The following is a 729,064-nucleotide window of genomic DNA, read 5'->3' as shown; positions in this document are numbered from 1 at the left end:
CCCAGGCCGGACTGCCGGGCGCAGGCACCGATATCCACGCCGTGCTGCGCGACAGCCGCTTCGGCAGCCAGCCGCAGGCGCCTGCTTCACTGTCAGGGATCGTGCCTTACGACTCGCTGGGTATTCGATGAAGTTCGGTGTCGAGGGCACCGATGGAGGGCTCGCCATCCCGGGCATCATGCGCCCGGGATGCTACCCGATCACAGGTCCAGGACCGGCGTCCTCTCAATGGAAGGAGTCAGGGGTCAGCAGCAGCGGCGTACCAGCGACGCCAGCATGGATCTTGCGTCGGGCGACGCCGGCAATCTTTGCTTCGAACGCGCGAAACGCGGTGGTGTTTTCAGCTTGAGCCAGTTTGCGGCCGCAGAGGTGGTCGAGTGCTTCGTTGGTAACGAAACATTCCCGGTTCGCGCTTTCCACGCGAACCACAAATCCGATGCCCGTACCTGTTGCTGATATTGCTGATATGGCTGGCGCGGATGGTGCCGCGTTTGGGGCCGATGCGTTGGTGGGCATGTCATTCCTTCCTGAAATCCAGAGCGCCGGAAATCGGCGCTGCAGAGCCAGTTACCTGTACGCTCTTTACCCCCTCCTGTACACCAATATCTTGCCTGGCGATGACCGGGTCGTGGCATCCGGAATCTTCATCTTTCCATCCAGCAATTCAGTTCAAGCCACGGACTCGGGACTCAGGCCGCCACTATCTTTTCTTCCTCAGCGGTCAGGACTGGACCGTCCAGGGTCACTCTCGAGTCATCCAACCGGAAGCGCTCCATGACCGGCTTCAGTTCTTCCTTCACATATTTCTGGCTGTACCCATTGAACAAGGTCCCCAGCAAGCTCCTCTTCACATCGCTGGTATCCAGGAACCAGTCTGCAATCGGAAACGTCAGGTTCATGTTGTACTTCATCATGATGCCCTGGTTGTGATGCGCGGTATGGTGGCGACGGATGGTATTGATGAAGGGGACATTACGGACGAACCAGTTCTCATGCACATGGCAGCAATAATGAAAGGTCTCGTACACAAGGTACTGGCCGACCATGGTCAGGAACACCACATAGCCGGCGTTCGGATTGAAGATCACGGAGGCCAGGTAGCCAAGCACCGTACCGGCCACGCCCAGCGTGATCAGCACGCGCCATGGGAAAAACACGATCCGGAATTCGCGCGTGGTGTCGATCGTGACATCGTTGTCGGTAAAGTACTGATGGTGCTGGCGGGTGTGCCGGTCGTAGATCGCGCGCAAGGCAAATACGTCAATCTTGCGGTGCATCACGTAGCGGTGCATTGCCCACTCCACAAAGTTTCCGGCGATGAAGGTCGGCAGCATCAACCACCATTCCCAGCTCGCGGTTCCCAGATGTTGAAGGCAGTAATACACCGCTCCTATCCCGGCCGCATACATCACCGCGATATGCACCAGGCCATTGTAGGCAGGGCTGATTTCGGACTTGTATTGCTCGCGGAATTTCCGCTGGCGTTCGGACATCATGATTGCGCTCCCGAGAGTAAAATCTAACTGATATATTAGTGATATTCATATACTCGGTCAACAGGGCTGTTCCGTGCCTGTGCCTTACAATAGCGGTTGCACGATAAGCAAACAAAGGAGCACGATGGCATCCAGGCAGCAGACGAAAATGACGACCAGCCCGAAAACCCCGGCTTCGGAACCCGATCTGGCGGACGCTTTCGCCGATGAGAAAATGCTTGCTCCTGCTGCCAAGCTGACCGACCTTGCGTATGAAAAGCTGGAAGAGGCGATCGTGACGCTCAAGCTGCGCCCGGGCGCATCGGTGTCCGAAGCCACCCTCAGCCAGGCCACCGGCATCGGCCGCACCCCCATCCGCGAGGCGATACAAAGGCTGGCGCGCGAGCACCTGATCCTGATCCTTCCGCAACGTGGCCTGTTGATTCCCGAGATCGATGTCAGCAAGCAGCTGCGCCTGCTGGAAACGCGCAGGGAGATCGAGCGCCTGGTTTGCCGCAGCGCAGCGAAACGTGCGACCGACAGCGAGCGGCAGCGCTTTGCGGCACTGGCGACCGCCTTCACAACGGCCGGCGAGGCAAATGACGATGTCACGTTCGTGCGCTGCGACCGCGAGTTCAACGAACTGTGCCTGGCTGCGGCGCGTAACGAGTTTTCCGAAGGCGCGATGCGGCTGGTGCACGGGCTGTCGCGCCGCTTCTGGTACTACCACTACAAGCAGGCCGCCGATCTCCCTGTGATCGCCAAGCTGCACGCGGCGGTTGCCAGCGCCATCGCCGCAGCCGACGTGGCGGCGGCAGGATCGGCTTGCGATCAGTTGCTGGATAACATCGAGGCGTTCACCCGCTCCACCGTCATGACCCCGATCTAGGGTCAAGGACCGATCCAGGACCACGACGCCGCTCGTGGCCCTGGGTCTCCACGCCTTCAATCGAAGGCGAGCTTCGCCCATCTTCCGGCACGCCCCCTGCCCTGCGGCAAAATTTTCCCTACACAAATTTTTCTCATGTGGAACACTCCAATATTCCTGATATATTAGTTGTGCACCAGAAATGAATAGTCCCGGCCAGGCGTTCCATGGCACGGGAAAACAAAAGAACTGGAGGAGATACGGATGGAAAAACCAACAAAGAATATTGCGACGAGACGTAAGGTCCTGAAAGCGGTTGGCGGCCTGGGTCTGCTCGGCTCCGGCCTGGTGTCGTTCCCCGCCATCGCGCAGAACCGCCCGCTGCGAATCGGCATCATCGCGCCCAAGGCTGGCATTGCCGGCACCATCGGCGAATGCGGCTTGCGCGGCACGCAGTTCGCGGTCGACAAGATCAATGCCGGCGGCGGCATTGCCGGACGCAAGGTCGAACTGATCGTCGAAGAAGAAACCAATGCCAAGGATTCGATAGAGCGACTGCGCAAACTGGTCCTGCAGGACAAGGTCGATTGCGTGCAGGGCATCGTGTCTTCCGGCGTGAGCCTGGCCATGGGCCCCTCCGCCGAGGAACTGAAAACCGTGACCATGTACTGGGACGGCACCACCCAGGACGGCGTGCGCGAGACGATGGCAAAGCCGCGCTACCTGTTCCGCTCCACCGACAATGAATGCGAAGCGGTGATGGCCTCGCTGGTGGCCATCAAGCACTTCAAGGGCAAGTTTGCCACCATCGCCGGCATCAACCCCGACTACTCGTACGGCCGCAACAACTGGGCGGCTTTCCTGGCGCTGCTCAAGCGTTTCGGCGTGCAGGCCAAGGTCGTCGCCGAGCAATGGCCAAAGGTCGGCACGCTCGACCTCTCGTCTCACGTTGGCGCGCTCAAGGCTGCCAAGCCGGACCTGATCTTCAGCTCGCTGCTGTTCGCGGACCTGCCGGTATTCATGCAGACGGCATTCGGCGCCGGCCTGATGCAAGGCGGCACCAAGTTCGTGTTCCCTGCCGCCGGCTTCCAGCACACGCTGCTGAAAAAATCCTTCACGCCCGAGGGCATGATATTCGGCCACAACACGCTGTACTTCGATCTGCCGAATGCCTCGCCGATCCAGAAGGAATTCGTGTCCATGTATGTGGACCGCTACAAGGATTATCCGCACTGGGAGGCCGACCGCGCCTACTTCGCCATGCAAGCCTACAAGGGCGGCGTGGAGAAAGCGGTCAAGGCCAAGAACGGCTCCTGGCCGACCATGGAAGAGGTCGCGGCTTCGATCGAGGGCATCAAGGTCGACTCGCTGGGCGGCCCGGGCATGATGCGCACCGACCATATCGCCGAGCAGACCTTCTACCAGGGCATCACCACGCACAACAACAAGTACGACTTTCCGACGCTGGGCGTGGTCGACAAGAAGTTCTCCGATCAACTGCAAAAGCCGCCCGGGATGGACTTCTGGAAGTGGCTCGAGACAGCAAAGATCTCGCTGTAGGCGCCTGACCGGCCTGACCGGGCTGGCCGCGCCGAACTCGCATCGGCAGCCAGCCCGCGTTCTTCGCTACAAAAAAGAATTCAATCAATGGGGATATTTTGTCGACACTTCTCGATATCTTGTTGAGCGGGCTGTTCCATGCGGGCGTGCTGTTCCTGGTCGCCGGCGGATTGCAACTCGTTTTCGGCGTTCAGAAGATCGTGAACCTGGCTTGCGGTTCCTTCTATGCGCTCGGCGCCTACGTCGGCGTGACTGCCGTCACCTGGGCGATGACCCAGGGCGTGCCGCCGTACTACCTGCTGCCGCTCTTGCTCGGCTCCGGCCTGGTGCTGGGCCTGGTTGGCCCGCCGATCGAGCGGGTACTGCGCTTTGTCTACAAGCGCGAGGAAGGATTCCAGCTGCTGCTCACCTTCGCGTTGCTGCTGCTGTCGCAGGATATCTATCGTTTCATCTGGGGCGCCACGCCCAAGACCTTGGGCAACATGTCGCTGGTGTACGGACAGACCGTGCTCGGCCCCACCTCGATCCCGACCTACAAAATCCTGGTCATCGCGGCCAGCATCGCCATTGCACTGGCGCTTGGCTGGCTGCTGCAGAAGACGAAGTTCGGGCGCATCGTTCGCGCCACCGCGGAGAACCGCAACATGAGCGAGGCGGTCGGCATCAGCACCGGCCGCGTCACGGTGATCGTGTTCACGCTTGGCACCATATTGGGCACGGTCGGTGGCGCACTGGTGGTGCCGACCGCCGCCGCATCGCTGGACATGATGGTGGAACTGGTGGTTGAAGCCTTCGCCGTGGTGGTGATCGGCGGTCTCGGCAGCATGCGCGGCGCGCTGGTCGGCGCGCTGGTGGTCGGCCTGATCCGCTCCCTGGCCGTGTTCTTTTACGCAGAACTGGAAATCCTGTCGATCTACCTGATCGTGATTGCGGTGCTGATTTTTCGACCAACCGGATTATTTGGGAAGCCAATCGAATGAGAAGCTATCGCGTTGTCCTGCCACTGGTGCTGCTGTGCCTGATCGCGGCGCCGTTCGTCCTGTCGCCGTTTTACGTGGTGCTGATGTTGCCGGCGCTCGCCTACGGCGTGATCCTGCTGGGCTACAACCTGCTGTTCGGGTATACCGGCCTGATGTCTTTCGGCCATGCGCTGTTCGTGGCGCTGGGCGCGTATTCGGTTGCCTACATGACCGGACGCTTCGGCTTCAAGAGCATGGAGCTATCGCTGCTGACGGCAGTCGGCGTCAGCCTGCTGGTGGGAATTCCGGTGGGCATGCTGTGCGTGCGCTATGTGCGGATCTTCTTCGGCATGCTGACACTCGCATTCGGCATGCTGTTCCACTCTTTCCTGTTCAAGTTCTATGACCTGACCGGCGGCGATTCCGGCATTCCGATCATTCGCCCGCACCTGCTCGGCATGGAGTTCGCCAGTCTCGACAAGACGCAGTACCTGACCGGACCGTTCTACTTCTACAGCCTGGCCATTTTGCTGGTGCTGGGCTTCGTCATGTGGCGCATCGTCCATTCGCCGTTCGGCCTTCATCTGCGGGCGATCCGGGACAATCCGCGCAAGGCAGAGTACGTCGGCGCCCGGGTGTATGCATTCCGCCTGATGGCGTATGTGATCTCGGCGGTGTATGGCGCGATCGGCGGCGCACTGCTGTCGATTCCGGTCGGCCTGGCCGACCCTGAACTGGCGTACTGGACACACTCGGGCAATCTGGTGTTCATGACCATCCTCGGCGGCTTCGGCAATTTCTTCGGCCCGATCCTGGGCGCCTTCGTGTTCATCGGCCTGCAGAACGAAATGATGTCGATCACCCAGTACTGGCGATTTGCCATGGGCGTGATCCTGATACTGATCGTGATCGCATTGCCGCAAGGACTGATGGGCCTGCTGCTGAAGCGCCGCAAGGCTTCCCCGCCCAAGCCGACGCAGGCGGCGCCCTCGCCTGCCGTTGCCACGACCCGGACAGAGGCTGAACTATGAGCGTGATTCTCGAAACCAGGAACGTATCCAAGCACTACGGCGACTACCGGGCGCTGCAGGAGGTCAGCCTGACTTTCCGCGAAGGCGAGGTGGTCGCCATCGTCGGCCCCAACGGGGCCGGCAAGACCACGCTGGTCAATGTGCTGACCGGCCTGCTGAAACCGACGCACGGCAGCGTGCTGTTTCGCGGCACGTCGATTTCCGGCGTCGGTCCGGTCCGCCTGGCCAAGCTGGGCATGGCGAGAGCGTTCCAGCTTGTGCATATTTTTCCGGAACTGACGGTGTTCGAGGCAATTGCATCGGCAGTCATTTCGCAACAGAACCGGAACATGGATTTCTGGAGCAACGCGCAATCGATCGCGCCGCTGCGCGAGCGGGTCGAACAGGTTTCCCGCATCTTCAGCCTGCATAACCGCCTCGACTGGCTGGCTTCGAACCTGTCGCAAGGCGAGAAAAAACTGCTCGATATTGCCAGTGCATTTGCGCTCGATCCGCAGCTGATCCTGCTGGACGAACCAACCAGCGGCATATCCTCATCCGACAAGCGCGGCATGATGGATACGCTGATGGACGCGGCGCGCAAGGCCGGCGTGCAGACCATGCTGCTGGTGGAGCACGACATGGACCTGATCGCCGAGTATTCAACCCGTATCGTGGCGCTGACCGAAGGGCGCGTGCTGGCCGACCTGCCGCCCAAGGAATTCTTTGCCGACCCCCACCTGGCCGCCGTGATCGTTGGCAAGCCTCCTGTCGAAATGAGCACCTGATCAAGCCATGCTAACTCTCAAGTCGGTCAACGTTGAAATACAGAACAGCACCATCCTGCGGGACATCAGCCTGACGGTTGCACCCGGAGAACTGGTATGCCTGGTGGGTCGCAACGGCGCCGGGAAGACCACCACTTTCCGCAGCATCATGGGTTACGCCAAACCGAAATCCGGCAGCATCGAATGGAAGGGCGAGCCTGTCGTGGGCATGAAGACCCATCAGATCGCGCGCCGCGGAATTGCCTTCTCGCCCGAAGAAAGCGAAGTGTTTGGCGACCTGACGGTAGCGGAAAACATCGCGCTGCCGACCGACACCATCCAGACCGGGCGCTCGGCCCAGGACCGGATCAACCTGGCATACCAGATTTTCCCGAAGCTGGAACGCTATCGTGAACGCAGCGGCACCCACCTGTCAGGCGGCGAGCGGAAAATGCTTTCCATTGCGCGAGCGGTGGCGATGGATCCGCAACTGCTGTTGCTGGACGAGCCGTTTGAAGGATTGTCACCGGCGGTGATTCCGACCATCAGCGAAGGGATCGCATCGATCCGCAAGCTTGGTCGCGCGGTATTGATGGCCGAGTCCAACGGTTATCACATACCTGACTATGCCGACAAGGTGTATGTGATCGAACGCGGGGAAATCGTGTTTGGCGGAACGGTTGCCGAGGCACGGGCGAATGAAATGGTGAGCCGGATTATTGGCGCCTGAGCGGGTGGGGTTCCCGCCTGGCCGGACGCACGCCACGAACGCTCGATCCCTTTCACGGCTGAGCATTACTCATAACCGTGGGTGAGTGGTTTTGTGGTTTTGTGGTTTTGTGGTTTTGTGGTTTTGTGGTTTTGTGGTTTTGTGGTTTTGTGGTTTTGTGGTTTTGTGGTTTTGTGGTTTTGTGGTTTTGTGGTTTTGTGGTTTTGTGGTTTTGTGGCTCTTTGGCTTGCGGTTCGTGTGGCTGGGTTTGTTGGTTGTCGTTGTGAAGCCGGGAGACACCCCGGCGGGTGTGTCCCTTTCTTTTTAAAAAGAAAGGAACCAAAGAAAACACCGTCAAAACCCACTTGGCCAACGCCCGCTTCGATAGCCAACCAGACTCGGATGTCTGGGCTAATCCAGTGCGACGTTCGCGAGTGATGATCCCTCGGCTGTGTGCCCCTTACCTAATCAGCCAACCCCATGAAGTGTCTTATACCGATGCCCAGCGCACCGTTGACTCTTAATTTTTTTCGAAGCTTCAAACAAGCGATGGGGCTGTTCGACGAAAGACAAGGAGCAGCAAGGAACGGCAGAAAATCCCCCGCGATCCCCACTGCCGCTGACAATAGGACCTCAAGAGCCAATTAGCGGCTTCGAAAACAATTGGGAGTCAACGAGCGGTGGTGTGCGGTCGGCGGCATTGAAGCGGGTTGGCTGATCCCGGTCAGAGGCGAACGTGTGGCAGGACCTTCCTCGCGAACGCAGCAATGGTTCGGCCCAGACATCCGCGTCTGGTTGCCTATCGAGGCGGGCGTTGGCCAAGTGGGTTTTGACGTTTTTTCTTTGGTTCCTTTCTTTTTCTAAAAGAAAGGAACACACCCGCCGGGGTGTCTCCCGGCTTCACAACCACAGCCATCAAACACAGATAAACCAACCGCAAGCCAGAGAGCCACAAAGCCAAAAAGCCGTTGGACCAAACTACCAAAGGCCCACGCCTTAAAGGGCCAAAGCACCCGCCACCCTCAAAACTCCACCACGGATCGAATCTCCTTCCCCTCCCGCAATCCTTGCAGCCCCAGGTTGATATCCTCCAGCCTGATGCGGCTGGTCACATACTCGTCCAGCAGCAGGCGTCCTTCGCGATACGCCTGCACCAGCATCGGAAAATCCCGCTCCGGGTTGGTGCCGCCGTAGCTGGAGCGCACGATTTTCTTTTCGCCCATCAGCGAACCCCAGCGGAATGCCACCTCCTGGTTGACCGGGACCTTGCCCAGCCAGACTACCTGCCCGCCCGGCCGCACCAGCTCGACACTGGCCCGGAAAGCAGCCTGGTTGCCGGCCGCCTCGAACAAATAATCGGCGCCACGGCCAGCAGTTAGCTCAGCGTGCGCTGACGCCAGTGACTCATCTGCAAGCAATGTATGTGTTGCGCCGAACCGGCGCGCCATTTCGAGTTTCACCGGGTCGCGGTCGATCGCGATGATGGTGCCGGCACCAGCCAGCTTTGCGCCCTGGATTGCCGATAGCCCGACCGCGCCACAGCCAATGATGCTGGCGCTGCTGCCGGCTTCCACTTTTGCGATGTTGAGCGCTGCGCCAACTCCGGTCATGACCCCGCAACCGATCAGGCAGGCCAGGTCGAGCGGCATGTCGCGCGCGATCGGGACTGCGCACGATTCGGTCACCACCGCCATCTCGGCGAAGGTACCGGCATACATCAGCTGATGCACGGCTTCGTCACCCAGGAACAGGCGCGGCTTGCCGTCGAAATGCATCGACCGCGGGGCATTGTCGCGGTACTGCTGGCACAGGATGGGCTGCTGCTTTTCGCAGTAGAAGCAGTGTTCGCAATGCGGGTTCCACGAGATGATGACGTGGTCGCCGACTGCGCGCCGCTGAACCGATTTGCCGACCCATTCGACAATGCCGGCAGCTTCGTGCCCCGGCACCAGCGGCAATGGCGTGCCAAGCTGGCCTTCGACCGCTTCCAGGTCGGTATGGCACAAGGCGGTGGCAATAATCCGGACCAGCACATCGCCGTCGCCCAGGTGGGCGGTTCGCAGTTGCTCGATACTCAGTTGCGCCCCGGCTGTCTTCAGTACTGCTGCTTTGAAATCCACGTTTCTCAGGCGCTCCGCAGTTTGTCGGTACTCTCGTTGTAGCTTTTCACGCCGGTTCCCTTGTAGAGGATGGCTGCGCTGCGTTCGGCGATGGCTGCGTGCAAGGCGACAAACTCGGGATCGAAATCGCCCTTCGGCTGGGGCTCGTGTTCGAAGGTGTTGAAGGTATCGACACCGCGCACCAGTGTCGCGCTGTCCGCGCCTTCTACCTGTCGCACATAAGTCGGTATGTAACGAATCGCGAAGCCGATCCGCCGGCGCGGCGACGTGTTGGCCTCGGAGCCATGAATCAGCCGCACGTGGTGCAGCGACATTTCACCCGGCTGCAAATTGCACGAGACTGCCTGCGACTGGTCAACTTCTACCGCGACTTCCTGTCCGCGCGTGAGCAGGTTGTTTTCAGAATAGGTGTCGCGATGCGGGATCTGGTCGGCCAGATGGGTGCCGGGAATCACCTTCATCGCGCCATTGGACTCGTCACTTTCGGACAGCGCCACCCATGCTGTCACCACGTCCGGCTGCGACAATCCCCAATAAGTCGAATCCTGATGCCAGGATACGAACTTGGGGTCCTTGGCTTCCTTGATGAAGAAATTGGTGGTCCAGCAGAGAATGTTCTCGCCATACAGATCCTCGATGGCATCGAGAATTTTTTCCTGCCGCACCAGGTCGTTCAGGTCCTTGAACAACAGATGGGTCTTGTGACGCAGCGCACCCTTGAGCGGGCCGCCACTCTCTCGCTCGTATTCTTCCAGCCGCTGGCGGATAGCCAAAGCCTGTTCGGCGGACATGATGCGAATTGGCGTGACATAGCCTTGTGTTTTAAAGTTTTCGATCTGTTCGGGAGTCAGCAGTTTTGACATGGTCTGGGCAGGAAGTCCGTATTGGGATAGACTGAATTCACCGGATGAACTGAAATATCAGTTATACATTACTGATAACCATCAACCTAACGCTGCCTTCCGACCTTGTCAAGCACCACTGCCCATATCACTGCCAACGCCATTGCCAATGCCGCTGCGCCAAGCTCACATCCCCCAATGCAGGCCGGATGGATAGAGGCGCCACATGGCAAGTTGTCGCTGGGCAGTTTCGTGCTCGAATCGGGTGCCGCCATCGACGACTTCTCGATGTCCTGGGCGGTTCACGGCGATATGCAGGACGAATCGCTGCCGGTAGCGGTAGCGCTGTGCGCGATCGGCAGCGTGCATCACCGGCTGGATTTCCTGATCGGCCCGGACCGGGCGCTCGACCCGCGCCACTTCCGGATCATCGCGATCGACGCCATCGGCAACGGTCTGGCGAGCTCTCCGTCAAATTCGGAACGGCAAGCGGGAATGCTATTCCCCAGGTTCACCATCCGCGACATGGTGCGCAGCCAGAAGCTTCTGCTGGACGCCCTGGGCGTGCGCGAAGTGGAAGTGGTGGCAGGTGCGTCGATGGGCGGCATGCAGGCCTTGCAATGGGGTGTCGAATACCCGGCAGTGGTGCGCAAGATTGTCGCCCTGACGCCGATGGCCAAGACTGCGCCCTGGGCTGCGGCAATCAATGAAGCTGCGCGCCAGAGCCTGCTCGGCCGCTTGTCCGCATCAAACGCCGGCGTGCAAGGCACGCACCCGCCCGATATCTGGGACGGCTGGGTGCCGATCATGCAGCTGCTGGCAATGCGCACGCCGTCGCAGCTCGCGGGTGAATTCCGCGACGGGCCGGCCTGCCTGGCGTGGATCAGGCAGCGCACGGCGTGGTGGCGCGAGCAGCGCTTTGACCCGGTCGACTGGATTTACCAGTCGTGGGCATACGACGCGCACGATGTCGGCGCCACGCCCGGTTTCGATGGCGACACGGCACGCGCGCTGGCATCGATCCGCGCCAGGACGCTGATCGCCGCGCCGCAGCTCGACCTGTACAACCCAGCAGAATGCGCCAGCGCTGCCGCCAAACATATTCCGCAATGCGAGCTGCACCAGATCGAGTCCGACTGGGGTCATCTGATGGCAAGCAGCGCCGACGAACAGGCAGCGCGGGCGCTGAACGAAATCATCGGCAGATTTCTGCAAAGCTAGAGGCAAGCGCGGGCAGCCGCCCGCATCTCCCTTCCCTGACTAATTTGGCCTGCCTGCCGCAAGCAGGCGCTTGCGCAAGCCTCGTGAAGTCACTCAGGGGTGTGGCCGCCAACTCAGCCATGAGCGCTCAGTCCTCCGGTGTCGGCAAGGACACCACCAGTTCGCTGCCCTTCCCCAGGCCATCGGAGCGTATCTCGACCCGCCCGCCATGCAGGACCACCAGATTCTTCACGACCGACAGCCCCAAGCCCATTCCCTCGTTGCGACGCGTACTTGTTTGTATCTGCACGTAGGGCTCGAACACATCCTGCAAGCGCTCGGCCGGAATGCCCTCGCCCCAATCGCGCACGCAAACATGGCACCAGCCTGGCGTGCGCGTGCCGGTGATGCTGATGGTGCCGCCTTCCGGAGAAAACTTGGATGCGTTTTGAAGAACATTGATGAATACCTGCGTCATGCGGTCCGGGTCGACGTCGACCATGCCGAGCTCGATGGTCTCCAGCAACACCCGCTGCTGCCGCGGCGCGGTGAAGACGTCGGACAGTTTCGCCGCTTCGGCCAGCAGCGCATCGAGCGAAATCCGCTGCCGGCGCAACTGGATCTTCCCCTGGTCGATGCGGGAAATGTCGAGCAGATCATCGATCAGCCGTGTCACCTGGTTGATCTGGCGGTCGAGTATTTCCAGTGTCTGTTTGGAATCCCGTGGATCGCCGCCGCCGTGGCGCAGCAAGTCGACACCTGTGCGTACCGCCGCCAGCGGGTTGGCCACCTCATGCGCCAGCACTGCGAGGAAGCGGGCGCGCCGCGCATCGATCTTGCGCAAGACCTCCATCGCCACCATCAGCTTGCGGTTGGCGCTGCGTGCCCGCTGGCCGAGATACAGGATCAACCCGGTGACCAGATAATACGGAATGCCGGCGACCAACTCTTTCTCGTCGAAGTTAAACTGATGACGCGGCTGATCGAAAAAATAATTTGCAGAGACATAGCCCACGACTGCAGTGAGCAGTCCGGTTCGCCATCCGCCGATCCAGCCGGCCAGGGCAACGGCGGCTATCGCCGGCGCATAAGCCTGGCGGTTACCAAGCCAGGGATCGAGCAGGTAGCGGAAGCCGAAACCGAGTGCCGCCAAGGCGAGGCCCAGCGCCAGGACGACGAACCAGGGCGGATCCTCGATAGTCCACAACTCGCTGCTGAACTTGAATTTCCGCATGCGTTCCCCGTGTATGGGTGAAATGCCGGGTCGATCAAACCGCAGGGTGATTCTAGTTCATTCGGCTGTCGTGAAACTGTCATTGGACTGCCATTCCTTGCAAAAGCGTCAACGGCCGAGTGACCTTGTAGCTCCCTCCCGTTCAAGGGAGGGAGCGTTCGTGGCGGGCGCAGATCACCGCTCCCCCAGCGACTCCGAAATCGTCTTCGTGACCGGCTTGGTCAGATATCGCAACACCGTCTGCTGACCGGTCTTGATCTCGATCGTCGCCGTCATGCCGGGCGTGATGTCGATTTTTTCGTTCTGGCGGCCGGCAAGATTGCGGCCGCTGGTCTTGATCTGCACCCGATAGTACGGCTGCTCGTTGTTGCGCACGTCTTCATTGAGCGTGTCGGCGCTGATGTACGCCACCTTGCCGTTCAGTACGCCATAGATCGAGTAATCGTAGGCATCCATCTTGACGGTGGCGGGCAAGCCCGGCTTCACGAATGCGATGTCGGCCGGACGGACCTTGGCTTCGACGATCAGGTCGTCGTCGGCCGGCACGATCTGCATGATTTCCTCGCCGGGGCGGGCCACGCCGCCCAGCGTGGTCAGGCGAACATTGCGCACCACGCCATCCATAGGCGCGCGCACCTCGGTAAAGTCGAGTTGCTCCTTGCGCTGTGCCAGCACTTGCTGGGCGCTGGCCAGGTCTTCCTGCGCCTTGACCAGTTCGGCCTGCGCGTCCTGCAGGAACTTGTTCTTGCGGTTGGTGATCTGGGCTTCGGTATCGACCAGCTGGCGCTGCAGCTTGAGCACTTCGGCGCGGCTGACATCGCCGGTCTTCAGCAGCGGCAAGTTCATCTCCAGTTCTTCACGCACCAGCTTGCGGGCATTGTCCAGCGACTGCACTTCCTCGCGCAACGCGCTTTGCCGCTTGCGGTAAAGGGCCAGCTGGTTGTCGCGGAATTCCGGGTAACGCGCAGCATCCCGCGGCAGCACCAGTTCGCGGCCAAACACTTCGGCCTGCAGCCGCGCCATGGTCATGGTCAGCGCCGCCACCTTGGCCTGGCTTTCCAGGAAGCCCGCCTCCGCCTTGGTCTTGTCGAATCGCGCCAGCAATTGGCCGCGCTTGATCAACGAGCCTTCACGCACCGGCATCTCGGCCAGCACGCCGCCTTCGGGCACCTGTATCACCTGGTTGCGCGAGCTCGCAATTACCTGCCCGCTGGCGCGCGTGATCTGGTCCAGTTCGGCCCATTGCGCCCACAGCACGAATCCGGCAACAGCGATCACGCTGCCCCAGATCAGCGCCCTGCCCGTCCTTGCTTCCCCGCCCTGCGTCATGCTGCTGCTCCCTGCGTGGCATTGGTGCCATTCGTTGCATTCGTGGCAGGACGGCCCGCCAGCCGTGCCATTACCTCATTGCGCGGGCCATCGGCAACTACACGGCCGCCCTGGAGCACGATGATGCGGTCCACCAGCGGCATGACCGCGTTCTTGTGCGTGCTGATCAGCAAGGTCGCGCCCTGCTCGGCGACGTCGCGCAGCACCTGCACTACTCGTGCTTCGGTGGCGGAATCCATGTTGCCGGTCGGTTCGTCGAGCAGCCAGACTTTCGGGTTGGCCAGCAGCATGCGGGTAAACGCGATCAGCTGGCGCTGGCCGCCGGAGACACCGCGCCCGCCTTCGGTGATTTCCAGTGCCAGGCCGCGTGGCTGGCCAAGGATCAGGTCGGAAAGGCCGGTGCGCTGGGCCGCCGCCAGTATGGCTTCGTCACCAGGGTCCGGCAGGCCGAGCAACAGGTTGTCGCGCAGCGTCCCGGAAAACAGCCGGGCTTCTTGCGGCAAGTAGCCGACATGCTCGCGGACCACTGCCGGCGCCAGCAGCGCGGCATCCATGCCGCCCAGGAAAATTTTCCCTTCGGCGGGACGATACAAGCCGGATGCCAGCTTCAGCAGCGTGCTCTTGCCGGAACCGATCGGTCCGATCAGCGCGACCCGGTCGCCCTGCTGGATGGCCATGCGTTCGACTTCCAGCGCCACCCGCTGCGCCCCGCCGTAAGAAAAACGCAGGCGCTCCATGCCGATGTCGCCGCCCAGCAGGCTGGGGGCCAGATGCTCGTGCGCGTTGTCCTGTTCGTTCGGCAGGCTGATGATTTTTTCGATGCCCTCGATGGCCGCCCTGGCATGCGCCCATTGCACCATCACCCCCGGCAACTGGATGATCGGCGACATGGCACGGTTGCCGATGATGGAGCAAGCCAGCAGCGCGCCCATGGTCAGCTTGTTGTCGGTCACCAGCCAGGCGCCGACCGCCACCAGCAATACATAACTGACCTGTTGCAGCATGGCGGTCAGGTTCTGCGACAGCGAGGAATGAGTACGCACTGCCTGCTCGCCGATGCTGGCCTCGGCCACCAGCCGGTTCCAGCGCGATTGCAGCACCCCTTCCGAGCTGGACGCCTTGACCGACTCGGCGCCGTCGACCGCCTCCACCAGCAAGCCGGCGCTCTTGTAGCTGGTAGCAAGATTGTTGCGCGTATGACGCTGGATCGCCTTCTGGAAAGCCAGCCCGCAGCCCAGCGCAAGCGGCAGCGCCACCAGCGGCACCAGCACTATCCAGCCGCCGATCAGGCCAATGACCAGCACGAACAGCACCGCGAACGGCACGTCGGCCAGCACGAACAGCGAGGTCGAGGCGAGCACCGCGCGCACCTGTTCGAATCCCTTTACCTGCGATGCCAGGGTGCCGACCGATGCCGGCCGCGCTTCCATGCGGATGCCGAGCATGCGCCGGAAAAACCATTCGGACAGTTCGGCGTCGATGGCCTTGCAGGTGGTGTCGACCGCATGGCTGCGCACCTGCTTGAGCATGAACTCCAGCGCGATCGACAGCAGCACGCCCACCGACAATACCCACAGCGTGTTGTAGCCGGAATTCGGTATCACGCGGTCATAGACCTGCATCGAATACAGCGAGGTGCCGAGCGCCAGCAGGCTGCCGAGCGCGGTGGCCAGCACGGCGTCGAAGAACACGCCCTTGCGGCGCCAGATGGCCGCCCCGACCAGGCGCAACGCCGTCGGCACCGCATCGGCCTGCTGCACCTCGGGCAATGACAAGCATTGTGCCGCGGACAAGCCTGGCAGCGACAGCGTCGTACCGGCAGATGATTCTGCCTGCCAGCTGCCGTCGGCAATACGGCGCTGCACCAGCAGCCAACCCTGGGCCGGGTCCCAGGCCACAAACGGCAGGTCGGCGGCGGATGGATTGTGCAGGGTGGCCGGCTCGCCGCCGAGTCCGGCGGAGCGCCAGGCAAGCAGGAACAACTGCAGCGGACTGCTGCCTTCTGCTGCCTCGTCCACTGCGCGGTCGAGCGCCGTGCGGCGGGCTGCGGGCACCCGCTGCCGCGCCAGGCGCGCTGCGCGCTCCAGCAGTTCGGGCAAGCCCTTTCGTAGCAATGGATTCACGTCGTTTTCCTGAAGGTCATTGAATATCCAGCTTCATTGAATACCCAGCGTCATTGAATACCCAGCGTGCCGGTCTGGGTCCGCAACCGCAGGCTCGCGCCCAGTGCCTGGGCGCGAGCATCCTCGACTGCAAAATCGGCTTGCGTCGCTTCGCGCACCGCGTTCAGCACGTCCAGCCAGCTCTTGCGCCCGATCACGTACTGGCGGGTGTAGGAAGCAAACACCTGGCCCGACATCTCGCGCGCCTGCTCCGAGTTGGCAAGCCGCAGCCGCGCGGCCTGCAATTCATTCCAGTCGACATCGATGCGTTCGTCGATGTCGCGCAGCGCGGCTTCACGCGCCTGCCGGGACGATTCACGCCGGGCAAGCGCAGCTTCCACACCCGACTGTGCCGACAGGCCAGCGCCAGGCTGTGCCTGCAGCACGAACAGCGCGCGGCTCTCGCCGACCGTGCCCATGGCCCGCTCCAGCCGCACTGCCAGTTGCGGGAACATGGCGGCGCGGCGCACGCTGATGTCGGAATTGGCCGCCGCTTCCTCGAATCCAAGCCGCTTCAATACCGGCGAATATTCCTTGGCCAGTTGGCGCGCTGTCTCGACGTCGTTCGGCGTGCCCTGCTCCGATACGCCCTGCGCGCTGACGTCGGCCACGGGGCGCCCGGCCAACTGGCCGAGCTGGGTCAGCGCATTGCGGTAAGCCTGCGCGATGGAAGACTGGTCATTGATGGCCTGGTACAGGCGCGACTCGGCCAGGCTCTGGTCGACTGCCGAACTGACCTCTTGCTTGACGCGCCGCCCGATCATGTCGAGCAGCTTGCGATGTTCGGTCACGCTGGCATCGGCGAACTGCAGCCGCGCCTTCTGCCGCAAGACCTCGACCGTGGCCGCGATCACCCGCAGCCGCAGGTCGACCCGGGTTTCCTCGATCGAGGCGCCGGCGGCATCGAGCCGGTTGCCGGCGGCATCGATGCTGGCCGTGATACGGCCGCCGCTGTAGATCGGCTGCTCCAGCCGGGCCACGCCGGTGCTGCCATTGATGTTGCGGCTGTAGGTTTCCAGCGTCGGCGTCGGATAGCGCGCCCATTCGGCGCCCGATTTCTCGGCGCGCGCCACGTCCTGGGCCGAGCGTTTACCCAGCATCAACGGATGGGTGTCAGTGGCGGATTGCAGGATTTGTGCAAATGTCCATGCTTGCTGGGCATGCAGTTGCGCAGCACCCAACATGAGGGAAAAGCCCAGCAGCACATGTCGCGCCGGCCGGGAAAATCGTGAAAGGAAAGGAGAATTCATGGCAGTCCCGTTGAGGCACTCCGGGACACAGTGAAGCGAAGCGACGGCAAGCTGCTGATCCATGGTAATGCAGGTTCGATCATAGCAGCAGGGAAGCAAGTTTTGCTTGCTTCCCTGCTGTTCTGGAGCACACGCGTGGTGGCCTGGCGTCAGAGGATCAGGTTCGGCTGGTGCAGCATGTTCAGGTTGATATCGCCACCCAGCACCACCACCGCCTGCAAGCTTGCGCCAGTGGACAAGCTTGAAGAATGGAAGATCGTTGCCTGGTTGGCATGGTCTGCATCCTTGAAGATCAGGAAGCCCTGGTCTGCCACGTTGGAGTTGGCCGCCACCCTCGTCACTGCCTCCTGCTGGGTCATCGCCACATTCTCGAAAATGATCACGTTCTTGTTGAGGTAATCAAATTGCGTGGGCGGGAAGCCGTAGAACTGCGCGACATTGACATTGTTGCCGAGGTGCGCAATGCCGGACAGGTCGATCTGGTCTCCACCCCAGACCGGGTCATTCAGCGTGAAGTTCAGGATCGTGTCGGTTCCATCCAGCAGTGAGTCGACCTTGACCACCGATCCCTGCTGCCAGCCCTGGATCGACATGTTGAGTGCCGTCAGGTCGATGGTGTCATTGCCGGCACCGCCGTTGAGAGTATCCGCACCCGGACCACCGATCAGGGTGTCGTCGCCAGCACCGCCGTAGATCGAATCGTTGCCCCAGCCGCCTTCAAGTCGATTGTTGGCGCTGCTGCCCGTTATGGTGTCGTTGTACTCGCTGCCGCGAATGTTCTCGATGTTGGTCAGGCGGTCGGCAGCGAAGCCGGCCACGGTAGCGTTGATATCCGCAGCGCTCAGATCAACCGCGAGCCCGGCTGTGGCGAACTGGTAGTTGACCGTATCGCCACCGGCGCCCTGGCCACCGCCATCGTAGACGTCACCGGCTACCGCGACGGGGTTGCTCGCGGTGCCGGCAGAGCCGAAGGAAACGAACATGTTGTCGCCGCCATCGCCGGTGATGTTGTCGTTGAAGTAGGTCGCCTGCACACCCTCGATGTTACGCACCAGGTCGTTGCCGGCGGTGATGCCGGCTCCGTAGGTGACGTTCGAGACGCTGAAGTAGCCGTTGCCATCCTTGGCTCCCATGTTGATCGTCACGCCGGCCGTTGCCTGCGCGTAGTCCACCATGTCGAAGCCGGCGCCGCCGTCCACGGTATTGGCGCCGCCGCCCGGACGGAAGATGTTGTTCTTGGCGTCGCCCAGGAACCCATCGTCGAAGTTGGTGCCACGTACGCGTTCGATGCGGATCAGCGTGTCCGTACCTGTGGAGCCGGTCACCGAAGCAACCGTACGTGCGGTCGCAGTGCCATTCACCAGGTCGACGTCTACACCGGCGCCTGTGGCATCGAGGTAGTCCGCCCAGTCGAGGTCGTTGGCATCGCCGCCGTTGAGGGTATCGTTGCCGCCGGTGAGGGTGTCGTTACCGGCACCGCCACGCAGCATGTTCGATTTTTCGTCACCCGTGATGCTGTCGTTGAAATTGCTGCCGAAGACCGCTTCGAAATGCACCAGCTTCTGGTTGATCGCCGCCACCGTCGCCGAAGCAGGCGTCCAGCCCGTGGCCGAGCCGTATCCGGTAAGGCTGTCGATGCCCAGGTTGACCGTCACGCCAGTGCTCTCCGCGCCCGCCACCGTAGTGGCGTTGCGGAAGTCGACCCAGTCAAACTGGCTCAACTGGTTGGCCAGCGCGCCCGGCAAGCTTGCATTGCCGCCGTCCAGCGTGTCGTTGCCGCCATTGCCGCGAATCGTGTCCGAGCCCTGGCCGCCCTCGATCCAGTTGTGATCGTTGCTGCCGACCAGTGCGTCGGCAAAAGCGGAACCGATGATGTTCTCGATGTTGAGCAGGGTGTCGATGGTTCCGGTGACGCCCGTGCCGTCGTAGGCACGGTTACTGCCCAGTGAGGTGGTGTTCCCGCCCGGCAGGTTGGCGCTGCCCTGCGAGAAGGCAACGGGTCCAAGGTTGACCGTAACGCCTTTCACCGACTCCTCGTAGATCACGGTATCGTAACCTGTGCGGCCATCGATGGTGTCGTTGCCGGAGCCACCCATGAACATGTCATTGCCCGCCGAACCGGACAGGCTGTCGGAGTAGATGCTGCCGGCCACGCCGGCGATGCCGATCAGCGTATCGGTGCCGATGTCGCCGTTGGCGCTGGTCGCCGTGCCTGCCAACAGGTCGACCGTCACAGCGGAGGTTCCGCCCGTGAGGTAGATCGCATAACCGGGGCCCGCCGTGCCATCCAGCGTGTCATTGCCGGCGCCGCCGATCATGTCGGTATCGCCACTGCCGCTGATCAGCGTGTCATCGCCATCGCCGCCATCCAGCGTGCTGAAAGCAGTACCACCGGTCAGCGTATCGTTACCGCCCTCACCGAACAGTTCAGCCTCCCAGTCACCGGCGGCCATCTGGTTCGGACCCGCATCGCCGTGCAGCTCGATCGGGCGCCACGTGGGGCCGGTTGTGGGCGTCAGCGCAGCCACCTGCACCGACAGCGGCGTGGTGTTACCGCTGAAGTCGAACACCAGGGTCTCCACATTCGACACCGTGTCGTTGCCGAAACCGTTGACCAGGTCGCTCAGGTCTTGCACCACCCAGCCGCCCATGCCGGTGAAAATCCTGGCCAGCACGGTGCTGCCTTGCATGACCAGGTTTGCATCTGCCTGCGCGTCATAAACCACGCTCAGGGAACCGCCAGCAGCCGTGGCTTTCAGCAGATAGCCGGCAACGTCATTGCCGGTGGCACCATCGATATGATCATTTCCGGCGTCGCCGACCATGAAGTCGTCGCCATTGCCGCCCCAGATGTTGTCATTGCCCATGCCGCCGTACAACAGGTCGGCGCTGAAGTTGCCCGATAGATTGTCGTCGCCGCCACCGCCGAGCAGCGTACTGCCAGCGAAACCTGCCTGAAGGTTGTCGTTGCCGCCGAGGCCCATCACTACCGACGGTCCATTGTCGCTCGCGGTCAGGTTGTCGCCATTCGCGCTGCCAAATATCAGCGGCACGTTGATGCGCGAATCCGACTGACCAAAGCGGAACTCAAGGTTCTCCACTTCGGTCACCGTGGCAATCACCGAGAAGTCGCTGAAATTCAGCACTTTCAGGACGCCGGCGTCATCCACGCTCAGGCGGTACATGTTGGTGCTTGCCGTCGCATGGAAGCCGGTTTCGTCCCAGTAACCGGTCTGGCTCTGGATCGCGGGCCCCGCAAGCCGGCCGGCCCCATTGACCATCTGGCCCGGCAGGTTGAACACCAGGCTATCGGTGCCGTCGCCGCCCACGATCGTGTCGCTGCCGCCGCCGATGAAGATGCGGTCGTTGCCGCCGCCGGCATTGATCAGGTCGTTGCCGCCCTCGCCAATGATCGCGTCAAAACCGGCATGGCCGGTGATGGTGTCGCTGCCGGTACTGCCGCGAATCAGGTAGCGCGAGGTCGTGCTGGCGTCGCCCGACACATCGATCGCGTCCGAACCCAGCGAACCCTGGACGAAGCGGTCCGGGTCGGTCGCCATCAGCGGGTCGGTGTAGGTGGCCGCCGCCTTGGTCAGGATCAGCGACTGCACATCGCTGTACTGGGCAACGCCATTCGTGTCCTTGAACATGATGTGGTACAGCAGGCCTTCGACGCCGGCCGGGTAAGCGGAACCGGCCGGAACGATCGAGGTCGCGCCTATCGTGCCGTCAGCCGCCACTGCCTCCACCTTGCGCACTGTGCTTGCGCCGGTGCCGGTGGAAGAGTAGCGCAGCGTGTAGCCATTGGCCGCCTGCAGCGTGGTAACGCCTGCCAGGTAGACCGGCACGCCCAGCATGTCGCGGTCGCCCAGTCCGCCAGTGACTCCCGCGAACGTGCCATCAGTCGGTGCCAGGGCCGGATCCTGCTCGTACGGCCCCAGCACATCGTTGCCGCCGGTACCGGTCGCTCCGGTCATGCTGTCGTAGATGTAGCCGCCGGCAGTGATGGTCGTGTTGGGACCCGCCAGGGTAAGGTCGGCCGCTTTGCCAGCCATCTGGCCATTAATCCAGAAAGGCTCGGTAACGGTCGCGCCGTTCAGGCTGATCTGGTTGATATGGTATTGGCCCGACATGCCTGGCTCGATCTGGTACTCGAACAACATGGATTGCTGCTGGTTGCCGACCACACCCTGGTAAAAATTGAACACCGCGTCAACCAGATGATGCGCGCCATTCTTGTCGACGATTTCCAATTGCAGCGTCGGCGTGCCGCCGCTGGTGTCGATCGTCACCGTATTGTTGAAGTGCACCTGGATGCGGATCGAATCCTCGCCAGCGACCAGCACTGCGCTGCTCTGGTCCACTGTCCAGTTGATCCCGGTGAGCGTACTGATATTTGGCACCTGGGATTGCAGCAAAGCAGTCGCGACCGACAGCGTCTCCGTCCCGGCAGCAAACGTCAGCGATTCGACATTGGAAAGATAGTCCGAGCCGAAGCCGTTGTTGACCCCGGCTGCGTCCTGAACCATCCAGCCACCCTGTTGCTGAGTGATCGTGGCCAGGGCCGTGCCTGCCTGGCTCACAACGAAGGCGCCCTGGACGCTATCGTACGCCCAGGTCAGTGGCCCCGTGCCGGCGCCGCCCAGCCCAAATATCACCGTGTCATTGCCAAGGCCCCCGTCGATCGTGTCGTTGCCGCCACCGCCTTCGATGATGTTGTCGGCTTCGCTGCCAGTGATGTTGTCGGAGAATGCCGATCCGCGCACATCCTCGATGGCGAGCAGCGTATCGGCCCCACCCTGGCCGTCGGATGCGGTACCCGGTCCATTCAACTGGAGGCTGACCGTTACCCCGCTGCTGGCATGGCTGTAGTCGACCAGGTCGCTACCGCCATGACCATCAATGGTGTCATTGCCGGCCCCGCCGACAAACACCTCGGTGACGTCGGTCCTGTCGGTGCCAAAGAAGGTGTCGCTGTACGCCGAGCCGATCACGCCTTCGATGCTGCGCAGCACGTCGGCGCGTTCGATGCCGTTCACCATCCAGCCGTCCGGAATGTCGGACAACTGCACGGTGACCGCAACGCTGCTGTTGCTGTAGTCAACCACGTCAATGCCGGCACCGCCCTCAATGGTGTCTGCACCGGTGCCGCCGTCGAGACGGTCGTTGCCATCGCCGCCGGACAAGGAATCGTCGCCGCTGCCGGCATTGATTGTGTCATCGCCGCCCAGGCCGCTGATGTTGTCGGTGCCGTCGCCGCCGTTAAGCATCTCGCCGGACTCGGTGCCGGTGATGACGTTGATGACATTGGGGCGGTTGTAGGACAAGCCGGAGAAATACACCGATCCGGATGGATTCTGGTCGTTGTAGACCTGGAAATCGCTGGCGCTATAGGCACCTTGCAGGGAAACCACCAGGTCAGCGCCGGCGATCCCGTCGAGCCCGAACTGGAGCGAGGTGGAGCCATTTCCCAGGTTGTAGACCGAGACCTGCCCTTGGGCGAGGTCCGTCATGTGATCCCCTGACAGGATGGTGGTCTGCAGTGCGTCCGCATACTGGTACCACAAGGACAGATTATCGCCATCACCGAAATCAAGGATCTGATCAACCTCGGCTGGAGAATTGGTCCAGGTGATGTACTGGAACGTATCGTTGCCACCACCGCCGGTCAGCGTATCGCTGCCGCCGTTACTGGTGATGACGTTGCGCCGGACATCGCCAATGATGTTGTCGGCGAAATTGCTGCCATTGACCTGGACTTCTTCGATATTGAGCAACTGATCGGTCCAGATCATCGACTCGGGCTGGAACGCGGTGCCGTTCGCAACGAATTCAATACTCCCGCCAGACCAGTAAAAATCGTAGATGGCCGTGTCGTAGCCTTCACCGCCGTCGATCAGGTCGCTGCCAGTATTATCCGGTCCGCCAGCCCCGAAGAAATCGTCGCCCGCGCCGCCCAGCAGTGTGTCGTCCCCTGCGCCACCGCCGAGGTTGTCGTTGCCATCGCCGCCTTCGAGGATGTCGTTCCCGTCCCCTCCGAACAGCCCGTCATTTCCGCCCAGGCCGACGATCCGGTCAGCCCCACCCGTGCCTTGCAGGTAATTGTCGCCGGCGTCACCGGAGATGAAATTCGGCGGCACATACCGGACGTACGCGCCGGTACCGCCCTCGAATGCCTGGAAGTCCGCTGCCAGGTAGCTGCCCTGCAGGTCGACCATGAAATCCGCGCCGCCCGTACCGTTGGTGCCGACATAGATGCGCGTGACATCATTCACCGGCGTACCGACCATCATCTGGCCAAGTCCCAGCGCGGAGGGGTCGTCGCCGTGCATGATGCTGCTGATGACCAGGCCCGACAGGTTGAGACTGAACCCGTCGCCCGCTTGCAGGTCGGTGATCAGGTCAATGCCGTGTGCCTGTGCCAGGTTGAAGCCGAAGGTATCGTCGCCATCGCCGCCGGTCAGGGTGTCGTTGCCGCCATTGCCCGCGATGTAGTTGACGCCGCCGTCGCCGGTCAGGCTGTCATTGCCGCTGCCGCCGACAATGTCGATCTGCTCGATGTTGATCAGCGTGTCGGTGCCGCCCAGCGCATTAAGCTGCGATGTGGTCACGCCGTGCAGGCCGCCACCGGCGGTGAAGCTCACTGCCGTCTGCAGCGTGCTGAAGTCGTACGCCGCCACGTCATGGTCGGCGCCGCCGTCGGCAATGTCACTGCCGCCACCATTACTGGTACCCAGGACGATGCGGTCGTTGCCGGCACCGCCGTTGAGCTGGTCGTTACCAGCGCCGCCCACCAGCGTGTCATTGCCGTCACCGCCGTTGAGCGTGTCATTGCCAGCCTGGCCTTCCAGCTGGTTGGCGTTGAGATCGCCGCTAATGCTGTCGTTGAAGCTCGAGCCGCGCACATTCTCGATGTTGAGCAACGTGTCCTGGTTGCCATAGCCGTCGTTGGAGGCAAGGGACTGGGACAGGTCGACAGTGACGCCGCCGATGGCGCTGCCGTATTCGACGCGGTCGGTCCCCGCACCGCCGTCGATCGAATCATTGCCTTCGCGGCCCTCGAATGTTTCCACCGAGATGGAATTGCTGCCAAGCAGGGTGTCGTTGAAAGCAGAACCGCGCACGCCTTCGATATTGCGCAGCGTGTCGATTCCTTCTACGCCATTCACCAGCACGCCATCGTGAGCGGTGCCGTCGCCCGCGCCGCCGAGCGTCACCAACACGCCTTGAGTGCTGGTTGTGTAGTCCACACGGTCGAATCCGCCCTGCCCGTCAATGGTGTCGTTTCCGCCGTCGCCCACAAAAAATTCGAAGTCGGTAACGCCGGGCTGATTGGCAGTGTTGCGACCAGTCAGCGTATCGGCGAATTTCGATCCGCGCGCGCCTTCGATGCTGACCAGGGTATCGGTGCCGCCCTGGCCGTCACTGGCCGTTCCTGCTTGCAGGTTGACGGTCATGCCCGTCGTTGCGTTTTCATAGCGGACGATGTCGATGCCGCCACCGCCGTTGATGGAGTCGTTCCCTGCCCCGCCTTCAAGCTGATCGGTGACATCGGTACGGTTGGAGCCGATGATGGTGTCGTTGTGAGCCGAGCCGCGCACATGGTTGATGTTGGTCAGCGTGTCGCTGCCAACGCCCTCGCCGCTGGCGGTGCCAGCCTGCAGGTTCACCGTCACCGGACCAGTCGCATTCGCGTAGCTGGCGCGGTTGCTGTTCTGCTGCGTCACCGTGTCGATGGCACCGCCGTCGATCACGTCATCACCGGCGCCGCCTTCGAACTGCTCGAACCCCATCCCCGAGCTGCCGGTGAGTGTGTCGTTGAATGCGGATCCCACCACAATGCTCAGGTTGCTCAGGGTATCGGTACCACCCGAGCCGTCGAGCGCAACGCCGGTCGCCAGATTGACGCTGACGCCGGCTGCTGCGCTAGCGTAGCTGACAATATTCAGGTCGGTGTTGTTGATCCTGTCGGTGATCGTGCCGCCGTCCAGGAGGTCGTTTCCGGCGCCACCAATCAAGGTGTCGCGCCCGCCACCGCCCAGCAGCGTATCGTTGCCGGCGCCGCCGACCAGGGTGTCGCTACCGCCACCGCCAACCAGGGTATCGTTGCCGCCACCACCGACCAGCGAGTCGTCACCGCCAAAGCCAGAAAGGATCGCGCCGCCATTGCCGCTTGCTGCAAGGCTGTCGCCGCTACTTGTGCCGAGTCCGGCCTGTACTGTGGTCGTTTCCGGATTGCCCGCCACATCCGTCACCGTGACGGTGCCAGTCACTGCTACAGCCTGGGCCCCCAGTGCCGTCGTGCCGTTAGCCGTGACCGTGCCGACCGAAGTACCGTTGATGCTGATCGAGCCCGCTTCGTTCGAGCCGACGACGATGCCGGCAGGGTCTGCCTGCACGGTGACTGTGGGCGCGACGGTATCGACATCGATGGCGTGGATGGCAGCGCCGCTGGTATTGCCAGCGGCATCGGTTGCAGTGGCGGACAGGGTTTCCGCGCCCTCGCCCATGGCCGTGATGTCGGCTGCCTGCAGCGTGTAGCTCCAGGCGCCGTTCGCATCAGCGGTAACGTCGCGCACATTGGCGCCGATCGTCAGGTGGACTGTGGCATTGGCTTCTGCAGTGCCGGTGATGGCGCCACCCAGCTCGCTGCCGTTGATCACGTTGTCGGTGGCAACTGCATTGATCGATGGCGCAACCGGTGCAAGCGTATCGACGTTGATGGCACGCGTGCCGGCCTGGCTGACATTGCCGGCAGCATCAGTGACGGTAGCAGAAAGCGTCTCGCCGCCCTCGCCCATGGCCGTGATGTCGGCTGGCACCAGCGTGTAGCTCCAGGCGCCGTTTGCGTCGGCGGTGACGGTGCGCACATTGCCGCCAATCGCGAGTTGCACAGTCGCGTTCGCATCCGCGGTGCCGGTGATGGCCGCAGCCTGCTCATTGGCGCTGATCACGTCGTCGCCAGCGACTGCATTGATTGCCGGCGTGCTTGGCGCAAGCGTATCGACGCTGATGGAGCGTGTGCCGACCGGGCTGGTGTTGCCAGCGGCATCGATGGCGGTGGCCGACAAGGTTTCCGCGCCCTCGCCCATCGCGGCGATATCGGCCGCCTGCAGCGTATAGCTCCAGGCGCCGCTCGAGTCAGCCTGTACGGAGCGAACGTTGGCGCCAATGGCCAGCAGGACCGTCGCGCTGGCGGGAGCCGTGCCGGTAACCGCAGTGGCCTGCTCGCTGCCGTTGATGACGTCATCGCCTGCGACCAGGTTGATCGTGGGCGCTGCCGGCGGCATTGTGGCGACGATGATGTCGCGCGTGCCGGCCTGGCTGATATTGCCGGCGGCGTCGCTGACGGTAGCAGAAAGCGTCTCGCTGCCCTGGCCCATGGCCGTGATGTCGGCTGCTTGCAGCGTATAGCTCCAGACACCGTTTGCGTCAGCGGTCGCAGTTCGCACGTTGCCGCCGATTGCCAGCTGTACCGTCGCATTCGCTTCCGCAGTGCCGGTAATCACGGCGTCCTGCTCAACGCTGTTGATCACGTTGTCAGTGGCAACCGCGTTGATCGATGGCGCGCCCGGCGCGACCGTATCGACATTGATGGCGCGCGTGCCGGCCTGGCTGACATTGCCGGCGGCGTCGGTTGCGGTGGCGAACAGGGCTTCCGGGCCTTCGCCCATGGCCGTGATGTCGGCCGCCTGCAGCGTGTAGCTCCAGGCGCCGTTCGAATCGGCCGTGACCTCGCGCACGCTGGCGCCGATCGTCAGGTGGACCTTGGCATTTGCTTCTGCTGTGCCAGTGATGACGCCGCCCTGCTCGCTGCCGTTGATCACGTCGTCAGTGGCGACCGTACCGATCGAAGGGGCCACTGGCGCAACCGTATCCACGCTGATGGCGCGCGTTCCGGCCAGGCCGGTATTGCCCGCTGCGTCGGTGGCGGTGGCGGACAGGGTTTCCGCGCCCTCGCCCATGGCCGTGATGTCGGCTGCCTGCAGCGTGTAGCTCCAGGCGCCGTTCGAATCGGCGGTAACGTCGCGCACATTGGCGCCGATCGTCAGGTGGACAGTGGCATTGGCTTCTGCAGTACCGGTGATGGTGCCGCCCTGCTCGCTGCCGTTGATCACGTTGTCGGTGGCAACTGCATTGATCGACGGCGCAACCGGTGCAAGCGTATCGACGTTGATGGCACGCGTGCCGGCCTGGCTGACATTGCCGGCAGCATCGGTGGCGATAGCAGAAAGCGTCTCGCCGCCCTCGCCCATGGCCGTGATGTCGGCTGGCACCAGCGTGTAGCTCCAGGCGCCGTTTGCGTCGGCGGTGATGGTCCGAATGTTGGCGCCGACGGTCAGCTGCACCGTGGCGTTGGCCTCTGCCGTGCCGGAAATGGCTGCGGACTGCTCGCCGGCGTTGATCACGTTGTCAGTCGCAACGGCATTGATGACCGGTGCGCCGGGTGCGGCGGTGTCGATCGTCACACTGTGGGTGTTACCGGCTGCGCTGACATTGCCAGCGGCGTCGATCGCCTTGGCGTTGAAATTGTAGGTCGTGCCGTTGCCCAGCGAAGCGGTAGTAAAAGACCACGCGCCGTTGGCATTGGCATTGACAACACCCAGCGAGGTCCCTCCATTGAACACTTCCACCCGTGCAAACGCCTCGGCGCTGCCGTTGATGGTCAGGGTCGGATCGTTGCTGGTGCCGCCGCTGATTACGGGGCCGACAATGCTGCCCAGGTCATCGACCGCGCTGGTGATGGCCGGGGCGCCGGGCGCGGTGGCGTCGAGGGTGAAGGTGCCGGTACGGATGGTCGTATTGCCGGCGAGATCGGTCGCCTTGAGCCGGACATTGTAGGTGCCATCGGCCGTGTAGGCCGGTGCGGTCAGCGTTTGCGGGCTGCCTGTTCCGACGACGTTGGTGGCCTGGAATCCATTGCCGTCACCAAGATCCACCTCGAGGCTGGCGCCAGCTTCCGCCGTAAACTGGATGGTCGGGGTCGACAGGTTGAACTTGCCGTCCCCCTTGATGCCGGTGTCGCTGGCATCGGTCAGCGCGAACGAGGTCAGGGTCGGCGCAACCGAATCGATCTCGACTTTCCTGGTAGTTGCTGCGCTAACGTTGCCGTTGGCGTCGGTGGCAACCAGGCTGAGTGTCTCAAGGCCTTGCCCCATGGCCGTGATGTCGCTGGCCTGCAAGGTGTAGCTCCAGACGCCGTTCTGATCGGCGGTCACCTCGCGGACATTGCCGGCGCCGAGGGTCAGGCTGACTTTGGCGCCGATTTCTGCGGTGCCGGTCAACTGGGTAGCCAGTTCGCTGGCATTGATGGCGCCATCGCCCGCGACCGTGCCGAGGGTCGGCACAGCAGGGCCGACGGTATCGATGCTGATGTCTCGCGTGGCCGCGCCGCTGCTGTTGCCGGCGGCGTCGCTTGCGGTAACGCTCAGGCTTTCCCCACCCTGCCCCATCGCCGTGATGTCATCCGGGGTCAGCGCATAGGTCCAGGTGCCGTTGCTGGCAGCGGTCACGGTCCGGACGTTGCCGCCCAGCGTCAGGTTGACCGTCGCGCCGGCATCGGCGAAACCGGTGATCACGCCAGCCGTCTCAGCGCCGTTGATGATGTCATTGCCGGCAACGAGATTGATCGAAGCCGCGTTCGGCGCGGTCGTGTCCACGGTCAGCGTGTACGCGGCGCTCATCGCGCCCTGGTTGCCGCCTGCGTTTTCCACCACGGCCTTGAAGCTGTGGGCGCCTTCGGTAACCGTCGGCATGTAGGTCCAGGTATTGCCGGACACTGTTGCATTGGCAAGACGCGTTGCGCCATCGTAGATCACGACCACATCGCCCTGCGCCAGCGTGCCGGTAATGGTCCCGGACAGGCTCGGGGTGGTGTCATTGGTGAGGCCGCCGCTGGCGATATTGCCGGTTCCCAGGGCCGCATTGTCGTCTGCGCCGGTGATCGCCGCCGATGCCGACGGTACGCTGGCGTTGACCAGTACGTTATAGGCAGCGCTGGCCGCGCCCCTGTTGCCTGCCGAGTCTTCGACGCGCGCAGTAAAACTGTGCGATGAATTTGTCAGCCGTGAGGTGGTGAACGACCAGGTGTTGGCAGTCACGGTCGCCGTGCCGAGCAGGACGGCGCCGTCATAGATGGCGACCACTTCGCCGTTACCCAGGCCGGCGGACAGCGTGCCGGACAGTCCTAGCGTGTTGTCATTGCTGGCGCCGTTGCTGGCGATGTTGCCGGTGGTGGGCGCTACATCGTCGACGGCGCCGGTGATGGCCGCCGTGATGGTCGGTGCTACCGTATCGATGAACAGGATGCGCGTGCCGGCTGCACTGGTGTTGCCGGCGGCATCGGTCGCCGTCACGGAAATGGTCTTGCTACCCTGGCCCAGCGCGGTGAGATCGCCGGCAACCAGCGTATAACTCCAGGCGCCGTTGCCATCGGCAGTGACCGTTCGGGTATTGGCACCGAGCGGAATTGAAATGCTGGCGCCAGCCTCAGCCACGCCGGAAATGATTGTGCCACTGGCTTCAGCCAGGCCGAGAATCCCGTCACCGGCGATCGCATTGATCGCTGGCGCGGCCGGAGCCTGGGTGTCGATATTGACGGTGACCGGCGCGGAAACCGATGCATTGCCAGCCTGGTCACGCAGGGTAGCGGTGATTCCGTGACTGCCTTCGCCGAGGATGGCGGTGGTGCTGACGTCCTTGTAGCCGGCTGCGATGTCGTCAGCAGTCAGCGTCACGACTGCGCTGATCTCGGCGCCGTTTTCCTTCAGCACCAGGGTATCGCCGGCAATCACTGCCTTGCCGCTGGTATCGGTGGTGTTGAAGTTGACGCGCACGGCTGGCGTGGTGTCGTTGGTGCTGGCTGCGGCGCTCGCCGTTGCGCTGTCCGGCGCGACGGTATCCAGGAACTGGCTTTGCGCTGCGCTGACGTCTGCCAGCGTGGTCGCACTGCCGATCTTGGTCGACGCATCCGCGATCGTGCTTTGCTGCGCGGCGGTCAGGGTGATGTTGGTCAGCATGCTGCTGACCGTGCTGGAGTCTGCGAGGTTGATCGTGGTGCCGCTGGTGTTGGCGGACTGGATGGTATTGGCGAGGTTGTCGATCACGGCACTGCCGTTAGCAGCATCGCCGCTGCTCGCCAGTGCCACCACGGTCGCCACCTGGGCCGCGGCTTTTTGTGCGGTCACATCGTTGGCGACGATGGGGTCGTAACTGGTCAGGCTGCCACCGTTGAGGTTCAGCCCGAGTGACGTCGCAACAGTGCTCGAAGCGCTGGCAATGGTGGCCGCATCAGCGGTACCGCCGGCGGCAACTGCCTTGTCGACGACGGCCTGCACCAGGGTCGTCAGCGGGTTGACCGTGGTCGAACCGGCCGGCGCCTTCAACGGCATGGTGTTGGCCACGCCGGTATCGACGTTGACGCCACCGACGGCAATGATGGTGCCAACCGGGGCACCGGTCGGAATGAAGAAATCACCGGTGTCGCTGGTCAGTCCGACAAAGAAATCGGTCAACTCGTCAGCGCTGCCGTTGTTGTTGGTGTCGATGAAAACCTTGGCGCCGCGCACATAGCCGTCGGCGATCTTGCCGTTGGTGAAGCCGACCGCATCGTTGCCGGCAGCATCCTGCACCGCATTGGCGTCATTGCCGACGGTCGGATCCGTGTAGGTCACATTGATCAGGCTGCCAATCGTCAGGGGGGTCGCCAGGGTCAGGACCACATTGGTGCCGACGACCGCGGCCGCCGTCACGACCACAGGCGCGCCGCCGTCGGTCACGGCAAAGCTGCCTGCCCCGGGCGGATTGGCGCCATCCAGCGCGCTATTGAACTGTACCGAGATCGAGGTTCCGGTAGCGGACGCTATCTTGACCACGGCCGGTGCCACCAGATCGACTGCCTGCACATTCTGCACAGCAACCGTATTGCCGTTGCCGGCGGCGTCCGTCGCTACCGATGCTGCGACGCCTACAGTCACATTCCCTTCAAGTGCGGCGAGCGGTGTCACCACCAGCCTGAATGTCTTGCCGTCTGGCGCTGCCGAGAACGCACCCTTGGTCCCGTTGGCGACCATGATGTCGCTTGCATCGAAGCCGGTCACCGCTTCATCGAAGGTGAAGGTGTAGGTGATGTTGCCGCCGGTGACGAAGGCTCCCCCATCGTCAGTGATGACGACGCCCGGCGCCTTGGTATCGACAGCCTGGGTCGACGTCGTTGCCGCCGTGCTGGCGACGCCGGTCGCGCCATTGGCTGCGCCAGCTGCCACGCCCACAGTGACATTGCCTTCGAAGCCCGCGGTCGGCGTGACCACCAGCGTATAGACCGTGCTGCTGACCGCGGTAAACGTGCCCTTGGTACCGTTGGTCACCGCCACGTCGGCTGCGTCAAATCCGGTCACCGCCTCGCTGAAGGTAAAGGTATAGGTAATATCGCCGGTGGCCGTGGCCACCTTGTTGTCGCTGATCGCCACGGTCGGCGTGGTAACCACTGCCGTCGCAGCAGCCTGCGTGGAGCTGCCCCCGCCCCCGCCGGCGGCAGCTGCGCCGACCACTGCGACGCCGGCAATCACGCCGGCCATGGAAACGGTTCCTGCCGCGGCCGCCACGGTTCCTGCCGCTACGGCACCCGTTGCACCCGCTGCGCCTGCCGCGCCCGCTGCACCGGCAGCACCCGCTGCGCCAGCCGATCCAGCCGTTCCTGCAGCAGCCCCGGCGCCACCCGCCCCGGCTCCGCCAGCGGCCGTCTCTGCCTGCGCCAAAACGATCGGCTCCTCGGCCATCCCCGATGCCGCCTCGAACACATCCTCGCCCAGCCCCGCCATGCCGTCCTGCGAAGCGGCGGCTTCCGCCTCCTCCTTCAGCAGTTTCTTGCGCAAGTCGCGGGTACGTGCAGCTACCTTGGGCTCGGATGCAAGCGCCGCAGCTTTGAACAAATCGAGCTGGATCAGCGGTTTTTTATCGGCGGACATGGGAAAAACTCCTCAATCAATAGGAAACGACAGCGAATACGGGAGGGGTGCGCACCAGAATTGTGCACAGGAGGGCAGATCTGAATTTTTTGTAGGAAAGCGTGACGCACGTTTGTAAGGTAATTTACCTTTTCTTACATTCGTTACGATGATTGCACGCAACTTTCCAAAAAACAATTGACTGTTACATTTTTTCGATTACCGAACGGCAACTATTTTGCGTTTCAGCCCGCCAGCGCGGCTATCCATGCCTTTTGCCGGGGCAGGCAAACCCGCTGAAGATCGTATTCCTGCGCCACGAACTGGCGCGCGGCGCTGCCAAGCCGCTCCCGATCGGCCGGATGATCCAGCAAGGCGCAGATCCGCTCGGCCAGTGCTTCGCGGTCGAAGAAGCCGGTCAGCATGCCGGTCTTGCCGTGCTCGATCACCTCGGCGACCGGCGGCGTATCGCTGGCCACAATGGCGCAGCCGGCGCTCATTGCCTCCAGCAAGCTCCAGCTCAGCACGAACGGATAGGTCAGGTAAACATGCACAGTTGACAACTGCAGCATCTCGATGAAGTTCGGATAGGCGACATTGCCCAGGAAATGCACGCGCGCCCTTTCCTCAGCCGTGAGCTGCCCGACCACTTCGGAATAGAACAGGTCGCGCCAGCTCTTGCCGGCCGGCGGCCGGTCGCCATAGCTGACCTCGTCGCCGCCGACGATCAGCACATGCAGGTTCGGGCGCCGCTTCAGCAGCGCCGGCAACGTCCGCACGAAAACGTGGTACCCGCGATAGGGCTCCAGGTTGCGGTTGACGAAGGTCACCACTTCGGCGCTCTTGTCCAGTACCAGCTCCCGGCCATTGGCGCCGGTCAGGGTCAGCCGCGCCGCGGGGTTTGGCCGGATGGCATCGGTGTTGATGCCGTCGTGGACTACGCTGATGCGCTCGCGGAACGGCAAGGGGAAGGTGCTGGCCTGCCACCGGGTCGGCGCCAGCCCGGCATCGACAATCTGGAAATTGACCAGGTTGCCCAGGTTCTTGAGCGCGATGCGGCAGCCAGCCTGCGTCAGGTCGACCGGAAATTCGGGATCGAAGCCGACGTCGTTGCCGATGGTGTTGTAATAGAACTCGCTGTACACGCCCAGCCGCGCATCCGGCCATACCTGTTTGACGAACATGCTTTCGCCCCAGCCAGGATGGGCAACCACGACATCCGGCACGAACCCGCTCTGCTTCAACTGCAGGGCCAGCCTGAACACCGCTTCGCCGCGTATCACTTTCGGTTCGAAATCGGCCAGCCAGGGATGAATGTCCTTTGCCGTCGGACGTTCATGGCGGTAGGTGAGAATGCGCACGCCATGCCACGACTGCGGGCTGCCGTCGCGGTTGCTGATGGCGACCACCTCGTGCCCATCGCGCACAAGCGCGGGCGCGAGATGCTTGAACTGACCCGGGAAGTTCTGGTGAATGAACAGGATGCGCATGAACGGATTCGAGGTGATCGGCAAAGCGCAGATTATGCGTCGATTCGTGCCGCTGCGGCACATCCGCAACAGCCTCGCTCTGGTATCATCGCCTGCACCTGCAAGCTTGCAGTGCAAGGCGAGCAGACGCAGTTCACGTCACCCGTTTTCCGGTGCTTCCCTTGCCCACAGCAATCACCCTGCCCAGCCCCAGACCCAGACCCAAGCTCGCGCCCCTCCATGAAGTCCATCCAGAAAAAATCCCCGGCAACGAGCATCGAAGAAGCGCCCGACAACGCCGCCGGCCCGCGCTCGCTGATGCGGGTGCTCAATCTGTTCGATGCCATCGCCAAGTCGGCGGATGGCATGACGCTGGCCGAATTGAGCAGCGCCCTCGCCTGTCCGAAGAGCAGCCTGCTGGCGCTGTTGCGGCCGCTGGTCGCAAACGGCTACCTGGAACATGCCGAAGGCCGCTATGGCCTGGGCCATGCGATCTTCCAGCTGTCGGCCGACATCATGGCCTCGCAGTCATTCCCCAAGGTGGTCCGGCACTACATGGAAGACCTGATGATGCGCGGCGGCGAGACTGTCTACCTGGTCGCGCTCGATCGCAGCACGCTGCAGGTCACCTATCTGGAAATGGTCGAGAGCCGGGCGGCGGTGCGCTACGCGGTGCCGGCCGGCACCGTGCGGCCGCTGTTCGTATCATCAGCCGGCCGCGTGCTGCTGGCGTTCCAGGACGAGGCGTGGCGCGAGCAGTACATCAAGTCCACGAAGATGGTGCAACCGGTCACCGGCGAAGTGATCGACAAGACATGGCTGCGGCAGGAACTGAAGCGCATACGCGAAGAAGGCGTGGCGGTCAGCATCGGCGAATCGGTGCCGGGTGCAGCCGGCATCGCGGCACCGATCCTGCTTGCCGATGGAACTGCTACCCATTGCCTGCTGATCGCCGGCCCGACCGACCGCTGCCAGCAGGAGTTGCCGCGGCTGAAGGAGTTGATTCGCGAAGTGACGGGGAAGATGTCGGTGGCGTTGCGGGATGTGCGGGGGTGACTACGGTGTTTCTTGCTGGGCAAGGTGATCAATACCGATATCCTGACTGAAAGCGCAGACCGACGCAGGCCACGAACGCTCCTTCCCTTGAAAGGGAAGGAGCGTTCGTGGGGTTCGCAAGTCAACGCTTTAAATCAGATGTAACCATCACAAGCCCGCCGCCCCTCCCCACTTCCCTGCATCATCCCCCAACCAATCCTCAAGCGCTGCCCGCGTCCCTTCTGGCGTCATGCCACGCGGCCCGACAGGCACATCGCACTCCGTGCGCGAGAAGCGTGGCGCCGGCGCCGGCTGCGTCACGCCATCGACTTCGATGAAGGTCTTGCGTGCCGCAAGGTGCGGATGCGATGGCGCCTCGGCTGGCGTCATCACCGGTGCGAAGCAGGCGTCCGTTCCTTCCAGCAGTGCGCACCATTCATCGCGGGTACGGGTACGGAATTTCGCGGCGAATACCTGCCTGGCATGCGGCCAGTCGGCACGTTCGTTCTGCCGGCCCAGCTCGGATGCATCGATCCCGAGTCGTTGCACCAGGTCGCTGTAGAACTTGCCCTCGATCGGCGCAATCGAGATCCACTTGTCGTCAGCACATTGGTAGACCTCGTACCACGGCGTGCCGGCATCGAGTATGTTCTGGCCGCGCGGCGCCAGCAGCCCGGCGGCATGCATGCCGAACAGCGAGGTGCCCAGCGATGCGGTGCCGTCGACGATGGCGGCATCAACCACCTGCCCCTTGCCTGAACTGCGGGCTTCGAGCATGGCGGCCAGCATGCCGAAAGCCAGGTACATCCCGCCGCCACCATAGTCGCCGACCAGATTCAGCGGCGGCGTGGGCGGCTGCCCGTCGCGGCCGATCGCATCCAGCACGCCGGTCACGGCGATGTAATTGAGGTCGTGACCTGCCGCGTGGGACAGCGGTCCCTGCTGTCCCCAGCCGGTCATGCGTCCGTACACCAGCCGCGGATTGCGCGCCAGGCAGTCGTCGGGCCCAAGCCCCAGGCGTTCGGTCACGCCGGGCCGGAAACCCTCGATCAAACCGTCGGCCTGCTCCACCAGCCGCAACACGAGGTCGCGCCCGGCGGGCGTTTTCAGGTCGGCTGAAATCGTCTGCCGGTTGCGCAGCATCAGGTTGTATTTCAGCGGCCGTTCCACACCCAGCTTGACCGGCTCGGTACGGTCGATGCGGAGCACCGTCGCCCCGAGGTCGGCCAGCATCATCGCCGCCATCGGCGAGGGACCGATTCCGGCCAGTTCAACAATTCGTATGCCTTTCAGCGGTCCCACATCGAGCTCCTTTCCGGATCAGTCCATCTTCACATTGTTTTTCTTTACGATCGTGTCCCAGCGAGCGAGTTCGGACTTGAGGAAGGCGCCGTACTGCTGGGCAGGCATGTACTTCGCCTCGCCGCCTTGCACTGCAAACTTCGCCGCCAGGTCCTTGTCGGTCAGCGCCGCCTTGATCGCCACGTTCAGCTTGGCGATGATTTCCGGACTGGTGCCGGCCGGGGCCATGATGCCGGACCAGGCGCCCAGTTCCAGCCCCCTGGACACCGACTCGGACAAGGTCGGCACCTCAGGCAAGGCGTCCATGCGCTTCAGGGTACTGACTGCCAGTGCATTGACGCGCTTGTCCTTGACCAGCGGGATCGCACCGGGTGCGGTGCTCATGTAGAAATCGACCTGGCCGCCGGCCACGTCGGTGATCGCCGGTGCCTCGCTCCGGTACGGCACGTGGGTCGCGGTCAGGCCGATCGAATTCAGGAACAGCAGTGCCGACAAGTGGGTGATGTTGCCGTTGCCCGCGGATGCGTAATTCATCTTGCCCGGATTGGCTTTCAACATGGCGACCAGTTCCTGCGCAGTCTTGGCCGGCAGCTTGGGCGACGCCACCAGGATGATAGGCAGGTTGGCCGTCAGCGCTACCGGCGTCATGTCGCGGTTCACGTCATAGTTGAGCTTGGGGTACAGCGCCGGGCTCAGCACGATGGACGAGGTGTTGTACACCAGCGTGTAACCGTCGGCCGGCGACTTTGCCACCAGCTCATTGGCGATATTGCCGTTGGCACCGGGCTTGTTGTCGACCACCACTTGCGTGCCAAGCGATTCGCCCATCTTTTGGGCAATGCCGCGGGCGATCACGTCGGTGCCGCCACCGGCAGCAAAACCGAGCACCAGGCGGATCGGCTTGCTGGGCCAGGCGTCTTGCGCCTGCGCCGGCAGCGCCATTGAAAACGCGCATGCCAGTGCGGCAAACAAGGTGGTGCGGCGGCTTGCGTTGATGCGCTTGGTATTGAATTTTTTGCTCATGCCTATCTCCGTTGTGTTTGTTGTTTATTGTCTGCTGAATGGATGCACGCTCCCGCGGGGGAACGCGCAGGGCCGATACCTTCTTGTGCTTATCCTGCCATGGTAAGGCCGCCGGACACCGAAATTACCTGTCCGGTGATGAAGGCCGCGTCGTCGGATGCGAGGAAGCAGATCGCTCCCACCACATCGCCCGGCTGACCCAGGCGCCCGAACGGAATCGCTTTTTCCAGTGCCGAGCGCAGCTTGTCGCCGCTGGCGCCTTCGCCGGCAAAGTCGCGGAACAGCGCGGTGTCGGTCGGGCCGGGGCAGACCACGTTGACGTTGATCTGCTTCCTCGCCAGTTCGCGCGCGAGCGTCTTCGAAAACGAAATGATGCCGCCCTTGCAGGCAGAGTAAACCGATTCGCCCGAAGAACCAACCCGTCCGGCGTCGGAAGCCACGTTGACCACCCGTCCACGGCCGCGCTCGGCCATGGCCTTGACCACGGTGTGATGCAGGTTCAGCGGCCCGACCAGGTTGATCGAGATGATCTTCTGCCAGAGTTCCGGATTGGTGTCGATGAAGCGCGCGGCGTAGTCCCAGCCGGCGTTATTGACGAGCACGTCGACCGGCCCCAGTTCGGATTCCGCTTTTGCCACCGCTTCCGACACCGCGGCGTAATCGGTGATATCCACGCCGTAGCTGGCAGCGCGTGCGCCACCCGCCTTCAGTTCAGCCGCCACCTTGGCTGCAGCTTCGGCATTGAGATCGAATATCGCGACGGCCGACCCTTCGGCCGCAAAGCGCCGGCACAGCGCCGCGCCAATGCCGCCGGCGCCGCCGGTAATCAGTACCACCTTGTCTTTCAGTCCCTGCATGGTGTTCTCCCTGTCTCCTCTGTTCCTTCCGTCGCTTATTCGCTGCGGGCCTTGACCATGCGCAGCGGCGTGTAGCTCAGCACCACTTCACCGTTCTGGTTGACGACCTTGTTGGAGGTGCGCACCAGCCCGCGGCCGGGACGGCTTTTGGAGGCGCGCGATTCGATCACTTCGCATTCCACATGCACCGTGTCGCCGGCGAATACCGGCTTGTGCACGTTCAGCTCCATGCCGAGGAAGGCGTAGCCGGTTTTCTGCATGGTCGCTTGCACCAGCAAGCCTTCGGCGATGCAGTAGACGAAGGAGCCAGGTGCGAGGCGGCCCTTGATGTCGGATTCATTCTTGATGAATTCCATGTTGGTGAACAGCACTTCCGTCATGTGGATGACGTTGATGAAGGCGCAGATATCGGCGTCCATCACGGTGCGCCCGATGGTCTTGAACTTGCGGCCGACCGGCAGGTCCTCGAAATAGAGGCCCAGGCCCAATGTCGGCATGTCGTTTGCTGGTGTCGTCGATTGCATTTTTTCTCTCCTGTTCGTTTGTTTTGATTTGGTATGCGGTGTGCGGTGTGCGGTGTGCGACGTGACTTATTTGCGCGCCTGCCGGCCCAGCACGCTGTTGGCGATGATGTTGCGCTGGATCTGGTTGGTGCCCTCGATGATCTGCAGCACCTTGGCGTCGCGGAAGTAACGGTTGATCGAGTACTCGGCCGAAATCCCGGCGGCGCCGAACAGCTGCACCGCGTCAGTCGCCACTTTCATGGCGGTGTCAGTCGCGAAGCATTTTGCCATGGCTGCCATCGGCGCCAGTTCGGCTGGCGAGGCGCCAGCATCGACCAGCGCCGCGGCCCGGTACACCAGGTTGCGCGCAGCCTCGGTCTGTATCGTCATGTCGGCCAGCATCCAGCGCACGCCCTGGAAGTCGCTGACCTGCTGGCCGAAGGCCTTGCGTTCCTTTACATACTCGACGGCATGGTCGATCGCGCCCTGCGCCAGTCCCACGCCGCGCGCGCCGATCAGGGGACGGCTGGCGTTGAACGCCTCCATCACCACCTTGAAGCCACCGCCCAGCAAATTATGGTCTGGTACGAACACATCATCCAGGAACAGCGGGCAGGACGGCACGCCACGCGCGCCGATCTTGTCTTCCTTGCGGCCGACCACGAACCCGGGCGTGCCCTTCTCGACGATGAACAGGCTGATCCCGCTGCTGCCGGGCTTGCCCGCTTCGTCGCCATACTTGGCAGCGACCAGCACGAAGTCGGCGATATCGGAATTGGTGCACCAGATCTTGGCGCCGTTGATGCGATAGCCGCCGTCGACCTTGACCGCACGGGTGCGGATGCCGCTGACGTCAGAACCGCTTTGCGCCTCGGTCGTGGAGAACGCACCGCGCAGGTCGCCACTGGCCAGGCCAGGCAGCAAGCGCGCTTTCTGTTCTTCCGTGCCGCCGGCCAAGATGGCGCCGAACGGCACCCACTGAACCAGCAACAGGTAGGCCGTGTTGTAGCAGACCCGGCCGAATTCCTCGAGCGCCAGGCAGGCGGACAGCATGCTGCCGGCGCCGCCGTATTGTTCCGGAAACGGCAGCGAGAAAAGGCCGAGTTCCTTGAGCAGCGCGAACATGTCGTGCGGGTACTCGGCGCTACGGTCGATCTCGTCGGCGCGCGCCGCCACCCGCTCGCGCGCTACCCGTCGCACCAGGTCCTGGATCTGGCGCTGGTCGTCGTTCAATGCATAGCTCGTGACTTCTTTCATGACTTCTTTCGTGCCTTCTTTCATGACTTCTTTTCCGTCGTTGCAGATGCTTCGATCGCGCCAGCAGCCCTCAAGGCCGCGATCCGCTCGCTGTCCAGGCCCAGCACTTCGGCCAGGATGGCATCGGTATGCTGGCCGCGCAGCGGTGGCGCAAGTCGGTATTCGACTGGCGTTTCCGACAACCTGATCGGATTGCGCACGGTGCCGACCGTACCGCCCTTGGCATGCGGCATGTCGACCCGCAGCTGGCGGTGCACCACTTGCGGATGTTGGAACACCTTGTCGTAGGTGTTGATGCTGCCATTGGGCACGTCCGATGTCTCGAGCACGCGCAGCCAGTGCTCGGTCGGGTGCCGGGACAAGGTATCGGCCAACTGCCCGACCAGGATGTCGCGATGACGGTTGCGGTCCGCCACCGTTGTGAAGCGCGGATCGGCCAACAGGTCGTCGCGGCCAATATGGGCGCACAGCTTGCGGAACTGGCCATCATTGCCGCAGCCGATGATGATGTGGCCGTCAGAGGTCCTGAATGGCTGGTAAGGCGTCAGGTTCGGATGTTCATTGCCCCAGCGGCGCGGTATCTCGCCCGTGGTGAAATAACTGACGATCTGGTTGGCGCCGAAATGCACGATCGTGTCCAGCAAAGCGATATCGATGTGCTGGCCGCGGCCGGACTCGCGCCGATGTTCGATGGCGGCCAGGATGGCGATGGTGGCGTTCAGTCCCGACAACACGTCGGTCACGGCGATCGCGGATTTCATCGGACCGCCGCCTGGCTTGTCATCGGACTCGCCATTGATGCTCATCAGGCCGCCTTCGCCCTGGAAAATGTAGTCATAGCCGGGCCGGTCGGCATAGGGGCCGTCCTGGCCATAGCCGGTCACGGAGCAATAGACCAGGCGCGGATTCAGTTCATGCAAGTCTTCATACGACAGGCCATAGCGGCGCAGGTCGCCGACCTTGTAATTTTCCACCAGCACATCGGCATTCAAAGCCAGTTCGCGCACCAGTTGCTGGCCTTCGGGCCGCGAAATGTCGATCGCGATCGAGCGCTTGTTGCGGTTGGCCGAGGTGAAATATGCGGAATCCTGGGTGCTGCCACCCTCCCCGTCCTGCACCCAGGGCGGCCCCCAATGCCGGCTCTCGTCGCCCAGCAGCGGACGCTCGACCTTGATCACATCGGCGCCAAGGTCGGCCAGCATCTGCGTGCTCCATGGTCCAGCCAGTACCCGCGTCAAGTCCAGTACGCGGAGATGGGAAAGTGTTCCTGCCATATATCGGTGCTCCGTTGAATCCATTGAATGATTGCCAGAAAGGTCAGGCGGATCTGTTGCGGCCGACATTCGGCGCTGATTCCTGACCGTTCATATATTCGAACGATGTTCGAATATTTAATTGACCCGTATTTTATGCCATTTTGGCGCCAGGGCGTGCGGAAAAACCTCGCTGCAAGATGGGGGAGATGAATGTGGAGAGGGATGAGGAAATGGATGAGGAGACAGCGGAACGCGGGAGCGGGCATGCGCATCGGCGTCGGTCATCGAGACATCGGGTCAGGTCGCAGCCGTAACCCGATGCCTCGATGGCTTCAAGCCAGGGCGGCGTCCCCGCATTCCCTCAGGACTTCACCTGCTCCTGCCGTATCAGCCAGCGCTCGCCCTGCCGCGTCAGCACCAGTTCCTTGACGTCGGAGCTCTTCAACTGCCCGGAACTGTAGGACTGGATGAATTTCACCGTGGCCTGGTTGCCCTCGATGCGGACCATGGGCTGCTGCACCAGGACCTTGATCTCCCGCTTGCCGGCGATACGCGACTTGCGCTCCGCCTGCCAGGCAGCGATGGACATGCCTCCCGGCGGCGTGAAATCGGGCGAGTAACTGGCCAGATAGCCGGCAAGGTCGCGCGCGCTCCAGGCGCCGGCCCAGCGGGTGACAGCGTCCAGTACAGCCGTCTGGTCGCCGCCAGCGGCTACCGGCTGGGCAGCGACACGGGGGAGGTTCGCTGGCGGGACACTGGCCACCGGTTTTGCGGCAGCGCTCACTGCGACCGGGGCGAGGTTCGCCGCCACGACGCTGGCTACCGGCTTTGCCGCCGCGGCCACTGCACCAGGCGCAGGCTTGCTTGTTGGTGGTGACGTTGCAGCCGCAACAGCCGTCGCGCCGGTAACCGCGCTGCTCAGGTTGCGCGCCAGGGTCAGCTTGGACCTGGTCTTCGCATTGCCGGCGTCCAGTTGCGCGGCCTTTTCATACGCGGCGGTGGACAGCCTGGCGTAAAGATCGCCCAGGTTCTCGTGGGCGATCGCATAGCCAGGCGCGACCTGAATGGCTTGCTGCAGCGACTCCCGTGCCCTTTCATAATCGCCTGATCCGGCCAGCAGCACGCCCAGGTTGTTATACGGCTCCGCCAGCTTGGGGAACTCCTTCGTCAATGCGGTGAACACGACGACCGCTTCGGGCTTTCGCTCCATCTGCGCCAGCACCACACCCTTGAGGAATCGCAGGTTCGCGTCCTGCGGCTTTTTGGCAATTTCCCTGTCCGCCAGGGCCAGCGCCTCCTTGTGGGCGCCGCGCTGCATCAACTTCATGACGTCATCGGCATCGCTGGCGCCTGCCAGCAAGGGGAAAAGCAGCACTGGCAAGATGGCCAACCAGTGTCCGCGGTGACGTGGTGTTTTCATTTTCTGCATGTGGGACGACATCCTCGGTTCAGGCATGACCGGACCCGGGAATCCGGACCTGGCTGTATCGCGGCTGCTGGTGGATTGCTGCGGCAGCGCGACATGTTCCGGATTGTTATGTAGTTGGAGGGGTGGCGTCAACGCGTTGATGGCCGATCGACCTGATGGCTCCCTTCCTTTCAAGGGTTGATCACTACCCAGATACAGATTGACATCGTCGACCTGCGCACGCCATGAATGCTCCCTCCCTTTCAAGGGGAGGGAGCTACAAAGTCAATCGCCCACTGCCGCTCTCCAAGTCGAGATGTGGGTAATGCTCGGCCCCTGAGTCGGGAATGCTGCCCGGGGCCCTCCCCAGGGCTTCACGTATTGTCGCCTCACTCGGCCGAAATGCCTGCCTGCTTGATGATACGCCCCCATTTTTCGGTGTCGCTTGCCATCATCTTCGCCAGGTCCGCGCCGTTGCCTGGCAAGGCTTCGACGCCGATGGAACGCAGCGATTCGACCACCGCCGGATCGGTCACTGCCTGGCGAATTCGGGCGGCGAGGAACTGGGTTGCTTCAGCCGGCGCCTTGGCCGGCAGGAATATGCCGAACCATGCAGTCAGGTCGTAACCAGGCAAGCCGGATTCCTGCATCGTCGGCACGTCTTTCAGCGCAGCCATGCGGGTACGGTTGGTGACCGCCAGTGCCTTTACCCGTCCACCCTTGACCTGCGGGATCGCAAGCGACGCATCCGCGATCACATACTGGATCCGGCCGCCGAGAAGATCGGTCATTGCCGGGGGAACGCCCTTGTAGGGAATGTTTTGCGCTTGTAGCCCTGCCATGTTGGCGTACAAGGCGCCGACTACCTGGCCAGTAGCATTGCCGGTGCCATAGGAATACTTGCCGGGCTCTTTCCTGATCATCGCGGTGAGTTCCTGCAGGGTCTTGGCCGGCACCGTCTGCGGGTTGACCAGGATCGCAAACCCAAGGGTAGCAACGGTTGCCACCGGCGTGAAGTCGCGCACCGGGTCGAACGGCATCTGCTTGAACAGGTGAACGTTGATGCCCATCGCGGAGTTCGGCGTGAACAATATCGTGTAGCCATCCGGCGCGGCAGTGGCCACAGTCTGGGCAGCGATATTGCCCAGCGCGCCGGGCTTGTTGTCGACCACCACCGGCTGTCCGCTGGTTTTTTCCATGTGCTGCGCAATCTGGCGCGCGACATTGTCGATGCCGCTGCCGGCGGGATAGCCAAGCACCATGCGGATCGGCTTGACAGGATAATCGGCCGCGTGCGCCGCCGGGACTGCGAACGGGGCAAGCAGTGCGACGGACTGGATCAGGATGGCAAGGATGCGTGATGGATGTTTCATGGTCTCGTGTCTTGTGTTTATGTTTTAGTTTTTACGGCGGGACCGGAATCGCTTCCGGAGATTGCTTGTCTTGCTAGAACCGCGACGACAGGGCAGTCGATACGAGATGAGCGGCCAGGCCGCTCGCTGCCTGTGCCGACATTTCCGGCGCCAGGTTCAGGTACTGCTTCACCGCGCGCAGGGAAACGGCGCTGTTGCCCAGCATGGTGCCGATCAGCTGCCCGGCCTCTTCATCGAGACGTGCTGCCGGAACCACCTGCTGCACCAGTCCCGCCTCGCGCGCCTGGGCCGCGCTGACGCTGGCCTGGCTGTACACCATCCACGACAGGGTCTTGAGCGGCACGCGGCCGACCAGTGCGGCCATCACCAGCGTCGGTGGAATATCGCGCTCCATCTCGGAAATGCGGAACTCGGCGTCGTCCGCTGCCAGCGTGATGTCGCACACGCAAGCCAGCGCGCAACCGGCACCGATGGCCCGGCCCCGGACCACGGCGATCACTGGCACAGGCACCGCCTTGACCGCGTCGTACAGTGCCAGCGGCGGCAGCGCCACCTGCTGGCGGATCAGTTCCGCATTCGGCTTCGGGCCGAGGGTCGGCATCGGCGAATCGCGTCCGGCGCAAAAGTCGGCGCCGCTGCCGGACAGGCGTACCAGCTTGACGCTATCGTCGATGCCGGCCAGCGCGGCCACCACGGCGTCGCCCATTTCCCGGCTCAGTGAATTTCCCTGTTGCGGCCGGTTCAGGACGATCTCCAGCAGGTCGCCAACGCGACGTAGCGTGACTTGTTCAGTGCTCATCGGATTTTCCTTCAGGACGGTGTATGTAATTCCAGATCCTCGCCGGCGTCGCCGGCATCGGGATTTCTTCGCTGCCGAATTCCTGCAGGGCGTCGGCCAGCGCATTGAAGATCACGGCCGTAGCCGGCGTGATGCCGCTCTCGCCGCCGCCCTTGACCCGCAGCGGGTTGCCCGCGGTCGGGTCTTCGGTCATGGCAATCGACAGTGGCGGCACTGCGCCGGCGCGCGGCACGCCGTAGTCCTGCCAGGAGCCGGACAGCACCTGCCCGCTTTCGGGATCGATGCAATAGCGCTCGGACAGCGCCTGGCCGATTCCCTGCGCCAGGCCGCCATGTACCTGGCCTTCGATGATCAGCGGATTGATGACCTGGCCGACATCGTCCACCGAGGCGTAATGCAGGAGCTCGACATCGCCGGTGTCCGGATCGACTTCCAGTTCGCACACTGCGCAGCCGGTCGGATGCGCAGGCATGCGTCCGGTAAAGTCCGCGCTGGCATGCAAGCCGCCCTCTGCGGAAACTGCTGCATTGCCTGCCAATTCGAACAACGAGACCCGCGCGGCACCCTTGTCGGCCAGCCAGCAGCCATCTGCGTAGCGTATCCGGCCGGCTTCGGCAGCCAGCACTTGCGCCGCCAGCGCCCTGCTCTTTTCAAGGATCTCGGCGCAGGCCTGTACCAGCAGCGTGCCGCCGATGCGCATGCTGCGGTCGGAATGGGAGCCGCCGCCGACACTGGTCAGGTCAGTGTCGCCGGTGCGCAGGCGAACCGCCGTCACCGGCACGCCAAGCTGTGCCGCCACCACTTGGGCAAAGGTGGTTTCATGGCCCTGCCCCTGGCTCTGGGTGCCGGACACGATGTCGATCACACCCTCGGGCAGCACGCGCATCATGATCCGCTCGCGTGGCGCACCGACCGGCGCCTCGATGTAATTGGCTACGCCGATGCCGCGCAAGCGGCCGCGCAAGCGGGATGCTTCACGGCGCGCGGCAAATGCGTTCCACTCGGCCATCTCCAGCGCCCGTTCCATGTTCCCTGAAAAATCGCCGCTGTCGTAAGTCAGTCCCATCGGGCTGCGATACGGAAGCTGGTCGCGGCGGACCAGGTTGCGGCGCCTGATCTCGACCCGGTCCAGCCCCAGTTCGCGGGCGGCGATGTCCAGCATCCGCTCGATCACATGATTGGCTTCGGGACGCCCGGCGCCGCGGTATGGCGCGGTCGGCACGGTGTTGGTCAGCACTGCGTTGACATGCACCGCCGCCACCGGCACATGGTAGACCGTGGTCATGACCCGGGTGCCATTCGACATCGGCACATAGGACACCGTATGTGCGCCGACATTGCCGGTCCACTCGTTGCTGATCGCCAGGATCCGGCCGTCACTGTCAAATGCGACGGTAGCGTCGATCACCTGGTCGCGGCCCTGGTAGTCGCTCAGAAAGGCCTCGCTGCGGTCTCCCGTCCATTTGACCGGGCGGCCGACATGACGCGCGGCCCATACCACCGCCAGTTGCTCCACATACAGCATGGTGCGCGAGCCGAAACCGCCGCCGACGTCCGGACAGATCACCCGCAGCTTGTCGGCAGGGGCATTCAGCGCGCCCATCAGGCACATCTTCAGCCGGTGCGCCCCCTGACTACCCGAAATCAGCGTATAGCTTTCCTGCGCGGCGTCCCATGCGCCGATTGCCGCGCGTGGCTCCATCTGGCAATTGACGACGCGGCTGTTGCGAAAGCGGCGCCGGACCACATGGTCGGCGCTGGCCATGATGCGCTGCGCGGCCTCGTGATCGCCCACCCTGGCCTGGAAGCAAAGGTTGCCCGGCGCGCCATCCCACAATTGCGGCGCATCGCCTGCCATCGCCAGGCAGGCATCCACCACCGGCGCCAGCTCTTCGTAATCGACCACAATCAGTTCTGCTGCCTCGCGCGCCTGTTCCGGCGTCTCCGCAATCACCATCACGACGGCTTCGCCGACATGGCGCACACGGTCCACCGGCAAAGGCAGGTGCGGCTGGTTGAACACGCTGCCGGTAAGCGAAGTCGGGAATGCCGGCTGCGTGTACTCGACTGCATCGATCGGCATCGGCACATGGTTTATACCATTGAAGCCGGCATCGAGATAATCCTGTCCGGTCAGAACCGCCAGCACGCCGTCGGCCGCAAGCGCGGCCCCGGTGTCGATGCTGCGGATGATGGCGTGGGCATGGCCGGCACGCAAGAAAGCGGCATACGCCTGCCCCGGCAGGCTGATGTCATCGGTATAGCTGCCCCTGCCGGTAACCAGGCGGCGGTCTTCCAGCCGTGGCAGCGCTGCGCCGATCATGGCTGCGCTGCCGCGGCGGGCGCAGCCAGGTTCAGGTCAGGATACATGTGCTGCGCAGCGTGCCGGACCGCGGCGATGATGTTAACGTATCCAGTGCAGCGGCAGATGTTGCCTTCCAGCGCGGTACAGATCGTTTCCTCGTCCAGCGCAGCCGGCCGCTCGCGCAAGAAATACTCGACTGCCATGATCATGCCCGGCGTGCAGAAGCCGCACTGTAATCCATGGCACTGCACGAACGCCTCCTGCACCGGATGCAGTTGACCATCGCGCTCCAGGCCCTCGACCGTGGTGACCACGCCACCGCTGGCTTGGGCCGCCAGCACCGTGCATGACTTCACTGCCACGCCATCCAGATTGACGGTGCAGGCGCCGCACTGCGTGGTGTCGCATCCGATATGAGTGCCGGTCAGCCCCAGCTCGCGGCGCAGGAAATCCGCCAGCAGCATCCGGTCTTCCACCGTACGCGCCACGGGCTGGCCGTTTACGTTCATTTCAATATGCATCATTGACTGCCCTTGATCTGCTGCACTTGCAGCCCGGCGACTGCCCGGCGCGTCATCACTTGCACCAGGTTTGCCCGCCAACTGGCGGGTGTCTGGGCATCATCCAGCATGCTTTCCGGGCCGATGTGCAGGCCCTGCAAGGCATCCACGCTGCAGCCTTGCTGCAATGCCTGTTCGGCTTCGTGCCAGCGAAACACACCTGGTCCGGCGCCGGTCACGGCCACCCGGACCGTCGCTTTTGCCTGCGCGACGAAAACACCGGCCACCGCATAACCCGATGCCGCATGCCGGTATTTTGCGTAGGCCGCGCGGTCGGGAAGCGGGAACGACAGCGCAGTCACGATCTCACCCGGTTCCAGCGCAGTTTCAAACATGCCGACAAAAAAATCGTCAGCCGCAATGCGGCGCACGCTGGTCACCACCGTTGCACCAAGCGCCAGCACCGCCGCCGGATAGTCGGCTGCCGGATCATTGTTGGCGACCGATCCGCCGATGGTGCCGCGATTGCGCACCTGCGGGTCGGCGATCAGACCGGCCAACTGGCACAGCGCCGGAATCCCCGCGCCAACCAACGCCGAACCCGCCACTTCCGCATGCGTGGTCGCAGCGCCTATCACCAGTGCATCGCCGTCGTGCCGGATGCCGCGCAACTCGGGCAGCCTGCCCAGATCGACCAGGTGCGACGGCGCCGCCATCTTCTGCTTCATTGCGGGCAGCAGCGTCATGCCGCCAGACAGCGGGCGGGCATCCGGATGCAGGCGGAGGAATTCAGCCGCCTGCGCCAGCGAATCCGGCTTCACATAGACAAAGTTATACACCGCGGTCCTTTGTTGATCATGCGCTGGCGTCGCCTGACAGGTAGCGCTGGGCAGCAGCGGTAAATGCCAGCGGTGTCTCGTTCATCGGGTAGTGACCGGCATTGGGCAAGACCTCGAGGCTGGCGTCGGGATACCAGGCCAGCCAGGTTTTCCCCATCAGGTCGGCGGTCAGCGAGGGGTCATGTTCGCCCACCATCACCTTCAGCGGCGTCTGGCTGCCCACGACCCGTTGCGAGAAATCACGCGTGGCCCATTCTGCCAGGTAAGCACCAAAAGCTTCCGGGGTGGCGTTATCCCACGAATGCCGCGCCATGCGCGTGACCCAGCTTGCAGGCAGGCGGTTTCCGGTTGAGTAGTTGATGACGAATTCGCGCTGCTTGATATCGTCGATGGCGCTGCCAAACAGCGCCAGGCGCTGGGCATCCATGCGCGCGCCGCAAGCGGGCACCGCCGTGACCGCCAGCATCCGTTCGACCCGGGCCGGCGCCGCCAGCATGACCTGCTGGATCGCCTTGCCACCCATCGAGTGACCGACCAGCGAAAAGCGCTCCCATCCCAGTTGGTCCGCCAGCCGCAGTACATCCTGTGCCGCCTCTTCGAACGTGAACTGGCCGCTCATCTGGCGCGAACGGCCGTAGCCGCGATAGTCGAAGAACACCCAACTGGCGGCGTCGGTGTCAATGCCATCGACCATCGGCGCCCAGGCATCGGCGCAGCCGAACCAGCCGGACAGGGCGATGACCTTCACCGGCCCGGTGCCAACCCGCCAGTAGCCGTTGGTCTCTGGCACCCCGCTCCCCTCCTGGCTCATATTTCAACCTCGTCGACGTTGTAACTGAACAGCCAGTCATAACGCTCGCGCACTTTCGGCTCGGCCCATTCGCGGTCCACATAGTCGGCCGCGCCGTCCGCCGAGGCCAGCGCCGGATTATGGAAACGGCGGCCGTTCTCGGTCGAACGCAGCACGATGCGGTTGGTTCTTTCGATGCGTGCCGCTTCGTACTTGCGCAAGGCCAGCGGCAGCTCGTCCTGGTATCGCTCGATGCAGCGCGCCAGGATGTAACCGTCCTCCAGCGCCATCACCGCACCCTGCGCCAGGAAAGGCAGCGTCGGATGGCAGGCGTCGCCCACCATCGATACGCGGCCGAATGACCACTGGTCCAGCGGGTCGCGCCCCATCAGCGCCCATTTGAAGGGCACGTCGAGCTTGCTGATCAGCGTGTGCACGTCGTCGTTCCAACCCTTGAAGTGCTCGTGACATTCTTCATGCGTGCCCTGTTGCGTCCATGACTCCACTTGCCAGTCGTCACGTTCGACGATGCCGACGAAATTCATCAGCTCGCCGCCGTGCAGCGGATAGTGGATGACGTGCGCGCCCGGTCCGACCCAGTTGGTGCCGACCGGACGCTGCAGATGATCCGGCAACCGCTTCATCGGGATCACACCGCGCCACGCCAGGCAGCCGGAGAATTTCGGCTTGTCTGCGCCAACCAGCTGGTTGCGTATCCGCGAATGGACGCCATCGGCGCCGATCAGGGCAGCGCCATCGAAGCGGCGACCGTCGGCCAGGATCAGTTGCACGCCGTCGTCGGCCTGCTCGAAACCGGCGCAGGCGGCGTCCAGCATGATGGCATCCGGCTTGATCGCCCGCACAGCATCGGCCAGCACTTGAAGCAAGTCGGGGCGGTACACCATGAAATACGAATAGCCGTATTGCGCCACCGAGTTGGCGCCCAGATCGAACAGCTTCCAGGCCTGGCCCGTGCTCCACAGCCGGATTTCCTTGCCAGCCGCCTCGCACGAGACCGCCTTCAGCGCTTCACCGACGCCGAGCTGGTACAACACGCGCAGCCCGTTGGCGCTCAACTGCAAGCCGGCGCCGACTTCGCGCAACTCGGGCGCCTGCTCGAAAACCTGGACGTCGAATCCACGCTTGAGCAAGGCCAGTGCGGCGGTGAGTCCGCCTATGCCACCGCCGGCGATCAATATTTTTTCCTGCTTCTTCATGTTTATCCTGGGAGAATTTACGCGCCCGGAAGGCGCTGCGATCGGACCACCGATGCGGCCACTGATGGGCTCACATTTAACCGCATCCTGATCGAGAATATAATCGACTTTATTTTCTTAATTAAGAAGCCAATCGGATGAATATCTCTCAACGCCAGTTGCAGGCCTTCCTCGACATCGCGCGACTGGGCAGTTTCACCCGCGCGGCAGAGCGGCTGCACATCACGCAGTCCGGCTTGAGCGCCATGACGCGCGACCTCGAGAAGCAGCTCAACTGCCGGCTGTTCGACCGCACCACGCGCTCGGTGGCGCTGACGCCCGCCGGCGCGCAACTGGTGCCGGTTGCGGCTCGGGTGCTGGCGGAACTGGAATCGGTATCGGACTCCATCAACCGCATCTCGACCCGCGCGCGGCAGATCCTGACCGTCGGCGCCACGCCCTTCATCGCGTCCGACGTGCTGCCCTTGGCAATCGAGAGCTTTCAAAGCGAACATCCGGAGATCAGCCTGCGCATCCGCGACCTTGGCCGCCAGCAGATACAGGATGACGTGGCCAACGGCACGCTGGATGTCGGATTCGGCGCATTCTTCAAGCCGGCATCCGGGCTTGAACGGATCGCACTGGCAGAATTTCCGCTGGCCCTGGTATGCCCCGCCAATAACGATGCTGGAGCACGCCGCCGCGCGCGGCGCATGAAGTGGTCGGAGCTGCGCGACCAGCCCCTGATTGGCCTGTCGCCGGAAAATCCAGTGCAGCAACTGATCGAGGAAAACCTGCGCCGCACAGGCCGCGCCAACGAGGAGCGTCCTGCCTACGAAAACATGCAGACGGTCCTGGCCATGGTCGAAGCCGGGTCCGGCTTCGCGGTGCTGCCCTCGTTCGTCGCGCCCTGCTGTGCGCGCTATGCGGTGCAACTGGTGACCTTGACCGAGCCGCAGGTGCCGCTCAGCTTCTACCAGATCACCAAGAAGGGGCGCGTGACGCCGGACGGCACGGCTGCCCTCGCCCGTGCGCTGACGACTGCGCTGCAGCAGGAGCCGGCGCGCCGCTAGCGCGCCCGCGGGGGGCGCAATACCGGGATTTCTACTCACACAAGTCCGGCTGTTCGGCGATGATCTTGTCCATCAGCGGCTGCATGCCGAACCATCCTGCGCGTGGCGAGCCAACCTGCTTGCGCGTCAGCATGGCGGTCTCATCATCGATCTCGATCGGCTGCCCTGCATTCCACGCCAGCAGGCACTGTTCGAACGCGCGTTCCATGCGCATGAACCAGAAGACCGCGGCTTCAACTGACTGCCCCACAGTGAAATGACCGTGATTGCGGCAGATCACCGCCTTGTGCGGCCCGAGCGCCTGCGCGATCAACTCGCCTTCCGACAATTCACTGGCAATCCCGCCATAGGCCTGCAACACCGAATGGTCCTTGTAGAAGGCGCAGGCTTCCTGCGTGATCGGTGGAATGGTCCTGCCGAGCGACGCGAAGGTGGTGCCGAAGCGCGAATGCGAATGGGCTGCAGCGATGACATCGGGACGCGCGGCATGAATCCGCGAATGGATCGCGAATGCCGCGGCGTTGACCGGATGCCGGCCCTCGACGATGTTTCCGGCGTGGTCCACCAGCACCAGGTCGGACACCCGGATGCGGCTGAAATGCACCGCCAGCGGGTTGACCCAGAAGTGGTCGGGCAGCACCGGATCGCGCGCGCTGATGTGGCCGGCAATCCCGGCGTCGAACCCCTGCAGCGCGAAAATTCGATAGCCAGCGGCAAGCCGCTCCTTGACGTGGATGCGCTCTGCCTCCTTGCTGGCAAAGGCCGGCGGCTCCGGGAAGCTCAGTCCGTCCGGCCGCACCTCCAGCAGGATGCCAGGCCTGCCTTGCGCAGCGCCTTGCGGCGCGCTTTGGGGCACTGCTTGTGATTCGTTCATCATGCGTTTCTCCCTGGTCGCAGGTCTACTCCGCCTTGATATTGGCGGTCTTGATCACCTTGGCGTAACGCGCGCCCTCTTCCCGTATCAGCTGGGTAATGGTGTCGGCATTGTTGGCAGCCGGTTCTATCCCCAGCGCCCTTCCGCCCGGATCGATGCCCAGCGTCTCCAGCCGTTCGCGCACGTCAGGCATTTGCATGATCCGGTTCACTTCGGCTTGCAGCTTGGCGACGATGTCGGGCGGCGTCCCGGCCGGCGCGAACAAGGCGATCCAGGCCGTGACGTTATAGTCCGGCATCCCGGATTCAGCCATGGTCGGCACGTCCGGCAGCAAGGCCCAGCGCTTGGTCGATGTCACGGCCAGCGCCCTGGCACGGCCGCCTTTGACCTGCGCCATCACTGGCGCCGGGTCCAGGAACAGCAGTTGCACGTCGCCGGCAGTCAGGGCACCCAGGGCCTGGGCGCTGCCCTTGTATGGAATGTGGGTCAGGTTGACGTTCGCCATCTGCTTGAACATTTCCGCGGAAAGCTGGAACAGGGTCGAGGCCGAACTGTAGTTGAGCGGCGCCGGTACGGCCTTGGCGCGCTCGATCAACTGGCGGACGTTATTCGCCGGCACCGAAGGATGCACCGCCAGCACCAGCGGAAAGCTGCCCATGATGGCGATCGGCGCAAAATCGCGGATCGGATTGTAAGGCAGCTTCGGATACAGAACCGGGTTGATGGTGTTGCCGCTGCTGGCGCCGAGCAGCAACGTGTAGCCGTCGGCCGGCGACTTGGCGACCGTATCGGTTGCGATGATGGTGCTGGCGCCGGGCTTGTTCAGCACCACCACCGGCTGGCCCCATGCCGCTTGCAGCTTGCTGGCCACCAGGCGGGCCAGGATATCGGTGCTGCCACCGGGAGGAAATCCGAGCACCATCTGTACCGGCTTGTTCGGATAGCTCTGGGCAACTGCATTGCCGGCCAGGGCCGTCATGCATGACAGCAACATCATTGCTCGTATCAGTGTCTTTTTCATGATTGTCTCCGTTGATGTAATAAGTTGCCGTCAGTTGGGTTTTCGCTATTGCAGACCTTGTCAGTACCGGTCGCTTGCCTGCACGCTACAGACTGTAGAAGTCCAGCCGGGCGGGCAGGTAGTCATTCAGCAGCAGGGTCTTGCGCCGGGCGATCAACCAGCCGTCGTCGTCACGCCGCAGGACATGCTCGTAACGTCCGAACAGCACTTCCACACTCCTGTCCTTGGGCAGGAACTGGTGGGTGGTCCAGTTCGAAGCCACGCTCATGCTGCCTTCCTGAGCGGACAGGATCCGGACATTGGTAATGGCGTGCTGCGTTCGTGGCAGCACCATCGAGGACACGGCGCGCCCCGACTTCACGCGCCACACCCGATCCTCCAGCCCGGCCCGGCTGGCGTAATAGATCAACGATAGCTCCCGCTTCGGATCTGCGGTCGGTTCATCCTCGCTTTTCCAGGTGGGCACCCAGTATTCGATGTCGGGCGCCAACAGCGCCAGCCATTGGTCCCATTCGCGGTTGTCCAGCAGCGCAGCCTCGCGCACCAGCAACTCGGTCGCCTGCATCAGCGGGCTCATGCCTGCCCCGCCCGTGTCGCTTCCTGGCCCGCTTCCCGGTTGGCTTCATCGCGCTCGGCGCCGGCCACCATCAGGCGGCTCCACTCGCGATATGCGGAATGGAACAGGGTCTCGTCCTGTATCTTCACGCCGCCGCCAAGGCTGGTCACCGGCGTGATGCCGATTTCCTTCGCTGCTTCGTTCGGCCCCTGCATGACGGCGGTCATGCCGCGCGCATAGCCCTGGGTCCAGACCACCGGCTGCGCCTGATAGCCGGTCTGGCAATCCTCATAACAGGTCGTGTCGTCCGGCGTGGCCAGGCCGCTGCTGTTGAAGAAATCCTCGAACTGGCGCAGCCGGAATTCGCGCGCCTCGTCCGGCTCGCCTTTGGGCGCCAGGCAATAGCTGCGCATCTCGGTGCGGTCTACTGAAATCGGCCGCACGATGCGCAGTTGCAGCGACGCGTTCTCGGCGAACTGGACGTTGGGGAACAGCACCAGGTTGCGGGTGTCCAGCATCCACTGCGCGCGCGCCTCGCCAACCCGACCCCGCACCTCGTCAATGGTCTGGTACAGCGGCCGGATATCGGGCGCCGGATTGCGGGTCCAGACTACGGCATGACCGTGATCGAATGTGAAGCTGCCGCGCGAACGGTAAGCTGCGAAATCGATGGTGGCCAGTTTATTGTTCGAATCGCCCGACTTGCGGTTTTCGACGATCTTCATGAAGGTCGGATGGACCGAGGTCAGGTGATAGCCGTCGAGGCTATTGTCGAGCTGCAGCTTCCAGTTGCCCTTGAAGGTATAGGTGGAACACCCCGGCACCAGCTCGACGCCGTGCGGACTCTGGTCGATCACGAGGTCAAGGAAGAATCGCGTGTCGCCGAGGTGTTCTTCGATCGAAGGCACCTCGGTGCTCAGGCTTCCGAACAGCACGCCGCGATATGACGCCAGCCGTGCGATCGCCACCAGGTCGTGGTTATCCTGCTCGAACGCGGCGCTGTAGCAGCCGTCGGCGCGATCCTTGATTGTCTTGCTGCGGCCACTGCTGTCGTAGGACCAGCCGTGGTACTGGCAGACATGGAAACGGGCATTGCCCTGGGCCTTCTGGCACACCACCGCGCCGCGGTGGCGGCAGGTATTCAGGAAACACCCGACCTGGCCATCGGCGCCGCGCGATACCAGCACCGGGTTGCGGCCGATCCAGGTGGTGAAATAATCGTGGGCGTCGGGAATCTGCGATTCCAGTCCCAGGAAGACCCAGGTCCGCTCGAAGATGTAGCGCATCTCCAGCTCGAAAATTTCCGGATCGCGGTACACGTCACGGTGAACCGCAAACTGCCCGTGGGGCACATCGTCAACGACGAGCTTGCGCAAATCGGCTGCCTGCATGGTCTCCTCCTGCTTCAATCAATCCGGCGGATGGCGGGCACGGGTCTTGTGCCCGCTACCTCGCCTTGCTCAACAAGAAAATCTGCACGATCACTGGCGGGCCAATTACTGCAGCCCCATGCTGTTGGCCCTCTGCCGGATCAATCCGTGCACGGCCTGGATCAGCGGCACCTCGACGCCGAGCCGCGTCCCGATTGCGAGCACGGCGCCGGTCAGCGATTCGTGTTCCATTGGCCGCCGCCCTTCCAGGTCCTGCAGCATCGACGGTTTGATGGATCCGAGCGTGCGCATACGATCAATACGGCGGTCGGGATCCTCTGCGACATCGAGGCCAAGCGCATTGCCGACGGCAATGACTTCCAGCATCAGCCCGCGCATCAGGCAGACCACATCGGGGTCGGCCGCCAGCCGGTCAAGCGGCGCTTGGGCCAGCGCGGCCACCGGATTGAAGCTGCAATTACCGATCAGCTTGGTCCATATCTCGCGCCGTATTTCGCTGGTCCGCTTGCAGCTGAAACCGGCTGACTCCAGCAATGCCTGCAGCGCGCCCGAACGAGCGGAAAGGCTGCCGTCCGGCTCCCCCAGGTGCATGTCCCAGCGACCGGTGTGCTGCACCACGCCCGGCTCCGCAACGAAGGCGGTCGGATAAACAACGCAGCCCAGCACCTGCCGTTCTGGAATCGCGGCTGCAATCCGTCCGCCGGGGTCAATGCCTTCGATCGGCAGGCCCTGCAGCGCACCGCCAAAGCCCGAGAAGAACCACCATGGCACACCGTTCATTGCCGGCACCACCATGGTATCCGGACCGATCAGCGGGGCCATGCCTGCCAGCGAAGCCGGCAGGCTGCAGGTCTTGACCGCGATGATCACCACATCCTGCACGCCAAGTTCGGCGGCATCGGCAGAGGCGCGCAGCGCAATCCGGCTCTCGCTGGCGCCGGTACGCAGCACCAGCCCGTTGCGGCGAATTGCCTCGAGATGGGGGCCGCGGGCGATCACGGATACTTCGGCTGCTGTCTGCTGTGCGAGCCGCGAGGCGATCAGACCGCCGATCGCACCAGCCCCGAAAACGCAAACTTTCATCAGCACTTGCTCCCGGTGTTGCAGCGGTTGCGCCAAGCCGTCATATTCATTCCCGCCGTATGTTCTTGGCCTTGATGATGGCGGCCCACTTGGCGGTTTCGGCCTTGACCGTATTGCCGAGCGCGGCCGGCGTCGAGGCTGCTGTGGTGAAATACGACTTCGCCATCTGTGCGCGCAGCGCCGGGTCGCGCAACTGTTCCGTGACCATGCGGTTGAGCGTACTCACCACATCCGCCGGCGTGCCGCGCGGCGCGAACAAGGCGAACCAGGTGTAGGCGTCGAATCCGGCCAGGCCGCTCTCCTGCAAGGTCGGCACATCGGGCAATTCGGGCAGGCGACGGCTGCTGGTCACCGCCAGCGCCTTCAGGCGGCCAGCCGCGATCATCGGCATCGGCGCCGTGAGCGTGTCGAACATGAAGCTGGTATCGCCGGCGATCAATGCCGCCAGCGACGGCGCCGCGCCCTTGTACGGGATGTGCTGCGCCGTGATGCGCGATTCGGCGAGGAACAGTTCGGTAGTCAGGTGTGGCGAGCTGCCTTCGCCGGGGCTGCCGAAATTCAGTTTACCGGGCTCGGCCTTGGCGCGCGCAACCAGGTCGGCGACATTGCGGAACGGGCTGTTTGCCTGGGTGACCAGCATATAGGGCTGGGTGGCGATCATCGACACCGGCTCGAATGCGCTGGCCGCATCGAACGGCAGCTTGGCATAGATCTGTGGCGCCATCACGTTCGAACTCAGCCCACCCCACAGCAGCGTGTAGCCATCCGCCGCCGCACGTGCCACCTTTGCCGCGCCGACCGTGGTGCCGGCTCCGGGAACGTTTTCAACAATGAAACTGATGCCGGACTGTTTCTGCAAGGCCTGCGCCACCAGCCGCGCGCCGGCGTCAGTGGCGCCGCCGGGTGCGTAAGGCACAACGATCGTGACCGTGCGCTCGGGGTAACCCGCCGCCATTGCAATGCTTGCCGTGAAGGCGGCTGCGGCCGTAACGGCCATCCTGATGAATGACAATGCTGTCTCCTGATTGCTTCTGTCGATGAAGCTTGTTGTTGATTGCACGATTCCCGGACAGGCGCACCTGCCGAAAACTACTGGTCTGCGATTTAACCACCCTCGCGCCCAGAAATGAAATCAAAAAATCTTCTGAACCGAGAAGCTGCGCTGCTTAATCTGGAAATCGGGAGTGTGTGAGGCGGAAACGCTCAGGACGGGATGGGTCGCGTGGCGACTGCCAGGTGCGCAGCATGAGCATGGGCCCAGGGAAAAGCACAGGGCCGGGACGACCCGGCCCGCGCCTATTTTTGCAGCTGGCTCAGCCGGTTGCCGACGAAGGTCTGCAACTCCGGGCTCAGGCCGCCGGCCGCCCTGGCGCGCCGAAAAGCCTGTTCCGCCTCGGCGTCCTGCTTCAACGCCTGGTAGGAAATGCCCAGGCCCATCCACCAGACGCCGTTCTGGGGCACGGTGCGCAGGGCGATGGTGTAATGGTCGGCCGCATCGCGGTAGCGGCCGGCGCGCTGCACCAGGGCCGCCAGGAAGGCGTGATAGACCGGCTGGTTGCCGGCGTGGTTTTTCGTGGCCTCCAGAGTGGCGATCGCCGGCGCCAGTTCGCCCCGTTCCAGCTGCAGGCGGGCCAGCGTCATGGCCAGCTTCGGCTGCGCCGGGTTCAGCGCAAGGCCGTCCCTTGCCAGTCCGGCCGCCTCGTCGATGCGACGAACATCGATCAGGGTCGCGATCAGCACCTCGCGCGCCCTGACGTGCTGTGGATGCGCCGCCAGCAGCCGCTGCAGCCGGTCGATGGCGAGGTCGATCTTGCCTTCATGCAGCAAGTTCACCGCGCTGTCGAATTCGACCTGCACCTTGTTGACGGCGCTGGAACTACGGATCGTCCTGGGCTGGCCCGGGACGCTGTCGTCGACAAGTTCGTCGGCGTCACCGGCGGGCCGGGCCGGTTTGCGGGCCCGGCGGGCCAGCTCGCGCGCATCGCCCTGGCTATTGGCCAGCACTTCCTGCTGGGCCGCGCGGGACGCCGGCGCGGCCAGCACCGGTGCCAGCGACTTTACGGCCACACCTGCGGCTGACGCGACGGCGGCGGCTGCTGCTGGATCTGATGCTCCCGCCGCTCCCGCCGTCGCTGGCGATGCGGTCGCTCCGGCCGGCGATGGCATCGCCAGCAATATCGGCGAGTTCGGCGTCGGGCGCTTGCGCTCCTCTTTCTCGCCCGGCGGCGCTTCGCCCGCCATCGTGGATGTCACCTTGCCCAACATGCCGCGCGCCGATTCGCGGGCGCGCCCGGCGGGCGTCACTGAATCGATCATCGCATTGCCGGCGCTGGAGACCACCGAAGACACCATCTTGCCCACACCCAAGCCAGTGCCGGTGTCGAGCTTCAGGTCGGGATCTGCCGGCTTGCCGCCAGCGACCACCAGGCCCGGGACAGATGCTGCCGCGCCGTTCGCATTCTTTGCTGCCACCACCGGCGCTGCCGGTTTCGACGCGCCCGGCACGAGGGCGGCCACCCAGCCGCGCAGCGGATCGGGCAGCTTGTTCACACCCACCAGCGTGATGCCGGCCACTGCAAGGCTTGCCGCCAGCAGGCCGAACAGCAGCACGCGGCGGCCCGAACGCCCGGGCACCGCGCTCAGTCCGGCTGGGGGCGCAGCACTGGCAACTGGCGTACGACGTCGCGCGTCAAGGTCGCGCAACACATTGTTGATGACACTCATCCCAGCACCATCCAGCCCGCAGTCACGGCCACCACCACCACGACCGAGGCAGCTACCGCGGCCCAGGGCAAGGACATCTTGCGGGCGGCGCCGGTGTCGGCTGCAGCCGCGCGCACGTCGGCAGCGGAAACCTTGCGCTGGCTTTTACCGTAGGCCAGCATCAGCGACTTGTGGGCGAGTATGTTGACCAGGCGCGGTATGCCGCCGCTGCCGGCGGTGAGTGCGCGGATCGCGCCACTGGTGAACAGGCGGCCGCCGGCATAACCGGCAACGGCCAGCCGGTGCGCCACATAGAAGTCGATGTCTTCGCGCGACAGCGGCTCCAGATGGTAGTGGAAGGTGATGCGCTGGTAGAGCTGGCGCACGGATTCGTTGCGCAGGTTGCGGTCCAGCTCGGGCTGGCCGAACAGCACGATCTGCAGCAGCTTGCGCTTTTCGGTTTCAAGATTGGTCAACAGGCGCAGCACTTCCAGGGTTTCGAGCGGCATCGCCTGTGCCTCGTCCAGGCACAGCACGACCTGCTTGCCCTGCCCGGCCTTCTCCAGCAAGGCGCCGTTGATGGCCTTGAGCACTTCGTGCTGGCTGGCGTCCTTGTCGACATTCAGCTCCAGTTCCTCGGCCAGCGTCAGGAACAAGGTGCGCGGCTCCAGGCTGGGATTGGGTATGTAGGCGGTGACGAAATGCTCATCAAGGCTGGAGATGAACTTGCGGCACAGCATGGTCTTGCCGGTGCCGACCTCGCCGGTAATCTTGATGAAGCCTTCGCCGCCGCGCACCGCGACCACCAGCGTGTTCAGTGCTTCCTGGTAGGTGGAGCTGGCGAAGAAGAAGCTGGTGTCCGGCGTCAGGCTGAACGGCACTTCGCGCAGGTTGAAATGGGATGTGTACATGCTATCTCGATCCTGTCCACTCGACGGGTTGCATGGACTCTATCCGTCGCTGCGCTTCGGCGATGTCGTTGGTCCAGGTAGCCGCGCCCTCGACGATGGTCGGCTTGATCAGGATCACCAACTCACGTTTCTGGTTGACCCGTGCCGTGCTGCGGAACAGGGAGCCGACTACCGCCAGGTTGCCCGCTCCCGGCAGCTGCGAGCGCTCGTCGGTGCTGGCTTGCCGCATCAGTCCGCCGATGGCGATGATCTGGCCGCTCTGCCCGCGCACCACGCTGTCGGTTTCCGAGGTGTTGCTGGACGCCAGCGGCAAGTTCAGCGTGCCCAGCGGGCCAAGGTCGACCGTGCGGTTGAGCGTGCTGACCTGGGTCACCGAAGGATGCACGTGCAAGGTGATGTTGTTGTTTTCGTCAATCTGCGGCGTCACATCGAGCACCACGCCGGAGAAGAACTGTTGCAGCGTCACGTCCGGCGTGGTCGAGGTCGACCCTGACGAGGTATTGGTGGTGGAGGACACCCGCGTCACGAAGAAATCGTCGGTGCCGACCTTGAGTATCGCTTTCTGGTTATTCAGCGTCGCAATGCGCGGGCTGGACAGCACATGCACCGTCCCCTGGGTTTCCAGCAGTGTCAGCAAGGCGGCGAAATTATTGGTCTGGAAGGCCAGCCCGAACATCGACCCGGCCAGGTTGCCGTCGGTGCTCATTGACGAGCCGTTATTGATGTTCAGCGAGGTCGTTCCAGCCGATCCGGTCAGCGAATTGGTGGTGCCGATCGCGCTGGTCAGCGCGCGGCTGCTGCCGCCGCCCGCCAGCGTGGTGCGCCCGAGGAATCCGAACGAGGTAGGGCTGCCGAGGATGGGCGCAAACGAAGCCCAGTTGATGCCTGACTGGAAGGTGTCGTTGAGCTGCACTTCCATGATCTTGGCTTCCAGGATTACCTGGCGCTCGACCGACAGCTGGGCCGCGCGCAGATAGGCGGCGACAGCGCGCAATTCTTCCGGCATCGCGCGCACCACGACCACACCCGACTGCCGGCTGACGACCACGCTGCGCCCTTCCCGGCTGCCAGGAGCAACGCGTCCCTGCACTTCCTCGATGCCGACGATTGCGCGCAGCGAGTCGCGCAACTCAGTCCAGAAGTCAGCGGTGGAACTGGAACTGACCCGGCTGCTCTGCGCCACGCCGGCAGCCACGCCGGGCTGCCCAGGTATGCCGGGCGTAGTGGTGGCCGGCAAGGTGGTCGCCGGCAAGCCGGTCTGGCCGGTTTGGCCGGGCACGCCCGGGGCAGCGCCGCCGCCGGTACTGGCGGCAACGCGGGTCTCGGAAGTGCCGATCCGCGAACTGTTCAGGTAGCTGACCTGGAACACGCGCGTCTGCAGCGACGGCGGCTTGACGACGATGTTGTTGCGGTCCACCGTGTAGTCGTACTTGTCCGGATAGACGTCGCGAATAGCGTTCAGCGCCTGGAACAGCGTGACGTTCTTCAGGTTGGCGGAGATGTTGCCGGTCAGGTCGGGATGGACCAGGATGTTGTAGCGCGAACCGGAAGCGATGGCGGCAAAGAACTGGCGCGCCGGCAGGTCATTGAGCACGACGTTGAAACGTTCGTCGCCGCTGGCGACATTGGACGGCCTGACAGCATCGAGCGCCGGCAACAGCGCGTCGGCAACCGCGCCCGGGATCTTGCCGCCAGTGGTATCGGTCGCGCCTTTCTGCAGTTGCAGGTTGATTTGGTCGTAAGTCTGGCGCTGGGGTGGCGCGCTGCAGGCGGCAAGCGCGCCGGCAAGGCAAAGGATGGCCGTGGTTTTCTTCATTGTACTTTTCGCCGCTCCTGCCGCCTTGTCAGTTCCTGGATTGTGTCGCTTTCGACATAGCGCTTGTCGATTCCCGGGAACATGCGCAGCACCTGCATGCCGCGCGGCCCGTCGACCAGCACCTGGCTGTCGCTGATCTTGACTATCTTTGTCTGCCCGATACGCCCGCCCACCCGTACTACCTGGCCGTTGATCACCGCCTCGCGGCGCGTTGCCGATACGAGGATGGACTGCAGGTTCAGCGTATTCCCGGCAGTCGGGGCGGGACGGTCATCGCCGCTGTCCGGCGGCCGGGTCGGATCAGTCATTTCCTGCGCCGTCGCCGGGGCCGGCGCCAGAGCCGCCATGGCAGCCACAGCGGCAGCCAGCGCCAGCACCAGCAAGGCCGCCGAACGTGGCAGCCGGATCATCAGATGTTCAGCCATGTCTTGTCCAGACTGAGAGTGAACAGGTCGAGCGTCAGCGTCGCCTTCGGATATTCGTCAACCTTCAGAGTCAGGTGTCCCCAGACCAGTTTTCCGGGCATTTTTTCGAGTTCGGCCAGGTACTTCATCAGGTCAAGGTACTTGCCCTCGACCACTACCTGGACGCCGTGGCGATACACCGCTGCATTGCCTGCCCCGCTGCCTGCGCCACTGCCAGCGCCGGGCTGTGTTTCGCCTTTCCCACCAGCCTGTGCAGGGCCTCCCTGCACCGCCGCGATTGTACCGGTATTCAAACTTTCCAATGGCAATTTTGTAAATGAAATCAGCTTCACCGCATCGTGCCGCGCGAGGATCGTATCCAGCATCGTGACCATCTGCTGCGGCGACACCAGCTCCTTGCGCACCCGGCTGATCTGGGCCTCGGCCTCGTCGATCTGCTGTTGCAGCTGTTTCAGCTTCAGCTTGTTCTGCTGGTCGGGATCGCCCGAACTGCTGGCCCTGGCCTTGCCCAGTTCCGCTTGCAGGCGCTGCAAGGCACCCAGGTTGTTGACCATTTCGCGCGCGATGCGTTTTTCTTCGTTGAAGGCCGGCACCAGGAACAGGATGTAGGCAATCACGGAGACCACCGCCGCCAGTCCGACGAAAATGCCGATCCGCTCCATCAGCCGGCGGCCATCCACCCACTCCGTGACCTGCGCCCAGTATCGCTCCAGCTGCTTCATTTCCCGCGCTCCAGCATGGTATCGGCCCTGTTGCCGTCGGCCTTCTTGGGCTCGGCCTCGGACGAACTGAGCTTGAAGTCGAAGTAGCTCTGGATCTTCGGTTTGCCGTCCTTCGTCGCGGTGGGAGATGGTGCAGGCGCTGCCGGCGCGGCCCCGGCCGGCAGCCCGAGGCCGCGCAGCATCGATTCGATATTCTGCGCCCCGGAGGCGCCGCTCGCGGCACGGGAGGGGGCGCCGGGGCTGTCACCCTTGGCGGCCGCATTCTGATCGCGGAACTGCAGATCGATGCTGGCGAAGGATTTACCGCGAAACAAGGGCTCGCGACCAAGCGCCTTGATGTAGGCCGGCACCATCGAGGCATGCAGGGCGCGGCCGCTGATCTCGATATCGGCCCCGCCGTCCGAGAATGAAAAGCCGGTCAGCCACACGCCGGGAATGGCCTGGCGCGAGAAGGACCGGAAATAGTCGGTGTAGTGCTCCGATTTCGAAAGGCCACCGCTCCTGGCGTAGTTAAGCACCTGCTGGCTGGACTGCATGCGCGCTTCCAGCTTGCGCACCTCATCCTCCAGTGCCTTGTCCCTGGGCACCTGCCTGGTCTTGTCGACCGCCTTGATCAGTTCGGACTGGGCCGCCTTGAGGCTGGCCGCCACGCGCGCCGCCTCCTTCATGTCCTGCCTGGCACGCCAATGGGTATAACCGGCCAGCAGGGCCAAGGCTAGGCAGACCACCCCCAGTCCCTCGATCATCGCGAGTACCGAGAACTGCTTCCTTTTCTTCAGGAAGACCGGATTGAACAGATTGATCTGCTGGCTCACAGCGCCTTCTCCTCAAGCCGCAGCCCCAGGCCGAGCGGCAGGAAATAGCGCTGCTGCACGTTCAGGCTCTTCAGGTTGGGCACATTGGAGATGTCAAACAGCAGTTCAAGATTGAGCGACTCGACCTTGATGTCCACCTGCTCACCGAGGAAGGCCGGGAATCCCCAGTCTTCGTCGCCGATCGGCGCTACCACCAGCCGGTCGACCACGACGTATTTGAACTGGCGGCCGAAGTGATCGAGCGAGCGCTGGATCTCGAGCGCCACCCGCTCCTGCGATGCGCGCCGGCGGTCGGAATCGTACACCTGCAACTGATCGAGGCTGACGTCGAGGCGGCGCGACAGGTACAGCTCGCCGCCCATCGTGAACGTAAGCAGTCCGCCCTCGTTGTCAAAATACAGCATGGCGACGCAACGGCCCTCGGCTTCGACCAGTGCAGCGATGTTGCGCTGGGCCAGTTCCGGAATGTCGATCACTTCCAGCGAAACATTCGCTTCCTCGAAAGTGTGCTGCAGGTCTACTACCAGCTTCTTGCGGGTGACGATGGCGTACATGACGCGGGCTCTGGGCGTGCCCTTTTCAGGCGGCACGCTCAGCACGTCGATGATGGCCTCGTCGACATGGAAGTCGATCATGTCCTTGACCAGCCAGGTCATCGCCGGCTTCAGCTCGGCCGGCGGCACGTTGGGTGCCTCGACCGGCAGTAGTCGATAATCGGACACTTGCATCATGGTCGTGCAGTGGTAGCGAAGACCGTCCCAGGACTTCACCATCTCCGCCAGCCGCTCGGCGGTGGTGCCGTCCTCCAGCTTTTCGGCGGCGATCATCGTGACCACCGGCCGCGCGGACGAGGTGCGCCGTATGTGAGCCGCGCGAATCTCGCGCACCTCTCCCCCTTGGAAGGTGATCGCCATCCAGCCGTCCAGCTTTTTCGATTTAGGGAGAAGTCGCATCAGTGATTCTATTCCTCAGCCTGTGCGGGCTGCGTTTCGTAGAGTTCGTAGAGTTCGCATTGTTAATGGTTTACGGTAATTGTGGCGGCGGCTCAAGTCCTTTTTTCAATTTGATTACGGGACGATCGCATCACGACGGCGGCACAGTCACTTCCCGCCAGCGCCCGATGCCACCACCGGGAAGCCTGACCTTGCCGCCACTGCCGGCTGCGGTCGATGCCTTGATTGACACCACCTGGTAAGCGGCCGGCTGTGCCTTGTTGAAGCCGCAGTAGCCGGTCGTCGTGCTTACCCCCGCCGTGGTCGGGCCGGCATAGCCGGATGCGGCGTTACCGCTGTTGTAGAAGCTGGTGGTCGTGGTGTTGATATTGCCGTTGGCCGCGCCGCTGCAGGAGGCGACGTCGCTGTCACTCGATCCGCCCTTTTTGCGGCTCATCACGTCGAACAGATAGCCATTGGTGGTCGGGGTCAGCGTGCCGACTATGTATTTGTTGGCACTGCTGTTGGTCGACACGTATGCGTCATACGGGTTGGCGGATACAAGGTCGACGCCAGCCATGTCCATGTTGGAGAAGGTGATATCGCTGACCGCGGTATCGAATTGCACATACACATTGTAGGTACCGGGCGTCGGATTTTTCAGATAGAAAATCTGGGCGTTATATGGCCCAGCGGGATCCGAAGCGCGGCTGGTGACAGCCGTCATCGACGTGGTGTTGAGCTTGGGAAAGCCAGCGGTCATCTGGCTCGCGCCAACCCAGCTTACTGCGGCGATGTACAGCAGGTTTTCACCGGCAACGACCGTATGCTCGAAGGTCGCAGTGGTAGTACTCCCGCCGGTGGCCTTGTTGTTCTTCGAGTTGGCGTTGTACGGAACGACCACCGATTCGATGACCCTCTGCCGGTTGGATGGCGTGATTCCCGTGACACGGATACGGCAGCCGTTAGCGCCGCCACCGAGGGATAGACCGTCAAAGTCAGTGTCGAAGTTCGGGTTCTCCGTAGCGTCGGCAACCCGGAAAGAACCTGCCGTCGTCGCCGACCCCGCTTCCGTCAAGGTTCTTGTCTCGCCGAGCGCATTGCAGGCCGTTCCAACGCTGGTGTAGCGCTGGGTCGCCCGCTCCATTCCGCTCTCGGCCAGGAACAAGGCCTTCACCATTTCCACCGAGTTTTCGGCGTCGACAACCGTCCCGCCCTGGATTGTCATCGTGCTCTTGACGATGCCCAGCACCAGCAGCATCAGCAAGGCCACCATCATGACAGCGGCGAACCCGCGCTGCATCGGGAAATGTTCAGCAGAGCGTCGCATTGCAGTTCCGTAACGCAACCAGGGTGCGCTGGCTGATCGCCTGGCCACTGGTCGGCTCTGTCAGCGCCAGCGTGAAATCGATATAACGGACCGAAGTGGCGCTATTGGTCGTCGCAAAGTTCGTGTCGTAATAGGCGAAACTGAGGGATTGGAGTCGATTGGTGAGCGTTTGGGCCGTATTGCCGGTAGTGCTGTAGGCAATCGTGACAATTTTGGTCGCAGTGTTCTGCCCTATTGTCACGGTTGGCGTGTTGCGGGTCATCGAATTGCCGTTGGAAACAAGGTAATCGATCCGGCTGTATTGCGGCGAGGTTGCACTCATATTGAAGTTTGCGTTGGTGCCGCCCGTCGCCTCGCGCAGTTCGCGGGCAATACGATCGCTGGCGTAGCGCAACGAGTCAAGCGTCTCCGAATACTGCGCGTTGCCCTGGTACACCTGGGTGCTGCCAACAAGGAAGCGCGAAGAAGCCGCGGCGAGCACCCCCATGATGGCGATCGACAGCACCATTTCGACCAGCGTGAATCCGGCTTGCATGCGCTTTGCGACCATCAGTAATTCACCAGCAGCAGGGTAGCCCGCGCCCCGGCGCCGGTTTTACCCCAGTAGGTCGTGTTGGTCGGCAGGTTGCCGGTGGTGGCGCTACTGGCCTGGTAAATGTCGCCGTTGTAACTGACGATATCCCCTTTGGCGTAAGCGGTGCCCGCGTTGTAGGCTTGGATGACGCTGCCCGAAGATGCCCTGGAGACCCCCACGGTCACTTCCTTGCAGCTGACATTGTTCGGGCACGCCGAGGTGGTGCTTCCGGTGATCGAATTGACGGTGACTTCAGTCCAGCTATAACCCGCGGGAAGAGATATACCGTTGCAAAGTGCCGCGGTGACGCCCGCGAAATTCGGAGATCGCTTTGTTCCCACCACGCGCTCCAGGCAGGTTTGTACGTATTGCGCGGCGCCCTGCGCCGCCTCGCCCGTCACCAGGCCACCGGTGACGCCGCTGAACACTCGTATCAGCCCGATGAAGCCGACACTGAGCAGCACGATGACCAGCACCAGTTCAACCAGGCTTACTCCATGTGAACGGCGCATCGTATCAACCAACCTCGGCAAAGCCTGTCAGGGGGCGCACATAAACGGTGGCAGTCGTTCCGCTTCCAGTCAGCGTATAAGTCACCGCCGGATTCGCCGTCAGCAGTGCAGTTCCGGCAATCGGCCGGCCCATGCTGTCGAAGTCGAGCGTGGCCGAGCTTGCCGATATGGTGACACCGTCGCTAAAAATGATGGAAAAAGCGGATCCCGTTGCCGGGTCGACCAGAGAAGCGCCCAGCGCCGTGCAGGGCGAAAAAGTGGCGATGCTGCGACAGGTGACAGCGTAACCGGACCCATCCGCAGCGACAGTCAGGCGCAGGCTGATCGCGTAACTCATCCCCAGCGCCTGAATATGTGCCACATCCCTGCGAAGCTTGTCGGCCGCTTCCACAGCGGCGCGCTGGCTGGTGGATCTGGTACTGATTACCGCGGTCGCAGACAGGATACTGATAATGGTCAGGACAAGAACCAGTTCGAGGAGGGTGAACCCTCCTCGATGAGCTGGATTGACGCGCCGGCCTGTTGCAGCGACGGTCCGTCGCCTCAACCCATGCATGAGCCTACAACTCGACGCTGCGAGCTGCTAGCTCATGCATGTGTGGCTTACGATCAGGATGCATTACCTCGGCCGATGCTGGTAATCGTAATGTCAGCCGGGGACGCCACAGCGGTCGGATTTGCCACCGTGAAAGTAGCTTGGCCCGTGCCGTCATTCTTCGTTACGCCCGTACAAGTGATGCTGAGTCCATCAGTTGCTGCCGCGCAAGCAGGATCTTGCATCTGTGCTGCGAGCTCTGCGGTTGTCGGCAGCCGGCCCTTGTTCGTTGCGTAAGCCACGCTCCACGCCGACTTCAATGCTGCCAAGGTTGCATCCTGCACACCTTCATAAGCGCCCTTGCTGGCGTTGGTAAATTTCGGAATCGCTACCGCGGACAAGATGCCCAGGATCACGATCACGACGATCAGCTCGACCAACGTAAAGCCCTTTTGGGCACCAGCTTTCATGGTATTCATTTCGTTATCTTCCCTTTAAAGCGCTTGGTGCCCCAAGCAAATGTTTGTTTAACGCACAACGAATCATAACATTTCTATCAAGAAAACCGAGTAGCTCCATTGCACTATTTTTTTGAAAATTCACTCTAAATACAACAACTTATTGCCATATGGAAATGTTATTCCTCAAGGCTTTGGCTTGAGCGATACCTGGCTCAGATCCCAGACCGGCAAGAACACGCCGAGCGCGAGCAGGAGCACCAGCACGCCCATGGCCATCATCAGCAGCGGCTCTATCCGGCCTGAAAGCGTGCTGAGCTCCCACTGCACTTCCTGCTCGTACATGCCGGCAATTTCATCCATCAGCGTGTCCAGCTCGCCACTCTCTTCGCCGACTGACAGCATCTGCAGCACGACCGGGGTAAACACGCCAGTCGTGCTGGCCGTCCGTATCAGGCTTTCGCCGCGCTCCACGCCATCACGCATCTGCTCCACCGCTGCGGCGATGTAGGCGTTGTCCACCGTGCGCGCCACCACGCTCAGGGTCGGGCCCACCGGGACGCCGCTTTTGTAGGCGAGCGCATAACTGCGGGCGAAGCGCGCCATGATGCCCTTCATGGCCAGCGACCCGGCGATTGGCATCTTCAATACGGTCTTGTCCCACCAGTAAGCGCCCTCCTTGGTCTGGCGCAAGCGGTAGATGCCGAAGCCGGCGGCGACCATGAGCGCCAGCAAGTACGGCCAGTTGGCCTGCGTGAAATTGGAGGAACCGATCAGCAATTTCGTCAGCGGCGGCAATTCGGTATGCGCTTTGGCGAATATCTTCGCAAACTGGGGAATCACCAGCAGGTTGATGACGAGAATCGCGCCCAGCATTGCCGACACCACGAATTTCGGATAGCGCAGCGCTGACTTGATCTGCTGCCGCATCTTCATGTCGAACTCGAGGAATTCGTACAGCCGCGGAAAGATCTCCGCCAGGCGGCCGGTCATTTCGCCCACCTGGACGATGCTGCAGTAGTACGCCGAAAACACCTTGGGATGGCTGCGCATCGCGGTCGACAGGTCACGCCCGGCATCCAGCGATTCGCGCAGGTCGCGCAGGATCTTGGCAAAGCTCTTGTTGACCGCAGATTCCTCCAGCCCCTTCAGGCAACGCATGATCGGCACGCCGGCCTTGAGCAGCGTATGCATCTGGCGGCTGAACAGTTGGACGTCGGTGGTATTGACCTTGGGCAGCAGCAAGCGGTCGGTGAAGCTGACCTCCGACCCCTGGCTGCCACGACTGCTGAGTTCGATGAAAACCGGCGTGGCGCCGATATTGAGCAGGTAAGTCGCCACGGCGCTGCTGTCGGCGCCTTCCAGCACGCCTTGCAGCAACTCGCCGCGTGCGTTTCGTGCGTGGTAGCTGAAATATGGCATGGATTATCAGAAGGCCTGGTTACTGACCGACATGCCTTCCTGGACCGTGGTCTTGCCTTCCAGGACCAGTTGCACCGCATGGCGCCGCAGGGTCCAGCCGTCCATTTGTTTCTCTGCCGCGCGGTGGAACTCGACATGGTCGGCCTTGCCCAGCGCCTCGGCGACCTCATCCGAAATCTCGAGCATCTCGTAGACGCCGGTGCGACCCTTGTAACCGGTATTGCTGCACTGGCTGCAGCCGGTACCCTGCTTGTATTCATGTCCGGCGGCCGACTCGCCGAGCTCGGTCCTGAGCCACACGAGTTCCCACGCCGTCGGCTGGTAGGGCGCAGAGCAGCTCTGGCAGATCCGGCGCACCAGCCGCTGCGCAATCACCACTTGCAGGGCCGATGCCATGACGTAGCGCGGCACCTCCATGTCGAGCAGGCGGTCCGGCGTGCTGATTGCGTCGTTGGTATGCAGTGTCGAGAAAACCATGTGGCCGGTCATGGCGGCCTGCATGCCGACCTGGGCGGTTTCATGGTCGCGCATCTCGCCGATCAGGACCACGTCCGGATCCTGGCGCAGTGCCGACCGCAGCACCCGCGCGAAGCTCAATTCGATCTTTTCGTTTACCTGCACCTGGTTGATGCCGGGCAGCTTGTACTCGACCGGATCCTCGATCGTGATCAGCTTGCGTTCCGGCGTATTCAGTTCGGCCAGCGCGCCGTACAGCGTGGTGGTCTTGCCGCTACCTGTGGGGCCGGTGACCAGCACCAGGCCGTTCGGACGCGCCAGTATCTGGCGCAAGCGCTTGAGCATTGCCGGCGGGATCCCGATCGAGTCCAGCCGCAGCATGCCCTTTGCCTGGTTCAGCAGACGCATGACGATCGATTCGCCATATTGCGTCGGCATGGTGGACAGACGCACGTCCACGGGCTGGTTGTTGATGCTTACGCCGAAACGGCCATCTTGCGGCAGCCGCTTCTCGGCGATGTCGAGGTCGGCCATGATCTTCAGCCGCAGCGACAGCGAGGGCGCGATCTTGCTATCGGCCTCGGTCTGGAAATGCATCACGCCGTCCATGCGGAAGCGGATCTGGACCGCTTTGGCCTGCGGCTCGATGTGAATGTCCGACGCGCCCACTTGCACGGCATCCTCGAACAGGGATTGCAGCAGCCGCACCACCGGCGCATCTTCGATGCTGAGCGCCTCGACGGCGCCGAATTCGATGGGTCCGTTGCCCAGGTCCTGCCCGAGTTCGCGGGCGGCATCGCTGATCTCGCTGCCCTTGCGGTAAATCCGGTTGAGCGCCTGGAACAGCCCCTCTTCAGAAACCACGGCCAGGTCGACATCTTTCTTCAGCAGGCGCGCGATCTCGTCATGCACGAACAGGTCGGTCGGATCGGCCAGGCCCACCAGGAATGCGTCGTCGCGCTCCTCCAGCACGACCGCACGGTGGCGGCGTGCGCGCAACTCCGGCAGCAGCCGGGATATGTTCGGGTTTAGCCTGTAATTCTTGAGGTTGACGTACGGTATGTGCAGCTGCTTGGCCAGCGCCTGGCCGATGTGCTCATCTGTCGCGATGCCGTTGTCGACCACCACCTGCCCGAGGCGACGGCCGGTCTTGCGGTGTTCATCCAGACAAAATTGCAACTGCTCGACGGTCAACAGCCCCTGTTCAACCAGGATATCGCCCAGCCGGATCTTTCCAGGCCTCAACATTCGTGTGCTTCCTATCGTGCAAGATTTTCCCGCTGGCACACTTACCAGCGGGAAATGTCGGCTGACGGGCGATTATTGCTTTAAACGTACATGGCCGTCCAGCGTGCAATGGCCTTGCTCAAAGGCAATGCGCAAATGAAACGATTGGTGGATTTCAGTCCGGTAATCGCCAGAATCGACCGAATCGACCGCAAGCCTCCCCGAGGGGAACGATTGGCGCGCGCTGCGGCCAATATCAACAGGGGCCGGTCAATCGCGCCGTACCGTCGCGCCGTTCAGTTGCGCCGTTGAATCAATCCGGGTGCATTGAGGTAGCTTGCCGCCCCCCTGCCCTCGCCTTTTTCTTCAGGAGAATGAAATGGATACGACCGACACCAGCCTGCAGGGCCTGCGCGTGGCCATCCTGCTGACCGAGGGTTTCGAGCAGACCGAACTCACCGGCCCAAAAAGTGCCTTGGAACAACACGGTGCCACGACCCGCGTCGTCTCCCACCGGCGCGGCAAGGTGCAGGCGTTCAGGCACCACGACCGCGGTGACCAGTTCGACGTCGACCTGACATTTGCCGAAATCCGCGCGGAAGACTTTGACGCCGTGCTACTGCCGGGCGGCGTAATCAACAGCGACCAGATGCGGGCGATTCCGCACGCCCAGCATTTCCTGCGGGATATGGATGAAGCCGGCAAGCCTGTCTTCGTGATCTGCCACGGCGCATGGGTATTGATATCCGCCGGCCTGGTCGATGGACGAACCATGACCAGCTGGCCGACCCTGCGTGACGACATCCGCAATGCCGGCGGCACCTGGGTCGACAGTGAAGTGGTGGTCGACGGCAACTGGATCAGCAGCCGCAAGCCGGCCGACATACCGGCGTTCAACCAGAAGATGATTGACCTGCTGTATCAGTACAAGGCAGGTGGGCGCCCCAGCCAGCCCGGCGAACAGATGGGGATTGGCTTGCCTGAGTGACGCGAACTTGATCAAGGGAAATTGAAGGCGGCGCGCATTTGATCCGCTCGCGTCTCCACTCCATCCGCACTTGACAACCCGCAAGCAAGCCGGCCGCTACGTCAGCGAGCATGGATCGCAGGCATCCGGACGCGGCATTTCCCGCAGGCGTGGGGCATGCCGATCCGCCCGTCTTTCATCCACGACAACCGAGGAACAAACCATGATCAGGAAAATCCTGTTGGCCCTGGCATTCTGGATTGCCAGCGCCGGATTCGCCTTTGCGCAAGTCGATGTCAACAAGGCCGACGAAGCAGCTCTGGACAGTGTCAAGGGAATCGGACCTGCCATATCGAAGCGGATCGTCGAGGAACGCAAGAAAGGCGGCAACTTCAAGGACTGGCCGGACTTCGAGAAAAGGGTCAAAGGCGTTGGCGACAAGAGCGCCGCCAAGATGTCGGAATCTGGCCTGACCGTGAACGGACAAGGCCGGCCTGGCGCCGCTGCGCCCAAAGCTGAAAAGAAAGCCGACAAGTCGAAGGAAGCGAAGCCGTCAGGGGGCGCAGGAGCCATGAAGGAGGCCAGGCCAGCGGCCAGTGCGGGCAAAGACGCCAAGGCGGGGGATGCCAAGGAGCCACGCAAATAACGGTGCGCGCAGCCAGACCTGCCTCGATCGAATCGCCAATTTGGAGCAATGAAATGAATGAAATGATCCAGCGCCTGATTGAAAAAACCGGGCTGTCGGAGGAACAGGCTTCGGCAGCCGCAACGACTGTCCTGGGTTTCCTGAAGGAGAAGCTGCCGGGGCCGGTAGCATCGCAGATCGATTCGCTGATGGCCGGCGGTGGCGGGATAGGCGAGAAGCTTGGTGGGCTGGGGGCTAGTCTGGGGGGGATGTTCGGGAAGAAGGAGTAGCGGGCTGGCGCCAACAGCGGATCGATCTATCGCTCCCTCCATTTCAAGGGCTGAACATTACCCGTATTCGTGGGTGAGTGGCTTTTTTGTTTGGTGGTTTGGCGGCTTTTTGGCTTGCGGTTGGTGTGGCTGGGTTTGTTGGTTGTGGTTGTGAAGCCGGGAGACACCCCGGCGGGTGTGTAACTTTCTTTTGGAAAAGAAAGTCACCAAAGAAACCAAAGTCAAAACCCACTTGGCCAACGCCCGCCTCGATAGCCAACCAGACTCGGGCGCCTGGGCCGAACCAATGCGACGTGCGCGAGGAAGGTCCTGCCACACGTTCGCTTCTGACCGGGATCAGTCAACCCGCTTCAATGCCGCCGACCGCACACTACCGCTCGTTGACTCCCAATGGTTTTCGAAGCCGCTAATTGGCGCTTGAGGGCGGGTTGTCAGGGGGGGGGGCCGCGTGTATCCGTCCCCTCAGATCCCCAGAAACGCTTCCCGAATCCGCGGATCGTTCAGCATCCCGTCCGAACTGCCCTCCAGCACGATACGGCCGGACTGCATCACGAACGCCTGCTTCGCGACCGACAAGGCCAGCTGCGTGTTCTGCTCGATCAGCATCATCGTCACGCCAGAACTGTGAATGCGGATCAGCGCGTCGTGCAGCTCCTGCACGATCTTGGGCGCCAGTCCGTGGCTGGGCTCGTCCAGCAGCAGCAAAGAAGGCTTGCCCATCAGCGCACGGCCGATTGCGGCCATTTGCTGTTCGCCGCCGGAGAGCGTGCCAGCCAGCTGCTTGCGCCGCTCCGCCAGCCGCGGAAACTGCTGGTAGACCTGTTCCAGCGTATCGGCAACGCCCTGCTTGTCCTGCCGGCGCACGTATGCCCCCAGCATCAGGTTCTCTTCCACCGTCATCAAAGGAAAAACCTGCCGCCCTTCCGGCACATGGGCGATGCCGAGGACCGGGATTTCATGTGCAGGCATTTGCAGCAGGTCGCGGCCGTTGAACAGGATCTTGCCGCTGCGCCTGGGAACCAGCCCGGAGATGGTACGCAACAGCGTGCTCTTGCCGGCGGTATTGGCGCCGATGACGGCGACGAAGGAACCCTGCTCGACATCCAGGCTGATGCCGTGCAGGACCGGCGCGCCATCGTAGGAAGCGTGCAGCGCCTGAATTGAAAGCATGCTCATGACTGTGCTCCATGCAGCCGCGTGTCGGTGCCGAGATATGCCGAAATCACGTCCGGATTGCTGCTCACTTCGGCCGGGGTGCCGTCGGCAATCATCTGCCCGAAGCTCAATACCAGGATGCGCTCGCACAGCCGCATGATGGCGCGCATGTGATGCTCGATCACGATGAAGGTCAGGCCTTCCTGGTCGCGCAGGCTGCGGATCAGGGTCAGGATCTGGTCCATCTCCTGCTCGTTCAATGCCGCCATCACTTCATCCAGCAGGACGATCCGCGGCCGGGTGCACAGCGCGCGCGCCATCTCCACCAGTGCCTTTTCCGGAAAGGTCAGGTCGGCCGCTTTCTTGCCGGCGATATGAGCAATGCCGACCCGTTCCAGGTTGCGGGCGGCAAAGTCGCGCGCCTGCGCCACCGGCAGGTGCTGCAAGCCGCCAACCAGCACGTTCTCCAGCACCGTCATGTCGGTGAACAGGGCCACGTTCTGGAAGGTCTTGACCATGCCGCTGCGGCAGATCTTGTGCGGCTTGAGGCCATCGATGCGGCGGCCGTCCAGCATGATGCTGCCGCTGCTCGGAGGCACCAGGCCCATCAGCAGGTTGAACAGCGTGGTCTTGCCGGCGCCGTTGGGGCCGATCAGGCCGAGCAACTCGCCCTTGCGCACCGAAAAGTTCAGGTTGTTGGCGGCGACCAGCCCGCCGAAGCGCCGCGTCAACTGCGAAACTTCGAGGATCACGGGGGACTGGCTCATTTTGCCCTCCCCATTGCCTTGCGCCAGCGGCCTACCAGTGCCTGCAAGCCACGCGGTTCGGCCAGGATGATGGCGATCAGGATCACGCCGTAGGCAAGCTGCGCAACCCCTGCGCCCTTGGCGGAAAGCTTGGCGTTGAAGATTTCTTCGAGCGGCAACAGGAACAGGGCGCCTATCAAAGGTCCGAACAAGGTGCCGATGCCGCCGATAATGCAGATCAGTGCCACCCGCACCGAGATCCCGACCAGCGAAAAGATCGAGTCGGGGTCGAAAAAGAAATTGAACTGCGCATACAGCACGCCGCAGCCGCCCATCAGGGCCGCGGAAATCGACGCCGCGAAGATCTTGGTGCGCGCGGTGTCGATGCCGATCACCTCGGCCGCATCGACCTGGGCCCGGATCGCGCGCAACTCGTAGCCCATGCGCGAGCGCCTGATCTGCCAGAACACGGCGCTGGTCACCAGCAGTGCGCCCAGCATCAGGAAATAGTAGGTTCGGGTGGACTCGAACTGCATCAGCGCCAGGCCGGCGCCCGGCTTGAACGGCACCGAGATGCCGACCGGCCCGCCGGTGACGGAACTCCAGGCATTGGCGGCAGCGCGCAGCACTTCACCGAATGCGAGCGTGGCGAGCGCAAAGTAATGGCCCTTCAGGCGCATGGTCGGAAAGCTGAGCAGCGCACCCGCAACACCGGCCAGCGCCAGGCCGGCCAGCAGGCCCAGCCAGGGGCTGAGCTCCCAGCGCAGCAGCAGCAAGGTCGAGGTGTAGGCGCCGATCCCGAAGAAGGAAGCGTGCCCCAGCGATATCTGGTTCGCCAGTCCGCCGACGATGTTCCAGGCCTGCGCCATGGCAGCGAACAGCAGGATCAGCGTCATGATGCGGATGGTGTAGCCATTGGCCGCCACCATCCACGGCAGGCTGCAGGCGACGACCGCCAGCAGCACCGAAAGTATGATCTTGTTACGGGTGTTCATCAGGCCTTCCTGTGTATCAGCCCTTCAGGCCGCAAGGCGAGGGTCAGGATGAAAACGATGAATAGCACGATGTTCTGCAGTTGCAGCGGCAGGAACAGGCCGGACAGGGACTGGATCACGCCGACCGCCAGGCCACCGATCACCGCGCCCATCACATTGCCAAGACCGCCCAGCACCACCACCGTGAACATCAGCACGCCAAATTGTTCGCCCACGGTCGGCGAGACTGTCATGTAGGGCAGGATGATGCTGCCGCCGAATGCGGTCAGCGCCACGCCAAGGCCGAACGCAACCCGATAGATATGGTCCGGATTGATGCCCATCAGGCGCGCTGCGGACGGATTTTGCGCAGTGGCGCGCACCGCCCTTCCCCACCACGTCTTTGCCAGCAGCCACCAGACGGCGGTGCCTGCCAAGGCCGAGGCCACGAAGGCAATCGCATAGGTCATGCTGATGGTCAGGCCGAACAGGTCGATCGACTCGTTCTGGTACCAGGTCTGGACCGACTTGAACTGCGAGCCGAAGGCAATCAGCGCCAGGTTTTCAAGGACGATCAGGATGCCGACCGTCAGGAAAATCTGTGCCACCTCCGGCCCGCCCAGCACGCGCCGGATCAGCAGGTGCTGGATGCAAAATCCAAGCGCGAACACCACCACAAAGGAAACCAGCGAGCCCAGCACCGGGTCCAGTCCCAGATGGCGCCAGCAGAAGTACGCAATGTACATGCCGACCATCAGGAACTGGGCCTGTGCGAAGTTGACGATGGAAACCACCCCGAACACCAGCGTCAGCCCGATGCAAATGACGGCGTACACGCCGCCCAGCATCAGGCCATCGACAATCGCCTGCAACAGCGGCATTGGCTTCCCCTATCCTGCTTTGCGGTTGAAGGCGCCCTTGGCGAATTTCTTCGGCCACACGGTAACCAGCTCATTCTTCTGCCACTGCACCATCACTGGCTCGGCGTGAATATTCAGCCCGGTCTGGTCGAACTGCACCTTGCCGTTGGTCATGGCCTTGGCCCAGCCTTCGGTGAAGGTACCGGCACGCAGGGCCTTGGCAATTTCCGCTGGCGCCGCCGATTTGGCCGTGCCGATCGCCTGCAGCAGCACGTCCAGCGCAACCGCATGCTCGACCGCTTCATGCACCATGAAGGCCTTGAAACGCTTGCGATACCGCTCGGCCATTTCCGGCGCCAGGTCATAGTTGGCCGAGCAGATCGACAGCACGCCTTCGGCATAGCTGCCGAGCGCCTGCGCGAAGTCCGGAATCACATAGCCGGCGGAGCCGCCGACGATGGGGAGCGTGACTTTTTGCTGGCGCAGTGCGCGCACGATCAGCAGGCTGTCATTGAGATAGGACACCGGGAAGATGATTTCCGCTTTCGATGCCTTGAGCTTGTTGATCAGCGGCGTGGCATCGGTGATGCCCAGCGGATAAGCCTCGTCCATCACGATCTGCACGTTTGCGGCCTTGGCCGCGGCGCGCAGGCCGGCAGCGGTCGAGGTGCCGAATGCGGTGTCCTCGTACATGATCGCGACCCGGCTGACCTTGCCGCCCGCGAGCTGGGCCGCATAGTCGAACTGTGCCTTGCCGATCACGCTGCCCTTGGACGTCACCTGGAAAATATTCTTGAACCCGCGCGCCGTCAGCTGGTCGGAATAGGACATGGTCAGCAGCGGAACGCCGCGGCGCTCGGTCACTTCAGAAATGGCGAGCGTCAACGAGGAAGCGAAGGCGCCGAGGATGGCGCAGCAGTCATTCTCCGCAATCATGCGCTGCGCCACGGTGGCGGCCGTGGTCGGGGTCGAGGTGGAATCGGCGATGACCAGGTTGACCTTCGCTCCGCCGAATCCCTTGATGCCGCCGGCTGCATTGATTTCGTCTGCGACCAGCTCCAGGCCCTGGCGTGAATTGATGCCGAACTGCGCATTGGCGCCGGACAGGGGCAGGATCACGCCGATATTGACCGGCTTGGATTGCGCCAGCGCCAGCGTCGGCGCCAGGCCCGAAAGGCCGATTGCGGACAGGCCCTTCAGGGCAGTGCGCCGGCCGGCGCGAGCGAGTGCATCGTCATGCTTGTTCATTACTTGTCTCCTCCAGGGTTTGATCAATCGGGCCGATCCATCAGGACCACGCCGCCAGCCTCTTGTCGGCTATTGCAGCCTGGTCATTTTTTTGTTGAGCAATTGTGTTTGTTAACTTTATGACTGTCAACCATATTGCCAGATTGTCTGACAAAAGCGTAAAATTCAATTCATGATGAAGCCCGCCTCCATGCCCCCCATGCAAAAGCCGGAAACCCTGCGCACCCATGTCGAGAACCATTTGCGGCAGGAGATCGTCAGCGGCCGCCTGAAGCCCGGCGAAAAACTGATAGAGCGCGAACTGTGCGAATCGATGGGCGTCAGCCGCCCTTCGCTGCGCGAAGCGCTGCGCAAGCTGGAAGCTGAAAAGCTGATCGTCAACGTGCCGCATCGCGGACCGGTGGTGGCCAGCATGACGCTGGAAGACGCTCGCGACCTGTACGCCTTGCGCCGTTTGCTGGAAAGCTATGCCGCGGCCGAGTTCACCAAACATGCCAGCGACGAACAGGTCGAGAAGCTGGCATCCGTGGTCGAGCGGCTGCAGCGGCATGCCGCCAAAAATTCGCGGCGCGGCGTGATCGAGACAAAGTCGGAGTTCTACGCCGTCCTGCTGGGCGGTTGCGGCAACAAGCTGGTGATGGAGATCCTCGACGGCGTGCTGTCGCGCGTGAGCCTGCTGCGCGCCACTTCGCTGATGCTGCCCGAGCGCCTCCCCGAAAGCATGAAGGAAATCGGCGCCCTGCTCGACTGCATACGCAAGCGCGACGCCAAGGGCGCGCAACAGATTTCACAGAAGCACGTTAAAAACGCCGAAAAGGCAGCACTCGGCGTTTTCAAGGAACAGCTGCATCCCAAGCACCCCGATTAACAGCAGGTCGATTAACCAAAACCGAAAGGAAAACACCATGAACAAGGAAGCATTCGAAAAAGGCCTGGCAACCCGCCGCGCAGTACTGGGCGCCGAATACGTCGACAACTCGATCAAGAACGCCGACGACTTCAACATGCCAATGCAGGAACTGGTCACCGAGTACTGCTGGAACGAAATCTGGAACCGCGACGACCTGCCGCGCAAGACCCGCAGCTTCCTGAACCTGGCGATGATCACCGCGCTCAACCGTCCGCATGAACTGAAGCTGCACGTGCGCGGCGCCATCAACAACGGCCTGACCAAGGAAGAGATCCGCGGCGTATTCCTGCAAGCTGCAATCTACTGCGGCGTGCCGGCTGCGATCGACGCTTTCCGCGTTGCCAAGGAAGTATTCAAGGAAATGGAAATCTGATCCATGGCCAACCTTCACGTAGGCTTCATCGGCCTGGGAAAGATGGGCGTGCCGATGGCCGAAAACCTGCTGCGCGCAGGTTTTCGCGTCACCGGTTTTGACCTCAACCGCGAAGCAGGTCCGCAACTGGATGGCTACGTTGCCTTCGCCCGGGCCGACAGCGCAGCTGCCGCCGCACGCGAATCGCAGGCAGTGATCCTGATGCTGCCGGACAGCAAGGTGGTCGATGCGCTGTTGTGGGAAGGCGCACCCGGACTGGCCGCCACATTGGCCAAGGGCACCCTGATCATCGACATGAGTTCGTCCGACCCGGTGCACTCGCGCGGCAACGCCAGCCGGCTGGAGCAGATCGGCCTGGGATTCATCGATGCCCCGGTTTCAGGCGGCGTCAAGCGCGCAGTCGACGGCAGCCTGTCGATCATGATCGGCGGAACAGCGCAGGAAGTGGAGCGCGGGCGTCCGGTGCTGGAGGCAATGGGCAAGACGCTGATTCATGTCGGCGCTGCCGGCGCCGGCCATGCGGTCAAGGCGCTCAACAATTTCGTCTCGGCATCCGGCCTGATCGCAGTCTGCGAAGCATTGGTGGCAGCCGAGAAGTTCGGCATCGACCCGCACCTGGTCAACCAGGTCTTCAATGCCTCGACCGGCAAGAACAACACCACCGAGCACAAAGTGGAGAATTTCATGTTGTCGGGCAAATTCAACTCCGGCTTCGCGCTGGGGCTGATGCGCAAGGACGTGCAAACCGCCAAGGACTTCATTGCCGGCATGGGCACGCCGGATGAGTTCGTGCAGAAGTGCCTGGCGGTGTCGCAGGCTGCCGAGGCAGCGCTGGAAAAAGGCGCTGACCACACGGCGGTGTACGCCTACGTGCGCAGCGCGAAATGAGCCTGCGCGCCGGCCTGCAGCAAGCGGCAGGGATTGCGCTTGCGGTTCCTGAAATTGCTGCAGACGCGGCGCGCTGCCGCGCCTGCGTGACGCTCGAAATACGGAGCAATGTACACGCTGGCGAAGCGACGGCCGGTGAAGCGCAGGCTGTCGAGACGCTGCTATTGTGGTCGGGCGCGGCGTCCGGCCCGCAGATCGTGCTCAGCGCCGGCAGCAATACATGGAGCATGGTGTTCGCACGCATGCCGGCGCCCGGCTACCAGTCGCTGGGCGCGCTGCGGCGCAAGGTCGACGACTTCCGGATCGTGGCCGACGAACTTGCCATCGCCCAGGCCCTGCCTTTCATGGAGCGCTTGCTGGAACGCTTGCGCGAAGCGCTCAACGATGGCGCCTGCCAGCCGCCTGCGGCGCTGGACTGGAGCGGCTTGCGCCACTTGCACGGCGGCTATGTCGAACTGGGCAACACCGTGGCCGGCGCAGACTGGGCTTACGCCGAGACCTGCGGGGCGCATGACTCGCCTACGCTGCTGATGCTGCACACGGCCGGCGCCGATTCCCGCCAGTGGCATGGCCTGATGTCGATTGCCGCCATGCGTGCGCAATGGGCCATGCATGCATTCGATTTGCCCGGACATGGCCGTTCGCCTCTGCCAGCCGGGGTGCCGAACTGGCACTGGCGGCTGACGCAGGAAGACTATGTCCGCTGGGTGATCCAGTACATGGATGCGGCGAAGCTGGAGCGCGCCGTGCTGCTGGGCTGCTCGATGGGCTCGGCGATCGGGCTGGCACTGCTGGCGCGTCACCCGGAACGCTTTTCCGGCGCCATCCTGCTGGAGGCGCCCTACCGTTCGCCGGGACGCCGCTCGCCTTACCTGAATTCGCCCGAGGTGGATGGCGGACGACTGGCAGCCGCCTGGGTCGGCTCGCTGCTTTCGCCGGCCTCCCCGCGCGCGAGCCGCGATCATGCAACCTGGATCTATTCGCAGTCCGCGCCCGGCGTGTATGACGGCGACCTGGCTTTTTACAGCGACGACTTCGATGCCCGTCAGCACACCGCGGCGATCGACACCGCCCGCACCCCGCTGTGGCTGCTGACCGGTGACTATGACTATTCAGCCACGCCGGACGACACCCGCAAGGTGGCGGCCGAGGTTCCTGGTGCGCAGTTCCGCCTGCTACCCGGACTGGGCCACTTTCCAATGGTTGAGGACCCGCTGCGCTTGCACGGCTTGCTGGCTGAACCGCTGCGGGAGATGGCCGCCCGCTGACCAGCCAGATCAGTACACGGAATCATTACAAAACATCTGAACAAACAGGAGGAGACATGAACCCACGCAGTTGGGAGGTGTACGCCATGCGCTATGCGACGGTGCAGAGGCGGCGGCTGGAAAATTTCATCGCGCATGACTTGCATGATGCGGCGACCAGCATGGATTACTACGTCTGGTTCCTGCGCTCGGGCGACGAGACGATCCTGGTCGATACGGGTTTCGACCAGAAGGCCGCGGATGCGCGCAAGCGCACCCTGCTGCGCTGCCCCATCCGCTCGCTGCAAACGGCCGGGATTCACCTTGAGGACATCAAGGACACCATCATCACGCATGCGCATTACGACCATGCCGGCAATACATCCCTGTTGAAAAATACCTGCTTCCACATGCAGGAACGGGAGATGAACTACGCCACCGGTGCCGATATGCGGCATGCGTTCTGCCGCCATTCCTATGATCCGCACGACGTCTGCGAACTGGTCTACGCAAACTTCGAGGGCCGGGTCGGCTTCCACGATGGCGAATGGGAATTGCGGCCGGGGATCACGGTGCACTGGGTCGGTGGCCACACGCGCGGGCTGCAGATCGTGCGCGTGCATACCAGCCGCGGCTGGATAGTGCTGGCGTCCGACGCCTCGCACTACCTCGACAACCTGCGCCAGAAATCACCTTTCCCCATCGTCATGGATGTCGGCGACATGTTGCGCGGCTATGAGCTGATCGAGAAGCTGGCGGAATCGCCCGACCACATCATCGCCGGCCACGATCCGATGACCATGAAGACCTACCAGGCCAGCGGACCCGAGGGGCTGGAGATCGTGTCACTGACCAATCCGCTGCCGTCAAGAGCATAGCGAAAATTCTGAACACAACAAACATGACAAACATAACGAACATAGCGAGGAAGACAATATGAAATTTACCCCGACATCCACCAAATTACGTCCATTGCTGACCATGGCCCTGCTGTGCTGCGCCGGCCTGGTCTCGGCGCAAGCGGCCTATCCGTCCCGGCCGATCACCATCGTCGTTCCCTTCCCGGCAGCCGGCTCCACCGATGTCCTGGGACGGATCTTGGCCCAGAGCATGAGCCAGTCCTTGAAGCAGAGCGTCGTGATCGAAAATGTCGGCGGCGCCGGCGGAACAGTGGGCGCGTCCAAAGTGGCGCGCGCGCAGGCCGACGGCCACACGCTGCTGTTCCATAACATGGCGCAGGCCAGCGCCCCGGCGCTGTATGCGAAGTTGCCATACGACCCGGGGACTGATTTCGAGTCGATCGGCCGGGTAGTGGACGTGCCGATGATCCTGGTAGCGCGCAAGGATCTGGCAGCCAGCAACCTGCAGGGTGTGATCGCACTGGCCAAGTCCGGCAAGCCCGAACTGAACTTCGCCAATGCCGGCGTCGGCGCCACCTCGCACCTGTGCGAGGTGCTGCTGCGCTCGGCCACAAAGAGCAGCTGGCTGTCGGTGCCGTACAAGGGAACCGGCCCGGCGCTGAACGACTTGCTTGGCGGCCAGGTCGACCTGATCTGCGACCAGCCGGCCAGCACGATCGGCCACATCAAGGCTGGCAACCTGAAGCCGATCGCCACCGCCAGCCGGGAACGGCTGAACGCGCTGCCGTCGGTACCGACCATGAACGAGTCCGGCCTGCCCGGCTTTGAGCTGTCGGTCTGGCACGGCCTGTACGCGCCCAAGGGCACGCCACGGCCGGTGATTGAAAAGGTGAACGCCGCCCTGCTCCATGCGCTGCGCGACCCGGCCTTGCTGCAACGATTCAAGGATATGGGCGCCATACCAACCCTGCCCGCCGACGCCAGCCCCGAAATCCTGGCCTCGTTCCTGAAGGCGGAAATCGAGAAGTGGAAGGGTGCGATGAAAGGCGCGGGCGTGCGGGCGGAATAGTCCGACACGGCCAACGCGGCACGGCAAATGCAAAAAAAGAGGAACGCTGATGCGTTCCTCTTTTTTCATTCCGGCTGACAGTGCTCACGCCTCGTCGGCTTGCGCGGACTCCTTGTCATCATCCACGCGCTTCATGTTCTCCAGCAGCTTGAGCAGGTAGTGCAATGAATGGGTCATGTCTCCGACCGAAAAATCCTCCAGCACGTGCTCGTAGTACTTGTAAATCTTCGGCTGGGCCAGGTCGATCCAGACATGCTTGCCCGATTCCGTGATCGAGACCAGCCGCGAGCGCCGATCGCGCCCGTCAGGCGCACTGGCCACATGCCCGTCGCGCTCCATCCTGCCGATCAGGCCGGCCAGGTTCTGGCGGCTGACCATCAGGTAGCGCGCCAACTCTCCCACACTCATGCCGCCTTCGGCCTCGCGCCGGGACAAGGCGCCCAGCACCGCCCATTGCTGGGTGGTGAGCCCCTCCTTTTCGACTGCCCTTGTCCCTGTTTTATGCAACATGTTTGCGCATTGGTAGAGACGGAAAAACAAGCGATTGGCCAGTTCCATGCGGGTCGTCTTGATTGTCTTACTACTTGAAACCACTCGTTTCCCCTTCGAAAAGAGCCTTGCAGTAAAAAATGAACATCTCTATTATATGACAATACATATACATAGATTTGCTTCGGTCACCTCAAGTTTCCCGAGCATCCCAACCCTGTAGAAAGAAGGAACGAAGCATGCAGAAACTGGAAGGCAGGACCATTATCGTGACTGGCGGCGGCGGCGGAATCGGTGGCGCCACTTGTCGTCGGCTGGCGCTTGAAGGCGCCCGGGTAGCCGTATTCGACATGAACCTGGAAGCTGCCCAGCGGGTCGCGGACGGGATCCAGGCAGCGGGCGGCACGGCAATGGCCTTCCGTTGCGACATTACCGACCGCGCTGGCGTGGACGCTGCCGTGGCAGCCACCGAAAGCCAGTTGGGTCCCGTTCAAGTGCTGGTCAATAACGCCGGCTGGGATGTGTTCAAGCCCTTCATCAAGACCGAGCCCACCGAATGGGACAAGCTGATCGCGATCAACCTGGTCGGCGCGCTGAACATGCACCATGCCGTGCTGCCTGGCATGGTGGCGCGCAAAGCTGGCCGCATCGTGAACATTGCTTCCGATGCTGCCCGCGTGGGCTCCTCCGGCGAAGCGGTCTATGCTGCCTGCAAGGGCGGACTGGTGGCGTTTTCCAAGACCATCGCCCGTGAACATGCCCGCCATGGCATCACGATCAACGTGGTCTGCCCCGGGCCGACCGACACCGCCCTGCTCGCCAGCGTGACTGACGCCGCACCAAACCCTGAAAAATTGATCGAAGCGTTCACCCGCGCCATTCCGCTGGGCCGTCTCGGCCAGCCGGACGACCTGGCCGGGGCAATCTCCTTTTTTGCAAGCGACGATGCCAGCTTCATCACCGGCCAGGTAATCAGCGTCTCGGGCGGCCTGACCATGAACGGCTGAGGCTGAGGCTGCGAACAGCTCGCACTGCAATACTCACTAAAACTCTCAAAGAAGGAAAGCACCATGGAATTCGAAGACATCCTTTATGACGTTCGCAACGGCGTGGCCTGGATCACGATCAACCGCCCGGAGAAAATGAACGCCTTCCGCGGACAGACTTGCGACGAACTGATCAAGGCGCTCAATCGTGCCGCCTATGACAAGGACATTGGCGCAATCGTGCTGGCGGGCGCCGGCGACCGTGCCTTCTGCACCGGCGGCGACCAGTCCGCGCACGACGGCAACTACGACGGCCGCGGCACCATCGGACTGCCGATCGAAGAATTGCACGCCGCCCTGCGCGACGCGCCCAAGCCGGTCATTGCCCGGGTCCAGGGCTATGCAATCGGCGGCGGCAACGTGTTGTGCACGATTTGCGACCTGACGATCTGCTCCGACAAGGCCCAGTTCGGCCAGGTCGGCCCCAAGATGGGTTCGGTCGACCCTGGCTACGGCACCGCATTCCTGGCGCGCGTGGTCGGCGAAAAGAAGGCGCGCGAGATGTGGTACATGTGCCGCCGCTACTCGGGCGCAGAAGCCGTGGCGATGGGCCTGGCGAATGTATGCGTGCCGCACGACCAGCTCGATGCGGAAGTGCAGAAATGGGGCGAGGAACTGTGCGAGCGCAGCCCGACGGCACTGGCGATCGCCAAGCGCAGCTTCAACATGGACACCGCGCACCAGGGCGGCATTTCCGGCATGGGCATGTATGCGCTCAAGATGTATTACGACACCGCCGAATCGCGGGAAGGCGGCAATGCGCTGAGGGAAAAACGCAAGCCGGAGTTCCGCAAATACATCAAATAGCCGTTGCGGGTGACCGCGCTCGATCAGCTGGCCCCGGATCGGGAGCCAGCTGTCATCGAAGATCGAAAACATGAAAACACGCTGACCAGGCGACCGATCTTCACACCGAAATACCTTACAGGAGACGACAATGAAAACCCTAGCCTTGCTCAAATCCATCGCCCCGGTGCTGCTGGCCCTGGGACTGTCCACCCTTGCCCCGGCGGCACAGGCGCAGGCGGCATTTCCTTCCAAGCCCATCACCATCGTCGTTCCCTTTCCTGCTGGCGGCACCACCGATGTCGTTGCACGCGCCCTGCAGGCTCCGCTCCAGAAAATCCTGGGACAAACGATCATCATCGACAACAAGGCCGGGGCTTCCGGACTGATCGGCGCCAAGCATGTCCAGAATTCGGCGGCCGATGGCTACACGATCCTGTTGCCGAACAACGGATATCTGATTTCGCCGCTGGTTTCCAAGGACGCGGGATACGACGCCCTCAAGTCTTTTGCGCCTATCGTCGTCCTGTCGAAGCAGCCGATGATACTGGTCACCCACCCGTCGGTGCCGGTCAATAACCTGAAGGAGCTGATCGCCTATGCGAAGGCGCGGCCCAAGCAATTCGAATTCGCCAGCTCGGGGCCGCTCAGCTTCACGACATTGTCGACCGAGCTTTTTGCCCAGCGCGCCGGCATAGAGCCGCTGCTGGTCGCCTACAAGGGCCAGGGTCCTTCGCTGCAGGCCGTGCTGGCTGGCGAGGTAAAGGCCCTGCTCAACGTCACCTCGCCACAGATGAACAGCCTGATCCAGTCCGGAAGGTTGCGTGCCCTCGGTGTCTCGTCGCCACAGGCGACGCCACTGGCGGCCGGAATCCCGCCGATGTCGGATGCGGTCCCTGGATTCAGCGCCGAATTGTGGTTTGCCCTGATCGCTCCGGGCGGCACCCCCAAGGACGTGGTCAACAAGCTGAACGCCGCGGTCAACCAGGCCCTGGCCATGCCTGAAGTCAGGGAGAAACTGCTCAATTCCGGCGCCCAGGCCCTTGGTGGCAGCCCCGAGCAAATGGCCAGCATGATCGAAGCCGAGTACGCCAGCTGGAAGGACGTGCTCCAGAAGGCAAATATCAAGCCGCAATAGCAATGCAGCCGGCCTGCCGGCCCAGCATGGCCGGCAGGCTTCAATTGATCGGGAGTGGAAATGACGTATTCATTGACCAGCGAGCAGATCGCGTTCCAGGACATGCTGCGGCGTGTCGCCCGGGAGCGCGTCGCGCCAAGGGCGAACGAGATCGACCGGACCGACGAGTACCCGCATGACATGTTCGAACTGCTGAAGGAGCTGGACCTGTTCGCCCTGCCATTTTCCGAGGAATTTGGCGGAACAGGAAGCATGCTTTCTGCGTGTCTCGCCGTTGAAGAACTCAACCGGGTCTGCTACGCAACGCCTTACCTGCTGGTGATGCAATGGGTACCATGCGAGGCGCTGCAGGCAGCCGGCAATGAAGAACAGAAGAAGCGCTTTTTGCCGCGATTGTGTTCCGGCGAATTACGCGCCGCGTTTTCCCTGACCGAACCGCAAAGCGGATCGGATGTCTCGGGAATCAAGACCCGCGCGGTCAGGGTCGATGGCGGCTACCGGATCAACGGTGCCAAGATCTGGTGCACCAACTCCAACATGGCCGACTTCGTACTGGTGGCGGCCAAGGTTTATCGGGACAGCGACCAGCCGGTCGGCATCAACCTGTTCATCATTGAAAAAAACACGCCCGGATTCACCGTCGGCCCCAAGGAAGACAAGATGGGCGCCCGGGGGATGGCCTCGTGCCCGCTGTTCCTGGATGATGTGTTCGTCCCGGACGCCAACCGGCTCGGGCCGGAGGGCAACGAAGGATTCAAATCCGTGATGGAATCGCTGGCGCTCGGCCGGCCAATCATCTCGGCGCGGGCGGTCGGACTGGCCCAGGGAGCCATCGACCATGCAGTCGAGTTCGTCAAATCCCGCTTCGCATTCGGACAGAACGTCAGCGACTTCCAAGGCATTCGCTGGATGCTGGCCGACATGCAAATGCAGACCGAAGCGGCACGGCAGATGGTGTACCGGAACGCGTCCATGATCGACCAGGGCGCGTCCGGCCTGGAACTGGCGTCGATGTCCGCCATGACAAAAGCCTTCTCGACCGATGTCGCCATGAAAGTCGCCACCGATGCGGTGCAGCTGTTCGGCGCTGCCGGCATCTCCAACGAGTATCCGATCAACCGCTACTTCCGCAACGCCAAGGTATTGCAGATCGTCGAGGGCACCAACCAGATCCAGCGCAACATCATCGCCGACAACCTGCTGGGCCGCACGAGCAGGAAGAACAGGACCGGCGCGCCACCCGCGCCCTGAATCATCACTAGCCGGAGAGCAGGATGGACAAGCAGGATCTGAAGGGAAAGGTGGCGCTGGTCACCGGCTCTACCGACGGACTGGGCCTGAGAATCGCCGAGAGGCTGGCCGAACGGGGCGCCGAGGTGGTCCTTAACGGCAGGTCTGCGGAGAAGGGCGCCAAGGCCTTGGGCGAGCTACAAAAGGTGCCGGGCTTGCTGGCGGCGCCACGCTTTGTACAAGGCGATTGCGCTAACTACGAGGCGGCAAGGCAGGTCACGGAACAGACCGCATCCTCCACCGGACGTATCGACATCCTCGTCAGTGCCGGCGCGACCGGGGCGGTGCGTCCCATGCCGTTTGCGGAGATGAGCGGAGACGACCTGGTACAGGGTTTCAACTCGCGCTTCTTCGCGCGGATCAATCCGGTGCATGCCGCCCTGCCCTTCCTGCGGGAGCACGGCGGCACGGTGGTCCTGATTGGCACCGATGCGGCGCGTCATCCGACGCCGGGCGAATCCATCGTCGGCGCCTTCGGCGCAGGCGTGATCCTGATGACCAAAGCACTGGCCCGCGAATTTTCGCGCTGGAACATACGCGTGAACTGCGTCGCGATGACCATCACATCCGGCACGGCGAGCTGGGACCGGACCTTCTCGGAGCAAACCTTCCAGACCAAGATCTTCACCAAGGCCGTCGAGCGCTTTCCTTCGGGCCGCGCACCAAACGCGCAGGAAGTCGCCAGCGTCGCCACTTTCCTGGCCACCGACGATTCCGCCCAGGTGACCGGGCAGACCATCAGCGTCAACGGCGGGCTTTCCTTCGGCGGCTGGTAAAACTTTTCTTGAATCGAGGCAGTTCACATGACAGTTCAGCACGGAGCCATTGCAGGCCTGAAAGTGATAGACCTGACGCGCGTGATCGCCGGTCCGCTTGCAGGGCAGATCCTGGCCGATCTCGGCGCCGACGTGATCAAGGTGGAACGTCCCGACATTGGCGATGACGTCCGCCACCTTGGCCCGCCATGGCTCAAGGACAAGGACGGCAAGGAGCTGAAAGAGGCAACGTACTTCCCCACGGTGAATCGCGGCAAGCGATCCATTACCGTCGACTTTGCACAGCCCGAAGGCGCAGCCCTGGTGCGCGACCTGGTCGCCAATGCCGACGTCCTGCTCGAGAACTTCCGGCCGGGAACGCTGGAAAAATACGGGCTTGATTACCAGGCCCTTTCTGAGATCAATCCACGCCTGATCTATTGCTCGGTCACGGGCTTCGGACAAACCGGCCCCTATCGCGACCGGGCTGGCTACGACTTCCTGATGCAAGGCATGTCGGGCGTGATGTCGGTCACCGGCAAGCCGGGCAGCGGACCCACACGGGCGGGCTTGCCGATCGCGGACTTTTCCGCGGGACTGACCGCAGTGATCGGGATACTCGCTGCGCTGAACTTCCGGCATACGACCGGACGTGGCCAGTGCGTTGACGTCGCGCTGTTCGATTGCCAGGTCGCGATGATGCTGAATGTATTTTCGGCGTGGTTCAACAGCGGCGTCGCGATCCAGCAGGCAAACGACCATCCAAGCGCGTGTCCGCATGGCGTGTTCCCGACCGCGGACCGCCACATCATCATCGCCACCATGAGCGACGCCCAGTTCGTTCGCTTGTCCAGGGTGCTCGGCCATCCGGAATGGGCCACCAATCCCCTGTATGTCACCAACGGCGGACGCGTCGACAACCAGGCCACGCTGATCCCCCTGATGTCGGCGGTATTGCAATCTGCCCCGAGCAAACATTGGCTCGATCTGCTCGACATGGCGAACATTCCGGCGGGCCCGATCAATACCGTGTCCGACCTGGAAGGGCATCCGCAAGTGGATGCAAGGGAGATGGTGGTTTCCATGCCCGATGAAAAAATGGGCCAGGTCAGGATGGCAGGCAATCCGGTCAAGCTGTCCGCCAGCCCGGTTGTCTATGACCGCGCCCCGCCAGGGTTGGGCGAGCACACGGAAGAAGTGCTGATGAATGAATTGAAGCTTTCGCCGGAAGCGATTTCAGCGCTTCGCAAGAATTCGATTATCTGAACCCGCGCCAGGCACATATGCATATTCCGGAAGATTCGATTACTTTTCGATGAGGCTGGATTAAGATTGATACGTCTCCTCCATTCTCTAGTGGAATTAGCCGCAGGCCAAAACGCCTGCGGCATTTTTTTGGGCAAACCGACCCTGTTCAGAGCGAATCCGTAACCAAGCATGCTCGCCGAATGCCAGACTTTCCGACGAAATTGACGCAGAAACCGTTGAAATGGCCTGAGTGGCCACGGAGCTGAACATGGACATCCGCCCCATCCACACCGAAGCAGACTACAAAGCCACCCTCAAGGAAATTTCGGCCTTGATGGAAGCAGATCCTGAACCTGGCACTCCAGACGGAGACCGCCTGGACATCCTCGCCACGCTCGTCCAGGCCCATGAGGCCTTGGCAAGTCGCTAATTACCGGTCCCTTTTCGTTCAGAGGCCCCGGCCACCGGCGACGGCCAGGGTCTGCCCAGTGATAAAACCAGCGTTCTCCGACAGCAGGAAACAGGCGGTCTGCGCGATGTCGTCGGGAATGCCCAGGCGACCGATGGGCGTGGCTTGCCTGATCTCTTCATTCATGGCGGCGCCGACTTCGGCTGCCATCCCGGTTTCGATGCGTCCCGGGGAAATGCAATTGACCCGGATGCCGTAGGGCGCAACTTCTCCGGCAACTTGGCGCGTGAGACCGACCACTGCCGACTTCGATGCGCAATAGTGCACACCAGCGACAATCGAAAAACGATGAGCCGCCATCGAACTGATGTTCACGATTGCCCCTTTGCGCCGCTCGATCATGCCGGGCAGGACCGCGCTCATCAGGTAGAAGTAACCGTTCAGGTTGACATCGACCACCTTGCGCCATTCATCGGGCGGTGTTTCCCAGCACATCCGCTTGCGCCCCCCGACCTTGGGTGAAATGCCGGCATTGTTGACCAGCAGGTCGATATTGCCGAATCCCGGCGTCAACTCCACCTTCCGGACTGCACCGATCACCGAGTCGCAACCGGTGTCGTGCCGCAGCGGGACCACCAGTCGGCCCAGCTTCTCTATGGCGACGACAGTTTCCTGAAGTCCCGCTTCGTCCAGGTCCAGGACACAGACATCGGCGCCGCTGGCGGCCAACTCCATTGCGATTGCGCGGCCGATTCCGCTACCTGCACCCGTTACCAGTGCGCGACGCCCTGCCAGACTGCATTCCATAAGCCATCTCCTCCTTGATTTTCTTTGTTGTCGGTGTTGCTGCTGCCGCCGTCCATTTGCACGGCGCAGCCGATAAAAGATTTTCGTATCAGCGTACGCGGATGATCGCAGTCCTGCCGATGTCGTGCTATGTTTTCCGCATGGATCTCCAGCACATTCGCGCTTTCGTTGCAGTTGCCCGCGAAGGCAACCTGACCCGTGCAGCCAGCCGCCTGCATCTTACCCAGCCAGCCGTCAGTGTCCAGCTCAGGAATTTCCAGCAAAGTCTCGGCCTGACGCTTTTCGTCCGCACCGGACGTGGCCTGACCCTGACACCAGATGGCGCCGAAATCCTGCAACAAGCAGAGCGGGTACTGGCCGCTGTCAGCCAACTGCAGCTACGGGCGGGCCGCATGCAGTCCAGCCTGCGCGGCGAACTGTCGATCGGCACCAGCCTGGACCCGGAGGTCACCCGGCTTGGTGCCTTGCTGCAGCGACTGGTGGAAATGCATCCGCAGGTGCGCACCAAGCTGCATCACGGCATGTCCGGCTGGACGCTTGAGCAGATTGCCAACGGCAAGCTGGACGCCGGCTTCTATCTGGGCGAGATCGATCAAGATGCCTCGATGCCGACATTTCATGCCATTCCGCTGGCGACGATTTCCTATTACGTGATCGCTCCCAAGCAGTGGAAAGACAGAGTGGCCAACAAGGGCTGGGCAGAACTGGCCGCCCTACCCTGGATCTGGTCGCATCCGCATTCGGTCCATAACCGCATGCTGACCGAAAGGTTTGGCGCGCATGGCGTCAAACCCCATATCGCCGCAGAAGCAAATGTGGAGGCGTCAATGCTGGACATGGTCCGTTCCGGCATCGGCTTGTCGCTGGCACGTGACCTGGTGGCTTTGCGCGAATCGCAGGCCAATGGCATGGTGGCGATACGGGATTTCCCCCTACAGGCCGAACTGTCTTTCGTCGCACTGGAAAGCCGCAAGGACGAAGTCCTGGTCGACGCCATCCTGGGCGCAGCGACCGCAGTATTCCAGTGAACAGCAGATTTTTGTGCGTCGCAATATTAGTCAATTTTTATGGATCGTTCACGATAAATCATTGGATCTGTCCCTGCGACTGAAACCATAATTCATGCGGTCCTGGCGGTCATTGAAGACGCCGTCCGGACCGCTGACAAATGCAGCCAAGGACACCATGATGAAAATTGAACCGGCCCGGATCGCGCTGGTCACAGGCGCTGCACGCGGCATTGGCCGCGCCACGACCAATCTGTTGCTTGAAAAAGGTTACCGAGTGGTCGCAGTGGACCGCGCGACGATCGATCCAACTTCGTCCGCTGGCAGCCCGGTCAACCAGAACCTGTGGTCCGCGAGCGTGGACGTGACCGACCATGCCGCCATCTCCGCGCTGCGCGACGAGATCAGGAAACGATGGGGCGATGTCGCTATCGTTGTCAACAATGCGGCTATCTCTCCGAAGAAAGCGAACGGGCGCTCGGCTGGCATACTGGAAATCGACGACCAGGAGTGGCAACAGGTACTCGCGGTAAACCTGACTGCCGTCCTCAAGATTGCGCAAGCCTTCCTGCCTGGCATGCAAGCCGGCAATTGGGGACGCATCGTCAATGTTTCTTCGCTCGCTGGCAGGACCAAATCGATCGCGGCCGGCGCCAGCTACATGTCTTCGAAAGCCGGGGTACTGGCACTGACCCGAGCCATCGCTGGCGAAATGGGGCCATTCGGCATTACGGCAAATGCCATCGCGCCGGGCCGGATCCTGACTGACATGGCAATGTTGTCCGGACCGGAAGCCAACCAGTTGCATGCGCAACAGGTACCCGTGCGGCGGCTCGGCACAGCCGAAGAAGTGGCGGCATCGATCGCCTTCCTGGCATCGGAAGAAGCCGGCTTCATCAACGGCGCGGTGCTCGACATCAATGGCGGCTTTTACATGCCCTAGCGTCGCAGCCGTGGCCCCAGCATACAAAAAAACATGAACACAAAGGAGACCAAACCGTGAACAAGATCCGCAGGCTCGCCAGTTTCGCCGTCATGACCGGCATTGCCGCCATGGCAGGCATCATCACCAGCAGCGCGCACGCTGCCGGCTTCCCCGAAAAGGAAGTGAACGTGATCGTCAATTTCGGACCAGGCGGTGTGACCGACCTGATGACCCGCGAACTGGCGCGCGAGATGGAAGCCGAACTCGGCAAGCCGGTAGTGGTCACCAACAAGCCTGGCGCATTGGGCACGCTCGGCCCGGCCTACCTGGCGCGCCAGAAGCCGGACGGATACCAGGTCGCCGTAATGTCTTCCTCCGCGCTGACGATCGCGCCGCACCTGATGAGCACCCCCTACACGCTCAAGGATTTCGACTTCATAGCTGGCTACGGCCGCTTCCGCTATGGCGTGGTGGTACGGGCCGACTCGCCCTACAAGTCCATGCGCGACCTGGTCGAGGCAGCCAAGGCAGGCAAGTCAATTTTCTTCGGCTCGCCGTCGACGCCCAACAGCCTGGTGATGTTCGACCTGGGCCAGAAAACCGGTGCCAAGTTCGAGCAGGTCTCCTACAAATCCGGCCCCGACACCATGGCAGCGCTGATGGGCGGACAGGTGGAAGTCATCGTTCCGAATCCATCCGACGTGATGGGTTACATCAAGACCGGCAAGCTGCGCCTGCTGGCGTCGGCCGGCCAGGTCCGCTGGCCGGAGTTTCCGGATGTGCCCACCATCAGGGAATCCGGCTACCCGGTCGCGATGGATGCGTGGGTAGGACTGGCGGTGCCAAAAGGATCGCCGGCCGAGGTGCTGGCCCGCCTGCAGGCGGCGGTCAGGACTGCAATGAACTCGCCGCGGCTGCTGGCTGCATACAAGAACATCGGCGTCGATCCGGTCAATCTCACCGGCGAGGAATACAACAAGCTGCTGCTCCGGGATGTGGAAGAAATGGGCAAGCTGATCAAGGCTGCCAACCTGCCCAGGAACAACTGAGCAAACCGGGGCTGGCCGCCGCCCCGCAGGTCATCACCAGATGGAACCCGCGTAGCGTAGCCGCGCGGCTTCCGCTTTCACAACAAACGGTTCGGGAGCGAATTCCCCCTGCTGGCCATGCGGCCAGTGGGTTCGCTCGCCCTTCCAGGCCCGCACCCGGGCCACAACCTGGAGCATTTTCCATGGCAGTCAACAAGCTGTTTGAAAAAAATGTCAGCGCAGGCCACGGCATCGGCCGCGTGCTGGAGGAGGCTGGAATCGAGATGGTGTTCGGCATAGCCGGCGGCCATTCGGGGCACATCTGGGCGGCGATGGCCGACTACCAGGACACGATACGGACCATTCTGGTGCGCGAAGAGTCGCTGGCAAGCGTGATGGCCGAGGTCTACGGCCGCCTGACCCGTCGTCCGGGGGTTGTGATCGGCCAGGGCCCGTGGGTGCTTGGCAATGGCCTGCTCGGTACGATAGAGGCGCACCTGTCCAGTTCACCCATGCTGCTGCTCACCGATTTCAGCGATACCCCCGGACTGTCGTTGCACGCGCCGTACCAGTCAGGTACCGGCGACTATGGCGGCTGGGATGCGCGCCGCAGTTTCAGCGGCGTGACCAAGCAGGTGATGGAGGCGCACCGGCCGGCCGAAGCCGTGCATGCGACCCAGCTTGCGATCAAGCACGCACTGGCAGGCCAGCCGGGCCCGGTCGCCGTGCTGTTCAGCGTCTCCGCCTTCAACGGCCACGTGACAACCGATAGCCAGCCAAACCTGTACCCCACCCAGTGGTATGTCCCGCCGCAGATGCTGTGCGTGGACGAAGCCCGCTTGCAGGCCGCGGTGCAAGCGCTGGCTGCAGCCAAGCGCCCGGTCATCATCGCGGGCAACGGCGTGCGTATCGCAAATGCCTATGAACAACTCAAGCGCCTTGCCGAACGAGCGGACATACCCGTAGTGACCACGCCATCCGGCAAGGGCGTGTTTGCCGAGACCGACCCGCGCGCGCTGGGCGTGTTCGGAACCTTCGGACTGCCGGCTGCCAATGCCTGCGTTGCGCAAGCAGACCTGGTGCTGGTGATCGGTTCCAAGCTCACGGCCTCGGACACCGTGCGGGAAAACACTGCCCTGCTCGACCCCACCCGCCAGGTGTTCATCCAGGTGGACGTCGAGCCGCGCAATGCCTCGTGGTCTTTCCCGGCGGAACACGTCCTCATCGGCGATGCCGGGCATGTGCTTGATCGCATGGCAGAAGGGATCGGAGCTTCGGGCAGCGGGGCAAATCGCGTCGCTGCCTATCGCGCCGAACATGGATATTTCAACTCGCCCGAGTACAGCTCTGGCTCGTTGCCAATGCTGCCGCAGCGGATCATCGCCGAAATGGGAAAAGCCCTGCCGGATGATGCGATCGTGACCTGCGACGCCGGCGAGAACCGCATTTTCATGATGCACTTCTACCAGACCCGCAAGGCCGGTGGCTTCCTGCAGGCGGCAGGAGCCGGCCCCATGGGGTATGCGATTCCGTCGGCGCTGGCGGCAAAACTGGTTCATCCGGATCGCACGGTAGTGGCGGTATGCGGCGATGGCGGCTTTTCGATGACCATGAATGGCCTGATGACGGCAATCGAGCACGACATTCCCATTATCACCGTAATTTTCAACAATCAGATGCTGGGTTGGTCGACCCATATCCGCGGACCGTTCGCCGCCCAGTTCCACGACTTTGATCACGCTGCGATTGCCCGCAGCATGGGTTGCAATGGCATCAAGGCGTACACACCGGAAGAATTTTCTGCCGCGCTGACCGAGGCGACAGCGTCCCGGGTGCCGACCGTTATCGATGTTCGGATCTCGACCGAATGGTCGTATCAGGACGTGACCTCGCCGCTGGCTTCCTGAAACACCACAGCAATTCGGAGAAGCGACATGATGAATGCCATCGAGATCACCCAGCCTGGCGCGCCGGAGGTATTGCAGCTGTGCGAGCGGCCACGGCCAGTGCCGGGAACGGGGGAAGTTCTGGTCAGGGTCCATGCGGCCGGCGTCAACCGGCCCGATGTCGTGCAACGACAGGGGCGCTATCCGGCGCCGCCCGGCGCATCGGACCTGCCGGGACTGGAAATCGCCGGCGAGATAGTCGACGGCGACCTCGCTGGTACTGATTTCAGGATCGGCGACATGGTCTGCGCACTGGTGCCGGGTGGTGGATATGCCGAATATTGCTGCGCGCCAGCCCGGCAATGCCTGCCGATCCCGCACGGCCTGACGGCAGTGCAGGCCGCATCATTGCCCGAGACATTTTTCACGGTCTGGAGCAATGTCTTCGATCGCGGCCGCCTGGTGCCCGGTGAAAGCCTGCTGGTACAGGGTGGATCATCCGGCATCGGCGTCACCGCCATCCAGCTTGCCCGCGCGCTCGGCCACCGGGTATTCGCGACCGCAGGAACGGAAGAAAAATGCCGCGCCTGCGAAGCGCTCGGGGCCGAGCGAGCGATCAACTACAAAGCCGAGGATTTCGGCGAAATCGCAAAATCGCTGACCGGCGGAAAAGGGGTCGACGTCATTCTCGACATGGTCGGCGGCGCATACGTCGCAAGGGAAATCAGCACGCTGGCCGATGACGGCCGCCTGTTGATCATCGCCCTGCTCGGTGGCGCTGAGGCCAATGTCGACCTTGGCCAGATCCTGCGCCGGCGCCTGACCATCACCGGATCGACGCTGCGCGCGCGTCCGGTCAGCTTCAAGGCCGACATCGCCACCCGGCTGCGCAAGCATGTGTGGCCGCTGCTGGAGTCGGGCCGCATTCAGCCGGTCATCTTCAGGGAATTCGCGCTGGCAGATGCCGCCAGCGCGCATGAATTAATGGAGTCGAGCACCCACATTGGAAAAATCGTGCTGCGGGTGGCATGAGCCGAACGCCCCCCCCCATCGATTGCCCTCATCTAAACAACCAGGAGATGTCATGCAGAAGAAAACCGAGCGCATCGCATTGATCACCGGTGCGGCCGGCGGTATCGGAGCCAGGATCGCCAGCCGCTTGGCAGAGGACGGCCATTACACGATATTGCTGGACCGGAGTGACGCCGTGATCAAAACCGCCGCCGGCCTGGCCGCCCGCGGCCTCGCAGTTGAGCATCAGGTATGCGATATCACCAATGAAGCTGCGGTAATGGCACTATTTCGCGACCTGGATAAGAGGCTCGGCGGCCTTGATATCCTGGTCAACAACGCCGGGATCTCGCCCAAGCATGACGGACGCAGCCTGACCGCCGAAAACACGCCGCTCGATGAATGGCAGGCAGTGATCGCGGTTAACCTGACCGCGCCCTTCCTGCTTTGCCGGAGTGCCGCGCCGATCATGCGCAGGCGCGGCTGGGGACGGATCATCAACATCGCCTCGCTTGCGGGGCGGACGCGCTCCATTGTGTCCGGCGCCCACTATTCAGCATCCAAGGCAGGCCTGATCGGATTTTCGAGAATGTTCGCCGGCGAGGTCGCCGGTGCCGGCATCACCGTCAATTGCATCGCGCCGGGCGCCATCGACGCCGGTCTCGCACAGAGACTCAATTCCAGCCTTACCGACAATTACAAGTCGCGGATACCGGTCGGACGTATCGGCCGCCCGGAGGAGGTCGCCGCCCTTGCCTCCTTCATTGCGTCGGACGAGACCGGATTCATCACCGGTGCAACCTTCGACATCAACGGCGGCTATTTCATGTCCTGAGTTTCATTTACCGATCATCCGATCCCAAAAAACTATCTGACAACAGAGGAGACCCAATGAAAAAATACCTTGCTGCGCTGGCTGTCACTATTGGCATGCTTGATCCCGCGCGAGCGGCAGACTATCCGGTGCGGCCGGTCACCATCGTGGTGCCCTTCAGCGCCGGCGCATCGCTGGGCAGTATCGCCCGTATCGTGGGGGACAAGCTTGCGGCCCGCCTCGGCCAACCCTTCATCATCGAATTCAAGGCCGGCGCTTCGTCTACCATCGGCACTCGCTTCGTGGCCCAGTCAAAACCGGATGGCTACACGCTGCTGGTATCGGCCACAGGCCCGATGTCGGTAGTCCCGGTGATCTACAAGAACCTGCCCTATGACCCGATGGAAATGACACCGGTAGCGCAATTCATGCGGGTGCCGTTCGTGATTGCCACCGAGCCCGGCTTCCAGGGCAAGACCGTCAAGGATCTACTGGAACTGGTCAAACAGAATCCAGGAAAATACAATTTTGCATCCTCCGGGAACGGTACCCTGGTGCACTTGGCGGCACAAATGTTGCTGGACCAGGTTGGCGCCAAAGCGACCCATTCGCCCTACTCGTCCGGTTCGCAAGTCGCGCTGGCACTGATGCGCGGCGATGCACTGTTCAGCGTGGCGAACATATCCACAGTCTCCGCATACTTCGCGGACGGCCGCCTGAAACCGCTTGCCACGACCGGTGCTGAACGATTCCCCCTGTTGCCTGGTTTGCCCACCGTCTCGGAAGGCGGCTTGTCCAGCTTCAAGGTCAGCCACTATGTCGGCCTGTTCGGCCCGAAGGGCATGCCGGATGCGATTGCAGACAAGCTGAACGCAGAAATCTCGGCGATCCTGCGCGAGCCAGATGTGGTGAAAGCATTCAGCACCCAGGGCGACTTGCCGCTGGCGGCCGACCGCGCCGCATTTGGCGAGACGGTGCGGTCCGACGCCAAGAGATGGGGAGATATGGCGAGGACCATGGACCTCAAACAGCAGTAGAGACGAACTCCGGTCATATCCGGGGAATGATATGAAAAAGGACTTCGCCCTTCCAGGCCTAGGCGTTCGGTAAGAGTGTTGATACCCCTAGCGCCGCCCCGTGGCACATTTAAAGGCTGCTGCTCCCTCGGGACGGCGGTCTTTCTTCATTGACGCGGCTGTTCTTCGTGCCCGCAGCGGGGGCAGGTTCGAACGTCAAGCAGCCAATTGAGCCAGTCGTTGACAGATTTCGTCGAGACCCCGTGCCAGACAAGGCTCAAGCCGCAGGCGCGACACCTGACAGCCAGACAGGCCCCGACGAGTACAACAAGCCCAGCGAGCGACGCCGCGAGCTCGAGCATGGCCGGGCTCGTACCGAACAAGGTGGCAAGAGCATCGGGAACGATGTAGCAGGCGCCAACGGCTGCCTCAGCCGCTCCACAGAGCCGCAGCTTCCAACGCTGCGGCGCCACAAGCGTAACGTAAGACTCATTGCTCATTCGGGACTCCCATTTTCCTGTTTCGTACCGGAGGACTAGAGGATGTCTTCGAGCGCAATCGGTGCGCGCCCGAAGACAAGCCTCATCGCCGGCATCTTCTTGTCCGCGCCAGCCTTGGAGTAATTGTAGTAGACCCGAACTCGGCGTAGCGGCCAACTTCGGTGACGGGAACAAGATGGTTCGCGCATTCGTCGCTGGGTAGGCCGGCATCCGCTTGCCGACCATATGGGCGCTCACCCGCAGAAGCTCTTCGACTACGGATTGATTGCTGCGCATGAGGTGGAATTCCCAAAGGCGCAGCACTTCATCTGAGTTGTACTGTCCCCACCGACGGGTGGGTAGTCTCCTGGCTCCGGCGCAGTGCCAGGAGCGCGACGCGTCTTGTGAAGGGTCTCTGGCACGCCGATCGCCGCACACCGAACGTTCTTGCAGTAGTTTACCCGTACCCCGTCGACCGGGGCGGATTGGCAAGCTTGCATGAAACCACGGCGAACCCTCCGCCCCAACTCCCGGTATCATGTGCGTCCCGCTCGGGCGCCGCGCATCCGCGTCGACGCCAATGCCACTTCAAAAGATCGCCTCATGCATACCGAAAGCTTCATACCCGGCAAAGACGCCTCGCTGGAATCCACCATCGCCACGATGCAAAGAAAGCTCGCCGCTCGCGGATTCAAGCTCAACGAATCGTCCCTGCTGCATGAGGTCGATGGCATATGGTCAACCCATATGAAAGACAACGATTGCCCGATGCTGTTCTCCAATGGCAAAGGCGCAACGGAACTGGCGGCGCGGGCCAGCGCCTACGGCGAATTCTTCGAGCGCCTGAACACGCATTATTTCTGGACCCATTTCTACCTGGGCGAGACTCGCGCCAACCGGCCTTTCGTGCACTACCCGCAAGAGCGCTGGTTTGCGCCGACAGAGGATGGCAAATGGCCGCAGGAAATTCTCAATCCGGCCTTGCATGATTTCTACAATCCGGAAGGCGACATCGACGCCGAGGTGCTGGTCGACCTGAACTCCGGCAATGTGGAGCGCGGCATCTGCGCCCTGCCCTATACCTGCCTGCGCGACGGTTCGCAAAGCTACATTCCGGTCAATATCATTGGCAACCTGTATGTCAGCAATGGCATGGCGGCCGGCAATACCATGATGGAAGCGCGCACCCAGGCGCTGTCGGAAATCTTCGAACGCCACATCAAATACCGCATCATCAGCGAGGGCCTGTGCCTGCCGGAAGTGCCGGACGAGGTGATCGCGCGCTTTCCGAATATTCATGCCGGCATCAGCGGACTGCGCAAGGCTGGCTTCGGCATCCTGGTCAAGGATGCTTCGCTTGGCGGACTTTACCCCGTGATGAACGTGACCCTGGTGCATCCGAAAGACCAGGGCGTGTTCTCCAGCTACGGCGCGCATCCGCGCCTGGAGATTGCGCTGGAACGCGCGATGACGGAATTGCTGCAAGGACGGGCGCTGGATTCGCTGGAGGGCTTCCCCGAGCCGGGTTTCGACATGAGCGAGATCAATGCGGTGGCCAACCTCGAAATTCACTTCGTCGATTCGAGCGGTGTGATCAGCTGGAACTTCATGAGCGATACGCCGGACTTCCCGTTCGCCGACTGGAACTTCAGCAATACCACCGAGGAAGACTATCACTGGCTGGTCGACTGCATACACGGCGAAGGCCGCGACATCTATGTCGCCGATTTCAGCGAACAGGGCGCATACAGCTGCCGCATCCTGGTGCCGGGCATGTCGGAAATCTATCCGGTCGAAGATCTCGAATGGGAAAACAATAGCGTCGGCAACGCCATCCGTCCGGCCCTGCTGCGCCTGTCCGAAATGAGCGAGGAAGAAGCGGCAAGCTTGTTGTCGGACCTGCAGACCATGAACCTGAATGACGAACGGCCGCTATGGGAAATCCTCGGCCTGGCAATCCCGCTCGGCACGCCATGGAAACAGCTGCGGGTCGGTGAATTGAAAACCCTGCTGGCGCTGGCCACGGGTGACGAGGAAGCGATTCGCGAAGGCTGCGACTGGATTCATCACTTCAATGACCTGCTGCCGGCGCGCGCCCTGGTGTATCGCTGCGTCAGCAGCATGCTGAACCTGGACAATGTGGATGACTATCGCCGCTCCCTGGTGCTGCTGTACGGCGCGGAGAGCGTGCGCCAGGCCGAGGCCTTGCTGGACCGCAGCGAACGCTTTTTCGGGCTGGAGCCCCTTGGTGCCGACATGCAGGGCAGCGCGATGCACCAGACGCTGCTGGCGGCTTATGACAAGTTGTTCGAGGCGGATCGGCCAGTGGCGATGTAAGCCAGCAAAAGCCGATTCTCCGGAAAGCACAAAAGCCCACTTCAATGGTGGGCTTTTTGCTTTTTTCGGGTGATTTTTTCGAGTGACTTTGCGGGTAACAGTGCGCTTTACCCAAACCCGTGACCGATCAATACGCACCCATGTAATCACGCTTGCCGATAACCAGCCCGTTGTGGCGCAAGATGGCGTAGGCGGTGGTGACATGAAAGAAAAATTGCGGTGAGCCGTAATGAGCCAGATAGGCCTGGCCGCCAAGTTTCTTTTCTTTCGGCGTACCTGGACGCAATACGATTTCCTTCGTTTCACTGCCTTCGAATTGTGCAGCGTTCACGCTATCCAGAAAAGCCAGTGTCCGGGTCAACAGTGCGTCAAGATCGGCAAAGCTCTTCTCTTTACCTTCAAAGACGGGAACGTCAACGCCTGCCAGCCGTGCGGTGATTCCGCGCGCGAAATCGGCCGCAATCTGCACCTGCTTGACCAGCGGGAACATATCCGGATACAGGCGTGCCTGTAACAATGCGTCTGGCTCCAGCGATTTGTCGACAACATGTGCGTCGGCCTGCGCCAGGATGGTTTTCAGGGCCGCCAGCATTTGCTTGAAGACGGGGACAGAGTGGGTGTACATCGGGCTGGTCATGGTAATTCCCTGGTGTGTGTGAAGTGTTCTGGCATGCTGTTCTGGCATTCAAAGGGGCGATGCGCTTGTGCTCATTCTGCCGGCCGCACCGGGATCGTCCGTCCCTGCAAGCTACTGGCACGCGCCCGGAGCTGCCCGCATCCTCCATCGACCTCCTGTCCTGCAGAGTCGCGCAGCTTGGTCAGCACGCCGCGCAGATGGAGGGTACGCGCAATTGCGCGCGCCCGCTCCATGGAAGGCCGCCGGAACTGGAGGTCGGGGATGGTGTTGTAGGGGATCATGTTCAGCACTGCATACTTTCCCTTAAGCAGATCGACAATGCCGTCCAGCTCATCCTCGCCATCGTTGATCCCTTCCAGCAGCGTCCACTGGTACTGCACCGGATAATGCGTTTGCCGGGCATATTGCTCACCCAGCGCCACCAGCTCTGCCGGCGTCATGCGCGGCGCGCGCGGCAACAGGGTCGCGCGCAGGGCCGGCTTGCTTGTATGCAGGGACAAGGCCAGTGCCGGCTTCACCTCGCCAAGCGGCAAGCGCTCGAATACCCGGGGATCGCCGACGGTGGAGAACACCAGGTTCTTGTGTCCGATGTTCCCTTCGGTACCCAGCAGTTCGATTGCCTCCAGCACGTTGTCCAGGTTGTGCGCCGGCTCGCCCATCCCCATGAAGACCACCTTTTTCACGGTCCTCATCGAACGTGCCAACGCTACCTGCGCAAGGATCTCGCCGCTCGTCACCTGGCGGATCAGGCCGCTGCGGCCGGTCATGCAGAACTGGCACCCGACGGCACAGCCAACCTGGCTGGAGACGCACACGCCGTCGCGCGGCAGCAGCACGCTTTCTACCGTCTGGCCATCGCCGAGGGCGAGCAGCAAACGGGCCGATCCATCGTCGGTCGGATGGGATGAAATCAGCCGGACGAGGCCGCGCAGTCCGGCATCGATCTCCGGCAAGGCCTCGCGCAGCGCCTTGGGCAGAAAGTCGTTGGGACGGCGGCGGCCCTGTTCGTGCGGCCGGACTTGCAGCCAGTCGCGCAGTACCCGCTGCTCGTGAACCGGCAGCGCGCCTAGTTGCCGCAGGCGCTGGCGGATCGATTCAATTTGCATGGGGGGTGATGAGGGTGTTGAGGGTCTATTGGGCACGGCTGCCGGGCAAGCTGGTAGAAACTCAAGGTCGCACATTATTGCCCAATGACGGGAAACGCACAGCAGACATCGCCGTTTCGGGCCGATTTCTTTCAGATTACTGCTTGCGCCAGGCCTGCCATTCAAGTCGGCACAATGACAGCCAGAAAGGTCGCGATGATTTCGTCCGAAGGTGCAAGGCCATACCGCCAGTTGCAGACACCAGGATCTGATGCTGACGAAGCTTTGTCGTTTGAGTTATTGTTCCTGTGCATCATGAGGATAGAACTGTTTCAGTCTAAGCAATACGCCTTGGCGCACCCTTCTCCCACACGCAATGCACGGCCGACCATGATCAAGACAGAGTCCACTCCCCCAGGGCGAAAACTTCGACGGCCTGACTTTTCTTTTTCCAATTACAGGATGTCCGAACGTGCCGAGCATCTCGATTTCGGAATCCGTTCTCAAGATACCGCGTTACCTAACCCGGCACCTCATCGGCATGAATATCTGCAAATACATGTCCAGTTGCAGGGAACGACGAAGCACTACCTGGAAGGGACTTACCATCCAGTTGTTCCAGGCACCCTGTGTTTCATCCTGCCGTTCAAGACTCATTTCATTCCTACGGTACCGGACAGCCGGTATTTCATCCTGAATGTAAGCCTGGATTACTTGTTGCCGTCGCTCGATCTCGATCCCTTGGATCTGTCCGGCATCCCAATCGAGCGAGCGCCTGAACTGGCACTGTTCCGCTTTCAGCCGCAATTCGATTTCGTGCTCGACTCACAGGGGATTACCGAGGTAACTGCACTATGCGAAGCCATCATGAAGGAGGATGCCGAGCGCGCGACAGGATCAACCATCATGATTCGAGGCTACCTGCTGCAACTGATCGGATTAGTCTGGCGCAGCTATGGGGAGCGCATCAAGGAGCTCTCGAACGACCAGCCATCGGCGGCGGCCAGGCGGCAGGCGATGACCAGGCTCCTGGCATACTTCCGTGACAACATGGAACACGCATTTTCCCTTTCGGATGCAGCCTCGGCCGTGCATCTTTCGCCAACTTATCTTGCCCATCTGGTCAAGCGCGAAACCGGCAAGACTTTCGTGGAGCTGCTGACGGGGCGAAGGATTGCACGGGCCAAGGAACTGCTTGTGCATACCGATCTGAGCGTCAAGGAAATTGCCTACCGATCAGGCTTCACGGATGTGGCCTATTTCAGCCGCCGCTTCCGTCAGGTCGAGGGGTGTACACCTGTGTCCATCAGGGGCAGGATGCAGGCGGGTCTCTAAACCTTGTGCGTCCGCCTGACCGGACGCTAGCGCAGGGCATCGAATGCACTCGCGGCGAACGCCTCCGCACAAGCGCATTCGCAAGCAAGAAGTGGCTTGTTTTGTCCAACGATAGGACAACTAAATCCTACTCGCGTGCAGCCTTATGCGTCGAGAATGGCCCAGGAGTCCCTGGAAACCCATTTTTGTCCGCCTATGAACGCCACACCACCTGATTCATCCAGCGAGGGCATGCCTGTGCCTTTGCTGACCCACCCCGAACTTCCGATTGTCGGGCGTGCCGAGAAATTCCCGGTTCGCCGCATCTATTGCGTGGGTCGCAACTACCTCGAGCATATCCGCGAGATGAAGGAGGCCGATGAGCGCGACCCGCCCTTCTTCTTCCAGAAGCCCAGCGATGCGCTGGTCAGCAACGGCAAGGTTCCTTACCCGGCGTTTACCGATGATTTCCAATACGAGTTCGAGCTGGTCATTGCAATCGGGCGCGCTGCAAGCAAGCTGAACACCGAGCAGGCGCTGGACTGCGTTTACGGCTACGGCGTCGGACTGGACATGACCCGTCGTGACCGGCAGCGCGATGCGTTCAAGTCGGGGCTTCCATGGGAAATCGGCAAATCCTTCGATCATTCGTCGCCATGCGGCCCTATCCACCCGGTGTCCCTGTGCGGGCACAAGCTCACAGGTGCGCTCGAACTTTCGGTCAACGGACAAGTCCGGCAGCGATCTGTGCTGGAGAAGATGATCTGGAACGTCCCGGAGATCATCGCCCAGCTATCGCGCCAGTATCGGCTGATGCCAGGCGACCTGATCTACACCGGCACGCCAGACGGCGTCGGTGCCGTCGTTGCCGGTGACCGTCTCGTGGGCACCGTCGCCGGCCTTGAACCGCTGGTGGTGGACATATTGCCGCCTTTGCTTCCCCATGCATCTGCATCGCTGGACTAACGGAGATATGAAATGCGCTACCCACTGATCCCGAAATTTGTTGGCATTACCCTGCTGGCGCTCTCGTCATGGACGCACGCCCAATCCGGTTCAAATTATCCCGACCGACCCGTAACGATCGTGGTGCCATTCGCCGCTGGCGGTGCCAGCGACATCCTCTCCCGGCAACTGGGCAAGCAGCTTACGCTGACGCTTGGCCAGTCCTTTGTCAGCGATAACCGCGTGGGTGCCGGCGGCACAGTGGGTGCGCGCACCGTGGCCCGGGCGGCGCCCAACGGCTACACCTTGATCATGGGGACCAATTCATCGCATGCGATTGCAGCCACCATCAACAAGAACCTGGGCTATGACCCGCTACGCAACTTCGCCCCCATTTCACTGGTAGCGCACGTCCCGCAAATCCTGATGGTCAATCCCTCGCTACCTGTCACCAATGTGAAGGAGTTGATCGCCCACGCCAAGGCAAACCCCGGCAAGCTGAACTACAGCTCCGCTGGCAACGGCACACCAGGCCATCTGGGCATGGAGCTTTTCAAGATCATGGCAGGCATAGAAATGACGCACGTTCCCTTCCAGGGCGGCGGACCGGCCTTGCTGGCGCTGGCCAGCGGCCAGGTTCACCTGATGGCCGACAACGTCAGCTCGGCACTGCCCCAGATCAAGCAGGGGAAAGTCAAAGCCATCGGCGTGACCACGAGCCGGCGCTCCGGCGTTCTTCCCGATCTGCCCACCATCGCAGAGCAGGCCTTGCCTGGCTTTGATTCGGGCTCATGGTTTGCCTTGTTCGCTCCGGCCGATACGCCCAAAGACATCATCAGCAAGCTCAATGCCGAGATCGTCAAGGCACTGAATGTTCCCGAAGTTCGAGCCACCCTGATGGCGCAAGGCGCGGATCCCAAGCCGGGCGCACCCGAGGAGCTGACCAAGCTGATTCGCGATGACATCGACAAGTGGTCGCGCGTGGTCGAGAAAATCGGTTTCAAGATGGAGTGAGGCTTTCAGCGGCCCGAGGCTGTGGTGGCGGGTCCGTGGACCCGGCCACCTTGACTTCCTGTGGCGCGTGAGGTCATCAAGGCGAGAAGGGGACATCCGGGCGTCTGGCGAAACTACCCCTCGACCTTCCCCAGTTTGATGAGGTGCAGGACATGCTGGTACGCCGCCTGAGCAGCTGCGTCCGCGTCCGGAAACACCATCCCAACGATACGGTGGCGCCATCCTGGTATCAAGGATTTCGCCTGGTCAGCCTTGCGCTCGCACCACGCACTGGCCTCCCACATGCCGTCATCCAGTGGCCGCCCATCGCACGCCACCAGGTAGTCGCCCTCCTCGATAAAGAAACTGTCGATCATGGGAGCCTCCCCCAATATTATTGCCGTACGGCAATATTAGCATGCGCAACGAGATCTTCAAATTCGCGCACATTGAGCTCAGGGGCTATCTATTCGCAAACTGGATCGACCCGCGTCCGGCCCCAGACGCACCGGTCATCGATTTCAACCAGCATCATTCGGGTGGGAGCGTGGGTGAAGACCCGTTCCAGGCCTTGATCCAGTGTTGAGCTTGGTGGAGAAGCCCTGGGCAAAAAGGAATACGACGATCAGCTTGTGTCCTTTTTCCCCATGTGATCCAAGTGGCCGATTCCAAAGCAAAAAGCCCACCGCGAAGGGTGGGCTTTTTGCTTTTTTGTACTGGAGGCGGGGGTCGGGATCGAACCGGCGTACACGGCTTTGCAGGCCGCTGCATAACCACTTTGCTACCCCGCCAAGGGTGCGTATTGTAACCTCTTGCTGCGAAATTTGCTGGCCCTGCTACGGCAGTCGCTGCCGCGTGAAACCAGTCCGCCTCAAGAAAAAAGGGAACCTCGCAGAGCTCCCTTTTTTAATCTGGAGCGGGAGAAGAGTCTCGAACTCTCGACCTCAACCTTGGCAAGGTTGCGCTCTACCAACTGAGCTACTCCCGCATTGTTCACCGGATCAGCGCGATAAAAAAAGGAAGCTTTTTCAAGCTTCCCTTTCGAATGTGGAGCGGGAGAAGAGTCTCGAACTCTCGACCTCAACCTTGGCAAGGTTGCGCTCTACCAACTGAGCTACTCCCGCATCGCTAGTGCGCTGTTCACTAGAGAGACGCAATTATAGACGATGGGTAAAATGTGTCAAGCATGCGGCTCGAATTCTCATCGTAATTTTCCTTCGCTGGCCTTGATCAGCGGCCAGGCCTTGCGCAGGTAATAGAACATCGACCAGATCGTCAACGCCGCAGCAATCCACAAAAGAATCTGGCCCCAGAAATGGGTATCGATTTTTCCGAACAGGACGCCGTCGAACAACAGCATCGGAATCGAGACCATCTGCGCAGTGGTCTTGATCTTGCCGATCGAACTGACCGCCACCGACTTCGATGCGCCGATCTGGGCCATCCATTCGCGCAGCGCTGAAATGGTGATCTCGCGGCCGATGATGATGAAGGCGATGATGGAGATGTAGGCGACCGCACGAAACTCGATCAGCACCAGCAGCGCACCGGCCACCATCAGTTTGTCGGCCACCGGATCGAGGAAGGCGCCGAAAGCGGAAGTCTGGTTCCAGCGCCGCGCAAGAAAGCCATCGAGCCAGTCGGTGACTGCCGCCACGATAAAGATCGTGGTCGAGGCGACCCCCTTGTCGAACAGTGAAAGCCAGGTGTCAGGAAGGTAGAAGACGCCAACAATCAGGGGTATCAGCGCCACGCGCAGCCAGGTCAGCAGTATCGGAAAATTCAGTGGCATAAGGTGTGGTGGTGATGTTCTGACCGGGCTTGATCCGGCACGAAGCAAAAGGATCGGCGACGCCGGTAATTTAATGCAATTGCTTGTAAATGTCTTCTGCAAGCTGTCGGGAAATGCCTTCGACCGAGGCAATCTCTTCCACGCTCGCTGAAATTACGCCGCGCAAGCCGCCAAAGCGGGCCAGCAATTTCTGGCGCCGCTTGGCGCCGACCCCTTCGATTTCTTCCAGTTGCGATGCCTGCCGGGTCTTTGCGCGCCGCGCCCGCATGCCTGTGATCGCAAAGCGGTGCGCCTCGTCGCGGATTTGCGCGATCAGCATCAGCGCGGCGGATTCCTTGCCCAGCTCCAGCGGCGGCCTGCCATCGACAAAGATCAGGGTTTCCAGCCCGACCTTGCGGCCCTCGCCCTTGGCGACGCCGACGATCAGGCTGATGTCGAGCCCGAGTTCTTCAAACACCTGGCGCGCAACTTCGACCTGACCGCGCCCGCCGTCGATCAGCACGATGTCCGGCATCACGCCCTCGCCTCCCGCCACCTTTTCGTAACGCCGGGTCAGCACCTGCCGCATCGCGGCGTAGTCGTCGCCGGGGGTGATGTCGCTGATGTTGTAGCGGCGGTATTCGCCGTTCTGCATTGCATGATGGTGGAACACGACGCAGGAAGCCTGGGTCGCCTCCCCTTGCGTGTGGCTGATATCGAAGCATTCCATTCGCAGGGTGTCGAGGTCCGCTGCGTCCAGGCCCAGCGTATCTGCCAGGGCACGGGTGCGGGCCTGCTGCGAGCCCTGCTCGGACAGCAGCCGCGCCAGTGCCAGTTGGGCACCCTTCTCCACCATTTCCAGCCATTGGCGGCGCTGGCCCTGGGGCTGGAATACCAGGTTGATCCGGTGCCCGCACTGTTCGGACAACGCCAGCATCAGTTCCGGCTCGTCGAGTTCAAGGCCGAGGATCAACGTGCCGGGAATGAACTTGTCGATGTAGTGCTGGGCCAGGAAGGCTTTCAGCACTTCGCATTCGATCGAATCTTCGGCAGTGGCTTCGGCGCCATCCACATGCACCGGAAAATATGCGCGGTCGCCCAAGTGGCGGCCGCCACGCACCATGGCCAAGTTGACGCAGGCGCGCCCGCCCTTCACAACCACGGCAATGATGTCGATGTCGGCGTCGCCGCCGGTTTCCATGGTCTGCTGGTGCAGCACGCTCGACAGCGCGCTGATCTGGTTGCGTACCGCGGCGGCCTGCTCGAATTTCAGCTCGGCCGCATAGGCGTGCATCTTCTTTTCCAGCTCTTGCAGCACTTCGCTCTGCCGTCCGCGCAGGAAGCGGGCGGCATTGTCGACGTCGGTCTTGTATTCTTCGGCGCCGATCAGGTTGACGCAGGGGCCGCTGCAGCGGCCGATCTGGTTCAGCAAGCAAGGCCGGGTGCGGTTCGCGAACACGGAATTCTCGCAGGTGCGCAGCCGGAATACCTTTTGCAGGATCTGCATCGATTCCTTGACCGCCCACGCGCTCGGGAACGGTCCGAAATACTGGTTCTTGCGGTCGACCGCGCCGCGGTAATACGCCATGCGCGGAAATGCTTCCCCGGTCAGTTTCAGGTAGGGATAGGACTTGTCGTCCCGGAACAGGATGTTGTAACGCGGTTGCTGGGTCTTGATCAGGTTGTTTTCCAGCAGCAGGGCCTCGGCCTCGCTACGGGTAACGGTGGTTTCCAGCCGCACGATGCGGTCGACCATCAGGGCAATGCGCGGACTGGTCAGGCGTTTCTGGAAATAACTCGATACACGCTTTTTCAGGTCGCGCGCCTTGCCGACGTACAGCAGCACGTTCTCCGCATCGAAATAGCGGTAGACGCCCGGCAGGTGCGGCAAGCCGGCGACGGTAGCCAGCAGCGCCTCCCGAGGGTCGGGCTGGAGGTCGGGCTGCAGGTTGGGCTGACCTTGGGGCTGGACTTGGGGCTGACCGCGGGGTCGAGCGTTGGCCTGAGTGTCAGGCGGTGTGCCGGGCTTCATGTCGGACATGGTTCGCTTGCGCCTCAACCCGCGCGCAGTTCTCCGATCACGCGGCGCGCGTCCAGATAGCGTTCGTCAGCCTGCAGTTGCTCCCAGCTGGCTGCGCCCGGTTGCGGCACCAGTGCGCTGATGCGCGCGGCGGACGCGGCGAAGCTGGCGGGCAGCTTCAGTTCGCTCAACAGCTGGTCGGCCTTGTCCGGGGCATTGCAGATCAGGACCATGTCGCAGCCGGCGGCGAGCGCGGCGCGGGCGCCGTCGGTCACGCCGCCTGCCACGCTGGCGCCTTCCATCGACAGGTCGTCGCTGAAAATGACGCCCGTGAAATGCATGTCACGGCGCAGCATGGTCAGCCATTTTTTCGAGAATCCGGCCGGATGCTTGTCCACTTCCGGATAGATCACATGGGCCGGCATCACGGCGGACAGGCTGAGGCCGAGCCAGCCGTAAGGCGCTGCGTCCTCTTCGACGATCTCCTTGCGCGCGCGCTCATCAACCGGTATGTCGACATGCGAGTCGGCTTTGACGAAACCGTGGCCGGGGAAATGCTTGCCGCAGTTGGCCATGCCGGCCAGCGCCAGCCCGTGGTTCAGGCTCTTGGCCAGCAGGGTCACCACGCGCGGATCGCGGTGGAAGGCGCGGTCGCCGATGACGCCGGATTCGCCGTAATCAAGATCGAGCACTGGCGTGAATGACAGGTCGACGCCGCAGGCGCGCAGTTCGGCAGCCAGCACGAAGCCGACCGCGGTGGCGGCACGGGTCGCTGCCAGCACGTCAGCATCCCACAGTTGGCCTAGCGCGCGCATCGGCGGCAGGCGCGTGAAGCCGTCGCTGCGAAAACGCTGCACCCGTCCGCCTTCATGGTCGACCGCAATCAGTACACCCGGCCGCGCCGCGTGGATGGCGCGAGTCAACTCGACCAGCTGCCGCCGGCTTTCAAAGTTGCGCGCAAACAGGATGACGCCGCCGGTGAGCGGATCGGCAATGCGGCGCAGGTCGTCCTGATCGAGTTTGGTGCCGACCACGTCCAGCATCACGGGTCCCAGGAGCTGCGCTGCCGTGTTATCCATACTCATGCTTTCTCCACAATGACGAAGGCGACCGCATAGTCGGCCTCGTCGGTTATCGATACCTGGGCGGTCAAGCCGTTCCGGGTCATGAATTCCTGCAGGCTGCCTGAACATACGGCGATCGGCTGGCCGCTCGGCGCATTCAGCGTTTGCATCGCACGCCAGGTCATCGGCATGCGCATGCCCAGCCCTAGCGCCTTGGAAAATGCTTCCTTCGCGGCGAAACGGGTCGCCAGGAAGCGCACGCCGCGCGCTTCCACCTTGGCCCGGCGGCGCCGGAACTTGGCCAGTTCGTCCGGACCCAGCACGCGCTCGGCGAAGCGTTCGCCGTTGCGGGCGAGCGCGCCTTCTATGCGCGATATCTGGATGATATCCGTGCCGATGCCATAGATCATTGGTGCAGCGCCTCCCGCCGCGCCACGGTCATGATCGCCTTCATGTCGCGCACCGCCTTCTGCCAGCCATCGAACACGGCCTGGGCCACGATCGCATGGCCGATATTGAGCTCGGCAATCTCCGGGATCGCGGCGATTGCCTGGACGTTGGTGTAGTGCAGGCCATGACCGGCATTGACTTTCAGTCCCTGGCGCACGCCTTCCTGCACGCCGGCGCGTATGCGGACCAGCTCCTGCGCCTGCTGTGCACCGCTTTCGGCATCGGCATAGCGGCCAGTGTGCAGCTCGATCACAGGCGCGCCAGCCTGGGCCGCGGCCCGGATCTGGCTTTCATCGGCGTCGATGAACAGGCTGACGCGGATGCCCTCGCCCTGCAGGCGGCGCACCGCGGCCTGCACCTGGTCGAAATAACGCACCACGTCCAGCCCGCCCTCGGTCGTGACCTCTTCGCGCCGCTCGGGCACCAGGCACACGTCCTGCGGCCGGATCCGACAGGCGAAGTCGAGCATTTCTTCGGTGACTGCCGATTCCAGGTTCATGCGCGTGCCCAACAAGGGCCGGATCGCTTCGACGTCGGCATCGCGGATATGGCGGCGGTCTTCGCGCAAGTGCAGCGTGATGGCGTCAGCCCCCGCCTCTTCGGCCAGCAAGGCGGCACGGACCGGATCGGGGTAAGGGGTGCCGCGGGCGTTGCGCAAGGTGGCGACGTGGTCGATGTTGACACCGAGTTCAATCATCGGAGGATTCGGTTGCAGGAAGCTCATGCTCGATCAGGTTCAGTAGTGCAGTGTTATCAAGGCGCGACCCGGCTCATAGCTGAGTCAGGTCAATCAATATCTGGCGCGTGGAAAGCGGGGTACCGCCCAGGTGGTGGGCCAGCAAGAAGCGCAGCAGCAGCTTGCTCTGGGCTTGGGTCACGCTGTCGCTGTAGTCCCCGCGGTCCATGTCGAGCAGCGTCTTGCCGGCCACCACCGGCCCCTGTTCGGATGCCATTGCTTCGCGCGCGCCCTGTTCGGGGTCGACCACATAGGCGAGCTCGGGGTCGACCGCGCGGCCGCTGCGGGCGCTGACGGTGATATCCGCAGCCACGCCGGTCTCCTTCAGCAAGGCCAGTTCGAACTTGCGCAGCACGACCGGCGCCGGCTCATTGTGGGCCAGCTGGTTGAGGGTGGCAACGTAATGATCGAACAGGACCGGATGCGGGTCGTCGCGGGCGATCATCCGCACCAGCAGTTCATTCAGGTAGAAACCGCACAGCAGCGCCGATTTTTCCAGCGGCAGCATGCCGCCTACCCATTCAGCCGCGGTCAGCGTGCGGACCTCGGATTTTCCGCTCCAGCCCACCGCCAGCGGCTGGAAGGTCTGCAACACGCCGCGCAGGCGCGAATGGGGGCGCTTTGCGCCTTTGGCGATCAGGGCGATCCGGCCGTAATCGCGCGTGAACATGTCGACGATCAGGCTGGTTTCCTTGTACGGATAGCTGTGCAGGACAAATCCTGGCTGTCCGGTGATGCGGGTGTCGCGAACCGGAGCCCGGGGCCGCCGGGCCGGCGCGCTTGGCACGGTTGGCACGGTTGGCACGGTTGGCGTGATGCCATCTTGCGGGGCCGGGGCAGAATCTGGAGCAGCCGCCGGAGCAGCCGGGACCGTGCCAGCGGCGGGACTGTCGACCGTAGCGGTCACCGGCGCCTGGTCGTGCTGGTCACGGGACACTGTGTCGATCATGCCCGGGTTACTCGTATCCGTATGCCCGCAGTCGCGCTTCGTTATCGGCCCAACCGGATTTCACCTTGATCCAGATTTCCAGATAGACCGGGCCACCGAACAGTTTCTCCATGTCGAGCCGGGACTGGGTGGAGATTTCCTTGAGCCGCGCGCCCTTCTGTCCGATCACCATTGCCTTGTGGCTGTCGCGTTCGACCAGGATCGCCGCAAACACCCGGCGCAGATTCCCTTCCTGTTCAAACTTCTCGATCAGCACTGTGCTGGTGTAAGGCAGTTCTTCACCCACCAGCCGGAACAGCTTCTCGCGCACGATTTCCGAGGCCAGGAAGCGTTCGCTGCGATCGGTGATGTCGTCTTCGCCGAATACCGGCGGATTCTCCGGCAGCAGCTTCTCGATCTCGGATTGCAGGGCATCGAGCTGGAAGCGCTTGGCGGCCGACACCGGAACGATCGAGGCAAAAGCAAAGCGGCTGGCCACCTGCTGGGCAAAGGGCATCAGCTTGCCCTTGTCCTTGACCTGGTCGGCCTTGTTGATGACCAGGATCACCGGCACATCCGTCGGCAGCAGCGCCATCACCTGCTCGTCCGCTTCGGAGAATGCGCCGGCCTCGACCACGAACAGGATCGCGTCCACGCCGCCGAGCGTGTCCGTTACCGTCCGGTTCAGCTTGCGGTTGAGCGGATTGGCGTGGCGGGTCTGGAAGCCGGGCGTGTCGATGTAGATGAACTGGGCCGACGGCGTGGTCTGTATTCCGGTGATCCGGTGGCGCGTAGTCTGCGCCTTGCGCGAGGTGATGCTGACCTTCGCCCCGATCATTTCATTCATCAGGGTCGATTTGCCGACATTGGGCCGTCCGACGATTGCGATGTAGCCGCAACGGTAGCCAGGTGATGCTGTTGGTGTGGTCATTCGCTCGGCAGTTTATGCCGTCCTTGACTGGTTGAGCAGAGGGGGTTCGAACAGGTCCGGTTCGGACTGCTGTCCGGCTGCGGGCGGCGCCATCGAAGCCTGGCTGTCCGGTTCAGCTCCAGGCAGGCCAGCTACAGCGGGCTTGCCTGCGGCGTTGGCATGTACGGCCGCAGTCTCGATGTCGCTGCCAGCTGGCGCCGGATTGTCACGTGACTTGTCCGCCGGCTTTTCAGCACGGGCAGCGCGGCCAGGCTTGGCCGCGCCATCCGGCTCGCTGGACGGCGCCTCCGGTTGTATGGTTGCAATGCCCGCCAGCTTGAGCTGGGCGGTGCGCGGCTTGGTCTTGCGGGCAGCGCCGGGGGTCTTCACCAGCACGCCTTGCACTGCCTCGAGCGCGAGCTTGGCAGCCGCCTGCTCGCCGGCACGGCGGCTGCCGCCGGTCCCGAACACGTGGATATCAAGCTTGGGCACCAGGCATTCGATCTCGAACTGCTGGTTGTGCGCGGCGCCATGGGTCGCAACCACGTTGTACTGGGGCAGTGGAATTTTTTTGCCCTGCAGGAACTCCTGCAACAGCGTCTTGGCATCCTTGCCCAGGGTCTTGGGGTCGACCGTGTCGAGGATGGGGATGTAGAGCGAGCGGATCGACTTGCGCGCGGCCTCGAAACCACCGTCGAGGAAGATGGCGCCAAACAGCGCTTCCAGGGTGTCGGCGAGAATGGAAGGCCGGCGGAATCCGCCGGACTTCAGCTCGCCCTCGCCCAGCCGCAGGAATTGCGACAGTTCAAGGCGCTGCGCAATTTCGTACAGCGACTGTTGCTTGACCAGGTTGGCGCGCAGGCGCGACAAGTCGCCCTCGTCGATCTTGGCATACCGGTCGAACAGCAGCGAGGCGACCACACAGTTCAGGATCGAATCGCCAAGGAATTCCAGGCGTTCATTATGCAGGCTGCTGTGGCTACGATGCGTCAACGCCTGCTGCAGCAATGCAGCATCCGTAAAATCGTGGCCCAGCCTGGTCTGCAGTAGATTCAAATCCATTTTGCCGCCAAAGGCTATTTCGCCTTGGCTTTCCCATTCGGCGAGGTCGAAGCCTCGTAATCGATCACCAGGCTGGCGGGACCCGCCAGCGGTATTTTTTTCTCATAGGCGAAGCTGATGTCCCAGGCCTCGCCATTACGCACTATCTCCAGATCCTTGCCGGAAATCGACTTGATATCGTTGATATCCGCCTGCTTGTCGAACGATGCCCGAATCTCGGGCGGCGTCGACGCTGCGCCCTTGGCGTAGACAATCGCTTTCTTGGCCGCCATGTATTCGGTGACTGTCGGCAACAGCTTCAGGCCGAATGCACCGAGTACGCCCAGGATGACCAGCACAAACACCAAGCCGCTGAGGGACACGCCTGCCTGCCTTGAATTTGACCGCACGTGCATCAATTCGCTCCTTTTCATTTACTGAAAACTGCCGATCCGCTTCAGGTTGCCCAGGTTCATCCAGACAAAGAACGCACGGCCTACGATGTACTCGTCCGGCACGAACCCCCAGTAACGGCTGTCCAGGCTGTTGTCCCGATTATCTCCCATCATGAAGTAATGTCCAGCCGGAACGGTACAGGTGAAGCCCTCGGTATCGTAAGTGCAGTTGTTACGCCCTGGGAAATTGTCCGGATTCATTACATAGGATGGAGCCCGGTCGTCGTTCAGGATCTTGTGCTGCACCCCCGTCAGGTTCTCGCCCCACTGACGGGAGTAGGTGAGCGTCCCTTCGTCCAGGAAATCAGGCAGCTTGGTGTAAGAAAGCTCTTTACCATTAACCGTCAAGCGCTTGTTTTTATAGGTTATTTTATCACCAGGCGTTCCGATCACCCGCTTGATGTAGTCGAGCGATGTGTCTTTCGGGTATTTGAACACCATGACATCGCCACGCTGGGGCGTGCCGAGTTCGATGATTTTCTTGTTGATCACCGGCAGCCGCACGCCATAGGTGAACTTGTTGACGAGGATGAGATCGCCGATCTGGAGCGTAGGAACCATGGAACTCGATGGAATCTTGAACGGCTCGAACAGGAAGGAGCGCAACACGAAAACCAGCGCGATCACCGGGAAGAAACTGCCGGAATACTCGATCCAGGTCGGCTGGCGCAGGATTTCCGCTGCCACCGCGCTACGGCCGGCATCGTCCATCCGGACGCCCTCGCCCGCCAGCCTGGCGTGCCGCGCATCGTATTCGGCAAGCGCGGCATCGGCCCGCGCGCGCCGCTGGCGGGCCAGCCAGAACACGTCAAGAAACCAGATGATGCCGGTGACGACTGTCAGGAGGAACAGGATCAGGGCGAAATTGCCCAGCAAGGCTTGCAAGCTCATTGGTTATTTATCGTCCACTTGTAATATCGCGAGGAAAGCTTCCTGTGGCACTTCCACGGATCCAACCTGCTTCATGCGCTTCTTGCCGGCCTTCTGCTTCTCCAGCAGCTTGCGCTTGCGGCTGATGTCGCCGCCGTAGCACTTGGCCAGCACGTTCTTGCGCAGGGCCTTGACGTTCTCGCGGGCCAGGATGTTGGAGCCGATCGCGGCCTGGATGGCGACGTCGAACATCTGGCGCGGAATCAGTTCGCGCATCTTGGCCGCCACCGCCCGGCCCCGGTACTGACTGTTCGCCCGGTGCACGATGATGGCCAGCGCGTCGACCTTTTCGCTGTTGATCAGCATGTCGACCTTGACCACGTCAGCCGCCCGGTATTCCTTGAACTCGTAGTCCATCGAGGCGTAGCCGCGCGAGGTCGATTTCAGCTTGTCGAAGAAATCGAGGACGATCTCGGCCATCGGCATTTCATAGGTCAGCTGGACCTGCTTGCCGTGATAGCTCATGTTGGTCTGCACGCCGCGCTTCTGGGTGCACAGGGTGATCACCGACCCCACGTACTCCTGCGGCATGTACAGGTTGACGGTGACGATAGGCTCGCGGATTTCCTGGATCTTCGGGGGATCCGGCATCTTGGATGGATTGTCGACCATCAGGATGCTGCCATCATTCATCAACACCTCATAAATCACGGTCGGTGCCGTGGTGATGAGGTCCATGTCGAATTCGCGCTCAAGCCGTTCCTGCACGATTTCCATGTGCAGCAGCCCAAGGAAACCACAGCGGAAGCCGAAGCCGAGCGCCTGCGACACCTCCGGTTCGTACTGCAGCGCAGCATCGTTGAGCTTGAGCTTTTCCAGCGAGTCGCGCAGCGCGTCGTACTGGTTGGCCTCGACCGGGAACAGGCCGGCGAACACTTGCGGCTGCACTTCCTTGAAACCGGGCAGCGCCGCCTCGGCCGGCTTGCCGACCAGGGTGACGGTATCGCCGACCTTGGCGGCCTTCAGTTCCTTGATGCCGGCAATGACGAATCCGACCTGCCCGGCAGACAGCGTCTCGCGGCTGAGCGACTTGGGCGTGAACACGCCAACACTCTCGACCAGATGCTGGGAGCCGCCAGCCATCAGCAATATCTTGTCCTTCGGGCGCAGGGTGCCGTTGATGACCCGCACCAGCATGACCACGCCGACGTAATTGTCGAACCAGGAATCGACGATCAGTGCCTGCAAGCGGGCATCGGGATCGCCCTTGGGCGGCGGCACCTTGGCGATCAACGCTTCCAGCACATCCTCCACGCCGAGTCCGGTCTTGGCCGAGCAGCGCACCGCGTCGGCGGCGTCGATGCCTATCACTTCCTCGATCTCGGCGATGGCGTTCTCGGGATCGGCGGAAGGCAGGTCGATCTTGTTCAGCACCGGCACCACTTCCACCCCGAGTTCGATCGCGGTATAGCAGTTGGCGACCGTCTGCGCTTCCACGCCCTGCGAGGCGTCGACCACCAGCAGGGCGCCTTCGCACGCCGACAGCGAGCGGCTGACTTCGTAGCTGAAGTCAACGTGGCCCGGGGTGTCGATCAGGTTCAGGTTATAGACCTGGCCATCGCGCGCCTTGTAAGACAGCGCCGCGGTCTGGGCCTTGATGGTGATCCCCCGTTCGCGTTCCAGGTCCATCGAGTCCAGCACCTGCGCTTCCATCTCGCGATCGGACAGGCCGCCGCAGATCTGGATGATGCGATCCGCGAGCGTCGACTTGCCATGGTCGATATGGGCGATGATGGAAAAATTCCGGATGTTCTTCATTAACAGGATTGCAATATAAAAAAAGCGCTGTTTGCGGGATGCCGCAATCGAGCGCCTGATGCCGTAGGAGTCGGGGGCATTTTACCGGAAAACAGGGGGGAAAGCCCGTGCCATCGGGCACAGCCGGGTACGGCTCAGGCGGCGAGGAAGGCGGAAAGCCGGGCCGGATCGAGAAAATAGTGGCAGATCCGTTCGGGTCCGGCGCCCGGCTTCGCCGCAAAAAGCACCGGCACCAGCTCGTCGTACAGCTCGACCAGTGCCGGATCAGCATCGACGTCGATGACGTCGACGCTGTAGTCGGTACCGACCGGGAATGCCTTCAGTGCGATGAGCATGTCGTCGCACAGATGGCACCAGGTGCGGGAGTAGAGGGTGAAGCGGATCAACGGAAAGTCAGCCCACCGCCAGGGTCACGGCTTCACCGGCACGAACTGGGTCGCCTCGCCGCGCCGAACCAACAACAAGGGCGCCCGCTTCGGGTCCAGCTTGGAGACCACCGCCGCGAACTGCTTCGTATCCTTGACATCGGTGTTGTTGATACGCAGGATCAGATCGCCCGGGCGCAGGCCGGCTCGGGCAGACGGGCCCTCGGCCACTTCCACCAGTACGCCGCCATCCACGCGCAATTCCTTCTTCTGGGCGTCGGTCAGGTCCATCACCCCCAGTCCGAGGAAGTTGGTCGGCTGCTCGGGCTTGGCCTTGCGTTCTTCCTTCTTCGCCGCCGCCTTGTCCGACTCCATCTCGGCCACGATGATGGGAACGTCACGGCCAGCGCCCTTGCGCCAGATCGACAGCGTCGCCTTCGATCCCGGCTTGGTGCTGCCGACCAATCGCGGCAGGTCGCTGGATTTTTCGATCGGCGTACCGTTGTAGCGCAAGATGATGTCGCCCGCCTCTATGCCAGCCTTCTCGGCCGGCGCACCGGCTTCGACCCGCTGCACCAGCGCGCCCTGCGCGCGCGGCAGGCCGAGCGATTCAGCCACCTCCTTGGTGACCTCGCCAATCGCCACGCCGATGCGTCCGCGCGTCACCTTGCCGCTCGTGCGCAACTGCTCGGCAACCCGCATCGCCTCGTCGATCGGAATCGCGAACGAAATGCCCATGTAGCCACCCGAGCGGCTGTAGATCTGGGAGTTGATTCCAATCACCTCGCCCCGCATGTTCAGCAGCGGACCGCCGGAATTGCCGGGGTTGACCGCGACGTCGGTCTGGATCAGTGGCAGGTAGTCGCCGGTATCGCGCGCCTTGGCCGAGACAATCCCGGCAGTCACCGTGCTTTCCAGGCCGAACGGCGAACCGATCGCAATCACCCATTCACCAGCACGCACCTTGCTGGAATCGCCAATGGCCACGCGCGGCAGGTTGCTGCCCTCGATCTTGACGACGCCAACGTCGCTGCGCTTGTCGATGCCGACAATCCTGGCCTTGAATTCACGCTTGTCGGTGAGCGTAACGAACACCTCGTCGGCGCCATCAACCACGTGCGCATTGGTCAGGACATAGCCGTCGGCGGAAGTGATGAAGCCGGAACCGACGCCGCGCGGCACCAGTTCGTCCGACTTGGGTGCCGGGCTGCGTCCACGCGGGGCGGGACTGGGTTGCTGCTGGCGCGGCACCGGAATGCCAAAGAAGCGACGGAAGAACTCCTGCATTTCTTCATCATCGGGGCTGGCAACGCCGCCGTTTCCGTTCAATTTGACGCGCTCGCTGGTGCGGATGTTGACGACTGCCGGGCCGACTTTATCGACCAGGTCGGCAAAGTCGGGCAAACCGGCCGGAGCGGCCGCGACGGCCGGCGTCACCAAGCCAGCGAGGGGGAGAACGAGAACCACCGCTGCGCTCAACGCGGCAGCGACTATTCCGGACCTGAACTGCAATATCGATTTCATATGCACTCTTCTACTTTACGGGCCTGAATTCAATCGAACTGGCGACCTGACGGATCGCCTCAGAGGGTACTTCGCCGACAATGGTAAGCCAAAAATCACCCTGTCGCTTGCCGACGATATTCATCGCGCCCTGGCGGACAGACCCCTCGGTGCGGCTCTGCGAGGCCGGCTCGATGAAAATCGAAATCACCGCAATGCCGTCGGAAAAAACGATTTGCGACACTTCGCGCCGCGACGGACCTTTCGCCGTTCCTTCGGACAGTCCGGTGTCGATGACCAGGCGCCTGATCTCGCGCACCTTGCGGAACCCGGCCGGAATGCCGCCCACCGACCAGTTCGACAGATCGGCGCCTTGCATCACTGCGTTTTCCACACGCCAGCCGCGCGTGTCCGCCACGCGCGGGCGGACCCGGCTGCGCTCAATGCGCCCGATCTCCAGTTGTGTAAACGTGATTTGCTCCACCACGTCACCGTTCTCGCCGGTGGTCTGCACCCGCAGCAGCAGGCCGCTGGCGCGCTCTGTCCACAGCGCGTAACCGTATCGCAGCTTGTCCTTCGGCTGGAGCGTGACGGAATCGGCTTCGAAACCGGCGACCCGGCCGCTTGCGCCCTTGCGTATCGTGTAGTGCGCGGCCAATTCCGCCGGCGTGGCGGAAATGATGGCGGGGAAGACGTCCTGTGTTACCCGCTTCTCGAGCAGCAGCGTGCGCGATTCCGGCACGTAGCAGACGATCTCGTCGTTGGTGCGTATGTATTCGCGCGGACGACCGTCGAGGACCTCCAGCTTTTCCAGTTCGTTGCGGCCTTCCACCAGGTGCGTGATGCGCGAGGTGCGGATCTGGCTGCCCTGCTGGTAGACGAATGTGCCGGAATAGGCCAGGCGCTGCGCTGCAGTCTGCGCACGGCGCAGCAAGGCTTGCGCGTCCGCACCTGCCGCACTCACGGCCGGGGCCGGGTCCGATCCGGTACGCCCCGCCGTCTGCGCATGCGCGGCCGTCGCGAGGATTGCTGAACAGACGAGGAGCAGCCTGGGAATAGCCAGCATCCGGCGCATGGTGCCCTATTTCGCCGATGAACCGGCGAACGCCGCCGGGCCGGCAAATTGCGCGGCGCCGTCGACAGCCGGCGAGATGCGCTGGTGGGCCTGCACGTATTGATCCAGTTCCGACGCGCGCAACACGATCGCACTGCCTGCAGCTGCCGGCGCGGCAGCTGCCATCACGGACGCGTGCGAGATCGACTGGCTGGCGGCGGCAACGACCGAATCCTGGCGGACGGAGGGATTATCTTTCAGGCTCTTGAGGACCGGCGGCGTGAGTATGAAGGCCAGCGCCGCGACCGCGGCCGCGGCGAATGCGGGCACGGCAAAGCGTCGAACCGGGCTGGCCTGCTTCTTCGCCGCGGGGCTGGCAGCAGGCGCCAGCACGGTCGGCTCGGCTTCCAGTCGCGCCGCCATGCGGGCGGAGAAGCCGACAGATAGCGGCACATCCATGTCAGCACTGCGGATCATGTCGCCAACCTGATGGTAAGCATCCCAAGCGGCGCGCCCTTCCGGCGTCTTGAGTTCCTCCAGCACATCGTCGATCTCTGCGTCGGAGAGTTCACCGTCGGCGAAAGCCGAAATCCTGGCATGCATGCTTGTCTTGGTATTCATTATCCTGCTCGCGTTTGCGGAGCCCATCCCTTGTTGAACAACTTGTCTTGTCCGCCGAGCCGGCGGATCATTGGTGCCACATTGCCTGCACTGCTACCATCTCTTGTCGATTGCCGTGCCCAGCAAAGGGCGCAGTTTTTCGGCTATCGCTTCACGCGCCCGGAAGATCCTGCTGCGCACAGTTCCTATCGGGCATCCCATTGCTTCGGCAATCTCATCGTAGCTTAATCCCTCAATTTCCCGCAATGTAATCGCCATCCGTAATTCGTCCGGTAGTGCATCCATCGCCACATTCACGGTTTCTGCAATCTGCTTGGTGGCGAGCATCGACTCCGGCGTATTGATATCGCGCAATTGTTCGCCGTCATCGAAGGTCTCCGCCTCTTCAGCGTCGGCCTCGGTCGAGGTCGGCGCGCGCCTTCCCTGCGTGACCAGATAGTTCTTCGCCGTATTGATGCCGATCCGGTAGAGCCAGGTGTAGAACGCCGAGTCGCCACGGAATTGCGGCAGCGCACGGTAGGCCTTGATGAAGGCTTCCTGCACCACATCCTCCGCCTCCGCCTGGTCGCGAACAAGGCGCGACACCAGCCGCATCAGCTTGCGCTGATACTTGACGACCAGAAGCTCGAACGCCTTCTTGTCGCCCCGCTGGACACGCTCGACCAGCAGCTGATCAATGTCGCGCTCGGTGGTCAATGCCCTGTCCCTTCGTTGCCTGCCACATCACGCAGCCTGATATTGACCATGGGAAATAGAACAAAGTTCAAAATCGGTTGAGTTACTTGCGTTATGGGAGCGGATCTTCCTCCTGCAACGCTTGCACCTGCGGCGTCCCGCGAGCGGCAATCCAGCGGATCGCGACGACCAGCGCGCGAAAACCCTCCGGCTCCACCATGTCGGGCAATACGACCAGGCCGGTTCGCGTTCCATCTGCCCGGCACAGGCGCAGCGCGAGCAGCTTGGGCCAGATCGTGGAGTCGTCCATCAGCCGGACCGCTTCACTGCTGCTTTTGTCATCCGGGGAACTTTTCCCGGGGTCCGCGGCAGCACGTGTGTCATGTTCCCTCAACCTGATTTCCCCGAGTCCGGATATATCAAGCTGGAACGATTTTCTTGGCCGGAATGCCGAATGGAACAAGCAGACGCCGGCAACGAACGGGATCAGCGGGAGGGCATTGCCTGAAAGTGCGGACAGTATCGGGGATTCAAAGTAGCCAGCCTGCGCAAAGAGCGCGATCCAGCAAGCGACCCCAATGAGGAGTGCAGCAAGCAGGGCAAGGAGGAAACGGAGCAGCCGGGAAGGGTTGATGACAACCGACGCGGCGATGGACATGGAGGGTGGTCGGCTTCCCCGCGGCCGCGGGGAAGCGCAAGGATCAGACTTTGCCGAAAATCAGCGTGCCGTTCGTTCCGCCGAAGCCGAATGAATTCTTTACTGCAACGTCGATTTTCATGTCCCGCGCCGTGTTGGCGCAGTAGTCGAGGTCGCAGGCAGGATCCTGGTTGAAGATATTGATGGTCGGTGGCGATATCTGCTTGTGGACCGCCAGTACCGTGAACACCGACTCAAGTCCGCCAGCACCGCCCAGCAGATGGCCGGTCATCGATTTTGTCGAGTTGACGACGATCTTCGACGCGTGGTCGCCCAGAGTGCGTTTGATCGCCACGGTTTCCGCCATGTCACCCAGTGGCGTCGAGGTGCCGTGGGCGTTGACGTAGTTGACCTGGTCGGGATTGATGCCGGCATTGGACATGGCGGCGATCATGCAGCGCCGGGCGCCATCGCCGTCTTCCAGCGGAGCCGTCATGTGGTGCGCATCCGCGCTCATGCCGAACCCGAGCAGCTCGGCGTAAATCCGGGCACCACGGGCCTTTGCGTGCTCGTACTCTTCCAGCACCATCACGCCTGCACCCTCACCCAGCACGAAGCCGTCGCGATCGCGGTCCCAGGGGCGGGAAGCCGTGGTCGGGTCATCGTTGCGTGCGGAAAGTGCGCGCGCCGCGGCGAATCCGCCCAGGCCCAGTGGCGAGATGGTCGCCTCCGAGCCGCCGGCGATCATCATGTCGGCATCGCCGTATTCGATCAGGCGTCCGGCCGCGCCTATGCAATGCAGGCCCGTCGTGCAGGCCGTGACGATTGCAAGGTTGGGGCCCTTCAATCCGTACATGATCGACAGATTCCCGGAGATCATGTTGATGATCGAAGCCGGCACGAAGAACGGGCTGATGCGCCGCGGACCTCGATTGGTCAACTCGGCATGCGTGTCCTCGATCAGAGGCAGTCCGCCGATCCCGGATCCGATCAATACGCCGATCCGCTCCGCATTTGCGTCGCTGACAACGACGCCGCTATCCTTGATTGCCTGGATTCCGGCCGCCATGCCATAGTGGATAAAAGTATCCATATGACGGGCTTCCTTGGCCGGCATGTATTCTTCGATCTTGAAGTCCTTCACTTCACCTGCAAAGCGGGTGCTGAAGGCTGAAGCATCGAAGCGGGTAATGTTCGCGATACCCGATCGCCCCGCGATCAGGGCATCCCATGATTCGGCAACCGAGTTGCCAATCGGGGATACACAGCCCAGACCGGTGATGACGACGCGACGCTGTTGTGAGCGGCCCAAACGGATCTCCTGAAGTACTTACCCGAACGTCAAGCCTTGACGTGGGCCTTTGCGTAGTCGATTGCCTGCTGAACGGTGGTGATCTTCTCGGCTTCTTCGTCCGGGATCTCCATTTCGAATTCGTCTTCGAGCGCCATGACGAGTTCTACCGTGTCCAGCGAATCCGCGCCGAGGTCGTCAACGAACGACGATTCGATCTTGATGTCCGCTTCTGCGACGCCGAGTTGCTCAGCGACGATCTTCTTAACTCTTGATTCGATATCCGACATCTTATGCCTCCAGGGTGGTTACAGAAAGTGCGCGCATTTTATCAGGTTTGCGGCACCAGAAATGACTTTCGGGACTTGCTGCCATAGACGAAAACGCCCATGTGGCAGCGATGCAGCACCGGCCCGGCTGCTGCTATGCCATGTACATGCCGCCATTCACGTGCAGGGTGGTGCCCGTGATGTAGCCTGCCTGCGGCGAAGCCAGGAAGGCGGCCGCCGCTGCGATGTCTTCCGGTAGCCCGAAGCGGCCCAGCGGAATCTGCTGCAACAAGGCATTGATCTGCGGCTCGGTCAGGGAACGCGTCATGTCGGTGTCTATGAAGCCCGGCGCGATGCAGTTCACTGTAATGTTGCGGCTGCCGATCTCGCGGGCCAGCGCACGGCTCATGCCGGCCACGCCGGCTTTGGCTGCCGCATAATTCATCTGGCCGGCGTTGCCGGCCGAGCCGACCACCGAGGTGATGTTGATGATGCGTCCCTGCTTGGCTTTCATCATGCCGCGCAGCACGCCGCGCGACAGGCGCGACACGGCAGTCAGGTTGGTCGCGATCACCGCGTCCCATTCCTCGTCCTTCATCCGCATCGCCAGCTGATCCTGCGTGATTCCCGCGTTATTGACAAGGATGCCGATGCCGCCGAATTCCTTCTGCATGCTGTCGATCAGGTCGGTGCAGGCCTTGGCATCGTTCACGTTCAGCACCACGCCACGGCCCGCTTGCGGACCGATCTCGGCAAGATAGGCCGAGATGGCGGTGGCGCCGGCTTCGGACGTCGCAGTGCCGATCACGCGCGCGCCCTGCTTCGCAAGCTCGGCCGCGATTGCGCGGCCAATCCCGCGCGAAGCGCCGGTCACCAGCGCAACCTGGTTGTTCAATGCTCCTGCTTGTTCGCTCATTTCAGGCTCTCCAGCACTTTGTCGAGCGATGCCTGGTCCATGATCGCGTCGGAAATAAAATCGCTGCCTATGCGCTTGGTCAGGCCGCTCAACACCTTGCCCGGACCGCATTCGACCACGTGCATCACGCCCTGGGCGGCCATGGCCTGCAGCGTCTCGACCCAGCGCACCGGGCTTGCCGCCTGGCGCACCAGCGCGTCCTTGATCGCGGCCGGATCAGAGACGATGGCAACGTCGACATTATTGATCACCGGGATCTGTGGCGCGGAAAACGCCACTGTCGCCAGATATTCCTGCAGCCGCGCGGAAGCGGGCTTCAGAAGCGAGGAATGGAACGGCGCCGACACTGACAGCGGCAGCGCGCGCTTGGCGCCCCTTGCCTTGGCTGCCTCGCAGGCGCGGTCCACGGCCGCCTTGGTGCCGGCGATCACTACCTGCGCCGGTGCATTGTAGTTGACCGCCTCGACCACTTCTCCCTGCGCCGCTTCGGCACAGGCGGCGCGCACGTCCTCGTCCGACAGGCCCAGGATGGCAGCCATGCCGCCGGCGCCGACCGGCACTGCTTCCTGCATCGCCTGCGCGCGAAAGCGCACCAGCGGCACGGCATCCCTGAACGCAATGACGCCGGCAGCAACCAGTGCCGAGTATTCGCCCAGGCTGTGGCCGGCAACGATCGCCGGAGCAGGACCGCCGGCCGCGAGCCAGGCGCGATAAGTCGCAACCGCCGCGGTCAGCATCACTGGCTGGGTATTCGTGGTCAGGTCGAGTTCTTCCTTGGGGCCTTCCGATATCAGCCGGGCGAGGTCGAATCCGATGGCATCGGAGGCCTCCGCGACCGTATCGCGCACCACGCTGTTGTCGGCGAAGCCATTGAGCATGCCGATCGATTGCGCGCCCTGGCCGGGAAATACGAATGAAAATCTGGTCATGAAACGTCTCTGTTATTGGTATTGGGGCCCAGCCGCTTACATGCGCGCCAGCACGGCGCCCCATGTGAAGCCACCACCGACGCCCTCCATCATCACGGCCTGGCCCTTCTTGACCCGGCCATCACGCACCGCCAGGTCGAGAGCAAGCGGAATCGACGCCGCCGAGGTGTTGCCGTGCTGGTCCACCGTCACGACCATCTTTTCCAGCGGCATGCCGAGCTTCTTCGCGGTGCTGTGCATGATACGGATGTTGGCCTGGTGCGGAATCAGCCAGTCGACTTCCGACGCCTGCATGCCAGCGCTATCCAGGGCTTCGTGCGCCACTTTGTCCAGCACGGACACCGCCAGCTTGAACACTGCCGGTCCGTCCATGTACAGGAAGCCGCTGCCGGCCAAACCGCCCTTGCTTACCGTGCCAGCCACGCAGAGTATGTCGGCATGGCTGCCATCGGCATGCATCTTGGAGGCGAGGATGCCCGGTTCGGCCGACTCGGACAGCACCACGGCGCCGGCGCCATCGCCGAACAGCACGCAGGTGCCGCGATCGGTGAAATCAAGGATGCGGGAGAATACTTCGGCGCCGATGATCAGTACCTTGCGGTGCGCACCGGATTTGATGAAGCTGTCGGCGATCGACAGCGCATAAACGAAGCCGCTGCACACTGCCTGCACGTCGAACGCCGCGCAATTGTTGGTGATGCCCAGCTTGCGCTGCACTACGCAGGCGGTGCTGGGGAAACCACCGAGGAAGTCCGGGGTCGACGTGGCGAGGATGATCAGGTCGATGTCGTCGGGCTGCAAGCCGGCCATCTCGAGCGCGCGTTTCGCCGCTTCCACCGCGAGGTCGCTGGAAAGCACACCGTCCTCGGCATAATGCCGGGCCGAAATGCCGCTGCGGGACACGATCCATTCGTCGGAAGTTTCGATGCCCTGCTGCGCCAGTTGCGCGGTGAGGTCCTGGTTGGTCACGCGCCGGGGCGGCAGGTAACTGCCGGTCCCGATGATTTTGCTGAATGAAGTCATGCGATTGTCTGATTATCGGATTCGGATGCAGGTGTCGACTGGTCGTCTTGCGGCATCCACTCCGCTATCGTTGTAGAGATGCGAGATAGTACGTCATTACGGGCGGCGTCGAAGGCGCGCCGTATCGCGCGCTCGAAGCCATAGGCATTCTCGCCGCCATGGCTCTTGAATACAAGTCCGCGCAAGCCGAGCAGGCTGGCGCCGTTGTAGCGGGAGGGATTAAGGCGGCGCGAGAACGCTTTGATCGCGCCGCGGGCAATCAGCGCCCCCAGCATGTTCAGCGGGCTGCTCTTGAACTCCGCGGTCAGCGCATTCTTGACGAATCGCCCCAACCCCTCGGAAGCCTTGAGTACCACGTTGCCGACGAAACCGTCGCACACGACGATGTCGGTGGTGCCTTCGAAGATGTCGTTGCCTTCGACATTGCCATAAAAATTGATCAGGCCCTTGGCATGGTCGGCGCGCAGCAGGACCGCAGTCTGCTTGACGACGTCATTGCCCTTGATGTCTTCTTCGCCGACATTGAGCAAGCCCACGCTGGGGCGGGCAATGCCCTCGACGGCAGCGACCAGTGCCGAGCCCATCAGGGCGAACTGGTGCAAGTGGTGCGGCTCGCAGTCGACGTTGGCGCCGAGGTCGAGCATGTAGGTCGGTCCGTCCTTCTGGTTCGGCAAGATGGTGCAGATTGCCGGCCGGTCCACGCCGGGCAAGGTCTTCAGCACGTAGCGCGACACGGCCATCAGCGCGCCGGTGTTGCCGGCCGAAACGCAAGCCTGCGCCCGTCCTTCCTTCACCAGGTTGATGGCGACGCGCATCGAGGAATCTTTCTTCCGGCGCAGCGCGACCTCGAGAGGGTCGTCCATCGTGACCACTTCGGTCGCATTCACGATCGCCAGGCGCGGATGAGCTTGTGCCTTGTGCTTCGCCAGTTCGGCCGCAATGACTTCCTCGCGGCCAACCAGCATCAGGAATGCCTCCGGCTCCGCATTCACGAACGAAATGGCAGCGGGCACAGTAACGGAAGGGCCGTGGTCGCCCCCCATGCAGTCAATAGAGATATGAATTGTCATTGGCGCGATCAGCAGCCCCGTGCGCAAGCCGACAGGCCGGCCGGCCAGGTGTGATTCGAAATGACGAAGATAGCGTTGCCAGACATGAAAAAGGCGGCGTGGAGCGAACCGGGGGTCGCTGGCCAGCGCCGCATTCTATGTGACAGCGTGAACGAATTACTCGTCGTTCTTGGTAGCCAGAACCTTGCGGCCGCGGTACATGCCGGTCGGCGAGATGTGGTGCCGACGGTGAACTTCACCCGTCTTGCTGTCAACTGCAACCGCCAACTGGTTCGTGTCGAGTGCGTCGTGCGAGCGGTGCATGCCGCGCTTGGAGGGCGACTTCTTGTTTTGCTGAACAGCCATGATTACTCCTAAACCGTAAAATACGAAATGTAATGCGAAATTTAATACAAAATTCAACGCGAGATTCTAACACAGGCCGCCGGCGGAACTTCCCTTCCGACATGCCCGTCTGCCCGAATTGTTCATCGCGCTGACGGCGAGCACCCGGCTCAGCGCTTCAGTTTGCCGAGGACGGCAAACGGAGATTCTTTCTTTTCCTCGGGCACGACCGGCTCGCTGGCAACCACACAGTGGTCATGCCGGGGCGCGGGCGGCAATGCCAGCAGCGCTTCGTCTTCCACCAGCGCCAGCAAGTCCAGCGCACTGGAGCCGACGATGACCTCAACCGGCTCGTCGACCAGTTGCTCGTCGAGCGCGTCGGCCTGCTCGTCGTCCGCTGCCACCACAACCACGGCCTGCGAATCAATCGAGTAAGCCATCGGCCCCAGGCAGCGCTGGCAGCGCAAGCTGACCTCGCCCGCGACCTGCAACATCATTTGCGGATTACCGTGGGGATTGATCCCGCCCTGCACGGACCAGCGAATGGCGCCCGACTGATCGAGAGTCTCCGCAACCAGACGCCCAAACTGCGCGACGGGAGTCTCGCCACTGCGGGAATCCTTCTTGCGGCAAAACTCGAAAGCATCAACGTCGTACGTTCCCATAGGCTCGCGCGTTCCGGAAAACCTGCGATAATAGCAGCGTTTTTCCTTATTCGTCAAAGATTTACCGCATCTCCAACCGTTTTCCAGCCATTTTTTCAGCCGGTCTTACATCCTCTTTTTCCACCCGTTCTTTCCACCTGCTCTTTCCACCCGATTCCGCGCACTCCCGCATGCCTCCCACCACACTGCGCCTGATCCTCGCTTCCAGTTCGCGCTACCGCCAGGAATTGCTGTCCCGCCTGCGCTTGCCGTTCGAAGCAATTTCCCCATCCATCGACGAAAGCCCTGCCCCCGGCGAGCGGCCGGCGGCCACCGCATTGCGACTGGCTCGGGAAAAAGCGGAAGCCGTCAGTGCCACAGTGCCAGGCGCGCTGGTGATCGGGTCGGACCAGGTAGCCACGCTTGACGGCATGCAGATCGGAAAACCCGGCTCGCACGCAAAGGCGCTGGCGCAACTGCAGATGATGCGCGGACGCCAGGTGGTGTTTCACACGGCATTGTGCCTGCTCGATTGCAGGCCGGGCGCGGCCCATCCGGTCCAGCTGGAGGAGATCCGTACCCTGGTCAGCTTTCGCAAACTGCCTGACCACGAACTGGACGCCTATTTGCGTATCGAACAACCCTACGACGTCGCCGGCAGTGCGAAGAACGAAGGCCTGGGCATTGCCATCCTGGAGCGGATCGACAGCACCGACCCTACCGCGCTCACCGGCCTGCCGCTGATCGCATTGTGCGGAATGCTGAGGACAGCCGGCGTGTCCTTCTTCGATACCGGCGCGGGAGCCTGAAGGAATGGCCGGCGACCTTTATCTGGTACCCAACATCCTGGCCTCGCCCGGTGCCGGCGGCAATCCTCTTGAAGTGATTCCTGCCAGCGCGCTAGCGATTGCCTGCCGTCTCGAGTACTTCATTGCGGAGAATGCCAAGACCGCGCGGGCATTCCTGAAAGCCGTCTCCCTGACCCATCCACTAGCGCTGCCCTTGCAGCAGATCAGGATAGAGGAGTTGAACGTGCGGACCGAGGCAAGCCGCTTGCCGGCCCTGCTTGCGCCTGTCGAGCAGGGAACCAGCGCTGGCCTGCTGTCGGAAGCAGGTGTGCCGGCCGTGGCCGATCCTGGCGCCGACCTGGTCCGGGTGGCGCATGCACGTGGCATCCGGGTACATCCGCTGGTAGGCCCTTCTTCCATCTTGCTGGCACTGATGGCAAGCGGCTTGAACGGGCAGAGCTTCGCCTTCAATGGCTACCTTCCCATCGACGCCGGTGAACGTGGGAAGCGGATCAAATCGCTGGAGCAACGTTCGCGGCAGGAACGGCAAACACAGATATTTATCGAGACGCCTTACCGCAACGCGGCCTTGCTGGATGCGCTGCTGCAGCATTGCCATGCCGACACCCTGGTGTGCGTCGCCACCAACCTGACGCTGGACACTGAAGTGATACGCACGCGCACAGCCCGGCAGTGGAAATCGGAAGCCGGCGATGGCCTGGCCCAGCAACTCCAGAAGCAGCCTACCGTATTCCTGTTTCTGGCGAGTTGATGGCGGCGGTACTGCTGAAAAAAGCTGTGAAAAAAACTGTGAAAGAAGCCGTGAAAGAAGCAATGAAAAAAGCGCGGAAGCAATGAAGAGGACGAAATGCAAAACGGCGGTATTGCGCCGCCGTTTTGCAGGCCCTTTTCACAGGGCCCGGGAACAGGAAGTATAACTTCCCGGACAGCACGATCAATGCTGCCATCCTGATGGACAAGGCCTGTTTCTGCCAGACGCCATCAACTTCAATATAGTCACCCGGGCGCAGATCGCAAGGACAATCGCACCCGAGCAGTTCATCGCAGCGATACCGCCTTGCCCTGCCACAGCGACTTCATGGCACTCTCCCCTGCTGCCGCACCGAAGCGTTTCAACACGCGCTCGGGCAATCCTTCATGCACGGTGTAGTCGATGATGTCCTCGGCCTTGACGATATTGCGGGCAACGGAATCCACCGTACCGAAGCCGTCGGCCAAGCCCATCTCGACCGCCTTGGCGCCGGACCAGAACAAGCCGGAGAACATTTCCGGCGATTCTTTCAGGCGCTTGCCGCGCCCCTGGCGCACTGCTTCAATGAACTGCTGGTGCACTTCGTTGAGCATGGTTTGCGCATATTCCCTGTGGCGCGGCGTCTGCGGACTGAACGGGTCAAGGAAGCCCTTGTTGTCGCCAGCCGTCAGCAAGCGGCGCTCGACGCCAAACTTTTCCATCAGGCCGCTGAATCCGAAGCCATCCATCAGTACACCGATGGAGCCAACGATACTGGCCTTGTTGACGAATATCTGGTCGGCAGCGGCGGCAACATAATAGCCGCCGGATGCACACATCTCTTCTACGACTACGTACAGTGGCCTGGTAGGGTAGGCCTTGCGCAAGCGCTGCATTTCATCATAGATGATGCCTGCCTGCACCGGGCTGCCGCCGGGGCTGTTGATGCGCATGATCACCGCCGCTGCATTGGAATCGGCGTAAGCCTTGTTCAGCGCAATCACGACATTGTCGGCCGCCCCGCTACCGCTGCCGGCCTCGATGCTGCCATCGATCTCGATCAGCGCCGTATGGCGGCCGATCGATTCCATGTCGCCGCCGCCGAAATCGAACAGCTGCCAGACCACTGCCCCGACGATCAGCAAGGTGAGCAAGCGGAAAGATATCGACCAGCGACGACGCACCTTAGCCTCATTCAGTTGGGCGAAAGCAAGGCGTTCCAGCGTATCCCGTTCCCAGGTCTTGCCATCGGCCTTTTGCGAACCGGTGCTGCGGGTTGCCTGCAATGCCGCATCGTCCGCGGCGCCGGGGTTCTGATTTTCTTCCATGAAACAGGTCTTCCTTATGCCAGTACTGGCCGGACGAATTCATCCGGCTCCCAATAAATTCCGCCATCTCTTTCGAAGACGGCAATCGGCCTGAGCCTGCCCCCGCGGCAAGGTCCGCCGGCGCACTGCCCGCTTTCAGGCAGGTAGACCGCGCCATGCGTAGCGCACATCAGGTACAGGCCGCTCGATTCGAAAAACTCGCCTTCGGTCCAGTCCAGTTCCACCGGAACATGCGCGCAGCGGTTCAGGTAGGCATGCACCCCGCCGTTGTAGCGGATCACGAATCCGGTGCGCTCCTCGCCGCCCGCGGTGACGGGAAAGCGCACGCCCTTGCCGCGCTCCACGACTTCGTCCGCGGCGCAGACGAAAACGGCGATGTCCGGCGTGGCGCTCATCAGGCGTTGTCGAGCAGCCACTGATGAAGTTGGGGCACCGAACTTGCAGAAAACAAGGGTTGCAGCGCATCCAGTTCCGCAGCCGGATGCGCCCCGTAATGCACGCCGATTCCAGCCGCCCCCGCATTCAGTGCCATCTGCAGGTCGTGGGTGGTGTCCCCGATCATCACGGTCCTGCGCAAATCCTGCCCGAGTTCGCGGGTAATTTCATGCAGCATCGCCGGATGCGGCTTGGAAAAGGTTTCGTCGGCGCAGCGGGTGGCGTCGAACAGCGAAGCAAGCCGTACGCCATGCAGCGCACGGTTCAGGCCGACCCTGCTCTTGCCGGTTGCCACCGCCAGGAAGTAGCCGCGGGCGGAGAGATCTGCCAGCATTTCCGGAACGCCTTCGAACAGGGTCAACTCATGGTCCTTGGCCAGATAGTGATGGCGGTAGCGCTCGACCATGCGCGGGTAATGCCCGGGATCGAGGCCGGGCAAGGCGGCCGCCATCGCCTCCTGCAAGCCTAGTCCGATCACATAAGAGGCCGAGCGCTGGTCCGGCACCGGCAAGCCGAGGTCGCGCGCCGCGGCCTGGATGCAGCGAACGATGGTGCCGGTGCTATCAATCAGCGTGCCGTCCCAATCGAAGACGATCAGGTCAAATTGCTTCTTTGCCATTCATTTTTCCGGTATGGCCTGCTGGCCCGCCAGCTTGCGCAGCACGCCGGCCGTCGTCGAGCGATTCGAGAAAGCGCAAACACTCGGGAGGCAGTGGCGCGTTCAGGGTCATCTGCTCGCTGGTTGCGGGATGGGCAAATGTGATCTGGTGGGCATGCAGGAACATGCGCTTCAGGACGCCGTAGGGTCCGTTCGCCTTCTGCAGCATCTTGTTAAGGGCAAAATCGCCATACTTGTCGTCGCCCGGAATCGGGAATCCGCTGGAAGCGAGATGGACCCGGATCTGGTGGGTACGCCCGGTCTTCAGCTCGGCTTCCAGCAACGCGAACGGCCCGTATTTTCTCAGCAAACTGAAAACCGTGTGGCACGGCGCGCCATCTGCCTGTACTCGCACCCGCCGCTCCCCGTCCGGCCCCGTATACTTATATAAAGGCAAGCGCACATGCTGGCGGGCGTTGCGCCAGTCGCCGTGCACCAGCACCAGGTATCGCTTGTCAGTCGTGCCCTCCCGCATCTGCTCGTGCAGGCTGGTCAGCGCCGAACGTTTCTTGGCCAGCATCAGGATGCCCGATGTCTCGCGATCCAGCCGGTGCACCAGTTCCAGGAACTTGGCCTGGGGCCGGGAAGCACGCAGTTGCTCGATGACACCGTAACTGACACCCGATCCGCCATGCACGGCAATGCCTGCCGGCTTGTCGATCACCAGCAGGTGTTCATCTTCGAACAGGATCCGGAACTCCGCGCCGGGCACGATTTTTTCGTCGCGCTGGGGCAGCCGCACCGGCGGCACGCGCACCACGTCGCCCTCCAACAGACGGTAGGTCTGGTCTACGCGGCCGCGGTTGACCCGCACCTCGCCTGAGCGCAGCACCCGATAAACATGACTTTTTGGCACGCCTTTTAGCATGCGCAGCAGGAAATTATCTATGCGCTGGCCGGTATCTTCTTCGCCTATCGTCACCAGCTTGACCTGGGGAAGGAGGGATGTGGATCCGTTGCCGGCCGCGTTTCCGCCGGAATCGCTCGCTAACTCCTTCATTTTGCGAATATAATTTGTTGCACCCCGGTTTAAGAGGGTGCGTGTAAGAATAAAGAGCACATTCTACACAGGGGTGACCCCATTGGCCCCGTTGCATTGCATTTCAGTGCGCGAATACAATGGAAAGCGTGTATGCACCACTCCAGCCGCGCCCGTCAGGGTTGCACCGCTGTTGCGATCGGACCGTCGCTGGATTGTTGGACTTGATGCCCGGAATGTAAGGATATGTCTGGCAAGCTTGCGAAAGCGGGCTTGCTGGTTTGATGCAGTCATCGTGCCCACCGACAGATCGCACCTGGCCCAGCTGGTCGCTTCATGAGCGCCGCGTAGTTCGCAACCGGTTACAAACCGGCCTGCGCCGCGGCGCCAGACAGCGCGCCACTGGCCGCACTGCGTGAGGGTGGTTTCGATGTGCCGCATCCGCGCCCTGTTGCGACGCGCTGAACAAGCGCGGCCGCACGTTAGGCAGTTCCCCTCCCCCTGGCTCTCCGTCCTCGCGTACATCCCCGTACCACGCCGCGGCTTTCGCTGCGGCACTGACCAGACCTTCGGGTCACGGAGTGAAACATGAAGCGCATGCTGTTCAATGCGACCCAGCAAGAAGAATTGCGGGTCGCAATCGTCGATGGCCAGAAGCTGATCGACATCGACATCGAGACCACCGGTCGCGAACAACGCAAGTCCAACATCTACAAAGGCGTCATTACCCGTATCGAGCCGTCGCTGGAAGCCTGCTTCATCAGCTACGGCGAGGAGCGCCACGGCTTCCTGCCCTTCAAGGAAGTCGCCCGCACCTACTTCAAGGAAGGCGTGGATGTCCGCAACGCCACCATTCGCGACGCATTGCGCGAAGGCCAGGAAATCATGGTCCAGGTGGAAAAGGAAGAGCGCGGCAACAAGGGCGCGGCACTGACTTCCTTCGTCTCGCTGGCCGGGCGCTACCTGGTGCTGATGCCGAACAATCCTCGTGGCGGCGGCGTCTCGCGCCGGGTCGAGGGCGAAGATCGCCAGGAACTGCGTGAAACCATGGACAAGCTGGACATTCCGCCAGGCATGTCCGTCATCGCCCGCACCGCTGGCATCGGCCGCAATGTCGAAGAATTGCAGTGGGACCTGAACTACCTGATGCAACTGTGGCGCGCCATCGAAGGCGCCGGCAAGTCGGCACCGGGCTCGTTCCTGATTTACCAGGAATCGTCGCTGGTGATCCGCGCGATCCGCGATTATTTCCAGCCGGATATCGGCGAAATCCTGATCGACACCGACGACATCTACGAACAGGCGCAGCAGTTCATGAGCCACGTGATGCCCGACATGGTGCACCGCGTGAAACGCTATCACGACGACGTTCCGCTGTTCTCGCGTTTCCAGATCGAACACCAGATTGAAACTGCCTATTCGCGCACGGTACCGCTGCCTTCCGGCGGCGCGATCGTCATCGACCATACCGAAGCACTGGTGTCGGTTGACGTGAACTCGGCGCGCGCCACCCGCGGCAGCGACATCGAAACCACGGCGACCAACACCAACCTCGAAGCGGCAGATGAAGTGGCCCGGCAGTTGCGCCTGCGCGACCTGGGCGGCCTGATCGTCATCGACTTCATCGACATGGAAAGTGCGCGCAACCAGCGCGAAGTCGAAACCCGGCTAAAAGACGCGCTGCATTTCGACCGTGCGCGCGTACAGATGGGCAAGATTTCCCGCTTCGGCCTGATGGAATTGTCGCGTCAGCGCCTGCGTCCGTCATTGTCGGAAGGCAGCCACGTCACCTGCCCGCGCTGCAACGGCACCGGCCACATCCGCGACACCGAATCCTCCGCCCTGCAAGTCCTGCGCATCATCCAGGAAGAGGCGATGAAGGAAAACACCGCGGCCATCCACGTGCAGTCGCCGGTCGATGTCGCCGCCTTCCTGCTCAATGAGAAGCGCGGCGAGATCCTGAAGATCGAAACCCGCCACCGTGTGTCGGTGATCTTGATCCCCAACAAGCACCTGGAAACGCCGCACTACAAGCTGGAACGGATCAAGCACGACGATCCGCGGCTTGAAGTCCTGCAGGCCAGCTATGCAATGGCGGAGGAAGCCGATACCGACGTTGGTTATAGCAAGCGCCAGAAAGAAGAAGGCAAGCCACGCCAGGAGGCAATGGTCAAGAGCATCACCCCTGAGCAAGCGCCTATCGTCGAGCGTGTCCAGCCTCCTTCCGCGCCGGCACCGGCGCCCGCAGTAGTGGCTGAAGTCCGCGAGGAAGGATTCCTGGAACGCCTGTTCGGCCTGTTCCGCAAGAAGCCCGTGGCGCCGGCAGTACCGCTGACCCCGGCTCTTGAAAAGCCGGCCCCGACGCGCGAGCGGCAGGAACGCAATGGCCGCGGACGCAGCCGCACCCGCGGCCGTGGCGAACGCGACACCGAGAAGCAGGAAGCCCGCGAGGAAACTGCGCAGAAATCGACTGGCCAGGCCGGACGTGGCCAGCGCCCGCCGCGCGAACCACGCGAAACACGCGAACCGGCAGAAGCACGCGCCGAAACCCGTGAAGCGCGCACTGAAGGCCGCGGAGAGCGTGCCGAACGTGGCGAACGCGCAGAGCGTGGCGAGCGGGCAGAGCGTGGTGAACGTGCAGAACGTGGCGAAGGTCGGCGTGAACGCCAGCCGCGCCCGCCAAAGGATGAAGCCAAGGCCAGCGCAGCGGTCGAAGCAGCAACCGAGGAAGCGACACTGGCGCTTGCACCGATTGCTGGCGGACTGACACCCGCAACCCTGGTAGAAGCTCCACAGGCGCAGGAAGAACTCGAACTGGGCGCTGCACCGGCCGGCGAGGCAGGTGAAGCAGGCGAGGCAGGCGAAGAACAGAAGCGTCGTCGTCGTCGTCGTGGCGGCCGCAACCGCAACCGCCGCGATCGTGACAATCCGGAATCGGGCGAACTGCTTGAAGAAGGTGAACCAGGCGAAGCGGCCGAGGCTGGTGCCACTGCGCAAGCAGAGGCTGTCGTGGCTGCCGAGCCGCAACACGCTCCGGCCGTTGCTGCCGCGGAAGTTGCAGCAATCGTTGCCGCTCCCGCCGAGCCTGCCGCAATTGCCCGTGAACCGCTGGCCGAAGAAGCGAGGGTAGAGTCTGCCCCGGCCTTGCCGGTGGTAATCGAACCAGCAATCGAAGCAGCGCCGGTCGCTACCCCGGAAACGGTGACGGCCACTGCGGCCCAACCGGTCGCAGAGGTGCAGCCTGTGGTAGCACCGGCAGCACCGGCGCCGCAAGCGGCCCCGGCTGCTGAAGCGCAAGCGGAAGTCGCCGCCGAAGTCATCCCGCCGGCTCCCGCTGTTGCTGTTGAAGGAGCCCAGCCCGAGGTCGTCGCGGCAGTCGCGGCCCCGGCAGCGCCTGTAGCTGCTCCGGCAGCGCCTGCTCCGGCTCCTGCAGCCACCCAAGTGGCAACAGCACCGGCAGCAACGCCGGCCATGGCCGCCGGCGCCGCTGCCATGCCGCTGGACGAGCTGCGCCAGGTTCTGTCTTCAGCCGGATTGACACTGGCCGTGACGGATCCAGAAAAGCTGCGTGCCGCGCAGGAAGCATCGGCACGCATCGTGGCCCAGCCTCGCGCACCACGCGAGCGCAAGCCGCTGGCACCGCTGCCGAGCGAACCGCTGGTACAGGTGGAAACCCGGCACTGATCGGACACCCGCCCGGCGAGAATGCCGAACCAGCATGAAAAAGGGAGTCTCGGCTCCCTTTTTCTCTATGGAGACCTGAATAAAGTGCAACAACAAAGCGTGTTGGACCAGGCTTCCTCGCCCGTCAGCCTGGGCGAGGCGCTGCTGTACTGGCTGAAGCTGGGCTTTATCAGTTTCGGCGGTCCGGCTGGCCAGATTGCGATGATGCACACCGAACTGGTCGAGAAGCGTCGCTGGATTTCGGAGCAGCGCTTCCTGCACGCACTGAATTACTGCATGGTGCTGCCTGGTCCGGAAGCAACCCAGCTGGCGATCTATATCGGCTGGCTGATGCATGGCACGCTGGGGGGCGTGATGGCCGGCGTGCTGTTCGTGCTGCCCTCGCTGGGCGTGCTGGCCGGGCTGTCCTGGATCTACCTGACCTACGACGATGTGCCAGTCATTGCAGGCATACTTTATGGCATCAAGCCAGCTGTGGTGGCGATCGTGCTTGCTGCGGCCTGGCGCATCGGCAGCCGCACTCTGAAAAACCGCTGGCTGGTGGCGATTGCGCTGCTTGCCTTCCTGGCGATCGCCGTCGTCGACCTCCCCTTTCCCCTGATCGTGCTGAGTGCCGCTGCTGCCGGCGTGATCGGCAGCCGCATGCTGCCGCACCAGTTCCAGCTCGGCGGCGCTCATGGCGCAAGCCACCAGTCATACGGGCCAGCCCTGATCGACGACGACACCCCGACGCCCGAGCACGCCCTGTTTCGCCCGGCACGGCTGGCCGCGGTTTGCGCGGCAGGACTGCTGATCGGTACCGCCGTCTGGCTGCTTGTCGCCTGGGCTTCCGGCGGCATGCACAGTCCCTACAGTCAGATGAGCTGGTTCTTCACCAAGGCAGCGCTGCTGACCTTTGGCGGCGCGTATGCCGTGCTGCCCTATGTGTACGAGGCAGCGGTCGAAACCTTCGGCTGGCTGACCGGCCCCCAGATGATCGATGGCCTGGCACTGGGCGAAACCACGCCCGGCCCGCTGATCATGATCGTCGCCTTCGTCGGCTTCGTCGGCGGCTGGACCAAGGAGGTGCTGGGACCCGGGCATCTCGCCCTTGCCGGTTTCATCGGCGCCTGCGTGGCGACTTTCTTCACGTTCCTGCCCTCCTTCATTTTCATCCTGGCCGGCGGCCCTCTGGTCGAGTCCACCCGCGACAATATCCGGCTGACCGCCCCGCTGACCGCGATATCGGCGGCGGTGGTCGGCGTGATCGTCAGCCTGGCCCTGTTTTTTGCACAACACGTATTTCATACCGAAAGACCATTCGCGCAGTGGGACTTCGCTGCCGTGGCGATCACGGCTCTGGCATGCGTTGCGTTGTTCCGATACAAGGCGGGAGCGATGGGTTTGCTTGCGGGATGTGCCCTCGCAGGCCTCGTGGTATCTTATCTTCGGTAATATTTTCTGTTGGCCGCGGCGATTGCATCGCGCGGCGCAAGGCTCGAAAAATCATGGTCGCGAAAGTCATCCCCGTCGCCGAACAACGCTATCCGGACAGCGCGGCGGTCATACCGGACATACTCGAAGCGCCGACCGGCGTGCTGACCGACGCCCTGTCGCGTCCGCTACGAGACCTGCGCATCTCGGTCACCGACCGCTGCAATTTCCGCTGTGTCTATTGCATGCCGAAGGAAGTATTCGGCAAGGACTATGCATTCCTGCCGCAAAGTTCGCTGCTCACCTTCGAGGAAATCACCCGTGTCGCCCGGCTGTTCGCCGACCACGGCGTCAACAAGATCCGTCTGACCGGCGGTGAACCGCTGTTGCGCAAGAACCTTGAAAAGCTGATCGAGATGCTGGCCGTGCTGCGCACGCCCGAAGGCAAGGCGCTCGACCTGACGCTCACCACCAACGGCTCGCTGCTGGCGCGCAAGGCGCAATCGCTGAAGGATGCCGGGCTGACCCGGGTGACGGTCTCGCTCGACGCGCTGGACGAAGCCGTTTTCCGGCGCATGAACGATGTCGATTTCCCGGTCGCCGATGTACTGGACGGCATCGAAGCCGCGCATCGGGCCGGCCTCGGTCCGGTCAAGGTCAACATGGTGGTCAAGGGCGGCATGAACGACCAGCAAATCCTGCCGATGGCGCGCCACTTCAAGGGCTCGCCGGTGATCCTGCGCTTCATCGAATACATGGATGTCGGCGCTTCCAACGGCTGGAAGATGGACGAAGTGATCCCGTCGGCCGAAGTGGTGCGCCGCATCAGTGAAGAAATGCCGCTGACCGAAGCGCAAGCCAACTACACCGGCGAGACTGCCGAACGCTGGCGCTATCGCGACGGCGGCGGCGAGATCGGCGTGATTTCCAGCGTCACACAGGCCTTCTGCCACGACTGCACGCGCGCGCGCCTGTCGACCGAGGGCAGGGTTTATACCTGCCTGTTCGCAAACAGCGGCCACGACTTGCGCTCCCTGCTGCGCGGCGGACGTAGCGATGCCGAAATCCAGGGCGCGATCGCACACCTGTGGCGCCAGCGCAGCGACCGCTACTCCGAACTGCGCACCATCAATACCGAGGGCTTGTCGCTGGCCCGGCGCAAGGTCGAGATGTCATACATCGGCGGATAGGAAAAGAAAACAGCTTCATGTCACAACCACCACAAGCACACCCCTCACTCGAGCACATCGCCAGCTGCGTCTCCGGGTACGATCCTGACGCCCTTCCGGTCGCCAGCGCCCAGCAAGTGATCCGTTCCTTCATCCGTCCGATTGATTCAGTCGAAAAGCTCGCGATCCGGGCCGCGCTGGACCGGGTGCTGGCAGCCGACATCATCTCGCCGATCAACGTGCCGGCCCACGACAACTCGGCGATGGATGGCTACGCATTGCGTGCAAGCGATCTCGGCAGCGAACCGGTGCGCCTGCGGATCGCAGGGACCGCTTTTGCGGGCCGCGCCTTCGATGGCCAGGTCGGCCCGGGGGAATGCCTGCGCATCATGACCGGCGCCATCATGCCGGCCGGCTGCGACACTGTCGTACCCCAGGAATTCACCCGCGATGGCGACGAACAAGCAGTGACCATTCCGCCAGGCGTGGTGCGCGCCGGCGATAACCGCCGTTTCGCAGGGGAAGATCTCAAGGCCGGCCAAGCGGCGCTTGCCCGTGGCCGGATCCTGCGCCCGGCCGATCTTGGCCTGCTGGCGTCGCTGGGGATTGCCGAAGTGCCGGTGCAGCGGCGCCTTCGAGTCGCGTTTTTCTCCACCGGGGATGAACTGCGTTCCATCGGCGAGCCGCTGGACGAGGGCTGCGTCTATGACAGCAACCGATACACGCTGTATGGCATGCTACGCCGCCTAAGCTGCGACATTGTCGACATGGGGGTAGTCAGGGATGAACCCGAAGCGCTGGAAGCTGCATTCCGCAGCGCGGCCGAAAATGCCGACGCCATCATCACCTCGGGAGGGGTCTCGGTCGGCGCCGCGGACTACACCAAGCAGATGATGGCCAAGCTGGGCGATGTCAGCTTCTGGAAAATTGGCATGCGGCCGGGGCGCCCGATGGCGTTCGGCCACATCTCCTCCGGCGGACATGGCGCCTACCTGTTCGGCCTGCCCGGCAATCCGGTCGCCGTAATGGTCACATTTTATTTTTTCGCACGCGATGCCCTGCTGCACATGATGGGCGCAGCGCCGGCACCCCTGCCCTTGCTGCCGGTTGTCTCCCGCACCGCGATCCGCAAGAAACCCGGCCGCACCGAGTACCAGCGCGGAATACTCACCACGGATGCCGACGGCCGGCGCAGCGTCAGCATCACCGGCTCCCAGGGATCGGGCATCCTGCGCTCGATGTCCGAGGCAAATTGCATGGTGGTCCTGCACCATGAACAAGCCAATGTCGCGCCGGGCGACATGGTCGATGTCGTGCTGTTTGATGGACTGACCTGAAAATTTCACGCCGGAAGCGCAGCCAAAGCCCTCAGGACTTGTCGAAACATATACACTATTGCCGTTGCAATATTGATATCCAACAAGAGTCCGCGTGATAGAAAACAAGGGAAATGGCGGCAATTTCAGGCCCCGCTGGCAGGATGCCGCTTCTTGCCTGTCTTCTTGCCTGGGCTTCTTGCCTGGCTTCATGCTTCGGATCCGGCCAGTCGGACCCGCCTGCCAGCAAGCAGCTCAAATGAAGTCCCGCACCGACCAGAAGCAGCATCGGCTGCGCCGCGCCATTGCAGCGGCGAGCGCCATCGCCCTCAGCACTGCCTGCTTGCCGGCCGCGGCCGAGCATGCACCAGCACCCGATGCCCTGGTCACGATGTCAATCGAGCAGCTGCTCGATAAAGAGGTCTACGGCGCCTCCAGATACCTGCAGAACTCCAGCGACGCACCCTCGGCGGTATCCGTGGTAACGGCGGACGACATACGCCACTTCGGCTGGCGCACGCTGGCTGATATCCTGCGTACTCTCCCCGGCCTGAGCGTCAACTACGACCGCAACTACAGCTACCTCGGCGCGCGCGGATTCCTGCGTCCAGGCGACTACAACACCCGCTTCCTGTTGCTGGTGGACGGGCAGCGCACCAACGATGCCGTGTATGAACAGGCGTCGATCGGCACCGAGTTCATGCTCGACATCGACCTGATCGACCGGGTCGAATACGTCCCTGGCGCCGGTTCCTCGATCTATGGCGCGAATGCGTTCTTCGGCGTCATCAATGTCGTCACCAAACGGGCGCGGGACCTGCCGCTGGTACAGGTTTCCGGGGCGGCCGGCAAGTCCGGCACGACCAAGGGGCGCGCGACCCTCGCCATGCATGACGATGCCGGTGCCGAACTGCTGCTCTCCGCCACCCGTTACCGCAGCACTGGCGCAGACCTGTATTACCCGCAGTTCGATACGCCGGCCAACAACAATGGCATCGCACGGGGCCTGGACCACGACCTGTCCAATTCCGTGTTCGCCAAGGGACGCGCTGGTCCATGGAGATTTTCGCTCGCCCATTCGGAACGGACCAAGGGCATCCCGACCGCTTCCTGGGGCCAGGTGTTCAACGACCCGAGGTCGGGCACGCGAGACGTGCAGACATCAGCCCAACTGGGCTATCGCGACCTCCTGTCGGATCGAACCGAGCTGGCGGTGAACCTCTCGTTCGGCCGTTACGATTACCAGGGCGATTACATCTACGACCTGCCGCCGGTCAGCGTTCAGCGCGACGGCAGCATCGGCAGCTGGTTCGGCGCCGACATCAAGCTGCTCACCACGCGCTTTACCGGACACAAGCTGGTGCTGGGGGCAGTGCATGCGGTCGACCGGCGCCTGGACCAGTACACCTACATTGTCGTGCCATACGCGTCCAGCCTCGACGACCACCGGCGCGGCCGCAAAACCGGCCTGTTCATCCAGGATGAAATCACGCTGACGCCGCGGCTGCTGCTCAATGCCGGCCTGCGCTGGGACTCGTCGGAGATCACCGATTCCATCGTCAATCCGCGCCTGGCCCTGATTTACAAGCCACGGACAGGCACCGTCGTGAAAGGCATATTCGGGACCGCATATCGTGACCCGAACACCTATGAAATGTATTACCGTGCGCCGGCCCCGGGCGGGCAGAACCCCAATCCGGCGCTGAGGCCCGAACGCATCCGGACCCATGAACTCGTCGTCGAACAACGCATCGGGCAAAGCAGCAAAGTCGTCGCCACGCTTTACCAGAACGTCGCATCCAACCTGATCACGCAGACCTACGACCCGGTCACGCTGACATCGACCTTCATCAACGCCAGCGAGGCAACCGCCCGCGGACTTGAACTGTCGCTGGACCAAGCCTGGAGGGGCGGCGCCCGGATGCGCGCCAGCACCAGTTTTCAACACACCTATGACACTGCCACCGGTTCGCACCCGGTCAACTCGCCGGACCTGTTGGCGAAGATGAATTTCTCGGTCCCGCTGGGGCGGGTGCGGGCGGGAATCGAAGCGCAGTATGTCGGACCACGGGACACCCTCACCCGGAGAATCGGCGGATATTGGATCGCCAACGCAACCCTGTTCTCCGCACGGCTGGCGAAAGGGCTGGAGATGTCAGCCAGCATCTACAATGTATTCAACCGGCGCTATGCCGACCCGGGGGCCAACGAACATCTGCAGGACAGCCTGCGACAGGACGACCGCAGTTGGCGCCTGAAATTCACGTACGGCTTCTGACCTTGGCCCGATCGCGCATATTCCGACGCTGGGGCCTGAAAATCGGCCTGCCGCTGCTGCTTGCCAGCGGACCGGCGCTGGCAGACCCGGTCGCGGACTATCGGCTGAAAGCGGCGATCGTGTACAACTTCGCATTGTTCACGACATGGCCGGCCGACGCCCTTCCTGCCGGGAACGATTTCAATGTGTGCTTCCTGCAGGCCCCGGAACTGAAACAAGGCATGCAGGAGCTTGCCGTGCCGACCCTGCTCGGCCGGCGCCTGGTCATGCAGCTGACCTACGATACCGATGGGCTGCGCGGGTGCCAGGTACTGGTGGTCGGTAGCGTACCCCGCGAGAAATGGAACACCCTGCGCAAATCGCTGGCTGGCGCGGCAGTGCTGACCGTTTCCGATGAACCCGCTCTGCAGGACAGGGTGATGATGAGCATGGCAACCGAAGGTGAGCGGATCGTGTTTGATGTCGACCATACGGCGGCGCGCGCCGTGAATCTGGCCCCCAGCTCGAAACTGCTGCGACTGGCAAGAAAGGTCCGATGAACATGCCGAAACAACCCGGCCTGAGGCGGCCGCTGGCGCGCTGGATCGATCTGGCCACCCTGCTCACTGCTGGCGCGGCCCTGCTGTTGGCGGGGACGCTGCTGACTGTTTATCAAGTGGTCTCGTTGCGCAGCGCACTAGTGGACGACGCCCGGGTGCAGGCCCGCATCATCGGCGAAAACAGCACTGCTGCCCTGAGCTTCAAGGATCCCGCGGCCGCGCACGACACACTGTCTGCGCTGGAATTTTCGCCAAGCGTGCTGGCGGCGGCAATCCTGAACGAGCACTACGAAGCCCTGGCACACTATCAGGCTGCCGGCGACGACGGGCCGCCACCACGGGCCGACGGCACCTTGATGCGAGACGGCTACCGCTTCAGTGCCGGCGAGGTCCTGGTGGCGCAGCCGATCATCAGGATGGACGGCCGCAACCTCGGCACGGTCGTATTGCGGGTCAGCCTGGAACAGTTGTGGCGCCGTGTGCTGGGCTACATCGGGCTGACGCTGGCAGTAGCGGCCGGTTCGCTTGCCATTGCCTTCCTGCTGGTGGCGCGCATGCGCCGGGTGGTGCGCCATACCGAAGCCCATCTTGACTACCTTGCCCATTCCGATCCTGTCACCGGGCTGCCCAACCGCCACGCCTTCAACGCCAGGCTGGCATTCGCACTATCGAAAGTCGATCAGTTCGGCGGCATGGTCGGGCTGCTGTTCCTTGACCTGGACGACTTCAAGGTGGTCAACGACACGCTGGGCCATCAGAACGGGGACCGCATGCTCAAGCAGGTGGCACAACGCCTGACCGGCGTGCTGCGCACGACCGACACCATCTGCCGCATCGGCGGCGACGAGTTTGCCGTGATCCTCGAATCAGCCACCAGTTCCCGCGAGAGCGAATCAGTGGCTGCCAAGCTGATCGCGGCGCTGGCAGCGCCCTTCCCGCTGGACAAGCACGAAATGTATGTCAGCGCCAGTATCGGCCTGGCAATCTATCCGCTGGACAGCGCCGACCTGCAGGCGCTGATCCGGAATGCCGACACGGCGATGTACCACGCCAAGAGCCGTGGCAAGAATGCGTTTGACCGCTTTCACCCCGACATGGAGCAACGGGCGCAAAAACGCGTGCAGCTCGAGAACAGCATGCGCAAGGCGCTCGAGCGCAATGAGCTGCGCGTGTTCTTCCAGCCGCAGATCAGCATCGCCACCCGCCGCATCGTCGCGGTCGAAGCGCTGCTGCGCTGGGAGCACCCCGAGCTGGGCCTGATACAGCCGCTCGAGTTCATCCCGGTTGCAGAAGAAAGCGGCCTCATCGTTCCGCTCGGCAAATGGGTGCTGGAGGCGGCATGCGAGCAGGCCGCACGCTGGGCAGCCGAAGGAATGCGGGAACTGAGCATCGCCGTCAACCTGTCGGTGCGGCAGATGCGCGAGGAAGGCCTGGTGGATGACATCCTCGCGATCCTGAATCGGACCGGCGTGGCTCCGGGACAGCTGGAACTGGAAATCACCGAGACCGTGCTGATGGAAGACGTCGAGGAAAACGTGCGACTGCTCACGCGATTGAAGGCCGAAGGGATCTGCATTTCGATCGATGATTTTGGCACCGGCTACTCGTCGATGGCCTACCTGAAGCGATTCCCGATCGACCAGATCAAGATCGACCGCACCTTCATCACTGACCTGCCGGCCGATGCCGAAGACCGGGCAATCACGACCGCCATCATTGCAATGGCGCACTCGCTGGGCGTGGAGGTCGTGGCGGAAGGGGTCGAGACCGCGGCGCAACTGGCCTTCCTCGACGAGCACGGCTGCGACCGGGTGCAGGGCTACTTCCTCGGCGCGCCGTTGCCGGGGCCGCATGTGACCGTGCTCTTGAATGCGCAACAGGAAGAACTGCAGGCGTCATTGCCGCGGGCCTGAGGCGCGGCCAGGCAAGACAATTGCAGCAAGTGCATCTTCGCCTGCAAAAAAAGTCGGGTCAGGGCGCAAACCCTGACCCGATGTTTTTTTACTTCAATCGCAGGTGCTGCCCTTCAACTTCCGGCGGGCAGCACCCCGATATCCTCTCAGTCCTCTGCCAACAACATCAAGGCGACTACTGTCCCTACCCCGGCTGGAATGCCGAAACGTTCCAGCAGGTTGGGTTGCGCGCGCGCAATCACCTCGACCGGCACCATCGAGAGTTCGATCACCCTGGTGGTGACCGAGTCTTCAAACAGCCGCATCAGGGCGTTCTTGCGCGCCGTTCCCATCACGATCTTGTGAGCGCCGACCTCGCGCGCGCAATCGGCGATGGATTCGGCAGTATCCCCCTGGCGCACCACCACGTCATACTGGATTGCTGCCTTGTCCAGCATCTCCCGCGCCTGCTGGAGCGCCTTTTGGGTACCCTCCTTCCGGAAAGAATCCCGATTGGCGAGAGGCACGAAACGCGACACGTAGCGTGACAGGCGCGGCTGCACGTTGACCAGGTTGACCTTCATCGGCTCCTGACCGCGGCGATTCAGCAGCAATACATGGTTGACAGCATCCAGGGAAGCGCGAGAACCATCGACCGGGATCAGGATACGTAGCATGTCAACTTTCCCCTTTTTCGGAAATCGCAGCAGGCTTGCCACCGGCAGCCGGGTAATCGGTTTCAGCAAGCTCACGCGAACGCCGTGCGCGCAAGACACCGCTTCCCACCACGCCACCTATGACCACCAGGTACAGGGCCCACGCGAAGAGTGAATTCTGCGTGAAGTAGGCTTTCAGCATGGCTTCGGTCACGATCATCTTGACTGCGGTCCACGCCAGGATGCCGGCACCTATGTAAATAATAACCGGGAACCGCTCGACCCACTTGAGGATCATTGTGCTGCCGAAAACCATGATCGGCACGCTGATCAGCAAACCGATGACGACCAGCGTGAAATCGCCGTGCGCTGCACCGGCCACGCCCAGCACATTATCCAGGCCCATGACAGTGTCGGCAACGATGATGGTCCGGATGGCGCTGGCCAAGGTTACCTGGCCGGCGGGAAGATGTGAATTCTCATCAGACTCTTCATCGGGTGCCAGCAGTTTGTATGCGATCCAGACCAGCAACAAACCACCCGCCAGTTGCAGCCCTGGTATGTTGAGCAACCAGACGATGATGAGCGTCATCAACACGCGAACAACCACGGCACCGACAGTGCCGAGGATGATGGTCATGCGTTGCTTGTCTGCAGGGAGTCGTCGCGCAACCAGCGCGATGACGATGGCGTTGTCGCCGGCGAGCACCAGATCGATCGCAATGATCGCCAGCAGCGCCGAGAGAAACTGGGCTGAGAATATCTCCATGGAAGATCCTTTGGACAGACACCCGGTTGTTATCCGTACTGACTGGCAAAGATCCCCGGGTCAAAAAACCTTTACCAAACGGTTGGTAAAGGTCTTGCCACAACGCAAAGCGTTGCCTGCAGGGCCGGGGATGGGGATCCCGTAATGACGACGTCTGCAGTGAGGCTACTCCCCTTCGAAGGGGTGGAAGATATGTCGGCTACCCGGCATTGTCAATTCGGGAAAACTTGAGGATATCTGCGTCTTTTCGAATTGCAGCGTCCAGCACCTGTGCGACGTGCATGGCTTCCCGCCCGCTGCCCAGCCTGATCTGTTCGCGGCAGGAAAACCCGTTCGCCACCACCATGGTCTCGCTGTCGCTGGCGCGCACCGCCGGCAGCAAGGCGCGTTCGCCAATGGCGCTGGAAACCTGCGCAGTGTGCGGATGAAACCCGAAGCTGCCGGCCATGCCGCAACAGCCGCTCTCCGGCGAGGAACAGGCAACGCCGGCAGCCGCCATCATTGCGGCCTCGGCCGCCGTGCCAAGAACCGCCTTCTGGTGGCAATGCCCCTGCAGCAGCGCGGTGCCGCCGGCGCGTGGCGGCCGGTAGCCGATGTGCTGCAGGAATTCAGCCAGCATCATCGTTTGCGAGGCCAGCGCCTGCGCGCGCGGATCGTCGGGAAAAAGGTTCAGCAACTCGTCGCGAAACACGCTGGTGCAGGACGGCTCGAGGCCGACCACCGGCGTGCCGGCCTCGATCTCGGGAGCCAGCACATCCAGGATTTCAGCGAGTTGCGCGCGCGCCTGGTCGAGCAGGCCGAAGTCGTACAGGGGACGGCCGCAGCACAAGCGCTTCCTCGGCAACACCACCGTGCAACCGGCATGCTCCAGCACCCGCACCGCAGCGTGTGCCACCTCCGGCTGGAAATGATTGCTGAAGGTGTCGGCCCACAATATGACACGGCGGCCGCCCTGCAGCTTCGGCGCGAACGCCGAGCGGAAGCTGCGCTGCGCCAGACGCGGCAGCGAACGCCCGGGAGCGATACCGGCGACTTTCCTGGCCAGCGACGCAAACGGTTCGCGCTGCGTCAGCAGGTTCACCAGGCCGGGGAATTTCGCAGCCAGCGGCGCCCACTGGCCGATGCGCCCCATGCTCCAGGCCTGCACCGGACGCCGATGCTGCTCGTAATAATGCGACAGGAACTCGGCCTTGTAGGTCGCCATGTCGACATGGGTCGGGCAATCGCTCTTGCATCCCTTGCAGGACAGGCACAGGTCCAACGCTTCCTTCACCTGTTCGCTGTTCCAGCCGTCCTTCACCAGATCGCCACGCAGCATTTCGAAAAACAGGCGCGAGCGTCCGCGGGTCGAATATTTCTCTTCGCCGGTGGCGCGGTAGCTCGGGCACATGGTGCCGCCCTCCTGCGAACGGCACTTGCCCATGCCGATGCAGCGTTCGACCGCGCGCGAGAAATTGTCGAACTGGCCGTTGCCGTCCTTGGGAAAAGCGAACCGGGTTTCGAAGCGTATCGGCCGGTAATCCGGTCCCTGGCGCAGATTTTCGTCCACCCGGTAGGGGTCGATCATCTTGTGCGGGTTCATGCGGTGCCGAGGATCCCAGATGGCCTTGAATTCGCGAAACGCCTGCATCAGTTCCGGGCCGTACATGATCGGCAGGAACTCCGCCCGGGCCTGGCCATCGCCGTGCTCCCCGGTCAGCGAGCCGCCGTAACGCACCACCAGTTCGGCCGCTTCGCGCAGGAACCCGCGCCAGATGCGGATGCCTTCCGCGCTGCGCAGGTCGAAGGTGATGCGCGCGTGTATGCAGCCGTCGCCGAAATGCCCGAACAGCGAAGTCTGGTAACCGTAGCGGTCGATCAGCTGCTGGAATTCACGCAGGTAGTCGCCCAGGCGCATCGGATCGACCGCGGCATCCTCCCACCCGACCACCGGATCCGGCAGGCCCGGCTGGTCCTGCAGCGAGGTGGCCGACGCGCCGACTTCGCGGATGGTCCAGATACGCTCGGCCCACGCCTTGTCCTCGATCAGCCAGTGCGATGGCGCATCGCTTTCGCCGGCCCATGAATCGACCAGCGCCTGTGCCTGCGCCTGCGCAGCTGCTTGCGTGTCGGCGCCGAATTCGACCATGATCCAGGCATCGCCGGCCGGTAGCCGGGCGATATCGTCAAGCCGCAGGCCGCGTCTTTTCAGCCCGCCGATGATGGCGATGTCGAGGCCTTCAGTGGCAATCGGCTTGAACGGCAGGATGCGCGGAACCGCATCGCCGGCGCGATAGATATCGGGGAAGCCCAACACCAGCACCGCGCGCTCGCGGGGACTGTGCACCAGGCGAGTCCGGGCTTGCAAGGTGATCGCGCATCCGCCTTCGGTGCCAACCAGCGCGCGGGCGACATTGAAGCCGTTTTCCGGCAACAGCTGGTCCAGGTTGTAGCCGGAGACGCGGCGATTGATGCGCGGGAAGCCGCTGCGGATTGCATCGGCATAGCGGTCGCGCATCTGGCGCAGGGCTGAATAAATTTCGCCACGGCGGCCGCCGGCTGCAATGATCGCCTGCAGCTCTTGTTCGCTGGTCGGTCCGACCCGGAAACGGGCGCCGTCGTACGTGAGGATCTCGAGCTCCTCGATGTTCTCCACCGTCTTGCCAGCCATGACGGAATGCGCGCCGCAGGAGTTGTTGCCGATCATGCCGCCGAGCGTGCAGCGGCTGTGGGTCGCAGGATCGGGACCGAAAGTCAGCCCGTGCTCCTCGGCCGCATCGCGCAGTGCATCGCACACCACGCCGGGCTCGACATCGGCCACGCGCGCCACCGGGTCGACCTTCAGCACCTGGTTCATGTACTTCGAAGTATCGATGACGACCGCCACATTGACCGTCTGCCCGTTCATCGAGGTGCCGCCGCCGCGCGCCAACACCGGCACGTCGAATTCCCGGCAAACCGACAATGCGGCTTCGATATCCGCCGCGGAGCGCGGCAGCACGACACAGATCGGCACCTGGCGATAGTTCGATGCATCAGCCGCATACACCGCCCGGCTACCGTCGTCGAAACGGACTTCGCCCTTCACGGCGGATTCGAGCGCACGCCGGAAACTGTCATGGGCACCAGCAGCTGCATCGGTACCGGCAGCTGCAGCGGCAGCGGCAATGGAAATTGAAGTCATGGATACCGCAGTCGTGGAAATTGGAATGGCGATTGAAGCCCCGCGAGGTCCCGGGACTGAAAACGTCAGGCAGCGCTGGCGCCGTCTCGCTCATCGGCCGGTTCGAACCCATCCAGCGGATCGGCTGGCCCGAACAATCGCTGCGCGGCATCCGCCGGCATCGCCTCGACCGTCTTCAGCTTGCGTGCCATCTGCCGGCTGCGGGTCTCGGCCTGTTCGATATTCTTCGCAGCCCGCTCGAGTGTGGCCTTGGTGGCGGCAAGCACGTCGCCGAACTTGCCGAACTCGGTCTTGACGGCGCCCAGCACCTGCCACACTTCCGATGACCGCTTTTCCAGCGCCAGCGTACGAAACCCCATCTGCAGGCTGCTCAGCAATGCTGACAAGGTGGACGGTCCGGCGACGATCACGCGACAGGTGCGCTGCAGTTCGTCGGTCAGGCCGGGCCGCCGCATCACTTCCGCATACAGGCCTTCGGTCGGCAGGAACAGGATGGCGAAATCGGTGGTCAGCGGCGGCGACAGGTACTTGTCGGCGATGGTGCGCGCTTCGACCCGCACCGCCCGCTCCAGCTCGCGTCCGAACACGGCCACCCCTTCGCTGTCGGCACGCTCGGCGGCATCTACCAGCCGTTCGTACTGCTCCTTGGGAAATTTGGCGTCGATCGGCATCCACACCGGCGTGCCGCTGTCGTCGTTGCCGGGCAGGCGGATCGCAAACTCGACCCGCGCATTGGTTCCGGGCACGGTCTCGACATTGACGCCGTACTGTTCGGGCGTAAGCAATTGTTCCAGCAGCATGGCCAGCTGTACCTCGCCCCAGGTGCCGCGGGTCTTGACGTTGGTCAGCACCCGTTTGAGGTCGCCCACGCCAATCGCCAGCTGCTGCATCTCGCCCAGTCCCTGGTGGACTTTTTCGAGACGGTCCGAAACGATCTTGAACGACTCGCCCAAGCGAGTTTCGAGAGTGGCGTGCAGCTTCTCATCCACGGTCTGGCGCATTTCCTCCAGCCGCTTGCCGTTATCGGCCTGCAACTCGCGCATTTTTTCTTCCAGCGTGGCCCGCACCTCGGCCATGCGGCGCGCATTCGACTCCGCCATCTGTGTCAGCGTCTGCTGCAAGGTGTCGCTGAAGCGCTTGAGCGCCTGCCCCTGCTCGTCGCGCGCCTGCTGTGCCTGCTGCGCCAGGGTCTGGCGCAGCGTCTCCATGTGCTGGGCATTGGACTCGTTGAGCTTGACCAGTTGCTGCGAGAAAGAGTCGATCTGGTTGTTCTGGACCGTGGCGACACTGGTCATCTGCGCTGCCAGCGTCTGCTGGAACTGTGCCAGCGTGCTGCCCATTTCCTGGCGCGAGCCCTGCGCTGTCGCCTGCAGCTCGGAACGCAGTTCCCGCTCGGTGCGCTCCTGCCCCTGGAGCAGCCGGGAAATCTTGTCATCGTCGTCGCGCCGGCCGGCTTTCAGCAAGGACAACAGTTGCAGCACGAGCACGGCGGCCAGTCCGGCCGCCATCAGCATTTCGAATGTTGTCATGTCCGCCTAGCCGTCCGTATTGCGCATCCAGTCCGCCGTCCCGAAAAACGCATGCAGCAGTCTTTCCTGCAGCGCTTCGGGCAGGCCTTCATCCTGCATCGCCATCGCCATGCAGCGCAACCACTGGTCACGCTCGGCGCTGGCAATCGAAAACGGCAGGTGGCGGGCACGCAGGCGGGGATGGCCAAAACGTTCGACATACAGGGCCGGACCGCCGGTCCAGCCCGACAGGAACCAGAACAGCTTGTCGCGCGAACCATCCAGCGAAGGTGGATGCATGGCGCGCAAGGCCGCGAATTCCGGCTCCAGGTCCATCAGGTCGTAGAAGCGATCCACCAGGGATCGCAGCCTTTGTTCGCCGCCAATCAAATCATAGGCGGTCGGCTGTTGCGTTTCATCAGTCGTCATGGGCTAGATCATAGCGCAATGACGATGCTTCCGACATCCAGTGGCGATGCCGGCAGGAGCATCCCGCCAGCAGCCTGCCGGCATCGCGTGTCCGCCATGAATTTTCATCCCAAATGTTCGATTGACGCTTCTCAACCAAGGTTTCATTTCATTTTTTACAACGAATTTAGTTATTAATATGGCATACGGAAATTCATCAGACAGGGGCGGAAAACGTGCAAGACGCGATCCACAGATATTCGCCGCGACTCGAGATCATGATGCGTGTCGTCGACGTGCTTGGACTATGGTGCGCCGGGCAACTTGCCGGCCTGCTCAGTTTCAATGCGCCGCTGTCGCAGGCAGCGCCAGTGCATGGCATCCTGCTGTACTTCGGCTGCGCGCTGGCGTTCATCCTGTTCGCCAATTTCAAGATGTACGGCTCGTGGCGTGGCCGTTCGATGCCGGCGATGTTCCTGCAAGTCGCGCTGTCCTGGGCAGCGGTGATGATGATTGCGCTGTTGTTCAGCTTCCTGATCCATCACGTCGGCTCGCTGTCGCGGCTGTGGATGTTCCACTGGTATGTGGTCGGCGTACTTTCACTGATGCTGACTCGCGCGGTCCTCTACACGCTGCTGCGCCACATTCGCGAAAACGGACTCAACAACAAGCGCGTGGTCATCGTCGGCTACGGCAGCATCGGCCGCGAGATGCATCGCCGCGCCAGCCAGCAGAGCTGGTATGGCTATGACGTCAAGGCGGTTTTCCCGCTCGAGCCAGACCAGCCCCTTGCGGCCGGCGTCGAACGCGTCGATTCGCTGGAGGGACTGCTTGACTATGTAGCCCGCAACCATGTGCACGAGATCTGGATCACGCTGCCCTTGTCGGATTCGAACCGCCTGCAAAAGCTGCAGTACCTGCTGCGCAATGCGCTGGTCGACATCCGCTGGGTACCCGACACGCTCTCGATGCAGATCCTGTCCAACAAGGTGATCACTTTCCTTGGAATGCCCGCGGTCGATCTCAACCAGCCGGTCGCAGCCGACATGAGTGCCATGGCCAAGGATGTGTTTGACAAGGTGTTTGCCGCCATCGTGCTGTTCCTGTTGCTGCCGCTGTTCATCGTGATTGGCATTGGCATCAGGATGTCGTCGCCGGGACCGGTGTTCTTCCAGCAGCCGCGGCTGGGCCTGAACGGACGTCCTTTCGGGTGCCTGAAGTTTCGCAGCATGAAGCTGCACGACGACCACGGCGGCGTCACCCAGGCGACCCAGGACGATCCGCGCGTGACCCCTATCGGCCGCTTCCTGCGCCGCACCAGCCTGGACGAACTGCCGCAATTCATCAATGTCCTGCTGGGCGACATGTCGGTGGTCGGCCCGCGTCCGCACGCACTGCAACACAACGAGTTGTACAAGGACAAGCTCGAAATGTACATGCTGCGCCACCGCGTCAAGCCCGGCATCACCGGCTGGGCGCAGATACACGGGTACCGCGGCGAGACCGACACCGTCGACAAGATGGCAAAGCGGGTCCAGTTCGACCTGCATTACATACAGCACTGGTCCTTTGCGATGGACATGAAGATCATCGTCTGGACCGCATTCAAGGGATGGACCAGCAACAATGCTTATTGAGATCCGGATTCGTCACGGCATGAATGCAAGCCTGCCTGCAAGCGCGTCGCCATCCGCATGCGCAGGCTTGATCTACCGAACCAACGCGCAGGTGACCACACCATGAACACCATGATCCCGGTAGTGCTGTGTGGCGGCTCCGGCAGCCGCCTGTGGCCGCTTTCCCGCGAAAGCTATCCGAAACAATTCCTGCGCTTGCTCGGCGGCGCAAGCCTGCTGCAGCAGACGCTGCAACGGCTGTCCGGCGTACCCGACCTGGGTGCGCCTATCCTGGTCACCGGGGAATCCACCCGCTTCGTGGTGGCTGAACAGGTGCGCGAGATCGGCATCGACAACGCGCAGATCCTGCTTGAGCCGATGCGCCGCAATACGGCGCCGGCAATCGCCAGCGCCGCCCTCCACGCCCTGTCATTGCATGAAGATCCCATGCTGCTGGTGTTGCCGTCCGACCATGTGATCAAGGACCGGGCGGCCTTCGCTGCTGCGCTGGCCCATGCCAGGACCGCGGCGGCGCGAGGCGATCTGATGACGTTCGGCATCCAACCGGATCGCCCGGAAACCGGATATGGCTATATTCGGGCTGGAGCGGGGGCAGGAGCGGAGGCAGGAGCACGAGCAGCAACGGACACCGGCGCTGGCAGGGCCGCGGCCGGACCGGTGCGGCCGGTGCTCGAATTCGTCGAGAAGCCGAATCTGGCGACAGCCCGGCAGTATCTGGAAAGCCGGGATTTTTTCTGGAACAGCGGCATGTTCCTGTTTTCCGCCCGCCGTTACCTCGAAGAACTGTCGCAATTCGAGCCGGCCATGGTCGAAGCCTGCCGGACCGCGCATCAGAAGGGCGTGCGCGATATCGACTTCCTGCGACTCGACACCGATGCCTACGCGTCCAGTCCGGACAAGGCGGTCGACCATGCGGTCATGGAACGCACCGACCGCGCTGCCATGGTGCCGCTGGACGCCGGCTGGAACGACATCGGCAGCTGGGCCTCGGTACGCGATGCATCCGACAAGGACGAACACGACAATGCAGTGCAAGGCGATGCCATGCTGGAGGACTGCGAAGATTGCCTGGTGCATTCCAGCAGCCGCCTGGTGACAGCCGTCGGGCTGCGCAACGTGGTGGTGATTGAAACGCCGGATGGCGTGCTGGTGATGAATGCCGACAAGGCGCAGGACACCAGGAAAATCGTGAACCGGCTGCTGGAGCAGGGCCGCAGCGAGGCCACCCAGCACAGGCAGGTTTTCCGGCCCTGGGGTTCCTACGATTGCATTGGCGGTGGTGGCCGGTTCCAGGTCAAGCGCATCGTCGTCAAGGAAGGGGCCAAGCTGTCCTTACAGATGCATCACCATCGGGCCGAACACTGGGTGGTGGTGTCCGGCACCGCAAAAGTCACGAATGGCGACAGCGACTACCTGCTGTCGGAAAACCAGTCCACCTACATACCGATCGGGGTGGTCCATTCGCTGGAGAATCCCGGCAAGATTCCACTCGAACTGATCGAGATCCAGTCCGGCGGCTACCTGGGAGAAGACGACATCGTGCGGCTGCAGGACCGCTACGGGAGGAGCTGACCCAGCCTGGCCGCCGGCCGCGCCGGCGCACTGACGCCGTCGAACCGAACACCCGCTGACAAGTCGAACGTGACGCAGGGCAGGCCAGGGTCCGCTCCTGCTGTGCCCTCTTGCTTTACGCCGATTGCTTTACGCCGATTGCTTTACTCCGATTGTTTTTCTCCCGTTCAACGAGTTCAACGAATCCCCATGCACAAGCAAATCACCAAAGCAGTATTTCCGGTGGCCGGCCTCGGCACCCGTTTCCTGCCGGTCACCAAAGCGAGCCCGAAGGAAATGTTGCCCATCGTCGACAAGCCGCTGATCCAGTACGCAGTCGAAGAGGCGATGGCGGCCGGCATCACCGAAATGATTTTCGTGACCGGGCGCAACAAGCGCGCGATCGAGGACCATTTCGACAAAGCCTACGAGCTGGAAGCGGAACTGGCGGCGCGCGACAAGCAGGCCTTGCTGAGCGCATTACGCGGCATCAAGCCGGACTCGGTGCAATGCTTCTACGTGCGCCAGGCCGAAGCGTTGGGCCTGGGACATGCGGTGCTGTGCGCGGAACGCCTGATCGGCGACGAGCCGTTCGCGGTGCTGCTGGCGGACGACTTGCTGGATGCCGACGTGCCGGTGTTGAGGCAGATGACCGAGCTGCATGCGCATTACGGCAGCAGCATCATCGGCGTCGAACCGATCCGCCCGGAACAGTCGCGCTCGTATGGCGTGGTGGCCGGCAAGGGCTTCGGCGATGGCTTGCTGAAGCTGCATGACATCGTCGAGAAGCCGGCCCCGGAGGACGCGCCTTCCGACATGGGCGTGGTCGGCCGCTACATCCTGACTTCGTCGATCTTCCGGCACCTGCGCGAAATGCCGCCGGGCGCCGGCGGCGAATTGCAGCTGACCGATGGCATCGCCAGGCTGCTGAAGCAGGAAGCGGTGCTCTCCTACCGGTTCGACGGCAAGCGTTATGACTGTGGCAGCAAGCAGGGCTATCTGCAGGCGACAGTTGAATTCGCGCTGCGTCATCCGGAAGTCTGCGAGGAATTCCGCGAATACCTGAGGCACATCCAGGTTGCGCAGGGCGGGGACAGCGACGGCGAAGTGATCGGCATGCCCGGGCCGCTGCCGGGCGCGCAAGGTGCGCCCGGCAGCAGCGTGATCTACATGTGAGGTCAGCACGGCGTCCGGGCGCCGCCTTGCGAGATCGTGTCAGGACGCCCGGGCAATGCCGCCGGCCTGCCCTGCCCTGCCCTGCCCTACTCCCGCTGCAACGCCGACACCGGCCCCGGCGACCTGCCCGTCTGTTCCATCACCGTCGCTGCCGCCGCATCGAGCTGTGCCACCGTTCCTGCATCGACCGGTATCAACTCCGCGCGGGCAAGCCGCGAGCGCCGCTCCGGCTCGCCGGGCAGCAGGATGCCATCGCTGTCCTGCGCCAGTGGTGCCGAGCGCACCCAATCCACATAGGCCTGGACCTCTTCGCTGAACAGGTCAGCAGTCCCCATCCGCTGCGGATCGAACACCACGGCAAGCATGTTGTTCCAGACCCCTTGGGTCATATTGGCCGGAAGCGAAGCCCTGCCGCCAGTCAGTGCGGCGGCCAGCAGTTCGCACACCATTGCCAGCGCAAAGCCCTTGTGCCCGGCAAACGGCAGCATAGCGCCGCGCGCGCCGCCATCCGGCGGAAACATCACACCCGGATCACGAGTCGGACGACCTTCGCTGTCGAGCAACGATCCCGGCGGCACGGGGATCTTCTTGTTGTGCGCCACCCGCACCTTGCCCAGCGCAATCGCGCTGGTGGCGAAGTCGAGCAGGACCGGCGGGCGGCCCGGCACCGGAATGCCGACCGAGAACGGATTGGTCGAGAAGCGCGCCTCCCGGCCGCCATGCGGGGCGACAATGGGCATCGAGCAGACGCTCACGAAATGCACCGACACCATGCCGGCCGCTATCGCCTGTTCCGCCCAGTGGCCGACCCGGCCAAGGTGATGGGTATTCTTCAGGCCCATGATGCACACGCCATGCGCCTGCGCCCGCTCTATCGCCAGCGCCATCGCCTCCTGCGTGACCGCCTGCCCCATCCCGCAGCGGGCATCGACGGTCAGCATGGTTCCGCTGTCCTGCTCTATCGCCACCCGCTGGTTCAGCTGCAGTTCGCCTGCCTTCCAGGACAGCACGTAGCGCGGCGCCATGCCGACGCCGTGCGAGTCGTGGCCGGCCAGGTTTGCCCCGATCAGGTGGTCGGCCGTCAGCTGCGCTTCGCGTTGTTCGCTGCCGATGGCAAGAAATAGTTCCACCACCCATTGATGCAAGGCGGCAGTCGGTATCTGCATGTATTCCGTTTCCATCGATTCCTTTTTCAAGCTGCCTGGTTGCGCGACAGTTTCACACGGCAGACCGAAAATCGGCAAATGCCGGGCCAGGATCACAACATGCCCTAAAATGCCTGCAACCTACTTTCCTGAATTCGTCATGAACAAGACAGCCCAAGCCCGTTCCCCTTCCCTTCCCGCCGCATCCAAGCCACGCTCAGGCGGCCGCATATTGGTGGATGGCCTGCGCGCACATGGTGTCGAGCGCGTGTTCTGCGTGCCGGGCGAGAGCTACCTCGACGTGCTCGATGCGCTGGTCGACAATCCCTCGATCGATGTCATCGTCACCAAGCATGAAGGCGCGGCCGCCAACATGGCAGAAGCAGACGGCAAGCTGACCGGCCGGCCCGGCATCTGCTTCGTCACCCGCGGCCCCGGTGCCACGCATGCCAGTTGTGGGGCCCATATCGCACAACAGGATTCGACGCCGATGATCCTGTTCATCGGCCAGGTGGCGCGTGAGCAGCGCGGGCGGGAAGCGTTCCAGGAAGTCGAGTACCGGCAGATGTTTGCGCCGCTGGCGAAATGGGTGGAGGAAATCGACGACGTCCGGCGCATTCCCGAAATACTGGCGCGGGCCTTCACGGTGGCGACATCGGGACGGCCGGGACCGGTGGTACTGTCGCTGCCGGAGGATGTACTGGGCGACATGGCGGAAGTGGCCGACCTGCCGCGCTACCAGCCGGTGAACGCGGCGCCGTCGCCGGCAGACGGCGTTGCGCTGTCGGCGCTGCTGGTGCGCGCCGAGCGCCCGCTGGTGATCGCCGGCGGCGCCAACTGGAGCGAAGCCGCCGCCGCCGACCTGCGGGATTTCGCGCAAGCCTGGAACCTGCCGGTCGCGGCCGCCTTTCGCCGCCAGGATATTTTCGACAACCGCCATCCCAACTATGCCGGGCACATGAGCCTGGGCATCAATCCCGGGCTGGCGCAGCGGATACGGGATGCGGACCTGGTACTGGCGATCGGCACCCGGCTGGGCGACATCACCACCGACGGCTACACCCACCTGACCCCGCCGCGCAGCCAGCAGACGCTGGTGCACATGCATGCCGATGCCAACGAACTGGGCCGGGTCTACCAGCCCACGCTGGCGCTGCACACCTCGATCGCAGCCGGCGCAGCGCTGCTGGCCAGCATGACGCCCCCGGCGAAGGCATCGTGGGCCGGATGGACCGCCGCCGCGCATCAGGACTACCTGGCCTTCACCGAGCCGCCGGCGCCGGCAGCGGCGGCCACCGGCGTCGACATGGGCGCAGTGGTCGCGCATCTGAACCAGGTGCTGCCGGACGACGCCATCATCACCAACGGCGCTGGCAATTACGCGATCTGGGTGCACCGTTTCTACCAGTACCGGCAGCCGCGCACGGAACTGGCGCCGACCTGCGGCGCGATGGGTTACGGCTTCCCTGCCGCCATTGCCGCCAGCCGCCGGCATCCGGAGCGCACGGTGGTCTGCTTCGCCGGCGACGGCTGCTTCCTGATGTATCCGCAAGAGCTGGCCACAGCAGTCCAGTACGGCATTCCACTGATTGTGATCGTGGTCAACAACGGCATGTACGGGACGATCAGGATGCATCAGGAAAAACGCTTCCCGGGACGGATTTCGGCGACCCAATTGCAGGGGCCCGATTTCGTGGCGCTGGCGAAGTCGTTCGGGGCTTATGGGGAGTTGGTGGAGACGACGGATGCGTTTGCTGCGGCATTCGAGCGGGCGCGGGCATCGAACAAGCCGGCGCTGCTGGAACTGCGGGTGGATGCGAAGCAGATTACGCCGGCAATGCGCCTGGCTTGATCCGATCGACGTTGTCGTCCCGAAGCCCGGCCGGCACTCCGATCGCTGCACAGAAGCTGTCCCGGAGCACCTGCTCCCTTGGCGCGGATGGGTGGGGTCTCACAAACCGAGATAGGACTGCCGGATCCGCTCGCCGCCAAGCAATTGCGATCCGGGCCCCTGATCGACCACCCGCCCCTGTTCAAGGACATAGGCGTAGTCGCAAACCGCAAGCGCCTGGCGCACGTTCTGCTCGACCAGCAGGATGCCGGTGCCTTCCGCGCAAATCCGCCTGAGAATTGCAAACAGCTCGACCACCATCTTCGGCGCCAGCCCGAGGGATGGTTCATCGAGCAGCATGCAGGCCGGCTTGCTCATCAGCGCCCGGCCAACCGCGACCATCTGCTGTTCGCCGCCACTCATGGTTCCGGCCAGTTGCTGGCGCCGCTCGGACAGCCGCGGAAACATTTCCAGCACCTGCGCCATCAGCGCGCGCCGGGCCGATGCTGCAAGCAGATATCCGCCGAGTTCCAGGTTCTCTTCGACCGTCATCTGGGGAAACAGGTGGCGGCCTTCGGGCACCAGCACCAGGCCGCGCCCGACCCGGGCCGCCACCGACAGCGCATTGATCCTGTCGCCACCGAGAATGACATCGCCTGCCGAGACTGGAAGAATGCCCGACAGCGCCCGCATCAAGGTCGTCTTGCCGGCGCCGTTCGGCCCGACGATGACAGTCAGCCTGTTTTCCGGCACCGCAATATCGATGTCGCGGATGATCGCCAGCCGCCCATAGCCGGCACACAAGCCGCGGGTTTCCAGCAGCGCACTCATTGCGCCACCTCTTCGCCGAGATAGGCGCTGATCACGCTCTCGTCCTCGCTGACCTGTGCCGGCGTGCCGTCCGCCAGCAATCTGCCAAAGTGCAGCACCGCCACCCGGTCCACCGTGCGCATCAAGGTCCTGACCGCATGCTCGATCCACACCACGGTCAGCCCGTACTGCTTGCGCAGCCGGGAAATCAGCCGGGCCACATCCTCGACTTCACTCTCCGTGAGCCCGGCCGCCACCTCGTCCAGCAGCAACAGGCGCGGCGCGGTCACCAGCGCCATGGCGATTTCCAGTTGTCGCTGGCGCGCCGGCGGCAGCGACCCGGCAATCTCGCCGCGCAAGCCGCCGATGTGGGTCTCTTCGATCACCTCGTCGATCAGGGAACTCCTGCCGACCTGATTGCCGAAAGTGAAGGCGAAGCGGATGTTTTCCTGGACTGTCATGCCGGCAAAGATCCGCGGCGTCTGGAAGGTGCGCGCCACACCGGCCCGGCAGAAGGCCTCGGGCGGCTTGCCCTGCATCTCCCGGCCGTCCATGCGCACCAGTCCGCTGGTGGGGACGATGATCCCGCTGATGGCATGGAAAAAGGTGGTCTTGCCGGCCCCGTTCGGACCGATGATGCCGACGAACTCGCCGTGCGCGACGTCCAGCGTGACGCCGGACAAGGCCGCCAGTCCGCCGAACTGCATGCCCAGGCCCTGTACCGACAACATGGGTGCCGCCGACGGCATGTTCATGCGCCCTCCTTCTTGCGGCGCAGCAGCGCGCGCCAGCGGATGCTGGCGATGCCATCCGGCAGGTAGAGCACGCACACGATCAGCAGCACGCCGAGCATGATCAGGTAGGCATGCGGCAAGTTCAGGCGCAGCAGGTCCGACAGCAGGCTCAGCACGATCGCGGCCAGCAACGGCCCGCGCCAGGTAGTGACGCCGCCGATCATGGCAATCAATACCGTCTGGAAGCCTATCAGCGGGTTGAATGCGGAATGCGGATCGATGTAAGTCCAGCGCACGGCCATCGCCGCGCCGACAGCGCCGGCGAACCATGCAGACAGCGCAAATCCGATCATCTTGACGCGCCGCGGATTGACGCCGAAGGTGGCGGCGCGCTGCTCGTCGGCGCCGATGCCGCGCATGGCGAATCCCAGCCTCGAGGATTCGACCAGCTTCCAGGTCACGACCGACAACAGCGCCAGCACCAGCATGGTCCAGTACAGCACTTCATTCGACGGCACGGCGGTCACGACCCGGCCGACGGTGCCGGAAACCGATTTTTCGATATAAGTGACCGAATGCCTGACCAGCTCGCCGAGCCCGAAGGTCAGCACCGCGAAATAGGTGCCGCGCAGGTGCATCACGGCGGCGCCGACCATCAATGCAAACACTGCCGAGACCAGGCCGCCCGCAACAATCAGCAGCGGCCATGGCAGTTGCTGTATCGCCAGCGCCGTGGTGTAGGTGCCGAGGCCAAACAATGCGGAGGTTGCCAGCGACAGGTAACGGGTGGTGCCGCTGAACATCGACCAGCTGACTGCAAGGGCTGCATACATCATGCAGGTCATGGCCAGCGACAAGCCGAACTCCGACAGCACCCATGGGCCGGCGGCAAGCGCGAGACCGGCCAGCGCGACAAGGATCAGGAAATTTTTCATCGGGAAAACAGTCCGCGCGGCCGGGCAATCAGGATCACCACGAAAATACCGTAGCTCAGCAGCATCTTCAGGGATGGATTGGTGAAGTGCGTACCGAAACTCTCCACCAGCCCGAGCAGGATGGCGGCGGCAAAGCTGCCGCCAATACTGCCCAGCCCGCCCAGCGTGATCACGATCAGCGCCATCACCGTGTACGACTCGCCGATGGACGGCGAAACTTCGTAAATCATGCTCAGCAGCCCACCGGCCAGTCCGGCCATGGCGATGCCGAGCGCGAACACGAACGGATGCAGGCGCTGGGTATCGATGCCGACCAGCCAGGCGCCGAGCGGCGACTGCAGCATGCCGCGCACAGCCTTGCCGAGCAGGGTTTTCTGCAGCAGCAGGATCAGGCCGACGCTGGCGGCCATTGCCAGCAACAGCACCAGCAGCCGGTTCCGGGTCACGATCACGCCGCCATACTTGACCGTCTCGCTCATGAAGTCATAGCCGCGCATGTCCGCGCCCCAGATCAGCATCGCCATGTTCTGCAGGATGAACATCAGCCCGAAGCCGACGATCAGGCTGCGCTCCTCGACCTGGTCGAGCGACCTGGAGCTGGCGCTCAGGCGGCGGAACACCAGCCGGTGCAGCAGCAGGCCGGCGGCGAAGCTGATGATCACCACCACCGGCAGGAACAACAACGGACTGAGGCCGGTCACGGTGTGCAGCGTGAACATCAGGAACGCGCCGATCATCAGGAACTCGCCGTGGGCGATGTTCAGGATGCGCATCAGCCCATATTGCATGTTCAGGCCGATGGCGATGACGGCATAAATGCCGCCAATCACCAGCCCGTTCACGACCAGGTCCGCAAACAGGGAAAGATCCATGCTCCTGCCTGCCCGCTATTGCTTGCCCGGCGCGCGGGTCACTTCTTCCATGCCGGCTTGACCGGGATCAGTTTGGCGGTGGCGCGATTGGCCGGCCAGACCACCTCGAACTCGCCGTTCTGCCATTGCCCGACCGTGCCCGGGATGCTGGCGTTTTCCCCTTGCGAGAATCGGATCTTGCCAAGGATGGTATTGAACTCGGTGCTGGCGATGTGCTCGCGCAGCGCCTTGCGATCGAGTCCGACTTTGCCGACTGCCTGCTGCAGGATCTCCAGGCCAGCCCATGCGTGGCCGCTGGCCCAGCGGTCCGGCTCTTTCTTCATCTGCGCAACATGGGCGTCGAAATAGGCCTTCGCGCCCGGAGAGACCCTGGAATTCCAGCTGCCCATGCCCATCACGCCCTCTGCGCTGGCGCCCATGCGCGCCTTGTACAGCGGAAAAGCGGTGCCGACCGAGGCGTAGAAGATGCGCGGATTGAACTCGATCTCGCGCGACTGGGTGGAAGCGAGGATGGTGTCGGGCGGGTAGGTGATGCCGATGAAGGCATCCGGGTTCATGCCCTTGATCGCCTTGAGCACCGACGACAGGTCTTTCACGCCCAGCGGATAGCTCTTGCTTTCGACGATCTGGATGTTCTTGCCGCGCAGCGCCACCCGCAGCGAAGCCATGTTCTCGATGCCGAACAGGTCGTCCATGTAGATCACGGCAATCGTCTTGACGTTGTTGGCGGTCAGCATGTCGACCAGCGCGCCCATCATCTTGTCCGGTTGCTGCAGCAGCGAGAAGAAATACGGCAGCTGCATGTCGATCAGCTTGCGCGACAGCGCGGTAGGCGCCAGCATCGGATAGCCGAAGCGGTTGGCCAGTGGCGCAATCGCGAAGTTCATGGCCGAGCCCCACGGCGGCAGGATCAGGTCGACCTTGTCGCTGCCCATCAGCTTTTCGTAGGTGCGCACCGCGGTTTCGATTTCACTGCGGTCGTCGTACGAAACCAGTTCCACCTTGCGTTTCTGACCCTTGACCGACAATCCGCCAGCCGCGTTCACCTGCTGCGCCCACAGCAGGTAGTTCGGCTCCTGCGACACCTGCGCGCCCGGCGCATAGGGACCGCTGCGCGACATCGTGTAGCCGATCCGGACCGGCTTGTCGCCCGATTGGGCGAAGCCGACCGTGGGTGCGGCAGCGGCCGCGATCATCGCGGCACTCAAAAGGCGGCGCTTCGGGTTGAAATCCTGGGTCATGTCGTCTCCATGATTGTGGAATGAAAGGGCCATTCATTCGCCGCATGTACTGCCGGCTTCATATTTTATTTCTGGATTCCAAGTTACATGAACCTGCGAATGATGTATACCCGCAGCGCCCGCAAGCACAAGAAAACACCCGGGCCCAGGCCAGGGCCCGACACAAGTTACCACTCGCTATACTGGCGGACATGGGAGGAACACGATGAGAGCTGGACGATGAGAGAGACACGATGACGCGGGCAAGCACGCCTGAAAACGAACCATTGCTCGAACAGCGTACCCTGCTGTCGGCACTGATGCAGTCGCTTGCGGCCAGCGGCGAGCAGGTCAATCTGTTCGAAACCCACATCTCCCTGGTGATCGTCACCCCCCGCCTGGCGTGGAAATTCAAGAAGCCGGTGCGCATAGACGTGCTCGACTTCACCAGTCTCGATGCGCGCCGCCATTATTGCGAGGAAGAGCTGCGGCTGAACCGCCGCACTGCACCCGACATCTACCTCGGTGTGGACGCCATCGCCGGCACGCCTGGCGCCCCACGGCTGGTGGACATCGGGCAGGCCAGCGAGGACGCCCCGGCGCTCGACTATGCGGTGCGTATGCGCAGCTTCCCGCAGGAGGCACTGTGGGAGCAGCGTGCTGCGCGCCACGCCTTGGGCTATGACGAAGCCGCCGCACTGGGCCGCTCGCTCGGGCAGTTCCATCGCGACGCCGCCGTTGCCGAAGCCGGCAGTGAATACGGCGATCCTGCCGCCCTGCTCGCGGTCAGCCGCAGCAATCGTCACGAAATTGCCGCGCTGCTGGACGATGACGCCGCGCGCGCACAACTGCGCTCGATCGACCGCGATCTCGAGTCGCTGCATGCGGCACTGGCCCCGCTGCGCCGGACGCGCAAAAGCGAAGGCCGGGTACGCGAATGCCACGGCGATCTTCATTGCGGCAACCTGCTCACGCTGGATGGCCGCCCGCTCGCGTTCGACTGCATTGAATTCAACCCTGCGCTACGCTGGCTGGACGTGATCGACGACATCGCCTTCGCCATCATGGACTTGCGCATGGTCGGAGAAGAAAAGATCGCGGCCTGCCTGCTGGACGCCTGGCTGCAGGAGAGCGGCGATTACGGCGGGCTGCGGCTGCTGAATCCGGCAATGGCTGAACGGGCGCTGGTGCGCTGCAAGGTGGGGCTGCTGCGCGCAAAGCAGCAGGAAACCGATGCCGCTATCGCGACCCGTGCACGCGCACTCGGCTACCTGGCGCTGGCCCGGCGGTGCCTGGATCCGCAGCCGGCGCGGCTTGTCATCACCCACGGCTTTTCGGGCAGCGGCAAATCGACGGTGGCGGCCGAGCTGGCCCGCATGCTGGGTGCGTTGCGGCTGCGTTCGGACGTCGAGCGCAAGCGGCTGCTCGGGATGGCGGCGACCACTCATCCGACCGGCGCAGAGCGCCTGGCGCTGTACACCGAACAGGCAAGGCTGGACGTGTACGCGCACCTGGCGCAGCAGGCGGCCCATGTGCTGGCAAGCGGCATGACAGCGGTGGTGGATGCGACCTTCCTGCTAGGTCCGCAGCGCGACATGTTCCTGCGCCTGGCCATCGAGCTTGGGGTTCCACTGCTGATACTCGACTGCCGTGCCGATCCGGCGGTACTGCGCCAGCGCCTGCTGGCGCGCCAGCGGGCCGGCGCTGACCCGTCTGATGCGGACATCGCGGTGCTGGAGCAGCAGTTGGGGCGGCATGATGTGCTGAGGCGGGACGAGGCCGGACGGACGATCGTGGTGGAGACTGGGGTGGAAGCGCCGGAGGACGCGGCGCGGCGGGTGGTGGGGGTGGTTGAGGGCGCCGGGATGGCGGCGGCACCTGGGATGTAATTCGCAGCCTTTCAGGATCTGGGTATTGCCGGCATCCGTTAGTGTGGGGTTTTGCGGTTTTGTGGCTTATTGGCTTGCGGTTCGTGTGGCTGGGTTTGATGGTTGTGGTTGTGAAGCCGGGAGACACCCCGGCGGGTGTGTCCCTTTCTTTTTAAAAAGAAAGGGACCAAAGAAAACACCGTCAAAACCCACTTGGCCAACGCCCGCTTCGATAGGCAACCAGACTCGGATGTCTGGGCTAACCCTGTGCAACGTTCGCGAGAGATGATCCCTCGGCTGTGGGCCGCTTACCTAATCAGCCAACCCCATGAAGTGTCTTATACCGATGCCCGGCGCACCGTTGACTCTTAATGTTTTTCGAAGCTTCAAATTGACGCTTGAGGACACTGGTTCGGGTCGATCGAACCTTGGCGCAATGATCAGCCACAAGTTGAATCAGGTCGCCTGATCACCCGATCACCCGATCATCAGGTCATCAGCTTTTCAGATCAATGCTCGGTTGTAGATGGTCGATCGGGGCCACGGTGATTCAAGCGTTGGCTGTAGCCATACGGTTTTGACGTACCCCCCGTATACGACGCCCCGAAATCTGATGGCATGGCGGATAAAGAAGCGTGCTTGTCTGAGCGAAGCGAGTTTGCACGCTTCTCCGCCAGGCCGTCGGATTTCGGGGGAACCCCGAAGGGGCGTCGTATTCGGGTCGCCTTTCTTTGCGTCCTTTCTTTGGCGAGCAAAGAAAGGACGTCGCCCGCCGGGGCGAGTCCCGGCTTGGTCGCATTCAACGATAGTTCGAAAGCAGCACAACCGCTAGCAAGGAAAGGAAAACGCCAGACAGGAATCGCTGAGATGTCGGTAATGGCTCCTCTTGCAGAGTCGCGTTATCCTGAGGCGCCGCAAGAAATACCGAATCCCACCCATCACACTCAGAAAGGACATCATGCTCCACGAATTGCGCGTCTACCGCTGCCTTCCCTCGCGCCTGCCCAAGCTGCTGCAGCGCTTCGAGAACATCACGCTGAAACTATGGGAAAAGCATGGCATCCGCCAGGCCGGCTTCTGGACCGTGCTGGTCGGCGAAAGCAATCACGACCTGTTCTACATGCTTGAATGGGAAAACCTGGCCGAGAGGGAGCAGAAATGGAGCGCCTTCAGCGCCGACCCGGAATGGCTTGCGGCCCGGGCCGAAACCGAGCGCGAGGGACCGATCGTGGAATCGATCTCCAACCAGATACTGGCGCCGACTGCATTCTCGCGCGTGCGCTGAGCGTCGAGCGCAGGGCGAGCAACGCAGCGTCAGCCTAGCCGCACCGCCAGGCCCTGGCGGTCGAAAGGGATGAAGTTGCCAAGCTCGCCGCGCCGGATCGATTCGACCATCCGCTGCAGGGGCTCTTCGGCCGCTTCGCTGGTGACTGCATGCGCCAGCGGCAGTCCTGCTGCGAACAGCAACTGCCAGGCATGCCCGAACTGGCCAGCTTCGTTCACCAGTGCGCCGAACGAGGGCAATTCCTCGGGCCGCTTGTCGACGCACATCAGCGGCACCAGCGCGCCCCCTTCACCCTGCTCGAAAGCCCGCCGCTGTTCCGGCGTGCTGTCCTCGGGCAATTCCGCGCCGGCGAATACAAACAGCAGGCGCTGCGGCTCGGGCTGCGCGCGAGCGGCGAGCAGCAGGTCGTCAAAGCTGGAAATATCCATGGAAGTCCGGTCAGCCTGTAAAAGGAAAATCGGCGGCGCCGTCGGGCGCCGGTCCGGCATCGCCTGCCAGGCAGGTGACGTAATTGAGAGGGGATGGCCGCACCCGCGGACGCTGTCCTGCCTGCACCGTACCGATGCTGACGAAGCACAGTGCATGCTCGCCCTCCTCCAGTTTGAACAGCGTGCGCAGCGGCGCTGACTTCAATGCCTTGCCGCTGGTCAGCGCCGAGCCATAACCGAGCGCAGTGGCCATCAACAGCACGTTCTGCACCGCGCAACCGGCAGAGACGATACGCTCCTCGCAGTCGATCGCCGGGTCGCCGCTACCGCCGTCGACCACCACCAGCATCAGGAACGGCGCGCGCTGCGCCTTTTCCCGCGCCTGCGACACCTGCCCGGGCGTGGCCGCGGGATCGCGCTCGATCAGCGCGGCGGCGAAGGCATCGCCAAGCTCGCCACGCGCCGCCTGTGGCACCACGATGAAGCGCCACGGCAACAGCCGCCCATGGTCCGGCGCGGTGGAGGCGGCGTCAAGAATGCTTTCCATTTCGCGCCGGTCCGGCCCCGGCGCCAGCAAGCGCTTGGGCAGGATGGTCTGGCGCGCCCGCATCAGCGAGGCCGCCATTTCCGCCAGGTCAGGCGTATCCGCCGGGACCGCCGCCAGCGGATCGGTCCCGGCGCCGGCGTTCATCCACAAGATCCCAGATGACCGCACTGGGTGCAGTAATCGCAGCCGTCCTTGCGGATCACCGCGTGGGCGCCGCATTCACTGCATTTGCGACCAGCCATGACCGGTGGCGCCAGCGTTTCGAGCGCTGCCGGCGCGGATGAGCCTGAGGATGAGGCGGCGGGTATTGCCGGCGCGGGAGCAACTGCCGGCGCCCCCTGGCCCGCGCGCTGGGCAATGATGTTCTGCACGGCATAGGCGATGGCGGCGACTTCGGAGTCGTGCCACAGCGGGACGCGGGTGCCGTCTTCCTTCTGGTAGGTGCCCAGGCGCACCGGACCGCGGTCCCATGCCACCTTGCGCATATCGCTCAGCGCACGGTCGAGAAAACCGCCGCGGGCTGCCAGCGAAAGCATGCGCATGCTGGATGTGATCCATTGCTGCGACTCGCCGCTCTGCCCGACCGGCATGAAAAACTCGATGGCGCGCTCCAGTACCCCGCCTGCAGGCGACGGCACTGGCAGGAAGGACACCACCAGATAGAAGGTCTTGCGCCCTTCCGTGGTCCAGTATTCGACCTTCTCGGCCACCGCCGACAATGCGCCCTTGGGGCGGCTTTCGATGACGCTGCGCATCGGATCCACCCCGGCGCCGCTTGCGCCTTCCTGCTCCGATGCCGGCTCGGCCGCAGCCGGGCTGACGTCCAGCACCGATCCCAGGATCGCGTTCGGACGATAGGTGGCCAGGCCCTTCAGCTGCGCCTTCCAGGCCTGCAGGTAGAGGTCCTTGAAATCGTCGTAGGCGTAGTCCTCCGGCACGTTGACCGTCTTGGAGATGGAGGTATCGACGAAGGGCTGTACCGCCTCCATCATGCCGATGTGGCCCTGGGCCTGCATCTCCAGCGCCGAGACGAAATAGTCGGGCAGATTGTCGACGTCGCCGCCGAGCAATCGGTACAGGCGCCAGGCGTGGTCTTCGACCGCGTATTCCGAGGTGCTGCCGTCGGACTCGCGCTTCTTGCGGCGGTACATCCACGAGAACGGCGGCTCGATGCCATTGGAGGCGTTGTCGGCAAAGGCCAGGCTGACGGTGCCGGTGGGCGCGATCGACAGCAGGTGGCTGTTGCGGATGCCATGCTTTCGGATCGATTTTTGCAGCGCCGGCGGCAGGCGGCTGGCAAAGGTGCCCTTCGCCAGGTAGCCGTCGGCGTCGAATTTCGGGAACGGTCCTTTTTCGATGGCCAGCGCGACCGATGCTTCATACGCCGCATCGCGCATGCTGGCGGCAATACGGGCCGCCATCTCGCGCCCGGCGGGCGCGTCATAGCGCAGGCACAGCATTGCCAGCACATTGCCCATGCCGGTGAAGCCGACGCCGATACGGCGCTTGTCGGCAGATTCCGCACGCTGCTGCGGCAGCGGCCAGAACGTGACCTCCAGCACATTGTCGAGGGCGCGCACTTGGGTCGCGACCGATTTGGCGAAGGCGTCGAAATCGAATTCCGGCGCGCCGCCGAAACCGAAAGGATTGCGCACGAAGCGGGTCAGGATGATCGGGCCAAGGTCGCAGCAGCCATACGGCGGCAGCGGCTGCTCGCCGCAGGGGTTGGTGGCGGCGATCGACTCGCAGTAGCGCAGGTTGTTGTCCTGGTTGATGTGGTCCAGGAACAGGATGCCCGGCTCGGCGAAGTCATAGGCCGAGCGCATCACCGCGTCCCACAGTTCGCGCGCCGGCATGGACTTGTAGACCCACATGCCGTCGTCGCGCAAGTGGGCGCCTTTCTCGATCAGCGCGGCGCCGGGACGGCAACGGTGTACCAGTTCCCACTGCTGGTCGCGGCCGAGCGCCTGCATGAATGCATCGGGCACGCCGACCGATACGTTGAAATTGTTCCACCGTCCCGGGGTGCGCTTGGCGGTAATGAATTCGAGCACGTCCGGATGGTCCATGCGCAGCACGCCCATCTGCGCGCCGCGGCGGGCGCCGGCGCTTTCCACCGTCGAGCAGGACTGGTCAAAGACATTGATGTAGCTGCAGGGCCCCGACGCCATCGACGCCGTGCCCTTGACATCGGCGCCGCGCGGACGGATGCGCGAAAAGTCGTAACCGACGCCGCCGCCACGGCGCATGGTTTCGGCGGCCTCGCGCAGGGCTTCGTAAATACCCGGATAGCCTTCGTCGTCCACACCCTGGATGCAGTCGCCCACCGGTTGCACGAAACAGTTGATCAGCGTGGCCTGGATCTCGGTCCCGGCCGCGCTCATGATCCGGCCCGCGCCAATGGCGCCGGCATACAGGTTCTTCAGGAATGCTTCTTCATGACGGGCGCGGTCGGCTTCCGGTTCGACCGAGGCCAGTGCCCGCGCCACGCGGCGAAACAGGTCGTCGACGCTGGTCTCGCCGGGCTTCAGGTATTTTTCCCGCAACACATCGTCGCTGATGGGCTGGCTGGTTGCCGCTTCGCGGGAATGACTATCACGCTTCATTAGGGTCTTGCTCCACATGGTTCTGGTAGGGCCCGGTGCCGCTGTTGGAGGCACGCGAGGCAGGAATGAAGTCGCCGGTGCGGGCGTCGAAGACATGGACTTCGCCATCTTCGATGACATAGTGCCAACCGTGCAGCGTCAGCTTGCCGGCCGTCACTGCCCTTTGCACCATAGGATAGCCCATCAGGCGCTCGAGTTGCAGCACGACCGCACGCTGTTCCGTGCGCCGCAAGGCCTCGCTTGAGGGCTGCACAGGCAGCAGCGCCTCGCCGGCGAGCTTGAGCCAGTTGCGCAGCGCAACCGCCTCCGTGGGCACGCCTTCGTAAGCGGCCCGGATGGCGCCGCAATGGCTGTGTCCGCACACGACGATGCGCTCAACATGCAAGTTGAGCACGGCGAATTCTACCGCAGCCGTGGTGCCATGCAGCCCGCCCCATTCACAGAAATCACCGCTCCCATCCGCCGCCACGCCCGGAGCCCCGCCATGGATTCCGTGAGGATCACGGACGATACCGTCATATGGCGGCACGAAAGCGCCGACATTACGAACGATAAAGAGATCGCCGGGACCGGTTCCGGTCAACAGGTAAGGCACCAGCCTGGAATCCGAGCAACCGATGAACAGCGTCTTTGGATGCTGCCCGCCTGCCACCAGGCCCTGGAACTCCGCCTGGTGCAAGGGAAAATAGTCCGAGTGAAAGCGGCGCAGCCGCAGCAACAGCTCGTCGTCTTCAGGCTCGCTCATTGCACCAGGGGGGAATCCGCGCCGTCCAGCTCTACGCCCTCCACCACGGCCTGGCCAACCAGCAGCCGCATGTACTGGTGCAGGGCGCGGCTGCGCGAATTCAGGCTCAGGTGTGCGGCCACGCGGTCGCGCACTTCCTCGAACGAGGCCTGCCGGCCTTCGCGCCGCTCCAGCACCTCGATGATGTGAAAACCGAAACGGGTATGCACCAGGCGCTTGAGCACGCCCTCCGCCTGGAGCCCGTTTTGATGGAACAGCTCCTTGGCCAGTTCCGGCGCGCAATCGTCCGGCCCGATCCAGCCAAGGTCGCCCGCCTGCGTGCTGCTCGGGCAGTTCGACAGTTGCGCGGCCAGTTCGGCGAAGCGCCCGGCCGCAACATCCTTGTGCAACAGTTCCAGCAGGGCCTGGTCGGCGTGCCGGGTCAGTGCGTTCACGTTCACGCCCGGCGTGACGGCGAACAGGATGTGCCGCAGGTGCAGCGCACGGCCGACCACGAATTGCGACTGGTTGGCATCGTAATAGCGCCGGCATTCCGCGTCGCCCGGTTCCGGCGTGATCACGGCCCGGTCCACCATCTCCTCGATCGCCAGCCGCGCCGCTTCGTCCAGTCCGGCGGCGCTGGCATGCGCGTCCGCTGCCAGCAAGCCGCTGTTGACCGCCTCCTGCCGCAGCAGTTCGGTGTAGGCCAGTTCGCGCAGGGAATCAGGATCCGGCCGCTGGCCCGGTGCATGCAGGGGGATGCCGTTGATGCTGGCGACTGCTGTCCCGGCTGGCGCTTCTGCAGAGACGCCTGCGCATTGGCACTCGCCGCCGCAACTGGCCGCTGCTGGAGCTGGAGCTGGAGCTGGAGCGGGCGCCGGAGCGGGCGCCGGAGCCGGCATTTTCAATTCGATCGCGTTCATCTGCATTCCTTTACGGTCAGGACTGTTTGTGCACAGGCTTGCTTGCCGCCGCCGGCCGTGCCGGGGTGTCGACCGGGCCGGGCATCCTGCTGCCCAAAGGCTGGCGCGGCGTCATGCCCAGATTGCGGCTGCGCACCAGCTGGTAGGGACGGAACACATAGGCCAGCGTGCCGAAGCCGCTCCACACATGCACCAGCCGCGTGAAAGGAAAGATCAGGAAAATCGTCATGCCAAGGAACATGTGCAGCTTGAACACCGGCCCCGCTTGCGCCAGCAGCTCTACCGCGCCGCCGCGGAAGGTAACGATGCGTTGCGCCCATTCGGCCAGCAGCAGCATCATGCTGCCATCCAGGTGACGCGCCGACAGCGGAATGGTGGCCAGGCCGAGCACCAGCTGCAGCCACAGCACGACCAGCAGCATGATGTCGCTGGGCCTGGAGGTCTGGCGGATGCGCGGGTCGGTCAGGCGGCGGTGCAGCAGTATGGTGACGCCGATGAAGGCGAGGACGCCGAACACGCCGCCCGATACCATCGCCACGATCTGCTTGTGGCCGGCGCTGATGAAGGACTCGTACAGGAAGTGCGGGGTGAGCATGCCCACGGTGTGCCCGAAAAACAGGAACAGCACGCCGATGTGGAACAGGTTGCTGCCCCAGCGCAGCTGGCCGGCGCGCAGCAACTGCGAGGAGTCGCTCTTCCAGCTGTACTGGTCGCGGTCGAATCGCATCAGGCTGCCGAGCAGGAAAACCGCCAGGCACAGGTAGGGATAGATGCCGAACAGGAAATAGTCGAGCGAGCTCATGCTGTCACTCCTTTCGAATCTGGATTCCGGGTATTCCCGGGATTCCCGGGATTCTTGCGGACGATGTGGATCGGCTGCGCTTCACCCGGGCGCGCCTGCCCGCGTGTGCTGCAGCCGTCGAAAGCGGCGGGCTCGGCCCAGCTTTCGTCCATCGGCTCGTCGGGCTGGATTTCCACCGCCTGCACTTTTTCACCGGCCAGTTCCAGCACGGCGGCGATCACGGCGGCGTACGGGCTGCCGCGCTGCAGCAGGCCGCTGAAGATGGCCTGCAGGATATGCGCCATCTCGCCCAGGAATTCGCGGGCGATGCGGTCGGGCTGGGTGGAGGCAAACTCCAGCACCACGCCCAGATGGTCTGGCAGCTCGTCGGGAGCCAGGAACAGTCCTGCCTTTTCATAGGTCTGGGTCAGGTCGACCATGGCCGGGCCGCGGTCGCGGGAATCGCCATGCACATGCTCGAACAGGTGCAGCGAAGTGGCGCGGCCGCGATCGAAGGTCTCGACATAACGCGCTTCGATCTCGAACGGATCGGTGCGCATCAGTTCTGCCGCCAGCGCGCGCAGCTCGGCCCGGCGCGCGGCCGGCACCAGCGCTTCGGCGTCCAGTGCGTCCAGCACCTGCGGCAGGCTGGCACGCAGCTCCTGGTCCGGATAGGACAGCAGCAGGGCCAGCGCTCGCAGGGAGTACGGATGGTGTTTCATGCAATTCCTCCTGGCGTCAGAGCACCGATTGAATGGGGATGGTGCGGCGCTTCTCGCTGCCGAACAGGCTGGTTTCGGTGCTGCCCTCGGAACAGCCGTTGCCGAACGAGAAGCCGCAACCGCCGCGCAGGTCGAATGCGTTTTCCGCATATTCCCGGTGCGAAGTGGGGATCACGAAGCGATCTTCGTAGTTGGCGATCGCCATGGTCTGGTACATGTCCTCGACTTCGTTCACGGTAAGACCGACCTGCTGCAGCACCTGCAGGTTCTGCATCTGGTCCACATGCTTGCCGCGCTGGTAGGCGCGCATTGCCAGCATGCGTTCCAGCGCCCGCACCACCGGCACCGGATCGCCGGCAGTCAGCAGGTTGGCCAGGTATTGCACGGGTATGCGCATCTGGCCGATGTCGGGCAGTTCGCCATTGATGCCGATCTGGCCGGCGTTGGCAGCCGAGGTGATCGGCGACAGCGGCGGCACATACCAGACCATCGGCAGCGTGCGGTATTCGGGATGCAGCGGCAGCGCGACTTTCCATTCCACCGCCATCTTGTAGACCGGGCTCTTGCGCGCCCCTTCCATCCACGAGTCGGGAATGCCGTCCAGCCGCGCCTGCTCGATCACCTTCGGATCGTTGGGGTCCAGGAAAATGTCGAGTTGCGCCTGGTACAGGTCCTTGTCATCTTCGACGCTGGCAGCTTCCGCAATCCGGTCGGCGTCATACAAGATCACGCCCAGGTAGCGGATGCGGCCGACGCAGGTTTCCGAACAGACGGTCGGCTGGCCGGCTTCGATGCGCGGATAGCAGAAAATGCATTTCTCCGCCTTGCCGCTCTTCCAGTTGTAGTAGATCTTCTTGTACGGACAGCCGGAGACGCACATGCGCCAGCCGCGGCACTTGTCCTGATCGATCAGCACGATGCCGTCGTCCTCGCGCTTGTAGATCGATCCCGACGGGCAGGATGCGACGCAGGCCGGGTTCAGGCAGTGTTCGCACAGGCGCGGCAGGTACATCATGAAGGTATTCTCGAACTGGCCGGCCATGTCCTTCTGGACCTGGTCGAAGTTGTCGAGGTTGGCATCCTTGCTGCGCTTGGCAAACTCGCCGCCCAGGATCTCTTCCCAGTTCGGGCCCCATTCGATCTTTTGCATGCGCTTGCCGGTGATCAGGCTGCGCGGACGCGCGGTCGGCGCCGCCCTGACTTCGGGCGCGGACTGCAAGTGGTCATAGTCGAAGGTGTAGGGCTCGTAGTAATCGTCGATCTGCGGCAGGTTGGGGTTGGCGAAGATGCGCATCAGCAGCTTCCACTTCCCGCCCTGCCGCGGCTCGATGGAGCCGTTGGCCAGGCGCTTCCAGCCACCCTGCCATTTTTCCTGGTTCTCCCATTCCTTGGGATAGCCGATACCGGGTTTGGTCTCGACATTGTTGAACCATGCGTATTCCATGCCCGGACGACTGGTCCAGACGTTCTTGCAGGTGACTGAACAAGTGTGGCAGCCGATGCACTTGTCCAGGTTGAGCACCATGCCGATCTGAGCGCGTACTTTCATCGAATTCTCCTTGTCAGGCCTGCACGGTGGCCGGTGCTTCGTCGTCCAGCCAGTCGATCTTGTTCATCTTGCGCACCACCACGAACTCATCGCGGTTGGTGCCTATGGTTCCGTAGTAGTTGAAGCCATAGCTGAACTGCGCGTAGCCGCCGATCATGTGGGTCGGCTTGGTGACGATGCGGGTCACCGAGTTGTGTATGCCGCCACGGGTGCCGGTGATTTCCGAACCCGGCGTGTTGATGATCTTTTCCTGTGCGTGGTACATCATCACCATGCCGGGCTTGACCCGCTGGCTCACCACCGCCCGCGCCGCGATGGCGCCGTTGGTGTTGAACAGTTCCACCCAGTCGTTGTCGACAATGCCGGCACTGCGGGCGTCGTCTTCGCTCAGCCAGATCACCGGGCCGCCGCGATTAAGCGTCAGCATCATCAGGTTGTCGCTATAGGTGGAGTGGATGCCCCACTTCTGGTGCGGCGTGATGAAGTTCAGCGTGATCTCGGAATGACCATTCGGCTTGCGGCCCATGACGTCGACGATGGTCTTCAGGTCGACCGGCGGCCGGTAGCTGGAGAGCCCTTCGCCGAACGCACGCATCCACGGGTGGTCCAGGTAGAAATGCTGGCGGCCGGTCAGCGTGCGCCATGGGATCAGTTCATGGACATTGGTGTAGCCGGCGTTGTAAGACACTTTTTCGCTTTCCAGGCCGGACCAGGTCGGGGACGAAATGATCTTGCGCGGTTGCGCCTGGATGTCGCGGAAGCGGATTTTCTCGTCTTCACGGTGCAGCGCCAGGTGGGTATGGTCGCGCCCGGTGATCTTGCCCAGCGCTTCCCAAGCCTTCACAGCCACATGGCCGTTGGTTTCCGGCGCCAGTTGCAGCACCACTTCGCAGGCGTCGATATCGGTCTCGATCCTTGCCATGCCCCTGGTCGCGCCTTCGTCCCCCACCCGGCCATTGAGCTCGGCCAGCTGCCGCACTTCATCTTCCGTGTTCCAGGCGATGCCCTTGCCACCATTGCCGACCTTCTCCATCAAGGGGCCAAGCGCGGTGAAGCGCTTGTACACGTTCGGATAGTCGCGTTCCACCACCTGCACCTGTGGTGCGGTCAGGCCCGGAACCAGTTCGCATTCGCCCTTGCTCCATTCCTTGACATCGAAGGGCTGCGCCAGCTCCGCTGGCGTGTCGTGCATCAGCGGCGTCAGCACCACTTCCTTCTCGACCCCGAGGTGACCGACGCAAACTTCGCTGTAGGCCTTGGCAAATCCCTTGTAGATGTCCCAATCGCTGCGCGACTGCCATGCCGGATCGACCGCAGTCGACAGCGGATGGATGAACGGATGCATGTCGCTGGTATTGAGGTCGTTCTTTTCGTACCAGGTCGCGGTCGGCAGCACGATGTCCGAATAAAGACAGGTCGTGCTCATGCGGAAGTCCAGCGTCACCAGCAAGTCCAGCTTGCCTTCCGGCGCCTCCTCGTGCCACTTCACCTCTTGCGGCCTGGCTTCCTCGACGCCAAGGTCGCGCCCCTGCACGCCGTGGGTCGTGCCCAGCAAGTGCTTGAGGAAATATTCATGCCCCTTGCCGGATGATCCCAGCAGGTTGGAGCGCCAGACGAACATGTTGCGCGGCCAGTTGGCCGGATCGTCCGGATCCGCGCAGCTCATCTTCAGCGTGCCGTCCTTGAGCGACTTGACCACATAGTCTTTCGGGTCCATGCCCTGGGCGCTGGCATCGCGCACCACCTGCATCGGATTGGTCTGCAACTGCGGCGCGCTCGGCAGCCAGCCCATGCGCTCGGCGCGCACGTTGTAATCGATCAGGCTGCCGCCAAAGAGTTTCTTGTCGGCCAGCGGCGACAGGATCTCGTCCACGCCCAGCTTTTCGTAGCGCCACTGGTCGGTGTGGGCATAGAAGAAGCTGGTCGAATTCATCTGGCGCGGCGGACGCGCCCAGTCCAGTGCAAAGGCCAGCGCGGTCCAGCCGGTTTGCGGCCGCAGCTTTTCCTGGCCGACGTAATGCGCCCAGCCGCCACCGCTCTGGCCGATGCAACCGCACATCATCAGCATGTTGATGATGCCGCGGTAGTTCATGTCGCTGTGGTACCAGTGGTTCATCGCCGCGCCGATGATGACCATCGATTTGCCCTTGGTCTTGTGCGCGTTGTCGGCGAACTGGCGCGCCACCGCAATCACCTGGTCCCGCTTGACGCCGGTGATCTTCTCCTGCCACGCCGGGGTGTAAGGGGTGTCGTCATCGTAGCTGGTGGCGGCATTCTCGCCTGGCAGTCCGCGGGACACGCCGTAATTGGCGACGGTCAGGTCGAACACGGTGGCCACCAGGGTGTAGCGCTCCTCGCCTTCCTTGCCCAGCCTGATGCGGCGCACCGGCACTTTCCGCACCAGCACGTCTTGCTGCTTGTTGGCGCTGAAGTTCGGGGTGTCGATGCCGCCGAAATACGGGAAGCCGACATCCAGCGCCTGGTAGTCCGGCTGCGCCCCTTCCATCAGGCTCAGCTTGAGCTTGACCTCACTGCCGTGGCGCGCCTCCTTGTCTTCCAGGTTCCACTTGCCAGCATCCGTGCGGCCGGCGGCGCCCCAGCGAAAGCCGATCGAGCCATTGGGCAGCACCACCCTGTCGTTCTCGTCGAGCGCGGTGGTCTTCCATTCCGGATTGTTGTCCTGTCCCAGCTTGCCGTTGAAATCGCTGGCGCGCAGGTAGCGCCCCGGGACCAGCACGGTACGGCCGTCGGCCAACACATGCTCTTCCAGCTGCACCAGATTGGGCATGTCGGTGTAGCGCCGCACGTAATCGTCGAAATAGCTGCTGCGGCCGTTCTCGCCTTCGCCGAAATAGAATTCCTTCAGGATCACGTGGCCCATCGCCATCGCCACCGCGGCATCGGTTCCTTGCTTGGGATGCATCCACAGGTCAGCCAGCTTGCTGACTTCAGCATAGTCCGGCGTGATGGCCACCGTCTTGGCGCCCTTGTAGCGCACTTCGGTGAAGAAGTGGGCATCCGGCGTGCGGGTCTGCGGCACGTTCGAGCCCCAGGCGATGATGAAAGTCGAGTTGTACCAGTCGGCCGACTCGGGCACGTCGGTCTGCTCGCCCCAGACTTGCGGGCTGGCTGGCGGCAAATCGCAATACCAGTCGTAAAAGCTCATGCAGACGCCGCCGATCAGGGACAGGTAGCGGCTGCCGGCGGCATAGCTGACCATCGACATGGCAGGAATCGGTGAGAAGCCGATCACGCGGTCCGGGCCGTACTTTTTCGCGGTATAGACATTGGCGCTGGCAATCAGCTGGTTGACCTCGTCCCAGGTGCTGCGCACGAAGCCGCCGAGGCCGCGCTGCTTCTGCCAGTCCAGCCGCGACTCCTGGTTCTCGACCACGGCTGCCCAGGCATCGACCGGGCTGGCCGCCACCGCCAGCGCGGCGCGCCAGTGCTTGAGCAGGCGCGCCCGCACCATCGGGTATTTGACGCGGTTGGCGCTGTACAGGTACCACGAGTACGAGGCGCCGCGGGCGCAACCGCGCGGTTCGTGGTTGGGCAGGTCGGGACGGGTACGCGGGTAATCGGTCTGCTGGGTTTCCCAGGTCACGATGCCGCCCTTGACGTAGATTTTCCAGGAGCAGGAACCGGTGCAGTTCACGCCATGCGTGCTGCGCACGATCTTGTCGTGCGCCCAGCGGTCGCGGTAGGCGTCTTCCCAGGTGCGGTCTTCGCCGGTGGTAAGGCCGTGCGTGCCAGAGAACGATTCCTTCGGGCTGGAAAAGTGGCTCAGTCGGTCAAGGAAATGACTCATGCGAATCTCCGTTGAATATTGTGGCTATTGCGTGAAATGGGTGTCGTGAGCGGGTTCATGGATTCTTGATCTCGGCGCCTGCGCGCAGGTAGAACCACCAGTTGAGCACCAGGCACACGGCGTAGAAAGCTGCGAATCCGTACATCGCCAGCTCGGGGGAGCCAGCCTTGATCTGCTGGCCGATCACCACCGGCGCGATGAAGGCACCGTAGGCGGCGATGGCGGAAGTCCAGCCCAGCACCGGGCCGGCCTGCTGGCGGTCGAAGATCACGCCGATGGTGCGGAAGGTCGAACCGTTGCCGATGCCGCTGGCGGCGAACAGCAGCACGAACAAGAGCATGAAGATCAGGAAGTACTGCTCCGGCGTGGCGGACTTGTAAGCCAGCAGCATCACGTAGCCGACCGCGGCCGAGGCGACCACCATTACCGCCGAAATGATCTGGGTGACGATGGAGCCGCCGACCTTGTCCGAGATCCAGCCGCCGACCGGCCGTATCAGGGCGCCGACGAAGGGGCCGATCCAGGCGTAGGTCAGGGCCGAGGGCGCATTCGGGTTTTTCATGGTGTGCTGCATCACCCCGGCAGCGTCAGGCACATGGCTGATGCCAAAGATCACCGTGATCGCCAGCGGCAGCGCCATCGAAAATCCGATGAAGGAGCCGAAGGTGACGATGTACAGCGCCGTCAGCGACCAGGTGTGCTTGTTGCGAAAGATTGCGAACTGCGTGACGATGCCTTCCTTCATGGTGCCGAAGGCAGTCAGCTTCAGCACCAGCAAGGTGCTGACCACGATCAGCGGCATCGCGACCCACATGTTCAGCAGGCCCATGCCGGTCGGCTTGGGCAGGTACAGGTACAGGCCGATGATGGCCGGCACGAACGACAGCGTGTAGAGCCAGATGATCTTGAGGAAGGCCGCTATGGTTCCGCCAATGGCGGGCGACACCGTCTTCAGGTTGTTCATGCCGAAGAAGCAGAGAATCCCCAGCGGCACCAGCGAGATTACCCAGGCAAATCCGGCGTTCTGGATATAGGTTGCGGTGCCGGCCGGGATCTTGCCGAGGATCCAACCGCTGTCCTTGACCAGCTTCATCGAGTCGCCGCCATAGGCGCCGAACAGGCTGACCGTCATCACCAGCGGAATCACGATTTGCATGCTGGTCACGCCAAAGTTGCCGAGGCCGGCGTTGATGCCCAGCGCCGTGCCCTGCAGCCGCTTCGGAAAAAATGTGCTGATGTTGGACATCGAGCTGGCGAAGTTGCCGCCGCCGACGCCCGACCACAAGGCCATCAGCTGGAAGGTCCACAGCGGCCATTCCGGATGCTGGAGCACGATCCCGGTGCCGATCGCCGGCGCCAGCAGCATGGAGGTGGTCAGGAAGATCGTATTGCGTCCGCCGGCCAGGCGGATCAGGAAAGACGCCGGAATGCGCATGGTGGCACCGGCCAGCCCGGAGATCGCGGTCAGCGTGAACAACTCGGCCTGGGTGAAAGGAAAGCCGAGGTTGAGCATCTGCACCGTGATGATTCCCCACATGCCCCAGACGGCGAAGCCGCACAGCAGGGCCGGCACCGAAATGAACAGGTTGCGGTAGGCGATGCGCTTGCCGGTGCTTTCCCAGAAGCGTTCGTCCTCGGGGCGCCAGTCGGCGATGTCGGCGCCGCGGTTTGCTGCCCCTGCCGGCAAGCCGGTGAGGTCGGCACTATTGTTTTTATTCATGATCGATCCTTTGGAAGACGGGCGGTTCAGCCCTTTGCATCGGCCGCGTTGGGCCCCATCACTTCGGCACGCCGGACTTCAGTCCAGTACATCCAGATCAGCGACACCCACACCACCCCGTACAGCAGCATGAAGGCGCTGGAGCGGATGCCGGTCAGGTCCATCAGGGCGCCGAACATGATCGGCAGCACGAAGCCGCCGAGTCCGCCGGCCAAGCCGACGATGCCGCTGATGGCACCGAGGTTTTTCGGGTAGTCATCGCTGATGTACTTGAACACGCTGGCCTTGCCAAAAGCCCAGGCAATGCCGAGCACGAACATCAATGCAGTGAATGCGTAGACGTTCAGTCCGAGATGGAAAGTGGTCGGACCGTTGATGGTCGCGATGGTGAAATCAGTTTGCGGATAGGACAGCAGGAACAGGCAGATCCAGCTGACCCACAGCACCCACCAGGTGACGCTATGGGCGCCGTACTTGTCCGAGAGGATGCCGCCGAAGGCGCGCAACACGCCGCCCGGCAGCGAAAAGCAGGCCGCCAGCAAGGCTGCCACGCGGATGTCGAGGCCGAACTCGCCAACGTAGTACTGCACCATCCACAACGACAGCGCAACATAGCCGCCGAACACGATGCTGTAGTACTGGCAGTACTTGACGACCTTGGGATCCTTGAGGGCCTTGAGCTGGTCCATGAACGTAACGTTGCTGGGGACCAGATGCGCGGGATCGGAACTGCTGAACAACCAGAACAACACCAGCGCGCCCAGCATGATGGCGGCGTACACCTGCGGCACCATGGCCCAGCCAAATGCCACCACCAGCACCGGTGCCAGGAATTTGTTGACGGCGGCGCCGGAGTTGCCTGCGCCGTACACGCCCATCGCCATGCCCTGCCGCTCTTTCGGGAACCAGCGTGCGACGTAAGGGGTGCCGACCGAGAAGGAACCGCCGGCCAGGCCGACGAACAGGCCGATGGTGAGGAAATGCCAGTACTCGGTGGCATAAGACATCAACCAGATGGCCGGAATGGTGGCAGCCATCAGCAAGGCCATGACGATGCGGCCGCCATACTTGTCGGTCCAGATGCCCAGCGGCACCCGCACCAGTGAGCCGGTCAGCACCGGCGTCGCCATCAGCAGGCCGAACTCGGTGGCGTTCAGGCTGAGCATCTTGCGGATCGGGATGCCGATCACGCCGAACATCATCCACACCATGAAGCAGACGGTGAATGCGAGGGTGCTTACGATCAGCACGGACCATGCCCTTCGCGACTGGTTCAATTCGGACGCCATTTCTTCCTCCCCGAGTGTATGGCAACACTTTCGGCGAAGACCGGTCCGGTGAATATCCTCCTGTCGGCAAACAGGCCAGCTAAAAAGGATGAGGGCCGGGCACGGCCCTCATCCTGAAGAACTACTGCGGCGTCAAAGCGGGGAGTTTTTGATGCAGATCAACGGATGTCGCGGCTGGCGGCGTATACAGCCGCCTGCACACGCGAGTTGAGGTGCAGCTTGCGCAGGATGTGCTGGACGTGAATCTTCACGGTGGTTTCCGCGATGGCCAGCTTGCGGGCGATCAGCTTGTTGCTGTCACCGCAGGCGATCAGGGCCAGCACCTCCCTCTCCCGGACTGACAGGATCGGCAGGCCGGCGTCGGCCTGCGTGGCCTGGGCAGGCGCGTCGCCTCCGGCATCGCTCTCTGCGTCGGCCTGTCCACCGATCGCGACCGGCGCGCCAGCGCCCTGTGCGAGGACCGCTTCCGGCATCGCAACCGGTGGCCTGGAGCGGAACGCAAGAACCAGCTTGGTCATCATTTCGGGACTGACGACGGATTCGCCGGCCAGCACCTTGACGATGTATTCGGCCAGGCGGTCGAGTTCGACCGTCTTCAGCAAGTAGCCGTCGGCTCCACCCTGCAGCGCCGCCGCGAGGTCGTTCTCGTTTTCGCTGACGGTCAGCATCAGCACCCGCGTGTCCGGGGCCGCCTCTTTCAGCGATGCTATCCCGTCTACGCCAAGCACGCCGGGAAGATGATTGTCGAGCAGGACCAGGTCGGGCGCCGCCCGCTCGACGCAGCGCAATGCTTCTCCGATATCGCCGGCCTGGCCAGTTACCGCGAAGCGCGCATCTTGCGACAGCAGCGCCACCAGCCCGCGGCGGAACAGGGCGTGGTCGTCGACCACCAGCAAGCGGATCGGATCATTCATGCAGCTTCACTCCGGTCGGAAAAATTGTGTGAGGGGGTGGTCCATCAAGCCTCCTGGCCTGCGTGCGCCATATCGGCCGCGAGCATGGTCTGCGGTGGCAAGGTCAGGGTGACAGTGGTCCCCTGCCCCGGCGCGGAAACCGCTTCGACGTCGGCGCCGATGCGCAGCGCCCGTTCGCGCATGATCTTCATGCCGACATGCGACTCGTCCGGCGCGTTGGCGGCGTCGAACCCGATGCCGTCGTCGCGCACCACGAAGCGCCAGCGAGTTCCCTTGGTTACCTCCAGCATGACCTGGGTGGCGTTCGCATGCTTGCGCACGTTGGACAGTGCTTCCTGCACCACATGCAGCACCTGGACCTGGGTGTCCGCCGGCAATGGCAGGCCCGCCCCTTCCACCTGCAGCTGCGCCGGCAACCCGGTCTGGTGCTGGAATTTACGCAGGGTCTCCTGCAACGCCTGCCCGATATCGTCGGTATTGGTGCGCGTGCGGAAATGCATCAGCAGTTCGCGCACATCGCCTATGCTTTCCCGGAGGCCGTTATCCAGTTCATCCAGCGCCAGCCGCAGTTGCTGGCGGTCGCCGCGCTGGTCAGCGCTCCTGAGCAGTTGCACCTGTATCTTCAGGAAGGACAGCGACTGCGCGATCGAGTCGTGCAGGTTACGCGCCAGCAGCGCTCGTTCCTCGGAAACCGCAGCCTCCCGGTCCAGCGCCGCAGCGCGCAAGCTTTCCAGCGAGCTGGCGAGATGGCTGGCCAGGGCATCCAGCAGTTCGATTTCTTCATCGTTCAACACCACATCGCTGCGGAAAAACAGGTTCAGCTCGCCCAGCAGCCTTTGCTGGAACCGGATCGGAACGCTGACCACGCTCTGGTAGCCAACGCGGGCGCAGTGCCGCACCGGCGCGTCATGGTGGCTCACGATCGGAATCACCCGGGTGCGCTCTTCAGGACGCAGCGCGCCGCAGGAACAGGTACCGGCCAGCAGGCTGCGCTCCTCCTCCAGCAACTCCTGCGGGAAGCAGTCGGACGCCAGGATCAGGTAGCGATGGTTGGCTTCGTCGGACCAGCGCACGACCGTGGCGTCCGCCTTCATGATCGTGCGCACCCGCTGAGCAAAGCCGCGCGCAAGCTCGTCGATGGTGCTGGCGCTGCCCAGGAAGGCGCTGACCTGGTACAGCGCCTCCAGCCGTGCCCGCTGCGCTTCGATGTGGCGAGTCTTGTCCTGGACCTTCGATTCCAGCCCTTCATAAAGCGACTGCAGGGTTGCGGTCATGTGGTTGAAGCCGGCGGCGACCTGGCCGAACTCATCCTCGGTATCGACTTCTATGCGGGCGGTGAAATCGCCGCCCTCAACCTTGCGCAGGCTCTGTTGCAGCCGCCCGATTGGATTGATCACATACATGTAGCCGGTGTAGAGCAGCACCACCGCGCCGCCGATCGCCAGCGCCATCATCACGAACTGGATCAGGTTGAGGATGGCAGTCAGCCGCGACAAATGCTGCTCGATGGCGAACACCAGCAGTTCGATGGCTTCGACGAAATGCCCGGCAGCGCTCAACGAGGCGTCGGCACCGGGGCCGGGGGTCGCCAGCCACTGCCCGCGCTGGGATTCCCATACCGATTCGACTTGCGCCAGCCGCTCGGCCACCGGCTCGGTCTTCGGAACGAACAGGGGCCGGAACGGGTCTCCACTATGCAGGACGGCCAGGCTGCCGTCGAACTGGCGCACCAGGTCCTGCAGTTCGGTGCTACTACGGCCGGCCTGGGCCGAACTGGCCAGTCGCCAGGCCTGCATCCGCATGCGGCCGGCCTCGTTGACCGCCGCCGCACCGCCTTCGAGCTGCCAGGTCACCCAGACCGTCAATCCGATCGATACCAGCGCAACCACCAGCAAGGCGGTACCGATGCGTATCAGTTTGCTGGACAGGGATGCATTCTTTCTCATCCGATCAGAGTACCCGTGTTCGAATGTCGCCGCCAGTGTCAGCGTCAAGGGAATAGCCCGAATTGAGATTGTCCGTTGTCAGCTCCAAAAAGCCGATAGCCGCCTGCAGTCGGGCCAAATTTTAGAAAATCTCAAAAAAGTACTAACATGTTGCGATTGCCAGCGCAGTGGCGCGGCCGTATCGAATTCTTTCTCAAGGAAAAGTCCAATGGCATTGAACACGGAACACCTCTGGATGCCTTTTACGGCAAACCGGCAATTCAAGTCCCGGCCCCGCCTGCTAGTCTCGGCCAAGGGCATGCATTACCAGACCGACGACGGGCGCCAGATCCTGGACGGCACGGCCGGCCTGTGGTGCGTGAATGCCGGCCATTGCCATCCGAAGATCGTGGAGGCCATGAACGAGCAGGCGCGAACCATGGATTTCGCGCCGCTGTTCCAGATGGGGCATCCGAAGGTCTTCGAAGCTGCCACCGCGCTGGCCAAGATGGCGCCGGAAGGCCTGAACCGGGTGTTCTTCTGCAATGACGGCTCGGAAGCCGTCGATACCGCGCTGAAGATTGCCCTCGCCTACTTCCGCGCCAAGGGAGATGGGATGCGGACCAAGCTGGTCGGCCGCGAGCGCGCCTACCACGGGGTCGGTTTTGGCGGCATCGCCGTCGGCGGGATTGCTGGCAACCGCAAGCAATTCGGCCCGACGCTGGCCAATGTCGATCACCTGAGGCATCCACTGGACATCGCCCGCAACGCCTTCACGCGCGGACTCCCGGAGCATGGCGCCGAGCTGGCCGATGAATTCGAACAGCGCATGCTTGCGCTGCAGGATCCCTCCACCATCGCCGCCCTGATCGTCGAGCCGATGCAGGGTTCGACCGGCGTGATCCTGCCGCCGAAAGGCTATCTGCAGAAGCTGCGCGCAATCTGCGACAAGTACGGCATCCTGCTGATTTTCGATGAAGTCATCACCGGTTTCGGCCGCCTCGGCGCGCCTTTCGCCGCCGATTATTTCGGTGTCGTGCCCGACATGATCGTCTGTGCCAAGGGCCTGACCAACGCGGCAATTCCGATGGGCGCGGTCATCGTGCGCCAGGAAATCCACGACGCGTTCATGGCGGCAGCGCCGGAAAACGCGATCGAGTTTGCGCACGGCTATACCTACAGCGGCCATCCGGTGGCATCCGCCGCTGCGGTTGCCACGCTCAAGGTCTATGAAGAAGAACAGATTTTCGACCGCGCTGCCGGCATGGCGCAGTATTTCGAAGATGCAGCCCATTCGCTGAAAGGCCTGCCTTACGTCAAGGACATCCGCAACCTGGGCCTGGTGGCGGGCATAGAACTCGACAGCGTCCCCGGCAAGGCCGGTGCCCGTGCCTTCGACGTGTTCCTGAAGTGCTTCTGGGAACAAGGCGTGCTGATCCGCACCACCGGCGACATCATCGCGCTGTCGCCACCGCTGATCATCGACAAGGCACAAATCGACCAGCTGTTCGGCTCGATTGCCAACGTGCTCAAGGCGCAGAAGGCGGTGCCGGAGACGACTCCGGCGTAATTAATGAAGCCAATGCATGCAGCTAAGGCATGCAGCAGGGCAAGCTGTAATGCCCTGACGTAAAAAAACCCGCTGGGACCAATGGTCCAGCGGGTTTTTTCTCGGGCGGCGATCGTGCGAGCGATGCCTTGTCAGGCGGCGGCTTGTCAGCCTGCCCGCCTTCCCCCATCCAGCTTACGCAGCTTCGCGGGAAGCTTTCTTGCGCTCATGTTCCTTCAGGTAGCGCTTGCGCAGGCGAATGCTCTTAGGGGTGATCTCGACCAGTTCGTCATCCTCGATGAACTCGACTGCGTATTCGAGCGACAGCTCGATCGGCGGCACCAGGCGCACTGCTTCGTCGGTCCCGGAGGAGCGAACGTTAGTCAGCTGCTTGCCCTTGATCGGATTGACGACCAGGTCGTTTTCACGCGAGTGGATGCCGATGATCATGCCTTCGTAGACCGGGTCATTGTGGCTGAGGAACATGCGGCCACGGTCCTGCAGTTTCCACAACGCATAGGCAACCGCCGCGCCATCGTCCTGCGAGATCAGCACGCCATTACGACGGCCCGCCATTTCACCCCTGTTTGTTTCAACCGGCGCATAGCTATCGAACACGTGGCTGATCAAGCCTGTGCCGCGGGTCAGGGTCATGAACTCGCCCTGGAAACCGATCAGGCCGCGCGCAGGAATACGGTATTCCAGGCGCACCCGGCCTTTGCCGTCCGATGCCATGTCCTGCAGGTCGCCGCGGCGGCGTCCCAGTTCTTCCATCACGCCGCCCTGGTGCGCTTCCTCGACGTCGACCGTCAGGTTTTCGAACGGCTCGTGACGGACGCCGTCAACCATCTTGAACACCACGCGCGGGCGCGACACGGCCAGCTCGTAGCCTTCGCGGCGCATGTTTTCCAGCAGGATCGTCAGGTGCAATTCGCCACGGCCGGAGACTTCGAAAACGGTGTCGTCGTCGGTCGGCGCCACGCGCAGCGCGACGTTCGCTTTCAGCTCGCGCTCAAGGCGCTCGCGCAACTGGCGGCTGGTGACGAACTTTCCTTCGCGACCGGCCAGCGGCGAGGTGTTGACCATGAAATTCATGGTCAGCGTCGGCTCGTCGACCGTCAGCATGGGCAGCGCTTCCGGGGCTTCCGGCGCGCATACGGTAGTGCCAATGCCGAGTTGCTCAATGCCGTTGATCAGCACGATATCGCCCGCCAGCGCCTCATCCACCAGCACGCGGTCGAGACCCTTGAAATTCAGGACCTGGTTGATGCGTGCCTTGATCGGGGTCGAATCCGGGCCGTCCATGATCACCACTTCCTGCAGCGGCTTGACGCGGCCACGGGTGATACGGCCAATGCCGATCTTGCCGACGTAGGAAGAATAGTCGAGCGACGAAATCTGCAACTGCAGCGGGCCATCAGGATCGTCCTCGCGCACCGGTACGTGGCGCAGCACGGCGTCGAACAAGGGCGTCATGTCGCCTTCGCGCACTTCCGGATCCAGGCTGGCATAGCCGTTCAGCGCCGATGCGAACACCACAGGAAAGTCGAGCTGTTCTTCAGTCGCGCCGAGCTTGTCGAACAGCTCGAAGGTCGCGTTGATGACCCATTCAGGACGCGCACCCGGACGGTCGATCTTGTTGACGACGACGATCGGCTTGAGGCCGAGCGCGAGCGCCTTGCGGGTGACAAAACGGGTTTGCGGCATCGGGCCTTCGACCGCGTCGACCAGCAGCAGCACCGAATCAACCATCGACAGCACGCGCTCGACCTCGCCGCCGAAATCGGCGTGGCCAGGGGTGTCAACGATATTGATGTGCGTGCCTTTGTATTCGACGGCGCAGTTCTTTGAAAGAATGGTAATGCCGCGCTCTTTCTCGATGTCATTCGAATCCATCACACGTGCGTCAACCTGCTGGTTCTCGCGGAAAGTGCCGGACTGCCGCAGCAGCTGGTCGACCATGGTGGTCTTGCCATGGTCGACGTGAGCGATGATGGCGATGTTGCGTATTGCGCGAGTAGCGTTAGACATGGTGGGTATGAGTTCGGGAAAACCGAAAATTATATCAGGGAATGACTACCAATCTGTGACTATTAGCTGGAAATTCAAGGGCTTAGCAATTTAAATGATTCCAGCCAGACCCCGCACCGGTCTTGACAGGGCCGTTTTTCGTCGGGGAAATATCCGCTCTCGCATCGCAAACTGCCCGGGCAAGCGCCCAGGCCGCCACGAGCGCATCCGGACTCAGGTGACCAGGCTGCCGTGGGCGACCAGGCGCTCGGGGGCGAGCACGCCATAAGGATGGAGTTGGGCCGAGCCGAGAAATTGGCCCTGCTCCGAGTACACGCGCACCCGCGCCAGGACCGGCGGACGCTCGAATGACCCTTGCGGCAATGGCAAGCGCTGCCCCTGCAGGAAGCGGGCGGTAAAGGCGGCATCGAGCCGGACTGCTGGAAATGTGGAAAGCAAGGCGTCGGCCGGCGCCAGCGCCGCCAAACGCGCTTCTGGCGTCATGGCAGCGAACGCCTCCAGCGTCAACGCACCGTCAAGCTGGAGCGAGCCGACCGCGGTCCGGCGCAACTGCTGCAGGTGGGCGCCACAGCCTAGTGCATGACCAATATCCTCGCCGAGCACGCGGATGTAGGTGCCCTTGCTGCACTTGACACGCAGCGTCAGGAACGGCGCTTGCCAGTCCAGCAATTCGAGTTCGTGAATGGTGACGGTGCGCGGCTGGCGCTCGAGCGTGATGCCTGCGCGCGCGTATTCGTAGAGCGGCTTGCCGTCGCGCTTCAATGCGGAATGCATCGGCGGCACCTGGTCGATCGTGCCGCGGAATTTCGCCAGCGCCTGTTCCACCTGCTCGCGATCGCAAGCAACCGGCAGTTCCTCCAGCACTTCGCCTTCGGTGTCACCGGTAGTAGTTTGTACGCCCAGATGAACCACCGCCTCGTAGACCTTGTCGGCTTCGAGCAGGTCCTGCGAGAACTTGGTCGCCTCGCCGAAGCAAAGTGGCAACAGGCCAGTGGCAAACGGATCAAGGGTGCCGGTGTGACCGGCCTTTTCAGCGTTCAGCAAGCGCTTGGCCTGGACCAGCGCCTGGTTGCTCGTGAAGCCGACCGGCTTGTCCAGCAGCAGCACGCCATGGACCGGAACCCGCTTGCGGCGCGGGGTATCAGCAACTGTGCCCATATGCTATCGAATGCTCAGCCCTGCTGCTCGTCCGCGTCATCCTTGGCGCGGGTCGCATTGGCTTCGTCGATCAGCTTGGACAGGGCCATGCCGCGTGTGGTCGAGTTGTCGTGCAGAAAATGGAGTTCAGGCAAGGTGTGGATGTGCAGCCGCTTCCCGAGCTGGTTGCGCAGGAAACCGGATGCCTTGCGCAAGCCATTGACGGTGTTCTGCACCCCCGCCGGATCGTCAATCAGCGTGGTGAAATAGATCTTCGCGTGTGCGTAGTCGGGCGTGAGCTGCACTTCAGTCAGCGTCACCATGCCTACGCGCGGGTCCTTCAGTTCCATCGCGATGATCTCGGACAGGTCGCGCTGGATCTGGTCGGCGACCCGCAGTCCGCGGGCCGGGATGGATTTACTGTGTTTTGCCATGATGAGAACCAGTCAGGTGGTCGGAAGATGCGCAATGAAGGCAATGGCAGGCTGGCACGGACCGAAGACCGCGCCAACCCGCCATTCGGGCGGAGTGCCAGGGATCAGGAAGCCCCGCAGGCAGACCGCAGGCAGTGCGCCCGCAGCCCGGCCCTGCCCTGCCAGCCTGTTACAGCGTACGGGCGACTTCCTGCACCTCGAATACCTCGAGCTGGTCGCCTTCCTTGATGTCGTTGAAGTTCTTCAGCGACAGGCCGCATTCGAAGCCGGCTTTGACTTCCTTCACATCGTCTTTGAAGCGCTTCAGCGAATCCAGTTCGCCAGTCCAGAGGACGACGTTGTCGCGCAGCAGGCGAACCATTGCGCCACGGCGCACCAGGCCCTCCAGCACATAACAACCGGCAATCGCACCGACCTTGCTGACCAAGAACACCTGACGGATTTCGACCAGTCCCAAGGACTGTTCGCGTTTCTCCGGCGCCAGCATGCCGGACATGGCCGCTTTCACGTCGTCGATCGCGTCGTAGATGATGTTGTAGTAGCGGATGTCGATGCCATTGGACTCCGCCAGCTTGCGTGCCGATGCGTCGGCACGGGTGTTGAAGCCGATGATGACAGCCTTCGACGCCAGCGCCAGGTTGACGTCCGATTCGCTGATGCCGCCCACGGCCGCATGCACGATCTGCACGCGCACTTCGCCGGTCGACAGCTTGTTCATCGAAGACACCAATGCCTCCTGCGAACCTTGCACGTCGGTCTTGATGATGAGAGGCATGTTCTTGACTTCGCCCTCTGCCATCTGCTCGAACATGTTTTCCAGCTTGGCCGCCTGCTGCTTGGCCAGCTTGACGTCGCGGAACTTTCCTTGCCTGAACAGCGCGATCTCGCGCGCCTTGCGCTCGTCGGTCATGACCATCACGTCTTCACCGGCAGCCGGCACGTCGGTCAGGCCCTGGATCTCGACCGGAATCGAAGGACCGGCCTCTGTCACCGGCTTGCCGGTTTCGTCCAGCATCGCGCGAACGCGGCCATACGAAGAACCTGCCAGCACGATATCGCCGCGCTTCAGTGTTCCGGACGTGATCAGTACGGTTGCGACCGGGCCACGGCCCTTGTCCAGCTTGGCTTCGATCACCAGGCCACGGGCCGGCGCTTCGACCGGTGCGGTCAGTTCCAGCACCTCGGCCTGAAGCAACACGTTTTCCAGCAAGGAATCGATGCCCTCGCCGGTCTTGGCGGAAACCGGCACGAACGGCGTGTCGCCGCCGTACTCTTCCGGCAATACCTGCTCGGCGACCAGTTCGGTCTTGACCCGGTCCATGTTGGCGCCGGGCTTGTCTATCTTGTTGATCGCGACCACCATCGGCACGCCGGCAGCCTTGGCATGGGCGATAGCCTCGCGCGTCTGCGGCATCACGCCGTCGTCGGCAGCCACCACCAGGATCACGATGTCGGTCGCCTTCGCGCCACGAGCACGCATGGCGGTAAACGCTTCGTGGCCCGGGGTATCAAGGAAGGTGATCATTCCGCGCGGCGTCTCGACGTGGTAAGCGCCGATGTGCTGGGTAATGCCGCCAGCCTCGCCGGTTGCAACCTTGGTGCGGCGAATGTAGTCCAGCAGCGAGGTCTTGCCGTGGTCGACGTGGCCCATGACGGTCACGACCGGTGCACGCGGCAGCGCCTCGACATCGGCGTGCTCGTCACCTTCGACCAGCATTGCTTCCGGATCATCCAGCTTGGCGGCATGCGCACGGTGGCCCATTTCCTCGACCAGGATCATCGCGGTTTCCTGATCCAGCACCTGGTTGATGGTGACCATCTGGCCCAGCTTCATCAGGTGCTTGATCACTTCGGATGCCTTGACCGCCATCTTGTGAGCCAGTTCGGCGACGGTGATCGTCTCCGGCACGTGCACATCCTTGATGACTGCTTCGACCGGCGCCTGGAAGTTGGTATCGCGGTCATCGCCGTGCGAACGACGGCCACGCGGCCCCGAACGCCAGCCGTCGCGACCGCCACCGCCCGTCGGGCCGCGGGTCTTGAGACCGCCGGCGCGCTTGCGGGCGTCGTCCTGCCAGGTCGACGAAACGTTGGCCGACTTGATCGACTTCTTGTCGGCGACGGCAGGTTTTTTCTCGTCTTTCTTTTCGGCGGGCTTCTTGTCCGCCGGCTTGTGCAGCGTGCCTTCGGGCGCAGCCTTGGCAACCGGCGCAGGGGCCGGCTCCGGCGCCTTCACTACCCGGCGCGGCTGGCTCATCATGGCCTTGATCTGGGCAACCTCTTCGGCAACCGCGCGACGCGCACGGTCGGCCGCGGCAGCGCGCTCGGCCGCGGCTTTGGCAACCACCTCGGCAGCGCGCTTGCGCTCTTGCTCTTGCTCGACTGCTGCTGCATCGATCTGCACCGGCTTGTCCTTCTGTGCAGCCTGGAGCGCCGCAGCCTCGCGCGCAGCGGCTACTTCCGCCTCGCGTGCCGCACGTTCCTGCGCCAGCCGCTCTTCTTCCATCTGGGCCAGGCGTTCCTGCTTCTCGCGCAGTTCCGCTTCCTGGCGGGCAATCAGCTCGGCCTGTCGTTGCGCTTCCTCGACGCGGCGGGCCTGCTCGGCCTCGTCGACAACCGGTGCCGGCGCTTCTTCGGCTGCGACTTCTTCCGTCGGTTCATCACGCTTGACGAAGGTGCGCTTCTTTCGCACTTCCACCTGAATCGTGCGCGATTTCCCGGAGGAATCGGCCTGCTTGATTTCGGTGGTTTCCTTGCGCATCAAGGTGATCTTTTTCTTCTCGGCATCCGGCGCCACGCCATGTGACCGGCGCAGATGCCCGAGGAGCTTGTCCTTGTCTTCCTTGGACAAGATGTCGGACGCCGAGCTTTTCTCGACGCCTGCTGCCCGCAGCTGAGTCAGCAGCAGGTCGGCCGGCATCTTCAGCTCGGTGGCAAATTGGGCTACATTGTTACTCGCCATTCAGTCCTCTTTTCTAATCTTGAGCGTGGGTGGGGTTGGGTTAGCCTTGATTGGCTTCCGCAAGACTCCACGCCTTTGCCTGCAGTGCTTTCGCACGGCTGTCGTATTTGGAATCGATCAATTTCATTTCTTCGTCGGTGACGCTGGCAAACTGCTCATCGATCAGCGCGCGCGCGCGGTCGGCCGGCAGGGCCAGCACAGCACCGAACTCGTCATACGCCATGCCGCTGAAAGCTTCAAGCGTCTTGATGCCAGCCAGGCCCAGACGACCCGCGGTGACGCGGTCCATGCCTTCGAGGTTGACCAAAGCATCTTCCATGCCTTCGAGACCTTCCTCGGACGCGATCGCTTCCGTCACCAGCGCGTCGCGTGCGCGGTTGCGCAACTCGTTGACCGTATCCTCGTCGAACGCCTCGATGTCGAGCATTTCGCTGATCGGCACATAGGCAATTTCTTCGAGGCTGGAAAAGCCTTCCTTGGCCAGGATCTCGGCCACTTCGGCATCCACATCCAGCCGGTCCATGAACAGCTGGCGCACTGCGGAAGTCTCTGCCTCGGCCTTCTGCGCAGATTGGTCCGCGGTCATGATGTTGATCTGCCAGCCGGTCAGTTCGGATGCGAGACGTACGTTCTGGCCGCCACGTCCGATGGCAATCGCGAGGTTTTCCTCGTCCACCACCACGTCCATTGCATGCTCGTCCTCGTCGACCATGATCGACGATACGTTGGCCGGCGCCAGTGCACCGATGACAAATTGCGCCGGATCCTCCGACCACAAGACAATATCCACCCGTTCGCCGCCAAGTTCGGCGGTGACCGCCTGCACGCGCGATCCGCGCATGCCGACGCAAGTGCCGATCGGATCGATCCGCTTGTCGCTGGTAAACACGGCAATCTTGGCGCGCACGCCGGCGTCGCGCGCCGCCGATTTGATTTCCAGAAGGCCCTGCTCGATCTCGGGCACTTCAAGCTCGAACAACTTCATGATGAATTCCGGCGCCGTGCGCGACAGGATCACCTGCGGTCCGCGCGCATTGCGTTCAATACGCTGGATATAGGCCCGCACACGGTCGCCGATGCGCAGGTTTTCCTTCGGAATCATCTGGTCGCGCGGCAGCCGCGCTTCAATCTTGCCCGACTCGACAATCGCATCGCCACGCTCCATGCGCTTGATGGTGCCAGTGACCAGCGCGTCGCCGCGGGCCAGGAAGTCTGCGAGGATCTGTTCACGCTCGGCATCGCGGATACGCTGCAGCACGACCTGTTTCGTGTCCTGCGCAAAACGGCGGCCGAAGTCGAGCGACTGGATCGGCTCTTCGATATGGTCATCCACCTCGATGTCGGGAATCTGCTCCTTCGCTTCGAAGTGCAGGATTTCCTGGTCGGGCAGTTGCAGGCCGGCTTCGTCCGGCACCACATGCCAGCGGCGGAAGGATTCGAACTCGCCGGTGTCGCGATCGACCGAAACACGGATGTCGACTTCGCCTTCATAGCGTTTCTTGGTTGCCTGGGCAAGCGCATGCTCGAGCGCACCGAAGACGATTTCCTTGTCCACGTTTTTTTCGCGCGCCAGCGCATCGACCAACAACAAAATTTCGCGACTCATGCTTTGCGACTCCTAAAATCCACTTTTGGCACCAGTCGTGCCTTGTCCACGTCGGCAAGCGTAAAATCCAGCATCGCCGGGCCTTCGTTGCTTTCAAATTCCAGTTTCAGCGAATCGCCGTCAGGGGCATGCAAGATGCCCTGGAAGGATTTGCGGTTGTGCACCTGCGGCATTGGCCTGCGCAGCTTGACCAATGCTTCATGCCCGGCGAAACGCACGTAATCGGCAAGCTTCTTCAGCGGCCGATCCAGCCCTGGCGAGGACACCTCGAGACGTTCATAGTCGATGTTTTCGACCGTCAGGACATGCACCAACTGGTGCGTGACCCGTTCACAGTCTTCGACAGCAATGTTTCGCTCCTCGTCGTGCGGCGGAGCGAAATCGATAAAGACTTGCAGCAGGCCGCGCGGCCCGCGCTCCAGGTCGACAAGCTCGTAGCCCATGCCGCTCAACGTCGTCTCGATCAGGTTGATCAACTGCAATTGGCTCTCCGCTGCGCCACCCTTTCGGCGGCACAGAAATCCGTTCAGCAAAAAAAAAATGGGCATCCGCCCATCTTCTTATCGTTTCAGCCGCCTGCAGCACTCCTCCCGGAATAACGGGGCGACTTCTGTGAAGTGGCATATTGTAAGGCATTAGGCGGCAGGTCGCAATGGCAGGAGAACGTTTCCGTCCGCACAATGCCGCTGCAACCTGGTTTTCCTGCCCCTGTCAGGCCTTCGAACGCCGCCTCGGACCAGCGGCACCCCGGACCTTGGGTCCGGCAGCCGGGCCCCGCGCATTGGGGCCGCCAGCGCCACGCGTATTAGGTCCGCCGGGACCACGGGCATTGGGCCCGCCAGTGCCACGCGCATTTGATCCGCCGGGACCGCGAGCATTGGGTCCGCCGGGGCCACGTGCATTGGGGCCACCTGCTCCCCGGAAACCGGAGCCGACCGCTCCGCGCGCACTGTTGCCGCGCCCAGGGCTGCCGCCCGGTATGGTCTGGTCGCCGCGGCCGGGGGTGGCGCGCGGTCGGACCATGCCCGGAAAGCCGAGTGCAGTCTGCAAGGGGTCGGGCTGGCGCGAGCGCTGCGGCGCACCGCTTCCGCCGGCAGGCCATCCGCCTCGGCCGGTGTTCTGGCGGCGTCCGCCTTCGAAGGCCGACGAGTTGCCATTCGGCTCACGTCCCTGCTGGCGACCCCTGGCCTGCTGCTGCGGTACCTTCTTCTCCAGTCCGCATTGAGCCATCAGCGAGCGTACATCATTCTCTTCCAGTTCTTCCCAGCGTCCGCGCTTGAGCGTTGGCGGCAATGTAAAGCTGCCATAACGAGTCCGGATCAGGCGCGACACTGTCAGGCCGACTGCCTCGAACATCCGGCGCACTTCGCGGTTGCGTCCTTCGCCAATGGTTACCCGGTACCAGCGATTGACACCCTCGCCGCCGCCGTCAGCAATGCGCGAAAACTGCGCCAGGCCATCGGACAATTCAACGCCGGCCAGCAATTTCTGGCGCATGCCTTCTTCGAGCTCGCCGAGAGTCCGCACTGCGTATTCGCGGTCGATGCCGTAGCGCGGGTGCATCAGCCGATTGGCAATGTCGCCGGATGTCGTAAACAGCAGCAGGCCTTCCGTATTGAAATCGAGGCGGCCTACGGCCAGCCACTTGCCGGCCTTGATCGGCGGCAGGCGGTCGAATACCGAGGGACGACCTTCCGGATCGCTGGTGCTGACGATCTCGCCGGAGGGCTTGTGGTACACCAGCACGCGCGGCGGCTTGGTGGTGACCCGGCGCTGCAGCAGCTTGCCGTTGATCCGGACCTGATCCTGCGGAAGTATCCGCTGGCCAATATGGGCCGGCTCGCCATTGACCGACACCCGTCCGGCGACGATCAGTTCTTCCATGTCGCGGCGCGAGCCCAGGCCGACATCCGCCAGCACCTTGTGCAGCTTGGGGGCGTCGTCGTCGGCGGTCAGGTCGCGGCGGACATTTTTTGCCGGTTGCTGCGCCCGGCCTCCATCCTTGTCTTCCACCAGCGCGTCGAACTCACCGGAGGTGACCAGTGAGAATACGTCGTCGGCGCTGGGTGTTTTCGGCTTTGCGCTGGCATCGCCCGCTTGCGGGGGCCGCTTGGCGCCACGCTTCTGGTTGCGGCCGTCGTCACGCTTGCGTTCTGACTGGCCGGCGCCACCGCCCTGATTGCCCTCATTGCCGCGCGCCTGGCCTCGCGTGCGGCGCGCAACCGGCGTCTCGCCTTCGAGTGCGGCATTACCATCCCGCGGCTGCGGCGCGGCGCTTTCACCAGCGCCTTCGGCAGGACTATCGCCCCGAGGCTCGTCGGTGCGGGCACCCGGACGTCCGCGGCGCAGGCTGCGCGGACCGCGCAAGCCACGCTTGGGCGCCTTCTCGGCCACATTACCTGGTTCGCCATCCTGTCCGGCGGGCCTGCCTGTCGGCTGGTCGGGGGCAACATTGCCGTTGGCATCCGCGCGCGGCGGATCGTTCTCATTGCTTGGAAACGTCATCGTCTTGGTTTGGCTCTGGTTCGGCCGCATCGGCCTGCTGGGTATCGACGGCATGCATGTCACCCGGAACGGGCTCTTCTGCATCCGCCATCATTGGTGTCGCTTCTACTACTGCCATGCCGACTGCTTCAGCCGGCATGGCAGCCACCGGAGAGTCCGGTCCGGAATCCTGAACATCCACCGCCTCGGCAGCGATCGCATCTGCGGTATCGTCAACCATGGCGGTCGTTTCATCGAGGCCGGCCGCAAATCCTTCCGGCAGGGATTCAACCGGTGCGGGCTCGCCTGCGACTGCGGCGCCGAATTCGATTGCAGCCTGGTCAGCCTCGGCCTGCAGCGCATCTTCGAACGCCTGCAGGTCCGGCAAAGTGCCCGATGCGGCATCGTCACCACTACGATTTACCTGCTCCAGCGGCGGCAACTGGCCAAGCGACATCAGCCCGAGATCGTCAAGGAACTGGCGCGTGGTCGCAAACAGCGCAGGCCGTCCGGGCACATCGCGGTGACCGATCGCTTCGATCCATCCACGGTCCTCCAGCAGCTTGATCGTTTGCGAGTTGACGGTGACGCCGCGAATCTCTTCGATATCGCCACGCGTTACCGGCTGCCGGTACGCAATGATGGCCAGGGTTTCCAGGGTCGCTCGAGTGTACTTCGGCGGCTTCTCCGGGTTCAGGCGCTCAAGGTAAGCCTTCATTTGCGGCCGACTCTGGAAACGCCAGCCAGTCGACAATCCGACCAGCTCGATGCCCTTGTCGATCCAGTCGCCGCGCAAAGCCTCAAGCATCAGCTTGATGGTGTCGCCGCCGACTTCATCATCGTCGAGGTACAGCTTTTTCAGATCATTGATCGTCAGCGGTTCATGCGCGCAGAGCAAGGCAGTCTCGAGGACTTTTTTCGCCTCAGCAGTATTCATGCGATTTTTTTACGGCAGTTTGGTTGCACGTTGCAGAGGTTAGATACAGTGACAGGCATCTTGATGCCGGCTGACTGGAGAACCCGTTGTTATGCTGCTTCCCGACGCCTGATTTATATTTTTTTTATGGCAGGCGGGGATATAAATATACGACTTGTATAAGACTTGAAATCTGACTTGTCAGACTGGTTGCGGGGGCAGGATTTGAACCTACGACCTTCGGGTTATGAGCCCGACGAGCTGCCAGACTGCTCCACCCCGCGTCTGAAGATATGAACTATACACAGGATGCCGAATGAATGCAAACTAATCTGCGGAAAAGATGCAGTGATACACTCGAAGCCTCGCGTCTTGTTATCAAGACCACCCTACTCAAGCTCTTTACGTTCCATCTCGCCCTCATGAAATTCTGCTCGGAATGCGCGCATCCTGTTTCGCTGATTACTCCTCCCGATGACACGCGAGAGCGTTTCGTCTGCACCAACTGCGGCACCATCCATTACCAGAATCCGAAGATGGTGATCGGCTCCATCCCGCTGTGGGAACAGGATGGAGAAGTCCAGGTATTGCTGTGCCGGCGCGCGATCGAACCGCGCAGGGGATACTGGACATTGCCGGCGGGGTTCATGGAAAACGAAGAGAGCACTTCCGATGCGGCAGCGCGCGAGACAGAAGAAGAAGCCGGTGCGCGGATCGAGATCCGCCAGTTGTTCTCGCTGATCAACGTGCCCCATGTCCACCAGGTGCATATGTTCTACCTGGCCACGCTGCTCGACCTGGACTACGCAGCCGGCGTGGAGAGCCTGGAGGTGCGACTGTTCCGCGAGTCGGAGATACCGTGGGACGACATCTCCTTCCCCACCATTACCCATACGCTCAAGTTCCTGTTCGAGGATCTTGAAAAACTTCGTTCCGGCAAAGGCGACTTCGAGCTCCACACAAAGGACCTCAAGCGGCACTTCCGGGAACCGATCCCGACCTGAGGCGCCGCCCGCAATTGTGCTACCAGCTGGTCTCGCGCTCGGCGGTTGATGAAATGCGGTGAATCGTCAGGTCGGCACCTTCGAACTCCTGTTCAGGCTCGAGACGAATTCCGACCAGGGCCTTCAACAGGCCATACACGATCCAGCCGCCGAGCGCAGCAATCGCGACGCCCATCGCGGTGCCGGCGACTTGTGATGCGAACGACACCCCGCCCATGCCGCCAAGCGCCTTCAAACCGAATATGCCAGCCGCAATTCCACCCCACGCACCGCACAGGCCATGAAGTGGCCAGACGCCGAGCACATCGTCGATGCGCCACTTGTTCTGCGTCCACGTAAACATCCACACGAATATGGCGCCGGCAATACCACCGGTGGCAAGCGCGCCGAGCGGATGCATCAGGTCCGAACCTGCGCAGACGGCGACCAGGCCGGCCAGCGGCCCGTTATAGGCAAAGCCCGGATCGTTCTTGCCAAGCACCACCGCGACCAGGGTACCCCCGGCCATCGCCATCAGGGAGTTGATCGCAACCAGTCCGTTGGCCTTGTCCAGGGTCTGCGCGCTCATCACATTGAAGCCGAACCAGCCGACCGTGAGTATCCACGCGCCCAAGGCCAGGAATGGAATGCTCGATGGCGGATGGGCGGCGATGGCGCCATCCTTCGAATACCGGCCACGGCGGGCGCCAAGCAGCATCACGGCAGGCAAGGCCACCCAGCCGCCGACGGCATGCACGACCACAGAGCCGGCAAAGTCATGGAACTCGGCGCCCAGCGCGGATTTGAGCCACGCTTGCACGCCGAAGTTATGATTCCACACGATACCCTCGAAAAACGGATACACCAGGCCGACCAGCAGTGCAGTAGCCAGCAATTGCGGATGGAAGCGGGCGCGCTCGGCGATGCCGCCGGACACGATTGCCGGGATCGCAGCAGCAAATGTCAGCAGGAAAAAGAATTTCACCAGTTCGAAGCCGTTCTTCTGCGCCAGCACCTCGGCGCTGCTGAAAAAGCTGATGCCATAGGCGATCGAATAGCCCACGAAAAAATAGGCCATGGTGGAAACGGCAAAATCGACCAGGATTTTCACCAGCGCGTTAACCTGGTTTTTCTTGCGTACCGTCCCCAGTTCAAGGAACGCGAATCCGGCGTGCATGGCGAGGATCATGATGGCGCCAAGCAAGATGAATAAAGTGTCAGCGCCGTGGCGGATGGCGTCCATTTCAAAGCTCCCTGTTCAAGTGCAGAAATAATGAATAAGCCGTACCCACTAGCAATTTTCGTTCCAAAATGGCGCAACATGCAAGTGATTGATTCATATAATGTTTTGATTTCACCCGCGTCAACTACGCACTCCGGGAGTGCGTCCGACAGCTCCATTTTGGTGAGAAAGCGATGATTCCATGGCTGGAGCATGACTCGCCGTTCCCGGACGTGAGCCGGGCATTGGGCGAGCAGGATGGCGCGCCAGGACTGCTCGCCGCCGGCGCCGACCTGTCGCCGCAACGGCTGCTTGACGCCTACCGGCGCGGGATCTTTCCCTGGTTCTCGGAAGGCCAGCCGATACTTTGGTGGAGTACCGATCCGCGCATGGTGCTGCCGACAGCGGACTTCAAGGTGTCGCGCAGCCTGGGCAAGAAACTGCGGAAGGTGGACCGGGAAATGCAACAGGGCGGGCCAGTGCAGGTCCGATTCGACACCTCTTTCGAAGCGGTGATGCGGGAATGCGCAGCCCCGCGCGACGGCAGCGGTGGCACCTGGATTTCGGAAGATATCGTCAGCGGCTACACCGGCTTGCACCGGCTCGGATATGCCCATTGCGCCGAGTTGTGGATAGCCGACCGGCTGGTGGGCGGCGCCTACGGCGTGTCGATCGGGAAGATGTTCTTCGGTGAATCGATGTTCGCACGTGTTCCCGATGCATCCAAGATCGCCCTTGCCTACCTGGTGCATTTCCTGCGGTCACACGATGTGCAACTGATTGACTGCCAGCAGGAGACGTCACACCTGGCTTCCCTTGGCGCCACGCCAATCCAGCGGGAAATATTCATCGAACACGTCCGCCAGGCCACACGACAGCCGCAGATTACCGATTGGCATCCGCTTGCGCTATTCGACCTCGATCCGAAAAACTTTTGCGACTGATCTGTCTGCGTTGTACAGTATTCCCGTCATCGACCCGCCTGTGCACCAAATGACGCACCTGAAAGACCTGCCGTTTTCCACGCTGCAGTTTTATGCGACCGCGCCCTATCCCTGCAGCTACCTGCCGGATCGCCAGGCGCGCTCGCAGGTTGCGACACCCTCCCACCTGATCAATGCGGACATTTATTCCGGACTGGTCAGGAACGGCTTCCGGCGCAGCGGCGTGTTTACCTACAGACCTTATTGCGATGGCTGCCAGGCCTGCATGCCGGTGCGGGTACGCACCGCGGAGTTCATCCCGAACAGGACTCAGCGCCGCGCTTGGGCACGCCATCAGGATCTGACTGCGTGGGTTACCGGCTTGGCCTACAGCGCCGAACATTACGACCTCTATCTGCGCTACCAGTCCGTGCGCCATTCCGGCGGCGGCATGGACCATGACAGCCGCGACCAGTACGCGCAGTTCCTGCTGCAGAGCAAGGTCAACACCCGGCTGGTCGAGTTCCGCGACCCGCAGCAAACGCTCCGGATGGTCAGCATCATCGATGTGCTCGATGACGGCCTGTCCTCGGTCTACACTTTCTATGATCCGGACGTTCCCGGGGCCAGTTTCGGCACCTTCAACGTGCTCTGGCAAATCGAACAGGCACGAACGCTGCAGCTTCCTTACGTGTATCTGGGCTACTGGATCGCCGAGAGCCCGAAGATGGCCTACAAGACCAACTTCCGTCCGATAGAAGCGCTGCGCCAGGGGAAGTGGGAGCCGCTCGAAGGCTCCTGACAGGATCGGCTGCCGGATTTTGCGGCAAGGCAGGACAGGCGGTGCAGCCAAAGCCTGCTTGAAACAGGCATAAAACAGTCTTGAAGCAGGCAGAAAGCAGCGTCGGGAAGCTACAATAGCGCCGCCCTGACTCTTGCCTGCCTGCCGTGTCCACCAAATTCCTGTACGCCCTTGCCCGCCCATTACTGTTCGCCCTAGATCCCGAAGATGCGCATCACCTGACCCTGCCTGCCCTGCAACGCGCAGCCCGGCTCGGACTCACACGACTGCTGCCGCACCCCCTGCCGGACCCGCGTACCGTGATGGGACTGCGCTTCCCCAACCCGGTCGGCCTCGCAGCCGGGCTGGACAAGGACGGCGCCTGCATCGACGGACTGGCCGCGCTGGGATTCGGATTCATTGAAGTGGGCACGGTGACACCGCGCGCCCAGCCCGGCAACCCCCGTCCGCGCATGTTCCGGCTGCCGCAGGCGGACGCGCTGATCAACCGGATGGGATTCAACAATGGCGGCGTCGATGCGTTCGTCGCCAATGTCCAGAAATCACAGTTCTACCAGGACAAGCAGGGAGTGCTTGGACTGAACATCGGGAAGAACGCCGACACCCCGATCGAACGCGCAGTCGACGATTACCTGATCTGCCTGGACAAGGTGTATCCATTCGCCAGCTACGTGACGGTCAACATCTCGTCCCCGAATACGAAGAACCTGCGTGAACTACAAGCGGCGTCGGCGCTGGACAGTTTGTTGTCCAGCTTGCGAGAAGCACAGCTGCGGCTGGCTGACCGCCATCGGCGTTACGTGCCGATCGCCCTGAAAATCGCCCCAGACATCGATGCGGAACAGATACGCAACATCGCCGACGCCGTGCTGCGCCACAAGATGGACGCCGTGATCGCAACCAATACCACGATCAGCCGCGATGCCGTGACCGGACTTCCCCACGCGGAGGAAGCCGGCGGCCTGTCAGGCAAACCGGTGTTCGCCATGTCCAATGCCGTGATTCGCGGCCTGAAATCGGAAATGGGCGATGCGGTTCCGATCATCGGAGTCGGTGGCATTTTTTCCGGCGCGGATGCGCGCATGAAGATGGAGGCGGGCGCCTCCCTGGTGCAACTCTATACGGGCTTGATTTATCGCGGACCTGCGCTGGTGCGCGAGTGCGCGGCCAGCCTGCGACGGGGCTGAACAGCGCCGCGCTTTCTCACCCGAACACCACCGGATAGAGCAGCACGCCCCAGGTCAGGAGCGCCAGGCCCAGCGACAGCGCGACGGCCGCGCTGCCGAAATCCTTCGCATTCTTCGACAGCGGGTGGGTCTCCAGCGAAATGCGGTCGATCGCAGCTTCGATCGACGAGTTCAGTAACTCGACGATCAGCACCAGGACCAGGACGCCAGCCAGCAGCAGTTTTTCCACCGCGCTGACCGGAAGAAACAGCGCTAACAGCACGCCCGGCAACACGATCATCAACTCCTGCCGGAAGGAATGCTCGCTACGCACCGCAGTCCACAAGCCCATGACCGAGTATTGAAAGGCATTCAAGATACGGCGCAAGCCGCTCTTGCTCTTGAACGGGCTGACGACCTGGGGAGTCTCGGACATAGAAAAATTTAGTGGAACGATTCCGGCACGCGCCGGACGGTGAATTATCGGGCCAAGCATCGCTTGATGCAATTTGCGTGTGTATCAACGAAGACCCTGCTGCTATTGACGTCTTTTCACAATGTGGTATAAAGCATATATTGCATTGCACCACGATACGTATGAAAGCCGACGCCCTCCCCGAAACCGACAAGACTGCGATCCAGGTAATCGAGCGCATCTCGTCGCTGCTTGACGCACTGGCAAGACACCCCGACCCGGTCAGCCTCAAGCAACTGTCCAGCCTGACCGGACTGCACCCTTCCACTGCCCATCGCATCCTCAACGACCTGGTGATGAAGCGCTTCGTGGACCGCGCCGAGCCCGGCGCTTACCGTCTGGGCATGCGGCTGCTGGAATTGGGCAATATCGTCAAGAGCCGGCTCGACGTGCGGGAAGCAGCAATCGATTTCATGCGTGCCCTGCATCGCAAGACCAACCAGACCGTCAATCTGTCGGTGCGCCAGGGCGACGAGATCGTCTATATCGACCGCTCCTTTTCAGAACGTTCCGGCATGCAGGTGGTACGGGCAATCGGCGGGCGGGCCCCCCTGCACCTGACGTCGACCGGCAAGCTGTTCCTCTCGGTCGACGATCCCAGGCAGGTGCGGGCCTACGCCACCCGGACTGGACTGGCCGGACACAACAAGAACTCGATCACGGACTTGGCGCGCCTGGAGCGCGAACTGAGCCTGGTACGCGCGCGCGGCTATGCGCGCGACAATGAAGAACTGGAACTGGGGGTGCGCTGCATTGCAGCAGGCATACGCGACGACTCCGGCCGCATGATTGCGGGGCTGTCGATTTCGGCGCCCGCCGACCGCCTGCAGGACGAGTGGGTCGACGACCTGCTCAAGACAGTCCAGGAAATATCCTCGGTCCTCGGCCACACGCCCCAGCCTCGCACCTGAGGCCAGCAGCACCCGCCCGTGACGAAGCAGTCATCACGGGCGCTCCATCCGCACGACCCGCCCTCCTCCTCCTGCCTCACCTCCCACCCTCGACTGGCTTGACCCTGCCATGCAATTTTTTTCGTCTGGCATGATTCTTGTATACATTCTTCAAAAATAGTGGCGAATCGCCCAAGCTGACCTGCATCCCGTCAGAATGTTTGAAAATGAAGCATTTTGTCTATGAGAGTGCCCTGTATATGGGAGCTGGCGCACCAGAATCGGACGGCCTTGCCGCTTTTTTAAATTAGGTTGACAACTACACTAAATTGTATGGAGTATACAGTTTGGCGGATTAAATCATCCAGCTTGTCATACCTAAAAGAGTTTTCCCGACCAGAAACCACCCGAAAGGAGTCACATGTCATCCCATCTCCACGCCAGGCGAGCACTGATGCAAGCCGCCCTCGCTGCCTTCGCCCTGACCACCTCCGCCGGCGTCCATGCCCAAGCGGCCAAGGCCCCGGTCAAGGTCCGCTATGAAGAAGTCGTTCGGTCCATCCTTTATGTGCCGGCCTATGTCGCCCTGACCCAGGGTTTCTTCAAGGACGCCGGTCTCGATGTTACGATGAAAACGTCGCAGGGTACTGACAAGGGCATGGCCGCCCTGCTGTCGGGCAGCGCCGACATCGTCCTGATCGGGCCGGAGGCGACGGTCTATGTACAGAACAGTGAATCGCCCGTCAAGCCGCGCATCTTCTCCGGGCTGACCGCGACCGATGGCTTCCTTCTCGTCTCGCGCAACAAGGAAGCGCTGGACTGGAGCAAGCTGAAGGGCAAGACCATCATGGGCTTCCGTCCGGGCTCGAATCCCGACGTTTACCTGGAAACGGCACTGCGCAAGCATGGCATCGATCCGAAAAAGGACGTCACCATCCTGAACAACCTGGGACCAGCTGCAAGGGCCGGCGCCTGGATGTCCGGACGTGCCGACTACGCAATTTTCCTCGAACCTGAAGTGGGCACACTGGAGCGCGAGGGAAAAGCTTATCCGGTGGCGTCGATCGGCGCCGAAGTGGGACAGGTCGATTACACGGTATTCACCACCACCGACGCATTCATCAGCAAGCAGCCGCAAGTGGTGCAGGCATGGACCAATGCGATCGCCCGCGCGATGAAACATGTCCAGGCCGCTTCGCCCGCGGACCTGGCCAAGCAGGTGGCAGAATTCTTCCCGGCCGTGCCGCAGAACCAGATCGCCTCCGCCATCGAGCGCTACAAGAAGCACAACATCTGGAAAACTTCTCCCTTGGTCGAGCAGGAAGCGATCAACAAGCTGCAGGACATGCTGGTCACCAGCGCCGTGCTGGAAAACGGCAAGCGGGTAAAGTACCAGGACATCGTGGTCACCGACTTTGCGAAGCGGGCAAAATGAGCAGCGCACATCTCTCCGCCGTGCCTGTCCCCGTAGCGGGGCAGGCCAAGATAGCCATCCAGGGCGTCGGCCTGCGCTACTTCACGCGCGAGGCCGAAACCGAGGCGCTATCCAACATCTCCCTCGACTTCAAGGCCGGGGAGTTTGTCAGCATCATCGGCCAGTCAGGCTGCGGCAAGAGCACGCTGCTGTCGCTGATCGCCGGCATCGTCCCGGCCACCGATGGCACAGTCCTGCTGGACGGCAAACCGATCACCGGCCCCTCCCCGCGCGTCGGCTACATGCTGCAACAGGACTACCTGTATGAATGGCGCAGCATCCTCGACAATTGCATACTCGGCGCCGAGATCCAGGGCATGGATCTCGACCGGGCGCGGGCACGCGCCGTGCAGCTGCTGCAGAAATGCGCGCTCGGGGACTTCCTGCATCATTATCCACGGCAGCTGTCCGGCGGCATGCGGCAACGCGTGGCCCTGGTGCGCACCCTCGTGACCGAACCTGATGTGGTTTTGCTGGACGAGCCGTTTTCCGCGCTCGACTCGCAGACCAGGCTGGCGATCGCTGACGAGGTGGTGGACGTGCTTCGCGACGAAGGCAAGACCGTCATCCTGGTTACTCACGACATCGGCGAAGCAATTGCCATGACGGACCGGGTGATCGTGCTGTCACGCCGCCCGGGCAGGGTCCGTTCCGAACACAAGATCGAATTCGCAGTCCAGGACGGGAAACGGCCGACGCCTTTCGTGGCGCGCAGCCTGCCCGAATTCAACGAGTACTTCAACCTGCTATGGAAGGAACTCGACGTCCACGTCGAAGGATAATCAATGAGCGCCATACCCTCCTCCGTCCCCCTGCGGGTCGTGTCTGCGCCGAGCGCACAGTACAAACGCTACCTGCAGCTGACCCGCCGCAACAGCCAACTGGTGATTGGAAGCCAATTGCTGCTGCTGATAGTGTTCTTTGGCCTCTGGGAATTGCTTCCACGCATGAAGCTGATCAACCCCATGCTGACCAGCTACCCCAGTGCGCTGTGGCCGACCTTCGTCGACCTTCTGTTCAACGGCAAGCTGCTGAACCACACCTGGTCAACGCTGTACGCCACCCTGATCGGCTTCGCACTGAGCATGGTGCTGGGCGTGATCGCCGCAGCCGCGCTGTGGTGGTCGGACTTCTTCTACAAGGTCGTCGATCCGTTCCTGGTCGTCGCCAACGCGATGCCGAAAATTGCGTTCGTGCCGATCTTCTACATCTGGCTCGGCTCGGAATATTCGATCTACGGCATTGCAGTGGCGATTGCGGTATTCGTCACGATCATGATCATGTATGCCGGTTTCCGCGCCATCGACCCCAACAAGATCAAGCTTGCGCTGACATTCGGGGCTACGCGCTGGCAGGTGCTGCAAAAGGTGGTGCTGCCAGGCAGCGTGCCGACTTTCATCTCGGCGCTGAAGATGAATGTCGGGCTGGCGCTGGTGGGTGTGGTGGTGGGCGAGTTCCAGTCCTCCAACTCGGGCCTGGGATTCCTGATCATCAACGGCAGCCAGATGTTCAAGATGAACATCGTGATGACATCGATCACCGTGCTGGCGCTGCTATCGAGCCTGATGTACCTGGCGATCTACTACCTCGAAGCGGCGGTCAACCGCCGCTACAACTGAAGGTCGGACATGGCGATCGAATTCCCGCAGTGGGTAGTGGACCGCGTGGTGGCCCGCCAGGGCCGGCTGCATGCCTATGACTGCATGGTCCCGCAACGTACGGCCTTTGTCGTTGTCGACCTGCAGAACTACTACATGATGCCGGGCTACCAGGGCGAATGCGCGCCAGCGCGGGCGATCATCCCGGCGGTGAACAGGCTGGCCTCCAGCCTGCGCAGCGCCGGCGGCACCGTGGTCTGGATCCAGACCTCGGCCGACGGGGCCGACCAGTTCTGGTCACATCATCATTCGGAAATGCTGACGCCGGAGCGCAGCCAGCGCCGGCTGCGCGAGCTGGCGAGTTCGTCGCCCGGTTTCGCGCTGCATCCCGAGCTTGACGCCCGGCCGGAAGACCCGCGCGTAGTGAAGCGCTGCTACAGCGCGCTGACGGAGGGCTCGTCCAACCTGGCAGAGATGCTGCGCTCGCGCGGCATCGACACCGTGCTGATCGGTGGCACGGTGACCAATGTCTGCTGCGAATCGACAGCGCGCGACGCCATGATGATGAACTTTCGCACGGTGATGGTGGAGGACGCGCTTGCGTCCGTGACCGAGCAGGAGCAACTGCATTCGCTTTACAACTGGATGCTGTATTTTGGCGACGTGTTGTCGGTGGGTCAGGTTGAGGCTGCGATTGGGCGGTCTGCGCAGGAAGCGGCGGCTTGAGCTTGGCTTAGGGTGGGTGGGTGTGTTCTGGCTGGTGGCTTGCCAACAAGCCACCAGCCACCCTGTCAGGCAGCCTTCAACCCCGTTCCACTCACACGCTGCCACGCGACAGAAGCCAGCGCAATATCCTGCAAGCCCACCCCCACCGCCTTGTAGATCAGGATGTCCTCCGCAGTCCTGCGCGGCGTCACCAGCCCGGCAACGACATCGCCGAATTCCAGGATCTTCTCCGCTACCAGGACGCCGTCGCCGGCGCGCACGATATCGCCAGCCTCGCGCATCGACTGCGCCTTCCATTCCACTACCACGGCTTGCGCCCGCGACAGGGCCACATCGTCCAGCTCGCGGGTATGCGGCAGGCTCGACCCGATGGCTGCAACAAAAGCGCCCGGCTTCAGCCATTCACCGGCAAACAGCGGTTCGGTCGAGCGCGATGCGGTCACGACGATGTCAGCAGCGCGCACCGCATCCTCCGGCGTCGACATCTCCACCGGCACCCCGCACGAGGCCGTCAACCGGGTCGCCAGGTCTGCCGGCGCGTAGGGATCGTTGACCAGTATCCGCTCCAGCCCAAAGGCCTGCGCGAATTCCTGGGCATGGGCGACGCCCTGCACGCCAGCGCCAAACAGCGCCATGGTCTTCGCGCCCGGGTTCGCCATGCTGCGCGCAGCCAGCACCGAGCAGGCTGCTGTGCGCAGGCGGGTGATGGCCCCGGCATCCAGCGAGGCCAGCGGCCGGCCATCGTCAGTTGAGAAAATCAGTATCACGAACCGGAACTGGCCGGAGATGGTCGTGTAGACCTTGGCGCCCGTCACGCCTAGCTCCGGTATCACAGCGCCCAACGTGGACAGCTTGACGCCACCCGCTTCGGTGCGGATGCGCTCCTGCATGGCGGCCCGGCCGTGGGCAAAGCTGATGTAGGCATCCTTCATCACCCGTTCGGCATCGGCCGGGGTGACGAGGCGTTCGATCATGTCATCGGTAATGTGCAGCATGAACAATGGTTCCAGAGGTGGAGATCAAGAAAATGGCGGACGCGCCGCCCGGCGCGCCACCAATTGGAATCAGGGGGCAGTCGCAGCAGCCTGCTTCGGATGGAACGAGTCGCGGGCGACGTTATGCACGTGTTGGGCGGCCAGCAAGGCTGCAAGCTCGGCATTGCCGGAAATGACGGCATGCAGCACCTGGGCATGCTCCTCCCAATTCTGCCGCGAACGCACGGTATGGCTGGAAGTAAACAACATGGCAGTACGGTCGCGCAGCGAGCGCATCATGTCCGTCAGCACATCGTTGCCGGCAGCGGTGGCCAGCAATTCATGAAAGCGCGTATTCAGTTCCACCAACAGCGCGGCATCGTTGCCCTGGGCTGCAGTGATGCCCAGTTCCAGCACCTGCTTCAATTCCGCCATCGACTTGTCAGTCCGACGCTGCGCAGCAAGCTTGGCGTTCAAGCCCTCGAGGGTAGCCCGCACTTCGATCAGGTCGCGCGCCACTTCGTCGGAATAGAAAGCCACGCAGGCGCCGCGCCGCGGCTCGATCGTCACCAGCCCTTCGGCCGCCAGTGCCCGCAAGGCTTCGCGAACCGGAATGCGGGATGCGCCCATCTCTTCTGAAAGTTTGGTCTCGACCAGGCGCTCGCCGTTAGCCAGCTCACCGCTGAGGATGCGCTGGCGCAGGGTGTCGCGGATAAGTGCAAACAGTGGCAAATGCTGCTGGCCCACTTTCACAGCAGCCGGCACGGGTGGACGGGAGGCATTGGTCATGGCTACTACGCTCGTCAATACTGGAATCCGGATTGTATACGGTGTTCACCAAAGCGGGAAGTTGTACCGCGTGCTGGCACAGGATTTGCGATGCCGGAAGGCAGCAAGCCGGTACTCGACCACAGCCCTGCTTCCCAAGCACGGGAATCGCCTTTTTTTCAAACCTGCTCACCAATATGAAAACCTGCTGCGGTGCATTGCACCAAAAAAATCAGTTGAAGCGCCTCAATCAATTGTATACAGTAGCCCAACTTAAGCGCCGCAAAGACGGACGCAATCCATCCAGTAATGCAGCATCCAGCACCGCGGAGACGGTCGCAATTCAACTATCAATCGAAGTGGGGAACACATGCAACAAACAATCATGATCGGTACAGCCCATTGGGTGTACCTGGCTGGCGTGGCGGTCATCGTCCTGACGATGATCCTGCGCGCCAATGTGGTAGTGCCATCAATCATCGGCACCTTCGCCGTCATGTGGGCACTGACCGGCAGTCCGGTCAGCGCCGTCGCTGGCGTCTTCAACGCCAGCTTCGTCGCCGCCAAGGAACTGTTCAACATCTTCCTCGTCATCGCATTCATGACGGCGCTGCTCAACGCATTGCGCTCGATCGGGTCCGACATCCGCATGGTGGAGCCGTTCCGCGGGGTGATGAAGAACGGGCATGTCGCCTACTTCGTGCTGGCCGCGATCACTTATGTGATCTCGCTGTTCTTCTGGCCAACCCCGGCGGTGCCGCTGGTGGCTGCGATCCTGTTGCCGGCGGCGATTGCAGCCGGCCTGCCGCCGCTGATGGGCGCCATGGCAATCGCCATCGCCGGCCAAGGCATGGCGCTGTCCTCCGACTATGTGATCGGCGTCGCGCCCGGCATCAGTGCCAAGGCAGCCGGCGCAGCAGTGCAAGCGAGCATGGTTGCCGACCGGGCACTGGTGTTGTCCGTGATCGTCGGCGGAATTGCGCTGATACTTGGCTATTTTTCGATGCGCCGCTACATCGTGGCCGCCAACCCGCTCCTGCTGGCACGCTGGCAGTCGAATGTCAGCGACAACGGCCTGTCCGAACTGAAGAAATACACGGGCTCGTATAACAAGGAAATGCTGGTCGAAAGTGCTGCTTCGCACCAGGTCCTGGGCACGGATTCCCAGGTCTCGGCAGCGCTGGCAGGCAGCGGAATCCCCGGCTGGTCGAAAATCTTCGCCATCGTCACCCCGCTCACCTTCCTCGGCGTGGTGTTGGTGATGGTACTGCCCAAGCTGGGCATGGGCACCGCGGACCTGAAGGGCGGTGATGCGGCGGCACTGGTCGGCGGCGTAGCGGCGATCCTGATGATGGCGGTTACCTGGGCCGCGGTCGGCCCGCGCAAGCTGCTGGACGTAGCCCCGGACCACATCGTCGACGGCCTGGTGTTCGCCTTCAAGGCAATGGGTGCCGTGTTGCCGATCGCCGGATTCTTCTTCGTCGGCGCCAATGAGACGCTGGCGCAAATGCTGGGCGTGGCTGCTGCCAAGGCGCCGAACCTGCTGTTCGAGGTGGTGCAAGCAAGCCAGCATATGATTCCTGATAGCCGCATACTGGTCGCCTTCGGCGTCCTGATCGTCGGCATGATCACTGGCATCGATGGCTCCGGCTTCGCCGGCCTGCCGCTGACGGGCTCGCTGTCGGGTGCACTCGGCCCGGTCTCCGGCATCCATCCGGCGACGCTGGCAGCAATCGGCCAGATGGGCGCGGTGTGGACCGGCGGCGGATGCTTGATTGCATGGTCCTCCCTGATCGCGGTAGCCGGCTTCTCTCGCGTTCCGGTACTGGATGCGGTGCGCATGCTGATGGTGCCGGTGCTGACAGGCCTTGCTGCTGCGACCATCGCCGCTGTGGTCCTCTGGTAAGGCGCAGCAAAGGCATGGAAGCAGCCGCAACGACATGCAGTTCTGTGCACAACGTGCAATCCGGTTTCCGGCCTGCCGGAAAGCATGCGCTGGGCCGCAATACGATGATCGCCACCGGCCATCCGCTGGCAGCAGCAGCCGCGCAGGCCATGCTGGATGCCGGCGGCGGCGCGGTGGACGCCGCAATCGCAGCGGATGCGGTGATGGGCGTGGTGGAACCGATGGCAACCAGCATCGGCGGCGATCTGCAGGCAATGATCGTCGAGCCCGACGGCTTTGCGATTACCTGCAACGGCACCGGCCGCGCCCCGGCGGCGCTGACAACAAGCATGGTCGAAGCCCTGCCCGGCCGGCGCATACCGGAACGCCACCCCTTGTCGGTCACGGTTCCGGGCGCAGTCCGTGGCTGGAGCGATCTGCATCAACGCTATGGCAAGTTGCCGTGGCCAGCCTTGTTCGAACACGCGATCGCCGCAGCCGCTGACGGCTTCGCGGTAGCGCCGGTGGCCGCCCGCGAATGGCGCTGGTTCGACCGCGTGCTGCATCATGATGAACACTGCGCACGCCTTTATCGCGCAGGAAACTCGCCAGCGGCCGGCGAAGTATTTCACAACTCCGAACTAGCGCAGGTCTTGCGCGAGATCGCGCAAGACGGCGCCGATGTTTTCTATACAGGCCGCGTCGCGCGGGCGATTGCGCAGGGCGTGCAAGCTCACGGCGGCGTGCTGGCCGAGCAAGACCTGGCGCATCACGAGGGCGACTGGCGCACACCCTTGCGGGCCAGCTTTCGCGGGCTCACGCTGCTTGAATGCCCGCCAAATTCTCACGGCTGCGCAGTGCTGGAAGCGCTGGAGCGGACCGAGGATCTATGCACCGGGATCGATCCTGCCAGCCCGCAAGCCATGCTGGAACTCGTAAGGGCCACCGGCATTGCGCTGGCGCGGGCGCGCGAGACGGTGACCGATCCGTCCGGCAATACCGTGTGCACCGTGGTGGTCGACGGCAGCGGCCGCGCCGTGACGCTGATGAGCAGCATTTTCAAACGCTTCGGTTGCGGCATCGTCGCGCCGGGCTGCGGGTTCGTGCTGCAAAACCGCGGCTTTGGCTTCGCCCTGCCGGGGCATGTGAATGGCCCGGCGCCGAACAAGCGCCCCTATCACACTGTCATACCGGCGGCGGCATTGAAGGACGGCGTGTTCCATGCCGGCTTCGGCGTGGTCGGCGGGCTGATGCAACCCCAGGGCCATATCCAGCTGATGTGGCGGCTGGCAGCCATGGGGCAGGAGCTGCCGGCTGCGATGTCCGCGCCACGCTGGCGGCTGGAGGCCGGCGACAAGCTGGCCATCGAGCAAGGAATGCCAACCGACATTGGCAACGCGCTGCGCAGCGCAGGTTTCGAGGCACCGCCTGCCGGAACCGGCGAACTGGCCGGACGCAGCGACTTCGGGGGCGCCCAGTTCGTGTTGCGCCGGCAGGATGGCAGCCTGGAAGGCTGCTCCGACCCGCGCAAGGATGGCGTTGCGTGCGGTACTTGAATGGACCGGGCACCAAGTAGAAGCCAGGAAAAACCAGGAAAACTCGGGAAAATCCCGGCAGACCTAAAAAACAATACAAGTGACGAGAATTTATGTATACAATATACCCACGCAATCCCAGATAGTCGTCGAATACGCAGTCACCCTTCACCACCCTGTCATCCCGAAGAATGGAGAATCATATGAGCAAGCTGATGTCCCGCGATGAATTCCGGACCGCCCTTGAGCAAGCAATCCAAGGCAAGAGCGCCAACAAATCCCCGTTCAGCCTGGCCTGGGCCGGCGGCACCCTTTCGCGCGCGCACCTGGCCCGCTGGGCCGAGAACCACTACCACTACGTCGGCCCGTTCGCCGACTACCTGGGCTACCTCTATGCCCGCATGCCAGCCGAGTACGTCGATGCCAAGGATTTCCTGCTGGCCAACATGTATGAAGAAGAAATCGGCGGCGATCGCCACACTGACCTGCTGATCCGTTTCGCCGAAGCCTGCGGCACCACCCGTGAGCGCGTCAAGAATCCGGACAACATGTCGCCGACCACGCTCGGCCTGCAAAGCTGGTGTTATTCGGTCGCCATGCGCGAAGACCCGATCGTGGCAGTGGCCGCACTGGTCGTCGGTCTGGAATCGCAGGTGCCGTCGATCTATCGCAAGCAGACACCGACGCTGCGCGAAAAATATGGCTTCACTGACGAAGAAGTCGAATTTTTCGACCTGCACATCGTCTCCGACGAAATCCACGGCGAACGCGGCTACCAGATCGTGCTGGAACATGCGACCACGGTTGAGCTGCAGCAGCGCTGCCTGAAGATCTGCGAGACCGGTGCCCAGATGCGCCTGCTGTACACGACCGCGCTGTACCACGACTACGTCGAACAGCGTCAGGACGTCGCGCTGGCCGCCTGAGCCACGCCGGGCCTTCCCTCCACGACAGCACTGACTGCAGCAGGACCGAAAGGCCCTGCGCGCAGCCGGTGCTGCCGCATAACCAGATTCCCGTATCGAGCACATGAGCAGCCCCCAGGAATTCAAGAATCACATTGACGGCGAATGGTCCGCCAGCATCACTGGCAAGACATTCGAAAACCGCAATCCGGCCGATACCAGCGACCTGGTCGGCCTGTTCCAGGCCTCGGGCGTGGAAGATGCGCAGCGCGCCGTTGCCGCTGCCGCAGCCGCTTTCGATGGCTGGAAAAAAACCCCGGTTTCCAAACGCGCGAAGGTACTCAACAGCGCCGCCGACTGGCTGGAAGCCAACGCCCAGCAGATCGCGCAGGAGCTCACGCGCGAAGAGGGCAAGGGCGTAGCGCTTGCCAGGGATGAAGTGCTGCGTTCGGCGCAGACCCTGCGCTTTTACGCCGTCGAAGGCCAGTCGTTCACTGGCGAGACCTTCCCGCAGGACGATCCCGATATGGTGGTCTACACCCAGCGCGAGCCGCTTGGCGTGGTCACCGTCATCTCGCCCTGGAATTTTCCGATTTCGATCCCGGCGCGCAAGATTGCGCCAGCGCTGATCATGGGCAATACGGTCGTATTCAAGCCGTCGTCGGATGCGCCGCTTTCCGGCTACCGGCTGGCAGAAGCACTGATCCAGGCCGGCTTGCCCAAGGGCGTGATGAACCTGATTACCGGACGCGCCGGCGACATCGGCGCTGCCATCACCGAAGCGCCGCAGGTGCGCGCGATCTCGTTCACCGGGTCGACCGCAGCCGGCCAGCACATCCATCGTTCGGTGCCGCTGACCACGCGCACCCAGATGGAACTGGGTGGCAAAAATCCGCTGATCGTGATGGAAGATGCCAATCTCGACCAAGCGGTGGACCTCGCCATCAAGGGCGGCCTGTCACTGACCGGCCAGGCCTGCACCGGCACCAGCCGCATCATCGTGATGTCGCAGGTGAAAGCGGCATTCACCGAAAAACTGCTGGAAAAGATCAAGTCGCTCAAGATCGGCAACGGCATGACCGCCGGCATGGACATCGGCCCGCTAGCCACGCAAAAGCAACTGGAGACAGTGCTGTCCTACATCGCGATCGGCAAGCAGGAAGCGCGGCACCTGGTGGGCGGCGAGCGCCTGACCGGCGGCGAGTTCGACAAGGGCTTCTACGTGTCGCCGGCGGTGTTCACCGACGTCACGCAGCAGATGCGCATCGCGCGCGAAGAAATATTCGGCCCGGTGCTGGCCATCATCGAAGCCAGCAGCTTCGATGATGCCATGGCCAAGGCCAACGACACCGAGTATGGACTGTCGGCTGCCATCGCCACCGGCAATGCGCGCCATGCGCATCGCTTCGCGCATGAAATCCAGTCCGGCACGGTAAAGATCAACCGCACCACCACCGGCAACCTGATCAATGCGCCCTTCGGTGGACTGAAGTCATCCAGCACCTCGACCTTCCGCGAATCCGGCCGCACGGGACTGGAGTTTTATACCCAGGTCAAGACCGTCTATCGCGGCTGCTGACACCCGGCGCCCAAGACAGAAAACTCGAATACAAGGACACAGGAAAATGAAACAAAGCATCAAGCTGGAACTGAAAGAAGCCCGTCTGATGATCGCTGCGGCAATCGCCAAGGCCGAGCAGATCGGCGTGCTGGAAACCATATGCGTGGTCGATGACGGCGGCTATCCGCTGGCGATGGAGCGCATGGACGGCGCCCGCATCACGGGCCCGCAGATTGCCTGGAACAAGGCCTTCACCGCTGCCGGCCACAAGCGCTCGACCCATCTGTTCAACACGGCGCCGAACGGCCCTGCCCTGCCCGGCAATGAAGCCTTCGGCATCCAGTGGAGCTTCGACGGCAAGTTCGCGGTTTTTGTCGGCGGCTATCCGATCGTGGTGAATGGCGAAGTGATCGGCGGCGTCGGCCTGTCCGGCGGCAACGGCGAGCAGGACACCGCGTGCGGCGTCGCTGCGCTGCAAGCCCTGCACGATGCGCTGGCAGGCGCAGGCTACGAGGTCATGGTCGCGGCCGACATCAAGAAATAGCAGCAGAAACAAATACAAGCAGCAGCAAGCAGAAACAAGCGTTCCCGGCATCAACCATAGCAAGGGCAACACATGTCTTACCAGGTTCAACTTGAAAGCGGCGAGTCCTTCACAGTCAACAGTGACGAGACAGTGCTGCAGGCAGCATTGCGAGCAGACCTGAATCTGCCGCACGACTGCACCATGGGCGGCTGTGGCACCTGCCGCATTCGTCTGCTCCAGGGCAACGTCGCCTATGAAGAGCAGCCGTTCGGCCTGACACCGGAAGAAGAGGCGGAGGGCTATGCGCTGGCATGCCAGGCACGGCCGCAAAGCGACCTGGTGATCGCGCCGGGCCGTACCGCCGACGCCCTGCCCGAGGTCCAGCGCACGAGCGCCAGCATCAAGGCCATCACCGCCGTCACCGACAGCGTGTTGCACCTGGTGCTGGAAACGCCGGAGCCGGTGCCCTTCCTGCCGGGCCAGTACATGAATGTCCATCTGGGCGACGGCAGCACGCGCAGTTTTTCCATGGCCAGCGCACCCGACGGCAGGCAGCTAGACTTCCACGTCAAGCGGGTGCCCGGCGGCCAGTTCACCGAGAGCCAGTTGTCGCAGGCACAGCCGGGACAAACGCTGGATGTCGAACTGCCGCTCGGTTCCTTCCACTTGCACCGTGAAGATTACCGCCCCTTGCTGATGGTCGCGACCGGTACCGGCATCGCACCGATCCGTGCCATCCTGCAGTCGCTGCTGGACGATCCGGACTGTCCTCCGGTATGGCTTTACTGGGGCATGCGGTCCGAGGCGGAGCTGTGGCTGGCCGACGAACTGGCCTCGTGGCGCGAGCGGCTTTATGAATTCCAGTTCGTGCCGGTGCTGTCGCGCGCAGGCGCACAATGGCAGGGCCGGCGCGGGCACGTGCAAGATGCGATCGCGATGGACTTCGATGACCTGTCCGAACATGCGATCTACCTGTGCGGCGCACCTGAAATGGTGCACCAGGCCAAGAGCGCCTTCATCGTGCGCGGCGCCAGCATCGATCACCTCTACGCCGACACCTTCAACTTCGCCCATCAGCTTGAACCGGTCGAGCAAGAGCAGGCCGCCTGAGCGGCCAGGACAGCAAGAACAGCAGGAGCAGAGAACGCAATGCCAAAAGTCATATTGCACAAGAACGGCCAGCCGCACGAGGGCGAGATCAAGGACGACGGCAACCTGGTCGTTTCCGCCGGCATCAAGAAATTTCCCTTCCCGCACCTGTCCTATGGATGCGGCATGGGCAAGTGTGCCAAGTGCGCCTGTATCATCCTGCAGGGAGGCGAACACCTGCCGGCGCCAAACTGGAAGGAAAAGAAGCAGCTGGGCGCGCATCTCGAAAAGGGCTACCGGCTGGCTTGCCAGCTGTGGCTGTCGCATGACATAGAACTGAGCCAGGACGGCATCGATCCGGCGCTGGCGGCGCAGGCCGCCAAGTAGCATCAAGGCCGCCGCATCCAATACCCATCCATCCTCGCAAGAGAACAAGCATGTACGTGATAATGATCAGCAAGAGCGGGCAATTCAGGACTGAAGCCGCGCAGCCGGAGGACATGAAGCTGCTGGAAGCGTGGGACTATGTTTTCTTCGGCAAGAAGAAAGCACACTTCGTGATCGCGGAACTGGACCATGAAGTGAAGGTGAAGGTCACTGACGAGACCGAGTCGGCAACCATCAACTATGTGCCGTCCAAGTTCCTGCCCCGCTTTGGCACGATAGAGGAAGCGCGCGCGGAACTGCGCAGCCTGACCAACTTCGGCAAGCTGGAAACGGAACTGGTACGCGCATGACCACGTCAGCAACAATGGACGGCCGTGCTGGCACGGCCACCAAAACACCGGAAAAGTCGATGATAGAAGTAAGGTTCGTAACCAACGGAGGAAAGGTTGTCACCGCCCCCGAAAATAGCAATCTGCTGCGCGTCTCCCTGCGCGAGAAGGGCGGGATACCATTCAAATGCGGCGGCGGCCTGTGCGGCACTTGCCGATGCAAGATCGAGGAAGGCCGCGACAATCTGGACGCGGTGAAGGACAAGGAACGCAAGCACCTGACCGAGGCCGATTTCGAGAACGGCTTCCGGATGGCGTGCCAGACCTTCGTGGTCAAGGGCAGCATCAGCGTATCCTGGGACCCCACCAAGAACGCCCGATAAGGGCGTTACCCCGGCACGGGGTCATGACGTGGCAACAGGCGGGCAAAATGCCGGGAACAAGCGGACAGCAAGCTGCCTGGGACTGACCACAACGAAGCAAATGGCCGTAGCAGGAACGAGCGGCCACCACCGACATCGATAACCATGGACTACCCGGTAAGCACGCTGGCATTCATCGCCGTGATTTTCATCCTGGCCGGCACGGTGAAAGGCTTCATCGGCCTGGGCCTGCCGACGGTCGCAATCGGCCTGCTCACATTCAGGATCGGCACCCCCGAAGCGGTCACGATGCTGATCATGCCGACCGTCATCACCAACCTGTGGCAATTGGTGTCGGGCCCGCGTTTCGTTCACCTGATCCGCCGATTCCTGAGCTTGCTGGCATGCCTGTTCATCGGCGCCTTCATCGGCGTGCGACTGCTGATCGACGGCGAGTTCGCCACGGTGATGCTGGGGCTGGTGCTGACCGGCTACGGCGTGCTCGGCCTGACGAATGTGCAGTTCACCGTCGCCCCTCGCTGGGAGGCCCGGCTGTCACCGCTGACAGGCGTGGTCACCGGCGTGTTGTACGGATCGACTGGACTGGGGGTGACAGCAGTTCCCTACGTCGGCGCGCTCGGACTGTCCAAGGATGAAACGATACAGGCGATGGGCCTGATCTTTTCAGTCATGTCGCTGGCGACCGCGCTGGCGCTGGCATGGGCCGGCAAGTACCATCCCACGGTAGCGGGCACATCGGCCATGGCGCTGCTGCCAGCAATGGTGGGGATGATGATCGGACAGCGCTTGCGCGACCGGGTGAGCGCAGTCGTGTTCCGCCGCTGCTTCTTCATCGCGATAGTGGCGCTGGGAATCTACACGGTGCTCCACGGCATTCGCTGAGCAAGCTGCAGCGCAAGCCCGGCATCTCCGTGAGCGGAGCCTGCCACAAATGAAAAAAGGCGATCAAGCGATCGCCTTTTTTGTCCGTAGCCAGCAATCAGCCCTGCTGCGCCACTATCCTGGAACTCAGGAACGGTCTGTTTGATTCGATCCAGCGCCGCACGCGCGAGGCGTCGGCAATGCGCGACAGCTTGCCCTTGGAGTCGAGGAAGATCATCACCACTGCCCGCCCCTCGATCTTGGCCTGCATCACCAGGCAGCGCCCGGCTTCGGCGATGTAGCCCGTCTTCTGCAGACCGATGTTCCAGTCGGAATTATCGACCAGGTAGTTGGAGTTCTTGTAGTGCAGCACGCCGGCGCCCGGCTCGACCACGTATTTCTGATCGGTCGAATACTCGCGAATGACCGGATGCTGGTAAGACGCAACCACCAGCTTGGCAAGATCGCGTGCGCTGGAGACGTTGCCGCTGGACAGGCCGGTGGAGTCGACGTAACGGGTGCTGCTCATGCCCAGTTGCCGTGCTTTCGCATTCATTGCCGCGACAAATGTGCCGATGCCGCCCGGATAGTGGCGCCCAAGTGCGGATGCCGCCCGGTTTTCGGAACTCATCAAGGCAATGTGGAGCATGTCGGCACGGGTCAGTTGCGAACCGACGCGCAGGCGCGAGTGACTGAATTTTTCGCGGTCGACGTCGGCGTCGGTCACGGTCAGCAATTCATCCATGCGCTGGTTGGCTTCGACCACCACCAGCGCTGTCATCAGCTTGGTGATCGACGCGATCGGCAGCGCAACCGAGGCGTTCTTGTCGAGCAGGACGTCCGAGGTGTTCTGGTCAATGACCAGGGCGACGTTGGACTTGAGTTCAAGCGGATCGCGGGTCAGGTGCAGGCCGGCGATGTCGCCGGCTGTCAGCTGGGCCGGCGCGTTGTTGATGGCAGGCGAATAGCCAACACGCTGGAAATTGCCCTTGCGCCGGACAGCGCTGGAACGGACCGGCTTCGCAGTTGCCTTGGTGGTCGCAGCGGCACGCCGTTTGGCCTTGCTCCGCTTGACTGCGCGGGTGCCACTTGCTTTTTTGGGTTGTGCCTTGTGCTTCGCGGATCGCGCAGCAGTGGAAGTGTCGGCCGCATGGGCAACTGGCGGGAAGACGACCAAAGCCACAAAAGAAAAAAGCACGCCAAGTGCCGCTTTGAGCATCGCTTACTCCCTGGATGATGCCTGTTGTAAAGTCCTTGCAGTGTAGCAAAATAGTGAAAATCTGCAAGAGAATTAGGGAGTTAGGAAAGACCTTTAATTAATTTTCTTACCGGGAATCAAAGAAAACGTGGGAGGGGGGAGACACCGGCGGGTGTTTCACCTGCCGCAAGGCTGGCTTGTGGCAGGGAATGCGACGGCGACCATGCCAGCCCGGGTGCACCGGCCAGCAAGCAAGGTCACCACGCTCAAACCACGCTCAATCAAGGAAACGGGTGAATCCGGATACCGGCTCTCGTTCCGAAATCAGCGAATTTTCGATTTTCGACTCGTCGGCATAGCCAAGCGACATGCCGCATACCACCGCCTCGTTGTCGGGCAGTTGCAGTTCCTCGCTGACGATCCGGTGGTAATGGGTGAATGCCGCCTGTGGGCAGGTGTCGAGCCCACGTCCGCGCGCCGCAATCATGATGTTTTCCAGGAACATGCCGTAGTCCAGGAACGAGCCCTTTTCCAGCGCCCGGTCGACCGTGAAGATCATGCCTACCGGCGCATCGAAAAATTTGTAGTTGCGGGCATGCTGCGCGCGCATGCCTTCCTTGTTGTCGCGGGTCAGGTTCAACAGCGCGTACAGGTCCCAGCCTACCTTGCGGCGCCGGTCGATGTAGGGCGAGAACCATTTCACCGGGTAGTAGTGATACTCCTCCTTGTGCGCGGCGGCCCGTTCGGGATCGAGGTAGACCGACATCAGGCTGTCAACCAAGCGCTGCTTGCTGGCCCCGGTCAGCACATACACCTTCCAGGGCTGGATATTGGTGCCTGACGGCGCCCGCGCGGCAACGTGCAAGATGGCTTCGATGTCTTCGCGCTCCACCGGGGTGGGCAGGAAGGCGCGAATCGAGCGGCGCGAGACGATCGCCTGATCTACGATTTTCTGGGATTCGGATTCAATCATCTGTTGGTTCCTGGCGTTCCTCGGGTTCTTGGAAATGGCTTCATGATTTTCTGACGACAAAAAATACGCCCGTGACGGCGAGCACCATGCCCGCAGCCCCGATGAGGCTGAAAGTCTCGCCAAACATCAGCCAGGCCATGATGGCCGTGACTGGCGGCGTGAGATAGAAGTAACTGGTGACGCTGGTGGCCGCATGGCGCCGGATCAGCGCAAACAGCAGGAATGCCGCGCCGATCGACAAGCCCAGCACCGACCACAGCAAGGCGCCCAGGAATGCTGGCGTCCAGTGCACCTGCGCAAAGGCCGGCGTCAGGTCCTCGAATACGATGGCCAATGGCAGCACGACCACCGTGGCCGCCGCGAACTGGATCACGGTGCCGGTGCGCAGGTCGAAGCGCGGACAAAATCGCTTCTGGTACAAGGTGCCGACGGTGATCGAAACCAGCGCCATCAAGGACAGTCCGATGCTGGCTGCGCTCAGGCCGATCAGGCTGACCTTGTTCGAGACCACCAGCGCCACGCCGCACAAGCCGAGCACCAAGCCGACCCACTGCCGCGCCCGCAAGGACTCGCCCACCAGCGGTGCCGCGAACGCGGTGAGTATCGGCTGCATTCCGACGATCAGTGCCACCAGGCCTGCCGGCATGCCCAGGTTGATCGCGGTCCAGACGCCGCCAATGTAGAAGGTCTGCAGCAGGACCCCGGCCAGCGCGATATGCCAGATTTTGCCTGTTGGCCAGGGGGCGCGCACCAGCAATACCAGCGGCACCAGCACCACCAGCAAGCCAATGAAGCGCAACAGCAGGAAAGTCAGTGGTGGCGCATAGGGCAGGCCAAACTTGCCGACGATGAATCCGGTGCTCCACAGTATGACAAACACGAAGGGCATGACTGCGATCCAGTGCGAGGATGCAGTGCTGGCGGTCGCGTTGGCTGAAGGAGAAGTCATCGGGCTTGAACAGTTCCTGGGAGTGGCCACGGCAGCGCTGCGAAGCGGGCAGCCATGGCAATGGTTCGGGCATGCACGGAAACGGTGTCGGCGATGTGCCTGCCGTAGCCGCCCGCCATCGTAACTGCAACGGCAATTCCCCGCTCATGTGCCGCGGAGAATACACGCCGGTCGCGTTCGGCCAGGCCATCCAGCGTCAGTTTCAGGCGGCCCAAGCGGTCACCCTCATGCGGGTCGGCGCCGGCCAGGTAGACAATCAGTTGCGGCGAGAAACGCGCAAACATCTGCGCCAGCGCGTCGTCCAGCGCAGCGAGGTAGACGCCGTCGCCTGCCCCGTCGGGCAGCGGCATGTCCAGGTCGCTACGCTCCTTGCTGAAGGGGTAATTGTTTTCGCCATGCAGCGACAAGGTGAATATCGAATCGTCCGCCGCCAGGATGGCCGCCGTGCCATTCCCCTGGTGCACATCAAGATCGACGATGGCTACTTCACGCACCCTTCGTTCGGCCTGCATCAGGCGCGACGCGACCGCCGCATCATTGAACACGCAAAAGCCTTCGCCATGATCGGAAAAAGCGTGATGGGTACCGCCTGCCAGGTTGAACGAGATTCCGTCTTCGAGTGCGGCCCGGCAGGCGGCGATGGTGGCGCCAGCCGACCTGCGCGAGCGCTCGGACATTTGCACCGACCAGGGAAAACCGATCTGCTTTTGTTCGCGTTCCGACAACAGCCCTTCCGAAACGGCCTGGATGTAACGAGGATGATGCGCCAGGGCCAATTCGCCATCGCTGGCTCGCGGCGCTTCGCAAAATTGCATGGACGGGTCGGCAGCCTGCGCTGCCTCGCGAATCAGCCGGTACTTCTCCATCGGGAAACGGTGGCCCGCCGGAAGCGGCAGGACGAAGTGATCGCTGTAAAAGGCTTTCAATGGCGGACCGTGGAAGTTGACGAAAAAGTTTAGCACGCTGGCTCACAGCACTCGCCGCCTTGCCCCGCCAGCGCAATACAAGCCCTGCAATGCCTGAAACACATACCTTTGATGCAGCGCAAAATAAAGCGCTTGACATACCGCAATCAGCCCTTAGAATGAGCCATGTTGCACTGCACAAGCCTTGGGAAATTTCCGGGTGAAGGCAGCCCCACCCCGCTTTACCAGGCATCACTCATCAGGAGAAACCCATGCTTTCGTATCAAGAACAGCTGTCAAATGCCACCCGCTCGCAGATGGAAGCCACGCTTGCATTGATGACCAACCTGACTACCCGCACTTTTGAAGGTGTCGAGAAGTTCATTGAACTGAACCTGACCGTCGCCAAGACTTCCCTGGAAGAATCGACCGCCGCCGTGCAGCAACTGCTGGCTGCCAAGGATCCCCAGTCGTTCTTCTCGCTGACCACTGCCCAGGCGCAGCCGAATGCCGAAAAAGCGCTGGCTTATGGCCGTCACCTGGCCACCATCGCATCCAGCCTGCAGGCTGAATTCACCAAGGCTACCGAAGCCCAGATCGCAGACGCCAACCACAAGGTCGTGGCACTGGTCGAGGAAATCAGCAAGAACGCACCGGCTGGTTCCGAGAACGCGGTCGCCTTCCTCAAGTCAGCCATCGGCAACGCCAGCGCCGGCTACGAGCAACTGAGCAAGAGCGCCAAGCAAGCGGTCGAAGCAATGGAAGGCAACATCGCCAGCGCGACCGCGCAAATGACGCAGGCCGCTGCCAAGGCGAGCGGCCGCAGCGCCAAGAAATAAGTCCGTCGCAACAGGACCGCTGCAACAGGACCGCTTCAATCCGGTCCTCGTAAAAATCCCCGCCGATGGCGGGGATTTTTTTTGCCTGCTGCAGCAGATGGCTGCCGACTAACGTCAGGCGCCGTCGATCAGCCCCAATCCGCGGCGCACCTCGTCCGCGTCGAGCGGCCGCACGACACGATTGACCTCCACGCCATTTTTCAGGAATACCAGCGTCGGCCACAGCTTGACGTGGAAGGAGCGCCCCAGCGCCCGGCCCCGGCCGTCCTCGACCTTCACATGGCGGACCTGTTCGTGGCCTGCAAACGCATCGCCGATCAATGGCTGCGCCGCGCGGCAATGGCCGCACCATCCGGTGCCGAATTCCAGCACCGCCGGCCCGGTCCATGCGTCCACCTCGGCCCGCGCCGGCTCGTTGGGCGAATACTCCTGACTGCTCATGACAAGCTCCTGATAGTTTCCATCTTGTTGCCGCTGCCGACAGGTCTTGCGGCTGCCCTCCCGACGGGCTTCAGGCCAAGCATGCCGGGCAAGACCCGGACCGGTCAAGTCTGGCCAGACCAGCCTATGCCGGACCTGCCAACACCATCATTTTTTATGATTGCTTTGATCATTAAATATTATTTGCGGTGATTCAATCAGGATCCCTATACTCGCCACGTTTGCACCCAACCGGCATCCATAGCCGTGACCCGTGCAATTCCCGACGCTGACGATGCCGGCATCTGCCGCATTGCCCAATATGCCGCCATATGCCGCTCAATTCACAAGAACCGGAGACAAAGTGACCAAAGCCGTTCGACTTCTCGCATCCACCCTGCTCGCGACCGCCTTCTTCGCCGCCGCGACCCATGCCCAAGCCCAGGCACAGACTTATCCGTCGCAACCCATCCGCATCGTCGTGCCCTATGCACCGGGTGGATTCAACGACACCATCGCCCGCCTGGTCGGTCGCAAGTTGCAGGAAGCGTGGGGCCAGCCCGCCGTCGCCGACAACCGTCCCGGCGGTGGTACCACGCTAGGCCTTTCGATCGCCGCGAAGTCGCCGCCGGACGGCTACACGCTGACCGTGGTCGGTTTCCCGACCGTGGCCAACCAGTTCCTGATCAAGAAACTTCCCTACGACACCAACCGCGATTTCACACCGGTCATCCTGGGCGCCTTCTCGCCTAACCTGCTGGTCGTAAAAGCCGATTCGCCGATCAAATCGATGAAGGACTTCATCGCCGCTGCCCAGGCAAAGCCAGGCAAGATGAATTACGCCACAGCCGGCAACGGCACCTCGAACCACCTGACGATGGAGTACTTCAAGAGCATCGCCGGCATCGACCTGGTGCAAGTGCCGTACAAGGGCAGCGCGCCGATGATCACCGACCTGATCGGCGGACAGGTCGACATCATGTTCGACAACGCGCCGCATGTGATGCCGCATGTAAAGGGAGGACGCCTGCGCGCGCTGGCCATCACCAGCGAGAAGCGCTCGCCATTGCTGCCGGACGTGCCGACAGTTGCCGAACTCGGTTATCCCGGATTTTCCGTAGCGGTCTGGTACGGCTTTGCCGCACCGGCCGGCACCCCGGCTGACATCGTGCAGAAGCTGAACCGCGAGATCAACAAGGTGCTGCAGGCCGATGACGTGAAGAAGGCATTCACCGATGCCGGCGTGGAAGCACTGGGCGGGACCACGCAGCAGTACGACACCTTCTTCAAGGCGGAATCCGCGCGCTGGGGCAAGGTCATCAAGCAGGCCAACATCGTCGCGGACTGAGATCATGGCAACTTCGACTACCAGCACGCCAGCGCGCGACCTGCGTCAATGGCTGGCCCGCCTGGGCGACTCGGACCGGCTCGCGGTGACACGCGAGAACGTTCCGCTTGAACATCAGCTGGCGGCGATTGCCAAGCGGCTCGACGGCAGCAAGGCTGCCTGGTTCCCCAAGCCGGGCGGGCATGCGATACCGGTGGTTTCCGGCTTCATGTCGCGCCGTTCCTGGATCGCCGAAGCGATGGGCGTGCCCGAGTCCGGCCTGCTGGAAGCCTATCGGCGCGCCGCCGAGAATCCCCTGCCCTGCGAGGAAGTGGCAGCGGACGATGCCCCCTGCCAGCAAGTGGTTCACATGGAAATCGATCTGCAGCGCCTGCTGCCGATCCCGACCCATAGCGAACATGACAACGGTGCCTACATCACGGCCGGCATGGTGATCGCCCGCAACCCTGTAACCGGCGTGCAGAACGTCTCGATCAACCGCATCCAGGTACACGCAAAGGACCGGATGGCGATACTGATCCTGCCGCGCCACCTGTTCTCGTACTGGCAGGCGGCCGAAGCAGCCGGCCAGGCGCTGCCGGTGGCCGTCGTCATCGGCGCCGACCCGCTGACCCTGCTGGCCTCGCAAGCAGTAGTGCCGATCGACCATGACGAAATGGAAATCGCCGGCGCCCTGCATGGCCGGCCGCTGCGGGTGGTGAAATGCAAGACCAACGATGTGCGCGTCCCGGCCGATGCCGAGATCGTGATCGAAGGCCGGCTGCTGCCCAATGTGCGCGAACTGGAAGGCCCGTTTGGCGAATTTCCCAAGTACTACAGCGCGCAGGAAAAGCGCGAAGTAATACAGGTCGATGCGGTTACCCACCGCAAGTCGCCGATCTACCACACCATCGTGCCGGCCGAAATGGAACACCTGTTGCTGGGCGCCATTCCGCGCGAAGCCACCCTGCTGGCCCACCTGCAACGCAGCTTCCCGGGCGTGAAAGATGTGCATCTTTCCGTCGGTGGCGTTGCGCGCTATCACCTGCACGTGAAATTCGACAAGCGCCGCGAAGGCGAACCCAAGAACGTGATGATGTGCGCCTTCGCCGGACACTATGACGTCAAGCAGGTGATCGTGGTCGACACCGACGTCGACGTGCATGATCCGCAACAGGTCGAATGGGCTGTTGCCACCCGGTTCCAGGCCGATCGCGACCTGATGGTGGTGGCCGGCGCGCAAGGTTCAGTGCTCGACCCGTCCACCACCGTCGGCCAGGATGGCCCGAATGGCGAGCCGGCCCCGCCTTACTGCCAGGGCATCAGCGCCAAGATGGGACTGGATGCGACCAAGCCGGTTGCGTACCATGGCCATGTGTTCACCAAGGTTCGGGTACCCGGAGAAGAATCGGTCGACCTGGCAAGGGAAGTGGTTGCGGGCGCCAGGATAGACTGGAATAATCCCGGCGCATGATGACCAGCCCCACACCATCCCGAACAGAATGAACAAGACTCCTTCCCGGCCACGCCTCGTGGTCGCCATCACTGGCGCCAGCGGTTCCATCTACGGCATTCGCCTGCTGCAGCAACTGCGCGAATCGGGCGCCTGCGAGACCCATCTGGTGATGTCGTCCTCCGGCGCGCTGACCGCCGCCCACGAACTGTCGATGAAACGCAGCGAGATCGAAGCCCTGGCCGACGTCGTGCACAGCGTCAAGGACATTGGCGCCAGCATTGCCAGCGGCTCGTTCCAGTCAGTCGGCATGGTGATCGCGCCCTGCTCGATGAAGACGTTGGCCAGCGTCGCCAACGGCTTCGCCGACAACCTGGTCACCCGCTCGGCAGATGTGATGCTGAAGGAAAGGCGCAGGCTGGTGCTGATGGTGCGCGAAACCCCGTTCAACCTGGCCCATCTGCGCAACATGACGGCAGTGACGGAAATGGGCGGCATCGTGTTTCCGCCCATGCCGGCGTTCTACTCGATGCCGGAAACGCTGGAGGAGATGGTCCAGCACACCGTCGGCCGCGTTCTCGATCTCTTTTCGATCCCTCACACCGGACTGGTCAAGCGCTGGGAAGGCATGAAGCCCGCCGACTGAGCCTGGCCAGGGCGGATGCGGGCGCAGCCGTCCTGCCCGCGGTGCAAAGCCGCCATGCAAAGCCGCTGTGCAAATCAATCATCAGGAAATTCCACGTGAAGCACATGCTGTCCATTGCGGATCTGGAGCGCGCTGCGCGCCGCCGCCTTCCTCCCGGCATTCATGGCTATGTCGTCGGCGGATCTGAAGACGAAGCCTCGCTGCGCGCCAACCGCGCCGGCTTCGCTCAATGGCAGTTCGTGCCGCGGCCGCTGACAGACGTCTCGCGCCGTTCGCAACAGACTGAATTGTTCGGCAAGACTTACGCCTCGCCGGTGGGCATCAGCCCGATGGGCGTGACCGGCCTTTGCTGCTACGACGGCGATCGCGCGCTGGCACGTGCCGCGCGCCAGGCCGGGGTGCCCTTCATCCTCAGCGGCGCCTCCACCACGCCGATGGAAAAGGTCGCGGCCGAGCTGCCCGACATGTGGTTCCAGGCCTACATCCCGTCGCGCCGCGAAGTCATCCTGCCCTTGATCGAGCGGGTTGCGGCCGCCGGCATCGGTACACTGGTGGTCACCGTCGATGTCCCGATCGCATCGGTGCGCGAGATGGAAGTCCGCAACGGATTTTCGGTGCCGCTGCGTTTTTCGCCCAAGCTGATTGCGGGTGGCTTGTCGCGCCCGCGCTGGTTGCTGCAAACATTTGCCCGCACCTTGCTCACGCAAGGCATCCCGCACTTCGAAAACTTCACCGCCACGCGCGGCGGCGCAATCATCACAGCCACCACCGGCGACCACCGGGCCGGGCGGGCTGCTCTGTGCTGGGACGACATGGAATGGCTGCGCAACAACTGGTCCGGCAAGCTCGTCATCAAGGGCATCCTGCATCCCGACGATGCGCGCCACGCGCAGGCCATCGGGGCCGATGGCATCATTGTCTCCAACCATGGCGGACGGCAGCTCGACGGCGCGATCGCGCCGATCGACGCGCTGCCGGACATCGTCGCCGCAGTTCCCGATTTCACTGTGATGATCGACAGCGGCTTCCGGCGCGGCACCGATGTGCTGAAGGCGCTGGCCCTGGGCGCCCGCTTCGTTTTTGTCGGACGCCCGGCGATGGCTGGACTGGCTCTGGCCGGCGAGCAAGGCGCTGCCCACGCGCTCGGCCTGCTGCAAAAGGAAATCGATCTCAACCTCGCTCTGCTCGGCTGCGCGGCAACTGCCGGCCTGACGCGCGGCCATGTGCACCGCGCAGGCGCACTCACGACCCAGCAATGACATGCAACAAGGACGCACGACAAGGACAATCATGAGTGAAAAAGACAAACTCCGTACAGGCGGCCAGGTACTGGTCGATGCCCTGCGCAATCATGGCGTCGATACTGCATTCTGCGTGCCGGGCGAAAGCTTCCTGGCCGTGATTGACGCGCTGTACGGCGCGCGCGACGACATCCGGCTGGTGGTCGGCCGCCAGGAAGGCGGCGTGGCCCACATGGCAGAAGCCTACGGCAAGCTGACCGGCGAGCCGGGCATCTGCTTCGTCACCCGCGGCCCGGGCGCAACCAATGCAGCGATCGGCATCCATACCGCGCGCCAGGATTCGACGCCGATGATCATGTTCGTCGGCCACGTGGCGCGCGACACCACCAGCCGCGAAGCCTGGCAGGAAATCGACTACCGGCACATGTACGGCCACATCGCGAAATGGGTCGACCAGATCGACGACGCGCGGCGCATTCCCGAGTATGTCAACCGCGCCTTCCATATCGCCACCTCCGGCCGTCCCGGTCCGGTGGTGCTGGCGCTGCCGGAAGACATGCTGACCGACATGGTGACAGCCAGCGACACCCCGCGCTATCAGCGCGTGCCCTACCATCCGGCGCCGCAGTCGATGTCGCAACTGCAGGCCATGCTGGCCGAAGCGGAAAAACCGCTGGTGCTGCTGGGCGGTGGCGCATGGACGCGCGGCGCCAGCGACGCGATTGCCAGATTTGCCGAAAATTTCGACCTGCCGGTTGTGTGCGGATTCCGCCGGCAGGACCTGTTCGACAACCGTCACCCGCACTATGCCGGCGAAGCCGGTCTCGGGATGGACCCGAAGCTGGCTGCGCGCATCAAGGCCGCCGACCTGGTGATCGCAGTCGGGCCGCGCCTTGGTGAAACCACGACCAATGGCTACACGCTGTTCGACGTGCCGAAGCCGGTGCAGCGGCTGGTGCATGTGCATCGCGATCCGAACGAGCTCGGGCATGTGTATCACGCAGACCTCGCCATCCACGCCGGCATGGAAGAATTCGGAAGTGCGGCGGCCGACCTGCCCAAGCCGGCTTCGACCCCGTGGCGCGAGTGGACGCAGTCGGCGTGCAATGATTACCAGGACAACCTGAAGCACTCGCCAGTTGCCAACGGCGTCGACATGGGCGAAGTAATGCAGCACCTGCGCGACACGCTGCCGGCCGACTCCATCATCACCAACGGCGCGGGCAATTACACGATCTGGGTGCAGCGTTTCTACCAGTACCGTGGCGTGCGCACGCAACTTGCCCCGACCAGCGGCACCATGGGCTATGGCGTGCCGGCAGCGATTGCCGCGAAACTGGTCCATCCGGAACGGACGGTAGTCTGCTTTGCCGGCGACGGCTGCTTCCTCATGAACGGCCAGGAACTGGCGACCGCGGTGCAGTACGGCCTGAACATCATTATCGTGGTGGTCAACAACGGCATGTACGGCAGCATCCGGATGCATCAGGAACGGCATTATCCGGAACGGGTGCATGCGACTGCGCTGAACAATCCCGACTTTGCGGCATTGGCGCAATCCTATGGCGCAACGGGCATCTGCATCGAGCGGACCGAGGATTTCCCAGCTGCGTTCGAGCGGGCGCGCAATGCGGGCAAGCCGGCCCTGATCGAGTTGCGCACCGACCCGGAGGTGGTGTCGCCGCGGGCCACGATCACCTCGCTGCGCAAGGCTGCGGCGGCGTAATCGGGAACAGCGTGGCGCTTGTCACGACGGCGCCGGCAGTTCGCCCGGTGCCCCCACCCTCGTGCGTGAGCGCATCTCCTGCGTCAGCATCGCCACGAACGCAGCGGTCGCCGAATTCAGCGGCCGCCGCGGATGGGTCACCGCCACCACCTGCCGTGTGATCCGTGGCGATGCGATTTCGTGCGCATGCACCCGCCCCTCCATCAGCGGACGGTGCACGCAGATGTGCGGCAGGATCGTCACCAGCTCGGACTGCTCGACCAGCTTCACGGTCGTCACCAGCGAATCGATTTCGAACTTCGGCGTCAAGTCCACATCCGCATGCTGGGCGAAACTGTCCAGGATTGCGCGCAGGCCGTGCTCGCGCGTCGGCAGCACCAGGTCGCGCCCGAGCGACGCAATCTGGGCCAGCGTCAACCGCGGCGGCAATGGCGCACCGCGCCCGGCGCCGCTGATCAGCAGCATTTCCTCATCCACGATGTGTTCGACGTCCAGCCCCAGCCGGCCGCGCGGCTTGTTGATGATCGCGACGTCGATATGCCCGCCGGCTACCCAGTCGCTCAGTGTCCGGCTGTAGCCGTCCAGCACCGTGACTTCCACCGCCGGATAGGTTTCCGAGAACGCTCCCAGCGTCTCTGCCATCACGCCTTCGGTAATCGAGCCGATGACGCCGATCTTCACGCTGCCGCTGATTTCGCCGTCGGCGCTCATGACCTGCGCGCGCGCCTGCGCGAAGTCGCGCATTACCGGCAGGAACTGCCGGTACATCTGGCGCGCCAGCGCAGTCGGCACCATTCCCTTGCGGGTGCGTTCGAACAGCTTCTGCCGCAATTCATCTTCCAGCCGCGCAATCTGCATCGACAGCGCCGGCTGGACGATGTTGAGCCTGCGCGCCGCGCGGGTAACCGTGCCTTCTTCGAACAGGCAGATGAAATATTGAACCTGGCGAAATTCCATGGCGGGATGGTATCACCGCATCCGGAACCAAAGGCTCACCAGTCCCTGGTGCAGCGCCGGATGCTCACGGTTCCAGCCTGGCGAGGAAGGATTCCACCTCGGCCAGGGTCGGAATCCCGGCCCTGCCCCCCTTGCGCGTGCACTTCATTGCGGCCACCGCACTTGCCATGCGCATGGCCTGCGCCACCCCGCACCCGGCCGCAATCGCACAGGCATAGGCGCCATGAAAAACATCGCCGGCGCCGGTGGTATCCACCACCTCCACCGGAAACGCCGGCTGGAAATGGACGCCGGCATCGTCCAGCCAGACGGTCCCCTTGGCACCGCGCGTGACCGCGGCAACCCGGCAACCGAGGTCACGTGCCCGCTGCAGGCCCAGCACCGGGCTCAGCTCGTCGCCGACATTGACGGCGTCGCCGAGGAAGGAGCGCAGGCCCGGCTCCGAAAAAATCGCATGGTCGACCAGGGGCAGCAATACCTGGTAATCCTCGGGCTCGGCAATCTCGCCATCGAGCACGGTCGGCACGCCCAGTTCCCGCGCCGCGGTATAGGCGGCGAGCGCGCCGGCGACCCAGCGCACGTCGCCATGCACTGCCTGCACTTTCGCAATCTCGGCCACCGGCAGCCATGATGCATCGGCCGGAATGTCGCTGCCGCGGAAGTTGACGATGCTGCGCTCGCCATCATTGCTGACCAGGATTGCCGAGACCGATGAGCGGGCGCCATCTACCAGGCGGAACTGGGCGACATCCACCTTATAGCCGCTCAATTCCTCGCGCATCGTGTGACCTGCGGTGTCGTTCCCGTTCCGGCCCCAGTAACTGGCGGCGCCGCCCAGCCTGGCCACCGCCACCGCCGCATTGGCGGCCATGCCTCCGCCGAGTTCGAGGTAATCATGGGCGCGGAATTTGCCGCCGCCGACCGGCAATTGGTCGACCAGCCATACCCGGTCCAGCGTGGAGTTACCAACGCACACGACGTGGATCTGTTCAAAATTCATTGTTCTTCCTCTTCACTTGCTGCAAGCTGAGGCGGCAGGATCGCCGTCAGTGCGGATGCAGTTCAAACAATACCGGAATTCACTGCTTTCCGGCTTCGAGCCGAAGCATTCCGGCTGCAAGCACTGTAAGCTGGGAGGGCAGAACCGCTGAGCACCGCCGCACGAACCGGCAATACGACGAACATGAAGAGAGACCAATGATGGCAACACGATGGCTTGCCCGGACCGCCGCAGCTGCCTGCCTGTTTGGCTGCGCCGTCGCAACCGCCGCCCCGAAAATCGAGCCCGGACGCGGCGAACTTCTCTATTCGAACCACTGCATTGCCTGCCATAACGAACGGGTGCACTGGCGCGATCAGCGGCTGGCAAAGGACTGGCAGAGCCTGCTGCATCAGGTCCGCCGCTGGCAAGCCAACACCGGGCTGACCTGGGAAGACGAAGACATACGCGCCGTCGCCCGCTACCTGAATGTGCGCTATTACCAATTCCCGGCCACCGCGGTGGGACAAACCGTTTCCAGCGGGAATCGTTCGAAATAGCATGAGCCGCGCCTGATCGGCTGGCATCATGGCAACTGCAAACACGCAGCCCTGATTCCAATGCGCCAGCACAGAACAAGCCGCCGATACCTGATCTTCCCCTTCACAAAATGCTGATGCCCTCATCACTGCCGCAGGACACCACTGCCCGGCCCGCCGACAATGCGGTGCTGCTGAAAAGCATGCTGGCACTCGCCGGCCCGACGGCGCTGGTTGCCCTGCTCCAGATCGCCGCCCAATTGACCGAGACCTGGCTCGCCGCCCGCCAGGGAACCGCAGCCCTGGCGGGCTGGGCGGTGATCCTGCCGTTCGCGTTACTGATGCAACAGATGTCGAACGGCGCCATGGGTGGCGGCGTAGTGTCCGCGATCGCCCGCTCGCTCGGCGCGTCGAAGCGGGACGACGCGTCCGCGCTGGTCCTGCATGCCGTGATCATTGCCGTCCTTGCCGGGCTTGGCTTTGCATTGGGGCTGTCCCTGTTTGCCGGCCCGATGCTGGTGGCGATCGCCGGTCCGGCAGCGAAGGACGCGACGATGATGTACGTAATCCTGCTGTTCGGCGTCGGTGCCATTCCCGCCTGGCTGTCCAATACGCTGGCATCCGTGCTGCGCGGCGGCGGGCGGCACGCGCTGGCGGCGCGAACACTGGCGCTGGCATGGTTGGCCTATCCACTGCTGTCCTGGCTGCTTGCAGAGCCTGCCGGGCTCGGGATGACCGGGATAGGTGCGGCGTTTGCCGGCGTCTTCACGATCGCCACGGTGTCCATGGCGATCGTCGTCATGCGTGGCGGCGCCGGTTTCGTACCGAACCTCCGGACCCCGGTTTCCCGTCCGCTGTTCACAAAGATACTTTCGGTCGGCGCGACGGCATGCGCGCTGGCCGCTATCGCCAACCTGACGACCATCGTTGTCACGGCGCAGTTGCGCGGCTACGGGATCGAGGCGGTCGCAGCCTACGGGATATCGGCCAGGATGGAGTTCCTGATCGTCCTGATGTCCTTCGGCGTCGGCTCGGCGCTCACCGCGCTGGTTGGCAGGGCTGCCGGCGGCCAGGACTGGCGCATGGCGCGCCGCGTCGCCTGGCTGGGTGGCGGCGTGGCATTTGCCGTCACCGCCGCCTTCGGCGTAACGGTTGCATTGGCGCCACATGCGTATGCATCATTTTTCACCAGCGACCCACAAGTGCTTGCCATCGCGACCCGTGCGCTCGGCTTCACCGGTTCCTCGTTCGGATTTTTCGGGCTGGGCATGGCGCTCTATTTCGCCTCCATGGGCGCGGGGCGGATGAAGTGGCCGGCAATGGCTGCGGTCTCCCGTTTCACTCTCGCCACAGGCGGCGGCTGGTTGCTGGCGCACGTCGCCGGGATGGGCATGGATGGCCATTTCCTTGGGGTGGCGATGGGACTGATTGCTTATGGCGGCGTCACGGCCGCCGGCGTTCGTGCGGGCGTCTGGCACAGAAAATAGCGCGGTCGGCGCCCGACGAAACTCGAAAAATCAGGTGTACAGCGCAGGGGTGAGTTACCATACGGAAACACCCCTCGAATGACCAGTATTCCCTACTGAATCAATGGACGCCCTGACCGCCGGATTGGCAATCATCGCAGTGCAGCTATGCATGGCGCTCGCCATGGGCGGAATCTATCTTGTCGACCGCAATCGGGCCGCTGGTGCCCAGTACTGGGCGTGCGCCGAAATCCTGATCGCTGCCGGCGTCGCCGGGTTCCTGTACGACGCCGGCGCAGGCCGGCTGTGGATTCTCAGTCTTTCCAACAATGCCATCGTCTGGGGCGCGGTATTCCAGCTTTGGGGGATACGCACTTTCTACGGTCACCCCCGCGGATACGACGCCTGGGTGATCGGCGGACTGTTCTTCGTGCTCCACACGCTGGTGCTGACGCAGCCGCATGTGCCACCTCGCATTGCCCTGTTTTCCGGGACGATGATGACCATGGTGTGCATCAGCTTCGCGACCGCCTGGCGCGGCAATGCCGGGCAAAGCACGCTCGGCGCATGGCTGGTGCTGGGCGCGCTCGGAACAATGCTGTTCAACAACGCATCGCGGATTACCATGGTGGCGATGGGCACCGCCGAACTGAAGCCCATGACGCAATCGGTGTGGGCAGTGTTCGTGATGTACCTGATACCGCTGGTTGGCATGGTGCTCTACTCGGTCGGCCTGATCCTGCTGTACTTTGAACGTTCGATCAAGGAGCAGAGGCACCTCGCGACCCATGACGGATTGACCGGCTTGCTCAACCGCAGCGCCCTGCTTGCTGCTGGCGAGAGGGAAATTGCGATCGCCCTGCGCTATGGACGTCCGTTATCGGTGGCCCTGGTCGACATCGACCACTTCAAGCGCATCAACGACCAGATGGGACACCAGGTGGGAGACGCCGTGCTGGTCGAGATCTCGCGCCTGCTCTCATTCACCTGCCGCCAGGGCGACCTGATCGGCCGTTACGGCGGCGAAGAATTCTGCATCATTTTCCCCGGGGTCAACGCGTCCGAATGCGAGATGCTCGGAAAGCGCTTGCTGGAGACGGTCAGGCAGTATCGCTACCTGGACCAGCACCCGGTGACCGTCAGCGCTGGATTCGCAACACTTGAGGCTGGCCAGGTCCCTGACTCCTGGAATACCTTGCTCAAGCGGGCGGACGAGCAGTTGTACCGGGCGAAAGACTACGGCCGCGATGCGTTTTTCGTTGCCTATGGGCGCACTAATCCCGACCAGGCGGAAAGCCGGCCTGCACCGGCATCCCTCTCCCGCAACGGCACGACTGCCACATGCTGAATGGCTGCGCCGGAATTTCCTGAACCGGAAAAAGTGACACCGGTTCCGCTTGATCTGACGGCGGCGGCGACCGGACGTGGATGCGCCATTCCCGGACTCGACCTGACGGTCCCTGCGACTATTGTCGTGCTCGCTCCCCATCCGGACGACTTCGACGCGATCGGCGTCACGATGCGATGGCTGCAGTCGCTCGGACACCAGATTCATGTCGCCGTCCTGACGAGTGGTGCCAACGGCGTCAAGGACGGATGGCAAGGCGCCACGCAGCCATCCGAAAAGGCCGCGATCCGCGAGGCCGAACAACGATCGAGTTGTGCCTTCTTCGGCTTGCCACCTGAGCGGCTGAGCTTCCTGCGCCTGTGGGAAGAAGTCGACGGGCGACCCTACGACGAAGCGCTTCAGTACCAGCAGTTGCGCAATTACCTGGCACCACGGCAAGCGAATATGGTCTTCCTTCCGCACGGAAATGACAGCAACCGCACCCACCGCCGCACCTGGGAAACCTTTCACTCCATCGCGACACAGGATGACCTCAAGGTCCATGCTTTCCTGAACCTGGACGCCAAGACCCTCTCCTTTCGCGCCGATGTTGTCATGTCCTTTGAGGAGGAAGCTGCCAGCTGGAAGCGCGAGTTGCTGCGCTTTCATCGTTCGCAGCAGGAACGCAACCTGAAAACGCGTGGCATCGGCTTCGATGAGCGTGTACTCGCCGTCAATCGCGCGGCCGCAGACCATGCCGCAAGCCCCAAACCCTACGCCGAGGTATTCGAACTCCAGCGCTTCGGGTAACGCCGGCGCCTGCGCCTGCCCACTGCTGCGTGCCAGAAGTAAGTGCAGTTACCAAGTGTAAGGCTGCATTGCCTGAAAGACTTGCCGCCGATACATTGCATCGAAGGCAAATGCCTGACACCAGGAAAGGAATGCAATGCGTAAATTGATATTGGCCAGCCTGCTCGCCGGCGTCACCGTCTCCGTCGCAGCGCCCAGCTTTGGGCAGACGAGCACGACGGGTACGACTGGCACAACGACCACCACCACTGGTACCACCACTGGTACCACCACTGGTACCACCACTGGCACTACCACTGGCACCACCACTGGCACTACCACTGGCACAACAGCTGGTACCACTACTGGCACTACCGCGGGCACGACCACCGGCACAACAGCTGGCACCACCACAACGACCACGACGGCAGGCAGCACGACCACCACCACGCCGCCACAGACAACTGTCACCTCGGGCACTACCGCAACCACGACGCAGCCTGCTGCGACGATCTCGAAGTCCGCATTGAACAGCAATGGCATCAACGCTACCGAGCGCCTGAAGGGTACAGAACGTGCCGCTCATCGCCACGAACTGAATCACGCGAGGAAAGCGGAGAAGGCGGAAGCGCGGCCTGACCGGATCGAGCGCATTGCCCGCGCGGAGCGTCCCGAAAAGATCGAACGGCCGGAAAGAATGGAGCGGCCGGAACGCATGGAGCGTCCGTTGAAAGTCGAGCGGCCGGAGCGGATCGAGCGCGTCACCAAGCGCTGATCGCGCCGTCGACCAGGGGCGGGTCCTGCTGAGCAGGCCCGCTTTTTTCATATCCATGGAATGATAAATGCAAGGCAAGATAATTATTCGGGGGAGCTTGCTCCTCACCATGCTGACATGCGTCGCCCAGGCAGGCTGGGCGGCGGACGCAGCGACCACCCCGGCGCTGCGCATCACCAGCGGCTTCGACACCAGTACCGGCACCTACGGCACCAGCCAGACCACCACCATTAACTCCATCCCTGTCGTGGTCGCAGTTGACACCGGCCCGTGGACGTTCAAGCTGGCACTCCCTTATGTGAGGATATCCGGCTCCGGCAACGTGGTGCCGGGCGTGGGGAAGGTGCGTAATGTCACTGGCGCCAGCACGTCTGCATCGGGCATGGGCGACGCCGTGGCCTACGCCGTCTACAACCTGGTCAACGACCCATCCCGCCAGATGGGCATCGACCTGACCGGCAAGATCAAATTTGCCACCGCAGACGCCGACAAGGGACTGGGCACCGGCCAGAACGACTATGCAGTGCAGGTCGACATCTACAAGAAGATCCAGCGGACAACGCTGTTCGGCACGGTCGGCTATGCCATGCTGGGCAGTTCGAGCACGCTGGTGCTGAACGATGTATTCAATACCAGCGTCGGTGCCAGCTACCAGTTGAGCGAGGTCGACCATGCCGGCATGTCGCTCGACTACCGTCAGAAGGCATCGGCGACCGGATTCGACCAGCGCGAACTGATGGGCTTCGTCTCGCACAAGTTCGACCGGCACTGGAAAGGCCAACTGTATGTCGTGAAGGGCTTTTCCGATGGCAGCCCTGACTGGGGCGGCGGCGCATCGATCGGCTATGCGTTCTGATCAGGGGACAGGGGAAAACCTCGCGCCGGCAAGAATATGAGCTTGCGCCTGTGTCGCATGCCCTCCAAGGACATGTGACGCAGGCGCAGCCATCTGGCATGTAACGGCCAGGGGCATCCCTTACCGCATGTTCCTTTCCGGAGGATTCTGCCCGACACCTGGCCAAGACTGGTCCGGACCACTACTGTGGACCGCTGCGCTTGACCGATCAATTCGTCCAGCCCAGAATCGCAGGGCTCATGCCAGCAAAAGGCCTGCTGATGGAAGTCAACTGCAGCCAGTCCTGCCTGGCGGTTTGCGTCGCTGCCAGCAGCAGCGCGCCCACCCTGCCCCACCCGGAGCCCATCCCATGATCTACCAACTCTACTACTGGCCCGGGATTCAAGGGCGCGGCGAATATGTCCGGCTCGCACTGGAGGACGCAGGTGCCCGGTACATCGATGTTGCCCGCTTGCCGGAGAATGACGGCGGGGGTGTGGCTGCCATGGAAAGATTGATGAACGGTGCATCGGTGGAGCGGCCACCGTTCGCGCCGCCGTTCCTGAAAGCCGGCCGCCAGCTGATCGGGCAGACCGCCAACATCCTTCTGTATCTCGGAGGGCGGCTCGACCTAGCGCCGCGCGATGCCGCTGGCAGGCTCTGGACGCATCAACTGCAGCTCACCATTGCCGACTTCCTGGTCGAAATCCACGACTGCCACCACCCGCTAGGCGTCGGCCTTTACTATGAACAGCAGAAGCCTGCATCGAAAAGCCGATCGGACGAATTCCGTGACAACCGGCTATCGAAATTCCTGGACTATTTCGAAGGGGTGCTGCAACGGAACCCGGCAGCGGGTCCCGGCATGGTCGGGGAGCGCATCACCTATGCCGACCTGTCGATGGCACAGGTAATTGCGGGGCTGCGCTACGCCTTTCCGCAAGCCAGCCGGAAGGCGCTGCGCGCCTGCCCCCGTCTGCGCGAGTTGCATGATGAAGTCTTTGCACGCCCGCGCATCAGGGACTACCTTGCCTCGGACCGTCGCCTGCCCTTCAATAACGATGACATCTTCCGCCATTATCCGGAACTTGACGGCTGACTTTGGCCGCTACTTTGGCCGCAACCTGCCCCTGCTTGACCCTGCTTGACCCTGCTTGACCCTACTTGGCGCTGCTGGCCGACGGAAAGAACAGCTGCTGACCGTCCACCTTGAAGTCTGCAATCTTCTTCTGCCCTTCGGCTGACGTGATCCACTCGATCAGTTCCATCGCGCCCTTGTGGTTGATGTTCTTGTACTTGGCGGGATTGACCGCAATGATGCCGTACGGGTTGAACATCTTCTTGTCGCCTTCCACCGCCACCACCAGCCCGGTCTTGGCGCGGTAGGCGCCATAGGTTGCTCGGTCGGTCAGCGTGTACGCCTGCATCTGCGCCGCCATGGTCAGCACCTCGCCCATTCCGAGGCCGGCCGAAACATAAGCGCTGCCCTCCGGACGCGCCCCGGCGTCTTTCCAGTAAGTCTTTTCCATCTGGTCAGTGCCGGAATTGTCGCCGCGCGAAATGAATTTCGCCTTGCCTGCGGCGATCTTCTTCATGGCGCCGATCACGTCCTTGCTGCCCTTCACGCCGGCCGGATCGGCAGTCGGGCCGACGATGATGAAATCGTTGTACATCACATCGCGGCGCTGCACGCCATGTCCCTCGGCGACGAACTTGTCCTCGGACGGCCGGGCATGCACCAGGGTCACGTCGACGTCGCCGTTCCTGGCGAGTTCGAGTGCCTTGCCGGTGCCGACCGAGATCACATGCACCTTGCTGCCGGATTTTGCTTCAAACGCGGGCAACAGGAATTTCAGCAGGCCGGATGCTTCGGTGCTGGTGGTGGTGGACAGCTTGATGACATTCTGCGCAGCGGCCGGCAATGCGGCTGCAAATCCAAGTGCGAAAGTGACGGCGGCGAAGCGCGCCTTCCAGTTAAACATTCTTGTCTCCGTTTCGATCGGGCGGGCAGAGAAGTCTGGCCCGGCCACCGCGGTATGGTACGCAGCAATCGTTGGCAATCCAATATGAATGGAAATGCATACGTTTTAGCGCCCGGATAACCGATGTAGCAATCGAACCGGCGCAACTGCTCCTATAATGCAGCGGGCTTTCCCACAAAAATTCACCCATGCTCCACGTCAAGCTCGGCTACACCTTCACCCAGACCCCAAGCGACAAGCCGCAACTGGAGAACCCGCTGTTCGACATGTTGTCGGCCATTCACAGCACCGGCTCGGTTGCGCAGGCGGCGCAGCGGCTCGGGCTCTCCTATCGCCATGTATGGGGCGCGATCAAGAACTGGGAATCGACGCTCGGTTCCGAATTGATCGTGTGGGAACGCGGCAAGCGCGCGCGCCTGTCGGGCTTCGGCGAGAAGCTGCTGTTTGCCGAGCAGCGGGCCAAGACCCGCGTCATGCCGCAGATCGAAAACCTGGTGGCCGAAATCGAGCGCGAATTCGCGCTGGCATTCGACCGCGGCGCGCATGTGGTTTCGGTTTTCGCCAGCCATGACCTGGCGCTGCCGCGCCTGAAGGATTTCATGGCGCAGCAAGAAAAGCTGCACCTGGACCTGCAGTTCCGCGGCAGCATCGAATGCATCGAGGGGCTGTCGCGTGGCGAATGCCTGCTGGCCGGCTTCCACATCAGCGAAGACCGGGCGCCGGGCACGCTGACGCAAAAAATCTTCAAGCAATTGCTCAAGCCCGGCAAGCACAAGCTGATCAATTTCCTCGCGCGCGAGCAGGGACTGATGGTGAGCCGCGGCAATCCGAAGAACATTCGCGGCGTGCCTGACCTTGTCCGGCCGGAGCTCCGGTTCGTGAACCGGCAACCGGGCTCCGGCACCCGCGTCGAGATCGAGCAAATGCTGGTGCAGCATGGCATTGCCGCATCCAGCGTGAACGGTTACGACCAGGTCGAGCCCAACCATTTGTCGGTTGCCGCTGCAATTGCATCCGGCCGCGCCGATACCGGCATCGGCATCCGCGCCGCCGCCACACAATTCGGGCTGGATTTCATTCCACTGGTCCGGGAACAGTATTACTTCGCCTGCCTGAAGGACACGCTGAAGGAGCCATCCATCGTCAAGTTGCTGGAACTGCTTGCGCGCGACGAATGGCGCGTCCTGGTCGCGGACCTGCCCGGATATGATCCAGCCGCGGCAGGAGAAGTGGTATCGCTGCGGCAGGCCTTGCCGTGGTACTCGTTCAGGAAGCCCAAACCGGTGAAGCCGGAGGCGGCGGAGGCCTGAACCACCTGAGACCGCCCTGCCCGGCCTTGGTGGCCAGGCGCGCCGGCTGCATGCGAAACCGGATGCCGATTCCTTTGCCCGGCGTCAGTCCATCGACAATACCCGGAACGCCGCCTGCAGCCGCTTTTCATAAGCGGCACGCTCCGCTTTGGCGCGCTCTGGCGGCCACTCCACGAAGCCGGCGCCGGCTTTCATCCCGGTCTTGCCGGCTGCGATGATGCCGGCCACGCAGTCGGCCAGCACATGGGTGTTGGACAAGGAGGGATAAATCTCCTGCGCCGCCCGCGCCATGCTGTCCCATCCCGAAATTTCCTTTTGCAGCACCGGACCCGCCGCCGCATAGCGGAAGCCGAAGCTGTAGCGCACGGCAGTGTCGACATCTTCGGGCGATGCAATGCCGCTGTCGATCAGGGCCAGCGCTTCCCGCATCAGCGCGTGCTGGATGCGATTGGCCAGGAAGCCGGGGATGTCACGCCGCACCAGCACCGGCTTCTTGCCTGCGCGGCGATAGAGTTCGCAAACTTTTTCAGCCAGGGCCGGATCGGAATCCTCCCCAAGCGCGACCTCGACCAGCGGTACCAGATGCGCCGGCATGAAGTAGTGGGCGTTGAACATGCGCGAGCGCGTCGCCAGTCCTTCCGTGATGCGCGTGATCGGAAAGCCGGAGCTGTTGGTGCCGATCGGAATGTGGGCCGGCACCCGGGCGTCGAGCGCGGCGAACAATTCGCGCTTCAACTCAAAATTCTCGGCGACGGTTTCGATCACCCAGTTCACGCCCGGCCAGTCGTTCCAGCTATCGATCAGACCGGCGGAGCCGGCGCCGGGCGCAAGGCCCTCGACCCGATCCAGGGTGGCTGCGAGTTTCTCTGCGTCGGCCAGCACGGTCGCTGCCTTGTCCAAGCTGCGGCCGAGGAATACCACTGCCATCCCCGCATTGATGAATCCTGCGCCAATCCCCACGGCCATCGTGCCAGTGCCGATTACGACGATTTTTTCCACGCTTTCTTCTCCTCTCGAAATTTCTGACTTGTCCATACAAGCACGACCAAAGTGCGCTGTTCCTTGTGCTGCAATTGAATTGATCTTACACTTGAATCAATCTCGTGTAACGCAAACAACTTGTCCGGACTTGTTTTGTAGTTTCTTCACACTTGTCCTCAACCGAAAAAACAAACAGGGAGCTCCATGTTCAATCCGTTCAAACAGCCGGAACTGATCAAGGCTGAAGTTTTCATGTCGATGCCGGAGAAATTCCGCAAGAAATCCCGCACCGCCTGGTCCGATCCCAACCGTCAGGGCGCGGAGGTGGAGTGCTTCCTCGAAGGCCCTTCCTTCGATCGCGACGGCAACCTGTGGTTTCTCGACATCCCGTTCGGACGCATCTTCCGCATTACGCCGAAACGGGAATGGGAACTGGTCTGCCAGTACGACGGCTGGCCGAACGGCCTGAAGTTTCACAAGGACGGGCGCGCTTTCATCACCTGCTACAAGCACGGGCTGATGGTGCTGGACCCGAAGACCGGCAAGATCGAGACCGTGCTGAGTTCGATGTACAGCGAATCGTTCAAGGGCCTGAACGACCTGCACTTCGCATCCAATGGCGACCTGTATTTCACCGACCAGGGGCAAACCGGCATTGCCGATCCGACCGGCCGCGTATTCCGGCTGCGCGCAAACGGCCAGCTGGACCGGCTGGCGCTGAACGTTCCCAGCCCGAACGGGATCACGCTCAACACGCAGGAGAAGCACTGCTTCGTCGCCGCCACGCGCTCGCAACAGATCTGGCGCCTGCCGCTGATGGCGGACGGCTCGGTCTCCAAGACCGGCGTCGCGATCCAGCTTTCGGGCGGTGCGGCCGGCCCGGACGGCATCGAGATGGATTCCGAAAACGGCCTGCTGGTCTGCCACCTCGGCGTTGGCGTGTGGCGCTTCGATAGCAACATGCTGCCGACCCATCTGGTGTATTCCGAAAACAAGCACCACCATCACCTGGCCAACATCTGCTTCGGCGGCCCGGACAACAAGAAGCTGTACATCACCGAGTCCCTGTCCGGCGACATCCTGGTCGCCGACATGCCTGTCGCGGGCAAGCAGATGTATGGCCTTTCCTGAGCATGGCCTTCACTGATTCTCGCGTTGATCCCGGGCAGCCGAAGACGCTGCACGAAAAGCTCGCCCGGGATTTGCTGGAGAGGATCCGCTCGGGCGAGTGGCCGGTCGGCTCGTCCCTGCCGTCGGAAAAGGCATTGTGCGAGGAGGCCGGCGTCAGCCGGCATACCTTGCGCCATGCGCTCAAGAGCCTGCAGGAGCGCGGCTTCATCGAGCGCCGCCAGGGCGCTGCATCGACTGTCATATCGTGTACGCAGCCGCGGGTGTACAGCCAGGACTTCAACACACTGCGCGACGTCCTGCGCTATCCGGGCAACACCTATCGCGAGAACCAGGTGGAGCGTTACGTCGAATGCGACACGACGCTGCAGCCGATCCTGAAAGCGCCGCTCGGCTCATCCTGGTATCACATCGGGGCCCTGCGCCGCGACGAGCAATCGAAGCTGGCGCTGGCATGGACCGACATTCATATCCTGCACAAATTCGCCAAGGTGGCGAAGATGAAGAACCATGCGCGCGAAATGGTGTTCGAGCAGATCGAGCGGCATTTCGGCGTCAGCATCGACCGCGCAGAAATACAGATCGACGTCGACGTCCTGTCGGCGCAGCACGCAAAGCTGCTGGATGTGCCCCCAGGCTCGCCGTGCCTGGTCATCACGCGCCGCTACTTCGATGCCAAGGGCGACCCGTTCGAAGTCACCGTTACCCGCCATCCGCAAAACCGCTTCACCTTCAACATGGAGTTGAAAGGATTGTCCCGCCCTTCCAGTACCAGCAACTGAATGCCGCAATCGCTGTTCAACATCAACCAAGGATCAAGACCATGAATATAAAGAGACGCCTCCTGATGATGTTCCTGATGTCACTGTCGGCGGCAGGGGCGGCCCACGCCGCTACCTTTCCCGAAAAGCCGGTGCGCATGGTGATCGGCTACGGGCCGGGAAGCTCGACCGACATCATCGGCCGTATTGTTGCGCAGGGATTGTCCGAGCAGTGGAAGCAGCCGGTAATCGTGGAAAACCGTCCCGGCGCGGCCGGCAATATCGCCGCCGATTCGGTCGCCAAGTCGACTGGGGACGGCTACACCATACTGTTCGCACAGAACGGGCTGGCGATCAGCATCGCCGCCAACCCCAGCCTCCCCTTCAATGGCACAAAGGACTTGCTGCCGGTTGCCGGCGTGACCTCCACCCCGCATATCCTGGTGGTCAATCCGAACTCGCCCGCCAAGAGCGTGGCCGAGCTGGTAGCAACCGCCAAGGCCAGGCCGGGCAAGCTGAACTTCGGCTCATCCGGCATCGGCAACTCCGATCACATGGCCGGCGAACTGTTCAAGGTGCTGGCCGGGATCGATGCGGTGCATGTTCCCTACAAGAGCGGCTCGCTGGCCGCGACCGACCTGCTCGGCGGCCAACTGGATTACTACTTCGCCGGCATGCCGGTCGGCCTGCCGCAGTACAAGGGCGGCCGCCTGCGCGCGCTGGCCGTGACCGCCGCCACCCGCTACCCCGGCACGCCGGAATTGCCGACCATGCAGGAATCGGGACTCAAGGACTACGAGATGACGCTGTGGCAGGGCGTGTTCATGCCGGGCAGCACCGGGCCTGACCTTGCCGGCTTCGTCGCCACCAGCGTGGCCAGGTTGCTGGAGGATCCGGCCATGCGCGAACGACTGACCAAGGCCGGCGCCCAGGTCGCGCCCTTGTCGGCGGCGAAGTTCAACGAGCTGTATGTCAACGACATCGCGCGCTGGAAAAAAATCATCCCGGCCGCAAACATCAAGCTGCAGTGAGCAAGCGCAAACCTGGCAACCAACGATGACCTCACGAAGCGAATCCAACCCGGTCAGCTTTGACCGGCTCCAGGCCTTCCTGTCCAGAGGCCTGGAGCACGCCGGCCTGCCCGCAGAAGATGCCGGCCGCGTCGCCACCCTGATGGCCACTGCCGACCTGCAGGGCTCGGACGGGCACGGCGCGATACGCTTGCCACAGTACGTGAAGCGCATTCGCGCCGGCGGCATCAACACCCGTCCCGACATTCACGTCGTCACCGAACGTGCTGCGATGGCGGTGATCGACGGCGACAACGGCATGGGGCACCTGGTCATGTCGCAGGCCGTGGACCTGGCGATGGAAAAGGCCAGGAATGCTGGCATCGGCTGGGTCGGCGCCCGCAACAGCAATCACGCCGGCCCGGCGTCGCTGTATGTGCGCAAGCCGGTGGAGCACGACATGATTGCGCTGTACTTCGCAGTCGGCAACGCCAATCACCTGCCGCCATGGGGCGGTGCGGAAATGCTGCTGTCGACCAATCCGATTGCGGTCGGCGTGCCGGCCGGCGACGAGCCGCCGGTCGTGCTGGACATGGCGACCACGGTTGCCGCCTACGGCAAGGTCAAGGCCAAGGCCAAGCGCGGCGAGCAAATGCCCGAAGGCTGGATGATCGACCGCCAGGGCCAGCCCCTGCTCGATCCGAAGCGCGCCGACGAAGGTTTCCTGCTGCCGATCGGAAATCACAAGGGTTATGGGCTGGCCCTGATCGTCGGACTGCTGGCCGGGACCCTGAACGGCGCGGCGATGGGACGGGACGTGGTCGACTTCAATCACGACCACACCACGCCGACCAATACCGGACAGTCGGTGCTGGTGCTGGACCTGGCGGCATTCGCCGAGCCATCCGTGTTCAAGGCCGCGCTGGATCACCTGATCCGGGACTTGCGCAACAGCGAGCGCCTGCCCGGCGTGGAGCGGATCTGGCTACCGGGCGAGCAGAGTTTCGGCAAACGCCGGGAGTATGCGGAAAGGGGAATTCCCCTGGCCGCCGGACTGGTCAAGGACCTGGCGGCATTGGCGGAAGAACTGGGGATCGAGCCTTTGTGATGGCCGCTTTGTGATGGCCGCTTTGGGGAGCGCCGCAACTGGCGCTTCCCTTTGCCTCCCTTGAAAGACCGCGAGAGGGACGCCCTTCAAAACTGCAACGGCGCTCCCGCATACCACAGCGCCAGCGGACATAACACCAGGAAGCAGGCCGTGGACGCCACCACCGAGCCGGCGGTTGCATCCGCATGGTCGGTATAGCGCTGCGCGTACATGTAGTTGATCACCGCCACCGGCATCATCATCTGGAACAAGGTGACGCCGGCCACCTCCGGCGGCAGCCCAAGCAACTTGACGACTGCCGTACCGCCGACCACGCCGACGCCCAGCCTGATCATGCCGAGCATGAAGCCTTCCCGGATGCTGCTGAACGAGATCGTCACCAGTGTGTACCCCAGGCTGATCAGCATCAACGGAATCGTCAGGCTGCCCAGCATGCGGGTACTCTCGACAATCCAGCCCGGCACCGGCAGATCCGCCACCCGCAAGATCACTGCGGATACCGCCGCCAGCACAACCGGGCTGATCAGGCCGGGCTTGCCGGCCTTGCCCCCCTTGTTCGCCGTGAGCAGGGAGACTCCCACCGTGTGCTGCAGGAACGAGGTGACGGAAAAAAAAGCCACCGCCACCGACAGCCCGGCATCGCCAAATGCGAGTTGCGACAGCGGCAAGCCAAGGTTGCCGGCGTTGGGGAAGGTCGCGGTCGGGACCAGGGTACGCACCGGAAATCCGGCGATCCGCAGCACGATCGCGCTCAGCACGCCCATCAACGCAATGCCGAGCACGGCAGCCAGGGCCACCGATACCACCGTCCCAGGCGCCAGCCGGGTGGTCGCCAGCGTGTGGAACACCAGTGCCGGCGTCGCCACCATGGTCACCAGCGTCGACACGAACATGCCCGGATAGGCCAGCTTGCGATGACCCCACCCTATGCCGACAGCGATACAGACAAGTACCGGCATCAGCATCGTGCCAACCGCCAAATAGACTCCCGCCAGGCCTGCAATCATCTCGCGCACTCTCGTTTCCGGATTCCGGTTTTCAACCGAAGGACCCGAATGATCGCATTAATTGCAGAACAATTTGCAGACGGGAAAATAGCTGGTTGACATTTTATTTCACATCCGTGAAACTTAATTCATGAATGTGAAAACCGCAACCAGAGTCCTGGATCTGTTCGAGGCCTTCGCCAATGAAGGGCGACCGCTGCCCTTGTCCGAACTGGGACGCCTGCTCGAGATCCCGGTATCCAGCTGTTTCGCACTGGTGCGCACGCTCGAGAACCGCGGCTACATCTACGAGGCCGAAAGGCGTGCCGGCTACTACCCGACCAAGCGCCTGCTCCAGATTGCCGAAAAAATTTCCTCCGGCGACTCGCTGCTCGGACGCATGGGCCCGCTGCTGGCGAAACTTCGCGACGACACCAGGGAAAGCATCATGTTCGGCAAGCTGCAGGCCGGGATGGTGGTCTACCTCGACGTCGTCGAGTCGGAACAGCGCGTTCGCTACACCGCCGGCGCCGGCGAGTTCCGCCCTATCCACGCCAACGCGGTGGCCAAGGCTATCCTCGGCGCGCTCGATCCCGAAGAGCGCCATGCGATGCTGGCCGACTGCCAGTGGGCCAGGTTCACCGATTTCACCCTGACCGACGAACAAGCGCTGGAGGCAGACCTGGCACTCTCGCGCGAGCGCGGCTGGTATTCCAACCTTCGCGAGAGCGTCGACGACCTCGCCGCAGTGTCGTGGTCGTTCCGGTTCAACAAGGAGTGGTACGGGATTTCCGTCGGCGGACCCAACTACCGGATGGAACCCCTGCTGGAAGAACACGCCGCCAGGGTGCGCGCGACCTGCGCCGCCGCGGAGCAGCTTGGATGATGGCGCTCCGGCAAGCAGGGAAGCAGGCAAAAATCAATCAATCAAAGACCAGCCAGGTCAAGAACAGGAACCGACAAAGGCAAGCATGAACGAGACTGACACTTCCAGACCCACCGGCATCCAGGCCGCGCACCAGACGGCGCTGGACGATGGCCGCTTCCTGATCCAGCGCTGCAATGGCTGCAGCCGCCATGTGTATTTCCCGCGCGAGCTATGCCCGCATTGCGGCAGCGACCAACTGGCGCTGGTGCCGCCGTCCGGACTGGGCACCGTGCACGCGGTGACCACCGTACGGCGCAAGCCCGATGCCGGCGGCGACTACAACGTGTCGCTGGTGGACCTGGACGAAGGCGTGCGCCTGATGAGCCGCGTCGACAACCTGCCCCCGGCGGACGTGAAAATCGGCCAGCGCGTGCAAGCCCGGGTGAAAGTCGAAAATGGACAGGGCCTGGTCGTGTTCGATGCACTGGAAGGGGAAAAGGCATGAGCCTGCAATCATTGCGCGGCAGCGCCGCCATCGTCGGCGTCGCCACCTTCGGCCAAGGCGAGGCACATGGCTTCACCGATATGGAAATCCTGGCGCGCTCGGCGCGCGCCGCAGTGGCCGATGCCGGCCTGAAGATGAGCGACATCGACGGCTTGTGCACCGCCAGTTCCAGCGCCAGCATGTGGTCCATGCCGGTGGTCGAATATCTCGGCATCCGTCCTCGCTTTTTGGACAGCACCATGCTGGGCGGCTCCAGCTTCGTCGCCCATCTGTTGCCGGCGATGCTGGCGCTGCAGTCCGGCCAGTGCAATGCGGTGCTGGTCTGCTACGGCAGCGCGCAGCGTACGGCCGCATTCGGCCGGCGCGAGATGGTCGCAGCCCGCCGCCACCTCGACCCCCAGCCTTACGAAACGCCGTATGAACCGATGCTGCCGCCTTCCGCCTATGCACTGGCGGCGTCGCGCCATATGCATCAGTTCGGCACCACCCGGCGCGACCTGGCCGAAGTGGCGGTGGCGGCGCGCGCCTGGGCGCGCATGAATCCGGAAGCCTTCATGCGCGATCCGCTGTCGATCGACGACGTGCTGAATGCACGCATGATCAGCGATCCGCTTTCGGTGCGCGACTGCTGCCTGGTCACCGATGGTGGTGGCGCCTATGTGCTGGTGCGCGCCGAGCGGGCGCGCGACCTGCCCAGGAAGCCGGTGTACGTGCTGGGCAACGCGACTGCGGTGTGGAATCGCCAGATTTCGTCGATGCACGACCTGACGGTGACCGCTGCGACCGAATCCGGCCGCGAAGCATTTGCCATGGCCGGCCTGACGCCGTCCGACATCGACATGGTGCAACTGTACGACGCCTTCACCATCAACACGCTGCTGTTCCTGGAAGACCTTGGCTTCTGCAAGAAGGGTGAAGGCGCGGCCTTCGTGCAGAACGGCGGCATCGCGCCTGGCGGACACCTGCCGGTCAACACCAATGGCGGCGGCCTGTCCTGCGTACATCCGGGCATGTACGGCATTTTCACCATCATTGAATCCGTGCGCCAGTTGCGCGGGGAGTGCGGAGAACGGCAGATAGCGGGGGCGCGCACGGCGGTTGCCCATGGCAACGGCGGCATGCTGTCCAGCCAGTCGACCGCCATCCTCGCCACTGAAGAAGTCCTCTAGAACAAAGATCGAAAGAAGAAGCCATGATCCGTGATCCCGAAACGCTCGATGCCTTCCTCTCCTCGCTCAACCGCTTCGTGCGCGAGCGGCTGGTGCCGGCTGAAGAGCTGGTAGCCGAAACCGACGTGATACCCGAGGACATCGTCAGGGAAATGAAGCAGATCGGCCTGTTCGGCCTGACCGTGCCGGAGGAGTACGGCGGACTCGGCCTGACGATGGAAGAAGAAGTGATGGTGATGCTGGAAATGGGACAGACCTCGCCCTGCTTCCGCTCGCTGTTCGGCACCACGGTCGGCATCGGCTCCCAAGGCATCCTGATGGACGGCACCGAGGACCAGAAAGCCAAATACCTGCCGCTGCTGGCGACCGGCGAACTGATCGCCTCGTTCGCGCTGACCGAGCCCGAGGCCGGCTCCGACGCGGCGTCGCTGCGCACTACCGCAATACGCGACGGCGACCACTACGTCGTCAACGGCACCAAGCGCTACATCACCAACTCGCCGCACGCAGGGATTTTCACGCTGATGGCGCGCACCGATCCGAACAACAAGGGTGCGGGCGGCGTGTCGGCTTTCATCGTCGAACGCAACACGCCTGGCATTTCGATCGGCAAGATCGACAAGAAGATGGGCCAGCGCGGCGCCCATACCGCCGACGTGATCTTCGAAAACTGCCGGGTGCCGGCCAGCCAGCTGATCGGCCACAAGGAAGGCCAGGGCTTCAAGACCGCGATGAAAGTATTGGAAAAAGGCCGCATCCACATCGCGGCGATTTGCGTCGGCGTCGCCGAACGCATGCTGCGCGATGCGCTTCGTTATTCGATCGAGCGCAAGCAGTTCGGCAAGTCGATTGCCGATTTCCAGCTGGTGCAGGCGCTGCTGGCCGACAGCCAAGCCGAAGTCTATGCTGCGCGCTGCATGGTGATCGACGCCGCCCGCAAGCGCGACGAGGGCCGCAACGTGTCGACCGAAGCCTCGTGCTGCAAGATGTTCGCATCCGAAATGTGCGGCCGGGTGGCGGACCGCGCGGTGCAGATTTTCGGCGGCGCCGGCTATCTGGCCGAATACGGCATCGAACGCTTTTACCGCGACGTGCGCCTGTTCCGCTTGTATGAAGGAACGACCCAGATCCAGCAGATTGTCATTGCACGCAATATGGTGCGCGACTTTGCCGAATAATGAGTAAAGCGGGTTTGGATGCAGCAATGATGAAGAAGCAGAAAGCCAGTTTCATGTAGTACACAGATGCGGGCCTGACCAGCCCCGAAAATAATCAAACCAAAGGAGACACAGCATGAAAAAACTATCCCGCACCGGCAGCATGCGCCGCAAGTTGAACGCCGCCCTGTTCGGCCTGCTCGCCGTTGGCAGCACGGCCACGCTGGCGCAATCCGGCCAGACCGTCAAGCTGCTGGTCGGCTACACCGCAGGCGGCCCGGTGGATGCCGGCGCCCGCGTATTCGCCCCCTACTTCGCCAAGGAACTTGGCATGCAGGTGGTGGTGGAAAACAAGCCGGGCGCCGGCGGCTCGATGGCTGGCGACTACGTGGCCAAGTCGCAGCCGAACGGACTGACGATCTTCTTTGGCGCCAGCCCGACCATGACCATCACGCCGCATGTGCTGAAGGCCATGCCCTTCGATCCGGTCAAGGACGTGGTGCCGCTGGCGCCGATCCTGACCTACGCCAACGCGCTGGTCGCCAACAAGGACATGCCGTTCAAGAATGTGCAGGAACTGGTGGCCTACGCCAAGGCCAATCCGGGCAAGGTGACTTACGGCTCGGCCGGCATGGGCGCATCCAACCACCTGAGCGGCGAGTTGTTCGCAGTACGCACCGGCACCCAACTCAGCCACGTGCCCTACAAAGGAAATGCCCCGGCAATGACCGACGTGATCGGCGGCCAGATCACGATGATGTTCGACATCGTCAGCACCGCCCGCAACTACATTTCCAGCGGCCGCGTGCGGCCGATCGCGGTTACCTCGCTGGCGCGCAATCCGTCGCTGCCCGATGTGCCGACCATGCGTGAAGCCGGCATCGCGGATTATGAAGTGCTCGGCTGGTACGGCCTGTTCGGCCCGGCAAAAACCCCGGCCGACATCGTCGCCAAGATCAACAAGGCAGCGCAGGCAGCACTTGCCAATGAAGAACTCAAGCGCAAGCTGATCGAGGCTGGCTATGATTTGTGGGTTGGCGGACCGCAAGTGCTGGGCGACAAGGCAGCACGCGACCTGGCAATGTGGGGCAGCGTCACCAAGAACATCAAGTTCGAATGATGCAAATGCCAATGCGCATGCCCCGGCTTCACGATCTTTTCGATCGCCGGCTGGCGCAGTCGCCGGAGCACGCCTTCCTCTACCTGCCGGGATCCGCCATCACCTTGCGCTCGCTGGGCGCGATGGTGGCGGTGCTGGAACAGGAGTTGCGATCGGAAGGCGTGCAGCCCGGCGACCGCGTGATGATCGCGGCCGAGAACTGCCCCGAGCATGTGGCGCTGATCCTGGCCTGCAGCCGGGTCGGCGCCTGGTCATGCGGCGTCAATGCCCGCATGTCGCGCGGAGAACTCGATGGTTTCGCTGCCACCGCCGATCCGCGCCTGTTCTATTTCACCTCGGCCGTGTCGGACGCAGCTGCACGGCATGCGCGTGATGCACGGGCCGTGCCGTCTGCGCTGGCAGGGCTGGAACGCAGCGAAACCCGGCGCGAGGCGACAGCCGAAACGGGGCCGCTGGCGGAGTCGGTCGCGGCCATCATCTTCACCTCCGGCACCACCGGCCAGCCGAAAGGCGTGCTGGTTTCGCATGCCGGCCTGCTGCAGTTCGGCCGCGTCTCCAGCGAATCGCGACAGCTGAAACCGGAAGACCGCTCGTATGCCTACCTGCCGATGACCCATATCTTCGGCCTTGGCACGGTGCTGGCGGCCTCGCTGCATGCTGGCGCCGGCCTGGTCATGCGCAACCGCTTCGATCCGGCCGACGTATTCGATGCCCTCGCCTCGGGCGGGGTGTCCAACCTGCAGGGTCCGCCGGCAATGTTCTCGCGGCTGCTGGCATGGCTGGACGAACAAGGAACGGGAATGAATCGCCCCTCCTGCCCTGCCCTGCGCTATGTGTACGCCGGCGCGGCACCGCTGGACATCAACCTGAAGCGGGCAGTGGAAGAACGCTTCGGCCACCCGCTGCATCACGGCTACGGCTTGTCCGAATATGCCGGCGCGCTGGCCGTGGTCCGGATGGGCGAGCAGCGCAACGACACCTCGGCGGGCTATCTGGTCGAAGGCGCGGAATTGCGCATCGTCGATGAGGCTGGCCGCGACCTTGCCGCGGGCGAGCGCGGTGAAATATGGATGCGCGGCGTCGGGCTGATGCCCGGCTACTTCCGCGACCCGGAGAGCACCGCCAAGGTGATGCAGCCCGGCGGCTGGTACGCCAGCGGCGATGTCGGCTACGTCGACCCGGACGGCGCACTGTACGTGGTTGGCAGGCTGAAGGAAATGATCATCCGTTCCGGCTTCAATGTATATCCGGGAGAGATCGAGAGCGTGCTCGGCGCGTTTCCCGGGATTCGCCGGGCAGCGGTGGCGGGCCGCAAGCAAGACGATGGCAACGAGGAAATCCTGGCGTTCATCGAGACCGACGATCCGTCGGTGCCGGACCAGCAAGCATTGCAGGCGTGGATTGCGGACCGCCTTGCCCCTTACAAGCGCCCGGCGCGAGTGATACGGGTGGAGGCGTTTCCGATGACGCTGAGCGGGAAGATATTGAAGCGGGAGTTACTGGAGCAGGCTGTGGGGATGTAGGGCTGCGGATGCATGGAATGCTCGCTGCCCTTCAAGGCTGAACACCACCCACATCCTGGTTCGTAGCGCAGACCGACGAACGCCACGAACGCTCCCTCCCTTTCAAGGGGAGGGAGCCATGAAGTCGCTCAGCCCTTGACGCCCCTGCTGCCACCAGGCAAGCAGGGGCGTCAAGCTTGAAGGCACCTGCCCTTCAATCCGATATCAATCGATCTTGATATTGCCGTCCTTGACCACCTTCGCCCACTTCGTCATTTCCGAATTGAAGAACTTGCCGTACTGCTCAGGCGTGGAAGGCGCAGCCGTGCCGCCGACGCCGAACAGGCGCTTCTTCGAGTCCGGATGGTTCAGGGCGACCTTGATGTCGGCGCTCAGCTTGTCGACGATCGCTTTCGGCGTCCCCGTCGGCGCCAGCACGCCAGCCCATGCATAGGCCTGGTAGCCCTTCAGTCCGGCTTCCTCGAAAGTTGGCACTTCAGGCAGCAAAGGCGAGCGCTTCGGGCTGCCCACGGCCAGCACCTTGACGCTGCCCTTCTTGATATGCGGCACAGCGGAAGGGCCATCGGCAAACATCATGTTGACCTGTCCACCCAGCACGTCGGTGACGGCGGCAGCGCTACCCTTGTAGGGAATCTGCAGCAACTGGGTCCCGGTCTGCAGGCGGAACAATTCGCCGGCCATGTGGGTGCCGCCGCCGCTGCCGGCCGATGCGTAAGTCACCTTGCCCGGGTTCTTCTTCGCGTAAGCGATCAGTTCGCTGACGGTATTGAACGGCGCTGAAGGATGCGCGATCAGGAAAACGTCGTACTGGGCCACGAAGGATACCGGCGTGAAATCCTTGATCACGTCATAGCCGGTATTAGGCATCAGCGACGGCAACACCGCGTGGTGGAAGGAGTTCACCAGCAGCGTGTAGCCGTCCGGCGCCGCGCGCGAAGCAATCGCTGCGCCGATGGCACCATTGGCACCCGGACGGTTTTCGACGATGACCGGCTGCTTCCACATTTCCTGCAGCCGCGCGCTCAGCACGCGGCCAGCCGTATCCAGCGGGCCGCCTGGCGGATAGGTCACGACCAGGGTCACCGGTTTGTTCGGGAATCCCGCCGGCGCCTGCGCGATAGCAGGCATGGCGGCACTGGCGAAAGCTGCAGCGGTGGCAGCCAGGAAGATGCGGCGGTCGAAATTCATGTTGTTTCCTGTTGAGTCCGTGATGGTTGACGGTATTGCTGAACGATGACTACTGAACGATGACTACTGGATGATGCCTTTGAGGCCTGCGATGTCCTCGGCCGACTTGCCGAGCAGGCCTTGCAGGATTTCGGTGGTGTGCTGGCCCAGGGTCGGCGCCGGCGAGTTGTACTGCACCGGCGTTTGCGACAGCCGCAGCGGGCTGGCGATGGTGGGCGTGGTTCCGCCCTCGGGCAGGGGAATTTCCTGCCACAGGCCGCGATGGCGTACCTGTTCGTCTTCGAATACCTGCTTGTAGTTATTGATCGGGCCGCTGGGAATACCGCCCGCTTCCAGCTGCTCCAGCCAGAGCGCCGACGGCCGTTGCCGCAGCAGGTCCTGCAGCAGCGGAATCAGCACTTCGCGGTTCTCCAGGCGGGCAGAGGTTTTTGCGAAGCGGATGTCGTCAGCCAGCGCGGGTTGGCCGATCACGCCGCACAACTTCCTGAACTGGCCATCGTTGCCGACGGCAACGATGATATGGCCGTCCTGCGTTTCGAACACCTGGTAGGGCACCACGCTCGGATGTTCGTTGCCCCAGCGGCGCGGAACATTACCGGTCGCCATGTAGGCCGCTGCCTGGTTGCTGCCGAAGGCGACGATGCAATCCAGCAGCGCCATGTCGATGTACTGGCCGGTTCCGGTCAGGTGGCGGGCGTTCAGCGCAGCCGTGATGGCCAGCGCAGAATACATGCCGGTCACGATGTCGGTGACTGCGATGCCGACCCGCTGCGGGCCGCCGCCCGGCGTGCCGTCGCGGCCGCCGGTAATGCTCATCAGGCCGCCGATGCCCTGGAATACATAGTCGTAGCCGGGACGGTGCGCATGCGGTCCGTCCTGGCCGTAGCCGGTGATGGAGCAATAGATCAGGCGCGGGTTGATCTTTTTCAGGTCGTCCCAGGCCAGACCGTAGCGCGCCATGTCGCCGACCTTGTAATTTTCGATGAAAACGTCGGATATCGCCGCCAGCTCGCGCACCAGCGCCTGGCCTTCAGCGGTGGAGATGTCGATCGCAATCGACTTCTTGTTGCGGTTGGCCGAACCGTAATAGGTGGCATCGCGGGTGTCGTTGCCATCCTGGTCCTTGATCCAGGGCGGGCCCCAGCTGCGGGTGTCGTCACCGCTGCCGGGACGCTCGACCTTGATGACCTCGGCGCCGAGATCGGCCAGGTTTTGGGTGCACCACGGACCGGCCAAAACCCTGGACAGATCCAGGACGCGAATATTGGAGAGTGCTTGTTGCATCGTTTTTTACGACTCCGATGACGACGAAGGGATTTGGGGATAATATCAGTTTTCGCGAACATTTGTTCGCAAATGGTGCTTAACGCACTTTCCAGGGGCGTTTTGCCCTTGCTTATGGTGCATGGCATTACTATTGCCGCCACGCTAGGCATGTAACCGATCAAGAATGAAAAATGACTGAGACCACCGAAGAAAAAAACGTCGAGCTGCTGGAATCGCTGTCCAAGGGACTGGCGCTGTTGCGTCTGTTCGCGACCGGCATTCCCGCCATCACGATCCAGGATGTGGCGGCGAAACTGGATGTGACCCGCGCGGCTGCGCGCCGCCTGCTGCTGACACTGCAGCATCACGGGTATGTCGCACAACATGGCCGGCTGTTTTCCGTGACGCCGCGTGTGATCGAATTGGGCTATGCATATTTCGCGTCCATGGACCTTCCCAGGCTGGCGGCGCCAGCGATGCGCGACCTGGCCCTTGAAGTCAGCCAGACCTGTTCGCTTGGCGTACTGGACGGCGACTCGGTGACGCTGATTGCGCGCGAGGAACCGGAGATGGTGCTGCGCCTGGATCTGTCGGTGGGCAGGCGCCTGCCCGCCTATGCGCACTCGCTCGGCCGCCCCTTGCTGGCCGCGCTCGACAGCGAGCAATGGAATGACTATCTGCAGCGGGTAGACCTGCGCCGGCTGAGCCCCTATACCACCACATCCAGGACTGCGCTGGAAAGTGCGCTGAAGCAGATACGCGAGGATGGTTACTGCGTGGTGCTGGATGAAATGACCGAGGGAGTGGGTGGCATTTCGGTGCCGATCCGCAACCACGCCGGCACGGTGGCGGCGTCGATGAACGTCAGCATGGTGCTCGGCCGCAGGACCAGGGAAACCATTGTCCGCGACTATTTACCGCCCCTGCAGGCGGCAGTGGCCTCGGTCGAGAAAGTGCTGCATGCGGTGCGGGGCTGAGCCCAGCCCAGGAAGTGCGACCGAAGTGCGACCGAAGTGCGACCGAAGTACGACCGGTCAGATCTCGACCACCAGGCGCGGATCGAAGACTGCATTCTCGAAGCGCAACTGTGCCGGATCCTGCACCGATTTATTCTGCGGATAGCCGCAGGGGTTGGCAACGACCCGTGTTCCGTTCACCTGGTAGCTGAAACTGGAGTGCGTGTGACCATGGATCCAGAGCGCGGCCTTTCCCATCAGCGCCTCCAGGTCGGTCACGAAGCCCGCATTCGCGGGGTGGCCGGCGTAGTCAGGATGGATGGAATTCCTGTGCGGCGCGTGATGGGTGACGACCACGGTCTTGCCGGCGAAAGGCTCATCCAGTTTCTGCGCCAGCCAGGCACGCGACTGGCGGTGCAATGCAAGCGCATGTTCCGGCTCGAACAGGCCATCGCCAAACCGGATCCGGCTATGGTCGTACATGAATTTTTTCGCCAACTCCATCGCCCCAGCGGGATTGGCGTCGAGCGCGTAATCGGTCCACAGGCAGCAGCCCAGGAAGCGCACGCCTGACAGGACGATTTCCTCGTTCTCCAGGTAATTGACCGGTCCCTTGGGCGCACCGGAGAGCTGGCTGCGCACCGCATGATATTCGTCGCCGTAGAACTCATGATTGCCATGCACATAGATGATGGGCACCGGCCAGTCGTCGAAGGGAATCGGCCCGTTGCAGCGGTTGGCAATATCGCCCGCCAGCACCAGCACATCGGCGTCGGCAGGAATCACGCCCCGATGGCCGGGATGCAAATGCTGGAGTTGTTCGAGATGAAGGTCGGAAGCAATCTGGATTTTCATTGGTAGCCTGGAAATGTCGCGATCAATGCGATTCATTGCGATTCACTGCGAAGCAAGAGAATACTTCATGCGACAAATCGGCGTTTCAAGGAACCCGCCCCCCGAACCGGCTAGAATGGGCGCCCCACCGCCCTTGCGCCGCCAGGCCATCCGTTTCATGAAGCAACTGATCAACGCCCGCATCCTGTCGCAGGAAAATCTTCCTGCCCCCTCCGTGATCCAGCAGGAGATCCCGCACACCAAGAAGTCGCTGGCCGCCGTCCTCAGCGGCCGGGCGACGCTGGAAGACATACTGGACCGCAAGGACAGCCGCCGCTTCATCGTGGTGGGGCCCTGCTCCATCCACGATCCGGCCGCCGCGCTGGAATATGCTGAAAGGCTCAAGCCGCTGGCGGCCGAAGTCGAGGATGTGCTGGTACTGGTGATGCGGGTCTATTTCGAAAAGCCGCGCACCACAGTGGGCTGGAAAGGCCTGATCAACGATCCGGACCGGGATGATTCGTTCGACATCGTCAAGGGCATCCGCATCGCCCGCACGCTGCTGCGCGACATCAGCGAAATGGGCCTGGCGACCGGCACCGAGGCGCTCGATCCGCTGATGCCGCAGTATCTGGGCGACATGGTCAGCTGGAATGCGATCGGCGCCCGCACCACCGAATCGCAGACCCATCGGGAAATGGCGAGTGGCCTGTCGACGCCGGTGGGACTGAAGAATGGCACTGACGGCAGCCTGGCGGTGGCGATCAACGCCATGCAAGCGGCAGGTACACCGCACGCATTCCTCGGCATCGATGGCGAGGGAAAGACATCGGTAATCCGCACCGCCGGAAACCCGCACGGACACCTGATCCTGCGCGGCGGCCATGCGCCGAATTACGGCGCCGAGGCTGTGGCGCAGGCCGAGGCTTTGCTGAAGAAAGCCGGACTGCCGGCATCGATCGTGGTCGACTGCAGCCATGGCAACTCCAACAAGGACCACAAGCGCCAAGTCGGCGTGCTGCAGGAAGTGGTGCGCCAGATCGGCGACGGCAACACCAGCCTGGTCGGCATGATGATCGAGTCGAACATCGTCGAAGGCGCACAAAAGATCCAGCCGGATCTTTCAAAGCTCGTGTACGGGCAGTCGGTGACCGACGCGTGCATCGGGTGGGAGGATACGGTTACGGCGATTCGGGAAGCGGCGGAGGTGTTGCGCGGGATGTAGGAGCCGCTTGCGTCGTGAATGCTTTTTCCCGCAGGAGAAAAAGCGTCAAAGGCCGATCGCCCTTGTAGCTCCCTCCCTGAGGCGGGGGTTGCGACGTAGCCGGCTTCCGCACCGGCGGGCGTTTTCCTTTCCATGCTAGCGTTTGTGCTGTTTTCGAATTGGCGTTGCTTGCGACCTGGCCGGTTTCCGCACCGGCGGGCGTGTCCCTTTCTTTGCTCGCCAAAGAAAGGAACCAAAGAAAGGCGACCCGGATACGACGCCCCTTCGGGGTCCCCCCAAAATCCGACGGCCTGGCGGAGAAGCGTGCAAACTCGCTTCGCTCAGACAAGCACGCTTCTTTTTCCGCCATCCCATCAGATTTCGGGGCGTCGCATACGGGGGGTACGTCAAAAACGTATCGCTACGGACAACGCTTGAAACACATGGGAGCTGATCGACGATCGGCGATTGACCTGATGATCTGGTGATCTGGCGAGCTAATCCAAATGCGGTTGATCATTGCGCCATCGTTCGATCGACCCGAACCACTGCACCCCAATCGCCAATTTGAAGCTTCGAAAAACATTAAGAGTCAACGGTGCGCTGGGCATCGGCATAAGACACTTCATGGGGTTGGCTGATTAGGTAAGCTGCACACAGCCGAGGGATCATCTCTCGCGAACGTCGCACTGGGTTAGCCCAGACATCCGCCTCTGGTTGGCTATCGAGGCGGGCGTTGGCCAAGTGGGTTTTGACTTTGGTTTCTTTGGTGACTTTCTTTTCCAAAAGAAAGTTACACACCCGCCGGGGTGTCTCCCGGCTTCACAACCACAACAATCAAACCCAGCCGCACTAACCGCAAGCCAACGAGCCAACGAGCCAAAAAACGCAGCCCGTAACCCGCCCCTCCCATCACCCCTTCGCCGCCACCACCGTCCCCACACATTCCCCAAACCCGATCCGCACCGCCCCCGCCGTTTCGCAAACCGCGCGTATCACCACAGTATCCCCGTCCTCCAGGAAACTGCGCTTCTCGCCCGAAGGCAAGGTGATCGGCTGCTTGCCGCCAACGCTCAGTTCCAGCATCGAACCCGCTTCGCCCGGGGTCGGCCCCGACATCGTGCCGGTGCCTAGCAGGTCGCCCGGATTCAATGCGCAGCCATTGCTGGCATGGTGGGTGATCAATTGCGATGCCGACCAGTAGGCCGCATCCTTGAAGTTGGAGCGCGACAGCAGCACCGGCGCTTCGCCGCGTTCCCGCATCGCTTTCGTCTGCAGCAGCAGTTCCAGCTGGATGTCATACGTACCGCCCTCGCGCAGCGCCGGAGAATCCAGGTAAGCCAGCGGTTGCGGATCTTCAGCCGCGCGCACCCATGGCCGGCGGAATGGCTCAAGCGCTTCCCGGGTCACGATCCACGGCGAAATGGAGGTGGCAAAACTCTTTGCCAGGAAAGGTCCGAGCGGCTGGTATTCCCAGCCCTGCATGTCGCGAGCGGACCAGTCGTTGAGCAGGCACAAGCCGAAGAAATGACGGTCTGCATCCGCCATCGGTATCGGCTCGCCCATTTCATTGCCCTCGGCGATGAAGATACCCATCTCCAGTTCGTAGTCGAGCCGCTTCGAGGGACCGACCGAGGGTGTTTCTGCGTCGGCTGCGCGAACCTGCCCGGAAGGACGCCGTACCGGCGTGCCGGAAACGACCACCGTGGAGGCGCGGCCGTGATAGCCGATCGGCACCCATTTGTAATTGGGCAGCAGCGGATTATCCGGACGCATCATCTTGCCCACCGCGGTGGCATGATGGATGGACGCATAAAAGTCCGTGTAGTCGCGGACCATGCACGGCAATTGCATCTGCACGTCGGCCTGCGGAACCAGGCAGCCGGCAAGCTGTTCCCGGGCCGATGAATCGGGCCCCAGCAATGAGGACAGGAACTCGCGGAACGCGGCCCGCGCCGACGCCGGCAAGCCCATGAATGCGTTCAGCGTTTCACCGGCCAGCGCATCCAGCACGTTTGCCAGCGCTGCCGGCACGTTCAGCGTCGCCGAAATTCCGTGCAGCCGCCGCAGGTCGAGGATCTGGTCCCCGATCGCCACGCCGAGCCGGACGCGGCCGTCGCCGCCGGCCGTGAGCCGGTACGCGCCGAAAGGCAGGTTCTCGATCGGAAAAATGGTGTCGGCCTGGTTCGCGCTGGCGACCCAGCTGCCTCTGGATTGTTTTGCTGCCACGTTTGCTCCACAAGATTAGTGATTACTGCAGCCGAGCTTGTCGGCGCCAGCCGGCCGCCGTGATCCCATTGCTGCGGATCAGCGCCGACCGGCCGCGGGGATCCCCGCTTCCATGCCCGCCGAGATGCCTGCCTTCAGGTCTCCAGCGTTTTCCACATCTCGATGTCGCGCTCGGCGGTCCAGACGCGCGGATCGCGGTACTGCGTCGCTTCGTCGTAGGCGCGGGTGACGTCGAATGGCATGCAGTGGTCAAAGATGACCCAGTTGCCATATTTCGGCTTCAGCTTGTCATAGGTTGTGCGATAGACCGCATTCAGGTCGCGGCCGGCGGCGACGCCTTCCTTGACGCTGGCGTACAGGTCGGACACGAAATCCCGGGTCGCTGCCAGGCCTTGCTGCACCTGGTCTTCACCCTTCAGGGCAGGACCGCGGCCAGGAACCAGCGCCAGCGGCTTCAATGCGGCGATGTTCTCGAGCGTCTGCGGCCAGTCCTGGAAATAGGCGTCGCCGGCATAAGGGGTGGCGTCGAACTCGACCAGGTCGCCGGACAGCATGGTGCGCTCCTGCGGCAGCCAGACCACGGTGTCGCCCTTGGTGTGGCCGCGCCCCAATTGCAGCAACTGCACTTCCAGCTTGCCCAGCCAGAGCGTCATCTTGCCCTGGAAGGTCATGGTCGGCCAGGTCATGCCGGCCGGCACTGTCTCGACATTGCGGAACAGACGCGGGAAGCGGCCGATTTCGCTGGCCTTGTCGGCTTCGCCGCGCTCGACGATCAGGTCGTAGGTGTCCTGGCTGGCCAGGATTTCTTGCGGCTGGTAAGCGCTGGCGCCCAGCACGCGCACCGCATGGTAATGGGTCAGCACCACGTATTTGATCGGCTTGTCGGTCACCTCCCGGATACGCCGGATGACGTCGGCCGCCATGGCCGGCGTGGCCTGGGTGTCGGCCACCAGCACGGCGTCATCGCCAATGATGATGCCGGTGTTCGGATCGCCCTCGGCGGTATAGGCCCATGCATGCTCGGACAGCTGGGTGAAAGTGACTTGCTTTTCTTCCAGGTCGGCCTGGCTGGCGAAGGTCTTGGTTTTGGTGTTCATTACTTTGCTCTCTTTTTGACAATCAAACGGTCTCTCGGCGGCTTGGAATTACACGGACTCCAGGCGGCTTGGCGCAGGCGATGCGCCAGGCCGCCGCCAACAATTTTCACGGTACGGGTGACTGGCCCTCGGCCGGCCAGGGCCGGGCCTGCGCCGGGCCAGGCAAGCCGGCACGCCCTCCATACATCACCCTATACATCACGCCGGGCGCTCTGCATCGCCTCGGTCAGCACGCCGCGATCGCCGACATGGTTGGCCAGCACCAGCAGCAGCCGGGCCTGGAACAAGGAGGCCTGTTCATCGTTCAGGTCGCGCTGGCAGGCGATCAGCTCCTCGTAGAATCCGTCGGGATCCGGAATGTTCGGTTCACGGTTCAGTGGCATGTTCCATCCTTTGCAATCAGTGGGCACAAGCGTGCGCGAGGGCGGACCTGATCTTGTCCACATCGAACGAACGCCAGCGAGCCGCGACATGATGATCGGGCCGCAGCAGGTAGACCGTGCCCGGTTTGCCGTCATAGCGCTGGCCCACCAGCCCCTTGGCGTCGACCAGGTCGCGGCCGACTGACAGCACCGTGGCTGTCACGTGCGCCAGGCGCACGCTCTCCACGGCTGGCGCCGGATCGAACACCAGCAGCGAGAATCCATCCGGCAGCTGGCCCAGCAGCCATCCAGGCTTGCCGCCGACCGTTACCGGCGCATCCGCGCAATTCGTGCCAGGCGCCATCTTGCCCTCGAACACCGATTCGTCGGGCGTGTTCAGCGACGAATCCAGGTACGGCGTCGGCAGTGACAGTCGTCCGCTGTTGACCAGCTTGCGGGCGAACGGCTCATGCTCGGCCAGTTGCAACGTGGCATTGCGCAAGTTCAGGCTGGCGCGGCTCTTGGGCGTGATGAAATCGGTCGAGCGGGTGGAATTGAGCAGGTTGTCGTCCGCGGCCAGGGCGCGCTCTTCATGGTAAGTGTCGAGCAAGGCATCCGGCGCAGCGCCATCCAGCACCAGCTTGAGTTTCCAGATCAGGTTGTCGACGTCCTGCACGCCGGAGTTCGCGCCGCGGGCCCCAAACGGCGACACTTGATGCGCCGAATCGCCGGCGAAGATGACGCGGTCATGGCGGAACTTGTCAATGCGCCGGCAGGCGAACTGGTACACCGACACCCATTCAAGATCAAACTCGACATCCTTGCCCAGCATGGCCTGGATGCGCGGAATCACTTTTTCCGGCTTCTTTTCTTCTGCCGGGTCGGCGTCCCAGCCCAGCTGGAAGTCGATGCGCCAGACATTGTCGGCCTGGCGGTGCAACAGCACGCTCTGGCCGGGATGAAATGGCGGATCGAACCAGAACCAACGCTCGGTCGGGAATTCAGCCTTCATCACGACATCGGCGATCAGGAATCGGTCCTGGAAAAACTGGCCGCCGAACTCGGCGCCCACCATTTTCCTGACGTCGCTGTTGGCGCCGTCGCAGGCGATGACCCAGTCCGTCTCCATCTGGAACACGCCGTCCGGCGTTTCCACCGTCAGGCGCGCGTGATCGGATTGCTGCGACAGGCCGACCACCTTGTGCTTCCAGCGCAGGTCGACCAGCGGCGAAGCCTGGCAGGCCTCGACGATGTACTGCTCCAGGTAGTACTGCTGGAGGTTGATCATGGCCGGCATCTTGTGGCCGGCCTCGGGGAGCAAGTCGAAAGAATAGACCAGGTCGTTCCTGAAAAATACCTTGCCCACTTTCCAGCTCACGCCCTTTTCCACCATGCGTTCGCCGACGCCCAGGCGGTCCCAGATCTCGAGCGGCCGTTTCGCGTAGCAGACGGCGCGCGAGCCGACGCTGACGGTATTGTTATCGTCCAGCACGACCGCGTGCAGGCCGCGCCGCGCGCACTCGAGCGCAGCGGTCAGCCCGACCGGGCCGGCGCCGACGATGACCACCGGATGCCGGCTGATGACGCCATCGCGCTGCTCGGCCGACTGCAAGTACGGAAATTCAGGACTCCGGTACGTCTTCTGCATGACTGTCCCTTGTCAGGCCTGGCTGGTAGCACCACCCACACCCAATTCCCGTTCATGCATCCACGCCGCATGCTTGGGCGCGCGCCGGGTCTGCGACCACTCTTCCAGCATCTCCCACTTCACATCGTCCAGTTTTTTCATCTGATCCGGGGTGGCGCAGTCGGCTGCCAGTTCAAGGCGATGGCCGCTCGGATCGTGGAAGTAGATCGACTTGAAGATAGTGTGATCGGTTACCCCGAGAACTTCAATCCCGGCAGCTTCCAGCCGCGCCTTGGCCTCGCGCAATGCGTCCTCGCTCTCGAGCTTGAAGGCGATGTGCTGCACCCAGCTCGGCGTGTTTTCATCACGTCCCATCGGCGGCGAATTGGGAATCTCGAAGAATGCCAGCACATTGCCGTTGCCGGCATCCAGGAACACATGCATGTAGGGATCCGGCGCCTTGGTTGACGGCACCAGGTCCTCCGCGATCGCCAGCACGAATTTCATGTCCAGGTGCTTGACGTACCACTCTACGGTTTCCTTGGCGTCGCGGCAGCGGTATGCCACGTGATGGATGCGCTCGATGTTCATGTCTTGCCTCCTCGTATCGGATTCAGTTTGCATATATTTTAGTAACGCTTGTTACGATATAGAGAATGGCATTGATGCGTCAAGCAGTTTTTACGTAAGCATTATCGATTTTCAGGGATATGCTTGCCGATCTCCGCATATGTAACGTGCGATACAATTGCCACCATGGACCTGCAAAAATTCTTTCCCTACCGCGTGTCCCGCCTGGCCGAAGCCGTCAGTCTTGCGACGGCACAGGTCTATGCGAAGCGTTTCAAGCTTACTCGCGACGAATGGCGCGTGGTTGCCGCGCTGGCGGATGCCGGCGAGGTAAAGACTGCGCAAATTCTGGAAAGCAGCACGCTGGACAAGATGCGCGTCAGCCGCGCCGTTGCGCGGCTTGAACGGGACGGCCTCGTGGCGCGCTCGCCAGACCCGGATGATGGCCGCGGCCATCGCGTACGCCTGCTGCCAGCCGGCGCCGCGCTGTATGGAAAGGTGGTGCCGATGGTGCAGGCGCGCGAAGAATTCCTGCTCGCTGCACTGGACCCGGAAGAGCGCGCAGTGCTGGACCGGGCAATGGCCAAGGTCAGGGAGCGTGCCGAACAGCTGGTACGCCAAGGTTGAGGCCCAGGCCGCGGCTGCCGTCCTGCCAGCAGCCACGGTAACCACCTTGCGCAGCGGCGATTTTCATTTACACTCGATCCGCGCCTTTGCGCACCGCTCCGGGAACAGGAAAGAGAAGCTGGCATGGAACCGATCGCCCTACGTTACTTCCGCGAAGTTGCCGCACATGGTTCGGTGCGCCACGCAGCAGAGCGCATGTTCGTTGCGCAAAGCGCGGTCAGCCGCCAGGTCGCACTGCTGGAATCTGAACTCGGGGTGCCGCTGTTCGAGCGCCATGCGCGCGGCATGTCGCTGACCGAGGCGGGACAACTGCTACTGACCTATTCCAACGACCAGCGCAGCCGTTTCGACGAGCTGCGCGGCGTGATCCAGGAATATGAAACGCTGCGCCGCGGTCACGCCGAAATTGCCTGCGTCGAAGGCCTGCTGACCAGTTTCATGCCCGATGCCCTGCGCGCATTTGCCGAAATCAATCCGGCAATTTCGCTGGGTGTCGCATCGGTCGGCTCGCAGGCAGTGGCCGAGGGCGTGGCGGAGCATCGCTACGACCTCGGCATTGTCTTCGGCAGTTCGCCCCGCACCGACCTGGTGGAACTGGCGCGCATGCCGCAGCCGCTCTTTGCAGCCGTCTCGCCCGCTCATCCGCTGGCGCGGCTCGACCGCTGCACGCTGGCCGACATCGAACCCTACCCGGTGGTGCTGCCGGATCGCTCCTTCGTCATCCGGCAACTGATCGACCGCGTCTGCGTTGCCCGCAAGCTGAGCCTGTCGCGCATGGTGGAATCCAATACCCTCGCCTTCGCCCAGGCACTGGTCACCGGCAGCAACACCCATGTGACCTTCCTGACCATCGACCTGCTCACGCCCAGCATGAAGCTCGGCACGCTGGTCGGCCTGACGCTGGACGAACGCCTGCTGCAGGCGCGCCAGGTCACCCTGGTGGCCAGCCGCACGCGCAAGCTGTCGCTGGCCGCCAGGCACCTGGCGAACTGGATGGCCGAGCGGATGAAGGCAAAACAACGGCCGCGCAGCCGCTAGGGAAAAAACCGGACAGGTGATTGTTGCCATGTCCGGGAGGCGCTGTCCTCGACGCCATTGCCTGGCTCGAAGAGCATGCAAGCACCACCTGTTCCAGCCCCATGCGATGCGTAAGCGAGCGACGACGCTCACCCACTCACCCACCCACGCCCGCCGACTTCCATATCCTGCTGCACTGCGACAACGAGCGTTCTCCAAATGAGAACGCTGCGCTCGAAAATCTGTTGCACTCCATCAAGCATTGGCAAGCTAGAATCATTTCGCGCTCATCGCCACGAATGCTTGCGTCGTTTGGGTGGCTCTCACCGCTTCAGTCCTTGCTGTCTCATTTTCGACCTACTGAAAGGGATTACGCATGTCCGGCTCTCTCCCCCGCTTCAATCGCATCCGTACCTGGTCCGCACTTGCCTGCCTGCTGTTGCCGGGGCTGACCCCGCTCGCAGCACAGGCCCAGGAAACCATCCGTTTTGGCGCGCCACTGCCACAGACCGGCCCGCTGGCGCCGGAAGCCCTGAAGCAGCAACAGGGCTATGACTTGTGGGCCGAGCAGGTCAACAAGAAAGGCGGCATCAACGTCGGCGGCAAGAAAATGAAGGTCGAGATCGTCTATACCGACTACCAGTCCAACACGCCGCGCGCGGTGCAGGCGGCGGAACAACTGATCACGCAGCAGAAGGTGAACTTCCTGTTCAGCCCGTTCGGATCGGGCGCGGCCAAGGCGGCCAGCACGGTGTCGGAGAAATACAAGATGCCGACCATCGCCGCCACCGCATCTTCTCCGCAGGTGTATGACCAGGGCTACAAATACCTGTTCGGCACCTTCACCCCGAACGACACCCTGACCACGCCGCTGGTCAAGATCGTGCGCGAGAAAGCGCCGGGCGTGAAGCGTGTCGCCATCCTGGCGCGCAACGACCTGTTCCCGCTGGCGATCGCGCAGGAAATGGACAAGGCTGCCAAGGCCGCCGGACTGGAAGTGGTCTACTTCGAGAAGTACGCGATCAACACGATGGATCATTCCTCGGCCCTGTCGCAGATCAAGGCACAATCGCCGCACTGGATCTTCGCCACCGGCTACATCAATGACCTGGTGCTGATGAAGAAACAGATGTCCGACCAGAAGATGGAAGCGCCGGTAGTGACCATGATCGCCGGCCCGGCCTACAAGGAATTCATCGACGCTGCCGGCAAGAGCGCCGAGAACATCAGCAGCGCCGCCTGGTGGCACATGGCCGCACGCTACAAGGGCCAGGACATTTTCAGCACCGCTGAAAATTACACCAAGCTGTTCCGCGAGAAATACAAGTCCGATCCTGACTATGCGCAGGCCTCGGCTTCGGTCTCCGGCGCCCTGTTCCAGATTGCTATCGAAAAAGCCGGCTCGCTGGACCGCGAAAAGGTGCGCAACGAGCTGTCGAAGATGAACGTGATGACCTTCTGGGGTCCGGTCAAGTTCGGCGCCAACGGCCAGATCAACTCGCTCGAACCGCCGGTGCTGCAGATCCAGGGCGGCAAGACGCTGGTGGTTCATCCGGCCGCCATCAAGCAAGCCGATTTCAAGCTTGGCGTGAAATAAACCAGGCGACGGCATGCTAATTCTCCAGGTCATCCTGAATGGCATCGTGCTGGGCAGCCTGTACGCGTGCATCGCGGCAGGCTTCTCGCTGGTGTGGGGCGTTCTCAACGTGATCAACCTGATGCACGGCTCGTTCATCGTGCTCGGGTCCTACCTCGCATGGGGCGCCTACAACGGCCTCGGCCTGGCGCCGTGGACCACGCTGCTGATCGCTGCCCCGCTCGGTTTCATGTTCGGCTACGCGATCCAGCGTGGCGTGCTGAACCGGGTGATTGCGGCGCCAGTTCTGGTCACGCTGACGCTGACCTTTGGCCTGGACCTGATGCTCAACAATGCGATGCTGGTCGGCTTCCGGGCCGACTATCGTCGCCTGATACTTGAACCCGCACTGGGGTCGCTTTCGGTCGGTTCGCTGGTGGTGCCAGTGGACCGGTTGGTTGCCACCGCGTTCGCGCTGTTGCTGACAGTGGCGCTCTACCTGATACTGCGCCGCTCGCGCGTCGGGCGTGCCATCGTGGCGGTGCGGATGGACCGCGACGCTTCACGCCTGATGGGCGTCGACGTGCCGTCCATCTACGCCACCGCGTTCGGCCTGGGCGCCGCCATGGCCGTCTGTGCCGGGGTGTTGCTGGCCATGATATTTCCGATCTCGCCGATTGCCTCCGGTTCCTACCTGGGCAAGGCCTTCGTGGTGTGCGTGCTGGGCGGACTGGGTAGCGTGCCCGGCGCCGTGGTCGGCGGACTGTTCCTGGGGCTGGTCGAAAGTTTCGGCTCGCTGGCGTTCGGACCCGAGCACGCGGTGACACTGTCTTTCGGATTGCTGATCCTGTTCCTGATCTTCCGGCCGCAAGGTCTGCTGGGCAAGCGAGGATTCGAATGAATCGTCCAATATTCTTCACTGCGCTGGCGCTGATCCTGTTGCTGGGCGGACTGCCCATGTTCGACAGCGCCTACGCGCTGCGCATCGGCACCTTTGCCTGCATGTACGCCATCATGTCGGTCTCGTGGACCGTGATCGGCGGCTTTGCCGGCTACCCCTCGTTCGCCACCGCCGCATTCTTCGGTTTTGGCGCCTATTGCGGCGGCGTGCTGCTGGGCAAAGGATGGCCGCTGCTGGCAACGGTCGGTGCGGCCGGCGCGCTGGCATTTGCCGGTGCCCTGCTGCTGGGCATCGTACTGCTGCGGCTGCGCGGACACTATTTCGCGATCGCCAGCCTGGCAGTTGCCGAAGTGCTGCGCGAATTGACCAATGCGGCGACCGACCTGACCGGCGGCGGCATGGGCCTCAACATTCCGCTGGCCGTGACAGGATCGGGCAGCGTGATGGGTGAAGCCTCGTTTTTCTACTGGTCGATGTGGACGCTGCTGCTGGTCACCTTCGTCGTGGTGTGGAGAATCCAGGTCTCCAAGCTGGGCTTCGGCCTTTCCTGCATCAAGCAGAACGAGACCGCGGCTGACATGATCGGCGTCAACGCCACCCTGTACAAGAGCAGCGCCTTCGCTTTTTCCGGCGTGTTCGTGGCCATGGCCGGCGTGCTGTACGCGGCGTGGGTGCACTACATTGAACCACCCGATGTGTTCGACGTGCTGTTTGCAGTCAAGCCGATCGTGATGGCCCTGCTGGGCGGACTGGGCTCGCCGGCCGGCGCAGTGCTGGGCGCGTTTGCCTTCCTCGCGATCGAAGAGACTGTCTGGCGCAATTACCTGCAGATCCATTCCGGCGTGCTCGGCCTGCTGGTGGTGCTACTGCTGCTGTTCCTGCCCAATGGCCTGATGTCGCTCTCGAAGCGGCTGCGACTGACCGGAGCGCGCAATGGATGACGTCATGGTGCTGGAACATGTGTCGCGCCGTTTCGGCGGACTGCAGGCGGTGCAGGACGTCAGCCTTAAGGTCGGTCGCGGCGAAATCCTCGGCCTGATCGGACCCAACGGCGCCGGCAAGACCACACTGGTCAATGTGATCACCGGCGTGCATCGGGCAAGTTCCGGCCGGGTGCTGTTCGAGGGCCGTGACATTACCCGCCTGGCGCCATACCAGACCGCTCGGATTGGCCTGGCCCGCACCTTCCAGATCGTGCAGCCCTTCCCTGACCTGAGCGTTCTCGACAATGTCGCCGCCGCCGCGCTGTTTTCACAGTCGGGCGTCAGTCCGGCGAAAGCGCGCGAGATCGCTGCCGCCCACCTGCAATTCGTCGGACTTGAAAAGCAGGCCGGCCAGGATGCGTCGAGCCTGACGCTGGCGATGCGCAAACGGCTGGAACTGGCCAAGGCGCTGGCGATGAACCCCAAGCTGCTGTTCCTGGACGAGGTCAACGCCGGCCTCAACTCGGCCGAGATCGACAACGCCATGCACCTGATACGCCAGATGGCCGAACGTGGCATCACGATCGTGCTGATCGAGCACTTGATGAAGGTGGTGATGAATGTCTGCAGCCGGGTGGTGGTATTGCAGAACGGCGCCCTCATCGCCGACGGCCTGCCGCACGACGTGGTGAACGACCCGCGGGTGGTGGAGGCCTACCTTGGCAAGAAATATGCGCAACTGAACCTGACCGCAACGGAGCAGGCATGACCCAGTCCCCATCTTTGCTCACCATCAGCGGCCTGCAGGCCGGCTATGGCGAAATCACCGTTTTGTGGGGCATAGACCTGTCCCTGCAACAAGGCGAAATCACCGCGCTGATCGGCTCCAACGGGGCTGGCAAATCGACCCTGATGCGCACGCTCTCCGGCCTGATCGCACCTACGGCCGGCAAGATGCTGTGGAATGGCGTCGACCTGTGCGGCCAGACGCCGGCACAGATACTGGCGCACGGCATAGCCCATGTGCCGGAAGGGCGCCGCCTGTTCAGTGCGATGAACGTCGAGGACAACTTGCTGATGGGCGCCTATGCGCGCCGGGAGCCGCGCGCCGTGATCGCGCGCAGCCTGGACCAGGTCTACACCACCTTTCCGAAACTGTACGAACGCCGCAACCAGGCCGCCGGGACCATGTCCGGCGGCGAGCAGCAAATGTGCGCCATCGGACGCGGCATGATGAGCTCGCCCAAGCTGCTGATGATCGATGAGCTGTCGCTCGGGCTGTCGCCCTTGCTGGTCGAGCAACTGTGCGAAGCCTTGCAGGCACTCAACCGCGAAGGCTTGTCGATCCTGGTGGTCGAGCAGGACGTGGTCACCGCGCTCGAATTGTCTTCGCATGCGTATGCGATGGACATGGGGCGCGTCGTGCAGGGCGGCAGCAGTGCTGTGCTGTTGCGCGACCCGGCCATCCGCCAGACCTATCTGGGCATGTTGGCCGCATAAGGCCCCCTGGCTGGATCCAGGCGGCCCCAACGCCAGTCTCATTCACATTTCCATTCTCATTCCCGTCACCGAAAAGGAAGCCCGACCATGTCCAGCACCATCGCGTTTGCTCCCGGAAACTATCGATTCGTCCCCGGCGTTTTCCAGTACTCTGCCGGCGTTGTTGCCGAGCCCGGCTATCGCATCGAGCGGGTGCGTTTCCAGCGGCCGGTTGCACTGGCCGAAGGATTCGACCGCATCGCCGCCATCCTGACCGCGGCAGGCCGCCCGCTGACCGCGTTCTGCGCCTGCGAACTGCGCTCGCCGGCGCCGTTCGACGAAGTCAGCTTCGCGGCGTTCAATCGGATCTATGTCGGCACGCTGGAAAAATGGGGCGTGTTCGACGGCGTCACCAACCCTGTCGCCCGCAGCAACGTCTGCCCTGAAATCGACCCGCCGTCGACGCCAAGCTTTTACGCCTTCTGCTACACGGTGCCCGATGCCGCAGCCGCGCCGTCCTTCGTGGTTGCCGGCAGCGGCGAAGCGCCGGAGGGCAAGGGCAGTTACCGCGATCACACCATCAGGCTCGGCGATACCTCGCCGGACGGCCTGCGGGCCAAGGCGCGCTGGGTGCTGGGCGAGATGGAAAACCGGATGGGCGCGATGGGCTTCGGCTGGAAAGATACGACGGTTTCCCAGCTTTACACCGTGCACGACGTCCATCCCTTCCTGGCAGACGAACTGGTGCGGCGCGGCGCCATGGCCGGCGGGCTCACCTGGCATTTCAATCGTCCGCCGGTGCGCGACCTGGACTACGAAATGGACTGCCGGGCTATATCCGTTGAACGAATCGTCGCGGCTTGAATATGACAACCGAAAAAATACTCTCCCCTTTTGACGGCCGGGTCATCGGCGAAATGCCGGTCTCCGGCGCCGAGGAAGTCGAGCGCGCGATCCTGCGTTCGCAGGCGGCCTTCCAGAAAATGCGCAAGCTGCCACGCTTCGTGCGCGCCGACATCTTGCTGAAAGCGGCTGAACTGATCAAACAAAGGCGTGACGAGTTCATCACCACCATCGCCGGCGAAGCAGGAAAGCCGCTGTACGATGCACGCGGCGAGGTATCGCGCGCGATCTTCAACCTCACCAATGCAGCCGCCGAAGCGCGCCGCTTCGGCGGCGAGGAAGTCCCGCTCGACATGGATGCGGGCGTATTCGAATACCAGACCACCGACAGCCAGGGCCGTCCGATCGCGCTGGCCGACCTCGATTCCGAAGCCCTGAACCGGATGCGCCGCCGCATCGGCATCGCCCGCCGCTTTCCGATCGGACCGATCCTGGCCATCTCGCCATTCAATTTCCCGCTGAATCTGGTGGTGCACAAGGTCGCGCCCGCGATTGCCGTGGGCAACAGCGTGGTGCTGAAGCCGGCGCCGCAGACACCGCTGACTTCGCTGCTGCTGCAGCAAGTCCTGACCGAGGCCGGGCTGCCTGATGGCGCGCTGGAGGTCCTGCACTGCTCGGTGCCGCTGGCCGAGAGCATGGTGCGCGACGAGCGCTTCGCGATGGTCAGCTTCACCGGCAGCGCCCGCGTAGGCTGGCACATCAAGGATATCGCTGGCCGCAAGAAGGTGGCACTGGAATTGGGCGGCAATGGCGCGGTGGTGGTGGCCGAGGACGCTGACCTCGACTTGGCTGCCGCGCGCTGCGTGCGTGGCGGCGTGGTCTACGGCGGCCAGTACTGCATAGGCGTCCAGCGCATATTGGTCCAGGAGTCTGTCGCCGCTGCCTTCACGGCCAAGCTGGTCGAGCGGGTTCGTGCCTGCAAGGTCGGCGACCCGATGCAGGAGGGTGTCGACGTCGGCCCGGTGATCGACGAGGGTTCGGCGATCAGGATCCAGAGCTGGATCGACGAGGCGGTAGCTGGCGGCGCAAAATTGCTGCATGGCGGCCCCCGCCAAGGCGCAGTGGTGCAGCCGACCGTGCTGACCGATACTGCAAAGGGAATGAAGATCGAGGACGAGGAAGTGTTCGGCCCGGTGCTCACCGTCAACAGCTACGGCAGCTTCGATGAAGCCATTGCCCGCGCCGGCGATTCCAAGTACGGTTTGCAGGGCGGGATGTTCACCAACGACCTGCGCCGCGCCTTCCAGGCGATAGAGGACTGGGATGTCGGCGGCCTGATGGTGAACGACGTCCCGATCTACCGGATAGACAACATGCCCTTCGGCGGCTGGAAAGAATCCGGCTTCGGAAGGGAAGGCACCCGCTATGCGATGGAGGAAATGTCCGACATCAAGCACCTGGTGATCAATTACGCCTGACCAATTACGCCTGACGGCCAGAAAGAGGAAATGAGACGATGAAACTGATGCGCTATGGGGCCATGGGCCAGGAAAAACCGGCCTTGCTCGACGCAAGTGGACAGGTGCGCGACCTGTCGGGCGTGCTGCCCGACATCACGGCGGACACGCTGACGCCGGCCTCGCTGCAAAAGCTGGCGGCACTGGATGTCAGCAAGCTGCCGGTGGTGACGCAGCCGGGCCGGATCGCCCCGCCCTACAAGGGCGTTGGCAAATTCGTCGCGGTCGGCCTGAACTACGCCGACCATGCCGCCGAAGCCAACCTGCCGATCCCGCCCGAGCCGGTGCTGTTCATGAAGGCAGCCAGCTGCATCGTCGGCTGCAACGACCCGGTGGTGCTGCCGCAGGGTTCAGTGAAAGGCGACTGGGAAGTCGAGTTGGGCATCGTCATCGGACAGACGGCGCGCTATGTGACGGAAGCCGATGCGCTCAAGCATGTGGCCGGCTACTGCGTGATCAATGACGTGTCCGAACGCGAGTACCAGCTGGAGCGGGTCGGCGGACAATGGGACAAGGGCAAGTGCTGCGACACCTTCGGCCCGGTCGGTCCGTGGCTGGTGACGACGGATGAGGTGCCCGATCCGCAGGCGCTCGACATGTGGCTGGAGCTGAACGGGCAGCGGGTCCAGAACGGCAGCACCCGCACCATGATTTTCGGGGTGGCGCACCTGGTCAGCTACATCAGCCGCTACATGACGCTGTATCCGGGCGACCTGATCACCACCGGCACGCCGCCCGGTGTAGGCATGGGCCGCAAGCCAAGCCCGGTTTACCTGAAGCCGGGCGATACGATGAAGCTCGGCATCGCCGGCCTGGGCGAGCAGCAGCAGACGGTGCATGCCTGGGACCCGGCGCTGATCATGCATAACCTCGGCTAGGCAACGCAACTTCCTTGCCATTCACGGATGCCGCCATTACCGGCGATATCTGTCCAGCCACCCTGCGTCGCCCGAAAAGTTCGGGCAACTGCTGACGCAGCACAGAGGCCAGCCCACCAGCCGCGGGGCGAATTGCCCGACTGTCCAGCTGTCCACCTGTCCACAGGACCGGTGGACAGCTCTGTGGACAAGCCTGGATGACGAAGCTCAACTGTATGAAAACAAAAGAAAAAATGTCCCTGCCCAAAATCACGGCGAAGCGCTGCTAGCTGCCTCTTCTGCTTGCAGCCAAGCACCACGCCCAAGCCGTGACATTGCGCAGCGACAGCCCGCTCAATCCACCTTCACACCCGCGCTCTTCACCAGTCGCCCCATCTTGTTGAACTCGGTGGTGAAGAACTCGCCGAACTCCGCTGGCGTGCCACCGCGCACGATCGCACCCTGGGACAACAGGGTATTGCGCAGTTCCTTCTCTCCCAGGGTGGCATTCAGCGCTTGATTCAGGCGGTCGACGATCTGCTTGCTGGTGCCGGACGGCGCCAGCACGCCGAACCAGGTTCCCGCATCAAAGCCCGCCACGCCGGCCTCTGCCATGGTCGGCACTGCAGGAAACAGGGGCGAACGTTCTTTCGAGGTGATCGCGATCGGGCGCAGCCTTCCTGACTGAACCAGGGGTGCAGCGGTACTGAACACATCGAACATCAGGTCGATATCGCCAGCCATCAAGGCTGCCAGTGCCGGACTGCTGCCCTTGTAGGGCACATGCGTCATCTCCGCCTTGGTCAGCGTCTTGAACGATTCACCCGCGAGGTGGGCTGCGCTGCCATTGCCGAACGAACCGTAGTTCAGCTTGCCCTGCCTGGCCTTTGCCTCGCGCACGATGTCGTCGACAGTCTGGATCTTCAGGCTTGGATTCACGACCAGCAGCAAGGGCTGGGTGGCCACCAGCATGACCGGATCGAATCCCTTCACCGGGTCGTAGCTCAGCTTCGAATAGGTATGGGGCGTCACAACGAGAGGACCGGCAGCGCTGAACAGCAGCGTGTAGCCGTCAGCGGGAGATTTTGCCGCCACATCGTGGCCGATTGAGCCACCCGCCCCCGCCCGGTTCTCCACCACCACCGGCTGGCCGAAACGGGTGCTGAGGGATTTGGCAATCAGGCGCGCGGTCAGGTCGGTCGAGCCGCCGGCGGCATACGGCACGATGATGCGGATTGGCTTGTCGGGATAGACCTGGGCACTGGCCGGCGTGACTGCCGTGAGCAATAGCGCACCGGCCAACAGCATTACCTGCGACGCAAACTGATGCAAGACTTTCAGATTCTTCATTTTGTCTCCTTGGTGTCTCGTTGGACTGATTATTTTTGTGTGGCTTCTTCGGATCCCACCCAGCCATACGGGTGCCCGAAACGTTCCTGCATGACCTGCTCGAAAGGCACGCCCTCGGAAGCGATCCAGCTGCCGGAACGCAGCCGGTAACTTTCATGCTTCCAGGGCGCCTGCGGCTCGACCCCCGACAACAGCGCCCTGGCGCCATTCATGACCTGGCGCCGGAAGCGCACGATGGCCGCATCGGACGCCGTAAGGTGCTCCTGCGTCCGATCCGCGATCCGGCCCTGGCTGTCGTGGACCAGCGCATCCTGCTCGGCGACGCCGCGCACACCCGTGAAATTTACATGCTTTTGCATTTCGCGGTCGCGCAGGTACTCGTTGCCCCGATTCCGGATTGGAATGAAGTCCTGGTCAACTTCTGCAATCACGCCGTGGCCAGCCGCAAATGTTGCCCGCTCCTCATCGGTAAAGGGACGATCCGGATTCCACGCATAGGTATAGATCCAGCAGTTATGGTCATCGATCGGCACCCACGTGTAGCCGAAATAGGTCTCGCCCGGCAGCGTGGATGGCGTCGTGCTGTGAGCTGGCAATGCGAACTGGGCGGTGCGCCAGTAACGCTCTTCGCCATCCGCGCGCCTGGCGCCGCCGACCACGAATCCGACTTCATGCTCCATGATCGAGAACTGCGGCAATGGATCGTTTCTTATCCACCTGAGGCGCTTCTCATCGGCCGGCGCATCCGGATTGGCGTTGGAAGGCACGCCGGGCGCGGGCATGTGAAGAAAGGAAAAATGCGAGGTGTCGAGCGCGCCTTCTATCGACTGTGCCCAATTGCATTCCTGGAGCTTCTTGGTAACGTAGCGATGCGATGCGGGCAGCTCTGCGAATTCGAGCTGGGGCACCTCGGGCAAAGGATGCGTCTCGTCCGGCCGCGGGCCGAGGTAACCCCACACGATCCCGCCGTGTTCGCGGGTGGGGTAGGCCTTCAGCCGTATGGTCTCGTGATACTGGGTACCTGGCGGCACATTGGGCAGCTCCATCGGCCTGCCCTCGACGTCGAACTTCCAGCCATGGAACACGCAGCGGATTCCGCATTCTTCGTTGCGGCCAAAATACAGGTCCGCGCCCCGGTGCGGGCATTTCGAATTGACCAGCCCGACCACGCCCTGGCTGTTGCGGAAAGCGACCAGTTGCTCGCCCATGATGTTGACCCGGATCGGCGCACCGTCGTTGTCGGGTAATTCGCGCGCAAGCGCAATCGGTTGCCAGAACCGGCGGAAATATTCGCCCATCGGCGTTCCCGGACCGGTCCTGGTCAGCATTTCGTTGTCAGCGGCGCTCAGCATGAGCCACCTCCTTCTGCAAGTTTGGAAAACCCGGCTGCTGCCGGCCTGCTGTTACCGTCCCTTGATGCCGAACGGCCGGCCCCAGCCGAGGGTGTCAAGGGTGTGGCCGGAAGGCGTGTACTCGCAGCCGATCCAGCGGTCCCATCCCAGTTTCTCGATCTGTTCGAACAGATAAGGAAAGTGGATCTCGCCTGTGCCCGGCTCATGGCGGCCCGGCACATTGCCGATCTGGATGTGGCCGATGTAAGGGAAGAATTCCTGGAGCCTGGCCGTGATGCCGCCCTCTTCCATCTGCACATGGTAGGTATCGAAGCACAGCTTGACGTTTTCCCGCCCCACTGCCCGGATCACGTCGGCGCCCTCGGACAGCCGGTGGTAAAGAAACTGGGGGAAACGCGCCTCGCAGCAGGGTTCGAGGATCAGCGTCATTCCGGCAGCCGCGGCCGTATCTGCCGCCCAGGCGATGTTCTCCAGGAAGTTGTCCATGCACGCCTTCCGGTCCAGCTCGGGCCCGATGTTGCCGGGCATGACGTGGATCATCGGCTTTCCAACCCGGCCACCGTACTCGATCGCGGTCTCCATGCTGCGCCGGAAATCCGCCTGGCGGCCGGGCAATGCCGCCATGCCGCGTTCACCGCCGTCCCAGTCGAATGGCGCAAGCACCTGCACCAGGCTCAGGTCCAGGTCGGACAGAACACGCCCCAGTTCAGCGGCAGGCGTTTCATAGGGGAAGGCGATTTCCACCCCCTTGAAACCGGCGCGCGCGGCTGCCTGGTAGCGTTCCGGCATGGGAAGCTCGGTGAAGAGCCAGCGCAGGTTTGGATCGAATTTCAGCATCGGCATGTCCGTTTCAATATGGGTGTGCAGGGAAGCGTTCGTGTGCAGGCATGGTTCACGCGACAGCGCGCGGCAGGCCTGCCTTCCAATCCATAGTAAAGTGGCTGCACTGCTGAAACAAATTAAATAGTTTTACCGATTGCCGAGTTTTTCTTATGAATCTACCGCCCAACGCAGCTTCCAACATCACGCTCAGGCAATTGCGCGCATTCGTCGTCATTGCCGACAGCGGCGGATTCGCCGCCGCTTCGCACCGGCTGCACCTGACACCATCGGCCCTGAGCCTGCTGATCAAGGAGATGGAGAACATCCTGAAGGTGAGGTTATTCGACCGCACAACCCGCAGCACCGTGCTGTCACGCGCGGGAACCGAGTTTTATCCGCTGGCAAAGAAGGTGCTGGAGGACCTGGCGCGCGCAGTCGAGACCACGCAGGACCTGGAACAGAAGAAGCGGGGAACGGTGCGCGTCGCCTGCACGCCGCTCTATGCATCGACGCTGCTGCCCGAGCTGATCCTGAAATACCGGGAGCAATTTCCGGCGATTGCCGTATATGTGCTCGATTCCCTGAACCAGCCGGCAGTGGCCCGGGTGGCCAGCGGCGAAGCTGACCTGGGTATTGCACCGCAGCGCACCAGTCCGCCGGAAGTGCTCCAGGAAAGCCTGTTCCGGGACAGGATGGTCCTGATCTGCCGGCCGGACCACCCACTGGCCGGCCTCAAGCGCGTCACCTGGACGCAAGTGCTGGCCGAGCCCATCGTTTCACTGACCCAGGATTTCACCAGCCGCTTGCAGGCCGACTTGTTCAAGCACTCCAGCAAGCTGCTGCTCGCTCCCGCGCACCACGTATCGTTCATTACCACGGCACTGGGCATGGTGCAGTGGGGGCACGGGATCACGGTGCAGCCGGAATCCGCACTACCCCTGCTGCCACCGTTCGGCCTGGTCGCGCGCCCGCTTGCGGGGCCGGTCGTGTACCGGCACCTGTCGCTGTTCCACCTGAAGGGGGTCGAATTGTCGCCTGCGGCGAAAAGCTTCCGCGACTTCATCCGCACGCAGATGCATTCACGCATGCCGGCACAGCCGACTGCTGTCACAACAGTCCGCCGCGCCGGCATGTAATCAATGTATCCACAGGACCGGTGGATAGAACTGTGGACAACCCCAAGCCGCAATCGATAAGTGCATGAAAGAAAAGGAAGAAATTCCCTTGCCTGAAATCAAGGCGGAGCGCGCTCTTTGCACCCTATTTTTGCTTTTGGTTAATGATCGGCATCGTTCTTTCATCAAATGTCCAAAGTAAGCGACTACCGCCCGGCCAAAGGAGTAGAGTGTGCCGCTAGACCGCCCTGCCATGTCGTCCCGCTTGTGGAAGATAGCAAATGCAAAAAGAAGTACCAGGAACGTTCAATCGCTGGGTACTGGGCGATTACATCATCTACTCCGCCGATCAGGATAGCGCTCGCGGCATCTACGAGACCGCGCTCGGCCGGGAGGACAAACGCGTCTTGTTCGGCACCGTCCGGTTGATCGACGGCGAGAAGGGAAGCTGGGTCATGATCAAAGGCAGGAAGGCCGACTGCGGTTCGTGACCCCACAGCCGGCCGGCGCCGCACCGTTACCGCTTGTTCGGCTGGACCGATGTTCAGCAGGATATCTACCCGTCCGGTCCCGAGATCGGCATGCGCAGTAATTTTTCAGCGGCCTGGCGGCCCGGGGTTTTATACTTGCCCCTGCATTGTCTTGCGGCATCCGCCGCTTGACCGCAGATCCCGTTCCGGCCACATGACTGACACCACCAAGGCGCTGCGCAAGATCAACATGAACCTTCTGCCGATACTGGCAGAACTGCTGCGCTGCACGAATGTGACGCGCGCGGCCGGCCGACTGCACCTGACCCAGTCGACAGTCAGCGGTTCGCTCAAGCAACTGCGTGAATTGTTCGACGACGAACTGCTGGTTGCGCACGGGCGCGGCATGGTGCTGACCCAGAAGGCGATGAAGCTGGTACCGGAGGTGGAACGCTTGATGGACCTGGCCGCCCGCTTGTTCCACCCGGACGGCTTCACACCCGAGACCGCGGAAAACCATTTCCGGATTGCCACCGCCGACTATGTCTCGGCGCTGGTCACGATCAAGCTCAGCAAGACGCTCCAGTTCGAAGCGCCCGGCGTCAGCCTGACCCTGCTGCCCACTCCCGGCACCTCGGCCAAGGAGATGCGCAGCGGCGGCCTGGACCTGATCATCTGCCCCAACCGTACTGCCAACTGGCACGCCTGCGGCATCAGCTCGGACGATCCGGAATTCGACCATGAGGTGCTGGTCAGGGACGAACTTGTGGCGATCCAGTCGGCCAGCCACGAGTCCAGCGGCAGGGACCTGTCTTTCGATGAATACCTGGCTCGACCGCATGTGATGTACTGCCGGACCGACGGCCAGGACACCATCGAGCAGGAAGCGCTGACGCGCTTGGGCGTGCGCCAGCGCAGCCAGTTCCTGGTGCCCTATTTCACCTTGCTCCCGCAGATGGTGGTGGATACGGACCTTGTTGCCCTGGTCCCGCGCTCGCTTGCAACCTCTTACTCCCGATTTCTGCCTATCAGCATTTTCACACCCCCGATCGAGTTCCCGCCGCTCGACCTGGCGATGATCTGGGCCAGCAGCCGCGGCAAGGATGCGGACCAGCTGTGGCTGAGACAAATGGTGCGCCTGGTCGCCTCCAGCCTGCAGTAGGCCCGCCACTGGAATCTCCAGGCGCTGCATCCGCAAGCACCGCATTTCAGCTGTCGCCAGCCATTGGCGGACCCGATGACTGCCATCCGAACTCTCGGTTTTTCCACAACCGGTCCCTGGCCTAACATCGGCCAGACCCGGAACCCGGAAAAACCAACCAGAGGAGAGAAGACGGTGAAAACACAACTGATCATTGACAACCAGGAGCGCGCAGCAACTGGCGGTGCAACGTTTGAACGCCGGCACCCGGTGAGCAATGAGCTGGTTACCCTGGCCGCTGCCGCGACCGTGGGCGACGCAATCGCGGCAGTGGAATCGGCACAGCAGGCGTTCAGGCAGTGGTCCCTGACCGGCCCAACGCAACGCCGCCAGATCCTGCTGAAAGCAGCCGACATCCTCGAATCGAAAACCCCCGAGTTCATCGAAGTCATGGCACTTGAAATCGGTGCCTCCGGCCTGTGGGCCGGCTTCAACGTCATGCTGGCGGCCAACCTGTTCCGCGAAGCGGCCTCGCTGGTGACGCAGATCCAGGGCGAGACGATCCCGACCGACAAGCCGGGAACGCTGTCAATGACCGTACGTCAGCCGGTCGGCGTCATACTCAGCATCGCGCCGTGGAATGGTCCAGTCATCCTCGCTGCCCGTGCAATCGCGTATCCGATCATTTGTGGCAACACCGTCGTGTTCCGTGCTTCGGAGACCAGTCCGAAGACGCATATGCTGATCGCGCAGGCACTGGCCGAGGCCGGCCTTCCCGCCGGCGTCCTGAACGTCCTCACCAATTCGCCATCAGACGCCCCCGAGGTCATCGACGCCCTGATCGCCCACAAAGCAGTGCGGCGCATAAATTTCACCGGATCGACCCGGGTCGGACGCATCGTTGCCGAAAAGGCCGGCCGCCATCTGAAACGTTGCCTGCTGGAGTTGGGCGGAAAATCTCCTCTGGTGGTGCTCGACGATGCCGATATCGACGAAGCGGTCAAGGCCGCGACCTTCGGCGCATTCCTGTACCAGGGACAGATCTGCATGTCGACGGAACGGATCGTGGTTGACGACAAGATCGCCGATGAGTTCGTCGCCAAGTTTGCCGCCCGCGCGCGGGAACTTCCGGCCGGCGATCCGGCCAAGGGTGTTGCGTGCGTGGTCGGCCCGATGGTCGCGCGAGAATCCGGCAAGCGCCTGAATTCAATGATCGATGACGCCGTGTCGAAGGGCGCGAAGCTGGCGGCGGGAGGACATGCCGACGGCGCCATGATGCCGGCGACTATTGTCGATCACGTCATGCCGGGCATGCGGATTTACGACGAAGAGACTTTCGGCCCGGTGACCACGGTCGTACGTGCCCGGGATTGCGAAGATGCGATCCGCATCGCCAACGACACCAACTATGGCTTGTCGTCGGCCGTCTTCGGACGTGACGTCACCCGCGCCCTTGCGGTGGCGATGCGCATCGAGGCCGGCAGCTGCCATGTAAATGGCGCCACGGTGCAAAATGAAGCCCAGGCTCCATACGGCGGCACCAAGGACAGCGGATATGGTCGTTTCGACGGACGTGCCGTGATCGATGAGTTCACTGAACTGAAATGGATTACTGTTGAGCCAGCCGTACAACAATATCCGTTCTGACCGGTCCGGGATGCCGGGTCCGGATATGGACTGCGGCAGCCTGCAACAGCCAACAGTAAAAAAGCAGACAACCAAAGAGATGGGGTGATGGAAAGGATCGAAAAAGTCGACTTCTATTTTGATTTCTTGAGCCCGTTTGCCTACCTCGGCCACGTCCGGCTGTGCCGTATGTCGGCGCGGCATGGCTTCAGGATTGCCTATCATCCCATCGATCTCATGCAGGCAAAGAAGGCCATCGGCAACATCGGCCCGGGAAACCGGGACATGCCGGTCAAGCTGGGTTACATCAACGAAGACCTGCAACGCTGGGCGCGTCGATATGATGTGCCGCTGAAGTTCGTGCAGAACTTCAACACGCGGATTTTGAACACCGGATTGTTGTTCTGTTCCGACGACGCAGTGCAGCGTCGGTATGTGCAGGTGGCTTACAACCTGAGTTGGGGCCAGGGCGGCACTCCTGACAGCCCGGAATTACATGCCGGCCTGGCCCAGGAGATGGGATGGGATGTGCGCGAGTTCCTTGGTTTTGTCCAGTCAGATGCAGCTGCAGCCGCATACCAGTCATCCACGGACGACGCGATCGCCCGCAAGGTGTTCGGGGTCCCGACCATGATGATTGGCGAGTTGATGTGGTGGGGTAACGACCGGCTGGATTTTGTCGAGGAGTACGTCGCCAGCGGCAAGAACTGAGCGGGCGCAGTGGCATTTTTTTCACCGAGCGGTGCATGCCAGGAATGCCCTCCCCCCTTTTTTCAAGCGGGATCACCATGTGGGTAATGGCCAGCTTTCAGGGGAGGGAGCTACAGGCGGCAAGCTGCTTGCCGCCCTCTTCTTACTTCGAATACCGTTGATGCAGCTCGGCCCAGGCCCGGCCCGATTTGCGCGCGCCTTCCAGGTATTCCGCTGGAATGACATGGTAAGGCGGACGGCAGGGACCTGCCTTCAGCCAGCCGGCCGTGTTCATCCGTTCCTTTTCCAGCCCGATGTTGTACTTGGAGAACTCCGAGAAATCGCCCTTGGGGAACAAGGTCGCGTCGGCGCGGCGCATGGCATCCGATATTTCCTTGGCACGCACCCAGTCGCCATCTGTCTTTGCCTGCAGCACAGCGTCCCGCAAGGCGATGGCGGTGGCTGGTCCGCACATGGCGCCGCTGGACCAGAAAGCCGTCATGCGTTCGGGGTCGATGCGGGCCGCAGCGTAATAGTCGTCCTCGTGCGGCAGGAAGCGCAGGTTTTTCGCGAGCGTGAGGTCCAGGTCCAGCATGCCGATCCCCAGGTATTTCGCCGTCACCACCTGCGGAATCTGCGACACCTGAGCCCAAAACGGCCGCGGGAAATCAAACTTGAATGCTTCCGGATTGGCATAGACCGCAATCGCAGCCTGAGGGCAAGCCTCAGCCACGTCCTTGTAGAACTGGACCGCGGTCGGCACTTCCATCTTGCACCACATCGGCACGCCCAGCATGGTTCCGTCCGCTCCGATATCAAGTGCCGCCCTGGTCTGGCGCACCACTTCGCGCGTATTCAGGGCTGTGGTGCCGCAGAAGTAAGGCACCCGGCCGCGAACTGTTTCGACCACAGTCGCGATGTAGTCGCGCTTTTCTTCCCAAGTCAGGGTCGCGGCTTCGCCGAACGTACCCAAGCTAAGGATGCCATTCACGCCTGACGCAATCAGCGCCTCCACCACCCGGGCTGTCTCGTCGAGATCGACGGTGTCGGTCGCCCTCCAGTCGGACGCATCATCCGTCGCCGGTGTGGGCATGATCACCCACGCGCCGTTGATGTCGTCTGCGGTCAATCGGTCTTTCGCTGTAGCACGCATGAATTCTGCCTTTCATTGTTTCAGTGAGTTGAAGCTTCCTTGGCACAATGTAGACGACCCCGGCAGGGACAGAACAACCGAGAGTTTGAATGGCATCTATCGGCTCATCCGATAGCTGCGACGAACAGCCTTGGAGCCTGCGCGATGCCGAACCTTCCGGAAGCTTTTGCAATGCCCTGGAACGTTATGGATTATCGGCGCGATCAATACCATGAATCTGAAATGCGGATTTCCGGTGGCGCCTCAACGCGAGTAAATTTGACCGTAACAAATCCGCACCTTGGCGGAACGGCTCGCACCGGGATGCATCTGCCGTCCGGTTTTTTTTTAATACAGTTGGGAGACAATATATGGAAAATATCAGAATGACTCGCCGCCAGCTCCTGGCCTGCATGGGCGCCATTGGCGCCGGCATCCTGCCGACCGCCGCGCGTGCGGATGCACTGGACATGGCCACGATCGTGGTGGGCCTGTCTCCTGGCGGCGCAACCGACATTGCTGCCCGCCGGCTGGCGGAGGCGATGCGCGGACGCTATGCAAAGACATTGATTGTCGAGAACAAGACCGGCGCCGCAGCCCGTCTCGCGCCCCAGCATGTCAAGGGCAGCGCACCGAACGGAGCAACCCTGCTGCTCACCCCTGCTTCGATGATGGCGATCTATCCCAATACCTACCGCAACCTTGGCTATGACCCGATCAAGGACTTTGCTCCGGTCGGGATCATTTCCACCTCGGACCTGGGATTCGCAGTGGGGCCGGCAGTCCCCTCTTCCGTAAAGACAATCACCGATTACCTGGCTTGGCTCAAAGCCAACCCGAGCAAGGCGAATTTTGGCTCCGGGGCGTCCGGCTCAGGGCCGCATTTCCTGGGCGAGTTGCTTGCGCGCATGGGCGGCGTAAAGATGGTTCACGCCGGCTATCGCGGAACCCAACCAGCCATCCTCGATCTGATCGGCGGACATCTTCCCGCCGTGTCGGGCCCGCTTGGGGAATTCCTGCCACATTTGAAAGGCGGGCAGATCCGCGTTCTGGCAGTGACTGGTTCGAAACGCTCTGCATTCCTGCCGAACGTGCCCACCTTCAAGGAACACGGTTTTGCGCTGAGCGAGATGACCGAGTGGTTCGGCATCTTTGCGCCAGCCGGTACCTCGCCGCAATTGATCGCCCAGGCCAGCGCTGCGATGAAGGCGGCCGCTGCCAATCCGGACCTGGTCAATGCCTATGGGACGATGGGGATGGAAACGGCATGGAGTTCGCCGGAAGAACTCGCCGCCCGCCTGCGCACCGACATGCAGCGGTGGCGCGGCATCGTCGATCAGATTGGGTTCAGCGCCGATTCCTGAACCAATGGCCTGGCAACCCTTGCCGGACTCGGGCAGGGAGCAGAGTTACCCCCCCGTCGCCCACTCACCCCACCTCAGGTGCGGCTCCGCATACGGCGGTTCTCTGGACAATATGGAAGCGTCCGCCCTGCCGGTTGCACCATGAAAAAAGAGGAACCGCTTCTGGTTCCCCTTTTTTATTTGCTTGCCGCAACCAGTTCGCCTCAACCCGCCGCCAGCAACTCTATCCGCTTGCTGATCTCGTTCGCGTTCTGGATGGTCAGTTCCACCAGCGTTTCCTCACTCATCCACGGCGGCGCCGAAGCATGGTGGATCAGCACCAGGCTACCCAGGATTTCCTGGTCTTCCCCGATCACCGGCGCTGCAATGCCAGTCACGCCCTGGTCAAGTTCAGCGCGCGAGATGTAATAGCCCCGGCTGCGAATCTGCCGCAGCGCCCTGGAGAACGAAGTCCAGTCCGCGCCGATCCGGTCGATGTCCGGGCGCAAGGCCGGATCGCCGATCGACGAGTCATACAGACGCTTGAGTTTGCGGCGGTCCATGTGGGCCAGCACCACATGCGCCTGCGAGCCGCGAAACAGTGGCATTGGCAAGCCCTTGGTGTAGATGACCGGGATCGGCTTCTTGCCGGTGGCATGAAACACGTTGACGATGGTTTCGTCATACACGTTGCACAGCAGCGCGTTGCATCCGGTCGACTCCGCCAGCGTGTTCATCAGATCCTCCCCCGCCCGGATGATGGGGTCATAGGCGCGGATCAGGTATTCCAGCTCGATGATCTTGGGCCCCAGCCGGTAGCGGCCGGAGGTGCGCGACAACATGCCGGCGTGCATCAGGTCGCTGGCATAGCGGTAGGCAGTCGCCGTGCTGACGCCGAGCGTCATTGAAATCTCGTCGATCGAGATCAATGGCTTGCCCTCCCCGAAGAGACCGAGGATGGCTGTGACGCGGCTGATCACCGATGGAGACTTCGACATGTGTTCTGGAAAAAAGGGATTGTGCGTGTGCAACGATTATCGCATTGCGTGCTTAAACAAAAGGAATGCCAAGGTATTGTTAATGAATAAATTTGACTTTATTTTCACTCAAGTTTAGTCTGTTTTCGCAAATAACAAGAATTCATGCAAATAACAAACATCTTGAGGAGACACATCAATGAAAGCTGTACATAAGGCCCTCGCCGGATTCGCCGTCGTACTCGTCTCGCAGTCCGCCCTGGCCGACATCAACATCGGCGTTGTGCTCTCCCTCACGGGTCCGGCTGCTTCACTGGGCATTCCAGCCAGGAACACCGTGGCGCTGTGGCCGAAGGAACTGGCCGGTCACAAGCTGAACGTCACCATCATCGACGATGCATCCGACTCGACGGCCGCCACCGTGGCGGCGCGGCGCCTGGTCCAGGAAAACAAGATCGACATCCTGGTCGGCCCGTCGGTCACGCCGACTTCGCTGGCAGCGCTGCAGGTGGCGGGCGAAACCCAGACTCCAATGATCAGCCTGGGCGGCGGCGGTTCCCTGGTGTCGCCGCAAGAAGGACCGCGGCGCTGGGTGTTCAAGATGCCGCCAGCCGAAGAGATTGCACTGGCAGTCGTGTTCGAACAAATGAAGAGGAACAAGGAGAAGACCCTGGGCTTCGTCGGCATCAATAATGCCTACGCCCAGACCTTCCTCGACGTTGCCCAGAAACTGGCGCCCGCGCATGGCATCAAGATCGTCGATGTGCAACGCTATGGTGCTACCGACACCAGCTTCGTGTCGCAGACGCTCAAGCTGCTGTCGGCAAAACCGGATGCAGTGCTGATCGCCGCAGCCGGGACGCCAGCCGCCATGCCGCACATCGAAATCAAGCAGCGCGGATTCAACGGAACGATCTTCCAGACCCAGGCGGTGGCCAACAACGACTTCCTGCGCCTTGGTGGCAAATCCGTGGAGGGCGCGATGCTGCCGGTTTCTCCGCTGCTGGTGGCCGAGCAACTGCCCGACAGCAACCCGATCAAGCCGGTCGCCCTGGACTATCTGAAAAAATATGAAGGCCAGAACGGGCCGGGCTCGCGCTCGCTGTTCGGCGCGCTGGCATGGGATGCCTGGCTGATCATGGCCAAGGCCGTGCCAACGGCAGTGAAGCAGGCCAAACCCGGCTCCCCTGAATTCCGCCTGGCGGTGCGCGACGCCATCGAAAAAAGCCGTGACATGGTGCTGACGCACGGCGTGTATTCGATGTCGGCCACCGATCACAATGGCGCCGACAAGCGTAGCCAGGTCATGGTCAGGATCGATGGCGGCAAGTGGCGCTATGTTCCGGAAACCGATCAAAAGGGCAAGCAGTAATGTCAGTCGGGTTCAAGCCATACCTGTTCGAATTCACCCGCCGCCAAGCAAGGCGCCCCACCGATGCTGCCAGCGAGCAGCATCGGGTCGCGATCGTGGGTGGCGGCATCACCGGACTGACAGCGGCGCTGGAACTGGCACGGCTGGGCGTACCCAGCGTCGTGATCGAGGCCGATGAAACGGTTTGCTACGGCAGCCGCGCCATCTGCTTTTCCCGGCGCACGCTGGAAATCTTCGATCGCATCGGCATACTCGAGCCGGTACTGGCGAAGGGCCTGCCATGGGAAGGCGGCCGGTCGTTCTATCGCGACCAGGAAGTGCTGCACTTCCGCATGCCGCACGATGACAACCAGAAGCTGCCGCCGATGGTCAACCTGCAGCAATACTATGTCGAGGAGTACCTGGTCCAGGCGGCCGGGCGCAGCCGGGGACTGGTCGACATCCGCTGGGGCAGCCGGGTGAAAAGCTCGCTTGCTGCAGACGGCCATGTCACGCTCGATATCGAGGCGACCGGATCAGGCGAGCGCTACAGCATCGTCGCCGACCATGTGATCGCCTGCGACGGCGGACGCAGCACGATGCGCGAGTCGCTCGGCCTGCATTTGCAGGGCACCGCCTACGAAGGTCGTTATGTGATTGCCGACATCGAACTGGATACGGCGCTGCCGACCGAACGCCTGGCCTGGTTCGACCCGCCATCCAATCCGGGGTCGACAATCCTGATGCACAAGCAGCCGGATGGAATCTGGCGCATCGATTACCAGCTGGGCGACGATGAAGATGGCGAGGAAGCGGTCAAGCCGGAAAACGTGCTGCCACGGATACAGGCCCACCTGACAATGATGGGCGAAACCGGCGCTTGGTCGCCGCTCTGGATATCGCTCTACAAGGCGAATGCGCTGACGCTCGAATCGTACCGGCATGGACGCGTGTTCTTTGCCGGCGATGCCGCCCACCTGGTGCCCATCTTCGGTGTGCGTGGCGCCAACTCTGCCATCGACGACGTCGACAACCTGGCATGGAAGCTGGCGCTGGTGATCCAGGGCGGCGCCCATGATTCGCTGCTCGATTCGTATTCGCAAGAACGGGTTTTCGCTACCCATGAAAACCTGAAGAGCGGCATGAAGAGCACGGAATTCATGGCGCCACCGACCTTCGCTTTCCGCACGATGCGGCAGGCGGTTTTGAGCCTGGCAGTCAGCACGCCTGCCGTCAGCTCGCTGATCAATCCACGCCAGACCAGCGCCATCAGCTACACGGCGTCGCCGCTGAATGCGGCATCTGGCGAAGACGCAAGCTTCCATCGCGGACCTGCGGCTGGCGCCGTACTCGCCAGCGTGCCGGTGCTGCATGCCCAATCCGGCCAGGCCCAGGCTACGGTCCAGGCCTGGATGACCGACCTGGTGAAACCAGGCCAGTTCCTGGTGCTTCACTTCCACGGCAAGGCAGGATCGCAGCAACAGGCGCAAGCAGCGCAAGCACTCGCCAGCGCCGTCGAAGAAATCAATCAGGATGGCATCGCAATTTCGCTGTTGCCGGTACTGCATGGCACAGTGGCAGACCATGCCGGTGCAGCGCTGCTCGACCCGCTCGGCCGCGCCCATGAACTGTATGATGCCCTTGCCGGCGCGGTCTACCTGGTGCGGCCCGACGGTCATGTGCTGGCGCGCTGGCGCGCGCCCACGGCCGGCATGCTGCGCAATGCGGTGACAGATGCCCTGCAAGGGGCCACGAAAAATTCGGGGGCTGCATGATGACCGATCTCGACCTCGACCGGGCCTATACGGACCTTTGCCATGCGCTGAGCAAGATCGGCGAAAAAGATGCGCTGACGGCGCTCGGACGTTTTGCGCTGCTGGCAATGCTGGAAATCGACGACCCCGACAAGATCGCTGCCATGATCACCAAGGCCGTCGGCGACGAGTAAATGAAAGACATAGAAGCCGGACAACAATAGAGCAATAGAGCGCAAGGACGCTCAAGGAGGGGACCATGTTCATTCAGAATTGCTGGTACGTTGCCGGCTGGGATCACGAAGTCGGCGCGGACAACCTGTTCTCGCGGACCATCTGCGGCAAACGCATCCTGCTGTGGCGGGACGCGAATGGCGACGTGCATGGCTTCGACGACCGCTGCTGCCATCGCGGCGCACCGCTGTCCTGCGGCCGCAAGGAGGGCGACAGCGTGCGCTGCATGTACCACGGCTTCCTGTACGACGCCTCGGGCGCCTGCATCGAGATACCGGGACAGGACCGCATACCGCCCAAGGCCGGCGTGCGCAAATATCCGGTCGTGCAAAGCCATCGCTGGATCTGGATCTGGATGGGCGACCCGGAGCGGGCCGACCCGGCACTGATTCCCGACACCCATTGGCTGGACGACCCGGACTGGGCCTGCACGCCGCCGGGCTACCTGCACTACGACGTCAACTACCAGCTGATCAACGACAACCTGCTGGATTTTTCGCACCTGTCCTATGTGCATCCGACCACGCTGGGCGGCTCCGAGGAGTACGCCCAGTTGCGCTCGCAAATCGAACGGCTCGACCGCGGCCTGCGCATCACCCGCTGGTTCATGGACCGTCCGCCCGCCCCCTTCGTCGCCAAGCTTCTGGAAGCCAAGGGCATGACCGGCAACGTCGACCGCTGGAACAACTATGATTTCCTGTTGCCTGGCGTGCTGATCATGGACTCCGGCTTTGCACCGGCCGGCAGCGGCGCCGAAAAAGGACAGCGCAAGGACGCGATCGAGTTCCGCCATTGCCAGGTGCTCACCCCCGAGACCGAGAACTCCACGCACTACTTCTTTGCCCAGCCGAGGAATTTCGACAAGGACAAGCCGGAGGTCAGCGAAGGCCTTTTCAAGAGCATCCTCACCGCCTTTGAAGAGGACCGGGTCATCATCACCGCGCAGGCCAACAACCTCGAGCCGGGATTCGAGCCGGTGCCATGTGGCCTGGATTCGGCACTGGCGCAGTTTCGTGCCTTGATCGCAAAGCAGATCGACAAGGAGCGCCAGGAAGGTCTCGGGCAACCAGTAGTGTTTTCTGCTGCGCCGGGGCACCATATGGGCATGTGAACATTTACCGGCGGATGAAAGGGAGCCTGGCGGCGGCTCACACAGCCGCTAGCGACTTTTTCCGGGAAACAAGTATCAACATCCCGAACGCGGACAAGCAGGTCGCCGTTTGAAAGGTCAGCCCGTAATGTCCGCCTTGATCACGCAACCAACCGCCGAGCGAGCTTCCCAGTCCGGCTGCGATGAACGCAAAGAAATAGATCTCTGATATGCGCCGCCCCGCCTCGCTGGCGTGGAACATCTCGCGCACAAGAACGGCATATAGCGGCACATAGCCGCCGAATCCGAGACCAACGAGCACGGCACTCAACATGACGGCAACATAAACCTTGGTCCAGACCAGGCAAGCAACGCCTAGCAATTGAAGGGCAGACACGCCAAGCAGTACATTGTATTTGCCCAAGCGCGTGGACAATGGCCCCACCGCCAGGCGCGAGACAAGCGCAACCCCGAGCATGGCCGACACCAGGAAGGCCGACGCAAGCGGCATGAAGCCCCGCTCCTCCCCATAGGCCGTCAAGTGGCCTATCACCATGAAGCTGGAAAAATTGATCGCCGTGATGCAGATCGCGAGGGACAGGAACTGATGCCGGGGGCGGGTCAAGGAAGCGGCCTGCTGCATCAGGGGGCCTGACAGCCCGGCTCCCGCAGGCGGCATCCGGCGGAAGACAAATGCGCAGGCAACCAGGATCACGCCGCATGCGATACCGTAGATCAGCAGCGTGGTGCGCCAACCCACCACGCTCCCCCCCCAGCGCAGCAGCGGTGGCAGGAACAAGCCGCCAATACTCTGCCCACTGACAGAAATCGCAATTGCCAGCGCACGATTCCTGTCAAACCATTGGCTCAGGACAGCAGCGATCGGGCTGAAAAATGCTCCCTGCCCTATGCCGCCGACAAGCAATCCGAACGCAATATGGAGTGTCAACAGGCTGGTCGCGGTCGAAGCGAGAATCAATCCGAGCATCGTGGCAATGCCGCCGGCGAGCGCGATATGGAAAAACCCCCGCCGGTCAAGCAAGCGGCCTAGCACCAGGCTGCCAAGGGCGGCGCCAAACATCGTCGACATGTGGACCAGCGCCAGGGTGCCGTTGCTGACTTGCCAGTCGCGGGCCATCGGATTCAGAAGGATCGGCACTGCGGTCACTGCCCCAAAGCTCAGGGACGTAACCAGCAAGGTCAATCCGGCCACGCGCCAGCTGTAAGCAGATTCGATCGAATCATCAGCTCCGGCGCTGGCACCCGACGAGGCAGCTGCAGCAGTACCGGTGACTATCGGCATGAGCTCCTCACCCGGCCTTGGCCCTGAGATCCTTCATCTTCACGAATATTTTTCCCTGCTCGACTCGCACCGGCACCACCAACAGTCGCTCCGACGCAATACCCACCGGGCTGCCGGTTTCCAGGTCCCACTGCCACAGGTGCATTGAGCAGGTCAGCATCTTTCCCTCGCAGAATCCATGCGCGAGCGGCTCATCCATGTGCGGACATATCGCCTCGCAGGCGAAGATCTTTTCCTCGGACTGCACAAGCAGGACGGATACGCCATCGACCGTGCACTCCAGGAGCTCTTCTCCCTCCAGGTCTTTGGCGTCGCATGCCACACACCACTCCGGATCAGCTTCATTTTCGTGCTTCATTCACAGTTTCCTTGTTGCGCCCCGCTACAGCCAAAACAGCCATTACGAGCGCTGCTAACGTGGTGGTCAATTCACGCCTGTAAGTCAGGCCGCCGTGCGAATGGCGGCAAGGCGCTGCGCCTCTTCGATCACGACATCCTCCTGTGCCGCAACGACCTTTCTTGCGCCCAGCGCCAATACCAACGCCCTCGCATCACAGCCGTAGCGCTCAGACGCATGTTTTACCGGCAGGATGTAGCCGCCGTAGACATTGGCATAACCCATCAGGATCGAATCATTGTCGATGATGGGCATGGACTGGGGTGCCACCGCGCGTGCAAAGACATCGGCTGCATCCATGATCCCGAACAGATCGGCGTTGACCTCATGGCCGGCCCGCTTCAGGGCTGCTATCGCGACTTCTGTCTGTGCATTGCCGGCGCCGCCGCCAAATCCCTTCAGGCTGCCGTCAATGAACGAGGCGCCCTCGTCGATCGCGGTCAGGATATTTCCGATTGCGAGGCCAAGATTGTTATGCGGATGAAAGCCAATCGGTATCTTGATGGCATTTCGCACGGCACGAACACGTGCAGCAACTTCGGTCGGCACCAGATGCCCCTGTGACTCGGCCAGGTTTACGTAGTCAGCGCCGTACGACTCCATCTTGCGGGCCTCTTCAGCAAGACGCTCGGGCGATGCCATGCCAGCGGAAATAAGGTAGCCGACGGCCATCATTCCCAGGTCCTTCGCACGACGGATGTGCTGCTCCGTGACATCGGCCTCGGTACAGTGCGTAGCGATGCGGGCGACCGTTACGCCAGTGCGCGCCGCCATTTCGAGATCACCGAAGGTCCCGAATCCAGGAACCAGGAGCACAGCGACCTTCGCGCGTTTAACCGCGCCGCAGGCGGCCTCAAGCAGTTGCTGGTCGGTTGCCGGCGCCCTTCCCACATGCACGCTGCTGCCACCAAGCCCGTCGCCGTGCCCGACTTCGATAATGTCGACCCCGGCCGCATCGAGGGCCGCGGCTGAACGGGCGACAATTTCGGGAGTGAACTGGTGACGATAGGTGTGATTCCCGTCGCGCAGGGTGACGTCTACGAAAGTGATCTTTGCCATGTCATCGGCTCCTAGTTGAGGCTGCGTGCGTAGCGTTCTGCGACTGCCACTGCAGCCGCAGTGATGATGTCCAGGTTGCCGGCGTATGGCGGCAGATAGTCTCCGGCGCCTTCCACCTCGATGCACGTCATGAAATGGTCGCCGCGGAAAAACGGCTCGACTGTCAGGCGGTAGCCGGGAACGTAATGCTGCACTTGCTTTACCATTTCGAGCACCGATTTCCTCACCAGCTCCTCGTCGACGTCGCCCTCCACCACGGTGTATACCGTGTTGCGCATCAGGAGCGGCGGATCGGCCGGGTTCAGCACAACCAGCGCCTTCCCCCGCCCTGCGCCGCCCAGTTCCTCCAGCGCGCGGCTCGTCGTATGGGTGAACTCCTCAATGTTCTGGCGAGTGCCGGGCCCGGCGCTCTCGCTGGACACGGTCGCGACGATTTCCGCGTAGGTCACCTTCGCCACCTTGTTCACGCCATACACGACTGGAATCGTGGCCTGCGCTGCGCAGGAAATAAGATTGACGTTCGGGATCACCATGTGATCGCTCATATTGACGCAGGGCACCACGCTTGGCCCTACTTTGGCTGGCGTCAAATCGATGGCGATCATGCCCGCCGCCTCGTAACGGGGTGCGTTCGTGATGTGTGCCTTTGCCGAGGTTGCTTCAAACACGATTCGTACGTCGCGCTCTTCCAGAATGGCATCCACGCCGCGATCAGATGTGCGAAAACCCATCTCCCGCGCCCGTGCCAATCCTTCCGACGCAGGATCGATTCCCGCGACGAGGCGCAGGTCAAACAGAGGATTGCGTCGTATCTTGTACATCAGGTCTGCACCGATATTGCCGGAACCAAGAATTGCGACCGGAATGCGGGGTGATTCGATTGCCATGGAATATCTCCTGTCTTTAAACGGTAAACAATATCAAGCGGACACAAGTGCCAATGTCAGCCAGGGCACTAACACGATCAGCGCCCATGCCAACAGGAGACAGACGACGAATATGGAAATGTTCCTTACAAGCTCCCCATAGGGAACGCCCATGACCGCTGATGTGACGAAGAGATTGAGCCCATAGGGCGGGGTAATGAACCCGATTGAAGTCCCGACCACAAAAATCACGCCCCAATGAACAGGATGGATGTTGAGCGCCACGGCGACCGGCCCAAGGATCGGCGCCAGTATCAGAACCACTGCCACCGACTCTGTAATGCAGCCAATGATCAATATCAATCCCAGCATCGCCGCGATCGTGTAGCTGGGCCCATGCACCTTTCCCATTTCGACGAGAAAGGCCTGAATCATGCTGGGCACATCCATGACCGAAAGGATTTGCTGGAACTGAAGCGAGAACGCGACCATCGGTGCGATGATTCCCGTGATCGCCGCGCTCGCCTGGAGGATCTTCGGCACATTGCGCCACTGAACCTGCCGCGTCACATACAGGCCTACAATCATGCAGTAGACGGTGGCCACCCCCGCAGCCTCGGTCGAACTGAACCATCCGAGATAGAGACCAAAAAACAGCAAGGCAACCGCCACCAGCCCGAGGAAAGCACCCTTGGTTTCGATCGCAACATTCTTGAGCAGTGTCGCCGGATGAAACCGGTCCGCGGGTTCTGCGCCCCGGGTCAGGTATGAGCAGAATCCGATCAAGATAATCATCATCAGGATTCCCGGGAGCATGCCCCCGAGATTCAGGTCCACGGGAGAAACTCCCATGGTCACCCCGTAAATAATGAAGATCGTGCTGGGCGGTATCACCACCCCCAATGTGCCACCTGCCGCAACGATGGCGCCCGCCAGCCCGGGTTTAACCCCCGACGCCTTCATCTCCGGCCCCATCAGCTGCCCGATAGTGGCGGCCGTCGCTGCGTTGGACCCGCTTACTGCTGAAAACAGCCCGCTGGCCAGGACCGACGTCGCGGCTGTGCGCCCGGGAAGAAAGGCAACCATGCTCTTGGACAAGCCGATCAGGCGCTGCGACAATCCACCTGCGGTCAGGAAATCGCCGGTGCTGATGAAGAGCGGCACCGCAAGAAAGGCAAAACTCTTGAGCGCGTCGAGTGACGATACGCCCATGTTCGCCAGCGGAAAGTCAATTACCCAATACGAGGTTGCCGCAACCCAGAACGCCATCAACAGGACGATCGGGGTTCCAAAGACGAACATCAGCACGGTCAGGACGGAAATGACAGTTAACGCCACGGGCGCCTCCTTTCGACTGGGGTAGTTACAGGATGCTGCCCGGAGCGTTCTTTGCTTCTTCCTTGAGACGATCCCACCCATAAAAAACCAGCCAGAGCCGCTGGCAGATGCGCAACATCGAGAAGCCCCAACCAACCGGGACGGCGAGCGTTGCGAAGGCGAGCGGGATAGGGGTACCGAACACCGTCTGGTTCATGGCGATGTTATTGCGGACGATGCCGTAGGAACTGAAGATGATAATGGTCCCGATCCCCAGCCAGATTCCGCAGTCGATTGCTTCGAGTATCCGCTGCGCCTTCTCACTCAAACGGCGCCGCAGTTCCGAAAAAGCGAGATGGGTGCCGTAGCGTCCATGCTTTGCCATCGAAAACCAGGACAGCCACACAAAGGCATGCAAGGCTACCTCCGGCCCCCACACGGCCTGCTCCCTGGTCACTGCCCGGCGTATGGTTTCCACGCCGATCAGGATGATCAACGTGACGTAACTTGCCAGGATGACGTTGTTTTCAACATGCGAGAGCGATGCGTCGAAACGTTCGGTCCAGGTACGTTTTCCATCGCTTGTTGACACTGGCATCTCCGGGCCGCGCAGGGTCTCCGACGCTTTTTCCTGTCCCTGCCCTTCCGTATTTCGAATAGCTTCCAAAGCAGTGTCTCCTCAGCGCGTTGCAATGAGGGCCGGCATTGCCGGCCCTTCAAACCGGGACTAGATCCACCACTTGGCGGGCTGAAGGGGTTTGCCCGATACTTTCGCCTCGAACTCCTTCATCGCGCCGTACACGTCAGTGCCGGCGATTTGGTCCAGCTTCTTCCGGCTTGCCGAGTACAGCTGGAGGTTGGCTTCCACCCCTCCGACCCCCTTGAACTCGGCGCGCTGCGCCTCGGTCAGACGGTTGTGCTTGATCGCACTCTTGCTGTACGCGGAGGTAGCCGCTGGGTTCGGTCCGTTCCCGACCTGCGCGTTCTGTGCCTGCTCCACCCCACGATAGGCAGATTGCATGGTCTCGAAGGCTGCATCCATGAACACGAGCTTGATCTTGTCCGGGAAGGCATCGAACGTCTTTGCCGAGATGAATACCAATTCAAACCCGGGCGAGAATCCGACGCCGATCGCCTGCGACAGCACGCTCTGCATGCCAAAGCCCGTAGCCGCCCCCGGCCAGGTTTCAGTAGCGTCGACCACGCCCGATTTCAGCCCCTCAAGCAATTCGGTGAACGCCAGGGGAATCGGGCTCATCTTCATGCTCTGCGTGAAATTCGCAATCATCTCGCTGTTGGTGATACGGATCTTTGCGCCCTGCAGGCCTGCGGGGGACACGATCGCCGGCTTGTCCGCATATTTCAAGCCCATCAGGATGTCGCGCATCTCACCGCTGCCGAACAGCGGCACAATGCCGTAGGCCTTGCGCATCACATCTCGATAGAGTCGATTGGATTCCTTGCTGAACAGGAAATTGTGATAGCCGGTACGGTCGCGCCAGAGGAAAGGCCAGTCGAGTGCTATCGAGTACGGCATTACCGATCCCAGGTTCTGCGGGGAAGAAGATCCCATATGGATCACATTGTTGATTACCCGCTCGCCGCAAGTTGTTTCAGCACAGGACTGCGATTTATCGATCAGCTGGATCGCGACTTCACCGTCGCTTTTTTCTTCCACCCGTTTTACGAATTCGTAGATGCCAGTGCGCAGATGCGCCTCGTTTGTCGGTGATATGACGCTCGCGCCGAAACGCAGCTTGTACTTCGCTTTTGACTGGGCATGGGCATCGCGTATGGCATATTCACCCAGCGAGGGCAACAGCCCTCCCGTTGCGCCTGTGGCAGTTGCAAACAACGCCGCCTTCAGACCGTATTTCCGGGCCACCGACAGGAATTCCCTGCGTGATATAGGCTGCTGATGATTCATTTTGTCCCCTCACCATTGAATAGAAGCCGGCATCTGTTTTTGTATTACCGGCACAAGCTTTTAAACGGGAATATGCATACCCGGCCCCAAACTCCTTGTCTCGAGGCGGACCTCCCTTGAGGTCAACAGCGGCGTCGGCCCGCTCACGTCGATGATGTCTTCGTACTGGCCGGCAGCAAACAATGTCGACGTCCCCTCGATGTCAGTATGGATCAGCAGGACACTCGACAAGACACGGGCGCAGCCATCTTCATTGCCAATGCGGTAGATGCTGATATGGCGCTTGAACCGCCCCTTCATGCGAACGTGCTGCGGCAGCATCGCAAATAGACCCTGCATTCCTTGACGGTCATGCTTGAGCCACACCATGTCCTTGCCGATTTCGGGACTGAAGGCAGTGATCTGGTAACTGAAATCCGGTGCGCAGGTTCGCAAGAAGCCTTTGAAATCCTCCTGGTCCAGCAGTAATGCGCCTTCGTAGACGACCGCGCCGATTTCTTCCCTGTTCATGCGGCCCTCGTCTTTTTGCTGGTTGGTCGATCCTGCAAAGCCGGGGACCGGTCGAAAGGGTCATTCGCCTTGCGTCCCATATATCTGGACCAGGTCCGGTAATAAGCCCGGACGATCTCGTCATCTTGTGACTTCAGGCCCTCATGCCGGGCGAAGATTCCATACTGGGATGCACCGTTGCGGTTCGTCCTTTCGACCGCGTCCACGAACAGAACGTCTTCGGCCAAGTTCCGTCCGAACGGCCCCCAGAATTGATTGTGATGTTTCTGACGCTCGTCACGGTCTTCGGCGGACTCACCCTTGATGCCCAAGCCGCGTTGCTCGAGGAGAGTGATGCCTGGCGCAATGGGAATACTGGTATCGATCCGGATCGTGGTAGCCCTGACAATTACAGTGGTGTTCGGGAACACATCGACGACGCGGAATTCACCAGGCTGAAGTCCCGGAAGGACAAGGTTGTCCCGCGACTCCCATCCCTTGTAGTTCTTGTACTGGACGTTGAGAGGCTCCAGCGATCCGTGCCCGTTTTCATGGATGCTCCACATACGATTGTGATAGCCATCGACCGCCACGCTGGTCGTGCGGTTCACCACATGGCCCCATTCGTGGTACAGCTCCATGTTGGTCTCATGCCACTGCTTCCAGTTGGCAGTCAGCCTGACCCGATGGAAATGAAAGACTTCCAGTGGCTTGGTGCCCATTGGCTCAAGCAAGTCATCCATTGCATCGCCGACGTGGCTATCGAAGTCTTCCGCGGCATCATCCAGATTGATGAAGATCATGCCGAGCTTCTCAGCCGTTTTCACCTGACGCAGTCCAACATCATCTTTCGTGAGACCGCACTGGCTATAGCCCTCTTCCCGCGTCATCGAGGTACAGCGCCCCTTGGTATCGTAAGACCAGAGGTGGAAAAAGCAGGTGAAGCTTTTCACGTTTCCAATCGGCTCGGTGACGAGCAGAGCACCGCGGTGCGAGCAAGCGTTGATGAAGGAACGAACGATGCCGTCCTTGCCCCGCACCACGACGATCGGAATGCCGACATGCTCGATCGCCCGAAAATCCCCAGGCGCGGCGACTTCGCTCTCATGGCACACGAATTTCCAGGTCCGGGCAAATATCTTGCTCCGCTCCTCCTGAAACAGAAGGGGATCGGTATATACCTCGGCGCTAACATAGTGATCATCAGGAAGCCCGGGCGGGGTAGTCCATTGAATGGCGGTACGAGACATACAACCTCCTGTTGATTGAGCGACTTCAGAAAAGCAGGTTTACAACATCGTGCGGCCGGTCCATGTTTTCAGGATTTGGACTGACGGCGCACTGCTGATCAGAAGTTGAGAAGCTGCCTTGAGTCGATCGGCAATTTCTTTTTCGCGAGCCGTCGTTACGGCAGGACTCGACGCCGTCACGACCAGGCACCCTATGGGGCGCCCATCCGGATAGGGCATCAGCGCCGCACCGATCGCAGTCATTCCTTCATAAGCATCGTCGCGAGCAACTGCGAAGCCCTGCTCACGCACGATGTCGAGGTAGCTGAACAGCGCACCCTGCTTTGTAATCGTTTCAGATGTAAATGATTTGTAGGGTGCTGGGCCAAGCAGCTGATCGCGCTCCGCTGGCGGGAGGGATGCAAGCAGGATCTTTCCGGACGCCGACCCGTGCAGCGGGCTCTTGAGCCAAGTGTCGTAGTACGGCGAAAGTGGATGGTCGCCCCGAACGAAGTCAACCACCATGCGTTCCTTGCCGATAAAGAGAACCAGCGCAGTCGTCTCGGAAGTACGTTCACGAAGGAACTCGAGTACGGATCGCGCCTCGTTCTTTAACTGCGTAATCGGATGAAAGAGCGACAGCGGAGATAGTGCCCGCGGACCGGGGAGATAGCGCTTTGTGGAATCGTCCCTGACTGCATAACCCTGCTCCAGCAGGATCTGTAGCAAACGGTGTGCAGTACTGACATCAAGGCCGGCCTCTGCAGCAAGTTCGGACAATGTCAGGGGTGCGCTTGCCCTCGTCAGCACATCAAGCAGAATCAGTCCGCGCGACAAAGAACCAACCGCGCCACCGTCCTCCCGGGACGTCCGGCGACGGGGCTTGATCTGCTCCTCAAGCGAAATCGTGGAATCCAAAATTTGCATCCCCTCTAATGACAAAATCTTCTGCTCGGTATGCTATGTGAAGTTTTCATTATACGCAATCATGTATTCATTAAACGGTATTTTTTCTGGAATTGCCGGATTCGCGTAGCCAGATTTTTTGCTGGCGAAACGTGACAAGTGATTCGCCATGAAATGCCACGCTCGCAACTACTGGGGCGGAATTGATCTCGACCGCCCTCCGATGCACACCCATGGACTCGGGCGTTGCCCCGGGCACTCCCTGGGCGAGTGAACATCAGCGCAGCCTGGCACGGGACCACCTGAAGTACTGTTTCAAATACAGTACACTGACCGGCAGCAACAAAAACCAGACAGGCACTTCCGCGCCGCCGCCAAGGCTCCGGCGCACCCGCCGTCCCCATTAATCATCCGACCCGCGCGTGCGGCCGTCGGTGCGGACCATTTTCCCGACCAGGAGACATGAATGTATCCAGAACTTTCGATGTACATCGACGGCAACTTCATCACCGCCGCCCAAGTTGAAAAAACGCAGGATGTGCTCAATCCCGCCACCGGCAAGCCGCTCGGAAAACTGCCGCACGCCAGCAAACAGGACCTGGACCTTGCGCTCGCCGCAGCGCAAAGGGCGTTCGAACAATGGCGCCGCACCTCCCCGCTGGAGCGCTCGAAGATCCTGCGCCGGGTAGCCGAACTGGCGCGCGAGCGCTCCGAGGAAATTGCGCGCGGCATCACGATGGACATGGGAAAACCGCTGGCCGAAGCCAGGGTGGAAGTTGCCGCCGGCGCAGAGCACGCGGAGTGGCACGCCGAGGAATGCCGCCGCATCTACGGCCGCGTGATCCCGCCGCGCAATCCTGCCGTCCGACAGATCACGGTGCGCGAGCCGGTGGGTGTGTGCGCTGCCTTCTCGCCGTGGAATTTCCCCTTGAACCAGGCGATTCGCAAGATCGCGGCGGCGCTCGGCGCTGGCTGCACGCTGATCATCAAGGGCCCGGAAGATGCGCCCAGCGCGGTGGTCGCGCTGGCCCACCTGTTCCACGACGCCGGATTGCCGCCAGGCTGCCTGAACATCGTCTGGGGCGTGCCGCCCGAAATTTCCCAGCACCTGATCACCTCGCCGATCGTGCGCAAGGTATCGTTCACCGGCTCGGTGCCGGTAGGCAAGCAACTGGCCGCGCTGGCCGGCGCCCACATGAAGCGCGTCACGATGGAACTCGGCGGCCACTCGCCCGTGATCGTGTTCGATGACGCCGATGTCGATCAGGCGGCGACGGTACTGGCCGGGCTCAAGCAGCGCAATGCCGGCCAGGTTTGCGTTGCCCCGAGCCGCTTCTACGTGCACGAAAAAGCCTACGACCGCTTCCTGTCGGTGTTTGTTGCAGCGCTGGAGAAAGTGAAGGTCGGCGACGGACTCCAGTCCGAAACCAGGATGGGACCGCTGGCGCATGAGCGCCGCGTGGATGCCATGCAGCAGTTCGTGGATGACGCGATTGCCTGCGGCGCCACGGCGGTGCTCGGCGGCGAAGCAATGGGCGGATCGGGCGGCTATTTTTTCCCGCCCACGGTGCTGTCCAATGTGCCGGACACTGCACGCCTGATGCGCGAAGAGCCGTTCGGCCCGGTCGCGCCGGTGACCCGTTTCAGCGATACCGACGACGTGCTGCGCCGCGCCAACAGCCTGCCTTTCGGACTCGCATCGTATGTCTTCACCGGATCGATCAAGACCGCGCGCCATGTGTCGAACAATCTTGAAGTCGGCATGGTCAACATCAACCACTTCGGGATTGCCCTGGCCGAGACGCCGTTTGGCGGCGTGAAGGACAGCGGCATGGGTACCGAAGGCGGCACCGAGACCTTCGATGGCTACCTGAACACCAAGTTCATCTCGGAATTGAGCTGAGTCTTTTTCAAGCCCGGGGGCGCGCGCAGGCAGGCGCGCTCCCTGTGGCGATGAAGGAGCAGGTATAAAAAAAAGAGGAACGCTTTTGCGTTCCTCTTTTTCATTCTGCCCGTCCCTGGATCAGAAAACGATCAGGTCGCGCATGGCTTCTCCGGACGCCATCCGGTCAAAGCCGCGGTTGATGTCGTCGAGCTTCAGCCGCTCGCCCATCAGCTTGTCGATCGGCAGCTTGCCGCGCAGGTAAAGGTCGATATAACGCGGAACGTCACGTCCCGGCACGCAGGAACCGACGTAGCTGCCCTTGACCGTGCGCTCTTCCGCCACCAGGCTCAGTTGCTGCAGCGGCCACTTGTCGTCCGGATGCGGCAGGCCGGCGGTGACCGTCATGCCGCCGCGGCGGGTCATGCGGTAGGCTGCTTCCATGGCCTGGGTCGAACCGGCCATTTCGAATGCATAGTCGACGCCGCCCTTGGTCAGTTCGCGTACCCGGCTCACTGCGTCCGGATCGCGAGCATTCACCGTCGCGGTCGCACCCAGCGCCTTGGCGGCGGCCAGCTTGCTGTCATGCAGGTCCACCGCGATCACCTGGGATGCGCCGGCCGCCAGTGCGCCGAGCATCGCGCACAGTCCGACGCCACCCAAGCCGATCACGGCAGCCGTGGTGCCAGCCTTCACGCCCGCCGTGTTGATGGCGGCGCCGACGCCGGTCAGCACCGCGCAGCCAAACAAGGCGGCTTCGATCGGATCGATATCCGCCTCGACCTTGACGCACGAGCGGCGGGAAACCACCGCATGCTCGGCAAAAGCCGACACGCCGACGTGATGATGGACATCGCCCGTTCCCATATGCAGGCGCCGTGCGCCCGACAACAAGGTACCCTTGCCGTTAGCTTCCGCGCCAGGTTCGCACAGGGCCGGCCGTCCTTCCATGCAGGGCAGGCAGTGACCGCAGCTGGGCACGAACACCAGCGCGACCAGATCACCCGCCCTGAGGTCGGTGACACCCTCGCCGACCTGGACCACCCGGCCCGACGCCTCGTGCCCCAGCGCCATCGGCACCGGACGCGGACGCACGCCATTGATCGTCGACAGGTCCGAATGGCACAGCCCGGCTGCGACCATCTTGACCAGCACTTCGCCGGGTCCTGGCGGATCCAGCGTCAGCTCTTCGATCTTCAGTGGCTTGGTTTGCGCATACGGGCCTTCCATGCCCAACTGATGCAATACAGCGGCGCGAGTCTTCACGATACGTCCTCTCAGGAGCAGGGTTTCAGGTCAGATGGTACGGCCGCCATCGACCGGCATTTCCAGTCCGGTGAGGAAGGCGGCGGCATCGGTGCCGAGGAAGACCGAGACAGCAGCCACGTCTTCCGGGGTGCAGAAGCGGCCGAGCGGCACGGTCGCGATGAAGCGCGCGCGGTTTTCCGGGGTATCTGGAACACCCATGAAATCGCCCAGCAAGCCGGTCGCACCCATCACCGGGCAAATTGCGTTGACGCGGATATTGTCCGGAGCCAGTTCCACCGCCATCGATTTCGACAGCATGTTGACCGCACCCTTGGAGCTGTTGTACCAGGTCAGGCCTGGACGGGGACGAATGCCCGCCACCGAGCCGACGTTCAGGATCACGCCGCCCTTGCCGCGCTGGCGCATCAGCGGCACCACGGCATGGGTCATGTGGTAGATCGACTTGACGTTGACGGCAAACATGCGGTCGAAGGTCTTTTCGTCCACGTTCAGCATTGGCTGGTTCTTGTGGGTGGTGCCGGCATTGTTGATCACGATGTCGGGAATGCCGAAGGTGTCGACGCAGTGCTTGACCGCAGCGTCGATGTCGGCACGGCTGGTGACGTCGCAGCCGATTGACGTTGCGTTCGGTCCCAATTCTGCGGCCAGCGCCCGGGCGCCCTCCACGTTGAGGTCGGCGATGACAATCTTCGCGCCTTCGGCGATGTAGGAACGCGCCACGCCGGCGCCGAAACCGCCTGCTGCGCCGGTGATGATTGCGACTTTATTCAACAGTTGAGCCATGTTGCTTTCTCCTGATTAAGTGCGGGACCTGAATCCCGCCCGGCAGGCGATCGCCTGCCGGATGCAAATTGATGAATGACAGCCTTGTGCCTGGGGTGGACTGAGCGACGACGATCAGCCGAAGTACTGCACGACGGTCTTGGTGGTGCTCATCTCTTCCAGCGCGACGAAGCCCTTTTCGCGGCCGTGGCCGCTCTTCTTCATGCCGCCGAAAGGCAGTTCCACGCCGCCGCCGGCGCCGTAGCAGTTGATGAAGACCTGGCCCGAAATCATGCGCTGCGCCATGCGCGACTGGCGGCTGCCGTTCTCGGTCCAGATGCCGGACACCAGGCCGTATTCGGTGGCATTGGCCAGCCGAACCGCATCTTCCTCGTCGGTGAAGCTCATTGCCGACAGCACCGGTCCGAATACTTCCTTGCAAGCCAGCTTGTGGTCGCGCGGCACCGCGCCGAACAGGGTCGGCGCCACGAAATAACCGTCCGCCGACACGCCCTCCGCCAACTGGCCTTGCGCCAGCACCGGCACGCCGGATGCTACTGCTTCCGCGATGAAACCGCTGACGCGTACAAACTGCTTGCGGTTGACGATCGGGCCGCAATCAAAATCCATCTCCGGTGTGCCAACTTTCACTTTCGCGAAGGCGGCAGCGACCCGGCCGACGAACTCCTCGTATATGCCCTCTTGCACCAGCAAGCGGCTGCCTGCCGAGCAGGTCTGGCCAGCATTCTGGGTGATGGCCTTGACGATCACCGGCACTGCCTTGTCCATGTCGACGTCGTCGAACACGATCTGCGGCGACTTGCCGCCCAGTTCGAGCACGCACGGCACATGGTTGCGGGCAGTGGCTTCCTGCACCATCACGCCCACCTCAGGCGAGCCGGTGAAGGTCGCGAAGTTGATACCCGTGTGGGCGGTCAGCGCGGCGCCAGCTTCGTGACCATAGCCGGTCACCAGGTTCAGGGCACCCGCCGGCAAGCCGGCTTCCTGGCCGAGCTGGACCAGGCGGATCACGGACATGCAGGCATCTTCCGAAGGCTTGAGCACGCAGGCATTGCCCATGGCGATTGCCGGGGCGATGGTGCGGCCGAACATTTGCGCCGGGTAGTTCCAGGGAATGATGTGGGCTGTCACGCCGTGCGGCACACGCACCACGGAAACGTTGTAGCCGTTCATGTAGGGAATCGTCTGGCCGTGCACCTTGTCGGCGGCGCCGCCGTAGTATTCGAAGTAACGGGCAACTGCGACGATGTCGTTGCGCGCCACGGTGATCGGCTTGCCGGTGTCGAGCGCTTCGATCTGGGCCAGTTCCTCGGCATTGTCGAGGATCTTCTGTCCGAACTTCAGCATGATGCGGCCGCGTTCAGCGGCGGTCAGCTTGCCCCATGCGCCATCGAGGGCGCCCTGCGCTGCCGCGACTGCCAGGTCGATATCTTCCGCGCGGCCACGGCCGATCGTGTCGTAAACCTCGGCGTTGCAAGGATTGATGACGTCGATCGCTTCGCCTGCTACCGGTGCAACCCATTTGCCGTTGATCAGCAATGTCTGGATACCCATTCAAATTCTCCTGTCTAATGTTTGGTTGTTATCGTGCTTCAGTGCGCACCAGCGGCATCGGAGGCGTGGGTCAATTCCCCGCGCTCCAGGGTCAGGGTGTCGTCAGGCAGGTCCCGCAGCAGGCTGCGGTTGGACTCGGTGACGACGACACACAATTCGGGCGCCATGTCGCGCAAGCGGCGCAGCGACTCGGCATACTGGTTGGCCAGCACAGGAGCAAGTCCCTGGAAGGGCTCGTCGAGCAGCACCAGGCGGGTGCCTGCCATCAGTGCGCGACCGAGCGCCGCCATCTTGCCCTGGCCGCCGGACAGGGCCGAACCCGAGCGTGGCAGCATCTCCTTGAGCTGGGGCACGACCACCAGGGTTCTCTCCAGGCGATGGTCGATCTCGGCCTTGGACAAGCCGAGCACATCGCATGGCAGGCGCAGGTTCTCTTCCACGGTAAAGGTGGGAAACATGACCCGGTCTTCCGGAGCATAGCCGATGCCGAGTCCGGAACGCATGTAGCCGGGTTGCGTGGTGATGTCGTCGCCATCGAACTCCAGCGTGCCTTCGGTGGACGGGATCAAACCCATCACGACCCGCAGCAAGGTGGTCTTGCCGGCGCCGTTGCGGCCCACTACGGCCAGCAGGCTGCCTGCCTTGAATTCGGTCTGGATCTTGCGCAGCACGGTGATGCCGGCGATCCTGGTGCTGACCTGATTGATCTTCAGCATCTCATTCCCCAATCACGTTCTTGCGTATTTCCGGATCGTTCAGCACTTCCGTCGGCGTGCCGTCGGCCGCCACGCGGCCGGAAATCCAGGCCGCCACGCGGGTAGCGTAGCGCGTCACGATATCGACGTCGTGCTCAACGAAAATTGCGGTGATCTTTTGCTCGTCCAGTGCCGCCATGATAGTCGCCATCAGACCATGCTTTTCGTCCGTCGACACGCCGGAAGTCGGCTCGTCGAGAACCAGCAGCTTTGGCTTCAGTACCAGCGCCATGGCGATGTCGAGCAGCTTGCGGTGTCCTTCCGGCAGCAGTTCCGACAATTCGTCGGCGCGGGCTGACAGGCCGACCATTTCCAGCACATGGTCGATCTCGGCATTGGATACCGATTGCGCCAGCGAATTCCACAGGCCAAGGCGGCCGATCCGTCCGGCAGCCGCCAGCCGCACGCAGTCACGTACCGTGTGCTCCAGGAACAGTTGGGGCAACTGGAAGGAACGTGCCATGCCGCGCTTGACGATGACACGCGGCGCCAGCCCCGTGATCTCGTTGCCGTCGAACAGCACCTTGCCGCTTTGCGGCCTGATCAGGCCGGTGCAGATGTTGATGAATGTGGTCTTGCCGGCGCCGTTCTGGCCGATCACGGCCAGCCGCTCGCCCTGCTGAAGGCTGAAATTGATGTTGTCAGCCACCACCACCGCCCCGAAGGACAGCTTGAGGTCTATCGTTTGCAGCAATGCTTGTCCCATCACGCCTCCTTCCTGCGCGCTTGCACGCGCGACATCAATCCGGAGATGCCGTTGGGGGCAAAGAACACCATCAGGATCAGCACGATTCCAACCACCATCTGCCACGCGCCGGTCAGGTAAGCCGCGGCGAACAGCTTGAGAAACTCGAACACACCGGCGCCGAGGAAGGCGCCAACCGGATGGCCGACGCCACCGAGAATGGAGATGAACACGATCTCGCCCGAACGTACCCAGTAACCCATTTCCGGAGTCACCAGGCCTTGCGTGACCGCGAAGATCGCGCCTGACAGCGAGCACAGCGCGGCCGAGATGATGTAGCCGATCCACAGCACGCGATAAGTCGACATGCCTATGTATTCAAGGCGGGTCTCGTTGGTCTTGATGGCGGAAAGCGCCTGTCCGGCCACGGAATTCAGATAGCGCTGGACCAGCAAGCCCAGCACCAGCGCCAGGCCGACCACCAGCAACAGCAGGACGGTTTCATAGCCGTCGCGTTCCAGGGTCATGCCGAAGAAACTGGAGCGTTCGATCCGCATGCCATCCGTGCCGCCGGTGACGTTGGTGAACTTGCCGATGATGGAGAACAGCACCATCGACAGCGCCAGGTTGAGCATGCCGAAGAAGATTGCGCGGTAACGCACCACGAACGAACCGACCAGGGCGCCGAACAGCGTGCCGACCACCGTTCCGAGCAGGATCAGCACGGCGGTATCGGTGCCGGCCCATTTCTTTCCGAGAAAGGCCACGACATACCCTGCCAGGCAAGCGAACATGGCGTGACCGAACGACAGCAGGCCGGCGCGCACCAGGATCGAAACGCCCAGTGCGGCAAGGCCGAAACAGGCGGCGATAATGATCGGGGTCTTCAGCCACGGCATGGCGAAGGGCGCGACCAGCGATAACAGCAGCAGTGCAAGGACTGCGATTTTTGGCTTGGACATCAGACTCTCCTCGCCTGTGCGACGGAAAACAGACCCTGGGGTCGGAACAGCAGGACCAGCACCATGATCAGGTAGGGCATCAGCACCTCCAACTCCGGCATCAGGTACACCGCAAAGGAACGCGCCAGGCCGATGATGATGGCGGTAACCAGCGTGCCTTCCACCTGGCCCAGGCCGGCGGTGGCGACAACGGCAAACGACAGCACGATCATCTCGGCGCCGATACCGGTGACCCACGCGGTGGTAGGCAGCGCGAGCGCGCCACCCAGCGCACCCAGCACGGAACCGACCACGAAGGTCATCAGGCAGATGCGCTTGACATTGATGCCAAGCGCCATCGACACCTCACGGTTGTGGGCGACGGCCACGATCTGGCGGCCGGTGGAACTCTTGCGCAGGAACCAGCGCAGCGCGACGAAAATCAGCAGCGCCACGCCGGGCAATACGAACAACTGATAACGCGTGTAGGTAATGCCGACTACGTCGACGTTGCCGAAGTAGGCGACGATATCTGACACCGAATAAGGCTGCGTTCCCCAGATCATCCGCTGCAGGTCTTCGAAGATCATGAAGGCCGCAAACGTGATGAGCAATTGCAGCATTGCCGGCTTGTCATAGATGCGGCGCAACAACCCGCTTTCCATGATTGCGCCCAGCAGCACGCCAACTACCACGGCTGCCAGCACCAGCAATGCTACTTGCGCCAAGGGCGGCAAGCCGAACTTCACCGCCAGCAGCACGGTGGAAGCGGCGGCATAGCCACCAAATGCATACAAACTGCCATGCGCCATGTTGAGGATGCCCATGACGCCAAAAACCAGCGTCATGCCCAGCGCCACCATGAACAGCAGGCCTGCATACGAGAGGCCATCGAGGATGGCCAGCAGGATCAAATCCGGTGTCATTTTTCTGCTTTGCTTTTTTTACTTGAATACGACGATGCGCGGGCTCTTGATCAGCTCGGGCTTCAGGGTCTTGACCCACTCTGGCGACTTCGAACCTACCGGAGTCGTGACGAGGTCAGCCGGATAGATCTCCATCTTGTCGAGGATGGGGAAAGCGTAGCCCGGGGCCTTCTTGGTCGTTCCCATCAGCTGGTCTTCCAGGCCCTGTCCGTCGACACGCATCTTGACCGTGCGGGTAAGGCCACGGAATTCGATGCCGTGCATGGCGTCAGCCAGTTGCTCGTTGGTCGGCCATGCGCCCTTGTTGGCCTTGATCGCCTTGTCATAACCTGCGACCAGGCCGTCAAGCGCCTGGACCATGTGATGAACCGAATAGATCGGATAGGCGCCGGTCTTGGCCTTGAACTTGGCAACGAAGTTCTTCAGCTTCGGATCGTCCTTGAATTCAGGATGCAGGAACCAGTGGTCGCCACGGGCGCCAACCAGCACGCCTTCAGGCATCACCGATCCCAGGCGCTCAAGCGAGCTCTCGGCCAGCGGCAGCACGAACAGCGAGTTTTTCATCAGTCCACGCTGTGCAGCCTGGCGAACGAAGGTATCCAGGTCACCGCCCCACGAGGTCGACAGCACGACATCGGGCTTGATTGCCTGCAGGCGCGTGATTTCGGTCGAGAAATCGGTTGCGCCGAATTTCGGGAACAACTCGGCCACGATCTTGGTATCGGGCTTCAGTGCCATCAACGTATTGCGGAACAGTTCCCACGAATCACGGCCATAGGCGTAGTCCTGGTTCACCACGGCGATGGTCTTGAAGTTGGGCTTCTGGCGCAGCAGGTAAAGTACGGTTGCAACCATCTCGGTGGTGGCGTTGGCCTGGGTACGCACGACATAGCGATAACGCTTGTCTTCCAGCACTTTCTCGGTGCCGCAGTCCCACATCACGTTGACCACTTTCAGGTCTTCGGCGACCGGTGCCAGCGAGTTGCAGTTGCCGCTGGAGATTGCGGCCAGCATGACCTTGGCGCCCTGTTCCTGCACCACGCGACGGTACTCGGACAGCAGCTTGTCGCCGCCAACGCCTTCGTCAATGTAGGTCGGCACGATCTTCACGCCGTTGATGCCACCGGCCGCATTGATTTGCTCGATGTAGAGATCGGCAGCGGCCTTGGCGGGAACGCCGAATACCGATGCGGAACCGGACAGGAAGGTGGTGATGCCGATTTTCAGTTCAGCAGGCTTGCCGGTCTGTGCCAGCGCGCCGGTCATGCTGGTGGCCGCGAGTGCGGCGACAAGCATGCTGGATAATTTATTGAATTTCATGTGAGCTCCTAGGTTCGTCATCATTGCAATCAACGAAGGGATGCCAGGAATTCACGAGCAAGACAAAACACCCCGGGGCGAATCGCTTGCGCGCAAACCACTGTCTCCGTTGATTGTTATTTTTTTTGAGCAGGCTGTAGCGGGGCGGAGTATAGACGCGCCGCCAGCGGCTAGCCAGTCGCATTTGGTGAAGGGGGGGTTCAGGTTTGCTGAAGTCGGAAATGCGATGGCAAGGATGGTGGCATCGGGCAACGAAACCAAAAAAAAAGAGGAACGCTTGCGCGCTCCTCTTTTTCCACTGCTGGCGTCCCCAAGGGGATTCGAACCCCTGTACTCACCGTGAAAGGGTGATGTCCTAGGCCTCTAGACGATGGGGACATGATCTGTCCGCTACTGCAGCCTCACGACTGTACTGCTACTGTACTCTGTACTCTGTACTGAAAAAAAAGAGGGCCGCTTGCGCGCCCTCTTTTCCTGCTACTGGCGTCCCCAAGGGGATTCGAACCCCTGTACTCACCGTGAAAGGGTGATGTCCTAGGCCTCTAGACGATGGGGACATATTCTGTCCGATCTTTCCGCTTCGATGCTTTGAAGCCGTGGCCACTGCTGCAGTTTGTTGGTGGAGGTAAGCGGGATCGAACCGCTGACCTCTTGCATGCCATGCAAGCGCTCTCCCAGCTGAGCTATACCCCCCCTGCGCAGAAGCGAAATTATAGCAGTGCTTTTTCCCCTGTGTAAATCGGTTTTTGCATTTACCCAAGGAATCGAGCAAGTCGTGCCGACACCGTCTCGCGGCCGAACAGTTCGACGACTGCATCGATCGATGGCGTCTGCAACTGGCCGGTCAGCATCAGCCGCAATGGCATGGCAAGCTGCGGCATCTTCAGCTTATGCGCAGCCAGCACTTCCTTGAGCATGGCGGCCAGTGCTTCCTTCTTCCAATCAATCGTCATGCAATGCGCTGCATAGGCCAGCAAGGCCGGCTTCACGGCGTCGGTCAGATGCTGTGACAGCAGCGCTGGTTCCGGCGCCGGTTCGCGATAGAACAACATGGCCGCCTCGGCCAGTTCATTGACGGTCTTGACGCGCTCTTTCAGCAGCGCCAGCACGCTGTCGAGATCGGGCGCGCTATCAAAGCGGGCGCCGTCCTGCTCCATCAAAGGCCGCACCAGCGCAGCCAGGCGGCCCGGCTCGGCCTGGCGTATGTAATGGTTGTTCAGCCAGGCGAGCTTCTCCGGATTGAACTGCGCCGGCGATTTCGACAGGTGGCCAAGGTCGAACCACGCACAGAACTGTTCCATGCTGAAAATCTCGTCGTCGCCATGGCTCCATCCGAGCCTGGCCAGATAGTTCAGCATGGCTTCCGGCAGGTAACCCTGCAGCGGATATTCCATCACGCTGACTGCGCCGTGGCGCTTGGACAGCTTCTCGCCGTCGGGACCATGGATCATCGGCAGGTGGCCATACACTGGCAATTCGCCGCCGAGGGCCTTCAGGATATTGATCTGGCGCGGAGTATTGTTCACGTGGTCGTCGCCGCGGATCACGTGGGTGATGCGCATGTCCCAGTCGTCCACCACCACGCAGAAGTTGTAAGTCGGCGTGCCGTCCGGACGGGCAATGATCAGGTCGTCGAGTTCGCGGTTGGAAATCGTGATCGGGCCTTTGACTGCATCGTCCCAGGTGACGTCACCTTCCTGCGGATTGCGGAAACGCACCACCGGCTTGCGGCCTTCGGGCACGGCCGGCAGCGTCTTGCCCGGCTCCGGGCGCCAGGTGCCGTCGTAGCGCGGCTTGTCGCCGGCGGCGCGCTGGCGTTCGCGCATCGCTTCCACTTCATCCGGCGTGCAGTAGCAGTAATAGGCGGTGCCGTCCTTCAGCATCTGGGCCACCACCTCGCGGTAACGCTCCATTCGGCGCATCTGGTAGAACGGACCTTCGTCCGGCGTCAGTCCCAGCCATTCCATGCCCTCGATGATGGCCTGCACTGCTTCAGGCGTCGAGCGTTCGACGTCGGTGTCCTCCACCCGAAGGATGAAGATGCCGCCGTGGCGGCGTGCGTAGGCCCATGCAAACAAGGCTGTGCGGGCGCCGCCCAGGTGCAGGAAACCGGTGGGGCTGGGGGCGAACCGGGTGCGCACTTTGGTAGCTGCGCTGGTAGCTGCGTTGGTAGCTGCGCTGGTAGCTGCGCTGGTAACTGAATTTGTAGCTGCGGTCATGGCAAACAAAAACGGCCCTGGGTTGCCAAAGCCGGCGTTGGAAAAACCGCCATTTTACTCTCCCGCCCCCGTCAAAGCGGCCTACATGCCGGGAAACCATGACACGCTGCTAAAATCGCTGTTTTACCCCGATCGCAACATCAATGACTCCGTCCACGCCGCGCAAACTGTTCGTCACCACCGCCCTGCCCTATGCCAACGGGCCGTTCCACATCGGCCACATCATGGAGTACATCCAGGCCGACGTCTGGGTGCGCTTCCAGCGCATGTGCGGCAACGAGGTGAACTTCGTCGGCGCCGATGACGCGCATGGCGCGCCGATCATGATTGCAGCCGAGAAAGCCGGCGTCACGCCACAAGAGTTCGTGGCCAATATCGCCGCCGGCCGCAAGCAATATCTGGACGGCTTCCACATCGCCTTCGACAACTGGCATTCGACCGACGGCCCGGAAAACCATGAACTGTCGCAGGAAATCTACCGCCGTCTGCGCGATGACGCCGGACTGATCACGACCCGGACCGTGGAACAGTTCTTCGATCCGGTGAAGAACATGTTCCTGCCGGACCGCTATATCAAGGGCGAATGTCCGCGTTGCGGCACCGCCGACCAGTACGGCGACTCGTGCGAGAACTGCGGCGCCGTCTACACCCCGACCGACCTGAAGAAGCCCTATTCGACCCTGACCGGCGCGACGCCGGTGCTGCGTTCATCCGAGCATTATTTCTTCCAGCTCTCCGACCCGCGCTGCACTGATTTCCTGCGCCAATGGGCACTGGAGAGCCACCGCCTGCAGCCGGAAATCGCCAACAAGGCGCGCGAATGGCTGGAAGGCGAGAACGGACTGGGCGACTGGGACATCAGCCGCGATGCGCCCTACTTCGGCATCGAGATTCCGGATGCGCCGGGCAAGTACTTCTATGTATGGCTGGACGCGCCGATCGGCTACCTGGCGTCGCTGAGGAATTATTTCGGCAAGACCGGCGGCGATTTCGACGCCTTCATGGCGGATCCGTCGACCGAGCAGTACCACTTCATCGGCAAGGACATCACGTATTTCCACACACTGTTCTGGCCCGCAATGCTGAAATTCTCGGGCATGAAGGTGCCGGACAATGTGTTCGTGCATGGCTTCATCACCGTCAGCGGCGAAAAAATGTCCAAGTCGCGCGGCACCGGCATTTCGCCGCTGCGCTACCTCGACATCGGCATGAACCCGGAATGGCTGCGCTACTACATCGCGGCCAAGCTGTCGGCCAAGGTCGAGGACGTGGACTTCAATCCGGACGATTTCGTTGCCCGCGTCAACTCCGACCTGATCGGCAAGTACATCAATATTGCCAGCCGGGCAGCGGGCTTCATCACCAAGCGATTCGATGGCAAGGTTGCGACGGCTTGGGCGCACAGCGGCGACGCATTCCTGGATGGCCTGCGCGACGTGGCAGGAGAAGTTGCAGCCCTGTATGAAGGCCGTGAATACGGCAAGGCGCTGCGCCTGATCATGGGACTGGCCGACGGCGTCAACGAGTATGTCGATGCCAACAAGCCTTGGGAGCTGGCCAAGGATCCGGCCAACAACGACCGCCTGCAGGAGGTGTGCAGCCGGCTGCTGGAGGCGTTCCGCATCCTGACCATCTACCTGAAGCCGGTGCTGCCGGACCTGGCGCTGCGGGTGGAAGCGCTGCTCGATGTCGGCCCACTGGCGTGGGCGCACGTGGCGACGCCATTGCCGGACGGCCACCGCGTGAATCCGTATTCGCACCTGATGACGCGGGTGGATCCGAAGATGCTGGATGCGCTGTTCGAGCCGCCGGCTGAGGCGGCGGCTGAAGCAGCGGCGGTGGCGGGCGCGGCTTCGGGGGCTGCTGCTGTGGCTGGTGCAGGGACTTCTGCTGGTGCTGGTGGACCCCATCCCCATCCCGGCCTTCCCCTTGAAGGGGAAGGAGTGGACGGAGGAGCGATCGAGGCGATCGCTCCTGAAATAAAGATTGATGACTTCGCCAAGGTCGACCTGCGCATCGCGCTGATCGTCAACTGCGAACACGTCGAGGGCAGTGACAAGCTGCTGCGGCTGACGCTGGATGCTGGCGAAGGCCGGACCCGTAATGTATTCTCGGGCATCAAGTCCGCCTATTCACCCGAGCAGCTGGTCGGCAAGCTGACCGTATTGGTAGCGAACCTGGCGCCGCGCAAGATGAAATTCGGCGTGTCCGAAGGCATGGTGCTGGCTGCATCTGCAGCTGACGAAAAGGCTGACCCCGGCATCTATATCCTCAACCCCTGGCCCGGCGCCAAGCCGGGCATGCGCATTCACTAAAGCCATGGACCTGCTGGTCAGAGAAGCTGCACTCGAGGACGCGGAACTGATCGCCGACCTGACCCGCGCCTGCTGGTCGGGACGGGTCGCGCCGAGTTCGAGCGGACACCACGAGGCGCCGGCCACGGTGGCCGGACAACTGCAACAGGGCGGCGGCTTCCTGCTGTTCGACGGCCAGCGGCCGATAGGCTCGGTACGATGGCTGCCGCTGGATGCGGACGAAGGCGTGTGGGAAATATTGCGCATGGGCGTCCTGCCCGAATGCCGCGGCCATCAGTTATCGCAGCATTTGCTGGAAGCCGTGATTCATCAGGCGCATGCCAGCAATATCGACGAGTTGAGATTGGCCGTACGCGCCGACCAGGCGCGCCTGGTCGACCTGTATGCTGCACAAGGCTTCGAGCTGGCGCTGGAGCTGGAGTATGAGCATGCCAACCCGCTGGAACCCGGTCCGAGGGTGATGCGCAGGATCTTGCGGCGCTAAAACCGCGCCAAAACGGCTATAACACGGCGATAACACGGCGGCCGGCACTGCCATTGCTGCAGCAGGCCGGACCGTCTCTAAGGTCCGCCGCTTGAATTGCCCCGCCTTGCAGGCGCACAATACCTGTTCCCCTTGCCGGCGCAGAATATAGCGATGAGCCTGTTCAACCTGCGTTTCCGCCCCCGCCTGATCGACGACCTGCGGTCCTACGACAGCACGAAACTCTCGCGCGACATCGGCGCCGGCCTGACTGTGGCGGTGGTGGCCCTGCCATTGGCGATGGCGTTTGCGATTGCCAGCGGGCTCAAGCCCGAAGCCGGCCTGTTCACCGCAATCATCGGCGGCTTCCTGATATCCGCGCTCGGCGGCTCACGTGTCCAGATCGGCGGGCCGGCCGGCGCCTTCATCGTCGTCATCTACGGAATCCTGGAGCGCTACGGCCTGGCCAACCTGCTGTTGGCCACCATGTTCGCCGGCGTGCTTCTGTTTGCAATGGGGATACTCAGGCTCGGGTCGCTGATACGTTACATGCCGATCCCTATCGTGATCGGCTTCACCAACGGTATCGCGGTACTGATCGCGCTATCGCAGCTGAAGGATTTCTTCGGGCTGAAGATCGAGCGCATGCCCGGCGATTTCTTCGCGCAGATCCAGGCGCTGTCGGCGGCGGCACACACCGTCCACCTGCCGACACTGGCAATGGGCGTGGCGTCGCTGCTGCTGGTGTTCCTGTGGCCACGCCTGCTGCAGTCCAGGGCGCGCACCGCACACGAACTGGATCGGGACCGCGAGCGGATCTGGCTGCGCCTGCTGCGCGGCATTCCCGGCACGATCGTGGTGCTGGTGCTGGCGACCAGCGCTGTCAGCCTGTTCGGGCTGCAGGTGGAAACCATACAAACCCGTTTCGGCGGCGTACCGAAAGCACTGCCGGCGTTTGCGATCCCGGCATTCAGCTGGGAGCTGGTGCAGCAATTGCTGGTGCCCGCGCTGACCATCGCCATGCTGGCAGCGATCGAGTCGCTGCTGTGCGCGCGGGTGGCCGACAGCGTGATCGGCGACCGTCATGACCCGAACCAGGAATTGATGGCCCAGGGCGTGGCCAACCTCGTCACCCCGTTCTTCGGCGGCCTGCCCGCTACCGGCACCATAGCCCGCACCATGACCAATATCCGCAGCGGCGCAGCGTCGCCGCTGGCAGGCATCGTGCATGCGCTGGTTCTGCTGCTGATCGTGCTGGTGGCGGCGCCGCTGGCCTCGAATATCCCGCTGGCCGCGCTGGCTGCCGTCCTGCTGTTCGTCGCCTGGAACATGGGCGAATGGCACGAATTCGCGCGGCTGCGTCATTTCGCGATGACCTACCGGGTGCTGATGGTCGCCACTTTCGTGCTGACCGTGGCGGTCGACCTGACGGTCGCGGTCGAGGTCGGGCTGGTGCTGGCCTGCCTGTTCTTCATCTATCGCATTTCCAGCCTGACCACGATCGAACCGCTGCCCACCGCCCAGCCATTGCCTGACGGCGTGCACGCCTACTCGATATTCGGCGCGCTGTTCTTCGGTGCCGTGGGAAAGATAGAAGCACTGGTCGAGGGCGACGAGCTTCCGCCGCGCGCGCTGATACTGGAGTTGCACCAGTTGATCAACATGGATGCGACCGGACTGGATGCGCTGGACGACATCCACCGGGCGCTGGCCAGGAAAGAGAGCCACCTGATCCTGTGCGGCCTGGCCGGACAGCCGCTCAGCATCATGCAGCGCAGCGGCTTCCTGCAGCGACTGGGTGCCGAAAATTGCGTGGACACGGTCGAGCAGGCAATGGCGCGGGCAGCCTCGCTGCCCTGAGCGCTGGTGCCAGGGCGCGAGCGCTCAGGGCTTCACGTCCGGATCCTCCGAAGTCGACACCCGCGTCACCACCCGCGTGCCGATGTCGAAATGGACATTGAACAAGCGCCGGCTGCCCGGGCCTTCCTGGTACAGCCAGTCCCAGACTTCCTCGTTCTTCAGCCTGAATTGCATCGTCGAGCGTGGCCGGCCCAGCATGCGCCGCACCTGGTCCATGCTCATGCCGGGCGTGATGCGCTTGAAATTGTCCTCGGTCAGCACCTGGCGCCAGTCTTTCAGCTTGCCGTCCTTGCCGATATCGAACATCCAGGTCCGCACGCCATTGGGACCTTTCGGATATTCGAGGACCCGCTCGCCGCTCTCCTCTTCCCATACGGTATCAGGCCGGCCCATCGCAGTACGAACATCGCCCTCGCTGGAGACGCCGCGTGCCAGCTTCTCCAGGCCGGCTTCTTCCACCAGACGACCCTGCTGGTCACAGCCGAGGGCCATGATGGAACAGAAGAATGCGAAAAACGCGCGGACCAGTTGTTTCATGGCGGTACCCTGAAGTGAAGTTCTTGACTCGGGGTAGAATAGCGCCTGATTGCACTTCCTGTTAGCGGAACACCCATGAAATTTTCGAAGCAATTCAGCGGATATCAATCCGAGTTCACGGAATTCCTGAACGACCTGAAGCAAAAGAACCCGAAACTGGAAGAGGGTCAGCTCGCCGGCCGCAACCTCCTGTGGGAACAGCCGCCGCGGGACGATCTGGAAGAACTGGAACGGATCGAGGCATCGCGCGTCAAGCAGCAGGCTTACGTCTACCAGTCGAAGTAAGCCAGGGTCCGCGCCGGGCAGCCCCTGCGCCTCCAAAGTGAGCAAGCTTACGTGAGTACCCGCGAGTCCGACGCGCTGGCATTGGCCGGTCACCCCGACACGACGCCCGACGTCATTGACGGCGTGGCTTTCGCTCGGCTGTACGGGGAGCCGCTGTTCAAGCTGCCGCACGACCTCTACATCCCTCCCGACGCGCTGGAAGTCTTCCTCGAAGCCTTCGAAGGTCCGCTCGACCTGCTGCTGTACCTGATCCGCAAGCAGAACTTCAACATCCTCGACATCCCGCTGGCCCAGGTCACGCTGCAGTATCTCGAATACGTCGACCAGATCCGCCTGCACAACCTGGAACTGGCAGCCGAATACCTGCTGATGGCTGCGATGCTGATCGAGATCAAGTCGCGCATGCTGCTGCCGTCCAGAAAGGCGGACACTGGCGAAGAGGCGGTAGATCCGCGCGCGGAACTGGTGCGCCGGCTGCTGGAATACGAGCAGATCAAGCTGGCCGCGTACAAGCTCGACAGCCTGCCCCAGCTCGGCCGCGACTACGTGCGCACCCAGATTTACATAGAGCAAAGCGTGGTGACGCGCTGGCCGGAGGTCGACGCCGGCGAATTGCAGGCAGCGTGGGCCGACGTGCTCAAGCGCGCCAAACTGACCGCGCATCACACCATCAGCCGCGAAGAACTTTCGGTGCGCGAGCACATGACCGGCATATTGCGCCGGCTGCAATCGGCCCGCTTCGTCGAGTTTGCCGACCTGTTCGACCCGACCCGTGGCGTGCCGGTGCTGGTCGTCAACTTCATCGCCCTGCTCGAACTGGCCAAAGAAACCCTGATCGAAATCACGCAGGCGGAAGCCTTCGCGCCGATCTACGTACGGCTGTCCTATTCGCCGACCTGATTCCACACTTTCCTTTACTGCCTGCGGCGCTTTCCAATGAAAATCATTTCGTCCATCGATGAATTGCGTGACCAGTTGCGCGGCCAGTTGCGCACCGCATTCGTGCCAACCATGGGCAACCTGCATGAAGGCCATCTGTCGCTGATGCGACTGGCCCGCAAGCATGGTGACCCGGTGGTGGCATCAATTTTCGTGAACCGCCTGCAATTCGGTCCGAACGAAGATTTCGACAAATATCCGCGCACTTTCCAGGCCGACGTCGAAAAGCTCGAGCGCGAGGGCGTCTACGTGCTGTTCGCGCCAACCGAGAAAGAGCTGTATCCGGAGCCGCAGGAATATCGCGTGCGTCCGCCCGACGACCTCGGCAACATTCTTGAGGGCGAATTCAGGCCCGGTTTCTTCACCGGCGTCACCACCATCGTGCTCAAGCTGTTTTCGTGCGTGCAGCCGCGCGTGGCCGTGTTCGGCAAGAAGGATTACCAGCAACTGATGATCGTGCGCAACATGGCGCGTCAGTTTGCACTACCCACCGAAATCATCGCTGCCGAGACCTGGCGCGCAGACGATGGCTTGGCACTGTCATCCCGCAACGTCTATCTCAGGCCCGACGAGCGCGCCGAAGCGCCGGCCTTGTACCAGGCACTGCAGCAGGTTGCAGACGAAGTGCGCTCCGGCCACCTGGACATATTCCAGCTCGAACGCGAAGCCATGGCCCGGCTTACCAAACGCGGTTGGAAGCCGGACTATATTTCGATTCGCAAGCGGATCGACCTGCAGCCGCCCGCAGCCGGGGACCTGGCCAAGAACGAGCCGCTGGTGGTGGTCGCCGCGGCCCGTCTCGGCGCCACCCGCCTGATCGACAACCTGGAAATCTGATGGCCGCGGCCGGCCTTTGCCACCCGACGTGGAAAGGCGGGGCCCGCTCGCTGCTGCTTGCCATCGTCGCCGTCGCTTGCGCATTGGCTGCCGCCCCGGCGCAAGCGGTGGTGTCGGTGCTGGACGACGCCGGGCAGACCATCTCCCTCGCGGCGCCGGCACGCCGCATCGTCAGCCTTGCGCCGCATGCGACCGAGCTGCTGTTTGCGGTCGGCGCCGGATCCAGCGTGGCCGGCGCGATCGACTTCAGCAACTTTCCTCCCGAAGCGCGCCGTATTCCCTCGGTGGGCAGCGCGACTGCGTTCGACATGGAGCGCATCGCTGCGCTGCGGCCGCAACTGATCGTGGCTTGGGGCAGCGGCAACAATGCGGCACGGCTGCAGCAGTTGCGCGAACTGGGGTATCCGGTGTTCGTCAGCGAGCCGCGCGACTTTGAAACCATTGCGACCTCGCTGGAGCGGCTGTCGGTACTGGCCGGCACCGCCTCGACCGGACGTGCCGCCGCGGCGCAGTTCAGGCAACAGGTAAAGGCGCTGCAGGCCCGCTATCGGAGCCGCCCGCCGGTGCGCGTGTTCTACCAGATCTGGCGCGCGCCGCTGATGACGCTGAATAACGATCATCTGGTGTCGCATGCGATTGCCACCTGCGGCGGTAGCAATATCTTCGGCCATCTGCCGCAACTGGCGCCAACGGTCGGTATCGAGGACGTGTTGCTGGCCGACCCGGAAGTGATCATCAATGCCAGCGGTGGCGCCGATGATGATGGCGTGCAGATATGGCGGCGCTTTCCGCGCGCCACCGCAGTCCGGCGCGCCAACCTGTACACCGTCGATTCCGATTCGCTGACGCGCGCAACGCCACGCATCCTGGAAGGGACGGAAGCAATCTGCCGGGCGCTGGACCTCGCCCGCACGAAGCGCTAGCAGGCATGCCGCCGCCGATGCCACGTCCCACACATCCGGATCCACGCAAGACCACCATTCCCCTGCCACTACAGCCACCCATCCCGCACACGGATCACACATGAAACCTCTCTCGCCGACGCCCGAATATTTCAACAAGATGCAAGAGAGCACGCTGCCGGCGCTACTCGGCATCGAGGTGCTGGAGGTCGGGCCGCAGACGCTGCGAGCACGAATGCCGATCAAGCCGCATCACCTGGCGCCCAATGGCTTCCTGCACGCTGCTTCGGTGGTTGCACTGGCCGACACTTGCTGCGGCTATGGCTGCGTTGCGCATCTGCCGGAAGGCGCGAAAGGCTTCACCACGGTGGAACTGAAAACCAACCACCTCGGCACGGCACTCGAAGGCACGATTGAATGCGAGGCGCGCGGTGTGCACCTCGGCCGCACCACTCAGGTATGGGATGCGACGGTGAAGGCCGGTGGCAAGACGATTGCGCTGTTTCGCTGCACGCAGATGGTACTGCGCTAGGGCAAGCCCCAGGCCTCAATCGCGGGCACTGTCCTCGACCGCGACAAACAGGCTGCCATTCCTTTCGAACCTGCACCCGAACGCCGCCTGCAGCGTCCCTTCGGTCAGCACCGATTGCGCGCTGCCTATCCAGTGACGTGCGCCGGAGATCAGCAGCACATGGGTGGCGTGGCGGGCCGCGAGATTGATGTCGTGGCAGGTCATGATGACCGCATGCGTGGCCAGCAACTCGTGCACCAGCCGCATCAGGGCCAGCTGGTGACCCACATCCTGGTGCGATGTCGGTTCGTCCAGCAGCATCAGCTCAGGCGACTGCGCCAGCAGCGCAGCAAGCGATACCCGTTGCCGTTCGCCGCCGGACAGACCCAGCACGTCGCGCCCGGCCAGGCCGTCCAGCCCGACCCGGCGCAATGCCTCCAGCGCCACTGCCCTGTCCTGCTCGCTGTCCCACTGTCGTCCGACCCGGTACGGCGCGCGGCCGACCAGCACGGTATCGAGCACGGTGTGGGAAAACGCGTCGAACTGCTGCTGCGGCATCAGTCCGCGCTGGCGCGCCAGCTTCCCGGGCTCGATTGCCGACAGCGGCTGGCCGTCGATCGCCAAGGTACCGGCAGACGGATGCCGCAATCCGCACAGCGCATGCAGCAGGGTCGTCTTGCCGGCGCCGTTCGGTCCCAGCAGGCACCACAACTGCCCCGGCTCGACCACCCAGTCCAGGTCTTGCACCAGGGTCCGGTTGCCAATTGCAAGCTTCAATCCATGCGTTGCCAGCAGCGTCATGTCCTGCTCCTTGCCAGCAGGAACAGGAACACCGGCACGCCGACCAATACCGTTATCACGCCTACCGGGAGTTGCACCGGCGCGGCCATGGTGCGCGCCAGCAGGTCGGCCAGTACCAGCGCAATGCCGCCTGCGAGCACGCAGGCCGGCAACAGCAGTCGCTGGTCATTGCCCAGCAGCAGGCGCGCAGCATGCGGCACGACCAGGCCGATGAAGCCGATGGTGCCGGCGACGGAAACCGCAGCGGCCGTCGCCATCGATGCGACCAGCAGGGTCGTCAGGCGCAAGCGGCCGACGCGAATGCCAAGCAGGAAAGCGGTGGCATCGCCGTGAACCAGGACATTAAGTTGGGGAGCCGCCAGCAGCGCCCAGCCGACGGCCAGAATCAGCACGCCCCAGGCGAGCGGGTAAAAGCGGCTGCCCTCGAGATCACCGAGCAGCCAGAAGAACATGCCGCGCAGCGTATTGTCAGGGGCCAGCGCCAGCATCAGCGACAGTAAGGCGCCGAAGGCGGAAGCGATCATGACACCCGTGAGAATCAAGCGCACGCCGGCCGGTGCCGATGAAGCGGGGAGCGGCGTGAACAGGCTCTTCTGCGCCAGCGCCATCAACAGCAGCATGGACAGCAGCGCGCCGGACAGCGCGCCGGCCTGCAGGCTCCACGCCAGCGCCGGAAAAAATACCAGGCCCAGCATCGCGCCGGCAGCTGAACCGCCGGATACCCCCAGCACATAAGGGTCAGCCAGCGGATTTCGCAGCAGCACCTGCATCAGCGCCCCGGCAAGGGACAACAGGCCGCCGACGGCGAATGCGGCGGCGGTGCGCGGGGCGCGCAACTGCCACACGATGTCGCTGTCGCCACCGCCGCAACCGGTACTGCCGCAGAAGGTCGACAAGGCGAAGGCCAGGCAGGCCGCCAGCGCCAGCAGCACCAGTGTGACGGCCCGCCTGTTCATGCAACTTGTCAGCACCCTTGCTCCTTCATCGTGCTATCAGAACTCGAACCGCGCCGAAGCCCTGAGCTGGCGCCCTGCTTCCGGATAGACGCCGCCGTTGCACTGGCCCATCGTGAACGGGTCGCCAAAGGCGCTGCTGTAGTAACTCCGGTTGGCGAGGTTGGTGCCGGTCAGCGCGAACTCCCATGGCCCGCGGCGGTAAGCATAGCGGCCGTCGAGCACGGTGTAGGAAGGGACGCGCTGGCTGCAGGCATTGGTCATGTCGTCACCGAATCGCTGGGTGTCCACCCAGCGCAAAGCGAGGTTGCCGCTATGGCCGCCTCCCGGTAACCAATTCAGGCGAACCGATGCCGTATTGCGCGGCACCAGCACCATCTCGCGGCCCGCACTCGGACCCTCGGTGAACCTTGCTTTCACATGCTGAAGGCTGGCGCTGGCGCGCCAGCTTGCGGCGATCCGCCCGCTTGCTTCCAGCTCGAAACCTTCCCGGCGCGTCGGGTCAAGGTTGACGTTGGTGAAGGTCATCGAGTTGTAGAAGATTTCCTGGGTCAGGTCATGCCGGAAAATGCGGGCGACCAGTTTGCCCTTGTCGTCGCCGAGCGTGGCTCCCAATTCGAAGTCGCGCGACTGCTGGGGCGCGAGCGGCTGGTTAGCAACGGGCACCACGGCATTGTCGTCGACATTGGGCATGCGGTAGCTTTTACCGGCCTTGGCATACAGTTCCGCCTTGCGGGTGACGGCCCAGGCGGATTGCAGTTCCCATGCATTGAGCGACTGCGAAATGCGGTAGCTGTTGCTGGAGCCGAAGAATGCGGTGGGATCGGAGTAAGTCTTGTCGAAGTTCTCATGACGAACGCCCGCGGCCAGCCGCCAGTCTCCGATGCGCAGTTCATCCCGCAGATAGGTCGCCGATGCGGACTGCACGCCATTGCTGGTGTTCCCCACAAAACCGGCACGGTCCCAACGGGAATGATCGATGCCGGCCACCAGTTCGTTACGAATGCCGGCTGACGATGCAAGCCAGCGCACGCGCGGCGAGAATTGCGTCACATTGCCCTGGTAACCGTTAAGGAAGGTGCCGAATTCAATGCGGGAAGTCCGCTCTGAACGCGACAACTCGGCGGCAAAGTCGAGGCTGCCGACGCGGCGCTCGGCGAACAGGGTGTAACGACGGACGTCAAGCGACCCATAGCTGGCCGGCGTGCTCGCGGCACGTGGGTCGGCGGCGAAATCCGACAGCTTCAATCCGCCCGGAAGGCGGTAATTCTGGGTAGCGCTGGCGACCCGGATACCGACCCGTCCACCGTCAAAAGCCTTTTGCAGTACCCCGCTGAAATTTTCTTCTGACAGCGCATTGTTACGGCGGTAGTTGTCAGTACGCACCGCGCCGAGATTGACGTCGATCGAAAGGCCGTTCCAGTCCCTGGCCGCAGATGCGCGCATGGTGCGGTAGTTATAGCTGCCGACTTCCCCGAACAAGGTACCGCGCCCGGCGTTGCGAGCCGGCCGCTTGGTAATGACCTGGATCGTGCCGCCGGTTGCGCCCTCGCCGTACAGCACGCTGCTTCCGCCACGGACCACTTCTATCCGCTCCACTGATTCGATCGGGATTGCACTGAATACGGCGCTGGCCTGCTCGCTCTCGGACAAGCGGATGCCATCGACGAGCACGACCATGTTCTGGTCGCTGGTGCTGCCAAAACCGCGCAGGTCCAGCGCGAAATCTTCCGATCCGTTGAGTGCCTGGCGGCCGGACACGCCGCCGATCTTGCGCAGCGCTTCGTTGACGCTGGTGACGCCCGATTCACGGATGTCGTCAGCGGTAATGACGGCGGCGCCGATCGGTGCAAAGGCAGGATCGCTGGCAAAGCGCGAACCGGTCACCAGTACGTTCGGCAAGGAGGATTCGGCAGCAGGCTGGGCAGCGGCAGAAGAAGGGAAAGCCCCGGCAATAGCAGAGGCGAGTGCGAGCGGCATCCATGCCGGACCACGGGAAAAACGAGGGATCATTGTGATGGTTTGATACGAGAGGCACCAGGCCTGCTTCCCCGCAAGCCCGGTTCGAACGAAGGCATGCTTGCGCAGACGCTTCACCTGTCCTGGCCGGTATCCGGGCTTGCAAGACAAACCGCCTGGCCTTCCCATGCCTGAACCCTGGCACAGTGGCGTTGTGGCGACCGGTATGGATGACCCATACGCTTGCTTACCGTTGCGGGGGCAGCACACGTTGACGAAGCCGCGCTCCGTATCGTGTTTCCCGTTTAACTGCACGCCGGAGAGGCGTGCATGCACCTGAACGCCGCCAGTGTAGTGCCGGCTGGCGCAATGGTCAATCTGGAAAGCTGGGCGCCTGCAGGCGATCGCCAGCATTTGCTATTATCTTCGGCACCCATCCGGGTCCGACCGTGCCATCCATCCTGTGCGCCTCATGAACGACAAAGTCCTGACTGCCGACCTCACTGCCTATTACAACCAGCAATTCAACACGCGGGTGCGGATTCCGGACTACGCCGGCATACTGACCCGCTGGAAGGAAGAATCCGCCCACGTGCGGCGCACGCAAGCCGGCCTGTTCGACCTGCACTTCGGCGATGCCGCGGAAGAACGGCTTGACCTCTTCCCTGCCCGGCAGCCAGGGGCGGCGCTGCTGGTATTCATCCACGGCGGCTGGTTCCGCGCGCTGGACAAGTCGGATTTTTCCTTCCTGGTACCTGCCTGGCGGCAAGCCGGATTTTCGGTTGCGCTGCCCAATTACACACTGGCGCCGGCGGCAACGATAGAGGAAATCGTGCTGCAGCAATTGCGCGCACTGGCGTGGCTGTACCGCAATGCACAACGCTACGACATCGACCCGGCACGGATTGCGGTGGCCGGCCATTCAGCCGGTGCGCACCTGGCGGCCATGATGATGGCAGCACGCTGGCCGCTGTTCGGCGAGGACCTGCCGATGGACCTGGTCAAGGCCGGGGTATTGCTGTCAGGAGTGTATGACATGGAACCGGTGCGCCATGCGGATTTCCTGAATGTCGACCTGAAACTTGGGCCGGAAGACATGGCTTCTTTATCGCCCGCCTTCATGACGCCATCGCATCCTGCGCGCTTCATCACTGCAGTGGGCGGCCTGGAGTCGGAAGAATTCCAGCGGCAGAATCGACTGATAGCAGACCAATGGCGCGCCGGACATGTGGCCGATGTGCCACTGACCGGAATTCATCACCTGGGGATATGCGACGAGTTCGGAAACGCGGAAAGCCCTCTATTCAGGGCAAGCGTTGATTTGATGAAGAGCATGTAGGCCGGACTGCATGAACCAGGCAGAGTCCCGCAAGCAGACTCCCGCAGGGCAGGCTCGATGGATTCAGCCGAAACCGCAGACCGGAAACCGGCGACGGATCATGACCAGGCCGAAATCGCCCACGCCACCAGAGCGATGGTGACAGCAGCCGAAGCCGCCATGGACAGCGCCGCCTGCAGCTTGTTGACATTGAACTGCCGGCCTTTGCTCGACGAGGTCTGTGCGGTAGAACCGGTGGAGTCTGGCATGTTCGCGCAGTCGGGAAAGTGAGGAGCCCTTACCTTACCGGAACTGATTGCAGCAGGTCAATAGTCCAACTGGCAACGAACGCAGACTTTTTTACGGCCGCTTACATCGATTACCTTTCGCTCATGTCCAAGCTGACAAGTACCGGCTTCAATACAGACATGTCCGAAGGTCCCGTCATGCGCATTCTTGCCTGTCTTCCCGCAATTGCCATCTGCCTCTGCCAGTCGTTGCCGCTGGCGGCCTGGGCGCATGGGGTGGCACCGGCAAGAACCCTGCCCTCTGGCCCGCATCATGGGCAAGGGGGCCCGGCGCAACAGCGCTACGCCCCGCCGCCGCACATGTTTGCCCCGCCACCGGGAATGTACAGCCCGCCACCCCCGCTGTACCAGACCCCGCCCAGCTTCGCGATGCCCGCGAACCCGCCGTGGGCCATGCAGCCGGGTACTCCAGGCTGGCAGATATCGCCGATGCGTCCCCCGATGATCATCGAGAGCGAACCCTCCTTACGCGAACGGCGCCTGTTCGAGGAGGAGTTGCGCCTGCGCCAATGGCATGAGCGCGAATTGCGCCGGCAGCACGACGATCAGCATCGGGATGCGGGGCAAGACCGCCGCTGGCAGCGGTAACTCCGTCCCCTCTTCAGGATGAGTCGCGGCGGCACGACTCTGCAAGGATCGCACGGCGCCCTCATGTTCCAGGCACTCCAAAACGTCAGTCGTTAATCGAACGAATCGAACACCGGCGTACAGCGATTTTTGTCTCGATTGAGACCTCTCAACGCTTGCCCTGCACTGCTTGAAAAGCGCGCTGCGCACGACAACACTGCTCGCTGCATGAACGACGGCGCCAGCCAGTTGTTCGGCCGCAGTACAAGCGTTCGGGAGCGGTCATCAACGCTCGCGACATCAACGAACAAGTTTGCCCGACAGCGGCGGCCATGCAGGTGCGCAGGTGACCTGCACTTCCCGATGCAGCAACGGCCAAGGTCGCAGGCAAAAATCAATCGAGGAGTCTCATATGTATGAATCCCAGTTCCAGGGAAATCCGGCCCAGTATCCGCAAGCCTATGGCGCCGGCCTGAGTCCGCAAGGCCTGTTCGGTAGCCTGCTTGGCGGCCCGGTCGGCGGCCTGGTCGGACGCGGTATCGGCGGCCTGTTCGGCAACTCTCAACTTGGCGGCCAGATCGGCCAGATGGCCGGCGGAATAGGCGGCGCCTTCCTCCCCTTCAGTGCCGACCCGATGCAGGCTGCACAGCAGCAGCTCGCACAACAGCAACTCGCACAACAGCAACTCGCACAACAACTCGCCCCGCAGGGATGGTTCGGCAACCTGCTCGGACAGGTCGGACGTCCGGTTGGCGGCGTGATCGGCGGCTTGTTCGGCAACCAGGGCCTGGGCAGCACGATAGGCGGCATCGCAGGCCAGCTGGGTTCAATGCTGCCCTTCAGCGCCGACCCGGCAGCGATGGCGGCGCAGCAGCAACAGCTGCAACAGCTCCAACAGCTGCAGCAACTGCAGCAGCTTCAGCAACAACAACAGCAGCTTCAGCAGCAACAGCAACTGGCACCGCAAGGCTGGTTCGGCAACCTCCTGGGACAAGTGGCACAACCGGTTGGCGGCGCGATCGGAGGCCTGCTCGGCAACCGCGGCTTGGGCAGCACCATTGGCGGCATCGCCGGGCAATTCGGACGCATGCTGCCGTTCAGCGCCGACCCGATGCAAGCTTATGCACAGGCACAGCAGGCGCAGCCGTGGCCGATGCAGCAACTGCAGGCGCAGCCAGGTGCTGAGCTGGCGCCGCAGGGGTGGTTTGGCAATCTGCTGGGACAGGTGGCGCGCCCGGTTGGCGGGCTGGTCGGCGGCTTGCTGGGCAACCAGAACCTCGGCAGCACTGTTGGCGGCATCGCCGGGCAGTTCGGGCGCATGCTGCCCTTCAATGCCGACCCGGCGGCACTCGCCTACGCGCAGGCGCTGCAACAACAGGCACAAGCCCAGGCACAGGCTCAGCAGGCCCAACTCGGCCAAGGGCAGCAGCTGGCGCCGCAGGGATGGTTCGGCAACTTGCTAAGCCAGATCGGGCAACCGGTCGGCAGCGCAGTGGGTGGACTGCTGGGCAACGCGCAGCTGGGCTCGACCATCGGCAATATCGCGGGCCAGATCGGCCAGATACTGCCATTTGCCAATGATCCGGCGACCGCTTACGCGCTGCAAGCCCAGCTGGCGCAGCAAATGATGCAACAGATGTCGCAGCAAAACCCGCCAGGCAGTCCGGCCGGATATGCCAATGCAATGGGGGGTGCGGGAGGCGGCTTCGGCCAGCAGACGCTTCATTGAAGCCTGGCCGGTGCCAGTCATGCGGCACCGGGCCTGCGCCAGGGCCGGTCCCGGATGCGGGCCCGGCCCTTCCCTTCACTGAAAAGCCGACATGCAAAAACCTGCCCAGACACGCTATCTCGTCCACGCCGAAGATCCGGCGGCGCTCGCCGAAGTCATTGCCGGCATCCGCAGCGATCCGGCACTGCAACTGGAGGACACCATCGGTCCGCCGGATGCGCCGCACACGGCGGTGGTGCGGATGGACGAAGAACAGGCGAAAGAGCTGCGCAAACGTTTCCGCACGGCCCGCCGCCTCAGCATAGAACCGGACCAGCCACTGTTTCCATTTCCCGGTGGCGGGGATTGACACGACACAGGATCATCACCATGCCAAAACCAGATACCAGTCCCGGCGCCGCGCCGGATAGTTCCGGATCCAGCGGCACGCGCACCGCGCGCCGCGCCACGGATAGGCCGGAGACCGACAATACAGGGCAGCCACGCCGCATCGGCCGCCGCAAATCGCAGTTCCTGGTAGCCAGCCGCCAGACCGACGGCCTGATGACGATGGGCCTGATGCCGCTGCAATCCAACGTCATCGAGCAGGCGCTGCGCAGCAACCCCGAGATCGAAATCGTCGACATCATCAAGCCCAAGGCGGGAATCGGCGCCTTTGCCGCCGGCATGGGCGACAGCAGCAGCGTGATGGTTGCCCGCATGGCCGACGAGAAGGCCAGCGTGCTGCAGCAGCAGGGACAGGGGCGGCTGATCGTCGAGCACGACCAGAGCCTGCATCTGCTCGACCCGAGCCAGGCGGTGCCCGGCCTGGTCTCCGGATTCATGACCCAGGGCGGGGTGCCGGCACAGGTAGGAATTGTGGTGCTCGGTTCCAACAATGCACCGGTCGCCGGCGCCGAGGTCTACCTGTTCGGCAGCCTGTTGCCAGCCAATGCCACCACTGACGAACAGGGGCGCGCGGTACTGACCCTGTATGGCGAAACACCGGAAAGCATCACTGCGCTCTATGTCAAGCCGAAGGCCGACTACTGGAGCTTTTACCAGCGCAACCCGGATATCGACTTCCAGTCGCCAAATGGCGTCGGCCTGCGCCCCCTGGCGGAATGGCCTTCGCTGTCGATGTTCCCGCAACAGCAGGCATTGGGCTGGGGGCAGCGGGCAATGCGGCTTGACCGGCTGCCACCGCAATTCCGCGGACAGGGAATCAAGATCGCAATCATCGATTCCGGCGCCGCCACCAGCCATGACGATCTGAAAGGCCTGCATCTCGGCATCGACATACTGAACAAGAAAACGGCCCCGGACAAATGGAGCGAGGACATGATTGCGCACGGCTCCCACTGCGCCGGCGTGATTGCCGGGGGCGACGGGCCGCACGGCGTCCGCGGCTTCGCGCCGGACGCCGAGATCCACGTCTGCAAGCTGTTCCCGGGCGGCCAGGTGAGCCAACTGATCGACGCGCTCGAATACTGCATCGAACAGCAAGTGGACGTGGTCAACCTGAGCCTGGGCGGCGCCCAGCCTTCGGAGGCGCTCGAACAGCAGTTGCTGCGTGCCCGGCGGCAGGGAATAGCATGCATCGTCGCCGCCGGCAATTCCGGCAACGAAGTCCAGTATCCGGCCTCCTCGCCGCATGTGCTGGCAGTGGCTGCGATCGGCAAGCTCGGCGAATTCCCGCCCGACAGCTATCACACCGAGACGGTCGGAAGCGGCATTGATTCGGACGGTTACTTCAGCGCGAAATTCTCGTGCTTCGGACCACAGATCGCGGTGTGCGCGCCGGGGGTGGCGATTGCCTCGTCGGTCCCCACCAACAACTTTGCCGTGTGGGATGGCACGTCTATGGCGGCGCCGCACGTCACCGGACTGGCGGCGCTGATCCTGGCGCATCATCCTGACTTCAAACAACGTTATGCGGCGCGCAGCGCGGAGCGGGTCGAGCGCCTGTTCCAGGTGATCCGCTACAGCGCCCGGCCAATCAATGTCGGCAATGCCAGCAAGACTGGCTTCGGCCTGCCGGATGTGCTGATCGCGCTCGGGCTGCAGCCACCGGCGGCAAATGCATATCCGGCCGGCCTGCAGGGCGCCAGCGGGCAGATCGGCAGCCTGGCGCGCATGCCGGGCGCCACCGTTGAAACCATGAGCCTGTCTCCCTTCTCGACGCAATTCGGCGGCGAGGCTTACCAGCACCCGGCCTGGAGCGGATTACCGGGAATGGGAGCAATGGACGGTTTGTTCGGCGTACGCATGCCCGGATGGATGCTGAACCTGGGCGCTGGACGCGCGCCCTGGTGAGCGGGTGCTGTCAGCTCTGGTCCCGGGCCGGCAATAGCTGGCCCGGCGGCTTGGCGCGTTCACCCCGCAAAGCCAGGCTGATGCGATCGGATGATATGTAGCGGCGCATGAAATCCTCCAGCACGGCAGCCGTCACTGGCCGGCTGAAATAATAACCCTGGATCTCGTCGCATTTCTGTTCATGCAGGAAGTTGAGCTGGGCCTCGGTTTCGACGCCTTCAGCCACCACCCGCAGCTTGAGCGCATGCGCCATGGCCAGCACCGCCTGGGTAATCGCTGCATCGTTGCTGTCATGCGGCAGGTCGCGGATGAAGGAACGGTCGATCTTGACGCTGTCGATCGGGTAGCGCTTGATGTTTGCCAGGGACGAGTAGCCGGTGCCGAAGTCATCCATCGACAGGTGCACACCCATGGCGCGCAATTCGCCCAGCAGCTTGAGCCCCGCGCGTGCATTGTTCATGACCATGCTTTCCGTGATCTCCAGCTCCAGCATGCCGGGCGGCAGGCCGCTGTCCTGCAGCGCGCTGGCAACATCGGAGACCAGGCTCTCGCTCGCCAGCTGGCGCGCCGACAGGTTCACGGCAATGCGGCCGCAGGTCAGTCCGGCCATCTGCCACTCCCGCATTTGCCGGCATGCGCTGCGCAGCACGGTGCGCCCGATGGCGATGATGTGCCCGGTTTCTTCCGCAAGCTGGATGAACTTGAGAGGCCAGATCAGGCCCTGCTGGGGGTGCTGCCAGCGCACCAGCGCCTCGATGCCGGTGATCTCGCCGCTGAGCAGATCCAGCTTGGGCTGGAAGTGCAGGACCAGCTCGTCGTTTTCAACCGCGCGCCGCAGCCCGGATTCCAGCTGCATGCGCTCCATCGAGCTGTTGCCCATCTGCGCCGAATAGAACCGGAATCCATTGCGCCCCTGCTCCTTGGCCCGGTACATCGCCATGTCGGCGTTGCGCAGCAGGGATTCCGGATCCGGGCCGTCGTCCGGCCAGGTACAGATACCGACGCTGGCAGTTACATGACATTCCGTGTCGGCCACGGATACGGGTGCGGAAATCATGTTGACCAGCTTGTCCGCGATCCGGGTCAGCACTCCGACATCGAGGTACTGCTCGACCATCACGATGAACTCGTCGCCGCCCCAGCGTGCCACCAGGTCGCCCTTGCGCAGGACAGTCTGCAGGCGATGGGCGATCTCGCGCAGGACCACGTCGCCGGCTTCATGGCCGAGCGTGTCGTTGATGTTCTTGAAGCGGTCGAGGTCGACGAACAGCACGCCGACCCGGCCCTCGCCGCGCCGCGCCCGCGCGATCGCCGTCCCCAGCGCCTGGGTCAGTGCCGCCCGGTTCGCAAGCCCGGTCAGCTCGTCGCAGTTGGCGAGGTAACGGATCGTTTCGTCAGACCTGCGACTCTCGATTGCAACACCACCGAGGTCCAGCGCCAGTTGCGCGGCCCGGATCTGCGCCTGGGCGAGCGCACCCGCTACCCGCCGCTTGATCATCATCACGCCAAGCAGGCGCGACGAGCGCCCGACCATCGGCCAGCAGAAGCATGCATGCACGCCACGGGACAGGCCAGGCCAGACGGTATTGGCCCACTCCGCCGCTGCCGACAGATCCGGCACCAGCACCGGTTCCCTCCGTGCTGCGGCTGCGCCAGCCGGTCCCGCCGCGGGGGAAATGCCGGCGCCAAGCAATGCCCTGGTCGACGCCACGGGAAATGAGGGTGCAACGCATTGCGTGAAGCCGGCAGCGCCATCGTCGGCCACCAGGAAGGCGCAGCTCACCCCTTCCACCTCGCTTTCCACCAGACGCGCAATCGCCTCCAGCGTAGGCTCGAGGCCGGCGCCGGCTGCGATCCGGCGCAAGATGTTGTTCTGCTTGCGATTCAGTTGCTCGGCATGCTTGCGTTGCGTGACATCCCGTACATAACCAATGAAACGACGGACACCGTCGATGACCACATCGCTGAAGGTGATTTCGATCGGAAAGTTGCGTCCGTCCTTGTAACGCCCGATGCTGCTGACCGCGCGCCAGCGGCTGCCCGGGAGCGGCGTGGCCAGGTAGCGCTGCATTGCGCGTTCATGCGCCTCGCCCTGGGCTGGCGGGTACAGCATGCGGAAACTGCGGCCGATGACTTCCTCGATCCGGTATCCGAATATGCTTGTCACGGCCGGGTTGGCATAGTGAACCACCGACTGCTCGTCGAAAATCACTATGGCGTCGAGCGCAGTTTCCCATAGCGTCCTGAAACGGGACTCGCTTTCGTGCAGGGCGGCGTCGCGCTGCAGGTTCTCCAGGCCGAAGGAAATTTCCTGCGCCAACTCCATCAGCAATTCCAGCAGTTGCGGATCGAAGAAATCCGGCTCGCGGGCGTGCAGGACCAGCACGCAGGCCTGGGTATTGTCCTGGCCCAGCGGCAACACCGCCACCGAGCGCATGCCGTGGCGGCCAGCCAATGCCCGCCAGGGCGCGGCCTCGGGATCGCTCAGGAAGTCGTTCGAAACCTGCGCGCGATTCTCGCGCACAGCCCGCCCGACCGGCCCGCATCCTTCCTCGACCCGGGCATCGGCAGAAAAATAGGCGGCGTCCAGGAAAGCAGCTTCTTCGCCGGATCGGGCCATCGGCGTTACCGCCAGCGTCGCCGGATCGACCGCTCCAACCCAGGCAAGGGCGAGTTCGGGCGCGGTCGCCGCGACCCGGCACACCTCGGACAGCATGGAATCCCGGCTCTTGCTCAGGACGATGAGCTTGCTGCACTGCTTGCGCGCCTCGTACATCCTGGTCACGCGGTTCAGCGAACGCTCGGCAGCGACCTTGCCGGCTGCAGATGAATGCCGATAATTTGTAATGTCGAACATCGCACCCATGAGACGCTGCGGCTTGCCAAACTCATTGCGCCCGGTAATCCTGGCCTGCAGCAGCAGCCACCGCCACTCGCCGCTGACGGTGCGCACCCGCATTTCCGCATCCCAGTGCTCGCTCTCTCCGCGCAGGCACTTTCCCAGGCTACGGGCAACCGCCATCGCGTCATCCGGGTGAAGTTGCGCGCGGAATTCGTCCGGGCTTGCATAGGCGGGAACGGCTTCGCCCCGGGTCAGCAGGGACCACTGCTCACTCAGGTAGATCAGGTCGTCATCAATCTCATAGATTGCGACGATGAAGCCGACCGCCTGCGCGACCAACGCCAGCATGGAGGCGTCAAAGCGGGGATCTGGCTCGTCCTCCGGGAGATCGGTCATGGAATGAATGTGGTCAAATCAACAAAACAATGACCGAACAATGCTCCAAGCGAAACATTTCGTCAACCGAACAAATGATCGAAAAAAAATAGAGCGACGTCGAACACAAGCGCGACAACCACGACAGCGATCAGTGCTTGTAACGCTTCGCCATGCTGAGATTATTGGTCGCCACGAAGATCTCGCGCAGCAGGAATACAAAGCTGCCGATCAGGGAGAACATCGCCAGCACGAACAGCCCCCCGATGAAGCTGGCCAGGCGCAAGCCAAGCGCATCCCCGAGAAACAGCGTGGCCACCACCAGGCAGACCAGCAGGCCGCAGGTGGTGGAGAGCGTAATTGCGCGATTAATCAGTTGGGCGCGGCGATACAGCACGGCGATTTCGGCCAGCGAATCCGCAATGACCGGTTCGCCCCGCGTGTCCATCCGGTCTTCCAGCACACGCGAACGGTCGATGATCCGCGCCAGGCGGTTGGTCAGCACCAGCAGGTTGGTGCCGACACCGGTCAGCAGGAATACCGGCGCAATCGCCAGTTGAATGGTGTGTCCGATGTCGCCAAGCTGGATTTGCATGAATGGGCCTGAATTTTTCTGACAATCGAAGCATGCAGTTTAACAGCAGGGGCGAGTGATGGTAGCCAGGCACGAATGCCGGGCTGTTTGACTTTGCTCAATAGCTTGCGTTAGCGCAAGCAGTGCTCATTGCAATAAAATAATCGAGCCTTGTCGATCCCGCGCAATGACGGACAATGCAATGATTGCTTCGATCGCGAGACGGATCGCCGGGTGAACGCAGAAGGTCAGTGGGCCGCGTCATGCTGTCCATTGGGAGAACGAAATCCCCCGGCCGGCAGTGCGGTCGACGCGGCGGCGCACGCAAGCGCCCGTTCAGTACCGGACGAGCCGCTCCGGCGGCGCACACCGGGATCGCGTTATGTCATACTCCGCAGCGACTCATTGTTGTGGTTCGGGGCTACGCCGACAGATGCAGCAACCAGACCCGGTTGCTGCGGCCTGGCGGCAATGTAGCATCAGATACTGAGCACGGGAGGCATCATCCAGATCGACAATATCGAACCGCACGGCGCGGTCAGGCACTCAAGCATCGCGGCTGACATGCGCGCCAGACAGGCAAGCCAACCATGATTCGCATTGTGATCGCTGACGACCACACCATCATGCGCGAAGGATTGAAGCGCATACTTGAAGGTGCGGACGACATTGAAGTGGTGGGCGAAGCCACCGACGGATTCGAAGCCCTGGCACAGGTGCGAAAAGGCGGGTTCGACTTGCTCATGCTCGACCTTTCCATGCCGGGCCGTAACGGCGTGGAACTGATTCGCCAGATCAAGGACGAGACGCCGAAGTTGCCCATCCTGATCCTGACGATGCATGACGAGGAGCAGTACGCAGTGCGTGCGATCCGTGCGGGCGCGCGCGGCTACCTGACCAAGGAAAGCGCCGGCACCCAACTGGTCAGCGCGATCCGGAAAGTGGCCTCAGGCCGCCCCTATATCAGCCTGGAAGTCGCGGAACAGCTTGCCATGGATGCGATGCCTTCAATGATCGAAGACCTGCCGCACAAGCAATTGTCGGATCGCGAGTTCGAAGTCTTCAGTCTGCTGGTCGGCGGGAAATCCATCACCGAGATCGCCGAATCGCTGCACCTTTCGGTCAAGACCGTCAGCACGCACAAGACACGGATCCTGCACAAGATGGGCGTTCCATCACTCGCCGACCTGGTGCAATATGCCGTTGTCCATGGCCTGCTCAATCCGCTCAAGATGTAAGACTGCAGCCCCCCCCCCGCAAGGCCCCTCGCTCGCGCCCGCCCACTACCTCTGGCACGGTAGGAATAGACCGAGCTTTCACAAGTGCGTCCTACAGCCCGATTCAGCGGCACCCGATAGTATTTCCCAAGCGTGATTGGGATACTAAGCACTTGCAATTCAGTTGTGACTCCCGGCAATAGCCGCGGCCTGCATCCCGGCCTGGCCCGCTCCTCCCGAAGGCATTGCCCCTTACATCGGCAAGCACTGGCGGGTGCGAGCAAGCCGAAGTCGGCAGCCAGTCAATCAAATGAAAAATAGAGGAGATCCCATGCTATCGACATCGACACAGTTGCCCGACATCCGAACCGACTTTCCTGCGTCCGTGCTGCATCTGCAAAATGCAACATGGCAACGGCAAGGCAAACTTTGGTCCACACTGAAAGAACTCTGCGACCTGCTGCGCATCCACACCACGTCCGCCCTTGCGGACGAAGAATTCCTGTTTCAGCATGTGCAGTTCAAGACCGGTCAGCGCATCCACACGATCGGGCAGCCATTCGAGACGCTCTACATCGTCCATTCGGGTTTTCTGAAGACCGTGGCGATTGACGAGTTCGGGAATGAACAGGTGCTCAGCTTTCCGATGAAGGGAGACCTGTTTGGCGTGGATGGCATCCACTCCCGTCGCTATTCGTCGGAGGCAGTGGCATTGTCGAATTGTGACCTGGTCCTGCTGCCGTTCAAGAAGTTCACCGCACTGGGACGTGCGCATGCAGAGCTGGAGCACGCGATGTACAGCGTGATGAGCCGCGAACTGGTCAGGGAACAGGCGATGGTCAGCATGCTGGGCGGGCTGTCGGCAGAGGCCCGGGTGGCGCGCTTCCTGGTATCGCTGTCGGAACGCTTTGCCGAGATGGGCTACTCCAGCAAGATCTTCAACCTGCGCATGACGCGCCACGAGATCGGCAGCTACCTGGGCCTGACCCTGGAAACGGTCAGCCGCACACTGTCCGCGTTCAACGAGATCGGTTTCATCACGGTGGACCAGCGATCGATCACCATCAGGGACCTGGATGCCCTGACAACACTGCGGCGCTTGCCGCCGTCAACCCTGCGCGCAAAGCAGGCGCGCAAGGCGCGTGCTGCAGCGCAAGCCGCTGCAGCGGCGGACGTCCCGCCCTCGTCAGAGTCGTCTTCCACCGCCTGACAGAGGCAAATCCGGCGACCGGGGCGCAAGCCCTGGCACCGGGATGCGCTCAAATCTTCAGAGTTCGTACATTTCGTTGGTCCCGCTCAGGACCTGGTCGATCAGCTTGCGGTTCATGGTCGGCGCCAGCAATTCGATGAACGTGTAGACATAACTGCGCATGTAGGCGCCCTGCTTGAGCGCCACCCGCGACACATTGGTGCCGAACAGGTGCCCGGCCGGAATCGCCCGCAGATTGGTGTCGCGCTCGGCGTCATAAGCCATGCCGGCAATGATACCGACGCCCATTCCCAGTTCGACATAGGTCTTGATGACATCGGCGTCAATGGCTTCGAGCAGCACTTCCGGTTTCAGCGAACGCAGCGAAAATGCCTGGTCTATCTTGTTTCGTCCGGCGAAAGCGGCATCATAGGTAATCAGCGGATAGGCCGCGATCTCCTCCAGCGTCAGCGAGCGCGATTTCAGCAGTGGATGCTCCGGCGGCACCACAACCACATGTTCCCACTGGTAACAGGGCATCGAGACCAGCCCATCCACTTCAGCAATCGCTTCGGTGGCGATGCCAATGTCCGCCTGGTCGCGCAACACCATGTCGCCGACCTGCCGTGGATTACCCTGAAGCAATGAAAGCCGGACCTTCGGGTAGCGCTGGGCAAACGCCTGCACCACTTTAGGCAGCGAATAGCGAGCCTGAGTATGGGTCGTGGCGATCGTGAAACTGCCGGTATCCTGCGCAGCGAACTCATTGCCGATGCGCTTGAGACTCTCGATTTCCGTCATGATCAGTTCCACCGAGCGCAGGACCGCCCGGCCCGGCTCGGTCAGCCCCCTGATCCGCTTGCCGTGCCGGGCAAAAATATCGATCCCCAGCTCTTCCTCAAGTTCGATGATCGCCTTCGATACCCCCGGCTGCGAGGTAAACAGCGCCTTCGCAGCCTCGGTCAGGTTGAAATTTTGCCGGACCGCTTCACGGACAAAACGAAATTGATGTAGGTTCATGGCCCTCCTTCCCTGCCCTTATGCAATTCATGCTTCGCTCATATATCAAAAGCGAATATAAGCAAATAGATAGTCTGTAGTTTGGAATGCAGGAGCAGTTTATTACCATTCATCCTTCTTTGCGAAGGGTGATATGACTGTTTCCTATATAGCGACGGGTTTTGCGGTCGGCCTGCTGGTCGGGCTGACGGGTGTCGGCGGCGGCTCGCTGATGACGCCGCTGCTTACCCTGCTGTTCGGCATCAATCCATCGGTCGCGGTCGGCACCGACCTTGCCTTCGCATCCATCACCAAGGCCACCGGCACCGTCGCCCACCGCTTCACCAACACGGTCCACTGGTCAATCGTCAAGCTGCTGAGCATCGGCGCGCTGCCGGCTGCGCTGGTGACCACGCTGGGGCTGAGCATTATCGGACCGCTGGAGGCCGAAATCGCCCAAGTGGTCCGCTATTCGATCGCATTTTCCGTGCTGCTGACCGTGGTCGCCATCATTTTCCGCGGTCGCATCCAGGACTGGATATCAAGTCACCCGGAGCGCCACCTGCACGGCAAGTCGCTGGCCGCCGCCACCATCGCAGCCGGTGCCGTGCTCGGCGCGCTGGTGACGATTTCCTCGATTGGCGCCGGCGCCATCGGCGCCACGATCCTGGTCCTGCTTTATCCCCGCCTGACGCCCGCCGAAGTTGCCGGGACCGATATTGCCTACGCCGTGCCGCTGACCGCAATTGCCGCCCTCGGCCACTGGTGGCTGGGCACGATCAACTGGGAACTGCTGGGCACCCTGCTTCTCGGCTCGCTGCCAGGCATCACCATCGGCGCATTTGCCGCGCGCGCCATCCCCCAAAAATTACTGCGCCTGCTGCTGGCCACAACGCTCACCGGCGTTGCAGCCAAGCTGGTCTTCTAGGCGACAACAAGAGCAAATCAAGGAGCACCATGTACCGCTACGACAAATACGACCACCAGATAGTCCGCGAACGAATCGCCCAGTACCGCGACCAGGTCCAGCGCCGGCTGGCTGACGAACTGACGGAAGATGAGTTCCGCCCGCTGCGTCTGCAAAACGGCCTTTACTATCAGCGCCACGCCTACATGTTGCGGGTGGCCATTCCCTACGGCTTGCTGTCGTCGCAGCAAATGCGCATGCTCGGACACATCGCCCGCGAGCACGACCGCGGCTATGGTCATTTCACCACCCGCCAGAACATCCAGTACAACTGGATCGAACTGGAAGAAACGCCCGAGATCCTCGAGAAGCTGGCTTCGGTCGAAATGCACGCCATCCAGACCTCGGGCAACTGCATTCGCAACGTCACTTCCGACCAGTTTTGCGGCGTCGCCGCGGACGAACTGGTTGATGTGCGGCCGTTCGCGGAAATCATGCGCCAATGGAGCACCTTCCATCCGGAGTTTGCCTTCCTGCCGCGCAAGTTCAAGATCGCATTTAATGGGTCCAGCGAGGACCGGGCTGCGACACTGGTGCATGACGTCGCCTTCAACGCCGTGCAAAACGAGCACGGCGAACTTGGCTTCCAGGTGCTGGCCGGTGGTGGCATGGGCCGCACCCCGATCCTGGGCAGCGTGATCCGCGAATACCTGCCGTGGCAGCATCTGCTGACCTATACCGAAGCGATCATGCGCGTCTACAACCAGTACGGCCGACGCGACAACATGTACAAGGCCAGGATCAAGATCCTGGTCAAGGCCATCGGCGCCGATGAATTCGCGCGCCAGGTGGAAGCGGAATGGACCGACATCAAGGATGGCCCGAGCACCCTCACGCAGCAGGAATTCGATCGCGTGGCGGCGTATTTCGCGCCGCCGGCCTACCAGTCGCTGAAGGACGAGGACGCCTTGCTGGCCCGTCAGAAAACCGAATCGAAGGCGTTCGGCAGCTGGATCAAGCGCAATGTGCGGGCGCACCGCATGACCGGCTATGCCATCGTCACCCTGTCGCTGAAAAAAACCGGCGTGCCGCCGGGCGACGCCACTGCTGAACAGATCGAGTTCGTCGCCGAAATGGCGGACCGATACAGTTTCGGCGAACTGCGCGTGACCCACGAGCAGAATCTGGTGCTGGGCGATGTCAGGCAAGCCGATTTGTACGAACTCTGGCAAGAACTCAAGGCGCAGGGACTGGCCACGCCCAACATCGGCCTGCTGACCGACCTCATCTGCTGCCCGGGCGGCGACTTCTGTGCGCTGGCGAATGCCAAGTCGATTCCGATCGCTGCCGCCATCGCCGAGCGTTTCGACAACCTGGACTTCCAGCACGACATCGGCGAGATCGAACTCAACATCTCGGGCTGCATCAACGCCTGCGGTCATCACCATGTGGGCAACATCGGCATTCTCGGCGTCGACAAGGACGGATCGGAGTGGTACCAGGTGTCGATCGGCGGCGCGCAGGGCCACGACAGCGCGATTGGCAAGATCCTCGGACCTTCCTTCTCGGCCAGCCAGATGCCTGCCGTGGTCGAACGCATCCTCGACGTGTATGTCGAGCAGCGCATCGAAGATGAACGATTCATCGACACCGTTCGCCGCATCGGCGTGACGCCCTTCAAGAACAACGTGTACGGCAGCCCGATTGCGGAAGACGCAGGCGCCGGGGAGAAAACATATGCGTAAGATCATCAAGGACCGCCAGATCGTCAATGACGACTGGACGTTGCTGAAGCTGGCCGAGGGCGAGAGCGCCGAATCGGTCGCCATTCCCGCCGGACCGGTGCTGGTGCCGATGGCAGTCTGGCAGGCGCGCCGCGCCGAACTGGAAGCGCGCGCCGACGTCGGCGTGTGGCTCGCCAGCGACGAGCGCGCCGAAGCACTGAAGGACGAAGTCTCGCGTTTCCCGGTAATCGCCGTGGACTTCCCCAAGTTCTCGGATGGGCGTGGCTATTCGATCGCCTACAACCTGCGTGCCCGCCTCGGCTTCGAAGGCGAGGTGCGCGCGATCGGCGACGTACTGCGCGACCAGCTGTTCTACATGCAGCGCGTCGGCTTCAATGCCTTTGCGACCCGGCCGGACCGCAGCATCGAGGACGCGCTCAAGGGACTGACCGACTTCTCCGAGTCATACCAGGCCTCATGGGACCAGAAAGCGCCGCTGTTCCGGCGCGCACAACGCACCGCAGAGACCGTCTGACCATGAGCGACGACACCGCCCGACATGATGAACTGGTCGCGCAGACCAGGCTGACGCTTGGACGCATCGCATCGGATTTTTCGCCGGCGGTGTTCGCCTCCAGCCTGGCTGCCGAGGACATGGTCCTGACCGACCTGATCCTGCGCACCGGGTTGCCAATCACGATCTTCTCGCTGGACACTGGCCGCCTGCATGCCGAAACGCTGGGCATGATCGACCGCATCCACCAGCATTACGGCTACCAGGTCACGCTGTACCGGCCCCAGTCGGATGCAGTCGAAGCCTGGGTGTCGGACCACGGCAAGGACGCCTTCTACGACAGCGTCGAACTGCGCAAGGAATGCTGCCGCATCCGCAAGGTAGAGCCGCTCGGGCGGGCACTGGACGGAAACAATGCGTGGATTACCGGCCAGCGCCGGGCTCAATCAGCCACTCGCACCGAACTTGCGGTGCAGGAGCGTGACGAAGCGCACCGGATGACGAAGTTCAATCCGCTGGCCGACTGGTCGGAACAGGACGTGTGGCATTACATCCGCGGCAACAAGGTCCCGTACAACCCGCTGCATGACCGGGGTTATCCATCCATAGGCTGCGAACCGTGCACCCGTCCCATCCAGCCTGGTGAAGACGTCAGGGCCGGCCGCTGGTGGTGGGAAGACCCGCAGTCCAGGGAGTGCGGACTGCACATGGTTGACGGCAAGCTGACGAGGATCATCAAAGTGCAAGCAACAGGCGTGGCAACGAACGTAGCAACAAGCGTGGAAACAACGAGCGGGAAAACTGAAGGATCGGAATCATGAATACGGTAGTCGACAGGGGATTGCAGCAGATGGCGAGCAAGGCGCATCTGGACTGGCTGGAATCGGAAGCGATCCACATCATGCGCGAGGTCGCTGCCGAGTGCAGCAACCCGGCCCTTCTTTTCTCCGGCGGCAAGGACTCGGTGGTCCTGCTTCGCATCGCCGAGAAAGCCTTCCGCCCGGGAAAATTCCCGTTCCCGCTGGTGCACGTCGATACCGGACACAATTTTGACGAAGTAATCGCTTTTCGCGACCAGCGCGTGGCCGAACTGGGCGAGCGCCTGATCGTCGGCTCGGTGGAAGACTCCATCCGCCGCGGCACCGTGCGCCTGCGCAATCCGCAGACCGACTCGCGCAATGCTGCCCAGGCAGTGACCCTGCTCGAGACCATTGCCCAGTACAAGTTCGACGCCTGCATCGGCGGCGCCCGCCGCGACGAGGAAAAGGCACGCGCCAAGGAACGGATTTTTTCCTTCCGCGATGAATTTGGCCAATGGGATCCGAAGGCCCAGCGTCCCGAACTCTGGGACCTCTACAACACCCGCGTCCACCCCGGCGAGAACATGCGCGTGTTTCCGATATCGAACTGGACCGAACTCGACGTCTGGCAGTACATCGCCCGCGAACAACTGGAACTGCCAGCGATCTATTTTTCCCATCAGCGCCAGGTCATTCCGCGCAACGGCCTGCTGGTGCCGCTGACGCCGCTGACGCCACCGCGCGCGGGAGAAACAGTCGAGACCCGCAGCGTGCGCTTCCGCACCGTGGGCGACATTTCCTGCACCTGCCCGGTCGCTTCCGACGCGGCCACGGTTGATGCGATAATCGCGGAAACGGCAATCACGCAAATCACCGAGCGAGGCGCCACGCGAATGGACGACCAGACCTCCGAAGCCTCGATGGAAAGACGCAAGAAAGAAGGATATTTCTGATGAACGCCGTTGCCGAAAAACACATTACCCGTCCCGTGCAGCACGCTGAACGCGGGCTGCTGCGCTTCATTACCGCCGGCTCCGTGGACGATGGCAAGAGCACGCTGATCGGGCGCCTGCTGTTCGACAGCAAGGGAATTTTCGCCGACCAGCTCGATGCAATTTCACGCGCGCGCCACAAGCGAACGGTCGGCGACACCGTCGACCTGTCGCTGCTGACCGATGGCCTGGAAGCCGAACGCGAGCAGGGCATCACGATCGATGTCGCCTACCGCTACTTCGCCACCCCGAAACGCAAGTTCATCATTGCCGACACGCCGGGACACGAGCAGTACACCCGCAACATGGTCACCGGCGCCTCCACCGCCGATGCCGTCATCATCCTGATCGACGTCTCGAAAGTGAAGCTGGGCGAGGATGGCAGCGTGGAATTGCTGATCCAGACCAAGCGCCACTCCACGATAGCGCACCTGCTGAAGATCGATCATGTAGTGGTTGCCGTCAACAAGATGGACCTGGTCGGCTATGACCAGGATGTCTACAATCGCATCGTCGAGGCCTACCGCGCCTTCGCCACGCAACTCGGGCTGGAAGACATTCGTCCGATTCCAATGTCGGCGCTCACCGGTGACAACGTCGTTACGCCCGGCGACAACATGCCCTGGTACCAGGGCCCGACCCTGATCGAACTGCTGGAATCGCTGCCGGTCCACGACGAAGCCGAAAGCGCCGATTTCCGCTTTCCGGTGCAGCTGGTGGCGCGCCACAACGGCCACGAGGCAAACGACTTCCGTGGCTACATGGGGCGCATCGAAGCGGGCAGCGTCAGCAAGGGAGACAAGCTGGTCGTGCAGCCGGGCGGACAGGCCGCCACGGTGAAGGAAATCCTGACTTTTGACGGGTCCCTGGAAACGGCCATCGCTGGCCAGTCGATCACCTTGCTGGTCGACGAATATCTCGACATTTCGCGCGGCGACATGCTGGCCGCCTCCGGTGCGCCGGCAGTGGTCGCAAAAAGCCTGGCCGCCGACCTGTGCTGGCTGTCGGAAGAGCCGCTCGACCTGGGCCGCAAATACTGGCTCAAGCACACCACCCGGCAAGTGGTGGCGCGTGTCACCGCACTCGATTGGGTGCTGGACATCAATTCCCAGCAACGCCAGCCGGCGGCCGCCCTGGCGCTGAACGGCATTGGACGGGTCCAGCTCAGCGTGCAGCAGGCGCTGGCGGTCGACTCCTACGACCAGTCCCGCACCACCGGGTCGTTCATCCTGATCGACGAAGTGACGCACCAGACCGTCGCCGCCGGCATGATACGGCTGCCCTGATGGCGGACAGGTCATACGGCAAGGTCACCCTGATCGGCGCCGGCCCCGGCGCCGCTGACCTGATCACGCTGCGCGGAGCCCGGATACTGGCCTTGGCCGACGTGGTGCTGTATGACGCACTGGTCACCCCCGACATGCTTGCGCTGTGTCCGCAAGCAGTGAAAATTCCGGTCGGCAAACGCTCCGGCCAGCGCTCCACCGCGCAGCTGGAAATCAATGAAAAGCTGATTGCCTGTGCCCGCGAATACAAACAGGTGGTTCGGCTCAAGGGCGGCGATCCGATGATGTTCGGGCGAGCGGACGAAGAGTTGCGCGCGCTGGAAGCGCATGGCATCGAGGTCGAGATCGTTCCGGGCATTACCGCGGCGCTGGCGGCGGCCGCGGCGGCGAAACAGCCGCTGACCAAGCGCGGCATCGCTCGCAGCGTGGCATTTTTCACGTCGGCGACAGCGCCCGGCCAGCCGGAACAAACGACGCTGCCGGACTGCGACACCATCGTGCAGTACATGGGCGGGCGGGAAGCGATCACCACCGCCGAGCGCTTGCTGGCCCAGGGCCGTTCGCCCGACACGCCAGTGGTGATCGTGGAAAGTTGCAGCCTGCCAGAGCAACGAATCGCCCACCTGACGCTGGGCGGCCTGCGGCAAGGCATCGAAACCTGTACCGGACCGGTACTGGTGATGATCGGGGATGCGCTCGGAGCGCGGACCTGATGGTGCGGTACTGACCGCGCGGAACTTATACGCCTGTGCGGGCGCTATTCGGCGCCCGGCATTCCTGCCTGCTGCGCCGACAAGGTTCCAACGCAATACCGTGCCATCGCCTCCTGCACCGAATCATCCTCCCCCACTGCCTGCGCGACATCGATCTGCAATTGCGGATGATCCTGGCGCAATTGCCCGATCAACAGCGGCAGGTCGCGCAGCACATGCCCGCCCTGCCCGAGGAATACCGGCACCACGCTGATACGGTCGCAGCCCTGCTCCAGCAACTGCGCCACGCACTCGGGAAGCCGCGGCGACATCAGTTCCAGGAACGCCAACGTCACGACGATATCAGGCCGTTGCGACTGAACCCGATCGGCCAGTTTCCGGAAAGGTTCCGCCCAGCGCGGATCACGCGCACCGTGTGCAAACAGGACCAGGGCTTGTTTCATCATCGTCTCTCCACCCACACCAGCGATCCGATCGCAATCAGGAAGAACAGCACGCTCGGCAGCACCGCGGTCGCGAACGGCGGCCAGGTATTGAGCAGGCCAATGTGCGCGAACAGGCTGTTGATCAGCTGGAACGACACGCCCAGCATGATTCCCGCAAAAATTTTCAGGCTGACGCCACCAGCCCGGGCCTGCATGTAGGCGAATGGCAGGGCCAGCGCCATCATCACGAACACGGCGAACGGGTAGGTCAGTTTCTTCCAGTATGCAATTTCATAGCGCTCGGTGCGCTGCTGGTTCTCGGCCAGATGCCGGGTGTATGCCGACAGGTCGTAGGCCGACATGCGGTCAGGATCGGCGAACAGGACCGCGAGGATATCCGGCGTCACCTCGGACACCAGCGTGCCGGCGGCGGACTTGGTCGTCTTCACACCTGCCAGCTCATCCATCGACAGCACCGCCCCGGATGCCGGAAACGAGGTCTGCGCCACATCGGCAAGGTTCCAGGTGTTGTCGCCGACGTACTGCGCCCTGGCGGCTGAAACCACCCGGGTCATCCGGAATTCGCGGTCGAATTCATAAATCTTCAAATCCAGCAGCTCGCCGTCGAACCGGACTTCACGCACGTTCAGGAATCGGGAACCGATGGTGCGTCCGGTCACCCCCTTCTCGCGCACCACGTCCTTGGCCCAGAGTCCGGAACGAAACTGTTGCGACAGCGCGGTGCCGCGCAGCTCCAGCTTCAAGCGCTCCGCCATGTCGCTTGCGCGCGGCGAAATCACTTCACCAAAGAGCAGTGTCAACGCCGAAAACAGCACGGCGATCACGGCCAGCATGCGCCCGGCCCGCATGGTGGACATGCCCGACACGCGCATGATGGTGAACTCGGAGCGGGCGGCCATTTGCGCCAGCACGTAGATGGTGCCGATCAGGGCGGCGATCGGCATCAGCTCGTAGGCATACCCGGGCAAGCCCAGCACGACGTAGGCAAACGCATGCTGCAGCTTGTACCCGCCCTTGCCCACCGACTGCAGCTCGTTCATCAGGTCGAAGAATGCAAACAGGGCAAGGAAGGCCACCAGCACGAAGCTGACCGATCGGATGATTTCGCGCGCCAGATAGCGCTGCAGGATACTCATGATCGTGCCCGGCAAGATGAATGGCAGCGCATCAGGCACCTTCCTTGCGCAGCAGGCGCGCGCGCTTGAGCCGGCTCCACCACACCAGCGGATGGCGCGGGCTGTTCACATTGATTCGCCACAGGAACAGCACCAGTACCAGCAGCGCCGCGACCACGTGTGCCGGCCACAGCGCTTCGAACAGGCCCATCCGCTTCTGAACGACCGCAGCCTGGAATATGCTGACCGTGTTGCTGTAGACCACAAACAGGAACAACGCGACCAGCAGGTTGGCGGAGCGGCCGCCGCGCGGATTGACGAAGCCCAGCGGCACCGCCAGCAGCATCAGGACAATGCACATGAGCGGCAAGGCAATTCTCCATAACAGCTCGCCCCGGTTGAACGGATTGGGATCGGCGATCAGCCTTGCAGTGGACAGCGCCCGCGCCGAACGGTCGCCGTCGGCGACACGCGATGCCTGCGCCACCAGCACGCCGTAGCGTTCGAACTGCATCAGCTGGAAATCGGGCTCGCTGGGCGTGCCGTCATAACGGCGCCCGTTCTGCAGGATCAGGAATTTGTCGCCGCGCTTGTCGAACTCGATGCGGCCCTCGCGCGCGGCGACCACGCTGGTCTTGCCATCGCGGACCGAATTCACGAACACGTTGCGCACGCGGGTGGCGTCGTTGGCCAGGCCCTCGACGAAGAAAACCCGATCGCCCGACGCCGACTCCTGGAACTTGCCTGGCGCGATGCGCGAAACGTCCTCGCGCTGTTCAAAGCGCTCGCGGAATTCGGCGCTCTGCCGGTTCGCCCATGGCGTGACGAAAAAGCTGAGGACGGCAGTCAGGATGACGACCGGCGCGCCAAAGCCCAGCACCGGCCGGATCCAGCGTGAAAGACTCAGTCCGGAGGCAAACCACACCACCATCTCCGAGTCCTGGTAACTGCGGGTGACGACCAGCAGTACAGAAACGAAACCGGTCAGGATCAACAGGACCGGAAGGTAATTCAATGCCGAGAAGCCGATCAGCGCAACGACGTCACGGGAAGCCACCTGGCCACCCGCAGCCTGTCCGAGTATCCGGATCAGCATCACGGTGATCGTGATCGTGAACAGCGTGGTGAATACGGCGCCGGCGTTACTGATCAACTCACGTCGAAGGGCGCGCTGAAAAATCATGGGGATAGGCTCTATAATTGCTGGATTCACTCAGGAGCGGTCATGGACTTTAGCATAAAAACTTTTGACGGAAAAAACGCCATCGCCCAGCTCAAGGGCGGTTGCATTGCTGTCGGAATTTTCGAGGACAGGAAGCTCTCCGAACACGCCCTTGCGCTCGACCTCGATCACGTCATCAGCAATGCCGTGAAGTCCGGCGACATCACCGGCAAGGCGGGCACCACGCTGCTGCTGCGGAACACCGGCGGCCGCGCCGACCGCATACTGCTGGTAGGCCTGGGCCGCCAGGGCGAGGTCAGCAGCAAGGATTTCAACAGCGCCGCGCAAGCCATCGCCCGCAGCTTCCAGACACTGGGATCGAGCGACGCCATCGTCGCCCTGCCGCTGGACGATGTGAAGGATCGCGACGCCACCTGGTGCCTGCGCAGCGTCGTCATCGCCCTGCGCGACAGCGTCTACCGTTTCGACCAGCTCAAGAGCCGGAAAGATTCAGCCGCTAACGGCGTGCGCAAGGTCGCATTTGCCGTGCCCGCCACCGCTTCTGCCACGGCCAAGACCGCGGTCACCCAGGCTGCGGCGATTGCCGATGGCATGGACCTCACCAAGACGCTGGGCAACCTGCCCGCCAACGTCTGCACCCCGACCTACCTGGCCACGACTGCACGCGAACTCGGCAGCGAGTTCGGCATGGCCGTGGAAGTACTTGACCGCAAGCAGATCCAGGCCCTCAAAATGGGCAGCTTCCTGTCGGTCACCAGCGGCACCCAGGAACCGCCGAAATTCATCGTGCTCAGGCACATGGGCGGCAAGCCCAAGGATGCGCCGGTGGTCCTGGTCGGCAAGGGCATCACCTTTGATACCGGCGGCATTTCGCTCAAACCGGGCGCCAACATGGACGAGATGAAATACGACATGTGCGGCGCCGGGTCGGTACTGGGCACCATGCGCGCAGTCGGCCGGATGAAGCTCAAGCTGAACGTGATCGCCGTGATCCCGAGCTGCGAGAACATGCCATCCGGCACGGCCACCCGACCGGGCGACATCGTGACCTCGATGTCGGGCCAGACCATCGAGATCCTGAATACCGACGCCGAGGGCCGGCTGATCCTGTGCGACGCGCTGACCTATGCAGAACGCTTCAACCCGGCTGCGGTGGTTGACGTGGCAACACTGACCGGTGCCTGCATCACCGCGCTCGGCCACCACAACTCCGGATTGTTCACCCGTCATGACGAGGCACACGATGCCTTGGCGGCCGAGCTGATCGCAGCAGGCAAGGCGACCGGCGACACCGCCTGGCGCCTGCCGATCGAGGACAGCTACCAGGAGCAATTGAAGTCGAATTTTGCCGACATGGCGAATATCGGCGGACCGCCGGCAGGCAGCATCACGGCGGCGTGCTTCCTGGAGCGTTACACACGCAAGTACACATGGGCCCACCTGGATATCGCAGGTACGGCGTGGAAGAACGGCGCGGCAAAAGGCGCAACCGGCCGGCCAGTGCCCTTGTTGACGACATTCCTGATCAACCGCGCAGGGAAATAGGGACGGCAGTCAGGGCGACGGGGGTCGAAGAACGGCTTTCCCGTCGCACGAACGCGCCCCCTTGCATAGCGCGTCAGGCGTTGAAAGCACAGCCCGTTGCTCATACTGCACGCCTGCGAAATGGAAAAGCACAAATTGAAAATTGCCACCTGGAACGTCAACTCCCTGAAAGTCCGCCTTCCGCAAGTACTGCGCTGGCTGGAAGAAAGCCCGGTCGACGTGCTCTGCCTGCAGGAAACCAAGCTCACCGATGACAAATTCCCGGTGGCTGAAATAGAAGCGGCCGGGTTTCAGGTCGCTTATGCCGGGCAGAAAACCTATAACGGCGTCGCCATCCTGTCGCGCCATCCGCTGGAACAGGTCACGGTGAACAACCCGCTGTTCCCCGATGAGCAAATGCGGATCATCGCGGCAACGGTAGAAGGCATGCGGGTGGTGTGCGCCTATGTGCCGAACGGGCAGGAAGTCGGATCCGACAAGTACGAGTACAAGCTGCGCTGGCTGGATGCGCTGCACGAATGGATTGCTGCGGAATTGCGCGACAACAAGCAGCTGGCGCTGCTGGGCGACTACAACATCGCGCCGGCCGAGGCTGACGTGCACGATCCGGCGCTATGGGCCGGCAAGGTCTTGTTTTCAGAACCGGAAAAGGCCGCATTCAGGCGGCTACAGGAAATGGAACTGACGGATGCATTCCGCATGTTCGAGCAACCGGAAAAGACCTATAGCTGGTGGGATTACCGGATGCTGGCGTTCCGCCGCAACATGGGCTTGCGCATCGACCATATCCTGCTGTCGCCGCCGCTGGCTGCGCGCTGCACCGCATGCACCATCGACCGCGGGCCGCGCAAATGGGAACAGCCGTCTGACCATGCGCCGGTGATCGCGACGCTGGCCGATCCGGCCTGACGGCCGGGCTGCAGGCAATCAGATTCGGTCCGCTCCAGTCAGCTCCGGGTACGGCGCAACTGGGCTTCGAAACTCTCGTCAAGCTTGCTGACCCGTTTCGGCGCCTGCGGCCCCAGTGCATTGACGTACCTGACGAATTCGTCCTGTTCCATCGGCTCACTGACTTTCTTCTGGCGGCCCTGCTCGTCCACCAGCACCAGGTGGAACAGGTTGTCCGACCCGCGCACCATCGAGTGATGCTGATCCGGGCAGCGCTTGTTCAGGCGTTCGACAGCGGTGCTGGCTCTGGTGGCACGCAATTGAGACTCCGACGTTGAAGCCGGCGCAGGCGCGCCAGCCGTGAACCCCAGTATACGCTGGCTAGAACCGGCTGGCTGAAACCGGCTGGCTAAAACCGGCTGGCTAAAACCGGCTGACTAAAAACTGCTGACTAAAAACTGCTGACTAAAAACTGCTGGCTAAAAATCGGCCGGCTCCAATCCGCCGCAAGATTGAACAGCCGGCCGTGTGCGACGAGTTCAGCCCTTGGCAACGGCCTCGCGGATCTGCGCCAGTGAGGCCGGATCTTCGATGGTCGTCAGGTCGCCGGCATCGCGCCCTTCGCAAATTGCCTGCACTGCCCGCCGCAGCAACTTGCCGGAGCGGGTCTTCGGCAGCAGGCTGACCAGGTGAACCCGCGACGGCCGGGCCACGGCGCCGAGCTGGCGGTCAACCACGCCCATGACTTCCATTTCCATCAGCCGCCGGCTCTCGGTAGTCTCCATGGCTGCGGCGTCCTTGGGAATGACGAAAGCCACTGCAACCTGTCCCTTGAGCTTGTCCTCCACGCCGACCACGGCCACCTCGGACACGTTCGGATGGCTGGAGATGCTCTCCTCGATTTCGCGGGTGCCGAGCCGGTGGCCGGCGACGTTGATGACATCGTCGGTGCGGCCGAGGATGAAGTAATAGCCGTCCGAATCGCGGATGCCCCAGTCAAAGGTGGAATACAGCTGCTCGTTGCTGAAATTCGACCAGTATGTATCGACGAAGCGCTTGTCGTCGCCAAACACCGTCTGCATGCAGCCCGGCGGCAATGGCGCCTCGATGGCAACCACGCCCTTCTCGTTCGCCCCGCAAGCCTGTCCATTCAATTCGTTGACGATCTTGACCTTGAAGCCCGGCATCGGCAGGCCCGGGCTGCCAAGCCGCGTGGGCGTGTCCTCGATACCCTTGGCCACCGACAGGATCGGCCAGCCGGTTTCGGTCTGCCAGTAATTGTCGATCACCGGAACGCCCAGCTCGCCGGCAATCCAGGCAGAGGTGGTTTCGTCCAGCGGTTCGCCGGCCAGGTACAGCGCCTGCAGCGACGACAAGTCGTACTGACGCATGAATTCGGGCGGCTGCTTCCTCAGCACGCGAATGGCAGTCGGTGCCGAGAACATGCGCGTTACCCGGTATTTCTCGACCAGGTTCCACCAGATGCCGGCGTCCGGGCGGATCGGCAGCCCTTCGTACATGATGGTCGCCATGCCGGCAATCAGCGGACCGTAGACGATGTAGGAATGGCCTACCACCCAGCCGATGTCGGAGGTGGCGAAAAAGGTCTCGCCCGGCTTGCCGCAATAGACATGCTGCATCGACGAGGCCAGTGCCACGGCGTAGCCGCCGACATCGCGCTGCACACCCTTGGGCTTGCCGGTGGTGCCCGAGGTGTAAAGAATGTACGAGATATCGTTCGATTCGAGCCAGGTGACCGGCACGCGAGCGTTGATATGCTGCTCGCGCAGTGTTCCATAGTCGACGTCACGCCCTGGCGTCAACTGCATCGGAACCAGTTGGCGATTGACCAGCAGCACATGCTCCGGCTTGTGCGTGGCCAGCCGGATCGCCTCGTCCAGCAGCGGCTTGTAAGGCACCGGCCTGCCGGCGCGCGAGCCGGCATCTGCGGACACGATCAGCTTGGGCTTGGCATCATCGATGCGGGTGGCCAGGCTATTGGCTGCGAAGCCGCCGAACACCACCGAATGCACGGCGCCAATGCGGGCGCAGGCCAGCATCGCAAAAGTCGCCTCGGCGATCATCGGCATGTAGACCAGAACGCGGTCGCCGCGCACCACGCCCAGCGCCTGCATCATCGCTGCCGCGCGCTCCACTTCCGCCTGCAATTCGCGGAAGCTGTAGATCTTCTCCACCGGCAGGCCGTCAGCTGCGGTCTCGGTCGACACGGCGATCAATGCCGGGCTGTCGCCCTGGCTTTCGACCCAGCGGTCGACCGCGTTGTAGCAGAGGTTGGTCTGCCCGCCGACGAACCATTTGTTGAACGGCGTGTTCGAGTCGTCCAGCACCCGCGTGTACGGGGCATGCCAGTGGATGCGCCGCGCTTCCTCGCCCCAGAATTCCTGAGGATTGTCGACGGATTTCTTGTAGAACTGCTGGTAGTTCATATCGTCTCCCGATTGGGTTGAATCCTTGCAGCAGCCGTGTCCCCGGCCTCTATGCTGCGTTTGCTGTGCTTGCTGCAGTGTCTGCTGTGTTTGCTGCTGGTCAGAAGGCGTCGCCGGGCACACGTACCCAGCCTTCCATCAGCACCCGGGCGCTGCGGCTCATGATGGCCTTGCTCACGCTCCATTCGCCATTGGCCTGGACCGCTTCCGCGCCGACCCGCAAGGTGCCAGAGGGATGGCCGAAGCGCACCGCATTGCGCGCACCGCCGCCGGCAGCGAGGTTGACCAGCGTGCCCGGTATTGCCGCGGCGGTGCCGATCGCAACCGCTGCGGTGCCCATCATCGCATGATGCAGCTTGCCCATCGACAGGGCGCGCACCAGCAGGTCGACGTCGCCGGCACCGACCGGCTTGCCGCTGGAGGCGACATAAGCGGCCGGCGGCGCGACGAAGGCGACCTTCGGCGTGTGCTGGCGTTTCGCTGCTTCGTCGATGTGCTTGATCAGGCCCATGCGCACGGCGCCATGGGCGCGTATCGTCTCGAACATTTCCAGCGCGCGGGTATCGTTGTTGATGGCGTCCTGCAACTCGGTGCCGGTGTAGCCGATCGCTTCCGCGTTCAGGAAGATGGTGGGGATGCCGGCATTGATCATGGTGGCCTTCAGGGTGCCGACACCGGGCACTTCCAGATCGTCGACCAGGTTACCGGTCGGGAACATGGCGCCGCCGGCGCCCTCTTCCTCGGCCGCCGGATCCATGAATTCAAGTTGCACTTCCGCAGCCGGGAAAGTGACGCCATCCAGCTCGAAGTCGCCGGTTTCCTGGACCGCGCCCTTGGTGATGGGAACGTGCGCGATGATGGTCTTGGCGATGTTTGCCTGCCAGATCCGCACGATGGCCACGCCGTCCGCGGGAATGCGGCTGGCGTCGACCAGCCCGTTGCTGATCGCGAACGGCCCTACCGCGGCGGACAGGTTGCCGCAGTTGCCGCTCCAGTCGACAAAAGCCTTGTCGATCGAGACCTGGCCGAACAGGTAGTCGACGTCGTGGCCGGGCTGGCTGCTCTTTGACAGGATGACGGTCTTGCTGGTGCTGGAGGTGGCACCGCCCATGCCGTCAATCTGCTTGCCGTAAGGGTCAGGGCTGCCGATGACACGCAGCAGCAACGCATCGCGCGCCGCGCCTGGCAGCTGGGCGCCGGCGGGCAAATCCTGCAGGCGGAAGAACACGCCCTTGCTGGTGCCGCCACGCATGTAGGTGGCGGGAATCTTGATCTGGGGTACGTGTGCCATGGAGATGATTACCTGAAAACGGAAACGGAAACGAGAACTGAAACGAATGCGGAATCGAAAGCGGCTCGGAACAAATGCCTCCCCCCTTGATGAACAAGGAGGGCGGCGTTCAGCTTCAAGCAGCCTTGGACGATTCCAGGAAGTCCTGGGCGAAGCGCTGCAGCACGCCGCCTGCCTCGTAGATCGCCACTTCTTCCGCGGTATCGAGGCGGCAGGTCACCGGCACTTCCACCCGTTCGCCGTTCTTGCGCGTGATTACCAGGGTCAGCGTGGTGCGCGGCGTGCGTTCGCCCACCACGTCGTACGTTTCGGTGCCGTCAATGTGCAGCGTCTTGCGGTTGACACCTGGCTTGAACTCCAGTGGCAGCACGCCCATGCCGACCAGGTTGGTACGGTGGATGCGTTCGAAGCCCTCGGCGACGATGGCTTCCACGCCGGCCAGGCGTACGCCCTTGGCGGCCCAGTCACGCGAAGAGCCCTGTCCATAGTCGGCGCCGGCAACCACGATCAGCGGCTGCTTGCGCTCCATGTAGGTTTCGATCGCTTCCCACATGCGGGTCACCTTGCCCTCCGGCTCGATGCGGGCCAGCGAGCCAGGCTTGACCTTGCCGTGTTCCAGCACCATTTCGTTTTTCAGCGTCGGATTGGCGAAGGTGGCGCGCTGCGCGGTCAGGTGGTCGCCGCGATGGGTCGCGTAGGAGTTGAAGTCCTCCTCGGGCAAGCCCATCTTTTCCAGGTATTCGCCGGCTGCGCTGTTGAGCATGATGGCATTGGACGGCGACAGGTGGTCGGTAGTGATGTTGTCGCCCAGCACCGCCAGCGGACGCATGCCCTTGAGCGTGCGCGCACCTGCCAGCGCTCCCTCCCAGTAAGGCGGACGGCGGATGTAGGTGCTCTTCGGGCGCCAGTCGTAAAGTGGGCTCACCTGCTCACCCTTGTCCTGCTGCGCGGCGAACATCGGGATGTACACCTTGCGGAACTGCTCCGGCTTGACGCTTTCGGCGACGATCGCGTCGATTTCCTCGTCCGACGGCCAGATGTCCTTCAGCGTGACCGGCTTGCCATTGGCATCGATGCCGAGCACGTCTTTCTCGATGTCGAAACGGATGGTGCCGGCGATCGCATACGCCACCACCAGCGGCGGCGAAGCCAGGAAGGCCTGCTTGGCATAAGGGTGGATGCGGCCGTCGAAGTTGCGGTTGCCGGAGAGCACGGCAGTGGCGTACAGGTCGCGATCCACGATTTCCTTCTGGATCACCGGGTCGAGCGCACCGGACATGCCGTTGCAGGTAGTGCAGGCAAATGCGACCACGCCAAAGCCCAGCTTCTCAAGGTCCGTCAGCAAGCCGGCTTCTTCCAGGTACAGGGCAACGGTCTTCGAACCCGGTGCCAGCGAGCTTTTCACCCACGGCTTGCGGGTCAGGCCGCGCTGATTGGCATTGCGCGCCAGCAGGCCGGCCGCAATCATGTTGCGCGGGTTGTTGGTGTTGGTGCAGCTGGTGATTGCCGCGATGATCACGGCGCCGTCCGGCATCAGGCCCGGCTCGTTTTCCACCTTGCCGGCAATGCCGCGCGCAGCCAGTTCGGAAGTCGGAACCCGGTTGTGCGGATTGCTCGGTCCGGCAATGTTGCGCACCACCGAGGACAGGTCGAACTTCAGCACGCGTTCGTATTCGGCGCTCTTCAGGCTGTCGGCCCACAGGCCGGTGTGCCGGGCATAGGTTTCCACCAGCTTGACCAGCTCGTCATCGCGGCCGGTGAGCTTCAGGTACTTGATGGTCTGCTCGTCGATGTAGAACATCGCTGCCGTGGCCCCGAACTCCGGCGCCATGTTGGAAATCGTCGCGCGGTCGCCCAGCGTCAGGCTGCTGGCGCCTTCACCAAAGAACTCGAGATAGGCCGACACCACCTTGTGCTTGCGCAGGAATTCGGTCAGCGCCAGCACGATGTCGGTGGCAGTGATGCCGGGCTGGGCCCGGCCACTCAAGTGCACGCCGATGATGTCCGGCAAGCGCATCCAGGAGGCGCGGCCCAGCATCACGGTTTCCGCTTCCAGGCCACCCACACCAACGGCGATCACGCCCAGCGCATCCACCATCGGGGTGTGGCTGTCGGTGCCGACCAGGGTATCCGGATAGGCCACGCCGTCGCTCACCTGCACCACGGGACTCATGCGCTCCAGGTTGATCTGGTGCAGGATGCCGTTGCCCGGGGGGATCACATCAACGTTCCTGAACGCTTTTTTGGTCCAGTCGATGAAATGGAAACGGTCTTCGTTGCGGCGGTCTTCGATGGCCCGGTTGCGGGTAAAGGCATCGGGGTCGAAGCCACCGCACTCCACCGCCAGGGAGTGGTCCACCACCAGCTGGGTCGGCACCACCGGGTTGACCAGGGACGGGTCGCCACCCTGCGAGGCGATGGCGTCGCGCAAGCCGGCCAGGTCGACCAGCGCTGTCTGGCCAAGGATGTCGTGACAGACCACCCGCGCCGGAAACCACGGAAAATCCAGGTCCTGCTTGCGTTCGATCAGTTGCGAAAGCGATGCAGCCAGCGTCGCCGGATCACAGCGGCGCACCAGGTTCTCGGCCAGCACGCGCGAGGTGTAGGGCAGCTTGTCCCAGGCGCCGGGCTCGATCGCATCGACTGCGGCGCGCGCATCGAAAAAATCGAGCGTGGTGCCGGGCAAGGGTTTGCGGTGTGCAGTATTCATGAAGGTGCTTTGAAGGGGCTTTGAAGGTGCTTTACTTGCGGTTCTTGATCGGCACGAATTTGAGGTCTTCCGGCCCCACATAGTTCGCGCTCGGACGAATGATCTTGTTGTCGATGCGCTGCTCGATGATGTGCGCGGCCCAGCCGGAAGTGCGCGCGATCACGAACAGGGGTGTGAACATCGCCGTCGGCACGCCCATCATGTGATAGGAGACAGCCGAGAACCAGTCCAGGTTCGGGAACATTTTCTTGGCGTCCCACATCACGCTTTCCAGGCGGTCGGCGATGTCGAACATCTTCATCGAACCGGCATCCTTGGAGAGCGTGCGGGCAACTTCCTTGATGACCTTGTTGCGCGGATCGGAAACGGTGTAGACCGGATGTCCGAAACCGATCACGACTTCCTTGTTCTCGACGCGGCGGCGGACGTCGGCTTCGGCTTCATCCGGATTGTCATAGCGCTTCTGGATTTCGAACGCAACTTCATTGGCGCCGCCATGCTTGGGACCGCGCAGCGCGCCGATGGCGCCGGTGATCGCCGAGTGGATGTCGGAACCGGTGCCGGCGACAACGCGGGCGGCAAAGGTCGATGCGTTGAACTCGTGCTCCGCGTACAGGATCAGCGAAGTGTGCATGGCTTTTTCCCACAGCTTGCCTGGCTTCTCGCCGTGCAGCAGGTGCAGGAAATGCGCGCCGATCGAGTCGTCGTCGGTCTCGACCTCGATGCGCTTGCCGTTGTGGCTGTAGTGGTACCAGTACAGCAGCATCGAACCGAGCGAGGCCATCAGGCGGTCGGCGATGTCGCGCGCACCCGGGGTATTGTGGTCATCCTTCTCCGGCAGCACGCAACCCAGTGCCGACACGCCGCTGCGCATCACATCCATCGGATGCGCCGATGCCGGCAGGCATTCCAGCACAGCCTTCACGCTCGCCGGCAGGCCGCGCAGCGCCTTCAGCTTGGCCTTGTACGCTTTCAGTTCCGCCGAGGTCGGCAGCTTGCCGTGCACCAGCAGGTAGGCGATCTCTTCGAATTCGCAGGTGTCGGCGACATCCAGGATGTCGTAGCCGCGATAGTGCAAGTCATTGCCGGTCTTGCCGACGGTGCACAGGGCAGTATTGCCGGCAGCGACGCCGGACAGCGCGACGGATTTCTTGGGCTTGAATGCGGGGGCCTGTTTCTGTTCACTCATGATCTGGTTTCCTGTGCTTATTTGGACTTCTGCTGGGCAAAGAGCGCATCCAGCTTCTGCTCGAAATCGTGATAGTTGATGCGGTCGTACAGCTCCATGCGCGTCTGCATGGTGTCAACCACGTTCTTTTGCGTGCCGTCGCGGCGCAGCGACGTGTAGACGTTTTCCGCGGCCTTGTTCATTGCCCGGAAAGCGGACAGCGGATACAGCACCATGCCGACATCGGCGCTGCGCAGTTCGTCGACGGTGAACAGCGGCGTCGCGCCGAATTCAGTGATGTTGGCGAGGATGGGCACCTTCACCGCGTCAGCAAATTGCTTGTACATCGACAGCTCGGTGATGGCTTCCGGGAAAATCATGTCAGCGCCGGCTTCCACGCAGGCCAGCGCGCGATCGATCGCCGCATTCAGGCCTTCGACAGCGAGCGCGTCGGTGCGCGCCATGATGACGAAATCGGGATCGGTGCGGGCATCGACTGCGGCCTTGACGCGATCGACCATCTCCTGGCTGCTGACGATTTCCTTGCCGGGACGATGACCGCAGCGCTTGGCGCCGACCTGGTCTTCGATATGCAGGCCGCCGGCGCCGAACTTGATCATCGACTTCACGGTGCGCGCGACATTGAAGGCCGACGAACCGAAACCGGTGTCGCAATCCACCAGCAGCGGCAGGTCGCACACATCGGTGATGCGGCGCACGTCGGTCAGCACGTCGTCCAGATTGGAGATGCCAAGATCCGGCAGGCCGAGCGAACCCGCTGCAACGCCGCCGCCGGACAGGTAGATGGCGCGGAAGCCGGCACGTTTGGCCAGCAGTGCATGGTTGGCATTGATTGCCCCGACAACTTGCAGCGGGGATTCTTCCTTTAGCGCCTGGCGCAAGGCAGCGCCGGCAGAACGAAGCGTCATGGTTTCACCTGAGATAGACAGTTTTTGTAGAAAATCGGGCTCTCTTTCGCAAGCGCTGTGCCATGTGCCGCGACGACCGATGTTTCATCCTGCCGCAAGAAAAAACGCCAGTGAAATCAGGCAGTTGACGATTCATTGTCACTCTTGCCACGCAAAGACCCCCTGTTCCACGACGCCGATTTGTGTTTCAATTGAACCGTTATTTGAAACATTGAAACGAGCACTTGAAACATGGCCCGCCCCACCCCTGCTACCCGCGATAACGCCGACAAGCCGGTCATCTGGACCGTGTCGATTTCGCGCCTGTCCGACCTGTTCCGCGACATTACGGTCGAATTCGACGATCAGGCTGTGATCGAGCCGATCAGTCTCGGCTTCGACGAGGCCGTTCGTCACATACGCGAGCGTCTCGAGACCGAGCGCTGCGACGCCGTGATCGCCGCCGGCTCCAATGGCGCCTGGCTCAAGGCCCGGCTCTCGGTACCGGTGATCGTGGCCAAGGCAAGCGGCTTCGATTACCTGCAGGCTCTGGCGCGGGCACGCCGCATTTCACCGAAAATCGGCATCGTTACCTATCAGGAAAGCCTGCCCGAGCTGGCTGAATTCCAGGCCACGTTCGGCCTGCCGATCCTGCAGCGCACCTACGCCACCGCGGAAGATGCGCGAGCCCAGATCAGCGAACTGAAGGCAGCGGGCGTGAAAGCCATTGTCGGCGCCGGCCTGGTCACGGACCTGGTGGAGGAAGCGGGACTGACCGGCGTCTTCGTGTACTCGTCAGCGTCGATCCGGCAAGCCTTCGAGGATGCGCTGGAACTGGCCCGCTTCGCGCACTTGCAGGCGGCACGGCAGCGCAGCCATCCGGTTGCCGAGCATTTGCGGGCCCGGCACGGGCTGAACGACCTGCGTGGCGAATCGCCGGCGATGCAGGCGTTGCGCCAGTCGATCGTGCTGTACGCCAGGTCGCCGGCAACGGTGCTGATCCATGGCGAAACCGGCACCGGCAAGGAACTGGTGGCACAGGCGATCCACCGCGAGAGCGCCATCGCGCAGCGGATCGGCAAGCCTTTCGTCGCAGTCAATTGCGGCGCGATTGCGGAATCGCTGCTGGAGTCGGAACTGTTCGGCTACGAGGAAGGCGCGTTCACTGGCTCGCGCCGCGGCGGGCATGCCGGACTGTTCGAGGCGGCGCATGGCGGCACGCTGTTCCTGGACGAGATCGGCGAGATGCCGCTGGCATTGCAAACGCGGCTGCTGCGGGTGCTGGAAGAGCGGGAAGTGATGCGGGTCGGCGGCACGCGGCCGATCCCGGTCAACGCACGCATCATCAGCGCGACGCACTGCGACCTGGAGCAGCGGGTGCGCGACGGCAGCTTCCGTGCCGACCTGTTCTATCGGCTGTCGGTATTGCGGCTGGCGCTGCCGGCCCTGCGCGATCGGCCCACCGATATTGCCCCGCTGGCCGAGTGGTGCCTGAAGAATGCGCTGGCCGACCTCGGGGTCCGCCCGGGTACCAACCTTCATGCGGAAATCGACGCCTGTGCCGGCCTGTTGCAGGCTTATGCGTGGCCGGGGAATGTGCGCGAGCTGCGCAACCTGATGCAGCGTGCTGCGCTGTTCCTGGCGGCGACGCCGCTGCAGGCGTTCGGGCCCGGCTTCTTGCTGAAGGTGGCGCCGGAACTGGTGCAGGGTGCCGTGGGAACGGAGCTGGCAGATGTCCGGCCGGAGCCAGGGCGCGAGGAGGAAGCGACTGGCGAAGACCTGCAGAAGTTGATGGCGCATTACGGGGGTAACCGGAATGCGGTTGCGCGGCATCTCGGGATCAGCCGGACCACGCTTTGGCGGCGGCTGGGTGGGAAGGTGGGGTGAGGACGGGCCCTCGGCTCCGGACCCGGCCAAGCACCTGGCTGCCGGGTCGAGCTGCAAGAACAACTTCGTTGCGCCGCTCTTCCGTTTTTTAAGCGCAAACTGCTCGATCAATAGGACTTGGGCAGCCCCAGTACACGCTCGGCAATGTGGCTGAGGATCAGCTCACGGCTCACTGGCGCGATGCGCAGGATCATGATCTCGCGCAGATAACGCTCGACATGAAACTCCTTCGAATAGCCCATTCCCCCATGCGTGAGGATCGCGCGCTCGCAAGCGCGAAAGCCGGCCTCGGCGCTGAAGTACTTGGCGGCATTGGCCTCCGCGCCGCAATCGCGCCCGTTGTCATACAGCCAGGCAGCCTTCATCGCGAGCAGTTGTGCCGCCTGCAATTCCACCCAGTTCTCGGCCAGCGGGTGCTGGATCGCCTGATTCTGGCCAATGGGGCGGTCAAACACCACCCGGTCGCGGGCATAAGCGGCCGCTTTTTGCAGGGCGACGCGCCCGATGCCCACTGCCTCGGCGGCAAGCAGGACACGCTCCGGGTTCATGCCGTGCAGGATGTACTTGAAGCCCTGGCCTTCCTCGCCAATGCGGTCTTCCACCGGAATCTCCAGCCCGTCTATGAAGAGTTCGTTGGAGTCCACGCACTTGCGCCCCATCTTGTCGATCAGGCGCACATCGACCTTGCTGCGATCCAGGTCCGTATAGAAGAGCGAGAGCCCGCCCGAGGTCTTGCCGGCTGGCAGATCCTCGATTGGCGTGGTTCGTGCCAGCAGCAATATCTTGTCGGCCACCTGCGCCGTGGAAATCCACACCTTCTGGCCATGCACCACATAGCGATCGCCCTTGCGCACTGCGCGCGTCTTCAGGCGGGTGGTGTTCAGGCCGGCATCCGGTTCGGTCACGCCGAAGCAGGCCTTGACCTGCCCTTTGGCCATGGGTGGCAGCATGCGGCGCTTCTGCTCCTCGGTACCGTACACCACCACGGGCATCAGTCCGAAGATGTTGATGTGGATGCTGGAGCAGCCGCTCAGGCAGGCACCCGATTCAGCCACTGTCTGCATCATCACCGCCGCTTCCTGCACGCCAAGGCCGGCGCCCCCATACTCTTCCGGAATGGCCAGGCCAAGCCAGCCGGCCTGCCCCATCGCATTGTAGAAGTCGTGCGGAAAGACACCGTCAATATCACGCTCGCGCCAGTAGGTCTCCGGGAAGCGATTGCACAAATCCTTGACGGCATCGCAAATGGATTGCTGTTCGGGGGTCAGCTCGAAATTCATGGGTTCACACCTTCAAGGTCTGGAAGGCGCCAGGACATCCGCCGGATGGGATGGCTCGGGAGCGCGCATGAACATGATGAGAACACAGCCGGGCGTTTTTTCAAAAAAACCTCTGACCCTGACCCCGCCCACCTGACATCCAGCGGTCCTCAAATGCAAGCAGGGCCGGCCTCCTGATCCAGGAGCCCGGCCCTGCTTGTGCGACCGACCGACAAAGCCGCCGGCGATCAGGCGCCCTTACTCATCCTTGGCGCCGTCTATCCCCAACTCGTGGATCTTGCGCGTGATCGTATTGCGCCCTATCCCCAGGCGGACCGCCGCATCGTTCTTGCGCCCATGCGTATAGCGCAAGGCAGTCTTGATCAATGCGGACTCGAACTGGCGGCCCAACGCATCCATCACCTCTGGCCGCCCGGCCGACAGCATGCTGGCGGCCTCGGCCTCCAGTAAAGCAACCCAGCTTCCATTTCCATTTCCGCCGCCGGTACCAGCGCCCGCAATCGGTGCGCCATTCAGTATATGGCCGTGCTGGAATGGTGCGCTGGCTGCAATGCCGCCATTGACGCTGATGAAAGCCGTCTGCGGATCGCTGCCAACCGATGCAGTTGGCGACAGCAGCGATGCCGGAGCCGATGAACTCGGCCCGGCGCCGGCCGCCATGGCGGCCTGCCCATCGATCAGCTCGGGCGGCAAATCCTTGACTTCCACGGTCTGGCCGGGTGCCATGACCGTGATCCAGTTGCACAAGTTTTCCAGCTGGCGGACGTTGCCAGGCAGGTCCAGGCCAGCCAGGAACTGCATCGCGTTATCCGACATGCGCTTGGCTTCGACTCCCAGTTGCCTTGCACTCTGGGCCAGGAAGAAACGGGTCAGGATCGGAATGTCCTCGCGGCGCTCGCGCAGCGGCGGCAGGCGCAGGCGAATCACGTTGAGCCGGTGATAGAGATCTTCGCGGAACAGGCCTTCCCGCACACGCGTCTCCAGATTCTGGTGGGTCGCGGCGATCACCCGCACATCCGCTTTCAGCGGCTGGTGTCCGCCAACCCGATAGAAATGCCCGTCCGACAGCACACGCAGCAGGCGGGTCTGCAGGTCGAATGGCATGTCGCCGATCTCGTCCAGGAACAGCGTGCCGCCCTCCGCCTGTTCGAAGCGGCCACGGCGCATGGCCTGCGCGCCGGTGAAGGCGCCGCGTTCATGCCCGAATAGTTCCGACTCCAGCAAGTCCTTGGGAATCGCCGCCGTGTTCAGCGCGATGAAGGGCTGGCCGGAACGCGGGCTGTGCTTGTGCAAGGCGCGCGCAACCAGTTCCTTGCCGGTGCCGGATTCGCCGGTAATCAGTACCGTGACATTGGATTGCGACAGCCTGCCGATCGCACGGAACACGTCCTGCATCGCCGGCGCCTGGCCGAGCATCTCGGGGGTGTCGGAGAGCAGTTGCTCGACGCTTGCTTCGCGCAGGCTTTCGTCCAGCGCGCGGCGGATCAGTTCGACCGCCTTGTCGAGATCGAAGGGCTTGGCAAGATATTCGAATGCGCCGCCCTGGAATGCGGCAACCGCGGAATCGAGGTCCGAAAATGCGGTCATGATGATGACGGGCAGGCCGGGATGATTGACCTTTACCTCTTGCAGCAAGGCCAGCCCGGATTCACCCGGCATCCGGATGTCGGAGACCAGTACTTGCGGCGTGCTGGTCTTGAGCGCTTCTATCGCATCGCGCGCATTCGAGAAGCTGCGGGTCGCCAGATTCTCGCGTGCCAGCGCTTTTTCAAGCACCCAGCGAATCGATTCGTCGTCATCAACAATCCAGATTGGTTTCATATATTTTCTGTGTCTTTCACATGCTTGCCAGCGACGCCTTGATTGACGCAGCCAGCTCCGCAGAATCCAAATTCATCCGGACCGATGACGCGGCCAACGAATCATGGCAGCGGTATCAGTATCCGGAAATCAGTGTGGCCCGGGCGGCTCTCGCATTCGATCATTCCGAGATGCTGCTGCACGAATGTCTGCGCCAGCGTAAGTCCAAGACCGCTGCCACCATCCCGTCCCGATACGAGCGGATAAAAGATGCGGTCTTGTATGTCCGTAGGTATGCCCGGTCCGTTGTCGATGATATGCAAGTCTAATGCCAGCCGATAACGGGCCTTTGCGATGGTCACCTGGCGCGCGACACGAGTCTGGAAAATCAGCAACGCATCGCCTGCGGCAATCCGTTCGGACAGCGCCTGCGCTGCATTGTGGGCAATATTCAACACCGCCTGGATCAACTGTTCCTTGTCGCCCCTGAATTCCGGAACCGACAAGTCGTAATCGCGATGTATCGTCAATCCATTCGGAAATTCCGCCAGGATCAGGCTGCGCACCCGCTCGAACACTTCATGGATGTTGACGTCGCCGACAATGTGCGGATGCCGGTGCGGTGCGAGCAGCCGGTCGACCAGCGTCTGCAGGCGGTCCGCTTCCTTGATGATGACCTGCGTGTATTCACGCAGCTCCTTGAGATGCCGCTCCGGCAGCTCGAGCTCCAGCAACTGCGCGGCGCCACGGATGCCGCCCAGCGGATTCTTGATTTCGTGCGCCAGGTTGCGGATCAGTTCCTTGTTGGCCTGGCTCTGGTCCAGCAGCCGTTCCTCGCGGTCCAGCTTCAGCTGCTGCACGTTCTCGCGCAACTCGATCAGCACCGGCCGCTCGCGGCTGTCGAGCGCGGCCACCACCACATGCACGTGGAGCGGATCGCGCCCCGGGCGCTCCAGCATCATGTCGACCCGCTTGTCGGCAAACTGGTGGGCCACTGCCTGCTCGAACATCGTGACCAGTTCGTCACCGTTGACGAACAACTCCGCCAGCGTATGGCCGGCGAGCGACTTGGCCGAACTCTCCAGCAAATTCTCTGCAGCGGGATTGGCATAGCAGACGCGCTGGTCGGCATCGAACAGCAGCACGGCAGAAGTCAGAAGGTCAAGACCTTCTGTCGGAGGTGGAAGAGTCTTCACGAATTTGCAAAAAATAAAGGCCACCCGGGGCGGCCTTGTGATCCTTGTGAACCGAACGGCGCCGGCACGGGACGCTATTTCAGATTGGCGATCTCGCGCTTGAGCGCCTCGACGTTTTTCTCGCTGCGCGCGATACCTTCCTTCATCGACGCAACCCGATCCTGGTACTTCGCGTAATTGCGCTCGTCGCCGCGGCGTTCGGGCTCGCCGTTATTGAACTCCTGGCGCAAGGCCGCCAATTTCTTTTCCTCGGCTTTCAACTCGTCCGAAAGGATTTGCATGCGGTCATTGTCGCGGACCTTTTGCGTGCCGCTGTCGATGCGCGGAAAATCCCCCGGCGACGATGCCGGCTTTACCGCTGCGGTCTGCGCAACCGGCTTCCTGTAGGGCGCTGCGATCATCGCCACACCCGGCAGGTCGACCCGCTTGCAGCCCTTGGTCATTCCAGTGTTCTTGTACTCCCTGGTGCCATTCTCGTTCACGCACACATAGACTTCGGACTGCGCGCTCTGCGCTTGCGCGACGCCCGCCGCGAGGATGAGCAATGCTGTAATTGGTGCTTTCATATGGCTTGTTTCCGTACCGAAAGAGACGGAATGCCAGTGTAGGCCAGTTGCCGGGGCATTTCAAATTCCGCTTGCCCGGGACCGACACGAACGCAACAGGCCGGAAAAAAAACAGGCGGAGCACCCGGGGGCTGCTCCGCCTGCATGTCCTCATGCCGCAGGCGGCAGCGAGGCGATTACAGCGCGTAGTACATGTCGAACTCGACCGGATGGGTCGTCATGCGGAAACGCTGCACTTCCTGCATCTTCAGTTCGATGTAGGCGTCGATCATGGTGTCGCTGAACACGCCGCCGCGGGTCAGGAACTCGCGGTCCTTGTCGAGATATTCCAGGGCCTGGTCGAGCGACGAGCAGACGGTCGGGATCTTCGCGTCTTCTTCCGGCGGCAGGTGGTACAGGTCCTTGGAGGCAGCTTCGCCCGGGTGAATCTTGTTCTGCACGCCGTCCAGGCCAGCCATCAGCAAGGCAGCAAAGCACAGGTACGGGTTGGCCGAAGGATCCGGGAAACGGGCTTCGACACGACGGCCCTTCGGATTGCTGACGTGCGGAATGCGGATCGAGGCCGAGCGGTTGCGTGCCGAGTAGGCAAGCTTCACCGGCGCTTCGTAGCCAGGCACCAGGCGCTTGTACGAGTTGGTGCCGGGGTTCGTGATCGCGTTCAGCGCACGGGCATGCTTGATGATGCCGCCGATGTAGTACAGAGCGAATTCGGACAGGCCGGCATAGCCGTCGCCTGCGAACAGGTTCTTGCCATCCTTCCAGACTGACTGGTGAACGTGCATGCCGGAGCCGTTGTCGCCGACGATAGGCTTGGGCATGAAGGTCGCCGTCTTGCCGTAGGTGTGGGCCACGTTCTGGATCACGTACTTCATGTTCTGGGTCCAGTCGGCGCGCTCGACCAGGGTCGAGAACCTGGTGCCGATTTCGTTCTGGCCGGCGCCAGCGACTTCATGGTGGTGCACTTCAACCGGAATGCCCATCGCTTCGAGGATCAGGCACATCTCGGAGCGCATGTCCTGGAAGCTGTCGACCGGAGGAACCGGGAAATAGCCACCCTTGACCGTCGGACGATAGCCGGTGTTGCCGCCTTCCAGCTCCTTGCCGCTGCTCCAGGATGCTTCTTCGGAGCCGATCTTGACGAAGCAGCCCGACATGTCGATCTGCCAGCGCACGCTGTCGAAGATGAAAAATTCTGGCTCCGGGCCGAAGTAGGCGGTGTCGCCCATGCCGGAGGACTTCAGGTAGGCTTCGGCGCGCTTGGCGATCGAGCGCGGATCGCGGTCATAGCCCTTGCCGTCCGACGGTTCGATGACGTCGCACTGCATGAACAGCGTCGTCTCTTCCATGAACGGGTCGATATTGGCGGTGTTCGGGTCCGGCACCAGGATCATGTCCGATGCCTCGATGCCCTTCCAGCCAGCGATCGAGGAACCGTCGAAAGCATGGCCCGACTCGAACTTGTCCATGTCGAAGTGCGAAACGGGAACAGTTACGTGCTGCTCCTTGCCCCGGGTGTCGGCGAAACGGAAGTCAACGAACTTGACCTCGTTATCTTTCACCATCTTCAAGACCTCTGCGGCCGTCCTTGCCATGCGAATTCTCCTAAAAGAGTACGAGTAATGTTATTTGTGTCACGGACCTCTGGCTCAGCGAACTTGTGGACAAGCCCGTAGCAGCAAGCGACCAAAACCAGCCCGTCATGATAGCAGAATCCATGCCACCGAAATGCGCCAGGCCCGTGCGCGAAATCATTCCAGAACGCATTGATTTATAAGGAAAAATTACCCGCAGTGAAACCAGCCTTGCCACCCGGATGCTGCGATGCACCTACAGGGTGCGTTTACACCCGTCACCGCACCTTTATAGTGCGTTGATTCTCATTCGCACCACAACAGTGCAACACTTCCCGGGCAAGATCGGGCAGCTTTCTGAAGGCTTATAATTGTTTTGTTGCCCTTACCACCAATTCCGTCAAACAAAGCCGAGACCATGACCACGCCCGAAGAAATTCTTGCTGCCGCCCGCGAACGAGGACAATCCGGCCAGTTTCCTTACGCCGGAGCCGTGACGCCAACTGAAGCGCATAGTCTGTTGCTCATGGCCCCGAAGGTCAAGCTGGTCGACGTACGCACAAATGCAGAACGCGACTGGGTCGGCCGGGTGCTGCTGCCGGAATCGCAGCACCTCGCCGTCCAGTGGTCGCTTTACCCCGGCGGCACGCCAAACCCGGAGTTCATCTGGGAATTGAACCAGGTCGCAGCCAGCGACGATGTGCTGCTGTTCCTGTGCCGCTCCGGCGTGCGTTCGCGCCATGGGGCGAAGCTGGCCACCGAACATGGCTATGCAAATTGCTTCGACATCCTGGAAGGTTTCGAAGGCGACAAGGACAGCCACGGGCACCGCAAGACCGTGGGCGGCTGGTGCCACGCCGGGATGCCCTGGGTCGGCGCCTGACCAACCGGGCCAATCGGGCCGACCGGACCGACGTCAGCTTGGCGTGGATGCCGGCATCACGCCAGTTCGGGTAGCGCTGCTCCGTGCGCTCCATGCGCTCCAAGCGCTGCAACCCGCAGGCGCACGAAGTTGATATGGCTGCGCAGGCCGTACAGCTCCTCGGCGTAGGCCAGCGGGATCGAGATCTGGTTGACCCGCTCCTCGATCTGGTTCAGCCGCTCCAATTGCAGCGCATAGACTTCCGCGCGCTCGCCGGCAGGCACATCCGAGACTGCTTGCTCGACGGTGCGCAACTCGCCATACCAGCGGAACACGCGCGAACGCACCCGCCAGACGTACAGCGGCGGCAGCACGCGTGACAGCGGCAGGAACAACGCGCCGAGGGCGACGATCCAGACCCACATACGTTCGAAAAAATTGGCCAGCAAGTAGGGCATGTAGCGCTGCAACAGCGGCGGACCATTCTTGTAGAACCTTTCTGCATCGCGTGCGACCGGGATCTCGTTGTAGCCGGCATTGGGAAACTCGCCACGCCGCCGGAACCAGCCGGCACCGCCGTGGATTTCACCCGCAGCCTGCACGAACAGGTCGACCAGCGCAGGATGGAGTTCATCCCGCGCCACCAGCGTGGCAGTGGGCGCGATCAGCTGGTAATCGCGGGCAGGAATGTCGCGCCCGAGATCAACGATCCCGCGCGGCAGGGCCACATGGGTCATGAACGGCAAACGGCGGGTGTAGGCCTCGGCCTGGCTGAAATCGAACAGGCGTATGCCGGGCGTCTGCAGCAGCATCTGGATCAGGGGCGCATTCGGCGCAGAACTGAATGCCAGGGCATCGATGCGCCCTTCCAGCAGTTCGACGGTGGCCGGCGTGTTTTCAAGGGCACCGAGTACGAGTTCGCCGGGCTCGATGCCATTGACCGACAGGATTTTCCGGAACATTGTCGGCACGCCACTCCCCTCGGGACCAATATTCACCCGCAGACCCTTGATCTGCGTCAGCAGGGTGAGCTCGTACTTGTCCCGATAGAACAACCAGACCGGCTCGGTGAACAGGCTGCCGAGAGATTGCAGGCCGCCCGCATTTTCGGGCGATGCCGATCCGCTCTGGACAAATGCGATATCGACGCCTGACTTCGGATCCTTCAGCCGCTCCAGGTTCTGCTGCGACCCCTGGGATCGCTGGATCCGGACTTCGATGCCCTGCTTCTTCAGCTTTGCTGCGTAGCGGCGGCCGAACTGCTCGTACGAGCTGTTTTCCTGGCCGGTGGACAGCGTGACGACTGTCGGCGGAAACGGATCGACCAGCCAGTAGACCAGCGCACAAACCAGCACGGCCAACAACAGCGGCAATCCGGCGGTGGCAATCAGGTCGCGCAAGGCGAACTTCGAGAATTGCAGGATCTTTGGCATGCTGGGGACAAGAATGGACGGAAGGCGTCACCATGCCAAGAAAGCCGGCGCAGCGCAAGCTGCGGCCGGCTACCAAGGGTTACAGGCGGGCAGAGTGCTCGCGGGTGGAATGGAAGGTGATGCCCGGCCAGCGCTCCTGCGCCAGCCGCAGGTTCACGCCGGAGGTCGCCAGATAGGCCAGGTTGCCGGCCGCATCGTGGGCAAGATGCTGCCCCGCAGACGAGCGCTCGAAGTCAGCCAGCATTCGCTTGTCGTCACACGAGATCCAGCGCGCGCTGCTGATGCTGGTGCCTTCGAAAACCGCGTCGACGCCATATTCGTTAAGCAGGCGGCTGGCGACCACTTCGAACTGCAGCACGCCGACTGCGCCGAGCACCAGATCCTGGTTGTGGATGGGTTTGAAAACCTGTACCGCACCTTCCTCGCCCAGCTGCTGCAAGCCCTTTTGCAACTGCTTCGCCTTGATCGGGTTGCGGATGCGAACAGAACGGAAAAAGTCCGGCGCAAAGAACGGAATGCCGGTGAACTGCAGCATCTCGCCCTCGGAAAAGCTGTCGCCGATCTGCATGTTGCCGTGGTTGGGCAGGCCGATGATGTCGCCGGCATAGGCTTCCTCGACTTGCTCGCGGCTCGATGCCATGAAGGTGACCACACTTGATAACTTGATCTCGCGGTTCAGCCGCAGGTGCTTGATCTTCATGCCACGTTCAAAACGGCCCGAGCAAACCCGCAGGAATGCGATGCGGTCACGATGCGCCGGATCCATGTTGGCCTGGATCTTGAAAACGAAGCCCGAAAAAGCTGTCTCGCCAGGCGCCACCACCCTGGCGGTGGCGTCGCGCGGCCGCGGCTCCTGGGCCCAGTCCAGCAGGGCGTCGAGGATCTCGCGCACGCCGAAGTTGTTGATCGCAGAACCAAAGAAAACCGGCGTCTGCCTTCCCGCCAGGAAGGCCTCGAGGTCGAACGGATGGGAAGCGCCGTGAACCAGTTCGACTTCCATCTTCAGCTGCTCGATCTCGAGCGGAAACATTTCGGCCAGGCGCGGATTGTCGATGCCCTTGACGATTTCAAAGGTCTGGTCGGCGCGCTCGCTGCCGGCGGCAAACAGCATGATTTCGTCGCGCAGCAAATGGTAGACGCCGCGGAAACTCTTGCCCATTCCGATCGGCCAGGTCACCGGTGCGCACTGTATGTTCAGCACCGACTCGACCTCGTCCAGAAGCTCGAGCGGATCGCGGGTTTCGCGGTCGAGCTTGTTCATGAAGGTGATGATCGGGGTGGCGCGCATCCGGCATACGTCGAGCAGCTTGATGGTCTGCGCTTCAACGCCCTTGGCGGCATCGATCACCATCAATGCCGAGTCCACTGCCGTCAGCACCCGATAGGTGTCTTCGGAAAAATCCTGGTGGCCCGGCGTGTCGAGCAGGTTGACCACGTGGTCGCGGTACTCGAACTGCATTACCGAACTGGCAACCGAAATGCCGCGCTGCTTCTCGATTTCCATCCAGTCGGAAGTCGCGTGACGGCCGCTTTTCCTGCCCTTGACCGTGCCGGCGAGCTGGATCGCGCCCGAAAACAGCAGCAGCTTTTCAGTCAGCGTGGTCTTGCCGGCGTCAGGGTGGGAAATGATGGCAAAGGTACGACGGCGTGCTACCTCGCGCGCAATCAGTTCCGCCGGAACTGTAGCGGGGGCGAGGGAGTCGTCGGCGGCCGCCGGGGAATCGGATGGGGTGGCCATGGGGAGGAGGTGCGAAAAGCGTGAGAGTCTAACTGCGTTTGTCCCGCAAGTCTAATGCAGGACAAGGAACGGCGCTCGCCAACGGCTCCGCCGCCCCGGCAGGGAGCCTTACCTTGACGGCCGGCGTACGCCAGCGCGCAGCGCAAGCGGATTGGTCATCTGGTTGAAATCGACCTGCATGCGCAGCAACTGTTCCGCCTGCGCCAGCCGCACCAGTCCTCGCAGCGCCTCCCGACAGAGCTCGCGGTCAGTCTGGGCGAAATCCGGATGGCTCAAGGCCGCGACCAGCGCGTCTATCACATCGTCTGAACTGAGATCTGGCCTGGATTGCATGATAACCGCCAGCACGAAGAATGTTGACTTGATGCTAAGTCCACGGCACAAGCTCTACTTTGCGGATCGACAACAAGGCATCAGAAAACCCCGTGTCGCACTGCTCAATGCGGGCAAATCGCTGCCCACATCTTGATTGACAGCGCAGACCGGTGCACGCCACGAACGCTCCCTCCCTTTCACGGGGAGGGAGCCATGAAGTCGATCGACCATTGCCGCTCTCTAAATCGGGACGGGGTGATGCTCAGGAGTGATGCCAAGCCGCCTGCAGTTCACGCCTGCTGGGCCGCCATCGCCGATCCGGCATCGGCACGTGCGCCCGGGCCTGCGAGTTTCGGCTTGAACTGCTTGTCGCTGATGCGGAATTTGCCGCGGCGATCGCCCATCAGCTCGCGCAACTCCTCGATGCTCAGGTTGCTCACCTCATGCATCCGGATCAGCAGCGAGGCGCCGACCGGCAAGCGCCGGTGCCGGATCTTGCTGATCACAGGCGGTGCGACTTCGAGCGCACGCGACAGCGCGGCATCGTTTTTCAGCCTGAGGCGCCCGATCAGGGAACCGAGCAGGTTGTCGGGATCGTAGCCGTTGGGCCGCATATCGAATTGCTCAATCATCTCGTCCCCTCGTCGTTGGTCATGTGCTGTAACCGATTGTGACGAGCTGACCCGGCCGTGACTTGAGGTATCACAATCGCAATTTTCCCGGACTTGATGTAGAAGGAATCGGGGCCAGAGAGTGATACCACGCGCATCAGGCCTGGGGCGATCGAGGCGGGTCGAAATAGCCCTCCTCTTCCTCCAGGTAATCAGTGCGGCACGCCGGGCTGCAGAAGCGCCGGACATTGTCCACAGCCTGGTCGCAATACCAGCAGCTCCCTTTTGGCTGCAGGGTGGCAATTCCAGGCCGTGCCAGGGACGGCGCAACCAATGCCGATTCACTCGCCTCAACTTGATGTCTCATCCTCGCCTCCGGGTCACGACGTTGTTGCTGCACGTGAACGAGATTACCGGCCAGAAAAAATGACGGGATGAGGAGAATCAATCGTGCTGCGGCCCCGCCCCCGTTCCGCTCACATGCGCATGCCGGTCATTTCGGACTGTTGCGGTTACGGTCGCTGGCGACCAGCACGCTGCAGCGAACCTTGTCGACCAGCACGGCATCGACCGACCCCCGCCACCAGCGCAGCGCGAACGGCTTGTGCCGGGCATGCCCGACAATCACCAGTTCCACGCCAAGGCGATCCACCATTTCCTCGATCACGTCTGCCGGTTCACCCACCTCGAGGTGACTGGTGACGTTCAGTCCGGCCTCCGCCAGCAGCGCATGGCCTGCAGCGATTTCCTTTTCCATCTTCTGCTTTTCCGCGGCCAGTCCCTCCTCGACGCTGAGGACAGCTGCCGCGGCATACTCGCCGACCAGCAGGTAAGGCGGCGGCGTTACCACCACGACCAGATGAACCTGGGCATCCTTGCCCGGCGCCAGCCGGATGCATTCATGCAGGGCCAGCCGGCTTTCGGGCGATCCGTTATAAGCGATCAATATCTTGCTGTACATACCTGCTCCTCCGTCGGGACATCGATGTAGACGACAATGATGAATACGCTTTTCTTCCGAAGCGTTCTTGCGCAAAGTTACAGCACCAATACCATTTCGGCAATCAGGGGATGGAGTTGATCGGGAGCGCAGCGCAGCACGAGGTGCTGGCCCGGACGGGGTGGCTCGGGCCAACAGGACGAGAGGGCAAACGAGAGGGCATGAATGCGCCCATGCCGGGCGCACGAAAAAAAAGCCCGCGAACCTTGCGGTTTGCGGGCTAATCCATCCTTTTGGAAGGGTGGAGGAGACAGGTGTAACTATATCGGCGCGGCAACACCTTGTCTGCTTTCCATTCCTGATACCAGATATTCAGGTTGCTGATATGGGGCGCCGAAAAAAAAGCCCGCCGCGGGGTTGCCGCGGCGGACCGGTGTCTCCTTCCCTTCTGGGATAGATTTTTGACTGCCGTCGCATTCTGCACCAGTGTTGGCGTGCCGTCATCATGCAATGCAGCATGAAGTTCCCTGGCTTTAAGGCCTGCGTTATGACGTAAGATTCGGACTATGCAGCGCAACCAACGTATCCGAGATTTTAATGTTCACCCAGATTGACCTGACTACCGCAGGGATTGCAGCAGTCGCGCTATTGCTCGGCGCCCTGCTCGCTCGCCGGTTCCTGAAACCATCCGCTCCTGGTCCGAATATTGACCAGGGTGCAGCCGATATCGCGGCTGCCATACGCGACTATTTCAGGAAAAGCGGCGTATCGGTTTCAGCTGCCGCGACGCGCCTGGAGGGCAGCAACAATTACACGGCGATGGTGGAGTCCGAACCCATGAAGCGGTTCCGGCTCTCGCATATCGTCGAGAAAAGTCTCGCCGAACATGTGCGCAAGACTTGCGAGCTGGAACTGGATAAGGTGTACTGGCGTTTTCCGATCAATGAAACGCCGCAACCGGCCGGGAACAAGGACCAGTACATCAGCGAAGGCCTGATGAACCTGAAAGACTTGTCGAAATACGAAGTCGTGGACAGTTCGATCGAAATGTTTGCGCAAGCGAGCCAACCGGCGCCGGAAAAGCGGGACTGACCGAGGAGAAGTTCAGCCCCCGCCAGGAAAATGCAAGGATTGAACTTCGCCCCCGGTGCCGACTATTCCGCTACAGCCGCTCGCCCCGTCAATGCGCGCAGATGCGCCGACGTCGCCGTCTGCAGCGCGTCCAGGCTGTACCCGCCCTCCAGTATCGACACCACCTTCCCGCCGCAACAGTCGTTGGCTATCGTCACCAGTTCCTGCGTGATCCAGTAGTAATCGTCGTCCTGCAAATTCAGCCCGGCCAGTGGGTCCATCGAATGCGCATCGAAGCCGGCAGAAATGATCAGCAGTTCCGGATTGAAACGTCTGATCGCTGGCAGCATTTCCGCCGCGATTTTTTCCCGGAAATACGCTGAATCGCAGCCGCGTGGCAGCGGAACATTGACGATATTGTCTGCTACGCCGGTCTCGGTGCGGGCGCCGGTGCCCGGATAGAACGGCGACTGATGGCTGGACGCATAGAACAGCCCCGGCCGGTCGTAGAACGCGGCCTGGGTGCCGTTACCATGATGGACGTCGAAATCAACGACGGCGATACGCTCCAGCTTGTGAGTCTCCCACGCGTACGCCGCAGCGATCGCCGCCTGGTTGAAAATGCAGAATCCCATCGCCCGGTCCGGCTCCGCATGGTGCCCGCAGGGACGGGTCGCGCAGAACACATTGTCGGCATCGCCATTCATCACGTCGTCGACCGCTGCGCAGGCGGCGCCGACGCAGCGCATGACTGCCTCCAGCGAGCCTGGCGACATTACGGTGTCGCCAGCATCCAGTGCCGCGTAACCGGTGCGCGGCGACGCTTCATGCACCTGGTCGACGAAGTCCGGATCGTGGATCAGCAATACCTGCTCGCGCGTTCCCAATGGCGCTTCGCGCCACTTCAGATCGGCGAACTCCGGCGCGCGCAAGGCCGCCAGCACGGCCCGCAAGCGCTCCGGCGATTCCGGATGCCCGGGTCCCGGCCGATGTTCAAGGCAAGCGTCATGCGAGTAAATCAAGGTATTCATCAAGTCTCCTGGTCATCTGTCATCGGAAGCAGCCGCAAGTGCGGCGCCCCTCTCGTTTTCCCGTCCTGTCCGGCAACAGTGGCATCACCTTTGTCGTCGTACCGGCATTTTCTGTAATGCCGGAAATTTCGGCAATGCCGGCAACGCCACCATCTTAAGCTCAAGGCCTGGACCGCGCTGTGGACGTTGCGGCCACCCTTCTTGCGTTCTGTCATGCGGCCGTAACACAGCGCCGATATTATTGGTTCCATGCTGTACATGCACCCGATATGCATGACGGCATTCCAGTGTGTTGAACCGAGACGTTCAGTGCACTGGCCCCCCGAATTCAGGAAATTTCAGTAATGAAGCCGAGCCCTGCAACAGGGCATCCGGGCCGGTTGGCGAAGCGCCCTTACTGGCGATCGCGACCGGCAGCGATGGCGCGGGCAAGCAACAGCACCGGCACGAAAGCGATCAGCACAATGGTCAGGGCCGGCAAAGCGGCCTCGGCCAGGCGCTCGTCGGCGGCAAGCTGATAAGTCACCACCGCGAGCGTATCGAAATTGAAGGGCCGCACGGTCAGCGTCGCCGGCAATTCTTTCACCACATCGACGAATACCAGCAAGGCCGCGCTCAGCACGCTGCGCCACAGCAGCGGCGTATGCACCCGCATCAACATCGACAGCAGGCCATGGCCGAGACTGCGCGCGCTGGCATCCATCGATGGCGTGATCTTTACCAGCCCCGCCTGCACGCTCTGGTATGCCACCGCCAGGAAGCGCACCAGATAGGCGTAGACCAAGGCGATCACGCTGCCCGCCAGCCCAAGGCGCCAGCCGTGATCTGACGACCAGTTATCGATGCGCGACAGCGGAATCAGGATGCCGACCGCGATGACCGCGCCCGGGATTGCGTAACCCATGCTGACGATCCGGTTGCACGCGCCCTGAACCGGGCTGCGCAGCACCCGGGCCGCATAGGCGAGCACGATGCAAATCAGCACTGCGCACAAGGACGTGACCGTCGCCGCCACTACCGTATTGACCAACCAGCCGGCATAACGGCTGCTGGCCTCCAGTGCTTCTTCGCGCAGCAACAGGCGCAGCAGGATCGCCAGCGGCAGGATGAATCCGAACACCAGCGGCACGCTGCAGAACAACACCGAAGCGAACGCCGCCCCGCCCTGCAGTCGCCGGCGCACGTGCGTGACCGCCCGCCCGCCGGCCGAGTAATAGCGCGCGCGGCCACGGCTCTTCTGCTCCAGCAGCATCAGCACTGCCACGAAAATCATCAGGACGGCCGCAATCTGTGCAGCCGCCGTGCGGTCGGAAAACGCATACCAGGACTTGTAAATGCCAGCGGTCAGGGTCGGGACGCCGAAATAAGCCACGGCACCGTAATCGGCCAGCGTTTCCATCAGCACCAATGCCAGCCCGGCCACCGCAGCCGGGCGGGCCAGCGGCAGGCTGACGCTGAAGAAGATGCCCCAGGGGCCGCGTCCCAGCGTGCGCGCCGCATCCCACAGCCGCGGACTGCGTTCGAGGAAGGCGTTGCGGGTCAGCAGGTACACATAGGGATACAGCACCAGCGCAAACAGCAGACCGGCGCCGCCAACCGAACGAATCTCGGGAAACCAGTACTGTCCCGCCTGCCAGCCGAACTGCTCACGCAGCGCGCTTTGTACCGGGCCGGAAAATTGCAGGAAATCCGTATATGCATAAGCGACCACATAGGCCGGCATTGCGAGCGGCAGCACCAGCGCCCATTCAAGCCAGCGCCGTCCGGGAAATTCGAATACCGCCACCAGCCAGGAACAACCGATGCCGAGAACGGCGGCCAGCAGCAGCACGATCAGCCCGATCGCCGCCGTGTTGAACAAGTACTCTGGCAGGACCGTGGACCACAAATGCGAGAATGTGCCGACACTCTGCGCGCCGGCGAACAGGCTGGACAGTACGCCCATCACCGGCACACCGACCAGCAAGGCGGTCAGCAGCGACAAGGCAAGCAGGACGCGTCCACCCGCCAGGCCGCTGCGGGCGCGTGGCACGGCGATCGCGCGTTTGGCGGGGGAAATCGGCTGCAAGGTTCGATCGACGGACATATTTCCTGGGATTTCGCGTCCGTTAGTCGGACACAAGCGTAATGAGAATTATAATCATCAGCAGGGCAAGCGAGCCATTAATTCAACGATCCAGCGACAATCCAGCGAACATCAAGCAACTTGAATGCGCGACATGACTGATTTTTCATTGCCGATCCACCTGAGCGTCGAGCAGATCCGGGTCGGATATACCCTGGGCAACCGGATGCAGGAGGTAGTGCACGGGCTGTCGTTCTCGCTGCCGCGGGGCGAGATCGGCTGCCTGCTCGGCCCGTCCGGCTGCGGCAAGACGACGGTGCTGCGCGCCATCGCCGGTTTCGAAAACCTGATCGATGGGCGAATACTGATTGGCGGACAGGAGCTGAGCAACAGCCGCAGCACCGCGCCGCCGGAATCGCGGCATGTCGGGGTCGTGTTCCAGGACTACGCCTTGTTCCCCCACCTTTCGGTGGCCGAAAACGTTGGCTTCGGGCTGCGCAAGCTGTCAACGGGTGAGCGGGCGGATCGGGTGCAGCAATTGCTCTCCATGGCCGGGCTTCGCAACCATGCGTCGAAATATCCCCACGAATTGTCCGGTGGACAGCAGCAGCGGGTAGCGCTGGCGCGGGCACTGGCGCCGCGGCCGCAATTGCTGCTGCTGGACGAGCCATTCTCCAATCTCGACATCGACCTGCGCGAGCGGCTTGCCGGGGAGGTGCGCGACATCCTGAAAGAACTGGGCACCACGGCGGTGCTGGTGACGCATGACCAGCACGAGGCATTCGCCATCGCCGACCAGATCGGGGTGATGCAGTCAGGCCGCATCGTCCAGTGGGACACGGCGTACAACCTGTACCACAAGCCTGCTGACCGCTTTGTCGCGGACTTCATCGGACAGGGCGTGTTCGCTACAGGAAGCGTGGACCGCAGCAGGCAGTGCGTGAACATAGAACTGGGCTCGCTGCCGCTGTGGCAAGGCATGGAGTACTGCTCGACCGACGGCAAGGACGCGCCGCAGGTCGACGTGCTGCTGCGCGCGGACGATGTGCTGTATGACGACAGCAGCCCGCTGCAGGCCGAAGTGGTGCGCAAGGCTTTCCGCGGCGCCCAGTTTCTCTACACGCTCAAGCTGCCCAGCGGCCAGACCGTGCTGGCGCTGGTGCCCTCGCATCATGACCATGCGATCGGCGACAAGATCGGCATCCGGTTGGCCGCCGATCATGTGGTGACCTTCCCGTCAACAGCGCCGGCGCGCGGTGCCTGACGACGGTCCGCCCCTGGATCAGCGGGTCCGGCGCCTTTTCACCTGACTTTTACCCGTCTTTCAGGCTAGCCGGTTCGCCACCGCGCGCAGCCGCGCCTCGTCCTGCGCATCGAGCGGGGCCGGCAGCTCGCACATACGCAGCAGCAAGCTGTGCGGCGCGAGCGGTTTTTCTCCCGATTTCAAGGACGACTGCAGCACCTCCACCTGAACCTTCAGCCGCTCGCGCGAAAGGGCCGGCGGGCTGTCGATGCCGAGCAGGATTTCCGCGCGCAGCAAGTCGTGCGACAGCAAGGGCAGGTTGCGGCGCAGCTGGGCCACCCGAGACTGATCCTGTGCGGCCAGCGCCGCCAGATCCTGTTCAAAGCGCGCGGCCAGTGCGCGCTCGGCATCATTCGATGCCGGCGCCAGGCGTTCCCAATCCGCGCGTGCTGCGCGTGCCTGTTCGGCCAGCGCGGCAGCATCGCTGCCACCCTCGCCGCTGGCTACGGCGCGTTCGAGTTGCAGGCACAGGCCGAAACGCTGCGCCAGCAGTTCGCCGCGCATTTGCCGGGCGCTGCGCTCGCCGTCGTCGAGCCGCTTTTGCAGTGCCGCCACCGCACGCTCGAACCTCGTATCTATCTGGCGTTGCACGGCCCTTGGCACCTCGCCCGATTTGGCCCACGCGGTCCGGACCTCGCGCAGCAGGTTGCGGATTGCTTCGGGCTTTTCGTTCTGCGCCGCTTCGAGCCGCTCGCACAATGCCTCGCGTTCACGCAAGTGGGCGCCGCGCTCGGCATCTGCGGATTTGACATGCTGCTTGCGCTTTGCAAACAGCTGGTCGCAGGCGGCCCGAAAGCGTTGCCACAACGCGTGCTCGTCATGCCGTTCGAGCGGCAGGTGCCGCGCCCGCTGCTGCCAGCGCTGCTGCAGTTCCTGCAGTTCTTCCGGCGCCCGGCGCTGGGCCGGGTCGATTGCCGCAGCGGCCTCGATCAGGCGCTGGCGCTCTTTCTTTTCGGCCGCCTGCTGCACCGCCAATGGCTTGGCCAGGCGGGCGAGAGCCTCGGCAAACTCGGCATCGAGCGATTTCTTTGGCTTGCGGTCGACCGGGCCAAGGCGGCGCCATTGTTGCTGCACCCGGTCGCAAACCCCGGCGATCAACTTCCAGTCCGGCTCGGCACCAGCACCGCGCTGCCCGGCCTGCTCCAGCAAGTCGGCCTGGCTGCGCACCTCCGCAACCAGGGCGCGGGCGCGCTCCAGGTTGTCTTGCCGTTCCTGCGCCAGCTTCTTGAAGTGTTCGGCCGCCGGCGCGTAGGCCGTGGTGCATGCACTGTCGAACTTCTTCCATGCCTCCTTGCTCGCCGGGCCGGCAGTGGCATCCAGCGCCTTCCAGCGTTCGCGCAGGCCGCCGACTTCCTTCGCAAGCTCGGCCACTGACAGCGATCGCGATGGCAGATCCTGGGCTGTCTTCAACAGTTCATCGCGCGACATCTTGCCGCCCCACTTGGCCCAGCCCTGCAGGCGCCCCAGTTCGGCACGGGCGTTTTGCAGACGCAGCTTCTGGTCGCCGCCCAACCGCGCCAACTGCAGATCCATCTCGCGCAGCTTGTGCTCGTGCTCGGCCGCTTCCTGCAATGCACCGTTTTTCAGTGCCGCTTCCATCCCGTCCATGGATAGACTGAACAGCAGGCGCGCCTGGCGCCGCCGTTCGTTCTCGTCCGCTGCCTGCAACTGGCGGCTGCCGTCCAGTTTCGCCAGCAGGGCCTGGAAGCGCTGTTCCAGGCCCGCGTTGTCTTGCTGCATCAGTGCCGGCAGTGCCTGCCACTGCTGCTTGATGGACGCCACATCCAGCGCCGCCACATCCTGCGCCTCCCACTCCAGCAGCATCTTCTCGTGTGCCGTCACCGCCGCATGCCGTTGTTCCAGGGATCCCAGCGCCGCGCGCAGCGCATCATGCTTCTGCTTGAATTCGGCCAGCACGCGCTTGGGCAGCGACGGCGCCTCGGCCGAGGCGCACAACGCGGCCATCTCCTCTTCCAGCCGGTCAAGGGCTGCGGCCACCTGATCGGGCGGCAGCAGGCGGCTGGAAGGCTCGGCATCTGCCATCAGCTGCTGCAAGCGCCCGCTCAGGTCACGCACTGCGTGCTGCAATCGGGTGTGCGCGTCCAGGCGCTGACGCAGCTGCTCGCGCAGCGCGTCGAATTCTGCCCGCACGGCATCCGGCGCGTCCCCGACCTGCGACCACTCACGGTCCAGGTCGGCTACCTGGTTGACCAGCAGCGACGCTGCCTCGACCAGCGTGCGCGCATGCTCGACGGCACGCTGCCCGCGGCCAGTCGCGGCTTCGCGCCCGGACAGCACATCGAGCCGTTGCTGCAGCAGCTTCTCGACACGCCGGTCGCTGTTGCGCACGGCCCCCAGCACGTGCTCAAGCAGCGCACGGGAGTGAATCAGCTCGGCAGCCTTGAGCCGCGCATCCGGCCAGTGGCACTGGAGCAGGAAATCGGCAGCCTGCGTCTCGTCCTGCAGGCGCTCGGCCTGTTCAAGGGCTTGCACGCGCTCGGGAGGCATTTCGGGATGTGCGGCTGGGGTTGCGTTGGGATTCATGATGGAAGCACTTCAGGCGCAAGGAGCAGGACTGCCAGGCAGCGGGAATTAAGAAGTAAACAGTGAAGCAACCGCGAAACAACAGCGAAACAAACACCGACGTGAACAAGGACGCCGACAACAAGGCCGGCGGCGAGGTCCACAGCGAACGCAATCATACCAAGCACACAGGCGCTGTGGCAGGACTGATAACGCACCATCGCAGATCAAGACATCGCGGCCAGCACTATTGCGGGGCAATCCCGCACCGCCACGAAGCATTGGCCACCATCTGCTGATGCACTGCCTCTTGTTAGCGTTGGCACAATCCCTGCTAACGATTGCTGCGAGTCACCGCAATACCCCCTCCCTAATTGATACAACAGGAGTTTCTATGTCCCGACGTACCGCATTGAAAGCGACAGCCGCAGGCGCTCTCGCCCTGGTTACTGCTGCCTGGCTCCCCAGCGCAATTGCCGCCGACACCATCAAGGTTGGCATTCTGCATTCGCTGTCCGGCACCATGGCCATTTCCGAGACCTCGCTGAAAGACGTCGCGCTGATGACCATTGACGAGATCAACGCCAAGGGCGGCGTACTGGGCAAGAAACTGGAAGCCGTGGTGGTCGATCCGGCCTCCAATTGGCCGCTTTTCGCAGAGAAAGCGCGCCAGCTGATCAGCCAGGACAAGGTCTCCGTCGTGTTCGGATGCTGGACTTCGGTATCGCGCAAGTCGGTGCTGCCGGTTTTCAAGGAAACCAACAACCTGCTGTTCTATCCGGTGCAATATGAAGGCGAGGAACTGGAAAAGAACGTGTTCTACACCGGTGCGGCGCCCAACCAGCAAGCGATTCCGGCGGTCGAGTACCTGATGTCCAAGGACGGCGGCGGCGCCAAGCGCTTCGTGCTGCTGGGCACTGACTACGTCTATCCGCGCACCACCAACAAGATCCTGCGCGCATTCCTGAAGTCCAAGGGCGTCAAGGAAAGCGACATCGACGAGGTCTACACCCCATTCGGCCATTCCGATTACCAGACCATCGTCGCCAACATCAAGAAGTTCGCGGCCGGCGGCAAAACTGCCGTCATCTCCACCATCAATGGCGACTCCAACGTTCCTTTCTACAAGGAACTGGGCAACGCCGGCCTGAAGGCAACCGATGTGCCAGTGGTGGCGTTCTCGGTGGGTGAAGAGGAATTGCGCGGCGTCGATACCAAGCCGCTGCTCGGCCACCTCGCCGCCTGGAACTACTTCCAGTCGGTGAAGAGCCCGGTCAATGACGCCTTCATCAAGCAATGGAAAGCCTACGCCAAGGCCAAGAAGCTGCCGAACGCGAACACGGTCGTGACCAACGACCCGATGGAAGCCACCTATGTCGGCATCCACATGTGGAAGCAGGCAGTGGAAAAAGCCAAGTCGACCGATACCGACAAGGTGATCGCGGCGATGGGCGGCCAGACCTTCAAGTCGCCGTCCGGCTTCACGCTGACGATGGACAAGACCAATCACCACTTGCACAAGCCGGTCATGATCGGCGAGATCAAGGGCGACGGTCAGTTCAAGGTGGTATGGAAGACCAAGCAGCCGGTGCGCGCCCAGCCATGGAGCCCGTTCATCGCTGGTAACGAAGGCAAGCAAAACATGTAATGGGGCGGCCTACCCGCAGTTCGCCGGGGAGGATTTCCAAGGCATGTAGCAAACGCCGGGGCGTGGTTGCCTACGTTCTCCACGCACCGGCTTTTTTTTGCCCGCCTCTTTTGCCAGCCGCATTTGCCAGCCGCATTTGCCAGCCGCTTTTGCCCGCAACCTTTGCCCGCAAGCTTGGCCGCAAGGCTGCCACCAAGTCCCGGCAGACATCAGCAGAAAGCGCCACAACATGAAACAGCTGAAAAAAATCATTGCCTGCGCCGCCCTGCTTGCCTGCGCCGCACTGGCCCATGCTGCCATCGATCCGGCCTTGCTCAAGCCGCTGGCCGGAGATGACCCGGATGCGCGCGTGGAAGCGATCGGCAAGATTGCCGCGCTGGCCAACGAGGATGCGCTGAAGGTGCTGAACGCGCTGAAAGACGATGTGCTGTTCGCCACGCCCGAAGGACAGGTGCTGGTGGTCGAGGACAACAAGGCCTGGGATCCTGCGACCGGCAAGACCGCCAACGCGCCCGATGGCATCGACACCGTGACCGTCAACAACCGCTTGCGGGCTGCCGTCGACAGTGCGCTCTCGGGCCTGCAATTGCTATCGCCTGACGCCGCCCAGAGGCGCGCAGCCGCGGCCGCGCTGCTGAAGAACATCGACCCGGCCCAGGCGCCCCTGATCAACAAGGCGCTGGAGAAAGAAGCCGACCCGGGTATCAAGGCCACGCTGCAACTGGCGGCAGCAACCGTCAACCTGCAGTCCCCGGATGCCGCGCTGCGACGCGCGGCGGTGGTGTCGCTGGCCGGCAGCAGCAATGCCAGCCTGAAGCCGGTACTGGAAAAAATGCTGAAGAAAAATCCGGACGGCACTTACATGGAAGCGGACGAATCGGTCCGCCTGGCTGCGGTCGCGACGCTCAACAACATCAACGGCCGCCTGGCGCGCACCGAATTCATCGGCAACCTGTTCTACGGGGTCTCGCTCGGCAGCGTGCTGTTGCTGGCGGCGCTGGGGCTGGCGATCACATTCGGCCTGATGGGCATCATCAACATGGCGCACGGCGAGCTGCTGATGATCGGCGCCTACACCACCTACGTCTGCCAGACGATGTTCCGCAAGTTCATGCCGGACTCGATCGACCTGTACCTGGTGGTCGCCCTGCCCGCCGCCTTCCTGGTTGCCGCGGCGATCGGCATCCTGCTGGAGCGCACCGTGATCCGCTGGCTGTACGGGCGTCCACTTGAAACACTGCTCGCCACCTGGGGCATCAGCCTGGTGCTGATGCAGTCGGTACGCTCCATCTTCGGCGCCCAGAACGTCGAAGTCTCCAATCCGAGCTGGATGTCGGGCGGCATTACCGTGCTGGACAGCCTGGTGCTGTCGTGGAACCGGATCGTCATCATCCTGTTTGCGATGTGCGTGGTGGTTGCCGTCTGGCTGATCCTGAACAAGACCCGCCTCGGCCTTTTCGTGCGGGCCGTGACGCAGAACCGGCGTATGGCGGACTGCGTCGGCGTGCCGACCGGACGCATCGACATGATGACCTTCGGCCTCGGCTCCGGCATTGCCGGGCTGGGCGGTGTCGCGCTGTCGCAACTGGGTAACGTCGGCCCCGACCTGGGCCAGGCGTATATCGTCGATTCCTTCATGGTGGTGGTACTGGGCGGGGTTGGCCAATTGGCCGGCACTGTCATCGCCGCGTTCGGCCTGGGCGAGATCAACAAGTTCCTGGAGCCGGTCGCTGGCGCCGTGCTGGCCAAGATCGCGATCCTGGTGTTCATCATCATCTTCATCCAGAAACGTCCGCAGGGCCTGTTTGCCCTGAAAGGCAGGAGCGTCGAATGAGTGCCCATCCAGCAGCGTCCCCCGCATCTTCCACCCCTCCGGGCGCGGCAACCGGTCCGGTGCCGGCCGCGCCGGCCGGCGGCAGCCTCGTGAACGGAAGCATGTTCAGCCGGCCCGCATGGATTGCGATCGCGGCCTGCACCCTGGCACTGGCCGTGCTGCCGCTGCTGAACCTGGCTTTCCCGGCCGGCCATGCGCTGCACATATCCGGCTACACGGTGGCGCTGATCGGCAAGTTCATGTGCTACGCGATGGCGGCGCTCGCGCTCGACCTGGTCTGGGGCTATACCGGCATTCTTTCACTGGGCCACGGCGTGTTCTTCGCACTAGGCGGCTATGCCCACGGCATGTACCTGATGCGCGCGATCGGCCGCGACGGCGTCTACCAGAGCACCTTGCCCGACTTCATGGTGTTCCTCGACTGGAAGACCTACCCCTGGTACTGGAACTTCACCGACAACTTCTGGTATTGCATGGCGCTGGTGGTGCTGGTGCCGGGCGTGCTGGCCTTCATCTTCGGCTACTTCGCCTTCCGCTCGCGCATCAAGGGCGTGTACTTCTCGATCATCACGCAGGCGATGACCTTCGCCTTCATGCTGCTGTTCTTCCGCAATGACACCGGCTTCGGCGGCAACAACGGCTTCACCGATTTCAAGCGCATCCTCGGATTCACCATCACCGCGCCCTCCACCAAGGCAGTGCTGTACCTGGTCACGCTGGCGGCATTGCTCGGCTCGCTGCTGCTGTGCCGCTGGATTGTGCGCTCCAAGCTCGGCCGCGTGCTGCAGGCAGTGCGCGACTCGGAGTCGCGGCTGATGTTCATCGGCTACAACCCGCTGTACTTCAAGCTGTTCGTCTGGACCCTGTCGGCAGTCCTGTGCGGCATCGCCGGCGCGCTCTACGTGCCGCAGGTCGGCATCATCAATCCCTCCGAAATGTCGCCGGCGAACTCGATCGAAATGGTGATCTGGGCCGCAGTCGGCGGCCGCGGCACGCTGCTTGGACCCATCATCGGCGCGTTCTCGGTCAACGGCCTGAAAAGCTGGTTCACCGGCGCATTCCCGGACCTGTGGCTGTATGCGCTGGGCCTGCTGTTCATCCTGGTCACGCTGTTCATGCCGCAGGGCATGCTCGGCCTGGCCGGCAAGCTGCGCAAGGAGAAGCCATGACCGAGGTCCTGCAGCCCAACCAGGGCTACCAGAGCGAACCCGGCGACAGCGCGGCCGGATACGGCCGCATCAAGCCGGAAGGCGTCGACACTGCACACGGCGCGATCCTGTACCTGGATGACATCACCGTGTCCTTCGACGGCTTCAAGGCGCTCAACAAGCTGTCGCTGGACATCTCGGTGGGCGAACTGCGTTGCATCATCGGCCCCAATGGCGCCGGCAAGACCACGATGATGGATGTGATCACCGGCAAGACCCGCCCCACCGCGGGCACCGCATGGTTCGGCCAGACCCTGGACCTGACGCAGATGACCGAGTACGACATCGCGCACTTCGGCATCGGCCGCAAGTTCCAGCGTCCGACCGTGTTCGAGCAGCACACGGTGTTCGAGAACCTGGAACTGGCGATGAAGACCAACAAGCGGGTGCGTCCTACCCTTTTCTTCAGGCTGAACTCGGAGCAGAGAGGCAAGATCGACGAAATCCTGAAGCTGATCCGCCTGCAGGGCCAGGAACAGCGCCTGGCCGGTTTGCTGTCGCACGGCCAGAAGCAATGGCTGGAGATCGGCATGCTGCTGATGCAGGAGCCGCAACTGCTGCTGCTCGATGAGCCGGTGGCCGGCATGTCGGACGCGGAGACCGCACGCACTGCGGAATTGCTGAACGAACTGCGCGGCAAGCATTCGATCATGGTGGTCGAACACGACATGGCTTTTGTCGAGGAAATTGCCCGCGACGGCAAGGTGACCGTGCTGCATGAAGGCTCGGTGCTGGCGGAAGGAAACATGCAGCAGGTCCAGTCGGACGAGCGGGTAATCGAGGTCTACCTCGGCCGCTAGCCCATAGAACAGAACGAGAACAACATCATGCTCAATGTCAGCGACCTGAACCAGTACTACGGCTCCTCCCACACGCTGCGCGGCGTTTCTCTCAATGTGGAAAAAGGCGAATGCCTGACACTGCTGGGTCGCAACGGCGTGGGCAAGACCACGCTGCTCAAATGCCTGACGGGCGTGCTGCCGACCGCCAGCGGCCAGGTCCGGTTCGGCGGCCACGACATCACCAGGCTCAAGCCGCACCAGCGGGCGGCGCTGGGAATCGCCTATGTTCCGCAGGGCCGTGAAATCTTTGCCCGCCTGACGGTCGAGGAAAACCTGCTGATGGGCATGGCGTGCATGCCAGGACGCAAGGCATCGACCATCAAAGGCGAGGTCTATGAACTGTTTCCGGTGCTCAAGGAGATGCTGGGGCGGCGCGGTGGCGACCTGTCGGGTGGCCAGCAACAGCAGCTGGCTATTGCGCGCGCGCTGCTGGCCGAGCCCAGCCTGATCATCCTGGATGAACCGACCGAGGGCATACAGCCGTCCATCATCAAGGATATCGAGCGTGTGATCCGCCTGCTGCGCGAGCGCGGCGACATGGCGATCCTTCTGTGCGAGCAATACTTCGATTTCGCGCAAGCGCTGGCCGATAAATTCGTCGTGCTGTCACGCGGTGAAGTAGTGGCCACAGGCCTGCAGGCGCAGATGAATAGCGAGAACGTGAAGCGACACCTGGCAGTATAGTTTTTACGATGAAACGAGAGACCGCATTCGAGCCGGGCCCGCCCGCTGCCATTGCCCGCCAGTCCGAGCCCTGGCAGGCGCACCTGACGCTGGGCTTTGCCGACGACCACGGCACCACCCGTCTTGTGGAACGCCGGCACAGCGGCCCCTTGCGGGTGCAGAAGCCGCTCTACCCGGAATCGCCAGCGGTCTGTCATGCCATCATCGTTCATCCGCCCGGCGGCATCGTCGGCGGCGACCGGCTGTCGGTCGAACTTGAAGTAGGCGCCAATGCCAGCGCATTCATTGCGTCGCCCGGCGCCGCCAAGTGGTATCGCGCCAATGGCCGCACCTCGCGTCAGCAATTGCGCATGGAGGTCGGTCCGCATGCATCGCTGGAATGGATGCCGCAGGAAACCATCTTCTTCGAGGCCGCGCAAGTCGAACTGGACAGCGAGATTTCACTGGCTGCGCATGCAAGCTATATCGGCTGCGAAATCCTGTGCCTGGGCCGTACCGCCTCCGGCGAGCGTTTCGAGTCCGGCAGCGTGGCGCAGCGAACGCGCATCCGCCGCGATGGCAAGCTGATCTGGTTCGAACAAGGCCGGCTGCAGGCGGGCGCGCGGGCAATGAGCAGCACGGTGGGCATGGCCGGCAACAGCGTCTGCGCGACGCTGATTGCAGCCGGCAAGCCGGCGCCGGCCGCCCTGCTGCAGCAATTACGCGAAGAGCTGGAGCCGCTGGCGCCGGGCTTCGGCGTCACCCAGCTCAAGCAAGTGCTGGTCGCACGCTACATCGGCAACAGCAGCGAAGCTGCGCGCCATGCCATGCTGGCCGCATGGCGCCACCTGCGCCCGGCGCTGCTCGGCCATCCCGGCATCACGCCCCGCATCTGGAATACCTGAATACCTGAGGAGAAACCCATGGAGCTGACGCCCCGTGAGAAAGACAAATTGCTGATCTTCACTGCCGCGCTGCTGGCGGAACGGCGCCGCGCCCGGGGCCTGAAACTCAATTATCCGGAAGCGGTCGCGCTGATCACCGCGGCAATCATGGAGGGCGCGCGCGACGGCCGCAGCGTGGCCGAACTGATGTCGGAAGGCACGCGGGTGCTGGCGCGCCAGGACGTGATGCCCGGCGTGGCCGAAATGATTCCCGAGATACAGGTGGAAGCCACCTTCCCCGACGGCACCAAGCTGGTGACGGTCCATCATCCCATTCCTTGAGAGGCAGCCATGATCCCGGGAGAAATGCTGATTGAACCAGGCGAGATCGAGCTCAACAGTGGCCGCGAGACGGCCACGCTGAGCGTCGCCAACAGCGGCGACCGGCCGATACAGGTCGGCTCGCATTTCCATTTTTTCGAGGTCAACCCGGCGCTGCAATTCGATCGCCAGCGAGGGTATGGCATGCGGCTCAATATCGCCGCCGGCACGGCGGTGCGATTCGAGCCCGGCCAGAGCCGCACCGTGGAACTGGTTGCGCTGGCGGGCGAGCGCATCGTCTTCGGTTTCAACGGCAAGGTAATGGGGAAGCTGAAATGACGAAAATTTCCAGGCAGGCGTATGCCGAAATGTATGGCCCCACCGTCGGCGACCGCATCCGGCTGGCCGACACCGAACTCTTCATCGAGATCGAAAAGGACTTCGCCACCTACGGCGAGGAAGTGAAGTTCGGCGGCGGCAAGGTGATCCGCGACGGCATGGGCCAGTCGCAGCGTCCGCATGCGCAAGTGATGGACACGGTCATCACCAATGCCGTGATCCTGGACCACTGGGGCATCGTCAAGGCCGACATCGGCCTCAAGAGCGGCCGCATTGCCGGCATCGGCAAGGCCGGCAATCCCGACATCCAGTCGAATGTGACGATCGCGATAGGCGCCGCCACCGAAATCATCGCCGGCGAGGGCATGATCGTGACCGCCGGCGGCATCGACTCGCACATCCATTTCATCTGTCCGCAGCAGATCGAGGAAGCGCTGATGTCGGGCGTGACCACCATGCTCGGCGGCGGCACCGGCCCCGCGGTCGGCACCGCTGCCACCACCTGCACGCCGGGACCATGGCATATCCGCAGCATGCTGGCCGCCGCCGACGCCTTCCCGATGAACCTGGGCTTCTTCGGCAAGGGCAACGCCAGCCTGCCGCTGCCGCTGGAGGAACAGGTGCGCGCCGGCGCCATCGGACTGAAGCTGCATGAGGATTGGGGCACGACCCCGGCTGCCATCGACAACTGCTTGGCGGTCGCGGACCGGATGGACGTGCAAGTCGCGATCCACACCGACACGCTGAATGAAGCGGGCTTCCTGGAACATACGCTGGCCGCATTCAAGGACCGCACCATCCACACCTTCCACACCGAAGGCGCCGGTGGCGGCCATGCGCCAGACATCATTGCGGCGGTCGGCCAGGGCAATGTGCTGCCGTCGTCCACCAACCCGACCCGCCCCTATACGGTCAACACGCTGGATGAGCATCTCGACATGCTGATGGTGTGCCATCACCTCGACCCCGCGATTGCCGAGGATGTCGCGTTCGCCGAATCCCGCATCCGGCGCGAAACCATCGCCGCCGAAGACATCCTGCACGACATCGGGGCAATCTCGATGATGTCGTCGGACTCGCAGGCAATGGGCCGGGTCGGCGAAGTGGTGATGCGCACCTGGCAGACCGCGCACAAGATGAAAACCCAGCGCGGCTGGCTGGGACCCGGTGCCAGCGGCACCGGAAGCGTGGCCGCCGACGGCAACTCGCGCAACGACAATTTCCGCGCCAAGCGCTATATCGCCAAGTACACCATCAATCCGGCGATCACCCACGGTATTTCGCATGTGGTCGGTTCAGTGGAGGACGGCAAGATAGCCGACCTCGTGCTGTGGAAGCCGGCGTTCTTCGGCGTCAAGCCGTCCATGATCATCAAGGGCGGCATGATCGCGGCCGCGCAAATGGGCGACCCGAACGCATCGATACCGACGCCGCAACCGGTGCATTACCGCATGATGTTCGGCGCCTTCGGCGGCGCCCTGAAGACCTCGCTGACCTTTGTTTCGCAGGCGGCATTCCAGGACGGCGTCGGGGTCCAGCTCGGCCTCAACAAGACCGTGGTGCCGATCAGGGACACGCGCGCGCTTCGCAAGCACCACATGATCCACAATGGACTCACGCCGGTGATGGAAGTCGATCCCGAAACCTATGAAGTGCGCGCCGATGGCGAGTTGCTGGTGTGCGAGCCGGCGGTGGTCCTGCCGATGGCGCAGCGTTATTTCCTATTCTGATTGAATCCATGCTGACACTACATACCAGGGTCGACCAGGCCGAAACAGTCGATGACGAATTGGTGCTGCCCTACGATGCCCGCGAAAAAAGCCGCTTGCGCGCGCGCCTCGCCAGCGGTGAGGAAGCTGCCGTCTTCACCATACGCGGCACCGTGCTGCGCGACGGCGACCTGTTGCTGGGAGACGATGGCCGGGTGGTGCGCGTGCGCGCCGCAGCCGAGCAGGTCTACCGCGTCAGCTGCGACTCGCCACGCGCCCTGCTGCGCTGTGCATTCCACCTCGGCAACCGCCATACGCAAGCACAAGTGGTGGACCTGGCGGGCGGGCAGTTCCTGCGCATTCGCTGCGACAGCGTGCTCAAGGACATGCTGGAGGGCCTGGGCGCACGGGTCGAGGAAGAACAGGCTGCGTTCGAGCCGGAGTCCGGCGCCTACGGCGGCGGCCACCACCACCATGGCGAACACAATCCGCTGGCGCCGATACCGGTACGCCAGAAAATACACCGCCCATCCGATCCGACCTGACATGCAAGCCGCCGCGCTGCTGCACCTGCTGCAATTTTCCAGCCCGTCGCTGCCGGTTGGCGCGTACAGCTATTCGCAGGGACTGGAAGCCGCACTGGAAATCGGCCTGGTGTCGGACGAAGCCACGGCAAGATCGTGGATCGTGGATGTGCTGCAACAGGTGGTGGCGCGCTTTGAAGCTCCAGTGCTGTGGCGGCTGATGATGGCGTTCGCCGCACGTGACGCCGACGCCGTCGCGCAGTGGAGCGACATCTTCATCGCCGCGCGCGACACCGCTGAACTGCGCGCCGAAACCATACAGATGGGCTATTCGCTGAAGAAGCTGGTGGAGTCGCTCGACATTGGCGATGCGCCGCTACTGGCCTTGCTGCAGCAGCAGGACGAAGTGCCCTTCCCCACTGCGCTGGCATTCGCCACGGTCGCACTCGGCGTGCCGCATGAGGAAGCGCTGCTCGGCATGCTGTTTTCGTGGGCCGAGAACCAGGTGCTGGTGTGCGTCAAATCGGTCCCGCTCGGACAGGTCGCCGGGCAGCGCTTGCTGCTGTCGTTGCGGCCCGAACTGGAAACGGCGGCGGCCACTGCGCGCGTCCTTGCCGACGACGAACTCAGCAACTGGTGCCCATCCCTGTCCCTGCTGTCGATGCGGCATGAAACGCAGTACAGCAGGCTTTATCGCTCCTGAAACAATGGCGGCTCGTGGCTTGGTCCCGAGGCTTGATCACAACGCACACTACAATCCCAGAGACATGACAAATTCCAGACAAAACAATCCGCTTCGCGTCGGCATCGGCGGCCCGGTCGGTTCGGGCAAGACTGCCCTGTGCGAAATGCTGTGCAAGCGCATGCGCGACCGTTACGACATGGCCGTGATCACCAATGACATCTACACCAAGGAGGACATGGAGATCCTGCTGCGCGCGGACGCCTTGCCGGCAGAACGGCTGATGGGGGTTGAAACCGGCGGCTGTCCGCATACCGCGATTCGGGAAGATGCATCGATCAACCTGGAGGCGATAGCCCGGATGAGCGCGGATTTTCCCGACCTGGACCTGATCCTGGTCGAATCCGGCGGCGACAACCTGGCGGCGACCTTCAGCCCCGAACTGTCGGACCTGACGCTCTATGTGATCGATGTTGCCGGCGGCGAAAAAATACCGCGCAAGGGCGGGCCCGGCATCACCCGTTCCGACCTGCTGATCATCAACAAGACCGACCTGGCGCCCCATGTCGGCGCCGATCTGGACGTGATGGCACGCGATGCAAAAAAACAGCGCGGGGAGCGGCCCTTTGTGTTCACCAACCTGCGCACCGGTGACGGGGTGGAGGACGTGATTGCCTTCATCCGCGAGCAGGGTCTGCTGGACGCCAACAAATAGCAGCACTCAAAGCAGAAAGCAAAGCAGCACTCAAAACAGCACGCAAGCCCGGACCAATCCTGCACGTCCCGCCTACCCCGCCGTGGCGGCTTTCGGCCTGCCCCGTCATGCACGAGGTGGCCCCAGCCTGCCCGAAGCCTGTATAATTCGCACGATCGTGCGGCAAGCTGCCCGATTTGCATCGCCCCCAGCGGGCCTGCGCATTGAACACACGCTAACTTGCACTAACTCACGCTCGCAGCTGGCCCGCTGCGGCGCCGACATGAAGGTTGTTATGGCATCAAATCCTCGCCCCTCCCGCGCCAGCACCGGCGGCCCGCGAGCCCCCAGGGCGCGCGCAAGCGCGCCTGAAGGTGACGAAACCGCGCGCGCCGCGGGCGACGGGGATACGCGCAAATTCCTGCTCGGGAAGGTCTATGAGTTGATTTCCGAGCATGGAATCGAAAGCCTGAGCATGCGCACCGTCGCCCAGGCAGTGCAAATGAGTACCGGCACCATCAATCACCATTTCGGCAACAAGCGCGGCCTGCTGATCGCCGCGCTGGAAAACGCTTATGAATTGCCTTGGGACTGGGAAGAGTATCGCGGCTCGCCGGCGAACCAGTTGCGCCGCCTGGTGCTGGGTTATGTGCTGCGCGGCCAACGCGACCGTTTCTGGCGCTTCTGGATCAACTACCTGGCGATGAGCACCCGCGACGACGACATGCTTTCGCACCAGAAGGTGCGCTATGCGCGGCAGGAGCGGTTCTGGGCCAAGCTGATCCGTGATGCCATCGACGCCGGCGAGTTCAAGGCCGACATCGACCCGCACAAGACCGCAGAGGGGCTGTTGATCCTGGCGCATGGATTCCTGATGCGTCAACTGATCGAGCCCGACACGGAGACCCGTGCCCATGCCCGCAAGATGCTGACCGAGGCGGTCGACCGGCTGGCCGTGACCAGCGACTGATCCGGGTTCGCACGGCCTGCGCTACAGCATGGAACGCGCGATCACTTCCTTCATGATTTCATTCGATCCGCCATAGATGCGGCCAACGCGCACGTTGGTGTACATGCGCGCGATCGGATAGTCCATGATGTAGCCGTTGCCGCCGTGAAGTTGCAGGCACTGGTCGATGATGTCGAAACATTTCTGCGTCGACCACCATTTCGCCATGGCGGCAGTGGCAGTATCGAGGTCGCCCTGCAGCACACGGTCAATGCAATGATCGACGAACACCCGAGCGATGGTCGCCTCGGTCTTGCATTCGGCCAGCTTGAAGCGGGTATTCTGCAGCTCCGACAGGCGCTGGCCAAAAACCTTGCGGTCCTGCACGTAGGCGGTAGTCATCTCCAGCGCGCGTTCCATCTGCGCCACCGCATTATTGGCAATATACAGACGCTCCACCGGCAACTGCTCCATCAGCTGGCCGAAGCCCAGGCCCTCTTTGGGGCCGAGCAGGTTGTCAACCGGCACACGCACATCGTCAAAGAAAAGTTCCGCCGTGTCGGTGCCCTTGTTCCCGATTTTTTCGAGAACGCGTCCGCGCCTGAAGCCGGGCAGATCCCTGGTCTCCACCACGACGATGGAGATATCGCGCGCGCTGTTGCCATCCCCCATCTTGCACACGACGCAGACCAGGTCGGCGTGGTAACCATTGGTGATGAAGGTCTTCGATCCGCGAATCACATAATGGTCGCCATCGCGGCGGGCCCTGGTGCGCACGCTCTTCAGGTCGGAACCGGCATCCGGCTCCGACATCGCGATCGCACCGACCATCTCGCCGCTTGCCATCTTCGGCAGCCATTTCTTCTTCTGCTCTTCATTGCCGTAGGCAAGCAGGTAATGCGCGACGATGCCGCTGTGCACGGTATTGGCAAAACTGCCGATCAGGCAACGCGCCTGTTCGCCGAATATCACCAGGTCATGGGCCGCCGTTCCACCGCCACCGCCGTACTCCTCGGGGATGCTGGCGCACAGCAGGCCGACCGCCCCCGCCTTGTTCCATGCATCCCGGTCCATCAGCATCGCCTTCGACCAGCGCTCCTCCAGCGGCACGAATTCGGCCTCGAAGAAACGGTGGGCGGAATCCCGCAACATCTCCAGTTCCGGCGTCATCCACGCAGCACGGTATCCATTCATCTCACCCCCTGGCCTGGTTCGATTGTGCGTACAGCTCGCGCAACCTGGTCTTCAGTATCTTTCCGGTGCTGTTTCTCGGCAAGCCGGGCAGGAAGAATACGTGCTTCGGCTTCTTGTAACTGGCAATCCGGTCGCGGCAGTGGTCAACGATGGCTTGCTCATCCACAGTCGATCCCGGCCGCAATTCGATATACGCAGCCACCGCCTCGCCATACATCGGATCGGGTACGCCGACCACGGCAACATCGACCACGTCCGGATGCTCCTGCAGCGCGGCTTCAACTTCCTTCGAATAGATGTTGTACCCGCCGGACAGCACCATATCCTTCTTGCGGTCCACCAGGTACAGGTAGCCTTCTTCATCGAAGCGCCCCATGTCGCCGGTTGCGACCCAGCCGCCATGAATCGCTTCCGCGGTTTCCTTCGGGCGATTGTAATAGCCGCGCATCGTGGAATACAGTCCGGGCAGACCGGTGCGAACCCATACCTCGCCCACCTCGCCGGTCGGCACCTGCTGGTTGTCGACGGACATCAGCTTGACGTCGACGCCGGGCCACGGTCGGCCGACCGAAGCCGGGTGCGTCAGTTGGTCAGCGGCGTCAAGTCCTGCAATCGCGCCGGCTTCGGTCATCGCATAAAACGAGTACAGCCGCACCTGCGGCAGTGCCGCCAGCAAGCGTCGCTTTAACTCGACCGGAAATGCTTCCCCGGTGGCCAGCATGACGCGCAGGCTCCGGAATTTTTCGGGATGGGCCTCGATTTCCGGCAGCAGGATGCGGCCCACGGTAGGCACCATGCCGAACACCGTAATCCTTTCCTGCTCCACCAGGCGCATCGCCTCGGCGACATCGAAGCGCGTCATGATCACCAGCGTACAACCGTGCAAGACCATGTTCATCACGCGGGCAAATCCGGTGCGGTGTGCCAGCGGTGTGGTCGAGATCTGCCGGTCGCTGGCGTTGAGTCCCCAGTGATAGCCGTTCAGGTAGCCGTTGGTGTAGGCATAGTTGGACTGGGTCAGGATCACCCCCTTGGCGCGGCCGGTGGTCCCGGACGTGTAGCCGATCATGCAGTCGTCGAAATCGAACGGCACCTCCGGCAGCCGATCTTCATTTGCCGCGATCAGCCCATCCATGTCCTGCGCCCCGGTGCCGTCGGCGGCGATGCTGCGGATGCCCCCGATGCCAGCACTGGCCCGTTCGAACGCATCGGACGTTGAGGCGCATATGAAGGCGGCGCTGGGCGTGCTGTCGCTCAGGATGTGCGTGATCTCCGGCACTGACAGCGGCAAGTTCACGGGCACCGCCAGCGCGCCCGCCTTCACCACGGCCAGGAATGCCTGCACGAACTCGACACCGTTGGGGAGATAGATGCAGACTCGATCGCCGACGCCCACGCCGGCTGCGCGCAGCCCTTGCGCCAGCCGGTTGGTGCTGCTGTCGAGCTCGGCAAAGGTAATCCGGCGCTGGCCGCACACCACCGCCTCCTTGCTGCCCATGGCTACCGCATGCGAGGCGAGAAAACTGGCGAATTTCATGCCTGTGTCAGCGGCCGGTGAAATTGGGCGGGCGCTTGTCACGGAAAGCCGCGAGCCCTTCTTCCTTGTCGGTCGAGAACGCCAGGCTGAAGAACGAGTCGGCTTCGATATTCATGCCTTCGGACAGGCTGACATTGGTGCCGCGCTCGATTGCCTGCTTGCAGAACATCACGGACAAAGGTGCGTTGGCGGCGATCTTGCGTGCCAGTTCGCGGCCAGCGTCGATTGCCTTTCCCTTCTCCGCGACATGATTGACGATGCGCATGGCCAGCGCCTCCTGGGCCGAAAGGCGCCGTCCGGTCCACATCATTTCCTTGGCCAGGGGCTTGCCGATCAGACGCGGCAGGGTCTGGGTACCGGCAGCGCCTGGCATCAGTCCGAGCTTGGACTCCGGCAGCCCGAACTGTGCGCCCTCGCCGGCGACGATCAGGTCGCACAGCATGGCCAGCTCGAAGCCGCCCCCAAGTGCATAGCCTTCGACGATCGCCAGCACCGGCTTGGTCACATCCGGCAGCGCGCGGAACATCTGGTTGACCTTGCGGCTGCGCTTGCGACGGCGCCACAACTCGAAGATTTCTTCCGGATCCTGTTTGAATTCGCTGGTATCGACGCCGGTGCAAAAGGCCTTGTCCAGCCCGCGGATCAGGATCGCGCGACAGCTGCGGTCAGCTTCGGCTTCTTCGATGACCTGCAGGATTTCCGATGCGGTTTGCTCCCGGATGGCGTTCAGCTTGTCCGGGCGGTTGATCGTGATTTCTACCCATTGCTCGTTACGTTCGACGAGGATGTCCTGCATGTCTCTGGTCTCCTGTTTTTTATGTTTGGAGGATTGGTGCTTGCGTCACATCGCTGGGAAAGTGTACGTCTTGTCGCACGAACGTGCAATCAATTTGGTATCTGTGTGCGATTGGGGATCAGGTTGGGATATGCAGCGCTGGCGGGCGCAGGGAGCGAGGGCTTCTTCGCTCTTTATGGATGATGATTGGGTGCGTCCGGCGGTTGTATTGCGGTTTTGCGGCTTTCTGGCTTGCGGCTCGTTTGGCTGGGTTTGCTGGTTGTCGTTGTGAAGCCGGGAGACACCCCGGCGGGTGTGTTCCTTTCTTTTGGAAAAAGAAAGGAACCAAAGAAAATACGTCAAAACCCACTTGGCCAACGCCCGCTTCGATAGGCAACCAGACTCGGACGCCTGGGCCGAACCAGTGCGACGTTCGCGAGGAGTGTCCGGCCACACGTTCGCCTCTGACCGGGATCAGCCAACCCGCTTCAATGCCGCCGACCGCACACCACCGCTCGTTGACTCCCAATGTTTTTCGAAGCCGCTAATTGGCGCTTGAAGTCCGATTGTCAGCGGGAGTGGGAATCCCAGGGGATTTTCTGCCGTTCTCTGTCGTCCCTGAACCATTCCACCCCAATCGCCAATTTGAAGCTTCGAAAAACATTAAGAGTCAACGGTGCGCTGGGCATCGGTATAAGACACTTCATCGGGTTGGCTGATTAGGTAAGCGGCACACAGCCGAGGGATCATCGCTCGCGAACGTCGCACTGGATTAGCCCAGACATCCGCGTCTGGTTGGCTACCGAGGCGGGCGTTGGCCAAGTGGGTTTTGACGTTTTTTCTTTGGTTCCTTTCTTTTTCCAAAAGAAAGGAACACACCCGCCGGGGTGTCTCCCGGCTTCACACCGACAACCGCCAAACCCAGCCACACGAACCGCAAGCCAACAAGCCCAAATCCACAGAACCACTCACCGACGGATGTGAATAACGATCAACCGTGAATAGGCCGGAAGTGTCCGTGGCATAGTCAGCCCAACTCCCGCCATGAACACACCCCTGCGCCCTGGCCGCATGGCCTACTCCCCCACATAATCGACCCCAAGCGCATCCAGCCCGGCCTTGAGCCGTGCAAACGCCTCCGGCACCTGCTGCGGATTACCCTTCACCCCCAACTCGATGTGCCGACGCTTGCCAGCATCGCCCACGCTGGGCAGGCTGAACACCTTGACCGGGCTGAACTCGGCTTCGACCGCTTCCATCAACGGCGTCAACGTCGATTCCATCGAGCCGTACACCATCACCGACTGCTCAACCCACGCATTGCGATGGAACAGGTGCGGATACAGCGTGTCCAGCACCCACTCCACCATGGGACCAGCCATCACCGGGAAACCCGGCACGAAATGATGGGCGCCGGTGCCGCCGGCATTGAGCACCGAGAAACCCGGGATCTTGTTGTATGGGTTCGGGATGATCTGAGCACCCTTGGGAAACTCGCCCATCTTCAGGCGATGCAGGTTATCCGGCGTGTCGTACTGGGGCTGCACCCCGGCGTCGCGCGCGGTATCGGCGATGCGCTCCTCGATCTTCAGCTTCGCTTCCGGATGCAATACCAGCGGTACGCCCAGCGCGGCGGCAGCACATTGACGGGTGTGGTCGTCCGGCGTGGCGCCTATTCCGCCGAAGCTGAACACGATGTCCTCGCCGGCCAGGCTGCGCTGGAGGGTGGCGGTAATGCGCGCCGGGTCGTCGCCAATGTACTGCGCCCATCCCAACTGCAGGCCACGCGCATGGAGTTGCTCGACCGTGCGTGAAAAATGCTTGTCGGCCCGCTTCCCGGAAAGGATTTCGTCGCCGATGATGATGAGTCCGATTGCCATGCTATTTTCCGATCCGTTCTGTGGTTGAGTATGGTGGTGGCGGGTTCAGGTCCTTGAGCACCGGATCGCCGGATTGCGGCCCGGTTGCTGCGCCTGGCTCCGTTGCCACGCCGCGGGATATCGCCAGCGCCGCCAGGCCGTAGTGGGTAAACCAAAGGCCGGAAAACACGAAGACGACCACGTAGAGCCAGATCGAGAATCCGGCAAGCAAGGGGAAGAACATGAGTCCCAACGCGCCGCCCAGCCACAGCAGCGACGGTGCCGCGCCCATGGTGCCGGTGACTATGCCAATCAGCAACAAGGGCCAGCGATGCTGGCGCAGAAGCTGGCGGCGCTCTTCCTGGCTTGCATGCTCGGATAGCGCGTCGTAGGCCATCACCCGCCAGGTCAGCCAGCCCCACAACAAGGGCTGGATCAGGAAGGTGAAAGGCGGTATCGCATTGAGCGGCAGCGTGACCAGCCAGAGGACGGCGAAGACGATGAACGATCCCGCGGACACCCAGATGCTCCCCCAGAGCGAGCCGCCCTGGCGGCGTTGCAGGGTTCGGTAATTGCGCACGGACAGGTGGGCCACGATCGCCGGCATCGCCAGCATGCCGACAAACAGCAGGGCCGTCAGTATCATCAGCGGTAGCAGCATCCACATGGCCAGCAGCGGCACCAGGATCGGTTTGAGGCTGCTCAGGCCCACCCAGGCAAGTGCGTCGCCGCTCGCCTGGAACAGGCTGCTGTCGGTAAACCAGGCATGGATCGCATCGATCAACGGCTGCAGCCCCAGCCATAGCAGCAGGGCCCAGATGGCGACGGAAAGCAGGAACGGGAACACTGTCAGCAGCAGCATGCGCCAGTGCAGTTGCGAATACAGCGCGCGGGAGAAGGAGATCAGGAAAAGTCGCATTAGTGGGCTCTGCTTTGTTTTGACCGGGCTCTTCACTGGAAGGCAGTTCGCCGTACCGTCCATTCTAGCCGGTCTGGCACAGCATGAGCGGAGGCCCCCGGCCCGCTGCTACAATTCACCGCTTGGTCGTACCCAAGCACATTGAATAAATAACTCCAAAGGAAAATCATGTCGACAGTCACCACCGCTTCCGGATTGCAATACGAGGAAATTACAGAAGGCAGCGGCGAGGAAGCACGCGCCGGAGCCCACGTCACCGTGCATTACACCGGCTGGCTGCGCAATGCGGACGGCAGCGCAGGAAAGAAATTCGATTCCAGCAAGGACCGCGGCGATCCGTTCGAATTTCCACTGGGCGCCGGCCATGTGATCAAGGGCTGGGATGAGGGTGTGCAGGGCATGAAGGTTGGCGGCCAGCGGCGCCTGGTCATTCCGGCCTCGCTCGGATATGGCGCGCGCGGTGCGGGTGGCGTGATCCCGCCGAACGCGACGCTGATTTTCGATGTGGAACTGCTCGCGGTCTGATCTGCTCACCCTTGAATCCGGAACTGGACATGGACCTGCAACAACGCTTTGAACAAGCGGTCGGCGAATCAAAGAACCTGCCTGAACGGCCGGACCCGATGACGCTGCTGAAGATCTACAGCCTTTACAAGCAAGCCTCGGCCGGCGATGCGCAAGGCGACCGGCCCGGATTCACCGACATGGTGGGACGGGCGAAGTGGGATGCGTGGGATGCCCTCAAGGGCACAAGCCGCGACGATGCAATGCAGCGCTACATCGACCTGATCGAAGAACTGAAAGGCTGAAAACGGCTGCGCCGGTGGCGATGTCCACCGGGGCAGCGGGTCGATGGCAAGCCGGATTCAGTCCCGGCCTGCCCCGCCATCAAGAGGGCTAGCTGCGCGACTGGCCCAGCGCATCCGGGTTCAGCAGGTTGGGCGGACGCTCGCCCGCCAGCGCGGCAATCAGGTTGTCCGCCGCGCAGTTCGCCATCGCCAGCCGGGTATTGCGTGACGAACTGGCGATGTGCGGCGTCAGCACCACGTTTTTCAGTTCGAGAAATCCGGGGTTGAACGCTGGCTCGTTCTCGAACACGTCGATGCCGGCGCCGGCGATGCGCCGCTCCTTCAATGCCGCGATCAGCGCCGCATCATCCACCACACCGCCGCGCGCGATATTGACCAGCGTCGCGTCCGGTTTCATCAGCGCAATCTCGGCAGCGCCTATCATGTGGTGCAACTGCGGCGAATACGGGACTACCAGCATCACGTGGTCAGCGGTGCGTAGCAGTTCGTCCCGGCTCACATGCCGGGCATTGTTCGCGCGCGCCTCGAGCGCAGGATCGAGCCGTGAGCGATTGTGATAAATCACCTGCATGTCGAAGCCCATCGAGCGACGGGCAATCGCCTGTCCGATACGGCCCATGCCGATGATGCCGAGCGTCGATCCGTGCACGTCGACCCCCATGAAGCCGTCGTAGCGCCAGCGGTCCCATTTCCCTTCGCGCAGCCACTGCTCGGACTCGGTCACGCGCCGCGCGGTCGCCATCATCAGCGCGAATCCGAAGTCGGCGGTGGTTTCATTGAGCACCTCGGGCGTGTTGGTGACCAGCACGCCGGCGGCTGTCGCGGCAGCGACGTCGATATTGTTGTAGCCCACCGCCATGTTGCATATCGCTTTCAGTCGCCCACCGGCCTGCACCACGGCCGGCGTGATCCGCTCCGACAGTGTACTGAATATGCCGTCCTTGTCGGCCAGCTTCACGGCCAGTTCCGCTTCCGTGAATATCCGGTCTTCCTGATTGGTCTCCAGCTCGAAATGCCGGCCCAGGCGCTCAATCACTTCGGGGAAAATCTCGCGCGCTACCAGTATCTTTTTTTTCATCGTCTCGTTTTCGTTTTCGTCTCGTTCTCGTCTCGGTCTGGTACTGGTCTCGCCTCAGCCACGGAAGAACAACAGGGTCATCACCAGGAACAGCGGTATCAGCACCGCACCCGACCAGGCCATGTACCCGAAAAACGATGGCATGCGAATGCCGCGTTCTTCAGCAATCGACTTCACCATCAGGTTGGGCGCATTGCCGATGTAGCTGTTGGCGCCCATGAACACCGCCCCGCACGAGATCGCGGCCAGGGTCGATGCCATGGTCGTCATCAGCACCTTCGGATCGCCGCCGGCGGTATTGAAGAACACCAGGTAGGTCGGTGCATTGTCGAGGAAAGAGGACAGGATCCCACTGGCCCAGAAGTACATGGCGTCGATCGGCCGGCCATCCGGGCCGGTCACGGCGTTGATCACGGCCGAGAACGCCCCTTCGGTGCCGGCGCGCAGCATCGCAATCACGGGCACGATGGTGATGAAGATGCCGGCGAATAGCTTGGCCACCTCGGCCACAGGTCCCCAGGAAAAATCGTTGCCCTCGCGCGCGCTGCGCGGCGTGATCGCGAGCGAGCAGCCGATGACGGCGAGCAGGGCCACGTCGCGAACGATGTTCTGCAATTCGACTTCGGTGCCGAGCAGGTGGAAAGCGATGCCCGGCTTCCACAGGCCGCTCATCAGGACCAGGCCCACAATCGCGCCCAGCAGCAGGAAATTGGCCTTGCCTTCCAGTCGCAGCGCGGAATCGGGCGTCGGATCGAGGTTCGGCGGCAGGACCTCTTCCCGCTTGTGGAAATACCAGCTGTCGAGCGCGAAGAAAATTGCCAGCAGCGCCACGCACAGGAACAGTGTCTCGGGAAAGATATGCTTCAGCGTCCAGAAGAATTCCACGCCCTTCAGGAAGCCGAGGAACAGCGGCGGGTCGCCCAGCGGCGTCAGCGAGCCGCCGGCATTCGAGACCAGGAAGATGAAGAAAACGACGATGTGCGCCGCATGTTTGCGGTTGTCGTTGGCGCGGATCAGGGGCCGGATCATCAGCATCGAGGCGCCAGTGGTGCCCATCACGCTGGCCAGCACCGTGCCCAGCGCCAGTATTGCCGTATTCAATGCCGGCGTGCCATGCAGGTTGCCGCGCAGGCAAATGCCGCCGGCGACAGTGAACAGGGCCGCAATCAGGATGATGAAGGGAATGAATTCCGCGGAGAACGCGTGCATCACATTCGCCGCCGCGGTGCCGGCGCCGAACAGCGCGGCACACGGAAGCAGGAACGCAAGAGCCCAGCCCAGCGTGATCTTGCCGTAATGGGGATGCCATTTGAACGGGAACAACAGCGGCCCGAGCGCGATCGACAACAGCAGCCCCGCGAACGGAACAGCCCAAAGGACCGACAGCGTCCTGCCATCAAGTTCGGCCGCCAGTCCTGACGACGGGGCCACGGTCAGGACCAGAAGCAGCAACACTCCGAAATTTTTCGACCGCAATTTTTTCGCCTGCAATTCCATACTCCGCCGTTTCTATTGATAGTTGGCAATGGCAGGCATTGTAGCGCCGCACGGCATTCTGCCCGGAAGATGGCTTGGACGATGGCTTGGAAGTGGACCTGGAAGTGGCCGACAGGAAATCAGCTTCCGCATTTGCTTATGCATATTTCATCTAAGACCGGTTTGTTACCCCCGTACTTTTGCCTTAAAATACAAGGCTTTGCAACTGGAACTTGGTTGCGGCCGGACCTGGCGCATTCGACGCGCGCGCATCGCGCCGGCTCGGGGCCTGTTGCCCCGGACTTCGTTCCAGCGAATCCGCGCCCCCTTGTGCCATGCGCAGCACATCCGGCACGCAAGCGGCCATCGCCGCCGACAATTTGAAACAAGACTGAATTAGGACCGTTATGACCCATGTTGTGACCGAATCCTGCATCCGCTGCCGTTATACGGACTGCGTGGATGTATGCCCGGTGGACTGCTTCCGCCAGGGCCCCAATTTCCTGTCCATCGATCCCGACGAGTGCATCGATTGCGCAGTGTGTGTGGCGGAATGCCCGGTCAATGCAATTTATGCAGAAGAGGATGTGCCGGCCGACCAGCAGCAGTTCATCAAGATAAATGCAGATCTCTGCCGCACCTGGCCATCCATCACCAAGAGCACGTCGGCGCTGCCAGATGCGGACGAGTGGAAGGACGTGAAGGACAAGCTGCAATTCCTGCAGCGCTGAGCCGGAAAGGCTGCAGCGATCCGATTGCAACCGGTCCGCTGCAACTCGTCGCACCCCGCTGCATCCCGTTGCTGCTGCCCGCTGCAACCAGCTTTCGGCCCTCCCCCGGCCGCATTCCCGGGTTCCCTCACCCGGTCTTGCCCCGGGCCCCGGGGCTCCGGGAATTTGAATCAGACAGGACTTTGAGTCGTATGGACACCACCGCAGAAGTTACCGCAAACAACACCCACGCCCCGGAATCCACCGGCAATGCCGGCCGTGCCCCGATCGAAACCGATGCCGTGATCATCGGCGCCGGCCCGGTCGGCCTGTTCCAGGTATTCGAACTCGGCTTGCTGGAAGTGAAGGCGCATGTGATCGATTCGCTGCCGGTGGTTGGCGGCCAATGCGTCGAGCTGTATCCCGACAAGCCCATCTACGACATTCCTGCGGTGCCGATCTGCACCGGCCAGGAACTGACCGACAACCTGCTCAAGCAGATCGAGCCGTTCGGCCCGACTTTCCATCTTGGTCAGGAAGTCACCGTGGTCGAGCGCCGTGAAGACGGACGCTTCAACCTCGAAACCTCAACCGGCAATCGCTTCATCACCAAGACCATTTTCATTGCGGCCGGCGTCGGTTCATTCCAGCCCCGCACGCTGAAGGTCGACGGCATCGATAAATTCGAAGGCAGCCAGTTGTTCTATCGCGTACGGGAGCCGCAGCGCTTCCACGGCAAGAACCTGGTCATCTGCGGTGGCGGCGACTCCGCGCTCGACTGGGCGCTCAATTTTGCCGGCAGCGCCGAATCGGTCGTACTGCTTCACCGTCGTGAAGAATTCCGGGCTGCGCCTGCTTCAGTCGCAAAGATGAAGGAGCTATGCGACAACTACGAAATGCAACTGGTGGTCGGACAGGTTACCGGCATTGAAGAAAAAGATGGGCAGCTGGCCGAAATCAAGGTCACCGGCGCCGACGGCGTCACCCGCCGCATGCCGCTCGACTACCTGCTGGTGTTCTTCGGCCTGTCGCCCAAGCTGGGGCCGATCGCCGAATGGGGCCTCGACATCGAGCGCAAGCAACTGAAAGTCGACACCGAGAAATTCCAGACCAACGTGCCCGGGATATTTGCAGTCGGCGACATCAACACCTATCCAGGCAAGAAGAAGCTGATCCTGTCCGGCTTCCACGAAGCGGCGCTGGCCGCGTTTGGCGCCGCCCCGATCATCTTCCCGGACAAGAAGATCCACATGCAGTACACCACGACCTCGCCCAAGTTGCACAAGATCCTGGGTGTGGAATCGCCGGTTTTCGACTGACGCGCGAAAATCCTGTCGTGAACCATCAGAAAACGCCCTGCGCCCTCGGCTCCGGGCGTTTTCCTTTTGGCGGCGCCAGGCGGTCGGCGCGGAGGCGCTGCACGGCCTGGCTTGCCTGCCTGGCCTTGCTGTGGTCTGCGCTGCTGCCGAGCCTGTCGCAGGCGGCATCGCTCGCCGGCAGCCAGGAGTCGGCCCTGCTGCAACTGATACACGGCGAGGTATGCTCCACCAGCGCGCCGGCCAGCGGACGCGGCGACCCGGCAGCACCCGCCCCGGCCGGCGACCTGTCCCAATCCCACTCTCATTGCTCGCTATGCCTGACCGGCGGCCCACTGGCAGCGCCGCCGGCAATGCCAGTGCAGTCAAGCGCCGCTCCCGTACGCCGCCTGCCGCGCCTTTATTACCAGTCCCCCTCGCCCCTCTTCAGCTGGCAAACCGCCCGCTCGCGGGCCCCGCCTACGGCCTGATCCCGGCTTCCATGGTCACGGCGCTTGCCGTGAATTATCAAACTTGCGCGTTGCCTTCAGCACGGCCCTGACCTGCGGCCGGACTGGTGCGCGCTGCGTCACCAGGATCAGAAAAAAATGCAAACCTCCGACTGCCTGCGGGCACTGCCGGCGATGGTAGTGCTGGCTGCCGCCAGCGCATGGCCGGCATGGGCCGACACCGTACTTCCCGATGTTGAAATTCACACCACTCACAGCGCTGCCGACCGCGCCGAATCGCCGGCAACGACCGAAAGCATCACCGCTGAACGTGCGCGCGCGACCACCAACGTCGCCAACACCGAAGACATGCTGAAATACCTGCCCGGCGTATTAGTGCGCAAGCGCTATGCCGGCGATACCCAGGCACCGATGGCCACCCGCACCACTGGTATCAATGCCGGGGCGCGCAGCCTGGTCTATGCGGACGGCGCGCTGCTCTCCACCCTGGTCAATAACAACAACGGGAACGGCTCGCCGCAGTGGTTCATGGTCACCCCGGAGGAAGTGGATCGGATCGATGTGATGACCGGCCCTTTCTCGGCTGCCTATCCCGGCAATTCGTATGGCGCGGTAACCGAGATCACGACCCGCATGCCGGAGAAATTCGAAGCGACGATCGGCGGCCAGGTGTCCTCGCAGCGGTATGCGCAGCTTGGCATGGACAGCCGCTTCAACGGCGGCCGGGGAGACCTCGTCCTCGGCAATCGTCACGGCCCGTTTTCCTGGCGCTTCAGCGGCAGTCATCTCGGCAGCAGCAGCCAGCCGCTCAGTATCCTGGTCGTCAACCAGTCAGGCGCAGCCGGCGGCGCGGCGCCTGTGGTTGGCGGCGCCCTGCCGGATCGCAACCGCAGCGGCGGGCCGACCTGGGTGCTCGGGGCCGGCGGCCTGACACATACAGCGCAGGACACGGCGCGCATCCGGCTCGGCTATGACCTGACGCCGACGCTACGCGCGACCTGGAGCACCGGCGTGTGGCAGAACAAAGCCAAGGCAAGGTCGGAATCCGGCCTGCGCGACGCCGCCGGCAATCCATGGTTCGGCGCAGCGGCAGGCAATGTGAACATTGGCGGGCAATCGCAGTCGGCAGGCGCGATCGGCGCATTGTTCAACAGCAGCATGGTCGAACAGGAGCACTGGATGCACAGCCTGAGCCTGGCCACCATCAAGCGCGAGCACTGGAACGGTGAGATCAACCTGAGCCGATTCAGCTATGCCCGCGACCTGACCCGCCAGTCGACCGGACTGTACCCGCTGGCGGCCAGCGGCGGCGCCGGGCGCATCGCCGATGCCAGCGGCACAGGCTGGGACACGATCGACGTGAAGGGATCATGGCAGCCGGACGGCGCGCGCAGCGTACACCGCCTGCGCTTCGGACTGCACCGCACGCAGGTCCGGCTGTCTTCGCCGATGAACGAAACCGGCGACTGGGTGGGCGGGTCGGCAGGAAAACTGTTCAGCGACAGCCGGGGCACGACCACCACGACTGCGATCTGGCTGCAGGACGCCTGGCGGCTGCGGCCAGACCTGACAGTGACGCTGGGTGCACGCCAGGAATTCTGGAAGGCATTCGATGGCTACAACTTCACGACGGTGGGCGGTAACGGCTTCTCGTTCATCCAGCCGGCGCTGGAGCGCAGCGGACTGTCGCCCAAGGCATCGCTCCAGTGGCAAGCCAGCAGCGGCACCTCGATCACAGCATCGCTCGCGCGGGCCCTGCGCTTTCCAACCGTGGGCGAGCTGTACCAGACATTGAGTACCGGCACGATTGCAACGCAGGCCAACCCATTTCTCAGGCCGGAGGACGTGGTGTCATCGGAAATCGCTGCCGAATGGCGCGATTTCCGCAAGCGGCTACGCATTTCCCTGTTCCATGAAAACGTTCGCGACGCCCTGGTTTCGCAGACGTCGACAGTCGCCGGATTCGCCGCACCGGTCTCGTTCGTGCAGAATGTCGATCGCACCCGTCAACGCGGCATTGAACTGGCTCTGGAAAAACAGGATCTCCTGACCGGCATCGACCTTGCAGGCAGCTTGACCTGGGTGGACGCCCGCATCATGGAAAACAGCACTTACGTTCCGGCATCGCCGGGGGCGAGCAGCATTGGCAAGCGCACTCCCCATGTGCCCGAATGGAGGGCGAGCGCTGCGCTCACCTGGCGACCCGATGCCCGCTGGTCGGGCACGCTGGCCGCGCGCTACAGCAGCCGCCTGTTCGCCACTGTCGACAACACTGACACCAATCCTTCCGCCTGGCAGGGCTTCGACCAGTTCGTGGTGGTCGACCTGCGGGTGCGCGCACGCCTGGACCGCCATCTCGAACTGGGGGCCGGCGTCGACAACCTGCTCGGGAAAAACTACTTCCTCTTCCATCCCTTTCCTTCCCGGACATTAAGTGCTGACTTGCGCTATCGATTCTGAGCATGGCGCCCGCATCCAGCTGCAAGGCGCACGATTTGCGGCATAGGATTGATATATTCGCTTGACGAAAGCCCAGAATGGCCGCATTTAGAAAACAGGAACGAAGCTCCGGAAATTGTCACAGACCGATATTGTTGCTAAATTTGCATGCCCATATTCAAGCGATACAGATTCGTGCAGAAATGCAATAATTGTCGATTGATGCATTGCGGCAATCTGCAATAGCCGCGAGAATCAGTGCCGAATCAGGGCCAAATCGGAACCAGATCAGGAGCCCTTCGAGAGGAACAAGATGCTGTATCACATGCATGAATTGAATCGCACGATGATGAGTCCGCTGATCCAGTGGGCAGAAGCGTCGAGCAAGTTGTTTACCAACCCGATTTCACCGTTGGCCCACACGCCCTTCTCGCAACGTATCGCGGCAGGATACGAACTGATGTTCCGGCTGGGGAAGGCTTACGAAAAGCCGGAATTCGGCATCGATTCGACCAGGGTCAACGACGCCGATGTGGCCGTGCTAGAGGAAGTCGCCATTGAAAAGCCGTTTTGCCGCTTGCTGCATTTCAGGAAAGACCTGAGCAGCAAGCAGGCTGCCGCACTGAAGCAGCCCTGCGTGCTGCTGGTTGCCCCGCTGTCGGGCCATCACTCGACACTGCTGCGCGACACCGTGCGCGGACTGCTTCCTGAGCACGACGTCTACATCACGGACTGGACTGATGCCCGCATGGTGCCGGAAAGCGCCGGTGCTTTCCATCTCCATGACTATGTGTACTACATCCAGGATTTCATCCGCGCGCTGGGACCGGAGCTTCATGTGATCTCCGTATGCCAGCCGACGGTCCCGGTGCTGGCGGCAATTTCGCTGATGGCCACGGCCAAGGATCCCAAGCTGCCCAAGACGATGACCATGATGGGCGGCCCGATCGACCCCCGCAAGTCGCCGACACAGGTGAATGACCTGGCCACCGAGAAACCTTTTTCCTGGTTCGAAAACACGCTGATCTACAGCGTGCCGCCGAGTTATCCGGGCTTTGGCCGCAAGGTATATCCGGGCTTCCTGCAGCATGCGGGCTTCGTCGCAATGAATCCCCGGCGCCATGCGCAGAGCCACTGGGATTTTTACATGCACCTGCGCGAGGGCGACAACGAGTCGGCTGAGGAGCATCGCAAGTTCTACGACGAGTACAACGCCGTGCTCGACATGCCTGCGGAATACTATCTCGACACGATCAAGACCGTGTTCCAGGATTTTGCGCTGGCCACCGGCACCTGGGAAGTCGAAGGCAAGCTGGTGCGCCCCCAGGACATCAAGTCGGTTGCCCTGTTCACCATCGAAGGCGAACTGGACGACATCTCCGGTTCCGGCCAGACCGAAGCCGCGCAGGAACTCTGCTCCTCGATACCGAAATCGAAGAAGCAGCATTACATTGCCCCGAAATGCGGTCATTACGGCATCTTCGCCGGCCGGCGCTGGCGCGAGATGGTGGCGCCACGGATTGCGAGCTTCATCCGCGAGAACGCCTGACAGAATCTCGCTGCGCGTCACGGGCAGTGGCCGGAAACGGAAAACCGGTTCCGGCACGCCAGTGGCGATTCCATACGGGATTTGAACAGGCGGGTGATTAACGGGATAATGTCCTGCTATGCCCGCCTCTCCTGTCAAATCCCCATCTCCCGCATCACGGCTCGCCGACCAGATCGAAGACCTGCTGCCGCAAACCCAGTGCACCAAGTGCGGCTATGCCGGATGCCGCCCGTATGCAGAAGCGGTCGCGGCCGGCGAGGCTGGATATAACCAATGCCCTCCCGGCGGCGCCGAAGGCGTCCGGCGACTGGCAAGCCTGCTGGGCAAGCCTGTCATTCCGCTCAATCCTGTCAACGGCATTGAACGTCCGCGCCCGGTAGCGGTGATCGACGAAGACCTTTGCATAGGCTGCACGCTGTGCATCCAGGCCTGCCCGGTCGACGCGATCGTCGGCGCTGCCAAACAGATGCATACGGTGATTCCGGAGCTGTGCACCGGATGCGACCTGTGCGTGCCGCCCTGCCCCGTCGATTGCATTGCCATGGTCGACGTCACGCCTGGCCGCAGCGGCTGGGCCGCCTGGTCGCAAGAACAAGCGGATGCGGCGCGCGAGCGCTACCAGTTCCGCAGCTTCCGGCTACAGCGCGAGGCGCAGGAGAACGATGCCAGGCTGGCAGCGAAAGCCGCCGCCAAGCTCAGGCAACTGGAGCAGGAAGCGGCCGACAGCCCCGAGCAGCAACGCGAGCAGGAGCGCAAGAAAGCCATCGTTGCCGCCGCAATGGAACGCGCCCGGCTGAAAAAACTGGCGCAGGAACAGCAAGCTGCGGACGACCGGGAGCGCCAATGAACGCAGAAAAGCGACGCGAAATATTCACCCGCTTCCGGGCCCAGAACCTGCACCCGACTACCGAGCTCGAATACACCACGCCGTTCGAATTGCTGATCGCAGTAATCCTGTCCGCGCAGGCGACCGACGTCTCGGTGAACAAGGCAATGCGGCGACTGTTCCCGGTGGCGAACACCCCGGCAAAGATCCTCGCGCTGGGTGAGGAAGGCCTGATCCCGTATATCCAGACCATCGGCCTGTACCGGACAAAGGCACGCAACGTGATCAGGACTTGCGGCATCCTGCTCGCCGAACACCGCGGGGAAGTGCCGCGCACGCGCGAACAGCTGCAGGCCCTGCCAGGTGTCGGCCGCAAGACCGCGAACGTGATACTGAACACGGCCTTTGGCGAAGTGGCGATGGCGGTCGACACCCATATTTTCCGGGTTTCCAACCGCACCGGGATCGCGCCCGGCAAGAATGTCGACCAAGTCGAGCACAAGCTGATGAAACTGGTGCCGCCGGAATTCCTGATGGACGCGCATCACTGGCTGATACTGCATGGCCGCTACACCTGCACTGCGCGCAACCCGCAATGCTGGAATTGCATGATCGCGGACCTGTGCGACTACCCTGACAAGACACCGATGCCGGCAAAAGGCGTTTGACGACGTCTGATTACGATTATTGAGCCTGGCCACGTTCGACGACCGACCGTGCAGCCACCAGCCGGGCGCCATGCCGGAGCCCGGCGTAAGATCACCGTTCTCGCGGCCCGCCGCCAAGATCCGGACCATCCAGACCAATCCGACCAATCCGACCAATCCGACCAATCATGTTCAACCCATCCCAGGACGATGTGCGCCGCTTTTTTTGCGAAACCTGGCGCAAAGAGCAGGCGCGTGAAGTGCTGACCCCGCTCGAATCGATCGCCCGCGACTGGCTGGTACAGCATCCCGAATACGAGGACTCGCTGAGAAACGTGGACGACGCACTCGCTGCGGACTATTCCGTCGAGCGCGGACAGAGCAACCCCTTCCTGCATCTGTCCATGCACCTGTCGATCGCGGAACAGATCTCGATCGACCAGCCACCTGGCATACGCGCAGCCTTCGTCCAACTGGCAAACCGGCGTGGCTCCGAGCATGAGGCGCACCACGCAATCATGGAATGCCTGGGGCAGATGCTGTGGAACGCGCAACGTTCAGGGCTACCGCCGGACGGCGCGGCTTATGTGGAGTGCGTGCGGCGCCAGGGTTGACTGGAGAGCAAGAGCGCCAAAGGCCGATCGAGTTGATGAGCCAATGGGGTCAGGTCTTGACTTGTACTGCACAATCGTTCGGTCGAGTATGAGTCAAGACCTGACCCCATGACCTGCCCCCATGACGCGACGTCGCCAGTTTGAAGCTTCGAAAAACATTAAGAGTCAACGGTGCGCCGGGCATCGGTATAAGACACTTCATGGGATTGGCTGATTAGGTAAGCGGCACACAGCCGAGGGATCATCACTCGCGAACGTCGCACTGGATTAGCCCAGACGTCCGAGTCTGGTTGGCTATCGAGGCGAGCGTTGGCCAAGTGGGTTTTGAATTTGGTTTCTTTGGTGACTTTCTTTTCTAAAAGAAAGTTACACACCCGCCGGGGTGTCTCCCGGCTTCACAACCACAACCAACAAACCCAGCCACACCGACCGCAAGCCAACACGCCGCAAATCCACTTACCCACCACAGGTGATGGGGTCAGGTCTTGACTTGTACTCAACCGAACGGTTGTGCAGTAAAAGTCAAGACCTGACCCCATGACGAGTGACGAGGGGAGGGAGCGTTCGTGGCGTGCGCTGGTCTACGCTGTCAAGCACGATCCAGATGCTCAAAAAAAAACCCTTTCACACGGAAAGGGTTTTTTGTCGCGGCCATGCTGCAGGCCACACTCCTCAGCCGCAAATGCGGCCAATGATTACTTCCTCAGCACCAGGCTGCCAGGCAAGCTCGCCAGGTAGGCCGAAATATTGGCGATGTCCTGCTTCGACAGCGGCTTGGCCTGCGAACCCATGATCGCGTTGCCGCGGCCGTTGGCGGCGTTGGCGCCACGCTGGTAACCGAGCATCGCGTGTTCGAGGTAATCGCGATGCTGGCCGGCCAGCTTCGGATAACTCGGATCGATAGGCGAGCTGTAGTCCTTGCCGTGGCAGGATGCGCAGTTGTACTTCTCGGCAGCTGCCTTGCCGGCGGCTACATTACCGGCGGCAAATGCATTCGCCGACAACGCGGATGCGCCGGCCAGCAGCGCAAGAGCAAAAGTTTTCTTCATGACGGACTTCCCTTATTTCTGCGTGGCGTAGTAAGCAGCAAGATCGGCGATGTCCTGGTCGGACAGGCTGGCGGCGATGCCGCGCATGCTCGGGTTCTTGCGCTCACCCTTTTTGTAGGCGTTCAGCGCTGCTTCGAGATACTTCGCGCCCTGCCCGCCCAGCTTGGGCACCTGGTACACCTCGGGGAAAGTCGCCTTGTAGCCTGGAATGCCGTGGCATCCGATGCACATAGAGTTTTTGTTTGCGCCTGCCTGGGCGTTGCCGGCAGCGTCCGCTGCTGCGGATGCCTGGGCTACGATCGCCAGCGCGAGCAGTGCAAGGAGTTTCTTCATGGTAGATGGATTAGTTATTGAAATCTGAAGATTGCGCGTGAGGCGCCAGCGTCGCCGGCGCAGGTCTCCCTGTCGTTGCGCGCAAAATCGGCCCATTCTAACCCAACAAGCTTGTAATCGTCCATGCAACGAAAGCCCGGTCGCGCCACCACCGGGGTGAGTGGCGCGCCGCTGCCTGCCATCGCCGCCAGCACGCGCCAGTGGCGCTGGCCACCAGGGCACATCAGTCGGTTCCCGTGCGATCCTTGCCAAGCCGGTCCGGATTCCGGATATCGCCAGGATTTTCAGCCTGATCGGACAGCGTCCTGGCGGCTTCCCTGCGCCGCACCCTGGGCACCGGCGCAACCGGCTGCCATTTCGGCGGCAGCACGAAAGCCAGCGGCGCTGCACGCAAGCGGCGCCACAAGGAACGCACGATCATCCGGCGCGCCCGTCCATTGACATTCCTTGCGAACATGGCCAGCGCCAGCGAGCAGAAGAAGGCAGTGCCGACATTGATCAGTCCGCTGGCGACGACGCCCGCAACTGCCAACCAGGTGGAAGGATCCTGCCAAGCGCCGAGGCCGGCAGAAATGGCAGCCACCGTGAGCATGCCCGCGGACAGCACGCCGTGGCGCACATCGAGCGGCATCCCGAAGAACTCGCCGACCACGGGCAACATTCCCAGAAGCACGGCCAGCGACAGGCCGCCGGCGATGGCGGGAACATGGCGCGCCGACCAGTCGGCAAAACGCTGTGTGCGCGCCGCCCCGAACAACATGCGCAGGCCCGGGTGGTGCGCCACGGCATCGCGCAGGCGGTGCAACACGAACCAGTTGTCGGCCAACCCAGCCGCCAGGCTCGCCAGCCAGAACATCAGCCCGGTCAGCACTGCAAACAATGGAGTAGGCCCGAATACCGAAAGCGAGTGGACTACTTCGCCAGCAGTCGCATTGGACACCAGCCCGGTTCCGCCCCATGTGCGCACAGCTACTGCCATCACGGCCACTGCCGGCACCGCGACCAACAGATTGCCCGCCGCCGCCGCCACCTGGGCCCGCAACAGCGCAGCACTGTCCTTGAGCAGCCCCCGCAAGCCTTCGACCGTATCGAGCAAGCCCATATGCGCCGCCAGGATCGGCGCCACTACCGGCGACTGCCGTACTGCCAGCACGCCGCCAAGAGCGGCAATGGCCAGCAGGCTTGCGGCAAACAGCGACGAATACGCAAGCAGTTCGAAGAAGCCGGCCATCGCGGTGCTCTCGATCACCAGCACGCCCAGCACCGTCAGCGCCAGCACCGCACCGCCGACACAACCCGCCCTCAACACATCGCTGTACTCGTTGCGGTCGCGCGCCACGTAGTGTTCCTGCTGGCGGTCGTTGCGTTCGACCAGCTTGCGCGCCAGCAGCGAAAAGCTGCGGCCGATCATGCTGCCGGCAGCCGAACGATGATGATCGCGCACGCTTTCGGCCAGGAATATCTGCAATGCATGTCCGGCGACGTCGTCGCTCACCGCCGAGCGCAGGTCCATCAGGCGGGCCATGCGTGTCAGGCGCGCGCGCAACTGTTCTATCTCGACCACCAGGGATACCGACACGCCGTATTCGTCCAGGTGCTCATATACCTTGTCGGTCTGCGCCTGGCACACCGCGAGCAGCATGCGCACGCTGCGCATCGCGCCTTCGTCGGGGGCCGGAAGCGCCAGGTATTTTTCAAGTTCCAGCCGCAGCGCCATGAAGGGCGTGGCCCGCAAGGGCAGGCGCGCGCCCAGCCGCTGCCTCACTTCCGGACCGATGCCGGTGGCAACCACGGCGTTCACCAGGAAATGAAGTGCCTCGTCGATCTGCTGCTGCAGGCTGTGGCCAATGCCGTCGTCGGCAATCAGTTTCCACAGCCGGCGCCGGGTGCCGGCGTCGAGACTGCGTAGCCAGCGTTCGTCTTTCGCATCAGGGAACATCGCCAGCAGCAGCGCAGACAAGTCGCCGGGAACCAGGGTGCCGGGCAGGACCATGCGACCGATGCGCTTCAGCACTTCGTGCAGGATTCCCGCCCTGCGGCGCAAACCGGCGCCGCAGAACAGTTCGGGACCGACCGCCTCGCGCAAGGTTTTCTGGACCGTCGTCTGCACCAGGCGACGGCGCTCCTTGTCCTGTTGCAACCAGTCAAGCAGCAAGCGGGTCCGACGGTGGGCGCAGACCAGGCCCGACGATTGTTCGGACCAGACCGGCGGCTCGGCCCGCAGCCATGCGGCGACATCGACCATCCAGTGCGCCCGCTCGGTCCATGATCCAAACGGAGAAGCGCGGCGCATCAGTTGCCCCACTTGCCTCGTCTCGCGTTGCTCCGGGCCGTTGCGGCCCAGCAGCCTGCGGCACCGTGCCCAGGCCCTCAACAGATAAAATTTCATCGTGCTCCCTTGCAAGCAATTTTTTCCTCGGCAGGCGCCAGCGTCCCTTGGGGCGACTGCCTGCCACATCGTTCTCGCTTATACTGGGCTTTCTTCCGATCTCATTGACAAACAACATCATGCGACAAGATACACGGTTCGAAGGTTCCCAGAGTTACGTTGCCACAGAGGATTTGAAACTGGCTGTAAATGCCGCCCTGACCCTGCAGCGTCCGCTGCTGATCAAGGGTGAGCCGGGCACCGGAAAAACCATGCTGGCAGAAGAAGTGGCGGCCGCGCTCGGCATGCCCCTGCTGCAATGGCATATCAAATCGACCACCAAAGCCCAGCAGGGCCTGTACGAGTATGACGCCGTCTCCCGCCTGCGCGATTCGCAACTCGGCGACGAGCGGGTCAAGGACATTCACAACTATATCGTCCAGGGCGTGCTGTGGAAGGCGTTCGAATCAGAGGAACGGGTGGTGCTGCTGATCGACGAGATCGACAAGGCCGACATCGAGTTCCCCAACGACCTGCTGCGCGAACTCGACCGCATGGAGTTCTACGTCTATGAAACCCGCGAGATGGTGCGCGCCAAACACCGGCCGCTGGTCATCATCACATCGAACAACGAAAAGGAGCTGCCGGATGCCTTCCTGCGCCGCTGCTTCTTCCATTACATCAAGTTCCCGGACAAGGACACGATGCAGCAGATCGTGGACGTGCACTACCCGCGCCTGAAAAAGGATTTGCTGGCGCAGGCGCTGCAGACCTTCTACGAAGTGCGCGATGTCGCCGGGCTGAAGAAAAAGCCGTCCACCTCCGAACTGCTGGACTGGCTGAAGCTGCTGATGGCCGAAGACATTCCGCCGGAAATCCTGCGTGGCAAGGATTCCAAGGCAGCGGTCCCCCCGCTGCATGGCGCCTTGCTCAAGAACGAACAGGACGTCCATCTGTTCGAGCGCCTGGTCTTCATGTCGCGCAACAACCGGTAAACCATAAAAGCGTCACGGACACAGGACCCACAGGCCATGGCATTCATCGAACCCGTCACGCTGCGCGGAACCCATGCCACGCTGGAACCGCTGGCAGCGTCGCATCATGACGAGCTGAACGCGGCAGCGGCGGATGGCCGGCTCTGGACCCTGTGGTACACCTTCGTCCCTGGTGCGGACAAGATGCGGGACTACATCGATGCCGCCCTCGCCATGCGCGAGCAGGCCGGCGCGATGCCATTCGTGATCCGCGACAACGCCAGCGGCGATATCGTCGGCTCGACCCGCTATTTCAATGTCGATGCGGCTAACCGGCGGCTGGAAATCGGCCATACCTGGCATGCCAGGCGGGTGCAACGCACTGCAATCAATACCGAATGCAAGCTGATGCTACTGACACATGCATTCGAATCGCTGGAATGCATTGCGGTCGAATTCCGCACGCACTGGATGAACCAGCAGTCGCGTGCAGCGATCGCCCGGCTGGGCGCAAAGCAGGATGGCGTGTTGCGCAATCACCAGCGCATGGCTGACGGCTCGCTGCGCGATACGGTGGTTTTTTCGATAATCCAATCCGAGTGGCCGACCGTCAGGCGCCACTTGCAACACAAACTGGCCCGACCGGACGGCGGGACCTGACCATGCTGATCGATTTCTTTTTCACGCTGAAAGATGCAAAGGTTCCGGTTTCGATCAAGGAATTCCTGATCCTGCTGGAAGCCATGCAAAAGAACGTGATCGAGCCCTCGCTCGACCAGTTCTACTACCTGGCACGCGCCACCCTGGTGAAGGACGAAGCGCATTTCGACAAGTTCGACCGCGCCTTCGGCCTGTATTTCAAGGGCATCGAGTCGCTGTTCGAGAAGAATGCCGACATACCGCTCGACTGGCTGATGAAGCGGCTGGAGCGCGAGTTGACGCCCGAGCAGAAGGCCGAGCTGGAAAAGCTGGGCTACGACAAGCTGATGGACCGGCTCAAGCAGCTGCTGGAAGAACAGAAGGAGCGGCACGAGGGCGGCAACAAATGGATAGGCACCGGCGGCACCTCGCCATTCGGCAACGGTGGCACCAATCCGGAAGGCATACGCATAGGCGGCCAGGGCGGGAACCGGACGGCAGTGAAAGTGTGGGACGCCCGATCCTATCGCGACTACGACGACCAGCGCGAACTCGGCACCCGCAACATCAAGGTGGCCTTGCGCCGCCTGCGCCGGTTCGCGCGCGAGGGCGCACAGGAAGAACTGGCGCTCGACGACACCATCCGCGCCACAGCGAACAATGCCGGCTACCTCGACATCCGGATGCAGGCTGAGCGCAAGAACAATATCAAGGTGCTGATGCTGCTGGATGTCGGCGGCACCATGGACGACCACATCGCGCGCACTGAAGAACTGTTCTCGGCATCCAAAACCGAGTTCAAGAACATGGAGTTCTTCTACTTCCACAACTGCGTGTATGACTACCTGTGGAAGAACAACCGGCGGCGCCATGCGGAACGTTTCCCGACCTGGGACGTGCTGCGCAAGTACACGCCCGACACCAAGGTCATTTTCGTCGGCGACGCGACGATGAGTCCTTACGAAATCGTGCAAGCCGGCGGATCGGTGGAATACAACAACGAGGAAGCCGGCGCCGAATGGCTGCAGCGCTTCACCTCTGCATTCCCCAAATTTGTCTGGCTGAACCCGGAACCGGAAGGCCTGTGGCAATACCGGCAGTCGATCTCGATCATCAAGCAACTGATGAGCGACCGGATGTTTCCGGTGACGATAGAGGGGCTGGAACGGGCGATGAGGTTGTTGAGCAAGTAGCGCTCAAGGCTTGGCTTCACCCGATCAGCCTGCCGGTTTCTCCTGCTGCGGCGAGGGCCGGGGCAAGTATTTCTCCAGCAGCGAGGAGATCTGTCGTTCGGTCAGCGGCTTGCTGACGAAGCCCTCGCAACCGGCGGCTTTTGCCCAGGCCGAGTGGTAGCTGAAGTAGCGGCCGACCATGAAGATGATCGTGATCGGGTGCCCGCCGGTGGTCTTGATCGCTTCGCACAACTGGTAGGGATCGATCGCCGGGGTTCCCGTGTTGATAAAAACCAGCGAGGTATCGAACTGCTTGCACAGTATGGTTGCCGTTCGAAAATCGTTTGCACGGTCAACTCGCACTCGTCTCGACGCCAGCATGCGGGCAAGGGTCTCGCTGAATGCAGCGTCCTTGTCCACGACCAGCACACCGCCCTCTTTTGCCTGCTTGCGCAGTGCCGCATATTCTGCGCCATGCATGTCAGGCGGCAAGCGACGACGGCGTTCCGGTACCGTCACCTTGTCTGACGCATCCAGCCTTGACAGGGCTTCTGCCCTTTGTTCAACCAGCCGGTCGAGGCCATCGAGCAGGGTTTCGGTGTCCGGCGGCGTCAGCAGGAAGGGGTAATGCAGCGCGACCGGTGCCGATCCGACCAGCAGCGCCGGCCGCAGCGGCGCCGGACGCAATCGATCCAGGGCGACCAGGGCATCAGGCGAATCCGCATTGACCAGGTACAGGTCCGGGCACAACAGGTTGTCCTCGTGCAGGGCATGATAGGCAAAGCCGCCATTCTTGTGATGAATGGCGAAATGTCGGCTCAATTCGGTGCGGTCTTCGACCGAATATCCGATGAGACGCAGCGCAAATGGGTGGGCGTGGCTTTTTGTCATGGGCGGTTTTATAAGCCGGGTTTGGCGAATTTGCCAACACTGTTGGGATACAAGGCGTCAATCGTTAATAAATTCCATCCTGACAGCACGGACCGGCTCGCAATACCGCCCCACCGCCACGAATTTCATTAGAATGCAGACTCGCCGGCGGGCGTCGCCGGCCGTCCAACACCTGAATACCATTGCATGGCAACCAAAAAGCCTTCTTCCGAATACAGCGAATCATCCATTCGGGTCCTGAAAGGACTCGAGCCTGTCAAGCAGCGTCCGGGGATGTACACCAGGACGGAAAGTCCACTGCACATCATCCAGGAAGTCATCGACAACGCCTCCGACGAGGCGCTCGGCGGCCATTGCCGGAATATCACGGTCACGCTCAATACCGACGGCAGCGTCACCGTGGAGGATGACGGCCGCGGCATTCCGGTAGGCATGCATCCTGAAGAAAAAGTGCCGACGGTGGAAATCGTGTTCACCCGCCTGCATGCCGGCGGCAAGTTCGACAAGGCCAGCGGCGCCGCCTATGCCTTTTCCGGCGGCCTGCATGGCGTTGGCGTGTCGGTCACCAATGCGCTCTCGACCCGGCTGGAAATCACCGTGTGGCGCAAGGATGACCAGGGCAACGGCGTGCACCAGATGGCCTTTGCCAACGGCGACGTGATCGAAAAGATGAAGTCGCGCCCGGCGGGCCGTGACGACCGGCGTTCCGGCACCAGGGTCACGGCCTGGCCAGATCCGAAATACTTCGATTCCCCGGCAATTCCGATGGCCGACCTGATCCGCCTCCTGCGCTCCAAGGCGGTGCTGCTGCCTGGCGTGCGGGTTGAACTGGTAAATGCCAAGACCGGCGATACGCAGACCTGGAAATACGAGCAGGGTCTGCGCGGCTACCTGAACGAGAGCCTGGCGCAAAGTTCCAGCGCCGAACTGCTGATCCCGCTGTTCGAAGGCGAGCAGTACGCGGGCGCGGACGCAGAAGGATTTGCCGAAGGCGAAGGCGCAGCCTGGGTGGTGGCGTGGACCGAGGAAGGCAATGTGGTGCGCGAGTCCTATGTGAACCTGATACCGACCTCTGCCGGCGGCACCCATGAATCAGGACTGCGCGATGGCCTGTTCAATGCCGTAAAGAGTTTCGCCGAGCTGCATTCGCTGCTGCCCAAGGGCGTCAAGCTGCTGCCCGAGGACGTGTTCGCGCGCGTTTCCTTCGTGCTTTCCGCACGCGTGCTCGACCCGCAATTCCAGGGACAGACCAAGGAGCGCCTGAACTCGCGCGATGCGGTCCGGCTGGTGTCCGGCTTCATTCGCCCGGCACTCGAACTGTGGCTGCACCAGCACGTGGAGTACGGCCGCAAGCTTGCCGAACTGGTGATCAAGCAGGCCCAGACCCGGCTGCGCTCGGCACAGAAAGTCGAGAAGAAGAAATCCTCCGGCGTGGCGGTCCTGCCCGGCAAGCTGACCGACTGCGAATCGACTGACACGACGCGCAACGAACTGTTCCTGGTCGAGGGCGATTCGGCGGGCGGTTCGGCCAAGATGGGACGCGACAAGGAATTCCAGGCCATCTTGCCGCTGCGTGGCAAGGTGCTCAACTCATGGGAAACCGAGCGCGACCGGCTGTTCGCCAACAACGAGATCCATGACATCGCGGTCGCCATCGGCGTCGATCCGCACGGGCCGAACGACGAGCCCAACCTGTCGGGCCTGCGCTACGGCCGCATCTGCATCCTGTCCGACGCTGACGTCGACGGCTCGCATATCCAGGTGCTGCTGCTGACGCTGTTCTTCCGCCACTTCCCCAAGCTGATCGAACGCGGCAACATCTGCGTCGCGCGGCCGCCGCTGTATCGGGTCGATGCGCCTGCCCGCGGCAAGAAGCCGGCGCAAAAGATCTATGCGCTGGACGATGGCGAACTGGTGGCGATACAGGACAAGCTGCGCAAGGACGGCGTGAAAGAAAACGGCTGGTCGATCTCGCGCTTCAAGGGACTCGGCGAAATGAATGCGGAACAGCTCTGGGAAACCACCATGAATCCGGACACGCGCCGCCTGCTACCGGTGGCACTCGGCAGCTTCGACACCGCCGATTCGGAAGCGTGCTTCACCATGCTGATGGGCAAGGGCGAAGCCGCGGCTCGCCGCAGCTGGCTGGAAGAACACGGCAACGAAGTCGAAGCCGACATCTGAACTGCCAGCCCCGAACATGATGAATCCGCCGGCGCAGCAAGGCCGGCACTGCTTGAATGAATAATCGATGAGTGACCAGCAAACCCTGTTCGACGCCGTGCCCTCCGGCGACGGCGAATCCCTGACCCTGGCATCGTTCGCCGAACGCGCCTATCTCGACTACGCGATCTCGGTGGTCAAGGGACGCGCCCTGCCCGACGTCTGCGACGGCCAGAAGCCGGTGCAGCGGCGCATCCTGTACGCCATGAACGAGCTGGGCCTGGATTCGACTGCCAAGCCGCGCAAGTCGGCGGCGGTCGTCGGCGACGTGCTCGGCAAACTGCATCCGCATGGCGACCAGTCGGTGTATGACGCGATGGTGCGCATGGCGCAGAATTTTTCGCTGCGTTACCCGCTGATCGACGGCCAGGGAAATTTTGGCTCGCGCGATGGCGACGGCGCGGCGGCAATGCGCTACACCGAAGCACGGCTGACGCCAATCGCCCGCCTGCTGCTGGACGAAATCGACATGGGCACGGTGGATTTTCAGCCGAACTATGACGGCTCGACCGAGGAGCCGCGGCTGCTGCCGGCGCGACTGCCGATGGTGCTGCTCAATGGCGCCTCCGGCATTGCAGTCGGCATGGCGACCGAGATTCCGCCGCACAACCTGCAGGAAGTGGCGAAAGCTGCCGTCGCGCTGATCCGCGACCCCAAGCTTGGCCATGCCGAACTGATGGCGATCCTGCCCGGCCCCGACTATCCGGGCGGCGGCCAGATCATCACCTCGCCTGCGGCCATCTCCGACATCTACGAAACCGGACGCGGCTCGCTGAAAGTGCGGGCACGCTGGAAAATCGAAGACATGGCGCGCGGCCAATGGCAGCTGGTGGTCACCGAACTGCCGCCGGGAACATCCTCGCAGAAGGTGCTGGAAGAGATCGAGGAGCTGACCAATCCCAAAGTCCGGCTTGGCAAGAAAGCCCTCAGCGCCGAGCAGATGAACCTGAAACAGGTGATGCTGGCCGCGCTGGATACCGTGCGCGACGAATCCGGCCGCGACGCCCCGGTGCGCCTGGTGTTCGAACCGAAGTCGCGCAACCAGGACCAGACAGAATTCGCCAACCTGCTGCTGGCGCATACCGCGCTTGAAACCAGCGCGCCGATCAACCTGGTCATGATTGGCCGGGACGGACGGCCGCGCCAGAAGCCCTTGCTGTCCATCCTGCAGGACTGGGTCGCGTTCCGTTTCGACACGATCACGCGCCGCACCAACTTCCGGCTGCAGAAGGTCGACGACCGCATCCACATCCTCGAAGGCCGGATGGCGGTGCTGCTCAATATCGACGAAGTGATCCGCATCATCCGCGAATCCGATGAACCAAAATCGGCGCTGATCGCCGCCTTCCGGCTGTCCGACCGGCAGGCGGAAGACATCCTAGAAATCCGCCTGCGCCAGCTGGCGCGGCTGGAAGCGATCAAGGTGGAGCAGGAGCTGGCGGCGCTGCGCGGCGAGCGTGCATCTCTGCAGGACCTGCTGGATTCCCCGGCCTCGATGAAGCGGCTGGTGATCAAGGAGATCGAAGCCGACGGCAAGCAGTTCGGCGATGCCCGCCGCACGCTGATCGAAGCAGCCGAGCGCGCGGTGGTCGAGCAAAAGCTGATCGACGAACCGGTCACCGTGATCATTTCGCAAAAGGGTTGGCTGCGTGCCCGCACCGGACATGGCCACGACGCGGGCCAGTTCACCTTCAAGGCCGGCGATGCCCTGTATCGCACATACGAATGCCGCACCGTCGACAATGTGCTGGCCTTCGGCTCCAATGGCAGGGTCTATACCGTGCCGGTATCGGCGCTGCCCGGCGCGCGCGGCGACGGCGCGCCTGTGACGACGCTGCTCGACCTCGCACCCGGCACCCAGCTGATGCATTTCTTTGCCGGCCCGGCCGATACGCTGCTGCTGATTGCCAGCACGGCCGGCTACGGATTCGCCACCAGGGCGGCCGACATGGCAAGCCGGCTGCGCGCGGGCAAGTCATTCCTGACGCTGGATGAAGGCGACCTGCCGCTGGCGCCGCGCGAGATCACGGCCCAGGACAGCGACCTGGCCTGCCTGTCCGAAAAAGGCCGCGTGCTGGTATTCGGCCTGGCTGAAATCAAGACCATGTCCGGCGGCGGCCGCGGCCTGACCCTGATGGAGCTGGACAAGGGCGAGAAGTTGCTGGTGGCGCAGCCGATCGGGCAGCGCGGCGTGATGGTGTCCGGAGCCGGACGCGGCGGCAAGGCGCTGGAAATCAACCTGGTCGGCAACTCACTTGCGGCCCACACTGGCAAGCGCGCGCGCAAGGGGAAGAAGCTGGAATCGACGGTCAAGCCGGTGGCGCTGACGCCGTTGCGCTAATCTGGAAGCGGCGCCGCCGTCGGGGCTACCGACTGGCGCACGCCAAGAACGCTCCCTCCCTTTCAAGGGCTGAGCCATACCCATAACTGTGGTTTTGTGGCTTTTTGGTTTTGTTGTTTTGTTGTTTTGTTGTTTTGTGGCTTTTTGGCTTGCGGGTCGTGTGGCTGGGTTTGTTGTTTGTCGTTGTGAAGCCGGGAGACACCCCGGCTGGTGTGTAACTTTCTTTTGGAAAAGAAAGTCACCAAAGAAACCAAATTCAACACCCACTTGGCCAACGCCAGATTCGATAGCCAACCAGACGCGGATGTCTGGGCTAATCCAGTGCGACGTTCGCGAGAGATGATCCCTCGGCTGTACGCCTCTTACCTAATCAGCCAACCCCATGAAGTGTCTTATACCGATGCCCAGCGCACCGTTGACTCTTAATGTTTTTCGAAGCTTCAAACAAGCGAGTGGCTGCTCAAAGAAGGGCAACGAAGGGCAAATGGCAGCAGAAAATTCCAGGGATGCCGCGCACCCTTGGCAACCCGACCTCAAGAATCAATTAGCAGCTTCGAAAATAATTAGGAGTCAACGAGCGGTGGTGTGCGGTCGGCGGCATTGAAGCGGGTTGGCTGATCCCGGTCAGATGCGAACGTGTGGCAGGACCTTCCTCGCGAACGTCGCATTGGATTAGCCCAGACATCCGCGTCTGGTTGGCTATTGAGGCGGGCGTTGGCCAAGTGGGTGTTGAATTTGATTTCTTTGGTGACTTTCTTTTCCAAAAGAAAGTTACACACCTGCCGGGGTGTCTCCCGGCTTCACAACCACAACCATCAAATCCAGCCAAACGGACCGCGAGCCACCGACCGCAGAACAACCAAACCACTCACCCAAGAATGTGGGTAATCATCCGCAGCATCACGCGGTAGCGATGCCTCGCAGCGGATCGCCGCGCCGGCGTACCCGCATCAACAAAATCAGCAGAATCACGAAATTGACCAGGTTGAAGGCAAAGCCATTCAGGAAAGCTGCCTGGTAAGAACCCGTCAAGTCGAAAATTTTTCCCGACATCCAGCCACCCAGCGCCATGCCGACCATGGTGAATGTCATCACCATGCCGACACGCGCGCCTGCTTCCGATGGCGGAAAGTATTCGCGCACGATGATCGCATAGGCTGGCACCAGGCCGCCCTGGAACATGCCGAACAGTGCCGATATCACGTACAGCGAAGCCAGCCCGTCGAACGGCAGGAACAGCAGCAGCGCCAGCGCCTGCAAGGCAGACGTCATCAGTATCGTACGCAGTCCGCCGATACGATCCGAAATTGCGCCGCATATCAGGCGGCTGGCGATTCCGAAGGCCAGCATCAGCGACAGCATTTCGGCGCCGCGCGCCGCGCCGTAGCCGAGGTCGCCGCAGTAGGCAACGATATGCACCTGCGGCATCGCCATGGCGACGCAACAGCCCACGCCGGCGATGCAAAGCATGGCCGTGGCGCGATTTGGCGACATGCCGAACGGCAGGGCCGCCGCGACCACATCGCCCTTGACAACCGGAGCCGGCGCCGGCAGCGGCGGGCGGCGCTTCATCAATAAGGCGAGCAGCACCATCACCAAGCCGCTGAACAGCCCCAGCAGCAGGTAGGACTGGCGCCAGCCTATGGTCTCGATGTAGTACTGCAGGATGGGTGGCCAGATCACGCCACCCAGGTAATTGCCGCTGGAGGCGACTGCGACGGCAATGCCCCTGCGTTTGAGGAACCATAGCGAGGTATCGGCAATCAGCGGGACAAAAGTGCTGGCGCAGCCGAGAAATCCGATCAGCAGGCCATGCGCCAGCGCGAACAGGAGGATATTGGAAGATACCGAGGCCAGTGCGTAACCGGCGGCGAGCGCAACACCACCGATCAGCAGTGGAACCATCACGCCGAAACGGTCGGCCATCTTTCCCAGCACGATGCAACCGGCGCCAAAGCCCACCATCAGCAGCGTGTAGGGCAGCGACGCATCGGCGCGGGTGATGCCGAAATCGGCCTGCACCGCTGGCAGCACGACCGGCACCACATACATGCCGCCGGCACCCAAGGTCATCAGGACCAGTGCAATCAGCAGGCGCCCGACTGCATAGGGGGAATCGGGAACGGCCGGTCCGTTCCAGGGATAGGCTGGCAATTTGATGCTCGTCTCCTGCTGTGCCTCGCAGCGAATTGAAGGGTCAAGCTAGACGCCTCGCCCGGACACATTTATTGATGATGCAAGCGCGCCGAACTGCTGCCGCGCAAAGGCAAACGCAAAGTATAGGGCGAATCGCGGCAATCCGCTTTCGGTTACACTCCGGCGTTCATGAGCTCCCTCGTCATCCAGGCCGGACCGCGCGCGCTGGCCCTGTTGCAGAAAAACGGCTTGCGCGCGGCCGATGTGGCCATCATTCCCGCTGCTGCGGGCGGCCCGAAAGGCCTGATATTCCAGCACCTGGACCAGTGGCTGTTCGGCGACTGGTTGCCGCGATCACCGCGCGAACGCGCGCTGGTCGGCGCGTCGATCGGCGCCTGGCGGCTGGCCGCAGCCTGTCATGCAGATCCGGTCGCCGCATTCGAGCGGCTGTCGACGCTGTATTGCGAACAGCAACGCTATCCGAACAAGCCGTCGGCGTCCTTCGTCACCGCGGTCTGTCGCCGCATCATCGATCATTTCGTCGGCGGGCATGAAGGCGAGATCGTCGCCCACCCGCATCACCGGCTGCATGTGCTGGCAACGCGTGGCACCCGGCTGCTGGCGGCGCCCCAACGCCCCTTGTCCGTGATGGCCGGCTTTGGCGCAGCTGCGCTGTCCAACGCGGTATCGCGGCGGCTGCTGGCACATCATATGCAGCGGGTAGTGATCCACGACCAGCGTGATGCTGCGGCATGGCTGCATCAGCCCTTCGATGCATTCGACACGCGCAGCGCGCCGCTCACGGCGGACAACCTGCAACTGGCACTGCTCGCCTCCGGCACATTGCCCTTCGTGATGGAACCGGTGCGCAGCTTGCCGCATGCGCCGGCCGGAACCTATTGGGACGGCGGGCTGGTCGACTATCACCTTGCGCTGCCCTACTCCAGGGCGACCGGCGACCTGGTGCTGTACCCGCATTTCGGCGAACACATCGTCCCGGGCTGGCTGGACAAGCAGATGCCATGGCGGCGCGCAGCACGCAGTGTGAATCGGGGCTGGCTGGACAATGTCCTGCTGATTTCGCCATCGCCGGAATTCCTGCGCCGCCTGCCGCGCGGCCGCTTGCCGGACCGGCGCGATTTTCCGCACTACGGCCTGGAGCATGATCGCCGCATCCGCGACTGGAAGCACGCCATCGCCGAAGGCGAGCGCCTGCGCGATGAGCTCAGCGCATTCGTGGAAAGGCCCGACCTGGACCTGGTCAGGCCACTCTGACCGCTCTCGCCGCTCTCACCGCTCTCACCGCACTGAAGCTTCTGACGGCTCTGAGCATCCCGCTCGCTGCCGGGATGGTGCTGGCACAGTACCTGCTTGTACGCAGACTAGTATACAAGTTGGTGCCCCATGCCAGAACACGAAAATACCCTCTCCGCCAAAGCAGAAGACCGCTGCCCTGCAGCGCTTGCAGTCCGCGCCGCGACATTCCGTGCTGCTGCCGATGACGCAGCGCCGTCCATATGGATCAGTCGCGGACCGATCATATCGGAGCCCGGCCCAGGCCTGTCCGCAACCCCGCAGCCGCTAGCCAACAAGCTGTTCGCGGTGAAAGACAATATCGATGTCGCCGGTTATCCGACGACTGCGGCCTGCCCCGATTTTGCCTATTCACCCCAACGCTCGGCCACTGTGGTGCAGCGTCTGCTCCAGGCTGGTGCCGCGGTGGCCGGCAAGACCAACCTCGACCAGTTCGCCTGCGGCCTGGTCGGCACGCGCTCACCATATGGCGCTGTGCCGAATGCCTTCAATCCGGCTTATATCAGTGGTGGATCCAGTTCCGGTTCGGCAGTAGCTGTCGCGCTGGGCCTGGTCGATTTCGCGCTGGGCACCGACACTGCCGGGTCCGGCCGGGTGCCGGCCGGGTTCAATAACATTGTTGGCCTGAAGCCGTCGCGCGGTCTGCTGTCGACCCGTGGCGTGCTGCCCGCCTGCGCGCACATAGACTGCCCGTCGATCTTTGCCCGCACCGTTGCCGAAGCAGTCCATGTATTGCTGGCCGCCGCCGGCCACGACCCCGAGGATCCCTGGTCGCGCCATCTGCCGCTGGACAATCGCGCCTTCCCTTCGCGCTTCCGGTTTGGCATGCCGGACGCTGCGCATCTCGATTTTTGCGGTGACGAGCAATCTGCGTCGGCATTCCAGGACGCGGTCGCGCGCCTGGTTGCGCTCGGGGGCGAGGCCAGCGAGATCGACTACGAGCCCTTGTCGGTGGCCGCCACCGAGCTGTACGAAAGCGCCTGGGTAGCCGAACGTTATGCGGCAATCCGCGACTTCTTCGACCAGCACCCCGATTCGATCGATCCGGTGGTTCGCCAGATCATCGGCAACGGCCGGGGATACGATGCTGCGCAACTGTTCGACGCGATGCGGCGCATGGCCGGCCTGCGCCAGCGGGCGATGCAATCGATGGCAGCGATCGACGTCCTCGTGGTGCCCACCGCGCCGACCATCTACACCCTCGCGGAACTGGCAGAGCAGCCGGTCAGCCGCAATCGCAACCTGGGCCTGTACACCAATGCGGTGAACCTGCTGGACCTGGCCGCGATTGCCGTTCCGTCCTCGATGCGCGCAGATGGGCTCCCGTTCGGCATCACGCTGATCGGCCCGGCCGGCAGCGAGCTGCGCCTGGCCGAACTGGCGGCGCGCTATCACGCCGCAAGCGGCCTTGGCTTGGGTACCTCGGCCGAGCCAGTTCCTGCAGCGCAGTCGTTCGCGCATCTGGCCGGCGGCACCGTCGAGATCGCCGTCGTGGGTGCGCACCTGTCCGGCATGCCTTTGAACTGGCAGCTGACCGAGCGCGGCGCGCGCCTGGTGCGGCGCACCCGCAGCGCCGCCCATTACCGCCTTTACGCACTGGCCGGAACCGTGCCGCCAAAGCCAGGCCTGTTGCGCGTCGCATCAGGTCAGGGCGCGCAGGTCGAACTGGAAATCTGGCAGTTGCCAGTTGCCTCCTACGGCTCCTTCGTCGCACTGATCCCGGCGCCGCTCGGCATCGGCACGCTGGATCTGGAGGATGGCAGCCAGATACAAGGCTTCCTGTGCGAGCAGGGCGCGCTTGGCGGCGCCCGCGACATCAGCTCATACGGTGGCTGGCGTGCCTTCATGGCCGCAGTTGCGCCGGCCACTACCGAATCACCGCCACCACCAGGATCAAGTTCAGCACCGGCTGCACCCGCATCACCTGCTTCCGATTCATCCAACCCGACATCCACTTCCCTGTGACAGGAGTTCATCAAATGAAAAAACATTCCACCACTTGCGCCGCCTCCGCTATCGCCGCTCCTGCCTCGCTCCGCCGCCGCCAATTCATGGGCGCCGCCCTGGCAGGTACCGCCCTCGCCGGGATTGGTGCACCGGTCTTCGCGCAGTCGGCGCCAAAGATGCGGATCGGATTCTGGCCGGTTGCCTCGGCGCTGCCGTTCTTCGTGGCGATCGAAAAAGGCTATTTCAAAGAAGCCGGGCTGAATGTCGAACCGCTGAAATTTGCAAGCGCCCAGCAGGTGATCGAAGCGATCCTGGCAGGCCGCGCGGAAGGCAGTTCGAACGGCACCGCGTCGGCGGCGCTGGCACTGGGCGAAATCGCCCAGCCGGGACTGCTGAAAATATTCTGCACCAACCCCACCAATGCCAAGTACGTGCTGGATGAATTCATCGTTGCCAAGGATAGTCCGGTCAAGACCATGGCCGACCTGAAAGGCAAGCGCATCGCTTCCGGCCCTGGCATCCAGAACTCGACGATTGCCAAGACCATCCTGGAAAAAGCCGGCGTAACCGGAGCGACGGTGATCGAATTGCCGATCGGGCAGCATGTCGCGTCGCTGGCGGCCGGCCAGGTTGACGCTTGCTACACGCTGGAGCCGACCGGCACCGTGGGACGGCTCAACGGCATCACCCGCACGCTGGAGGTCGGCGTGGTGGCGAAATACATCCTCGGCGACCCGATGGCGCCATGGCATGGCGGTGCCGCCAGCCTGACCTCGGAGTTCATCAAGAAATATCCTGACGCCACCAAAAAGTACATTGCCGCCTATATGCGCGGTGTCGACCTGGTGCGCAACCAGGCGGCGCAGGCGCGGCCCTTCCTGAAAGGCTATACCGCAATCGAGGGTCCGCTGACTTCCGAAGTGCCGATGTCCGACTACATGCTCTACAGCCAGTTCAAGCCGAGCGACGTCGCCTATTTCCAGAAGTTCTACGACCTGTTCTCCGACCGCGGCATCTTCACCCGCCGGGTCCTGGTCGACAGCATGCTTTACAAGGGGTAAATCATGGCCGATCCGATTCCTGCACCTGTTGCAGCGTGGACCGGCGCCCAGCCGGTGGCAATACCACGCCGCATTTCCTGGAGCGCACTGCTGCCCTGCATCGGCCCGCTGGTCCTGTTCGTCATCTGGGACCTGGTGGTACGGCTTGGCTGGATCAAGGCGATCCTGCTGCCAGCCCCGACCGACACCGTGGTCGCCATGGTCACCGGGCTGGCCGGCGGACCATTGCTGCTCGACTTCGTCGTGACGGTGATTCGCACGCTCGAAGCCTTCGCCATCGCAGCGGTGGTCGGCGTACCGGTGGGAATTGCGCTCGGCAGCAACGAACGCGCCTACCGCAGCGTCGAGTTCCTGATCGACTTCTTCCGCTCCACGCCGTCGTCGGCGCTGATTCCCCTGTTCCTGCTGATCTTCGGGGTATCGGACGTCAACAAGGTTGCCATCGCCGCCTTCGGCGCGCTGCTGATCGTGCTGTTCACCAGCGCCTATGGCGTGATGAATGCGCGCAAGCAGCGCGTGATGGCTGCCCGGGTGATGGGCGCGTCGCGCTGGCAGATATTCAAGGACGTGCTGATCTGGGAAAGCCTGCAGCCGGTATTCGTCGGCCTGCGCTCGGCGGTGTCGATGGCGCTGGTAATCGTGATCGTGGCCGAAATGTTCATCGGCTCGGATAACGGCCTCGGACACCGCATCATCGATGCGCAGCAGGTGCTCAATGTAAAGAGCATGTATGCCGCCATCCTTGCCGCTGGCGTCCTCGGCTACGCCCTCAACGTGCTGTTCCTGCTGGCGGAGCAGCGCATCGTTCACTGGAGCGGGAGATAACATGCGACCCACCGACGCTTTCATGCGTATCGACGCACCGGTCCCGGCCTTCGAACCCGGTCCGGCCGGCACCCACATCACCATTCGCGGCCTGACGAAATATTTCGCCGGCTGGCCGCTGTACGAGAACTTCAACCTCGACATACCGAAGAGCAAGATCGTCTCGGTGTTCGGCCCCAACGGCTGCGGCAAGTCGACACTGATCAACATGATCGCCGGCCTGGTCCCGATCGACTCCGGGGAAATCCTGTTCGACGGCAAGTCGCTGAAGGAAACCCGGATCGGCTACGTGTTCCAGAACTACCGCGAAGCATTGTTCCCATGGCTGCGTACCATCGACAATATTGCCTACCCGCTCAAACTGGAAGGCAAGTCGAATGCCGAGATCAACCGCAGGATGGAAGAACTGGTCGCCTCGTTCGACGTCAAGTTCGACCTGAACCGCTATCCCTACGAACTCTCGGGCGGACAGCAGCAAACCGCGTCGATCATGCGCGCGCTGGCGCCGCGGCCGGAAGTGCTGTTCCTCGACGAGCCATTCTCGGCGCTGGATTTCGAGATGACGCTTTTCATCCGCGAAAAACTGCAGGAAGTGTTCATGCAGACCGGCACCACCATGATGCTGGTATCGCATGATCTGGAAGAAGCCGTGTACCTGGCCGACCAGGTGCTGCTGCTGACCAAGCGTCCGACCCGTATCGCCGAGATACTGGACTACGACGATCCGCGTCCGCGCACCATCGAGACGCTGTCGACGCCGCGCTTCATCGAGACCAAGAAGCACAGCCTGGAAATCTTCCAGCGCGAGGTGCGCAGATGAACCGCACGATGGAAACCGAACAGTACGTGCGTGCCGCGCTGCGGCTGCAGGGTTACGATTTCAGCGAAGAGCGCAGCGCCGAAATCGCCCTGCAGTTCAGCCGCATAGCAGGGATTGCCGACAGCTTCCTGGACCTGCCCCTGCCGCTGGAAGCCGAACAAGCGGGGGTATTCCGGCCATGAACAATGTTGCCCTGATCAGCGCCGCACTGCGCTCCGGCGCCCGCAGCGCGCAGCAGATCCTGGCCGAGACCGTCGACCGCATCACGGCACTCGACCCGGCGCTCAACTGCTTCACCAGCCTGACGCTGGAGCGGGCCCGGCAGGAAGCTGGCGCTATCGATGCCCTGCGCGAACAGGGCCGGCCACTTCCGCCCTTGGCCGGCGTGCCCTATGCAGTGAAGAACCTGTTCGATGTGCGCGGCGAAATCACGCTGGCCGGCGCGCGCCTCAACGCCGCCAATCCGGCTGCTCATGACGACAGCTTGCTGGTTGCACGCATGCGGGATGCCGGCGCAATCCTGCTCGGCATGTTGAACATGGACGAGCATGCGTACGGATTCACCACCGAGAACACCTGGTATGGTCCGACCCGCAATCCGCACGATCCAACCCGCATCGCCGGCGGTTCCTCCGGCGGATCGGCGGCGGCGGTGGCCGCCGGCATGGTGCCGCTGACGCTGGGTTCTGATACCAATGGCTCGATACGCGTGCCCTCGTCGCTGTGTGGCGTGTTCGGATTGAAGCCGACCTACGGCCGCCTGCCGCGCAGCGGCACCTTTCCGTTCGTGCACAGCCTGGATCACCTGGGGCCGTTCGCCGCCAGCGTTGCCGACCTCGCGGCCGCCTACGACGTGCTGCAGGGTCCGGCGCCCGCCGACACCGCCTGCGCGCAGCGGCCGGTGGAAGCAGTGCTGGGCCGGCTTGGCATGCCGCGCCGCTTGCGCGTGGGCGTGCTGGGTGGATGGTTCCATCGCTGGGCCGCGGATGAAGCGCGCGAAGCAGTGCGACTGTGCGCACAGGTGCTGGGTGCGACCCGTTGCGTCGAATGGCAGTCGGCCGAAATGGCCCGCGCCGCCGGCTTCATCATCACCGGATCCGAAGGCGGATCGCTGCACCGGGATAAACTGCGCAGCCACTACGACGAGTTCGAGCCGCTGTCACGCGACCGGCTGGTGGCCGGAAGCCTGATTCCGGCCGACTGGCTGGTCAAAGCGCAGCGGGTCAGGCAACAGGCGCTGCAGGACGCGAACACCCTGTTCCATGAATTCGACCTGCTGCTGGCGCCTGCCACGCCGGTTGCGGCGCCGGCGATCGGCACAGCAGAACTGCATCTGCACGGCGTCAGCTTGCCGGCGCGCGCCAGCCTTGGCCTGCTGGCGCAGCCGATCTCGTGCATCGGACTGCCGGTCTGCACCGTACCGGTATGGCCGCAGTCGAGCGCGCCGATGCCGGTGGGGGTACAGTTGATAGCCGCGCCGTGGCGCGAGGATATCTGCCTGTCCGCTGCCCGCTTGCTGGAGCAGGAACAAGTGGCGCATTGCCGTATTGCCACCCTGCCGTCATGACCCATGGATCACTGCCGCACTACTGACAAGAAACCAGAGACCAGATGATGACAATCAATCGCCCCGATGTGCTGGCGGAAGTCGAGGCCGAATTTTCCCGCTATGAAGCAGCGCTGACCGGCAATGATGTTGCCGTGCTGGATGAACTGTTCTGGGACTCGCCGCATACGCTGCGCTACGGCGCCACCGAGAACCTGTACGGCTTCGACGCAATCCGGGCGTTCCGCGCCGGCAGGCCGGCGGTTGGCCTGGCACGCAGGATCCTGCACACGGCAATCACCACTTATGGTAACGATCTCGCCACCGCCAATATCGAATTCAGCCGCGACGGCAGCGCTCGCATCGGGCGTCAATCGCAAACATGGATCAGGATGCCGGAAGGATGGCGGGTCGTCGCCGCCCATGTCAGCCTGATCGATCCGCCACTGGAGACTTGATGCGCATACTGGCCAGCAACACGATGGCACAGGAACCGGAAGCCCCCCTGACCTTGGCAGACACTGCCTATGCACGGCTCAAGGAGGATATTTTCGATTTCCGCCTGGTGCCGGGCGACCGCTTCTCCGAGTCCGAAATTGCGGGGCGGCTCGGAATGTCGCGCACTCCCGTGCGGGATGCGCTGTTCCGCTTGCAGCGTGAAGGCTATTTCACCGTCCACTTTCGCAGCGGCTGGTCGGTCCGGCCCTTCGATTTCGAACAGTTCGAGCATTTGTACGACCTGCGCATGGTGCTGGAGACGACTGCGGTGCGCCGCCTTTGCGACATGGTCGACACCCCTCTGGAAACAGCAGCAGAACCCGTGCCGGAGGCGCACGACCCCTTGCAGGAACTGAGGAGCTTCTGGATGGCGCCGGAAAACCAGCGCCTGACAGACGGCAAGCAGGTTGCCCAGATGGACGAGGCCTTCCACATTTCACTGGTGGAAGCGGCCGGGAACCCCGAGATGGCGCGGGTGCACCGCGGGATCACGGAACGGATCCGCGTCATTCGTCGTCTCGACTTTACCCAGGCCTACCGGGTTGAACGAACTTACGACGAGCACGCGCAAATCCTGCAGGCCATCACCCGGCGCCGCGCCGACCAGGCGGTGATGCTGCTGCGCACGCATATCGAAGCCAGCAAGGCGGAGGTGAGGAAGATTACGGTGCACCGGCTCTACATGGCCCGTCAGGAACACGCCGGCAAAGACTGATGCAGGGCATCACCGGCATCACTGGCAACGCCGGCACCGCGACGCCCGGGCGCCAGCGTTGCCGGGTCCATGTTCCAGTCCTTTTCTGAGACAATCACTCCGCTGCAGACACCATCTTTGCCCGGAGAAATACATGATCCCGATCCAGGGACTGGACCATATCGTCCTGCGCGTCGTTGATCCGGAAGCCATGCTGCGCTTCTATTGCGACGTGCTTGGCTGCACGCTTGATCGGCAGCGTGATGACCTGGGCTTGATCCAGCTGCGCGCTGGCAGTGCCCTGATCGACCTGGTTCCGGTCACCGGAAAACTCGGCCTGCAAGGCGGCGCCGCGCCAGGCAAGGAAGGCCGCAACCTCGATCACTTCTGCCTGTGGGTGGAGCCGTTCAACGAAGAAGAGATACGGCGCACGCTCGACGCCGCTGGCGTTGCTGCCGGCCCCACTGAAACACGATATGGCGCGCGCGGTGACGGGCCCTCGATCTACCTGCAGGATCCCGAAGGCAATACGCTGGAACTGAAAGGCCAGGCTGCGCCAGCCGACGCCTGAACTGCGATGCGGTCCAGGCCGCCCACGGCGCCCTGCTCCTGCTCAGTATGCAACGCCCAGGCGGCGGTACCAGACACCCAGCACGAACAGGGGGCCGATCGCCAGGAAACGCAGATCGTCGAAGAAGGATGGCTTCTTTCCTTCTATCTTGTGGCCGATGAACTGACCGATCCACGCGACGACAAAGACCGTGAGCGAAACCGGCAGAACCATGGTGGCCGGCATCAGGTTGAGCACGGCGAGGAACAGGCCCGACATCACCGCCATGCCAAATGCAAACGGAACGCTCAGGCTGAAGTAGTAGATCATCGAGACGGCCACCAGGCCGGCTGCGGCCCAGGGATGGATCGCCCACACCAGGCCGAGCACGGAAAACACGATCGCCGGTACGCACACGCAGTGAATGAGTTCGTTGACGGGATTGCGATGACTTTCAGCGTACTTGTCGAGCAGGGCGTCGACTGCGCGTTGTGCTGATGCTTCCATGGCTGGTCTCCGGGCTAGGTGCCCGCTTTTGCTACGGGCCTGACTTCATGCTAGCACGACCTGTGTTGCGCAGGAACCGGCAGAAAGCGGCAAAAATCGGCAACAGCGCGCAGCACGTCCGGCATCCAGCCATGACCTCAAGCCCCGACTTCAAGCCACCCGAATCCCTCTTCCTGACACGCAATCATCACTTCGGTACCGGCATCGGCAATCGCACCGGTCAACGCACTGCGCGCCAGTTCGGGCGTATTGTTCTGCTGGCTCAGGTGGGCGCCCACGATGCGCCGCAGGCGCGACTGGTCGAGCGCAGCCAGTATCTCGGCGGTCGCCCGGTTGGACAGATGGCCGAACGGCCCGCCTATGCGCCACTTCAGCGAAGGTGGATATTTCGAATCCGCCAGCATGCGTTCATCATGATTGCACTCGAGCACCAGCGCATCGCATCCGCCCAGCATCTGGACCATGTGCGGGGTGGATTGCCCGGCATCGGTCAGCACGCCAAGCGTGGACCGGCCGTCGCCGATCACATACTGGATTGGCTCGCGCGCATCGTGGGGGACGGTATAGGGGCGCAGTTCGAGGTCGCCGACTGCCAGCCGGTCGCCATCGCGGCAAAAGCGCACATCGACATTGCTGACGTCGCGCCTGGCCGCTTCCCAGGTGCCGAAACTGAGCCAGACCGGAACCCGGTGCCGACGGGCGAACTTGAATACGCCGCCGACATGGTCCTGGTGCTCGTGGGTGACGACGATGCCGGAAAGGTCGCCCGGCGCCACGCCCAGCCGTTCCAGCCTGCGCTCGCATTCGCGCAGGCCGAAGCCGCAATCCAGCATGACTGTCGTGCGGGTGGCGCCGGAATCGGCGGAAATCAGCAGCGCGTTGCCCTCGCTGCCACTGCCCAGACTTGCAAATCTCAAAGGCCTGTCCAGTGAACTGGCCGCGCTGTGGCGCGGCTTATTTCAGTTGCTCGTTCAGCAGCGTCAGGATACGGTCGGCGGTCGCCGATGTCTCCGGCTGGCCGGCGTTGTTCAGCACCGATACCTGGCTGGCCTCGCCACTGCCCTTCACGAGAACACGGTAACGCTGGGCGGTCTTGGCCTTGTCGTCTTTCGAGCCGAACGTGAACATCCGCGTCAGCAAGCCCTTTTTCTCGGTCTTGTTGTTCGCATCTTCAGCCTGATCCACATAGCGGACGAAATAGATGCCCTGGTTGCGGTCGCGGTCCTCGACCGTGAAGCCGACCCGATCAAGCGCCAGGCCAACCCGCCGCCATGCGCGGTCGAAGCCTTCAGCTACCTGCACAGAGGCACTGCCGTTGGCACGGACGATCTTCGAGCGCGAAGCCTCGGGAGCGGCACGTGCGACTTCCTGCTTGGCCTTGACCTCGTCATTGCCCAGGCGCGCCATCAGCTTGCTGGTGAATTCGGCTTCCAGTTCGGGATCGGCAGGCTGCGGCGTCCACACCGTGCTGTCGCCGCCCACGCCGCCGGGCACTTCACGCGCGCCCCGGTGGCTGATGAACACTTCGGTCCAGCCATCCGCCCGACGTTCGAGCCGGGTGCGGAACTTGTCGCGTTCGCCAGTCGAATAGACCGAGTCGAATGCCCTGCCTATGGTGCGACGGATGATGTCTTGCGGAATCTTGGCGCGGTTCTCTGCCCAGTCGGTTTCCATGATGCCGGCATCTGGCTGCTCGATATTGATCAGGAAGCCGGCGTCCTGCCAGAAATCCTTCAGTTGCGGCCACAATTCTTCCGGCGTTTTCTTCACCACCAGCCAGCGCTGGTTGCCATCCCGCTCCACCCGCATGTCGGGCGCCGCCTTGGGCGCGACCGAAGTGACGGGCGCGGCGACCGTGCCGCGGTTCGCTGCCAGGCCGGATGCGGTTACCGTACCGCGCGCCGCATCCGGCAGCGCGTAGCGGCTGTCCTTCGCCATCTGGGTCAGGTCGGGCGGAACTTCCAGGTTCGCTGTCGGCCGCTTGCCGGCGCTCTTGTAGTCGATCTTTTCGCCTTCGAACAAGGTGCCGAACGAAGACTGGACCGATCCGCAACCGGCAAGGCCTAGCAGCATCAGGGTCGTTAGCGAGCAAAGGCCAGCGCGCGTAGCGGCGCTGGAGTTACGGCGATTAATCATATTGGTACCGGGAAAATTGCGAGGCTGGCCCCGTCGCTGATCGGCCATGTAGGTCGTTATTGTAATACACCGGATTCGCGCAATGCCGTACGGACAGTTTCATGCCAGGCATCGCCCAGCGGTGCCAGCGGCAGCCGCAGTCCGGGTCCCATCAAGCCCATCTCGTGCATCGCCCATTTCACCGGCACCGGGTTCGGTTCGACGAACAGTTTGTCATGCAGCGGAATCATGCGGTTGTTGATGGCGATCGCTTCCGCAGTGCGGCCGGCCATCGCCGCCGCGCACAGTTCGTGCATTGCCCGCGGCGCAACATTGGCGGTAACCGAGATGTTGCCTTTGGCGCCGCAGAACATCAGGGCCATTGCGCTCGGGTCGTCGCCCGAGTACACGGAAAACGATGCCGGCGCCAACCGCATCAGGTCGGTTCCGCGGCCCAGGTTGCCGGTTGCGTCCTTGACGCCGATGATTCCGGGCACCTGAGCCAGGCGCAACATGGTGTCGTTGCTCATGTCGGCAACAGTGCGGCCTGGAACGTTGTACAGGATCACCGGCAGGTCGACCGATTCCGCAATCTTGCGGAAATGGCGGTACATGCCTTCCTGGGTCGGCCGGTTGTAGTAGGGAACCACCTGCAGTGACGCATCAGCGCCGACTTCCAGCGCATGCCTGGTCAGCTCGATCGCTTCGGCAGTGGAGTTGCCGCCGGTTCCGGCAATCACGGGGACGCGCCTGGCAGTGTGCTGCACCGCCACCTTGATCAGTTCGCAGTGCTCCTCTACCGATACCGTCGGCGATTCGCCGGTGGTGCCGACGATGACGATGCCATCGGTGCCTTCGGCAACGTGCCAGTCAATCAACTTGCGCAGTCCTGGCAGGTCGAGACTGCCGTCCGCATGCATGGGGGTGACGATTGCGACAAGGCTTCCCTGGATCATGGTGTGATGTGTTGCTTGCGATAGAGTAAAACAGGATTGTAGCGGATAGCCGCAGCAATGCCCACGGGCTTAGAGTGACAAGCCGAGGTCGCTGCAGGGCTGGCCGCGCAGCAGGCAGATCCTTTGCACCATGGCCGGCTTCGGACTGGCGGTATAACCATCCTCGAAGGCGATCACGCGCAGGGCAGGCCCGGCGCCGGCCGCCAGTTGCAGCAGTTCGCCCGGCTGCAGCAGGAAGGCCGGGCTCGATGGCTTGCCATATCGCTCATTGCCCGCTGCGAACGTCTCGTAAATCAGTACCCCGCCCTCTGCCAGGCTGTCGAACAGCGCCGGGAACAGCGGACGGTACAGGTAATTGGTGACGACGATCCCGGAAAAGCGCCCGGCCTGCAGGGGCCAGCCCGGCTGGCGCTCCGCCCCCTCGGGCATTTCGAGGTCGATCTGCAGCGTGCTGATCCGGCTGTCGCTCCGCTCGTCGCCGGCCAACTGCGCCAGCGCCGCGGCATTGCGATCCACCGCAAGGACATCATGTCCCGCTGCGGCCAGCAGCCGGCTGTGGCGGCCGCCACCGCAGGCCAGGTCGAGCACGCCCCCGGCCGGGATCAGCGGCGCGAAACGAGCCACCCAGGCGGACGGCAGGTCGAGCGTGAGATGCGAGAGATGTGCGGCCGGGTCAGCCATCACTTGTAGTTCAGGCCCATCGCTTCACGCACATCGCGCATGGTCTCCTGCGCCAGCACGCGTGCCTTGTCGCAGCCATCGGCGACGATCGCACGCACCAGCGCGGGATTGTCCAGGTATTGCTGGGCACGCTCGCGCATCGGCTCCTGCTCACGCAGGATGCCCTCGATCACCGGTTGCTTGCATTCGATGCAGCCGATGCCGGCTGAACGGCAGCCCTTCTGCACCCATTCCCGGGTGCTGTCGTCCGAATACACCTCATGCAACTTCCAGACCGGGCAGCGGGCCGGTTCGCCCGGGTCGGTGCGGCGCACGCGGGCGGGATCGGTCGGCATGGTGCGGACTTTCTTCACGACCGCGTCTTTTTCCTCGCGCAGCGCGATGGTATTGCCATAACTCTTGGACATTTTGCCGCCGTCCAGCCCCGGCAGGCGCGAGGCCTCGGTCAGCAGCACGCGCGGCTCGACCAGGATCGACTTGTGGCCACCGGCCATATAGCCGAGCAATCGCTCGCGGTCGGCCGCCGACAGGCTCTGCGCCTGTTCCAGCAGCACCCTCGCCTGCTCCAGCGCCTCATGATGGCCCTGCTCCTGGTAGGCGGTGCGCAGCGCGGCATATTGCTTGCCGAGCTTGCCACCGAGCTTCTTGACAGCTTCCTGCGCTTTCTCTTCGAAGCCTTTTTCGCGACCGTAAATATGGTTGAAGCGGCGTGCCAGCTCGCGCGTCATTTCCACGTGCGGAATCTGGTCCTCGCCCACCGGCACCATGCTGGCGCGGTAGATCAGCACGTCGGCCGACATCAGCAATGGATAACCAAGGAATCCATAGGTGCCCAGGTCGCGGTCGGCCAGCTTTTCCTGCTGGTCCTTGTAGGTCGGGACCCGCTCCAGCCAGGAAAGCGGCGTGGTCATCGACAGCAGCAGGTGCAGTTCGGCGTGTTCGGGCACGCGCGACTGGATGAAGATGCTGCACTGTTTTGGATCCACGCCGGCAGCCAGCCAGTCGATCACCATGTCCCAGATGCTGACCTCGATCACGCTGGGATCGTCGTAGTGCGTGGTCAGCGCATGCCAGTCGGCGACAAAGAACAGGCAGGGATGCTCGGATTGCAGCTTCACCCAGTTCTTGAGGGCGCCGTGGAAATGGCCGAGGTGGAGCGCCCCCGTGGGGCGCATGCCGGAAACGACACGATCGGGATACATAGAATTCAGCGAAGTAGGAAAGTCAGCGGGGAGATCAGCAACAGCAACAAGGCATTGGCGACGGTCATGACCGGCACCATCCAGTAGCTGAGCACGTTGAGGAAGGCCAGTCCGAGCACGATGAAGAAGCCATACGGTTCAAGCTGGGCGAATTTCCATGCATAGCGGTTCGGCAGCAGGCTGGTCATGATGCGGCCGCCATCCAGCGGCGGCAGCGGAATCAGGTTGAAGGCGAAGATGACCAGATTGGTCTCGACGCCGGCACGCGCCATGCGCAGGAAAAAAGCGTCCGCATCGCCCCAAGCGCGCAACAGCACCAGCAACACCATCCAGCCCAGTCCCATGACCAGGTTGGCAAGCGGGCCGGCCAGCGCAACGAAAGCCATTTGCTTCTTTGGATTGCGCAGGCGGCTGAAATCAACCGGAACCGGCTTGGCGTAGCCGAACAGGAACGGGCTGCGCAACAGGAACAGCAACACCGGGATCACGATGGTGCCGAACAAATCCACATGTTTCAGCGGATTCAGGCTCATCCGTCCCTGCGCATAGGCGGTGTTGTCACCGAAATACCTGGCGGCATAGGCATGCGCCGCTTCATGCAGGGTGATGGCAAACAGGACCGGCAGGGAGTAGACCGCAAGGGTCTGGATAAGGGCATTCATAGGGGCGATTCTAACAGAGGGGCCCGGCGCCGCCGGGCCGGATCACGACAGGCCGAACAGCGCAGGATCGCCGCGGCCCTGGCGCACCAGTTCGGGCTGCTCGCCGGTGAGGTCGATCACCGTGCTCGGCACCGTGGTGCTGGGACCGGCTTCGATCACCAGGTCGATCAGTTTCTCCAGCCGTTCGCGGATTTCCTGGGCGTCGGTAAGGGGTTCCTCGTCGCCTGGCAGGATCAGCGTCGACCCCAACAGGGGCTGGCCAAGTTCCTCGATCAATGCGCTCGCCACGGCACTCTCCGGCACCCGCAGGCCGATGGTCTTGCGCGATGGATGGCTGAGACGGCGCGGCACTTCGCGCGTGGCCTCGAGGATAAAGGTATAGGGACCGGGCGTGGCCGACTTCAGCAGCCGGTACTGGCGGTTGTCGATGCGGGCGTACTGGGCGATCTCGCTCAGGTCGCGGCAGAGCAGCGTCAGGTGGTGCTTGTCATCGATGCCGCGGATGCGGCGCAGCCGCTCGACCGCGGCCTTGTCGTCCAGCTGGCAGACCAGGCCGTAGCAGGAATCGGTCGGCAGCGCGACAATGCCGCCGCTGCGGATCACCTGCGCCGCCTGCTTGATCAGCCGGGCCTGCGGGTTGTCGGGATGAATCTGGAAAAATTGGCTCATGAGAATGGAAAACGGCGGCCACGGGGCCGCCGGAAAATACATGCAGGCTGGAGCCGGACGGTTCCAGCGCTGCTTTTAGTGCTGATACTGAAGCTGATACTAAAGCTGATACTAAAGCTGATAGTAAAGCTGATAGTAAAGCTGATACTAGCGCTGAAACTCCCGCAATGCCGCGATCCTGTCCTCGATTGGCGGATGCGACGAAAACAATGCCATGATGCCCTGCTTGTCATTGATGCCCAGCGAAGCGAGACCCTGCGGCAGGCTGCTCGGCTCGATGCCGCCCAGCCGCGCCAGCGCCTTCATCATGGGCTGCGGCGTACCCATCAGCTGGGCTGCGCCGGCATCCGCGCGGAACTCGCGGTGACGCGAGAACCAGGCGACGATGACTGAAGCCGCGATGCCGAACACGATCTGGCAGACAATGACCGACACCGTGTAGCCGATGCCAGGACCACTGTTATTGTCGCCGCGCGACAGGGCGCGATCAACCGCATAACCGACGACACGCGACAGGAACACCACGAAGGTATTCACCACGCCCTGGATCAGGGTCATCGTCACCATGTCGCCGTTGGCGACGTGCGCCACCTCATGGCTCAACACTGCTTCAACTTCGTCGCGGGTCATGCTTTCCAGCAGGCCGGTGGAAACGGCAACCAGCGCCGAATTCTTGAAGGCGCCGGTCGCGAAAGCATTCGCCTCGCCCTCGTAGACGGCAACTTCGGGCATGGCGATGCCGGCCCGCTCTGCCAGCTTGCGCACGGTATCGACCAGCCACAGCTCGGTCGAGTTTGACGGTGCCTCGATCACGTGGGCGCCGGTCGACCACTTGGCCATCGGCTTGCTGATCAACAGCGAGAAGATCGAGCCGGTGAAGCCCACCACCAGGGAAAACACCATCAACATCGGCAGGTTCAGTCCGGAACTGGTGAGGAAGCGGTCGACGCCCAGTACGGACAGCACGACAGTCAACACCAGGACCACGGCGATATTCGTCGCAAGGAACAGGAAGATGCGTTTCATATTTCTCTTTTCTCTCCGCAATGTAAACGACGATGGATTTTAGTTGTTGCCGGCGAATCCGTGAAACAGGTAAAACGGCAGATCGTCTCAGCAAAATCCGGGCAGCCGGAAACGAGGTCTATATTGGGATGTCCGGATTGATTTCAATATCATCCGGCAAGGTCGTGACCGCCGCGTTACAAACGTAAAGGCAAGGACCTGGGCAAACACAAGGCTTGCAGCTACGTCCCTTACAACTGCCAATCGTGCCATACCGGCAGCAGATTATCAGGAAGTGGCGGCAAGGTGCCAAGTTCCACTCGTGACTCGCCGGGTCCGTGGAAGTCCGAGCCGCGCGAGGCCAGCAGTCCATAGCGGCGCGCCACCTGCGCATATTCGGCATATTGGTCGGGGGTATGACTGCCGGTCACGACCTCGATTCCAATGCCGCCCGCTTCCTTGAAGTCATCCAGCAGCGCCGAAAACGCCAGCGGATCGTATTTGTAACGCCCGGGATGTGCCAGCACAGGACTGCCGCCGGCGCCACGAATCCAGCCGATCGCTTCCGAAAGGCCGGCCCACCGATGCGGGACGTAGCCCGGCTTCCCCTGCACCAGGAAGCGGCGGAACACCTCGGAAGTGTCCGCGCACACGCCCTGCTCGATCAGGTGACGGGCAAAATGCGTGCGGGAAATCAGGTCCCGATTGCCGACAAATCTCGCCGCGCCTTCAAATGCATCCGGTATCCCCGCACGCGCCAGTTCGTCACCGATCAGGCGCGCACGCCGCTCGCGCCCGGAACGTGTCTGCGCCAGGCCTGCCAGCAATGTTTCATCGGTCTCGTCGATGTTCAGGCCAACGATATGCACCGTCTGGTTTGCATAGGTCACGGAAATCTCGACGCCGGCGACATACCGCATGCCCAGATCCGCCGCTGCCGCACGCGCCTGCGCCACGCCGGCCACTTCATCATGGTCAGTCAGGGCCCAGACATGCACGCCGTTGGCGTGCGCCCGTGCCGCCACTTCAGCAGGAGGCAACAGGCCGTCGGAAATGTTCGAGTGGCAATGAAGATCGATATTAAGCATTGGTGGGCGCGGATTTTTCTGGAAACTAGCTTGGATATGGGGACGCTACCCGGGGAAGAAAGGCTCGCCCTGGCAAAAAACGCCCGGCCCCTGCCCGGGCTCATGGCATGAGCAGGAAGTCTTCTATCATGGCGGCAAGTTCTTCCGGCTGATCATGATGCAGCATATGGCCTGCGTCATGGATCATCGCCGTGCGCACATCGGGAAAGTGGGCGATGCGGCGATCGACCTCTATCCGCGCCACGTCCTTCGGCCCCATCCATTTCCACGCCGTGGTGTCGTCGGCTTCCACCCACAGTACCGGCGCCGTGACGCGTTTCCAGCACGCCAGCACTTCGTCAACGCGGTACAGCAGCGGACCGCGCCCCTTGTGAACCGGATCGCCCAGCACCTTCCACTGGCCGTTCGAATCGGGCGCGGCCCAGTGCGCCGCCAGGAATGCGGCGCGCTCGTCCGACAGTCGCGGGTTGGTCTTTTGCAGGCGGGCCGCCACTTTTCCCTGGCTGTCATAAGCGCGCAGCGTGAGTGGTTGCTTCAGTTCATCCAGCCATTTTTCGATACGTCCGGGGGCCTGGTCCGGATCGACCGCAGCCATGCCGAAGCCTTCCAGGTTCACCAGGCGGCGGATCCGCTGCGGTCGCACGCCCGCATACTGGCAGACCACGTTGCCGCCCATGCTGTGCCCGACCAGGTTGACCGGCTCCTCGGGCGAGCAGTGGCGCAGGATCGCATCGAGGTCGCCCATGTAATCCGCGAACCAGTAGGTATCGGTGCCGGGTGCTTCGGTCAGCCCGAAACCGCGCCAGTCCGGCGCAATCACGTGCCATTCCTTCTGCAGGCAATCGACCACGAACTGGAACGATGCCGAGACATCCATCCAGCCATGCATCATGAACAGCTTGGGGGCGCCGGGCTCGCCCCAGTGACGCAAGTGGTAACGCAGGCCGCGTACCGTGATAAATTCTGAACGAGATGGCTTCATGTACCGAATAGAGAAGAACGAAGGACAGGCAGCGGGCGACGACTGATACGTCGGACAGGTCTGATACGTCGGATGCATCGGATATGTCGGATGCATCGGATACGTCGGATACGTCAACTGAACAAGCGAATCGTCCAGCTAATCGAACGATCGTGCGAATAATTATACTGGAGACCACATGCAAGCAAGGCGCGCCCCCGCCGATCAATACGAACAGCTCTATCGCGAATTCCGCTGGCACGTGCCGGCCGACTTCAATATTGCCCGGGCCTGTTGCGGCCGCTGGGCAAGCGAGCCGGAGCGCATCGCCATCCATTACGAATCAGAGGACGGCGACCAGGCAGTCCTGAGCTTTGGCCAACTTCAGGAGCAAGCTAACCGGCTTTCCAATGTCTTGCGAAAGCACGGCGTCGGGCGCGGCGATCGGGTCGCCATCGTGCTGCCGCAGCGTCCGGAAACAGCGGTCGCGCATATCGCCTGCCATCAACTGGGCGCGGTCGCGATGCCCTTGTCGGTGCTGTTCGGGCCGGACGCACTGGAATACCGCTTGCAGGACAGCGAAGCAAAGCTGGCGCTGGTGGACAGCGCCGGCTATGCCAATCTTGCCGGTATCCGCAGCAACTGTCCGGACCTGAAGACAGTAATTGGACTCGACTGCGCACTCGACGCCGGTACGGAGGAGATGCTCGACTGGCAGCGCGAAATGCAGGGCGCGCGTCCACGGTTCGAGCCGGTCGACACCCTCAGCGGCGATGCCGCGATACTGATCTACACCAGCGGCACCACCGGACCGCCGAAAGGCGCGCTGATACCGCAGTCGGCGCTGATCGGCAACCTGACCGGCTTCGTCGCCTCGCAGAACTGGTTTCCGCAAGAAGGCGACGTGCTCTGGTCGCCTGCCGACTGGGCCTGGACCGGCGGCCTGATGAATGCGCTGCTGCCTGCCCTCTATTTCGGCCGGCCAATCGTCGGCTACCGCGGCCGCTTCTCCGCCGACACGGCTTTCAGGCTGTTGGAGAAATACGGCGTCACCAATACCTTCCTGTTCCCGACAGCGCTCAAGATGATGATGAAGGCGTATCCGGAACCGCGAAGGCAGTTCGACCTGAAGCTGCGCGCCGTCATGAGCGCCGGCGAAGCGGTGGGCGAGACGGTGTTTCGCTGGGGCGAGTCGGCGCTGGGCATTACGATCAACGAAATGTTCGGCCAGACCGAGATGAACTACATCGTCGGCAACAGTGCCGCGCGATGGCCGGCGCGCGCCGGCAGCATGGGACGCGCCTATCCGGGACACCGGGTAGCGGTGATCGACGATGACGGCGCGCTGGCGCGGGCCGGCCAGACCGGTGAAGTGGCGGTGCACCGGTTTGACATCCACGGCGATCCCGACCCGGTGTTCTTCCTCGGCTACTGGAAAAATCCGGACGCAACCCGACAGAAATACACGGGCGACTGGTGCCGCACCGGCGACCTCGCATCGATGGATGAAGATGGATACCTGTGGTACCAGGGCCGCGCCGACGACATGTTCAAGGCGGCGGGCTATCGCATCGGTCCGTCGGAGATCGAGAACTGCCTGGTACAGCATCCAAGCGTGATCAACGCAGCCGTCGTGCCCAAGCCCGACAGCGAGCGCGGCAACCTGGTGAAGGCGTTCGTGGTGTTGACGCCGGATACCTTGCGCGGCCCGCAGGCTGATCGCGAGCTCACCAGGCAATTGCAGGAGCACGTGCGCGGCAAGCTGGCGCCTTACGAGTATCCGAAGGAGATCGAGTTCCTGGATGAGCTGCCGATGACGACCACCGGCAAGGTCCAGCGGCGGGTATTGCGGGAGATGGAGAAAGCGCGGGCGGGATTGGGCTAGGCGTGTTGGATTTTTTCGGGGGGCGATGCCCCCCGAAAAACATTACTTCTTGTCGGCTTCCTGCTGAGCCTCTTTAGCCTTGTTCTGGATCGCCTCGCCCGCCTTCTCCAGCGCCTTACCGGCGTTCTCGCCCATCTTGTTCAGCTCGACCGCGCCTTGGGTGGCCGCCTGGTCAAGCTTGCGTCCCAGTTGCTCTGCGGGACCCGGTGGTGGTTCTTCTTTCTTCTGGCAAGCGGCCAGGGAAAAGGCGGCAATGCCGACACAAACAAACATCCTGAACATTCTCGTCATCTGATGCCTTCCGTCAAGTAAATGGTCCATGCATTCTAAACACAAAAATCCCGTGCCCGGGTTTGGTCTAGGCTTCGCGCGCAGGTTTCATTGATGCCTGTTGTTGCAGCGCATACAGTTCGGCGTCCGTGAAACCCGCCGCGCGGCGGGCGGCGAGGTTGAAAGGTCCACGCGGATGCGGCGCGCGATGCTGTTGCGCCAGCTCCCGATAGGTTTGCAGCGGGTCCAGTTGCGCCCGCTCGCACAGCCAGCCGTACCAGCGGTTGCCAATGGCGACATGTCCGATCTCGTCACGCAGGATGATGTCGAGGATCGCCGCCGCCACATGATCCCCCGCTTGCGCCAGCTTGGCCCGCACCGCAGGCGAAGCGTCCAGTCCGCGTGCTTCCAGCGTGCGCGGCACCAGCGCCATGCGCGCCAGGACATCCCCGGCAGTCTTTTCCGCCATGTCCCACAGGCTATCGTGCGCTGGAAAATCGCCGTACGCACAAGCCCTGGACTGAAGGTTCTCCTCGAGCAGCGTGAAGTGCAGCGCCTCTTCGTCGGCCACCTGCAACCAGTCGGAATAATAGGCATCGGGCATGCCGGCAAAACGCCAGATTGCATCCAGCGCCAGGTTCACGGCATTGAACTCGATATGGGCAAGGGCATGGATCAACACGGCCCTGCCCTGCTCATCGCGCATCGAGCGCTGCCCCACTTGCCGCGGCGGCACCAGCAGTGGTTTGGCCGGACGACCCGGCAAGGGCCGGGATGCAAGCAAGCTTGCGCCGCTGTCGAGCACCATGCCGCCCTGCTTCCAGTCGAGCGCAAGGCGGCGCACGCCGTCGATCTTGCGCCGGACATCGTCTTCGCAAAGCAGCGCCAACGCCGCTGCCCGCAGTTCGCTGCGCAGGTCGTTACGCGGTTCATTGCGCGGTTCAGCGCGCGGTTCACCGGCCTCAGGCCGGTCCCCGATTGAAAGTTGGTTCATGCTCACGGCGGTAGAATGTCGCAATTCCGCAAACTTTCGATTCTATTACATGGCCATCTTCCAACTGGGACAACTGGTCCCCGACGTCCATCCCACGGCCTACGTCGCCGATTCCGCCACCGTCATCGGCCAGGCCCGCCTGGCCGCGTATTGCAGCGTGTGGTTCGGCGCCATCGTTCGCAGTGACAGCGATGTCATCTCGATCGGCGAGAACAGCAACGTGCAGGACGGCGCAGTGCTGCACGCCGACCCGGGCTTCCCGCTGACGCTGGAAAAGAATGTCACGGTCGGCCACCAGGCCATGCTGCATGGGTGCACGGTGGGCGAAGGCTCGCTGATCGGCATACAGGCGGTGATCCTGAACGGCGCCAGGATCGGCAAGAATTCCCTGGTCGGCGCCGGCGCGCTGGTGACCGAGGGCAAGGAATTTCCAGACAATTCGCTGATCATAGGCTCACCTGCCAAGGCAGTACGAACCCTGTCAGAGTCCGACATCAAGAACATGCACCACGCTTTTGAAAGCTATGTCGAACGCGGCCAGTTCTACCAGGCAAACCTGAAGCGCATCGGATAATGGCTGACACCCTGCAAAAATTCATGTTCGAGGACTGCGCCGTGCGCGGCGAACTGGTCGAGCTCTCCGAAACCTGGCTCCAGGTGCAATCCCTGCGGCAGTATCCGAAGGCGATCCGCTCGCTGCTAGGCGAGATGATGTCGGCGGCGGCGCTGCTGTCGGCCAACCTGAAGTTCGACGGTTCCATCGTCATGCAGATACATGGCGACGGGCCGGTCACGCTGCTGGTGGTGGAGTGCGATTCCGCGCTGCAAATGCGGGCAACCGCCAAGTACGCGCCCGATGCCGCGATACCGGATGACGCGGGCCTGCGCACATTGGTGAACCAGCATGGCCACGGCCGCTTTGCGATCACACTCGATCCGCGTGAAAAGCTGCCGGGGCAACAGGCCTACCAAGGCATCGTCTCGCTGGACGGCGATTCGGTGGCGACCGTCATCGAGAATTACATGCTGCGCTCGGAGCAACTGGATACGAAATTGTGGCTGGCTGCGGACGACAAGGTTTCGCGCGGCTTGCTGCTGCAGAAGCTGCCGGGCGAAGGCGGCAGCGGCAAGGGCGGCGATGCCGATCTCGATGAATGGAACCACGTCGTGACACTGGCGTCGACCCTGCGCAATGAGGAGATGTTGCAAGTCGATATCAAGACGCTGATGCATCGGCTGTTCTGGGAAGAAACGGTGCGCGTATTCGATCCGCAGCATCCGAGCTTTCGCTGCAGTTGCAGCCGTGAACGGGTCGGCAACATGCTGAAGATGCTGGGGCGCGAGGAGATAGATTCCGCGCTGGCAGATCTGGACAGCCTGGCGATCGACTGCGATTTCTGCGGCCAGCACTACCAGTTCGATGCGGTGGATTGCGCGCAACTGTTCGCGACGGATCTGATGGTGGATGCGATTCGCCAGCCGGGCGATCTGAAACAGTAGGCGGCCAGTCCCCGGCCCGGTTAAAGGTCCGTTCGAAAAAAAAGGGTGACGCTTTCACGTCACCCTTCTTTCTTTCCATGCTGGTCTTGTCCAACCCGGTTACTGCTAATTCGTTCAATTACTCTTCTTGGCCGGGGACTCCAGTATCTGGACGAAGATTTCGTTATCCCGGATCATTCCCAGTTCATACCGCGCCCGTTCCTCGACCGCACCGGTGCCGTCCCGCAAATCCTGCACTTCAGATGCGAGCTTGGCATTGCGTGCTTTCAGGTCGTCGGTCTTTTTCTGTGCCGAAGTAACCTGCTGGTCCAGGTCCCAGACCTTCAGCCAGCCGCCCTTGCCCAGCCACAGCGGGAACTGGATCAGCAGCAGCAAGCCGGTCAGGACGATCAGGATCAGGCGCATGGGAAAATCCGCGATGCGGGCGAGACGAAAACGTTCGCCCGCATCGGATTACTTCAGGTTGTAGAACGCATCGCGACCGGGATAGGACGCAATGTCGCCCAGGTCTTCTTCGATGCGCAACAACTGGTTGTACTTCGCCATCCGGTCCGAGCGCGACATGGAGCCGGTCTTGATCTGCAGCGCGTTGGTGCCGACCGCGATATCCGCGATGGTGGAATCCTCGGTCTCGCCGGAACGATGCGAGATCACCGCGGTATAGCCGGCGCGCTTGGCCATTTCAATCGCGGCGAAGGTCTCGGTCAGCGTGCCGATCTGGTTGATCTTGATCAGGATCGAGTTGGCAATGTTCTTCTGGATGCCTTCTTTCAGGATCTTAGTGTTGGTAACGAACAGGTCGTCGCCCACCAGCTGCACGCGCTTGCCCAGGGCTTGCGTCAGGTGCGCCCAGCCGTCCCAGTCATTTTCAGCCATGCCGTCTTCGATCGAGATGATCGGATACTTGTCGCACCAGGTGCCGAGCAGGTTGGTGAAATCGGCCGAGGAGAGGCTAAGCCCTTCGCCGCTCAACTGGTACTTGCCGTCCTTGTAGAATTCGCTGGCGGCACAGTCCAGGCCGAGCGCGATCTGCGTGCCCGGCTCGTAGCCGGCCTGCTCGATCGCCTGCAAGATCAGCTTGATCGCGGCCTCGTGATTGGAAACCGAAGGGGCGAATCCACCCTCGTCGCCAACCGCAGTGGTCAGGCCCTGGCCGTGCAGGATCTTCTTCAGTGCGTGGAACACTTCGGCCCCATAGCGGATCGCTTCGCGGAAGCTCGGCGCGCCGACCGGAATGATCATGAATTCCTGCAGGTCCAGATTGTTGTCGGCATGCGCGCCGCCGTTGATCACGTTCATCATCGGCACCGGCATCTGCATCGCAGCCGATCCGCCGAAGTAGCGGTACAAGGGCAAGCCGGATTCTTCGGCCGCAGCCTTGGCCACCGCCATCGACACTGCCAGCGTCGCGTTCGCACCCAGCCGGGCCTTGTTGTCGGTGCCGTCGAGATCGATCATGGTGCGGTCGAGGAACGCCTGCTCATTGGCGTCCAGCCCCATGATGGCTTCCGAAATCTCGGTGTTGATGTTCTCGCAGGCTTTCAGCACGCCCTTGCCGAGATAACGGCTGCTGTCGCCGTCGCGCAGTTCGATCGCTTCGCGCGAGCCGGTCGACGCGCCTGACGGCACGGCCGCACGGCCCATCACGCCGGACTCGAGCAGTACGTCGCACTCGACGGTGGGGTTGCCGCGCGAGTCAATGATCTCGCGGCCGATGATATCTACAATTGCGCTCATTGGATTAGCTCCCGATAGTGAATTGGTTTTGCTTTTTTTGGACCGGCACCTGGCCGGTCAGGAGAAAGTGTTTTCGAGGAAGCCGTTCTTCTTGACCACGCGGTCGATCTCTACCAGCGTGGACAGCAGCTCCTTCATGCGAGCCAGCGGGACCGCATTCGGCCCGTCAGATTTCGCCTGTGCCGGATCCGGATGGGTTTCCATGAACAGCCCGGCAATGCCAACCGCGACAGCGGCACGCGACAGCACCGGCACGAACTCGCGCTGGCCGCCCGACGTGCTGCCCTGCCCGCCCGGCAACTGCACCGAGTGGGTGGCGTCAAACACGACCGGGCATCCGGTCTCGCGCATGATCGCCAGCGAGCGCATGTCGGAAACCAGGTTGTTGTAGCCGAACGAGGCGCCGCGTTCGCAAGCCATGAAATTGTCGGGATCGAGGCCGGCTTCTGCTGCTGCCTCGCGCGCCTTGGCGATCACGTTGACCATGTCGTGCGGCGCCAGGAACTGGCCCTTCTTGATATTGACCGGCTTGCCGGACTGGGCGCAGGCGCGGATGAAATCGGTCTGGCGGCACAGGAATGCCGGCGTCTGCAGCACGTCGACCACCGCAGCGACCGGCTTGACCTCGTCTGCTTCATGGACGTCAGTCAGCACCGGCACGCCGATTTTCGCGCGCACATCTGCCAGGATTTCCAGGCCTTTTTCCATGCCCAGCCCGCGGAACGACGAGCCCGACGAACGGTTGGCCTTGTCGAATGACGACTTGTAGATGAAGGGAATGCCGAGCTCGGACGTGATTTCCTTCAGGGCGCCGGCCGTATCGAGCGCCATCTGGTGCGATTCGATCACGCAGGGCCCGGCAATCAGGAAGAAAGGCTGGTCCAGGCCAACCTCGAAACCGCAGAGTTTCATGCTGCAATCCTCGCGCCCGCCGCCTGCTTGCGTGCCAGCGCTGCCTTGATGAAGGAGATGAACAAGGGGTGGCCCTCGCGCGGTGTGGATTTGAATTCAGGATGGAACTGGACGCCGACATACCAAGGATGAGCCTGCTCGCCGCTGCGCGGCAGTTCCATGATCTCGCACAAGGACTCGGTCGGCGTGCGGGCCGAAACCACCATGCCGGCCGCTTCGACGCGTGGCAGGTAGTGGTTGTTGGCCTCATAACGGTGCCGGTGACGCTCGGTCACGGTGGCGCCGTAGATTTCCGCAGCCAGGGTCCCTGGCTTGACGGCGCAAGTCTGCGCGCCCAGCCGCATGGTGCCGCCAAGGTCGGAATTTTCGTCGCGCCGCTCGACATGGCCGTCATGGTTCTGCCATTCGGTAATCAGGGCGACGACCGGATTCGGCGTATCGGGATCGAATTCGGTCGAGTTTGCATTTTCCAAGCCTGCCATGTTGCGCGCGGCTTCGATCAGTGCGACCTGCATGCCCAGGCAGATGCCCAGGTAAGGGATCTTGTGCTCGCGCGAATAACGGGCCGCGGCGATCTTGCCTTCCACGCCGCGCTTGCCGAAACCGCCCGGCACCAGCACCGCGTCGTATTTCGACAATATCTCGATGCCATTGCCTTCGATTTCCTCGGAATCAAGGTATTCGATGTTGACCCGGCTCTCGGTGTGAATGCCGGCGTGGCGCAGCGCTTCGGTCAGCGATTTGTACGACTCGGTCAGGTCGACATACTTGCCGACCATGCCGATCGTTACTTCATTCTTCGGGTGTTCGAGCGAATGGATCAGGCGCGTCCACATGCTCAGGTCGGCCGGCTGCGGCGACAGGGCAAGCCTTTCGCAAATGATCGCGTCCAGGCCCTGGTCGTGCAGCATCTGGGGAATGCGGTAGATGGTGTCCACGTCCCATACCGAAATCACGGCATTTTCCTGCACGTTCGAGAACAAGGAAATCTTGGCGCGCTCGTCATCCGGGATCGGACGGTCGGCGCGGCACAGCAGCGCGTCGGGCGAGATGCCGATCTCGCGCAACTTCTGCACGCTGTGCTGGGTCGGCTTGGTCTTGAGCTCGCCGGCTGACGGCAGGTAGGGCACCAGGGTCAGGTGCACGAACGCCGCCGCATTGCGTCCGGCGCGCAGGCTCAGCTGGCGCGCCGCTTCAAGGAAAGGCAGCGATTCGATATCGCCGACAGTGCCGCCGATCTCCACGATCGCGACCTCGAAACCTTCAGCGCCGCGATGGATGAATTCCTGGATCTCGTTGGTGATGTGCGGAATCACCTGCACGGTCTTGCCGAGATACTCGCCCCGGCGCTCCTTGCGGATCACCGATTCGTAGATCTGGCCGGTGGTGAAATTATTCACCTTCTTCATCTTGGCGGTGATGAAGCGCTCATAGTGCCCGAGATCGAGGTCGGTCTCTGCGCCATCGTCGGTCACGAACACTTCCCCATGCTGGAACGGGCTCATCGTGCCGGGGTCGACATTGATGTAGGGATCGAGTTTGAGAAGAGTGACTTTGAGGCCGCGCGATTCGAGAATCGCAGCGAGAGAGGCGGCGGCAATCCCCTTGCCGAGGGAGGAGACCACACCGCCTGTGACGAATACAAACTTGGTCATTGCGTATGGTGCCGTAAGGCACGTGCGGGAAATTCAAATTATACCGCATGGCGGTACCGCTCCCGCAGGGTGCGGTGGCAAAAATTCAGCCTGGATGGCCTGAAAACCTGTTGATCAGCCTGGCTGCCGCTCTTTATCCACGAGCAACATCAAGGTAAATAGACCAACTGCACCCTGGCAAAATTTTGCGAGCCTTGCGAATTTGGCAAATCGGCCACCTCGTTGCCGCGGCGCACCACGGAGGCGCTCAGCCCGAAACGCTGGCCCTGCCAGGCCACGCCGATTTCCAGCTCGCCCACCGCCCGCCTGGGTGCGACTGTCCTTGCATTGGCACCGGAAAAATAGCCGCCCTGCATGGTCGCGTTGTAGCCGACAGCGCGGGCATCGGCGCGCAGGAACCCATACAGCGCAGGCTGGTGCGGGAACAGGTTCAGCTGGCCTGCGCGCATCATCACTTGAACACCGGCATCGGTGAATATATTGCCGAAGCGGCCATGCACCGAGGGTTGCAGGTCGAACGAGCGGACCGGCACCCAGCGCAATGGCGCCCAGGCGCCGTGCAGCACCACGCCGAATTCATTGCGCAACTGGGTGGACCATGCTTGCGCCTGCGGCTGGTTGAGCAGGCTGTGCAAGGTTCTTTGCGTGAACTCCCCGCCGGCGCAAGGGCCGAGGCAGCCGACATCCAGGCCGAAACGCCGGAAACCGCCGCTTGACTCGCTCACCTCGCGCGCCACCCCCGCATACAGCCATCCGGCGTAGGGATGATCGTTGCGCCCGATCCGCGCCGGCGGCAGGTTGATGTCGGAAGCGGTGTACAACTCCTGCCCGACATGCCAGCCCCAAGTCCTGGCCTGCCCGCCCTCGGCCACGGTCCAGGTCGAACGCATGCGCAGTCCGCTGGTATAGAAGCCGTCATCGCGCTTGAGCAGCATCGAGTCGTTATCGATATCGGCAACGACGGCGTGCCTGCCGCGCGCCACGACATCGCGGTATTCGTCGATCGCCGAGGCGGCGCCGACCGATGGCAACATCGCAACAGTCAGCAGCGCTGTAACTCTGGCTGCGCTGGTAAAGCTGGCAACGATTCGTTTCATGCCCCCCGCCTTTCATGCAACAAGGATTGAACCATCTGATGTACTGCGTCCGCCGCTGCATCGGGATGCTCCATTGGATACAGGTGACTGCCTGGAATCAGCCTGAAATGCCGTCCGACCAGCTTGCGGGTAGCGCGCAGCCCGGCCTGCCGGATCTCCAGCGATTCCGCTCCGCCGATGAAGCCGACCGGCACCCGGAATCCGCGCGCGACCAGTGCGCCGAGATGATGCGGCAGCGTGCGGTACACCGCAGTCTCGGTATCACGCGTGAAGCGCAAGCTCACGCCCTGCGGATGGTCGACCAGGCCGTGCTCGATATAGTCCCGCAGCACTTGCTGCGGCCAGGCGGCGAACACCGGCTTTGCGGCGAAGTGCTGGTAGGCCTCTTCCCGGGTAGGCCAGGTTTCGCGCCGCCTCTCGGAAAAACGCGCCGGCGAGAACCGCTTGTCGATACCGGCGCTCTTCGCCATCCCGAGCAGCACCGCCCGCCAGCCGGCGACGACAGGCGAATCCAGCAGGACGACTGCGCGCACCAGGTCAGGCCTGGCCTTGGCCGCCATCAGGCACAGCATGCCTCCCATCGAATGGCCAGCCAGTATCACCGGCTTGCCATGGCGATGTTGTATTTCCGCGATCAATTCCTGGCTCAGTGCATGCCAGCCATTGCGCACTGGGTAAGCGGGATTATGCGCATGCATCGAAAGCGCTTGAACGTCATAGTGGTGACGCAAATGCTGGAAGAAAAGCTTGTAGGTCTCGGCGGGAAAGCTGTTGCCGTGGGCGAAATGCAGGATGGGACGGTTCATGGGGGCATTGTAAATGCAGAGCGGTCGGTTCGACGTGGACCGGATTGCGGCCGGAAAATGGGAAACATTGAAAATTCGCAGGATTTGTCCGATGATCTGTGCGTTTTAGTCACAAATTTGGCACTCCCGCATGGCTCAGTTCAAGCAGATTTCCACTTTCGTCGATGTCGCCGCGCACGGCAGCCTGTCCGCCGCAGCGCGTGCGGAAGGTGTGGCGCCAGCAATTATCGGCCGGCGCCTGAATGCGCTCGAACAGCGACTGGGCGTCAAACTGCTGCGCCGCACCACGCGCAAGATCACCTTGACCAACGAGGGCGAAGCCTTCCTGGACGACTGCCAGCGCATCCTGGCCGACCTGCAGAATGCCGAATTATCCGCGTCCGAACGCGCCACGCGGGCCAGCGGCCATCTGGTGGTATCCGCCCCCGCCGGATTTGGACGGCGTCATGTCGCACCACTGATACCCGCCTTCCTTGCCGCGCATCCCGAAGTCACTGTGACGCTTAGCCTGGACGACCGGGTCGTCAACCTTGCGGGCGAAGGCGTGGACGTGGGCATCCGCATCGCCGCGCATGCCGACCCCAGCCTGATCGGCGTGAAGCTGGCGGACAACCGCCGGGTTGTCGTAGCTGCCCCTTCCTACCTGACTGCAAAGGGACGTCCCACCCGGCTGGAGGATCTGGCGCTCCATAACTGCCTGACCATGGGCAACGACGGCAGCCAGCGCGGCTGGTCGTTTCGGCAGAACAGCCGGCCAGTCCTGGTCAAGGTCAGCGGAACCATGTGCTGCAACGATGGATCTGTCCTGCATGACTGGGCGCTTGCCGGCAAGGGACTGGCGTGGAGGTCGCTCTGGGAGGTGGGTGCCGAACTCCAGTCCGGCGAACTGGTTGCGGTACTGGACCAGTTCGCGGCGCCCGGCGATGACATTTACGCGGTCTATGCGCAACGACAATATTTGCCGGTTCGCATCCGCGCGTTTGTCGACTTTCTCCGCCAGCACTACGCTCGCGCCGGGCACTGGAGCCCGACCTGAGCTTCATTGCTTCCGCAGAATTCGCAGACGCAAATGCAAATAACGCCCCGTCCGCCCTGCAGCAAGGGCGGATCGATGGCGCTGCAGTGCTGGCGCCCGGAGGCTTTACGCCCTGCCGGCGACTGCTACTGCTACTGCAATCCAAGCAAAAAAATCCCCGGCGAACCGGGGATTTTTTTCAGATCAGGAGATCGGCTGGATGTTCGAAGCTTGCTTGCCCTTCGGTCCGACCGTCACATCAAACGAAACTCGTTGATTTTCGGCCAGGGACTTGTAGCCGCCGCTGTTCTGAATTGCAGAAAAGTGCGCGAACAGGTCTTCACCACCTTCATCAGGAGTGATGAAACCGAATCCTTTTGCGTCGTTGAACCACTTTACAGTACCAGTTGCCATTGCATTTCCTATTTTCATAACCGGGACAAGCCCGGACCAAAGACCAAACGATTGAGAAATGACAGACTGGGTACTTCACCAGCTCGAAACAACGACACGCACCGATACCGCGCCCCTTCTGCCTAGCGCCGATTAGAACTCCGTTGCCATGCAACGATGTTGTTCCAAATCAAATGGCAAGCGCCATTTACGCGCAGCCTGAATAGTGACATAAACAGCACCAGATTTGGTGAAACAATCACTGCAAAGTTGCGGCTACCCGGTATTCGCCAGCGACCGGGCCTCCACCACGCAATGCATAATCCTCAATCGCTGGCGTGCGTGGCTTCTGTTTCATGCAATAACCCTGTTTGTAGACGCTGACCAGCGTGTACTGCGATTTGGTCAGCATTTCCAGCTTCAGCCGCAACTGGAAGATGGTGACCCGGATGTTGCTGCCCTCGGTCGACTTGCCGGTCGACTTGAACAGGGCGACCAGTTCGGATGTGGGAATTACCGAACCCATTTGGGCCAGGAACAATTCGGCGAGTGCGAATTCGCTGCGGGTGAGGACCGCACTTCTCCCGGCGAAACTGATTGTCCTGGTGTCCGGAATCAGGGTCATGGGGCCGAAGCACAGCCGCGATTTCAGTATGCTCTTGCGCCGCATGGAATACAGGACCCGGCGCGCCAGCTCAGGTGCGGCGACCGGCATGAAGAACCAGTCTGAGACCATCTCGGGAAATTCCCGCAGTTCGCTCATCGGCGAGCCGGGACTGAATACCATGATGATGGGCGAGATCAGTGGCGAGGATTCGCTGCTGCCGGCCAGAAGCAGTTCCCGCTTTTCCATGGCCTGCAGGCGGTCGACAAAGTGCGTGTTGTCCGTGTGGGCGAGAATGACGGCAGGTCTTTCAGGATCGGCCATCAGGGATTCTGCTCGGAGCGGCTCCTCGACTTTCTCCACGAAAATGTCGATCGGATCGGTATTCCGCGACAATTTCAGGAACGTCGAATCCAGTGCGGCCTTGCTGGCCAGGATGGCGGAATACAGGTTGTCGCCCAAAATTCTGATCGTGATGTCCATCTGACGCTCCCCTAAGCCTTCAACTGATGTAATTACCGAAGCTCTCGGTAACCGCGCTGGCGTTTTTGTTCAGATTTCTTTGGCGCCGGCCAAGGGACAAGTCCTGCCGTCTTCAATTCGGCCCTCTCCCTGTCGTTACATATTCGACAACTATTGGAGAAATATCAAGATTTTCTTTTTAGCAACTACTCATGCACGATCAGTTCCCGCCCTCCCATCCACCGCCGGCAGCTCGATGCACCGGATGGCATCGGCAAACACATACCCGATGGAGTGCACCACCTTGATCGGCTGGGACAAGGGGTAGCAGCGATGCAATTTTCTTCTCAAGCGGCTGACGATTGCCTCCAGCCGCCGGCTATCGTAATGCAGCGGATCCTGGCCGAAAGCCTGCGAAATAATGTCGCGGCGACGCACCGGGCGGCCCGCATGGCGGGCGATGATGTGGACAAATGCAGCCTCCAGGTGGCTGAGCTCGATATCGGCACCTGATGGCGATATCAATTTCCATTCGCTCTGGTGGTATTGCCAGACCTGTCCGGGTTCGAGCAACTGATCGCCCCGGAGCCGTCGCTCGAGCGTCCTGACATACGCCTTCAGCTCGTCCATTGCCGGCGGCCGGCAGAGGCTGGCGTCGGCGCCCGACTGCAGCGCCTCGATCTGGAGCGGGCTGCCAGCTTCGGCCAGCGCGATGATGCCGATCGAACTGGTGCTCCTGATGGATCGCAGGTGACGCACCACGCTCAGCCCCCCTTCGGGCGGCAGGTGCAGCGCCAGCACCAGGATCTGGGTCGGGCGCTGCAGCAGCGCCAGGTAAAGCGAGCGGCTGTCAGCAACGCCTTCCACCAGCCACCCTTCCGCACCCAGCGCGCTGACCATGGACTGCAGCGCCGCACGGTCACGTTCGGCAACGATGATGCTGAGTGGAGTACTCCTGGCGGGGGCCATCGGGTTTGGCGGAGGGCGTGAAAGCCGTAAAAATAGAACAACCGCCCCCCGCAGAAACATTAATTAACGAACAATATGTTGATCAAATAATGCTTGCTCTTTTTGTTATTTTTTGATTTGCGCCGCGAACCAAGTGTGTCGTCAGTAATTGTCGGCATTCCTCGAATAGCTGACTTTATTCCCGCCCAGAATTAACAATCCAAAACAAAGGCTAGTCGTGGTTCGCCCAAATGTGTGGCCACGCAACAGCGGGGAGAGCGCAGCATGCAATTGCATTTGAAGATCATCGGTGTGGGCCTGTACAACACGCTGTCGCGCGAAATCGACTCCCTGCACGCAGCCTTCCCCAAGCTATCGCAACAAAACGAGCCTATCGAATACGAGATCACGCACCTGGCTGAAAACATCAAGCCCGATCATCTTCTCAGCTATCCGGATCTGCCATCGGTATTGCTGATCGACGCGGAGGACGCTACCTTCATCGAAAAGATCCAGTTGATGGAACGGCGCGAACTGACGTTCATCAAGGATCCGCCATTCGTCCCCATTGTGCTGTCGCCGGTGATACTGATCTTCCGTTCCTATGCGTCGCTGGCGGACAGCGCCGACTTCCCGGACTTTGTCTCCGACTGGATCTGCATGCCGTTTGCCATTCCGGACCTGGTCCGGCGCGTGGTCAGCGCACTGAGGAGGAAAAACATCCTGAAGACCAAGTTGCGCTTCGGGTCCCTCACGCTGCTGCCCGAATCGCGGCTGATTTCCTATCAGGGCAGGACCGTCCACCTGACGCCATCGGAGTACGCCCTGGCGGAACTGTTCCTGAACCAGATGGGCAGCGTCATACCAATCAACGACCTGGTCACGCTTTTCAAATCAAGCGGCAAGTCGACCGAGGGCAGCAATATCCGGGTCACCATCTTCCAGTTGCGGCTGAAACTGGAGATGCTGACCAAATCGCAGTTCACACTGGCCAGCGTTTACAAGCAGGGATACTGCCTCAAGCAAAAAGCGCGGCCGGTATCTGAACTGTCGTCCAGCCGCAGCATTGCAACGCAAGCCGCGGCATCAAAAGCCGTCGTCGAGCAAAGCTGACGCGGTCCGCGCATGCCGACAATTGCGTGGCCCGAGCCCTTGCAATCACGCACTGCGCGCCTCATTCGCGGCAAGCTCCCCACCGCGACGCTGCTGCCAGACGCCACCGGCTGCGCCGGCTGCCGTAGCCGCACCGGTGATCGAAGGACTGTTCTCTCCTAACCGCGGCCGATAAACGGCATCTTGGTCGCCATGACGGTCATGAACTGCACATTGGCTTCCAGCGGCAGGCTGGCCATGTAGATGACCGCCCGGGCCACATGCTCCACATCCATCGTGGCTTCGACCTCGATGCTGCCGTTGGCCTGCATCACGCCCTTCTTCATTTTCTCGGTCATGTCGGTGGAGGCATTGCCGATGTCGATCTGGCCGCAGGCGATGTTGTACTTCCTGCCGTCCAGGGACGCCGATTTGGTCAATCCGGTTATCGCATGCTTGGTCGCCGTATACCCCACCGAGTTTGGCCGCGGCGCATGCGCCGATATCGAACCATTGTTGATGATGCGTCCACCCTGCGGATCCTGGGCTTTCATGATGCGGAAGGCCTCCCGGGTGCACAGGAATGAGCCGGTCAGGTTGACGTCAACCGAGGATTTCCATTGTTCGAAGGACACCTCCTCCAGCGATGCGCCCGGGGTAAAGATTCCGGCATTATTGAACAGCAGGTCAAGGCGCCCGTAGCGGGCCTGGATTGTCCCGAACAGTTCCTGCACCGATTGCGGGTCGCTGACGTCGGCCGGACAAACCATGGCCGTGGCGCTGCTGGCGCCGGCCGTAGCGGTCTGCTCAAGCGGTTCGCGCCTGCGCCCCGTCAGCACCACCGTATACCCCTCCTTCATCAATGCCCAGGCGACAGCCCGGCCAATACCGGACCCGGCGCCCGTGACGAGGGCAATCTTTTGATTATTCATTTCCGCTCTCTGTGTAGTTGATGGCTCGCGGGCGACAAGCGGGCCCGACCTGGGCTTCTTGTACCGCTTCCTGCACGATTGTAGGGGAATTGCAGTCGGAATTTGATGGCGACGTGCCGCACGCTGGGCCAAGGGCATCCCGCGCGCGAATCACGGCCTGGCTTCTCGTACGCCCCTTTCCGCACGCCCCTTTCCGCAAGATCTTGTTCGCAACATCCCCCGGGCCAGGCGAACCCGCGGCAGATGATATATTTCTCATGCTGGCAGCCAATTGATGCGGCAAGCTACGCACCATCATTCATTACAAAACAAAAAGAGACATCTGCATGAAACCCGAGATCGCCCTGATCAGCCCGATCCATGCCACCGGCATGGTCGAGCTGAATGAACAATATATCGTGCATCGTGTGTGGGAAGCACCGGACCCGAAGGCCTTTCTGGCATCGATCGCAGACCGCATCGAAGTCGCCGTGACCTCAGGCTTGCGTGGCGCGAAGGCGTGGGAAATGGATGCGCTGCCGCGGCTCAAGCTGCTGGCAAGTTTCGGCGTGGGCTACGATGGCATCGACATCGCCGCGGCAAAGCAGCGCGGCATCATCGTCACCAACACGCCAGACGTACTGAACGAATGCGTGGCTGACACCACCTGGACGCTGATCCTGTCGACTGTGCGGCGCACGGTCTTCAACGATCGCTATGTGAGGGCCGGCCGCTGGCTGTCCGGCCCGGCGCCGCTGAGCGACAAGGTTTGGGGCGAAAACATCGGCATCGTTGGCCTGGGCCGCATCGGCCGCGCCATCGCCCGCAGGGCCACGGGTTTCGGCATGCAGATCGGCTATCACGGCCGCAGCGAGCAAAAGGACGTGCCGTACCGGTATTTCGCCGATGCAGCCGAACTGGCGCGCTGGGCCAAGATACTGGTGGTCGCCTGCCCCGGCGGCAAGGGCACCGAAAAAATCATCGACGAGCGTGTGCTGCAGGCGCTCGGCAGCGACTCCTACCTGATCAACATCTCTCGCGGCAGCACGATCGACGAGCCGGCCCTGATCCGCGCATTGCAGGCCGGGACGATTGCGGGTGCCGGCCTCGACGTGTTCGTCGATGAACCGCGCGTGCCCGAAGCACTGTGCCAGCTCGACAACGTGGTGTTGCAGCCGCATGTCGGGTCCGGCACTCATGCCACGCGGGCAGCAATGGCAAAGCTGGTAACCGACAACGTCGCCGCCTGGTTCGCCGGCAGGCCCCTGCTCAGCCCGGTGTGACCGGCGCAAGCCGCGCGCCATTCATCCGGCAAGGAACGCGTGGATCGCCGTGGTTTCCGCAGTGCTGGCCGCACGCGGCCGGCACCACGGAAACCAGCACTGCTTTCAATGCGGCGGGTGCGAGGGCTGCTCGCGCTGCCACATTTCCACCATGCGGTTCCCGGCCAGGCGAGCGGCTTCGATCGCCTCCTCGTAGGTCGCGAACCCCTCTGCGCTGACTCGCTGCTTTTCCGCCACGCACCGGAAATCACCAGCGCTTTCGTCGAATTTATCGACGGTAATGAATGGCTCCCAGAGCCCATCGGCAAGCTGCCAGGCAACGAAGTGGAGGGTGTAGGGTCCGAGGTGTTCGTCCATCTGGTTCTCCTTGTCTACTTGTCTCCGTCTCTCCGCGTCTCCGTGGTTTGCTGTGGCTGCATTCCATTCGCGATTGATAATCCGCAACAGTTGGCCGGCAACAAGATGTTATTAATACATCGCTGGCAGACCGCCCGCCTGCCCTGCCCCGCCCAATGTCCAGAGTCCACACCCACTATGACAATCTGAGAGTGACTCGTAATGCGCCGCCTGAAGTCATTCGGGCGGCCTACAAGTCGCTTTCGCAAAAATTTCATCCCGACCGCAACCCGGGCGATCCCACTGCCACGCGGACCTTCCAGATCATTAACATCGCTTACGAGGTGTTGTCGGATCCGGCGCGCAGGACCGAGCATGACGAGTGGATCGCAGCAGAGGAGGCCGCACAACAGCCGCCTTCCCCCCATCAGCGGGAAGCCAGTCGGCCGCCACGAAACGATGGATTTGCCGACATGCCTCAAGCGCGCGAACAACTCCGGCCAGATCATCTCCATGCCAGGCAGTCTCGGCGCGAACCCGATGGGCGCGCCCGCAGCCGCTCCGTTCCAGGCCCCCTCCGCCGCTTCCGGACCGCCGCCACCCTGCGGCAGGCATCCGGCTATCTGTTCCTTACCGCAGTCGCCACGCTGGTCGTACTGGGGATCATGCTAGGGTGACCGCGGATCGGCGCTCCAGTTCCCGCCCCGGTCCTCCCACCATCGCGCGTGCCATCAAGAATCTCTGGTGCCACAGCAACAAATTCTGGTCGAAAACACAATCTCCGTGCCATCACCGGCGATGCGTGCAGTAGCAATGCCTTATTGCCCGCCCGTGCTTCATCCAGTAAAATTTCCCCAAGGAAACTTCCGGACCACCCATGAAGACTGCACCACCAGTCCCTAGCGAACGAGCGCGTGAGTCGGCGGTCAGGAGCCTGCGTTTGCTTGACACGGCACCCGAGGAACGGTTCGATCGCATTACCCGCCTCGCGCAGCGAATGTTCAACGTGCCGATGGCGTCGATCTCCCTGCTCGACAACGAGCGCGAATGGCACAAGTCATCGGTCGGACTGGAGGCCCGCGAAGCAGGCCGTGCCGTCTCCTTGCTGGCGCATGCAATCCATGCCGACGATGTGTTCGTCATCGGGGATGCCGCAGACGACGAACGTTTTCATGACAGCCCGCTGGTGGTCAATGGACCGCGGCTGCGCTTTTATGCAGCCTGCCCGCTGTTTGCGAAGAATGGGGTGAAAGTCGGCGCCTTGTGCCTGATGGGCCGCGTGCCGCGCGAATTCAATGATGAGGATTGCGCCCTGCTGCGCGACCTGGCCAAGCTCGCGGAGCACGAGCTTGCCGGCACCAGGCTTGACAACATGGACGCCCTGACCATGCTGTCCAACCGTGACGGGTTCGAGGAACTGAGCCAGCACGCCTTGAACATTTGCCGACGCTTCGACAAACCGGCCACCTTGCTGTTCCTGAACATCGATGACATGTCCGGCATCAACGAGCGTTTCGGTCGCGCCGAAGGGGACCTCGCGCTGAAGAACCTGGGTCGCATCATGATCGAGACTTTCCGCGCATCGGACGTGATCGGGCGGCTCGGCAGCGATGAGTTTGTGGTGCTGATGACCGATACCGACGAACAGAATGCGAGCCGCGCGCTGGAGCGGCTGGACGCGGCGCTCAAGGAGTACAACCTGAGCGCGCGCCGCGGCTACTCCCTATCCTACAGTGCTGGATCCATCCAGTACAAAGTCGACGTGCATCCCTCCATTACCGGACTGCTCGGCGCAGCGGACATGATGATGCATGAGAGGAAGCGCCAGAAGCGCAAGCAGCCGACCTGATCGGCCAAGTCCGCCACCCTGCGCCAACCTGCGCAGATCAGGCGGCCTGCAATTCCACCGGCTGCAGCTCTTCAGACTGCAATTCCACCAGCAGTTCGAACACTTCGTCTTTCGACAGCACATAGCGTTCCAGCAGCGTGGTCTTGATCGCTTCGATCTGGTCGCGATAGCCTTTCATTGCCTGCAGCGTGCGGGTGTAAAGTTCGTCGGCCTTGGTCTCCACCAGCTTCACCGAATCGTCACCGCCGCCCTCGCCCTTGAGTTGGGTGTAATCCAGTTTCGATCGCGAGTACATCGACAGCCGGTTCACCATCAGGTCAAGCATCGAGGTCGCCTTCTGGATGTCGTTCTGGCTGCCAACCGAAATGCCGCGCGCGCCATAGAACAGTTCCTCTGCTGCCACGCCGCCGTACAGCTGGATCACATCCTGTTCCAGCTCTTCCAGCGTGCGCAGCGAGACGTCATCCGAAGAGGACAGCACATAGCCGAGCGCGCCCAGCTTTGACACGGATTCGGTGCTGATCTTCAGCAGGTGGGACTTTTCCTTTACTTCAAGCAAGGACATTCCACGCCGCAGGAAGGGATCGATCTGCATGAAGAAATGGCCGAGTTCATGCAAGGCAACGCGTTCGCGCTGCTTGTCCTTGTCGGCAGTGGTCGCACGGTCGGTCAAGCCGATCGAGGTGCGCTCGAAGGCACGGAACAACACATCGGTATTGATCAGGCGGTCTTCCTCGATCGCCAGCATCGACGCCCGGTCAACCACCGTCTGCACCAGCGCAGGACTGAGATTGGCCGTCATCTCGGCGACGTAATCCAGGTTCAGGTCGTTCCAGTCCACACAGCCGTCCTCCTTGCGCGACAAGAACACCTGCAGCAGTTCGCGGCGCTCGGCCTTGTTCGGCAGGCGGAAATTGATCTTCACCGAGAAGCGACGCAGCATCGCTTCATCCATCTCGCTCGAAACGTCGTCGAAATTCGACGCCACCACCCAGATCACCCCGGCACCCTCTGCCTTCTCGACCCCGTCGAGCAGGCTCAGCAGCGTGTTGGCGGTGTCGTCTTCCCAACGTTTTTCCCCACGCCCTCGCGGCATGAACAGGCTCTGCGCTTCATCCAGGAAGATGATGCAGTCGCCCAGCGCGCTGGCCTTCTTGTAGATCGCATTCAGGGCTTTGGAACCACCACCGACATAACCGGACTCCAGCGCCGATCCGGACGCGGAGATCAGCGGCATGTTCAGCTTCTTGGCCAGATAGCCGGCGAGCTTGGTCTTGCCGGTGCCGGCCGGGCCGGTCAGCATCACATTGAAAGGCTTGTCGATATTGTGCGAGCGATACACGCTGCGGTTGACGATCATCTGCTCCAGGTGAGCCACCTCGCGCTTGATGTCTTCCATGCCGATCAGGTCATCCATGCTGCCGCGCAATTGCTCGGGCCGGGTGACGGAGGCCTTGGAATTCATGCCTGGCAAGCCGTTCTTGAGCATCACCACCAGGAACACCAGCATGGCAAGGCCAATCGCATTGCGGGCCAGGAACATCCCTGCCTCGGACAGCCAACCGTTCTTCGAATCGTCGTCCTCCAGCACTGCCTTGTGACGTTTCAGGTAGTCATCTTGCGCAATCGCGAAAGGTATCGCGTTCTTCAGCAGTACCTCGCGCTCCAGGTTGCCATGCGTGATGGATGGCACCTTGACCACGTTGATCTGGTTGGCGTCGCGGTACTTGAACACATAGCGCGGCGAGTTCGAGGTCGGCTCCGCCAGCAGCAGGTATTCCAGCCGTGCCTTGTTGGCCGGCAACGCCATGATCTGCGCGATATCCTGGGACTGCACCACGGGAGTGGAATCCTGGACGATGATGGGGCGCAGGAATGCGTACAGTGCCCCGCCTGTCAACAGGACGATCAGCGCAATACGGATATAGAAATTTCGTCGGGAAGATTGCAAAAGTTTAGCGAAGCTGGGCATGAATTTTTACTATCGAAAGAGCGCAAGCGGAAACCCGCCTGGCGGGTGAGGCGATATCGGGAACCTTGATAGGACTATGCAACAGCGGATTAGTTGCCCACGCCTAAGTCATTTTTTCTTGCGCTTGTCAGAAGTTCATTCGCACGGGGCAGGATCAGGGCAGCAGGATGAAGTCCACGGCGGATTTGTTGCCTGTGCTCAGGTCGACCGGGGTCAGGGTTTGCGCTGTATAGCCGATCGCGGCAGCCGTCACTGCATATTGGCCGACACCGGGAGCAACGTTGCCGGAAGCGGAAAACACCAGTGGCAGCGCTGCTGAATAAGACGCATACAGTGGCACGGCCCTGGGAAGATTTGACAACACCCACGCACCGCTTGTCAGGTTCGCATATTGATAGCGGATCGTCACCGTCGGGCCGGAAGCAAAAGACTGGCGGGCGGACATCAGTGCTGAATCGCTCACGCTTGGCGGACTCAATTGAACCACGCCGCTGACACTGCCTGGCGCAATCAGCGCGATCGCCAACCTGATCGGCGCCGCCGCGGTGCTCAGTTCCACCATGCTGGTCGTACTCGCCACCGGCACGCCGGCCACCACTGCCGCGGCACTGTTGTCGGCCGTGATGACGACATCGTAATTTCCAGGTTCCAGGCGCGCGATCGTGAACTCGCCCGTGGCCGGGTTCGGCACCGTTGACCGAATCACCTCGCCATTGCGCTGGGCGCTGATGGCGGGGCGGCCAGTGGCAGCCAGTGCTGGATCGACATAGCCATGTATCCCGTTGAGCAGCGCAGGAATGACGGCGACCACGGGCTTGAGCGCAAGGCCGCCGTTACCCTTGGCAACAATCGACTTGCAGGCATCGAAATCAAGCACCAGGTCGGTACGCTGCCGGGCAGCGATATCGAAGGCATGCGTCAGCTTGATGCCGCTTTGCACGGCACTCGGCGTATCCAGTGATATTTCCGTCACGCTGCCTGTCGGCACCACCGTATTGGCACCGCCATTGCCGGTGTTCGGATCCAGCACCAGGCGCACCTGGGTATAGCGCCCCTCCGGCAGGGATGTCTGGCCGAGTTCAAGCAGCACGCCATTGTTCAGGTCAAGCAGGTTGATCTTGCGCGCCGGACTAAGCGTGATATCGCGCCATCCATCATCGCTGTCGCCGGCTCGATCGCTGCTATGCACCCTCACTTTGCTGACCGTGACATTGACCTGGTCGTAGCCGCAGGCCGGTGCATCGGTCAGCGACACCTTGAGCGTGCCAGTTCCGACCGTCGTGCCGCTTCCACCGCCGCAGGCAAACAAGACGGTGGCGGCACCTGCGGCTGCGAGCAGTGCAGCAGTACGGCGAATCGGTATCAAGTCGGCCTCCTGTGGCACGAGCGCAAGCCATGGCGACCGAGAGACAGCAAAGTTGCCGGCAAAGTTGCACCGAAACCAATGCAACTTGATTGGACGCAATTGGCGCGTCGGGAAATCGAGCAGGCTGGCTTGAACGGCGTGGCTCGAACCGATCGAGCGCCTGGGGCATCCAACACCGCAGACGGGGATTGAAAGCGCAGCCTGCCATCCGGTCCGTCAAGTCAGTCGCCAGCCCCGAATTGGGCTTGCCGGCTCACCGGCTCACCGCCGCGCCTGCCCGTCCCACTGGCGATCGCATCCGCCATCGCCAGCGCCCACAGCGAGGAGTACAGCATGAACGAAGAAAGCTTCAACATCAGCATGCGCAAGTTCTTGAAAATGGTCGGCGTCAGTTCCCAGAACGAAATAGAGAAGGCGGTAGCGCGAGCGCTGGAGGAAAAACGGATGCTTGGGGATGAAGTCCTGCCCGCGCGCATGACGCTGGAGATTACCGGGCTCGGTCTGAAAGTCGATTTCAACGGCGAGATCCGGCTCGAATAGAACGGATCGGCTGTCCGGGCCTTGACCCCGGCCCGCGGGCGCCTGGCTGCTTGAAATGCCGGCGGCCAGCCAGCGTCCGCGCTAGCTCCCTTGCAGCAGCGATGCGACCAGCTTCCTGAATTCGACTGCGGTAGTCGCGGGGCCGTATTGCCTGTCCCACTGCTCCAGGTCGACGAAACCGGCGGCGCCCAGCGCACCCGAGGCCAGCACCAGGTCGCGAAAGGTGTCCCGTGGAAGCTTGCCCTGCTTTATCCACAAGCACAGAAAAGGGATCCTGGCGAGTTGCTGGTCGGATTTGCAATGCTGCAGCAAGTCGAGCAGCCGGCTGTCGTCAAATCGCGCGCCACCCACTATCAGATCAAAGGAGGCCTGGCTCAACACAGTCTGCGCATGGTGCAGGGATGTTGCCACACAGAGCTCATGGTCCGGCCCTAACAGGCCGGTGATTATCTCCAGTACGTCCTGGGCGACTGCGACCAATATCTTTTTCTTCTGCGGCACGGAATGCATGATCCCCCCCGGATGTCTCCGCCCTGCTGTGTTGCCGTTCGGCAATTTTTTAAATCATCGGCGTTTCTGTCCTTTTTGTCAAAACATTCGTCTGGAATTGTTGCTGCGCAAGGTTCCGGCAAAGGCTGGCGGCCTAGGCAACCACGATGGTATCTGTCAGGTTGACCAGGCTGCGTATCAGGCTGTACGGCGCCAGCATGGAGGTCTTGGGATTTTCCGGCAGCGTCTTGCCAAGGATCGTCACGTCGATCTCGCCGAATGTTCCGCTGGCCTGGATGCGATGGCGGTTCCCGACCGCTGCGGGATCGGCGCGCAGGTGCACGACGGTCCGGTCGAAGCCGAGTCCGGCCAGCGCGGTGGCCGCGGCAACGTTCGCATTCTGCGGAAACATCAAGGCCGCGGTACGGGCGTCGCCACTGAAGAACACGCTCGCCTCGGTCAGCGCATCGAGATCGATCATCCCTTCAGCCGGCGTCCCTTTCCACGCCAGCGGCGCCTTGTTCGAGGTGTAGGTGACCGACTGCAGCCCGGCGAAACGGGCGGCGCCAAGCACATCGAGTCCGCCCAATGCGCCCGCCGGTATCCTGACTTTGCCACCGCCTTGTGCGGCGGCATCGCGCAGTAGCGTTTCCAGCGCCCGATCGGCCAGCGCGCCGACCGATGCCACCAGCAGGTCGGCGCCGGCGCGCAGCACGGCCGGCCCGGCGGCTGTCAACACCGCATGACCAGCGCACTCGATCACCAGTTGCGGCCGCAATGCCATCAGGCTGTCAACGTCGGACAGCACTGCCACGCCGGGAAGCATGGCGCTGATTTCCTGCTGCCTGTCGGCGCGGTCCATGACGCCGGCCACCAGCACCGCCGGCACATGCTCGCCGATCATCTTGTACAGGGTATGTCCGATTGCGCCGAATCCGATAATGCAAATACGCATGGCTTCAGCCTCCCAGGTAAGCGTGCAGTAACTGCTCGTCCTTGAGCAGGCTAGCCGAATCATTGTGGGCGACCACGCTGCCGGTCTCGAACACATAGGCATGCGACGCAACCGACAGGGCGTTGTAGATGTTCTGCTCGACCACCACCACCGTCACACCCTGGGCATTGATCTCGCGAATGACCCGGAAAACTTCCGCGGCCATCATCGGCGACAGTCCCAGGCTCGGCTCATCGAGCAACAACAGCCGCGGTTCGGACATCAGCGCGCGGGCGATCGCCAGCATCTGCTGCTCGCCGCCGGACAAGGTGCCCGCCAGTTGCTGTTCTCGTTCCAGCAAGCGCGGGAAACGCGTGAACGCCAGCGCCATGCGCGTCTCGACTTCCTGCTTGGACCTGCACAGATAGGCGCCCAGCAGCAGGTTCTCGTGCACGCTCATGTCCGGCCAGACGTGACGCTCCTCCGGGCAATGCGCGATGCCGCGCGCCACAATCTGGTCCGCCGCCAGTCCGCCAATGTCTTCGCCATCCAGGACGATCCGGCCCGCGGAGGGCTTGAGCAGTCCTGAAATCGCGCGCAAGGTGGTGCTCTTGCCAGCGCCATTGGCGCCGATCAGCGCAACGATCTCGCCATGCCCGACCTCGATAGTCACGCCATGCAACGCTTGTGTTCGTCCATAAGAGACCCGGACATCGTCCAGTTTCAGCAGGGGTTGACCGGCCATCAGATTCTCGCCTTTCCCAAATACGCTTCAATCACCTGCGGATTGCCCTGGATCTCCGCCGGGGTGCCCTCGGCCAGCTTTTCGCCGAAGTTCATGACCACCAGCCGGTCGGACACCGCCATCACCAGCGACATGTTGTGCTCGACCAGCAGGATCGCTTCGACCCGGGTCTTGCGCACCTTCTTCAGGATCTCGCCGAAGGCCCGCGCCTCGCTGCTGTTGAGGCCGGCAGCAGGCTCGTCCAGCATCAGCACGGCAGGCTTGGCGGCCAGCGCCACCGCCACTTCGAGCAGGCGCAGTTCGCCGCAGGACAGCAAGCTGGCCGGCGCATTGATCCGCTCCTGCAGGCCCAGCATCTCGATGATTTCGGCAGCGCTGTCGCGCACCTCCCTCTCGGTCTTCGCAACGTGAGCGCTGGGGAAAAATGTATTCCACAACGACTGCCGCGACGCCAGGTAGTGGCCAGCCAGCACGTTCTCGAACACCGACAGCCGGCGCAGGATGTTGGTCTTCTGGAAGCTGCGCACGATGCCGCGCTGCGCCACCGTGAACGGCTTGGCGCCGGTGATGTCCTCGCCCTTGAAGCTGACCCGGCCCGCGGTCGGCGCATAAAATCCGGTGATCAGGTTGAAACAGGTGGTCTTGCCGGCGCCGTTCGGTCCGATCAGGCCCAGGATTTCCTGATCCTTCAGCGCGAAGCTGATGTCGCGCACAGCCTTGATGCCGCCGAAGGATTTCGACAACCCGTCTACTGTCAGCAATGCTTGCTCGCTCATGCCTGCCCCGCTCCGTTCGCGACCGGCGCCGGCTTCGGCGCCACATCCCCGCCTGCCTGATAGCGTTCGCGCCGCTGGTGCAAGAAACCCATCAGGCCATTCGGCAGGAACAGCACGATCAGCATCACGATCACGCCGAACACCGACATCCGCAATTCCTTTGCCTCGCGCAGGTACTCTTCCAGCAGCGTGATCAGCACCGCGCCGACCACCGGCCCGACCAGCGTGCCCTTGCCACCGACCAGCACCACGATGATCATCGTGATCATGAACGAGAATTTGAACACTTCGCTGCCGACAAACGAGATGTAATGCGCATAAAAACCGCCGGCCAACCCGGCCAGCAGCGCACCCAGCACGAACGCCAGCATGGCGTAGGTGAAGGGACGGATGCCGACCGACTGCGCCACATAGCGGTTCTCGCGGATGGCGACGGCGGCGCGGCCAGCGTTCGAATAAACGAAGCGGTAGGCGACGAACATGGTGAATGCAAAGATCAACAGTGCGATATAGAAGTACGCCTGCTTGGCGCCCAGGTTGGATGCGCTGGCCATCAGCGCCGGCTGCGGCACGCCGGCAATGCCCATCGGGCCATTGGTCAGCCACACCCAGTTGTCGGCCACCAGGCGCAGCACTTCGGCGAAAGCCAACGTGACGATCACGAAGAACGGCCCCTGCAGCCGCAGTGTCACCGCGCCGATCAGGTAACCGAAAACGGCCGAGATGATGCCGGCCAGCGGCACCGTCATCCACATCGGTACGCCGAAGCGGGTCGCCAGGATTGCCGCGGTATAAGCGCCGATGCCCAAAAAGGCGGTGTGCCCGAGCGAAAACTCGCCGACATAGCCGACCACCATGTTGAGGCTGATGCCGAGGGTGGCATAGAAAAGTATCAGTATCCCGATATGGATCAGGTACTGGTCAGTCACCAGGCCGCCGAGCAATGCGGCAATGCCGATGAACAGCATGATGAAATTGCGTTCGAATTTCATGGTTCAGGCCCTTTCGCCGCGGCTGGAAAACAGACCATAGGGACGGAATATCAGGATCAGGATGACCAGGATGAAACCGATGATGTCGACCAGCCCGGTCGACACATAGCCGCCCCACATCTGTTCGGCGACGCCGAGGATCAGGCCGCCGACGATAGCGCCGGCAAAGCTGCCCATGCCGCCCAGGATCACGACCACGAAGGCTTTCAGGCTGACCAGCCCGCCGACGCCGACCTGCGCCACATAGACCGAGCCGAGCAGCATGCCGGCGATCGCCGCCAGTGTCGCGCCCAGCGCGAAGGTCGATGCATACACCTGCGCCGTCTTGATGCCGGCCAGCTTGGCCGCCATCGGGTCCTGGAAGGTGGCGCGCATCGCGCGGCCAAGCCGGGTCTTGCGGATCAGCAAATGGGCGCCAATGATCGCCACGATGCAGGTCGCCACCGCGAACAAGCGCAGCTTGGTAAGGACGATCGGGCCTAGCAGCAGCGGCGCATTGGTCATCGGACCCAGCACTTTCTGCGGCGCGGTGCCGACGATCAGCAATGCCGTGTTCACCAGGAAAATCGACAGCCCGATGGTCAGCAGGATGCCCGGCTCCTCGCCCTGGTCGCGCACCCGCTCGATCAGGAACCGGTCGACCAGCCAGCCGAAAGCGGCCATCACGACCGCCACTACCGCCAGTCCGCTGAAGAAATCCAGGCCGAGGCTGGAAGTGACATACCAGCCAAGCAGGCCGCCCATCATGTAGAACTCGCCATGCGCGAAGTTGACGACCCTCATCAGCCCGAAGATGAGGGTCAGCCCCAGCGCCGAGAGCGCATAGAAGACCCCGGTCACCAGACCATTGGCGAGGAATTGCAGGAACAGGTCCACTATTGGCATTCCTTGATGACGTATGGTTGCGAGCGGACGCCACCGCCGCAACTGCTGCCGCGGCGGCATCCGTCAAATCACTGGCTCAAATCGCTGGATCTCTTTTGCTAGTCCGGCTGGGTTGCTGCTGCCGCACTATTTCGGCTGATCCACCGGTGCCATGGCGACCACCTTTGGCTGGCTGCCGGTAATCTGCACCAGCACCACGTTGAAACCCCAAGCCTGCCCGGTCGGCGTGAATTTGAAGCGGCCGTTGGGGCCTTCATAGTCGGTCTTCGTCAACGCCTCGCGGATCTTTTCCGCATCGGTGGAACCGGCGCGCTGGATCGCGTCCATGATGATGTTCAGCGAGTTGTAGCCGGCTGCGCCGTACTTGCCGGGGAATACCTTGTACTTGTCCTGGTAAGCCTTGGCGAATGCCACGTTCTTCGGGATGTCCATGGTCGCGGAATACGGCACCGCGGCGTAGATGCCTTCGGATGCAGGACCGGCCAGCTTGATGAAGTCTGCGGTTGCCCACGAACCGACACCGAACACCTTGATGTTGAGTCCGAGTTCCTTCATCTGCTTGACCAGGATCGAACCGTCCTGGGTTTCCGCTGCGACGAATACGCCATCGGCCTTGGATGCCTTGAGCTTGGTCAGCAAGGTGTAAAAGTCGGTGGTGCCGTGGTCGAAGTATTCCTTCATCGCCGAGGTGGCGCCCAGCGCGCCCAGCTGCCGCGAAAACTCGTCCACCCCGCCACGGCCCCAGTCGTCATTGACGCCGATGTAGGCAACGTTCTTGAGCTGCAGGTTCTTGGTCAGGATTTGCGCGAAGGTCTTGGCCAGCAAGGCATCGGTCTCGGTGGCGCGGAAGAAGTACTTGTTGCCCTTGTCGGTCAGGTCCGCCTTGGACGAGACGCCGGTTACCAGCGGCATCTTGTACTTTTCGGCGACCGGCATCACCGCTGCCGTGGACGAACTGCAGAAGGCGCCGGACAGCGCCACCACCTTGTCCTTCTGGATCAGCTTCTCTGCGGCATTGACCGAGTTGGCCGGCTTGCACTGGCCGTCTTCGATCACCAGTTCGACCTTCTTGCCGAGCACGCCGCCCTTGGCATTGCGCTCTTCCACCGCGAGCTTCGAGCCCTCGACGTCGGCAGTGCCGTTGTAGGCGACCGAACCGGTCAGGGGCTGCACCAGGCCGATCTTGATGGTTTGCTGCGCCAGCGCGTGGCCGGAGACCAGCAGTCCGGACAGGACCAGGGATTTCGTCAAAGCTGAGATTTGCATTCTTGTTCTCCGATGGATGAAAAAGGTAAGGCTGCTTTTGCCTGCTGCTGAGTGTTGCTTTCCGAATCTGTTGCCCGTGGTGCCGATTTGCTCCGATACGTGATGCCAGGTGCTGCTGATTGCCCTTACTTGAAGAGCCGCCTGAAAAATCCCGCGATGCGGTCTTTCAGGATGACCCACAACAGGTTGCCGGCGTCGAGTTGCGCCGCTGCGGCTTGCGGGGCCGGAGCCGGCTTCGGCACCGCTGCCCCGTCGGCGGCATCGGAGGCCACTGCGCCGGCCTCGGTCGCTGCACTGGTGGCCGACGCGGCCGCCTCCTGCTCAGCCAGCCGGTTCTCGAACTGACGCACGAATTCATTGGTCATGCGGTTGGCGATCTCCTGCATCACTGCGGCCTTGCCAAACTGCGCGAGCGCCCCCGCCAGGCTGATGTCCGAAACGATCTCGACATGCGTGCCGCCATCGGCGCCGGGCGTCACCTGGTAACTCATCTTCGCCGACACGCGCGAACTGCTCTTGGCATCGGCGCCCTTGCCGGTCACGGTCGCCATCCGTTGCAGCTGGTCGCGCTCGATCGAGATCAGGCCGTCGAAGCTGGCAGCCAGCGGGCCGACCTTCACCGACAGCTTGCCCTTGTATTCATCCGCCGTGACCTGTTCGGTGATGGCCGCGCCCGGCAGGCAACTGGCCACCAGATGGATGTCGGACAAGCCCTGCCAGGTCTGGTCGGGAGGGAAACGGGTGTCGAAAGATTTTTTCAGTTCCATGATGTTCAGTAGACAGCGCAGGCTTGCGCGTTGGTGCGGGGATCTGCGGCCGCCTGCAGCGAGCCGTCGGGACGTATGCGCATGAATTGCTGCACCGAGCGCATCGACAAGGGATCCACCATCCGCGCCTGGAAGCGGGCAACATCGATTGCCGCTCCCGGCTCGGCCGAATATTTTCCGCTGTCGTCGGTCGACCAGCGCGGACTGGTCACGACATCCTGCAGCGTAGCGTCTTGCAATAAGCGGGCCACGCTCTGCACGTTCCACGGCAACTGGTTGATGCCGCCTGGCGTGCCGCCGAAAGTGCGGCCATGCCGGTCCTCCAGCGCCCAGGCATGCAAGGTTGTTGGCGGCGTCTTGCCGGGCGCCGGCGCATTGGGCGATCCGGCAGGCGCCTGCAGGTCAAAGCCGCGCCCCGGCCGGTTGTTCAGCACCAGCCCGCTGGACAGCACCACGCCCGATCCGAAGCGCGGGAAGGAGTTGCTGTGCACGACCACAATCGCATTGCCTTCCTCGTCGGCCGCCGTTACCAGCGATGTTCCCTGGTCGCGGCCCTCGCGACCGGCGGCGCGGGCGGCGGCGCGAATTTCGGCCACCACCGTTGCCTGGTCTTCCTCGCCTGCGAGCAGGCGCTGCAGCACATCGCCCAGCAGTCCGCCATGCGTCGGTGCCGGCGTTGCAAACAAGCGCGCGCCATTTCCAAAGTCAGTGACCCGCGGCTCGACAATGCGCGCCGGCCGCACCTGCAAATCTTCTTGACGCAGGAAGCCGCCGCGGGCGGACAGTTCGCGCACCAGTTGCGCCCCGGCCGCACCGAAAAACAGCTCGCCGCCGGTGCGCGCGAATTCTTCCAGCAAGGCGCCCAGTCCCGGCAAGTGCAACCGGTCGCCGACCTTGGGCGCGGGTTCGGCCAGGTAGACGCAGTCGGGACTCCACTTGTGCAGCAGTTCACGCGACTCGGGCAGGTAGGACAGGCTGGTCCGGGTCCACCAGACCCCATTATTTGCAGCCGCCACCGCCGGCTGGACCAGACGCTCCAGCGGCAGGCGCGCCATCTTGTGCAAGCTCGCATAACCGTCCGGCGCACCCGGCACGCCGACCGAATTCGGCCCCAGCTTCTCCAGCGTGTTGGTGGCCAGGCTGGCGGCGCCCGGGCCGACCGAGAACAGCGCCTGCACCGGTCCGCCGCGCACCTGGAACAAGGCGATCACGTCGCCCGCCAGTCCGCATTTCATCGGCAGCGCCACGGTTTCGACGAAACATGCCGCCAGCGCCGCATCGAACGCGTTACCGCCCTGCGCAAACGCCTGCATGCCAGCGCTTGCCGATTGCGGCAGGGCCGCTGTCACGGCACGGCGGCCGTCGACGGTGCAGGCTTCCTGCAGACGGGCCAGTGTGCTCACAATTTGATCCCGGTGAATTTCAGCTGCGTCAGCTCTTCGATCGCATACTTCACGCCCTCGCGGCCGATGCCGCTTTGCTTCATGCCGCCGAACGGATACATGTCGAGCCGGAAGCGGCTGGCTTCGTTGACCCACAGCGAACCGACATCGAACTCTTCGGAGAAACGGAAGGCCGCCGACAGGCTGCTGGTGAACACCGCCCCCTGCAAGCCGAATGGCGAATCGTTGGCCAGCGCCAGCGCGTCATCGATGTCAGCCGCGGGCATGACCAGCGCGAGCGGTCCGAACACTTCGTCGGTCCAAAGCCTGGCATGGCGCGGAACATTGACCAGGATACCGGGGGAAACCGTTGCCTCGTCCTGCTTCGGCGTCAGCGCGCACGACGCCCCCTTCTCCAGCGCATCGACCACCATGCCCATCACCCGTTGCGCCGATTGCACCGACACCATCGGCCCGACGTCGGTGGCCGGATCGTGCGCGGGGCCGACCTTCAGCTTTGCCGCGGCAGCGACGAACAGTGCGGTGAAGCGCTCGATGACAGGCTGCTCGACGATCACGCGTTGCGCCGAGATGCATTGCTGGCCGCTGGCTTCGAAGGCTGCAGCGGCGATCTTGTTCGCGGCGTCGGCCAGGTCGGCATCAGCCAGCACGATGTTGGCGGCGTTGGAACCCAGTTCGGAAACGAATTTCTTGTTGCCGGCATGGCGCATCAGTATCTCGCCGCCTGCCGTGCCGCCGGTGAAGCTGACGGCGCGCACCAGCGAATGCCTGACCAGCGCCACTGCCGCGTCCTTGTCGCCGGTGACGACGTTGAACAAGCCCTGCGGCAGTCCCGCCTTCACCAGTTCCTCTGCCAGCAGCAGCGCGGCGCGCAGGCCGGCCGGGGCCGGCTTGGCGACCACCGCATTGCCGGCCGCGAGAGCCGGTGCCAGCTTCTGCACCAGCAGGTTGACCGGCGCATTGAAAGGCGTGATGGCAGCGACAACCCCATAGGGCACGTGGCGGGTAAAACCGAAATGGCCGGCGCCGGCGGCGACGGCATCGACCGGCACCACTTCGCCGCTCAGTTGCTGCACCGCTGCGGCGCAGGCGCGCGCGAACTGGGCGCCGCGACCGGCTTCGAATTTCGCGGCGCGCATCGGCTTGCCTACATCTTCGCAAATGATTTCTGCAAATCGCGCCGCGTTGGCTTCCAGCACCTGGGCCAGCAGGTTCAGCCAGACGGTGCGCTCGGCCAGCGTCGCGCGTTTGTGCCGCAAGAATGCCTGTTGAGCGGATTGGACCGCCGCGTCGATTACTGATTCGGCGCTTTCCTCGATTTCGAAGGCCGGCAGGTTTTTCTGCGGCTCCGTGAATACGAAGGCGTTGCCGCCAGCAGCAGCATGAGCGTCAGCAATCCACGAGGTGAGGCGATTCATTGGTATCGGTGTCCTGTTCAATGCGAATTCACTTCGCGGCCTTGCGCATGCGTTCCACGTGCATGTTGGCGAGAAATGGCGTCAAGGGATGGGCGCCCATCGCGACGAATGCCGGGAAATCCATCTTGATCAGCGCAAAGCGCTGCTCTCCGGTCAGCTGGTAACGATCCGCATACGCATCCGGGTTGGCGTGATAAGCCTGGCGCGCCGACTCGTCGTGCGCGATCGCATGCAGCGCCGACGTGATCTGCACCAGCTCCGGCCGGATATTCGGATAATGCGGCGTCACCTCGTCAGCCGGCGGCGACCACCAGCCTAGCGATGCGTAGTTGTGATGCCAGCTGGGATTCATCACCATCACGTCCGGCTTGCGGTCGCCCAGTGCGCCGGCAGCCATGCCCCAGCAACGAAGTTCGATGTTGCCGGTGTCGTCCAGTTGCTCGGCCGTATAGCCAATCAGCGACTTCAGCGAGCCGTCGCGCATGCGGTCCAGCACGCTGTTGTCGAACGCCAGGTCCGGATTGGAGTAGCGGTCGGTGCCGGGAAAATGGGACATCCCGCCGGAGGCGCAAACCACCGTGCGCAGCCCCAGCTTGGTGACGGCATTTGCCAGCGCATTGCCGAACGCATAGCAGCGCTCGATTGTCGGCTGCGGCGGCAGGTAGGCGTTAACATAGATCGGCAGCACCATGTCATCGGGTCCGACCCCAAGGTGGGCCAGCGGAATGCCGAGCGCGTAGTCGATCTCGGCCGTGCTGCTGAAGGCGGGGTCGAAACCGTTGCGATACAACTCGCGCACGATCTCGAACGAAATTTCGCTCGGGATCTTGTGCTGGAATGTCTTGCCCGCGAAAGTGCCCCTGGCCTCGCCGCCGGTGTGCAGGGTGAACGCCGGCGCGCAGTTGTGGAAGAACTGCTGCGCGTGGTCGTTGGCGATCATGATCCACAGGTCCGGCTTCAGCGCCCGCAACTGGCGGCCGATCTCCGCTGCAACGTCCTCTACCGCCTTGATGGTTTCCTTCGACTCGGTGTCGGGGCGGGTGAAGAATTGGGGGGCATGCGGCAACATTGCGCCGCCCAGCACTGTCGTTCTGTTCATCATTCTCTCCGGATTTGTTGTATCCCTGATCCCTGATCCCAGCCGGCCGCATGCGCAGCCTGCCTCGTTACTTGTCCTTGTGCTTGCCCTTGTCTTTGTTACTTTCTACTTTTTACTTATCACTTGTTACTTGCTACTTCTCTGGCAGCGTGTCAGCCACCGCCTTGATCGAGCGCACGATGCCCTGGTAACCGGTGCAGCGGCACAAGTTGCCGCTCATGTCGCAGCGGATCGTCTTCTCGTCGATCTTGCCTTTGCGGTTGAGAAGGTCCCAGGAACTGACCAGCATGCCGGGCGTGCAGAAGCCGCATTGCAGGCCGTGTTCTTCATGGAACGAGTCCTTCAGCCGCTGCATCAGGCTGTCGTCCTTCATCCCTTCCAGCGTGGTGATGGTGGCGCCATCCAGCGTTGCCGCCAGTGCGATGCAGGAACGGCCCGGCTCGCCATCGATCAGGATGGTGCAGGCGCCGCACACGCCATGCTCGCAGCCAAGGTGGATCGAGGTCAGGCGCAACTGCTCGCGCAGGAAATCGGCCAAGTGGGTACGCGGCTCGACTTCGCCACTGATCTTTTCGCCGTTGACAGTCAGCGTGATGCGCATGCTCATTTCTTCCTCAAGTCGTCGATCGCACGGCACACGGCGGTGCGGTGCAGCAAAATTTTCCCGGGCGTGAAGTCGCGGCCGGCGTCGTTCAGTTCATCCTCGACGATGGCGGCCAGCGCCGGGCCGGTAGCGCCGGCCAACAGCGCCTGCGCGGCCTGATCCAGCACCAGCGGCGCGCCGTCGACGGCGCCGGCGACAACTCGCGCACGCGCGCCATCCGACAGCGCCAGCGCGAAGGAGTCGGCGTATTCACCGGTCTTGCGCATCACCTTGTAGTAGCCCCAGCGTGCAGCCGGCGCGAGCTTTTGCAGTTCGATACCGGTCAGGAGTTCGTTCTCTTCCAGCGCAGTCATGTACGGCCCGACCACGAATCCGGACAGCGGCAGCACCCGTTTTCCGTTGGCGCTGGCGACATGGATCCTGGCGTCGAGCAGCATCCCGACCGTCAGCCAGTCGGCCGCGGGATCGGCCAGCGCGAGCGCCCCGCCTATGGTGCCGCGGTTGCGCACTGCCCGATAGGCGATCTGGCCTGCGGCATGCTGCATCAATCCGTTTGCGCAATCCGGCACGCGGCCATCCTCGAAGTCGGCATGACGCAGCATGGCGCCGTAGACGATGCTGTTGCCAAGGTCGTGCACTTGCTTCAGTTCCGCTATGCGCGACAGGTCGACCAGGGTGTCCAGCGGCGCCAGGCGCAGGTTCAGCATCGGCACCAGCGACTGGCCACCGGCCAGCGCGCGCGCCATGCCGGCGCCTTGCGCCAGCGCCTGCAGCGCCTGCTCCAGGCTGACTGCCTGGTCAAGTTCGAATTTTGCGGCTTTCATCGATCAGTTCCCCTTCCCTTGCACTGCGGCGATCGCAGCCAGCATGCGATCCGGCGTCAGCGGCGTCTCCGACATTTCCACGCCCATGCTGCGCAGCGCGTCGTTGACGGCATTGACCACCGCGGCCGGCGGCGCGATCGCGCCGCCCTCGCCCATGCCCTTGATGCCGAAGCGGGTATGCGGCGACGGCGTCTCCATGTGCAACACCTTCACATCCGGCACTTCGGTCGGGCCGGGCAGTATGTAGTCGAGGAAGGTCGAGGCCATGGGCTGGCCATTCTCGTCATAGGGGATTTCTTCATACAGGGCCGTGCCCAGTCCCTGGGCGACGCCGCCGACCACCTGGGCCTCGACGATCATCGGATTGACCATCGTGCCGCAGTCATGGCAGACCACATAGTCGAGTATCTCGATCATGCCGGTGCCGGCATCGACCGCGACCACGCAGGCATGGGTGGCATAAGAGAAGGCGCCGCTGCTGCGGCCCGGCTGGTAAACCGCATTGGTTTCCAGCGCCGGGTCTTCGCCCGGGGGCAGGCGCTCGGGATGCAGGTAGGCCGCTTCCGCCACCTTGGCGAACGAGATGCGCTTGTCGCCGGCAACGACATGGCCGTCCGCCAGCGCCACCGCTTCGACCGGCACCTCCAGCATGTAAGCGCCGATGCGGCGTATCTTCTCAGCCAGCGTGGCGCAAGCGGCCGACACGGCGCCGCCGGCCATGGTCATGCTGCGCGACGCAAAGGTGCCCATGCCGTACGGCGACAGCGAACTATCGCCATGGCGCACGGTCACGCACTCGACCGGGATGCCCAGCTCCTGATGCGCCACCTGGGCCAGCGTGGTTTCCAGCCCCTGTCCGTGATTCTGGATGCCGACCAGCAGGATCAGTTGACCATCCGGCGTGAAGCGCGCCTGCGCCGGCTCGAAGCCGAACACCACCGGCAGGCCGCGCGCGACCCACTCGGCGGTTCCGTGCGCAGATTGTTCCGTGTAACTGGCGACGCCCAGCCCGATCAAGCGCCCGTCCGTCTCCGGCGAGCGCTGGCGCTCGCGCACTGCGGCGACATTGATGCCGTCCATCGCCCGCCGTGCGCATTCCGGATAGTCGCCGCTGTCGTACAGCTTGTGCGTGGCCGACTTGTACGGCATGGCCGACGGCTGGATCATGTTCTCCAGGCGCACCTCTTCCGGCTTGCGGTTCACTGCACGAGCGACGGCGTCGATCAGGGTCTCGATCGCGAAGCAGGCGCCGGTCCGCCCCACCCCGCGGTAGGGACCGAGCGGGGATTTGTTGGTGCAAACAGTGATCGCGCGGCCATCATAGACAGGAATGTCGTAAGGCCCGGTCATGATGCCGCAGGACATGCCGGCCTCCATGCCTGCAGTCCACGGCCAGACCGAGTAAGCGCCGGCGTCGACCATCACGGTCGCCTCCACGCCCAGCACTTTGCCGCTGGCGTCTGCATAGGCGGTCAAGTCATAACGATGCTCGCGGGCATGCGGCGAAGCCACCAGGTGCTCGCGCCTATCCTCGATCCAGCGCACCGGCCGGCCCAGCTTCATCGCCAGCGCGGCGATTGCCAGTTCCTCGGGATTGAAATTGTTCTTGATGCCGAACCCGCCGCCGACGTCCGGCGCAATCACGCGCAGCTTGCTTTCGGCCAGCCCGAGCACCTGCGACAGGATGGTCCGGATCACATGCGGAAACTGGGTCGAGCTGTACACCACCAGCTCATCCATGCGGCGGTCGTAGTACGCCAGCACGCCGCGTCCTTCCAGCGACACGCCGGCATGGCGCGCCATGCGCAGCTTCTTCTTGACCGTGACGGCAGCGGCCTTGCGCACGCTGTCCATGTCGCCGGTTTCGATCCGGCTTTCCACGTACAGGTTGCTGTCCCAGTGCTCATGGATGCGCGGCGCGCCCGGCGCCAGCGATGCCTCCATGTCGGTCACGCACGGCAGTTCGTCGTAATCGACCACGCATTCCTGGGCGATGTCCTCGGCCTCGGCGCGGGTCTTGCCTACGCACATTGCCATGATGTCGCCGACGAAGCGCACCTTGTCCTTTACCAGCGCGTGATAGTCCGACTTGTTGAAGTTCGGCGCTGCGCTGACAGCGACGATCGGCTTGATCCAGTCGAAGTCGGCCGCAGTGAATACTGAACCGCGCCGGTGCTCAGGCACCTCGATGCCGCGGATGTTGGCATGCGCGACCGCGCTGCGCAGGAAATGCACGTCCAGCGTGCCGGGTATCTCCAGGTCAGCCAGGTATTCACCCTTGCCGTCCAGCAGCCGGCGGTCTTCCCGCCGCTTGACCGAAGCACCAACGCCTTGCGGCCTGTCGGTCACTGTTTTCGTTGCTCTCGCGTCCAAATTCCCACCTTGTTTTTTGCGTGTTCCCTAAGGAATTGCCCGAAATGTTGGTCGTATCGTATACGATATGCGAAGTGACGTGCCACAATTTTTGCGAAATAATGACAACCTGAAGCGAGCGCCGAAACGATCTGGATTCTGGCAGCGCAGCAGGCAACATGGAGATCTGATGGCAGCCGGCAGTACACGGACACCGCGCGCAATCAAGCGCGCCCCCATACATGAACAGATACTGGTCCAACTGCGGCAGGACATCATCCGCAACCGCTGGAAGCCCGGCGAGCGCCTGCCCGAGCCGGAGCTGTGCGAGGAATTCGGCGTCTCGCGCACGCCGATGCGCGACGCCCTGAAATTGCTGGAGGCCGAAGGCCTGATCGAATTGCGTCCCCATGTTGGTGCAGTGGTGACCCAACCCGGCCTGCCCGACCTGGAAGAAAAGATGCACGTGCTGTCCGCGCTGGAGCAAGCCGCGGCATCGCTGCTCGCCGCGCAAAGGCCGGCCCGGGTGATCGCCCAACTGCGCCGCCTGCACCGGGAAATGGTAACGGCGGCGAAGAAAGAAGATATGGCGCTCTACTACCAGCTCAACGACGACTTTCACCGTGCAATCGTGGAAGGCTCGGGCAACAAGACCCTGGCGCAGATCCACGAAAACATCATGTGGCATGTCTTCCGCGCCCGTCACATGGCCAATGAACACGAGCATTTCGACAGCTCGGCCGCGGGGCACCATGAAGCGATCGTCAGCGCCATCGCCGCTGGGCGGATCGAGGATGCGGAACTCGCCGTCAGGTCGCACCTGAATGACGTCAGCAAGGTAATGACACGATCAAGGAAAGGAAAAGTTGCGGCCTGAACCGCGATGATCCGGGCTGTGGATTTGTTCGCATTGACAGGCCTTCGATTTGCTTATATTTTCCGATAGTCAGTATGCTGAGCTGTTGGCATCGCTCTTGCATATCAACGCGAACCGATACCTTTCAACCCGACCAGGAGCATCCGGATGTCATCAGCAAAAGCCTTGCTTAGCGCAGTACTGTGCACCGTCACCCTCGCCTTCTCCGCTCCGGCCGCCGCGCAGAGCGTCGACAAGCTGAAGGTCCGTCTCGACTGGACGCCGTGGGGTGTGCAGGCGCCGTTCCACCTGGCGATGCAGAAAGGCTGGTTCAAGCAGGCCGGGCTGGATGTCAGCCTGGAAGACGGCAACGGTTCGGTCACGACCGTGCAACTGGTAGGCTCCAGCGACCAGTTCGACGTCGGCCATGCCGCACTGGCCTCGATGATGATTGCGCGTGACAAGGGTCTGCCGGTGAAATCGGTTGCCGTGTTCGCCCGTCAATCGGACGTCGGCCTGCTGGTGCCCAAGGGCGCCGGCATGAAAGGGCCGAAAGACCTGAAGGGCAAGAAAATTGCCTACACCACCGGATCGCTGGAAGCGCCGTTCATCGATGCATTCCTGGCAGCCGGCGGTCTCAAGCGCACTGATGTCGAACTGGTCAGCGTCGACGCCGCCGGCAAGGCAGCGACCTATGCAGCCGGCCGTACCGACGCCGCCTTCTCCACCATTCCATTCTTCCTGCCGGTGGTATCGGCCACCCGCCCCTCTGACGGCATCAAGTTTTCCGACTACGGCCTGAACATGCCCAGCTTCGGCCTGTTCGCTTCGGAAGAAAAGCTGAAAACCCGCGGCGACGCGATCATGCGCTTTGCCAGCGTCACGGCCGGCGCCTGGCAATACATTTTCGACGGTCATCAGGATGAAGCGGTCGACGCCATCGTCGCCCAGCGCCCGCAGGCCAAGCTCAACAAGACCGTATTGCGCGGCCAGATCGATGCGCTGAAGAGCCACTTCACCTCGGCCAACTCTGCGGGTCAGCCAATCGGCGTGCAGGTACAAGCCGACTGGGCTGAGGCAGTCAAGACCCTGACCGCCGCTGGCCTGATCAAGGCAGGCGCCGATCCAAAGCAATATTACGAAGCCAACATGGTCCGCCCCGACGTTTTCAAGAAGCTGAAATAAATGAGTAAAGCAGCAGTCAGCGCGCGCAACGTGCGCAAGCAGTACACCGGCGGCGTGCTGGCTCTGCAAGATATCTCGCTCGATATCGCGCCCGGCGAATTCGTCAGCATCCTGGGGCCCAGCGGCTGCGGCAAGAGCACCTTTTTGCGCTGCGTCGCCGGGCTGGAGGAATCCAGCTCCGGCGAATTGCTGGTGCAGAACCAGCCGGTGCAAGGGCCGCCGGACAACATCGGCATGGTGTTCCAGCGCGACGCCTTGCTGGAGTGGCGCACGGTCGAAAAGAACGTGATGCTGCCGATCGAGTTCAAGAAGAAGAAAGTCGCCGCCTACCGCGACAAGATGGCCGGACTGCTGAAGCTGGCCGGCCTGTCCGACTTCAGCCGCAGCTTCCCCGGACAGCTGTCCGGCGGAATGCGGCAAAGGGCGGCGATCTGCCGCGCCCTGATCGACGATCCGGCGCTGCTGCTGATGGACGAGCCATTCGGCGCACTGGATGCCCTCACCCGCGACCAGATGAACGTCGAGTTGCAGCGGATCTGGATGGAGATCGGCAACACCGTGCTGTTCGTCACGCACGGCATTGCCGAAGCAGTCTTTCTCGGCGACCGGGTCGTGGTGTTTTCGCCGCGCCCGGGGCGGATTGCCGAAGTGCTGACCATCGACCTGCCGCGGCCGCGCAAGCTGTCGGTACGCGAGACGCCGGAATTCGGACGCTATTGCACCCGTATCCGCGAGCTGTTTGAAGAGATGGGACTGATCGACGAAGGAAACCACTGATGAAGAAGATGTTCGATCACAGCCGCCAGGGCCTGGTCGCCTTGGTCTCCTTCCTGGTGGTGCTGGCGGCCTGGGAAGCACTGGTCCACCTGCTCAAGGTAAGGCCCATCATGCTGCCGCCGCCGTCGGCGATATTCAAGGAACTGATTTCCGAGCCCGTCTGGTATGCCGGGCATGCGTGGTACACGCTGCTCACGACCATGGCCGGCTTCGTGCTGTCGGTCGTGTTCGGCGTGGCGATTGCGATGCTGCTGGTCGGATCGCGCTGGTTCGAAAGCGCGGTCTACCCCTTGATCATTGCCATGAACAGCGTGCCCAAGGTGGCGATTGCGCCGCTGTTCGTGATCTGGATGGGCACCGGCGCCGAACCGAAAATTGCGATTGCCTTCCTGATTGCGGTGTTCGCGATCATTGTCGACACCGTGCATGGATTGCGCTCGGTGCCGGGCGACATACTGGACATGGGCCGGGTGCTGAAGGGATCGACGCTCGATTTCTTTTTCAAGGTGCGCCTGCCGTGCGCGCTGCCGTCGATCCTGACCGGCATGAAGGTCGCGATCTCGCTGGCGCTGGTCGGCGCCATCGTCGGTGAATTCGTGTCCTCGCAACGCGGACTGGGTTACGTGATCATGAGTGCGCAAGGCACTTTCGACACGGCCCGGGTGTTTGCGGCCATGTTCCTTCTGTCCCTCATGGGTATCGTGCTGTTCGGTGCGCTGGCATGGATAGAGAAGCGCGCTACGCCGTGGCGGGTGCCTCAGTAAGGCGCGCTCGGAGGCGCCGTTGCGCCTCCCTCACTGATATTCCTGTCGCCCGATTCCTCTTGCCTTGCCCGAACTTGCCCGAACCTGACCGTACTTTCCCGGTCAGGCAGAGGGCGTTCGCGTGGGGTGCTCGCCCGACACACACTTTCGCTTGGATGTTCGATAAGGGAACAATTGTGCGGACTTTGTTACTAAGTGCCCGTGTCGATAGCCGATGTGCCGCCTCTGGAACCTGACGCGTTCGCAAGCAGGTTCCGGCCACAATCCAGTGAACAAGAGGACCCGATGAACGTGAACCGAACTCCACAAGCGCAGCTTGGCGATCTGGTCGAAAATTTCAGGTCTGCATCCAACCATCAAAAAATAGAAGGCCTGGATCCCAACGCCAGCAGCCAGGCAAGGCTGATATTCGGGACCGGCAAGCACAAGTTCCCGGACATCACCGGAAACAGGACGCAAGCACGATCGAGTGTGGCTGACGCAATTGCCGATCTGCTCGAACAGGGCTCGAAGGCTGCTCCTGATGGCGCGGTGAAAACCATGATCGAGGCCGCCACTACTCATGTCAGGCAAAAGTCCGCGCAAGGTCGCGCGCTGCATGTGGGTGACGTCCGCGTCGCAGCGGAAGCTGCACTCGCTGTACTGGAACGTCAGGGCTTGAGTAGTTGGGATCGGGGCGAACGAGTCCGCTTTTACAATGAAAAAGGTCATGGGATTGAAGCCAGCCTGAAGGCGGACGAGAAAGTTGGCGCACTGAACAAGAAAGCGACGCCTGCCAACACCACTGCCGCAGCCAGCACAAGTGCCAATCCTGGTGGCCCGGGTATCAACACCCCGAAACGCGCACCGCCCGCCAAGCCACCCAAGCCCGCGCACCTCAGTGGCGGGCCTGCACCGCAGACTGCACGCAAGCTGCCGCCCCCGAAGCCAAGCGCATCCAAGCCGGTCCGAACCGTTCCGGGCCAGGTGGCCGCAACACCGGCTCCTGCGCCAAAAATGCCATCACCTGGCGCGGACGATTGAACATCGTTCGCGCATCCAGCGCGCATCTGGAACCGCGCGAAACCAATATGGTCGCTCCGGCCCGGTCAGGGGCAATGCTCAGGTCAAAACCCCCGGCACTCAATGTCGCCCGCGGATCCGCCCGACAATGACCTGCCACAACATCCCGAACAGCCCGATCTTCTGCACCGGCAACTGATCCGCACTGGTCCCACCCATGCTCGCATTCAGATTGCGTCCAAACTCCACAATCATCCTCGACACGAAATCCCGCACCAAGCCTGACCGCGAAAATTGTGCCAGCGGCCCCTGCAGCATGTGCTCCAGCGTGATGTCCACACGCGTGCGCTGCCCGCCATCGAGCGCTATCAAGCGATAACCCACATCGCCCTTTGCACGCGAATGACTGACCGTGTCCGTACCAGCGCCGCGCAGCATGCCCGCCTGCGCCTCATTGTCGCGCTCTAGCGTAGCCGCGCCGTTGAATGCAGCCGAAATCGGTCCGAACTTCACGGCGATACGGCCCTTGACCGAGGTGCCGTCAGCCTCCTGAACTTCCGCACCCGGCAAGCAGGCAGCCAGCGCCCGCACGTCGCCCATGAATTCCCACACCTGCTGCGGTGGAAAATCGACATCGAAGCTGCCCTGCATCGTCGACCAGCCGCGGCGGCTTTCGCCTGCGTCCTGCCCGGCCGCAGCCGGGGATGCCGTCGATGCCGTCGATGACACCGCAGCGGCTTCGCGCACGGTGAAAGCCTGCATGGCCGCCGGTTCGGCACGGGCCGCGACCGGCTCGGCCACAACTTGCTGGCCGTGCTCCGCCTTCACCTCGGCCAGTACCGACTGCACCGCCCGGACAATCCCGACATAGCCGGTGCAACGACACAAATTCCCCGACAGCTCCAGCCTGATGCGATGCTCATCGGCGTCGGGTATCCGGGTCACGATGTCACGCGCGGTCGCCAGCATGCCAGGCGTGCAAAAGCCGCACTGCAGTGCATGCTCCTGATTGAAGGCCTTCCTCAGGCGCGCCATCACCGGGTCTTCGTCATAGCCTTCAATCGTCGTCACGGCATGACTCTCGCAGGCGACTGCGTAGGTGATGCAGGAACGCACCGGCTTGCCGTCCAGCAGCACCGTGCAGGCGCCGCAGACGCCGTGTTCGCAGCCCAGGTGGGTGCCGGTCAGCCCGCACTGGTCGCGCACGAAGTCGCCCAGGTGGGTGCGCGGCTCGGCCAGGTGTTCCACCTGCTCGCCGTTGACTTGCAGCCGGACCAGCTTGCGCTGGGACGCTGCCGCCGCAGTCGGTATTTCGGGCATTGCGCTCATGATCTGTTTTCTCCTGCCAATTGTTGCAGGCAGCGCTTGACTGCCACCGCGAGTTGCCAGTTGCCGGCCTCGTCCTTGCCGGTTGCGACCGATGCCACTGCGTCGAGACAGGCTTGCTGCGTGATGGCGCTGCTTCCTTGCGCGGCCACTGCGCCGGCCAACTGCTGCAGAAGCGCCGGCGGGCCGTCGAGCGCGCCGATCAGCAGCCGGGCACTGCCCTGTTCCGGGTCGAACACCGCCGCCGCGCTGGCCTCGGCAAACTCGCCTGTCTTGCGGCAAAACTTCACATAGCCCCAGCGCATGCCGGCCGATAAGCGCGGCAGCAACACGCCAGTGAGCAACTCGCCTTCGGACAACGCGGTGGTGAATGCGCCCGACATGAAGTCCGACATCGGCACCACCCGGGTGCCGGATGCCGATGCCAGCTCCAGGCTGGCATCCAGCGCGTTCATGGCCAGCACCCAGTCGGCTGCCGGATCGGCATGCGCCAGGCTGCCAGCCAGGGTGCCTCGGTTGCGGATCGCGCGGTAAGCGATGCCGCCGGCGACATGCCGCAGCATCGCGGCCAGCGCAGGCGAGTCGCGCAGCAACTCGTCGAGTGCGCCGTCTTCGATCTCTGCATGCGTCATGGCGCCGCCGATGCGGTAGCCGCCGTCACGCTGTTCGCAGCGCCTGGCCTCGGCCAGCGTCGAAACATCGACCAACTTGCCCGGCCGCACCAGTCGCAGGTTCAGCATCGGACCCAGCGACTGCCCGCCGCCGATCGGCTTGGCGTTTGCCAGCAGGCGTAGCGCTTCAGCTGTGCTGCCAGCCGGCTGGTATTCGAATTGTGCCGCTTTCATTTTGCACCTCCGGCCGCCCTGGCCTTGAGCAATGCCGTAAGCAGGCGATGCGGTGTCAGCGGCGTTTCGGTCACTTCTGCGCCCAAGGGACGGATCGCATCATTGACCGCGCAAAAGATCACTGCCGGTGGCGCAATCGCACCGCCTTCGCCAACGCCCTTGATGCCGAACTCGGTATTGGGCGACAAGGTTTCCATGTGCTCGATGCGGAACGACGGCAATTCGGTCGGTCCCGGCAACAGGTAGTCCGCCAGCGTCGAGGTCAGGGGCTGGCCGTTGTCGTCGTACAGCGCCTCCTCGTACAAGGCGGTGCCTATGCCCTGCGCAGCGCCGCCGTAGGTCTGGCCTTCGACCACCATCGGGTTCACCAGCCGTCCGCAATCTTCCACGATCACATAGTCCAGTATCTCGACCTTTCCGCTCTCGGTATCGACCGCCACCACACAAGCGTGGGTCGCATAGCTGAATGCGCCACTGTCGACTTTCGGCTTGTAGCCGGTCGTCACTTCCAGGCCGGCAACGTCAACATCCTTGGGCAGGGTCTCGGGGCGGATATACCAGGCATTTGCGATCTCGCGCACGCTGACCCGGCGCTCGCCGGCAAGCACGTCGCCGCGATCCAGGGTGACCTCGTCCTCCGGCACCTGCAGCAGGTGCGCGCCGATCTTCTTCAGCCGCGGCAGCAGCGCCTTGCAGGCCTGCGACACGGCACCGCCGGACATCACGATCGAACGCGATGCATAGGTGCCGGTGGAAAACGGCGTGGTGCCGGTATCGCCATGCACCACCTGCGTGTTTTCAACCGGAATGCCGAGGATTTCATTGGAAATCTGCGCCAGCGTCGTCTCCATGCCCTGTCCATGCGAGTGAATGCCAACCCGCAGTTCCAGCCCGCCGTCCGGCGTGATGCGCGCCGCGGCCGAGTCAAAGCCCGGAACGATGGGCAGGCCCCAGGCCGCGAATACCGATGTGCCATGGGCCGACTGCTCGGTGTAGGTCGCAAAGCCAATGCCGATGCGGCGGCCGTCGGCTTCGCCTTTCTTCTGGCGTTCGCGCACTGCGCTGAAATGGATGCTTGCCACCGCGCGGCGCAGGCTTTCGGGGTAATCCCCGCTGTCGTACAGCTTGTTGGCGACGTTCTTGTAAGGCATGGCGGACGCGGGAACCAGATTGTCCATCCGCACTTCCCACGGCTCGCGCCCCACTTCGCGGGCAACCGCATCCATCAGCAGTTCAATTGCAAAGCACACGCCGGTGCGGGCCACGCCGCGATACGGCAGGAAGCCTGGCTTGTTGGTGGCCACGCATTCGGTATGGCAGCGATAGCCCTGGATCATGTAAGGACCCGGCAGGTTGCCGGTAGCCTGCCCCGGCTCCAGCCCGATCGTGAACGGCCATGCCGAATAAGCGCCGCCATCGATGATGATCCGCGCATCCAGCGCCAGTACCCGGCCGCGTTCGTCAGCGTAGGCAGTAAGGTCATAGTGGTGTTGGCGCGAGTTGGCGCCGGCGGTCAGGTGCTCGCGCCGGTCTTCTACGAAACGGAACGGCTTCTTGTGGGTCAGTGCCAGCCAGGCGATGCACAGCTCTTCCTGGTGCAACACGCATTTGTAGCCGAATGCGCCGCCGACGTCCGGCGAGATCACGCGCACCAGCGCCTGCTCGATGCCAAGGCATTCGCACAGGACGGTGCGGATCATGTGCGGCACCTGGGTCGAGGTGATGACGACCAGCTGGTTCAGCTGATGATCCCAGTACGCCAGCACCGCCTTGCCTTCCATCGGCGACATCACCTGCCGCGCCAGGTCAACCTTCTTTTTCACCACCACCGGCGCATTCGCGGCGTACTGTTCGAACTGGTTGTCGACGTCGAGCGTCAGGAACAGGTTGTCGTCCCATTCCTCATGGACGCGGGTGGCGGAAACACGCGCGGCGTGGGCGCTGACCAGTGGCGGCAATTCTTCCAGCTCGAGCCCGATCTGCTCGGCGATATCCTCGGCCTGGGCCCGGGTCGGCGCGAAGGCCATCGCGACCGGCTCTCCGGCAAAGCGTACCTTGCCGGATGCCAGCGGTGGATGAGCGGAACGTTTGTAGCCCGGCAATGTCGAGTCTGCGACGATATCCTGCGCACCCTGCATGTCGGCGCGCACCACCACCCGCTTCTCGTTGCCAGCCGGCCTGGTGATGCCGGCGATCCGGGCATGCGCGACAGGGCTGCGCAGGAACGCGACTTCCTGCAAGCCCGGCATGCTGAAATCGGCGACAAAACGGCCGCGTCCGTGCATGTGCCGCGCGTCTTCCTTGCGGGCGACGCGTGCACCGATACCGCCTTCGGTTCCGCTCGCTCCGTACATTTGTCCCATGTCTGCTGTCCCCTGTCGTGGCGCGCTTGCGCCCCTGCATGATGCAAAAATCGAGGCTTCAAGTAAAGAAGCCGGCCGACCGGCAAGCACCGGTACGGCCGGCCGAATGCCAACAGCTTACTTGCGAGTAACTGCCGCGAACGTGTAGTGGTCGAGGTAGTTGTCGGCCACCTTGAACCAGCTTGCCTCGTCGCGCTGGAATGACTTCCAGCCCGGATAGATGGCCTTGAAATCCGGATTCTTTTCAGCGAGCTCGTCGAACAACTCCATCGACGACTTGAACGCTGCATCCATCACGTCCTTCGGGAAATAGCGCAGCTTGGCGCCCTGCCCCAGCAGCTTCTTCAGCGCGTCCGGATTGCGGGCATCGTACTTGGCCAGCATCTTCATGGTCTGCTCGTTGGCGGCGCATTCGAACGCAGCCTTGTACAGCGGTGGCAGCGCTTCCCATGCCTTGGCATTGACCATCGTCGTGATCGATGCCGAACCTTCCCACCATCCCGGCGCGTAGTAGTTCTTGGCGACCTTGTTCAGGCCCAGCTTCTCGTCGTCGTACGGACCGATCCATTCAGCGGCGTCGATCGTGCCTTTTTCCAGCGCCGGGTAGATGTCGGCAGTCGGGATCTGCTGCGGCACCACGCCCAGCTTTTGCAGCACCATGCCGCCGAGGCCGCCGATGCGCATTTTCAGGCCCTTCAGGTCGGCGACCGACTTGATCTCCTTGCGATACCAGCCGCCCATCTGCACGCCCACGTTGCCGCAGACGAAATTGACGATGCCGTATTGCGCGTAGAGCTTGCGCAGCGCCGCCATGCCGCCGCCGTACTGGACCCAGGCATTGTGCTGGCGTGCCGACAGGCCGAAAGCCATGCCGGCGTCAAACGCCAGCGCGGTGTTCTTGCCGATGAAGAAGGACGACAGAACATGGTTGCACTCGACGGTGTTGTTGCTGACTGCATCCATGTTCTGGCCCGGGGGCACGATCTCGCCACCAGCGAACGCACGGATCTCGAAACCGCCTTCGGTCAGCTCGCTGATCCGCTTGCACATTTCCTCGGCCGAGCCGTGGATGGTGTCGAGGCTTTTTGGCCAGCTGGTCGACATGCGCCATTTGACCTGCTGCCTGGTCTGGGCCAGCGCTGGCGCTGCCAGGCCTCCCAGTGCTGCTGCTGCGCCTGCCTGTTTCAAGAACCCGCGTCGTTGCATGATCTCTCCTGGTTTTCGTTAGGGGACTTCCGGATGATTCTGAAGCGCTACTGAGAACTAACTTAAGCGTTATTGCAGGACGTGGAATACGTTTTCTTCGTATTCCAATGCACTGGAATTTGATCAGCGTACTGACTATAAATCCCATTGTCAACATTGCTCGCAAGGTGATTCTTCATAGTGCAGTGCGGCAGGAAAATGCACCGCCGTAGCGGGCATCCTCACCACGATGGAACAGTAACGGTGCAGCAAAAATGCAGGGCGCGTCAGCTCGCGCGCCCCTGCTTCATGGCGTCACGGCAGGCCGCGGCCGGAAATCCGCGGACAGCATCTCCAGCGCACGCCCGACCCGGAAGCACCAGTCCTCGCGCCATGCCGGCGCAATGATCTGCACCCCCACCGGCATCGCACCCTCAGGCCGGAATGGCGCAAGCACCACCGGCAGGCCGATGAACGAGATCGGCTGGGTCAGCATGCCCATGTGGGCGCGCGGGATCATCTGCTGGCTGCGTACCGTCATCGCGGTGGCGCCGATCGGCGTGGCCGAACGCGGCGTCGCCGGCGCCAGGATCACGTCGACCTCGTCGAACAACTGGTCGACCTCTTTCCTGAACCAGTCGCGGAATGCATGGGCGCGTGCCACCCACTCCGGCGGCGTAAATACCCCGGCCAGCAGGCGATCGCGCGACATCGGCTCAAATTCGCCGCCGCGCACCTGAAGTTGCGGCCAGTGCAAGGCACCTCCCTCGCTGGCGGTCATCACGAATGCCGCCGCGCGTGCCTGCGCCGCATGTTCCAGCGTCACTTCCCGATCCGTACCCAGCAGCGCAGCCGCGCGGGCAACGGCATGCCATGCCTGTTCTTCAGCGTTGTCCCGAAAATATCCGGTAGCGACCGCAATGCGCAGACCCCGTGTCAGCTCTTGCGCAGGCTGCCCGAGGACCGAGGAAACCGGCTCAGGCGGCCGTTGCGCGCAGGCCGGGTCCTGTGGATCGCCGCCCTGCATCGCGTCATAGGACAGGGCCAGGTCGGACAAGCTGTCCGCCAGCGCTCCCACATGATCCAGCGTATCGACGAAGGGGTAGCAGCCGCGGCGGGACAGGCGCCCGAATGTCGGCTTCAGCCCCCAGGTTCCGCACAAGGCAGCCGGCACGCGGATCGAACCATTGGTGTCGGAACCAAGCGCAAGCGGCACCAGCCCGGCGCCTACCGCGCTGCCGGATCCGCCGGATGAACCGCCGGCGATCGCATTCCTGTCATGCGGATTGCGCACCGGGCCGTAATGCGAATTTTCTGTCGTGAAGCCGTAGGCGAACTCATCCATGTGCAGCGCGCCGATGATGATGGCGCCGGCCTCCCGCAGCCGGTGGATGATGGCCGCATCGGCGCTCGCAGGCGGCGCGTCCCGCAACAGCTTCGAACCGGCGATGGTGGTGTGGCCGGCGACGTCGAACAGGTTCTTGACGGCGACCGGCACGCCGGCCAGCGGCCCCGGATCGCGCCCGGCAGCGACCGCCTGGTCGATCGCCCGCGCCTGCGCCATCGCCTCGTCGGCGAAAGTGGCGGAGAAGCAGTTCAGCCGCAGACCATGCACGGCGACCTGGACCAGCGTCTGCTCGACCACATCGACGGCACGCAAGCGGCCGGTACGAACCGCCGCCGCAATCTCGTGGGCCCGGCCCGGGGATGGCAGGGTTGCAGGCAGCGGCGCCGTCATTGCCGCACCAGCCCGCCGGCTTCAACCGGCAGCGCGTCGAGCTCGGCGATCATGCCATGGACCCGCTGCAGGTTCGCCAGCACGCCTTCGCGCCATTGCGCAGGCAAGCTCCATTGCCGCTGCTGCAGCGCCTGCTCCAGCAAGGCTTCCGCGTCGAAGGTGTCAGGGCTTGTCATGTCAGGTCTTGTCCGCCTGCGTGTTTGGCTCGGTAGTACGAACGCAGTCCAGCGCCTCGCAGTTGGCGAAGATGGCCATCAGGGTCGGATAGGGCTTCAGGTCGCAGTTGAAACGCATCGCGTTGTAGACCTGCGGCACCAGGGATACATCGGCCATCGTGAACTGGTCGCCCAGGCAGAACTTGCCGTGACGCTTCTGCGTCACCAGGAAGCTTTCCAGGCCGGTCAGTCCTTCACGGATCCAGTGCTCGTACCATTCCTGGCTCTGCTCCGGGGTCGCGTTCAGCGCGCTCTTGATGTACTTCAGCACGCGCACATTGTTCACCGGATGAATCTCGCAGCCGATGATTTGCGACACCGCGCGGACATACCAGCGCTCGTCGACGCCGGCCGGCATCAGCGGATTTTGCGGATACTTCTCGTCCAGCCATTCGATCATGGCCAGCGACTGCGTCACCACCGTGCCGTCGTCATCGACCAGCGCCGGCACCAGGCCTTGCGGGTTGAGCGCAAGAAATGCAGGGTCCTTGTGCGCCATGCCGGGCAGCGAGACGCCGACGGTCTCGTGCGCCAAGCCCTTCCATGCCAGCGCGATGCGCAGGCGGAAGGAGGTGGAGGAACGGAAAAAACTGTAGAGCTTCATTGGTCTTCCTGATCAGGGGTTGAGGATGTCGTGCGGCGTCGCCGACACGATTTCACCATAGTGTGGCACGAAGCCCCCGCCCTCGATCATGCCGACGAAGGCCGGCTTGATTTCCTCGGCCAGTATCTTGCGGATGCGCGCATGCTCCTCGATGTCGCGCCATTCCGCGATCAGCCAGAAATGCAGTGGGTCCTTCACGTCCTGGACCAGCACGCCGTCCTTTACCTGGGCAGCCGACTTGTGCATCGGATTGCCTTCCGAATAGTCGAACTGGTTGAACAGCTTGACGAACTCCTTCGGATCCACGCCCTGCTTGATGCGGAAGTCATATATATGAAAAAAATTGCCTTCGCTTGCGAGTGCTTCGACTGCCATGGTGCTTCTCCTTGTCGCGTTGAGCGGTGTCAGTGGGTGGGAGTGTCAGGATGATTGGGGTGCGCTCGGCCAGGGGTGGTTCGCTTCCAGCCATGCCGCCAGGCGGATCAGCAAGCTGTCGGCATACCAGGGCGCGGCGAACTGTATGCCCACCGGCAGCCCGGCTTCGGACAGGCCGGCCGGAATGCTGATCGCCGGATGGCTCGACAGGTTGAACAGGTTCAGGTACGGGATCCATTCCTCGCGCAGGTCGCCCAGCGCCTGGCCGCCAATCACGAGGGGCGCATCGACCGCATGCGCCGCCAGCACCGGCGGCGCCGACATCGTGGGCGTGGCGATCAGGTCGAACTTGCCGAACCAGCCCTGCACCATGCGGAAGATTTCGGTGCGCTTCTGTATTGCCGCCATCAACTGCGGCCCGGTGCAAGCGCCGCCTTCGGCGATGCCGCGCGCAAAGCCCGGCTCGATGCGGTCGCGTATTTCGTCCAGCTTCGCGAACCAGCGGCTGGCCCAGTTGGCCTGCTGCAGCACGCGCCAGGGAAGGCCGGGATTGTCGATCTTCAGGTCCATGTGCTCTACCGTGGCGCCGTCCGCTTGCAGCCGCGCCAGCACGCTGTGGCAGGCACGCTCGACTTCGGGATCGAGCGCCGTGTTGCCCGCCAGCGCCAGCCAGCCGATGCGCAGCTTCTTCGGCGCCAGCGGCTCGGCCGCGGCGGCCCGGGCCTGCGGATGAGCGACGCCCAGCGAATGCGGGTCGCTCGGATGCGGGCCGGCCAGCACGTCGAGGTACAGCGCAAGGTCTGCCGCGCGCCGCGTCATCAGCCCGATATGAACGAAGTTGTTGAACCCGTCCGGCACCTGGTTGTGCGGTATCACGCCTAGCGTAGGCTTGAGTCCCAGGATGCCGCAGCATGCGGCCGGCAGCCGGGTAGAAGCGCCGGCATCGGTCGCCAGCGCGAAGTCGGTCAGTCCCGCCGCCACGGACGCGGCGGCGCCGCCGCTGGAGCCGCCGGGCGTGTAATCGATGTTCCACGGATTGCGTGTCACGCCGCAGGAAATCGAATCGGTCAGCAGCTTGTAGGCAAATTCCGAGGTGGTGGTCTTGCCGACGATCACCGCACCTGCCGCCCGCAGCCGCTGCACGGCGACCGCGTCCGCAGGTGGCGTCTGCCCTTGCATCAGCGCCGAGCCCCACTGGGTCGGCATATCGGCGGTATTGATGATGTCCTTGACCGAGACCGGAACCGCATCCAGCAGCCCCGGCATGCGGCCAGCGGCAGCGGCGGTATCGAGCGCATCCGCCCTTGCCAGCGCCTGCTCCCTTGCCACATAGGCGAAGGCGTTGATCGCCGGCTGGGATGCTTCGATGCGCTCCAGCGTTTCCGTCACGATCGCGCGCGCAGAAAGAGCGCCGGACCTGAATGCAGCATTGGCTGCGGGAGTGAAATCAGGAGCCTGGCTGGCGGCGCCCGGTTGCTGCGGTTTGCTTGGCATTGGTGAATTCCGGTTAATTGCTCAGTATGCTAACTAATTTGGCGGCTGTCGGAAAGTCTCGGATTACAATGGGCTGGTTCTTTCATCGCGTCGTGTCGCCACGTTTCAGTCATGCCGAAAAAAAAATCCGCACACACCCCCGACCTTGAGATGCTGTCCGCGCGTCCCGGCTACCTGGTCCGCCGCCTGAACCAGATCCATTACGCGATCTTTTTCGAAGAGTGCAAGCAATTCAACATCACGCCGGTCCAATACGGCATGCTGACCGCGCTGTCGGTGACCCCCGGCATCGACCAGAAGACGCTCGGCCATGAACTGGGGCTGGACCGCACCAACACGGCGGACGTGCTCAAGCGGCTGGAGGATCGTGGCCTGGTGAAGCGCGTGCCCAGCGTTGTCGATGGCCGGGTCAAGAATGCATTCCCCACGCCCGAAGGCGAGAAGGTCACGCGCAAAATGTTCGACGCCATGGCTGCGGCGCAGGAGAGGCTGCTGGCGCCCTTGTCGGCGGCCGACCGCAAGAAATTCATGGAATTGTTGCTGGTGCTGGTGGAGTCGAACAATGAAGTGGGACGGGCGTCAATGAGGGCGTTCTAGCGGCCAACTGCAGCCGCTCGTCATCAAACCGGATAAACCACATCCGTCGCAATCATCGTGGTGTCGTACACCGCCTGCCGTTCCTTCAGCTTCAGCTCCCCACCCTCGCGCACGAAGCGGTCGTAGTAGCGTCCGGCCAGATGGATCGTGGTCGGACCTTCGACCAGGGTCTGCAGCAGGATGAAATTGCTCTGCGCAATGAAGCTGCCGTCCGGCTCCTGACGCATTACCCGCACATTGCCGCACAGGTGCAGCGTGGTGCGCGGCGCGAACATCTGGGTCCGTGAAATCGCCACCGCGCGATCGTGCAACATGGCACGGCCCTCGGCATAGACCAGACCGACCGGCAGGTTGGCGTCCGCGTTTTCGCGGGCGGTGACGCGATAGATCGCATCTTCCGTGAAAAAATCCGGCCACTTCTCGATATCGCCGCTGTCCAGCACGGCGCAATATTCGGTATTGAAATCTTCCACCGCGGCGCGCAGTTCGCGGCTGCTTGCACGGTCGATTTCCACCGCTTCGTATCCTGTGATCTTCATCGGCATATTTTCCTCGTTGGTTCTTTTCTACAAGCCCATGACTTCGCGGTAGTGACGGTACATGGCGCGGATTGCCGCTTCCGAAATCAGCGAATCGGCGCTGCCGATATTGCCCGGATCGAGCTTGACCACGCTGCGGTCGGTGCGCGAGCGGGTGATGCCCTCCTGCGCGAACTTGAGCGCCTCGTTGTCTTCCAGGCCAAGGAAGCCGGATGGCCCCATCAGGTTGCCCTGGCGCAGGCGGTGCCGCTTCATTTCCTCGGTGTCGTCTTCGTAACCGAACATGGTCCAGTTCATCACGAAGCTGTTGGGGCCGTTCGGCACGATGTGGCGCACGCCCAGCGTGTTCATCTCGCGCTGCACGATCAGGTTGGGCCAGATGGTCTGCATGGTCACCGACCACGGCGAATCGGTTTCCTTGATGTATTGCACCAGCCGCTCGTCCTGCAGTTTCATGCCCTCGTGGAACGAGCGCATTTCCTTCTTGGTGTCTTCGCTGACCTGAGCGTAGATGTCATCTTTCTTGGCCGACGCCATGGTGCCGTGAATGCCGTACTTGCTGTCTGCGATCATGGCCGACTTGTTGCCTGCCAGGACCAGGCCAAACACCACCAGGAAGGAATGCAGCAAGGTGGCGTGATACGGATCCTTCAGGTTCTCGTGATACATCTTCCAGTTGGCCGGCACCTCGTTGCGGTAGTAGCCATGGATCTGCAGCTTCTTGCCGTTGAAAACCGTGTCGAAATCCGTCAGGATTTCCGGCGTCAGGTAGTCTTCCAGCGGCTCCATGTCTGCGCAGTACGAAGCGAACACCACGCCATTTCGTGTGGTCACGTTCAACTGCTTCAGGCCATGATCTGCATTTTTGAAATCGCGCGGCATGCCACCGACGCGGTTGACCCCGCGCTTGAACGGTATGCCCTGCAGATCGCCTTTCAGGTCGTACGACCACTGGTGGTAAGGGCAGACGAATTCCTTGTTGTTGCCGTGGCTGTGACGGCAGAACTCGGCGCCGCGGTGCGCGCAGCGGTTCTCGAACACATGGATCGATCCATCTTCGGCGCGCGACACCACCACCGGGGTCGGCCCGACATTCGAGCGCTTGTAGTCGCCGGAATTGGGAATCTCCGCTTCCAGCGCGACGAAATTCCAGGTGCGGCCGTGGAAGATGCGCTCCACCTCGCGGGCATAGATCGCGTCGCTGGTATAGACCCAGTCCGGAATGAAATCCAGCCCTTCCTTCGGCCACACCAGCTCGTCGGCCTCGCCACGGTTCTTTTCTGCCGCCGTGCGGCCGAGTATTTTCTGGGATTCGTACATGGTCTGCTCCTGTTTGCCCCGATTCCTGCGTCCTGATTCCTGCGCCCTGATTCCTGCGCCCTGATTCCTGCGCCCTGATTCCTGTTTCCTCAGGCGGCCAGCGCCTGTTTCACGATCTCGCGCAGCGGCTTGCCGGCGTCCAGCAACTGATCCCGCGGCGCCTGCTTGCCCGCCTCCAGCAGATTGCGCAAGGGCCGCATGTCGGCGCCGTTGTTCACTGCCAGCACGTAACGCAGCCGATGTACCTGGTCGAAACCGAAGATCGAAAATTTTCCGCCATCCATTGCGCCGCGCACCTCGTATTGCAAGCCCGGCTCCGGCACCCCCAGCATCTGCAGGTTCATGCCAAGCTGGTCCGACCAGAACCACGGTATCAGGTCGCAATCAGCCGGCTTGCCCAGCATGGCCCTCGCCGCCACGGTGGCCTGCTCCTGCGCCATCTGCCATGATTCCAGCCGCACGCGGCGGCCCAACCAGCGGTTGTCCTGTGAAGCGCAATCGCCCGCAGCAAAAATATCCGGTGCCGACGTCCGGCCGGCCGGGTCGACGGCAATGCCGTTGTCGATCGCCAGTCCGCACGATTGCGCCAACTCGACATTGGGCACCTGCCCGATCGAGACCAGGACGAAGTCCGCCGCCAGCTCGCCACCGTCTGCGAACTGCACCGCCACGCCCTGCCCTGCCGGCTGTATGCCCTTGACGCCGGCGTTGCACAACACCTTCACTCCTGACGCCGCGAACTGTTCGCGCAGCCAATCGGCAAACAGGGCCGGCGCCGCCCGCCCGAGCAACTGGCTGCCAGCTTCGACCACCGTCACCTCCAGCCCTTTTTCACGTGCCACCGCGGCAAATTCGAGCCCGAGGAAGCCGCCGCCCAGCACGACCACGCGGGCACCTGGCACCAGCCGCTCGCGCAGGCGGCGGGCGTCGTCCAGTTCGCGCAGGTAGTACACGTTAGCCATTCCCTCCGGCACGCCCGGAAGCAGACGCACCCGGCCGCCAGTGGCGAGCAGGCAGCGGTCCCAGGGAATCTGGCCGCCGTCCGCGGTGTGGGCGACCTTGCCCGCCGGATCGAGATCCGAAACCCGTGTTCCCGGCAAGTACTCCAGTTTCAGGCCCTCGTGGAATTCGGGCTTGTGCAGAAAGATCCCCGGCTCCGACTCGGGGTCCGACAGCACCGACTTCGACAGCGGCGGGCGCTCGTAGGGCCGGTGCTGCTCGGCGCCAACCAGCACGATGCGGCCGGCATAGCCCTCGCCGCGCAGGGTTGCGGCAGCGCAGCCGCCTGCCTGGCCGGCACCTATGATAAGAATGGATTCTGGATCAGGCATTGAAATTTGGAAGTCCATGGCCGGCACGGTCTGATATTAACCGCCCCGGCAGATTTAGTCAGCATACTGATCAGTTCAGATTATCGGAGCCTTGAGATGCTGTCAATGCCGGCGCGAACTGCCAGCGCAGCATGCCACGCCGCGAACCTGCAAAAGGCGGCGCGAATGCTGTGGTGAAGAACGTTGTGGAAAAGAACGGGAACCGACTGGAGGCTAGAGGATGGCCGGCGGCCGGCGCCTGGAATCCGGCCCGGCGGGTGACGACAGAGGCCTTTCGCTGCTCTCGAACGCCTCAAATCAACGACGCCACGTGCGGCCCGTCAATTCACCGTCACTTTCGCTGTACGGATGACGGTGCCCCACTTGGCCGCATCTTCCTTCATGCGCGCAGCCATTGCCTCTGCCGTCCCACCGAGCGGCGCCAGCCCAAGGCCTTGCAGGCGCTGCCGGACATCGGGCATTTGCAGGATCTGGTTGACCTTCTCGTTAAGGGTTGCCACCACGCTGTCCGGCGTGGCAGCCGGCGCCATCAGCACGAACCAGCTGGAGAGATCGGAATCCGGCAGGCCCGCCTCCTTGAAGGTCGGTATGTCGGGCAGGTTCGGGAAACGTGCCGGTCCGCCGATCGCCAGCAGGCGCACTCGCTTGCTTTGCATGTGCGGCAGCGCCGGGCCATAGTTCTCCATGCTGAAATCCACTTCGCCCTGTGCCAGCGCGGCAACTGCCGGACCGCTGCCGCGCAGCGGTATGTGGTTGGCATTGAAGCCGGCGTTGGACTTGAGCCATTCTGAAGCCAAGTGCAATGTGCTGCCGGCCCCGGCCGAGGAATAGTTCATCGCACCATTGGCAGCCTTGGCGGCCGCGATGAATTCGCGCGCATCGCGGGCAGTGGACTTTGGCCCGACCGCCAGGAACACCGGCACGTCGACCACGCCGGCAACCGGGCGCAGGTCGCGCGACGCGTCATACGGCGTCTTGTAGAAATGAGGATTGTTGATCAGGGAGCTGGTGCCCAGCAACAGCGTGTGACCATCCGGTTTGGCGCTGACCACATGGCCAGTCCCGATCTGCGAATTGGCGCCGGCCTTGTTCTCGACAATGACGGCCTGCTTCAGCGAATCGGACAGCTTCTCCGCCAGCACCCGGGCTGTGATATCGGTCGCACCACCGGCAGCGAATGGCACGACGATGGTAACGCGCCCGGAGGGGTATTGCTGCGCATGCCCCGCAGTGGGAGCCGCCATCCATGCGCTGGTGGCCAGTACAGCAGCCAGGAGTTTCGAGGTAAAACCATGGTACTGCTGCTTCGCTGCGGACATGCCTATCCTCCCTAAAAGGGTTGAACGGAAAAGCTGGAATCTGCGCAATCAGGCGGATGCAATCAGTCGGATGGAATATTAGCTTGTTGGAACGAATTTGCACAGATGTGCGAAAAAAAACGCTGGGCCGCACATTCCGGGCCAGCGTTTTTCTGATCGATGAGAGGATTATTTCGGATTGTTTCGGATTATTTCGTGGGGACCTGGGCCAGGAAATGCGCAAGCGCGGCAATGTCATCGTCGCTGACGCCGTACAGCGTGGCAGCCATGATGGTGTCGCGGCCGCTGGTCTGGTTGTCGCGAAACTGCTTCATCGAATATCCGAGATAGTCCTCGCGCTGGCCAGCCAGCCGTGGCATCTGTTCGCGGCCCTGGAAGGTGGCCAGGTGGCAACTGCCGCAATGCAAGCGTTGCGCCACTTGCTGCCCGCGCTCGAACTGCGCCGCGCGCCGCTCGCCCACAGGTTGCGCCGGTGCCTGTTCGCTGTAGTAGCGTGCCAGCGCGGTAATCTCGCTGTCCTTCACGCCATCGAGCAGGCCCTGCATCTGCGGCACGCGGCGCAGGCCTTCGCGGATCATGACCAGCTGGGTTTCGACGAATACCGCCGGCTGGCCGGCCAGCGAGGGGATGTTTGCCAATTCGGAACGACCGGATGGGCCGTGGCAGGCCGCACAGGCAGCCAACCGGGGCAGAGCGCTGGCGCCCTGCCCCGGTTGCTGTGCCTGCACTTGCACTGCAATCCCGAGCGCTGCGGTGAGCAGCAGCGCCTGGAACGACTTCAGTCCGGCTGCCCGGCATGCCGGGCGTACTGCATTACTTCTTCGGTTTGGCATAAGAGATGCGGTAGATCGCGCCCAATTGCTCATCCGAAACCAGCAGCGAGCCATCACGCAACTGCTGCAGGTAGGCCGGACGGCCCCAGAACTTGTCGGTTGCCGGGTCAAGGAAGCCGGTGATGAAAGGCGTCACCTTGGCGTTCTTGCCGTCCTTGGTAGCGGTCACGGTGACCACGTCATAGCCGAACTTCTGGGTGCGGTTCCATGAGCCTTTACGAGCGATGAACGCGACATTCTTGTACTTGGCGGGGAACATCTTGCCGGTATAGAAGCGGATGCCCATGTTCGCCGCATGCGGTCCCATGTTGGTCACGGGAAGCGTCACGCCGTCGCAGGCACCGGGCTTGCCGACGTCACGGTCGACGATGCCACTGGAATGGCAGTACGGGAAGCCGAAATTGAGACCGGACTTCGATATCCGGTTCAGTTCATCTTCAGGACCGTCGTCGCCCATCCAGTCGCGGCCATGGTCGGTGAACCACATTTGCTTCGTCACCGGATGCCAGTCGAAACCCTGGGTGTTGCGCACGCCGCGCGCTACCACTTCCATGCCCGAGCCGTCCTTGTTGTAGCGGCGGATCTGCGCGTATTCCGATCCCGGCACGCAAATATTGCAGGGCGCGCCGAATGGCACGTACAACTTGCCGTCCGGACCGAACTTGATGTACTTCCAGTTATGGTGCTGTTCCTTCGGCAGGTTGAATGCCGTGGTCATGTCGACCGGCTGTGCAGCCGGATTCTTTGTAATGCCATCAAAGCGCAGCGCCTTGTCGATCGCAATCACGTACAACGAACCGTCCTTGTATTCCACGCCGGCTGGCTGGTTGAGCTTGTCGACCACCACACGGCTGGTGCGCTGCTTGCCGTCGTCGGTAATCTCGTAGACGCGCCCAATCCCGCGCGTGCCGACGTACATCTTGCCGTTGTCGGCGAGGGCCATGGCCCGCGCGCCCGGAACACCGGTAGCCCAGACTTCAGCCTTGAATCCCGGCGGCAGCTTGAGCTTGTCGATCGGTATGTCGGAGGCCGGCGTGACGGTCAGCTTGCCGGCATGCGGCGCCAGCGGCGATGCGCCGGTGCGGCCCTGGGCCCAGATCGGCGCAGGTGCCGCAGGCGCTGGGGCTGCGGGTGCGGCAGCGGCGCGCGCTGGCGCCGCAGCCGGGGCGGCAGCCACAGGTGCTGCCGGTGCAACAGGTGCCGCAGCAGGTGTAGTGACAGTGCCTTTCTGTGCGCAGCCGGCAAGCGCGACAGCAAGGGCGGCGAATGCAAGGGCGGACGACCCCCTTGCGAAGGATGAAGCGACTGGGCGCATTTCGTCTCCTGACGTTATTGTTAGAAATTCGTTGCCTAGGTGCAACGAATCGGTCGATGGTACTGAAGGGATCCCTCAGCGTCAATCTTGTCGGGATCCCCGGACTGGTCTGCTTCGCCAGGTCAAACAAAAGCGGCAAAGGATGGGCCCTGCTGCCGCCAGTCCTGGTTTACAAGGCCGTGCGCAGGCCGACAAAAAAGCTGCGCCCGGGCGCCGGTTCGTAGAACCTTCCGTTTCCATCATTGACGATCACCGATCCTGCATAACGCCGGTCGAGCAGGTTATCGATGCGCGCGAACAGCATCGTACGTCCGCGGCCGGCAGGCAGCTCGATGCCGGTTCGCAGGTTGAACACGGCAAAGGCCGGCGCCGCATCGCTGTTGATGTCATTGACCCAGGTCTTGCTCTCGACGCGCATCTCGAGTGCGCTCTGCATGCGGCCGTGATGGCGCATCGACACTTCGGCGGCCAGCGCGTGCAAGGGTACGCCCGGCAACCGGTTGCCGCTGGCGATCGTGGCTCCTTGGGCATTGGTGTAGGCGCGGCGGAAGCTGGCGTCGACCAGCGTGTAAGCCAGGCGCGAATTCAGCCCGTTCCACTGCGCCTGCCAGGCTGCCTCCAGGCCGCGCCGCTCGACGTCGTCGACGTTCTGGTACACGGTGCGGCCAGCCACCACTTGCGACGGCACGATTTCATTGTCGCTGCGCGCGGTGAACAACGCGGCTTCGAATGCATGCCGGCCGCGCTTGAGCTTGAGGCCGATCTCGCCCTGCTTGCTGGTCGACGATCGCAGGGAAAAGTTCGGCCCGCTTCCGACCGCGCGGTAAGCCGCTTCGGCCAACGTAGGCGTTTCAAACCCCTGGCCCAGGTTGGCATAGACGTTCAGATCGTGGCTGGCATGCCAGACTGTTCCCAGCACCGGGCTGGTTTGCCGGTACTGCACGCTGCCGCTGTCATTCGGATTGCCGCCGACGATGAAGTAATCGTCCACCGCCAGCCGTACCCGGCTGGCGCGCACGCCGGCGATCAATCGCCATTGCGGATGCACGGCCCAATCCATCTGGCCATAGGCATCAAGATTGCTGGCTTCGCCGTTCTCGTCGCGCCGCAAGGTGCCGGGCGTGCCGCTGTTGTTATCGAAGCCCTTGCGGCGCTCACGCTGGCGGTCGGCATCGATGCCGGCCGTCCAGTTCAGCGGCAAACCGTTGACCCGGGTCTTGCGGCTCCACGCCAGGCCGATGCCGCCATAGCCGCGATCGAGATCGACAACCCCGTTATTCTGGAATGCCAGCGTCTGGAAGATCTGGCGGGTGCCGGCGTACGCACGCGCATGCAGCGTATCGATCGCCGTCAAGCGATGCTCCAGCACCACGCCGCCTTGCTGCTGTTCGATGCTCTTGCGGGTATCGAAGGTGTTGGCGCCGGCGAATACCTGGCGCGGATTGGCGAGGTACTGGGCGCGCGTCAGCCCGAGCGGATCTTGTGTCATCGGCTGGTGGAACCAGTTGTAGATGCCGGTAATCGATGTCGCCTCGGTCGGGCGGGCCACCACTTTCACATTGGCCTGCGTGCGCTGCGCGGCGCTGTGGTCGCGATAGCCGTCGGTCGAAAAATGGGTGACGTCGATCAGCCCGGCCAGTTCCTTGCTGCCCCCGGACAGCGAAGCGCCGACCTGGCGCTGGCCATGACTGCCGGCGCCAGCGTTGGCGGTGAAGGATGGCGGCGCCGCCGGGTCGCGCGTGAAAATCTGCACCACGCCGCCGGCGGCATTGCCGTACAACTGCGCCAGCGGACCGCGCAGCACCTCAATGCGACTGGCCGAATTCAGGCTGGCAGTGGCGGCTTGTCCCTGCCCGTCCGGCATGGTGGCCGGTATGCCATCGACCAGTATCCGCACGCCGCGCACGCCGAAGGTGGAGCGAGTGCCGAAGCCGCGCACCGACAATTGCAGGTCCTGGGCATAATTCTGGCGGTCGCGCGCCTGCAGGCCGGGCACGGTGGACAGCAACTCCGAGAGGTTGACCAGCGGCCGCGCCTGATTGCCTGGATCGACGCTCACGGAACTGATGGCAGCGGGAGCGTCGAAGCTGGTTTGCTCGCTGCGGCTGGCGCTGATCACGACTTCTTCCAGCTGGCGCTCGTGGGCGAATGCGGGCGGCACGCAAGCAGCAAACATGGCCAGCGCTACCCAGCGCACAAGTGGCGGGCGGCGAAGATGTCGCGGCCCTGCTACTGCTTCAGCAAAAAAAAATACGGACCGCATGTGTCTCCCTCTCATTATTTTCGTCACAATACCAGACCAAAGCTCAGACCAATACGCCAGTCCAATACGCCACACCAATACGCCAGACCGATACGGCAATCAAATGCAGCGCCGGGCCGGCCGGCTCTTCCCGAGGAGATTCACATGATCGCAGTGCTGTTTGAAGTCTGGATGGATCCGGAACAGAAAGATGCTTATCTCGCCATTGCAGCCAGTCTGCGCGAGGACCTGCAGCACATGGACGGCTTCATCTCGGTTGAACGCTTCCAGAGCCTGGTGGACAGCAACAAGCTGCTGTCGATGTCATTCTGGCGCGACGAGGAAGCAGTTGCCGGCTGGCGCAAGCTGCAGGCACATCGCGAGGCACAGGCGATGGGCCGCAACGGCATTTTCACTGGCTACCGGCTGCGGGTTGCGGCCGTCCTGCGCGACTACGGCATGGACGACAGGCAGCAAGCCCCGACCGACAGCCGGGAAAGCCACGGCTAAGCTTTGCCACCTGCTGCCGGCCGGCAGCATTCAATACCGCAAGCAGTTCCCGACCTTGCAGCTGCATGGCCACTCCAGCACGCCATGGAAACGCTCCGGCACAGGGGCTTGGGCACCAAGGTCGAACGCATCGAATGCGGCGAATCCATTCGGCCCCAGTGGCATGCCTTGACCTGGATCACGCGCTACGAGCGTGCGCTGCGTACCATGGACACGCATCGACAAGGATCGCGGCCAGCCACGACGGCAAGTACCGTCCGCGGGCTGCCGCCGCATCACAGGTTCGCTTCCCGGAGTGTCGTCATGAAAGCAATATCGGCATTTGTCCTGTCACTGATCCTTGCCGGATGTGGCGGCAACGACGCCAGTTCGGTCGCCTTCATTTGCTCCGACACCTCGTTCAACCGGACCGGGCTGGATCCGGCTACCACCTGCGGCCAGACGGCGGCGTCCAGCGACACCACGTCGACTGCGGCCGTCGCGGCGACAACCCCGACCTCGAAATAATCGTTACGCCGCCTGCGCTGCCTACAACGCAACCGCGAGCCGCGTCGCCTGGTCAATTGCCCGCAACGCATCCAGTTCGGCGGCGACGTCTGCACCGCCGACAAGCCGCACCTTCGCCCCGCGCGCCATCAGTTCGTCGTACAGGCTCCGCTCCGATTCCTGGCCTGCGCACAGGATCACGCTGTCCACCGCCAGCAACTTGCGCTGGCCACCCTCGGTGAAATGCAGCCCCTGCTCGTCCACCGCGTCGTAAGTCGCACCCTGCACCATGCGCACCCCGGCCCGCTTCAACTTGGCCTTCAGTATCCATCCGGTTGACTTGCCAAGCCGCTTGCCGAGCGACTCATCCTTGCGTTGCAGCATGGTCACTTCACGCGCCGGCGGCTCGCCCTGACCGCCATGCGCCAGCAGGCCGCCAGGCGTTGCAAGAGACGTGTCCACCGCCCACACCTGCATGAAGCGTTCGGGCGATTCTGACTCCTTGCGCTCGCCCACCAGGAATTCGGCCACGTCGAAACCAATACCGCCCGCGCCGATGATTGCCACGCGCGGCCCGGGCCTCTTCCGGCCGGATAGAACGTCGATGTAGGACATCACTTTCGGATGGTCCACGCCCGGAAATCCTGGGATCCGGGGCCTGACCCCGGTGGCAACGATGATCTCGTCATAGCCGCCATCGACAAGCTGCGCCGCCGTTGGCGCATGGCCGAGCCGCTGATCGACCTGCAAGGCCGCCAGGCGTGTCTTGAAATAGCGCAGCATTTCGTTGAACTCGTTCTTTCCGGGCACGAGCTTCGCCAGGTTGAGCTGGCCACCCAAGGCAGCGGCAGCTTCGAACAGCGTCACCTTGTGTCCCCGCTCGCTGGCATTGATGGCGAAGGCCATCCCGGCAGGACCACCGCCCACGACCGCGATGCGCTTTGGCTGGCTGGCCGGCTGGTCGGAAAACTCGATCTCGCGGCCCGCGCGCGGATTGACCAGGCAGGTCGCTGTGCGCTCGGTGAAAATCCGGTCCAGGCAAGCCTGGTTGCAGGCGATGCAGGTATTGATATCCTGCGGCCGGCCCAACCTGGTCTTGCGGGCGAAGTCGGGATCGGCAAGCATGGGGCGCGCCATCGATACCATGTCCGCCACCCCGGATTCGAGCAGTGCTTCCGCGCCCTCCGGGGTATTGATCCGGTTCGACGCGATCACAGGTATACCTACTGCATTCTTGACGTTACGGATCGCGAAAGCCCATGCCGCCCGCGGCACCGGCGCTGCCATGGTCGGCACCACCGATTCATGCCAGCCGATACCGGTATTGATGATGTTGGCGCCGGCTTGCTCGACCCGGCGCGCCAGCGCGGCGACCTCCTCGCCATTCATGCCGCCGTCGACCAGGTCGACCGCCGATATCCGGTAAATGATGATGAAGTCCGCGCCAACGGCTTGGCGCACTGCCTTGATCACTTCCAGCGCAAAGCGGATCCGGTTCTCGAAACTGCCACCGAATTCATCGGTCCGCTGATTCGTGAAAGGCGCCGTGAACTGATTGATCAGATAGCCCTCGGACCCCATGATCTCGACGCCGTCATAGCCGCCTTCCCTGGCCAGCATGGCGGTGTGCGCAAAGTCCCTGATGGTCGTCCACACTTCGTCGGTGCCCAGCACGCGCGGCGTAACCGGATTGATCCTGGCCCGCTTGCCCGACGGCGCCACGCAGCCTTCAATCTTGGCGTAGCGCCCGGTGTGCACGATCTGCATGGCGATCTTGCTGCCGGCCTGGTGAACTGCGGCCGTGATCGCGCGATGCTCGGCCAGTTGCCCGGCATCGCACAGCAGCGGTCCGCCGGGCTCGAAGATTCCATCCGGGTTGGGCGCATAGCCACCAGTCAGGATCAGGCCCGCTTCGCCCTGTGCGCGCCGCCCGTAAAACGCAGCCAGTCGCTCGTTCGGACGGTCAAGCGTCTCCAGCCGGGTATGCATGGCTCCCATCACAAACCGGTTGCGCAGGCTGGTGAAGCCAAGATCGAGGGGCGCCAACAGGCGCGGGAATGCAGGCATGCTCGTCTCCATTTTTTTGTCTGATGAAGGATTTTACTTGCACCAGGAAAAGCCTGGTGCAACACGTAAATTCAAATGCCATGGCGAATCATTGACGGTAGTCACGACCAGCATCCATGCATCGAAATAACATTCTGACAAGAGATGTTTCACTCCGCCAAGTCCAGTGGGCGGGGGAAGCCGAAAGAGGAAGTCACTCCAACCGCCTGCCCGATGAGGCGCCATGGCCCCAAGGCGACGGCGACTGATTCTGGGCGTCAAGGAAAAGCATGGAATCAGATTACCTGTTTGCGGACGCACCGAATGCACCCGATGCGACCAACGTGTTGACGATGAAGCCCAGGGCCGCGCGCTTCCATTCGGAAAGCGAGACGATAGTTACGGTCCTCCAAAGCCCTGTTCCAGCATTTGCCGAAGCGGAACTGATCCGTCTCTACAACAACCTCTATTCCTCCATTGCGCAGTTCAGGGTGCACGGATGCCTTGAAGGCGCATTCACCTTCATCGCCAGTCAAGGCAAGGAGCCGACCTCGATTTTCCTGTTCCGGATCGACAAGCACAAAGCCAGCGTTCTCAACAACGGGATCCTGGTCGGTCAGAAGGAAGTTCGCCGCTTCGCTGACGCTGTCTTTGCGAAATTCCCTGTTGTCGACGTTATCTCGTTCCATGCGGTACAAACTGTTGTGGCCGATGTCCGCCGGCTGGGATTTCCAACCCAGCGCTTCAATCATTCGGAAGACATCGTCGCCACGTTGCCGGCCAGCGAGCAGGAATACCTGGACAGGCTCGGCAAAAGCACGCGCAAGAACGTCCGCTACTATACGAACAAGGTAAAGCGCGACTTCCCCTCCTGGCAATACCAGTTGGTCGAGAAGGGACAGGTCAGCGAGCAGCATATCCGCGATATCGTGCAACTCAAGCGCGCCAGCCTGGCGCGCAAGGACGCGGTGTCCCCCATCACCGAAGCTGACGTCCAGCTGATCATCGCGCTGGTCCGCGAATGCGGCTTCGTCGGCGTCGCCACGATAGATGGCAAGGTGTGCGCCGGCTCCATCGGATATCGGACAGGCAGCGGGATTTTCGGCAGCATCGTCGCGCACGATGCGCGATACGACCAGTACTGGATCGGCATGCTGTGCTGCTATTCAACGATCGTCAAAGGCATCGCCCTCGGATGCACCGAATACCACTTCCAGTCCGGGCGCGACGAATACAAATACCGGTTGCTGGGCGAAAGGCGGGATCTCGACGATCTGACGGTGTATCGGTCATGGGGTCGCCTGCTGCTAAATGGCGATACCGCACTGAAGGCAGCCTTGGTCGGCTATTCGCGCAAGCTGAAAACGTGGCTGATCGATGCGGCCAACACACAGGCTGGCGGCTCATGGCTGCTGGCAAGACCAATTGCGGGCTATAAGAAACTGAGGAGAATCTGTACCGAAGCCATCAGGCGCCCAGACTCCGCATCGAAATCCGATGCAAGCGCCAACCGGGAGCCGACCAATCTTGCGTAGGCGTCGCTCGACTGGCAGCCAGCTGCGTGGACCTGCGAATGTTTCGAACGCCTCCTCCCGCTCAAGGTCTGATCCGTCCCCACATCCTGATCCATGGCGTAGTCCGACGCACGCCACGAACGCTCCCACCCTTTCAAGGGCTGAGCATTACCCACATCCTGATTAACAGCGCAGACCGGCGCACGCCATGAATGCTCCCTCCCTTTCAAGGGGAGGGAGCTACAAAGTCGATCGGCCGTTGCCGCTCTCTGATATCCGATCCCGCAATCAAGCCGTTTGATAGGAAGGCGAACTGCGGCGCAGAGTCGTTCTCTTGCGCAGATGGCGCACGCCGCTGGCCGACAAGGCCATCGCGAACTGGCCCAGGGAATAGGGATCGAATGTCTTCGCGCGCAACAGGCGCCCGCGATAGCCGGCGTCCCCTGCCAGGCTCCTCCATGATGACGGCTGCAAGGCCGGATGCCGGGACGAAGCGCCACCCGTTGTCAGTTGCAGGGCGCCGCCCGGAGCAGACGTGGCTGCGACGCTCTCCTCCACGAAATTCAGACCGCACATTACCGACGCTGTCAGCGATGCCCAGAAGCGCGGATTGGCTTCGATCAAATAGACCAGTCCGGTATTCCTGTCGATCCGCGCGTCGATGTGCATGACGCCGTTGTATGCACTGCGGCCGGGGATCTCGAGCGCGATCGTTTCGAGATATGGATTCGGCACGAATTCGATTCTGGACCCGACCACCTGTTGAACGGCAAACGCCGACAGCACGCCTTGAACCGACAGCAGGCTCAGGTCAATGTCGGTGCCGTCAATGTAACGCTGAACGATCAGCGAGTCGTAATCGTAGCCGCTGTTGGACAGGATGCCAGTTTCGAAGTCGTGGCGGCTGGTGATGATCTTTACGCCCATGGAACCGGCCATGTTGGTGGGCTTGACCACGAAAGGAACCGAAAATTCGGCAGCGAGCGCATCGTAATCCAGCTTGTCCTTGCTGCCGAAATACCGCGTGTCCGGCACCCGGAATCCGTGCTCGCTACAGAACTGGTGAAACAGCCATTTGTCGTCGAATGTCTCCAGCGTTTGCGGCTCCGGGATCGGCGCAATGTCGATCTGCAGCCGGCTCAGCACGCGGTTGGTCAGGCGCACGCCATCGCAGTCGACCGCCAACAGCTTCGCCCCCGGAAAGTCCTTTGCAAAACGGTTGACCATGCCGACAAAAGCCTCGTCGCTGCTTCCATCAAAACGAATCGCCAGCCTTGCCGTGCACAGGTTCGACCATCGCAACGAATACGTCTCGTCATCGCCGATCACGACCGTGGTCGCATCGGTGAAACTCCGGATCGCCTGCAGCACGGCGACGACAACGTATTTGCTTTTTCCGACCACGAGGAAGCTTTGCACGTTTGCCTCATTTCGTTTCGAGTTGTCAAATTAACTACCAGATCTGGAAGTTACTCCGGGCAAGGCCGGAAGAATTGACGGGCAACAATTTCCGGGTGTCCGGGAATTATCTTTTGTCGGGGTCGCTACCGATCTGCTCGACGCAAGAAGAGAGCGATCGGACTTGCTGCCAGGTCAGCGTGTGCTGCAGGCGCTCCAGGTGGATCAGGAGAATCGTTGACCATTGTCAATGTCATCAAATTCCGGTCGCGCAACATTCAAACTTGGATTCCGCGTCGCGGTCCGGACTTACGCAGTTAAAAACCCACGAAGGAGACATCGCATGGGCATGGCTAGCGAGTTCAAGGAATTTGCCCTCAAGGGCAGCGTAATGGACCTGGCGGTGGGCGTGATCATCGGCGCGGCGTTTGCCAAGATCGTCGACTCCCTGGTTGGCGACATCATCATGCCGCTGGTCAGCCGCGTTTTCGGTGGCCTGGACTTCAGCAACTACTTCATACCCTTGGCGGGACAGACCGCCACCACGCTGATCGAAGCCAAAAAGGCGGGAGCGGTCCTGGCCTACGGGAATTTCATCACCATCGCCATCAACTTCGTCATTCTTGCCTTCATCATTTTCATCATGATCAGGCAGGTGAACAGGCTGAAAAAAGACACCCCTGTCGCCCCGGCAGCGCCGCGCGAGGAAGTGGTGCTCTTGCGGGAGATTCGGGACGGCCTGCGCAGATAAGCGCTGCACCAGCGAGGAAAATGCACCTCCGCCACGGTTCGGATGCCGGGAGCAGGACCGATATGGGATCAGGAAAAGTATTGACGGAAATATGAGGGTACTCTTTGCCTTCTACCCCATATACCCGGCCCTATCCATGACCCAGCTCACCGTCTATCACATCCCCGTCTGCCCCTTCTCCCAGCGACTGGAAATCCTCTTGTCGCTCAAAGGGCGTCGCAGCGAGCTTGATTTTCAAGTGGTTGACATCACCCGGCCGCGAGCCGACTGGCTGCTGCAAAAGACTCGCGGCACCACCGCCTTGCCGGTCCTGGAGACCGCCGATGGGCGCATCCTGAAGGAAAGCCTGGTCATCCTGCAGTACCTGGAAGACATCTATCCGGAGCCAGCCGTCGCCCAGCGCGACCCGTACCGGCGCGCCGTCGAGAACATGCTGACGCGACTGGAAGGCGAATTCGGAAACCATGGTTACAGGTTCGTCATGAATCAGGACCCGGAGCGGCGCGATGCACTCAGGGACGGCATGCTGAAACAATATGCACGGTTGAACGACTTCCTGATGGAGCACTCACCCGCCGGGCCCTATCTTTTCGAGCAGTTCGGCTGGGCCGAGGCCGTGTACACGCCGCTCTTCATGCGTTTCTGGTTCCTCGACTACTACGAGGATTTTGAATTGCCCGACGAAGATCGCTATGCGCGGGTACGAGCATGGCGCGACGCCTGCCTTGCCCACCCGGCGGCCCAGCAGGTCACACGGGAGGAGATCGTGAAGCTCTACTACGACTACGCAAAGGGAGCCGGCAACGGCGCTTTGTTGCCGGGCCGCACGCGATCATCCTTCACATTCGACAGCGACTGGCGCGAGCGTCCGTGGCCGCCCCGGAACAAGTACCAGCACAGCGCGACGGACGAGGAACTTGGATTGTGATGGGTGCCCCGGTTCGATGTTGATTCGAGGTCGGGAGATGTCGAGTCTGATCCAGAGCATCTTCCGATGCCGGACGCACAAAGACGAAGGGCCTGTCTTTCGACAGGCCCTTCGGTGATGCTGGTGCGGCTGGCAGGAATCGAACCCACGACCCCTTGGTTCGTAGCCAAGTACTCTATCCAGCTGAGCTACAGCCGCGCTGAGAACGAAATTATAGCACCAGATTAATTCGCATGGGAAGCCCCTTGGCGAAACAATATTTCGCCTTTGCCAGGGAAGGTTAATCCCCCTGCCGGTTGATGGCGGCGAGCACCCGCGCGGGATCAATGGCGGCCCGATTCAGGATTGCGCCAACGCGCCTGAACCGCATATGTGTCCGTGCCGTTGCGCTGGCTGCGGTAGACTGATCATGTTGCCTGCGGCCCTGCCCCGACATGAAACCTTACAGGATGTGCCTGTCTTTCCTTGCCGCCTCGGTGCTACCGGCACTGCTGGCATCGCCTGCATTCGCCCTGACAGAAGAAGATCTTCGCGCGCTGGACCAGAAATGCGAGCAAGCCCGCATAGCCGCACTGACCCCGATCAGGGAAAAAATGGCGCGCGAATGCGCGCAGTCGCGCCCGCTGCAAGAATGCGAGACGGAACTCAGCACCTACGGCAACAGCCGAACGGGCGGTCGAGGCAATGTCGTGCCGGGATTGTTTTATGACCTGCCGGAATGCAAGGCGGCGCAGGCCGCCTGGGAAGAATGGGACCGGACCCGGCCCTGGAAATGACCGGACACGCGTCCGGAAAACCGCGCCCTACCGGCGCGGAATGTAGATATCCTGCCCGGCCTCGTTGATCTGGCGGCGCAAGTTGCGCCGCTCCTCGGGTGACAGGCGACCGGCCTGGCGACGCGCATTGTCCTGGGGTTCGCTATACTGCGCGGCTGGATTGCGGGAACCACCACCGGCTCCGCCACGGTTATCCGGCGACGCGCCCGGTACCAAACGCTCACCGCCGCGCTGTGCATACCGGTCCCAGTTCGCCGGCGCGGCAGCAACCAGGCCGGCGCCGAGTAGCGATCCGAACACAGCAAGTAAAATAATAATCTGGAACAACTGCTTTGCCATCAGGTGCTTTCAAGTACCGTAGGTGAACCCGCTTTCAATGAAAACCAGTGTATGTGCAGACGACCTGCACCAGAACGGAATCGGCGTAAAGTGTGTAACACTTTGTTATTCATGCGCTTCGAATTGTACATCGCAGTTTCTGGTTAGATAACATAAGCGAATGAATACGACAAACGGATCCAATCAAAGCAACCCGGCCAGCAAGGCGCGCATTCTCGTGGTCGATGACGACATCCGCCTGCGCGACCTGCTGCGGCGCTATCTTGGCGAACAGGGCTTCAATGTAGTCACTGCCGAGAATGCGCAGGCGATGAACAAGCTGTGGCTGCGCGAGCGCTACGACCTGCTGGTCCTCGACCTCATGCTTCCTGGCGAAGACGGCCTGTCGATCTGCAGGCGGCTGCGCGGAGCCGGCGATGAAACGCCGATCATCATGCTGACTGCCAAGGCCGAGGATGTCGATCGCATCATCGGCCTCGAGATGGGCGCGGACGACTATCTTCCCAAACCCTTCAATCCGCGCGAGCTGGTGGCGCGCATCAATGCCGTGCTTCGTCGCAAGGGCCCGGACGAAGCCCCGGGCGCTCCTTCGGAAACGCCGCAGTCATTCAGTTTCGGCGAATTCGTGCTCGACCTCGGCACGCGCACCCTGAAGAAGAATGGCCAGAGCGTGCCCCTGACCACCGGCGAATTTTCGGTGCTGAAGGTGTTTGCCCGCCATGCGCGGCAACCCTTGTCGCGCGAAAAGCTGATGGAGTTGGCGCGCGGGCGCGAATACGAGGTATTCGACCGCAGCCTGGACGTGCAGATCTCCCGCCTGCGCAAGCTGATCGAGCCGGATCCGTCCAGCCCTCTCTATATACAGACGGTGTGGGGACTCGGCTATGTGTTCATTCCAGACGGCCAGCCGCGCTGACCATTGACTATCCCGATCACACGTCGCACAGGCCGCTTCGCGTGGCTGCGCAGCGGGCTGCTATGGCGCACATTTTTCCTGCTCGCCTTCCTGATCGCAGCCAGCATGGCGGCCTGGGTCGCCAGCTTCCGCATGGTCGAGCGCACGCCGCGCGCCAGCCAGATTGCGGCGCAGGTGGTATCCATCGTCACCATCACTCGTGCCGCCCTGACCCACTCCGCTCCTGACTCGCGGCGTGAACTGCTGTTCGACCTGGCCAGCAACGAAGGGGTGCGGATTTATGCGCGGGAAGAAACCGATGTACTCAAGCCGCCGACCGACAATGCGCTGATGCCGGTGATCCAGTCGGATGTCCGCGCCAGGCTGGGCGCAGACACGGCATTCGCCAGCTCGGTCAATGACATACCGGGTTTCTGGGTCAGCTTCAAGATCGAAGATGACGAGTACTGGCTGGCCCTGGAAAGGGAGCGTGTCGAACGTTCGTCGGGCGTGCAGTGGCTGGGCTGGGGGGCAACGACGCTGATCTTGTCCCTGCTCGGCGCCGTGTTCATCTCGCGCCTGATCAACCAGCCGCTGGCAAGGCTGACTGCCGCCACCAGGTCAATGGCGAAAGGCCAGGCGCCGGAACCATTGCCGGAAGCCGGGCCGACTGAAATCCGCCAGGCAAACCGCAGCTTCAACCAGATGGTCGATGACCTGCAGCGGGTCGAGTCCGACCGCACCTTGATATTGGCGGGCATTTCTCACGATCTGCGCACGCCGATCTCGCGGATGGTGCTCGAGGTAGAAATGGCCAGGCTGCCGGAAGACGCTCGCCGCGGGATGCAGTCGGACCTGGCCCAGATGGATGCCATCATCGCCCAGTTCCTCGACTATGCGCGTCCGAGCGACAGCACGAAATTTGTCGTGGTCGACCTGAGCGCGCTGATGGAAGAGACGGCGCACGCGGTGCAGCGTTCACCCGACTTGAATGTGACGACCCGAATCAAGCCGCGAGTGCTGGTGCGTGGCAACCCGACCGACCTGCGGCGGGTGATCAACAACCTGGTGGAAAATGCGCGCCGCTACGGGCGCAAGCCGGGAGAAAAGCAGAGCAAGGTCGAGATGCTCTGCCGCGCCGAAGGAAACGAGGCGCTGGTCGAGATCAGCGACCAGGGCCCGGGAATACCGGGGGGCGACCTTGAACAACTGCTGCGCCCCTTCACGCGCCGGGACTCCGCGCGCAGCCAGGCCGATGGCGCAGGACTGGGCCTGGCAATCGTCGACCGTGTGCTCCAGAACCATGGGGCGAAGCTGCAGCTGGTGAATCGCAAGGGCGGCGGACTGATGGTCCGATTCAGGATGCCGATGGCCTAGCCGGCATGCTGGCTCAATGGCCCTCGCCCCCGTGCTCTCCGGTGATCGGTCCTGCCTTGAAAAGCGTCTGACGCAGCTCATGATCCATGCGCGGATCCTGCCTGCGTATCCACTCCAGAACCATCGCCGCGTGTTCCTTTTCCTCATCGCGGTTATGCGCCAGTATTGCCTTGAGCTCAGGGTCGCTGCAGGCATCGACGCGCTGGTTATACCAGTCGACTGCCTCCAGTTCCTCCATCAGGGAAACGATCGCCCGATGCATGTCCCTGGTCTTCCCGGACAACTTGTCCAGCGGTTCGTGGTAGCCCTCGCTTGCCATGGTGACATTTCCTTTCGTCTCGTCAAGAATCCTGTTCCGCATCCCGTCGGGAATATGGATTTCCTATCCTACACGTCCCGCCATCTCCTGATTTGCGCTGTGCGCATATCCACATGTTCGATGCCCCGGCGCAAGTCACGAACGAACGCAAGTCACGAACGAACGCGAATGCACGTTGTCGAACCGACTTGATTAACGAGGAGGAAGCATGCAAGCACACACCTGGATACTGGTCGCAGACGGCGCGCGGGCGCGCATATTCGAAACCAATCCGCAGGACACCGAACACTTTACCGAGATCCGGGATTTTTCAAATCCGGCCGCGAAGAGCCACGCCAGCGACCTGGAAACAGACAAACTCGATCGCTTCTATGGCGGCAAGGGCCAGGCCGGCCCGGGGCATTCCGCAGAGGCGCGGGAAGATCCGTTCGAGCACGCGGCCCGGGTATTCACGCACGATGTCGGCGCCTTCCTCGACCGCGCCTGCGCCGAGCACCGCTATGAAAAACTCTACGTCGTCGCACCGTCGAAATTCATCGGCGCGATAAGAAAGAGCATGGACAAGCGGACCCAGGCATCCGTCGACAAGGAAATCATAAAAGACATCTCGGGGCTCAGCGAGCCGGAGATTGAAAATTATGTAAAAAGCGCACTGCACTAGCGCGCGCCGTGGCGGCGCATCGCTGCAGGATCAGCTGCCCTGCCGGAACAGCAACGCCACCGCTTCCGCGGCGATGCCCTCTTCCCGGCCAAGGAAGCCAAGCCGTTCGTTGGTCTTGGCCTTGATGTTGACCTGCGCCGGGAGGATGCCAAGGTCGGCAGCGATATGCTCGACCATGGCCGGTATGTGGGGCGCCATTTTGGGCGCCTGGGCGATGATGGTTGCGTCGACATTGCCAACTGCATAGCCGGCCTGCGTCACACGCTGCGCCGTTTCACGCAGCAGCACGCGCGAGTCGGCGCCGGAAAACTTCGGGTCGGTGTCCGGGAAATGGCGGCCTATGTCGCCCAGTCCGGCCGCACCCAGCAGTGCATCGGTGATTGCGTGCAGCAGCACGTCCGCGTCGGAATGTCCGAGCAGGCCGCGGTCGTGCGCAATATGCACGCCGCCGATGACCAGCCTGCGATCCGGCACCAACGCGTGGCAGTCGTAGCCCTGGCCAATGCGGTACGGGGGTTGAAATGAGGGTTGATTGTTCATTGCTGCATTCCCAGGAATAGTTCGACCAGCGCCGCATCTTCCGGCAACGTGACCTTCATGTTGCGCAGGCTGCCTTCCACCAGCAGCGGCTGCAGGCCGAGCGCCTCGACCGCACTCGCTTCGTCCGTCACTACCGTTGCAGATTCTTGCGCGCTGCGCAGCGCGTCTGCCAGCATCCCGCAGCGAAACATTTGCGGCGTCTGCGCCGCCCACAGTCCGGCCCGCGGGATTGTCGCGCACACCCGGTGCGAGGCATCGGATTGCTTCATGGTATCCGCTACCGGCAGCGCCAGCAGTCCGCCCACCTCGTCGTCGCCAACTGCTTCCATCAGACTGGCTACCAGGGCCGGCGTCAGGCCAGGCCGTGCGGCATCATGCACCAGTATCCAGTCGGCGTCCGCGCATTGCCCGCGTATCGCCCGTAAACCATTCTGCACCGACTCGTGCCGCGTCGCGCCGCCGACGCGCAGCACGCTCACGCGGGAATCCTGCAATGCCAGCCCATCCACATAGCCATCCTCCGCACTGACCACGACGAACACATGTTCGATGGCATCGACAGCGGCCAGCGCCGCCACGGCATGCGCGAGCATGGGCTTGCCGCGCAATGGCAGGTACTGCTTCGGTGTGGCAGATTGCATGCGGCTGCCAACGCCGGCCGCGGGTATCAGTGCGTAGTAGCGCGGCATGCGGCCGTCAGCGCCAAGTGTCATTGTGGAACCGGTTACGTGCTATCGGGGCCCTGCGGGAACACGCGCGGGGCAATGGGAGGGATGTGTCTGGGCTATATGTGCAGACTATGCGTGTGGGATATAATCACACCAAGTTTTTTCACTGTCAAATCCGCAAAAACGGCAACACCGCGCTGTCGCGTTTGACAACTGACATTCCCATGTCACACCGCGATGTCATTCGACCCCAGAAGATCCCTCCCCAAATCCGGACACCGATTCGCCCTTCCTGCCCTGCATGGGTCGGCTGATGCGTGGGTGCTGGCACAGGCCGCCGCCGAGCTGAAATCGCAGAAGCGCATGCTGACGGTGGTTGCCGCCAATGCGACCGATGCCCAACGACTGCTGGTGGAAATCCCGTGGTTTGCGCCGCCGGGCGAAGACGCCGCCCGCTGCCACCTGCTGCCCGACTGGGAAACCCTGCCCTACGACGCTTTCTCCCCCCACCAGGACCTGGTGTCGGAACGGCTGGCGACGCTGTACGAGGTGCAAAGCGGCCGCTGCGACGTCCTGATCGTGCCGGCGACCACCGCCCTGTTGCGGATGGCGCCGCCGTCCTTCCTGGCCGGCCATACCTTTTTCTTCAAGCAGGGCGACACGCTCGACGAGGCAAAGCTCAGGCAGCAACTCACCACTGCCGGCTATTCGCACGTCGGGCAGGTCATGTCGCCCGGCGAATATTCGGTTCGCGGCGGGCTGATCGACCTGTTCCCGATGGGTTCGGCCCTGCCCTATCGCATCGATCTGTTCGGCGACACCATCGAAACCATCCGCACCTTCGATGCCGACTCCCAGCGTTCGCTCTATCCGGTCAAGGAAGTCCGGCTGCTGCCCGGCCGTGAATTTCCGATGGATGAAGCCTCGCGCCAGGCATTTCGCAGCCGCTGGCGCGAATCGATCGAAGGCGACCCGTCGCGCTCGACCATATACAAAGACATCGGCCAGGGCATCCCGACCGCGGGCATCGAGTATTACCTGCCGCTGTTTTTCGACGAAACCGCGACGCTGTTCCATTACGTGCCGCAGGACACCGCATTCGCGCTGATCGGGGATGTGGAAGCATCGATCAAGCGTTTCTGGACCGATACCCAGTCACGCTATCGTTTCCTGAAGTCGGACCGCGAGCGGCCCCTGCTCGAACCCGCCGCGCTGTTCCTGACCGACGAAGACTTCTTCACGCTGATGAAAGCGCACGGACGCTGGGTACTGCAGAAAGACGACGCGCCGTCGTCGGTTTCCGCACCGCTGCCCAACATCGCCGTCAACCGCCGCGCGGATGACCCGCTGGTCAACCTGCGCGCCTGGCTGCTGATGACCGACAAGCGGGTGATGTTGTGCGCCGACTCCAGCGGCCGTCGCGAAACGCTGCAGCAATATTTCAACGAATTCGACCTGCACTTCGAATTGTGCGAAGGCTTCCAGGATTTCCTGACCGGCTCTGCCAAGGTGATGCTCGGCGTGGCGCCGCTGCACGACGGTTTCTCGCTGGCGAACGAAAACGGGGCGCTGGCTTTCATTACCGAGACCGAGCTGTACGCCGGCACCGGCCGTCGTGCCGGACGTCGCCGCCAGGAAGGCGCGACCCAGGTCGAGGCGATGGTGCGCGACCTGTCCGAGCTCAAGATCGGCGATCCGGTGGTGCATGCCAACCACGGCATCGGCCGCTACATGGGCCTGGTCAGCATGGATCTCGGCGAAGGCGAGACCGAGTTCCTGCACCTGGAATATGCGAAGGAAACCAAGCTCTACGTGCCGGTATCGCAGCTGCACGTGATCTCGCGATATTCCGGTGCCGCGCCGGAAGATGCGCCGCTGCACACGCTTGGCTCGGGCCAGTGGGACAAGGCCAAGCGCCGTGCGGCGCAGCAGATACGCGACACTGCGGCAGAACTGCTGAACCTGTACGCCCGGCGCGCCTTGCGCAAGGGTCATGCGTTCCAGTATTCAGCCAAGGATTACGAAGCCTTCGCTGAAAGCTTCGGTTTTGAAGAAACGCCGGACCAGGCCGCCGCCATCAATGCCGTAATCAAGGACATGACCAGCGGCCAGCCGATGGACCGGCTGATCTGCGGCGACGTCGGATTCGGCAAGACCGAAGTCGCCCTGCGCGCTGCTTTCGTGGCCGTCATGGGCGGCAAGCAGGTCGCAATCCTGGCGCCGACCACCTTGCTGGCCGAGCAGCATGCGCAGACTTTTGCCGACCGCTTTGCCGACTGGCCGGTAAAAATTGCCGAGCTGTCGCGCTTTCGCACTGGCAAGGAAGTGACCCAGGCAATCAAGGGCATGGCCGCAGGAACGATCGATATCGTCATCGGCACCCACAAGCTGCTGTCGGGCGACGTCAAGTTCGAACGGCTGGGGCTGGTGATCATCGACGAGGAACACCGCTTCGGCGTGCGCCAGAAAGAAGCGCTGAAGGCGCTGCGCGCGGAAGTCGACGTCCTGACGCTGACGGCCACACCGATCCCGCGCACGCTCGGCATGGCGCTTGAAGGCCTGCGCGATTTTTCCATCATTGCCACGGCGCCGCAAAAGCGGCTGGCGATCAAGACCTTCGTGCGGGCCGAGGGCGAGTCCGTGATTCGCGAGGCCTGCCTGCGCGAGCTCAAGCGCGGCGGCCAGGTCTACTTCCTGCACAATGAAGTCGAGACGATAGAAAACCGTCGTGCAATGCTGGCCGAGCTGCTGCCGGAAGCGCGCATCGGCATCGCCCACGGCCAGATGCACGAGCGCGAGCTGGAAAAGGTGATGCGCGACTTCGTCAACCAGCGCTTCAACATCCTGCTGTGCACCACGATCATCGAAACCGGCATCGACGTGCCGACCGCCAACACCATCATCATGCATCGCGCCGACAAGTTCGGACTGGCGCAGTTGCACCAGTTGCGCGGCCGCGTCGGGCGCTCCCATCACCAGGCCTATGCCTACCTGCTGGTGCACGACGTGCAGATTCTCTCCAAGCAGGCGCAACGGCGGCTGGAGGCAATCCAGCAGATGGAAGAACTGGGCAGCGGCTTCTACCTGGCGATGCACGACCTCGAGATCCGCGGCGCCGGCGAAGTGCTCGGCGAAAACCAGTCCGGCGAAATGACCGAGATCGGTTTCCAGCTCTATTCGGACATGCTGAACCACGCGGTGAAAGCGCTGAAAAACGGCAAGGAGCCCGACCTCGAAGCGCCGCTGTCGACCACGACCGAAATCAACCTGCATGTGCCGGCCCTGCTGCCCAACGATTACTGCGGCGACGTGCACGAGAGGCTGTCGCTGTACAAGCGGCTGGCCAACTGCAACCAGCAGGCCGCCATCGACGCCCTGCAGGAAGAACTGATCGACCGCTTCGGCAAGCTGCCGGATCCGGCCCGGGCGCTGATTGAGACCCACAGGCTGCGGGTGGCGGCCGAACCGGTGGGCATTGTCAAGATCGACGCCCATGGGGAAGCAGCCGTGCTGCAATTCCAGCCCAACCCGCCGGTCGACGCCATGCGTATCATCGACCTGGTGCAAAAGAACCGGCACATCCGGCTGCACGGCCAGGACAAGCTGCGCATCACCGCTAAAATGCCGGACCTGGCGAGCCGGGTATCGCAATTGCGCTCGACGATCCGCTCGCTGGCGGCATGAAAATTCCAACTCACATTCCATTTCACATTCACGATTCACGCATCATGATGAACCTCGTACTGCAAGGCCCTGCCCCCGATCCCGCCGCCATCGAACGGCTCGCCGCCATGGCTGGCAGCAAGCGCCTGGTGGCGCTCGACTCGGGCGCGGTGCGCTGCGAGGACGTCAGCTGCGACGACGAACTGAAGGCGGAGCTGTATGCGACGGCGCTGGCGGCACGACTGGATGCCACGCTGGTGCCGGCCGGACTGCGCCTGCAGGATTTCGGGCTGGTGGCGATGGACATGGATTCCACGCTGATCACGATCGAGTGCATCGACGAGATCGCCGACATGCAAGGACTGAAACCGCAGGTGGCTGCGATTACCGAAGCGGCCATGCGCGGCGAGATCGAATTCCGCGAAAGCCTGACGCGCCGAGTGTCGCTGCTCAAGGGGCTGGATGCGACGGCGCTGGAACGGGTCTACAGCGAGCGGCTGCAACTCTCGCCCGGTGCCCAGCGGATGCTCGACGCCGTACGCAGCGCCGGCCTCAAGACCTTGCTGGTCTCGGGTGGCTTCACCTATTTCACCGACCGCATGAAAACCCGCCTGGACCTCGATTTCACCCATTCGAACCAGCTCGAAATCGTGGACGGCAAGCTGACCGGGCGGCTGGTCGGCGAGATCGTCGACGCCCAGGGCAAGAAAGCGACCGTCGAACGCGCCTGCGCCGAAATCGGGATCGGTGCGGACCGGGCAATCGTGATGGGCGATGGCGCCAACGACCTTGCGATGATGCGTATTGCCGGACTGTCCGTGGCGTTTCGCGCCAAGCCGGTGGTACGCGCGCAAGCAGATGTGGCCTTGAACTTCAGCGGCCTCGACGGCATTCTGAACCTGTTTGAATCTTGAGCCTGTTTGAATGAAGCATGCCGTGCACCATCCTGGTCGCCAGGGTCTTGCCCGGTACACAAAAGGAGCAGGGCATGGCGCAGGAAATCATGTTTGACCGGGAACTGGAATCGTACAAGAACCTGGCCTGGTGGCTTTACCTGTTCCACGGCGCCAGCCTGGTGTTCTCGCTGGGTGCGCTGTCGTTCATTCCGCTGATCATCAGCTACCTCAAGCGGCCCGATACGGCCGGCACCTTCGTCTACAGCCACCATACCTGGCAAATCCGTTCGTTCTGGTGGTACCTGGTATGGATGGCGCTCGGCGCAGTCCTGTTCATGACCGTCATCGGCATTCCGCTTGCCTGGCTGGTGTTCACCGCAGCTTGGGTATGGAAGGCCTACCGTCTGATCAAGGGCCTGCTCGACCTGAACGCGAACAAGTCCATGCCGACCTGAGGTCCGCGCCTGCGGCCTGATGGCTGCAGGCCGTTCCTGCACGGCAACCCCGGCGAGCGTCGCAGCGGCCCGATGCGGGCACGGCTGCCGGCTCCGGCATCCCTCCACGTCAAATTGTTAATTCCCGCGAACACTGATTGTTGGCTGCGGCCCGGAACGATATATTTTTTGCAATATTAATCGAGCGGCGCCCGGCACTTTCTGTAGTACGGGCATCGCACAACGAGAGCGGCTGGAAGCCGGCCGCTCTCGTTGACACCGTGGCCGGCGCCGGAGCGTGGATTGACGGTAAACGAAGACGACTTCCTGCAGCCCCCCTCATTCCCCGACCCCTCGTCAGGGAGCAGTCATTCCCCCCTTTCCGGGCGGGCGCCACGCCGCACACATGATCAGCCCCGCGCTCCCGGGCCTGCGCATCACGTGGATGCATGGTCGGCGCGCGAACTGCGCCAGCAATACAAGCGGCTGCTGGCTGCGCATCGCGAAGCGGGCAATCAGATGAAACACCTGGCCTGCCATGACCCGCTCACCGGCCTTCTCAACCGGGCCATGTTCAGCCGCCAGTTGGGCCGCGCCCTGGCACGGGCACGCCATGACGGGAGCGGGCTGGCCGTGTTGCTGATCGACCTCGACCGATTCAAACTGATCAACGACGCGCTGGGCCATCATGCCGGCGACCGGTTGTTGCAGGAAATGGCACGCCGGCTGCAAGCGGTGCTGCCGGAACGCACTGCAGTGGCCCGCATGGGCGGCGATGAATTCGTCGTGCTGCTCGACGAACCTGCCATCGCCAGTCGCCTGCCACAGCTGGCGCGGCAGATCCTGCAGGCGCTGGCGATCGAATACCCGCTGGAGGGGCAACTGCTTCACATCACCGCAAGCATTGGCGTCAGCACCTGCCCACAGGACGGGCACGATGAATACGCCCTGCTCAAGCGGGCCGACATCGCGATGTACCGCGCCAAGGCAGCTGGCAAGAATACCTGCGCGCACTATTCCTCCGGGATGGACGGGGCTTCCGCAGTACAACTGGCGCTCGAGTCGGACTTGCGCAGGGCCATCGAACGCAATGCCCTGACCTTGTACTACCAACCCAAGGTAAGGACGCAGACATCCCGTATCACCGGGTCGGAAGTGCTGGTACGCTGGGAACACGAAGAACTCGGCCTGCTGCGCCCGGAAGATTTCATCCCGCTGGCGGAAGAAACCGGGCTGATCGTGCCATTGACGAAGTGGATACTGCGGCAAGCGTGCCGCCAGAACCGCGAGTGGCGCAGCCAGGGCCTGCCCGCGCTGCAGGTGGCGGTCAACCTGTCCGCACGCCAGTTCGCCGACGGCAACCTGCTAGCCGACATCCGCTCCGTACTGGCCGAAACCGGCATGGAGCCGTCCCTGCTGGAACTGGAAATCACAGAGAGCATGATGATGCGCGACACCCGGCATTCGCGCCGGATGCTGGAGGGATTGAAGGCGCTGGGGGTGCACATTGCGCTCGACGATTTCGGCGTAGCCTATTCATCGCTGTCGCACCTGAAACGGTTCCCGATCGACATCATCAAGATCGACCGCTCCTTCATCCGGGGCATACCCGGATCACGGGCGGATGAAGCGATTACCGAAGCGATCATTACGCTCAGCCGCAACCTGAACATCAAGGTCGTTGCCGAAGGCGTCGAAAAGAAGGAGCAACTGCAATTCCTGCGCAGCCGCCGCTGCGATGAAATCCAGGGCTATCTATTCAGCCAGCCGCTGGATGCGCAGTCATTTTCGGCGCTGTTGCAGGGCAAGCAGCAAGCGCAGGTGATGGATTGAGGCGGGATTGAGGCGGGATTGAGGCCGAATTGCGCCGGAATTGACTCGGGATTGCGCCGGCCTCAGCCTTCCAGCGAGCGCAAGGCCTGTTCGATATCCGCGATCAGGTCTTGCGGGTCTTCCAGGCCGACATTGAAGCGCACCAACTGCCCGCTGCCGGCCCATCCGCTGCGCATCTGTCCGATCCGGTACGGCACGCACAGGCTGTTGGCGCCACCCCAGGAAAATCCTATCCCGAACAGGCGCAGGCTGTCGATGAAGCGGTCGGTCTGTTCCTCGCTGTAGCGTTCGTCGAAAACCACCGAGAACAATCCGCCGGCCCCGGTAAAATCCCGCTTCCACGTCTCGTGTCCGGGACAATCCGGCAAAGCCGGGTGCAGCACGCGCGCGATCTCCGGACGCGATTTCAGCCAGGCGGCGACAGCCCGGCCGCCGGCGTCGTGGGCGTCGAAGCGCAGCTTCAGCGTCGGCAATCCGCGCAGTACCAGGAAGGTGTCGTCAGCGCTGACCCCAAGTCCCAGCCGCATGTGCGCCATTTCGATGCGCCGATGCAATTCTTCGTCGCGCGTGATCACCGCGCCCATCAGCACATCCGATCCGCCCGACTGGTACTTCGTCAGCGCCTGCATCACGATGTCCACGCCGTGATCGAAAGCGGCAAAAGCCAGTCCGGCAGACCAGGTGTTGTCGAGCGCGACCGGTATGCCGCGCGCACGCGCAGCCTGGCAGATTGCAGGTATATCCGGCACCTCCATCGACACCGATCCCGGCGCTTCAGCCCAGACCAGCCTGGTGTTGTCCAGCAGCAGCGCGGCAATCCCGGCCCCCACCAGCGGGTCGTAGTAGCGCACCTGCACGCCGAAATCGCGCGCCATCCAGTTGGCAAAATCCCGGTTCGGGTTGTAGACGTTCTCCGGGATCAGCACATCATCGCCGCTCCGGAGCAAGGCCATGTGCACCATGGCGATCGCCGCCAGCCCGCTCGGCGCGAGCAGGCAGTGTTTGCCGCTTTCAATCGCAGCCAGCCGGGCTTCCAGCGTAAAGGTGGTCGGCGTGCCGTGCAGGCCGTAGGTATAGGCGCTCTTGTCCTGCCAGTTGCGCGAGCGCATGGCGGCAACGCTGGAGAACAGCACCGTCGACGCATGGTGGATTGGCACAGGAAACGCGCCGAAGCCGGCAGGTGCCAGATAGTCGTTGTGCACCAAGCCGGTCTGGACCGATTTTTTTGCCATGGCTTTGCCCCTTGGTTTGTTCAATTCAGGTCAGGCCAGCGTGCTACCGCGCCGCGGACCGGATCAACGGCCGGCGTCGGGACGGGCCGTCGGCGCAATGTTCATCCGGCGCAGCGAGAACGGCCTGGGCGGGCCATCATCGGCACCACGCCAGCTGCCATTGAACAGATCGCCTTCGCGCTTGCCCTCCCACTGGCCTGACACGTTGGTGCCGTTGACCGACTCCTCCATCCAGAATCCATCCTGATCGAATTCGCCCGCCAGCAGTATGCTGCGGCCCTGTCCGAACACGAAATACTCGCCTTCGACACCGCCTTCCTCATCCGGCTTCGGCCGCAGTTGCATCTGCACCTGCTGGTCCCCGAGCGAACCGCGCAGCACGAGACCTTTGGCCGGCATGGCCGGCTGCGCTGCGGCCGCCGGCTGGTCCTTGCCGGCCGCAGCGAGCGGTCCGGCGCACAAACACAGCAGCAGGGGCAGCAACGCGGCAAAGCGCCGCGCATGCAAGCCGCGCATCATCAGGAGCGCGCCCACAGATCGTGGGCGTCGGCCGCGTACACATCGACGTCATAAAACTCGCCGACCTTCAGCGTGCGGCCCGGCTCGTACGGCCGCTTGACGTAGACAACGCCGTCGATCTCGGGCGCATCCGCCGCCGAGCGGCCGACCGCACCCTCCGCGCTCAGCTCGTCGATCAGCACGCGGATGGTCTTGCCGATCTTGGCCCGCAGCCGTTTTTCGGAAATCGCTTCCTGCAACTGCATCACTCGCCCGCGGCGCTCTTCCCGCAGCTCTTCGGGCACCGGGTTATCCAGCGCATTGGCGGTCGCGCCTTCCACCGGCGAGTAGGCGAAGCAGCCCAGCCGGTCGATTTCGGCCTCCTGCAGGAAATCCAGCAGGTACTGGAATTCCGCCTCGGTCTCGCCCGGGAAGCCGGCGATGAAGGTGGAACGGATCGTGATGTCCGGGCACAGCGCGCGCCAGGCACGGATGCGCTCGACATTTTTTTCGCCGCTGGCCGGGCGCTTCATCCGCTTGAGCACGTCCGGATGGGCATGCTGCAGCGGCACGTCCAGGTAAGGCACGATGTTGGTGCCGTTCATCAGCGGGATGATGTCGTCGACGTGCGGATACGGATAAACATAATGCAGCCGGACCCAGGCGCCGTAGCCGGCGGCAAGCTCGTTGAGTGCGCCGACCAGCTGGGTCATGTGGGTGCGGACCGGCTTGCCGTTCCAGAATCCGGTACGGAACTTGACGTCGACGCCATAAGCGCTGGTGTCCTGCGAAATCACCAGCAATTCCTTCACGCCGGCCTTGAACAGGTTTTCCGCTTCCAGCATCAAGTCGGCGATGGGCCGCGACACGAGGTCCCCGCGCATCGACGGGATGATGCAAAAACTGCAGCGGTGATTGCAGCCCTCGGAGATCTTCAGGTAGGCATAGTGGCGCGGCGTCAGCTTGACGCCCTGGGGCGGCAGCAGGTCAGTGAAGGGCGAATGCGGCTTGGGAAGATGGAAGTGAACAGCATCCATCACCTCGCCCAGCGCATGTGGGCCGGTCACGGCCAGCACCTTGGGATGCACCTGCTGCACGATATCCCGGCCAGTAGCGTCTTTTTTTGCACCCAGGCAACCGGTGACGATCACCTTGCCATTTTCATGCAGCGCCTCGCCAATGGCGTCCAGCGACTCCTGCACGGCGGCGTCGATGAAACCACAGGTATTGACGATGACGAGATCCGCGCCGTCATAAGACTTGGCGGTTTCGTAACCTTCGGCGCGCAACTGGGTGAGTATCTGTTCGGAGTCGACCAGGGCTTTGGGGCAGCCGAGCGAGACAAAGCCGACTTTTGGTGCAACGGGGGTATCGGTGGACATGGCGCGATGGGTGAGGCAAAGGCGCTATTGTACTGGACGGCTTGAAACGCAGACGGGGACGGGTTCGCAAAGCGTAACCCGTCCCCGTCCCGACGGCGTCGAGCGGAAGGAAAACCCGCCGCAGCCTACTCTTTCTTGTTATCCCCAGGCATGGGCACGAACGGGAAGGCCCCGAACATGTTCTTGCTCTGGCTCTGCATCTGCTCCTGCATCTGCAGGAACAGGCTCTTGCTCTGCTCGATGTAGTTGCCCATCATGCCCTGCATCATCGGACCCTGCACGCTCATGAACTGGGTCCACATCTCGGGGCTGAACGGCTTGCCCTCGTACAGGCCCTTGGAGTTTTCGGTGAGCTTGTTCTGGATGTCGATGAAAGCCTGGATGTTCTTTTCCAGGTAGTTCCCCATCAAACCCTGCATCGCATGGCCGTAATAGCGAATGATCTGGGACAGCGCGCCGCTGGAGAACATCGGCGATCCATTTGCTTCTTCCTCGAGGATGATCTGCAGCAGGATGCTGCGGGTCAGGTCTTCGGCGGATTTGGCATCGACGACTGTGAAGTCCTCGTTGTTCAGCACCAGTTGCTTCACATCGGCTAGCGTGATGTAGGAACTGGTCTGCGTGTCGTACAGCCTACGGTTGGGGTACTTCTTGATCAAACGCTCGGATGTCTTTTTTGCACTAGTCATTGCTGATCTTTCACCTTGCTCCGGGACTTCAGTCAGGCCGCCGTCAATTGAAATCCTGCGGCGGGTGTTATCCGACGTTTATACTGCCAAAACTCCGACGCCGCAACCGCACATTGGTGCGATGCGATACCTGCACCCCGGCCTTACACAGACCTTACGCCTTGACCTTGACATAGCGGCCCGGCGCCGCTTCAACCGGCTTGTAATGGGCATTGCCGTAACGCCGCGGCGCCGGCACTTCCTTCCCGGCGTAACGTGCCAGGAAAGCCGACCATTCCGGCCACCAGCTGCCGGGCTTTTCAGTGGCTCTTTGCAACCACTCCTGCGCATCCACGGGCAGTTGCTTGTTGATCCAGTAACTGCGCTTCTTTTTTTCCGGCGGATTGATCACGCCGGCAATATGACCGGAGGCGCCAAGTATGAAACGGTTGTTCGCCGGCTTCTTGCGGTTGATTAACCGGGTGTTGGCATACGCCGTCGCCCACGGCACGATGTGATCCTCCCGCGAGGCGTAGATCAGCGCCGGCACGTCGATCGCACCAAGGTCTACCGGCTGGCCGCACACGCGCAACTTGTTCGGCACCTTCAGGCTGTTTTCCAGGTACAGGTTGCGCAGATACCAGCAGAACATCGGCCCGGGGAGATTGGTGCCGTCGGCATTCCAGTACAGCAAGTCGAATGGTGGCGGATCCTCGCCCATCAGGTAGTTCGACTCGACATAGTTCCAGATCAGGTCATTTGGCCGCAGGCTGGAAAATGCAGCGGAAAATTCACGGCCAAGCATGAGGCCGCCGCCGCCGATCTCACGCTCACGATGCGCCACCTGCGCCTCGTCGATAAAAACCTCGAGCGTGCCGGCATCGGAAAAATCAAGCAGTGCAGTCAGCAGCGTCAGGCTTGACACCGGCTTTTCGCCGCGCGCCGCCAGTACCGCCAGCGCGGTGGAAAGGATGGTGCCGCCGACGCAGAATCCCAGTGCGTTGACCTGTGGCTGGCCGGAAATTTCCTGCGCCACGTGCAAGGCCCGGATCGCCCCTTCTTCGACGTAGTCGTCCCAGGTCAGCCTTCCCAGTTCCGGCTGTGGATTGCACCAGGACACCAGGAATACGGTATGCCCCTGCAGCACCGCATGGCGCACCAGCGAATTGGCGGGCTGCAGGTCCAGGATGTAGTACTTGTTGATGCACGGCGGCACGATCACCAGCGGCTTTTCATATACCGTGCGGGTCTGCGGCTTGTACTGGATCAGCTGGAACAATGCGTTCTCGTACACCACCGCGCCCTCGGTCGTGGCGACATTGCGCCCGATCTCGAAGGCCTCTTCGTCGGTCTGCGAGATGTGGCCTTTCTGCATGTCGGCCAGCATGTGGGCGATACCGCGCTGCAGACTCTGGCCCCTGGTCTCGATGATTTTTTGCTGCGCCTCGGGATTGGTGACCAGGAAGTTGGCCGGCGACAGCGCATCCACAGTCTGCTGGACGGCGAAACGGATTTTCTGCTTGACCTTCGGCGTGGCCTGGACTGCATCGACCATGGAAGACAGGAAACGGCCGTTGAGCAGGTAGACCGCCGCATTGAATGCCGACAATGGATTGCTGTGCCAGGCAGCTCCGGCGAACCGTTTGTCGTCCACCGCCGGCGCCCGGGCGCTCGCCAGGTCCTGCCACAGCGCCGTGATCTGCTGCACGTATTCTTCCTGCAGCTGCTTCATGCGGGCTGGATCGACTGCGACGGGAAGCTCGCCGGACGGCCCTGACTTGGGAAGCCCGGCCTTGAACAGGTCGGCGAACGGCGGCTGCTGCAGCCAGGACTGCCACTTGAGGGGATCCGAAATCTCGTTGATCCACGCCTGCGCGGCGGCCTGCGGGTCCGGGGTATTCATGCTGATCTCACTCGTTTCGCGTATTGTTACGTCTCTTCCGGATTTTTAGAACCGCCAAGGCTGCGGCAGCTTCCTCAATGAATATCGTCGCAATCGGCTGGATCTATGTCGTGCTGATGATGGCAATCACCGAAAACAGCGTGGTAGCCGGCATCCTGACTTTCGTGCTCTACGGCTTGTTGCCGGTAGCAATCATCTTATACATCAGCGGCTCGAAGCAGCGCAAGAGGAAACAGGACGCCGGATTGGCAGCGCGGCAGGCAGCCGACAAGCATCCCACGGATACGCAATCCGGGACCTCTCCGGACTAAAAAAAACCGAACATTCAGGGACTCAGGGTATCCAGATCAGGGTCGCCATCCGTCCCGTCACGCCGTCGCGCCGATACGAATAGAAAGACTGCGGCTCGGCCACTGTGCAATGTCCGCCTCCGCCGATGGCGGTGACGCCCGCGGCGCCCAGCCGCAGCCGGGCCAGCGCGTAGAGATCGGCCAGGTATTTCCCGCTGACGCCGGGACGCGGCGCGAAGGCCCCGACAGCGGACGGATCATGCGCGATGAATGCCGTGCGCACGTCCTCCCCCACTTCAAAATTGGCGGGCCCGATTGCCGGCCCCAGCCAGGCGACGATGTCGCCCGCTCCCGCATCCCGCATTGCCTGCAGCGTGTTCTCCAGCACGCCGCCCGCCAGTCCGCGCCAGCCCGCATGCGCTGCGCCGACCACCTTGCCATTCACGTCAGCCAGCAGCACCGGCATGCAATCCGCTGTCAGGATCGCGCACACCACGCCCGGGCGATTGCTGAAGCTGGCATCGGCGCACGGAGGTGGTGCCCCTGCCGCATTGGCCGCGTCCACCACCGTCGCGCCATGCACCTGCGTCAGCCACGCCGGCTCGGCCGGCAGCAGCGCACGCAGCCGGCGCCGGTTCTCGCGCACATCATCCTCGCGGTCGCCGACATGCAGCCCGAGATCGAGCCCGCCACCGCCGTCGAGATCGCCCCACGGCCCGCTGCTGACACCGCCCGCGCGCAGCGTGGACAATGCGCCAACCGGCGGCGCCGGCGCAGGCCAGTCGGGCCGCAGCACTGGAATCACAATTCCGGCTCTGCGATGCCGGCCTGGGCCAGCAAGGCTTTCATGTCCTCCGGCAGCGGCGCGGTCCAGGAGCGCGGCTTGCCGGAGCGCGGATGCAACAGCCCCAGCCGGCAGGCATGCAGCGCCTGGCGCGGGAAAGCCGACACCAGGTGCCGCTTGCCGTACACCGAATCGCCAACCAGCGGAAAACCGACTGACTGCATGTGCACCCGGATCTGGTGGGTGCGCCCGGTCTCCAGCTGGCAGCGCACCAGGCTGACCGGGATGCGGCTCAGCATGCCGGTCGCCAGGCGATGGTAGCGAGTGACCGCAGGCTTGCCATTTTCATCTTCGCCGACCACTGCCATCTTCACGCGGTCGCGCGGATGGCGTCCGATCGGCGCGTCGATCATGCCGCTCGGCTGGGTCGTGCCCCAGGTCAGCGCCAGGTAATCGCGCTGCACGGTGCGCGCCTGCAACTGCCGCACCAGGTCGGCTTGGGCAGCGAGGGTCTTGGCCACCACCATCAGCCCGGTCGTGTCCTTGTCAAGCCGGTGCACGATGCCGGCGCGCGGCACGACGGCCAGTGCCGGACAGTAATGCAGCAGGCCGTTAAGCAAAGTGCCGCTCCAGTTGCCGGCGCCCGGGTGGACCACCATGCCGGCCGGCTTGTTGATCACCAGCAAGGTGGCGTCTTCATGCACGATGTCCAGCGTCATCGGCTCGGGCTGGTAGGGCTGCTGGCTTTCCACCAACTGCGGCAGCACGGTGACGGATTCGTCACCGTACACGGTGGCCTTGCCGCGCGCCGGCTGTCCGTCGATGGTCACAAAGCCCTGGTCTATCCACTGCTGCAGGCGGCTGCGCGAGTACTGCGGAATCAAGCTGGAAAGCGCCTTGTCCAGGCGGACGCCGCAGAACTCCGGGTTCAGCTTTACGGTGATGGGAGCGGCGCTTTCGTCGTCTTCCAGATCGGAATCGAGGGGTGCATCGGTGGAAGAGTCTGGCGTCATCGGCATTTCTGGTAATTCCTTCGGCTATAATCGGGCACCGTCCTAGGTGTACTTCTGCCACATTCCATGCGAATCCACATTCTGAAAATCACGCTGGCTGCGATCGTGCTGTCTCTGTCGGCGTGCAGTATATTGCAAAGCGACACCGTCGACGAAACCCGCGGCTGGTCGGCCAGCAAGTTGTACGCGGAGGCCCGCACCGAGATCGCCGCGGTGAATTACGACCTGGCGCTGAAATACCTGGAGAAGCTGGAGTCGCGTTATCCATTCGGCACCTATGCGCAACAAGCGCAGATGGATACCGCCTATGTCCATTACCGTGCCGGGGACCAGGCGCTGGCGCTTGCCGCCATCGACCGCTTCATCAAGCTGCATCCGGACCACCCCAACGTCGACTACATGTATTACCTGCGCGGCCTGGTCAATTTCAACGACCGCAAGAGCATCCTCGAATTCATGGCCAGCCAGGATCCGAGCGAACGCGACCAGAAGGCCCTGCGCGAAGCATTCGACTCGTTCAAGCTGCTGGTGGAACGGTTCCCGAAAAGCATCTATGCACCGGACGCCTCCGACCGCCTGGGCTACCTGCTCAATGCGATGGCCGAATACGACGTCCACGTGGCACGATACTACTACCGTCGCGGCGCCTACCTGGCAGCCGCCAACCGGGCCCAAAGCTCGGTACAGAATTTCCGCGAAGCGCCGGCCATCGAGGAAGCCCTGTGGATCCTGGTGCGCTCCTATGATGCGCTGGGAATGACGGAGCTGCGCGATGATGCCGAGCGTGTCTACCGCAAGAATTTCCCGAACAGCCAGCTGTCGGCTACCGGCCAGCAGCCCGGCAAGAGTAAATCGTCGTGGTGGAAGGTCTGGGAGTAATTTGCTGTCTCCAGTGAGGCGGGCGAACCGGGCCGCGCACCGGGCCGCCACACCGGCCTGCCGCCCCCTCGTTCACTGCTCCACCCGCCGCCGGAACACCCACTCCCTTTCGCCGGATGCGCTCTCGTCGAAAGCATAACCTTCGCTGTCGAACTCCTTCAGCTTCCCCGGCTCGGTAATGTTGTTCTCTGCCGCATAACGCGCCATCAAACCGCGCGCGCGCTTGGCGTAGAAGGAGATGATCTTGTACCTGCCACCCTTCCAGTCCTGGAAAACCGGCGAGATCACCGGCACCGGCAGCAGCGCCGGCTTGACCACCTTGAAGTATTCTTCGGACGCCAGATTGAGCAATGCCGGGGCTTTTTGCGCCTTCAGCTGCGCCGCCAGCGCGCGCGTCACCTGCTCCCCCCAGAACGCATACAGGTCGCGTCCATGCGGGTTCGCCAGGCGGGTTCCCATTTCCAGCCGGTACGGCTGCATGCGGTCCAGCGGACGCAGCACCCCGTACAGTCCGGATAAAATCCGGAGGTGGTCCTGTGCCCATCCGACCTGGGCCGGCGTCAGCGAGCGGGCGTCGAGGCCTTCATAGACGTCGCCGTTGAAAGCGAACACTGCCTGGCGCGAATTGGCGCTGGTCAAGCGCGGCGACCAGCGCGCATAGCGGTGGGCATTGAGCGCTGCCAGCGGATCGGAGATGCTCATCAGGCTGCCAACCTGCTGCGGCGACAAGCTGCGCAGCACCTCTATCAGTTCCGCGGAGCGGTCCATGAAGTCGGGTCGGGTATGCGCTTCGGTTGGTACGGGCGAGTCGTAATCGAGTGTTTTTGCAGGTGAAAGGACAATCAGCATGTGGGCAGGAGAAATGGAGCATTCAATGTTGCCCATGATACAGAATCGCGTCGTCATCGATACCAACGTATTGCTCGACCTGTTCGTGTTCAATGATCCGCGCTGGCAGCCCTTGCTGGCTGCGCTGGAGGACGGCAGCATCGAGGCCTGGACGCGGGCCGATTGTTCCTGCGAGTGGCGCATCGTGCTGGACTATCCGCATCTGCCGCTGGACCAGGACAGCCGCGCCATTGCGCATGACCGTTTCACCCGGCTGGTGCGGATGTGGGAAGGCGATCCGGTAGCGCTGGCGCTGCCGTCATGCAAGGACACCGACGACCAGAAATTCCTCGAACTGGCGCGCGATGCCGGCGCATCGGCGCTGATCACGAAAGACAAGGCGTTACTAAAGCTGGCGCGACAGATGCGGCGGCGCGGCCTGTATGCAATCGTGACCCCGCAAGTGTGGCAGGACGCGTTTGTTTCTGCTTCGTCCACCTCTCAGGCCGGGTAGCCGCCAGGGCCGAGGCTGGCCAGTCGCGCATTGCAGGGAAAACAAGCCCGCTTTAGAATGCACCCTCCTTCCCCGCACCCACCACCACGCGCATGAACAAGCAAGCGGTTCCACTATCCCAGACAATTCCGGCGCTGGCGCCGCTTCAATCGCGGCTGCCGCGCGTGGGCACGACCATCTTCACCGTCATGTCGGCGCTCGCCACCGAAAAAGGCGCAGTCAACCTCGGCCAGGGATTCCCTGATTTCGAATGCGACCCGACGCTGCCGGACGCGGTGACTGCCGCGATGAAGGCCGGGCTGAACCAGTATCCACCGATGGCCGGCGTGCCGGCACTGCGGGACGCCATCGCCAGCAAGATCGGCAAGCTGTATGGCGCGACCTACGACCCGGCGACCGAGATCACGGTCACCGCTGGTGCGACCCAGGCGATCCTGACCACGGTCCTGTGCTGCGTGCATCCGGGCGATGAAGTAATCGTGATCGAACCTGCCTACGACAGCTACGTGCCGGCGATCGAGCTCGCCGGCGGCAAGCCGGTGTTCGTGCAGATGAGCCTGACCGAGCGCGGCTATGCAGTCCCATGGGACAAGGTCGCCGCCGCGGTGTCGCCGAAGACGCGGCTGATCATGCTGAATTCGCCGCACAATCCCACCGGTTCGGTATTGCGCCCGGAAGACACGGCGGCGCTGGCCGACATCGTGCGCGGCACGCAGATCCTGATCCTGTCGGATGAGGTATACGAGCACATGGTGTACGACGGCCTGCAGCATGAATCGCTATGCCGGATTCCTGAACTGGCGGCACGTACCTTCGTCGTTTCCAGTTTCGGCAAGACCTACCACGTGACCGGGTGGAAGATCGGCTATGTCGCCGCGCCGGCAATGCTGTCGGCAGAATTCCGCAAGGTACATCAGTTCAACGTCTTCACGGTCAACACGCCGGTGCAGCATGCGATTGCAGCCTACATGGCGAATCCGCGGCCGTATCTGGAACTGCCGGCGTTCTATCAGAAGAAACGCGACCTGTTCCGCGACGGATTGAAGAACACCCGCTTCAGGATGCTGCCGTCGGATGGCACGTATTTCCAGTGCGTCGATTACACGAAGATTTCCGGCCAGTCGGAGGCAGAGTTCGCCATGTGGCTGACCTCGGAAATCGGCGTGGCGGCGATCCCGGTGTCAGCGTTCTATGACACGCCGCGGGAGTCGGGGGTGGTGAGATTTTGTTTTGCGAAGAAGGATGAGACGCTGAGCTTGGCGCTGGAGCGACTGGCGAGGCTTTGAATCAAGCGATATCCCGGTTCATGGCGTGGCCCTGGGCACGCCATTGACGCTCCCTCCCTTTCAAGGGGAGGGAGCATTCATGGCGTGCCCAGGGTAAATCCCCGCCCTACTTCTTCACCGACTCTTGATAAGCCTTCCGGTCCGCAGTCACCTTCTGCACCGAGGCCCGCTGACCCAGCATCTTCGTGTAATCCCGGATCGGCAGGTCAGCCAGTACATCCTCGCCATAAACGATCTTGCTGGCCATCCCCACCAACGGCAGGTGCACCAGGGCCGCGACATCGGCCAGCGTGAATTCGTCGCCGAGAATGTATGGATCGAACTTCACCATCCGCTTGAATGCCTCCACATTCCGCTGCAACAGTTTCTCGGTGCGGATTTTCATCTCGTCCGACACCGTGCCACCGAAGAACGCCAGCATGTACACCTCGCGCGCCACCAGTTCCAGATGCAGTTCCATGAAGGTGATCAACTCGCGCACCTTGGCCGCCTTGAACGGATCGGCCGGCATCAGCGGTTTTTGCGGATAGGCGTCTTCGAGATATTCGACCTGCACCTGCGATTCGATCAGGACGCCCTCCCCGGTTTCAAGGAATGGCACCTTGCCCAGCGGGGACTTTGCCAGCAAGTCCGGCGAGCGGCCGGGCGTGACCGTGTGTTCTTCGAAAGGGATGTCCTTTTCCAGCAAGACCAGCTTGACCTTGTTGTAGTAGTTACTGACCGGGAATCCGCAAAGCTTGAGCATGCATGTCTCCTGTTGCCTGTTGATTGATTTTGAGCGGCGCACCGGGCGCGCGGGGTTTTCGAACTCTACCCGAAAATCCCCCTGCCGCACTCCCTGCTGCACTCCCTGCTGCACTTCATGCCGCACTACATGCCGGACGCCGGTGTGATTTTCCCTCCCTTATTCGGCTATCATTTCCCCCATCCAGATTTCCGCAACCTACCTGAGCAATTCATGTCCGCCGAACTCAAAGCCTCACGACGCGATTCCACGCTGATCCTCACTCTCTCCAATCCCGGCGCGCTCAATGCCCTGCACCCCGACATGTATGCCGCTGCAGTCGAGACGCTGACCACTGCCGAACGCGACACCTCGATTCGCGCAGTGATACTCACCGGCGCCGACAATTTTTTCTGTGCCGGCGGCAACCTGAACCGGCTGCTGGAGAACCGCAGCAAGGACCCTGGCGTGCAAGTCGCAACGCTCGACGGCCTGGCTTCATGGGTGAATGCGCTGCGCGACTGCCCCAAGCCCGTGATCGCGGCTGTCGATGGCGCCGCAGCCGGAGCCGGCTTTTCGCTGGCGCTGGCCTGCGATTTCATCGTCGCCGGATCCAGCGCGAAATTCATCATGTCTTACGGACGGATCGGCCTGACGCCCGATGGCGGCGGATCATGGTTCCTGACCCGCTCGCTGCCACGCCAGCTGGCGACCGAACTGCTGATGGAGGGCAAGCCGATACTGGGTGCGCGCCTGAACGAACTGGGCATCGTCAACCGGGTGGTGCCAGACGGCACAGCACTGGACGCTGCGCTGGCATGGGCAGAGGAACTGGCCCGGCTGTCACCGAATGCGGTCGAGCGCATCAAGACCCTGATACGGGAGGCGCAGACCAATCCGCTGGAGCAGCAACTCGAAGCCGAGAAGGACAGCTTCATCGCATGCCAGCGTCACGCCGACGGCAAGGAGGGCATCACCGCCTTCCTCGAAAAACGCAAACCCCAATACAAATGACCGAGAAGACAGAGAACAATCGGCGCCGCATCTACCTGATGCGGCATGGCAGCGTCTGCTACTTTGACGACAAGGGCAGGCCATTCTCTCCCGAAGATGTGCCGCTGGATGCACTGGGACGCGAACAGGCGAGCGCCGCGGGACGCGTGTTCGCGGATGCCGGCGTGCAATTCGATCGGGTGATCGTGTCCGGCCTGCCGCGCACTGTGGAAACCGCGGCCGGCGTGCTACAGGAAACCGGCCAGCTGATCGAGATCGAAGCATGGCCGCAAATGCAGGAAATCCGCGGCGGCAAGCTGTCGGACATTGCCGATGCCGACCTGAAGGACGCATTCACCGGCGCATTCGAAGGACTGGTGCCAGAGCACAAGCAATTCCTCGGCGGCGAAACCATCGGCGAACTGCTGGACCGCGTCCATCCCGAAATCGACCGCCTGCGTGCCGACCCCGGTTGGGACACGGTGCTGATGGTGATGCATGGCGGCGTCAATCGCGCCATCATGTCCTACGCGCTGACCGGACAACGGCTGTTCCTCGGCAGCCTGGCCCAAACCGCCGGCTGCATCAACGTGATGGACGTCGGCGAAGATGCCGATGACTGGATCGTGCGCATTTCCAACTATTCGCCGCTGTCCGCATTGCAGGACGACCACCGCAGCACGACGATGGAGACCTATCTCGCCCAATACCGGAAATCACGCCAGCCATGAGCTGGCCGGCCAGCCTGGCCGGGCGCAAAAATAGCACGACCGTACATTTCGTCGTGTAGAATCAGGCGAAAACAGAGAACCAGCAGGCCGATCCAGGCCTGACAAGGAGACAGACGACAATGTTTGAAGAGTTCATGGGTACCAAGCCCGTTTCGGAACGCTATCAGTTCGACGCCAGGGTTCTCGAAGACTACCTGAAGCAGCATGTCGAAGGCTTCTCCGGCGCGCTCGCCGTCGAGCAATTCAAGGGCGGCCAGTCCAATCCCACCTTCAAGCTCACCGCCGGTGGCAAGACCTATGTCATGCGCAGCAAGCCAGCGCCGGCGGCCAAGCTGCTGCCCTCCGCCCACGCGATCGAGCGCGAATTCCGCGTGATGGACGCACTGAACAAAGCCGGCTTTCCCGCGCCCCGCCAGCACGCGCTGTGCACCGACGAATCCGTGATCGGCCGCGCCTTTTACGTGATGGAATTCGTCGCCGGCCGGGTCCTGTGGGACCAGTCGCTTCCCGGCATGAGCAGGGAAGAACGCGCGGCGCATTACGACGAGATGAACCGCGTCATTTCCCTGCTTCACACCATCGACTACAACGCAATCGGCCTGTCCGACTATGGCAAGCCCGGCAATTACTTTGCGCGCCAGATCGACCGCTGGACCAGGCAGTACCGCGCCTCCGAAACCGAGAAGATCGAGGCGATGGACAACTTGATCGAATGGCTGCCGAAGAACATTCCGCCCGGCGACGAGACCACCATCGTGCACGGCGACTACCGGCTCGACAACATGATCTTCCATCCGACCGAGCCGCGCATCCTGGCGGTGCTGGACTGGGAACTGTCGACGCTGGGCCATCCGCTGGCAGATTTTTCCTATCACTGCATGAGCTGGCACATCGCCCCCGGCCAGTTCCGCGGCATCGGCGGACTCGACCTGCCGGCGCTGGGCATACCGAGCGAGCAGGAGTACATCGCCAAGTACAGCGAGCGCACCGGCCGCGCCGTGCGCATGGAAGATTTCAACTTCTATCTTGCCTACAACATGTTCCGCATGGGCGGCATCCTGCAAGGCATCATGAAACGCTACACCGACGGCACCGCCGCGAGCGAGCAGGCGCTGCGCGCCGGAAGCGCGGCGCGGCCGATGGCGGAAATGGGCTGGAGCTATGCCTGCGGCCGCAAGCTGACCGACTGAATGCCGGACCAGATCAAACAAGGACACATCAGGAGATAGCATGGACTTCGAATATTCCGACCGCTGCAAGGGCCTGCAGGAAAAGCTGCTGCGTTTCATGGACCAGCACATCTACCCCAACGAGAAGGCCTACAAGGAAGAGATCGACCGCAACGGCCGCGAACAAGGCAACCGCTGGCTGCCGACCCGGCTGATCGAAGACCTGAAGCCGAAAGCACGCGAGCAAGGCTTGTGGAACCTGTTCCTGCCGCGCTCGCCGCGCGCGCCGGAAGGCCTGTCCAACCTGGACTACGCGCCGCTGTGCGAGATCATGGGCCGGGTCTCCTGGGCGCCGGAAGTGTTCAACTGCGCCGCACCGGACACCGGCAACATGGAAACCATCGAGCGCTACGGCAGCGAGGAACACAAGCGGCAATGGCTGGAGCCGCTGTTGCGCGGCGAGATCCGCTCCGCGTTCGCGATGACCGAGCCGGCGGTGGCCTCGTCCGACGCCACCAACATCGAGACCCGCATCGTGCGCCAGGGCGACGACTACGTGATCAACGGCTTCAAATGGTGGATTTCCGGCGCCGGCGACCCGCGCTGCAAGATCTTCATCCTGATGGGCAAGACCGATCCGGATGCGCCGCGTCACTCGCAGCAGTCGATGATCCTGGTGCCGGCCGGCACCCCGGGCCTCAATATCAAGCGCCCGTTGCCCGTGTTCGGATACGACGACGCCCCGCACGGCCATTGCGAAATTGAATTCAAGGACGTGCGCGTACCCGCTTCCAACATCCTGCTAGGTGAAGGCCGCGGTTTCGAGATCGCCCAGGGCCGCCTGGGACCGGGCCGCATCCACCACTGCATGCGCGCCATCGGCGTGGCGGAGCGGGCGCTGGAACTGATGTGCAAGCGGCTCAACAGCCGGGTCGCGTTCGGCCGCAAGATTTCGGAACAGGGCGTATGGCGCGAGCGCATCGCCGACGCCCGCATCCAGATCGACACCGCGCGCCTGCTGACGCTGAAGGCGGCCTACATGATGGACACGGTCGGCAACAAATACGCCAAGGCCGAGATCGCCATGATCAAAGTGCTGGCGCCCAATGTCGCGCAGAACGTGCTCGACATGGCGATCCAGGCCCACGGCGGCGCCGGCGTCTCCGACGTCACGCCGCTGGCGGCACTGTGGGCGCACAACCGCACGCTGCGTTTGGCGGACGGTCCGGACGAGGTGCATCGCAATGCGATCGCCAAGCTGGAACTGGCGCGCCACGTTGCGCTGCCGGGCGAAGACCTGGGATTGCCGATCACGCGCTCCTGACCAGGCCCCTGACTCTGCTCCTGCCCCACCCCCGCATGCTGCCGCCCGACGTGGCGGCAGCATCGCGTCCCATCCGCCTCCTGCAGCGCAGCAAAAATTCGCGTACGCTTCATTCCTTGCCCACAATCCATCGCGGAGATTTGCAATGATCGATGTCTATTCCTGGCCCACACCGAACGGTCACAAGGTCCACATCATGCTGGAGGAATGCGGCCTGCCGTGGCGGGTACACGCCGTCGACATCGGGGCCGGTGACCAGTTCAAGCCGGAATTCCTGGCGATCTCGCCCAACAACAAGATCCCGGCCATGGTCGACTCGGACGGTCCGGACGGCCAGCCGATTTCATTGTTTGAATCCGGCGCGATCCTGCTCTACCTGGCCGGCAAGACCGGGCGCTTCCTCGGCAACACCGACCGCGAGAAATACAATACCTTGCAGTGGCTGATGTTCCAGATGGGCGGCGTCGGACCGATGCTGGGGCAGGCGCATCATTTCCGCATCTACGCGCCGGAGAAGATCGAGTACGCCTACAACCGCTACACGAATGAAGCGAAGCGCTTGTATGGCGTGATCGACAAGCAACTGGGCAAGACCGCGTACCTGGCCGGCAACGAGTACACGATTGCCGACATCGCCACTTTCCCGTGGCTGCGCTCATGGCAGAACCAGGGTATCGACTGGGCCGATTTTCCGAATGCGAAGCGCTGGTTCGACGAGATTGCCGCGCGTCCGGCTGTCGTGCGGGCCGTACAGGTGCTGGCCGACCGCCGCAAGCCGCTGCATGACAGCAAGGCCAAGGACATACTTTTCGGGGCGGCGCAGTACGCGACGCGATAGCTTCAGCCGGTTGGTCGGGGCCGGGGCGCGGGTAAAATGCCACTGATGACCCATATCGCCACCCGTCCTTATTCAATTCGCAACGCCGAGATGCTGCGGCAAAGCGGCATCCACCCGGTGCTGGCGCGCATATTCGCCGCCCGCGGCTTGACCAATCCGGCCGAACTGGCCAGCGAACTGAAGTCGCTGGCGCCGCCGTCCGGCATGCTGCATACCGAAGCCGCCGCTGTCTTCCTGGCCGATTCGATCGCCGCCGGCAAGAAAATGACCGTGGTCGCCGACTATGACTGCGATGGCGCCACCGCCTGCGCGGTGGCGCTGCGCGGCCTGCGCATGATGGGTGCGAACGTCGATTACATCGTGCCCAACCGCTTCGAATACGGCTATGGCCTGACGCCGGAAATCGTCGAACTCACTGCCACGCAGTGCGCACCCGACATCATCGTCACGGTCGACAACGGCATTGCCAGTATTGAAGGCGTGGACGAAGCGAACCGGCGCGGCATCGAAGTCGTGGTCACCGACCATCACCTGCCGGCCGAGCGCCTGCCGCGCGCGCGCGTGATCGTCAACCCCAACCAGCCCGACTGCGGCTTCCCGAGCAAGAACCTGGCGGGCGTTGGCGTGATGTTCTACGTGCTGCTGGCGCTACGGGCGGAACTGCGCCGCCGCGGCGTCTACACGGCCGAGAACCAGCCGCGGCTGGATGCCCTGCTCGACCTGGTCGCGCTGGGCACGGTAGCGGACGTGGTGCGGCTGGACGCCAACAACCGGGTGCTGGTCGCTCAAGGACTGAAGCGGATTCGCGCCGGCCGCATGCATGCCGGCCTGTCCGCGCTGTTCCGGGTCGCCGGCCGCGAGCCGATGCGCGCCACCCCCTTCGACCTCGGCTTCGCGGTCGGTCCGCGCCTGAACGCGGCCGGACGGCTGGCCGACATGTCGCTCGGCATCACCTGCCTGCTCACCGACGACCCTGACCAGGCCTTCGCCATCGCGCAGCAGCTCGACGCCATCAATCGCGAGCGGCGCGCAATCGAATCCGACATGCAGGACGCCGCCCTGCTCGCGCTGGACAGCGTCTCGCCGCAATCCCGCCATACCATCTGCATGTTCGACGCCAGCTGGCACCAGGGCGTGATCGGCATCGTCGCCTCGCGCCTGAAGGACAAGTTCTACCGGCCCACGATCACCTTCGCGCCCGGTGGCGATGGCCTGATCAAGGGGTCGGGCCGCTCGATCGGCGGCTTTCATTTGCGCGATGCGCTGGACCTGGTGTCCAAGCGGGCCCCCGACATGATCCTGCGTTTCGGCGGCCATGCGATGGCTGCCGGCCTGACCATCCGGGCCGAATCGTTCGAAGGCTTCAGCCAGGCCTTCGAGGACGTCGGCAGCGAATGGCTGACTTCGGCGCAACTGGAACGCACCGTCGAAACCGACGGCCCGCTGGAAGACGCTTGCTACACGACCCAATTCATCAGCCTGCTGGAAACCCAGGTTTGGGGCCAGGGCTTCGCCGCGCCGCTGTTCTGCGACGAATTCCAGGTGCTGAACCAGCGGGTGCTGAAGGACAGGCACCTGAAGCTGGTGCTGCAAAAGAACGGCCGGCGGCTGGATGCGATCTGGTTCAACCATGTTGACGCCCTGCCAGGCCGGGCGCGCGTGGCGTTCCGGCTGGATGCGAACGAGTACAACGGCAATACGACGGTGCAGTTGATGGTGGAGCACGCGGAAGCTGTCTAGTCTGCTACCGCTCCAGCCTGATCGTCCCCCACACCCGGTTCTGCCAGCCGCAATGGCTGGCACCAGCCCTTGACTGGCCGGCGCCGGCGATCGGCGCGCTCCGGCGCCGGCGATCGGCGCGCTCCAGCGCCGGGCATGCCATAACAATAACATTTCTAATTGATTGAACACCGCTCGCTAAACGGTCACTTAGTACGCCTATGGGCGCTCCTGCCGTAGCGCAGCACCGGTCCGCATCGCCCGGTGCTGCGAACCCGGCGCCAGGAGCAACAGTGGGCTTGCAGGCAACTGATTGGCCGATCAGTGTTGCCGCGCAAGGCTTTCAATAGGGCCTTGGAGAAATGAATGAATACGGCGATTTTCCCTGCATGGAATCCTGCAATATTTGACTGGACTGGCGCTCTTGATTTCGCCGTGCGGCCAATCCAGGAAATCCCGGTTAATGGCAACAGTCCCCGGTCCGACGGGACTGTCCGGGTTTCGTTTGCGACTGACACGGCAAGCCGCAGGAAGGCCGCATACCTGACCAAGTTTGCTTATGAAAAGCTTGGCTATGACACCGCTTTCATGCAGCACGACATCAGAGGCGAAGCGCCGCAGCCCGAGTTGCTGACCTTCCTGTTCCACCGTAACGACTATTTGCTCGGCACCTACAGCATCCGGCTCGAAACCAGGGCGGGCGTGCTTGCCGATCGCAGTTACGGCGCCGAGCTGGAGGCATTGCGTGCTCGCGGAGCATCGATCATCGAGTTGGGCCGATTCGCGATCGAACCAGACCTGGCATCCGGTGCAAGCCGAAAGGTACAGGCCGTCATGCTCAATTTCCTGGCCATGCTGTGCCAGGAATTCCTGGACCCCCGGCCCGTGTTGATTGCGGATATCGATCCGCTCCACGCCTGGAAGCCGCAACTGGTCATGGAGGTCACCCCCCGCCATGCGCTGGTCTGGACCGGCCTCGGATGGAAGCGTAACGGTCCCGAGCGCAGGTGTGAGCGGGTCAATACCGCATCCGTCCTGTTGTCCGTCAGGTGCCAGGACCTGGCCCATGCCACCAATCCGGATAGCGATGACATGACGACGATTGCCTGGAAATTCCTGTCACGGTATTTCGTGCCCCGCCCCCGCCTGGAAGAAATCCGCCAGGGCTTGCGCCAGGCCCTGGCAAGCGCAAGCCAGCCTCCTGTAGCACAAGACTGCACGACCGCGCACCTCGATGAGAATAACTTGGCGCATTCCGGGGAGCATTGAGTTGAGCGCCCCCACCTTCGATTATGACCAGGCATTTGCCCGCAACCTCGGCTGGGTGACGCAAGAGGAACAGCATGCCTTGCGCGGCAAGACTGTCGCCCTGGGCGGCATGGGAGGCGTAGGTGGCCACCATCTGCTTGCACTGGCCCGGCTGGGCATAGGCCGCTTCCGGATTGCCGACCTCGATCATTTTGAAATGCCCAACTTCAACCGCCAGGCCGGCGCGGCGATGTCGACCCTGGGTGCGGCCAAGGTCGAGGTCATGGCGCAAATGGCGAAAGACGTGAATCCCGATGCCCGGATAGAGGTCTTTGCCGGCGGCCTGACGCCGGCAAATCTCGACCAATTCCTGGCTGGTGCAGATTTGTACGTTGACGGGCTCGACTATTTCGCCTTCGACATTCGCTCAGCGACTTTTGCTGCCTGCAGTCGGTTGGGGGTACCGGCAGTGACCGCTGCGCCGCTGGGCATGGGCGTCTCGTGCCTGTCGTTCATGCCCGGAAAGATGAGCTTTGAAGAATACTTCCGCTGGGCCCGGTGCAGCGATGCGGAGCGGGCCGTGCGTTTCCTGGTCGGATTTGCGCCGACCCTGCGGATCAATTACCTGGTCGATCCCTCTCGCGTGGACTTCCAGCGTGGAGCCGGGCCGTCCACGCCAATGGCCTGCTACCTTTGCGCCGGTGTCGCGGCCAGCCAGGCGCTGAAGATACTTCTGGGCCGCGGCAAAATCCGCTGCGCACCGCACGGCGTTCACTTTGATGCCTACCGGCTCCGCATGGTGCGGAGTTGGCTGCCGTGGGGTAATGCCAATCCCTTGCAGCGCCTGAAAATCGCGATCCTGCACAGGCGCTTCTCGTCGAAATCAGTCGAAGAGGCCAATCCATGACCAAGTCCCCGGAAGAAATTGCGATCGCCTACCGATCCGAGCCCTGGTGGTATGACCTGCGCGGCTTTTTCATCCTCACCTTTTCCTATCGGACTGGCCTCAATCGCATGGTGCGATTCTTTGCGTCGAATATCGGGAAAGAACACCTGGAACTGGCATGCGGTAGCGGCACCTTGCTGATGCTGCAGTTGCACTGGCGCCGCCTCCATCGCATGCCGCAGGCAAGTGGGATCGGCATTGACTACGCCGAATCGATGCTGGCCGGCGCAGTGCAGCGCTTTGCCAAGCTACCTGAATGGCGCTTCCTGCGAGGCGATGCCGGCAGGCTGCAGTTTCCTGACGCGACATTCGACACCATCAGCATTGCCAATGCAATTCATTGCTTGTCCGATGTCGACCGCTGCCTGGCAGAGGCTCACCGGGTGCTCAAGCCCGGTGGATCGCTGGCGGCAAACGCCTTGCTGTTCCCGACCGGCCGCCGGATATCAAGGGCAATTGCCGACCGGATAAATCAGTGGGGAATTCGTAAAGGAATTCTCGTGACACCATTCCACAGGGACGATATCCGGCTTCGCCTGGCCATGGCTGGGTTTGCGATTGATTATGAAAGTGTATCCGGCAACTGCTGCTACCTGTTGGCCCGGAAGGAATGATGACGAATGATGGCGAAACAGCGCTTTTACATGAGTCAACGCACGATCAGGCGCATTGCCGCCGTGACCATCTTCGCCGCCGCCCTGGGTATCGTGGCCGACATCTGCCTGCTGCTATACGGATACAGCAACAACCCTAGCGTCACGTTCCTGGCCGCCATACCCGCCTTCATATTGACGACCGGCTACTGGCTCGGCATCTGTGCGATTCCCATCTACATGCTTGGTGGCGCGGTCGCTGTTGCCTGCGGCCTGCGCGCCTCGCCGCTTGCTGCACCCTATGTGGCGACGGCGGTCGCAACAAGCTTCGCGGCAACGGCGGCACATGCACAAACGGCATCGACCGTTCTCGCTTGCGTGGCCGCCGGCAGCACGGAAATATTTTCGAGCTGCTTGCTCAGCGGACCCGGGGCGCCGACAATCCTGGTCGCGATGCTTCTGCTGGGGGTGACGGCAATGTCCGGCATGTTCGCCCTTGCGGTTCACAGTCACCCGACCAGCTTTCCGCGCTTCATGGCGGCACTGAATCCGCTGGTATTGATGCTGTTGCTGTCGGCGGCCGCACTGAACTTCGGACCTGGCTCGCATCCAGTCCTGTTCGCCATTCCAAGCATTGCCGCATTCATCTTTGCGGTGCTGGTTCACCAGGCCTTGAGATGCCGGCCAGGCAAGCATGACGGTCGAGCACGTGGAAGTCCATAGGCCGCAACCCGCCGCCCACGCTATAATGTCGGGTTTGATTCAACCGAGCCGACCATGGAAGCTGAACGCCTGAATTCCCTCTCCGCCCTGCTGGCGGACCTTACCACCCGGGAAGCTGAACTTCGGAGGTATCTTTGACTTCGCTGTGAAGTTGGAGAAACTCGAACAAGTAAGCCAGGAACTCGAAGACCCCACCGTCTGGAACGACCAGAAGCGGGCGCTCGAACTGGGCCGCGAAAAGAAATCCCTCGAAGCCATCGTGGAGGCGCTGCAGAAGGCCGAATCCGGCCTGCGCGACGCTTCCGACCTGTTCGCCATGGCGCGCGAGGAACAGGACGATGAAACCCTGGAGTCGATCGAACAGGATGCCGCAGAACTCGGCAAGCTGGTCGGCGGCCTGGAATTCCGCCGGATGTTCAACAATCCGATGGACCCGAACAATTGCTTCGTCGACATCCAGGCCGGCGCCGGCGGCACCGAAGCCCAGGACTGGGCTTCGATGCTGCTGCGCCAGTACCTGCGCTATTGCGAGCGCAAGGGCTGGAAGGTCGAGATACTCGAACAATCCGACGGCGAGGTGGCCGGCATCAAGACCGCAACGCTGAAGGTCGAAGGCGACTACGCCTACGGCTTCCTGCGGACCGAGACCGGCGTGCACCGCCTGGTGCGCAAGTCGCCGTTCGACTCGGCCGGCGGCCGCCATACCTCGTTCGCCAGCGTGTTCGTTTATCCGGAAGTGGATGAGTCGATCGACATCGAGGTCAATCCAGCCGATGTCCGGGTCGACACCTACCGCGCCTCGGGCGCCGGCGGCCAGCACATCAACAAGACCGACTCCGCAGTGCGCCTGACGCATGCGCCCAGCGGCATCGTGGTGCAGTGCCAGAACGACCGCAGCCAGCACCGCAACCGCGCCGAAGCATGGGAAATGCTGAAGTCGCGCCTGTACGAACTCGAGTTGCGCAACCGCATGGCCGAGCAGCAGAAGCTGGAAGACAGCAAGACCGACGTCGGCTGGGGCCACCAGATCCGCTCCTACGTGCTGGACCAGTCGCGGATCAAGGATCTGCGCACCAACTTCGAGACCGGCAACACCAAGTCGGTCCTGGATGGCGACCTCGATGATTTCATCGCCGCTTCACTGAAACAAGGCGTTTAAAAAATGATGACCGACAAATACTCCGCCGTGACGGATGAAAAAGACGAAAACACGATCATCGCCGAACGCCGCGCCAAGCTGAGCGCGTTGCGCCAGCAGGGCATCGCCTTTCCGAACGATTTCCGTCCGCAGCACAAGGCAGTGGCACTGCAAGAGCAATACGGCCCGGCCGAGCGCGAGGCGCTGGAAGCCGAGAAGGTGCATGTCGTGGTTGCCGGCCGCATGATGTTGAAACGCGTGATGGGCAAGGCCTCGTTCGCCACCATCCAGGACAATTCCGGCCTGAATGCCGAGGGCCGCATCCAGCTCTATATCACCAACGAGCTGACCGGCGAAGCCGCGCACGAGGCGTTCAAGCACTACGACATGGGCGACATACTCGGCGCCGAAGGCACCCTGTTCAAGACCAAGACCAACGAGCTGTCGATCAAGGTCACCAAGCTGCGCCTGCTGACCAAGTCGCTGCGTCCGCTGCCGGACAAGTTCCACGGCCTGGCCGACCAGGAAACCCGCTATCGCCAGCGCTATGTCGACCTGATCATGAGCGAAGAGACGCGCCGCACCTTCCGCGCGCGCACCGCCGGCATGTCGTCGATCCGCAAGTTCATGTCCGACAACGGCTTCATGGAAGTCGAGACGCCGATGCTGCACGCCATCCCCGGCGGCGCCGCGGCCAAGCCTTTCATCACCCACCACAATGCGCTCGACATGGAAATGTTCCTGCGCATCGCGCCCGAGCTGTACCTGAAGCGCCTGGTGGTCGGCGGTTTCGAGCGCGTGTTCGAAGTCAATCGCAACTTCCGCAATGAAGGCGTGTCGCCGCGCCACAATCCGGAATTCACGATGATGGAGTTCTACGCCGCCTACGTCGATTACAAGTGGCTGATGGACTTCACCGAAGCCGTGATCCGCCAGGCCGCGATCGACGCGCATGGTACCGCCGACCTGACCTACCAGGGCCGGCCGCTCGACCTGTCCAAGCCGTTCCACCGGATGACCATCGTCGAGGCGATCAACAAGTTCGCGCCGCACTACACCAACGAGCAGTTGCATGACGGTGAATTCCTGCGCACGGAGCTGAAGAAATTCGGCGTCGAGCCGCACATCATCTCCGGTGTCGGCGCGCTGCAGTTGTCACTGTTCGAAGAAACAGCGGAAGCGCAGCTGTGGGAGCCGACCTACATCATCGACTACCCGGTCGAAGTCTCGCCCTTGGCGCGCGCGTCGGACACGGTGCCCGGCATTACCGAACGTTTCGAGCTGTTCATCACAGGCCGCGAGATCGCCAACGGTTTCTCGGAGCTGAACGATCCGGAAGACCAGGCAGCACGCTTCCAGGCGCAGGTTGCGGCCAAGGATGCGGGGGATGAGGAGGCGATGTATTACGACGCCGACTACATCCGCGCGCTGGAATTCGGCATGCCCCCGACCGGCGGTTGCGGCATCGGCATCGACCGCTTGATGATGCTGATCACCGACTCCCCGAACATCCGGGATGTGATCCTGTTCCCGCATTTGCGTCGGGAAGACTAGGCATTTGGGGATGGCGGGTTACGCGGTGTAGTCCACAGCGTAACCTGTCCTCTCGCTCCGACCGTGACCGGCACTGTCTTTCCGTGCCGGGGCCTGCACAGGCAATCCCGTAATAATCCTGATCCTTACCCATATCGGGGGTTTGGCGGTTTTGCGGCTGTTTGTTGGTTTGGTGGTTTCGGAGCTCGTTGGCTTGCGGGGCGTGTGGCTGGGTTTGGTGGTTGTCGTTGTGAAGCCGGGAGACACCCCGGCGGGTGTGTAACTTTCTTTTGGAAAAGAAAGTCACCAAAGAAATCCACCGTCAAAACCCACTTGGCCAACGCCCGCTCCGATAGTCAACCAGACTCGAATGTCTGGGCTAACCCAGTGCGACGTTCGCGAGGAAGGTCCTGCCACACGTTCGCCTCTGACCGGGATCAGCCAACCCGCTTCAATGCCGCCGACCGCACACCACCGCTCGTTGACTCTCAATTATTTTCGAAGCCGCTAATTGGCGCTTGAGGCCCGATTGTCAGCGGGAGTGGGGATCGCAGGGGACTTTCTGCTGTTCTCTGCTGTTCCTGAACAGATCCCCTCCGTCGCCGGTTTGAAGCTTCGAAAAACATTAAGAGTCAACGGTGCGCCGGGCATCGGTATAAGACACTTCATGGGGTTGGCTGATTAGGTAAGCGGCACACAGGCGAGGGATCATCTCTCGCGAACGTCGCACTGGATTAGCCCAGACATCCGAGTCTGGTTGCCTATCGAAGCGGGCGTTGGCCAAGTGGGTGTTGACCTTCTTTTCTTTGGTTTCTTTCTTTTTCCAAAAGAAAGAAACACACCCGCCGGGGTGTCTCCCGGCTTCACAACGACAGCCATCAAACCCAGCCAAACGAACCGCAAGCCAAACAGCCGCCAAACCACCAAACCACGGATTCTGCAGAAGGGCAACCGCCATGATCCCGCCACTCTGGCTCCAATGCCGCGAGCTGACATTTGACCTGATACAAGGCAAAGGATGGATCGGCCAGATCCGCGTTACACCCACTTACAGCTTAAACAATTGCCCCCTGTTTCCCGCGCTCTCCGCCTCCCATAATTGCATCAGCGGTAACCCCGTGTCCTACTCTGGAGAACAAAAATGGAAACAACTTCCAAACGCATACATCCCCTGGTTGCCACCGCTGCGGTATCGGTGATCCTGGTGAGCCTGGTTGGTGTCGCTGCAATTACTGGCGTGCTGCCCAATTCACATGGCACATCGGCCCCGTCCGCCGCGCCAGTGGCTGCGCTGTCCGCCGCCCCGGTGCCGGAACCGTCGACTGTGGCCACCAACGCCGCTTCACGCGCCGCAAGCGCAGCCGTTGACAGCAAGTACGCGATGGCCCAGGACAACGAGCCAGCCAAGCCGGCCCCGAAACAGATCGCCAGGCCGCGGCCAGTGACGAGCAATACCCAGCACAGCCCGCAGGTTTACGCACCGCCGCCTGCTCCTTCCTCGTATCCGGCCGTGACCAATCCTGCTCCCGCGCAGGTATATGCGCCGCCGCCGCAGCAGATAGCCCAGGCGCCGGTTTGCCATGAATGCGGCCGGGTCGAATCGGTGCGGGCAATTGCCAGCCAGCCTGCCGCACCCTCGGGTGTCGGCGTAGTCGGCGGCGCAGTGCTGGGCGGCCTGCTCGGTAACCAGGTCGGTGGCGGCAACGGCCGCACGCTGGCCACGATTGCCGGCGCTGTCGGCGGTGGCTATGCCGGCAACGAGGTCGAAAAGCGCACCCGCACGACCACTACCTACCAGGTTCGCGTGCGGATGGAAGATGGCCAGGTACGCACCTTCCCGTACAACAGCCAGCCGAACTGGAATGCAGGCGACCGGGTACGAGTGGTCGATGGTTATCTGCAGGCTGGCGCCTGATACCACTCCCTGAGCAGTTGAGATGAAGGGCCGCCAAGCATGATGCTGGCGGCCCTTTTTCATTCGATCTCCGGGACCGGCATCAATCGTCCGCGCCCACATTCCACCCCGAAGCGATCAGCCTCACCGCGCCCTTGATCCCGGGCGCGGCATCGGTCCCGAACGGAATCGATACTTCTACCCTGCCCTTGTCCAGCACCACTGCCTCGACCTCGGTATCGGCCACGCTCACCCCGCTGCCCTGCCACGCATACTTCACCCGCCACGCCTCGCCGGCATTGCGCGGCGGCACCAGTTCGATCACCAGCGAATCGCGGAACAGGTACCCGCCCTCATAGTGCTCGTTGATCCACAGCTTGCGGTCAATCTCGTAGTCAGGCACGCGCACGCCCAGCGTCATGCTGTAGGCCAGCGAGCGGCGCTTCGGATTGACCCGCGCGCTATTGGCCAGGAACACCGATGACACGAACAGCGACTGATTGTTGGCGCGATCGGTCATCCATGCCTTGTGCATCAGGCAGGCGACCGAGTCCTCCTCGGCCGTGCGGCGGGTCAGGTACCACAGCTTGCCGCGCGGCGAGGCCATCACCTCGAACTGATACAGCGCATTGATCTCTTGCCCCTGCTTCTCCTGCTGCTCGACCGCATCCGGCAGGCGGATCTGCTGCACATCCAGCCACAGGTCTACCCGCACGTCGCCAAACAGGAAGCGCGTCAGGTTCTGATAGGCCTCTTCACTGTTGACGATCCCGAAATAGCCGGAATGCGCGCGATATGCATAAGCCTTTGCGCACGGCACGCCCTTGCCCTGCGTCTCGCTCCAACCATGCAAGGTGGCGTTCTCTATCCGCACCAGGCCATCGCTGCCATGGCCGACAAAGGTGCGCGCCAAGCCGAACGCGACTTCGTAATCGAGCCGATTGGAGCCCACCATGCAGAACACGCGCTCAGGTGGAAAGCGGTCTTCAGAAATCCAGTCGACCCGGCCAGTTCCCGACCAGGCACGTTCGACATTCAGGTACCGAGCCATCTTGTCACGGTTGAAGTTGTTGATGTCGGCCCTGGCAAGCCAGCCGGGGACATTGATGCCGGCGACGTCGATACCGTTGTGCGGCGTGGCGTAACTGAAGAACTTGTCGACCAGTTGGTGGGCGTTGCCGGTGTCGAGTTGCGGATTTTGCAGGAAAGCGCGACACACCAGGCCGCCCATCGAATGGGCCACCAGATAGCAACGGAAGGTGTCAGGAGTCAGCTTGTTGTCCGGATTGGCACAGGCCAGGTCGCGAACGCGCAGGATCAGCTTGCCGAGCTGCGTGGCGAAAAGTTCGATTGGCGGCAGTTCGCCGGTACCGAGCAAGCGCGATGCTTCATCGTAGTAGCGGAAGATGATGATCGAGCGGCGCGCGATCCGGTTATCGGCATTTTCCGCCCATTCGGGGTCCATGATGTCGTAGCCGTCCTCGTACACATCCTGGTAGCCGAAGTCGGAGACCAGCCTGAGCAGCGGCGATTCGAAGATGTACTTGCGGGGCGGCCGGTCCCGCTCCGGCACGGCGCGATAGACGGTGGAACCGAGGTTGAAGCCGCAGAAGGGGTCGGCGGTGGTATCGTCGATCTCGGCTGCGCTCATCGCGTAGCCGCGGACATAGATGATGGGCTTGAACCGGGCGTTCTTGTCTGGCATGGCTGCCTCCCTGACGGTGCGGTGGGTGTCAGGGAACGATAACGCCGGTGGCCGCGGGATCAGCAGGGCAGGGACCTGACCCAGTTCAACATAGTCGAAAAATCAGGAGACGTACGTTAATAGTCTGGGGGAGTGTTGGGAATCGATTTCGAGGTAGCGGAAACTCGCTACGATAGCTCGCTCCCTTTCAAGGGGAGGGAGCATTCTTGGCGTGCGGCGTAGGGAGCCTTCCCGGCGTGCTCAGCTCCACGCGCCAAACCGCCCCTTACGCGTCCGCGTCGCCCTCTTCTATCCACGCCGCCTGTATCGCTTCCAGTACCCGCTCGCCGCCGCGGGTGGGGTCATCGTCGAAGCCATCCAGCCCGAGCACCCAGTTGTGCAGGTCGACAAAGCGCACCGTCTTCGGGTCTACATCCGGATATTTGTCGTTCAGGTCTTCCGCGATTTGCGTCACATCGGTCCATCTCATCACTGCTCTCCTCAGCCGTTTTCGCGGGCGTGGTTGATCGTGTACTTCGGTATCTCGATCACCAGGTCTTCTTCACCGACCAGGGCCTGGCATGACAGGCGGGAGGTCGATTCCAGTCCCCAGGCCATATCGAGCAGGTCTTCTTCCTTTTCGAGCTGCTCGTTGAGCGAATCGAAACCTTCGCGCACGACGATGTGGCAGGTGGTGCAGGCGCAGGATTTTTCGCAGGCGTGCTCGATCTCGATGTCGTTGTCCAGCAGGACGTCGCACACCGAGCGGCCGGCTGGCGCTTCAAGGACAGCGCCTTCGGGGCAGAGGGTGGCGTGGGGGAGTACGACGATTTGCGGCACGATCTTCCTTTTGGATTCGGGGGTTGTAATGTAGCCGGCGTGACAGCCTGACCGCCTGGCGCCAAGCGCCCTGCCGGTCGGCTCGCCTAAGCCAGTTCGTCCAGCTTCTTGCCGGTCAAGGCGCGGCGCACGCTGCGGTCCATCCGGCGCGCGGCGAATTCCTCAGTGCCATGTGCCAGCGCATCCACCGCTGCCTTGATCGCCAGGTGATCGTCACCGGCCACCTTCGCACGGACGTCGGCAATCAGCTGCTCGACTGCCTGCCGCTCTTCTTCGCTGAGCAGGCTGGCATCGGCATCGAGCGCCGATTGCGTGGCCAGCACGATGCGCTCGGCATCGACCTGTTCTTCACGCAAGGCGCGCAGCTTCATGTCGATATCGGCCGACTTGAATGAATCCTGCAGCATCTGCGCCACCTGGTCGTCGCTCAAGCCATACGAGGGCTTGACCACGATCGACGACTCGACGCCGGAATGCAGTTCGCGGGCCGACACCGACAGCAGGCCATCGGCGTCGACCTGATAGGTGACCTTGATGCGGGCAGCGCCCGCCGCCATCGGCGGAATGCCGCGCAACTCGAAACGGGCCAGCGAACGGCAGTCGGTGACCAGTTCGCGCTCGCCCTGCACCACATGGATCGCCATCGCCGTCTGGCCATCCTTGAACGTGGTGAATTCCTGCGCCCGCGCGCACGGAATCGTGGAATTGCGCGGAATGACTTTCTCGACCAGTCCGCCCATGGTCTCGATACCCAGCGACAGCGGAATCACGTCCAGCAGCAGCCAGTCGTCGCCGGGAGCACGATTGCCCGCCAGTAGGTTGGCCTGGATTGCAGCGCCCAAGGCGACCACCTTGTCGGGATCGATATTGGCCAGCGGCGTCTTCCCGAAAAATTCGGCCACCGCGCGGCGCAGCTGGGGCATGCGGGTTGCGCCGCCGACCAGCACCACGCCGTCGATATCGTCGGCCGTCAGGCCGGCATCGCGCAGCGCGCGGCGCGTTGGCGTCATGGTCTTGGCGATCAGGTGCTGGGTGATCTGGACAAAGGTCTGCGCCGAAATCGCCAGGTGCACTTCCTCGCCCGATCCGAGGGCGGCGTCGATATGCGTTTCCGCCATTGTCGACAGCAGTTCCTTGGCCTCGCGCGCCTTCACCATCAGCAGCCGGGTATCTTCATCCGACAGCGGCGCCAGGTTGGCTTGCTCGATGATCCAGCAAAACAGGCGATGGTCGAAATCGTCGCCGCCCAGCGCCGAATCGCCGCCGGTTGCGAGCACTTCGAACACGCCGCGGGTCAGCCGCAGGATGGAAATATCGAAAGTGCCGCCACCGAGATCGAAGATGGCGAACACGCCTTCCGGTTCCTGGTCCAGTCCATAGGCAATGGCGGCCGCGGTCGGCTCGTTCAGCAAGCGCAATACGTTCAGGCCAGCCAGCTGGGCCGCATCCTTGGTTGCCTGCCGCTGCGCATCGTCAAAATATGCCGGCACGGTGATCACCGCGCCGACGATATCGTCACCCAGCGCATCCTCTGCGCGCTGGCGCAGCGAGGCCAGTATCTGGGCCGAGATTTCGACCGGGCTCTTTACCCCCGCAACCGTGCGCACCTGGACCATGCCGGGCGCATCGACGAAATCGTAGGGAAGGTTCTCGGCGTGGGCGATGTCCTTCAGCCCGCGTCCCATGAAGCGCTTGACCGACACCACCGTGTTGCGCGGATCGGTAGTCTGCGCGGACATGGCCTTGTAGCCAATGTGCGCGTTGCCGTCGGGCAGGTAGCGCACCACGGACGGCAACATCGGATGGCCGTCCTCGTCGTCCAGCACTTCAGGGATGCTGTTGCGCACCGTCGCCACCAGCGAATTGGTGGTGCCAAGGTCAATGCCGACCGCCAGCCGCCGCTGGTGCGGAGCCGTGGACATGCCGGGTTCGGAAATTTGCAGTAGTGCCATAGGTCGTCAGGTCAGTCCGCCAGGCTGTCGACCACACGAGCGACCTCACTGCCGAATTTTTCAAGGAACATCAGCTGGCGCACACCTTGCGCAGCTGCATCATAGTCGTCTGCTTCCAGGTGCGCGCCAACCCGCACCAGATGCTGCTTGACGGTCGCCTGCAGTTCGTCTGCCAGGTTTTCGAGCGCATCGATATTGCGCGACTGGCGCGCGTCATCCAGTGACTCGCGCCAATCCATTTGCTGGATCAGGAATTCGCGCGGCATTGCCGTGTTCGATTCGATTTCAAGGTCGACGCCGTGCAGCTCGCACAGATAGGCAGCGCGCTTGTACGGATTTTTCAGGGTCAGGTAGGCCTCGTTGGCGCGGGTGGCCCATTGCATGGCGACCCGCCGCTCCGCATCCGGCGCGGTGGCGAACTTGTCCGGGTGGACCTGGTTCTGCACCTCGCGGTACGCCTCGTCCAGCGATTGCAGGTCGAGCGAGAAACGCTGGGGAAGATGGAACAGCTCGAAATGGTTTTGCATATGACCCTGGAACGCGCGACGCCCGCACTACGCCCGCATGTCAGTGCGGGCGTAGTCTCAGATGCGGAAGCTTTCGCCGCAGCCGCACTCGTCCTTGACGTTCGGATTGTTGAAGCGGAAGCCTTCGTTCAGACCCTCGCGCGCGAAGTCGAGTTCGGTGCCGTCTACATAGGGCAGGCTCTTCGGGTCGACATAGACCTTGATGCCATGCGACTCGAACACCTGGTCTTCGGCGCTGGCCTCGTCCACATATTCCAGCTTGTAAGCCAGGCCCGAGCAGCCGGTGGTGCGCACGCCCAGCCGCAGGCCCACGCCCTTGCCGCGCCGCTCCATGTAACGCGTCACATGCTTGGCTGCTTTTTCGGTCAGTGAAATTGACATGGTTCGTTTGCCGTTCAATGAGTCAGGCGCTAACCCGGTCAGGCCGCCTGGGTGGTGCCAGCGGCCGCGGTCTCGCCGTGCCGTGCCTTGTAATCCTGCACCGCCGCCTTGATCGCGTCTTCAGCCAGGATCGAGCAGTGGATCTTGACCGGTGGCAGCGCCAGTTCTTCAGCGATCTGGGTGTTCTTGATTTCCATGGCCTGGTCCAGGGTCTTGCCCTTGACCCATTCGGTCACCAGCGACGACGAAGCAATTGCCGAACCGCAGCCATAGGTCTTGAATTTCGCATCCTCGATCACGCCGTCGGCGCCGACCTTGATCTGCAATTTCATGACGTCGCCGCAAGCCGGCGCGCCGACCATGCCGGTGCCGACGGTTTCGTCATCCTTCTGGAAGGAACCGACGTTGCGGGGATTTTCGTAGTGGTCGAGTACTTTGTCTGAATAGGCCATGGTGTCTTCCTGTGATCTGGTGTTTCGCTATTTTGGCGGCGGAGCCGGGTTACGCTGCGAGAACCCGCCCGGCATGCCGCCTGCATTGCTACGTCCTGTATGCCTTAGTGGGCTGCCCACTGGATCTTGCTGATGTCGATGCCTTCCTTGTGCATTTCCCAAAGCGGCGACAGTTCGCGCAGCTTGCCGACCTTTTCCTTGATCAGGCGGATCGTGAAATCCACGTCCTCTTCGGTGGTGAAGCGGCCGAAGGTGAAACGGATCGAGCTGTGCGCCAGTTCGTCACTGCGGCCAAGCGCCCGCAATACATAAGATGGTTCCAGGCTGGCCGAAGTACAAGCCGATCCGGACGAAACCGCAATGTCCTTGATCGCCATGATCAGCGACTCGCCTTCCACGTAATTGAAGCTGACGTTGAGGTTGTGCGGCACACGGTGTTCCATGTCGCCGTTGATATAGACCTCTTCCATCTCGGTCAGGCCCTTGGCCAGCCGTGCATTCAGTGCGGCGATGCGCTTGTTCTCTTCATCCATCTCCAGCCGGGCCAGGCGGAAAGCCTCGCCCATGCCGACGATCTGGTGGGTTGCCAGCGTGCCCGAACGCAGGCCGCGCTCGTGGCCGCCGCCATGCATCTGCGCTTCGATCCGCACACGCGGCTTGCGACGCACGTACAGCGCGCCGATGCCCTTCGGACCGTAAGTCTTGTGCGCGGTGAAGGTCATCAGGTCGACCTTGGTCTTTTGCAGGTCGATATGCACCTTGCCGGTCGCCTGGGCAGCGTCGCAATGGAAAATGATGCCCTTCTTGCGGCACAGTTCGCCGATTTCGTCGATCGGCTGGATTACGCCGATCTCGTTGTTGACCAGCATTACCGACACCAGGATCGTGTCCGGACGCATGGCTTCTTCCAGCTGCTTGATCGTGATCAGGCCGTCGTCCTGCGGTTGCAGGTAGGTCGCCTCGAACCCTTGGCGCTCCAGTTCACGCACCGTATCCAGCACAGCCTTGTGCTCGGTCTTGACGGTGATGATGTGCTTGCCACGGGTCTTGTAAAAATGCGCCGCGCCCTTCAGCGCCAGGTTGTTGCCTTCGGTCGCGCCTGAAGTCCAGATGATTTCACGCGGGTCGGCATTCACCAAGTCCGCCACATGCTGGCGCGCTTCCTCGACCGCTTGTTCCGCCGTCCAGCCATACATATGGCTGCGCGATGCCGGATTGCCGAACTGCTCGCGCAGGTAAGGAATCATCTTGTCGGCCACGCGCGGATCGACCGGCGTGGTTGCCGAGTAGTCGAGGTAAACCGGGAAATGCGGAGCCTTCAGGGTATCCAGCAGGCTTTGCGTCAAGGGTGCGTTCATTGTTTTCACTCCACTTCGATATTCAGGCTGCTGCCGTGTTGTTCGGACGGTGCATCTTGACCACCGACTGATCGTTGCTCTTTTGTTTCTGCTGCTCGACCAGGTCGCGCAAGGAAACGGAATCCAGGTAATCCACCATCTTGGCGTTCAGGGTTGCCCACAGGTCATGCGTCATGCAACGCGTGCCGTGTTCTTTCGGATGGCTGCCACAATTTTCCTTGCCGCCGCACTGCGTTGCATCGAGCGGCTCGTCGACTGCAATGATGATGTCCGCCACCGTCACGTCTTCCATCCGCCGCGCCAGCGTATAGCCGCCACCCGGACCGCGAACCGAATCGACGATCTCGTGCCGACGCAGCTTGCCGAACAGCTGTTCCAGGTACGACAAGGAAATTTCCTGCCGCTGGCTGATGCCGGAAAGCGTCACCGGCCCTTTGTCCTGGCGTAGCGCCAGGTCAATCATGGCGGTGACGGCGAACCGTCCTTTCGTTGTCAAGCGCATTGCAAGCCACCCCGTTAAGAATTTGAACTCAGGCCGAATTCAACCTGAATTCCCTACCAATTTGATCAAGTATAGCAAAGCCGACTGATCTTGTCAGGTATTGGGCAGCGCGAATGTCAGGACAGCGCCTTGCAACTAGCCATTATTTCACAGCGGGGCGCTTGCCGCACGCCGCTGCAGCAGGTGCAGGGGGCGGAAGAAGGCATGCATTGCCGGGTTGGCGATGAAGGAGATGTTGTACGGGTGTTCGGCGGTGATGCGGGGGAAGTTGCCGATGCCATCCAGCGCCGATACCAGTTCAGCCACCTTGCCCCAGAGAACCAGTGTCGGCGGCGACTGCTCCTGCCTCTCCCCCAGCGCCGTCAGGACCGCCTGGAAAAAGGGACGCCAGGCGCGGCCATCCTTCATTGGCGGGACCTCGGGGCGGTAGACCAGCGTGGCGTTAAGCAGCAGGAAGCCGTGCTCGTGCAGCGATTCCTGCAGTTCGGTCAGCGACTGTATGTAGTTGTTGCCGGCGGCCCGCGCCTTCTGCGAGGCGGCGGCCAGCGGCTCGCCGGTGCACTGGTCGGGGCTCAGGGTGCCGTCGCAGACCAGCAGCATCTTGATGAAATTGCGTAGCGAGGTGGCGCGGTTGACCCTGGTGGACAAGCCCTTCTCCGACCACAGCTCCTTGACCGCGCCGTCCATGAAGCAGACGCCGGTGGCGCTTTCCGGGCGCGGATAGGGCCCCTCTCCGACCAGCACATACCGCACCTGGTCCAGTGGCTGCCGGAAAGCGGCGAACAGCCGCCCGCCGTTGGGCAGGTAGTCGCTATCCTCAAGGCCAGGAAGATAGGAGGGGTCCGCAGCGTCCACCGCTTCGAGCCCGCGGGTCAGGATGGAATGCCAGGAAGGATGGGCGAGCCGGAGGGCGTCAACAAGCGAGGAAGGAATCATGGGCCCGTATTTTATTCCTTCCCGCATGTGCCAGGCAGCAATACGCCCTGCTCAGCTCCCCGTGATCGAACTCACATTGTCCGACCCCGGCGCGCCGAACAACTGCTCCTTCAGCACATGCAGTTGGTCGCGCACCTGGGCGGCCTTCTCGAACTCCAGGTTCTTCGCATGGTCGAGCATCAGCTTCTCCAGCCGCTTGATTTCCTTGCTGGCCTGCTTCTGGCTCATCGACACATAGGTCGCCTTGTGCTCGGCAACCGCCAGCTCCAGCCGCGCCTCTTGCGGACTGTAGACGCCGTCAATCAACTCGCGGATTTCCTTCTTGATGCCCATCGGCGTAATGCCGTTGGCTGCATTGAACGCAATCTGCTTGGCACGCCGGCGCTCGGTCTCGTCGATCGCGCGCCGCATTGAATCGGTGATCTTGTCGCCATACAGGATGGCAGTGCCGTTCAGGTTGCGCGCCGCCCGCCCTATGGTCTGGATCAGGCTGCGCTCGGAACGCAGGAAACCTTCCTTGTCCGCATCCAGGATCGCCACCAGCGACACCTCCGGCAGATCCAGCCCCTCGCGCAGCAGGTTGATCCCCACCAGCACATCGAAGGTACCCAGCCGCAGGTCGCGCAGGATCTCCACCCGCTCCACCGTATCGATATCGCTGTGCAGGTAACGCACCTTGACCCCGTTGTCGCTCAGGAATTCGGTCAGCTGCTCGGACATGCGCTTGGTCAGCGTGGTCACCAGCACCCGGTCGCCGGCCTTGACCCGCACCGTGATTTCCGACATCAGGTCATCCACCTGCGTGCTGGCCGGCCGCACGATCACCAGCGGATCCACCAGTCCGGTCGGACGCACCACCTGCTCCACCACCTGGTCGGCATGCGACATTTCATAATCGGCCGGCGTCGCCGACACGAACACCGTCTGCCGCATCTTCTTTTCGAATTCATCGAAACGCAGCGGCCGGTTGTCCAGCGCCGAAGGCAGGCGGAAACCGTAATCCACCAGGTTCACCTTGCGCGCGCGGTCGCCGTTGTACATGCCGTTCAACTGCCCCAGCAGTACGTGCGACTCGTCCATGAACATCAGCGCGTCCGGCGGCAGGTAGTCCACCAGCGTCGGCGGCGGATCGCCCGGCTTGGCACCGGTCAGGTGCCGCGAATAGTTCTCGATGCCCTTGGTGAAGCCGATCTCCTGCAACATCTCCAGGTCGAATCGGGTGCGCTGCTCGATGCGCTGCTCCTCGATCAGCTTGTTCTGCGACCGGAAAAATTCCAGCCGCTCGCGCAACTCTTCCTTGATCGAATCGATCGCATTCAGCACCGTCGCCCGCGGGGTCACGTAATGCGAACCCGGATACACGGTAAAGCGCGGGATCTTCTGCCGCACCTTGCCGGTCAGCGGATCGAACAACTGCAGGTTCTCGATCTCGTCATCGAAGGTCTCCACCCGCAACGCCAGTTCCGCATGCTCCGCCGGGAAGATATCGACCGTATCGCCGCGCACGCGGAAAGTGCCACGAGAAAAATCCACCTCGTTGCGGCTGTACTGCATCTGGATCAGCTTGGCCACCAGGTCGCGCTGGCTGACCTTGTCCTTGGCGCGCAGCGTCAGGATCATCTTGTGGTATTCGTTCGGATTACCGATACCGTAGATCGCCGACACTGTTGCCACGATCACCACATCGCGCCGCTCCATCAGCGACTTGGTGCACGACAGGCGCATCTGCTCGATGTGCTCGTTGATCGAGGAATCCTTCTCGATGAACAAGTCGCGCTGCGGCACATACGCTTCCGGCTGGTAATAGTCGTAATAACTGACGAAATACTCGACCGCGTTATGCGGAAAGAACTCCCGGAACTCGCTGTACAGCTGCGCCGCCAGCGTCTTGTTGGGGGCGAACACGATCGCCGGGCGTCCGAGACGCGCGATCGTATTGGCCATGGTGTAAGTTTTTCCCGAACCCGTTACCCCCAGCAGCGTCTGGAAAAACAAGCCGTCCTCTATCCCTTCGACCAGGCGATCGATTGCCACCGGCTGGTCGCCGGCAGGGGGAAATGGTTGATAGAGCTTGAAGGGGGAGTTCGGGAAGGTGACGATTTTCGATTCGTCGATGCCGCTCGGCACTTCCGATAGTTCAGCCATTGATTTGCGACCTTTGGTAAAATGCCGGGTTGCGTCCGGTGCAAACCGCTCGATGAATCGAGCAGGAATTTGCCCCGTCCCCAACCCGCTCGCCATCCCCGGTTTTCCCCGGGACGCAGCGAATTTTTCATACTATCACGATGAACGCACCCACTCCCGCAGCCCTGTTTTCCGCCGTCGAGATGGCGCCCCGCGACCCCATCCTCGGGATCACCGAAGCCTATGTGGCCGACAAGAACCCGAACAAGGTCAACCTTGGCGTCGGCGTCTACTACGATGAAAACGGCAAGGTGCCGCTGCTCAAGTGCGTGCAAAAAGCAGAAGCGCTGATGACCGAGCAAGCGCTGCCACGTAACTACATTCCCATCGACGGCCTGGCCGCATACGACAAGGCTGTGCAAGAGCTGGTATTTGGTGCCGACAACCCGGTAATTCAAGAAAAGCGCGCGATCACCGTGCAAGCCATCGGCGGCACCGGCGCGCTCAAGCTCGGCGCCGATTTCCTGAAGCGCCTGATGCCGCAATCGCAAGTCTGGATCAGCAACCCCAGCTGGGAAAACCACCGCGCGCTGTTCGAATCGGCCGGCTTCGTGGTCAACAGCTACCGTTACTACGACGCGGCAACCCGCGGCGTCGACTTCGCCGGCATGCTGGCCGACCTGAAGGCCATGCCACAAGGCGGCATCGCCCTGCTGCACGCCTGCTGCCACAACCCGACCGGCGCCGACCTCAGCACCGAGCAGTGGGATGAAGTGATCAAGGTCGTCAAGGAAAAAGGCCTGGTGCCCTTCCTCGACATGGCCTACCAGGGCTTTGGCGACGGCATCGCCGAAGACGGCGCAGTCGTTCGCCGCTTCACCGAAGCCGGCGGCCCGCTGTTCGTATCGAACTCGTTCTCCAAGTCGATCTCGCTGTACGGCGAGCGCGTCGGCGCCCTGTCGATCGTGGCCGCTGACGCCGCCGAAGCAGCCCGCGTGCTGTCGCAAATGAAGCGCGTGGTGCGCACCAACTACTCCAGCCCGCCGATGCACTCGGGCCAGGTGGTGGCCATGACCCTGACCAATCCGGAACTGCGCAAGACCTGGGAAGAAGAACTGGCCGGCATGCGCGTTCGCATCAAGGAAATGCGCAAGCTGCTGGTGGAAAAGCTGAAGCAGAAAGCGCCCGCCCACAATTTCGATTTCGTCATCAAGCAGCGCGGGATGTTCTCGTACTCCGGGCTGACGAAGGAACAAGTTGGACGTCTGCAGGCCGAATACTCGATCTATGCGATCGACACGGGCCGCATCTGCATCGCCGCGCTGAACACAAAGAACATCGACTACGTCACTGACGCGATTGCGAAGGTGCTGTAAGAGGTTGATGAGTACGGGGACCCTGCTGCGAACAAAGAATTTGTGTTTTTTCGCAGCAAGGTTTTGACAATCCAAGCTGTTGTCCCCTATAATCTCATCTCTGTTCCCTGATAGCTCAGTTGGTAGAGCGACGGACTGTTAATCCGCAGGTCCCTGGTTCGAGTCCAGGTCGGGGAGCCACAGAATTTGAAGCCCTCACGTGAAAGCGTGGGGGCTTTTTCTTTTGGCAGATTCAAATTCGCATCAGGATAAAGCCCGCCACCATTTCTTCCGTTATGCGGGAGTTGCGTCAACCCGGGAAGACCTAGATAATTTCCGGACCATGAGACCATCAACCGCATTGCACAAGCACCGCCAGGCGATCCAACAGATCGTCCGGAGTCACAATGCGACCAACGCACGCGTTTTCGGCTCGGCCGCCCAAGGCATCGATACCGAAGACAGCGACCTGGACATCCTGATAGACCCGACTTCCGAGACCTCATTGTTTGACATCGGCGCAATCAGGCGTGAGCTCAAAGCGCTTCTGGGCGTGAGGGTGGATGTAGTCACGCCAAACGCGCTACCTGACTCATTCAGGGACAAGGTCGTTGCTGAAGCGAAACCGATATGACCCGCAATGAGCAGCGGCTTGAGGACTACGTTGACCACATTCTGACTGCCATACAACGGATAGAGCGCTATTGCCTCGATCTGGACGAATCCGGTTTCAAATCAAGCGAGTTGATTCAGGATGCCGTGATCCGCAATTTTGAGATCATCGGCGAAGCCAGCAACAACATCGATCGCAGGTTCCCTGAATTTCTGGCGAAATTTCCCGAGCTGCCGCTGATTGACGCATACGAAATGAGAAATGCGCTGGCACATGGGTACTTCAAAGTCGACCTGAAAATACTGTGGTCGACCATTGAAAAAGATCTTCCGAATCTTTTGAAACAGCTCGCCTCAATCAGGGATGCTACCTGGCCGAAGGCATAGCCGAATTTTTCTCCGCTTGGCGACCAGCACAGTAGGCTCCACCATGGGGGTGCCAGATCTAACGGCTACTGGCGAAACGTGACGAGTGAGGGCGTGCCAATAGTCAAAAAAAACAATGCCCTATTTCAACTGCTAATCCAACAAAAAGACAGTAAAATCATAGCCTTACAAACGGACGCGACACTCTCCCGATGCAGAATCCATCGCCGCCAGTGACCGTTAATCGGCTCATCCAGCAAGCCCTAATTAAGATAGGTCGAAACCTGCTAGCCTTTCAGCGTATCGAGGCCTGCCTAAAAATTGTCACGCCTTACCTGACACCGACCACGGGCAATTGCACTGCGCCTCCCGAGCTCGACGTACAGCGACTTCTCGCGGATAAGCAGGTGCTCGGCATACTGATACAGCGTCTAAAAGATGGAACTAAGACAGAGGACAAAGTTGCGTTCGAGTTGTATTTGAAGGGCGTACTAGATCGCAGAAACGAGCTGATCCACCACTTCTTGTGCCGCCATGACGCGGCGCTCGATTCGAAAGAAAAGTGTAGGTCCGTGATTAAGTACCTCGACGAGCAGAACGACTTTATTCAGCCAATGGTCGCGCTTGCGGAAGGCTACCTAAGGGGGTTTTCTTTCTCGCTCGATTTGGCGGCATCTCAAACCGAGGGTGTGACAGGTTCGGCGGTTCTTGGCGAAGCGTGACGAGTGAGGGCGTGCCAATAGTGAATAGACACGGTTCATTGGCACAACTGTTAATCCGCAGGTCCCTGGTTCGAGTCCAGGTCGGGGAGTCGATTCAAAAACAGTCTATCCAACTTTGGATGGCGGCGATGGCCAGGCCACGCTTGATTACTGATGCCTTTGCGGCCCCGCATGCCGCACCTCCAGGGCTTGTAGCCCCTGTCTCACTTTTCTTCCGTAGATCCGTCGTCTCGCTTGGGACTGAACGGAAACGCTGTTCCTGCCTTGCCGGTTCTGGCTGGTATCCGCAGCGATAACAACATGGTGACCGCAAGCGTCGTAATCGTGAAGCCCAGAGACCAGACGATCGGTACTTTGTAGATATCTATAAGCAGCATCTTGATGCCGATAAAGCCCAGCACAATTGCCAGTCCGTACGAGAGCAGATGAAACCGCTCATGCATGCCTGCAAGCAGGAAATACATCGCTCGCAGACCAAGGATCGCAAAGACATTGGATGTGAGCACAATGAACGGATCCGTCGTAATGGCAAAAATGGCGGGGATTGAGTCCACCGCAAACACCAAGTCCACAATTCCAATGAGCAGAATTACCACGAACAACGGCGTGGCCATTTTTACGCCATCGGTCACCGTGAAGAATTTTTCATCGTCGTAGTTGGGCGAGAGCTTCATGTGCCGCTGAATCCAGCGAAGTGCCGGATTATTCCCAAGGTCAGGCTCTTGACCTGCCGCCCACCACATCTTTATTCCGGTGAACAACAGGAATGCGCCGAACACATACATGATCCAGTGAAACTGGGAAATCAGCCAAGCTCCGATAAAAATCATGATGGCGCGCAAGACTAAAGCGCCCAGAATTCCGATCATCAAGACCCGCTTTTGGAAAGCTGACGGCACAGCGAAGTAGGTGAATATCATCAGGAAGACAAAGATATTGTCGACCGCTAGCGCCTTCTCTACCAAATAGCCGGTAATGAACTCAAGTGCCTTGGCGTCCGCAAGTTCTCGGGAAATGGGGTCCGGTCCAGTACCGCCAAGATACCACCACAGCCAGCCGACAAATAGAGACGACACAGCCACCCAGACAAGTGTCCAGATGGTCGCTTCTCGCATGCTGACGGTATGCGAACCCTGACGATTTAGAGCTAGAAAATCGATCGCAAGGGCGATCAAGACAAACACCAGAAACTGTGTCCACAATAAAGGGGTACCGATGGAAATCATCCCGAGGAGCCTCTCAACCCAAACCGGCAACGCTTGGGTAGCAAATTCGTTGGGATCCTCACCAGTCTTGCTGCCCGGGTAACAATAAATGGGGTCAGACTCGATATAAACGCGTTTATATCGAGTCTGACCCCATTTATTTTAGGGTTGGCGGCCGCCTTTTGCTCAAGCTGCGCCACCACGTCGATCTCGCGCATCGGCGTCACAGGCACGGCCTCTGGTGCAGCCGGACTCGCGGGCGTAGCCGGCGTGTTCATCGTTTCCTCGACCTTGTTGCTACCGGCATCGAAACCCAGCTTTTCCAGAATCTTGCTGAAAAATCCCATGGCTACTGCTCCTGTAAGTGGATGCAGCCCTGCACCTTGTGGGGCCGCCGGGATAGGCAGGATCTCTTGCACCGGGTCGCGCTACCATGGTACGCAAGGGTTCTATCGAGCCGGTGACAAAAGTCAGCCCGCGTCGACTTTCCGGAAGAATGGGAACAAATGGGGTCAGACTCGATATGAACGCGTTTATATCGAGTCTGACCCCATTTGTTCCAACGAGACTTGGGCCGTGCGCAAGCCGAATACCGCTGGATGGTACTATCCGCCCTCCGCCACCTTGCCGCCGCAGCCCCCACCAGATGAAAGTCCCGAAACGTCTCCAGCCCCTGATCGAAGAGGGTCTGGTGGACACAGTCCTGCGCCAGCTAATGAGCGGCAAGGAAGCCACTGTCTATGTCGTGCGCTGCGGCGACGACATCCGCTGCGCCAAGGTCTACAAGGAATCCAGCCAGCGCAGCTTTCGGCAGGCTGCGTCCTACCAGGAAGGTCGCAAGGTAAAGAACAGCCGGCAGGCGCGGGCGATCGAAAAAGGGACCCGGTACGGCCGCAAGACGCAGGAGGAAGCCTGGCAGAACGCCGAAGTCGATGCGCTCTACCGGCTGGCCGCCGCAGGCGTACGCGTGCCTGTGCCGTATATCTGCTTCGAGGGCGTGCTGCTGATGGAACTCGTCACAGATGGCGAAGGCCATGCCGCGCCACGCCTGAATGACGTCGAGCTCAGTCCCGAACAGGCACGGGCATTCCACGCACAACTGCTGCACCAGGTCGTGCTGATGCTGTGCGCCGGCATCATCCACGGCGACCTTTCGGAATTCAACATTCTTGTCGATGCGAACGGCCCGGTCATCATCGACCTGCCCCAGGCCATTTACGCGGCCAGCAATACTGAAGCCGGCGCAATGCTGGAGCGCGATGTCGCCAACCTGAACGCCTGCCTGGGCCGTTTTGCTCCCGAGCTTGCGAACAACCAGTACGGCAAGGAAATCTGGGCGCTGTACAGCGCCGGATTATTGCGGCCCGATACGGTGCTGACCGGCCATGTTGCGCCGGAAACCCGGTCGGCCGATGTGGGTGCGGTGCTGCACGAAATTGAGATCGCACGGCAGGAAGAGGAAGAGCGGCAGCGGCGCCTGCATCAGGACTGAACGGGCGGATAAATCGGTTTCATATCGAGTCTGACCCCGGATCGCCCCCGCTCGTGCATTCTCGCGTTAAGATTCGCCCGCTCCATTCGACAAGAACAGGAGCAGCCTGCTTTCGAGGCATTGGAGCTTTGCTCCTCGTATGCGCCGACAGGTCTTTCACAACATATCGGAGTCTCCTTTTAAATGACAACCGCACGCCGTTCCCTGCTCAAGGGAGCCGCAGCCCTGGCTGCGCTTTCCGCCGTCCCCCTCCCTGCCCTGGCCCAGCCCTTCCTGTTTTCCCCCACATCCGAATTGATGCCCAAGGGCAAAAAGCGCCGGGTTGTCGTGCTGGGCGGCGGATGGGGTGGACTCTCTACCGCCAAACATCTGCGCCAGACCGCTCCAGACCTGGAAGTCGTCCTGGTCGAGAAAAATCCGATCTTCTGGTCCTGCCCGCTCAGCAACAAATGGCTGATCGATGTGGTGGACACGCAGTTCCTGGTTCACTCCTACACTGGCCCGGCCCGCCGATGGGGCTATACCTACATCCAGACAGAGATCACGGACATTGACCGTGATAAAAAACGCGTGCATACGGCCCAAGGTCATCTGGACTATGACTGGCTGGTCGTATCTGCGGGCATCCGCGTGAGCTATGAGCCCTGGTTTGGCAATGACCGGAAGGCCATTTCGCACACGCTGACCCATTATTCAAGTGCCTATGTCCCGAGCGCCGAGCACCTGGCACTGAAGCAGAAGATCAAGTCATTCAAGGGCGGCACTTTTGTCATGACCTTGCCGCCCCCGCCGCATCGCTGCCCGCCCTCTCCGTACGAAAGGGCTTGCCTGATCGCCGCGTATTTTCAGCGGAACAAGATCCCGGCAAAAATCCTGATCCTGGATCCGAAGCCGAGGATTGCTCCGATCGGCGCCGGATACAAACTGGCCTTTGAAGACTTGTACGATGACATCATCACGCATGTGCCAAATGCGCGCGTCAAGGAACTGGACCCGTTCAATCGCGTGGTAAAGACCACCGCGGGCGATTTCAAGTTTGATGACGCGATCTTCATGGGCCACCATCAGGCTGCAGACCTGGTGTGGAAGATGGGAGCGATCGGCAAGACGCCTGACGGCAAACCCAGCACTTGGGCAGCCGTTCATCCGGAGTATTACAACCTGAAAGATGATCCGAACGTTTTCGTGATTGGCGATAGCGTGGGCGCGGTTTCTCCACAGTTCGGGCATTATCCGAAGAGCGGCCATGTGGCCAACCGGATGGGGCGCAGTGTGGCGCAATACATCGCTCAGCAGGCCAAAGAGCAAGCCATGAAACCGGTCATCATCGACAACCTCTGCTACATGCTGGTCAATACCGAGCCGCTGGAGGCCATCAGCGTCCAGTTCGACTACAAAATGGGGCCCGAAGGTCATCTGATCCAGACCCAGGTCGATGACCACGAGCGGCGCAAGCAACTCTGGGAAGAAGACCTGCGTTGGTACGCGACCATGATTGAAGACTTCGCTGCCGGCTAAGGAGCGATCTCCCCCGCCCGTAGCCATGAGCATTACCCGAATCCCCGGGTAATGCTCAGCCCTGGAGCCGGGCCCTTTTGTCCATGTACATCGCCCTGTCGGCTTGATCCAGCAGCTGCTCGGTTTCAATGCCGTCCGGCGGACACAGGGCGATTCCGATGCTCGCCACGATCACCAGGATCGAATCATCGACAACGATCGGATGACTCAGCGCGGTCCTGATCTTGCCTGCTACGAGCTGCGCGTTATCCATGCAGGAGATCTCCTCCAGCAGAACCACAAACTCGTCGCCACCGATCCTGGAAACCAGGTCCGATTCACGCACACAATTCTGTAATCGCGTAGCAACCTCGCGAAGCACCAGATCACCCACCCCGTGCCCCAGCGAGTCATTGACCTCCTTGAAATCGTCGACGTCGAGGTAAAGCAAGGCGAGTTGGCTCTTCTTGCGGCGGGATCGTGCCAAGGCCAGGCTCATCCGCTCGTGGAAAAGGCGCCTGTTCGGCAGGCCTGTCAGCTCGTCATATCGAGCCGCCTGCAGGAGTTCGGCATGCAATTGCTTGCGTTCGATCGCCCTGGCTATCTGCGAGGAGACGAAATTCAGTAATTCGGTATCTTTTTCGCCGTAGGGCGTGCAGCTGCTCAAGATCAGAACCCCAATCGTCTCGTTCGGTGTGATCAGCGGCATCGCCAGGCAATACTCTTCGCTGCCGGCCAAGACCTCACCGGGCAGCAGCATCGGATTGCCACTACGGAATACCTCGGCGCAATAGGTGCTCGCCGCCTCCTCGTCAAGAACGCGCGAGCTGCCATTCCTGTCCAACTGGCACGGGAAGGCAAGCCGCCCGGATCGCCGATCAAGGATCGCCACCGCAAACCCGGCGACCGGCATGAGTTCTGCCGCTATTTTGTAGATTTCCTTGAACAGAGCCTGGAGATCGGTCGCGTTCTGCGCGGCTTCCGAAATGGCATAAATCGCGGATTGCCTCGCTTCTGTGCGCTTCAGTTCAGTGACATCCCGCGCCACGCCTATCCGCATCTGGTCGGCTTCGGACCACTGCACAGACCACATGATATGCACCGGCTTACCGTCTTTCCGGATGTAGCGGTTTTCGAAACCGATCCTCGGATGCCCGGCCATGACATGCTTGGCCTCTTCCAGGGTCCTCGCCCGGTCTTCCGGCATGACGAACTCGATCATGGGCTGGCCGATCAACTCGTCAGGCGTATAGCCGAATATTCGCTCGCAGGCCGCATTGACGTGAACAACCCGCCCCTGGACATCGACCAGAAGCACGGCATCGAGCAGGAGGTCGACGTAATTGTTCAACAAATTGTGCGTCTCTCTTTCCATGCGGAAAGAATACCATTTCAGCGGCGCCGGCTTGATGCACCCCGTATATCTACCATTCGGGGCTGGCAAAGGAGGATGGGCGGCCAGAAAACCGCATGTCGTATGGCAGCTGATGTTGAAGCACTGGTTGACCCCGCACAACTAGTCAACTAGCATTTAGCACTCAATGCAATGCGATTTTTTTCTCTGACAAGCGACTTATGCTGCCCATCCAATCCCCTGCCGACATGGCCTATATCAGGATCAAGCAAGCCATTCTGGATTTGACCTATCGGCCGGGAGAAAAGCTATCCGAAGTCCGCCTGGCAAGCGATCTGAATGTCGGCAGGTCACCGATCCGAACCGCCCTGGCCCGCCTGGAAAGCGAGAACTGGGTACGGGTCATGCCGCAGAGCGGCACGTTTGTCCGTATGCTGGAAGCAGCCGAACTTGAAGAACTTTCCGAGTTGCGAGGTGTGCTGGAGGTACATGCGACGCGTACGGCAACCACCAGGCTGACTGCCGCCCAGCTTCAGGAACTGCGCAAGATGTTCGACAAGCTCAAGCGCAAGCCCCTCGAAAACCATATTCCCGAATTTACCGCGCTCGATACCCGCTTTCATTCCACCATCTACGAGGCAGCGGGTAATCGCCGCATTCAAGCGATTCTTTTGAACCTGAAGGATCAGATCAGCTGGGTGCGGGCAGTCACCGCCACGCTCCCCGGCCGGGTCACCGAGTCGCTGCGTGAAATGGACGACATCTTGAGCGCGATGGAGCGGCGGGATGAGGATTCTGCCGCAGCCGCAATGGCACGGCATATCGGGAAAATCGCCGAGACATTCAAATCCATGCCCTCTTACCCACAAAGCAGGTGATGGCCAGTCCCGCATCTGAGCCCCGAACTTCAGCCCCGATTTTTACTCCAGCTGCCGTATATTCCCTTCCTTCACGATCTTCGCCCATTTGGCATTCTCTGACTGAATGAATGCGCCAAATTGTTGCGCACTGCCGGGCATCGGCTCGCCGCCGATCGCCAGCAAGCGCGCCTTGAGCGCCGGGTCGTTCAGCGACAGCGCCAGGTCTGCGCTGACCTTGTTGATGATCGCGGCCGGGGTGCCAGCCGGGGCTGCCAGGCCTACCCATGAATTCGCTTCATACCCGCGCACTCCCGCTTCGGCAATGGTGGGCAGGTCTGGCACCAGCGCGGATCGGGTGCGGGAAGAAATCCCCAATGCCCGCAGCTTGCCACTCTTGACGTGAGGCAGCGCCGACGGCGAGTCGGCAAACATCACCTGAACATGGCCGCCCAGCAAATCGGCGATCGCCGGCGCGCTGCCTTTGTACGGCACATGCAGCATTTTCACACCGGTCAAATTGCAGAACAGTTCTGCCGCCATATGGGTTCCCCCTCCCGCGCCGGAAGACCCGTAGGTCAGCTTGTTCGGATTGGCTTTGGCGTAGGCAATGAGGTCGGTTACCGAAGTAAAGGGGAGCGAGGGATTGGTGACAAGGATGATCGGAAATGCGGCCACCATGCCGACCGGCGCGAAATCCTTTTCCAGGTTGTAGGGCATGTTGGGTTTGAGCGCCGTCAGGATCGAATGATTGATGGCGACCAGCAGGAAGGTATAGCCGTCCGGCGCAGCCTTGGCTACCGCCTGCGCACCGATAATGCCGCCCGCGCCCGCGCGGTTCTCCACGATGACGGATTGATTGAAGTGGCTCGACAAGCCTTGGCCGGCGATGCGCGCCGCCACATCATTTTGCCCACCGGGCGGATAAGCCACGACGATTGTGACGGGCTTTTCCGGGTACGCGGCGGCATGGGCACCTGGCAATACCGTGCTGGCCGCAATTCCGGCGGCTGCTGCGAGAAACTGTCTGCGCGTCCTTGTCATTTTTTTCTTGTCTCCTGGTCTTTGGCCACCGTTGGTGGCAGTGACAGGACACTGCGCAAACACCAGTACGGTTCGCCTTGCCCCATGCGATCCAATGAATTGGCAAGCGCACGCAAACTGGACGACTAGATATTAGTTGACCAGTTTTTGGGTGTCAAGGATGCCCATTGACGACAGGAATTCACGCCCTCGCCCCTCTGTCTCGACCTGCAAATTTGTTGCAGGACTCCTGCTCTTCGACAGCCACCAGCAACAGGCGCATCAGTCCAAGCTGCGCGATGCAGAACCTGGAACGGGCGGCGACAGGCAGTGATATGGCTCCAATCCGTGTACGCTCGAATGACGCACAATGACGATGCCAGCATGCCCGCCGATAGCACGGCCAGATGAACCATACGGAGCAATCCATGCGGATCGGAGTCCCCACAGAGATCAAGGCCCACGAGTACCGGGTCGGCCTGACGCCCGCAAGCGCACGGGAGTTCGTCGCGCACGGTCACCAGGTACTGGTTCAGACCGGCGCCGGCACTCCGATCGGCCTGACCGACGCACAGTACGAGGCTGCAGGCGCGCGCATCCTGCCCGATGCGGCGTCCGTCTTTGCCCAGGCACAGATGATCGTGAAGGTAAAGGAACCGCAGCCTTCGGAGCGCGCCATGCTGCAGCAGGGCCAGATTCTTTACGCCTACCTGCACCTGGCAGCAGACCCGGCACAAGCCGCTGATTTGTTGAAGTCGGGCGCCATCTGCTTTGCCTACGAGACCATTACCGGTCCCGGCGGCGGCCTGCCCTTGCTGGCGCCGATGAGCGAGGTCGCGGGTCGCCTGTCGATCCAGGCGGCGGCGGCTTGCCTGGAGAGACCCAGCGGCGGCATGGGCGTGCTGATCGGCGGCGTCGCCGGCGTGCCGGCGGCACACGTGGTCGTGCTAGGCGCGGGGGTGGTCGGCACCCACGCCATGCAAATGGCAGTTGGCCTGGGTGCGCGCGTGACCGTCATTGACAGGAACCTTGACCGGCTGCGCCAGCTCGACCTGGCCTTCGGCAACCGGATCTCCACCAGCTATTCGACCTCGACCGCCATCGAAGAGGCGATTCGGGCTGCGGACGTGGTGATCGGCGGCGTGCTGTTGCCCGGCGCCGCCACGCCCAAGCTGGTTTCTCGCCAGATGCTTGCCTCGATGAAGCCAGGAAGCGTGATCGTCGATGTCGCCATCGACCAGGGAGGCTGCTTCGAAACCTCGCATCCGACGACCCACGCACAACCCACCTACGTGCTGGAGGGTGTGGTCCATTACTGTGTCGCCAACATGCCCAGTGCGGTCGCCAGGACCTCGACCCTGGCACTGAACAATGCAACCCTCGCGCATGGACTGGCGCTGGCCGACAAGGGATGGCGCGCGGCCGTCGAGCAGGACGTTCACTTGCGCAATGGGCTGAACATCGCCATGGGCCATGTGACCTGCGAAGCGGTGGCGAAGGATCTGGGCTACCAGCATGTCGCGCCGCTGGCGCTGGACGCCTGAGCCAGGATGAAACAAGCGGACAAGTTCATGTACGAGAACAAGAAGCATCGCCGGCGCTGATTCCGCTCGCGGCGGCAGCGTGGCCAAGCATTGCCTGCATTCAGGGGATCCCTTGCTACTTGACCCGGCGACTCTTCAAATTGACGACTTCCGCCATGATTTCAATGGGCTTGCCAGTCGTGCGCAGCAAGTTCAGATGCTCCACCACCGACTGCAGCGCCAGGACAAGCTCATCATAATCCGGTGCTTGAGCGTATTCGATTTTCTTGACCTCGATTCCATCGACTACAAAAAGCGCCTTTTCGACATCGACCAGGCAAAGCCGTAACCACGCCACTGTCGGCTGCTCGAACGACATTACGTTCATCAACAATGCCCCGATCGCATTGGAGAATTGAATTTTCTGCCAATCGCTCATGGACGTGTTCAGTCGAGCGAGTTCGCGTGAGATCAATCCAATTATCTTGATGCGCGTGGCCTCGATGGCCTCAAGGTCAGACACTTCCGACATCAACTCTCTAAGAAGAAACATTGCTGCCCCCATGCATTACGCCCATTAGCAATTGTCCTCCCGGCTAAGGAATCGATTCCCAGATCTGAATCAAGTCTACGCCGAAGCATTTTTGAACGGTAGCCCACAGCAAGCAGAAAATTCAAGGTTGCAAACGGGCACTTGCGGACGCAAGCGACCGATACCATAATTTATGCACTACACTTGCAAGCTTGACCATCTGAAGCTTTGCCATGGACGAACCGAATTCCGACACGCCGTACAACGAAAATTCCGTTCGTCGCCCCTTCCCCATCGTCGGGATCGGCGCTTCCGCAGGTGGACTACAGGCGATCATCCGCTTGCTGGAGCGCCTCCCGGCCGATTCCGGCATGGCGTTCGTCGTGGTGCTGCATCTGTCCCCCAAGCATGAAAGCATTGCCAATGAGGTTCTGCAGCGCGCGACGCGCATGCCGGTGTTGCAGGTCATGCAGCCAGTTGCCATCGAGGCGAACCACGTTTATGTCATTCCGCCCAACCGCTACCTTGTCATGAGCGATGGCATGCTGCGGGTCGAGCCGCAGGAACGGCCGCGTGGCCAGAATATTGCCGTCGATATTTTTTTCCGGACACTGGCCGATACTCACCTCGATCGCGCTATCGCCGTCGTGTTGTCAGGCACCGGCGCCGACGGCGCAATGGGCGCAGCGCGGATCAAGGACCAGGGTGGCATCGTGATTGCCCAGTCGCCAGAAGATGCCGAGCACAGCGGCATGCCCGAAGCCGCCCTCAATAGCGCCGACTTCGTGCTGCCCGTCAACGAGATCCCGGACAAGCTGCTTGAAATCTGGCGCAATGCGCAAAAGATAAACCTGGCGCACCCGACAACTGGTAGCACCGACAATCTCGATGTCCGTGTTTCAGCAGCCCCTGCATCGCTCGAAAAGGTCGAGGTCAATCTGGGTACGGTCATTGCCCTGCTGCGGTCCAGCACCGGGCATGATTTCCGCCACTACAAGCGCGCCACTGTACTCAGGCGCATCGAACGCCGCATGCAAGTGCGCGGAACGGTGACGCTTGCCGAATATTGCCAACTGCTGAAAAAAGACAGCAACGAGCCGGCCGCATTGTTGAAAGACATGCTGATCGGGGTCACAAACTTTTTTCGCGACCACGAGGCCTTCGAAGCACTGCAACGCGACGTAATTCCCGAAATTTTCCGCGGCAAGGAAGGCACCGACCAGGTGCGGGTCTGGGTGCCCGCCTGTTCCACCGGCGAGGAACCCTATTCGATCGGGATGCTGCTGATCGAGCACGCAACGCTGCTTCCCAAGCCACCGGAAATCCTGGTAATTGCCTCCGACATTGACGAACGCGCTATCGCCATCGCTCGTGCCGGCATCTACGCAGGCGCCATCGTGACCGAGGTGTCGCCCGGCAGGCTGCGGCAATTTTTCAGCCGCGAGGAAGAACGGTACCGGATCCGCAAGCTGGTGCGCGACAGGATACTGTTCGCGGCCCACAACATCCTGCGCGATCCGCCGTTCTCACGGCTCGATCTGATCTCCTGCCGCAATCTGCTGATCTACCTGAACCGCGACGTCCAGACCCAGGTCCTGGAGATGTTTCACTTCGCGCTGAATCCCGGCGGCTACCTGTTCCTGGGCAGCTCGGAATCGGCAGATGTAGTCAGCAACCTGTTCACCCCGGTCGACAAGAAGAACCATCTGTATCGCGCCAAGTCAGTGTCGCGCCAGAGCCGCACGGTGCCGACTTTTCCGATCTGGCGCGATATCGTCCCGCCAAAAGTCATCGGCCAGCCAAGAGCCCGCAAGCACGATTTTTCCATTGCCGAAATTCACCAGCGCGTGCTGGCGCAGTTTGCGCCGCCCAGCGTGATCGTCGACAGCGACGCCAACATCGTATTCATGTCGGATCAGGTCGGCCGTTTTCTGCGGCATGTCGGCGGCGAGCCATCGCGCAATATCGTTTCACTGGTGCTGCCGGAATTGCGGCTGGAACTGCGCACCGCATTGTTCCAGGCACAGAACATCAGCAAGGGCATGGAAGCGCGACGGGTAGAACTGGAGCGCGGCGGCCACCGCTATTGCGTCAACATGATCGTTCGTCCCTTTCACGACAATGACGCCGAAGCCGACCTGGTGCTGATCACCTTCGATGAGGTCGAACAGAGCGCGCAACCGGCCATGCCGAAGACCGCGGATGGCAAGGATCCGCTGTTGCATCAACTGGAAGAAGAACTCCAGCGCACCAAAGAGCAATTGCAGGACACGATCGAGCAATCCGAAGTGGGGACCGAAGAACTGCGCGCCTCCAACGAAGAACTGCAGGCGATCAATGAGGAGTTGCGCTCTGCGACCGAAGAGCTGGAGACTGGCAAGGAAGAATTGCAATCGGTGAATGAAGAGCTGATCACGGTCAATTACGAGCTCAGGAAAAAGGTCGAGGAAACCAGCAAGGTCAATGACGATCTGCGCAATCTGATTACCTCGACCGACATCGCCACCCTGTTCGTCGACCGCGGCATGCGCATCAAGCGCTTCACGCCGCGCGCCAACGATATTTTCAGCATCATTCCCAGCGATATCGGCCGCTCCCTGCTCGACATCACGCATCGTCTGGAGTACCCGCAACTCGCCGACGACATAGCGTCCACGCTTGAGACCTTGCAGCCGGTTGAAAGAGAATTGCCCAGCAACGACGGCCGCTTCTATATCGTCCGCTTGCTTCCTTATCGCACGATTGAAGACAAGATCGACGGCGCAGTGATGACCTTTTTCGACATCACCCGCCGCCGCAAGGCAGAGGAGAACCTGCGCTTCGGCGAAGAGAGCATGCGGATGATGGCAGAGAGCACCAGGGATTACGCCATCATCACGTCCGACCTGCAAGGCATGGTGAGGACCTGGAACAGAGGGGCGCAGCTCATTTTTGGCTACACCGAAGCAGAAATGCTGGGACAAAGCGCCGACATCCTGTTCCTGCCGGAAGACAGGCAAAAAGGCATTCCCCAGGAAGACATGCGGCGTGCCCGCGAGGAAGGCCGGGCCGAGGACGAGCGCTGGCATTTGCACAAGGACGGCAACCGCCTGTATTGCAGCGGCGTGCTCACCCCGCTGCTGTCGGTCGATGCAGACGACAACATTGACCATGGCGCGGACGCCTTGCACGGTTACGCCTGGATCTTGCGCGACGAGACCCGCCGGATGCAATCTCGCGACCAGCGCGACGCGACCCACTCCTGACGCAGCGACCTCCGTTCCGGCAATGAAGGCCAACCTCATCCTGAAATGGGTGGCGCGGCTGGCCTCCGCAATTCGGGACCGATCACGGCACAGCGCGAAGTAAAACAGCATGGCCAATCGGGCGCGCCGGCGCATTGCGCGACAGCGCTTTGGCGCCTCGCGCCAGATCGGAGTGATTCCGCTGTCATCAAATCGTCATCAAATCCTCATTCAAACGCCCTATAATTCAATAATTCTTTAATTATCGAAGGGGAATCGGATGAAAGTAGGCATCAACGGCATGGGCCGCATAGGCCGCCTGGCATTGCGCGCCGCCATGGGCGCGGCCGAGCGCCAATCTGAAGACCCGCGAGCAGGCAATCGGCTGGAGGTGGTACACCTCAATGAAATCAAGGGGGGCGCAGCGGCTACGGCTCACCTGCTGGCATTTGACAGCGTACAGGGAAAATGGCGCGCCGATATTGCTGCTGAAGGCGATGACAGCATTCGCATCGACCGCAGCAAATTGTCGTTCAGCGCGCATCCGACAGCTGCGGAAATCCCGTGGGGTGAGCTGGGTGTAGACCTGGTACTGGAATGCACCGGCAAGTTCCTCACGCCCGAGACCCTGCAAGGCCATCTGGATCGTGGCGCCAAGCGGGTCATCGTCGCAGCCCCGGTCAAGGTCGGGAACGTGCTCAACATCGTGGTCGGCGTCAACCACGAGTTGTACAACCCGGCCAATGATCGCATCGTGACCGCCGCCTCCTGCACCACCAATTGCCTGGCCCCGGTGGTCAAGGTAGTGCATGAGAACCTGGGTATCCGGCACGGGCAGATCACCACCATTCACAATCCCACCAACACCAACCTGGTGGTGGATGCACCGCACAAGGACCTGCGCCGCGCCCGCAGCGCGATGCTGAGCCTGGCCCCCACCACTACTGGCAGCGCCACGGCGATCGCACTGATTTATCCCGATCTCAAGGGCAAGCTCAACGGCCACGCCGTGCGCGCCCCCGTGCTGAACGCTTCCCTGACCGATTGCGTGTTCGAGCTGCAGCGAACCACCAGTGCCGAGGAAGTCAACGCCCTGTTTGCTGCTGCCGCCAAAGGCCCGCTGGCCGGCATCCTCGGCTACGAAGAGCGCCCGCTGGTCAGCGCCGACTATGCGCACGACACCCGCAGCTCGATCGTCGACGCCTTGTCGAGCATGGTGACGGACGGGACGCTGCTCAAGGTCTATGCCTGGTACGACAACGAGATGGGCTATGCCTGCCGCATGGTGGACCTGGCGTGCCACATGCAAGGCGTGGGAATCTGAACACCATGTCCGAAGCCATCGCATCCGCGCGCAGCGGCAATTCCGCAGTCCGCAACTACGCCATCGTCACCGCCGCCTATTGGGGCTTCACGCTCACTGACGGCGCCCTGCGCATGCTGGTGCTGCTGCATTTCTACCGGCTGGGATATTCGTCCATCACGCTGGCCTTCCTGTTCTTGCTGTACGAGGCGGCTGGCGTGCTGGCCAACCTGATCGGCGGCTGGCTGGCCACCCGTTACGGCATTGCGCGCATGCTGACCGTGGGCCTGACCACCCAGATTACCGGCTTCCTGCTGCTGTCAGGTCTCAATCCGGAATGGACGGCAGCAATGTCAGTGGCTTGGGTCGTGATTGCGCAAGGGGTCTGCGGTGTAGCCAAGGACCTGACCAAGACTGCCAGCAAGTCGGCCATCAAGATCACGGCAGACCAGGCCAAGGACCAGGGCGCGAGCCAGTTGTTCAAATGGGTGGCCTGGTTCACTGGCAGCAAGAACGCCATGAAAGGCGTCGGCTTTTTTCTCGGCGGTTTGCTGCTGGACCTGATGGGCTTTCGCGGGGCGCTCTGGGTCATGGCGGTGCTGCTGGCGCTGGTACTGCTGGCCGTGGTGGCGTTCGTGCCGCGGCTGATGGGCAAAAGCCGTGCCTCCAGATCGGCCCGGGAACTGTTTGCCAAAAACCGGGGCATCAATCTGCTGGCAGCCGCACGGGTGGTGCTTTTTGGCGCGCGCGACGTCTGGTTCGTAGTGGGGGTTCCGGTGTTCCTGTACTCCTTCGGCTGGACCTTCACCATGGTGGGTGGCTTCCTGGCGCTGTGGACCATCGGCTATGGCCTGGTCCAGGCGCTGGCGCCCAATATCGTCAGACGCAGCGCGGACGGCCTGAGCAGCGAAGTCCCCGCAGCGCGCTGGTGGTCGGCGGTCCTGGCCGTGGTGCCGGTTTGCCTGGCCATTGCGATGTTGCTGCAGGTGCCGCACCTGGAGTGGGTAGTCGTAGGGGGCCTGGGCCTGTTCGGCATTGCGTTCGCGGTAAATTCCTCGGTCCACTCCTATCTGATCCTGGCTTATGCCGGCAGTGAAAAAGCGGCCGAGGACGTCGGCTTCTATTACGCGGCCAATGCGCTCGGGCGTTTTTGCGGGACGCTGCTGTCCGGGCTGCTTTACCAATGGGGCGGTCTGTTGTATGCCCTGGTCGGCTCGGCGGCCATGCTCATCACCTGCTGGCTGGTGACGCTGGCCCTGCCCGTCACACGCGCCGGCCAGGCTCAAGGCCATGAATGATTTGCGGCCCTTCCTGAGCGCGAATTGCTGCCAGGGCGCCCACTGCCTGGACACCGTATCCATCCAATGCACCAACTATTGAAAGGTCAACCATGTCGTCAAAGGTATTCAACGTACTTTTTCTCTGCACCGGCAACTCCGCACGAAGCATCATGGCCGAGGCTCTGCTGAACCAGATGGGTACCGGACGCTTCCGTGCCTTCAGCGCTGGCAGCAAGCCGGCAGGCCAGGTTCATCCGCGCACCATCGAATTACTGGAACGAAACGGTATCAGCACCGATAATTTGCGCAGCAAGAACTGGGACGAATTCGCTGGGCCTGGCGCCCCGCAGATGGATTTCGTGCTGTCGGTGTGTGACAAGGCGGCAGCCGAAGCCTGTCCGGTCTGGCCCGGGCAACCGATGTCGGCGCATTGGGGAATCGAAGATCCGGTGTCATCCGGATCGGACCACGATGTTCAGCAGCGCAAGGATTTCAACGAGGCCTTCGCGACACTGAAGAGCCGCATTTCCTTTTTCCTGGCCCTGCCACTCGACAAGATCCAGAAAATTTCGCTTCAGAACGAACTCGGCCGGATCGGCAAAGAACAAGCCTGATAAGCTCCACCCGCTGCCAGCCTGGGCACTGACAAGTGCCCAGGTTTTTTGCTTTTACAAGAATTGAAACAGGAATTGAATATGGGACTGTTTGAACGTTTCCTCACACTCTGGGTTGCGCTGGGCATCATGGCCGGTGTCGGGCTGGGCCTGCTATTTCCCGCTGCCTTCCAGCTGGTGGCTGCACTGGAAGTGGCGCACGTCAACCTGGTGGTGGCCGTGTTCATCTGGGTGATGATCTATCCGATGATGATCCAGATCGACTGGAGCGCGGTGAAGGAAGTGCGCCAGAAGCCGAAGGGGCTGATGCTGACCCTGGTGGTCAACTGGCTGATCAAACCATTCACCATGGCCGCACTGGGCGTGCTTTTCTTCCAGTATGTGTTCGCCCCCTGGGTAGACCCGAAATCGGCCAGCGAGTACATCGCCGGCATGATCCTGCTCGGTGTGGCGCCCTGTACGGCGATGGTGTTCGTCTGGAGCCAACTGGTCAAGGGAGATGCCAACTACACCCTGGTGCAAGTGTCGATCAACGACCTGATCATGGTGGTGGCATTTGCACCGATCGCCGCATTCTTGCTGGGCGTGACGAATGTGACGGTGCCATGGGAGACGCTGGTGCTGTCCACGGTGCTGTATGTGGTACTGCCACTGGTGGCGGGAATGGCCACGCGGCACGCATTGCAGGGCCGGTCCAGCCATGCAGTGGCAGACTTTGTCGCGCGCCTGAAACCCTGGTCCGTGATCGGACTGATTGCCACGGTGGTGTTGCTGTTCGGCTTCCAGGCCGGAACCATCGTGGCCCAGCCGGCCATCATCGCCTTGATCGCAGTGCCGCTGGTATTGCAGTCCTATGGCATCTTCTTCATCAGCTGGTGGGGAGCCAGGATACTCAAACTGCCCCACGACGTGGCCGGCCCCGCCTGCCTGATCGGCACCTCCAACTTCTTCGAACTGGCAGTGGCTGTGGCAATTTCCCTGTTCGGCTTGAATTCCGGGGCCGCCCTGGCGACCGTGGTCGGCGTCTTGGTCGAAGTGCCGGTGATGTTATCCCTGGTAGCCATCATCAATGCCTGGCGACCTGAGACATCGGATTGAGGAAGATACAGCCACGGCAGGTAGCAATATGATCAACGAGTCAGAGGTACGAGAACGTGACCAAGGCAAGCGACGTAGTCAACAATCTTTTGGGTGATCTGCCGCAGGTGGATCCGCAGCATTTCCGTGTGCCTGACCCGGCATCATTGCAACCCGCGCAAGCATCCACCCATCCCCCGCGATTCCTGTTGCTGTACGGCTCCTTGCGCAAGCGCTCCTTCAGCCGGCTGACTGTCGAGGAAGCGGCACGCCTGCTGCAAGCAATGGGCGGTGAAGTAAGGATCTTCGACCCCAGCGGCCTGCCGCTGCCCGACGATGCACCAGAGAGCCACCCCAAAGTGGCAGAGTTGCGTGACCTGACCCGATGGGCCGAAGGCATGGTGTGGTGCTCGCCAGAACGCCACGGCGCCATGACCGGCATATTGAAAGCCCAGATTGACTGGATCCCCCTGAGCATGGGAGCGGTTCGCCCTACTCAGGGCAAGACCTTGGCCCTGATGCAGGTCTGCGGCGGCTCCCAGTCGTTCAACGCCGTCAGCCAGATGCGAGTGCTCGGGCGCTGGATGCGCATGATCACCATCCCCAACCAATCCTCGATTGCCAAGGCGTTCCAGGAATTCGACGAGAACAACCGAATGAAGCCGTCGAGTTACTACGATCGTCTGGTGGATGTGATGGAGGAGTTGTTCAAGTTCACCCTGCTCACCCGGGACGTTGCGCCGTATCTGGTGGACCGGTACAGCGAGCGCAAGGAAAGCGCCGAAGAGTTGATGAAGCGGGTCAATCAAGCGGCCATCTGATCAGATGATCGAGGCAAGCGTGATTTCGCAGCAGTCATGCAAAAGCCCGGTTGAAACTGGTCGGGGCCGGCGTGATCGTGCTGATCGTGCTCGTGGCCTGAACTCATCCGAGAGGTCCTTCAATCGCTCGCATGGCTTTACTCAGTCAATCGACCGACCGTGGAATTTCATTTTTTTATCTGGCACATGCAGTCCTTCATATGATGGGGTCAAGACCTGCCCCCTTGATCACTCTATCATCAGGAAGACAGCCCAGTGTGCGGTGGCAGACCGAAAATTCAGATCATCGTTCGTATGATGCACAGGCAATGCAAAGACACGACGATCGATCAAATGCTCGTCGTCTGAAAGATGAACACCGAATCGAAGGAGCGGGAAGCTGCTCCATTGCGACTCACTGACAGGGATATGAAATGATAGGAACAATTCTCCTGATCGTTCTGGTTTTAATGCTGATCGGCGCGCTTCCAAACTGGTCCCACAGCCGGAACTGGGGTTACCGTCCCAGCGGCGGTCTTGGCCTGGTACTGATAATCCTGCTCATCCTGCTGCTGATGGGGAAAATTTAGGGCGTTGCCCGCGGGATCTGGCGTAAGCGTTCGGGGCGACTGACTGTCGTCTGCGGCAGGGCTCCGAGCGCTTACCGTTGTCCTTGAAAGGCTGATCTTTACCCACTTGCTGATTTGTGGCGCAGACCGTCGCACACCACGATTGCTCCCTCCCTTTCAAGGGGAGGGAGCTACAAAGTCGATCGCCCATTGCCGATGCATCAAAGAATGCGGAACGCCATCACCGCCACCAGCGTCGGTGGCAAGGCAGCGATCAACAAGCCCAAAGGATGGATGGCGTTGCCGGGGAATTTCTCTTTCAGGATCGTCGCGCCTGCCGGGTTGGGGGCATTGGCTATCACCGTCAGGCCACCACCGGTGACGGCTCCGGCGACCAGCGCCACCTTGAACTCTTCACTCAGCCCTTCGACCAGCGAACCAAGGTAGGTCAGGGCCGCGTTGTCGGTGATGGCTGTCAGGGCCGTGGCGCCGAAGAACACAGCGTTGGCATCCATGCTCATCAGCACAGGTTGCAGCCACCATTGCTGCACGCCGCCCAGCACCACCAATCCAGCCAGGAAAAATGCAACCAGCAGGGCTTCGCGCAGGATCAGCGGGTTCTGGTGGCGCTGATAGGCGGTTGTGAATCCCATGAAGAACAGGAACACACCCATGAACACGGCCGGGTGATGGGCAAAAACCACCACGATGGCAAGGAATGCCAGGTGCACCAGCACCACCGAAAGCGGAACAGCATCATGTTCGGCCGGCGGGGTCTTTCCCATGTGGCCGATCTGGTTACGGAACAGCAGCATGGCAGAGCCGGCATTGAACACCACTGCGATCGCTGCCTTCCAGCCAAAGTTGGCGATCATGAACCAGATGTCCCAATTCCATTTGGCTGCCACCATCAGTACGGGGGGAGCAGCAAAAGGCGTCAAGGTACCGCCGATGGAGATGTTGACGAACAGCACCCCGATGGTTACGTACTTGAGTCTGGACGAGACCTGCTGCGAAAAGAGCGTGTCGCGCAGCATCAGTGCTGCCAGCGTCATGGCGGCCGGCTCGGTGATGAAGGAACCCAGCATGGGCACAAATCCCAGCACCAGGAAGTACATTGCCATCCCCTTGGGCAAGGGCATGAAGCGGGCGATGAAGCGCACCGATGCGCCGGCAAGCTGCAGGATGGGCCGGGTGCCTGCTATCACCATGATGGCGAACACGAACATGGGCTCGGTGAAGTTGCGCGAATCCAGGTAGGCGGTGGCGTCCTGCTTGCCGCTGATTGAAAACATGAAAAGCATCAGCACCATGGCCCAGAAGCCAAATACCACTTCAACTTCACCCAGCAGGTGCCAGATGCCGGCATGGCGTGGCTGGCGATGAGCCAGGTTTTCGAAAAATTTGGTGGAGAAAGTGTGCAGCACGGCCAGGCCGAACAGGCTGGCGCCGATGATCTGGATGAGTGTGGGTGTCATGGTCGTAGTTGGTCCGCGAGGCGGCCCGACCGTCGCATTAACCTGTATCGCCGCAGCATGCGGCGCCTACACCCGACACCAGTTTAACTGAACTCGGGCTGTAAAGGCACGACGGCAAAACGTACGCGCCGTCCTTGTCGACCGCGACCGGATTGCCGGCGCTATTTCACCGTCGCCCGCAGCGCGCTCACCCGCTGCAACAGCGTGGCCTCCGATACCTCACCCATGCGGCGATCAACCAATTTTCCCCGTGCGTCGAAGAACAGCGTCGTCGGCAAGGCACGCGAGCCGGTGGCGCTGCCAAGCTGGCCGCGCGAATCGAGCAGCACGTTGTCCAGCACCAGCCCCTTTCCGGCGAGATATCTGCTGACTGCCTCCGACGACTCGCCCTGGTTGACGAACACGAAGGCAATGTCCTTATGGCGCGCCTGTGCGTCGCGCAGCACCGGCATCTCGCGCTGGCATGGCGGGCACCATGTGGCCCACAGGTTCACCACCATCGGCTTGCCGGACAGGGATTGCAGCGCAAGCTGCTTGCCATCCAGCGTTTCAAGGACCAGCGCCGGCATCTGCATTGCGGGCGCAAACGCCAATGAACTGGCCACGGTACCTGCCATCCAGAATGCGGCGCCAGCCGCAAATCCGGCAAGCAAAGGTTTCCGGCGTTCCCGCCGGCGCCAGGCCAGCCACGCTGTCATCGCCGCCGCCGCACCAATGCCGGCAGATGCGGCAAAGCCCCCATCGCGAATATCGAGCATCTTCCACGGCGAAGCGGCATAGGATTCGAACCAGGCGGCGACATAGGCAGCACGCGCAGCCAGCAGGCCGAACAGCAGGACGCGCCACGACAGGCTTTCCATCTCCGCCGCCCGTTCGCCGCCGATGCGCCGGGCCACCAGCGTGCCGACCAGCAGTGCGCCAGCCAGTATCAGCGGGGCAACGGGAATGGCAAGGGGGCCGACTGTGATTGAACTCATCCGGCTCGTCGGAGCAACTGCTCCAGTTGATCTGCAGCCAAAGGCTTGCTGAATATGTAGCCCTGGAACTCATCGCAGCCCTGGGCACGCAAGAACGCTGATTGAGCCTCTGTTTCCACGCCTTCGGCAATCGTCTTGAAGCCGAGGCTGCCTGCCATTTGTATGATCGCCATGACGATGGCGCGATCGTCTTCGTCCGTCGCGATATCGCGCACGAAGGACTGATCGATCTTGAGCTTGCAGACGTTGAATTTCTTCAGGTAGCTCAGGGATGAATACCCGGTACCAAAGTCATCGATGGCCAGCCGCACGCCGCGCGCATGCAAGTCATCCATCACGGTAATCGCATTGATGGCGTTTTCCATGGCAACGCTCTCGGTCAACTCAAGTTCCAGGTACTCGGGCGGCAACTCTGCATCCTCCAGGATGCTGCTCACCAGTCCCGGCAAGTTGACATGACGGAACTGCACCGCCGAAAGGTTCACTGCCATCACCATGGGTGGCAGGCCGGCGTTCATCCATTCCTTCAACTGCATGACCGCAGTGCGCAGCACCCAGGAGCCGATTGCGACAATCTGCCCACTGCTCTCGGCCAGGGGAATGAATTCGGCCGGAGAAATATTTCCCAGTTCCGGGTGCGTCCAGCGCAGCAAGGCCTCGACACCAACCACCTTGCTGCCATCCATGGTGACCTGTGGCTGGTAGAGAACATGGAACTGATTGCGCTCCAGCGCCTGATGCATGGCACTCTCCAGTTGCAGCATGCGTGTCGTACGCATCTGCATTTCCCTGGCAAAGAACCGGAAGTCGTTCCGTCCATCCTGCTTGACGCGATTCATTGCCGTATCGGCACTCTGCAACAGGCTGTCGAAGTCGGCGCCGTCCTCCGGGTACAAGGCAATGCCGATCGACGGGGTCACGACCAGCTCCTGCCCCTGGATCACATACGTTTGCGAGATCGATTCCAGTAGCTTGGCCGCCGCGCGCGCGACCACATCTTCATTCGCATCGGTCAGGACGATCACGAATTCATCGCCCACCACACGCGCAACGGTATCCGACTGCCGCACCGCCAGGGTCAGGCGCTTCGCGACATTCATCAGCAACTCGTCACCGACCTTGTGTCCCAAAGTGTCGTTCACATTCTTGAAGCGATCCAGGTTGAGGTACAACACTGCGATACGTGTATCAGACCGTATCGCGGCACTGATGGCGTGATCCACCCTATCCTTGAGCAGCTGCCGGTTGGGGAGTTCTGTCAGCACATCGTAGTTGATCAGTTTTTCGATGCGCTTTTCGGCCTCGAGGCGCGAAGTAATATCGACCACCGATGCCAACACATAATTTCCGGCCTGGCCAGTAATCGGTGTGAGTCCGATCTCCACACGAAATTCATCCCCATTGCGACGTCGCGCAAAAAGGTACCGCTCTCTTCCCATGGCCCGCCTGCTCGGTTCCCGAACAAACGCGACCAGACTTCGCTGATGATCTTTCCTGGCCACCGCGGGTATCAGGACTTCAATATTTGCACCGATCAGCCCCCCTCCTTCATAGTCGAACAAGCTATCGGCCTGGGAGTTTGTCAGGACGATGATGCCGGCCTCATCCACCATGATCATGGCGTTTGGCGAGGCCTGGACCGCACTCCGAAAACGGTCTTCCTCACGCTTCCTGGCGGTGATGTCCGTGTGCGAGCCAACCATGCGCACTGCGACGCCCTGATCGTCCAGGATCGTTTCGCCGCGGGAGTAGATCCAGCGATAACTGCCATCCTTGTGACGCAGTCGAAACTCGCTTTCATAGCGGCTGTCCGGGGGCGCAGAAAAAAAATCCTTTTGCCGCTGAATGGCCGCCTCGCAGTCATCCGGATGCAACAGTGATTTCCAGGTTGAAAGACGATTTTCAAGCTCGGCATCCTGGTAGCCCAGTTGCGATTTCCAGACCGGAGAAAAATAGCACTCGCCGGTGCTCAGGTTCCAGTCCCATAACCCGGTATCCGAGGCTGCGACAGCAAGCTCCAGTTTTTGCTGCGCGTTCGCCAACTCGCGGTAGGGTCGATCGATCGATTCGACCACCACGGCGCGGTAGATCAGGACATATGCGACGAATTTGTAGATATGGCCCAGCACGTTGTACAAACCCGTCATGGTGCTGTACATCGTGAAAAACAGTTCGCTCATGGCCATGATGCATACCGCACCCCAGAGCATCACGGCATCGACCGCCTGCGGCTTCCTGAGTTTGCGCCACAGGAAAACGGCCGTGGCCAGGTTCATCATGATAATGACGTACTCGACATTTTTCTTCGCTGGCGTCAACCCCAGGCCAGGAATGAACCAGCGCGGCAGCCAGTCCTGGTGGTTGACGATCACCCAACCCAGGACCAAGGTCAGCAGCACCAGCACTGACAGGAACAAATGCTTGGCCGACAGGCTGGCGCCCCGATCCCAGGACTGGATTGCAACCGCCAACAATCCCAGCGCCGCGACGAAGCGGGCCGACATCCAGAAACCGAGATGTTTGTCACCATCGTTAGGCCCGAAGAAATCGGGCATTCCAACGTAAGCGAAGGTGTGCGAGAAGTCCAACAGACCGACCACGAAGAAAATTCCGGCCAGCACGACCAGGATGCCCGGGATTTTTTCCGTCCGCGAATTCCAGCCGACTGCAAATACCATCATGGAAATCACGATGGAGACGATTTCCATGAAAGAGTGCAGCACCAGATAGTGGTCAATACCCTTGTAGTCATCGGGCGTGGGTATCAGCCATGAAACATACTGGACCGCCGCCAACAGCGCCAGCAGTCCGAAGATCTCCCGCACCGCGCTGCGGTGGGAATCATGCACGCCCCAGCCTGCAGTACGGCCATCCAATGTCAATGGATCGCGGTCCTGCGTGATGTCCTGCGTAATGTCCCGCTTCATTTCAATACGCCTCCCCTCGGCATCTTCTTTTCTTCTGACATTGCATTAATCATCACTGTCTTGGATTCCCGGATCAGCCAGGAGCCAAGGCCATCTCCGGGTCGAAGACGACAACCCGGTCGCGGCCCGTATCCTTGGCGCGGTACATGGCAGCATCGGCATTTTTTGCCAGCTCCGTGGCGGTGCTGCCGTGACCAGGATAGATCGCGATGCCGATGCAGGATCCGATCGACAGGGTCTTCCCCTCCAGCAGGAAAGGCTGGTTCAGCGATTCGCGAATTTTTTCTGCCACCAGCACCGCTGCGTCCGGCGTTTGCAGGTTCATCAGCAGCACCACAAACTCGTCGCCCCCCACCCGGCCGACCGAGTCGGACTCGCGCAGGCACGCAATGATGCGCAGTGCCACCGCTTTCAACACCAGGTCGCCCATGGCGTGCCCCCAGGTGTCGTTGACTGGCTTGAACTTGTCCAGATCCAGGAACAGCAGCGCCAGTTGCGACTGGTTGCGCCGGGCCAGCGCCAGTCCCAGCTCCAGTCGTTCGAAAAACAGGATACGGTTGGGCAGATTGGTCAGCGGGTCGTAATGCGCCAGGTGAGCCAGGCGGTCCTGTGCCTGCTTCAGTTCGGTGATGTCGGCCACGACGTACAGGAAACCGGTGACGCGCCCCTGTTCGTCCAGCAGAGCCGAAGCCGAGCACGAGGCAATGAAGTGCGTGCCGTCCTTGCGGCGGATGACCATCTCGCCAACCTGGCTGCCACCCGCGTTGATTTCCGCTACCAGTGATTTGAAATCAGACGGGCCGTCGTCCTTCAACAGCGACTTTTGCGCCTCCGGATCGTGGAAAATCATCGGCGTGTGCAGCCCCACAAGCTCGTCTGCCCGATAGCCCAGCATATGCTCGGCGGCGGGATTGAACAGTGTAATCATGCCCTCCGGATCGGTGGCGATGATGGCATAGGAATGATGATCCAGGATCGCCGTTTGCAAGCTCAACAACTCATGAAGCTTGGCCTCGGTTTTCCGGCGTTCAGTGAGATCGTCCAGCACCACGATTGCGTGGCTGGCCTGGTCCAGGTGGATGGAAGAGAGGGCCACGTGCAGCGGAATCTCCGAGCCATCCCGGCGCAAGCCGACAACTTCAAACTGTTCTTGAAGCGCCTGCGGGCCAGCCTGCCACGCTGACTGCGGGGCGGGATCAGTACTGGCCGTCAGCGAATGCGAGGCCTCAAGCTGTTGGCGCGGCATGCCTGTCAGTTCCTGGACCGGGTAGCCGAACATGGCGCTGGCGGCCTGGTTGGCTTTGCGAACCACGTTTTCCGGATCAATCACCAGCATTGCCAGCGGCGAGGCGTCGATGATGCGCCCGGCCTGCTGGTCGATACGCTCCAGTATGCGTTGCTGCGTCAAACGGTAGATGTGCCAGAAGCCAGCGGCGGCCAGCAAGATCATCAGCACGCCGAAGCCCAGCAGCATGTAGATGTTGACGCCCAGGCTGGCGATGAAGTCCTGGGTCGCCTCCCCGACGATGATATAGAAGGGATATGGCCCTACCTTCAGGTACGAGTAGTAGCGCGTGACCTGGTCGTAGTTGGTCATGGCCTTGTAGCTACCCCCATCCGGCGCAATCTTGACCAGCTCCGCCAGCTTTTGCGAAACCTTGCGGTTGCCGACGTCCGCGTCAGGCTTGGGGCCCCGGCGGAATCGGTCGATCTGCGCCATCTCGCTGGTGCGCAGCACGATGGCACCGGTTGGCCCCAACTTGATGGACGCGAACAGATCGCCGAAAACTTCGTTATGCAGGTTGATGAACACAACCCCGGCGAAACTGCCATCCGGATTTTCAATGCGGCGGGCCAGCACGAGCACCCATTGTTTCGCGAGTCGCGCAAAGATCGGCCCGGAAAAAATCATGGGACTGTCTGCCGAACCAGCGGGCAGATCGCGCAGACGATAAAAATAGTCCCGGTCCGACAGGTCGATGGGAACGATACCGTCGCCGGAGCCATGGCGCAGCACTCCTTTGTCATCCAGCATGCGTATGTTCAGGAACACGGGAGATACCGCCATTACCTGATTCAGGTAGGCATGGAAGCGCCCGGGCTCGAATTGGCCGCGCGAACGCTGGTCAATGTACTGGAATGCCACTATTTTCAGCAGGCTGTCGGCATTGGCAAAGACATCCCCGATATGCTGAGCCAGCAATTTCGTGGTGTTCTGGGTGAGAACCTCCGCCCGCTCCTGATACCGCCGGGACTCCTGCCAGATGTTGATGCCCGTCAGCACCACAATGAGCAGGCAGACCAGCAGCGCGCCGCCCAGATAAGGCAGCCATTCGCGAGGGCGGCGGCTGATTGATTTCTGTCCCATATCTCTGATTTTTATTGTCATTACTGCACTACTGGTCTTTATAAAAATTGCCGTTTGGACATTTTACAGTCCTCTGAGTGCGTTGAATGATCCGGAAACCGTTGTGAAGAAGTCACGATTCATGTTGGCTGACGAAAAACAGGATCCGCGCGAGTCGGGCCTGGGCCCGAAATAATTGACACTTCCCACACTCCCCATCCCGACAGTACAAAAGCCCTGCTCCAGACCGGGACCACCCTGCAGGCCCTGACCTGCCCCCGCTTCCGCGCCCTGTGGATAAATGGTTTTTCAATTCGTATTAATTTGCAACAAATCCTCAGGGCACCACGCATCCACTCTATCTTGAAGTTGCGCAATTATTGCGTTCGGGAAAGCGCATACATTGCAAGTCTCGGCCAATAGTATTTGCCGGCCGGTACTTGTTGCAGCGAATCCTCGCTCGGCAAAAATCCAACGCTCCCGGAAATCGCCATGCCTTACCGAGGCGCATCAAGCAGCTTGTCACTGCGCGTCGCACCGAGCCAACCCAGGAAAATTCCATGCATTCATCATTTCGTACCCTTACTCTCGTCGCCAGCATGTCCGCTGCTGGCCTGCTCGCAGCCTGCGGCGGTGGTGGCGGAGAAACCAGCACGCCGGCACCCGGCACGCTTGGCGTGTCCCTGACCGATGCCCCCTCCTGCGGTTACGATGCAGTGAACGTGACGGTGCGAGCGGTACGTGTCCATCAAAGCAGTTCAGCCGGTGAAAACGAGGGCGGATGGTCCGACATCACCCTTCCCGTGCCGAGGAAAATCAACCTGCTCGACCTGACCAATGGCGTATTGGAAACACTTGGGGAAACCTCGCTGCCAGCGGGACATTACACGCAACTACGACTGGTGCTCGATCCCAACAACGGCAACAGCAAAGCCAATTCGATCGTCCTGACGACCACGCCGACCAACACCACGGAAATCTCGCTCGATACCCCGAGCGCGGTACAGAGCGGCATCAAGCTGAACGGTCAGTTTGAAGTTGTCTCCGGCCAGCGTGTGGACGTGGTGCTGGACTTTGACGCCTGCAAATCCATTGTCACCAAAGGCAATGGCGGCTACGCGTTGAAGCCGGTGATCAATATCATTCCCACCGTGCTCAACGGCATTGACGGCTACGTTAACCCGGCACTTTTGTCGAGCAACGTCTCAGTGTCGGCGCAGCAAAATGGCACGATCATCCGCGCCACCGTGCCTGATGCCAACGGCAAGTTCACGCTCGCCCGCCTGGCTCCCGGCAACTACGATGTCGTCATCACTGCGGACAGTCGCGCCACCGCCGTCATTGGAACCGTGCCGGTAGTGTCAACCAGCAGCCGGGTCGACGTCAGCACCTCCGCCGCACCGATTAACTTGCTGGCCTCAGCCACCAGGAAGATCGACGGCACCGTGTCGCTGACTCCGACGAGCACGACTGCGGTAGCCTACGTCGCTGCGCAGCAAACCTTTGCCGCCGGTCCCAGGGTAACGGTGAAATATCGCGGCGCCGACATTGCAGATGGCACGTATAGCCTGGCCAACCTGCCAATCGCCGCGCCGCAATACGGGGTCTACAGCCCGACGTTGCCGATCGCATTGACGACGCAAACCACAACGACACCGGGCACCGGTAAATATCAGGTTACGGCAAGCGCGACCGGCTATACGACAAAAACCATCACGTCGGTGGATCTGACAACGGCCGACCAGGCCGGCGTCGACTTCGCACTCGTACCGTAATTGCAGTGCAAGCCGCGCACACGCGCGGCGGAATGGAGCGGGCTCCGGTGTCGAACCGGAGCCCGTCTTTTTTCATGCGAAAGGGAATCGCCGCGCCCTATCCGCCATCATCCGCCGATGCCGGCGGCGACACACGCACCACCCCCAGCCGAAGCCCCAGCACGCCAAAGATCCTGTCCATCGAATGAACAGTGCCCTGGCTGTTGCCGTTCTCGATCTCCTGCAAGGTGCGCGCTGACACGCCCGCGAGCCGGGCCAGCTCGGCCGTGGTCAGGCGCAGCGTGGACTTCAGATGGTGCACGGATTCACCCAGGCTCCACTGCGGGTTGGCCAGGATCTCGTCGATGGCCGTCTTGCGCAACATCAGCTGCGCAGAAAGGGAGATAGGTTTGAAGCGCTTATCCATGTCCGGTCAAGTCAACTCTTCCAGTCTGCGCACCTGGCCGGTCAGGCCGGCCTGAACGAAGGCGAATATCCCGGGCTCCAGCCCCATGTCAACCCCACGCTCGGCGATCTCGCGCAGCGGAGCCACCATCCCCTTGACCTGCTCAAGCAACGCATGGCGCGGCACCGCGCATTGCTCGCTCACAGTATCCAGCACGCGACTCCAGTCGGGTGCCCCGCCGTCGTTGCCCTCCCAGCGAATGCGTCGTGCTATGCCGTCGGGATGCAGGTACATCGGCGCAAAGTCATACAGCGGGGTCAGCGCAATGTGCCCGTTGAAATCCCGTTGCAATGCGGTGTTGCGGGCATGGTTGTCCTTGTTTCCCAGCGCCAGGTTGGCAATGTCGCGCCGGATGTATTCGCCGATCTCCTGCAGCGGATCGGTGCATACCCGAGCCAGCAGCCGGCACACCTCGTCATGCGAAGGCACCACCCCGAAACCAGCGCGCTGCGTCAGCGCCGCCACGCTTTCCTGGGCCAGGCGCACCACGCCTCCGCTCCCGACCACGCGGTCAAACCGGGGGACAAAGAGCGCGCGCTCAGCAAACCTCAGGGCGCCATGCACACGCAGGCCAAGATTACCTGCCAGCGTCATATATGGCGCTTCGTTGCGCAGGATGGCCGATAGCGCGGGATTGGGGCCACGCCCGAACTTGACGATGAAGTGTTCCGTTGCCTGATCGTCGGGCAAGGCGTGATCCAAGTAGAGCAAGCCGTCGCGGGCGCGGGTAAGCAGCACCTTGGGCCACTCCCCCTGCACCCCGGACGAACCCGCGACAAAGAGGCCGAAATGGGCCAGGTACTCCATGAAATCGTCCGAGCGGAGCGCCACCTCCTCATCCGTGAAGCCCTGCGTCGGTCCGGCTTGCTGGCGCAGCCAGTCGGCGGCCTCCTTGATGCGCAGGTTGCCAATCGGATTGCCGGCGCCGTGCATGAGCAAGGCCCAGTCGGCCGCTTCCTCCATCGTCTCCGACATCCTGAGCTGGCGCAGCAACTCCCCGCGGCCATAGCCCTGGGGCAGCATGTCGATGAGAACCACCGGCCAGTGCGCAAGTTCGAAAGGATTAAAGCTCACCGGCATGCCGCTGGCCAGGGCCCAGGCATCGCGCGCACCGGCGTGCCCGATCGCCCAATCGAGGGCGTAACCTGTGTAGGTCGCAGCCCTCCACCCCGCCTCTCGCGGTCCAGTGCGAACTACGGTGGCCACGTCGTGCCAGCCACCTTCCGCAAATAGTTGGATTGTGCACTCATCATTCATTTACACATAATTCTATCCGAATCATTGGAAATATTCCAAGCATTCAGGTAGGTTTTATGTGTTTTTGACTCGCTAATCGAGTCTTGCCCCAATTTTATGACCCCAATTTTAAAAATTTACCCTTCGCGTCGCCGCAGCAGGTATTTCTGCATTCCATCCATCACCAGAACGCCCTTCTGGTTGTAGACCGTCGATTTCATCACCAGCACGCCGGTCGTGCGGCCCGGGATCAGTTCGGCGACTTCGATTGCCGAATACAGTGTGTCGCCGACATAGACCGGATTCAGGAATCGGCTTGATTGCTCGATGAAGGCCTTGAGCGATTTCTCGGTCACGTGCGGAAACAGACCGGCGCCCGCTGCGGTCTGGATGGCGACCTGGAATCCATGCGCCAGCATGTGCGGCATGCCGAGAGCCCGGCAATATTCGACGTCGTAATGGATGGGGTGGTTGTCGCCGCTGGCGAGCTGGAATGCCGCGAACAGGGCATCGGTCATCGTGCGTGACGGCAACCGGAATACCTCGCCGATCTTGAAGTCATCAAAATAGCGCTGCTCGGTCATGTTGAACGCGAGCGGATCAAATGCTTTTTCTGTCATGGACAGTTGTACTCCTTCAGTCTTGTTGATTGCCGCATTGGCAGGACCATGCCCTGCCAATGCGGCCACGATGATCGTCAGATCAGTTTGCCTTGGCGCCGGACTCCTGGACCAGCTTTCCGAGGCGGACATATTCGTCGCGGATGAACTTGGCAAATTCCTTCGGGCTGGTGGCGGCAGGCACCACGCCGATTTCGAGCAGCCGCTTTTCCAGTGCCGGATCGGCCAGGTCTTTTGCCAGCTGGGCGTTGACCTTGTTCACGATGTCAGCCGGCGTTCCCTTGGGGAACAGCATGCCAAGCCACACGCTCGCGGAAATCGCAGGGAAGCCTGCTTCTGCCAGCGTCGGTGTGTTCGGGAACGACGGCATGCGCTTGCGCGAACCGGCGGCCATCAATTTCAGCTTGCCGGACATGACGTGCGGACGCGTCGCTGCCACCGTATCGAACATCAGGTCGACGTTGCCGGCGATCAGGTCGGTCGCCGCCTTCACGCTGCCCTGGTATGGCACGTGCAACATGTCGATCTGCGTATTACGCTTGAGCGATTCCATCGCCAGATGCGAGCTGGTGCCCACGCCGGTGGAGCCGTAGCTCAGCTTGCCCGGGTTCTTCTTTGCGTGCTCGACCAGCGACTTGACCGAATCAAACGGCCGCGACGGATTGGCGACCAGCAGCAGCGGCAGATCCGCAACCAGCGCGATCGGCTCGAAATCTTCGGTCGGATTGAATGGAATGCCCTTGTACAGATGAGGATTGGTCACCAGCCCGCCAGAAGCAGCCAGGATCATGGTGTAGCCATCGGGAGCCGAACGCGCCAGGTGATCGATCGCCATGCTGCCGCCCTGTCCCGGGCGATTTTCAATGATCACCGGCTGGCCGAACGCCGTGCTCATCCGCTCCGCAAGCATGCGGGCAACCGTATCGGTCGCATTGCCGGCCGGGAAGCCGACAATCATCTTTATCATCTTGCTCGGGTACGGAGCCGGCGTCTGGGCCTGGGCCGGAGCCACTGCGGCCGCCAGTCCCATGGCCAGTCCCATGGCCAGTCCCATGGCCAGTCGCATGGACAGTACATGGCCTTTGATCATGCTTCGGATGTTTTGGATGCGTCGGATGTATTGCATTTTTTGTCTTCCTTGGATTATTTCCTGCGCACCGGCGCAGGGGTTGAATTTCGGCCAGTCAAATCCTGTTTTTTTATCTGGCCGAAGTGAGCTTGCTGGCAGGCGCTTGCAGCTGATCAGCCGATGACCCCGCTGCGTTTCAGTTCCTGTATCGAATCTTCCGCGTAACCCGCCTCGCGCAGGATTTCCTCGCTGTGCTGGCCGAGCGTGGGCGGCGGGCGATGTGCTACGCGGTCTTCCATCCGGAAACGAACCGGCAGGCCGACATTGCGTACCAGGCCAAGTACCGGATGCATGGCCTCGGTAAGCAGGCCGCGCGCCTCGACCTGGGGATGGCTGAGAGCCTGGTCCAGGGTGTGGATGGGCGAGCATGGAACGCCCACCTTGCGCAGCAACTGGCCCCACTCGGCGATGGTTTTGGTCTTGATCTGGTCCTGTACCAGGGCGACCGTCCTGCGCATGTTGCGCACGCGGTCGGCATTGGTCCGGAAGTCCGGGTGATCGACATGCTCCTGCAAGCCGGCCACCGGGCAGAAGCGCCGCCATTGGGCGTCGTTGCCGACACCGATCATCAGCGGTCCGTCCGCAGCGACAAATACCTGGTAAGGGCACAAGGAAGCGTGCGCCGTTCCCATGCGCTGCGGAATCTTGCCGGTGCGCAGATAGTTCTGGGCCAGGTAGGTCATGAAACCGATTGCGGTGTCCAGCAGGCAGGCTTCAAGGTACACGCCCTTTCCGGTTCGTCCGCGCTCGATCACGGCGGCAAGAACGCCGCTGAACGCATGCATCGCCGTGCCGAGATCGACCGGTGAGAAACTGACGCGCGCATAGTTGCCATCCGGGTCGCCCATGGTGCTGATCATGCCGCTGAATGCCTGCAGCATGACGTCGTAACCGGGTTCGTCGCCAAGCGGGCCGGTGCGGCCATAGCCGGAAATCTCGCAATAGATCAGCTTCGGATTGATCGCCGCCAGCGTCTCGTAGTCGACGCCAAGCTTGGCTGCAGTGCCGCCGCCAAAACCCTGCAACACGATGTCGGCGTCCTTGACCAGGCCATGCACGATCGCGCGCCCGGCCTCGGTCTTGAGATCGACGGCGAGACTGCGCTTGTTGTGATTGACTGCCAGGAAAGTTGCTGACTCCCCCTGGTCCAGCGGTAACCAGACGCGGGTGTCATCGCCGCTGCCAACTGGTTCGACCTTGATCACTTCTGCGCCGAGTTCGCCGAGATACTGGCCGCAAAGCGGGCCTGCCAATACCTTGCTGAGGTCTACTACCTTGAGTCCCTGGAGTGCTTGCATGCCTGCCATTTGCCTGTTTCGGGTTGCCGGGCCGGCCGATCCCCTTGCATGGCGGATCGGCCGGTTGGGTGTGCACCGGCCTTGTGAGCCGGGTGCTTTTCCTGGGTGCCGACTATGCGGGAAATCCGGCCATACGTCCAAGACCGAATTAATATGCTGGCCATACCGGATTTGTTATGATCGTGGGCGGCCGCCGATCAGCGCAGTGACGGGGGAATGAGCGGGTGAATGAGCGGAGAAATTCATGGATATAAGAGGCCTCAGGAGCCTGGTAGCGGTCGCTGCCGCCGGATCGATCTCACGCGCGGCGGAGCAGCTGCACATAGCCCAGCCTGCGCTGAGCTTCCAGATCAAGAAAATGGAGCAGGAGCTGGGGGTCGCCCTGTTCGAACGCACGCGCAAGGGTGTGGTGCCGACGGTCGCGGGATCGCGCCTTCTGGGCCATGGCATCGCCATCCTGAACCATCTCGACCTGGCCTTCCAGGAAGTTCGGGATGCGGTCAATGAACCAAGCGGACGCGTGGCGCTGGGCATGTCGCAGTCAATGGCCAGCATCCTGACCGTGCCACTGGCGCGGGAAGTCGTGAACCGGTGGCCGAAGATTCAATTCCAGCTGATCGAGATGAATACCGGACACATCCCGGAATACCTTGCCAAGGGCGACATCGACCTCGGGCTGACCTTCGGGAAAGAAGGTAACGCCGGCACGCAATTCACTCACCTGCTCGACGAGGACCTTGTGTTCGTGACGTCGCCGGATCAGATGCAGTCAGTATTTGGCCGACGAGCGGACGCCGTCACCGAGCTCCGATTTTCCGACCTGGCCCGGTTCCGCCTCGCCTTACCGACCAGCGTCACCAACCTGCGCCAGCGGATCGATGAATTCATCCGCGCGCAAAAAGTTTCCCTGAATATCGTGGTCGAACTGAACACGATCACGCAGCTGATCGATGTGGCCTTGGCCGGTGTTGCCTCGACCATCATTCCCCACGCCTCTGTCTACAGCGACCGTCACCAGCAGACAAGCATCGTCCTGCCCATCGTCGCACCGCGCATGCGCCGCTCTGTCTATATGTGCCGGCATGCCAGCGCGCCGGTAAGCATTGCAGTGTCGCTGGTGCGGGACCTGCTGATCAAGGAGGTGAATTCAATGATCAGCTCCGGCGCCTGGCCAGGGGCATTCAAGGGCATCGACGCTGCTTCGCAGTAGCGTCTCCGGGAGCCGGCCGCTGGCGGTCCACAGCGGCCGGCAGCCATGCGGGATTACCCGAATTGCGGATGACCGCTCCACCGCCGATAATAGCCACCAAAAACGAGCAATGCCGCAAGAGCATTCGCCCCCCCTTCACTCCTTCAGGAAACAATCCATGAGCGCACTGCCCCCCTGCCCCAAATGCAATTCGGAATACACCTATGAAGATGGCGGCAACTACATCTGTCCCGAATGCGCCCACGAATGGTCGGCTACGGCAGCGGTAGCAACAGATGAAGTGCGCGTGTGGAAAGATGCCGTTGGCAACGTGCTTCAGGACGGTGACACCGTCACGGTCATCAAGGACCTGAAGCTCAAGGGCTCGTCATTGGTGGTGAAGGTCGGCACCAAGGTCAAGAACATCCGCCTGGTCGAGGGCGACCACGATATCGACTGCAAGATCGACGGCATCGGACAGATGGGACTGAAGTCGGAATTCGTCAAGAAGGTGTAGCAGGCACAAACTGCGGACCGATACCTGGCAGTTGATATCGGCCAGCTGATATCGGTCCGCAGACTTTCCGTCAGAACCGCTCGTCGGCGGCCAGGTAGCGCCACTGGCCAGGCGCCACGCCGGCAATCGGTATGCGTCCCACGCGCAGGCGTTTGATCGAGACCACCGACAGCCCGACTTTCTCGCAAAGATAGGCGATCGCCCGCGCAGCGGATGAGGACTTCAGCGCAAAGCGCAGTTTGTTCTCGCTCTGCCAGCTGGCCTTGACCTGCGGTATGACCTTGCCATTGAAAGTGATGCTGCGGTTGAGCAAGGCCATTCCGTCGGGAATGATTTCGTTGGCCACCTCGACCACGTACTCCTGCTCGACCCTCATCAGGTCTTCGACCAGCTTGCGCTTGATGTGCCAGTCCTGCGAAAAAACCAGCAGGCCGCTGACTGCAGGCTCGAGCGGATCCAGCATCTCCAGTCCGGTCTTGTGGCGCCGCAGGAAGCGAATGCCGGACCGGTCCTCGGGTGACTGATTGTCCGGCACGAACAGTTCCGCCGCATCTGCCGAGGTCATGCCGGCAGGCTTGTGGATCAGGATGCTGACCGGCACGATCGGCGCCAGCCGTGCCTGTGGCAGCAAGGTAATCGTGGCGTCAGGCGCGACCCTGCAACCGGATTCCTCCACCACAACGCCATTCACCTCGACGTTACCGCCCTCGATGTATTGGATTGCCTCGGTGCGTGAGCATTCCAGGACTTCGGCGACGCGTTTCGCCAGACGGATTGTTTCGGACATGACTGCCTTGAATGCTTGGGGGGCCAGTAGTCTAACAGGCTGAGAATAAATGGGGTCAGGCTCGATTTATTCTCCGGTGGCCGGCAACACGATGCTCGCGCTCAAGCCTCCTTCGCCGTTCCTTTGCAATTCCAGTCCGCCGCCGTACAAGCTTGCCAGTTCCTTCACGATAGCCAGCCCCAGACCGGTACCGGGAACGGATTCATCGAGCCGGACACCCCGGGCCAACACCGCATCGCGGTGGGCATCATCGACCCCGGGGCCATCGTCGTGCACGGTCACACGGAGCGCCGGTGGCTCCAGGCCGGGCACTGGCGACGCACTGACCACGACTTTCGCTTGCGCCCATTTGCAGGCGTTGTCGAGCAGATTGCCCAGCATTTCATGCAGGTCCTGCTCCTCGCCGGCAAAGTAAAGGGGCAACTCCGTCAGTTGCAGCTCGATATGGATGCCACGGCCAGCATGCACACGCTCCATCACGCGCACCAGGCCTGCCACCACCCTGCCGACATCGGTTCGCTGTCCCGGCAGGCGTTGTGTCGCCGAAACGCGGGCGCGGGCCAAGTGCCAGTCGATGTGACGACGCGCGGCCTGCACTTGTTCCTGCACCTGACGCGCCAGCGCACTGCCATCCTTGCCCAACTCGACGGATGCGGCATGATCCAGCACGGACAAAGGCGTTTTCAGGGCATGCGCCAGATTGCCGGCCTGGGTGCGCGCCCGCTCCAGGACTTCGCGATTCTGGTCCAGCACCCGGTTGAAGTCGTCGACCAGCGGCTGCACTTCGCTCGGGAACACGCCCTGCAGGCGAGCGGTGCGCGCTTGCTGCACGTCCCTGAGACTGCGCTGCAGGGCGCGTAGCGGCTTCAGACCCACGCTGACCTGCGCCCATGCCGCCATGACCAGCAAGCCCAACAGCACCAGCAGTGAGGCTGCCAGGCCGCCGGTGAAGCGCTGCACCGCCCGCGTCGTCTCGCTCATGTCAGCCGCCACGATCAGGCGCCAACTGGCATCCATCCGGCCTGCCGCGCGCACCGTGCGCTCGAGTACCAGCAAGCTGCTGTTCATGGGTCCGGATGTTTGATGGACATGCACCGCGGCATCGGCCAGGGCATCGGCGCTCAACTGCAAGCTGATATCCCACAATGAACGCGAGCGAAGCACGCCCCTGCGATAGCTGCCATCCGGGCCTATCTGATCGACCTGCCAGTAAAGGCCCGAGTAAGGCCGCTGCCAGCGCGGGTCGTACAGCGACTGGGCATCGATCATGGGTTCGCCGGCGGGGCTGAACTCCAGCCTGGCCGTGAGCTGGTCGAGCTGCTGCGTCAAGCCCGCCTGAAACTGTTGCAGCACATGATCCCTGAACAAGCTGCCCAAGCCAAAACCGGCCAGCACCAGCGCCACCGCCAGACCGGCAATGGTCGCCGCCAGCAGCCGCATCCGCAGCGAATGGAACACCGGTCGTCGCTGCCTGGCCGGAACTTCGGTGACTGATGATGGATTGCTCATGCCGGCTTGAGGCGGTAGCCCTGTCCCCGCACGGTTTCGATCAGGTCGGCCGGAAGTTTCTTGCGCAAGCGCCCGACGAACACCTCGATGGTGTTGGAGTCACGATCAAAGTCCTGGGCATAGATGTGCTCGGTCAGTTCGGTGCGGGAAATCACCTGGCCGGGGCGGTGCATCAGGTAGTCCAGCACCTTGTGTTCGTGGCTGGTCAGCGTCACGGGCTGGCCAGCCAGGGTTACGCGGCCTGTGCGCGTGTCCAGGGCGAGCGAACCGCACTGCAGCACCGGCGATGCCAAGCCGCTGGAACGGCGGATCAGCGCCCGCAAGCGCGCCAGCAATTCTTCGGTGTGAAAAGGCTTGGTCAGGTAATCGTCAGCGCCGGCGTCGATGCCCGCCACCTTTTCGTGCCAGCTGTCGCGTGCAGTAAGGATCAGCACCGGCATCGCACGACCCGCATCGCGCCAGCGCTTGAGCACGGTGAGACCGTCGATAACCGGCAGGCCGAGATCGAGGATGACAGCATCGAAGGGTTCTGTATCGCCTGCAAAATGGGCATCGCGGCCATTGTCCGCCTCATCCACCGCATAGCCCGCATCCTCCAGGCTGGCTCGCAACTGGGCACGCAGGACGGGTTCGTCTTCAACCAGTAAAACTCTCATGGGGGCGCCGGCAGATTATGCGCTCGTGCTGCAGGTGCTGGCACCCTGGCTCGAGCGTGTTCGATTCAATTGTTTACCGCGGCTTGCGCTTCAACACCACGGCGGTTCTTGCGTCCAGCTTGAATTTAACCAGTTGGCCATCGGACTGCAACAACTTGACCTCGTAGATCCAGACCCCGTGCTCCTGTTCGAGCTCGACTTCCAGGACCTTGCCGGGATGCTCGCGCTCCAGCTTTTCCAGGACAGTGCGCAAAGGCAGGATCTGCCCCGACTGCAATGCCTGCCGCGCACGTTCATGGTCGTGCTTCCCGCTGGCCAGTACGGTTTGCGCGGGCAAGCTGCAGGCCATCAGGGTAACGAATGCAACGGATGCCACTGACCCAAGCCGCCTCCGGCCAGGAAGATGAGCATGGACCGCAGCGTTCAGGGCAGGCAGATATTTCATGACGCGATTGTCCGGCCCGGATCCTGAACGGCAGATGAACAGCTGCTTCAGGCGCGGTTCAAGCAGCGAAGCCAACAATGAGCATCACCATCAGTTCTCACTGCGAGCTCAAACCGTGACTTCACCCGACCGGCGTTCTGCACATCCCGAATCCATGACCACCCTTCGCAACTTCCTTATCACCGCAGCCTTGCTTGCAAACGCCTGCTTGCCAGGTGCGGCACAGGCCGCCGACACCACCGCCCCGGCCCAACTTCAGCACTGGAGCTCCCAGGCTGGCAGCCCTGGGAATGGCGCCAGGGGCCAGGCGTTTTTCAACGCGAAGCACGGCGGCGAATGGTCCTGCGCATCGTGTCACGGCACCCCGCCCGTCCAGGATGGCAAGCATGCCAGCACCGGCAAGAAGATCGCGCCCCTGGCGCCCGCCTTCAACCCCAGGTCCTTCACCGACTCGGCCAAGGTGGAGAAGTGGTTCCGCCGCAACTGCAAGGACGTGCTCAGCCGCGAATGCAGCGCCGCAGAAAAAGCCGATGTCCTGGCCTACCTCGTGAGCCTGAAGCCCTGATGACACAAACCGACATGGAGAATGACATGAAAACGTCGCGAGCCCTGCGCAGCCTGGCCATGATCGCCATGATGACGATAGCCGTGATCTCAAGCGCCCAGGCCGATAGTGGCCGCATGTTACCGGCCAAGGTGCCAGCCGCCTACACCCAGGAATGCGCGGCCTGCCACACCGCTTACCCGCCAGGCATGCTGCCGAAGGCCTCCTGGCAACGCATCATGCGCGGCCTGGACAAACATTACGGCACCGATGCAACGCTGGACGAAGCCAGCGTGAATCAGATCAGTGGCTGGCTGCAGGCCCACGCCGGCACCTACAAACGGGTGGCCGAAGAACCGCCCCAGGACCGCATCACCCAATCGGCCTGGTTCGTACGCAAGCACCGCAAGATCGAACCCGCCGCCTGGAAGCTCGTCAGCGTCAAGAGCGCGGCCAACTGCGTGGCTTGCCACACCCGCGCCGACCAGGGCGACTACGAAGATGACACCCGGCGCTTCCCCGCCGGGCTCGATGCCCGCTCGCGGCGGGCCTGGAACGACTGAAGAACAGGAGGACGCACCATGAAAGCCACACCGTACCGGGACGCCATGACAAAGACACCGGCCATGACAAAGATGCCCGCCACAAGCGACACCGCCAGGCCCACGCGCCTGGTGACCGATGCGCCGACGCGAATGTTTCACTGGCTGTTCGCCCTCAGCTTCCTCGGCGCCTACCTGACCGCTGATGGAGAGCGCCTGCGCCTGCTGCACGTCACCCTGGGCTATACCATGGCTGGCCTGCTCGCATTCCGCCTGCTGTACGGCCTGCTCGGCCCGCGCCAGGCCAGCCTGGGTGCCCTGTGGCGCAAGCTTGCCAACGCACCACTCTGGTTGCGCGCTGTTTCGCAAAGCCGGTCACTGGCAAGCATCAACTGGCGCCAGGGCCAGAGCCTGCTCATGGCACTGGCGGTCGTGATACTGCTGGCGATGGTGATCCCGCTGACCCTGAGCGGTTACGGGACTTACAACGAATGGGGTGATTTCCTCGGCGGCGACTGGCTGGAGGAAGTGCATGAATTCTTCGGAGAAGCCTACTTGTTCGTGGTGCTGGCCCACCTGGGATTGATTGCGGCCCTGAGCGTACTTCGGCGCAAGAACCAGGCATTGCCCATGCTGACCGGCCGCGTCGAGGGATCCGGACCGAACCTGGTGAAGAAGAACCGCATCTGGCTGGCAATCCTGTTGCTATTGGCGGTCCTGTCGTATGGAGCGTGGGAAATCATTTAAATGTTAAAAGGGGTCAGACTCGAATCAGACGCGTCTGATTCGAGTCTGACCCCTTTTAATTCTATCCGCCGCCGGATGATCATCCTAGAATGAACTTGTCAAAATCAACGGGGGTATTGGTCATGCAAAACTGGATCTCTTCGCGGCGCGCGCAGATTCTGGTGATCGTCGCCCTGATCGCGCTCGAGCGCACCGCCGCCCAGATTCTAGGCTGGGATTCGCTGCCGGGCCTCGGCACCGGAAGCGGGCTACTCTTGTTCTGGGGCGTCGGCCACTGCGACACCATGGACGGGCCGCTTGTGGTGCTGGCCAAGAAAGCGCTTCAGGACAAGAACGTGAACCTGGTCCTTCCGTGGGTACGTCCGGACGACGAGCACGAGGTCCGGCATGCGTTCGATCATGCACAGGCCGTGCGCGATCTCGGTCCGCAGGCTCGCTCACTGGCTGACGTGCATTTTCTTGAGACACTGGTGCGAATCCATCGGGCCGGAGAAGGTGCGCCATTTACAGGATTGAAGCCGGCCGGGCTTGACCTTGGACCTGCTGTGCCAGCTGCAGATCGGGCCTTGAAGGATGGTTCGGACGACGCCCTGGTCAAACTGCTGGCGGACGCTGTAAGCGATGGTGTGCGGTCGCGTTTTCACGCGGCCAGGGAAAATCAGTCTTTCGATCCGAACGACGTAGCGGCTGGTCGCAGGTACGTCGAGGCTTATGTGCCATATGTGCACTACGTTGAAAAGCTGTGGGAAGCCGCTACCGGGACGGTTCACCAGAGCCAGTGCGGCGGGCACAAGCCTCACGCAGATCAAAGCGGACACCAGGCGCACCATCACTGAAATAAATGGGGTCAGACTCGATATGAACGCGTTCATATCGAGTCTGACCCCATTTAATCTGCCCCACCTCCGGAATCTTACTTGGTGGCCTTTTCTTCAGCTGCCTTGGCTTTTTCCTTCGTGGCTTTGGCTTCGGCGCCAGCCGCTTTCTTCGCCGCCTTGGTCTCGGCTATTGCCTTGTCCCTTGTCGCTTTGGCGTCGCTGATCGCCTTGTCCCGGGCAGTCTTGGCATCGGTCATGCAAGCCTTCTGGTCGGCAGTTGGCTTCTTCTTGCAATCCGCACTGGCGACTTTGTAGTCTGCCTTGGCATTCTTCTCGGCTTGCTTGAAGTCCGCCTTCGCATCGGTCTTCTTCTCGGTCGCGGCGGCCGTTTTCTTGGTCTCCTTCGATTCGGCCGCTGCTTCCTTCTTCATTTCCGCAGCGCCGGCTTTGTCGGCTTGTGCCTTGGTGGCGTCTTGCGCGGCGACGTTAACGCTCAAGGACGCCGCAAGAACCGAAGCGACCAGTACTGACAACAATTTGCTCATGAGGGATTCTCCTTGGAATGATGCGTTAAAAAAACAGGGCCACTGCGCAGTTCAAGCGCATGACACCTCGGTCATCATTTTGGTTTGCTGATTTCGTGGCCAACGATGCCGCCGACAGCTGCACCGCCCAAAGTTCCGCCCGTGCTGCCACCGGTAAGGATGGAACCGCCTACTGCGCCGGCACCAGCGGCAATGGCACTGAATGCGAATTTCTGCATTGCTTTCATGGGATCCCCTTTTTTTTTGAATAGTATTTTTCCGATGTGTACGCCCAACCGGTCGGTCCTTACCCTGCAGTAGACCGTGTCAAATAGGTATCGTTCGGGTTGCCATGCAACGAAATGTAATCAATGGCACTCGATATAAATGCGCTGATATCGAACCCGAACCCATCGATTTCTGGAATCGGTTTTCATCTCGTGGTGGTGTCTTTGTAATCGCCAACCGCAGCCTTGATGACTTCCCGTGCGATCGCCGCGTCCTGGTCGGTCCGTGCATCGACCACCAGGACGGTCTGACCAATTGCGATCGCATCGCTGACCAGCGCCGATAACCATCCTTCCTTTTCCCCTGCCTCGGGTGCAGCGATCGGTTCAGTCCCGGCGCTCACGCCTATCAAGGCGCCGAGGCTGGCACCCCAGCCCAGCATCACCAGCGGTGCGAGCACCGGGCTGGCGGCGAACAGACTCACGTTCGCAGCGACCAGCGCCACTTCGGCAAGCGCGCCGATGCCGGTGCCGACGGCGGCGCCCTTCATGCCGTCCACGAGCATGTCTTTCAGAACGGCATTGCTATCCTGGTGCGGAGCGGGGCCAGGCAAAGGCGAATCGGATTTGAAGATCTGCATCTGCTGCCGCGACAGCCCCCGCTCGACCAGCCTGGAGAGTGCGCCTTCGGCGTCGCTCTCATTGGCAAAAAATCCGGTTACGTGGTGACGGAATTCGTGCATCGCATTTCTCCTTGGCCTGCCCCGTTAGAGACGGGCGATGGACTGATCTTCGACGCGGAACGCCGGATCGATGAAGGCGGTACGAAACCGGATACTGAACTCTGCACGCACGAGTGGCGTCGGTGCCTGACCCTTGCGAATCTCGATCACGTTTCCTCCGAACATCAGTGGAATCGTTGCGTAGCGCAGGAAAGGTATTCATGGGCTGGCGTCGAAACCGTTGCCGCCGACAACGCCCGTGCCGATCACCAACCAACGAAGGGAATACTAGAGAAATCGGGCGCTACAAAGATTGGAACGAGACCCATGCGGAAGGTTCCGGCGACCGGCCGCCTTGATTAAATGGGGTCGTTTATTGCACTGCTGCCCGCCACGGTGCGCTGGCCTCGGCCAGTTCGGCAATCTCGCTTTCCAGCGCCGCCAGCAGCGCTTCCGGTGCGGTATCGCCTTTGTCGATGGCGTCCTCCAGTTCCCCGGCCAGATCCATCAGGTCCAGCGCGCACAGGAATCCGGCGCTGCTGCGCATGGTGTGCATGCGCCGGCCGGCGCTCTCCAGATCGCCTCGGGTCAGGTCGCTGCGGGTCTGTCGGGCAGCGTCGGCGTAGCTATCGACGAAGCGCTCAAGCAGGCCAAGGAACATGTCCCGGTCTCCACGCAATCTCTGGACGACCCGGTTGCGGTCAATGCCGGCTATGTCCGGGAACTCTTCGTCGGCGCCGGCGGCTGCCGCAGCCGGTAGCGGTGAGGCCGGCTGGACCGGCTCCGCCGCTGCCCCTGCTTCGGCAATGGCGCACCGGGGCTTGATCCATTTCGACAGCAAGGTCGCCATATGCTCCAGGTCCATCGGCTTGGGCAGCACGTCGTTGGCGCCAGCGGCACGCGCCGCAGCTTGCTGTTCATCACGCACGCCGGCGGTGAACGCTATGATCGGCAGATCGCCCAATCCCAGTTCGCCGCGAATCAGCCGGGTCGCGCTCAGGCCATCCATCACCGGCATCTGCACGTCCATCAACACAGCATCGAACCCATCGGGCTGGGATTTGAGGAGCTGCACCGCCTGCTGGCCGTCGGCGGCCAGGGTGACGCTCGCGCCTTCCATCATCAACGCCCGCTCCACCAGGTCGCGGTTCATCGCGCTGTCGTCCACCACCAGGAAATGCGCGCCCGCCAGGCGCGGCCCGGATGGCGGGGCTGCCGGCGCGACGGCCAATGCGTCCATGCCGCCAACGACTGCCCGCACGAAGGGCAGTTCGAACCAGAAGATACTGCCCAACCCGACCTGGCTCTCGGCGCCGATCTCGCCGCCCATCAACTCGACCAAGCGCTTGCAGATGGACAAGCCCAGCCCGGTGCCGCCGAAACGGCGGCTGATGCCGGCGTCGGCTTGCATGAAGGGCTCGAACAGCCGCGCCAGCGCCTCCGGCGCAATGCCGATACCGTTGTCGCGCACCTCGAAACGTAGCCGCACGTCGGCTTCACCGGCCGCGCGTACATGGACCAGGACCGCCACCTCGCCGTGCTCGGTGAACTTGATGGCATTGCCGGTCAGGTTGATCAACACCTGCTCCAGCCGCAGTCCGTCGCCGAGCAATGGCCCCAGTTGCGTAGCAGTGTCCTCCAAACGCAGCGTCAATCCCTTGGCCCTTGCGGCCCGGCCCATCAGGCTGTCGAGGTTGGCCAGCAAGGACTTCAGTTCGAAGGGGCGCGGCTCGATGCGCAGTTGACCGGCCTCGATCTTGGACAGGTCGAGAACGTCGTTAAGTATCGCCAGCAGGGACTGGCCGGCGCTGCGGATGCGCTCGACCATTTCGCGCTGGCTCGCGCCAAGCTGCCCGCGCTCCAGCACCTGGGCCAGGCCGAGCACGGCATTCATCGGCGTGCGTATCTCATGGCTCATGTGGGCCAGGAATTCGCTCTTGGCCGCATTGGCGGACTCGGCCGCTTCATAGGCCTGCCGCAAATCCTCCTCCAGCTTCTTGCGCGCGCTGATGTCTTCCAGGATGAACAGGTAAAGCGGGGCCTCCTCGGTCTCGACCTGCACCGGCGCGCCGGTCAGGCTGGTCCAGACCACCGAGCCGTCCGGGCGAAGGTAGCGCTTGTTCAGGCGATAGCGGGAAATTTCACCGGCGGTCAGGCGCGCGATCTGATCGGTGCTTTCCAGGATGTCGTCCGGGTGCGTGAAGCTCAGCGGGTCGAGCCCCGTCAATTCTTCCTGGCTGCGGCCCAGGATCTCGGCGCAGCGCAGGTTGGCTTCGATGATCCGGTTGGTGCGCCAGTCGAGCAGGGCCACGCCCAGTGGCGCCTGTTCGAAGATGACGCGAAAGCGCGCCTCGGCCGCCCGCTGGGCATGCAGCACGGCCATCTCCTGGCGTTGCCGCCCCCGGCGCCACAGCAAGTAGCCGCCAAAATAGACTGGAAGGAGGCCAAGCAGCACCAACAGGCCTGTGGCCCAGGCCATGGTCCGGATGCCGGCATAGGCCTCGCTCTCGTCGATCTCGGCGAGCATCAGCCAGGGCGTACCGGCCACGGCGGAAGCGTAGGCCAGCACCGGAACATCGCGATAATCGCGGCCTCCCGCAAGAATGCCGCGCTCGCCTTTTGCCGCCCTGGCCGCGGGCAGCCTGGGGGTGCTCAGGGGATGGGTCAGCGCAAGCGCCGCTGCGGGCTGGTGGCGCAGCGGCGTCAGGAAGCGAACGCCTTCACCATCGCGCCGGACCAGGTAAGTTTCTGCAGTTTTGGTTGGCACCGGCCACGACTCGACCTGGGGATACAGGGCCTTGTCGGCCCTCCAGGTCAGGTAGGCCACGCCCAGCGGCGGCTTTCCCGACGCCCCGATCGGCGCCAGCACACCGAGGTAGACTTCGCCTCCCGCGCTGCGATGCAAGTCGACCAGTTCAATACGGGGCCGGCGCAGGATGTCCCGGATCAAGCCGGAATACTCCCGGATGTCGGATTCGCCGACCATGACTGCCGGGCGCCCTGTGGCGTCGACCACGGTCAGTCCGCCCCAACCACGCGCCCGTGCAACCCCGTCCATGCGCACCCGCATCCGCTCCAGCGTGGCTGCATCCTTGCGCCCGCTGTCCAGCCATTTGGCGAATAGCATTTCCAGCTCCGACTGGCTGGCAAAGTACAACTCGGCATCGATTCGTATCTCGGCCAGCCAGCCCTCGATTTGCAGCCGTTTCTGCTCGGCGATCACTGCCAGGGTCCGGTGGGTTTCGTTGCGGACTTCCTGGCTCAGATACCGGTAGCCAACTGCCCCGATCACCCCGATCACAAGGGAAATGGCGAGCAAGGGAAGCGCAAAACGCAGCCATGGGTGGCGGTCGCCACCTGTGGATTTCACTGGTGCGTGGGGAGAGAGTGCGGTTGTCATGATGGTCGATGCTGGCTGGTAGCCGCGCTGAACGTGGTCAGCGCCTGGCCCCGGACTGGATGTGCATGATTCGTCGGGCCGGCCAAGAGATCTGTGGCGCAAGTTGCTGCTGCGGCGCGGACAGAACTTGCACGTCCGGCCTGGCATGCAGCCGGCAGCTTGAACGCGATGGCCGCTGGCACCGACTACAAATTGGCGTGGAAAAGGCTTTGCACATTACTGGTCGCAAACACAATCGCCCGCTGCTGGGTCGTTTGATTGTGAGCAATATTCTGTATCGCCCTAGTGTAGTGCATTTCCCGCCCGAAATTGTAGCTACAAAGCTCTATCTTCACCGTAAAAGTGCAAAAACGACCATAAAAACAAATGGGGTCAGACTCGAATTAACTCGTTGATTCGAGTCTGACCCCATTTGTTTTATTCCCCTGAAAACCTTTGTTTTTTGTCAATGCATTCCGGACAGCCTGCGTCACAGTCATTACTCATCAAACTTGACGGGGTGCGTTGTGAGAATACTTCTGCAATTCATCATCGGTGCGGCATGCACCATCATGATCGTCCCTGCTTTCGCGCAGGCCAAGGCGGGGCGGGTAGATTTCGGCAAGAAGGAGTTCGAGTCGAATTGCGCAAGTTGCCACGGCGTGACGGGAAAGGGCAACGGCCCACTCACCGACTTGCTGAAGAAAAGTCCGCCTGACCTGACGCAACTCTCGAAAAAGAATGGTGGCGTGTTCCCGATGGACCGCCTGTACCAGGTAGTCGAAGGCGGTGACATTGCCGCTCACGGCGGTCGCGACATGCCGATCTGGGGCCGCGAATACAAGATCCAGGCCGCCGAACACTATATGGACACACCCTACGACCCGGAAGCCTATGTACGGGCCCGGGTACTCTCCCTGCTTGAGTACATCAACCGGCTGCAGGCGAAGTAAGCTGGAAGGAATAAATGGGGTCAAAATAAATGGGGTCAGACTCGAATTAGCTCGCTAATTCGAGTCTGACCCCATTTATTTTTTTCGCCAGCCCAGCGGATTAACTGACCACCGCCGTTTCACATCGCTGGCAAGACGCGATCATGGTGCGCAACTCGGGCACGCATGATCCGCAGTTGGTGCCGCAGCAGAGTGTCGATTGCAGCAAGCCGAGCATGTCCTGCGGCGACTGCTCCGGGCTTTCTTTCAGCAATGATTCGATCGCGTCCGCAGACACGTCGAAGCAGTTGCATACGGTCTTGCCGCGCACCACGACTTCGCCCGGCGGTTGCGCGCCCGGCATCAGCAAACGGTTGCCCAGCGCACTGACGTCTTGCTGCCCCAGCAGATAGTGCCGCAGCCAGCCTGCCGAACCGGTCGCCGACTTCGGACCGGCGACGAGAAATCCCTTGAGCACCCGGGCGCCGTCCACCGCTTCCACGCAGAGCCAGCGCCGGCTGTGTGCATGCAGGTCCTGGTAAGTCATGACGTCGCGCACGCCGGCCGGGCCGGACAAACCCAGCAATGCCAGCAGCGCCTGCAACTTCCCCTCTTCGATCGGGCCGGTGTTGGCCAATTGAAGATATACCCCCACCAGCCCATCGTCGTTGCCGCGTCCGAGCAGCACCGAACTGGCGAAGTCCGCTTCGGGATAAAAATCGCGCAAGCGGACCTGGAGCGCCACCGCATCCGCCTCCTCGACCAGCACCGCCGCCTGCAGATGCCAGGCATGGATGGCGGGCCGGATGCCGGCCGCTGCGAATTTCAGTTCCGGCTGCTGCGACACCGGGTCGCAGGCCGGGCTGGTCAGGCTGTTCACGCCGTACGCCTGGCCACCCGCACCCCGTCCCGACAGGAATTCGCTGCCCCAGTGCATGGGGATGAAAGCCTGGCCGCTGCGCACCGAGCGCACGATCTGAACCGGCAGTACCAATTCGCCGCGACGGGTTGACACCTGTGCCAGGTCGCCGTTGTCCAGTCCGAGCGCGCCGGCATCCGCCAACGATATCTCGACGGCCGGCGTGCCCGCATGTGCGAACAGCCGGGACAAGGTGCCGGTGCGGCTCATGCCGTGCCACTGATCGCGCAGCCTGCCGGTGTTCAGGCCGAACGGATGGGTTGCATCACACTGCTCCGCAGTCTGGCGAAATGGCTCGGCAATGAACTGCGCTCGGCCGCCGGGCGCGGCAAAGTGACCGTCGGTATAGAGCCGCGCCAGTCCGCCAGCGGCGCCCTCGGGGTACGGCCACTGCTGCGGCCCCGCCGCGTCCAGCATTTCGTAGCTCAGGCCGGTAATGTCGAGGTCGCGGCCGCGCGTGGTCTCGCGGTGTTCTTCCCAGATCGACTTCACGTCCTGCCAGGGGAATAGCGTGCTGGCACCGTTGGCGATCGGCGATGGCAGCAATCGCTCCAGGCGGCGGCCCACCGCCAGCGCAATCTCCCAGTCGTTGCGGCTCTCGCGGTACGCCGGCAGCGCCGGGCGCACGCGCGAGATGCGGCGTTCGGAATTGGTGACCGTGCCCTCTTTCTCGCCCCAGGTGGTGGCGGGCAGCAGCACGTCGGCATAGTGCGCCGTCGCGGTGTGCGCATAGGCTTCCTGCACCACCACGAATTCTGCCCGCGCCAGCGCCTCGCGGATCAGGTTCTGGTCTGGCATGGACTGGGCCGGGTTGGTGCAGACGATCCAGATCGCCTTGAGCTTGCCGCTGCGCAGCGCCTCGAACATCGGCACGGCCGACAGACCCGCCGTCGCCGGCACATCGCGCACGCCCCACAGTTGCGCGACTTCGCGGCGATGTTCCGGATTGCGCAGGTCGCGGTGCGCCGAGAGCAGGTGCGCCAGTCCGCCAACCTCGCGCCCGCCCATGGCATTGGGCTGCCCGGTCAGCGAAAACGGGCCAGCGCCCGCCTTGCCGATCTGGCCGGTCGCCAGGTGAAGGTTGATCAGCGAGCTGTTCTTGGCGGTGCCGGATCCGGACTGGTTCAGCCCCTGGCAATACAGCGACAGGGTGGCCGGCGAGCAGGCGAACAATTCCGCCGCCTGCGTCAGCTCGTCGACGCTGATGCCGCACAAGGCCGCAGTGTGTGCCGGCGGATAGTCTTCAACCAGTTCCCGCAGCCGGTCGAACTGCACGGTGTGGGTGTCGATATAGCGCTGGTCGATCCAGCCCTTGCGGATCATTACATGCAGCATGCCGTGATGCAGCGCTACATCGGTGCCAGGCAAGATTTGCAGGAACAGGTCGGCCATGTCGGCGGTGTCGGTCCGGCGCGGATCGACCACCACCAGTTTCAGCGCCGGGTTGCGCGCGCGCGCTTCTTCGATCCGGCGGAACACGATCGGATGGGCATACGCGGTGTTCGATCCGGTGATGAACAGCGTCTGCGCATGGTCGATGTCTTCATAGCTGCAAGGCGGCGCATCGGCGCCAAGGCTCTGCTTGTAGCCGGACACGGCGCTCGACATGCACAGGCGCGAATTGGTGTCGATGTTGTTGGTCCCGACCAGGCCCTTCACCAGTTTGTTGAAGACGTAATAGTCTTCCGTCAGCAATTGGCCCGAGGCATAGACCGCGACTGAATCCGGGCCATGGCTGGCAATGGTCGCGGCAAAACGTTGTGCGACATGATCGAGCGCCACATCCCAGCCAACCCGCACGCGCGGACTGCCGCGGCTGCTGCGAATCTCGGGATAGCCGGCGCGGGCCTGGTCATACAGATGCGCTTGCGCGGTCTGGCCCAGGGTGGAACCTTTGCTGCACAGCCGGCCCCGATTGGCCGGGTGATCGGGGTCGCCGCGCACGCCGGCAATCCGGATCGCATGGCTCCTGTTGCCTGTGTTGTCCTGATTGTCCTGGTTGTCCTGTCTGCTATCGTCCTGCTGCACGGTATCGACCAGCATGCCGCAACCCACGCCGCAATAACAGCATGTGGTCCGGACCGTCTTCATCATGTGCGCATCATGCTTCAAGCGACGCTCCTTGCAAGCATTCCCGGCCGAACATCAGATAGTCCCGCAGCGCCGAGACATCCTGCCGGTCGTTGATGAGCTCGTGGTACCAGGGGCCGTCCGCCGTGTCGCCGAACAGGCAGGCGCCGATCACCCTGTCATCCTTGAGCACGATCTTCTTGTAGACCCGGTTCGCTGTGTCGTTCAGCACGATCTCTTCACAATCATCGCCGCCCATGAAGTCGCCGGCCGAGAACAGCGCGACGCCGGTGACCTTGAGCTTGGTGGCTGCGACCAGGCCGGTGTAGCGGCCGATGCCCGACTGCGCCAGGTGGTTGGCGCAGACTTTCGCCTGCGCGAACAGTGGCGCCACCAGCCCGATCGCCGTGCCGCGGTGGCTGACGCACTCCCCCACTGCATAGACCCGGGGATCGAAGCTCTGCATCGTGTCATTGACCACGATGCCGTTGGCGCAGTGAATGCCGCAGGACATCGCCAGCCGGGTGTCGGGCCGGATGCCCAGCGTCATCACCACCAGGCCGGCATCCAGATCGCTGCCATCTTTCAGGCTGGCTCTTGCGACCCGGTCTCCGGACGCGCCGGCATGCAGGGCCACTACTTCCGCTTCCATCCGGAAGCCAATGCCACGTTGTGCCAGGCTTTGCTGCAGCAGGCGGCCCGAGGCCGGGTCGAGCTGGCGCTCCATCAGCCAGGCGGCACGATGCACCACCGTCACCCGCATGCCGCGCGAGGCCAGGCCGGCGGCCGCTTCCAGTCCCAGCAAGCCGCCGCCGATCACCAGCGCATCCGCGTGCTGGCGATCAGTGGCGGCGCCGATCATGTCCTGCACATCCTGGATATTCCGGTAGGTCATCACGCCAGGCAAATCACTGCCGGCAATCGGCAGCACGAAGGGCAGCGAGCCGGTGGCCAGCACCAGCCTGTCATAGCTCTCCTCGATGCCGTCGTCGGTCGACACCACGCGCTCCCTGCGATCGATGCGCGTGACCCGTTTGCCGAGATGAAGCCGGATGCCGTTGCGGGCGTACCAGTCCGGCTGGTTCAGGAAGATGTCGGCCAGTTCCTGCTCGCCTGACAGCACCGGCGACAGCAGGATGCGGTTGTAGCCCGGATGCGGCTCGGCGCCGAACACGGTGATCTCGTAAAGATCGGGCGCCAGCTTGAGCAGTTCCTCGATGACCCGGATTCCCGCCATGCCGTTGCCCACCAGGACCAGCTTCTGCTTCCTCATACGCTCAGCTTCCGGCCAGGGCTGCGCAAAGGCTGCCCTCGCGCTCTGGCTCACCTTCCCGCTCGCCATCCGTGGCGCCGGATGTGGTCGATGTGGCAGATGTGCCGGATGCCTGTATCGCTTCATGCAACAGATAGACCTTCCCGTCGCGCAACTCGATTGGCCAGGTCCGCACCGACACGCCAGGATCGTCGAGGCATGCGCCGTCTGCCAGCGCAAAGCGCTGCTTGTACAAGGGCGATGCCACGAACGGACGGCCCTGCGTGTCACCCACGATCCCGCGCGACAAGACATGGGTACCGGTGAACGGGTCCTGGTTGTCGATCGCATAGGCCTGGACCGCCTGTCCGGGCAAGTAGAAAATGGCGACCTGCCGGCCGTCGATCAGGGCGGCCACGCCCGCATCGGCAACCAGGTCGTCGACGCTGCACACAGGCTGCCAGCCCGGCGCATGGGACACGCCATGCGCTCCGCTGTCGAGGTTCACCAGGCTCCTGAACTGCTGGCGCTTTTGTGGCGTGTCGATCGCCGTTTTCCATTCGCACTGGAAGGTATCCACCACATGCTGCATCTGCGCATCGAGGTCGGCGCCGATGCCGAGCGCGTCGTCGATCACTACCGACTTCAGGTAATCCAGTCCGCCTTCCAGGTTGTTCATCCAGGTGCTGGTGCGCTGCAGGCGATCGGCGGTCCGGATGTAGAACATCAGCACGCGATCGATCAGCCGGACCAGTTGCGGCGTCGACAGGTCGACCGCAAACAGGTCGGCATGACGCGGCTTCATGCCGCCATTGCCGCAGACATAAAGGTTCCAGCCCTTTTCGGTGGCGATCACGCCGATGTCCTTCGACTGCGCCTCCGCGCATTCCCGGGTACAGCCGGATACGCCGAACTTGATCTTGTGCGGCGCGCGCAAACCCTTGTAGCGGTCTTCCAGTTCCAGCGCCAGGCCGGTGGAATCCTGCACGCCGTAGCGGCACCACGTCGAGCCCACGCAGGATTTGACCGTGCGCAGCGATTTGCCATAGGCCTGCCCGGTCTCGAAGCCGGCGGCAATCAGCTTGTCCCAGATCTTGGGCAGGTCATCCAGCCTGGCGCCGAACAGGTCGATGCGCTGGCCGCCCGTGATCTTGGTGTACAGGCCCGCTTCCTTGGCGACCTGGCCCAGCACGATCAGCTTGTCCGCCGTGATCTCGCCACCGGGGACACGGGGCACGATCGAGTAAGTGCCATCCTTCTGGATATTGGCAAGGAAGCGGTCGTTGGTGTCCTGCAAGGGGAGGTGCTGCCTTTCCAGCACATGCTCGTTCCATACCGATGCGAATATCGATGCCGCGGCCGGCTTGCAGATTTCGCAGCCCAGGCCCTTGCCATGCTTGGCGACCAGATCCCGGAACGTCCGGATCTCCCCGACCCGCACCAGGTGGTACAACTCCTGCCGCGAAAAGGCAAAGTGTTCGCAGATATCTTTCTTCACTTCGACGCCACGCTGGGTCAGTTCATGCTCCAGCACTTGCTTGACCAGTTGCACGCAGCCGCCGCAGCCGGTGGCTGCCTTGGTTGCGCTTTTCAGGTCAGCCACGGTCATTGCTCCCTGCCCGACCGCGGCACAGATCGTCCCCTTTTCCACGTTATGGCAGGAACAGATCTGGGCAGTGTCCGGCAATGCGGCCGGCCCCAGCAGCCGCGAAGATTGTCCGTTGGTCGCCGGCAGGATCAATGCTTCCGGCTGGGCCGGCAGCGGGATCCGGTTGCTCATCATCTGCGACAGCGTCGTGAACTCGTCGACGTTGCCGACCAGCACGGCGCCCAGCACCTGCTCGCATCTGGCGTCGGTCACCAGCCGCTTGTAGACCTGCGCGCGGCCGTCCATGAAGGTGAAGCTCTGCGCGCCCGGCGTCACGCCGTGGGCGTCGCCCATCGACGCCACATCCACCCCCAGCAGCTTGAGTTGGGTAGCCGACTCGGCGTCTTCGAATTCGCATTGCTCGCCGGCCAGCACGCGCGCCACGGTGCGTGCCATCTGGTAGCCCGGCTTGACCAGTCCGAATATCTTCCCATCGCGGGCAGCCGCCTCGCCGATACAGAAAATATCGGCGTCACTGGTGCGGCACTGTCCGTCGATGGCAATGCCGCCGCGGGCGCCGGTCTCCAGCCCCGCGATCCTGCCCAGTTCATCGCGCGGCCGGATGCCGGCGGAAAACACCACCAGGTCAGTTTCGATCGGGTCGTGACCGGCGAATTCCATGCGCAACCGGCACTGGCTGCCGGGCACGATCCTTTGCGTCTGGTAGCCGACGTGCACATGGACACCCAGTGCTTCGATCTTCTGCCGCAGCATGGCGCCGCCCAGTTCATCCAGCTGGACCGGCATCAGGCGTGGCGCAAACTCGACCACGTGGGTTTGCAGGCCCAGCTGCCGCAGCGCGTTCGCTGCTTCCAGGCCCAGCAATCCGCCGCCCACCACCACCCCGGCTTTGGCGCCATCCGACCAGTGCCTGATCTGTTCGAGATCGTCGATGGTGCGATAGACACAGCAGGCCTGGCTGCCGCGGCCGTCGATCGGCGGCACGAACGGGAAGGATCCGGTGGCCAGCACCAGCTTGTCGTACCCAATCACGTTGCCGGCGCTGTCGGTCAGTGTCCTGGCTTGGCGGTCAATGGCGGCCACCCGCGTGCCGAGCCGCAGGTCGATCCGGTTCTCGGTAAAGAAATCCGGACTGGCCATGGCCAGTTCGTCGGCTGTCTTGCCGGCGAAAAATTCGGACAGGTGAACCCGGTCGTAAGCGGCCCGCGGCTCTTCGCCCAGCACCAGCACCTGATAGTGCGCATGCAGGCCGCGCTCGACCAGCTGTTCCAGGAAATTCTGGCCCACCATGCCGTGGCCCACCAGCACCAGCCGCGGCTTGTCTTCCTGCGCGCCGGCGCCGCTTGAGAAATACAGATCGGTTGCCATGCTCATGCCACCTTCCGCTGTGCGCTTTTCACCGCGCTGACCAGCGGCTCCACCTTGCGCTGCTTCTCGTAAAGGAAGCGCAGCACCGCCTGGCGGCAATGCATGTAGCGTGCGTCGTCGGCCAGCGCCAGCCGGTCGCGCGGCCGTGGCAGGTCGACGTGCAGCACCTCGCCCACCGTAGCGGCCGGGCCATTGGTCATCATCAGTATCCGGTCCGACAGCAGCACCGCCTCATCGACATCGTGGGTGATCATCACCACGCTGTTTTTCAGTGTCATGTGGATCTCCATCAGCTGGTCCTGCAGGTGCGCGCGGGTCAGCGCGTCGAGCGCGCCAAAGGGCTCGTCCATCAGCAGGACCTTGGGCTCCATCGCCAGCGCGCGCGCAATGCCGACCCGCTGCTTCATCCCGCCCGACAGCTCATCCGGACGCTTGTCGAGCGCGTGTTCCATCTGCACCAGCGTCAGGTTGTGCATGATCCAGTCGCGCGTCTCGGCGCGAGTGCGCTTTCCCTTCGACAGCCGCTTGACCGCCAGCTCCACGTTTTCGTAGGCAGTCAGCCACGGCAGCAGGGAATGGTTCTGGAACACGACCGCCCGGTCCGGACCGGGGTCGTTGACCTCGCGGCCGTCCAGCAGCACCACGCCCGAGGTGCAGCGATACAGGCCGGCAATGATGTTCAGCACGGTCGACTTGCCACAGCCAGAGTGCCCGATCAGGGACACGAACTCGCCCTTGTCGACGTGCAGATCGATTTCCGACAGCGCCTGGAAGGTGCCGCTCTTGCCCTTGAAGCTCATCGAAACCTGGCTCAGTTCGAGAAATGGCTTGCCCATGATGGAATCCTTTTTCCGTTGCGGAAGAAATTGAGATGAACGAGGTCCGGCGGATCAGTTCACGCTGGTGCCCTTGGCCACCCAGCGGCCGACCCACGAAACCAGGCGGTCCAGGATGAATCCGATGATCCCGACATAGAACAGCGCCAGCACGATGTCGCTGATGCGTGACGAGTTCCACGCGTCCCAGATGAAGAAGCCGATGCCGACGCCGCCGATCAGCATTTCTGCAGCGATGATGGCCAGCCATGACAGGCCCACGCCTATGCGCAGCCCCGAGAAGATGTAGGGCGCGGCAGCGGGCAGCATGATGCGCCAGAAGTACTCCGGCCCATTGAGCTGGACCACGCGGGCCACATTGCGATAGTCGTTCGGAATGTTGCGGATGCCGATCGAGGTATTGATGATGATCGGCCACACCGAGGTAATGAAAATCACGAAGATTGCCGACGGATTGCCGTCGCGAAAACCCGCCAGCGCAATCGGCAGCCAGGCCAGCGGCGGCACCGTGCGCAGCACCTGGAACACCGGGTCCAGTCCGCGCATGGCCCACGAAAACTGCCCCACCAGCACGCCCAGCGAAATGCCCACCACCACCGCGATCGAATAGCCGTACAGCACCCGCTTCAGGCTGGCCAGCAGTTGCCAGGCAAGCCCGACGTCGTTGCCGCCGTTGTCGAAGAACGGATGGATGATCAGCTCGTAGGTTTCGGCAAACACCTTGCTCGGCGGCGGCAGCGCGGCGCCCTGTTGCCGGCACAGCAGCTCCCAGAATCCCATCAACAACGCGATGGTGATCATCGGGGGCAGCAGCTTGACCGCCAGCTCGCTTGCGGCCTGCCCCATTTGCAGCAGGAATTTGCGGGACCGGCCTGCTTCGGCCGGTACGAAAGTGGTCGACACGGTACTGGTCATGACGTATTCCTCGTTGATGGTTGGGACTGCGCGATGCTGCTTGATCAGGTTCGGGGCCGGTGGTGTTCAACCCTTCAACCCTTCAGCCCTTCAGGTACTTGATCGACTGGCTGTTCAGGTAGGCGGTCGGATTCTTCGGATCGAACACCTTGCCGTCGAAGAATTTTTCAACGCCACGCGAGGTCGAGGTCGGAATCTGCGCAGCCGGCACGCCCAACTCCTTGGCTGCCGTGCGCCACAGGTCCTCGCGATTGACCTTCTTGATCAGCGCATTGACATCGGTAGTGCGCGGCAGATAGCCCCAGCGGATGTTCTCGGTCAGGAACCACAGGTCGTGGCTCTGGAACGGATAGGAAGCAAAATCCTTCCAGTAGCGCATCTGTTCCGGGCTGTCCTTGACGACCCGGCCGGTGCCGTAGTCGAAGTCGCCGCGCACACGGTCGGCAACATCTTCAAGCGGCGCATTGATCCAGCGGCGCTTGGCACAGATCTGCGCCACCTCCAGCCGGTTGGCCGGGTTCTCGCACCACATCTGGGCTTCCATCACCGCCTTGAGCAGGGCAATCGTCGCGTTCGGATTCTTGTCGACGTATTCGGCCCGCATCGCGAACGCTTTTTCCGGATGGTTGTGCCACAGCTCGCCAGTCGTGATGGCGGTGTAGCCGATCTTCTGATGAATCAGCTGCAGGTTCCACGGCTCGCAGACACAGAACGTGTCCATGGTGCCGACCTTCATGTTGGCCACCATCTGCGGCGGCGGCACCACGATGGTGTTGATGTCCTTGACCGGATCGATGCCGCCGGCCGCCAGCCAGTAGCGCATCCACATGTCGTGGGTGCCGCCGGGGAAGGTCATCGCTGCATTGATCGGCTTGCCACCGGCCTTCTTGGCCATCAGCGCCTTTTTGAATTCACTGGAGTTGACGCCCACCTTGAGGCTGGCGAATTCGTTCGCCACCGAGATGCACTGGCCCGCCAGGTTCAGGCGCGCCAGGATGTACATCGGCGTGGCCACGTTATTGGCGGTCATGGCGCCGGATGCGATCAGGTAGGGCATCGGCGTCAGGATGTGCGCGCCATCGATGCCGCTCTTGTCTGCACCGAGCACCAGGTTGTCGCGGGTGGCGCCCCAGGACGCCTGCTTGACCACTTCGACATTGCTCATGCCATGCTTCTTGAAGAAGCCCTTTTCATCCGCCACGAACAGGGGGGCGGCGTCGGTCAGCGCAATGAAGCCCAGCTTGGCCGCCGTGGTTTCCAGCTTGGGGTTGGCCTTGGCCGCAGTGGAAAACATGCCCGGGACCAGGCTGGCAGCGCCGATGCTGACGGCTCCCTTGATCAGCTTGCGTCGTGACGAATTGGTCGGGTCAGCGTTGTTTTTCATCTGGAAGCTCCATTTTCTTGTCGAAAAAAAAAGCGTCCGGAGCCCATCAAGAATCATTGAATCCTTGAAGTGCTCCAGACGCCTTTGTCTGGTCAAACTCCCCGCACCAATCCCGGGGCTTGCCTTTACCTTTGCAGAAAGCGTGCCAGCCGGATTCGGCGCTTTATCGTCTGAAAATACGAGTCATTGCGGTCGCCGCGCACCCGAATGGAACCTTGAATCGCGAATTTGGTGCAGAGCAGCACAGCGATGGGACCTGGCGCCCGCCCAGCAATCGGGCAGCCGGTGGACTTCGGTGGGGTCAGCGATCCGAGAAGCGGGCGATGACCTGGCGCGCCACGGCAGTCAGCCGGGCGCCGGTATCCATCGAAGTCTTGCGCATCAGTTGATAGGCTTCCTGCTCCGGGATGCCTTCCCGGGACATGATCAATGCCTTGGCGCGATCGATCAGGTGGCGTTCGCTCAGTACTTGCTGCAAGGAACGCAGCTCGGACTCGACTGCGAGAATCCTGCTCGTCTGGGTCGCGATCAGCCCGAGCGCCGCATCGGTCGCCGGGTTGGCTGGCGGCGTGGTGGCCACCGGGTGATCCAGGCTGACGGGGATTTCGCAGGCCGTCGTCAGTTCCTCGCTCAAGCGGCTTTCCAGCATCCGCAAATGATCGATATGGACAGTCGCCTGGTCAAACCAGTACAAAGCCGGGCGCTCGCACCGCCCCGCGCCCTCTTCCGCCTGCTGGGCAGCAGCGCGCAAGCGGGCGAGCTCCTTCGCCGCCGGGCTGGCCAGGAAGGCCTGATGGACCGCCACCAATTCCGGCGGCGCCTGTTCAATGAAAATTTCCAGGCAGTGCCCCTGCCCCTCGATGCGGTGGGCCAGCGCCGCCTTGAGCGCCTCCGGCACGCCGCCGGCGGCGAAACCCGCACCGAGCAGCGCGCGCTCCTGCCCGGCCAGCTCCTTGCCCTGCATGGTATAGACCAGCGCCACCAGCAGCCGCATCACCGAAGGCGGATTATCGAACTGCGCCAGCTCGAACGCGACCGCCAGCAAGGCTTCGACGATCTGCGAATAGGCCAGCGTCGACTGGTCGGAGGTGATCCGGCCGGCATTGACATCCTCGCGCAGCGACGCCAGCAGATCGATGGCCTGGATCGCCAGTTCCAGCTTGCGGAAAAATCGGTAGCCCATGGCCGCCAGGTCCTGCTGCGGCAACGAGTCCTGCAGCGAGCTCAGCAAGGCCTGCCGGCGCCGGTCGACATCGGCCCGGAAATCGTTCATCAGACCAACGTAGATATGGCTCTGGTCAGTCAGCCGCAAGCTGGTCGATCCCCGCTCGCGCTGGATCGCATGCACCAACTCCTGCAGATCGCGCAGCAACACCAGCACCGAGGCAAGCGCAGTGCCCTGCCGATGCAAAGTCACCTGCAGCTGGGTATCGAGAAGGCGACGGATATCGGGAGACATGGACAAGATGATTCAGCCGCAGACAGCAATAGATGCCTACGGCAAAAGCAAAAACCCTGCCTACAGATACATTGGGTCAAGCCAGGCTACCCTGCCGCCAGCGCGTCCCTGAACAGCCGGATCGCCTCCAGTCCAGCCGCCTCCTTGCGGCAAAAAAACATCATCGGTGGCAGCTTGACTGGCCATTCGATGTCCAACCGCCTGATGACGCCCAGCTTCGAATAATGGGCGACGGCCGCGGCTGTGGACATGGTCAGCATGTCGGTGCGCGCCGCCAACTGGAAATTCGAATGAAACGAGATCGATTCGATGCGAGGCCGCGGTGGTGGCAGCCCAGCCAACAGGAAAGCCTGCTCAAACGATTCGCGCCCGCGGGAACCCTGCGGCGCAATGATCCAGTCCTTGTCCTTCAGGTCGGCCAGCGACAGCTTGCGTGCCTTGTGCAGGGGGTTGCTGCGCCCGCAGGCGATCTGCAAGGGAACATCGCCGATCAGGCTGGCATCCAGCGCCGGCAACTGGGCGACATCGATGGCCGCATCGAAGCGGCCGACGGCACAGTCGTAGCTGCCATCCAACACCCCCTGCGCCAGCGCACTGACCGTGTCCTCCGCGAAAGTAAAGGTGATATCGGGATGCGTCTTGCGCAGCATCGCCACCGCATCCGGCACGACTTCGATCATCATCGACTCCAGCACGCCCACCCGCAATTGACGGTGCACCACCGGCTCGCCAAGCTCGGCGTAGACCGCTGACAGATTGTTCAGAACCAGGCGCAAGCGCTCCTGTATCTCGCGCCCGTTGCTGGTGAGGCGGGCGCCATTGCTGTCGCGCTCGACCAGGCTTACGCCGAAACTGGTTTCCATCGCCTTCAGCATTGCGGTGACAGCCGGTTGGGTCACGCATAACTCGACCGACGCCTGTCGCAGCGAACCACTCTGGGCAATTACATCCAATAGTCCGAGGTGCCTGACGCGGAGTTGGGCGAGGCGCTGCGAGATCGGGTCTGCCATATCAATTTAAGTAATCACTCATTAATTTATTCTGAATATGCCTTATAGCATCGAATCCTTACAATCAACTCGAGCTTTCGTGGGTGCATTCCGCGAACGACATTCATCGAACAAGGGGAGAGAAAGAGCATGCCCATCCAGGCAAAAAAATTGAGCATCCACACCGGCGCCGAAATCCTGAAGTTCGATATGGCGCAACCGCTCGATAGCGCGAGCCTGCGCGAGCTGGAGTCGATATTTCATGAGCGCGGCATGCTGGTGTTCCACAACCAGTCCATGACAGAAGACCAGCACGTAGCGTTCTCACGCAATTTCGGCGACCTGGAGATCCATGTACTCAAGCAGTACCTGCAACCCGGCCATCCTGAAATCCTGCTGATTTCAAATGTGGTGGAAGACGGCAAAGCGGTCGGCGTGAAAGATGCCGGCCACTACTGGCACACAGACCTCTCCTACCTGAAAATCCCGAGCCGCTGTTCCATCCTGTACGCCAAGGAGATACCAGCGCCGGACGGCGAGCGTACATATGGCGACACCTGCTTCGTCAACACCGCAGCGGCATTTGAAGCACTTGACGAACAGATGCAAGAAAAGCTGCTGACCCTGCATGCGGTGCATGACTACCAGGGCCGCTATAGCAAGCTGCAGCAGGCCAATCCGGGCCGCGCCGACCTGACCGAAGAGCAGAAGAAACAGGTGCCGCCGGTGGTACATCCGGTGGTACGCACACACCCGTTCACAGGCCGCAAGTGCATCTACGTGAACGAAGGTTTTACCACCTCGATCGTCGGCATGCCCCAACAGGAAAGCGACGAGTTGCTGCAATTCCTGTACGCGCACTGCACGCAGGAAAAATTCATGTATCGCCACAAATGGCAGGTTGGCGATGTACTTATGTGGGACAACTGCACGACCCAGCATCTTGCAATTGCAGACTACGAATTGCCGCAGCGGCGCTTGCTGCACCGGACCACGCTGACTGGTTCGGCTGTATTCTGAATTCCCGAAAACTATAATTATCCGGAGACACTTCGTGAAAAAATTCCTGCCCTCCTGCGTGGCTGCCGTCCTGATGTGTGCCGGACTGGCCCATGCCAAGTACCCCGAAAAGCCGATCACGCTGATGCTGCCGTTCGCACCCGGCAGCGCCACCGACAGCGTTGCCCGCATCGTCGGCAAGGCGCTCTCGGAACGGATCGGTCAACCGGTGGTTGTCGAACCGAAGCCGGGCGCCAACGGACAAATCGGCACCTCCGCTGCGGCCCGCTCTGCGCCCGACGGCTACACTTTATTCATGGGAACCACCGGCACCCACTCGAGCAATCCGGCGCTGTTCAAGCGGATTTCGTACGACCCGGTCAAGGACTTCGCCCCGATCTTGCTAGTAGGCGAGGTACCGTTTGTGCTGGTCGCAAACAACAACGTGCCAGCTCGCAGCCTGGACGAATTCATCCGCTATGGAAGACAGAATCCGGACAAGCTGTTCTACGCTTATGCAGCGCCCACTTCGCAAGTAGCCGGCGAGACCTTCGTGCGGATGGCAAATATCAAGTCAAGCGGTGTTTCCTACAAGTCCAGTCCCCAGGCCGCCGTTGACCTGATTGCCGGCCATTCACAGTTCTATTTCATCGACTTCAGTACCGGCCTGCCGCACATCCGGAGCGGCTCGATGCGGGCCATCGCCGTAGCGGGCGAACGCACCGACATGCTGCCCGGCGTACCGCCGGTGAGCAGCGCCCTGCCCGGCTTGGTGCTGACATCCTGGAATGGCATCTTCGCGCCAGCTGGAACGCCCAAGGAAATCGTCAACTATCTGAACGCAGAGTTACGCGCCGTGCTGAAAATGCCGGCTGTACGGCAGTCGCTGCAGGGCATCGGATTCGAGATCCTTGGCACTGGCACGCCGGAAGACTTCGGCGCGGTGATAGGCAGCGATCTCAAGAAGTGGGCGCAATGGATAGAGCAGGCCGGAATCAAGCCGCAGTAAGTCGTGCCGCAAATGGGGTCAGACGCTGACCCCATTTGTTTTCAAGTAATGAACTTCATCACCCTCTCAACCGCCTCGAACACTTTCCCGTACGGCGGATACATCAGCCGCATTCCGCTGAATCGGCTCTGGTAAAACACTGGCTTGTGCTTGCTGAAAGTGCGGAAGCCGGCCTCGCCGTGGCAGGCACCCATGCCGCTGGCGCCAACGCCGCCGAAGGGCAGGTCCTGCTGGCCGAAATGCCACATGCAGTCATTGATCGTCACGCCACCGGACAGGGTCTCGCGCAGCACCCGGTCCCTGGCGCCGGCGTCTGCGCCGAACCAATACAGGGCCAGCGGCCGCGGGTGGCGATTGACGTAGGCAAGCATCTCGTCCAGCGTGTCGTACACCATCACGGGAAGCAGCGGTCCGAAGATCTCCTGCTGCATGATGCGCATGTCGTCATTCACATTCAGCACCAGTGCCGGCGTCATCATGCGCGGCATGCCGCCCGGGATGCGCTGCCCCAGCGAAATGATTTCTGCGCCGTGCGAGCGCGCATCGTCGAGCAGCGCCTGCAAGCGCTGCCAGTGACGTTCATTGATGATGCTGGTGTAGTCAGGATTGCTGCCGATATCCGGATACATGCGCGACACGCTGGCCTGCATGCCGGCCACGAACTCGGACAGCCGTTCGCGCGGCACCAGCGCATAGTCGGGCGCAATGCAGGTCTGGCCGGCATTGAACAACTTGGTCATTGCCAGCCGGCCGGTATCGAGCTCCGCCGAAAAATCCTGATGGAATATCGCCGGCGATTTGCCGCCCAGCTCCAGCGTCACCGGCGTCAGGTTCGCTGCGGCTGCCACTGCAACCTGGCGGCCGACCTCGGTCGAGCCAGTAAAGAGCAGATGATCGAAGGGCAGCGCGACGAATGATTTACCGACATCGGCGTCGCCCACGATCACGGCAATTTCTTCAGGACTGAAGCTGGCCTCGACTGCCGAGCGCATCAGTTCTGAAACCCGGGGCGTCAGTTCGGACGGCTTGATCATCACCCGATTGCCAGCAGCAATTGCGGCTACGGTCGGGCCAATCGCCAGCTGGTAAGGGTAGTTCCACGGCGCGACCACGCCGACCACGCCCAGCGGCTGCGGAATGACGCGGCAGTACGCCGGCTGGAATGCGAGCGCCGTCGGCACCCGACGGGCCTTCATCCATTTTGCAAGCGAACGACGGTTGTGGCGGATGTCAGCCTCGACCGAAGCGATGTCGGCCAGGCGGGTGACGTGGGGCGAGCGATGGCCAAAATCGGCTGACATCGCCTCGACCAGTTGCGGCGCAATGCGCGCGGTCATTGCCGACAGACGGTCGAGACGGTCGATCCGCTCGGCCAGGGACGGATTCATGTCGCGTGCGAAAGCGGCACGCTGGCTGGAAAAGACTTCGCTGATGCTACTGATGACGGAACTCCTCGTTTGCTTGATCGGGGTCGGCTTTGACATGAATAGCGACGGCCGCCGCAGAAAACAAATGGGGTCAGACTCGAATTGACTCGTTAATTCGAGTCTGACCCCATTTGTATTTAGCACCCCATTTGTTTTCGAATATGACCCAACATTTTTGTTAGTTGACAGATTTTGGCTAAATTGCATAATGAACGTAGAGCGGATGCGAACGTCCGCTAAGCGGTCATTGCTAATGTAAAGGAACAGCAAATGCGTAAACTCGGTAGCGCTTCGTCACTGGTGAAGCTGGCATTCAGCGGCCTTCTTTTGTGCGCCCTCAGCGGCATCAGCCATGCCCAAGGGTACCCTGACAAGCCGATCAAGATCGTGATGCCATGGAGCGACGGTTTTCCGGCCAACTCAACCCGTCTCTACACGAACCGGCTGGCCGAGCGCTACAAGCAGCCAATAGTGGTCGAGGTGCGCGCCGGCGCTGGCGGTGAGGTCGCGGGACGGCAGGTTGTCAACGCACCGAAGGATGGTTACACGCTGCTTGCGACCGGCTCCTCCATCACCATACGCGGCGTGGTCGATTCGAAGAATGTCGATCCCGATAAGGAATTGCAGCCGATCGCGCAACTGGTCACCACGCCTTATGTGATCGTGGCCAAGGCAGGGAAATACGGCAACTTCAAGACCTTCCTGGCCAACGCCCAGGCCGCGCAGGGAAAAATCAATTTTGCATCGGCGGGGGTCGGCACCGGCATGCACTTCCTGGGTGAACTGATCAACAACAGCGCCAAGATAAAGATGGTTCATATCCCGTATGCGTCAGGCGCACGGCAGCTGCAGGCGGTCATTGCTGGCGACGTCGAAGTTGCGATCATCTCGCTGGTCACCGCCTGGCCGCAGATCAAGGCCGGCGTGCTGGAGGCACTGGTGGTCAGCTCAACCAACAGAAGCAAGACGCTGCCCAATGTACCCAGCCTGGTCGAGTCCGGCCTGAAGGATATTCCGGCCATGGGCGCATGGATTGCACTGTTCGGACCGAAGAATCTTGATCCCGCTGTGGTCAAGAGCTTGTCCGAACAGATCAGGGCAATCGGAAACGACCCGGCCGTCATCGAAACCGCCCATTCATGGGGCGCCGAGATTCCCGATACCCGGCTGTCCTATCTGGAAGAAGTGATCAGCACCGAGAAAAAATCATGGGCCCGCCTGGTCGAGCAAAACAATCTCTCGACCGGTAAGTGAACGCAAGCCAAGCGCAAGGAGCAATCGTGAGTCACCAGTTTTCTTCCTTCTCGGACCAGGTGGTCCAGGCCAGCGATCTGCTGGCCCATGAAAACAAGAACAGGCTGTTCATTGACGTTCGGCTGGGCGATGCGCCGCTCGAACTCGAGAGCTATCTGGACTGCCATATTTTCGGCGCGGTCCATGCGCAGATACGCGACGTGTTTGCCGCGCCGCCCACTGCGGATAGCGGCAGCCTGCCGCTGCCGGCGATCGAGGACCTGCAACGAACGCTGGATGCCTGGGGCGTCGACTCCGAGACCGAGGTGATCGTGTACGGCCCATCGCCGGCGCTGGCTGCGCGGGGCTGGTATGTGCTGAAATGGGCCGGCCTGCAGAAGGTCAGGATACTCGATGGCGGCCTGAAGGCATGGATCAACAACGGCGGCCCGGTTGCCCGCGGCGATGCCCCCGCGCGACTGGCCTCGAGCGGGGCAAAGACCGGAACCAAGCTCAGCCTCAGTCCAGGAAACATGCCTTCGATCAGCGTGTCCGAGGTAGAGAACCTTGGCCACGATGCGCTGCTGATCGACGCCCGCGACGAAGGATCCTATCTGGCCGGCTGCATTCCCCGTGCCGTCAACATTCCCGCCGCCGAGTTGTGGACGCCAGGGTCGACGCTGCGGACAACCCGTGAAATGACCACGCTATTTACCGAAGCGGGCGTGTCGCCCGAGCGCGAGGTGGTGGTTTATTGCGGCGGCGGCGTGCTGTCGGCATTGACATTGCTGACCCTGTCCGCGGTCGGCGTTACACCGCGCCTGTTCGTCGGCTCCTGGTCGGAATGGAACAAGTGCCCTGTACGCATGGCGCGCAGCGCGAGCGAAAGGAGTGCGGAGTGAGCACGGTCTCTGATACCGCCGATCAATCCGGGCAATCCGCTCAGCCTGCGGATGCCATGGTCGACGTGGTCATCTGCGGCGGCGGTCCCGTCGGCCTTTCCTTCGCTTATCTGCTGGGCCGTGCCGGCTTGCGTGTGGCCCTGTTTGAAAGACGTGCCAGCACCACCACCCTGCCGAAGGGCCAGTACGTTCACGCCTCCACGGGCGAGCTGTTCCGGCAATGGGGCGTGTGGAGCCGGCTGGACAAGGCAGGCTGGTCAATCGAGCGATCCAATGGCCAGGGCTTCTATGTCAACGTCGCAAAGGGACCGGTAGCCGAGATTCGCGCCGCCTACGGATCCGATGCGGACTATGTCAAGAAATGGGAACCGCTGAGCCCGGTCTATCCGCGCAAGATTCCCGCCTCCGACTATGAAGCGGCGATATGCCGCCAGGTCGCACTATGGCCGAATGTCTCCATGCATTTCTGCACCCGTGTCACCGAAGTGGAAAGCCTGGGCGAGCAGGTTCGCGTCGAGGTCCGGCAGACCGAGACGCAAGCTGTGCGGGAAGTTCGAGCGCGCTATCTGGTTGCCTGCGATGGCGCACACAGCTTCGTGCGCAGCCGCCTTGGTAGCGGACAAGATCACGGGCCCACATTCGGCAACCAGATCCTGGTCGAATTTCGCGCCTCGCTGGACGACACGCTGGGACGCGATGGCTTCTTCCACTCATTCATCCTGGACCCACGCTACGCGGGATGGTTTGGCAGCAAGCACCCGCAGACCGGACTGTGGCGTTACAGCTTCCGGCACGATGAAGAATTCCTGCCCGACGAAGAAGTCATCCTTGAACGGCTCCGGGGCGCACTGGGCATGCCCAAGCTGCCAGTGGAGATTGTCCAGACCTACCGCTTCGACTACACCACCGGTTTGCTGCGCAAGTGGCGCGAAGGGAATGTCCTGTTTGCCGGCGACGCCGCGCACTGGCATTCACCATGGGGCGGCTACGGCATGAACTCCGGCATCCAGGATGCGAACAACCTCGCATGGAAACTGGCGCTGGTGATCAAGGGCATCGCGCCACCGGCCTTGCTGGACACCTATGAGGTCGAGCGCAAATCAAAGGCCCTGCTGACCGTCAAGTCGGCCACTTACAATTCATTGGCGTACCAGGCGATCGTGCAGTCCGCCCTGCTCGGCGAACCGGCCTTGTTCACGTCGGGAGAAATCAGCGCCGATGGCGCCGAATTCATACGCCAGCGGGTAGAGCCACATGGCGACAACAGCGTCCTGCATACCGGATACCAGCTTGGCACGGTGTACGACTCGGCTGCGGTCATTCGCGACGGCGCGGTTGCGCCGACGCCCACCCTCAAGGACTATGTCGAAACCACCGTGCCCGGCGTGCGCGCCCCGCATGTATGGCTGCGCGACCGGGAAGGCAAACGAGTATCGATCATCGACTTGTGGGGCGCGTCCTTCGTTCTGGTGATCCAGGATCAGCCGGATGCATGGACCCGGGCCGCAAAGAGCGTCAGCAGTGAACTGGGCATTCCCCTGTCCATCATTCACGTCGGCCCCGGCGGCGACTATCTTCCCGAAGACGACAAGTTCGCCCGGCTGTATGGCTCGCAAGGCGCTGCCTTCCTGGTCAGGCCGGACGGCTTCATTGGACGCCGCTTCAGCGGGGATGCATCCGAAGCGCCTGGCTTGCTGGCGGATACGTTCAGCAGGATCCTGGGGTTTGGCGGAGGTAAGGCATGCGGCAAGCTGGTGGCAGAAGCTGGTGCAGAATCGGCATGAGTCACGCGTTCCGTGCTCGTTCGCAGGAGTCACCACTATCGGTGGTGGCACCCCCTCCCATCAAGTCATAGGAAACCCGACAAAAAATTAGGGTTACTAACTACTTATTGGTTTTGCCATACATTGGTTTTGCCATACGGCACCATTGAATTTACGCACACAAAGGGATCAGGTCGATAAAGCAGAGGCGCAGCCTTCACGGCCGCGCCCCGTTTTCACTTGCTGCCACCAGTCGCGCCCCCGCTCCCCGCACCAGCCTCAGCACCGCTACCGCCCATCCCCGCAGGTGCAGCCCCCGCGCCCGAACTGCCGCTGGTCGGACCGGAACCGCTTGCAGCCAGCGCCTGTTTGAGCGCATCGGATTGGGGGTTCTTCACCTTGCCACCGACTATATCGTTTGCCGTTACGGTCTGATGGTAATAGTCGGTGACCATGCTCTGGTTGAAGCGAATGTCATTGACGCCGATCGAAGCCACGTTGGCGAACAAACCCTTGGTGCCAGCCCAAGCAACCACATCGCCGGTGCCAACGGTGCCCTGCGCCGTCTTGTTCCAGTCAACCACGGTGATTCCGGCATCGGCACTCATCGTGAAATTGTTTTTCTGCATGAACTGGTTCACGGCCTTGTCGTTGTTCAGCACCATGGCGACCGGACCGCTCTCGGCGCCGACCTGGGCACCAAGACTGATGCCGCCGATGTTATAGAAAGCAGGATCGCTCCAGGCCCCGTCGGCGCCCTTGACCAGCAGTACACCTGCCCCGCCGCTGCCACCGACACCCAATGCCGCGCGCCCGTAAGTCGGCACGATGAAGACCCCCTTGGCCGTCTGCAGCAACTTGTTCATGCCGGGATCGGCTTCCATCTTGCGGACCACCGCGACCGAATCGTTGACATGCTTGATGGCGGCCGCTTCGCGCTTGCTGCCCGGCTTGCTGGCAGCGGCCTGCGTACCGGGAGTGGCGCTTGTGGCCGACTGGGCCAGCGCAAGACCGCTCAGCGATGTCATTGCAAGCACGCAGGCGGCAACGATGCCCTGCTTCCTGTATTTGTTGATGTTCATGTTCAGGCTCCTTTGAGATACGGATATGGCCATTCAGGCCTCCAATCACCATTACAAGGAGTGAATGCTGGGGTGGGATCGGGTCCAATGGATTGATGTTGCTCAAGCCGGGCGACTTGACGAATTGGGGTCAGACTCGAATTAAATTGCCACCGGAAAGCTGGTCTGCAGGAAAGCTGGTCCGCAGGAAAATCGAGTCTGCCCCCGTTAGTCGACCCCCATCATCTTGCGACATCGTTTGTCGGAATGCCGTGGCATGATTCCAGGCAAGGGATAAGGAATTGGGGTCAGACTCGATTTACGTTCGATAAACGCCTTCAACGGCCGGCAGACACCAAAAGAAATCGAGTCTGACCCCATTAGAAGAAAAAAGGAGATGCGATGACGACGACTTTGGACAGGTTCCGAGGCTGCCTGCTGGGACTGGCTTGCGGCGACGCGGTGGGTACCACCGTGGAGTTCCGCGAGCGTGGCACCTTCAAGCCGGTAAAGGACATGACAGGCGGAGGCCCCTTCTCGCTCCAGGCCGGAGAGTGGACCGATGACACTTCGATGGCGCTCTGCCTTGCTGCCAGCCTGACGGCGCTGAACGCGTTTGACCCGCGCGACCAGATGGAGCGATATTGCCGCTGGATGACCGCGGGCTACATGAGCAGCAACGGTTCATGCTTCGACATCGGGACCGCTACCCGGCAAGCACTGTTCCGGTTCCAGGAATCCGGCGAGGTCTACAGTGGCTCGACCAACCCGCGAAGCGCCGGGAACGGCTGCCTCATGAGACTGGCTCCTGTTCCGATGTTCTTCTATTCCGACCTTGCCGAGACAAGGACAAGGTCAGTGGAAAGCGCGCGCACCACGCACGGCGCCAGCGAATGCCTGGAAGCGACGGACTTGTTTGCCGTGATGCTGCATCGGGCGCTGCATGGGCAGGACAAGAAATCGGTGCTCGAAGGGCATGCGTGGCAGGAATACCAATCGCCGGGAATTCGCGCCATTGCCCAGGCCAGCTATCTGGGCAAGGCGGAGAATGAGATTCGAAGCTCGGGCTATGTGGTCGAGAGCCTGGAGGCGGCGCTGTGGTGCTTCGCGACTACGCAGACGTTTGAAGATGCGATCCTGAAGGCGGCGAATCTGGGCGGAGATGCGGACACTGTTGCGGCCATATGCGGGCAGGTGGCTGGAGCGCATTATGGCGCGTCAGGGATTCCGCAGCGATGGATCGAGCGCCTGGTCATGAAGGGGGAGATTGGTGGGTTTGCTGAGAAATTGTGCCGGAGGATGAATTAGGGGCAGACTCGACAAAGGTCATCAATGCCGGACTGGAGCGCGGGTAAATCGAGTCTGACCCCATTGAAAAAAAACGCAGGGAAATCGAGTCTGACCTCAATAGTCCAATAGTCCAATAGTCACGGTCGTCGCATGTGGGTCAGCAGGCAATTTTCGACCAATGCCGCGACTTCCTTGCAGGCGAGGGTTGACTGGCGGTGGGATGAGAGCGATATCGTGAGGATCCGCTGGATGCTGGGGGCGACGATTCTTGATGCCTGCAGTCGGCCCGAGTTCAGTTCCTCGATCACCGCGTTTTCACCCAGGACGGTATAGGCGCCACCGAGGGCGACGGCGGCTTTTTGTGCGGCGATGGAGTCGCACTCCATGACCACATTGAGGTTCACGCGCCTCTCGTCGGCCGCTTGCTGCACCATTCTCCGCAGATGATTCGTTTCCGGCAGCAGAACCAGCGGCAGGCCATCGAGCGCGTCAAAGGCAATGGTGGGTGATGCGGTCACCGGATCACCGGCGCAGCTGACGAGCAGCGTCTTGACGGCCGAAACGGGATGGTCATCCGGTCCGCCCTCCCGGTCGGAGCGGAAAAGTACGGCGATCTCGATCTGGCCCGTCCTCAACCACTCGGCCAGCTGTCCACTCGACGATTCGACGATCCGGAGTTGAATGCCCGGAAACTGTTTTCGAACGCGCTGAAAGAGCATGCCCACCAGCATGGGCGATGTCGACGACAGCACACCCACCCGAACCACGCCCATCGGCACGCCGGCGACGGCTCGCACGTCCGCCACGATCTGGTCGCCTTCGCTGAGCCAGGATTTCACGCGGGGCAGTACCCGCTTGCCCGCTTCCGTGAGGGTGACGCCGCGCCCGGTCCGCTCGAACAAGCGTTCGCCGCAGCTCTGCTCCAGCAGGGTGATCTGCCGGCTCAACAAGGGCTGCGCCTTGTTACGCAGTGCAGCGGCTTTCGTCAGGCTCCCCAGTTCAGCCACCTGCACGAAAAGCCTCCAATACTCGACAGGAATCTGAGCCATATCTTTAAAGGCATATCTGATCTAAGAAATATGCCTCTAGATTAGCCGAATCCGCGCGAGTACGCTCGATTCCAGTGTTGAAGATGTGCGCCGCAAGTCGCTTCATGCGATGCATGCAATCGAAGAATGCAATCGATGCGTGCAATCGATGAATGCCATACCTGCGCTGTGCACGCCCAGTGTCGAAATCCCTGCGTTGATCGGGTCTCTCATGAAAATAACTGCAGTCAGAGCCATTCTCCTGTCGTTCCCCGTGCCGAAGGAGCGCCAGCACCGCAACGACTATGGCGTGGTGGTCAAGAACGACAACGTGATCGTGGTGGTCGAGACCGATGTGGGCATCACGGGGATCGGCGCCGCACATGGGGGCCCGGAAGCGATCCAGGCCACGATCGATCACGAAATCGCGCCGGCACTGATTGGCGAGGATCCGACCAATATCGAGCGCCTCTGGGAAAAGATGTACAGCGGCTCCAGGCTCGAACCAAGCCTGCATCGTGGTTATTGCCATCCCTCGGCGCGCGGCCGCTCGGGCGAAAGGCTGTGCGCGATTGCCGGCGTCGACATCGCACTGTGGGACATCTGGGGCAAGTTTCTTCAACAGCCGGTCTACAAGCTGCTTGGCGCCTGCCGCACCAGCATCCGCGCCTACGCCAGCGGCGGCTGGGCCCCGGGCGACGAAGCCGAGCGGGAAATGGCGGGCTACGCCGCCAAGGGTTTTACCGCGGTCAAGATGAGGGCCGAAGGCCGCGATGGATTCTCCATCCGCAAGTCCATCCATCGGATCGCCGCTGCCAGGCGCGGCATCGGCCCGGACGTCGAGCTGATGGTCGATGCGCACGGATCACTGGACGTTTCGACCGCCATCCGTCTCGCCAGGCGGATGGAAGAATACGACGTCGCCTGGTTCGAGGAGCCGGTCTCCCCGGACAACCATGATGGCCTGGCCGAGGTGCGCCGCGCCACCAGCGTACCCATGGCGACGGGCGAGCGTGAATCGACGCGCTTTCCATTCCTGAGCCTGCTGGAAAAGCGCGCAGTCGACATCGTCCAGCCGGACATTGCAATCGCCGGCGGATTCACGGAGGTCAGGCGAATCGCCGCGCTCTCCTCCGCTTACGGTGTCCGCATGGCCCCGCATGTCTGGTCAGCGGGCGTGCTGTTCGCGGCCAGCATCCACGTCGCCATGTCCACGCCGAACAGCTTCATCTTCGAAGTGAGCCAAGCCCCCAATCCGCTCATCTACGAAATTTTCGAGGAACCGTTCGACATACGGGACGGGTATGTGCATGCCCCGACCGGACCGGGCCTGGGCTTCACGCTCCGCGGCGATATCGAAGAGAGGTTCCCGTACATCCCCGGGCCAAATTATCTGTATTGAGGCAGCCCGTTCGAGATGATTTTTTCTTCTTCTTTGCATATTTTTTTGCTTTCGTCTCCCTCGCTTCCGTCCTTTTCCCATGACGCAATGACCGAACCATGCAGATGCCTGTGAACCAAGAAAATCAAACCAGAAACATACGTCTCGCCGTGGATATCGGCGGCACCTTCACCGATGGCGTGGCGGTACTGTCACCCGGCGACCGCATCTGGGTGGGCAAGACGCTCACTACGCCGAGCGCACCGGGTGACGCAGTCACCACGGTCATTGTCGACCTGCTCAGGCAAGTTGCGGCTGCCGGCATGGATGTGGACGCCAATGTCGCCGAGATGGTTCACGGCACCACGCTGGTGACCAACACCCTGATCGAGCGCAAGGGCGCCCGCACCGCACTGGTCGTCACCAAAGGAACGCGCGACGTCCTGCTGATGGGTCGCGAGGGGCGCTACGACATGTACGACCTGAACCTGGAAATTCCCCGCCCACTGGTGCCGCAGAAGCTGATCATCGAAGTCGATGCGCGGCTGGACGTCCGGGGTAACACGGTCAAGGCGCTGGATGACAAGGTCATCGACGCCATGCTTGCCAGCCTTGCCGACATGGACGTCGAAGCCATCGCCGTCTGCCTTCTGCATTCCTATGTGAACGATGTGCAGGAGCGTCAGGTCGAAGCGGCGATCCGGAAGGCATTTCCCAAAATGGCGGTCTCGATTTCGTCCTCGATCGCGAGAGAAATTCGCGAGTACGAGAGGATGTCGACGACGGTGTGCAATGCCTATGTGCAGCCGCTGGTTACCGAATACCTGGGACTGCTGGCGGACCGGGTGAATGACCTGGCCACCGGTGCCGGGCTGCGGATCATGTTGTCGAGCGGCGGCTTTACCTCCGGGCAGGCGGCTGCCGACAATCCCATCCTGCTGCTGGAGTCGGGCCCTGCCGGCGGCGTGCTATCCGCACTCAATACAGCCCGCCAGCATGGCATCAACGAAATACTGGCCTTTGACATGGGCGGCACCACCGCCAAGGCCTGCGTCGCCGTCGGTGGCGAGCCATTGCTCTCGCACAGCTTTGAATGCTCGCGTGTCTCCCGCTTCAAGCGCGGATCTGGCCTGCCCATCCTGATCCCCAGCATTGACCTGATTGAAATTGGCGCAGGCGGCGGATCGATCGCCCACATCAACGATTTCGGCCTGCTGAACGTTGGCCCCGAGTCGTCGGGTTCGGTACCGGGTCCGGCCTGCTACGCAGGGGGCGGCACCCATGCCACTGTCACCGACGCCGACCTGTTCCTGGGCTATCTGAACGCCGACAACTTCCTGGGCGGGACGATGAAGCTGCGCCGCGATCTGGCCGAGGCAGCCCTGCAAGACCTGGCCTCCGAAATGAAGATGACGGCGACTGAAGTGGCGTGGGGAATCTGCAGCATGGTCAACGAAAACATGACTGCTGCAGCCCGCGTTCATATCGCAGAAAAGGGGCACGATCCGCGCAGCTTCACCATGGTTGCCACAGGTGGCGCCGGCCCGGTGCACGCGGTAGAAGTGGCACGGAAATTGCAAATCCCGAAGGTGTTGGCACCGATCGCCGCCGGCGCGGGCTCGTGCCTGGGATTCCTGGCTGCGCCAGCCCGCGTCGACCGCTCATGGTCCAACCCGACCCTGGTCGCCGACGTCGAATGGCAGGCGCTGGCTGAGGTGTTTGGAACGATGCGAAAAGATGCCGAGGCCGAGCTCGCTTCGGCCGGTGCGCCGCGGCTTGGCCTGGACTGGTTTATCGGTGCCGAGATGCGCTACGCGGGCCAGGGGCATAACGTGCCAGTGACTTTGCCATGGCAGGAACTGTCCACCGGATTTGCCAGCGAGTTGATCGGCAACTTCGAACAACGATATCGGCAACTGTATGGAAACGTCGTACCGAATGCCGTTCCCCAGGTCATGACTTGGCGCTTGACAGGCCGCTCGCCGATCGAAGACCACCCCTTCCGCTGGGGCGACACGCGCACGCAATCCCGCACCGTAGCCCCAGGCATGCGCGAGATCTATCTGCCATTGAAGAAGTGCTTCAAGCCGGTGCCGATTTATGACCGCTACTCGCTCATGCCCGGCACCAGGCTTGACGGCCCGCTCGTCCTCGAAGAAAAAGAGTCGACGCTGGTGGTGCCGGTAGCCGCCAATGTGCAGGTGCTCGAGGACTACACGATTCTTATTGAAATCAAGGAATTCGAATGAAACAGACATCGTTCGATCCCATCTCGCTGGAGATCAACTGGAAGCGGCTGGTCAGCATGGTGGACGAGGCCTCGGCCGCTTTCGTGCGCACTTCGTTTTCACTGCTGGTTCGCGAAGCGAACGACTTTGCAGTGATCCTGACCGACCCCCAGGGCCGCTCGATTACCCAGTCCAGCGCATCGATTCCCTCGTTCATAGGAACCTTGCCGGCGACCGTGAAGCACTTCCTCGCCAAGTTCCCGGCGGAGACCCTGAAGCCGGGCGACGTGATGATCACGAACGACCCGTGGATGGGCGCCGGCCACATCCACGATGTCAGCACCGCGATGCCGATTTTTCACGAAGGCAAGCTGGCAGCGTTTGCGGCGGTGGTCAGTCATGTGCCGGATATCGGCGGACGGATGCGCAATGCGGGCAATCGCGAGATCTTCGAGGAAGGCCTGCAGATTCCGATCGTGAAGCTGATCAATGCCGGCACGCCGGACCAGGGCTTGCTGGACATGATAGGCCGCAACGTACGTGTGCCTGACCAGACGCTCGGCGACATCTTCGCGCAGATCTCGGCCAGCAAGATGCTGGAGGAAAGGCTGGCCACGTTCTTGCGCGACATCGACCTGGAAAGCCTGAGCGCCGAAATTCGCAGCCGCTCGGAGTCCGCTCTGCGGCGGGCTATCAGCGCGGTGCCGGACGGCACGTACTACGGCGAAAGCGAGCATGACGGCTTTGAAGAACCCATTCATATCAAATGCGCAGTCACCGTAAAGGGCGACACCATTTCGATCGACTACACGGGCTCGAGCGCGCAGGTGCCGCGCGCAGTCAATGTCGTGCCGGCATACGCCTTCGCGTACTCGGCCTACGCGGTGAAAGCCTTGCTGTGCCATGAGGTGCCGAACAACGACGGCAGCTTCGTGCCGATCACCACATCGGCGCCGCTCGGATCGATCCTGAACCCGCGCTACCCGGCAGCTAGTGGCGGCCGCAGCATGGTCGGCCAGCTCACCGTGCCAGCAATCATGATGGCCCTGGCAGAAGTGGTTCCCAAGCGGGTTCTTGCCGAGGGTGCGTCCAACTCGTCCATGACGGTCACCGGATCGGATCGAGGCCGGCCGTATGCGGCGGTCAACTTCATGAATGCGGGCCAGGGCGCAATGCAGGAACGCGATGGCCACAGCATGCTGTCGTTTCCCTCGAATCTCTCCAACACACCGATCGAAATCCTGGAGCAGATGGCCCCGCTCAGGGTCATCGATCGCAGCATCCGCAGAGGCAGCGGCGGCGCTGGGAAACACCGTGGCGGCGACGGGTTGCACTTCGAGATTGAAGCCTGCGGCGAAACACCGATGATGGCGTCGATGATCATGACCAGGTACCGCTCGGCGCCACGCGGCCTGTTCGGCGGCGAGAACGGAAAAGTCGGCGGGCTGTACTTGAACGGCAATCCGATTGATCCGGCAGAACACTGGATTTTGAAAAAAGGCGATCGCGTTGTCATGCAAACAGCCGGTGGCGGCGGCTTTGGAAGCGAGAGCGAGCGAGCAAGCAAGTAAGTAAATAAATAGATAAATAAACCAAGCAAGCGTGCAAGCAAGCCTGCAACCAAGCCACCCCGCGCTGGAAGTCCCGCTTACCGCATCAGGAGGATGGAAATGAAAGTCTCGTCGATCTTGTTGGACTACCTGCGCATGGCGGCTGCCGCCGGGTTGTTGGCTGGCTTCACCGGCGCGGCCATTGCCGACGCCGCGTATCCGTCGAAACCAATCCGCATGGTCGTGCCGTTTCCGGCAGGCGGACCTTCAGACGTGCTGGCCAGGATCGTCGGACAAGGGATCACCGACGCCCTGGGCCAACAAGTCGTGGTGGACAACCGGCCGGGCGCGGGGGGAACCATCGGTTCCGACAACGTTGCCAAGTCCCCCCCGGATGGCTATAGCCTGGTGCTGGGAAACGTGGGAACCCACTCCATCAACGCCAGCCTGTACAAGAAGATGCCCTATGACACGGCCAACCACTTTGCGCCGGTGTCGCTGGTTGCGTCTTCGACCCTGATCCTGGTAGCGCACCCGACGCTTTCCGCCAAAACGGTCCCCGAACTGATCACGCTGGCCAAGCGCGAAAAAATCAGCTTTGGCTCGGCAGGCATCGGCTCGCCCCAACACCTGGCCACCGAACTGTTGAACACCATGGCCGGAATCAAGATGACGCACGTGCCCTACAAGGGCGCCACGCCGCTTCTGAACGACCAGCTCGGCGGCCACATTCCATTGGCCATTGTCGGCCTGCCGGTCGCCCTGCCGCATATCCGCAGCGGCAAGCTGACGCCGCTCGGCGTGACCGCATCCAGCCGCACGCCACTGGCGCCGACAGTCCCCACTATTGCCGAGGCCGGCCTGCCCGGGTATGAAGTCGGCACCTGGTATGGCGTGCTGGCCCCTGCAGGTACGCCGCCGGAAATCGTCCAGAAGCTCAATGGCGCAATCACCAAGCACATGCAGAAACCCGAAGTCCGGGACCAGCTGAAAGCCCAGGGCTTCGAGGTGATGTCCAGTACGCCCGGCGAGTTTGCGACACACATCCGTTCAGAGATGCTGAAGTGGTCCAAGGTAGTCAAGGATTCCGGCGCGGCGGCAGATTAAGCGACCTGATCCAGGACAATGAAATAACTGGAGTGACTGGAGTGACTGGAGTAAAAACGATGACGAAAATTGTCCGGCACGGAGCAAAGAAAATCTTGTGCAAAGCGGTAGAACATGGCGGCACCGTGTACCTGTCCGGCCTTACCGCTGAAGACCGGTCCACTGGCGTTCGGGAGCAGACCGCGGAAATCCTGGCGACCGTGGACAGCCTGCTGGCGGCGTGTGGCACGAACAAATCCAGCCTGTTGAGCGCGACGATCTGGCTGACCGATATTCGCAACAGGGCAGCGATGAACGAGGTGTGGACAGCATGGGTGGATGCGGAGAATCTACCCGCGCGCGCGTGCATTGAAGCCAGGCTGGCTGATCCCGAATGCCTGATAGAAATCCAGGTCACTGCTGCTAAACCGGAATAGAACACACAGGACAAACAAATGATCCATGAACTGCGCATTTATCATTGCCTGCCAGGCCGCGTGCAGGACCTGAGCAAACGATTCGAGCGATACACCCTGAAAATCTGGGAGCGTATCGGCATTCGCCCGATCGGCTTCTGGACGGTTCGGGTCGGCCCCAACAACCAGAATTTCTACTACATGCTCCAATGGGAAAGCTGGGAAGATCGCGAACACTTATGGCATACGGTCAGTGCCGACCCCGAATGGCTGAAGGTGAAAGCCGAGACCGAGAAGGATGGCGCCCTGATTTCTCATGTCGAGAACGTCCTTCTTTCCCCGACTGCGTACTCCAATCTGAAGTGAGCTCGCACGCGGCGGCAGTTTTTGGCAGAGTGGCGTGCATTGTCCACGTGCATTATCCACGTGCAGGATCGACTTGCAGGTTCGACTTGCAGCGTCGAATTGCAGGTTAGATTTTTTCCCAAGGGAGAAAGAGATGGCTGGTAGAAGAACGGTTCTGAATTTCGCCATGACGGCCCTGCTCTCGGTCTGTTGCCAGTTGACGATGGCGCAGGGCTACCCGGCCAAGCCCGGGCGAATTGTCGCCGCCTATCCACCCGGCGGAAGCGTGGATATGGTGGCGCGACTGGTGGGCGACAAGCTGCGCGAGAGCCTGGGGCAAGCCTTCGTGATCGAAAATCGTTCCGGCGCCTCCGGCAACATCGGTACCGAGTACGTCGCCCGATCCGCACCCGACGGCTATACGCTGCTGATGGGAAGTTCTGCAGCCATGGCATCGAACGTCCACGTCTATGCCAGGCTTCCCTATGACCCGATCAAGGATTTCGCCCCGGTCATCATGGTTGCCCATCAGCCCAATGTGCTGGTCGTGCACCCTGCTCTCGACGCAAACAGCATTGCCGGGCTGATTGCCCTGGCGAAGTCCAGGCCCGGCAAACTGAACTACGCATCCTCGGGCAGCGGCACCTCCAATCACATGGCGGCGGAAATGTTCATGATGAAGACGGGCACCAGCATCATGCAGGTGCCCTTCAAGGGCGGTGCACCGGCAATCACGGCACTGGTAGGTGGCCAGGTTGACCTGATGTTCGAGACGGTGCCGACCGTGGTGTCGCTGGTCAAAGCGGGCAAGCTGCGCGCGCTGGCAGTGACCTCGACCCAACGGCTTGCTGCCCTACCCGATGTGCCGACAATGGCCGAGGCCGGCCTGAAGGAATTTGATTTCCGCGGCTGGATCGGGCTTGCTGCGCCGGCAGGCACGCCGAAGGAAGTCGTCGCAAAACTGAATACCGAAGTCCAGCGGGCAATCACCGGCAGCCTGAACAAGAAACTTGGCGAACTGGGACTCGATGTAGTCGGCGGCACCCCGGAGCAATTCTCGGAGTTCCTGCGTGAGGACATCGCCCGCTATGAAGCCCTGGTCAAGGCATCGGGACTCCAGCGGCAATGACAAGCAAGCCGGCCGCCGGCTCAAAATGAACTCTGGAGAAACCTCATGAAAATAAAGCGCATCGAGCACGTCGGCGTAGTGGTCAAGGACATTGAAGCCAGCAGGCGCCTGTGGGAAGACTGCCTGGGAATTCCCATGACTGGCATGGAAGTGTCCGAGAGGAATCGCCTGAAATTATCGCTATACCCGATTGGCGAATCAATGGTGGAGTTGATCACCGGCCTGACACCGGACAGCAAGTACACCAAATTGATCGAAGAAGGAAAAGGCGGCCTCAATCACATCTGCTTCGAAGTCGAAGACATCGATGAAGCCCTGGCGGAGCTCAAGGCAAAGGGCGTGCCCCTGCTGGACCAGCAAGCGCGAATCGGGCATGCCGGTTGCAGGATCGCGTTCCTCGACCCGGCCGGCACAGAAGGCTGCCTGATCGAACTGGCCGAACTGCCGTCGGACGGCGCGCACTCGTAGGGCTCGCAGAAATCGCAGGACTCGCAGGAATCGCTGGTATCGGATGAATCAACAAGGACATTGGCAATGGCCATGAAAGCAGCCTGGAAAGTCCTGGTTACCAACGCCGTGTCCGCAGCCACGAGAGCCGGCCTTGAGCGCTTCGCCGATGTGAGCATCGCGCCGGATTCCACGCCGGAGACCTTGCGCAAGAGCGCCGCCGATGCCGACCTCATTATTGTCCGGGCGCCCCTGCCCGCGGACATTTTCAGGCACGCCCCCAAGGTGCTTGGCGTGGTACGCCACGGCGTCGGCCTGGATTTCATTCCGGTCGATTCCGCGACCGAGCACGGGATTCTGGTCGCCAACGTACCCGGCGCAAATTCGAATTCGGTGGCGGAATTTTGCGTGATGCAGATGCTGAACCTGCTCCGTAACCCGGCTCGTGCCGAGCGTCTGATACGGCAAAGCGGGTGGGCAAAGGCGCGTGCGGCAAGCCTGCAAGGCGCCGACCTGAGCGGCCGCATGGTCGGCATCATCGGCTTCGGTGCGATTGGATCGCGCCTGGCACACATCCTCCATTTCGGCTTCCAGGCCAAGGTGGCCGTATGCACCCGACAGCCTGATTCATTGCCCGACTGGGCAAGCCACATGGAATTGGGAGCGCTGGTTTCAGAGGCGGATTTTGTGGTGCCATGCGTGCCACTGACGAAAGACACCCGCCACTTGCTCAATGCGGACTTGATTGGCCGCATGAAGCCCACCGCATGCGTCGTCAATGCCTCACGCGGCGGCGTGATCGAAGAGCCAGCTCTGATTCACGCCCTGAATGAAAGCAGGATCGCCGGCGCTGCCCTTGACGTGTACGAAGACGCAGACCCGCAGCCGGGTGACGCGGTGATGCGCGCCGACAACGCCTTGATCACTCCCCATCTGGCGGGCAACACGCTGGATGCTCATGCCCGCATAGGCGAACAGTGCGTGCTGGAGGCCTTACGAATCCTGTATGGGGAACGGCCGAAGAACCTGGTTAATCCGGGGGCTTGGGAACGGCATCTTGCCCGGCGGAAGGCACTGGAATTGGGGTCAGACTCGAATTAAGTCGCGAATTGGGTCACGAATCAAGTCACGAATCAGGTCACCGACGCCCGGTTGGACCGCGGGGAAATCGAGACCCCATTAATCGACAACGGTCAACTGGATGTAGTCGGCGGCAGGTGACGCTCCAGATCCATGCTGTCGTGCAGCAGGCGAAGCACTTCAATGTTCTTGCGCTCGGGACCACGTTCCACCCGGAAGATGATGAAGTGGCGGCCCTTGCGTCCATTTCGGGCAACGTGAAGTGTCAGGATATCGGGGCCGATTTCCGTGCGTACTTTAGCGCCGATAATTTCGGGACCCGCGGTCAGTGAGTCAATGGCAGCCGAGACGATCCCTGCATAGGAACGTGCCTGAATGGACCCGAAGTTTTCGACAGTCCAATGCAGAATTTGACGGTAATCCCTCTCAGCTGACGCCGAAAGGCGAACAGTCCAGGCATCCCTGCCCATCAGGAACCAATAGCTTTGTCAGTCAACTCCGCCAGATGCTGTGCAAGCGCGTCCGCGGAGTCAAAACTACGGAAATTACCTGCTTCGATGTCGGCAATGCCTACATTGGCTGCGTCGCGCAAGGCCGCCAGACGTATCTTGTCCTCGGACTCACGGCGCTCGACCAATCGCAGGCCTTCGCGCAAAACTTCGCTGGCGTTCTGGTAACGGCCGGAGCTCACAAGCTGCTCGACCAAGGCGGCTTGATGATCGGTAAGGACGACATTTCGGGTTGGCATGGGGCCCTCGCATCTGGAATCAATGACATTGGCATACTATGCCATAACGAGATTGACCGCAATCGGGGTCACACTCGGCATAGGTCATCAACTCCTGGCTGGACTGCGGGAAAATCGAGACTGACCCCAATTCTCAATCACCTTTGGCACTTTCGCGCGGGGCGTGCCCTGCACTCGGGTCAACATTTCATGCCCTATGTCGCGTACGCCATAAGTCTTGGTCACGTCCGCCTGGATCCGGCACCAGAGATTGCTGGCCATTTCTGCATCAGCCATTGCCCTGTGCGCTTGCCCGGTTACGGGCAAGCCAAGCAATCTGACCAAGGTCCCGAGCTTGTGGTCGGGTGAGGCGGGATAGATCCGCCGGGACAACAACAAGGTGCAGGCGAATGACTGATCTCGCCGGGCTGAAATACGCTCCAGCTCCGCATCCCAGAACCTGCGGTCGAAGCCGGCGTTGTGAGCCACCATCGGAAGCTTGCCAACGAAGCGGGCGACTTCGCTCATCACCTTGGCGGCATCCGGTGCCCGGGCAATCATCTCGTTGGTGATGCCCGTCAGGCGAATCACGTCTGCTGGAATGCGCCGGCCAGCATTCATCAAGCTCTGATACCTGTCGACGATCGTGCCGTCACGAACAAGCGCCACCGCGATTTCCGTCGCGCGGTCGCCCCATTGTGGATTGAGGCCGGTGGTCTCGAAGTCGATTACGGCTACGGTTTCCAAAACGCTTTCCTTCGGGCTTAGTGTCGGGTGGGTATGGTGCCAGATTCAAAGGGGTTCGGGGAAGGCTCGACAAGGGTGATCAATGCCGGGCTGTTCCGCGGGACAGCGAGACTCGCCACACAAATTCAGAGCTGCTGGGATCAGATCAAATGCTCAGGATGACTCGTAGCGCGTCTTGCACGCGCCGAAGATGTTCGGGCGAGATCGTCGCCACCGGCTGGTCTCCCAGGAAGCGTTTGTTCGAAATAGCTCGCACCTGGTCGATCAGGAGATCGGTTTCCCGCGTTAGCTCCCCTTGCCCTTGGGCGCGACCAATGGGCACACGCAGCGGATAGCCATCGCCATGGCGGTCGCGATAGACCTTCGATGTGCCGGGAATGATGATCGTAGTCGGGTGGCCTGCGTCATTCAGCAGGTCCGTCTGGACCACGAGGCAGGGACGCCCCTGCTTGGCGGGCTCTTCCTTGAACGATTGAGGATTGAGGTCGACGAGCCAGATCTCACCCCGCCTCAACCGAGTCAAAGGCCGTCTCCTGCCGCGTCGTCAAACTCCTCGGCAATCTCGGCGCTTTCTTGCGCCAGGCGCCGGGAGAGGAAGCGGATGCGCTCTGCCATCTCCCTTTCATTCTTTTCGCGCACTGCCTCGCGGAGATATTGCGAAATCGGCTTGTCCCCGGCCATGCGCTTGGTCTCTTCAACGAACTCGTAAGGTGCCCGGAACGTGAGCGAACCGAATTGCTTGTTGTCAGCTTCCATCAGTACCTCCACCATCGCTATTGCCCCCTCAAAGATCCATGATGAGAGGAGATCTTACAAGCATTTTTTAAACACAGATGCGTAAGACAAAATTGTTAGCGAAAAGTTTAACACGCGAGGAATCCGGGTCAGACTCCACAAAGGCGATTAATGCCGATCGGAATTCCACTTTATTCCATACATTCCTCATCGACACCCTTGACAGTCCCGCAGACTAGTGTAGACTTGGTTCCATCGATGAGACATTTGAGGAATAATGAAACACTTCACGATTAGGGACCTCAGGCAAGAGATATGCGGGTACATGGTCGGTTTGGCTAATGTGCTGGAACGCGTGTACCTCCCCGACTCAGGTTTCGGACTAATGGGATTAGACAAAAAAGAATTGGGTGTCGACCGGATTAGTGACGTGCCCGTCGACAGGATCGACATAGATCGACTTCGTGTGACATCCACCCTATGCGATTTATATGACTACGGAATAAATGGCATCCGGAGCCAATCTCTTTCGGACTGGTCTGATGCGGAGGATACGATCAATTTCGTAGATGGCTTGAGTTCCTTCCCACTACTCGAGGAAAACGCGGATTTTGACATCCGCCTATCTTCTTACGTTACCAAAATCGCGCACGCCCGACACATCTTGGACTCAGAAGATGGGGTTACCGACATGCAGGACTCCATCGATCAAGCCGATTTATTGCCAACGTTAATCGGAATAATAAAATTGCATGACATCGCGCTCTTGGCAGGCATGGACGAGAAGAGCGTTCGTAACGCTGCCAACCCAAAGGTGAAGAATCACTTAAAAACATTCAACCATGGCAACGGCACCTATGCACGCGTGGAGGATGCACGGGAATGGCTCGCTTCGCGGCGCGGGTTCAAACCGACTGTTGAAGTCGACAAAACCTTGGATCGTGACCTCCCCCAAATAGGCTTCTCCTCAGGAGATGACTTAGCTCATTACCTTGAGGGGCGACTTGCGAGCAAAAACCTCTCTCCGGATACCGCCGGCACAAAAATTCCATGGGTCACCACGGCGAAGATCGTCGATCTGAAGATGGGGAAATTCGAGTTCAACAAAGATGAACTCGCCGCCTTGGCTGCACTTTTGGAACTAGACTCTAAAGCTTTCGTTCTGGCGACATTCGCCCTTCATCAAAAGCTCGAAAGGCTCGGAATAGAACAGGCACTGGAACGACTTTGAAAGTGGGGGAGAAAAATGGTCGCCATCTCGAAGCACACGGCAATACGTCAGCAACAGCGGGGTATCCCACCGCTCATCGTTGATCTTTTAATTGAATTTGGAGCGGAGGAACAAGCTGGTCATGGAGCAGTGACGCGGTACTTTGACAAAGTTTCCCGGAAGCGAATTCGCGCCTATGCAGGCCCACTTGCCAGCCTTCTAGAGCAGCATTTGAATTGCTACGCCATCGTCAGTAATGAAGGAAAAGTCATCACGGTAGCACACCGACTCCAGCGAGTGAAAAGCTGATCTCGTCTGATATCCGGTTGCAGTTAATAGCAAAAATTTGCACGGCTCGTTTAGTCGGGCCGATGCGAGCGCGGGATCTTGCTCGCTGCGAAAAAAGCACCTTGCGTCCTTCCTTATTCCTCCCTTGAAGAATAAATATGAATCTGCCTGATCCGCTCAAATTCCTCGCTCCGTTTTTCGAGCACTACATAACACTCGAGGGCGTACACCCGAGCCTGACATATGACTACAAAGCGCGCGGTCTGCGGAATCAGCCGGTGATAATGTCGAGGCGACACCAGCCCAAGTGCGCGGCTGGCGAGGCGTGGACCTACATTGCCGTGCCCCATGGCGCCAAACTCGCCAGTCTTGGGGACGAAGAGAGGCTCTATGTCGGCGCTCAGACTTCAGACCGCATGTTCCGCGCGGGTCCCGAAAACTTCCACCACGCTCAGATGCGCGCCGGGAATGGAGACCACAACCTGGTCTCCTACCTACGCTCCACGGGCCGAGTTGCAATCCATAGGATTGACACGCAACGCATTGTGGCTGGCATTCGCAAGGAGCCTGAACTGTCGCGCCTGATTCCGATCACGCAGCAACCCGCTTCTGCAAGATTTCACATGGGATATTGGTTTGAGCAGTGTCTACTTACCGTCCATGAGGGGCAATGGAAGTGGAATACGGCGAAGGCGGACGGTAAGGTGCGAAGAGCACTAGGATTGATTTGAGTGGGTCGGTATTCCGGCCCAACGTGACCACCGATTCCTGTCTATTGTGACCGGTCATTCCGGTCTGTCGTGACCAATTCCATGCCTCACCAGAATCCAAGGTCACGATGCCGGGATGACGTCGCACCTCGCTGCAAGGACGTTGAGCATATAGGAATCGTAGGAATCGGGGCCAGACTCAATATAAGTCATCATCATCAATGCCAGGCTGGCCTGCATGGAAATCGAGGTTGCCCTCAATTCGGCGATCTGATCATGCGACATCGCCCGTCGTACCAATGTGGCATGATCGCAATCGCATTCAGCCGCCCATGGTCTGCGCACGCCGAGAATGCCCCCTCCGCCGCCAGCCCCCATCGGCGCAATCCATTCAAGCACTGGTAATTGAGCACCAAACCATCCAAAACAATAAGTAAAAGGATCCATGGAAAAACATCTCTTCTCCCAATACGCAGACAGCATTCGTTCACTTGACATCGATCGCATCACGAACGCGCGCCAGATTCCCGACAGCTTCCTTCTTGACCGCGATGCCGGCCTCTCCAGCTACTACATCCCGTTCGACTTTGTAAATAAGACTGCAAAGATCGTGATCGTAGGGATAACGCCCGGATTCACTCAGTGGATAAACGCAATGAGAGAAGCAAAGAAGCAATTGCATGCGGGCGCGAACCTTGAGCAGGCACTGATTGCGGCGAAGAGAACCGGCGCGTTCAGCGGGGCGATGCGACCGAATCTGGTCGGCTTGCTCGATCACATCGGTCTGCAAAAGTGGCTTGGCATTCCCACTTGTGACCAGCTGTTTTCGAGCAGGTCGGATCTGGTGCAGACCACCTCGGCGCTGAGACACCCGATTTTTATGGATGGCGAGAATTACAACGGCACACCGAACATGACAAAGAACGGATTCCTGCGCAAGCAGTTGCTCGATCACTTTGGCGAAGAAGTTCGCGCCCTTGGAAATGCGGTCTATCTGCCGCTCGGCCCGAAGGTTCTGGAAGCGCTGCTTTGGCTGGCAAAGGAAGGCCTGATTGACGAGTCGAAAATTCTCGCGGGACTTCCACATCCGTCAGGAGCAAATGCGGAACGAATTGCGTATTTCCTTGGACGAAAGGAGGCGGGCTTGCTGTCTGCAAAAACCAATGCCCAGCAATTGGACGAAACCCGGTCAAGTCTGGTGAGCCAGGTCGCGCAGCTGGTCTAGTCTGTGCGGGGAAGTTCCAGATGCTGAAACTTCTCCGCGACGGACTACTTCAGGTATCGTCATGTGAATTATTAGCCGTCAACTCTCGCAATGGCGTATGTTGTGCAGACCTCCCCTAGGCGACATTCTTGCGCTCGAACAAGAACTTTTTCGGCCACAAGCCATTCAAATTTTCTCAAATGACCGTACGTATCGATCAAATTGAAGCACTACTGCTTCAACGCGGCTATAGCGTGATCCACGAAACGAGCAAGAAACGCGGGTATCAAATAGGCTGCGGGCTGCCCATCTATCTAAACCTCACATCGAGCACTGGAGAAACCGCGTTGATCGCTTATCCTGATTCCGGTATCGATTCCCAGCGTTACAAACAACCTGATATGCGAATAAGTGAGCGCAACTACCATTCCAGCAACATGCGCCACTTCCCCAAGCGCATGCATACTGGGCTAAATCCTATTTCTTTTGGTTGGGGGCTGACATTCACATCTCTGTTGGCCGCTGAGGCATGTCTTGACTACCTCGAAGGCAAAACAACTCGATAACCATCTATGAGTTAGGCCGCATAGATGGTGAAGCAAAAAATTCGACGTTGCCCGATAAGTCGCGAACAAACGGGATTGCGCTGCCCCTTATCACTTTTCTTGTCGAACAGGATATCTTCGCAGTCTCGCCCGTCTGATATTTCCGCCCCATAGACATCGAGACATTCCAGAACAGTTGGCGACATTCCCCCGCTGCATGCGGTGTTGTTGGGCATTCCTGGATCCCTGCAACATCGCGATCGTCTTTCGAAAACAGGTGAAAAGAGTCGAAGTCGGGAGCCTTTGACTGAAAGAGGATCAGGCCGCTTCAAAAACGCTACGTGGTTTGCTGTCTGCTGGCGATGAAGCGATTTTGCAAGCGTAGTCTTCACACCGCCTTGATCCAGCCGGGACGACCGCAAATACCGGCTTTCCAGATGCAGAATCAATCACTGCTGATTGGAGTGGTCAGCCAAGAATTCCTGAAGGATTCCCTTTAGATGGAGTATGTGTTTATTTTTTACGCCACCATTTTTTATTATGAATGTTGTCGCAACTTTCAAAGCGTCGGCTGTTGTGGGATGTCCATCGGTCATCAAGGCGCTAATCAAGGCCTCTTTAGCGAGTTTATTATTATCGGCGCTAGGGGCAGCTTTTTCCTCACCAACTAGCGCTTCGAGCAACACCTGCTCAGGGCACACTGCACTAAGGTAACGGACACGACGCGAAAGCCATTTAACATAACTAGATGCGGGCTCCTCATGACCATCCTTGACGTGCAAGGGCTTGACCTTAAACAGTTCATAAATACGTCCACCAAGTTTTTTCCTTTCGGCTGGGGTCATATTGTCAGGGTCCGGCAACGGTACTTTTGGGTCTTGGTCACCGTCGATAATTACATAGGCATCCCGCTTGTCGCTGAGCCAAGTTGGCACCACACTCGTAAGTATATTATCGGCCCCGGCAGGAGGAACGTAGAGCTCAATCGCTTGTTGTTCACCTGGGTCCAACATTCGCATAGCCATTTCGACGAGGGACCGAAGCAACTCGTCCTCGACGGCAAGAGTCAACTTCCCGTGCGCAACATACCCCAATCTATTAAAGGCGACTTGTGGATGGGACGCATCCACCACACGAGCCTGTCCAAGTTGATTTTCTTCCAATACTTTCACCGCCTTTTTTGGCAAAAGGTTGACTAACGTTGGAGAGTGCGTAGACAAGACAATCTGTAGATGCTTGGTCCTAATCATCTCCAGTAGGAATCCTAGCAATCGTTCTTGCGCGCCAGGGTGGAGCGAAGTTTCTGGCTCATCAAGAAGAACAAGCGACAGATTAGGAGTCGCGCAAAGTTCGATGACGGCGCGCACCACTGCCAGCTCGCCACTTCCCGCAAACGCCTCAGAGTAGGTAAGATTTGCACGTTGAAACACTACAGTAGGTGCCTCAACTAAGCCATACAACCTGTGCAATACATATCTAGCGCTTTGGTACTCACGACCCAAAATGTAACTAACCCAGCCTAATTCCTCGGGGTCAAGCTCTCGGTTCTCAAACACCGCCGGATGGCCACCAGTTGAATATGTCTGACGGTCGCCATCAATAACCCGCGCGAGCCTTTTAGCACCCTTAAGGATTTCCGACAGCCGCTGCTGGTGTGTTTGACTACGATCTGGAAAGTAGAAAAAACGGTCGAATGCGCTGAATTCGCATTTGAAATTGATATACCGAACGTCCCTCACTGTCGGATTCCATCGCGAGGAAGAACGAAACGGTCGGTCCCTATCTATCATTGTTGGCATGGGATTCATGCCGTCGCTTTTCAAAGCGCGGGCAGGCTCCCAATAGTCAGCACGTCTTGCACCTCGTACCTTCTTTGTCTCAACATAACCGTTCAGCTCTCTTACCCAATGCTTGTAAATATATCTTGGCAGACCGTTGTCTCCGCCATCAGAGATTGGGTCGACCGCTGTTGAGAACCAAAACCTCGCGGTGCTAGACCCACGAGGCATTCCCCAAAGCGCATGCAGTATGGAACTTTTGCCGCTTCCGTTGGCTCCCACTAAAGCTGTTAAAGGAAAGTCGAAGACGATTCGAGTGCCGGGCTCAAGATTCTTAAAACTAGGGAAGATGGCTTCGCCAATGAATTTATCCAACGGCGCGCCAGGTTTGTATCCTCCAATAGTATTTAGAAGGGCTGGTATGTCCAAATTTTTCGCCATTGGCAGTTATCTCTTTTTTTCCGCTCTGCTGCGTCATTGTTTTCAGTATCAGGACTATTTCACCTTGTACCGCTACTTCACGTGGTCCGCGCCCACAGTTGCCGCCATTGCGCTCGCGTGTGCCGCGATAAATTCAGGCGGCAAGGCATTACCTATCATTAAGGCAATAGCCTCTTTTCCATGAGCTACCTCAAATCGGTAATTCCGGGGAAAACCCTGCAACATAGCCGCTTCGCGTAAAGAAATTGTTCTGTTTTCCGAAGGATGGAGGAATCTGCCTTTTGAGGGGCTGTAGCATCCGCCTGTTATCGTCGGCGCTACAGTGTCCCACGCCATGCGTCCGTAGACGTCGTTGAACCCATTAAAGCTCTTATGGCACGCCAGCTGCATCTCTTCAGGAAGTTGGCATCGACTCCCTCCATCTGGAGGAATCAGCGCAATAAGTTTCTTCACGTGCTCGGACCTCCGCTCACCAATATCATGAAGAGCGTCACCGCTGTCCCCGACTGGAGGCATGCTCCCGATAATCTGCCGCACCGTAGACCGCAGAGGCGAAGGTTTCGCAAGTTGAGGCTCTCCACATAGGCTGGCCGAAACAATGAGGCGTTTGCGGCGCTGGGGAACCCCGTAATCGGCTACGTCAAGTACTTCGACGCGCACCAAATATCCGACGCCTTCAAGAGATTTCTTAAACTTGCCAAAACGAAAATATTCAGATAGCCCTGGGACATTTTCCATCATTACCAGTTTCGGGCGAAGCGCCAGGACCAAGCGTCCGAAATCCTCTATCAAGGAGTTCCGCTCGTCGCGTGCGGAGCTCCCTTTGTTGCGCTTGCGCATGCGCGAAAACCCTTGGCACGGAGGGCACCCTGCCAGCATGTCGAGTTCGCCAGACTTCAACCCCAACGCGTTCATCAAGTCGCTAGCTGCGGTCTTGCGAATGTCATCGCCCGCAAGCCATACTTCGGGGTGGTTGAGCGTATATGTTGTGCGCGCTTTCCGGTCGATTTCCACTGCAGCGACGACTTCGAAGCCGGCCTTCTTAAGGCCCAAGGTTAGTCCTCCGCAACCGCTGAATAGGTCTATCGCTTTTAATCTTGGTTTTGTATCTTTGGCAATCATCTACGGCAGTCAGGTTTTGTTGCTGAAGTATAACGTCCGGGCGACGCAAAGACGCCACCTTAAAACACGAATTTCCATGGAGTGCCCCGCTACATCTCCGACATGCCAGATGCAACCGGCGCAAGCTCATTCTTCGCACCCTCTTGATCCCGCCGGGGAAGACTGCTAATACCGGCTTTCCCGATGCAGGATCAGTTCACTTTGGGAGCGTGCAGAACAGCCACCGTCACATTCCAAGGAAGCAGTTGGTCGACGCGGTTGACCGGATGGTCGGGTATGCACCCGAGCACATGGCGAAGATAGGCTTCAGGACCATTTTACTTGGCCGTAGGGACCAGCGAGTACATCGCTGCCGCTCGTTCGCCGCCAATGTCAGCGCCGGCGAACAGGAAGTTGCGTCGACCAAGCGCCCCCCGCACAAAGCGCACTCTGCCGCGGAATTGTCGATCTCGATGCGTCCGTCCCCGCAATAGCGGGTCAACGCCTGTCAGAGATTGAGCGAATAAAGGATTGCCGCCGTCGCATCAGGCTTGCGCGAGAGCGTTTGCATGGTGGACGTGCATCCACGTTTGCAGCGCATCCAGTAGCGGCACGGTCTGGGCTTGCCATATTCGGCGGCGCTCGTTCGGCGGCTTAACCCGGATCTGTTCTTCGATGGCATACAGATAACCGATCCGGCCCAGGCCCTCCCGTCGTTACTGCCCACCATGCAAATCGAAGAACTTACGCCGCGCATGCGCCCGACACGCCGCTTCCTGCACATTCCCGCCCTCATAAAGCGCGCCGAAGCCGGCGTAGGCGTCAGCTTGCAGGATCCCGGCGAAGTCATCCAAGTGCGTCGCGGATGAACTCCCTTGCGGTCCAGTGTGTAGGCAAACCAGACGCCCGGTGGTGTGGCAATACCAGCAGGCCGGTCATCTCTCACATAGGTCCACAACCTGCCAGTCTTTGTCTTGCCATTGCCGGGTGATCAGCACCGGCCGCGGTGCATCGTCCGCGTGGATCATGTCAGCCGCCAGCACATGGCGCTGATTCGCCGTTACCAGCGGGCGTAACAGTGCATTGCTGGCGCCAACCCAATCCGCCAACAAGCCGCGCGAGAGGCCGACCCCTTCGCACGCATAAATCACGGATTGCCGATACAACGGCAAGTTATCGCAGAACTTGGATACCAGCACATGGGCCATCACCGCTCCACCAGAGCAGCTTGATGATGTGGCCACGACGTCCGCGAAACACAAATACGTGGCCACTAAACGGGTCCTCGGCCAGCACGGTTTCCACCTTTGCCGCCAGGCCATTGAAGCAGCAACGCATATCGGTGACACCGGCAGCGATCCAGACCCGGGTACCGGCCGGCAGGCCAATCATGGCAGCAGGCGCGTTTGGATGGGGAAGACGGTGGGTGGAGAGAGTTGCTTACGCGATTTGAGTAGAACGAGGTGGGCCAACGGGGCCATTGTCTTTCCCCCAAGCAAGTAGTATTGTCCTAATTTGCCGCCCCTTCCCACCATGTTTCATAATTTATGAGCGTGTTGCGATCCATCGTTGGCGACCAAATTAGAAAAGTCCAAATGACAGGATTTAGCTTGGAGTTCGTAGAGGCGCCAGTCTGGATGGGCGCAGACGTCTGATGGGGCGAATTTTCGATTATTAATATATGGCTTCGAAGTTTCTCCAAGATCTTTAACGAGCCTGAAGGTCAGCCGCGACTCCAACAGCTTATCGAACCAACTATTTTTAAATTGCCTGCCTCCCCTGAAACTGAACTGCGTGATGTCCATAATACAATCCGAAAATCCACTATGAAATAAAAGTCACGCGCCTATCGGGTGACATCTCCATCAAAAATTTTTTCGCCTTCCGACTCCCGGCATTGCCTTTTTTCCTACAGCAAGTGATAACGATTTCATACGCTTCCAACTACTGAAATTTCAGACCCTGCTTAACTTCTCGGGCACTGTCCATAGCCCTTTGTTCTAACCAAAATCTTTCCCGGCATGAAAGAAATACAACACCCACCTCATGCCGCATCCCTGTTGGAGTCAATGCGGTCAATCGGCTACTCGCTTGAATCCGCCTTGGCTGACCTTATCGATAACTCTGTTTCAGCCAAAGCAAAGCATATAAACATAGAGTTTCGCCCATCCGATGCTCCCTACATTGCCGTCATAGACGATGGGGAGGGAATGTCCAAGGACGTCCTCCAAGGTGCAATGCGATATGGCAGCACCAATCCCCTTCAGAAAAGACGCAGCGATGACATGGGGCGATATGGTCTGGGTCTCAAGACATCATCTCTCTCACAATGCCGACGCATGACCGTGATTTCTCTCCGAGACGGCGCGCTCAGCGCCTACCGCTGGGATCTCGATGTCATAGTGGAACGTGGTACCTGGGCCATGCTCGAACTCGACTCAGAAGATCTCGCGGATATCCCCCACTTGGATGTGCTCCGGGAGCAGGGAAAGGGCACGATAGTGCTTTGGGAGAATCTTGACAGATTGACGGCTGGCGAGAGCTCGATCGATACGGCGCTGGGGCAGCAAATGGATCATGCTCGCGGACATCTTTCGCTAGTCTTTCACAGATTCATCAGTCCCGAGCCGGGCCGCTCACGCATCTCGCTCGCCATCAATCAGAATCCGCTGCCAGCCATAGACCCATTTCTTCCAAATCACAAGGCGACTCAGCATCTGGACGAGGACAGTTTCACCGTAGAAGGAAGCAAAGTTGTCGTCAAGCCGTTCATTCTTCCTCACGCCAGCAAGCTATCGCCGACTGAGATGGAACGAGCCGGGGGAAGCGACGGGCTACGAAGCCAGCAAGGATTCTATATTTACAGAAACCGTCGTCTGATCATCTGGGGGACGTGGTTCCGTCTTGCCAGGAAGGACGAGCTCAGCAAGCTTGCGCGGGTCCGCGTCGATATCCCAAACTCGCTGGATCATCTCTGGACACTGGATATCAAGAAATCGGCTGCGCATCCGCCGGAAGCAGTGCGTCTCAATCTTCGTCGCACCGTTGAGCGAATCCGCCAAGTTAGCGGCCGCACAATCACGTTTCGAGGCCGCTCCACCGATCGTGGTGAACTCACGGCTGGATGGAACGAAGTACTCGACCGGGGCGGCGTTCGCTTCGATATCAACCGTGACCACCCTTCCGTGAAGGCATTTTCGAATCGCCTGACAAAGGCCGATGCTATGGCTTTTGATGCAGTCCTGACTGTCGTGGAAAGTTCGTTTCCTGCTGAGGCACTGTATTCCAGAATGGCCTCCGACATGCGCTCCACCTTCAACGGCGAAGATATATCGGACCGTCTCAGGGAAGTGGCCGAGTCCATCTTCGTGGATCTCGATGCGTCGTCGCCCGTTAGAAAAACGCTGCTCGCTACTCTGCACCTGATCGAGCCGTTCAACCTCCACCCTGTAGAAACCAAAAAAATCATCGAGGCAATGGAAAAGCATGGCTGAGCACATTCGTCGTAGTATCTCGGACAATGCACGCCGATTGGAACTGAGTGTCATCACTGCGTTAACGGTGGACGGCACTCCGTCCGAAGACGACATCCTCGCCCTTGCCGGGCAGCTGAGGAAAATTCCTCTCTACTCGGTTTCGGAAGGCGAATTCATTGAGGTCATCAGGCGCCTTCATGAGGCACTGACAATCGAGATGGGCCTCGGTAGCTGCGTTGTTGACAACCATGCCCCTTGGCTCCAGGCGAGGAAGGCCGAAATTGAGCCGTTCTACTGGACTCGATATCAAACTGAAATGCGCAAGCAGGGCTGGGCGCCGAAAGTAGTAACCGCGCTAGATAAGGTAACCGACGATATTCTTGATCTGATGGGGAACCCGGCGGGCGAGGCTGGCTGGCCGCGGCGTGGACTCGTCATGGGCGATGTGCAGTCAGGAAAGACGTCGAACTACACGGGACTGATATGCAAGGCAGCAGATGCAGGATACAAGCTCGTGATCCTGCTGACGGGAACCCTTGAAAGTCTACGCCGGCAAACTCAAGAACGTCTTGATTCAGGCTTCGTCGGCTTGGACAGTTCCGGCGTGGTCAACCGAAACCGCCATCGCCGTGAAATCGGCGTGGGCCTGGTCAATGGCGCTCGTGCGGCTGGCGTGTTCACTTCCACCGTCGGAGACTTCAAGGCGGTAACCGTCAACCAGCTAGGGTTCAAATTAAGAGACTACAAGGAACCTGTCCTGCTGGTTGTGAAAAAAAACAAGCGTATCCTGGAAAACCTGACAGATTGGCTGATCACCTTCAACGCAAGTCAGGGCGGACAAATCAACCTTCCCCTCCTGCTGATCGACGACGAAGCGGACAACGCGTCAGTCAATACCAATCCTGCCAAGGCTACGGCAATCAATGCCAGCATTCGAAGTCTGCTGAAGGTATTCCCTCGATCAAGCTACGTTGGATTCACGGCGACACCGTTCGCCAACGTGTTCATCAATCCGGACACGACCGATGACATGGTAGGCGACGACCTGTTCCCGCGCGACTTCATCTACGCACTCGATGCCCCGAGCAATTATGTCGGCGCCCGGCTTATCTTCGGCGACGACTCCCCACTCGACTGCCTCCGTACCATTGATGACGCGGCGCGGATTTTCCCTCGGGGTCAGCAGGCCGGCAGCCTGGTCGTTGACGTGCCCGATTCAATGATCGACGCGTTACGATGCTTTTTGGTAGTGAATGCCATCATGGATCTTCGAAACGACATGCCGAAGCATCGGTCCATGCTCATCAACGTCAGCCACTTCACACTGATCCAGAACCAAGTCCGCGAAATTCTCGACGGACTACTCCGCAGAATGCAGGAGGACATTCGCAATTACGCGTCCCTGTCCCAAGAACAAGCATTGAAGAACGGCACGTTGGCCGCACTGCATGATGTGTACCAACGGGAGTACAGCGGATCAGGGACCACATGGTCCTCTGTTCAAGCCGCGTTGACGGCAGCCACATTGCCCGTAGAAGTCAGATCAGTGAATCAAAAGACTGGCGCTGCCAGTCTCGACTACGCCGTGTACAAGCAGAATGGACTGCGAGTGATTGCCGTTGGAGGGAACAGTCTTGCACGCGGACTCACATTGGAGGGGCTATGCGTGAGCTATTTCCATCGGGCGACACAGATGTACGATGCCCTGCTGCAAATGGGTCGATGGTTCGGCTATCGCCCAGGCTACGAAGACTTGTTCCGAATATGGATCACCGAGGAGTCGGCAAATTGGTACTCACACGTATCGGACGCGACCGACGAGTTGCGTGAGGAAGTCCGGCGAATGCAGCTTTCACGACTCAAACCGATCGATTTCGGTCTCCGGGTAAGGGCACACCCGGATTCGCTTCTCATCACCGCAAGAAACAAAATGCGGGATTCGGAGGAAATCGTGCACACCATGTCAGTCAGCGGGGAAGGAATTGAATCATCTCGACTGCTGCTTGACCCATCCGCCATCTTGGGGAATTTCAAAGCCGCCCAGCAGCTTGCGGAAGACGTCATCAGATCTAAGGCAAAGCGCGAAACGACAAGCGAATATCCAATTTGGACAGGCGTTGACAAAGCATTGATCGTGGCATTCATGAGAAGGTTCCTCAGTCATCCCCTGAACCTGAAGCTTCAGTCAGCTGACTTGGCAAATTTCATTGAAAGGTCGGACGACCCAAAACTTCAGAGGTGGGACATTTCCATCCCCAGTGGAAGTGTCGATGAGCGCGAATTTGTTCCCGGCCTGCTGGTCAGTCCTCGCAAACGAAAAATTTTGGTCGATCCCGACAATCGATCAATTCTGATCAACGAAAAGAAGATGCGAGTCGGTTCACCGGCGGATGAGAAAGCAGCCCTGTCCCGTGACGACATCACGCAGGCTGAGCGCGATTTCCGTGAATCTACAGAAAATGCGTCGAAGCAGACAGTACCTGCATACGCTTATCGCGCAAAGCGGCAACGTCCGCTGCTTATGCTGCATTTGCTAAAACCAGTCATGGGAAGCGAAGCCACTGATTATGTCCTTCCACAGAACTGTGCACTGGTCGCGATTGGCCTGAGCTTTCCAAGCTTGAGCGCGGCCAGCCAACGAGTGAAGTACCGCATCAACCTTGTCGAATTACGCAACATGTTGGCCACCGAGTCGACAAACGACGATGACCTGGATGAGGACGACGATGGCGAACATGCTTGAGGCTCGATGGGATTCATTGGCACTTGACCCCCTTCGCCCGATTTTCCAGCTCTGCGATGCCAGTCATCCGTTGGACTTCTATATCGGCAAGGACCCGGAGCAACACAAACTCCTGTTGCTCGTTACTCGCGAAGTGCCGCCAGCCATCCGCGACATGCGCGCGATCCGAATCCGAACATTCAGGCGCGATGATGGCAAATGGTCGATATTGCTGACGCTCGACAGCGCATCTCTTGCCCCCATGTTTTGCATGCTCTGCAACGACCTGATCGAATCATCACGCAACACAGGACTGCCAGTTGACAAGTCACTTAGCTTCGTCCTGAAGCGTCTGTCGAACTGGCGCCGACTGCTTGAACGCGGATTGCCAAGCTTGTTGAGCCAGAACGAAATTCGGGGTCTTTGCGGCGAACTGCTTTTCCTGAGTCGTCTGTTTGCATTCCTTGGAAAAGCAGGTGCAGTAAAGGCTTGGGTGGGGCCACAACAAGCCGATCAGGACTTTCAAGCACCCGAAGCTGCGTGGGAGGTCAAGACGATACAACCGGGCGCTCATTCAGTCATCATCTCATCTGAATTGCAGTTGCAGACCACGATCCGTCCTCTGCATCTGGCTGTATTCGAGCTAGCGGAAAGCATCCCGGACGGGGACGGTTCTTTCACGCTCAACACATTGACCGACAGGATTCGTCAAGAGTTGGCTGACGATCATGACGCCGCTGACCTTTTCGAGGCGAACATGGCCGCAGCCGGCTATGTCCCCCGCCCGGAATACGATGCGCCGGCATTCGTGGAGCGATCACTGTCAATGTTTGCGGTAAGCGCTGAATTTCCTCGAATTACGGGTGAAATGCTTGCGCCCGGCATCAGCCACGTCGCCTATAACCTGAAACTCGCTGTTTGCGAAAAATTTCGCATCGCCGAACAGTCACTCACATCACAAAGGGACCATTGATGGATCTCATCGATTTTCGCAGGGACATGCTCGAGACTGTCCGGGCTCGGGCCGAATCCAGCAACGATTTCAATCGAGCTGGATTCGTGGATGAGGTGGGGGAGCGTCTGTCCGAGGCAGAGGAATTCATCGACTTCGAAGCGTGCCGATTCGAAGGAGTCAGCGGAAAGAAAAAGTTGAAAATTGACGGCTATTCCTTTGACGAAGCAGACAATTCACTTGCACTTCTAGTTGCGAATTTTACTAATGAAGACATCATGCCGGCCTTCAATGCGTCAGACGCGTCGAAGGCCTTCGGCATGCTGCGGGCGTTCTTGGAAGAAGCGCTGCGAGGCAATCTGACTGATGGATCTCTCGAGGAGAGTGTCCCCGCGTATGGCCTTGCGTCCGATCTGATCGGTTGGCATGGAAAAGTCACCAAATATCGATTCTATTTAGCCAGCGACGCCCAGTTCAAGACGAAGGCCAAGGACTGGCCCGAGGAAAGCATCGCGGGTACGCCAACTGAGTTCCATATCTGGGACATCAATCGCTTTCACACCGCGCACGTCTCGGCAACAGGACGTGATGAACTGGTCGTTGAATTTTCCGAGTTCGGTGATCAAGGCCTTCCGTGTCTGATGGCAGCACCCTCTGGAGGTGATTATCAGGCATACCTTTGCATGATTCCGGGAACGGTGTTGGCGGGAATTTATGATCGATATGGAAGTCGCCTCCTGGAAGGCAACGTGCGTTCGTTCCTGAGCACGAGAGGCAAAGTAAACGCGAAGATCCAGCAGACCATCCGAAACCAACCTGAGATGTTCTTCGCGTTCAACAATGGGATTGCTGCGACGGCAGAAGATGTCGCGCTCGAACAGACCCCATCTGGCACGCGTATTGTCAGTGCCACCAATCTGCAAATCGTAAACGGCGGACAAACAACAGCATCGCTCGCAATGGCCGGCCGAGGTACTGCAGGCAAGAAGGATGGCGCTGATTTGTCGAAGGTGATGGTACAGATGAAGCTGTCCGTGCTGCCCCCTGAAAAGGCCGGCGACCTCATTCCCGAGATCGCTCGGTATGCAAACAGTCAGAACAAGGTCAGTGACGCTGATTTCTTCGCAAATCACCCATACCACATCAGGCTGGAGGAGTTCTCACGACGACTGTTTGCGTCACCCGCAGGAGGAGTTCAGCATGGAACTCATTGGTTCTATGAGCGAGCCAGAGGCCAGTACGTCAACGAGCAGGCCAAGCTGTCGGGGGCGCAGAAGCGGCAGTTCGAGCTTCAGAACCCGAAGGCTCAACTGCTCACAAAAACGGATGTGGCGAAACTCGAAAATACTTGGCGAGGAATGCCTAACAAAGTCAGTATGGGCGCCCAGAAGAACTTCCTGCTTTTTGCGGATTCAATCGCAAAGTCTTGGGCGGACGACGAGAAGCAGTTCAATGAGGATTACTTCCGAAATTTAATAGCGCTCGCCATTCTGTTTCGCCATACCGAGTCGCTGGTCAAACGACAGGACTGGTACCAAGGCGGTTATCGCGCCAATATTGTCACCTACACGCTCTCCAAGCTGCATGACATGGTTGCCGAACAGGCCCTCGGCAAGCAGATCGACCTGCGCGCAATTTGGGATCGGCAGTCCGTCCCGCCCCCGCTCGCAGATCAAATCACTGTCATCGCAAAACGTGTGTTCGAGATGCTGACCGATCCGAACAGGCCGAAGGATAACGTGACTGAATGGGCGAAAATGCAGGCATGTTGGGATCAGATAAAATCGTCAGAAATCAGACTCAGCAGTGCGTTTCTCGCCTCGTTACAGGATCTGCGTGTCGTCCGCGATGCGGCAAAGAAGGCGAAGGAAATCCAGAAGACAGACAACGGAATTGCCACACAGGTTGCCGTGCTTGAGGTCCCTGGAAGTAAATGGGCGCACATGCGTGCTTGGGCTGAGGCAAATAAGCTGCTCACCCCGACTCAGTCGGATTTATTGCAATTGGCATCCAAGATTCCGTTCAAGCTCCCAACGGAAAAGCAGTGCACGCTCATTTGGCAACTCCACGAGAAGATGATTGATGAAGGATACGTCAATTGAGGGGTCGCAATTTCGGTCAAGACGACTGAGCCCCTCATTTGAGGATTTCCTTGACGATTCCGGCAATCATGAATGCTAGTCTTGGCGGAACGGCATTGCCGACTTGGTGATACTGCTGAGTACGGTTGCCCTGAAAGAAGTAGTTATCCGGGAAAGTTTGCAGCCGAGCAGCTTCGCGGACCGTCAGGCTCCGACATTGTGTGGGATCAGGATGGATGAAGTAATGCCCATCCTTGGCAATGTGGCTGGTCACTGTTGTGGCGGGCGCATCGTAGAATTGAACACGAAAGCGATCTGCGAATTTCCCACTTTCCCAGTTTTCATGATTGGGGGCCAAGCCAGCAAGGGAAAATTCAGCATGTCCTTTGGGCGAGTGCTGATGCAGCGCCGCGTAGGTTGCCGCATACCCGTATCGCCGAAGGTCGCTGCTCATGTGGCTGCGGGCCTCATGGTTCAGCCAGTACCTGATATTTGGATCAAGGTACCAATCTGCCAGGTGCGGCGCATCTGCCGAACTTTTTTGTCGCGGACATCGAAGTGCGCCCGATGGCAAACCAAGACGTACCTGCTCTGCGGATTGTCGTAGGCGTGCCGCCAAGCGACCCAACCCCTTCAGTTTGGCGTCCTCTGCAAGTTCGAACAGATGACTCCGAACCGTAGTTCGCCATTCGGTTGCCGAATCATCTCCGCTGCTCAGCCGGCTACGCAGCGGTGGCAGATCACGAATCACATCCCGCACATGCACCTCTGGACGAGGCGACAGACGTGTGAAATCTGCTGCTACATCGGTCCGAACGCCAAGCAGAATGACTCTGTGGCGTGCTTGTGGGATGCCGAAGTCTTCAGCCCGGACAATAAAATCTCGCGGATCAATGGCTGCAGGCTCCATCCCGCTTTTGTAACATGTCTCTGTGACCAGCGAGTGAATGCGATAACCTGGCCGCGAACCAGTCTCACCAAAAGCTCCATCAGGATCGGAAAGGTCGCGCAGGATATCGTGAAAGATCTTTTTGCCCCCGACGCGAGACGAAAGGATGCCCTTGACGTTCTCCATCACGAAAACGGGCGGGCGACGATCTCGGATGATCCGTAAATATTCCTTGTAGAGGAAATGCCTCGGGTCGTCTTCCGGGCGGTACGTGGCTGTCCCGATATTCCTGGAGCGGCCAACCAGTGAATATGCTTGACACGGTGGTCCACCGATCAACACCCATTTATCCTGACGACGAAGTTTGTCATCCAGTACGCCATCCAGCTCACGGTTGTGATCCGGATTTCCTAACGTCAGCTGCCTGGCTTCTACTCCGGATTCGTTCCAAGCAGATTCGGATTGCGCGCTGTAGGGGAGATCAGCATCACCGTTGCAGAATGCATAGTAGCCAGCGAGAGCGCGAGGATCGTTGCGTACGAGTCGGAAGAAGCTTCGAAGTCGTAGCGTGGCATGGGCAGAGGACTCCATTTCTGCCGAGATCAGAATCCGGAATGCTGTCCCATCTGAAAGAGCGGAGAATCCTTCTCCAAGTCCACCCGGCCCTGCAAACAAATCGACAATTTTTATGGGCATGCGAGAATCAATAATTAAGCTGGCAAAAAAACACGTGCAATTCTTTCAACTAGAACGGTAGCGCAAACAGATGGTCGATGTTGTCGATGAAGCGGCAAGGTCACGGATGATGGCGTCAATTCGCGGCAAAGACACTGCCCCAGAAATGACGGTGCGCCGATTTTTGCATAAAAAAGGGTTCCGTTATCGATTGCATGACCGTAGCTTACCAGGTAGCCCAGACATGGTGTTGCCCAAATACAGATTGGTGATTTTTGTTCACGGTTGTTTCTGGCATCGACATCCCGGGTGTCACTACTCAACCGTTCCCGATCAAAATCGCGAGAAGTGGCAGCGCAAGTTCGATCAGAACGTCAAAAGGGACCGGCGTAACATCGATCAGCTTCTTGAAAGTGGCTGGCGGGTGATGGTGATCTGGGAATGTGGACTTCGAACCTCTGAGTCAAGGATTCAACTCGACTCTGTCCCCGAACTGATCTTGAACACCCGAATTTCCATGATCGAGTGGCCGTTGACAGAACGCGGTCCCGACCGCCTGTCGCCGGATCTGGACAAGGGACCCCAGAAAATTGCGCCTCCAACCATTTGATGGCCCGCCGGATGGTAACCCGCCTGCCAAGGCAAGTGGTCGGTTAAGAGAGGCAAGCAGGAGCTGGGCGGTGTCTAGGTTGCAGAAGCGTGGACTGTCCGACCACTCAGGACCGCGAACAAACCCCATCAAGAAAATCCACCGCCTGGCAAACGTCCTTGTTCAAATCATCGGCCAGCGTGAAGATCGTCGCCAGCAGCGCTTCCAGATTCAGTGGCGATAATTCTCGATCACCATCACCAACCCCAACCGTCCCATGCGCAATCATCTCCGCCACTGCCCGCACAGCGAGCGATGTGGTGAACGCGCGATTCAACACCGGAGCAAGGCGCGCTAGCCGGGAGTCGTGGTCGCACAGCGCATTCTTATCGATCGGCCCTCGTAGAACCGACCGCGGTGACAAGCCAGGTCCGCGAGCTTCTTCAGCATTTTTCCCTGATGCCCGCTTGGCTTCCATAAGGCCTCGACGACGTTTCGAAAACGTCGATTCTTCCTCTCCCCGAAGTAGAAGTCAAAAGAATCTATTTGATTCTATTCGTATGCGGTTGCGGTCTTCTGCACATCAAATTCAAGCGCGATGCAGTCTGGATCAGTCCGCTGACTGACGCGTACCCCGGCAAGCTGGATAACCGGTACACCCCCAAAACTCACGGCCCGCGTTCACGCCCTTCCTGGCCGTTCGACTGACCATTGCGGAAGCACAGATCGGACATAGCGGCTCTACCGCCGCGCCAGTAGCGCGAGTTGCAGGCATAGCCGCCCTACCCCGCCCCGCTAAAGATTCCTGCGCCTGCGTGATCAGTCCAAACAGAAGTCCCCCATCAACCAGCTTCACATGACGACCCGCTGCAAACACCTTTGCATCATCAGTGAAGTCGCCGGAGGTAACCACAATGCCCCCTGCCACACCTTTCGCGGCCATTACCCCATACAGTTCGCGGACAACACCCACACCAACCTTGTAGGACTTCCACTGCTTGCACTGAACCAGGAACGTCTCGCTGCCCCGGTTCAGTATGAGATCAACGCCGCCATCCGGACCGGATCCGCCAGTTTCTGTGACCCGGTATCCTTGCAGTCGAAACGCTTCACCCACAAGCATTTCGAACTCTCGCCACGACATGCCATCAAGAGCCGCCGCCGCGGGTTTGTGAGTCACGGCCGCGACCAGTCCTCGGCGCCGCTTCCTCTCCCAAATCGACAAGGCTGCGCCGGCAAGACAGATCAAGGGCAGGAGGTACTTGCCGAAGCTGGCCAGCGCAGTAAGCATCATGCCGATAATCGGGCCACCAAGCTGACCCGGCTGCAGCGTGGCCGGAGGCGCTGCCAGCGACATCTTGTGAAGAACCACATAACTGACGATCGCCAAGGCCACGCCGACCCACCACGGGCACATTGCCACGATATGCATCAGGTCTTCCGCTCCGCTCGATTTTTTTCTTCCCATGGTCCCTCCGCGAATTGCAATGTGCAAAGTCGTTGTTACGAATATGGCGGGCGCACCCGATCCGCCAACTCCACCAACGCCCGCAACAACGCGAACTTGTACGAGTTCGTGTTCAGACCGAACTTCACGATCTGGAAGGTCGACTCCAGATGCGGGTCCATGGTCAGTAAAAGCCCTTGCCTGGAATCAGGTGACGCACACCGCCGCGCGGGTTTTCAACGTCCCCGGCTCGCCGCGGAATCAGGTGGATGTGGCAATGGAAGATGGTCTGCCCTGCCGTGGCGCCGGCATTCACGCCTATGTTGAAACCATCGACCGCGCGGTCATCGTCCAGGATTTTTTGCCGCGCTTCGCTTAGCAAGGCTTTGCACTGCAGAAGCTCGGTGTCGGTCAGTTCGAAAAAGCTGTCGACATGCCGTTTCGGGATGATCAGCGCGTGCAGCGGGGTGACGGGATAGCCATCGAATATGGCGTAGGCATACTCGTTCTGCAGAAAAATCCGCTCTTGCGGGATGTCACAGAACAAGCACGTCCCGTGGCTGGATTGCGGCGTGCTCATTGTGATCAATGCAAGGATGTTCCGGTGCTTGCAGTGTAGTTTGGATTCTTTCCTTCGGGCAAATGATTGTTTGATTGTGCGATTTATTGATAGTGCGATCTATCGTCCCAGGCGGTCGATGCCGCCCAACACCTGCGCTGGAACCCAATTCAGATCAATGCCACCTATCGCGCCAGTGCCGATGCCAGAAGGCTGAACCTTTGCGGTCATCGGAATTCATTCGTCGATATTTCTTGATCCCAGGGAGCCGTTTAATGAAGCGAACGCTAAGCAGTGGCAATGCCAATCCGACTGGACCAGGCGGTATGTACCAGCGCCCTTCTCCCGCCGACTCGGCTCCAGCGGCCGGCCAGCCCGCGGTAAGTTCTCGCCCTGAAAAAAGTGACCTTCATGGTTTCGAACGATATCGCTACCTCGCCGAGGAAAGCGCTGCCGTCGCGGGTGACGCACAAGCGCAGCTCAGGCTGGCCGCCCGGTACGCTTTGGGCACAGGCATCGCCATGGATCAAGCCAGGGCTGCCGAGTGGCTGGGCAAGGCGGCTGCGCAGGGACTTGCGGCAGCGCAGTTCAACTTGGGCCTCAGGTACCAACGGGGGCGCGGTGTCCCCAAGGATGACGCCAGGGCTTTCGAGTGGTTTGGCAAGGCTGCTGCGCAGGGGCTTGCGACAGCGCAGGGCAACCTGGCAGTCATGTACAAACAGGGCCGCGGCATCACCAGGGATTGCACCAAGGCTTTCGAGTGGACCGAGAAGGCCGCTGTGCAGGGGCTTGCGACAGCCCAAGGCAACCTGGGGATCATGTACGCAAAAGGCCATGGCGTCGCCAAGGATGAGACCAAGGCTTTCGAGTGGTTTGGCAAGGCGGCGGCGCAGGGGTTCGTGCCAGCACAGAACGAATTGGGCACCCGGTTCGCAAACGGCCTTGGCGTCGCACGGGATGTCGCCAAGGCTTTCGAGTGGTTTGACAAGGCAGCCAGGCAGGGGGATGCGCCGGCGCAGTGCAACCTGGGCATCATGTACCTACACGGCAAAGGCGTTTCCGCGGATGCCGCCATGGCATTCGAGTGGTTTGGCAAGGCGGCGGCGCAGGGGGATGCGAGAGCGCAGCGCAACCTGGACGTCATGCGCGAACAGGGGAGAGGGGGTGGCAGGGGTAATGGTATGTGAGTTTCTGGCGGGGGCTGGGCGGCTCATTGCCCACATCCGGATTTATAGCGAGGCCCGACGCACGCCTAGAATGCTCCCTCCCTTTCAAGGGGGAGGGTTGGGGGTGGGGATGGGGTCAACGCAAGGTTAGTGCGGCGTTGATGAGGTGCGCCTGCAAACGCAGATGAACCCTGCAAGGGAGGTGACGCAACGTGATACGGAGTAACTTTTTCAGGAATGGCTGTGGTGGTGACATGCGACGTAGCTTCATCGCCGTAATGACGCTGCTGGACCCCATCCCCACCCAACCCTCCCCTTGAAAGGGAGGGAGCTATATGGTCGCTCGACGGATGATGCCCTCTGCGTCCACCACATTCACCTTCTCACCAAACACCTCCTTCACCATCCCCACCATATGGTCGTGATGACTCAGGAATATCACCTGCGTCTTCACGCTCAACTCGCGCAGCGCTAGCAGCCCTGCCTTGGTCCGTTCGTCATCGAAATTGACGAACAGGTCATCGGCAATGAAGGGCAGCGGTGTCGCCTGTCCCAGGTGCAGTTCCAGTGCAGCCAGCCGCAGCGCCAGGAACAGCTGGTCGCGGGTGCCTTCGCTCATGCCGGGTATGCCGACCAGCTCTCCGGTTTCGCGGCGGGCCGCCAGCGCGTAGGGCTGGGTTTCAAAATCGACCTCCAGCTTCCTGAATCCGCCCAGCGTCAGCCCTCTGAAAATCTCCCCTGCCCGCGCCAGCAGCGGGCCTTGCTTGCGGTCGCGGTAACGGTCGATTGCCCACTTCAGCAACTTGCCGGCGGTGGCCACCTTGATGTAGCGCTCGCAGGCTTGCGCCATCTCTGACAGCGCTTCCTGCCGCCGGGCTTCCGCAGTCGCGGCGTCGGCGCTGCCGGATATGGCTTCCAGCGCCTGCCGGGCGACCAGGTGCTTCTCGTTCAGCGCGGCCTGGGCTTCCCGGCTAAGGCGGGATTCATCCATCACGCTTTGCAGGCGGGAGGGCACCGCAGAGATATCCTGTGCCTGCACTTCACTGGCTATCTGCGCCAGCGGCAATGCGTCGCTGTTGGCGGTCAGCCTGCCTTTGACCGACTCTATCGCGCGATCCAGCTCACGCTTGCGGTCGGATCGCTTGATCATCTGCGCCAGCGCTTCGGTTTCCTTGACGCCGGCCAGTTCGAACATGGGGGCCAGGTTCAGGCGGGCGATGGCGACTTTTTCTTCTGCATCCTTGACTTGCTGTCTTGCCTTGGCCAGCTCTTCGCCGATGCGGGTGGCTTCCTTGCTGGCAGCCTGCTCGGTCTGCAGCCGGGCGTTCAGTTGCTTTGCGATGAGGGATGGGTCCTGTGCCTGCAAATCCGACGCCAGATCGGACGCCAGATCGTGCGCCAGAGCGCTGGCAACGGCGGCAAAACTTGCCAGGTCGGCCCGCATCGGGTCGATGCGCTCCTGGTGAATGGTGCTGGCCTTGTCCAGATTGCCTTTTATCTGGCCGATCAGGGCCACGGCATCATCTACGGTCTTGATCGATTCGCGGAAGCGTTCCAGCTTCACTGTCGCCAGCGCCTTGTCCCAACGCTGGTCCCAGGCTGTCAGTTGGGCGCGGCTGTCGTCGGCCTGGCGTTGCAGATCGAGCAGGTCGGCCTTGCCCTTGTCGATCTGTGCGCTCAATGCATTGCGGCGCAGCCTGGCTTCCTGGGCCGATGTGACATGCTGGCTGGCCTGGGTCAGCAGGTCCAAAACCGAGGCATTGGCGTTGGCGTTGACATTGGCATGGGCGTTGGCATCGGCGGCGCCTTGTGCTGCGGATTTGCGCAGCTCTGCGCGTAGCGCGTCGAATGCTGCGCCGGACAGGCGCTGCTGGTCTGCCAGGTCGGCCTGTTTCGCCTCCAGCATATTTGCTGCATTGAGCGCCACTTCGCGCCGTGCCAGCCAGGACTGGATGTCGTCCAGGCTCATGCCGGCCAGGCCTGCCTGCGCGCACAGGCCAGCCCATTCGTGCTCCAGCCGGGCCAGTGCGGACTCAATGTCGACGATGGCCTTTTGCAGTTGCTGCACCGCCTGCAACTCGCGCTGATGGCGTTGCTGCAGGCTCAGCAGCTCGGCGGATTCGGAAACGGATCCGAGCTGGCTGTCCACCAGTTGGTCCGACAGATGGATGCCTTCGTCCACGGCCGGTGCGCCCGCTTCCAGGCTGATCTGTCCGGACTTCAGGCGCACCCAGGCGTGGTCGCGCTTGCTGCGGGCGTCGCTCACTTCGGCACTGCTTACCAGGTGGCGGGCTTGCCTGAACTGGGTGATTTCCAGTGCGGTGGCCTCGGCGCGGGCTTCGGCGTCGGCCAGGTTCTTGCGGGCATTGCGGATTTCAATCGTGATGTTCTGCCGCTCCGCGCCCAAGCGTGCCACCCGGTCTTCCGCAGGCAGGGGCATGGCGCGCAGCTCGTCTGCGCTTTGTTGCCATTGGCCGAGCGCGCGCAGGCGCAGGTCAAGTTCGGTGGATGCCGATGTCACCGCGTCGTGCAGCTTGCGCAGCCCTGCGTCGACCTGGCGCCAGGTTTGTGCTTCGAGCAGCGCGGCTTCCAGGCCGGGCGCTACCTGCACCGCGTGTATGGCATCAAGCTCGGCCTGCATGCGGTCCAGCTCCAGGCTTTTCTTGTCGGCCGTGCGCCGGGCGGATTCGTCGGCTGCGGCGATCACACCCCTGGTCTTGACCAGATCGCTGACCTGGCTCAGGTCGAGCGTGCCGGGCAGCGCGGCGCGCAGGCCGGGCTCGTCTTGCGGCCAGCCCAGTTGCGCGGCAAGCGCGGCGGCACCGGCCAGCAGGTTCTCGACTTCCTTCTGGCGGGCTGGCAGGTCGCGCTCGTAGTTACTGTACTTCTGGCGCATCTCTTCCAGATCCTGGATCTCGCTGGCTGATTGCAGCAGCCTGGCGTTGATGACGATCTTGTCGAGTTCCTGCTTCAGCGCATCCACTTGATCGCAATGGATTTTCAGCGCCGGTTGGGCGCGCGCCAGTTCGTCTTGCGCGCTGCGCAGCCGGGCGGCGGCGTCTTCCGCAAATTCCAGTACCGGGCCATGCTGTTGCAGGTCGGCTTCCAGATCCGCTTCCAGATTTTTCAGGAATGCCAGGTCGGGGCCGGTGCGGCGTATGCGTTCCAGCTGGCTGCGCTTGATCTCCAGCCTTTCGTAGTTCTGCTTTTCTTCGGCGAGCCTGGCTTCGACCTCTGCCAGCGCCTGCGCCGCGTCGGTCCATTCCTTGGGACGCACCGTCGCTTCTTTCAGTTCCTTGAGCGCCTGCTCGTACAGGTCGGCGGCGGCATAGTACTTGCGGCCGGCGGCCTTGCGCGGGGTCCAGATGGCTTCTGCTTCATCGGCCAGCGCCTGGTGGATGCGGCCCAAAGAGTCGATGCCGGCGGCGGACTGGAACAGTATCTGGCCAAGGTTGCTGGACGCATTCAGGATGTCCTGCCCGCCCTTGATCAGCGACTGGTGGTCCAGTGCAAACATCTGCTCGAAGAAGCTCTTGTCGGCATTGCCCAGCAGTTCCTGCAAGGCGGCGTCCGGCAAGGGCTGGTCGGCACGGTCGCGCAGTGTGCTCTTGTTGGCCTTTGCGCGTTCGAAAGACAACTCGACCTGCTCGTGCCGGGCCACGGCACCCAGCCGCAACTGCGACAACTCATGGCGAAATGCGTGGGTCGAGCGGGCGGGTATGCCGAACAAGAGGTCGGCAATGGCGGCGCGGATGGTCGATTTGCCGGCCTCGTTGGGGCCGACGATGAAATGAAAATCGTGTTCTGCGCCTGGCAATTCAAGCGTCTCGCCGGCGAATTTGCCGTAGCGGATCAGTTCCAGCGTGTTCAGTCTCATTTTTGCAGCCTCATGCTTTTTCTCCTTCGGCCAGGTGGGCCAGCAAGCCCGGAGAAACGTCCTGAACCAGTGCATCGAATTTGCCGTCCTTCAGTGATTGAAGGTCGGGTACTGCGGTGAACAGTTCGTGCGGCAGCTTGGCCAGGAAGGGGGCGAATTCGGCCTGCAGTTGTTGCAGGAAATCCGGATCGGCGCTGGCTTCCTCCAGCAGTTGCTGCATGTCGGCAATCGCGTCCATGCGCTTTTCGATGTCGTCATGGCCGGTGACGGGCGCGGTCTTGACGCTGACCTTTTCCAGCCAGAGCCGTTCGTTGCCGATGCTGGCGATCTGGGCCAGCACTTCCTCGCGCAACTGGGCTTCTGAGCCGAACAGTTCGCCGTGCGCGGCCGACTTGCCGGTGATGCTGACGCGCACTGCATGCGGCTTTTGCGGGCCGGATTCAAGCATCGCTTCCAGCGCGCGGCCGATTGCCTGCGCCACCTCGGCCAGCGTCGCGCACGGCGCGGCGTCTACCGCCACCGTTTGCCAGCGCAGCACATCGACATGGAAGGGTTCGACGTCGATGCTGCCATCTTCGGCGACGGTGACCATTACCGCGCCCTTGGGTCCCTGCTCCCTGATGTTGCGGCCCTGCAGGTTGCCGGGGAATACGATCGTGGATTTGTCCTGCCAGATGGCGTAGTCGTGCACGTGGCCCAGCGCCCAGTAGTCATAGCCCTTGGCGTGCAGTTCGTCGATCGAGCATGGAGCGTAGTTCTGGTGTGCTGCATAGCCGCCGAGCGCGGTGTGCAGCACGCCGATGTTGAAGCAGCCCGGCACCGGTGACGGGTAGCCGGGGACGAGATTGTCGAAGGTGGCCTTGTCCTTGTAGCTGTGGCCGTGCAGGGCGACGTTCAGGTCGCCGATCAGGTGTGTCTGCGGCTTGCGGGTGTCGAACAGGCGCACGTTGTCGGGCATCTGCAGCTTCTTGGTCATCTCGCTTTCGGCATCGTGGTTGCCGAACAGGACGAAGGCGGGGATGCCGGCTTTTTTGAGCAGGCCCATTTGCTTGCAGAAAAAGATCCCGGTGTTGTGGTCGCGCCAGCCGCCGTCGTAGAGGTCGCCGGCGATGACCAGGAAGTCGACTTTCTCTTCGATCGCATGCTCGACCAGGGCTTCGAATGCGCGGCGGGTGGCGTTACGCAGCAATTCGGTGGGCGCGTCCGGGTAGGCACTCAGGCCGTGCAGGGGGCTGTCGAGGTGGACGTCGGCGGCATGGATGAATCGCATCTGGGTTCCTGGGTTTGGTGGCTAGCGGTAGTGCGGTACAGCGGCAAATCAGTTCACGTCATATCCCGGATAGCCGATCAGACAATCCCGTCGCCCTCACCGTCTTCGTCCCGACCGCACTGCCCACTGCTGCCGCTGCGCCAACCACGGTCAATCCTTCCCTGGTCCTGGTCACTGCGGTGTAGAGCAACTCCCTCGTCACCACGCGCGACTCCCTGCCTGGCAGCACCACCATCACATTATTGAACTCCGAGCCTTGCGCGCGGTGTACCGTCATGGCCCACGCGGTTTCGTGTTCCGGCAGCCTTGCAATTCCCACCGGCCGGAAGCCCAGTTCGCGGTCGGGGAACATCACCATCAGTTCGCCCTCGCTGTCGCGCAGGGCAATGCCGATGTCGCCGTTGAACAGCCGCAGCGTGTAGTCGTTGCGGGTCACGATCACCGGCCGGCCTACATACCAGGGCGGTGGCGCATCTGCCGGCAGCAAGTCCTGCAGCCGCGCCGTCAGCGCCTGGTTCATGCCGGCTACGCCGCGCGCGGTATTACGGATCGCGCATAGCACGCGGAACTGGTCGAATGCGGCAGACACCGCCAACGGATCCTGTTCCGATTTCTGCACCGCGCTGACATAGGGCAGGAAGCCTTCCGCTGCCAGGTCGAGCGCGGCCGGCGGCAGTTGGTCGCCTTCATCGGCCAACCAATTGATCTGCGACGGGGTCTGCTGTTGCAGGAATTCGACCGTCTTTGCGGCCTCGCCGGCGACCACCAGCGCGGCCAGTTTGCCGATCGCGGAGTCCTTGCCGAAGCGGTAGTTGCGGGTCAGCCAGACCACTGCATCCCGCACGCCAGGTCCGCGTGCCTGCAATGGCGGCCGCACCAGCGCCGGTGGCGTTCCGGACACCGCGGCCACTGCCTGCACCACGTCATCGCCCAGTTCGGGATTCGCGCTCAGTTCGGAAAACACTGCGCCGGCTTCCACTGCGGCCAACTGGTCCTTGTCTCCCAGCAGGATGATGCGGGCGCTGCGGGGTACGGCGTCGAACAGCCTTGCGGCCAGTGCCAGGTCGAGCATGGAGGCTTCATCCACCACCAGCACGTCGATCGCCAGCGGACGCTGGGCGTCGTGCCGGAACACGCCGGGCGATGGCGTGACGCCAAGCAAGCGGTGCACGGTGAACGATTCCTGCGGAAAGCGCGCGACCAGTTCCGCCGGGATCGATGCGGCGCGGGCGTTCAATGCCTCCAGCATGCGGGCTGCGGCCTTGCCGGTCGGCGCGGCCAGCGCAATGCGGCAAGCCGGATTGTCGGCCAGCAGGCAGGCCAGGATATTGGCGACGGTGGTGGTCTTGCCGGTGCCCGGACCGCCGCTGATGATGGTGACCGGGCGCAGCAAGGCCAGTGCGGCGGCAATTTTTTGCCAGTCGGCTTCGTCACCGATCTGCGCACTTCCGCGGTCGAACAGGCGGTTCAGCAGTTCGCCAGTGGCAGCGGTCGGCGGCTTGGGCGACCAGTCGGCTTCCAGCAAGCGTTTGGCCAGCGATGTCTCGAAGCCGAAGTATTTGTGCAGGTACAGGCGGTCTGCCTGGTCAAGGATCAGCGGGCAGGCGCCGGGCTCGGCCGGGGTGCCAACCACGCCGCTGGCTAGCAGCAGGCGGCGCCATGCCGCGGTGTCCGGCTCGCCCTCTTCCGACGCAATGTCGGCCAGCAGCGCGCACACATGCCCGGTGCTGGTGGCACGGCTGGCGTGCCAGGCGGCGCGATAAAGGGCTTGTGCCGTCTCCTTGGCCAGTGGCTCTGCGCGGGCTTCATGTATTTGCCTGGCCCATGCAGCGACGCGCGCGGCAAAGCCGTTGGCCAGCAGGACGTCGGTGTCGGGCATTTCCATCGTGCTCATGCTGCCTCCCGATCAAGGGTGTTGCCGACCAGGCGCTCGAACGCTTCGATGCATGACCACTGGGGACGGTCGAAATAAATGCCCAGGCTGGCATCGTCGCGCTGCCATGCCGGGCGCACGCCGCGCACGAACAGGTAGAACACGCCACCGAAATGCTGCTCGTAAGAATAGCCGGGCATGCGCAAGCGCAGGTAACGGTCGAGCGCGACGGTATAGAGCAGATACTGCAGGTAGTAGCCATGCTCGGCCATCGCTTCGTGCAGCCGCTCCTGGCGATAGTCTCCGGGCCGGTACCCCAGGTGGTTGGACTTCCAGTCCAGCAGGTAGAACTTGCCGTCGTGCTCGAACACCAGGTCGATGAATCCTTTCAGGAATCCATCGAGCTTGCTGAAGTTGAGCGGCGGCATGGCGTAGCTGAATTCGCGCAGCAGGCCGTTCAGGTCGGCGGCACGCAGGCCATTGGACGGAAAATTGAATTCCATCTCGGTCAGGCGCTTGCGCTTGCCAACCTGCGACAGCTGCACGCCTTGGCCGAGTTCGGTCGCCAGCACATCAGCAAGCAGCTTGTGCAGCATGGTTTGCTGGCGCTCAGGGCTGATCTTGTCGGTCGGCTGCGGGAAGTGGTGCAGCGCCCGCCCTGCTGCATCAGCCCAGCCTCTGCTGTCGGTAAAGTCGGCAAACTCGAATGCGGCATGCATGCATTCGCCGGCGGCGGTGCCGCGCGGGAACAGCAGGATGTCGTCTTCGGCCAGTTCGGCCAGCTCGGCCGACTCTTGCGCTACGGGCCGCAGCGCAGGCGCGGACTGTGCCGCCACATGGGCGTCATGATCGGCGGCTTGCGACTCGCCCAGCGCGCGCGAAAGTCCCGAGAAGCTGCTGGCGCGCCAGTCGTCTTTGAGGAACACGCTGGCGGCGCGGGCATTCAGCGGCTTGTCGCGCAATGTGACGCGGGCGACCGCGTTGGTGTCGACCTGCTCCAGTTCGCGCAGCAGCACATGCGGCGAGCCGGCGGCCCAGGCGTCCCATGACTGTCTTATCTGCTCCGGCGAAACCAGATTGTCGTGCCACGCAGCGGCTGATGTTCCTGAAGCATTCACCAGCCAGTTGAGCATGCCGCGGCAGCTTTCCTTGATGCTGGTTCCTTTGCCGGATCTACGGGAATACGGCCCCGCGATCAGGTAGCAGCGGTGCGACGCGCGCGTCAGCGCCACGTAGTACAGGCGCAGCGTTTCGGCATTGCTTTCGTCGCGCATGGCGACCTTGGCCTTCTTTTCAGATTCCTCGTCGATGCGGAAATCCACCAGCAGTTCGCCATTGTCGTCGTGATACTCCCGACCTTCGATGCCGCCGGCGCTGTGCTGGTAGGCATCCCACATGTAGGGACAGAAAACGATCGGATACTCCAGCCCCTTGGATTTGTGGATGGTCAGGATCTGCACCAGGTCCCGGTCCGATTCCAGCCGCAACTGGCCGGCCTCGTCGCCTCCGGCATCCTGCCGTTGCGTCTGAAGCCAGCGCAGCGCGGACTCGGGCGTCAGCGATTGCTGCTGTATCTGTTGCAGCGATTCGCCCAGGTGGCGCAGGTTGGTCATGCGACGTTCGCCGTCGGGACGGCGCAGCATGCGGCGGCTTACCCCTTCGGCCTCCATGAACTGGCGGAACATCAGGCCCAGGCCGTGGCTGAACCAGGTGTCGCGATACTTTGCGAAGCGTTCGACGTAGCGCATCAGTTGCGTCTCGCTGGCGGCGATCTGGTCGATCTCGGCCGCGGTGCAGCCCAGCAAGGGCGTGGCCAGCGCGGCCAGCACCAGGCCAAGGCGGGTCGGGTCCATGATCGCGCACAGCGCGGCTTCGACGTCGGCGGCGTCGCTGCTCTCGAACACGCTTTGCTGCGAAATTTCTATGCTGCTGACGCCGCGCGCGGACAGTGCGTCGCGGATGCGGGCGGCTTGCGAGTGCGAGCGCACCAGCACGGCAATGTCGCCCGGCGCCAGCGGCCGGCCGTCCAGCACGATCTCGCCTGCCGCGCCGCGGCTGACCAGGCGCGCAATCTCGCTGGCGGTGGCAGCGGTGGCGCGGTCGCGCACCGCCGCACGGTCGAGGATGCGGCCGTCTTCATGCGGCAGCATCCATACCTGCAGGTCGGCGGCCGGGCTGCTGGGGTCGGCAAATGCCATCCGCTTTTTTTCGCCGAAGCGAACCGGGTAATACTCGAGCCCGGGCAGCATGAAGGCATTCGGGTTGCTTGTGAACAGGCTGTTCAACGCTGCGATCAGGCCTTCGGAAGAACGCTGGTTGCTGGCCAGCGTATAGGTCGCCTGGACTGCGTGCTTTGCCTGCAGGTAGGTATGCAGGTCGGCATTGCGGAAACTGTAGATTGCTTGCTTGGGATCGCCGACCAGGAACAGGGAGGCGTCGTCGCTGCTGTAGACCTGGCTGAAGATGTCGAACTGCAGCGGGTCGGTGTCCTGGAATTCATCGATCAGGGCAACCGGGTAGCGCTTCTGCAGCGAAGCGGCCAGCCACGGCGAGCTGCCGTCGGTCAGCGCGCTGTGCAGGTTCACCAGCAAATCGTCGTAGGACACCATGCGCTTGGCGCGCTTGGAATCGCGCAGCGCTTCAGTGCCCTGCTCCAGCAAGGCGCGGATCAGTTGCATGCGCTCGGCGTGGAGCGCGGTCTTGACCTCGCTGACCAGGTCGGGCAGTTCGACGGTCAGCGCTTCCATCTGGTCAAAGAAGGGATGGACCGGGGCCGTCTTGCCGGACCTGACCGCGTCTTCCAGTTTCGATGTGCTCAGCCGCTTCATCCCGCTGGTGATTTTTTCGGGCCGGGTGGCTGCGGAGAAATACTTGTCGCATTCGGCGTAGGCTCCCGCCAGCTTTTCTTCATTGTGCGAGGCCTTCAGGCCGGCGCCGGCCAGCAGGTCCTGGATTGCGGCGGCGTCGGTGGTCCAGGTTTCTTTTGCGGCAGCAAAAATGTCGTTGATGCGCGCCTGTGCCGCTTCGATGTCCATGCTCTGCGCAGCAGGCCACATGATGCGGGACTTGGGCTTGCCCACATGCCGCTTGAGCAGCTTCTGGAATTTTTCCGGGTTGTCCTTGCGCTCCAGCAGGTAGCGCGCGAAGGTAGGGCTCAGTCCGCCCTGGCTCATGTTGCGGCGCCAGAAGTCGTTGACTGCCTCGCCCAGTTCCTGGCTGTCGTCCTGCGTGATCTCGGTGGTGAACGGCATGCCGGCCGCGAATGGCGATTCCGCCAACGCGCGCTGGCAAAACGAGTGGATGGTGCAGATGGCGGCTTCGTCAAACGACTGCAGGGCCAGGTCGAGCAGCGTGATCATGTCCGGTAGTGTCCGGCCTTTTTCTTCACCTTGCCCTGCGGTCAGCATCTGCGCCAGGCCGGTCAGGAAGCCGTCTTCCACCACGCCGCCCTGGCGCAGGCAATCCAGCATTTCAACAATGCGGGTGCGAATGCGCTCGCGCAGTTCTGCGGTCGCCGCCTTGGTGAAAGTCACGACCAGGATATCTTCCACCCGCAGCCCTTTTTCCAGCAGCAGGCGCAGGTACAGGCCGGAGATGTTCCAGGTCTTGCCGGTGCCGGCCGAGGCTTCGATCAGCGTGCGCGTGTCGAGCGAGCACTGCAACAGATTGAATTGTTCCGGGGTGCTCATAGCGGATCCGAATCGAGGTGGCGCTTCATGGTGACGAGGACGGTTTCGGACAGTTCAGCGAATTCGCCGTCGAGCGGATCGGGCAGGCCGCGCAGTGCAAGCTGATAGGCGGCATCGTCGCCCTCGCCGGCGAACATGCCGCCGGTCCACTTACTGCGCGCTGCGTTCGGATTGTCTTTCTTGATGCTTTCCCAGGCCGATTTCGGGAAGAAGTGCAGCGGCTGCGACAGGCCGCGCCGGTACAGGGCGATCAGCTGCTGCAACAGGGCTGCGGGGTCCTCGACCGGATTGAATCCGAAGCGTCCGTTGCGGGCCAGCCATTCGGTCTTGTGGGGCTGGCCTTGGCAAGCGTTCAGGAACAGGTGGGAAATCCACGCCGTCAGGTAATCGGCCACGGTGGCATCGGCATAACGGTAGCGCAGCAGGCCGTCGGCGCGCACGTCGGCCAGCGCGCCTTCGAGCAGCCACTGCTCGCCTTCGATGGTGAAAGCGATGGTGCTGGAAACGGGAGGCAGCAGCGGCGCACCCATCATCGCTTGCAGGTCCTGGGCGAAGCCGGACATCGAATCCAGTTCCGAATCCATCAGCAGCGCGCCTAGCGGGCCGGCGGGATATTCAAGGCCGGCGACGGCCAGCTCCCGGATTTGTTGCGGCTGCATGCCGGCGAGCATGTGCGGCAGCAGCCGCTGGGCCAGGCGGATCGCGGACAGATGGTCTGGCAGGAAGGCTTCGTCGTCGTCGATGCCAGCCGCATCCTCGGGCAATGTCAGCCGCATGCGCCGCCGCAGCAGGTACTTGCAGGGGTTCTTGAAAAACTCGATCAGCTGCGCGGGCGATACCCGGCGCCACTCGTCGCCCGGTGCTGGCAGGCTGTGCTCGAAAAATGCCGGCAGCTGTTGCGCCACTTGCTCATCGTCGTCGCTTTCGGCAACGTCACCGGGTTCGGCGGCTTCGGCTGCATCGGCTGCTTCGGCTGCACGGGCTGCATCAGCCACCAGTGCCGTCGCTTGCCCGCTTGCGGCCGGCTCCTGGCTGGCGCGTCGCTCTTTCAGCGCATCGCAGTACTCGGCATGGAAGCTGAACAGCCGCGGGTCGCCCTGGCCATCGAAGTAGGCTTCGGAAAACGGTTGCAGCGGGTGTTCAAGGACCAATGCAGCGCGCGCGGCGGCGCGGCTGGCACGGTCATCCGGATCGTCGGCCGTGGCTTCGGCAAGATAGTCGAGCAGGTCGGATACCAGCACCGACGGCGGCAGCGGCGTGTTGTCGCGCACGCTGCGGCCGGTGTAGCTGATGTACAGCGTCTTCCTGGCAGCCAGCATCAGGTCCAGGAAAAGATTGCGTTCCTCCACGCGCTTGTCGCGGTCTCCGGCCTTTTGCATCAGCCGCATCAGGTCGAATTCGGCCGGCCGGTTCACGCCCGGGAAGGCGCCGTCGCACATGCCGAGCATGCACACCGTGTCATACGGAAGATTGCGCAAGCTGGGCAGCGCGCTGAACGTGACCGAGCCGGTCGGTGAGCCGCCGCGGGTCGGTTCGTCCAGCGCGTCCTTCAGCGCGGAACGGACCACGGCAAAAGGCAGCGTGGTCGTGCCGCCGGCGCTCATGTTGGCGGTGAGCGCAGCGATGGCGGCGCGGGTGCCGGCCAGGTCGCCCAGCTGCTCGGGGGCGACGTCGAGGAAGTCGTCGGCAATGTCGAGCAGGATGCTGCGCCACTGTTCCGGACTGGCGGGCTGGGCCAGGCGCTCTTCCATCGCGGCGAGCTTGCGCAGGAACCAGTCGAAACTGGCCAGGATGCGGCTGTCGTCGCCTTCCACATTGCACGGCGCGAGCAGGCCCGCGAACGGCTCTTCCGCTGAGGGCGGCAAGGCATAGCCCAGATACAGGCGCGCCAGGCCTTCGCGGAAGGTATGGCGGTCGGATGGCGGCGCATTGAAGTCCGCGCGCTGCCCGGCGTCCAGCCCCCAGTGCGTCTGCGTGGCCGGCAGCCAGCCAAGGATGACGTCGAGTCCGGACGGCGTGATGCCGGCGCGGGCGCCGATCAAGGAGTTCTGCAGCAGTCCGAACACTGCGCTGGCGTAGTAGCGCGAACCGGCGATCGAAATCAGTTCCAGCAATGCGCCGGCCACCGGATTGGCGCTGCTGGCCGGACGTCCGGTGATGCGGTAGGGAATGCGCCGCGCTCCGGTAGCGCTGCCGAACACCGCATCGATCAACGGTGCCGCCTGTTCCAGGTCGGGGACGACCACCAGCACCTGCGATGGCGATGGTGCGTTTGCCCCGCCCGCGCCATCCTCGCCATCTTCTTGATTGAAGCGCGCAAGCAATCGGTCCTGCAGCACTTCCAGTTCACGCGACAGCGTGTGACAGGCGTGGAATTCGATACTGCCGTCCCATTCCATGCCGGCAGCAGAGCCCGGCTCGATCTCGCGCATGTCGAACACCGCGGCCTGCAACTGGCCGAGCAGCGTGACCTCGTCGGGCGGAACGAACAGGGCCTCATCGGTGCCCGGCGCCGGATCCTGCAGCAACAGTTCGAGGAAGGTCTTGCTTTGCTTTCCCCACATTGCCAGCAAGCGGTTGCCGACTTCGAGATGCTGGTCCTTGCCCTTGGCAGCCAGGTAGCTGAGCCGCTTCGGATCGACGATATCGAACCAGTATTCCTGGCAGGGATTGATCAGATAGAGATGGATGTCGACGTGGGCCGACAGCCGTTCCAGCATGCGCAGGTAGATCGGCGGAATGGCCGGCAGCGCAAAGACGTGGATTTCCGCCGGCATGCCGAGCGCTTCCAGCGCTGGCTGGTCATAGCGTTTCAGCAGCTCAAGGAACTCGACGAAGGGGTGCCGGCCCGGGAGATTCATGCCGGCGGCGATGCGCTGCCAGAGCGCCATCTGCCAGCGCTGGTCCTCCCTGGCTTCGTCTGCATCCTCACCCTTCCCGCCCTCCCCGCCCTCCCCCAGGCTGACGGTACGGCCGCCCATCCAGGCTTCCATCCATTCCGTGCGGTAGGTCATGTACTTGTCGAACAGCGCCGCGACCCGCTGGCACAGGTCGTAGCGCATGGCCGGGTCGGCCTTTTCCAGCCACGAGGACAGGCGCGGATGGGCCGCCACGAAGGACTCGTCTTCCAGCGTTGCATGGATGCGCCAGACCATCGCCTCCGCCGCCAGCGGCGACTCCTCGCTGACCGGCGTCAGCCGCGCCACCTGGGTCCACAGCCACTGGGCCAGAAAAGAAAACTCGACGTTGGCGCAGATCCCCATGTGCGCTGCGATCTGGTTCTGCAGCAGCGTGCGCATGGCGATGCTGGGCACCACGATCTGCCAGGAAGCAAAAGGGCCGGCGCTGTCGGCGGTTCGCAGCCGGGCGACCAGCAGGGCCAGCAGGGCTTCGGTGCGGTTCGAACTGACTATATTGAGCATTCGGTTTGGCGGCGCTGGGTTCTGATGGTGGCGGTGGGTCGGCGGTGGACTGGCGATGCTGCAGTATTGCCCGATGCTGCGACGAGCCGTGTCGCAACGAGATCCCGTTGCGAGCACAGGAGCACGCAACGGAATCGACAGCCCAAGCTTGCCATGATACGGTAAGCACCATATCGATCGGGCACGCGCAGCGCTGAAAATTTTCCTGCGCCAGTACCCGTCACAAGAATAATGACAGAGGGGAGTGGCATTGGCAGACGCACTGATGCGGCAGATAGAAATGCTTCGCCACGTGCCGCGGCAAGGAAAAATCTCGCCGCAGCAGTTGCACCGCCGCCTGGCGGATCTGGGCTACGACACCACCGAACGCACCGTGCAAAGGGACCTGCAGGCGCTGTCGGCCATGGTTCCCATCCTGTGCGACGACGAGAGCAAGCCGCACGGCTGGTACTGGAGCAAGACCGCGCCGGTCTGGAACCTGCCGGGGCTGAGCCTGTCGGAGGCATTCGCCTTCCAGTTGCTGGAAAAATTCAGTTCCAACCTGCTGCCCAGCGGGATCGGGGAACAACTGCAGCCTTACTTCATCGCCGCCCGCGAGCAGGTCAATCGCGAAGTGGGCCCCTCGCTGGCGCGCAACTGGTTGCGCAAGGTGCGCTGCGTGGAGCCGGGCCAGCCCTTGCTGCCGGCTTCCGCCTCCGCCGAGGTGCTGCGCGAGGTCCATGCGGCCCTGATGCAGAACCGCTGCCTGCAGATTCGCTACCGCTCGCCGGAGGCGGATGAGCGGACCGTTCATCCGCTGGGGCTGGTGCAGCACGGGCAGATTTTCTACGCCGTGGTCAACTATGACGGCTATCCCGACATTCGCTTGATTGCGCTGCACCGGATCCGCAAGGCCAAGGTGCTGGAACAGGAAGTCGTGACGCCGCCGGGCTTTGACCTGGACCATTACATTGCCCAGGGCGGGCTGGGCTTCGGCGAATACGGCAAGGCCGTCAAGCTGACGATCCGGATGTCGAACTACGCCGGCGAGCATCTGAAGGAAACAAAACTGAGCGAAGACCAGGTCATCACCGACACCGGCCCCGGCGAAGTGCGGGTGGTGGCAAGCGTGCAACTGACGCGCCGGCTGCGCTGGTGGCTGCTGGCCTTTGGTCCCGACGTCGAAGTGGTAGCGCCGGCGAAACTGCGCGACGAAATGCGCAAGCAGCTTTGCGCAGCGCTGGAACGCTACGAAGGCCCAACCGGAGTCAGGTCTTGACCTATCCCGCACAAGTAGCCAGAACACGCGGTTAAATCGAGTCTGACCCCAAAAAAACTCGCGGTTAAATCGAGTCTGCCCCCTTATATTTGTCGAGTCTGACCCCATCTTGATTCGTGTAGGGGGCTGGTCTTGACTTTTCGCGCACAGGTAGCCGAAACGCGTGGTTAAATCGAGTCTGACCCCATATATCAGCACTACCTGCAGCGAGAAGGTATAATGCCGGCTGTCGGCGAACTCCCATCTCGTCGCCGGGCGCAACAGCGCCCATCACGACTCTCTCTGCTCGCCAGTCAGCGGCGCTTCGCAGAGCCTACTCACTGCTGCCGCTGCAGCAATTGCTTGCACTGTTCCGGTTTTCCGGAATCCGATTGCATCTGCCCGTGCCGGGCGCGATCCGCGCGGCGCCAAAACTGGAGAATACATGTCGAAAGAAGAACTGATTGAAATGGGTGGCCTGGTCACCGAGATACTGCCGGACTCGCGTTTTCGCGTCAGCCTGGAAAACGGGCACGTCCTGATCGCTTACACCGCCGGAAAGATGCGCCGTCATAACATCCGCATCCTGGCTGGCGATCGCGTGTCGCTGGAATTGTCGCCTTACGATTTGACCAAGGGCCGGATCACTTTCCGCCATCTGGACAGCAAGGGTCCATCGACTGGCGGAGTCCGTCGCCGTCGTTTCTGACCTGAGGAAATTGCTCGCCAGGCAGGCTGTGCAGACAGCCTGCCCAGAGTTGGCAACAGAATGCCCCGTGCGAACGGGGCATTTTTTTTGCTTGGGCGGAAACCTCCCTCAAGCCACCGGCACCGGTCAGCTGCGGCGCGTCAGCGACTCGTCGAGGTAACCCAGCAGCGCGATGATGACGGTCAGCACCACCGGGCCGATGATCACGCCGACCATGCCGAACGCGGAGATGCCGCCGACGACGCCGACAAACACGGCCAGCGTCGATACCGGCGCCTGGCTTGCCACCAGCAAGGGCCGCATCACGTTGTCGATGACCGAAACGCCAGTGCCCCAAGCCAGCATGAACAAGGCCCAGCCCCATTCCGATGTGAAGGCCAGGTAAATGGTGGCCGGTAACCAGACGATGGCCGCTCCGCCCATCGGCAGCAGCGCCAGCGCGGCAGCCAGCACACCGAACAGGACGGCCGAAGGTACCCCGGCTATCTGGAAGCCGATCCCGACCAGCGCTCCCTGGGCGAGGGCGGTCAGGATCTCGCCGAACACGACGGCGCGGGTGGTGCCGGCAATCAGCTTGAGCAACTCATTCTTGCGCTCTCGATCCATCGGTACCAGGCGCACGCCGCGGTCGAGCATGTCCTGGCCGTCGCGCAGCAGGAAGAACAGCAGGAACAGCATCAGGAAGAAGTGGATCACCGTATCCAGCGCTCCCAGGACGAAGTCGCCGCCCTTGGTCGCCAGCGACTGCATCAGCTTCTCGGCGCCGGTGACCATCCAGCCTTCGATCTGTTCGGTGGTGGCGGCGATGTTATGGCGCAGCCATCTGGAGAGGCTGCCGAGTATGGGGTTCTCCTCCAGTTTCTCGAGCAGGCTGGTGTTCAGGCTCGGCGGATTCTTTTGCAGGCGCGCGGCCACATCAGCGACCTGCCTGGCAAATACTGCGCCCAGCCCGAGCAGCGGCCCGGCCAGCAGGACTGGCACGAGCGCGGTGAGGATGCCGGCCGAGGCGTTGGCGCGCCCGTTCAGCTTGCGCGTCAGCCTGCGATGCAATGGGGCGAGCAGGAAGGCCAGGCTGATGCCCCACGCCAGCGGGCCCCAGAACGGCGTCAATATGCCGTACAGGGCAAATCCGCACAGTGCAGCGACGGCGATCACGAAGGTCTTCGTGTAGAGGGTCAAGTTTGCTCCTTGGGCGAATCGGGTACGGGTGCCATGGCATTGCGCGGCGGCCGGGTTCGGCTCAGGGTCGGCTCAAGCGCAGGTCGACGGTTCGGGCTCGACAAGGGCGCCGATGGCGGGCCTGAATGGCGCCATTATGAAGCATTGCCGCGCCCCTCCCGGTCCTGCTGCGCATGCTGTCTTGCACGCACACAAGCGAAATGTGGAAATATCATGTTTGCAAGCTCGCCTCGGCTCCGCTTGCCACCAGTAATTGCCAGAAAGTTACTGAGAATGAACGTTCATTCTTTTGTGCTACCATGCTGGTTCCCGTGGTACCGCATCACCGTACCCCCACTGAATTCACCGTCCGCCCTGTCGCTTCCAAGGTTTCCCATGCCGACCTCATACAAGAACTCCCGCGTTCCCACCCTTGCCCTGATGCTGGGCCTGGCCCTGCTTTCCGCCTGCGGCAAGAAAGACGCGCCGCCGCCGGCCGCGCGGCCACCCCAGGCCGTCAGCGTGGTGACGCTCAAGCCGCAGGAAGTCCAGCTAACGCGCGAATTGCCGGGCCGCGTCAATCCCTTGCTGATTGCCGAAGTGCGGCCACAGGTCAATGGCCTGGTCAGGGAACGCCTGTTCACCGAGGGCGGACTGGTGAAAGCGGGGCAGCCGCTGTACCAGCTGGAAGATGCGACCTATCGCGCCAACCTGGCCAGCGCGCAGGCCGCACTGGCACGCGCGCAGGCCTCGCTGAAATCGGCGCAGCTGACCGCCAGCCGTTCGGCCGAACTGGTCCAGATCGATGCGATCAGCAAACAGGACAACGAAAACGCCGCCGCCACACTGAGCCAGGCGCAGGCCGATGTGGCCGCCGCGCAGGCCGCGGTGCAAAGCAACAGCGTGGTGTTGGGATACGCCCGCATTACCTCCCCCATCAGCGGCCGCATCGGCAAGTCTTCGGTAACGCCGGGCGCGCTGGTGACCGCCAACCAGGCAACGCCGCTGGCGACCGTGCAACAACTCGACAAGGTCTATGTCGATGTGACCCAGTCGAGCAGCGAACTGCTGCAACTGCGCAAGGAAATCGCGGCCGGAACGCTGAGCAAATCCAGCGACGTGCCGGTCCGCATTGCGCTGGAAGACGGCAGCATCTACAAGCACAGCGGCAAGCTGGCGTTCTCGGATGTGACGGTCGATCCGGCTACCGGCAGCTTCGCGTTGCGCGTGCTGGTCCCGAACCCTGAAAACATCCTGATGCCGGGAACCTATGTGCGGGCGGTGCTCGGCAGCGGCGTGCGCCAGGATGCACTGCTGGTTCCGCAGCGAGCCATCACGCGCGATCCCAAGGGCAATGCGACCGCCATGGTGGTCAACCCGCAGGGCAAGGTCGAGCCGCGCGCAGTGCGCGCCAATCGCGTGGTCGGCAGCAACTGGCTGGTCGATGGCGGGCTGGTGGCCGGCGACCGCGTGATCGTTGAAGGCTTGCAGAAAATCGGCCCGGGCGCACCGGTGACGGCGACCGAAGCGGTCGAGCCAGCAACTGCGCCTGCAAACGGGTCTGCAAATGCACCCGCAGCAGCAGCAGCAGCAGCAGCAGCAGCAGCATCACCTGCACCTGCAGCGGCCCCGGCATCTGCGCCAGCCAAGGCGTCGGCAGCAAGTCCGGCAGCAAATTCGCCGGCGGCTCCTGCCGCGCCGAAGCGTTAAGCGGAGATATTCATGGCACGTTTCTTTATCGATCGCCCGATCTTCGCGTGGGTCATCGCCATCATCATCATGCTGGCCGGTGGACTGGCCATCATGACCTTGCCGATCTCGATGTACCCGACCATCGCGCCGCCGACCGTCACCATCACGGCCAACTATCCTGGCGCATCGGCCAAGGTGGTCGAGGATTCGGTGACGCAGATCGTCGAGCAGAACATGAAGGGCCTCGACGGCCTGCTTTATTTCTCGTCGACCAGCGAGGCCAGCGGCCAGGCGTCGATCAAGCTGACCTTCAAGAACGGCACCAACCCGGACACGGCCCAGGTGCAGGTGCAAAACAAGCTGCAACTGGCAATGCCCTTGCTGCCGCAGGAGGTGCAAAAGCAGGGCGTGGTCGTGACCAAGTCCAGCACCGGCTTCCTGATGGTGGTGGCCTTCGTCTCCGAAGACGGCAGCATGGACAAGGATGACATCGCGGATTACGTGACGTCCAACCTGGTCGACCCCCTGTCAAGGGTACCGGGTGTCGGCACGCTGCAGGTGTTCGGCGCCAAGTACGCGATGCGGATCTGGCTCGACCCCAACAAGCTCAACACTTACCGCCTGGCGCCGGCCGACGTGATTGCCGCAATCCAGGCGCAGAACGCGCAGGTCGCTGTCGGCCAGCTCGGCGGCACGCCGTCGGTCCCGGGGCAGCAGATCAATGCCACCATCACCGCGCAATCGCGGCTGCAGACGCCGGACCAGTTCCGCGCGATTGTCGTGCGCAGCAATCCCGACGGCTCGGTGCTGAGCCTGGGCGATATTGCGCGGGTGGAAATGGGCGCGGAGAACTATAACTTCATCAGCCGTTACAACGGCAAACCGGCTACCGGCATCGCAGTCCAGCTGGCTACCGGAGCCAATGCGCTGGACACCGCCAGCGGCATGGTCAAGGCGCTGGAAGAACTCAAGCCGAGCTTTCCGGCCGGCCTGAAGGCGGTCACGCCGTTCGACACGACGCCGTTCGTCAAGGTCTCGATCAAGGGGGTGATCACCACCTTGCTGGAAGCGATCGGGCTGGTGTTCCTGGTGATGTACCTGTTCCTGCAAAACTTCCGCGCCACGCTGATCCCGACCATCGCCGTGCCGGTGGTGCTGCTGGGCACCTTCGGCGTGCTGTCGGCGTTCGGTTTCTCGATCAACATGCTGACCATGTTTGCCATGGTGCTGGCGATTGGCCTGCTGGTGGACGATGCGATCGTGGTGGTGGAGAACGTCGAGCGCCTGATGAGCGAGGAAGGCTTGTCGCCACTGGAAGCAACCCGAAAGTCGATGGACCAGATCACCGGCGCGCTGGTCGGCATCGGCCTGGTGCTGTCGGCGGTGTTCGTGCCGATGGCCTTCATGTCCGGCTCCACCGGCGTCATCTACCGCCAGTTCTCGGCAACGATCGTGTCGGCGATGAGCTTGTCGGTGCTGGTGGCGATCGTGCTGACGCCGGCCTTGTGCGCGACCTTGCTCAAGCCGGTCGCCAAGGGCCACCAGATCGCCGACAAGGGCTTCTTCGGCTGGTTCAACCGCAACTTCAACCGCGGCAGCAAGAAGTACCAGCGCGGGGTGTACGGCATCGTCACCCGCAGCAAGCGCTTCATGGCGATTTTCCTGGCACTGGTGGTGGTGATGCTGCTGCTGTTCGTTCGCCTGCCCAGTTCATTCCTGCCGGCGGAAGACCAGGGCGTGCTGTTCTCCATGGTGCAGGCGCCGGTCGGCGCCACTCAGGAACGCACCATGCAGACCATCGAAAAGATGGAGAACCATTTCCTGCAAAATGAAAAGAGCGCAGTGGAATCGATTTTCAGCGTGCAGGGTTTCAGCTTCGGCGGCTCCGGCCAGAACAATGGCATGGCATTCGTCAAGCTGAAGGACTGGAGCGAGCGCACCGCGCCTGAATCGGCCATCAATGCAGTTGCCGGCCGGGCCATGGGCGCGTTCAGCCAGATCAAGGATGCGCTGGCGTTCGCGTTTGCGCCGCCGGCCATGCCGGAACTGGGCACCGCGGCCGGCTTCGTGTTCTACCTGAAAGACAATGCCAACCTTGGCCACGATGTGCTGACCCAGGCGCGCAACCAGTTCCTGGGCGCCGCCGCAAAAAGCAAGCTGCTGGCCAATGTGCGCCCCAACGGTCAGAACGACACGCCGCAGTTCCGCCTTGACGTCGATACCAGGAAAGCAAGCGCGCTCGGTCTGTCGACCGCCAGCATCAATGCCACCCTGTCGACCGCATGGGGCGGCCAGTACATCGACGACTTCATCGATCGTGGCCGCGTCAAGCGCGTGTTCCTCCAGGCCGATGCGCCGTTCCGCATGGTGCCGGAGAACCTGAATCAATGGTCGGTACGCAACGGCCAGGGCCAGATGGTGCCGTTCACCGCCTTTGCCACTTCGCATTGGGACTATGGTTCGCCGCGCCTGGAGCGCTACAACGGCGTGGCGGCGATGGAGATTAACGGCGAATCGGCGCCCGGCGTCAGTTCGGGTGATGCCATGGTCGAAGTCGAACGCCTGGTCAGCACATTGCCAACCGGCGTCGGCATCGAATGGACCGGGCTGTCTTACCAGGAACGGCAGGCCGGCTCGCAAACGCCGCTGCTGTACTCGCTGTCGCTGCTGATCGTGTTCCTGTGCCTGGCCGCCATGTACGAAAGCTGGACCATCCCGACGGCAGTGCTGCTGGTGGCGCCGCTGGGTATCCTCGGCACCGTGCTGGGCGCATGGCTGCTCGGCATGCAACGCGACGTCTACTTCCAGGTGGCGATGCTGACCACGGTCGGGCTGACCAGCAAGAACGCGATCCTGATCGTCGAGTTCGCCAAGGCCAACCTCGAAGGCGGCATGGCGCTGGTCGAGGCCACCATGGCGGCGGTGCGCGACCGCCTGCGTCCGATCCTGATGACCTCGCTGGCTTTCGGACTGGGTGTGCTGCCGCTGGCGATCGCCACCGGCGCCGGCTCGGGTGCGCAACGCGCGATCGGCACCGGCGTGCTGGGCGGCATGCTGCTCGGCACCCTGCTCGGCATCTTCTTCATTCCATTGTTCTTTGTGGTGATCGAGCGGCTGTTCTTCCGCCGCAAGCCGGTTGCACCGCTGGCTGCATCCGCCACTTCTGCAGCAGGAGCGCAAGCCCATGACTAAAACCCTGATCGCCACCCTGACACTGGCGGCAATCGTGTCAGGCTGTACCACGCTGGAGCCGGCGCTTCCGGTGGCCAATCCGGCGATCCCGGCCGAGTGGCCGATTCCGGCAACCGCTGCCCGCACCGGCCCGGCGACGCCGTCCGGCACCACCACCGACCCGCGCGAAGTCGCGGACATCGGCTGGCGCGATTTCTTCGTCGATCCGAACCTGAAGGAACTGATTGCCCGCGCGCTGGCCAACAACCGCGACCTGCGGGTCGCCGTGCTGAATGTCGAGCGGGCGCGCGCCTCGTACCAGATCCAGCGTGCCGACCGCTTCCCCACGGTCGGCGCCAACGCCGCGCTCAGCCGCAGCGGCGGCGATGCCGCCCTCACCCCCGGCAGCCGCTACAGTGCTTCGGTCGGCGTGACCGCATTCGAGCTCGACCTGTTCGGCCGCGTGCAAAGCCTGAGCCAGGCGGCACTGCAGCAATTCTTCGCGCAGGAACAGGGGCAGCGCAGCACACAGCTGAGCCTGGTCGCCGAAGTGGCCCGGGTGTACCTGACGCTCGCTTCCGACCTCGAATCGCAGCGCATCGCGCAAGCCACGCTGGACAGCCAGCAAAGAGCCTACGACCTGATCGTCAAGCGGCACGACCTGGGCGCCGTGTCCGGACTGGACCGCAGCCAGGCCCGCACCACGGTCGAGACCGCCCGTGCCGATGTGGCCCGCTATGCCGGACTGGTGGCCGCCGGCATCAATGCGCTGAACCTGCTGGTGGGCGCGCAAGTCGACAGCGCCCTGCTGCCGAAAGGCTTCGACATCGCGGTCAGCGGCTTGGGGGCCTTGCCGGCGCAATTGCCGTCGCAGGTCTTGCTGCGCCGCCCCGACGTGCTGCAGGCAGAAAACCTGCTGCGCTCGCGCAATGCCAACATCGGCGCCGCCCGCGCAGCCTACTTTCCCTCTATCTCGCTGACCGGCAGCATCGGCACCGCCAGCACGGATTTGTCGGGCTTGTTCGGCAGCGGCAGCAGCCTGTGGAGTTTCGTGCCGCAACTTAACCTGCCGATTTTCACTGGCGGCCGTCTCGATGCCAACCTCGGCGTGGCAAAGGCTGACCGCGACATCGCGCTGGCCCGCTTCGAGCAGTCGGTACAGGTCGCGTTCCGCGAAGTGGCCGATGCGCTGGCGCTGACCGCCACCCTGGCCGACCGGCGCCAGGCGCAACAGGACCTGGTGGCTGCGGCCACGCAGACCCACGCGCTGTCAAAAGCCCGCTATGAACTCGGTCGTGACAGCTTCCTGAATTTGCTGGATGCCCAGCGCACGATGTACGCTGCGCAACAAGGCCTGATCGCCGCACAATTGGCAGAACAAGCCAACCGTGTCACCCTGTACAAGGTGTTGGGCGGAGGATGGAAGGAGGGAGCGTGATGAACATGCCGGATATGACCGATATGACGGATATGGCGGACACCGGTGAAGATGCTGCGCCAGATGCTCCGGAGCCATGCGACGAGTGCGGCCACGCGCCCCACTCGAAGGCGGCGGAACGAGCCCTGGCGCAGCGCGAGCGCATCCTGATCGCGGCCAAGGCGTGCTTCATCCGGCACGGCTTCCATGCCGCCAGCATGGCCATCATTGCCGGCGCTGCGGCCATGAGTCCTGGCCTGATCTACCGCTACTTTCCGAGCAAGAGCGCCATCATCCTGGCCATCATCGAGGGTCAGCTTGAAGAGGCCCGCGCCGGTATCCGCACCCTGTACGGTGCGGCCGATTTCGCAGACGCCGCATTGCAGACCTTCACGCACTGGCGCAATGCCGATCCGCAGGTGATGAATGCCGCACTGCTGCTGGAGATCTCGGCCGAGGCGACGCGCGATCCGGCACTGTCGGCAGCCGTGCAGGCATCCGATGTCGCCGTGCGGGAAGAGCTCAGCCACTGGCTCTCGGCCAGCCTGGCCGATGGCGGCAAGGGCCTGGCACCCGAGGTCGCGCCGCAGCGCGCTCTCTCCTTGCAGCTGTTCATGGAAGGGATCGCGATCCGGGCACTGCGCGAGCCGGACATCGATCCGGCGACGCTGAAGGCGGCCATCGACCATTTCGTGGCGGACTTGTTCGCGGCCTGAGGACTGAGGCCTGAGGACTGAGGCCTGATGTCTGAAGCCTGAAATCTGCCGCCATCGCATTGCAGCAAGACGATGTGAGTTTTGATATGCGAAATCTACCAGGGGTTTCGCGTCCAGATCATTGCGAGCACCGGGGGTATGTCTGATACTTCCCGCATGATTACCCTGTCCCTTCCCTCGCTGCACCCGCTGCCTCCCCTCCCCCACGCCACCGCCGGTGGCGACGCTGCCGCGCCGGAGGCACGATGACAGCAAGCGCCTCCCCGCTGCCGCTCGACGGCGTACGCGTAATCGACCTCTCGCGCGTGCTGGCAGGCCCGCTGTGCGGCGCCATGCTTGGCGACATGGGCGCGGATGTCATCAAGGTCGAGGATGTGCATGGCGGCGACGAGTCCCGGACCTGGGCCCCGCAGAAGAATGGCGAGTCGGCCAGCTATATCGTCAACAACCGCAACAAGCGGGCGATCGCACTGGACCTGAAGTCGCCGGAAGGCGCGAAGATACTGCGCGAACTGGTGCATGGCGCCGACGTGCTGGTCGAGAATTTCCGCACCGGCACCATGGAAGAATTCGGCCTGGGGTACGAGTCGCTTGCGGCCGATAATCCGCGCCTGATCTACTGTTCCGTCTCGGCCTTCGGCCGCACCGGACCGCGTGCCGCAGCAGCAGGCTACGAAGCGCTGCTGCAGGCCTTCAGCGGCATCATGTCCATTACCGGCGAACCCGATGCGGCGCCGGTGCGCTGCGGCGTCTCGGTGCTGGACATCATGACCGGGACCCTGTGCAGCTTCGGAATCGTGAATGCGATCCTGCACCGCCAGCAAACCGGATTGGGACAGCGGGTCGATGGCTCGCTGCTCGACACCGCGCTCGGCGTGTTGAACTTCCAGGCACAGAACTACCTGCTGACCGGCACCGTGCCGCGCGCGCTGGGTTCGGCGCACCCGTCACTGGTGCCCTACAAGAATTTTCGTTGCCGGGACGGCCAGTGGGCATTCGTTGCAGCCGGCAATGATCGGCTCTGGCAGCGCCTTGCGGGCGCGCTCGGCTTGTCGGCGCTGGTACAAGACCCACGCTTCGTGACCAACGTTGCGCGGGTGGCGAACCGGGTCGAACTGGAGGCCATCGTTGCAACTGCGATCGCCGGATTCGACCGCGACGAATTGCTGCGCCGCCTGGAACAGGCGGACGTGCCGGCCAGTCCGGTCAATACCGTGGAGCAGGTTCTCCAGGACCCGCAGATGGAGAGCCGGCCCTCGCTGCGGCCAATGGCGCATCCGACGCTGGGCGAGATCGATGTGGTTGGCATGCCGCTCGAATTTTCGCGGATGCAGCCGGCACTACGGCGCCATTCGCCCATGCATGGCGAGCAGACCGACGAATTGCTCGGCGAGATCGGGTACACGCCAGCGCAAATCGACGACCTGCGCGCGCGGAAAATAGTTCGCTGATTACCAATCATAAAAAGGACAGGAGGAGCAAATGAACGGATTCCATCGGTTTGCCCGCATTAGGTTTGCCCGCGTCAGGTTTGGCAGCATCAGGTTTGCCAGCGTTGCCAGACACCTGTCCTGTGCCGCTGCGGTGCTGTGCGCCTTATCTTTTTCCATGACGCCGGCGTCGGCGCAATCGACCGCTGCGGCACCATCGACCTTTCCCAACAAGCCGGTGCGGCTGGTGATTCCCTTCGGCCCGGGCGGGGTCACCGACCTGATCGCGCGCACCATACAGCCGAAACTGTCCGAGCGCTTCGGCCAGCCGGTGGTGATTGACAACCGCCCCGGTGCAGGCGGCGTGATCGCGACCAACAACGTCGCCAAGTCGCCTGCCGACGGCTACACCCTGTTCCTGTCGTGGGACACGCACACGATCAATCCGATCGTGATGAATGACCTGCCCTACGACACCTTCAAGGATTTCGCGCCGGTGACCTTGATGGTGCGCCTGCCGCTGGTGATGGGCGCATGGGGCGGCTTGCCGGCCAATACCCTGGCCGAGTACATCGCGCTGGCAAAGAGCCAGCCCGGCAAGCTCAACTTCGCATCGATCGGTTCCGGCAGTTCGAACCGCCTGCATTCCGAACTGCTCAACAGCCTGGGCGGCATCAAGGTCATGCACATTCCCTACAAGGGTGGCGGCCCGGCAATCCAGGCCATGCTGACCGGCGAAGTGTCGTATGGCTTCTTTTCCTATGGTTCGATGAGGGGCCATATCCAGGCCGGCAAGCTCAAGCCGCTGGCGGTGACCGGCACCAAACGCATGGCGGAGCTGCCGGACGTGCCGACCATGGCGGAGTCCGGATTCCCCGGCTACGAGGCCTATTCCTGGGTCGGCATCTATGCACCGGCAGGCACGCCGGATCCGGTGATCACCCGCATCAACAGCGACTTCAAGGCCGTGCTGGCCGATCCGGAAGTGAGCAAGAAGCTGATCTCGCTCGGCGTCGAAATCGTCGGCAGCACGCCGCAAGCGCTACAGCAGTTCCAGCGCAACGATTACGACAAGTGGCTCAAATTCGTTCGCGAAGCCAAGCTCAAATTCGAATGAAATGCAGCCCCGGTCCGGGCTTGAAGCCGGATCGGGATTGCGGCAGACCCAGGGACTTGCATGCAAACGCAGGTCCCTTTTTTTTGCCCGGCGCTCAGTTCGCCGAAGACCAAGGCCGGGCTTTTGCCCGAGCTTGATTTCGAGCGCCGTATCACCTCGACGGGCGCGGGAAAGATCGGTTCGCAGGCTTGCCGCAAGCGCCGGATCGGATCGCTCATATGGTTATGTGAAATGCGTCGTTCTCATGGTGAACGCCGGGGATTAGAGTCCTGATTCAGCCACATCCACGCCAGACTCCGGTGTTCCTCATGACTACTCAATCCACTTCCACCGTTCTCGAAGCGAGCCGGCTCGGCCTCTCTTTTTCCCATAACGGGAATACTGGACACAAGCATGTCCTGCGCGATATCTCCCTGCAGGTAAGCCGCGGCGAAATCGTGGCCTTGCTCGGCAAATCGGGGGCCGGAAAGACCTCCCTGCTCAACATCATCGCAGGCTTCGCGCCACTGCAACGCGGCAGCCTGCGCTTTGCCAGCGAGCAGACGGCGGCACATCCGCCCTTTTCCTATGTCTTCCAGGAAGACCGGCTGCTGCCATGGCGCACTGCGCTGGGCAATGTCAGCCTGGCGCTGGAACGCATCGGAACGCCACGCGCAGACCGCGACAGGCTGGCGCTGGCGGCACTGGCCGACGTCGGCCTGGAAGCAGCGGCAGGCCAGTTTCCGTGGCAGCTGTCCGGCGGCATGCGCTCACGCGTGGCGCTGGCGCGCGCACTGGCTCTGCAGGCCCCCTTGCTGCTGCTGGACGAGCCATTTGGCAAGCTTGATGCGGCCACTCGCGGCGAGATGCATGCTTTGCTGCGCCAGCTGCAGGAACGCCATGGCTTCGGCGCCCTGCTGGTCACGCACGACATCGGCGAAGCTGCTGCATTGGCGCAGCGTGCCATGGTGCTGCACGCCGGCGTGCCGGGCTTGCTGGAGGTGCCGCTTGCGGCCGACCAGCAGGCTTCAGAAGCCTTGTTGCGCCAGACGCTGCTGGCCCCGGCCGAACCTGCTGCGGCACCTGCTGCGGCACCTGCTGGGGCACCTGGGTCAATACCTGCCGAAGCAAGGCGCGCTTCGGCGCCAGCCTCCAACGAACCAGTGATGGCGACCAGGCGTACCGCAATGGCCCTGGGCGCTGCCGCATTCTCCACTGCCGCCCTGTCCTGCAGTTCCCGCGCCTGGTCGCAAGCGCGGGCGCCATTGCGCATTGGCTACTGGGCGACTGGCATCCAGCTCGCGCTGATCGAACTGATCCGCGAGCGCAAGCTGTTTGAGAAACATGGACTGGATTACGAGCTGGTTCGCTTCGCCGATGTCAACGGCAACACGCTGGCGCTGGCGACCGACCGCATCGACGTGGCATTCAGCGTCAGCGGTGCCGGCGCGCTCGACCTGGCCAGCAAGAAGCGGCCGGTGCGCATCGTGCTGTCGACCCAGGCGGCGGACGGGCGGCTGGTCACCAACAAGCCGGATATCCGCAACGTGGGCGACCTGCGCGGCCGCATTGTCGGCATGGCGCCGGCAGGTTCGGCCGGCGCGGCATACACCAAGGCATTCCTCGCAAAAAACCACGGCCTGGCAGCCGATGCCTACCGCACGGTGGGCGGTGGTGAAGCGCGCCTGGTGCAACTGCTGGTGCAAGGCGAAATCGATGCTGCGCTGTTGCGCGAAGTGTCTGTAATTCAATTCAAGGATCGCCTCAAACTCCATGCCCTGGCTGACCAGCGCGCGGAGTGGGGACGCCTGGCCGGCGCCGGCGCCGTTCCGCCGCTGGGCATGGGCGTAGTAACGCAAAAGATCCTGTCCTCGCGCCGCGAAGATGCCGTCGGTTTCATCGCGGCCGTAATCGAGGGCATACGCACCGGCAGCGCGCAACCGGCCCTGGTTTCCGAGCTGATGGCGCGCACACTCAAGCTGCCGCCAGAGGAAGCCGGCGCCTATGCCCGTACCTGGGGCATCAGCTTCCACGGCAAGTTCGAGGATGCGGACGTGGCCAGCCTGGATGCCGCGCAGAAGCTGTTCGTGGCAAGCGGTGGACTTGAAAGCGTGGCAGACCGCGCCTGGTTCGATCAGTCGGTCTATCGCGACGCACTGAAACGGCTTGCCTGAGCATGCGACTTCCCGCCATTTCCCGCCTGCTGGTGTTCCCGGCCTTGCTGCTGGCCGCGTGGTCACTTGGCGCCAGCCTTACCGACCCGCTGCTGGTGCCGTCGCCGGTCGCCACCTGGCAGTCACTGGCGGCACTGGCCTCGGCTGGCGATCTCTGGATTGAACTGGCGATCTCGATCCGGCGGGTCCTGAGCGGCGTGCTGATCGGGGCGCTGGTGGGCGTTCCGTTCGGCGTGGCACTGGGTGCGTTCCGCGGCGTCGACCGCTACCTGGGCGCGGCCTTGCCAGCGGTGTCAGCCACATCCTCGGCGATCTGGGCCGTGCTCGGGGTGCTGTGGTTCGGGCTGAGCGATGTCGCCACGGTATTCGTGGTGGCGATGACGGCGGCGCCGCTGTTCGCTGTCAACGCACGCGACGGGGTGAAAGCGGTCGATGCCGACCTGATCCAGATGGGGCGATCGATGGGCTATTCCCCGTTGCAGGTGGCACGCAAGATCCTGCTGCCGAGCGTGCTGCCTTCGCTCTTTGCGGGCACTCGCCTGGCCGTCGGTTTCGGCTGGCGCGTGGGCTTGGTGGCCGAAGCGCTCGGCTCGCCGACCGGCGTCGGGTTCAGGCTCAAGCAGGCGGTAGACCTGATGCACACCGCCGAGGTGTTTGCCTGGAGCGTGAGCGTGATCCTGATCATGCTGGTGATCGAGGGCCTGGTGCTCAACCGCGTGGAGGCGCGATGCTTCCGGTGGCGCAAGCCTGCTGGCGCAAGCGGGCCGGTCGCCGCCTGAGCCGCGGCAGCGTTTTCCCTGGTCCGATTGCTGCCGGGTCTTGTGCATCGACTTCCCGCTTCCAGTCTCGTTTTTTCCTCTTCCATTTCCCCGTTTTTCTCTTTTCGGAGATTGCAATGTTTGCCTACAAAGCGCTGCGCTGGAACGTCCTGGCGGCGTCCAACCAACCCGATCAGGCTTCGATCGGCGTAATTACCCTCAACCGTCCGGACGCACTGAATGCGATCGACGTGCGCCTGCGCGTCGAGCTGGACATCCTGCTCGACCAGATCCGCCGCGACGACCGTATCCGGGTCGTCATCATCACCGGCGAGGGCCGCGGCTTCAGCGCCGGCGGCGACCTCCGTTCCGAAGCCGGCCCGCTCGGTGCGCTCGACACCGAACATGACTTTGGCGCGTTCGGCGCCTATGCCGACCTGGCCAACTATTTCTTCAACGATCTGCGCCATGTGGTGATCCAGCGCGTGATCCGCAAACTTGAGGAGTTGCAGGCGGTGACCATTGCCGCCATCAACGGCCCGGCCGTGGGAATCGGACTGGAACTGGCGACCGCCTGCGACATGCGCTACGCGTCGGAGCGGGCGCGGCTGGGCGAGGTGGCTGTGCCTGCCGGCTTCGTGCCGGAGTCGGGTGGCGCGCGCAACCTGCCCAAGCTGGTGGGCATCGGCCGGGCTATGGAAATGATCCTGACCGGCGAGATCATCGACGCCGAGGAGGCCGCGCGCATCGGCCTGGTAGAACGTGTGTTTGCGCACGACGTGCTGCTCGCGGAGGTGGTGAAAATCGCGGATCGCATCGCCAGTGCGCCCTACCTGTCGGTGCGGCAGGCCAAGGCCCTGGTGCGCCGTTACTGGGACCACAACAAGTCCGAGGAAGGCTCGCGTGCCGAGCTGGAGGCGGTGATGGAAATCACCCGCACAGCCGACTGCCGCGAAGGCATCAGTGCTTTCCTCGACAAGCGCGCGCCGGAATACCGGGGTCCATCGTATTCGCCCCGGGAGCAGCAGCGATGAACCTGGCAGACCTGGCACTGGCGCCGGGCCGCACGTCGCAGGCTGCGGCACGCCCGGCCTTCTTCACGGCAGAGGGTCCTGTCACCAATGACGCGTTCCAGCGCAGCGTGGCTGCCGCCGTGGCAGGACTGCGCGCCCTGGAACTGCAGCCCGGCGACAAGGTGCTGCTGCGGCTGACCAATTCGATCGAGTTTGCGGCGGCCTTCCTGGCGGTGGTCTGGGTCGGCGCGGTGCCGGTGCTGCAGAACTCGCAACTTGGCGCGGACGAACTGGCGCACATCACGGCGGCGGCGGCGCCTGCCCTGATCCTGCTGGCGCGCGCGCCTGAGCCCGGCGACCCCTTGCAAGGGCTGGCCTTGCAGGCGCGCCGCGCGGTCGTGACGCGTGCCGGCCTGGTCGACGAGAGCGGAAACCCGATCGCTGCCGATGCGGCGCAGCCATTGCCTGCCGCGCACGACGTTTCTCCAGATACGCCCGCCTTCATGGTGTTCAGCTCGGGCACCACCGGCCGTCCCAAGGGCATCGTGCATGCGCACCGCTGGCTGGAGGGACTAGGCAACAGCAACCGCAACCGTATCCCGCCGCAAGCGGATGACGTGGCGCTGGCTACTGGTGAATGGAGCTTTGTCAGCGCGCTCGGCCACAATGTCCTGTTCGCGCTGCGCAATGGCGTTCCTGGCTCGATTCTGGAAGATCGCGCCAGCCCGGAACGCATCCTTGCGACCATCGCGCGCGACCGCGTGACGCTGCTCTACAGCGTTGCCACGCTCTACCGGCGCATTCTCGGCCATGAGGGCATCGAGCACGGCCATGACCTGTCCTCGCTGCGCGGCGTCAACTCCACCGGCGAGCCGCTGGAGCCGGCGGTGCAGCAAGCCTGGAAGCAGCGCTTCGGCTGCCCGGTATGGGAGCACTATGGCATTTCGGAAGCGCAGATGGTGCTGGGCCATGGCCCGCTGACACCGGCGCGTCCAGGCACGGTCGGCATCGACTGGGGTGCCGGCGCCGCTGTGCTCGACGAGAATTTGCAGCCGGTGCCGGCGGGGACGCTGGGAACACTCGCGTTTTCGGCAGCCTATCCGGGCTTCTTCCTCGGCTATCTCGGCGACGAGGTTCAGACCCGACGCTGCTTCCGTGGCGGCTGGTATGTCACCAGCGACCTTGCCGTGCGCGACGCTGACGGTTACGTGGCAATCGTCGGGCGTGCCGACGACTGCTTCAAGAGCAAGGGCGTGTTGATCGCACCGCGCGAAATCGAGGATGCTCTGCTGGGCCTGGACGGCGTGGTACAGGCCAGCGTTTTCCCCATTCCTGATGCGGAAACAGGCTATCGCATCGGGGCTGCACTGGTGCTTCGTTCAGCATTGCAGGGTGACCTGGCGGCACAGTTTCGCAAGCTTCTGGCCGGCCGGATTGCGCCGTTCAAGCAACCACATGTCGTGGTGGCCTGGGACAGCCTGCCGACCAACAACAATGGCAAGACCCAGCGCTCGGAAGTGGCACGGCGTGTGATTGCGGGGCTGGCTGCGGCAGAAGCCTGAGCATCCTTGTTTCCCGGATGCCGACAGGGGCTTCAAAAAAATGCTTGAACCGGCGAAAGTCTCCTGATACTGTACGGACATACAGTATATTTTGGAGAACCGACATGGAAGTCCTGCCCGGCATTCTGGTTGTATTCGGCCCCTTGTTGATCATGGGCGCCGCCCTGCTGGGCGAGGCATTCATCGCCCGCCGGCGGTGATCCGCTCGCGCTCGCCTGAGCACTGAAGATTACAGATATCCGGATTCCTGGCGTGGACCAAAGCACGCCACTGACGCTCCCTCCCCTTGAAAGGGAGGGAGCTACAAAGTCGATCGGCCGTTCCCTCTCTCCAAATCGAGATGTGGGTAACGACCAGCCCTGATCCGATGGATAAGGACCGCGGATTCATCTATGCTGGAGCCATCTCGTCCTTTTAACGAAATGAGCCATGGCAAAGAAAGAAGAACTAGACGAGGAAACCCTCGCATTCATCCAGTGGTGCACCGAAGTCGAAGGCTTCCTGGTTGCCGGTGGCGTCACACTGGCGGAAGCGCAAGACCATATCGAGGAACAGATCGAATGGTTCACGGACCAGTATTGCGACGGGCTTACGCCTGAAGAAGCGGCAAAGGCGGCACTGAACGATTGAGGGGGCGTAGCCGGGCCGGGCTGATCGGCCGCGATGGCATTCCGCCGCACCGGCTGCTGCCGGGAACGGTACTCCATGTTGCCAGATGCCCTGCCGGCGCATCCGACATCCGACATCCGACATCCGACATCCGACATCCGGCAATCCGGCAATCCGGGGATGGAAGCTGCCCTTGTTGGTGCAGCTCCCGGAAGGAATTATTGCTGGCGCTTCTTTTCTTCTTTTTTGACCTTCTTCGCTTCCTTCTTTTCTTTCACGGTCTTGGCGGGTTCCTTCTTGGTCGCCTTTTTGGCGTCCTGACTCTTGCTCATGCTGTTCTCCTGGTTCAGATCCGGATTGGGTTTGCCCCGCGCCCGATCCAATGAATGGGGGAGCGCCGGGTCGTCGGCAACAACTCTACGAGCTTTGTAGCATGGTTTTCGGATTTTTCGTCGCCTGTCAGTCGAACATCAGGCGAACGCATCCGGCAACTTGAACTTTATACGAACCACAATGAAAAAAGCCCGCATACGCGGGCTTTTTTCTGTGCCTGACCCGGTTTTCAGAAACCCTTGCTGTTCGCGAAGGGTCTTCTGCCGGACCTCATGGAACCCGATCTATCTGACCGGTGTTCGATGGTGCATCGAATCGGAGAGGTTTTCGCCTCCCGCGATACTGATGCCAGGCAATCTATTCTGGTCAGGAAATGACGCGAATATTGCTTGCTTTGTCGCCCTTAGGACCAGTAGCGCGTTCGAACGACACTTTCTGGTTTTCGGACAGGCTCTTGAAGCCGGTCGACTGGATGTCGCCGAAGTGCGCGAACAGATCAGGACCGCCGCCATCAGGAGTGATGAAGCCGAAGCCTTTTGCGTCGTTGAACCATTTTACTGTGCCGGTTTGAGTGGTCATGTTTAGTACCTTTTGAAAATTAGGGCAATGCCCAAAAAGCACTTTGGATCAAGATGTACAACCATACAACCGACGGGATTTAACCAGGAATGGCTCGGAAACCGAGCAAAGACAGGTGAGACGGCCAGCTATAACTGCAGCTTGATGCAAGTGCGAGGCAGACTGTACATGTAAAAGCACAGTTCGGCTATGCCTATTTCCAATTAATTTCGATGGCACCAGATTTCGGCAAGAAATGTTGGCTAGGTGGGTTGGCAAAGAATGTTGGCAAAGAATGGTGGCAAGAATCGGGCTGCGCACACTACCCTGCCTTTATCCTGTCATCTGATCTGCCGCAAAGGCGACAGCAATGGCCGTCGTCGGCCAGCAATGCCGGCGGCTTGCATCAGGGTATTGATGATGCACTTCCCCGGACGGGAGCAAGCGTCGCTCCGGCAACGAAAACAAGTGCTGCCACGACCCATGCTGCAATAACGAAAAGCCGACATGTTCCCCCTGCTCCTGCCACGGCATGGCAACCGTTCGTTGCTGACCACGCGCCCCAACCGCTGGGACTGGGCGCTGCTGCCGCTGGTGCTGGCCATCTTCGCCGCCCTGGCCTTTGGCGCGACGCAGATGAGCCAGCCGTTTTCGGTCGGCCAGCCGACCCCGATCACGCTCGATCCGGCCTGGCTGCCCTATTACCTGCTGCGCACGATCCTGCGGATGTTCATGGCGCTGGCTTGCGCATTACTGTTCAGTTTCGTGTTTGCGGCAATCGCAGCCCGATACCGCGCCGCCGAGAAGGTGATGATTCCGCTGCTGGATGTCCTGCAGTCGGTTCCGATCCTGGGCTTCCAGGCAATTGCGATCGCGCCCTTCATCGCCCTGTTTCCGGGCAGTTCGCTCGGGGTCGAATGCGCGGCCATCTTCGCCATCTTCACCTCGCAGGCCTGGAACATGACGTTCAGCCTGTACCAGTCGCTGCGCACCGTTCCCGCCGAACTGAATGAAGCGGCGCAGGTTTTCCGGCTGTCGGGCTGGCAGCGGTTCTGGCGCCTGGGCTTGCCGTTCGCGATGCCGGGGCTGCTGTGGAACATGATGATGTCGATGTCGGGCGGATGGTTTTTCCTGGTGGCGGCTGAGGCGATTTCGGTAGCAAACCAGGACATCAAGCTGCCGGGAATCGGTTCCTGGATTGCGGTAGCGATCCAGGCCGAGGACACACAGGCGATCGGACTGGCCATCGTGGCGATGCTGGCCGGCATCCTGCTGTATGACCAGTTGTTCTTCCGTCCGCTGCTGGCGTGGGCCGACAAGTTCCGCTTCGAGGAGAGCCAGGGCGAGACCGCGCAGCGCTCCTGGCTGCTGGCCTGGGGACGGCGCAGCCGCCTGGTCGATGCCTGGGCCAGCCGCTTCTGGGCGACGCTGGCGCGCGCCCTGGGATGGTTCCGCGTACAGGACAAGGATGCAGTCCGGCGCCGCCGGCGTTGGCTCGATTGGCCGCACTGGCCGTACTGGTCGCGCGCATGGGACCTCGTCATCCTCGCCGCCGCAGTGCTGGCTGCCTGGCGCTTCGTCGTCTTCGTCCACGTCGATGTCGGCTGGGGCGAGGCAGCGCATGTGGTCGGACTGGGATTCATCACCTTGCTGCGGGTGCTGGTGCTGATTGCGCTGGCTTCGCTGGTGTGGGTGCCGGTCGCGGTCTGGATCGGCCTGCGCCCGCAATACTCGCAAAAGGTGCAGGCGGTGGCGCAGTTCCTGGCCGCCTTTCCGGTCAACCTGCTGTTTCCGCTGGTGGTCTACCTGCTGGTGCGCTACCGGCTCGACCCGGACATCTGGCTCAGCCCGCTGATGGTTTTCGGCACGCAGTGGTACATCCTGTTCAATGTGGTGGCCGGCGCCTCTGCGCTGCCGGCCGAGTTGCGGCTGGCAGCCGACAACCTCGGACTGAAAGGCTGGCTGAAATGGAAGCGGGTCTACCTGCCGGCGATATTTCCAAGCTACGTGACCGGCGCCATCACGGCCAGCGGCGGCTCGTGGAATGCCAGCATCGTTGCCGAGTACGTCAGCTGGGGCCAGACCACGCTGGTCGCGAATGGCCTGGGCAGTTACATCAAGCAGACCACCGATGCCGGCGATTTCCATCGGATTGCATTGGGCATCGCGGTGATGTGCGTGTTCGTGATGCTTCTCAACCGCTTCTTCTGGCGCAAACTGTATGTGCTGGCCGAGGAGCGCAGCCGTTGAGGACCGCATGAAAGAAAATGCATTGCTTGAACTGAAGGACGTCGCGAAATCGTTCACCAGCGCAGACGGCGTGCCCCGACTGGTGCTGGAGGGCGTGGATTTTTCGCTGGCCGAAGGCGAGATCGTGTCGCTGCTGGGCAAGTCGGGATCGGGCAAATCGACCCTGCTGCGCATCATCGCCGGGCTGATTGCACCGGATGCCGGCACTGCGTCCTATCGCGGACGAGCGATTCACGGCCCTGCGCCCGGCATCGCCATGGTGTTCCAGTCGTTTGCGTTATTTCCCTGGCTGACGGTGCGACAGAATGTCGAGCTCGGCCTGGAGGCACAGGGCATGCCGGAAGCAGCGCGGCAGGTCCGCGCCGATGCGATGCTCGACCTGATGAGACTGTCCGGCTTCGGCGGCGCGTTGCCGCGCGAGTTGTCGGGCGGCATGCGGCAGCGGGTCGGCATCGCCCGCGCGCTGGTGACCAATCCGGATGTGTTGTTGATGGACGAAGCGTTCTCTGCGCTGGATGTGATGACCGGTGAAACGCTGCGCGACGAAATCCTCGACCTGTGGGTGAGCAAGCAGATTCCGACCAAGGGCATCCTGATCGTCTCGCACAACATCGAAGAAGCGGTGATGATGGCCGACCGCATCGTCATCCTGGCCAGCGATCCGGGCCGCATTCGCAGCGAAATCAGTATCGGCCTGCCGCGTCCGCGCATTGCCGAATCGCACGAGGTGCGGGTCCTGGTCGATGAAGTCTATGGACTGATGACAATGCGGGCGGTGCCGGCTGGAACCGTCGAAGCGGCGCCGGTCCGGCAGATCGATTACAGGCTTCCGCATGCCGGCGTGAGCCGGATAGAAGGCGTGCTCGACCTGCTGGCCGACGCACCGTTCAACGGCCGCGCCGACCTGCCGCGGCTGTCGGAAGAAACCGGGCTGCCCGATGCCGAACTATTCCCGGCGTGCGAAGCGCTCGGGCTGCTGGGCCTGGCGCACCTGGAGCAAGGCGACATTGGATTGACGCCCCTGGGCCAGCGCTATGCACAGGCCGATCACGCACTGCGGCAGGAGATCTTCGGCCAGCAGTTGCTGACGCACGTACCGATCGCATCCAGTATCCGCGCGCGGCTGGAGAATGAAGCCAGCGGCACCCTGCCGCAGCAGCCATTCCTGGCATTGATGGAAGAGAACCTGGGCCTGCCAGAGGCCAGGCGCGCGCTCGAAATCGCGATCGAATGGGGCCGCTATGGCGAAGCCTATGAATACGACTTCCACACAGGACGGCTGAAGCTGCCGGACCAGGAAGAAGAGTAGCCGGATTGGGCCAGGCCGCCGGCGAAGGCACGGCCCGCTCGGCTTCCGCATCCACGCGCCGGTGTCACATGATCGACAGCCCGCCGTCCACCATCAAGGCGGTCCCGGTCATGAACGACGCCTCGTCCGACGCCAGCCACAGTATCGGCCACGCAATCTCTTCCGGCGTAGCCCAGCGTCCCAGCAGCGATGTGGACTGCCGCTCCGTCTTCAACTGCTCGACGCTCTTGCCGCTGGCTGTCGCCTTGGCGACATGAAAGTCGGTCAGCGTCGATCCCGGACAAACCGCATTCACCCTGACACCGCTCGCCGCCTCTTCATGCGCCAGTGTCCGCGTCAATGCCAGTTGCCCGGCCTTGGTCGTGTCGTACAAACCCATTCCCTTGCGGCCCGTGACGGCATAACAGGAGGAGACATTGACGATGCTGCCGCGGCCTGATTGCCGCAGGAAAGGCAATGCAGCGCGGCAGTAATTGGCCACGCCGAGCAGGTTGACGTTCAGCATGGCCTGCCATTCGGCCGATGTCGCATCCGCTAGCGCCGAATAATTCCGCATCGCCGCGTTGTTGATGAGTATGTCGAGGCTGCCATGGGCCTGAACGCAGCGCCGGACGGCCTCGGCGGCGAGCGGATCATCGGCGACATCGGCGGCAAGGGTGAGCAGCTTCGCATCCGGAACCCGCTCAAGTATTGCCCGCTCAGTCCGCTGCAGCGCCGCTGCATCCGCATCCACCAGCATCACGGCAGCGCCTTGTGCGCAGAACAATTGCGCCGTCGCCGCGCCTATGCCCGCGCCGCCACCCGTGACCAGTGCCACCCTATTCGCAAGCCTGCCCATCCGTGCTCCTTGCTCAGTTGGCCTTGGTGCCGGTTTCCCTGATGACCTTGCCCCAGCGTGGAATCTCGCCGCGTATCCAATCGCCGAACTGCTCCGGCGTTCCGGCGACGATCTCGAACTCCATTTCCCTGAGCCTGGCGCGCACATCGGGCAGGTTCAGGATGGCGACGATCTCCTTGTTGTAGCGGTCGATGATGTTCCTCGGCGTGCCGGCCGCAGTCAGGAATCCGATCCAGGAGGTGGCGACGAAATCCGGGAAGCCGGACTCGATCATCGTCGGTACATTGGGCGTACTGGGAAAACGCTTCGGCCCGGTCGATGCGATCAGTTTCAGGCGGCCGTCCCTGGCGAACTGCTGCACGTTGCCCGGAACCATGAACGCCGCCTGCACATTACCCGCAACCAGGTCGGTCACGGCCGGCGACGCGCCCTTGTAAGGCACATGGGTCAGGTTGACTTTGGCAGCCAGCTTGAGCATTTCCATCGTCAGGTGCGAAGCGCTGCCGACCGCAACCGAACCGTAGGAGAGCTTCTTCGGGTCGGCCTTTGCCATCGCCACCAGTTCCGCTACATTCTTCACTGGCAGCGAGCTGGTCACTGCCAGGTATTGCGGCGAGGTGACGGCCAGCGTGATCGGCGCCAGGTCCTTCAGCGGGTCATAAGGCATCTTGTCGAAGAGGGACACATTGATCGCGAGCGGACCGTTGTAGCCGACCAGCAGCGTGTGGCCATCAGGCGCCGACTTGGCGACCATGTCAGCGCCGATGTTGCCGCCTGCGCCCGGCTTGTTTTCAACATAGACCGGCTGGCCAATGGCGGTCTGCAGCTTTTCAGCGACGATGCGGGCCAGCGCATCGTTGGTGCTGCCGACGATCGGAACGATGATGCGGATCGGCTTGCTGGGCGCCCATTCCTGGGCCAGGGCCGGGGCCGCAAGTCCGGCCAGGCCTGCAAAAAAAAGTGCTGCCGCTGCAATGCGTTGCATGTTGCTCATGCTGTCTCCTGTGTGGGCCGCCTGGCTGGATGCCGGGTCTGGTGTAGCCGGGTCTGATGTAAAACGATGCTGCGCAATCAAATCGAATAAACCGGCTGGTCCGAGGCATCGGCCAGATGTTCCCGGGCCCAGGCCAGCGGATCGGCACCGCGCTCGAGCAGCACGCCGGCAGCCCGCACATGCTGGGCCGAGGCGTTGACCGCCGGCGGCTCCACCCCTTGCTCGAGGCCGATCGCAGCTTCGACCAGCATGCGGCGCGCCATCACGATCGCCTTGTCGGTCGGCAACAGGCGTTCGGCTTCGTGGTTCTGTATCGGCCCCATGCTTTCCTGCAGCGACGAATCCTGCACGGCGAACCCGAAGATGCCGCTGTAGGCGCGCTTTTCGCGTTGCGCGACACGATCGATCAGGTAGTCATTGTCCTTGTTGGCCTTGGGGCGGAACGAGCCGGGCTCGTATTCGCAATGGATGCCGCGGCCCTGCTCGAGGTCGCGCCGCTCCTGTTCCGACAATGGCTTGTCCGGATGGAAGTTGACGCTCCATGCCCAGCAATTGTGATCGTCGATCGGGACCCAGACATGGCCGCCGAGCACGTGCTCGCCAAAGGGCGGGATCAGTGTGAACCACGGGAACAACCACTGCGTGACGCGCCAGTAGAAGGAATCGGCATCGCCGTTGCGGCGGCCGAACATGGACAGGCCGAATGGCTGCTTCTCGATAGTGAAGATGACGTTGCCGTCAGCCTTGATGTAGTCGAGCGCCCGTGTGTTCATGTGCATCGGGTCGTTGTCCACCTCGTACTTGTGGACATAAGACACGTGGGCGGTGTCGATGCCGCCTTCCATCGCCTGCAGGTAGTTGCACTCTTGCAGCCGCTTGGATACGAACACATGGCTTTCCGGCAGCGTGCACCACTCCAGCTCCGGCGGCGCCGGCATCTTGCCGGGCGGCCCCATGTAGGCCCAGACCATGCCGGCGCGCTCGACGCAGGGATATGACTTGATGTTCATGCGCTCGCAAACGTGCGGTGCCGACGGCACGTCGACACACTTGCCGTTGCGGTCGAACTTCAGGCCGTGATAGGCGCAGCGGATGCCGTTTTCTTCATTACGGCCGAAATAAAGCGATACCCCGCGATGCGAGCAGAATTCGTCGATCAGTCCCGGCCGGCCTTCGCTGTCGCGAAATGCGAGCAGCTTTTCGCCCAGGATCTGCACCTTCACCTGCGGCCCGTCGGGCTCGCCAATTTCCCGCGACAGCAGGATCGGCACCCAGTAGCGGCGCATCAGGTTGCCCATCCGCGTGCCCGGCCCCGTCCGCACCAGGGCTTCCGACATTTCCTTGTCCATACCGCCTTGTCTCCCGTGTCGTTGATTTATCTTGCTGTCCACGTGGTAAGCTTCCAGTCCATTATACGGACACAAAACACGCTGTCAAATCGTTTCCTTCATCGCGACCTGGTGTTAGCCTGTCAGCCTTGCCGGCAGCGCGATACGGCCACCAGGGAACCAACATTGGCAACAGAAAAAACTTCAAGGACCGAACAATCCGAGCCAGCAGAAAAGCTGAACGACAGCGTGCGCGCAGTCAGCCGCGCGCTCGACATCCTGATGGCCTTTACGCCGACCGATTCCGAACTCTCCGCCAGCGACCTGCTCAAGCGCGTGGACCTCAGCCGGCCCACGCTCTACCGTCTGCTGTACACGCTGGAGCAGAGCGGATTCCTGGTGTCGTCCGGCGATCCGCAGAAATTTCGCCTCGGCCCCTCGGTCGCGCACCTGGCTCATGTGTGGACCTCGACGCTGAACCTGGCCGAACTGGCGGCGCCGAACCTGCGAAGCCTGTGGGAACGGACCGGCGAGACGGTTGCGCTATTTGCTTTCCAGGGGTCCTGGCGCACCTGCGTGGCAGAACTGCCGAGCATGCAGGCGCTGAGCTTCAAGCGCGGCATCGGTTATCGGGAGCGGATCGTGGTCGGCGCCAGCGGACGGGCGATCCTGGCGCACGCCGGCATATCCGAGCGGGAGCTGAAGGAGTACGCGAAGGGCACGCAGGTCGACGTGTCCCGCTACCCGGCCGAACTGGCCGCAATCCGCAAGCGCGGCTATGCAGTCAGCAAGAATGAATTGATACAAGGCGCCGTTGCGATCGCGGCGCCTTTCTTCGAGGGGTCGGGCAAGGTCGCCGGCTCGATTGCGGTATTCGGACCCGGCGCGCGGATCGATGGTCCCCGCATCGAGGAATTGGGGCAGATGCTGGCGAAGGAAGGCCAGGCCTTGTCCGCAACACTCGGGAAGTTGCCGGATTGATTGGCACCATGGGCAGCGCCAGGCCGATCGCGGCCGGCAAGGTGTCAGCGGCGATGACGATGCAGGCGCATCACGCAGGACCAGGATCGCGCAATTCAACTGCCGCATCAGCGCGCCGCATCGCAGTTGTTCTTTGCGCGATGTTGGCACTGATGGCGCTGTTGGCGCTGCTGCCGGCGGTCCATGCGAACGCGGCAATCCTGCAAGGCGAAGTAATCGTCGTCGTCGACGGCGACAGCTTCGTGCTCGTCGACTCGTCCGGCGTCATGCACAGGGGCCGCATTGCCGGCATTGACGCACCCGAGCGATTCCAGCCCTTCGGCAATCGCGCAAAGCGCCATCTTTCCGGGCTGGTGTTGCACAAGCCGGTGGTGCTCGACTGGTACAAGGAAGACCAATATGGCCGCCGGATCGGCAAGCTGAGTGCAGACGGACGCGACGCCGGGCTGGAACAGTTGAGAGCCGGACTGGCCTGGCACTACAAGTCGTATGAAGGTGAACAGCATATGGACGAGCGCGCCAGCTACAAGGCTGCGGAAGGCGAGGCGCGCAAGCAGAGGCGTGGATTGTGGGAGCAGGACGCGCCGGTGCCGCCGTGGGAATACCGGCGACAGCACAGCAGCCGCTAGTGCGGAATTCGACCCGTGCGCTTCCTATGCACTGATATTCGCCACTGCGGTGGGCACTGCGGTGGGTATACTCGCTGCTATTGCGCCTGACCACGGCATTCCGACAACTATTATTGCAAGGGCCACATGGCCATCAAATCAACCATCTACAAAGCCAGCCTGCAGATCGCCAACATGGATCGCGGCTACTACGGCGACCACTCGCTGATCATTGCCCGCCACCCGTCCGAGACCGACGAGCGCATGATGATGCGCGTGCTCGCCTTTGCGCTGAATGCGGACGAGGCACTTGCCTTCGGCAAGGGCTTGAGCGACGAAGACGAACCCGACCTGTGGCAAAAGGACCTGACCGGCGCGATAGAAAAATGGATCGAGGTCGGCCAGCCCGACGACAAGCGGCTGCTGAAGGCCAGTGGGCGTTCCGACCAGGTGCTGTTGTATTGCTACAGCTCGACCTGCGACATCTGGTGGAAGCAGATTGCCGGCAAAGTGGAGCGCGCACGAAACCTGTGCGTGATGAAGGTGCCGTCGGGTGCCAGCATGGAGCTGGCAGCGCTGGCCCAGCGCACGATGCAGTTGCAATGCACGGTGCAGGACGGGCAGATCTGGCTGGGCGATGGCGAGAAGGTGGTGCAGCTTGAACTCATCACGCTCAAGGATTTCAATCCGCAGCGCTAGCGTTCTCGTCCTGGCTACATTCCGGGCAGCCGGCCCTGATCATTACCCAAATCGGTGGGTTTGTGGTTTTGTGGTTTTGTGGTTTTGCGGCTCTTTGGCTTGCGGGTCGTGTGGCTGGGTTTGATGGTTGTCGTTGTGAAGCCGGGAGACACCCCGGCGGGTGTGTCCCTTTCTTTTTAAAAAGAAAGGAACCAAAGAAAACACCGTCAAAACCCACTTGGCCAACGCCCACCTCGATCGCCAACCAGACTCGGATGCCTGGGCTAATCCAGTGCGCCGTTCGCGAGGAAGATCCTGCCACACGTTCGCTTCTGACCGGGATCAGTCAACCCGCTTCAATGCCGCCGACCGCACACTACCGCTCGTTGACTCTTAATGTTTTTCGAAGCCGCTAATTGGCTCTTGAGGGCGGGTTGTCAAGGGGCGCGGATGTCGCAGGCGATTTTCTGCCGCTCTCTGCCTTTCGTGAACAGATCCCCTCCGTCGCTTGTTTGAAGCTTCGAAAAACATTAAGAGTCAACGGTGCGCTGGGCATCGGTATAAGACACTTCATGGGGTTGGCTGATTAGGTAAGCGGCACACAGCCGAGGGATCATCTCTCGCGAACGTCGCACTGGATTAGCCCAGACATTCGCGTCTGGTTGGCGTTCGGCCCCGCCGTTGGCCAAGTGGGTTTTGACGGTGTTTTCTTTGGTTCCTTTCTTTTTTAAAAGAAAGGAACACACCCGCCGGGGTGTCTCCCGGCTTCACAACGACAGCCACCAAACCCAGCCACACGAACCGCAAGCCAAATAGCCACAAAACCACGGTGGCGGGCAACGACCCCCTTGCTTGAAACGCTGCTGCCTGAAAAACTCACGCACCACTTCACCCCTCCACCCCCCTTCTCAAATGCCGCATGGCCGCTGCAATCCCGGGCCACCCGAACTCCCTGCGTGAGTTTTTTACATGCCTTGTCAGGATATTTCAGTTGTTCGCTCGTCCCCGGCAGCCTGATACTGATAGGGCTTTGCAGAAAAAAACAGGATGCGCGCACGCGTGCCCGAGGCATATCGGAGATAAGGACGTCACCATGATCGAAAACATTCCCGCGCAAGAGCGCGGACCGCGCATGCTGGAAGCCGGCATGGCGCAGGCTGAGGTGCAGGCATTCCTGCAGGCGCTGGACTTTTGCGACGAGCGGCTCGGCGGCAAGACCGGCAGCGGCACATTAAAGGACGACGCTAGCGCGTTGCGGCAAGTCTGCCTGCAGGGCCGCGCCCTGATCGCGCAGCTGCCAGTGAAGTCGGCGCGCAGCCGCGCGCAAAAGCGCGCCGTCGAAGCGATCCAGCACCCGACCTGGCAAGCCTGCGTGTGCTTCTTCCGCCTTCATGTGCATGGCGTGTACTGCGCGCTGACCGATGACGGACACAAGTCGCTGCGCGTGGACGCCCTGCTGTCGCAGGTGGCCACGCTGCTGCCCGGCATCCTGCCGAGCGATGCCGAACTGGAACACGAACTGGGTTTCGCGCAGAAGGACAAGGACGGGCTGGAAATCATCCAGGGCCTGTTCGTCAGCGCCGTGCTGTCGCAGCAGGACATCGGCAGCCACCTGGTGCGCTCGATGCTGCGGCCGACCGCGCAGGCGCTGTCGCTGCTGGACGAGTTCATCGCCACCGGCCGCGCCGACCTGGGCGTGGTGAAAGTCGAAGTCCTTGACGGCACCGCCACCGTCACGCTGCACAACGAGCGTTACCTGAATTCGGAAGACGACACCACCGTGCAGCCGCTGGAAGTCGCCTTCGACCTGGTGCTGCTGCATCCCGACGTGCGCCTGGGCGTGCTGCGCGGCAGCGTGGTGGACCATCCCAAATACAAGGGCCGGCGCATCTTTTGCTCCGGCATCAACCTGACCCGCATATACCAGGGCAAGCAAAGCTATGTGTCCTTCCTGTTCCGGAACATGGCCATGCACCCGAAAATCTATCGCGGCATTTTGCCCGGCGATTTCGTCGACAGCATCCACGCGCCGCTCAACGAACCCGAAAACACGCTGGAAAAAATGTGGGTCGCCGTGGTCGAGACCTTCGCCATCGGCGGCGGCTGCCAGTTGTTGCTGGTGGTCGACTACGTGATCGCCGAGAGCGGTTCTTATTTCAGCCTGCCGGCGCGCAAGGAAGGCTTCATCCCCGGCGTTTCCAACATGCGCTTGCCGCGCTATGTCGGCGAGCGGCTGGCAAAGCAGGCAATCCTGTTCGACAAGCGCTTCGACGCCGATACCCCCGAGGGACGGCTGATCGCCAACGAAGTGGTAGCGCCGGACCAGATGGAATCCGCGCTGCGCAACTGCGTCGATGCGGCAGTCGGCTCCGGACTGGTCAGCGCCGGCGGCAACCGCAAGGTAATGCGTATCCAGAGCGAGCCGTTCGACCTCTTCCGCCAATACCTGGCGACCTATGCGCGGGAGCAGGCTTTCTGCAGCCTGTCGGAGCAGCTGATCGCCAACCTGGAGCGGCATTGGAACGCCAAGGAACGCAAGCTGTGATGACCGTGGAAATGCTGGAGGCAGTCGCATGCTGACCTTGTCCAACATGCTGCGTGCCACGGCGCAATGCTACGGCACGCGGCCCGCGATACTGGACGCCGATGGTGACCAGGCGGGCAACCTGAACTGGGACCAGTACTTCGAGCAGATCCGCAAGACCGCCGGCGCGCTGCGCCGCCTGGGCCTGCAGCCGGGCGACCGCTTCGCCACCCTGTGCCGCAATTGCGTGCTGCACGGCCAGTTGCTCAACGCCGGCTATTGGGCCGGCGTGGTGCCGGTGGTGCTGAATTTCCGCCTGTCGCCGGCCGAGATCGCCCAGCTTCTCGAGGACGCGCAGTGCGATGTGCTGATGATCGACAACGCCTTCCTGCCACTGCTCGACCAGTCCGCCTTTGCCCGTTACCGGGAGCGCGCGATCGTGGTGCCGGTCGACGGCAGCGATCCCTGCTTTCCGCGGCTGGACGACATGATCGCGCTGTCGGCGCCCTTGCCCGGCCATGAGGCGCATGAGGACGACGATGCCATCATCCTCTATACCGGCGGCACCACAGGACGCGGCAAGGGCGTGCGGCTGTCGCATCGCAATGTGATGTCGAACGCGCTGCAGCTATCGCGCGTGATCAATCCCGACGAGTACGACATCTACCTGCATGTGTCGCCGATGTTCCATTCGACCGACCTGAAAGCGACAGTGGTCACGATGTTCGGCGGCGGTCATGTGTATCACAAGGAATTTTCGGTCGATGCGGTGCTGCAGTCAGTGGAACGGCACCGGGTCAGCATCCTGAGCCTGGTGCCGACCATGATCGTGCGTGTCCTGAAGGAAGGACGGCTGGACCAGTACGATCTGTCCGCACTGCGGCTGGTCAGCTACGGCACGTCGCCGATCGGCGAAGGCACGCTGCGCGCGGCGATGGCTGCGTTTCCACACGCTGGCTTCCATCAATGCTACGGCCTGACCGAGGCCTCGCCGCTGCTGGCCTTGCTGGACGAGCCCGCGCACCGGCGTGCGTTACAGGACAAGCCGGAACTGTTGCGCGCGGCCGGCAGGCCGCTGCCCGGCGTCGACATGCGCTTCCTGGATGACAACGGACAGGAGGTGCCACGCGGCGAAATCGGCGAGATCGTCGTGCGCGGGCCACAAGTGAGCAAAGGCTACTGGAATCGGCCCGAGGACAATGCCAGCGCATTCCGCGACGGCTGGTTTCACACCGGCGATGTCGGGCGCCTGGATGAGGATGGCTACCTGTACGTGCTGGACCGCAAGAAGGACATGGTGATCACCGGCGGCGAGAACGTCTACACGCGGGAAGTCGAGAATGTGCTGCACCAGCATCCGGACGTGGCGGATGTGGCCGTGGTCGGCGTGCCGGATGAAAAATTCGGCGAGGCGCTGCTGGCGGCGATCGTGCTGCGCGCCGGACGGGAGGCACCGCCAGAGCAGGCGCTGATCGAGTTTTGCCGGTCGCAACTGGGCGGATTCAAGATTCCGCGGCGCTATCTGTTCGTGGACCAGTTTCCGCGCACGACGATGGGGAAGATCAGGAAGCCGGAAATTGCGCAGATGTATTTGCGCAAGGCGGAGACCGCCGCGCCCTGAGGCCCAAGGCAGGCCAAAAGCGGGCCCAAAGCAGGCCGGGACGTTTGCGCTCCCGGCCTGCATCTCACCGGCAATGGCGGTGTTGCAAACTTAGTCGATCTTGGCGCCCGAAGCCTCGACCACGGCCTTCCATTTCTTGCGGTCACTGTCAGCCAGCGCCACCACATCCTGCGGCGTGCTTGGTGTCGCTTCCAGGCTCTGCTCACGCAGACGCGCGACAAATTCCGGATTCCGCAAGACCTTGTTCAGCGCCGCATTCAACCTGGTGATCGACTCCTTCGACTGCTTGCTCTGCGCCACCAGCGCAAACCACACCGTCGTCTTCAGCTCGGGATAACCGAGTTCGTCGACCGACGGCACGTCCGGCAACTGGAACCAGCGCTTGCTCATCGTGACCGCCAGCGGACGCACCTTGCCAGCGCGAATCTGGGCCACGAGTTGCGGCATGTTGTCCGTATTCAGCTGCACTTCGCCGGAAACCACCGCCTGCATTGCCGGTCCGTTGCCCTTGTACGGCACATGCACCATGTCCAGGCCGAGGGAGCTCTTGATCAGTTCATTGAGCAGGTGGCCGGTGCTGCCCACGCCGGCGCTGGAGTATGACACCTTGCCCGGATTAGCCTTGGTGTAGGCAATGAATTCCTTGAACGTCTTCACCGGCAGCGAGGCCGGGACGACGATGGCGTTGCTGGTCTGGGCGACCAGTCCGACCGGCTGCAGGTCGGCAACGGGATCGTAGCCCAGCTTGTCCTTGAACAGGAACTGGTTGATCGACATCTGCGACTGCGTGACCATCAGGAAATAATGGTCGTCAGGCGTTGCCTTTGCAAAGGCTGCGGTGCCGAGGGTGCCGCCGGCGCCGCCCTTGTTCTCGATGACAACCTGTTGCCCGAGTTCCTCGGACAGGTTCTTTGCCACCAGGCGGGTGGTGATATCGGTCGATCCCCCTGCAGCGTAGGGCACGACGATCCTGATCGGGCGGTTGGGCCAGTTGGACTGGGCGTATGCGGATCCGGTTACGGCTGCCACGCAGGCCAGCGCGCAGCTGATACGGACGAATCGGGACAATTGCGATTTCATGGGTCTCCTTGGTTTCGCAAGATGGTCCCCGCTGGCCTTGGGAAAAGGCGCGGGATTTTTTAGAAGAATGCCGAGTATGCAGTGTCTTGTCTGCAATACCAATCCAGTTATATTCACTGCGCAGGAAAAAAACTCACGCCGGCGAAGCCTGGACGATCTGCCGCCGGCGGCCTGCGCCAGCGCCCTGCAGCCACCCCCGGTGTGACGTGGTGCATGTGCGGTTTCGCGAGTGTCAGCCTATGGCCGGGACGGGCTTGCCTGACGACTTTGGCCAGCGTGTTCCAGGCGATGGCCGTCAGGAAAAATCACACGCCATGACAATTAATCGATTGAGCATACGGGCTCCGATCCTGATACTTGCCACACTTGCTTGCCACACATGCGACCGATGCTGCATGAGCCCGGTCGCCCGAAGGAGATAAATTGAAACGCTTGAATTCGTATTGGCTCGCCACGGCGGCCGGAAAGGATCGGCCATGAAAGCGGCACCATTCGACTACGTCTGCGCCAGCAACCTCGAGCACGCGCTCGAAGTGCTCGACGCCAACGCATACGACGCAAAACTGATCGCAGGCGGCATGAGCCTTGTGCCCATGATGGCGATGCGACTGGCACGCCCTGCCCTGCTGGTCGACATCAACCGGCTGGACGAACTGAAAAACATCCGCATCGAGGCGGACAAGGTGATCATGGGCGCGGCGACCCGCCAGCGCAATGTCGAGTTCGACACCGAACTGCACAAATCGCTGCCCCTGGTGCGCGATGGCTTGAAATGGGTCGGGCATGTCCAGACCCGCAACCGCGGCACCATAGGCGGCAGCCTGGCTCACGCCGATCCGTCGGCCGAAATGCCGCTGGCCGCCAGGATACTGGATGCCACCATGCGCTTGCGCAGCAAGGCGGGCGGCGAGCGCACCGTTGCCGCATCCGAATTTTTCCAGGGACCGATGTTTACCGCGGTCGGAGAAACCGAATGCCTGGTTGAAATCGAATGGCCGGTCTGGCAAGGCCCGGGCGTGGTTACCGCGTTCGAGGAAGTCGCCATGCGCAACGGCGATTTCGCCATGGCATCCGCCGCCTGCCAGTTGCAGATCGACAGCAGCGGCATTTGCCAGCGCGCCGCGTTCGGACTCGGCGGGGTGGACGGCACGCCGCTCGCCTTCCCCGACCTGGCGCAGCAAATGATAGGCCGCAAGATCGATGAAAACCTGGCGAAAGAAATTGCGCACGCCGCTGCAAAGCGTGCCGAGCCGGGCTCGGACATGCACGCCGACGGCGAATTCCGCCGCCACCTGGCGACAGTGCTGCTGTCGCGCATCCTGGCCAGCGCCGGCCAGGGCCAGCGCGCCGCGCTCGCCGCATAAAAGGAGAGAATACGATGTCAAGCAATCTTGTAAAAGTCGAAATCAAGGTCAACGGCGTGATCCAGCCGCGGCTGATCGAGCCCCGCACCACGTTGGTGGATTTCCTGCGCGAGCATCTGCAGATGACCGGCACCCACGTCGGCTGCGAGCACGGCATCTGCGGCGCCTGCTCGGTGCTGCTCAATGGCGAGCCGGTGCGTTCATGCTGCATGTTCGCCGTGCAGGTGGACGGCATGGAAATCACCACGGTAGAAGGCCTGGCGCCGGAGCGCGGCCAGCTGTCGAAGATCCAGGATGCGTTCTGTGAAAAGCACGCCATGCAATGCGGCTATTGCACCCCCGGCATGCTGATCGCCTGCCACGCGCTAGTCGAGAAAAACCCGCATCCGGACGATGAACAGATCCGCGAAGCAATCGGCGGCAACATCTGCCGCTGCACCGGCTACCAGCAGATCGTGGACGCAGTGAAATACGCGACCAGCGACGATTCGAAGGAGGACGCCCATCATGGCTGAGCTTAATCCGTCCGCATTCCGTTACATTGGCAAGCATCGCCGCGCGGTCGAACACAAGCGCTTCGTGCTTGGCCAGGGGCATTATGCCGCCGACATCCAGCTGCCCGGCATGCTGCATGTGGCAATCGTCGCCAGCCCATATGCGAGCGCGAAGATCGTGTCGATCGACGCCTCGGAAGCGCTGGCCATGCCCGGCGTGCATGCAGTGCTGACCGGCGAGGAATTCCAGGCCAACACCGAACCTTCCCTGCCCGGCGTCGACGCCGCCAGCGTGACCCGCTATTCGCTGGCCAAGGGCGTGGTGCGCTACGCCGGCGAATGGGTGGTGGCAGTGGTCGCGGACTCGCGCGCACTGGCCGAAGACGCCAGCGAACTGGTCCAGGTCGAGTATGAACAGACCGACCATGTGATGGATCCGGAATTTGCATTGACCGAAGCGGCGCCGCTGGTCCATCCCTCGCACGGCTCGAACCAGATCTTCCGCCGCCTGTGGACCTGGGGCGAAGTTGACCAGGACTTCAGCCAGGCCGAGCACAAGCTGACCTACCGCGTGCGCTGGGCGCGCAGTTCGACGGTGCCGATCGAAACCTTCGGCGTCGCCTGCCAGTGGAACGATGCGACCCAGATCCTCGATGTCTGGGCCTCGATCCAGATGCCGAAGTATCCGGACCAGATGGCGAAATGCCTGCGCCTGCCGGGCAACAACGTGCGCGTGCATTTCGACGTCGACGTCGGCGGCAGCTATGGCGTCAAGCGCGGCCTCAAGCATTCGGTGCTGGTCGGTTACCTGGCCCGCAAGCTGGGCCGTCCGGTGCGCTTCATCGAAGACCGCCTGGAAAACATGCGTGGTGGCGACATGCAGGGCCCGGACCGTATTTTTGACGTCACGATGGCATTCAACGGCGACGGCGTGATCAAGTCGATGCGGATGCGCGCAGTCGACGATATCGGCGCCTACTCCGGCCGTTCGCCGCTGCAACTGGGCAAGCCGGTTGGCGCGATCGTCGGGCCGTACCGTATCGGCAGCGTCGAATACGAAGCGGTTTCGGTGCTGACCAACAAGACGCCACAGGAAGCCGTGCGCGGCTTCGGCCAGGCGCCGACCAACTACGCCATCGAGTCCGGTATCGACAAGGTGGCGCGCTATCTCGGCATGGACCGGATCGAACTGCGCGGTCGTAACCTGATCGGCAAGGACGAATTTCCCTACCTGATCCCGAGCGGCACCCACTACGATTCGGGCGACTACGAAACCGTGCTGGGCAAGGCCATGGCGGCGGCGCCGTTCGACCAGTTGCTGAAGCAGCGCGACGAGCTGCGCGCCCAGGGGCTGCTGGCCGGCATCGGCGTGTCGACCTGCCTGGAGCCGTCGGGCGGCAACTCGGCCTTCGAGCCGCTGTTCAATCCGAAGAACGGCACCACCACCTGGATGGATTCCTGCCTGGTGCGGATCGATCTGTCGGGCCACCTGACGGCACTGATGGGCACCTCGACCTCGGGCCAGGCGCACGAGACGCTGGTGTCGACCGTGGTCGGCGAGATCATGCAGCGCGAGCCGGACAGCATCCGCGTGCTGCATGCGGATTCGCTCAACGCGCTGCCGTCCAACAGCCCGGTCGGCAGCCGCATGGCAATCATGCTGGGCGGCGCCGCCGCTGGCGCGGCAAAGATCCTGCGCGCCAAGCTGGTGAAGATCGCCGCGCACAATCTCGGCGTGACTGAAGATGAAGTGCAGTACGAAGACGGCAATGTGGTGGTCAAGGCCGATCCGTCGCGCCGCCTGAGCTGGGATGCGCTGGTCGAAATTGCGCATCGCTTCTATCACAAGATGCCGGAAGGCATGGAGCCCGGGCTGCAGGAAAAATTCGTCTGGGAAGTGCCGACCGGCGGCAGGCTGCCGACTGCGGACGGCAAGGTGCAGATGTATCCCTGCCATTCATTCGAATCGCACATCATCCTGACCAGCATCGACCCCGAGACCGGCAAGCTGAAAATCCATCGCTATGTCTGCGGCCACGACTGCGGCGTGATGATCAGCCCGGACGTGGTGCACGGCATGGCCTACGGCGGCATCGCCCACGGCCTGGGCGCGGCGCTGATGGAGAAGTTCGCGTTCTCCGAAGAAGGCCAGCTGCTATCGGGTACATTCATGGACTACCTGCTGCCCAGCGCGGAGGAAGTGCCGACGATCACCATCGTCGACCACTGCACGCCGTCGCCGCTGACCGAGTTCGGCCAGAAAGGCTCGGGCGAAGCCGGCTACCTCGGCGCCCCGGCCGCGATTGCCAGCGCGGTCAACGATGCGCTGGCGCCGGTCAATGCCTCGCTGGACGCGCTGCCGATGACGCCGCAGGCGATCTGGCGCGCTCTGCAGCTGGCAGGAAAAATCAACGCAAAATAATGCAAGACAACGCACAAGGAAAAAGAAGAAATGGCTGAGCTGATCATTGACGTACATGCCCACTACATCCCGCGCGCCGCGCTCGACCAGTTCGAGGACAGCAAGCACCTGTTCCCTTCGGTCAGCCTGACGAAGAGCGAAGCCGGCACCCGCATGTCTTTCGCCGGCGGCGAAATGACGCGTCCGATCTCGCCCAAGCTGTCCGACCTGGCCGACCGCAAGGCGTGGATGGACAAGAACAACATCGACCACCAGCTGCTGGGCGGCTGGCTCGACAGCTTCGCCTACGAAATCCCGGCAGCGGAAGGCGCGGCATGGAGCCGCTACCTGAACCGCCACATGCTGGAAGGCCTGAAGGACGAGCAGCGCTTCACCGCGCTGGCCACCGTGCCGCTGCAGGACGGCAAGCTGGCAGCCGAAGTGCTGGGCGAAGCATGGGAGCAGGGCTTTGGCGGCGCCATGATCGGCACGCTGCCGCACGGCCTCTCGGGCGTGCTGGACTCGCCCGACCTGGACCCGTTCTGGCAGAAGGCGGACGACCTGGGCGCGGCAATCTTCCTGCACCCGATGTTCGTGTGCGGCGAGCCGCGCCTGGCCGACTACGACCTGGTGAATGCGCTGGGCCGCGTGGCCGATACCTCGATCGCGGTGTCCCGCCTGCTGTACTCCGGCCACCTGCTCAAATACACCAAGCTGAAGCTGGTGCTGGCGCACGGCGGCGCGATGCTGCCGTTCGTGATGGGCCGCCTGCAGCGCAGCCACGCCATCTCGCATGGCAAGTATGCAGATCCGCGCAAGGGTTTCGAAGCGCTGTATTTCGACAGCGTGGTGTTCGACCATGACGTGCTGGAATGGCTGCACAAGAAATCCGGCGACGACAAGATCATGCTCGGCTCGGACATGCCGTTCCCGATCGGCGATCCGGAACCGCGCCGCATCATCGAGGAAGGCTCTTACCTTGGCGCTGTGCAGCGCCGCCAGATGCTGAGCAGTACCGCGCAAAAAGTCTTCCGCCTGCGCGCCGACCACGAAGCCGCAAAAGCCTGAACCGGCCCGGCTGGCTGGCCGGCCGGATTGTGAACGCCAAAAAACACCAACAAGGAAAAAGACATGATCTACGAACTGAAAAAATATGTGCCGAACGCCGGCAAATCCCAGGCCCTGAAAGAGCGTTTCGAGAAAGTCACGCTTCCGATCTTTGCCCGCGTCGGCGTCAAGGTCGCGCACGTCTTCGAAAACCCGGCAGAGCCGGAAGCGCTGTACTACATGACCTGCTTCGACACCGCCGAACAACGCGACGCGGCATGGAAGGCATTCGGCGCCGATGCAGAATGGAAGGCAGCCAAGGCCGCCAGCGAAACCGACGGCCCGCTGCTGGCGTCGCAGACATCGGTCGACCTGCAGCCGACCGCTTTCTCGCCGAAGTGATGACAGCCGCCACCATCAGCCGCGTGCGCGGCGCGGCCGGCGCGACCGGCGCGGCCAACGAAATTGCGCTGCACACCTGGGGCGCGCCGGATGCGCCGGTGGTGCTGCTGGCGCATTCGATCCTGGCCTCCAGCATGATGTGGGAACGCCAGGGTGCGCTGCTGGCGCAGCAGGGCTTCCGCGCGATCGCCATGGACACCCGCGGCCACGGCGGCTCGGACGCCCCGGTCCCGCCCTATTCGATGGACGACCTGGCGGCCGACACCGTGGCGGTGATGGATGCGCTCAAGATCGAGCGCGCGCATTACATCGGCTTGTCGCTGGGCGGCATGTCCGGCTTCGGCCTTGGTATCTCGCACGGCGAGCGCTTGCTCAGCATGGTGCTGTGCGACGCCCGCGCCGATGCGCCGGCGCCTTTCGCCGCAGTGTGGGACGACCGCATTGCGGCAGCGCGCGAGCATGGCTGCCAGGTACTGGCAACGGCCACTGCCGAGCGCTGGTTCGGCCGCGATTTCATGGAACGCAACCCGGATGTGGCGCAGCGTTTCCTGGCGACCATCGGCGCCACCAGCATCGCCGGCTTCATCGGCTGCGCGCAGGCAATCCAGGGGCTGGACTACCTGAAAGACGTGCAGCGCATCAAGGTTCCCGTGACGCTGGTGGTCGGCTCGAAGGATGTGCCGCTGCCGGATGCAATGATCGATATCCAGTCCCGTATTGCGGGTGCGAAAATCGAAATCATTGCCGATGCCGGCCACTTGCCCAATATCGACCAGCCGGATGCG

At 62.1% G+C, this 729,064-nt stretch carries 647 protein-coding genes, 9 tRNA genes, 6 pseudogenes and 1 riboswitch (1 of these 663 cut by a window edge); of the genes and pseudogenes, 306 read left to right on the top strand and 356 right to left on the bottom strand.

Features of this window, described 5'->3' with window-relative positions; genetic code table 11:
• Window positions 1-225: 225 nt before the first annotated feature.
• Both FVE66_RS05620 and FVE66_RS05615 read right to left on the bottom strand, forming a co-directional pair.
• Entirely contained in the window at window positions 226-516 is a 291-nt protein-coding gene (locus FVE66_RS05620) for a DUF1488 family protein (protein ID WP_151446344.1), read from the bottom strand.
• A gap of 173 nt (window positions 517-689) precedes the next feature.
• Complete coding sequence (locus FVE66_RS05615; protein WP_151446343.1) at window positions 690-1,496, bottom strand: sterol desaturase family protein; 807 nt, start codon at window positions 1,494-1,496, stop codon at window positions 690-692.
• A 214-nt stretch (window positions 1,497-1,710) separates the two neighbouring features.
• Between FVE66_RS05615 and FVE66_RS05610 the strand changes: the two genes are divergently transcribed.
• The 6 genes and pseudogenes from FVE66_RS05610 (at window position 1,711) to FVE66_RS05585 (ending at window position 7,369) form a co-directional block, all read left to right on the top strand.
• Window positions 1,711-2,364, top strand: a complete 654-nt coding sequence (locus tag FVE66_RS05610; protein ID WP_241673043.1) for a GntR family transcriptional regulator — start codon at window positions 1,711-1,713, stop codon at window positions 2,362-2,364.
• Between the two features lie 243 nt (window positions 2,365-2,607).
• Entirely contained in the window at window positions 2,608-3,903 is a 1,296-nt protein-coding gene (locus FVE66_RS05605; RefSeq protein WP_151446342.1) for an ABC transporter substrate-binding protein, read from the top strand.
• A gap of 98 nt (window positions 3,904-4,001) precedes the next feature.
• On the top strand, window positions 4,002-4,883 hold the full coding sequence (locus tag FVE66_RS05600) for a branched-chain amino acid ABC transporter permease (protein WP_151446341.1): 882 nt from the start codon (window positions 4,002-4,004) through the stop codon (window positions 4,881-4,883).
• Window positions 4,880-5,893 (top strand): branched-chain amino acid ABC transporter permease, encoded by a 1,014-nt coding sequence (locus tag FVE66_RS05595; protein ID WP_151446340.1) that lies wholly within the window; start codon window positions 4,880-4,882, stop codon window positions 5,891-5,893. Before FVE66_RS05600 ends, FVE66_RS05595 begins: the two co-directional genes overlap by 4 nt.
• Window positions 5,894-5,958: 65 nt before the next feature.
• Window positions 5,959-6,660, top strand: a pseudogene (locus FVE66_RS05590) (ABC transporter ATP-binding protein); the annotation flags it as partial.
• A 7-nt stretch (window positions 6,661-6,667) separates the two neighbouring features.
• Window positions 6,668-7,369 (top strand): ABC transporter ATP-binding protein, encoded by a 702-nt coding sequence (locus tag FVE66_RS05585; RefSeq protein WP_151446338.1) that lies wholly within the window; start codon window positions 6,668-6,670, stop codon window positions 7,367-7,369.
• A gap of 52 nt (window positions 7,370-7,421) precedes the next feature.
• On the opposite strand, the gene FVE66_RS05580 is transcribed toward FVE66_RS05585, so the two are convergent.
• The 3 genes from FVE66_RS05580 to FVE66_RS05570 all read right to left on the bottom strand — a co-directional run bounded on the left by FVE66_RS05580 (window position 7,422) and on the right by FVE66_RS05570 (window position 10,331).
• Entirely contained in the window at window positions 7,422-7,721 is a 300-nt protein-coding gene (locus FVE66_RS05580) for a hypothetical protein (protein WP_151446337.1), read from the bottom strand.
• A gap of 649 nt (window positions 7,722-8,370) precedes the next feature.
• Window positions 8,371-9,468, bottom strand: a complete 1,098-nt coding sequence (locus FVE66_RS05575) for a Zn-dependent alcohol dehydrogenase (protein ID WP_241673024.1) — start codon at window positions 9,466-9,468, stop codon at window positions 8,371-8,373.
• 5 nt (window positions 9,469-9,473) lie between these two features.
• A complete protein-coding gene (locus FVE66_RS05570) occupies window positions 9,474-10,331 on the bottom strand; it encodes a phytanoyl-CoA dioxygenase family protein (protein WP_151446335.1) in 858 nt (285 codons plus the stop codon).
• Window positions 10,332-10,436: 105 nt separating this feature from the next.
• Here FVE66_RS05570 and FVE66_RS05565 point away from each other — a divergent pair, with 105 nt between their 5' ends.
• Window positions 10,437-11,531 carry an alpha/beta fold hydrolase gene (locus tag FVE66_RS05565; protein WP_241673023.1) on the top strand — a complete coding sequence of 365 codons (1,095 nt, stop codon included), beginning with the start codon at window positions 10,437-10,439 and terminating at the stop codon, window positions 11,529-11,531.
• A 127-nt stretch (window positions 11,532-11,658) separates the two neighbouring features.
• Here FVE66_RS05565 and FVE66_RS05560 read toward each other — a convergent pair whose 3' ends face one another.
• The 6 genes from FVE66_RS05560 to FVE66_RS05530 form a co-directional block, all read right to left on the bottom strand.
• Window positions 11,659-12,744, bottom strand: coding sequence for a sensor histidine kinase (locus tag FVE66_RS05560; RefSeq protein ID WP_151446334.1), 1,086 nt, complete (start codon window positions 12,742-12,744; stop codon window positions 11,659-11,661).
• A gap of 174 nt (window positions 12,745-12,918) precedes the next feature.
• Entirely contained in the window at window positions 12,919-14,073 is a 1,155-nt protein-coding gene (locus tag FVE66_RS05555) for an HlyD family type I secretion periplasmic adaptor subunit (protein WP_151446333.1), read from the bottom strand.
• Window positions 14,070-16,196, bottom strand: coding sequence for an ATP-binding cassette domain-containing protein (locus FVE66_RS05550; protein ID WP_241673022.1), 2,127 nt, complete (start codon window positions 16,194-16,196; stop codon window positions 14,070-14,072). Before FVE66_RS05550 ends, FVE66_RS05555 begins: the two co-directional genes overlap by 4 nt.
• A 50-nt stretch (window positions 16,197-16,246) precedes the next feature.
• Entirely contained in the window at window positions 16,247-17,485 is a 1,239-nt protein-coding gene (locus tag FVE66_RS05545; RefSeq protein WP_161993192.1) for a TolC family protein, read from the bottom strand.
• Between the two features lie 149 nt (window positions 17,486-17,634).
• Window positions 17,635-32,451, bottom strand: coding sequence for an Ig-like domain-containing protein (locus tag FVE66_RS05540; protein ID WP_161993191.1), 14,817 nt, complete (start codon window positions 32,449-32,451; stop codon window positions 17,635-17,637).
• A 224-nt stretch (window positions 32,452-32,675) separates the two neighbouring features.
• The gene (locus tag FVE66_RS05530; protein WP_151446329.1) at window positions 32,676-33,920 is read right to left on the bottom strand and encodes a glycosyltransferase family 4 protein; all 1,245 of its coding nucleotides are present in this window, start codon (window positions 33,918-33,920) and stop codon (window positions 32,676-32,678) included.
• A 219-nt stretch (window positions 33,921-34,139) separates the two neighbouring features.
• Here FVE66_RS05530 and FVE66_RS05525 point away from each other — a divergent pair, with 219 nt between their 5' ends.
• Window positions 34,140-34,955, top strand: coding sequence for an IclR family transcriptional regulator (locus tag FVE66_RS05525; RefSeq protein WP_151446328.1), 816 nt, complete (start codon window positions 34,140-34,142; stop codon window positions 34,953-34,955).
• 147 nt (window positions 34,956-35,102) lie between these two features.
• On the opposite strand, the gene FVE66_RS05520 is transcribed toward FVE66_RS05525, so the two are convergent.
• From FVE66_RS05520 to FVE66_RS05455, 14 genes are all read right to left on the bottom strand, one after another.
• Window positions 35,103-36,236 (bottom strand): CaiB/BaiF CoA transferase family protein, encoded by a 1,134-nt coding sequence (locus FVE66_RS05520; protein WP_151446327.1) that lies wholly within the window; start codon window positions 36,234-36,236, stop codon window positions 35,103-35,105.
• A gap of 18 nt (window positions 36,237-36,254) precedes the next feature.
• The gene (locus FVE66_RS05515) at window positions 36,255-37,259 is read right to left on the bottom strand and encodes a Bug family tripartite tricarboxylate transporter substrate binding protein (RefSeq protein ID WP_166454471.1); all 1,005 of its coding nucleotides are present in this window, start codon (window positions 37,257-37,259) and stop codon (window positions 36,255-36,257) included.
• 89 nt (window positions 37,260-37,348) lie between these two features.
• Window positions 37,349-38,116, bottom strand: coding sequence for a glucose 1-dehydrogenase (locus tag FVE66_RS05510; protein WP_151446326.1), 768 nt, complete (start codon window positions 38,114-38,116; stop codon window positions 37,349-37,351).
• 35 nt (window positions 38,117-38,151) lie between these two features.
• Entirely contained in the window at window positions 38,152-38,640 is a 489-nt protein-coding gene (locus FVE66_RS05505; protein WP_151446325.1) for a MaoC family dehydratase, read from the bottom strand.
• Window positions 38,641-38,706: 66 nt separating this feature from the next.
• Window positions 38,707-39,900 carry an acyl-CoA dehydrogenase family protein gene (locus tag FVE66_RS05500; RefSeq protein WP_241673021.1) on the bottom strand — a complete coding sequence of 398 codons (1,194 nt, stop codon included), beginning with the start codon at window positions 39,898-39,900 and terminating at the stop codon, window positions 38,707-38,709.
• Window positions 39,897-41,150, bottom strand: a complete 1,254-nt coding sequence (locus FVE66_RS05495) for a CaiB/BaiF CoA transferase family protein (protein WP_151446324.1) — start codon at window positions 41,148-41,150, stop codon at window positions 39,897-39,899. The genes FVE66_RS05500 and FVE66_RS05495 overlap by 4 nt, the downstream gene beginning before the upstream one ends.
• A 343-nt stretch (window positions 41,151-41,493) precedes the next feature.
• Window positions 41,494-42,552, bottom strand: coding sequence for a nuclear transport factor 2 family protein (locus tag FVE66_RS05490; RefSeq protein ID WP_161993190.1), 1,059 nt, complete (start codon window positions 42,550-42,552; stop codon window positions 41,494-41,496).
• 377 nt (window positions 42,553-42,929) lie between these two features.
• Window positions 42,930-43,913 carry a Bug family tripartite tricarboxylate transporter substrate binding protein gene (locus FVE66_RS05485; protein WP_151446322.1) on the bottom strand — a complete coding sequence of 328 codons (984 nt, stop codon included), beginning with the start codon at window positions 43,911-43,913 and terminating at the stop codon, window positions 42,930-42,932.
• Between the two features lie 73 nt (window positions 43,914-43,986).
• Window positions 43,987-44,712 (bottom strand): enoyl-CoA hydratase/isomerase family protein, encoded by a 726-nt coding sequence (locus tag FVE66_RS05480; RefSeq protein WP_151446321.1) that lies wholly within the window; start codon window positions 44,710-44,712, stop codon window positions 43,987-43,989.
• Window positions 44,702-47,035: a xanthine dehydrogenase family protein molybdopterin-binding subunit gene (locus FVE66_RS05475; protein ID WP_151446320.1), complete on the bottom strand. Its 2,334-nt coding sequence runs from the start codon at window positions 47,033-47,035 to the stop codon at window positions 44,702-44,704. The genes FVE66_RS05480 and FVE66_RS05475 overlap by 11 nt, the downstream gene beginning before the upstream one ends.
• A complete protein-coding gene (locus FVE66_RS05470) occupies window positions 47,032-47,541 on the bottom strand; it encodes a (2Fe-2S)-binding protein (protein ID WP_151446319.1) in 510 nt (169 codons plus the stop codon). Before FVE66_RS05470 ends, FVE66_RS05475 begins: the two co-directional genes overlap by 4 nt.
• Entirely contained in the window at window positions 47,538-48,356 is an 819-nt protein-coding gene (locus FVE66_RS05465; protein ID WP_151446318.1) for an FAD binding domain-containing protein, read from the bottom strand. The genes FVE66_RS05470 and FVE66_RS05465 overlap by 4 nt, the downstream gene beginning before the upstream one ends.
• Before the next feature lie 16 nt (window positions 48,357-48,372).
• Window positions 48,373-49,146: an alpha/beta fold hydrolase gene (locus FVE66_RS05460; protein ID WP_241673020.1), complete on the bottom strand. Its 774-nt coding sequence runs from the start codon at window positions 49,144-49,146 to the stop codon at window positions 48,373-48,375.
• A 17-nt stretch (window positions 49,147-49,163) separates the two neighbouring features.
• Entirely contained in the window at window positions 49,164-50,363 is a 1,200-nt protein-coding gene (locus FVE66_RS05455) for an FAD-dependent monooxygenase (RefSeq protein WP_151446316.1), read from the bottom strand.
• Between the two features lie 137 nt (window positions 50,364-50,500).
• Here FVE66_RS05455 and FVE66_RS05450 point away from each other — a divergent pair, with 137 nt between their 5' ends.
• On the top strand, window positions 50,501-51,415 hold the full coding sequence (locus FVE66_RS05450; RefSeq protein WP_151446315.1) for a LysR family transcriptional regulator: 915 nt from the start codon (window positions 50,501-50,503) through the stop codon (window positions 51,413-51,415).
• A 31-nt stretch (window positions 51,416-51,446) separates the two neighbouring features.
• Here FVE66_RS05450 and FVE66_RS05445 read toward each other — a convergent pair whose 3' ends face one another.
• The 20 genes from FVE66_RS05445 to FVE66_RS05350 form a co-directional block, all read right to left on the bottom strand.
• The gene (locus FVE66_RS05445; RefSeq protein ID WP_241673019.1) at window positions 51,447-52,292 is read right to left on the bottom strand and encodes a class II aldolase/adducin family protein; all 846 of its coding nucleotides are present in this window, start codon (window positions 52,290-52,292) and stop codon (window positions 51,447-51,449) included.
• 22 nt (window positions 52,293-52,314) lie between these two features.
• Window positions 52,315-53,310 (bottom strand): Bug family tripartite tricarboxylate transporter substrate binding protein, encoded by a 996-nt coding sequence (locus FVE66_RS05440; RefSeq protein WP_151446314.1) that lies wholly within the window; start codon window positions 53,308-53,310, stop codon window positions 52,315-52,317.
• An 85-nt stretch (window positions 53,311-53,395) separates the two neighbouring features.
• On the bottom strand, window positions 53,396-53,887 hold the full coding sequence (locus FVE66_RS05435) for an aromatic-ring-hydroxylating dioxygenase subunit beta (RefSeq protein WP_151446313.1): 492 nt from the start codon (window positions 53,885-53,887) through the stop codon (window positions 53,396-53,398).
• The gene (locus FVE66_RS05430) at window positions 53,884-55,257 is read right to left on the bottom strand and encodes an aromatic ring-hydroxylating oxygenase subunit alpha (RefSeq protein ID WP_151446312.1); all 1,374 of its coding nucleotides are present in this window, start codon (window positions 55,255-55,257) and stop codon (window positions 53,884-53,886) included. The genes FVE66_RS05435 and FVE66_RS05430 overlap by 4 nt, the downstream gene beginning before the upstream one ends.
• A 105-nt stretch (window positions 55,258-55,362) precedes the next feature.
• Window positions 55,363-56,340 carry a ketopantoate reductase family protein gene (locus FVE66_RS05425; RefSeq protein ID WP_151446311.1) on the bottom strand — a complete coding sequence of 326 codons (978 nt, stop codon included), beginning with the start codon at window positions 56,338-56,340 and terminating at the stop codon, window positions 55,363-55,365.
• 46 nt (window positions 56,341-56,386) lie between these two features.
• On the bottom strand, window positions 56,387-57,352 hold the full coding sequence (locus FVE66_RS05420; protein WP_151446310.1) for a Bug family tripartite tricarboxylate transporter substrate binding protein: 966 nt from the start codon (window positions 57,350-57,352) through the stop codon (window positions 56,387-56,389).
• Window positions 57,353-57,636: 284 nt separating this feature from the next.
• On the bottom strand, window positions 57,637-59,064 hold the full coding sequence (locus tag FVE66_RS05415; RefSeq protein WP_151446309.1) for a tetratricopeptide repeat protein: 1,428 nt from the start codon (window positions 59,062-59,064) through the stop codon (window positions 57,637-57,639).
• On the bottom strand, window positions 59,061-59,954 hold the full coding sequence (locus tag FVE66_RS05410) for an ExeA family protein (RefSeq protein WP_151446308.1): 894 nt from the start codon (window positions 59,952-59,954) through the stop codon (window positions 59,061-59,063). The genes FVE66_RS05415 and FVE66_RS05410 overlap by 4 nt, the downstream gene beginning before the upstream one ends.
• Window position 59,955: 1 nt before the next feature.
• Entirely contained in the window at window positions 59,956-61,770 is a 1,815-nt protein-coding gene (locus FVE66_RS05405; RefSeq protein WP_151446307.1) for a secretin N-terminal domain-containing protein, read from the bottom strand.
• Window positions 61,767-62,195, bottom strand: coding sequence for a hypothetical protein (locus FVE66_RS05400; protein ID WP_151446306.1), 429 nt, complete (start codon window positions 62,193-62,195; stop codon window positions 61,767-61,769). The genes FVE66_RS05405 and FVE66_RS05400 overlap by 4 nt, the downstream gene beginning before the upstream one ends.
• A complete protein-coding gene (locus FVE66_RS05395) occupies window positions 62,180-62,917 on the bottom strand; it encodes a hypothetical protein (protein ID WP_151446305.1) in 738 nt (245 codons plus the stop codon). The genes FVE66_RS05400 and FVE66_RS05395 overlap by 16 nt, the downstream gene beginning before the upstream one ends.
• Window positions 62,914-63,732: a PilN domain-containing protein gene (locus tag FVE66_RS05390; RefSeq protein WP_151446304.1), complete on the bottom strand. Its 819-nt coding sequence runs from the start codon at window positions 63,730-63,732 to the stop codon at window positions 62,914-62,916. Before FVE66_RS05390 ends, FVE66_RS05395 begins: the two co-directional genes overlap by 4 nt.
• Window positions 63,729-64,685 (bottom strand): type IV pilus biogenesis protein PilM, encoded by a 957-nt coding sequence (gene pilM / locus FVE66_RS05385; RefSeq protein WP_151446303.1) that lies wholly within the window; start codon window positions 64,683-64,685, stop codon window positions 63,729-63,731. The genes FVE66_RS05390 and pilM overlap by 4 nt, the downstream gene beginning before the upstream one ends.
• Window positions 64,686-64,815: 130 nt before the next feature.
• Complete coding sequence (locus tag FVE66_RS05380) at window positions 64,816-65,994, bottom strand: hypothetical protein (RefSeq protein ID WP_151446302.1); 1,179 nt, start codon at window positions 65,992-65,994, stop codon at window positions 64,816-64,818.
• Window positions 65,978-66,544: a PulJ/GspJ family protein gene (locus FVE66_RS05375; RefSeq protein WP_151446301.1), complete on the bottom strand. Its 567-nt coding sequence runs from the start codon at window positions 66,542-66,544 to the stop codon at window positions 65,978-65,980. The genes FVE66_RS05380 and FVE66_RS05375 overlap by 17 nt, the downstream gene beginning before the upstream one ends.
• Window positions 66,544-67,080: a carbohydrate-binding protein gene (locus tag FVE66_RS05370; protein ID WP_151446442.1), complete on the bottom strand. Its 537-nt coding sequence runs from the start codon at window positions 67,078-67,080 to the stop codon at window positions 66,544-66,546. The genes FVE66_RS05375 and FVE66_RS05370 overlap by 1 nt, the downstream gene beginning before the upstream one ends.
• 4 nt (window positions 67,081-67,084) lie before the next feature.
• A complete protein-coding gene (locus tag FVE66_RS05365) occupies window positions 67,085-67,627 on the bottom strand; it encodes a prepilin-type N-terminal cleavage/methylation domain-containing protein (protein ID WP_206668710.1) in 543 nt (180 codons plus the stop codon).
• 62 nt (window positions 67,628-67,689) lie between these two features.
• A complete protein-coding gene (locus FVE66_RS20585) occupies window positions 67,690-68,094 on the bottom strand; it encodes a type II secretion system protein (RefSeq protein WP_161993188.1) in 405 nt (134 codons plus the stop codon).
• Between the two features lie 165 nt (window positions 68,095-68,259).
• The gene (locus FVE66_RS05355; RefSeq protein WP_151446299.1) at window positions 68,260-69,495 is read right to left on the bottom strand and encodes a type II secretion system F family protein; all 1,236 of its coding nucleotides are present in this window, start codon (window positions 69,493-69,495) and stop codon (window positions 68,260-68,262) included.
• Window positions 69,496-69,501: 6 nt separating this feature from the next.
• On the bottom strand, window positions 69,502-71,199 hold the full coding sequence (locus tag FVE66_RS05350) for a GspE/PulE family protein (protein ID WP_151446298.1): 1,698 nt from the start codon (window positions 71,197-71,199) through the stop codon (window positions 69,502-69,504).
• A gap of 358 nt (window positions 71,200-71,557) precedes the next feature.
• On the opposite strand from FVE66_RS05350, the gene FVE66_RS05345 reads away from it, so the two are divergent.
• The 3 genes from FVE66_RS05345 (at window position 71,558) to FVE66_RS05335 (ending at window position 73,060) form a co-directional block, all read left to right on the top strand.
• Window positions 71,558-72,166: a type 1 glutamine amidotransferase domain-containing protein gene (locus FVE66_RS05345; protein WP_151446297.1), complete on the top strand. Its 609-nt coding sequence runs from the start codon at window positions 71,558-71,560 to the stop codon at window positions 72,164-72,166.
• 202 nt (window positions 72,167-72,368) lie between these two features.
• Window positions 72,369-72,791 (top strand): ComEA family DNA-binding protein, encoded by a 423-nt coding sequence (locus FVE66_RS05340; RefSeq protein ID WP_151446296.1) that lies wholly within the window; start codon window positions 72,369-72,371, stop codon window positions 72,789-72,791.
• Window positions 72,792-72,844: 53 nt separating this feature from the next.
• A complete protein-coding gene (locus tag FVE66_RS05335; protein ID WP_151446295.1) occupies window positions 72,845-73,060 on the top strand; it encodes a hypothetical protein in 216 nt (71 codons plus the stop codon).
• Between the two features lie 462 nt (window positions 73,061-73,522).
• Here FVE66_RS05335 and FVE66_RS05330 read toward each other — a convergent pair whose 3' ends face one another.
• From FVE66_RS05330 to FVE66_RS05310, 5 genes are read right to left on the bottom strand one after another with little or no spacing between them, the layout of a single operon-like run.
• Window positions 73,523-74,236, bottom strand: coding sequence for an ABC transporter ATP-binding protein (locus tag FVE66_RS05330; protein ID WP_151446294.1), 714 nt, complete (start codon window positions 74,234-74,236; stop codon window positions 73,523-73,525).
• On the bottom strand, window positions 74,233-74,982 hold the full coding sequence (locus FVE66_RS05325) for an ABC transporter ATP-binding protein (RefSeq protein WP_151446293.1): 750 nt from the start codon (window positions 74,980-74,982) through the stop codon (window positions 74,233-74,235). The genes FVE66_RS05330 and FVE66_RS05325 overlap by 4 nt, the downstream gene beginning before the upstream one ends.
• On the bottom strand, window positions 74,979-75,956 hold the full coding sequence (locus FVE66_RS05320) for a branched-chain amino acid ABC transporter permease (protein ID WP_151446292.1): 978 nt from the start codon (window positions 75,954-75,956) through the stop codon (window positions 74,979-74,981). The genes FVE66_RS05325 and FVE66_RS05320 overlap by 4 nt, the downstream gene beginning before the upstream one ends.
• Entirely contained in the window at window positions 75,956-76,816 is an 861-nt protein-coding gene (locus FVE66_RS05315) for a branched-chain amino acid ABC transporter permease (protein WP_151446291.1), read from the bottom strand. Before FVE66_RS05315 ends, FVE66_RS05320 begins: the two co-directional genes overlap by 1 nt.
• A 9-nt stretch (window positions 76,817-76,825) precedes the next feature.
• Window positions 76,826-78,043 (bottom strand): ABC transporter substrate-binding protein, encoded by a 1,218-nt coding sequence (locus FVE66_RS05310; RefSeq protein WP_151446290.1) that lies wholly within the window; start codon window positions 78,041-78,043, stop codon window positions 76,826-76,828.
• A 190-nt stretch (window positions 78,044-78,233) separates the two neighbouring features.
• On the opposite strand from FVE66_RS05310, the gene FVE66_RS05305 reads away from it, so the two are divergent.
• From FVE66_RS05305 to FVE66_RS05280, 6 genes are read left to right on the top strand one after another with little or no spacing between them, the layout of a single operon-like run.
• The gene (locus FVE66_RS05305) at window positions 78,234-78,911 is read left to right on the top strand and encodes a GntR family transcriptional regulator (protein WP_241673018.1); all 678 of its coding nucleotides are present in this window, start codon (window positions 78,234-78,236) and stop codon (window positions 78,909-78,911) included.
• Window positions 78,912-78,948: 37 nt separating this feature from the next.
• Window positions 78,949-79,326: a carboxymuconolactone decarboxylase family protein gene (locus FVE66_RS05300; protein WP_151446289.1), complete on the top strand. Its 378-nt coding sequence runs from the start codon at window positions 78,949-78,951 to the stop codon at window positions 79,324-79,326.
• A gap of 3 nt (window positions 79,327-79,329) precedes the next feature.
• Window positions 79,330-80,214: an NAD(P)-dependent oxidoreductase gene (locus FVE66_RS05295; RefSeq protein WP_151446288.1), complete on the top strand. Its 885-nt coding sequence runs from the start codon at window positions 79,330-79,332 to the stop codon at window positions 80,212-80,214.
• The gene (locus FVE66_RS05290) at window positions 80,211-81,482 is read left to right on the top strand and encodes an alpha/beta fold hydrolase (protein WP_151446287.1); all 1,272 of its coding nucleotides are present in this window, start codon (window positions 80,211-80,213) and stop codon (window positions 81,480-81,482) included. Before FVE66_RS05295 ends, FVE66_RS05290 begins: the two co-directional genes overlap by 4 nt.
• Window positions 81,483-81,538: 56 nt before the next feature.
• Window positions 81,539-82,339 carry an N-acyl homoserine lactonase family protein gene (locus tag FVE66_RS05285; RefSeq protein WP_151446286.1) on the top strand — a complete coding sequence of 267 codons (801 nt, stop codon included), beginning with the start codon at window positions 81,539-81,541 and terminating at the stop codon, window positions 82,337-82,339.
• 58 nt (window positions 82,340-82,397) lie between these two features.
• Window positions 82,398-83,390 carry a tripartite tricarboxylate transporter substrate-binding protein gene (locus FVE66_RS05280; protein WP_241673017.1) on the top strand — a complete coding sequence of 331 codons (993 nt, stop codon included), beginning with the start codon at window positions 82,398-82,400 and terminating at the stop codon, window positions 83,388-83,390.
• A gap of 84 nt (window positions 83,391-83,474) precedes the next feature.
• Here FVE66_RS05280 and FVE66_RS05275 read toward each other — a convergent pair whose 3' ends face one another.
• Window positions 83,475-83,948: a MarR family winged helix-turn-helix transcriptional regulator gene (locus tag FVE66_RS05275; protein ID WP_151446438.1), complete on the bottom strand. Its 474-nt coding sequence runs from the start codon at window positions 83,946-83,948 to the stop codon at window positions 83,475-83,477.
• Between the two features lie 170 nt (window positions 83,949-84,118).
• Here FVE66_RS05275 and badH point away from each other — a divergent pair, with 170 nt between their 5' ends.
• The 7 genes and pseudogenes from badH to FVE66_RS05240 all read left to right on the top strand — a co-directional run.
• Window positions 84,119-84,886 (top strand): 2-hydroxycyclohexanecarboxyl-CoA dehydrogenase, encoded by a 768-nt coding sequence (gene badH, locus FVE66_RS05270; RefSeq protein WP_151446285.1) that lies wholly within the window; start codon window positions 84,119-84,121, stop codon window positions 84,884-84,886.
• A 63-nt stretch (window positions 84,887-84,949) separates the two neighbouring features.
• Window positions 84,950-85,732, top strand: a complete 783-nt coding sequence (gene badI, locus FVE66_RS05265) for a 2-ketocyclohexanecarboxyl-CoA hydrolase (RefSeq protein ID WP_151446284.1) — start codon at window positions 84,950-84,952, stop codon at window positions 85,730-85,732.
• Between the two features lie 130 nt (window positions 85,733-85,862).
• Complete coding sequence (locus FVE66_RS05260; RefSeq protein ID WP_151446283.1) at window positions 85,863-86,849, top strand: Bug family tripartite tricarboxylate transporter substrate binding protein; 987 nt, start codon at window positions 85,863-85,865, stop codon at window positions 86,847-86,849.
• A gap of 60 nt (window positions 86,850-86,909) precedes the next feature.
• Window positions 86,910-88,100, top strand: a complete 1,191-nt coding sequence (locus tag FVE66_RS05255) for an acyl-CoA dehydrogenase family protein (RefSeq protein ID WP_151446282.1) — start codon at window positions 86,910-86,912, stop codon at window positions 88,098-88,100.
• Window positions 88,101-88,123: 23 nt separating this feature from the next.
• The gene (locus tag FVE66_RS05250) at window positions 88,124-88,915 is read left to right on the top strand and encodes an SDR family NAD(P)-dependent oxidoreductase (RefSeq protein WP_151446281.1); all 792 of its coding nucleotides are present in this window, start codon (window positions 88,124-88,126) and stop codon (window positions 88,913-88,915) included.
• 27 nt (window positions 88,916-88,942) lie between these two features.
• Window positions 88,943-90,160 (top strand): CaiB/BaiF CoA transferase family protein, encoded by a 1,218-nt coding sequence (locus FVE66_RS05245; RefSeq protein WP_151446280.1) that lies wholly within the window; start codon window positions 88,943-88,945, stop codon window positions 90,158-90,160.
• 250 nt (window positions 90,161-90,410) lie between these two features.
• Window positions 90,411-90,557, top strand: a pseudogene (locus FVE66_RS05240) (transcriptional regulator); the annotation flags it as partial.
• Between the two features lie 33 nt (window positions 90,558-90,590).
• On the opposite strand, the gene FVE66_RS05235 reads toward FVE66_RS05240, so the two are convergent.
• Complete coding sequence (locus FVE66_RS05235; RefSeq protein WP_151446279.1) at window positions 90,591-91,358, bottom strand: SDR family NAD(P)-dependent oxidoreductase; 768 nt, start codon at window positions 91,356-91,358, stop codon at window positions 90,591-90,593.
• Between the two features lie 140 nt (window positions 91,359-91,498).
• Here FVE66_RS05235 and FVE66_RS05230 point away from each other — a divergent pair, with 140 nt between their 5' ends.
• From FVE66_RS05230 to ycaO, 8 genes are all read left to right on the top strand, one after another.
• Window positions 91,499-92,386: a LysR family transcriptional regulator gene (locus FVE66_RS05230; RefSeq protein ID WP_151446437.1), complete on the top strand. Its 888-nt coding sequence runs from the start codon at window positions 91,499-91,501 to the stop codon at window positions 92,384-92,386.
• 166 nt (window positions 92,387-92,552) lie between these two features.
• Window positions 92,553-93,308, top strand: coding sequence for a 3-oxoacyl-ACP reductase FabG (gene fabG, locus FVE66_RS05225; RefSeq protein WP_151446436.1), 756 nt, complete (start codon window positions 92,553-92,555; stop codon window positions 93,306-93,308).
• A gap of 92 nt (window positions 93,309-93,400) precedes the next feature.
• Window positions 93,401-94,339 carry a tripartite tricarboxylate transporter substrate binding protein gene (locus FVE66_RS05220; RefSeq protein WP_421829142.1) on the top strand — a complete coding sequence of 313 codons (939 nt, stop codon included), beginning with the start codon at window positions 93,401-93,403 and terminating at the stop codon, window positions 94,337-94,339.
• Between the two features lie 182 nt (window positions 94,340-94,521).
• The gene (locus FVE66_RS05215) at window positions 94,522-96,225 is read left to right on the top strand and encodes a thiamine pyrophosphate-binding protein (RefSeq protein WP_151446278.1); all 1,704 of its coding nucleotides are present in this window, start codon (window positions 94,522-94,524) and stop codon (window positions 96,223-96,225) included.
• A gap of 30 nt (window positions 96,226-96,255) precedes the next feature.
• Window positions 96,256-97,236 (top strand): NAD(P)H-quinone oxidoreductase, encoded by a 981-nt coding sequence (locus FVE66_RS05210; RefSeq protein ID WP_151446434.1) that lies wholly within the window; start codon window positions 96,256-96,258, stop codon window positions 97,234-97,236.
• Window positions 97,237-97,288: 52 nt separating this feature from the next.
• Complete coding sequence (locus tag FVE66_RS05205) at window positions 97,289-98,050, top strand: SDR family oxidoreductase (RefSeq protein WP_151446277.1); 762 nt, start codon at window positions 97,289-97,291, stop codon at window positions 98,048-98,050.
• Between the two features lie 56 nt (window positions 98,051-98,106).
• Complete coding sequence (locus FVE66_RS05200; RefSeq protein WP_151446276.1) at window positions 98,107-99,066, top strand: Bug family tripartite tricarboxylate transporter substrate binding protein; 960 nt, start codon at window positions 98,107-98,109, stop codon at window positions 99,064-99,066.
• 1,061 nt (window positions 99,067-100,127) lie between these two features.
• Entirely contained in the window at window positions 100,128-101,861 is a 1,734-nt protein-coding gene (gene ycaO, locus FVE66_RS05195; protein ID WP_151446275.1) for a 30S ribosomal protein S12 methylthiotransferase accessory factor YcaO, read from the top strand.
• Between the two features lie 127 nt (window positions 101,862-101,988).
• On the opposite strand, the gene FVE66_RS05190 is transcribed toward ycaO, so the two are convergent.
• Window positions 101,989-102,498 (bottom strand): DUF1993 domain-containing protein, encoded by a 510-nt coding sequence (locus FVE66_RS05190; protein ID WP_151446274.1) that lies wholly within the window; start codon window positions 102,496-102,498, stop codon window positions 101,989-101,991.
• Between the two features lie 71 nt (window positions 102,499-102,569).
• The gene (locus FVE66_RS05185; protein ID WP_151446273.1) at window positions 102,570-103,604 is read right to left on the bottom strand and encodes an RNA methyltransferase; all 1,035 of its coding nucleotides are present in this window, start codon (window positions 103,602-103,604) and stop codon (window positions 102,570-102,572) included.
• A gap of 174 nt (window positions 103,605-103,778) precedes the next feature.
• On the opposite strand from FVE66_RS05185, the gene FVE66_RS05180 reads away from it, so the two are divergent.
• The 3 genes from FVE66_RS05180 to FVE66_RS05170 all read left to right on the top strand — a co-directional run bounded on the left by FVE66_RS05180 (window position 103,779) and on the right by FVE66_RS05170 (window position 106,856).
• Window positions 103,779-104,918: an AraC family transcriptional regulator gene (locus FVE66_RS05180; protein ID WP_241673014.1), complete on the top strand. Its 1,140-nt coding sequence runs from the start codon at window positions 103,779-103,781 to the stop codon at window positions 104,916-104,918.
• A 231-nt stretch (window positions 104,919-105,149) separates the two neighbouring features.
• Window positions 105,150-105,863, top strand: a complete 714-nt coding sequence (locus FVE66_RS05175) for a fumarylacetoacetate hydrolase family protein (RefSeq protein WP_151446272.1) — start codon at window positions 105,150-105,152, stop codon at window positions 105,861-105,863.
• Window positions 105,864-105,875: 12 nt separating this feature from the next.
• Window positions 105,876-106,856: a Bug family tripartite tricarboxylate transporter substrate binding protein gene (locus tag FVE66_RS05170; RefSeq protein WP_151446271.1), complete on the top strand. Its 981-nt coding sequence runs from the start codon at window positions 105,876-105,878 to the stop codon at window positions 106,854-106,856.
• A 113-nt stretch (window positions 106,857-106,969) separates the two neighbouring features.
• Here FVE66_RS05170 and FVE66_RS05165 read toward each other — a convergent pair whose 3' ends face one another.
• Window positions 106,970-107,212: a hypothetical protein gene (locus FVE66_RS05165; RefSeq protein WP_151446270.1), complete on the bottom strand. Its 243-nt coding sequence runs from the start codon at window positions 107,210-107,212 to the stop codon at window positions 106,970-106,972.
• A gap of 41 nt (window positions 107,213-107,253) precedes the next feature.
• On the opposite strand from FVE66_RS05165, the gene FVE66_RS20125 reads away from it, so the two are divergent.
• Window positions 107,254-107,421 (top strand): hypothetical protein, encoded by a 168-nt coding sequence (locus tag FVE66_RS20125; RefSeq protein ID WP_161993187.1) that lies wholly within the window; start codon window positions 107,254-107,256, stop codon window positions 107,419-107,421.
• 131 nt (window positions 107,422-107,552) lie between these two features.
• Here the strand turns inward: FVE66_RS20125 and FVE66_RS05160 are convergent.
• The 28 genes from FVE66_RS05160 to FVE66_RS05025 all read right to left on the bottom strand — a co-directional run bounded on the left by FVE66_RS05160 (window position 107,553) and on the right by FVE66_RS05025 (window position 130,240).
• Window positions 107,553-107,626 (bottom strand) — tRNA-Cys (locus FVE66_RS05160).
• 121 nt (window positions 107,627-107,747) lie between these two features.
• Window positions 107,748-107,823 (bottom strand) — tRNA-Gly (locus tag FVE66_RS05155).
• Between the two features lie 60 nt (window positions 107,824-107,883).
• Window positions 107,884-107,959 (bottom strand) — tRNA-Gly (locus FVE66_RS05150).
• Between the two features lie 77 nt (window positions 107,960-108,036).
• Window positions 108,037-108,627: a CDP-diacylglycerol--glycerol-3-phosphate 3-phosphatidyltransferase gene (gene pgsA, locus FVE66_RS05145; RefSeq protein ID WP_151446269.1), complete on the bottom strand. Its 591-nt coding sequence runs from the start codon at window positions 108,625-108,627 to the stop codon at window positions 108,037-108,039.
• A 70-nt stretch (window positions 108,628-108,697) separates the two neighbouring features.
• Window positions 108,698-110,647: an excinuclease ABC subunit UvrC gene (gene uvrC, locus FVE66_RS05140; RefSeq protein WP_241673013.1), complete on the bottom strand. Its 1,950-nt coding sequence runs from the start codon at window positions 110,645-110,647 to the stop codon at window positions 108,698-108,700.
• Window positions 110,648-110,661: 14 nt separating this feature from the next.
• Window positions 110,662-111,711, bottom strand: a complete 1,050-nt coding sequence (gene nagZ / locus FVE66_RS05135) for a beta-N-acetylhexosaminidase (RefSeq protein ID WP_151446268.1) — start codon at window positions 111,709-111,711, stop codon at window positions 110,662-110,664.
• Window positions 111,708-112,100 (bottom strand): holo-ACP synthase, encoded by a 393-nt coding sequence (gene acpS / locus FVE66_RS05130; protein ID WP_151446267.1) that lies wholly within the window; start codon window positions 112,098-112,100, stop codon window positions 111,708-111,710. The genes nagZ and acpS overlap by 4 nt, the downstream gene beginning before the upstream one ends.
• Window positions 112,097-112,864 (bottom strand): pyridoxine 5'-phosphate synthase, encoded by a 768-nt coding sequence (pdxJ, locus tag FVE66_RS05125; protein WP_151446266.1) that lies wholly within the window; start codon window positions 112,862-112,864, stop codon window positions 112,097-112,099. Before pdxJ ends, acpS begins: the two co-directional genes overlap by 4 nt.
• 46 nt (window positions 112,865-112,910) lie before the next feature.
• Window positions 112,911-113,825, bottom strand: coding sequence for a DNA repair protein RecO (gene recO, locus FVE66_RS05120; protein ID WP_151446265.1), 915 nt, complete (start codon window positions 113,823-113,825; stop codon window positions 112,911-112,913).
• 7 nt (window positions 113,826-113,832) lie between these two features.
• The gene (era, locus tag FVE66_RS05115; RefSeq protein ID WP_151446264.1) at window positions 113,833-114,735 is read right to left on the bottom strand and encodes a GTPase Era; all 903 of its coding nucleotides are present in this window, start codon (window positions 114,733-114,735) and stop codon (window positions 113,833-113,835) included.
• Between the two features lie 12 nt (window positions 114,736-114,747).
• Window positions 114,748-115,776, bottom strand: coding sequence for a ribonuclease III (gene rnc / locus FVE66_RS05110; protein ID WP_151446263.1), 1,029 nt, complete (start codon window positions 115,774-115,776; stop codon window positions 114,748-114,750).
• Window positions 115,777-115,790: 14 nt separating this feature from the next.
• A complete protein-coding gene (locus FVE66_RS05105) occupies window positions 115,791-116,138 on the bottom strand; it encodes a DUF4845 domain-containing protein (protein ID WP_241673012.1) in 348 nt (115 codons plus the stop codon).
• A gap of 51 nt (window positions 116,139-116,189) precedes the next feature.
• The gene (gene lepB, locus FVE66_RS05100; RefSeq protein ID WP_151446261.1) at window positions 116,190-117,101 is read right to left on the bottom strand and encodes a signal peptidase I; all 912 of its coding nucleotides are present in this window, start codon (window positions 117,099-117,101) and stop codon (window positions 116,190-116,192) included.
• Between the two features lie 3 nt (window positions 117,102-117,104).
• Complete coding sequence (gene lepA, locus FVE66_RS05095; protein WP_151446260.1) at window positions 117,105-118,898, bottom strand: translation elongation factor 4; 1,794 nt, start codon at window positions 118,896-118,898, stop codon at window positions 117,105-117,107.
• Between the two features lie 134 nt (window positions 118,899-119,032).
• The gene (locus FVE66_RS05090) at window positions 119,033-119,284 is read right to left on the bottom strand and encodes a glutaredoxin family protein (RefSeq protein ID WP_151446259.1); all 252 of its coding nucleotides are present in this window, start codon (window positions 119,282-119,284) and stop codon (window positions 119,033-119,035) included.
• A 24-nt stretch (window positions 119,285-119,308) separates the two neighbouring features.
• Entirely contained in the window at window positions 119,309-120,787 is a 1,479-nt protein-coding gene (locus tag FVE66_RS05085) for a DegQ family serine endoprotease (RefSeq protein WP_194164351.1), read from the bottom strand.
• A gap of 10 nt (window positions 120,788-120,797) precedes the next feature.
• Window positions 120,798-121,730, bottom strand: coding sequence for a MucB/RseB C-terminal domain-containing protein (locus FVE66_RS05080; protein ID WP_241673011.1), 933 nt, complete (start codon window positions 121,728-121,730; stop codon window positions 120,798-120,800).
• A gap of 117 nt (window positions 121,731-121,847) precedes the next feature.
• On the bottom strand, window positions 121,848-122,441 hold the full coding sequence (locus FVE66_RS05075; protein ID WP_161993186.1) for a sigma-E factor negative regulatory protein: 594 nt from the start codon (window positions 122,439-122,441) through the stop codon (window positions 121,848-121,850).
• 93 nt (window positions 122,442-122,534) lie between these two features.
• Window positions 122,535-123,137 carry an RNA polymerase sigma factor RpoE gene (gene rpoE, locus FVE66_RS05070; protein WP_151446256.1) on the bottom strand — a complete coding sequence of 201 codons (603 nt, stop codon included), beginning with the start codon at window positions 123,135-123,137 and terminating at the stop codon, window positions 122,535-122,537.
• Between the two features lie 91 nt (window positions 123,138-123,228).
• A complete protein-coding gene (locus tag FVE66_RS05065; protein WP_151446255.1) occupies window positions 123,229-123,426 on the bottom strand; it encodes a hypothetical protein in 198 nt (65 codons plus the stop codon).
• 391 nt (window positions 123,427-123,817) lie between these two features.
• Complete coding sequence (gene fabF / locus FVE66_RS05060; protein ID WP_151446254.1) at window positions 123,818-125,065, bottom strand: beta-ketoacyl-ACP synthase II; 1,248 nt, start codon at window positions 125,063-125,065, stop codon at window positions 123,818-123,820.
• A 29-nt stretch (window positions 125,066-125,094) separates the two neighbouring features.
• Complete coding sequence (gene acpP / locus FVE66_RS05055) at window positions 125,095-125,334, bottom strand: acyl carrier protein (protein WP_151446253.1); 240 nt, start codon at window positions 125,332-125,334, stop codon at window positions 125,095-125,097.
• A gap of 133 nt (window positions 125,335-125,467) precedes the next feature.
• A complete protein-coding gene (gene fabG / locus FVE66_RS05050; protein WP_151446252.1) occupies window positions 125,468-126,229 on the bottom strand; it encodes a 3-oxoacyl-ACP reductase FabG in 762 nt (253 codons plus the stop codon).
• Entirely contained in the window at window positions 126,226-127,158 is a 933-nt protein-coding gene (fabD, locus tag FVE66_RS05045; protein WP_151446251.1) for an ACP S-malonyltransferase, read from the bottom strand. Before fabD ends, fabG (FVE66_RS05050) begins: the two co-directional genes overlap by 4 nt.
• Window positions 127,159-127,194: 36 nt before the next feature.
• A complete protein-coding gene (locus FVE66_RS05040) occupies window positions 127,195-128,181 on the bottom strand; it encodes a beta-ketoacyl-ACP synthase III (protein WP_151446250.1) in 987 nt (328 codons plus the stop codon).
• A complete protein-coding gene (gene plsX / locus FVE66_RS05035) occupies window positions 128,178-129,251 on the bottom strand; it encodes a phosphate acyltransferase PlsX (protein ID WP_151446249.1) in 1,074 nt (357 codons plus the stop codon). The genes FVE66_RS05040 and plsX overlap by 4 nt, the downstream gene beginning before the upstream one ends.
• A gap of 156 nt (window positions 129,252-129,407) precedes the next feature.
• Window positions 129,408-129,596, bottom strand: a complete 189-nt coding sequence (rpmF, locus tag FVE66_RS05030) for a 50S ribosomal protein L32 (protein ID WP_151446248.1) — start codon at window positions 129,594-129,596, stop codon at window positions 129,408-129,410.
• 149 nt (window positions 129,597-129,745) lie between these two features.
• Entirely contained in the window at window positions 129,746-130,240 is a 495-nt protein-coding gene (locus tag FVE66_RS05025; RefSeq protein ID WP_151446247.1) for a YceD family protein, read from the bottom strand.
• Window positions 130,241-130,410: 170 nt separating this feature from the next.
• Here FVE66_RS05025 and FVE66_RS05020 point away from each other — a divergent pair, with 170 nt between their 5' ends.
• Window positions 130,411-131,028: a Maf-like protein gene (locus FVE66_RS05020; protein WP_151446246.1), complete on the top strand. Its 618-nt coding sequence runs from the start codon at window positions 130,411-130,413 to the stop codon at window positions 131,026-131,028.
• A gap of 4 nt (window positions 131,029-131,032) precedes the next feature.
• Window positions 131,033-131,779, top strand: coding sequence for an SAM-dependent methyltransferase (locus tag FVE66_RS05015; RefSeq protein WP_151446245.1), 747 nt, complete (start codon window positions 131,033-131,035; stop codon window positions 131,777-131,779).
• A 287-nt stretch (window positions 131,780-132,066) separates the two neighbouring features.
• Here FVE66_RS05015 and FVE66_RS05010 read toward each other — a convergent pair whose 3' ends face one another.
• The 4 genes from FVE66_RS05010 to FVE66_RS04995 are packed head-to-tail and all read right to left on the bottom strand — an operon-like array spanning window position 132,067 to window position 135,179.
• Window positions 132,067-133,086, bottom strand: coding sequence for a S49 family peptidase (locus FVE66_RS05010; RefSeq protein WP_151446244.1), 1,020 nt, complete (start codon window positions 133,084-133,086; stop codon window positions 132,067-132,069).
• A gap of 14 nt (window positions 133,087-133,100) precedes the next feature.
• Window positions 133,101-133,481: a Rieske (2Fe-2S) protein gene (locus FVE66_RS05005; RefSeq protein ID WP_151446243.1), complete on the bottom strand. Its 381-nt coding sequence runs from the start codon at window positions 133,479-133,481 to the stop codon at window positions 133,101-133,103.
• A complete protein-coding gene (locus FVE66_RS05000) occupies window positions 133,481-134,140 on the bottom strand; it encodes an HAD-IA family hydrolase (protein WP_151446242.1) in 660 nt (219 codons plus the stop codon). Before FVE66_RS05000 ends, FVE66_RS05005 begins: the two co-directional genes overlap by 1 nt.
• The gene (locus FVE66_RS04995; RefSeq protein WP_151446241.1) at window positions 134,121-135,179 is read right to left on the bottom strand and encodes an RluA family pseudouridine synthase; all 1,059 of its coding nucleotides are present in this window, start codon (window positions 135,177-135,179) and stop codon (window positions 134,121-134,123) included. Before FVE66_RS04995 ends, FVE66_RS05000 begins: the two co-directional genes overlap by 20 nt.
• A 567-nt stretch (window positions 135,180-135,746) precedes the next feature.
• Here FVE66_RS04995 and FVE66_RS04990 point away from each other — a divergent pair.
• The 7 genes from FVE66_RS04990 to FVE66_RS04960 all read left to right on the top strand — a co-directional run bounded on the left by FVE66_RS04990 (window position 135,747) and on the right by FVE66_RS04960 (window position 147,470).
• A complete protein-coding gene (locus FVE66_RS04990; RefSeq protein WP_151446240.1) occupies window positions 135,747-138,842 on the top strand; it encodes an Rne/Rng family ribonuclease in 3,096 nt (1,031 codons plus the stop codon).
• Between the two features lie 84 nt (window positions 138,843-138,926).
• Window positions 138,927-140,276, top strand: a complete 1,350-nt coding sequence (gene chrA, locus FVE66_RS04985; RefSeq protein ID WP_241673010.1) for a chromate efflux transporter — start codon at window positions 138,927-138,929, stop codon at window positions 140,274-140,276.
• Between the two features lie 53 nt (window positions 140,277-140,329).
• Window positions 140,330-141,445, top strand: a complete 1,116-nt coding sequence (moaA, locus tag FVE66_RS04980) for a GTP 3',8-cyclase MoaA (RefSeq protein WP_151446238.1) — start codon at window positions 140,330-140,332, stop codon at window positions 141,443-141,445.
• 17 nt (window positions 141,446-141,462) lie between these two features.
• Window positions 141,463-142,761: a molybdopterin molybdotransferase MoeA gene (gene moeA / locus FVE66_RS04975; protein WP_151446237.1), complete on the top strand. Its 1,299-nt coding sequence runs from the start codon at window positions 141,463-141,465 to the stop codon at window positions 142,759-142,761.
• 238 nt (window positions 142,762-142,999) lie between these two features.
• Window positions 143,000-145,018, top strand: coding sequence for a TonB-dependent receptor plug domain-containing protein (locus tag FVE66_RS04970; protein WP_161993185.1), 2,019 nt, complete (start codon window positions 143,000-143,002; stop codon window positions 145,016-145,018).
• A 2-nt stretch (window positions 145,019-145,020) separates the two neighbouring features.
• Complete coding sequence (locus FVE66_RS04965) at window positions 145,021-145,557, top strand: YfiR family protein (protein ID WP_161993184.1); 537 nt, start codon at window positions 145,021-145,023, stop codon at window positions 145,555-145,557.
• Entirely contained in the window at window positions 145,554-147,470 is a 1,917-nt protein-coding gene (locus FVE66_RS04960) for a putative bifunctional diguanylate cyclase/phosphodiesterase (RefSeq protein ID WP_151446234.1), read from the top strand. The genes FVE66_RS04965 and FVE66_RS04960 overlap by 4 nt, the downstream gene beginning before the upstream one ends.
• 146 nt (window positions 147,471-147,616) lie before the next feature.
• Here the strand turns inward: FVE66_RS04960 and FVE66_RS04955 are convergent, their stop codons facing one another.
• From FVE66_RS04955 to FVE66_RS04935, 5 genes are all read right to left on the bottom strand, one after another.
• Window positions 147,617-148,126: a universal stress protein gene (locus tag FVE66_RS04955; protein WP_151446233.1), complete on the bottom strand. Its 510-nt coding sequence runs from the start codon at window positions 148,124-148,126 to the stop codon at window positions 147,617-147,619.
• Between the two features lies 1 nt (window position 148,127).
• A complete protein-coding gene (locus FVE66_RS04950) occupies window positions 148,128-148,874 on the bottom strand; it encodes a TerC family protein (protein ID WP_151446232.1) in 747 nt (248 codons plus the stop codon).
• A gap of 199 nt (window positions 148,875-149,073) precedes the next feature.
• The gene (locus FVE66_RS04945) at window positions 149,074-152,037 is read right to left on the bottom strand and encodes an FAD-binding and (Fe-S)-binding domain-containing protein (RefSeq protein WP_151446231.1); all 2,964 of its coding nucleotides are present in this window, start codon (window positions 152,035-152,037) and stop codon (window positions 149,074-149,076) included.
• A gap of 65 nt (window positions 152,038-152,102) precedes the next feature.
• The gene (locus tag FVE66_RS04940) at window positions 152,103-153,566 is read right to left on the bottom strand and encodes a DNA recombination protein RmuC (RefSeq protein WP_194164350.1); all 1,464 of its coding nucleotides are present in this window, start codon (window positions 153,564-153,566) and stop codon (window positions 152,103-152,105) included.
• Window positions 153,567-153,572: 6 nt separating this feature from the next.
• The gene (locus FVE66_RS04935) at window positions 153,573-153,974 is read right to left on the bottom strand and encodes a group II truncated hemoglobin (RefSeq protein ID WP_151446230.1); all 402 of its coding nucleotides are present in this window, start codon (window positions 153,972-153,974) and stop codon (window positions 153,573-153,575) included.
• Between the two features lie 215 nt (window positions 153,975-154,189).
• Between FVE66_RS04935 and FVE66_RS04930 the strand changes: the two genes are divergently transcribed.
• From FVE66_RS04930 to galU, 3 genes are all read left to right on the top strand, one after another.
• The gene (locus tag FVE66_RS04930) at window positions 154,190-155,590 is read left to right on the top strand and encodes an undecaprenyl-phosphate glucose phosphotransferase (RefSeq protein WP_241673009.1); all 1,401 of its coding nucleotides are present in this window, start codon (window positions 154,190-154,192) and stop codon (window positions 155,588-155,590) included.
• A 102-nt stretch (window positions 155,591-155,692) separates the two neighbouring features.
• Window positions 155,693-157,162 carry a mannose-1-phosphate guanylyltransferase/mannose-6-phosphate isomerase gene (locus FVE66_RS04925; RefSeq protein WP_151446229.1) on the top strand — a complete coding sequence of 490 codons (1,470 nt, stop codon included), beginning with the start codon at window positions 155,693-155,695 and terminating at the stop codon, window positions 157,160-157,162.
• Window positions 157,163-157,351: 189 nt separating this feature from the next.
• Window positions 157,352-158,317: a UTP--glucose-1-phosphate uridylyltransferase GalU gene (galU, locus tag FVE66_RS04920; RefSeq protein ID WP_151446228.1), complete on the top strand. Its 966-nt coding sequence runs from the start codon at window positions 157,352-157,354 to the stop codon at window positions 158,315-158,317.
• Between the two features lie 86 nt (window positions 158,318-158,403).
• Here galU and FVE66_RS04915 read toward each other — a convergent pair whose 3' ends face one another.
• Window positions 158,404-159,498, bottom strand: a complete 1,095-nt coding sequence (locus FVE66_RS04915; RefSeq protein ID WP_241673008.1) for a malate/lactate/ureidoglycolate dehydrogenase — start codon at window positions 159,496-159,498, stop codon at window positions 158,404-158,406.
• 124 nt (window positions 159,499-159,622) lie between these two features.
• Between FVE66_RS04915 and FVE66_RS04910 the strand changes: the two genes are divergently transcribed.
• The gene (locus tag FVE66_RS04910; protein ID WP_151446227.1) at window positions 159,623-161,314 is read left to right on the top strand and encodes a thiamine pyrophosphate-binding protein; all 1,692 of its coding nucleotides are present in this window, start codon (window positions 159,623-159,625) and stop codon (window positions 161,312-161,314) included.
• Window positions 161,315-161,413: 99 nt separating this feature from the next.
• On the opposite strand, the gene FVE66_RS04905 is transcribed toward FVE66_RS04910, so the two are convergent.
• Genes FVE66_RS04905 through FVE66_RS04885 form a run of 5 tightly spaced genes read right to left on the bottom strand, consistent with a single transcriptional unit; the run spans window position 161,414 to window position 165,885 of the window.
• Window positions 161,414-162,124, bottom strand: coding sequence for an ABC transporter ATP-binding protein (locus FVE66_RS04905; RefSeq protein ID WP_151446226.1), 711 nt, complete (start codon window positions 162,122-162,124; stop codon window positions 161,414-161,416).
• Window positions 162,121-162,858: an ABC transporter ATP-binding protein gene (locus FVE66_RS04900; RefSeq protein WP_241673007.1), complete on the bottom strand. Its 738-nt coding sequence runs from the start codon at window positions 162,856-162,858 to the stop codon at window positions 162,121-162,123. Before FVE66_RS04900 ends, FVE66_RS04905 begins: the two co-directional genes overlap by 4 nt.
• Window positions 162,855-163,772, bottom strand: a complete 918-nt coding sequence (locus FVE66_RS04895) for a branched-chain amino acid ABC transporter permease (protein WP_151446225.1) — start codon at window positions 163,770-163,772, stop codon at window positions 162,855-162,857. The genes FVE66_RS04900 and FVE66_RS04895 overlap by 4 nt, the downstream gene beginning before the upstream one ends.
• Complete coding sequence (locus FVE66_RS04890; RefSeq protein WP_151446224.1) at window positions 163,769-164,644, bottom strand: branched-chain amino acid ABC transporter permease; 876 nt, start codon at window positions 164,642-164,644, stop codon at window positions 163,769-163,771. The genes FVE66_RS04895 and FVE66_RS04890 overlap by 4 nt, the downstream gene beginning before the upstream one ends.
• A gap of 38 nt (window positions 164,645-164,682) precedes the next feature.
• The gene (locus FVE66_RS04885; RefSeq protein WP_151446223.1) at window positions 164,683-165,885 is read right to left on the bottom strand and encodes an amino acid ABC transporter substrate-binding protein; all 1,203 of its coding nucleotides are present in this window, start codon (window positions 165,883-165,885) and stop codon (window positions 164,683-164,685) included.
• Window positions 165,886-166,118: 233 nt separating this feature from the next.
• Here FVE66_RS04885 and FVE66_RS04880 point away from each other — a divergent pair, with 233 nt between their 5' ends.
• Window positions 166,119-167,753, top strand: a complete 1,635-nt coding sequence (locus FVE66_RS04880) for a bifunctional aminoglycoside phosphotransferase/ATP-binding protein (protein ID WP_151446222.1) — start codon at window positions 166,119-166,121, stop codon at window positions 167,751-167,753.
• A 937-nt stretch (window positions 167,754-168,690) separates the two neighbouring features.
• On the top strand, window positions 168,691-169,017 hold the full coding sequence (locus FVE66_RS04875) for an NIPSNAP family protein (protein WP_151446221.1): 327 nt from the start codon (window positions 168,691-168,693) through the stop codon (window positions 169,015-169,017).
• 29 nt (window positions 169,018-169,046) lie between these two features.
• Here FVE66_RS04875 and FVE66_RS04870 read toward each other — a convergent pair whose 3' ends face one another.
• The 13 genes from FVE66_RS04870 to FVE66_RS04810 all read right to left on the bottom strand — a co-directional run bounded on the left by FVE66_RS04870 (window position 169,047) and on the right by FVE66_RS04810 (window position 186,974).
• Window positions 169,047-169,445 carry a ribonucleotide reductase subunit alpha gene (locus tag FVE66_RS04870; protein ID WP_151446220.1) on the bottom strand — a complete coding sequence of 133 codons (399 nt, stop codon included), beginning with the start codon at window positions 169,443-169,445 and terminating at the stop codon, window positions 169,047-169,049.
• 10 nt (window positions 169,446-169,455) lie between these two features.
• A complete protein-coding gene (locus tag FVE66_RS04865; protein WP_194164349.1) occupies window positions 169,456-170,136 on the bottom strand; it encodes a nitroreductase family protein in 681 nt (226 codons plus the stop codon).
• A complete protein-coding gene (locus FVE66_RS04860; protein WP_151446219.1) occupies window positions 170,133-172,598 on the bottom strand; it encodes an adenosylcobalamin-dependent ribonucleoside-diphosphate reductase in 2,466 nt (821 codons plus the stop codon). Before FVE66_RS04860 ends, FVE66_RS04865 begins: the two co-directional genes overlap by 4 nt.
• Window positions 172,588-173,343, bottom strand: a complete 756-nt coding sequence (locus FVE66_RS04855) for a carbonic anhydrase (protein ID WP_151446218.1) — start codon at window positions 173,341-173,343, stop codon at window positions 172,588-172,590. Before FVE66_RS04855 ends, FVE66_RS04860 begins: the two co-directional genes overlap by 11 nt.
• The gene (locus FVE66_RS04850) at window positions 173,340-174,245 is read right to left on the bottom strand and encodes a peptidylprolyl isomerase (RefSeq protein ID WP_241673006.1); all 906 of its coding nucleotides are present in this window, start codon (window positions 174,243-174,245) and stop codon (window positions 173,340-173,342) included. The genes FVE66_RS04855 and FVE66_RS04850 overlap by 4 nt, the downstream gene beginning before the upstream one ends.
• A gap of 16 nt (window positions 174,246-174,261) precedes the next feature.
• Window positions 174,262-175,047: a respiratory nitrate reductase subunit gamma gene (gene narI, locus FVE66_RS04845; protein ID WP_151446217.1), complete on the bottom strand. Its 786-nt coding sequence runs from the start codon at window positions 175,045-175,047 to the stop codon at window positions 174,262-174,264.
• Window positions 175,044-175,748, bottom strand: coding sequence for a nitrate reductase molybdenum cofactor assembly chaperone (narJ, locus tag FVE66_RS04840; RefSeq protein WP_151446216.1), 705 nt, complete (start codon window positions 175,746-175,748; stop codon window positions 175,044-175,046). Before narJ ends, narI begins: the two co-directional genes overlap by 4 nt.
• Before the next feature lie 16 nt (window positions 175,749-175,764).
• Complete coding sequence (gene narH / locus FVE66_RS04835) at window positions 175,765-177,297, bottom strand: nitrate reductase subunit beta (protein ID WP_151446215.1); 1,533 nt, start codon at window positions 177,295-177,297, stop codon at window positions 175,765-175,767.
• A 13-nt stretch (window positions 177,298-177,310) separates the two neighbouring features.
• Window positions 177,311-181,105 carry a nitrate reductase subunit alpha gene (locus tag FVE66_RS04830; RefSeq protein WP_151446214.1) on the bottom strand — a complete coding sequence of 1,265 codons (3,795 nt, stop codon included), beginning with the start codon at window positions 181,103-181,105 and terminating at the stop codon, window positions 177,311-177,313.
• Window positions 181,106-181,160: 55 nt separating this feature from the next.
• Window positions 181,161-182,825: an MFS transporter gene (locus tag FVE66_RS04825; protein WP_194164348.1), complete on the bottom strand. Its 1,665-nt coding sequence runs from the start codon at window positions 182,823-182,825 to the stop codon at window positions 181,161-181,163.
• A 26-nt stretch (window positions 182,826-182,851) separates the two neighbouring features.
• Complete coding sequence (locus FVE66_RS04820; RefSeq protein ID WP_151446213.1) at window positions 182,852-184,114, bottom strand: MFS transporter; 1,263 nt, start codon at window positions 184,112-184,114, stop codon at window positions 182,852-182,854.
• A gap of 158 nt (window positions 184,115-184,272) precedes the next feature.
• Window positions 184,273-185,028, bottom strand: coding sequence for a response regulator (locus FVE66_RS04815; protein WP_151446212.1), 756 nt, complete (start codon window positions 185,026-185,028; stop codon window positions 184,273-184,275).
• Window positions 185,029-185,072: 44 nt separating this feature from the next.
• Window positions 185,073-186,974, bottom strand: coding sequence for a type IV pili methyl-accepting chemotaxis transducer N-terminal domain-containing protein (locus FVE66_RS04810; protein ID WP_151446211.1), 1,902 nt, complete (start codon window positions 186,972-186,974; stop codon window positions 185,073-185,075).
• A gap of 208 nt (window positions 186,975-187,182) precedes the next feature.
• Here FVE66_RS04810 and aptA point away from each other — a divergent pair, with 208 nt between their 5' ends.
• On the top strand, window positions 187,183-188,523 hold the full coding sequence (gene aptA / locus FVE66_RS04805; RefSeq protein ID WP_151446210.1) for an omega-aminotransferase AptA: 1,341 nt from the start codon (window positions 187,183-187,185) through the stop codon (window positions 188,521-188,523).
• A 174-nt stretch (window positions 188,524-188,697) separates the two neighbouring features.
• Here the strand turns inward: aptA and typA are convergent, their stop codons facing one another.
• From typA to FVE66_RS04760, 9 genes are all read right to left on the bottom strand, one after another.
• Window positions 188,698-190,533 (bottom strand): translational GTPase TypA, encoded by a 1,836-nt coding sequence (gene typA, locus FVE66_RS04800; RefSeq protein WP_151446209.1) that lies wholly within the window; start codon window positions 190,531-190,533, stop codon window positions 188,698-188,700.
• Window positions 190,534-190,746: 213 nt separating this feature from the next.
• The gene (truB, locus tag FVE66_RS04795) at window positions 190,747-191,691 is read right to left on the bottom strand and encodes a tRNA pseudouridine(55) synthase TruB (RefSeq protein WP_151446208.1); all 945 of its coding nucleotides are present in this window, start codon (window positions 191,689-191,691) and stop codon (window positions 190,747-190,749) included.
• Between the two features lie 14 nt (window positions 191,692-191,705).
• A complete protein-coding gene (gene rbfA, locus FVE66_RS04790; RefSeq protein WP_151446207.1) occupies window positions 191,706-192,104 on the bottom strand; it encodes a 30S ribosome-binding factor RbfA in 399 nt (132 codons plus the stop codon).
• A gap of 169 nt (window positions 192,105-192,273) precedes the next feature.
• On the bottom strand, window positions 192,274-195,066 hold the full coding sequence (gene infB, locus FVE66_RS04785) for a translation initiation factor IF-2 (protein WP_151446206.1): 2,793 nt from the start codon (window positions 195,064-195,066) through the stop codon (window positions 192,274-192,276).
• A gap of 40 nt (window positions 195,067-195,106) precedes the next feature.
• On the bottom strand, window positions 195,107-196,672 hold the full coding sequence (gene nusA / locus FVE66_RS04780) for a transcription termination factor NusA (protein WP_151446205.1): 1,566 nt from the start codon (window positions 196,670-196,672) through the stop codon (window positions 195,107-195,109).
• Window positions 196,669-197,154 (bottom strand): ribosome maturation factor RimP, encoded by a 486-nt coding sequence (gene rimP / locus FVE66_RS04775; protein ID WP_151446204.1) that lies wholly within the window; start codon window positions 197,152-197,154, stop codon window positions 196,669-196,671. The genes nusA and rimP overlap by 4 nt, the downstream gene beginning before the upstream one ends.
• A 229-nt stretch (window positions 197,155-197,383) precedes the next feature.
• Window positions 197,384-199,177: a pseudouridine synthase gene (locus FVE66_RS04770; RefSeq protein ID WP_151446203.1), complete on the bottom strand. Its 1,794-nt coding sequence runs from the start codon at window positions 199,175-199,177 to the stop codon at window positions 197,384-197,386.
• Window positions 199,158-200,093, bottom strand: coding sequence for an SMC-Scp complex subunit ScpB (gene scpB / locus FVE66_RS04765; protein ID WP_151446202.1), 936 nt, complete (start codon window positions 200,091-200,093; stop codon window positions 199,158-199,160). Before scpB ends, FVE66_RS04770 begins: the two co-directional genes overlap by 20 nt.
• Before the next feature lie 186 nt (window positions 200,094-200,279).
• Window positions 200,280-200,356: transfer RNA gene (locus tag FVE66_RS04760), tRNA-Met, on the bottom strand.
• 138 nt (window positions 200,357-200,494) lie between these two features.
• Between FVE66_RS04760 and FVE66_RS04755 the strand changes: the two genes are divergently transcribed.
• Window positions 200,495-201,076 (top strand): NUDIX hydrolase, encoded by a 582-nt coding sequence (locus FVE66_RS04755; protein WP_151446423.1) that lies wholly within the window; start codon window positions 200,495-200,497, stop codon window positions 201,074-201,076.
• Window positions 201,077-201,095: 19 nt separating this feature from the next.
• On the opposite strand, the gene FVE66_RS04750 is transcribed toward FVE66_RS04755, so the two are convergent.
• Window positions 201,096-202,298, bottom strand: coding sequence for an ammonium transporter (locus tag FVE66_RS04750; RefSeq protein ID WP_151446201.1), 1,203 nt, complete (start codon window positions 202,296-202,298; stop codon window positions 201,096-201,098).
• Window positions 202,299-202,471: 173 nt separating this feature from the next.
• Here FVE66_RS04750 and aat point away from each other — a divergent pair, with 173 nt between their 5' ends.
• The 3 genes from aat to FVE66_RS04735 all read left to right on the top strand — a co-directional run bounded on the left by aat (window position 202,472) and on the right by FVE66_RS04735 (window position 205,189).
• A complete protein-coding gene (gene aat / locus FVE66_RS04745) occupies window positions 202,472-203,221 on the top strand; it encodes a leucyl/phenylalanyl-tRNA--protein transferase (RefSeq protein ID WP_151446200.1) in 750 nt (249 codons plus the stop codon).
• 49 nt (window positions 203,222-203,270) lie between these two features.
• A complete protein-coding gene (locus tag FVE66_RS04740) occupies window positions 203,271-204,002 on the top strand; it encodes an arginyltransferase (RefSeq protein WP_151446199.1) in 732 nt (243 codons plus the stop codon).
• Between the two features lie 146 nt (window positions 204,003-204,148).
• Window positions 204,149-205,189, top strand: a complete 1,041-nt coding sequence (locus FVE66_RS04735) for a quinone-dependent dihydroorotate dehydrogenase (protein ID WP_151446198.1) — start codon at window positions 204,149-204,151, stop codon at window positions 205,187-205,189.
• Window positions 205,190-205,205: 16 nt separating this feature from the next.
• Here FVE66_RS04735 and FVE66_RS04730 read toward each other — a convergent pair whose 3' ends face one another.
• Window positions 205,206-205,604: a diacylglycerol kinase gene (locus FVE66_RS04730; protein ID WP_151446197.1), complete on the bottom strand. Its 399-nt coding sequence runs from the start codon at window positions 205,602-205,604 to the stop codon at window positions 205,206-205,208.
• 161 nt (window positions 205,605-205,765) lie between these two features.
• On the opposite strand from FVE66_RS04730, the gene FVE66_RS04725 reads away from it, so the two are divergent.
• From FVE66_RS04725 to FVE66_RS04705, 5 genes are all read left to right on the top strand, one after another.
• Window positions 205,766-206,554: an IclR family transcriptional regulator gene (locus FVE66_RS04725; RefSeq protein WP_151446196.1), complete on the top strand. Its 789-nt coding sequence runs from the start codon at window positions 205,766-205,768 to the stop codon at window positions 206,552-206,554.
• 400 nt (window positions 206,555-206,954) lie between these two features.
• Window positions 206,955-207,968: an ABC transporter substrate-binding protein gene (locus FVE66_RS04720; RefSeq protein ID WP_161993183.1), complete on the top strand. Its 1,014-nt coding sequence runs from the start codon at window positions 206,955-206,957 to the stop codon at window positions 207,966-207,968.
• Window positions 207,965-208,789, top strand: a complete 825-nt coding sequence (locus FVE66_RS04715; protein ID WP_151446195.1) for an ABC transporter ATP-binding protein — start codon at window positions 207,965-207,967, stop codon at window positions 208,787-208,789. Before FVE66_RS04720 ends, FVE66_RS04715 begins: the two co-directional genes overlap by 4 nt.
• Window positions 208,790-208,792: 3 nt before the next feature.
• Complete coding sequence (locus tag FVE66_RS04710) at window positions 208,793-209,626, top strand: ABC transporter permease (RefSeq protein ID WP_151446194.1); 834 nt, start codon at window positions 208,793-208,795, stop codon at window positions 209,624-209,626.
• Window positions 209,627-209,641: 15 nt separating this feature from the next.
• Window positions 209,642-210,331: an isochorismatase family protein gene (locus FVE66_RS04705; protein WP_151446421.1), complete on the top strand. Its 690-nt coding sequence runs from the start codon at window positions 209,642-209,644 to the stop codon at window positions 210,329-210,331.
• 65 nt (window positions 210,332-210,396) lie between these two features.
• On the opposite strand, the gene FVE66_RS04700 is transcribed toward FVE66_RS04705, so the two are convergent.
• Together FVE66_RS04700 and FVE66_RS04695 are read right to left on the bottom strand one after the other, a co-directional pair.
• On the bottom strand, window positions 210,397-211,326 hold the full coding sequence (locus FVE66_RS04700) for an ornithine cyclodeaminase family protein (protein ID WP_151446193.1): 930 nt from the start codon (window positions 211,324-211,326) through the stop codon (window positions 210,397-210,399).
• A gap of 69 nt (window positions 211,327-211,395) precedes the next feature.
• On the bottom strand, window positions 211,396-212,094 hold the full coding sequence (locus FVE66_RS04695) for a GntR family transcriptional regulator (protein WP_151446420.1): 699 nt from the start codon (window positions 212,092-212,094) through the stop codon (window positions 211,396-211,398).
• A gap of 349 nt (window positions 212,095-212,443) precedes the next feature.
• Here FVE66_RS04695 and FVE66_RS04690 point away from each other — a divergent pair, with 349 nt between their 5' ends.
• The 10 genes from FVE66_RS04690 (at window position 212,444) to FVE66_RS04645 (ending at window position 221,555) form a co-directional block, all read left to right on the top strand.
• Window positions 212,444-213,979: a hypothetical protein gene (locus FVE66_RS04690; protein WP_151446192.1), complete on the top strand. Its 1,536-nt coding sequence runs from the start codon at window positions 212,444-212,446 to the stop codon at window positions 213,977-213,979.
• A 14-nt stretch (window positions 213,980-213,993) separates the two neighbouring features.
• On the top strand, window positions 213,994-215,514 hold the full coding sequence (locus FVE66_RS04685; RefSeq protein WP_151446191.1) for a gamma-glutamyltransferase family protein: 1,521 nt from the start codon (window positions 213,994-213,996) through the stop codon (window positions 215,512-215,514).
• A 182-nt stretch (window positions 215,515-215,696) separates the two neighbouring features.
• Window positions 215,697-216,419: an iron-containing redox enzyme family protein gene (locus FVE66_RS04680; RefSeq protein WP_151446190.1), complete on the top strand. Its 723-nt coding sequence runs from the start codon at window positions 215,697-215,699 to the stop codon at window positions 216,417-216,419.
• A 103-nt stretch (window positions 216,420-216,522) separates the two neighbouring features.
• The gene (locus FVE66_RS04675; protein ID WP_151446189.1) at window positions 216,523-217,977 is read left to right on the top strand and encodes an aldehyde dehydrogenase family protein; all 1,455 of its coding nucleotides are present in this window, start codon (window positions 216,523-216,525) and stop codon (window positions 217,975-217,977) included.
• Window positions 217,978-218,023: 46 nt separating this feature from the next.
• Entirely contained in the window at window positions 218,024-218,503 is a 480-nt protein-coding gene (locus tag FVE66_RS04670; protein ID WP_151446188.1) for a GlcG/HbpS family heme-binding protein, read from the top strand.
• 72 nt (window positions 218,504-218,575) lie between these two features.
• On the top strand, window positions 218,576-219,595 hold the full coding sequence (locus tag FVE66_RS04665; protein WP_151446187.1) for a 2Fe-2S iron-sulfur cluster-binding protein: 1,020 nt from the start codon (window positions 218,576-218,578) through the stop codon (window positions 219,593-219,595).
• A 39-nt stretch (window positions 219,596-219,634) separates the two neighbouring features.
• Window positions 219,635-219,961, top strand: coding sequence for a 2Fe-2S iron-sulfur cluster-binding protein (locus tag FVE66_RS04660; RefSeq protein ID WP_151446186.1), 327 nt, complete (start codon window positions 219,635-219,637; stop codon window positions 219,959-219,961).
• Between the two features lie 50 nt (window positions 219,962-220,011).
• Entirely contained in the window at window positions 220,012-220,311 is a 300-nt protein-coding gene (locus FVE66_RS04655; protein WP_151446185.1) for a ferredoxin, read from the top strand.
• Window positions 220,312-220,370: 59 nt separating this feature from the next.
• Entirely contained in the window at window positions 220,371-220,673 is a 303-nt protein-coding gene (locus tag FVE66_RS04650) for a 2Fe-2S iron-sulfur cluster-binding protein (protein ID WP_151446419.1), read from the top strand.
• Between the two features lie 144 nt (window positions 220,674-220,817).
• Window positions 220,818-221,555: a sulfite exporter TauE/SafE family protein gene (locus tag FVE66_RS04645; protein ID WP_151446184.1), complete on the top strand. Its 738-nt coding sequence runs from the start codon at window positions 220,818-220,820 to the stop codon at window positions 221,553-221,555.
• A 97-nt stretch (window positions 221,556-221,652) separates the two neighbouring features.
• On the opposite strand, the gene pbpG is transcribed toward FVE66_RS04645, so the two are convergent.
• The 4 genes from pbpG to FVE66_RS04625 form a co-directional block, all read right to left on the bottom strand.
• Window positions 221,653-222,753 (bottom strand): D-alanyl-D-alanine endopeptidase, encoded by a 1,101-nt coding sequence (gene pbpG, locus FVE66_RS04640; protein ID WP_151446183.1) that lies wholly within the window; start codon window positions 222,751-222,753, stop codon window positions 221,653-221,655.
• Between the two features lie 256 nt (window positions 222,754-223,009).
• Window positions 223,010-223,705: a nitroreductase gene (locus FVE66_RS04635; RefSeq protein WP_151446182.1), complete on the bottom strand. Its 696-nt coding sequence runs from the start codon at window positions 223,703-223,705 to the stop codon at window positions 223,010-223,012.
• A gap of 40 nt (window positions 223,706-223,745) precedes the next feature.
• On the bottom strand, window positions 223,746-224,594 hold the full coding sequence (locus FVE66_RS04630) for a DMT family transporter (protein ID WP_421829138.1): 849 nt from the start codon (window positions 224,592-224,594) through the stop codon (window positions 223,746-223,748).
• A 56-nt stretch (window positions 224,595-224,650) separates the two neighbouring features.
• The gene (locus tag FVE66_RS04625) at window positions 224,651-225,580 is read right to left on the bottom strand and encodes a histone deacetylase family protein (RefSeq protein WP_151446418.1); all 930 of its coding nucleotides are present in this window, start codon (window positions 225,578-225,580) and stop codon (window positions 224,651-224,653) included.
• Between the two features lie 251 nt (window positions 225,581-225,831).
• Here FVE66_RS04625 and phaP point away from each other — a divergent pair, with 251 nt between their 5' ends.
• Entirely contained in the window at window positions 225,832-226,398 is a 567-nt protein-coding gene (phaP, locus tag FVE66_RS04620) for a TIGR01841 family phasin (protein ID WP_151446180.1), read from the top strand.
• A gap of 114 nt (window positions 226,399-226,512) precedes the next feature.
• Here the strand turns inward: phaP and FVE66_RS04615 are convergent, their stop codons facing one another.
• Complete coding sequence (locus FVE66_RS04615) at window positions 226,513-226,839, bottom strand: thioredoxin family protein (RefSeq protein WP_151446179.1); 327 nt, start codon at window positions 226,837-226,839, stop codon at window positions 226,513-226,515.
• Between the two features lie 343 nt (window positions 226,840-227,182).
• Here FVE66_RS04615 and FVE66_RS04610 point away from each other — a divergent pair, with 343 nt between their 5' ends.
• The 5 genes from FVE66_RS04610 (at window position 227,183) to FVE66_RS04590 (ending at window position 233,211) form a co-directional block, all read left to right on the top strand.
• Window positions 227,183-228,166, top strand: coding sequence for a tripartite tricarboxylate transporter substrate binding protein (locus FVE66_RS04610; protein WP_241673004.1), 984 nt, complete (start codon window positions 227,183-227,185; stop codon window positions 228,164-228,166).
• A gap of 4 nt (window positions 228,167-228,170) precedes the next feature.
• The gene (locus FVE66_RS04605) at window positions 228,171-229,619 is read left to right on the top strand and encodes a UbiD family decarboxylase (protein WP_151446178.1); all 1,449 of its coding nucleotides are present in this window, start codon (window positions 228,171-228,173) and stop codon (window positions 229,617-229,619) included.
• 28 nt (window positions 229,620-229,647) lie between these two features.
• Window positions 229,648-230,244 (top strand): UbiX family flavin prenyltransferase, encoded by a 597-nt coding sequence (locus FVE66_RS04600; RefSeq protein ID WP_151446177.1) that lies wholly within the window; start codon window positions 229,648-229,650, stop codon window positions 230,242-230,244.
• A 104-nt stretch (window positions 230,245-230,348) separates the two neighbouring features.
• Window positions 230,349-231,503, top strand: coding sequence for an alpha-hydroxy acid oxidase (locus tag FVE66_RS04595; RefSeq protein ID WP_151446416.1), 1,155 nt, complete (start codon window positions 230,349-230,351; stop codon window positions 231,501-231,503).
• A 31-nt stretch (window positions 231,504-231,534) separates the two neighbouring features.
• The gene (locus FVE66_RS04590; protein ID WP_151446176.1) at window positions 231,535-233,211 is read left to right on the top strand and encodes a thiamine pyrophosphate-binding protein; all 1,677 of its coding nucleotides are present in this window, start codon (window positions 231,535-231,537) and stop codon (window positions 233,209-233,211) included.
• Between the two features lie 21 nt (window positions 233,212-233,232).
• Here FVE66_RS04590 and FVE66_RS04585 read toward each other — a convergent pair whose 3' ends face one another.
• Both FVE66_RS04585 and FVE66_RS04580 read right to left on the bottom strand, forming a co-directional pair.
• The gene (locus FVE66_RS04585) at window positions 233,233-234,168 is read right to left on the bottom strand and encodes a LysR family transcriptional regulator (protein WP_151446175.1); all 936 of its coding nucleotides are present in this window, start codon (window positions 234,166-234,168) and stop codon (window positions 233,233-233,235) included.
• A 64-nt stretch (window positions 234,169-234,232) separates the two neighbouring features.
• Window positions 234,233-235,168: a sugar kinase gene (locus tag FVE66_RS04580; protein WP_151446174.1), complete on the bottom strand. Its 936-nt coding sequence runs from the start codon at window positions 235,166-235,168 to the stop codon at window positions 234,233-234,235.
• 197 nt (window positions 235,169-235,365) lie between these two features.
• Here FVE66_RS04580 and FVE66_RS04575 point away from each other — a divergent pair, with 197 nt between their 5' ends.
• The 7 genes from FVE66_RS04575 (at window position 235,366) to FVE66_RS04545 (ending at window position 241,977) form a co-directional block, all read left to right on the top strand.
• Complete coding sequence (locus tag FVE66_RS04575) at window positions 235,366-235,707, top strand: c-type cytochrome (RefSeq protein WP_241673003.1); 342 nt, start codon at window positions 235,366-235,368, stop codon at window positions 235,705-235,707.
• Between the two features lie 116 nt (window positions 235,708-235,823).
• Window positions 235,824-237,173, top strand: a complete 1,350-nt coding sequence (locus FVE66_RS04570) for an MATE family efflux transporter (RefSeq protein WP_241673002.1) — start codon at window positions 235,824-235,826, stop codon at window positions 237,171-237,173.
• Between the two features lie 103 nt (window positions 237,174-237,276).
• On the top strand, window positions 237,277-238,500 hold the full coding sequence (locus FVE66_RS04565; RefSeq protein ID WP_151446172.1) for a GGDEF domain-containing protein: 1,224 nt from the start codon (window positions 237,277-237,279) through the stop codon (window positions 238,498-238,500).
• A 33-nt stretch (window positions 238,501-238,533) separates the two neighbouring features.
• Window positions 238,534-239,289, top strand: coding sequence for a PIG-L deacetylase family protein (locus FVE66_RS04560; RefSeq protein WP_241673001.1), 756 nt, complete (start codon window positions 238,534-238,536; stop codon window positions 239,287-239,289).
• 136 nt (window positions 239,290-239,425) lie between these two features.
• The gene (locus FVE66_RS20320; RefSeq protein WP_194164347.1) at window positions 239,426-240,043 is read left to right on the top strand and encodes a hypothetical protein; all 618 of its coding nucleotides are present in this window, start codon (window positions 239,426-239,428) and stop codon (window positions 240,041-240,043) included.
• A gap of 109 nt (window positions 240,044-240,152) precedes the next feature.
• Window positions 240,153-240,899 carry a hypothetical protein gene (locus FVE66_RS04550; protein ID WP_206668709.1) on the top strand — a complete coding sequence of 249 codons (747 nt, stop codon included), beginning with the start codon at window positions 240,153-240,155 and terminating at the stop codon, window positions 240,897-240,899.
• A gap of 349 nt (window positions 240,900-241,248) precedes the next feature.
• A complete protein-coding gene (locus tag FVE66_RS04545; protein WP_151446169.1) occupies window positions 241,249-241,977 on the top strand; it encodes a glutathione S-transferase in 729 nt (242 codons plus the stop codon).
• A 61-nt stretch (window positions 241,978-242,038) separates the two neighbouring features.
• Here the strand turns inward: FVE66_RS04545 and FVE66_RS04540 are convergent, their stop codons facing one another.
• Window positions 242,039-242,860 carry an ABC transporter substrate-binding protein gene (locus tag FVE66_RS04540; RefSeq protein ID WP_151446168.1) on the bottom strand — a complete coding sequence of 274 codons (822 nt, stop codon included), beginning with the start codon at window positions 242,858-242,860 and terminating at the stop codon, window positions 242,039-242,041.
• Between the two features lie 188 nt (window positions 242,861-243,048).
• Between FVE66_RS04540 and FVE66_RS04535 the strand changes: the two genes are divergently transcribed.
• Entirely contained in the window at window positions 243,049-244,170 is a 1,122-nt protein-coding gene (locus FVE66_RS04535; protein ID WP_151446167.1) for a substrate-binding domain-containing protein, read from the top strand.
• 84 nt (window positions 244,171-244,254) lie between these two features.
• Here FVE66_RS04535 and FVE66_RS04530 read toward each other — a convergent pair whose 3' ends face one another.
• Window positions 244,255-245,169 carry a 3-hydroxyacyl-CoA dehydrogenase NAD-binding domain-containing protein gene (locus FVE66_RS04530; protein WP_206668708.1) on the bottom strand — a complete coding sequence of 305 codons (915 nt, stop codon included), beginning with the start codon at window positions 245,167-245,169 and terminating at the stop codon, window positions 244,255-244,257.
• Window positions 245,170-245,355: 186 nt separating this feature from the next.
• On the opposite strand from FVE66_RS04530, the gene FVE66_RS04525 reads away from it, so the two are divergent.
• Genes FVE66_RS04525 through FVE66_RS04510 form a run of 4 tightly spaced genes read left to right on the top strand, consistent with a single transcriptional unit; the run spans window position 245,356 to window position 249,158 of the window.
• Window positions 245,356-246,282 carry an SMP-30/gluconolactonase/LRE family protein gene (locus tag FVE66_RS04525; RefSeq protein ID WP_151446165.1) on the top strand — a complete coding sequence of 309 codons (927 nt, stop codon included), beginning with the start codon at window positions 245,356-245,358 and terminating at the stop codon, window positions 246,280-246,282.
• A gap of 2 nt (window positions 246,283-246,284) precedes the next feature.
• Window positions 246,285-247,061, top strand: coding sequence for a GntR family transcriptional regulator (locus tag FVE66_RS04520; protein ID WP_151446164.1), 777 nt, complete (start codon window positions 246,285-246,287; stop codon window positions 247,059-247,061).
• Window positions 247,062-247,102: 41 nt separating this feature from the next.
• Entirely contained in the window at window positions 247,103-248,071 is a 969-nt protein-coding gene (locus FVE66_RS04515; RefSeq protein ID WP_151446163.1) for a Bug family tripartite tricarboxylate transporter substrate binding protein, read from the top strand.
• Window positions 248,072-248,096: 25 nt separating this feature from the next.
• Window positions 248,097-249,158, top strand: coding sequence for an Ldh family oxidoreductase (locus tag FVE66_RS04510; RefSeq protein WP_151446162.1), 1,062 nt, complete (start codon window positions 248,097-248,099; stop codon window positions 249,156-249,158).
• A gap of 86 nt (window positions 249,159-249,244) precedes the next feature.
• Here the strand turns inward: FVE66_RS04510 and FVE66_RS04505 are convergent, their stop codons facing one another.
• Window positions 249,245-250,165, bottom strand: a complete 921-nt coding sequence (locus FVE66_RS04505; RefSeq protein ID WP_151446414.1) for an AEC family transporter — start codon at window positions 250,163-250,165, stop codon at window positions 249,245-249,247.
• A 130-nt stretch (window positions 250,166-250,295) separates the two neighbouring features.
• Between FVE66_RS04505 and FVE66_RS04500 the strand changes: the two genes are divergently transcribed.
• The 6 genes from FVE66_RS04500 (at window position 250,296) to FVE66_RS04475 (ending at window position 256,486) form a co-directional block, all read left to right on the top strand.
• A complete protein-coding gene (locus FVE66_RS04500; protein WP_151446161.1) occupies window positions 250,296-251,030 on the top strand; it encodes an IclR family transcriptional regulator in 735 nt (244 codons plus the stop codon).
• A gap of 85 nt (window positions 251,031-251,115) precedes the next feature.
• Entirely contained in the window at window positions 251,116-251,517 is a 402-nt protein-coding gene (locus tag FVE66_RS04495) for a Zn-ribbon domain-containing OB-fold protein (protein WP_151446160.1), read from the top strand.
• Entirely contained in the window at window positions 251,514-252,686 is a 1,173-nt protein-coding gene (locus tag FVE66_RS04490; protein ID WP_151446159.1) for a thiolase, read from the top strand. The genes FVE66_RS04495 and FVE66_RS04490 overlap by 4 nt, the downstream gene beginning before the upstream one ends.
• A 23-nt stretch (window positions 252,687-252,709) precedes the next feature.
• On the top strand, window positions 252,710-253,864 hold the full coding sequence (locus tag FVE66_RS04485; protein WP_151446158.1) for an acyl-CoA dehydrogenase family protein: 1,155 nt from the start codon (window positions 252,710-252,712) through the stop codon (window positions 253,862-253,864).
• 115 nt (window positions 253,865-253,979) lie between these two features.
• Entirely contained in the window at window positions 253,980-254,963 is a 984-nt protein-coding gene (locus FVE66_RS04480) for a Bug family tripartite tricarboxylate transporter substrate binding protein (protein ID WP_241673000.1), read from the top strand.
• The gene (locus FVE66_RS04475; protein ID WP_421829029.1) at window positions 254,960-256,486 is read left to right on the top strand and encodes a class I adenylate-forming enzyme family protein; all 1,527 of its coding nucleotides are present in this window, start codon (window positions 254,960-254,962) and stop codon (window positions 256,484-256,486) included. Before FVE66_RS04480 ends, FVE66_RS04475 begins: the two co-directional genes overlap by 4 nt.
• A 204-nt stretch (window positions 256,487-256,690) precedes the next feature.
• Here FVE66_RS04475 and FVE66_RS04470 read toward each other — a convergent pair whose 3' ends face one another.
• On the bottom strand, window positions 256,691-257,674 hold the full coding sequence (locus FVE66_RS04470) for a tripartite tricarboxylate transporter substrate binding protein (protein WP_151446157.1): 984 nt from the start codon (window positions 257,672-257,674) through the stop codon (window positions 256,691-256,693).
• 63 nt (window positions 257,675-257,737) lie between these two features.
• Complete coding sequence (locus FVE66_RS04465; RefSeq protein ID WP_151446156.1) at window positions 257,738-258,958, bottom strand: CaiB/BaiF CoA transferase family protein; 1,221 nt, start codon at window positions 258,956-258,958, stop codon at window positions 257,738-257,740.
• A 173-nt stretch (window positions 258,959-259,131) separates the two neighbouring features.
• Here FVE66_RS04465 and FVE66_RS04460 point away from each other — a divergent pair, with 173 nt between their 5' ends.
• Window positions 259,132-259,917 carry an IclR family transcriptional regulator domain-containing protein gene (locus FVE66_RS04460; protein WP_151446155.1) on the top strand — a complete coding sequence of 262 codons (786 nt, stop codon included), beginning with the start codon at window positions 259,132-259,134 and terminating at the stop codon, window positions 259,915-259,917.
• Between the two features lie 57 nt (window positions 259,918-259,974).
• On the opposite strand, the gene FVE66_RS04455 is transcribed toward FVE66_RS04460, so the two are convergent.
• Entirely contained in the window at window positions 259,975-260,787 is an 813-nt protein-coding gene (locus tag FVE66_RS04455; protein ID WP_241672999.1) for a metallophosphoesterase, read from the bottom strand.
• A 79-nt stretch (window positions 260,788-260,866) separates the two neighbouring features.
• Here FVE66_RS04455 and FVE66_RS04450 point away from each other — a divergent pair, with 79 nt between their 5' ends.
• Window positions 260,867-261,955 carry a 3-deoxy-7-phosphoheptulonate synthase gene (locus FVE66_RS04450; protein WP_241672998.1) on the top strand — a complete coding sequence of 363 codons (1,089 nt, stop codon included), beginning with the start codon at window positions 260,867-260,869 and terminating at the stop codon, window positions 261,953-261,955.
• Window positions 261,956-262,846: 891 nt separating this feature from the next.
• Here the strand turns inward: FVE66_RS04450 and fahA are convergent.
• The 5 genes from fahA to FVE66_RS04425 form a co-directional block, all read right to left on the bottom strand.
• The gene (gene fahA, locus FVE66_RS04445) at window positions 262,847-264,163 is read right to left on the bottom strand and encodes a fumarylacetoacetase (protein WP_151446154.1); all 1,317 of its coding nucleotides are present in this window, start codon (window positions 264,161-264,163) and stop codon (window positions 262,847-262,849) included.
• Window positions 264,164-264,297: 134 nt separating this feature from the next.
• A complete protein-coding gene (locus tag FVE66_RS04440) occupies window positions 264,298-265,260 on the bottom strand; it encodes an MBL fold metallo-hydrolase (RefSeq protein WP_151446153.1) in 963 nt (320 codons plus the stop codon).
• A gap of 191 nt (window positions 265,261-265,451) precedes the next feature.
• Window positions 265,452-265,643, bottom strand: coding sequence for a DUF2783 domain-containing protein (locus FVE66_RS04435; RefSeq protein WP_151446152.1), 192 nt, complete (start codon window positions 265,641-265,643; stop codon window positions 265,452-265,454).
• A gap of 16 nt (window positions 265,644-265,659) precedes the next feature.
• Window positions 265,660-267,270, bottom strand: coding sequence for an FAD-dependent oxidoreductase (locus tag FVE66_RS04430; protein ID WP_151446151.1), 1,611 nt, complete (start codon window positions 267,268-267,270; stop codon window positions 265,660-265,662).
• 12 nt (window positions 267,271-267,282) lie between these two features.
• Window positions 267,283-267,840 carry a VOC family protein gene (locus FVE66_RS04425; protein WP_151446150.1) on the bottom strand — a complete coding sequence of 186 codons (558 nt, stop codon included), beginning with the start codon at window positions 267,838-267,840 and terminating at the stop codon, window positions 267,283-267,285.
• A gap of 165 nt (window positions 267,841-268,005) precedes the next feature.
• On the opposite strand from FVE66_RS04425, the gene FVE66_RS04420 reads away from it, so the two are divergent.
• The 10 genes from FVE66_RS04420 to FVE66_RS04375 all read left to right on the top strand — a co-directional run bounded on the left by FVE66_RS04420 (window position 268,006) and on the right by FVE66_RS04375 (window position 277,580).
• The gene (locus tag FVE66_RS04420) at window positions 268,006-268,446 is read left to right on the top strand and encodes a MarR family winged helix-turn-helix transcriptional regulator (protein WP_151446149.1); all 441 of its coding nucleotides are present in this window, start codon (window positions 268,006-268,008) and stop codon (window positions 268,444-268,446) included.
• A gap of 123 nt (window positions 268,447-268,569) precedes the next feature.
• Window positions 268,570-269,484 (top strand): LysR family transcriptional regulator, encoded by a 915-nt coding sequence (locus FVE66_RS04415; protein ID WP_151446148.1) that lies wholly within the window; start codon window positions 268,570-268,572, stop codon window positions 269,482-269,484.
• A gap of 355 nt (window positions 269,485-269,839) precedes the next feature.
• Window positions 269,840-271,060: an amino acid ABC transporter substrate-binding protein gene (locus FVE66_RS04410; protein WP_151446147.1), complete on the top strand. Its 1,221-nt coding sequence runs from the start codon at window positions 269,840-269,842 to the stop codon at window positions 271,058-271,060.
• 13 nt (window positions 271,061-271,073) lie between these two features.
• On the top strand, window positions 271,074-271,940 hold the full coding sequence (locus FVE66_RS04405) for a branched-chain amino acid ABC transporter permease (protein WP_151446146.1): 867 nt from the start codon (window positions 271,074-271,076) through the stop codon (window positions 271,938-271,940).
• Entirely contained in the window at window positions 271,937-272,881 is a 945-nt protein-coding gene (locus FVE66_RS04400; protein ID WP_151446145.1) for a branched-chain amino acid ABC transporter permease, read from the top strand. Before FVE66_RS04405 ends, FVE66_RS04400 begins: the two co-directional genes overlap by 4 nt.
• Window positions 272,874-273,632 carry an ABC transporter ATP-binding protein gene (locus tag FVE66_RS04395; RefSeq protein WP_151446144.1) on the top strand — a complete coding sequence of 253 codons (759 nt, stop codon included), beginning with the start codon at window positions 272,874-272,876 and terminating at the stop codon, window positions 273,630-273,632. Before FVE66_RS04400 ends, FVE66_RS04395 begins: the two co-directional genes overlap by 8 nt.
• Complete coding sequence (locus FVE66_RS04390; protein ID WP_151446143.1) at window positions 273,629-274,363, top strand: ABC transporter ATP-binding protein; 735 nt, start codon at window positions 273,629-273,631, stop codon at window positions 274,361-274,363. The genes FVE66_RS04395 and FVE66_RS04390 overlap by 4 nt, the downstream gene beginning before the upstream one ends.
• 87 nt (window positions 274,364-274,450) lie before the next feature.
• Window positions 274,451-275,206 (top strand): 2-amino-5-chloromuconate deaminase CnbZ, encoded by a 756-nt coding sequence (gene cnbZ / locus FVE66_RS04385; RefSeq protein WP_151446142.1) that lies wholly within the window; start codon window positions 274,451-274,453, stop codon window positions 275,204-275,206.
• A gap of 2 nt (window positions 275,207-275,208) precedes the next feature.
• Window positions 275,209-276,663: an aldehyde dehydrogenase family protein gene (locus tag FVE66_RS04380; RefSeq protein ID WP_151446141.1), complete on the top strand. Its 1,455-nt coding sequence runs from the start codon at window positions 275,209-275,211 to the stop codon at window positions 276,661-276,663.
• A gap of 38 nt (window positions 276,664-276,701) precedes the next feature.
• Window positions 276,702-277,580 carry a fumarylacetoacetate hydrolase family protein gene (locus FVE66_RS04375; protein ID WP_151446140.1) on the top strand — a complete coding sequence of 293 codons (879 nt, stop codon included), beginning with the start codon at window positions 276,702-276,704 and terminating at the stop codon, window positions 277,578-277,580.
• 333 nt (window positions 277,581-277,913) lie between these two features.
• On the opposite strand, the gene FVE66_RS04370 is transcribed toward FVE66_RS04375, so the two are convergent.
• The 3 genes from FVE66_RS04370 to FVE66_RS04360 are packed head-to-tail and all read right to left on the bottom strand — an operon-like array spanning window position 277,914 to window position 281,104.
• Window positions 277,914-278,909 carry a Bug family tripartite tricarboxylate transporter substrate binding protein gene (locus FVE66_RS04370; RefSeq protein WP_151446139.1) on the bottom strand — a complete coding sequence of 332 codons (996 nt, stop codon included), beginning with the start codon at window positions 278,907-278,909 and terminating at the stop codon, window positions 277,914-277,916.
• 29 nt (window positions 278,910-278,938) lie between these two features.
• Window positions 278,939-280,261: a Rieske 2Fe-2S domain-containing protein gene (locus FVE66_RS04365; RefSeq protein ID WP_151446138.1), complete on the bottom strand. Its 1,323-nt coding sequence runs from the start codon at window positions 280,259-280,261 to the stop codon at window positions 278,939-278,941.
• Window positions 280,262-280,312: 51 nt separating this feature from the next.
• Window positions 280,313-281,104: a hydroxypyruvate isomerase family protein gene (locus FVE66_RS04360; RefSeq protein ID WP_151446137.1), complete on the bottom strand. Its 792-nt coding sequence runs from the start codon at window positions 281,102-281,104 to the stop codon at window positions 280,313-280,315.
• Window positions 281,105-281,253: 149 nt separating this feature from the next.
• Between FVE66_RS04360 and FVE66_RS04355 the strand changes: the two genes are divergently transcribed.
• The 5 genes from FVE66_RS04355 (at window position 281,254) to FVE66_RS04335 (ending at window position 286,146) form a co-directional block, all read left to right on the top strand.
• Window positions 281,254-282,219: a LysR family transcriptional regulator gene (locus tag FVE66_RS04355; protein ID WP_151446136.1), complete on the top strand. Its 966-nt coding sequence runs from the start codon at window positions 281,254-281,256 to the stop codon at window positions 282,217-282,219.
• Window positions 282,220-282,479: 260 nt separating this feature from the next.
• The gene (locus FVE66_RS04350; RefSeq protein ID WP_151446135.1) at window positions 282,480-282,689 is read left to right on the top strand and encodes a hypothetical protein; all 210 of its coding nucleotides are present in this window, start codon (window positions 282,480-282,482) and stop codon (window positions 282,687-282,689) included.
• 193 nt (window positions 282,690-282,882) lie between these two features.
• A complete protein-coding gene (locus FVE66_RS04345; protein ID WP_161993182.1) occupies window positions 282,883-283,830 on the top strand; it encodes a LysR family transcriptional regulator in 948 nt (315 codons plus the stop codon).
• Between the two features lie 174 nt (window positions 283,831-284,004).
• Window positions 284,005-285,456 (top strand): aldehyde dehydrogenase, encoded by a 1,452-nt coding sequence (locus tag FVE66_RS04340; RefSeq protein ID WP_151446133.1) that lies wholly within the window; start codon window positions 284,005-284,007, stop codon window positions 285,454-285,456.
• Between the two features lie 87 nt (window positions 285,457-285,543).
• Complete coding sequence (locus FVE66_RS04335) at window positions 285,544-286,146, top strand: 2-hydroxychromene-2-carboxylate isomerase (RefSeq protein ID WP_151446132.1); 603 nt, start codon at window positions 285,544-285,546, stop codon at window positions 286,144-286,146.
• Between the two features lie 142 nt (window positions 286,147-286,288).
• On the opposite strand, the gene FVE66_RS04330 is transcribed toward FVE66_RS04335, so the two are convergent.
• A complete protein-coding gene (locus FVE66_RS04330; protein ID WP_151446131.1) occupies window positions 286,289-287,278 on the bottom strand; it encodes a dihydrodipicolinate synthase family protein in 990 nt (329 codons plus the stop codon).
• 365 nt (window positions 287,279-287,643) lie between these two features.
• Between FVE66_RS04330 and FVE66_RS04325 the strand changes: the two genes are divergently transcribed.
• Window positions 287,644-288,621 carry a Bug family tripartite tricarboxylate transporter substrate binding protein gene (locus FVE66_RS04325; protein ID WP_241672997.1) on the top strand — a complete coding sequence of 326 codons (978 nt, stop codon included), beginning with the start codon at window positions 287,644-287,646 and terminating at the stop codon, window positions 288,619-288,621.
• 203 nt (window positions 288,622-288,824) lie between these two features.
• Here the strand turns inward: FVE66_RS04325 and FVE66_RS04320 are convergent, their stop codons facing one another.
• Window positions 288,825-289,598, bottom strand: coding sequence for an IclR family transcriptional regulator (locus FVE66_RS04320; protein ID WP_151446129.1), 774 nt, complete (start codon window positions 289,596-289,598; stop codon window positions 288,825-288,827).
• Window positions 289,599-289,776: 178 nt separating this feature from the next.
• Here FVE66_RS04320 and FVE66_RS04315 point away from each other — a divergent pair, with 178 nt between their 5' ends.
• The 4 genes from FVE66_RS04315 (at window position 289,777) to FVE66_RS04305 (ending at window position 294,027) form a co-directional block, all read left to right on the top strand.
• Window positions 289,777-290,949 (top strand): ABC transporter substrate-binding protein, encoded by a 1,173-nt coding sequence (locus FVE66_RS04315; RefSeq protein ID WP_151446128.1) that lies wholly within the window; start codon window positions 289,777-289,779, stop codon window positions 290,947-290,949.
• A complete protein-coding gene (locus tag FVE66_RS04310) occupies window positions 290,949-292,703 on the top strand; it encodes an FAD-dependent oxidoreductase (protein WP_151446127.1) in 1,755 nt (584 codons plus the stop codon). The genes FVE66_RS04315 and FVE66_RS04310 overlap by 1 nt, the downstream gene beginning before the upstream one ends.
• Window positions 292,700-292,876, top strand: a complete 177-nt coding sequence (locus FVE66_RS20270; RefSeq protein ID WP_166454469.1) for a hypothetical protein — start codon at window positions 292,700-292,702, stop codon at window positions 292,874-292,876. The genes FVE66_RS04310 and FVE66_RS20270 overlap by 4 nt, the downstream gene beginning before the upstream one ends.
• Before the next feature lie 65 nt (window positions 292,877-292,941).
• A complete protein-coding gene (locus tag FVE66_RS04305) occupies window positions 292,942-294,027 on the top strand; it encodes an aromatic ring-hydroxylating dioxygenase subunit alpha (protein WP_151446126.1) in 1,086 nt (361 codons plus the stop codon).
• A gap of 37 nt (window positions 294,028-294,064) precedes the next feature.
• Here the strand turns inward: FVE66_RS04305 and FVE66_RS04300 are convergent, their stop codons facing one another.
• The 10 genes from FVE66_RS04300 to FVE66_RS04255 form a co-directional block, all read right to left on the bottom strand.
• Window positions 294,065-295,309, bottom strand: coding sequence for an MFS transporter (locus tag FVE66_RS04300; RefSeq protein ID WP_151446125.1), 1,245 nt, complete (start codon window positions 295,307-295,309; stop codon window positions 294,065-294,067).
• Window positions 295,310-295,316: 7 nt separating this feature from the next.
• Complete coding sequence (locus tag FVE66_RS04295; RefSeq protein WP_151446124.1) at window positions 295,317-295,667, bottom strand: Rieske (2Fe-2S) protein; 351 nt, start codon at window positions 295,665-295,667, stop codon at window positions 295,317-295,319.
• 84 nt (window positions 295,668-295,751) lie between these two features.
• Complete coding sequence (dmpG, locus tag FVE66_RS04290) at window positions 295,752-296,765, bottom strand: 4-hydroxy-2-oxovalerate aldolase (RefSeq protein ID WP_151446123.1); 1,014 nt, start codon at window positions 296,763-296,765, stop codon at window positions 295,752-295,754.
• A gap of 11 nt (window positions 296,766-296,776) precedes the next feature.
• A complete protein-coding gene (locus FVE66_RS04285) occupies window positions 296,777-297,652 on the bottom strand; it encodes an acetaldehyde dehydrogenase (acetylating) (RefSeq protein WP_151446122.1) in 876 nt (291 codons plus the stop codon).
• 33 nt (window positions 297,653-297,685) lie between these two features.
• Window positions 297,686-298,969, bottom strand: a complete 1,284-nt coding sequence (locus FVE66_RS04280) for a TRAP transporter large permease (RefSeq protein WP_151446121.1) — start codon at window positions 298,967-298,969, stop codon at window positions 297,686-297,688.
• 25 nt (window positions 298,970-298,994) lie between these two features.
• Window positions 298,995-299,540 (bottom strand): TRAP transporter small permease, encoded by a 546-nt coding sequence (locus FVE66_RS04275; protein ID WP_241672996.1) that lies wholly within the window; start codon window positions 299,538-299,540, stop codon window positions 298,995-298,997.
• A gap of 135 nt (window positions 299,541-299,675) precedes the next feature.
• A complete protein-coding gene (locus tag FVE66_RS04270) occupies window positions 299,676-300,875 on the bottom strand; it encodes a TRAP transporter substrate-binding protein (protein WP_151446120.1) in 1,200 nt (399 codons plus the stop codon).
• A gap of 60 nt (window positions 300,876-300,935) precedes the next feature.
• Complete coding sequence (locus FVE66_RS04265; protein ID WP_151446119.1) at window positions 300,936-301,385, bottom strand: nuclear transport factor 2 family protein; 450 nt, start codon at window positions 301,383-301,385, stop codon at window positions 300,936-300,938.
• A complete protein-coding gene (locus FVE66_RS04260) occupies window positions 301,382-302,614 on the bottom strand; it encodes an aromatic ring-hydroxylating oxygenase subunit alpha (protein ID WP_151446118.1) in 1,233 nt (410 codons plus the stop codon). Before FVE66_RS04260 ends, FVE66_RS04265 begins: the two co-directional genes overlap by 4 nt.
• A gap of 39 nt (window positions 302,615-302,653) precedes the next feature.
• Window positions 302,654-303,520, bottom strand: a complete 867-nt coding sequence (locus FVE66_RS04255; protein ID WP_151446117.1) for an IclR family transcriptional regulator — start codon at window positions 303,518-303,520, stop codon at window positions 302,654-302,656.
• Between the two features lie 445 nt (window positions 303,521-303,965).
• Here FVE66_RS04255 and FVE66_RS04250 point away from each other — a divergent pair, with 445 nt between their 5' ends.
• Window positions 303,966-305,402, top strand: coding sequence for an NAD-dependent succinate-semialdehyde dehydrogenase (locus FVE66_RS04250; protein ID WP_151446116.1), 1,437 nt, complete (start codon window positions 303,966-303,968; stop codon window positions 305,400-305,402).
• 120 nt (window positions 305,403-305,522) lie between these two features.
• Here FVE66_RS04250 and FVE66_RS04245 read toward each other — a convergent pair whose 3' ends face one another.
• The 12 genes from FVE66_RS04245 to gltX all read right to left on the bottom strand — a co-directional run bounded on the left by FVE66_RS04245 (window position 305,523) and on the right by gltX (window position 315,833).
• Window positions 305,523-306,647, bottom strand: a complete 1,125-nt coding sequence (locus FVE66_RS04245) for a zinc-dependent alcohol dehydrogenase family protein (RefSeq protein WP_151446115.1) — start codon at window positions 306,645-306,647, stop codon at window positions 305,523-305,525.
• Between the two features lie 30 nt (window positions 306,648-306,677).
• Window positions 306,678-307,433 (bottom strand): SDR family oxidoreductase, encoded by a 756-nt coding sequence (locus tag FVE66_RS04240; RefSeq protein WP_151446114.1) that lies wholly within the window; start codon window positions 307,431-307,433, stop codon window positions 306,678-306,680.
• 114 nt (window positions 307,434-307,547) lie between these two features.
• Complete coding sequence (locus FVE66_RS04235; protein WP_421829135.1) at window positions 307,548-308,981, bottom strand: aldehyde dehydrogenase family protein; 1,434 nt, start codon at window positions 308,979-308,981, stop codon at window positions 307,548-307,550.
• A gap of 44 nt (window positions 308,982-309,025) precedes the next feature.
• Window positions 309,026-309,703, bottom strand: a complete 678-nt coding sequence (locus tag FVE66_RS04230; RefSeq protein ID WP_151446112.1) for an ABC transporter ATP-binding protein — start codon at window positions 309,701-309,703, stop codon at window positions 309,026-309,028.
• A 1-nt stretch (window position 309,704) separates the two neighbouring features.
• A complete protein-coding gene (locus FVE66_RS04225) occupies window positions 309,705-310,448 on the bottom strand; it encodes an ABC transporter ATP-binding protein (RefSeq protein ID WP_151446111.1) in 744 nt (247 codons plus the stop codon).
• Window positions 310,448-311,389 carry a branched-chain amino acid ABC transporter permease gene (locus tag FVE66_RS04220; protein WP_151446110.1) on the bottom strand — a complete coding sequence of 314 codons (942 nt, stop codon included), beginning with the start codon at window positions 311,387-311,389 and terminating at the stop codon, window positions 310,448-310,450. The genes FVE66_RS04225 and FVE66_RS04220 overlap by 1 nt, the downstream gene beginning before the upstream one ends.
• Entirely contained in the window at window positions 311,389-312,294 is a 906-nt protein-coding gene (locus FVE66_RS04215; protein WP_151446109.1) for a branched-chain amino acid ABC transporter permease, read from the bottom strand. The genes FVE66_RS04220 and FVE66_RS04215 overlap by 1 nt, the downstream gene beginning before the upstream one ends.
• An 18-nt stretch (window positions 312,295-312,312) precedes the next feature.
• The gene (locus FVE66_RS04210) at window positions 312,313-313,614 is read right to left on the bottom strand and encodes an ABC transporter substrate-binding protein (protein WP_151446108.1); all 1,302 of its coding nucleotides are present in this window, start codon (window positions 313,612-313,614) and stop codon (window positions 312,313-312,315) included.
• 302 nt (window positions 313,615-313,916) lie between these two features.
• A tRNA-Glu gene (locus FVE66_RS04205) sits at window positions 313,917-313,992 on the bottom strand.
• Window positions 313,993-314,095: 103 nt separating this feature from the next.
• Window positions 314,096-314,171: transfer RNA gene (locus tag FVE66_RS04200), tRNA-Glu, on the bottom strand.
• A 60-nt stretch (window positions 314,172-314,231) separates the two neighbouring features.
• A tRNA-Ala gene (locus FVE66_RS04195) sits at window positions 314,232-314,307 on the bottom strand.
• Between the two features lie 59 nt (window positions 314,308-314,366).
• The gene (gene gltX, locus FVE66_RS04190) at window positions 314,367-315,833 is read right to left on the bottom strand and encodes a glutamate--tRNA ligase (protein WP_151446107.1); all 1,467 of its coding nucleotides are present in this window, start codon (window positions 315,831-315,833) and stop codon (window positions 314,367-314,369) included.
• Between the two features lie 143 nt (window positions 315,834-315,976).
• Between gltX and metG the strand changes: the two genes are divergently transcribed.
• The 3 genes from metG to FVE66_RS04175 all read left to right on the top strand — a co-directional run bounded on the left by metG (window position 315,977) and on the right by FVE66_RS04175 (window position 320,471).
• The gene (gene metG, locus FVE66_RS04185) at window positions 315,977-318,148 is read left to right on the top strand and encodes a methionine--tRNA ligase (protein WP_151446106.1); all 2,172 of its coding nucleotides are present in this window, start codon (window positions 315,977-315,979) and stop codon (window positions 318,146-318,148) included.
• 4 nt (window positions 318,149-318,152) lie between these two features.
• Window positions 318,153-318,632 (top strand): GNAT family N-acetyltransferase, encoded by a 480-nt coding sequence (locus tag FVE66_RS04180; RefSeq protein WP_151446105.1) that lies wholly within the window; start codon window positions 318,153-318,155, stop codon window positions 318,630-318,632.
• 153 nt (window positions 318,633-318,785) lie between these two features.
• Window positions 318,786-320,471 carry a SulP family inorganic anion transporter gene (locus FVE66_RS04175; protein WP_151446104.1) on the top strand — a complete coding sequence of 562 codons (1,686 nt, stop codon included), beginning with the start codon at window positions 318,786-318,788 and terminating at the stop codon, window positions 320,469-320,471.
• 24 nt (window positions 320,472-320,495) lie between these two features.
• Here the strand turns inward: FVE66_RS04175 and bamE are convergent, their stop codons facing one another.
• The gene (bamE, locus tag FVE66_RS04170) at window positions 320,496-321,008 is read right to left on the bottom strand and encodes an outer membrane protein assembly factor BamE (protein WP_151446103.1); all 513 of its coding nucleotides are present in this window, start codon (window positions 321,006-321,008) and stop codon (window positions 320,496-320,498) included.
• Between the two features lie 75 nt (window positions 321,009-321,083).
• Here bamE and FVE66_RS04165 point away from each other — a divergent pair, with 75 nt between their 5' ends.
• The 5 genes from FVE66_RS04165 (at window position 321,084) to FVE66_RS04145 (ending at window position 324,503) form a co-directional block, all read left to right on the top strand.
• A complete protein-coding gene (locus tag FVE66_RS04165; RefSeq protein WP_151446102.1) occupies window positions 321,084-321,293 on the top strand; it encodes a DUF3460 family protein in 210 nt (69 codons plus the stop codon).
• Between the two features lie 51 nt (window positions 321,294-321,344).
• A complete protein-coding gene (locus FVE66_RS04160) occupies window positions 321,345-322,193 on the top strand; it encodes a segregation and condensation protein A (RefSeq protein ID WP_151446101.1) in 849 nt (282 codons plus the stop codon).
• A gap of 36 nt (window positions 322,194-322,229) precedes the next feature.
• Window positions 322,230-323,069, top strand: coding sequence for a pantoate--beta-alanine ligase (gene panC / locus FVE66_RS04155; protein WP_151446100.1), 840 nt, complete (start codon window positions 322,230-322,232; stop codon window positions 323,067-323,069).
• A complete protein-coding gene (locus FVE66_RS04150) occupies window positions 323,069-323,992 on the top strand; it encodes a cobalamin-binding protein (protein ID WP_151446099.1) in 924 nt (307 codons plus the stop codon). The genes panC and FVE66_RS04150 overlap by 1 nt, the downstream gene beginning before the upstream one ends.
• 100 nt (window positions 323,993-324,092) lie before the next feature.
• Entirely contained in the window at window positions 324,093-324,503 is a 411-nt protein-coding gene (locus FVE66_RS04145) for a PaaI family thioesterase (protein ID WP_151446098.1), read from the top strand.
• Between the two features lie 15 nt (window positions 324,504-324,518).
• Here the strand turns inward: FVE66_RS04145 and FVE66_RS04140 are convergent, their stop codons facing one another.
• The 3 genes from FVE66_RS04140 to FVE66_RS04130 are packed head-to-tail and all read right to left on the bottom strand — an operon-like array spanning window position 324,519 to window position 328,138.
• Window positions 324,519-325,283, bottom strand: a complete 765-nt coding sequence (locus FVE66_RS04140) for an ABC transporter ATP-binding protein (RefSeq protein WP_151446097.1) — start codon at window positions 325,281-325,283, stop codon at window positions 324,519-324,521.
• Window positions 325,280-326,239, bottom strand: a complete 960-nt coding sequence (locus FVE66_RS04135) for a FecCD family ABC transporter permease (protein ID WP_151446096.1) — start codon at window positions 326,237-326,239, stop codon at window positions 325,280-325,282. Before FVE66_RS04135 ends, FVE66_RS04140 begins: the two co-directional genes overlap by 4 nt.
• Before the next feature lie 36 nt (window positions 326,240-326,275).
• Window positions 326,276-328,138, bottom strand: a complete 1,863-nt coding sequence (locus tag FVE66_RS04130; protein WP_241672995.1) for a TonB-dependent receptor — start codon at window positions 328,136-328,138, stop codon at window positions 326,276-326,278.
• A gap of 185 nt (window positions 328,139-328,323) precedes the next feature.
• Window positions 328,324-328,550: riboswitch (cobalamin riboswitch) on the bottom strand.
• Window positions 328,551-328,667: 117 nt separating this feature from the next.
• On the opposite strand from FVE66_RS04130, the gene FVE66_RS04125 reads away from it, so the two are divergent.
• Window positions 328,668-329,534, top strand: coding sequence for an alpha/beta hydrolase (locus tag FVE66_RS04125; RefSeq protein ID WP_151446094.1), 867 nt, complete (start codon window positions 328,668-328,670; stop codon window positions 329,532-329,534).
• A 98-nt stretch (window positions 329,535-329,632) separates the two neighbouring features.
• Here the strand turns inward: FVE66_RS04125 and FVE66_RS20120 are convergent, their stop codons facing one another.
• Window positions 329,633-329,782 (bottom strand): hypothetical protein, encoded by a 150-nt coding sequence (locus tag FVE66_RS20120; RefSeq protein WP_161993181.1) that lies wholly within the window; start codon window positions 329,780-329,782, stop codon window positions 329,633-329,635.
• 123 nt (window positions 329,783-329,905) lie between these two features.
• Here FVE66_RS20120 and FVE66_RS04120 point away from each other — a divergent pair, with 123 nt between their 5' ends.
• The 4 genes from FVE66_RS04120 to FVE66_RS04105 all read left to right on the top strand — a co-directional run bounded on the left by FVE66_RS04120 (window position 329,906) and on the right by FVE66_RS04105 (window position 334,412).
• Window positions 329,906-330,409 carry a hypothetical protein gene (locus tag FVE66_RS04120; protein WP_151446093.1) on the top strand — a complete coding sequence of 168 codons (504 nt, stop codon included), beginning with the start codon at window positions 329,906-329,908 and terminating at the stop codon, window positions 330,407-330,409.
• A 391-nt stretch (window positions 330,410-330,800) separates the two neighbouring features.
• Window positions 330,801-332,117 (top strand): hypothetical protein, encoded by a 1,317-nt coding sequence (locus FVE66_RS20315; protein WP_194164346.1) that lies wholly within the window; start codon window positions 330,801-330,803, stop codon window positions 332,115-332,117.
• 91 nt (window positions 332,118-332,208) lie between these two features.
• Entirely contained in the window at window positions 332,209-332,466 is a 258-nt protein-coding gene (locus FVE66_RS04110) for a hypothetical protein (RefSeq protein ID WP_151446092.1), read from the top strand.
• A 20-nt stretch (window positions 332,467-332,486) separates the two neighbouring features.
• Window positions 332,487-334,412 carry a S8 family serine peptidase gene (locus FVE66_RS04105; RefSeq protein ID WP_151446091.1) on the top strand — a complete coding sequence of 642 codons (1,926 nt, stop codon included), beginning with the start codon at window positions 332,487-332,489 and terminating at the stop codon, window positions 334,410-334,412.
• A gap of 10 nt (window positions 334,413-334,422) precedes the next feature.
• On the opposite strand, the gene FVE66_RS04100 is transcribed toward FVE66_RS04105, so the two are convergent.
• Both FVE66_RS04100 and FVE66_RS04095 read right to left on the bottom strand, forming a co-directional pair.
• On the bottom strand, window positions 334,423-337,650 hold the full coding sequence (locus tag FVE66_RS04100; protein ID WP_151446090.1) for an EAL domain-containing protein: 3,228 nt from the start codon (window positions 337,648-337,650) through the stop codon (window positions 334,423-334,425).
• A gap of 130 nt (window positions 337,651-337,780) precedes the next feature.
• A complete protein-coding gene (locus FVE66_RS04095; protein WP_151446089.1) occupies window positions 337,781-338,224 on the bottom strand; it encodes a DUF2721 domain-containing protein in 444 nt (147 codons plus the stop codon).
• A gap of 569 nt (window positions 338,225-338,793) precedes the next feature.
• Here FVE66_RS04095 and FVE66_RS04090 point away from each other — a divergent pair.
• Together FVE66_RS04090 and FVE66_RS04085 are read left to right on the top strand one after the other, a co-directional pair.
• Window positions 338,794-339,441: a response regulator gene (locus FVE66_RS04090; protein WP_151446088.1), complete on the top strand. Its 648-nt coding sequence runs from the start codon at window positions 338,794-338,796 to the stop codon at window positions 339,439-339,441.
• A gap of 310 nt (window positions 339,442-339,751) precedes the next feature.
• On the top strand, window positions 339,752-340,630 hold the full coding sequence (locus tag FVE66_RS04085) for a Crp/Fnr family transcriptional regulator (protein ID WP_151446087.1): 879 nt from the start codon (window positions 339,752-339,754) through the stop codon (window positions 340,628-340,630).
• 57 nt (window positions 340,631-340,687) lie between these two features.
• Here FVE66_RS04085 and FVE66_RS04080 read toward each other — a convergent pair whose 3' ends face one another.
• Window positions 340,688-341,629 carry a CysB family HTH-type transcriptional regulator gene (locus FVE66_RS04080; RefSeq protein ID WP_151446086.1) on the bottom strand — a complete coding sequence of 314 codons (942 nt, stop codon included), beginning with the start codon at window positions 341,627-341,629 and terminating at the stop codon, window positions 340,688-340,690.
• A gap of 133 nt (window positions 341,630-341,762) precedes the next feature.
• Here FVE66_RS04080 and FVE66_RS04075 point away from each other — a divergent pair, with 133 nt between their 5' ends.
• From FVE66_RS04075 to cobA, 7 genes are read left to right on the top strand one after another with little or no spacing between them, the layout of a single operon-like run.
• A complete protein-coding gene (locus FVE66_RS04075) occupies window positions 341,763-342,536 on the top strand; it encodes a sulfite exporter TauE/SafE family protein (RefSeq protein WP_151446085.1) in 774 nt (257 codons plus the stop codon).
• 29 nt (window positions 342,537-342,565) lie between these two features.
• On the top strand, window positions 342,566-344,260 hold the full coding sequence (locus tag FVE66_RS04070) for a nitrite/sulfite reductase (RefSeq protein WP_151446084.1): 1,695 nt from the start codon (window positions 342,566-342,568) through the stop codon (window positions 344,258-344,260).
• Window positions 344,253-344,774, top strand: coding sequence for a DUF934 domain-containing protein (locus FVE66_RS04065; RefSeq protein WP_151446083.1), 522 nt, complete (start codon window positions 344,253-344,255; stop codon window positions 344,772-344,774). Before FVE66_RS04070 ends, FVE66_RS04065 begins: the two co-directional genes overlap by 8 nt.
• Before the next feature lie 2 nt (window positions 344,775-344,776).
• Complete coding sequence (locus tag FVE66_RS04060; RefSeq protein WP_151446082.1) at window positions 344,777-345,574, top strand: phosphoadenylyl-sulfate reductase; 798 nt, start codon at window positions 344,777-344,779, stop codon at window positions 345,572-345,574.
• Entirely contained in the window at window positions 345,571-346,506 is a 936-nt protein-coding gene (cysD, locus tag FVE66_RS04055; protein WP_151446081.1) for a sulfate adenylyltransferase subunit CysD, read from the top strand. Before FVE66_RS04060 ends, cysD begins: the two co-directional genes overlap by 4 nt.
• The gene (locus tag FVE66_RS04050) at window positions 346,506-347,831 is read left to right on the top strand and encodes a sulfate adenylyltransferase subunit 1 (protein ID WP_151446080.1); all 1,326 of its coding nucleotides are present in this window, start codon (window positions 346,506-346,508) and stop codon (window positions 347,829-347,831) included. The genes cysD and FVE66_RS04050 overlap by 1 nt, the downstream gene beginning before the upstream one ends.
• Window positions 347,831-348,544: a uroporphyrinogen-III C-methyltransferase gene (gene cobA, locus FVE66_RS04045; protein ID WP_151446079.1), complete on the top strand. Its 714-nt coding sequence runs from the start codon at window positions 347,831-347,833 to the stop codon at window positions 348,542-348,544. Before FVE66_RS04050 ends, cobA begins: the two co-directional genes overlap by 1 nt.
• Window positions 348,545-348,588: 44 nt before the next feature.
• Here cobA and FVE66_RS04040 read toward each other — a convergent pair whose 3' ends face one another.
• Genes FVE66_RS04040 through lptF form a run of 3 tightly spaced genes read right to left on the bottom strand, consistent with a single transcriptional unit; the run spans window position 348,589 to window position 351,288 of the window.
• Window positions 348,589-348,990 carry a sirohydrochlorin chelatase gene (locus FVE66_RS04040; RefSeq protein ID WP_151446078.1) on the bottom strand — a complete coding sequence of 134 codons (402 nt, stop codon included), beginning with the start codon at window positions 348,988-348,990 and terminating at the stop codon, window positions 348,589-348,591.
• The gene (gene lptG / locus FVE66_RS04035) at window positions 348,987-350,126 is read right to left on the bottom strand and encodes an LPS export ABC transporter permease LptG (protein ID WP_151446077.1); all 1,140 of its coding nucleotides are present in this window, start codon (window positions 350,124-350,126) and stop codon (window positions 348,987-348,989) included. The genes FVE66_RS04040 and lptG overlap by 4 nt, the downstream gene beginning before the upstream one ends.
• 31 nt (window positions 350,127-350,157) lie before the next feature.
• Window positions 350,158-351,288 carry an LPS export ABC transporter permease LptF gene (gene lptF, locus FVE66_RS04030; RefSeq protein ID WP_151446076.1) on the bottom strand — a complete coding sequence of 377 codons (1,131 nt, stop codon included), beginning with the start codon at window positions 351,286-351,288 and terminating at the stop codon, window positions 350,158-350,160.
• A gap of 42 nt (window positions 351,289-351,330) precedes the next feature.
• Here lptF and FVE66_RS04025 point away from each other — a divergent pair, with 42 nt between their 5' ends.
• Window positions 351,331-352,833 (top strand): leucyl aminopeptidase, encoded by a 1,503-nt coding sequence (locus tag FVE66_RS04025; RefSeq protein WP_151446075.1) that lies wholly within the window; start codon window positions 351,331-351,333, stop codon window positions 352,831-352,833.
• A 135-nt stretch (window positions 352,834-352,968) separates the two neighbouring features.
• Window positions 352,969-353,742, top strand: a complete 774-nt coding sequence (xth, locus tag FVE66_RS04020; RefSeq protein ID WP_151446408.1) for an exodeoxyribonuclease III — start codon at window positions 352,969-352,971, stop codon at window positions 353,740-353,742.
• 38 nt (window positions 353,743-353,780) lie between these two features.
• Here xth and FVE66_RS04015 read toward each other — a convergent pair whose 3' ends face one another.
• The 6 genes from FVE66_RS04015 to prpB all read right to left on the bottom strand — a co-directional run bounded on the left by FVE66_RS04015 (window position 353,781) and on the right by prpB (window position 362,266).
• Complete coding sequence (locus tag FVE66_RS04015; RefSeq protein WP_151446074.1) at window positions 353,781-354,041, bottom strand: hypothetical protein; 261 nt, start codon at window positions 354,039-354,041, stop codon at window positions 353,781-353,783.
• 219 nt (window positions 354,042-354,260) lie between these two features.
• Window positions 354,261-356,291 (bottom strand): propionate--CoA ligase, encoded by a 2,031-nt coding sequence (locus FVE66_RS04010; protein ID WP_421828993.1) that lies wholly within the window; start codon window positions 356,289-356,291, stop codon window positions 354,261-354,263.
• Entirely contained in the window at window positions 356,269-357,459 is a 1,191-nt protein-coding gene (gene prpF, locus FVE66_RS04005; protein WP_151446072.1) for a 2-methylaconitate cis-trans isomerase PrpF, read from the bottom strand. Before prpF ends, FVE66_RS04010 begins: the two co-directional genes overlap by 23 nt.
• 115 nt (window positions 357,460-357,574) lie before the next feature.
• Window positions 357,575-360,169, bottom strand: coding sequence for a Fe/S-dependent 2-methylisocitrate dehydratase AcnD (gene acnD / locus FVE66_RS04000; protein WP_151446071.1), 2,595 nt, complete (start codon window positions 360,167-360,169; stop codon window positions 357,575-357,577).
• 31 nt (window positions 360,170-360,200) lie between these two features.
• A complete protein-coding gene (prpC, locus tag FVE66_RS03995) occupies window positions 360,201-361,358 on the bottom strand; it encodes a bifunctional 2-methylcitrate synthase/citrate synthase (protein WP_151446070.1) in 1,158 nt (385 codons plus the stop codon).
• A gap of 17 nt (window positions 361,359-361,375) precedes the next feature.
• Window positions 361,376-362,266 (bottom strand): methylisocitrate lyase, encoded by an 891-nt coding sequence (prpB, locus tag FVE66_RS03990; RefSeq protein ID WP_151446069.1) that lies wholly within the window; start codon window positions 362,264-362,266, stop codon window positions 361,376-361,378.
• A 231-nt stretch (window positions 362,267-362,497) separates the two neighbouring features.
• Between prpB and prpR the strand changes: the two genes are divergently transcribed.
• A complete protein-coding gene (prpR, locus tag FVE66_RS03985) occupies window positions 362,498-364,132 on the top strand; it encodes a propionate catabolism operon regulatory protein PrpR (RefSeq protein ID WP_151446068.1) in 1,635 nt (544 codons plus the stop codon).
• A 107-nt stretch (window positions 364,133-364,239) separates the two neighbouring features.
• On the opposite strand, the gene FVE66_RS03980 is transcribed toward prpR, so the two are convergent.
• From FVE66_RS03980 to glnA, 5 genes are all read right to left on the bottom strand, one after another.
• On the bottom strand, window positions 364,240-365,412 hold the full coding sequence (locus tag FVE66_RS03980; protein ID WP_151446067.1) for an acyl-CoA dehydrogenase family protein: 1,173 nt from the start codon (window positions 365,410-365,412) through the stop codon (window positions 364,240-364,242).
• A 237-nt stretch (window positions 365,413-365,649) separates the two neighbouring features.
• Window positions 365,650-367,233: a nitrogen regulation protein NR(I) gene (ntrC, locus tag FVE66_RS03975; protein ID WP_151446066.1), complete on the bottom strand. Its 1,584-nt coding sequence runs from the start codon at window positions 367,231-367,233 to the stop codon at window positions 365,650-365,652.
• 101 nt (window positions 367,234-367,334) lie between these two features.
• Window positions 367,335-368,408 (bottom strand): nitrogen regulation protein NR(II), encoded by a 1,074-nt coding sequence (glnL, locus tag FVE66_RS03970; protein WP_151446065.1) that lies wholly within the window; start codon window positions 368,406-368,408, stop codon window positions 367,335-367,337.
• 74 nt (window positions 368,409-368,482) lie between these two features.
• Window positions 368,483-368,974, bottom strand: a complete 492-nt coding sequence (locus FVE66_RS03965) for a DUF4124 domain-containing protein (RefSeq protein WP_151446064.1) — start codon at window positions 368,972-368,974, stop codon at window positions 368,483-368,485.
• Between the two features lie 176 nt (window positions 368,975-369,150).
• A complete protein-coding gene (glnA, locus tag FVE66_RS03960) occupies window positions 369,151-370,566 on the bottom strand; it encodes a type I glutamate--ammonia ligase (RefSeq protein WP_151446063.1) in 1,416 nt (471 codons plus the stop codon).
• Window positions 370,567-370,963: 397 nt separating this feature from the next.
• On the opposite strand from glnA, the gene FVE66_RS03955 reads away from it, so the two are divergent.
• A complete protein-coding gene (locus FVE66_RS03955; RefSeq protein WP_151446062.1) occupies window positions 370,964-371,428 on the top strand; it encodes a rhodanese-like domain-containing protein in 465 nt (154 codons plus the stop codon).
• 56 nt (window positions 371,429-371,484) lie between these two features.
• Here FVE66_RS03955 and FVE66_RS03950 read toward each other — a convergent pair whose 3' ends face one another.
• The 6 genes from FVE66_RS03950 to FVE66_RS03925 form a co-directional block, all read right to left on the bottom strand.
• The gene (locus FVE66_RS03950) at window positions 371,485-372,840 is read right to left on the bottom strand and encodes a TAXI family TRAP transporter solute-binding subunit (RefSeq protein ID WP_151446061.1); all 1,356 of its coding nucleotides are present in this window, start codon (window positions 372,838-372,840) and stop codon (window positions 371,485-371,487) included.
• 79 nt (window positions 372,841-372,919) lie between these two features.
• Window positions 372,920-374,578, bottom strand: coding sequence for a peptide chain release factor 3 (locus FVE66_RS03945; protein ID WP_151446060.1), 1,659 nt, complete (start codon window positions 374,576-374,578; stop codon window positions 372,920-372,922).
• Window positions 374,579-374,686: 108 nt separating this feature from the next.
• Entirely contained in the window at window positions 374,687-374,911 is a 225-nt protein-coding gene (locus tag FVE66_RS03940) for a hypothetical protein (protein ID WP_151446059.1), read from the bottom strand.
• A gap of 272 nt (window positions 374,912-375,183) precedes the next feature.
• Window positions 375,184-375,525 carry a helix-turn-helix domain-containing protein gene (locus FVE66_RS03935; protein ID WP_151446058.1) on the bottom strand — a complete coding sequence of 114 codons (342 nt, stop codon included), beginning with the start codon at window positions 375,523-375,525 and terminating at the stop codon, window positions 375,184-375,186.
• A gap of 136 nt (window positions 375,526-375,661) precedes the next feature.
• Window positions 375,662-375,871, bottom strand: a complete 210-nt coding sequence (locus FVE66_RS20265) for a hypothetical protein (protein WP_151446057.1) — start codon at window positions 375,869-375,871, stop codon at window positions 375,662-375,664.
• A 126-nt stretch (window positions 375,872-375,997) separates the two neighbouring features.
• Entirely contained in the window at window positions 375,998-376,465 is a 468-nt protein-coding gene (locus FVE66_RS03925; protein ID WP_151446056.1) for a universal stress protein, read from the bottom strand.
• Window positions 376,466-377,041: 576 nt separating this feature from the next.
• On the opposite strand from FVE66_RS03925, the gene FVE66_RS03920 reads away from it, so the two are divergent.
• Complete coding sequence (locus tag FVE66_RS03920; RefSeq protein WP_151446055.1) at window positions 377,042-377,536, top strand: hypothetical protein; 495 nt, start codon at window positions 377,042-377,044, stop codon at window positions 377,534-377,536.
• A 62-nt stretch (window positions 377,537-377,598) separates the two neighbouring features.
• Here the strand turns inward: FVE66_RS03920 and FVE66_RS03915 are convergent, their stop codons facing one another.
• Together FVE66_RS03915 and FVE66_RS03910 are read right to left on the bottom strand one after the other, a co-directional pair.
• Window positions 377,599-378,546, bottom strand: a complete 948-nt coding sequence (locus FVE66_RS03915; RefSeq protein ID WP_421828985.1) for a histone deacetylase family protein — start codon at window positions 378,544-378,546, stop codon at window positions 377,599-377,601.
• A 394-nt stretch (window positions 378,547-378,940) separates the two neighbouring features.
• Window positions 378,941-380,632, bottom strand: a complete 1,692-nt coding sequence (locus tag FVE66_RS03910) for an ABC transporter permease (protein ID WP_151446053.1) — start codon at window positions 380,630-380,632, stop codon at window positions 378,941-378,943.
• Between the two features lie 124 nt (window positions 380,633-380,756).
• Between FVE66_RS03910 and FVE66_RS03905 the strand changes: the two genes are divergently transcribed.
• Window positions 380,757-381,875 carry an ABC transporter ATP-binding protein gene (locus FVE66_RS03905; protein ID WP_206668707.1) on the top strand — a complete coding sequence of 373 codons (1,119 nt, stop codon included), beginning with the start codon at window positions 380,757-380,759 and terminating at the stop codon, window positions 381,873-381,875.
• A 60-nt stretch (window positions 381,876-381,935) separates the two neighbouring features.
• On the opposite strand, the gene FVE66_RS03900 is transcribed toward FVE66_RS03905, so the two are convergent.
• Window positions 381,936-384,458: a DUF349 domain-containing protein gene (locus FVE66_RS03900; protein WP_151446052.1), complete on the bottom strand. Its 2,523-nt coding sequence runs from the start codon at window positions 384,456-384,458 to the stop codon at window positions 381,936-381,938.
• A 373-nt stretch (window positions 384,459-384,831) separates the two neighbouring features.
• Here FVE66_RS03900 and urtA point away from each other — a divergent pair, with 373 nt between their 5' ends.
• The 13 genes from urtA (at window position 384,832) to FVE66_RS03835 (ending at window position 396,755) form a co-directional block, all read left to right on the top strand.
• Complete coding sequence (urtA, locus tag FVE66_RS03895) at window positions 384,832-386,085, top strand: urea ABC transporter substrate-binding protein (protein WP_151446051.1); 1,254 nt, start codon at window positions 384,832-384,834, stop codon at window positions 386,083-386,085.
• A gap of 229 nt (window positions 386,086-386,314) precedes the next feature.
• Window positions 386,315-387,919: an urea ABC transporter permease subunit UrtB gene (gene urtB, locus FVE66_RS03890; protein ID WP_151446050.1), complete on the top strand. Its 1,605-nt coding sequence runs from the start codon at window positions 386,315-386,317 to the stop codon at window positions 387,917-387,919.
• Window positions 387,920-388,020: 101 nt separating this feature from the next.
• Window positions 388,021-389,088, top strand: coding sequence for an urea ABC transporter permease subunit UrtC (gene urtC, locus FVE66_RS03885; RefSeq protein WP_151446406.1), 1,068 nt, complete (start codon window positions 388,021-388,023; stop codon window positions 389,086-389,088).
• On the top strand, window positions 389,085-389,927 hold the full coding sequence (gene urtD, locus FVE66_RS03880) for an urea ABC transporter ATP-binding protein UrtD (protein ID WP_151446049.1): 843 nt from the start codon (window positions 389,085-389,087) through the stop codon (window positions 389,925-389,927). Before urtC ends, urtD begins: the two co-directional genes overlap by 4 nt.
• A 27-nt stretch (window positions 389,928-389,954) precedes the next feature.
• A complete protein-coding gene (gene urtE, locus FVE66_RS03875; RefSeq protein WP_151446048.1) occupies window positions 389,955-390,653 on the top strand; it encodes an urea ABC transporter ATP-binding subunit UrtE in 699 nt (232 codons plus the stop codon).
• Window positions 390,654-390,661: 8 nt separating this feature from the next.
• Window positions 390,662-391,537: an urease accessory protein UreD gene (locus FVE66_RS03870; RefSeq protein WP_151446047.1), complete on the top strand. Its 876-nt coding sequence runs from the start codon at window positions 390,662-390,664 to the stop codon at window positions 391,535-391,537.
• Between the two features lie 18 nt (window positions 391,538-391,555).
• A complete protein-coding gene (locus FVE66_RS03865) occupies window positions 391,556-391,858 on the top strand; it encodes an urease subunit gamma (RefSeq protein ID WP_151446046.1) in 303 nt (100 codons plus the stop codon).
• Between the two features lie 9 nt (window positions 391,859-391,867).
• A complete protein-coding gene (locus FVE66_RS03860; RefSeq protein ID WP_151446045.1) occupies window positions 391,868-392,176 on the top strand; it encodes an urease subunit beta in 309 nt (102 codons plus the stop codon).
• Complete coding sequence (gene ureC, locus FVE66_RS03855; RefSeq protein WP_151446044.1) at window positions 392,173-393,906, top strand: urease subunit alpha; 1,734 nt, start codon at window positions 392,173-392,175, stop codon at window positions 393,904-393,906. The genes FVE66_RS03860 and ureC overlap by 4 nt, the downstream gene beginning before the upstream one ends.
• An 8-nt stretch (window positions 393,907-393,914) precedes the next feature.
• Window positions 393,915-394,430: an urease accessory protein UreE gene (gene ureE, locus FVE66_RS03850; protein WP_151446043.1), complete on the top strand. Its 516-nt coding sequence runs from the start codon at window positions 393,915-393,917 to the stop codon at window positions 394,428-394,430.
• Between the two features lies 1 nt (window position 394,431).
• Window positions 394,432-395,112: an urease accessory protein UreF gene (locus FVE66_RS03845; protein WP_151446042.1), complete on the top strand. Its 681-nt coding sequence runs from the start codon at window positions 394,432-394,434 to the stop codon at window positions 395,110-395,112.
• Between the two features lie 64 nt (window positions 395,113-395,176).
• A complete protein-coding gene (gene ureG / locus FVE66_RS03840; RefSeq protein ID WP_151446041.1) occupies window positions 395,177-395,806 on the top strand; it encodes an urease accessory protein UreG in 630 nt (209 codons plus the stop codon).
• A 274-nt stretch (window positions 395,807-396,080) separates the two neighbouring features.
• Window positions 396,081-396,755: a TetR/AcrR family transcriptional regulator gene (locus FVE66_RS03835; protein ID WP_161993180.1), complete on the top strand. Its 675-nt coding sequence runs from the start codon at window positions 396,081-396,083 to the stop codon at window positions 396,753-396,755.
• Window positions 396,756-396,776: 21 nt separating this feature from the next.
• On the opposite strand, the gene FVE66_RS03830 is transcribed toward FVE66_RS03835, so the two are convergent.
• The 5 genes from FVE66_RS03830 to FVE66_RS03810 form a co-directional block, all read right to left on the bottom strand.
• Window positions 396,777-397,928, bottom strand: coding sequence for an acyl-CoA dehydrogenase family protein (locus FVE66_RS03830; RefSeq protein WP_151446039.1), 1,152 nt, complete (start codon window positions 397,926-397,928; stop codon window positions 396,777-396,779).
• Between the two features lies 1 nt (window position 397,929).
• Window positions 397,930-399,465, bottom strand: a complete 1,536-nt coding sequence (locus FVE66_RS03825) for a class I adenylate-forming enzyme family protein (RefSeq protein WP_151446038.1) — start codon at window positions 399,463-399,465, stop codon at window positions 397,930-397,932.
• Between the two features lie 7 nt (window positions 399,466-399,472).
• Window positions 399,473-400,261 carry an enoyl-CoA hydratase/isomerase family protein gene (locus tag FVE66_RS03820; protein ID WP_151446037.1) on the bottom strand — a complete coding sequence of 263 codons (789 nt, stop codon included), beginning with the start codon at window positions 400,259-400,261 and terminating at the stop codon, window positions 399,473-399,475.
• A 1,055-nt stretch (window positions 400,262-401,316) separates the two neighbouring features.
• Window positions 401,317-402,120, bottom strand: a complete 804-nt coding sequence (locus tag FVE66_RS03815) for a competence/damage-inducible protein A (RefSeq protein ID WP_151446036.1) — start codon at window positions 402,118-402,120, stop codon at window positions 401,317-401,319.
• Window position 402,121: 1 nt separating this feature from the next.
• Window positions 402,122-403,018 (bottom strand): EI24 domain-containing protein, encoded by an 897-nt coding sequence (locus FVE66_RS03810; RefSeq protein WP_151446035.1) that lies wholly within the window; start codon window positions 403,016-403,018, stop codon window positions 402,122-402,124.
• Between the two features lie 168 nt (window positions 403,019-403,186).
• On the opposite strand from FVE66_RS03810, the gene FVE66_RS03805 reads away from it, so the two are divergent.
• Window positions 403,187-403,543, top strand: a complete 357-nt coding sequence (locus FVE66_RS03805; protein WP_151446034.1) for an FKBP-type peptidyl-prolyl cis-trans isomerase — start codon at window positions 403,187-403,189, stop codon at window positions 403,541-403,543.
• 29 nt (window positions 403,544-403,572) lie between these two features.
• Window positions 403,573-403,827, top strand: a complete 255-nt coding sequence (locus tag FVE66_RS03800) for an acyl-CoA-binding protein (RefSeq protein ID WP_151446033.1) — start codon at window positions 403,573-403,575, stop codon at window positions 403,825-403,827.
• Window positions 403,828-403,915: 88 nt separating this feature from the next.
• Here FVE66_RS03800 and FVE66_RS03795 read toward each other — a convergent pair whose 3' ends face one another.
• Together FVE66_RS03795 and FVE66_RS03790 are read right to left on the bottom strand one after the other, a co-directional pair.
• A complete protein-coding gene (locus FVE66_RS03795) occupies window positions 403,916-404,905 on the bottom strand; it encodes a 2-hydroxyacid dehydrogenase (protein ID WP_151446032.1) in 990 nt (329 codons plus the stop codon).
• A 54-nt stretch (window positions 404,906-404,959) separates the two neighbouring features.
• On the bottom strand, window positions 404,960-406,360 hold the full coding sequence (locus tag FVE66_RS03790; RefSeq protein ID WP_421828973.1) for a sodium:proton antiporter: 1,401 nt from the start codon (window positions 406,358-406,360) through the stop codon (window positions 404,960-404,962).
• Window positions 406,361-406,788: 428 nt separating this feature from the next.
• On the opposite strand from FVE66_RS03790, the gene fdxA reads away from it, so the two are divergent.
• The 8 genes from fdxA to FVE66_RS03750 all read left to right on the top strand — a co-directional run bounded on the left by fdxA (window position 406,789) and on the right by FVE66_RS03750 (window position 414,931).
• On the top strand, window positions 406,789-407,112 hold the full coding sequence (gene fdxA / locus FVE66_RS03785) for a ferredoxin FdxA (protein ID WP_151446030.1): 324 nt from the start codon (window positions 406,789-406,791) through the stop codon (window positions 407,110-407,112).
• Between the two features lie 191 nt (window positions 407,113-407,303).
• Window positions 407,304-408,410, top strand: coding sequence for an NAD(P)/FAD-dependent oxidoreductase (locus tag FVE66_RS03780; RefSeq protein WP_151446029.1), 1,107 nt, complete (start codon window positions 407,304-407,306; stop codon window positions 408,408-408,410).
• A 17-nt stretch (window positions 408,411-408,427) separates the two neighbouring features.
• Window positions 408,428-408,877, top strand: a complete 450-nt coding sequence (locus tag FVE66_RS20115) for a DUF2946 family protein (protein ID WP_161993179.1) — start codon at window positions 408,428-408,430, stop codon at window positions 408,875-408,877.
• A gap of 117 nt (window positions 408,878-408,994) precedes the next feature.
• Entirely contained in the window at window positions 408,995-411,316 is a 2,322-nt protein-coding gene (locus tag FVE66_RS03770) for a TonB-dependent receptor (protein ID WP_151446027.1), read from the top strand.
• Between the two features lie 292 nt (window positions 411,317-411,608).
• Window positions 411,609-412,844, top strand: a complete 1,236-nt coding sequence (locus tag FVE66_RS03765; RefSeq protein WP_151446026.1) for a polyhydroxyalkanoate depolymerase — start codon at window positions 411,609-411,611, stop codon at window positions 412,842-412,844.
• Between the two features lie 118 nt (window positions 412,845-412,962).
• The gene (rsxB, locus tag FVE66_RS03760; RefSeq protein ID WP_151446025.1) at window positions 412,963-413,691 is read left to right on the top strand and encodes an electron transport complex subunit RsxB; all 729 of its coding nucleotides are present in this window, start codon (window positions 412,963-412,965) and stop codon (window positions 413,689-413,691) included.
• Window positions 413,688-414,338 (top strand): endonuclease III, encoded by a 651-nt coding sequence (nth, locus tag FVE66_RS03755; protein WP_151446024.1) that lies wholly within the window; start codon window positions 413,688-413,690, stop codon window positions 414,336-414,338. The genes rsxB and nth overlap by 4 nt, the downstream gene beginning before the upstream one ends.
• 167 nt (window positions 414,339-414,505) lie before the next feature.
• Window positions 414,506-414,931 (top strand): DUF1841 family protein, encoded by a 426-nt coding sequence (locus tag FVE66_RS03750; RefSeq protein WP_151446023.1) that lies wholly within the window; start codon window positions 414,506-414,508, stop codon window positions 414,929-414,931.
• Window positions 414,932-415,626: 695 nt separating this feature from the next.
• Here FVE66_RS03750 and FVE66_RS03745 read toward each other — a convergent pair.
• From FVE66_RS03745 to FVE66_RS03735, 3 genes are all read right to left on the bottom strand, one after another.
• Complete coding sequence (locus FVE66_RS03745) at window positions 415,627-415,980, bottom strand: c-type cytochrome (protein WP_151446022.1); 354 nt, start codon at window positions 415,978-415,980, stop codon at window positions 415,627-415,629.
• 12 nt (window positions 415,981-415,992) lie between these two features.
• Window positions 415,993-416,313, bottom strand: coding sequence for a c-type cytochrome (locus FVE66_RS03740; protein ID WP_151446021.1), 321 nt, complete (start codon window positions 416,311-416,313; stop codon window positions 415,993-415,995).
• A 223-nt stretch (window positions 416,314-416,536) separates the two neighbouring features.
• On the bottom strand, window positions 416,537-418,702 hold the full coding sequence (locus tag FVE66_RS03735) for a site-specific recombinase (RefSeq protein ID WP_161993178.1): 2,166 nt from the start codon (window positions 418,700-418,702) through the stop codon (window positions 416,537-416,539).
• Between the two features lie 119 nt (window positions 418,703-418,821).
• On the opposite strand from FVE66_RS03735, the gene FVE66_RS03730 reads away from it, so the two are divergent.
• The 3 genes from FVE66_RS03730 to FVE66_RS03720 are packed head-to-tail and all read left to right on the top strand — an operon-like array spanning window position 418,822 to window position 421,487.
• A complete protein-coding gene (locus FVE66_RS03730; RefSeq protein WP_151446019.1) occupies window positions 418,822-419,676 on the top strand; it encodes an AAA family ATPase in 855 nt (284 codons plus the stop codon).
• Window positions 419,677-419,712: 36 nt separating this feature from the next.
• Complete coding sequence (locus FVE66_RS03725) at window positions 419,713-420,315, top strand: GNAT family N-acetyltransferase (protein WP_151446018.1); 603 nt, start codon at window positions 419,713-419,715, stop codon at window positions 420,313-420,315.
• A gap of 2 nt (window positions 420,316-420,317) precedes the next feature.
• On the top strand, window positions 420,318-421,487 hold the full coding sequence (locus tag FVE66_RS03720) for a vWA domain-containing protein (protein WP_151446017.1): 1,170 nt from the start codon (window positions 420,318-420,320) through the stop codon (window positions 421,485-421,487).
• A gap of 24 nt (window positions 421,488-421,511) precedes the next feature.
• On the opposite strand, the gene FVE66_RS03715 is transcribed toward FVE66_RS03720, so the two are convergent.
• Window positions 421,512-422,357, bottom strand: a complete 846-nt coding sequence (locus FVE66_RS03715) for a response regulator (protein ID WP_151446016.1) — start codon at window positions 422,355-422,357, stop codon at window positions 421,512-421,514.
• Between the two features lie 186 nt (window positions 422,358-422,543).
• Between FVE66_RS03715 and FVE66_RS03710 the strand changes: the two genes are divergently transcribed.
• Both FVE66_RS03710 and parC read left to right on the top strand, forming a co-directional pair.
• A complete protein-coding gene (locus FVE66_RS03710) occupies window positions 422,544-424,541 on the top strand; it encodes a DNA topoisomerase IV subunit B (RefSeq protein WP_151446015.1) in 1,998 nt (665 codons plus the stop codon).
• Between the two features lie 67 nt (window positions 424,542-424,608).
• Window positions 424,609-426,921, top strand: a complete 2,313-nt coding sequence (parC, locus tag FVE66_RS03705; RefSeq protein WP_151446014.1) for a DNA topoisomerase IV subunit A — start codon at window positions 424,609-424,611, stop codon at window positions 426,919-426,921.
• A 900-nt stretch (window positions 426,922-427,821) separates the two neighbouring features.
• On the opposite strand, the gene FVE66_RS03700 is transcribed toward parC, so the two are convergent.
• Complete coding sequence (locus tag FVE66_RS03700) at window positions 427,822-428,994, bottom strand: MFS transporter (RefSeq protein WP_151446405.1); 1,173 nt, start codon at window positions 428,992-428,994, stop codon at window positions 427,822-427,824.
• Window positions 428,995-429,246: 252 nt separating this feature from the next.
• Here FVE66_RS03700 and FVE66_RS03695 point away from each other — a divergent pair, with 252 nt between their 5' ends.
• The 10 genes from FVE66_RS03695 (at window position 429,247) to FVE66_RS03650 (ending at window position 438,333) form a co-directional block, all read left to right on the top strand.
• Window positions 429,247-430,332 (top strand): patatin-like phospholipase family protein, encoded by a 1,086-nt coding sequence (locus tag FVE66_RS03695; RefSeq protein WP_151446013.1) that lies wholly within the window; start codon window positions 429,247-429,249, stop codon window positions 430,330-430,332.
• A gap of 129 nt (window positions 430,333-430,461) precedes the next feature.
• The gene (atzF, locus tag FVE66_RS03690; protein ID WP_151446012.1) at window positions 430,462-432,336 is read left to right on the top strand and encodes an allophanate hydrolase; all 1,875 of its coding nucleotides are present in this window, start codon (window positions 430,462-430,464) and stop codon (window positions 432,334-432,336) included.
• Window positions 432,337-432,350: 14 nt separating this feature from the next.
• Window positions 432,351-433,379, top strand: a complete 1,029-nt coding sequence (locus tag FVE66_RS03685) for an ABC transporter substrate-binding protein (RefSeq protein WP_151446011.1) — start codon at window positions 432,351-432,353, stop codon at window positions 433,377-433,379.
• Window positions 433,380-433,382: 3 nt separating this feature from the next.
• Window positions 433,383-434,204 (top strand): ABC transporter permease, encoded by an 822-nt coding sequence (locus FVE66_RS03680; protein WP_151446010.1) that lies wholly within the window; start codon window positions 433,383-433,385, stop codon window positions 434,202-434,204.
• A 1-nt stretch (window position 434,205) separates the two neighbouring features.
• Window positions 434,206-435,024, top strand: coding sequence for an ABC transporter ATP-binding protein (locus FVE66_RS03675; protein WP_194164345.1), 819 nt, complete (start codon window positions 434,206-434,208; stop codon window positions 435,022-435,024).
• Window positions 435,021-435,206, top strand: a complete 186-nt coding sequence (locus FVE66_RS03670) for a DUF4089 domain-containing protein (RefSeq protein ID WP_151446009.1) — start codon at window positions 435,021-435,023, stop codon at window positions 435,204-435,206. Before FVE66_RS03675 ends, FVE66_RS03670 begins: the two co-directional genes overlap by 4 nt.
• Window positions 435,203-436,591, top strand: a complete 1,389-nt coding sequence (locus tag FVE66_RS03665; RefSeq protein ID WP_151446008.1) for an AtzE family amidohydrolase — start codon at window positions 435,203-435,205, stop codon at window positions 436,589-436,591. Before FVE66_RS03670 ends, FVE66_RS03665 begins: the two co-directional genes overlap by 4 nt.
• A 47-nt stretch (window positions 436,592-436,638) precedes the next feature.
• Complete coding sequence (gene hpxZ / locus FVE66_RS03660) at window positions 436,639-437,028, top strand: oxalurate catabolism protein HpxZ (protein WP_151446403.1); 390 nt, start codon at window positions 436,639-436,641, stop codon at window positions 437,026-437,028.
• Window positions 437,028-437,783, top strand: coding sequence for a GntR family transcriptional regulator (locus FVE66_RS03655; protein ID WP_151446007.1), 756 nt, complete (start codon window positions 437,028-437,030; stop codon window positions 437,781-437,783). Before hpxZ ends, FVE66_RS03655 begins: the two co-directional genes overlap by 1 nt.
• 133 nt (window positions 437,784-437,916) lie before the next feature.
• Window positions 437,917-438,333, top strand: a complete 417-nt coding sequence (locus FVE66_RS03650; RefSeq protein ID WP_151446006.1) for a VOC family protein — start codon at window positions 437,917-437,919, stop codon at window positions 438,331-438,333.
• Between the two features lie 42 nt (window positions 438,334-438,375).
• On the opposite strand, the gene FVE66_RS03645 is transcribed toward FVE66_RS03650, so the two are convergent.
• From FVE66_RS03645 to FVE66_RS03595, 11 genes are all read right to left on the bottom strand, one after another.
• On the bottom strand, window positions 438,376-438,819 hold the full coding sequence (locus FVE66_RS03645) for an Mpo1 family 2-hydroxy fatty acid dioxygenase (protein WP_151446005.1): 444 nt from the start codon (window positions 438,817-438,819) through the stop codon (window positions 438,376-438,378).
• Between the two features lie 137 nt (window positions 438,820-438,956).
• A complete protein-coding gene (locus tag FVE66_RS03640) occupies window positions 438,957-439,736 on the bottom strand; it encodes an MBL fold metallo-hydrolase (RefSeq protein ID WP_151446004.1) in 780 nt (259 codons plus the stop codon).
• 37 nt (window positions 439,737-439,773) lie between these two features.
• A complete protein-coding gene (gene bamC / locus FVE66_RS03635; RefSeq protein ID WP_151446003.1) occupies window positions 439,774-440,955 on the bottom strand; it encodes an outer membrane protein assembly factor BamC in 1,182 nt (393 codons plus the stop codon).
• Window positions 440,956-441,011: 56 nt separating this feature from the next.
• A complete protein-coding gene (gene dapA / locus FVE66_RS03630; protein WP_151446002.1) occupies window positions 441,012-441,890 on the bottom strand; it encodes a 4-hydroxy-tetrahydrodipicolinate synthase in 879 nt (292 codons plus the stop codon).
• Window positions 441,891-441,959: 69 nt separating this feature from the next.
• Window positions 441,960-442,571: a class I SAM-dependent methyltransferase gene (locus FVE66_RS03625; RefSeq protein WP_151446001.1), complete on the bottom strand. Its 612-nt coding sequence runs from the start codon at window positions 442,569-442,571 to the stop codon at window positions 441,960-441,962.
• The gene (locus FVE66_RS03620) at window positions 442,571-443,773 is read right to left on the bottom strand and encodes a tryptophan--tRNA ligase (RefSeq protein ID WP_151446000.1); all 1,203 of its coding nucleotides are present in this window, start codon (window positions 443,771-443,773) and stop codon (window positions 442,571-442,573) included. Before FVE66_RS03620 ends, FVE66_RS03625 begins: the two co-directional genes overlap by 1 nt.
• A gap of 5 nt (window positions 443,774-443,778) precedes the next feature.
• Window positions 443,779-444,435, bottom strand: a complete 657-nt coding sequence (locus FVE66_RS03615; protein ID WP_151445999.1) for a site-2 protease family protein — start codon at window positions 444,433-444,435, stop codon at window positions 443,779-443,781.
• A gap of 42 nt (window positions 444,436-444,477) precedes the next feature.
• On the bottom strand, window positions 444,478-445,104 hold the full coding sequence (locus FVE66_RS03610; protein WP_151445998.1) for an L-threonylcarbamoyladenylate synthase: 627 nt from the start codon (window positions 445,102-445,104) through the stop codon (window positions 444,478-444,480).
• A 147-nt stretch (window positions 445,105-445,251) separates the two neighbouring features.
• Window positions 445,252-446,130 carry a protease HtpX gene (gene htpX / locus FVE66_RS03605; protein WP_151445997.1) on the bottom strand — a complete coding sequence of 293 codons (879 nt, stop codon included), beginning with the start codon at window positions 446,128-446,130 and terminating at the stop codon, window positions 445,252-445,254.
• A gap of 230 nt (window positions 446,131-446,360) precedes the next feature.
• Window positions 446,361-447,197, bottom strand: coding sequence for a 3',5'-nucleoside bisphosphate phosphatase (locus FVE66_RS03600; protein ID WP_151445996.1), 837 nt, complete (start codon window positions 447,195-447,197; stop codon window positions 446,361-446,363).
• 100 nt (window positions 447,198-447,297) lie between these two features.
• Window positions 447,298-448,179, bottom strand: a complete 882-nt coding sequence (locus FVE66_RS03595; protein ID WP_151445995.1) for an alpha/beta fold hydrolase — start codon at window positions 448,177-448,179, stop codon at window positions 447,298-447,300.
• 178 nt (window positions 448,180-448,357) lie between these two features.
• On the opposite strand from FVE66_RS03595, the gene FVE66_RS03590 reads away from it, so the two are divergent.
• A complete protein-coding gene (locus FVE66_RS03590; RefSeq protein ID WP_151445994.1) occupies window positions 448,358-450,043 on the top strand; it encodes an acetate--CoA ligase in 1,686 nt (561 codons plus the stop codon).
• A 42-nt stretch (window positions 450,044-450,085) separates the two neighbouring features.
• Here the strand turns inward: FVE66_RS03590 and FVE66_RS03585 are convergent, their stop codons facing one another.
• Together FVE66_RS03585 and FVE66_RS03580 are read right to left on the bottom strand one after the other, a co-directional pair.
• Window positions 450,086-450,334 carry a hypothetical protein gene (locus FVE66_RS03585; protein ID WP_151445993.1) on the bottom strand — a complete coding sequence of 83 codons (249 nt, stop codon included), beginning with the start codon at window positions 450,332-450,334 and terminating at the stop codon, window positions 450,086-450,088.
• A 67-nt stretch (window positions 450,335-450,401) separates the two neighbouring features.
• Window positions 450,402-451,307, bottom strand: a complete 906-nt coding sequence (locus FVE66_RS03580) for a ferritin-like domain-containing protein (protein ID WP_151445992.1) — start codon at window positions 451,305-451,307, stop codon at window positions 450,402-450,404.
• Between the two features lie 49 nt (window positions 451,308-451,356).
• On the opposite strand from FVE66_RS03580, the gene FVE66_RS03575 reads away from it, so the two are divergent.
• Both FVE66_RS03575 and hslO read left to right on the top strand, forming a co-directional pair.
• A complete protein-coding gene (locus FVE66_RS03575) occupies window positions 451,357-451,881 on the top strand; it encodes a gamma carbonic anhydrase family protein (RefSeq protein WP_151445991.1) in 525 nt (174 codons plus the stop codon).
• A complete protein-coding gene (gene hslO / locus FVE66_RS03570; RefSeq protein ID WP_151445990.1) occupies window positions 451,881-452,807 on the top strand; it encodes an Hsp33 family molecular chaperone HslO in 927 nt (308 codons plus the stop codon). Before FVE66_RS03575 ends, hslO begins: the two co-directional genes overlap by 1 nt.
• Before the next feature lie 114 nt (window positions 452,808-452,921).
• Here the strand turns inward: hslO and ftsB are convergent, their stop codons facing one another.
• From ftsB to FVE66_RS03540, 6 genes are all read right to left on the bottom strand, one after another.
• Window positions 452,922-453,212: a cell division protein FtsB gene (gene ftsB / locus FVE66_RS03565; protein ID WP_151445989.1), complete on the bottom strand. Its 291-nt coding sequence runs from the start codon at window positions 453,210-453,212 to the stop codon at window positions 452,922-452,924.
• 48 nt (window positions 453,213-453,260) lie between these two features.
• Window positions 453,261-454,544: a phosphopyruvate hydratase gene (gene eno / locus FVE66_RS03560; RefSeq protein ID WP_151445988.1), complete on the bottom strand. Its 1,284-nt coding sequence runs from the start codon at window positions 454,542-454,544 to the stop codon at window positions 453,261-453,263.
• Window positions 454,545-454,601: 57 nt separating this feature from the next.
• On the bottom strand, window positions 454,602-455,456 hold the full coding sequence (gene kdsA / locus FVE66_RS03555; protein WP_151445987.1) for a 3-deoxy-8-phosphooctulonate synthase: 855 nt from the start codon (window positions 455,454-455,456) through the stop codon (window positions 454,602-454,604).
• Window positions 455,453-457,111 (bottom strand): CTP synthase, encoded by a 1,659-nt coding sequence (locus FVE66_RS03550; protein WP_151445986.1) that lies wholly within the window; start codon window positions 457,109-457,111, stop codon window positions 455,453-455,455. The genes kdsA and FVE66_RS03550 overlap by 4 nt, the downstream gene beginning before the upstream one ends.
• Window positions 457,112-457,260: 149 nt before the next feature.
• A complete protein-coding gene (locus FVE66_RS03545) occupies window positions 457,261-458,208 on the bottom strand; it encodes a lipid A deacylase LpxR family protein (RefSeq protein WP_151445985.1) in 948 nt (315 codons plus the stop codon).
• Window positions 458,205-459,014, bottom strand: coding sequence for an alpha/beta fold hydrolase (locus tag FVE66_RS03540; RefSeq protein WP_151445984.1), 810 nt, complete (start codon window positions 459,012-459,014; stop codon window positions 458,205-458,207). Before FVE66_RS03540 ends, FVE66_RS03545 begins: the two co-directional genes overlap by 4 nt.
• A gap of 130 nt (window positions 459,015-459,144) precedes the next feature.
• Between FVE66_RS03540 and FVE66_RS03535 the strand changes: the two genes are divergently transcribed.
• The gene (locus FVE66_RS03535; RefSeq protein WP_151445983.1) at window positions 459,145-460,050 is read left to right on the top strand and encodes a LysR family transcriptional regulator; all 906 of its coding nucleotides are present in this window, start codon (window positions 459,145-459,147) and stop codon (window positions 460,048-460,050) included.
• A 183-nt stretch (window positions 460,051-460,233) separates the two neighbouring features.
• Here the strand turns inward: FVE66_RS03535 and FVE66_RS03530 are convergent, their stop codons facing one another.
• From FVE66_RS03530 to FVE66_RS03520, 3 genes are all read right to left on the bottom strand, one after another.
• A complete protein-coding gene (locus FVE66_RS03530; RefSeq protein WP_151445981.1) occupies window positions 460,234-460,443 on the bottom strand; it encodes a cold-shock protein in 210 nt (69 codons plus the stop codon).
• 238 nt (window positions 460,444-460,681) lie between these two features.
• Window positions 460,682-461,509 (bottom strand): winged helix-turn-helix domain-containing protein, encoded by an 828-nt coding sequence (locus FVE66_RS03525; protein WP_151445979.1) that lies wholly within the window; start codon window positions 461,507-461,509, stop codon window positions 460,682-460,684.
• A gap of 189 nt (window positions 461,510-461,698) precedes the next feature.
• On the bottom strand, window positions 461,699-462,457 hold the full coding sequence (locus FVE66_RS03520) for a response regulator transcription factor (RefSeq protein ID WP_161993177.1): 759 nt from the start codon (window positions 462,455-462,457) through the stop codon (window positions 461,699-461,701).
• Between the two features lie 264 nt (window positions 462,458-462,721).
• Between FVE66_RS03520 and FVE66_RS03515 the strand changes: the two genes are divergently transcribed.
• The gene (locus FVE66_RS03515; protein ID WP_151445977.1) at window positions 462,722-463,549 is read left to right on the top strand and encodes a response regulator transcription factor; all 828 of its coding nucleotides are present in this window, start codon (window positions 462,722-462,724) and stop codon (window positions 463,547-463,549) included.
• Window positions 463,550-463,707: 158 nt separating this feature from the next.
• Here FVE66_RS03515 and FVE66_RS03510 read toward each other — a convergent pair whose 3' ends face one another.
• Window positions 463,708-464,460, bottom strand: coding sequence for an SDR family oxidoreductase (locus FVE66_RS03510; RefSeq protein WP_151445975.1), 753 nt, complete (start codon window positions 464,458-464,460; stop codon window positions 463,708-463,710).
• A 326-nt stretch (window positions 464,461-464,786) separates the two neighbouring features.
• Between FVE66_RS03510 and FVE66_RS03505 the strand changes: the two genes are divergently transcribed.
• Window positions 464,787-465,722, top strand: coding sequence for a 2-hydroxyacid dehydrogenase (locus tag FVE66_RS03505; protein WP_151445974.1), 936 nt, complete (start codon window positions 464,787-464,789; stop codon window positions 465,720-465,722).
• A gap of 105 nt (window positions 465,723-465,827) precedes the next feature.
• Here FVE66_RS03505 and FVE66_RS03500 read toward each other — a convergent pair whose 3' ends face one another.
• A complete protein-coding gene (locus tag FVE66_RS03500) occupies window positions 465,828-466,079 on the bottom strand; it encodes a hypothetical protein (protein ID WP_151445973.1) in 252 nt (83 codons plus the stop codon).
• Between the two features lie 155 nt (window positions 466,080-466,234).
• On the opposite strand from FVE66_RS03500, the gene FVE66_RS20665 reads away from it, so the two are divergent.
• Window positions 466,235-466,735: a J domain-containing protein gene (locus FVE66_RS20665; RefSeq protein WP_151445972.1), complete on the top strand. Its 501-nt coding sequence runs from the start codon at window positions 466,235-466,237 to the stop codon at window positions 466,733-466,735.
• 200 nt (window positions 466,736-466,935) lie between these two features.
• Window positions 466,936-467,907, top strand: coding sequence for a GGDEF domain-containing protein (locus FVE66_RS03490; RefSeq protein ID WP_151445971.1), 972 nt, complete (start codon window positions 466,936-466,938; stop codon window positions 467,905-467,907).
• A 37-nt stretch (window positions 467,908-467,944) separates the two neighbouring features.
• Here the strand turns inward: FVE66_RS03490 and FVE66_RS03485 are convergent, their stop codons facing one another.
• Window positions 467,945-469,879, bottom strand: coding sequence for an AAA family ATPase (locus tag FVE66_RS03485; RefSeq protein WP_151445970.1), 1,935 nt, complete (start codon window positions 469,877-469,879; stop codon window positions 467,945-467,947).
• A 154-nt stretch (window positions 469,880-470,033) separates the two neighbouring features.
• Window positions 470,034-471,245 carry a DUF4382 domain-containing protein gene (locus tag FVE66_RS03480; protein WP_241672994.1) on the bottom strand — a complete coding sequence of 404 codons (1,212 nt, stop codon included), beginning with the start codon at window positions 471,243-471,245 and terminating at the stop codon, window positions 470,034-470,036.
• A gap of 333 nt (window positions 471,246-471,578) precedes the next feature.
• On the opposite strand from FVE66_RS03480, the gene FVE66_RS03475 reads away from it, so the two are divergent.
• On the top strand, window positions 471,579-471,785 hold the full coding sequence (locus tag FVE66_RS03475) for a DUF6494 family protein (protein ID WP_151445969.1): 207 nt from the start codon (window positions 471,579-471,581) through the stop codon (window positions 471,783-471,785).
• Between the two features lie 81 nt (window positions 471,786-471,866).
• On the opposite strand, the gene FVE66_RS03470 is transcribed toward FVE66_RS03475, so the two are convergent.
• The 14 genes from FVE66_RS03470 to FVE66_RS03405 all read right to left on the bottom strand — a co-directional run bounded on the left by FVE66_RS03470 (window position 471,867) and on the right by FVE66_RS03405 (window position 486,336).
• Entirely contained in the window at window positions 471,867-472,295 is a 429-nt protein-coding gene (locus tag FVE66_RS03470) for a hypothetical protein (protein ID WP_151445968.1), read from the bottom strand.
• Window positions 472,296-472,428: 133 nt separating this feature from the next.
• On the bottom strand, window positions 472,429-473,229 hold the full coding sequence (locus FVE66_RS03465) for an aspartate dehydrogenase (RefSeq protein ID WP_151445967.1): 801 nt from the start codon (window positions 473,227-473,229) through the stop codon (window positions 472,429-472,431).
• Between the two features lie 4 nt (window positions 473,230-473,233).
• Entirely contained in the window at window positions 473,234-473,953 is a 720-nt protein-coding gene (locus FVE66_RS03460; protein WP_151445966.1) for an ABC transporter ATP-binding protein, read from the bottom strand.
• Complete coding sequence (locus tag FVE66_RS03455; protein WP_151445965.1) at window positions 473,953-474,729, bottom strand: ABC transporter ATP-binding protein; 777 nt, start codon at window positions 474,727-474,729, stop codon at window positions 473,953-473,955. The genes FVE66_RS03460 and FVE66_RS03455 overlap by 1 nt, the downstream gene beginning before the upstream one ends.
• The gene (locus tag FVE66_RS03450) at window positions 474,726-475,721 is read right to left on the bottom strand and encodes a branched-chain amino acid ABC transporter permease (protein WP_151445964.1); all 996 of its coding nucleotides are present in this window, start codon (window positions 475,719-475,721) and stop codon (window positions 474,726-474,728) included. Before FVE66_RS03450 ends, FVE66_RS03455 begins: the two co-directional genes overlap by 4 nt.
• A gap of 3 nt (window positions 475,722-475,724) precedes the next feature.
• On the bottom strand, window positions 475,725-476,606 hold the full coding sequence (locus FVE66_RS03445) for a branched-chain amino acid ABC transporter permease (RefSeq protein WP_241672993.1): 882 nt from the start codon (window positions 476,604-476,606) through the stop codon (window positions 475,725-475,727).
• Between the two features lie 126 nt (window positions 476,607-476,732).
• Window positions 476,733-477,872, bottom strand: a complete 1,140-nt coding sequence (locus tag FVE66_RS03440; protein WP_151445962.1) for an ABC transporter substrate-binding protein — start codon at window positions 477,870-477,872, stop codon at window positions 476,733-476,735.
• Window positions 477,873-477,997: 125 nt separating this feature from the next.
• Entirely contained in the window at window positions 477,998-478,639 is a 642-nt protein-coding gene (locus tag FVE66_RS03435; RefSeq protein ID WP_151445961.1) for an SRPBCC family protein, read from the bottom strand.
• A gap of 5 nt (window positions 478,640-478,644) precedes the next feature.
• A complete protein-coding gene (locus FVE66_RS03430; RefSeq protein ID WP_151445960.1) occupies window positions 478,645-480,042 on the bottom strand; it encodes a gamma-glutamyltransferase in 1,398 nt (465 codons plus the stop codon).
• Window positions 480,039-481,460, bottom strand: coding sequence for an aldehyde dehydrogenase family protein (locus tag FVE66_RS03425; protein ID WP_151445959.1), 1,422 nt, complete (start codon window positions 481,458-481,460; stop codon window positions 480,039-480,041). The genes FVE66_RS03430 and FVE66_RS03425 overlap by 4 nt, the downstream gene beginning before the upstream one ends.
• A gap of 28 nt (window positions 481,461-481,488) precedes the next feature.
• Window positions 481,489-482,559, bottom strand: a complete 1,071-nt coding sequence (locus FVE66_RS03420; RefSeq protein WP_161993176.1) for a DODA-type extradiol aromatic ring-opening family dioxygenase — start codon at window positions 482,557-482,559, stop codon at window positions 481,489-481,491.
• 133 nt (window positions 482,560-482,692) lie between these two features.
• Window positions 482,693-483,166: a (2Fe-2S)-binding protein gene (locus FVE66_RS03415; RefSeq protein WP_151445957.1), complete on the bottom strand. Its 474-nt coding sequence runs from the start codon at window positions 483,164-483,166 to the stop codon at window positions 482,693-482,695.
• Window positions 483,163-483,987 (bottom strand): FAD binding domain-containing protein, encoded by an 825-nt coding sequence (locus FVE66_RS03410; RefSeq protein ID WP_151445956.1) that lies wholly within the window; start codon window positions 483,985-483,987, stop codon window positions 483,163-483,165. Before FVE66_RS03410 ends, FVE66_RS03415 begins: the two co-directional genes overlap by 4 nt.
• A gap of 3 nt (window positions 483,988-483,990) precedes the next feature.
• Window positions 483,991-486,336 (bottom strand): xanthine dehydrogenase family protein molybdopterin-binding subunit, encoded by a 2,346-nt coding sequence (locus FVE66_RS03405; protein WP_161993175.1) that lies wholly within the window; start codon window positions 486,334-486,336, stop codon window positions 483,991-483,993.
• Between the two features lie 193 nt (window positions 486,337-486,529).
• Here FVE66_RS03405 and FVE66_RS03400 point away from each other — a divergent pair, with 193 nt between their 5' ends.
• The 5 genes from FVE66_RS03400 (at window position 486,530) to FVE66_RS03380 (ending at window position 490,944) form a co-directional block, all read left to right on the top strand.
• Window positions 486,530-487,216, top strand: coding sequence for a GntR family transcriptional regulator (locus FVE66_RS03400; RefSeq protein ID WP_206668706.1), 687 nt, complete (start codon window positions 486,530-486,532; stop codon window positions 487,214-487,216).
• A gap of 147 nt (window positions 487,217-487,363) precedes the next feature.
• Window positions 487,364-488,380 carry an ABC transporter substrate-binding protein gene (locus FVE66_RS03395; protein WP_151445953.1) on the top strand — a complete coding sequence of 339 codons (1,017 nt, stop codon included), beginning with the start codon at window positions 487,364-487,366 and terminating at the stop codon, window positions 488,378-488,380.
• The gene (locus FVE66_RS03390) at window positions 488,381-489,157 is read left to right on the top strand and encodes an ABC transporter ATP-binding protein (RefSeq protein ID WP_151445952.1); all 777 of its coding nucleotides are present in this window, start codon (window positions 488,381-488,383) and stop codon (window positions 489,155-489,157) included. It begins immediately after the preceding gene.
• Window positions 489,157-489,921, top strand: coding sequence for an ABC transporter permease (locus FVE66_RS03385; protein ID WP_151445951.1), 765 nt, complete (start codon window positions 489,157-489,159; stop codon window positions 489,919-489,921). The genes FVE66_RS03390 and FVE66_RS03385 overlap by 1 nt, the downstream gene beginning before the upstream one ends.
• A 285-nt stretch (window positions 489,922-490,206) precedes the next feature.
• Window positions 490,207-490,944 (top strand): hypothetical protein, encoded by a 738-nt coding sequence (locus FVE66_RS03380; RefSeq protein ID WP_151445950.1) that lies wholly within the window; start codon window positions 490,207-490,209, stop codon window positions 490,942-490,944.
• 99 nt (window positions 490,945-491,043) lie between these two features.
• Here FVE66_RS03380 and FVE66_RS03375 read toward each other — a convergent pair whose 3' ends face one another.
• The 9 genes from FVE66_RS03375 to FVE66_RS03335 all read right to left on the bottom strand — a co-directional run bounded on the left by FVE66_RS03375 (window position 491,044) and on the right by FVE66_RS03335 (window position 501,068).
• Window positions 491,044-492,252 (bottom strand): xanthine dehydrogenase family Fe-S subunit, encoded by a 1,209-nt coding sequence (locus FVE66_RS03375; protein WP_241672992.1) that lies wholly within the window; start codon window positions 492,250-492,252, stop codon window positions 491,044-491,046.
• A complete protein-coding gene (locus FVE66_RS03370) occupies window positions 492,249-493,094 on the bottom strand; it encodes an FAD binding domain-containing protein (RefSeq protein ID WP_151445949.1) in 846 nt (281 codons plus the stop codon). Before FVE66_RS03370 ends, FVE66_RS03375 begins: the two co-directional genes overlap by 4 nt.
• Window positions 493,091-495,457, bottom strand: coding sequence for a xanthine dehydrogenase family protein molybdopterin-binding subunit (locus FVE66_RS03365; RefSeq protein ID WP_151445948.1), 2,367 nt, complete (start codon window positions 495,455-495,457; stop codon window positions 493,091-493,093). Before FVE66_RS03365 ends, FVE66_RS03370 begins: the two co-directional genes overlap by 4 nt.
• A 117-nt stretch (window positions 495,458-495,574) precedes the next feature.
• Window positions 495,575-496,663: a TRAP transporter substrate-binding protein gene (locus FVE66_RS03360; RefSeq protein WP_151445947.1), complete on the bottom strand. Its 1,089-nt coding sequence runs from the start codon at window positions 496,661-496,663 to the stop codon at window positions 495,575-495,577.
• A gap of 286 nt (window positions 496,664-496,949) precedes the next feature.
• On the bottom strand, window positions 496,950-498,380 hold the full coding sequence (locus tag FVE66_RS03355; protein WP_151445946.1) for an AtzE family amidohydrolase: 1,431 nt from the start codon (window positions 498,378-498,380) through the stop codon (window positions 496,950-496,952).
• Window positions 498,377-498,556 carry a DUF4089 domain-containing protein gene (locus tag FVE66_RS03350; protein ID WP_151445945.1) on the bottom strand — a complete coding sequence of 60 codons (180 nt, stop codon included), beginning with the start codon at window positions 498,554-498,556 and terminating at the stop codon, window positions 498,377-498,379. Before FVE66_RS03350 ends, FVE66_RS03355 begins: the two co-directional genes overlap by 4 nt.
• Before the next feature lies 1 nt (window position 498,557).
• Entirely contained in the window at window positions 498,558-499,199 is a 642-nt protein-coding gene (gene maiA / locus FVE66_RS03345) for a maleylacetoacetate isomerase (RefSeq protein WP_151445944.1), read from the bottom strand.
• 12 nt (window positions 499,200-499,211) lie between these two features.
• Window positions 499,212-499,574 carry a hypothetical protein gene (locus tag FVE66_RS03340; RefSeq protein ID WP_151445943.1) on the bottom strand — a complete coding sequence of 121 codons (363 nt, stop codon included), beginning with the start codon at window positions 499,572-499,574 and terminating at the stop codon, window positions 499,212-499,214.
• Between the two features lie 45 nt (window positions 499,575-499,619).
• Window positions 499,620-501,068 carry an amidase gene (locus FVE66_RS03335; protein ID WP_151445942.1) on the bottom strand — a complete coding sequence of 483 codons (1,449 nt, stop codon included), beginning with the start codon at window positions 501,066-501,068 and terminating at the stop codon, window positions 499,620-499,622.
• Between the two features lie 111 nt (window positions 501,069-501,179).
• On the opposite strand from FVE66_RS03335, the gene FVE66_RS03330 reads away from it, so the two are divergent.
• The gene (locus tag FVE66_RS03330; RefSeq protein ID WP_151445941.1) at window positions 501,180-501,665 is read left to right on the top strand and encodes a MarR family winged helix-turn-helix transcriptional regulator; all 486 of its coding nucleotides are present in this window, start codon (window positions 501,180-501,182) and stop codon (window positions 501,663-501,665) included.
• A 23-nt stretch (window positions 501,666-501,688) separates the two neighbouring features.
• Here FVE66_RS03330 and FVE66_RS03325 read toward each other — a convergent pair whose 3' ends face one another.
• The 7 genes from FVE66_RS03325 to FVE66_RS03295 form a co-directional block, all read right to left on the bottom strand.
• A complete protein-coding gene (locus FVE66_RS03325) occupies window positions 501,689-502,204 on the bottom strand; it encodes an aromatic-ring-hydroxylating dioxygenase subunit beta (RefSeq protein WP_151445940.1) in 516 nt (171 codons plus the stop codon).
• Between the two features lie 27 nt (window positions 502,205-502,231).
• Window positions 502,232-503,524 carry an aromatic ring-hydroxylating dioxygenase subunit alpha gene (locus tag FVE66_RS03320; RefSeq protein WP_151445939.1) on the bottom strand — a complete coding sequence of 431 codons (1,293 nt, stop codon included), beginning with the start codon at window positions 503,522-503,524 and terminating at the stop codon, window positions 502,232-502,234.
• A gap of 89 nt (window positions 503,525-503,613) precedes the next feature.
• The gene (locus FVE66_RS03315; protein ID WP_161993174.1) at window positions 503,614-504,855 is read right to left on the bottom strand and encodes an NAD(P)/FAD-dependent oxidoreductase; all 1,242 of its coding nucleotides are present in this window, start codon (window positions 504,853-504,855) and stop codon (window positions 503,614-503,616) included.
• Window positions 504,856-505,175: 320 nt separating this feature from the next.
• Window positions 505,176-506,174: a Bug family tripartite tricarboxylate transporter substrate binding protein gene (locus tag FVE66_RS03310; RefSeq protein ID WP_151445937.1), complete on the bottom strand. Its 999-nt coding sequence runs from the start codon at window positions 506,172-506,174 to the stop codon at window positions 505,176-505,178.
• A 188-nt stretch (window positions 506,175-506,362) separates the two neighbouring features.
• Window positions 506,363-507,007 (bottom strand): c-type cytochrome, encoded by a 645-nt coding sequence (locus tag FVE66_RS03305; RefSeq protein ID WP_151445936.1) that lies wholly within the window; start codon window positions 507,005-507,007, stop codon window positions 506,363-506,365.
• Window positions 506,988-508,184: a PQQ-dependent sugar dehydrogenase gene (locus tag FVE66_RS03300; RefSeq protein WP_241672991.1), complete on the bottom strand. Its 1,197-nt coding sequence runs from the start codon at window positions 508,182-508,184 to the stop codon at window positions 506,988-506,990. The genes FVE66_RS03305 and FVE66_RS03300 overlap by 20 nt, the downstream gene beginning before the upstream one ends.
• 307 nt (window positions 508,185-508,491) lie before the next feature.
• Window positions 508,492-510,585, bottom strand: coding sequence for a TonB-dependent receptor family protein (locus FVE66_RS03295; protein WP_241672990.1), 2,094 nt, complete (start codon window positions 510,583-510,585; stop codon window positions 508,492-508,494).
• Window positions 510,586-510,729: 144 nt separating this feature from the next.
• On the opposite strand from FVE66_RS03295, the gene FVE66_RS03290 reads away from it, so the two are divergent.
• Together FVE66_RS03290 and FVE66_RS03285 are read left to right on the top strand one after the other, a co-directional pair.
• The gene (locus FVE66_RS03290) at window positions 510,730-511,074 is read left to right on the top strand and encodes an antibiotic biosynthesis monooxygenase family protein (protein ID WP_151445934.1); all 345 of its coding nucleotides are present in this window, start codon (window positions 510,730-510,732) and stop codon (window positions 511,072-511,074) included.
• A 303-nt stretch (window positions 511,075-511,377) separates the two neighbouring features.
• Entirely contained in the window at window positions 511,378-511,581 is a 204-nt protein-coding gene (locus FVE66_RS03285) for a hypothetical protein (RefSeq protein ID WP_151445933.1), read from the top strand.
• A 21-nt stretch (window positions 511,582-511,602) separates the two neighbouring features.
• Here the strand turns inward: FVE66_RS03285 and FVE66_RS03280 are convergent, their stop codons facing one another.
• Window positions 511,603-513,627 (bottom strand): oxidoreductase, encoded by a 2,025-nt coding sequence (locus FVE66_RS03280; RefSeq protein WP_151445932.1) that lies wholly within the window; start codon window positions 513,625-513,627, stop codon window positions 511,603-511,605.
• A gap of 269 nt (window positions 513,628-513,896) precedes the next feature.
• On the opposite strand from FVE66_RS03280, the gene FVE66_RS03275 reads away from it, so the two are divergent.
• Window positions 513,897-515,141 (top strand): GNAT family N-acetyltransferase, encoded by a 1,245-nt coding sequence (locus FVE66_RS03275; protein WP_151445931.1) that lies wholly within the window; start codon window positions 513,897-513,899, stop codon window positions 515,139-515,141.
• A gap of 267 nt (window positions 515,142-515,408) precedes the next feature.
• Here the strand turns inward: FVE66_RS03275 and FVE66_RS03270 are convergent, their stop codons facing one another.
• Window positions 515,409-516,539 (bottom strand): ATP-grasp domain-containing protein, encoded by a 1,131-nt coding sequence (locus FVE66_RS03270; protein WP_151445930.1) that lies wholly within the window; start codon window positions 516,537-516,539, stop codon window positions 515,409-515,411.
• Window positions 516,540-516,861: 322 nt separating this feature from the next.
• Between FVE66_RS03270 and mscL the strand changes: the two genes are divergently transcribed.
• Window positions 516,862-517,269, top strand: a complete 408-nt coding sequence (gene mscL, locus FVE66_RS03265; protein WP_151445929.1) for a large conductance mechanosensitive channel protein MscL — start codon at window positions 516,862-516,864, stop codon at window positions 517,267-517,269.
• A 136-nt stretch (window positions 517,270-517,405) separates the two neighbouring features.
• Window positions 517,406-518,197: a glutathione S-transferase family protein gene (locus tag FVE66_RS03260; protein ID WP_151445928.1), complete on the top strand. Its 792-nt coding sequence runs from the start codon at window positions 517,406-517,408 to the stop codon at window positions 518,195-518,197.
• A 121-nt stretch (window positions 518,198-518,318) separates the two neighbouring features.
• On the opposite strand, the gene FVE66_RS03255 is transcribed toward FVE66_RS03260, so the two are convergent.
• Window positions 518,319-518,395 (bottom strand) — tRNA-Arg (locus FVE66_RS03255).
• Between the two features lie 236 nt (window positions 518,396-518,631).
• Here FVE66_RS03255 and FVE66_RS03250 point away from each other — a divergent pair.
• A complete protein-coding gene (locus FVE66_RS03250; RefSeq protein WP_151445927.1) occupies window positions 518,632-518,973 on the top strand; it encodes a hypothetical protein in 342 nt (113 codons plus the stop codon).
• A gap of 27 nt (window positions 518,974-519,000) precedes the next feature.
• Here the strand turns inward: FVE66_RS03250 and FVE66_RS03245 are convergent, their stop codons facing one another.
• Complete coding sequence (locus FVE66_RS03245; protein WP_241672989.1) at window positions 519,001-519,312, bottom strand: hypothetical protein; 312 nt, start codon at window positions 519,310-519,312, stop codon at window positions 519,001-519,003.
• 160 nt (window positions 519,313-519,472) lie between these two features.
• Here FVE66_RS03245 and ompR point away from each other — a divergent pair, with 160 nt between their 5' ends.
• From ompR to FVE66_RS20655, 3 genes and pseudogenes are all read left to right on the top strand, one after another.
• Entirely contained in the window at window positions 519,473-520,228 is a 756-nt protein-coding gene (gene ompR / locus FVE66_RS03240) for an osmolarity response regulator transcription factor OmpR (protein WP_151445926.1), read from the top strand.
• A gap of 96 nt (window positions 520,229-520,324) precedes the next feature.
• Window positions 520,325-520,690 (top strand): annotated as a pseudogene (locus tag FVE66_RS20660) (two-component sensor histidine kinase); the annotation flags it as partial.
• 27 nt (window positions 520,691-520,717) lie between these two features.
• A complete protein-coding gene (locus FVE66_RS20655; RefSeq protein WP_421829131.1) occupies window positions 520,718-521,584 on the top strand; it encodes an ATP-binding protein in 867 nt (288 codons plus the stop codon).
• Between the two features lie 13 nt (window positions 521,585-521,597).
• On the opposite strand, the gene FVE66_RS03230 is transcribed toward FVE66_RS20655, so the two are convergent.
• Entirely contained in the window at window positions 521,598-521,903 is a 306-nt protein-coding gene (locus tag FVE66_RS03230; RefSeq protein ID WP_151445925.1) for an encapsulin-associated ferritin-like protein, read from the bottom strand.
• A gap of 208 nt (window positions 521,904-522,111) precedes the next feature.
• Here FVE66_RS03230 and FVE66_RS03225 point away from each other — a divergent pair, with 208 nt between their 5' ends.
• On the top strand, window positions 522,112-522,564 hold the full coding sequence (locus FVE66_RS03225) for a host attachment protein (RefSeq protein WP_151445924.1): 453 nt from the start codon (window positions 522,112-522,114) through the stop codon (window positions 522,562-522,564).
• A gap of 30 nt (window positions 522,565-522,594) precedes the next feature.
• Here FVE66_RS03225 and ispF read toward each other — a convergent pair whose 3' ends face one another.
• Complete coding sequence (ispF, locus tag FVE66_RS03220; RefSeq protein WP_151445923.1) at window positions 522,595-523,104, bottom strand: 2-C-methyl-D-erythritol 2,4-cyclodiphosphate synthase; 510 nt, start codon at window positions 523,102-523,104, stop codon at window positions 522,595-522,597.
• Entirely contained in the window at window positions 523,101-523,817 is a 717-nt protein-coding gene (ispD, locus tag FVE66_RS03215) for a 2-C-methyl-D-erythritol 4-phosphate cytidylyltransferase (RefSeq protein ID WP_151445922.1), read from the bottom strand. The genes ispF and ispD overlap by 4 nt, the downstream gene beginning before the upstream one ends.
• A gap of 192 nt (window positions 523,818-524,009) precedes the next feature.
• Here ispD and mfd point away from each other — a divergent pair, with 192 nt between their 5' ends.
• The 4 genes from mfd (at window position 524,010) to FVE66_RS03195 (ending at window position 530,598) form a co-directional block, all read left to right on the top strand.
• Window positions 524,010-527,456, top strand: a complete 3,447-nt coding sequence (mfd, locus tag FVE66_RS03210; RefSeq protein ID WP_151445921.1) for a transcription-repair coupling factor — start codon at window positions 524,010-524,012, stop codon at window positions 527,454-527,456.
• Window positions 527,457-527,503: 47 nt separating this feature from the next.
• Window positions 527,504-528,349, top strand: a complete 846-nt coding sequence (serB, locus tag FVE66_RS03205) for a phosphoserine phosphatase SerB (RefSeq protein ID WP_151446397.1) — start codon at window positions 527,504-527,506, stop codon at window positions 528,347-528,349.
• Between the two features lie 74 nt (window positions 528,350-528,423).
• Window positions 528,424-528,786 carry a DUF4870 family protein gene (locus tag FVE66_RS03200; RefSeq protein WP_151446396.1) on the top strand — a complete coding sequence of 121 codons (363 nt, stop codon included), beginning with the start codon at window positions 528,424-528,426 and terminating at the stop codon, window positions 528,784-528,786.
• Window positions 528,787-529,206: 420 nt separating this feature from the next.
• The gene (locus tag FVE66_RS03195; RefSeq protein ID WP_151445920.1) at window positions 529,207-530,598 is read left to right on the top strand and encodes a putative bifunctional diguanylate cyclase/phosphodiesterase; all 1,392 of its coding nucleotides are present in this window, start codon (window positions 529,207-529,209) and stop codon (window positions 530,596-530,598) included.
• Window positions 530,599-530,660: 62 nt separating this feature from the next.
• Here the strand turns inward: FVE66_RS03195 and FVE66_RS03190 are convergent, their stop codons facing one another.
• The 5 genes from FVE66_RS03190 to phaC all read right to left on the bottom strand — a co-directional run bounded on the left by FVE66_RS03190 (window position 530,661) and on the right by phaC (window position 536,281).
• On the bottom strand, window positions 530,661-531,830 hold the full coding sequence (locus FVE66_RS03190) for a cystathionine beta-lyase (protein WP_151445919.1): 1,170 nt from the start codon (window positions 531,828-531,830) through the stop codon (window positions 530,661-530,663).
• 63 nt (window positions 531,831-531,893) lie between these two features.
• The gene (locus tag FVE66_RS03185; RefSeq protein ID WP_151445918.1) at window positions 531,894-532,349 is read right to left on the bottom strand and encodes a hypothetical protein; all 456 of its coding nucleotides are present in this window, start codon (window positions 532,347-532,349) and stop codon (window positions 531,894-531,896) included.
• Window positions 532,349-533,710 carry a 30S ribosomal protein S12 methylthiotransferase RimO gene (gene rimO, locus FVE66_RS03180; protein ID WP_151445917.1) on the bottom strand — a complete coding sequence of 454 codons (1,362 nt, stop codon included), beginning with the start codon at window positions 533,708-533,710 and terminating at the stop codon, window positions 532,349-532,351. Before rimO ends, FVE66_RS03185 begins: the two co-directional genes overlap by 1 nt.
• A gap of 125 nt (window positions 533,711-533,835) precedes the next feature.
• Entirely contained in the window at window positions 533,836-534,399 is a 564-nt protein-coding gene (gene phaR, locus FVE66_RS03175) for a polyhydroxyalkanoate synthesis repressor PhaR (RefSeq protein WP_151445916.1), read from the bottom strand.
• Between the two features lie 154 nt (window positions 534,400-534,553).
• Window positions 534,554-536,281, bottom strand: a complete 1,728-nt coding sequence (gene phaC / locus FVE66_RS03170) for a class I poly(R)-hydroxyalkanoic acid synthase (RefSeq protein WP_151445915.1) — start codon at window positions 536,279-536,281, stop codon at window positions 534,554-534,556.
• Window positions 536,282-536,358: 77 nt separating this feature from the next.
• Here phaC and FVE66_RS03165 point away from each other — a divergent pair, with 77 nt between their 5' ends.
• Complete coding sequence (locus tag FVE66_RS03165; protein WP_151445914.1) at window positions 536,359-536,592, top strand: hypothetical protein; 234 nt, start codon at window positions 536,359-536,361, stop codon at window positions 536,590-536,592.
• A 22-nt stretch (window positions 536,593-536,614) separates the two neighbouring features.
• On the opposite strand, the gene pgeF is transcribed toward FVE66_RS03165, so the two are convergent.
• A complete protein-coding gene (pgeF, locus tag FVE66_RS03160) occupies window positions 536,615-537,373 on the bottom strand; it encodes a peptidoglycan editing factor PgeF (protein WP_151446395.1) in 759 nt (252 codons plus the stop codon).
• Window positions 537,373-538,374: an RluA family pseudouridine synthase gene (locus tag FVE66_RS03155; RefSeq protein WP_151445913.1), complete on the bottom strand. Its 1,002-nt coding sequence runs from the start codon at window positions 538,372-538,374 to the stop codon at window positions 537,373-537,375. Before FVE66_RS03155 ends, pgeF begins: the two co-directional genes overlap by 1 nt.
• A 60-nt stretch (window positions 538,375-538,434) precedes the next feature.
• Here FVE66_RS03155 and FVE66_RS03150 point away from each other — a divergent pair, with 60 nt between their 5' ends.
• On the top strand, window positions 538,435-539,247 hold the full coding sequence (locus tag FVE66_RS03150; protein WP_151445912.1) for an outer membrane protein assembly factor BamD: 813 nt from the start codon (window positions 538,435-538,437) through the stop codon (window positions 539,245-539,247).
• Between the two features lie 72 nt (window positions 539,248-539,319).
• Here the strand turns inward: FVE66_RS03150 and yaaA are convergent, their stop codons facing one another.
• Window positions 539,320-540,096, bottom strand: coding sequence for a peroxide stress protein YaaA (gene yaaA / locus FVE66_RS03145; RefSeq protein WP_151446394.1), 777 nt, complete (start codon window positions 540,094-540,096; stop codon window positions 539,320-539,322).
• Window positions 540,097-540,121: 25 nt separating this feature from the next.
• Between yaaA and FVE66_RS03140 the strand changes: the two genes are divergently transcribed.
• Window positions 540,122-540,589 carry a putative toxin-antitoxin system toxin component, PIN family gene (locus tag FVE66_RS03140; protein ID WP_151445911.1) on the top strand — a complete coding sequence of 156 codons (468 nt, stop codon included), beginning with the start codon at window positions 540,122-540,124 and terminating at the stop codon, window positions 540,587-540,589.
• A gap of 92 nt (window positions 540,590-540,681) precedes the next feature.
• Window positions 540,682-541,875, top strand: a complete 1,194-nt coding sequence (locus FVE66_RS03135; protein WP_151445910.1) for a pyridoxal phosphate-dependent aminotransferase — start codon at window positions 540,682-540,684, stop codon at window positions 541,873-541,875.
• 106 nt (window positions 541,876-541,981) lie between these two features.
• Here FVE66_RS03135 and FVE66_RS03130 read toward each other — a convergent pair whose 3' ends face one another.
• Complete coding sequence (locus tag FVE66_RS03130; protein ID WP_151445909.1) at window positions 541,982-542,620, bottom strand: glutathione S-transferase family protein; 639 nt, start codon at window positions 542,618-542,620, stop codon at window positions 541,982-541,984.
• A gap of 213 nt (window positions 542,621-542,833) precedes the next feature.
• Here FVE66_RS03130 and FVE66_RS03125 point away from each other — a divergent pair, with 213 nt between their 5' ends.
• The 13 genes from FVE66_RS03125 to FVE66_RS03065 all read left to right on the top strand — a co-directional run bounded on the left by FVE66_RS03125 (window position 542,834) and on the right by FVE66_RS03065 (window position 557,469).
• The gene (locus FVE66_RS03125) at window positions 542,834-543,613 is read left to right on the top strand and encodes an oxepin-CoA hydrolase, alternative type (protein WP_151445908.1); all 780 of its coding nucleotides are present in this window, start codon (window positions 542,834-542,836) and stop codon (window positions 543,611-543,613) included.
• On the top strand, window positions 543,610-544,323 hold the full coding sequence (locus FVE66_RS03120) for a histidine phosphatase family protein (RefSeq protein ID WP_241672987.1): 714 nt from the start codon (window positions 543,610-543,612) through the stop codon (window positions 544,321-544,323). The genes FVE66_RS03125 and FVE66_RS03120 overlap by 4 nt, the downstream gene beginning before the upstream one ends.
• Before the next feature lie 119 nt (window positions 544,324-544,442).
• Window positions 544,443-545,513, top strand: coding sequence for a phosphotransferase family protein (locus tag FVE66_RS03115; protein WP_151445907.1), 1,071 nt, complete (start codon window positions 544,443-544,445; stop codon window positions 545,511-545,513).
• A 40-nt stretch (window positions 545,514-545,553) separates the two neighbouring features.
• A complete protein-coding gene (locus FVE66_RS03110) occupies window positions 545,554-546,816 on the top strand; it encodes an acyl-CoA dehydrogenase family protein (protein ID WP_151445906.1) in 1,263 nt (420 codons plus the stop codon).
• A 145-nt stretch (window positions 546,817-546,961) separates the two neighbouring features.
• Window positions 546,962-547,654 carry a glutathione binding-like protein gene (locus tag FVE66_RS03105; RefSeq protein ID WP_151445905.1) on the top strand — a complete coding sequence of 231 codons (693 nt, stop codon included), beginning with the start codon at window positions 546,962-546,964 and terminating at the stop codon, window positions 547,652-547,654.
• A gap of 45 nt (window positions 547,655-547,699) precedes the next feature.
• Window positions 547,700-549,394 carry a single-stranded-DNA-specific exonuclease RecJ gene (gene recJ / locus FVE66_RS03100; protein WP_151446392.1) on the top strand — a complete coding sequence of 565 codons (1,695 nt, stop codon included), beginning with the start codon at window positions 547,700-547,702 and terminating at the stop codon, window positions 549,392-549,394.
• A 345-nt stretch (window positions 549,395-549,739) separates the two neighbouring features.
• A complete protein-coding gene (locus FVE66_RS03095; protein WP_151445904.1) occupies window positions 549,740-550,642 on the top strand; it encodes an N-acyl amino acid synthase FeeM domain-containing protein in 903 nt (300 codons plus the stop codon).
• A 1-nt stretch (window position 550,643) separates the two neighbouring features.
• Window positions 550,644-551,528 carry a ThiF family adenylyltransferase gene (locus FVE66_RS03090; RefSeq protein ID WP_241672986.1) on the top strand — a complete coding sequence of 295 codons (885 nt, stop codon included), beginning with the start codon at window positions 550,644-550,646 and terminating at the stop codon, window positions 551,526-551,528.
• Window positions 551,525-552,181: a class I SAM-dependent methyltransferase gene (locus tag FVE66_RS03085; protein ID WP_151445902.1), complete on the top strand. Its 657-nt coding sequence runs from the start codon at window positions 551,525-551,527 to the stop codon at window positions 552,179-552,181. The genes FVE66_RS03090 and FVE66_RS03085 overlap by 4 nt, the downstream gene beginning before the upstream one ends.
• A 6-nt stretch (window positions 552,182-552,187) precedes the next feature.
• Window positions 552,188-552,883 (top strand): hypothetical protein, encoded by a 696-nt coding sequence (locus FVE66_RS03080; protein ID WP_151445901.1) that lies wholly within the window; start codon window positions 552,188-552,190, stop codon window positions 552,881-552,883.
• Between the two features lie 54 nt (window positions 552,884-552,937).
• Window positions 552,938-554,042 (top strand): peptide chain release factor 2 gene (gene prfB, locus FVE66_RS03075; protein WP_151445900.1). Its coding sequence is split into 2 segments (ribosomal slippage): window positions 552,938-553,018 and window positions 553,020-554,042, totalling 1,104 coding nucleotides; the frame shifts between segments, so codons are not numbered across the junction.
• A 3-nt stretch (window positions 554,043-554,045) separates the two neighbouring features.
• Window positions 554,046-555,575 carry a lysine--tRNA ligase gene (gene lysS, locus FVE66_RS03070; protein ID WP_194164344.1) on the top strand — a complete coding sequence of 510 codons (1,530 nt, stop codon included), beginning with the start codon at window positions 554,046-554,048 and terminating at the stop codon, window positions 555,573-555,575.
• Between the two features lie 1,120 nt (window positions 555,576-556,695).
• Window positions 556,696-557,469 carry a glycine zipper 2TM domain-containing protein gene (locus FVE66_RS03065; RefSeq protein WP_151445899.1) on the top strand — a complete coding sequence of 258 codons (774 nt, stop codon included), beginning with the start codon at window positions 556,696-556,698 and terminating at the stop codon, window positions 557,467-557,469.
• An 82-nt stretch (window positions 557,470-557,551) separates the two neighbouring features.
• Here the strand turns inward: FVE66_RS03065 and FVE66_RS03060 are convergent, their stop codons facing one another.
• The 11 genes from FVE66_RS03060 to uvrB all read right to left on the bottom strand — a co-directional run bounded on the left by FVE66_RS03060 (window position 557,552) and on the right by uvrB (window position 568,225).
• Window positions 557,552-559,153 carry an esterase/lipase family protein gene (locus tag FVE66_RS03060; protein WP_151445898.1) on the bottom strand — a complete coding sequence of 534 codons (1,602 nt, stop codon included), beginning with the start codon at window positions 559,151-559,153 and terminating at the stop codon, window positions 557,552-557,554.
• Between the two features lie 265 nt (window positions 559,154-559,418).
• Window positions 559,419-559,622, bottom strand: a complete 204-nt coding sequence (gene iscX, locus FVE66_RS03055) for a Fe-S cluster assembly protein IscX (protein ID WP_151445897.1) — start codon at window positions 559,620-559,622, stop codon at window positions 559,419-559,421.
• 11 nt (window positions 559,623-559,633) lie between these two features.
• The gene (fdx, locus tag FVE66_RS03050) at window positions 559,634-559,972 is read right to left on the bottom strand and encodes an ISC system 2Fe-2S type ferredoxin (protein ID WP_151445896.1); all 339 of its coding nucleotides are present in this window, start codon (window positions 559,970-559,972) and stop codon (window positions 559,634-559,636) included.
• An 86-nt stretch (window positions 559,973-560,058) separates the two neighbouring features.
• A complete protein-coding gene (hscA, locus tag FVE66_RS03045) occupies window positions 560,059-561,924 on the bottom strand; it encodes a Fe-S protein assembly chaperone HscA (RefSeq protein WP_151445895.1) in 1,866 nt (621 codons plus the stop codon).
• 11 nt (window positions 561,925-561,935) lie between these two features.
• Entirely contained in the window at window positions 561,936-562,451 is a 516-nt protein-coding gene (hscB, locus tag FVE66_RS03040) for a Fe-S protein assembly co-chaperone HscB (protein WP_151445894.1), read from the bottom strand.
• A gap of 57 nt (window positions 562,452-562,508) precedes the next feature.
• Window positions 562,509-562,832, bottom strand: coding sequence for an iron-sulfur cluster assembly protein IscA (gene iscA, locus FVE66_RS03035; RefSeq protein ID WP_151445893.1), 324 nt, complete (start codon window positions 562,830-562,832; stop codon window positions 562,509-562,511).
• A 38-nt stretch (window positions 562,833-562,870) separates the two neighbouring features.
• Window positions 562,871-563,284 carry a Fe-S cluster assembly scaffold IscU gene (iscU, locus tag FVE66_RS03030; protein WP_151445892.1) on the bottom strand — a complete coding sequence of 138 codons (414 nt, stop codon included), beginning with the start codon at window positions 563,282-563,284 and terminating at the stop codon, window positions 562,871-562,873.
• Window positions 563,285-563,388: 104 nt separating this feature from the next.
• Window positions 563,389-564,642 carry an IscS subfamily cysteine desulfurase gene (locus FVE66_RS03025; protein ID WP_151445891.1) on the bottom strand — a complete coding sequence of 418 codons (1,254 nt, stop codon included), beginning with the start codon at window positions 564,640-564,642 and terminating at the stop codon, window positions 563,389-563,391.
• 22 nt (window positions 564,643-564,664) lie between these two features.
• Window positions 564,665-565,144, bottom strand: coding sequence for a Fe-S cluster assembly transcriptional regulator IscR (gene iscR / locus FVE66_RS03020; RefSeq protein WP_151445890.1), 480 nt, complete (start codon window positions 565,142-565,144; stop codon window positions 564,665-564,667).
• Between the two features lie 147 nt (window positions 565,145-565,291).
• Entirely contained in the window at window positions 565,292-566,080 is a 789-nt protein-coding gene (locus FVE66_RS03015; RefSeq protein ID WP_151445889.1) for a uracil-DNA glycosylase family protein, read from the bottom strand.
• A 51-nt stretch (window positions 566,081-566,131) separates the two neighbouring features.
• The gene (gene uvrB, locus FVE66_RS03010; RefSeq protein WP_151445888.1) at window positions 566,132-568,225 is read right to left on the bottom strand and encodes an excinuclease ABC subunit UvrB; all 2,094 of its coding nucleotides are present in this window, start codon (window positions 568,223-568,225) and stop codon (window positions 566,132-566,134) included.
• A gap of 140 nt (window positions 568,226-568,365) precedes the next feature.
• Between uvrB and FVE66_RS03005 the strand changes: the two genes are divergently transcribed.
• The 5 genes from FVE66_RS03005 to FVE66_RS02985 all read left to right on the top strand — a co-directional run bounded on the left by FVE66_RS03005 (window position 568,366) and on the right by FVE66_RS02985 (window position 571,259).
• A complete protein-coding gene (locus FVE66_RS03005) occupies window positions 568,366-569,580 on the top strand; it encodes an amino acid aminotransferase (RefSeq protein WP_151445887.1) in 1,215 nt (404 codons plus the stop codon).
• Between the two features lie 104 nt (window positions 569,581-569,684).
• A tRNA-Asn gene (locus FVE66_RS03000) sits at window positions 569,685-569,760 on the top strand.
• Between the two features lie 142 nt (window positions 569,761-569,902).
• Window positions 569,903-570,193: a nucleotidyltransferase family protein gene (locus FVE66_RS02995; RefSeq protein WP_151445886.1), complete on the top strand. Its 291-nt coding sequence runs from the start codon at window positions 569,903-569,905 to the stop codon at window positions 570,191-570,193.
• A complete protein-coding gene (locus tag FVE66_RS02990) occupies window positions 570,190-570,558 on the top strand; it encodes a HepT-like ribonuclease domain-containing protein (protein WP_151445885.1) in 369 nt (122 codons plus the stop codon). The genes FVE66_RS02995 and FVE66_RS02990 overlap by 4 nt, the downstream gene beginning before the upstream one ends.
• A gap of 191 nt (window positions 570,559-570,749) precedes the next feature.
• Window positions 570,750-571,259 (top strand): hypothetical protein, encoded by a 510-nt coding sequence (locus FVE66_RS02985; RefSeq protein ID WP_151445884.1) that lies wholly within the window; start codon window positions 570,750-570,752, stop codon window positions 571,257-571,259.
• Between the two features lie 203 nt (window positions 571,260-571,462).
• Here FVE66_RS02985 and FVE66_RS02980 read toward each other — a convergent pair whose 3' ends face one another.
• Entirely contained in the window at window positions 571,463-572,485 is a 1,023-nt protein-coding gene (locus FVE66_RS02980; RefSeq protein WP_151445883.1) for a TerC family protein, read from the bottom strand.
• Window positions 572,482-572,811, bottom strand: a complete 330-nt coding sequence (locus FVE66_RS02975) for a hypothetical protein (RefSeq protein WP_151445882.1) — start codon at window positions 572,809-572,811, stop codon at window positions 572,482-572,484. The genes FVE66_RS02980 and FVE66_RS02975 overlap by 4 nt, the downstream gene beginning before the upstream one ends.
• A 299-nt stretch (window positions 572,812-573,110) precedes the next feature.
• Between FVE66_RS02975 and FVE66_RS02970 the strand changes: the two genes are divergently transcribed.
• Entirely contained in the window at window positions 573,111-573,956 is an 846-nt protein-coding gene (locus FVE66_RS02970) for a PA4780 family RIO1-like protein kinase (RefSeq protein ID WP_151445881.1), read from the top strand.
• A 183-nt stretch (window positions 573,957-574,139) separates the two neighbouring features.
• A complete protein-coding gene (locus tag FVE66_RS02965) occupies window positions 574,140-575,474 on the top strand; it encodes an NAD(P)/FAD-dependent oxidoreductase (RefSeq protein WP_151445880.1) in 1,335 nt (444 codons plus the stop codon).
• A gap of 55 nt (window positions 575,475-575,529) precedes the next feature.
• Here FVE66_RS02965 and FVE66_RS02960 read toward each other — a convergent pair whose 3' ends face one another.
• Window positions 575,530-576,828, bottom strand: coding sequence for a diguanylate cyclase domain-containing protein (locus FVE66_RS02960; RefSeq protein ID WP_151445879.1), 1,299 nt, complete (start codon window positions 576,826-576,828; stop codon window positions 575,530-575,532).
• A 200-nt stretch (window positions 576,829-577,028) separates the two neighbouring features.
• On the opposite strand from FVE66_RS02960, the gene FVE66_RS02955 reads away from it, so the two are divergent.
• Window positions 577,029-577,685, top strand: coding sequence for a GntR family transcriptional regulator (locus FVE66_RS02955; RefSeq protein WP_151445878.1), 657 nt, complete (start codon window positions 577,029-577,031; stop codon window positions 577,683-577,685).
• 42 nt (window positions 577,686-577,727) lie between these two features.
• Here the strand turns inward: FVE66_RS02955 and FVE66_RS02950 are convergent, their stop codons facing one another.
• Window positions 577,728-578,708 (bottom strand): Bug family tripartite tricarboxylate transporter substrate binding protein, encoded by a 981-nt coding sequence (locus FVE66_RS02950; protein ID WP_151445877.1) that lies wholly within the window; start codon window positions 578,706-578,708, stop codon window positions 577,728-577,730.
• 407 nt (window positions 578,709-579,115) lie between these two features.
• On the opposite strand from FVE66_RS02950, the gene ald reads away from it, so the two are divergent.
• Window positions 579,116-580,231 (top strand): alanine dehydrogenase, encoded by a 1,116-nt coding sequence (gene ald / locus FVE66_RS02945; RefSeq protein WP_151445876.1) that lies wholly within the window; start codon window positions 579,116-579,118, stop codon window positions 580,229-580,231.
• A 115-nt stretch (window positions 580,232-580,346) separates the two neighbouring features.
• On the opposite strand, the gene FVE66_RS02940 is transcribed toward ald, so the two are convergent.
• Window positions 580,347-580,763: a hypothetical protein gene (locus FVE66_RS02940; protein ID WP_151445875.1), complete on the bottom strand. Its 417-nt coding sequence runs from the start codon at window positions 580,761-580,763 to the stop codon at window positions 580,347-580,349.
• 212 nt (window positions 580,764-580,975) lie between these two features.
• On the opposite strand from FVE66_RS02940, the gene FVE66_RS02935 reads away from it, so the two are divergent.
• From FVE66_RS02935 to FVE66_RS02905, 7 genes are all read left to right on the top strand, one after another.
• The gene (locus tag FVE66_RS02935) at window positions 580,976-583,987 is read left to right on the top strand and encodes a chemotaxis protein CheB (RefSeq protein WP_151445874.1); all 3,012 of its coding nucleotides are present in this window, start codon (window positions 580,976-580,978) and stop codon (window positions 583,985-583,987) included.
• Window positions 583,988-584,246: 259 nt separating this feature from the next.
• Window positions 584,247-585,290, top strand: a complete 1,044-nt coding sequence (locus FVE66_RS02930; protein WP_151445873.1) for an ArsJ-associated glyceraldehyde-3-phosphate dehydrogenase — start codon at window positions 584,247-584,249, stop codon at window positions 585,288-585,290.
• Window positions 585,291-585,295: 5 nt separating this feature from the next.
• A complete protein-coding gene (gene arsJ, locus FVE66_RS02925; RefSeq protein ID WP_151445872.1) occupies window positions 585,296-586,567 on the top strand; it encodes an organoarsenical effux MFS transporter ArsJ in 1,272 nt (423 codons plus the stop codon).
• 92 nt (window positions 586,568-586,659) lie between these two features.
• Window positions 586,660-587,163: an arsenate reductase ArsC gene (locus FVE66_RS02920; RefSeq protein ID WP_151445871.1), complete on the top strand. Its 504-nt coding sequence runs from the start codon at window positions 586,660-586,662 to the stop codon at window positions 587,161-587,163.
• An 81-nt stretch (window positions 587,164-587,244) separates the two neighbouring features.
• Window positions 587,245-588,261, top strand: a complete 1,017-nt coding sequence (gene arsB / locus FVE66_RS02915) for an ACR3 family arsenite efflux transporter (RefSeq protein WP_151445870.1) — start codon at window positions 587,245-587,247, stop codon at window positions 588,259-588,261.
• Between the two features lie 56 nt (window positions 588,262-588,317).
• Entirely contained in the window at window positions 588,318-589,061 is a 744-nt protein-coding gene (gene arsH, locus FVE66_RS02910) for an arsenical resistance protein ArsH (protein ID WP_277753149.1), read from the top strand.
• Between the two features lie 413 nt (window positions 589,062-589,474).
• Entirely contained in the window at window positions 589,475-589,630 is a 156-nt protein-coding gene (locus tag FVE66_RS02905) for a DUF3309 family protein (RefSeq protein WP_151445869.1), read from the top strand.
• Between the two features lie 200 nt (window positions 589,631-589,830).
• Here the strand turns inward: FVE66_RS02905 and FVE66_RS02900 are convergent, their stop codons facing one another.
• From FVE66_RS02900 to FVE66_RS02885, 4 genes are all read right to left on the bottom strand, one after another.
• The gene (locus FVE66_RS02900; protein ID WP_151445868.1) at window positions 589,831-591,087 is read right to left on the bottom strand and encodes a putative Na+/H+ antiporter; all 1,257 of its coding nucleotides are present in this window, start codon (window positions 591,085-591,087) and stop codon (window positions 589,831-589,833) included.
• A 161-nt stretch (window positions 591,088-591,248) separates the two neighbouring features.
• Complete coding sequence (locus FVE66_RS02895; protein ID WP_151445867.1) at window positions 591,249-592,064, bottom strand: TlpA family protein disulfide reductase; 816 nt, start codon at window positions 592,062-592,064, stop codon at window positions 591,249-591,251.
• Window positions 592,061-594,991, bottom strand: coding sequence for a bifunctional diguanylate cyclase/phosphodiesterase (locus FVE66_RS02890; RefSeq protein ID WP_151445866.1), 2,931 nt, complete (start codon window positions 594,989-594,991; stop codon window positions 592,061-592,063). The genes FVE66_RS02895 and FVE66_RS02890 overlap by 4 nt, the downstream gene beginning before the upstream one ends.
• 73 nt (window positions 594,992-595,064) lie before the next feature.
• Entirely contained in the window at window positions 595,065-597,359 is a 2,295-nt protein-coding gene (locus FVE66_RS02885; RefSeq protein WP_161993172.1) for a diguanylate cyclase domain-containing protein, read from the bottom strand.
• Window positions 597,360-597,898: 539 nt separating this feature from the next.
• Here FVE66_RS02885 and FVE66_RS02880 point away from each other — a divergent pair.
• Window positions 597,899-599,113: a DUF4382 domain-containing protein gene (locus tag FVE66_RS02880; RefSeq protein WP_151446389.1), complete on the top strand. Its 1,215-nt coding sequence runs from the start codon at window positions 597,899-597,901 to the stop codon at window positions 599,111-599,113.
• 97 nt (window positions 599,114-599,210) lie between these two features.
• Here the strand turns inward: FVE66_RS02880 and FVE66_RS02875 are convergent, their stop codons facing one another.
• The 5 genes from FVE66_RS02875 to FVE66_RS02855 form a co-directional block, all read right to left on the bottom strand.
• Window positions 599,211-599,519, bottom strand: coding sequence for a helix-turn-helix domain-containing protein (locus FVE66_RS02875; RefSeq protein WP_151445864.1), 309 nt, complete (start codon window positions 599,517-599,519; stop codon window positions 599,211-599,213).
• Between the two features lie 6 nt (window positions 599,520-599,525).
• Window positions 599,526-600,815: a type II toxin-antitoxin system HipA family toxin gene (locus FVE66_RS02870; RefSeq protein ID WP_151445863.1), complete on the bottom strand. Its 1,290-nt coding sequence runs from the start codon at window positions 600,813-600,815 to the stop codon at window positions 599,526-599,528.
• Between the two features lie 116 nt (window positions 600,816-600,931).
• Entirely contained in the window at window positions 600,932-601,414 is a 483-nt protein-coding gene (locus tag FVE66_RS02865; RefSeq protein ID WP_151445862.1) for a MaoC family dehydratase, read from the bottom strand.
• Between the two features lie 82 nt (window positions 601,415-601,496).
• Window positions 601,497-602,504 carry a Bug family tripartite tricarboxylate transporter substrate binding protein gene (locus tag FVE66_RS02860; protein WP_151445861.1) on the bottom strand — a complete coding sequence of 336 codons (1,008 nt, stop codon included), beginning with the start codon at window positions 602,502-602,504 and terminating at the stop codon, window positions 601,497-601,499.
• A 152-nt stretch (window positions 602,505-602,656) separates the two neighbouring features.
• Entirely contained in the window at window positions 602,657-603,841 is a 1,185-nt protein-coding gene (locus FVE66_RS02855) for a CaiB/BaiF CoA transferase family protein (RefSeq protein ID WP_151445860.1), read from the bottom strand.
• 244 nt (window positions 603,842-604,085) lie between these two features.
• On the opposite strand from FVE66_RS02855, the gene FVE66_RS02850 reads away from it, so the two are divergent.
• On the top strand, window positions 604,086-605,051 hold the full coding sequence (locus tag FVE66_RS02850; RefSeq protein ID WP_151445859.1) for a LysR family transcriptional regulator: 966 nt from the start codon (window positions 604,086-604,088) through the stop codon (window positions 605,049-605,051).
• 157 nt (window positions 605,052-605,208) lie between these two features.
• Window positions 605,209-605,547 (top strand): zinc ribbon domain-containing protein YjdM, encoded by a 339-nt coding sequence (locus FVE66_RS02845; RefSeq protein WP_151445858.1) that lies wholly within the window; start codon window positions 605,209-605,211, stop codon window positions 605,545-605,547.
• A gap of 70 nt (window positions 605,548-605,617) precedes the next feature.
• On the opposite strand, the gene FVE66_RS02840 is transcribed toward FVE66_RS02845, so the two are convergent.
• The 4 genes from FVE66_RS02840 to FVE66_RS02825 all read right to left on the bottom strand — a co-directional run bounded on the left by FVE66_RS02840 (window position 605,618) and on the right by FVE66_RS02825 (window position 608,875).
• A complete protein-coding gene (locus tag FVE66_RS02840) occupies window positions 605,618-606,334 on the bottom strand; it encodes a S4 domain-containing protein (RefSeq protein ID WP_151445857.1) in 717 nt (238 codons plus the stop codon).
• Between the two features lie 66 nt (window positions 606,335-606,400).
• The gene (locus FVE66_RS02835) at window positions 606,401-607,843 is read right to left on the bottom strand and encodes a sensor histidine kinase (RefSeq protein WP_151445856.1); all 1,443 of its coding nucleotides are present in this window, start codon (window positions 607,841-607,843) and stop codon (window positions 606,401-606,403) included.
• Window positions 607,840-608,499 carry a response regulator transcription factor gene (locus FVE66_RS02830; protein ID WP_151445855.1) on the bottom strand — a complete coding sequence of 220 codons (660 nt, stop codon included), beginning with the start codon at window positions 608,497-608,499 and terminating at the stop codon, window positions 607,840-607,842. The genes FVE66_RS02835 and FVE66_RS02830 overlap by 4 nt, the downstream gene beginning before the upstream one ends.
• Before the next feature lie 73 nt (window positions 608,500-608,572).
• Complete coding sequence (locus FVE66_RS02825; protein WP_241672983.1) at window positions 608,573-608,875, bottom strand: PepSY domain-containing protein; 303 nt, start codon at window positions 608,873-608,875, stop codon at window positions 608,573-608,575.
• Between the two features lie 223 nt (window positions 608,876-609,098).
• Between FVE66_RS02825 and FVE66_RS02820 the strand changes: the two genes are divergently transcribed.
• The 4 genes from FVE66_RS02820 to FVE66_RS02805 all read left to right on the top strand — a co-directional run bounded on the left by FVE66_RS02820 (window position 609,099) and on the right by FVE66_RS02805 (window position 611,613).
• Window positions 609,099-609,509 carry a DUF1924 domain-containing protein gene (locus tag FVE66_RS02820; protein WP_151446388.1) on the top strand — a complete coding sequence of 137 codons (411 nt, stop codon included), beginning with the start codon at window positions 609,099-609,101 and terminating at the stop codon, window positions 609,507-609,509.
• A gap of 26 nt (window positions 609,510-609,535) precedes the next feature.
• Window positions 609,536-610,051 (top strand): diheme cytochrome c, encoded by a 516-nt coding sequence (locus FVE66_RS02815; protein WP_151445853.1) that lies wholly within the window; start codon window positions 609,536-609,538, stop codon window positions 610,049-610,051.
• An 18-nt stretch (window positions 610,052-610,069) separates the two neighbouring features.
• Complete coding sequence (locus FVE66_RS02810) at window positions 610,070-610,777, top strand: cytochrome b/b6 domain-containing protein (RefSeq protein ID WP_241672982.1); 708 nt, start codon at window positions 610,070-610,072, stop codon at window positions 610,775-610,777.
• Window positions 610,778-610,899: 122 nt separating this feature from the next.
• Entirely contained in the window at window positions 610,900-611,613 is a 714-nt protein-coding gene (locus tag FVE66_RS02805; protein ID WP_241673038.1) for a DUF6448 family protein, read from the top strand.
• A gap of 77 nt (window positions 611,614-611,690) precedes the next feature.
• Here FVE66_RS02805 and FVE66_RS02800 read toward each other — a convergent pair whose 3' ends face one another.
• The 5 genes from FVE66_RS02800 to FVE66_RS02780 all read right to left on the bottom strand — a co-directional run bounded on the left by FVE66_RS02800 (window position 611,691) and on the right by FVE66_RS02780 (window position 616,468).
• Window positions 611,691-612,140 (bottom strand): hypothetical protein, encoded by a 450-nt coding sequence (locus tag FVE66_RS02800; RefSeq protein WP_151445851.1) that lies wholly within the window; start codon window positions 612,138-612,140, stop codon window positions 611,691-611,693.
• 74 nt (window positions 612,141-612,214) lie between these two features.
• A complete protein-coding gene (locus tag FVE66_RS20260; protein ID WP_151445850.1) occupies window positions 612,215-612,415 on the bottom strand; it encodes a hypothetical protein in 201 nt (66 codons plus the stop codon).
• A 137-nt stretch (window positions 612,416-612,552) separates the two neighbouring features.
• Window positions 612,553-613,089: a hypothetical protein gene (locus FVE66_RS02790; protein WP_151445849.1), complete on the bottom strand. Its 537-nt coding sequence runs from the start codon at window positions 613,087-613,089 to the stop codon at window positions 612,553-612,555.
• Window positions 613,090-613,113: 24 nt separating this feature from the next.
• Window positions 613,114-613,254, bottom strand: coding sequence for a hypothetical protein (locus FVE66_RS20370; protein ID WP_206668705.1), 141 nt, complete (start codon window positions 613,252-613,254; stop codon window positions 613,114-613,116).
• 187 nt (window positions 613,255-613,441) lie between these two features.
• The gene (locus FVE66_RS02780; RefSeq protein WP_194164343.1) at window positions 613,442-616,468 is read right to left on the bottom strand and encodes an ATP-binding protein; all 3,027 of its coding nucleotides are present in this window, start codon (window positions 616,466-616,468) and stop codon (window positions 613,442-613,444) included.
• Between the two features lie 506 nt (window positions 616,469-616,974).
• On the opposite strand from FVE66_RS02780, the gene FVE66_RS02775 reads away from it, so the two are divergent.
• Window positions 616,975-617,400 (top strand): c-type cytochrome, encoded by a 426-nt coding sequence (locus FVE66_RS02775; RefSeq protein ID WP_206668704.1) that lies wholly within the window; start codon window positions 616,975-616,977, stop codon window positions 617,398-617,400.
• 100 nt (window positions 617,401-617,500) lie between these two features.
• On the opposite strand, the gene FVE66_RS02770 is transcribed toward FVE66_RS02775, so the two are convergent.
• The 8 genes and pseudogenes from FVE66_RS02770 to FVE66_RS02735 all read right to left on the bottom strand — a co-directional run bounded on the left by FVE66_RS02770 (window position 617,501) and on the right by FVE66_RS02735 (window position 630,201).
• Entirely contained in the window at window positions 617,501-620,389 is a 2,889-nt protein-coding gene (locus tag FVE66_RS02770) for a nitrate reductase (RefSeq protein ID WP_151446385.1), read from the bottom strand.
• A 34-nt stretch (window positions 620,390-620,423) separates the two neighbouring features.
• Window positions 620,424-621,641, bottom strand: a pseudogene (locus FVE66_RS02765) (NAD(P)/FAD-dependent oxidoreductase); the annotation flags it as partial.
• Between the two features lie 4 nt (window positions 621,642-621,645).
• Complete coding sequence (nirB, locus tag FVE66_RS02760) at window positions 621,646-624,597, bottom strand: nitrite reductase large subunit NirB (RefSeq protein WP_206668703.1); 2,952 nt, start codon at window positions 624,595-624,597, stop codon at window positions 621,646-621,648.
• Between the two features lie 2 nt (window positions 624,598-624,599).
• A complete protein-coding gene (locus FVE66_RS02755) occupies window positions 624,600-625,433 on the bottom strand; it encodes an ABC transporter ATP-binding protein (protein WP_151445845.1) in 834 nt (277 codons plus the stop codon).
• A 54-nt stretch (window positions 625,434-625,487) separates the two neighbouring features.
• A complete protein-coding gene (gene ntrB / locus FVE66_RS02750) occupies window positions 625,488-626,348 on the bottom strand; it encodes a nitrate ABC transporter permease (protein ID WP_151445844.1) in 861 nt (286 codons plus the stop codon).
• A gap of 82 nt (window positions 626,349-626,430) precedes the next feature.
• On the bottom strand, window positions 626,431-627,732 hold the full coding sequence (locus FVE66_RS02745) for a CmpA/NrtA family ABC transporter substrate-binding protein (RefSeq protein WP_151445843.1): 1,302 nt from the start codon (window positions 627,730-627,732) through the stop codon (window positions 626,431-626,433).
• Between the two features lie 301 nt (window positions 627,733-628,033).
• Window positions 628,034-629,191, bottom strand: a complete 1,158-nt coding sequence (locus FVE66_RS02740) for a nitrate- and nitrite sensing domain-containing protein (protein WP_151445842.1) — start codon at window positions 629,189-629,191, stop codon at window positions 628,034-628,036.
• 86 nt (window positions 629,192-629,277) lie between these two features.
• Window positions 629,278-630,201, bottom strand: coding sequence for a LysR family transcriptional regulator (locus tag FVE66_RS02735; protein ID WP_151445841.1), 924 nt, complete (start codon window positions 630,199-630,201; stop codon window positions 629,278-629,280).
• A 150-nt stretch (window positions 630,202-630,351) separates the two neighbouring features.
• On the opposite strand from FVE66_RS02735, the gene FVE66_RS02730 reads away from it, so the two are divergent.
• A complete protein-coding gene (locus FVE66_RS02730; protein ID WP_206668701.1) occupies window positions 630,352-631,200 on the top strand; it encodes a TauD/TfdA dioxygenase family protein in 849 nt (282 codons plus the stop codon).
• Between the two features lie 34 nt (window positions 631,201-631,234).
• On the top strand, window positions 631,235-632,188 hold the full coding sequence (locus tag FVE66_RS02725; protein WP_241672981.1) for a Bug family tripartite tricarboxylate transporter substrate binding protein: 954 nt from the start codon (window positions 631,235-631,237) through the stop codon (window positions 632,186-632,188).
• Between the two features lie 41 nt (window positions 632,189-632,229).
• On the opposite strand, the gene FVE66_RS02720 is transcribed toward FVE66_RS02725, so the two are convergent.
• Window positions 632,230-633,672 carry a coniferyl aldehyde dehydrogenase gene (locus tag FVE66_RS02720; protein WP_151445839.1) on the bottom strand — a complete coding sequence of 481 codons (1,443 nt, stop codon included), beginning with the start codon at window positions 633,670-633,672 and terminating at the stop codon, window positions 632,230-632,232.
• Between the two features lie 213 nt (window positions 633,673-633,885).
• Between FVE66_RS02720 and FVE66_RS02715 the strand changes: the two genes are divergently transcribed.
• Genes FVE66_RS02715 through FVE66_RS02705 form a run of 3 tightly spaced genes read left to right on the top strand, consistent with a single transcriptional unit; the run spans window position 633,886 to window position 637,534 of the window.
• Window positions 633,886-634,869 carry a Bug family tripartite tricarboxylate transporter substrate binding protein gene (locus tag FVE66_RS02715; RefSeq protein ID WP_151445838.1) on the top strand — a complete coding sequence of 328 codons (984 nt, stop codon included), beginning with the start codon at window positions 633,886-633,888 and terminating at the stop codon, window positions 634,867-634,869.
• Between the two features lie 26 nt (window positions 634,870-634,895).
• The gene (locus FVE66_RS02710; protein ID WP_161993170.1) at window positions 634,896-635,750 is read left to right on the top strand and encodes a sulfurtransferase; all 855 of its coding nucleotides are present in this window, start codon (window positions 634,896-634,898) and stop codon (window positions 635,748-635,750) included.
• The gene (locus FVE66_RS02705; RefSeq protein ID WP_161993169.1) at window positions 635,747-637,534 is read left to right on the top strand and encodes an FAD-dependent monooxygenase; all 1,788 of its coding nucleotides are present in this window, start codon (window positions 635,747-635,749) and stop codon (window positions 637,532-637,534) included. Before FVE66_RS02710 ends, FVE66_RS02705 begins: the two co-directional genes overlap by 4 nt.
• 215 nt (window positions 637,535-637,749) lie before the next feature.
• On the opposite strand, the gene FVE66_RS02700 is transcribed toward FVE66_RS02705, so the two are convergent.
• Window positions 637,750-638,595, bottom strand: coding sequence for a lipid-binding SYLF domain-containing protein (locus FVE66_RS02700; RefSeq protein WP_161993168.1), 846 nt, complete (start codon window positions 638,593-638,595; stop codon window positions 637,750-637,752).
• A gap of 381 nt (window positions 638,596-638,976) precedes the next feature.
• Between FVE66_RS02700 and FVE66_RS02695 the strand changes: the two genes are divergently transcribed.
• On the top strand, window positions 638,977-639,882 hold the full coding sequence (locus tag FVE66_RS02695) for an ADP-ribosylglycohydrolase family protein (RefSeq protein WP_151445834.1): 906 nt from the start codon (window positions 638,977-638,979) through the stop codon (window positions 639,880-639,882).
• 119 nt (window positions 639,883-640,001) lie between these two features.
• On the opposite strand, the gene FVE66_RS02690 is transcribed toward FVE66_RS02695, so the two are convergent.
• Window positions 640,002-640,877, bottom strand: a complete 876-nt coding sequence (locus FVE66_RS02690; protein ID WP_161993167.1) for a LysR family transcriptional regulator — start codon at window positions 640,875-640,877, stop codon at window positions 640,002-640,004.
• 247 nt (window positions 640,878-641,124) lie between these two features.
• Here FVE66_RS02690 and FVE66_RS02685 point away from each other — a divergent pair, with 247 nt between their 5' ends.
• From FVE66_RS02685 to FVE66_RS02645, 9 genes are all read left to right on the top strand, one after another.
• Entirely contained in the window at window positions 641,125-642,294 is a 1,170-nt protein-coding gene (locus FVE66_RS02685) for a mandelate racemase/muconate lactonizing enzyme family protein (protein WP_161993166.1), read from the top strand.
• Between the two features lie 110 nt (window positions 642,295-642,404).
• Complete coding sequence (locus FVE66_RS02680; RefSeq protein WP_241672980.1) at window positions 642,405-644,522, top strand: hydantoinase/oxoprolinase family protein; 2,118 nt, start codon at window positions 642,405-642,407, stop codon at window positions 644,520-644,522.
• Window positions 644,519-646,072 (top strand): hydantoinase B/oxoprolinase family protein, encoded by a 1,554-nt coding sequence (locus FVE66_RS02675; RefSeq protein WP_151445830.1) that lies wholly within the window; start codon window positions 644,519-644,521, stop codon window positions 646,070-646,072. The genes FVE66_RS02680 and FVE66_RS02675 overlap by 4 nt, the downstream gene beginning before the upstream one ends.
• A 99-nt stretch (window positions 646,073-646,171) precedes the next feature.
• The gene (locus FVE66_RS02670; protein ID WP_151445829.1) at window positions 646,172-647,158 is read left to right on the top strand and encodes a tripartite tricarboxylate transporter substrate binding protein; all 987 of its coding nucleotides are present in this window, start codon (window positions 646,172-646,174) and stop codon (window positions 647,156-647,158) included.
• Window positions 647,159-647,217: 59 nt separating this feature from the next.
• Window positions 647,218-647,574, top strand: a complete 357-nt coding sequence (locus tag FVE66_RS02665; RefSeq protein WP_151446383.1) for a RidA family protein — start codon at window positions 647,218-647,220, stop codon at window positions 647,572-647,574.
• A gap of 18 nt (window positions 647,575-647,592) precedes the next feature.
• Entirely contained in the window at window positions 647,593-647,919 is a 327-nt protein-coding gene (locus FVE66_RS02660; protein ID WP_151445828.1) for an NIPSNAP family protein, read from the top strand.
• 133 nt (window positions 647,920-648,052) lie between these two features.
• Window positions 648,053-649,027 (top strand): Bug family tripartite tricarboxylate transporter substrate binding protein, encoded by a 975-nt coding sequence (locus FVE66_RS02655; RefSeq protein ID WP_241672979.1) that lies wholly within the window; start codon window positions 648,053-648,055, stop codon window positions 649,025-649,027.
• Window positions 649,028-649,072: 45 nt separating this feature from the next.
• Window positions 649,073-649,495, top strand: a complete 423-nt coding sequence (locus FVE66_RS02650) for a VOC family protein (protein WP_151445827.1) — start codon at window positions 649,073-649,075, stop codon at window positions 649,493-649,495.
• 66 nt (window positions 649,496-649,561) lie between these two features.
• On the top strand, window positions 649,562-650,575 hold the full coding sequence (locus FVE66_RS02645) for an NAD(P)-dependent oxidoreductase (protein ID WP_151445826.1): 1,014 nt from the start codon (window positions 649,562-649,564) through the stop codon (window positions 650,573-650,575).
• Between the two features lie 92 nt (window positions 650,576-650,667).
• Here FVE66_RS02645 and FVE66_RS02640 read toward each other — a convergent pair whose 3' ends face one another.
• The 5 genes from FVE66_RS02640 to FVE66_RS02620 form a co-directional block, all read right to left on the bottom strand.
• Window positions 650,668-651,024 carry a type II toxin-antitoxin system RelE/ParE family toxin gene (locus FVE66_RS02640; protein ID WP_151445825.1) on the bottom strand — a complete coding sequence of 119 codons (357 nt, stop codon included), beginning with the start codon at window positions 651,022-651,024 and terminating at the stop codon, window positions 650,668-650,670.
• Window positions 651,024-651,302, bottom strand: a complete 279-nt coding sequence (locus FVE66_RS02635; RefSeq protein WP_151445824.1) for a type II toxin-antitoxin system ParD family antitoxin — start codon at window positions 651,300-651,302, stop codon at window positions 651,024-651,026. The genes FVE66_RS02640 and FVE66_RS02635 overlap by 1 nt, the downstream gene beginning before the upstream one ends.
• 87 nt (window positions 651,303-651,389) lie before the next feature.
• Window positions 651,390-652,028: a 3'-5' exonuclease gene (locus FVE66_RS02630; protein ID WP_151445823.1), complete on the bottom strand. Its 639-nt coding sequence runs from the start codon at window positions 652,026-652,028 to the stop codon at window positions 651,390-651,392.
• 145 nt (window positions 652,029-652,173) lie between these two features.
• Entirely contained in the window at window positions 652,174-652,551 is a 378-nt protein-coding gene (locus tag FVE66_RS02625) for a type II toxin-antitoxin system PemK/MazF family toxin (protein WP_151445822.1), read from the bottom strand.
• Entirely contained in the window at window positions 652,548-652,784 is a 237-nt protein-coding gene (locus FVE66_RS02620) for an antitoxin of toxin-antitoxin stability system (protein ID WP_151445821.1), read from the bottom strand. The genes FVE66_RS02625 and FVE66_RS02620 overlap by 4 nt, the downstream gene beginning before the upstream one ends.
• Before the next feature lie 256 nt (window positions 652,785-653,040).
• Between FVE66_RS02620 and FVE66_RS02615 the strand changes: the two genes are divergently transcribed.
• Window positions 653,041-653,994, top strand: a complete 954-nt coding sequence (locus FVE66_RS02615) for a hypothetical protein (RefSeq protein WP_151445820.1) — start codon at window positions 653,041-653,043, stop codon at window positions 653,992-653,994.
• 425 nt (window positions 653,995-654,419) lie between these two features.
• Window positions 654,420-654,992, top strand: a complete 573-nt coding sequence (locus FVE66_RS02605; RefSeq protein WP_151445818.1) for a hypothetical protein — start codon at window positions 654,420-654,422, stop codon at window positions 654,990-654,992.
• Window positions 654,993-655,094: 102 nt separating this feature from the next.
• On the opposite strand, the gene FVE66_RS02600 is transcribed toward FVE66_RS02605, so the two are convergent.
• Entirely contained in the window at window positions 655,095-655,418 is a 324-nt protein-coding gene (locus FVE66_RS02600; RefSeq protein ID WP_151445817.1) for a hypothetical protein, read from the bottom strand.
• Here FVE66_RS02600 and FVE66_RS02595 point away from each other — a divergent pair.
• Both FVE66_RS02595 and FVE66_RS02590 read left to right on the top strand, forming a co-directional pair.
• Entirely contained in the window at window positions 655,417-656,196 is a 780-nt protein-coding gene (locus tag FVE66_RS02595) for a hypothetical protein (protein WP_151445816.1), read from the top strand. The genes FVE66_RS02600 and FVE66_RS02595 overlap by 2 nt on opposite strands.
• A 128-nt stretch (window positions 656,197-656,324) precedes the next feature.
• Entirely contained in the window at window positions 656,325-656,741 is a 417-nt protein-coding gene (locus FVE66_RS02590; protein ID WP_151445815.1) for a DUF2002 family protein, read from the top strand.
• Between the two features lie 428 nt (window positions 656,742-657,169).
• Here FVE66_RS02590 and FVE66_RS02585 read toward each other — a convergent pair whose 3' ends face one another.
• The 6 genes and pseudogenes from FVE66_RS02585 to tnpB form a co-directional block, all read right to left on the bottom strand.
• Entirely contained in the window at window positions 657,170-658,939 is a 1,770-nt protein-coding gene (locus FVE66_RS02585) for an ATP-binding protein (protein ID WP_151445814.1), read from the bottom strand.
• Window positions 658,940-659,011: 72 nt separating this feature from the next.
• Window positions 659,012-660,061 (bottom strand): DNA cytosine methyltransferase, encoded by a 1,050-nt coding sequence (locus FVE66_RS02580; protein ID WP_151445813.1) that lies wholly within the window; start codon window positions 660,059-660,061, stop codon window positions 659,012-659,014.
• Between the two features lie 191 nt (window positions 660,062-660,252).
• A pseudogene (locus FVE66_RS20695) lies at window positions 660,253-660,605 on the bottom strand (transposase domain-containing protein); the annotation flags it as partial.
• A pseudogene (locus FVE66_RS20645) lies at window positions 660,586-660,986 on the bottom strand (IS66 family transposase). The pseudogenes FVE66_RS20645 and FVE66_RS20695, both read right to left, overlap by 20 nt.
• Window positions 660,976-661,248, bottom strand: a complete 273-nt coding sequence (locus tag FVE66_RS20640; RefSeq protein WP_151445811.1) for an IS66 family transposase — start codon at window positions 661,246-661,248, stop codon at window positions 660,976-660,978. Before FVE66_RS20640 ends, FVE66_RS20645 begins: the two are co-directional and overlap by 11 nt.
• Window positions 661,214-661,432, bottom strand: coding sequence for an IS66 family insertion sequence element accessory protein TnpB (gene tnpB, locus FVE66_RS20435; protein WP_151445810.1), 219 nt, complete (start codon window positions 661,430-661,432; stop codon window positions 661,214-661,216). The genes FVE66_RS20640 and tnpB overlap by 35 nt, the downstream gene beginning before the upstream one ends.
• A gap of 629 nt (window positions 661,433-662,061) precedes the next feature.
• Here tnpB and FVE66_RS02550 point away from each other — a divergent pair.
• From FVE66_RS02550 to FVE66_RS02535, 4 genes are read left to right on the top strand one after another with little or no spacing between them, the layout of a single operon-like run.
• Window positions 662,062-663,534 carry an ATP-binding protein gene (locus FVE66_RS02550; protein ID WP_151445809.1) on the top strand — a complete coding sequence of 491 codons (1,473 nt, stop codon included), beginning with the start codon at window positions 662,062-662,064 and terminating at the stop codon, window positions 663,532-663,534.
• Entirely contained in the window at window positions 663,527-666,259 is a 2,733-nt protein-coding gene (locus FVE66_RS02545) for a Z1 domain-containing protein (protein WP_151445808.1), read from the top strand. Before FVE66_RS02550 ends, FVE66_RS02545 begins: the two co-directional genes overlap by 8 nt.
• Window positions 666,243-667,211 (top strand): PD-(D/E)XK motif protein, encoded by a 969-nt coding sequence (locus tag FVE66_RS02540; protein ID WP_161993165.1) that lies wholly within the window; start codon window positions 666,243-666,245, stop codon window positions 667,209-667,211. Before FVE66_RS02545 ends, FVE66_RS02540 begins: the two co-directional genes overlap by 17 nt.
• On the top strand, window positions 667,211-669,292 hold the full coding sequence (locus tag FVE66_RS02535) for an AIPR family protein (protein ID WP_151445806.1): 2,082 nt from the start codon (window positions 667,211-667,213) through the stop codon (window positions 669,290-669,292). The genes FVE66_RS02540 and FVE66_RS02535 overlap by 1 nt, the downstream gene beginning before the upstream one ends.
• A gap of 34 nt (window positions 669,293-669,326) precedes the next feature.
• Here the strand turns inward: FVE66_RS02535 and FVE66_RS02530 are convergent, their stop codons facing one another.
• A complete protein-coding gene (locus tag FVE66_RS02530; RefSeq protein ID WP_194164342.1) occupies window positions 669,327-670,856 on the bottom strand; it encodes a DNA cytosine methyltransferase in 1,530 nt (509 codons plus the stop codon).
• 70 nt (window positions 670,857-670,926) lie between these two features.
• On the opposite strand from FVE66_RS02530, the gene FVE66_RS02525 reads away from it, so the two are divergent.
• The gene (locus FVE66_RS02525; protein WP_151445804.1) at window positions 670,927-671,445 is read left to right on the top strand and encodes a very short patch repair endonuclease; all 519 of its coding nucleotides are present in this window, start codon (window positions 670,927-670,929) and stop codon (window positions 671,443-671,445) included.
• 106 nt (window positions 671,446-671,551) lie between these two features.
• Here FVE66_RS02525 and FVE66_RS02520 read toward each other — a convergent pair whose 3' ends face one another.
• The 3 genes from FVE66_RS02520 to FVE66_RS02510 all read right to left on the bottom strand — a co-directional run bounded on the left by FVE66_RS02520 (window position 671,552) and on the right by FVE66_RS02510 (window position 673,451).
• Entirely contained in the window at window positions 671,552-671,902 is a 351-nt protein-coding gene (locus tag FVE66_RS02520) for a hypothetical protein (protein ID WP_151445803.1), read from the bottom strand.
• 132 nt (window positions 671,903-672,034) lie between these two features.
• A complete protein-coding gene (locus FVE66_RS02515) occupies window positions 672,035-672,892 on the bottom strand; it encodes a restriction endonuclease (RefSeq protein WP_151445802.1) in 858 nt (285 codons plus the stop codon).
• Window positions 672,893-673,055: 163 nt separating this feature from the next.
• Window positions 673,056-673,451, bottom strand: a complete 396-nt coding sequence (locus FVE66_RS02510) for an HIT family protein (RefSeq protein ID WP_151445801.1) — start codon at window positions 673,449-673,451, stop codon at window positions 673,056-673,058.
• 254 nt (window positions 673,452-673,705) lie between these two features.
• On the opposite strand from FVE66_RS02510, the gene FVE66_RS02505 reads away from it, so the two are divergent.
• Entirely contained in the window at window positions 673,706-674,617 is a 912-nt protein-coding gene (locus tag FVE66_RS02505; RefSeq protein WP_151445800.1) for an SEL1-like repeat protein, read from the top strand.
• Window positions 674,618-674,927: 310 nt separating this feature from the next.
• On the opposite strand, the gene FVE66_RS02500 is transcribed toward FVE66_RS02505, so the two are convergent.
• Genes FVE66_RS02500 through recC form a run of 5 tightly spaced genes read right to left on the bottom strand, consistent with a single transcriptional unit; the run spans window position 674,928 to window position 688,727 of the window.
• Window positions 674,928-678,473 carry an ATP-binding protein gene (locus FVE66_RS02500; RefSeq protein ID WP_161993164.1) on the bottom strand — a complete coding sequence of 1,182 codons (3,546 nt, stop codon included), beginning with the start codon at window positions 678,471-678,473 and terminating at the stop codon, window positions 674,928-674,930.
• A 10-nt stretch (window positions 678,474-678,483) separates the two neighbouring features.
• The gene (locus FVE66_RS02495) at window positions 678,484-679,743 is read right to left on the bottom strand and encodes a metallophosphoesterase family protein (RefSeq protein WP_151445798.1); all 1,260 of its coding nucleotides are present in this window, start codon (window positions 679,741-679,743) and stop codon (window positions 678,484-678,486) included.
• A 58-nt stretch (window positions 679,744-679,801) separates the two neighbouring features.
• On the bottom strand, window positions 679,802-681,637 hold the full coding sequence (recD, locus tag FVE66_RS02490; RefSeq protein WP_151445797.1) for an exodeoxyribonuclease V subunit alpha: 1,836 nt from the start codon (window positions 681,635-681,637) through the stop codon (window positions 679,802-679,804).
• Complete coding sequence (gene recB / locus FVE66_RS02485; protein WP_151445796.1) at window positions 681,634-685,305, bottom strand: exodeoxyribonuclease V subunit beta; 3,672 nt, start codon at window positions 685,303-685,305, stop codon at window positions 681,634-681,636. Before recB ends, recD begins: the two co-directional genes overlap by 4 nt.
• A complete protein-coding gene (gene recC, locus FVE66_RS02480) occupies window positions 685,302-688,727 on the bottom strand; it encodes an exodeoxyribonuclease V subunit gamma (protein ID WP_151445795.1) in 3,426 nt (1,141 codons plus the stop codon). The genes recB and recC overlap by 4 nt, the downstream gene beginning before the upstream one ends.
• Window positions 688,728-688,977: 250 nt before the next feature.
• Here recC and FVE66_RS02475 point away from each other — a divergent pair, with 250 nt between their 5' ends.
• Both FVE66_RS02475 and infA read left to right on the top strand, forming a co-directional pair.
• The gene (locus FVE66_RS02475) at window positions 688,978-689,985 is read left to right on the top strand and encodes a helix-turn-helix transcriptional regulator (protein WP_151445794.1); all 1,008 of its coding nucleotides are present in this window, start codon (window positions 688,978-688,980) and stop codon (window positions 689,983-689,985) included.
• Window positions 689,986-690,409: 424 nt separating this feature from the next.
• Window positions 690,410-690,673 carry a translation initiation factor IF-1 gene (infA, locus tag FVE66_RS02470; RefSeq protein WP_151445793.1) on the top strand — a complete coding sequence of 88 codons (264 nt, stop codon included), beginning with the start codon at window positions 690,410-690,412 and terminating at the stop codon, window positions 690,671-690,673.
• A gap of 126 nt (window positions 690,674-690,799) precedes the next feature.
• On the opposite strand, the gene FVE66_RS02465 is transcribed toward infA, so the two are convergent.
• Window positions 690,800-691,852, bottom strand: coding sequence for an AI-2E family transporter (locus FVE66_RS02465; RefSeq protein ID WP_151445792.1), 1,053 nt, complete (start codon window positions 691,850-691,852; stop codon window positions 690,800-690,802).
• Window positions 691,853-692,227: 375 nt separating this feature from the next.
• Between FVE66_RS02465 and FVE66_RS02460 the strand changes: the two genes are divergently transcribed.
• The 11 genes from FVE66_RS02460 (at window position 692,228) to FVE66_RS02410 (ending at window position 707,490) form a co-directional block, all read left to right on the top strand.
• Window positions 692,228-693,541 (top strand): efflux RND transporter periplasmic adaptor subunit, encoded by a 1,314-nt coding sequence (locus FVE66_RS02460; protein ID WP_151445791.1) that lies wholly within the window; start codon window positions 692,228-692,230, stop codon window positions 693,539-693,541.
• Between the two features lie 12 nt (window positions 693,542-693,553).
• Window positions 693,554-696,715, top strand: coding sequence for an efflux RND transporter permease subunit (locus FVE66_RS02455; protein WP_151445790.1), 3,162 nt, complete (start codon window positions 693,554-693,556; stop codon window positions 696,713-696,715).
• Window positions 696,708-698,132, top strand: a complete 1,425-nt coding sequence (locus FVE66_RS02450; protein ID WP_151445789.1) for an efflux transporter outer membrane subunit — start codon at window positions 696,708-696,710, stop codon at window positions 698,130-698,132. The genes FVE66_RS02455 and FVE66_RS02450 overlap by 8 nt, the downstream gene beginning before the upstream one ends.
• On the top strand, window positions 698,132-698,827 hold the full coding sequence (locus FVE66_RS02445; RefSeq protein ID WP_161993163.1) for a TetR/AcrR family transcriptional regulator: 696 nt from the start codon (window positions 698,132-698,134) through the stop codon (window positions 698,825-698,827). Before FVE66_RS02450 ends, FVE66_RS02445 begins: the two co-directional genes overlap by 1 nt.
• Before the next feature lie 245 nt (window positions 698,828-699,072).
• Window positions 699,073-700,278, top strand: coding sequence for a CaiB/BaiF CoA transferase family protein (locus tag FVE66_RS02440; protein ID WP_151445787.1), 1,206 nt, complete (start codon window positions 699,073-699,075; stop codon window positions 700,276-700,278).
• 31 nt (window positions 700,279-700,309) lie between these two features.
• Window positions 700,310-701,374: a tripartite tricarboxylate transporter substrate binding protein gene (locus FVE66_RS02435; RefSeq protein WP_241672977.1), complete on the top strand. Its 1,065-nt coding sequence runs from the start codon at window positions 700,310-700,312 to the stop codon at window positions 701,372-701,374.
• Between the two features lie 308 nt (window positions 701,375-701,682).
• Window positions 701,683-703,527 carry an ATP-binding cassette domain-containing protein gene (locus tag FVE66_RS02430; RefSeq protein WP_151445786.1) on the top strand — a complete coding sequence of 615 codons (1,845 nt, stop codon included), beginning with the start codon at window positions 701,683-701,685 and terminating at the stop codon, window positions 703,525-703,527.
• A 2-nt stretch (window positions 703,528-703,529) separates the two neighbouring features.
• Complete coding sequence (locus tag FVE66_RS02425; protein ID WP_151445785.1) at window positions 703,530-704,306, top strand: ABC transporter permease; 777 nt, start codon at window positions 703,530-703,532, stop codon at window positions 704,304-704,306.
• A 116-nt stretch (window positions 704,307-704,422) separates the two neighbouring features.
• The gene (locus FVE66_RS02420; protein ID WP_161993162.1) at window positions 704,423-705,319 is read left to right on the top strand and encodes an enoyl-CoA hydratase/isomerase family protein; all 897 of its coding nucleotides are present in this window, start codon (window positions 704,423-704,425) and stop codon (window positions 705,317-705,319) included.
• Window positions 705,316-706,860, top strand: coding sequence for an acetate--CoA ligase (locus FVE66_RS02415; protein WP_151445783.1), 1,545 nt, complete (start codon window positions 705,316-705,318; stop codon window positions 706,858-706,860). Before FVE66_RS02420 ends, FVE66_RS02415 begins: the two co-directional genes overlap by 4 nt.
• Window positions 706,861-707,289: 429 nt before the next feature.
• The gene (locus FVE66_RS02410) at window positions 707,290-707,490 is read left to right on the top strand and encodes a hypothetical protein (protein ID WP_151445782.1); all 201 of its coding nucleotides are present in this window, start codon (window positions 707,290-707,292) and stop codon (window positions 707,488-707,490) included.
• Window positions 707,491-708,168: 678 nt separating this feature from the next.
• Here FVE66_RS02410 and FVE66_RS02405 read toward each other — a convergent pair.
• Window positions 708,169-708,381 carry a cold-shock protein gene (locus FVE66_RS02405; protein ID WP_151445781.1) on the bottom strand — a complete coding sequence of 71 codons (213 nt, stop codon included), beginning with the start codon at window positions 708,379-708,381 and terminating at the stop codon, window positions 708,169-708,171.
• Window positions 708,382-708,867: 486 nt separating this feature from the next.
• Between FVE66_RS02405 and FVE66_RS02400 the strand changes: the two genes are divergently transcribed.
• Together FVE66_RS02400 and FVE66_RS02395 are read left to right on the top strand one after the other, a co-directional pair.
• Window positions 708,868-710,610: an ABC transporter permease gene (locus FVE66_RS02400; protein ID WP_151445780.1), complete on the top strand. Its 1,743-nt coding sequence runs from the start codon at window positions 708,868-708,870 to the stop codon at window positions 710,608-710,610.
• A gap of 7 nt (window positions 710,611-710,617) precedes the next feature.
• Window positions 710,618-711,919: an ABC transporter ATP-binding protein gene (locus tag FVE66_RS02395; RefSeq protein ID WP_151445779.1), complete on the top strand. Its 1,302-nt coding sequence runs from the start codon at window positions 710,618-710,620 to the stop codon at window positions 711,917-711,919.
• A gap of 64 nt (window positions 711,920-711,983) precedes the next feature.
• Here FVE66_RS02395 and FVE66_RS02390 read toward each other — a convergent pair whose 3' ends face one another.
• The 3 genes from FVE66_RS02390 to FVE66_RS02380 all read right to left on the bottom strand — a co-directional run bounded on the left by FVE66_RS02390 (window position 711,984) and on the right by FVE66_RS02380 (window position 715,100).
• Window positions 711,984-712,757: an SDR family NAD(P)-dependent oxidoreductase gene (locus FVE66_RS02390; protein WP_151445778.1), complete on the bottom strand. Its 774-nt coding sequence runs from the start codon at window positions 712,755-712,757 to the stop codon at window positions 711,984-711,986.
• Between the two features lie 13 nt (window positions 712,758-712,770).
• On the bottom strand, window positions 712,771-713,751 hold the full coding sequence (locus FVE66_RS02385) for a Bug family tripartite tricarboxylate transporter substrate binding protein (protein WP_151445777.1): 981 nt from the start codon (window positions 713,749-713,751) through the stop codon (window positions 712,771-712,773).
• A gap of 77 nt (window positions 713,752-713,828) precedes the next feature.
• A complete protein-coding gene (locus FVE66_RS02380; protein WP_151445776.1) occupies window positions 713,829-715,100 on the bottom strand; it encodes a Rieske 2Fe-2S domain-containing protein in 1,272 nt (423 codons plus the stop codon).
• 165 nt (window positions 715,101-715,265) lie between these two features.
• Here FVE66_RS02380 and FVE66_RS02375 point away from each other — a divergent pair, with 165 nt between their 5' ends.
• The 5 genes from FVE66_RS02375 to FVE66_RS02355 all read left to right on the top strand — a co-directional run bounded on the left by FVE66_RS02375 (window position 715,266) and on the right by FVE66_RS02355 (window position 721,491).
• Window positions 715,266-716,060, top strand: coding sequence for an IclR family transcriptional regulator (locus FVE66_RS02375; RefSeq protein ID WP_241672975.1), 795 nt, complete (start codon window positions 715,266-715,268; stop codon window positions 716,058-716,060).
• The gene (locus tag FVE66_RS02370) at window positions 716,057-716,689 is read left to right on the top strand and encodes a thermonuclease family protein (RefSeq protein ID WP_151445775.1); all 633 of its coding nucleotides are present in this window, start codon (window positions 716,057-716,059) and stop codon (window positions 716,687-716,689) included. Before FVE66_RS02375 ends, FVE66_RS02370 begins: the two co-directional genes overlap by 4 nt.
• 126 nt (window positions 716,690-716,815) lie before the next feature.
• Window positions 716,816-717,367, top strand: coding sequence for a YaeQ family protein (locus FVE66_RS02365; RefSeq protein ID WP_151445774.1), 552 nt, complete (start codon window positions 716,816-716,818; stop codon window positions 717,365-717,367).
• A gap of 1,072 nt (window positions 717,368-718,439) precedes the next feature.
• The gene (locus tag FVE66_RS02360) at window positions 718,440-719,891 is read left to right on the top strand and encodes an enoyl-CoA hydratase/isomerase family protein (RefSeq protein WP_161993161.1); all 1,452 of its coding nucleotides are present in this window, start codon (window positions 718,440-718,442) and stop codon (window positions 719,889-719,891) included.
• 28 nt (window positions 719,892-719,919) lie between these two features.
• Window positions 719,920-721,491 carry a class I adenylate-forming enzyme family protein gene (locus tag FVE66_RS02355; protein ID WP_151445772.1) on the top strand — a complete coding sequence of 524 codons (1,572 nt, stop codon included), beginning with the start codon at window positions 719,920-719,922 and terminating at the stop codon, window positions 721,489-721,491.
• A 90-nt stretch (window positions 721,492-721,581) separates the two neighbouring features.
• Here the strand turns inward: FVE66_RS02355 and FVE66_RS02350 are convergent, their stop codons facing one another.
• Window positions 721,582-722,571, bottom strand: coding sequence for a Bug family tripartite tricarboxylate transporter substrate binding protein (locus FVE66_RS02350; protein WP_151445771.1), 990 nt, complete (start codon window positions 722,569-722,571; stop codon window positions 721,582-721,584).
• A 476-nt stretch (window positions 722,572-723,047) separates the two neighbouring features.
• Here FVE66_RS02350 and FVE66_RS02345 point away from each other — a divergent pair, with 476 nt between their 5' ends.
• The 6 genes from FVE66_RS02345 to FVE66_RS02320 all read left to right on the top strand — a co-directional run.
• On the top strand, window positions 723,048-723,935 hold the full coding sequence (locus FVE66_RS02345; protein ID WP_151445770.1) for an FAD binding domain-containing protein: 888 nt from the start codon (window positions 723,048-723,050) through the stop codon (window positions 723,933-723,935).
• Between the two features lie 14 nt (window positions 723,936-723,949).
• Window positions 723,950-724,450, top strand: a complete 501-nt coding sequence (locus FVE66_RS02340) for a (2Fe-2S)-binding protein (protein ID WP_151445769.1) — start codon at window positions 723,950-723,952, stop codon at window positions 724,448-724,450.
• Window positions 724,443-726,851, top strand: coding sequence for a xanthine dehydrogenase family protein molybdopterin-binding subunit (locus tag FVE66_RS02335; protein ID WP_151445768.1), 2,409 nt, complete (start codon window positions 724,443-724,445; stop codon window positions 726,849-726,851). The genes FVE66_RS02340 and FVE66_RS02335 overlap by 8 nt, the downstream gene beginning before the upstream one ends.
• A 30-nt stretch (window positions 726,852-726,881) precedes the next feature.
• Complete coding sequence (locus FVE66_RS02330) at window positions 726,882-727,898, top strand: amidohydrolase family protein (protein ID WP_151445767.1); 1,017 nt, start codon at window positions 726,882-726,884, stop codon at window positions 727,896-727,898.
• A 63-nt stretch (window positions 727,899-727,961) separates the two neighbouring features.
• Window positions 727,962-728,279: an NIPSNAP family protein gene (locus FVE66_RS02325; RefSeq protein WP_151445766.1), complete on the top strand. Its 318-nt coding sequence runs from the start codon at window positions 727,962-727,964 to the stop codon at window positions 728,277-728,279.
• Window positions 728,279-729,064, top strand: the 5' portion of a protein-coding gene (locus FVE66_RS02320) for an alpha/beta fold hydrolase (protein WP_161993160.1). It continues 48 nt past the right edge of the window; the window shows 786 of its 834 coding nt (coding positions 1-786); it begins with the start codon at window positions 728,279-728,281; its stop codon lies beyond the right edge, outside the window. The genes FVE66_RS02325 and FVE66_RS02320 overlap by 1 nt, the downstream gene beginning before the upstream one ends.

The sequence above is a fragment of the Lacisediminimonas profundi genome, assembly GCF_008831265.1.
Lineage (GTDB): Bacteria > Pseudomonadota > Gammaproteobacteria > Burkholderiales > Burkholderiaceae_D > Lacisediminimonas > Lacisediminimonas profundi.
The sequence above is the reverse complement of the archived record's forward strand: the minus strand, read 5'-3'. Positions and strand labels throughout refer to the sequence as shown.

What these genes read in the sequence shown, in the direction of transcription:
- FVE66_RS02600 (WP_151445817.1), bottom strand. Translation starts at nt 655,418, where the DNA reads ATGGATCCTTTTACTTATTGTTTTGGATGGTTTGGTGCTCAATTACCA.
- FVE66_RS05505 (WP_151446325.1), bottom strand. Translation starts at nt 38,640, where the DNA reads ATGCAATCGACGACACCAGCAAACGACATGCCGACATTGGGCCTGGGC.
- FVE66_RS02525 (WP_151445804.1), top strand. Translation starts at nt 670,927, where the DNA reads ATGGTCGATGTTGTCGATGAAGCGGCAAGGTCACGGATGATGGCGTCA.
- FVE66_RS03500 (WP_151445973.1), bottom strand. Translation starts at nt 466,079, where the DNA reads ATGGACGAACACCTCGGACCCTACACCCTCCACTTCGTTGCCTGGCAG.
- FVE66_RS02875 (WP_151445864.1), bottom strand. Translation starts at nt 599,519, where the DNA reads ATGGATAAGCGCTTCAAACCTATCTCCCTTTCTGCGCAGCTGATGTTG.
- FVE66_RS03285 (WP_151445933.1), top strand. Translation starts at nt 511,378, where the DNA reads ATGAAAGCAATATCGGCATTTGTCCTGTCACTGATCCTTGCCGGATGT.
- FVE66_RS03725 (WP_151446018.1), top strand. Translation starts at nt 419,713, where the DNA reads ATGGCATTCATCGAACCCGTCACGCTGCGCGGAACCCATGCCACGCTG.
- FVE66_RS03315 (WP_161993174.1), bottom strand. Translation starts at nt 504,855, where the DNA reads ATGCCTGATCCAGAATCCATTCTTATCATAGGTGCCGGCCAGGCAGGC.
- FVE66_RS03680 (WP_151446010.1), top strand. Translation starts at nt 433,383, where the DNA reads ATGGCCGATCCGATTCCTGCACCTGTTGCAGCGTGGACCGGCGCCCAG.
- FVE66_RS02995 (WP_151445886.1), top strand. Translation starts at nt 569,903, where the DNA reads ATGAGACCATCAACCGCATTGCACAAGCACCGCCAGGCGATCCAACAG.
- FVE66_RS04125 (WP_151446094.1), top strand. Translation starts at nt 328,668, where the DNA reads ATGAACGACAAAGTCCTGACTGCCGACCTCACTGCCTATTACAACCAG.
- FVE66_RS03080 (WP_151445901.1), top strand. Translation starts at nt 552,188, where the DNA reads ATGATGGCGAAACAGCGCTTTTACATGAGTCAACGCACGATCAGGCGC.
- FVE66_RS03670 (WP_151446009.1), top strand. Translation starts at nt 435,021, where the DNA reads ATGAACCGCACGATGGAAACCGAACAGTACGTGCGTGCCGCGCTGCGG.
- FVE66_RS03800 (WP_151446033.1), top strand. Translation starts at nt 403,573, where the DNA reads ATGGACCTGCAACAACGCTTTGAACAAGCGGTCGGCGAATCAAAGAAC.
- FVE66_RS04465 (WP_151446156.1), bottom strand. Translation starts at nt 258,958, where the DNA reads ATGCAACAAGCACTCTCCAATATTCGCGTCCTGGATCTGTCCAGGGTT.
- arsJ (WP_151445872.1), top strand. Translation starts at nt 585,296, where the DNA reads ATGTCCGAAGCCATCGCATCCGCGCGCAGCGGCAATTCCGCAGTCCGC.
- uvrB (WP_151445888.1), bottom strand. Translation starts at nt 568,225, where the DNA reads ATGGCTGAACTATCGGAAGTGCCGAGCGGCATCGACGAATCGAAAATC.
- FVE66_RS05435 (WP_151446313.1), bottom strand. Translation starts at nt 53,887, where the DNA reads ATGAGCCCGCTGATGCAGGCGACCGAGTTGCTGGTGCGCGAGGCTGCG.
- moaA (WP_151446238.1), top strand. Translation starts at nt 140,330, where the DNA reads ATGGTCGCGAAAGTCATCCCCGTCGCCGAACAACGCTATCCGGACAGC.
- yaaA (WP_151446394.1), bottom strand. Translation starts at nt 540,096, where the DNA reads ATGCTGATTGTCCTTTCACCTGCAAAAACACTCGATTACGACTCGCCC.
- FVE66_RS03375 (WP_241672992.1), bottom strand. Translation starts at nt 492,252, where the DNA reads ATGAGCGCAATGCCCGAAATACCGACTGCGGCGGCAGCGTCCCAGCGC.
- nth (WP_151446024.1), top strand. Translation starts at nt 413,688, where the DNA reads ATGAACGCAGAAAAGCGACGCGAAATATTCACCCGCTTCCGGGCCCAG.
- FVE66_RS04715 (WP_151446195.1), top strand. Translation starts at nt 207,965, where the DNA reads ATGAGCAGCGCACATCTCTCCGCCGTGCCTGTCCCCGTAGCGGGGCAG.
- FVE66_RS03360 (WP_151445947.1), bottom strand. Translation starts at nt 496,663, where the DNA reads ATGCAACGACGCGGGTTCTTGAAACAGGCAGGCGCAGCAGCAGCACTG.
- FVE66_RS03185 (WP_151445918.1), bottom strand. Translation starts at nt 532,349, where the DNA reads ATGATGCGCGGCTTGCATGCGCGGCGCTTTGCCGCGTTGCTGCCCCTG.
- bamC (WP_151446003.1), bottom strand. Translation starts at nt 440,955, where the DNA reads ATGATTAATCGCCGTAACTCCAGCGCCGCTACGCGCGCTGGCCTTTGC.
- recJ (WP_151446392.1), top strand. Translation starts at nt 547,700, where the DNA reads ATGACCCATATCGCCACCCGTCCTTATTCAATTCGCAACGCCGAGATG.
- FVE66_RS02960 (WP_151445879.1), bottom strand. Translation starts at nt 576,828, where the DNA reads ATGGAAAGAGAGACGCACAATTTGTTGAACAATTACGTCGACCTCCTG.
- FVE66_RS03685 (WP_151446011.1), top strand. Translation starts at nt 432,351, where the DNA reads ATGAAAAAACATTCCACCACTTGCGCCGCCTCCGCTATCGCCGCTCCT.
- FVE66_RS04600 (WP_151446177.1), top strand. Translation starts at nt 229,648, where the DNA reads ATGAACAAGACTCCTTCCCGGCCACGCCTCGTGGTCGCCATCACTGGC.
- htpX (WP_151445997.1), bottom strand. Translation starts at nt 446,130, where the DNA reads ATGAAACGCATCTTCCTGTTCCTTGCGACGAATATCGCCGTGGTCCTG.
- FVE66_RS05165 (WP_151446270.1), bottom strand. Translation starts at nt 107,212, where the DNA reads ATGATCGACAGTTTCTTTATCGAGGAGGGCGACTACCTGGTGGCGTGC.
- FVE66_RS02655 (WP_241672979.1), top strand. Translation starts at nt 648,053, where the DNA reads ATGGCTGGTAGAAGAACGGTTCTGAATTTCGCCATGACGGCCCTGCTC.
- FVE66_RS03330 (WP_151445941.1), top strand. Translation starts at nt 501,180, where the DNA reads ATGCCGAAAAAAAAATCCGCACACACCCCCGACCTTGAGATGCTGTCC.
- FVE66_RS03860 (WP_151446045.1), top strand. Translation starts at nt 391,868, where the DNA reads ATGATCCCGGGAGAAATGCTGATTGAACCAGGCGAGATCGAGCTCAAC.
- FVE66_RS05245 (WP_151446280.1), top strand. Translation starts at nt 88,943, where the DNA reads ATGACAGTTCAGCACGGAGCCATTGCAGGCCTGAAAGTGATAGACCTG.
- FVE66_RS03280 (WP_151445932.1), bottom strand. Translation starts at nt 513,627, where the DNA reads ATGCCTGCATTCCCGCGCCTGTTGGCGCCCCTCGATCTTGGCTTCACC.
- FVE66_RS04870 (WP_151446220.1), bottom strand. Translation starts at nt 169,445, where the DNA reads ATGGATATTTCCAGCTTTGACGACCTGCTGCTCGCCGCTCGCGCGCAG.
- FVE66_RS03615 (WP_151445999.1), bottom strand. Translation starts at nt 444,435, where the DNA reads ATGAATGCCCTTATCCAGACCCTTGCGGTCTACTCCCTGCCGGTCCTG.
- rpmF (WP_151446248.1), bottom strand. Translation starts at nt 129,596, where the DNA reads ATGGCTGTTCAGCAAAACAAGAAGTCGCCCTCCAAGCGCGGCATGCAC.
- FVE66_RS04420 (WP_151446149.1), top strand. Translation starts at nt 268,006, where the DNA reads ATGGACCTGCAAAAATTCTTTCCCTACCGCGTGTCCCGCCTGGCCGAA.
- FVE66_RS02740 (WP_151445842.1), bottom strand. Translation starts at nt 629,191, where the DNA reads ATGTCTCCCGATATCCGTCGCCTTCTCGATACCCAGCTGCAGGTGACT.
- FVE66_RS03120 (WP_241672987.1), top strand. Translation starts at nt 543,610, where the DNA reads ATGACCGAGAAGACAGAGAACAATCGGCGCCGCATCTACCTGATGCGG.
- FVE66_RS04630 (WP_421829138.1), bottom strand. Translation starts at nt 224,594, where the DNA reads ATGCCCTTCGTGTTTGTCATACTGTGGAGCACCGGATTCATCGTCGGC.
- FVE66_RS04305 (WP_151446126.1), top strand. Translation starts at nt 292,942, where the DNA reads ATGTTCATTCAGAATTGCTGGTACGTTGCCGGCTGGGATCACGAAGTC.
- FVE66_RS03910 (WP_151446053.1), bottom strand. Translation starts at nt 380,632, where the DNA reads ATGTCCGTCGATCGAACCTTGCAGCCGATTTCCCCCGCCAAACGCGCG.
- FVE66_RS04710 (WP_151446194.1), top strand. Translation starts at nt 208,793, where the DNA reads ATGAGCGCCATACCCTCCTCCGTCCCCCTGCGGGTCGTGTCTGCGCCG.
- FVE66_RS05220 (WP_421829142.1), top strand. Translation starts at nt 93,401, where the DNA reads ATGACCGGCATTGCCGCCATGGCAGGCATCATCACCAGCAGCGCGCAC.
- FVE66_RS03400 (WP_206668706.1), top strand. Translation starts at nt 486,530, where the DNA reads ATGGCAGCCGGCAGTACACGGACACCGCGCGCAATCAAGCGCGCCCCC.
- FVE66_RS02350 (WP_151445771.1), bottom strand. Translation starts at nt 722,571, where the DNA reads ATGAAATCGCAATTGTCCCGATTCGTCCGTATCAGCTGCGCGCTGGCC.
- FVE66_RS02900 (WP_151445868.1), bottom strand. Translation starts at nt 591,087, where the DNA reads ATGACACCCACACTCATCCAGATCATCGGCGCCAGCCTGTTCGGCCTG.
- FVE66_RS04570 (WP_241673002.1), top strand. Translation starts at nt 235,824, where the DNA reads ATGCCCTCATCACTGCCGCAGGACACCACTGCCCGGCCCGCCGACAAT.
- FVE66_RS04740 (WP_151446199.1), top strand. Translation starts at nt 203,271, where the DNA reads ATGACGCACCTGAAAGACCTGCCGTTTTCCACGCTGCAGTTTTATGCG.
- FVE66_RS03820 (WP_151446037.1), bottom strand. Translation starts at nt 400,261, where the DNA reads ATGCAGGACATCCTCGTCGAACGTAACGAGCAATGGGTAGAAATCACG.
- FVE66_RS03340 (WP_151445943.1), bottom strand. Translation starts at nt 499,574, where the DNA reads ATGGCAGTCGAAGCACTCGCAAGCGAAGGCAATTTTTTTCATATATAT.
- FVE66_RS02790 (WP_151445849.1), bottom strand. Translation starts at nt 613,089, where the DNA reads ATGCACGAATTCCGTCACCACGTAACCGGATTTTTTGCCAATGAGAGC.
- arsB (WP_151445870.1), top strand. Translation starts at nt 587,245, where the DNA reads ATGGGACTGTTTGAACGTTTCCTCACACTCTGGGTTGCGCTGGGCATC.
- FVE66_RS03460 (WP_151445966.1), bottom strand. Translation starts at nt 473,953, where the DNA reads ATGGCCGGTCAACCCCTGCTGAAACTGGACGATGTCCGGGTCTCTTAT.
- FVE66_RS04820 (WP_151446213.1), bottom strand. Translation starts at nt 184,114, where the DNA reads ATGGCGTCCGAATTGAACCAGTCGCGAAGGGCATGGTCCGTGCTGATC.
- moeA (WP_151446237.1), top strand. Translation starts at nt 141,463, where the DNA reads ATGTCACAACCACCACAAGCACACCCCTCACTCGAGCACATCGCCAGC.
- FVE66_RS04060 (WP_151446082.1), top strand. Translation starts at nt 344,777, where the DNA reads ATGAGCGACGACACCGCCCGACATGATGAACTGGTCGCGCAGACCAGG.
- FVE66_RS03945 (WP_151446060.1), bottom strand. Translation starts at nt 374,578, where the DNA reads ATGGCCACCCCATCCGATTCCCCGGCGGCCGCCGACGACTCCCTCGCC.
- FVE66_RS04955 (WP_151446233.1), bottom strand. Translation starts at nt 148,126, where the DNA reads ATGCTACGTATCCTGATCCCGGTCGATGGTTCTCGCGCTTCCCTGGAT.
- FVE66_RS02505 (WP_151445800.1), top strand. Translation starts at nt 673,706, where the DNA reads ATGAAGCGAACGCTAAGCAGTGGCAATGCCAATCCGACTGGACCAGGC.
- FVE66_RS05615 (WP_151446343.1), bottom strand. Translation starts at nt 1,496, where the DNA reads ATGATGTCCGAACGCCAGCGGAAATTCCGCGAGCAATACAAGTCCGAA.
- FVE66_RS04830 (WP_151446214.1), bottom strand. Translation starts at nt 181,105, where the DNA reads ATGAGTCATTTCCTTGACCGACTGAGCCACTTTTCCAGCCCGAAGGAA.
- urtD (WP_151446049.1), top strand. Translation starts at nt 389,085, where the DNA reads ATGACCGAGGTCCTGCAGCCCAACCAGGGCTACCAGAGCGAACCCGGC.
- FVE66_RS04650 (WP_151446419.1), top strand. Translation starts at nt 220,371, where the DNA reads ATGATAGAAGTAAGGTTCGTAACCAACGGAGGAAAGGTTGTCACCGCC.
- FVE66_RS02495 (WP_151445798.1), bottom strand. Translation starts at nt 679,743, where the DNA reads ATGCGATTCATCCATGCCGCCGACGTCCACCTCGACAGCCCCCTGCAC.
- FVE66_RS05595 (WP_151446340.1), top strand. Translation starts at nt 4,880, where the DNA reads ATGAGAAGCTATCGCGTTGTCCTGCCACTGGTGCTGCTGTGCCTGATC.
- FVE66_RS02455 (WP_151445790.1), top strand. Translation starts at nt 693,554, where the DNA reads ATGGCACGTTTCTTTATCGATCGCCCGATCTTCGCGTGGGTCATCGCC.
- FVE66_RS04065 (WP_151446083.1), top strand. Translation starts at nt 344,253, where the DNA reads ATGCGTAAGATCATCAAGGACCGCCAGATCGTCAATGACGACTGGACG.
- FVE66_RS04495 (WP_151446160.1), top strand. Translation starts at nt 251,116, where the DNA reads ATGAACGAGACTGACACTTCCAGACCCACCGGCATCCAGGCCGCGCAC.
- FVE66_RS04885 (WP_151446223.1), bottom strand. Translation starts at nt 165,885, where the DNA reads ATGACCCAGGATTTCAACCCGAAGCGCCGCCTTTTGAGTGCCGCGATG.
- tnpB (WP_151445810.1), bottom strand. Translation starts at nt 661,432, where the DNA reads ATGATTGGCCTGCCGGCCGGTACCCGGGTCTGGATCGCTGCCGGTGTC.
- FVE66_RS03870 (WP_151446047.1), top strand. Translation starts at nt 390,662, where the DNA reads ATGAAACGAGAGACCGCATTCGAGCCGGGCCCGCCCGCTGCCATTGCC.
- dmpG (WP_151446123.1), bottom strand. Translation starts at nt 296,765, where the DNA reads ATGGCAAAGATCACTTTCGTAGACGTCACCCTGCGCGACGGGAATCAC.
- parC (WP_151446014.1), top strand. Translation starts at nt 424,609, where the DNA reads ATGAGTGACCAGCAAACCCTGTTCGACGCCGTGCCCTCCGGCGACGGC.
- FVE66_RS02340 (WP_151445769.1), top strand. Translation starts at nt 723,950, where the DNA reads ATGTCAAGCAATCTTGTAAAAGTCGAAATCAAGGTCAACGGCGTGATC.
- FVE66_RS05000 (WP_151446242.1), bottom strand. Translation starts at nt 134,140, where the DNA reads ATGGCAAAGAAGCAATTTGACCTGATCGTCTTCGATTGGGACGGCACG.
- FVE66_RS05325 (WP_151446293.1), bottom strand. Translation starts at nt 74,982, where the DNA reads ATGAGCCAGTCCCCCGTGATCCTCGAAGTTTCGCAGTTGACGCGGCGC.
- hscA (WP_151445895.1), bottom strand. Translation starts at nt 561,924, where the DNA reads ATGGCACTACTGCAAATTTCCGAACCCGGCATGTCCACGGCTCCGCAC.
- FVE66_RS02345 (WP_151445770.1), top strand. Translation starts at nt 723,048, where the DNA reads ATGAAAGCGGCACCATTCGACTACGTCTGCGCCAGCAACCTCGAGCAC.
- FVE66_RS04365 (WP_151446138.1), bottom strand. Translation starts at nt 280,261, where the DNA reads ATGCTGAGCGCCGCTGACAACGAAATGCTGACCAGGACCGGTCCGGGA.
- eno (WP_151445988.1), bottom strand. Translation starts at nt 454,544, where the DNA reads ATGAGCGCAATTGTAGATATCATCGGCCGCGAGATCATTGACTCGCGC.
- FVE66_RS05340 (WP_151446296.1), top strand. Translation starts at nt 72,369, where the DNA reads ATGATCAGGAAAATCCTGTTGGCCCTGGCATTCTGGATTGCCAGCGCC.
- FVE66_RS02700 (WP_161993168.1), bottom strand. Translation starts at nt 638,595, where the DNA reads ATGAACATCAACAAATACAGGAAGCAGGGCATCGTTGCCGCCTGCGTG.
- FVE66_RS04670 (WP_151446188.1), top strand. Translation starts at nt 218,024, where the DNA reads ATGAAACAAAGCATCAAGCTGGAACTGAAAGAAGCCCGTCTGATGATC.
- FVE66_RS03015 (WP_151445889.1), bottom strand. Translation starts at nt 566,080, where the DNA reads ATGATTCCTTCCTCGCTTGTTGACGCCCTCCGGCTCGCCCATCCTTCC.
- FVE66_RS03245 (WP_241672989.1), bottom strand. Translation starts at nt 519,312, where the DNA reads ATGGCAAAGCAGTTGTTCCAGATTATTATTTTACTTGCTGTGTTCGGA.
- FVE66_RS04575 (WP_241673003.1), top strand. Translation starts at nt 235,366, where the DNA reads ATGATGGCAACACGATGGCTTGCCCGGACCGCCGCAGCTGCCTGCCTG.
- FVE66_RS20125 (WP_161993187.1), top strand. Translation starts at nt 107,254, where the DNA reads ATGCGCAACGAGATCTTCAAATTCGCGCACATTGAGCTCAGGGGCTAT.
- FVE66_RS05320 (WP_151446292.1), bottom strand. Translation starts at nt 75,956, where the DNA reads ATGAACACCCGTAACAAGATCATACTTTCGGTGCTGCTGGCGGTCGTC.
- lepB (WP_151446261.1), bottom strand. Translation starts at nt 117,101, where the DNA reads ATGAGCTTGCAAGCCTTGCTGGGCAATTTCGCCCTGATCCTGTTCCTC.
- FVE66_RS03470 (WP_151445968.1), bottom strand. Translation starts at nt 472,295, where the DNA reads ATGCATTCCGTGCCGCAGAAGAAAAAGATATTGGTCGCAGTCGCCCAG.
- FVE66_RS03515 (WP_151445977.1), top strand. Translation starts at nt 462,722, where the DNA reads ATGCAATTGCATTTGAAGATCATCGGTGTGGGCCTGTACAACACGCTG.
- FVE66_RS04690 (WP_151446192.1), top strand. Translation starts at nt 212,444, where the DNA reads ATGCAACAAACAATCATGATCGGTACAGCCCATTGGGTGTACCTGGCT.
- infB (WP_151446206.1), bottom strand. Translation starts at nt 195,066, where the DNA reads ATGGCGAGTAACAATGTAGCCCAATTTGCCACCGAGCTGAAGATGCCG.
- hscB (WP_151445894.1), bottom strand. Translation starts at nt 562,451, where the DNA reads ATGCAAAACCATTTCGAGCTGTTCCATCTTCCCCAGCGTTTCTCGCTC.
- FVE66_RS04550 (WP_206668709.1), top strand. Translation starts at nt 240,153, where the DNA reads ATGCTGACATGCGTCGCCCAGGCAGGCTGGGCGGCGGACGCAGCGACC.
- FVE66_RS02660 (WP_151445828.1), top strand. Translation starts at nt 647,593, where the DNA reads ATGATCCATGAACTGCGCATTTATCATTGCCTGCCAGGCCGCGTGCAG.
- FVE66_RS03535 (WP_151445983.1), top strand. Translation starts at nt 459,145, where the DNA reads ATGGCTCAGTTCAAGCAGATTTCCACTTTCGTCGATGTCGCCGCGCAC.
- FVE66_RS03715 (WP_151446016.1), bottom strand. Translation starts at nt 422,357, where the DNA reads ATGACAAAAAGCCACGCCCACCCATTTGCGCTGCGTCTCATCGGATAT.
- FVE66_RS04255 (WP_151446117.1), bottom strand. Translation starts at nt 303,520, where the DNA reads ATGCAAATTTTGGATTCCACGATTTCGCTTGAGGAGCAGATCAAGCCC.
- FVE66_RS04525 (WP_151446165.1), top strand. Translation starts at nt 245,356, where the DNA reads ATGTTCAATCCGTTCAAACAGCCGGAACTGATCAAGGCTGAAGTTTTC.
- FVE66_RS03540 (WP_151445984.1), bottom strand. Translation starts at nt 459,014, where the DNA reads ATGAACCGTCCCATCCTGCATTTCGCCCACGGCAACAGCTTTCCCGCC.
- uvrC (WP_241673013.1), bottom strand. Translation starts at nt 110,647, where the DNA reads ATGTCCGACATGAAGCCCGGCACACCGCCTGACACTCAGGCCAACGCT.
- FVE66_RS04405 (WP_151446146.1), top strand. Translation starts at nt 271,074, where the DNA reads ATGCTAATTCTCCAGGTCATCCTGAATGGCATCGTGCTGGGCAGCCTG.
- FVE66_RS04565 (WP_151446172.1), top strand. Translation starts at nt 237,277, where the DNA reads ATGGACGCCCTGACCGCCGGATTGGCAATCATCGCAGTGCAGCTATGC.
- FVE66_RS04375 (WP_151446140.1), top strand. Translation starts at nt 276,702, where the DNA reads ATGAAACTGATGCGCTATGGGGCCATGGGCCAGGAAAAACCGGCCTTG.
- gltX (WP_151446107.1), bottom strand. Translation starts at nt 315,833, where the DNA reads ATGACCGCAGCTACAAATTCAGTTACCAGCGCAGCTACCAGCGCAGCT.
- FVE66_RS03325 (WP_151445940.1), bottom strand. Translation starts at nt 502,204, where the DNA reads ATGAAGATCACAGGATACGAAGCGGTGGAAATCGACCGTGCAAGCAGC.
- FVE66_RS04070 (WP_151446084.1), top strand. Translation starts at nt 342,566, where the DNA reads ATGTACCGCTACGACAAATACGACCACCAGATAGTCCGCGAACGAATC.
- FVE66_RS03465 (WP_151445967.1), bottom strand. Translation starts at nt 473,229, where the DNA reads ATGCGTATTTGCATTATCGGATTCGGCGCAATCGGACATACCCTGTAC.
- rimO (WP_151445917.1), bottom strand. Translation starts at nt 533,710, where the DNA reads ATGTCCACCGATACCCCCGTTGCACCAAAAGTCGGCTTTGTCTCGCTC.
- FVE66_RS04505 (WP_151446414.1), bottom strand. Translation starts at nt 250,165, where the DNA reads ATGATTGCAGGCCTGGCGGGAGTCTATTTGGCGGTTGGCACGATGCTG.
- FVE66_RS03105 (WP_151445905.1), top strand. Translation starts at nt 546,962, where the DNA reads ATGATCGATGTCTATTCCTGGCCCACACCGAACGGTCACAAGGTCCAC.
- FVE66_RS02400 (WP_151445780.1), top strand. Translation starts at nt 708,868, where the DNA reads ATGTTCCCCCTGCTCCTGCCACGGCATGGCAACCGTTCGTTGCTGACC.
- metG (WP_151446106.1), top strand. Translation starts at nt 315,977, where the DNA reads ATGACTCCGTCCACGCCGCGCAAACTGTTCGTCACCACCGCCCTGCCC.
- FVE66_RS04750 (WP_151446201.1), bottom strand. Translation starts at nt 202,298, where the DNA reads ATGGACGCCATCCGCCACGGCGCTGACACTTTATTCATCTTGCTTGGC.
- pbpG (WP_151446183.1), bottom strand. Translation starts at nt 222,753, where the DNA reads ATGCTCAAAGCGGCACTTGGCGTGCTTTTTTCTTTTGTGGCTTTGGTC.
- FVE66_RS04145 (WP_151446098.1), top strand. Translation starts at nt 324,093, where the DNA reads ATGAAACCTCTCTCGCCGACGCCCGAATATTTCAACAAGATGCAAGAG.
- FVE66_RS04755 (WP_151446423.1), top strand. Translation starts at nt 200,495, where the DNA reads ATGAAATTCTGCTCGGAATGCGCGCATCCTGTTTCGCTGATTACTCCT.
- FVE66_RS04875 (WP_151446221.1), top strand. Translation starts at nt 168,691, where the DNA reads ATGCTCCACGAATTGCGCGTCTACCGCTGCCTTCCCTCGCGCCTGCCC.
- FVE66_RS04700 (WP_151446193.1), bottom strand. Translation starts at nt 211,326, where the DNA reads ATGCTGCACATTACCGATGACATGATCGAACGCCTCGTCACCCCGGCC.
- FVE66_RS04580 (WP_151446174.1), bottom strand. Translation starts at nt 235,168, where the DNA reads ATGAATTTTGAACAGATCCACGTCGTGTGCGTTGGTAACTCCACGCTG.
- FVE66_RS04110 (WP_151446092.1), top strand. Translation starts at nt 332,209, where the DNA reads ATGCAAAAACCTGCCCAGACACGCTATCTCGTCCACGCCGAAGATCCG.
- FVE66_RS04285 (WP_151446122.1), bottom strand. Translation starts at nt 297,652, where the DNA reads ATGGCAATCGAATCACCCCGCATTCCGGTCGCAATTCTTGGTTCCGGC.
- FVE66_RS03765 (WP_151446026.1), top strand. Translation starts at nt 411,609, where the DNA reads ATGCTGTATCACATGCATGAATTGAATCGCACGATGATGAGTCCGCTG.
- FVE66_RS04500 (WP_151446161.1), top strand. Translation starts at nt 250,296, where the DNA reads ATGAATGTGAAAACCGCAACCAGAGTCCTGGATCTGTTCGAGGCCTTC.
- FVE66_RS04105 (WP_151446091.1), top strand. Translation starts at nt 332,487, where the DNA reads ATGCCAAAACCAGATACCAGTCCCGGCGCCGCGCCGGATAGTTCCGGA.
- FVE66_RS05525 (WP_151446328.1), top strand. Translation starts at nt 34,140, where the DNA reads ATGAAGTCCATCCAGAAAAAATCCCCGGCAACGAGCATCGAAGAAGCG.
- FVE66_RS02955 (WP_151445878.1), top strand. Translation starts at nt 577,029, where the DNA reads ATGCTGCCCATCCAATCCCCTGCCGACATGGCCTATATCAGGATCAAG.
- FVE66_RS03005 (WP_151445887.1), top strand. Translation starts at nt 568,366, where the DNA reads ATGAACGCACCCACTCCCGCAGCCCTGTTTTCCGCCGTCGAGATGGCG.
- FVE66_RS05475 (WP_151446320.1), bottom strand. Translation starts at nt 47,035, where the DNA reads ATGATCGGCGCAGCGCTGCCACGGCTGGAAGACCGCCGCCTGGTTACC.
- FVE66_RS02540 (WP_161993165.1), top strand. Translation starts at nt 666,243, where the DNA reads ATGGCGAACATGCTTGAGGCTCGATGGGATTCATTGGCACTTGACCCC.
- FVE66_RS05040 (WP_151446250.1), bottom strand. Translation starts at nt 128,181, where the DNA reads ATGACTTCATTCAGCAAAATCATCGGGACCGGCAGTTACCTGCCGCCC.
- FVE66_RS02430 (WP_151445786.1), top strand. Translation starts at nt 701,683, where the DNA reads ATGACTACTCAATCCACTTCCACCGTTCTCGAAGCGAGCCGGCTCGGC.
- FVE66_RS03320 (WP_151445939.1), bottom strand. Translation starts at nt 503,524, where the DNA reads ATGTACGAATCCCAGAAAATACTCGGCCGCACGGCGGCAGAAAAGAAC.
- FVE66_RS03675 (WP_194164345.1), top strand. Translation starts at nt 434,206, where the DNA reads ATGCGACCCACCGACGCTTTCATGCGTATCGACGCACCGGTCCCGGCC.
- FVE66_RS03905 (WP_206668707.1), top strand. Translation starts at nt 380,757, where the DNA reads ATGCGCGACATGACTGATTTTTCATTGCCGATCCACCTGAGCGTCGAG.
- FVE66_RS03925 (WP_151446056.1), bottom strand. Translation starts at nt 376,465, where the DNA reads ATGTACAGCAAGATATTGATCGCTTATAACGGATCGCCCGAAAGCCGG.
- FVE66_RS04655 (WP_151446185.1), top strand. Translation starts at nt 220,012, where the DNA reads ATGTACGTGATAATGATCAGCAAGAGCGGGCAATTCAGGACTGAAGCC.
- FVE66_RS03520 (WP_161993177.1), bottom strand. Translation starts at nt 462,457, where the DNA reads ATGGCCCCCGCCAGGAGTACTCCACTCAGCATCATCGTTGCCGAACGT.
- FVE66_RS03545 (WP_151445985.1), bottom strand. Translation starts at nt 458,208, where the DNA reads ATGAAACGAATCGTTGCCAGCTTTACCAGCGCAGCCAGAGTTACAGCG.
- pdxJ (WP_151446266.1), bottom strand. Translation starts at nt 112,864, where the DNA reads ATGAGCTTCCTGCAACCGAATCCTCCGATGATTGAACTCGGTGTCAAC.
- FVE66_RS03825 (WP_151446038.1), bottom strand. Translation starts at nt 399,465, where the DNA reads ATGAAATTCGCCAGTTTTCTCGCCTCGCATGCGGTAGCCATGGGCAGC.
- FVE66_RS03695 (WP_151446013.1), top strand. Translation starts at nt 429,247, where the DNA reads ATGAGCTCCCTCGTCATCCAGGCCGGACCGCGCGCGCTGGCCCTGTTG.
- FVE66_RS03865 (WP_151446046.1), top strand. Translation starts at nt 391,556, where the DNA reads ATGGAGCTGACGCCCCGTGAGAAAGACAAATTGCTGATCTTCACTGCC.
- FVE66_RS05400 (WP_151446306.1), bottom strand. Translation starts at nt 62,195, where the DNA reads ATGGCTGAACATCTGATGATCCGGCTGCCACGTTCGGCGGCCTTGCTG.
- FVE66_RS04585 (WP_151446175.1), bottom strand. Translation starts at nt 234,168, where the DNA reads ATGGAATTTCGCCAGGTTCAATATTTCATCTGCCTGTTCGAAGAAGGC.
- FVE66_RS04430 (WP_151446151.1), bottom strand. Translation starts at nt 267,270, where the DNA reads ATGCAGAAGACGTACCGGAGTCCTGAATTTCCGTACTTGCAGTCGGCC.
- FVE66_RS03490 (WP_151445971.1), top strand. Translation starts at nt 466,936, where the DNA reads ATGAAGACTGCACCACCAGTCCCTAGCGAACGAGCGCGTGAGTCGGCG.
- FVE66_RS20270 (WP_166454469.1), top strand. Translation starts at nt 292,700, where the DNA reads ATGATGACCGATCTCGACCTCGACCGGGCCTATACGGACCTTTGCCAT.
- FVE66_RS03420 (WP_161993176.1), bottom strand. Translation starts at nt 482,559, where the DNA reads ATGAACAGAACGACAGTGCTGGGCGGCGCAATGTTGCCGCATGCCCCC.
- iscR (WP_151445890.1), bottom strand. Translation starts at nt 565,144, where the DNA reads ATGCGCTTGACAACGAAAGGACGGTTCGCCGTCACCGCCATGATTGAC.
- FVE66_RS04315 (WP_151446128.1), top strand. Translation starts at nt 289,777, where the DNA reads ATGAAAGCTGTACATAAGGCCCTCGCCGGATTCGCCGTCGTACTCGTC.
- FVE66_RS05010 (WP_151446244.1), bottom strand. Translation starts at nt 133,086, where the DNA reads ATGGAAGAAAATCAGAACCCCGGCGCCGCGGACGATGCGGCATTGCAG.
- FVE66_RS04260 (WP_151446118.1), bottom strand. Translation starts at nt 302,614, where the DNA reads ATGTCTCGTACCGCCATTCAATGGACTACCCCGCCCGGGCTTCCTGAT.
- FVE66_RS04210 (WP_151446108.1), bottom strand. Translation starts at nt 313,614, where the DNA reads ATGAAATTCAATAAATTATCCAGCATGCTTGTCGCCGCACTCGCGGCC.
- FVE66_RS04250 (WP_151446116.1), top strand. Translation starts at nt 303,966, where the DNA reads ATGTATCCAGAACTTTCGATGTACATCGACGGCAACTTCATCACCGCC.
- FVE66_RS03250 (WP_151445927.1), top strand. Translation starts at nt 518,632, where the DNA reads ATGAAACCTTACAGGATGTGCCTGTCTTTCCTTGCCGCCTCGGTGCTA.
- FVE66_RS04310 (WP_151446127.1), top strand. Translation starts at nt 290,949, where the DNA reads ATGTCAGTCGGGTTCAAGCCATACCTGTTCGAATTCACCCGCCGCCAA.
- FVE66_RS03260 (WP_151445928.1), top strand. Translation starts at nt 517,406, where the DNA reads ATGACCCAGCTCACCGTCTATCACATCCCCGTCTGCCCCTTCTCCCAG.
- FVE66_RS05260 (WP_151446283.1), top strand. Translation starts at nt 85,863, where the DNA reads ATGAAAACCCTAGCCTTGCTCAAATCCATCGCCCCGGTGCTGCTGGCC.
- FVE66_RS03440 (WP_151445962.1), bottom strand. Translation starts at nt 477,872, where the DNA reads ATGCAAATCTCAGCTTTGACGAAATCCCTGGTCCTGTCCGGACTGCTG.
- FVE66_RS04380 (WP_151446141.1), top strand. Translation starts at nt 275,209, where the DNA reads ATGACAACCGAAAAAATACTCTCCCCTTTTGACGGCCGGGTCATCGGC.
- FVE66_RS03955 (WP_151446062.1), top strand. Translation starts at nt 370,964, where the DNA reads ATGACCACGCCCGAAGAAATTCTTGCTGCCGCCCGCGAACGAGGACAA.
- FVE66_RS02615 (WP_151445820.1), top strand. Translation starts at nt 653,041, where the DNA reads ATGAAACACTTCACGATTAGGGACCTCAGGCAAGAGATATGCGGGTAC.
- FVE66_RS05200 (WP_151446276.1), top strand. Translation starts at nt 98,107, where the DNA reads ATGAAAAAATACCTTGCTGCGCTGGCTGTCACTATTGGCATGCTTGAT.
- FVE66_RS04095 (WP_151446089.1), bottom strand. Translation starts at nt 338,224, where the DNA reads ATGCAAATCCAGCTTGGCGACATCGGACACACCATTCAACTGGCGATT.
- FVE66_RS05330 (WP_151446294.1), bottom strand. Translation starts at nt 74,236, where the DNA reads ATGAGCATGCTTTCAATTCAGGCGCTGCACGCTTCCTACGATGGCGCG.
- FVE66_RS05315 (WP_151446291.1), bottom strand. Translation starts at nt 76,816, where the DNA reads ATGCCGCTGTTGCAGGCGATTGTCGATGGCCTGATGCTGGGCGGCGTG.
- FVE66_RS05280 (WP_241673017.1), top strand. Translation starts at nt 82,398, where the DNA reads ATGAAATTTACCCCGACATCCACCAAATTACGTCCATTGCTGACCATG.
- FVE66_RS02830 (WP_151445855.1), bottom strand. Translation starts at nt 608,499, where the DNA reads ATGAGAGTTTTACTGGTTGAAGACGAACCCGTCCTGCGTGCCCAGTTG.
- urtE (WP_151446048.1), top strand. Translation starts at nt 389,955, where the DNA reads ATGCTCAATGTCAGCGACCTGAACCAGTACTACGGCTCCTCCCACACG.
- FVE66_RS03130 (WP_151445909.1), bottom strand. Translation starts at nt 542,620, where the DNA reads ATGCTCAAGCTTTGCGGATTCCCGGTCAGTAACTACTACAACAAGGTC.
- FVE66_RS02950 (WP_151445877.1), bottom strand. Translation starts at nt 578,708, where the DNA reads ATGACAAGGACGCGCAGACAGTTTCTCGCAGCAGCCGCCGGAATTGCG.
- FVE66_RS02860 (WP_151445861.1), bottom strand. Translation starts at nt 602,504, where the DNA reads ATGATCAAAGGCCATGTACTGTCCATGCGACTGGCCATGGGACTGGCC.
- cysD (WP_151446081.1), top strand. Translation starts at nt 345,571, where the DNA reads ATGAATACGGTAGTCGACAGGGGATTGCAGCAGATGGCGAGCAAGGCG.
- FVE66_RS03390 (WP_151445952.1), top strand. Translation starts at nt 488,381, where the DNA reads ATGAGTAAAGCAGCAGTCAGCGCGCGCAACGTGCGCAAGCAGTACACC.
- fabD (WP_151446251.1), bottom strand. Translation starts at nt 127,158, where the DNA reads ATGACCAGATTTTCATTCGTATTTCCCGGCCAGGGCGCGCAATCGATC.
- FVE66_RS04825 (WP_194164348.1), bottom strand. Translation starts at nt 182,825, where the DNA reads ATGAATAAAAACAATAGTGCCGACCTCACCGGCTTGCCGGCAGGGGCA.
- FVE66_RS05605 (WP_151446342.1), top strand. Translation starts at nt 2,608, where the DNA reads ATGGAAAAACCAACAAAGAATATTGCGACGAGACGTAAGGTCCTGAAA.
- FVE66_RS04510 (WP_151446162.1), top strand. Translation starts at nt 248,097, where the DNA reads ATGACCTCACGAAGCGAATCCAACCCGGTCAGCTTTGACCGGCTCCAG.
- FVE66_RS03110 (WP_151445906.1), top strand. Translation starts at nt 545,554, where the DNA reads ATGGACTTCGAATATTCCGACCGCTGCAAGGGCCTGCAGGAAAAGCTG.
- FVE66_RS02940 (WP_151445875.1), bottom strand. Translation starts at nt 580,763, where the DNA reads ATGTTTCTTCTTAGAGAGTTGATGTCGGAAGTGTCTGACCTTGAGGCC.
- FVE66_RS04680 (WP_151446190.1), top strand. Translation starts at nt 215,697, where the DNA reads ATGAGCAAGCTGATGTCCCGCGATGAATTCCGGACCGCCCTTGAGCAA.
- FVE66_RS02395 (WP_151445779.1), top strand. Translation starts at nt 710,618, where the DNA reads ATGAAAGAAAATGCATTGCTTGAACTGAAGGACGTCGCGAAATCGTTC.
- maiA (WP_151445944.1), bottom strand. Translation starts at nt 499,199, where the DNA reads ATGAAGCTCTACAGTTTTTTCCGTTCCTCCACCTCCTTCCGCCTGCGC.
- FVE66_RS04225 (WP_151446111.1), bottom strand. Translation starts at nt 310,448, where the DNA reads ATGGGACAAGCATTGCTGCAAACGATAGACCTCAAGCTGTCCTTCGGG.
- FVE66_RS03655 (WP_151446007.1), top strand. Translation starts at nt 437,028, where the DNA reads ATGCGCATACTGGCCAGCAACACGATGGCACAGGAACCGGAAGCCCCC.
- FVE66_RS04460 (WP_151446155.1), top strand. Translation starts at nt 259,132, where the DNA reads ATGACTGAGACCACCGAAGAAAAAAACGTCGAGCTGCTGGAATCGCTG.
- FVE66_RS20665 (WP_151445972.1), top strand. Translation starts at nt 466,235, where the DNA reads ATGTCCAGAGTCCACACCCACTATGACAATCTGAGAGTGACTCGTAAT.
- FVE66_RS02545 (WP_151445808.1), top strand. Translation starts at nt 663,527, where the DNA reads ATGGCTGAGCACATTCGTCGTAGTATCTCGGACAATGCACGCCGATTG.
- FVE66_RS05065 (WP_151446255.1), bottom strand. Translation starts at nt 123,426, where the DNA reads ATGGACGACTCCACGATCTGGCCCAAGCTGCTCGCGCTGCGCCTGTGC.
- FVE66_RS02745 (WP_151445843.1), bottom strand. Translation starts at nt 627,732, where the DNA reads ATGAAAAACAACGCTGACCCGACCAATTCGTCACGACGCAAGCTGATC.
- FVE66_RS04535 (WP_151446167.1), top strand. Translation starts at nt 243,049, where the DNA reads ATGCTCCACGTCAAGCTCGGCTACACCTTCACCCAGACCCCAAGCGAC.
- FVE66_RS02595 (WP_151445816.1), top strand. Translation starts at nt 655,417, where the DNA reads ATGGAAAAACATCTCTTCTCCCAATACGCAGACAGCATTCGTTCACTT.
- FVE66_RS02895 (WP_151445867.1), bottom strand. Translation starts at nt 592,064, where the DNA reads ATGAGTTCAATCACAGTCGGCCCCCTTGCCATTCCCGTTGCCCCGCTG.
- FVE66_RS02520 (WP_151445803.1), bottom strand. Translation starts at nt 671,902, where the DNA reads ATGGAAGCCAAGCGGGCATCAGGGAAAAATGCTGAAGAAGCTCGCGGA.
- urtA (WP_151446051.1), top strand. Translation starts at nt 384,832, where the DNA reads ATGTCCCGACGTACCGCATTGAAAGCGACAGCCGCAGGCGCTCTCGCC.
- bamE (WP_151446103.1), bottom strand. Translation starts at nt 321,008, where the DNA reads ATGAAACAACTGGTCCGCGCGTTTTTCGCATTCTTCTGTTCCATCATG.
- FVE66_RS03710 (WP_151446015.1), top strand. Translation starts at nt 422,544, where the DNA reads ATGGCAACCAAAAAGCCTTCTTCCGAATACAGCGAATCATCCATTCGG.
- FVE66_RS04725 (WP_151446196.1), top strand. Translation starts at nt 205,766, where the DNA reads ATGAAAGCCGACGCCCTCCCCGAAACCGACAAGACTGCGATCCAGGTA.
- FVE66_RS04855 (WP_151446218.1), bottom strand. Translation starts at nt 173,343, where the DNA reads ATGAGCGAGCCTGAAGACGACGAGCTGTTGCTGCGGCTGCGCCGCTTT.
- badI (WP_151446284.1), top strand. Translation starts at nt 84,950, where the DNA reads ATGGAATTCGAAGACATCCTTTATGACGTTCGCAACGGCGTGGCCTGG.
- FVE66_RS04220 (WP_151446110.1), bottom strand. Translation starts at nt 311,389, where the DNA reads ATGTCCAAGCCAAAAATCGCAGTCCTTGCACTGCTGCTGTTATCGCTG.
- ntrB (WP_151445844.1), bottom strand. Translation starts at nt 626,348, where the DNA reads ATGACCAGTACCGTGTCGACCACTTTCGTACCGGCCGAAGCAGGCCGG.
- FVE66_RS04265 (WP_151446119.1), bottom strand. Translation starts at nt 301,385, where the DNA reads ATGAACAGGGAAGAAATCGGCGCGGTCGTCTACGAAGGCGCATTACTG.
- FVE66_RS03610 (WP_151445998.1), bottom strand. Translation starts at nt 445,104, where the DNA reads ATGAGCCAATTTTTCCAGATTCATCCCGACAACCCGCAGGCCCGGCTG.
- FVE66_RS04400 (WP_151446145.1), top strand. Translation starts at nt 271,937, where the DNA reads ATGAATCGTCCAATATTCTTCACTGCGCTGGCGCTGATCCTGTTGCTG.
- FVE66_RS03410 (WP_151445956.1), bottom strand. Translation starts at nt 483,987, where the DNA reads ATGAAAGCCGCAAAATTCGAACTTGACCAGGCAGTCAGCCTGGAGCAG.
- FVE66_RS02500 (WP_161993164.1), bottom strand. Translation starts at nt 678,473, where the DNA reads ATGAGACTGAACACGCTGGAACTGATCCGCTACGGCAAATTCGCCGGC.
- FVE66_RS20370 (WP_206668705.1), bottom strand. Translation starts at nt 613,254, where the DNA reads ATGTTCGGAGGAAACGTGATCGAGATTCGCAAGGGTCAGGCACCGACG.
- iscX (WP_151445897.1), bottom strand. Translation starts at nt 559,622, where the DNA reads ATGAGATGGACCGATGTGACGCAAATCGCGGAAGACCTGAACGACAAA.
- FVE66_RS05335 (WP_151446295.1), top strand. Translation starts at nt 72,845, where the DNA reads ATGAATGAAATGATCCAGCGCCTGATTGAAAAAACCGGGCTGTCGGAG.
- FVE66_RS02805 (WP_241673038.1), top strand. Translation starts at nt 610,900, where the DNA reads ATGCAAAACTGGATCTCTTCGCGGCGCGCGCAGATTCTGGTGATCGTC.
- FVE66_RS05205 (WP_151446277.1), top strand. Translation starts at nt 97,289, where the DNA reads ATGCAGAAGAAAACCGAGCGCATCGCATTGATCACCGGTGCGGCCGGC.
- FVE66_RS03485 (WP_151445970.1), bottom strand. Translation starts at nt 469,879, where the DNA reads ATGCCCAGCTTCGCTAAACTTTTGCAATCTTCCCGACGAAATTTCTAT.
- prpF (WP_151446072.1), bottom strand. Translation starts at nt 357,459, where the DNA reads ATGGCACACGTACCCCAGATCAAGATTCCCGCCACCTACATGCGTGGC.
- FVE66_RS03435 (WP_151445961.1), bottom strand. Translation starts at nt 478,639, where the DNA reads ATGGAACTGAAAAAATCTTTCGACACCCGTTTCCCTCCCGACCAGACC.
- FVE66_RS03810 (WP_151446035.1), bottom strand. Translation starts at nt 403,018, where the DNA reads ATGCGACTTTTCCTGATCTCCTTCTCCCGCGCGCTGTATTCGCAACTG.
- FVE66_RS04940 (WP_194164350.1), bottom strand. Translation starts at nt 153,566, where the DNA reads ATGACAACATTCGAAATGCTGATGGCGGCCGGACTGGCCGCCGTGCTC.
- FVE66_RS03795 (WP_151446032.1), bottom strand. Translation starts at nt 404,905, where the DNA reads ATGAAAAAAAAGATACTGGTAGCGCGCGAGATTTTCCCCGAAGTGATT.
- FVE66_RS03450 (WP_151445964.1), bottom strand. Translation starts at nt 475,721, where the DNA reads ATGAAATTCGAACGCAATTTCATCATGCTGTTCATCGGCATTGCCGCA.
- FVE66_RS04090 (WP_151446088.1), top strand. Translation starts at nt 338,794, where the DNA reads ATGATTCGCATTGTGATCGCTGACGACCACACCATCATGCGCGAAGGA.
- FVE66_RS04100 (WP_151446090.1), bottom strand. Translation starts at nt 337,650, where the DNA reads ATGACCGATCTCCCGGAGGACGAGCCAGATCCCCGCTTTGACGCCTCC.
- pgsA (WP_151446269.1), bottom strand. Translation starts at nt 108,627, where the DNA reads ATGCCACTGAATTTTCCGATACTGCTGACCTGGCTGCGCGTGGCGCTG.
- FVE66_RS03305 (WP_151445936.1), bottom strand. Translation starts at nt 507,007, where the DNA reads ATGCCAAACCGAAGAAGTAATGCAGTACGCCCGGCATGCCGGGCAGCC.
- FVE66_RS05490 (WP_161993190.1), bottom strand. Translation starts at nt 42,552, where the DNA reads ATGAAAACACCACGTCACCGCGGACACTGGTTGGCCATCTTGCCAGTG.
- FVE66_RS05375 (WP_151446301.1), bottom strand. Translation starts at nt 66,544, where the DNA reads ATGGTCGCAAAGCGCATGCAAGCCGGATTCACGCTGGTCGAAATGGTG.
- FVE66_RS04440 (WP_151446153.1), bottom strand. Translation starts at nt 265,260, where the DNA reads ATGAACACCAAAACCAAGACCTTCGCCAGCCAGGCCGACCTGGAAGAA.
- FVE66_RS04865 (WP_194164349.1), bottom strand. Translation starts at nt 170,136, where the DNA reads ATGAACGCCGGCGCCGGGACCGATCCGCTGGCGGCGGTCCCGGCGGAT.
- ureE (WP_151446043.1), top strand. Translation starts at nt 393,915, where the DNA reads ATGCTGACACTACATACCAGGGTCGACCAGGCCGAAACAGTCGATGAC.
- ureC (WP_151446044.1), top strand. Translation starts at nt 392,173, where the DNA reads ATGACGAAAATTTCCAGGCAGGCGTATGCCGAAATGTATGGCCCCACC.
- FVE66_RS05180 (WP_241673014.1), top strand. Translation starts at nt 103,779, where the DNA reads ATGACAGCCAGAAAGGTCGCGATGATTTCGTCCGAAGGTGCAAGGCCA.
- FVE66_RS03095 (WP_151445904.1), top strand. Translation starts at nt 549,740, where the DNA reads ATGAATACGGCGATTTTCCCTGCATGGAATCCTGCAATATTTGACTGG.
- FVE66_RS02820 (WP_151446388.1), top strand. Translation starts at nt 609,099, where the DNA reads ATGACCACCCTTCGCAACTTCCTTATCACCGCAGCCTTGCTTGCAAAC.
- narJ (WP_151446216.1), bottom strand. Translation starts at nt 175,748, where the DNA reads ATGAAACACCATCCGTACTCCCTGCGAGCGCTGGCCCTGCTGCTGTCC.
- FVE66_RS05290 (WP_151446287.1), top strand. Translation starts at nt 80,211, where the DNA reads ATGAGCCTGCGCGCCGGCCTGCAGCAAGCGGCAGGGATTGCGCTTGCG.
- FVE66_RS04645 (WP_151446184.1), top strand. Translation starts at nt 220,818, where the DNA reads ATGGACTACCCGGTAAGCACGCTGGCATTCATCGCCGTGATTTTCATC.
- FVE66_RS04540 (WP_151446168.1), bottom strand. Translation starts at nt 242,860, where the DNA reads ATGTTTAACTGGAAGGCGCGCTTCGCCGCCGTCACTTTCGCACTTGGA.
- FVE66_RS02865 (WP_151445862.1), bottom strand. Translation starts at nt 601,414, where the DNA reads ATGACAGAAAAAGCATTTGATCCGCTCGCGTTCAACATGACCGAGCAG.
- aptA (WP_151446210.1), top strand. Translation starts at nt 187,183, where the DNA reads ATGGCATTGAACACGGAACACCTCTGGATGCCTTTTACGGCAAACCGG.
- FVE66_RS04370 (WP_151446139.1), bottom strand. Translation starts at nt 278,909, where the DNA reads ATGAAGAATCTGAAAGTCTTGCATCAGTTTGCGTCGCAGGTAATGCTG.
- FVE66_RS02360 (WP_161993161.1), top strand. Translation starts at nt 718,440, where the DNA reads ATGATCGAAAACATTCCCGCGCAAGAGCGCGGACCGCGCATGCTGGAA.
- urtC (WP_151446406.1), top strand. Translation starts at nt 388,021, where the DNA reads ATGTTCAGCCGGCCCGCATGGATTGCGATCGCGGCCTGCACCCTGGCA.
- FVE66_RS03275 (WP_151445931.1), top strand. Translation starts at nt 513,897, where the DNA reads ATGGAATCAGATTACCTGTTTGCGGACGCACCGAATGCACCCGATGCG.
- FVE66_RS05345 (WP_151446297.1), top strand. Translation starts at nt 71,558, where the DNA reads ATGGATACGACCGACACCAGCCTGCAGGGCCTGCGCGTGGCCATCCTG.
- fabG (WP_151446252.1), bottom strand. Translation starts at nt 126,229, where the DNA reads ATGAGCGAACAAGCAGGAGCATTGAACAACCAGGTTGCGCTGGTGACC.
- FVE66_RS04695 (WP_151446420.1), bottom strand. Translation starts at nt 212,094, where the DNA reads ATGACCAATGCCTCCCGTCCACCCGTGCCGGCTGCTGTGAAAGTGGGC.
- FVE66_RS02930 (WP_151445873.1), top strand. Translation starts at nt 584,247, where the DNA reads ATGAAAGTAGGCATCAACGGCATGGGCCGCATAGGCCGCCTGGCATTG.
- FVE66_RS02530 (WP_194164342.1), bottom strand. Translation starts at nt 670,856, where the DNA reads ATGCCCATAAAAATTGTCGATTTGTTTGCAGGGCCGGGTGGACTTGGA.
- typA (WP_151446209.1), bottom strand. Translation starts at nt 190,533, where the DNA reads ATGTCTAACGCTACTCGCGCAATACGCAACATCGCCATCATCGCTCAC.
- FVE66_RS03140 (WP_151445911.1), top strand. Translation starts at nt 540,122, where the DNA reads ATGTTGCCCATGATACAGAATCGCGTCGTCATCGATACCAACGTATTG.
- aat (WP_151446200.1), top strand. Translation starts at nt 202,472, where the DNA reads ATGATTCCATGGCTGGAGCATGACTCGCCGTTCCCGGACGTGAGCCGG.
- FVE66_RS03295 (WP_241672990.1), bottom strand. Translation starts at nt 510,585, where the DNA reads ATGCGGTCCGTATTTTTTTTTGCTGAAGCAGTAGCAGGGCCGCGACAT.
- FVE66_RS04990 (WP_151446240.1), top strand. Translation starts at nt 135,747, where the DNA reads ATGAAGCGCATGCTGTTCAATGCGACCCAGCAAGAAGAATTGCGGGTC.
- FVE66_RS03425 (WP_151445959.1), bottom strand. Translation starts at nt 481,460, where the DNA reads ATGAATCGCCTCACCTCGTGGATTGCTGACGCTCATGCTGCTGCTGGC.
- FVE66_RS03125 (WP_151445908.1), top strand. Translation starts at nt 542,834, where the DNA reads ATGTCCGCCGAACTCAAAGCCTCACGACGCGATTCCACGCTGATCCTC.
- nagZ (WP_151446268.1), bottom strand. Translation starts at nt 111,711, where the DNA reads ATGAGTATGGATAACACGGCAGCGCAGCTCCTGGGACCCGTGATGCTG.
- FVE66_RS04135 (WP_151446096.1), bottom strand. Translation starts at nt 326,239, where the DNA reads ATGAACAGGCGGGCCGTCACACTGGTGCTGCTGGCGCTGGCGGCCTGC.
- FVE66_RS04480 (WP_241673000.1), top strand. Translation starts at nt 253,980, where the DNA reads ATGAAAAAACTATCCCGCACCGGCAGCATGCGCCGCAAGTTGAACGCC.
- badH (WP_151446285.1), top strand. Translation starts at nt 84,119, where the DNA reads ATGCAGAAACTGGAAGGCAGGACCATTATCGTGACTGGCGGCGGCGGC.
- FVE66_RS03065 (WP_151445899.1), top strand. Translation starts at nt 556,696, where the DNA reads ATGGAAACAACTTCCAAACGCATACATCCCCTGGTTGCCACCGCTGCG.
- FVE66_RS05585 (WP_151446338.1), top strand. Translation starts at nt 6,668, where the DNA reads ATGCTAACTCTCAAGTCGGTCAACGTTGAAATACAGAACAGCACCATC.
- FVE66_RS02845 (WP_151445858.1), top strand. Translation starts at nt 605,209, where the DNA reads ATGAGCGCACTGCCCCCCTGCCCCAAATGCAATTCGGAATACACCTAT.
- FVE66_RS05455 (WP_151446316.1), bottom strand. Translation starts at nt 50,363, where the DNA reads ATGAAGAAGCAGGAAAAAATATTGATCGCCGGCGGTGGCATAGGCGGA.
- FVE66_RS05250 (WP_151446281.1), top strand. Translation starts at nt 88,124, where the DNA reads ATGGACAAGCAGGATCTGAAGGGAAAGGTGGCGCTGGTCACCGGCTCT.
- FVE66_RS02420 (WP_161993162.1), top strand. Translation starts at nt 704,423, where the DNA reads ATGTTTGCCTACAAAGCGCTGCGCTGGAACGTCCTGGCGGCGTCCAAC.
- FVE66_RS05275 (WP_151446438.1), bottom strand. Translation starts at nt 83,948, where the DNA reads ATGGAACTGGCCAATCGCTTGTTTTTCCGTCTCTACCAATGCGCAAAC.
- FVE66_RS02800 (WP_151445851.1), bottom strand. Translation starts at nt 612,140, where the DNA reads ATGAGCAAATTGTTGTCAGTACTGGTCGCTTCGGTTCTTGCGGCGTCC.
- urtB (WP_151446050.1), top strand. Translation starts at nt 386,315, where the DNA reads ATGAAACAGCTGAAAAAAATCATTGCCTGCGCCGCCCTGCTTGCCTGC.
- FVE66_RS04605 (WP_151446178.1), top strand. Translation starts at nt 228,171, where the DNA reads ATGGCAACTTCGACTACCAGCACGCCAGCGCGCGACCTGCGTCAATGG.
- FVE66_RS02720 (WP_151445839.1), bottom strand. Translation starts at nt 633,672, where the DNA reads ATGTCAAAGCCGACCCCGATCAAGCAAACGAGGAGTTCCGTCATCAGT.
- FVE66_RS05185 (WP_151446273.1), bottom strand. Translation starts at nt 103,604, where the DNA reads ATGCAAATTGAATCGATCCGCCAGCGCCTGCGGCAACTAGGCGCGCTG.
- FVE66_RS03720 (WP_151446017.1), top strand. Translation starts at nt 420,318, where the DNA reads ATGCTGATCGATTTCTTTTTCACGCTGAAAGATGCAAAGGTTCCGGTT.
- lptG (WP_151446077.1), bottom strand. Translation starts at nt 350,126, where the DNA reads ATGAGTATCCTGCAGCGCTATCTGGCGCGCGAAATCATCCGATCGGTC.
- FVE66_RS02585 (WP_151445814.1), bottom strand. Translation starts at nt 658,939, where the DNA reads ATGGCGAAAAATTTGGACATACCAGCCCTTCTAAATACTATTGGAGGA.
- FVE66_RS02670 (WP_151445829.1), top strand. Translation starts at nt 646,172, where the DNA reads ATGAAAGTCTCGTCGATCTTGTTGGACTACCTGCGCATGGCGGCTGCC.
- truB (WP_151446208.1), bottom strand. Translation starts at nt 191,691, where the DNA reads ATGGGCACAGTTGCTGATACCCCGCGCCGCAAGCGGGTTCCGGTCCAT.
- iscA (WP_151445893.1), bottom strand. Translation starts at nt 562,832, where the DNA reads ATGTCAATTTCACTGACCGAAAAAGCAGCCAAGCATGTGACGCGTTAC.
- FVE66_RS02810 (WP_241672982.1), top strand. Translation starts at nt 610,070, where the DNA reads ATGAAAGCCACACCGTACCGGGACGCCATGACAAAGACACCGGCCATG.
- FVE66_RS02580 (WP_151445813.1), bottom strand. Translation starts at nt 660,061, where the DNA reads ATGATTGCCAAAGATACAAAACCAAGATTAAAAGCGATAGACCTATTC.
- FVE66_RS02870 (WP_151445863.1), bottom strand. Translation starts at nt 600,815, where the DNA reads ATGAATGATGAGTGCACAATCCAACTATTTGCGGAAGGTGGCTGGCAC.
- FVE66_RS05485 (WP_151446322.1), bottom strand. Translation starts at nt 43,913, where the DNA reads ATGAAACATCCATCACGCATCCTTGCCATCCTGATCCAGTCCGTCGCA.
- ispD (WP_151445922.1), bottom strand. Translation starts at nt 523,817, where the DNA reads ATGACACTTGGCGCTGACGGCCGCATGCCGCGCTACTACGCACTGATA.
- FVE66_RS05230 (WP_151446437.1), top strand. Translation starts at nt 91,499, where the DNA reads ATGGATCTCCAGCACATTCGCGCTTTCGTTGCAGTTGCCCGCGAAGGC.
- FVE66_RS02755 (WP_151445845.1), bottom strand. Translation starts at nt 625,433, where the DNA reads ATGGGCAAGCCATTTCTCGAACTGAGCCAGGTTTCGATGAGCTTCAAG.
- FVE66_RS02885 (WP_161993172.1), bottom strand. Translation starts at nt 597,359, where the DNA reads ATGGGACAGAAATCAATCAGCCGCCGCCCTCGCGAATGGCTGCCTTAT.
- FVE66_RS04180 (WP_151446105.1), top strand. Translation starts at nt 318,153, where the DNA reads ATGGACCTGCTGGTCAGAGAAGCTGCACTCGAGGACGCGGAACTGATC.
- ureG (WP_151446041.1), top strand. Translation starts at nt 395,177, where the DNA reads ATGACAAATTCCAGACAAAACAATCCGCTTCGCGTCGGCATCGGCGGC.
- scpB (WP_151446202.1), bottom strand. Translation starts at nt 200,093, where the DNA reads ATGAATACTGCTGAGGCGAAAAAAGTCCTCGAGACTGCCTTGCTCTGC.
- FVE66_RS04945 (WP_151446231.1), bottom strand. Translation starts at nt 152,037, where the DNA reads ATGACTTCAATTTCCATTGCCGCTGCCGCTGCAGCTGCCGGTACCGAT.
- FVE66_RS04720 (WP_161993183.1), top strand. Translation starts at nt 206,955, where the DNA reads ATGTCATCCCATCTCCACGCCAGGCGAGCACTGATGCAAGCCGCCCTC.
- FVE66_RS20320 (WP_194164347.1), top strand. Translation starts at nt 239,426, where the DNA reads ATGCGTAAATTGATATTGGCCAGCCTGCTCGCCGGCGTCACCGTCTCC.
- FVE66_RS05450 (WP_151446315.1), top strand. Translation starts at nt 50,501, where the DNA reads ATGAATATCTCTCAACGCCAGTTGCAGGCCTTCCTCGACATCGCGCGA.
- FVE66_RS05445 (WP_241673019.1), bottom strand. Translation starts at nt 52,292, where the DNA reads ATGATGAACGAATCACAAGCAGTGCCCCAAAGCGCGCCGCAAGGCGCT.
- FVE66_RS02330 (WP_151445767.1), top strand. Translation starts at nt 726,882, where the DNA reads ATGGCTGAGCTGATCATTGACGTACATGCCCACTACATCCCGCGCGCC.
- FVE66_RS05300 (WP_151446289.1), top strand. Translation starts at nt 78,949, where the DNA reads ATGAACAAGGAAGCATTCGAAAAAGGCCTGGCAACCCGCCGCGCAGTA.
- FVE66_RS04435 (WP_151446152.1), bottom strand. Translation starts at nt 265,643, where the DNA reads ATGCCACTGAACCGTGAACCGAACATTCCGGATCCCGACGGATTCTAC.
- FVE66_RS05370 (WP_151446442.1), bottom strand. Translation starts at nt 67,080, where the DNA reads ATGCGCCGTTCACATGGAGTAAGCCTGGTTGAACTGGTGCTGGTCATC.
- prpR (WP_151446068.1), top strand. Translation starts at nt 362,498, where the DNA reads ATGGCCCGCCCCACCCCTGCTACCCGCGATAACGCCGACAAGCCGGTC.
- FVE66_RS04970 (WP_161993185.1), top strand. Translation starts at nt 143,000, where the DNA reads ATGAAGTCCCGCACCGACCAGAAGCAGCATCGGCTGCGCCGCGCCATT.
- FVE66_RS03335 (WP_151445942.1), bottom strand. Translation starts at nt 501,068, where the DNA reads ATGCCAAGCAAACCGCAGCAACCGGGCGCCGCCAGCCAGGCTCCTGAT.
- FVE66_RS05610 (WP_241673043.1), top strand. Translation starts at nt 1,711, where the DNA reads ATGCTTGCTCCTGCTGCCAAGCTGACCGACCTTGCGTATGAAAAGCTG.
- FVE66_RS04240 (WP_151446114.1), bottom strand. Translation starts at nt 307,433, where the DNA reads ATGGCTCAACTGTTGAATAAAGTCGCAATCATCACCGGCGCAGCAGGC.
- FVE66_RS03935 (WP_151446058.1), bottom strand. Translation starts at nt 375,525, where the DNA reads ATGATTGAGCAATTCGATATGCGGCCCAACGGCTACGATCCCGACAAC.
- FVE66_RS05510 (WP_151446326.1), bottom strand. Translation starts at nt 38,116, where the DNA reads ATGCAGGGACTGAAAGACAAGGTGGTACTGATTACCGGCGGCGCCGGC.
- FVE66_RS03980 (WP_151446067.1), bottom strand. Translation starts at nt 365,412, where the DNA reads ATGAATTTCGAGCTGACCCCCGAACAGCAATCCATTTGCGATGCCGTC.
- FVE66_RS04230 (WP_151446112.1), bottom strand. Translation starts at nt 309,703, where the DNA reads ATGCTGAAGATCAATCAGGTCAGCACCAGGATCGCCGGCATCACCGTG.
- FVE66_RS04515 (WP_151446163.1), top strand. Translation starts at nt 247,103, where the DNA reads ATGAATATAAAGAGACGCCTCCTGATGATGTTCCTGATGTCACTGTCG.
- FVE66_RS02770 (WP_151446385.1), bottom strand. Translation starts at nt 620,389, where the DNA reads ATGAAGACGGTCCGGACCACATGCTGTTATTGCGGCGTGGGTTGCGGC.
- FVE66_RS05410 (WP_151446308.1), bottom strand. Translation starts at nt 59,954, where the DNA reads ATGTACACATCCCATTTCAACCTGCGCGAAGTGCCGTTCAGCCTGACG.
- FVE66_RS03580 (WP_151445992.1), bottom strand. Translation starts at nt 451,307, where the DNA reads ATGAACCAACTTTCAATCGGGGACCGGCCTGAGGCCGGTGAACCGCGC.
- FVE66_RS03350 (WP_151445945.1), bottom strand. Translation starts at nt 498,556, where the DNA reads ATGACAAGCCCTGACACCTTCGACGCGGAAGCCTTGCTGGAGCAGGCG.
- iscU (WP_151445892.1), bottom strand. Translation starts at nt 563,284, where the DNA reads ATGGCCTATTCAGACAAAGTACTCGACCACTACGAAAATCCCCGCAAC.
- FVE66_RS03915 (WP_421828985.1), bottom strand. Translation starts at nt 378,546, where the DNA reads ATGAATACCTTGATTTACTCGCATGACGCTTGCCTTGAACATCGGCCG.
- rbfA (WP_151446207.1), bottom strand. Translation starts at nt 192,104, where the DNA reads ATGGCAAAACACAGTAAATCCATCCCGGCCCGCGGACTGCGGGTCGCC.
- FVE66_RS04390 (WP_151446143.1), top strand. Translation starts at nt 273,629, where the DNA reads ATGACCCAGTCCCCATCTTTGCTCACCATCAGCGGCCTGCAGGCCGGC.
- recB (WP_151445796.1), bottom strand. Translation starts at nt 685,305, where the DNA reads ATGAGCACCCCGGAACAATTCAATCTGTTGCAGTGCTCGCTCGACACG.
- acnD (WP_151446071.1), bottom strand. Translation starts at nt 360,169, where the DNA reads ATGAATACTGCACACCGCAAACCCTTGCCCGGCACCACGCTCGATTTT.
- narH (WP_151446215.1), bottom strand. Translation starts at nt 177,297, where the DNA reads ATGAAAGTACGCGCTCAGATCGGCATGGTGCTCAACCTGGACAAGTGC.
- FVE66_RS04685 (WP_151446191.1), top strand. Translation starts at nt 213,994, where the DNA reads ATGGAAGCAGCCGCAACGACATGCAGTTCTGTGCACAACGTGCAATCC.
- FVE66_RS02965 (WP_151445880.1), top strand. Translation starts at nt 574,140, where the DNA reads ATGACAACCGCACGCCGTTCCCTGCTCAAGGGAGCCGCAGCCCTGGCT.
- FVE66_RS03370 (WP_151445949.1), bottom strand. Translation starts at nt 493,094, where the DNA reads ATGAAAGCGGCACAATTCGAATACCAGCCGGCTGGCAGCACAGCTGAA.
- FVE66_RS04350 (WP_151446135.1), top strand. Translation starts at nt 282,480, where the DNA reads ATGCAAAAAGAAGTACCAGGAACGTTCAATCGCTGGGTACTGGGCGAT.
- FVE66_RS03190 (WP_151445919.1), bottom strand. Translation starts at nt 531,830, where the DNA reads ATGGCAAAAAAATCGGTCCAGACCGGCTTGGTGCACAACGACTATCTG.
- FVE66_RS04910 (WP_151446227.1), top strand. Translation starts at nt 159,623, where the DNA reads ATGAACAAGACAGCCCAAGCCCGTTCCCCTTCCCTTCCCGCCGCATCC.
- FVE66_RS03845 (WP_151446042.1), top strand. Translation starts at nt 394,432, where the DNA reads ATGCAAGCCGCCGCGCTGCTGCACCTGCTGCAATTTTCCAGCCCGTCG.
- recO (WP_151446265.1), bottom strand. Translation starts at nt 113,825, where the DNA reads ATGATCGACACAGTGTCCCGTGACCAGCACGACCAGGCGCCGGTGACC.
- ompR (WP_151445926.1), top strand. Translation starts at nt 519,473, where the DNA reads ATGAATACGACAAACGGATCCAATCAAAGCAACCCGGCCAGCAAGGCG.
- FVE66_RS04925 (WP_151446229.1), top strand. Translation starts at nt 155,693, where the DNA reads ATGAACACCATGATCCCGGTAGTGCTGTGTGGCGGCTCCGGCAGCCGC.
- FVE66_RS05350 (WP_151446298.1), bottom strand. Translation starts at nt 71,199, where the DNA reads ATGTTGAGGCCTGGAAAGATCCGGCTGGGCGATATCCTGGTTGAACAG.
- FVE66_RS03025 (WP_151445891.1), bottom strand. Translation starts at nt 564,642, where the DNA reads ATGAACGCACCCTTGACGCAAAGCCTGCTGGATACCCTGAAGGCTCCG.
- FVE66_RS03230 (WP_151445925.1), bottom strand. Translation starts at nt 521,903, where the DNA reads ATGGCAAGCGAGGGCTACCACGAACCGCTGGACAAGTTGTCCGGGAAG.
- FVE66_RS03595 (WP_151445995.1), bottom strand. Translation starts at nt 448,179, where the DNA reads ATGAAGCCATCTCGTTCAGAATTTATCACGGTACGCGGCCTGCGTTAC.
- cobA (WP_151446079.1), top strand. Translation starts at nt 347,831, where the DNA reads ATGGCGGACAGGTCATACGGCAAGGTCACCCTGATCGGCGCCGGCCCC.
- FVE66_RS05005 (WP_151446243.1), bottom strand. Translation starts at nt 133,481, where the DNA reads ATGAGCGCCACGCCGGACATCGCCGTTTTCGTCTGCGCCGCGGACGAA.
- FVE66_RS02405 (WP_151445781.1), bottom strand. Translation starts at nt 708,381, where the DNA reads ATGACCACTCAAACCGGCACAGTAAAATGGTTCAACGACGCAAAAGGC.
- FVE66_RS03665 (WP_151446008.1), top strand. Translation starts at nt 435,203, where the DNA reads ATGAACAATGTTGCCCTGATCAGCGCCGCACTGCGCTCCGGCGCCCGC.
- FVE66_RS02410 (WP_151445782.1), top strand. Translation starts at nt 707,290, where the DNA reads ATGGCAAAGAAAGAAGAACTAGACGAGGAAACCCTCGCATTCATCCAG.
- FVE66_RS03950 (WP_151446061.1), bottom strand. Translation starts at nt 372,840, where the DNA reads ATGCCAAAGATCCTGCAATTCTCGAAGTTCGCCTTGCGCGACCTGATT.
- FVE66_RS04815 (WP_151446212.1), bottom strand. Translation starts at nt 185,028, where the DNA reads ATGAATGATCCGATCCGCTTGCTGGTGGTCGACGACCACGCCCTGTTC.
- FVE66_RS03380 (WP_151445950.1), top strand. Translation starts at nt 490,207, where the DNA reads ATGAACGTGAACCGAACTCCACAAGCGCAGCTTGGCGATCTGGTCGAA.
- FVE66_RS05015 (WP_151446245.1), top strand. Translation starts at nt 131,033, where the DNA reads ATGGCCGGCGACCTTTATCTGGTACCCAACATCCTGGCCTCGCCCGGT.
- FVE66_RS05515 (WP_166454471.1), bottom strand. Translation starts at nt 37,259, where the DNA reads ATGAGCAAAAAATTCAATACCAAGCGCATCAACGCAAGCCGCCGCACC.
- FVE66_RS05470 (WP_151446319.1), bottom strand. Translation starts at nt 47,541, where the DNA reads ATGATGCATATTGAAATGAACGTAAACGGCCAGCCCGTGGCGCGTACG.
- era (WP_151446264.1), bottom strand. Translation starts at nt 114,735, where the DNA reads ATGACCACACCAACAGCATCACCTGGCTACCGTTGCGGCTACATCGCA.
- FVE66_RS04040 (WP_151446078.1), bottom strand. Translation starts at nt 348,990, where the DNA reads ATGATGAAACAAGCCCTGGTCCTGTTTGCACACGGTGCGCGTGATCCG.
- FVE66_RS03165 (WP_151445914.1), top strand. Translation starts at nt 536,359, where the DNA reads ATGAATATCGTCGCAATCGGCTGGATCTATGTCGTGCTGATGATGGCA.
- FVE66_RS02640 (WP_151445825.1), bottom strand. Translation starts at nt 651,024, where the DNA reads ATGGGCAGGGATGCCTGGACTGTTCGCCTTTCGGCGTCAGCTGAGAGG.
- FVE66_RS03395 (WP_151445953.1), top strand. Translation starts at nt 487,364, where the DNA reads ATGTCATCAGCAAAAGCCTTGCTTAGCGCAGTACTGTGCACCGTCACC.
- FVE66_RS03550 (WP_151445986.1), bottom strand. Translation starts at nt 457,111, where the DNA reads ATGACCAAGTTTGTATTCGTCACAGGCGGTGTGGTCTCCTCCCTCGGC.
- FVE66_RS04895 (WP_151446225.1), bottom strand. Translation starts at nt 163,772, where the DNA reads ATGAAAAATTTCCTGATCCTTGTCGCGCTGGCCGGTCTCGCGCTTGCC.
- ald (WP_151445876.1), top strand. Translation starts at nt 579,116, where the DNA reads ATGCGGATCGGAGTCCCCACAGAGATCAAGGCCCACGAGTACCGGGTC.
- FVE66_RS03530 (WP_151445981.1), bottom strand. Translation starts at nt 460,443, where the DNA reads ATGGCAACTGGTACTGTAAAGTGGTTCAACGACGCAAAAGGATTCGGT.
- FVE66_RS04080 (WP_151446086.1), bottom strand. Translation starts at nt 341,629, where the DNA reads ATGAACCTACATCAATTTCGTTTTGTCCGTGAAGCGGTCCGGCAAAAT.
- FVE66_RS04325 (WP_241672997.1), top strand. Translation starts at nt 287,644, where the DNA reads ATGACTCGCCGCCAGCTCCTGGCCTGCATGGGCGCCATTGGCGCCGGC.
- FVE66_RS02440 (WP_151445787.1), top strand. Translation starts at nt 699,073, where the DNA reads ATGACAGCAAGCGCCTCCCCGCTGCCGCTCGACGGCGTACGCGTAATC.
- FVE66_RS05495 (WP_151446324.1), bottom strand. Translation starts at nt 41,150, where the DNA reads ATGGCAGGAACACTTTCCCATCTCCGCGTACTGGACTTGACGCGGGTA.
- FVE66_RS02920 (WP_151445871.1), top strand. Translation starts at nt 586,660, where the DNA reads ATGTCGTCAAAGGTATTCAACGTACTTTTTCTCTGCACCGGCAACTCC.
- FVE66_RS02355 (WP_151445772.1), top strand. Translation starts at nt 719,920, where the DNA reads ATGCTGACCTTGTCCAACATGCTGCGTGCCACGGCGCAATGCTACGGC.
- FVE66_RS02605 (WP_151445818.1), top strand. Translation starts at nt 654,420, where the DNA reads ATGAATCTGCCTGATCCGCTCAAATTCCTCGCTCCGTTTTTCGAGCAC.
- FVE66_RS02985 (WP_151445884.1), top strand. Translation starts at nt 570,750, where the DNA reads ATGCAGAATCCATCGCCGCCAGTGACCGTTAATCGGCTCATCCAGCAA.
- ftsB (WP_151445989.1), bottom strand. Translation starts at nt 453,212, where the DNA reads ATGCGCCTGATCCTGATCGTCCTGACCGGCTTGCTGCTGCTGATCCAG.
- FVE66_RS05075 (WP_161993186.1), bottom strand. Translation starts at nt 122,441, where the DNA reads ATGAATACCAAGACAAGCATGCATGCCAGGATTTCGGCTTTCGCCGAC.
- FVE66_RS02780 (WP_194164343.1), bottom strand. Translation starts at nt 616,468, where the DNA reads ATGACAACCGCACTCTCTCCCCACGCACCAGTGAAATCCACAGGTGGC.
- FVE66_RS04425 (WP_151446150.1), bottom strand. Translation starts at nt 267,840, where the DNA reads ATGAACATCGAGCGCATCCATCACGTGGCATACCGCTGCCGCGACGCC.
- FVE66_RS02535 (WP_151445806.1), top strand. Translation starts at nt 667,211, where the DNA reads ATGGATCTCATCGATTTTCGCAGGGACATGCTCGAGACTGTCCGGGCT.
- FVE66_RS03290 (WP_151445934.1), top strand. Translation starts at nt 510,730, where the DNA reads ATGATCGCAGTGCTGTTTGAAGTCTGGATGGATCCGGAACAGAAAGAT.
- FVE66_RS03200 (WP_151446396.1), top strand. Translation starts at nt 528,424, where the DNA reads ATGGCGCAGGAAATCATGTTTGACCGGGAACTGGAATCGTACAAGAAC.
- FVE66_RS04075 (WP_151446085.1), top strand. Translation starts at nt 341,763, where the DNA reads ATGACTGTTTCCTATATAGCGACGGGTTTTGCGGTCGGCCTGCTGGTC.
- FVE66_RS03830 (WP_151446039.1), bottom strand. Translation starts at nt 397,928, where the DNA reads ATGAATGGATACCGTGCTGCGTGGATGACGCCGGAACTGGAGATGTTG.
- FVE66_RS03475 (WP_151445969.1), top strand. Translation starts at nt 471,579, where the DNA reads ATGAACGAAGAAAGCTTCAACATCAGCATGCGCAAGTTCTTGAAAATG.
- FVE66_RS03965 (WP_151446064.1), bottom strand. Translation starts at nt 368,974, where the DNA reads ATGAAAGCACCAATTACAGCATTGCTCATCCTCGCGGCGGGCGTCGCG.
- FVE66_RS04335 (WP_151446132.1), top strand. Translation starts at nt 285,544, where the DNA reads ATGGAAAGGATCGAAAAAGTCGACTTCTATTTTGATTTCTTGAGCCCG.
- FVE66_RS05380 (WP_151446302.1), bottom strand. Translation starts at nt 65,994, where the DNA reads ATGCGACGCTCTGCTGAACATTTCCCGATGCAGCGCGGGTTCGCCGCT.
- FVE66_RS04355 (WP_151446136.1), top strand. Translation starts at nt 281,254, where the DNA reads ATGAATCTACCGCCCAACGCAGCTTCCAACATCACGCTCAGGCAATTG.
- FVE66_RS04120 (WP_151446093.1), top strand. Translation starts at nt 329,906, where the DNA reads ATGTCCAAGCTGACAAGTACCGGCTTCAATACAGACATGTCCGAAGGT.
- FVE66_RS02855 (WP_151445860.1), bottom strand. Translation starts at nt 603,841, where the DNA reads ATGCAAGCACTCCAGGGACTCAAGGTAGTAGACCTCAGCAAGGTATTG.
- cnbZ (WP_151446142.1), top strand. Translation starts at nt 274,451, where the DNA reads ATGTCCAGCACCATCGCGTTTGCTCCCGGAAACTATCGATTCGTCCCC.
- FVE66_RS05175 (WP_151446272.1), top strand. Translation starts at nt 105,150, where the DNA reads ATGCCTGTGCCTTTGCTGACCCACCCCGAACTTCCGATTGTCGGGCGT.
- FVE66_RS03310 (WP_151445937.1), bottom strand. Translation starts at nt 506,174, where the DNA reads ATGTCCGCAGCGAAGCAGCAGTACCATGGTTTTACCTCGAAACTCCTG.
- FVE66_RS03645 (WP_151446005.1), bottom strand. Translation starts at nt 438,819, where the DNA reads ATGGAAGCATCAGCACAACGCGCAGTCGACGCCCTGCTCGACAAGTAC.
- panC (WP_151446100.1), top strand. Translation starts at nt 322,230, where the DNA reads ATGAAAATCATTTCGTCCATCGATGAATTGCGTGACCAGTTGCGCGGC.
- FVE66_RS04595 (WP_151446416.1), top strand. Translation starts at nt 230,349, where the DNA reads ATGCTGTCCATTGCGGATCTGGAGCGCGCTGCGCGCCGCCGCCTTCCT.
- FVE66_RS02970 (WP_151445881.1), top strand. Translation starts at nt 573,111, where the DNA reads ATGAAAGTCCCGAAACGTCTCCAGCCCCTGATCGAAGAGGGTCTGGTG.
- FVE66_RS04215 (WP_151446109.1), bottom strand. Translation starts at nt 312,294, where the DNA reads ATGACACCGGATTTGATCCTGCTGGCCATCCTCGATGGCCTCTCGTAT.
- FVE66_RS04770 (WP_151446203.1), bottom strand. Translation starts at nt 199,177, where the DNA reads ATGACGTTTCCAAGCAATGAGAACGATCCGCCGCGCGCGGATGCCAAC.
- rsxB (WP_151446025.1), top strand. Translation starts at nt 412,963, where the DNA reads ATGCCCGCCTCTCCTGTCAAATCCCCATCTCCCGCATCACGGCTCGCC.
- glnA (WP_151446063.1), bottom strand. Translation starts at nt 370,566, where the DNA reads ATGGCAAGGACGGCCGCAGAGGTCTTGAAGATGGTGAAAGATAACGAG.
- FVE66_RS02435 (WP_241672977.1), top strand. Translation starts at nt 700,310, where the DNA reads ATGAACGGATTCCATCGGTTTGCCCGCATTAGGTTTGCCCGCGTCAGG.
- lysS (WP_194164344.1), top strand. Translation starts at nt 554,046, where the DNA reads ATGATGACCGACAAATACTCCGCCGTGACGGATGAAAAAGACGAAAAC.
- prpB (WP_151446069.1), bottom strand. Translation starts at nt 362,266, where the DNA reads ATGACGCTTCGTTCTGCCGGCGCTGCCTTGCGCCAGGCGCTAAAGGAA.
- FVE66_RS05170 (WP_151446271.1), top strand. Translation starts at nt 105,876, where the DNA reads ATGCGCTACCCACTGATCCCGAAATTTGTTGGCATTACCCTGCTGGCG.
- FVE66_RS02425 (WP_151445785.1), top strand. Translation starts at nt 703,530, where the DNA reads ATGCGACTTCCCGCCATTTCCCGCCTGCTGGTGTTCCCGGCCTTGCTG.
- FVE66_RS05440 (WP_151446314.1), bottom strand. Translation starts at nt 53,310, where the DNA reads ATGAAAAAGACACTGATACGAGCAATGATGTTGCTGTCATGCATGACG.
- FVE66_RS04395 (WP_151446144.1), top strand. Translation starts at nt 272,874, where the DNA reads ATGGATGACGTCATGGTGCTGGAACATGTGTCGCGCCGTTTCGGCGGA.
- FVE66_RS04345 (WP_161993182.1), top strand. Translation starts at nt 282,883, where the DNA reads ATGACTGACACCACCAAGGCGCTGCGCAAGATCAACATGAACCTTCTG.
- FVE66_RS03600 (WP_151445996.1), bottom strand. Translation starts at nt 447,197, where the DNA reads ATGCTTAATATCGATCTTCATTGCCACTCGAACATTTCCGACGGCCTG.
- FVE66_RS03115 (WP_151445907.1), top strand. Translation starts at nt 544,443, where the DNA reads ATGTTTGAAGAGTTCATGGGTACCAAGCCCGTTTCGGAACGCTATCAG.
- dapA (WP_151446002.1), bottom strand. Translation starts at nt 441,890, where the DNA reads ATGATCCAGGGAAGCCTTGTCGCAATCGTCACCCCCATGCATGCGGAC.
- FVE66_RS05555 (WP_151446333.1), bottom strand. Translation starts at nt 14,073, where the DNA reads ATGACGCAGGGCGGGGAAGCAAGGACGGGCAGGGCGCTGATCTGGGGC.
- FVE66_RS05285 (WP_151446286.1), top strand. Translation starts at nt 81,539, where the DNA reads ATGAACCCACGCAGTTGGGAGGTGTACGCCATGCGCTATGCGACGGTG.
- FVE66_RS04175 (WP_151446104.1), top strand. Translation starts at nt 318,786, where the DNA reads ATGAGCCTGTTCAACCTGCGTTTCCGCCCCCGCCTGATCGACGACCTG.
- FVE66_RS05355 (WP_151446299.1), bottom strand. Translation starts at nt 69,495, where the DNA reads ATGCCATATTTCAGCTACCACGCACGAAACGCACGCGGCGAGTTGCTG.
- FVE66_RS04810 (WP_151446211.1), bottom strand. Translation starts at nt 186,974, where the DNA reads ATGAGAAAGAATGCATCCCTGTCCAGCAAACTGATACGCATCGGTACC.
- FVE66_RS03805 (WP_151446034.1), top strand. Translation starts at nt 403,187, where the DNA reads ATGTCGACAGTCACCACCGCTTCCGGATTGCAATACGAGGAAATTACA.
- FVE66_RS04165 (WP_151446102.1), top strand. Translation starts at nt 321,084, where the DNA reads ATGAAATTTTCGAAGCAATTCAGCGGATATCAATCCGAGTTCACGGAA.
- FVE66_RS05305 (WP_241673018.1), top strand. Translation starts at nt 78,234, where the DNA reads ATGCCCCCCATGCAAAAGCCGGAAACCCTGCGCACCCATGTCGAGAAC.
- hpxZ (WP_151446403.1), top strand. Translation starts at nt 436,639, where the DNA reads ATGACAATCAATCGCCCCGATGTGCTGGCGGAAGTCGAGGCCGAATTT.
- serB (WP_151446397.1), top strand. Translation starts at nt 527,504, where the DNA reads ATGAACCTCGTACTGCAAGGCCCTGCCCCCGATCCCGCCGCCATCGAA.
- phaC (WP_151445915.1), bottom strand. Translation starts at nt 536,281, where the DNA reads ATGAATACCCCGGACCCGCAGGCCGCCGCGCAGGCGTGGATCAACGAG.
- FVE66_RS04470 (WP_151446157.1), bottom strand. Translation starts at nt 257,674, where the DNA reads ATGAATTTCGACCGCCGCATCTTCCTGGCTGCCACCGCTGCAGCTTTC.
- FVE66_RS03415 (WP_151445957.1), bottom strand. Translation starts at nt 483,166, where the DNA reads ATGAGCATGCGCATCACGCTGACTGTCAACGGCGAAAAGATCAGTGGC.
- narI (WP_151446217.1), bottom strand. Translation starts at nt 175,047, where the DNA reads ATGAGCTCGCTCGACTATTTCCTGTTCGGCATCTATCCCTACCTGTGC.
- FVE66_RS03835 (WP_161993180.1), top strand. Translation starts at nt 396,081, where the DNA reads ATGGCATCAAATCCTCGCCCCTCCCGCGCCAGCACCGGCGGCCCGCGA.
- FVE66_RS02890 (WP_151445866.1), bottom strand. Translation starts at nt 594,991, where the DNA reads ATGAAGCGGGACATTACGCAGGACATCACGCAGGACCGCGATCCATTG.
- FVE66_RS02645 (WP_151445826.1), top strand. Translation starts at nt 649,562, where the DNA reads ATGGCCATGAAAGCAGCCTGGAAAGTCCTGGTTACCAACGCCGTGTCC.
- pilM (WP_151446303.1), bottom strand. Translation starts at nt 64,685, where the DNA reads ATGCGACTTCTCCCTAAATCGAAAAAGCTGGACGGCTGGATGGCGATC.
- FVE66_RS05025 (WP_151446247.1), bottom strand. Translation starts at nt 130,240, where the DNA reads ATGGGAACGTACGACGTTGATGCTTTCGAGTTTTGCCGCAAGAAGGAT.
- FVE66_RS05295 (WP_151446288.1), top strand. Translation starts at nt 79,330, where the DNA reads ATGGCCAACCTTCACGTAGGCTTCATCGGCCTGGGAAAGATGGGCGTG.
- ntrC (WP_151446066.1), bottom strand. Translation starts at nt 367,233, where the DNA reads ATGAAACCAATCTGGATTGTTGATGACGACGAATCGATTCGCTGGGTG.
- FVE66_RS03750 (WP_151446023.1), top strand. Translation starts at nt 414,506, where the DNA reads ATGTTCAACCCATCCCAGGACGATGTGCGCCGCTTTTTTTGCGAAACC.
- FVE66_RS05310 (WP_151446290.1), bottom strand. Translation starts at nt 78,043, where the DNA reads ATGAACAAGCATGACGATGCACTCGCTCGCGCCGGCCGGCGCACTGCC.
- FVE66_RS04850 (WP_241673006.1), bottom strand. Translation starts at nt 174,245, where the DNA reads ATGAACGCGATCGAATTGAAAATGCCGGCTCCGGCGCCCGCTCCGGCG.
- FVE66_RS03920 (WP_151446055.1), top strand. Translation starts at nt 377,042, where the DNA reads ATGTTCACCCAGATTGACCTGACTACCGCAGGGATTGCAGCAGTCGCG.
- FVE66_RS02975 (WP_151445882.1), bottom strand. Translation starts at nt 572,811, where the DNA reads ATGGGATTTTTCAGCAAGATTCTGGAAAAGCTGGGTTTCGATGCCGGT.
- FVE66_RS03700 (WP_151446405.1), bottom strand. Translation starts at nt 428,994, where the DNA reads ATGACCTTGGGTGCCGGCGGCATGTATGTGGTGCCGGTCGTGCTGCCA.
- FVE66_RS05480 (WP_151446321.1), bottom strand. Translation starts at nt 44,712, where the DNA reads ATGAGCACTGAACAAGTCACGCTACGTCGCGTTGGCGACCTGCTGGAG.
- FVE66_RS02635 (WP_151445824.1), bottom strand. Translation starts at nt 651,302, where the DNA reads ATGCCAACCCGAAATGTCGTCCTTACCGATCATCAAGCCGCCTTGGTC.
- acpP (WP_151446253.1), bottom strand. Translation starts at nt 125,334, where the DNA reads ATGTCGGATATCGAATCAAGAGTTAAGAAGATCGTCGCTGAGCAACTC.
- FVE66_RS03620 (WP_151446000.1), bottom strand. Translation starts at nt 443,773, where the DNA reads ATGTATCCCGATCGTGTCGTTTCCGGCATGCGCCCCACGGGGGCGCTC.
- FVE66_RS04300 (WP_151446125.1), bottom strand. Translation starts at nt 295,309, where the DNA reads ATGCCGATAGTCACCGGTACTGCTGCAGCTGCCTCGTCGGGTGCCAGC.
- FVE66_RS03510 (WP_151445975.1), bottom strand. Translation starts at nt 464,460, where the DNA reads ATGAATAATCAAAAGATTGCCCTCGTCACGGGCGCCGGGTCCGGTATT.
- FVE66_RS04665 (WP_151446187.1), top strand. Translation starts at nt 218,576, where the DNA reads ATGTCTTACCAGGTTCAACTTGAAAGCGGCGAGTCCTTCACAGTCAAC.
- FVE66_RS05395 (WP_151446305.1), bottom strand. Translation starts at nt 62,917, where the DNA reads ATGAAGCAGCTGGAGCGATACTGGGCGCAGGTCACGGAGTGGGTGGAT.
- acpS (WP_151446267.1), bottom strand. Translation starts at nt 112,100, where the DNA reads ATGATCTATGGCATCGGCACGGATATCATCCAGATATCGCGCATAGAA.
- FVE66_RS04675 (WP_151446189.1), top strand. Translation starts at nt 216,523, where the DNA reads ATGAGCAGCCCCCAGGAATTCAAGAATCACATTGACGGCGAATGGTCC.
- FVE66_RS02445 (WP_161993163.1), top strand. Translation starts at nt 698,132, where the DNA reads ATGAACATGCCGGATATGACCGATATGACGGATATGGCGGACACCGGT.
- FVE66_RS03940 (WP_151446059.1), bottom strand. Translation starts at nt 374,911, where the DNA reads ATGCAATCCAGGCCAGATCTCAGTTCAGACGATGTGATAGACGCGCTG.
- FVE66_RS20265 (WP_151446057.1), bottom strand. Translation starts at nt 375,871, where the DNA reads ATGAGACATCAAGTTGAGGCGAGTGAATCGGCATTGGTTGCGCCGTCC.
- FVE66_RS04890 (WP_151446224.1), bottom strand. Translation starts at nt 164,644, where the DNA reads ATGGATCTTTCCCTGTTTGCGGACCTGGTCGTGAACGGGCTGGTGATT.
- fdxA (WP_151446030.1), top strand. Translation starts at nt 406,789, where the DNA reads ATGACCCATGTTGTGACCGAATCCTGCATCCGCTGCCGTTATACGGAC.
- FVE66_RS03455 (WP_151445965.1), bottom strand. Translation starts at nt 474,729, where the DNA reads ATGAGCGAGCAAGCATTGCTGACAGTAGACGGGTTGTCGAAATCCTTC.
- FVE66_RS04455 (WP_241672999.1), bottom strand. Translation starts at nt 260,787, where the DNA reads ATGAATCGCATTGATCGCGACATTTCCAGGCTACCAATGAAAATCCAG.
- FVE66_RS03735 (WP_161993178.1), bottom strand. Translation starts at nt 418,702, where the DNA reads ATGAAATTTTATCTGTTGAGGGCCTGGGCACGGTGCCGCAGGCTGCTG.
- plsX (WP_151446249.1), bottom strand. Translation starts at nt 129,251, where the DNA reads ATGACAATTCATATCTCTATTGACTGCATGGGGGGCGACCACGGCCCT.
- FVE66_RS04590 (WP_151446176.1), top strand. Translation starts at nt 231,535, where the DNA reads ATGAGTGAAAAAGACAAACTCCGTACAGGCGGCCAGGTACTGGTCGAT.
- FVE66_RS02735 (WP_151445841.1), bottom strand. Translation starts at nt 630,201, where the DNA reads ATGGCAGACCCGATCTCGCAGCGCCTCGCCCAACTCCGCGTCAGGCAC.
- FVE66_RS05215 (WP_151446278.1), top strand. Translation starts at nt 94,522, where the DNA reads ATGGCAGTCAACAAGCTGTTTGAAAAAAATGTCAGCGCAGGCCACGGC.
- FVE66_RS20640 (WP_151445811.1), bottom strand. Translation starts at nt 661,248, where the DNA reads ATGGCCCATGTGCTGGTATCCAAGTTCTGCGATAACTTGCCGTTGTAT.
- FVE66_RS20585 (WP_161993188.1), bottom strand. Translation starts at nt 68,094, where the DNA reads ATGAATACCATGAAAGCTGGTGCCCAAAAGGGCTTTACGTTGGTCGAG.
- FVE66_RS05530 (WP_151446329.1), bottom strand. Translation starts at nt 33,920, where the DNA reads ATGCGCATCCTGTTCATTCACCAGAACTTCCCGGGTCAGTTCAAGCAT.
- FVE66_RS04960 (WP_151446234.1), top strand. Translation starts at nt 145,554, where the DNA reads ATGAACATGCCGAAACAACCCGGCCTGAGGCGGCCGCTGGCGCGCTGG.
- FVE66_RS04295 (WP_151446124.1), bottom strand. Translation starts at nt 295,667, where the DNA reads ATGAAGCACGAAAATGAAGCTGATCCGGAGTGGTGTGTGGCATGCGAC.
- FVE66_RS05500 (WP_241673021.1), bottom strand. Translation starts at nt 39,900, where the DNA reads ATGAAAGAAGGCACGAAAGAAGTCATGAAAGAAGTCACGAGCTATGCA.
- FVE66_RS05415 (WP_151446309.1), bottom strand. Translation starts at nt 59,064, where the DNA reads ATGAGTGTCATCAACAATGTGTTGCGCGACCTTGACGCGCGACGTCGT.
- FVE66_RS04635 (WP_151446182.1), bottom strand. Translation starts at nt 223,705, where the DNA reads ATGATTGAATCCGAATCCCAGAAAATCGTAGATCAGGCGATCGTCTCG.
- FVE66_RS02620 (WP_151445821.1), bottom strand. Translation starts at nt 652,784, where the DNA reads ATGGAAGCTGACAACAAGCAATTCGGTTCGCTCACGTTCCGGGCACCT.
- FVE66_RS05020 (WP_151446246.1), top strand. Translation starts at nt 130,411, where the DNA reads ATGCCTCCCACCACACTGCGCCTGATCCTCGCTTCCAGTTCGCGCTAC.
- FVE66_RS05570 (WP_151446335.1), bottom strand. Translation starts at nt 10,331, where the DNA reads ATGTCAAAACTGCTGACTCCCGAACAGATCGAAAACTTTAAAACACAA.
- FVE66_RS03060 (WP_151445898.1), bottom strand. Translation starts at nt 559,153, where the DNA reads ATGCCAGACAAGAACGCCCGGTTCAAGCCCATCATCTATGTCCGCGGC.
- mfd (WP_151445921.1), top strand. Translation starts at nt 524,010, where the DNA reads ATGTCATTCGACCCCAGAAGATCCCTCCCCAAATCCGGACACCGATTC.
- rnc (WP_151446263.1), bottom strand. Translation starts at nt 115,776, where the DNA reads ATGGATTTGAATCTACTGCAGACCAGGCTGGGCCACGATTTTACGGAT.
- mscL (WP_151445929.1), top strand. Translation starts at nt 516,862, where the DNA reads ATGGGCATGGCTAGCGAGTTCAAGGAATTTGCCCTCAAGGGCAGCGTA.
- atzF (WP_151446012.1), top strand. Translation starts at nt 430,462, where the DNA reads ATGCCAGAACACGAAAATACCCTCTCCGCCAAAGCAGAAGACCGCTGC.
- FVE66_RS04085 (WP_151446087.1), top strand. Translation starts at nt 339,752, where the DNA reads ATGCTATCGACATCGACACAGTTGCCCGACATCCGAACCGACTTTCCT.
- FVE66_RS20120 (WP_161993181.1), bottom strand. Translation starts at nt 329,782, where the DNA reads ATGCCAGACTCCACCGGTTCTACCGCACAGACCTCGTCGAGCAAAGGC.
- FVE66_RS05255 (WP_151446282.1), top strand. Translation starts at nt 86,910, where the DNA reads ATGACGTATTCATTGACCAGCGAGCAGATCGCGTTCCAGGACATGCTG.
- FVE66_RS03740 (WP_151446021.1), bottom strand. Translation starts at nt 416,313, where the DNA reads ATGAAGAAACTCCTTGCACTGCTCGCGCTGGCGATCGTAGCCCAGGCA.
- lepA (WP_151446260.1), bottom strand. Translation starts at nt 118,898, where the DNA reads ATGAAGAACATCCGGAATTTTTCCATCATCGCCCATATCGACCATGGC.
- FVE66_RS02880 (WP_151446389.1), top strand. Translation starts at nt 597,899, where the DNA reads ATGCATTCATCATTTCGTACCCTTACTCTCGTCGCCAGCATGTCCGCT.
- FVE66_RS04450 (WP_241672998.1), top strand. Translation starts at nt 260,867, where the DNA reads ATGGGCGCCCCACCGCCCTTGCGCCGCCAGGCCATCCGTTTCATGAAG.
- FVE66_RS20315 (WP_194164346.1), top strand. Translation starts at nt 330,801, where the DNA reads ATGTATGAATCCCAGTTCCAGGGAAATCCGGCCCAGTATCCGCAAGCC.
- FVE66_RS05430 (WP_151446312.1), bottom strand. Translation starts at nt 55,257, where the DNA reads ATGCAGGCAGCCGATTTGCGCAAGCTCGTCGTTGACGATGTGCCCCAC.
- FVE66_RS03365 (WP_151445948.1), bottom strand. Translation starts at nt 495,457, where the DNA reads ATGGGACAAATGTACGGAGCGAGCGGAACCGAAGGCGGTATCGGTGCA.
- ycaO (WP_151446275.1), top strand. Translation starts at nt 100,128, where the DNA reads ATGCATACCGAAAGCTTCATACCCGGCAAAGACGCCTCGCTGGAATCC.
- FVE66_RS05210 (WP_151446434.1), top strand. Translation starts at nt 96,256, where the DNA reads ATGAATGCCATCGAGATCACCCAGCCTGGCGCGCCGGAGGTATTGCAG.
- FVE66_RS02390 (WP_151445778.1), bottom strand. Translation starts at nt 712,757, where the DNA reads ATGGGCAGGCTTGCGAATAGGGTGGCACTGGTCACGGGTGGCGGCGCG.
- phaR (WP_151445916.1), bottom strand. Translation starts at nt 534,399, where the DNA reads ATGACTAGTGCAAAAAAGACATCCGAGCGTTTGATCAAGAAGTACCCC.
- FVE66_RS04995 (WP_151446241.1), bottom strand. Translation starts at nt 135,179, where the DNA reads ATGAAGGAGTTAGCGAGCGATTCCGGCGGAAACGCGGCCGGCAACGGA.
- FVE66_RS04900 (WP_241673007.1), bottom strand. Translation starts at nt 162,858, where the DNA reads ATGAACATGCCGTCGGCGGCACCCATGTTGTCGGTACAGGGCCTGGGC.
- FVE66_RS03575 (WP_151445991.1), top strand. Translation starts at nt 451,357, where the DNA reads ATGGCCATCTTCCAACTGGGACAACTGGTCCCCGACGTCCATCCCACG.
- FVE66_RS02935 (WP_151445874.1), top strand. Translation starts at nt 580,976, where the DNA reads ATGGACGAACCGAATTCCGACACGCCGTACAACGAAAATTCCGTTCGT.
- FVE66_RS02385 (WP_151445777.1), bottom strand. Translation starts at nt 713,751, where the DNA reads ATGAGCAACATGCAACGCATTGCAGCGGCAGCACTTTTTTTTGCAGGC.
- FVE66_RS03525 (WP_151445979.1), bottom strand. Translation starts at nt 461,509, where the DNA reads ATGGACATCACGATCAGAATTTTGGGCGACAACCTGTATTCCGCCATC.
- nusA (WP_151446205.1), bottom strand. Translation starts at nt 196,672, where the DNA reads ATGAGTCGCGAAATTTTGTTGTTGGTCGATGCGCTGGCGCGCGAAAAA.
- FVE66_RS03900 (WP_151446052.1), bottom strand. Translation starts at nt 384,458, where the DNA reads ATGAATCCCAACGCAACCCCAGCCGCACATCCCGAAATGCCTCCCGAG.
- FVE66_RS03355 (WP_151445946.1), bottom strand. Translation starts at nt 498,380, where the DNA reads ATGACGGCGCCGCTGCCTGCAACCCTGCCATCCCCGGGCCGGGCCCAC.
- FVE66_RS04410 (WP_151446147.1), top strand. Translation starts at nt 269,840, where the DNA reads ATGTCCGGCTCTCTCCCCCGCTTCAATCGCATCCGTACCTGGTCCGCA.
- FVE66_RS03770 (WP_151446027.1), top strand. Translation starts at nt 408,995, where the DNA reads ATGCAAACCTCCGACTGCCTGCGGGCACTGCCGGCGATGGTAGTGCTG.
- FVE66_RS04475 (WP_421829029.1), top strand. Translation starts at nt 254,960, where the DNA reads ATGATGCAAATGCCAATGCGCATGCCCCGGCTTCACGATCTTTTCGAT.
- FVE66_RS02695 (WP_151445834.1), top strand. Translation starts at nt 638,977, where the DNA reads ATGACGACGACTTTGGACAGGTTCCGAGGCTGCCTGCTGGGACTGGCT.
- FVE66_RS04660 (WP_151446186.1), top strand. Translation starts at nt 219,635, where the DNA reads ATGCCAAAAGTCATATTGCACAAGAACGGCCAGCCGCACGAGGGCGAG.
- FVE66_RS05190 (WP_151446274.1), bottom strand. Translation starts at nt 102,498, where the DNA reads ATGACCAGCCCGATGTACACCCACTCTGTCCCCGTCTTCAAGCAAATG.
- FVE66_RS02980 (WP_151445883.1), bottom strand. Translation starts at nt 572,485, where the DNA reads ATGATTTCCATCGGTACCCCTTTATTGTGGACACAGTTTCTGGTGTTT.
- ispF (WP_151445923.1), bottom strand. Translation starts at nt 523,104, where the DNA reads ATGAACAATCAACCCTCATTTCAACCCCCGTACCGCATTGGCCAGGGC.
- nirB (WP_206668703.1), bottom strand. Translation starts at nt 624,597, where the DNA reads ATGGCAACCGATCTGTATTTCTCAAGCGGCGCCGGCGCGCAGGAAGAC.
- FVE66_RS04935 (WP_151446230.1), bottom strand. Translation starts at nt 153,974, where the DNA reads ATGACGACTGATGAAACGCAACAGCCGACCGCCTATGATTTGATTGGC.
- FVE66_RS03445 (WP_241672993.1), bottom strand. Translation starts at nt 476,606, where the DNA reads ATGCCAATAGTGGACCTGTTCCTGCAATTCCTCGCCAATGGTCTGGTG.
- FVE66_RS02990 (WP_151445885.1), top strand. Translation starts at nt 570,190, where the DNA reads ATGACCCGCAATGAGCAGCGGCTTGAGGACTACGTTGACCACATTCTG.
- FVE66_RS02840 (WP_151445857.1), bottom strand. Translation starts at nt 606,334, where the DNA reads ATGTCCGAAACAATCCGTCTGGCGAAACGCGTCGCCGAAGTCCTGGAA.
- recD (WP_151445797.1), bottom strand. Translation starts at nt 681,637, where the DNA reads ATGAGCACGATGGAAATGCCCGACACCGACGTCCTGCTGGCCAACGGC.
- FVE66_RS04880 (WP_151446222.1), top strand. Translation starts at nt 166,119, where the DNA reads ATGACGCGGGCAAGCACGCCTGAAAACGAACCATTGCTCGAACAGCGT.
- hslO (WP_151445990.1), top strand. Translation starts at nt 451,881, where the DNA reads ATGGCTGACACCCTGCAAAAATTCATGTTCGAGGACTGCGCCGTGCGC.
- FVE66_RS05545 (WP_161993192.1), bottom strand. Translation starts at nt 17,485, where the DNA reads ATGAATTCTCCTTTCCTTTCACGATTTTCCCGGCCGGCGCGACATGTG.
- FVE66_RS02685 (WP_161993166.1), top strand. Translation starts at nt 641,125, where the DNA reads ATGAAAATAACTGCAGTCAGAGCCATTCTCCTGTCGTTCCCCGTGCCG.
- kdsA (WP_151445987.1), bottom strand. Translation starts at nt 455,456, where the DNA reads ATGAAACTCTGCGGTTTCGAGGTTGGCCTGGACCAGCCTTTCTTCCTG.
- FVE66_RS03815 (WP_151446036.1), bottom strand. Translation starts at nt 402,120, where the DNA reads ATGGCAATCGGACTCATCATCATCGGCGACGAAATCCTTTCCGGGAAG.
- FVE66_RS03585 (WP_151445993.1), bottom strand. Translation starts at nt 450,334, where the DNA reads ATGACGAGAATGTTCAGGATGTTTGTTTGTGTCGGCATTGCCGCCTTT.
- FVE66_RS04860 (WP_151446219.1), bottom strand. Translation starts at nt 172,598, where the DNA reads ATGAAGCGTGATAGTCATTCCCGCGAAGCGGCAACCAGCCAGCCCATC.
- lptF (WP_151446076.1), bottom strand. Translation starts at nt 351,288, where the DNA reads ATGATTTTTCAGCGCGCCCTTCGACGTGAGTTGATCAGTAACGCCGGC.
- FVE66_RS02715 (WP_151445838.1), top strand. Translation starts at nt 633,886, where the DNA reads ATGCGTAAACTCGGTAGCGCTTCGTCACTGGTGAAGCTGGCATTCAGC.
- FVE66_RS04490 (WP_151446159.1), top strand. Translation starts at nt 251,514, where the DNA reads ATGAGCCTGCAATCATTGCGCGGCAGCGCCGCCATCGTCGGCGTCGCC.
- FVE66_RS03135 (WP_151445910.1), top strand. Translation starts at nt 540,682, where the DNA reads ATGAACAAGCAAGCGGTTCCACTATCCCAGACAATTCCGGCGCTGGCG.
- FVE66_RS03730 (WP_151446019.1), top strand. Translation starts at nt 418,822, where the DNA reads ATGCGACAAGATACACGGTTCGAAGGTTCCCAGAGTTACGTTGCCACA.
- FVE66_RS04140 (WP_151446097.1), bottom strand. Translation starts at nt 325,283, where the DNA reads ATGACGCTGCTGGCAACGCATGGATTGAAGCTTGCAATTGGCAACCGG.
- prpC (WP_151446070.1), bottom strand. Translation starts at nt 361,358, where the DNA reads ATGAGTGAACAGAAACAGGCCCCCGCATTCAAGCCCAAGAAATCCGTC.
- FVE66_RS02665 (WP_151446383.1), top strand. Translation starts at nt 647,218, where the DNA reads ATGACGAAAATTGTCCGGCACGGAGCAAAGAAAATCTTGTGCAAAGCG.
- FVE66_RS05425 (WP_151446311.1), bottom strand. Translation starts at nt 56,340, where the DNA reads ATGAAAGTTTGCGTTTTCGGGGCTGGTGCGATCGGCGGTCTGATCGCC.
- FVE66_RS04320 (WP_151446129.1), bottom strand. Translation starts at nt 289,598, where the DNA reads ATGTCGAAGTCTCCATCGGTGATCAGCCGCGTCACAGCCATCCTCGGT.
- FVE66_RS03505 (WP_151445974.1), top strand. Translation starts at nt 464,787, where the DNA reads ATGAAACCCGAGATCGCCCTGATCAGCCCGATCCATGCCACCGGCATG.
- FVE66_RS02905 (WP_151445869.1), top strand. Translation starts at nt 589,475, where the DNA reads ATGATAGGAACAATTCTCCTGATCGTTCTGGTTTTAATGCTGATCGGC.
- FVE66_RS02510 (WP_151445801.1), bottom strand. Translation starts at nt 673,451, where the DNA reads ATGAGCACGCCGCAATCCAGCCACGGGACGTGCTTGTTCTGTGACATC.
- FVE66_RS05560 (WP_151446334.1), bottom strand. Translation starts at nt 12,744, where the DNA reads ATGCGGAAATTCAAGTTCAGCAGCGAGTTGTGGACTATCGAGGATCCG.
- FVE66_RS04545 (WP_151446169.1), top strand. Translation starts at nt 241,249, where the DNA reads ATGATCTACCAACTCTACTACTGGCCCGGGATTCAAGGGCGCGGCGAA.
- FVE66_RS05405 (WP_151446307.1), bottom strand. Translation starts at nt 61,770, where the DNA reads ATGAAGAAAACCACGGCCATCCTTTGCCTTGCCGGCGCGCTTGCCGCC.
- FVE66_RS03625 (WP_151446001.1), bottom strand. Translation starts at nt 442,571, where the DNA reads ATGGCTGACCCGGCCGCACATCTCTCGCATCTCACGCTCGACCTGCCG.
- FVE66_RS05540 (WP_161993191.1), bottom strand. Translation starts at nt 32,451, where the DNA reads ATGTCCGCCGATAAAAAACCGCTGATCCAGCTCGATTTGTTCAAAGCT.
- FVE66_RS04050 (WP_151446080.1), top strand. Translation starts at nt 346,506, where the DNA reads ATGAACGCCGTTGCCGAAAAACACATTACCCGTCCCGTGCAGCACGCT.
- FVE66_RS03385 (WP_151445951.1), top strand. Translation starts at nt 489,157, where the DNA reads ATGAAGAAGATGTTCGATCACAGCCGCCAGGGCCTGGTCGCCTTGGTC.
- FVE66_RS05235 (WP_151446279.1), bottom strand. Translation starts at nt 91,358, where the DNA reads ATGGAATGCAGTCTGGCAGGGCGTCGCGCACTGGTAACGGGTGCAGGT.
- FVE66_RS04270 (WP_151446120.1), bottom strand. Translation starts at nt 300,875, where the DNA reads ATGAATCATCAGCAGCCTATATCACGCAGGGAATTCCTGTCGGTGGCC.
- FVE66_RS02675 (WP_151445830.1), top strand. Translation starts at nt 644,519, where the DNA reads ATGAAACAGACATCGTTCGATCCCATCTCGCTGGAGATCAACTGGAAG.
- recC (WP_151445795.1), bottom strand. Translation starts at nt 688,727, where the DNA reads ATGCTCAATATAGTCAGTTCGAACCGCACCGAAGCCCTGCTGGCCCTG.
- FVE66_RS05620 (WP_151446344.1), bottom strand. Translation starts at nt 516, where the DNA reads ATGCCCACCAACGCATCGGCCCCAAACGCGGCACCATCCGCGCCAGCC.
- FVE66_RS04905 (WP_151446226.1), bottom strand. Translation starts at nt 162,124, where the DNA reads ATGAGTGCGCTGCTGGAAACCCGCGGCTTGTGTGCCGGCTATGGGCGG.
- FVE66_RS04615 (WP_151446179.1), bottom strand. Translation starts at nt 226,839, where the DNA reads ATGAGCAGTCAGGAGTATTCGCCCAACGAGCCGGCGCGGGCCGAGGTG.
- FVE66_RS02515 (WP_151445802.1), bottom strand. Translation starts at nt 672,892, where the DNA reads ATGGGAAGAAAAAAATCGAGCGGAGCGGAAGACCTGATGCATATCGTG.
- FVE66_RS02365 (WP_151445774.1), top strand. Translation starts at nt 716,816, where the DNA reads ATGGCCATCAAATCAACCATCTACAAAGCCAGCCTGCAGATCGCCAAC.
- FVE66_RS04730 (WP_151446197.1), bottom strand. Translation starts at nt 205,604, where the DNA reads ATGTCCGAGACTCCCCAGGTCGTCAGCCCGTTCAAGAGCAAGAGCGGC.
- FVE66_RS02450 (WP_151445789.1), top strand. Translation starts at nt 696,708, where the DNA reads ATGACTAAAACCCTGATCGCCACCCTGACACTGGCGGCAATCGTGTCA.
- FVE66_RS02325 (WP_151445766.1), top strand. Translation starts at nt 727,962, where the DNA reads ATGATCTACGAACTGAAAAAATATGTGCCGAACGCCGGCAAATCCCAG.
- FVE66_RS05085 (WP_194164351.1), bottom strand. Translation starts at nt 120,787, where the DNA reads ATGAAATCGATATTGCAGTTCAGGTCCGGAATAGTCGCTGCCGCGTTG.
- FVE66_RS03745 (WP_151446022.1), bottom strand. Translation starts at nt 415,980, where the DNA reads ATGAAGAAAACTTTTGCTCTTGCGCTGCTGGCCGGCGCATCCGCGTTG.
- FVE66_RS04025 (WP_151446075.1), top strand. Translation starts at nt 351,331, where the DNA reads ATGGACTTTAGCATAAAAACTTTTGACGGAAAAAACGCCATCGCCCAG.
- FVE66_RS04330 (WP_151446131.1), bottom strand. Translation starts at nt 287,278, where the DNA reads ATGCGTGCTACAGCGAAAGACCGATTGACCGCAGACGACATCAACGGC.
- FVE66_RS02460 (WP_151445791.1), top strand. Translation starts at nt 692,228, where the DNA reads ATGCCGACCTCATACAAGAACTCCCGCGTTCCCACCCTTGCCCTGATG.
- FVE66_RS03590 (WP_151445994.1), top strand. Translation starts at nt 448,358, where the DNA reads ATGCAAGCAAGGCGCGCCCCCGCCGATCAATACGAACAGCTCTATCGC.
- FVE66_RS04415 (WP_151446148.1), top strand. Translation starts at nt 268,570, where the DNA reads ATGGAACCGATCGCCCTACGTTACTTCCGCGAAGTTGCCGCACATGGT.
- FVE66_RS03780 (WP_151446029.1), top strand. Translation starts at nt 407,304, where the DNA reads ATGGACACCACCGCAGAAGTTACCGCAAACAACACCCACGCCCCGGAA.
- FVE66_RS04485 (WP_151446158.1), top strand. Translation starts at nt 252,710, where the DNA reads ATGATCCGTGATCCCGAAACGCTCGATGCCTTCCTCTCCTCGCTCAAC.
- FVE66_RS04915 (WP_241673008.1), bottom strand. Translation starts at nt 159,498, where the DNA reads ATGGAAACGGAATACATGCAGATACCGACTGCCGCCTTGCATCAATGG.
- FVE66_RS03085 (WP_151445902.1), top strand. Translation starts at nt 551,525, where the DNA reads ATGACCAAGTCCCCGGAAGAAATTGCGATCGCCTACCGATCCGAGCCC.
- FVE66_RS03150 (WP_151445912.1), top strand. Translation starts at nt 538,435, where the DNA reads ATGCGAATCCACATTCTGAAAATCACGCTGGCTGCGATCGTGCTGTCT.
- FVE66_RS03650 (WP_151446006.1), top strand. Translation starts at nt 437,917, where the DNA reads ATGATCCCGATCCAGGGACTGGACCATATCGTCCTGCGCGTCGTTGAT.
- galU (WP_151446228.1), top strand. Translation starts at nt 157,352, where the DNA reads ATGCACAAGCAAATCACCAAAGCAGTATTTCCGGTGGCCGGCCTCGGC.
- FVE66_RS04360 (WP_151446137.1), bottom strand. Translation starts at nt 281,104, where the DNA reads ATGCCGATGCTGAAATTCGATCCAAACCTGCGCTGGCTCTTCACCGAG.
- FVE66_RS02415 (WP_151445783.1), top strand. Translation starts at nt 705,316, where the DNA reads ATGAACCTGGCAGACCTGGCACTGGCGCCGGGCCGCACGTCGCAGGCT.
- FVE66_RS04150 (WP_151446099.1), top strand. Translation starts at nt 323,069, where the DNA reads ATGGCCGCGGCCGGCCTTTGCCACCCGACGTGGAAAGGCGGGGCCCGC.
- FVE66_RS02835 (WP_151445856.1), bottom strand. Translation starts at nt 607,843, where the DNA reads ATGAGCAATCCATCATCAGTCACCGAAGTTCCGGCCAGGCAGCGACGA.
- FVE66_RS02335 (WP_151445768.1), top strand. Translation starts at nt 724,443, where the DNA reads ATGGCTGAGCTTAATCCGTCCGCATTCCGTTACATTGGCAAGCATCGC.
- FVE66_RS03155 (WP_151445913.1), bottom strand. Translation starts at nt 538,374, where the DNA reads ATGCCGATGACGCCAGACTCTTCCACCGATGCACCCCTCGATTCCGAT.
- FVE66_RS04520 (WP_151446164.1), top strand. Translation starts at nt 246,285, where the DNA reads ATGGCCTTCACTGATTCTCGCGTTGATCCCGGGCAGCCGAAGACGCTG.
- FVE66_RS02550 (WP_151445809.1), top strand. Translation starts at nt 662,062, where the DNA reads ATGAAAGAAATACAACACCCACCTCATGCCGCATCCCTGTTGGAGTCA.
- FVE66_RS02650 (WP_151445827.1), top strand. Translation starts at nt 649,073, where the DNA reads ATGAAAATAAAGCGCATCGAGCACGTCGGCGTAGTGGTCAAGGACATT.
- FVE66_RS02815 (WP_151445853.1), top strand. Translation starts at nt 609,536, where the DNA reads ATGAAAACGTCGCGAGCCCTGCGCAGCCTGGCCATGATCGCCATGATG.
- FVE66_RS02380 (WP_151445776.1), bottom strand. Translation starts at nt 715,100, where the DNA reads ATGGACAAGGAAATGTCGGAAGCCCTGGTGCGGACGGGGCCGGGCACG.
- infA (WP_151445793.1), top strand. Translation starts at nt 690,410, where the DNA reads ATGTCGAAAGAAGAACTGATTGAAATGGGTGGCCTGGTCACCGAGATA.
- FVE66_RS03225 (WP_151445924.1), top strand. Translation starts at nt 522,112, where the DNA reads ATGCAAGCACACACCTGGATACTGGTCGCAGACGGCGCGCGGGCGCGC.
- FVE66_RS04950 (WP_151446232.1), bottom strand. Translation starts at nt 148,874, where the DNA reads ATGGAGATATTCTCAGCCCAGTTTCTCTCGGCGCTGCTGGCGATCATT.
- FVE66_RS02850 (WP_151445859.1), top strand. Translation starts at nt 604,086, where the DNA reads ATGGATATAAGAGGCCTCAGGAGCCTGGTAGCGGTCGCTGCCGCCGGA.
- phaP (WP_151446180.1), top strand. Translation starts at nt 225,832, where the DNA reads ATGCTTTCGTATCAAGAACAGCTGTCAAATGCCACCCGCTCGCAGATG.